Below are 685194 nucleotides of genomic sequence, written 5' to 3'. Positions count from 1 at the left end.
TTTTAGCCAACGTCACGACCTTCCCGGTGAAGCGGGAGATTTTGGACATAGAGCATCCGCGGTTTCCCGCTTCACCTTCCTAGATTTAACGGTCGAAGTCCGTGCTGTCTGGCGATTCACCAGAGCCGTATTAATGAAAACGATGAAGGAGAATCCCCATTTTCCGTATTTATAGCAAAAGACCCATCAGACGGTGAGTCCCTCTGTCCCTGGGAAGTATAATTATGGATCTAGTACCCTGGCTAAGCAGGAAGAGCAGTTGCTCAAGATATACCATGTTTGATGAGTCCAACAAGTTATCCGGCTGGTTAGCGCGAATGCTTCGATCAGTTCAATTGACCTTGAATCTGATCTACGAGAAACCAGTTCTCGTATGGTATCAACATTAGTGTCCTACTTCGTGATCGCTGAGACCCTCGAGAAGGGCATTTCGATCGGTTCGAAGCGTTGTCGCCGATATCTCGGCTACATCAGCAATCGCTCGTTGAGTGAGTCGATGATCGAGTTCTTGTGCTGCCTTGTAGAGACACGCTGCAGCGAATCCGTGAGGGTGTCGGCCAACCGTAATTCCGCTCGCTTCTGCCAAATCGGCTAACTCGATCGCTCGGTAGCGTACGTCGCTTGGAACCTGCAGCGTCGTTGCAAGTCGCGGAAGAACGTTCTGCGGACGTGGGACGGGTATCGGTAACTCGAGTTCGGTATTCATTGCGGTATATGCACACTCCAGTTCTGTCCGGGAACATCGGGCGTCGCTACTGATCTCACCGCGTGTTCGTCCGAGTCCATTGCATCGACACACCGTGTACACGCTCGCAGCTGCGATACTGTCGAGTGATCTCCCTGAACAGAGATCCCGAGTCTGGGTGCGTCGAAACAGGGTACATGCCTGTTCGCGAATCGATTCTGGCAACTCGAGAACGCTCACGAGTCGGCGGACTTCGCCAAGGCCGTACGCCAGATTCTGCTCGCGTTTCGAGCGCCATTGACTACGTCGGTGTTGACGGCGGATTCGATTGAGTTGGCGACGCTTTCGTTTCGGGATCGTGTTTCCTTGTCCGTCGGTCCACCACCCGATCTCAGTCGAAAGACCGCGATCGTGGCGACCTGCAGTGAGGGGTGCACCAGTTCGGCGTTGGTTTGATCCCTCAGGACCGGTGAACCACTCAGGACCGTAATCAAGCAACTCTTCACGAACGATCAGGCCGCACTCGCGACAGTGCGTTTCGTGATTGAGCGTAATGAGGGGACCACTGCATTCCAGACACGATGTCCTCAGTTCTGTGTTTCTCTCTCGATCGAAGCGATCGCTATCCGCATCTCTTGTAGTCATACTAACTCGACGAGGCCTGTATTTACTCACCCCGTCACCCCTCTTGGGGACATAAACTGTCTCGGAAACGCTATCGAAGTCAAACGCTAGGAATGGTGTGGCCGAATAATTGTGATAACTCGGCTACTGTTGACGCATCGATAACTCTGTTGAAACCCCAATCGACAGATACTGGTACAATGTGCGATCAGTTGCGTCGAGAGAACAGTTAGGGACACTATATGACTGAGGCGACTCTTTCAGCGATTGGGACGATATAATTCGCTCAGACACTAAATTATTAGTTCAGCGGCGACCAAGAGTAGCCAATGAGCGACCGGTCATCAGTGTGGTCCGACGAGATGGATGCTGCAGATCGCGTAAGGCACGTGGCAGTAACCCGAACTACACCACGGAACGCAGGCTGGATTGCTGAGGAAGCAGCTGTTTCAAGGGACACCGCTGTCAAATATCTTGAGCGGATGGCCGACCAAGGCGATCTCGAGGTCGTAGAAACAGCCGACGGAACGTGTTACAAACCAGATAACGTTACACAGTTTCTTCGTGAAGTCCGGACGCTTGCCGAAGAAGAGTCGGTAGACGATCTTACTGCGGAACTGCAAGCGATCGGTAACGAAATCGATTCGTGGAAATCGACCTATAATGTTGAATCGCTCGAAGAACTTCGACAGAGCATTGGAAGCAACGATCTCTCACCCGACGATCGAAGTGAACGCCTCGATATAATCGAGGAGTGGGAGTACAATGTTCAGATTCGCGAAGCGCTTCAGCTCGCAATCAGTCTCCAAAGTTCGCTCACGAGGCTCGATACAGATACACAGATCGAACATCTCAACTCGGAAACGCTCCCGCAAGAAGGCTGAGACGAACACATGGTGATATTTCTTGCAGGCGGCCGGGGTTTCACCCGGCGCGAAGGACTTCGTCGTCTCAAAGAACGACTCGAAAAGTTCTCAAAAAGCATTGTCAGGCCCAGCGACTCGCACTTCGGATGGAGTGACGAGGACACGAAATAGTCCAACTGTAAATCTAACCTTGAGGTCGTCGCTCGCCGAGTCGACGAGTTGCTCAAGCGCTTCGATATCGATCACTCGGTGCAGTTGATACTCGTCACGATCGAGTCCCTGCGCTTCGAGCGCGTCGACGATTTCGAGGAGGAGAGTCCGATCACTCATCCTCATTCACCTCATCAACAACGTCGATAATACTCTCCGCCGTCGAACTGATCCGATCGAGACGTTCGAAGATGGCCTCCGGCTCGTCGCCTTGCCACGCAGCAAGGTAGAACGCCGACCCGCTCGTATCCAACCCGAAGTATCGCCCGACGATGTAGCCGACCGCTTCAGCCTCGAGTTCCCGTTCCGAGCGATATGTCTCATCCCCAGTATCACCGTGCAACAGTGCGTGTGCGTACTCGTGTATGAGCGTCACAGCGAGATCAGCGCTGTTCTCCCGGTCACGAACCTCTATCAGGGGTCGTTCCACAGGAGCGCGATACTGACAGACGCCCTTGGCGTTACCGTGAGCCCATTCCACGGGAGGAACGACCTCGACGTCCACCTCGAGCAACAGCGCTCCCTCGAGGAGGTGTGACGCCACCTCGTCACCTTCTCCGATTGCCTCGGTCTCGAGTTCGGGGAGTGACTTTCCTTTTGTCTGCGAGATATCGAAGACTGGTGCTGGCCGAAAGCCGACGAGTCCTTTCTGCCATTCACCGGGATCGGTCTCGTCGTACTCACACTCGCTTCGGTCGTGATACGATAACGAGTTTCCACATTCGGGGCATTTTCCTCGCGATGATCGGTGCCCAGATCCAGATTGCTTTCTCGCCTTCTGTCACGTGCCGATCGAACTCGTTTTCCCACGTTCGATAGCCGGCGATATGCGTCGCGTGCGGACACTGAAGTTTGATCAACAGCGTGTTCCGAGGGGAGTAGTCGTGGAACACACTCTGGACATCGAGCCATTGTTTGAACTGCTCGCTCGAAATGGCGTCGTCAACCTCCTCAACGAGTTCCTCGAGCCATGTTTCGATCGTGCTGTGCATCTCGTCGTTCCGGGTGCTCGAATCGTCGAACGTCTCCCGGGTGCAACTGCTCGTACTCATGATTGAAACGGCACTTCTCGACTCATACTCGAGAAGACCGCTGCCCGTCAGCGGGTCTCAAAAAATCGGCGTATAGTTAGGACGGATTTGACGATGGGGAGAGATACCTAATCGTACGGCTCTGTTTAAATCCAGCTCTCAGATATGTTTTATGTGAAATACACGTTTACTACACGTATGCACTGAGCACTATTCGGCGAGAGACGTAAGTAGAAAGCAGTGAACCAGTAAACATGATGCTAGTGGATCAGTGCCTCGGTTCGGTTCCGAATACCGATGGTCTCTCAGACAGTCCCTCTCACGTTGAGAGAGGTGTCACATGACTATCCGCTCGTTTCCGTCTCTCATTCGCAGTCGCTCAATTCTCACCCGTACTCGACTCCGGACCGTGTTTGCGATCCTTATTCTCATCTCGGCTGCTATCGTCGCTGTTGCGGCATCGAATGGGATCTCGACGGCGTCGAGAGACGATGTTCCAGACGCCCCTCCGACAGAGAACCATACGGTCGTCACCGAATCGGGACGGGTGGGAACGATTACTGCATATGCGCCGAGCGGAGAGGTCATTTACTACAACAATTCACGGACGAAGTACTTCGATGTCGATCCCGTTGAAGACGATCCACTAACCATCGAGTACGTGGCGACGGACACGATCCATACGGAGGGCCCGACATGCAGTAGCCCGCCGTGTGCCTTGAACGTCATCGAACGGGTCGACCTCGAGACCGGTGAGGTCGAGGTCGTTTATGAGCGGTATGATCACAAAGAACGCGCAGCCGAGTGGCACGACTCGGCGCGAATCAACGGAACGCACGTTGTCGTCGCTGACATGGTTTCCGATCAGGTATTCATCGTCAATACGGACACAGAGATCGTCGAGTGGCTCTGGGACGCTCAGAGCGACTTTTCCGTGGAGAGCGGGCATGCGTATCCTCGTGACTGGACGCATCTCAATGACGTCGAGTACATCGAAGACGGCGAGCACGAAGGTCGAATCATGGTCAGCCTTCGGAATCACGATCAAGTCGTTTTCCTCGATCCGGCGGAGGGAGTGGTCGCAGACTGGACGCTCGGAAGCGAGAACGACTACGATATCCAGTACGAGCAGCACAATCCCGACTATATCCCAGAATCACGTGGGGGTCCGGCCATCGTGGTCGCCGACTCAGAGAACGGGCGCGTCCAGGAATTCCAGCGTGAAGACGGTGAGTGGACCCAGACTTGGCAGTGGACGGATGACCGCATGCAGTGGCCTCGAGATGCTGATCGACTTCCTAACGGAAACACGCTGATCACCGACACCCACGGCAATCGCGTCATGGAAGTCAACGAGTCCGGCGATATCGTTTGGCAGGTCGAATCGATGCTTCCCTACGATGCTGAACGTCTCGAAACGGGCGCTGAAAGCGCGAGCGGTCAGAGCGCACGAGAACTCGATCTCGAATCCCGAACAGGGACTGAAGACGACGGAAATGGCGGCTTCGAATTCAGTCCGTTCGAATTTCTCGGTGGGCTTCTCGAATCGATCCTCCCCCACCGGATCTACAACGCCATGATTTTCGTCGCACCGGTCTGGGTCGGCAAGACCGAAGCCGCCTCCATTGCTATCGGGCTCGTATCGGGGCTAACTTGGGCCGGTCTCGAAATCAAGTGGTGGCTTCGCAATGCAGACATCGCGTTCCGCCTTCCCATCACTCGCGAGCAAGAGTGATCTGACCGAGGCCGCTACTGATCCGGAGTATTTCGGTCACGGTTGGATCGGGGAGAGCGACCAGCCAATCAAACGTCTTGCCGTTCAACGTTCACCGACTGAGGACGGTTCGAGAAGGACATCCACCGCCATACGACGCGCGCGCTAATCGCACTGAGTGACGTAATAATCAGAAATGAACAAAAATACCATGGCTTTGACTGAACTACTGTGAGTCCCCTCGTGGAAGCAGGTATGATACCGACCGCGAGCAAATAGAACGTAGTGAGGAGACCGAGAGACGACCGGCGGTACCCGTGCCAGTAGAGGATACCGATGAGAATACCCGAGAGCAGTCCGAGTTGGCCCGAATGAAGTTCGGGGATCGTACTGAAAATCGATGAAAGGACGGTCTCAACGGTAGCCATATGTATATCTCGATTACCGGCACCTGTACTATGAATTGTCCTGCAATTCGACATCCAATATAATGCGTCGGATCATGTCAATACCAGTACTACCTTCTTTCAAATGCGATCAATGAAGTACCTGTACTTACCGTTCGTCGGGTAGTCACAGAGTTGTATGTGAACCGTTCTCTGTGGGCCCTACTAATAACCATAGCGAAAGCCCGGCAGCGAGCGGCTCTCAGCCGTGAGCAGCCCGGAACGTGGAGGTGGGTGGGGCGGCGGGTAGTGGGTAATCGGGTTCCAGCAAAAAAGAGACCGTAACAGCTACTCCCACCACTGACCGCACTCTGGGAACACGATTTCTGACCATCGAGTCAGCGCGAGCGAGCATCGTCCATTGTACCAGTTCTTCGCAGCCGCCCTGAACCGCACCCGCTCACCCTCACAGACCATCGTCTGTCTACTCTTCGACCAGATCGTGAACTTCGTTCGCCCCGTCTCGTCTTCGATCAACCCCACCTGTTGGATCGCCGTACTCGAGGGTTCCCACAGCTCGATCACACGGCCTTCTACACTGACCTCACCTCGCCTGATCGCCTCGAGTTGCCCGATCGGCACGATCGTTCCTGCCTCGTGTTGCATCTCCTCTTTCGTCGCCATTACTGCCTCGAACAACTCCGTACCCTCGAGGACCCGACTCCCGATCCGTTTCGCGATAACTGCTCGCGTGTAGCCACCGCGAACGTCCTTAGCCAACCGCTGTGCCTGCCGATTGATTTCTCCTACTGTCGCTCGCTCGAGTTTCTCACGGGGATCATCTCGTTCGTTCCTCCGCTGGTCATGACGCGCCTGTTCAACCACCGCTCTCGTTCGTTCCGCTCGTCCCTCCTGTCGACCGAACGCCGCCTGTTCACTGATTCGCTCGAGTTCTTCCTCTCTGGCCCGAATTCGTTCTTCCTGGACGAGAGTCGCACCGTAGATCCGCTCATCGCTCGCGTCGACGATTTCCTCTGGGTGGTTTGCATCTACTTTCGCCTGAATCTCCATCTCGACCGTGGGCCGAAACTCCGGGATCTCATCGACGATATCCGGGTGCTCCGTTCGAACCGCTTCCTGTTCATACGCCTGTTCATCGACCGAAACGATCTTGCTAACCGACTTCCTACTAGACATTGGGTTAAACTCCAAAGGCGCTCACTCGGCGTCTTTTCCGACACCACGACTCTCCAGCCCTGGCTCTCGTCGTACTCCATCAGTTCCATCACACGCGTCTCGCTCGCGCCTTCGCAAGCGCCCGTCAGGGCGCGAGCGAGACGCGCCAATGTCCGAGCCAACCAGCAACCGCGCGTCGCTTCCACCGGCGCGAGCGTCCAGTTTTAAGCCGTTTTCGCGTCTGAGCGCGAGCGAAGACCGAAAGCGCGCTTAATACTGGTGTCCGAAGAGCGTGAGTGAGCGGAGGGCAGAAGCGACGAGTGGTGCGAGCAGTTCACGCCGAGGATAACATACAGGCTATGACCGCTGAACACCCACCATAGGTGGGGTCCAACGGGCGAGTGCAGTCGACGAACCCCGACGACGAAAGCACCGCAGCGAAGCGAGGAGCGCAGCGAGTCGCGGGAGTCGACTGTGCGAGGGGGTTGGAACGGTCACTCGTCCCTGCGATATTGCTCGTGTATCTGTCCAAGTCTTTCTTGGAGACAACTGCTTCAAATAGGTCTGAACCAAGCCGCTCGCCTAATTTCAGATGATCTCATTGAGATCGTCGAGGTCGAACAGTGACCAATTATCGTCGAGGTCGTCACCGAGACCGTCGACGAATCCACTTTTCGAGAAGAGGGCGAACTGCTCGGAGCGATCGGTTGGCCCCCATCGGACGCTGTCCGCCTTTGCTCGAAGGTCTGCAACGAGTCCATGGCCGACCGGGTCACTGGTCCATTTGCATTCGGCAAGGAGGAGACGGGTATCAGCGGGGGCGAGACCGACGATGTCGATCTCTTCTTCACCGTACCACCAGCGTCCGACATCGGAGTACGACGCAAGGTCGCCGTGTCTGACCAGCTCCCAGATGGCCTCTTTACAGATATCTTCGAACGTCGCTGCGACGTGCATCGGTAGATCTGGCTCGATGGTACCGTCGAAAACGACTGACGTACTTTTCATCTCTCTCGAGCCGTCGTATTGTACCACGCGAAGCAAATCTCAGGACGTTCGAGGATGGCTTTTGGCTTGTCGCCTTCACACGCAGCGAGATAGTAACACAGAGCAGTTCGTATCGAGCCCGAAGTACTGCCCGACGATGTAGCCGACCGCTTCGACCTCGAGTTCTCGTTTCGAGCGGTCGATCTCGTCATCAGTATCACTGCACAACAGTGCGTGGGCGTACTCGTAGATGAGCGTCACAGCGAGGTCAGCACTATACTCCTGGCCACGAACCTCCACCGGTGGTCATCCAAGGTATCTATCGTTCGTCCCAGGTGGGGCTCTCAACGGTCGGAAATTCTCTTTTCGCTATTTGCGGCGGATTATAGTATCGTGACTTGATATCGTAGTATCCGAACTCCGGCGGGACACGAGTGCAAGCCTCTGCCAGATTCGCGTCGGCCGTGTGAGTGATGACACGAATCCGGGTGTTCTGCTCGAACAGTCGAACCGCTAATGCGACTAATGCCGCGTCGGTCCAGTTGTTCGTCTCTGGGTACTTGCTCTGGTGGTTAAGAAACTCGTCCGCGACGAACCGTGCTTTCTCGACCGGACCAGCGCTGGGATCGAAGCCGTCAGATCGGTTTCCAGGGAGTGGTGTCGCCACTCGAAGCCATCCGTCCTCGATAGCCGCATCAAGATACGGGTTCGCTGGCGAATCGGTGGTTCCAGTATCTGCCAGTTCGTGATAGACCGCTGCTGGTACCCAGATCTCCGTCCCAGCTTCCTCAATGGTACGCTTAAGCGACTGTAAGTGCGGATTGGGATGTTTCCCCAGGTTCCGAAACATTACCGTGTCCGCGATATTTGCAGTATATACCCTCGTCATCACGGCTACTCGTCAAAGAGTTCGTCGAGTAGATTACTCTCTTCGTCGTTGAAATCGTCCGGTGTGTATGTCGTCGGGGCCGAATTGTCGCCACCGAGGTCAAGAATCGAATAGAACGCTTCGACGAGATCGTACGTGGTTCCAGTAGAGAGGTCTATAAGCTCGGCTATCTGTCGGATCGTGACGTCTCCCTCGCTGTGTGCATTCACGAGATCGTGTGCGAGTGCGAACGTGACGAGGCCGTGGTCGTCAAGAACGCGCTCGATAGCTGGATACTCGTCTTCATGCGCGATGATTTCGACGAGTTCGGGTGTAATCAAGACCTCCGTGTTGCGAACTGTCAGCGTCAGCTCAAACTCCTCGGCGGCGTATACAGCAGTACCGGCGTCGTCTCCAACCTTGCTAATCAAGCCAGCTTGCTCCAGCTTGTGGAGATAGTCGTAGACAGTCTTTTTCGAGACCGTTGTCGTTTCGATGAGTTCCGGGCCGGTCGTCGTTTCTGCACGTCTGATCGACGTATAGAGGGAAGCAAGATCTGTGTTGTCGAGTAACTCCGTGAACGTCGGAATGCCAGTGATCGGACTCGGGGTTTCCCCAGCGTTTCGCACGTGTTCCGTGTCGTAGCTCATGTTGTATTGAGTTACGAAACTAGAAACCATAAGCGTTTGCCACGGGAACGAATACAATGGCTATCACATTCACTAGGCTCACTTTCATCTTCCGGCTTTGGGAGATAAGCATGCCCTACTGAGTGAACCGCCTCGGGGTCAAGCCCCGAGGCACTCGCCTTGCTTATTTGTAGATGATTCAGTTCACCCAGAGACAAGACTGTCTCTGCGAGTGACCGTGAGTTGCCTCGTAAAATCGAATCTGGACCCAGAGTTGTTTCTTCCTTTCGAACAGACAGAATATCAACGGATTCCCGATACCTATTTAGTATCTTTATTCCTATGGTAGGTATATTGAAAGTCATGGTCTCAGAGGTGTTCACGTATACGACAACATGAGCGCTATCTGTGCTAGACGTGAGTGACCAATGCCAACAGAGAAAGATACGACGCCGATTACGGAGGAGACAACTACATCTCTCGAGAACTCGAGTCCAGCCACTACTCAAGACGAGACGACCAGTGACTCGAGCACACAGGGGCGCGATGGAGGAGTCGCGGATTCGCCAGTCCTCGAGTCACGGACGTATATCGAGATTCGTCCGTCGACGAAGCACCTCACTGCCACAGCGGTCTCACAGGCAACGACGCTACTGTACGAGAGCCTGCGCGAACTCTCGCGCTCGAGCGTCTGGTCGTCTGTTCGAAACGGAACCCAGCAACCGGTCGTCGAATGGCTGCTCGTTGCTGACGGGCGATCGGATACGAGCGTTCGGTATCTCGTCGGCACGACACACGAGGCATTTCTCGACGACCTCGAGGCGATCCTTCGGACGTGGTTTCCGAACACGTACGAATTGACCCGAGTTGAGTGGCATCCGCGAGATATTGAAGCGTCTCTGTCAACCCCGCGAGAAAACGATCGGTTGACGCGGAAAGATGCGGATAACGATCCCCTTGATACTCAAAAGCCGTATGCAGCCGGTGTCGAGTATCGCGGGACTGCTGAAGTTCGTCAGGATTGGCAAACCTCGCTCACATCGTTCGATGCGATCCCTGACCGTTCCACACAGACGCGATCGGATACTCATGGATCGAAATCCCGTCGCATCCCACTGGCGACGCTCGTCGAAACGCTCTGTAATTCGGCTGTCCCCGTCGCGTATCAAGTACTCTGTCGGCCGATCGGCGATCAGCGCGCAGACGCAGAACAGTACCGCTACGATCTCGAGCGTAGCCTTGTCACGCCCGCAGACCGTCTCCTTGGGTTCGTCTTTCCACGATCAGACGAAAAACTCGAGACTACGTATCTCTCTCCTTCATATCGGGATCGGCTCGCCGATCTCGAGACGCGTGATCTCAGACGAACGTTCTGTCTCGCGGCGCGGGCGGTGGCGTTCGCAGACGAGCACGATCGAGAGCAAGCCGAGGCGGTCGTTCGCAGACTCGCGAGCGTATTCGGTCACCTCAGTGGTCCGTTCCACACGATTCACGGACACGTTATCACGGATGACGACCTCCATGCAGGGCCGGTTCCGCCTGCGAGCCAACTCTTCGACGCGATCCGCGAACGCTCCTGTCCCGACCCGACGTACGACTCGCTCGGAAGCCGCCTTCCGTGGAAGCCACATGAGAGCGCTGGAATCATCGTCTCGCCCGACGAACTCCCCGGATTCTGCCTGATCGATGGTTCCGGGCTGACTCCGACTGGCCAACGAGCACTCGGTGCTCGACGATCCGAACGAACCGGTCTTTCCTTGCCGTCACCGGATCGCCTCGCTCGCTACACGGGACCCGGCCAGGCGTTCTGTCTGCCGTTGACTGATGACCGCCACCCCTACGAGAGTCCGTTCGTCCTTCCGCCATCACTGCAGGATAGACATCTCTTCGTCGTCGGCGAGACGGGTTCAGGAAAATCCGTCCTCACGACTGGTGCGATGCTTTCAAACGTGGAGGCGACAGACGGCCCGGAGATCCTCTTCGATTACAAGGGTGGGGGAACGGCCGAAGAGTATCTCCAAGCCCACTACGCGTCACACGGCGACCTCGAGGGCGTCCGCTACTTCGACCTCACCACGATACTGCCCGCACTGTCCATCTTCGATATTAGACCGCTACTCGACGCCGGTCTCTCACGCGAGGAAGCACGCTCGAGAATCGCAGGCCACTACGAAGAAATCCTTGCGGGGCTGATGGGCGAAGAACAGTACTACGGAGCGACTGAATCGACGAAGGCGATTCGAAATCACCTTCGAGCACTGTACGATCCGATTCACGGCTCCGATGCCGTTTCGCACAAAGACCTCTACCGAGCGCTTCAACGCACGCTGGGCGATCGAACGCCACCACCGACTTCGGACGATCGTCTCACCGAGTACTTTGCCGGGTTACTCGAGCGCGATCGAGACGTCTTCAACATGGTCCTCGGCGGTGCCGTGGCTCGAGTCGAGATTATCGCGACCGACGACCGACTCGCACCACTGTTTGATCACGTCCACCATCCTCACCCAGACGAAGATGATTCCGACGGTGACCGAGTCGACCCCCACTTCGATTTCATCGATATTATCGACGATGACCGCGTCATCGTCTTCGATTTCGGTGGCATGGAAGAGCGGATCAAACGCGCCCTCACGCTCGTCTTGCTCTCGAATCTGTGGACGGCACTGAAAGCTCGAGCAGAAGCTCCGGAGACGCCTGAAACACCACCCCTGGTCAACGTCTATCTCGAGGAGGCCAAAGACGTCGTCGCGACGCAACTGGTTGATACCCTCCTCTCGCAGGGACGATCGTTCGATCTCTCACTCATGCTCGGCGTCCAATTTCCGAGCCAACTCGACTCACCAGATCCGTCGAACCAGACGTACGAGGAAGCGCTCAACGAGATCGGAACCTTCGTCGTCGGCAACGTCAGTATTGAAGACGATCTCGCGAAGGCGCTTGCGACCGACGACGTTCCACCGGAGAACGTCGCCAGGCGGCTTGCAGCGATTCGCCACGGCGAGTGGCTCGTTCGCCCTGCGGCCGAGTTCGGATCACCCGTCCCACAGCCGTTTCTCGGTCGATCACTCCCTGCCCCCGACGGTCATCCGGTAAGCGACGCGCCGCTCGCCGACGAGCGTGCTGAGGCATTCAGCACAGTGTTCGAACTGACCGCTCTGGAAACGTGGAACGAAGCGGGACTCAGTTACGAGACCGCTCCGTCACAGAGGAATCGACCGGGCGACGAGAACAGTTCGAGAGAAGACGAACCCGAAGCGGAGTCACTCCGCGTCGATTCGTTACTCCCTCATACGAAGCGACTCCCCGATTGCGTGAGCTACGACGAATCGATACACGCCATCTGTTGTGATGCGTGTGAGAACCGCTACGACCCGGCCATTGACGGCATGAAACGGGCGATTGAGTGTTGTCACACGCTCTCGGATGTCAACTCTGACGATATCCCCGTTTGCGATGTCACTCTCAAACTCACACCCGAAGAACGTGCCTCCGTCGAATGGAGCGACCGTCAACTGCTCTTCTTACAGGCGGTGTACAACGCCCAGCAACTCCGCTACGATCCCCTCGAGTACGATCTCCTTCACGACTCCATGCTCAGACTACAGGAGTACGTCGGGATCGAATCCGACGAAATCTCCCCGCTACTCGAGGCCGACCTCCTGAGACACGATACGGATCACCCACACCGTCTCTACAGCGTTTCTTCGGAGGGCCGGTCTACGATCGGCGAAAGCTATCGCAAGGGCGTCGATTACGGCCACGGGATCGGTGATCTCGACGAATCCAGTCAACATATCTTCGGGATCGAGGTCACCCACCAGTATCTCGAGGAAGCGTACGCAGAGAATCCCCAATCGAACGTCACCGACGTGATCCCGTATTACGAACTCGATGATCAGCACCGGCTCGATCTCGCAGGTGTGAACGCCGATGGGGAAATCATCGTCACGGCTGAAGTCGAACGGATCAACCACGATAGACGACGCGCAGTGCCCGAAGACTTCGACAAGATGGCCGCCTGCAAACCCGAGGCTGCGATCTGGGTCGTTATGAAACAAGCCGACGGTCACAAAATACTCTCCGCGCTCAACGACCCCCTCGAGGGCACACCTCGAGTCGAGAAAACGTATGCAAAGACCACGCCACCCCAACAGTTCCGAATCGACACGCCCGGAATGACGGCAGTCTACCCCGCAGAGTGGCTTCGAGACCACTCCCCGGAACCGGATCTATAGCCTCCCGTGTAGAGTCGTCCGTAGCGTCTCGATAGCTGAATCGAGTCCGAGTCCGGATTCGAGTGCCGTTCTGGATCCATACGGTGTTTCGTAGCCATTCTCACCTCGAGAGGCCATGTACACCTCAGAGACGCGATGGTCTATTGTTCATAATCGGCTTATTCATCCGCAATGGTACTGTGAGATCCCTTTTGAGGACGAACTAGGCGGGGGGCAGCTCGAGCGACGTGTCACCTCTTAGATCGCCAAATCGATCTCCGTCGCTCGAGCCCCTGGTTGTAAATTAACCATCGCGGTTCTATTCTCGACAACCTTCTAATCGCATGACTGTGGTGGGGACGACGACTTCTACAGAATCTATTGTTCGACCCTCTATGGACCCTGCCAGATGATGATCCTGGAATCGAGTGCCCAATCGAACGCAGACTCATCCGCCTCTCGAGCGTCTTCGGAATCAACCCCGCTCACAATCGCCAGACGAGAGCCGATTATGACTCAATAACCCTCTCGTTTCAGCTACCTTCAATGGCCTGTCCACCGCTCCATTTGCATCTCCTCCTCTCCTCGAGACTCGTTTCAAGCTAGCTACTCGAGGTTGACAACACCTGCTCGAGTCAGACCAGATTTTTGACCGTCTCTTGCTCCGTTCCTAGAATTCTGTTCTATTGCCGCACAGCAGTAACTTGCGGGGAATAACGGTGATTATGAACGTCACTATTGCAGCACGGATCAACGATGGCAGTCTGTAATTAGGTATCCACTGAGTGATCTTCAGTATGGGATACTGTATCTGAGGTAACACAAGTCCACGTACGATGCTTGGGGTTCATCGGACAGTTGTGCCCGATTAGATGACGATCGAGACGACGCCACCGCCGACGATCGCGAGCCCGCCGAGACCGAAACAGACGAGCCAGAACGGCACGCGATCGACGACCCGCATGAGTACGTCGATGGTGAGATAGCCGACAACTGCACTCAGTCCGACCGCGACCACCGCTGGGACGGGATCGATGCCGGGTAGTCCGCCAGCACCGGCGACGGTGAGGGCGGCCGCGCCGAGACTCGCGGGAATCGACAGCAGAAACGAGAGGCGGAACGCCGCCGGCGGGTCGTAGCTGCGGAACAATAACGCACTGGTCGTCACACCCGACCGCGAGATGCCGGGGAGAATCGCGACGCCTTGGACGGCCCCGACCAGGATCGAGTCCGGCAGCGTCGGCGCGTCGCGGACCCCCATCGACACCGACTCCGAGGCGAGTTGGAGGACTCCCGTCAGCACGAGCAAGACGCCGATAGCCGCGATGAAGACGCCGCCGGTGAGCTGGCTAGCGAGGTCGACCGCGTAGACGTACAGCGGAATGCCGACGAGTCCGGTCATCAACGTGGCGACGACGACGTACGACGGGATGGCGTTCTCGCCACGGTACGCATCGCCAGGCCGCCAACCAGGCACCGCACGGATGGCCGTCGCGATGTCGTCCCGGTAGTAGGTCGCCGCCGAGAGCGTCGTCCCGACCTGCAGGAACAGCGCCAACTGCACCGCGACCGCGGGATCTGTCCCGGCGAGTGTCAAAAACAGCGAGAGGTTGCCCTGACTCGAGACGGGGAGCCACTCGACGATTCCCTGGACGATCCCGGCGAGGATCGCGACGATCAGATCGACACGACTCACTGGTATTCCTGCGCCATCGCTATCACTTAAATGACCGCGATTCGACTCGGCGGCCGAATAGAGCGCCCCTCTCCAGCGTGATCATTCGACCGTCACGCTCTTCGCGAGATTCCGCGGCTTGTCGATCGAGCGACCGAGCAGGTTCGCGACCCAGTAGGCCACCAACTGCAACTGGACGTTTGCGAGCACCGACGCACTGAGGTCGTCGACGGCGGGAATCTCGAGGACGTGATCGGCGTACCGGGTCACGTCAGACTCGCCGTCAGTGATCGCCACGACGGGCGCGTCGCGAGCTTCGACTTCTTTGACGTTCCCGATCGTCTTTCGGGCGGTCTCGCCGTCGCCGGTGACGATCGCGAAGAGCGGCGTGTTCTCGGTCACGAGCGCGAGCGGGCCGTGTTTGAGTTCGCCGGCGGCGAATCCCTCCGCGTGCCGGTAGGTGATCTCTTTCATCTTCAGCGCGCCCTCGAGTGCCACCGGATAGTGATACCCCCGTCCGACGGAGAAGTACGCGTCCGCGTCGACGTACGCCTCGGCGACCGCCTTGGCATCCGTCGTCTCGAGGATTGTCTGGACCTGACCTGGAATGTCTCGGAGTGCCTCGAGTTCGGCACGCGTCGGGTCGTCGCCAAGTTCGAACGCCAGCAGCGCGAGCGCGAGTTGCTGGCTCGCGAACGTCTTCGTCGCGGCGACGCCGATCTCCGGGCCGGCCCTGATGTAGAGGACGTGATCGCACTCCCGTGCGGCCGAACTCGCGACCGTGTTCGTCACCGCGAGCGTCGTCGCCCCGGCGCGAGCGGCCTCGCGCAGGGCGCGCAACGTATCGGCGGTTTCCCCGCTTTGGGTCACCCCGACGACGAGCGTGTCCTCATCGACGGGAACGCGATCGCTCGCGTACTCGCTGGCGAGAAACGCCTGCGCGCTCACGCCGCTGGCCCGAAGCCGCTCCGCGCCGAACATCGCCGCGTGATAGGAGGTGCCACAGGCGACGAACTGGACCGGCCCGTCATGGTCGATTTCGTCCAGTTCCTCGAGATCGACGGTCCCCTCGAGTTCGTCGATCCGGCCGCGGAGACACTGGCGGAGAGACGTCGGCTGCTCGTGGATCTCCTTGAGCATGTAGTGGTCGTAGCCGCTTTTCTCCGCGTCTTCGGGATCCCACGCGACCGTTTCGATCGGTCGGTTGACGGTCTCTCCTGTCTCGTCGGTGACGACCGCACCGTCGGCGGTCAGCCGGACGAAGTCGCCGTCCTCGAGGTAGCAGACGCGATCGGTGTGCTCGACGAACGCGGGGACATCGCTCGCGAGGTACGTGCCGGTCTCGCCGAGGCCGACGACGAGCGGCGAGTCCTGCCGGGCCGCGTACACCGTCTCCGACCCGTCGAAAACCGCGGCGATCGCGTAACTGCCCTCGAGTTGGTCGATCGCCGACCGGAACGCCGTTTCGGCGTCCGCACCGCGGTCGAGGTAGCGCCCGATCAGGTGGGGAACGACTTCGGTGTCGGTCTCACTCTGGAACGTGACGCCCGCATCGACGAGGTCGTCACGTAGTCGCTGGTAGTTCTCGATGATTCCGTTGTGGACGACGGCGACGCGCCCCGCCTCGTCGCTGTGTGGATGCGCATTGGCATCCGTCGGCGCGCCGTGGGTGCTCCAGCGCGTGTGGCCGATCCCGACTGATTCGCCCGCGAGGTCGTCTCGGGGAACTGCCTCCTCGAGGGCCGAGAGTTCGCCGGCAGCCTTGTGGACCGCCATCGACGGAGTCGGCACGGCAAGTCCGGCAGAGTCGTAGCCGCGGTACTCGAGCGTCGAGAGGCCGTCGAGGACTACGTCGACGGCGTCGTCACCGCCGGCGGACCCGACGTATCCGACGATTCCGCACATCGTTACTGCACCTCGGTTCCCTCTTCGACCGTCCCGCGAACGGTCGTTCCGGCGTTGACGACGGCGTCGGAGCCGACGATCGTTCCCGGCGCGTAGGTCACACCACCCTCGTCGCGAACGCGATCCGCGAGCAGCGCGCCCAGTCGCTCGTCCTCGTGGACGCGGTCGCCGACGCGGACGTCTCCGGGCCCGCCGACGACGGTCGACCCGGTGCCGACCCGGACGTTGCGGCCGGTGACGCAGTCGACGAGCGTCGCTCCCGAGCCGACGCGCGTGTCGGCGTCGACGACGCTGTGCTCGACGACGGCGTTCGCCCCGACCGTCACGTTCTCGCCGAGCGCGACGTTGGGTCCGACGACGGCACCGGGGCCGACGACGCAGTCCGCCGAAATCACGGCTGGCTCGACGATCGTCGCGGACTCGTGGACCCGCGCGGTCGACGACACCGTGCTCTCGATCCCGTCCGCGCTCTCGAAGAGAGTCTCCGTGACCTCGAGCAGGTCCCACGGGTACGTCGCGTCGATCCAGATCCCGTCGGAGGTGACCCCGCGGACGGTCTCCTCGGCGTCGACCGCGTTCGCGATGCCGTCGATGAGCGAGTACTCGTTGAGGTGCGGCTCCGGCCCGTGGAGATAGTCGAAGAGCTCCGGTTCGAACGCGTAGACGCCCGCGTTGAGCTGATACGATCGGTCGTCACGGGGTCGCTCGACAATGGTCTCGACGGTGCCGTCGTCCTCGCAGATCACGCCGCCGTACTCGCCGACGTCCGCATGTCGAATGAGCCCGAGCGTCGCGAGCGCGTCGTCGTCATCTTCGTGGGCGTTGCGGACGTCTTCGACGATCCGTCCGGCGACGAGCTGGTCGCCGTTGAGGACGAGCCGCGGCTCCGAAACCGCGGACTCGGCCGCCAGCAGCGCGTGGCCGCTGCCGAGTTGCTTGTCCTGGACGACGTACTCGAGAGCGGCATCGCGGTACGTCGAGCCGAAGTGAGACTGAACGTGGGTGTGGCCGTAGCCGACGACGACGGTGATGTCCGTGATGCCGGCGTCGACCAGCGCATCGAAAACGTGCTCGAGAATGGGTTTGGTCGCCGCGGGAAGCATCGGCTTCGGTCGATGCTTCGTCAGCGGCCGCAAGCGGGCCCCCTCGCCCGCCGCGAGAACTACTGCAGAACGGATACTCATGTCGACAGTGACAGTAAGGCACTACTATCAGTGTTGTGGCTCGGGTTTCGTCTCTCACTGACTTTCGAGTCAACCGCCGTTCGGAAGACGTGCTGGTCCGTTGTGAGAAAACGGCTCTTCCCTGACTCGAGTTCTCGGCCGTGTTGCGCTCTGCGGGGCTTACCTCAGCACGTTCGAAATAGCGGCCCGCGTTTCCGAGACGAGGTTCTCGAGCAGCGCTCTCGACGGCCGAACGGTATCGGTCAGTCCGACACTCTGGTCGGTAAACAACCCGCTCGTCGATCCGATGTCGGTGATCACTGCCCGCAACGATTTGCGTAGGGGTACCTATATATCAGTTGTGAGCAAGAACATCGTGATGTTATTCGGGATCACCTCGAGCAGCAGCGGAAACTGACCGATGTCTCGGGAGCCGGTGTCCTCGACCGTGAGGCGCACGACAACGTGAAAGACGATATCGAACAGTTGAGTGAAGGGGGGCTCTCGAGATTTGATGATGGAAATCTGTGACATGTCATGACGGACCGCCCAACCCCGAAATAGCCGTCCGTGTCTCAGAGACAAGGTCCTCGAGCAGCGCACCGGCCGGTTGCACCTCGTCGGTAAGCCCGACGCTCTGGCCGGCGAACAGCGCCATCTCCTCGATCTCGCCGTCGACGGCCGGCGTCGCGAGCGCTTCGTCGTACCGTTCGATCGGCTCGCCGCTGCCGTCACCGTCGTCGGTCCGGGCGATGACATCGTTCTCGCCCGGCCGTTCCCCCGCTGGCGGCTGTCCTTCACGATCCCAGCGCTCGAGCGTCTCATTGCACAATACGCGGTGTGGGGTTCCGGGCCAGCCCTTGTCGAAGAGGGTCGTGTGCTCGGTTGCGGTCTCGTCGCTCTCGCGGAGTCGCCGCTGATACTCGTCGTGGACAGCCGCCTCCTCGGTCGCGACGAACCGGGTGCCGAGCCACGCACCGTCCGCACCGAGGGCCAATACGGCCGCGATTCCCCGACCGTCTGCGATCCCGCCGGCCGCGACGATCGGGACCTCGTCGCCCACTGCGTCCGCGACGCGAGGGACGAGCGCCGTCGTCGCCACCTCGCTCTGGACGTGACCGCCCGCCTCGAGGCCCTGCGTGACGATCACGTCGACGCCGGCATCGACGGCATCGCGGGCCTGCTCCGCACTGCCGACGGTCTGGGCAACAATTGCGCCCGCGTCGTGAATTCGATCGACGTAGGGAGCGGCCTCACCGAACGAGAGCGTGACGATATCGACGCCTTCCTCGAGAACCGTCTCGAGGTGCTCGTCGGTGTCGACGATCGTCGTCGCGTCGTCGAGGACGAGGTTGACCGCGAACGGCTCGTCGGTCCGCTCGCGCGTGTCGTGGATCACCCGGCGGGTCTCCTCGAGATCGCGCCACGTGACCGCGAGATGGCCGAGTCCGCCGGCGTTCGAGACGGCGGCCGCGAGTGCCGGCGTCGTCGCGCTCCCGATCGGTGCCTGCACGATGGGGTACTCGATCCCGAGGGTCTCACAGAGTCGAGTCCGGAGCGCCGTCTCACCGCTCATGCCTGCCGTTTCTCCTTGTCGAGTACGCGAACGTTCTCGATTCCCGTTTCGGGATACTGGCCGTCGTCGTCTTTCTCGACCGCCTTGACCATGTCCCAGACGACGTTCAGGCCGGTCGTCACGCCCTCGAGGGCCTCCATCTCGCAGCCCGTCTTGCCAGTGGTCTCGACGCCGACCCGGACCTCGATCCGGTCCTCGGCGAGCGAGAACTCGGTGTCGACGTTCGTGATCGGGATCTGGTGGCACATCGGGATCGTCTCCCACGTGTGCTTGACAGCCTGAATCGCGCCGATGCGAGCGGTCGCGAGCACGTCACCTTTCCCGACCTCATCCTCGCGGATCGCCTCGACGGTGGCGGGCCGGAGGCGGATCTCTCCGGCCGCGACCGCGCGACGATCGCTGTCGGGTTTGTCGCCGACATCGACCATCTGAACGTCGCCCTCGTCGGTAGTGTGTGTGAGGTCGTCGGCGGCGCGTTCGCCGTCGCTCGCGTCGAGCGCATTGGCAACCGACTCGTCGCTTGCGTCGTCGTTTTCACTCATTCGAATCACCCCACAGAGCCGCCGGAATCTCGTCCAGCATATCCGACGCGAGGAGCCCGTTTTCCTCGGTCTCGGCGAGTCGCTCGCCGGCGAGTCCGTTGACGTACGCACCCGCCGTCGCCGCCTCGAGCGGGTCGGCGTGCTCGAGCAGCGCCGCGACGATGCCGGCGAGCGTGTCGCCTGTGCCGCCGACTTTCATGCCGGGGGCGCCGGCTCGGCTGATCCGGGTGCGTTCGCCGTCGGTCGCGACGTCGTCGACGCCCTTCGCGAGCACGACGTGGCCCAGTTCGGCCGCGAACGCCTCGATTTCGTCGACTACATCCCGAAGCGAGTCGGCGTCTGGACCGCCCATGCGGGCGAGTTCGCGGCGATTGGGCGTACAGACCAGCGTCGCCTCCGTCTCGAGGTCGGGGACGACTTCGAGCGCGTCGGCATCGATGACCGCCGGCCCGGTATAGGACTCGAGGAACGCGCGGGCGGCCTCGAGAGTTTCGTCGGCGGTGCCGAGGCCCGGGCCGAGGACGACGATATCGTCGTGGCGCTCGGCCGTGTCGACGAGGTCGTCGACCTGCTCCGGGGTGAGCCGGTCGCGCTCGTAGGGCTGGACGATGAGGTCCTCGGCGTAGCCCTGGATCTCGCCGGCGACGGAGTCGGGCGCGGCGACGAAGGAGAGTTCTGCGCCGGCTCGAAGCGCCGCCTGCGCGGCGAGTGCCGGTGCGCCGGTGTAGGGGCCGCCCCCGATGACGAACGCGCGGCCGTCACGGCTATCCGGGCGAGCGAGGTCGACGTCGCCGGGGCCGGCGAACCGCTCCGCCGCGGCCGGAATCCCGATATCTGCGACCGTCACGTCGGCCGCGAGGGCCTCGAGTCCCGGCTTCGCGTCGTGGAAGGTGACGACGCGGTCCGCTTCGACGCCGTTCGCCGCGTGGTCGCCCGCGTCGGCGTCGAAGCCCGAGGGCACGTCGACCGCGACGACGGTGGCGTCGGCATCGTTGATCGCGTCGGCCGCGGTCGCTGCGGGCTCTCGAAGATCGCCGCTGATCCCCGTCCCGAGCATCGCGTCGACGACGACATCCGCATCGGGAAGGGCGAACTGGCTCGAGTCCGTGATCTCTCGCGTGTCGTACTCTGCCCGCTCGAGGGCGTCCCAGTTCTCGCGGGCGATGTCTGTGCCGATATTTGACGCGCGACCGAGCAGGAGCGTCGTCACGTCGTATTCGTCTAGAAAGCGGGCGGCAACGAACGCGTCCCCGCCGTTGTTCCCGCGACCGGCGACGATGGCGACTCGAGCGCCGGGATTGGCCGCCTCGCGGACCGCGCGGGCGACGGCGTTTCCGCTCGATTCCATCAACTGCTTTCGCGGCACGCCCAGCGCCGCGGCGTTCGCGTCGACGGCGGCCATTCGCTCGCCTGTGATCATGGGTGAGGGTTCGACGGGACGTCCGTTCAACGTTGCGGACCCCGTCGGAAACCGGGAACGCAGTGAGGCGGCAGAGCCAATTCGATCGAGTCCCTATCGCCGCTGTGAACGTCTTCTGGCTCGACGAGGACCCGCGGCTCGCAGCCCGCTATCACTGTGACCAACACGTCAACAAGCTGCTGCTCGAGGCCGCACAGGTGTTGTGTACCGCGGCTCGCGAGAACGGCTACGAGGCGGACTTTCTCTACAAGCCGACCCACGTCGATCACCCCGTTACGAAGTGGGCGACAGCGTCGCGGGCGAACTGGCGCCGACTGCGGACCCACGCCGAGGCGCTCAACGCGGAGTTCGTCGAGCGCTACGACAAAGACAGCGACCACGCGAGTTGGGAGGTTATCGACCGTATCGATCCCGCTGCGATCGCGTTCCCGGCCGAGGAACCGACGCCGCGCCCGCAGGCCATGCCCGACGAGTACAAACGACCCGACGACCCGGTCGCCGCCTACCGCGCCTACTACGCCGGCGAAAAGGCCGACTGGGCGGAGTGGCAGTACACCGAGGAACCGCCGTGGCTCGAGGCATACCTAACTCAGCCCGAGTAATTCTCTCAGTCGGAGCGTGACGGTCTCAACCCCCACGGACCCGGGGTCACTGCTGTCGGTCGGCGACCGTCGTCCCGTGAGCCCACGCCCCGTGCGAGAGTTACTCAATAACGATTGTTAGTTTGTTATACCAAAACTATATTTCTGAATTCATAAATAGCCGCAGTTCATAGGCGATTCATGGACACAGTCGAATCCGACGACACCCTCGAATCCGCCCCTGCCGACTACCCCGGCGTCCCGCTCGAGCAGTCCGAGCCGGAGCTCTACCTGCCGGGGACGCCGACGGCTTCGTTCCTCGAGTACGTCGACATCGCCGTTCGAACGCTGTTTCGCTGAGAGAATCTGCGGGCGCAGGTCAGTACCGAATCTCGAACCCGTCCTCTCCTTGCGGCTCCTCGTACTCGGTCTCGACGCTCTCGACGTCGGCTGCCGGACTCCCTGTGTGACACCACTCGATCAGTTCTTCGACGGCATCCTCGGGCCCCTCGAAGACTGCCTCGACGCGGCCGTCGTTCAAGTTCTTCACCCAGCCGTCGACGCTGGCCTCGCGGGCCGTGTCGCGAGTGTTCGCACGGTAGTAGACGCCCTGTACCGTTCCCGAGACGAAGACGTGTGCGCGAGTTCGGTCCGCCATGTGCGAAGCCTCGGCCGCGACCGCCAAAAATCCGGCTCCGAGAGACGGGGCGAAGCGACAACAGGAGGTTTCTCGAGCCCGTAGCATTCCCAGTGACGGGACGGCATCGAGACGGCGGGTACCTCGAGTGCGAGGGCGGGGAGCCGCGGGTCGTCGCCGACCCTCTCGCGACCGAATACGGCTCTCGGGCACAGCCGCTGCAGCGAGATCAGACGACGCCGGGTGAGTTCTGCTGATGGGGATCATCGATCGCTTCGAGGACGAGTACGTCGACATCTCGAGCGGCCGTGCGTCGATTCGAGAGCTGCTCGAGTTGCTCGTCGGCGCGGTACTGTTCGTCGTCGGCGCGAGCGCGTTGACGTACTACTTGCTCGGCCAGCGGACCGCGCTCTGGGTCGCGGGGATCCTCGTCGTCATCTTCATGGTCACGCTCGTCTCGCAGGCCTACTGGGCCGTGGCCGGCCGCGAGGATTACGAGTAAGGCCAGATCGGCGGTCACGTCGGTTCCTCGTAGCGGCGAGCACCGACGATCATTCGGGCGGTGAGCCCGAAGACGCCGACGACGAACGCGAGCCAGACACCCTCGGTAGCCTCGAACGGCTCCGCGTATTCGACCGCGGCAACCAGCAGGACGAGCGCCGCGACGTACAGCGTGTTGGTGCCGACGAAATCCGCCAGCCCCTCCTCGTCGGTGACCCGGTCCGGATCGTAGCCCGCGATCAGTCGGACCATCCCGAACCATTTGATCAGGATTCCAAGTGCGCCGATGAGCCCCGCGGTCGCGAGGAGCGGGAGGACCGATTCGGTGGTCATACGAGAATATTGACAATCCATTCACAAAATCGTTCCGCGGAGATCCGTCTCGGACTGACGGGCGTCATTCCCCGGTTCGAAGGTGATGGAAAACGTATGTTTGGGCGTAGCCGGCGTACTCGCCGCCCAGTCGGTCCCGGAGCGCGCGAGACGTTTCGGCGTAGGACCCGCGGTCGCAGTCGGGAAAGTAGTCCTCGATCGCCGACTTGATCCACGTATCGAGCGGTACGGCCTCGTCGAACTCGAGCGAGAAGAGGAGCACGCAGTCGGCCACTTTGTCGCCGACGCCGACGAATTTGGTGAGGTACTCCCGCGCGGCTTCGTACTCGAGGTCGCGCGCGTCTTCGGGATGGGCTTCGCCGCTGGCAACCATCTCGACGGTTCGGACGACGTACGGGGCGCGGTAGCCGAGCCCGAGTTCGCGGAGTTCTGCTTCGGTCGCGGTCGCGAGTTGGTCCGGCGTCGGGAACGCGTGATAGGTTTTCCCGTCGACGGTGATTTCGTCGCCGTACTCGCCGGCAAGCGTCTTCACCATCGTGTGAATGCGCCCGACCCGCATCTGTGCCGAGCAGATAAACGAGATCAGACAGCCGAAAGAGGGATCCTGCACGAGGCGCATCCCGCGGTGGGCCTCGTAGGCCTCGCGGAGCAGTTGGTCGTCCGGCCCGGCCGCGACGATCGCCTCGAGGTCGTCGTCGAGGCGCAACAGGCGGCGCACGATCGGTTCGGCGTCGACCGTCGACTCCCACTCGAGGCGGCCGTCGCGGGTCCTGACGCGGATCACGTCCCCCTCGACGACGGTCGAGTACCACGCGTCGGGTGCGGGCGTCCCGCCATACATCTCGCCGTCGTCGCGCCGCCAGAGGTAGCTCTGGCCGCTCTCGAGCGTGCGATACAGGTCGAGTCCGCCGGCGAGGTCGTCGAGTGGGATCGTCCCCGTCTCCATTCGTTCGAGCCTTCGGGGGCGCGGGCTTTTGCCTTTCGAACTGCCCGGCGTCGCGCCGTCGGGTCGATTTCGCCGGTCGACGCGGTGCAGTCGCCCGTCGTCGGGCGAACCTTCTTACTGTAGGGCATACAACGTCTGTGTATGGATTGCAGGGTCGTCGTCGAAGCTGCCGTGCCGATATTCGACGTTGAAACGGAAGACGAAGCGATCCGTATCGCCATCTCGAAGACGGGCGAGATGTTGAACCCTGACCTCAATTACGTCGAGATTAACATGGGCGAGCGAACCTCTCCATCGGGCGAGGAGCTCCCGCCCGCGTTCATCGCGGCCGACGAAGCACTCGTTGCACTCGAGTTGGAGATGACCGTCTTCAACGTCGAGCGCGAGGAACACGCCTCGCGCATCGCGCGCAAAGAGATCGGACAACTCCTTGAGAACATCCCGCTCGAGGTCATGCAGATTGACGTCATCGAAGACGAGGACGGCGAAGAAGGCGACGAGAAGTCGGACGAAACCGACGAGTCAACGGACGCCGAGCAGGCGGACGACCGGGCCGAGACGGGGAGTGACTCGGACGGCGACGCCGACGATGAGGACGAAGAGATCCTCCCCGAGTTCGAGGACCTCGTCGAGTAATCCGCGACTATCTACTCACGAACGGTTCCTACTTTCCGTCTTCCTCTCTCGAGAATCTGGCCCGCGATGAGTAACTGCTATCATCGTCGATACGTCTCCATCCAGAAACGAGTCTCGCCAGTAGGGACTGTGATCGATCGGAGGATGCGACGAGTTGCTCAGTCTGCAGTGGCGGCGACTGCTTCCTGCTCTTCTTCCCGCATGTTCGTCGTAATTCCCTCGGCGATTGCAAAAACAGCGGCTTTGTGGTCAGTCTTCGATTTGTGAATCGATGTCGGCCGGATGCCTTTCGACTCGTATTTCTCGAGGTCAATCTGACAGTCGTTCCACTCTGCGCACTGATTCGATACCTCCGCCAGAAGGCCGTGAAGGTGAATGAGCTCCTGCTTCTTCATAACCATCCACTCCTACCCACTGCAGGGTTATATTATTATCTTGAGTCGCGTTAACATGCGGCCCGTGTTGACTGGGTAGTCTGTCGTCGAACGAGACGATTCGAATGCGGTCCCTACGCGAGAAAAACCGCGAGACAACACGGAGTTACCAGTTGATTTACTCGCGTAATCAGCATTTTCCATCCAGTTTCCGAGGGGGTTACTTCCGAGAGTTAAACCGTGACTACCGCTGGTATGACGGTTGTACAGCCGACGGGTCGCAAAAATGGAAACGGACCGTGTCCGACCGCGGTACTATCCGAGCTGTTTTAACGTCTGCAGATCGCGATCCGTCCGCATAAACTCGGCCGTCCGACGGGACGCATGACAGTTCGGACAGTGAAACATCTCGGCGGGCGCGGGTAATTCGTCCGGGGAAACCTGCCAGTCTTTCGCGCATTCTGGACACAACAGTTGGACGGTCGTTCTATCCATGTCACACACTTTCACATGAGCAGTGAAAAACGTTGCCGCAGTTCCGCTCGACCGAAAAGACCACCCGCGTCAGCGGGACGACAGATGACAGCCGTCGATGCCCGACCGTTTAGGCGGGTGCAGCAGTGTCCGAAGCCTCGAGCAGTTCCTTGTACCGGTTACGGATGGTTACTTCGGAGATGCTCGCGACTTCGCTGACCTCGTTTTGGGTGACCTTCTCGTTGGTCAAGAGTGCGGCGGCGTAGACCGCGGCGGCCGCGAGGCCGACCGGCGACTTGCCGCTGTGAACGCCCTCCTGACGGGCCGATTCGAGCAGTTCGCGGGCCATGCGCTCGGTCTCGTCGGAGAGATCGAGGTCGCTGACGAAGCGGGGCACGTAGTGTTCGGGATCGGCCGGCTTGACCTCGAGGCCGAGTTCCCGGATGATGTAGCGGTACGTGCGGGTCAGTTCCATCTTTTCGACGCGGGAGACGGCCGAGATCTCGTCGAGGCTACGCGGCGTGCCGGCCTGTCGGGCGGCGGCGTACAGCGACGCGGTCGCGACGCCCTCGATGGAGCGGCCCGGCAGCAGGTCTTCCTCGAGCGCGCGGCGGTAGATGACCGACGCCGTCTCGCGGACGTTCTCCGGAAGACCGAGCGCGCTCGCCATGCGGTCGATCTCGCCGAGTGCCTGTTTCAGGTTGCGCTCCTTGGAGTCGCGGGTGCGGAAGCGCTCGTTCCACGTGCGCAGGCGCTGCATCTTCTGGCGCTGACGGCTCGAGAGCGAGCGGCCGTAGGCGTCCTTGTCTTGCCAGCCGATGTTCGTCGAGAGCCCCTGGTCGTGCATCATGTTGGTCGTCGGCGCGCCGACGCGGGACTTCTCGTCTTTCTCGGCGGCGTCGAACGCTCGCCACTCGGGGCCGCGGTCGATCTCGTCTTCCTCGACGACGAGTCCGCAGTCGGAACAGACCGTTTCGGCGTGTTCGTCGTCGGAGATGAGTCGGCCACCGCATTCGGGGCAGTGCTCTTGCTCGTCGGATACCGCGCTGGTCTCCTCTTCGGTTTCGGTCTCTCGTTCGTTCGTGTAGGTTCGGATGCTGGTGTCTGTCATGGTGTATCGGGTGGGTTACTCGGGGCTCCCGGGTGGGGTAACCAGAAGAAACCCGGTCGCCGCAGCTAACATAGAGTAAGGTCGTAAGGCATATAAATGCTTTGCCTACTTTATAAACTAATCGCCAAAGTTGGTATATATGTTCCGGTTACATAGTGATTAATCGTTTGGGATAGCAGGAGCCACGTTCACGTTCCCGACCCCCTTCACTCGACGGTAAAGAGGTGGCCCTCCGTTGGGACATCGAACAGGCCGACGCGGGCCCCGGCGTCGAGCCACGCGTGCCCGTACGAAAACGAGGCCAATGCGTTGACGAGGTCATCTTGTTCTCGGAAGTGGGTTCCATCCTCCAGATAGGATGCCGCCATCTCGTAGCAGTCGTCGGCCGCCTCGGCCATCGGCGTCCCCTCGGGCGGCGCGACCGACGCCTCCTCCAGCGCCGCCGCGAGCAACTCGCCGTACCGATTCGTCTTCTCCTCGAGATCGGCTGCCATGATCGTTCCTCGTTGCTCGCGTCCGTAAGTGCGTCGTCTCCGTGGACGGTCACCGACGGCGCAGACTCGCACCCGAATCGCACGGTGGAGCTCAGTCCGCGCGCCGAGCGATCGCGGCGGCAGCGAGCAGAGCGACGAGCGCCGCGGCGATTCCGAAGCCGGGGACGCTGTCGTCGCCCGTCTCGCCGTCCATCTCGGTGTCGTTCGAGTCGCTCATCGAGTCGGTGTCGTCCATGGAGTCGTCGTCCATGCCATCACCGCTCGAGTCGTCGCTATCGACTGTCACGCTGGCCGAGGACATAATCGGTCCGCCTGCGGCTGCGTAGGGACCGTCGGCCGCGCCCTCGCTCGCGAGGAAGTCGTACGTCTCGTCGGCGTCGGTGTCCCGATGGGCCATGGCGAACACGGTGTCGTCAGCCGTCAGCGGATCGTCGAGCGTGATCTCGACGTTCTCGTGAGTCCCCGGTCCGAGGTAGGCACTCGTCCCGCGAACGCTATCGAAGACTGCGCCGTCGGCGAGCGTGCTATCGTGAACCGTCACGAAGCCGCCGTCGTGGAGCGTAACGGAATCAACGGTGATCGTCTCGCCGTTGTGCTGCTGGTCGGTCGCATTGACGCTCGCCGGCACGGTCAGTTTCGCCGTGTCGACGACTGCGTCGCCGTCTGCGGTGTACGGTCCGTCGTCCTCACCGTCGCTCGCGGGGAAGTCGTAGGCCTCGTTGCCGTTCGTGTCCTGATGTGCCATCGGAACGACCGTCTGGCTGGCCGTCAGGCGTTCGTCGAGCGTGATTTCGACGTTTTCGTGCGTGCCGGCCTCGAGGTAGTCGCTCGTACCGACGACGCTGTCGAAGACCGCTCCCTCGAAGAGGCTGGCGTCGTGAACCGTTACGAAACCGCCCTCAGCAAGGTCGACTCGATCGATCGTCACGGTCGTCCCGTCCGAGTGCTGCGCCGAGGCGGAGACGGCGGCCGACACCGTCACGTTACCGTCGTCCATCACGATGTCGCCGTCGGTGGTGTACGGGCCGTCTTCCTCGCCCTCAGTCGCCGGGAAGTCGTATTTGCTGTTGTCGTTCGTGTCTTGGTGAGCCATTCCGAACAGCGCGTCATCGTCCGCGAGTTCGTCGTCGAGGTGGACGACGACATCGCGGTGAAGTCCCGGCTCGAGGGAGTCGCTCGTGCCCCGGATGCTTTCGAAGACTGCGCCGTCCGCGATGGTGCTGTCGTGCATCGTCACGAAGCCGCCCTCGGGGACGAAGACTTCGTCCACGACGACGGCGTTACCGCCGGAGGATTGATTCTCGAACGAGACGGTCGCGTCGTCGCTCACCGTCACGTCAGTAGGGGCCATCACCGGATCACCGGCTGCGTTCGCGTACGGGCCGTCGTCGGCTCCCTCGCTCTCGGGGAAGTCGTAGGTCTCGTTGTCGTTCGTATCCCGGTGTGCCATCGGGTACACCGTCTCGTCGTCCGCGAGCGGGTCGTCGAGCGTAACACGGACGTTCTCGTGAACGCCAGCCTCGAGGTAGTCGCTCGTGCCGCGGATACTGTCGAAGACCGCGCCGTCGGCGATGGTGCTATCGTGGACCGTCACGAAGCCGCCTTCCGAGAGTTCGACGCGATCGACGACGACGCTGTCGCCGGTCGTCGGCTGCTCGCTCATCTCGAGGTCGGCCGAGACGGTGACTTCGGCGCTCTCCATCACGATGTCTCCATTGGCGGTGTATGGCCCGTCAGCTTCGGCGTTACTCGAGACGAACGAGTACACGCGATCATCGTCGCTGTCCATGTGTGGCATGGCAAACAGCGTGTCGTCCTCCGAGAGCGGCTTCTCGAGGGAGACGGTGACGTTCTCGTGCGTGCCGGCCTCGAGATACGCGCTCGAGCCGACGACGCTGCCGAGGGTCTCGCCCTCGCCGAGCGAGCTATCGTGGATCGTGACGAAGCCGCCCTCGGGGAGCGTTACTTCGTCGACGACGACGGTCGATCCGCCGGACGTCTGCGCGTCGAACGAAACCGCCGCGTGATCGTGGTCCTGTTCCTGTACGGTCGCGGCCGACGCGTTCGCCGCGCCGGCTGCACCCGCCGTCCCGGCCAGCATCGCGCTGACCAAGACGATGGTTCCCATCAGTACTGCGCTGTATTGGCGCATGGCCCACACTGCCCGGGATACTTAAAAAAGGATTTTCCGAACTCGGACCGCACTCCCGTGGGACTGCGACCACACTCAGACCCAAATTGCTCCCCAAAGCCCTTGATCGGGAAGCCGCTATCACTCTCAGGAACCGCTCTACCGACGTTGCTGTCACACGCGATTACTCTCCCAGTCACGGCTCTCCGAACGCGAGACAGCAGGAGACGACAGAGATCGGGATAGCACTACTTCTGGTCGAAGGAGTCGGAAAATGATCGACGGAATAGACGAGCAACACTTAGTCGAGAGTGATCCACAACAAAAATCCGAGCCCAGCCGTTTGTGCGACGTTGATCACCATCTGGGTCTGCCAGACGATCATCGGCACCAGCGACTCGTCGTGCCACCACGCCGAGAGCGTCGGATCGATCAGGTAGTAGTAGAGTACGAGTCCGTTCTCGAGGAGCAGGAAGACCGAAAAGACGAGCAGACCGAGGGTGTGTTTCGATCTGAACGTGAGGTAGTTTCGGCCCCAGATGTAGCCGAGTCCGAGCAGCAACACGACGTTGAGGACGGTCGCGGCCTTCGCGATGATAATCCAGCTACTCATCTATGCCTCCGTTCAAACTGACGTGCGATATACTCTTTCCCAAATTCGTCCATAATCACTCCACCTTCTCGATGATCCGTTCGACGGTCTCCCAGTGGCGACGCGTGCGATCCGTCGGCAGGTAAACCGCCCCGTAATCGTCCCCGCTTTTCGTCACGATATCGTTCTCGAGGAGAACGTCGAGATGATGGCGAATCGTCTTGTAATCCAGGTCGAGTGCCTCTGCGAGCTGGTTCGCGTTTCGCGGCTGGTCATCGAGTGCGTTGAGGATGCGTACGCGGTTCGTGCCGCCGCGAGTTCCGGTCAGCACGTACCACAGAGCCGCCTCCATTAGCGGGACCGATTCACTCGACTCTCTTAAACTATCATGTATGGGGAAGCATGGCCGCAACTCGAGTGGACGAAACTCGATTCCGCCGGTGAGTACAGACGACACCGCCCCAGCATGACCATCCGACTTTTCTCCAATAGCCTAAACACTTCAGGCACTGCCGTCCAGAACGAACAACGGCTTCGATCGTAACAACAGAGTGATATCTGTCTCTCCCTTGTCGACCGACTCGAGACGGCCCTCGAGGATCGAACCGAGCGAGAACTGACGGTCTCTCTCGAGTTCGTCGACGGCACAACGTCGGCAAAGGAGGACCCGCGGCCGTCGTCACAAGAGGGGGCGATTGCTGAGAGCGCAAGGGGTTTAGGCGCTCTATCCATACCCTGATACATGAGCGACCAGCCACGCGTCGAGATATATACGAAGACGGACTGCCCGTACTGCGAGAAGGCCAAGGACCTCTTCGACAGCAAGGGAATCGAGTACGAGACGTACAACGTCACCGACGACGATGACCTCTTCGAGGAGATGGTCGAACGGGCGGACGGCCGCAAAACTGCCCCCGAAGTATTCATCGACGACGAACTGATCGGCGGCTGGGACGATACCAGCGCGCTCAACGAGACCGGCGAACTCGACGAGAAACTCGGAATCGCAAGCGAAGACGACGGCGAGGTCGTCGAACACCGCAAACTCATCATCGCCGGCACCGGCATCGCCGGGCTGACCGCCGCGATCTACGCCGGCCGCTCGAACAACGAGCCGCTCGTCATCGAGGGCGACGAACCCGGCGGCCAGCTCACCCTGACCACCGATGTCGCCAACTACCCCGGCTTCCCCGACGGCATCGGCGGCCCGGAACTGGTCAACAACATGAAAGAGCAGGCCAAACAGTTCGGAGCCGACCTGAAAAACGGCATCATCGAGTCCGTCGACGACTCGAGTCGTCCCTTCCGCGTCGAGATGAAAGACGGCGACGTCTACACCGCCGACGCCGTCATCGCCGCCTCCGGTGCTAGCGCCCGCACGCTCGGAATCCCCGGCGAGGACGAACTCATGGGCTACGGTCTCTCGACGTGTGCGACCTGTGACGGCGCGTTCTTCCGCGGCGAAGACATGCTCGTCGTCGGCGGCGGCGACGCCGCCATGGAGGAGGCCACCTTCCTCACCAAGTTCGCCGACACCGTCTACATCGCACACCGCCGCGAGGAGTTCCGCGCAGAGGACTACTGGATCGACCGCGTCGAGGAGAAGGTCGAAGACGGCGAGATCGAGATCATGAAAAACACCGAACTGATCGAGATCCACGGCTCCCAGGCAGAGGGTGTCGACCACGTCACCCTCGTCGAAAACGACAAGGGCCACCCCACCGATCGCCTCGACGATCCCGAAACCGAGGAGTTCGACTTCGACGTGGGTGCTGTCTTCTTCGCTATCGGCCACACGCCCAACACCGACTACCTCGAGGGGACCGGCGTCGAGACCGACGCCGACGGCTACCTGAAGACCGTGGGCGGCGACGGCGGCAACCAGACCGAAACCGACGTTTCCGGGATCTTCGGTGCCGGCGATGTCGTCGACTACCACTACCAGCAGGCCGTCACCGCCGCCGGCATGGGTTCGAAAGCCGCACTGGACGCCGACGAGTACCTCGAGGACCTCGAGCGAGCCGACTCGAGTGCGGAAGAGGTCGAACCGGCCGCGGCGGACGACTGATCGGTTTCGACCGGCTGAGACGCACGGTAGCTCGCTGACTGAACGTCTGTTTCGGTCTTTGTTGCGACATATTATTTTGTCGTCTCGAACTGGAGCGGTACACGACTCTCGCACGGTGACACCGATTCTGTGTCGACTCGTTGTCTCGAAGCGAGTGTGGATAGTACGGATGGCGTCAGTCTCGAGCGCATCGAGACAGACTATCCCATCAGCGGTATCGGCTTAGTCTTGATCTCCTCGAGAAATCTCGAACCCGATCACCCGAACCTGTTCGAGCGCTTGGTCTGTGAGCGACCAGCGTCGTTTCGGGCTTGTGTTGTTCAATAAGGGAAGCGCGTTTCTTCAAACGAGCGAGATATCTGTCAGCGTCTCGACTGCAACGCAGGTGTCCACGGTGATCCCATTTCTCGTATACGAGGAGATACGGTCGTAGCTATCCCTGTGTCGTTGCATCGACTCGAGACGATTCGAACCTATCGCTGGTGGGTGTAGCGTCCAATAAAAGAAAACTGCGAAAGTTAGGGCCGGCGTGAGCCGGTAGTTCTACAGTTTAGTTCTGGCGGCGGAGTGCCAGCATGGCAGCACCGAGCAGCGCGACGAGGGCGACGCCGACACCGAAGCCGGGCGTTCCATCGTCACTGTCGGAGCCGTCGGAGCCGTCGGAGCCGTCGGAGCCGTCACTACCGTCGGAACCGTCGGAGCCGTCACTGCCGTCGGAGCCGTCGGAACCGTCGGAGCCGTCACTACCGTCGGAACCGTCGGAGCCGTCAGAGCCGGAGTCTTCGACAACGCTGAGGGTGCCGCTTTCGGTGGTGTCACCGTAGGCGACCTCCCAGTCGATGTCAGCCGTTTCGTTGGTATCGAAGTCGTAGCTCTCCTCGAAGGAGTCGCCACCAGCGACTTCGAGTTCCTGCTCGTCGACGACTTCACCGTCGATCGTGACGGTGTAGTCTTCGACGGCCGAGGCGTTACCGTCGTTGGAGATGGTCACACCGAGTGCGGCCTTCTCCTCGACGGTGACTTCCTCAGGTGCGCTGGCGTCAACGTTGACGACTGCGCTGCCAGCGTCGACGAGTTCAGCCTCGAGCGTGTCGGAGGCACTGCCACCGTTTTCAGTGGCTTCGAGGTCGACCTCGAGGCCAGGCTCGTAGTCGCTGAAGTCGTAGCTGACGTTGAAGGTACGGTCTGTGGTGACTTCCGTGTCAGGATCCTCAACGAAGTTACCCGAAGAGGATGCACGGACAGTCATTTCCGTACCGGGTGCGACGGTCGTCGTGCCGGTAACTGCCGAGGAAGCCGAGTTCGGCAGTTGTTCGTGTCGATCGTTGATGGTGACTTCACGTTCGTCGAACGTGAGTTCGCCTTCCGTCGCGTTGTCCTCATCGTCATCGAGGTACGCGTTCACTTCACCCGAGTACGAGAGTGTCCAGTCGTAGCTCTCGTCTTGGGCCAGCTTTTGAGCATCACTGAACTCGCCATCTTCGTCGCCGAGCTGAGCGTAGTCTACGCTGAGGATCAGCTGATCGCCATCGTAGTCGTCAGCGTTGACGAACGTAAGGGGCAGCGGGTTCGCTTCGGGGTCCTCGAAGCCTGGGCTATCCTCTGCATCGTAATAGGCTTGACTGGTGTTCCAGACCTTGTCGTCCGAGTGGGACGGGACGCCCTGCTGTTCGAGTTCCAGGGAGATACCGTTCTCGGCGAGGACGTCTTCGACAGCCACGTCGTCGTTATTCGCGGCCTCGTCGAGTGCACCGGTCATGCCGAAGTCCTCGACGGTCACCAGCATGTGGTCACCGTTGGCGACTGCGTCGGTCTGCGTGACCGTCGCGTCCTCGAAGTCCTCGAGGTCGCCCATGTCATCGTCGCTAGGTGCGGTGTGGCTTGCGACGTCACCAGCAAGCGATCGTTCAGTCAGCGTGAGATACGCACTGTCGTCGCTGTTGTCGATCGAGGCAATGGTGTCGTCCTCGTTGTAGGAGAACGCGTCACCAGTGTTCAGTTCGAAGTCAGTTGCACCGAGCGGGGAACTGACCGTCGGGTCGATGTCCTGGAAGTCCGTTCCCGTGTCGGTGTTGTAGGTCAGTCCACTGCTAGTGTTGACGTATTCGACTGTAACGCTAGCGCTTCCGTTCTGAGCTTCAAAGACATCAGACGGACTGTACTGACCTTCGTCAAGCGAGCCACCACCAGCGAGGTGGGTGTTCATCGTGACGTTGATCTCGTCGAGTTCTTCGTCACTGTCGCTGTTGTCGTTGACGGTGAGGCCGACTTCGTAGTCGTCGTCGTCGTAGTTACCGACCTGAAGGACACCGGTGTCGGTGTCTTCCAGGTTGACAGTGATGTTTGCCAGTTCGCCACGCTCGGTGACGACACTGCTGACCTCGCGAGTGACATCCTCGTCACGAATCTCGAGGGACGCGTTGTCCGCTGCGTGAGAGTCCGTGTTGTTGAACTCGAATTCGTAGCTATCAGGGTCAAGTTCGGTCGTGTCAAAGCTGATGGTAGAATCGGAATCGCTGGCACCATCGACTTTGAGGGTCAGAACATCGCTGTCACCGTGGTCAATAACGTCGTTTCCGACACTAGTGACACCTTCATCAGCGGTAAACAGACCCGACATATCCTCCGCATCGAGATTACCGTTAGTCTCAGTCACGTTAACGAACTGATCGGAACGGTCAGACTCGAAGTTGAGGGTTGCGCTGCTGCCCTCAGTAATTGAGTCGTCCTCGAACGACGTGCTCAGACTCTCGGATTCAACCCAGAAGTCGACCGATGCAGTACTGCTGTCACCTGTAGAGTAGGTCAGGTGATACGCACCAGTGTCGAGGTCGAGGTCATCCGTATCGATGACAGCTTCGCCGCTGTCATCAACCTTGACAGTTGTTACGTAGTTGTCAGAACTGTGATCTCCACTTGGTGAAAGACCCGTGTGGATCTCAGCACCAGATGGCGAGCCATCGAAGTTAGTTAGCGTAACTTCCTGACCCTGCCAGATGTCAGTTCCACTGAAGTCTTCACCGGTTACGTCGTAGGTCGGTCCAACGTCGTAGTCTTCGTCATCAGCACCGTAATTGGCTGCCGCCGCACCGCCCGCGAACGCTGCGGACATTGCGACAACAGAGAGGACCATAAGCGCGGCCAGGACTACTGCGCGTCCCTTTTCGCGATAGGTCGTTTCGCTTGTCATGTGTTATGTATTATTATCGTGTTTCGATTAGTTAGCGCGCGATTCAATCGGAGTGCGAGCCAGCCACCAACGAACTCTCGTCCGTCGGCGAACGGACTGACACCGGGTAGGGGTATTCGGTTCTATTAAGGATCACGTAATAAGCTTTCTGGAAAGACATCATGTCTATTTGGAAGGTAATATCGTATAACTGCCGTTCGAAGGCTGGTAGCGGAAGGATTACGCGAACAGCACACTCAGGTGGAACTCTTGATCTTTGTTACATTGCTCGTAGCTACTGTAGTGGCTGAGAGCATTCCGATGGTAGTAGCGTATTACTCAACGCCAGTATCCGGCGATAGGCGAATAAAATCTAATTACGAGGATTGAGACTGTTCGGTAACAGAGAGAAGGTGTCTGGGAGATCAATCTGGCACGCGAGAATAAAATATCTGCTTACAGTCCGTGGGCCTTGTTTAGACGCGGTGCAGATCGTCCTCTACGGCTGTTATCCAAACAACAAACCGAGTCGAGAGACGCTCACGGACTGGTTCTGTTTACCCGTCGTAACTACTAACCGGTGCCTTCGGGAGCGTCTAAACAAGGCTCAGTCCGTGTGTACGAAACACAGCAGAAGGCTGCAGAAACGATAGTGCTGATAGAAACCGCGCCTTTCATCACTTCACGGAAAATCACTCTCAGTTCGTTCGGTAAACCTGCGTCTCGAGATACGTATCGAGTTCACTGCGAACATCCTTGAGCCAGCTCTCGTCGTGGTTCGTCGATTGACGGACCAGAATCCCGTTGATCATCGTCACGATTGTCGTCGCGACGGCCTGTGCGCCGCACTCTCGAAACACCCCAGACTCAATTCCGTTCGCTATGACATCCGCAAGATATCGTTCGAAGATTTCGTCGCTTCGAGTGAAGTGCTTCCGGTAGGCCTCGTCGTGGATCGCTCGTGCCCGGAGTTCGAACAGCGTCGTTGATAACTGGGACTGATCCTCGTTGCGTTCCCCGACAAACTGCTCGATTACCGCCTCAAGATGGCTTCGGGGATCCTCTATGCGCTCTTCGATCACCTGGTCGCTATGTCGATCTAGAACGAATTCGAGCGTCTCGAGGACGAGATCGTCCTTTCCATCGTAATGATGGTAGATCAGCGATTGACTTTTTTCGAATTCGTCGCCAATCTTCTCAATTGTGAGATCCGCGTACCCGTGCTCGCGTAAGGACTGCAACGTCGCGCACATAATTTCCTCGCGCGTGCCCGATACGTCATCGAAGAGATCGTCTGTCACGGCTGCCACCCGCTACTCACGTCGTCATCGACTCCTCTCGAGTACAGCGGCTGACCAGTTTCGTCGCCTGCACTATCCCCTCGCGTATTCATATCACGCCGAACGAAGCGCACTCTCAAAAACGTCTTGATTGAACGTTCAATCAGAAGGTATATGAGTTGTTGCTCTAGTCATAGGCCAATGAGTGATCGTCTTCCATTCGAACATATTCTTCGTGAGATTCGGGGAGTATCGGCGAATTGGCCCTCCAGACAAACCAATACTCGGTGGTCGGCATGACGAACCGACGAGCACTGGCCGTCATGGCGGTCGTCCTGGTTGCCGGTATCAGTGGGGCCGTTCCGGGCGCATTCGCACAGGAAAGCGGTGGGTACACAGCGCCGGATCGGGGGAATCCCGATCTCGGCGTTTTGCTCCCTGATGACGAGGTGGCGCCCGGAACGACCGCCGATCTCGAACTCCAGATCCGAAACAACGGACAAGTCCTTGCTGGCTCCGGCGAGCCCGTTACCAACGCGCGAGCCACGACCGTCGAAATTACTGATGGCGGTCCGTTCGAGGTCGACTCCGGAAAGACCGCAATCGGGACCGTTCCCGATGGACAGACGGTCTCAGCGACCCAGCGAATTAGCGTTCCCGAGGACATCGATCCCGGCAAGTACGAGATAACCGTCGAGACGAAATACAGCTACAACAGCTACGTGAGCACGACGGGCAGCGCTGATCGAGAAACCACTACCGAAACCCACGACGTGACAATCGTCGTTCCGGAGGATCCTCGATTCGAAGTCACCGAGGTTACGACCGATGTCGAGCCCGGGACAAATGGTGAAGCAACACTTGAGATTGAGAATGTTGGCACGGAACCCGCCAACCAAACCCGAACGAGTATCGCTGGCGGCAACGGCGTTGTCGTCGACGGCGGTTCGGTCCAGAATCCCGCCGAACAGATACTCGGCGACCTGGAGCCCAACGAATCGACAACGATGACTGTCGACGTGGCGATCGACGGGGCGGTCAGCAGCGGTGAGCGTCCCCTTGAGGTAAACTTCTCCTATCGCGACGCATCGGGTATCGAACGGCAGGCAAACGACGTGACTGCGTCGCTGGCTCCCGCAGCCGAGCAATCGTTCTCGATCCGCAACCTCGAGGACACCCTCTCGGTCGGCTACGAGGGGAACGTAACCGGCGAAGTCGTCAACGACGGGCCACGACCCGTCGACGACGCGGTGTTGATCGTCGAGCCGATGAGCGACTCGCTGTTCGTCGAGGACACGCGCTATGCACTCCCCGAACTGAAACAGGGAGAAGCCGCGACATTCGCCTATCCGACGGATGTTAGCGGGCAGGCCGATTCGGGAGCACGGCAACTCCGCTTTACCGTCGAATACACCGGAAGCGGAGACACGACCTTGCAGGACGGCCCGATCTCCGAGCGGGTCGTCGTCGACGACCGAACCGACGAGTTCTCGATCAGCGACGACGGCGTATCGGTCCGGCAGGGCGACTCGAGCGATCTCGTCCTCGAGATCACGAACGAGCGCCCGGAGACGCTGTCGAATATCGACGCCAGACTCTACACCGACAGCCCGCTCGACGCGCCTGACGACGAGGCGTTCGTCGACGAACTCGAGCCGGGAGAGTCGGCCGAAATCCCCTTCGAGGTCTCGGCGGCCGAAGATGCGAGCGTCGAAACCCACCCCGTAGAGCTCGACTTCGAGTACGATACCGCACGCGGCGAGACGGTCCTCTCGGACGTCTACCAACATCCGATCGAGGTCGAAGCCGGCGGCGATGACGGTGGCGGGTTCCCGTCGATGATCGTCGGGATACTCGCTGCCCTCGCTGTGAGCGGTATCGGAGTCGGCCTCTGGTGGCGACAGCACTGATCGATGCCGGACATCGACGCGATCCGTGACCGGGACGACGCCACGGAGAGCGACCGCTCTCTTCTGGATCGACTCAATACGGCGATCACTGACCACCCGTGGCGGGTCGTCCTCGCCTTCGCCGTCGTTACCGTCCTGTTCGTCGGTGGAATCGGCGGCGGAGGCGAACAACAGGCCGGAACTGACCAGTTCACCGAGGGGATAGAAGAACAGCAGGCCCTCGAGGACATGCAAGACGACTTCGACCGAGAGGGCCGCGACGGCGGCGGCTCGACCGCGAGCTTGTTCATCGAGGAGCGCAACACCCTCTCGAAGCAGAGCCTCCTCCGGATGCTCGAGTTTCAGGAGCGTGCGGAAAACGATGCGGGGCTGCGAGTCGAGTCGTCGACGAGTCCGGCCTCACTCGTCGCCCAGCAGCTCGATCCGGAGGCAGACACGCCCGAAACGCAGCGACGTGCCATCGAACGCGCCTCCCAGCGGCAGTTAGAGGGAGCGATCGCGGACGCCGACGAGGCCGCAGGGCTCCCGGTGAGTACGGACTTCACCCGTGAATCGGCACAGGCAGACGTCGCCCAGATCGCGGTCACCTACGATACGCCACCGAACGCTGACACGGACGATACGGCCGAACTACAGTCGGAAACGGCCGCGTTAGCCGACAAGATCGACGGCTACCAAACGGGCGAGAACGTCGAGGTGTTCGGCAGCGCGATCATCGAAGAGGAGATGGTGCAACTGCTCGGCGACACCGCGATCGTTGTCTTCCCGGCGGCGCTCGTGTTGATCCTGTTCTTCCTGATCGTCGCCTATCGCGATCCGGTCGATCTCGCCCTCGGGCTGGTCGCGCTGATGATGACGATGCTCTGGACGTTCGGGTTCATGGGCTATGCCGGCATTCCGTTCTCGGATATGATGATCACGGTCTTCCCGCTCCTGCTGGCCGTCGGGATCGACTTCGGGATCCACATCATCAACCGGTATCGTGAGGAACGAGCGACCGGTGCGGCGATCGGCGATGCCATGGGTATCACGACGCGCCAGCTCACGGGTGCGTTCTTGATCGTCACGATGACGACCGTAATCGGCTTCGCCTCGAATCTAACGAGTTCGATCGGTCAGCTCCGCGATTTCGGTATCGTCGCCGGGGTTGGTATCCTGTTTACCTTCCTCATCTTCGGGGTCTTCCTTCCGGCCGGGAAGGTCGGGCTGGATCGACTCCGTGACGGGACTCGATTCCCGAAGTTCGGCACGAGCCCGATGGGCAACGAAGATTCCATCCTCGGTCGGATCCTTCCGGTCGGGGTAACCCTCGCGCGGATCGCGCCCGCGATCATCCTCGTGAGCGCGCTCGTCTTCGGCGCGGCAGCGGCCGGCTACGGCACGGGCGTCGATTCGGAGTTCTCGCAAGAGGCGTTCTTCCCGGACGAGGACCGGATCGCCCAGTACGAACGGCTTCCCGGGCCGCTCGCACCCAGTCAGTACACGTTCATGACTGTACTCGATTACCTCGAGGAAGACTTCGATCAGGGGCTCGTGGGGTCGGTAACCGTCTACGTCGACGACCCGGACGTGAGATCGGCCGCCGGGCTCCGCGATGTCGACCGGGCGCTTACCGATCCGCCCGAGACGTTCAAGGAAACCGACCGGCGCGCGGAGGCGGACAGCGTCGTCGGCACGATCGAGCAACGCAAGTCGACCGATCCCGAGTTCGCGGCGACGGTCAAGCAAACCGACTCGGACCACGATGGGCTTCCAAATCGGGATATCGACCGGGTCTACGACGAACTGCTCGAAGAAGAGTCCGCCCAGCAGTACGTCACGAGCGATCGTAGTTCGACCCGCATCGTGTATCAGGTCGACTCCGACGCCGACCAGACGGACGCGACCCAGGCCGCCCAGGCGGTCGCAGACGAGATGGAGATGGACGCGACGGCGACGGGCGAGTTGGTAGTCAATCAGGCCGTCATCGACCGCATCGGCGACTCGGCGATCAAGAGTCTGGTCGTCGCGTTCTTCCTCACCGCGGTCTTCCTGATGCTGTCGTACTGGTGGCTCGAGGGACGGATGGTCTACGGCGTCATCAACCTCGTTCCGGTCCTCGTAACCGTCGCGATGCTGGCGGGTTCGATGCGGCTGTTCGACATCGCGCTGTCGCCGATCAACACTCCGATCCTGTCGATCTCGATCGGGCTCGGCGTCGACTACACGGTCCACTTCATGCACCGGTTCGTCGACGAATACGAGGCGGGTGCCGATGTCCACGAGGCCCTGCAGGTGACCGTCCGCGGCACCGGCGGTGCTCTGACCGGTAGTATGCTCACCACCGTCTGCGGACTCGGCGTATTGTACCTCGCGTTGATCCCCATGATCATGGAGTTCGGACTCCTGCTCGCGCTGGGGATCTTCTACGCCTATCTCACGTCGATCTTCCTGCTCCCCTCGACGATCGTCGTCTGGGACCGCCTCGAGCGGCGGTTCGGACGGATTCAGGGCGTTCCGTGGGCATAAGCGTATTCCACGCTCGTCAAACGGACGACCGAACTCGACCTCGTCCGGCCTGACTCGAGCGCCGGACCCGTATCACGACGTTCGGTCTCGGTCTACATGTGACACTGAGACTGAAGCGTTGGAAGCGAGCCGCGGTCGAAACTAGCTCGTACGTGTTACTATTTGGGATGAACAGCGAGGCGACGGCGACTGGGTCTCCCGTTGCTCGACCTTATTCAGGGAGATGAAATCCACCAGAGAGACAGGTGAAACGATTCGACCTTAGAATAGACCACTGATAAATCCGACACCCATGATGATGAGGACGGTTGCGGAGAACGCCGGGAGATACGGCATATACTGCTCGACTTTCTCTTCGGAGTGCTGATAGCCTGCGATCAACAGCATCGTCAGACCGACGATACCCACGATAACGGTGATGGCGTATGCACTCATCAGTTCGAGACAGTAGTTCGACCCGGCACAGAGCGCGATGATCTCGAACTCCTCTTCGTGGGCGAACCCGAGAACGAATGCGAACCACGCAATACCGAGAAGGCTCCGGTCGGCGGCCTCGTCGTGGTCATGCGAGTGTCCGTGGTCGGAGTTGTGGTGATCGGAGTCGTGGTCACCATCGTGGTTGCCGTGAGAATGTCCGTGAACGTACTCACGGATGCCGAGCGCGATGAGTAAGACACCGGCCACGAGACTAACTGGTCCACCGATTTGAATGCTACCGAGAATCGTAATCGGCTCATTGACTCGTGTGAGATTGAAGTACGCTTTCGCGTAGAAGAATGCTCCGACCATCGCAATACTACTGATGAGGTGGCCGACGCCGAGGATGAAACTCGCCGCGAACCCGTACACCCACTTGTTCGTTTGGTCGAGCGCATAGGATGCGGCAACGGGCCAGCCGTGGCCCGGTTCGATGCCGTGAACGGCACCGAGTGCCACCGCTCCGAGAAAGAGCCCGAGCGCGTCACCGTGTAACATCTACGGAAAAGTCTGTTGAGGACGCGAATAACGGTTGTTAATACCGCATCGGGGGAATCGTCATACTGCGGACCCTCTTGTAGGAGAAGGACGTATCAGTAGCCGTGCGAACGAGTTTCAACATCCCAGACGAGGTAGTCGAGGAGTTCGACCGGGTGTGGACGGAACAGGGGATCGAAAACCGGTCGCGGGCCGTCCGAGAGGCGATGCTGGAGTATATCGAATCACATACTCGCCTTGAGGAGACAACTGAGGAGGTCGTTGCCCTCGTCGCGTTCGATTATCGCCACCACGAAGTGATACAGGAACTCCACGCCGTCCAGCACGGATATCAGGACGTGATTCTCAATACGAGTCATACTCACCAGGGCGAGTGGTGTCTCGAATCACTATTCTGCCGAGGCTCCGCCGAGCGGGTCCGTGAACTGACGTACCGTCTCCGTGATTTCGATGGTGTGCGCCGCGTGAAGCTGATGGTCATCCGTGATAGTGGGTTGTAAATCCACGACCCAGCTACACAGCAATCGGAAGGATTTCAACCGATATCGTCCGGTAAAAGCGGTAGTAAACCCGGTTAGTGCTATCTCTTGTCCCTTTGCTCGATCTTTTCAAATGGATGAAATAAACCAGACATACTACTGAACTGTTTTGATGGAAACCATCAGCCACTCACTAGTGGTAAGATTCTTTGTCTGTGGTAACATAGCCCCATCTATGTCAGCAGAGACGGACGGGCAGGGACGGCTGTACATCCCAAAAGAGGTACGCGAGAAGTATGGCCAGAAGTATCACATCGTTATGTATGAGGACAGAATCGAGTTGATTCCGGTCGCGGACGACCCACTTGCTGCTGTCCGCGAGGCGGCAGGCGAACTTCACGATGCATCAGTCAAGGAAATTCGAGAGGATATCGAGGCGGAGGCGAAAGACGAGGCTGAGGAAGCCGGCGGCGACAGATGACGGTGTACGTCGAGACGGATTTCCTGCTCGCACTCGCTAAAGACACTGATTGGTTGCAGGGTTCCGCTGAGGACGCTCTCGGCGAGTACGACGTCGAAACGTCACCGTTCTCGTATCTCGAACTCCTCCTCGCCAGAGAACGCTACGAGTTCGACTACGTTCCGCTGGTGGCGAACTTGCTCGAACTCGTCCCTGTGCGGAACGAGGAAGAGAAACAGGTAGTTCTGAAAGCTGTTAACTACTACGACGATGGAATGACATCGTTCGACGCCTTCCACGCGGCGACTGCGGAAACGCGAGGGATGGACGTACTCTCCTCTGAGAAGGACTACGAAGATATCGAAGTAGAACGAGTCTCACTCGAACCGACCAACGAGGAATGACTCCGGACGGTGGATACAGTCACAGCTGAACGAAGCGTGATACTCGTATTGGTTGTCGTGGCCGCGTATGCAACAGACTCGCGTCGAATCTTCCGGCTGCTCATCAAGTCTGAAACTTCGTATGGTGGCGTCGAGAATCGTCCCCGCCTCACTAATACGCAGCCAGAAGCTCTGCAACAGCCGTTCGTATCCCTACCGACTCTCTCGCTGCTCAACCTTGTTCAGTTCGATCAACAGCCGGAAGATCGCCTTGACCAGATTCGCGTCGACGTCGAACTGTTCAGCGTTGTCGCCCGCTCGCTCCATGACCTGTTGTTCCTGTTTCTCGTCGGTTGTCGGCAGGCCCTGTTCGTCTTTGACCGCCGCGATCGTATCCGCGACGTACGTTCGCTGGGCGATCAGTTCGACGATTTCCTGATCGATCGTCCGAATCTCCTCGCGCAGTTCGTCGAGGTCCATCTCTTCCGGCGTGCGTTCCTCCTCGTCGATTCCACCGTCGGTCGCCGCGTCCGTTGGCTCTCGAGTCATTGTATTTGTGTCCCGTCCGTTCGCGTCCGCAGTAATCGTGTCGTTCCGTCGCGCTCGTCCCAGCGCTGTTCGACCGCCTCGAGTGTCTCTTGCTCGCCGACGGCGACGTAGCTCGGTCCGGTTCCGGACAGCGAAACGCCGGCGACGTCGGGCATGGCGTCGACCATCGGCCCGGTCGGGAACTCGAGTGCGGCCGCGAAGGCGAAGCCGTTGACGGTCATCGCCTCGGCGTAGCGGCCGTCGAGTGCGAGTTCCTCGACGAGTCGGGCCATCGGGGCGATCCGCTCGCAAGCCGAGACGTCTGCATCGGCGCTGTAAGACTGTTCTGGCGGGGTGTAGACCAACGCCGTCCAGTCGATCTCTTCGCGAGCGAGCAACGTGTCGGTCGTGTTGTCGGTCACTGTCACGCCGCCGAGCATGCTCGCGCTGGCGTCGTCGAACGCGCCGGTGGCGGTTACGCCGGCGTCGCGGGCGGCCCGGACGCCGAGTCGGCAGGCCTCGATCCGCTCGACCGAATCGGCGACCTCGAGGGCGGAAAGCGTCGCGAGCACCGTCGCGTTGGCCGCGGCACTGGAACTCTTCAGGCCGGCGGCCATCGGGATCTCGCTTTCGGTGCGGACGCGAGCGCCCACGTCCGTCTCGTCCAATCCGGCCGCGTCGGCGTACTTCGAGACCGTCAGTTCGACACAGCGCTCAATGAGCGTCGCGTCGGCGTCGGGTCGGCCGGCGATGTCGCCGACGATCTCGCCGTCACTCGTGAGTTCGACGGTCGCCGTCGTCTCGAGGTCGATCGCAAAGGCCGACCCCGTACCGGTCGCGAGTGCGTTGAGTACCGTCCCGGCTGCGGGGGCGACAGCACGGCCATCCATACCACAAGCGACTCAGACCGCGTATTTACGGCTGACGGTCTCGGCGAACTGGAGCGACGGCGGGCGTTTCGGTCTGCAGGTGTTTCGGTCTGCAGGTGGGGCATCCGATCCGATCGGACGACAGACGACCCGGCAACTGGAACACACCGCTTTTCCCCGATCCGACCGAACGAACGCACATGAGCGCGCGCAACAACGTCGCCCCCAGCACGATCGGCGTCGATTTCGTCGACGGTGGCGTGGTCGTCGAGTACCACGACGGCCGGGAAGTGTTCTACCACGGCCCGCCCGAACCCGTCGAGGGCCCCCTCTCGACCCCGCCGGGCAAGGAGGTCCACGTTCTCGTCACCGACCCCGACGGCGTCGAGGGCGTCATGACCTACGTCAACGACCGGAACACCCACGACGACATCCTCGAGACGACCGGCGTCGGCCGCGTGATGCTCGATCGCGACGACGAGGAGGAGCTGTTCCCAGGTGTGACCGTCGCGACGGAGGCCTATTCGATCCGCGTCGACGCCGACCTCTCGCTCGTCGACGGTCGCGTTTTCGTCTTCGCGGAGGACGAGATGAGCGAACACGCCTACGAACTCGTCGAGGACGCCGACTGATGCCGCTGCAGAAACCCTGGCGCGACCTCGAGCGGGAGACGGTCGCCGCCGCGCCGGACCGGCCCGGCGTCTACGAACTCGGCGACGGATCGGGGACGGTGCTCGCGGTCGACCACGGCGTCCTCCGGGACGAACTCAAGACGGCGCTGGCCTACGGCGACGGCGACCGCGTTCGCTGGACGGAGACCCACACGCTCGAGGGGGCGCGCGATCTCGCCGACGAGCACCGCGACCGACTCGAGTGATCCGATCGCGGAGGAAGGTTGGTTCGGGTCGGTCGTACGATTGGTTCACTGAATGTAGGTTGGATCGGAGCCGTCACACCGCTGCTCGTGTTCCGACGCGTCCGACTGCTCGTCGAAGAGTAGCCCGCAGGTCTCACACTCGTACCAGGTGGCGTCGTCGCGCTCTGTCTGGACTACCATGGTAGACGGTGGAACACGGACGATAAAAGGCGTTTCTCCGGTCCCTGCAGCCGAACCCGATGAATGCCCCCGAACCGGTCCTCAGGCGTCGAGTTCGGTGAGTTCGTCGACGTCCGGAATCGCCTCGCTCGCGCTGGTGATCTGTTGCATGCGCTGTTCGTGTTTCGTGTACGCGTAGTCGGCCAGATCGGACGGGCTCGGCCCGGGCCCCGCCTCGGTGCTGGCCCCGTCGTCGCCGGTCAGGCTCTCCTGGACGAGCGGCACCAGTTCGTCGATCGTCTCGCGGAGCAGGTCGGGCTCGACCTCGCCCTCGCTGACGAGGGACTTGAGTTTCGCCATCCCGAAGCCGACGTGGCGTCCCTCGTCGCCGCGGACCAGTTTGAGCCCCTCGACCAGTCCGGGCAGGTCGGGCAGGTCGGGTTCGTTCTCACCGTAGGCGAGGGTGAGTCCGTAGTAGCCGGTCTGGGCCAGGATCCCCTCGATGGTCAGGTGGTAGTGACAGTAGGCTCTCGCGCGGTTGTCCGGCGTGTCTTCCTCAAGGAGTCGTGCCATCGCCTGCTCGTTGCGCTCGAACAGTTCGTCGTAGGGCTCGTTGAACCACATCTCGTCGGTCGGCGAGGTGAGGTCCTGCCCGCGGCGTTGCTCTTCCGGACGGACCACTTCGCGCCAGTAACGGTCGAAGAAGTTGGTGTGTTTTGACTCCTCGTAGAGCTGTGTCGTGATGAACATCTGATCGCCGATATCCTCGAGGACGACCGCAAGCGGCGCGAGGTCCTCGGTCACGGACTCCTCGCCCGCGCCGAACAGCGCGAGCGATTGCTTGAGCCCCCGAAAAGCCGGGTCGGGGAGGTCGGCAACCCCCTCGCGGTCCGCCTCGAGGTCGACCTCGTGTGGGTCCCAGTGTTTCTCGACCGCGTTGCGGTAGTAGTTGTACGATCGAACCGTCGTCTCGAGTTGCAGTGGCGGCTGGTCGTCGGATCCCATTCGTACCCGAACATATGCGTCGATCCCCGATCAACCTGTATCTAACTCATAAGGGTATTTAAGTGCAGTCGGACGAAAGCAAACGCATGGGCCTCATCGCGGAGTTCCAGCTCAACTCCCCGGATCTGCCGTTGACGGACGCGATGTCGGTCGTCCCGGACGTGACGCTCTACATCGAACGGATCCTCGTCGTCGACCCCGACCGCCCGGTCGTTCTCTGTCGGACCGCGGGGACTGCCGACGGCTTCGCGGCGGCGCTCGCAGACGATCCGACGGTCGAGACCTCACGACGGATCGACGAGCGAGCGGAGGGAACGATGTATCGGATCAGGCTCCGGGACCCGCCGCTTCCGATCTATCGGAAGTACATCGAACTCGGAACGACGCCGCTGGGCGGGATCGTGACCGTCGACGGCTGGTGGGCACGGGCGCGGTTTCCGGACAGGGAGGCGCTCGCGGAGTACCGGGCGTTCTGTACGGATCGAGGCGGGACCTTCAAACTCGAGCGGCTCACCCGGGAGTCGTCGTCGGACGACCCGCCGTTCGGACTCACCCGCGAGCAGTACGAGGCGCTGGTCGCGGCCCGCGAGGCGGGCTACTTCGAGGTTCCGCGGGCGGCGTCGACCGAGGACATCGGCGATCGACTGGGAATTTCGGCTCCCTCTGCCTCCGAACGGCTGCGACGCGGCATCGATCGGCTCCTCGAAAACGCGCTCTGAGCGGACTCGAGTCCGGTCTCGGTAGTCGCCCGAGTCGCCCGACGGGGACGGGACAATTCTCAAGGCGACCGACGCGAAAGGAATGGCTATGAGTTCGTCGGAATCGGACGGCGTGACGCTGTCGGTTCGGGCTGCGGAGAAGGGAGACGCCGGCCGGGGCGTCGCGCGGATCCCCGAACCGGCACGGCGACAGCTCGGTATTCTCAGCGGCGACACCGTCGTCATCGAGGGCGACGAGACGACCGTCGCCAAGATGTGGCCCGCAGACCAGTCGGTCCCCGAGAACGCGGTCCAGATCGACGGCGATACGCGGGCCAACGCCGGCGTCCACGTCGGCGATACGGTCACCGTCCGGGCGAAAGACAAGTCGGCCATCACCGACGCAGATCGGGTCACGCTGGTCGCACCCCCTGGTCTTCCCGACCGCCAGCGGCGAGCCGCCGAGAGCGAAGCGACGGAGAAACTGCGCAACCGGCCGGTTCGTGCCGGCGAACAGGTCCGGATCGAGGGGATCGACCAACAGCCGTTCAGAGTGACCGACACGGACCCGGACGGCGACGTTCGCATCACGGACGCGACGACGATCCGGATCGTCGACGCCGACATCGGAGCGGGCGATACAGCGGCCTCGAGCGGCTCCCGAACTGGTGGCCGCAGCCGCGACCGGCAATCGGGAAAATCGACCGCGACCGACTCCGGCTCCGGCTCTGAGGTCGCGGCCAACGAGCCCGAACCCAGTCCGAGTTCCGGGGTCACCTACGAGGATATCGGCGGGTTAGACGAGGAACTCGAGCAGGTCCGCGAGATGATCGAACTCCCGCTGTCGGAGCCGGAGCTGTTCCGACGACTCGGCGTCGAGCCGCCGTCGGGCGTCCTGCTGTACGGCCCACCCGGCACGGGAAAGACGCTGATCGCCCGCGCGGTCGCCAACGAGGTCGACGCCCGTTTCGAGACGATTTCCGGGCCGGAGATCATGTCGAAGTACAAAGGGGAGAGCGAAGAGCGGCTCCGCGACGTGTTCGAAACGGCGGAAGCTAATGCGCCGACGATCATCTTCTTCGACGAGATCGACTCGATCGCCGGCACCCGCGACGACGAGGGCGACGCCGAAAACCGGATCGTCGGCCAACTGCTGACCCTGATGGATGGCCTTGACGCCCGCGGCGAGGTGATCGTCATCGGCGCGACCAACCGCGTCGACGCGATCGATCCCGCGCTCCGCCGGGGTGGCCGCTTCGACCGCGAGATCCAGATCGGCGTCCCCGACGAGGCGGGTCGCCGGGAGATCCTCGAGGTCCACACCCGCGGCATGCCACTGGCCGACGATGTCGATATTGCGGCCATCGCGCGACGAACACACGGTTTTGTCGGAGCGGATCTAGACGCTGTTGCGAGCGAGGCCGCGATGGCTGCGATCCGCGATCGGCCGACCGATAGCGACGAACAACAGGCGTGGAACCGGAATCCGACGGTTCGAAAGACCCACTTCGACGCCGCGCTCGCGTCCGTCGAACCCTCGGCCATGCGCGAGTACGTTGCCGAGTCGCCGACTACCGATTTCTCCGACGTCGGCGGATTAGAGGCGGCCAAACAGACGCTCCGCGAATCAGTCGAGTGGCCGCTGACTTACGACCGGCTCTTCGAGGAGACGAACACCGACCCGCCGTCGGGCGTCCTCCTGTACGGTCCGCCTGGGACCGGAAAGACACTGCTCGCACGCGCGCTCGCGGGCGAAACCGACGTTAATTTCGTCCGCGTCGACGGCCCCGAGATCGTCGACCGCTACGTCGGCGAGAGCGAGAAGGCGATCCGCGAGGTGTTCGAGCGCGCCCGCCAGTCGGCCCCGTCGATCGTCTTCTTCGACGAGATCGACGCCATCGCGGCCGCCCGGGGCGAGGGCCACGAGGTCACCGAACGCGTCGTCTCACAGCTCTTGACCGAACTCGACGGCATGCGCGAAAATCCCAACCTTGTCGTCCTGGCCGCGACCAACCGCAAGGACCAGATCGACCCCGCACTGCTCCGTCCCGGCCGACTTGACACCCACGTCTTCGTCGGCGAGCCGGACCTCGAGGCCCGCGAGAAGATTCTCGAAGTCCACGCACAGGGGAAACCACTCAGTGACGATATCGACATCTCCGAACTCGCGGCCGAACTCGAGGGCTACACCGGGGCCGACCTCGAGGCCCTGATCAGGAACGCCTCGATGCGAGCGATCCGCGAGGTCGCGAGCGAGTACGATCCCGAGACGGCAAACGAGAAGGCGTCGACGGTCCGCATCGAACGCCACCATATCGAGGCCGCTCGAGACGAGACCGACGGCGTGATGTGAGCCTGACACCGCCGATTCGACACTCATTCTGACCTATTGTGCCGCTGAATCCGGCTCGTTGGCCGACAGCAACTCCAGTTCGGCGGGAGTCCTCATCTGTAATCAGCGAGGGAATCCCAGCCTTTAGACTGGGTGGGGGAATCGCGTCACTTGACTACGCTGTCCACCGATCATTCCCCCTTTTAGAACCCAACTGCTCTTGCGCGTATAGCATTATTCCTTTCCAAGTCAGTCCGTGATGCTTCTTTGTCTCTTTCAACTGTTCGTACTGATCGTTGTCTACCCCGAAGTTGATGTTTGGCACAAACTATTCTCAACTGAAGCGGTAGCGCGGAGCCTCCCTCCTCAAGGAACGAACGACACGAGTGAGTGGAGAGGTGCGCGTTCGTTCCGCCTCAAAGCGCATACTTATAAGCATAGAGGTGACTACATTAAAATAGTGGGAGACGACTACGTGCGTCGGACGGCAATCACTCGTCTTGAGGTAACTGACGAGCAACGCGCCCTTCTCGAAGAGACGATTTCCGAGTGGAAGCGTGGTTGCCAAATCGCCACTAATATGGCGTGGGGCACGTGCAACGCCAAGAGCGACATACAGCCTCTCGCCTACGACGATGTACGCGACCAAACCGACCTCGGGAGTCAGCACGCGATTCTCGCCACCCATCAAGCCGCACAAGCCATCACCGGCTGTATCGAACGCCGGTCCAACGGAAAAGAAGTGAGTAAGCCAACGTTCGCCGCACCCACGGTGAAGTACGACACCCGGACCATGACGCTATTCAATGACGATACCGTCTCGCTCTCGACCACGGAGAGTCGTGTCCGGTGTCAGCTTGCCCTTCCCAACGCCGACGATGGATACCAGCGCCAGTACCTCGACTCAGACGAATGGAGCGTCACGGAAAGTACACTCACCGCTCGTGACAGAGACTACTTCTTGCATATCGGGTTCCGCCGACACAAGAACGATACTGAGCGGAACACCGCCGAGGACGGGACGGTTCTCGGGGTTGACCTCGGTATCGAAAACCTTGCCGTCACAAGTACCGCCTCCTTTTTCAGTGGGCGGGAGTTAACCCATGAGCTCCGTGAATTTGAGAAGGTACGCGCCGGGTTACAACAGACTGGGACACGAAGCGCCCACCGAACGCTCGAACAGTCGAGTAGGCGGGAACTCCGATACATCCGAGACGTACTCCACCGTGTGTCGAACGCCATCATTGCGGAAGCACTCCGATACGAATGTAACGTGGTTGCGTTCGAGAACTTGACCCACATCCGCGACCGCACGGGAGCGTCGTGGGGTCACAAGTGGGCGTTCCGAACGCTAGTCGAGCAAGTAGAGTACAAGGCCGAAACGGTCGGTATCTTGGTGAAGCACGTTGGGTCGGCGTACACCTCGAAACGGTGCGCCGAGTGTGGCTTCACGTCGGATGAGAATCGCCCAGCTCGAAGTGACTTCTGGTGTCAGAGTTGCGGGTCGGAAGCGAACGCGGATTACAACGCGGCGAAGAACATCGGTATGCGGTATGTCCGTCGAAGCCAACAGTCGTCTCGGCGGACGGGCGACAGTCAACTCGCCCTACAGTCTGGAACGGTGACGCCGAGCGGCGGATTCACCGCCCACCCGGAAAGGTTTGAGGCCGAGTTCATGGACAAGCCCCACCCTCCACGAGCGAACCCGTCAGGGTGAGCGAAGTAGGGTGGGGTAGTTGACATACGAAGCCGCGGGAATCGGTCCGTAAGTTTCGTACTCGGACGCGACGCCGCCCTCGCCGACGGACCGGTCTGTCGTCTCGGTTCCTACCGCGCGCTCGACGGGAGCGACGGCGCAACCGTCCACCTCGATCTGGACGCTCCCCACGCGGTGTTGCTCGTCGGCAAGCGCGGCTACGGAAAATCCTACACGATGGGTGTCATCGCGGAAGGGCTCGCGCGGTCGCGGGGCGTCGCCCCCGTGATCGTCGATCCAATGGGCGCGTTCGACACGCTATCACGGCCTGCTACCGGCGACGCCGTCCCTGCACGCGTGATCGACGACCCGGCCGTCGCGCCCGGCGTCAGTCTCGTCGCCGCGACACAGCGGCCCAGCGCCGTCCCCGAGGTCGGCATCTCCCAGTCGGACATCCTCGTCTCGCACCGACTGACCGCTCGGGAGGATTTAGCTGCGCTCGAGAGTGCCCAGCCAACGTATATGAACGGTTCACTGGCCGATGCGGAGCGCTTGCCCGACTCTCCGGGCGAGGTCGTCGTGATCGACGACGCGACGGAGACGGTTCACGCGGCGCGGGTTCGGTCCCGCGACACGCCACACGGAGGCGACAGTCCGAACGCGAGTGACAGCGTGCCCGGTGGCGGCTGACGCGGGGATCCAAACGAGACGAGTAGCGGTTTCTCCAGGACACGAGTTCGAATTCCGCATCGTCACTTGAGCGATAGTTGGCACTGAAAATTGGAACGCTGAAAACGGAAAATCGAACCGGCGATAGACGGTCGCGGCTGTACCGACGATTACTGGAAGCCGATACGACTGCCGCGGCGACCCGACGGGTCCGGCCCGCCGCTCGTGCCGCCCTGGAACTCCTCTTCGATCTGCTCGTAGTAGTCGAGGATATCGTCGGTGATGGTCGGCCGGACGTTCTCCATGGCCTGCCGGAAGTGACGCATCTCGACGATGTCTGCTTCCTCGTCCTCGCGCAGCGCCTCGATGGCTGCTTCGCGGGCGATCGACTCGAGGTCGCTACCCACGTAACCGTCCGTGATCTCGGCAATCTCCCGCAGCGTAACGTCTGCGGCCAGTGGCGTATCCTGCGTGTGGATATCGAGGATGCGCTCGCGGCCGTCGACGTCGGGTTCGCCGATCATGACCAGCCGGTCGAATCGACCCGAGCGCAGCAGTGCGGGATCGATCATGTCCGGTCGGTTGGTCGCGCCGATGACCATTACGTTGCCCATCTCCTCGAGGCCGTCGAGTTCGGTCAGGAGTTGGTTGACGACGCGCTCGGAGACGTTCGAGCCGGTCTCACCGCCCCGGCCCGGGGCGAGTGCATCGAGCTCGTCGAAGAAGATGACCGTCGGCGAGACCTGCCGAGCCTTGCGGAAGGTCTGGCGGATGGCCTTCTCTGACTCGCCGACCCACTTGCTGAGTAGTTGCGGGCCGCGAACCGAGATGAAGTTCGCGTTCGTCTCGTTGGCGACGGCCTTCGCCATCAGCGTCTTCCCGGTCCCCGGCGGGCCATAGAGCAACACGCCGGCCGGCGGATCGATCCCCAGCCGCTCGAACCGCTCGGGGGTCGAGAGCGGCCATTCGACGGACTCTTGGACCTGTTCTTTGGCCTCGTGGAGGCCGCCGACGTCGTCCCATGAGATCTTCGGGAGTTCGACGAGTACCTCCCGCATCGCCGAGGGCTCGACTTCGTTCAACGCGCCGCTGAAGTCCTCGCGCTTGACGATCATCCGATCGATCAGGCTCGGCGGGATGTCCTCCTCGTCGAGATCGATCTCCGGGAGGTAGCGTCGCAGCGCTTTCATCGCGGCTTCCTTGGTCAGGCTCTCGATGTCGGCACCGACGAAGCCGTGGGTCTCGTCGGCGAGGTGACCGAGGCTAACGTCGTCGGAAAGCGGCATGCCGCGGGTGTGGATCTGCAGGATCTCCTCGCGGCCCGTTTCGTCCGGCACGCCGATCTCGATCTCGCGGTCGAAGCGGCCGGGACGGCGCAGTGCGGGGTCGACCGAATCGACGCGGTTGGTCGCGGCGATGACGATGACCTGGCCTCGAGACTCGAGGCCGTCCATCATCGTCAGCAGTTGGGCGACGACGCGGCGTTCGACCTCGCCGGTGACGTCTTCGCGTTTGGGCGCGATGGAGTCGAGTTCGTCGATGAAGATGATCGACGGCGACTCCTCAGTGGCATCTTCGAAGATCTCACGGAGTTGCTGTTCGGACTCGCCGTAGTACTTCGAGATGATCTCCGGCCCGGCGATAGAGAAGAAACTGGCGGAGGTCTCGTTGGCGACGGCCTTGGCGAGCAGGGTTTTCCCGGTGCCCGGCGGGCCGTGCAAGAGCACGCCCTGTGGCGGCTCGATGCCGAGTTTCTTGAAGATCTGTGGATGCTTCATCGGGAGCTCGACCATCTCCCGGACTCGCTGGATCTCGTTTTGCAGGCCGCCGATATCCTCGTATGTGATCCCGCCTCCGGTCTTCTCGAAGCCCGAGATGGGTTCCTCGCGGAGTTCGACGTCGGTGTCTTCCGTGATGAGGACGACACCTTCGGGTTCGGTTTCGACGGCGATCAGCGGGATCGCTTGGCCCGGCGACCGCATGAACGGGTGGTTCGTCGAGGACATCACGGGAACGATGTCACGGCCGACGACCGGGCGCTTGAGGATCTGCCGTTTCACCATACCGGCGGCGTCGGAGCCGAACTGAACCGACGCCTCTTCCGGCGGTGCAAGCGTGAGCTTGTCGGCTTTCGTCGCTTCGGCCTTCCGGATCGTGACCCGCTCGCCGATACCGACGTCCGCGTTCTGGCGGGTGAAGCCGTCGATACGGACCGTGTCGGTGTTCCAGTCCTGCCGGTCTGCACGCCAGACTTTCGCGGCAGTCGTATCTGCACCCTCGATCTCGATGATGTCGCCCGGACTCAACTTCAAATGCAACAGCGTGTCCGGGTCGAGTCGGGCGATACCACGACCCGAGTCGTTCGGGTATGCCTTCGCAACCTCCAGTTGAACTTCGTTCATGATTTAGGGATGGACCGCGATGTCAATGACTCCGATACGTGCGCGGATAGGTTTTTTGCTAGGGTGAGTCATTTCCTGTGCTAGTATCTATCACACACGGGTAGGACCGGACACTACAAAGATGTACCGGCATCGGTTGGTTTTGGCCCTATCGACACCCCTTCTGTGGGAACGAGGACAGTGGCTTTTTGCGTCTTCCGCCCCCCAGCGGAGGTATGCGAGTCCTCGCCTTCGACGGCCGCATGGGTGCCAGCGGCGACATGATCCTCGCCGCCCTCCTCGACGCCGGTGCCGACCCCGACTCCCTCGAGCCCGTCACCGACGCCCTCGAGGTGGCGTATCGAATCGACGAGGTAGACAAGAGCGGAATCGCCGCGACGACGGTCGACGTGGTTCTGACGGACGAAGACGCTGACGCCGATGGCAAGCACGATCACGGGGAATCCGAGAGCGGCCACGACCACGGCCACGAGCACGATCATGACCACGGCCACAGCCACGATACGCACGGTCACGGAGACGAGGTCCCCGCCGAAGGTCACGGTCCCCACCGCAGCTACCTCGAGGTCCGCGACATCGTCACGGGGATGGGCCTCGAGCCGGCGATCGAACGCGATGCGCTCGCCGTCTTCGAACTGCTCGGCGAGGCCGAAGCCAGCGTCCACGGCGAGAACCTCGAGGACATCCACTTCCACGAGGTGGGGGCCGATGACGCGATCGCGGACGTGGTCGGTGCCGTCGCCTTGCTCCACGACCTCGAGCCCGACCGGGTCGTCACCACGCCGTTGTCGACCGGCGGCGGAACGGTGACGATGAGCCACGGCGAGTACCCCGTACCGACGCCGGCGGTCGTCGAGATCGCACAACGAGCCGACTGGTCGCTGCGCGGCGGCCCGGTCGATGCGGAACTCCTGACGCCGACCGGTGCCGCGATTCTCGGTCACGTCGCCGACGGCGTCGACTCGTTGCCCGCCCTGGACCTCGAGGCCGCGGGCAACGGCGCGGGCGGCTACGATCTCGATCCGCACCCGAACGTGCTTCGGGTCTTGGTCGGGGCCGGCGAGAGCGGCGGCGAACTCGTCGAGGACGACATCGCGGTCCTCGAGACGAATCTCGACGACGCGACCCCGGAAGTGCTGGGTGGACTACAGGAAACTCTCGCGGGCGTGGGCGCGCGAGACGTTACGATTCTTCCCGCGACGATGAAAAAGTCCCGTCCGGGCCATCTCGTGAAGGTCATCTGCAAGCCCGCGGATCGGGAACGCGTCGCTCGAGCGCTGGCCGAAGAAACCGGGACGTTGGGCGTTCGCGATGCCGGCGTGACCCATCGTTGGATCGCGAACCGAGCGTTCGAGACCGTGACGCTCGAGGTAGACGGCGAGGAGTACGAGGTTCCCGTGAAAATCGCGAGCGATGCCGATGGCGAGGTCTACGACGTGAGCGCGGAGTACGACGAGGCGGCGAAGGTGGCTCGAGAGACCGATCTATCGACTCGAGATGTCCTTCGATGGGCGGAAGCCAGAGTTGAATCACGGACCGAAAACGACTGAATATGTTAAAAATGGAGGGCGTTTAGACGGAACTGTCCGATCGCATCTTGCGAAAAAACAATGGGATGGTCGCGACGGCGCTAATCAGCTTTAGAGGCTGTCGCCGAGGAAGGTCGCGAAGAGATCGTCGAAGTCGATCTCAGTTTCGAACTCGTCGTCGTCGCTGGCTTCGGAGTCCGCGTCGGCACTCGTATCGGAGGCGACTCCAACGTTGCTAGAGATCGTGGTCGTGTTCTCGACGTTCGCGTCGTTGCTCTGGTCGACGTCTTGGCCCTGGACCGCGGTCGTCTCAGCGTTGCTCGTGTCCGAGCTACTGTATGACGATGCGACCTGCGTCTGCTCGTTACTGTTGCTCTGATCGACATCGACGGTCGTCTCCGCGGATGATTCCTGCTCGATGTCGTCGACATCGATATCAGAGTCAGCATCGGCGTCTGCATCAGAGTCCGCCTGTGCCGCCGCTGTTCCTGCAGCCCCCATAAATGCGAGGCCGCCGATTAGTGCTACCGTCAGTGCGAGCGTGAGTGCGCGTTTCATATTGGTTCGGTCACCGTGTTGCAGTCGGGCACCACGCGTGTCAACCACAACGAGCGGACCCCTCGAGGAGGGAACCTCCTCGTTCGACAGCGCTGTCGCTTGGCGCGAAACTGGCTGTCTCCTCCCGGTCTCCCGCTGTGGCGCGTTGCCCAGTCGCTACTCATACCAGTATCCCATTTGAACCCGGCAAACGGTTTCGAGGCGAATCGCGGCATTAGCGGGGCTGATCGGGTCGCTTATTACCTCAAGTGGCTCGTTCACCCGCTGTCGGCAGAAACTGTCGTCGTTTCGCCGACCCTATTGAGGGACCGGCCTGCGGTTTCAGGCGCGACCGTCCCCCGCGCCGCCCCGGAAATGGTTACTGTGTAACGGTTGCTGATCGGCTATACGCTGCTAATTTCCGACTTCGATTACCGAAACGGTCATCGGCTCGAGACCGTTCGGTGCATTTTGGTAATTTGCCGGCATGAGAGACCCGAATCAAATATATGATGGTTTCGGTCGCGGCTTGTACTTCCGCGACGCCCATCGAAGCCTCCGATTTCTCTCGATAAGCAGCTGCCTTCGGTTCCATAGGCCAGTTCATACGCGCTCCAATCTGTCGATAACAAAGGTACTCTTGGGGATAGGATGGTTTGCGTCGCAGAGACTCAGAAACGAAAGACCATCACGACACAGATCAAACGCTCAATGAATTCCAATACAACGAGACGCTCACGAACTACGACACTCCTTATGGCCTGTATGGTTGTCCTGTCGATGATCGCAGTCGGCGTGCCGGCAGCCACCGCGGGCGGGGAAGGGGAACTGGACGCTGGAACCATACACGCACTCGAGGACGGAGAAGAACTGTATCTCGTCTTCGGTGCCGACCTCGACGGGCAGTCGCTCGAAGAGTACGTCGACGAACACGCCGACGATTCGAACGGCACCTCCGCCGAGATCATCCAGCACCAGGACGTCGATCAGGTCAACATCAACGAGCAGGGAACTGCAGTGTCGGTCGCGATCGACGGCGGCGACGCGACCGCCATTCAGGAATCGAACCAGGAGAACGACAACGTCCAGAGCGGCGAGGTCACCGCCGAGAGCCGCGACGTGCGAAGCGCGGAGACCCAATTCGAGAACGTCGGCGACGTCAACATCATCGTCGGCGATGGCGGCGACCAGCAGTTCGACGGCTGGGCCGTCAAAGACAAGAAAGGCGACAAAACGGTCACGCAGGAAGCCGTTGCCGGTGTGAGCCAGTCCCAATCGGTCGGACAGGTCAACTACAACAACCAGAGCACCGCGTTCGCGCTCGCGGTCAACGACAGCGACGCGACCGCGCTCCAACAGTCCTACCAGCGAAACGAGAACCTCCAGGAGGGCATGGCGAACGCATCCAACGTCTACCTCGGTGACGGCGAATTCGGTCACAAGAAGGACAAGAAAGGCGATCACAGCGCCGGCTCGAGTACGGGCCAGAGCGCCGACGCGCTGCTCGAGCAGTCACAGGACGTCGAGCAGGCGAACGTCAACGAACAGGACGGTGCGGTCGCCATCGCGATTGGCGAGGGCAGTACCGCCACGGCGATCCAGTTCACTGACCAGAGCAACCTCAACGAGCAGATCGGTAGCGCCTCCGCCTCGAACCTGATGGCGTCGGCCGCCGGGATGGACGTCGCGACCGCGGGTAACGTCAGCGGCGATGTCCTCTCCTCGGAAACCACAACCCATGGCCCCGACAAGAAGGACAAGAAAGACGACGTCGACGGCGAACAGACCGCGACCGCCGGCGTTGCACAGGGCCAAGAGGTCGAACAGCGGAACATCAACCTGCAGAACACCGCCCTGGCCATCGCACAGAACGACAGCGAGTCCACCGCGATCCAGCTGGCCTACCAGCAGAACTACAACGCCCAAGTCGCGTACGCCGACGCGATCAACGTCTACGCGAGTCCGGGCTACGTCTCCGACGACGTGACGCGGACCTCGAGTACCACCGTCACGGTCGACGGGAACGCGGGTACGGCGACCCCCGGCACGTCGTACGACTACGCCGGCAACGCCACGCAGACGAACGACGCGGAACAGACCGCCAGTGCGGCGATCGAGCAGACCCAGATCGTCACCCAGGAGAACCTGAACGAACAGCACACCTCCGTCGCAGTCGCCGAGGACGGCGGCAGCGCCGGCAGCTCCCAGATCAGTCTGCAGGAGAACGAGAACGTCCAGCTCACGTCCGTCTCCGCGACGAATACGTGGGCTGAAGCGTAATATCGCGATCCGCCACACGGTCGACTTTCGACCGGTGTGACTGACTGTTTTCGTTTCTTCTTTGTCCGAATCACTACCGATCGAGCGTAACTTCTCTTCGAGCACGCGGTCGCTACCGAACTCGCTTCTCGATCGACCCGGTGTCGACGAAATCGAGAGCGCCTCGAGAATGAATCTGTCCGGACCGAGAAGACGAACTCCGATCGAAGAATCCTGATGACGATTCGACGGCTACAGTGATACTAATACGTGAGTTTCGCGTACGCCTTCTTCGCGAGCGACATCGTCGGACTCGCGGATTCGACGATGTAGTAGGGCACGAGGTCGCCACCGTACTTGCTCTTGTATTTCGTGATTCGCTCGTTGTTCGCGCTGTACATATCGTACTCCGTGATGTCCTCGAGTTCGGGATCGGTGAGGATATCTTCGATGACCCGCCAGTGGAGCAGGCTGTTTACGCTTACGTTTTCGTAACTCGCAGTCGTTCCGCCCTTCCAGAAGTAACAGGTGTCGTTCGAGTACAACGCGATGATTCCGCTCAGGAACTCACCGTCGGGCGTTTCCGCGACGTACACGCGGGCACGATCGTCGAGACTACCGATGAGATCGCGCATAAACTCCCAGGACATGGGGAAGCCGATTCCCTGCTCCTCGTATCGCTCTCGCGTCGCGTCGTAGACCTTCCGGAGCCCGTCGACCCCTTGGGTCGTGATGGAATGATCGAGGTCCTCGCCGTCCTGGATCTCTCGACGGAGGCTCTTACTGAAGGATTTCAGGACGGGATCTGGCGTCGTCGACTCGAGATCGAGGCGGTAGGTAAAGCGGAAGTCGACGTCGAACCCCGCCCAGCGAAACGGCCGGGGATCGGCGTAGGTCGTATCGCAGGACAGCCGAAACAGGAGGAGAGAGCGATCGATGTCCAGTACCGAGAGGATTCCGTCGATGAACGTCCGATTGATTTTCTCCTGTTTGCGCCGCTTCGGACTCGTCGGCATCAGAATCGGACCCATTCTGTGGATGCCGAAGCCGGGGGGCGGTGAGAGGGCACCCGTCACGAACGGTTGGTCTCTGAGAAAAACCGGCATTAGCCCGACCGGTTGCTCGCCTCGGTAGCCGCCGAACAGGTAGAGGTCGCCTGCGGTATGCTCGTCGATGACTCGCAGCGATTCAGACGTGTGAAACGGGCCGAACCCGGTCTCCGGAAGGGTATCGTCCCACTCGGAGAACGTGAGATCTTTGAGGTGCATTTCTCTGACCGATACGGAGTGGTTTTCATTGTAATAGTGTTCTTACACCCGCCATCGGCCGCTGGATCGATCGGTATCTCTATGAGGGAGACCACGCGCTCGCGAGAGCAGGCGGTCGAACCGTTACATGCCGTCGGAACCGACCGGTCTTCCGGTGAGCACCCGACGAGCGAGTCACTGGCCAATCCGCGAGTGTATAAATGAGGCGATCTGCTGACGGAGACGAGATCCAGAGACGATTTCGACCGAGCGTGTCCCTTCGAACTATCGACTCGCTTCTTCGCTTTCCCACCCTCTATCGAAGACGAATTTTCGGGCGTCGGGACTCGAGAGGATGTTAGCCGCCTGAACAACGGTCCCGACAGCCGGCAGCGGGTCTCGGCGCGATAGCGTCCCGTAACACGTGTTCCCGATATCGAACTCGAGGAAGTCCGCGAGCCCCTCGATTTTGTTCGGTGTCTGCAGCAACCAAAGCATCTCGTTCGGCAGAACGGACCGGTATGTCACGCCGACCTCGTACTCCGTTACCGGTTCGACGTCGGCCCCCACGGCCAACCGGTAGAGCAGGGACGGAAAGTCCACGCCCGATCGGATCGCTAACCCAACTGGCGTCCAGAAGCGCGGATTCACCTCGAGTAACAGTGGCTCGCCGGCTTCGTCGAGAATGAACTCGACTTCGGCCGGCCCCTTCCAATCGACCGCTTTCAAGACCTCTGCACCGTAGCGTTTCGCGATCCGATCGTCGTGGCTTACCCCGACGACGGTGGGCCCACCGCTCAGGGGATACTCCTTCTGCCGTTCGTAGGAGAAGGACGCGACGGGGTCTCCCTCGCCGTCGAATAGCAGACAGGCGGTCGTGTAGCCCGTCTTCTCGACGTACTCTTGGACGATTGGGGTTCCGTACTGCTGGGAAACCCGTTCGAAGGCGCGGTCGAAGTCCGACGGTGATTCGACGCGTACAATCCCCCTCGAGCCCGAACTCACGCGCGGTCTGATCAGGAGCGGATAGTCGGCAGTCCGTTTGATCTCCGCTTGGTCCCGTCGTTCCGGAAAATAGGTTTTCGGCGTCGGAACGCCGGCCTGTTGTGCGATCTTTATCGTTTCTCCCTTGTCGTTCAGCCGTTCGATCTTCCGCCGATCGGCGATGAACAGGTTAACGTGTGTCGATATCTCGTCTTTGTGTTTCGACACCTGAAGCGTCGTCTCGTCGCGCACCGGAACGAGAAACTCGTAGTCGCCCTCGCGGAGGTGCCCGAGCAGAACGTCGAGGAATTCCTCGGGTTTTTCGTCGGGGATGGGATACTGGACGGTGTCGCTCACGTGTCTCGAAAAGCGCGTCAGGTTGTACGAAAAGTACTCACCGACGTGAACGTCGAATCCCTTTCGCCCCAATGATCGACTAATAGCCAGTGCTGATAGGGTCTGTCCGTCGGTGACCAAGACGTTGTTCCTCATTTCGGTATTCCTCGGCCGAAGTCCGGATTCCGTCCGCTCAGCTCGACTGCTTCGGCGTGAACGGGGTGGGATACCGACGAATATCAATACCGTCCTTGCAAAGTACCGGTTCCACCGAAACTCCGAGCGAACCCCGCTATATCGAAGCGTTGACCGGCTCCCGGCCGCTTCTCAATCAGCAACTGCCATCGCGACGATCGCGGTACACCGTCCATAACAATAACCGATAGTGCGAAGAAGGTGATGTGCAACGGTCATCGTTCCGTGGCGAGGAGACGCTCGCAGGCGTAGGCAGCGTTTACTCGGCCGGGAGAGACGCAGCGAATCGGCCGGGAAAAGCGTCGGCCGCGGCAGAGACGGATCCGTTTGAGCCGCGGTCAGTGCGATCGGCGATTCGATCGGCAGAGCGAGCGACGGCCGACGACCGCCGTTCGCCCTCCAGGACGGACCGTCGGCGGAAAGAGGGAAACGGCCTATCGACACACGGCTGGCCACACGCCGCCCGCTCTGGTCGTTGCTCGACTCCGCGCGGCGGGGCCGCCTCGCCATCGACAGCAGCGGTTCCCTCGGTACGGACGGCGGCATACCGAACGGACGAATCGATCCCGAGAGACACGGACTGCCACACGACGAACAGCTATGAGGACAGTAAACGAGAACGATAGCGACGGCTCCGGGTGGCCGATCGAGAAGACGGTCGTCCTGTCGCTGGATCTCGAGTGTGACTACGGAACGGCGATTCGGGAGAACACGTACGCGGCGGCATCGAAGACGCCGGCGTTTTGTTCGCTCCTCGAGGAGTACGACGTGCCGCTCACGTGTTTCCTCCAGACGGAACTGCTCGAGGCGGCTCCGGAAGCGGTCGAGGCGCTCGAGCGAGCAGCGGTCCCGGTCGATTTCCACGCGCACTCACACACCCACCCGCATCCGAAGCGTGCGGACTTCGCATACGAAATCGAAACGAGTCTCGACCGCGTCGCGGATCGCTTCTCGAGCGACGTCGTCGGCTATCGGTTTCCGGACGGGGCGATTCCGGCCGACGGCTATCAGCTGCTCGCAGGCCACGACATCGATTTCAGTTCGAGCCTCTTCCCGACGTGGCGACCCGGCCGGTTCGATAACTCGGGGCAGCCGATCACACCGCACGAACCGGTTCCCGGTCTGCTCGAGCTCCCGATCACGCCCTTTTCGTCGACGATTCGGATTCCCGTGTCGATTTCGTATCTGAAGTTTCTCGGCCGGCCGTACCGCGAACTCGTGAACCGCTGTCCGCCGAACGTAATCATCCTGGATATACACATGCATGATCTCGTCACGACGCCGGCGATCGAGTCGCTGCCGCTTCCATACCGGTTGGTGTACAACCGAAATCGGCAACAGGGGGTTCCGATTCTCCGCCAGTTGATCGAGGAGCTCCAGCGACGCGGCTATCGGTTTACGACGATGAGCGACCTGTACGCGACGTTCAGAGAGACAGCCACGGACACGATCTCGAGTTCGGCGAGGGAGTAGGCACAAACGGCCGCCCGAATCGAACGCCGGCTACCACGTGAGTCGTTTGAGATTGCCGAGGATCCGTCGCGGATGCGGCCCGTACAGCCACAGGAACAGCATGGAGTCTCTGGATTTGACGAGCGCGATCGTTTTCCCGTCGATTACGTCCCGCTGTGTGAGAAGGTCATGGCGCTGCTGCCAGAGACTCGTCAGGACCCGTTTCATCGGCGAGATCCGAAACCCGGTCCGAACGAACGCGTACGCGGCCCAGACGATCGCAGAGACCACCACGTAGCGCCACGGGAGGTTTCGAACGGCGAGTCTGATCCGATTGCCGACCAGCAACTCGAGTACCACGTGATCTGGTCTGCGAGCTGCCGGCGACTTCTTGTGCCGAACGACGACAGACGGAACGTAGAGGATGTCGTATCCCGCATCGAGCGCCTGAATCGAGAGATCCATCTCCTCGAACCCGTACTCGAAGGCCTCGGGGAAGGCATCAGTACGCTCGAGCGTCGATCGGCGGATCGCGGTTCCGACGCCGATGAAACTCGTCGTTCGATACTCCTCGGTCGGCGGCGTCTCGAAGTCGGGCGGATCGGGAATCTCTTTTCGCAGGATCTCTCCGGAGTAGTAGTCCCGGCTCTGAAACGCGAGCACGCCGACGTCCTCGTGTTCGCGAAACCGTGAGACGATAATATCCGTCGCGTTCGGATCCGCATACACCGCATCGTCGTCGGTCGTGACCAGGATCTCGCCCGACGCCCGTTCGTAGCCGATGTTCCGCGCCTCGGGCGGGCTCAATCGTCGAGGGAAGTCATAGAAGCTGACCTCGTCTCGGTCGAACCGCCCCCCGTCTTCGAACATCGCCGCCGTCTCGTCCGTCGACCCGCTGACGACGATCACCTCGATCGGCTCGTAGGTCTGCTCGAGGACGGACGCGACGGCGTCGGCGAGGTCGTCGGGGCGATTGTACGTCGGAATGACATAGGAGACGAGCGGATTCTCTTCGTCGACGTCGGTGGCCGCAGGTACCATCTAGAGAAACGGGCCGCTGACAAGAGGGATAAAGGTTGAGGAGCGAACAGGCTGTTAATCGCTGATAGCGGCCGGAAACATACGGTTTCGGAGTCGAACAGTTCCACGAATTACGACTCGTCGGCAGTCGCGTTAGCCGCCCCTTCACCGACCGGTTCGACGATGGTGACGTCGTCGTTTTCGTAGACGACTGTCCTGTTCTCGGTGATCTCGTTTACGTGGTCTGCGCTCAGCGACGACAGCGGCGTGTCATCCGGAGCGGAGTCATCGACCGCGTTGTGCCGGATGAAAACGTACCCGCCCCTCGTGTCCGCGGGTTCGAACGTCGGGTCCCACTTGTTTTTCACCATGATCACGTCGACGTTGTAGTGACTCATCGGAAGGATGGAACGGAACAGTTGCGAGGAGATTCGGTCGGTATAGATCGTCACCTCCGCCTCGTCCTCGGCTCCGCCGTCGGCGGCAGTCCGCTCGATCTCGGGTTGCTCCGCCAGCCACTGGGCCGCCTCGCGTTCCTCGTCGCTAAAGGCGTAATCGTGTGCCTCGTCGTTGAACGTGTAGTCCGCCGAGACGCCGGCGGCCGCACCCGCAAACCCCGAGTTGATGACGAACAGCGCTGCCAACACGACTGCGAGGGGGGTCCAATTCAGACCCGAGATTCCGGGGAGCCGTTCGGCAGTCGTTCCGAGACGGAGGTAGCCAACGGCTGCAAAGACCGCCAGGACCGGCAACACCATCTGGTAGACTCTGTCGGCCCAGAGATCCAGAATGAGGAAGTAAGACGTCCCGAGGAACGCACACAGCGGGAGGGCAAGCGCAGTGAACTCGACGTGCCGGGTATCGATGCCGTGCCGGAGCCGGTTGAGGATGATGACCGTCTGCCAGACGAGCCCGAGGCAGATCAGCAGCGACAACAGAAGATACAGGCCGAGACTCAACTGCTGAAAGATCGTCTGCTGGGTCTGAACGTAGCTCGAGCCCGAGCCCGCGGCCGTCCCCCCGGGAAGGGACGCGAGCTGGTCGACGATTGCGATCGGAATCGACGCAATCGACGCCGTCAGTTCGCTCGAGGCGTAGGCATACCACGACGTTGCACCGACGAGGAACGCGATCGGGTAGAGCGGCGAGAGGCCGTGTCGGAACTCGCCGACGAGTCGCTCGGTGAGGACGAGGCCGATCGAGGCGGCGAGAAACGAGAGACCGAACACGTAGGTCGAGCCGTAGTGAGCGTGAACGAGGCCGGTCGCCAACAGAACCGTGCCAACCGCCCACCCGCGGTCCCGGCTCTCGTGGCGGAAATACAACAATAGTACGCCGACGATGAATAGCTCCGAGAGCCGCTGTTTGCCGGGCGTCAGATAGAACGTCCCGTGATAGAAGACGAAAAAGAGACTTCCGTAGAGCCCGACGGTGCCGTCGAACACGTCGGCTGCCAGATAGTAGATTCCCAGCGGAACGACTGCGAAGATGATCGGATAGACGACGGTGAAGATCGTCACGAGCTCGAGTCCCGTTATCATCGAGTACGCGACGGGGACCGCAGTGACGATCGGCACCGACGACATCGAGCCACCGAGCCCGGGAGCCCACTGGTGATTGCTCGCGAACAGTTCGGAGACGTAGTAGGTGAACTGGATGTCGGCCCCGACGACGTGTGCCGACGCGAGGCTGCGGTGCAAGAGCGTCGACAGAGCGACGGAAAACACCACCACGGGATACTGAGAGGGCTGGATCAGCCGCGTCGCCGAGAGGAGGGTGACGACTGCTACGCTGAGGACGAACAGTCCCAGCCCGACGTTGTTCCCGTACCAGTTCATGAGGAGCGCGCCGAGAACGGCGAATACCGGGAGGAACCCGAGAACGGCGTAGATCGGGAGCGAATTCGAGAACGGAACCCGAACGTGAAACGAGTTTCCGTCCGTGACCAGTATGAAAAGCGTCAATACCGTGATTAGGCCCGTCACGATGACCGCCAGCGGGAGAAACGAGAGCGGGTCGAGGACGCCGAAAACGGGAAGCAACACGCTCGCGAGGATGGTCGTCACCGAGAGCACGACGAGACTCAACCCGAGAGCGATCGTGACGAACTCACCGACGCTGGTCGTTCGGAGCCCGAGCAGTTGCACGAGCAACCCGCCCGGAACGACCGTTAACAACACGACGCCGAAGACCGCTTGGGCGGCCGGGAGTTCCACGCCGATCGACTCGAGCCCGACGCTCGACCAGAATCCGATCAATAGGGCGAACACGACCGTCGTAACTGTCGTCGGTCCCCAGTCAAAGGAGACCCCCGACGTCTGAGAGGCATACGTCATGAGGAATACGAACGTGGAAGTGGGAAATCGAAGTGGCTCTCACGAGACCATCACTCGAATTAAAACGGTAGTTGTGTTCACGACCGTTCGCCCGATAATAGCCGATTTATTCGCTCTCCGTGACCCGATCAATGGCGGACGAGAGCGGCTCCGATCGCTGTGCCCGTTCAACAGGGTCGATGGAGATCCGACCTCGAGCGACGCAAGCGGGTTGGCAGGGCCGAGTGCAGACCAGAATCACTGACCGTCTAAGACAGTCTTACGGCCGACGGAGTCGCTACCTTGTCCGCCGTCGTCCCTCAGACGAGCACTCGTATCGCCGGGACGATCACCTCGTTCCGAACCCGGGGGATCGACACGGCCAGGACGCCGTAGATCGCAGCGCCACCGCCGATCACGGCGAGCAGGGAGCCGACGCTCGTGATGGGGACAACCGACCTGATACCGACGAGGATCGCACCCATGACGAGCGACGAGAGGGCGTACCAACCGACGATTCGATAGGGGAACTCGATCGTCATGAGCCGACTGAGGTAGTGTGTGTGAAGCGCGACGCTGATGAGTCCGACCACCGCCGTCGCGATCGCTGCTCCCACGAAGCCGACCGTGACGACCAGCAACGGATTGAGCACGAGATTGATTCCCGCCGTAATGACCGTCGTAATCGCGGCGAGATCCGGCCGATCGAGTCCTCGAAGCGCGCTCTCGATGATATCGTCGAACGACTGGAACACCTTCTCGACGAGGAGGATCACGAGCACTGCAGCGCCGAAGACGTACTCCGGGCCGAAGAGAAACCCCAAAATCTCGGACGCGAACAGCGTCCCCCCGATCAGGGCCGGAAGCGAGAAGAAGAGGGCGAACGCGATCGCTTTCGAGACCGCCCATTCGATCTTGTCGAGTTCGCCGTCGGCGTCCCACTGGCTGACCTGCGGAAAGATCGACCAGCCGATGGACTTGCTGACGAGCAAGACGAGCAGGGTGACCTGCCAAGACACCTCGTACGTGCTCACGTATTCTTGGGACAGGAAGAACCCGATGATCGCGATATCCATCCACTGGTATATCCGTCCGCCCGTCGACGAGACGGCGTGAAACTTCGCGTATTCGAGCAGCGATCGCGCGTGCTCGAGAGAGGGACGACCGATCGCCGTGTCACAGCGTGCGTAGCCCCAGACGGCCGTGATCCCGCCGGCGAGCGCGAATCCGGCGGCGATTTCGGTCACGCCGTAGCCGAAGGTGACGAGGACGACGCCGAGGCCGACCCAGATGAATCGAATGGCAAACTGAATAACGGCCGTTTCGCCGACGCGAAGTTCCCCGCGTAACGCCTGGACGAAAAACGACGAGAGCTCGAACGTGATGAGCGCAACCACCAGTATGAACGCCAGCTCGAAGCCGATGTATCGGTTCACGTACGACCGCGCGAGCACGATCGAGACCGCGACGACACCGAGCAAGACGAGTTTGAGCGCCAGCGCGGAGCCGAGCATCCCGTCGCGATGGTCGCCCTCGCTCAGCCGCTTCTCGAGTGCACCGCGAATCCCTAGATCCGCGGGAATCGTCAGCAGTCCCAGCAGCGCCTGAAAGAGGAACAGCGACCCGAGTTCGCTCGCGCCGAGCTGTCGAGCGAAGTAGATGACGGCGAGAAACAGGAGAATCGATCTCCCGGCTTGCATGAGGAAGAGTTTCACACTCGAGCGTCCGAGGTCCATGGATACCCTAGGGCAAACGATTGCGAGGCGGATCGCAGTTAAACCCTCACTTCAACAGCGCGGGAAACGTGGCCTTTCGCAGCAAGCGCGACCGCGGAGACGACTGAAACGATCCACTGTTCCCCGAACGGACGGATTGGGTTAGTGTCGGTGGAACGTACTGGTCAGCTACTGGCAAACTCATTTCATAACCCCTCGTACTGAGCGTGGGAACGATGAATGCTCGCGCAGACGACGCCGCAGTTCTCGTTCCGGCAAACGCGTCAGTTATCCCGCTCGCGTGTGTCCGCTCGCTCGGGAAACATGGCGTCCCGACGGTCGTCGCGACCGACGATCGAAACGTTCCGGCCTGTTCGTCCCGATACTGTACCGAATCGAGGCTCGTTCCGTCACCGCACGACGATCTCACGGCCTACAAAGCGTCGTTGCTCTCGCTTGCCGAGCGCCCCGACATTCGAACGATACTCCCCGTTCGAGAGGAAGACGTCTACGTCCTCTCGAAGTTTCGATCCGAGTTCGAAAAACACGTCTCCGTCATTGTGCCGTCGTACGGCGCGTTGCGATCGGTTCACGATCGGTATCGGCTGGTCGAGATCGCCGACGATCTCGGCGTCTCGATTCCCGAAACACGATTGCTCGATGAAGTCGACGAGTGGGACGACCAACTCATCGTCAAGCCGCGGTTTTCCATTCTCACCGGCGACTACGTCGACTCACATCTCACATCGCAGGTCGATAACATGCGGGGACGGACCACCTTCGTCGCGCCCAGCCAAGAACCGGATCTAGACGCGATCGACCGCGATATGGTGGGCCACTCCCCGATCGTACAGGAGGCCGTTCCGATCGAACACGAGTACATGTACAGCGGTCTCTATGACCACGGTGAGGAAGTGGCCTCGTGGCAACAGCGCTACCTTCGACGGAAGACCTACGGCGAGGGGGGCAGCGTCTACCGCGAAGCGGTCTCCGAGCCAGAACTCGCCGACGCCGGGCGGAAGATTCTCGATCACCTCGACTGGCACGGGACGGCATGTATCGAATTCATGAAGGACGCGAACACGGGCGAATTCAAACTGACCGAGATCAATCCCCGCCTCTGGCTCTCCGTTCCGTGTGCGATACGCGCGGGTGCGGACTTTCCGTATTATCACTGGCTCCTCGCGATGGGAGCGCGCGAGCGTATCGACCCGGGCTACGATCTCGGCGTCGCGACGCACTCGCTCTACGGCGAACTATCGTATCTCAAGAGCGTGCTCTCCGCGGAGTATCCGTCCATGGATCGCCCGTCAGTTCTCGCTGCCTGCGGGAGCATCCTCACGTCCTGTATCGACCGGCCGCAGTTCGATTACGTCGATCGGACGGACTTGAAGCCGTTCGTCAAAGGCCTCTACAACGCCTTGCTGTACTCCGAAACGCTCGGCATCGCTCCCGATCGATTCGTCGAGGAACCGATTTCCGCACCGAATTAACGATGGACGAACACTCACAACTCGAAAGCCAGCTCACGGTGACGCAGTGTCGCGATTCGGCCGACTGGGACGCCTACCTCGAGCGAGCCGACGGGCCGGTCTACGGGTTATCGGCGTGGGGCGACGCGACCGCCGGATATGGTCACGATCGCTACCACCTCGTCGTCCGCACGGCAGACGGCATCCTCGGCGCGCTCCCGCTTACGCACATCCAAAGCCGGCTGTTCGGATCCAAACTGGTCTCGCCGCCGTACGCCGCTCGCGGGTCGATCGTCACGGACGACGGCCGAGCCGCGACCGTCAGGTCGCTGTTGCTCAAGCGAACCAGAACGCTCGCGGACGACCTCGACGTCGATTTCGTCAGTCTCCGCGGCAGGGACCTCGGAGCGGCCGACGGGTTCGAAAAACGGGATCGGTTCGTTACATTCGATATCGATCTGAGCGGCGGGCCCGACGCGACGTGGGAGAACGTCAAAGAGAGCCGCCGCCGCCAGATCAGACAGGCGGCCGACGAAGCGGGGGTCGAATACGAGATGGGAACGACGGTCGACGACCTCCGCGAGTACTACGATCTCTACCTGGAATCGATGCGCGGGCACGGGTCGCCGCCGCACTCGTTTCGGTTCTTCCGAACCCTCTGGGACCGACTGACTGGTCCCGGTGCCGGCGACCTCCACCTCGGACTGATTCGAAAAGACGGCACACTGATCAACGGGATCATGGATCTCTCCCTCGGGTCGACCGTCTACCAGTGGGGCGTCGTCACCGACTACGAGTACCGAGATTTAAACGGCGGGAGCCTCGTGCTGTGGAAGTCACTCGAGCGGGCGGCCGCGGCGGGGTACGACTCCTACGAGATGGGCAGGACCCGCGAGGGATCGGGCGTCTACATGTTCAAAAAGAGCTTCGGCGGGACGAAAACGTGGTACGATGACTACCATTACTTCCCGTCCGGCGCGGGGAGTCTCCCACATCCCGAAGACGAAAAATACGAGCCGATAAAGCGCGCATGGCGGAAACTACCGATCCCGCTCACGCGTCTAATTGGCCCTTTCGTTCGAAAGGATATCAGCCTTTGATGGCACTACACAGTACCCATTCGGACGGTGACGCATCGTTGGAGTACGAGCTGACGCGACAGCAGTCGGTAGCCATCGAAGACATCCGATCATGAATTACGTCTACGATCATCTATTAGATCACGTCAAAACTACACTTTCGAACCGCGAGGCGTCAAGCCAATCGACGAGACACCGCTCACTAGAGGACCTCGAAACGCTCCCGGTCTCGGTCTGTCTCACGACGAAGAACAACGCCGACACCATTCGTGACTGTCTCGAGAGCGTCTACCGATGGACCGACGAGATCGTCGTCGTCGACAGCGACAGTCAAGACGGGACCGTCGAGATCTGCGAGGAGTACGGGGCGAACGTCTATCAACACGAGTTCGAGAGTTTCGCCCAGATCAAGACCCAGGCGATGTCACACGCGGACAACGACTGGGTGTTCGTACTCGACGCCGACGAGGAGGTCCCACCGGAGCTGCGTGACGAGATCATCGACGCGTTCGGGACACCGGGCGTCGTCGCCTTCTACATGGAAAAGCAGGAATACATGATGGGAGCCCGCACTAACCAGTACCACTACAAACGCCCGTATCTCGCACGGAAGGACGTCCTCTACTTCGAGCACGAATACATCTGGGAGCGGCTCTCGGTTCAGCAGCCCTACCGTGATCGGACGAAAAACCTCTCGAACCGCATCGATCACTACCGGTTCGAACGCGCGTCCGAGATCGAGTCGAAGATCATGCAGTATAGCGCGCTCGAGGCCGTTCAGGCCGTCGAGAGCGGGAACCGAAACGGATTCCTTTCGTTTCTGCTCCGCGGCATCGCCGTGGGTCTGGATCGGCTCATCATCAGTGGCGCGGCGCTCGACGGCTACCGGGGCTTTTTCGTCGCGTTTCTGGAGTTCTACCAGATGATTGCGGCCTACGTGAAGGTACAGGACATTCGCCGCCTCCAGGAGGAACACCCCGAGCAGTGGAAAGACATCTGGATCGAAGAGGAGTGTCGCCGGTAGTCGGTCCCGGACACACGGAAACTGCGGAGCGAGAAGCGAACACACCAGAATCAGATAATGCCGAACGAACCCAACAGGGCCGACAGACGAACGATCCTCCGAACTAGTGCCGGCGCTCTCGCCGCGCTCGGAGCCGGCTGTTTCAGCGTCGAACCGCCGGGAACGAGACAAAACGAGTCGGAGAACGAAACCGCGGCCAACGAAACCGTCCCCGACGTCTCGCCCGAAGAGGACGACGAACTGGAGCTCGTCTTCGAAGACTGGTTCGAAGAGAACACCGTGGACTCGGGCGTCTGGGAAACCGAGTTTCCCTGGGGCGAGCGAATACACAACTTCAACGCCTACGCGCCCCCCGACAACGCCTACGTCTACGACGATAAGCTCGTCCTCAAGGCCATAGAACAGAACTGGGAGGTCCCGGACGGAGAGGGTGGAGACGCGGAAAACGAGACGGATTCGAACGAAACCGACGGCGAAATCCCGCAGGCCGAGGGTAACGAAACGGCGGACAACGAGACCGAAGGTAACGAAACGGAGCCGAACGAAACGGCGTCCGGCGAAGCGGGAGAAACGGGAGTCCGAGAGCCGACGGACGAGGGACCGGAGGATCCGGAAGGCGAAGAACGGGATGTCGTTCCGTACACGACGGGCGTGGCGACGCCCTATCGCTCGTTCGGTCCCGGATACATCGAGGGGCGGATCCGGATTCCGTCGACGGTCGCGGGGTTCTGGCCCGCGTTCTGGCTGACGCCGGACGATCAGTGGCCGCCGGAGATAGATATCTTCGAGTTTTTCGGGACGGATCCCTGCCCCCACATGACCTACTACTACCGAGATTCGGACGGAGACATTCAGACCGAGGAGGAGACGTACTGCGGCCCGGAGTTCAGCGCCGGCTTTCACAACTACGCGGTGGACTGGCGCGAGGACCGAATCGTCTGGTACATCGACGGCGACGAGCGGTTCCGCTTCGAGGACGAGGCACAGATCTCGACGGACGAGATGCGACTGATCCTCAACTTCGGTATCGATGCGCCGTTTCTCGAGACGCCGAACTCGGCCGACCTCCCCGCGTACATGGAAATCGACCGGGTACGGGTCTGGGAGCGGTAGGGCAATCAGCGGGTGTGACAGTGGTACCGGCTCCGACCAGTACACCATCGTGACGGCCGCGTTCGACGGTGTTGGTCACCCGCGGTCGGCTCTGTTACGCCCGCTGTCGTCAGCGGCCGCTTCAGAGCTGGGTTTCGATTTTCTCGGCGTCGACCATGACACCGTTGATCAGGAGGATTGCGTTCCCCTCGAGCGAGAGGTCGCGAAGTCGGCCGTCGAATCGGTAGCTATCGATGTCGCCGTACCACGATAGGGTACCGGTCGCCGTCGAGCCACTGATCTCGTCGCCCTCGAGCGTGCCGCGGTCGGGGTTCTCCGTGACGCGACCGCTAGCGGTGAACGTGTACTCGCCGTGAGTGCCCGTCCCGATGAACGTGATTCGATTCGGCGGGGTGGAACTCGGTTGGTCGTCCTCGGTTTCGTCGGTGGTGTCGTCCGAGCTGCTGTCGGATGTGTCGTCCGTACTGTCACCGGGTTCGGTGTCGGACGTCCCGTCCGTACTGTCGCCGGGTTCGGTGTCGGACGTCCCGTCCGTACTGTCACCGGACTCGTCGTCGGCTGTCCCGTCGGTGCTGTCGCCAGATTCGCTGTCGGACGGCTCGTCCGTCGAAGAATCGGTCTCTCCATCCGTCTCCGAACCGTCCTCAGTGTCGCTGCTTCCGTCGTTCCACGGCGTATCGGCCGGGTCGACGGGGCCGAACGAGTCCGGGTCGACTTCCGAACCGTCGATTCGGACCGTCACCGGTGCATCTCGTCCGAACCCGGTGATCTTGCCGTCGAAGGTGAAGCCGTCGACCCGCGACGTGGACGTCGACGTCGTCCCCCAACCGTAGATCCCGTCGTCGGAGACCCACTCCTGGCCCGAGCCAGTCGACGAGTCGATTTCGATGCCGCCGTCCGACGCGGTGAATTCGTACCGAACGCCGTCTCCGTTCGCAGAACTGATCTCGATGTAGCGGCCGGCAGCCGAGTCGTCGGACGTCTCCTCTTCGGGCTGTTCCTCGGTTTCATCGTCGCTCGAGGTGTCATCAGTGTCATCGCCATCGGACGGCGTCCCGCTGCCGGGTGCGTGCTCCCAGACGCGACACCAGTCGACTGCCATCTCTTCTTCCCAGGCCTGTGAGAGATCGGCGTAGCCGATACGGTTGACGTGGGTGGTGAACATCATGTAGAAGGGCGCGCCCGCCTCAACGGCGTCCATCATCGACGATCCGTCGCGGGAGCCGATGTAGTTGCCGTTGAAGTAGAAGTCGATACTGTTCTCGTGCCACGCGCAGCCGTAGACGTTGTACGACTCGGTGAGATCGACGCCCGTATCGTGAGTCATCGGGTCGTGCGTGTGCGTCGACCCGTCTCCGGCTTGGCCGGAGGTCGACCAGTGAACGTTAAAGTGTGCGTGGTTGCGGTCTCGATAGACGTTGTTACCTTCCTGGAACAGCTCGATGAAGTCGATCTCGGGCGGCCACGCCTCCGAGTTCGGTTTCGACCAGAAGCCGGGCAGGAGACCCGTTCGGCCGGGCATTTTGATCTTTGCCTCGAAGTAGTGACCGGGGCCGAAATACTGCCGATTCTTGGAGTTGATCGCTCCCTGATAGACATCGTTCGAGCCACCGCCGCCGTGGGTAGTCTGCAACCGAAGGGTCCCGTTGTCGACGACCACGTTATCGGACGTGACGGTCGCGGCGTCGTTGTTCGCCGTGTTTCCCCAGCCGAAGCCGACCCCCCAGTTGTTCGAATTCAGGGAGGTGCCCTCGAACTGATCTTCGAAGGCGAGCTGCCAGTTTTCGGGATCCACGGGTCCGCCTTCGTCGGCCGCCGTAACGGAACTGGTGCCGACCGCTACCCCGCCGATTGTTGCAATCGCTCCCGCGCTGGCCGTTTTTAGCCACTCTCGTCGGCCGATCCGAGTCGATTCCTCGTCTGTACACTCCGTCCGACCGGAACTTCGTTCGCGTGCCATTGTTCCGATCGGCTGAAAGCAACGGTCCCATATAGGTCTTTTTTGTAAGACAATAGTTTCTACTGATATTTAATCAACTCCGATAAAGCCTTGCGAAAAAATAGTTAATTAATCGCCTCGAGATAGTATCGAAACTATGAATGTCTGGTTGCGATGGATTCGGCTGCCCGGAAGCGATGATCGAACTCGAAAGACCCGAACGGAACCGAGTACGGCGATCACAGAAGCTAAAAAAGAATGATACATCAGGTAGATAGAAACAGCAACACCGTCTCAGAGAACAGGAGTCGTGTCGACCGAGAGCCGCTGTTACCGGAGTAATATCTACTTACTTCCGCTCGCGGAAGTCACACATTCAGCAACTCCGATAGCTTTCGTTTCGCCCCGATCGCTACTTGTCTCGATTCGTCGCCATACTAACGGCTTCGACGACGACCGCCCAGACGCAGATCACTAGCCCAGTGAGAAACGCGACCACGGAGAGGAACACTATCAGCGGAGACGAAAGGACGGCGGGAGCATACTCCATGAACAGAAAGGAGACCGTGAGGAGACCGAACAGTGAAACGAGGAACCCGGGTGCCCCGAGGACGGGCAGCGGTCGCTCGAAGCCCGCCGTTGTAACCGCATTTCTGGCGAGTACGAGTCCGTGACTGATCGGGTCGTGACTGCTTGCGTTCTCGACATCGTAGTCGATCGTCGTCCCGATTTCGTCGATCCGATAGTCGTTGCGATAGGCATGATAGATCACGTCGATGCTGGCGTCCATCCGATCGCCGATACGGTCCTCGTTCGCCAGTGATCGGATCGCTCGAGCATCGTACGCTCTGAACCCGCTCTGGGTATCACTGATCGTCGAGCCGGACCGGCGGGCGTTCAGTCCGATATTCACCATAGCATTGACGACCCACAACCCGAACCGACGATACGCTGGCAAATCCGTCTCCGAATTCGGATCGAACCGACTCCCGATGACGATTTCGGCGCCGGTTTCGCGCTGCTCCGCGAGCAGGTTCGGGATATCGTCCGGGTCGTGTTGGCCGTCCCCGTCCAGAACGATGAGGTGGTCGGCACCGCGGCGGTCCGCCTGCCGAAACGCCGTCCGGAGCGCGCCGCCGTAGCCGCGATTCGTCCTGTGTTCGAAGACCGTCGCGCCCGCGTCGCGAGCCCGTTCGGCCGTCTCGTCTGCGCTTCCGTCGTCGATGACGAGGACGGTATCGACGTGCGATCGCGCCTGTGTGACGACATCGCCGATCGAGTCGGCTTCGTTGTATGCGGGAATCGCGACGAGAACGTCGTCGAGTCCCCCCGTTCGCTCCGTCTGTGCTCTCACAGCGTAGGCGTCCGCTCGAGTATGCTCGAGCACGCTCCTGTCGTAATCGATGTACTCCTCGAGGTCGGTGTGGACGATCAGTCCGGGAAAGCCGAGTTGCTGTGACGCGTTCGTGAGCGTTTGAACGAGCGACTCGTCGTTTCGATCGGTACCCGGGGTGACGATTTGGGCCCCTAACTGGCTGGCAAACGAAACCGCCTCTCCACCTTCGTTCGTCCGATGGGTCACGAGCACCGAATGCCCGTTTCGTCTCGCCCGAAGGACGGTCCGGGCCGTTTCGTCCGCACGGTCATCGCTCGTGATGACGCCGATCGCGGGTTTGTCGGTCCGGTTGACTCGACTGTCGAGATCCGCTGCTTGGAACAGTTTCCGCTCAGACATCCGACTCGACCCACCCCCGCAATACGGCCATCGGTACCCGTTTCACTCGGTGCGTTCCGCCCGGCCAGTCCGTCGGATCTCGGTCGCTGATACAGTTGTAGCTAATGGCCATATCTATTGGTTGTATGGAAATATGTCGAAGCATCATCATACATTCGAACTTCGCTAGGACCCATTCACAGTCATCTGAGGACCTGATACGAAAAAAGCGGAGTTAATCGTTACAAGATGTTTCGAGATATTGTCTATTGTCATTGAACGAACCAGTGTTCGCTACGGCCACGGGATTTTTCGAAAACGGCCATTAGCGCCAGGCGTTACGCGGGCTCGAACGGTTCCGACAAAAGGCCGACTGACCCATCCTGGGTCCGGTTACCGCATTCCGTTCGAAAGCAAAGTATCCGTTAAACCGGTAACAGCGGGGAACGGTCTTGCTTGACATCCTCCCCGCGCTAACGCACGGGGCTTTCTCCTCGCATTTCCGTAACCGATCAGTGTGTCCCGACTGCGATCGTGAGGCGGTTGTCACTCAAACGGAATCGGTCGCTATCAGCCGAGTGGGGCGTGTCGTTTCACCGAGCGCCACGCAACTTTCAGTCCCGGGAGTCCGTCACGATACCAGACGATAATCGCCGCGGCGAACAGTGCGAACTGGACGCTGCTGTAAGCGCTGATCGAATAGCCGGAAAACGCGACGAGAATACCGCTGGGTTCGTCGTACGCCGGGGGGCCGAGGAACGGCCAGAACAGATACGTCGTCCCGGAGAAGTCACCCGCGATAGTCATTCGCGGGAGATCGGTGACGAGATGCGTTACGTGACCGATGACGAACGCCGTTGCACTCTCGCGGTGGCCAGTGGGTCCCGCGATCGCGTAGACGACCGGTATCAACAGCAGTGTGAAGGTAATCGAGTGGGCGAGCGAGCGACCGCTCGCGAGGAGTCCCAGTTCCCAGGCGAGCGGTTTATCGATCAGGTCAGGGAGCTGTGAACCCATCGCGACCGCGATCGCCGGCATCGCACGCGGTGGTCGTCCGAACCGGACCCGCGTAAACAGCGAATAGAGGAGGTAGGCGACGGCGACGTGTCCCCAGGGCCACATGGCCGCTACGTCTACAAGCCAACGGATAGGCGTGTCGACGATTCCACGCTCCGTCGAAGCGATCGGGGCGACCCGCTCGAGGCTTCGTCACTCTCCGTGTCCGATTCCGCCGACTGCGACCGGCTCCCGCGTCAGTTCGAGACCCCGGACTGAGCGGCTGCAGCGGGGCCGAGTCGGTTTTCCGCGTCAGTCTTCGGCGGCAACCAATTCGCGGATCCCTTCCTCAAGCGAGATCGTGGGTTCGTAGCCGAGGTGCTCGCTGATTTTCGAGATATCTGCACAGCTATGACGGATGTCTCCGTCGCGAGGGTCGTCGTGGACGACCGCGGCGTCCGAATCGCTGTGGCGCACGATCATGTCGGCGAGTTCGTTGATCGTCACCCGCCGACCGGTTCCGACGTTGTACGCCTCGCCCGCAACGTCTCCCGTCGCCGCAAGGACGTTCGCCCTGACGATATCGTCGACGTGAACGAAATCCCGCGTTTGCTCACCGTCGCCGAAAACCGTGAGTTGATCGTCGTTCCGTGCGCGTTCGAGGAAGATATTGATCACACCGCTGTAGTCGTTTACCGGTTGTCCGGGGCCGTAGACGTTGAAGTAGCGAAGGGAGACGGTCTCGAGCCCGTATAGCTCGTGGTACAAACGAGCGTATTCGTCGAGCGCGAGCTTGTCGAGACCGTACGGCGACGTCGGGTCCGCCGGATGCGTTTCAGGTATCGGGACCGAGTCGGGATGGCCGTACATCGCCGCACTCGATGCGAGGACGACACGGGCGTCACACCGTCGAGCGGCTTCCAGTACCTCGAGTGTCCCGCGAACGTTTCGGCCGTGACTCGCGGGAGGATCCTCGACGGACTGCGAGATACTCACGAGGGCGGCCTCGTGGAACACGACGTCGGCCGAGTCCATCGCGTCGATGACGGCATCCGCATCACGAACGTCGCCGCGGACCAATGTCGCGTCGTCCGGGACGGCTCGAGCGGTCCCACTCGAGCAATCGTCCAAGACTGTCACGTCGTTGTCGTCGACCAGTTGTTGTGCAAGCCGGGAACCGATGAACCCCGCACCGCCCGTGATGAGAACGTCCGTCTCGACTAGTTCCGAATCAGCCATCGCGTACGACGTCCGTAGCCGATCGTAAATGCCCCATTCCGCCCGTCGCAGACTGTCTTCGGCAATGAAACGATCCAGCGGATCACGTCCGGCATCATCATTCTAGACGATTACTCGCCGATCCGATTCCGATGGAGTGAAACGGTCGAAACTGAGAGTAATCCGCTCGACTGACCTAGATCCATCGGCTCGAAGGTGGATCACGTTCGGGACCACGACGGCGAATGGCTACGATTCCGGACCGTCGATTCGGGCGACGGAACGTGATCGCTTGACTGTCACTATTGCTGATAGCTGACACAAATCAGTAGCACTAATCTCTTCTGGTCGGTCGAAATCACGGTGATGGGACCGAGCGACTGGAGTCTCGAATTTATCGCCGGGTAAGTGGCTATTTCGAAACGCAACTTCATCCCCGACAGCGCATATCCGAATATATCCGTTATTTTCCGACGATACCGTCGCAGGCTCAAAAGGCACCACCGTTTGATGCGGCTAGTATATGGACACCTACGCTGCGATCGTTCTCGCCGCCGGTGAAGGAAACCGACTCCGCCCGCTGACCAGATATCGTCCCAAACCGATGCTCCCTGCGGGAACGAAACCCATTCTCGAGCACGTTTTCGATGCGCTCATCGACGCCGGCATCGACGAACTCGTCGCGGTCGTCGGCTACCGGTCTACTCGCGTCCAGTCTCACTTCGGCCCGACCTACCGAAACGTCCCGATCACGTACGTGTCCCAGGAAAACCAGCTCGGGACCGGCCACGCGCTACTCGCAGCCGAATCCGCAGTCGATGGGACCTGTCTCGTGATCAACGGCGATCAGATCGTCGATACACGGATTATCCGGGAGACGATTTCCGGACACGCGGCCGACGCGACTGCAACGCTCGCGCTGTTACAGCGCCCGTCCGTCGAAGCCTACGGCGGCGTCATCCTCGAGGACGGGCGTGTAACGAACATCGTCGAAAACCCCCACGACGATCGGGATTACGTCCTCAACGCTGGCGTCTACGTCGTCGAACCGGCGGTGTTCGATGCCGTCCGCGCGTCGGAACCGACCGCAGGCGAGCACCATCTCGTCGACGGCCTGTCCGCGCTCGTCGACACCGGCGAGACGGTCAATGGGGTCGTATCCGAGGGGATCTGGGCCGACGCGACCTATCCGTGGGACCTGCTCGACGTCTCCTTCGAGTTATTCGATGCGGGAATTGTCGGCGGGGAGCGGCCGTCGGAGGATCACCGCGGCTCGAACGTGCATCCGTCGGCGGTGATCCGGGAACCCGTCGTCATCGACCGCGACTGCGTGATTGGGCCCGGTGCCGTCGTCGGCCCCTACGTCTGTCTCGGCGAGAACGCGACCGTCGGCTCGAGCGCGGTCGTCGAGGAGAGCGTCATCGACGCCGATACGCGTCTCGGTGCCAACGCGACGGCGATCGAGTGTGTCACCGGTATCGGCGTGACGATCGGCGCGGGCTCGACCGTCTCCGGCGGCCCCGGCGACGTTCGTGTTCGGGACCGCATCTTCGAGGGCGAATCCCTCGGCGCGCTCTTGGCTGATCGCGCCCGCGACGGCGGCGGCGTCACGTACGTCCCCGGGTCGATCGTCGGCCCCGACGTAGAGGTCGAACCGGGGACGACCGTTCGCGGAACGATCCCCGAGGGAACGGAGGTGTGGTCCTGATGTGTGGCATCATCGGCTACACGCCAGCGCAGACCGATCCGAACGTCCTCGACGTGTTGCTGGACGGCCTCTCAGGACTAGAGTATCGGGGGTACGATTCCGCGGGCGTCGCGATCGCGGATTCGTCGCTCTCCGTGTATAAGCGAAACGGCGAACTATCCGAACTCGAGGCCGCGGTGCCGGACGGCTCCGTCGACGGTCGCGCCGGGATCGGCCACACCCGGTGGAGCACGCACGGGCCGCCGACGGACGCGAACGCCCATCCCCACACCGACTGCGACGGCTCCGTCGCCGTCGTTCACAACGGGATCATCGAGAACTACCGCGAACTCCGCGCGGAACTCGAGGCCGCGGGCCACGAGTTCGAAAGCGAAACCGACACCGAGGTCGTCCCGCACCTGATCGAGACGTCGCTCGAGCAGGGTGCAGACGTCGAGACGGCGTTTCGGCGCGCGGTGGATCGACTGGAGGGGAGTTTCGCCGTCGCGGCGGTCTGTTCCGGCATCGAGGGCGTCCTCGCCGCACGCCACCGGTCACCGCTCGTCCTCGGCATCGGCGACGACGGCTACCACCTCGCGAGCGACGTGCCGGCGTTTCTCGAGTATACGGATCAGGTGGTCTACCTGCGAGACGGGCAGTTCGCGAAGATCAGCCCATCGGGCGTCGAGATCACCGACGAGTCCGGGGCGGTCGTGGACATGCCGGTCAAGACCGTCGAGTGGGACCCGGAGGAGGCCGGCAAGAGCGGCTACGACCACTACATGCGAAAGGAGATCAACGAACAGCCGCGGGCGATTCGCAACTGTCTCCGCGAGCGACTCAGCGAGATTGCCGGCTCCGTCTCGATCGACGAGATCGACGGCCTCGAGCGGCCGGCGCGGATCCAACTCGTCGCCTGTGGGACATCGTATCACGCGTCGCTCTACGCCGCGCGGCTCTTTCGCGACCGCGGAATCCCGGCGTCGGCGTTCCACGCGAGCGAGTACGACGCCGACGCGATTCCTATCGACGACGAGACGCTGGTGATCGCGGCCACCCAGAGCGGCGAAACTGCCGACACGCTCGGGGCGCTCCGGGACGCGAATCGCTGGGGGGCCGAGACGCTGGCGGTGACGAACGTCGTCGGGAGTTCGGTATCGCGCGAGGCCGACCACGCGATGTACATCCGCGCCGGCCCTGAGATCAGCGTCGCCGCGACGAAGACGTTCGCCTCCCAGCAGGCCGCGCTGGCGATGCTCTCGAGTGCGCTCACCGGCGAGTGTTCTCGCGGGTTCGTCGAGGACCTCCGGGCGTTGCCGGACCAGATCCAGTCGATCTTGGACCGATCGCGCGCCAAGGAAGTCGCTCGCGACTACGTCGATTCGGACGCGTACTTCTTCATCGGCCGGGGGTACGGCGCGCCGGTGGCACTCGAGGGGGCACTGAAGATGAAAGAGATCACGTACAAACACGCCGAGGGGTTCCCCGCCGGCGAGTTGAAACACGGGCCGCTAGCGCTGGTATCGGAGCGAACGCCGGTTTTTGCCATCATCAGCGGCGCGTCCAAACGGCAGAAGATGCTCGGGAACGTCGAGGAAGTCGCGTCCCGCAACGCGCCGGTGATCGCGGTGACGGATTCGCCAGCGGCGGTCGAACATCACGTCGACGACCTCCTACGGATTCCCGAGACCCGACCGCAGTTGCTGCCGATACTGGCGAACGTCCAGCTCCAACTGGTGTCGTACTGGGTCGCGAATCAACTCGGCCGGTCGATCGATAAGCCAAGAAATCTCGCGAAGAGCGTGACGGTCGAGTGACCGCCGGAATCGGATTTACTCGTCTCCGCCGCTGTCGCTGTCGTCGTTGTTGTCTTCAGAGTCGTCGCCGCTTCCATTTTCGTCGCTGCCGTCGTCTCTGCCAGAGTCGCTCCGGTGTTCCGAGAGCGCTTCGTCGATGGTCAACTCCCCGGACGCGACGCGGCGGGCGAGGACCTCGTCGATCGCCCGGTTGTGCTCGCTCCGTTCGCGCGAGCGATCCTTGATCACCTGCAACTCGCCCTCCGTCGGCTCGATCTCGCGGGCGTCGACGACCTCCCCCTCGAGCCGGGCGATATTGACCGCGGCGAGCACGTCGCCCATCCCTCTGGATCCCGTGCCGAGGTAGGGCGTCGTCCCCGTCTCATCGACGAGTTCGACGTGGACGGTGTCGAGTTCGTTGACGAGCTTCGCGCTCTCGAGGCGGGAGCCGTCGCCGATCCGAACGACCGGAGAGGGTGCTTCGTCAGCCTCTTGTCGGATCACGTCGACGGCGTCGCCGAGGGGCACCTGAAAGGTGGCGACGATGGTCTCGCCGGTGAGGACGGCGATGCCCGGTTTCTTCCCCGGATCGACGCCGATGACCGTTCGGCCGCCGTTGCCGCGAACCGCGGCCAGCGCCTGATCGACCGCCCGCCGAGGGTGGTCGGGCTCGGCGACGATCGTCGGCACGTCCGGGAAGTCGTCGGCGTGTTCTGCACCCGTGACGACGACGGTTGCCTGCTCCGGCAGTTCCTCGTCGGCCTCGATAGTCGTAAACACCGTCCCGCGGTCGCGAAGCTCGTTGACGACGCCGTGGTATACCTCGAAGTCTGCCGTAGCGACGACGATCACAGACTGGCTTCGCTCCCGCAACGAATAAACGTACGCGAACACCGTTCCGCGAGAAGCGCTGTGACAGCGGAGTCACTGGCACATCGACGCATGTGTGATTGCCGATCTGAGTACTACGGACGACCAGCCGTCGAATGATCGCGACTCGTTGACACGGATCCGGTGACAGTCGGCGAGCGAGCCGTCTGTAGTGACGGACAGGTGATAATATCCGGGGCTACCGCCGTAGATTCCCTCGGCTGAAAACTATAGTAACCTTTAGATCTTTCTATTCAGAGATTATTTCTGGGAGTAGTGGACCATCTCGACGAAATCTCTGTCGAGGAATTGCAAGATGCTCTCGACAACGTAGAAAGAAAGAAGCCGATATAACGGCTTTTAGGGCAATAGCGTACAAAAACGGCGTTGCACAGACTGAACTAGCCGAGTGGTACGGCGTTCAGTGACGTACGATCTATAGCTGGCTCACGCGACTCGCACTGACAAGTCGCTTGAGCAGGCTGTCTCTAATGCTCACTGATCTGGAGGAAAAAGAAAGGTCTCAGAAAAAGAGTAAGAAGAATCTGAAGAAGCTGTTCACGATCCACCCGAAGAAGTTGGGGTTGACGCGCCGGCGTGGACACCGGCGCTCGTCCAGTAGTATCTCGACGAGACCTACGATGTTGAGAACTCAATCCCGAGTTGCCGGCGGTTGCTCAAAGTGGCGGGATTGAGCTATCAAAAACCACGCCGCACAGCCGCTGAAGCTGAGACTGACGAACAAGAGACGTTCCACGAAGAACTTAAAAAAAGCGGCGGGAAATGGACGCCACAGTAGTCTGTATCGATCAAACCAAGAAATCCGTCCAAGCTGAGCCGCGTGCCGCGTGGTTTCCGCGCGGCACGCGACCGTCTGTTAAGTTGTCCGGACAACGCGACTGGACGTGTCTGTTAGGCGCGATCACCGAGGACGATGATCGCTTTTTCTCTCGATTTGAAGAGTACGTGACCGCCGATCACGCAAAACATTTCATTCTCGCGTTATGCAAAGAGTTCGAAAATAACTAGATTATTGTGTTGGATGGTGCGCCGTATTTTCGGGCGTGGGTCGTCACGTTACCAGCGTATTCACCGGAACTCAATCCAGTCGAAGAGTGCTGGAGACAGCTGCAATCAGCTCTTAGCAACCGGTTCTTTGACTCACTTTCTGTGCTCACAACAGCGATCGATACCGCTCTTGATCAACTCTCCATTCCCAAAGTGAGCAATTATTTCTAACTCCTACTATAGTTCAGAACGGACCGCCAACTTCGAGTGGAATCGGCGCGGACAGCTTCGCCGGAACCCGAAGCGAGTACGAGCACAGATTCGTTGAGTCGATCTCCCGAAGCGAGTTACGAAAGCAAGGATTGGACGATGTCGCGCCCTACCTCCGGCGTCTGCTTGTAGCCGAACTCGGCGAGTTGCCACGCCTGTGACCGCCAACGCGCGTCGAGTATCAATCGTGGCTCGGGACCGAATTTGGCTTTATAATCGGCCAGGCTGGGCACCATCGCCGTCGTCAGATCTACCCGATCTAGCCCTTTCGATGCGGCTTGTTCAATAACGTGCCAATAGAGGAGTTCGTTGACCGGAAGATCGACATCGGTTACGGCTCCGCCCTGCCAAACGTGCATCGTGTCTCCGAACTCGAGGGAGATCAAGCCGCTAACTAACTCACCGTCGGTATAGAGGCAGTAGGGGTGGACCTGCTGATCTGGGAGCGCCGTATGGAACTCCGCCATGAACTCCGGCGTAAGACCGTACGTCTTCTCCTGTTCTTCGTAGCGGTCGCGGACCTGTCGAGCGATCGTTCGCGTGTCTTCGACACTTCCCTCGGCAATCTCGTAGGCGTCGGTATCGGTGTTTCGTATGATCCGGCGGGCCTCACTCGTAAGATTGTCGAACAGTGTTTCAACGTCTTGAGAGAGATCGACGATGTATATGTACGCGGGGACTGCCTCGAAGTCGTTCCAGATATAGGGCCGGATATCAGTATACCGGTCGCCGCATCGAATGGAAACCATATCGGGCTCGATTTCCGACCGAATCCACTCCCAGCACGCGTCGATGAATCGTCTGTGATCGGATTCAGCCTTGCGGTTTTTCATCTGCTCGAAATTCAACCGCAGTGGCCCGAGGTGCATCAACTCCGTCTCTAACGGCGGCGATTGGAGCCTGGTAAATGGACCCCAATCGGTTTCGAAGAGCGGAACAAGCCCGACTGGCTCCTGTCCTTTGCGACCGACCAGAAGGTGGAGGTCAGCACTGAAGTAGTCGGCGAATAAGTTGAGAGCGGTGTACTGGTGAAACGGCGTGGCATGTGGCGCTTGTTCGACATATGAATCCCAGTCGTCCTTGTTTCGTCGAGATAGCTCTCTGACTTCGATCGTCATGCAAAATCACGCACGTTTCGAGCTGTCTTATTACCGGTGTACGCATAGACAACAATTAAATACAATATTATCAGTTTCGATTTATTTTATGCGGGGAACCCACTGAGAAGCCCATTGATAGCTGCGGTCTCCAGAGAACAATTGGTTGTCTCGCCTAACAAGGAACATAAGACTATAATGATATTTATCGCGTGTAGTCTGCACATTCAGCTTCGTGGGGTAACTGAAGAGATGCTCTCGATCGGATCGATTGAATCACGATTCGTTCCGGGGCCTTTTTGCGCGTACCCTGCCAACTCGAACCGTGACCGACGAGGCGATTCCAACCGGCTGTGGCCCGGTCGACGAGTTGCTCGGTGGGGGGTTCGAACGCGGCACCGTCACGCAGTTGTACGGGCCGCCGGCCGCCGGAAAGACGAATCTGGCGCTGTCGGCGGCCGTCCAGACGGCCGTCGACGGCGGCACCGCCGTCTACATCGACACCGAAGGGGTCTCGGTCGACCGCTTCCAGCAACTGCTCGAGGCCACCGTCGAGCCGCAGTCGCCGCGGTCCGACGACACTCGAGACGGGGACGCGACCGAGGACATCGAAGCCGTCGCCTCACGGATCGTCATCGAGGATGCACTGGACTTCGAGGAGCAATCCGAGGCCGTCCGCGACGCCGAGGAGTTCGCCGAGCGCGCCGAACTGATCGTCTTGGACAGCGCAACCGGCTTCTACCGGCTCGAGCGCACCGCCGACGGCGACGAGGGCGAGGCGCTGCGCAGCGTCACCCGGCAGGTGACTCACCTACTCTCGCTGGCCCGGAAACACGATCTGGCGGTCGTCCTGACGAATCAGGTCTTTTCGGACCCCGACTCGGATCGCACCAAGGGACTCGGCGGTAACACGTTAGAGCACTGGACCGGAACCGTACTCCGCCTCGAGCGCTTCCGCGGCGGGAAACGCCGCGCGACGCTGGAAAAACACCGCTCAAAGCCCGCCGGCCAGTCGGCGCAGTTCCGGATCACTGACGCCGGACTCGAGGGTGAAGACGAGACGGTTCGATCCTAATCCGCAGTTTCCATTCGCTCGGTGTGCGTATTGTATTTCTGACGAGTAACTCGATGTGCAGTCCGTTCGACGGCCGAAAATAATCGAGACGCGGTGACGCCGGTGACGCCGGCGACGGCCGTCCGCGGCAGTCCCCGTTACAGTTGGTTCAGCTTTCGGAGGAGCTGGCCGCGGTACTCCTCGTCGCTGGTGACGCCCTTGAGTTCCAAGACGTTGCGCTCGAGCTTGTCGAGTGCGACGCGGAAGGCGTTCTCGGAGCCGTAGCCCTCGCCAGTGCCGGCGACCTGGTCCTTGTTCGTTCGCAGGCGGATCTGACACTGCACGAGCGGGGTGCCGCGGAGTCGCTCCTGATGTTCCTTGAATCGGACGTGTGCGTGCATCACCTGCATGTCCTGGTACTTGTCGACGACCTCCTCGATGTTCTCGACGATGCCCTCTCGAGTGATGGTGTCGAGCATCGAGATGTTGGTGATCTGGACATCCATGTGCTCTTCTTCGGTAAACGTCAGCGCGCGCAACACGTCCGTCTTGGTGATGACGCCGATGACGAGGCGGTCGTCGTCTTTCGGCGTGACCATCAGTCCGGCGTAATCGTCCGCGAGCATCGCTTCGACTGCCTCCTCGGCGGAGGTGTCGAGCGTCGTCGTCTCGACGGGACTCGTCATGATGTCGTAGACGGGCACGTCGAGCAGCCGTTGGCTGTCGCCGGATCGATCGCCCGTCGTCGTCGTGTGGTTCTCCCGAATGACGAAGTCGGCGATGTCGTGAGTCGTCACGACCCCCGAGAGGTAGCCGTTCTCGTTGAGGATCGGCAGCCGGGAGATGCCGTGCTCGCGCAGGAGGTTGATCGCCTTGCCGATCCCGTCGTCCTCCGTCAGCGTGACCGGATCGTCGGTGTAGACGTCCTCGACGGTCAGCGCGTCCAAGTTCTCGAGGACGGCCTCGAGGATGGCGTCATCGGTGATGACGCCCCAGAGCTCGCCGTTTTCGAAGACCGGTGCGACCTTGGCGTTGCTCTCGACGAGCACGCGTGCGGTCTCCCGGACGTCTTCGTGGCGGTCGACCTTGGGCGACGGCGTATTCCGACTGGGTTTGGTGAGCGCCGCTACCTTGGCGTCGTCCTCGACGTGGGACTGGAGGACCTCCCGCTCGCTGATGACGCCCTCGTATTCCCCGTCGTTCGTGACGATGATTCCCTTGGGGTTGCCGTCCTCGAACATGGACCGGACTTTCCCCATTCGCGTCCCGACGTCGACTTCGATGAACTCCGTGGTGGCGATATCAGCGATATTCATCTTCCTACGTGAACGTAGAGCCGCCGGGGTATTTAAGATACTGCCCGTTTTGTCCAGGTGGCTCCAGCCCAGATGTTTTTATATTGGCCGTTGAAAGACGGTCGATGCTCGATATCAGCGTCTTCGGTCGCTACACCTACCTCGTGACGGAGGTAGTCTGGGGAACCGTCGCCGCCCTGTTGCTGTTCCGCGCGAACGCCCTTCGGAAAGCAGCAGTAACCATCCTCGCGTTGTACCCCGTCGCTTACGTCTGGGACCGGTATACCCTCGCTGTCGGCATCTTCGATATCAAACTCCGAACCGGGATCGACATCGCCGGCATCCCGCTCGAGGAACACCTCTTCATGGCGGTCGTTCCCGGCCTCGTCATCGGGTTCCACGAGACGATTTTCGGCGACCGCGACGAGCCACGGCGTCTCACTGACTGTAACTGACCGCGACAGTCTTGTGTCTCGGTCCGGTGAATCAACTCGATGGACGGCCGGCGATCCGAGACGACATCGGCTGGCGCGGACGGGAGCAGTGACCGCGCGTTGCTTCGGGGGCTGCTCAACGTCTTCGTCTCACTTCTCCTCATCTGCTCGCTCGCGCTCGGCACCGCGCTGTTTGCCCCCCAGCTCATCGACGGGATCGATCTCGGCCTCGAGGAGCGACCCTCGCCCAGTTCCGACCCGCCGCCGGCCGGCGAACGCGATTCCAACGTAACCGATCCGGACGACCCCGGGAACTCGAGCGACGAGACCGACGTTGAGACGGTCCGGTCGCCCACCGTCGAGGCATTCGTCCACGCCGAGATCAACGAGCGGCGGGCCGACCACGATCTCGAGCCCCTCGCGTGGGACGGCACGATCGCGTCCGTGTCCCGCGCACATAGCTACGATATGGCTCAGCGCGACTACTTCGCGCACACGAATCCCGACGGAGAGGGGCCGTACGACCGGTTCAGCGCCGTCGACAGCTACTGTCAGGGGTACGGCGAGAACATCGCCATGACGTGGGTCGATCGGCGCGTCGAACGCTCTGGGGAGGCCGGCCCCGTTCGCTATCAGACTGCCGAGGGACTCGCGACCGGGCTGGTCAATCAGTGGATGAACTCGACGGACCACCGAGAGGCGATCCTCGAGGAAGGCGAGACGCCCCGCTGGGACCGCGCGGGCGTCGGCGTCTACATCGACGATGATGGCTCGGTCTATGCCGGCCAGAACTTCTGTCGCCAGTGGTAGCCGTCGTTCCGCGCCGGTCTCCATCGCCATCGCGATCCGCGACCGCTCGGCGCCCGGTCCGTCTCGAGCGGTGACAGGCGCGGCGGGAATCGCCGGCCTGGGCCGGCCGCAGGAACTGCGAACGACTTACACGTTATTGGTCCCGATCGTCGTACACGTCGTATGGAACTCCCGGAGACACTCACTGCGATCTATCGGACGGCCAGCGACCGCGATCTGACCTTTCTTGCGGCCGGCTTCGCCTACTACGCGTTCGTCTCGCTGATTCCGCTGGTCTTGCTTGCGCTCGTCGTCGGCTCGCTGCTCGGCGGCGAGCAGGCCGCCCAGCGGCTCATCACCGCCGCCGGCGACTTCCTCCCGGCGTCGGGCGAAGACCTCGTCACCGATGCCCTGACGACAGAATCCGGTCGCGCGGAGGCGACCGTCGTCGCCCTCGCCGTCGCCACGTGGGGCGCGCTCAAGGTCTTTCGCGGGCTGAGCCTCGCGTTCGACAAGGTCTACGACGAGGTCGCCGAGGACTCACTCGTCGATCAGATCAGGGACGGACTCACGGTGATCGTCGCGGGGGCAGGTGCGCTCGCGCTGATGCTCGGGATCGGTGCCGCGCTCAGAACCGTCGCCGACACCGTCCCGTTCGCGGGCGTGCTCGGCTGGCTCGTCCTGCTGGCCGGGCTCGTCCTCGTCTTCCTCCCGATCTATTACGTCCTCCCGCCGATTCCAGTCGACCTCGGCGAGATCCTCCCCGGAGCGGTCTTCGCCGCCGTCGGCTGGACGGTCCTCCAGCTTGGCTTCCAGCTCTACGCGGCCAACGCCGCCCAGTACGAGGCCTACGGGGCCGTCGGTGCCGTCCTCCTGTTCGTCACGTGGCTCTACTTCGCCGGCATCATCATCCTCGTTGGGGCCGTACTCAACGTCGTCCGAGCACGACCCTCGATCGCAGGATAGTCCCGTTTCGACCGCCGTCTTCCTCGTTTCCTGAACGTCACACAGGGGAAAGATTATGTCCCCGGGAGCGACAGCCTCCACCATGAGCGACGAGCAATCGACTCCCGCCGGGGCCGACGAAAACGGTGCGGCGGACGAGACAGACGAGGCCGATTCGGGTGACGCCCTCGAGCCCAACGGCGGCCCCCAGCGCGTCGTCTCCGAGGAGAGCGTCGACGACATCCTCGACTCGCTGGACGCGACGAAATCCGCGTCGGCGAACGCGGCGTCGGCCGACTCGAGCACGTCTGAGACGGTGGCCACGACCTCCTCCGAGGCCGACTCCGGGCTCGAAACCGATGCCGACGACTCCCCCGACCCGGCCTCGAGTGACACCGAATCGGCGGGCGGAGCCGACACCGGGCTCGACGGGTCGGACTCGAGTGCCGAGAACGCTGAAAGCGACCCTGAGCTGTCTACAGTTGACTCGGCTGCGGCTTCTCTCTCGGACAATATTGGCGGTGACTCGCCCGAGGACCTCGCCGCCCGCGTCGAACGGGGCGACATCACCGGCGCTGACGTTCGTGCGGCCGAAGCCGGCGAGGACCGCGAGTCGACCCCCGAAATCGACGATGTCGACCTCTCGATGGACGACCTCGAGACGACACAAGCCGGCGGAACCACCGGTGGCACAAACGTGCCCGACGACGCCGGTCCGCTCGCCGGTTCAGTCGACCCTGACGACGGACCCGCGACGGGCGATGACGAGGATACACCCAGACTACTCGGCCGGCTCAAGAGCTTCTTCTCGCGATAACGCGGCCTCGAGGGGTCGCGATTCGGACGGCGCTATATCCCTCTTCGATTATCTGCTCGCTCAAGAGGACTCGAGCGGTCTCGCGGGCCAGTTAGCCGACCAGCGAGATCAAGACGAACATCGTCGCGATCGAGGCGAGCGTCGTGACGAAGACGTTCAAGGATGCAAATTTGCTGTCGCCGCCGAGTTCGCTCGCGAAGACGAACGTCGAAACGGCCGTCGGGGTGCCGAGCATCACCACGGTGGCGGTAAACGTCGCCGAATCGACGGCGAGCATCGAGAAGACGGCCCACGCGAGGACGGGCATCAGGCCGATCTTGAGCGCGACGACGGCGGCGGTCGCACCGACGTCGATCGACGGGATGTCGACCTCCAGCGAGGCACCGACACAGAGCAGCGCGACCGGCAAGGCGAGCGACCCGACCGTGTCGAGGCCGGTCGCGGCGAGCGACGGGATCGAAGCGCCGACCGAGCCGATCGTTAGCCCGGCGAGCAGCGCCAGCAACACGGGGTTTCGCGCGAGCCCGCGGAGTTCCTGCCCGATCGAGGCGTCGGTCCCGTTGAGCATCGAGAGCACGACGACCGTCAGCGGCACCTGCGCCAACGACACGACGCCCAGCACGACGCTTGCGATCGCCGTCACCGAGTCGTTGAACGTCGCGGCGACCAGCGGCAATCCGAGATAGCCCAAATTCGAGTGATAGGACTGAACGATCGCGACGCTCTGGCGCGCACTCGAGTCGCGGTGGCGGTGGGCGAGCCACGCGAACCCCGCGGTCGCGAACAGCACGAACAGGAGCCCGCCGAGCAGCGCGGGCGAAAGGAGGGCACTGATCGATCGGTCGTAGGTCGAGACGAAGACCAGCGCCGGGAGCGCGACGTAGTAGGCGGTATCGTTCAACAGCGCGGTCCGGCGCGCGTCGAGCACGCCGACCGTCCGCAATCCCGCCCCGACCAGCAACACGACGAGCAGCGCCAACAGTCGACCGACGACTTCCATACTCCGGCCGAATCGACTCACGGGTTTGAACTCCCCGGTCCGGGCAAGCCACCGGGCGTCGTAACGTATCGGAAAACTAACAATAGGTGGCCCAAGAGGACATCCAATGTCATCCGAGGACGCTCGAGACTGGGCGGCCAGCCGAGAAACGACGAACCTGCTTCTCGGAACGAATATCGTCGTGCTCGCCGCGGGCTTCGTTCGCCTCGGGTCCGTCGGTCCGCGGCCGATACAGTGGCTTTCGGAACTGCTACTCACGCTCGTGTTGGCCGTCGCCGTCGCGCTCGTCGTCGGGCGACTCTTCAACTACGGCTAACGAGCGAGTTGCAGCATCGATAGGTGTCTCTCGCTGGAACTGCTCGAGGGCTCGCAAACCTACTCACGGACACTAGATCTCTCAATTGGTAGAAACGTGATGGAGCAGATTTGAACCACGCCGAGACGTGCTCACTCCGTTGCACGCGCCTCGTCTGGTTCAAGCTGCTGTATCAATTTTCGAGCGACGCGCTCGTCGCGTCGCTCCTCGCGTAGTGTCGCTCGAAAAGTGGGTTGGAGCAGATTTGAACCACGGTCACAGCATAGCTGCTCCCTGATTCAAATCTGCCCAACGTGACGATTCCGTCGCTCGCGGAGTAGCTCGCGACAGAAGTAGTGGGTTGGAGCAGATTTGAACTGCCGGCCTCCTCCATGTCAAGGAGGTGTCGTAACCAGACTAGACCACCAACCCTGGTTTGGCTTTCGTCCGTGGCCTGCGTCGCCACGTTGTCTGCACTCAGTCGTTGCCCGCCACACCAATTGAAGGTTTCGAATCGACTGCCGTACGCGAATCTCCACCACGCACCCGTCCGACACGCTTAAGTCGATGTACGGATTTGGGCATTACAAGACAACTACGTACATTGGTGTCCACTATGCAGGAGTATGTCGAACGAGTCACGGACGGGGAGGATCTCACGCAATCGGACGCTCGAGCGGCTTCGACGGCCGTTTTCGAGGACGCAACGGAGGCACAGATCGGCGCGCTGCTGGCGGCGCTGCGCTCGAAGGGAGAGACCGAAGCCGAGATCGCCGGCTTCGCCGAGGGGATGCGAAACGCGGCCAGAACGATCTCGCCGGATCGGGAGCCGCTGGTCGACACCTGCGGCACCGGCGGCGACGATTACAACACGATCAACGTCTCCACGACGAGCGCGATCGTGGCCGCCGGGGCCGGCGTTCCAATCGCCAAACACGGCAACTACTCGGTTTCGTCCTCGTCGGGCAGCGCGGACGTGCTCGAGGAAGTCGGCGTCGACGTCGAGGCCGAACCGCCGGCCGTCGAGGACGCGATCGAAGCCGACGGCATCGGCTTCATGCTCGCGCCGGTGTTCCACCCTGCGATGAAGGCCGTCATCGGCCCGCGCAAGGAACTCGGCATGCGGACGATCTTCAACGTGCTCGGACCGCTGACCAATCCCGCCGGCGCGGACGCACAGGTCGTCGGCGTCTACGACCCCGATCTCGTTCCCGTACTCGCAGAGGCGCTCTCGCGGATGGACATCGACCGCGCGCTGGTCGTCCACGGCGCGGGCACCGACGAGATCGCCATCCACGGCGAAACCCACGTTGCAGAGGTCAACGGCGAAGCTGTCGAAGAGTACGCGCTCGAGCCGGCGGATCTCGGGCTCGCGGAGCACGACATCGGCGACATCGCGGGCGGCTCGCCCGAGGAAAACGCGGCCGATATGCGCGGGATCGTCGAGGGCGACGTGACCGGCGCGAAACGGGACGTGATCCTCGCAAACGCCGGTGCAGCGATCTACGTCGCCGGCGAGGCCGACTCGCTCGAGGCGGGCGCTGCGGTGGCCCGCGAGGCGATCGAGGACGGCGAGGCGGCGCGGAAACTCGAGCAACTCTGTGGCGCGACGGCGCGGGCGGAGGGCCAATGACCCGCGTCAAGGTCTGCGGACTGACCACCGAAGCCGATCTCGAGGCCGCGATCGACGCGGGCGCGGACGCGGTCGGAATCATCTGCGACGTGTCGGTCGACACGCCCCGAGAGGTCTCGATCGAGCGAGCCGCGGCGCTCGCGGCGGCGACCCCGCCGTTCGTGACGAGCGTGCTCGTGACGATGCCGGACGGTCCCGAGGAGGCAATCGAGCTGAGCGAGGCCATCGAACCCGACGCGCTCCAGATCCACAGCGACATGCGAGTCGGCGACCTCGCCTACCTGCGCGCGAAACTCGAGACGGACCTCCTGCTCGCGGTCGACGCCGACGACGCGACGACAGCCGAGACCTACGACGATATCGTCGACGCGCTCATCGTCGACACGGCCGGCGACGACGGGGGCGGCGGCACCGGCCGCACTCACGACTGGGACCAGACGCGGATGGCCGCCGCGGACCTCGAGTCGCCGCTGGTCCTCGCGGGCGGACTCACGCCGGACAACGTCGGCGACGCGGTCCGGACCGTCGACCCCTTCGCGGTCGACGTGGCAAGCGGGGTCGAGAAACGCGGCGGTGTCAAGGACATCGACGCCGTGCGGTCGTTCGTCGACCGAGCCAAGAACGCACGCAAACCCGCGGAGCCGTAACCGTGACCATGCACGACTCCGATTCGACGCCGACTGACCGGCCGGTCTTCGACATCGACCGCGAGACGTTTTGCGATCACGCGGGCACGAGCGAGCAGCGGGCGGACCGACCCGCCGTCGTCCACACCGTCGCGACCCTCGAGTGCGAGACGACGCCGCTTGCGGCCTACGCGGCGCTGACCGGCCGCTCGGACGCGGTCGATCGCGAGCGCTCGCCGTACGCTTTCCTGCTCGAGAGTGCGGAGAAAACGGCCTCGAGCGACCCGGACGGCGCGTTCCGGCCGAGCGCCGCGGACGCCGAGCGCCACGCGCGTTACTCCTACGTGGGGTATGACCCCGAGGCCGTCGTGACCGTCGAGTCCGGCGAGGCGACCGTCGAGGCGCTGACCGCGGACGCGCCGCTCGACGCGATCGAGACCGACGCCGAGGGCGACACCGTCGACGCGCTGCGGGCCGCGATGCCCGACGTTCGCCTCGAGAACATGCCCGATCACGACCGCCAACATCTGGAGGGCGGACTGGTCGGCTTTCTCGCCTACGACGCCGTCTACGACCTCTGGCTCGAGGAGGTCGGCTGTGAGCGGCCGGACTCACGGTTCCCCGACGCGCAGTTCCTCCTGACGACGAAGACGCTGGCCTTCGACGAGCGCGATGGGACGGTCTCGCTGGTCTGTACGCCCGTCCTTGAGGCCGACGACGACCCCGGTGCGGTGTACGACGCGCTCCGAGCGGAGGCCGACGACGTCGCGGCGACGCTGCGGGCGGCCACACAGCCCGAAACGGGCGGCTTCGTCCGCGAAGACGAGGTTGCTGGTCCCAAAGACGAGTACGAGGAAAGCGTCCGACGGGCCAAAAAGCACGTCCTCGACGGCGACATCTATCAGGGCGTCATCTCCCGAACGCGAGAGCTCTACGGCGATGTCGATACCCTCGGCTTCTACGAGGCCATGCGCGACGTGAACCCGTCGCCGTACATGTACCTGCTCGATCACGACGACCTGACCGTCGTCGGGGCGAGCCCGGAGACCCTGATTTCCGTACGCGGCCGTGAGGTCATGTCCAACCCCATCGCCGGCACCTGCGACCGGGGCTCGAGTCCCGTCGAGGACCGGCGGCTTGCAGGCGAGATGTTGGCCGACGGAAAAGAGCGCGCCGAGCACACGATGCTGGTCGATTTGGCGCGCAACGACGTACGGCGGGTCTCTGAGCCAGGCTCGGTCCGGGTTGACGAGTTCATGAACGTCCTCAAGTACAGCCACGTCCAGCACATCGAGTCGACCGTGACCGGCACGCTGGCCGAGGACTCGGACGGGTTCGACGCGACTCGAGCCTCGTTCCCCGCCGGCACCCTCTCTGGAGCCCCGAAGATCCGGGCGATGGAGATCATCGACGACCTCGAGTCTACCCCTCGCGGCCTCTACGGTGGCGGCGTCGGCTACTACTCGTGGACCGGCGATACGGATTTCGCGATCGTGATTCGAACGGCGACAGTTGAGGAAGGCGCGGCGCCACGCGCCGCGGATACGCGAGCGGAGCAGGATGCTCCGCGAGCCGAAACGGATCGCGATCGGATTACGGTTCAGGCCGGAGCGGGACTGGTCGCCGACAGCGATCCGACCGCCGAGTACGAGGAGACCGAGAAGAAGATGGGCGGCGTCCTCGCCGCACTCGAGGCGATCGAACTACCGGGAGACGGGTCGACGCCCGACGACGAACCCGAGGCGACGGCAGAGGTGAGCCGATGAGCGCGCCTGCAACGCAAGGCGACCACAACGACGCGGACGCGGAGCCGCTCACGGTCCTGTTCGTCGACAACTACGACTCCTTTACCTACAACCTCGTCGAGTACGTCAGCCAGCAGGCTGGCACCGAAACCGAGGTGCTGAAAAACACCGCGTCACTCGCGGACGTGCGCGCCGTCGATCCCGACGCGATCATCGTCAGTCCGGGGCCGGGGCATCCGAAAAACGACCGCGACGTTGGCGTCACGATGGACGTGCTCCGGGAGGTCTCCTCCGAGGTTCCGATCCTCGGCGTCTGCCTCGGTCTCGAGGCCGCGGTCTACGAGTACGGCGGCACCGTCGGCCGCGCGCCCGACCCGATCCACGGCAAGGCCTCCGCGGTCGACCATGACGGAGAGGGCGTCTTCGAGGGTCTCGAGCAGGGCTTTCGCGCGGGGCGGTATCACTCGCTCGTCGCGACCGAGGTGCCGGACTGTCTCGCGGTCTCGGCGACCGCAGAACACGGGGACGAGACGCTCGTCATGGGCGTCCGCCACGAGGAGTACCCCCTCGAGTGCGTGCAGTTTCACCCAGAGAGCGTGCTGACGGCGGCGGGCCACGACGTGATCGAGAACTTCCTCGCGAGCGTCTGAGTGACAGTGTACGCTTCTCGCCGCGATTGCCGGGTCACGTAGACGGAGAAAGGACGACTTCTCAGCACGCAGTTTGGGGTCAGAGGGGCGATTCTACAGTTTGGCTATCGGCCTGCTCCTTATACGCCGGGGAGCAACTCGAGTTGCCCGACCGCGTAGAGGGCGGCGAGGACGACCGCGGCGACGATACCGACGCGGACGGCCAGTTTGATGGCGATTCGGAGGGCGATAACCGCGACTGCGAAGGCTGCGAGGGCGGCCAGCACCAGCAGGATCGGTGGTGCCGACAGCAGTGCATCGATCATACGGACCACCCAGTACCGCAGGGACGTAATCTTTCTGGATATCGTGACTGACTCCCGAGAGTGAGTGACTCGAGTACGGATATCGGTCAGTCAGGCCGGATCACCGGGAAACGGGAAATTCGCCCGATTGCGACGGCCTCGTGTCGGAAACAGTCACGGTCAATTCGGTCTGAAAATCGTTAAGGCAGTCGACCACGTAAGGTCTATTGACCGCACAGGCGGCCGTCTCGACGGTCGCCAGCAGAACAGAAACGAAAGGTTACAGAGATATCTCTACAACCGCAATTGTATTACTACAAGAAAAGTAGGACAACAACACCACGTTTTATGAGGTATCAATGAATATCGAACCTTCGTTACGAATGATGCGAGCTACGACCCGGTCCGACGCCAGAATCGACGTGTGGCAGCGGTGTACCGACGAGGTGACTCACGCGTGAGCGATGCCGAACTCTCCGCGGCAGATCTCACTCTCCCGATCAAGCGCTCCGATGGGGACACCTTAGAAGAGCGATTGACCGACAACGCCTATCAGAACATTCTCCCGGCCCGTTATCTCCGGAAAGACTCGAACGGCGAACTGATCGAGACCCAAGAGGATCTCTTCGACCGCGTCGGCAAAAACGTCGCGCTGGCCGAAGCCGTCTACGAGGCCGAAAAGCGAGACCTCGAGATCACGGTCACGCCCGACCAGCTAAAGCCCGACCACCCGCGCCGAGACGAACTCGCCGCGGAGGTCTTCGGCGAGGGTGTTACGGCCGACGACGACGACGCGGAAACCGTGCTGACCGAGCACAACGTCAACAAGTTCGCCTACGAGACGGTCGTCCCCGAGCTTCCCGACGAGGTACGAAACCACGTCGAGGACGTCGCCGGGACGTTTACCGACGGAATGGAGTCGCTTTCCTTCATGCCGAACTCGCCGACGCTGATGAACGCCGGTGACGAACTCCAGCAGCTCTCGGCCTGTTTCGTCATGAGTCCCGACGACGACCTCTCGGACATCCACGAGACCGCAAAGAAGGCCGCGGAGGTCTTCCAGTCCGGCGGCGGCGTCGGCTACGGCTTCTGGCAACTGCGCCCCTACGGCGACTCGGTCGGCTCGACGGGCGGTATCGCCTCCGGCCCGATCACCTTCATGCGGACCTACGACCAGCTCTGTGAGACCATCGCGCAGGGCGGGACCCGACGCGGGGCCCAGATGGGCATCATGCGCGTCTCCCACCCGGACGTCATCGAGTTCATCCACGCCAAGAACAAGGATGTCTCGCTGGCCCATACGCTGCGACTGAACGACCCCGACGACTACACCTACACCACCTTCTCGGAAGCGCTCGAGGAGGCCCGCGAACTGATCGACGAGGACGGGCGGGTCCCCAAGCACCTGCGCAACGCCGTCGAGGGCCACCTCTCGAACTTTAACATCTCCGTCGGCGTCACGGACGACTTCATGGAAGCCGTCCAGAACGGCGAGGAGTACACCTTCACCAATCCGCGCACCGAAGAGCCCCACATCGCGAGCGAGGAGACCAAGGAGATGTACAGCCGCTACGACCTCGGCGAGCACGTCGAGGTCGGCGAACCGCTCTCGATCCCCGCGGAACTCGTCTGGGAGCGCATCGTCCAAGGCGCACACGAGAACGGCGAACCGGGCGTCATCTACCTCGAGCGAGTGAACAACCAGCACTCCTTCGATGTCGAGAAACAGGAGGACCACCAGATCCTCGCGACCAACCCCTGTGGCGAACAGCCCCTGGAGGAACACGAGGCCTGTAACCTCGGCCACATCAACCTCTCGACGCTCGCGGATCTCGACGCCCCCGACTGGCGCGTCTGGTCCGACGAGCACGGCGACGAGTACGACTCCCAAGCGGCGGCCATCGACGCCTTCCTCGAGGAGGCCATCGACTTCGAGGAGTTCGACGAGCGCATCGAGTACGGCACACGCTTCCTCGAGAACGTCGTCACCATGTCCGACTTCCCGGTCGAGGAGATCGAGGAGAAGGTCCGAGACATGCGAAAGATCGGACTCGGCATCATGGGACTGGCCCAACTGTACGTCCAGCTCGGCATCAAGTACGGCAGCGACGAAGGGAACGAAGTCGCCCGCCAGCTGATGACCCACATCAACCACGGCGCGAAAGCCAAGAGCCACGAACTCGCCACCGAGCGCGGCTCCTTTAACGACTGGGGCGACTCGAAGTACGCCAACCCGACCGAGTACCGCGAGTGGTTCGAGCACCAGACCGGCGAGGACGCCGACGACTGGGAAGAGGGCTTCCCCATCCGCAATCACAACGTCACGACCATCGCCCCGACCGGGACGACCTCCATGGTCGGCAACACCACCGGCGGCTGTGAGCCCATCTACAACGTCGCTTACTACAAGAACGTCACCGACGACGTCCAGGGCGACGAGATGCTCGTCGAGTTCGACGACTACTTCCTGCGCACCCTCGAGGCCAACGACATCGACGTCGACGCCGTCAAGGAGGAGGCCCAGGAGCAGATGGCAACAAACCAGTTCGACGGTGTCGAGGGCCTCTCGACCGTGCCCGACGCCATCGGCGAACTGTTCGTCATCACCAGCGACCTCTCCGCGAAACAGCACGCAGCAGTGCAGTGTGCCTGTCAGAAGGGCGTCGACTCCTCGATCTCGAAGACGGTCAACGCACCGAATGACTCCTCGCTCGAGGACGCCAAGGAGGTCTTCGAGTGGGTCTACGAGAACGGCGGCAAGGGCGTCACCTACTACCGCGACGGCACCCGCTCGAAGCAGGTGCTGACGACGCGTGCGGACAACGCCGACTTCGCCGACGAGACCGAAGCCGCACAGGCCCTGGTCGAACAGATCGACGAGATCTTCGGCGGCCTCGAAGGCTTCCTCGAGAGCGAGGAAGTCGCGGACGTCCTCGAGGAGGACGTCGACGCGCTGCTCGGCGAGGACGGCCAGCCGATCGAGGTCGACTTCACCGAGAAGCGCGAGCGCCCCGACGCCCTGCAGGGCGTCAGCCAGCGCATCGACACCGGCTACGGGAAGATCTACGTGACGATCAACGAGGACCCCGAGACCGGACAGCCGTTCGAACTGTTCGCGAACATCGGCCACTCCGGTGGCTTCACCAACTCCTTTACCGAGGCGCTGGCGAAGGTCATCTCGACTTCGCTGCGTTCGGGCGTCGACCCCGAGGAAATCGTCGACGAACTCTGTGGCACGCGCTCGCCGAAGGTCGCGTGGGACAAGGGCGAACAGATCCAGTCCATCCCGGACGCCATCGGCACCGCGATGCGACGCTACCTCGAGAACGAGATCGACAAGCCGTACCCGAAACAGCAGACCCTCGAGGAGTCCGCCGACGCGGAGATCGCCGACTACGACGGCCCCAAGACCGACGGCGGCGCGGCCGCCGCCGATAGCGGATCGGGCGCGGACGCTGACGACGACACGACTCAGGACCTCATCGACGCCGGCGAATCGCCGGAGTGTCCTGACTGCGGCTCGATGTCGCTGTACTTCTCCGAAGGCTGCAAAACTTGCGAGAGCTGTGGCTGGAGCGAGTGCTGAGCGCTGACTGAGGCCGTTTCGGATCTCTTTCGTCTCAATCTTCTCCCGATTTCGCGTCGCCGTGTGCCCGGAAGCGCCACACTTAGCACCGGTCGGCGAGTACCCAGTCGTATGACTGCCGACGGTGTGGACGGTGCCGCAGGCGGTGCCGATGGTGACGGGTCAACCGGCAGTGCCGCTACGGCGACGGACGACTCGAGCGACCGAGCCGCCGGCGCACCGCGCTGTCCGCACTGCGAGGCTCCGATGTACAAACGTCACTGCAAGTACGTCTGTCCCCAGCACGGGGTCATCCTCGACTGCAGCGACCCCTTCCGCTGAACGCCGCCTTTCTCGCCGAACGACCGGTTCAGTGCCCGACTCGAGCACTGAGTTGCCCGGAACCCCTACAAGACGACGGTCTGTGGTCTCGGACACTGAGCTCTATGTCTGCGCAACCGACGATTCTCGTCGTCGACGACGAACGGGAACTCGCCGACCTCTACGCGATGTGGGTCGGCGAGGATTACGAGGTCGTGACCGCCTACGACGGCCGGACCGCACTCGAGCAGTTGAGCGAGTCGATCGACGTCGTTCTACTCGACCGGCACATGCCCGATATCACCGGGGATCGCGTGCTCGAAGAGATCCGCGCGGCGGGCTATGACTGCTGGGTGATCATGGTGACTGCCGTCGATCCCGGACTGGATATCGTCGAACTGGACCTCGACGATTACGTCACGAAGCCGGTCACGCGAGCCCAATTGACCCGGATCATCGAGAACCTGCGGGTCCAGTCGCGCTACGGCGACGGCGACCGGCGCGAACTCGAGTCCCTCTCGAACAAGATGGAGACCTTAGAGGACGAACACTCCGTCGAGGAGTTGACCGAGACCGAGGGCTACCAGCGACTCGAGTCGGAACTGAAGGACCTGAGCGATTCGCTGATCGAAGACATGAACGAGTGATCGGACACCGATATCGCACAGTTGCAGTCTGATTTTCCCGGTCCACGTCTCCGATCGTCCGGCAATCGGCTTCCTGCCGCTCGAGCCCCTAGCTATCCGTCGATCGCCCTGTACTCCCGGTTCGAGTTTGCTCCGTCCGGAGCGCACGGTAGACAGGACCAGCGAGGAGGACGACGGCGGCAAGCGCACAGGCGACCGAAACCGCCGCGCCGAGTTCGCCGAATCCGCTCGAGGTGATCGTCGCCGCCGAGGCACCGACGACGACCGCGGCGATCGTCCACGGGAGTTCGCCGATCGCGGTCCCGACCACCAGTTGGCGGGGCGTAACGCCGCTGACGGCGGCGGCACACGTCGCGACGTCCGACGGGATCGGTGCCAGCCGCGAGGCGGTGACGCCGCGGAGCGGCCCCGCCGTCTCGTAATAGCGCGCGACGGCGTCGCCGGCCCGCTCGAGGACTCGAGAGCCCCCGCCCTCACTCTCAGCGCGGGCTTTGCGGGCTGTATCTGTCTCGCCGGCGAGCCAGCGAGCGACGAGAAAGACTGGGAGCACGGTCGTGACGACGCCGACGAGCGCGATCGGGACGCCGGCCGCGACGCCGAAGCCGTAGCCGACGACGACGGCGAGCGGCGTCGTAGGCCACGCAAGCAGCGGCCGGACGAGATAGAGGCCGGCGACGACGAGGCCGAACAGGAACGGGTCCGCGACGAGGGCATCGACGGCTCCTATCACCCGCGAGGGCGAGACGAGCAGGCCCGTGGCGACCATGCCGCTGGCCACGATTGCACCGGCGAGCGCACGCGTTCGGACCGACGACACCGACATTCGACCTGAAATCCCGCTCGAGCGTTGAAACCTTTGTGTCTCTCCCGACTCGAGGCGGATTCGAACTAAGTAGCTCTCGGACGGGTCGACGCTGCTCGCGCTCTGCCGGCGATGGTTGCGTGGGCCGGTCACGTGTCACGTGAGACCGTCGTTTCCGTGTGACCCCGCCGCAGTCGCCGACCCAAAGGAAAGGGCTTTTATAATCACACTGGATACGAATGAGTGCAGACAGAGACCGCGAGCGTGGGTAGCCAAGCCAGGCCAACGGCGCAGCGTTGAGGGCGCTGTCCCGTAGGGGTCCGCCGGTTCGAATCCGGTCCCACGCATCGCACAGGTGGCTGAGCTCCACCAAAGATCGATGCAGGTGATTTCCCTTCGTGGACATCACCCACGCATAATCCTTTCCGACACTATTCCCGATGAGCGATGGCTGTGAGCATCGCGTCGACACCGAAGACGAAAACGAGTGGTGACGGCTCTCCACCGGAGACGATAACCACTTTCACCCTCCGCTCGAACGACCACACATGGAATACGTCCCTCGAGAGCGCGTGCGCCTGCTCACCGGCGTCTTGAGTGTGGTGTCGTTGGCAGTCGTCTTCGCGGCCGCCGGCGGACGCATCCCGTCCTCGAGCGTGCCGGCGGCCCCGGAGTGGGTCATCGACACGATCCCGCTGGTCAACGCCGTGCTCAGCGCGATCGCGATCGGGACAATTACGGTGGGCTGGCGGGCGATTCGCCGCGGCGATATCGAGCGCCACCGCGTCGCGATGCTCGCCTCCTTCGGGCTGTTCGCGGGTTTTCTCGTGCTCTATCTCTACCGGCTGACCGTCACCGGCGGCCCGCAGCCGTTTCCCGGCCCCGACGCGGTCTACCAGTTCGTCTATCTGCCGTTGCTCGCGATCCACATCCTCCTCGCGATCGTCTGCATCCCGCTGCTGTACTACGTCCTGCTGCTGGCCGGGTCTCGTCCGGTCGCGGAGATTCCGAAAACGAGTCACGCCCGGATCGGCCGCGTCGCGGCGACGCTGTGGCTGATCTCCTTTTCGCTCGGCATCGTCGTGTTCGTACTCCTCCACGGCGTGTATTAACCGGAGCGGCCACTGGAGACGGAAAAAGACAGTTTTGGAAAACGCCGCGAGGAACCCCTTCAGTCCAGAATGTCGCCGATGCGGCGGGGCTCGCCCTGCAGATTCGGCTGTTCGGCGACGATCTGTAACACCTCGTGGTCGGTCACGTCGTAGTAGGATTTCTGGGTCGCTTCCTCGATGAGTTCCTGCTCGAGGCGGAACTCGGTGCCTTCGTAGACGACGTCGACGCCCTTGTCGTCGAACGCGAGCGTGGTCATAGCTGCTCGTATGCAGCGGGGGTGTAAAAGCGAGGCGACTGGACTCGACGGCTGATACGGATTGCTGTGCCGATGTACTGATCCAATCCCAGAGCGACGGGGTCGATCGGCAATGACTACAGCAGATCATATGACGCGACTCGAGGGCGACGGGACAGACGGGCGTCAGACGGACGACTGACGACGCGCGAGCTTTATTAGGCGGTACTCCCTTTGGATGCGAGTGTGGCCTTCAGCAGGGATCCGCTCGACGAACTCGTCGTCCCCGACGGAACGGAAGCCCAAGAGCGCGACCTCGTAACCGACGGGGATGTCCTCGTGGGCGGCCGATCCACCATCGGGTTCGGCGTCCGCGGCCGAAACGTGCTGGCCGGCGAGTCGGCCGAGTTCGGCGGCGCGATCGAAGCCGACGGCGACTGTCGGCTCGACATGTGGTGTGACGTCGCCGAGAACGTCCTGGTCGGGCAGGACGCCTACATCGGCGAGCGCGTCCACATCGGCGGCCGACTGAAAGTCGCCGGCGACCTCGACATCGGCGACGACGTCGAGATCGAGGAGGGATTCGAAGCCAACGGCTGGATCGTCATCCGGAACCCGATGCCGACGATCGTCTTTCTGTTCGTCTACCTCAAACACCTCCTCCTGATCGGCGAGGACGACGCCGCACAGCGGCTGATTTCCGAAATCGTCGACGAAGATGAAGACGAGGACGAACCCGACGCCGAACCGCTCGTCATCCCCCGCAACGCGACCGTCGGCGACGACGCGTGGCGCGTCTCGACGCCCGCGACGATCGGCGACGACTGCCGACTCCACGGCAACGTCCGCGCCGAGACGATCGACGTCGGTGCCGACTGCAACATCTTCGGCAGCCTCCGGGCACGCGGCGACGTCACCGTCGGCGAGGGGACGCGTATCCACGGCGACGTGACCACCCGCGACGGCGACGTGGTCGTCGAGCGCGACGCCCGCGTCCTCGGCGATGTCTCCTGTGCGGACTTCGAACTCGGCCCGGACGCCGAAGTCGACGGGACGATCCGAGCCGACGGCGAGATCACGATGCGGACGACCGAACGCGAACGCGAATAACGAGGCAGCTACCCGGACGATTTCTCGATCGCGGTAAAACGTCACCCGTGATGGTCCCGAACGACGAGTTCGGGCTGCGGACCGCGTTGCATACCACGGTCCGCCGTGGCGGCCACGGCAGCGGATGAACATAGCCGGATTAGCGGTCCACAGGGTCCCGTAGACTGCGGCCGAACTCGACGTGCTCGAGGACGCGGTGAATCGCTGTCTCGAGACCCAAACCAGCATTGATATGACACGGATGTTGACACGCATGCCAGAGCGTTAATCGGGGGCGGGCTCGCGGTCGGTACGGTGAGCGCGATCGAGAACCGAAATCGGCGTCAACGTGTCCCAAACCGACCCGTACTTGACTCCCACGCAGTAGACGGGTATTCGACTATTCCCGTTGGGCACAAAGTCAGCCTGATGGCACGAGACGATCGGTTATCCCGACGGCGGATGCTTCAGTTGACAGGTGTTGCGGGTTCGACGGCGTTCATCGCCGGCTGTGGTGGCGGCGGTGGCAACGGAAACGGTAATGGCGGTAACGGTGGCAACGGTAACGGTGGTGGCGGTGACGGCTACGAGATCGAACCCGGCACCGAAATCGATTTCAGCGGGCAGACCTCCGAGTGGGAGGGGCTCGCACCCTCTCAGATCGAGGGCGAGTCGAACCCGACGCTGATCCTACAGGAGGGCGAAGACTACACGATCGGTTGGTCGGAAGGCGACGGGTCCGGCCACAATATCGAGATTCGAGACGACAGCGACGAAGTGGTCGACGACCTCTCGACCGAAGTGGTCTCGGAGCCCGACGAGGAACAGATGCTGGATATCACGGCGAGCAGCGAGATGGCCCAGTACGTCTGTCAACCCCACGAAACCCAGATGGTCGGCGATCTCCAGATCGAAAGTGGCAGCGGCGGTGGTGGCAACGAATCGTCGACCGGCAACGAGTCCGAAGGCGGCAACGAAACCGAGGGCGGTAACGAAACTGCGGGTGGCAACGAATCGTCGACCGGCAACGAGTCCGAAGGCGGCAACGAAACCGGCAACGAGTCCGAATAAGACGTCGGCAACCGTTCGACGGCGTCTCGATTCGCCCCCGACCGAACCGGCCGTTAGTAAATGAGTTCGTCGTCGTTTTCGACCATGTACAGCGTCCGCGCAGCGATGTTGACCGTGTGATCGCCGACGCGCTCGAGGTCCCGAATCGTCAGCAGGAGCCGCGAAACGTCCTGAAGGATGCGCTCGACCTCGTCGGCCGAATCGAGTTCGCGTTCGATCAGATCGCGGACGACCATTTCGCTTGCCCGTTCCGCGAACTCGTCGAGTTCGTCGTCGCGGGACGCCAGTTTCCGACACGTGTCGGTGTCCTCGTCGTCGTAGGCGACCATCGCGTCCTCGAGCATGTCGAGCGTGAGGTTGCCCATCTCTTGGACGTCGACGTCGGGGAACAGGTCCTGTTCGGCGTCCATCGTGTACTCGCCGAGGTTGGTCGCGAGGTCGGCGATCCGCTCGAGGTCAGTGATGATCTTGAACGAGGCGGCGATAAACCGTAGGTCGCTTGCGACCGGCTGCTGGAGCGCGAGTAGGTCGATGCAGTCCTGCTCGAGATCGAGGTACATCCGGTTGATCTCGCCGTCGCCTTCGATTACTTCCTGAGCGAGCGAGACATCTTTCTGCTCGAGAGCGTCTAGTCCCATGCGAAGCCGCTCCATGACGACTTCGCTCATGTAGAGGACGTCTTCACGGAGTTCCGTGAGTTTGTCTTGGTAGGATTGTCTGGCCATGATGCAGCCACCTTTCCGGGCAGGGTTATAGTTTATGCTCAGCGAGGCGAGCGGACGGCGGTCGTCTCGTGTCATGACGGGTTCGCCGACCCCGAACGGGCTGTCTCGAGAGCGAACTAACAGTAGTTTGGCCATCTGTCTCGGCGCGATAGTAACCACTGACAGTCAGTGCACACCTAATCGCATGACTGCGTCGCGATCAGTGTGTACATCGTTTCAGTGGCTACTATATTTCGACGGAATACCTCGTCTCGAAACATTGCACGAGTGGAAAATACTATACGATCGTTTGGACAAAGTTCACTACAGACGACAATCAATGTCCAATTCCATAATTATTCCGACGGACGGGAGCGAGTATGCCGAAAAAGCGTCCGAAATCGGATTTGAATTCGCCGAGAAGATCGACGCGACCGTCCACGCCCTCGCCGTCGGCGACGTGAATCAAACGGAACGGTCGGCCGTCGGCGGCGGCCCGCCCCGGACCGTCGACGACGTAACCGAACTCGCGGAGTCGTGGGCCGCCGACCTCGCCGCGGCCGCCGAGGAACGCGGACTCGAGGTGACGACGGTCGTCCGGAGCGGCCGTCCTGCAGAGGAGATCACCGACTACGCGGCGGCACTCGACGCCGACATGATCGTCATCGGGACCGCCGGGCGGAGCGGCCTCGAGCGCCGAGTCCTCGGGAGTGTCACCGACAAGGTTGTCCGAACCGCACCGGTCCCGGTCGTCACGGTTCGGCCCGACGGAAGCATCGACGCCGCCTGAGAGGGGGAGGGCGCTCACTGCCTGCCGGTTCGGATTACGACGTGGTATCCCATTGTGAACCCGCGTCGGGCTACCGGAACCGCTCGAGTGTGCGTTTCGGAGTGGGCGCATCGATCGGGCGCTCGAGATCGTATTTCATGCCGAGTAACCCACCGAGGATGAGAGTGACTGCGACGACGGACGCGAGCATATTCAGGAGCAGCCAGTCGACGGACGTTCCGTACAGTGTCGGATCGACGGGGGAAAACAGTCGAACGCCTCCGGTCAGCATATCGAAGACGACGTGCGAGCCGAATCCGACTGCGGCGGCTCGCCACGGGCCGACATACGAGAGGAGGACGATCACGATGATCCCGCCGAGCAGCGAATGCGTCAGTCCTCGATGGCTCCATAGCGGCCCCGTAACGTATCCGAGTTGCACCAGCGGCCGGAAGACGAAGGTATCGATATCGGGGACGGCGGCCGCGAGCGCCGCGACGAGAGACGGCTCCGCCCGTTCGGAGCGACAGACGAGCACGGCCAGTGCGAGCCCGATTAGAATGTGGACTCCAGTGGCAACCATGTCTTCCAAGTCATGTGATATCGGCGCATAAGCAACGTGGTTAGCAATCGACACTTACTCGCGATGCAGACGGTCTCTCGAGGGAGTCGACTCACCGAATATAGTAGCCACTGACAGTCAGTGCACACCTGATCGCACGACTGCGTCGCGGTCAGTATGTACATCGTTTCAGTGGCTCTATATGAACACGCCGACTCGATGCGACAACTCGATGTCGCCACTCGAACGACAATGTGGCCGACAGAACGCGAGAAACGGATCGAACGAGTGCCTGCGGATTAGCCGAACTTACCGGTGATGTAGTCTTCGACGCGGTCGTGCTCGGGGTTCTCGAAGATCTTGTCGGTGTCGTCGAACTCGACGAGTTCACCGCCGGTCAGGAAGACCGCCGTTTTATCCGAGATACGGGCCGCCTGCTGCATGTTGTGCGTGACGATGACGACCGTATACTCCTCGGCTAAGTCCTCGATCAGATCCTCGATCTTCGAGGTTGCAACGGGGTCCAGCGCCGATGCCGGCTCGTCCATCAGGATGACCTCCGGGTCCGGTGCGATCGCTCGCGCGATACAGAGCCGTTGTTGCTGGCCGCCCGAGAGGTCAAGTCCGCTCGAGTCGAGTTGATCTTTCACTTCATCCCAAAGTGCAGCCCGGCGAAGGGCGTCCTCGACAATCTCGTCGTAATCGCCATCGACGCCCTGTACGTCTAGCCCGTAGGTGACGTTGTCGTAGATGCTCTTTGGGAATGGGTTCGGAGCCTGGAACACCATTCCGATCTTACGTCGGAGGACAACCGGATCGACATCGTCGTCGTAGACGTTCTTCCCCTCGAAGAGTAACTCGCCGTCGACACGTGCGGCGTCGACAAGGTCATTCATCCGGTTGATACACCGGAGGAAGGTCGACTTCCCGCAGCCTGAGGGACCGATGATCGCCGTGACCTGCTCAGACGGGATTTCGATGTCAATCGACTGCAGTGCCTGAACATCGTCGTAGAAGACATCGAGATCTTGGGATTCGATCACGGTCCGGCCCTCGCTTTTGGACGGACCCGTACTCCCGTCGACATCGATCGACGAATCGACGAGGGGCTCGGTCGTCGGATCGGAGCCCTCGAGGTCGTTGTTCGCGAGGCTCTCTCGCCCCCCGTCGGTCGCTTGGTTATCGGTACGGCTGTCCGGATCAGTCATTTGATCTCGTGTCATGGGTCAATCTCGGCGTTGATACTTGTTACGGATGATGATGGCAGCACCGTTCATCAGCAGCAGGACGACCAGCAGCGTCATCACGCCGGCCGCGAGGACGCCGTGTTGGAACGCCGCGTCGATCTCGCTCGACCAGGTGTAGATCTGACGCGGCATCGCGCTGAACTTATTGGTAAAGGAACTCGGCGCGATTCGCACGACTGCCGGTGCGCCGATGATCAGCAGCGGTGCGGTCTCACCGATCGCTCGTCCCATGGCGAGGATGTTTCCGGTCATGATACCGGGTAACGCTTCCGGGAGGACGACGTTACGGACGGTCTGCCATCTGGTCGCCCCCATCCCGTAGGAAGCCTGTCGCATCGAGTCCGGGACGGCGCTGATCGCCTCCTGCGAGGAAATGATGACGATCGGCAGGATCAGCAGTCCGACGGTGAATCCCCCGACGATGGCGGTTCCTGATCCGAGCCCGCCCCATCGGATGAACAGCGCGAGTCCGAGAACTCCGTAGACGACTGACGGTACGCCAGCGAGGTTCCCGATGTTGACCTCGATCAAGTCCACGATGCGGCCTAACAGACCCCGCTCGGGGGCGTACTCCTCGAGAAAAATCGCAGCGCCGACGCCGACCGGGAACGCGGAGACGATGATAACGAGCAGCATCATCACCGATCCCACCAGCGGCGGATAGAAGCCGGCGTCTTCGGGAGTCCGCGAGGGGGAACTCGTGAGGAATCCCCAGTCGAGCCACGCGTCCGGTCCGACGAACCCGAGCGCGTCCGTGACGACGACACCCGCCGCGATACCGCCGATCACGAGCAGCGGGAAGGCCAGTCCGGTCGTGCCGGCACTGCGGCGGACGACGCTCTCGACGTAGAGACCGACGGGAACGGCGCTGATGGTGACGAGCAACATCCAGACGAACGGACTGATGCCGACGAGGGGAGCGATCGCGAATCCTGCGGCCGCCCCAACGAGCGTCAGTCCAGCAGCGATCGCGCCGTCACGGTCGTTCTCGCGTTGCCTGCGAACGAACCAACCGACGGCGAGCGAGACCGGGACGACGAACGCACCCAATAGTGCGAGCGCCTGGGTCGGCAGCATCGGCAGCGAGAGGATGAGATCGGGAATCAACTCGAGCGCGGCGACCGGAACTGCGACGAGAACGATGAGACGCTCGAGGTCGGCTTCCGTCCGAACGCGCCTGTGGGCGTACACGATCGTGCCGGCGACGGCGAGCGCGACGAGGATCGAGAGCCACTGATAGACGCTGACGATGTGTTCGAAGATGATGAACACGCCCCCAGTGAGCAGGAGGGAAACGACCGGTAGTCCGAGCGCGATGGCCGCGGTCTCACCGGCCCTCGGATCGCGGATATAGTAGTATCCCATCGCCCCAAATACGGGGAGCAATACCGTCGCACCGAATGTCAGCAGCCAGCCGAAATCGGCAGAAAACGGCCTGAACGCGTCGTTGGCAACGTACAACAGGAGAACGAAAACGGACACTAACGCGAGCAGGGTGGCACCGAGACAGAGCGTCTTGAATGCCTGGCCACGGATCCGGCTGACCGCTTCGTCCGTTCCGTACCAGTCCCCAGTGGATTGATTGGTCGCCATTATCGGGTCACCTCCGTCGGATCGTACGTAGTAGTCATTGGTACTCCTCCTGGTAGCGCGCCGCGACGTAGTCGCTCGCGAGATTCATCGCAAACGTGATGACGAAGAGGGTCAGTCCGAGCGCAAACATGCTGAGATACGTCGCCGAGCCCCCGGTCGCGTCGCTCGTTACGGCGTTGACCATCCCTGCAGTCATCGGCTGGCCCGAACTGAGAAGATTGTCGAGCGGGTTCGAAAAGTTGAACATCCGCGGCCGCAGGCCGGCCGCCATGACGACGATCATGGTTTCCCCAATCGCCCGCGAGAGTGCGAGAATGAACGACGAGAAGATGCCGGAGATGGCCGCCGGGATGACGACTCCGGTCGACACCTCGTACTTTGTCGCGCCCATTCCGTAGCCGGCCTGTCGGAGCGAGTCGGGGACGGAACTCATCGCATCTTCCGACAGCGACGACACCATCGGGATGATCATGATCCCGACCATGATCGATGCACTCAACAGGTTGAATGTGCTGACAGGAATCCCGACCGCCTGAAGTGCGGGCGTCAGATAGACGAGCGCGAGGTAGCCGTAGACGACCGTTGGAATCCCGGCCAGCACCTCGAGTGCCGGTTTCAAGATCGATCGCATACGCTCGCTGGCGTACTCGCTGAGGTAAACGGCGGCCGCGACGCCGGTCGGAACAGAGACGATCGCCGACACGACCGTGATGATCAGCGTCGCGGTCACGAGCGGCCAGACGCCGTAGGTCCCCCCGTCTCCGCGGACGAACCACTCCGTTCCGGTGAAAAACTCCACCCACGATACCATGCCGAAGAATTTGTACGCGTCTATCGCGAGCGTGAAAATAATGCTCGCGGTAACGAATACGGTCAACGCGGCACAAGCGAACAACAGCCACTTGTAGATGCGTTCTTTGACGACCTGACTCGACGACGATCGCGTCAGGTCGATGTCCACGGAGCGCTCACTCATTATTGGGGCGTAGTCGGATGACCATGGTGAATCGTTCGGTTCTGTCCGGTCAGTTCACCGCGTTCTCGAGTTTCTCGAGATTCGACTGGGCGGTCTCCTCGCTCACCGGGACGTAGCCGACATCGCTGATGGTGTCGGTCGAGGACCGCTCAAGGTAGAACTCGACGAAGTTGTAGACCGGGTCTCGTTGGAGTGACTCCGCGCTGACGTAGATGTAGAGGGGACGCGCCATTGGATATTCGCCCGACTGTGCCGCGTCGATGCTCGGCGGGGTACACTCGCCGTCCTCGTTCTGCTTGATCTCGAGGGCTTTGAGCTGGTCCTCGTTCTCCCGGTAGTATGCGTAGCCGAAGTAGCCGATCGCGTTCTCCGTCGACGAGATTCCCTGCACGAGTTCGTTGTCGTTTTCGGTCTTTTCGTACTGGGTGACGTGGCTCCCGGCGTCGCCGATGACGTTGTTCCGGAACCAGTCGAAGGTTCCCGACGTCGACGGCGGACCGAAGCGTTCGATTTCCGTGTCCGGCCAGTCTGAGTTAACGTCGGACCACGTCTCCGCACCGCCTTCGCTCCAAATCTGGGCGAGTTCGTCGTAGGTGACGCAGTCGATCGGCGAGTCGTTGTGGACAGCCATGGTGACCGCGTCTTTCCCGACCTGGAATTCGATCGGCTCAACACCGTTCTGATTACAGGTATCTACCTCTGCGTCCTGAATCGGCCGCGAGGCGCCGTTGATGTCGGAATCGCCCGGACAGAAGTTGTTGCTGAATCCGCCACCGGTCCCGGTCGAGTCGGTGGTGACGTTTACGCCGTCGTTCTCTTCCATGAACCGCTCGGCGAGCGTATCAGAGACCGGGAACACCGTACTGCTTCCCGTGACGACGACTCGCTCGTTGCCACCGTCGTCGGTGTTTTCCGTACAGCCGGCGACCGCAAGGGCCCCTGCCGAACTCGTCGCGGCGAGGAACGTTCGTCGAGAAAGCGATCGACCTGAACGGTCCATCTCGGTATCAGTCATCACGTGAAAGTCCGACCGTATATAGAAATATGATGCTATGTTATCTATATAGTAGTACATACTCGAGCATAATCGCGACCCGACCCACCAACTAAACCAGAAACGACCCAATCAGGCCCTTTGTCGCCTAATTATCCCTGCTGGAAAGTCCGAGGACGATCATATATTAATACATAATCGACTATAGTCAACGGTGACTATAGATATCGTAAAACTATAGGGACCGGACCGGCCGAGCGCCAGTCCCCGTCCCTCGAGATTTCAAAGCGGAAACAACGGTCTCACGAAACGGTGACCCGGACGAAGCGAAAACCTGTCGATAGCCCTCTAGAGTTGCCAACTGGGCAGCTGATCGAGCCGCCCGAGTCGATCCCGAGAGTTGCCACTGCGCGGCAGCAGACCTGATCGCATGACTGCGTTGCGATCGAGGTATATTCGTTTCGGTGGCTACTGTCCGACGATCTCGCCGAGCCGCTGCAGGTTCGTCTCGGACTGTTCGTCGCTCGCGGGGACGTAGCCGATATCGTCGGCGATCCAATCGGCCGTCGAGTTCTCGAGGTAAAAGCGGACGAATTCGGCGACCGGTTCGCGGGCCAGCGCCTCCTCGGAGGGGTAGATAAACAGCGGTCGAGCCATCGGATACGTCCCGTCACTGGCTGCCTGGAGGCTCGGTCCCGTGCAGGCGTCGTCGGCTTCGGCTTTGACCTCGAGCGCGTCGATCCGGTCAGTGTTCTGCGCGTAGTAGGAGTAGCCGAAGTAGCCGATCGCGTATGGGCTCTCCTCGAGGCCCTGCACGATCGTCTCGTCGTCTTCGGTACTGACGTAGTCGGAGCGATGGGGACCGGCCCTGTTGACGACGGTCCCGGTGAACCAGTCGTAGGTCCCCGACGTCGTGTCCGGGCCGTAGCGTTCGAACGGTTCGTCGGGCCACTCCGGATCGATGTCCGCCCACGTCTCAGCTCCGTCCTCGCTCCAGATCCGGGCCAGATCATCGAACGACAGGCAGTCGGCCCACGAATTCTCCGTGCTGACGGCCATCGTGAGCGCGTCGCCCGCGACTCGCAGCTCGACCGGCGTCACGCCGTTTTCGCCGCAGTGGCCGCTCTCGCTGGTCGTGATCGGCCGCGAAGCGCCGTTGATGTCCGAATCGCCCGGGCAGAAGTACCCCTCGAACCCGCCCCCGCTGCCGGTCGACTCGACTCTGACGGTGACGTTGGGATGCTTTGTCATAAACCGATCGGCCATCTCATTCGAGATCGGGTACACCGTACTTGAGCCGGTGATCGAGACCTCGCCGGAGAGGGTTCCGTTGTCGATATCGGCCTCCTCGTCCGAGGCGTCCGCGTTCGTCTCGTCGGTATCGCCTCCGAGACAGCCGGCGAGACCGGTCAGGCCGGCACCACCGGTCGCCGTGATGAACGTCCGCCGTGATACCCCTTCGCGAAACCGTTCGAACTGCGTAGATCGCATCACCTGAACCAGCCCAGAGTGGACAAAAATAGGATGCTATGTGACGTGTATATCGATCAATAGACGTATAGATCAAGCGTCAGGCGAGCAGCGAGGTGTCGTTCTCGAGGGCGTACAATGTTCGAGCGGCAACGTTGACCGCGTGGTCGCCGACGCGTTCGATGTCGCGGACGACCACGAGGGTTTGCAAAACATCCGCGAGCAGGGGTCCAACGGAGCGATGCTCGGCCCCGGTTCCAATCGATCGGCCCTCGACATTCCCGTCGGCGTCGAGATGCAACTCGATGAGCGTCCGGACGACGCGTTCGGCAACCGCCTCACAGCGGCGATCGAGTTCCCCGTCGCGGTCGACGACCCGCCGACAGGCTGCCGGATCCTCGTCGAGGAACGCCTCGACCGCGGCCTCGAATTGCTCGAGCGCCAGCGCGGCGATCCGCTCGAAGTCCACGTCCGGGAGCGCCGGATCCGAACCGATTGCGTCGAGCGTGTACTCGGCCAGATTGGTCGCCAGATCGCCCACCCGCTCAAGGTCGGTGACGATCTTGAACGCGGCGACGACGGCCCGGAGGTCGCCGGCGACGGGCTGGTACAGCGCCAGCAGGTCGAGACACTCCCGTTCGATCTTGAGATAACAGTCGTTGACAGTTCGATCTCGCGCGATGACATCGCTTGCGAGGTCCCGATCACCGGTGAACAGCGCTGAACAGCCGTCCGCGAGTTGTTCGCGGGTGAGATCACCCATCGCTACGACCGTTCCCCGGAGCCGCTCGAGCCGATCTCGGTAATCCTCTCGAGTCATCACCCGAACTTGCCGGTGACGTAGTCCTCGACGCGTTGACTTTCCGGGTTCTCGAAGATCTTGTCCGTGTCGTCGAACTCGACGAGTTCGCCGCCGGTCAGGAAGACCGCCGTCTGGTCTGAGATTCGCGCGGCCTGCTGCATGTTGTGGGTGACGACGATGACCGTGTATTCCTGGGCCAGATCCTCGATCAGGTCCTCGATCTTCGCGGTCGCGATGGGATCGAGTGCGGAGGCCGGCTCATCCATCAGAATTACCTCCGGGTCGACAGCCAGACAGCGCGCGATACAGAGTCGCTGCTGTTGCCCGCCGGAGAGTCCCAGGGCGTTGTCGTCGAGACGATCGCTCACTTCCTCCCAGAGGGCCGACTGTTTGAGGCAGCGTTCGACGAGTTCCCGCTCGCGGTTCTGGGAGTCGTCTCCGAGCAGCCGAGCGACCAACCCCGTTTCGATATCGCCGTGTTTCCGCGGGCCGTAAGAGATGTTTTCCCGGATCGATTTCGGGAACGGGTTCGGGGACTGGAACACCATCCCGACGCGTTTCCGGAGTTCCACGAGGTTAGTGCCCTCCTGATAGATTTCCTCGCCATCGAGTTCGACGGAGCCGTCGACGCTGGCGCTCTTGATCCGGTCGTTCATCCGGTTGAGACACCGTAGGAAGGTCGACTTCCCGCAGCCGGACGGACCGATCAGCGCGGTCACGCTGTTCTCGGGGACATCCATCGTGATCCCCTGGAGTGCCTGCTCGTCGCCGTAGTAGACGTCGAGGTCGTCGACTGAGAACTTCGGCTTGCCGTCGAACTCGTACTCGGTCCACTCGGTTCGCGTTTCCTCCTGTGATTCGCCGACCGTCGTCTGGGTGACGCTCTCGGTCAACTGTCGATCCGAATCCGTCGTTCGCTGTGGGTCTTCCATGGTATTGCTCATGACTGTAGTTTCTTTCTGAAGTACATTCGCGCGGTAATCCCGACTGCGTAGAACGTGAGGACGACCAGCAGGAGCACGAACGCGGTCGCCCACCCGTATCCCGGATCGTCACCGACGACGCCCGTCGTAATCGCGCCGTACAACTGGTAGGGAAGCGCGCTCGAGCCGCTGAGCAGCGCGTCGTTCACGATGAACGGCGGCTGCGCCGTAAACCGGAACGAAGAGAGCACGGCCGGTGCCAGACTTCGCTGGGGGCTGTCGGCGGTGACGATCAGGATGGGTGCCGTCTCGCCGGCGATGCGGCCGATACCGATGATGATTCCGGTGACGATACCCGGCATCGCCGAGGGAATCGTGACGGCCTTGATCGTCTCCCACTTGGAGACGCCGAGCGCCGCGCTGGCGTCTCGATACTCGTCGGGAACGCTCTTGATCGCTTCTCGGCTCGTGATGACCACGAGCGGAAGGAGCATGAAGCCGAGGACGATCATCCCGGCGAGCAGGCTCGTGCTGTTCCCGAGACGAGGAACGAGGAACGCATAGCCGAACAGGCCGAAGACGACGCTTGGGGTACTCCAGAGGCCGTTCGTCGCCACTTCGACGGCGGTCGTAAACCGGCCCTGTTCCGCGTACTCGGTCAGGAACACCGCGGCACCGACGCCGATCGGCACCGCCATGAGGACGGCACCGACGACGAGCCAGAATGTACCGACGATCGCCGGGAAGATCCCCTTCTGATCGAGGAACACGTCGTACCCCTCCATCACGAACGGCCAGTGGAAGTGCAGGCCCGGTCCGATCTCGATGCCGTCGATGGCGTACAAGAACCCGTTTTTGACGATGAAGGCGATCAGCAAAAGCAACACCAGCATGATGAGCGCGGCGTTCGTTCCGATCAGGAAGAACGCCCCGGCTTGGCGGCCGACCGCACCGAATCCTTGGAACGCGTTGGTCGCCGCCCACGCGCCGAGGAATGTCACGACGATCGTCAGCAACGGGATGAAGACGGTACCGAAGAACGTCACGCCGAACCCCGCCGGACTGAAACTCCAGGCAGGAGTGATCACATCGAACAGGAACAACCCGCCGACGAGCAGCGAGAACAGCCCCGACGGAACCGCGACGCCGAGATCCTCGCGTGTGGCCAGGATCGCTCCGGCGACGAGCGCGCCGGTCACGAGTGCCGGGAGTGCCCAGAGGACACCGCCGAGTCCGAACGTCTGCGACGCCGTCAGTCCGACAGCGCTGAACACGACGAAGCCGAAGCTAGCGGCGACGCCGACGCCGGCTGATCGATCCGGCGTCGTCTCGACGATCTCGAGTCGAGAGGCGATGCCCACGGCCAGGATGCAGGCCCCGGAGACGACCAGCAGCGCCGCGAAGACCGTCTCAAGAGCGAGACCGAAGAGCCCTGACTCGTAGCCGACTGTACCTGCTAACGTCAGACTACCGACGACGAACGCGACCAGAAACAGCACGACCGGAACGGCGGAGAGACCGGCCAGAGTCGGCGAGTGATCAACGGTCAACGAGTTCCGCGATCGCTGTCGCAGGGTACGTTCGCTCACAGTTCACCTCCGAGGTTCTGTTTTACGCGCGCTTCGATGATCTGTGCGGTGATGCTCAGTGCCATGACGGTGACGAACAGAACTACGCCGGCGGCGAACAGCGCCTGCATGTGAAGCCCGTGTGCGTTCCCGTATTGACTGGCGATGAGACTCGTCAGCGTCACCGTGTTCCCGAAGACGTTGTAGAGCGGCTCCGGGAGCTGCATCACGTTCCCGAGGATGACGGTCGCAGCCATCGTCTCGCCGACGGCCCGGCCGACGCCGAGCAACACGGCTGCCGAAATCCCCGAGAACGACGCGGGGATCGTGACGCTCTTGATCGTCTGCCACTCGGTCGCCCCGACCGCGACGGCACCGTCTTTCATGTGGTCGGGGACGCTCGCGATCGCGTCTTCGGCGATGGACGCGACCGTCGGCAGCGCCATCAGTCCGACAACACCCCCGACGACGACGATACTTCCGATCGTGTTGAGCCCGAAGTTATCCATCATGTAGCCGTTGATGATCGTAAAGCCGATGAAGCCATAGACGATCGACGGGATACCGGCGAGCGTCTCTACGGCTGGCTTCACGATCTCGTGGGCCCACGACGGCGCGATTTCACTGATGAAGATCGCCGACGCGACGCCGAGCGGGGCGGCGACGAGCGTCGCCAGAACGGTCGTGAGAAACGTCCCCCAGATTGCGGGATACAGCGAATACTGTTCGTCCCCGGTGCTCCAGTAGTCTCCGCTGGTATAGATGAGGTCGAACCCCATGTGCCGGAACGCGGGAACCGAGCGGATAACCAGGTATGCGGTGATAAGAAAGAGGACGAGCGCCGTCGATATCGTCGCGAGAAACATGAGTCCCTTCGCGGTCTGTGCTTGCTGTTCGTACCAGCCGTACGCAACGATACCGACGAACGCGAGGACGAAGAATACGGTCGCCCACGGCACGAGGAGGAACGACAGTAAGGCACCCGCAAGAGCGATGCCGCCGACGGACAGGATAATCGACCCCCGCCGCTCGTCCTCGGTGCGCTCGTCGCTAGGTGACGAGTTACTGGTACGTAATGAGTTCAACATGGATGAATAAATCGTGATAACTATCGAATCGATACCCCGTTCCCACGAGTTAGTTATCCGGCGAGGGAAGCTTATCGAGCTGGTTCTGCCGGCGCTCGTCGGTCAGCGGGAGGTAGTCCGCCGGCTCGACGAATGTCTCCTGTCCGTAGGGGTGCAGGATCATCCGGATGAAGGCAGCCTCCTTCTTCGAGGTATCCTCCCAGGTGTAGCAGTGGAGGTCACGCGCGAGCGGGTAGCTCGTGTCCGCCATCCGCTCTCGCGTGTACTTCGTGCCGTCGATTACGAGCGGGACCATCGGGGCCGCATCCGAGACGAACGCGAGGCCGGCGTACGCGATGGCGTTGTCGGAGTTCTCGAGCGTGGTCTGGACCTGCTGGTTCTCGCCCCTGCGGGCGTCAACTGACATGTCGGCGTCCGGGTCGCCGAGGACATTGGCTCGGAACGAGGTGTCGGTCCCCGACCCCTCGGCGCGACCGATGACCTGAATTTCCTTCGACGAGCCGCCGTACGCTTCGACGTCGGACCAGTTAGTGATTTCGCCCTGATAGATCCCTCGGACTTCCTCGATCGTGATCTGATCGAGACCGTCGTCTTTGACCGCCTTGCTCACCATGATCGGCTGAGCGTCGACCGCGACGACGTGGTCGACGAACGGCTCGAGATCCTCCTCGGACCGGTCGGGGAACTCCGCCGACACGGGAGCGCTCGCGTCGCCGATGTCGACCTGCCCGTTCTCGAGTTTCTCGAGGCCGACGCCGGTGTGGTTCAGACCGATCGATGTCTCGAACGGCGGACTGCCGTCGTCATTCGCTTCGAAGCCGTAGCGGCCGGCCCAGTAATCGGCCAGGTTCTCGTCGGTGTCGATGTCGTACTGACCTGGACCCCAGTACTCCTCGTCGTCGGCAGGCGGGTTCGAGTTCCACAGCGAACCCGCTTTGCTCGTAATCGGATAGACGGTCGAGGAACCATCGGCCGATAGCGATTCCGTACCACTCCCTTCGCTGCCACTCCCGGTGCATCCGGCGACCGCCATCGTCCCGGCGACGCCGGCTCCAGCGATAAACTTCCGTCGCGATACTGCGTCGCGTCCGAACTGGTTGTCTGCCATCACGTGGTAGATTCGAGACGGTATAAAAAAGAGATGCTATGAACCATATATACTTCTCAGTGAACACATATTCCTATATAGGACTATTTCGCCGGTAGAGACGGTATCGGAACGCGATATCGTCGGGCGATGATGCGCGATTGGTTCGGATGAGCCAACATCGAACGCTAGGCGATTCCGCTTATTTCGGGGCTCGTGGTATTGGCCTCGGTAGTTACAGCGAATACTTGTCGTAGAGCAGTCGGCACCTGTCACCGCTGGCTTGGTGTCACGAGACGATTTCGCGGCCAGTATACACATTCGTCTACTGTCGTGGTAGCGTCCTTCATTCGAAAATACTCAAACGCCACTGTATCTATATATCACTATTGTGCACTCTCAAAACAACAGTATTAGAACATACTACTACATTCTGTAATCAGTCCAGAAAGCACCCATGGGCGCTGATATACCGATCTTCGAATACCTCTCTATAGATCCACGTAGATTTATGACCGCGCGGTCGAAACCCCCGCAATATGGAGACGCGCAAGGTCCAGGTGACTGGCGGATCGACGTACACCGTCTCGCTGCCGAAGACGTGGGCGACCGAAAACGACGTCAGCGCCGGGACGACCGTCGAGTTCTACCCTGAAGACGACGCGCTCTTGTTGACTCCCCAGAGCGATACCGAACGTCAGGAGGGGAGCCTCGATATCTCGAGTCTCGAGGGCGAGCGCCTGACCCGGGCCGTGATGACGATGTACGTCAGCGGCTTCGACATCATCAGGCTCGAGGCGGGCCGGATCACGACGGACCAGCGCCGCGCGATCCGCGACGCGACCCAAGGGTTGGTCGGCGTCGAAGTACTGGAGGAGACGACCGACAGCGTGGTCATTCAGGACCTGCTCGATTCCTCCGAACTCTCGATCGTCAACGCCGTCACGCGCATGCGCCTGATCGCCCAATCGATGCTCGAGGACGCCGTGCGGGCGCTGATCGAGGACGACGACGACATCGCTCACGACGTGATCGAACGCGACGACGACGTCGACCGGCTCTGGCTAGTCGTCTCGCGGATCTTCCGTGCGACGCTTCGCTCGCCCCGCGCCGCCGAGGAACTCGGCGTGCCCCGCGAGGACTGCTTCGACTTTCACTCGAGCGCCCGGCAACTCGAGCGCGTGGCCGACCACGCGGCCAAGATCAGCAACATCGCGCTCAAGCTCGGAGAGATTCCCGAGCCCGTCGCCGAGGGGCTCGAGGAACTGCAGGCCGACGCCTCGACGGTTCTCGAGAAGTCGATGGACGCACTGTTTGCCGACGACACCGACGAGGCGAATCAGCTCGGGCACGACGCCCGGGAGAACGTCCTCGAGATCGACGAGCACACGCGCCAGATCGACGACCTGCTTCGGGACCTCGAGCCGGTCCAAGCCCAGTCGCTGGGACTGATCGTCGACTCGCTGTCCAGAAGCGCCGACTACGGCGGGAACATCGCCGAGACGGCCCTGCAGAAGGCGGCACCGCGACCCTGAATTCGATTCACTCTCGCTTGCAGTAGCGACAGTGACGAGGCCAGTCGATTATCGATCCGCGTACCGGAGGGGTTTTATGCCGATAGCGGCGAGTAGGAAGTAGACGGCACGGTCAGACAGTTACCTTTCAGCACACGTGGTTTCCACGAGTGTTCACCTGACTGACCTACCCCGTCTTTCCAACAACCCTGAGCGGTTGCTATGGCAGTCTTCTGTGTCCCAGTATCGTCCGGTAGCGGCGCAAACGAAGTCCTCGAGGTCGGTGTTTTCCGCTCGAGGGCGCTGTTGCAACCTCATTGGGTCTACATTATGAATGCTGAATTTTAATCGAGAACTCACATATCGAAGAACATATTGTCAGACAAAAATACAAACTGCACATGCAGATTCATTCTAATCGTGAACCGCTCCAGACGCCGGAGCGACTGGACGGATGGTTCAGTCTCGTGGCCGGGCTCTACGTCGCCGCGTTGCTCTCACCGGCACTCTTATTCATCGTGGTACAGCGACTGGAGGTGGCAAGTTGGCCAGTCGCGCTCGGTTCACTCGCGGCAGTGGGGACAGCCCTCACCATTGCTGTCACATGGGTCGTTTCCCGGCAGGGCGAACTCGTCGCGTGGTTTGACTCCGCGTGGGTCGCGGTCCTCGTCCCCGCTGTTGGCGTCCTCCCAATAGGGCTCTATGCCTTTCGCTACTTCCTGTTCATCGCATTCGCTGTTTCGGGCCTCCAAGCGGACAGCGCGGCTAATCTCGTTGGATTCGTCGGCTTTTGCCTCGGGATTGTAGCCACGTTACTGGGAAGCCACCTCGTCCTCATGGCTCGCACCCGACTGGCGAACGCGGCGGTAGATGACGCCGACATCGCCGTCAAGTGGAGGGCAGGGTGGCCGAACTGCGCTCGGCAGAAGCTCATGCTCGTCACGCTCGCAGTCGTCGGCCTTCTTGCTGGACTGGGTGTCTGGCAAATAGGTTGGAGGGCAATGACTTTCGTCCTGCCAGCCGGACTGGTGCCCATATCCATGCTCCGTTCAATGGGTACCGAGCGCACGTATCGCGCGACAGCGGCGGGGCTAGAACAGCGCAGAGAGGAGCGATGGTTCGTCTCCCGTCGCCTCATTCCATGGTCACGGTTCGATGGCTTCAGCGTGACCACCGATGCAGTCGTCCTCCATCGGACGGCACCCTCCGTCGACATCCGGTGCCAGCGCTATCTTATCGACGACGAAGCAGTCGTCGCGGCACTCGAAGCCCATCTTGACCGCCGGGACCCGTAGCGTATCTGTGTTCTTCGGAACGAGTTGGAGACCCCATCGTTCTCTGAGAGTTTCGGGAGGATGAACGGCTCGAGTAAGCCCCCGATCGATTCACTTCTGCCCTCCTCCGGGAACGCTTTTTATGCCCCCAACTCGAAAGGCAAGTGATGGAACTCGACGATCATGCCGAGGATCTCGCCTCCGACCTCGGTGTTGCCAAAGAGGAGGTCAAAGACGACCTGCAGAACTTGGTGGAGTACAGCGTCCCGGTCGACGAGGCAAAACAGAGCCTCCGACGGAAGTATGGCGACGATTCCGGCGGCGGTGGCAGCACACCGTCGGCGAAGGACATCGCCGAAATCACGCCCGACGACGGTTCGGTCACCGTCACGGGCGTCGTCCTGACGGCCGGCGAGCGATCGATCCGCTATCAGGGCTCCGATCACGTCATCGTGGAAGGTCGACTGGCCGACGAGACCGGCGTCATCGACTACACGGCGTGGGAGGACTTCGGCCTCGAGCCCGGCGACACGATCACCGCGGGCAACGCGGGCGTCCGGGAGTGGGACGGCGAACCCGAACTCAACCTCGGCGAGAGCACGTCGCTGTCGTTCGCAGACGACTCGCTCGAGGTGCCCTACGAGATCGGCGGCGACGCCCGACTGGCCGACCTACAAACCGGCGACCGCGCGGTCACCATCGAGGTCTCGGTCCTCGAGTGCGAGCGCAAGACGATCGACGGCCGCGACGGCGAAACCGACATCCTGAGCGGCGTCTTCGGCGACGAGAGCGGTCGGCTGCCCTTCACGAACTGGGACCCCGCCCCGGCGATCGAAGACGGCGGCTCGGTCCGCATCGAGAACGCCTACGTCCAGGAGTTCCGCGGCGTCCCCGAGGTCAACGTCTCCGAGTTCTCGACGGTCACCGCACTCGACCGGGAGATCGACGTCGGCAGTAACACCTCGACGATGGACGTCGGCGACGCCGTCGGCACCGGCGGCATCTACGACGTGGAAGTCGTCGGCAACCTCTTAGCGGTCCGGGACGGCTCCGGACTCATCCAGCGCTGTCCGGAGTGTTACCGCGTCATCCAGAAGGGCCAGTGTCGGACCCATGGCGATGTCGACGGAATCGACGACATGCGCGTCAAGGGCATCCTCGACGACGGCACCGGCACTGTCACCGTGGTCCTCGACGACGAACTCACCGAGCGCGTCTACGGCGGCTCCCTCGAGGACGCCTTAGAGCAGGCCCGTGAGGCGATGGACCAGGAGGTCGTCGCGGACCGGATTCGCGAGCGAATCGTCGGCCGCGAGTACCGCGTTCGCGGTCACCTCTCGGTCGACGAGTACGGCGCGAACTTAGACGCCGAGATATTCGAGGAGAGCGACGACGATCCGGCCGCCCGTGCGACGGCATTCTTAGAGGAGGTGGACGCATGAGCGCGAACGGAAACGGCGATGCCGACGACGAGGTGCCGGGGCGAGAGCTCGCCTACCGGCTCTTCGCGGCGGAGTACGACGACGCCTCGCTCTCCTACGCCGAGAGCGACGAGGAGCGGGCCCCGAACTACGTGATCACGCCGACCGGCGCGCGACTCAACCGCGTCTTCGCCGTCGGGACGCTGACCGAAGTCACGTCGGTCAACGACGAGATGGTCCGGGCCCGCGTCGTCGACCCGACCGGCGCGTTCGTCGTCTACGCCGGCCAGTACCAGCCCGACGAGCTGGCATTTCTCGAACAGGCCGAACCGCCCGCCTTCGTCGCGGTGACGGGCAAGGCCCGAACCTTCCAGCCCGACGATTCGGAGCAGGTCTACACTTCGATCCGTCCGGAAAGTATCGCGACGGTCGACGCCGACACTCGGGACCGCTGGGTCGTCAGCGCGGCCGAACAGACCCTCGCGCGAATCGGTACCTTCGCGGGAGCCGCCGAACTTGACGCCGCCGGCGACGCGCTGACTGACGCCCTGCTCGAGGCCGGCATCGAATCCGGTCTGGCAGCGGGGATTCCGCTCGCACAGGACCACTACGGAACGACGCCGTCGTATCTCGCGGCGCTGCGCGAGTGCGCACTCGAGGCGGTCGAAGTCGTCGCCGGCGAGCGCGATCAGGTGAGCGGACTCACAATCGCGCCGGACGCGACGAGCCCCGACTACGACACGACCTTCGCGTCGCTCGCGGATCTCGAGGGCGTCGATACCGAGGCGCTCGAGGCCGAGACGGAGTCGGAGTCCGAACCCGAAGCGGAACCCGAGCCGGTCGCAGCGGCGGCCGGCGGCAGTGGGGCGGCAACCGATCCGGAGGACGCACACTCGGGCTCGGCGGCCGGAACGGCGACGAGCGACGGCATAGACGCTGCCGAGAGCACGGAGATCGACGCCGACCTCGAGAGCGAACCAGCGACGACAGAGTTCGAGAGCGACACGGCCGAGGCCGATCGCGGCACGGACTCGAGTGGCGTTACGGACTCTGAGGCCGAACCGGACGAAGCCGAGACGACGACCGATGGCGCAGCGAGTGCCGACGAACCGGACGCCGTCGATCTCGACTCCGATACCGGGACCGAAACGACGGACGACGCTGTCGAGGAAACCGCTGTTGTCGAGGAGTCATCCGACGACGACGCTGATGACGCCGACGACGATCTCGACGACTTCGACGCCGGCGACGTCGACGACAGCATGTACGAGATGGACGAGGAGGAACGCGAACAACTCGAGGAAGAGTTCGGCGCTGAGTTTACGACCGGCAGCGAGGTCGACGAACCCGGCGAAGCCGACATCGACGTTCCCGAGCCGGAAGACGCCGAGGCGGGCGACCGCGAGACCGAATCGGCTTCGACCGGGACCGAGCCGACAGCGGACGACACCGCGACCGGAACCGAGCCAGTCGACGCCGACGACGACCTCGGTGCGCCGCCGGAATCCGGACTCGAGGCCGAAGAGCCCGACGAGATCGAGGAAACCGACGAATGGGTGGCCACCAATCCCGAGCCTACAGAACCCGTCGACGACGAGGTGCCCGACGACGCTGACGGTGACGACGAACCGGCTGCGGATGTCGACCTCGAGGACTACGTCGTCGAGACCATGCAGGAACTCGACGACGGCGACGGTGCCGATCGGACGGCGCTGATCGAGACGGTCGCCGACGACACCGGCGCATCCGCCGACGAAGTCGAGGACGCGATTCAGGATGCCCTGATGGGCGGCCAGTGTTACGAGCCCGACGACGAGACGCTGAAAGCGATCTGATCGGGCGGCGATGCGAGACGACCTCCGTTCCCGTCCCACTGCGGCCGAAACCGGCTCACCGACGCCTCGAGTCGAACCCGTTCCCGGCGAACCGGCCGCGACAGCCGCAGTCGGCAGCGAGCGCGCGTTGCTCATCGCCGACTACCACGCCGGCTACGAGGCGGGGCTGCGATACGAGCGCGGTGTCGACGTTCCCAGTCGGGCACCCGACCGCCGGGAGCGACTGCTCTCCCTGCTCGAGCGCACCGACCCCGATCGGCTGGTCGTTCTCGGCGATCTGATGCATTCGATCGGCGATCCGGGCGGGGCCGAACGCGGCGAACTCGAGGTGCTGTTCGAATCCTTCGGAGCGGATCTGGCGGTCACTGTCGTCAAGGGCAATCACGACGGCCGCATCGAGACGTGGTTGGCGGACGGCGACGACATCGAGGCGACGGTCGACGTCGTCCCCGGCGAGGGCATCGCACTCGGCGATATCGGCGTCTGCCACGGCCACACGTGGCCCTCGCGGGCCGCCCTCGAGAGCGACGTGCTCTGTCTGGGCCACGAACACCCCTGCGTGCGACTCGAGGACGAGGTCGGCGGCAGTCGCGTCGAGCGCGCGTGGCTGCGCGGCCGCCTCGAGCCCGAACCGTTTCGCGACCGCCCCGACTACGAGGGCGTCTCGTGGCTCGAGGATGCGGACGAATCGCCCCCGGGTATGGTCGTGATGCCGGCGTTCAACGACCTCGTGGGCGGGACGTGGATCAACGTGACCGGGCAGTCGTTTCTCTCGCCGTTTCTCCCGGCGGGGCTGACTGAGGGCGAGGCGTATCTGGTAGACGGAACGCGACTCGGGCCGTATAGATCGGTATAGCGGGATCGGTTCCGTCGCGGTTGGCTACCGCCGCTCGGTCGTCGACCTGATTTCGTCGCCCTCGCGCCACTGATAATAGTAGTATTCGGTCCCAGCAATGTCCGTCACCGAGACGGTCGCTCGCTCCGGGACGCCGTCGGGATACGTCTCCGGATCGGCTGCCGCCGTCGCATCCGCCCCGTCACGGCGTGACTTCCACGACGCCAACTCCTCGAGATAGGTACTCACTGTACGGAGCGTCGCCGGCTCTCGCGCCGCGAGTTCTCGTAGCGCCTCGCGACCCGTGCGATCGAGTTCCGTCGGCACAGTCGGCCGCTCGTCTGCGCTCATGTCTCCCGGTGGTAGGCTGAGAACCGTAAACTATCGCCTTTTGATTCGGGACTCGTCGATCGCCTCGAGATCGATTCGCTGGCTCGACTTGAGGCCTGTTGACGCGCTTCGTATTGAGTCCTAGTATTCATTAGTACCCCAACCACGTGTAGATTTATATACCGGAACGAGGTCGACACTGATGACAATGGCCTCACAAACCCACCGCCACGACACTCGGCTCGAGCCCGTTCCCCGCGACATCGAATCAGCCAGCGCGAAACTCGTCTATCTCTATCTCGAGGCGACCGACGGCGCGACGGTCGACGAACTAGGGGACCGACTGGCGATGCAGAAACTCGACGTGCTGAGCGTGCTGAGTTCCCTCTCGAGTGCCGGCCACGTCGAGCAGGCGGACTCGGCATACGTCGCGAACTGATCGCAGCGACGGTCGAGCGAAGCGGGTCGCAGTTCTCGCGTCGGTCTCGACGAAGCAGTGACAACGGAAGCGATTGCAGTAAGCCGCAGCGGTCGCAGGAATCGTCGCCACCGGAGTGGTGGTCTGACGGCCGCTCAGAACGTCTCGAGGTAGCGGTCGAGTTCCCAGTCGGAGACGTCGACGAGGTAGTCCTCGAACTCTTGGCTCTTGGCTTCGACGAACTTCGGCCCGACGTGCTCGCCGAGTGCGTTGTAGATGACCTCGTCTTCCTCTAGGGCCTCGACGGCCTCGCCGAGGTTCGTCGGCAGCGTGTCGATACCGTACTCTTCGCGTTTTTCCTCGTCGAACTCGTAGATGTTCTCCCGGACCGGATCCGGACAGTCGAGGTCGCGTTCGACCCCGTCGAGACCGGCGTGGATGAGCGCCGCGAGCGCGAGGTAGGGGTTACAGGACGGATCGGGGAAGCGGGCCTCGACACGCGAGGCAGCCGGGACGCGGGCCGCCGGTTTGCGGATCAGCGCCGAGCGGTTTCGGTCGGACCAGGCGACGTAGACGGGTGCCTCGTAGCCGGGCACCAGTCGCTTGTAGCTGTTGACGGTGGGGTTCGAGATCGCCGTGATCGCCGGCGCGTGCTCGAGGATCCCGGCGATAAAGGAGTGAGCCGTTTCCGAGAGGTCGAACTCGTCGTCTCCGTCGTGGAAGGCGTTCTCGCCGTCCTCGAACAGCGAGAGGTGGGTGTGCATCCCCGAGCCGTTGATACGCGGGATCGGCTTGGGCATGAAGGTCGCGTGCTGGTCGTGTTGGGCGGCGATCGCACGGACGACGGTCCGGAACGTGGCGACGTTGTCCGCCGTTGTCAGGGCGTCGTCATACTCGAAGTTGATCTCGTGTTGCCCCTTCGCGACCTCGTGGTGGCTCGCCTCGATCTCGAAGCCCATGTCCTCGAGCCCGTAGATGATGTCGCGGCGAACGTCACTGGCGAGGTCTTTCGGTGCGAGGTCGAAGTACCCGCCGTGGTCGCCCGTCTCCGTCGTCGCGCGGCCGTCCTCGTCCTCCTCGAAGAGGAAGAACTCCGGCTCGGGCGCGGCGTTGACCGTATAGCCCAGGTCGTCGGCGCGCTCGAGGGCGTTCTTGAGCACGCGGCGCGGGTCACCCTCGAAGGGTTCGCCCGTGGAGGTATCGATGACGTCACAGATCATGCGGGCCGACGCGCCGTCCTCGCGGTCGTGCCACGGGAGGACAGCGAACGTCTCGGGGTCGGGCTTGAGCCGCATGTCCGATTCCTGAATGCGAACGAAGCCTTCGATCGAGGAACCGTCGAAATAGATCCCCTCGGTGAACGCCTTCTCGGCCTGTCGGGCCGGCACGGAGACGTTCTTGACCGTCCCGAGAATATCGGTAAACTGCAGTCGCAGGAAATCGATGTTCTCCTCGTCGATCTCGTCCAGTACGTCTTCTTCCGCAGCGGTTAAGTTTCCGTTCGTCATCTTCTGCTCGCGTAAGCCAACGGATTCTACTATTAAAACTCTACTGTTGTTGGCGAATATCCGCAAATAGAGATAGAAGTGATCGAACGTAAGTTATAATATGGGATATTCGGAGTGAGGATGACATTAGCTGAAAAATACGAGCGGAATTGAATAGTCGTGGAGAGCCCCCTTGAGAGCCCGGGTCGTCCGCCGGGACGAATCGCGCGTTACCGCCGTCGTCACCCCTCCGCGGGCCGGTTACCCTGTCTCGAAGGTGCGGCCGCTGACGGCGCCGACCGCGGCCGTTGCGGTCAGACTCGAGACGGCGACATCGATGCTCGCTCGCCAGACCGCAATCGATGTCCGAAGCGCGCGCCGCCACGCCGCCAGCGGGGCCGGTGCTCGAGCGGGCGACGGGTCGGTGTGTCGCGGCCGCTTCGCGAGCGTGGTCTCACAGGACGGGCAGACGTACGCGACGTGGCGTTCCCGCGACTGTGTCTGCCAGTCGCCGTCGATCGGACTCGCGTGGTCACACTCCCAGCAAAACAGCGTGTCTTTCCGCCGTTCCGGCACGCCGTCGCCGCGGGTGAATGCGGGCTGGGTCATCGAGCGCGGCTACGCCGGCCACGTATAAAGTCGCACTCCGAAACCCGGTCACACAATACTGTTCGCCGATGAATCTTCGCCCGGACACTGTCACTTATTCCGAAGGGTGGCGGACCGACGTATCGCCGTCACCGGCGACCGCTGCCGACGACAGAACACCGTCCGTCACAGGTTTCCGCGGCGAGACCATCCATTCACTCATGGCCGCGACCAGCAAACCGAGCCGATTCGAGACCGGCGACGACCTCGAGACCTTCGTGGAACGCCACGACGTGGCGCTCGTCGAATTCTACACGAGCGGCTGTGCGCTGTGTCAGGCGATGGAGCCGGTACTGGGGAACGTCGCCCGCGCGACCGACGTCGCGATCGGGATGGTTAACCCCGGCGACGATATCGAACTCGTCGACCGGTTCGACATCCGGTCGGTCCCGACGCTGATCCTGTTCGAAAACGGCGACGAGACCGCGCGACTGGCGGAGGGGTTTCAGGGCGGCGACGCCGTTACCGAGTTCCTCGAGACTCACGTTCCGAACGCTGTCGACGCTAACTGAGCGGGGCTCCCGGACCGCGCGTCAACGAACCCTTATGCCCGCCCGCTGCTATGCCCCGCCTATGTCCACCGAGGGTGTCGATCTGTTGGCGTTGCGCTGTGACGCCGTCGCCGAACTCGGCGAGCCGGCGCTGCGCGACGTGGTCGACTACTTCGAGCCGGCCCTCGTCTACGTCGTTCGTGAGTCCTCGGACGTCCGCATCGTGAGCCGTCTCCGGCGTCTGTTCGACGGCCCGGTCGTCTCCGCCGCCGGTCCCGCGGAAGTCCAAACGGAGGCCGTCAGGGACGTTTCGTTTCTCTTCGCGGACTCGACCGCGCTGCTCGCAGACGCGGCCGAAACCCACCCGAACGCCGACTACGTTGTCTGTGACGACCTCGAGCCGACGACCGACGCCGTCTCGCTGGCGGCGACCCTTGCCGGTCTCGAGGCTGCCGCCCGCTACCGGTCTCGAGGGGGCGGGGAGCCGACGTTTCTCACCGGCGCGCTTGCAGCGAGTTACGACCACGTCTGGGAGACGACCCTCGACGGCGAGTCCGTTCGGTTGCCGGTTCGGGGGGTCGCCCCGCTCCGTCGGTCCGGCGAGGCGGAACTCGCGGGTCTCACCTGCGATCGAACGGGATCGGTCGCGGTCTCGTCGGTTCCGGCCGACCGGTTCGGGCTGCGGGCGCTCGCCGGCGTCGGCCCGACGACGGCGGAACGCCTTCGAGCGAACGGATACGACACGCGCACGGCCGTCGCCGAGGCGACGGAAACGGCGCTGTGTTCGATCGACGGTATCGGCGCGTCGACGGCTCGAGAAATCGCCGACAGCGCACGGGCGCTTGCCGAGTCCCGCGTGGTTCGACGAACAACCGACCCGGTCCCGCCGGCGAGCGACGCAGCGACGCCGCTGTTCGTCGACATCGAAACCGACGGGCTTCAGCCGACGATCATCTGGGTAATCGGCGTCTACGATCCCGAACGCGACGCCTACGTCGACTTCGTCGACACCGAGCCGACCCGCGACGACCCGGGTGCGGCGACCCGCGAGTTCGTCTCGTGGCTGGCCGCCGAGTACGAGACCCCGTCGCTGCTCGCGTGGAACGGCCACTCGTTCGACTACGAACACCTCGAGCGGTTCATCGCCCGCAACGCGCCCGAGTATCACGAGTATTGGCGCAAGAACGTGTACACTTACGATCCTTACGACTGGGCGGTACGACAGGATAACGCCGTGTTGCCGGGTCGGACTAATCGACTCGAGGACGTGGCCAGCGCGCTCGGCTGCGACCGCTCGGGTGCCGCGGCGTCCCTCGACGGGAAGACCCTCGCCGAGCGGATTCGGCGGTTGCTCGAGGGCTCGAGCGGTCCCGATTCCGGTGCGACCGGCGGCTCAGACGCCCCAGTCGACTTCGGGATCGACTGGGACGCGGCGCGTCGGTACTGCGAGGCCGACGTTCGCGAACTGGCCGCGGTCTACGACGCGATCGCCGCGGCCCCGCCCGCGACCGAGGAGCCGACTGAGCACGGCGCGAACGGTGATCGAGCAACGGACGATTCGACGACCCAGACCGGACTCGCCGACTTCTGAATATGCCACCTGACGACACCGAGAATCCCACGACAGGCGGAGATCACACCCCGGCGGACGGCCTCGCGCTGACCGCCGCGGAACTGGTCGAGACCTACCCCTCGAGTCGCTACAGCGGACAGGACCGCGAGCGGTTTACGCTGTCCGCCGAATCGGCCGATCACGTGCCGGCCCGCGAGGTGTTGCCGCCCGATCTCGCGGCAAAGCTCGCGGTCGACCCGTGGAGCCATCAAGCTGCGGCGCTCGAGGCGCTATCCGCGGGCGAGAACGTCTGCGTCGCGACCTCGACCTCCTCGGGGAAGACCTACGTCTACGGACTCGATATCGCGCGGCGGTTCCGGGAAAACCCCGACGTGCGGGCGCTGCTCGTCTACCCGACGAAGGCGCTCAGCCGTGATCAGGAGCGAGAACTGAACGACCTCTTCGACGCGCTCGGACTCGAGGTCACCGTCGGCGTCTACGACGGCGACACGAAACGACAGGAGAAGGCCCGCATCCGCGAGGAGGCAAACGTCGTCATCACGAACTTCGCGGGGGTGAATCAGTACCTCGAGAGTCACCACCGCTGGGCCGACTTCCACGCGAACTGCGACCTGCTGGTGATCGACGAGGCCCACGCGTGGACGGGGATCAGCGGGATGCACGCGGCGTGGATCCTCCGGCGGACCCGCCGACTGATCGACTGGTACGGCGGCGACCCCCAGTACGTGCTGACGACCGCGACGATCGGCAACCCGGCCGAACACGCGCGGGCGCTGACCGGCGAGCCGGCGACCGTGATCGACGAGGACGGCTCGCCGAGCGGCCGCCGTCACCTCGTGTTCTGGGACCCGCCAGCGGACGGCGACGGAAGCGGTTCCGGAGGCGGTATCGGTGAGGGAGACAGCGACGGCGATGGCGACGGTGACAGCGCGTGGACGCCGAGCAAACGCCCCGCGACCGTCGAGGCCCCCGAGGTCTGGGCGCACTGCTGCGATCGCGGCGTCCCCTCGCTGCTGTTCTGTGACTCTCGCAAACAGACCGAACTGGCCGTCGGGCGCGCACGGGAGTACCTCGAGACCTCGAGTTTCCCCTCCCGCGGCGGAACCGAACTCGCCGCGTACAACGCTGGCCACGGCAAGAAATCGCGCAGAGGGACCGAGAACCGGCTCAAGAGCGGCGACCTCGACGGCGTCGCGACGACCAGCGCACTCGAGGTCGGCATCGACGTCGGCGGGATCGACGGCACCGTCCTGTTGGGCTATCCCGGCTCGCGCCAGTCGTTCTGGCAGCGGATCGGCCGGTCCGGCCGCGACGAGCGCGAGGCGCTCTCGGTGTTCGTCCCCAGTCACGCGACCCTCGACCAGTACATCCTCCGCCATCCCGAGTACCTCCTCGAAGAGGAGCCGGAAAGCGCGGTCGTCGATCTCGAGAACAATCCGGTCTACCTGCAGCACCTTCGGTGTGCCGCCCAAGAGCTACCGCTTCGGGCTGCGGACGCAGACCGATTCGGCGGGAGAGACCGCCTCGAGCGCGCCGTCGAGTACGGGCGACGGACCGGCGACTTCGAGGGCTCGCTCGCGGGCGGGGTCACCTACGCTCACCGCGATCGGCCACAGGACGAGATCAGCCTCTATGCCTCCGGCGGGGACGACTTCGAGGTCCGGCTGGCCGGAGAGGAGTCGTTCGACCACCAGCCGATCGGTCGCGCCCGCGCGTATCGGGACTACCACGAGGGCGCGACGGTGCTGTACCGGGGCGACCAGTACGAAGTGGTCGACCTTCGGGAAGATCGCCCGCAACCCTACGTCGAACTCGAGCCCGTCGACGTCGACTACTACACGCAGTCTCAGCGCCAGTCGACGATCTACGACACCGAGGTCCGCGAGTCCCGCGACGTCGGCTCGTTCCGGCTCAACTGGGGTTACGGCACGGTCACGGTCCACCACGGCACCTTCATGAAACGGGAGATCGGTTCGGGCGACGTCCGCGCCGTCGGACTCGAGACGGGCGTCCCGCCCCTGGAGATGCGCACGCAACTGTGCTGGGCCGAGGTGCCCGACGATGTCGAGCGCGCGGTGACGGCCGCCCACAGCGACTACCACAACGACGAGTGCGAGGACCTTCCGCCGCGGCTCCACGGCTATCTCGGCGGGATCCACGCCGTCGAGCACGCCATGATCGCCGTCGCCCCGCTCGAGTTAACCGTGGACGCGGCCGATCTCGGCGGGCTCGCGACCAACCGGCTGCCCGACACCCCCGGGACGAGCGGCTGGTTCATTTACGACGGCATCGAGGGTGGGTTGGGCTTTTCCCGGCGCATCTACGAGGAGTACGAGGCGGTCGCCCGACGGGCTCGCGATCTGATGGTCGACTGTGCGTGCGGGCGCGACGAGGGGTGTCCCGCCTGTCTGATGGACGACCGCTGTGGCAACGACAACCGCCCGCTGTACGCGCCCGCTGCGACGGACGTGATCGACGCGCTGCTGGGCGAGTTCGATATCGACGGAAGCACCGCACTCGAGACGAACGACGAAACAGAGGGCGAACGCCGCCCGCCCGCGTCGATTTCCTAACGCGCTCAGCTCTCTGGCTCGAGTTCGCTCGGATCGAGCTCGCCCGCGAGGTAGCGGTCGCCCGCCTCAGTGACCTCGTACAGGCCGGGCATGTGGCGCTTCAGCAGGCCGTACTTGGTCAGTTCGCGACACCGGTAGGACGCGTACTTCGCCGGGCAAATCCCTTCCTCGTCCATCTGGGTCGGCTCGAAGGCGTCTTCTTCTTGCATGAATTCGAGGATGCGGCGGTCGGCACTCTCCATCCATCTGGCGTCGATTTCCGACCCGGCGTCGGCGTAGATCGGGACACCGGCTTTCGTCTCGACGGTGATGCCGCCCTCGAGATGGCTGTCGGCGTCGACCCGTATCTCGGGGTGTGCCTCGACACCGGTGTCGCTCTCCGCGTCGGCGTCGGGAGTGTCGTCGTCCATACGGGACCGTTCGGACCCCGTCCGGGAGTATGTTTATACTGCTGCCCGCCGGTCTCGATCGAGGAACTGTACTGTGACGCGAGGCCAGCCGGTTACGACTGCGCGCCGTCGGGCGCGTCGTAATCGACGTGGACGTTCGGGGTAGTCGCCGGTTCCTGTCCCGTGATCCCGCGGTCGACGAACGTGACGTCGGTCAGGTCGCCGGTAAACCGGAACGTCACCGTTCCGGACTCGACCGTCCCCTCGACCGTCGTTCCCGACACGACTGTCGCGTCGGCATCTCGCGGGTCGTCGGCCAGATCGATCTCGCCGTCGACGGTGATCTCGAAACTCGAGGGGGTTCCCTGCCCGATGATCGTCAGCGTGTTCGGCAGCGCGTCCTCGGCATCGCCGGCGTCCGTGGTGGTCGTCCGCGTCGCCGCGACCGTCGCCGTCGCGGTGGTCGGTTCGACGGTGATCGGCGACGCCGTCTGGTCGTCCGCATCGGCTGTGGGTCCGCTACTGTCGTGGTCGACTGTCGCGTTCTTCCGCGTCATCTACTGGATAGAGTCGAGTATGCCAGCATAAGCCTTCTCACTGAACTAACGGTACGATGAAGTGAAATATAATCGCTCGAGCCGGATATCGGCGGAATTTTCGGATCGGTCGGGATCGCGCTCGTCGGCAGGCAACGATTGCAAGGTCAATACTTGTGCCGACGATCGCCGTAGTCGGTCGGTATGGATTCGAAGCGACCGGACGTTCGACTCGACGACGCGCCCGACGAAGACGGGATCGTCACCAAACGGGAGTGTACCGACCAGTCCTCCCGCTCGCTTATCGGGAAACCTCGCGACTACCTCGGCCGATGACCAGCCGGTAAGCGGCCGATCAGAGAGTGCTAACAGTCAGATGCTCCGTCACTCGCCATCCTCGAGCAGCCCGAGGTCGGTCGCGGCGAGGTCCGCGATTCGGTCGGCGATGTCGGGATCGACTTCGGCGATGTCGTCGCCGTCGTGGAGTTGGTCGTTGTGTCGTTCGATGGCGTCCGCGAGGTCGGCAAGCGGAACGCGGGAGGTCGTCTCACAGGCCGGGCAAACGACGGGGACGCGGGGCACGTCGTCGTCGGACTCGTTCGTGGTCGTCATTTGTCGGGCATCTCGCGCCAACCGTCAAAACCTAATTGGTTCGAACGGCGCGCCGAGTCGACCGACTGCATGCGTACAGAACTGCGCCGATAGAGCAACACTGACTGTCCAGATTGCGATATACATTATCAACCACAGTCCACGATTCGATGAATCTTCTGGTCGTTTCATCGCGTTTTGAACCGATTGGCCAGCAGTATTATTGTGATCCAATCGAATTGTCGGGTAGACGGGGGTACGACAGTCTGTCGGTGGGTACTCCACCCGATCTTTGCCCCGTCATGACGTGCGAGGAGCTCCATGGTTCCCGGCTACAACTCGTAGCCGTTCCCTGTCTTTCGTCTCGGTTCCCGATACGGTACCTCGAGCGGTCGCTATTACTCGAGCGGCTGTGACTCGCGGACCGAATTAGCCGCGGCGTCGAGCGAGGACGGCGACCGAGAGCGCGACGAGGGCCGCGAGGACGCCGAATCCGGGCATTTCGTCGTTATCGCCGGACTCGCTTTCCTCGAGTTGCTGGTCGCCTTCGTTCGACGAATCACTCGTCTCGTTCGTACCTGAATCCGATCCGCTCGAGTCGTCGGGATCGGACCGGTCGTCGGTCGCCCCGTCGAGTTGCAAGACGACGACGACCTGGCCGTGCGAGGCTTCGGTCTCGTAGGTCCAGCCGCCGCCGGCTTCCTCGTAGGATTCCGCGGCGGTTAGCGGGTCGATGTCGGTATCCCAGCCGTCGCCCTCGGGGATCTGTTGGATGTAGCCGGCGACCTCGATTCGGTCGGCGTTCTCGCCGCTGATTTGTGCTTCGCCATATTCGATCGTCGCGTCCTCGGGATTACCGTGCAGCTCGATACAGTGGGAATCCATGTAGCCGTCGCCCTGTGCGATGTCCGGGCTCGTGCCGAACTGGTCGGCATCCAGCGGCCGATCGTAGTGATCGGTCATGGGGAACTGCACGGTCATCGGATCGGCCTTGGAGTGCCAGCTCGTGACGTCGTTCGTGGGAATCGTCACGGACGTGTTGGGGACGGACTCGCCGACGACGGTGTCCCCGTCTTCGTTGACCAGCGTGACGCAGACCTTCCCGGAGCCGTCGCCGAGATACGGGTTTCGGTACTCGTCGCGCGGGTTCTCGTAGCTGATCCAACTACCGTCGCTGGCCGCCGCCTCGAAATAGGGATCGCCCGGTTCCGGGGCCGGCTCGACGTACGCCTCCTCCGAAACGGACTCGTTCGAATCGGGATCGACGGCGCCCGCAGACGCACCCGCGGCACCCGTTGCAACGAGGCTCGCGATCACGGCCAGTCCGAACCCGACCGCGAGGAGGCGCTGCCGGTCGCCGGGGACCAGTTTTCGGAGCGTCTCTACTCCGACCATGGTTACGCTCCCCACCCTGCCGTGGCTGCCGAAGGATCGTTCGTGTGACTGTTCCGCGACGACGACTGTCGTTCGACAGTACTAGTCATCGAGCTGAGGTACCCGATTCCCTGCCCTATATATGAGCAGCGTACTCGAGGAGTAGACGGCTGCTACGCCGAGTAGACGGGCATTTCTGTGATTATCGGATTCCGAAATAGGGTCATACCAATTACGCTCCGAAAGACCTCACCGGGACGGCCTCGAGCTCGCCGACGGTTTCCCCTTCGCGTGCCGTGGTTTTGGTCGATCAGTAATTCCGATTATTGGACAATGTTCGGACAAAGATAGCTAACAAGAACACGGTCCTAATGAATAGCATTTAGTTAAACTTAACACTCGGTATTCGACAGAGAGTGGTATGGCAGAAGATAGCAATAACTTCGAGCGGATACTGACGAAGAAAGACCTCTTCGTGCTCGCGTTCGGCGCGATGATCGGCTGGGGATGGATCATCCAGACGGGATTCTGGATCGACGAAGCGGGAGTCGCCGGCTCGGTCCTCGGCTTCGTCGTGGGCGCGATCATGGTCTGTATCGTTGGCCTGATATACGGCGAACTCGCCTCTGCGATGCCGTTCGTCGGCGGCGAACACGTGTACAGCTTCCGGGCGCTCGGGCCGCTCTGGTCGTTCGTCTGTACGTGGTCGCTCGTCCTCGGCTACGTCGGCGTCGTCGTCTTCGAGGTTGTCGCGCTCCCCTCGGCGATGGCGTACATCGTCCCGGGATTCAACGTGTTCGAGCTCTGGACGGTGGCCGGTGAGCCGGTCTACGCCTCGTGGATCCTCGTCGGCGGACTCGGCGCGGTCGTGATGACGGCGCTCAACTACCGCGGCGTGAAACCCGCGGCACAGTTCCAGACGTTCCTGACCCTCGTCATTGGTCTCGCGGGCGTCATGCTCGTTATCGGTGCCCTGTTCAACGGACAGACGCAGGCGAACCCGCCGCTGTCGGACGTCGGGACGGCGGGCGTTGCCACGGTCGCGATCATGACACCGTTCATGTTCGTCGGTTTCGACGTCATCCCCCAATCCGCGGAGGAAGCAGATGTCGCACCCCGGCTCATCGGGCTGCTCATCCCGGCGTCGGTCACGCTCGCCGCGGTGTTCTATATCGCGGTCATCTGGGCGTCCGGACAGGCGATGCCCGGTTCCGCACTCGTCGACAGTCCGCTGCCGGCCGCCGCGGCCATGGAAGCGATCTTCAGCAGCCAGCTGATCGGTCGTATCATGGCACTTGCCGGTCTCGCGGGCATCCTCACGAGTTGGAACTCGTTCCTGCTTGGAGCCAGTCGCGCCGTCTTCGCGCTCGCCGACTCCGGGATGATCCCGCGGCGGATCAACACGCTTCACCCCGAGTACAACACGCCCTCGACGGCGGTCGTCCTCATCGGCGGACTCTCGATTTTCGCCCCACTGTTTGGCGAACAGATGCTGGTCTGGATCGTCAACGCAAGCGGCCTCGGACTCGTCGTCGCGTGGTTCCTCGTGGTCGTCTCCTTCTTCGTGCTCCGCCGTCGCGAGCCCGACCTGAACCGCCCGCTGAAGCTCCCGTTCGGGTCCGCGTTCGGAGCGGCCGGGCTGGTCCTGACGCTCGGGTTCATCGGCCTCTACCTGCCCGGCGGCCCGTCGGCGCTCGTCTGGCCCTACGAGTGGGCGATCGTCCTGCTCTGGGCGCTACTCGGTGTGGTCCTATACAGCGTCTCCTCGACCGACTCCGACCTCGAGCTGGCGGATCTCGAACTCGAGGAACTCAAGTAATCCTTGAGTGACGGCCTCGGGCAGCCGTGGGTCGTCACCCTCGACCGGACCGTTCTCGCGGAGAAACGTGCGCTGGGTGCTTACTCGTCGTCGGCGACGGTCTCGACTAACGTCTCGAGTTCGAAGTCGTTCAGCGGATAGGACTCGTTTTTGACCGTTTCGACGACGAACTGCGAACTCGTTCGGACGACCTCGTCGATCGCCTCGTAGTCGCTGATGAGCCGATGGACCATCTCACGGCCCGAGAGGTGGGCGATGACGACGAAATCGGTGTCGCCCATCGTGAAGTACACCTGATTGACCCCCTCGATGGCGGCGAGTTTTTCGCCGACCTCCTCGTGGTACTGCTCTTCGTACTCCGCGATGACCTCCGTGATCACCGTGATCTCGAGGCCGAATTCCTTGAGGTCGACGTCGAACAGATCGTCGGTGACGACGCCGCTTTCCCTGAGTTTCGTGAGCCGATAGTGAACCGTCGATTTCGGGATGTCGGTGTACTCCGAGATCTCGTCCGGGCTCCCCGTTCCGAGTTCCGCGATAGCTTGCAGAATGCGAACGTTTCGCTCGTCCATACGCGGGAAACGGAGTACACGGATAAACAACATTCGAACGTGAGTCGCGTCGTTGGGAAAACGTTGGATGCAGTTCGGGACCATCGCGGCTCGAGGGACTGTGCCGCTCGAGCGATCGGCGAGTCGGGCCCCGGTGGTTTAGGGATGGGACAGAATTCCTGAAGACATATTTTATTAGGATGTAGTTCGACTCATTGGGTAATGGCTGAACAACAAACCGATCCATCCGTCGGACGGGAGTCGAACGCGGCCGTCCTGTCGGCGTACGACGACCACATGATGCCCATCTGGAAATCGCTCGACGTGCCGGTCAAACGGGCCTCGGGCTGTACGCTCGAGGACTTCGAGGGCAACGAGTACCTCGACGTGTTCTCCGGGATTTCGGTGGTGAACGTCGGTCACGGAAACGACGCCGTCGTCGACGCCGCGAAAGACCAACTCGACGAGTTCGTCCACGGCTGTTCGTACGTCCACCCCAACGAACCGGTCGCCGACCTCGCCGAACGGATCGCCGAGGTGACGCCGGGGGATCTGCAGAAGAGCTTCTTCTGTAACTCCGGGACCGAGGCCGTGGAGGGCGCGGTCAAGCTCGCGCGGAAGTACACCGGCTCGAAGGAAGTCATCGCCCTCGAGATGGGCTTTCACGGCCGCACCCTCGGCAGTCTGGCGCTGACGGGGAATAAGGCCTACAAGAAGGGCATGGCCCCGACGCTCAACGACGTTGCCCACACCGCGCCGCCGTATAGCTACCGCTGTCCGCGCTGTGACGGCGGCTGCGATTCCGGCTGTGCCGAGGAACTCGAGCGGATCATCGGCTCGCATACGAGCGGGGACCTCGCGGCGGTCGTCGTCGAACCCGTCATGGGCGAGGCCGGGATCATCGTGCCGCCAGAGGGCTGGCTCGAGCGGGTCCAGGAGATCGCCCACGACCACGGCGCGTTGCTCATCGCCGACGAGGTCCAGACCGGCTACGGCCGCACCGGCGAGTTGTTCGCGAGCAACCACTTCGACGTCGTACCCGACATCCTGACGCAGGCGAAAGGCATCGCAAACGGGCTGCCGCTGGGTGCCTTCACCGCCTCCGCGGAGGTCGCGGACGCCTTCGAGTCCGGCGACCACCTCTCGACGTTCGGCGGCAACCCCGTCGCCTGTGCCGCCGCGCTGGCGACGATCGACGAACTGCAGGACGGCATCGTCGACAACGCAAGCGAGCAGGGCGCGTGGCTCGAGTCAGAACTCCAGACCCTCGAGGACGAGTACGACGTCGTCGGGCAGACGCGCGGCCTCGGACTCATGCGCGGCGTCGAACTCGTCGACCCGAGCGAGACGGGGCCACAGAACGTCGCGCCGAAACCGGACAAAGACCTCGCGTCCGCGGTGAGCGAGTACCTCCGCGAGGAGTCGAACGTCGTGATGGGCGTCGGCGGCTACTACAAGAACGTTATGCGGTTCCAGCCGCCGCTGACCATCTCGCGCGACCAACTCCAGTACGCCGTCGATGAACTCGAGGCGGCCCTCGAGACGGTCGCCTGAGATCGCGAGAACGGAGCTGGCTCGAGTGTGGATCGACCGCGGTTTCTCCCACACTCAATACGGGCCGATCGCGGTTCCACACCAGTGTGAATCGAACTGCAGATCCTCGGTCTCAGAATAACAGAACGACAGTCGAGACGATCAGAGTTTGTCGAACGCTGTTCAACATACGAAAGTAAGTTAGCTTTATTTGGAGACAGGGACCATATCACTACACTGTGTTCGAAAAAGTCTTGATCGCGAACCGAGAGGAGATCGCCGTCCGAATCATTCAGGCGTGCAAGGACCTGGATATCGACGCGATAGCCGTCTACAGCGACGCCGACGAGGACGCCAAACACGTCCGCATGGCCGACGAGGCCTACCACATCGGCGGTTCGAAGGCCAAAGACAGCTATCTCGATCAGGACGCACTGCTCGAGGCAGCGCGAGCCGCCGACGCCGACGCGATTCATCCGGGATACGGGTTCCTCGCCGAGAACGAGTCGTTCGCGGCGAACGTCGAAGACAGCGAGTTCGCGTGGATCGGCCCGCCCAGCGACGTGATGGCCGATTTCGGCGAGAAGACGAAAGCCCGCAAGATCATGGAGTCGGCGGACGTCCCCATCGTGCCCGGAACGACCGACCCGGTCACGTCCGCCGACGAAGTCGAGGCGTTCGCCGAGGAGCACGGCTATCCCGTCGCGATCAAAGCCGACGGCGGCGGCGGCGGCCGCGGGCTCAAGATCGTCCACGAACCGTCCCAGATCGAATCGAAGCTTCAGGAGGCGATTCGAGAGGGGGACGCCTACTTCGACAACCCGACCGTCTACCTCGAGAAGTTCCTCGAGAGCCCGCGCCACATCGAGGTCCAGATCATCGGCGACGAACACGGAAACGTCCGCCATCTCGGCGAGCGCGATTGTAGCATTCAGCGCCGCCAGCAGAAGCTCCTCGAGGAGTCGCCCTCGCCGGTACTGGACGACGATACGCGCGCTGCCCTCTGCGAGGCCGCTTGCCGCGGGGCGGCCACGGCGGACTACGTCAACGCCGGCACCGTCGAGTTCCTCTACGAGGGCGGCGAGTTCTACTTCATCGAAGTCAACGCGCGGATTCAGGTCGAACACGCGGTGACCGAGGAACTCACCGGGATCGATCTGGTCAAGTGGCAGCTCCGGGTCGCCGCCGGCGAGGAACTATCCTTCTCCCAAGACGAGGTCGACTCGCGCGGGGCCGCCATGGAGTTCCGCATCAACGCGGAGGATCCCGACAACGATTTCACGCCGTTGCCGGGGACGCTGTCGACCTACGAACCGCCGCGGGGCATCGGCGTCCGCGTCGACGACGGCGTCGACGAGGGCGACGCGATCGCCCCGTTCTACGACTCGATGTTCGCGAAACTGATCGTCACCGGCCAGGACAGAGACGAGGTGATCGCCCGGAGCAAACGGGCACTTGACGAAACGACGATCGAGGGCGTCCCGACGACGATCCCGTTCCACCAGCAGCTTCTCGAGGACGACGGATTCGTCTCGAACGAGCACACCACGAAGTACGTCGAGCGGGAACTCCTCGACGGGTAAGGTTCGATCGACAGAACGGGGAGAATGGTTTCGATCCTGCGTTCGGCCCCTCTCAGACGATCTGGGACAGCGATGTGAGCTCGATATCGTGTTCGTCGACTCGATCGTGGATCGCCTCGAGGATCGCGACGGCGTTGGGGTTGTCGCCGTGGATACAGATGCTCTCGGCGGGGATCGAAATTTCCTCGCCGTTTGCGGCCTCCACGACGCCGTCGGTGGCGATCGAGACGAACCGATCGGCGACGAGTTCGGGGTCGCGGTCGGCGAGTTCCTGCTCGACGATCAGCGAGCGGTCGGCCCGGTAATCCAGATCGACGTAGCCCTCGAACACGGCCCGGAGACCGTCGATATCCTGTGCGACCTCGTAGATATTCATGTCGGTTGCGAGGTAGATAAGATCGTCGTCGACCTCGAGCATGCCGTTCATGACTGCGCGAGCGTGGTCGGGGCTCTCCGAGAGCATCGAGTACATCGCCCCGTGGGGCTTGACGTGCTGGACGGTGGCCCCGTGGCGGCGCGCGAACGCCGTGAGCGCGCCGAGTTGGTAGACGACGTAGTCGCGTACCTCCTCCGGGGTGGCATCGATCTTGCGGCGGCCGAAGCCCATTTTGTCCGGGAGACCGGGATGAACACCGATGCCGACGTCGTGTTCGGCCGCCAACTCGACCGTCTCTCGCATGACGTGCGGGTCGCCGGCGTGATAGCCGCCGGCGATGTTCGCGGACGTGATGTAGGGCATGACCGCCTCGTCGTTGCCCATCGTCCAGTTGCCGAAGCTCTCGCCCATATCGCAGTTGATATCGATCGCCGTCATGGGTGAGATTCTAGCACAATCCAGTATATAGCTTCCGTCGGTTCGTCCAATGGTATCCAAAGTTATCACATACCATTTCAGTCAAGCTTCAGAGACTAGTTCCTGTCCGGCAGGATCCCAGAAAATCCGTCTCGAGTGGAGTCGATTCGCCGGCCGCCAACGGCGGCCGGGACTCGTTGTGCCAGCGAGTCGGTTCGACGCCGCTATTCGATCTCGACGATCGCTTGATCGGCTTCGACTTCGGCTTCGTTCTCGACGAGGAACTCGCTGACCGTCCCCGAACTGTCGGCCTCGATATCGTGGAAGTTCTTCATCACTTCGACGAGGCCGATGGTGTCGCCCGCTTCGACGGTGTCTCCCGGTTCGGCAAACGGCGGGTCGTCGGGGTCGGGTTGTCGGTAGAAGATGCCTGGCATCGGCGATTTGACCGTGGTTTTCTCTGTCATTGGTTGTGGTTGTGTTGGATTCAGTCCCGAATCTATTCTTTGTTTTGGTTACCGTTCTGTCTGTTCGCGTCTCGTTGACTCTACTCCTCACCCTCGATGTCCGCTCGGATCGCCTCGAGGCGAGCGTTCTGGTCTTTGCGCGCGTCGATCGCCTCGTCGACATCGACCGACTCGAAGGTGACTGTCTTGTGGGTTTGGCGCTGTGCGAGCAGCCCGCGGTCGGCGCTGATGACGGTCCCGACGGTCGCGTAGCCGCCGCCCGTGACCGCGTCCTGCATGAGGACGATCGGCTTCTGTGGCACCTGAATCGATCCGATGGGATACCCGAGGTCGACGACGTTCGACGGATCGGTTCCCGCGCCGAAGGGTTGCTCGCGCTCCTCGAACTCGAGGTCGGGCCCCTCGAGGCGGTAGCCAACGCGGTCAGCCTCCGCCGAGACGGTCCACTCGGACTCACAGAGCGTCTCTCTGGCCTCGTCGGTGAGCCGGTGGCTCATCAGTCCGAGGACGATCCGGACGGTGTCCTCGTCCGCGTAGGACGGGATGTCATCGTCGTCGACTCGCGTTCCGACGAAGTCGCGCCGGTCGTCCGGTGCGTCTCCGATCGAGAGCTGGTCGCCCTCCTCGAGCCCGCGACCCTCGTGGCCGCCGATCCCGACGAGCGTGTACGTCGAACGACTGTCCATCACCTCGGGGACGTCGATGCCGCCGGCCACGGCGAGGTAGGCTCGCGCCCCTTCGGTCGCGAACGCCAACTCGAGTTCGTCGCCGGCGTCGACGGCGACGGTCTCCCACGTGTCGATCGGGTCGCCGTTGAGGCTGGGCGACATGTCGGCACCGGTGATCGCGATCACGGCGTCCTCTTTGAACGTCGCGGTGATGCCCTGATAGGTCATCTCGATGGTCGCCGCGTCGTCGTCGTTCCCGACGAGGTAGTTCGCGACCGTGTGGGCATAGCGGTCCATCGCGCCCGACGGCGGCATGCCGATGTGGTAGTGCCCGGTTCGCCCGAGGTCCTGTACCGTACTCGCGATGCCACCCGCTTCGATTTCGATCATTCTACCACCTCCATGAGCCGCTCGTTGTACTCGGCCGGTGCTTCGAAGAACTCCTCCGGTGAGAACCGGACTTCTCCGTACGTGTACTCGTAGGTGCCGGCTTCGACCTCCTCGCGGATCGCGTCGTACTCCTCGCGATCGATCCGTCTGTAGTTCAGGATGTCACCGGGGTTCGGGAACACCATCGAATCGCGGAAGTCCGGGAGGGTTTGCTCGGTGTCGAGCACTTCGATCGGGGTCCGGCCGTACAGCTGGTAGCCGCCGGCCCCCTGGACCGGATAGATGACCGAGAACGCGCCGCCGAAACCGACCGCGCGACTCGGCGTGTCCGTCCGGGGCTCGACGTACTTGGGGACTTCCAACTGCTGGTTCCGGGGGACCATCTGGAAACACCACGGCAGCCCCGGGACGAACCCGACCATCGTGACCAGATGGGGCGCGCCGACGAACGCGTCGAGAAAGGATTCGACATCGTCGAAGCCGTTGAGCTCCGCCGAGTACTCGAGGTCGGTCGCATCGGGGTCTTGGTGGCGATCCCGAAACTCCATGAGCGTCTCGTGGGTCCACGGGTCCTCGAAGAGCACTGGAACGTCGATGATACGCGTCTCCCAGTCGTAGTTCTCGAGGTCGATTTCGGACTCGATCTCTTTGAGCTCCGCGATCAGGTCGTCCGGGTGGATGATCTCCGGATCGATCCGGAGCATGTAGGACGCGTTCGCCGGACAGTTTTCGACGACGCCGTCGATATCTCGCTCGGCGACCTGCTGGGTGATCGCCATCGCCTTGAAATTGGCGGTAAAACTCATCTCCTCCGCGAGTTCGACGAATACGTGATCGTCCGCCCCGTACTCGTAGCGCGGTTCGGGAAGGTCGACGGGTGTGATCCGTTCGTTGTCCATGCTGTACGATGACAATTCAGACTTCAACTATGAATAGATATTGGTGCCTGATCAATATTACCATAGTTTCCTGAACCAAATCCGACTGGAATACGAGAGAGGGAACGAAATGCGATATGTTGGAAATCGATAACCGCCGCTAGAGTGCCTATCAGCGATAGGAACGTTACAACGGCTCCGTGAGGAGGGTTAGTCCCCCGAACCGTCCTCGAGAGAGAACCCTGAAAGCGAGTCGCCGACGGCGGAAAAGGCCGTACTGCCACAGCGACAGCCGTCTCGGCGGCCGATCGGGCGAAGTTTATCGTCTGCCAACTCGAGTGCTGCATAGAGCGCCCCGCACTGCTTGCAGGCGGCGATCGTTCGTCGATTGCCATCGGATTCGTCCATCGTCGCAGTGTCCCGTCAGTAAAGCGGGCATAAATAGCCGCTGTGAGGACGCGAGCGACCCCAAGACAGTTGCTACGATCGTAACAACACCGACGCTCGCCCGATGGCGGAGCCGCGGCCGGGCGAAAGAGGGCCTAAACCGACCCACGTCCACGCGAGCGCCGGCCGGCCGCTTTTCCGACGGCTGGTGATAGCGCCGGGTATGAGCGACGAACCGAGCCGCGACCGCGTCCAGGACCGGGCAGAACAACGCAAGGCAGAACGGGCCGACCATACTGAATCCATCCTCGAGGACGTCGAACGCCACCTCGGCGAGCTGGAGTATCCGACCACCAGCGAGGAGATCGCCGCGGAGTACGGCAACGAGCGGATCGACATGCCCAACGAGACGGAGTCGCTGGGGAGCGTCTTCGACCGGCTGGCGGGCGAGCAGTACGATTCGCCGGAGGAGGTCCGTGAGGCCGTCTACGGCGAGATTACCGGCAAAGCGGGCAACCCCAACGAGGCCAACGCCGAACGCGACCTCGACGAACTGGACGACGAGGCGCAGGGGTCGCTCGGCGAGAGCGGCGGCGGCACGTACTGAGTCGACGGATCTGCCCGTCGACGTCGCTCGCCCGTCGGTCGGCGCGCCGTCGGGCGGATCGTGATAGCAGAACGGATTTACGTTCGCATCGCCTGTTCTCGCGTATGGATTACGAATCGAGTCTCGACCGAGCGATGGAGGACGTTCCCGATATCGGGGGCGACGAACAGCGGCTACAGATTCCCGACCCGGAGCCACAGAAAGACGGCGCGTTCACGCGAGTGACGAACCTCGACGAGATCGCCGACGTGCTCTCCCGGGACACGGAGCACCTCCACCGGTTCATCCAGCGCGAACTGGGGACCAGCGGCAAACTCGAGAATGGTCGCGGCCGGTACAACGGTACTTTCTCCCAGACGGACCTCGACGCGGCGATCGATGCTTACGTCGACGAGTACGTCCTTTGTTCGGAGTGTGGCCTGCCCGACACTCGCCTCGTCCGCGAGGACCGCACCCCGATGTTGCGCTGTGACGCCTGCGGTGCGTTCCGCCCCGTCACCAAGCGCTCGACCAGCAGCCAGCAGCAACAACAGCAAGACGCCGTCGAAGAGGGCCAGACCTACACGGTCGAAATCACCGGCACCGGTCGCAAGGGCGACGGCGTCGCGGAGAAGGGCAGTTACACGATCTTCGTCCCCGGAGCGGACGAGGGCGACGTCGTCGACATCTACATCAAGAACATCTCGGGCAACCTCGCGTTCGCCCGTCTCGACTGAGACGGATTGCTGTACCGATTTCCCGGCGCAACCCGACCGCTGTGGGGTTGCGCCGGAGATCACGTACAGTAAACCGTCTGTGATCCGCGGTTCGATTCGTTCGATTTTCGCCGCCGACTCGAGCGTACACGACGAGCCACGGCTCAGCGCGCCGCGTCGGGAACGGCAGCTGGAAGACAGACGACTTTCTCGCGGCCGACCCGGTAGCGTTCGATGGCGTCGCGCTCCTCGAGGTCCGAGAGGAGGCGACTGAGCGTCGCACGCGACCAGCCGTAGCGGTCGATAAAGCGCTGCTGTTTGAGCCGGCCGCCGTGTTCGACGAGCACCGCACGGACGTACTCCTCGGGCGTGAGCCCGTACTCGAGGATTTCGGCCCTGCTCGTCGGTCCGTCGTCCGGATCGACGGCCCCGTTGGCGATCGACGATTCGCCGTCCGATTCGTCGTCCGTCGGTCCACCGTCAGCCGATTCCGCGTCCGAATACTCGCCGAGCGTCTCGCCGTTTTGGGTTCGGCTTGTGACCTCGAGTCGTCCCGTTCGTTCTTCGCGTCGCTGCTTGGATCGGTTCGTCGCACTCTCGTCGCGTCGACCCGCACCCACGGAGCCGACCGCGTCGGCGCAGGTCCGAATCGTCCGTCCGACGGCGGTTACGTGTCGGGAACCGATCGGCGCGTGTCGTCGAATCATCGTACCCGTTGCTGGCGACTCGGTCCGAAAAGGGGTATGCACAAAACCGTCCAAACAACCCCGCGCCGTGAGACCGCGAAATTAAAGTCGAGTTGTGCTAGTCACACTGTTGTGGGAGTATCGTTCGATCTCTTCGGGACGCTGGTGACCGCCGACCGTCCGGACGACCCGGCCGCAGCCGTCGCGGCCGAACTCGCGAAGCGAGACGTCACGGTACCGGACGACTGGGACGTGGCCTACGCGGAGCCCCACGTCGACGCGCCCGACGGCGCAGAAGTACCGCTCCCGGCCCACGTCTCTCGCGCCCTCGCGAGCCGCGGCGTCGACTACGATCACAACGCGGCTAGACGGGCCGTTGTCGCGGCGTTCGATCCGGTCGTCGAAACCAGAGACGGCGCCCTCGAGGCGGTCTCGGCTGCCCGTGATCGGGGACCGGTCGCGATCTGTTCGAACTGCAGCGTTCCGGAGTTGGTCGGTCGTACCCTCGTCAGGTCGGCCTTCGAGCGCGACGATTTCGACGCGATCGTCACGAGCGTCGGCTGTGGCTGGCGCAAGCCCGCGCCGGAAATCTTCGAACTGACCGCCGACGAACTCGGCGTTTCCCCCGCCGATCTCGTCCACGTCGGCGACGATCCGAATACCGACGGCGGGATCGAGGATCTCGGCGGGACGGCGCTGCTACTCGAGGACGTGTCCCTCGCGGACGTGCCGGCGCGGTTGGGAACCGGCGAACAACAGCAGTCATGACGGCGCGGCTCCATTCCGAGGACAACATGGGGGCGACGAGTGCGTGCTGACGACGCTTGCGGTCATCGGCCTCGCGTTCAGTCTCGATCTGCTGTTCGGCGAGCCGCCGACCGCCGCCCATCCGGTCGCGTGGTTCGGCCGCCTCGTCGGGACGACGGATCGGGCGTGGAGCGACGACGAGGGCCGCCAGCGACTGGTCGGCGGTGCGATCGCCGCCGTCGTCCCGCTCGTTCCGGCCGCCGTCGCCGGCGGGGTCGTCCTCGCGGCGGGGCTCGTCCACCCGATGGCTAGCGGTATCGCCGCCGCGGTCGTGCTCTTTCTGACGACCAGCCTGCGCTCGCTGCTCGAGCTCACCGAGGACGTCGTCGAAGCGACCGCGGACGAAGCCGATCTCGAGTACGCCCGCGAGCGAGTTCGCGGATTGGTCGGCCGAGACACGGCGACGCTCTCGGGCGGTGAACTTCGGAGTGCAGCCCTCGAGAGCGCGGCGGAGAACCTCGCGGACGGGCTGGTCGCGACCCTGCTGCCGTTCGCGATCCTCGCACCGATCTCGCTGCCGGCCGCCGCGGCGGTCGCCGCGTGGGTCAAGGGCGTCAACACGCTCGACTCGATGCTCGGCTACCCCTCGAAACCGATCGGCACCGCGAGCGCGCGGCTGGACGACCTCGTGATGTTCCTGCCCGCCAGAGTCGCGGCCGTCTCGATCGCGGTCGCCGCAGCCGACCCGCTCGCACTCTCCTGCGCCCGACAGTGGGCGCAGGTGCCGCCGTCGCCCAACTCCGGCTGGCCGATGGCGACGCTCGCCTGCGCGCTCTCGGTTCGCCTCGAGAAGGCGAGCGTCTACGTCCTCAACCCCGACGCCAACCTCCCGACGATGGCGGAGGGTGAGCGGGCTGTTACTGCGGTCGGCCGGGCCGCCGTCGTCTCGCTCGTCGTCGCGATCGGACTGGCGATCGCCGTCGCCGGGGTGGTGACACCGTGACTGCGATCGGGCGCTGGATCGGCGCGGTCCGAGGCGGGCTCGGGTTCCTGACGCGCCTGCCGGTCGGGTTCCACGATGGTGACTGGGAGTCCTTCCGGACGACCCCCGCGGCGTTTCCGATCGTCGGCCTCGTCGCGGGCGCACTGGCGGCAGTACCGCTGCTCGCAGCCGAGGCGCTCCCAGCGCCGACCGTCGCGCTCGGCTATCTGCTGTCGGTGTACGCCGTCACCGGAATCCACCACCTCGACGGGGTCGCGGATCTCGGCGACGCGCTGGTCGTCCACGGCGACGCAGCGCGCCGTCGCGAGGTGCTCAAGGACACGACGACCGGCGTCGGCGCGCTGCTGGCGGTCTCGATCACCGTCGCCGGACTGGCGCTCGGGGGGCTCGGACTGGCCGGGTTCCCGGCTCAAGCGGCGATCGGCATCGCAGTCGGAGCCGAAATCGGGACGAAATTCGGGATGGGGCTGATGGCCAGCTACGGACGGGCAGCTTACGACGGCATGGGGAAGCAGTTTACCGACGGCGCGAGCAGCGGCTCGGTTTTCGCCCCCATGGTCGTCGTGCTCGCCGCGGCGACGCTCGTCTGGCCCCATCCCGGCGCGGTCGCCCTCTGCGGAGCCGTTGCCGGCATCGGCCTCCCGTGGTACTGGGCGAACCGCTCTCTCGGGGGTCTCAACGGAGACATCTTCGGCGCGGCGAACGAAATCGGCCGCGTCGCCGGCATCCATCTGGGGGTGATCGCGTGGACGCTGTTGTGATGTGCGGCGGGAAAGGGACCCGCCTCGAGAGTGCCCACGAGAAGCCGCTGCACCCGATCGCCGGGACGGCCATGGTCGATCGCGTGCTGGCGGCCCTGCGGGAGAGCGCGATCGAGACGAGTTACGCCGCCGTCTCGCCGAACGCGCCGGAGACGCGAGCGCATCTCGAGGAAACCGACGGGATCGAACCCATCGAAACGGCCGGCGAGGGGTACGTGGCCGACCTGATGAGCGTCCTCGAGGACCCTCGAATCTCGCCGCCGGTGCTGACCGTCGCCGCGGACCTGCCGCTGCTCGAGGGCCCCGTCGTCGACCGGATACTCGCGGCCCACGGCGAGGGCAACGCCTCGCGGACCGTCTGTGTCCCAGTAGCGCTCAAACGGCGGCTGGGGGTCAGTACGGACACGCGACTCGAGGCCGCCGACCACCTCGCGCCGACCGGGGTCAACGTTGTCGGCACGACCGACGATTCAACGACTATGACCGACGTGTACTACGACTCGCGACTGGCGACGAACGTGAACCGACTGGAAGACGCCCGTCTCGCGGCCGGACTGCTGTGTGGCCGCGACCGGAACGGGGAGGGCCGCTGAAATGCGGCTGCTCCTCCCCGCCGGAACGACAGAAACGGCCCTGATCGACGGCATCAGCGCCGCTGGAGCCGCCCCCGAACTGATGGAACACACGCCCTCCGCGGACGTCGAGATCCTCGAGTACGGGGAGCCGGTCATGTCGCCGGTGACGCCGGTGAGTCCGAACGGCTGTCCGACGCCCGCGGCCGTGACCCGCGCGGTGCGAGAGGTCGTCGACTTCGACGTGTCCGTGATCGATGCGGGACTCACCCGGTCGACGGCCGCGCCGACGGTCGACCTCGGCGGGAGCCCCGGCACCGATATCCGCGACGAAGCGGCCGTACCGGACGCACACGCTGCCTTCGACCGTGCCTACGACTACGGCGCGAGCCTGCCGGACGACCGGCTCATGATCGGCGAGACGGTCCCCGGCGGGACGACGACCGCGCTCGGCGTCCTCACCGCGCTCGGTGAATCCGCTGGCGTCTCCTCGTCGCTGCCGAAGAACCCGATCGAGCGCAAACGGCGGGTCGTCGACGAGGCCCTGGCCGCAAGCGATCTCGAGCCGGGCGACTGTGCGGGCGAACCGCTCGCGGCGATCGAGGCCGTCGGCGATCCCGTCCAGCCGACGGTGGCCGGGATCGCGGCCGGCGCGCTCGAGTCCGGGACCGACGTAACACTTGCAGGCGGGACCCAGATGGTCGCCGTCGCCGCCGCTCTGCGCCACGCCGGGATCGACGCGCCGCTGTCGATCGCGACCACCTCGTTCGTGGCCGACGAGCAGGGCGAGCGGCTCCCCGAGGCCTGCAAGCAGTTCGACTGCGACCTCACCGTCACCGATCCCGGCTTCGACGAGCGCGACCACGTCGCCATGACCCGCTACTGTGCCGGCGAGGCAAAGGAGGGCGTCGGCATGGGCGGCGCGCTCTCGCTCGTCCCCGACGGCGAGATGGACGCGGTCAGGGACCGGCTCGAGGCGGTCTGTGCCCGCCTCGGCATCGACGGCGACGCGGCCGATGCCGACAGCGAACCGAACGGCGAGGGCAGTGTCGGCGACGACCGCAACGACACAGCGGAGGACGACCGTGGACCCTGACTCGATCCGAACCGGATCGCGGGTCTCCCATGGCGGCGAGACAGACCGCGACCTGCTGGACTTCTCCGCCAATACCAACCCCCGAACGCCCGACGGCGTCGGGGATGCCTACGCCGCCGCACTCGAGGAATCCCGGCGCTACCCGGACGACGACTACCCCGACTACCGGGCCGCCGCGGCCGAGTTCGTCGGCTGCGACCCGGCGCGGGTGATCCCCACGCCCGGCGGACTGGCCGCGATCCGCCTCGCGATGGAGGCCGTGCTCAAGCCGGGCGACGAGGCGCTCGTTCCGTATCCGAGCTTCGGCGAGTACGCCCGTGAAATCGAGCTACAGGGAGCCATACCGCGGTTCGTCCGCTATGACGATTTGTTCGAGATGGGTCCGACAGTGCTCGAAGCGTGTGCCCTCGCCGTCGTCTGCACGCCGAACAATCCGACCGGCGACGCGGTGGATCCGGACGCGCTCGAGGCGTTCGCGGCCCGGTGTGCCGACGCCGACACGACGCTGCTCGTCGACGAGGCGTTCCTCGGCTTTACCGATCAGCCCTCCGTGGCCGGACTCGAGCGCGAGAACGTCGTCGTCGCGCGTTCGCTCACCAAACTGTTCGGCCTACCGGGGCTCCGCGCCGGCTTCGCCGTCGCGTCGGGCGAGCGACGAGACGCGCTCGAAACGGCGCGGCGCGCGTGGTCGCTCGGGACGCCCGCGGCGCGGGTCGGTGCTCACTGTCTGCGACAGGCGGAGTTCGTTCGCGACACGCGCGCTCGCGTCGAACTCGAGCGCGAGCGGATGCGCGACGCGCTCGGAGAGCGATTCGACGTACACGAATCAGACGCGCCATACCTCCTCTGTGATGTCGGTAACTGCGATGTGGCGACGGTGATCAATGACGCGCGGGCGGCCGGCGTCGCGATCCGCGACGCGAGGACCTTCCGCGCGCTCGACTCCCACGTCCGGGTCGCGGTCAAGGACCGCGAGGCGAACGACCGACTGCTCGCGGCGCTTGGCGTTCGCAACCGCGAGGACGCCGACGGCGGGCCGGAATGATGACCGACGCGGATACGGACTCGGACCCAGCCTTCGACGCGGTTCGACGGGACGGCGTGCTCCGAATCCGTCGGCCGAACACGGAATGGCTCTCGACGGGCTGGAACGGCGGTTGCTGCGTCGCAGATCACGCGTACAACATTTCGGTTCCTGAGGGGTGGGACCGCATGGATCTCGAGGCGTACGTCGACGACCGCCTCGAGCGAGCAGGGTTCGAGACGCCCGCTGAGGACTCGTCCGAGCCGGCGTTGCTGACCGGCGTCGATATCGCCGACGCGCGCGGCGCTCGCCGTGGGCCCGTGACGGTCTACGCGACCGCCGGGATTTCGAACCCCGCCGCGTTACCCATGGAACCGGATTCCGCGGATTCGGACGGTGATGGGCCCGATATCGGCGATTCCGAACTCGAGCAGGGACGTGGAACCGTCAACGTCATCGTTGGAACGACGCGGGCGCTCGCGTCGGGCGCGCTGGCGAACCTGATCGCGGTCGCCGCGGAAGCGAAGGCGGCGACGCTCCTCGCCGAAACCGGCTTTCCGGGGACGACCACCGATGCGGTCGTCGTCGGCCACGACCCGGACGGACCGAAAACGGAATTTTCGGGGAGCGGCACCGAAGTCGGTGCGACGACGCGGGCCTGCGTTCGAGACGCCGTTCGAGCGTCGCTCCACGCCCACTACGCGGGCGTCGACGCCGAACTGCCGGAATCGATCGCCGACGCGACCTACGGGGTTTCGACGACCGAGCGTGCCGAGGTTTTTCAGCCGCCGCTCGAGGACGGCTCCGCGGAACCCGACAGTTAACCCGTCCCGACGCCAACCGTCGCCCGATGGCCGAGGACGATTCGCCAGCCGAAACCGACGATCCGTCAGCGATTCGATCGATCGCGCTGTCGCCGGACGACGCCGTCGACGCATTCGTCTACGGACGGGAGAACCCCGGCGATGCCGTCCTTCGAGTGACCCCGCCGTTTCACGGCCGAATGCGCGCTCGGATCCACGTCTACCGCGTCGACGACACCGAACTGACCGGCGCAATCCACCTCTCGCCAGCCGAGCTCATCGCAGACGAGGTCGTCGCGGACTATCCTGACCTCGAGTCGGCGCTCGCGGATGTCGATGCGGACGACCCGGACACGACCGATCGCGCCCGCGAGCGCCACGTCGAGGCCGTCGAGGAGTGGCAAACGCGGGCCCGCAAAGCAATCGTGGACTCGGTCGCGCTCGAGACCGACGACGGGCCACAGCGCGTCGAACTCAAACCGCTCGGGTAACGCGGGCGACGACTCCAACGACTCGCGATCGCCCGCGTTGGGCCGATCGGCGTCGTTTTTCGGGGAGCCCGCCCCGTCCCGTACTTTCACTTTCACTCCGGACGGGTCGGTTTGACGTACTATCGGTCCAACTGAGAGCTATGCAACTGGCCGTCGAGGGAACCGACGAACGACGCGACCGCGATGAGGGGAGCAACCGACACGCATCTCGGTCGACCGGCAACCGCACGGGACACCGACAGGGAGAACGCCGACGGATCGATGTCTCCGATCTGCATGCGGCGGGGATCGACGAGTTTGTGCGCTCGAACGTCGAGACCGACGCCGTCTCGCTCGAGCACCGCGGAGGCCGAACGTACCTGCTGCTCGAGGACTGAGCCCACTGTATCCGCCGTTGTGCGGCCACTCGAGGCGACCGTCACACGAGCGGAGGACGGCGTCGGCATCGCTCTCGAGCAGGCCCGAACTCGCCCGTTCGATGGCGGTTCCGGGTGGCAGTACTCTCCGTCGGTTCGAAAAGAGGCGCTCTCGTGTGGCTTCGCCAGCTCCGCGGCTTAGAGGCGCTGGAGGTGGACTTCGTCGTCGGTAATCGACTCGACGTGCTCGTCGTCGAGCGGATAGGTGTCCTCGTCGCTGTCGCCCCAGCCGAGTTTCGATTTGATCGTGTCTGTCATTCCGGGGTTGGGATCGACGTGAGCGGTCCCGGCGCTGACAGACTGGACGATGCCGATCTCGTCGCCGTTGGCGTTGACAACTCGTTTCCCCTCGTCGTCGTCGGTGAAGTGTGCGGACATGCAGTTCCCGATCCGCCCGACAGGCGGGTATAGACTGTCCCTGCACCTGCCCGGGGTCGCGATCCGAACATGACGGGCGTGCTAATGGGCCGCTCGAGCGGAATCGGTACCACTAATCCGCCGGAACCGAGACCGCCGACAATGAAACTCGCGCGGATCGCGACGGAGGACGGACCGGTCGCCGGACGGTACGAGGGCGGCGTCGTGCACACCGACGACGGCGTCTACGAGGTCGAATCGGACGCGGACTTGTTGCCGCCCTGCGAGCCCTCGGCGCTGTACTGCGTCGGGCGTAACTTCGCAGAGACCCTCGATCAGATGGAGTACGAACGACCCGACGAACCCGACTTCTTCATCAAGCCGCCCGCGTCGCTCGTCGGCCACGAGGACCCGGTTCCCTACCCCGGATTCAGCGACGAAGTGACCTACGCCGGCGAACTCGCGGCCGTCATCGACGAACCCTGTCGAAACGTCTCGGAAACCGAGGTGTCCGACGTCGTCCGGGGCTACACGATCCTGAACGATATGGACGCGCTCGACCAGGGCGGCCGCACGGCCCGCAAGGCGTTCGACGCCTCCGGCCCGCTCGGGCCGTGGATCGAAACCGCCGTCGATCCAACCGATATCGACATGTACACCGACGTAGCCGGCGAGCGCCGCCAAGAGGCGACCACCGAACTGATGCTGTTCGAGCCCGCCGAGATCGTTTCCTTCCTCTCGCGCCGATTCACCTTCCGGCCCGGCGACGTGATCTCCTTCGGCAGCCCCGCCAACCCCGGCCTCGTCGACCCCGGCGACACCGTCGAAATCACCTACGAGGGCGTCGGCACGCTCCGCAACACCGTCGTCGACTCGAGCGAGCGAGAGAAGTCGCCGCTCGAGGACGACACGGTTCGCACGTAGACCAGCACGGATACGGACGTGTAACGGCATCCTGGCGATCCACCGCCGGGTGGGACTGAAAGGGGCTGACGCTCTCGTGGAGGGTTCGCGAGCGACACGCGAGAGCGTCAGGGGCTTTCGAAATGGTTGTCGAGACCATCTCCTGAACAGCGCCAGTACTCGAGGACACGGGTAGAAAGGCACTTCACGGTGACCACCCACCGACGACACGTGAGCGCTGACGCCACGCGACGCGTCGAAGTCTATCCCGACCGGGAGGTCGTCGTCGAGTTCGATCCCGACCTCACGTTCGAGTGCGTCGACGACTGTACGTGGTGTTGTCACCACGGCGTGCTCCTCTACGACCGGGACCTGCTCGAGTTAGCCCAGCGGGCGAACCTCGCCGACACGACGACGGAGTTCCGCGGCGAGAAGTTCGTCACCCGCGAGGGGAAAGACCGCGACGACCACGTTGCCGACGATGGCTCGGCCTGTGCGTTCCTCCGGGAGGACGGCCTCTGTTCGCTGCATCTCGAGGAGGACTGGAAACCGACCCGGTGTTCGGTCTTCCCGCTGGGGGTCTGGCTCGAGGACGGCGACCTCCACGTCGATATTCGAGAGTCGGCCCACGAGCACTGCGAAGGGTTGAACGTCAGCGAGCGAAGCGTTATCGACAATCTCGAGGCCTTTTTGCCGGAATTACTTTGGGAACTCGAGAATCCGGATTCGGATCGGGAACTCTAATCCCATCTGGCTGCGGTCGATACGTGACCGGCGACCGTTCAGTCGAGATCGATGACTGATATATAGACAGACAACACTGTGGGGAGAGATACCATGTCTCTCCAAGCGTTTAAAGGGCTGCCGTACGTAGTAAACTTGTGTCAGAAGATTCCGGGCGACGGAACCTCCGTATGCCCAACAGCGATGAAGTATTCGCCGTCGTAACCGAACACCTCGGTGGCAACCACGTCCAACTGCGGTGTGAAGACGGCAAGGAACGGCTCGGCCGCATCCCCGGTCGCATGAAATACCGGACCTGGATCGAGCAAGACGACATCGTCGTCGCCGAGCCGTGGGACTGGCAAGACGAGAAGGCCACGATCGAGTGGCGCTACACCGGCCAGGACGCAGATCAACTGCGTCGTGAAGGCCACATCGATTGATCCCCGGTAGCGGGTTCGATTTCGACTAGATTTCTCTCGAGACTGTTCGCGAGTGGATACACTTGTCGCCGGCTCTCACACCAGAGCGAATCAGATCCAACATTGACGGCCCAGTCTGGTTTCCGTTCCAACTGTATTTCTGCGGGACAAAATATCACTTCCGTGGAAAATCCATTAGTATGGGAAGCCACGACCGTCGGGATTTTCTTCTGGGAGGCTGTGTCACGACAATCTCTTGTCTAGCTGGCTGTTCGTTCGCGGTTCGTCCGATGGCCGATTTCTCGTTGGTTAACGACGATACTGAACGCAGCTATACTGTCCATGTCATGATTACGTCGACTGACGATGACGATGAACTTTACAACGACACGTATCAGTTAGAGTCCGGCTGGTCACAGCTCATCGAAGAAGACGTATTTGAGTCCACAGCAATGCCGGTTCGAGATTACTGTCGACGGCTCGCTCACAGATAGTCTCACCTTCAACCCGAGTTGTCGGAGTTCCGACTCGGAGAACGACAATCTCGATATCGTTATCGATCCCCCGGAGACCGAGTACTTTCAAAAGACATGCGGCGGCGGAGTATAGTGAACAGAAGAGAGGATACGAAATGCAGTCGTTCCGCTCTGCCGACATGCGAGTTATCGAAAGAGTCAACGGACTGCCGGCTAAGTGAGCCGGTCGTCCCGAAGCAACCGCTCAGTAGTGAAAGCCGTGACGACCGCTAGCGGCTGGTTCGCGCCTCAACGCGCATTTCGACGTATCGATCCGCCCACGTTCGGACGTATCGCTCGAGGGACTCGTGGACGGGAGAGATGAGTCCGTCCGTCGGGGCGTGATCGACGCGGTCGGCTTCGTCTTCGAGTGCGGACTGCTCGCCCGGTTTCCGTGGCCCTTCTGGAAAACTCATCGTGCTAGCATATACCGTAGCAAACGTAATAAAAATTGAGGTTGATAAATCGATACGCGATAGCAGCGTTAGAGGAGCCGCTGTGGAGCCACACCGGTGTTGAGCGGTCACCGTCCCTCGCCAACCATGCGGAGGAATCACACGGGCGTAGCAGAGGACAATACTCTTATTCGAATCCTCCAAAAGAGGGGCTCACGACTCAATGACACGTTCGTCGTCCGCGAGCATCCAGAAGACGTTCCTCGAGTATCAGCACATCCTCGTATTCATCGCCCCACTGGCGTTCGTCCTCGGGGTGTACTTTCTGGCACCGACGCCGGACGGGGCCGGGGCTGGCTACTGGCTGGAGTACGCGTGGCTCTTCGTCCCGTTTCTCATCGGTGCGACCATCGTCAACACCGTCGGGATCAGCGGCTCCGCGATCTTCGTCCCCTTCCTCATCTTCATTTTCCCGCTCTTCGCGTATCCTTTAGAGCCCGAGACGCTGGTCAAAATCGGCCTGCTCAGCGAATCGTTCGGCCTCTCGAGTTCGTCGCTGGCGTTCATCCAGCACGGACTGGTCGACCGGCGGCTGGCGCTGAGCCTCGTCCTCGGCGGGATTCCGTTCGTCGTTACCGGAGCTTTCCTCTCGTTCGTCATCCCGGAACCCGTTTTCCACGCGCTGCTGGCAATCGCGCTGCTCTCGGCGGCATACCTGCTGTTCAAGGCCGATCTCAGCCACGAAGCACCGGACGCGGCGGACGACTCGTCGGTCGCGACCGACGGCGGGCTACCGGACGACGCCGCGAAACCCGGCGTCGCCGGCGTTCGAACCGCCGAGAACGGCACCGTGACCCGCGCCGACCGCGACGGAAACGGCTACGAGTACTCACGGGGCGGCTACCTCGAGCGGTTCGCCAATTATAGCGTCGGCGGTGTCTTTCAGGGGCTGGCTGGCTTCGGGATCGGCGAATTAGGCATCATCTCGATGCTCCGAACGAACGTTCCGGTTCGGATCGCTATCGGGACGAACCACATCGTCGTCGCCTTGACGGCCATTCTCGCCTCCGTCGTCCACGTCTTCGGCGGCGGACTGGTCCCTGGCGGCCACACGATGAACCTGGCGTCGACGCCGTGGAACATGGTCATCTGGACCTGCCCGGCGGCCGCGACGGGCGGCCAGATCGCCCCCTACGTCTCGGCCGCGCTCGACACCACGACGATCAAGAAAGGCGTCGGCGCGCTGTTCGCGATTATCGCCGTCGCACTGTTCCTGATGGCCTTCGGCGGGTTCTGACGGCGGGCCGGTCGGCAGCAACTCGAACCGTCGACGATTCCGGACCCCTTCTCCCGATTCAACGAGTCAGCGCGTCGCCCCCTTCCACTCGCGCAGGCCGACGGTCTCCCCGTCGATAGCCTCCCGCTCGGCCTCCGTCGCCGCCCAGACGAACATCGGCGCGACCGACGCTGGATCGCGGCCGACCTCACCCGAGAGCCCCGTTGCGACGGTACCGGGGTCCAGACACCCCACAACGAACTCGGTGTCGGCGGCGAACCCGCGAGCCACCGCCTCCGCTGTCGCCTTCGAAATCGCGTAGGAGCCATAGCCCGCGTGCCCGTCTCGAGCGACCGAGCCCGTTGGCACGAGCACTCGCGCGTCGTCGTTCAGGTGCGGTAGGGATTCCCTGAGCGTCGCGTACACGCCGCGACCGTTGGTCCGCCAGTGGTCGTCGAACGCCGAATACGATTCGCCGTCGGTCGGGGTCTGCCCCGGCTCGCCGTGGTAGACCCCCGCGGCGGGGACGACCACGTCGATACCGGACTCGGGTCCCGCCCGCGAGGCGGTCTCGGTCAGCCGTTCCACGTCGTACTCGTCTCTGACATCGGTTCGGTGACCGCCCGCTGTGCCGCCCGCGCGCTCGAGGGCATCGACGGTCGCCGCGACTTCGTCGGCGTCTCGAGCGCCGACGACGACGGTGGCACCTTCGGTTGCGAACGCCTCGGCGACGGCACGGCCGATGCCGCGCGTGCCGCCGGTTACGACGGCTGTCGTTCCGTCCATACGTCCGCTACGGGATCTAGCTACAGGAACCCCCCGGACCACACGGTAGCCGCGGACGGAACGTCGCCCGTCGCTTCCCCTCCCCGATAACGGGTCGGGTTCCCTACCTATGTGTGAACCACGTTTAACACAGGTCAGATACTCATGTCGACCATGCAATCGCTGGACGGTGAGTCGGTCGTCGTGATCGGGGGCGGCATCGGTGGGCTCTCGACGGCCTGTTATCTCGCGGACGCGGGTGCGGACGTACGCGTTATCGAAAAGAACGAACAGGTCGGCGGCCGAGCGAGCCGCCTCGAGAAGGACGGCTTCCGGTTCGATATGGGTCCCTCGTGGTATCTGATGCCCGACGTCTTCGAGCGGTTTTTCGCCGATTTCGGCCGGATACCCAGCGACTACTACGACCTCGAGCACCTCGATCCGCACTATCGGATTTTCTTCAAGGACGGGGATCAGGTCGACGTAACGCCGGACCTCGAGCGAACGAAAGCGCTCTTCGAGGAGTACGAGGACGGCGCGGGCGAGGCCTTAGAGCGCTATCTCGCGAAGTCGAAGGAGAACTACGAGGTGGGGATGGAACACTTCGTCTACGAGGACCGCGAGCGCCTGCGGGACTATATCGACCTCGACGTGGCCCGACAGGCACGGGGCCTCTCGCTCCTGGGATCGATGCAGGGCCACGTCGAGGGCTACTTCGACCATCCGAAACTCCAGCAGATCATGCAGTACACGCTGGTGTTTCTGGGCGGCTCGCCTACGAACACGCCGGCGCTGTACAACCTGATGAGCCACGTCGATTTCAACCTCGGCGTCTGGTATCCCGACGGCGGTATCGGTGCGGTTATCGACGGCATCGCGGAGTTGGGGACCGAACTCGGTGTCGAGTACGATACCGAGCGCCCGGCGACGGAGATCAAGGGCCACACGGGCGGGTTCGAAGTCGAGACCGCAAAGGGGCCCGTGCAGGCCGATCTGGTCGTGAGCAACGCCGACTACGCTCACACCGAGCAGGAACTGCTGACCCCCGAACGACGCGGCTACGACGCCGACTACTGGGACGAGCGGACCTACGCCCCCTCCGCGTTCTTGCTCTATCTGGGCGTCGAGGGCGACGTCGACGAACTCGCCCACCACACGCTCGTCTTGCCGACCGACTGGACCGACCACTTCGATCAGATCTTCGAGGACCCGCAGTGGCCCGACGATCCCGCCTACTACTGCTGTGTGCCCTCCGAAACCGACGACGATGTCGCGCCCGACGGCCACAGCGCCCTGTTCGTCCTCGTCCCGATCGCGCCCGGTCTCGAGGACACGCCCGAAATCCGCGACGAGTACCGCGATCGAGTGCTCGCCGACATCGCCACAAACACCGGCACCGACCTGCGGGACCGGATCGTCCTCGAAGAGCGGTTCTCCGTCGCGGACTTCGCAGACCGGTACAACAGCTACGGCGGCACGGCGCTGGGACTGGCCCACACCCTCCGACAGACCTCCCTCTTCCGGCCGCCGCACCGATCGAAAGAAGTCGACGGGCTCTACTTCGCGGGCGGCGACACCACGCCCGGAATCGGCGTCCCGATGTGTCTCATCAGCGGCGAACTGACCGCCGAGAAAGTGCTCGCGGACCACGGAGACGGGAGCCGACCGTGACGAACCCGCGACGGGACGGCCGGGACGAACGGACCGATCGACCGGCCCATCGAACCGACCACACAGCGCGCTCGAGACCCTATCGATGACCCCGACCCCGACGGCCGAGAGCGAGACGAGCGTCGGCGACCAGCTGTCGTACCTGCTGACCCTCTCGCGGCCGCGGTTCTGGCTGTACCTCGCGGGTCCCGTTCTGGTGGGGGCAGCCTACGCCGCGACGACCGTCGGCGACCTGTTTGCACCCGCCGCGATCGCGCTGTTCGCCTACTTCCTCCTGCCGGCGAACGTCTTCCTCTACGGGATCAACGACATCTACGACCGGGAGATCGACGCAGCGAATCCGAAGAAGGAGGACCGCGAGACGCGGTATCGGGGCCAGCGATACGTTCCCGCAGCCGTCGGGATCTGTGCGACCCTTCCGTTGCTCTTTGCCCCGCTCGTCGGAACGGCGGCGATCCCGTGGCTCGTCGCCTTCCTCGTCCTCGGGGCGGCCTACAGCGCCCCGCCGGTCCGATTCAAAACGACGCCGCTGCTCGATTCGATCTCGAACGGGCTCTACATCACACCGGGCGCGGCCGCCTACGCCGCCGTCGCCGGCACACAGCCGCCGGCTCTGGCCGTTGCGGGCGGTTGGCTGTGGGCCATGGGGATGCACACCTTCTCGGCGATCCCCGATATTGAACCCGACCGCGAGACCGGGATCCGAACGACCGCGACGGTTCTCGGCGAGGGTCGAACCTACGCCTACTGCGGCGCGTGCTGGCTCGCGAGCGCGGTCGCCTTCGGCGCGCTCGATGTCCGGCTGGGCGCGCTCATGCTCGTCTATCCCGCGCTCGTGGCCGCCATCGCCACTGCGAGCGTCGCCGCCGACCGCGCCTACTGGTGGTTCCCCGCGATCAACACTGCCGTCGGAGCGCTCCTGACGATGGGCGGCCTCTGGAGGCTGTTCTATGGCTAGAGAGCCGGATCGCTCGCCCTCGAGTGCGAATCCGAATCCGGGGCCCGAGGGCGACGCTCTCGACGCAGACGGCACCCGAGCCGCGGTGCAACGTCGACTCGAGGCGCTCGTCCACGAGAACCGATTTACGATCGCGGTAGTCTTCCCGATCATCGGCGCGGTGACGCTGGTCGGGAGCGCCGAGGGATGGCTCCCCGACCCGCTGGCGTACAACCCACTGTTGATCCTGTTCGGGACGCTGGTGATGCGTTCGCCGCTCGTCGTCGCCCTGCTGCCGCGGATCGACCGCCGGGCGGTCGCCGTTCTCGCCGTCTTAATCGGCTACACCTACGCCATCGAACTCGTGGGCGTACAGACCGGCTGGCCCTACGGTACGTTCGAGTACGGGATCCGGCTCGGGCCGATGGTCGGCGGCGACGTGCCGCTCGCGCTGCCGCTGTTTTTCGTCCCGCTGGTGGTGAACGCCTACCTGCTCACGCTGCTGGTCCTCCGCGAGCGGGCCGGACGGCTCGTCCCTCGATTGCTCGCAGCCATCGCCACTGTCCTCGCAGTCGACCTGGTGCTCGATCCCGGGGCCGTCGCGATCGGGTTCTGGACGTACGTCCCGCCGGGGGGCTACTACGGCGTTCCCGCCTCGAACTACTGGGGCTGGCTCCTCTCTGGAACCGTCGCCGTCGTCCTCGTCGATCTGGCGTTCGATCGCACGGCGTTGCTCGAGCGCGTTCGGACCTGTGAGTTCGCGCTGGACGATCTGGTAAGTTTCGTCCTGCTCTGGGGCACGATCAACGTCCTCTACGGCAACTGGATTCCCGCTGGCGTCGCCGGCCTGTTCTGTCTCGGACTTCTCCGGACCGAGCGGTACGATCTCGAGACGATTCGGACGGCGCTGCCGACGGGATGGTTCCGGCGATGACGGGAGGAACATGCCGGGGATCCGTTTTTCCACTCGAGGCGTGTTACCTCTCTATGGCTACCAGAGAGCCGATCGAGTGTCCGGTCTGCCGGGAACCGCCGGCGGCCGATCAGCAACTCGAGGAGCACCTGTTCGCCGCCCACTCCAAGCGCAAACTGGCGAAGTTCATCGTCGCCGAGACGACTGCGCTGACCACCGAAAACATCTCAGAGTAGCACGTGGCGGCAACCCGCGCGGGCTGGACCGTGGGACGGGAATCGACCGGTTGATCAGACGAACAGACTCGAGATCACGTCACCGAAGCGGAGCATTGACATCCTCCTCCGCGTTCACGCGGAGGAGGATGTCAAAACTCGACGGTCGGTCGCGGGGACAACGAACGAATAGCCACTATCTCGTGGGGATTGATCTGTCGCCGATCGCTACCGAGTCGGAACGCCGTCGCCGTGTTCCGGACCCAGCCGATCGCGCTCGCCGGCCGGCACCGCCGAGACCCGCTGAAACACCGCCTCGGGGTCGCGGTTCCAGTGCCAGTGCCAGCGCGTCTTCGCGAGACACCATAGCTTCCGGGCCGTCGATAACGACGGCTCCTGGGAGAGCACGTCGTACTCCTGTGCGCGGATGACCGCGTGGTGTTCCGCGTAGAGGACCGCTGCCAGCAAGACCGGGAGCTGGCAGTCCTCGGGCAGATACCGGATGCCGGCCACGCCCTCGCGGTAGAGGTCTTCCGTCCGCTGGAGTTCGGCGGCCATCGCCGCCGCGAACGACTCGGAGTGCTCGAGCCGTTCGATCTGGGCGGGGTCGACCCCGTGGTCTCGAAGCGTCTCCTGTGGTACGTAGATCCGATCGCGTTCGAGGATATCCTCGCGAACGTCGCGGAGGAAGTTCGTCATCTGGAACGCTTCGCCGAGTTTGACCGCGTGGGGCAGCGCGGTCTCCGCCTCCTCCGGCTCCATGATCGCGGTCATCATCACGCCGACCGACGCGGCGGAACCCCGCATGTACGACTCGAGTTTGCCGTAGGTGTCATACCGGCTCGTCTCGATGTCCGTTGCCATCGCGTCGATGAACGTCTCGATCTCCGCGTCGGCGATCCCGTATCGGTCTCGGAGTTCCTGGAACGCCTCGAGCACCGGGTCGTCGGGCTCGCGCTCGCCGAGCGCTTGGGCTCGGAGCTCCTCGAGTTGGGCCCGCTGTGTCTCCGGCGAGACGTCGGCGGCGTCGTCGACGACCTCGTCCGCGATTCGGAAGAACGCATAGAGGACGTGCGTCGCGTGTCGCACTCGCTCGGGGAGAAACCGCGTCGCGAGATAGAACGTCTTTCCGGTTCGTTTCTGTATCGCCTTACCCGCATCGATGTGTTCCTGTTGCATTCTCTCCTCGTTGACCCTGCCGATGGCGACCGGATGTCTATTATACGACAGACGCATATAAAATAACACCCCCTCACTATGTTCAGTCGGCGGCCATCGGCGGTGACGACCGCCGTGAGAATCGCCGAAGCGACCGTGCGCGCCGATCGCGAACATGTTGATTTCAATAAATATAACGCCCATGAACATTTATGTAGACGTTTGTGGAGAATCCGCATGGAGATCAGGCGTGCCGGGATACTGAGCCGCTCCGGCGACGGTCCGAGCGCCGGTTCCGGCGGTAACGAGACCGATCCGGCCGGCGGCGGGCGCTCCGAGACGGCGGTACGACGAGGAGATCTCCAATCGAAACCGGATCGCACAGTCCACGTCCCTGTCACCCGTGGTTGTGTTCGCGACCGGTCGTCTCGCGGCGACCGATCGCGTAACCCGTTGGAATCGGCGACGATCGTCCGTAGCCGAACAAATACCTATGTGTGATTATGACATAGTTCGAGCCATGGTGAGCGATCAGATCACACACGGACGGTCGCGGTGTCGGAACTGCGGGTTCGAAGCGCCGGGCGGGGACGACGAGTGGCGGCGGATCGAGGTCCCGAAACTGGGCCGGATGACCCAGTGTCCGAACTGCAAGAGCACAGACATCATTACCAGCCGGTGAGAGCGAAGACGGCAGCGACAGCGACGGCACGATACAGCCGGAGCCACGGGGGTCCGTGCAGACAGACTCTTGAGTGTCTCGACCCTATTGAAGCCCATGAGCAACGAGTCAGATCACGCCCCGACGAGCGACGACGAGTGGCGCGAGCGACTGAGCGACGAGGAGTACCGCATCCTCCGCGAGGCGGGCACCGAAGCGCCGTTCAGCGGCGAGTACGTCGACCACAAGGAAGACGGCTCCTACGCGTGTGCCGGCTGCGGAACCGAACTGTTCGAGTCCGGAACGAAGTTCGAATCCGGCTGTGGCTGGCCGAGTTTCTACGATGTCGACGACGACCGGGTCGAAACCCGGACCGACACCAGCCACGGCATGCGCCGGACCGAAGTGCTCTGTGCGAACTGCGGCGGTCACCTCGGCCACGTCTTCGAGGACGGCCCCGAACCGACCGGCAAACGCTACTGCATCAACTCCGTCGCCCTCGAGTTCGACGACGAATAACGGCGACGACCGCGACCGCGCTCACGCGACGGGAAGCGTAAACGAGAACGTCGCGCCCTCGCCGGGCTCGGAGTCGACCCAGATGTCGCCGCCGTGGCGCTCGACGATGCGCTGACAGAGCGCGAGGCCGATCCCCGTTCCCTCGTACTCCTCGCGACCGTGGAGTCGGTCGAAGACGGTAAACACCCGCTCGTGATCCTCGGGATCGATGCCGATCCCCTCGTCCCGAACCGAGATTACCCACTCCCGGCTCCGCCGTTTGGCGCTCACCCGAACCTGCGGCGGCTCCTCGCCCGAGTATGTGATCGCGTTACACAGCAAGTTCTGGAACACCTGCCGCAACTGGCTGGCGTCGCCCTCGACCTGCGGAAGTGGTTCGGTCTCGATTTCCGCGTCGCTTTCCTCGATATGGAACTGCAGATCCGCACGGACGTCCTCGAGGACGGCCGCTAAATCGACTGATTCGAACGGGTCACCCTGCGTCGACACCCGGGAGTACTCGAGGAGGCCGTCGATCATCTCGCGCATGCGCTCGGCTCCGTCGACGGCGAAGTCGAGGAACTCCTCGCCGTCCTCGTCGAAGGCGTCGCCGTACCGGGCCTCGAGCAGTTGGAGGTAGCTCGTGACCATCCGCAGGGGCTCTTGGAGGTCGTGGGAGGCCGCGTAGGCAAACTGCTCTAAGCGCTCGTTCGACTCCTCGAGGGCGCGTTCGCGCTGTTTTCGCTCGAGTTCGTACTGGACCCACTGGGACATCAGATGGTGGAACGTCCGCTCGGCGTCGGTAAACGCTCGGTCGTGGGTATCCGAGGCGACGAAAAAGAACGTCCGATCGGGTTCGTTCTCGAGTTCGATCCGCGAGCCGAGGTAGGTTTCGACGCCAAACTCGTCGTAGGCGAGCGTGTCGCCGAAGCCGGCGCGGACGGGATCGGTGACGCCGGCGGTCGGCCCGTCGTCGACAGTCAACCGGCAGTAGGTCTCCGAGAGCGGTGCCTGCGTGCCGGGGGTGAGATAGCCGTGGTCGTCGCTTACGGCCTCGACTTCGAACGAGTCGGTCGCCGGATCGATGCGAGCCAGTCCGCCGAGATCGAGGTCGAACCGTTCGCAGCCGAGTTCGAACATGGCCTGTAGTTTCCCCTCGAACGAGCGGTCGGGATCGGCCGTGATTTCGTACAGCGTCCGCTCGTGGAACTCCCGCTGTTCCTGCTCGAGTTGGTACTTGACCCACTGGCCCAGCAGGCGGTGGAAGGTCCGCTCGTCGTCGGTAAACGGCTCCGCTCGCGACTCCGGAGAGACGAAGAAGAACGTCCGGTCGTCCCCGCCCTCGACGGGGACGTAGGTGCCGAGGTACGCTTGCAGCCCGAACTCGTCGTAGACGGTGCTGTCGCCGTAGCCGTCCGCACACGGCTCCGTCACGCTCTCGGCGCGCTCGATTTCGGTGACGGTGGCACAGTAGGTCTCCGAGAGCGGAAGCTCGATCCCGGGTCGGAACTGCCCGTACTCGTCGCTGACGGACTCGAGTTCGAACCGGTCCTCGTCGGCGTCGACGCGGGCCATCGCTCCGATCTCGAGGTCGAACCGATCACAACCGAGATCGAAGAGGGCCTGAAGTTTCTCCTCGAACGAGCGGTCGGGATCGGCCGTGATCTCGTTTTGCCGCTCGAGGTGGTGTTGGTTGTGCTGTAACTCCGCGCGGGCTTCAGTGCGATCGAGTAGTGTGCCCATCATCCGGTCGATTTCGCGCGCCGGCTGATCGGGCCCGAAGAACTCCTCCGGGGGCGTGTAATAGAAGTTCTGACAGACCGTCTGGTCGTAGATCAGGTGCGGGTGGGTCTTGATCACGTCGCGGATGGTTTCCGCGGGAAACTGCTCGCGGTTGTACTGGCAGAGCGCGATCCCGTTTTCCTCCGGAAGGACTCGGTTGAGTTTGCCCTCGTACTCGATGAGCGCCTCGAGCGGCGGGTCGTCGCCGAACACCCACGTCATCTCGCCGGCGATCCGGAGTCCCGCGTACTCGCGTTCGGCCTCCTCGATCGCGTCGGCGAGAAACGCGATCATGTCGTCGGGATCGAATTTGCCGTGTCGAAGGTAGGAATCCTGTGCGGTGTGCATCGTGAGCGCGCCCGACTCGAGCGCGGCGTCGACGTCGACGCCGGCGTCGCGAAGCGCTGTGAGAACCGCACTGGTCTCGTTTTCGTCGGCGATGTAGAGACAGCGCTCGCCGCGCTCGAGACCTTGTTTGACGTACGGAATCATCGTCGCGAACTGCTCGGCTTGGGTCTCGTAGAGCAAGGCGAGGTGATCGTACGAGTCGTGTTCGTCGACCGGTTCGACGGGGCCGCGAAACTCCGGACTCGCTTGCAGCGCCTCGAGGCCGGTCTCGAGTCCAAGAACGTCGTCCTCGGTGGGTTGTATCTGTTTGCTCATGTGGTGTAGTCGGGTCGCGGTCGTTCGGCACGGCTTCTGCCCGGTTCGTTCGAGCGGCGAGCCAATGTCGGTCAGGCGGCGGGGAACGTGCGAGCGCCCGTCGCTCGAGTCGTTCGGTTGCTACCAACAGAGACTGCACACAGTCGGATAAGCCGTCCGGTGACGGACGATTCGGCCGTCCGGACAATGGGGATACGGCGACCGGTTCGGCGGCTGAGAACTACACGCAAGGACGGTCGCGACCTCGAGAGAGTCCCCGAGCCGAACGGTCGAATGCAGGCACTACGCTTTTTGAGATACCCGGCCCACCGCCACCCATGTCGAACGAACGACCGAGCGCCGAGGAACTCCGACAGGGTATCACCGTCGAGATCGTCCAGGACGACGCGGACCCCGAATCCGAGGACACGGAGCCGATCATCGGCGAGATTGGAACGATCCACGGCGACGATCCCGAGGGCCCGCACGTCAAACTCAAGAGCGGTGCCGTCGGGCACGTCCGATCGGTCGTTGCCGACGAGTAACGCGCTCCTTCGGCGCGCTCGAGGCCGTCCTCAACGCCGCCCTCGCCGATTACGTCGAGTCAGCAAGGGGTAACTCCCGCTCCGAAACGTGTGGTCGAAGGACGCCCGACGACCCGACGATTCGGACGGACAATCCGCTCCCGCTGCACCCCCGTCGAACTTTGCTCCGATTCAGTTCGATATATGCAGAAGGATGGGGTGGTTTCTTCGGGTATTCAACTATCTATTCGGCATACATCGATACATTCATGGTTGCGGGAGCGTTATTTCCGACTATGATGCCCGAAGCAGAGTCGATCGGGAGCCGATCGAACGAGGCAGGAGATGTCGTCGCAGCCGTCGACGAGATCGACGGGAACCCGCATCTCGTCGTCGCGAACATCGCTCGAGACGACACCTGGATCGCCATGAGCGAGGCCGACGCCGTCTCGCTCGAGGACTGCCGGTAGCCGCTTCGGGATAACCGACGCCCGACCACCGTTTCGTCTGGGGCCCGTCGGCAGGGAACGCGGTGTGGATCGTCGCCGACCGCGCCGGCCCTATCGTAGTCACTGAAAGTCATTGCACACCTGATCGAACGACTGCATCGCGATCAGTGTGTAATCGTTTCAGTGGCTACGATAGTCCGTTGACGCCGGTGAGCTCGTCGACCGCTGCCTCGAGCAGCGCGTCGAGCGGTGAACGGGCGTCGGTCCCAGCGAGCGCGACCGGAGCGATGCTTTCTATCCGGTGGAGGCCCTACCGGAGACGAATGGATTCGCCAGCAACGTTTGACAGCGCACACCTTCTCGTCGTCGAGCCGTCCGACGGGACCCTCTCGAGTGCGCTTGCGGGCGACGCGCGCGACGTGACCGCGGTGTCGACAGTAGCCGCCGCACTCGATCGGCTCGAGAGCCGGTCCGTCGACTGTCTGCTGACGGTGCAGTCACTGCCGGCGGCCGAGGCGACCGGACTCGCGCTGCTCGAGGCGGTTCGCGAGCGCGACCCGGATCTCCCGGTGGTGTTCGCGCCGGCCGACGGCGACGAGACACTGGCCAGCGACGCGGTCGCCGCGGACGTGACGGCCTACGTTCCGCGCGCCGACGCCGATGCCCCGGTTGCGGACTGCCGGGCAGCGATCGACCGGGCGCTCTCGACGGGCCGCCAGCGCCGAGGCCGGCGGGAGCGCGCTCGCCAGTTCGACGCGATTTTCGAGGACCCCGAGACGTACTCGTGGGTGCTCGAGCCGGACGGAATCGTTCGACGGACCAGCGACCCCGCGCTCGAGGCGATCGGCGCGACCGAGGGAGACGTTCGCGGCCGGCCGTTACAGGACCTTCCGTGGTGGCGGTATACCGCCGACGGAAAGACGGCGATCCGGGAGGCGATCGACCGGGCGGCGAGCGGCGATACGGCTCACCGGGAGCTAACGCAACTCCGCGCCGACGGGGGCGGCGCGAGCGCGGGAGACGGACGCGAGCCCGCAAGCGACGTAGCGGACGCGGCCGAGGCCCATTTCGAAGTGACCGTTCGACCGGTCCGCGACGAGTCCGGCGAGGTCGTCTCGCTGCTCGCGCGGGCAACCGACATCACCGAACGCGCCCGACTCGAGCGCGAACTCCGCGAGTCCGAGGAACTCCACCGGGTGACGCTCAACAACATGACCGACACCGTCCTCATCACCGACGACGACGGCGAGTTCACCTACGTCTGTCCGAACGTCCACTTCATCTTCGGCTACTCGGACGACGAGATTCGGGAGCTGGGGACGATCGACGAACTGCTCGAGCCGGAGCTCTTCGACCGCGCCGACCTCGAGTCGGCCGGCGTCCTGACCAACCTCGAGTGTACAGTGACCGATCGGGCGGGTCGCGAGCACACGCTACTGGTCAACGTCCGCGAGGTCTCGATTCAGGGCGGAACGACCCTCTATAGCTGCCGGGATATCACGACCCGAAAACGCCGCGAGGAGGCGCTGACGGCACTCCACCGCACGGCCCGCGAACTCTTATACGCCGAAACGGACCGCGAGATCGCCGACATCATCGTCGACGATGCGACGGACGTCCTCGACTGCGAGGCGAGCGCGGCGTACCTGTTCGACACGGACGACAACGTGTTACGGCCCGCCGCGTCCTCGCCGGAGATGGAGCGGGTACACGGGCCGGTTCGTGACCACCGGGCGACGGACGACAGCGTTCCGGGGGACGTATTCGTCGACGGCGAGAGCCAATTTTTCGCGGACGTACACGACTCACCGTCGCTCTCGAACCCCGGGACGGACCTCCGAAGCGCGGCCTACGTGCCGCTCGGCGACCACGGCGTTTTCGTCGCGGGCTCACCGAAACCGAGCGCGTTCGACGACGTGGCCCGAGAGCTGACGGACCTGCTCGCGGCGACCGCGGAAGCGGCCCTCGACCGCGTCGAACGAGAGCACGCGCTGCGCGAACGGGATCGGGAACTCGAGGGGCGGAATCGACAGCTCACCCGCCTCAACCGGGTCAACGAGATCATCAGGGAACTCGATCAGGCGCTGGTTCGAGCCGAAACCCGCGAGGAGATCGAACGCGCCGTCTGCGACCGGCTCACGGCCGCCGACCGGTTTTCGTTCGCGTGGATCGGCACCAGCGACGCCGGCGGCGACCGACTCGAGTCCCGCGCCCACGGCGGCGGATCGAACGGCCGGGCATATCTCGACAGCGTGTCGCTCTCGCTCGCGGACGGGAGCGAGCCCGCGGTCAGGGCGGCGACCGACCGGGAGGAAACCGTCGTGTCGAACGTCGCCGAGGGCCTCCGCGACGAGCCGTGGCGGTCGGCGGCGCTCGCTCGCGAGTACCAGTCTACGGTGAGCGTTCCGCTGTCCTACGACGAGTTCACGTACGGCGTTCTGACCGTCTACGCCGATCGGCCCGGCGCGTTCGACGACATGATTCGGGCCGTCCTCGCGGAACTCGGCGAGACGATCGCCTCCGCGATCGCCGCGGTCGAACGCAAGCGGGCGCTGGTCGCAGACACGAGCACGCGACTCGAGTTCGAGGTCGACGACGACGCGTTCGTTTTCGCGCGGCTCGCACGACGGGCCGACTGTGCGCTCTCCGTCGACGGAAGCGTCCGCCAGCACGAGGACGGCGCGTCGGTCTTCGCCGCGGTCGACGGTGCGTCGCCGGACGCCGTCGCCGCCGCGACCGCGGACCTCGTCACCGTCGAGCGCGCACAGGTCATCGGCGAGGGCGGCGGTGGTGAGGGCGATGGGAGCACCGACGGCGACGGCGGGATCGTCCGCTTGCAACTCGCCCGCCCGGCGCTCGCCCTTCGCCTCGCGGACCACGGCGCGGTGTTACGGGGGATCGAGGCGTCTCCCTCGAGCACCCGAATCGTCATCGACGTTCCCGGATCCGTCGACGCGCGGGAGAGCGCCGACATCGTCTCGACGGCGTTCTCGGACGTCGACCTGCGCTCGAAACGGACCGTCGACCGAACGTCGCCGCGCGATTTCCGATCGACGCTGCGGGATCGGCTCACGGACCGCCAACTCGAGGTCGTCCAGATCGCGTACTACGGCGGCTACTTCGAATCGCCGCGGGAGAACTCGGGCGAGGACGTCGCCGATACGCTCGGCATCTCGCCGGCTGCGTTCTACCGACACATTCGGGCCGTCCAGCGGAAACTCTTCGAAGTGGTGTTCGACGAGATCGGCCTCCCGGCAACCCGTTCGCCGGGGGTTGAATAGTGACCCCCAACTGACTGGCGACGCTAGTTATCTGACGGATATACTCATCCTAATATCCCTTGTATTCCTAAATGCGACGAGCATCGCGACACCGTTCGTCATCGTTCCCATGCAACACAAAGACGCCGACTTCGATCCCGAGGCGGAATCGACCTACGAATGCTTCGACTGTGGAACCGTCGTCCGCGCGGCTGCGCCGGACGCCTGCCCCGAGTGCGGTGCGGAGATGCGAAATCGGCGCACACCGATCGAGTAACGATGTCTTCTCAAAAGCGTTCGTCGCCGACACGGGAAGCGACGGCCGAACCGACCGACCCCGAAACCGCACTCGAGACTGCGCGACGACAACTCGACCGCGTCGCCGCCCAACTGGATATCGACGACGCCGCCCTCGAGCGCCTCGCACACCCCGCGGCGGTCCACGAGGTGACGGTCCCCCTCGAGCGCGACGACGGGTCGGTCGAGGTCTTTACCGGCTACAGGGCCCAGCACGACAGCGTCCGCGGGCCCTACAAGGGCGGACTGCGGTACCACCCCGACGTGAGCCGCGACGAGTGCGTCGGTCTGTCGATGTGGATGACGTGGAAATGTGCCGTGATGAACCTCCCCTTCGGCGGCGCGAAAGGCGGCATCGTCGTCGATCCGAAGTCCCTCAGCGACGGCGAAAAGGAGCGGCTGACGCGGCGGTTCACCCAAGAGATTCGCGACGTGATCGGGCCGAACACTGACATTCCGGCACCGGACATGGGAACCGACCCGCAGACGATGGCGTGGCTGATGGACGCCTACTCGATGCAGGAAGGCGAGACGATCCCCGGCGTCGTCACCGGCAAACCGCCGGTCATCGGCGGCTCCTACGGCCGCGAGGAAGCGCCGGGCCGGAGCGTCGCCATCGTCACCCGGGAGACCTGCGAGTACTACGACTACCCGCTCTCCGAGACGACCGTCGCCGTCCAAGGCTTCGGCAGCGTCGGCGCGAACGCCGCCCGCCTGCTCGAGGAGTGGGGTGCGACCATCGTCGCCGTCAGCGACGTCAACGGCGCGATCTACGATCCCGACGGAATCGACGTCGACGAGATTCCCTCTCACGACGAGGAGCCGGAAGCGGTCACCCGCTTTGCGACCGAGATCGCCGACGCGGACAGCGTCCGACGGCTCTCGAACGAGGATCTCCTCGAGCTAGACGTCGACGTTCTCATTCCGGCCGCGGTCGGCAACGTCATCACGGCGGACAACGCCGACGCGATCGCGGCCGACATCGTCGTCGAAGGCGCGAACGGCCCGACTACCTTCGCCGCCGACACCATCCTCGCGGAACGGGGTGTCCAGGTGATTCCGGACATCCTCGCGAACGCCGGCGGCGTGACGGTCTCGTATTTCGAGTGGTTGCAGGACATCAACCGCCGCGCGTGGTCACTCGAGCGCGTCCACGAGGAACTCGAGGCCGAGATGCTCACGGCGTGGACCGCCCTGAAAACCGAGGTCGAGCGGCGGGACGTAACCTGGCGCGACGCCGCCTACGCCGTCGCGCTCGATCGGATCGCCGAGGCACACGAGACGCGCGGCCTCTGGCCGTGAGCGCTCAGGAACCTCGATCAAGATATTCGAGCGCCTCTTCGTCGGTCACCTGCCCGAAGTTCCGGTAGTACTGGCCCACGGCGCGGAAGTCGGCGGGCGTCTCCAGCGCGATCACGTCGTCGGCCTCCCGCTCGAGGGCATCCATCGACCGCGGGGAGCCGACGGGGACGGCCAGCCCGACCCAGTCGGCCCCGCTCTCCCGGACCTGTCGGAGACAGGCCGTCGCGGTCGCGCCGGTCGCGACGCCGTCGTCGACGAGCAGGACTCGCTTTCCATCCAGATCGGGCAGGCCGTCCGTCTCGCGGTACCGATCCGCTTTCTCGCGTGCGTTTTCGGCCTCCCGGTCCCGAATCTCCGCGAGGTACTCCTCGGAGGGGGTCACCCGCTCGAGCAGGTCGTCGTTGTACCAGACGCTGCCGTCGCTGGCGACCGCGCCCAGCGCCACCTCCGGGTTGTGGGGCGCGCCCAACTTGCGCGCCACGACGACATCGAGGTCGGCCGCAAGCGCGTCGGCGACCGGCCGCGCGACGGGCAAGGCACCGCGGGGAATCCCGAGGACGACATCGGCCTCGAGCCCGCGGGCCTCGAGGGCCGCTGCGAGGCGTTTTCCGGCGTCGGTTCTGTCGTCGAACATAGTCAGTCGGGAGCTACGGCACCGATCCACTATGCGTTTGCGTCGCACACGCCGGGTGGGGACACCGCGGGACCGGAACTCGCCTGCCGAACGCCTACACGGCGTCGTTCGGGACGGTGCATATGGCACGGCTCCAGCAAACGCTCTCGAACGTCTCGGAGGAGTCCGGACACGACAACGGCCGAGTCGGGATCGTCGCCGGGAGCGTCGCGTACCCGAATCAGCCGGCACTCGTCGGGCGGGCGGCGCTCCGAACGGGCTCGGATCACGTCCGGGCGTTCGTCGCCGAACCGATTTACGAGATCGTCGCGGGTCACTCGCCGAACTTACTCGTCGACCACTACGGCCACGAGGCATTCTCCGACGGTGCCGTCGAACGGACCGTCGCGGTCAGCGAGTGGGCCGACGCCGTCGTGATCGGCCCCGGTCTCGTCGACACCGAGCCCGAGGCGGTGCGCGATGCGGTCGATCGCATCGACGTCCCGATGATCGTCGACGCGCTGGCGATCGAACCCGCCCTCGAGGCCGACCTCTCGAACGCGATTTTGACGCCCAGCGGCTCCGAGGACGACCCGATCTACGAGGCCTACGGCTCACTCGAGGCATTCTCCGAGGAAACGGGGGCAGTCATTACGCTCACGGGAGACGTCGACGAGATCGTCGCCGAGGGCGAACGGATCGAAAACGAGACCGGAACGTCGGCTATGACCGTCGCCGGGACCGGGGATACCTTGGCCGGAATCACGGCGTCGCTGCTCGGTCAGGGAATGGACCGCCGCGAGGCCGCCGAACTCGGCGCGTGGATCCTCGGCAAGACCGGCGAACTCGCGACGGCCGAGTACGGCCCGGGCGTGGTCGCGACGGACGTCATCGAGCGGATTCCGGACACGATCCGATAACGGGGCGGCCCGCCCTATTCTTCGACTGCCGCTGTGGCCGACATCGGACAACCCTCGGGAACGATGTCTTGCGGGTCGGTCCCGGTCTCACCACCGAAGTATACCGTTCCGCCGTGGTGATCGGTCCAGCCGCCGTGGAACGCATCGTCCCAGTGGGTCTCGTCGGCGACGATATCGCTTCCCTCGTCGTTCGCACCGGGGACGAACGAGTAGTGGTGCCCGTTCATGGCGAACTGACACCCTTGGACCACGACCGGCCCGGACGGCCACGCCCAAACGCCCCGTCCCGTGCGGTACTGTCGCTCGTCGGTAACGGCGGCGACGCAGTTCTCGAGGATTCCCGACGCGAGCCGGTAATTGGCGATCCACGAGTTTGCGGCATAACAGTTCCGCAGGGCGACGGTTCCGCCAGACCCCGCACCCGGCGGCGAGCAGTAGAACCCGTTGTCACACATCCGCTGGACGTTCACCCGGTCGATCTCGAGGTGGCCGTCATGATCCGGACTGACCCAGATCCCGGTCCCACCTTTCTTCTCGTAGACCGCGCCGTCGCCGAGCCACACGTTTTCGATGCGAGAGGTCCCGCCGCCGGTATCGGCCGCGCCGATCACCGCTTCGTCACCCATGTCGACCTGCCCACGAACCGCGACGTTCCGGATGGTCCAGTCCGAGCCGTACGCGACGATCGTCACCGCGGCCCCGCTTGCCGTCACGTCGAACAGGACGTTCTCGAACGTCTCGCCGTCCTCTACCCGGACGATTTCGCGCTCGCCCGGAGGAACGGTGACCGTCTCGTACCCGCCGTCCGACGCCGCGCCGACCGTTCCCGCTCCGCCGATCGCCCCCGCAACTGCCGTGGCGGTTACTGTGAGACACGATCGACGGTTCAGGTGCGTCCTTCGGTGTTGTTCGGGAGACATAACCGATACGCCAACGACCACCGGCGAACGTATAAGGAATAGTTATAGTCATCAGTTTGTGAAAATCAGTTCGGCGTTCCTGTTCTCGACGAGCACCGACACCAGTCTCGTCGGCAGCATTGACCGACCGATAACAGTCTCGAGCGTTTTCTCCGGGCAAGCGAGCGATCCGAACACGGAACTAACGCGTCGTGACTGGCGGCCGCGATCGGGCCACAAGAGCATTCGATCGGATTCGGCAGTGCTGTGGCCGATCGACGGTTCCGGTTACTGGTCGTGGACGACGACCACCGTCATCGGCGCGCGGCGGACGACCGCTTCGGACACGCTGCCGAGCAGGACGCGATCGACGCCGTGGCGGCCGTGACTCCCCACGACGATTTGGTCGAAGTCGCCGTCGACGGCGTAGTCGATAATCTCCCGTGTCGGCGTCCCTGTCTCGATGACCGTCTCGATCTCGCGGCCCTCCGCAGCGGCCGTTTCGGCCGCCGTTTCCAGCAGCTCCCGGCCGTGGCTCTGCGCCCGGTCGTATCCAGGTAACTCCGCAGGCGAGCCGGCGAACGACGCCCAGTATCCCTCCGGCAGGCGAACGACGTGCATCGCCGTGATCGAGGAATCGGGAAACTCCTCGAGGGCGTACGCGAGCGCCGCCTCGGCCTGCGAGGAATCGTCGATCGGCACGAGCGTCTTCTCGATCATGTGTACTGATACCACGTCAAACGGCTTAACGGCTCGCTCACGATTCCGTGGCAGTCCGGCCGGACAGAGCCGCTACGGGATCGAGAACTCCTCGTCTCGCCGTCGAAGCCGCCCGCGGACGACCGGCGTCACCGGGAAGATTCCGACGCCGGTCCGCTCGATCTCGAGCACGCCGAACGCGTCGTGACCGACGAAGCGCGCGACCGTCTCGCGGTTCAACTGACAGCCGCCGGCGGCGCGTTCCCACAGCGGCGTCAGCCGGTCTTGGGCTCGCGCGCGCCAGCCGCTGTTTCGGACGTGCTCGAGGAAGCGCAGTTCCCCGCCCGGCCGCAGGACGCGGGCGACTTCCTCGAGGGCGGCGTCGGGGTCGCCGATGGTACAGAAGACCAGCCCGGAGAGCACGACGTCGAAACTGTCGTCGGCGTGGGGCAGCGACTCGCCGCGGGCGTCGCGGAGGGCGACTGACAAGTCAGTGCGCTTTACCTTGCGTGCGGCCCGGCGTCGCATGTTCGGGTCCGGTTCGACCGCGTGATACGCGAGGTCGTCGCCCCCGGCATCGGCGGCGTAGGGGAACATCGGGCCGCTGCCCGCGCCCAGATCGAGGACGCGCCCGGAGAGGTCGGCCGCGAGGTATTCGCGGTGCGTACCGATCAGGAATCGATCCGGCACGAATCGGTCGGACAGTGCGGCGAAGGCGGGATGGGAGATCCGCTGCTCGCTCGCAGCGCACCGTGGGTCAGGGTCGGCCATGGCGGACTCGTCGTACCCGACGACGACCGGGTTGATACCCGTTTTCCCGGGCCCGCACGAGCGGGAACGGCCGTCGTCTCGAGTGGTTTTATGGCCGGACGCGCCGCTATCCCGCGTATGAGCGACGATCGACTGCGTATGACCCCCGGGCCGACCGAGGTACCCGCGGCGGTCCGTGAACGGATGAGCGAGCCGACACCGAACCCCGACGTCGAACCCGAATTCTTCGAGTTCTACCGCGACCTGACGGCCAAACTCGAGGCGATCTACGGCGACGACGACATCGTGATCCTCGGCGGCGAGGGCATCCTCGGCCTCGAGGCCGCGATCGCGTCGCTGGTCGAACCGGGCGATCGGGTGCTGTGTATCGCAAACGGGCTCTACGGCGAGGGGTTCGCGGATTTCGTCGACATGGCCGGCGGCGAGGCCGTGGTTTGTGACACCTCGTGGCGGAACCCGCTCGACCGTGAGCGAGTCGAGTCCCTGCTCGCCGACGAATCCTTCGACGTGGCGACGCTGGTCCACTGCGAGACGCCGACGGGTGTGCTGAACGACATCGAACCGATCCTCGAGACCCTCGAAGAACACGGCGTCATCAGCGTCGTCGACGCCGTCTCCTCGCTCGGCGGGACGCCGGTGCCGACCGACCGGATCGACGTCTGTCTCGGCGCGTCCCAGAAGTGTTTCAGCGCGCCGCCGGGACTGACGGTCTGTTCGATCAGCGACCGCGCGTGGAACAAGATCGAGTCCTTCGAAACCGACAGTTTGTACACCGACCTCGAGCCGTGGCGCGACGCCGCCGCCGACGAGTGGTTCCCCTACACGCACCTCGCGTCGAACCTCTACGGGCTCGACACGGCGACCGACCTACTGCTCGAGGAGGGCCTCGAGTCGGTCTTCGAGCGCCACGAGGACGCCGCCGCGCGCTGTCGCGAGCGGGCCGCCGATCTCGGGCTGTCGCTGTACCCCGACGGAGCGACGCCGTCGCCAACCGTGACCGCACTCGCTGTCGACGGGAGCGCGACGGCCATACAGCAGACGCTCGCCGACGAGCACGACATCGTCCTCGCGACCGGACTCGGCGACCTCGAGGACGATATCCTCCGGGTCGGGCATATGGGACACAACGCGCGTCTCGATCGCGTCGAGCGAACGATGGACGCGTTGGTTGCCGTCCTCGACTAGGCTCGATTCTTCAACGCCGCCGCCAGCGCTCCGCGCTGACGGCCGCAGAATCGCACAGCGATTCTGCGACGGCGACGATGAACGACGTACCCGAGAGTTCGGGACGACGGGGTGTCGAACGATCGAACGGTTCGAACAACGGTGTGGCAGGCATACTCGTAGCACCCCGGAATCGGAACAAAACCCGTTTAGTCTGGCCGCTCGAGGGACGGATAATGAGTACGAGTTACCGGATCGGACTCGTCGGCAAACCCTCGGTCGGCAAGTCCTCCTTCTTCAATGCGGCAACGATGAACGACGTGCCCGAAGGGGCCTATCCGTTCACAACCATCGACCCCAGCGTGGGCGAGGCCTACGTCCGCGTCGACTGTGCGGCACCCGAATTCGACGAGGAGTGTACCCCCAACGTGGGCTACTGCGACCACGGAACCCGCTTCGTCCCGACGAAACTCGTCGACGTGGCCGGGCTGATCCCCGGGGCACACGAGGGCAACGGGCTGGGCAACCAGTTCCTCTCCGACCTGAACGAGACCGACGTGCTCGTCCACGTCGTCGACTTCTCCGGGGAGACGGACGCCGAGGGCGAACCCACCGAGGGCCACGACCCGCGGGACGACATCGCGTTCTTGGAAGAGGAACTCGACCAGTGGTATCTCGGCGTCCTCGAGAAGGGGATCAATCGATACGAGACGGGTTACACTACCGAGGACGACGCCATCGAGGAGGAACTCGCCGAGCAGATGAGCGCGTTCAAAACCAACGAGGACGAGATCAAGCGGCTCATCCGGCGCGTCGACGTCGGCTTCGATCCCGACGAGTGGGACGAGGACGACCAACTCGAGTTGGCCCGCGAAATCCGCAAGGAGACCAAGCCGATGGTCATCGCGGCGAACAAGATGGACACCCCCGAAGCGCAGGCAAACTACGAGGAGATCGCGAACGATCCCGACTACGACCACCTGACGATCGTTCCCTGCAGCGCCCACGCGGAGAAGGCGCTCAAGTCCGCCGACGGTGCCGGCGTCGTCGACTACCGACCCGGCGACGACGACTTCGAAATTACGGGCGATATCTCCGGCGATCAAGAACAGGGCTTAGAGCAGATCCGGGATTTCCTCACGGAATTCGGCGCGACCGGCGTGCAGGCGGCACTGGAAACCGCGCTCTTCGACGTCCTCGGGGTCACTCCCGTCTTCCCCGGCGGCGCGAACGGACTGGGGAACGAACGCGGCGAGGTGCTGCCGGACTGCTACCTGATCCCGCCGAACTCGACCGCGGAGGACTTCGCCTACAGTCTGCACTCCGACATCGGCGACGGCTTCCTGCACGCGATCGACTGTCGGACGAACCGCCAACTGGGCAAGGACTACGAAGTCGAGTCTCGAGACGTGATCGAAGTCATCACGACCAACTGAGGTGGCGCACTGCTCGCGAGAATTTGCGACGCGTCGGAGCGTTCGACCCCACGGCTCCGAAGTACGCTACTGTCCCCAGACGAACCGCTCAGCGGCGTCGTCGAGCCGTCCCGCGAGCCCGGAGAGCCACGCGCCGGGCGAGACGGTCCGCAGTTCGTCCTCGTCGACCTCGATTCGGGCCTCGCCGTAGGGGTCGCGGTCGCTCCGTGCCTCCTCGTCGGTGTCGGCGTTCGCGACGTCGACGGCGACCGACATCGAACAACGCCCGCAGGCTTCGCGGTCTTTTCCCATGTGAATCTAGGGCATGGTATGCCCCAGTCGCACTTAAATCTGCTCGCAACGGGCCGGCCCCGTGCCGACGGACTTTTGCCCGAGACGTGGCATCTACCCACATGGAAACGGTCACTACTGCGACTCGCTGTCCCCGACGGGCGGCCCCGCGAACGGCACCCGCTCGAGCCGATGGAGGACTCACCACCCATGTCTGACCGGGAGCCGGCATCCGAGGACTCCCTTGAGGCAGACTCGAGTACGGGAATCGAAACGGCGGCCGTGCCCGACTGGGACGACGAGTACGTCGACCGGGTAAGCGACCGTCTGATGCACAACTACGACCTCGAGAAGGATCGCTCGGTCGACGGCGAGCGGTTCACGCTGTACGGGCGGATGGACCTCGCGAGCCAGAAACACTTCCTCCATCCCTCCATCTCGATCGCCGAGCACGAGTCGACCGAACACCTGTTCGTCGATCAGGTCGACCGCGTCGACGACGCAGTGCTCGACCGCTACGTCGACCTCGGCCATCGACTCGGCGACGACTGGATCGATCCCGACGAGGAACACTACAGCACCGAGTTCACGTTCGTCGCGGTCACGCCGTCGATTCCCGACGAGGTTCGCAGTCGCGTTGCGGGCTTTTCCGACCGGACGCTGTTGAAGTACGGCTATCACGGCCACTACGAGATCAATCTGGCCGTCGTCGCGCCCGAACCGGAGGACCTCGTCGCCAGCGAGAACGCCGATATCGCGACGGCCTTCCGGCTCTGGGAGGAGATTGAACGGAAAGAAGTCGGTCTGCTCGGGCTAATCGCCCGACGGCTACAGCTTTAGTCGTCTTCTGCCGGCTTCCCGCCGTCCGCGGCGACCGCGTCGCCGCCGAGGCCGCGACTGGACTTGATGTTTCCGTAGCCCATTCGCAGCAGCGACAGCGCCAATCCGATCAACGTTAGATTGATCAGGATTTGGCCGCCGCCGGCGATCCACGTCCAGATGGTTGGATCACCCATGAGGAGCCGACTGTACAGGACCTGATAGAAGGCGACCCACAGCAACCCGATGATCGTCACGACAGACATCAGTGCCAGCGGGACACCCGTACTGATCAGTTGCTTGCTCCGGTCCCAGTTAGCGAGCCAGACCGTGCCCGTCAGCAGCGCCAGTCCGGCGAGCAACTGGTTCGCTCCGCCGAACAGCAGCCAGAGGTCCTCCCAGCTGCCCGTTCCGAGGAGCAGGAAGGCGGCGATGACGACGAGACTCGTGTTGACGTACCGGTTCGCGCCGTATTCCTCGACGGTAGTCTGGGGCGTCCCGACGAGTTCTTCGACCATGTACCGACTGAGACGGACCGCGGTGTCCATGCTCGTCAGGAGGAAACTGGCGAGTACCAGCGCCATGAACGGCGCACCGTAGCTTTCCGGAAGACCGAATGCGGTGAGGATCACGCCGCCACCGGTCGCGAAGTTCGGCAGCGCCGTCCCGATGCCGCCGGCACCGGCGATCCCCGCGACGCCGATCGTACAGAGCGCGACGGTGGCGAGCAGTCCTTCACCGAGCATCCCGCCGTAACCGATCAGTCGCGCGTCGGTCTCCTTGTCGAGTTGTTTCGCCGTGGTGCCCGAGGAAACCAGCGAGTGGAACCCGCTGATCGTCCCGCAGGCGATCGTGATGAACAGCAACGGGAACAGCGGCATCAGATCGTACGCCGCGTTGTCGCTGCCGAGTACGCCGTACCACGCGTCGATCTGGAAGGTCAGCGGTTCGCTGGTGGACGTGATGAACGTCCCCACGATGACGGCGAGCAACGCCCCGCCGACGCCGGTGTATAGCAGGAACGACGAGAGGTAATCACGGGGTTGCAACAGCATCCAGACCGGCAGGACGCTGGCGAGACCCCCGTAGACGAGCATCACGAGGACCCACGCACCCACGTTCGCGTTGAATCCCAGTTCGGGCACGAACCCGGGCGCGGTCTCACCGAACAGAACGATCGTATCCGGTGCATTCGGGAACTCCGAGCCGAAGAGTGCGATCGGGTACTGGATTCCGACCCAGACTGTCGCGAAGATGCCGGCAACGAAGATGACCGTCCCGACCGAAAACGGGAGGTTCAGTTGGTATAGCCAGAATCCGAAGACGAATGCGAGCCCGACGTACAGCAGGCTCGCGGTGGCGGCCTGCGGGTAGCCGTTGAAGACGATCCCGATGACCAGCGCGAAGACGGCCACGACGAGGATCGTCAGCAGGAACGCGAACCACAGCAGCATGTTCTTGCCCCGTTCCCCGACGTACTCCCCGATGATGTAGCCGATGGACTTCCCCTCGTGTCGCAGGCTGCTCGACAGCGAGACGAAGTCGTGGACCGCACCCAACAGCGGGTTGCCGATGGCGACCCACAGCACGGCCGGGACCCAACCCCAAACCAGTGCGGCCGTAATCGGGCCGACGATCGGCGCGCCCCCCGCGATACTCGAGTAGTGATGCCCCAGTAGCACCGGCTTTTTCGCCGGCACGTATTCCTGACCGTCTTGATACTTGTGTGCTGGCGTCTCCCGGCTGTCGTCGAGATTGACGAACTGTTGGAGGTACCGCCCGTACCCCACGTACGCGACCGAGAACAACACGAGCACCAGTGCGACGATCCAAATTACACCTGCCATGTTACTAACTCCCTAGCAGGTGGTTGCACGGGAGGAATATAAATATAATTCATTGTATTTCGGACTAGCGCCAACCGATTTTTTGGGTTACCCCTTCTTTATTTGAGAATATAAGAAGCATATCACGAGCCCCGAAACCCACCGTGGATTCCCGGCGACACCGGGTTACGGCGAGACGCCACGTTTCTCCGTACCGACCGCGACGACTGGCCCCGTTACGTCGTCGGTGCCCGATCGCCGTCTCCGACCTCGATCTCGAGGTCCGCGGCGACGTCCTCGAGAATGCTGCCGCGGACTTCCTCGACGCGGGTCTCGATCGTCGCGGCGATCGGCACGTCGAACTCGCGTTCGATCCGCTCGAGGCGGTTGCGTTCGGTCGCGACCCGCTGGCGAAGATAGCGCGCTCCCCGGCCGTTTTCGTCGGGATCGGGCTCGGGCGAGAGGCGGTTGACCACGAGTCCCCGGACCGGCAGGTCGGCCTCGGCGAGCGTCTCGACCGAGCGGCGCGTCTCGCGGATCGAGAGTTCGTCGGGATTCAAGACGAGGTAGAATCCGGCGTCCTCGCGCAGCACCTCGCCGGCGAACTCGAATCGCTCCTTGCGCTCTTGCAAGCGTGCGAGGATCGGATCGCCCTCCATCACGCGGCGCGGTTCGTTGTTGCCGATCGCGGCCTTCTCGAAGAGATCGATGCTGCGCTCGCGTTTGTCCATCAGCCGGTCGATCCAGCGCTCGAGCAGTTCGGGGAGCGCGAGCAATCGCAGCGTCGAACCGGTCGGCGACGTGTCGAACACCACCCGATCGTACGGCTCGGCGTTGCGCATCACCTCGACGAACCGGTCGAACAGAGCGGCCTCGTAGGCACCCGGCGTCTGGTGGGCCATCTCGAGTTGGATGTCGACCTCGTTGACCATCGTCGCCGAGAGCTGCGAGCCGAGCTGTTGTTTGAGCTCCGAGAGGTGATCCTGCACCTCCCGGTCGGGGTCGATCTCCATCGCCGAGAGCCCGTCATAGCCCTCGACCGGCCGCGGCTCGTCGCCGAACTCCTGATCGAACACGTCGGCGGTGCTGTGGGCCGGGTCCGTCGAAACGACCAACGTCTCGAGGCCGGCGTCGATACACTCGAGGGCATAGGCACTCGAGACAGTCGTCTTGCCGACGCCGCCCTTGCCGCCGAAGAAGGTAAACTCCGTCATCAGAAGTGATACTGGTGGCCTTTGCGTTCGATGATCGACTGCCGGTCCCACATCCGCCGCTCCCACGCCTGATACTCGTCTTCGAGGAAGGGGAGGAGTTCGGCCGTGTAGTACGAAACCGGCGACGGGATGCCGAAGGCGTCGGGGAAACACGCCAGCATGAACGCGTCCTCGAGGTCCTCCGCTTCGGCCTCGATCTTCTCGTAGGCGGGGTGGGCGATCATCCCGTGATAGAGCCCGCGGAGCCACTCCTCGAGCGTGGCCCGGAACGTCGCGATCCGATCGGCCAATGTCATCGTCAATCATGCTCAGGGCCGGAGACAAAAATATGTCGCGTCCCGGCGGTGGCCGAGTCGGCGTCGCTCGGTGTCTCGAAAAACGGAAGCGAAAACGCACCTGCGAACGCAGTTTCGACTCGGTTACCGCGGCGGATGCGCGTAGCCGACGGAATACTCGCCGTCGTATCGGAGCATAATGCTGCGGGCTTCCGCAGCGTCGACGGTGAACGAATCGCCTTTCTCGAAGTCGCCGTCGACCTCGTCGGCGATATCGATCTTGGTACGACCGTCGTTCGTCCAGACTCGTGCCTCGAGTTTCGACGCGGGAAGGGCGTCGCCGCCCTTGTGTGTGACCGTCCCGTCGTCGAACGCCAGATCGATCGACGGCTGTGCTCGGGTGCCGCCGATGCGGATGTCCTCGTCGCCCCAGACGGCGGTGGCGTCGGTGCCGACTGCCACGTCTTCGAGTTCGATCGTCGTCCCCGAACTGACGGTGTCGTACTCGTCGGCCCACTGCGTGGCCGCCGGCTCTTCGTCGATCAGCAGTTCGTACTCCGCGGCCGACCGCTCGGTCTCGTCTTCGAACTCGACGGTCGCCGAGAGCGTTTCGTTCTCGTAGTCGTAATCGAAACGCACGTGGCCCGGCGGTCGAATACGGTCGCGAGCGATGCTGTCCTGTCGGCCCGTTCCTTCCCAACAGACGAGGACGGTATCGCCGGGCTGGACGTCCTCGAGCGTTGCCGTATCGCCCGCACTCATCGTGTCGCTCCACGGCTGTACCGTCGCTTTCGGCTCGATGGTGTCCTCCGATTCGCGGGGTCGGTACCGCGGCCGTTCGTCGTAGGCGACGAGTGAAACTTTCTCGCCGTCGAGCGGGAACTCGTCAGTGTATTTGACGGAGAGACTCTCGGTATCGATATCGTAGTCGAACTCGAACTCGAATCGGTCGAGAATCGTCGTGCTGCTCGAGCTCTCGCCGAGTTGGTGCTCGTGCGTGAGCGTGACTGAGAGGGTCGGCTCGACGTCGTCCATATCGATGACGATCGTATCACCCTCTTCGAGGGTACCGTGGCCGTCGGCCCAGATATCGCGGTCGTACTCTTCGCCACCGACCTCGAGCGTGAGGTCCTCGATCGGGGTTGGATCACCACGCCCGACTTCGATCTCGAGGTACTCGTCCTCGAGATCGAAATCGCGTTCGGCGTGGAGGAATCCGGGACTGTCGTGTTCCCTGACCGCCCGTTCGGCCGCGAGGTCGCGCTTGGCGGAGATGGTGACGAGAGCACCGTCAGTTTCGACCGTCGGCTCGCCTTTCGTGGCAGTGTAGGCCAGTTCGCCTTTGAGCGTCTCGATCAGTTCGTCGGTGACGTTGGACGCATCCTCGAGTGCGACTCCGACGTTCATCTCGAGGGTGTCCGGACCGAGCACGGTCATCGCTCTGGCGATGTATTCGACCGTAACGTCCCCCATGGAATCGGGGAGTTGCGAGTTGTCGGCCGTCTGGACGGTGTAGCCGGCGCGACCGTCGAAGAGTTCGAACCCGTCCTGGAGGACCGGCTCGGCGGCCAGCAGGCGCTCGGTCTCGCCCGCCTTCGCCGCGAACGCGTCATCGACCGTGTCGTCGGCTTCGGCGATGACGGCGAGGGTCTCGGTTGCGGCGGCGACCGTCTCCTTGTTCTCCTGGTAGTCGTACTCGACGCCGCCGTCAGTCTCGCGAGACTCGCCCTCGCCCTCGAGGTCGAACTCACCGGCGAGGACGGTGATCGGCATCGAAAACCCGTCGTCCCCAGTGTCGTAGACGAGGGCCTGTTTCGAGACGGATTCGGGATCGATCTGGAACCGGCCGGTGTTCGGGGTGGGCTCGTAGGGTTCGTTGGCTTCCCGGCGGCGCTCGTAGTCCGTCGTCATCATCATCATCGAGTCCGTCGCGACCGATGCCGGAAGGTAGTCAAGGAGATCGTCGACTGCCGGCGAACCGGCGTCGCTACCCGACTGTGTAGTCGTCGCGCCGACGGCGCTACCTGCCATCGCGGCGGTGATCGTCGTGCCGATGCCACCGAGGAGGGTACGGCGGGGACACTGCTTCATACGGGCCGATTTTATTCCCACCATCACAAGTAGGTTTTCATTACTTTCTCACCCAGTAACTGCTTTGCCGGGGAACGGCGGTGAGAACCCCGTTCGGTTCGCGGGCCGACAGCCCCGCCTCGAGGCGACGCTTCTTGCCCCTCGAGTCACAACCCATCCCTATGCAAACGACGATTCCGGTGACCGTCCTCTCGGGCAGTCTCGGGGCGGGAAAGACGACGCTACTCAATCATCTCCTGCGGACAGCCGACCGCGACCTCGCGGTACTGGTAAACGACATGGGGTCGGTCAACGTCGACGCCGAACTCGTCGCCGAGGGCTCCGATCTCGATGTCGAGGGCGGGGTCACCGAACTCTCGAACGGCTGTATCTGCTGTGAACTGCAAGACGACCTCGAGACGGCGGTCGTCCGGTTAGCCCGCGAGCGAGAGTTCGATCACTTGCTCGTCGAGTCCTCCGGTATCTCGGAGCCCGCACCGGTCGCCCGGCTGTTTACCACGTCCTCGCGCGTGGCCGCCAGCTACGACCTTGACGCGCTGGTGACCGTCCTCGACACGCGGCTGTTTCTGGACGCCTTCGACGGCGACGAGGTCCCCGAGCGCCGCGGGGAGGACGGGGAGGCCGATCGCCCGCTCTCGGATTTGGTGATCGAGCAACTCGAGGTGGCAAATCTGGTCTTGCTCAACAAGACGGACCGCTGTACCGAGCCGGAACTCGAGCGGGCCGAAGACCTCGTTCAGGCGCTTCAGCCGATGGCCGAGACGATCCGCACGACGTTCAGCGAGGTCGACCCGGACCGCATACTGGGTGTGGGCCTGTTCGATCCCGGGTGGATGGGCGAGTTAGCGGGCTGGCAGCGGGCGCTGGCCGATGACGGCGACACCGAACAGGGGGACAAACCGCACGACCACGACGATCACGATGGCCACGACCATCGCCATCCGGACGAGGTCTACGGCGTCGACTCCTTCGTCGTCCGGGAGCGCCGCCCGTTCCATCCCGAGCGCTTCGCGTCGTTCCTCCGGGACCTCCCCGACGATATCGTCCGATCGAAGGGGACGGCGTGGATCGCCGGCCACGACGTGAAAATCGACATCGCTCAGGCCGGCCCCTCGGTCCGCGCGACCGTCCGCGGGCCGTGGATCGCCGCCCTCCCCGAGGTCCAGCGGGAGCTGTACCGCTCCAATCGGCCCGACCTCGAGTGGCACGACGACCACGGCGACCGGCAGACGGAACTGGTCTTCATCGGCACCGATCTCGAGGCCCACGAATCGTCGCTTCGTTCGCAACTCGCGGACTGTCTGGTCACCGACGACGAGTGGGAACGAGCCGACGAACTGGCGAACCCGTTTCCGAGCGAGGACGACGAAGATGTCGTGCTTCGCGAGCCCTGATCACCGCCGCTACCCACGCTCACCGCACCCTACTCCTACACTTCTCTGACCGTCGCCCGCTCCACCACACCCTCAGCCGAGTTCGGTCTCGATCGTCTCGAGCGCCCCCTCGAGTTCGCCGTTTCGCTTCCACGCGGCGATCCGATCGCCGAAGGGCAGCGGCGCGGCGAGTTCGACCGCCGACCGGATCGTCACCCGAGTCCGCTTGTCGTCGACGGGTTCGTACTCGAGCCACGTCTCCATGTGGGAGAAGGGACCGTGTTCGCCCTCTTGCGTGTAGTAAATCTCGTCGTCGCGGTCCTCGAACCGCAGCGGGAGTCGGATTCCGGGGCCGCTGGCGACAACGATCGTGGCGTTGGCTTCTTCCTCGACGCGTTCGACCGTAAAGCTCCCCTCAGCGTCGACGATCGCCGCCGGCTCGAGCCACGTCGATAGATCGGCCGCGGTCACGTCGAGCACTCGCGACGCCGTCACTTCGCGCATAGTGACTCCGTGCCGCCGAATCACTATAAAAACCGCCGGGACGGCGGTATCTCGTCGCCGAGACGTGATCCGTGCCACCGATCGCCGGTGGCACGCACGGAAACCACTAAGTGACCAACGTTCCCCTCTCTTCGCATGGCCGGATCCGACGGCGAACCGGACGACGGACTGCAGGAGGGCCTCGAGTCCTCGCAGGGCGATCCGCGCGTCTTGCTCCTGCTGAACGCCGTCCTCTCGACGCTGTTCGCGCTGCTGTTCGTCTGGGGAGCGAGCCGCATCGACGTCCTCGTCTTTACGCCCACGAGCGTCGCGACGGTCGCGCTCGTCGTCTTTTTACTCACGCACGTCGTTTCGCGCCCCTGATACCGATTGCGGGGCGGTTCGGAGTACCGGCGACTGTCGGGGTGAGGCGACAGGTTCTCGTCGCGGGCCCGCTACTGTCCGATAATGAGCATGCGGCAGCTGTCCGCCTACCGGCCGACCAAACCCGACGTCGCAGTGTTCGTCTCCGGCGTTACCAGCATGGGGCTGGAGATTCTCGCGGGCCGGATCATCGCCCCCCAATTCGGCAGTAGCATCTACACCTGGGGAAGTATCATCACCGTCTTCCTCGCCGCGCTGAGTCTGGGCTACTGGCAGGGCGGTAAGCGAGCCGAAACGGCGTCGAACCGACGCATGAGTTGGATCCTGCTGGGAACGGCGGGCTACGTCGCGATCGTGGTCTACGCAAGCGATCAACTCCTGCTCTCGGCCTCGGCGATGCCGCTACCGGCCCGGTACGCGTCGCTGCCGGCCGTCCTCATCCTCTTCGGGCCGCCAACCTACCTGCTCGGGTTCATCAGCCCCTACTCGGCAGAACTTTCGATGGTGGAGGGAACCGGCGAGGCGTCGGGTCACGTCTATGCCCTCGGGACGATCGGGAGCATCGTGGGCGCGGGCGCGACGACCTACCTCCTCATCCCGACGCTCGGCATCGACATGATCGGTCTCCTGTTCGGGTTCATCCTCGTCGGGACCGCGGTCGCGCTGACGCTCCCTACTCTCGCGCCGAAACCGGCAGCCGTCAGCGTGGCCGTCGCCGTGTTGCTCGTCGTCGCGGCCGGCCTCGGCCCGGTCGCCTTTGACCACCGCGGCGACGTCGTCTACCAGACCCAAACGGCCTATCAGGAACTTGAGGTCATCGACGACGGCGATACCCGAACGCTGTATTTAGACGGGGCCCGCCACAGCGCGATGGACCTCGAGGAGCCCGACCGACACGTCTTCGAGTACACGCGATTCTTCCACCTGCCGATGCTGATGGTCGACGATCCCAACGAGGTCGAGGACGTGTTGTTCATCGGTGGGGGCGGGTACACCGGCCCGAAGGACTTCGAGCGCAAATACGATGTCAACGTCGACGTCGCCGAACTCGATCCCGAAGTCTCGCAGGCGGCCAAGGACTACTTCGATCTCGAGGAAAGCGAGAACATGACCGTCCACACGGAAGACGGGCGGCAGTACCTCCGAGACACCGACGAGAAATACGACGTGATCGTGCTCGACGCCTACCAGAAGGATCAGGTTCCGATTCACCTGACCCAGCTCGGGTTCATGGAACTCGCAGAGGACCGGCTGACCGAAGATGGCGTCTTCCTCGCGAACGTCATCGCCGCACCCAGCGGTGCCGGCTCGGAGTTCTACCGCGCCCAGTACAAGACGATCGACGAGGCCTTTGCGTCGACGTACAGCTACCGAACGTCGAATTGGGACTCGGTCCAGAACATCGAGGTCGTCGCGACGAAAGCCGAGACCGACTTCACCGAGGCCGAGCTCGCCCAGCGAAACGAGAATCGCGACCTCGGGATCGATTTGAGCGGCGAGGTCAACGCCTCCCTCTCCGAGCCCGAAACCGACGACGTGCCGGTGCTGACCGAAGATCACGCGCCGGTCGACAGCCTGCAGGCGTCGACCGTCGGACAGGAGTACGTCATCGAGCAGACCGACGAGGAGGAGACGAGCCCGGAACCCGCGTCGATCGCGGCCGGCTCCTCACCCGCACTCGCGCGACCCGTTCCGGAGCCGGGCGGGCCGGGAACGGGACTCGAGTCGATAGCGACCGATTCGGCGACCGTCGGCCCGGCGGCAACGGAACCGGCGTCGCCGTAGCCGGTCCCCGCGGCGACGGATCCATGACGACACAGAACGGGCGCGCCGGTCGATTCTCAGTCGGATATAGCAGCCACTGAAAGTCATCGCACACCTGATCGCACGACAGCGTCGCGATCAGTGTGTACATCGTTTCAGTGGCGACTATAGCGTCTCGGGCTCGAGCGGCGTCGCCGTCCGCCAGTAGTGGTCCAGCGAGTCCTCGGCCCACGAGCGCACGGCGTCGTCGTCCGTGTCGACCGAGGCGCGCAAAATGCCGTTCTCGTCGCGCAGGAGCAGGTAGACGACCTCGTCGACGATCATGATCGCGATCGGCACGCCCTCCTCGCGGACCCGGATTTCGGCGTCTTCGGCCTCGAGTAGGGCCTCGAGTTGGCCCCGGAGCGCCGAGTCGTCGGCGAGGGCGTCGATCGCGCTGCGGCCGAACACGCCCCGAAAGCGTTGCTCGCCGGCGGTCACGCGCTCTCGAACGACGCGCAGCGTCTGTTCGTTGAACGTGTGCGAAAACGTCCGGACCTCGACACCCTCCCGAAGGAACTCGAGCAACCGCCCCAGCGGCGCGTTCGGCCGCGTCCCGCTGGGAACGGTGATCGTCGCGTCCGAGAGCCGCCGGAGGTCGAAGTCCATCGCGTGTGTGGGCAGGTAGTCCACGATATCCCGGAGTCTGCCCTCGGTCTCGAGGATCTCCTGTAAATCCGTAAATCCCTCCGCGACGAGCCGTCCGGTCGCGGTCGCGACGTACTCGCCGCTGTCGCGTCTGATCCACGAACGGTCCTCGAAATCGCCGAGAATCCGACCCAGGGTCGCCTGTGAGGCACCGGTCTCGTTCGCGAGGTCGGTCCGCGTCCGTCGCCCCTCGGCGAGCAACCTGAGCACCTCGACCCGGTTCGACGAGAGTGCAAGGAACTCGATCTCCTCGAGCGCCGATTCCATACGGACAGTCGTCGCCCCTGTAGTAAATCGTTTTCGCAGTGTGAAATCATTTCACGGTCTGCAGCGATGTTGCGGCTCCCAGAGATTTCCCGGCCCGTCAGGGTTTCTTGCTATGAAATTATTTCTGAACGAAACTATAAACCCGTAGCTCGTACGGTGTAGTACGATGATTTTCGCTATCCACGCGTCGGCCGGTTTCGGTCCGGCGCACACGGTTCGAACGGAGGTGACGGCGTAGATGGTATCCCGCCGCATCGCCGTCTTCTTCGCCCTCTCGAGTCTGTTCTTCGGCGGTACCTTCGTCGCAGCGAAGGCCGGGCTGGCGTACTTTCCGCCGCTGCTGTTCGTCGCCTTCCGGTTCGACGTCGCCGCGGTCGTCATGCTCGCCTACGTCGGGCTGACGTCGTCGCGGTCGGAACTGGTCCCGCGGACTCGCGGCGATATCGGCGCGATCCTCGCGACCGGCGTCCTCGCGATCGGGCTGACCAACGCCCTGCTGTTCGTCGGCCAGCAGTACGTCACGAGCGCCGTCGCCTCGATCATGTACAGTCTCAATCCGATCATGACGCCGGTGTTCGCCGCGTTCTTGCTCTCCGACGAGCGTCTCTCCGCCCGCGGTGCAGCTGGCATGGGACTGGGCCTGCTCGGCGTCGCCCTCGTCGTTAGCCCCGACCCCGCGAACCTGCTCGGCGGTGCCGTCGGCAAAGGTATCCTCTTCGCCGGAGCGATCGCCGCCGCGCTCGGGGCCGTCCTCATCCGTCGGGCCGACAGCGATCTCTCGAGTACGGTTCGTGTCGCGTGGGGCCTGCCTTTCGCTGCCGCGCTGTGTCACCTGCTGGCCTGGTCCGGCGGCGAGTCGATGGCTGCGATCACGTGGAACACCGAAGCGATGCTGGCGCTCGGCTACGTCAGCATCTTCGCCGGCGTCCTCGCCTACATCGCCTACTTCGGCCTCATCGACACGGCCGGGGCGATCCGCGCGAACCTGATCTTCTACGTCGTGCCCGTCGTCTCGACGCTCGGCGGCTGGGCGCTGCTCGACGAGACCATCGACGCGATGGCCGTCGTCGGCTTCCTGACGATCTTCGCCGGCTTCGCGGTGCTTGGCAGCAAGTCGATCGACGTTCGCTCGCTGCTCCCGAGCGTTCCCACCGAGCCGCCGCTGGCGGACGACGAGTCGGCAGTCAGGGAGGAACCGCGGGGCTACCGCTCGGACTGACGAATTAGAACAGCGACAGTTCGCCGGTCACGCTATCGACCCGGTCGTCCGCCGCCGGGCCGACCGCCAGCGCGGTGACGGTTCCGGGCTCGAGTTGCGTGTGGCCGGCGTCCCGGATAATGGCGCTGGGAATCCCCTCTCGCTTGGCGATCTCGGAGAGTTCGTGGAGCTGCCGTTCGCTCTGCCCTTTCAGGACGACCTTCTTCTGCCCGCCCTGTTTCCACTGGTCCTGTAGCTGCCTGTCCGCCTTCTCGTAGGCCGACAGCGACGCGTGAGCGACCTGTGCGGCGAGCTTTCCCTGTCCCATCCCGATATCCGTCCGGGCGACGATGGCCTGTTTCATGGCCGACTCGAGGACGGGGATGCCTTTAGCCGTGACTATCTCCTCGGCACACGCGGCGACGAGTCGGTGAGCACCCGCGTGTAGTGACGGTTCGGCTCTCGGGCAGCCGTTCTCCCTGTGTGACGAGCGCTTTCGCTGCATTCGCGCGTAAACGAGCAGCGACTCAGTGGACGACCGCGCAGTCCCGAAGGAGTTCCCGTTCCGTCCGCCTCGCCTCCGGACCCGCCTCGACGAGGGTCGGCTCGTCGATCGATTCCGAAAACCGATCGGGGTCGGGCTCGACGCGCTCGAGCAGCGCCGAGAAGACCGACCCGCGGCGGCCGACTGCCGAGACGACGCCGCCGTACTTGCGCTCTGCAAAAGGGGTCTCGTCGGGATCGGGGAACTCCTCGCGAATGATCTCGGCGGTCTCGCTGAGGTAGTCGGCGGCCTGCTTCTGGGAATACAGGCTTTCCTCGTAGTAGGTTTCAGTGTATTCGTCGAGGTCCTCCGAACAGTGGGCTGGCGATTCGTAGCGGATCGATTTCGCCGTCGTGTGCCCGCTGGCGAACCGCATGTTGAGGGTGAAACTGTCCGGATAGCGAAGTATTAGCGGGGAGTACAGCATGTCCGTGATCGTCACCTGCTGTTGGGCTCGCCACGCCCCCTCGAAGTAGTACGCGGCCAGCGCGCCGATCCGGTCGTCGCGTTCGCCGCGGTGATACGCCATCGCGACCTCCTCGTAGTTCTCCCCGGCGATCCGCCGAAGTCGCCGCTCGAAGCACTCGTCGATGCGATCGCGTTCCGCTTCGTAGGCGTCTAACACCGATACGTCCGAGTCGGCGAACAGCGCCGCTTTCTGCTCTCGAGCGGCTGCCACGTTCATCATGTTCTCGTGAAATACGCGCTCGGCCTCCCGATCCGGAAGCGGTATTCTGACAGCCCGCTGATGCAGAACCTTTGTGTCGCCGTTGAATCGGTCCTGCTTTCCATCCATGCGGGGACATTCATGATACAGCGTTATAATCGGTTAGGCCGTCCGAGCGAGAATTTCAGTCCGGTAACACGAGACGACCGCTCGTGCGATCGGTTGACTTCGTTGACGGCCGTCGCGTCGGACCGAGGAATTTAGGGCCCCGTGCTCGCTCCTACTCCGTATGATCCTCTCCGACGCGGACATCCTCGAGCGCCTCGAGGCCGGCGACCTCGTCGTCGACCCGTTAGACGATCCGGAACTGCAGATCCAGCCCGCGAGCGTCGATCTGCGGCTGGGCCGGGAGTTCCTCGAGTTCCAGCGGACGAACATCCCCTGTATCCACCCCAACTCCGAAGGGGAGGTCGACGAGTACGTCACCGAGACGATCGTCGACGAGGACGACGATTTCATCCTCCATCCCGGCGATTTCGTGCTCGGAACGACCCACGAGCGCGTCGAGATCCCGGCGGATCTGATCGCCCACGTCGAGGGCCGGTCCTCGCTTGGCCGGCTGGCAGTCGTCGTCCACGCTACTGCGGGCCTCTGCGATCCCGGTTATCGCGGCCAGATCACGCTCGAGCTGTCGAACCTCGGCTCCGCACCGGTCGCGCTCACGCCGGGCATGCGCATCTCGCAGCTCACCTTTACCGAACTCAAGACGGAAGCGGAGCGACCCTACGGCAGCGAGCGCGGCTCCAAGTACCAGGACCAGGACGGTCCACAGGCCTCCCGCATCCAGAGCGACGACGAGTTCGGCGGCGATCAACTCGAGCGCGACCGGTGAACACGCCGGCAGGCCGTTCACTCCCGGGTCGCTCCTAACCGCGGGTAGCTGCTCTGTAACGCCGGCGGCGTCGGCGACGAGATCGCAGTTCCGTCGACGAGAGGGCGACTCGACGCCACTCCGATGATCGGCGGCGAACGGGTCGTTGCCAATGACTCGCGGCGACACGGGAACCAGTCCCCGCGCTTCGCCGTGGCTCGCCGGGCGGCCTACTAAGGAACTCCTCGTGATACCCACACCAGCTATGAACTGGAGAGCGGAGAGCGGCGGCGTCGAGGGCGTCGACGTCGCCGGTCCGTCGAACGCACAGTCGATCGTGTTCGTCCACGGCGCGATGTTCACGCGGAAAATGTGGCTCCCCCAACAGCGGGAACTTTCCGAGGAATACCACGTCGTCGCGCCGGACCTGCCGGGCCACGGAACCCGCGCCGGCAAGCCGTTCCGAATGGCCCCGGCGATCGACGTCCTCGAGGACGTATTCGAGGCCCACGTCGACGGCTCGGCGGTACTCGTCGGGCTCTCGCTTGGCGGGTACGCGGCGACCGAGTACGCCTACCGCAACCCCGGCGATGTCGATGCACTGGTGCTGTCGGGAAGCAGCGTGAACCCGGTGGACACGATGGCGCTCGGCACGCGACTGACCGGCGGGTTAGCGCGGCTCCTGACCAAACCGGATCTCGGAAAACGCGCCGGCGAGAAACTCGCGGCGCGCTGGGTCCGAAACCGGGATCTCCCACCAGACATCGAGCGCGAGATCATCGGCGCGGGCTTCTACCCGAAGCAGTTCGGCGACGCGGGCCCAGACATCGCGGGCGTCGATTTCCGGGCGAAACTCTCGAGCTATCCCGGCTCGACGCTGATTCTCAACGGGGAAAACGACAAGCTCATGCGCCGCGGCGAGCAGGCCCACGCCGGCGCGGCGCGGGATGGCCGCGTCGAAGTCCTCGCCGGTGCCGGCCACATCTGTAATCTCCACCGTCCGGCGACCTACACGGATCGGGTGCGACGGTTCGTCCGGCGGGCCGTCCCCACGCAGCAGTGATCGGCGACGGCAACGCTACTGGGCGACGCTACACAGCGAGCGACTCGATGACGGCCCCGCTCGAGCGGCGAAGCTGTCGGTTCGAGTCGTTACGAAGCAGTGATCAACTCGCTATGGGGCGGTCGAACTGTGAGGACTCGAGGACGAAATCGAAGACCCGCGCGTGAGACGGGAGCCGGCAGGATGCGGTGCTACGTGCGCGATCAGGAGCGGCGGTCGCCGATCATATTCCGAACGCGGCCGGGGATCCCGAGCAGGGAGATGCCGAAGCCGAACAGCACCATCAGGACGTAGACGCCGAGCGTCGAGGTCCAGACGACGATCATCGCGAGGATCGCGTAGATCCCCTCGAGGAAGTAGAACGCGGCGATCGACATCGCTGTCCCGTACAGCAAGACGAGGTAGGGTCCCCAGTCGTGGGCGTGGCCGCGTCGCACCCGTCGTCGAACGTAGCGCTTGAGTTCGCCCTCGAGGGACTCTTTTCGGACGGTTCTGTCCTCGACATCGTCCTCAAACTCGTCGACGCGGTCGCGCAGCCGCTCGATCTCCTCGCGGAGCACCTCCGAATCGTCCGAACGATCGCGCGTTCGGGCGCTGGCGCTCCTCGCGGTCGCACGGTCGCTCGCGCGGTCCTCCGCGGCTCCCTCGTCGGCACCCGTAGCGTCGTCGGTCATCGCTTCTGTCGAAATCTGTCGGTGTCCGGGACTTTGTAGCTGCCGATCCACTTCACGGTCGGCGAGGACTGCGTTGAGGACCGCGCCGAAGACGAGGATGATCGCACCGACGTACAGCCAGACGAGGACGAGGAACACGGCACCGAGCGCACCGTAGACCGCGTACTCCGACAGCAGACCGGCGTACAGCGAGAACGTCCGGCTTAGGACGAACCAGCCGACCGCGGCGATAACCGTCCCCGGCGCGGCCTCACGGATCCTGACGTTTGCATCCGGGAAGATCACGTACAACGGGAGAAAGGTGACGAACAGCCCCAAGACGACGAACAGCTGTCCCACGACCGCGACCGCGATCGTCACCTCGAGCCCCGGCAGGAATCGAACGACAAGCTCGAGCGCTCCCAGTAGCGCGAGACCGACCGCGATGACGATCGAGACGATCGTCGCGTCCCAGATCGTATCCAGCAGCGACTTCTCGCCGACCGTTCCGTAGACCTGCGAGAAGGCCCGATCGAGCCCCCGGAGGACGCGGCTCGAGCCCCACAGCAGGCCAAGGATACCGACGACGGTCGCCCCGCGCCGCCCGGTCTCGTCGGTGACGGCGTCGGCCAGCAGCGTCTGGGCCTGAACGGTGAGGATGTCGGTCGCGGCCGCGGAGAGGCGGTCCGCGAGGGCCTCGCCGCCGATCGACGCCGCGAGGCCGAGCGCCAGCAACATGAGCGGCACCAGAGAGAGGAAGCCGTAGAAGGCGACCCCAGCCGCCAGCAGCGTCAACTGCTGGTCCTTCGCGAGTCGAAGGACTCGTCTCGTCAGGTCCACCCCTCGTCCCCGATCGATCACGACCCGCCGTTCGAGGTACCGCCAAATATGTAATCACAGAGCACAGGTCTCTAACGGGACGTTACGTCGGAACGGACCGTCGGGTACTCTCGGCCCGGTGTGACCCGGTGACCTGTAGCGGTCGGTTTCGAGCGGTTCGGATCGATAGCGTTACGCTCTCGGCCGTCTCCCGCGATCGCGTGACGATCACGCAAACAACGAGTTTCTTTATGTTGAATGTCTAACATCATCGCATGGAGCAACGACGCTGTCCCGACTGCGGCGTGACGATGGAGGAAACGAAGGTCCGCGACACCGAGTCGAGTCGACTGTTCATTACCACCGGGAAACGCGACGGGCTGCTGGGAACGATCGGCCTACAGAACAGGGCGGAGCTACAGGGCGTCTGCTGTCCCGAGTGTGGCCTCGTTCGCCTCTACGCTGACCTCGAGTAGCGAACTCGAGGAGGCATCCGAGACCCGGATCCGGCCGTTCAGTCGAGACTGTCTGCGGTCGCCGCGTGGATCTCGTCGACGCTGGCGTCCGTCTTGAACGTCGTCCCGCCGTAGTGGGCTCGAGAGGCCGCATAGCCCGCCTCGCGCAGGTCGGCCAAGAAGTCGTCCATCGCGTTCGCGGGCAGTCCCCAGTTCCGACAGAGCTTGTGTTGGTCGTAATGGGTCGGCTCGTCGAGTTCCGCCGCGAGCGTGTCACAGAGTTCCCGCGCCTTCGGTGCGGTATCGAATGTGTACGGTATCTCGTTGCGAACCGCGGCGATGAACGCGGAATCCTGGACGGCCCCGAGCCAGACCGGACCCGCGGTGAGCATCCGATTGCCGCCGCAGTGGGGACACGTCTCGAGCGGCTCGGCGATCAGCCCGGGGTCGGCCTCGCGGTAGAGGCAGTCTTCGCAGTGATAGAGGTGGCCTAACTCGTCGATCGCGGCGTCAGCCGCGGTGGGCTTGTGGGTCAGCTCGAGGTAGGTCCGGACGTAGTGGCTGGTCGCGTGGGTCAGGATCGGCTCGACGCCGACGTCGAAGCGCGCGCCGCTGCGTGCGAGCGCCGAGATGAGGATTCGAACGCCCATTTCGGCGTGATAGTCCGTGTTTTGTGGCACGGCGGAGTACGAGCGAACGCCGCTGTCGAAGTGTGCGCCACACAGCGGCGCGGTGTCGGTCGCGGTCACGCAGAGTAGATCGCGGCAGTTCGCGAACGCGGCGTCGGCGAAAGGCATCGGCGTCCCGAAGGGATCGAGGTCGATCACGTCGAACGTCGAGTCGTGCATGAGGGCGTTGACGTTGCGGTGTTCGACGGTCGCCCGCTCTCCACAGTCGTTTCGCTCGACGTTTTCGCGCGCGAGGTCGACGGCGTCCTCGTCGACATCACAGCAGGTCACGTCCCAGCCGTCCGCGGCGGCTCGCACCCCACGGATCCCGCTCGCGGTCATCGCGTCCAAATAGGAGGTGGCGCGGTCCTCGCGCTCGCGGTAGGCCCGCAGCGTCGCGATCGTCAGATCCCGGTTCAATTCCTGTCGCGGGTTGTAGAAGACCGCCTCCTCGATGCCCTCCGTCTGCTCGCCGGGGACCTCGAGTTCGACCCCGCCCTCGGTGACGCGCATACCACGTCTCGTCGGTACCGGGCGAAAAACGGTGTGGTCTCGGACGGCAGTCGGCGGACTGCGATGGGAGACTACACAGGGCCCACTCGAGGCGGTCGTCGGCCGCCGGCAAGGTAACCGAGACCGTCGAGCCGGTATCCGGGTCGGACTCACGTCAGCGTTCCCCGCCGTGGCGCTCGACGATTCGGTTACGCGACGGGCCAACTCGTTCGACCTTCGGCGTTCCCGTCATGTCGCCGTCTCGAGCGGGAGCCAGTCGGTCGACCGATCCGAGCGCGGCTCCCGGGTCGGCGGCTGAATTGCACGCAGGGCGCGTCGATGTCTCGCCGCCGCGGCGACACAACCAAACCGATTTTACAGTTCGGTGCACAGTCACGGACGTGCCGAAGGCCAACCCCGTCGAGCGATGGCAGGCTGCCCTCGAGGAAGCCGGCGAACTCACGCCGGAGATCGTCGGCGAGATCTCGGAGATCCACGGCGACCGCGGGGTTCGCGCCATCGAAGCCGTCGGTGAAAATCGAGTGAAAGCCTACCGTGATTTCACGATCGTCGTCGGCTACGACGACGAGTACATCGTCGAGGACGGCGGCTGTACCTGCAAGGACAGCGAGTACAATCTCGACGCCGACGACCCGACCGAGCGCTGCTGGCACTCCTTAGCGGTCGCGATCGCGCGCCGGGTCGGCCACGTCGACTACCACGACATGTGGTACTCGGAAGTTCGCGACCTGCTGTAATTGCGTCGTCCGCAAACTCCCGTGGTTCCGGTTCCTGATCGGTCCCGATCGATCGCAGTGGGACGATAACCGGACTCGAGGACACTACCGGACGGTGGCACTACTCGGACTCGTTACAGGCTGCGATGATGACGTCGGGATCGTCGATCAGTCGGTTCTCCATGTAGTTGCCCTTCCCCTTGCCGGCCCACTTGCGTTCCTGATCGATGATCGAGAGGAACTCGAGTTCCGAGAGGATGTCCCGAACTCGGCGCAGTTTCAGGTGCTCCGAGCCGTCCCGATCGCAGAGTCGCTTGTAGAGGTCGTAGGCCTCGTTGGTCGTCACCGGCGCGTTGTCCTCCGCTTTCTGCTGGGTCAACAGCGCCATCGCCTCGAGGACTAGTTTCGCGTGACTGGGGCTCTTGGAGATCAGTTCGGCCAGTCGACTGGTCTCCTCGCGTTCGTGGGCCTGATCGACACAGGCCTCCGTGACCCGCTCTCGATCGGTTTCCTCGGCGATTTCGCCTGCGAAGCGGAGGATATCGATCGCCTTCCGTGCGTCACCGTGTTCGCGGGCGGCCAGCGCCGCGACGCGGGGGATGACGCCGTCCGCGAGGACGCCCTCGTGGAAGGCATCGGCCCGGGTGCGAAGGATTTCTCGAATCTGCGTCGCATCGTACGGCGAGAAGACGTACTCGCGCTCACAGAGGCTCGATTTGATTCGCTCGTCCAGCGAGTCCTTGTATCGGATCTTGTTCGAGATACCGATGACGCCGATGGTGCTCTCGGTGAGTTTGCCGGATTCGACGGCCCGCGAGAGCTGCATCAGGATGTCGTCGTCTTCGATCTTGTCGACCTCGTCCAAGATGATCAGCGCGACGTCGTAGCGGCTGTCGACGATGTGCCACAGGCGGCGGTAGTACTCGGCCGTGCTCAGCCCCGAATGGGGAATCGAGACGGCCGTCTCGGACTGGTCGTTAAGCTGGTGGCCGGCGGATTGGACGGCTTGGGTCTCGGTCGACTCCTGCAGGCAGTCGACGTACGCGACGCCGATCGAGACGTCGTTGCCCTCGGCGCGGTCGATCGCCTGATTCGTAATAAACTTCGAACAGAGGGACTTCCCGGTTCCCGTCTTCCCATAGACGAGCACGTTGTTCGGCGTGTTCCCCCGCGTCGCGGGTTTGATCGCGTTCGCGAGATTCGTTAGCTCGTCCTCGCGGCCGATTATCCGATCCCCGTCGGGGAGATGCGAGACCTGCAGCAGCTCCTTGTTCCGGAAGATCTCGTTCTCGCTGCCGAAGTAGTCCATCGAATCCGGCATTCAGATATCGGGTACTTTCGGGGTCGGGTACTTAATCGTTCGGAACCGGAGTGCCGCTGTATACTCGATATTCTCTGGTATACGTGCCTGAGATGAGAGAAACACGCCCCAAGATGCCGCTGTATAGGGCGCTTCATACCCCTCGATTCCGCTGTATGAGCGGCCAGGTCGCGCTGTACCAGTGTGGGGATTGCGCCTGTGCTGAGACCGTCGCGCGCATCGGGAACCCCGGAGTGCCGCTGTATGGGCGGGACCACACCCCTCGGTGCCGCTGTATAGCCGCCGCAGTTCACTGCATCACACGTTGGCGGATCCCAACGTGTCGCTGTATGGCGGGGTGCCCACGCGACGACAGAAGCTACCCGACCAGCGGAGAGCCACCAGCGGTATAGGCAGGGTCAGACGGCCGTCACCGACAGTGGTCGGTCCAGTTCGGTAGACCGAAACGGGGCACCGAAGTTCCGCTGTATCAGCGGAAAAGCGTTTCCATCGGGCGTGAATCAGCCGATTCCCACCCCGTGGTGCCGCTGTATACGGAGACACACACCCCGCGGTGCCGCTGTAACGATGCGGCGGTGTTCGTCGACTCGAAGCGGGGGTCAGATGGCGCCTCGCGAATCGATCGATAACACGCGATGGAGTTGATAAAGTAGCCACTGAAACGATTTACACGCTGATCGCGACGCAGTCGTGCGATCAGGCGTATAATGACGTTCAGTGGCTACTATAGCCGATGATACTGGACAGGATCGGAGCAGCGTCGGTAACGGGCTCACCGCGGAACAACGGTAGAACAGCGACTGTCCAATGAGTACCGTCTCGACGGACTCAATGAGTCCAGTCCCAGCCCCGAGTCGAGGAGGAGCATACGACTCGAGCGATCGAGTCCAATATCAATTGGACACTTTCTCGTCCAATTCAGCCAATGAGCTTTGACACAGGAATAGTATTTAGCATTGGTGGTTACCGTCAACACTCAAATCGGTCGGCGATCGTTATCGAACAGTCGCTAAGAACGGAATCCAGCGATTCCTCGAGATAACAGCCATCTCGAAGACCCATACAGCGGCACCGAGGGGTGTGTCTCTGCGTCCGGCAACTGACCCACTGTCGTTCGAGCGACTGGGAAGCGACCACCAATACTGGGAAACGAACAGTGGCATCGGGAAGCGAACAGCAACCGGAGATCCCGCGGTCTCGCGCGACTACTCGTCGGCGCAGATCTCGACGAAATTCCGCAGGATCTGCAGTCCCGTCTCGCCGCTCTTCTCGGGGTGGAACTGCGTGCCGAAGACGGTGCCTTCCTCGTTGGCGACGATCGAGGGGAACTCGAGTTCATAGTCCGTCGTCGCGACCGTCGCGTTCTGATCGTCGGGAACCGCGTAGTAGGAGTGGACGAAGTAGGCGTAGTTCCCGTCGATTCCCTCGACGAGGGGGTGCTCGCGCTGGACGTGCAGTTCGTTCCAGCCCATGTGGGGGACCTTCTGGCCCTCCGCGAACCGGACGTTGGTTCCGGGGATCAAGTCGAGCCCCTGCACGGCCGACTCGCCGTCAGTGTCGCCCTCCTCGCTCGTCGTAAGTAGCATCTGCATCCCGAGACAGATGCCAAAGAGTGGGGTGCCGTTTTCGGCCACCTCGAGGAGGTCCTCGCGGAGCGGGTCGGCGTTTTCGACGCCCTCGCGGAACGCGCCGACGCCGGGCAGGACGACGCCGTCGGCCGCGGCGAACGCCGCGGGATCGTCCGTGATTTCGACGTTGGCACCCGCACGCTCTAAGCCGCGCGTGACGCTGCGGAGGTTCCCCAGTCCGTAGTCGACGATGACGACGGACGCGAGGGATTCCTCCTGCGGAGACGGAACAGTGCTCATACGCGTACTCGGAGGGGCGTAGTAAAGTGAATTACCCTTCGCGCAACCCGTTGAGATTCACGCGGCGTCCGCCCGTCGACTCGATTGGGGTGTCGCTCTCGTCGCCACCGCTCCCGTCGCCGTCGCGGCCGATCAGTTACCGTCGCCGGGAGAGGTAGTAGTCGATACCAGGAACCGAGAGCAGGTACGGAATCGCCAGTTCGGCCCCGGCAAGATGGACGAGACCGAGCCCACCCGGATCCACGGGTTCGGATTCCACGACGGGTGGTCCCGGAGCGAGCGCGTCCATGAGCACCGATCCCCCGGCGACCGCAGCGAAGATGACCGACGATCAGCCGACGAAGACGATCACGACGAACGAGGCTAGCCCGACGCCGAGTGACTTCGCGTCGACGGACAGCGTGAAGAGCCAGAGCGCAACGTACGAGCCGAGCATCGCGAGCGGCCCGATCGGAAACAAGTGGACGCCGAATCGCCACGCTGGATCGACAGCAGTGCCGGATTCGGCAGTGGAGGGCTGGGACATACACACCAGTATATGACAACATAGTATAATTTGTTCGGTGGATAGGAATGGCTCAACCGAATCGTCACAAAATCGCTCCGACGAGGACTGGGACCAAACGCGTCGGCTCCGGCAGTTCAAAAGCCGTCGAGGCGGGACTGTCCGCCCTCACTGTCCGCAACGCCCGCGAGATCGGCCGCCCGCTGCAGGGCGTTCTGGAACGTCTCCTCCTGACTGCGGTCGTACAGCGTCGCCGCCGGATGGACACAGATCAGCAGCCGCCGCGGTGCGCCGTCGATCCGAACCTCCGCGAGATCGCCCGCCTCCTTCGTCACAGCGACCGACCGCTCGAGCAGGTGTTCGCTCGGCACCTTTCCGAGCGTGACGATCACCTCGGGGTCGAGCGAGGCGATTTCCTGCTCGAGGTAGCCCCGACAGTTCGCGAGTTCGTCCTTCGTCGGATCGCGGTTCTCTGGCGGTCGACAGCGCACGCAGTTGGTGATACGAATATCGCCGCGCTCGAGGCCGACGTTGCGGAGCCCGTCGTCTAGGACGGTGCCGCTGCGGCCGACGAACGGCTCGCCCTGCTCGTCTTCGTTGGCTCCGGGGCCCTCGCCGACGAAGAGGAGGTCGGCGTCCTCGGGACCGGCACCGTTGACGATCCGGCTCCGCGAGTCGACGAGCGCCGGACAGCGCGTACACTCCATGACACAGAGGTCCTCCATGTCTCCCATACGTTGGAGTCAGCGGGTCGCCTCCTACGTCTTTCGGGACGCGGTGCCGGTAGGTCCGAAACGGACCGCGACCGGTATCGCTGGCTCGATAAACCAGCTCCAGCCTCGCCCCGGTCACCCCGCGTCACTCGACCGACCGCGCGTACGAATCCGCCGCTCGAGCCGCCTGTCCGGCGACTCGGATCGGCTCCGGACGACCGCCCTCGGGCGTGAACGCCCGGACAATTTCTGTTGCTTCAGCGGGCTCGAGGCCGACTGCTCTCACGTAGACGGTCTCGTCGTTGACCGACAACTCGTGTCGCTCCGGCAGCGCTCGATAGGTCGCGAGGCGGGCCTCGAGGTCGGATCCGGAAAACGCGTCTCGGAGCCCGGTCTCGAGGCCGTCGCTGGCCTCGAAGGTGACGGCGATCACTGGCCGGTCGACCGCCCCACGAATTCGCGAGAGGTCGAGAAGGTTGTACCACGCAGGGGCGATGGCGCCGAGGAGGACGTATCGAATATCCGGCCGATCGAGGTCCTCGAGCAGCCGGATAACGGCATCGGTTCCGTCGGTGCCGCCGACGCGACAGGCGGCGTACGCGAGGCCATCACAGACGCGGTCGGCTCGGACGACGGCACCGGCGAGCGTGCTCTCTGTCCGTCCCCGATCGCGATCGCCGCGGTACGATTCGGCGACACCCAGCGCCCGCACCCCGGGTTTCATCCGTCAGTCGCTCTCGTCTTTGATTTCCTTGAGTCGATCGAGCAATTCGTCGCTCGATGCGCCGTTTTCGAACTCGATGGTTCCCTCGTGACTGTTCTCTCCCGACTTGACCGCATCGTCGTCATCAAAATCGGCGTCGACTTCCTGTTGCTCGGATTCGTCGTAGCTCCCGAATCCCATACGGTGTGGTCTACGGGATACCGATTGAAAAATTCCGTGGTCACCGAGCTATGAGGGGTTCCCAAGTTACCAACACGTTGGGGAGCGCTGCTCTACGGCCCATCCGGCAATCCTGTATAAAATATCCGCCAGATGTCAGACGGTGACAGCAGGGTCCTGATCGGTGTCGAGTTCCGCGACAGCACCGTTTTTGCCGCCGGCCGTCGACTGTCATGGTATGGAAGTCTCCCACATCACCGAGGACGCGGAAACGTTCACGTGTAACGCATTCCTCGCCGTCGGCGAGGACGGCACGGCGACGCTGGTCGACGCCGGGGCATGGGACGGCGTCGTCGATGAGATCCGTGACCACGTCGACGAACTCGAGGCCGTCGTCATGACCCACCAACACGGCGATCACGTCGCCCAACTCGAGGCCGTCTGCGACGCCTTCGATCCCGAAGTGTACGCCTACGCCGAGCATCCGACTCGAACGCAAGCGATCGACGACGGCGACACGGTCCGGATCGGCGACGAAGACTTCGACATCGTCTACACGCCGGGCCACGCCGACGACCACGTCTCCTTCGTCTCCGAGTCGTCGCTGTTCTCCGGCGACGTGGTCGTCCACGACGACGGGGCCTTCGACTACGGCAGTTTCGGCCGCACCGACATGGCCGGCCAGTCCCGCGAGCGACTCATCGAGAGCATTCAGGACCTGCTTGAGCGCATGCCCGATGGCGTCGAGCACATGTACGCGGGCCACGGCAGCGTCTTCCACGGTGACGTGCTCGATGTCGTGGAAACGGCACTCGAGCGAGCCGAGAAGCGAGAGCCGAAGTATCCCGACGAGTAGCGGGCGCTATTACCGGGTCTAGCCGCAATACGAGCGTGGCGCTGTACGGGAGAACGACGACATCGTCACTACGGCTGCAGAAACGACAGAAACCGGATCGGATCGAGCGATCCGTCGTGGTCGATTATGCGGCGCGGGCTTCCTTCGCCTTGGGGCGAAGCTTCTTGTAACCGCACTTGCGACAGCGGGTGGCTCGCTTGGAGTTGCGAGCGTTACAGCGCATGCAGATCATCTTCTCGAGCATCCGTTTCTCAGCGGCGTCGAAACTGGCCATACCCGGCTTTCGCTCGTGGGGCATTTAATCGCTGTGATCCGACGGGCACGAAGAACGCACCCGAACCAGCTGGAAGCGGGCGTCAGTAAATCGCCGTCACCGCCGGCTCACGGCTATTCCTCGTCGGCCAAGTAGTCCTCCTGAACTGCAACGATCTCGCTCGAGTCCGTACACTCGCTGTACCGCCGGAGCGGTTCCTCGTTGAGCGTCAGGAAGGTCTCGCCCCAGCGGAACGGCTCGAGGAGGTCCTCGGCGAGTTCCCGATCGTCGAAAATGCGGGCCGCGGCAGCGAGCGCCTCGACGGTGGTCAGCCGGAACGGACGGCCGTAGTTGATCGGGTTCGCGGCGACGAGAAACGGGAGCGCGCGGTGGACCCCGCGCATCTGAAACGACGCTTCCTCGGCGGACTCCCAGGAGCAATCGAGGGCGACCAGCGTTCCCAGCCCCTCCTCGAGATCGGCCGGCGAGAGCGCCTGCTCGGCGTGGGGGTTCAACACGACCCCGTAGGGCACCTGCCCCATCGACCGATGGAGGATCGCTTTGTCGAACTTCTCGAGGCGACGCGCGGTGCACTTCTCGGGGTCGTCGTCGCCCTCGTAGTAGACGTGACACTCCACGCGAGGCGGTACGATCGGCCGAGAGAAAAGGACCCCGGAACGCGAGTCAGTATCGCCTCGAGGCGAGCGGTCGACAGTCGGTCAGTAGAGTCGCACACTTTTGTCGATCGTACCGAAATGTCAGGTATGGATTCAGCGACTCTCGTCCGGCGGTACTACGACGCGCTCGACGAGCACGATTACGAGACGCTCGAGCGGTCGGTCCTCTCACCGGCGTTCGTCCAGCACCGGCCGGATCAGACGTTCGAGAACCGCGACGAGTTCATCGAGTTCATGCGCGAAAAGCGCCCGAATCCGGACACCAGTCACGAACTCGAGTCGGTGATCGCCGAGGATGGCCGAGTCGCGGTTCGCGGCCGCGTGATCGACGACGGAGCGGTGCTCTTCGAGTTCGCTGACTTCTTCGAACTGTCGGCGGGAGAGATCCGCTGCCTCGAGACGTACTCGCGGTGATCGGTTTCGGGAGGGTCGACTCGAATGTGAAACGTGGGCAACAAATTTCAGGCAGGCACCACATTCGATCGCTATGGTCCACTGCCCCGACTGCGGAGCGACCCTCGCTGAAGAGTCCGACATCGACTTCGTGGAAACCGATGCGGAGATGGGGTTCATCGCGGCGTCTAAACGATTCTATACGGCGTCCTGTGCCGCCTGCGGTGCGACGATCGGGAGCGGCGTCGCCGGCGCGAAAGCCGGCGGTGGCGGGGGCGGAGCCGTGTGAAGGTAAAACATATAGCACTGCTATCATAACTGCGCGTATGGTCCACTGCCCCGAATGCGATGCGACCCTCTCGGAGAAGACCGACGTCGAGTTCGTCGAAATGGACGCCACGACCGGTTTCTTCGCGGCGTCGAAGCGGTTCTACCTCGTCGCGTGCAACGAGTGTGGCGCGGCGATCGGCAGCGGCGTCGCCGGCGCGAAGCGGTAAGCGCTCTGCCGATGATCGGTCCCGAACGCCCGGTCCACCGGACCGTGACTCACGCCGAGCAGTTGTTCGGCCCGAGCTCGAGTTCAACGCGTTCCTCGGGCGGCAGTTCGCGGACGCCGCGGTTGTACTCGATGATCGCCTCGTAGTTCGAGGGCTTCTCGCCGGCGTCGGCCATGCGGTCGACGAACTCGTCTTCCGCGAGCCCGAGCAGATCGATCCCGGTCCGCGCGTCGCGGATCGTCGTCCGGATCGGCTCGCCGGGTGCGCCGTGTTCGAACTCGCCGTCGGCGGTGACTGTGACGTGACCGGGCAGCACCACGACGCCCTCGGGCTCGGCGAGAATCGTTCGATGGAGCGTCTCGTAGAGTAGTCTGGCCCCTTCCTCGCCCTCATCGTGGCTAAACTCGAGTTCCGTTCGCCCGGTCGAATCGACGTGCAGCGTGTCGGCGGTCAGTACCGCCCGATCGTCCACCAGGAGGTTGAGCATCTCGCTCGTGTGACCCGGCGCGAACAGCGCTTTGAGTTCGCGCTCGCCGACCGCGAGCACCTCGTTGCCCTCGAGGGGCGTGTACTCGTACTCGACATCGCGCTCGCTCGCGCGTTCGCCCAGGTAGTACGGCACCTCGAGGTCGTCGGCCAACTGGCGACCGCCGGAGACGTGGTCGGCGTGGACGTGCGTGTCGACGACGCCCGTGACGGTGAGGCCAACCTCTTCGGCCGCGACCGCGTACTCGTCGGTGTCCGCGGTCGGATCGACGATAACGGCCTCCCCCGTGGTTTCACAGCCGACGACGTAGCCCAGACAGCCCTTCGCGCGGCGCTGGATCTGGACGATCGTCAGCCCGTCCCCGACATCGATCTCGACGCGATCGTAGACGCCGCTCCACCCCTTCATCCCGCCGTCGACGGTCCCGACATCGTACTCGTCGGTCGCCGACTCGAGGCGCGTCGCGAGGTTGCCCGACGAGAGACCCTTCGCACAGACGGTGATCACGCGGTCAGCGTCGCCGATGGCGTCTCGAAGGTCCGCGAGGCGGCCGTCGAGTTCCTCCTCGGGACCGAAGGGGAAGTGGACCGCCCCGGAGATATGCCACGACTCGTAGCTGTCCGCGGGACGGGTGTCGACGAGGACGAAGTCCGCGTCGTCGTCTTGCAGTTCCGCGAGTCGGTCAGCGTCGATCGTGGTGACCATACGCGGACCTACGCCGCCGATCGACGTAAGTCTCGAGGCGTCGATCGGACGCGGACCGCCGGATGCTCCCGGCCGATGTTATGCGCGGGAAGAGCCTTCATTTAACTTACAGGCGATCCAACGGTCGCTATGGCTCTCTCCGATTTCGTCGCCGCCGTTGTCGCCGTGCTTCGCCGCCGCCCCGGCGACCTCCTGCCCATGTACGCCCTCGGCGTCGCGATCACCGCGATCGTTCGCGTCGTTCCGTTCGCCGGGATCGCCGTCGCCTACCTCTTTCTGGCGGCAACCGGCCGTCTGGACACGATCCGGACGACGCTAGCCGACCTCGAGTCACCCCCGACCGATCCGAACGCCGATACCGAAGCGGTCGAATCGTGGGCCAACGGCCTCGATCCCGTCTTCGACCAGCTCGTGACGCTCCCGCTCGGTCTCCTCGCTGCGGCCACGATCGGCGCGAGCGTGGTGCTGTTCGCGTTGCTTTCGGCCGCCGTCGCCGCGGGACAGCTCTCGGCCTGTTACAGCCGGCTGCGCGACAACCGCGGCCTCCTCGCCGCGTTCGACGGGGCGCGACGCTACTGGCTGCGGTTTCTCGGTCTCTTCGTCCTCGAGTTGCTGTGTTGGATCGTCGTCTTCGTCACCGTCGGCATCGGGACGGCGCTGCTCGCCGGCGCGGTCTCGCTGGGAACCGGCTCGGCGCTCCTCTCCGTTCCGGTCGTCCTGTTGGCTGGGGTTCTCACCGTCGTCCTCCTCGTCCTCATCCGAGCGCTGTTCGCGTTCGCACCGGTCGCGGTCGTCGTCGACGACGCGGGCGTCTTCGGCTCCCTGCGGAGCGCCGCCGGCTTCGTCCGCGCACAGCCGGTCGAGGCCGTCTTTTACTACGCCATGGCGATCCTCGCGATGGTCGGACTGTCGACGATCACCGGCCTGCTCTCGCTCGCCGACGTCGTCACGCTCGGCTCGCTGCTCTCCGCCCTACTCGTCTTCCCCGCGCTGGATCTGCTGAAGACCGCCGTCTACTGTGGCTACCGGGACCGATTAGCACCGCCGGAGCCGCCGACCCGCACCCTCCGCGCTCAGTTCCGGGCTGGACTCCGGCGCGGCTGGAATGAACTGATCTCGTTCGTCCGGGCGACTCCGGCAACCCACGCGCTCGTCCTCGTTCTCGGGCTCCTCGGCTTCTGGATGGGCTGGGCGGCCGCTGACCCCTTCGTCGGCACGTTCAGCGCGTCGATCGCAACGCGACTCGAGGGAATATTCCCCCCGGCGCTGGCACTCGAGTTGTTCGGCAACAACTGGCTGGTCGCGATCACGACGGCCTACGGCGGCGTCGCCTTCGTGCTCCCGGCGATCGTCTCCGTGCTGTTCAACGGGCTCGCGCTGGGAATCACCGCCCGCCTCGAGGTCGATCCGGCCGAACTCGCGGCCTTCGTCGTCCCCCACGGCATCATCGAGATTCCGGCGATCCTCATCGCCAGCGCGCTCGGGGTTTCCGTCGGCGTCACCGCGTGGCGGACGTGGCGTGGTCGTGCGGGACGAACGGAGCTTGCCGACGCGCTCGAGCGGGCGTTCTGGGTGCTCGTCGGTATCGGGATTCTGCTGGCGATCGCGGCACTGATCGAGGGGTTCGTGAGTCCGTACTACTACCGGCTGTTTCTCCCGTAATCGCGCCGAACCGGGTCGATTCGGCGGCTACTTGTACGCCTCGAACTCCTCGCCGAACAGCAGGAAGTAGGCCGTGCCGAGTAGTCCGATCGCGGTCGCGAGACTGAACGCGACGATCGGATCCCCAGCAACGATCTCGGTCCCGGTCAGGGGGTTCGACACGCCATCCCAGAGGAGGCCGCCGAGGGCGGCACTCGGGATGACGATCAGGTTCCGCAGGAGGTAGTACGCGCCCGTCACCCGACCGCCGGCACCTCGCTCGGCCGGGCCGACGATCAGCGCCTTGTGGGCGGGCAACCCCGCGAACCGGAGCCCGGAGAACGCAAAGAGGGCCGCGAGGACGGCCGCATTGTCCGGCGCGTTGATCAGGAGGATCGGAAAGATCGCGTAGACCGCGAAGCCGAGCGCGACGACCGGCTTGAGGCCGATCCGCTCGGCGGCCTTGGCGACCGGGATCATCGTCAGTAGGGCGACGAGCATCTCGATCCCCAGCAACACGCCGAAATACGACTGCGGCGAGAGATCGACGGTCCCGATTGCCGGCACGGACAGCGTGAGTCCCACCTCGAGAAACCGAGTGACGACGATGACGAAGAAGACGTAGACCATCCCGTTGGCGAAGCGGACGAGGGTATCGCCAACGAGCAGCGGGCGGAGTTCGTCGGGCATCGCTCGGAGGTCGGCGACCAACTGCGAGACGCCCTCGAACTCCTTGCCGACGCCGTCCTCGTCCGGTCTGTAGAGGAAGTGCTGGACGAGCGTTCCGAGAACGCCGAAGACGACCGCGACGAGCAGGATTAGTTGAAAGGCGGTGAGAATAGCCCCGTCGCTCGAGCCGAACGGATAGAAGAGTGCGGCGGCGAACAGCGGGCCGACGAGAAAGGCGGTCCGACGAAACGTCTCGGTGCTCGCGAAGCCGGCCGCCAGCTGCGAGGGCGGCACCGCCTGCTTGACGATCGCGAAGGTCGCGCCGAGACCGAAGGATTTCCACGCCTGCGCGAGGAGCAAGCCGAGAAAGAGCAGAACGATCGCGAGCGAGGTCGACCCGATCGAGACGTCCGCGAACGCGGGGGCGGCCAGCCAGATGCCGAAGCCGACCGTCGAGCAGAGGCCGAAGGCGGTCAGCGCGTATCGCGACCCGATCCGGTCCGAGATCGCCCCGCCGGGATAGGGGTAGACCGCGCTGATGATGTTCCCAAAGGAACCGAACAGGCCGATGACGACCGCCGACGCGCCCAATGCCGACATGTACTCGGCCATGTACCGATTGGTCATCTGAAAGCCGAGACTGAACGCGAACATCGCCGCCGAGAGGACGAGCACGTCGCGCTCGAGCGCGAAGAATTGTCGGAACGGGTCCAGTGGATCGGCCTCCTCCGCGCCCTCCTGCTCGAGGCTCATATGGCTCCCTGCTCACCGAGCCGACTTGAAATTTCGTCCGCTGGGCCGCCCCATTTGGACCCGCCGCGCCTCGAGTCCGCGGGCGACCTCCGGACCCGGATACGACAAAGGGAAGCGCTCATTAGCCAGTAGTGTGAGATTCAGGACATGGCTTCGTGGAAGCGGGATTTCGCGAGTGGGCTCATCGTTCTGGTCCCGATCCTCATCACGCTCTACGCGATCTACTGGCTCTACGGCCTCGTCGCCGGTCTCACGCCGGGTCTCATTCTCAAACCGGAAGCGCTGACGCCGTTTATCGGCGGCCAGAGCGAGCAGGCCGTCCAGACGCGCGAGCAAGTCGCCCAGTTCCTGCGGGTGATCGTCGCGCTGACCGTCTTCATCATTCTCACGTTCTCGGTCGGCTACCTCATGCGGACGACCGTCGGCGGGCTCGTCGAACGCCTCGTCGACAACGTCGCGAACCGTGTGCCCGTCATCCGCGTCGTCTACAACGCCTCGAAGATGGCTGCCGAGACCGCCTTCGGCGAACAGGAATCGCTCCAGAAACCCGTCAAACTCGAGACGTGGCAGGGGTTGCGGATGACGGCGTTCAAGACGGGCAAAGTGACCAGCGACGGCCGCGAGGTGCTGTTCTTGCCCACGTCGCCGAACATCACCACCGGCTACGTCATCGAGGTCGAATCCGACCGGATCACGGAACTCGACGAGGATGTCGAAGACGCGCTCACTCGAGTCCTCAGTGCCGGCTTCGGCGACGCCAACCGCCGCGGCATGGACGCCGGTGTCTCGATCGACGTGATCGACGAGGCGAAGACGACTGGGTCTGACGACGACTAAGGGACGAACTTTTGCGCTGCGGGCGCGGCGAAGCCGCGCCCTCGGCAAAATCTTCAAAAGAGCGCGTAGCGCTCTTTTGGACCTCGCGGGAGCTTTGCTCCCGCTCAGTTTCGATCAAAAGCACCGGAAGACGCTTCGCGTCTTCCGAGCTCTCGTTCACTCCGTTCACGAGAACACTCCTTTCCCGCCAGCCGCGCAGAGCGCGGCTTCCGGGTCAGTCGTCGGCCCGCTCGCTCACTGCGTTCGCTCGCGGAACGGCAACCGTGGGCAACCGCCTGCCCTCCCCCGAGTCGCGTGCCTCTCGTGGTACTCGAGGCACGCTCCCGGCCAAACGATTTGTTTTAAGCGGAAAAGTACCGCAATGTGGCCTGCGTAGCCGTTCAGAGAGCGAATCCGGAATCGAGTCGCTGCGGTCGCTGTCGGGAACGGGAGTTAGATATCGACGTACTCGAACCAGTCGTCGTATTCGTCGGGGGCCTCCTCGACGATCTCGAAGAATTTCTGCTGGATCTCTTCCGTGATGGGGCCTCGAGAGCCATCCCCGATGACGACGTTGTCGACTTTGCGGATGGGCGTGACTTCGGCCGCGGAGCCGGTAAAGAACAGTTCGTCGGCCGTGTTGAGTTCGCCCCGCGAGATGGAGACGTTGTCGTGGACGGTGTAGCCGAGATCCTCCGCGATCTGGATCACGGAGTCGCGGGTGATGCCGTCGAGAATCGACTCCGAGAGGCCGGGCGTGAAGAGTTCGCCGTCGCGCACGAGGAAGATGTTCTCGCCGGGGCCTTCGGCGACGTTGCCCTCCTTGTTGAGGACGATCGCTTCCGCGTAGCCGTTCCGGCGAGCTTCCTCGCCTGCGAGCATGCTGTTGACGTAGAGCCCCGAGGTCTTGGCGTTCGTGGGGATCTGGCTCGAGGCGTGTTTTCGCCACGAGGAGATCATCACGTCGATGCCGTTTTCCAGTGCGTCCTCGCCGAGGTAGGCTCCCCACGGCCAGACGGCGATGGCGGTGCGGGTGGGACAGTCCTTGGGACTGACACCCAGCGAGTTGTAGCCATAGTAGGCGATCGGGCGGATGTAACAGGAGGGCAGCTCTTGGCGCTGAATGAGCTCTTTTGTCGCCGCAGTGAGCTCTTCAGTCGTGAAGTCGATGTCCATCTCGTAGGGCTTGGCGGACTGGAAGAGCCGCTCGACGTGTTCTTCCCAGCGGAACAGCGCCGGCCCGTTGTCGGTGTCATAACAGCGTGCACCCTCGAAGACGCCCGATCCGTAGTGGAGTCCGTGGGTCAACACGTGGATCTCCGCGTCGTCCCAGTCGACGAACTCGCCGTCCATCCAGATCGTGTCGACGTCCATCTCGTCGAATCCCATGATCAGGACTGTTGCAAGCCACTCTACTAAGTGTTCGCGGTTTCGGGTTCGGCCGTCGCCGAGCGCGCCGGCACCGCGCCGTCGAATCCGACGCGTCCCGACCGGCCTCGCACGCGGTCGTCAGCGTCCCCGCGACCGAACCGCTTCGATACCGACGGCCGCGATGCCGACGACACCGATCGCGACAGCGGCGATCCGAAGACCGGCGGTCAAGGACAAATCGGCTCCGGCGCCGCTTGCACCCCGGTCGTGCGCGCGTAACTCCCCGTGTCCCCGCTCGGTAGCGTCCGCCATCGCATGCACGTCGATCCACTCGTCGACGTACCGATCATCCGGTTCGCCGGTGATTCGCAGCCGCCAGTCGCCGCTCGCCGGCAGCGCCCGAACGGTCGCGTAGGTCCCGTCGTCGGTCGCTTCGAGGTCGACTGCGAACCGGTTGCCATCGGGACCGTCGGCGAGCAAGCGAACGGGGCGCTCCGATTCCAGCGGCTCGTCGCCGTCGCGGAACGCGGCTTCGAAGACGACCGGCTCACCCGCCTGTACGAGGAGTCGATTATCGGCACCGGCCTCGCCATCGTCGCCGTCGCCGCCGTGCTCGGCGGGGACCGCCGTTAGCTCGAGATCGATATCGCCCTCGCGTTCGATCGTGGCTCGCTCGAGTCCGTCGTCCGCGCCGTCGACGGCTGCCGTCGGGATAGAGGTAATCATCCCCGAGAGCAACACGACGAGGACGAGCACGGCGACCTCGAAGCGGACGGCGCGGGTGAACGCGACGATCGTCCCGCTCCCGTCCGCCCGGCCGCCGTTCGCGGCGGGCTCGAGCCGCCGGAGGAGGACGAATCGGGTGAATCCGCCCAGTCCGAGCGCCAACAGGACTAGGAGTGTTTTAGCGGAGAGCGCGACCCCGTAGCGACTCGCGCCGATCGACTCGAGGGTCGGCACGTGCCACGCCGCGAGGAGGAGGCCGGTCGCCGCAGCCAGCGTCACGCCGCCGAGCGCGAGCAGAGAGTAGCGGCGGATCGTTCCGGCGGCGAGCGCCGCCCGATTGTCGGGGGCCGTCTCGCGGAGCGCCGGCGGGACGACGACGGCGAGGACGACGAGGCCGCCCACCCACAGTCCCGCGCCGCCGACGTGGGCGAAGTCGACGGCAGTTCCCTGCAGCCGATCGATCGCCGTCGCGGAGTGGCTCGTCCAGCTGACGGTTGCGCCGACGGAAACCGCGCCGGCGGCTGCTCCGGGGAGCCAGACGCGGCGGGATAACGATCCGGCCGCGGCGAGTGCGAGGACGACGGCGAGGATCGTTGCGAACGCGAGTTGGACCACCCATGCAGTCCCGAGCGGCAGTCCGGCGAATTCGACGATCGTCTCGAGCGACGGCGGACCGACCGACGCGGCCCGGCTGAGTCCGAGGACGAGGACGGAGACGAACAACAGTCCGCCCGCGGCCGCGAACAGCCGAGCGAGGCGGCGATCGACGGCCCGGTCCGACGAACCGAACCGGTCGACGACCGGGTAAACCGCGACCGCGGCCGTCACTGGGCCGCCGACGAGCGCGACGAGCGCAACCAGTAGCAGCCCCTTCGCGGCGGTTTCGACGGGTGGGATGGACTCCTCGCTCTTCTCGCCGTCGCCCTCGGCGGCCGCGAGAACGGCGTCTCGATCGAGCGGGGCGTCGCCGACGCTGAAGACGAACGAGCCGTCGGTCTCGTGGCCGTCGTCGGCGAGGATCGTCCACCGGACGGTGTACAGTCCATCGGCCGCGTCGGCCGCGTCCGTAATCGGGACCCGAACGGTCCGCGAGTCGTCTGCGTCGACCGCGGCGTCGCCGCTGATGTCTTCGCCGTTGGGACCTGTCACCGTCACGTCGGCGGTCTGGACACCGTCGCCGCCGAACGTCAGCGTCACCTCGTCGGGAACGGACTCGACCCGGTCGCCGTTCGACGGATCGGCGTCACTCAGGTACGCGTGAGCCGCGACCGGCGTGGCAAGACTGAGGGCGAGCGCGACGACGACGAAACTGACGAGAAGCCGTACGCGGCGACTATGGGCGCGGCGCGAGCCTGGCTGCTCGAGCGAGTCACCGATCCCCATGCTCACTCGGGAACGTAGGCGACGGTGCCGACGCCGTCCCCGACCTCGACCTGCGAAACCAGTTCCCGGTTAGCCATGTCGATCACCGCGACGGTACCCGCGGCGTCGGCGGGCGTAAAGAAGTGCCCGTCGCCGGAGACGGCCGATCGGTGGAGGTGCTGGGCTCCTTCCGGGCGCTCGATATCACCGACCTCGATCCGGTCGACTGCTTCGAGGGCGTCCATATCGACGACGACTGAGTCGGCGTCCATCGTGTTGGCCGTAAAGCCGTAGAGGGTATCGTCGGCTCGGTAGTACTCGAGGTCGTCGGGACCGCCCTCGATCACGACGGAGCCGATGGCCGTCGTTTCGTCGCCGGTAACGTCGAACGCGTGGATCGCGCCGTGATCGACGATTGCCATCCGTTCCTCGTCGGGCGTGAGGTACATGCCGCCGGCGACGTCGAGTTCGTCGACGACCTCGTCGGTCGCGGTGTCGACAACAGCGGTAACGTCGCCGTACTCGACGTACGCGAATCCGTTGGCCGGGCTGTACGCCTTGTAGTGGGTCCCGCCGTTCTCGCCGAGTTCAATCGTGTCGGTTCGTTCGTACGCCTCGAGGTCGACGACGTGGAGGGCAGGGTCGTTGACGTTGGTTGCGTACCCCGTCTGGCCGAGTGCTGAGTGAGAGAGGAGTTTTCCGTGGCCCTCCCCGTCGAGGCCGGTTTCGACCGTCTCGATGACCTCGTGGGAGTCGGTGTCGATGACGTAGAATGTCCCCTCCGTGTCCGAGTGAGCCCACATCTCGTCGTCCGTCGGGTGATACATGTGGGTGCCGCCGGGTCCCATCCCGATCTCGGCGGCGATCTCGCGCGCCTCGAGATCGATAGCGAGGACCTGACTGAGCGTCTCTTCGATGACGAACAGTTGGCTCTCGTCTGCGGTTACGACAGCGTCGCCGTACTCGTAACCGTCGATACCGTCCTCGATCTCGTCGACGACCGTTCCCGCGGCGGGATCAATAAGCGAGATCGTGTCCGGACCGAACGCATAGGCGAGGCCGGCGCTTCCCTCGCCGTCCTCGGCGTCGTCGGTCTCCTCGTTCGGTTCCTCGTCTGACTCCTCGTCATCGTCGCCGCCGAGACAGCCCGCGACCCCGACCGCGAGACCGCCGGTAATTCCCTGTACGAGCCGTCGTCGATCGATGGAGTACACCATGTGCGGTAGCCATCCACCCCACCGTATTTTCTATTCTGGTCCAACAGTCGAAATTATGGTTCGATCGTCGAAAATAGCCGTACAGAAACGGGTTCCGGGCGAGGAACCGTCGCTGGGCGCGATACGACGGTCGAAGAACGCGGAGCAACGGAATACCTCGTTCTCGAGCCGTCGATGTTCGTTCGCCCTCTCTCAGCCGAGGCGCTCGAGGACCTCGCTGCCCTCGAGGTAGGCGAAGTCGTGCCGTTCGGCGTAGGCGCGGGCGTCGGCGGGCGAGAGCGCCGCCCCGGTCGCGTCGTCGAGCATTTCGCAGACGACGACGGCGGGGGCGAGGTCGGCGGCGTCGGCCAACGCGAGGCCGAGTTCGGTGTGGCCCTCGCGCTGGGCGAGCAGGTCGGGCGCGCCCTTGAGGAGGTGGACGTGACCGGGGACCCGAAACGCCGACGCGAACTCGGTCGCCTCGGGTGCGGCGGCGGCCTCGCCGAGCGCCCGGATGGTCGTCGATCGATCGTCGTCGGTGATGCCGGTGTAGGTATCCCGGTGGTTGACCGTCAGCGAAAACGACGAGCGGTCGTCGTAGCCGAGTTCGTGGTCGGCTGTCGCAGGGTGGTCGACGGCCTCCGAGTAGAACGGCAACTCGAACGCCTCCGCGATGTCGTGGCCGAGCGCGACACAGACCAGTCCGCCGGCGTCGTTGCGAAGCCGGGCGACGGCCTCAGGCGTGACGGCGTCGGCATGGTAGATCAGGTCCGTCTCCCCCTCGCGGTCGGCCGCGTCGTGGACGAGGATCGGTTCGCCCGCTCGAAGCGACTCGAGGGCGTGTTCGAACGACCCCGCAACGTTCGTCGATCCCGCGGCGCGTCCCTCGGCGTTCGACTGGGGACCCGCGTGGTGGCCAGTCATTCCCGATCACCGACCGAGACGGTGATGTGATCGCCGTCCTCGAGGCTGAGTTCCTCGCGGAGCTTGTCGGGGGCGATGACCTCGAGCTGGTCGTCGTCGTGGTGGGTTCGTTCGGGGGCGATGGTGTAGGCGTCGTCGTAGGTGTCGCCGTCGGCCGTCTCGATCGTCGCCGGGTAGCAGACGGCGGGGCCGTAGGTCCGGTCGTCGGACTCCCAGCCGTCGATGGGGACGGGCTCGAGCGAGGCCATGGCGCTGCGCCGGCGGACGCTGTCCTCGCGCAGGTCGACGTTGAGCGTGCCGGGGAACGGCTCGTAGCCCAGCCGCTCCTCGAACTGGCGCTGATACCCCGGCAGGGAGATGTAGTGGCGACCCTCGCCCATGCCGCTGGTGACGGTCCCCTCGAGGGAGAGCCGGGAGTCCGTCTCGAAGATGCGGCGGTAATCCTCGTACTCGGCGTGGAGCGTCTGCTCGCCGGTCTCGGTGATCGCGACCCACTGGCCGTCGCTGACCGTATCCCGCTCGAGTAGGTCGGCGCTCTCGAGCCGTTGCAGTCGCCGCGAGGCGGTCTGATTCGACGCGTCGAGGCGGTCTGCGAGGCGAGAACAGGAAATCTTCACGTCGCCCTCGAGTCCGCCCTCGAGTGCGAGGAGTTTGAGCACGGCGAGTTCGTCGTGCCCGACGGCGGACTCGGCTAGTACTGACATACCCGAATCTATACCGTAGCCCCGTAAAAGCATATCGGATGTGGGATGCGTCACGGAACTGTGACGCAGTTCACAAGCGTTTACCGCGTACTCGACGGTTGGCGAGCGGGTGGAAAAAGCCACCGGTCCGGTGGGATCGTGCGCTCTCCCCGCCGTCGATCGACAGCAGTCCGACCGAATCGATCCGCGAGGCGATCACGGACCCCTCAAAGTCGACGACAGTAACGGCCGTCGTCCCTTGCACAATGCAAGGAGACTGGCTTTCAGCCGGTCCGTTGAGCGTTTAGCCGTACCTGCATGAAGCGTTTCCTCGAGGCTCTGTTCGGGTTAGTTGCACTGACCGGCCTCCCCTATCTGATCTACCTCGGCGTGTACTACCTCCGACGGCCGTCGGGGACGCCCGCCGACACGTGGTCCCAAGAGCCATCAGTGAGCATCGTCCTCCCCACGTACAACGAGGCGGCGATCGTCGAATCGAAACTCGAGGAACTCGTCGAACTCGACTACCCGATGGAGCGGGTCGAAATCGTCGTCGTCGACTCGAGCGACGACGGGACGGCGGAGTTGGTCGAGACGTTCTTCGCCGGGCGTTCGGAGCCGGAGCTGACGCTCATCCGCGAAGACGAGCGCCAGGGGCTCGCGGTCGCGCTGAACGAGGCCTACGCCGCCGCCGACAACGAGGTCGTCGTCAAGACCGACTGCGACTCGCGGCTCGCACCCGACGCGGTCCGGAAGGCGGCCGCGAACCTCGCTGATCCCGTCGTCGCGGCGGTGACCGGTCGCAACGCGGACGTCCTCGGCGGCAGCGGCGTCGAGCGGGGCTACCGGGACATCCAGACGATGATCCAGATCCTCGAGTCCCACATCGACTCGACGCTGATCTTCCACGGGCCGTTCTCGGCGTTCGAACGCGACGCGATCGTGCCGATCGACGAGGACTCGATCGCCGACGACACCGAACTCGCGCTGAAGATCCGGCGCAACGGCGGCCGCGTCGTCTTCGATCCGGCCATCCACTACAAGGAGGCCGCCCACTCGGCCTTTGGCAAGCGCCGCGAGCAGAAAGACCGGCGCGCGATGGGGCTGCTCCGACTCCTGTGGCGACAGCGCGACGCGCTCGGCAGCCACGGGGCCTACGGCCGTGTCGTCCTCCCCTTTAACTGGTGGTTCATGGTGGTCTCGCCGTGGCTCGTTGCGGCGGGGATCGCGGTAGCCACGCTCGGCTCGCTGGCGATCCTCGGACCCGCCGGACTGCTCACGCCGGCCGGCGTCTTCGCGTTCACGGCGCTCGGCTCCCGCGACGCGCTCGGCCCGCTCCAGCCGTTCTACTCGCTGTTCGACACCCAGATCTCGCTGCTCCGGGCGAGCGTCTCGCTGCTCCGCGCTCGAGCCGACGGGGACAGCGAGACCCACGACGGCACGTGGTCGACCGACGACGAGCTCCGAGAGGTGTTACAGTGACCGACGTCGCCCTCCTCCACGACCGCTTTCCCGGCATCGGCGGCGGCGAGGAGTTCGCGCTCGAGGCCGCGCGGGTGCTCGACGCGCCGATCTACACTGCCTACGTCGCCGACGGGACCGAGATCCCCGACGATATCGAAGTTATCCCGTTCCAGCAGACCAAATACACCTCGCTGCCGTGGCGGCCGTTCCTCGAGTGGAAAAACGAGGGGATGAACCCGCTCGAGACGCTGAACGTGGCGCTGGATATGACCGACGCCCACCCCGACCTCGTCGACTACGACGTGGTCCTCGAGAGCGCGCCGCTGTCGAAGTACTACGTCCCCGCGGTCGGCCAGCGGATCGTCCACTACCCGCACAGCCCGCCGCGGTGGCTGTACGACCTCTACCGCGACCGGCTCTCGTCGTTCGACCTGCCGTTCGTCGAGACCGGGCTCAAGGCGTACGCAAAGGGGTGGCGGGCGCTGGACAAGGAGGCCAACGACTACGTCGATCAGTTCGTCGCGAACAGCGAGTTAGTGCGCGATCGCATTCGGCGGTTCTACGACCGCGACGCGACGGTCGTCTACCCGCCGGTGACCGGCGACTGGCGTAACGACGGCGATGACGGCTACTTCGTGACGTGGTCCCGGCTGGCCCCCGAGAAGCGGATCGACTTGACCGCGAAGGCCTTCGCGGGACTGGACGAACGACTCGTCATCGCGGGCGACGGCAAGCAGCGCGGGCAACTCGAGGAATTCGCGGCGAACTACGACAACATCGAGGTCCGCGGCTACGTCGAGGATATCGAATCGCTCGTCGCGCGCGCTACCGCGGTCGTTTACGCGCCGAAACAGGAAGACTTCGGCCTCGTCGGGGCCGAGGCCATGATGGCCGGCAAACCCCTGCTCGGGGTGAACGAGGGATTCACGCGGTATCAAGTGCAGGACGGGCGGACGGGGCTGTGCTTCGAGCCGACCGTCGCCTCGATCCGAGAGGCGGTCCGCCGGTTCGATCCCGACGACTTCGACGCCGGCGAGATCCGCGAGGAGGCCCGGCGCTACGAGTACGATCGCTTCGCCGCGGGCCTGCGCGAGGTCGTCGAGCAGACGGCGGCCGGCGACGCCCCACCGGACCCGGAGCGAGAAGCGGGCCGTGCAGACGACAATCGAGAACCCGGCCGACCGCGTGCCGAGGGGGTGCTTGATCAGTGACCGCGCGGACGACCGCACGCGATCGAAACGAGGACTCGAGGAAGCAGACGGTGACCGAGCCGTCTCAGACACAGCGAGCGGCGACGAGCGATCGGTGTCTGCTCTATCAGAACAGCGACGCACACCCGGCTCACCGGGTGTTCGCCGACGCCGTCGGCGCCGACCGTCGCCACTTCGAGACCGGCGCGCGTCCGTCCGAATCGGACGGCAACACCGAGCGGACCGTCGACCGGCTCCGGACCGCCGGGACGCTGCCCGCGTACGACACCGTCATCGCGGAGGGGAGCGCACCGCTCCAGACCGGGCTCGCCTACAAGCTTCGTCATCCGGAAACGACCCTCGTCTACCTCGCCGCGGACGAGACCTTCTATACCCTGTCCGAGCGGCCGACGCGATTCTTCTGGCGCGGACTGAAGCCGCTCTCGAGCCGGCTACTCGACGGCGTGATCGCGGTCGGCAGGGACGCCTACCGCTGGGGGCAACCGTACCTCGGCGACGCCCCAGTCGCGTACGTCCGGCCGCCGATCGCCGACGAGAAGTACGAGCGCCTCGCGGCGCTCTCCCCGAACTCGCCCGCGGATCCGTTCACGATCCTCACGGCAGGCGAGGCAAAACCCGCGAACGGCTACGATCGACTGGCTCGAGCCGTCGAGCGATTCGCCCGGACCGTCGATGCCGACGTTCGGCTGGTCATCCTCGGCGAGGGCCACGAGGCCGAAGGGTACGCAGACAGATCCCACGTCCTCACGCCCGGATTCGTCGACCTCGATACCTTCGCCGACTGGTTCGACCGCTCGAGCGTCTACGTCCAGTCCTCGCGGGGCGACGCGTTTCCTGTCGCCGCACTCGAGGGAATCCTCTCGGGAACGCCGACGATCGTCACCGAGGCGACCGGCGTCCGTGAGCTCCTGCCCGCCCGACAGGTCGTTCCGCCGACCGAGGCGGGCCTGTTCGACGGACTGACGGCGTTCGCCGACCTGTCGCCCGCGGAGCGGCGGTCCGTCGCGAGCGACCAGCGGGACCTCGTCACCGACCTGACCGAATCGAACCAGCGAGACCGCTTCAGCGCCGCACTCGAGCGATTCATATGACCGGAGACGCCCGCCCGAACGTCGTCGTCCTCTGTCTGGACACCGTCAGGAAAGACGTCTACGACCAGTACGCCACTCGCCTCCGAGAGATGGCGACCGTCCGCTTCGAGGGGATGCGGGCGCTCGGCGGCTGGAGCGTCCCGAGCCACGCCGGGATGCTGACCGGGGCGGTCCCCTCGGAGACGGGCGTCCACGCCCACCAGCGTCGGTTCGACCCGATCGACGTTGCGGACACCTGGATCGCGCCACTCTCGCGGTCGGGCTACGAGTCGGTCTGCGTCTCGTCGAACATCTACGCCAGCCCCGTCTTCGGGTTCGACCGCTTTTTCGATCGCACGATCCCCATCTCGCCGAGCCGCAGGCTGCCGGCGGGCATGGACGTCCAGCGCCATATCTCCGATCGCTCGACCGACGGCGTGGAAGCCTACGCCGATTTCGTCCGGCAGGCCCTCGCACACGACCACCCGCTGCGGTCGCTGGCCAACGGCGTCCTCCTCAAATTGGACGACGTGAGCCGGAAACTCCCGATCGAGAAACCGACCGACTTCGGCGGCCGCGCGATCGCTCGCACCCTCGAGCGGGAGGTCACCGAACCCGACGGCCCGGTGCTCGCCTTCGCCAACTTCATGGACGCCCACGGTCCGCACACGCCGTTTCGCGGGTTAGACAACTCGATCCACGGCGTCTCAGCCGACTTCCACTCGAGTACGTTCCGCGATTCGGACGTGAACGCCACGGACGGCCTCGGCGAGTTCGGCGCGGACATCGAGCGCGTCCGCCGGCTGTACGCGGCGACGGTCGACTATCTCGACCGGATCGTCGCCGACCTCGTGACCGCATTGGCGACCGGCGACGACCGCGACTCGATCGTGATCGTAACGGCGGACCACGGCGAGAACCTCGGCTACGAGTCGGATGGCTCACTCATGAATCACATGAGCAGCCTCTCGGAGGCGCTGTTGCACGTCCCCTTCGACGTCATCGCGACCGGTGATCGGCCCCTCGATCTCGCGGTCGACGACACTCGAGCCGACGAACAGGGCGCAGCAATCGGCGACACTGCCCGTTCGGTCGATGTCGACGGGCTCAGTTCCCACGCAGACCTCGGTGACGTGGTCCGCTCGCTCGCAGGCGAGGATCCCTTCGATCCGTTCGCCTTCGAGCGCGAGCGCGCCCGTGCCGAAATCGTCGGCTCCGGCTCCGGCATCCCCGAGGGCGGCGACGAATCCTACTGGGACCGGGGACAGCGAGTCGTCTACCGGGGCGATCGGAAGTACTACCGCGACCAGCTCGGCACCGAGGCGGTGTACGACGTGTCCGGACCGCCGTCGAAGCAGGTCGAACGCCCGGACGAGACGGTCCCGGACGGTCTCTTCGCGTCCGCATTCGGCGACTGGGTCACTGACGGCGACCACGACGAGCAGGCGTTCGGCGAGGACGTAGACGCGGCGAGCCGCGCGCGACTGGAGGACCTGGGATACCTATGAACGACCACACGACGGACACGACCCTGTTAGTCACGGTCGACTCGCTCAGAACCGACCACGTCCAGTACATGCCCCGAACCCTGGAGTTCCTGGACGAGACCCACGACGCCGCCTTCGCCACGAGCACCGCAACGCCCGGCAGCTTCCCGGCGATCATCGGCGGGGAGTATCCGGCCGGGAACGGGCTCGAGTCGGCGGCCAGCGTCGCCCACGAGTTCGACGCCCCCAGCGTCGGGATCACGACGAACCACTTGCTGTCCCAGGAGTACGGCTACGCGGCCGGCTTCGACTCGTTTACGTCGCCGAAAGGCGGCGGCGAGTCGCTGAAAGACAAGGGCGCAATCTTGCTCGAGCGGGGCTCGCTTCCCTACAAGGTCGCCAGCTGGGGCTACAACCGATACCAGCAGCTCCGGAGCTACGTCGAGGAGACCGAGAAGTCGTTCCGCCCCGCGGACGAGGTGGTCGACCAGTTCCTGACCGAGACCGACGACCGCGAGGAGTGGTTCGGCTGGCTGCACTTTATGGAACCCCACCATCCCTACGACCCCGACGGCGCGCCCATCGATCGAGCGACGGCCCAGCGGGTCACCCGCCGCGTCCTCTCGGAACGCGGCTCCGAGGACGACGAGGCCCTCGTCCGAGAGCTCTACCGACGGGAGATCGGCGAACTCGATTCGGTACTCGAGACTCTCTGGAACGCGATTCCGGACGGTACGCGAGTCGTCTTCTGTGGCGACCATGGCGAACTGCTCGGCGAGGACGGCTTATGGGGCCACCCCGGCGAGATGCGCCCGGAACTCCTGAACGTCCCGTTCGGCACGCGGAACGCTCCCGATCTCGGCGACGTGGTCTCGCTGGTCGATGTCCCGACGGTCCTGACGGGGACCGAACACGGCGTCGGCACGCTCGAGCGCGACACCGCCTTCGCCGCCTACGGGGACCAGAAAGCCGCCATGAACGCCGCCCACATCGCGACCGGCGACGGCACGTATCGACTCGACGACGGCGAACCGGTCGACGACCCCGCTCTCGAGCGGGAACGCGACCGGTTCGATCCCGCCTACGTCGTCAAGGAAGAAGCGCTACAGGAAGATCTGGAGGATCTCGGATACGCATGACCGTCGTCGTCCTCGCGCTCGACGCGCTCGATGCCGGGTTGGTCGACCACTTCGACCTCGACGCCGTCCGCCTCGAGTCCGGCGGCGAGATCGAGACGTTTGCGAACACCCAGGACGTTCCGTACACGCCCGAGGTCTGGGCGACCGTCGCGACCGGGCTCGAGCCGGCCGAACACGGGATCACCGGCGGCGGCACGAGCGAGTGGGGAAATCCGGCGCTCGATCTCGCATCGGCGGTCACCGGCCACCTCGACGAGTCGACGCGGGGGACGCTCGGCAAACTGGTTCGCTCCCGCACCGGCAACCGCGAGCGAATCGGCGAGACGGACCGCGACTCGATGTTCGACGCCGACGGCGCGGTCGTCCACAATTGGCCGGGCGTCCACGACGGGCAACCCCTCCAGCGGGCGTGGGATCTGATGAACGCCGTCGCGGAGGGGATGCCCCGCAGCGAGTTCGAGCGCGAACTGTTCGGGCTCTGCGCCCAGCAGTTCGGCTGGGCCCGCGAGATGATCGCACACCCGGTCTCGATCGCCGGCGTCCACGTCCACACGCTGGACGCGGCGGGCCACGCCTACGCCGACGACGAGGCCGCACTGGGCCGCGCCTACGAACGCGTCGGCGAGTTCGTCCAAGAAATCGTCGCCGCCCTCGGCGAGGACGACGACCTCCTCGTCGTCAGCGACCACGGCATGCGAACCGAGTTCTACCCGCCCGACGCCGGCGAGAAACCGGCGAGTCACTCCTGGCGGGCGTACGCGAGTTCGACGGCGGACACCCACCCGAAATCGGTATTCGACGTGCGGCGATGGGTCGAGGAACGCGCGGCGGAATCCGGGGCTGGCGCGTCCGACGGCGACGAGGGGATCGACATGCCGACCGAGCGCCTGCGCGAACTCGGCTATCTCGACTGATCGGTACTGATGACGTGCTGTGGCGCGCGCTGATTGGTCCTCGAGTCTTCGGATTCTGAACGAGAGACTCTGTTGAGGTCTCACAATGCAGACAGCATGCAGTAAGAAACACCTGATCGCTGAAACCTCCGTATTACTCACTCTTTTTCGTCTCTCTGCTCCGCTTTCACCGCTTCAGAAAACACGCCTGTTAGGACGTTTGATAACCGCTCAGCGCCGATCTCATTGATTGCTTCTGCCGCCCGTTTCGCTTCATCCACACCATCTTTGTTGTCGCTCATACTACCAGACAGCCACTTGTGGTGAATATAGATTGTGCTGCTTCTTGACATCCTCCTCCGCGTGAACGCGGAGGAATCCCACGGCACCGCACCGCTGGATTGGGATATTAAGGTTTGCAGTCTACCACTTGAGCCTGCGGTTGGAATCCGCTGGACAAGTCATGAAGGTAGACTCCGGGCTGTGCCAACCAGCCGCTACTCCTATCCTCGTCCAAACTGGGCGAAGACTCGGAGTTACTTTGATTGATGTCGAGACGGATGTTCTCCGCCCCATTCACGTCAGCGTTGAACGCCGCATCACACGTCTTGCACACGTACAAGCCACGCTCAACACGCTGATTATCGTCTTCTCTACCGCAGACACAACACGTCTTGCTCGTGTCGCGCTCTGAAACCTCTACGACTTCGATACCCTCGGCCTTTGCCTTGTATTCGAGGATGTTGGTGAAACGGTCGAACGCCCACCCATGCAGGTCGAGGTTGCCGTGACGACCCCAGTTCTTTGACTCGCCGTTCTCGACCTCACGAACACCAGCGAGTTTCCCGATGTTGATTCGACCCACTTCTTGCTCGACACATCGTTCAACGATGTGTTTGGCTAAGGAGTGGAAGAAGTGGGTTCGACGCTCTGACCACTTCGCGTGCAATCGAGTTGCTTCTTGGCCGCCTGCATCGTCACACTTGGCGATTTCTTTCGGGAAGTAGTACCCGTCCTGTTTCAGGCGGTTGCCGGGGTACAGGTCGGCGTCCTCGGTACTGTACGCGACGGCGGCGAAGTTGCAGATACCGAGGTCAACACCTGCCGTCTCATCACCGGGGGCGTCGGGTGTCTCCACTTCGTGCTTACACACTAAGTGCAGTTCCCAGCGCCCTTTCGCCTTGTCGTAGACAGCCCTGACTTGTTGCAGGTTCTCGACGGTAACTCCGGGGTGCGTTTCGTATTCGACAAGGATGTATTCCCATGCTCGGGGGTGTTCCTTGTGATTCGCTCCTTTAGAGAGGCGCACTCGCCCGTTGTTGGTGTCGTGACGAATGCCTTTCTGCTTCCACGTCACCGTGCTGCGCGGGTGTTCTTCGTGGACACGGCGGCCTTCTGAGTCGTAGTAATTTTTCTTGCGGTAGCCGGGCGGATTCGCACGAGAATCGTTCTTGCGCTTTTGCTTCCACGAGTTGAAGGCTTCAGCGAGTTCCTCCAGAACGCGCTGACTGGACTGTGAGTGCAATCCTTTGTACTTGTTGTGAGTCTTCAACTCGCCCTTCAAGTCCGAATCGTCTGGAATCTCGCCCGTCTCATCCCACACTTGGCGAGAATGATAGTTTGCAACGTTCCAGAGCTTTGACGCACTCCACCCGTGCCGGTCGAGCGAGTCCTCTACCTGACTGTGGTTGAGGATTTTCGCTCGGTAGGTGCGGTGGATATGCATCGTGGAACACTTCCATAACAGGTTATGTGGCGTTCTGTTGTAAAAGTTCGGATTCGGGCGTGGAATATCCAGTCGGGCTATCGACGGTGGATTGTGGAGGAGTTGTCGGTATTCTCCGTGCCCTTTATAACCTGTACTGACAGTAGCTGACAGAAATATATGATTTGATGGAGACATAATAAGACAAACGGTATCAAGAGTTACTGCTCACCTCGAGACATCGCGGGAGGTAGATTTGAACCACGCCGACTTCGGTCGCTTCGCTCCCTCGTCGTCTACTTCAAATCTACTCGTCGTATTTTCGACGCTCACGCCACTCGTCACTCCGTTCCTCGTTATTGTTCGCGTCGAAAAGTAGCGGGAGGTAGATTTGAACCACGCCGTCACCCTCACTCCGTTCGGGTGCCGTCTGGTTCAAACGACCACCGTGCTATGGATGGCGCTCACGAGTTTGTTCGCGCCAAAACATAGCGGGAGGTAGATTTGAACTACCGATCTGCGGGTTATGAGCCCGCCGGAATCTCCTGGCTATCCCATCCCGCTATCTGTCCCTCTCTGCTGGCCGCGATTAAGGGTTGGTATTTAGTCCCGTCACAGAACGACCGGGGCTCGCTCGTCGTGTGGATTGGGACGGAACTGTCAGTAGCGGATTACTGTGCGAAGATCACCCACGAGTTGGTCCGTTCAACGGCCCGCTCGAGGCAGTTCGGCTCGAAATTGTCATCCACGACGGGCCGTTCCAGCACCGACACAGGGCGTTGGCGGCCTGTAGCCCCCGCATAATTATGGCCCGTTCCGGTGGAGTCGGGTGCAATGCGAATCCTGCTTTTGCGGACGTGGACGACGAACATCGGGAACGGCTTCATCGACTACGGGGCGAAGGCGATGCTCGAGCGGGCGTTTCCCGACGCGGAGATCGTCGAGACCGGTGGCTATCCGAACCACGCGTCGGATACCGCGGCGCTGTGGCGAGGCACTCGCAAGTTCGAACGGATGGCGGGCCGCGGAGCGGACTACGAGTCGCCGACCCACTCGATTCGGCGAAATACGGTGAACGTTAGCGAGCTGATCGACGCCGATCTGGCCGTCCTCCCGGGCTGTGTGCTCTCCCGGGCGACGTTCCGGAAGTACTACGACACGCTCCGGCAGCTCAGGGAGCGAGGGACTCCGATCGTCGTCATCGGCGGCGGTGGCGAAAAGTACGACGCCGACGAGCGGAAATACGTCGAGGCTGTCTTCGACGCGCTCGATATCGAGGTCCTGCTCACGCGGGACCGAACCGCCTACGAGGAGTACGGCGACCTCGTAGAGTACCTATACGACGGCATCGACTGTTCGCTGTTCCTCGGCGACGCTCACCAGCCGCCCGAGGCCAACCGGGAGTTCAACGTCCATACGTTCGATAAGGGTGAAGAGCCCGATGTCGACGGCGTGTCGGCGTCGACGATCATTCGACCCGATCACGCGCCCTTCGACGAACCGTACCACTTCCCGGTCGGCGAGCGAGCCCGGGAACTGCTCGGTCTCGAGCGGCCGCTGTTCGAAGAGGAGAACGTCTTCGTCTCCGATCTCGTGACCGACTACCTCTTCCTCTACGCCAACGTGGACGTGGTGCGCTCGGATCGAATCCACGCCTGCCTGCCCGCCCTGACCTACGGCAATCGGGCGCAGTTCTACTTCGACACGCCGCGAGCGAACCTCTTCGATCGGGTGCCGATCGACGGCGACGTCACGAGCGAGCCGGTCCGATTCGACATGGACGAACTCGAGCGCGAGAAGGACGCCCAGATCGAGGCGCTCGAGGAAGGGGTCACGACGGTCCTGTGAGCGTGACTGTGACCGTGTCCGCTTCTACTGCCGGGGGCAGCTTCTTTATCAGAAGGGTGGTAGGGTGAGTGAAATCGCGACCATGGGAGACGAGCCATCCATCGCCCTCGTGGTGCTCGATACCCTGCGGGCGGATTCCTTCGACGAGCACTTCGACTGGCTGCCGGGCGTGCAGTTTCCGAACGCGTGGAGCACGAGCCACTGGACGGCCCCGGCCCACGCCTCGCTGTTCACCGGCCGGTACGCGAGTGAAGCCGGCGTGACGATCAAGTCCCAGGACTTCGACCGGGAGATGACTCGCCTCCCCGAACTGCTTCAGGACCGCGGCTACCGGACGCGGGCGTTCAGCTGCAACGTCAATATTTCGGAACAGTTGGGCTGGCACCACGGGTTCGACGACTTCGATGGCAGCTGGCGACTCAGCGGTCTCGACGAGGACGTTTTCGACTGGGACGAGTTCATCGCCGAACACCAGTCTGACGGTCCCGAACGGTACCTCCATGCGCTCTGGCGGTGTATCGACGACGACTGCGATACGACCCAGTCGCTAAAGCAAGGGGCCCTGATGAAGCTCCGGGACATGGGCGTTGAGAGACGCCACCCCGACGACGGCGCGGCGGAGTTTCTCGAGTACGTTCGAGACCGGTCATGGACCAACAACAGCGAGTTCCTCTTCGCGAATCTGATGGAGGCACACCTGCCGTACGACCCGCCCGACGAGTATCGGACCTATCCGGACGAGGAGTCGCCGCACTTCGACAGCGTGAAAGCCACGCTCGGGGAGCCCTCGGCCGATCCAGAGCGCATCAGGACCGCCTACGACGACGCCGTGCGGTATCTGTCGGACATCTATCGCAACATCTACGAAGAACTCGCCGCCTCGTTCGACTACGTCGTAACCCTCGCCGACCACGGTGAGGCGCTCGGGGAGTACGGCGCGTGGCAACACGGCGGCGGCCTCCATCCGCCGGTGACCCGCGTGCCGCTCGTCGTCTCCGCGCCCGGCTCGAACGCCGACGACCGCACCCTCAACGCGGACGGCGCGGAGCGACAGACGCGGGACGCTCTCGTGAACCTGCTGGACGTCTATGCGACGGTACTCGACCTCGCCGGCATCGAGTCGGGCCACCGCCGCGGCGAGTCGGTTCGTCCGCTGTGCTCGAGCGACCGTACCGACACTGAGCCCCGCTCGAGCGCGCTGCTCGAATTCCACGGCATCTCGAAGCGGCGCGCGCTCGCACTCGAGGAGGACGGCTACGATATCGGTCCCGTCGACCGCGACCGCCACGGCGTCGCGACGGCCGACTGTTACTACTTCGAGGGGCTGTCCGGAACCGAGCTGATCGGCGACTGCGACCCGGCCGCTCTCGAGTCGGAACTCGATCGACTGATCGCCGACCTCGAGCGCCGTGACGGGCTCTCCGAGGCGGATATGGCCGGACTGGAATCCCAGCTCGAGGAGCTGGGGTATCTGTGACGGCGGTCTCGAGACGAACGCATGAGTGACGCAACGTCCGTCAGCCTCGGCGGTGAGACGGTCAAGGCGACGGCCGCGAAGTTCACGATGGCCGCGATCGGTTTTCTCGGCACAATCGTCTTCGCGCGGGTGCTCGGCCCGACCGGGTTCGGCGGTTACTACCTCCTCTTTTCGCTGGTGAAGATCGCCGACCGGGCGGTCAACGGGTGGGGAACGGCGGTGAAAAAGCGGTATTCGGAGGCCGACGCGCCCTCGGGGGAGTTGATCGGCAGTCAGGGGCTGTTCACGGTCGTCTGGATGGCGCTGGCCGTTGCAGTCACCGCCGTCATCTCGAGTTGGCTCGTTTCCTATACGGGACTTCCCGAGGCACCGATCTTGTTCGTCCTCTTGCTGTTTGCGGTCACGCTCTTCGAGCCGCTGGACCTGATCGTTCAGGCGCGCGGCCGCGTCGGGGCCTCGATGTGGACCGATACGCTCCGCTCGCTGCTCACCTTCCCGCTCCAGTTGGGCCTGATCCTGCTCGGGCTCGGCGCTGCGGGCATGGCGTACGGACTCGCCGCCGCGACGTTCCTGACGGTCCCGGTCCTCTGGTATTTCGTCCGGACGCGACCGGTCGCACCGACCCGGGAAACCGTCGCGAACCTCTGGTCGTACGCGCGCTACAGCATTCCGAACTCGTTTCTCGGACAGGCATACGATCGGTTCGACATCATCCTGCTCGGCTATCTGCTCGCGCCCGCGGCCGCGGGCTACTACGAGGTCGCGCTCAAGCTCACGGTGCCCGCGACGTTCGTGACGATGGCCGCCTCGAGCGGGCTGATGGCCCGAGTGAGCCACCGACACAGCGAGGGCGAATCGCTCGGGACCGACATTTCGAACACCCTTTCGTTTACGAGCATCATCGCGATCCCGATGTTTTTCGGTGCCGTCGCGATGCCGGAGCGACTCGTCGTGACGCTGTTCGGGGCCGAGTACGCCGCGGCCGCGGCGCTTCTCGTCGGGCTCGCGGTCTATCAGGTCGCGAAGACCCAAGCCGGCGTCCTCACGAGCGTGCTCTACGGGATCGATCGGCCGGACGTCAACACCCGAATCTCGGCCGTGACGCTCGCGCTCAACGTCGTCCTCGGCGTCGCGCTGACACTCGTCTACGGTGCGATCGGCGTCGTCGTCGCGACCGCCATCGCGGAAACGCTGCGCTACGCCCTCTCGGCGATCGTTATCAAACGCGAGCTCTCGTCGGTCGTCCTGTTCCCGCGGACGCTCGGGGAACAGGTCGCGGCCGGGCTCGTGATGTTCGCCGTGATCGTCCCCGTCGAGCGCGCCGCCGCCGTCGATCACTGGTACCAGCTCCTCGCGGTCGTCGCACTGGGCGCGGCGATCTACGGCCTCACGCTGGCGGCCATCAGCAGAAAGCTCCGCGTCACGATCAAGGGCGTCCTCAGCAGTTCGCGACTCGAGTTCTAGAATTCCCGCCCGATGTACGCACCGATCTCAGCGACGCGGTCGGGATCGTACGTCCAGAAGCCGTCCCAGAGTCCCGGTTCGATCTCGAGACAGACCAGCGCGATGGAGTCGGGCGCGCGGTCGGTCTCGAGCGCCGCGGTCTCGTCGGGTTCGTAGACGACGAACCAGCCGTCCCGGTACTCGGCCCCCGTTCCGGTGTGTCTCGTCACGTCGAGGTCAACCGCCGTCGCCGCGTCGGTCTCGAGTCCGTAGACGTGGACGTCGACATCGGTCGTCGCGAGTTCGGCGTACACGTCTCGCGTGCCGATTTCGTCGTCGATGCGCTCGAGGTGCTGGAACCCGGAGCGGAGCGTTCCGCTGCCGGCCGCCCAGGCGCGCTGTTCGATGTATCGGGAGATGAGGATCAAGAGCAGCTTCTCTTTGTGCGAGCGCGGATATCCGTGGAGCCGCAACCGCGTCTCGTCGAGGGCCGCGAGCACGGCCGGCAGGTCGATCTCGCCGACGCCGCGTGCGCCGGTGACGAACAGATCGGAGTTGATCGCGAGAAGGGAATCGTACAGTTCGCTCATCGGAGAGGCCGCGACCGGGATCCCTTCCTCGAGCAGGACCGCCGTATCGCCGTCTCGCTCGAGCGCGCCGGCGATCTCGGGATCGATCTCGGAATCGACCGGGACCGCCGCACTCGATTCGACATCGATCGGCTGGTTCCCGAACGTGTCGGCGAGCAGGGCCTCGAGGGGGCTCGTCGCCTCGTCGCCAACGACGGCGATTGTCCGGGCGACCGAACCGACCTCGTCGATGAACGATCGAAGCGTCACTGGCGGACGTTCTTCGGTCCGGCATGTAAGTGTTCTCGCCGTCCGAGGATCGATCGCCCCCTCGAGCCGAGGAGCCCCGCGCCGTGGCGGCCGGGTCCGCGCGGTCAGTCGCCGGTAACGGGATCCCGTTCCCAGAACTCGCTGCCCTTCTGGAGTTTCGGGACCCACGTGTCTTTGGTCTTCGAGAGGAGTGCGACGCGAGAGGCCGGCACCCCTTTGACCTCGTCGAACCCGGGCATATACTCCCCGACGTCCTCGGCGAACGCGACGACTTCCTCGTGGTCTGGCATCGCAGACCTGTCGAGACGACCCTGTGAGTGGCCGACGTGCATGTACGCCTTCAGTTCGATATAGTCGGGATCGGCCTGCTGGTAGAAGCCGGCGTACCAGTCGGGATCCCGCATGTTCTCGCCTTTGACGAGCGTCGTCCGGAGCACGGTTCGGGTCTCTTCCTTTTCGGCGAGGACGTCCATCGTCTCGAGGAGCTTCTCCCAGGCGTTGTCTTCCATCGCACCGACGACCTGATCGAAGGTGTGGCGTTCGGGGGCGTCGACGCTGACGTAGAGCTGGGTCGGGTCACAGTCCCGGAGCATCTCCGGCCGGGTGCCGTTCGAGACGAGGAAGGTGGTGATGTCCCGATCGTGGAAGGCCTCGATGAGTTCGGGCAGATAGGGATACAGCGTCGGCTCGCCGTCCAGCGAGATGGCGACGTGGCGGGGCTCCATCGCCTGCTCGAAGACCTCGCGGGGGACCTCCTCGTTGCCGCCGAAGCCCGAGAGCAGCTTCTTCTGCAGTTTGATCGAGGCGTCGACCACCGCTTCGGGATCGTCCCACTGGACATCGTCCATCTCGTAGGAGTGGCCCTGATGGTCGCGCCAGCAGAAGACACAGCGCTCGTTACACCGGACGACCGGCGTCATCTGGATGCAGCGGTGGGACTCGATGCCGTAGAAGATGTTCTTGTAGCACTTCCCCTCGCCGCGCATGGCGTTTGCCGTCCAGCCGCAGGTCTGGGCGGCCGTGTGGTTCTCGCTGTGATAATCCGGGCTCGAGACCTGTGCCGACCCGACACTGTCGCCGTTGGCGTCGTCTGCGTCGGCCCCGGGATTTGCGGAATCGCTCATTTGCCCGTCGTTGGACCGGCCCGGTCAAAAGGTGTGTGGTGTGGGGACCGGCCGGCGCATTTCCGCCTCGCCGGCCATCTCTTCACCGGTCGACTACTCGTCGTCGCGTCGCTCGCTCGAGGAATCGCCGGCAGACTGGTCGGGCAGCACGCGCGGATCGGCGGGTTCGTCGCCGTGTTTCGCGTCATCGCGCTCGAACAGGTACAGCGCCGGACCCGCGATAACGATCACGAGCAGGCCGGGAATCGGAACGTCCGGTGGTCCGAGATACATCACAAGCCCGGTCCCGCAGGTGGCGAATACGAACCCCGCCCACAGCCCCGGCCGCGAGAACTCGAGGCGAGTCGCGTCGCGGTAGACGGCGACGGCGGAGCCGAGGACGATCGCGAACCCGATGACGGCAACGGCGACCGCCTGCAGCGAAACCATACCACATCTTACCACAACGAGGGGAAAAGCGTTCTGAGACCCGTCGTGGCAGGGCCGGTATCAACTCGGCAAAAGCGCGGGCGAAATCGGCTTTCGAGGCCGTTCGCCGTCGTTTCGCTCACCACGGCTCGGTCCCGCTTCCGTACGAAAGCCTCGCCCTCTTGCCCGTTCCGGCCCAAGTCTCGGGCATGATTGGCACGTACACGATCGGCAAGAAAGCGGTCATGTTCGGCTACAAACGCTACGGGATTCCGGGTGCCGTCGCCTCCGGCGGTGCTGCGCTGGCGGGATACCTGATTATTCGCCGAGCCCTGCAGTCGTCGACGAACGACGGGAACGTCGACTCGGCCATCGACGCGGGCGAAATCCAGTCTGCGGTCGAAGAGAAGGGGCTCAGTGCAGTGACGAGCACGGAGACCCTCGACCGAGCGATCAACGAGGACGAAGTCAGTTCGCCCCTCGACATGGACGATGTCCAGTCGTCGGCCGAGAAGGAAACCGACGAGTTCGCCGACGGTACGGGCGAGGACGGCTCGAGCGCCGAGCGTTGAGCCACGCGACGCGATGCTGACTACTACGAGTATGAGCCACCGAGATACCACCACCGAGACCGACGACAGTTCCGCGGCTGAGCGACGCGTTCCGAAAATCGACGACGGACCCCTCTCCGAGGCGCTGGAGGCCGTTCGGCGGGGTGTCGACTCTGGTGTTCCGGCAGGCATCGCGGGATTTGCGACCCTCCTCGGCGGCGTCCGCGCGCTGGGACGCGGCGACCGCAATCAGGGGTACTTAGGGCTGGGTGCGGGCGGACTCCTCGTCGCGATCGCGCTCGACCAGCGGCGGGCCGCCGGCGACCGAGCCGACGTCGACGCGACCGACGTGGTTGACACGACGCCAGACATCGGAGACATCGAGGCAGAAGACGCTGGCGTCGAGCACTACGGCGGCAACGCGGCCAGCGAGGTCGTCGACACCGGCACGGCGATCGACATCGACGATGTGGGCTCGAGTCCCGACGGTGACGGCGGTGTCGACGCGGCGGCTGTCGACCAGACCGACGTCGTGGACTCCGGAATCGGTGAGGAGCGACTCGCCGACGCCTCGAGCGAGTCGTCCGCCGCGGACGAACCCGACGCGGCCGAGCGCGCGGCCCGCGAGTCCTACGAGCAACTCGGCGCGGCGGCGTTCGACGAACACAGCAGCGAGGTTCCGATCCCGCAGGCGGCGTTCGATCGAACCATCCTGTCGCTGCGATCCGAGGTCTTCTGGGGGATCCGCGAGGCCGACGACGCCGTCATCGTCTCGGGGCAGTTCGATCCGATTCAGGACGGCGACGGGATCAGATACGTCGCCAGCTCCGAGGTCGACGGCGACCGACTGCTGACGATTCCCGATCCCGTCTTGAACCACTGGGACACGATCGCCGGCGGCGAGCTGGCCGTCGCCTCCGGAACCGACCTCGCCGTCCTCACGTCCGACGCCCTGCAGGCGAACGACCAACTTCGAATCGTCCCGGAGCAGTGGCTCGAGGGCGTCCTCGAAAACGGCGAATAACGACCGCGGTCGGTTTTCGCGGCCGAGTGTCCGTACTCCTTCCGACCGCTTCGATTATGTGCCGCGAACCCGCTCGAGTACGGCGAGCGTGCCGTCCGCGTGGACCTCCTCGAGCACCTCGTCGGCGGCCGCCGTCGCCCGCTCGTCGGCGTTCGCGACGGCGAAACTCCGTCCAACGGCCTCGAACGTCGAGACGTCGTTGATCGAGTCGCCGACGGCGACGCAGTCCGCGAGGTCGATCCCGACGTGGTCGGCGATCGTTTCGATTCCGTCGCCCTTGGTCGGGTCGGTGTCCTTGACGTGGTAGGCGTAGCCGGTGTCGATCACCTCGAGGCCGTACTCGGCAGCGATCTCGCGCAGCGGCTCGAGGGGTTGCTCCAAGTTGACCGCGATTTCGGTTTCTCGCCAGCGGTTGACGGTGTCCTCCCGCCCCCAGCCGAGGTCGTAGCCGGCGGCCTTGTACGCCTCGACGACGGCGCGGGCGGCCTCGCGGTCGGCGGTGAAGAAGACATCGTCACCGGTGTAGACGACGCCGCCGTTTTCGGCGACGACGAGTTCGGGGATGCCGACGAAGTGACAGAGGGCGACGGGGTAGGGGAAGGCCTTCCCGGTCGCGATCACGACGGGCGCGTCCCAGTCGCGCAGCGGGTCGAAGACGCGGGGGTCGATGCCCCAGCCGTCGGGACGGGTCAGCGTGCCGTCGATATCGAGGACGAGCGGCGGATCGGCGGTCATAGCCGTCACTCGAGGGCTTGACGACCTAAAAGAGTCGGTTCGGAGAGTCTAGAGCCCGAGGTAGCCCGCGTTGGGCAAGAGCCCAGCCAGATACAGGACCCCGATGACGAGCATGAACGCCGCGATGGCCATTGCGGGCGGGTCGACGTGGGTCCCGGAGTGCGAGTAGAACACCCGCTGGGACAGTTCGCCGATAAGGGCGCTGATCGCCCCGAACGCGCCGGCGACGAGCAATACGACCGGATCGCTCCCGACGGCCGACGCCGCGATCACCGCGCCGGTCGATCCGAGCAGGGTGATGTGGTGGGTGACCGGAATCTTCTCGACGCCGAGGTTGAGAAAGAGGAGGCTCATCGCCGAGATCGCATAGCCGAGGAAGATGCTGCCCGTCTCGAGCCAGATGAAGCCGCCGAGGATGCCCCCGACGATGCCGATGGCGGTCACGCCGCTCCACTCGTACTGGTGTGGCAGCCACGGCTCGGTCGCCAGCCGATCGGTTTCGGTGCCGCCGTCGGCGGCCACACGCTTTTCCTCGCGCTCGAACGGCGACATGTCGAGGATGCTCGAGCCGCCAACCTTGCCGACGAGCGGGTAGCCGAAGACGAGTCGAGCGAGGAAGGCCGTCGCCACGACCGAAAGCGCGATGTTGTCCGTCGGGAAGCCGAGCCCGCCCATCACCTGAGTGATGAGCATCCCGAGCGCGCCGAAGATCGCGCCGACCGCGAGGATATCGGGTTTGGTGCCGAACGCGTACAGGATGTCCTTTCCGAAGTGGTAGTCCCAATCGGCTGGTTCCATCTCGGGGTACTTCCGCCCGGCGTAGGCGGTCGCGGCGACGCCACCGGCGAAGGCGATGTGCGGGCCGGTCACCGCGCCGAAGCCGATGGTCCCGGTGATCCCGGTCGCGATATTCCCGGAACCGATGGCCTCGACGCCGCCGAGTTCACCCTCGAGGACGGCGATCCCTTCACCGAGGAAGACGACGAACCCCGTAAAGACGAACGCGGGCAAGGCCCCGAGAGCCGCGCCGAACGCGCCGCCGGCGAGGGCGGCGATCAGCAGGACGGCGAATGCTTCGAACTCCATCCCGATGACGGGAACCTGCAGAAGCGTTCCGAACATGGCTCACTCCTCACCGTCCCGCGCCCAGTCGCGCGATCGATCGACGGCCTCGCTCCAGCGGTCGTATCGCTTGTCCGCCGTGTCGGGATCCATCTTCGGCTCGAACTCCGCGTCGACCTGCCAGTTGCTCCGCAACTCGTCGGGGTCACTCCAGTACCCGACGGCGAGGCCGGCCGCGTAGGCCGAGCCAAGCGCCGTCGTCTCGTCGACGACCGGGCGGACGATCTCCGAGCCGATGATGTCCGACTGGAGTTGACAGAGGAAGTTGTTCTTGACCGCACCGCCGTCGACTTTCAGCGAGCGCATCTCGATGCCGGAATCGGCCTCCATCGCCTCCGCCACGTCCCGAGTCTGGTAGGCGATCGACTCCAGGGTCGCGCGGACGACGTGTTCTTTCCGCGTGCCGCGGGTCATCCCGACGATGGTGCCGCGGGCGCGCTGATCCCAGTGGGGCGCACCGAGCCCAGTAAAGGCCGGGACGACGTAGACGCCGTCCGTCGAATCGACGCTGCGGGCCAGTTCCGCCGTCTGGGCGGGGTTATCGATCAGCGACATGTCCTCGAGCCACTCGATCGCCGCGCCGGTGATAAAGATCGACCCCTCGAGGGCGTACTGGACCTCCTCGCCCGAGCGCTGGAAGCCGATGGTCGTCAACAGTCCGTGGTCGGACGTGACGGCCTCGCTACCGGTGTTCATCAGGAAGAAGGAGCCGGTCCCGTAGGTGTTCTTCGCGTCGCCCGCGTCGAAGCAGGTCTGGCCGAACAGGGCGGCTTGCTGGTCGCCCAGTGCACCCGCGACGGGCACCTCGGCCTCGAGGAACCCGTCCGGATCGGTCGTCCCGTAGGTCTCGTCGTCGCTCGAGGGACGGACCTCGGGGAGCATCGCTTCGGGGATGTCGAACTCCGAGAGGAGGTCGTCGTCCCACTCGAGGTCGTGGATGTTGTAGAGCATCGTCCGCGAGGCGTTCGTGACCTCGGTGATGTGCTCGCCCGTGAGGTTGTAGATCAGCCACGAGTCGATGGTGCCGAACAGCACCTCGCCTTTCGCCGCGCGGTCGTGGATGTCCTCGGGCCGAGAGCGCTCGAGTTTGATCGGATCGGCGTTGTCGAGCAGCCACTCGGCTTTCGTCGCCGAGAAGTAGGCGTCGGCCTCGAGCCCGGTCTTGTCACGAATCGTCTCGACGAGGTCGTCCTCCTCGAGTTGTTCGACGCGGTCGGTGGTCCGCCGGTCCTGCCAGACGATGGCGTTGTGAACGGGCCGGCCGGAGTCGGCATCCCACAGGAGCGTCGTCTCGCGCTGGTTGGTCACGCCGATGGCCTCGAGTTGGTCGGGGCTGACTCCCGCCTGTCCGAGCGCCTGTTGGATGACGGCTTTGGTGTTCTCCCAGATTTCCATCGGATCGTGCTCGACCCAACCGGGTTCCGGGTAGATCTGTTCGTGTTTCTCGTAGGCGTTTGCGACGACCTGCCCCTCGTGATCGAACACGATGAAGCGGGTGCCGGTCGTTCCCTGGTCTACCGCACCGACGTAGGTATTGGCTGTCATTGGTGGTCACCCAGACGTCCACGTGCCATCTTTACCGATGACGCCGTGATACTGGTAAACAACTTTGACGATCATTATAAATGTTATCGATTTCATAAGCTACGTTTCATAAGCTCGAGAGAAATATCGGGCGTCTCGAGCGCTTTACTCGTGGATATCTGGAGAAACAGGAACAGTGACCAGTCATCTCGAGTTGCGGTGCCCGAGCAAACTCTCCGAATTTGACCGATTGTTATGGGCGCTTTGTTTCCGTCGATAAAATAAAGATGCGGGTGGCCGTAGGGGTCAGTGACAGAATGGCACGCGATACTGCGGTCCTCGTCCTCGGCGGTGGCTCGACCGGGTGTGGCATCGCCCGCGATCTGGCGATGCGCGGCCTCGACGTCACGCTCGTCGAGCGGGGCAATCTCACCGACGGGACGACCGGACGGATGCACGGCCTGCTCCACAGCGGGGGGCGCTATGCCGTCTCCGACCAGGCCAGTGCGACGGAGTGTATCGAGGAAAACGAGATCCTCCGGGAGATCGCCGGCCACTGCGTCGAGGAGACCGGCGGGTTGTTCGTCCAGCGCCCCGAGGACTCGGACGACTACTTCCGCGAGAAACTCGAGGGCTGTCGCGAGTGCGGGATTCCCGCCCGCGTGCTCTCGGGGGCGGAAGCCCGCGAGGTCGAACCCTACCTCGCGGACGATGTCAAACGAGCGATCGAGGTCCCCGACGGGGCAGTCGATCCGTTCCGGCTCTGCGTGGCGAACGCGATCGACGCCGAGAACCACGGCGCGCGCGTCGAGACCCACGCCGAGGTGATCGACCTGCTGCGCGACGGCGACGACATCTACGGGGTCGAGGTGCGCCACGACTCCGGGCCGGGCAAGCGCACGCACGCCGCACCCGGCACGACCGAGGAGATCACCGCCGACTACGTCGTCAACGCGACCGGTGCGTGGGCCGGCCAGATCGGTGCGATGGCCGACCTCGAGATCGAAGTCCGGCCCTCGAAGGGCGTGATGACGATCATGAACGTCCGGCAGGTCGACACCGTGATCAACCGCTGCCGGCCGAAAGGCGACGCCGACATCATCGTCCCCCACGAGACGACGGCCATCCTCGGGACGACCGACGAGGAGGTCTCGGACCCGGACGACTACCCCGAAGCGGGATGGGAGGTCGACCAGATGATCGACACACTCTCCGACCTGGTGCCGATCCTCTCGGAAGCGCGAACCATCCGTTCGTTCTGGGGCGTTCGTCCGCTGTACGAACCGCCGGGAACCGGCACGCAGGATCCGACCGATATCACGCGTGACTTCTTCCTGCTCGATCACGCCGACCGCGACGGCGTCTCGGGGATGTCGAGTATCGTCGGCGGCAAATTCACCACCTACCGAGCGATGGCCGAGGAAATCTCGGACCACGTCTGCGAGAAACTGGGCGTAAACGCGACCTGTGCCACCGCCGACGAACCGCTCCCCGGCAGCGAGAACATCGACCGGATCGAGGCCGGGATGGACGACTTCGGGCTTCGCTCGCCGGTGGCCCGCCGGAGCAAGCAGCGACTCGGCAGTCGGGCGAGCGACGTGCTCGAGACCGACGAACCGAACCCGGTGATCTGCCAGTGCGAGGGGGTGACTCGGGCGGAGATCCGGGACGCCGTCTCGCAGTCCGGCTCGGACCTGAACGCGGTCCGCATCCGCACGCGGGCCTCGATGGGGAACTGTCAGGGCGGCTTCTGCTGTGGGAACATGGCGAGCGAACTCCACCCGACACACGACGAAGAAACTGCCCGTGAGGCGCTGGACGAACTCTTTCAGGAGCGCTGGAAGGGCGAGCGCCACGCCCTGTGGGGCGAACAGCTCTCTCAGGCGATGCTCAACTACGCGCTGCACGCGGCGACGATGAACCGGGATCGCGACCCTGCGAGTGCGAGCGAGGACGTCGACTTCGCGGCCTTCGACGGCGGCCGAATCGAGGGAGAGCGGGCCGACGGCTCCCGGGGGGCTCGCTGAATGGCCATCGAAGACGACGTCCTCGTCATCGGCGGCGGGCTCGCCGGCGCGACCGCCGCGCTCGCCGCCGCGGATCGGGGCGCGCAGGTGCGGCTCGTCTCGGCCAAACAGAGCACGCTCCGCCACGCCAGCGGACTGATCGACATACTGGGGTACGCGCCGGGGGGCGACGGCCCGCTCGCGGACCCGTTCGCGGCGCTCGAGGACCTGCCGGCCGGCCACCCCTACGAGCGGGTGGGGAGCGAGGCGGTCCGCGAAGCTCTCTCGTTTTTCGACGAAGTCGCCGGCAACGCCTACGAGGGGGGCCACACCGACGCGAACGCGCTCGTGCCGACCCACGGCGGCACGGTCAAGCCGACCGCGAGATATCCGGTCTCGACCGCCGACGGCCTCGCGAGCGACGACCGCGACGCGCTGCTCGTCGGCTTCGAGACGCTGCCGGACTTCGACGCGCCGCTTTCGGCCGCCCACCTCGAGGCCGCCGGCGCGCCCTTCGAGGCCCGCGGCGTCACGGTGCGGTTCCCCGGCATCGTCCGGGACGACGCGAAGATCACGCGGTACGCCCACCTGCTCGACCAGCCCGAAACGGTCCGAACCGACCGCGGCGAGATTACCGTTCGAGAAGCCCTCACCGCCGTCGTGGAACCGCACCTCGAGGGTGAACCCCGCGTCGGTTTCCCCGCCGTCCTCGGCGACGACCGCGCCGACGCGGTCAGGGCCGAACTCGGGGAGCGACTCGGCGTCGACGTCTTCGAGGTCCCGATGGGGCCGCCGAGCCTGCCCGGGATGCGACTCGAGGACTTGCTCTACGACGCGCTCGAGGAGCGGGGCGTCCGCGTGACTACCGGCGTTCCGGTGGTCGACTACGAGACTGCCGCGGACGGGGCGAACGCAAACGGTCCCCCGCGGATCGAGCACGTCATCGTCGACCGCAACGGGACCGAGATTCCCCACCGGGCCGACCAGTACGTGCTCGCGACCGGCGGACTGGTCGGCAAAGGGGTCGAGTCGGAGCGCGAACGGGTGTTCGAACCGATCTTCGACTGCCACGTTCCCCACGCCGCCGACCGCTACGACTGGTTCGTCGACGACGTCTTCGGCGACCAGCCCTACGCGCGCTTTGGCCTGCCGGTCGACCGCGACCTCCGGCCCCTCGACGCCGACGACGACCTCGAGTTCCCGAACCTGCGCGGGGCGGGCGCGGTACTCGGCGGCTACGACTTCGCGGCCGAGAAATCCGGTGCCGGCGTCTCGCTCTCGACGGGCTACGTCGCAGGCCGGCGCGCCGCGGAGGAGCGACGATGACCAGCACAGAGAGCGTGCGCGACTCGAGTCGCGGACTCGAGCGACGACAGGCGAGCGAACGGACTCGAGCGGGCGATACGACCGACGGCGGACACGGCGGACAACCGATTCAGGTGATTCGATGAGTGATGCAGAACAGCCGACTGACGAGGGTGTACCGGAAGACGACGACTTCGAGCCGATTCAGGTCTTTCCGGAGGCCGAGGAGATGGACCTGCGGCCGGGCGCGGACGACTGTTACAAGTGCTCGACGTGTGACACCAACTGTCCGGTCGCCGAGGTCGACGACGAGTTTCCCGGGCCGAAGTTCCAGGGGCCCGAGCAGTGGCGGCTCAAGCGACAGGACGATCAGGACATCGACGACTCGGTGATGAAGTGCTCGAACTGCATGCGCTGTGACAGCGCCTGCCCCTCCGACGTGCCCCTCTCGCAGATGCACAACACTGCTCGCGGCGAGTACGTCGAGGAACAGATGAACAAGTTCTCGCGGGAGTACGTCCGCAACCGAATCCTCGCGAACTACCGGCGACTCGCCCCGCTGGGGTCGATGTTCCCGCGGACGACGAACTTCGTGATGGGGCTCTCGGCGACCCAGTGGCTCGGCGAGAAGGTCCTCGGGATCACGAGCGAGCGGGACCTCCCCGAGTTCGCGACGGAGACGTTCCGCGAGTGGTGGACCGCACGCGGTGGCGCGCAGGTCCAGAACGAGGACAAGCGCATCGCCTACTTCCACGGCTGTTATTCGAACTACAACACGCCCGAAGTCGCGAAGGCGCTCGTGCGGGTCTACGAGCACCTCGGCTACGAGATCATGGTCCCCGACCAGCACTGCTCGGGGACCCCAATGTTCGCCAACGGGATGCTCGAGGACGCGCGCCGCTCGGCCGAGACGAACGTGCGCGAACTCGCCGCCGCGCTCGAGGACGGGGCGGACATCGTCGCCTCCTGTAGCTCCTGTTCGATGTCGCTCCGGCAGGAGTACCCCGAACTGTTCGACTTCGAGGGGACCGAAGACGTCGCCGAAAATACGTGGGACGCCGTCGAGTACCTCCGGGTTCACGAGGATCTCGACGCCGAACTCGAGAGAACCTCTGTCGGCGACGAGTTCGACGATTTCGCCTACCACGCGCCGTGTCACGCTCGGAATCAGGGGCTCGACGGCCAGACGCTGGAGGTCTTAGAACCCATTGACGGCGTCGAGGCCCACGACGTCGGCGACTCCTGTTCGGGGATTTCCGGCACATACGGCTGGAAAGCGGAGAACTACGAAACCTCCATGAAAATCGGGGACGAAATGGTCGACCACATGGAAGACGCGGACGCCGAAAGGGGGCTCACGGAGTGTCCGACCTGCTCGATGCAGATGGAACACGGTACCGGCTACGAGATCACGCACACCCTCGAGGTGCTCGAGGCGGCGCTGGTCGGGACGGCGGAGTCGACCGCGACGGGGGCGAACGCGCAGTAATGGACTTACAGGAGCGCATTGCTCGCCGTCGATCGGCACGACAGGGCCGGCGCGTCGTCGTCGACCGCGACCAGCTCAGCCCGGCCGTCCACCGACCGGAACCGGTCGGTCGCGGCCCCGTGTTAGAGCAGTTACTCGACGCCCTCGAGCCGGTTTTCGAGGGCGAGTTGCCGCCGCCAGTCGCGGTGGTCGGTCCGTCGGGGTCGGGTACGTCGGCCGTCGTCACCGCGCTGTTTGACGCCTTGAACGACCAGTTCGGCGGGTCGAGCCGGGCGATCGCCACGACGACGCGGGGTGGCAGTACCGACCCGGCCACGTGGTTCATCACCGTCGACGGGCGGCAGGTCGAGAGCGCGTTCGCGTTCTACCGAGCCGTGCTCTCGGGGGTCTCGAGCGAACGGGTTCCCGAGAGCGGCGTCGGCACCGACGACCTGCGCGAGCGCATCCGCGACCGGCTCGCCCGACCTGACCGGCGCGCGATCGTCGCGATCGACCACCACGACGAACCCGAGACGCTCGGCGTCGAGCGGGTCCGGCAACTGCTCGCGCCGGTCGCGGACAGCACCGCCACCGTCGCGGTCGGCCACCGGGAGCCCGATGACCATCAGGGACCGGCGATTACCGTCCCGCCCTACCGCGATCACGAACTCGTCGACGTGGTGACCGACCGCGCCTCGACGGGCCTCGCGGCGGGCGCGCTCGATCACGACGCCATCCGCAACCTCGCGGTCTGGGCTGCCGGGAACGCCCACGATGCGCTCGCGGCCCTGTTCGGCGCCGCCGTGCTTGCAAGCGAGGACGACGCCGAGCGGATCGAGCCCCGTCACCTCGAGACGGCTCGAGCGGACGTGCCGGACGACGGCGTCCACGTCGCTCGCCCGCTCGCTCTCTCGGAGACCCGCCAACAGGTGATACTGGGGCTCATCGAGATCGAATCGGCGGACCAGCCAATCCGAGAGATCGCGACCGCGATCGCCGATCGGTCGTCGTTGACCGACGGCACGGTCAAGCGATTTCTCTACGAGCTCGCGGACCGCGGCGTCATCGACCGCGTGCCGCTGCCGACCGCCGAGAACGGCAGCGGTCGGCGGCCGAGCACGGTCAAACCGCGGTTTCCGACGATTGCGTTCCGATCGCTAACTCCGACCGGGCCGCAGTCGCTATGAGCGGGCGGGCGGCCCACGGATGGACAATCTATTTTGTCGGCCCCCACCAACGGGTGTGTAACCGGGCATGACGATCGAGTTCATTGAGACGGCAGACGGGACGGGCCTCGAGGTATACGACTCGATCGAACAACGCCGCCTCCACATCGGGACACCGTCGCCGGTTTCGCCGGCCGTTCTCGAACCCGATCGCTTCTGCTTTCCGATCGATACGAAGTGTGCGATCGAGACGGACGCGCTCGTCTTCGACCAGTTGTACTCCGTCACTGTCCACGACAGCGACGGGCAAACGGAAGCCAGCCTCGATGCCGGGGAAACGGTCCGGCTCGAGGAGCGGCCCCAGTTCGTCGGGCTGAGCGGACCGATCAGACTGTACTGTCGGATCGACGCCGCCGGCACTATCGATATCGGACTCACGTCGATCCGGATCGCATTCGAGGAGGCGACCGACATCGAACTCGGCGCTCGGTCGCCCCACGACCGACCCGCGGCCACCATCACGACGCCCTCCGACGTCGAATCGATGATGGAGGCCGTGTCGGCGCTTCCGTCGGCGCTGAAGACAACCTCGCCCGAGCGGACGTGGCCGACGCTGCGCGGCCATCCGCCGCTGATCGAACTCGGCGACCGGCTTCGGATTCCCGACGCCGTCGACCGATCGGACGACGATGACGACGTCGTCCTCACCGTCCCGCCGGACCGCAGTGCCCTCTACCAGGCCGCACCGCTCGGATTCTTCCTCGGCGCGACGATTCGACCGGGCCCGGAACCAACCCTCGAGACGCCGCGGTTCGAACACGCCCTGACCGCCGAGCGCTCGCTCGAAGACGAAGTCGCCAGGCTGCTCAAGCGGTTTTTCTTCCTCGACTGTCTGACGCGGACGGAGGGCATCTACCGCTACGAACTCCACGAACGGCGGCTGCTCGAGGACGAACTACCCTACGATCTCGCGGAGATATACGCGGCCGACCTTCCGGAACGGCTCGATCGGTATCTCGATGTTCCCTACGAACAACTCGCATCACACATGCCTCGGTGGCCGCTGACGGCACACGTGCCAGCGGACCCCGACACCGTCGAGTTGTTGCCGTTTATCGTCAACGAACTCGGCGTCGTCCGCGACGTACGCGGCAAGTCGCCCGAAACGGTCCCCGACTCCGGCGGCGCAGCGGGGCTGGTTCGCTCCGCGAGTCAGACCCGCGACTCGTCGCCGACGCCGCGGCCCGACCGATCGTTCGTCGTCCCCGACATCACGGACGAATCCGTCGAGCACGCTTGGTTCGGTGACGACATCCCCCAGCAGGCCTCGAAAGCGACCCTCGAGGCGTACCGAAACCAACTCGAGCGCGATACCAGAAACGAGTCGATCGAGATCCTGCTCGTCTGTAACGACGCGCGGATGATAAGCGAACACGACGCGCTCGATAACGTCTACGGCAACCGAGAGGTCCTGCCGTTCGAAATCCACTCGGAGTTCGGTATTACTACGGACCGCCTCGCCGACCTGCTGACCGAGGGCAGCTACGACTTCTTTCACTACATCGGTCACGCGACCGAGGACGGCATCCGCTGTCCCGACGGCGACCTCGACGTGCGCTCGCTCTCGTCGGTCGATCTGGGCGTCTTTTTCCTGAACGCCTGTCGCTCGTACGAACAGGGGGTGGCGCTCACCCGACGCGGCGCGTTCGGCGGCGTCAGCACGTACACCGACATCGTCAACGACCGAGCGGTCGAGGCCGGCGAGACCATGGCGCGATTGCTCAACTGGGGATTCCCGCTCCGTGCCGCACTCGAGATCGCTCGGACGAACTCGTCGCTCGGCGAACAGTATCTCATTGTCGGGGACGGCTCGGCGGATATCGCCCAGTCCGACGGAGGCGCGCCGTCGGTCGTGGAACTCGAACGGTGTGCGGACGGACAGTTCGATTTCGCGATCCAGTCGTACTCCACCAAAGAGTTCAAACTGGGTACGGCGACGGAATCGACGCTCCCATCTGTCGCAGACCGCCATCTCAGCCCCGGTCACACGTCCTTCTCGCGAGTCGATACGGCCGCAGTCCAGGAGTTCCTGACGTGGAACGAGGCGGCGATTCGTCTCGATGGGCGGTTACAGTGGAACGACGGGATCGGCACACCGACGTTAGAATGATCGATATCGCCGGCTAATACCGGTATCGGGCGACGTCAGCGACTGTTTTCCGAAACGCTACAACGGTTATTTCTCAACAGTTTCAGCGTTACGGTCCAATTTGGGACGAACTCACTGCGACGGCCGAGCCAGCCTGACTGAGCAGGACGAACATGGTGAACAGGCCGCCGATTATTCGTGGGTGCTGTGCGAGGTAGTCTGCGATGTTGTCTTTCGACATTACATACCAATGGTGGTGGCCGATGGAAATAAATTTATCTTATACTTACATATAGTAAATGTTATGAACCAACGGTCGGTCAACCGACCGGGAAGCCGCCCGAAACGCCGTCTTCGAGCTTTCAATCGGAACCAGCGTATTCGAGATCTGTCGTGTATCGATCGACGACCACAACGGCGGTGGCACCGAGAACGCCCGTGACGACCGCAGTTGCGGGGCGTTCGGCCGGCAGCGCGCCGAGGTTCGCCGTCACTTCGACGATCGGCAGCCGAAGCGCGCCGACCATCAAACTCACGAGAAACGCAAGCGTCGTCGCCCGATAGCGCTCGAGGGCACGTCGCACGGCGTGTGCCATCGTAAACAGTCCGACAACCGCCCCGAGCGCGAAGAGCGCGATCACCGTTCCGGTCTCGAGGACCGGAGCGATCCCGTCGCCCTCGAGCAGGCTGACCACCGCGTCGACGAACGCGCTTACCGTCCCCGTAATGTACTCGTACTGGCCGAGTATCAGCAAGAAGAGCGAGCCGGAGACGCCGGGGAGGATCATCGCACAGACGGCCACGGCACCCGCCAGCACGATCATCGCCGGTCCGTGTGATACGCCAGTTTGTGTCAGACCTGTCACCGCAGCGGCGAGGGCGATCCCGACAGCGGAGACAGCGATACGGCGGCCGGTCCACCGTTCGATCTCACCGTAGAGAACGAGCGCTGATGCGGCGATCAGCCCGAAAAAGAAACCGTAGGTCGGGACCGGATACTCGGTCACCGCGGTGTAGAGTACCTCCGACAGAACGACGATCGCCGTCCCGATTCCCAATCCGAGTGCCAGCAGAAACGTCGCATCGATGCGCTCGAGTTCCGCGCGGAACGCCGCCCGTTCGGCCGGTTGAGTGACCCGTAGCGCCGACCGGAACGCCCGCGGGTCGATCGCCGTGATCGCTCGGATCAACCGATCGTAGATGCCGAGGATCAGCGCGATCGTCGCTCCCGAGACGCCGGGGACCACGTCTGCCGACCCCATCGAGAACCCCTTGAGATACACGACGAGAAACTCCCGCATTCCTCGAGACGTATTCCGGATCCGGTCAAAAGAGTTCCCACTTCGTCCGTCTGCAAACCGATCGCGTGACTCGAGTGGCGACGAGTCAGTTCGACAGGCTTAGTGAGCCGGCTCGGCTGCGACCGGCGTAAGCGACGCGGACGTGTCGTTGTTCGCCGTTCCGTCGTCGGTCGATCCGGAGTCGCCGGATTGCGTTTCACTTTCGTTGCCGGTCGACTCGTTGCCGGCGGTCTCGTTGTCCGCCGGTTCTTCGGACTCGACTTCCTCGAGGGAGACATCGTCGACCGTCTCGCCGTTCACGACCGCCGTTTCGGGAACGTCCGTCTGTCCCCTGTACTGGACGGCCGGGAAGCCCTGTTCGCCGGGTGCGATGACGCTGACGGTGTAGTCGCCGGTTGCCTCGACGCTGCTGTTCGTGTAGCCGTCGTCGACGCTGAGTTCGTCGTTCGTCGCGTACGGCACCGTCAGCTCGTAGCTACCGTCGGCCGCCACGTCGGTTCGCTGGGTGTAGTTGAACGTTCGATCGGTACTGGTCTCGAGTTCGACTGACGCCGCGACCGTCGCATTGTCGATATCGTTCACGCTTCCCTCATCGATCGAGCCCGTGATCGTCGCCCCGTCGACGCGCTCGTAGGTCTTGACCCCGGCGGCCTGCTTCTGGTCGAAGATTTCGACGTCGTACTCCGAGTACTGCTGGATCTGTTGGAGTTGGGCCTGTGTCTGCTGATTCCAGGCTCGATTGATCCCCACTTGGGGCTGTCCGTTCTCGTCGAGCAGGACCTGATCGGTCTGGGGATCGACGATCGCGTAACTGACGTACGCCGACGCTCGGATGTCGTTCTCGTGGACGAGGCGATAGTGCTCCATCCCCGTGGCGTCGTCGAAGTACAGCGACGACAGCATCGTGTCGTCGTACGGGACGTCGCTGAACGTGCTGGCGAGTTCGTCGCGCGAGATCTGTTGGCCCGCCTCGTAATCTTCGGGGGTGACGTAATGGTTATAGCTCGGACCCGTCCACCGCGTGATCGCGCCGAACTTCCCGCCGGCCATCTGGTCGTCGATCATCACGTACCGCATCTCCTCACCGGTCTCGTTGCCGTCGACGGCCGTCCGGAGCTCATCGTTGGATTGTTCCGAGACGGATTCGCCCGCAGCGATCGCATCGAGGATCAGCTCTCCCCGTTGCTCGGACTCGGCAGTCAGGAACGCCGAGGACGATCGCGCGTTCTGCTGGAACGGGTTAGAGTGGGGTATCCGCTCGCCTTGTGTCGTTATCAGGTGGCCGTAGTCCCACCACGACATGACGCCGTACGCGCCATCAGGATACTCGTAGTTGCCGTCCCCGGGAGTATACGTCCCGTAATAATCGAGTTCGCTGGCGTTATTCGCACCGCCGTAGTTCCCCGGTGCGGGCGTGTTGTCCTGTAGCCATTCGTTCGACCCCTCCCAGAGGATCGCGTTGCCGCTCGGTTGTGCGCCTTCCGTACTCTCCCACGCGGTCGCCGACGCCAGCGGCGGCAGTAACGGTGCGAACAGGAGCAAGACGACCAGCACGACGACGATGACCTGATAGGTCTCGATCGATCGGAGCGACTCGAGGCTCCCCGTGAGATCGAGGTCGAAAAGCTGGACGAGTTCCGCGACGAACGCGGCGTTGACGACCGCGACCGCGAGCATGAGATAGTACGAGAAGCGGACCTGCGTCGCCGACATACTGATCAGGAACAGCGACCAGACGATGACGAGCGTGTGCTCGGCGCGGAGCTTCCGGCCGAGCAGCGGCCGGATCGCGAGGAAGGCGAGTCCGGCGAGCATCGTGTAGAACGCGCTCCCGAACTCTCGGAAGACGCTATCGAAGTAATTCTCCGGTGGCTGAGCCTCCTGAATGGTGAGATCTGTTGTTGCCCCGCCGAAGGGTAACATGCGTCGCGTCGCGTTACCGATGATCGTATCGAACAGACTGGGGAGGGCGAGCCACATTACCACCAGCGCCGCGCCGATGAGGCCGCCGATCGCAAGGGGGTAATACCGCCGCTCGAGGCCGCGGTTGTTCCACTGGCGGGCGAGCCACGCCATGAAGACACAGCCGACGGCCACGAGGAGAGCGGTAAGCGGCTGGAGGAGTCCGAAGCTCGTCGAACTCGTGCTCCCAGGTTGCTCTATTAGGAGCACCGTCAGAATCGTAGTTACACCGAGACTGACCGCGCCCACGAAGGCGACGTGGTCCGGCGAGACGCCGCGCAGGTAGTCGAGACAGAGTTGAACGGTGAAGAAGACGCCGAGGATACCGATCAGCAGGACGGCCGACGGCCAGACCCAGATGTAAAGCGTGAGTGCAAGCCCGGCGAGTCCGCTGTAGAGCGCCGGCGTTCGGAGCGTCTCCCAGTCTCTGTCGACGACCAGTTCGTAGATCGGCTTGTCGCGTTCGGCCACGGTGAGCGCGACCATCATCGAGAGGACCGCGATCGCCATGAACAGGACCTCGCCGACGTGGTGGTCGAGTTGGCCGACCGTCGACCGCGAGAGGAACTGCCCCTTCGCGAGCGCGAGGACGAGCACGGAGACGATCCCGCCGAGCGTGCCGCCGAGTCGTCGACCGGCGTAGAAGACCGGAATCGCCACGAGCGCGGCCATGACCGGAATCGCGAGCAGCGAAACCGCGTACAGCGTCTCGGTCGACGGATCGCCGAGCCCGACGATCATCGCCGCGGTGACGATGAGCTGGTCGAACAGCGTGCCGAACTGGCCGACGTAGTTTCCGGTCGGGAACCCGGTCCAGACCTCGTAGGGCATCGTCTGGGGGTAGTTCTCGGCAGTCCAGCTGATTGTCCGCCAGTGATACCACGAGTCGACACCCGCCAGCGCGGGCGTTCCGTCCTCGGTCACGAACTGGTCGTACGCCTGGGTCCGCAACCAGACCATAAACAGCATCACGAGCCCGAGAACGGGGAGGTGATACCAGTCTCGGACCGACTCGAGGAGGGAGGTCTCGGTCCCATCCTCGATGTGTTCTGTGTCGGTACTCATTAGCTTGCACCAGACCCAAGCCAAGAATAAGTCTTGTTATATACTCGTCAGTGTTTGATATCCCGTCGTCGAACGGGGCCGATCCGCAGACATTCAGCGACCTGTTCCCTCGCGCCAACGGCTCGTGTGAACGAAAAAGCTTATTCAGGCCTCACCGAAATCCGTCTCCGATGAAGGTCTCCGTCGTCATCTGTACGTACGCGATGGATCGCTACGACGTCTTTTCGGAGTGCGTCGATAGCGTCCTCGCACAGACGTACGACCAGCTTGAGGTCGTGATCGTCGTCGACGGCAACGAACCGGTCTTCGAACGCGTCCAAGAGGACTACGGTGGCCTCGACGATGTCGTTCTCCACTGCAACGACGAGAATCACGGCATCTCGTACAGTCGAACGCGCGGTGCTGAAATCGCGACCGGAGACGTGGTCGCGTTTATCGATGACGACGCCGTCGCCGAGGACGATTGGGTGGCCGAACTGGCTCGAGTCTACGACGAAACGGATGCGATTGCGGTTGGTGGCGACGTCGTACCTGAGTGGGTAACGGAGAAACCTGACTTCTTTCCGGAGGAGTTCTACTGGCTCGTCGGCTGTGTAGAGCCCGGGTTCGCCGAAGATAGAGAAGAAGTCCGAAACACGTACGGATCGAACATATCATACCGCCGGCCAGTATTCTTGGCGGTCGGCGGCTACGATCCCAATACGGGTAGGAAAGGAGACCAACACCTCCAAGCCCACGAAGCACCGGTCGGTATCCGGTTACTAGAGCATTACGGCAAAGGGATGGTTTTCACCGAGGACGCGGTCGTTCATCACAAGTTATTCGACTACCGCGGGGACTTTCAGTGGCTCGTATTCCGCTCGTTCTGGCAAGGGTACTCGAAGCGAATAATGGATCTCCTCTATCCGAACGCTCCCGATGACAAGGGAGACTATCTGAAGCAGTTACTAACACACTTCATTCCGAGACGAATTCGTGGTTTGGTTCGATCACCGTCGACGTTCGGAGCGAAACAGTTGATATCGATCGTTCTCTTCACGGGAGCCGTTGGACTCGGTTACCTATATGCGATGCTAACGCCGAATCTTGTCGAAAAGGCAAACGCGTAGCCATTTATTCTGCACCGAACAGAAATTCGTAGTAGTAGCCGAATCCACGACACGCTAGCATCGCTATTGAAAGTATCGTGAACGCTACGCGCGTTGAGACGGTGTCCGGTTCGTCATCATCGTCGTTACTCCCTGAACCGGTCGGCGTCGGTGGAATCCCTGGCCGGCCATATCGATCCGGGTAGTATCGCTGTTTCTGACAGAACCCGCGACCGACTCGGAAGTTTTTCTTCGCAATCGATTCGAGCGATGTCCGTGCAGGATGACTGACAGTGGCATCTCCTGTATATCCTTGCTCGTAACCCGTGGCTGCGACTCGGTGTCCGAACTCGATGTCTCCACCCGAAATCAGACGGCTATCGAACGTGCCAACATCCTCGAATACTTCGTACCGGACGAGGAGCGCACACGTCGGCGCGTAATTCTCTTCCCGTAGATACGCTTGCACCGGGAATCCGGTTCGAGAATTGTACCGGCCAACGATCGTATCGGCCTCGAGAGTTAGCCTAACGGCACAGCCGAGGTACGACACGTCTTGTTCTTCCTTTGCTTTAAGCGCCGTCTCCAGCCAGTTCTCGTCGACGGTTTCGTCCGCGTCTAAAAACGCGATGATGTCTCCGGCCGCGTGCTCGAGACCAGTGTTTCTTGCAGCGTACGAACTCTGGACATCCGTTTCGGTGTATCCGGATACCACGTCGGGATATTCTGATTCGAAGGCGTCAATAACTGCTGGTGTTTCGTCCGTCGAGTCGTTATCGACGACGAGAATTTCGAATTCCGGGGCACCTTGCTGATTCGTTAGTGATTCCAGCGTGTCATAGAGGCCATCCGGATCGTTGTAAACTGGGATAATAACCGTAGCGAGAGGAGACGACGGCATACAAGACGGCTATATCCCGGTGCTGTTAAAAGCGTTCCTGATAGTACTCTCAATGAAGATGGAGCTCAGTAACGTCCCGGGTCGTGCGGTCCGCAAGGTTCGGAAGGACGGAGCAGCGGAATTCATCTCCGAGGGGCGTGATCTTCTGGTCAATGATATTCTCCTCTATAAAACCGTATACAAGAAAATTCTCGAAAACCGGGTAGATATACTATACCGCGATGACGTACGCAATCGTTCGGAATGTTACGAATACGAAGGGTACAACGGACCGATGCGACTCAAAGGACCAACCGGGTTCCGGGGACTCGATACCCCCGAGCAGTACGAACCAGGAGACAGATTCGTCTGCGAGTTCCCGGATGCGACGCTACTCGGTCCCGTCGGTCCCGGTCTCACTGCGGATGGAACAATTATCGCTGACACCGTCGGAACGCCGCCGCTCACACAGCGGCGAACCGGTGTTACTATCGCACGGTCGATATCGGAAAACGGAGCCCGTCGAACGCTTGATGCACTCCGCGGTGAAGCAGACCCGGATCAGCGATTCGATACGGCCGCGTTTGCCGTCCCACCATGGAGCAACTACTACCATTGGACCGCAGAATGTCTCATGCGCGTTCGCCTCCTCGAGCGGTATGGCTCCGAAACCGGGATGTATCCAACGCTGCTCGTGCCAGATGACTGCTCGAGTTGGATGAAAGAATCTCTCGATATCATCGATTATACCGGGGACATCGCCAGTTTTGGCGGTGGGATCGCAAAGGTAAATTCGTTAGTCGTCCCAACATTTCCTGACCCAACTCCCGAAGAATGTTTCTGGATGCGTAATCGGATGCGAGACGGTACCGTACACGACCAGAGTCCTGGCGAGGAATGGAGTAAGCGAATTTATATCGCGCGCGGCGATGCGACGGTTCGCCGCGTCTCGAACAGAGACACGATTCAACGTGTATTAGACGACTACAACGTCGATACGTATCTCCTCGGAGAGTTGAGCGTCCGGGAGCAGATCGACCTGTTCCATCATGCTGAAGTTGTCGTTGGACCCCACGGTGCAGGACTGACAAACATTCTGTACAGTGATGATCTTACAGTGATCGAACTGTTTGGAGACAAGACGATGGCTACCTTTGACCGGCTGGCGGCGAACATGGATCACGAATACCAGTACGTTCAGTGTGAGCAGGTCGGCGTTGACATTCGTGTTGATACCGACACGCTCGAGGAAAGGCTCCAGACTGCGATTAGAACGTAGACGGTACCGGTAACGCTACAGATACCCCAGATCTTCTAATCGCTCTTCGGCGGTCGCCGTCTCGGTAGTCGACTGTGGTGCTGGGGCGCGAGGTTCATACTCGCCGGTATCCTCAGCGGTCGTCTCGGCCCACGGGACGGTTCGCATACAGGGTAGCGGACAACCGATAACGTGTCGGTAGAAGCTATACTCACCGAACGCCTCCCCGTGGTCTGCCGTGATGACGACATCGTCGGCATCTACGTTGTTAAGTAAGACTTCAACTTCATCGAGCACGAGGCGAAGATTCTCTATATACTCCTCCCACGTCTCATCGTGATCGACGTGTCCCGCCCTGAGTGCATCAAACGGTTCCTGCAGGTCGGGTTCGTCAGCCAGCGGATAGGGGTCATGTGGATACATGTAGTGGACGATTAGCCGACCAGGACTGCGACTCCGGTCTGCTGCAATTGCGCGGTCGGTCGTATAGCGTGGATGAACTCGAGTTCCATCTCCACTCCCGACCATCCACTCAGTAGAGTCGTCAAATTCCGCTCGCCAGAGTTCCTCCAGATAACCCACGTCTCCAGGACTGACGACATCGTACTCGGATGGACCGAACGGCATCGCCGCATGTCCCGTATCACCGCCATTACCGAGTACCCGATCCGTATATCCGTTCCCGGTCACGTAGGCGATATTCTGAATGTCGTCCCGATATTCGTCGTCAAAGGTATGGTTCATCCATTCGAAAGACGTACTCCCGACGGAGGTTATCGAGTCATCGACAGTCAGAAACTCGTACTCGTCGGCGACTTCTCGTAACGCATCAACACGACAGGCGTCGAGAATGATGAGTGCGTCCCACTCACGTTCAAAAATGTTGGTTCCGTATGGGTACCACTTCGTGATGCTCAGAAGGAACGCAACGTAGATATAATAGATCGGTCGTACAACGCGTGACAACAGCGGTTTATCGGTATCCCGGAAATTCGATATGCTCTGGGAGAGCCATTTTGTGAAGCTAACTGTCATTAGTGAAGCAGTGATTTGTACCTCTTTATCACTAACGAAGTATTCTCGATGTGTACTACGTCTGTATCTCTGTGTCTAATTCGCTGATGTGTATATTCCACTTACCGAAGTATACAAATATGCCCGTCCGAACCCATACGTATGGATCAGCCGAACGTTCTTCTCGTTATTCTCGATAGTGTTCGTGCCCAGAACGTGGGCCATCTTGGCTATCCACAGGACACGACACCAGGTCTGGACGAGTTTGCAAACCGGTCGACAACCTATACAACTGCGAAATCACCTGGCATTCACAGCATATCGAGTCACGTCAGTATTTTTACCGGATATCACGTGGCCGAGCATCGGGCTACGTCGCATAGCACGAATTTAGCGTCCGGACACACGGTTTGGGAAGAACTAGCTGCCAACGGGTACCGGACTGGACTGTTCACACCAAACGCGATTGTCTCTGAATCCTCGAACCTTTCGACGTTCTTCACCCACGTTTCGGGACCGAAACGTGATGAATTAATATTTCCGGATGCACTCGGCCCGGAACACGTTTCGGGAACTCCGAGTTACATCGAGTACATCCGTGCGTGTCTCGAGAGCGAGTCACCAGTTAAAGCCATCGTAAACGGGCTCTCGAGGGAGTTCGGTAATTCGAGCGCGGCACACGATCCGGAGAGAGAACACGGCGGGGAATACGTCAGGGAGTTCCTCGAGTGGCAAGAGTCGGACGGCGGCCCGTGGGCTGCATGTATCAATCTCATGGACGCCCACTATCCGTACTTACCACAGGAGGAGTACGACCGATGGGGCGGAGACGTTCTCCAGGACCTCCACCGAGAGGCAATGGGCGGGCCGCTGACGACCCAATATCTCGGCGACCGACCGTTCTGGGAACTCGAGGCGTGTACGAGTCTATACGACGACTGCATTAGGCAAGCCGACGCGTACCTCGCCGAGCTACTCGATCGACTCGAGGCGACGAACGAGCTCGAGGACACGTTGGTAGTCGTGACGAGCGATCACGGGGAAGGGTTCGGAGAGTACAGCGTCGTAAACGACGCAGTACGCCTGATCGACCACAGTTGGGGGATCGGTGACGAACTCGCTCACGTTCCCTTGGTAGTCAACTACCCCGGACAGACGGCAGGTGAAACTGTAACTGAGCCCGCATCGTTGACTCGGTTCCCCTCGGTCGTGAAAAGCGTTATCGACGGTGAGAGAGGTAGTTTCGTTCCGGACGAGGGCTATGCGATCACGAGTTCGTATCGACTCGAGGAACCGGCAGCGGAGTTCCCGTTGCCGGAAAGCGAGCGGGAACCGTACTTCGGGCCGTGGCATGCAGTCTGCCACGAAAAAGGTGACAGAACGGTAGTTGACGCCATCCGTCGTGAGGATCACGTTCGATTCGAATCGACGATGCGCGATCAACGAGCGGCGAGGGCACTCGCAGACCGGGAATTCGTCGAATCATCCGTCAAAGCCCTAGAGCAAGTTGACGTAACGGAAGCTGACGGAAATATCGATGCCGAAGTGGAGCAGCGATTACACGAACTCGGCTACAAGGCATAGTGAGGGGCTAAAACCGAGTACGACACGAGAAGCGTGTCTCGAGTCTATCGCTGTTAGTATCGAAAAAAAGCCCTTATTGCCTTCCCGCTCACCGGTAGGTGTATGCGACTGGGCCAGACATCGATCGTTCACTTTACTTCCCGATTTTTGGCGTCCGCGCTGGGGTTCGTCGCGACGATATTTATCGCTCGGTTTCTCGGTTCCGAGACGCTCGGTATCTACTACCTCGTTCTCTCAACGGTCGCTTGGCTCGGGATCGCAGTGAAGATGGGGGTTCCGAGCGCGATCAATAAACGCGTCAGCGAAGGCGACGACGAGGCGGCCTACACAATCGCCGGCGGGACGATCGTCCTCGGCCTCTTCCTGATCGTCGCCGTTCTCACCCTGCTCTTCCACGAACGGATAAACGACTACATCGGCTATCCTGCTGCAGCAATCGTAGTACTATTCCTACTCGTTACTGTTGTCCAGTCGACTGTGAACTCGATACTGACCGGCCAACATCTCGTCCACATCTCCGGTATCTTCAACCCGATTCGGACCGGAACACGGAGTCTCGTCCAGATTGGAGCCATTCTCGCTGGTTTTCAGATCACTGGTCTCTTTATTGGATATACCGCTGGGTATGCATTCGTCTCCGTACTCGGTCTTTGGATAGCGATTCGGCACTTCGACTCGATCGAACTCCCGACGGCAGAGCACTACCATCGGATCGTCTCCTTTGCGGAGTATTCGTGGCTCGGCGAAATCCGGTCGCGTGCGTTCAACTGGGTTGATGTCGCTGTCCTCGGGTTCTTCGTGTCGTCGTCGCTCGTCGGGATCTACACGGCGGCCTGGAACATTGCGGTTTTTCTGATACTGTTCGGTGGGTCACTGAGTGAAACGCTGTTCCCCGAAATGAGTTCGCTCTCGGCAGATAACGACGCAGAATCGGTCGCAGAACTATTCGAGGTTGCGCTTACGTACGGTGGATTGATCCTCATTCCGGGTCTCGTCGGGGGAACGCTGCTCAGCGAACGATTACTCCGAATATACGGTGAGGAGTTCACGCAAGGAGCGATCGTACTCTCAGTTCTCATCGTCGCGACGTTGATTCAAGGATACCAGCGACAGTTCACGATGACGCTGGATGCAATTGACAGGCCCGACGTCTCCTTCAAAGTCAACGCCGTGTTCATCGGCGCGAACGTCCTTCTAAACGTCAGTCTAATCCCTATTTTCGGCGTCGTGGGTGCGGCAGCGGCGACTGCTTCGTCGGTCGCCATCAGTCTCGTGATTGCCTACATCGCGCTTTCGTCACTGGTCGAATTCTCCGTTCCTGTCGGAGAGATCGGACGACAGTGGGCCGCTGCAGGGATCATGGGCCTCTTTGTCTACACCGGTCTCTGGCTCGAGGCAGAATACGTAACTGTCAGCAGTAACATCGCTGTCGTGCTAACACTCGTTGGCTTCGGCTCGGCCGTCTACTTCACGGCCCTCGTTGCCATCTCTTCGCACTTTCGGCTGACCGTTGAGCAGAACCTTCCCATGGATCTTCCGCTCAATTGGACCTGACGAGTACGATAGCGTGTCTGAATCTGAACTCGCGATACCGTTCCCTGTTACCGAGAAGGTTTTATCAGGTTGCCGATGAGCATAGTATGTGACATCGCCTAACGTTCTCCTCGTCGTTCTCGATAGCGTTCGAGCGGCGAATACGAGCCTTCACGGCTATTATAACGAGACGACACCAAATCTGGAGGAGTTTGCGTCGGAGGCGACGGTGTATACGCAGGCGCGCTCACCGGGAATTCATAGTATCGCAAGCCATGCAAGCCTCTTCACGGGATACGAGGTTGCTGAGCACCATGCTGTAGACCACACGGCAGAACTCAAACGGGGGACAACCATCTGGGAAGAACTTTCCGAGGAAGGGTATCGAACCGGTCTCTTTACCTCAAACACTGTCGTCGCCGAAGCGTCCTCGCTTGCACGGCCGTTCGACGATGTCGATGGGCCGTCATCTTCGATGTACCCGTTTCCTGATGCGTTGTCGCCCGATGAACTGAGCGGCGCGACCGGAAAGACGGAGTATCTTACCGCTGCACTCGGCAGTGATCGCCCCCTCAAATCGTTATACAACGGTGTTAGCGATCAGATAGAACGTATGCGCGGACCCACGGTTGATTACGACGAGAGTCGCCGGCATATCGAATCGTTTCTCGAGTGGACCGACGACCGGAATGATCCGTGGGCAGCGTGTATAAACCTCATGGATGCCCACTATCCATACCTTCCGGCCACGAGGTACGATCAATGGGGTAGTTCGGAACTCCGGGGACTCCACGAGGAGATCAGTGAGCCGTTGTTACGCGAGTTTCTGAGCGACCGCCCATGGTGGCAACTCGGTGCATTCGAATCACTGTACGATGGGTGCATACGGCAAGCCGATGCAATTGTCGGCGAGCTGATTGAGTCGCTGAAGGCCCGAAACGAACTTTCCGAAACCCTTCTCGTTATTACGTCCGATCACGGCGAGGGATTCGGAGAACCGTGCGAGCTCGGGACTCCGATACGGCTTATCGACCATAATTTCGGGATCAACGAGCAGCTAACACACGTTCCACTTCTCGTTAGTACACCCGACGACGATAGCGGATTAACTATTAATGACCCTGTTTCGCTAGCCCGATTCCCCGATGTCGTGCGTGCCCACGTCAGGGGCCGTCCTCGAACGTTCGAGAGCGATGACCCGGTCGTCACTTCGACATATCGGATACAGGAACCGGGTGACGAACTTCCGCTTGAACCGGACGACAGAGAGCCGTACTTCGGCCCGTGGCACGCGGTGTACAGCACTCGAGATGACGGCGTTCGTAAGGATGTGTACAATGGCGAACGGGATGCGTGCATCCAGATCCGGAACGCTCGAGAGCGATCCGTCGTCGGTCACGCTGACCGAACTCTGGTAGAAGAAACTATTGGCGCTCTCCAACCCGCCGATGTCGTTTCCGGTACACAACAAGCATCCGACTCGATCAAACAGCGACTGAACGATCTCGGGTACATTCAGTAATCCTCGAGATCCGGACTTTTCGTTGGCTATTCATACCTCCCGAAAACAACGTTTCACCGCCTTTCGATCTGATTTCTGTTCCCCATTCACGCTTGGTCCAAGGATCCGCTACAGACTGTGCATACGGCCCAGAGCGATTGACCGGGCCGATTGATCCCGAGAAGCAGTCCCGAAGACATATAATACTCAAGTATAATCGGTGAGCACATGCAAGCAGTCGTGCTGGCCGCCGGCAAGGGTACTCGCCTCCGGCCGCTCACCGAAGACAAGCCGAAGGTCCTCGTCGAGGTCGACGGAAAACCGCTCATCGAGGACGTCATGGACAACCTCATCGAGGTCGGTGCGACCGAGTTCGTCCTCGTCGTCGGCTACATGAAAGAGAAGATCATCGAGCGCTACGGCGACGAGTACGAGGGCGTTCCGATCACCTACGCCCACCAGCGCGAGCAGCTCGGACTCGCCCACGCGATTTTGCAGGCGGAACCGCACATCGACGACGACTTCATGCTCATGCTCGGGGATAACGTCTTCCGGGCGAACCTCGGCGACGTGATCAACCGCCAGCAGGAGGAACGGGCCGACGCCGCGTTCCTCGTCGAAGAAGTCCCATACGAGGAAGCCTCGAGGTACGGCGTCCTCGACACCAATGAGTACGGTGAGATCGTCGAAGTGATGGAGAAACCCGACGATCCGCCGTCCAATCTCGTCATGACCGGGTTCTACACGTTCACGCCGGAGATCTTCCACGCGTGCCACCTCGTCCAACCCTCGGCGCGCGGCGAGTACGAACTGCCGGACGCGATCGATCTCCTCATCCAGTCCGGGCGGACCATCGACGCGATCCGGATGGACGGTTGGCGCATCGACGTGGGCTACCCGGACGATAAGGACCGCGCCGAAGAGCGACTGGGAGACGCTGAAGTCGCAGCTCCGACAGAGTAACGACGGCACCTTCTCGCTCTATCGCCGCTCGAGCACGCTTCGTACTCTTCTTCGGGCGATTACGTACCCTCACTCGAGCGTCGCCGAACTCCCCTCCGGTCGCGAATCGAGCCGTCGCTCGAGCCCCCAGACGAGGAGGGCACAGAACCCGGCGACGAGCGCCGGCCAGTAGTCGGTGCTCATGTAGAGTCCGCCGGCGGGCGGCCGGTACTCGGTCAGCGGCCAGAACGCGGCGTAGGAGTAGCCGGTCGGCGTCATGAGTCCCAGATCGAGGGCGTGGTGTGACGCCGCACCGAGTGCGACCAAGAGGACCGCGTCACGGCGGTACTCGGGGGCGAACAGAAGCGACCCGAAAAGAGTGACGACGACCGTCCCGCCGAGGGTGTGCAACGGGCCCCACGCGAACGGAACGCCAAACAGGTAACTGACGAGCTCATCCGGGATCACGAGGTCGATTTTCACGAAGTCGGGCGAGAGCGCGCCGACCATTGCGAGCGTGACGTGTCCTCGCCGCAGCCGCTGGTAGCGAATCGACAGGAGTGTCCCGATGACGTAGCCGACGAGGACGTGCGTGAAGACATCAGGCACCGCGATCACCGCCGTTTCCGATACCTCGAGATCCCGAAATCACGTCACGGAGCGAGAGCGGATGGTCCCGTCGGACGAACGCGAGCCGATTGCGGTCGAACCGCCAGTCGCGGGCGAAGCGGCCGGCGACCCAGAGGCCGGCGACGAACGAGACGAGGAGCATGTACGCCGTCCCGGCCGTATCGCCGACCGTTGTGCGCTCGACGGCGAGGCTCGATTCGTCCTCGAGCGTGCCGAATGCGGTCACGCTATCGCCCCGCTCGAGCGGGCCGTCCCCGTTCTGGAGCGCCTCGTTCGCGTTCAGGAGGGTGAACCTGCCGGAGCCGCTGGCGCGGGTGGCGATAATGACGGGGTCCGTCTCGACGACCTGTCCACCGAGGGCGACGCGCTCGCCGACGTAGGCCTCGCGGTTCTGTGTCACGTCGACCTCGGTCGGATGGTCGCTGTCAGTGAGGTCGCCGGGTATCGTGCCAGACCAGCACACGAGTCCGATCAGCACGGCGAGGAGGGCGACGCCCACAACGAGGCGACCGCGTTGACCGAAGGGTTCCTGCATGCCTCTCTAGAGGCGTCCGAACGGAAAGAATAGCTTTCGTGTTCGCGACGGTTCCCGATCGCAGTCGATCCCCCCGCTCGAGAGCGAGTCGAAGTCTCTTTCCGGTGCGGTCGGTCGAAGAGCACGGGCCTACGAGCCGACGACGAACCCAAAAAGGACTAACGAAACGGGCGCATCTCGTCCCCTATGAACGTCTCCATCGTCGGCAGCGGCTACGTCGGAACCACCGTCGCCGCCTGCCTCGCGGACCTCGGCCACGACGTGATCAACATCGAGATCGACGAGGACATCGTCGAGGCGATAAACGCCGGCGAGGCCCCGATCCACGAGTCAGGTCTCGCCGAGCGAATCGCCGAACACGCCGGTACGACCCTTCGCGCGACGACCGAGTACGACAAGGCCCGCGACACGGACGTGACCTTCCTCTGTCTGCCCACGCCCCAGTCCGACGACGGGAGCCTCGACCTCGCGATCATGCAGGCCGGCACGGAGTCGCTCGGTCGCGCGCTCGCGGACACGGACGACGACCACCTCGTGGTCGTCAAGAGCACGGTCCTGCCGGGCACCACCGAAGACGTCGTCGGCCCGATCCTCAAGTCCGAATCCGGGATCTCGCTCGGCGATGGCCTCGAGATTGCGATGAATCCCGAGTTCCTGCGGATGGGAACCGCGGTCGAGGACTTCCTCGAGCCGGATAAGGTGGTCTTCGGAACGGCGAGCGAAGGAGCCGCCGCGACGCTGCGGGAACTGTACGCGCCGATCCTCGAACGAGAGGAGACGGACCTCGTCGAGACGGACATCCGCGAGGCCGAACTCATCAAGTACGCGAACAACGCCTTCCTCGCGTCGAAGGTTTCGCTGGTCAACGAACTGGGCAACATCGCCAGGGAGTACGACGCGGACGCCTACGAGGTGCTCGAGGCGGTCGGCCTCGACGACCGGATCTCGGAACGGTTCATGCGCTCGGGGCTCGGCTGGGGTGGCTCCTGTTTCCCCAAAGACGTCAACGCCCTGCGGGCCGGCGCTCGCGAGCAGGGGTACGACCCCGACCTGCTCGACGCCACGGTCGCGGTCAACGACGAGCAGCCGCGGCGGCTCGTCGGCCTACTCGCGGACCACGTCGACCTCGAGGGGGCCCGGATCGCGGTCCTCGGACTGTCGTTCAAACCCGGCACCGACGACATTCGGAAGTCCCGCGCGCTGGACGTGATCGAGTACCTCGCGGACCGCGGCGCGGATATCGTCGCGTACGATCCGGTCGCCATCGAGAACGTCCGGCCCGACTATCCGGAGATCGAGTACGCCGATTCGGCCGAGAGCGCACTCGAGGGGGCCGACGGTGCCGTCGTCGCGACTGACTGGCCGGAGTTCGACGACCTCTCCTTCGAGGGCATGGCCCAATCGGTCGTGGTCGACGGTCGGCGGATCGAGGTCGACGAAGACGCCCTCGACGTGTACGAGGGACTGACTTGGTGACGCAGCGAGTGGTGAGGGCACACTGAGCGCCCGTCTCTGATCGTCCTCGGAGCCGAATAAGTCGACGACACGCCGACCTAAAAGCCCGACACTGGTCAATCAGTAACCTTTTGCAGTTCGGTGGGGGAGTAGTGCCCGATGGAAGATGACGCGGTTCGTGCGGGCTCGAGTATCCTCTCGGACGGCGCGGGGACGGTCGCCGTAGGCGAGGATACCCGCGAAATCTCGTCCGACGACGTGTGCATACTCATCCCGACGCTCGACGAGGCGGCGACGATCGCCGACGTGATCGAGGGCTTCTACGAGCAGGGGTACACGAACGTCGTCATCGTCGACGGCGACTCGAGCGACAATACGCGCGAGATCGCCCGCGAGCACGGTGCCGAGGTGCTGGTCCAGTCCGGCGACGGCAAGGGCCAAGCCGTCCGTGAAGCCCTCGAGTACATCACTGTGCCGTACGTGTTGATGCTCGACGGCGACGGAACCTACGATCCGGCCGACGCCGACAAGATGCTCGAGCCCCTCTCCCGGGGGTACGAGCACGTGATCGGCAACCGCTTTGCCGACATGGACGACGACGCGATGCGCGCCCTGAACGGCTTCGGCAACCGGATGATAAACCGCGCGTTCGGGTTCGTCCACGGGGCCAACTACGAGGACATTCTCTCGGGCTACCGGGCGTTTACCGTCGACTCGTTCGAGCGGCTTTCCCTCGACTCGGACGGCTTTACGATCGAGACCGAACTCGCCGTCGAGTGTGTCAAACACGGCGTCGAGACGACGGTCGTCCCGGTCAGTTACAGCGCCCGGCCCGACGAGTCGGAAACCAACCTTCACCCGGTCAAAGACGGCGGCACGATCCTGTTGGCGCTGTACTCGCTGGCCAAGACCAACAACCCGCTCTTTTACTTCGGGAGCCTCGGCGTGAGCGGTATCCTCTCGGGCGGCGTCATCGCGACCTACGTCCTCTGGGAGTGGATCCAGTACCAGCAGGGCCACGAGATCATGGCACTCGTCTCCGCCGCCGCCGTTCTCCTCGGCGTCCAACTGCTCATGTTCGGCGTCCTCTCGGACATGCTCGTGACCCTCCACCGCGAGCAGCGACGCCGCCTCGAGCGGATCGCTCGAGACTCGCGCGACGAGTAACGATCACCGAAAAATCTCTCGGCTCCTCCCCTAACAGCGACGAGCGGTGGGCGACGACCCCGGTTTCAGAACGGTAACAGCGAGCGAAACTGTGCGACGACGCCGTTCGAATTGTTCCGGCGGTACGCCTCGAACGGTTTGTGGAGCGCGTTCAACAGTTCCTGTCGGGAATCGAACTTTTCTTCCGGGACTTCGGCGAGCATCTCGCCGAGCGGCACGTCGTTCCCGTGGACGTCGTAGGGAATGTGCTCGTGGCCGATCTCGGCCCTGATATCGTCTTTCGTCGCCGGGAACGACAGCTCCGAATCTCTGAGGTGAGCGTCGACGGCGGCGATACCGAACTCGATACTGTCGGGTTCCTCGTCGTCTCCGCTCGATGGTGGCCGGACTCCCATATCTATCTCCCGCTACGGAGCCAGATATAAAAATGGCTGTGGAGACGGGCGGCGGCCGCAGCACCCGGTCGGCCGAACCCGCGGCTCGTCGCCCGTCGACACTCCTTTGGGCCCCGCGACGGAGTATGGGATATGACCGAGTACACCACGGTGTCGATCCCGAAGGATCTCGCAGACCGGGTCGAGGACACCATCGAAGGAACGAGCTTCCAGAGCACGAGCGACCTCGTTCGATTCCTGCTTCGCAGCATCGTCATCCAACACCAGAAGGAAGGCGAACTCACCGAAGCCGAGTTCGAAGAGATCACCGAACAGCTCCGCGGCCTCGGCTACCTCGAGTAGCTGGATCCGTCCCTTCGCCGCTATCACCGTTCGCCTGTCTCGAGTGCGACTCAGTCCGTCAGCGATTGCCCCGGCGGCGAGGCGTCGACGATCTCGAGGGGCTGGCGGCTCCCACTGCGGTCGAACGCGCCGAACGACCGCTCGTCGTCACCCCACGGCGGGACCGCGACGAAGATCACCTGCGCCAGATCGTCCCGCCGCGTCACCTCGAGTTCGCCGACGGGGTGGGAGACGAATCGGCCCTGCGTCTGGCGGGCGGGCGTCGAGAGATCGACGCCGAAAACGGCGTTGACGGGGTTGCCGGGATCGGGGAGAAAGAAGTCGGTGAAAACCGGCGTCTCGGGCGGGAGTCCGTCCGCGCCCTCGAGGTCGCTCGCCGGGGTGACCGAGACGCCGGTCGTCACGTCGTCGGGATCGGCATCGCTGGCGAGATCCAGCAAGACGTCGACGAGCCCGCGGGTTACGTAGACCACAGGGCTGCTTTGAGTGCGGGGTAGTTAGATGTATGCCCCGCGGGGATTCCGTTGGTCCCCATCGTCGTTCGTTACACGGGAAGCATGTCCCACGCCGTCGACGCGTACAGCCGCGGGGCTCGCTTTCGGGACCCGGCGAGAGCCGTCTCGAGGACGCGTGCGGCACCGTCCATCACGCCGGGTCCGTGCCCGACGAGGACGCGTTCGGGCGCGACGCCGCGAAGCGCCGCCCGCGGCGGTTTCAGCCGCAGCGCCGGGTGGACGCCGAGTTCCTCGTCGCCGGCCAGGAAGTAGTCGACGGTCCCGACCGATTCGGGGACGACGAGCGTCCCGTCGGCCGGGTTGTAGAGGGCGACTTCCTGCCAGAAGCGGCTATCGACGAGCGTGATGGCGCGGATGCCGGTATCCGAAAGTTCGTCGTCGAAGCGGGCGACCGCGGCGTCGATCTCCTCGGTGACGCCCTCGAAGAACTCGGGGAGGTAGACGGGGACGTCGTGTCGGTCCGCGACGGCGGCGGCGTCGCGTTTGTGCCGATCGAGGGTGACGACGACGCCGGCCACGTCGCCGAACTCGGCGACCAGGTCGTCGATCCCCTCGGCGTCGACGGGGTCGATCACCCAAACTTCGCCGTCTACCGCGAGGGCGTGGCTTGCGCGTTGCATCTGCTCGTCGGGATGGGCGATCCAGCCGACGCCGCCATCGAAGCGATCGATCTCGCGGAAGTCGGTCGCGCGCTCGTCGACGCGAAAGTTCATACGACTGTGATACGGCCTCACACCTCATAAACGTAGGTAAACGGTTCGGTACGCGGGTTCCGTTGGTGTATCGAACAACGATGGGGCCTCGAGCGCTCGCTCGTGGTCCCTTCGGCGGTGAGTACCGGCGACGCTTCTATGCACCCGCCCCGCGTACGGTCGGGCATGCTCACCGGGCTGGCTTGGCTCGCTCTCGAGGCGAAGTACCTCGAGCCGGCGAGGGAGTTCTACGAAGAGCGGTTGGGACTGACCGTCCGCAAACGCGGAACGACCGAACTGGTTTTCGCGGCCGGCGAGACCGATCTCGTCTGCCGCCGCCCGGACGACTTCCCGCGGGGCGGCCTGCACACGCACTTCGCGTTCTCGATTCCCGAGGCCGAGTACGACGACTGGTGGGACCGACTGGACGACGACTACGACCTCGAAGAAGCCCGATTCGGCCCCGCGCGGTCGCTGTACCTGTACGACCCCGACGGGAACTGCGTCGAACTCGGGCAGCAGGACGTGGCCGGCCCCGGAATCGACGGGATCTTCGAGGTCGTCCTCGAGGTCGAAAACCTTGAGCGCGCACGGGCGTTCTACGAGGAGCTGGGATTCGAGACCGTCGATACGGGCGAGGACCGCAAGCGCGTGCGACTGCACGGACCGATGGCGCTCGAGCTCTGGGAACCCCACCTCGGTATCGCCGACGCCCGCGGCGGCGTCCACGTCGATCTCGGCTTCGAGACGGACGATCCGAGCGCGGCGCTTGCGGCGGTCCGAGATCGGATCGGCTCGCTCGAGCGGGAGACCGAGGAGGAAATCGTCGTCCGTGATCCAAACGGCCACTTCCTGACGTTCACCCTGCCGTGACTCCCCGGCTTCGACGCCAGTAGCAATGAATCAGTTCGATTCCTCGCCGGTGCTACCGACGCTCAGAGCCGCTCGGTACTCACGTCCACGCCCGGCGGCGTCACGAGCAGAAAGCCCCGGAAGTGGACGAGGTTCCCGCCCGCCTCTTTGATGTCTCGCGCGAATCCGGCGGCCAGATCGTTGACATCGCCGTCGACGTTCAGAACCAGTACGTTCCCCTTCGAGATCGCCTCGAGCCACTCGTCGGGCGACGTCTCCCCGTCGAGAACGCCGAGGACGATGCTGCCCTCGATCTCGAGTTCGTCGTCGATGTGCTCCTCGACGGTTCGAAGGTCGAGGTCGAAATCGCTCATACCGGGTGGGTCGAACCGGGATGAGAAAAACGTTCGGCTCCAACCTTTTGCGCCGTGGTCTATTGCGAGCGAGGCATTTTCGCCTCGCTCGCAATGGCCCTCGGCAAAAGGTTGATCAAAAGCCTCCTCCCTCCGTTTCGACTCGCTACGCGAGCCTTCACATCGGTTGTCGGCCCGCTCACGGCTCCGCCGTTCGCGGAACTAGACGTAAACGCCCTCCACGCAACGACTAGTCCATCGGGAACTCCTTCTGGAACCCGCGGAACTCCGTGCGGTGGGCCTCCTCGTCCGCGAGGATCGTCACTGCCACGTCCTCCGTAACGGGATCGTTCGCTTCCGTCGCGGCCTCGATCAGCGACCGGTAGGTCTCGATAGCGTCTTCCTCGGCATCGAGAACTCCCTCGATGACCGATTGAACGTCGGTCGTGTCTTCGGGGGGCTGGAGACTGTGCTGGCTGGCCTCGAACGACTCCGATCCCGGCGGGGACTCGTCGAGTTGTTTCAGCCGCTCGCCGAGCATCCGGGCGTGGTCGAGTTCCTCCTGAATGTCCTCCTCTAGGCTCGTCTTGACTTCCTCGGCGTGGATGCCATCGAGGACGATCGCGTTGGTCTGGTAGTTCATCACGGTCTCGAGTTCGTCGATATATGCCCCGGTCAGTAGATCGGTGATCTCGTCGGTCGTCATGCCGCTGGTTCCTACCACGAGAAGACATAAAATGCTCATACGCGCGATTGCGTCGTCGTTCATGTCACAGACAGAGCTCGGCCGATGGGTCCCGGTTCGCCTCCATTCGAACTCAGTCGCAGTATTGGTACTGCGACTTCGAGCGCGACCCTCGAGTCGCGACGGCGATAACTGGCCGCTCGTTTCTGGATCGTCTCGCAATTGGACGATTTTTATTTCGGGGCGGTGTTTGGCAAGAGAGATCGACCGAACGTCCATGACAGGTCGCGCGCCAGCATTCAAGCGAGCAGATCGGCGGCGAACGAGGCATAATTCGCGATCACTACGCGGAATTCGCGTGCTCAGCCGAATTCGACTAAACAGTACTAGGATGTACGAGTCTATAATAGGTCCTCGCCCTCTTGCGGTTTCCCTACCTACACGATCGATTATGAATGTCACAGGATACCGTACATCGTCGTCGACAGCGGTAGCTTTATATATATCGTCGCACCTCGGATTCAGATACAATGTCTTCACAAGACAGCCCATCCTCTGATACCAATCAGGGGGGTCGAGTTCTTCCAGGGCACGTTAGATTCCACTGACGAAATAGAGTCAGCACGTGTCTTCGATACGACCCTCCGGGACGGCGAGCAGTCACCCGGCACATCGTTTTCCTACGACGACAAACGGCAGATCGCGTCCATTCTGGACGAGATGGGAACCCACGTCATCGAGGCCGGGTTCCCCGTCAACTCCGACGCGGAGTTCGAGGCCGTTCGTGATATCGCTTCGGCGACCAGTTCGACGACCTGCGGGTTAGCCCGCGTCGTCGACGGTGACATCGAAGCAGCGCTCGATTCCGGCGTCGAAATGGTGCATACGTTCGTGTCCACCAGCGACGTCCAGATCGAGGATTCGATGCACGCCACCCGGGAGGAAGTCGTACAGCGCGCAGTCGAGTCGGTCGAACGCATCAAAGAGGCAGGTGCGACCTGCATGTTCTCGCCGATGGATGCGACTCGAACCGACGAGGAGTACCTGATCGAGGTCATCGAAGCGGTCTCCGATGCGGGTACCGACTGGATCAACATTCCCGACACCTGCGGCGTCGCCACGCCGACCCGGTTCCGGGCCATGATCGAGAAGATCTGTGCCCACACCGACGCGCGGATCGACGTCCACACCCACGACGACTTCGGGCTGGCCACCGCCAACGCCTTGGCCGGCATCGAAGCGGGTGCGGCACAGGCGCAGGTTTCGGTCAACTCGATCGGCGAACGGGCCGGCAACGCCGCCTTCGAGGAGTACGTGATGGCCGTCGAGTCGCTCTACCAGTGCGACACCGGGATCGACACGACGCGCATCACCGAACTCTCGAACATCGTCGAGGAGAAAAGCGGGATGGACACGCCGGGCAACAAGCCCATCGTGGGCTCGAATGCCTTCTCCCACGAGAGCGGCATTCACGCCGCCGGCGTCATCGAGAACTCCGATACCTTCGAACCCGGCGTCATGACCCCCGAAATGGTCGGTGCCGAACGCCGACTGGTCATGGGCAAACACACCGGGACCCACTCGGTCCGCGAACGGCTCGTCGAACGCGGCTTCGAGCCCACCGACGAGCAGGTCCGTGCGGTCACCCGCCGAGTCAAAGACTACGGGGCTGAAAAGCGCCGCGTCACGGTCGACGACCTCGAGCGCTTCGCCGAAGAGGCCGACATCGAGCGTCGACACGAGGAGGAGGAGGTGCGCGCCTGAGCGATGTCCTCCCCGTTTGCCACCGTCCGCGAGCCTCGGCTATCGCGTTCGAGGAATCGGACTCGAGTGACCCGTAACGATTATGTCCCTCGAGAGAGCTACGTAGACAGTAATGACGGTCCGCGCTCCACTGTCGGCTCGCGTTCGCACGGTCGGCACCAGCGCGCTCGCTCCGATTCGTATTGTAGGGGCGTTCTAGCCCCATTTTCAGTATCTCGTAGCTTGAGACCCGAATTCGCGGTATCGTTCTCCGAGCGATCACGACCCCAGCAGATGACACACTACCGTACACCACCCGATCGCCTGCAAACGGCGGGAGACAACTCATGAGCGAACGCGCAGCAAAGGTCACCCCAGCCGAGGACGAACAGGACGACGACCAAATCACCGACAGCGCCGCGCCCGACGCGGCCGCTGACGCGGCGACCGACTCCGAGACCACGACCGACCCCGTCACGACGGGTGCCGAATCCGTCGTTCGAGCGCTCGAGAACGCGGGCGTCGAGTACGCCTTCGGCGTGCAAGGCGGGGCGATCATGCCCGTCTACGACGCGCTCTATGACTCGGACATCTACCACGTGACGATGGCCCACGAGCAGGGCGCGGCCCACGCGGCCGACGCCTACGGTATCGTCTCGGGCGAACCGGGCGTCTGTCTGGCCACGTCGGGGCCGGGCGCGACCAATCTGGTCACCGGCATCGCCGACGCCGACATGGACTCGGATCCGCTGCTTGCCCTGACCGGGCAGGTCCCGACGGAGTTCGTCGGCAACGACGCGTTCCAGGAGACCGACACCACCGGCGTCACGACTCCGGTCACGAAGGAAAACACCTTCTCGAGCGACCCGGATCGCGTCGGGAGCGACGTCAGCGAGGCATTCGCGCTCGCCCGCGAAGGTCGACCCGGTCCGACGCTGGTTGACCTGCCCAAAGACATCACGAACGGCGAGACCGACCGTGAGCCGGACGCGCCGAACGTGCCCGACACCTACGAGGTCCAAGAGCGGGCCGACGAGGAGATCGTCGCGGCCGCGGCCGAGCGGATCGAGAACTCCGAACGGCCCGTCTTGCTGCTCGGCGGCGGCGTCATCAAAGGCGAGGCCAGCAAGGCCTGCCGGGCGTTCGCCATCGAACACGAGATTCCGGTCATCACCACGATGCCCGGCATCGGTGCGTTCCCCGAAGATCACGAGCTGTCCCTCGAGATGGCGGGGATGCACGGCACCGGCTACGCCAACATGGCGATCACCCACTGCGATACGCTGATCGGGATCGGCACCCGGTTCGACGACCGCCTGACCGGCGGCATCGAGACCTTCGCGCCCGAGGCCGAGCTCGTCCACATCGACATCGACCCCGCGGAGATCTCGAAGAATATCTACGCGGACTACCCGCTGGTCGGCGACGCCGAAACGGTCGTCGAGCAGCTATCTGAGGCCGTCGACGAATCGCCGGAAGCCAAGAAGTGGCGCGCGCAGTGCCAGCAGTGGAAATCCGACTATTCGATGGCCTACGACGCCCCCGAGGACGAGCCAGTCCAGCCGGAGTTCGTTATCGAGGCCCTAGACGAGGCCACGAGCGACCGCGCGATCGTCACCACCGGCGTCGGCCAACACCAGATGTGGGCCTGCCAGTACTGGACCTACACCGAGCCCCGCACCTGGGTCTCGAGTCACGGGCTCGGCGCGATGGGGTATGGCCTGCCCTCGGCGATCGGCGCGCGGATCGCGGCCGACGACGATCAGGAGGTCGTCTGCGTCGACGGCGACGGCTCGTTCCTGATGACCCTTCAGGGGCTGTCAGTCGCCGTCCGCGAGGAACTCGACATCACCGTCGCCGTGCTCAACAACGAGTACATCGGCATGGTCCGCCAGTGGCAGGACGCCTTCTTCGACGGCCGTCACTCCGCGTCGGACTACGGCTGGATGCCCGAGTTCGACAAGCTCGCCGAAGCCTTCGGCGCGCGCGGCTTCCGGATCGACGACTACGACGATGTCGCCGAGACGATCGACGAGGCAATCGCCTACGACGGCCCGTCGGTGATCGACGTCCACATCGATCCCGACGCCAACGTCTATCCGATGGTGCCAAGCGGCGGCGACAACGGCCAGTTCGCACTTACGGAGGACCAGCTATGACTGTCGGACAAACCGCGTCCGACTGCAACCGAAACACCGAGACGGCTTCGCCGTCTCGAGCGTTGCTTCACTCCGTTCAGCAACACACGAGGTGTTTCGCATGAAACGCGGACTCGAGGGTCCCGAACCCGAAGAGCGACCGTCCCCCGCGGGACGGCGCAACAAGCAAGGCATTCGCATCGACCCCGAGGTCGAGGCGACCCACGAGCCCCGCCGGACAGTCATCTCGGCGCTGGTCGCACACGAACCCGGCGTGCTCTCGGATGTCTCGGGATTGTTCTCGAGGCGGCAGTTCAACATCGAGAGCCTGACCGTCGGCCCGACCGAAGACGAGGATCGCGCGCGGATCACGATCGTCGTCGAGGAGCCCGACCCCGGAATCGACCAGATCGAGAAACAGCTGCGCAAGCTCGTGCCGGTCATCTCGGTCCGGGAACTCGAGCCCGACGCGATGCGCCGGGAACTGGCGCTGGTCAAGGTCGACGCCGAGCGCCCCGATCAGGTCGCCGCCGTCGCGGACATGTACGACGGAAAGACCGTCGATTCGAGTCCGGAGACGGCGACGATCGAAGTGACCGGCGCGCGTCGAAAGATCGAGGCCGCGATCGATACCTTCAGCCAGTTCGGGATTCGAGAGATCTCCCGGACAGGGACGACGGCGCTGGCCCGCGGCACGGACCGAACGGCCGCGCCCGCATCAACAGCACAGTCCGCCGACGAGGCGAACCACGACGACCAATACACACCAGCAGACGATGACTGACGACTTCACCACCGACATCTACTACGACGACGACGCAGACGTATCGACGCTCGACAACGAGACCGTGGCCGTGCTGGGCTACGGGAGCCAGGGTCACGCCCACGCGCTGAACCTCCACGAGAGCGGGGTCGACGTGGTCGTCGGCCTACGCGAGAGTTCGTCCTCGCGGTCGGCCGCCGAAGCCGACGGGCTGACCGTCGAGACGCCCGCCGACGCGGTCGCACAGGCCTCCTACGTCTCCGTGCTCGTACCCGACACCGTGCAGGCGGCGGTTTACGAGAACGACATCGAGCCGAACCTCGAGGCCGGCGACACGCTGCAGTTCGCCCACGGGCTGAACATCCACTACAACCAGATCGAGCCCCCGGAGGGCGTCGACGTGACGATGGTCGCGCCGAAGAGTCCGGGCCACCTCGTCCGCCGCAACTACGAGAACGACGAGGGGACCCCCGGTCTGCTGGCGGTCTATCAGGACACGACCGGCGATGCCGAAGAGCGCGCCCTCGCGTACGCGAAGGGCATCGGCTGTACCCGCGCCGGCGTCATCGAGACGACGTTCCAGGAGGAGGTCGAGTCCGACCTCTTCGGCGAGCAGGCGGTCCTGTGTGGCGGCGTCACCTCGCTGGTCAAACACGGCTACGAGACGCTTGTCGACGCGGGCTACTCGCCGGAAATCGCCTACTTCGAGTGTCTCAACGAACTCAAACTGATCGTCGACCTGATGTACGAAGGCGGGAACATGGAGATGTGGAACTCCGTCTCCGACACCGCCGAGTACGGCGGTCTCACCCGCGGCGACCGGATCGTCGACGACTCGGTTCGAGAGAACATGGAAGAGGTCCTCGAGGAGGTCCAGAACGGCGAGTTCACGCGCGAGTGGATCGTCGAGAACCAGGCCGGCCGGCCGAGCTACAGTCAGCTTCGGAACGCAGAGCAGAACCACGACATCGAGGAGGTCGGCAGCCGACTGCGCGACCTCTTCGCGTGGGCCGAGGAAGAGAGTGAAGACGAAGACGAGTCCGTCCAGGTGCAGGCGGACGACTAACGAGCACACATGAGCGACACCGACGACACAACGGACACGATGGCCGACGTCAGCCACACCAACCCCTACACCGAGGACACAGCCGGTCGGCTGTTCAGCCGCGGGCCGACCGTCGTCGCCGACGGCGGGGAGTCGGCTGAGACCGAAGCCAGCGAAAACGGGCGCACAGAGACGGATCGAACGATGCGTAACGTCGACCACACGCCGCCGAAGCAGGCCGACGACGCCAACCCCGTCTTCGAACGCGGCACCGAACACGGTCGCCGCGCCGAGCGCGACACCGTAGGAGACGAGCAATGAGTCAGGGCACGCTATACGACAAGGTGTGGGATCGACACAAAGTAACCCAGCTGCCGACCGGACAGGATCAGCTGTTCGTCGGACTCCACCTCATCCACGAGGTCACGAGTCCGCAGGCCTTCGGGATGCTCCGCGAACGTGACCTCGAGGTCGCCTACCCCGAACTGACCCACGCGACGGTCGACCACATCGTCCCGACGGCCGACCAGTCCCGGCCCTACAAGGAGGACGCGGCCGAGGAGATGATGGCCGAACTCGAGGCAAACGTCCGCGACGCGGGCATCGAGTTTTCGGACCCGACGACCGGCGATCAGGGGATCGTCCACGTCATCGGTCCGGAGCAGGGCATCACCCAGCCCGGCAAGACGATCGTCTGTGGCGATTCCCATACGTCGACTCACGGTGCCTTCGGCGCGCTCGCCTTTGGCATCGGGACCTCCCAGATCCGGGACGTGCTCGCGACGGGCACCATCGCCATGGAGAAACAGAAGGTCCGCAAGATCCAAGTCGACGGCGAACTCGGCGACGGCGTCGAGGCCAAGGACATCATCCTCGAGATCATCCGCCGACTCGGTACCGAGGGCGGCGTCGGCTACGTCTACGAGTACGCCGGCGAGGCCATCGAGAGCCTCGGGATGGAAGGTCGGATGTCGATCTGTAACATGTCCATCGAGGGCGGCGCTCGCGCGGGCTATGTCAACCCCGACGAGACCACCTACGAGTGGCTCGAGCAGACCGACTACTTCCAGGACAACCCCGAGAAGTTCGACGAACTCAAGCCGTACTGGGAGTCCATCCGGAGCGACGCGGACGCCGAGTACGACGACGTCGTCCACATCGACGCGAACGAACTCGAGCCAGTCGTCACGTGGGGGACCACGCCCGGACAGGGGATCGGCATCTCCGATCCGATTCCGGAGCCGGAGTCACTCGCCGACGAAAAACAGGACACGGCCCGGCGCGCACAGGAACACATGCGCGTCGAGCCCGGCGACACGATGGAAGGGTACAACATCGACGTGGCCTTCCTCGGCTCCTGTACGAACGCTCGCCTGCCGGACCTGCGACGCGCTGCTCGGATCGTCGAAGGCCGCGAGGTCGCCGACGACGTCCGCGCGATGGTCGTCCCCGGCAGCCAACGTGTGCAGAAAGCCGCCGAGGAGGAAGGGCTCAAAGACACCTTCGAGGAAGCCGGCTTCGAGTGGCGCAACGCCGGCTGTTCGATGTGTCTCGGCATGAATGAGGACCAACTCGAGGGCGACGAGGCCTGTGCCTCCTCCTCGAACCGGAACTTCGTCGGCCGCCAGGGCTCGAAGGACGGCCGCACGGTGCTGATGAACCCGCGGATGGTCGCCGCTGCGGCGATCACCGGGGAAGTCTCTGACGTGCGCGATCTGAAGGAGGTGAACCTCGCATGAGCGGTAGTGATGAGGTAGAGATTCCGGAAGTCAACTACGTGTCCGGCTCTGGCGTCCCCATCCGGGGCAACGACATCGACACCGACCAGATCATCCCCGCGCGGTTCATGAAGGTCGTCACCTTCGACGGCCTCGGCGAGTTCGCGTTCTTCGACCTGCGGTTCGATGACGACGACAACCAGAAAGAACATCCGTTCAACGAGGACCGCTATCAGGACTCCTCGGTGATGGTCGTCAACAGCAACTTCGGCTGTGGCTCCTCGCGCGAGCACGCGCCCCAGGCCCTGATGCGATGGGGGATCGACGCGATCATCGGCGAGAGCTTCGCCGAGATTTTCGCGGGCAACTGTCTGGCGCTCGGTATTCCGACCGTGACCGCCGACAGCGAGACGATCGAGGACCTCCAGGACTGGGTCGACGAAAACCCCGACAACGAAATCGACATCGACGTCGAGGCCGAGGAGGTTACCTACGGCGGGAACACCATCGACGTCACCGTCGACGACGCCCAGCGGAAGGCGCTCGTCGACGGCGTCTGGGACACGACGGCACTGATGAAGTCCAACGCCGGCGCTGTCCGCGACAAGGCTCGAGAGCTGCCGTACGTCGACGAGGCGGCGATTCCGGAAGCCGAGTAAGCAACCGACGCCGGCTCCACTCGGCTTGCTCGAGACAGTCGAGAGAATCTCGTTTCGAGACTCGAGCGAACTGCGGTGACGGATTTCTACAGCCTTAAACGGAGAGCACCGGGTGACTACCGATATCGCGAGATATTTCGGCACCTGTCCGCTACCATTTCCTATGTCTCGGTCCCTCGATGCGTCGCTTTTCGTGTTGCTCGCCGTTCTCTGGGGACTTTCCTTTCCGGCGATTTCGATCGGACTGGAGACACTCCCGCCGCTGCTCTTCGCTGCCGCTCGGTACGACATCGCGGCGCTACTGTTGCTCGCCGCCGCGGCCGTTCGCGTCGAGGAGTGGCGGCCGACCGCGCGCAACGATCTCGCAGCAGTCGCCGGCGGGGGCGTCTTCCTCATTGCCGGCAACGGCCTGCTCTTTCTCGGCCAGCAGACAGTGCCCAGCGGCGTCGCCGCGATCCTGCAGGGGTTGGTTCCCATCGTCACGGCGCTGTGGGCGATCCCATTGCTCGGCGAGCGACTCTCGGCGCTCGGTGCCGTCGGCGCGGCCATCGGCTTTCTGGGCGTCGGCCTCGTCGTCCAGCCCGATCCCAGCAACCTGCTCGCGGGCGACACGGCCGCGCGGCTGCTCATCGTCGGGCAGGTCTGTAGCGTCGCGCTCGGCGGCGTCCTGATCCAGCGTGCCGGCCCGACGTTGGAGCAGTTACCGCTGGTCGGGTGGTCGATGCTCGTCGGCGGCCTCGTCTTGCACACCGTCAGCCTCGGTACGGGCGAGGTTCCGCGCCTCGAGGTCATCAGCCCCGTTTCCGCGGGCGCGTTGCTCTACCTCGGTGTCTTCGCGACCGCGGTCGCGTTCATGATTTACTTCTCCATCCTCGAGAAATACGGCGCGTTCGAGGCGGCGCTGATCGGCTACGCCGTCCCGATCGTGGCGACCGCTGCGAGCGTCGCCCTCCTCGGCGAGGAGATCGGTATCCTCACGTTCGCCGGCTTCGGCCTAGTGGCGATCGGCTTCGTCCTCCTCAAGCGGCGTGCCCTCGCCGACGCGATCGGATTTTCGACTGGCGTCGGCAGTCCCTGATAGGGAATATCGTCGTCACCCGGATGTGTCGTGGTTCTCGACTCAGTCGCGTGTCGTGGTCCTGTCTTCCGAATCGATGAACTCCGACGATACTCCCCATGAAACGCGGTCGTTCGGGGTGGTCGCGACGCCATCCGGCGGCCGAGTTCGATAACTACGTTTAACCCCGCCGGACCGCTTGGTTCTCGTAATGTCAATCGGGGCAAGGGATCGATCCCGATTCCGGGTGGGGATCGTGCTGCTAGCACTCGCGCTCGTCGTCGCCGTCGCAATCGTCTCGAGCGTCTCCGTGGGGGCTGCCGGCGGCGACGATTCCCGATCGTCGACGCTGACGCCGACCCGCGACGAATCCGCGGGAAACGAGACGGCGATCGTGGGGACGGTAACGGACGCGGAGACCGGCAAACCGATTCAGAACGCCTCGGTTACGGTCATCGGTGACGGCGGAACGGGCGAGACGACGACGGGTTCAGCGGGAGCGTTCGAACTCACCGGTCTCCCGGGCGATCGGGAGTACGCCGTGACCGTCGAGAAACGCGGGTACGAATCGACCACCGAAACGAGGTCCGTTCCCGCCGGCGAGACGACAGCAGTCGACGCCTCGCTCGCCGGGTCCGGAACGATCGCGGTCGCGGTGGCGGACGCCCACTTCGACGAGCCGATCGAATCGGCGACGGTCGATGCGATCGGGGCCCGCGGAACCTACTCTGGCGTCCGCAGCAACGACGGAACGTATCGAGTCGAAAACGTACCCTCCCACGACGACTACGAACTCCGCGTGCGCGCCACGGGCTACGTCGACGACCGGCGAACCGTCTCTCCGTCGACGGGAGCGGGACGCGTCGAATCGGTCGCGCTACGGGGGAACGCCGTTCTCGAGGTCGTCGTCGAAACGGCGGACGGAGAGCTGATCGAGGACGCAACCGTTTCGGTCACACGTGACGAGGCCGCGTTCGAGGCCGCATCGACGACCGACGACGCGGGGACGCTCTCGGTGACCGTTCCCGGCACCGGCGAATCGTACTCGGTCGCGGCGGCCGCTTCGGCGTTCGAGCCGTCGAGTGTCGCGACCGGTGCGGTCGAAAGCGAGGAGACGGCGGCCGTGACGGTGGCGCTTTCGGCACCGCTCCCGATATCGATATCGAAATTCGCGACGGCAACGATCGTGGCCGTGGTGGCGGTCACCATGCTAGCCGGAACGCTCCTCGCGCGAAGCTATCGTTCCGGGCCATAACGTTCGTATTCCGTCGAATCCGTCGGTTAGGGCCCTCGAGGCGTGGCCGACCCTCGCAGGACGATCTTCCGTCCCGACTTCGATCCGGCGTCGTCGCTCTCCGAGATGAGCCCCGAACCGAACCGTCCCGAGACATCGGTACCCTCTTTTCGACGTGCGGTAGAAGATAGGGCATGACTCACGAAATCGCCGTCATTCCGGGCGACGGGATCGGACAGGAAGTGACACCCGCCGCGGTCGAGGTCCTCAAGGCCCTCGAGATCGACTTCGAGTTCGTCGACGCCGACGCGGGCGACGCCGTGAAAGCAGAGACCGGTGAGGCGCTTCCCCAGGAGACCTACGACCTCGCGGCGTCGGCCGACGCGACGCTATTCGGCGCGGCCGGCGATACGGCAGCTGACGTCATCCTGCCGCTCCGAACGGCCGTCGACTCGTTCGTCAACGTCCGCCCCGCGAAGGCGTATCCGGGGATCGACGCCGTGCGACCCGAGACCGATCTGGTCTTTTTGCGGGAGAACACTGAGGGCGTCTACGCGGGCCACGAGGATCGACTGACCCAGGACGTGTCGACGCTCACCCGCGTCGTCACGGAGTCGGCCTCCGAACGGCTTGCCGACTTCGCCTGCGAGTACGTCTCGGGCGACGACCACGACGGCTTTACCATCGCCCACAAGGCGAACGTCATGCGCGAGACGGACGGGCTCTTCCGCGATACGGTCCGGGACGTGGCCGACGCGAACGGCGTCGAAACCGACGAGGTGCTGATGGACGCCTTCGCGACGCGGGTCTGTCTCGACCCCGAGCAGTTCGACGTGGTCGTCTGTCCGAACCTCGCGGGCGACGTGCTTTCGGATCTGGCGGCCGGACTCGTGGGCGGTCTCGGTCTCCTTCCCTCGGCCAACATCGGCCCGGACCGCGCGCTGTTCGAACCCGTCCACGGCACCGCGCCCGACATCGCCGGTGAAGGGATCGCAAACCCCGCCGCGACGATCATCTCCGCTGCCATGCTCCTCGAGTACCTCGGCTACGACGAGGAGAGCGACGCAGTACACGAAGCCGTCGAGGCGACGCTCGAGGACGGGCCGCGCACGCCGGATCTGGGCGGCGACGCCTCGACCGAGGACGTGACCGACGCGATCATCGACCGGTTGTAGCTTTCCCGCACGAGTTCTGCTCGGTTTCGGTGCCGGCTCTCGATCGCGTTCCGAGATCGGCTTTCGATTCCGGCACCGGTCCGGGTTCGCGTTTCGTTTTCACCGCTATCGTTTTGCCCTACCTGCAGCCGACGAGCGAACGCGATCCACCCCGTAACCGTTCTATGCAAACAGAAACGCTCGCATAGATCGGTATAAACAAATAAAACCGTGCAGACCTGAGACAGTACCGAAGACGTTCCCCATGTTACCCGAACAGCGGAAGCGAAAGATCGTCGAACTCGTCTCGGATCGGGACGGCTGCTCGGTCGACGCACTGGCCGACGAGCTCGGCGTGTCGAAGGCGACGATCCGGCGTGATCTCGATGAGCTAGAGGACGAGCGACTGATCGAGCGGTCCCACGGCGGGGCGGTACCGATGACTGCAGTCGGCCGCGAGCAGACCTACGGGCAAAAGGAGGTCCAGAACCTGGAAGCGAAGGCCGGGATCGGTTCGCGGGCGGTGACGGAGATCCACGACGGTCAGGTCGTGTTCTTCGACTCGGGGACGACCACGATGCAGGTCGCGATGCAGGTGCCGACGGATATCTCCTTCATTCCGGTGACCAACTCCCCGCTGCTCGCGCTCGAACTCGGGAAAGAGGCAACCGACGTAAAGCTCACCGGCGGAACGCTCCGCCATCGGACGCGGGCGCTCGTCGGCCCGAGCGCGGAGGCGTTCATGGAGCGAACGAACTTCGATCTCCTCTTTCTCGGAACGAACGCCCTCTCCGACGACGGGAGCCTGACGACTCCCAACGAGGACGAAGCCCGCATGAAACAGCTCATGGTCGAGAGCGCCGAGCGCGTCGTGCTCGTCGCCGACGAGACCAAGTTCGGAGAGCGAAGTTTCGCCCAGTTCGCCACCCTCGAGGACATCGACGTGCTGGTGACCGACGCCGAACCGACCGGCGAACTCGCCGAGACGTGTACGGCGGCCGACGTGATCGTCGGGGTGGAGGCCGGATGATCGCGAGCGTCACGCTCAACCCGGCAGTCGACTACACCGTCGAGTTGCCGGACGCACTCGCTGACGGCGCGATCGCGCGAGCCGACGAGTACCGCTACGACGCGGGCGGGAAGGGGATCAACGTCTCGAAGTACCTGGCAGCACTCGGCGTCGACACCGTCGCGACCGGTCTGGCCGGCGGCCGGCTCGGGCGATTCCTCCGGGACGAACTGTCGACGGGCGGGATCGCGACCGATTTCGTCGAGATCGAGGGCGAGACCCGACTGAACACGACCGTCCTCACGGCCGATGGCGAGTACAAGATCAACCAGAACGGTCCGCAGGTCTCGGGGGTCGCGATCGAGACGATCGGCGAGCGGCTGCGCGAGTACGACCCCGAGACGGTGGTCATCGCCGGCAGTCGCCCGAAGGGCGTCGGCCCCGACGCGATCGATCGACTCGCCGACGCTGGGCCCTGGGAAACGGTCGTCGACGTCGACGGCGCGACGCTCTCGGCGCTCGAGGGGGAGTACGCGCTCTGCAAACCGAACCTCGAGGAACTCGCGGCAGCGACGGATACCCGGATCGACGGCGTGCGGGACGCGCTCGCGGCCGCCGACGCGCTTCGGGCGGATGGCTTCGAGCGCGTCGTCGCCTCCCTCGGTGACGAGGGAGCCGTGATGGCGACCCCGGACCGACACCTCCACGCGCCCGCGAGGGACGTCGACGTGGTCGATACCGTCGGTGCCGGCGACTCCCTGTTGGCCGGCGTCCTCGCTGCGCACACGCGCGGCGAGCCGGCGGCTCAGGCGCTCCGATCCGGCGTCGCTGTCTCGTCGCACGTCGTCTCCGTCTCGGGGACCCAGGTCCCGCCGCTGACCGACGTCAACAGTGAGCGGGACGGGATCGCGGTGTCGACGTACTGATCGCGCGCGGTCGTCCGGTCGACCCGATCGATGCGGGAGGTGACACGGTCTATCGTCCCTCACCACTACTGACCTTCTCACTGCACCCTGTCCGTCTCCGCCCAGGACTTACTAAGACAATATTCAGTAGGAAACAAACATACTCGAAACTATTTTGGAACAGAGATACGAACGTTTCGCTATAGCGTGTTAGATAATTATGAACGATAGGGTAGCAAACAGAGTTCGCACGCACCTCACGTCGGTGAAAGAGGACCTGATGACGGGCGTATCGTTTATGATTCCGTTCGTGACGATCGGCGGGATCTGCCTCGCGCTCGCGTTCATGGTCGCGGAGCTGCCGGAGACGATTCTCGGAATCACGATGCCCGGTGCCGGGGCGACCACCGAGACCGTCTTCGAGGACACGGGGACCCTCCCGTGGTACCTGGCCCAGATCGGCGATCTCGGACTAACGATGATGATCCCCGTACTGGGCGGGTACATCGCGTACGCGATCGCGGACAAGCCCGGACTCGCGCCCGGATTCATCCTCTCGTGGGCGATTCAACAGGCGGCGATCATCGAAGCCGCCGGGCTGGTCATCGGGTTCGAATCCGAGGGGGCGACCGCCGGCTTCCTCGGCGCGATCGTCGCCGGCCTGCTCGCGGGCTACGTCGCCCGCTGGATGAAAGGCTGGTCGGTCCCGTCGGTCGTCTCGCAGATGATGCCGATCCTCGTGATTCCCGTCTTCACGACGCTGCTGCTCGCGCCGATCGTGATCCTCGGACTCGGCGTCCCGATCGCCATAATCGACGAGGCCCTGACGTCCGCACTCGAGGGCATGCAGGGGTCGAACGCCCTCCTGCTCGGGGCGATCCTCGGCGGGATGATGGCGGTCGACATGGGCGGCCCGATCAACAAGGTCGCGTACGTGTTCGGTACCGTCCTCGTCAGCGAGCAGATCTTCGCGCCGATGGCCGCCGTGATGATCGGCGGGATGGTCCCGCCGCTCGGCCTCGCGCTCTCGAACTTCATCGCGCCCCAGAAGTACGCCGCGGAGATGTACGAGAACGCGAAGGCAGCCGTACCGCTCGGCTTTGCCTTCATCACGGAGGGAGCGATTCCCTACGCCGCCGCCGATCCGCTCCGGGTCATCCCGTCGGCGGTCGTCGGCAGCGCGACGGCCGGCGCGGCCGCGCTCTGGCTCGGCGTGACGATGCCGGCACCCCACGGCGGCATCTTCGTCATGTTTCTCTCGAACAGCATCTGGCTGTTCCTCGGCTGCATCGCACTCGGGACGGCGGTCACGGCCACTGTCGCCACGCTGATCAAGCCAGACTACCACGAGCGAGTCGCCGGCGCCAAACCCGCAAAGTCCGTAACCGACTCCGGACAGACGAACGCAGGACAGACGAACGACTGACTACCTGACGCGATCCCCCACCGTTCAACACCATAGCGATCATACCATGACTGTGTCCGAACCCGCAATCGACGCCGTACTGACCCGCGAACTGATCACGCTCGAGGAACCGCCCGAAGAGAAGGCGTCCGCGATCGAATTCCTGCTCGACCGCGCGGTCGACGCCGGCCGCGTCACCGACCGCGAGGCGGCCCTCGAGGCGCTGCTCGCCCGCGAGGAGGAGACGACGACCGGCGTCGGCATGGGGATCGGCATCCCGCACGCGAAGACCGACGCGGTCGCCGAGCCGACCATCGTCTTCGCGCGCTCCTCGGCCGGCATCGACTTCGATGCGATGGACGACGAGCCGGCGACGCTGCTGTTTATGCTGCTCGTCCCCGCTGAGGGCGGGGACGAGCACCTCGAGCTCCTGAGTTCGCTCTCGCGAGCCCTGATGCACGACGACGTTCGCGAGCGACTCCACAAGGCCGACTCGACGGCGGCGATCGAGGAGACGATCACGGAGGCGATCGCGTGATGGAGCGCACTGTCACCGTAGTCCCCGAGGACGGACTCCACGCGCGGCCGGCCGCGACGTTCGTCGAGACGGCGACCGAATTCGACGCCGACGTGCGGGTCGCGCCGGCCGACGGGGACGAACCGGTCGACGCGGCGAGCATGCTCGCGGTGACCAGCCTCGGCGTCGCCAGCGGCGAGGACGTCCGGCTGATCGCCGAGGGCGACGACGCCGAAGCGGCGCTCGACGACCTCGAGGAACTGCTCACGACGCCCGAGACCGAGTCCGCGGCCGAATCGAGTTCGGGGACCTGAATCCATGACTCCGGAGTCCGCGCCACGAGCGCACGAGGGAACCGGCGTCACGCCGCTGTCCGACGTCGGCAGCGCCGTCTGGTACGATCCGAACGCCGACCTCGAACTCGACGAGCCGCCGGCGGCCGAGACGGTCGATCCGGAGGCCGAACGCGAGCGGTTCGAGGACGCTCGGGAGCGCGCTCGAGCGGAACTCGAGCGCGAGCGCGAACGAACCGCCGAGCGCGTCGGCGAGGACGAGGCCGCGGTGTTCGACGCCCACAAGCAGTTCGTCGACGATCCGCAGATCATCGACGACGTCGAAGCGGGTGTCGACGACGGCCTGCCAGCCGAGCACGCGGTCGAGGTCGCCTTCGAGGACCCCATCGCGCAGTTCGAGGGGATGGACGGCCGGATGGCCGAGCGCGCCGACGACCTCCGCGACGTGCGGGACCGACTGCTGCGACAGCTCACCGACGCGGATCGCGTCGACCTCGCCTCGCTGTCGACGGGGTCGGTTCTCCTCGCCGAACGCTTGACGCCGAGCGACACCGCACAGCTCGACCCCGACGGCGTCGCTGGCTTCGCGACGATCGAGGGCGGTCGAACCTCCCACGCCGCGATCTTCGCTCGCTCGCTCGGGATTCCGGCCGTCGTCGGCATTGGCGACGACCTCGAGTCGATCGACGACGGGGCCGACGTGCTGGTCGACGGCGAAGGGGGAGCAGTGATCGCCGACCCGACGCCCGACCAGCGCGAGCGCGCGGCCGGCGGCCGCGACGTCGAGATTCGCGAGGAACCGGTCGTGACGGCAGACGGGCGCTCCGTCGAGGTCGCGGCCAACGTCGGGACCCTCGGGGAACTCGAGGGTGCCGTCGCGCAGGGCGCGGACGGGATCGGCCTGTTCCGGACCGAGTTCCTCTTTCTCGACCGCGAGGCCCCGCCCGACGAGGACGAACAAGTTGAGGTCTACCGCGAGGCGCTCGCGGCGTTTCCCGACGGACGGGTCGTCGTGCGGACGCTCGATGTCGGCGGCGATAAGCCGATTCCGTATCTCGACATGCCGGACCCGGAGAACCCGTTCCTCGGCGAACGGGGGATCCGGCGGTCGCTCGGCCCCGACGCCGACCTCTTCGAAACGCAGTTGCGCGCGCTGCTCCGGGCGAACGCGGCCGAACCGGGAACCCTCTCGGTGATGTTCCCGATGGTCGCGACCGTCTCCGAACTCGAGACGGCTCTGGAGACGGTGGCGTCGGTCGCCGACGACCTCGCGTCCGAAGGGGTCGCCGACGAAATCCCGGAGCTTGGCGTGATGATCGAAACGCCGAGCGCGGCGCTGACGGCCGAGGCGCTCGCAGAACGCGTCGACTTCCTCAGTATCGGGACGAACGACCTCACGCAGTACGTGATGGCCGCAGCCCGAGAGAACGACCGCGTCGCCGAACTGCACGATCCCTGCGAGCCGGCCGTGCTCCGGGCGATCGAGCGCACCGTCGCGGCCGGTCACGCGGGCGATGCGTGGGTCGGCATGTGCGGCGAGATGGCCGGCGATCCCGACCTGACCGAACTGCTCGTTGGGCTCGGGCTCGACGAACTCAGTATGAGCGCCGTGACGATCCCCGACGTAAAGGCAAATATCACGGCGGTCGATACCACGGACGCCGAGACGCTCGCCGAGAGCGCGACGGGCGCGGCCGCGAGCGCCGCCGTCCGGGACCGCGTAGCGAACCGCGACCACGACCACAATCGAGATTCAGATTCCGACTCCAAAACACCATGAAATTCGTCGCAGTCACGTCCTGTCCGACCGGTATCGCACACAGCCAGATGGCGGCAGAGAACTTAGAACAGACGGCGCGATCGAACGGTCACGAGATTGATGTCGAGGTTCAGGGGGCCATGGGCCAGGAGAACGAACTCTCGAGCGAGGCCATCGAGGCGGCCGAGGCGGTCATCATCGCCGCGGATACCTCGGTGAACCAGGACCGCTTCGCGGACACGCCGGTCGTCGACGCGCCGGTAAAAGAGGCCGTCAACGACGCCGACGGACTCCTCGAACGCGCGGTCGAGGCGGCCGACGGTGCGACCGCGACGGCCACGACCCGAAGCGAACCGGAAGTGGAGACCGATGTCGCCGCCGGCACCGACGACGGTGAGGGTTCGGCCGACTCCGTGAAACGCGGCGGCGATCCCTCGAAAGGGCTGTTCGCTCGGCTTAAGCGGCTTCTTTCCTAACGCCGATCGGTTCGGTACGTTCGTTCTGTTCTCCGCTCGCACCGTTCGCTCGATCTCGCCGGACGCGAGTACGTCGGCCCGGTATCGACACTCGGTTCAGCGACCGACGCCGCACTCGTTACTCGCTCTCGAGGACGGATTCTATCCGACCGATCGGCTCGGGAGAGCCGACGAAGACCGGCACGCGTTCGTGCAGCCCGTTCGGGTCTCGCTGTCGGAGCCGGTTCGGTGTCGTCTCCGTGTCGGCGTCATCCTCGGCCGTGGAACCGGCGATCGCCCGGCCACCGGCGGTCTCGACGACGTGTGCGATCGGGTTCGCCTCGTACTGCAGGCGCAAGACGCCGTCCGGTCGGCGATCGGTGCCCGGATAGCAGAGCACCCCGCCGTGTTCGAGGAGCGTCACCACGTCGGCGACCGCCGCGCCGCAGTATCGCAGCCGTCGCGTGGCGCGGAACGAGTCGAAGAGGTCCAGCAGAGTCGGCGAGAGGTCGTCACGGCGGCCGGAGTATCCACAGACGCCGTCGAGCTTACCAGCACCGTCCGCGGCACGCTCGCTCGCGAGAGAGATCCGATGGGGATCGATCCGCTCACCGTCCTCATCGACCCGATACCGAACTACGTCGCCGTCGGCCGCGACGGTCATCGCGACGGTCGGCCCGAAGATCACGATCGCGCTCGCGACGAGGTCGGTACCGCGGGCCGGCAACGGCGCGTCGTAGATCCCCAAGACCGTCCCGATCGGAGCGTTCGCGGCGAGGTTGTCCGAACCGTCGAGCGGGTCAATGGCGACGCCGTATCCGTCGCCGCAGTCGAGCGCGTCGGCGCGCTCCTCGCTCGCGTACGCACCGACCACCTCGAGCGACGCGATCGCCTCGCGAAAGCGGTCGTCGAGCCACCGATCGGCCGCCGACTGATCGTCGCCAGTCGGGTTGCGGTCGTCGGTCGCCCGATCATCGTCACCGCCAGTGGCAGCGGCCGTAGCGGCGTCCCGGTGACCACGCAGACGCGGCAGTTCAGCGGGCACGTCGGCGGCGACCGCCGCGACCGCGTCCAGGATCGGGTCGTAGTCGGCGTCCGAATCGGCCACGGTCATAGCGCGTCGTCGGCCGATGTGCCCTCGAATATCACTCGCTCGAGGGCGTCGAGGATCCGTTCGGGGTTCTCTCGCTGCCAGACGTTGCGACCGACGGCGAGCCCGCCCGCACCGGCGTCCATGGCGGCTTCGACCGTCGAGAGGAACTCGTAATCGCTCGTCTTCGACCCGCCGCTCAGGACGACCCGGACATCGTCGGCCGCATCGACCGCGTGTGAAAGCGCCGCCGGACTGCGCGGGTACTTTACCTTCGCGATGTCGGCACCCAACTCGAGTCCGATCCGGGCCGCGTAGGCGATGACCTCGGGGCTGCGGTGTTCCTTGATCGCTTGACCCCGCGGATACGACCACATGGCAACGGGGAGATCGTGCTCGCGCGCTCGCTCCTGGACCGCGCGGAACTCCTCGACCATCTCCGGCTCGCGGTTCGTCCCCGGGTAGACGGTGTAGCCGATCGCGTCGGCACCGGTCTCGACGGCACTTTCGACCGACCAAGTTTGGGGCGAGTAGGGTTCGCCCTCCCAGAGACTCGAGGTTCCGTTGCACTTCGCGAGCAGCGCCACGTCGTCCTCATAGGAGGGATAGTACGTCTCGGCGAGCCCCTTCTGGACGGCCAACGCAGTGACCGCGTCGTGGGTCGCCATCTCGAACACCGTCTCCGGATCGAGCCGATCCTCGACCCCCTCGAACGCCGCCGGCCCGTGCTCGAGGCCGTGGTCGTGAGCGAGGATGAGCGATTTCCCGTTTCGACTGATCGGTGTCTCGTCGAACGCTTTCATGCACCCAATCATTCGAATACAGTGATGAATTATTTTCGGATACGATCGTTTCTGTATATAACATTCTGAATTAATATCGGCAGTGTTCACTGAGTGATATCGGTCGCACCCGATCGATCCGACAGGCCGCCGATCTCGAATCCGGGAAACGTACGGTCCCATCACGCTCGACCCGACTCCGGTTGTGAAGGCAATCCCGACGCCTATCACACTCGCCGTGATTGGGGTCGGTATGCCTCGAGACGATCAGCAAAAACGACTCGGACTGGCCCGGCGAGGATAGCTTCCCGCCCCAGCCGATGGTCGGTCAGACCTGCGCCGTCATCGAGATCGACGCCGACCGCGGCGGCGAGTTCGAGGAGGTCGTCTTCGGGAACACGGGTCACACGTCACACATCGAAGTTCCCGGTGACTTTCTCGATCGACTCGAGTCAGTCGTGGACGGCTGAGATGGGACGATGTGATCGCCGCGATTTGCAGGGCGGTCCGATCTACGACCTCGTGTTTCGCGCCGGGGCCGCATCCGCCGCTTGCTCTTCGTCGGCCCGCTCCTCCTGTGCTTCGTCATTGGCTCCTTCGCTGCGCATCGATCGCAGCGTCGACAGTCCGCGCTTCCGGGTCACCCCTTTCGAGATCCTGACGCCGTCGAACGTGCCCTCCCACCGGTCGTCGCTCGCGCCGAGGTGATCCATGTAGTACGCGAAAGCGCCGAGCCACAGCAGAACTGCCGTAAGCGCGATGAACGCGACCGCCGAGACGAGAGTCGACGGACCGAGCGCGCCGGCCGCGATGCCGGCGACGACGTAGACGAACGAGGCGATCACCATGAGGACCGTGACCGTCGCGAACATGTCGTTGACCGCCGTCACTCGAGCGTTGTACTCGATCCACCGCCCGTAGCTCCGGAGCAACCGCACCTCGAATCTGTCTGCGTGGGCTTCGGGACCGACTCGAGCCGTCGCGAGCGCGGCGTCGACCGCGTCGCCGTCGATACCACCCCGGAGGTTCGAGGCCGTGTACGTCACACCGGCGAGTCCAGTCGAGACCAACAGGAGGAGCGCGCTCGCGATCGTGTACGAGTTGACGAACGGAGCGATATCGAGGTCAGTTTGGACGACGATCGACCCACCGGTAACGACCAGCCCGATCAACAGGAGATTCGCCTTCAGGATCTCGATAGCCTTCTCGTCGATTTCCCGAACGCGCTCGACCTGGTAGTCGAACGTCGTCCGAAGCTCCTCGCGGGCCAATTCGAACGTCTCCCGATCGAAGTCTCCCCGCTGGTCGGCTGTGTCCGCCCCGTCCAAGCGAGTCGCGTCGTCCGTGCCCTCCGGACCGCTCATAGGCCACCCTTTCTCGCTCCCGCCGTAAATCTGCCGGCGTTCGGGTTCGAACGGAATACCGTCTCGAGGCGGAGAGTTTCGATCATCGGCTCGACGGTCTCAGGCAATTCGAAGACTCTTGCGATCCGCACCGGCCAGTTCGACCAGCGCATCGGCCTCGAGCAGGTGACACTCGCCCGGGACGACGAGCAAGTGCAGCGGATCGCCGAACTCCCGGTCCGCAAGTTCGGCCATGGTCCCGGCCTCGACGAGTGGGTCGGGGCTGCCCGCGCGGGCGACGACGACGCCCGCGAGGTCGGGATACTCCTCGGCGATCAGTTCCGCACCGACGTCGGCGGTCATGTACTCCTCGCGCTCCGCTTTAATATCGAGGTAGACGACGGTGTGGAGCCCGTCGTCCCGATTGTCCTCGATCGTTTCGGTCACGCTCGCGGGGAGTCCGTCGGCACCGTGGGCGTAGGGAAACGGCAGCGTCGTCGCCTTGCCGAACCGGTAGTTCTGCAACCCCGTCAGCGAGCTAGTCGCGGTCTGAGCGGTGACGCCGTGGATCACGCGCGTTTCGATGCCGCGGTCGTGGGCCCGCAGCCGCAGGTCGACGTGAGTCGTCGAGATCATCGTATCTCCGGCCGTCAGGAAGGCGATATCTTCGGTTTCGGCCGCCGCGAGCATGTCGTCGGGTTCCTGTTCGACGCCCGCGCGGTCCCGAACCTCGATCTCGATGTCGTGGGCGGCCTCGAGGTCGTCGACCGTCGTGCCGATCAGTTTGCTGGTGTAGAACTCGGCGTAGACGCGGTCGGCCGCCTGCAGGGCGTCCCGACCCTCGACGGTGATCGAGCGCTCGTCGTAGAGACCGAGGCCGATGAACGTGAGCATAGCCGTCCGTAGTCGTAGCGCTCGGAATACGTTTTCGAGACGACTCGAATTCCGTGCCGACCCGTTCGCCGCCGCGGTCAGAATCCGATGTGCGATGTCGACGAGGGACCGTCGTCCTCGTCGTTCTCGTCGTCGATCCCACCCTCGTGAGCGAACGTAACGTGGTTGTCGGTTAGATAGACGACGCCGTCGTCGACCGTGACCTCGATCGACGGCAGCGTCGTGTCGGCAGCGTCGCCGTTATCGCAGTAGCCCGAACAGGAGTCAAACATCGAGCCGTGTTTCGGACAGATGATCTGCCCGTCGCGCATCGCCGCGCCCCGGCCAGTATCGAAACGCTGGGCCTCGTGAGTGCACCGGTTGATCCACGCCTCGATGCCGTCGTCGTCCGCAGACTGACTGCTTGTCGAGCTCTGCCTAATATCGTCCTCACAGGGAACGAGGATTACCTCGTCCGGTTCGCCGTACTGATCCCGAATCGTGAACAGCCACGATCGATTCTCGTGGACCGTCTCGACGGTTGTGAGTCGCGTTCGTCCGCTCATTTCGAGACGGGTAGGCACGCCGAACGGAAAACGTGTCCGATGGTACCGATCTAATGGACGGCACACGACGTGGCTCGGTCCTTCCGAACAATGCGGTCTCTCTGCTCGAACGAGACAAAAGAATTAACCGTCGAGTTGTCACTCGTTCTACGTATGTCTCCACTCCAGAACGTCCGACACGACGTACGCGACGAGCAGTTCCGGACCGCGGTTTTCCTCGGGGCCGCGTCGATCCCGTTTACCATCGGAGTCAACTGGCTATTGCGTCCCGAGACGCTCTCGGGAACAACCCTCTTCCTTGCGTGCGTGATTTCGGGCTATCTCGCCAAATCACAGGCGGTCAGTCCGACCCGTTCGGGCACGGTAACCGGTGCAATTGGCGGGATTCCACTCGTGCTCTGGCAGACCGGGACGACGGTACTCGAGTGGTGGAGCCATCCGGCCCTCGTCGATGCCGCCGGAAATTCGTGGCTACTAGCTGTGATCGCGGCGGGCGCAGGAGCCAGTACCGCCGTTATTCTGGCCGTTATTCTGCTGGTAGTCGGTCGGATCGCCGGATTCGTCGGCGGGTGGCTAAACAACCGGATCGATATACCATCGAAATTCGGCTTGACGGCCTAGTTGCGATAGTTCTTCGCTGGCACAGTTTCACGTCGGAGTGTCGACTGTGTCGTTTGCCGAACGGTCCACATTTCGTATAGCGATAACTAGTATACGCTCCTGGTCGGGCTCGAGTCGCCCGCGAAAACGCCAGCGTTACGGCGGGCCGCGGGTCAGTTCGACTATGGAAGTCCCGTGTGTCCGCGTCGCGCTCGAACACGGCGAAGCGACGCGTGCGGCGCTGGCCGACGCGGACCTGATCGACGACGGATACGAAATCGCCGTCGAGGACGGCCGGATCTACATTCCGATCGCCGACCCCGATGGGGTACGAGACGCACTCGAGGACCCCGAAATCGTTCCACGGACGGTTGCCGAACGCGAGAGCCAGACCACGCCCGCCGACCTCCTCTCGTTCGACCCGACCTACGAGCGACTCGGGCGAGCCGCGCTCATCGACGAGGACGATCCCGAGCGCGCGCGGGCGATCGCCGACGCCATCCTCGAGTCCGATCTCCCCGTCGAAACGGTGTTGAACAAGGCCTCGAAGGTCAAAGGCGAGACGCGGGTCCGGGATTGGGAGCTGCTCGCGGGCGAGAACACCGAAGTCGTCCACCGCGAGTACGGCTGTGAGTTCCTGCTGGATCTCGCCGACGTATACTTCTCGCCGCGGCTCGCGACCGAACGCCACCGCGTGGCACAACAGGTGACGGCGGGCGAGCGGGCCGTCGACATGTTCGCGGGCGTCGGTCCCTTCGTCGTCCCCTTCGCCAAACGCGGGGCGGAGTGTGTCGGCGTCGATATCAACCCCGAAGCCATCGAGTACCTCCGCGAGAACGCGCGCCGAAACGGCGTCGACGAGCGCGTGACCGCGATCAATGACGATGTCCGCAAGGTCGCCGTCGACTACGAAAACTGGGCGGACCGAATCGTGATGAACCTGCCCCACAGCGCCGACGAGTTCCTCGAGTCGGCCGTTATCCTCGCTGGCGACGACTGTACGATCCACTATTACGATATCCAACACGAGGACGACCCTTTCGGCCCGGGCGAACGCGCGATCCGCGCGGCCGCCGAACCCGACTACGATGTCACGGTCGAAACCCGCCACACGGTCCGGTCGTACGCCCCACACGAACTGAACGTCTGTCTGGACGTCCGACTCGAGCGATAAGGGCCTTCAGGGTTGGTTCTCGAGGCGCGTAACACCCTCACACGACCGGATCGATTCGCAACCCTTATGGCCGATATCGGCCCTACGAATAAACGCACTCGAAGCGACGTGCCGGTGTAGCTCAGACTGGCAGAGCGAATCCTTCGTAAGGATTAGGTCGAGGGTTCAAATCCCTCCACCGGCTTTCCTTTTGTGACGAACATCCGTGAGGAGCAAAGCAAGCTGTGGAGGATTTGAACCAGGGAGAAGCTTCGCTCCGACCGTGGTTCACGATCCTCCCTACCGGCTTAAATCCTCAGATTCAAAGCTTCTACCTGCAGGTATCGGACGTGATCGGGAGGAGAGTCATCGCTTAAGTCTTGGCTCAGCGACTCGCGTGAGACGGTAATCGAATGCCGACTGCAATCGCAATTGCATAGTAGCGACTGCAAGTCATTGTACACCAGATCGCACGACTGCGTTGCGATCAGTGTGTAAATCGTTTCAGTCGCCACGATAGTCTAGAGCGGAAGTACGGAGAGTACAGCCCTGTTTTGCCGTCTCGGATGGGGTAGGGGAGGGCTACCTGCAACACTGATAAATCAAATATGACGATATCAAATAGCGCTAAACGGAAATTCTACTGTAGTATGGCTATTTGGAACGGAACGACCTCAAGTCCGCCGGACAGCGGAGACATCGCTCGAGTCGCACGGCGGTTCAATCCACCGGTTCGCGGGCGTCAGTAGGCAATCAAAGCCGAGCGCCCAGTCAATAGAACGCGGACAGTGCGAGGACGACGGCGAAAACGAGGACGGGGTAGTCGGCCCGCGAAAAGGAAAGCACCGGCAGCGTCGGGTTCCACGCGAAACAGCGAGCCTGTAGTGCAAGCGAAAGGCGATCGGCCCGATCGAACGCTCGCGTCAGCCCGAGGATGGCGACCGTGCTGGCGCGGTCGACCACACCGCGTTCGGTTCCCAGCCGAGCGGCCATCGCCTCGCGGATCGTCCGGAGGTCACTCTGGAGGACGGGCAGGAATCGAAAGACGAGCGCGACGCCGATACCGAGTAGCTGGCCCGGTTTCCCGGGAACCGTTCGCTGAATCGCCGCTCGAGAGTCCCGAACTGGCGTCGAACGCACGTAGGCGGCGCTGACGAGCAAGATGAGCAGGACCCGATAGCTCGCCAGTCCCGACGCGATGGCAGCGGATCGGTCGACCCAGGGCGGGCCGAACGCGACCCCCGAAATGAGGGGTGCGAGCGCGAGGATGAACAGGGCAAAGCGGTAAGCGACGAGGGTGCGGCGAAGCGAGACGTTCGCCGCGACCAACGCGATCGCGGTCAGCGCGGAGAGCACGAGCAGCGCGCGCGGCGTCGGATGTGCCAGCGCGGTGGCGGCGAACCCGATCTGGACCGCCAGTTTGGTGCGAGGGTCCAGTCGGTGGGCGACCGTCTCGTCGGGTTCGAAGGTCAGCATCGTTCCCCTCCCACGGACTGCGTCGCTCGCTGCGATTCGTCCCGTCCGGTCATCGGTCTGGAACGCGAACCGCGAGGTCTTCGAGGTCCCCCAGTACGTCCTCGAGCGGTCCGTCGACGGCGACGCGCCCGTCTCGCATGGCGATGACGCGATCCGCGAGCGCGGACACGTCTCGGAGGTCGTGGGTCGTGAGCAAGATTCCGGTGCCGTTGGCCGACAGCGACTCGAGTCGCTCGAGCACCGATCGGCGCGCGGGTTCGTCGAGCCCGGTGAAGGGTTCGTCGAGGACGAGGTGAGTGGGATCCATCGCGAGCGCGCCGGCGATCGCGACGCGGGACTGCTCGCCGCCGGAGAGCGTCTCGATTCGGTCGTCGTCCCGGCCGGCCATGTTGACCGCCTCGAGCGCGGCCGCGACGCGGCGGTCGATCTCCTCGCGTTCCAGACCGAGGTTCTCCGGCCCGAAGGCGACGTCCGCGCCGACGGTGGCGGCGACGAACTGGTCGCGAGGGTGTTGGAACACCATCCCGACGCTCGAGCGGGCGGCGATCAGGTCGTCCGCGACGGGCGTCTCATCGACGAGGACCGCGCCGGAGTCGGGGGTTAGCAGGCCGTTGCAGTGGCGCAACAGCGTCGTCTTCCCGCTGCCGTTTGCCCCTGCGAGCAGGATGAACTCGCCGTCGTCGATCGTCAGCGACACGTCCTCGAGAACGGGGACGCCCTCGAACGCGTGGGAGACCGATTGAAACTCGATCATCAGTGCGGTTACGAATTGACAGGCGTGAGCCGGCCGGCCTTGACGATGGCGATCGCCGTAGCCATCTTGAGGATCTCGCCGGGGATATACGGGAGAGCGCCGAGGGTGACGGCTTCCCATGCACCCAGGTCGAGGAGCCAGGCCATGTACGCCGTCCCCATTCCGTAGATGACGATCGTCGCTATCACGAGCGCGACGACGAGTACCGGGACTGAAATGTCACGGAGATCCCGCAGCGACGTTCCGCGGTGAACGACCGCTCCGATCAGCGCCGCGGCGACCGGATACGACCACAGGTACCCGCCCGTGTTTCCGACAAGAACCCCGAATCCACCGTTCATACCGGCGAACACCGGCAGTCCGATCCCACCTGCGACGAGATAGATGAGAACGGAGATGCTCCCCCAGACCGGGCCTAAGACGAGTCCAGCGAGGAAGACGAACAGGACTTGGAGCGTGATCGGCGGTGCCCCGGGAAGCGGGACGGGGATCGTTATCAGTACCGATGCGGCCATGAGCGCCGCAAGCATTGCTGCCCGAGCGAACTGCCGGACGACGGCGTCATCGACGGGATCGACCGCATTCCGTTCCGTTGCCATACACCCGCTCTCTCGTAAACCAGAATCAATACTTCGGTTTCCGAGGTTGTCGGATCGACTGTTGACACGTTTGCTCGAACCGCAGCTCGAATCGGATCGACGCGACCGGCCGAAACAATGCGCTTCCTCACAGACGCACGGAGAGTTCGGCTATCGCGGGTCGCGCGGTAAACAGCCTCTTTCGCGTCGGTTCCCGTTGTTTCCGTTCGCTGTTCGAAACAAAACCGCGAGTAATAGCCAATTGTCTCGGCTCGCTAACTGAAACGACCGGCGTCCTTATGCACGAATTCCACCCCGTGGTGGGAAAATGCGATCCGGTAGGACGAAGTCCGACAATTCGGGGTATCAGACAGTAGATCTGGAGTTCCAACGCGGAGCGTATGGAACTGAAACTGCAATCGAACGGTGGGGGTCTGACGGGCGTGTAGTCCGCAGCGGAGAGGCTCGCGGCCCGGGGGGCGAGCGATGAATCGACGCCGAACGACAGTCGCCGTCGTTCTGATTGCGGCCGCGATGGTCGGAAGTGTCGTCGCGCTGCCGCTACTCGGCGGCGGCCTCGGACCGATCGGCGCGGACGACGAGAATATCGACGCGGCCGCTGCAGCGTCGCCCGAAGACGGCTCGCAGGCCGCGTTGCAGGCAAACGGTAGTCAGGAGGGAGCACAATCGGCGACCGACTCTGCCTTCGAACTGGTGACCCTAGAGCCGCCCGCGATAGCTGGTGAGTCCACTGGCGCGGACGAGACGAACGAACAGGTCGCGGCCCAAGGGGACCACGAGGACGCCGTCGAAACGGGCGTCGACGAGGGGATCGCGCTCGTGCAGTCCCAAGGCGTCGAGGTGACCCAGGAACAGCGAGCGGCAGCGCTCGAGGGCGCACGGGAATCTGCCGCCCAATACCAGACCGTCGAGGCCGAGCAGGTCCAAGCGGCGACGAAGGGTGCCGTCCACGGCGCGCTGATTCAGGAGCAGTCGGCGAACGTAACCCAAATCCAGTACGCGGTCGGCGGCGCGACCGGCGGCGGGCTCTCCCAATCGCAGTCGGTAAACGCGACCCAACTACAGAGCGCGACCTGGGGCGCGGCACACGGTGCGGTCGCCCAGAGCCAGCGCGTGAGCGTCGAGCAGATGCAGGTCGCGACCAACGGCGCGGCCGCGGGTGCCGCGAGCGAGGCCGGCGCGAAAGATATCGGAACGGTATCGAAGATTCAGGAAGCTGCACAGGGATCGGCCTACGGCGTCCTAACGCAGTACCAGTCGATATCGGTCGAGCAGCGCCAACGGGTGACACTCGAGCACGTCCAGCATGCGGCAGCGGGCGCGGCCGCCGGCTCGCTCGAGGGGAGTGCGAACGCCGTACTCGAGCAAGAACAGCGCGTCGAGGCCGAGCAGCGCCAGCGCGTGACGATCAAGCAGGTTCAGAAGGCCGCGGCCGGGGCGGCGAAGGGCGCGCTCGTCCAGGAACAAGAGGTTTCGGTCGAGCAGACCCAAGCGACGGCCCGCGGCGCGAGCCGGGGATCGCTGACACAGATCCAGTCGATCAGCATCGAGCAAGTCCAGCGGATTTCGATCACTCAGGTCCAAGAGGCCTCCTTCGGGGCGGCGAAGGGAGCGATCTCTCAGAGTCAGGAAGCGACCGTCGAACAGATCCAGGCGGCCGCTGACGGCGGGGCGGGCGGCGCGCTCGTCCAGCGACAGACGGTGTCAGTCACGCAGGTCCAGGCCGCCGCGACCGGGGCCGCACAGGGCGCGGTTACCAGCGCGATCCAGCGACAGGAGGTCACCGTCGAGCAGGTCCAGGCCGCCGCGTTCGGGGCGAGTGAGGGCGCGGTGTCCCAGACACAGATCGCCGACGTGACACAGGTCCAGCGCCTCGCGAGCGGCGGTGCGAGCGGTGCGCTCGTCCAGTCACAGGAAGCGTCGATCACGCAGATCCAGACGGCGGCCCGAAGCGCCTGCGAAGAGACGGCTCGAGCGGTCCAGTCACAGCAGATCAGCATCACGCAACTCCAGTCCGTAACGGCGGAGACCGCGGCCGACGCGACCGCCTACGCGATTCAGGAGAATACCGACGACGTGACCGTGATCTCCCAGTACGTCGAGGTCGAAGTCGTCCAGCGAATCGAAACGATCGACCGGCTCGAGGGCGAGGCCGCGATCGATTTCTCCGATCAAACGAGCAACGGCGAACAGGTGACGGTCGAGGACGTGTCGCTCTCGGAGGGCGGTTTCGTGGCCGTCTACAGCGGAGTCGCGGTCGACGCCGATCCCGACGATGTCGTCGGCGTCTCGAGCTTTCTCGAGGCCGGCGAGCACGAGAACGTGACGATCGACCTCGACGAGCCGCTGAACGAGAGCGGGCCGCTCGTGGCGGTCGCCCACCACGATACGAACGACGACGAGGCGTTCGACTACGTCGAGTCCGACGGTGAGGACGACGTGCCGTACGTCACCGGCAGCGGAGCGCCGGTGCTCGACGCCGCGTTCGTGACGGTGACCGACGAGTCGGACGAACCCGACGCGGAACCCAACGCGACGCTGTCGGTGGCCGATCAGGAAGGCGACGGACAAACGCTGACCGTCGACGAGGCGAACGCGTCGGTCCCCTACACCGTGACCGCGACGTACGACGGGGAGACGGTCGAGAGCGATGCGTTCGCGGCCGGCGAGGCGGTGACGGATCTCGGCCTCGACCTCGAGCCGCCACTCGAGACGAATGCATCCGTCGATGTCTCGGTTGTCGGCGACGACGGGACAGTCCTCGAGAACGAGACGATCGAGTACACCGTCGCGAACGGGACGAACGACACCGACACCGTCGACTCCGCGCCGGAGGCCGAAGGGATGCTCACCGTCGTCGATTACAACATCGACGTCGCGGCGGAGAATTCGACGGAGGAGTACGTCGTCCTCGAGAACACGGGGAACCGCACGCTCGATCTCTCGGGGTGGACGCTGCAGGACCGCGTTGACGAGGGCGTCGTCGAGGGTGCGGGGTACGACCCGCTGTCGTTCCCCGAGGGCTTCACCCTCGGACCCGGCGAGAGCGTCACGGTCATCACGGGTCCCGGTGAGAACACGACGGACACCCTCCACTGGGACATCGAAACCCCGGTGTGGAACGCCTCCGGAGACGACGTCGTCGTTCTCGACGGCGAGGGCACTGTCGTCCTCGAGCAGTCGATCGGCGCGGAGCAACCCGACGAGCCGGAGGCAACCCTGTCGGTCGACGATCAGGAGGGTGACGGCGAGATCCTCGAGATCGACGCGGCGAGTGCGACCGTCCCGTACGTCGTGACGGCCGAGTACGACGGCGAACGCGTCGACAGCGAACAGTTCGAGGCCAACGAGACGATCGTAGAGGAGCGCCTCAATCTCGAGCCGCCCCTCGAGGAGAACGCGACGGTCAACGTCTCCGTTCGCGCCGCGGCGGACGACGCGGCGCTGGCGACCGAATCGATCGAGTACGCGGTCGTCGAGCCGGATCCCGGGGCACCGACGGCGAACCTCTCGGTCGCCGATCAGGTAGGCGACGGCGAGACGCTCACCGTCACCTCGGCCAACGCGTCCGTCGAGTACGCGCTGACCATCACCGACGAGAACGGGACCCAACTCGCCGAAAGCGAGTCGTTCGCGGCCAACGAGACGATCGGCCCGACGGAGTTCGACCTCGAGCCGCCCCTCGAGGCGAATTCGACGCTCAACGTCTCAGTCGTCGCGACTGAGGACGGAACGGCCCTCGAGACTGACGCCGTCGAGTACACGGTCGACGGCGACCTCGCGGACTTCGATGTCGAGTTCGCGAGCTGTTCGCGTGCGGTCATCGACGCCTCGCTCGAGGACGGCGATCAGGTCGCCGCGAGCACTGGCTTCTACGATCAGGCCGGCTTCGGGAACACCATCATCGAGGATTCCGTCGCGGTCGGCGAGGACGTCGAGGCCCCGTTTAACGGGACGATCGTCTTCGAGATCGGCGACGAGCGCAACGTGACGACCGACGGCGACGAGGTGACCGTCGCAGTGCCCGATTACGGCACCTTCGGGACGTACATCTCCGGGATCAGTTCGCCGGAGGCGGTCCCCTTCGCGTCGATCGACTACGCGAACCCCGACGCGCGGACGTGCGCCGAAGAGGCCCGGCCGGACCTGCCGTCGCTGTCGGTCGAGGAGACGACGCCCGTCGACGGCGGTGATGCCATCAACGTGACCTTCGGCTACGAGAACCCGAACGACGCGACGATGAGCGGAAACAGCGAGTTCGTCGAGGGGACCACGAGCGACGAGCCGCCGACCGAGTTAGCGCCCGGCGAGAATGCGTTCACCGTCGAGTGGACGCCCGAGAGCGACGACGAACGGCTCGTCTGGCAGGTCGACTTCGCGAACTACGGCTACGACGAGCCCGTGACCGCTGCAACGCCGACCGCCGGCGAGATCCAGCCGGACGACCCCGTGGCGTTCGACGTCTCGAGCCCTGAGACGAACAGTCCGGTCGAACAGGGTGAGCAACTCGCGGTCGAAGCCGACGTACAGAACACCGGCGGCGACGCGGGCACGCAAACCATCTCGCTCGCGGTCGGCGAGACCGTGGTCGACTCCGAATCCGTCTCGCTCGAGGCCGGTGAGAACCAGACCGTCTCGTTCACCGCCGGAACCGACGACCTCGAGCCCGGCGAGTACCCGCTCGAGGTCTCGAGCGAGAACGAGACGGCCGAGACGACGGTGACCGTCGAGGAAAGCGGCGAGCCGGCGACGTTCGCCGTGACCGATATCGCAGCGCCCGAGACCGGCGATCCCGGCGAGGAGGCGACCGTGACGGCGACGATCGAGAATCAGGGCGATCTCGAGGGGACCCAGACGGTGACCTACAGCGTCGACGGCCAGCCGGTCGCCGAGGAGACCGTGACGCTCGCGGGCGGGGAGTCGGACGAAATTCAGTTTTCGTCGCCGCTGCCCGAGGGGACCTCGACGCACGCGATCGCAACCGATGACGAGCAGGCGTCGGTGACGATCGAAGCGACCGCAACGGGGACCGCAGAGTCGGACGGCGGCGCGGAACCGGGCGACGGAGCGGAGACGGGTGAGGCGGACGAGCCAACCGAGCCGACGCCACCGTCGGAGCAGCCCGACGAATCGGGACCGGTCGAAGAGCCGCCAGCGGAGCAGCCCGACCAACCGGAATCGCCGGAAGAGCCGCCGACGGAGTCGGCACAACCGGACGATCCCGGCACGGACGACGAAGCCGATACCGCGCCCGTGGAGTCAGAGCAGACCGAGACGCCCGACGGCGGGGATGAGGGTACGGCCGAACCACCCACAGAAGACGCGCCGAACGAACAGCCGGAGGGAACGGCGGCCCCTTCAGAGACGGACGGCCCGAGCACTGGAGCGGATAGTGACTCCGCCGAAGCCGCCGACGGGACGGCGGATACCGGAAACGAAACCGCCGGTGCCGGATAGCAACCGACGCCTCGGTTCCGGCGCGGTGCTGACGGACAGCGCTACCACTCGGCGAGAATGAGACGTGAAGAAGTCGGTGCAGAGAGTCGCCGCGTCGCGGCTCAGTGCTGGTGGCCGGTCGCTTCGCCGAACGTGACGCCGAAGCGCTCCTCGAAGAGATCCATCACGCGCTCTTCCTGGGCCTCGAGTTCCTCGTCGGCGTCCTCGCCGTGGTGGACGATGTGGTGGGCGCGGCTGGCAAAGGAGAGCAACATAACGTCGCCGACGGTTTCGGCATCGGTCTGGTCGCCCTCGGCGACGAGGTCGAGGAGACCGGACGGGATCGTGATTTCGTCGGTTGCGCCGTCGTCGGAACTGATCGAGAAGGTCGTCGTCTGGACTTCGTCGGTCATACTCGTACGGTCGGGAACCGTCCCTAAAGGTGCTGTGGCTTGCCCCGGCCTCTGCCCGCGGTGAAACGTGTCGCGGATAGCAACCCCCGTGGTGTTTTTGCCTCGCGACGACGAACGATCTCGTATGCCATCCGTCGAACTCGACGAAGAGACGATCGAGCGGCTGGATGCACTGCGCGTCGAAGACGAGACCGACGACGAACTCATCAACGAACTCATCAACATCTACGAAACCAGCGAGTACACGCTCTTTCACGCCGGCGACTGAGCGGTCGGCGAGCGGAGCAATACTCAGCGCTCGCGTCCACCGAGTCCGCCGACGACGGTCGTCTCGGCCTCAGCCGTCGGCGGCCGTTCGCCGCACCGTCTCCCACTTCCCCTTGGACTCGAGGTGAGACTGGAGTTGGGTCGCGTACTCCTGCGTGAGCCGTTCGGCCGCCTCGCGTTGTGCCTTCTCGGAGGAGCCGCCGCCCCCGCCCATGCCGAGTGCGCCCATGATCGAGTCGAAGATGCCACCGCCGCTCGAGGAACTCGAGTCGCCGCCTCCACCGCCGCCGGCCATCGCGCCCATACTGGTCTGGATATTCTCGAGTTCGGGGATGATCCCGTCGAGGTTGTCCGTGTTGGCGACGATCTGGGCCTGCTCGGGATCGTCGGCGTGTTCGATCTCGAACTCCGTGGCCGTCATGATCAGGCTCCACTGCTGGTTGGAAAACTGCGACCCCTCGATCTGTGAGGCAAACTCCTGATCGACGGTCATCCGCTCGCCGACGATCCGGTCGGTCCACGACGTATCGCTCATGGCCCCCGGTTGGACCGGCGGCTGTATCAGCGTTTCCCCTCTCGGACCCGCGATTCGGGTTTCATCGCCGATTCGGGCTCGCCGTCGGAATCGCCGAACGGGCGGAACTCGTCACCCGGGCTGACCGTCTCTCGTGTCAGGAAAACGTTAATACGAGTGCTTGTTGAATGGTATCATGACCCACGATGTACGACCGAATCCTCGTTCCGACCGATGGCTCGCGCGAAGTCGAGCACGCACTCGAGTACGCGTTCGATCTCGCAGACGCACACGACGCGACGATCCGCGCGCTCTACGTCGTCAACGTGGCCGGTTATCGTGGACTCCCTATGGAAGCCGCTCTCGAGGGTGTCAGTGACGCGCTCCGGGAAGAGGGGCAAGCGGCGGTCGGTCGCGTCGAGGACCTCGCGCCGGCGGCTATCACGGTCGAGACGGTGGTCCGCGAAGGCACACCGAGTGAGATCATCATCAACGAGGCCGACCCGGCCGAGTGCGAGCTAATCGTGATGGGGACCCACGGCCGCGGCGGGATCGACCGACTGCTGCTCGGCAGCGTCACGGAACGGGTCGTCCGGCGCGCCCCGGTACCGGTGTTGACCGTCCGGGTCGATCCCGACGAGATCGACGACCGCGCCGAAGCGCCTCCGCTCGCGGTGGAGTAACGGCCCTCGAGTCCGCGGTCGGAACGCGGAGTGCGAACGGTTCGAAAAATACGACCAGCGACGGCACCGGCCCGAACTCCCCCTTACTCGGCGTCCGGGAGTCCTTCGGGGAGAAACGGCGCGACGTCGTCGTGGACGAACTCGACGTAGTCGTCGTTCAGCCGTCGACAGAACAGCCGCAACTCGCCGGCCGATCGAACGGTCTCGAGCGCCGACTGCCCGGATCCGGTATCGTAGTAGGCCGGAACGAGGACGGCCGTCTCGTCGGTCGGGTCCTGTTCGACGATCAGCAGGTAGATCATGCCGCCGTGTTCCGCGCGGAACACGTCCACGTCCGCGAACGTTGCGCTCTCGGTCAGCGACTCGAGGTCCTCGTACTCGGGTCCCGGTAGGACGACGTCGAGGCCCGTGCGTCGCTCGGAGTCCACGAGCACGGAGTCCCCGGGATGGAGCTCGAGGGCCGTCCAGCCGCGGTCGCGGTAGTCGTCGGCGATCGCCGCCATGTCCTCGATAACCGCCTGCCAGCCGGACTGGTCTCGTGCGTTGCTCGGGGGGGCATCCGCTGAATTCTCGCTCATGACCCCACCGCGTGCACCGCCGGAAATAAATGTTGTCTAAATCCCACAAGGTATTTCTTCGCTCCCTCGAGAACTGTCGCCAGTGACTGACCTTCTATCCCTCTCAGGACTTCGCACGCAGTTCGACACCAAACGCGGTGCAGTCAAAGCCGTCGACGGGATCGACCTCACCATCGAGGAGGGCGAGACCGTCGGCCTGGTTGGCGAGTCCGGTTCCGGGAAGAGCGTGACCGCCCTCTCAGCGATGGACCTCGTCGACGACCCCGGCGACGTCGTCGGTGGCCGCGTAACCCTGCGACGCGCGGCACTCGCCGCGGACCTCGCCGACGAGTTCGACGGTGCCGTGGTCCCGTACCCCTTCGAACTCATCGACGCAGTCCGGGAACTCGTCGCGGATCTCCGCGTCGGCGACGGAATCGACTCGGCCAGTTCGGAACTGCGCGGTATGGCCACCGACCTCACCGACCGCGACGATCCCGCGGGGCTCGCACCGACGCTGAGAGAGTCCGCCGACCGACTCGAGGACGGGACGGCCGAGTCGGTGGTTGCGGATACTGTAGAGACGGCCCTCGACGACGCCGACGACGGGTTCGTCTATCTAGACGAGACAGCACGCGAGCGATTCGAAAGCGGCGCGGCTGCCGGCGAAATCACAGTCGAGGACGGCGTCGTCGACCTGATCGACGCCCCCGAGGAAGCGATGCGGAAAGTCCGCGGCAGCGAGATGGGGATGATCTTCCAAGATCCGATGACGTCCCTGAACCCCGCGGTGACCGTCGGCGAGCAAGTCGCGGAGTCCCTGCGACTCCACCAGTACGGCGAACGGAAACAGGATACGTGGCTCAACGCCGTCCGGGAGATCCTGCCGTCCATCGGCGGGCAAGAACACGACGAGGAGGTCATGGAAGACGTCGTAGACATCCTCACGGAGGTCGGCATTCCGGAGGCCACGACGCGCCTCGAGGAGTATCCCCACGAGTTCTCCGGCGGGATGCGCCAACGGGTCCTCATCGCCATCGCGCTCGCGTGTCAGCCGAGTCTGCTCATCGCCGACGAGCCGACGACCGCCCTCGACGTGACCATTCAGGCCCAGATTCTCGACCTCATCGACGACCTCCAAGACGAGTTCGGGATGTCGGTGCTGATGATCACTCACGACCTCGGCGTGGTCGCGGAGACCTGCGACCGGGTCGCGGTGATGTACGCCGGCGAAATCGTCGAAGTGGGCCCCGTCGAGGAGATCTTCGCCGATCCGAGCCATCCGTATACGTACACGCTCTTGGAGTCCATCCCGACGGAAGAGAAAGACCGCCTGACGCCAATCGAGGGGAACGTTCCCGACCTCATCGACATGCCCGAGGGCTGTCACTTCGCCGACCGATGTCCGTGGGCCAAACCCGAGTGTCGCGACGGCGAAATCCAGTTCCGCCAGCACGGGCCGGACGACGTCGACCACCGCTCGAAGTGTCTCCTCGAGGACTTCGACGAGGACGAGTACGGCAACGACGACGCGTCCGCGGTCGAACACGACATCGGCGAGCCGATCGTCGAAATCCGCGAGATGCGGAAGTACTACCAGCAAGAAGACGGCTATCTCGACCGATTCATGGGTGAGAAGCCGAGCGTGAAAGCCGTTGACGGGGTTAGCTTCGACGTTCGCGAGGGCGAGACGCTCGGGCTGGTCGGCGAGTCCGGCTGTGGCAAGTCGACCGCAGGACGGGCGATCCTCCATCTCAACCCGCCGACCGACGGGAAAGTCGTGTTCGCCGGCGAGGACCTCGGCGACCACTCCAAGTCGGAGCTCCGGGAGAAGCGCAAGGACATGCAGATGGTGTTCCAGGACCCGATGTCGAGTCTCGATCCGCGGATGTCCGTCGGACAGACGATCATGGAGCCGCTGAAGATTCACGGGCTCGCGGAGGGGAAACGCCGACAGCGCGTCTTCGAGCTCCTCGAGGAGGTCGGACTCGACGAGAGCCAGTACGGCCGCTACCCCCACGAACTCTCGGGCGGCCAGCGCCAGCGCGTCGGCATCGCTCGCGCCCTCGCGGTGGACCCCGATTTCATCGTCGCCGACGAACCGGTGTCGGCCCTGGACGTCTCCGTGCAGGCACAGATCATCAACCTCTTGGAGGACCTCCAGGAGGAGTTCGGGCTGACGTACCTGTTCATCGCCCACGACCTCTCGGTCGTTCGGCACATCTCGGACCGCGTCGCGGTGATGTATCTCGGCGAGATCGTCGAGATCGCCGAGACTGACGACCTGTTTGCTGACCCACAACACCCGTATACGAACGCGTTGCTGTCGGCGATTCCCGAACCGGACCCGCTGGCCGACACCGACGACCGCACCATCCTGAAAGGCGACGTGCCGTCCCCGATCGATCCGCCGTCGGGCTGTCACTTCCGGACGCGGTGTCCGTCGATCATCCCACCGGACGACCTCAACATCGAACAGGAACGCTACCGCGAGGTCATGTTCTACCGACAGCGCGTGGAATCGCGCGACATCGACCTTGAGGCGGCCCGCAACGAAGTCGTCGCCGAATCGCCGCCGCCTCGCGCGGTCGCGGACGGCGGCAATGACCTGACCGCCGCACTCAACGCGCAGTTCTTCGACGAACCGCTCTCCGGTCGCGCTCGCGAGGCGGTCGAAAAGTCCTATCAGCACCTCGACGATGGCGACTGGGAGGCCGCCGAGGCCGTCCTGGCGGATACGTTCGAGAGCGTCTGCGAGCGGAAAGACCCCACACTCGGCAACAGCGACCACCCCGCCGCCTGTCACATCTACACCGAATCCGAGTAAACGCAAATGCGGTGCCAGTCTATCGCTCGGATTTTCTTGGCGCGTTGACGGCGTTTTTGAACCCCAGTCTATCGAATTGCGACTAGTTTCTCCAATCGGCCAGCACGGCTAGTAAACGCTTCTCAACCAGTATAGCGTTGACAATATTGTCCGGTAGCATTATATAGTTCCAATTACGGACTACTGTTATGTCAGGTAATGACGACCAGCCTTCCAGGCGAAGTTTCCTGAAGTCTGCCGGTAGCGCAACGGTTGTGGCAACTGCAGCGAGTTCCATGGCCGGCTGTCTCGGCGGTAGCAGTGACAGCGGCGGCACGCTCCGATACGGTCGCAGTTCTCACTCGGACACGCTCGACCCGCAACGAACGACCAGCGGGGAGGTGTCGAAGGTCACCAACCAGATTTACGATGGGCTCATCAACTTCGAACCCGGCGAGGCGGCTATCACGGAGAGCCTCGCGACTGACTGGTCGATGGACGGCGTAGACGTCACGATCGAACTGCGCGACGACGCCCAGTTCGACGACGGAACCGATTTCACCGCCGACGACTTCGTCGCGACCTACCGCCGGTTCGTCGACGAGGACTACGACTACTACTTCGAGGACGCCTCCGCGTACGGGCCGTTCACGCTCGGCAACTGGATCGAATCCGTCGAAGCCGACGGCGATTACTCGCTGAACATCACGCTCAACGATCCGTACGCGCCGTTCCTGCGTAACCTCGCGATGTTCGCCGCCGTCGTCCTCTCCAAAGAGGACATCGAGAACGACTTCGACTTCAACGCGGACGCCAACGGGACCGGCCCGTTCCAACTCGAGGAACTCGACAACTCGAACGGCCGCATCCTGCTCACTCCCAACGACAACTACTGGGGTGACGGGCCGAACGTCGAGCAACTCCTGTTCCTCGAGCGCGGGCAGAACTCCACGCGCACGCAGGCCCTCGTCGAAGGCGAACTCGAGATTATCGACAACCTCGCGCCCGAAAACATCGGGTCGGTCGAGGACTCCGACGCCGCCGAAATCCAGTCAGGAGAGGGAATCAACATCGGCTACATGTCGTTCAATCAGTCCCGCGTCGAGGAGTTCCGCGACGCGCGGGTCCGACAGGCGATCAGTTACGCCATCGATACCGAATCCATCGTCAACGAGGTCTATTCCGGCATCGCCGAACAGGCCGACCAGCCGTGTCCGCCGGCGCTATTTGGACACAACGACGACCTCAGTCCGTACGCCTACGATCCCGATCAGGCGGAGTCGCTGTTGGAAGAGGCCGGATACGGTGACGGCTTTTCCTTCGAGCTGACGACGTTCCAGAACGCCCGCGGCTACAACCCGGCTCCGTCGTCGACGGCGGAGACCATCCGAACGAACCTCGGCGATATCGGTATCGACGTCACTATCGACGAGCGACCGTTCTCGGACTACCTCACCTACACCGCCGACGGGAAACACGACGCGTCCCTTGCCGGCTGGTACACGGACAACGCCGACCCGGACAACTTCTACTACGTCCTGCTCCACCCGCAGGTGGAGTCTCCCGACGGGCAGGACTGGGTCGACTGGAGTACGGAGGGGTACAACACGTCAAACCGCGCTGCGTGGGCGAACCAGGACTTCATGGACCTCGTCGAAGAGGCCCAGCAGACGGCGGACCAGGACGCACGTGCCGATCTCTACCACGAGGCGGCTCAGATCGCACACGAAGAGGCACCGTGGGTCTACATCGACTACGCCGACGAGATCCGCGGCGTCCGCAACAACGTCAGCAACTACGACGTCTCGGCCATCGGTGGCCCGCACCTCCACTTAGTGGAGCTCGAGTAACGCGCCCGACTGACGAGAAGTTTTTAACCCCTCAAAATTAGCTCAAAATAATGGTATCAAAGCGGTTTGTCGCCAAACGCCTGCTGTTGCTTGGTCCGGTGCTGTTCGGAGTGGCAACAGTGGTCTTTGCGATCCTCCACCTCTCGCCGGGTGACCCCGCGGTCGTCATCGCGGGCGAACGCGCGAGTCAAGACTTTGTCGAGCAGATCCGATCCGACCTCGGACTCAACGACCCGCTGTGGCAGCAGTACCTCCGGTTCCTTCACGACACTGTGACGCTCGACTTCGGGCAGTCCTATCAGGTCCGACAAGGGAGCGATGTCAGCGAAATTCTCGCCGACCGGCTCCCGATCACCATCGAGCTCGCGATTCTCGGACAGATCGCAGGCCTGCTGTTCGGACTCCCGCTCGGGATCATCAGCGCCGTCAAGAAGGACACGCTGACCGACCACTTCTCCCGGATCGGCGCACTGACCGGAATCAGCGTGCCGATCTACTGGAGCGGACCGCTCCTCATACTGCTGTTTGCACAGATCCTCGGCGTCCTGCCGACGAGCGGGCGCATCGGATCGACGTACTTCATCGACTCGAAGACCGGATTCATCCTCGTCGACACGCTACTGGCCGGGGACATGGCCGCGTTTCAGTCCGCGGCTCGCCACCTGTTCATGCCCGTCCTCGTGCTCGGCATCTACTCGATGGCGTTCATCTCTCGGATGATGCGATCGTCGATGCTCGAGGTCGTCAGACAGGACTACATGCGGACGGCCCGCGCGAAGGGCCAAGGCGCGAAGACGACGATCATGAAACACGGGCTGCGGAACGCGTTCATCCCCGTGATCACGATCATCGGTATCCAGTTCGGTTCGATGCTCGGCGGCTCCGTGCTGACCGAGACCGTCTTCGAGATCAACGGTATCGGGACGCTGCTCGTCTCCGCGATCCACGGTAGCGACTACCCCGTGGTACAGGCGACCGTCCTCGTCTTCGCGTTCATGTACACCATCGTGAATCTATTCGTCGACATCACGTATTCCATCCTCGACCCACGAATTGACCAATGAGCACGGAAACCCAATCATCGACCGTCGAGCGCAGCCCCATCGATCGACTCCGCGCCAGCCCGTTCCTCACGGAACTGCTATCGAACCGCATCGCCGTCATCGGTCTCAGTCTGATCGTCGGGATGTTCCTCGTCGCTGTCTACGCCCGGCTCACGTACGGACTCGACGCCATCGTCGACACGCAGTTCGCAGCGAACCCGACGAAGGCGGGACCGAGCAGCGCGTTCTGGTTCGGAACGGACGGCCAGGCCCGCGATATCTTCCCGCGAGTGCTGTACGGCGCGTGGTACGCGCTGAAGTTTGGGACCGCGACCGTCATCGCGTCCACTGTCCTCGGCATCACCGCCGGGGTCGTCGCCGCGTACTACGGCGATCTCACGGATAACATTATCATGCGGACGATGGACGTGCTCCTGTCGTTTCCGTCGCTGCTGCTGGCGCTTGCACTCGTCACGATCTTTCCCGACTCGCTGGGGTTGTGGCGGGCGGTCATCGCGCTCACGCTCGTGTACACGCCGCGGTTCGCTCGCGTCGTTCGCGGGGCGGCACTGAAAGTCCTCGAGGACGAGTACATCGAGGCGACGCGGGCCCTCGGCGCGACCGATCCGCGGCTGCTGGTTCGTCACGTCCTGCCGAACTGTCTGGCACCGATCACCGTCCAGTCCACGCTGAACTACGGGCTCGCCATCATCGACATCGCGGCGCTGTCGTTCCTCGGATTCGGTGCGGACCCCGGCGATCCCTCGTGGGGGATGATGCTCGCCGAGGGCGTCGAGAAGGGACTGTTCTCCGGCGCGTGGTGGTGGTCCTTTTTCCCCGGCCTGTTCCTCGCGCTTACGGTGCTCGGCTTCAACCTCCTCGGCGACGGGATGCGGGACGCCTTAGATCCGCGCATGCGAGATGCCGTCGACTGATTCCAGCGTTCCCGTCTCGAGGGACCCGGTCGAGCGGGGCCGCCGGCTCGCGGTTGCCGCCGTTCGCTGGGTGGCCATCGGAGCCGCGCTCGGAGCGGTCGTTTCGCTGGCGCTGCTGACGGTCTGGACGCCGCGAGCCGCGACCGACACGGCGTTTGCACTCGGCGCGCTCGTTCTCGGGTTCGGCGTCACCGCGTGGTCGTCGGCGGTCGGCCTCGGACGGACCATCGAAGGGATGCAGGATCGCCTCGACGTGAGTTCCGACTGGACGGAAGCCAGCGCTCGCGAGGCGTTTTTCGTGGTGTCGTGGACGGGCGCGGGCTGGGTCGTCGCCGCGACCGCCGGTTCGATCCTGCTCGGCGTCTGAGATCGCGAGACTCGGTTAGACCGGACGCAGGTGCTCGCAGTCACCCGCCGTAACGGTCACCTGTCCGTCCTCAGTTTCGACCACGAGAGCCCCGGACTCCGTCACGTCGATCGCCTCGCCGACGATCTCGCCCGCGGCGCGGTCGACGCGCACGCGCTGGCCGATCGTCAGCGCCAGGTCGCGCCAGGCGGGGACGACCGCCTCGAGGTCGGTTCGATACCGATCGAACTCTTCCAAGAGCCGCTGGACGAACCGTCGCCGATCGACGTCGCCCGCTTCCTCGCGGATGCTGGTCGCACCCTCGGGCAGCGCGTCGGCGTCGATATTCGCGTTGATGCCGGGGCCGGCGATGACCCACTCGACGCGATCGGTCTCGCCTTCCATCTCCGTGAGAATCCCCGAGAGCTTGCGGTAGTCGCCGTCGTCACCGACCGGGACGACCACGTCGTTGGGCCACTTGATCCGTGCGTCGACGCCCGCCTCGCGGGCCGCTCGCGCCGTCGCCACCGAGATCGCGAGCGTGTACAGCGGGGCCTGCGCAGGCGCAATGTCGGGTCGGGAGACGACGCTCAGCCAGACGCCGCCCGACGGTGCCGTCCACTCGCGCTCGAGGCGGCCGCGGCCGCCGACCTGTTCGTCCGCAAGGACGACCACGTCCGTCGCCCCCTCGGCCGCCAACTCGCGCGCCCGGTCGTTGGTGCTCCCCACGGAGTCGTGGTACTCGATCGAAAACGGGGCCTCGAGTTCGAACTCGACGGCCGGGGCGTTGTACGCCGCGACGGCGGTCAGTTCGTAGCCGGTCGGCCCGCTCTCGATCTCGAAGTCTGCCTCGCGCAGGCCGTCGATGTGTTTCCAGACGGCCGCCCGCGAAATATCGAGCGAGTCGGCCAGTTCGGGCCCCGACACCGGCCCCTCCGCGATCGCCTCGAGGATCGCCTGTCGCGTCTCGTTCATGGACTCGTAAGGGAGTCGCGCACACTTCAATCGGCTGATCGGCGGCCGCCGCCGACCGCCGCGATCAGCGATGTCCGTTGCGCCCAGTCGAGGTCCCGCGTGTTCATTCGATCGATCCGTGTCTGCGGGGCTATGTTGATGTCGGCCGCCATCACTACGCGGAGACGATTAGCCGCGGATCTCGCGCAGCTTCTCGCGGCCGGGTGCGATCAGTTCGTCGAGGTAGGTCGCGAGGGTCCCCTTCGCGTCGGCGGGGTGGAGTTCGCCCGACTCGAGGTCGTCGGCGAGGGCCTCGTACGCCTCGTAGGTCAGATCGCCGCCGTACTTCTCGGGACGCTCGACGACGATCTCGTCGAACCGCGGGAAGACGTGGTACTCGAAGAGTTCGAGGACGGGATTCTCGCGTTCGTTGCCCTCGTCGTCCTCTTCCGGATCGCGGGTCGGCGGACAGTACGCCGAGTTGACCTTCTCCTCGAGTTCGTCGGTCGAGTCCTCCATCGAGATGGTGACGCCCTCGCTCGAGGACATCTTCCCCTCGCCGCTGGTGAGGTCGGCGACGATAGGCGTATGGAGGGCGGGGCGGACCTCGTAGTCGACTGCCGGCAGTTTCTCGCGGGCGAGCATGTGAACCTTGCGCTGGTCCAAGCCACCGACGGCCAGATCCAGATCGAGGTACTCGATGTCCAAGGTCTGCATCAGCGGGTAGACGAGATGGCTCACCTTGGCCGTCTCGTCGCCCTGTATCTCGGCCATCGCGCGCTGGGCGCGGTTCATCGTCGTATCGACCTCGAGAGTATGCAGGTCGAGGACGTACTCCTCGTCGAGTTGGAACTCCGAGCCGTAGACGAACTCGGTCTGGGCCTCGTCGAGGCCGTAGGCGAGGAACTGCGCTTTCATCTGCTCGGCGGTCTCCTGGATCTCGTCGAAGGACCCCTTGTCGTTGAGGTAGGCGTGGACGTCCGCCAGCAGGATGACGACGTCCATGCCCGCTTCCTGCAGGTCGATGAGCTTGTTCGCGGTCAGGAGATGCCCCAGATGGAGGACGCCGGAGGGTTCGTAGCCGACGTAGGCCCGCTTGCCCTCGGGATCCTCCGCGAGGTCGCGGATCTCCTCGTCGGTGACGACCTCCTCGGCGTTTCGCGTGAGTAACTCGTAGGCGTCCATGTGGAAGGGAAACCGGAGGAGGAATTTATACCTCCTGAAAGGCGGTCGGACTGCACTGCGCTGCCGGCACGAGGCGATCGCCGCAGGCTCCGCCCGAACACTCATACGGGCGGTCGGCGTAGGCTCGGCGATCGATGATCGACAGTGAGGACGCCGTCAACGCGGTCCGGCGCAGTACCCTGCCACAGCTCCACTTCCTTCTGCGGGGGACCTTCGGCGGCTACGCGATCAGTCACACGACCGCCGACGAGTACGTGCTTACGGCCCGCTGCTCGGAGGCGACCCTCGAGGACATCCTCGAGCGGGCGGGCTTCTCGCGGAACCCGATCGCCGCGCTCAAGGTCCGCATGGACGGCAACACCGCCGAGGGCTCGTGGGTGTGGCGGCCGTCGCTGCTGGCCGACGAGCAGTTACACATCGTCCTCCACGACCTCGAGAACGAGTCGGGCGTCGACGTCTATGCTCACTGGGAGTGCTCGTGGATCCGCCACCCCTACAGACACTACCTCGCCCGCGGCTACGACGCCGAGACGGGTGTCGCGCTGGCCCGCCGCTGGCTCGTCGATGGCGACGAACTCGAGTACGGATCGGGGATCGACTACGAGATCGACCACTCGCTTGCGCGGCGGCTAAGCGAGCGGCTCTGGCTGTCGTACTACCGGCTCGAAGAGCCAGTCGCCGCGATCAAATCGAAGCTGCCGTTCGTCGATGGCGGCGAGCAGTCGCCGGTCATCGAGCGCGACGACGCGCGCGATTCGGTCTCGCCGACGATCACGGAGAAGTTCTGAGTCGGCCGAGCGAGAGCGCGACCGATCAGAGGTCGCCCGATCGAATCCGTTCCTCCGCTTCCTCGAGCGCTCGGTCCCGGTCGAAGGCCTCGACGATCTCTCGAAGGTCGGCTTCGTCGGCGTCGGCCAACTCGCGGGCGTGGTCGGTGATGTTCGGCACCGCGCGAATGATGTTGTCCACGATCGGCACGTCGGCGACCTGCGGCGAGCGTGACAGCGGGTTGAGGTCGATCACGATCTCGGTCTTACCCATCTCGTCTAACGCCTCGGCGCGGTCGCCGTCCTCCAGTGGCACGAGTACGACATCGGCCGCGTAGATGCCGTCGGCGTCGACCTTCGCCCGCTTGTGATCGAGGTTCGGAATCCGAGCGTCGGCCTCGAGGCCCTTGACCGACTCGGCCCCGTGTTTGCGCAGGTGGTCGGCGATGGCCTCGATCCGCTCTGGGGTGCGGTTGAAGAGGTTGACCTCGAGAGCGGCACCCGTGGCGTCGGCGAGTTCGGCCATCTCGCCGGGGACCAACGCGGCGACGTTGCCGTTGATCGAGAGCACCGGCCGCTCGGCGAGCAGGAGGTGGGCCGCGGCGGCTCGTTCGGCGTCGTCGGCGCTCGGGATCGTCTCCTCGCCCAGCAGGTAGTCGAACGCGCTGCCCCGGCCCTCGGCGTGCATCCCCTGCAGGTGCGTGATCCCCTTCTCGACGCCCGCCTCGATCCGGTGGCGGGTGAGCAGGTCCTGATATCGCGGATGGTCCTCCGGGATCTCCTCCTCGTGCTCGACGTCGGCGGAGACGCTGTCGTAGTCGCTCACGAGCGTGATTCGGGTCGGTCGATAAAAAAGCCGATTGATAGCCGTCGATACTGGCCGGAGACGGTTACTCCGTGAACGTGATCCAGCCCTCGGGGGCCTGTGCCTTCACGTCGTTCATCGCCTCGCGGGCATCGGTCCGGCTCTCGTAGGTCTGGGTACTCTCGGCCATCGTCGTCCCGTACTCGTCGATCAGCTGCCAGACCCAGCCGTCCTCGGCGGTGTGGAGTTCGAACGAGACGCTGTCGATCTCGAGGATGCTCGCCGACTCGATCAGGCCGCGAACGTCCTCGAGGGCCGCGCGTGCGTCGTCGGCCGTCTCGTGGGTCTCGGAGCCGGTCGCGACGGTCCGGCCGTCCTCGTCGATGAGCCGCCACTGCCAGCGGTCGTCTTCGTCGGCGACGAGTTCGAAGGAGGCGACATCGAAGTCGACCCGGCCGGCCATCGGCGCAAGCTGGCGGACCTCCTCGATCGTGTCGAGCAGGTCGGCCTTGCTCGCGGCGGTGCCGACCCCGTTGGCGATCACTTCGCGATCGCGGTCGACGAGTTCCCACGACCAGTCGTCCGAGCCGTCGAGTCGGATCGCGGCCTCGTCGATCGCGAAGATCGGCGCGTCGGTCGCGTTTGCCTGCAGTTCGTCGACGGCGGCCATCGCGGCCCCGCGGTCGGCATAGGAGACGCTCGAGTCGGCGATCTCCTCGCGGTCGCGATCGAGCAGTCGGAAACGCCACTCGTCGGTGCCGTAGAGCTGGACGGACACGTCACCGATCGTGTAGCGGCCGGCCGATGCGGCGGCGTTGCGAACGTCGTCGAGGCTGTCGACCAGTTCGTCGCGAGTCGGGTACGCCTCGCCGTCGACAGCCACGGTCACGCCGGACGGCATGACGAAGCGCCAGTGCCAGTCCTCGGTGGCGTAGGTCTGGAAGATCGCCCGGTCCATCGTCCGAACGTCGGAGTCGAGGTACTCGAGCAGGCGGTTCATCGCCTGTCGTGCGGCACCGCGAGTCGGGTGGGTCGCCGGGTCCTCGGCGACGAGTTTCCCGGCCTCGTCGATGAGCCGCCAGCCCCACTCGTCGTCCTCGTTGACGAACAGCTCGAACGCCGCGGTCTCGATTTCGAGCAGTTCGGCGTTGGGAGCCTGCTCTTTGAGCGTCATCATCGCTTCGGCGGCCTCGCCGCGGGAGGTGTGTTCTTCGCCGCTGTCGGCCAGTACGTTGCCGTCCTCGTCGATGAGCCGCCAGCGCCATTCGCCGGAATCGGCCTCGTAGACCTGGAAGGCGGCGTTCTCGAACTCGATGAGTTCGGCCTCGCTGGCCTGCTCGCGGACGCGTTCGATCGCCGTCGTCGCCGCCTCGGCGTCGGCGTGTGGCTCGGTACTCGCGGCGACGACCTCGCGGTCGTCGGTGACGAGCCGCCAGTGCCACGGACTGGTGTCGTCGGCCGGCGGTGCGTCGTCCGCAACCGTTCCGCCGTCAGCGGCCGGTTCGGGCTCCTCGAACGGCGTCGGAAGATCGTCGTCCTCGCCGCCCGGCGCGTTCTCAGGGGCCGTGTCGACCTCGGCGTCGGCCGGGTAGACCTCGTACTCCGCGTCCTCGATCTCGACGACATCCGACTCGAGCGCATGGTCGCCGAACTGCTCGGTCCAGCGCTCGGATGCGTCGCGCTCGGCGGTCCCCTCGGGACCGCGCGCGACGACGTGCTCGTTCGCATCGATGAGTCGGTAGCGCCACTCCTCGCCGGACTCGTAGAGTTCGTACGTCGGCTCGCCGGCAACGGTGACCGACGCCGACTCGAGGGCCGGGAGCAACGCTTCGGCCGCTTTCTCGGCGTCGCGCCGGGAGTCGAAGTCGGCGGCACTGCTCGCGACGACCTCGTCGTCGGTGTCGACAAACCGCCACGTCCAGCCGTCGGCCCGCTCGCAGAGTTCCACGCCGACGTGTTCGATGTCGAGCACTCGCGCGCGGTCGAACCGTTCGGCGAACGAGCGGGCGGCTTCCTCGGCTCGCTCCTGTGTGGAATGGCCGTCCTCGCTCGAGGCGAGCGGCGTTCGGTCGTCGTCGACGAGCTGCCAGTGCCACTGGTCGCGCTTCTCGGCGTAGGTGAACGCGGCTCCCTCGATTTCGATCACGTCGGCGTCCGGACCGCGGTCTTTCAGGAAGCTCACCGACTCCTCGGCACCGTCGCGCCGATCGAACTCGCCGGCACAGGAGCCGACGATGCTGCCGTCGTCGCGCGCGAGCGTCCACTGCCACGTCCCGTCGCGGTCCTCGTAGAGCCGGAACGCCGAGGTCGTCAGTTCCATCAGCCCCGCGGAGCTGATCTGGGACTGGACGCGTTCGATGCCCTCCGTCGCGTCCGGCCGCGTCACGGCGCTTTCCGTGCTCTGGGCCAGCGCCTCGAGGTGGAGCACGTGCCACTTCCAGTCGCCGTTGTCGTCGCGGAAGACGGCGAACTGGGCCCCTTCCATCGCGTCGCCGGTGAGAATGGGCGGATCGTCCGTCGTTCCCTCTTCCTCAACGAACATCCCTTTCTGTCCCGTGAGCACGGGAACGAGAGCGGTCACGCCAGCGATGATCCCGACGCCAAGGGTGTAGACGGAGATTACCTGAACGCTGTAGTCGACTCCCAGTTCCCGCCAGTTCCACGGATACGCCCAGCCGAAAAAGCCGACGCCACCCAGCGCGATGAGCAGTCCGACGACGCTCGCCTGAATCCCTCGCCGCCGCACCGGCAGCATAAGCACGATACCGAACAGACAGAACGCGAGTCCCGTTGCGGCCGTCACCCCCGAGATTCGGATCAGCGCATAATTATTCCCCTCGCCCGCGTAGCCGATCACGAACGACGCCACGCCGGCGGCCCCGATAACGTACCCGACGATAAACAGCCAATAGCCGTAGACGTCCTTGCTCGAGTCGGGTTCGCCGACGTAGTGTTCGTACAGTTGAAACAGGTTTTGGTGAATGTCAGTCAGTGATGCCATTGCCAAACTTGACCGGATAACTTGAACGAATCATAATAAAGTTCTGGCTACCCATACGAAATCAGTCATATAGGTTCGGAACGAGCTATTCGGTATCGATCCGGTTCTCGCAGTACGTCGATACGATCGAAAATAGCGCTCTATAGGCGTATAGAGCCCTCATATTCACTATTTTCGTTTGTCTCGGTGGCGAATCAATACGTTGACGACGGACCGGATCGGCTTCAGTCCGCGACGACGATCGCTGAATCAAGTCCGACCGGCGGCTGTCCGGCGATTTGTCGACAGATATCTACACCGGCTGATAGATACTAGGGGTACTTAACTACCGCAACACCGCACCGGCCGGATGCGTCGCACAGACCGACGGCTCGTAGCCGGCATCCGAGAGCCCCGTTCCGAGCGCGAAGACGGTTTCGCCGAGCATGGCCATCGATGCCTGCCCGTCGACGGCAGACACCTCGGTGATCGTCTCCGCGACCCGCTCTGTGAGTAGGCCGGCATCGCGTGCGAACAGCCGTGAAGCGTACATCAAGGAGAGCAGCGTCGGTTCCTCGACGACTCGGGAGAGCGCTTCCTTGCCGGCGGCCGTGAGCTGCTCGGTGTCGCCCGAGAGCACGTCGGCCGTCGAGAGTTCGCCGAACGAGATGTATTCGACACGCGCCCGCGCCGGGACCGCGTCGAGCTTGTTGTCCTGTGGTCCGCCTGGCTCGAGGCGGATCGGAACGCCGCCGTGTGCCTGTGCGACCACGTCGCCGAGTCCCGTCCCGGCTTGTACCTCGGCACCGTGAGCGATCGTCACGAGTTCGTTCTCCGAGAGCTTGCGCTCGAACACGCGGTTCGTCGCGAGCGCCGTGCCCAATGCCATCGCTCCCGAAACACCGAAGCCAGCGCCAAGTGGCAGTTCAGACGTCGCTTCGACGCGGGCGGTCGCCTCGAGCGTCTCGAGGACGGTCGTCACCGGCTCGACCTCAATCTCGGTTCCGTCGAGGACGATCGCCGATTCCTCCGCCGGTTCGACCGTTACTTCGACACCGTCTGTGAGCGTCAGTCCCGCCCCTCGTGAGCCGGCTTTCGTCGGATCGTCGTCCGGGTGTGCGCTGAAAAATCCCGTGACGTGTCCGGGGACGAACGCCGTCGCCTCCTCGCGCATTACGCCCCCGCTTTCGGCCCGAACAATATAACGTTGTAGATTTCCTCACTCGGCGATGAGGGTACGGAACGACGGGCGAGAACCCGGAGTGAAGCGGATCGGGGACGACGGTTGGCGACATTACGACGAGTCGTGCAACCGGTTCGCGACGGTCGCCGAGACGAGCGTGGATTCGGTCCGGCGGAGGACCTGTCCGACAGAACTCGCCGAACAGTCCAACTCAGCTGCGATCTCTTCGTAGGTCGCACCGCGCGGATCGTCGTAGTAGCCGTGCTCGTAGGCCGTCACCAACACCTCTTGCTGGCGCTCGGTAAGACCGTCGTACCGCTGCTCGACCGACGGCAACGAACTCGAGACGGCCTCGACGGTGAGGTCCGCGAGTTCCCGGTAGCTCTTGATGAGTCCCTGAACGTCGTCGTCGGGGCCGGTTATCGTCATTCGAAGCGACGAGCGGTCCGGATCGACGTACACGATCGGGTACTGGACGATCGCGCCGGACGTACGGAACGGCTCGATGAACCGGCGATTGAGGTCGGTCAGCTCGTACCGAAGCTGTACCATCGATCGTCCGTCGTCGGCACTGAGTTCGAGGTCGACGAGTCGCGAGAGGTCGTCGGGAACGTTCGACCGGACCTGTGACGGCGTTCCGGCCACCTCGAGAAGGGCCTTGACGGTCCCATCCTCGAGGAGACCGAGCTGGTGGATCGCCTCGAATCGGAGGCCGTTCTCGCGACACCACTTCTCGGTTGGATCGAAGTACCCAGTATGTGGAGTGACAACGTAGGTCACCCGTTTCATGGTAATCACCTACACAATTATCAATAAAAAACGTTCCGCAGCCGCCAGTTCTGCATCGTCGATCGGAGAGGGAATCACACAGACAGCACGACGGACCCAAAACGGCAGACAGAGAGATCGAAGACACTCCGTCCGTGTCGCAGGCAAACTGATCGAAGCGGTCGGTACGAGTTCGACCGCCGCAACTCTCGTTGTGGTTGTACTATTTACATATAATGGACCCCGACATAACTATATTCAGAACTGAAGAAGAACGAATTAGCGTATTACCATCCATTATTTCGATGCGTTATGGCAGACAACGACAATGAGAACGGTACACAACGGCGGTTCGGAGAATCGACTGGATCAACCAGACGGTCTGTGCTGAAAGCGACCGGCGTGACGGCAATCGCCGGGACGGGACTCGCGGCCGCCTCCGGTTCGGCGTCCGCACAGTGGTTCAGTGACATCGAGACGATCGAGATCGACGACAGCGGACTCTTCGGCGGCTGGGAAGCCGACGGGAGCCTGCCGGTCGACGACGAGGTCTTCGTCTTCATCCACGGTTGGTTCGGCGATACGACCGTCGTGGATCAGGCCGAGGATGTCCTCGGCTCGCTCGAGGACGCCGACTACGAAGCCGATCAGGCCGTCGCCCTCGAGTGGCCGGCGACGACGGCCAACTACTTCGGCGCCGAAAGCGACACGGAGGACGTCGGCGGGGTCGCGGCCGATCTGATCGAGGAGTTTGACGACGACGGCGGCGGCAGTCTCCGACTCGTCGGCCACTCGCTGGGCGGGCGCTGTGTCCTCTGGGCGGCGACGCAGATCAGCTCCGGCTACGAGGTCGACACTGTCGCCGCCCTCGGTGCCGCCGCCGACGGTTCGGCGGTTTGTGGCGGCATCTGGGCGGATGCCACTGACGGGGCCGTCGAAATCCGTAACTACCACTCGGAAAACGACAGCACCGTCGGCTCGGCGTACGGCGGTCTCGGCGACACCGCCCTCGGGAACGAAGGAGCACCCTGCGATCCCGACGGCTACACCGACATCGACGTCTCCGACAGCGTTAGCTCGCATCTCGGATTCCTCGGCGATTCGGCGGTCGGAGCGGACCTCGCCGCCGCCATCGCGGACGACGGCGGCTATAGTAGCTCTTGAAATGATTTACACACCGATCGCAACGCTGTCCTGCGATCGAGTGTGCATTGACTTTCAAGAGCTACTATAGCGGTCGTGGTAGCGCACCGGTGCCTGGGTCCAACCGCGATCGGTCGGTCGGCTGATGGCTCCCGTCCGCCACGGCGGATTCGGTTTCGAGACGGGACGTTCGAAAAGAGACGCCCTCTTCCTACGGACCCATACGGTTTACTGTAAGTCATTTCCGGCACAACCGCCGCCCGGGTCGCGGTTGCGCCGGTAAATCGGTACAGCAATCCGTATCAGCCGCTGCCGGTCTTGCGAGACTTCACTTCGCTCGTCTCACCGGCTCCCAGAGTTGTCGCTTACGGCGACAAACGCTGACGATCACGCGAAACGAGTGAAACGAGTTTCGCTTGCTCCAAACGTCTTCGTCCTACGGACTCAGACGTTGGCGATCTCGCGGGAACACCGTTGGACTCGCGCTGCTCGTCCAACGAGCTCCCGGTCGACGAACAGCGACCTCGCCTACGGCGAGAGTCGCTGCCGGTCCTGCGAGACTTCGCTTCGCTCGTCTCGCTGGCTCCCAGCGTCTTCGCCTATGGGCTCAGACGCTGGCGATCTCTCGGGAAGAGCACAGCCTCTCGAATGTTGTCCAGCCCGAGGATGGTCATGAGCAGGCGCTCGCCGCCGAGGCCGAAGCCGGCGTGGGGCGGCATGCCGTACTTGAACATCTTGGTGTAGTACTCGAACTGGTCGGGATCGAGGCCCTGCTGCTCGAAGCCCTCGATGAGCTTCTCGTGGCGGTGCTCGCGCTGGCCGCCCGAAACCAGTTCCATGCGCGGGTGCATCAGGTCGAAGCCGGTCGAGAGTTCGGCGTCGTCGTCGTGATCCTTGATGTAGAACGGCTTGATCTCGCTGGGCCAGTCCGTGATGAAGTAGTGACCGCCGACGTCCTGTCCGAGGGCCTCCTCGGCCGGGGTCGAGAGGTCGTCGCCCCAGACGAGCTGCTCGTCGAGTTCGCCCGTCGCGTTGATGCGCTCGAGCGCTTCCTCGTAGCTGATGCGCGGGAAGTCGCCCTCGGGGACTGCGAAGTCATCGGCGATGTCGAGGTCCTCGAGTTGGTCGCCGAAGTTCTCCTGGACCGCCTCGTAGGCGGACTTGACGATGCCCTCGGCGACGTCCATGGCGTCTTCGTGGTCGCAGAACGCGCCCTCGAAGTCGATCGAGGTGGCCTCGTTGAGGTGCCGGGGCGTGTTGTGCTCCTCGGCGCGGAAGATCGGGCCGATCTCGAAGACGCGCTCGACGTTCGAGCCCGCGATCAGCTGCTTGAACAGCTGCGGCGACTGGTTCATGAAGGCCTCCTCGCCGAAGTAGGTGATCGGGAACAGTTCGGTGCCGCCCTCGGTCCCCGTCGCGACGATCTTCGGCGTGTTGATCTCTGTACAGCGGAACTCGCGGAACTGGTCGCGGACCGCACGCAACACGTCAGAACGGATCTCGAAGATCGTCTGAACGTCTTCCTTGCGCAGGTCGAGCGTACGGTTATCGAGTCGCGTCGAGAGGTCGGCATCGACCTTCTCGGAGGGGTCGAGCGGCAGTTCCGGGTCCGCGGGCGCGATGACCTCGAGGGACTCGGGCGTGACCTCGACGCCCGTCGGCGCGCGCGGTTCCTCCTCGACCGCACCGGAGACCCTGACGACGCTCTCGCGGGAGACGCCGAGACCGGTCTCGACTAGCTCCTCGTCCATCTCGTCTTTCTCGAACTTGATCTGGATCTTCCCGCTCGTGTCCCGGAGAATCAGGAAGGCGATGCCACCGAGATCGCGGATCTCGTGGACCCAGCCGGCGACCGTCGCGTCGTCGCCCGGCTCGGCGTCGGCAGTGTAGGTTCTGTCCTGCATACCACCCGATTCACGCAGGCGGAACTTAAGCGCAGTCGTTCGGAGTCGCCATCGACGGGGCTATCGCGTGCTCGCGGTCCCCACGCCTCGCTCGAGCACACCCCCAACACCCGTCGACCGATTGACAGAGCGACCAACCGCGCGTCGCCGTCCGCGGCTTTTTGGGTCCCGCGGCGGTCTCGGTCGGTATGGACGACCTCGAGCGACTCGCAGACGAGGTACGGGACGCGGAGACGGTCGTCGCCTTCACCGGCGCGGGCATCTCCGCGCCCTCGGGCGTGCCGACGTTCCGCGGCGACGACGGCGTCTGGGAGCGATTCGACGAGGGACAGTTCGCCTACGGCCGCTTGCAGCGCGATCCGGCGGGGTTCTGGGCGGATCGCGTCGATCTCCAGCGGGAGCTGTTCGACGGCGAGTTCGAACCCAACGCGGCCCACGAGGCCCTGGCCGAGATGGGCCGGGACGGCGACCTCGCGGCGATTCTTACCCAGAACACCGATGGGTTACACGGCGAGGCGGCCGCGTCGGTCCGCGATGGGGAGACCAACGGTGAGAACGCCGGTGAGGCGACGGTTCTCGAACTCCACGGCAATTCCCAGCGAGTCCGCTGTACCGACTGCGGGAAGCGCCGGGACGGCGAGCGGATCTTCGAGCGCGCGGCCGAGGGAGAACTGCCGCCGACCTGTGACTGCGGCGGCGTCTTCAAGCCCGATGTCGTCCTCTTCGGTGAGCAGCTTCCGGGTGCCGTTCTCCAGCGCTCCCGGTCGCTCGCGCGCGAAAGCGATGTCTTCCTCGCGATCGGCTCCTCGCTCGTCGTCGAACCGGCCGCCTCGCTGCCGCGACTCGCCGCGTCGACCGGTGCGACGGTGGGGATCGTCAACCTCGAGTCGACGCCGTGTGACGACATCGCCGACATCGTCTCTCGGGAGGACGTGACGGACGCGCTGCCGCGGCTGCGAGCGCTCGTCGCCGAGTAGCGGTCGTTGCCGCGTTGCTCTCGTCTCCACGCCGCTCGAGTGTGCATGCTGTCGGAATGCGGCCGAATCGAAGTGGTAGAAAAGCGGAACAGTACGTTCGACCGCGTCAGGCGTCGTTGGCCGCCGCGACGGTCTCGCGGACCGCCTCGATTCCCTCGTCGTGTGCGAGGTCGCCGACGACGATGACGTCTGCGTACTGGGCCATCGAGTACGCGGAGTCGTAATCGTGGATGCCGCCACCGTAGAACAGCGTCGACTCGTCGGTGGCTTCGGCAGCGGCCTCGACGACCGCCTCGTCGCCGAGGGTGCCGGAGTACTCGACGTAGACGATTTCCTGGCCGAACATGTGCTCGGCGACGGTTGCGTACGCGCCGACGTCGTCTGCGCCGAGGTCGCAGTTCGCCTCGGTCAGTTCCGCCACGTCGGCTTCGGGGTTCATGACGATGTAGGCCTCCGTCGTCGTCCGATCCCAGTCGAGTTCGCCCTCGAGTCGGACCCACTCCTTGTGGGCCTCGGTGATCCAGAACGGCGAGCCAGCGTTGAAAACCGTCGGGATGAGGTACCCGTCGAGCGCGTCGTCCTCGAGGACGACCTCGGGGTTCGACGGTTCTTGATAGAGCGCCACATCGTGTTCGGCACACGCCTCGATGACAGCGCTCATGTTCTCCTCGGTGATGCCCATGGTGCCGCCGACTTCGATCGCGTCGGTGCCGGTCGCACAGAGATCGCCGTAGGTCACGCCCTCGGGTAACTCCTTGTCCGGATCGATCTTGAGAATATGATTCCACTCGTCCCAGGGGGTAGTCATACCGCCCCGTTTCCCGACAACCAGCAAAAACGCTACGGAACGGCCCCGTCTCGAGGTTTGCTCGCCCGAAATGCCGTCCGGTTCGGACTTGAGCGCCAGCGCGGCGGTCTGACCGCTGCCGAATTCGGCCGCGGCCGGCCGGTTCGGGCGGTCGGTCGACGCGCGACCGGAACGCCCGCAGCGATCCGCGTGCCGTTACAGTTGTTCGGCGCTGACGGCCCGGAGCGCGGTGTCGTTCTCGACTTCCCAGATCCGCAGTACGAGGTGGGCCTTACAGTAGTATTCGGCGGTCTCGAGGCCAGTCCGCCCGTTCTCGAGGACGAGCTGGCAGGTGTCCCCGTTCGAACACTCTGGTGAATGTTCACACATTGGTACTCGTCGGATCTACTCGGCTCGCAGTCAAGACGTTGTCGGTGAAAGCGTTCGGTCTCGCTGGGCGGCATGGACCCCTGCTATCGGTTCGGACGGCTGTCTTCGGGTGTACTACCCGGTGTTTTCCCCTCAGACGCCCTGACTCATCAGGTGGCTGCGCAACACGTCGGCCTCCTTGTTGCCGGAGCCGGTGTTGACGATGACGACCGTCTCGTCGCCGTCGAACGTGCCGCGCTCGGCGAGTTCCCACGCCCCGCTGGCCGCCGCCGCCGCGCTCGGGATGAGTTCAAGCCCCGTCGACTTCGCGACCTGCACGGCGGACTCGAGGATGTCCGGATCGTCGGTCGCGACCGCGCCGCCGCCGGTTTCGCGGATCGCGTCGAGAACCTGCGGGCTCGCAGCGGGGTCCGGGATCTCGAGTTCGCCACAGATCGTGTCGGGGTGGTCGACGGGGTCGTGTTCCTCGCGGTCGTCCTCGAACGCCTCGACGATGGGCGCACAGCCTGACGCCTGCGCGGCGTAGAGGGCCGGTAGTTCGTCGATCAGATCGAGTTCCCGCAGCTCCCGTGCCCCCTTGGCGAGCCCCACGAGCCCGGTCCCCGCCCCCGTCGGATAGGCGATCACGTCGGGACCGTCCCACTCGAGTTGCTCGGCGATTTCGTAGGCTATCGTCTTCGCGCCCTCGTGGCGGTAGGGCGTGTCGACGGCCCGGAGCGAGTACCAGTCGTCGTGTTCGTCGAGCCCTTCCTCGAACGCGCCGGCGGCGTCGCCGTAGCGGCCCCCGACGACGTTCATGTCCCCGCCGTGGACGTTGACCATGGCCTTGTTCGTAAAGCCGGATCGGGAGGGAAGATACGCGTGGGAGTCGAGTCCCGCGCGAGCCGCGTAGGCCGCAACGGCCTGCCCGCTGTTGCCCGGCGAGGGGAGGGCGACGTCGGTCGCACCGTCCCGGGCGGCCGCGGTGACGGCCACCGATGCGCCGCGGTCCGTACTCGAGCCCGTCGGGTTCCGGCCCTCGTCTTTGATGAAGACGCGCTCGACGCCGAGTTCGTCGGCCAGCTCCGGGCAGTCGACCAGCGGAGTCGCGCCCTCGTTCGTCGTCACCGCCGACTCGCGATCGAAGGGGAGCAGTTCGGCGTAGCGCCACTGCGAGTCGAACGGCCGAGCGGCCAGCGTCTCGCGATCGAGATCGATCGCGTCGTAGTCGTAGGTCGGATCGAGCGACCCGCCACAGTCCGGACACCGCTGGGACGCGGCGGCGTCGACGATCGCCCCGCAGTCGACACACTCGAGGCCGGCGAAGGCGTCTGTCGTTTCCATACGCGACCCTTCGCGGCGTCGAACTAAGGGCTGTCCATCGGCGGCTCGCGCCCAGCAGTCCGGGCCGCTGTGAGCAGTGATCGAGGCTGGCCGATGGACAGTCCGGGAGTCGAAAAGTAGGTACTACGCGAAAACTCGAGAAACCGGCAGAATCGAACAGAAGACCGAAGCGTTCAGTTGTCGCCGGTTTTCGACTGCCACTCGTAGCCGCGGCGTTTGGCGGACTTGCCGAAGCCACACGACGAGCACTCTTTCTTTTTCGTGTGATAGGATTTCTCTCCGCAGCGACGACACTTCGTGTGCGTCGTCTTATTCTTCTTTCCTTGGCTCGGGGTTCCTGCACCAGTCATGGAGTGATCGAAACGACGTTATCGCCGCGTATAATGGTTGTGTCTTCGACCGGCGTCTCCGCTTCGACGCCGCCCTCGACGGGAATCGTCACGTCCTCGAGCACCAGATTCATGTGTTGATCGTAGCCGGCGAGGTCGCCGACGTACTCGTCGCCACTCTTGAGTCGCACCGAAACGCGTTCGCCGAGCGACGCCTCGAGGACGTCCAGCGGTCGTCCACTCATACGCAACACCGCAGGTGATGGACACTTAATCGTACCGGTCCGAGGCCGTTTCAATCGGACGTGTGACGGTAGCTCGGCCCGTGACCGATTCTGACACGGAACGACATCGCCCTCCCGCGATTTCGGAGCCCGTAACGGCGAACGCTCGAGACGGCCGCCGCCGTAACGTGTCGCTACACACGTCAATACCGTAGACCTAACCAAACGGCTAAGTGTGCACTCGTTGAGCGTCCGCCCATGGGAGACAAGAAATTCACCCTCGTAGAGTTACACATCGACGGCGAGACGCAGTTCGGGCTCGGATCGATCGGCAAGGCGCTGCCGATCGAGAGCACGGAGTCGGATGCAGACCGCGAGACCGAGAGCCAGACGGAACCCGACGCGGGCGCGGCCGCAGACGACGAGTCCGGCGGCACGGGTAAAAGCGCCGTCGGCGCGCTGGTCGCGCTGGTCGTCCTCGTCGGCATCGCGGCCGCCGCCAAGCGGTTCCGCGGCGACGACGAGGAAGCCGAACTCGAGCCCGAGGACGAACCGGACGTCATCGTCAACTGACCCGGCTGTCGCACCGAACTGGACCGAGCCGAACGCTTTTGCGCGTCCTTCCCGTACCGATAGCCGTGAATCTCTATCGCAGCGCCCGGGCGGTTGCCGGGGCGTCCGGTGACGACGCGATCGACTGGCGGTCGGCCGCCGACGCCGCCAAGGCGGCGACCGACCCCGGCTCGCTCGATCTCGAGCCCGGGGAGCGCGAGGCCTACGCCAGCGACGTTCGGGACGCGAGGGCCGCGGTACGGGCCGTTTCGGGAGCCGAGTTCGACGTCCCAGAGACCGTCGAGATCCAGAACCGCCACCACTGGATCGACGCCAACGTCGCCACCTTCGAGCGGGTCATGGGCACGCTCGAGACCCACACCGGCACGTTCCCCGGCGTCGCCCGGACGATCAACACGGGGACGATGACCGTCCTGCTCTCATTCCTCGGGCGGAACGTCCTCGGACAGTACGACCCGCTCTTGCTCGCCGACACGCCCGCGAACGACCACGCACTGTACTTCGTCCGCCCGAACATCCTCAACGCCGCGGCGAAACTCGACGTCGACGCTGACCGATTCCGTCGCTGGATCGCCTTCCACGAGGTGACTCACGCCGCCGAGTTCGGGGCCGCGCCGTGGCTCTCGGACCACCTCGAGTCCCGCATGGAAGACGGGATCGCGACGCTCTCGGAGGGGTCGTTCGACCGCGAGGCGTTCCGCGATCTCGACGCCGCGATGACCGTCGTCGAGGGTTACGCCGAACTCCTGATGGACCACGCCTTCGACGAGGAGTACGAGGATCTGCGCCGCAAACTCGACGAGCGCCGGCAGGGTCGCGGACCGCTCCAAAAGCTCTTCCGCCGGCTGCTCGGCCTCGGGCTCAAAGAGCGCCAGTACGAGCGCGGGAAGAACTTCTTCGAACACGTCGTCGCCGTCCGCGACCTCGAGACGGCGAGTCTCGTCTGGGAGCAACCCGAGAACCTTCCCAGCCACGACGAACTCGACGCGCCGGGGACGTGGATCCAGCGCGTCGACCGCTAAATCGGTCTGTTCTCGAGAATTTATCGCTCGTGCGGGTCATTTTCCGACTCGAAGGTTCGATCGAGGGAGACTGGCACGGGAGGAGACGAGCGTCCTGCGATCGCGGTAACAGGGAATCGCCACGTCCTCCCCAGCCGATTCGTTCGTTCCTTTCAGTCACTCACTCATCCCTCGCGCAGGTTTAGACCACGACTCGCTAGCCGCTCGTCGCGGTCCAGCGCGCGCCACTGCTGTGGACTGGAGCAGTTTTCTCAGTCGGTGGTAATCCAAATCAGGTACCAGAGCAACGCGCCACCGGCGACGCTCCCGCCAACGATCGCCGCACCGATCACCGCCAGTGAGGCGTCGTTCTGGAACGCGATCAGGCCGCCCGACAGTCCGACCAGTAGCACGAAAACGGCTTTGAGCTGCCCGGAACCAGCAGGTGCCTCGCTCGAGCGCGAGGAGCCCCGACCCGGGCCGCGACCGCGGCTCATAGCTCGTGTGGAGCGCTGACGTGCATCGTCGCGAACCGCCAGTCGCTCGCGCTCGAATCGTCGTCCGATCGCGGGACCAGCGTGGCGCTCCAGCGGCTGTCGAATCGATGCCGCTCACCGCTCTCGGTGTCCGTCCACGCCATCCCGACCTCGTCGGCAACCGTCGCGAACGTCGCTCGTTCCTCGACGACGAGATTGCGGCTCTCGATCGTCCAGTCGTCGGTCGTTTCCGTCTGTTCCTCGAGGGCTGTGGCGACCTCGCTACCCCCGAACAGGGACTCGCTGATACCGAACTTGACTGTCGACTCGTCCGCGAGGAAGAAGGGGACGAGCGGGTCGCCGGCTCGGAGTGCGTTATAGTAGTCGCGGACGACGGCTTCGGCGTGGTCGCTCATATGGAGTCTGTCGGGGTCCGGTTGCAAAGACCCACCGGACAGTCGCAGGCGCACTCGAGTTACTCGATCGAGAAGGTCCGTCCCCTCGTCGAGCGTCGGAACGCCACGCAAGTATTCGCGAACGGAGTGAGCGATTTGCTACGAGAGAGCGCTGCTCTCTCGGCATCAAGCGAAGTCGAAGACTTCGCGGACCTCGCGAATCTCAGATTCGCTCAGTCACGAAAGAGCGCTGAGCGCTCTTTCGAACGACACCGCCGGAGCGGGGCAACGCCCCGCGGAGGCGGCCTTTTCCATCGAAGTCCACGAGAGCTCCGCTCTCGCGGGCCCATCAGAAATCTTCGATTTCTGAGGACGGTTTTTGCGCCCACCGAGGGACGCTTTGCGTCCCTCGAGCCGTGCGAGCGGGCCTTCGGCCCGCGAGCAGAGAAGGGGCGCCTGTGGCGAACCCGAGGCGTAAAAACTTCGGTTCACATGAAACCGCGGTCGACCTCGTCGGTCTCGATCAGGTCCTCGAGTTCCGCGTTCAGCAACTCGTCGGCCTCGTCGAAGCGCTCGGCGAGGTCCTCGAGTTCGTCGGGGCGGTCGTACTGGTCGTACTCCATCGGCCCGAAGGCGGGGCTCTCCATGGCCTCCATTACGTCGTCAAACAGGTCCTGGGGCCGGGTCGGCGCGTCGGCGTGGGTCTCGAGGACGGTCTCGAGGCGCTTGCCGACCGTCTCGGCCTGGTCTTCGTCTTCGGGCGGGGACTGAACCGCGAAGCGTCCGCCCGAGTCCCGTTCGGGCATGAACGAGCCGATCTCGTCGTCGAGGCTGCGGGCGACTCGCGTGCCGACGCCGCGAACCTCGAAGGGGTTCTTCGCGTACGTTTTCAGGAAGAAGACGCCGGCCCGGGGATGTGCGAGGTACATGTCTTCGCCGACGCCGCCGGCACGGTCACCGGCGACCGCGCGCCAGTCCTCCGGATCGACGTTCCGCTCCGTGACATCTTCGAGTACGTCCTGCCACTCGCGAATCCGCATGGGTGGCGGTTAGACCGCGGGCAGAATGAACGTATCGATTGGATCGAAAGCCGCTGTAAGTGGACTTTCACGGCTCGAAACACCGGATTAGAACCAAAAGGAATACCATGGCTCCCCCGTCAGGGAACGTAACCAGCGCTTTCCCATGTCCGTCCGCCAACCACTCTCGCTCGTCGAACTGTTTCGCGCGACGCCGGCCAAAAGCTCGCTGTTGACGCTCGCACCGCTTGCGCTGGCGCTCGGCCAGGTATGCAATAGTTACGTCAACGGCGTCTCGCCGGCCGTCTCGATCGCCTTCGCCTGCATCATGGTCGGGTTCGCCGTCGTCGCGATGGGTCACCACGCTGCCGAACACCGCGTCCGCCGACTCGAGACCGAGTACGGGCCCGAGCGGTCCTAAGCGTCCGGGCCGGGTTCGGTCGCAACGGTCCGCGCGTCGCGGGCCTCGTAGGCGTTGTACCCCGCGAGTCCGGCGATCAAGAGCCCGGTCGCGAGGGTACTCCAGAAGAGACCGCCGGTCATCTCGAGTAGCGCGGCCGAGACGATCAGCCAGATTCCGAGGACGGCGATCAGCGACGCGATGCCGGTACTGAGCGGGACGTCGTTTGCCACCCGGTAGTAGTTGTAGCCGGCGGCGGCGAGGACGACGAGCCCGACCAGCACGTTGTTCCACAGCGGTGCTGCGGCGGTCTCGAAGATCACCACCGAGAGTGCGACCCACGCGCCGAGGACGGCGACGAGCAGGCTGACGACGGAAGTCTTGCGCCGTCGCTCCTCGCTTGCGACCTGCGTCGACTCGTCGCGCGGATCGCGCCCGCCGGCGCGTTCCCCGTCCCCGACGCCGGTTCCCGAGTCGATGTCGGCGGACGCCTCCTCCGGCCGATTGACCGGGCCGTCGTCTCCGCTGCCGGCGTCGGTTCGGTTCCCCGGCTCGTCTCTCGTCCGGCGATCGTCGCCGTTCGGGTCACTCATAGCACCGAGCGTAGGATTCGGGATCCCAAAAGCGGCGCGCCCGTTCCAGTCACGGCGGCGACGCGAGGGACACTGAGAGCGGTCGTAATCGCGTTTTACCGGGCTCGGGCATCGAGACGGACTGACTCGAAACGAGCGATCGGACGAACACGGATAGCCTGCGAGGCGCTGCAGTACTGCGACCGATAGCGTTTTTGATCGCTCGCTCGTGACGGTAGCTGTGCACGTACGCGGAACCGTCGCGGACGAGGTCGAGGTGCGGTCGGTGTCGACGAGCTACGGCGAGAGCGACCTCGCGGAGGTCCCGATCCGGCTCGCGACCGACGGCGACGAGCCCGCCGACGCCGCGCCAACACGCAGCGACGGCGGGACAGCGGCCGTCGCGGACGGCCGCGAGATGATGACGGTGACGCTCTGGAACAAGTGGACCGAGTCGGCCGAGTTGCTCGAGCCCGGGATGGAATTGCTCGTGACGAACGCAAAAGAAGAGGAGTATCAGGGCGAGTTGCAGTACGCGACGACCGGCGAGTCCTACGTCGTCGTCGAGCCATCCTTCCTCGTCAGCGTCACCTCGATCCGCAACTGGGTGGAGTGTCCCCGGCTCTACTACCTGAACAAGCTCTCCGGGGTCCCGCTGAACTACCCCGTCGTGAAAGGGACCCTCGTCCACGAGGTGTTCGGCGACCTGCTCCGGGGGCGCGATCTCGAGGAATCCATCGACGCCCGCGTCGATGAGCGAGGCCTCCAGTTGGGGCTGCTAGGCGAGACCCCCGAGGCCGTCAAAGAGGAGATCCGGGAGAACGCTAAAGCGATCGAGGGCTGGCTCGAGCAAGGGAGGCTGACGGAGGAAGATAGCTGGCGTTCCGAGCAGTTGCTCATCAGCGAGACGTTCGGGATTCGTGGCCGGGCCGACGCCGTTCGGCGGGGTGCGCCGGTCGAGCTCAAGACCGGCAAGAACCTCAAGAAGGAGCCGCGGTTCAAGGACAAGGTTCAGGCCGCCTGCTACGCGCTCTTGCTCGAGGAACACGGCGGCGACGTCGACATCGGGACGCTGCTCTACACGAAGAACTCGGCGCTGGACCGCAACGAGGAGACCGGAGATCTGACCCCTGCAAAGGAGTTCTCGATGGGCGACGGACTCCTGAAGTACGTCGTCCGTCTCCGGAACGAGATCGCGGCAAAGGAGATGAGTGGCGAGATTCCGACGGGGTACGAAGCCGACGCGAAGTGCGAGTACTGCTTCGAGCAGGACACCTGCATGGTCGTCTCCGGACGACTCGATCAGGAGTCCAAGGCCGGTCAGATCGGCCAATCCCTCCCCGACGAGGAACTCGAGTACTTCGATCGCTTCTATCGGGCGATCGAGGAGGAGCGCCGCGAGGTCCACCGCGAGTACGCCAAACTCTGGGAACAGACCGCCGAGGAGCGGGCCGACGACGACCGCGCGCTGATCGACCTCGAGTTCGTCGAAAAGCGGCCCCTCGAGGGCGGCCGGTGGGAGCTCAGCGCACACAATACGGGCGGTGCGAACTCGAAGCTCCGGGAGGGTGATCTGGTGCTGGCCAGCGACGGCGACCCCGTCCGCGGGAACTCCGAACTCGCTCGAATCGAGCGATTGGATGACGAGATCGTGATCACGGCCGACGAGCCGGTCGAGGTCACCCGGCTTGACGTCTACCCCTCCGAACTGACGACCGACCGCCTGCTCGTCGCGATGCACGACGCGCTCCTGAAAGGCGACGAGCGGCGCAAGGACGTCCTGTTCGGGCGTGCAGAGCCCGAGTTCAGCGAGATCGATGAGACGTTCATCGGTAACAACGACCGCCAGAACGAGGCCGTGACGAAGGCCGTCGGTGCCGAAGACTGCGCGCTGATCCACGGCCCGCCGGGCACCGGCAAGACCTACACCATCGCTCGCGCCATCCGCGCGATGGTCGAACGCGGCGAGCGCGTTCTACTGTCGGCCTTTACGAATCGCGCCGTGGACAACGCCTTAGAGGCCTTACTCGAGCAACTCGAGGGCGTGATCGATGAGGATCGCGTGGTTCGGGTCGGCTCCGAGAGCGGGATCCGCGACGACATGGAGCCCTACCGCCTCGAGCGGGCCGGCGACCCCGAGGACCGCGTCGCGAAGTTACAGAACGCGCAGGTGGTCGCGGCGACGACGTCGACCTGCGGCTCGCGGATCATGAAAGAACAGCAGTTCGACGCGGCGCTGGTCGACGAGGCCGCCCAGCTCACGGAGCCGGGGACCTGCGCGGCGATCAATTTGGCCGAGCGGTTCGTCCTCGTGGGCGACCACGAGCAGCTCCCGCCGGTCGTCCGGGCCGAGAACGACCTCACCGAGTCGCTGTTCGAGCGGCTCGTCGATCTCCACCCCGAGGCCGGCGTGATGCTCGATCGGCAGTACCGAATGAACCAGCGCATTCAGGTCTTCGCCTCGACCGAGTTCTACGACGGCCAGCTTCGGCCGGCGACGCCCGAGGTCGCGAGCCGGAATCTGGACGACCTCGAGGGCGTCTCCCGCGACGGGCTTCCCGAGACACTGCAAGATCCCGTCTCCTTCGTCGATGTCGAGGGCGACCGGAGCCAGTACACCGACAGCGAGGAGGCCACACGGATCGCCGAACTGATCGAAACGTACGAGGCCGCCGGGCTCGAGCGGTCCGAAATCGGCGTCATCGCCCCCTTCCGAGCGCAGGTCTCGGAGATCTCGACCCACGTCCCCGACGACGTGGCCGTCGACACCGTCGACCGCTTTCAGGGCTCGAGCCAGGAGGTCATCATCGTCTCCTTTACCGCGACCGGCTCGCTCGAGGGGCCGATCTTCGAGGACTACCGGCGGATCAACGTCGCCCTGACGCGGCCAAAGCGCGCGCTGGTGCTCGTTGGCGACTCGTCGGCGTTGGCGTCCGATCCCGTCTACAAGCGGATGCTCGAGTGGGCGCGGCAGTAGCGGGCTAGTCGGGCGATCGCCCCCACCGGCGCTCGCGGTAGATGAGTGACAGCGACACCGTGAGATTTAGGTATCGAACCTATTCCGACAGACTGCGTAATCACAAAGGACTGTCCAGTGATCTCATATGACACGGAAAAACACCTCCTCGAGAGCGAACGCGAGGGGTACGGCTTCCCCAGCGGGCACGCGTTCGCGGCGGTCGTCGTCTACGGCGGCCTCGTCTCGGCGTTCGATCGGACACGGGAGCCGCGGGCGCTGCTCGCGGCCGGCGTGTTGGTCACGCTCGTCGTCCTCGGTGGATCGTTCGTGGCCGCCGTTCAAACGCTCGAATCGGCCGTCGCGCCGATCGAACCGCTTCTCGCGGTGCTGTATGCGATCCTCGTCGCGGGTATCTTCGCCGTCCCAGCCGCAGTGGGTCGGCTCGAGATCGGCGCGCTCGAGTCCCGACGGTCGTGATCTGGTAGCTGCTCGAGCCGAAAACACCGACAGCATTTGGAGTCACCGACAGGAAGGCGACCCCCACATGTGTCTCCAGAACTGTGTAAATATCAACAGGTGTCGTTGCAAAAGCAGGGGCTATCTTTAGTGCGTTATTTCGTGTGGCATAGTCCCGAGGATTCGACAATGGACGGCACTCTCGCGGCTAAATCAGTCGAATCGACGCGAACCGAGAACGACGGGAGGGACCAATGAGAGCGCTCACTTGGCACGGCGAACAGGACGTTCGCATCGACGACGTTCCCGAGCCCGAGATCGTCAATCCGACCGACGCAATCATCGAGGTTACGGCGACCGCCATCTGCGGCTCCGACCTTCACCTTTACAACGGCTACATGCCCGGCATGCGGGAGGGCGACGTGCTCGGCCACGAGCCGATGGGCGAGGTGATCGAGGTCGGCAGCGAGGTCGAGACCCTCGAGGTTGGCGACCGCGTCGTCGTCCCCTTTACGATCAGCTGTGGCTCGTGTTGGTTCTGCGAGAACGAGCTGTACTCGCTCTGTGATAACTCGAACCCGAACGCCGAGATGGCGAGTAAAATGATGGGGCACTCGCCGGCCGGCCTACTCGGTTTCTCCCATATGCTGGGCGGCTACGCCGGCGGGCAGGCGGAGTACCTGCGGGTACCCTACGCCGACGTCGGGCCGATCACAATCGAGTCCGACCTGCCGGACGAGCAGGTGCTGTTCCTCTCGGACATCTTCCCGACGGGGTATATGGCCGCCGAGAACGCGGACATCGAGGAAAACGACACGGTCGCGGTCTGGGGCTGTGGACCCGTCGGGCAGTTCGCCATCCAGAGCGCGTGGATGCTCGGCGCGGACCGGGTGATTGCCATCGACCGCGTCCCGGAGCGACTCGAGATGGCGATGGACCACGGAAACGCGGAGATAATCGATTTCGAGAACGACGATGTCTACGACCGCCTGATGGACATGACCGGCGGACGCGGACCGGATCGCTGTATCGATGCGGTCGGAACGGAGGCACACGGGACCGGCGTCACCGGCATCGCCGACCAAGCGAAACAGGAGGCGCGACTCGAGGACGACCGGCCCCACGTGCTCCGGCAGGCGATCAAGTGCTGCCGGAAGGGCGGCACACTCTCGGTCCCCGGCGTCTACCTCGGCCGCTCGGATAACCTCCCGTTCGGATCGGTGATGAACAAGGCCCTGACGATCAAGACCGGCCAGACCCACGTCCAGCGCTATCTGAACCCGCTCCTGGACAAAATCGAGGGTGGCGAGATCGACCCCTCCTTTGTCATCACCCATCAGGTAGGACTCGAGGACGGCCCGGCGATGTACGAGACGTTCAACAACAAAGAGGACGACTGCATCAAGGTGGTCATGACGCCCTGAACTCGAGGGACCGTTCCGCCGCTCGCACGTTTCGTCGCCGCACTCGGCCAGCCGACCGCCGAACCGACACCGCCGGCTACGCCGACGTGTAATCCACCCGCCCTTCCTCCTCGCTCATCCGAATCCAGTACAGGCGGGTGTACGGCAGGTGGATGAAGCTCCCGTCCTCGAGTCTGAGGCGAACGCCCTGTACCTTCCCCGAGTCGGTGATGTTTTCTGCTGCCACCTCCTCGGACGCCGTTCCGTCCGGGCCTTCGTACGCGATTTTCGCCATGATCCTCGGTGAACCCCGCTGTCAATAAGTCCCGAGCGTGCGAATTCGTGCAGCCAGACGGCGGGTTTCGACCGGGGGTTTACCGCCGTCGACGGCGTGGAATCACTATGTTCGAGTGGTTTCACGCTCGCCGACCGGCCGGCCGGCTCGCGATTTGGGCCGTCGCCGTCGTCGCGCTCGCCTCGATCGCGACCGGGATCGGCGCGATCCTCACGCAACCGGGCCTCGAGGCCGACGGGGCCCTCGGCGTGGTCCAGTCCGTCGCGGCGTTCAGCGGTTCGATCGTCGGCTTCGCCCTGCTCGTTACCGCGTGGGGGATGCGCCGGGGCTACCGGCTGGCGTTCGTCGCTGCCGTCGTCCTCGTCGTCATGGCCGGTGTCCACGGAATCGCCCAGTTCCGAGCGCTGTCCGCCCCGCTCGTCGTCCTCTCGATCGGCGGTCTCGTCGTTCTCGTCGCGACGAGCCCCCGGTTCACGCGCTCGAGTTCCCTCGACGCGACACAGGTCGGCGCGCTGCTGTCGATCGTCGGCGTCTTCTGTTACGGAACCGCCGGCGCGTACGCGCTCAGGGCCCAGTTCGACGGTGTCGAGACCATCGTCGACGCGATCTATTTCACCGTCGTGACCGCGAGCACGGTCGGCTACGGCGACGTGCACGCGGCCACCGAGACGGGGCGTCTGTTCGCGATTTCGCTCGTCGTTCTCGGGCCGGCGACGCTGGCCGCCACGGTCGGCAGCCTGTTCGGCCCCGCGGTCGAGGCACATCTAAAGCGAACTGGTCGCCGCGCAACGGCCCATCTCGATTCCGACGGAGCCGTGGTCGAAGACGGACTCGAGACGAACGCCCGAATCGTCGTGTTCGGGTTCGACGAGACGATCGCGCCGGTCGCCGAGGAACTCGCGTCCCGCGGCTCAGTCGCCGTCGTCACGAACCGGGAAATCGGGCGGCTACCGTCCGGCGTCGACGCAATCAGCGGCGATCCGACGACTGACGACGCGCTCGAGCGGGCCGGCCTCGAGACGTGTAACGCGGTCCTCGTCGGAGCCGGGACGGACACCGCGATCGACGCGGACGCGGTGATCGCCGCGGTGCGATCGCGTACCGACACCAGAATCGTGGCCGTCGCGGCTGGCGGACGATCCGAGTTCCGCGAGCGTGTCGGGGCGGACGCGGTCGTCGATCCGGAACGGGTTCTCGTCGAGGCGACCATCGGCGCGTTGCTCGAGGCGGACGGAGTCGCGGCTCACTCCGCCGCGTCGGCCGCCTCCCAGAGTGGGTAGAGGTCGTCCTCGATCGGGCCGGTGATCGACTCGCCGTCGAGGCTGAATTCGGGGCCGCCGCCGAGATCCCGCACGGTGCCGATTTCGGCGGCCTCGAGGCCGGCGTCGTCGAGTGCCGCGAGACAGTCGTCGATCGCGTCGCCGGGGACGGTCGCGAGCAGCGCCCCGGAGCCGAAGATCCGCAGCGGGTCGACGCCCGCGGCCTCGCACAGCGCTGCAGTCTCCTCGCGGATCGGGACAGCGTCGCGATCCACCTCGAGCCGAACCTTCGATGCGCGGGCGACTTCGAGCAGGCCGGCCGCGACGCCGCCCTCGGTGGGGTCGTGCATCGCCGTCGAGTACTCCCGGACGATCCGAGCCTCCGGGACGACGCTGATCTCCTCGAGGAAGCCTTCGGCGCGCTCGCAGATTTCGGGATCGACCGCGAGATCGTCGCCGAAGTCGGCCGCGAGAATGGCCGATCCCTCGATGCCTGCGGCCTTGGTGAGGATCACGGCGTCGCCGGGCTCCGCGCCGCCGGTCGGGACGAAGCGCTCGGTCTGTCCCATCGCCGTCAGCGAGAGGATCGGGCGCTCGAGTTGGTCGACGTACTCCGAGTGGCCGCCGACGATCGACGCGCCGATCTCCCGGGCGGCGGCGTCGAGGTCCTGAGAGATTTCCTCGAGGAGCGAGCTACCGTCGTCGCCGTCTCCGTTGGCCTCACCCGCCTCTCCGGGGAGTAAGACAACGGCCGTCAGCCAGCGCGGGTCGGCCCCCGAGACGGCGACGTCGTTCGACGCGACGGCGACGCCGAGGGTACCGACCTGCGAGGCGGCGAGCGAGATCGGATCGGAACTGACCACGAGCGTGCCGTCGCCGTCGGGCCAGTCGATCGCAGCGGCGTCCTCGCCGTCCGCGGGCCCCTGTCGTATCGTCTCGTCCGCTTCGGCCGCACCCGTCCGCTCGAAGACGTGTGCGAGCAGTTCGTCCGGACTCACCTTGCCGGGCATACTACGAACTGGGAGGATGGGCGGTTTGTAGCTGTCGGAGAACCGTCGCTCGGAGCGGACGAGAACCGGTAGAGGGCAGTTCTCTACGGGTCCCGACGCCCTGTGGCTCTACCCCGAACGATCTCGAGGGGCGTTCAGGCGTCGGGTGCGACCGCATCCATCGTCTGGCGGACCTGCTCTTCGCTCGCGCCACGCGGGAAGCTGACTGCGATGGCGTCGAGGCCGTCGACTGCCTCGTAGGCCTCGAGTTGCTCGCGGGCGGTCTCACGATCGCCGACCGCACAGAGGTCGTCGAGGATGACCTCATCGACCAGTTCGAGAGCGTGCTCGCGGTCGCCATCCTGCCAGGAATCGTAGATCTCCGTGGCCTCGTCGTAGCCCTGGCGCTCGAGGGCGTCGCGGTAGAACGTCCCCATCCCGCCGACGTAGAAGCCGATGTGCTGGCGGGCGAGTGCGCGGGCCTCGGCCGGATCGTCCAGCACACAGCAGGTAACGCCGGCGGTGACCTGGACATCGTCGGGGTCGCGGTTGCCGAGGTCGGCACCGCGCTCGATGTCTCCGATGCGTTCGGCCATCCCCTCGGGGGTGAGCATGATGCCGTGCCAGCCGTCGGCAAAGCGGCCCGCGAGTTCGACGGCTTTGGGTCCCATGCCGGTGACCTCGATCGGCGGCGGGGTCTCGGGCGGATCACAGCGCAGGCGGAACCCGGACAGGTCGAAATCCTCACCGTCGTAGTCGACGGTTTCGCCCGACAGCACCTGCCGGACGATATCGACTGTCTCGCGGGTTCGCCGGAGCGGATTGCCGTACTCGACGCCGTGCCAGTTCTCGATCACGACGGGCCCACTCGGGCCGAGCCCGAGCCGGAATCGTCCGTCCGAGAGCTCCTGAAGCGTCGCCGCCGTCTGGCCCAGCACGGCCGGCGTCCGCGAGTAGGTGTTCAGGATGCTCGAGCCGATATCGATCGACTCCGTGCGTTCGGCCATCGCTGAGAGGACGGTGACACCGTCCCGGCCCCACGTTTCGGGGAGCCACGCGCAGTCGTAGCCGCCCGCTTCGGCCGTCTGAGCGTAGTCGACGATCGACTCGATCGTCGGCTGTGCGGCGACTGGCAAGTGGACATCTCTGTCAGTCATCGTCGGACACAGACGGAACGCGGCCTTTTGGATGTATGGGAACCGGTGGCGTGATGACGGGCGTTTACATGGACTCTCGGCGGGTGGCGAGCCGCTTCCGTCGAGACGAATCGGCCGAGAGACGAACGAGCGGAGCGAGATCGGCTCCGTCCAGAAGTTATCGTGAAAGTTGTAAAATATACCCATTCTGCTATCAAATGACTGTGTGATAGTTTCACTTCGGTGCGGATCGTGAAACCCTACGGATCTCCGATCGGTGGCCGACTGCCGGGTCCGGTCCGGATATCGAACGAGGGATCCATAGGAGGGTCAGCAATGGTAACAACTGAAACGCGAGCGGAGATCGAGGAGTATCTCGGACGGGTTCCGAGCTGGATCGACGCGCTTCCGGAGCAAGCCGCGGACAACAGCTGGAAGACCGTCCGCGATCTCCAGTTAGGGGAGACGGAACTCGAGGGGCGAGAGAAGGCTCTCGTCGGCCTCGGAGCGGCGGCAGCGATCCAGTGTCCGTACTGTGTCCACTTCCATAGGGAGGAGGCGAAACTCGAGGAGGCGACGGACGAGCAGCTATCCGAGGCGGTCGCGATCGCGAGCGACGTCCGATACTTCTCGACGGTACTCCACGGGGCGGAAGTCGAGTACGATGACTTCGTTTCCGAGACCGCGGAGATCGTCACGCACGTCAAAGACCAGCAGACTGCGGCACCGAGCGACGACTGAACGATCGGACAGTTGATCGCGATATTTTTCCAGTGGCCGTTCGAGTGACACCGTTTGTACTCTCGGTTCGTCCGTTTACGACTGCACCGCCGGCGTCTGTGCTCGGTGAACGGGTGACGTGGCGCAACCGTGGTTGCCGACCGGCCGCGGTCTCAGATCTCGCGGTCTTCGCTGATCTGGGGGACCCCCTGGGCCGTGACCGTCTCGCCGACGATGTACGACGACGCGGGGCTGGCGAGGAACTGCGTGAGATCGGCGATTTCCTCGACGGTGCCGATTCGGCGCGCGACTTCCTCGCGATCGATGTTGTCCGCGGAGACGCCCATCTGGCTCTCGACGCCCGGCGTCGCGACGAAGCCCGGTGCGATGCAGTTGACGCGGACGTCGTCGTCGGCCCACTCGTAAGAGAGCGTCGTCGTCAGGTTGATCACCGCCGCCTTGGCCGCGCCGTAGGGGCTCATCAGGGGCGAGCCGCGCTGGCCGGCCACGCTGGCGAGGTTGATCACCGCGCCGCCGCCGTCCTTGAGGTACTCCGCGGCGGCGTGGGTGCAGTGATAGGTGCCGTTGATGTTGATATCGATGATCGTCTCCCAGCCGTTCGGCGAGATGTCGTCGAAGTCGGCCATGAAGGAGGCCCCGGCGTTGTTGACCAGCACGTCCAGCCCGCCGAACTCCTCGACGGTGGCCTCGACGAGCGCCTCGACGGCGTCGCGGTCGGTCACGTCGCACTCGACGGCCAGCGCGCGGCCCGGCCTGTCGCTCTCGTTGATGCCCTCGGCGACCGGATCGACGTTGTCCTGCTCGCGCGAGCAGACGACGACGTCGACGCCGTCGTCTGCGAACCGCTCCGCGATCGACTTCCCGATCCCGCTCGAGGAGCCGGTGACGATGGCGACGTCGCCATCGACGCTGAACTGGTCGGTACTCATGAGCGATCACCTGCAACCGCGATCGGCGTTCGAACTCTTACCATTGTTAGTCCCACTACCCTATTCGTAGCAACTGTTAATAAAGATGGGCATAGATACCGTACCGGTAAGTGAATGGCAAGCGATGACACAGATACTCACGCGACGGCGTCGGCCGAACGCTCGCCGCCGCGGGGAGTCAGAGATCTCATGACCGGACACACGCTCGAATGCGACTCGAAGCGGGGACTCGAGAGCGACGGTGGTGGGATAGACGTGGCCGATCGATCGACGGTTCGAGGGGACGACCGATGAGCGCGACCGAGCCGGAAACCGGCGGTCCCGACGAGTGGGAGGCGGTCTTCTGGGACATCGGCGGCGTGATCCTCGCACTCGAGTCGGTACAGGGCGCACACGCCGAGTTCGTCGCGGACCTGTGTGAGCGCCACGCGGTCGACGCGACGGTCGAAGAGGCCGTCGACACGTGGCGGACGGCGGTCGGAGAGTACTTCCGCGAGCGCGACGGGACCGAGTTCCGCTCCGCGCGGGACGGCTATCACCGCGGCGTCGAGGCGATCGTCGGCGAGGAAGTCCCGCGCGAGGAGTGGCAGCCCCGATTCGACGAGGTCGTTCGCTCGTCGATCGAGCCGGTTCCGGGTGCCGTCGAGACGATCGAACGTCTCGCCGACCGGGACCTCCACCTCGGCGTCATCAGCGACGTCGACGACGCGGAAGGCAGGACGATGCTCGAGCGGTTCGGCGTCCGCGACCGTTTCGATTCGATCACCACGTCGGAGGCGGTCGGCCGGACTAAACCCGATCCGGCGATGTTCGAGACGGCGCTCGAGACGGCCGGCGTCGATCCCGAGCGGTCGTTGATGTTCGGCGATCGCTACGAACACGACATCAAGGGGGCCGCCGAGGCGGGAATGCACGGGGTCGCGTTCGGAGCCGACGACGGCCCGGCGGTCGCCTACCGGATCGAATCGCCGGACGAGGTACTCGAGATCGTCGACGGCGATGGACAGCGCTCGCCGGACGGCGAAACGTAGTCCAGCGACGGCAGAGGCGACCGTGACGAGACCGGTTGCGAGCGGTTCCGTGGATCAGGACCGGTTCGGGACCTGTAGACACTTAGATGAACATTGTAAAATATGGACGACAGCGTAACTATTTTCGTTAGGCAGCCAGTTATGCTACCGTATACCATGTCGATCGAGAGCCGAAATCTAACGGCAGCCACCACACCGGTATGGAGAGTCCCATGAGCGAGAACTACTACGAACGCCTCGTCGACGAGGACGCACTGGTCGCATATCTCGAAGCGAACCTCGGTGAGGCCGATGACTACGATATCGCCCGTCATCAGGAGGGCCACTCGAACGAGACCCTGTTCGTCACGTGGGGGGATCGCGAACTCGTGATCCGGCGACCGCCGCCGGGCGAAACCGCCGACACGGCCCACGACGTGCTCCGCGAGTACCGGGTGACCAACGCCGTCGCCGACACGGACGTGCCGGTTCCGGAGCCGTTGCTCGCCTGCGAGGACCACGACGTCATCGGCAGCGACTTCTACGTGATGGAACGGCTCGAGGGCGACGTGCTCCGGGAGGGCGAACCCGAGCGGTTCGCCGCACCCGAGCACCGCCGTCGGATCGGCGAGGAACTCGTCGATACGCTGGCGAAAATCCACGACCTCGAGTACGAGGAGATCGGTCTCGGCGAGTTCGGCCGCCCCGAGGGGTACACCCAACGACAGGTCGACCGCTGGGGGAAACAGCTCTCGTGGGCCTTCGAAGTCACCGAGGACGAACGCGAGGTGCCCGACCTCCACGAGGTCGGCGACTGGCTCCGCGACAACGTGCCCGAAGAGCACCCCCACACGCTCGTCCACGGCGACTACAAGCTCGACAACGTGATGTTCGCCCCCGGAACGCCGCCGGAACTGGTCGGCGTCTTCGACTGGGAGATGGCCACGCTCGGCGACCCGCGGGCGGATCTGGGCTGGATGCTCTCCTATTGGCGCGACGCGAAAGACCCCGAGCCGTCGATTCCCGAACTGACGACCCGCTTTATGGAACGAGAGGGGTACTCGAGTCGGGTCGAACTGGTCGAGCGGTGGGAGGACCGAACCGGCTACGCGTTCGAACACGAACGGTTCTACCGAACGCTCGCCGTCTACAAGCTGGCGGGCCTCGGCGAGATGTTCTTCCGGCGCTATCTCGAGGGCAACAGCGACGATCCGATGTATCCGAAGATGGAAGATCGCGTGCCGGCGCTTGCCGCTCGAGCGAAGCGGATCATCGAGGGCGACGAGCCGCTCTAAGAGCCCCATTCGGTTTGTGGAGCTCTGAGCGCCGCGGTCGAGTCTGAACTGACGCGGTATCGTTGCCGGCGGTCAGCGACAGTCGGCTGCGAGAACCGTAGCGCTGCCGAATAAACGGCTACAAACATTACAACAGTTTCAGCAGCCGGCCGTCGGTATACGGATTGTGAGCGGCTCGAAGCAACTCTTAACAATGGTAAAGCGGTGTCGGTGGAATTAAGACATTTCCTCCCGATGGGACGACCATGTCACTGGACAGCATCGACCGCGTTGCGGTTCTGGGCGCGGGGAATATGGGACATGGGATCACCGAAGTAACCGCCATGGGCGGCTACGATGTCACGATGCGGGACATCAAATCGGAGTTCGTCGAGGACGGCTACGACTCCATCGAGTGGAGCCTGCAGAAACTCGAGGAAAAGGACCTGATCGACGAGTCCGCCGACGAAGTGCTCTCGCGGATCGACACGACGACGGATCTCGAGGAGGCCGTCGCCGACGCCGACCTCGTCATCGAGGCCGCACCCGAAGACCTCGACCTGAAACACGACATCTTCACCGATCTCGAGGAGTACACGAGCGAGGACACGCTGCTCGCGACGAACACCTCGAGCCTGCCGATTTCGGACATCGCGGAGGCCGTCGACACGCCCGAGCGCGTGCTCGGTCTGCACTTTTTCAACCCGCCGGTGAAAATGGATCTCGTCGAGGTCATCTACGGGGAAGACACCAGCGACGAGGCCGCCGAGGCCGGCTACGAGTGGGTCAAATCGGTCGGTAAGACGCCGATCTACGTCCGCAAGGACGTCCGCGGATTCGTCGTCAACACGATCGTCGGTCCCTTCGGCGGCGAACCCGCGTTCATGGTCTCGAACGGCGAGGCGACGATCCGCGAGGCCGACGCGACGATGGCCCACGAGCGGGGCTACCCGATGGGACCGTTCGAACTCGCCGACCTCACCGGGATCGACGTCGGGTACCACGTCCGCAAGGAGGGCGACAGCCCAATCCCGCCGATCACGGCGGAGAAAGTCGAGGCCGAAGAGCTCGGCCAGAAGACCGGCAAGGGCTTCTACGACTACGAGGACGGCGACGGCGCGGACTACGAGCCCGAGGACGCGGACGACTTCGACTGGCTCCGCGTCGAGGCCCGCATGATCAACCGCGCGGCCTTCCTCGTCGGTGAGGACGTCGCGACCCCCGAGGAGGTCGACACCGGGGTCCAGCTCGGGCTGGGCTTCCCCGAGGGAATCTGCCGCCGCGCCGACAAGATCGGCCTCGACACGGTCCTCGAGAAACTCGAGGAGCTGTACGAGGAGACCGGTGCCGACCGGTTCGAACCCCACTCGTACCTCGAGGAACTCGTCGCGGAGGGCAAGACCGGCGAGGACGCCGGTGCCGGCTTCTACGACTACGGCGACGCCGAACTCGGTCCCTACCACGACCTGAACTACGAGCTCGAGGACGGCCTCCTCGAAATCGAACTCGACCGGCCGTCCCGGATGAACGCGCTCTCGAACGACCTGCTCGCCGAGATCGACGACCTGCTCACGTCGGTCGACACCGACGAGGTCCGGTGTGTCACCATCGAGGGCGCGGGCGACCGCGCGTTCAGCGCCGGCGCGGACATCTCCGGTTTCGGCGACACGGACCCGACCGACATGATGGACGTCACGCCGGCCTTCGAGACGGTCAACGACTTCCCGCGGCCCGTCCTCGCGAAGATCGATGGCTTCTGTCTCGGCGGCGGCCTCGAGCTCGCACTGGCCTGTGACCTGCGGATCGCCACCGAGCGTTCTACCTTCGGCGCGCCGGAGATCGGCCTCGGCCTGATCCCCGGCGGCGGCGGGACCCAGCGGCTCACCCGCATCCTCGGGGAGACCCGCGCGAAGGAACTGGTCTTCCGGGGCAACCACATCGACGCCGACCGCGCCGAAGATTGGGGCCTGATCAACCGCTCCGTCGAGCGCGACGCGTTCGACGACACCGTCGAGGAGTTCGTCGACGACCTGCACAGTGGCCCGCCGATCGGCCTGAAAGTCGCCAAGAAGGTCATGAACGAGGGCCAGGATGCCAGCCTCGACGCCGCACTCGCCATGGAGAGCCAGGGCTTCGGGCTCCTGATCAGCACCGACGACGTACTGGAAGGCACCGCGGCGTTCGCCGAGGACCGCGAGCCCGAGTTCGAGGGCGAGTGAGATGACCGACGGGCCGTCAGACACGCCGGGTTGGCCGGAGTGGGCGTCGTTCGTCGACCGCCACGGCTACCTGTCGTGGCTCGACCTCGAGGTCGACTCCCTCGAGGAGGGACGGGCGGTCCTCGTCGTCGAACGGAACGAGGACTTCGAGAACCCGATCGGCAGCGACGGCTACGATCCGGTCCACGGCGGGATCGTCGCGACGCTGGTCGACACCGCGAGCGCGTTCGCGCTGCGGAGCACGTTCGAGAACCCCAGCGAGGCCCACCTGACGACCACGGATCTCAACGTCTCGTACCTCCGCCCCGCGACCGGCGACCTGCGCGCCGAAGCCGAGGTGCTCCGCGCCGGCGGCTCGACCGGCGTCACGGACGTCACCGTCGAGGGAGCCGACGGCGAAGCCGCCGTCGGTCGCACGACCTACCGGCTGTTCCGCGACGGCATCGGCGATAGCTGACTGCGGGAAAATTGGAGCGGCGACGGGTTACCGCTCGTTGCGTTCCTTTCGTAAGTCCTCGTAGATCCGGGGATCGGTCTGGAACTTGAGGACGTTGTGGACTGCCGAGTTCCGGATGTTCGCGATGACGTTGCCGTACTCCGTGTAACACTCGTGGATCCACTGGGAGACTTCCTGCCGGTCGCGGAACATCATCACCGTCTTCCACTGGTACTCCCCGTCAGAGAGGAAGAAAAACAGGGTGTGTTTGTCCGCCTTGATGTGCTCCATCGCCTCGCGCCAGTTGTCGGCGAAGTTCTCCGCGTTGAACTTGAACTCGAACAGTGCGAAAATGTAGTACTCCTCGTTTGGGATGATCGCCTCGCGGAAGACACCCTCGTCGCGCATCCGCCTGATCGACTCGCTGACGGTGACATGGGAGACGTCGATGTCGTACTCCGCCTCGAGTACCTGTGTGAGTTCCCGCGAGGAGAGTTGCGGATCGTTCGAGAGTTCACAGAGAATCGCGATATCGCGGTCCTTGAAATCCCAGTTCGGTGGTTCGTCGCTCATGGTATCGTGACTGTCGTGGCTGACATATTGTTACACTTGCGCTCCTGTCAGGAATTCACGGAGCCGGTGGGCGTAGGCGTCCGCCTGGTCCTCGGGAACCCAGTGGTAGGCGTCCGACAGCGGTGCGAGTTCGGCGTCGGCGAGGTCCTTGGCGAGTCGCTCGGCGTACGCGTAGGGCTGCATGACGTCGTCTTCGCCCCACAGCAACAGCGTCTCGGCGGTGATCGCGCCGTAGTCGAGTTCGGTCGTGTGGTTCGTGTTCGTCGCGACGGCGTCCCGAACCAGCGACAGGTGGCCCTCGTCGGTCTGCCACGGCGCTTTCATCCCCGCGACGAACTCGGGGTCTGCCTCGCCGTAGGCCCCCTCGACGAACGCCGAGTCGAGTCGCGACTCGAGGTCTGCCCGCTCGAGGTCGGCGGTCGACGGAAGCCCCAACTCCGAAACGAACTCGACGGGCCACGAGTCATAACAGACGGCGTTCGAGAGGACGAGTTGCTCGACCCGTTCGGGGTTGTGGGCGGCAAAGCGTAGTGCGACGCCGCCGCCGATATCGTGGGCGACCAGCGCGATCTCCTCGATACCGAGGTCGTCGAGCAGGGCCTCGAGCATTTCTTCCTGTGCGCGAATCGAGCGGTCAAAGCCGTCGCCCATCGCGGAGTTGCCGTAGCCGACCAGATCGGGGGCGATGGTCCGCCGATCCTCGGCGACCGCCGGGACGATGTCGCGCCAGAGGAACGACCACGTCGGAATGCCGTGGAGGAAGACGACCGGCGGGGCCGCGCTCTCGTCGGGGCCGTCCTCGTGATAGGCGACCTCGAGGTCGTGGCCGTCGACCGAGACCGTCGTCGACGACTGCCGGTCGCTCCACGCGTCGTGGTCGACCATTCAGCTTCCCCCGTTCGCGGCGTCCTCCGAGCGGCGGAGAACGGCAGTGAGTCGACGATACCGTTGAACTCGGTCAGTCCGTGTGGGCTTCTCTCGCACAGTCATCGGTAACACACCACTGGTTCACCTTCCAAGATAAAGTCAGTTTGGGAGAGGGCTACCGATGTTAACCGCTACTGGCACCCGGAGCTACTCGTCTTCGGAACCCGCCGTCAGTCCCGCCAGCGACTCCTCGCCGATCTCCTCGAGGACGTGCTCGTGGAACGACTGCAAGGCAGCGCTCTCGTCCTCAGCGAGGACGACATCGCTTGCCGACAGCGTCGCGAGCCCGAACGCCCGCGGCGTCGGCGAATCGAGGAGTCGCCGGGAGACGGCGAGCTCGCCCGCGTCGATCGCGTCGACGATGTCTTCGATCTCGCTTACGTTCAGTTTGTCCTCGAGGATCTCGCGGTAGGTCTCCTCGATCACTGCAAAGTCCTCGAGATCCTCGGCGAAACCGAGCAGCATCTCGCTGGAAACCTGTTGTTCGGCCGCGGACTTCTCGTAGCCCTTGTAACGCTTGAGGATCATCAGGGCGCGCGTCGCGTTGATCCGGAAGTAGCGCTGGAGCAGGTCGGTTCCCGAGAGGGAGGCCCGGAGATCGCCGCGAACGTCCTCGGCCGCGAGGTCCGCGATGATCCCCTCGATGTCGACTTTCCGGTTCAGCGGCATCGAGAGGACGAAGCCGTTGTCCGCGACCGCAACGCGGACGTTGGCGGTCGCCTCCTGCGCACAGCGGTAGGCGAGCAGCCGCGAGAGCCCGTCGTTGACCTTGCGGCCGTACGTCGAGTGAACGTAGTAGTGGCGCCCGTACTCCTCGCGGTCCCGGACGACTTCGACCGCAAGCCGGTCGCTCGTGCTCACGCTTTCCGCGCCCGCGTACTGACACTGGTAGTCGAACAGTCGGGCGATCGCTCGCACGCTGTCGTCGTCAAGCGGGAACTCCCGGAGCCACGCGCGGACCCGCGGCGGCCCGCCGGCCGCGTAGCGCTCGAGGAGTTCGCCCTGAAATTCGAGGATCTCACAGCCCAGATCGTAGGACAGCGGGAGCCGTTCGGAGTACCACGAGGGGACCGTCGGTCGGGCGCTCGTGCGGTCGACGTAGACCTTCGACCCGCGCCGGTAGCGATACTCGAAGTGGTCGCCACCGAGGACGAAGACGTCGCCTTTCTCTAAGGTGTCGAGGTAAGACTCGTCGAGTTGGCCGACCCACTCGTCGCTTGCACGCGTCTTGACGTCGCAGGCGAACGAATCCGGAATCGTGCCGATGTTGGTCATGTAGATGACCCGCGCGAGGCGGCCGCGTTTCCCGATCAGCGGCTCGCCGACGGGGAACTCCTCGTGATGGTGTTGGCCGTCGGGCGGGTCGTTTTCGTCGCGCCAGACCTTTGCGTAGACGTTTTTCTCCTCCAAGCCGGCGTACTCGGCGGTGAGGTATCGCATGAGCGACTCGTACTCCGTTTCGGTGTAGTTCCGGTAGGGGTAGGCCCGACGGAGGATCCGCTTCAGTTCGGCTTCGGGTCTGATCTCCGCGATCGCCATCCCGTAGACGTGCTGGGCGGCCACGTCCTGTGCGTTCTCGGGGATCGACACCGAGTCGACGAACCCGTCTTCGGCCTTTTTGAGCATGACCGCACACTCGAGGAGTTCGTCCCGATCGAGCGCGATGACCCGGCCGGTCACCGTCTGGCCGACGCGATGGCCCGCGCGGCCGATCCGCTGGAGCAACGAAGCGACGGACTTCGGCGAGCCGACCTGCACGACGAGGTCGACGTGGGGCATGTCGATCCCCAACTCGAGGCTCGTCGAGGAGGTGACCACGTCGAGATCGCCGTCTTTCAGTCGCCCCTCGATGTCCTGTCTCACCTCCTTCGAGAGGCTGCCGTGGTGACAACCCGAGTTGTCCTCGTCGTAGGCGTCGAACTCTTCACGGAGGTTGTGGAGGACGCGTTCGGCCCCGGAGCGCGTGTTGGTAAAGACCAGCGTGTTCGTGTGCGCCTGAATGTGCTCGTGAAGCATCCGGTAGAACCGCTCTTGGACGACCTCGCGTGGCGTGTTGATCAGGTCGTCCGTGGGACACTCGAGTCGCATATCGAACTCGCGGGCGAAGCGCGCGTCGACGATCTCGTAGTCGCGGGGCTCGCCGGTTTCCTCGCACCCGACGAGGAACTCCGCGACTCGAGAGAGGGGCTCGATCGTCGCCGAACAGCCGATCCGTGTAATGTCCCCCTCGGCCATCGCCTCGAGTCGCTCGAGACTGACCGAGAGGTGGGTCCCCCGTTTGCCCGCCGCCAGCGAGTGGATCTCGTCGACGATGACGTACTCGACGGTGCGGAGTTTCTCGCGGAACTTCGGCGAATTGAGCAAGATCGCGAGGGTTTCGGGGGTCGTGTTGAGGATGTGGGGCGTCTCCTCGAGCATCTTCTGGCGGTCGCTCGAGGAGGTGTCGCCGTGACGGATCGCGTGGCGAATCTCGCCCATCGACTCCTCGCCGTCGCGTTCGGCGACGATCTCTTCGATCCCCTCGAGGGGGACCTCGAGATTGCGGTGAATGTCGTTCGCGAGGGATTTCAGCGGCGAAACGTAGAGACAGTACACCGAGTTCTCGAGGCCGTCTTCGGTGTCGCGATCACGCTTGTAGAGCTCGTTAATGATCGATGTGAAGGATGCGAGTGTATTATGAAGATACAATCCACCGCGCCCACCGACGAAGTTGTGCGTGTCCGGAACACTGAGATCGACGATCGTACCGTTGTAGGGGGACGTCTCGTTCGATTCTACGGTTACCCAAGCGATGTTTCGGCTGCGAATACTGTCGATCTTCGCTGTGAGTTCTCGTGTCGTTTCGTCAGACGGCAGCGACTGCAGTTTCGTAGACAGCGTGTCCAGTGCTTGTTCCGTAAGATATCCGCTTCGTCTGGCCACTTCGTAGATGTTGCCGAGCTCGGCATTGAATTCCCGATCGTTCTCGAAGTACTTCGATAGCGAACGAATGTCCCGATAGTCGAAGGCGTGCCGTCCGATGTGGTTTCCGGAACGCTGTCCGGTGGTGTGTGCTTCCAACTGGTCGACGTTCGGATGGACGATCGAACACGCTGACAGGAGCGTCGACAGGTTCTCGATTCCGCGAATTGTGAGCGAATGATACGTTCGCTCCGTTTGTTCGTCCGTATTCGTCGCGTACTTCTCCCGGCGACCGCGGGCCGGGAGAATTCCGAACGAGAGCAAGAGGTATGTCAACTGCTCTATTTTCAACTCGTTGGCCTGTACGAGACGAACCTCGTTGGATTGGACCTCCGCCTCTAACGACAGAAACGTCGAAAGGAACGACTGTTTGATCGGTTTGGACGCGTTCAACACCCAGTTCGGAAGCGACACGTCACGGCCCGGTCCGGGTTCAATATCCAGCAGTTCTGCAAAGAACACGGAAAACGCCGCGTCGGAAATAACGTAGTCGATTTCCGACTTTTGTTCGAATGCGATACCGAACTGATCCCACATCGTCTCCATTGCGCGTTCGAGAATCTCGGTCCGATTTTTCTGCGTAATCATCACAAACCGGTTCCGTTCGTACTCTCCGATGAGTCCCTCTCCGAGAACAAACGCAGCTAGTTCTGCGAGATCAGAGTCGAGCGTGGTTGGATAGCGAAATCGGGAAACGCGACCGTTGTCCGTTTTGACGAGTACCTCGCCGGGAGGAAGCCGCGTATACGCTTCTCGAAGTAACTCAAGAAATTCCTCGGAGCAGTACTCGCTCGTACCGTTTACGAGCTTTGAGACGGACGCGAGGCCGATGGACAGCCGATCCGCTACGTCTGCGTAGGTGAGGTCCGCGAGTGCGAGTGCGAGTCGCCGTTCGTACTCGTCGAACGCCGAAATGGGGACTTCTTCCTCGAGACGAGCGACGACCCGGTCTGACTCCGCCTCGGTCGCAACCAGCGGGAATTCCGATCGAAGCCGATCGAGCGCTGCACCCACGTTGAGCTCGATGTCACGCTCGGGAAGATCGATGTGCGTTGGAATTCCGATCCGGTCACCGTCTTCGATCTCACGTGCCGGTCGCCACTCGGGACCGGATGCCGTCTCGACGAGAAGCGGATGATCCGGTGTAACCTCGACCTCTCTTCCGTACGAAGTTTGAATCCGATGGATCGGTCCGTCGTAGGATTCCGAGTACACCATCGACTCACGGAGCGAGAGTTCGTCTTCGTCGAGCGAGTACGCTTCGATCGAACTCGTGTACAGTTCGCCGTCCTCGTCAACATCCGTAACTTTTCTGTGTCGGCGTTCGAGAAGGCCTTCCGCCCGAACAACTGTTGCATCTCCATCGTCTTGGACGACCATCGGCGTATCCGGCTTCACGCACTTTCCGCTCCCGGTCGGCGCACAGACCAAGGTGTTCGTCCCATCGTGGATCTTCGGGATAGCCCCCTGCTGTGGCGGCGTAAAGAAGCCGTCGTTCTCGGGAACGAACTCGCCGAATTCCTCGAGCCACCACTCCTGTACCGCGGGCTCGAGCAACTCGAACACGTCGCCGTCCTCGATCGCGGCGTCGGCCGGGTCGAACGGAAGAGTATCGTCGGAAACCGGCAACTCGAGGCGCTCGTTCCCGTCCATTACCGTCGTCTCGGGGACCGGCGTGTAAGAGGGTTTGGACAGCGTGGTGAAAGTGAAACTGGCGGGAAGGGATCGAAGTCGATGCGGGCACCGGGATAGGATTGGTCCGCTCCGTCACGAAGCCACAATACAGATAGTTCCTCGTTTCTGACATTCAGGAAATGGTATCGTTGCGGTCCAGTGCAGGTCTCGCTCTCGTCCTCGTCGTCGGACTCGGTACCGTCGGATTCGTCGGGGGGACGACGGTCGTCGATCCCGATGCCGACGGGGTCGCGCCGGTGACCGAGATCCGCGAGGGGACCGCGGTCTTCGACGCCGACACCGACGGTGATGGCCTCGAGGACGGGGCGGAACGGCGATACGGGACCGACCCCACCGTCGCCGATACCGATGGCGACGAACTCGACGACGGCACGGAGGTGTACGAGATCGGGACGGACCCCCTCGAGGCAGATAGCGACGGCGATGGCCTCGCAGACGGCGCGGAGGTCCGCGAGTACGGCACCGATCCGACCGAAGCGGATACTGATGGCGACGGACTCGCGGACGGCGACGAAGTGCGCGAGTACGACACCGATCCGCTCGCGGCGGATTCGGACGGCGACGACCTGTCCGATTTCAACGAACTCGAGGAGTACGGAACTCAGCCCACGAACGCCGATACGGACGGGGACAGCCTCGAGGACGGCCCGGAAGTGCTCGAGTACGAGACCGACCCTACCGTCACCGACACGGACGACGACGGGCTGGCCGATAGCGCGGAGGTCCGCGAGTACGGCACCGACCCGACCGAGGCGGATACGGACGGCGACGGGCTAACCGACGGTGCAGAGGTTAATAAACCGGACATCTTCCCCGACGCCGACCCGCTCAGAACGGACATCTACGTCGAGGTCGACACCATGGAGCGGACCGACCTCGAGCGCCGCGAGGCCGAACGGATCGCCAGCGAGTTCGAGGACGCCCCGCTCGAGAACCCCGACGGCTCGACCGGTGCGGACCTTCACGTGACACTCGACGAAACGATTCCGTGGGAGTCGGAGACCGACGTCGGCGACCTCAACCAGATCCGGGCACAGCATTTCGACCAAGAGGGGCTGGGCTATCACTATCTGGTTATCGTCGACGATGTCGCCGGCGATACGAGCGAGGGGAACGTCATCGGCAAAGCCGGCCTCGGGACGATGATGGTCGAATCACAGTCGGGTCGCGACCAAACGGGATCGACCGCGATGCACGAACTGGGTCACTCGCTCGGCCTCTCGAACACCGATTTCGAGGGGATTGACACCGACGAGTACCGCTTCAGCAGCTACTCGAGCGTGATGAACTACAACGCGCCGCGTGACTATTACGGCTTCTCCGCGAGCGACGGCAACAACGACTTCGACGACTGGGGATACCTCGACGACCACATGTTTACACCAGCAACGTCGTTCGTCGGGTCGGACGGCTATAGTAGCCACTGAAACGATTTACACACTGATCGCGACGCAGTCGTGCGATTAGGTGTGCACTGACTGTCAGTGACTACTATAACTCGAGGCTCGTGACTGAATACCGCCATCGAGAAACTCGTCACCCCGTTTCGGTGGGCCACCGAAACGCGAGTCGACTGCAACGGAGTGGCGCTGCGATCGCTCGAGCGTCGTTCCGATCTGAGACGATCGGCGCTGTCCGCTCCGGTCGGCCGGGACTGTCATCATTCGGCGACCGTCGAACTCCCGCCGTCTCTGGACGCGTCCGTCACCTCGACCTGTCCCGAATCGTCGACAGACACGCGCTTCCCGCGGTATGTAAACTCGATCGAGACACTCGAGTCGGCGGCCGACCGAAACAACGAATCGAGCGCATCCGTATCGATCACCTCGTGTAACGGCGGCTCTAATTCGACCGGATCGATATTCTCGTATGCCGCGACCCCCTCTACAACCCTGATACTGGTCGGCACTTCTCTCATGATATCTCTTCCGGCAATGAGGATGCAATTGACATCCTCCTCCGCGTGAACGCGGAGGAATCCCACGGCACCGCACCGCTGGATTGGGATATTAAGGTTTGCAGTCTACCACTTGAGCCTGCGGTTGGAATCCGCTGGACAAGTCATGAAGGTAGACTCCGGGCTGTGCCAACCAGCCGCTACTCCTATCCTCGTCCAAACTGGGCGAAGACTCGGAGTTACTTTGATTGATGTCGAGACGGATGTTCTCCGCCCCATTCACGTCAGCGTTGAACGCCGCATCACACGTCTTGCACACGTACAAGCCACGCTCAACACGCTGATTATCGTCTTCTCTACCGCAGACACAACACGTCTTGCTCGTGTCGCGCTCTGAAACCTCTACGACTTCGATACCCTCGGCCTTTGCCTTGTATTCGAGGATGTTGGTGAAACGGTCGAACGCCCACCCATGCAGGTCGAGGTTGCCATGACGACCCCAGTTCTTTGACTCGCCGTTCTCGTCCTCACGAACACCAGCGAGTTTCCCGATGTTGATTCGACCCACTTCTTGCTCGACACATCGTTCAACGATGTGTTTGGCTAAGGAGTGGAAGAAGTGGGTTCGACGCTCTGACCACTTCGCGTGCAATCGAGTTGCTTCTTGGCCGCCTGCATCGTCACACTTGGCGATTTCTTTCGGGAAGTAGTACCCGTCCTGTTTCAGGCGGTTGCCGGGGTACAGGTCGGCGTCCTCGGTACTGTACGCGACGGCGGCGAAGTTGCAGATACCGAGGTCAACACCTGCCGTCTCATCACCGGGGGCGTCGGGTGTCTCCACTTCGTGCTTACACACTAAGTGCAGTTCCCAGCGCCCTTTCGCCTTGTCGTAGACAGCCCTGACTTGTTGCAGGTTCTCGACGGTAACTCCGGGGCGCGTTTCGTATTCGACAAGGATGTATTCCCATGCTCGGGGGTGTTCCTTGTGATTCGCTCCTTTAGAGAGGCGCACTCGCCCGTTGTTGGTGTCGTGACGAATGCCTTTCTGCTTCCACGTCACCGTGCTGCGCGGGTGTTCTTCGTGGACACGGCGGCCTTCTGAGTCGTAGTAATTTTTCTTGCGGTAGCCGGGCGGATTCGCACGAGAATCGTTCTTGCGCTTTTGCTTCCACGAGTTGAAGGCTTCAGCGAGTTCCTCCAGAACGCGCTGACTGGACTGTGAGTGCAATCCTTTGTACTTGTTGTGAGTCTTCAACTCGCCCTTCAAGTCCGAATCGTCTGGAATCTCGCCCGTCTCATCCCACACTTGGCGGGAATGATAGTTTGCAACGTTCCAGAGCTTTGACGCACTCCACCCGTGCCGGTCGAGCGAGTCCTCTACCTGACTGTGGTTGAGGATTTTCGCTCGGTAGGTGCGGTGGATATGCATCGTGGAACACTTCCATAACAGGTTATGTGGCGTTCTGTTGTAAAAGTTCGGATTCGGGCGTGGAATATCCAGTCGGGCTATCGACGGTGGATTGTGGAGGAGTTGTCGGATTCATCCCGCGCCTAAAGGCGCGGGTATTCTCCGTGCCGTTTATAATTCCCTCGATACAGTATCGCCACGGTAGTCGTTTGGCAGGCAATTACAGCCACTGAGAGTTCATCGGTTAATCACATCGTTCGTTCCAGCGTGATCGTCTCCGCTCCGGACCCGATCCGATGAGACGGCTCATTGTGAACCGCCGTTCGTTCGATCAACGCCCGTACTGGATGAACGGTCAGCTATTTCAAGGCCCATTTTATTTGCACCGGATCGAGAAGAGGACGACTGCAGGTTATGCGACGGTGGTGTAGCGTAACACGCGCCCGTTCCACGGGTGTGCCGAAGGTGCAACTCCTTCCCGTCGCATTTCGTTCGAAGAGATGCTCTTTGCTCAGTACCCGTCAGTAGTGAGTAACAAGCGAGATTGCCAGCCAGAGACTTTTGCTTCTCAGACCACTGCGGGCGGTATGAGCACTCAACCCCCAGTTGAATGCCCCCTTTGTCACGAAGACCTTCCCGATGACCAGAATGTCGACGAACATCTGGTCGAAGATCATTCAAAGGAAGAACTGGCTGAATTCGTCGTCTCGGAACCAAATGCCTCGAGTGGAGACATCTCTTAAGCCTGATTAGGGACTGGACAGTCCCGGTGGTTGGGTAGCCAGTACCGTGTGAGGACATCCGGGGACGCTCGAATCTCCCGATCAACGGTCGCTCTGCTCTCACGCTTGCTGTGTCGAAAAAGTGGGACCGCCGAGGTGCCCAATAAATCCTTTAGGAGGCCTGTAACGCCTGATATCGGCATTCATTCGGAATTACCTTGGTCCAAGAACTCGCGACGAGGCTGCATCCGTCGAATCGGATCTGGATGGTCGTAATGCTCTCTGATCACCTCAGGCGTAGCGTTCACTCGCTCCGCGACGACGCGCTTGTCGCTCTCGCGGAGCCAATCGACGAACGCACTCGTCGGCGAGCCCAGCTTCTTGAGGTTCGCACCGAGACCCGCATCGCGCATCACGCCGTGGAGAACCTCGGCTTTCGACGAGCCGGAGATGCAGTTGTGATAGCCCCACCGAAAATCGAGCGTCTCTCGCTCGAGTTGGCGAACGACGAACCTCGCGAGAGTCGTCTTTCCCGTCCCGCTCGGACCGAAGACGAGCACGTTCTCACCGGTGTCCCCATCCGCGATGGGCCGGAGGGCATCGGCCAACTGCTCGATTTTCGCATCCCAGTGATGGAGGTCGCTCGGGATATGTGACGATCTAAGGGCTCGAGCATCTGTAATCATGAGATATAGTTATTGGATCATCTATTAATTACTGATGGGTGGTACCGATCATAAATTGGGACTAAAACCGCATACAGTGGACTATCATAGAGCGATTGTCTCTTGAGATTGGTAGTCAAAAAACATTAGTCACTGTGATTGAAAGAGGAGATAATGCGGTTACGTCGCTCTCAATCATCTGAACGGGCAGTTTCACCTGTTATTGGAACCGTGTTGCTTATCGGAATGTTTGTGGCTGTGATGACAGTTCTTGCAGCAGCAATTCTTAGTGTTGGTTTTCTCCAGCAGTCGCCAAGCGCAGAGATGGTCTTTCAAGAAGATGAATCAGTAGCCATCGTGCTGACCGATGTTCGGGGACTGTCCGCTGATAGCACTGAGATCCAGCTCAGAGGCGAAGGGGACTGTGGTCAATGGGATGGCAGTGGTCCCCTCAAGAAGGGTGACGTGACGATCGTCGAAAGGAGTGATTGTCCTGACCCACTTGAGGAAGGAGATGTGTTGCAGGTAGTGAGTCCGAAGGTATTGCTCGACACGTATGAGGTCCGTGGAAACAGGTATGACCGGTGCGACGCCCTCATCAACGGCAATGATCTCACCGTCACTGAAGATGATTCGCCTCTTAAATGCGATATTGTTGGTGAGGACGGTGGACGGGCCGATATTAAGGTGACTATTGAGAAGGATGCTAAACTCATCGGTACTGTCAAACTCAGTGACTCGTCAGAATCTGCTTTTGATATCGAACAAGAGGGGCAGTTCACTGGGAACCTCAATAGTGGTTCCATGCCAACAGTCAAAGATGAAGCGACGATTAACGGTGATATTGCACTTCCCGAAGAGCCGAACGGAGATACACTGACATTAAAACAAGATACAGAAATGGATGGCTCAATCAAAACAATTGATGAAGAAGTCCAGTTAGACAAAAACGTGATTGTAAGAGGAGATATTACAGTTGAAGGCAGCGGTATGGACCCCGGCGTTGATCTTGGGGAGAACGTCCTCGTTGATGGAGATATCGATGCGAACGGGCACTCAGTAGATGCACCAGAGTCCGCGAATGTTACGGGAACGATTACGCAGAACGAGTAAAAAAAGTTGGTGAGATCGTATCGCTATACTTATTATTCCGACTTCGAGATAGGATGTCAGTATGGTCGGACGCTGGCTTGTATCGCTTATTGTTATCAGTTTTATCACCATAACAGTGTTTGCTTCAGGTCCACTCGTGCCGGTGGACTTCACGACTGATGATAGTCTTTGTGGAGATGGTGCACTTTCCAGTGAGGGGAACGCAGCGATCCAGTCGGCATCGGTTCCTAAGTCGGCAACTCTCACGCAATCTGAGTTCGGGGCGGAAGTCTGGAAACTCGACGTTCCTGACGCGACAGTGGGGGTAACCGATGTCCAAGAGTGTGTGAGGGTTACCTATGAGATCAGTATCAGTGAACTTGGTATCACCTCGCTTTCTACGGTGACGGTAAGCGAGGAATCGCCCGAAAAGTTCGACGTTTCTATGTCGGAAACTACCCTCAGTCCGGACCGAGTCAGCGAGGAACAGTACGATGCAGAAGTACGCCTGACCTACCGCGGTATGGAGAACGAAACCACCGCCGAACGGACGCTAGCTAGCCGAAATATCACGGTGGAGGTGGCAGCGTGAGCTATCGATCACGGTATTATGCTGTTCTCGATAAGCACACGGAACGAGCGACTGCCATCGCACACCGCCTCGGACGACTGGTGTTCGGGGACTACGGTGGCGTCTTTATCTTTCTCCTCACGTGTAGCGCGGCGATGGTCCTCTGGCGAACGACATTCTCGATCAACGACAACCTGACCGTCGCCAACGGACTAGTCGCGCTGAGCGATGGACACCTCCACGTCACCACGCCGGCGTATGGGGAGACGCTCAGGAGTCCGGGAATGGCCGATTACAATGGCAAAGCGTTTCCGCGGAACTTCGCACACATCGTCTTCGCGCTTCCGATTCTCTGGGTACTGGACGGGATCGCTGCGGTCGCCGACGTTCGCGTCGCTCTTGCCGCACTCTGGAGCCTCTCGGTGTTTGCCACCATCAGCGTCGGCGGACGGCTAGTGAATCGTCACAGAGCAGCCCACCTCGTCGGGGGCGGTATCGCGCTTAGTAGTTTCGTCATCAATGTAGCCGGTGCGACGTCGTTTCCACTCACTCACCTCGCGTATCCCGCGCTCCAACTCGCGACGATACTCGCTGCCGCCGGATGTGCACTCGTCGTCTATCGGCTTCTCTCACGCATCCACTTGTCCGATATCGGGCTTGCGGCTGGCATCGCTGTCGGGGTTGCATCACCGGCACTGCTCTGGGCAACGATCCCGAAACGGCACGTTCCCACTGCCCTGTTCGCGCTGCTAACGCTCTTCTTCCTCTACCGAAGCCGGGAGACCGCCCGAATCTCGACGTACCGGCGATACAGGGCCGTCGCCTATGTTCCGGTGGGCCTCACCGCGTGGTTACACGCATCCGAAGGACTCGTTCTGCTCGGGGCGATGGTCGTCGCCGATTTTGCTACTGCTCGAGAGAATAGCGTCCGTACACTTGCGACGGTTGCGATAGGATTGTTTGTCTCGCTGCTCCCGTTTTTCCTGACGAACTACCTGATATCCGGTGATCCGTTCACGCCGCCGCGGATGCTCGATCGCTACGGTGGCGACGCAGTTGGCAATCGCGTGACTGGAGACACATCTACTTCGAGTGGCAGTTCAGGAACTAGTACTGATAACGCTAGTGCCACGGATGACGGCAGTATCGTCGGTGGAATTATAGCGCCACTGCTCGGTACGCTCGACAGAGCGCTTCTCTTCACGGAATTTCTCGTTGACGGTCTTACTGCAGTCCGTCAGGAGCCGGCCCGACTGTACCGCACATTCGTTCGGAGCGGCTACTTCGGATTTTCGTCATCCGGTGCGACCGGCCTCGCTATCAACGTCGCCTTCTTGGAAGCGCTTCCGATCGCAGGCGCATTGATCGCCGCACCCGTTGTCGCATTCCGGACGGCGTTCAACAGTTTGGGTAACCGTTCGTCTCCGAACCTTCGATCCCGACCGGTCTTTGCCGCGGACATTTTCGTCCTGACCTATGCGATCCTGACCACGCTGTTGTACATCTATCGGCTTCCACTCCATGCGATGCTCACCGTTCGATACGTGTTCCCCTTGTTCCCGCTCGCTGTCTACGGTACCGCCCGCCTTCCGTGGGTGCGTGCGACCGTAACCGACCGGCCACTGTGGCTCGGATTTTCCTACACGGGAAGCATCTTCATTGGCGGTCAACTCGTCCTCGCTGCCGTCGTGATGAAAGGCTACACTGCCGACGAAACGATACAGGGGCTCGCTCTTCTCGGTCTCGCTATCATGGCTGGAACTGGAATCTGGAGCCTCAGTGCGGCGTTCAATTACACAAATACGCGCATCGGCGCTATTTTGTTAGGTCTCGGTAGCGGACTCGTCACCATTCTCATGGGCGTATTCACGTTTTCGTTTTTCGGCCCGACTGCCAAGTTCGTACTCCCGATGCTTCCGCTGTAGTTCGGGTGCTACTCAAGGCATTCACGATCCCACTCGAGACGCATCCGAAACGTTGACGATCTCGCCGATCCCGCGTCGGGGTTGTCGGAGTGGTCGGTTATCGTGCGACGGTACTGTTGACCGCGTCCCACACGTCGTCGTAATCCCCTCCGTCGTAGGTGCGCGCGAGTTCCCGTTCGTTCACGAGCACGTCGGAGTCGGACATGGTGTGTCGATCGGTTCGAGCCGTCAATTCCCTACTGTTTTGCAGACCAATTCGGAAATCGCAGGACAGCGGCCTTTCAAGGCACCGCTGTACGGTGGATAGCACCCACTGATTATCAGATCTGAAAGTCTTTCTTGAACGTTGAATTGTCACGATCCCATATTATTATATGGTATCAACGGACTCGGTGCTATTAGCATCGGTGACGACGGTGGCCGCGAGAAAGCGGGAACGGTGGGGTTGGTCCTTTCCCCCTGCACCTTCCGGTCCCACACGGGGTCGGATAAGCGTTCCTACCGTTCATGGACGATGCTGTGGTAAACATGGATTTGAAACAATACAGATCGAAGCTGATTGGAAACGAAGACGAACGGGCAGTGTCGCCGGTTATCGGCGTGATTCTCATGGTTGCAATTACTGTCATCCTCGCAGCCGTGATTGCGGCATTCGTCCTTGACATGGGCGGGAGTCAGCAGGCACCAGCAACAGCGGGAGTAAGTACTGAAGAAACTGGTAGCGGTGTGGATGTGACTATTCAATCAATCGGCGACAACACTGAAAAGGTAATCTGTAGTGATGGGTCCACAGAGACTGACGTTGGGTCCACTGTTGGTTCGTCGGTGGAATGTAGTTCTGGTGATAATGTTATCGCAGTCGGCGAGAGCGGTAACAGAAATATCATTCAGGAAGATATCTAACTCAGATACCGATCCTGAGCGATTTTATTTCTTGTACAGATCTTGAGTAGCACTTTCTAGATTTCGTACGGTTAATTCTATACCTATATTTTCGGTAAATTCCAGACAGAGCTCTATTAGTCATAATTTCAACAAAATTATGAATGAGAGTCGATACGTGTTGTTCACGGATGAGTAACTGGTTGGTTCTTTATTAATGGGATCGAGAATTCGTCGTGATCACAGTGGGTTCAGTCGCATCTGTCCGGATTCTATGCATCTCGCGAGCCTCTCGCCTACGGTAGGGCTATATCGACATCGTGGTTTGTGTATAGCGACGGACTCTACGTGGTGAGGTTCGAAGATTCGGTTCAGTGGCTTCGATCACGTGTCGATCCCTTCAACAAGTTCGAGCGACCACTCGCCGTCGTCGAGGTGACGGATATGCATGTGATAGTCGCCGTCGATCTCACCGTTTTCGTCAAGAAGGCCCTCGATACGCATATCGTCTTTCGGAAGCGTGATCCCAACCGAGTCGCGGTCTAACTTGCGAAGTTTGTTCAGCGCCATATCCGGCGGGCAACCCGCCCTTTCATAAAACTTGGTGACTCTCGGGAATCCCAAGGGATCACCGCCGGAACGTGCCGGTGTTCCGAGGTTTTTCGAAGAGAGGGGTTGCGGACCGAGCGTATGGCACTCAGCCTACCGCAGAAGTACGTTCCCGACACCGTGCGTCGGGAAGACGGTATCAACCTTACGGACAGTATCCTTGCCCCAATCTTCGTGCTCGCGTCGTTCGCGATCGGATCGGTCGGCACCCTGCAGTTTGGCGAGCCGCTGAATTTCGCACTGACCGACGCGCTGCACAGCGCCCACGGGACCGAGATCACCTACGCGTTCATCATTTCGATGGGGGTGCTGGTGATCGGGTGGCTCACGAACGAATCCACGCCAGAGGACTACACGGTCGGCGGCTTTCGCGAGTACCAGGACGGCAACCACGAGCGCGATCCCGACGAGGTGCTTCTGCACTTGGGGTTCGTTCGCGACGACCAGATCGATCGCCAGCTGTCGGTCCGGGCGATCCACCACGATCCCGACCGCTGGGACTCGAAGCCGGCAGCGGACTACCTCTCGGTGCAGAAGAATCGGGACATCCTCAAAGCCGAGGGCGGGCACACCGCCCGCCAAGCACTCGAGAACGGGGACACGGTGACGCTGAAACACTACATCGGCGACCCGAGCCCACAGGCCGACCTCGCCGGTATCAAGGCCGTCACGCGCCTACAGGAGATCGTGGGTATCACGAGAAACTCCGGCGGCACGACGGCTGGTACTGTTTCGTCGTCTACCGCCCACACGGGCGCTCGGGCTGTACGATGCTCCGCGATAAGATGGTTCGCTCGAGCGATCTCCCGCTGCTCCGCTGGCACGGTGGCGGCGATCACCGCGGGACTGAGCAGGCGAAAATCTCGATCGATTCCATTTTTTAGCAGAACGATGGAGGGATCCAGTGGCAGTGTACTATTGGTCAGCTGGTTCAGCGAGTTCTAAAACGAGATTCACGGTGACACTCTGTTCACCTGGATCGGTCACTTGGCTGGTGTAATCAAGTGAAAAGAGGTACTCGCCTTTGTCAAGCGTACGTGTGAGACTTGTCTTAGTAACTCCTGTTCGACTATATTCGGAAACGATGGAAACATCGCGGGCACCGGCCGCGTAGGCGTCATAGGCCTCCCGCTCAAAGACGAGACAATCAACCTCCGTGTCACCTTCGACTTCGATGTCGTAATGCAGTACCTCACCGCTCGCCTGTGGTGAGTTCGTGAGCGCGGTGGCTGAGAATTCACCGGGGCGAAGCGTGTAGGTGCCTTCCCTGGTAAAATCCCGGAACGCCCTACGAGAATCGTTTGGATACTGGTCGGCGTGATCAGATATCCCGTCGCCGTCTGTGTCTGACTCTGTTGTCGTTGACGAGGACTGGGGAGCACCTACACACCCACTCCCGATTCCCGCCAGTAAAACCACGAATGCCCGTCGAGACTGCGGCATATCTATGTGCAGGTAGACTCACGGTAAAAAGGTCTTCTTCTCTTGGATGTCAAATAGGAACGGCGACCTGAGTAGACGATCTATTGATACTACATCTCTTCTACGAAGAGTCAATCGGTGGTGACCCCAATTTCGGATTCAACCTCGAACGTCACTGCTCGCGTCGACAGTGTCTCGGCGATCTCCCGGCGCTGCTCGAGCGTGAGGTCATCGCGCTCGAGGACTTGGCGAGACGCCTGAACGAACTTCGGAACGTCGTCGCAGGCGCTCACCACTGCTTTGGTCTTGTTACAGTCGTAGAAGTCAGCTGCACGTTCGATCGCGTCTCGTCGGTATACGTAGTCGCCATCGGTCCTGATTCGCATACTCGTACACACGGCCCCCGAAATCCTATAGTAGCCACTGAAACGATTTACATACTGATCGCGACGGGGTCGTGCGATCAGGTGTGCAATGACTTTCAGTGGCTACTATAGTTTTTTCGGCTCACTGGACGGTCCATTTCGGTCCGAAAACGGCGGAATGTGTCGGCTATCCAGAGAAGAACAGCGGCGCAAGCGATGGATCAACTCACGATATGCACACGACGAGTCGCGACTCGTGTGCATATTCGGGAAACGGATTCTGTCGACGTGCAACCCCAGGGAGTCAGGAAGAAGGACCGCAATCTGATCTGCGTGCTAACTACCTTATATGCACTCTTCTACCCTGTGACTCAATCTCCATACACAAGATTATTATTTGAATGGAAATGTAAATAACGGTGAAAGAACCAGAGAAGAATAAAATACTCAGTATCAAATCATCACTAGGGAAGAGAAGATAAATGTAATAAAGAGACGCTAATAGGGTTGAGGTCACTGTCTAGTTCTGCACCTCCTCGATCGGCGTCTTTCCGTCGAGAGCTTGATGCGGTCTCTGGCGATTGTAGTAGTGCATGAATTGTTCAAACTATTCGCGTGCGTTCGACCGACTGCCCACCCACGAGTTGTGGAAGCGGTCGATCCGCATTTTGAGGGTGTGAAACCACTTTTCGATGAGGTTTCGCTCGGTGTAGTTGACCCGATCACTCAATCCTAACCGAGCAAGGGCAGTCCGATACCCGAACTGATCGACCGCTCCATGTGAGCGTTCAACGCCTAATTCAGCTAAAATCGTTGTTGTCTCTCGAAGAAACAACCTGTTTCGTGGAGGCGGACGGCGAACGCCCTGACGGGCGTCGTCGTCCGCTCGTTCTCCCAAGATTCTTCTAAATCCGCCGCATAGCTCTCGTTGAGCAGGTCTGCGAGCATCTTTGGACAAGAAACTCAACGACCTGCTCACTTCTCAAACTGACTCAACTAGTGTTGTTTCAGCCGTGAATAGATGCATCAAAACCAGCGGACGAGAGCAGTCCTGTACTTATCGATTGGATCTGGAAGCAACACTAGTGTTGCTTCAAGCGTCAGTTGAGACGGGATAGAGTCTGCGCAGTTTTACGCGAGCGTCATCGGTTGTGAACTGCCAGTCGATGGATGAGTCCGCCTCGTTCCGACTCTGTTCCCACGCAACGACCTCCGAACGGAGTGTCGCTGCGTCGGGGATTCGGCAGTCGAGACACTGAGACGCGAGTGCGCTGAGTTCGATTTCTGCCATATTGAGCCAACTTCCGTGCGGTGGAGTGAAGTGAAACTCTAGCTTCTCCAGCAATCGACGAGCCTCTGTCGGCGGGAGAAACTCATAGAACGCGTACTCGGTGTGGGTACTGAAGTTGTCGAGTACTATCCGGATGCGCTCTGCATCCGGGTAGTGCTCGTCGACAAGTTGGCGCATTTGCTCGACAAACTCGACTTTGGTTCGTTTCTTGGTCACATCGATGTGGCGCCAGCCGACCAGCGGTTCGCTGATCACGAAGATATTGCGCGTTCCGGCTCGTCTGTACGTGTAATCGGTCCGAGCGACCGCTCCCGGGCGGTCCGGGAGCGGGTCACGGACGTGGGTGAGGAGTTGTTTGTTGGTTTCGTCGAAGCAGACGACTGGCCGATCCTCATCGTATGGTTCGTGATAGAGGGCGAGAACATCTTCCATACGGCAGACGAACTTGGCGTTTTGCTCAGGAGGGATCACCCACTGAGTGGATCGGTGAGGCTGCAGTTCGTTTTTTTGAGAATCTGTCGAACAGTCTCGTGTGAGATCGACGTCGAGTCGATCTCATCGAGGGTGACAAGCGTGTCTGCGAGGAGGTGAAGTGTCCAGCGAGCACGTCCTTCGGGCGGTTCGCTGCACGCCAACGCAATCAAATGAGCCTCGGCGTTGCCGTCGAGTTTGCGTGAGTAGAGACGGTCAGGGTTCTTCCGTTCGATGGCGCCGAGTCGCTGTCGGCTGAATCGCTCACGCGTGCGCTGGACGGTGGCGCGGCCACAGTCCAGCGCGTCAGCGATTTTCGGATCACTCCATCCCTCATCGGACTTCAACAGGATACGTGCTCGGGTGAGTTTTTGCGCACTGTGGTTGCCAGCTGAAACCAGCGCTTCAAGCTCTGCACGCTCTGTCTCAGTCAATTCGACGAAATACAGCTTCCTACTTCATGAGGGGGTTCTAGAGGTCGTGCAGCGGCTTAACGCTATCAGATCACGCTTGAAGCAACACTAGACAGTGCCCCGAAACCGATAATTGGATTTTCGGCCGGCTCAGGGGTACGAGACGCTAAGAGTTGAACACTTAGAAATTTTTCGAGTGGGACCGCCGAGAATTGAACTCGGGTCCTACGGACCCCATCCGCAGAGGATACCACTACCCCACGGTCCCACACGAGAACCGATGGTCGTCTTCCGCTTAAGGGTGTCGTTTCGTGACCAGTGCGTCACCGGGTTTCACGGCCTCGAGTACCAACGCGATACCTCAGACCAGCACCCGCTCGAGGTCGACCACGACCCCGCTCTCGGCGTCGACGTTACCGGCGAGTTCGCCGAGACAGACCGCCGCGCCATTGGGCGTGTAACAGGCCACCAGCGCCCCGTGGTCGATCCCGTCGTCGGCCTCGAGTACACCCGGCGCGTAGACGGGTGCTCCGTGGGCCACCTCGCGGGCCGCGCTCTCCGCGATGACGACGCTCGGAATCCCTTCGAGAATTCGCTCGGCCGGCTCGACGACATCGTACAGCGGTTCGGGATCGCCGTCCTCGAGCCAGAACCCGAGTGCGTCGAGGAAGTCCTGAGCGCTGTGTAAGGTACTGTCGTCGAACGGGTCCGTCGCAGTCCGGCGCAGGTGTCCCATATGCCCGCCGGTTCCCAGTGCCAACCCGAGGTCGTGACACAGTTTACGGACATACGTCCCGCTCTCACAGCGGATACGCAGGAGAAGGCGGCGCTCCTCGGTCTCGAGTACCTCGAGGTCATACAGTTCGCGCACGCGCAGGCGACGGGACACTGCGCTCTTCCGGGGCGGTTTCTGGTAGATCGGTCCCTCGAACTCCGCGACCACCGATTCGGCGTCGGCGGGAACCGGCGCGTGACACTCGAGGACGGCGACGTACTCCTTGCCGCCCTCGAGGAAGACCTGTGCGAGCCGGGTCGCATCGCCGAACATGACCGGGAGGCAGCCGGTTACTTTCGGATCGAGGGTGCCAGCGTGGGCGGCGCGATCGATCGTCGATTCGACGCCGCGCTCGGCCAGCGTGTCGACGACGGCGTCCCGAAGCCACCCGCTGACCTGATGCGAGGAGGGGCCGGGCGGCTTATCGAGGTTGACAACGCCGAAGGTCAGCAACTCGGCGGGCGACCGGTCCGCTGGTGGGCCACGCAGGCTCATTAGAAGTCGTACTCGACGCCGGTTACGAGTGCCTTCCCTTCGTCCCCGTCGGCGTCGTAGCGCTCGACGGCAGTGACGAGCATATCGAGGACGGCGTCGGGCTCCCAGCGGGCCGTGTTGACCGAGAGGTCGTAAATCGTGAGGTCCCGAATGTCGATTCCGTAGTACTCCTCGTAGCGCTGGGCCTCGCTGGCCTCGCGGGCCTGCGTTTCCTCGGTCGCACGTGCGGGATCTTTGTCCTCGCGATCGGCGATCCGTTCGCCGCGAACCCGTGCCGGCGCGTCCAGCCAGAAACGGAAATCCGCCTGCTCGCCGGCCAGCCAGCCGGCGAGTCTCGACTCGATAACCAGATCGTCTTCCTCGAGGGCGATCTCGCGCAGTCGCCGGTCGAGGTCGCGATCGATCTCGTCGTTCTCTTCGGCCAGTTTGTTGAACTCGAGGGGCGTATAGCCGCGCTCGTCGGCCAGTTCGCGAAAGATGTCACCGCCGCTGACGTGGTCGAGATCGAAAGCCTCGGCGAGCAACTCGGCGGTCGTGCTCTTCCCGCTTCCTGGCGGGCCGGAGACGGTGAGTAACATACTCACTCTGCGAGGGGCCGGGTAAAATGGGTTTTGAATCAGCGAGCGGACAGCGACCGCGTCTACGTACGCGGAAAATACAACGAGAGAAGAGACGTCGAATCGGAATCCGCTGTGAGTCGGATCAGCTACTCGACGGCGACATATCGATGTTCAGCGACTTGCGGAGGAGTTGGGAGAACCCCATCGAGCACAGGAAGTACCAGACGATCCAGGCCGGCATCGGGCCGAACAGCCCCGCCTGCCAGCTAGTCTCGCCGACGAGCGGCATGACGACGGTCGCCTCCGCGCCGTCGATCCCGACCGACTGGATCTTCCAGTACATCCAGAGGAACAGCGGGATCGTCAACAGCATGATCCAGACCATCGGCCGGAACTGCTCTTTGAACATCCCGAGATTGTCCGCCATGGCCTCCATCTGTTCCTCGCGGGCGCGTTCGATCTCGTTTTCGATACGCTCGATTTCGGCCTCGCTCGCCCCGCTCTCTTCAGCATCCTTCTTCTGCTGGCGGAGGTCTTTTTGCTCCTCTTGGACGGCCTGCATCCGCTCTTGGTACTTGCCCATGACCTCCGTGTTCATCAGGTTGGCCTGCAGCAGCGACGAGTAGAGACCGGTGATCAACGCGACCGAGAGAATCACGCCGTAGAACGGTAACGCCGCGTCGAGCGGCCCGAGAACGGCGTTGATCGTACTCCCGACGACGTTTCGGATCGAATCGAACCAGTAGCCGGGCATCAACAACAGCGCGCCGACGCCGGCAAGCTTGTCCCACTGCGACCAGCTCGACTCCTCCTCGTCGATATCGACGTCGGCCGCGCCGCTGCTGTCGCCATCACCGTCGAGGGCCTGGTCGTAGGCCTCGCGATCGGCGATCTCGAACCCCTCGTCGCCGTCGACTAACACTCCTTTCTCGATCAATCGCCCCCACTGTCCGCTCGTCAGGTCGTCGCTGACGTCGGCCCACTGGACCTCGCCACCGTTCCTGTCGGCTTCCTCGCGGATCGCCTCGAGGGCGCTCGCCATCGAGGAATCCTCACGGACGAGGGCGTCGATCTTCTCGGCTGTACGCGTCATCTGCTTTGTGCTAGGCGTCGTCCGGTATACAAGTGTTTTTCTTCGGTCGGCAGTCGCAAAGGGAGGGATCGTTACCGCAGATATCAGTGAACGTATTATAAATATAATAATATTAATGGAGGTGACCCATACTCCTCACTCCCATTCCGGTTCTGTTTATTACTGTTTTCTGATGTGAAACGATAGTCGTGTGCCGTTTTGAGAGTTTATTATGGTTCACAAAAGAAGAAAGATACCGGGCGCAGATTTTTATAAGATGAATAGTAATAGATCAGCCAACGAATGTATCGACGAGGGAGGGGGCCATCAGGGGCCGAGTCAACGGAACGTGGAGCGAGCCAGCAGGTCGGAATTATACTGCTGTTTGGATTGGTTATTATCGGTGCCGCGCTCGTTATTGGTGTCGGAATGTTCGCACTGAACGCGATCGAGACACAGGCGTCTGCGGAACGCGGCGAGCAAGCGATGCTCCAGTTCGACAACGATCTCCAGACGGCGATGCTTGACAACACGAGCGGTTCCGTCTATCTCGAGGAAGAAGGGGAATACAACCTCTCCGACGGTGGAGACATACAAATCACCGCCGTAAACGAGTACGCCGAACGGAACGAGACGATTTCGATGGGGACGATTAGATACGAAGACGAAGCGGGGAACGTATTTGCCCACCAAGCCGGCGGCGTCTGGCGAGGCGAAGGCGACAATGCAAGAGTCGTCTCGAAGCCTGATATTCGATACTACGAAGAGCCAAACGGAACCGATGATACCAACGGACGGCTCGATGTCTCCGTTGCAAATCTCAGCGGTAACGTCGAGCCAGGCGAGAATAGGGTAACATCCCGATCAGCCCCGGATAGCGGAATGGACTTAACCCGGGATCTCGGTTTCGTCAACTATGTCAACATAACTGTATCTGATTCTCCGTACCACAGTGCGTGGGCGGACTTCTTGCGGGACGAGTTCAACGCCTCGAGCGGCAATTGTAATCCTACCGGAACGCCCACTGAAACCACGGTCTGTCATAATGAGGGTAGCCAAGAAGTCACTGTGATCGCACCGATCGAGGGGGATAATCCGTTCGCGAGTCACGTCGGAATCGATCCGGTCATATATGGAGGGCTGTACACCGAGGGAGGCGAGCTGACGGTCAACGATTCGATCACCGTCGACAGATACAACAGTAGTGCTGAGCGGATCGACGACGCTAATGTCACGGAAGACCTCCTCGTGGCCAACGACGGACTCAAGATGAGTAAGGGGGCAAACGTGACCGGTGTACCCGTGGTGAACGGCAAGTTCGAGAGTCACGATGACGCGAACCTCTCCAATATCGCCTTTGCCACTGATCCGGGCGGTAAACAGATGGACGTGATCAACGGAACGGAGGTCTACAACGTAACCGAATCGGATCCGCCGAAGATTTTCGGTGCCAAGATGTCGCGGTCGTTCGACGAAATCGACGCGATTAATCTGGAGACGGATCGAGCGATCGGTCTGATCAAAGAGTACGAAAACACGTCGTCGGGTGCTTCAGGAACCCTCGAGAGCAACTCAGGTGAAGACGGCTTTTACTACGCCACAGGATCGGTCGATGAAGATGACATAGACGATATCGATACCAGCCAGGGAGACATTCACGTTGCTGTTGACGGGGATCTTGCTCTCGATGATGTCGAGATAACTGGCGGTGGCCAAGCATACTTCTACGTCTCCGGAGATATCGAGACAGATGATGTCGAAGAAGGAGAGAAGAGGCCCCGAAATCTGTGGATTTACGGAACGAGCAGTTCAGAGATCTCTGTCGAAGAGAAATTCCACGGCGTGATCTACGCGCCAGGAAGTGATCTCACGTTCACCGATGCCGAAATATATGGCTCGATCGTCGGTGGAGAGGTCAACGATATTGAGGGCGATCTGAATATTCACTTCGACAAGATGCTCCGAACTGACATTCCGGTCCCTGAAGAAAACAGGGACGTTACGGTCGAAATCAACGAGCGCCGACCGCCGCTGGACGTCACGTTCGTGCTCGACCGGTCCGGTTCAATGGGGCCTAGCGGGAGGGTGTCTTGGAACGAAATTGAGGGAACGGATTGGTCGTCGCCTCCGTTCACGGGTGCATTCAAAGTGTACCAGGACGCATCATACTCGGTACAAATACAGGGAGAGAATGAAACGCGGACGATCGATCCGGGTGAGAGAGGTGCAATAAACGCTAGTGAAGAGTTCCGTGTTGAGGAAGGTGCTCCTGCCGAATCAACGGTGTATGTTGGCGACTTCCATAATCCCGGAAACGACCCCTTGCGACAGCGTGCCGATGCAACTAAGAAATTCATCGGAATGATGAAAGGAGAGGATAGCAGATTGGTAGAAGGGAGTCACAGCGATCAGGCAGGCGTCTACGAATTCAGCGACCGTGGCTACGAAAGACACTACTTGAGTGATGACCTCCCATCGGTCAATGAAAGTGTCACGGTTGCAGAACAAGGAAGTACAGACATGTCCGTGGGAATGGAACCCGCTTTAAACGAGTACGAACTCAACGGTAACGGAAGTGAGTCTGCTGAACGACACATGATTTTGTTGAGTGATGGTGAGAACACAGTAGAATATTGGGAGTGTACGGACCGAAACGGTCGCAGAGGATCTTGTAATAATTGGGAATATTATGATTCCAATGAGGAAACGAGGAAACAAGCCGACCGAGCAGCGGATCTGAACGTCACGATTCACGCGATCGGTCTCGGGAGCGGCGTAGATAACAGCATGTTGGAAACAATTGCGACGAAAACTGAAGGCGACGTCTACACCGTCGAAAACGACGATGACCTCGAGAAAATCTTCGAGGGTATCGCGTCGAACGTGACGGCAACATCACCGACGACGTTCGAGGTGGCACCCATGGATGAGCCGACTACCTCTCCAAATGATTATTCTGTCGAGGTGACGGAGCAGTCAGTTACGATCGGGAAGGACTGACAGTCACGACAGCGGTCAAAGGTGCGTCGATTTTTACAATCTCTCGTGACTAGTGGTCTGAGGATGGGTATCGCAATGACAATCATTTCGTAGTAGAGTGATTTCCCTAGGTGGTGCGTGAAACAACCACCCATTGAATATCGCCTTGAAAGCTGTGGATGCCGCTATATTCGATCTCTTGTCGAATATCAATCGTGGCCGATTTTAAACATCGATAACTGAAGGGGAGACTACCGAGAATGTGGGCTGTTCTCAGTGATTGAAACAGACTGTTCAGTACCGTTCAAAATTACAAAAGTCGTTATATCGGTCGTTGGAAACTAATATTCTACCGTAGGTAGTGTAGTGAATATCAGCACTAAACAGAGATAAACGATTCTGGAAGATATGATCGGACGGGCGTATTATCACCTCGAGAGAAGCTGTTCTGTGCATGAATTTACGGTGCGGTGGGTGCGTGATGGGGGCTCGAGGGCAAGCCTCCGTATTGGCGGTGATCCTGCTGATCGGGATGGTTGCCATCGGCAGCATCGGTGTGTTGCTCGTTGGGACTGAAGCGATGGCGAGTGCGGAACAACAGTCGGAGCAAGAACGAATCGAACAGGCCTTCGTCGAGTTGAGTACGAGTATTTCATCGTCGACTGTCTCCGGAGACACCTCACAGTCGATGGAACTTCACGCCGGCGAACGGGGGGCAATCGCACACCACGATTCGGCGACGTACGAGATCTGGACTGAGAGTTACAGCGGCAAGAACGAATCACTCGTTGCCAACGGCTCGATCGGAACCGTCGAGTACGAAGGCGATGGCGGGACGACGGTTGCCTACGAAGGCGGCGGCGTCTTCCGCGAAACGGGGTCGCAAACGCGGGTTCTCTCAGCGCCACCGATCAATTACGATCACGAGACGAGCACGCTATCGTTTCCGGTATTCGGCCTTACTGAGAACAAATCGATCGAGTCCGGCGATATCCGTGTCAAGCAAGCGGGTGTGAACCGTAGCTCGAAGAATTACATCCAAGACGACCACGTATTCATCGAGATTGAGAGCGAATACTGTCGGGGATGGGAGCAGTATTTCGTCGATCAGGCAGGAGACACGACCCTTCAACAGGCGTGTTACGGAGCCAAAAACGCTGACGGGAAAGTAAAGGTTCGACTCGGATACAACGATATCGAAAACGCGTTCTCATCGGGAGTCGCGCTACCGAGTGAGGATAACATCGGTTCGGGTACTGGAGGCGGGAATAAGCAACCGATCGACGACGTGGACGAAACCGAATACGTTCCACTCGATGGGACGATCCAGCAGTTGAGAGACGATTTCAAGGAGAACGCGTCCGGGACACTGAGTGAGACGAATTCCAATTCCGGAGGCGAATACTACGTCGAGAACCTCGAGGGATCGTACGATTTCGAATTGACCGGAAACGATGCGATCGTCGTCGTCAACGATAGCGTAACGACCGACGGGAGCGGGATAACGGTTTCCGAGTGCGGGAACGGAGACCATAGTCTAAAAATATACGCGGCGGGGGACTTTTCGCTTCACGATGATGTGAAGCCGACGGGTGACTGCGGGGACGAGAACGTGGACACGATTCAACTCTACGGGACGTCGACGTCTTCCGTCGACTTTCACGATTCGAGCAGCACGTTCCGGGGACTACTCTACGTTGCAAGTGACGAGTTCGACCCGAATAACGGGGACTATCAGATCGACGTTAGTGGCGGTGGCGGATTCACCTTCGAAGGAGCGGTCATCGCGAACTCGATTTACTTCGACTCGGCGGCAAACAAAGTCGACCTAAACGGTCTCGAAGACAGCTCCGTCGACGTAATTCCAGACGGGTACGAACCCGCACCCCAACTAACGTATCTCAACCTCGTCGAGCACGAAATCGAAATCCAAAACAACTGAGCTTACGCCGCGTCGTCGATCGTTTCCTTCACGTCCTCCCAGACCGCATCGGGTGCCTGCTCGCCGTCGACTCGCTCGAGGACACCCTCGTCCTCGTAGTGCTGAACAACCGGTTCGGTGTTCTCCCGAAACACCGACAGTCGCTCTTTGACCGTCTCTTCGGTGTCGTCGTCCCGTTGGACCAGGCGCTCCTCGACTTCGGGGTCCTCCGGCGGGTTGTACTCGACGTGGTAGATGTCGCCCGTCTCGGGATCCATTCGTCGGCCCGTCAACCGGTGGACGAGTTCTTCTTCGCTGACATCGAGATAGAGCACGACGTCGAGGTCGGTCATGGCCTCGAGCTCTTCGGCCTGCTCTACGTTCCGTGGATAACCGTCGAGGACGAAGCCGTCGGCCTGACTGAGTGCCTCATCGACGATGGCGTTGACGACCTCGTCGGGGACGAGTTCGCCCTGATCCATGTACTCACCCGGCGTATCGTACTCGGTGTCCATATCGGAGATGTCCATCTCCTTGTTGTTTCGAAGGGCATCGCCGGTCGTGATGTGATCGACGTCGAACTCCTCGATGATCTTTGCACTCTGGGTCCCCTTACCAGCCCCGGGCGCGCCCAGGATCAGGATTCGTGGCTGAGCCATACGCCCTCGTTCAGTGCCGGCACATAAAGGCTTAAAGAATCGGGCACGTTCGTCCGATTATGACTCGCTTCGATGCCGCCGAGCCCGCCGCGCGACGGAAACTGTACGTCGATGCAATCACCGCTCATCGCGAGCGCGGAAGTGGATTTCTCACGCTCGAGGCCGACGAGAACGCCCTTCGCACCGATGCAGACACCGAGCCCGCCGTCGAACTCGACCCCGGGGAAGAAACGAACGGTGACCTACCCGAATTGGGCGTTCCATGGGTTCAGTTCGGTGATGGGATGATCAACGTCGACTGCACTGACGAGGAGCTAGACATGCTGAAGACCGTCCTCGGCGAGTTCCCGGCGTTCAAAATCGACGAACTGAATCGGCCCGAAGAGGTAGACGGAGTGAACGTCCGGATCAGCGCGAAAGCGGACCCAAACCGGATTGCCCAGTTCATTGATGATATCTTCCGTGAGGTCTACGACCTTCCGTCGGCGTTTCGCGCCTGGGTCGTCGAGGTGTGAGTCGCCGGCGAACGATCGACCCGTGACTGACGACGGACAGCGCGATCGCGTGACGATCCCAGATTAGTGACCGGACTCATCACAGCTAACGCACAGCGGGCCATATGGTACAAATATGTCAATGATCGAGATGTATTTTCACTCGAGCCGAACTGGTTCGGGGAAACACGCAGTTATCGAACGGAGATGTCGTCGGGGAGCGACGATTGAAGCGTGACAGCGACAGAAAAAAGAGCATCGGGACCAACAGCACAGTGATGGACAGCACAGACGGATCCCATCCCGAAGGCGAAACAGTGGTCCACCGGACGGTCGCCGACAGACGGTATCAGTCGGGCGGTTTCCAAATAGATAAGTGGCCCCAGCGATCATCTTCCGACATATAACTGGAGTTCAAAAGAGGTGAATACAATCATCAACCTACTGACGACCCCGATGCAGACACGTGTTGACGTGTTCGAGCAGATCTTCCTGGTCTTCCTCGGACTGGGTGCGCTCGTCGGTATCGTCGTGATCACGTATACCTTGTACAACGCGTACAAGTACCGTGATACCGGCGATGCCGGCGATGACGAAGATCTGCCATCCGTCGGGGAGTTACCGACAGGTGGAAAGGGCGGTAAGAAATTGTTTCTCTCGTTCGGTATCAGTGCCATCATCGTCATCTCGCTGGTGATCTGGACCTACGGGATGCTCCTGTACGTCGAAGACCCCGCCGACGAGGGCGAGACCGCACAGGAAGAGGCGCTCAACGTTGAAGTCATCGGTGACGGCTTCGCGTGGAGCTACGAGTACGAAAACGGCGTCGAGCCGACTAACCTCCGCGTTCCCGCCGGCGAGCGAGTGTGGATACAGGTGACATCGGGCGACGTCTGGCACGCGTTCGGCATACCCGAGCAACGGGTGAAAGCCGACGCTATTCCGGGCGAATACGACGAAACGTGGTTCCAAGCGGACGAGACCGGTGACTACGAGATTCAGTGCTACGAACTTTGTGGCGAGTACCATACCTCGATGGTCAGCACGCTCACCGTCATGGAACCTGACGAGTTCGACCAGTGGATGGACGACCAGTTGACGATGTCGTTCACCATGGAGGACCAAAACGAGTCCCGCGTCACCGACGGCTACGAACTCACGCTCGAGCACCAAGAGACTGACTTCGAGGAAACCTATACGGCCGACGAGTTCGAGAACGGATCGATCACGATCGACGAACTCGACCACGCCGGGCCGTACAACGTGACGGTGACGCCGACCGACGGCCAGTTCGAGCCGATCGAGGAAACCGACGTGAAGAGTCCGACCGACGACACCTTCACGCTCGAGATGAACGCGACGGAAAGTAATGCCAACGAAAGCGACGCCACCAACGGAGGCGAGAACTGATGAGTGACCTTCCGCCGATGCGATCGGTCAAGCGCTGGTTGGTCACGACTAACCACAAGGACGTCGGTATTCTCTATATCGCGACGTCGATCTTCTTCCTCCTGTTCGGTGGCCTCCTCGCCTTGCTGTTCCGGACCCACCTCTGGGAGGCCGGCGGCACGGGACTGCTCACGAACGATCAGTTCTACCAGGCCGTCTCCGCACACGGACTCATCATGGTCTTCTGGTTCCTCTCACCGATCGCGAGCGGCTTCGCGAACTACTTCGTCCCGCTCCAGATCGGTGCAAAGGATCTCGCATTCCCCCGTCTAAACGCCCTGAGTTACTGGTTCTACCTGTTCTCGGGGATCCTGATGGGGATCTCGTTCTTCCAAGGCGGTTCGTTCTCCGGCGGCTGGACGATGTACGCCCCGCTGAACGTACCGACCTACACGGGGGCGATGCAGGCGATGACGGGCGGGAACGCGACAATTCTCGCGTTGACCCTGTTCGTCATCTCGATCACGATCGGATCGGTGAACTTCCTCGTGACGATGCACCGGTCCCGAGCGGAAGGACTCGGCCTGTGGAACATGCCGATGTTCTCCTGGTCGTGGCTGTTGACCGTCTGGATGATGCTCTTTGCCTTCGCAGCCCTGCTGGCAGCGCTCCTGTTGCTGTCGGTTGATCGGCTGTTCCTCACGCAGTACTTCGCGACCGATCAGGGCTCGAGCTTGCTGTGGGCCCATATCTTCTGGTTCTTCGGTCACCCGGAGGTGTACATCGTCTTCTTCCCCGCGCTGGGGATCATGTTCGAGACGTTCCAGACCTTTACCGGACGACGACTGGTCGGCCGGAAGTGGGTCATCATCGCGATGGTTCTCGTGGCGGTCCAGTCGTTCCTCGTCTGGATGCACCACATGTTCCTGTCGACGATCAACCTCCCCATCAAGACGCTGTTCATGGCGACGACGATCGGGATCTCACTGCCCTTCGACCTGATGGTCTTCGCGCTGATCTACACGATGGTCAAGGGTCGGGTTCGGTTTACCACGCCGTTCCTGTTCTCGCTGGGTGCACTGGTCTTGTTCATCCTCGGTGGGATCACCGGCGTCTTCCTCGGTGCTGTCGTACTCGACTACGAGTTCCGTGGCACCTACTGGGTCGTCGCCCACTTCCACTACGTGATGGTCTCGGGTGTCACCGCACTGGTCGGCGGCATCTACTACTGGTGGCCAAAGATCACCGGGAAGATGTACTCCGAGCGGCTCGGCAAACTCAACTTCGCGGTCTACTTCATCGGGTTCAATCTGCTGTACTTCCCGATGTTCATGGCCTGGGAGACGCCGCGACGGGTCTTCCACTACGCCGAGAGCGCACAGCTCTACCACCAGCTGGCGACCGTCGGGGCCTTCGTATTCGGTGCCTCGTTCCTGATCATGTTCGTCACGCTCGGCAAGAGTCTCGTCTCGGGCCCCGACGCACCCGACAACCCGTGGACGTACTCACGAACCGCTGAATGGGCAATTCCCTCGCCACCGCCACTCGAGAACTGGCCGGACCGGCCAAGCTACGCGAGCGGCAAACTCGAGTTCGTCGACGACGCCCCGGCCGCGACCGACGGCGGCGTCGCACACGGACAGGACGCAGCCAGTGCATCCGCCACGAGCCACGAGGAAGAACACGCCGACCACGCCAGCATCTGGCCGCTCGGCATCGGTGCCGCGACGTTTACCTTCTTCCTCGGGCTCAGCGGCATCACGCCCTACGTCTTCTCGTTCGTGGAGTCACATATCCACAGCGAGGTCGGCGACTTCGTGACTCTGACGTCGGCACCCGAACAGAACATCATCTACCCCGCGCTCGTGGTGCTCGGACTCGGAATGCTTGCCGTCACGCTGTTCCAGTTCGGCCGCGAGCAGTTCGAGGCACCCGAGATGGCCGTCGCCGAGCGTTGGCCGTTCGGCGGCGTCAACAACGAGAAGATGGGCGTCTGGGTCTTCCTGGCATCGGACGTCGTCGTCTTCGGTGCCGCGATCGGTGCGTACATCTTCATGCGCATTCACATGGGCTGGAGTAACTGGCACCTCGACGCCATCACGAACGCCGGGCTGTTCAACACCTACGTCCTGCTGACCTCGAGTTTCACGGTCATCCTCGCACACGTGATGGCCGAGCGCGAGAACAAGAAGGGACTGCTCGGCGCGCTGAGCGCGACGGTCCTGCTTGGCCTCGTGTTCATGTGCGTCAAGGCCTTCGAATACAACGCGAAGTTCGCAGACGGTCACTACTGGTTCAGCGAGATCGAGTACTCGCTGTACTTTGTGACGACCGGGCTGCACGCGCTACACGTTATCCTCGGGCTCTTGGTCGCGCTGTTCATGATCTACCGCGTCGTCTCGATCGACGCCTACCTCGAGGACCACATGCCGGTGGAGTACTTCGGGCTCTACTGGCACTTCGTCGACATCGTGTGGGTCTTCCTGTTCCCACTGTTCTACCTGATGTAGCGCGCGTCGCTGCATCGGATTCTGCGGTACCGTTTTGTTGTTTTCCGCGTTTCGACTGGTCTTAGAGATCCATCAGTCGTCGACATCGATGTGGAGGGGAGCCGGCGTGATCGACAGCGAACGCACGGATTGTGCTGAACTGACTCGACCGAGATCGATATTCGATAGTAGCCACTGAAAGTCAGTGCACACCTGATCGCATGACTACGTCGAGATCAGTGTGTACATCGTTTCAGTGGCTACGATAGACGATTACCTACGGTTAGGACAGTCAGAAGCGGATCGATAATCGGAAACACGCTTTGAGAGCGACGCCGACCGGGCAGCTGCTAACACAGGAACTGTCGCTCGAATCGGAACACGGCTTTTCGAAGCCCGACGGAGAACGCAGTTTAGTTAGCGACCGCCGTGTCGGCCTCGACTCGCAGCGAGAAGAGCCCCGCCGAGGCCGATGGCAACGAGGACGACGCTCCCGACGAGTACGGGACTCGAGTGGGGCTTGGGGTCGGGACTCGAAGATGGATCGTCGGTCGGCTCGTCCGCCGTCACGGGTTCGATACTGGTGCGGGCAGCGACAAGGGCGTCGGCGGCAGCGCTCGCGTCGACGATGCCGTACCCGTAGCGGGTATCTACCGGTTCACGGTCGACCCCGGTCGCCTCACCGTCGGTAATGTAGCCCTCCGGCACCCGGGCCGTCTCCGCGAGTACCGCCTCGATCTCCTCGGGTGTCGCGTCGGGTTCGATCGACAACAAGAGTGCGGCCGTTCCAGAGACGTGCGGCGTCGCCATCGACGTGCCCGGCATGGATTCGTAGCCGCCGCCCGGGACGGCGCTCGTAATCGCGACGCCGGGCGCGACGACGTCGGGAACGACATACGACGGCGGTGCCGCCCAGTCGTCCGGTGCTTGCGCCCATTCGGTCCGGTTGATCCGCTGTCCGCCGGAGAACGGGGGCACGGCACCGTTCCGGTCGACTGCGCCCACGCTGACTGACTCGTAGACGTTCCCGGGGGAGCCGGACGTTTCCGCCCCTTCGTTCCCGATTGCCGCGACGACAATCGCACCGCTCTCTCGAGCGTTTCGGACCGGATCGATGAACTGCGAGTGTTTGCCTGTCGCGCCGAGGCTCAGGTTGATCACGTCGGCGTCTTCCCGGACGGCCCACTCCATGCCAGCGACGATTTGGGCGAACGAGCCGCTCGTGTCGCTCAGAACGAGCCCGTGAAGCAACTCCACATCGGGGGCGACGCCGATCGCAGTGCCGGTCGTCGCCCCGCCGGCGACGGTCCCACTGACGTGTGTGCCGTGCGTGCCTGTATCGTGTGGCGTCGACCCCGCGACGCGCTGGCCGGTCGCGTTGAACTCCGCCCAGCCGCCGGGATACGTCGGATCGGATGGATCGTCGGTCGTGAGCTCGAGGTCGGGATGATCGATATCGATCCCGGTATCGAGGACTGCGACGCGGACGCCCTCTCCTTGCGTGTCGTAAGCGTCCCAGACGGGGGACGCGTTCAGTTGTGCGAGTCCGTTGGTCGTTCGTCGTTCGGCCGTCGATGGAGATGACGCCGCCGTCGTGTTTGCGCGGTTTGGTGGCTCGGGAATGGTCACTGCGAAGTTCTCGTGGACGGCCTCAACCGCGTCGAATCGCTCGAACGTCTCGTACTCGACCTCGCTCGTGTCGACGGTGATCAACACGGCGTTCGTCAGCCAGAACGTTTCTTCGATAGAGACCCCGTCCGTCTTCCGAACGTAGTCGAGGAGCGGATCCTGTGTCGTCTCAGCGTGGGTCTCGAGCCGTCGTTCCGCCGCGGCATCGGTGGCCCTCTCGGGAACGGTTGCCTCCTCGAGTCGAACGACGACATCGACGATTGTCCCATTTTCGGGAAGGTCCTCGTCGATGACGATCGAATCGTCGCCAGCGGTCGACTGTGACTCGGCGTCGACCGCTGTCTCCGCGCCGAGCCCGATAGGTGCGAGAACGGACGCGAACAAGAGGGTAGCGACGACTGCGAGGACGAAGAGGGATACCGGACCGAAGCGACCAGACGCCATGATACGGTTACTGAGTAGTCACCGAATAAAGATATTCTGGAGGCCCAACTACTCGAGGCCCTCGCTATTACTTGCCGCTCGAGCGACGCTAGCCCGCCCAAACCAGCGCGTAAATGAACGTAAACAGGAAGTAGACGAGGAAGACCGAGATGGCCGCCTTGAAGTGGAACGTAAACAGGTCGTACTCCTCGTCGTCGCGTTTCTCGTCAAAGGCTTCCCGTTCGGCCTCGGAACTCTCCTCGGGGTGGTCGACGCCGATGTGAAAGGTCGCGTATCGCTCGGCTCGGAACGGCCGTCCGCAGTACGGACAGGTCGCCCCGGGCGTTTCGTCCGCGGGAACCTCGTACTCTCGCTTGAGGGGGCGCTCGATCGGCATTCGGTCGACCGTTGTGGCGGCGCGAGGAAGTGTTTGCCGGTTAGCGCTCGAGCCTCGACGGGCTGGAACAGGTTAGCTCGGGACGTACGGCGGATCCATCGTCCCCTGCGAGACGAGATACAGGCTCACCATCGTAAAGAAGACCATGACGACGATGAGCGGGAACTGGCTCCTGATCGCCTGGAGTTTCCCGGGAAACAGGTCGAACGAGACGGTGTGTGCGACCCACACTGCGAGGACGTGTCCGAGCAGGATGCCGGCGATCTCGACGTAGCCGAACCAGCCCGGAAGCGCGTACCGAGTCGGGTTCGGCGGCGGGTCCAACGGCATCGCGATGGCGTCGAACAGCGCCGGCGACAGCGAGAGTCCGAAGCCGACGTAGTGTGCGAGGTGATAGCCGGCCGCGATGGCGAGCAGCGGCGCGGCCAGCCTCAATCCGAGGTACTCGCGGGAGAGGTACGTCTCGGCTCGCTCGCGGGTCCGATCGATAGCGAGCCAGTATACCTTCCAGAACAGGGCGAAGCCACCGACGAGCAAGAGCAGGTAGACGAGTACGGGTGGCAGTCCGATCCCGACGAGCGCCTCGATGGTCCGGACGCCGATCGGCGTGACGATAAAGCCGCTGTAGGTCAGCTCCCAGACCAACGCGAGTACGAAGGCGACGAGCGAGTTGTCGGTAACGAGATCTGCCTCGCCCAGCCGCGATCCCGGATACCGGAGCTCGAACCCGTCGTCGGTCCGCTGAATCGGCGCGACGGCCCCGTAGAGCCGGAACCACAGCGAGAGGGGATCGCCGCGTCGGAACCACGTCTCCGGCGAAAACACGACCGCACTCGAGAGCGTAAATAGCGAGTACATGAGGAGGATGGCAAGCAACGCCCGCGGCGACGACGTCAGTGGGGCGACGACCTCGAGCCAGACGAACGTCAACAGCGCCACCACGGCGGGCCAGGATTTGTAGGCCGAGGGGTACTCCTCGTAGCCGTTGGGAAGCGCCGATGCGATCCGCCGCCACGGGTTGAGCGCCGGCCACGGGTTTCCCACGGTGTAGGTGGCGATCGTCAGCAGCGCGCGCCCGCCGACGAACGTCACGAGGACAGTCGCACTGACCAGTCCGATGTTCGGCCCGGCGATGCCGGCGGCGAAGATGAGCGCGAGTCCGAGGAGCCCAATCGCGCCAAGCAGGAGCGAGCCGGCGGCCAGCAGCCGGTCGACGGAGGCCTCGTGCGCGCGGTCGTGGTAGGTGCCGATGATCCCGCGATCGGTGACGAGCATCGTCAATAGCGCCGAGGCACCGACGGCACCGCCGCCGGTTGCGAGATAGAGCCATGTCGGAACGCTCACGTCGCTGCTGCCGCCGGCGAGGCCGGACGCGACGTTGCTCGCGGCGGCGAGGCCGGCACCGGCGGCGAGGGCGACGAACGCGAGCGCGAGAACGATACCGGTTCGGCGGGCGAGAGCCGACCGTTCACTCATTGTCGGCGCTTCGTTCCGGCGATCCATCTACGTGTCGCTTCGCCGCCGATCGACCGACGGAAGTCGTATGAGGAAGGTATAAGTATCCGTCACCCACATTCCCCACTAATGGCGAGTATCCGGACGTACACCCTCATTTACGTGGCATTGATACTATTAGCGACAGGGAAGTTCGTCTTCTTCCACTTCCCCGAAATCTTCAGCTATCAGGTGGCAGTCGGCGGCACGATGGTCCTCGCGGCCATCAAGGTCTCGCTGATCGCCGGCTACTTCCAGCACCTGAAAGACGAGCCCCGGTCGATCACCTACCTGATGCTCACTGCGGTGTTCATGGTGTTCCTGCTGACCCTCGCGGCAGGGTACTCGATCCAGTAGCTCTCTCGTCACTTCCGGCCGCGTCGGGTCGAATCGCCTCCGTTCTCTCGCCGTCTCTTTCGAGTTCTTCTTTCTGTCTCACGAGTACGTTTGATCCACGATATCGTCCTCGATACGTATCTCCGCCTACCACGCCTCGATCTCGTCGACATGCGGATCGCGGCTTTCCGGCGGGCATATCTCGACGAGAGTGGTCACGTAGCAGCCCCGCCGATCGGCCCGCCCTGTGTGACTTCCTGTTCGCCGAGTGCCTCGCCGACGAGCATCACGTCCGCCGACAGCGGCCCGACGCCGGGGACGAACCGCTCGGGATCGAACTGGTCGTCCGGAACCGCCTCGAGTACGTCCGCGAACACCGCCTCGAACTTTCAGTCGGCCGCTGGCTGGTTGGTCATCGAGCGGGGCTACAACGGTCGCGAAAACCATCTTTTTGCCGCTCGCTCTGTGAGACAGTCAATCTAATCGACGTATTGAGAGCTGACGCCGAACCTGTCGCGATGCACTGTCTGGCGTATCGATGACCGGTCTCACTAAACCGGTCTCGAGGCGAACCACGCACATGCATCCGGTAATGGTTTCCCTCGGGCGGGCAGAGAGAGCGGATATGCCATTCAAGCTGCCGGTCGAGTGTCCGATCTGCCGGGAGACGCTCGCCCTCGACCGAACGCTCGAAGATCACCTCGTTGGCTCTCACACGCAGCGTGAAGTCGCTCGTCGGCTCGCTGCCGTTCGCGAGCGCGCCGGAGCGCGACCGGTCTCGAAGTAAACAGCAGCTCGCGGCGACTTTGTCGGCGACCCCCGTCGAAGAAGGGAGTATGCAAGACCTGAACGTTGCGCTCGTCGCGATCGGCGGACTGACGGTCATCTTGAGTCTCGTCGCCGGACTGATGCGAAATCGGGTGTACGTCCTTTCCGAACCGATGGTTGCGGTACTCCTCGGAATCGTCATCGGCCCGCTCGGACTCGGCCTGCTCCGTCTCTCCGACTGGGGCGATCCGGTCACGATCATCGAGCAGTTCGCACGGATCACGGTTGGACTCGCCGTCATGGCCGCCGCGCTTCGGCTTCCACAGCGGTACTTTCGGGAGCATCTCCGATCGATGAGCGCACTCCTCGTTCCCGGGATGGTCGCGATGTGGCTCGTCAGCGGCGCGCTCGCTACCGTGTTGTTGGCCGTGCCGCTCTGGCTCGGGCTACTTATCGGCGCGATCGTGACGCCGACTGATCCCGTCCTCGCCGGCACGATCGTCACGGGGACCGCCGCCGAACAAAACATCCCGGCACCGATACGGAACGTCCTCTCGGCCGAAGCGGGGGCCAATGACGGGCTCGCGTACCCGCTCGTCTTCCTCCCGATCCTGCTCCTCGAGCACCCGCCCGAGCGAGCGCTCGTCGACTGGCTGCTTGAGACGCTGCTCTGGGAGGTCGGCGCAGCCGTCGTGATCGGCGCGGCCGTCGGTGCGGCCGCTGGCTGGGTCGAACGCGAATCCCGCGAACACGACTTTCTCGAGGAGACGTCGCTGCTCAGCGTGACCGTCGCGCTTACGCTTGCGATACTGGGTGGCGTCAAACTACTGGGAAGCGACGGCATCCTCGCAGCGTTCGTCGCCGGACTGCTGTTCAATCAGTTCGCCGATGCAGCAGACGAGACGGAAGAGCAGAAGATCCAAGAGACGGTGCTTCGCCTGTTTACCTTCCCGATCTTCGTTCTGTTCGGCCTGACGCTGCCGGTCGCCCAGTGGGTTGCGCTCGGGTGGGCAGGCATCGCGCTCGCGGCGGGCGTACTCCTCCTGCGACGCGTGCCGATGCTAATCGTGTTCCACCGGTCCGTCCGCTCGATCGGGGGGACTCGAGACGCGCTCTTCGCGGGGTGGTTCGGTCCCATCGGTATCGCCGCGCTGTTTTATGCGACGGTCGCTCACCGCATACTGGGCACCGAGCTCATCTGGGGTGCCGTCACTCTTGTCATCGCGAGTTCGGTGGTCGTCCACGGCGTCACGGCGACGCCGCTGACGAAACTGTACGGTCGGGAGACGGAGTGAACGGTGTCGATCGACCGAAACCGATGTGTCGTGCAGCCTCAGCGGTCGCCATAGAGAGCGCAGTCGCTCACGAAACGACAAACGAGGGAGAACCGAGAGTGATGGGTGCCGTTATTCGCCGCCGAACATCTGGCGCATCATCGGATGCATTTCCATCATCTGCTCTTCGGCGATCTCCTCGTAGAGCTTGTACGTGATGGAGACAGCCAGTAGCAGACCGGTTCCGCTCACACCGCCGATGGTACCGAGCATGTTCGCCCAGACGGCGAGCAGGCCGACCAGTGCGCCGCCGATGACGGTCACTTGCGGGATGTACCGTTCCATGACCTTCTCGATGACGCCGACGTTCTGTCGGAAGCCGGGGATCTGCATCCCGGAGTTCTGGATCTGCTTTGCCGTCGATTCGGGGCCCATATCGGTGGTCTCGACCCAGAAGATGGCGAAGATTGCGCCACCGACGACCATGAAGGTGACGTCGATGCCGATCCGGATCATCACTTGCCACCACTCTTGGGCGACGTTCGCACTGAACCACATCCAGTCCTCGGGCGAGTAGATCGGGGCCACGTAGTAGAAGAACCCGCCGGTCGGTTGGCCCTGCGACGAGTAGGTCCCAAGCCAACTGGGCATGCCGGCCCACTGGCTGTTCATGATCTGGCCCATGAACTGGACGTTTGCTTGCACAGCGCGAACGAGGATCATCGGCAGGACGCTCGCGTAGATGAGCTTCACGGGGAAGCGACCGCGAGCACCCTTGACCCGCGCGTGGCTCAGCGGGATCTCGACGCGGACCGACTCCGCGTAGACGACGATCCCGAAGATCAGCACGGTCGTCAGCAGGGCGATGATGTGGCCCTCGTTGATCAGCAGCGTTTGCAGACCGCTCGTCGAGATGAGCGAGCCGACTTCGACTTGCCCCGTCAGAATGCGGTACCAGTCGAAGAAGAACCCTCCCTGCGAGGGCTGGACGAGTCCGGTGACCAGTCGCTGGCTCACGCCGGCGATAATGAACAGGCCAATCCCGCTGCCGACGCCCCACTTGCTGACGACCTCATCCATATAGAGGATGAGGATCCCGCCAATGAGGATCTGGGCGAACATCAGCATCTGGACGCCTGTCTGATCGAGCGCGAACCCGCCGAGTTGCAACGACTGCTGGGCTGGCAGGAAGCCGCCGGCGAACACCATCGGGAGCCCGGTCAGAATTACCATCATGACGACCAGCAGCTTCTGGAGGCCCTGATAGAGAACCTGATCCCGCGGGTCGTCAGTGTCGAGCCCGAGCAGGTTCGCCCCGCCGAGCAGCTGTAGGACGATGCTCGCGGTGACGATCGGACCGATACCGACCTGCAGCACCGACCCCTGAGAGCCGGCGAGGATCGCACGGAACTCGCCGAAGAGGTCGGTCGCCTGGCCGGACTGCAGACCGAACAGCGTGATGTTCGTCAGGAAGAAGTACAACATGAGGATGCCCGCCGTCCACATCAGCTTCCGCTTAAAGGGGACGTGCCCCTCCGGACGGCGCACTGCTGGCATCCGCGTTAGGACCGGTTCAGCGGCTTCCTTCCATCCCATATGTTATTCCTCGTCCTGGTCGTCGTCGGCGTCGTCGTCCTCCTGGCCTCGCTCCGAGACGACTGCCTCGCCGCCGGCAGCCTCGAGTTTCTCGCGAGCGGCGTCGGAGAACGCGTCCGCCGTTATCTCGAGCGTGTTCCGGACCTGTCCGGAGCCGAGGACCTTGACCTTATCGACCTCGTGACCGTCCTCGACGATATCGCGTGCGTCGAGTCGATAGCCGCCGTCGGTCTCCTCGGCGAGGTCCTCAGCGACATAGAGGATCGCGTCCTCGTCTAGCTTCTGGACGTCGATCTCCGCGACATCCTCACGGATGTCGTGGGGTCGCTTGAAGCCGTGTTTGCCCTTCGGTTCGTAGTTGTGGAACTCGTGTTTGCTACGCCCGGCACGGCCGCGGCCACCACGGTGGCCCGCACCGCGTCGGTTCTTGTGGGAACCGCCGCTGTGGGTTCGCGATCCGCGCTGGCGTCGTTTTTTGCTCGTCATTGTTATCGCATCGATTCTAGGAGGTCGTTAATCTCCCCTGTTGTATGCTTTCCGAGTTGGCCGCCCTCAACGGTCGGCTTCTTGATACCCTCGTGACCTCCCCGCGGTGGGTGAAGTCGAAGCGTCGGTGACAGTCCCTCGTCACGAAGTGTCGTCTCCTCGGCGAGGAGGGCCTCGGCGAGATCGCCGAAGCCGTCGTACGCCGTGTTATCGGCGAGCCACTCCTCGTCGACATCCGACTGCTTGCCCTCGAGGGGCTCGGCTCGCTTTGCGAGCAGGGTCTCGAGTACCTCGGCGTCGGGCTCGCCGACGGCGACGTAGTCGTTGACCTTCGCGATCATCCCCTCGTAGGCGTCGGTCTCGGGAACGAGCGTACAGTGGTTGACGTTGTGGATGTTGAGCATCGACAGGGTGTCTTGGACGTCTTCCTGTCGATTCACTTCGCCGCGAATCTGAACGATTGCCTTCATCACTCGCTCACCTCAGCTCGCTCTCGGTCGGGTCGCCGCCGCGGATGGCGCGACTGCGAGGCGTTCTCGAGAGCGTTGTAGGTTGCTTTCGCCAGGTTCACCGTCGTTCGGGTGTTGCCGTGGCTCTTGGTCCAGGCGTTTTCGATTCCGGCCAGTTCGAGGACGTGACGGACGGTGTCACTCGCAGCCAGTCCCAGCCCTTCGGGGGCGGGGATGAGCTCGACCTCGACGGAGCCGGCTTTGCCGGTCGTCCGTCGGGTCAGCGAGTGTGGCCGGTCCGAGCGGTCCTCCCAGGATCCCGAACCGCGGGGGACCTGGATCATGTTCAGCTTCGCGATACCGATCGCCTTCTGGATGGCGGACCCGACCTGATCGTCGCGGCCTTCGGCGTAGCCGATGAATCCGTTTCGGTCACCGACGGCGACGACGCATCGGAACTTCACGCGTCGTCCAGAGTCGGTCATCCGCTGGACCATGTTGATGTCCAGCACTTCGTCTTCCAGTCCGGGAAGGAGCTGGTCGACGAGTTCGGGTTCCTTCAGCGGAAGTCCCGAGTTGAGGGCGGTCTCCATGTCCTCGATTTCGCCCTCTTGGACCTTCCGACCGAGACGGGTGACGGGTTCCCATCCGCTGTCGTTGTAGTTGTTTCCACTCATTCGAGAATCGCCTCTCGTACCTCGTCGAAGTGTTCGGGGAGGTCTGTCGCGTCGAAGTCACCGCTGTACAGCGGCTCGTCGAGCTGTTCTGCGTACTCGGCGATGTGCTCGCCGCGGGTGCGCGACCAGTCTGCGAGCACGCTGTCGTTGTGCGGGATCTCGAGGCCGGCGTCGATTGCGCCTTCCTGTACCGCGAACACCTTGTTGCCGGGCGTGGCCGTGTTGAGACCGATGTCGAGGACCGCTTCCTCGAGACCTGCCTCGACGGCACGTGTGCCGGCCAGCAGGCCGGTCAGATACGCCGCGGAAATGTTGCTCGTGGGTGCGTCCCAGCCGTACTCCGCCAGATCGCTCGAATGTGCGCTTGCGAGCGTCTCGTCTCCCTGAGGTCCGGGAGTGATCAGCTGCGCCGTAGTGTGCTTGTTGCTCTTGCGAGCAACCAGGCGGGGCTTCCCCGATTTCAGCAGGCGCAACCTCTGGTGGTAGTCCGTCCGGACCTCACGGCGACGCCGCATCGGCACTTTGTATCGTGGTCCTGTCGCCATTATTGGTCACCGTAGTTTTCGTCGATGTAGTTCAACAGGTACCGGACGCTACGGAACTCCCCGCCGCCAGCCTTCTTGTAGAGCTCGCGGTACTGCGTGGGCGAGAGTTCGCCCTTGTCGCGGAGTTCGCGCAGCTTCCGTCGCTGTGCTCGAATCTTGTTCTGCCATTCGTCTTTCTCGTCTTGGCGTGCGCCCTTCTTGCCGCGGCGCTTGCCCTGGCCGTTCTGGTGGCCGTAGGCGCGCTTGGCGTTCCGTTCGCGGGCGCGGCCCCGAGAGTTGCCCTTCGCGTCTTCGGCCTGAATGCGACCCTCGTCGACGAGTTCACGGATCTCGTCGCGGGTGATCGCTTCGGCGATGTCGCCTTGGGCGTCGGGATCGAGCCAGACGCGGTTCTGACCGACGTCTAAGACATCGGCTGCCAGTCGCTTCTGTGCGGTCAGATCAGTCATTGGATTCCACCTCGACTTCCTCGTAGGTTGGGTTCAGGACGCGAACGTCCTGCTCTTCGGCGAGCTCCTCGATTCGTTCGCGCTTGCGCGCGCCGACCGAAGAGGAGATTCGGACCGCCTCTCGAGAGCCGTCGACGCCCTCGAGATCGTCCGTGTTCTCGACGTAGACCTCTTCGAAGCCGCTGGGGTGTTTGCCACGGACGGCTTTCGGCGTTCGGAAGCCGGCCTGGACTTTCGGCCCCTTACCCTTGACGCCGCGGCGCTGCTTGGACAACTGGCCGCGGGGTCGTCGCCAGGATTCGGGCGTCCGCTTTTTCTTGTGGTAGTCCTGTCGGTTGAACTGCGGTTTCCCCTCGCTCTTCCGACGGGAAAGGAGTCGCTCCTCTTCCTCGGAGAGGTCGGGCGTCTTTTCGGTCAGCCCGCGGGGCTGCAGTTCGGTTTCGACATCTTCGTCGGGTTCCGCTTCTTCGTCGACGCCTTCGTCTTCGATCTCGGCCTCGGTCTCCTCGGTGACCTCGAGGTCACCGACGTCGGCCTTGATACGAGCGGCGAGTGCGTTCCCGACGCCTTCGGCTTCGGCCAGGTCGTCCTGGTCCGCTTCCTTGACGTCCTGAATGGTCTCGAAGCCAGCATCGCGCAGCGCGTCTGCCTTGCTCGCGCCGACGCCGCTGATGTCTTCGAGTTCCTGTGGGTCGTCCGATTGGTCGTCTGCCATCTATCAGGCACCTCCTTTCGCGGGCTTGGTGGTGATGTAGACCCCGTCCTGGAAGACGCGGGTGTCCTTGCCGCTGACCTTCGTCAGCTGCTCGATGTCGGCCGCCGTCTGGCCGACATCGTCCTTGCTGGGGCCGGAGAGGACGATCTGCTCCTCGTCGACGGTAACCTCAGTCTCACCGTGGATAGTCGTTCGTCGCGGTGCCTTTTCGCCGAGGAAGTTCTCGATGACGACATCGTCGCCGTCCACGCGGACCTGCATCGGGAAGTGAGAGTAGAAGACTTCCATCTCGTACTCCCAGCCCTCGGTCACGCCGTGGAAGGCGTTGGTGATGTGGCTCTCGAAAGTGCCGACGGTCGAATTCGTCTTCGCGTCCTCGGCACCGCTCTCGATTACCACCTGATCGTCGTCGGTTTCGACGGTCACGTCGGGGTACCAGAGACGGCGCGTAACGGCGCCTTCCGGGCCCTCGACGGTCACATCGAAACGGTCGACCTCGACGGATACGTTCTCGGGGATTTCCAGTTCGACTCGCATGATTAGTAGACGTATGCGATCACCTGGCCCCCAATACCCTGGTCGCGCGCTTCGTAGTGGCTCATGATGCCACTGCTCGTCGTGACGACGAGGGCTCCGAAGTCTCGAGCGGGGAGATAGCGCTTCTCCCACTTCTCGAAGTCTTCGGCGCCAGCAGCGTAGCGGGGCTTGATGGGGCCGCACTCGTTGATCGCTCCTTTCAGTTCGACCTCGAACTGACCGGCTTTGCCGTCGTCGACGTACTCGAAGCCGTCGATGTACCCGCGGTCGTAGAAGACCTCGAGTACGCTGCCGATCTCGTTCGAAGCGGGCGTTACCTCGTGGGTAAGATGACCCACACTCTCGGCGTTATCGAGTCCCGAGAGCGCGTTGCTGAGTGGATCGTTCCCGGTCATATTATCGGTACTTCCTGAATCCCATGTCGCGGGCGATCTCGCGGAAGCACTGCCGGCAGAGATTGATGTCGTACTTCCCGACAAGTCCCTGCTCGCGGCCACAGCGCTGGCAGGACTCGGCCTGCCCCGTTCGCTTTGCTGCGTGCTCGCCCGTGCGGTCGTTTTCTTCTGTCTCGCTTTCACTCATCGTCCGTGCCCTCCACGGTCACGTCGAAGTTGGCCTCGAGGAAGCCGATGGCGTCCTCGGGGGTCAGTCGGTGCTTCGAGGGGATCGAACGGGTGGCCTTATCGCGCTTGGCGATGCGGTAGCCCGGACGAACCAGGTTAACGGTGACGTCCAGCCCGTAGATCCCGACGTTCGGGTCGTACTCCTGGCTGGGGAACTCGGTGTGTTCCTCGACACCGAAGCTGAAGTTCCCCGTGTCGTCGAACTGCGCCGACGAGATGTTCGTCAGCGGCAGCGACTTCTCGAGGAACTCGTAGGCGTCCTCGTCGCGAAGGGTGACCTTCGCGCCGATCGGGTCGCCCTGACGAATACCGAAGTCCGGTTCGGTTCGCTTCGCCTGGGTCCGGACGCTTTCCTGACCCGTGACTGCCTCGATGATGTCCTCGGCTTTGCCGAGTTCGCGGCCACCTTGACCGACGCCCATGTGGACGACGACTTTCTCGACGCGCGGTTCGCGCATTTCGTGGAAGTCGGCGCTAGCGTCGCTTTCGCTGCTCATTCGTCGTCACCTCCGGTGAAGTTCTCGTCGATGACGACGACGTACTCTTCGACGGTTTCGAAGCCGCCGTCGTCGGTCGAGACGCCGACGCTGTTCGAGCCGCTGCCCGGGGTAACGTCGATCGCGTCGATCTCGCCGACCTTGCCGCCGTGGTTTCCACGGACGGCCGTCACGAGTGCGCCTTCCTCGTAGGGGAAGTGTGCGACGACGGACTTGTCGTCGTTGTCGATGACGATCGAGTCTTTCGGACTGTAGTCGTCGTCGACGATGACGTTCGTCCCGTCGTGGAGCGTCAGCTGGGTGTCGCCGCCCGACACTTGCTGTTTGCCCGTGATCTTGCCGAGGCGGCTCTGGGCCGCATCCTCGTCAATTTCGGTCAGCGCGAGCCGACCGCCCTCGTCGGGGAAGACGCGGTAGTACTCCCCTCGCTCGGGGAACGCGACGATGTCGAACATGCCGATCGGGCGCTGTTCGTCGTTGATCGCGTCGCCGTTGATGAGGATCGAGTCCTCCGAGAGGGCGTACCGTGCTTCCTTCCGAGAGTCCACGTAACCGAGCACGTCCCGCAGGAGGACGACGAGCGGCACGCCGTCTTCGCCGTGGGGACCGGCGTCGGCCTTGACCGTGAAGGTCTCGGTCTTTCGCTCGACCGGCCAGGACTTCGGTACCGATAGTCGTTTCTGGTGTTTCGTCATTCGCTATCACCTTCGAGACGCGCCTCGCGACGCTCGTCCTCGAGGTCGAGGTCCGTGATGCGGACGTTCGACGGGTCGAGTGGCCGGGGCACTTCCTCGCCGTCGGCCGTCTCGACGGTCACGTCCTCGACGTGGATGGTTCCATCCTCGAGAATCGCGCGGATGACCTCGGCTTCTTCGCCGGCGTGGTCGCCACGCATGACCTCGACCGTGTCGCCCGCGTTGACGCGGGTTCGACGGGTGTCGTACTCCTCACGGAGCTCGTCGGACAGCGTCGCGTGCAGCTGCTTCTGTCGCTGGTGCAGCGGCGCGCGTTCCGTCTGGATTCGCTGTTTGTGTGGTTGTTCAGTCATATCTATACGATCATCGTCGCCGTGCTGGCGATTGCTCCGAAGCGTTCTGCGACTTCGCGGGCGATCGGCCCCTTGATCTCCGTGCCGCGGGGCTCTTCGTTCTCGTCGATGATGACCGCCGCGTTGTCCTCGAACTTCAGTCGGGTGCCGTCGGGCCGGCGGATCGACTTCCGCTGGCGGACGACGACGGCCTCGAGGACCTGTCGGCGCATCTCCGGGGTACCCTTAGTGACCGAGACGGTCACCTTGTCACCGATCCCCGCCTTCGGCTGGCGGTTCTTGGTGCCGTGGTAGCCCGCAACGCTGATGACCTTGAGCTCGCGTGCGCCGGTGTTGTCGGCACACGTGACCAGGGAGCCTTTCTTCAGGCCCTGGGTGACGTCGGCTTTCATTGCCTCCATCACTGATCACCCTCGTCTTCGGCCGCGGCGAAGTCCTCGTCGGAAAGCTCCGGCTCAGGCTCGGCCTGATTCGTGAGCTCGGCGAGGTCCTCCGCGGTCGCTTCTTCGGTTACTTCGACGACCACGTGCGATTTCGTCTTCGACAGTGGTCGGGTCTCTGCGATCTTGACCGTGTCACCGACCGAGAGCGGCTCGAGCACGCCCGGTACGTGTGCCGGGATGCGCGAGCGTCGTTTCATGTGTCGGTCGTACTTCGGGACCGCCACATCGTACTCTCGCTCGACGACTACGGTCTTGTCCATGTCCGTCGAGACGACCGTCCCCTCGAGGATCTGCCCTCGAACGGAGAGTTCGCCGTAGAACGGACACTTCTCGTAGTCGTATTCCTCCGGGTTTGCTGGTTCCGGAGGGGTTTCAACGTCTAGTCCTATTGCCATGGTGAGTCACCACTCGTTTCCGTGCGTCGGGCGGGTCGTGAGAGCAGCCGCGATCCATCGACCGTAACGTAGGCTACGTCTTCGCCAGCGGCGCGACGGCGGTCTCGCGTAGGGCCGTCGTCGCGACAGCCGGCGGCATCACCGCCGGCTCGGTCCGCCGTGGGTGAGGATCGATCCTCGGATCCCCTAGCGGGTTCAGTGTTGGCCAGTTTGGACGCAGTCCCCGAGGACTTCTCGTCCTCGGCGGCGTCATCTGTGATCGCGAACTCGAATACCGAGCCCGACTTCGGCACCATCACGACCCGAGACTCGCCGTCCGTCCGAACCTCTATCGACAGGGTCTTCGTCGTCTCGATGACGACGCGACCCTCTAGACCCACCCGCGAGGAGTCGTCGCTCTCGACGACTCGGACGGGGAGTCCGTTGAGTTCGTGTCGCGGCAGGGTCTCGGGTGTCAGTGCCATTGTGTGTGGGTACGTTATTCCGCTTGCGCTGCGACTTCGTCGTCCAGGTCGCCTTCCTCTCGCTGGATCGTCTTGATCCGCGCGATGGTGCGGCCCAGTTCACCGATGCGGCCCGGATTCTCCGGAGCACCACCGGCGGCGAGGACGGATTTGGCGTTCAGCAGTTCCGTTTCGAGTTCCTCGAGTTCTTCTTCCCGTTCGGCGGGAGTCATGTCGCGGATCTCTTCGACGTGGAGAATCGCCATCAGGCGTCACCTCCCTCGTCTGCGTCTGCTTCGTCCGTCTCCTCGTCTTCCATCTCCTCGACGAGTTCCTCGGCTTCCGCTTCGACGTCTTCCTCGAGTTCCTCGAGTTCTTCTTCGACGTCTTCGTCGCCGCCGGGGACCTCGACCTCGTCGAACTCCTCGTCGGCGTCAGCCTCGACCTCTTCTTCGATGACCTCCTCGACGACGTCCTCGTCGAGGTCGGCATCCTCTTCGGTCTCGACGGTTTCGTCTGCCGCGGCCTCGGCACCGCTATCAGCGGCCTCGGCGTCCTCGGGTTCGCCCTCGAGGAGTTCCTCGACGCCGCCTTCCTCGTTGACCTCGACGGCGTCGGGGACGATCTCTTCGGGGTCCATGTCTTCGCTGACCTCGAAGTCGTCGGGCAGTTCCGCGCCCGGCGGGATGATCTTGACGTCGACACCGATGGTGCCGAGTTTCATGACCGCGACGCCCTGGCCGTGGTCGACAACCGTTTCAGCGGGCTCGCCGTTGTGCTTGATGTAGCCGCGGTTGAACTTCTCGACGCGCGATCGCGCACCGGTGACCTTCCCGGAGAGGACGATCTCCGCGCCGAGCGCGCCAGCTTCCATGATTCGGTCGATCGTCGTGTGACCGGCCTTTCGGAAGTACCAGCCGCGCTCGAGTGCGTTTGCCAGTCGGTCCGCGACGATCCGTGCGTTGAGGTCGGGTTCTTCGACCTCCTGGACGTCGATCTGAGGGTCCTCGAGGTTGAATCGCTCCTCGAGGGCCGTCGTGACCTTCCGGATGTTCTCGCCGCCTTTGCCGATAACCATCCCGGGCTTTTCGGCCTTGAGGACGATCTGGGTTCCCATCGGCGTCTTGGCGACGTCCATACCACCGTAGCCTGCGCGGCCGAGCTCTTCTTGGAAGAACTCGTCGATCTGGGACCGCTGCAGGCCGTTCTCGATGAATTGGTGTTCGTCAGCCATTAGCTATCACCTGCTTCGTCCTCGTCGACTTCTTCGACGACGATCTCGACGTCGACCTGCGGCGTGTTCCACGAGGAGGCTCGCCCCATCGCGCGGGGCTTGCGGCCCACGGACTCGCCGACCTTGTGGGCGGCGACGTGGACGATCTCCATCGACTCGCCGTCGAAGCCCTGATGATCCGCGTTGGCTTCGACGTTCTCGAGCAGATCGAGGAACTCGCCGGAGACCTTCTCCGGGTACTTGCCGGCGTCCCAGCCGTCGACGTCGGAGCGGTGACCCGCGCCGGCGTTGTGGGACTTGAACGGAACCGACTGTACCTCGTCGATCACGTCCTGAAGGTAGGCCTTCGCGTCGCCGACGGTTCGGCCCTTGATCTCGCGTGCGACCTCCTTGCTGTGCTTGTTGCTCATATGACGCTCCCGAAGCATGGCTTTCGCCGTGGCGTCGGGGTCGGCGTCGACTGAGTAGTTGATTCCCATACGATGATCACTTCAGTGGGACGAACTTCGACGATCGGGTCGCGCCGATACCGGCCTGACCGTGCTCGACGGAGGTCCGGGTGAGCCGGAACTCGCCGAGGTAGTGGCCGATCATTTCGGGTTCGACGCGAACGCGCTCGAACGCCTGTCCGTTGTAGACCTCGAAGGTCATGCCAACGAATTCCGGCAGGATCGGCATATCCCGCAGGTGCGTTCGAATCGGGTCGTTCGCCGTCTCTTCTTCGCCCTTGTTGCGGGCCTCCTCGAGAAGCTTCTCCTTCTCGGTGGAGAGACCGCGCTGGATACTTCGCCGCTGTCGTGCGGGTAGCAGTTCCACAACCTCGTCGAGCTCCAGATCCTGCAGCTCCTCGAGCGTGTGGCCGCGGTAGGTGAACTCACCTTCACGGCCGGTTCGGTACTCCTGACTCATTTGTTTCCACCTCGGCCGGTGCTTCGGGACGCGATGTCACCGACCTTCCGTCCCGGCGGGGCGTCCCGCGAGACGGACTTTGGCTTGCCGGGGTGCTGTCGGCCGCCGCCACCGAACGGGTGGTCGACGGCGTTCATCGCGACACCGCGGACGCGAGGCCACTTGGTGCCCCGAGCCTTCATCTTGTGATACTTGTTGCCGGCCTTGACCATCGGCTTCTCCGTTCGGCCGCCGCCGGCGACGACGCCGATGGTGGCGCGACACTGCGGATCGAGGCGCTTGACCTCGCCGCTGGGAAGCTGGATGACCGCCGCGTTGCGGTCGTGCGTGATCAGGTCAGCGTTAGTCCCCGAGGCGCGAGCGAATCGGCCGCCGTCGCCCTGGTTGGCCTCGACGTTACAGACCGGCACTCCTTCGGGAATCTCCGCGAGCGGGAGCGTGTTGCCGGGCTTGATCTCAGCGCTGACACCGACCTGTAGCTCCTCGCCGACGGTGATGCCTTCCGGCGCGAGGATCAGTCGCTGATCCCCGTCTTCGAACTCGACGGCGGCGATCGGCGCGGATCGGGCCGGGTCGTGTTCGATGTCGACGACCGTACCGCGGATAACGTCGTCTTCTTCCTCGTTCTTGTGTTCGAGTTCCGCCTTGTAGCGGTGGGACGGGGCACGGAACGTGGAGGTCCCGCGACCGCGTCGTTGTCCTTGAATGCGTCGTCCCATTCTCAGAACACCCCGATTCGCGAAGCGACTTCCTGTGCGTCGTCGTCCGCAGAGAGGCGGACGATCGCTTTCTTTTTGCCGTTCATCGTTACCTGTGTGTTGATGTTCTCAACCGAGATTTCGAACCGCTCCTCGACCTCGTCCCGAATCTCGGGCTTGGAGGCATCCGGGTTGACGACGAACTGGAGCTTGTTCTCGAAGTCCATGTCGTTCATCGCCTTCTCCGTGACGAGCGGGTGTTCGATGGCCGAGCTCATCGGTCGGCCACCTCCTCGAGTGCGCTCTCGGTCCAGACGGTCAGTCGTCCCGGCTGTGCGCCGGGCGCGAGATCCTCCGCGTTGACCTCTGCGGCGGTCGTCACGTCGGCACCGGCGAGGTTCCGAGCCGCTCGCGACGGGCCGGTCTCGCTCGAGGTGACGAAGAGGATCGACGTCGGCGTCTTGTACTTCCGGCCGCGGGCTTTCCCTTGACCGGAGCGGACGCTGCGACCCTCGTCGGCGCGTTCGATGTCGTCCGCGAGGCCGGCTGCCTCGAGGAACTCGACGACTTCCTGTGTCTTGTGGAGGTCCTCGAACTCGTCGTCGACGACGACGGGGATCTCGGCGTCTTCGTCGAACTCGTGGCCGCGCTCGGCGACGAGTTCGGCGTCGGTCGTCGCAGCGATCGCGCTGCGGACGGCCAGTTTCTTTGCTTTCGTGTTGATCGATTCGGACTGGTCCTTCTCGGCTTTCGGCGGGTGTGCCTTTCGTCCCTTAACGGCCTGGGGGACGCGGCGTGCGCGACCCTCCTGTCGTGGGACGTGGGCCATACCGCGGCCGCTGCCGAACGATTCGGCCGGCGTTCGGAGGCCGGCGAACTCGTCGGAGCCGTAGTCCTGTTTTCGGTTTGCCTGCGCGGCGCGCACGGCGCGGCCGATCAAGTCCGGGCGGTAGTTGGTCTCGAAGACCGCCGGGAGCTCGACCGTGCCCGCGTCCGAGCCGTCCAGGTTTCGTACTGTTGCGTCCATGTGTTATCCCTGGTTGGATGCGGTGGAGACATAGCGCACCTCGGGGTCGAGGCGCGGCTGGTCTCCGGGTCGGATCGCCGGACGGAAGCGCACGAGGCGCTGTTGTGGTCCGGGGAGCGAGCCCTTGATCAGCGCGTGCGGCCCGTCGACTTCGCCGTAGTTGACGAAGCCGCCGTCGACCGTCGCGTCTGCGCCGTCGCCGATGTCGACGAGGCGCTTGTTCAGTTCCGTCCGCTGATGGTAGCCCATCTGGCCCTGCTGGGGAACCGTCGACCGAACGCGGGACGGGTTCCATGGGCCGAGGTTACCGATGCGGCGACGCCAGCCCTGCCGGGCGTGCTTGCCCTTGCGTTTCTGGACGCCCCATCGCTTGACGGGACCCTGGGTCCCTTTCCCTTTCGTGACGCCGCTTGCGTCGACGTACTCGCCAGCTCGGAACACGTCGTTCATGACGTGTTCGCCACCGTCTGCGACGGTCTCGAGGGCGAATTCGACGCGGTCGTCGACGGAGCCGCCGCCGACGCGCGTTTCCATCACGTCCGGTTTCTTCTTGGGCACCGAGGGAACGTCCCCCGGAACCGTGTGGGTGATGACGCGGACATCGTCGACGCGACCCTCCTCGAGGAGGCCCCGAAGTTCGTCTTCGGAGGCGTCGGTGTCGTAGTCGTCACCGGGAAGGTCGAGAACGCGATCGAGTTCGGGAACGAACTCGTCGGTCCAGACCTCGGTTATCGGCTTCATACCGTACGGCGTGTCTTCGTATGCTCGCAGTGCGACGGCGCGCATCGGCGGCGTCTCCACGATCGTCACGGGGACGGTCTCTTCCATCCCTTCGGTCGGCGAGTTCGCTTTATCGTCGACCATGACGACGTGGGTCATGCCGGCCTTGTAGCCCGCGAAGCCCTGGAGCGTCGGCTGTCCGTCAGTGTCCGGCCACGAGTTAAAGCGTGGGACCTCGCTGGTCGCACGCTTTCGTGGGCCGAACCCGAGTGAGCCTTTGCGTGGTGTATTTGCTTGTGGCATTCTATCACTCTCTCAGTGAGAGGGGCGCGAGGGTCGCGAACAGAGCCTCCTCCGTTCGGACGACCTCGCTTCCCTGATCCGGAACCGTGTTTAGCCAGAGGTCGAACCCCGGATCGGCAGTGGGTTCGACTCGGTTATCGGCCGCGTCGCCTTGTCCCGACGACGCTTCGATGGCCGATTCCTCGATTCCGAGGATAGCTGGCAGCCCTCTCTCGGGCGCGCCGAAGGCGACGGTCATCCCGTCGCGCTTGGTGCGTCCGGCCAGCGTCTCGAGCCGCCCGACGGTGAGATGCTCACCGAATCGGGAGGCTGCGATACGAACGCCGGCGTCCTCACGGCCGAGTGCTGCCCGCAGGTCCGTCTGCTCGATCGAAAGCCCCGGAAGGGGTTCATCGACGAGCTTCGCCCGGACCGGTCGTCGCGAAGAGATCCTGACGGTCACGCGCTCCCCCTCCTCGACCGCCATTTTCGGCGGTACGTTGAGGGAGATCGGGTGTTGCAGTCCGCAATTGACCCGGACGCGCCCTTCAGGTCCGACCTCGGTCACGATTCCTTGTCTTGACGACCCCGAACCGGTAGATTCGGAGCCGGTCTGTGACATGGCGCGGAGCGGCGGCAAGACGCCCGCGTACTCCAGTTCGTCCCGCATCCCCCACGCCTCGTTGCGGAGGTAGGGGGGCGTTGCGGCGTATCGCAGTACGGTGCTTACGAACCCGCCGTCAAACTGCCCGGTCTCCCCATCCCGATCGGGATAGACGACCAGGCGATCAGCACGGAAGATCGTCGCCGCGCGGGCGACGTATCCGAGTTTGCGAGTTGCCTCGCGTTTGTCCTCGGCTTCTCGGCTGAGCGACGACGGCACGAGTACGCTGACAGTCATGCCGAAACGCTTCGGCGCCGCGTCACTAGACTGTAGCGATGTATTGCGGAGAGGGTCTTAAAAGAATAGCGGATTCGATTCCGGCTGTCAACGGCTCACACCCTCGAATTCGTGCCGAACGGACACACACTCAGTCACGATAACTAGTCACAGTCAGTCGCGATTTATCCGGATGAAATTGCTGCAAGAGACTCGATCGACAGATCGTCGGGTCGAAAATCGCCATGCGTAGGCATGCCGAAGCTCCGCGGATTCGCAACCCTTATACATCTATCCGGCAGTAGGTATGAGTGCAACAGGGCGCTGGTAGTGTAGTGGTATCACGTGACCTTGCCATGGTCACAACCTGGGTTCAAATCCCAGCCAGCGCACTTTTACGGTGAACAACTTCGGCGAGCACTGCGTATCGTGTGCTCGCCATCCGTGAGCCGTAACGTCGTACTGGGTTTGAACGAGAGAGGACGCAGCCCGCACAGCGAACGGAGTGAGCGAGCAGGACCGTCTTCGCGTTGTTCAAATCCCAGCCAGCGCATTTCTCTCAACACCACATCACGAGCGTTGCGTAGCAACGCGAGTAATCGTGTTGAGAGAAATCATACCGGGTTTGAATCAGGCCAGTCGAGCGCAGCGAACGAGTACGTCTGGCCGTGGTTCAAATCACAGCCAGCGCACTTCTCTAATTTCAACTCCACAAACGGTCGCAGTAGCGTAGTGCGACCTCCTAGCGAATTCAGGAAGCTGTTCTGGATCTGAACGAGAGAAGTCCGGACTGCTTTCGACCAGCAAACTTCTCGAAGCCGGTATTCTCGAGTCCACACCAGCGACGGTATGAGACGCCGGAGCTGATGGAACGAGAGGGTATCCGCTAGAAGACTGAACAGTGTCGTCTCTTTGACTTCTAGTCATCGGTTCGTTATGTATAAATAGATGAGGGGCAACCGTCTATTTGCACTCGCGAATGAGTGGCGGTCGAACGCGCTGGTAGTGTAGTGGTATCACGTGACCTTGCCATGGTCACAACCTGGGTTCAAATCCCAGCCAGCGCACTTTTACGGCGAACAACTTCGGCGAGCACCGCGTATCGTGTGCTCGCCATCCGTGAGCGACGGGAATCGTCCAGGGATTTGAATCAGGGACCATTGCGCCGACCGTGGTCCAAATCCCGGCCAGTGCGACTCGAGTGAGGCCTACGCCGAGGTCTCCCAGACGCGACACCAGTCAACGACGGTCTCCTCCTCCCAGGGCTGTGAGAGATCGGCGGAGCCGATCCGGTTCACGTGGTTGCTGAACATGAGGTAAAACGGTGCCCCATTGTTCGCCGTCGCCAGCGCGTCCGCCACGTCGACTGTGCCGACGTGTTCGCCGTTGAAATAAAAGGAGATCCCGTCCTCGAGCCAGGCACAGCCGAAGACGTTGAACGACTCGGTGAGCGGCTGTTCCGCGTTGTGTACGATCGGTGACTGACTGTGGCTGGCCCCGTCGCCGACCTGATTGGCGTAGTGGACGTTGTAGTGTGCCTGCGTGAGGTCCGCATCGCCGTCTTGGAAGAGTTCGATGAAGTCGAGTTCGGGCGGCCACAGATCCGAGTTCGGTTTCGCCCAGAAAGCCGGCAAGACCCCCTGTCGTGCCGGCAGTTTCATGCGGGCTTCGAAGTAGTGGCCCGGCCCGAACGTCCGGCGATCCTTCGTATTAATCGCTCCTTGGAAGACATCGGAAGCGCCGCCACCGCCGTGGGTAATCTTGAGTCGCAGGGCATCGTCGACGACAACGTTGTTCTCGCTGACGGTGGCATCGTCGTTGTCACAGTCGGTTCCCCATCCGAAGCCGATTTCCCAGCGATCCTCGTCGAGAGAGGTGCCATCGAACGGTTCGTCGAGCGCCAGAGACCAGTCGCGGGACTCCAACGGCGAGGTTCCCGTCTCCGCCTTCGCAGATCGACTGCCGAGAGACAGTCCCCCGAGTACGGTTGCTGCACCGACAGCCGTCGATTGGAGCAACTGTCGTCGTCCGACTCGCGATGTATCGGTATCCGTTGCAGCATCGGAAACATCCTGTTTCTCCGCTCGGTAAGTCGCCATTAGACGATTGGACCGAGGCAATGATCTATTATGAACCTTTTTGTATGCTATATCGGAGAGAAATTTATATGAATAACGGCTGGTTCGCTCATGGAAAAGAAGATGACTGAAACGAGTCGTGACCGAAAAACGTGCTCCGACCCGAGACACCGAGTCAACGGTCGGGTTCGATCCGCAGTAACTAGTTCAGCGAGAGAGACCCTTCTGAGGAACTCGATTCGACCGCCCACCGAGAATACCAGTTCGCGGTCCGAATGGAGTGTTCGGTCGATACCCCGACGCTGAAGCTCGTACCGTATTACTCGATCGTGACAGTCTTCGGTTCGGCGTCTGCCTGTCCGTCAGCTTCGGCGAGGTCCTCAAGAGCGAGCCGTAGATTCCATTTGTTCGACTTCCAGAAGGCGTCGAAGACCACGCCGAGAACGGGGACCGAACCGCCCAGCGTGTCGACGCCGATATTCGCGAGCATGCGGAGCAACGTCGACTGGGAGACCCCCATGCGGGCGGCTTCGGCGACGATGTACAGCGAGACGACCGCCGTGACGGTGTCCCCAGCCCCGGGGAGAATGCCGACAATCGGATCGATCCCGAACTTGAAATCGGTCCCCGGGAGTCGGACCCCCTCGTCGAGGGTGCGAGCGACCGTTTGCATGCGCTCGATCGCCCCCTCGTCGACAGTCGCGGGAAGGTCGTCCTCGAATTTTTCGAGTTCCGAACTGATGTCGTCGGGCGAGTCAGCTGCCATAGTCTCTTCAGAGCGCGTGCGTAGATAAGACACCGGGCGGCCGTAGCAAGCGACAGGAGAGTGAAATCGCCTGCTGTAACCAGTCTTTGTTGACTCGAGTCACTCGAGAGCGAGAGCCACGACCGCGAGCGGTGGTCGTATACGACAGGCACGAACATATTATGGCGTCGGGGCCAGGGACGGCAATCACGGATTGACACACACAAAGTCCATATTGTCGTGAATGGATGCGGCCGACAATGGAACCGAGCTCGGTGAAGTCCGCCACAAGTAGTATTTCACATTCGATACTCATACGAGAGACTATTTCACGTATGACTACTGTTGGCGGTGACGAGTGGCTTTTATACCACGAGTAACTACAGACCAATACACGATTGAGCGATCAGATTTAGCAATGCAGACCGAACTCCCACCCGCAGACGGCACGGCCGACCTCGAGTACGACCAGCCAAACGACCGCTACGTCTTCCACCACGACCCCGACGGCACCGCGACGATCACGACGACGATCGTCCACGCCATCGCGTCGATCGCGGATACAGACGTTTCACAGGGGGAATTCTCCCTCTACGATAGCGTCGACCCGGACGCGCTCGACCGCATCTTCAGCAAAAAGGCCGACGGCACCGAGCGAACGGGCGGCCACATCGCCTTTACGGCTCTCGAACACGAGGTGTACGTCTACGCCAACGGAGACGTCATCATCTACCCGCCCGCGCAGACGCCCCGAACGCCCACCACGAACTGACCCGTGACCGCACGCGGTCGCAGTCTTGCAGTCAGCACTGATCGTTTTTCGCGCGAACACATCCCCGCGAGCGGTGCGGCCAGCCGTCGCTCGCGGAGTCGCCGGATGGCACGGCTTTAGGTCCCCGTCTCCCGTGAGTGAGCGGTATGACGGTAGTCGCGCTACTGAGCGTCGCACCGGTGATCGAGGACAGTATGGCCGGCGAGGTCGCGAAAGCAGTCGACGCACTCGAGGAGTACGACGTCACCTACGAGACGAACCCGATGGGCACAGTGATCGAAGCCGAGACGACGGACGAACTCTTTTCGGCCGCGCAGGCGGCCCACGACGCCGTCGATGCCGACCGCGTGAGTACAGTGTTGAAAATCGACGACAAGCGGACTCGAGACCTCGAGGCATCGGCGAAAGTGACGGCAGTCGAGGAGGAACTCGGACGCTCGGCGACGAACCGCGAGGAGTGACTGCACGACGCCTGTGGCTGTATTCCCGTCGAGGGTCGCGGACATCGTTGGCGAGAACGATCGAGGACGTGGGCTGTACTGCCGACGCGGAAGTCTGCCCTCGTCAGACACCGGTCAGACACGAACTGCCAAACGGTTTTACCACGGAGGGTGAATCCGGTCGCATGGAAAGTCTCAATCGAATGGCGATCGAGCTGGTCGACGAGGCCCTCGATTACGCTGAGGAGTTGAACATCGGGGGCTACGACCTCGAGAACGAATCGACGGTCCTCGACTTCGGGCTCGAGTTCGACGGCGGGATCGAGGCCGGGCTCTTGCTGACGGAGATCCAGACGGCGGGGATGGCGACGCCGAGCTACGAGTTGGGTGAAATCGGCGATGCGTCGGTTCCGTACGTCGAACTGTCGACGGATCAGCCGGCCCTCTCGCTGCTGTGCTCCCAGAAGGCGGGCTGGGAAGTGATGACAGAAGACTTCGAAGGGCTCGGGAGCGGGCCCGCGCGTGCGCTGGTGGCCGAAGAGGACGAGTTCCGCCGCATCGGCTACACCGACGCCTTCGATCTGACGGCGCTGGCCGTCGAGACCGAGATGGACCCGACCGAAGCCGTGGCCGAACACGTCGCCGACCGCGCCGAGGTCGAGACGAGCAGCGTCTTCCTGCTGGCCTATCCGACGGCGAGCATCGCCGGAAGCATCACGAACGCCGCTCGCGCGGCCGAACTCGCGACGTTCCGGCTCGCGGAACTGGGTTACGATCCCCTCGACATCGTCTCGGCGACGGGCCGCGCACCGGTCGCGCCCGTCGCGGGCGACGAGCGGACGGCGATCGCCCGCACCAACGACGCGATCGCCTACGGCGGGCGCGCACACCTCACCGTTCGGGAGGACGCCGATATCTTCGATTCGGTGCCGTCGACGGCCGCCGAGGACCACGGCCGACCGTTCGGCGAGGTCTTCGACGACCTCGACTGGGACTTCGCGGAGGTGCCGTCGGACCTCTTTGCACCCGCAGCAGTAACGATCGACGTGATCGGCGGCCCGACCTACGTCCACGGCGAAACGGACGAGGAACTGCTCGTCGACTCCTTCGAACTGTAATCGTGCAGTTCAAGCCGGTACCTGAACCGCCCACCGACATCGCGCTTCTCGAGGCGGTCCGGCGAGCCCTCCCCGCTGACGCCGGCGAGATCGACGACTGCTGTCAGCACCTCATCGACGAAACGCCCCTCGAGACCCGCGACGAGGCGGCGACGTGGCTCACCTTTTTGCGCGCACTCGAACTCGCGGCCGAAGAGCCCGCCGGCTTTCGCCGCCGTGGCCCGGCCTCGAGTGACAACGCTGAGTCGCCGGCTCTCGACCGGGATCGACTCGCACGGGCGTTTCGAGACCGCGTGTACGGGGCCGACGCGGCGCTGGCCGTCCTCGATCGCGCGGACGACCCGCTGACCGCCGAGGCGGTCGCCGACGCACTAGCCGACGAACGGCCGAATAGCGAGCGCCGCTCCCGCCGGAATCGAGTTTCGGAGGATCGGGTCGAACAGCTCCTCGAGTGGGCCGTATTGTTCGGGGTGGCCGACCGAGTCGAAAACGAGTATCGGCTCGCGCCCGTGCGTGAGAAGAAATAGATCGGAAACCGCTACTCGTCGGACAGCCGGCCGGGGTTCCACTCGCCGTCGAACTCTCGGTGGGTGAACGGCGCTGCGTCCTCGCCGGCGTAGGTGGCGACGAGGTGGCCGTCGCCCTCGAGGTGGTACTTGTAGGTCGTCAGTCCCTCGAGACCGACGGGGCCGCGGGCGTGGATCTTGCCCGTGCTGATGCCGACCTCGGCACCGAGACCGAACCGGTAGCCGTCGGCAAAGCGGGTCGAGGCGTTGTGGAAGACGCTCGCGGAGTCGAGGCTGCGCATGAACGCGCTCGCGCGGTCTTCGTCCTCGGTCACGATCGACTCGGTGTGTTTCGAGCCGTGGGCGGTGACGTGATCGATCGCCGCCTCGAGCGAGTCGACCACCGTGATCGAGACGATCAGGTCGCCGTACTCGGTGTCCCAGTCGGCCTCCGTCGCGGCCTCGACGTCGACGATATCGCGCGTGGCCTCGTCACCCCGAATTTCGACGTCGGCGCTCTCGTAGCGGTCCGCGATCGCCGGCAGGAACGTCTCGGCGATGTCCTCGTGGACTAGCAGCGTCTCGACCGCGTTGCACACTGCGGGGTACTGGACTTTGGCGTCGAACGCGATGTCCTCGGCCATCGAGAGATCCGCCTCGTCGTCGACGTAGACGTGACAGATTCCTTCAGTGTGGCCCAGGACGGGAATGCTCGTGTTGTCCTGAATGTAGCTCACGAACGCGGAGCTTCCACGGGGCATGAGGAGGTCGATCGCATCGTCCATCTCGAGGAGTGCGTCGACGTCCTCGCGGGCTTCGATGTGCTGGGCCCAGCCGTCAGGGATGCCGGCGTCGGCCGCGGCCTCTTCGATGATCTCGAAGAGGATGCGATTCGAGTGCAGCGCCTCGCTGCCACCTTTCAGGATAACCGCGTTCCCGGATTTCAGGCCGAGCGCGGCGATCTGGACGAGCGCGTCGGGGCGGGATTCGAAGACCGTTCCGACGACGCCGATCGGGACGGCGACCTTGTAGAGTTCGAGGCCCTCGTCGAGCTCTCTGGCCGAGAGCGTCTTCCCGAGGGGGTCGTCCTGTTCGGCAACGCTGCGGACCATCTCGGCGATGTCCTCGATCTTCGATTCGGAGAGTTTGAGCCGGTCGACCAGCGCCTGCGTGTACTCGCCGTCCTCGAGCAGTCGCTCGCCTTCCTCGACGTCCGTCTCGTTTTCCGTGAGGATCTCGTCCGTGCGGGCTTCGATCGCGTCGGCGATCTCGTGGAGCGCTGCGCTCCGCTCCTCGTCTCCCAGTTTGGCGAGCTCGAGGGCCGCGGTCTGTGCCTCGTCAACGTCTCGTTCGATATCGGTCTCAGTCATCGCTCCCACCGTTGATGGGGAGGAATATGGTTCCCACGGGCTTGGCAGTAGCGATCTTCTCGAGCACCTCGGGCTCCGTCGACTTCGCGATGTAGGCCGGAATACCGTGCTCGCTAACGTCGCGTGCACCCTCGACTTTCGTCTGGATGCCGCCGAACCCCTCGGACGTGCTCTCGGAGATGATCTCCTGGACCGTGTCGTAGTTCGTCCCAACCGCCTCGATGCGCTCGGCGTCGTCGTCTTCCTTCGGATTGCCGGTGTAGACGCCGCCGACGTCGGTCAGCGTCACTAACAGATCGGCGTCGACGCCCATCGTCGTCGCCGCCGAGAGCATGTCGTTGTCGCCGATCCGAATCTCCTCGGTCGCGACGGCGTCGTTCTCGTTGATGATCGGGACGACGCCCCAATCCAGCAGCGTCTCAATCGTGTTCCGGAGGTTCGTGAATCGCTCCGGGTTCTCGAGGTCGTGCTGGGTCAAGAGGAGTTGAGCGACCTTCCGGTCGTAGCGGTCGAAGCTCTCGGTGTAGCGGTGCATGAGGAGGCTCTGGCCGACGGTCGACAGGGCCTGGGACTCCTCGACGGTCCCGCTCGACTGTTCGATCCGGCCCGTGCCGGCCCCGATCGAGCCCGAGGAGACGAGGATGACCTCTTTGTCGCGGGAGAGCAGGTCCTCGATGTCGTCGACCAGTTTGTCGAGTTTCCCGTCGTCGAGGTTGGAGTCCTCGTCGGTCAGAGAGTTCGTCCCGGCCTTGACGATCACGCGGTCTGCGTCGGCGGCCAGCTGCCGCGTCTCCGCGACGGCGGCGTCTGTCAGTCCCTTACTCATCGTCCTCACTGCCGAATTCGGCCGCGAGTTCTTCCGAGCGCTCTTCGGCCGCCGCAACCGCCGCGGCGACCTCCGCATCGGCGTCGCTGTCCCAGAGGACCTCCATCCCTTCGATGGTCGTCCCGTTAGGCGAGCAGACGGCGTCGATCAGTTCGTCGACGCTCTGCTCCGAACGAAGAACTGTCTCGGCGGCCCCCTTGAACGTCTGTGCGGCCAGCGTCTCGGCATCCTCGGCCTCGAGGCCACCCTCGACGCCCGCGTCGGCCATCGCTTGAATGAGATAGAAGACGAAGGCCGGGCCGCTCCCGTTGACCGCGGTCGCGATGTCCATCTTCGCCTCGTCGATTTCGGCGAACTCGCCGACGTCGTCGAGCAGTTCGCGTACCTCGTCGGTGACGCCGTCGGCGGTCACGGCCGCGGCCATATCGCCCGTCTCGGCGGCGAGGTTCGGCATGATCCGGACGACGTTCGCGTCGGTCCGCGCGTCGACGTAGTCCGTGGAGACGCCGGCGGCGATAGAGAGAAGCGTCTGATCCGGCGAGAGTTCGAGATCCGAAAGCACCGCACCGACGATATCCGGTTTCACCGCGACGATCACGACGTCGGCATCGGACGCTTCGGAGACGTCCGATGTCGTGTGGTCGACGTAATCTGCGACCGACTCGAGTGCGTCGGGATCGAGGTCACACGCGGTCACCGTGTGCTTCCCCGATCGATGGAGGCCCTTGATCAGGGCGCTCCCCATGTTGCCACAACCGATAACGCTCGTCTGTACCATCTTATCTAGTCTGTGGTACCGAGGCGGACATACCAACTTTGGTTTCGATCGGATCGACGGACTCGAGCGAAACCGGGTTTCGGACTGCCGAACGGTGACTCCTAACGTATTCCTGTGGTGTCCCCACAGGACCATATCGATATATAGGACTCCTAGTAACAGACAGGGTCGGTCCCGTCAGTTCTGGGGACGAGCGATGTCGGAACACGCCGAGGTCGGGTTGCCCGCGGAGTACGATCGTCTCGCCGTCGGAGTCGTGCTGTACGATCCGTCGACGGGCAAAGTACGGGACGCAAACGCCGAGTCAGAATCGCTGTTCGGATACGCGACCGACGAGCTACGGACGATGTCCGCCGACGAGTACAGCGCGAACACGTACTCGTTTTCGGGGGCGGAACTCGTCGACCGAATACGCGCGGCCGCCGAGGGGACACCACAGCAGTTCAAGTGGCGCGTCAAGCGCACGGACGGGGAACTTATCTGGGTCCGGTTTCATCTCTCCCAGCGGAAGTCGGGCGAACAAACGTCCGTTCTCGCCGAGGTCCACGACATTACCGATTACTACACCGCGAGCCGCCGGCTAGGGTTGTTCTCGCGGATCCTTCGACACAACCTGCGAAACGAGGGGAACGTGATCGCCGGCCACGCCCGACAGATCGAGACCGCCGCAGAGACCGAATCGGTACGTGAGACCGCACGAACGATCCGAGCGGCAGCGACCGATCTCGGCGCGATCACCGAGTCGGTCAGAGAAATCGAGCGAGCGACGACGGCCGACGACGAACGCCCCTCCTATCGAAATGCCGCCAACGTGGTGCGACCCGTCGCCGACGAGTTCCGAGCCGAGTATCCGAGCGCGGAGATCACGGTCGACGAACGTAGTTCGATGGGGATCCGCGCCGACAGCGGATTCACCGACGCGCTCGCCCACGCCGTCGAAAACGCGATCGTCCACAACGACGACCCGGCCCCGCGCGTCGGGATAACCATCGACTCGTCGCCCAACACCGGTCGCGTCGAAATCCGAATCGCCGATTCCGCCCGCCCGATCCCGGCCGTCGAAACCGACGCGCTCGACGAGTTCACCGAGGTGACCAGTACGTCCCACGGCTCCGGCGTGGGACTCTTCGTGATGAAGTGGTGTATCGAGTCACTCGGCGGGGAACTTGCGTTCGAGACGGGCGCCGACGGCAACGTGGTCTATTTCTATCTCCCGCCGAAGGAGCCGCCGGATTCCGGTGGGTAGCGGTCTCGTTACCGCCCTCATCGCCCGCAGCTACTCGGTCAGGTGTCGGCCGCCAACAGCCGACGGCGAGAATCAGTCCGCGGGGTGGACGTCGGTCACCGTCCCAACGCCCTTGCTGCGGCCCTCGCGGAAGACGAACTTCTGGCCCTCCTCGACGAGGTACGGACGGAACTTGAACCGGACGGAGGTCTTGCCGCGATCGCCCGGCAGGAGACGACCGTTTTCGGGGTAGAAGGCCGCGGCCTCGCCGATCGTCTCGAGGTGGACGACGGGTTCGTAGCCCTCGCCGATCCGGGTGGGGTGGTTGAGTACCATGACTTCGGCCTCGAACTCCCGAACGGGGTCGGGGTCGGCGTCGCGGGGCAGCAAGACCATCCCGCGCTCGATGGCGCTCTCCTTGATTCCCTTGAGCGCGATGCCGACGATTCGGCCCGCTTGGGCCTTGTCGACCCGGTGGTAGTGCATCTCGATCGAGCGGACCTCGACCTCCTGAAAGCGGCCGTTGGACATCGGCCCGAGCAGGAGTTCGTCGCCGGCCTCGACCTCGCCGGACATGACCGTTCCCGAGGCGACCGCGCCGACGCCGGTGACCGAGTAGCTGCGGTCGACGTACATCCGGAAGTCGCCGGTGTCCTGGGACGTCTTCGGAAGCCGGTCGAACAACTCGTCTAACGTCTCGAGGCCGTCCATCGTGATCGCGCTCGTTTCGACGATGGGGACGACCCGCTCGCTGACCTCCTCGACGGCGGCGTCGATGCCGTGGCGGCTGACCCGCAGGGGCGACTTCTCGACCTCGCGGAGGAGTCCCTCGACCTCGCGTTCGACCTCCTCGATGCGCTCTTCGTCGACGGTATCGGTCTTCGTGATCGCGACGACCGTCGGGAGATCGGTGGCGAGCAAGACGCCGAGGTGTTCGCGTGTGGTCCGGGTCGGACCGTCGTCGGCGGCGACGACGAGTAGGCCGTAGTCGAGTTTCTGTCCGACGAGGCCCCGAATGGTGGTTCGGAGCCACGGCTCGTGGCCGACGGTGTCGACGAAGGAGACGAGCCGGTCGGCCGCCTGGACGACCTCGGCGCGGTCTGCCTTGCGGTTCGGATTGCGAACGCGGACCGGGCCCTCGTCGTCGAAGCCGTAGACGGCGTAGGACAGATCGGCGGAGAGGCCCCGCTCGACCTCGTGGGGCTGGACATCGAGGAACGCCCGCGTCGCGCCGTCGCCGTCGTCGGGCTTGCCGGTGACGAGCGACCCCACTAACGTACTCTTTCCGTGGTCGACGTGGCCGGCGGTCCCGACGACGACGTGTTCGTCGTCCGTCTCGAGGACGCCGCCTTCTCGGACCTGTGCGACCCCAACTAGCCCCTCGTTTATGCCCCACGTCTGGACGTCTTCGATGTGGGCGTCGGCCTCTTCGGCCAGCAGGGAGAGGACGTCCATCGTCTCGGAGAAGGTGTCGGAATCGACGCCGGCGAGACCGCCGTCGTCGGTGACGCCGACGACGTACGTCGCCTCGCCGTCGCCCGAAAGGAGTCGGTGTCGGAGTTGCGCGGCCAGGCTCTCTCGTCGCCCACCCTCGAGGTGGACGTCTCGTGACAACCGTTCCTTGAACTCGACGTTGCCACCGTCCTGTTCGCCACGGTCCAGGGCTCGCTCGAGGAGAGCCCGGTCACGGCTCATATCCCCTGTTAGTCGACCACACGGCAAAAGCCTTCCCGTGTATTGACAATGTATGACATAGTATAACTGCCGAGTCGGAGAAAACTACGACGACGACGTCTCTCTCGGCGATGTGGCTCCGGATCGTCATCGAAACGTACCCTGTGACCGCCGCTTCTTCGCGTCGACAAATCGGGCCGAACGTGCCGGGCTCGCTTTCAAGCCCTTCGAGCACGTTCCTCGAGACATGAGTGTCAGCGGCCTCTGTCAAATCTGTGAGTCCCGGCCCGCACAGGAACGGTGTTCCAACTGCGGGACGCTCGCCTGTGAGGTCCACTTCGAGGACAGCATGGAGCTGTGTGCCGACTGCGCCTCGCAGGCCCAACCGGGGCCCGGAAACGACGACGTCGAAATCAATCGGTTCTGAGTCGACCGCACCGCCCTGACCGCACCGATACCGTGACTTCCATCCGCGACCTCTTCGGCGAGACACTCGGCGTCGGCAAGACGTATCGGCTTCGGCTCGAGGAGCGCGACGGAACCCTCGTCGCCGACCACCCAAACGACGCCAGCCCGATGGACATCGCCGTCGTCGAGGGGCTGCATCGGCTCGAGAAGCGGCCGCCGGCGGAGCCGGTCGCAGTCGAAATCGTCGGGCGCGTGGTCGACGGCCGGATCGCCGGGCACGTGGTTGACGCCGACGGTGTCGACACTGATCCGACCACTGTGGCGGGGTCCGACGAGAACGCGTCGAACCGCTAGTTCTCCCGATACTGATTGAGCCGGTTTTTGAGCCGCTTCGTGGCCTGCCCGCTCGCTCTCGCGAACTCCTCGCCGTCGTCGTCTCGCGGCTCCGCCGCTCGACTGTTCGAGGCGCTTTGCGCCTCGCTATTTTCACCCGCAAAAATGATCCCGCGAGAGGAGTTGACTAACCCGACGCCGTCGGCCAGTCCGTACTCGACGGCCGCCTCGGCGTCGCCGCCCTGCGCGCCGATGCCGGGGACGAGGAAGGGCAGGTCGGGCACCTGCTCGCGGAGGTCCTCGAGTTCCTCGGGCTGGGTCGCGCCGACGACGAGTCCGACGTTGTCGTTCTCGTTCCAGAGGTCCGCAAGCGCCGCGACCCGCTCGTAGACGGGTTCGCCCGTCTCGAGTTCGAGATCCTGTATATCGGCCCCGCCCGGGTTCGAGGTCCGACAGAGGACGAAGACGCCCGCCTCTTCGTTCGACAGGAACGGCTGCAGCGAGTCCCGCCCCATGTAGGGATTGACGGTGATCGCGTCGGCTCGCTCGAGCAACTGCGCGTACTGTCGGGTCGTGTTCCCGATGTCGGCTCGCTTGGCGTCGAGCAGGATGGGGACGTCCTTCCCGTGGGCGTAGGCGATGGTCTCCTCCAGGGCGGCCCAGCCGTCGGGATCCTCGTAGAAGGCGGCGTTGGGTTTGTAGACGGCGGCGTGTTCGTGTGTCGCGTCGATGATCCGTCGGTTGAACGCCCAGCGCGGTAGATCGTACTCGCGGAGGTGCTCGGGGATGCGCGACGGGTCGGGATCGAGGCCGACGGAGACGACGCTGTCGACCGTTCGAATGCGGTCGTGCAAGCGGTCGAAGAAGTTCATGCCGGACGTGGTCCCGCGACGGTCGAAAAGGTTGCTATACCGTCGGCCGATCCGCCTCGCGAACGCAGAGTAGTGTGGATACGGACACAATACCCATCGTTGGCAGCGGTTCGATCGGAGCGGCGGATAATCGACGCTGCCGACCCGACGTATGCCACGTGACACCGACCCGTTCCAAATGCTTTAGACATCAGGTTCTTCATTCGTATACTGGTCGGTCACTGTATGGGAATCAAAACGAACGTCACGTCGTTCTCACATCGGCTCCGCGAACAGGTGCAGTCGACGCTGCGGGACGACTCGGAGACGGCGGACAACGAGTCCCCAGGCGGCGAGAAAGCGGAGCCCGTCTCGAACTCGTCTGGCAACCTCTTTCACTGCTCACACTGCGGCGACGTCTATATCGCCACCGAGAAGCGCGTTTGTTCGAACTGCGACACGGAAGTCGAACAGGTCCGGTCGACGCTTGCGTGCAACGGCCGCTAACGCCTCGGAGAACGGTTTCGTTTGGCTCTATCCCCACCGACGATCGTTACGTCTCGAGGACTTCGATCAAGTTGCCTTCGGGATCGCGGAGGAACAGAATCGTCGTCCCGGTCTCGCTCGTCCGCGGCTCGCTAATCGTCGGCACGTCCGCCGGAAGATTCTCGTAGAAGGTCTCGAGGTCGTCAACCGAGAGGCCGACGTGTGAGGCACCCGGTTGGTTGAGCCCCGCGTCCGGGGACCCCCGCGCTTCGGGGTCGTACTCGACGAGTTCGATACGGACCCCGTCGGCCTCGAGATGTGCGAAATCGGCGCTTGCCTCCTCGATACCGACGGCGTCGGCGAAGGCCTCGCCGCCGACGCTGAACCGGTCGGCGACCGAGAGGCCGAGGACGTCCCGGTAGAACGCGAGCGTCTCCTCGAGATCGCTGACGGTGAGCCCGACGTGGTGGGCGCTGAGCGCTGTCTCTGTCATCGTATACGCCCTGCGAGCGCGGACGAAAAACGCTTCCGTCTGCTGCTTGCCGATCCGTTCGGTCGGACCGCCACAGTCGTCGTTCGGACCGGATCAGTCGACCGACAGATTCGGGAGTCCACCTTCGATTTCGTCGCGCCGGCTCTCGAGCCACTCGGGGAGTACGAGCCGTTCGCCGAGGGACTCGAGGTCCTCGTCGACCGTGTAGCCCGGCTCCTTCGTGGCGAACTCGAAGAGAACCCCGCCGTGTTCGCGGACGTAGACGGACTCGAACCACTTGCGGTCGATGATCTCGGTCGGGCGCAGTCCCTGTCCTTGGAGGACGGTGCGCCATTCGGATTGGTCGGCGGCGGTCGTCTGAAACGCCACGTGATGGACGGTTCCGGCACCGGGCTGTCCCCGCTGGCCCTGTGGCTCCTCGCAAACGTCGACGACGTACCCCAGCACACCCTCGCTCTCGTATCGGGTGCGGGTCCCGTCTGTCTCGGTCTCGGCGTAGCCCATCGTTTCCAGGACCTCCGCGGTCGGGCCGGCCGTCGACAGCGACAGCGTCACGCCGAAAAAGCCGCGGATCGCGTGCTCGTTCGGAACCGGTCCCTCGGGTGGATCGCCGGCGGGCGCGTCCGACCGGGCGACGAGTTCGAGCGGGAGGCCGTCGGGATCGCGGAACGGAATCACGGTGTCGCCGAACCGGTCGCGAGGCGCGTCCGCGTCGACACCGGCGTCGGCCAGCCGATCGGTCCAGAACTCGACCGCGCCCGCCGGAATCAGGAACGCGACCGCACTCGCCTGTCCGGTCCCGACCTGCCCCTGCCGAGCGTCCGGGTACGGGAAGAACGTCATGCTCGTCCCGGGACTCCCGCTCCGATCGCCGTAGAACAGGTGATAGACCGAGACATCGTCCTGATTGACGCTTCGTTTCACCAGCCGGAGCCCGAGCGTGTCGGTGTAGAACTCGAGGTTGCGTCTGGGATCGCTACCGATGGCGGTCACGTGGTGGATGCCGGGAATGTCCGCGGGCATACCGCCACGTACGCGTTTCTGTGGTATAAAACCGAGAACGAACGAGGTGAGCACAGCGAGCCGACCGCGAACCGGCCGCGAGTCGGAGACGCCCTCGCTTGCCGAGCCGAAACCGAGCCCGAACGGGGAACGTGGTCTCGAGTCGAAAGACGGTCAGCGGGGGTCCGGATCCGCGAACCGATCGCCGTTGATCGAATAGACGTGCTGTCTCGCGTCCGCAAAAGAGATCTGTGAACTGACGAGGTCGTGTTCCTCGAGCTGCTTCAGTGCGTAGCGAACCGTCCGTGCGGGGAGCATCGTCTCCTCGACGAGTTCTGACTGCGTGAGAGAACCCTCGTGTGCGAGGACGGTGAGGACGAGCTTCGCGCTCGGCGGAACGTTATCGACGGCGTCCGGGGCGGTTGTCGACGTGAGAACGACCTGATCGGTCATGTACCCGTTCTCTGCCGCGGACCCTCTTCAATGATTCTCTGCAACGTGTCGGTTACGCATAACGAACGGGTAACGGAACCGGGCTGAGAGACGTATCGAGCGGGTTTGGGTCCCGGCGGACGTCGAGCGTTCAGGGAGTCCCCGTCACTCGACGACGGCCCGCACTTGGAGGTACTCGACGCGGATCGCGTTGTCTCCGAACCACTCCTCGAGGGCGGCGACGGCGTCGCGTCGGAGCGCGGCCCGCGCGTCGTCGTCGTCCATGCGCCGGAGGACCGGCGAGAGCGGACCGGACTCCTCGGCGAACTCGCGCCAGAAGTGATGGGGCGTGGCGTATCTGAACTCGAGGAGTCGGCGCTGGAACGAGCAGTCTGCGACAGCGGCGAACTGCTTGCGGACGAACTCGGGGTCGCCCCACTGCAGGTGCGACCACGGATCGCTCGGCGGGTCGGCGACGTGGTCGGCTAGGACGCGAGTGAGGTCCCCGACGACGCCGTTGGGCGACCACGCCGTGAAACAGACCCGGCCGCCGGGTTTGGTCACCCGCCGGAGTTCCGCGCCGGCGCGGGTCGAATCCGGCGCGAACACGTGGCCGAAGTTCGAGAGGACGACATCGAACGCGTCGTCCGGCACGGGGAGGGTCTCGGCGTCGCCGGTGAGCCAGCCGATGTCGTCGTAGCCGGCCAGCGCCGCGTTGTCGCGGGCGAGTTCGAGCATGTCGTGTGCGAGGTCGAGTCCGAGGACGTCGGCCCCCGCTCGGCGGGCCGTCAGCGCGGCGTTGCCGGTCCCGCAGCCGACGTCGAGGACGCGGTTACCCGGGTCGACGCCGGCGACGTTGACCAGCCGCGCGATGGCGGGCAGCATGTTCGGAGCCATCGCGGGGTAGCGGCCGGCCGACCAGACGTGTCTCGCCGATCGGTCGCCGGGTTCGGTCGGGTCGTCCATACCCAGTGGTCGGTCGCCACGCACAAAAATCGATAGTCGTCGCTGCCGTCGCTGCGAGCTGTCGCGTCGGACCGATCGCCCGCTCGCGGGACAGGCGACCGACTGCAGACGAGCGTTTATTTCCCGCGAGGGTGAGAGAACGGTATGACGCGCGTCGCGCTGATCGCCCACGACGAGAAGAAACCGGATATTATCGAGTTCGCACGGACTCACGAGGAGCAACTACAACAGTACGAACTGATCGCGACCGGGACTACGGGGGCGCGGCTCATGGAAGAGACCGACCTCGAGATCGAACGCAAGAAATCGGGGCCGCTCGGCGGGGACCTGATGATCGGTGCCGAAGTGGCGGAAGACCGGCTCGACGGGATCGTCTTCCTCCGCGATCCGCTGCGAGCACAGGCCCACGAGCCCGATATCTCGGCACTGCTGCGCATCTGTGACGTCCACGACACGGCGCTCGCGACGAATCTCTCGTCCGCGACGTTTCTCATCGAAGGGCTCGCGGAGTGAGCCGCGGACGGTGGGAGCGAGAGACCGGAACCCGAATCCGACGACCGGGTCACGCCATTTATTAGCATTCGCTGCACGCTTTCTCATATGACTGTTTACGAGAGCGACCTCCCCGGCGTCGGGAAGAAATTCGAGATCGACCTCGACGGCGGCGAACGGCTCGTTATCGTGACCCACAACACGGGGAAACGGGAGGTCTACCTGAAACCGGATGCGGACGCCGACAGCGACAAGCTGTTCGAGGTCTCCGATCGACTCGCCCGAAAGATCGGCACGATTCTCGAGGGGGCGTACTTCCAGCCGGTCCAGGCCGAACAGGTCGAGACGATGCTCGCCGGCGACACCTATCTCGAGTGGTACGGCGTCGCCGAAGGTGCCGAAGTCGCCGATCAGACACTCGCCGAGGCGAATATCCGCGACCGGACCGGCGTCTCCATCGTCGCTATTCAGCGCGGCGAGAAGTTGATCTCGCCGCCGACGCCGGAAACGGTCCTCGAGGTTGGCGACACGTTAGTCGTCATTGGCGACCGCGAGGACTGTGCCCAGTTCGAGGATCTACTCGGAGCCGGTCTCGAAGAGTGATCGAAACAGCGTACTTGCCCGGGGTGAGTAGTAGTGGCAACTGAAACGGCGCTCGTCGACGTCGGGATCCTCTTCATCGCGGTGGCGTTGGCCGGCGTCTGCTCGAGTCGGGTCCAGCAGTCGGTGATCCCGTTCTACATCGTCACCGGGATGTTGCTGGGGTCGAACGTCCTAGGTAAACTCACCACGGTCGCCGGCAGCGAGGTCGGCGTCGCCGGCGTCACCGTCACCGTTCCCGACGTGACGATCAGCGGCATCGACGTGCTGGCGGCGGTCGGTAGCCTCTCCCTCACCGAGACCGACTTTATTGTCGTCGGCGCGGAGATCGGAATCGTCCTCCTGTTGTTCTTCCTCGGCCTCGAGTTCAACTTAGACCGGCTGCTCGCGAGCAAGGATCGGATCGGCAAGGCGGGGACCGTCGATCTGGCGGTCAACTTCGGTATCGGGCTGGTCTTCGGCTATCTGGTCTTCGGGGGCCTCCTTGCGGCCTTTCTCACGGCCGGCATCGTCTACATCTCCTCGAGTGCGATCATCACGAAGTCGCTGCTCGATTTGGGCTGGATCGCCAACGACGAGTCCGAACCGATGCTGGGCACGCTCGTCTACGAGGACCTCTTCATCGCCGTTTATCTGGCAATCGCGTCCGCGCTGGTTCTTGGCGGTGGTAATGTCGGAGCGGCCGCCAGTCAGATCGCCGTCGCGATCGCCGTCATCCTCGCCCTGCTCGCGCTCGTCACCTACGGAACCGACTTCTTTCAGGAGTTTCTCGACGTCGAGACCAACGAGTTTCTGATCGTCCGCGCGCTCGGCGTCACGATTCTGGTCGCCGGAGCCGCACTCGCGCTGGGAGTCAGCGAGGCCGTCGCCGCTTTCTTCGTCGGCATGGCGTTCGCGTCGACCGACCACGTCCACGACTTGGAGCGATTGCTCGAGCCGCTCCGGGACGCCTTCGCGGCCGTTTTCTTCTTTTGGATCGGGCTCGTCACCGATCCGGGGCTATTCACGCTCTCGGTGCTCGGAATGATCGCCGCCGGTGTGATCGTGACGACGCCGACGAAGATCCTCAGCGGCTACCTCGGCGGACGGATCTACGACCTCGACGACCGTCGATCGCTCCGGGTCGGCTTCGGGATGGCGACCCGCGGCGAGTTCTCGCTGATCATCGCCAGCCTCGCACTTTCGGGTGCCGGTACCGGCATCGCCGCGGACACGGCACAGACGCTGTACGCCTTTACTGTCGGCTACGTCCTCGTCATGAGCATCCTCGGCACGTCGCTCATGCAGCACTCGAGCCGACTCGAGCCCGTCGGCGTGTCGCTGCTCGAGCGCAGGCGCACGGGGTCGGTCCAGCCAAGCGAGGACTGACCCGCATCGCTCGTCGAAGGGATAGCTTCAACCCGCTCGAGGCCCCTCACATACCTATGCCACAGGCGGTCGTCTTCGACCTCGATTACACGCTCGCCGTTCCCCGCCGGACTCGGGCGACTATCCTCGAGGAAGCCACGGCCGCAACGGGTGCGCCGTCGCTCACTCGCGACGCCTACCTCGAGGCCCACCGACGGAATCTCACCAGCGAGACGCGCGAACCCATTTTCGCCGACCTGCTCGAGGAATCGGAAAGCGACGCCGACCCGGCCGCCGTCGCGACGGCCTACCGGGAGACGATTTCGGACTCCCTCGAGCCCCTACCGGGCGTCGAAGCCATGCTCGCCGACCTGCGGGGCGAGTACCGGGTCGGTCTACTCACGAACGGCCCTGTCAAGGCCCAACGAGACAAACTCGAGACGCTGGGCTGGGAGGACACCTTCGACGTCGCGCTCGTGACCGGCGAACTCGAGGCGGGGAAACCAGACCCCCGCGCGTTCGAGGCAATCACCGACGCGCTGGGCGTCGATCCCGCCGACGCGGTCTACGTCGGCGACGAAGTCGAGGCCGACGTTCGCGGCGCAACCGGGGCCGGGATGGCCGCGATTCAGGTGTTGCTCGCCGACGGTCCCGGACCAGATTCGCGTGCGATCGCACACGTCGAGCAAGAGGAAATTGCGGCGACGCTGCCGGACATCGTCGCGGATCTCGAGTGAACCGGCCGATTCGTGAGAGCCGTTTCGGCCGGCGGAGCGTTTTCTCCGGACGAGCCGTTGTGCGCTCCACAAAGTCGTTCAGTACGGGGAGCGATGTCTCACTCGAGAGTAATCAACCGGTGTACACCACCGCTCGTGGACCATCTGACTCGCGATATTCGTCTTACCAGTAGTTGGTAATGCGGTTATTTTATTCAGCCGCACTACGGAAACCACCTCCGTCAAATCGGTATCGGTGTCTGCGTAATGAGTATTGAGAGAGATCAGCGATTCCGCAGTCAGATGTCGCCGTTGATGATGTCCGCGACCTCTTGACGGTTGAATAACTGCTCCCCTTCAGGAATCTCTGGCAGCACGCGCTGATCCTCGAACCCAGGCCACTCGCCGAACTGGTCGGGATATACCTGTTTGGCCGTCATTTCGAGCTGGAACAGGTTCAATGCGATTCCATTATCGTACGTCCCCCCTCGGTAGAACCGGTCGTTCTGGATCGCTGTCAGCTCTTGACCGATCGGATCGTCCTGGAGCTCTTCTTTCGTCTCCTCGTACTGGTCGAACCAGTATCCGATGCCGGAGAAAAAGAACAGTACGTCCGGATCATAGTCTAGTAGCGCTTCCAGGTCGATCGTCCCGCCACCTCGCTCGTAGACGTTGTCCAGATCGGCGAACGCGTCATCGGAACCCACCGGTCGCAGGTGGGCTTTCCCGAATCCGGGACCGTTGAACAAGTACGGGTAGATCTCGCCGTCGAAGAACAGGACTCTCCCGACCGACGGCCGTTCGTCCTCCGGAGGCAGGTTCGACTGAATCTCCGTGACCAGTTCGTCTCTGACATCGATGAGCGCTTGAGCCTTCTCTTCGGCTTGGTAGACCTGCGCGAATTTCCGGGTGAGTTCGTCGACCGTATAAAACTCGTAGTCGCGGTTCTCTACGTAGTCACCGGTTCCGATACGGCTCCCTTCGTTCGCGAAAAACGGTGCGACGTTGTCGGTTACTTCGTCGACATCACTCTGGTCCCAGTCGTCCCACAGCAACCGGAATGTCGGATCGACGTGGAACACGTCCGGATCGTGTTGGTAATACTGTTCTTTGTTCGCGGGGTCGAAATCCGAGACCCCCTCGAAGTTGACCTCGACACCGGGCAACTGGTCGTAGTGAGATATCACGCGGCTGTCCGGGTCACGTAAGCTGATCAATCGATCTCCATGCCCCAGCGACGCGATGGTGTCGGCCCAGATTCCGAGGTCCGATACCGCCGATTCGGGGATCCCATCGAACTCGACCTCGCCAACCGGGGAGAGATCGACCGTGTAGGATCCCGTTCCTGTCTCCGCCGTTGATCCCGAGTCGTTCTGGCCTGCTAAGTCCGAACACCCTGCCAACAGCCCTCCGCCAACGGCCGTACTGGTGTACTTGAGGTACGTTCGCCGCGTCGGTGCTTCGTGACTGTCGCCCTCTCGTGGCATATTTTTAGGCTGGCCTAATGCAATATAGTCGCTGTGGTTTTAGGCCAGCCAAAACAAACCGTTCAGTCTGCTTGGCTCCCGATCGATAAAGCACCGGAATGTACCGGCCGTTTCATACGGATTGCTGTACCGATTTACCGGCGCAACCGCGACCCGGGCGGCGGCTGCGCCGGAAATGACGTACAGTAAACCGTATCAGACGTGCCTCTGAACAACCAAACCGTACCCCGAACGACAGTTACGCGTCGGATTCCTCGAGACGACGACTCACCGCCTGTAACACGTCCGTGGCCCGCTTGACCTCGGCACCGCTCTCGACGAACACGAGCGTTTTCGGTGGCTTCGTCGCCTTCGGACGGACTCGGAGATCGGCGGCCGAAGCAGCCTCGGCCGCCGTGTCTTGGCCGGCCTCGAGCTCGAGGTGTGCCCGGTCGTCGTGGACGAACGCGCGGGCGATCCGCTCGCCGTCGCGGGTCACGTCGTAGGCGCGAGCGCCGTCGGCCGTCGGTTCGACATCCCGATCGGCGTTCGTCACGGCGAAGGCTGCGAGTTCGCCGTCCTCGCGGCCGTCAAGTTCGCTCGCGAGCAGTTGGGCGATCCGGCGGCCGTCGGTGATCCGATCCTCGACCATACTCGGTGGTGCGGGCGGCGGGATTAACCCTCTTCGGTGTCGACGACGGCCTCCCGAGCGACCGGGACGAGGTCGTCGGTATCGATCCCCTCGCGGCGGGCGTAGACCACCGCGGCGGCCTCGATCGTCAACCCGAGATCCCGCTGGAGGGTGTTGATCGCGCCGACGGCCTCGTGTTTCGCCATGCCCTCCGCAACGAGCGAGTCGAGGACGCGTTCGAACGCCGAACGTTCCCGCAGGAGGTCCTCGTCGGGGACGAACTCCTCGGGTACCGTCACCTCGGCGGGGTCGAACGTGACCTCGAGGCCGTCGTCACCCCGCTCGAGCAGTCCCTCGCCGGTAGCGATGTCGATCAATCGCTTGGCCTGATCGGGGGAGAACCAGTCCCGGTCGAGCGAGAGGGCGACGACGAACTCGTTTTCCTTCAGTCGACGGGTCCCGTTCTGGATGAACGGGGCGGCGACCGCGACGCGGAGGCTCATCGGAGACGACTTGCTCGAGCGGTGAGAAAACGATGGCGGTTCCGGCCGACTCGGGAGCCGGAACGCGAGCGAAACTGCCGGCCTGTCAGGCGATCAGTCGGAGGCGCGACCGCCGCCACCGCCGTTCCGATCGGCTCGAGACGGCGGCGGGAACTCGCCGGCCGTCGGCTCCGGCGTTTCAGGGAGAACACAGCGATCGAGTTCGCGGTTGACGTGGCGGTACTGGTCCGGTGCGTTCGCGAGGGGGTGGGCGGGGTTCTGATCGCTGTCGATCCGGGCGGCCCGTACCTCGTCGAACCCGCTGAGTCGGGCCTGAATCCCGCGCCAGTGATACCGCGTCGCGGCTGGGACCGAGACGGGACGGGGTGCTTTTCCGTCTGGGTGCCGCGTCGCGAGGATGGCACTGTTGACGTTGCTGGCGAGTGCGTCGTGGTCGATGAGAACGCCGACGGCGGCGTCGCGCGGCGCTCGCGCTGCGAGGACATCGAGTCCGAGGTGGAGCGCCCGATACTCCGCGACGTTGTTGTCCGGCGGCGTATCCGCAGTCGAGACGCGTGCGACGCGGGTGCCGTCGCGCGTTTCGATGACGGCACCCAGCCCACCACCCGAACCACGGAAAGACCCGTCGGTGGCGACGTAGAAGTCACGATGATGGGTCCGCGGCGGATGGGCAATGTGGGGTGTGGGCGACTCGTCGAACAGGTCCCGTAGTGCGGGCCGGCCGTGAGCGGCCATGCTCCAGTCTACGGCACTCGCTGTCTTAACTATTCTGTCCCTGATAACATATGACAGACATAGTCATAGGAACCGATCGGATCATCCTGACCCACAGCGACGACGGAAAGACAGTTCACCCAAACAGTCTCGAGAAGGCTCATAAACACCAAATTCGACGAAATCGGTCGATTTCGGGCTCGTACCCAGCACCCTCGAGCGCGGGCTCGTCAGGGCGGGGATTTGGACCCTATCTGTGTTGGCGGTAGGTGTAATACCACCGGGTGCTTGGTCGAGGTATGAACCAGACGAACGCCAGCCGGATGGAAGCGGCCTGTTCCCTGCTCGCCGAGTCCGAGCGGCGCTATCTGCTCTACCAGTTGGCCGACGACGCCACTGCGAACCTCGAAGATCTCGTCACGCAGGTCGCGGCATGGGAACTCGACGCTCGCACCGACACGGTAAGCAAGGAGACCAGACAGCGCGTTTACGTCTCGTTAGTTCACAACCACCTGCCGCGACTCGAGGACTACGACATCATCGAGTACGACCTGCGCAGCGGCGATATCGTGTTGGCCGACGGGTTCGACGATATCAAGCCCCTGCTCGAGCAGTTCAGACAGACCGAGGAGAAACCCGAAATCCGCGAACGGCCTCCGCTCTGAGCCGGACGGTCGATCCTCGGTTTTCCGTTCCGATTGCCGCTCCCCGATTTCTGATCACCGGCCGTCGATCGCCGAGCGACAAGTCGTCGATTTTGATCCGAGCCCGCTCACCGACGCCCTCGTGATCAGTTCGACGAGCTGGTCGGCGGTTCGCTGGTCGTCGCGCCAGTCTCGAATCGAAAGACAAAGGCCATCCCTGCCGGGAGAGCCACTGTGAGCCGCTATCGAAATCTCGTCCTCTTCCTGACGCTCGCAACGTTGTGGGGATCCGCGTTCGTCGCGATCAGCGCCGGCCTCTCGTATATTCCGCCGGTGCTGTTCGCGGCGCTGCGATACGATATCGCCGGCCTACTGATGCTCGGCTACGCCGCCGTCGCCGTCGACCACTGGCGGCCCCGCGGCGGGCTCGAGTGGACACAGGTCGGCGTCGGTGCCGGACTATTAATCGCGGCCTACCACGCGTTCCTGTTCGTCGGGCAGCTGAACACGACGGCCGCGGCGGCCGCGATTTTGGTCAGTCTCTCGCCGGTTCTGAGTACCGGATTCGCCCGGCTGCTCGTCCCCTCCGACGCGCTCTCGTCGGTCGGGATCGTCGGCGTCCTCGTCGGCCTCGTCGGCGTCGCGGTGATCGTCCGGCCCGATCCGTCGAACCTGCTCGCCACCGACGCGGTGGCAAAGGGACTGGTCTTCTGTGCCGCGGCGGCGTTCGCCCTCGGCAGCGTCCTCACCCGGCGGATCGATGCCTCGCTCCCCATCGAGACGATGGAGGCCTGGTCGATGCTCGGCGGCGCGCTCTTGTTGCACCTCGCGAGTCTCGCAATCGGCGAACCCGTCGAGCCCGCCGCGTGGACCAATCCGGAGGCGATCGGCGCGATTGCGTACCTCTCGGTGGGTGCAAGCGCCGTCGGCTTCCTCATCTATTTCGACCTGCTCGAGCGACTGGGTGCCGTCGAGATCAACATGGTGTCGTACGTCGCACCGATCGTCACTGCGGTCGTCGGGTGGCTCTATCTCGGTGAGCTCGTCGACGCCGCGACGCTGCTCGGATTCGCGCTCATCGCGGTCGGGTTCGTCCTCGTCAAGCGACGGGCGATCCAGCGGGAGTTCGGCCACGTTCGATCGCGGGGCTCGAGCGACTGATACGGATTGCTGTAACGGTTTACCGGCGCAACCGCCTCCGGGTCGCGGTTGCGCCGGAAATGACGTACAGTAAACCGTATGAGATCCGGACCGTCTCACTGGCGGTGTGCGTGGCCGACGTACAACGCCAGCAGGTTCCCGACGACCAGTGCGAGGAACGCGCCCCCCTCGAGCGACGACGATAGGCCCCCGGCGAGCAGGGGGAGGTACAGAATCGGCATGGCGATCGCCATCCAGAACCCCGCTGCACGGATCGGTGTCGCGATTGCCGGCGCTGCGCGCTCGAGCGCACCGTGTTCGTCGTCGCGGCGGTCGCTCGACGGGTTCGAGTCGGCGGATCGCTGATCGGGGAGGGAAGGGGGACTCGCCATTGGAATCACCGAGAGTGTATCCCTCGGTCTCGGCGACGCAAATACCGGCCCGACCGTTTCGGTCTATTCGGACCAATTCAGTGGAATTGGTCGGACTGAACGATCGATTTACCGACGAAGGCTGTCGTTTGATACGCGAACAGCGACGGTATCGTTCGACAACCGGTTCGGCGAGGAACGTAGTCTCACGTTTAAGTACGAAGCTGGGGCAACGCCCGCCATGAGCGACATCGAGCGGATCGAGCGGCGACTCTCCGCCGTCGAGCGTGCGGTCGTCGACGGCGACATCGAACTGGACGAACTCGCCGACATCGCGTCCGTGGCCGGCACCCTCGAGGAACTGGCCGCACAGGTCGAGGAGCACGAACGCCGTCTCGCCGCCCTCGAGGGCCGGACCGACGCACTCGACGGAGCCATCGGCAGCGTCGACTCGGTCAACGAAGCCGTCGAACGCCGTGCCGAGGCTGCCGTCGCTGCCGTCGATCGGCTCGAGTACCGCCTCGACGAACTCGAGGGTGCCGTCGACGGGACGACTGACCTCGACGTGGACGGACCGCGATCCGCCGCTGATCGCATCACGTCGGAAAATATGGCAGAAGACACCGGGACAGACGGGCCAGTCCCGGCTCGAGCCGACCGCGATCCGAGCGGGGTATCGAGCGAGCCGACCGATGCGAGCGAGTCGGCCAGTGACCCGCCCGCCGTCGAACGAACCGTCTCGGAGATCGTCTCACCGGCGACCGAGAGGGACGGCGAATCGAGCCGCGAACGCGCCGACTCGAGTATCGGTGCCAACGACTCGAGCCACGAAGACGATGAATCGGACGAGAACGCGCCGGATGGACACGCCGGTGGTCTCTCGAATCGAGACGACTCGACGGCTCGAGTGCCACGAACCACCGATGGCGCGACACAGGCCGCTCTCGACGATCGACTTTCCGATTCGGCCGATACGAACGGGACGACCGGCAGCGATAGTGTCGACGGATCCTCTCGAGCGGACGACGCACACGACGTTGCGTCCGATGGCGACGAGAAGTCCGCCGGGGGCGTGTTGCAGTCGCTTCGCGCCAGATTGCCGTGATTCGGTACGTCGTCGCGATCGTGCTCACGGTCGCGCTCGTCGTGCTCGCAGTTCCAGCGATCGAACGCGGAGCATCGATGAACACCCAGCGGCAGGTCGACACGAGCGTCGCGGCGATCGACGACGCGGCGACCTCGCTCGCCGACTCCGGCGAACTCTCGCCCGACGGCCACCCCGATCCCCGGCGAGTCGTCGACGTGACGCTGCCACGAGGATCGCTTACGACCGCAGCCGTCGATCACTTCGAGATCACGCCACGAGAAAACGGGAGCTACAGCGCCGTCCGGTACGTCCTCGAGGACGGGACGACGCGGGAAGCGGTCATCGGCGAACCGATCGTCTGGAACGATTCCGCGGCCAACGAATCGGTCGAACTCGGCGGGACCGGCGAGATTCGGCTCGCGCTGACGCTGCAGGCCGACGAGAACGGGGACCCGGTCGTCGTCGCGGCCCGTGTGTGAGTTTAAATCGGAAGCCGCTGCCAGCACCGGTATGTCTCAAGACGGGACCGGACACCTCCGGTCGGTCATCGACGGCCTCGGCGTTCGCACCTTCCTCGGTCGGGACACCCCCGGAGTAGGGAGTCTCTTCGGCCGAAACGAGGACGCACTATCACCGTGTGCCTGTCGGGTATCCGTCGAGGACGAGACGCTGGTCCTCGATGCGACCGACTGCAACGGCGACCTCGAGAGCGCAAGCGCCTGCCGGCGGACGGCAGTCGACGCGCTTGCCGACCGCGACGCCGACCGGATCGTCGTCCGATCGAACGGGCTCGAGTACCGCTACGACGGTCGCGGCGTCGACCTCCTCGGCGCGGCCGGTCGGTTCGTCGCGCTGCTCGGCGATCGCGACGACCGGTTAGCGACGGCGGCCACACGCGAGCCGGTCGCGGTCGCCGAGGACGTCCGACGGAGAGCCGGCCCGATCGCGGACATCGGCGTCGAATCGGGACTGGTAGCGGCTGCGGGCGGGCTCGAGAGCGCCGAGTCGGCACTGACGGCGACCGTCGGGCTCACCGTCGGCCAGTACTTCGTCGATCGGACGATCGCCGACGGCGCACACCTCAGGGACGTCCGGTCGCTCGAGACGGGCAGTGACGCGCGGATCTACGGGCGGTCGGACGGCGTCGCTCGCTACGCCCTCGAGGTGATCGACACGACCCTGTCCGGCGAGGAACGGCAGCTCCTCATCGAGGGATACGAAGCGATCGCGGAAGGAGACGTGGAGGGCGACCGTGCGGCCTCGCGGGCGATCGAGGCCGTCGGCGACGAACCGGCCGATCCGCGCCTGACCGCGATCTTGCGCAAACACACGATCGGCTACGGCATCCTCGAGGATCTATTCGCCGACCCCCGCGTCACCGACGTGTACGTCACCTCGCCGGTCTCGGCGAACCCCATCCGCGTCGTCGTCGATGGGGAGTCGATGACTACGAACGTCCACCTTACGCCCAGTGGCGCTCGGGCGCTCGCCTCGCGGGTTCGGCGCACGAGCGGCCGGGCGTTTTCCCGGGCGAGTCCGACGGTCGACGCGACGGCCGCCCTCGAGAGCGGTACCCGGATCCGAGTCGCCGGCGTCACCGATCCGGTCGCGGACGGCATCGCCTTCGCGTTTCGGGAACAGCCCGACGACGAGTTCACCCTGCCGGCGCTCGTCGCGAACGGGACCATGTCGGCGGCGGTCGCGGCGTTTCTCTCGGTCGCCGTCGAGCGCAACGCCGCCGCGTTGATCGCCGGGACCCGCGGGTCCGGGAAGACGACCCTGCTGGGAACGTTGCTGTACGAACTCGCGGCGGAGACCCGAACGGTCCTGATCGAGGACACGCCCGAACTCCCGGTCAGGCCGTTGCAGTCGGTGGGGCGAGACGTACAAGCGCTGCGAACGGGGTCCGGCGACGGCCCCGAAATAACGGCCGAAACGGCGTTGCGGACGGCGCTTCGACTCGGCGACGGCGCGCTCGTCGTCGGCGAGATCCGCGGCGAGGAGGCACAAGTTCTCTACGAGGCGATGCGGGTCGGTGCCAACGCGAACGCGGTGCTCGGGACGATTCACGGCGACGGTGCCGACGAGGTCTACGAGCGCGTGGTCTCCGACCTCGCCGTCGAACCCTCGTCGTTCGGTGCGACGGATCTCGTCGTCACCGTCCAGGCCCATCGAACGCCCGATGGACGAACGCGACGTCTCGCCAGCATCGAGGAGGTCGTCGGCAGCGGCGACGATATCTGGTTCGAGCCGCTGTACGAGTTAGACGGCGAGCGGGCGGTCGCGACCGGACGCATCGATCGCGGCGAGAGCCGAGTCGTCGAGCGCCTCGCCGGACCAACCGAGAGCTACGCCGACGTTCGGGAGGCGATTGCGGCGAGAGCGGACCTCCTGTCGACGCTCGCTCGCGACGGACAAACGGACCCGCAATCGGTCGCCGCAGTGTACGCCGATCGGGGAAACGGGGACGAGTGATCGCGGAATGGATCACTTCTCGACGCTCGTCCGCGCACTCGCCGCGCTGTATCCGGCCGCCGTCGACGGGAGTGACGACCTCGAGGAGTCGCTTTCCTTTACCGACTCGCCACACGACGCCGAGACGATCGTCCGCGCGGGATACGGGGCCGGGATCGTCGCGGCGTTTCTCCCGCTGGCGTTACTGATCACGTCTGCGCCGATCCCCTTCGTCCTGTTTTTCGTGCTGGTCGCACCGCTTGCGGCGATCCATACCGTGCATTCGATGCCACACTTGCAGGCGGCGTTTCGCCGGACAGAAGCGCTCGGCGACACGCCGAATCTCATCGGCCGAGCGGTGCTGCGAATGCAGGTCCAGCCGGCGCTCGAGCCTGGCACGAACATCGATTCGGTCGTACAACCGAGTCCGCGGGTCTCGAACGTCGGGTTGCTCTCGGCACCTGAGCCGTCGACGCAGGTCGATTTCGAGTCGGCGTTCGAGTTGCTCGAGGCCGCCACCATCCGAACGTTCGTGGACTGCCCGTCGGGTGCGGGGCCCGATGTCGTCGAACCGCTCTCGGCGGCCGACGGCGTGATCGTCGTGACGACCGACAGCGAGCGCAGCTGCAGCGCCGCGGAGACGACGATCGAGATGGCGCGCCGACTCGAGGTACCGGTACTCGGCGCGGTCCTGAACCGATGCGATAGCGTTCCGGAGGCGGTCGAATCGTGGACCGACGTTCCGGTCTTGGGATGCGTTCCCGACGAATCATCGCCCCTGACGGCCGAGGAGACTTGCGCGGCCTACGACGACCTTGCACAGACCCTAGAGAGGAGGGCACTACCGGACCGAACGCCGATGGAGTACGACGACGACCTGTTACCGACGGGAATCGACGAACTCGATCGGCACTTGGGTGGGGGACTGGCCCCGGGTTCGCTGGTCGCGGTGGTCGCGAACCCGGCCAGCCAGTCGGAGCAACTCCTCTACGAGGCGACCGCCGTCCGCGGGACGCTCTATCTGTCGACCGAACGGTCGGTCGCGAACATCGAGCGAGCGCTCGAGGCCGCGGCAACGACGACCGGGAATCCGACGGTTCGTCGACTCAACGGTGACAACCGTCGTTCCGCGGTGACGGACCTGATCGAGAAACTCCCCGCGGCGTCGACGCTCGTCATCGACCCGGTAAACGTACTGGAACGCGGCGACCGGGATACCTACGTCACCTTTCTCGACGACCTCAAAGCGCAGTTGGTCGCCACCGAAAGTATCGGCCTGTTACACTGTCTCGACGAGCCGGCAGACCCCGAGCATCGGACTGCGACGATGCACGCGGTGGATGCGATCCTCGAGATGGAGACGATCGCATCCGAGGCCGACTCGAGCCTCGAACACCGCCTCTCGATTCCAAAATTCAGGGCCAGTGGGCGGTCGATAGAGCCGATCGAACTGGCGTTCGGCGAGCCCTCAACCCCGTCGAATCAGCCGGGGACGAATGCTGAGTAGCCAGAGCGGCTCGGCCGACTGAACATGACCGGCTAGACAACACCGATTCGATCCGACAGCCGCTTTTCACAGCGTTCGATCCGTCTGGCGACCGTTCGGATCGCGTCGACTGTGGCACAGTTGGGATAAACATCGCGGACCGCCCGCCACCGGCGCTGTGCGTCGGCGACCGCTGTACGCTCTTCGATCCCGATTGCCGGCGCGCCGAACGTCTGCTCGATGCGGTCGGTGAGCCGGTCGATAGCAGCGGGGTCGGCCCTGTTGAGTACGACCGCCGCGACGGGCGTCTCGAGGTCGAGCGTGAGCCGTTGCGTGCGGAGCGCATCGACCAGTGCGGACTCCGTTGGTGTCGACACGAGGACCGTCAGGTGGGCGCTTTCCAGTTGGTGGCCCACGTCGCGTGCCAGCCCGGCCGGGCAGTCGATGACCACGCGACCACACTCGCGTTCGATCCGCTCGAGGACTCGTGGAAGCGCCGTCACGTCCGCCGCGCGGGCACCGGCGAGCGTTCGTCCCACCGGGAGAACGCGGACGGCTTGGTGTCGGTCGATCGCCTCGAGCGGGTCGGCCCGACCGGCTAGCACGTCGTGGAGGTCCGGCCCGTGACCACGCGGGAGGTCCGCGGTCGTCAGGTCGCCATCGACGACGACCGCGTCGAGTTCGCGGCCGAGGTTGAGCGAGATCGGCGATTTGCCGACGCCACCTTTCCCGCCACTGACGGCGACGATCATCGCACCCGGTCGAGGCTGTCGAGGGGTGGTCGCCAGTCGGCCATCGACGCGAGCACGTCGGTCGGTTCCGGTACCGGATCGCTCGCGCGGCGAGTGTCGGCCACCGCGAGCGGCGGGTCGGCCATCGCTGCCGGGTCCCTCGGGCTCGCGAAGCCGAGTCCGCGGCGGCGGTTCGGTTCGACCACCCCCTCCCAACAGCCGTCGCACCACTCGGGTGCCGCTCGCCGATCGCCGTTCGGGGTCCAGAGCGGTCCGTCGACGCGAGTTTCGATACGGACGAGCTGGGGCGTCGTCAGCGCGTTCGTGACGATCGCCGAGACAAGCGTCACTCCCTCGATATGGTCCGCCTCCCAGTCGAGTTCGATCACGGCCGGCTTGGCCGCCCGATCCGATAAAAAGGTGACCGCCGATGGGGCGACTGTGGCGGTGACACAGTGGAAGAGTCGCTACTCGGTTCGGTCGTCGCCGGCCCCCGCGTCGGCACCGAGGTCGAACTCGCCAGTGAACGAGCCGCCGGCGGACTCGAGGACGACGGTCTCTCCGGCGATCATCGACTCGCCCATCTCGACGGCGATGTCCTCGAGCTCGACTGCGGGCGGAAAGAGCAAGTCGACGCGGCTCCCGAAGGCGATGTGGCCGATGCGGTCGCCGCGTTCGAGGTCGTCGCCGCGCTCGGCGTAGGGGTGAATGCGGCGGGCGAACGCGCCGGCGATCAGCGTGACTTCGGCGTCGTGGTTTGGTTCGTCGGGGTGGGACGTCGGGTGATCGTCTTCGGCCGACTCCTCGCTGTCGGCGACCGGTTCCCCGCCGTCGTCCGCGAGCGTCGTCGTTTCGTCGCTGTCGGCCGGCAGGTTCGGAGCGTCGGTCTCGAGGCGGACGTGGACGCGTTCGTTCCGGTCGGACTCCTTCGAGAAGGCGGGACGGTTCGCGCCGGAGACGTGTTCGACATCGGTGACGTGGCCCGCGAAGGGAGCGCGGACGACGTGGACGTGCCAGACGTTCATGAAGATCCCCAGTCGGACTCGATCGCCCTCCTCGCGGAGGACGGAGACGTTCCCGTCGGCCGGCGAGACGACGCCCGATGGCGGCGGGGTGCGTTCGGGATCGCGGAAGAACGCGAGGGTGCCGGCACCGGCCGCGAACGCGACGAGCCCCGCCGTGACACTGATGAAAAGGGCGAACGGGGCAGCGAGCAACGGAAGGATTGCGTACTTCCAGGCCCCCGGCGCGAAGTTCATAGGAGCGGTAACGTGATCGAATCGTATGGCCGTTACGGATGGAGTGGCCGGGGACAGCGTGTGCGCTTCGGCGATCACGTAGGGGCTGTAGGGCCGTGGGGCTGAGAACTGAGACCGAGTGGGATAGGCGACGCTTACACCGAAGTACGGAACAGCTTCGACTGACTGTGGATGTCTTACAGCCGCACAGAAGGCCTCACCATCGCAGTCGAACTATCGTCGCGACTGCAATTCGGTTCTCATCGGTACTCACCGGAACGAGTCGGTTTTTCTCCGGATACAGACCTAAGATACCGTTAGGAACGGAGAATAACAATGTGTCTCTTCGTATCGCAAGCGGTCACCAGCGATGAAACGACGAACGTATCTCGGCGCGGCCGCGGCGGTCGCTCTCGCGGGTTGTTCGAGTACTGACGAGTCCGACGACGATCCCGAAGCGAACGACGGCCGCGAGGCCGATTCCGCTGACCAAACGGACGAGGGGCGACCGGAGCCGTTCGACGATTTCGCGACCCTCGAGAACTGGGAGGCGACGATCGGCTCGCTCTCGGCGGACACGGATCGGTCGTATACCGGCAGCCAATCCGCGCGACTCGAGGCGGGCGATGGCGACGACCAGATCAGGATCGTTCGGGAGTTATCGGAGCCACGCGACTGGTCGGGAATGCGACCGGGAGTCGCGGTGGCGACGGAGGAGGAAGCGGATCTCGTCGTCCAACTGATCGACGAGAGCGGCGATCGGATCGACTTTCGCCAGCGGATCCACAGCGGAACGCCGCTCGTCCACAGCAATTTCGGGATCGCCGATCTCGAGGGCGACCCCGACCTCAGCGCCGTGAGCGAGATCCAACTCATCCGGTGGACCGGCGATGACGACAAAGGATCGGTCTGGGTCGACGACCTTCGGTTCGTCGACGCCCCGGAGCCCGGAGCGGTCATGCTCCAGTTCGACGGCGGGTACGAAACGGATTACACGCGGGCGCTGCCGATTCTCGCGGAGTACGACTATCCCGCCGCGTCGTTCGTCGCGACGGAGCTGATCCGCGACGACGAGGGCGACGACGGCGACCGTCTCGTCCGGGACCAACTGGACGAACTCGCTGACGCCGGGTGGACGATCGGGAGCCACTCGGCACACGGCACGAATCTGGTCGACCTGCCGGACGATCGGGACCCCGAAGCGGAAATCGCCGACGCCGCGGCGTGGCTCGAGGACAACGGGTTCGAGGAGGGCGCGCGGTACTTCTCCTATCCGGTCGGCCGATACGACGGGGAGACGCTCGACCTCGTCGCGGCCCACCACGACCGCGCGTTCGCGGGCCGGTACCCGTCACAGGGTGCTATGACGAATCCGCACCTCTGCTCGCGGGTTGCCGGTCTCGACGCCGCCGAGGCGCGTTCGATGCTCGATCTTACCGCGGAGATGGGCGGGATCACGTCGCTGGCCTTCGGCGAACTCGACGACGACGCCCAGTCAGTTCTCGAGGCGACGGTCGAGCACCTTAACGAACTCGAGTCCGCCGGCGAACTCGAGGTGATCCTCCCGGGAGCTGTCGACGACGCGTTCGATCGGTGAGCGACGGCGTCGGCTCCCAGTCGAAGAACCTTGTTCCGATAACCGGAGATCGGCGAGCAACTACTGTACGGCTTCGACCGGGATCGTGAAGGTGAACGTCGACCCCTCGCCGGGGTCGGACTCGACCCAGATGCGGCCGCCGTGGCGCTCGACGATGCGGCGACAGAGCGCGAGCCCGATGCCGGTGCCGTCGTACTCCTCGCGGCTGTGCAGGCGCTGGAAGACCCGGAAGACCCGGTCCTGATCGTCGGGGTCGATGCCGATTCCCTCGTCCGCGACCGAGAGTGTCCAGTTCCTGCCGGTCCGCTCGGCGGCGACGTGTACCCGCGGCGGCTCGTCGCCGCTGTACTCGATCGCGTTCGAGAGCAGGTTCTGGAAGAGTTGGCGGAGCTGTCGCGAATCGCCCTGTATCTGGGGGAGCGACTCGGCCGTTATCTCGGCGTCCTGCCGGTCGATCATCACCTGCAGATCCGTCTGCACGTCCTCGAGCACGGCGTCGAGGTCGACGGGTTCGAACGGGTCGCCCTGCGAGTCGATCCGAGAGTACTCGAGGAGGCCGTCGATCATGTCGCGCATGCGGTCCGCGCCGTCGACGGCGTACTCGATGAACTCCCGGCCGTCCGCGTCGAGTTCGTCGGCGTACCGGCCCTCGATGAGTTGGAGGTAACTCGAGACCATCCGCAGGGGCTCTTGGAGGTCGTGGGAGGCCGCGTACGCGAACTGCTCTAAGCGCTTGTTCGAGGCCTCGAGGTCCGATACGGTCTCGTTGAGCCGGCGCTCGTACCGCTGGCGCTCGATCGCGGTCGCGAGGATCGTCGCAACGCTCTCGAGGAAGTCGACATCGTGGTCGGCGAACTCCCGCGCGGTGGTGTCGTAGACGTCGAGGACGCCCCACGGGTCGGCCGCCGGGCCGACGGTGACGGTGATCCCGCTCCGGATGTCGGGGTCGTCCACTACGGACGGGCCGTCGAACCGGTCATCGGTCCCGAAGTCTTCGATCACGACGGGACTGTCGTCGGCCATCGCGGCCGCGGCGATCGAATCGGTGGCGGACGCGGTCGCCCCGTCGGCGGCGTCGAAGCCGGTGCCGGCTCGGAGCCGAAGCGCCTCGCCGGCGGGGCCGGCCACCTCGTGTTCGAAGATGGCCGCATACTCCGCGTCGAGCGCCGCCACGACCAATTCGGTCGCCTTTTCGAGCAACTCGTCAGTATCGGCGCTCTCGAGGGCGTTGCGGCCGAGATAGGAGACCGACTCGAGCTGGACGACTTTCTCCGTCAGCGTTCGTTCGGCCTCCTTGCGCGGGGAGATGTCCCGGAAGAGGCCGACGAAGTAGCGGTCGCCCTCGTAGGTAAAGTCGTTGAGCGAGACGCCCAGCGGGACCTCGTGGCCGTCGGTGTGCTGGCCCGGCAACTCGACGTAGGTCCAGTTGATGTGTCGCTCGCCGGTGTCGAGATACCGCTGGAGCGCCGAGAGGTGGGTCTGGCGCAGCCGCTCCGGGATGATCTTGACCTTGCTCGAGCCGACGAGTTCGTCGGGGTCGTAGCCGAGGATGCGTTCGACGGCGGGATTGGCGTACTGAATGTCGCTGTTCGTGTCGAGGACGATGATGCCGTCGGGGAGCGCGTCGGCCAGTGCCTCGAAGGTACGGCCGTACGTGAGATCGGACTGGGACTTCACCGCCGAATCGGCCGTCGACTCGCGGCGACGGACGATCCCCGTGATCGACGGCTGCCGGTCAGCGTCTCCCTTCCCGCCTTCCGATCGCGGCTGGCGCTCGAGGTGGACGGTGCAAGGAACGACATCCGTCTTCGTCCGAATCGGAACCGGCGTCGATACCGGCGTCGAGTCCCCCTGATCGAGGTCGGACACGAGCGACTCGAGGGTCGTCTCGTCGTCGAAAAGCGTCTCCACGGATCGCTCGCGGAGTTCGGGTCGCGTGTAGCCAGTCAATCGCGTGAACGCGTCGTTGACGCCGGCGATCGTTCCCGTCGGCGTCGCTCGGAAGCAGGCGACATCCGCCGCCTCGAGCAGCCCTGCCATCCGGTCGGCTACCGGACCGGTGGCGGCGGTCCCGTCCTCGGATACGGGCGGGTCATTTGACGGGCCAGATTCCATTGACAGGCCTTCGGCCGTACCGTAGATAAGGGCTGTGGAACGCGTTATTTATAGCACAGACGACATTTTTCGAGCGGTTCTGACGACGAGAGATTCCGCGGGTCGCCATCTCAAATTGTCGTCTTGATCGGACCGCAAGACAGCACTGGAACGCCGTACGCCCGTCAGTCCCAGAACGCCTGCGTTCGAGCGTACTCGCGCTCCTTCGAGAGGATATCCCGGTAGAACTCGGACTCGTCTTCGCGGAGTTTGTTGATGATCTGGGCGGCGTTGTGCGGGCCGACCCCGCGGGCGGCCATCGCGATTACGGCCCGCTTGCCGTGACTCTGGACGAGGCTCGCGGCCCGGAACGCGCGTTCGGTCATCTCCCGTTGGTCGTCGTCTTTCTCCTGGGAGCGGACCGCCTGCACGACCTCATCGGCCCACGGGTTCAGCGATGCGACGCGAGTCGAGCCACACTCGGGACACTCGGGTTGGTCGGGCACGCGCTTGACTTTCGTCGTTACCTTCCACTCCTTGCAGTGGGTACACAGCAGAATGACGCGGTCGTTCTGAATCCGCTCACGGACCGTCTTGATGACGCTCGCGTCGGCGTTTTCCGGCGCGAGCAGTTCCTTCCCGCCCGAGGAGCGCCCGCCCTGCCCGATCGGGGTGCGTCCGCGGTGGGTCACCAACTCGAGGTCACCCGACTGAATTCCCTCGAGAACTGCACTCGCGCGCTCGATATCGAGGTCCTCGTGGAACACCTCCCGGATCGCCTCCTCGTACATTGGCGTGTCCTCGAGCGCCGAGAGCAGGCGGTCGTTCGAGAGCCGGCCCGATCCGCTGCCCTGCCAGCGCTTGAGCGCGCCGAACTTCGCCGAGATCTGCGCGAGCCGAAAGGCCAGCGCGTCCGAGTTCTTCAGGCCGAGTTCGACGATGGCTTCGACGTGGTCGGGATCGGTCGTCTCGAGTACCTCGAGCACCTCGCTGGTCGCGATCGAGTTCGGCACCTCGAGTTCGATCCGGTAGGGATCGGTCTCGAGGCCGACCGAGGAGCCGGCCCGCTGGCCCAACAGTGCCGAGCAGATCCGGCCGAGCGTTTCGTTCGCCGTGTGGCCGAACGGGGCGTTGAGCACGATCGTCCGCCCCCGTCGCTCGAGGACCAGTCGATCCGCCGTCGGCATCGGCGACTCGCTATCGACCTGGGCCTCGAGTTGGGTACAGGCCTCGGTCAGCGTGTACTCGTCGGCGGGATACCGACCCGCGAGTTCGTGACCCACTGCGGCCGCGTCGGCCCCCGCTTCGAGCTGGGGCTCCGCGACGGCGCGGATCTCGCCGACCTCGCCCGCCACCGCGGCGGGGACCGGAATCTCTTGGCCGATCCACGAGGGCACCTCGCCGGCGGGGTCCTCGATCGGGCTGACCTTGACCCGCGCTTCCTCGTCGTCGATCTCGGCGATCCGCCACATCTCGCCCCGTTGGATGAACACCTCGCCCGGCTGGGCGAAATTGACGACGAACCGCTCGTCTAAGGTCCCGATCTGGCCCCCCGAGGCGATGTCGTGGACCTCGTAGGTCTCCTCGTCGGGGATCATCGAGAGGTTCGCGTAGACGTACTGCCATGTGCCGCCGGTGGTCTCGATGCAGTCCTCGCCCTCGTCGAACCACAGAATGCGGTTGCGGTCCAGTTCCGAGATCACCTCCCGGATCGTCGCCTCGGGCACGTTCCGGAACGGATAGGAGCGCGTGATCGTCTCGACGGCCTCATCGACGTACGTGTCGCCGCGGCTCTGGACGACCGCGGGCAACTGGTTCGCGACTACGTCCAGACTCCCCTCGTGGATCGCCGCCGGCTCGACCTCGCCGTCGCGTGCCCGGCGAGCGATCGACAGCGCCTCGAAGGTATCGTCGGGCCGCGTCGTGACGACCGTCCCGCTCGAGACCTCGTCCTGCCGGTGGCCCGCGCGGCCGATCCGCTGGAGCAGGCGGGTGACCTGCCGGGGGCTCTTGTACTGGATCACGTGGTCGACCTGCCCCACGTCGATCCCGAGTTCCATCGACGAGGTACACAGCAACCCGTCGAGGTCGCCGGCCTTGAACCGGTCTTCGACGTCGATCCGGGCCTCCTTCGAGAGCGAGCCGTGGTGGACGCCGATCGGCAGGCCGAGTTCTTTGAACCGCGATCCCAGCGCCTCGGCCGTCTGACGCGTATTCACGAAGATCAGCGTCGACTCATTTTCCGCGACCAGATCCCGAATAACGCGGACGTAGCTGGCCGTGTCGGCTTCGGTCATGAGTTCGCCGGCCAACCGCTCGTCCTCGTCGGTAATCTCGGGCTCGCGAACCGTCACGTCGACGTTGCTCCCCACGTCGATCTCCCGGATCTCGCAGGGCCGGCCGCCGGTGAGGAACTGGCCGACCTCCCCCGGATCGCCGACGGTCGCCGAAAGCCCGATCCGCTGGAACCGCCCCGCGAGGTCATGGAGTCGCTCGAGGCCGATCGCCAACTGCGCGCCCCGCTTGGAGGCGGCGAGTTCGTGGACCTCGTCGATCACGACGTGGGAGACGTCTTCGAGCGCCTCGCGCAGCCGCTCGCCGGTGAGCATCGCCTGTACCGTCTCCGGCGTCGTGATCAGCACGTCCGGCGGGTCCTCGGCCTGCTTGCTCCGCTGGTAGTCGGTGGTGTCGCCGTGACGGACGTCGACCTCGAGGTCCAGATACTCGCCCCACCACTCGAGGCGCTCGCGCATGTCGCGGTTGAGCGCCCGTAGCGGGGTGATGTAGAGCGCGCCGAACCCCTCGGGCGGACCGCCGTCGGAGGTGTCCGCCGACGAGGGTCGCCTCCCCGCACTCGGTTCACCACCGCCCGCGACGAGGTGGTCGAAGACGGGCAACATCGCCGTCTCGGTCTTGCCGCTCCCGGTGGGCGCGATCACGAGCGTGTTCTCGCCGGCCGACAGCGGCGGGATCGCCAGTCGCTGCGGTGCCGTCGGCTGCGAGAAGCCGCGTTCGGAGAGCGCCCCCCGAACCGTCGGTCCGAGGCGCGTAAAGGCCGCGACGTCCCCGTCAGTCATCGAAACGCGCTAGGGACGAACGCCGGATAAGGGCCACGTTTCCGGTGAACGAGGGTCGGATCACCTCTCGGCACGAGCCAGTTCCGACGCCCGCCGGAAGAACGGCGGCAGCTCCCGGGCCTGTCTCGAGCCCCGCTCACTCTTCGGATTCGTCGCTCTCGTCGTCGGACGCTGCGTCGAGATCAGTGTCGACGAGTTCCGCCGCGACGTCTTCGTCGACCGCTATCTCGCCGGGTTCGGCCGGTTCGTCCTGTACATCGGGTTCGGCGCGTTCGGTGATTTCCTCGTCGGCGCGTTCGCCGGCGTAGTCGGCGTTCCTCTCCGTCTCCGCGAGGGCGTCGTCACCGCTTTCGCCCACCCCCGTCACGTTGGCGTCCTCGCTCGCACCGGCGGACGGTTCGATATCCGGGTCGGTCTCGGACGCTTCGCTTCTGGGACCCGCGATAGAGATTTCGGTGATGTCGTCGGGGACGGTGGCGCTGGTCCGGTTCCGGATCGTGTCGAGTCGATCCCCGGGAACCGCGTCCGCGGCACGGCGCTGGAGTTCGTCGGGAACGGCGTCCTCCACGTCGGACTGAACCTCGTCGACGGACTGGACCGGGATGTCATCGCGCGGGCCCAACACTCGCAACACGAGGTAGGTGAATCCGAGGAGTCCGGCCGCGGTAAGCAGGTGTTTAGCGAACCGTCTCGAGCGTGGGGCGGCCCGAGAGTCGGCTGCCGCTGCGGTGGATCGATCGCCGTCGGGTGTGCGAAGTCGCATCACGGGTCGTTCGAACTCGGCCGGCAAGTGGGTTCGGCGCGCGCAAGCCGGCAGCGGTCTCGGATCGGCGGCGACGACTGTCCGCGATCACAGCTCGAGGTGTTCGATGCGGGCGTAGCGGCCGGCCCGCCAGCCGGCGACGATCGCGACGATGGTGCCGACGACGAGCGCGAGCGCGAAGCCGCCGAGATAGACCGCGGGCGGGGTCCGGAGGAGTCCCTCGAAGCCGAGTACCGACGCCGCGAATCGGTTCACGCCGAGCACGGCAAGCGGCGTCGTCGAGAGGCCGACGAGCCCGCCGAGCAGGCCGATGACGAGCCCCTGCGTGCCGATCGTCCCGGCGAGCACCCGCCGGGAGAGCCCGACGGCTCGGAGCGCCGCGAGTTGCTCGCGCTGTTGGTGGGCCACGAGCGCGAACAGGTTCGCCGTCAGGACGACGCCGCCGACGACGGCGAGGCCGACCAGCGTCGCGCCGCTCGCCAGGACGATCGTGCGTTCTTCGACCATCGACTGAACCTGTTCGTCGCTGGTCCGAACGTCGTACTCGGGATACGCCTCGTCGAGGTCGTTCGCGACGGTCGCGCGATCGGCGTCGTCAGTCACGTCGGCGGTGATGAACGTCGCCCGGTCGGTTCCCGAGGTGCCGGCGACCGCCTGCAGATCGCCGAGCGGGACCGTCACTGCCGGCGAGCCCAGATACTGCGAGTAGTAGCCGGAGATACCGACGACGGTGAACTCGGCCGCCTCCGCGGTCTCTCTGCTGGTCCCGACGTACATCGTCTCGCCGACCGAGACGTTCAGCGAGTCGGCGACGCGCGGATCGATCACGATCTTGCCAACTTCCGGGTCCTCGGGCGGCGGGCTGGCGGCCGTCTCCTCGTCGACCTCGAACCCGCGCCCCTCCCGGAAGTCGAACCCGTCGTGGGTCTCCTGGACGCCGACTGCGGGCCTGCGTTCTAACTCCGACGCGTTCGTTCCGAGATAGACGTCGTACATCGCGATCGGCGAGGCGCTTTGTACGTCGTCCCGCGCGGTGATCTCGGCCGACTTGGCGTGTGCCCCCACGATCGGGTTTTCGGTGCCGCTGGCCGACGGATCGACCGGGTCGCTCGAGATCCAGATATCCCGGTCGGCGTTGTCCAGCCCCTGTTCGCCCTTGTCGACGACACCGACGCCGAGGCTCGCGAGCACCGTCACCGAGAGCACGGCCAGCGTGACCGCGAGCACGGTGAGTGCAGTCCGGCCGGGCGACCGCCGGAGCTGTGCGACCCCGAGTCCGATGACGGCCCGCAGGCGAACCACCGCCCCGCTCAGCGTCATCGGCCCACCTCCTCGAGGACGGACGTTCGCGCGGCCACGGCGAGCGGGTACGGAACGGCGACCAGTCCCGACAGGAGGGCGACGCCGATCGCGTACGGTACCAACAGCGGGTGGAAGTGGGCGACCGCGCCCGGCGCGACGGTCGCGTTGGCGACGGCGTTGACGCCGACGATCCCGACCGTGCCGAGCCCGATCCCCGCGACCGAGCCGACGAGCGTCGTGATCCCCGTCGACACCGCGACGACGGCGAGTTGGCTGTGGGTCGGGAACCCGACCGACTCGAGGACGGCGAGGGTACGACGGTCCTCGTTGACCGTCATCCCCATCGTCGTCGCGACGAACGACGCACAGATCGTCATGCCGACCAGCAGCGCGATGACGCTCGTCGCGAACGCCAGCCCGTCGTCGAACAGCGCCGACGGATCGGTGCCGCCAGCCACCTCGACCGCGGCGGCGGGATACGCGTCGGACGCGGCCGACTGCGCCGCCTCGGTCTCGCCCCAGATCAGCAGTCGATCCGCGAGTTGGCCGTCGTCGCCGCCGGAATACGACTGGAGTTCGCTCAGGTGAACGAGCGCGACGGGCGCGTCGCCGGTCCCGCTCCCCTCGTCCGCGACGGCGGCCACCGTCACCGTAACCGAGGGCGCGGCGGTATCGACTCGATCCGTTCCGCCCGCGTCACCGATCGAAACGGGAACGTCGTCGCCCGCGGTGGCACCGAGTCGTTCTGCGGCCGTCGGCGAGAGGACGATCTCGCCCTCCCGCGGGCCGTCGTACGAGCCGTTCGCGTAGTGGGGATCGCCCGCCTCGAGTTCGCCGGTCGGCAGGCCCGCGACGGCTCGCGGCTCCTCGTCCGGGACGACCCCGACGAGGCGAATCGTTCGGGACTCGCCGTCGGACGCCTCGAGCTGCGCCGTTTCGACGAGGACCGGGGAGGCGTGGTCGACACCGTCGTGGGATCGGATCGTCGCGGCCCGATCGTTGGTCTCACCGAGGCGCGGGCCCTCGACCCCGTTGACGGACGACAGCGTCCCACTCTCTTCGGGGATCACACGGACATCGGCGTCGTCACCGGTGGTCACACCGCCGTCGGCGAGCGCCAACGCGACGCCGGTTATGACCACCAACAGCGCGATGGTCAGCGCGACGGCAGCGATCGTCGACACGATTCGGCCCGTCGTCGTTCGCGTCGCCCGTCGCCACCACCTGCCGACGGTCAGGCCGACGATGCCGGACCAGCGGGTCCGCCGCCGCGAGTCGACGGCCTCGGGCAGCTCGCCGTCGTCACCGGACATCGTCCACCCGTCCGTCACACAGCGTGACGACCCGATCGGCGACGTCGAGGGTGGCCTCGTCGTGGGAGGCGACCAACACCGCCCGATCGCGGCCGACATCTGTCAGCAGTTCGAGGACGTCCGCCCCGGTCGCCGTGTCGAGTTCGCCCGTCGGTTCGTCGGCGACGATCACGTCCGGGTCCGTCGACAGCGCCCGCGCGATCGCGACGCGCTGGCGCTCCCCGCCACTAAGTTCGCCCGGCAGGTGCGCGGTGCGATCGCCCAGTCCGACCTCCTCGAGCAGCGCCGTCGCACGCGCTCGCCGGTCGGCTCGTGGAACCCCGGACTGGACGAGCGGGAGAGCGACGTTCGCGCGGGCGGACAGCGACGGCAGGAGGTGGAATCGCTGGAACACGATCCCGATGTGGTGTCGCCGAACGCGGGTCCGCTCGGCATCGGACAGCGCCGCGAGATCGGTATCGACCAATTCGACGCTGCCGCTCGTCGGCACCAACAGCCCCGCAACCGCGTGTAACACCGTCGACTTCCCGCTCCCGCTCGGCCCCTCGAGCCCGACGATCATCCCTTCCGGCACGTCGAAGGAGACGTCGCGGAGCGCGGTCACCGTCCGCTCGTCGCCCGACCGGAACCGCCCGCCGGTCGACCCGTACTCGTGGGTGACGCCCTCGAGGCGAACGGCCGCCGTCGATTCGCGTTCGTCCGCCCGATCCCTCGCCGACGATCGCGAACCGTGTGCTGATTGCTTTGACATTCCCAACGGTCTCACTCGCAGTGACCGCCCACCGACTCATTGTTTCGACCCCGCTACCCCTGTCAAACGACCGCTACACGGTGTTTCGCGAACACAACGGTCTCGAGGCCGAGGCCAATACTGTGGTCAACGGGACTTTCTCGCTCGTTCGGTGGTATCCGGGCGCTCGAGGCGAGTGGGACGGTGTAGGGGGCGCATTGTGCGCTTCCCCGTCTGTGAAACGGGTACGTACAGGTTAGCAACCAATTAGGTTCACGTCGGGCGATTTTCTGTTTTATCTGACTTTCTCTGTCCAGAATGCGAACGTAATCTGCTGCGTGATAGTGTTGGCAGTCTCGAGCAACTGTTCCACTTCGTCCTGGCTGAGTCAGATCGTCATGTCGTCGCGATTCCCGTGCTGGCTCAGATTCATGTCCGTGTTGATCGAAAGCGATAGGATTTGACCGGCCGCTACGTCCGTCAAGGGACCCAAATGGGAGGCTCGATTCGATTCCTCCAGTCGCAAAATATATTATTGGTAGCCAATCTCTTCTAGAAAATGTCGCCCTCCAGACCGTTCTTTGATCCTGCGACCGGCGAACTCGATACTGTTCAGCTCATCAAAGAGGTGATTCCCCTCACGAAGCTCATTGGAGCCGTTGTCTTGGTCGCTCTCGTTCCGATCCTGTTCCGAGTCACCCTCGGGGGCCTCTTAGGGTTAACCTCCGGGCTCGGTTTTCTGTACGTGCTCGCGAGCCAGTTCGTCATCGCCGTCGGGACCGGGATCGTCCTGCTATACGTCATCGTACGGGCGAACCAGATGATCGACGAGTGAGGTTCTGCAAATCGGAGATCGGACGCTAAACAAGAGTCCTCGAAAATCGGCGGGAGCTGCTACGCGGTCGCCGTTTTACCGTCTTCAGCTAGATCGAACCACAGATCAATCGGTCGGTCTCGCAAACGCGACGAGGGAGACCATCGGGCGGGGTCTCCGTTGTCATACGCCCACCGCAGTGGGGACAGTGCCAACTCACGCGTCCCACCTCTCAGCTATGGGATTCGCCAGAAGGCGCGGACCCCCAACAAGATCCTTGTTCCACTCAGAATTTGCGGCCGTCTCGAGTGGGGTAAAATCGCAAGACGGCGAGCTGTTCGGTGTCTGCTGTACTTCGACGGGAAAGAGAGTCCGCCCCTCCCCGATTTTGAACAGATGCCAGACGGTCGCGCTCACTCCATTCGCGCGCTGCGACTGACGTGTTCAAATCGGCTCAGAATAGATTTCTCACTGCTCACGTTGTTCGCAGGAGAAATCCGCCCTCCCCGATTTGAACGGGGGGCAAGTCGATCTACAGTCGACTGCTCTACCAGTCTGAGCTAAGGGCGGGCGCACTCAAACGTAGCCGCCGTAGTGCACATAAGGGTTATTATTCGGAGCGGGCGCGGGCGTGTCAGGAGCCACGAACGGCAGCATGATTGATATGGGTGGCGTGATAACAGGGGAGCAACTCGCCTATGAGCAAGATCACGTTCCGCGCCGACGACGACCTCGTCGAGCAACTCGAGGGACTCGAGGCCTCCAAGAGCGAAGCGATGCGCGAGGCGCTGCGCTCGTATCTCGAGGGCGACGGGTCGGCACGGAGCGGTGACGGGCGCTCGGAGACGGGACGTGACGGGGAGGGTGCTATCGACGAACTGGTTCGCGAACGGGTCGACGAGCGACTCGCGACGCGGTTGCGCGAACTCGGCCTCGAGAGCGCCAACACACGTGCGCGTGATTCAAACCAGTCCGATCCACAGGAGATTTCCATCTCGATTGCACTCGAGGGAGCGACGACCGCGTCCGACGAGGCAGTGCAGATCGAACGCGACCGCACACGTGAGACGACCGACGGGACGCACCAACCGAGTCGGACGCAGGCACAGTCGGACACGCACTCCGACGGGGCAGACGTGACCTGCAATCAGTGTGGCGACCATCTCGACGGCGATCACGTCTACTGTCCGAACTGCGGCGAAAAGGCTTCGCAGCGGTTGTTCTGTGAGTGTGGCGACGAGGTTCGATCGGACTGGTCGTTCTGTCCGGGCTGTGGCCGTCGGACGCCCGCGGCGGATGTCCTCGAGTCGGATACTCACCAGTACTGACTAGTGTAAGACGCGGAAAGTCACCCTCGCCGAAAGTTTTATTATTCAAGCCGGACATCCAATTATTCGCGTAAGACGGATTGTCTTACACCCGTCGACAAGACGGGAAATCGCCCGATGTCGGGCGGTTACCACGTAAGACACGCCGCGTCTGACAGGGGCGCGCCACCGTCTTACCCAACGGGGAATACAACCATGGAGCGTGTGACACTGCGAATCCCGAAACAGCAGATCGAAGAGGTAGAGCAATTGGTCGATTCGGGCGAGTTCCCGAACCGGAGCGAGGCGATCCGGTCGGCCGTCCGCGAGATGATCAACGAACAAGGTGACGGACCCAGCGAACAGTCCGGCAAACGCAACTGGGCCAAGGTGTAACGATGCAGGATATCGTTCAAGACGCCTTAGAGAACGCGGAGGAAGAGGCCCGGGAGATGGACGCCTCGATGGACGACGACGAGTTCGGGGAGCCTCGAATCGTCATCGTCGGCTGTGGCGGTGCCGGAAACAACACCATCAACCGGCTGTACAATATCGGCGTCGACGGTGCCGACACCGTCGCGATTAACACCGACAAGCAACACCTCAAGATGATCGAGGCCGACACGAAGATCTTGGTCGGCAAGTCGCTCACGAACGGGCTCGGCGCTGGCGGCGACCCGTCGATGGGCGAGCGCGCGACCGAGATGGCCCAAGGCACGATCAAGGAGGTTCTCGGCGACGCGGACCTCGTCTTCGTGACCGCAGGGATGGGCGGTGGTACCGGCACGGGTGCCGCCCCCGTCGTCTCGAAGATCGCCAAAGAGCAGGGTGCGATCGTCGTCGGGATGGTCTCGACGCCGTTTAACGTCGAGCGCGCCCGCACAGTGAAAGCCGAGGAAGGCCTCGAGAAACTGCGCGAGCAGGCCGACTCCATCATCGTGTTGGACAACAACCGACTGCTCGATTACGTCCCGAACCTGCCGATCGGGAAGGCGTTCTCGGTGATGGATCAGATCATCGCCGAGACCGTCAAGGGAATCTCGGAGACGATCACCCAACCGTCCCTGATCAATCTGGACTACGCGGACATGTCCACGATCATGAACCAAGGCGGCGTCGCGGTGATGCTCGTCGGCGAGACCCAAGACAAGAACAAGACCGACGAGGTCGTCAAGGACGCGATGAACCACCCGCTGCTGGACGTCGACTACCGCGGCGCGAGCGGCGGACTCGTCCACATCACCGGCGGCCCCGACCTCACGCTCAAAGAGGCCGAGGGCATCGCCGACAACATCACCGAGCGCCTCGAGGCCTCGGCGAACGTCATCTGGGGCGCGCGGATCCAGGAGAACTACAAGGGCAAGGTGCGGGTCATGGCGATCATGACCGGCGTCCAGAGCGCGCAGGTGCTCGGCCCGACGACCCAGAAGCAGGCCGATAAGTCCCGCCAGAGCATCGAGGGCGTGAGCGAGGCCGACTTCGACGCGAGCAAGAACGTCGAGAAGGCGGGCTCCGGCTTCGGCGCACAGAGCGACGGCGGCCGCGAGGAAGTCGAACAACAGAACGGCGTCGACGTCATCCGATAATCGGCGATCGGACCGACCGCGGCACGGACACCACTGACACACCACCTTTCGTGCCCGCTCGGTTTCGTCGGTCGCGTTGTCTCACAGTCCAGTTCTCTCGAGACCTCTCGTTCGCCATAGCGTGCTGTCCGTCTCGAGCGACTGCCAGTCTACCGGTCTGACTGGGCGGCGGCGCTACGTCTGAGACGGTCGTTTACAGCCGTATACAATCGTACGACCAGATTTGTGTCGGACACACCGAACCCGTTCGAGGAAAAGAGTTTCATCGAACTATCCATTGAGGTGACAGTATGTCGCTCGAAATCGCCGTGAAGGCCGTCGCGCTTCTCGTCGGCGTGTGTCTGCTGTTGCTGGGGTTCATCGCGATGGGACCGATCGGCTGGCTGGTGTTCGGAACGTTGCTCGCGGTCGGCGTCATACAGGTCCATCGAAAGCAAGTGAGGGAGACCAGCCAAACGCACACCGAGACCGGGTACTGTCCCGACTGCGGCGCGACGATCGAACTCGAGAGAGACACTGAAAACGCTGCCGACTCGAGAGATACTCGTCAGACGACCGGGACGACGAACTGTGCCGCCTGCGGTGCGCCGAACGATCCGGATCGAGCGGCGTGCAAACACTGCGACGCGGCGCTATCGTGACGCCGCTCAGGCCAGCGACTCGAGCAGCGAGCACTTCCGACAGACCTCTCGCGTGGTCGTCGACCCACACTCGACGCACTCCTGGAGGTCGGCACCGTCGTCGCCGGCGTACTTCTCGGCCGCGATGTCGGCCAGTTCCTCGTAGCCCGAGAGGATCGAGTGGCGAGTACCGGGGTGGTTCTCCTCGAGGTCGTAGAGGAGTTGCTGGATCTCGCCGCGGTAGGCCTCGCTCGCGTGGGGACACTCGGTGATATGTGCCGGGAGGTCGTTGATGTGGGCGTACAGCGCGATCTCTTTTTCTGGGACGTCTCGCAGCGGCTTCGCGCGCGGAACGAATTCGTCTTGCTCTTCGCGGTCCGACAGCGAGCCGAGGCTGGCGTCGAAGTGTTTGGCCATCTGTTCGACGTCGCCCTCGAGGATGTTCATCAGCGCGGTCTGGGCCTCGTCGTCTAAGTTGTGGCCCGTAAGCAAGAGATCGGCCTCGAGTTCGTCGGCGTACTCCGAGAGGAGGTCTCGGCGAAAGACGCCACAGTAGGCACAGGGAGCCATGTTTTCGGGATCGTCTTCGACCACGTCGTCCATCCGGACGCCGAACTCGTCTTCGTAACTGACGAGTTCGTGACGAATGTCGAGGTCTTCGCTGAGCTCGACGCAGGCCTCGACGGATTTGTCGCGGTAGCCCTCGATCCCTTCGTGGATGGTCAGCCCGACGAGTTCGATGCGGGGGTCGTCGGCGAACGTGTCGTGGAGGACCTGCGTGAGGACGACGCTGTCTTTCCCGCCGGAGAGTCCGATCACCCACGTCTGGGGGTTCTCGGGGGTCGCGTCGTGGGGGACGAGGTCGTCCCGTCGGACCCGGCGGCGCACCCGCTTCTCGACCGACTCGCGGAAATGGTCCTCACAAAGGTGTGCCCCGGAGTAGGCGGCGTGCATGACCGCCTCCTGGTCGCAGCGGTTACAGTCCATTAGCGGTCCGTTGTCGGTCGCCGCCAATCACGGTTTCGTCTGGCGGAGACGACAACGGATCGGGGCTGACTCAGGCCGGTACCGCCGAGCGCTCTTCGACGGTGTCGGCTCCCTCCTCGAGCGCAGCGAGCAGGAGGTCGACGTACCGCTCGCGACCGCGGGAGGAGAACAGTTCGTGGCCGCCGTTGTAGAGCACGACGTGTTCGGCGGGGACCCGCTCGCCGATCGGGCGGAGACTCACGACGGGATCGCGAAGTGAACAGAAGACGACGGCGTCGTGGTCGATCGTCAGCAGTTCCTCTTGTGCGCGGCGGGTTTCCCGGACGAAAGCCGGCGAGACCCACGAGGGAGTCGTCTCGATCTGGTGATCGGTCGCTCTCTCGCCCAGGGCCTCCCGATCGATGTCGATCGGCAGACACGGGAACGTCGTTGGGAGCTTCGATACCGCTTCTAACACCGACTCCGGGAATCCCTCGCCGTACCCCCACCACGGACTCAGGTAGACGTGGTTGTCCGCGCCGTCGAGAGCCTGTGCGACGAGTGCGCCCGCGCTGTGGCCAAGCAACTGGTAGCCCTCGAGGTCGCGGACGTACTCGGCGACCGGCTCGAGCCAGTCGGCTTTGAAATCGTCGATGTTCGTGGGGAGCTCGAAGGCGTGGACCCGGTAGCCGGCCTCGGTCAACTGCCCGATGAGCCAGCTGACGTTCTCGTGGGTCCAGCGGTTACCCCAGCCCATGACGAAGACGAGTTCCGCGTCGCCGTCCTCGTTGAAGATCCGATGTCGCATAGGCTTGCGTTCACCGGGAACGGGTAAAAAACCTGATCTCTCGACAACCCGCTCGAGACTCTGCTTTCGGGCCGGCACTGAGAAACGGCTTTGCGCGTCGACGCCCAAGAGCGACCCATGACCGGATTTGACCGCAGTGACGCGGTCGATCGTCTCGAGCGATTCGTCGACACCGTCGCGGACGACAGGATGCCGGTGCCCGTCCGCGAAGTCTGGGCTCTCGGCGATATCGCGCTCGGCCTCGACCCCGTCGAGCGACTGGACATCTACGTGACCAAGGACGTACTGATGCGCGACGACAGCGACCCGGCGGCCGCGAGCGCCGACGGAACCGAGTCAGACACACGGGACCCGAACGCCCGGTTCCGCGAGTCCCACGGCATCGAGGGCGTCGGGAAATCCGTGCGGGCCGACTGGGCCCGGGAACACCCGGACTATCTGCGCGCCAACGCGAACGGCCACGCCGCGCCCGAGCAGTGTCTCGCCGCACACCTCCTCGGAGACGACGAACCGATCCATCTCGAGGTCTGTAACGCCTCCTTCGAGGACAACGTCACACAGCGACTGCGCGGCGCGCAACTCCGCGAGGACTACACCCAGTTGCTCGATCCGCGCGGGGTCTGTCTGTGGGCCGACGGCACCAGAAGCGACGACGCGTTCCGAAAGCTCCGGGAGAGCGAACTGGCGCTGCCGACGCTGTCGGCCGCCCTCGAGATGCTCGGCATGGACGACGACGAAGCCGACGCGGCGGCCCGAGAACTCCACTCGTGGCGCGAGCGCCAGGACGGCGTGACGGTTCGTGGCGACGTCGTCTGAACGGGCGACCGGCTCACCGGTTCATCCGCAGTCCTGTAGATCGGCGACCGTCGCACGAACGCGCTCGAGGCGCTCCGCGGTCGTCTCGCGGTCGATGTGGACGACGCCGCTCTGTCGGTCGTAGTCGACCATCCCGGCGTCGTCCAGTTTCGGCAGGTGGACGTGGCGCAGTTCCGTCTCGACGCGTTCCCGATCGGGCCCGGTCGAATCCGTCTCCGGCGCTCGTGTGACGACGTGGTCGACGAGTTCCTCGTGTGCGACGCGGTCGCCGTCCGTCCGCATCGCGTATCGACAGAGCGAGCGCCGACGCGGGTCGCTCAACGCGGCAAACCACAGGTCGATTGACTGTCGCTCTTCGCCCCCGCCCCTATCCGCGTGCCGGTCGGCCATTACTATTCAATGCACGGATCGGTCGGAAAGGTCCGGGGCGGAAGTATTCACGGCCTTTATCCGTCACTGGCCCGCTGTGTCCGTCGGAGCCGAAACCGAGAAACCACGCCGAAGCCTACCGACGGTATTCGCCACTATGCTACTCGCTACGTTGCTGATTGAGTATCCTATTCTCCGCGAAACGCTGTCTCGCGCGCCGAATGTGACGGTCACGTGGGAGCAGTCCGATCTGACCGAAGACGGCGACCACCAAATGCTCGTCTGGGTCGACGGCGACGAGTTCGCGGCGTTCGACGCCGGCCTCGAGGCCGATCCGACCGTCACCGATCCCGTCCGCGTGGTCGAGTTCGGCGATCGCCGTCTCTACCAACTCGAGTTGACGACGGAGGGGCACCGAGCGAGCGTCTACCCGCTCGTGGTCGAAGAAGGCGGCGTCTTACAGGACGTGACCGCGACAATCGAGGGGTGGCGCTTTCGCGTCGCCTTTCCGGACGACGAGGCGCTCGAGCGGTTTTACGCCTTCTTCAGGGACCACGATCTGGAGGTCGAACTGCGGAAGCTGTACGAGAAAGGACGGAGCGACGACGAGCCGGGGACGCGCTCGGAGTTCGGCGTGACGGAGTACCAACGCGAAGCGCTCGTCGCCGCCGTCGACGCCGGCTACCTCGACATTCCGCGGTCGTGCTCGCTCGCGGAACTCGGCGACCGGCTCGAGATCTCGCCGAACGCAACTTCCGAACGGTTTCGCCGCGGCGTGAAAACGCTCATCGAGAGCACGGTCTATCCCGCCGACCAGTCGTAGCACACGGTCACTCGTTCTCGGCGATACCGGGGGCCGAGATCGGCTGCGGAGCGTGCGGGACCAGCCACGCGGGGACGACTCGCGTGAGGACGACCATTCCGGTCAGTTCGACGAGCGTCTGCGTGACGACGACTGCCGGTGCCAGCTCGTAGCCCGCCGGGAGCGCCAGCGCCAGCGGGAGCACGACCAGCGAGTTCCGCGTCACTGACGTAAAGACGAGCGCGCGGCTCTCACCGGTATTCAATCGGAGAAGGCCGGCCACGACGCGACCCACTAAAGGCATGACGACCAGAAACGCGACGTAGACCGGGACGACAGCCGCGATCTGTCCGATCGAGTCCTGCACGCGAGGCAGTTGCGAGGCGATCACGACCAGCAGGGTCGCGCCCATCATCGGGACGGGGAGCCACCCCATCGTCGCCTGCCACCGGCGTCCGGTCGCCGACCGCGTCGCCCCCAGTTCGGTGAGCCACGCGAGCGTCAGCGGCAGCGCGATGAGCAGCAGGAATGCCTCGAGGAACGGTTCCGGATCGACGGAGGCGGCGATCCGACTCCCCATGAACAGCCAGAGGTAGCCCGGCAGCAGGAGCAACTGGAGGACGAAGAGCGCTGGCGTCGCGGCGGTGAGCTGTTCGGCGTCCCCGTCGGCGAGGTCGGTAAACGGGATGACGTAGTCGATACAGGGCGTCAGCAATACCATGAACGCGCCGACGAGGAGAACCGGCTCCTGCGGGAGGAACCGGGTGAGCCCGTAGACGACGGTCGGGACGACGAGGAAGTTCACCCCGAGCGCACCGGCAATGAACCGGCCGTTCGTAAACGCCGCACGGAACCGACCGAACGGAATCTCGAGGAAGGTCACGTACAGGAGCACCGCCAGAACGGGGGTGATGAGCCGCTCGAAGACCGGCGCGGCCGCCGGCCGCGCCAGACCGACGCCGACGGCGAGCAGGACCGAGACCGCGTAAACGGCGATCTGGTGGCGCTGGACCCACTCTTTGGAACGCATTACCGGACGTTGGTGCGAAGCGCGTAAATCAGGCGCGGTCTCTCAGTACCTACCGGAGATTGGCTGAGAATCGGGACGGCGATCAGGGAATGTCGCTCCGGCGGAACCAGAGTTGGGCCGCGATCAGGAGGACGACGGTCATCGCGACGAGGATCCCCGCGCCGACGAGGTCGTAGCTCCCCTCGAGCAGGATTTCGTTCGGATCGTAGTACCGCATCGGCGCGATCGCGCCGACGGGTTCGGCGTCGGTACCGGTCAGGAGCGACTCGGAGAGAAAGAGCGCGAACGTGACGCCGAGCGCGACCCGCTGGGCGATCGCCGCGCGGTCGAAGACGACCGACGCGAGCAGGCCGATCCCCGCACAGGCAAAGAGGTAGGGGATCGAGAGGAGATGGACCGCGAGTACGTCCGTCGCGGCGAGGGGGTGGTCGATCAGTCGCGCGCCGACGTAGACGACGACCAGCGGCAGGACGTTCGCGCCGACGATCGGGACCGCCATCGCGGCGAATCGCTCGCCGACCAGCCGCCTTCGGGAGATCGGCATCGCCAGCAGCACGTCCATCCGTCCGCGGTCGACGTCGTCGGCGATCGTCCCCGCCGTGGCGTAGGCCAGATACAGCCCCAATAAGATGACCCACCCGAACGTGTAGAGTTCGAACGAGAGGAACCCGCCAAGACTGGCCATCGTCTGGACGCCCATCACCTGCAAAATCGGCTCGGGATAGGCGGCCAGCAGTTGCTCCAGATCGACCTCGGCCTCGAACGAGGGATAGACCCAGATGACCATCGCGGCCAGCAGTGAGAGTCCAATCGAGAGATAGAGGCTGCCCCGAACCCGATGCCGGCCGTCGTACCGCGTCAGTTCAAACATCGTCGTCACCCCCGTCGTCCGTCGCGGTGACACCGGCGGCCACGCGGTCGCTTCCGCTCGGCCTATCCGCACCGTCACCGCCGTAGAACCGCATGAAAACGTCCTCGAGCGGCGCTTCCTCGATCGAGAGATCGAGCAGCCGGTAGGACCGAAGCGCCTCGAGCAGTGCGTTGACGTCGCCGGTGTACGTGAACACGTACTCGGTCCCGCCGCTCGAGACGCTCTCGGTGTCGGTCTCGAGGTCGTGGACGCCGTCGATCTCGAGGGACTGCACCGGGATCGACTCCGCGGCGTGTAACCGGACGAGTTTGCCGCTCCTGTCCAGCAGCGATTCGACCGGTTCGACCGTGACCAGCCGGCCGTTTCGGATGATGCCGACCCGATCGCACAGCTTTCGGACCTCGCTCAGGATGTGCGAGGAGAAAAACACCGTCAGTCCGCGCTCCCGTTCGGCCCGGAGAAACTCCGTAAACCGCTGCTGGAGTAACGGGTCCAGTCCGCTGGTGGGCTCGTCGAGGATCACCAGCTCGGGATCGTGCATGAACGTCGTCACGAGCCCCAATTTCTGGACGTTCCCCCGCGAGTAGGCCCGTATTTCGCGGTCCAGTGGTGGGGCGAACAGCTCGAGCAGTGCGGCGCTTCGCTCGTCGCCCTTGATCGAGCCGTGCAGGTCGAGGATTTCCTGCCCGGTCGCCGTCTCGTCGAACGCCGGGCTGTCCGGAAGGTAGCCGATTTGACGCTTGGCCTCGAGCAGTTGTTCCTCGTCGGTCACGTCGCGGCCCAGCAACCGCGCCGAGCCGGCGGTCGGCGAGATGAACCCGAGCAACGTTCTGATCGTCGTCGTCTTGCCCGCGCCGTTCGGGCCGAGGTAGCCGAATATCTCGCCGCGCTCGACGTCGAACGTGACGCCGTCGTTAGCGAGTACCTCCCCGTAGTCTTTGGTGAGCCCCTCGAGTTCGATCGCAGCCATACGTGCTATTGGCGGCGTGACACCATTGCTGTGGCGGTCCGACGGGTAGAGAGGCCTCCTGACAGCCCGCATGACCAAACTCATTTAGTATCGGACGTGGCCCGGGGACGTATGAGCGAGATACTGGCACGAACTCTCGGCGGAAAGCCCGTCGTCGGAATCGACGGCACTGACTTCGGCACGCTCTCTACCATCACGATGGATCTCGAATCCGGCGCACTCTGTGATCTCGTCGTCGACGCTCGCGGGCAGACTTCGGCGGCTGACCCCGCTCGAGCCGACGACGATGGCCGGCTCGAGATTCCCGTCAGCCGCGTCGAAACCGTAAACGATCAGATCGTCGTTCAATCTGCCGAGTGAGCGCGGTCCGCGGGTGATCGTACCCGTTGCCGTCACACCCGCCCGACGGTTACGAAGAACGGAACCGCTTCCTCGCGGCGGTACTCCCCCGCTTCCATCTGATCGATGACGGTCCGCCCCATCTCTCGCCACGACCCGCGGAGGTCGTCGTACTCCGTCTCGGTCAACGCCCCCGAGAGCATCGTCTCGCGGTCGTCGGCCAACCCCGCCCCGGTCGCCTTCCGGCGGGCCGCGACCAGCGCCGGCTCGCCATAGGGCGGCTCGACCGTCCGAGCGTGGTCGTACCGGCGCGTATCGCACACCTCGAGTCCCGCCGTCTCGAACGCCTCGCGGGCGTCGGCTCCGAGCGACACGTCCGTCCCCACGCCGTCGAGGTAGGCTCGCCGTGCCCGGCGTTCGAGGTCGCTTTCAGCGTCGACGCTCGAGTCGACCTCGACGGCGGCGTTGTCGGGTTCGACGGCGGCGACGAGGTCACGCGAGACGCGGGCGAACTCGGCCAGCGCCGCTGCGGGTTCGGGCAAATTGATCAGCAAAGCCTGACAGACAACGAGATCGAACGCGTCGTCCGGAAACGGCAGCCGAACGGCGTCGCCGGCGACGACCGGCACGTGCTCGCTCGCGGTCGCGAGCAGGTCGGTGTCGGCGTCACAACCGATCACCTCGCCCGGCGATTCCGCCTCGAGGACGCGGCTCAGTTCGCCGGTGCCACAGCCCACGTCGAGAATCCGGTCGCGAGAATCGAGACCGAGCGGTTCGAGGGCCGCCCGGGAATCGGCCCACATCCCCTCGCGGGTCCGGCTGAGATAGGATTCGGAGAACTCGCGCACGGGCCGTCCTACGGCGATGTCGAGTAAAAACGGGTCGGTTTCGCGAGCGCTCGAGACGGGTTACTCGTCCCGCAGTTCTCGGACCGTCTCGATGTTCCACGCGAAGCCGCGGCCGTCCTCGGTCGGCGTCTCGAGGGCGAAGGGCAGGTCCCGCAAATCGGGGTGGTTCACGATCGCCTTCATGCCGTCCTCGCCGATGTAACCCTCGCCGATGTGGGCGTGTTCGTCCTTGTGGGTTCCCACGTCGTGTTTCGAGTCGTTGAGGTGGATGTACTCGAGGTACTCCAGTCCGACCTCGTCGTCGAAGCGGCCGACGGTCTCGTCGACGGCCTCGGGCGTCGTGAGGTCGTTGCCCGCGACGAGCGTGTGCGCGGTGTCGATACAGATGCCGATGTCTGTCTCGGTGCGGTCGATGATCCCCGCGAGGTGTGCGAATTCGCCCCCGAGTTTCGTCCCGCTGCCCGCGTCGGACTCGATAAGGATCGTCACGTCCTCGGGCACCTCGAGGTCGTCGATGACGCTCGCGGCGTTGTCGAGGCCGCCTTCGACGCCCGCGCCGGTGTGGGCCCCGAGGTGGACGTTGACGTACGGAATCCCGAGGCGGTCGGCGGCGTCGAGTTCCGCCTGCATGCTCTCCATGGACTTCCGGCGGAGGTCGTCTTTCGGCGTACAGAGATTGACGAGATACGACGAATGGATGACCCACGGCCCCTCGAGTTCCTCGTCGGACTCCGCCCGGAAGCCCGCGGCGGCCTCGTCGCCGATTTCGGGCTGTTGCCAGACCTGCGGCGAGGTCGTAAAGATCTGGCCGCAGTTGCCGCCGAAGGCGAGCTGGCGGTGGACCGCGTTGCGCAGGTCGTCGTACGGCGGAGTTTTCTCGTCGGACGAGACGCGCGAACCGGAGATCGAAACGTGTGCACCGACCTTCATGGCCACTCGTCAGTACCGGTTCGTGATAGGTACTTCGGAGCGAGCCGACGCGCCCCGAGTCGCCGGAATTGACGCCGCCGAGAGCCTCGAGCGCGCACCGGAGAACGGCCCGCCGATCGCGGCGGTCACCCTTCCCCGACCTCGAGTTCCTCCCGGTCCCGAACCCACCCGTCGGATCCGAACTTCCGGGCGGCGAGGTCCCGCGCGGCCTCGAGTTCACTGTCCTGCCACGTGGATTCCTCGGCGTCACACCAGTCCCGCAACGAATTCCCGATCGTCTCGACCGCATCGTCGCGGTCGATCCCCGCCTCGTCACGGATGCTCGTCACCCGGTCAGTGAAGGTCGACTCCGCGAGTTCAGTATCGAAAACCCCGACGTGTGCCCGGGGCTCGAGAGCGTAACTGATCGATCCGTGCTGGATGACCACGTCGCGCTGGCGGTACTGGGCGTTGCCGCTGATCTTCTTCGCGTCCGCTCCCGTCTCCGCCGGCGCGACGATGTCGTGAGCTGGATTGATGTCCCGTAGATAGCACGAGGGCTGGTAGATGGCGTCCTGTTCGGCCGACGCGAAAGCGGCGTCGACGCCCATTCGGTCGAAGGCCTCGAGGATCGGCTCGCAGAACAGTTCGTAACAGTCCATCAGGTTCCCCGGGACCTCGTCGGCGGGAGCCACGATCGTATAGGAGACGTCGGCGACCCGGTCATGGTAGATCCCGCCGCCGCCGGTCTGTCGTCGGGTAACGTCGATCCCCTCCCGCTCGCAAAAGTCCCAGTCGACTGTCTCGGCATCCTGTCGGTACCCCAGCGAGAGCGTGCTCGGCTCCCACGAGTAAGTACGAACCGTTCGAATCCCGTTCTCGAGGGCCGTCCGCGCCGCGATCTCCTCGAGCGCCATCTGCGTCGCTCCGTTGCGGGGTTCATCCCGGATTAGCCGCCAGTCTCGATCGGCCAGTGCCGTCATACGAGACGCCACGCGGACGAGGTGGAAAGTGATTCCGACAGCACGGACGTTTCGTATAGCACTAATTAATTTATGACTGGCCAAACGGCGCGTGGAACGCGACTCGAGCCGAGATCGATACCGATGAGACGGTCTCAAATCCGGACTTCGGTCGTCCGAACGGCACCGACACCACCAGTGCCGGCGCTCGTCACGCCGTTTTTACGTACACGCCGGCTACCCCCTCCTATGGTGCGAAACGTCGCCGGGTTGCTCCCGGAACTCGAGGACGAGGACTTCTATCTCCTCTCGGGGGTCGAACAGGGGATGCGCTTCTCCGAGTGGGTCCAGCGGGAGAAGCTCCCGAAGTTCGCCAATCTGACCGAGGAGGAAGTCGACTATCGGCTCGAGCGCTGTCTCAAGCGCGGGTTAGTCGAGAAGAAGACGATCCAGTACGAGGGCTATACGCTGCAGTTCGAGGGCTATGACGTCCTCGCGTTGCGAGCGCTCGTCGAACAGGATACGATCTCTGAGTTCGGCTCGCCGCTTGGCGTCGGCAAAGAAAGCGACGTCTACGAGGTCAAGTCGTACAAACCGCTCGCGCTGAAGTACCACCGCGAGGGGTATACGAACTTCCGGAAAGTCCACAAGGAGCGAGATTACACCTCGGACAACGACCACGTTTCGTGGATGTACACCGCCCGAAAGGCCGCCGAGCGCGAACACGAGATCTTGGAGGAACTTTACCCGGATGTGGCGGTCCCCCAACCGATCGGCCAGAACCGCCACGCCATCGTCATGGAGAAGATGGACGGCGTCGAACTCTCCCAAACCCGGCTCGAGGACGAGCAGGTACTCGGCGTCCTCGAGTTGCTACTGAGCGAAATGGCGCGCGCGTACGCGAACGGGTACGTCCACGCCGACATGAGCGAGTACAACGTTTTCGTCAACGAGGACGGCGTCAAAGTCTTCGACTGGCCCCAGGCCGTGCCGACGGACCACGAGAACGCAGCGGAGTTCCTGCGGCGCGATCTGACGAACATCGTCGGCTACTTCCGCCGAAAGTATCCCCAGCACGTCCCCGACGACCTCGCGAGCGACGATATTGCCGACACCATCGAGGACGAGTCTTTCGAGTCGATCGAGGCCCACCTGTAGCAACTCGGAATCGAATTCGGTAGCTCTCGCTCGAGGGGCTTCGGCTCGCTCTGTTTCTCGGTTTCTCGGCTCGAGTACCGCTTGCGATCGATCGAGAGCGACGCGCTTGCGACTCGGTTGCTGATTCGGTCAACGCGCGGTTTGGGTCGGTATAAATCAAATAACGCGATATCAAATGAGTGGATGAGCTGTATGCTCGAGAACTGACCCACCACGACACAGGAAAGGCTCCGTCTCTCGTCAGCGCTTCCAGCGCTTGCTCCGTCCGGCGACGACGTCCACGCCCGGGCTGTAGTAGCGGATTGGATCCGCGTCGGGCAGTCGAAATCCGTTTGCGGTAAACAGCGTGTTCGTTTCGACGTCGGCGGTCGCCGGGTAGAGCGTCCACGGCTCGTGGTCGACCTCGGTGTATCGCAGCGAGCCGTCGGGTGCCTCGGTGTAGAATCGGTACCGCTCGAGGAGGAACCGAGCCAGCGGGTCGTCCGTCGCCGTGAACGGTTCCCCCGCAGGGCCGTACGTGGCGTCGTAGGCCGCAGGTCGCGCGCCGGGGTGGCGTCGCCGACTCGAGAAGTCCACGCGGCCGTCGTCGGTGCGGGCGAGCGAAATCCGCGCGTAGTAGTACGGAAGATGCTGGAAGCACCGGGCACCGATCACGCTCGCCACCCCCGCCGCATCGAGGCTGAAGAAGTAGACCCCCGGCTCGCCGTCGCAGGTGACGTACGTCCGGAGATTGAGTTCGGGCAACGGTATGCCCAGCCGCGCGGGAACCCCTCGCGGGCGAACGGCGACGTTGGTAAAGGGAACGACCGAGAGCCACCCGGAGCCGTCGTGTTCGTCGACGGCGAGCCGGTCGGGAAGGTGTGCCTCGAGCAGGTCCGCATCGACCGGCCAGTTTTCGAACAGGAGGTTCCGCCACCCCATTTCCAGCGGGAGTACCATACGGTCTTATTGTTCACTTGACTGATACCGGTTTCCGTTCCGCGGTATCGGTCGCTCGAGTGATCTCACAGCGGCCGATCGTCGGCTGACGGACTCGGATGACAAAGATGCCCCTGCCCCTATCGGCCCCTGTCAAGGAACGTCATCGAGAAGCGCTAGCACGTCGTCTCAGCGAGTTCGAAGCCCTTATACTCGAGAGTTGGGAAGGATGAGTAGACTCGCTGGTTCGCGCGGGCATCAGCGGGCACCTGTACGGCACCGCCGCCACAGGTCGGGATGTGATCCGCGGGGCACGCGCCCCGGTCGGGATTGAACCACGCAACGCCCGCGGGTGAATACAATGGCAGAAAGCTTCTATTCCCACATCAAGGACGCATGGAAGGACCCCGACGACGGCAAGCTCGGGGAACTGCAGTGGCAGCGCAAACAGGAGTGGCGCGATCAGGGTGCGATCGAGCGAATCGATCGCCCGACGCGTCTCGACAAGGCACGCGAACTCGGCTACAAGGCCAAACAGGGCATCATCGTGACCCGGGTCTCGGTCCGGAAAGGGACCGCCCGGAAGCAGCGACACAAAGCCGGTCGACGCTCGAAGCGCCAGGGTGTCAACCGCATCGGGCGGCGCAAGAACATCCAGCGCATCGGTGAGGAGCGCGTCTCCCGAAAGTACCCCAACATGCGGGTGCTCAACAGTTACTGGGTCGGTGAAGACGGCTCGCAGAAGTGGTTCGAAGCGATCCTCGTCGACCCGAACCACCCCGCGATCGAGAACGACGACGATCTCAGCTGGATCTGCGACGACGACCACACGAACCGCGCGTTCCGCGGTCTCACCAACGCCGGCAAGGCAAACCGCGGTCTGAACAACCGCGGCAAGGGCGCGGAGAAGGTCCGACCGTCCAACAACGGCGGCCAAGGCCGCGCGAAGTAACGCAGGCACACCGCGACCGGTTTTCACGCCGATTTTTCTGCGGGCCGACTCGAGTCAGAGCGACTGCACCGCGAGTTACTGAAGCGCCGCGGCCGATGTCGACCCGAGCCCGACGCGCCATAGCCGAGGCGGGCACTAAGTGTGCGAGCGTCGTACCGTCCGTATGCCACGCTCCGAGGTCGCCACGTTCTCGGTCGACCGCGTCGAGATACTCGAGGAAGACGGCCGCGTCGACGAGTCGCTCGAGCCCGATATCGACGACGAGCGGCTGCTCGAGTGGTATCGGACGATGAAGCGGTCGCGGCGACTCGATCGGCGGATAATCGCCCTCCAGCGGCGGGGGGAGCTGGGAACGTTCGCGCCAGCAACCGGACAGGAGGCCGCACAGGTCGGTAGCACCGCGGCCCTTTCCGAGACCGACTGGACGGTGCCCGCGTTCCGCGAGCATCCATCGGCGCTGGCTCGCGGCGGCTCCGCGCAGGCGATCATCGAGTACGCGATGGGCCTCGAGGAGGGCGGCGAGCCGCCCGCGAACGTGCCGATCATGCCGCCGTCGATCGCCGTCGGAACCCAGCCGCTCCACGCCGCGGGGATCGGCTGGGCGGAGGCGATGAACGACACCGATTCGGTCGCGCTCACCTACTTCGGCGACGGGGCGACCAGCGAGGGGGAGGTTTACGAGGCGATGAATCTGGCGGGGGTCTACGAGGCCCAGACGGTCTTTTTCTGCCAGAACAACCAGTACGCGATCTCGACGCCGCTCGAGAAACAGACCCGGGCGGCGACGCTCGCCCAGAAGGCCGTCGCCGCGGGCATCGAGCCGATTCAGGTCGACGGCAACGATATTCTCGGCGTCTACGCGGTGACGAAGGAGGCCAGAGAGCGCGCTCGCCGCGGTGTCCCGACGCTGATCGAGGCGACCACGTACCGACGGGAGATGCACACTACCGCGGACGATCCCTCCGTCTATCGGACCACCGAGGAAGAGGAGGAGTGGGAGCCGCTTGACCCGATCTTGCGGTTCGAGCGCTACCTCCGCGAGCGCGGCGTGGTCGACGACGAAACGGTCGACACGATCGAGTCCGAGATCGAAACCGACCTCGAGGCGGCCCTCGAGCGGGCCCGGGAGACGGAAACGAACGCCGACCCGGTCGATATGTTCGATACTACGTACGCGGAGCGGCCGCCCTATCTCGAGCGCCAGCGCGAGGCGTTCCTTGCGGACGAGGGGTATACGGTCGCACCCGCGACGGAGAGCCAGCGCAGCGATGGCGGGTCCTCGACGGCGGACGTGGGTGCTGGCGACGCGAACGGCTCCAGCAGCGCCGACGACGACATCGACGCGGACCTCGAGAACGCCGAGCGACTGAACATGGTCGAGGCGATCCGGGAGACCCTACACGCCGAACTCGAGCGGGACGACGACGTGCTCGTCTACGGGCAGGACGTCGGCGTCGACGGCGGCGTCTTCCGTGCGACACAGGGGCTCATCGACGCCTTCCCGGGACGGGTCCACGACGCGCCGGTCGCGGAAGCGGGCATCGTCGGCCTCGGCGTCGGCCTCTCGGCGGCGGGCTACCGGCCGGTCGCCGAGATCCAGTTCGCCGGGTTCACCTTTCAGGCGTTCGACCAGATCCATCAGCACCTCTCGCGGATGCGTGCTCGCTCGCGCGGCGAAATCACCTGCCCGATGGTGATCCGCGCGCCCTACGGCCTCGGCGTCTCGGCCCTCGAGCACCACTCTGAGAGCTACGAGGCGGGCTACGCCCACATCCCCGGCCTGAAGGTCGCGATTCCCTCGACGGCTCAGGACGCGGCCGGGCTGCTCCGATCGGCCGTGCGGAGCCCCGATCCGGTCCTCTTCCTCGAACCGATGGTGCTCTATCGGGCGGCCCGGCGGCCGGTTCCTGAGGAGACGGTCGTCCCGCTGGGCGAGGCGCGCGTGGTCGACTCGGGGACCGACGCCACCGTCGTCGCGTGGGGTGCGATGGTTCCCGAAGTCGAGGACGCGGTCGACGACCTCGCCGCCGATATCGAGGTGGTCGACCTGCGGACGATCAGCCCGATGGACACCGAGACCGTCCTCGAGTCGGTCCGGAAGACCGGCCGCTGTGTCGTCGTTCACGAGGCTCCACGCACTGGCGGGTTCGGTGGCGAGATCGCGGCTCGAATCTCGGACGAGGCGGTCTGGTATCTCGAGGCTCCGATCGAGCGGGTGACCGGGTACGACGTGCCCGTTCCCCTCCCGGCCCGCGAGGATGCCTATCGGCCCGACCGGAACCGGATCCGGGCGGCGATCGAGCGAGTGCTCGCCGCGTAGCTCCCGCCACCTCGGAGTCGGAGGTGGACTTATTTCGTCGGCCGGTGAAATGGTGTGTATGGCACGACACGTTCTCGTCGCGGTCGACGACTCGAAACAGTCGACCGAGGCGCTCGAGTTCGCATGTACGGAGTATCCGGAGGCGACGATCACCGCGATCTACGCCCTCGATCCGGGCGAGTTCTACGCGGTCAGCGGCGTCGAGGGAACCGCGATGGCCAACTACGACGAGATACAGAGCCGCCACGAGGAGCGGGCCGAGGAGATCCTCGAGACGGCGCGCGAACAGGCGGCCGAACACGGCGTCGAGATCGAGACGGAGCACGTCGTCGGCGGCGTCTCGCGGTCGATCGTCGATTACGCCGCCGAGAACGGCGTCGACCACATCGTCGTCGGCAGCCACGGGCGGACGGGCGCGAGCCGGATCCTGCTGGGCAGCGTCGCGGAGACGATCGCCCGCCGGTCGCCGGTGCCGGTAACGATCGTTCGGTAGGTAACCGGTCGCTGACGGCGACACAGTCGACGTGGCCCATCTCGATCACACGTTTTCGTTTTTCGAAAGGCAAAAGCCAAAACAGCAGTCGCTAGGCGGTCGCGTTACGCGTTACGGAAAAACGGAGCCGAAATCGTCAGACCGAGACGGTCCGGCCTTCCCGTTCGCTCTCGGGCGGGCGAACGTCGAGATCGGCCTTCAGGGCCTCGATCGCTTCCTCGGGATCTGTCTCGGAGTCGAAGACCCGATCGAATCCCATCTCCCGGAAATGCGTGCGCGTTTCGTCGAAATCGTCCTGTCCGACGGCGAGGTTGCCACCGATGTAGGTCGTGACCTCGAGGTCGGAGTCGGCGATTCGCTGGTGAAAGCCCTCGCAGTCCTGCTTGGCGTGTCCGTAGAGCGATGAGACGAGTACAGCCTCGGCGTCGTTGGCGGATGCGGCTTCGACGAACTCTGCCTGGGAGCTCTGGACCCCCAGGTTGACGACGTCGAAGCCAGCTGCCTCCAGCGCCTGTTCGAGGATGGTAATCCCGACGACGTGTGCGTCGGACCCGATCACGCCGAGGATGACTGTCTCAGTCATGTGCGTACCACTACGAACCGCGGGGAGCACCATAAACCTAATGATTAATAATTTGGTAATGGTTCACACGGTCGCCATCCTGCGAATACGTGACGAATTTTCGCGTCTCCGGCGGTCGATAAACACCTGTTTACTCTCGGGAAAAATCGTCACTCGAACGTTTCGTCGGAGAAGATGACTCGAGTCGAACGGGCAGCCGATCAGACGCTCGTGAGTGCGCCGACCGGCGCGTCGGTGTGGTCACGGGCGCGTCGGATGCCGTCCTCACCGGCCGCGATGAGGGCGAAGACGCCGGCGACATCCGCCTCGGCGGTGTGAGCGATGTCGAGCAAGAGCTCTTGGGTCTCGCCCGAGCGGATGAGGTCGTCGACCACGAGGACGGATTCGCCGGGATCGATCGCCGAAGCCGGCAGGTAGTAGGTGAGTTCGATCCCCGACTGCAGGCGCTGGCGGGCCTCGATGAACTCCTCGACGGCGGTCTCCTTGCTCTTCTTCGCGTAGGCACAGCGGACGCCGTAGTAGCTCGCGAGCGCGGCCGCGAGCGTGATCCCGTCCGTCGCGGCGGTGAGGACGACATCCGGCCGGTCGAAGTCGAACCCGTTCGCGATCACCGGCGCGGCCAGATCGAGGAAGGGCTGATCGAAGACCGTGGCGCTGTTGTCGACATAGCCCTCGTCATCGACGCGGATCCGCGCCTCGAGTTCCTCGCTCAACGCCTCTCGGCCGAGGTCGTCGACGACCTCGCGGGCGCGTTCGGCTCCGGGAAGAACGTGCCCGTTGACGTATCGGTTGAGATCGCCCGCCGGGAGCCCCGTCGTCTCGGCGAGTTCGTCGTAGGTCCGCGTCTCTTTGAGCATCCGCAACACGTCGACGGCCCGTAGCTGGAGGGCCGCCTTCTCGGCTCGGTTCATACTCGTATGCACGATTCCGCAACTATGGGTATTACGATCGGATTCAAATTCGGAATCAGCACGAACGTGGCTCACTCGAGCGAGGCGACGGCACTCGCCTCGTCACCCTGTGGGTGCGTCGCGCTCGCGGCTCGTCGTCCCCCGCCCGTAGCGCCGGACTAATCGCCGCATGATCCGTCCTTGTGCCTTCTGAAGGAGCGTCGCAGCCGTACTCGAGGCACACCCCAGTCGGTCGGCGACGGCCTCGACGCCCGCCTCCCGGGGGACCTCGTAGTAGCCGGCGGCGACGGCGGCTTCGACCGCCTCGAGTTGGCGGTCGGTGAGATCGCCAGTCAGGGGCGCGTGCTTGCGGTCGTACTCCCCGATCGCGCGAACGGTAACGTCGATCTCGTCGGGGAGTCCCTCGAGCATCGCCCGTAGGTCGTCGCCGTCGCCGACGATCGTCATGTAGAACGCGGCCTCGGAATCGTAGATCACAGGCGGCACGATGACGAGGTCGAGCGCGGCGAACGATTCGCGCCAGCGGACGTCCGCCTCGCGGGTCTCCTGACAGATGTAGACGTAAAAGGAGTCGTCGTCGATCGGCGTCAGGTCGTACCAGCGGACCGAATCGACGGCCTCGATGGCCTCGACGTACGCCTCGCGGTCGGCCTCGGCGTAGAACAGTTCGTACTCGCGGTCACCCTCGGGGCCGAGGATATTCCACGCGCGGAGTTCCTCGTAGCGGACCGCGTCTCCGTCGCGGATGAACCGCTGCATGGGATGGAGCATCCAGTCGGGCTGGCGGAGCCGGACATCGAGATACTTCATCGTCGGTGACTCGATGACCGACCCGGCTACATATAAATTCCCTAGTGTGTCCGTGAGAAGCGCCAGATCGATCGCCGGCCGACGGTGACGTATGACGACGCTCGATTCATTCCGTCCGCCGAAAGTCGCGCTATATCCACGATCACTCGAGTCGCTGCTTGCGGTGAGACACCGATGACCGATGCGCTGACGAGCGCCGCGTTCGCCGCGGGTATTGGCCTCGCACTCGCGAACCTCACGGGAATCGTCGCCAGTGCGCTGGGCCTGCTCGAGTACTGGCCACCGGGCGAACGAGATTGGACCTACTACGCCCACTGGGGCATCTCGCACTCGCTCAACGTTGTCATGCTCGCGCTCACGTATCTCACTTGGAACAGCCTCGGTCTGCCACGGGACCCGTCGCTGCTCGCGGGTGCCGTGCTGTTCATCGCCGGCTATGCCGTCGCCATCGCGTCCGGGCTGGACCTCGGGGTCGAGGAAACGAAAGGGCTCGCGGGCGACCTGCGAACCGGTGGCTGGTATCGCTACTCGAGGAATCCCCAGTACGTCGGCTATATCGTCGCGACGGTCGGGTTCGCGCTGCTGGCGAACTCCGCGCCCGTGACCGTTGTCTGCGCAATCTACCTCGGCTGGTGGTTCTCGCTGCCGTTCGCCGAGGAGCCGTGGCTACGTGAGCGATACGGTGAGGAGTACGAGCGCTACGCCGAACGTGTGCCGCGGTTCGTCGGGGTGCGGACGGTTCGCGTAATCGTCGACGCGGGCGAAAAACCGGTCACTGGCGACTAACGGTCAGTCCTGCAAGAAGTCCGGTTCCGTCCGCTGCTCGTCGATTTCGCTGTCGAGGTGCTGTTTGAACTCCTCGATTTCGACATCGTACTCCTGGTCCTCGAAGCGATCGCGCACCGAGATGTTGCCGTCTTCCTCCTCGTTGTCGCCGACGATGATCTGGTAGGGGACCCGGTCGTCGTGGGCCGCGCGGATCTTTCGCTCGAGGGTGGAGTCGCGGCCGTCGACCTCGACGCGGAAGTCGTCGAACTCGTTTGCCACGCGGTGGGCGTAGCCGAGGTTATCGTCGGAGATCGGCAGCACGCGGACCTGTTCGGGCGCGAGCCAGAGCGGGAACCGACCCTCGTAGTGCTCGATGAGCATCATGAAGAACCGCTCGTAGCTGCCGTAGAGCGCGCGGTGGATCATGACTGGTCGGTGTTCCTCGTTGTCCTCGCCGACGTAGTTCAGGTCGAACCGCTCGGGCATGTTGAAGTCGAGTTGGACCGTCGGGCCGTCCCACGAGCGACCGATGGCGTCCTCGAACGCGAAGTCGATCTTCGGCCCGTAGAACGCGCCGTCGCCCTCTTCGACCTCGTAGTCGTGGGCGCGGTTCTCGAGGACGTTCTCGAGTTGCTTCTCCGCACGAGACCAGATCTCGTCGGAGCCGACCGACTTCTCGGGGCGGGTGGCCAGTGCCATCTCGTACTCTAAGTCGAACGTCTCGAGGACGTCGGTGATCATGTCCATGATCTCCTCGACCTCCTGTCGAATCTGGTCGGGTCGGATGAACAAGTGGCCGTCGTCGATCGTGAACGCCCAGACTCGGGAGAGCCCGGAGAGTTCGCCGCGTTGCTCCTTGCGGTAGACCTTGCCGTTCTCGGCATAGCGGATCGGCAGGTCCCGATAACTCCAGGAGTGGTCCTGGAAGATGGCGGCGTGGCCGGGACAGTTCATCGGCTTCAGGCCGAACTCGTCGTCGCCGACGTCGAAGATGAACATGTCGTCCTGGTAGTTCTCGTAGTGGCCAGACCGGTGCCACAGATCCGTCTTGAAGACGTGGGGCGTCTCGACGTAGTCATAGCCCGCGTCCTCGTTGAGGTCTTTGACGAATGCCTCGAGTTCCGAGAGGACGGTCTTCCCGGCGGGGTGATAGAGCGGCAATCCGGGCCCGGTCACGTCCTGAATCGAGAACAGATCCATCTCGTTGCCGATCCGGCGGTGATCGCGCTTCTCGGCCTCCTGCTTGCGCTCGAGGAAGTCTTCGAGGTCGCTCTCGTCTTCGAAGGCCGTCCCGTAGATCCGGGTCTGCATCGTGTTCTCCTCGTCGCCGCGCCAGTAGGCACCCGCGATCTCGAGCAGTTCGATCGCGCCGATCTCGCCCGTCGAGTCGACGTGCGGGCCGGCACAGAGGTCCTCCCACTCGCCCTGCGTGTAGAACGTGACCGTGTCGTTTTCCTCGGCGAACTCCGCGAGCAGTTCGAGTTTGTACGGCTCGTCGGCCAGTCGCTCCTCGGCCTCATCGATCGAGACGACCTCGCGCTCGATGTCGTAGTCCGCCTCGATGATCGCTTCCATCTCGTCTTCGAGGTCGACGAGGTCTTCCTCGTCGATATCGAGCTCGTCGAAGTCGTAATAGAAGCCCTCGTCCGTCGGCGGGCCGATCGCGAGTTTGACCGTGTCTTCGTCGTACAGGCGTTCGACCGCTTGCGCGAGACAGTGCGCTGCCGAGTGGCGCATGACTTCGAGGTACTCCTCGCTGCCGTCGGTGATGATCTCGAGTTCGGCACCGTCGTAGACCGGCTGCTCTTTGGCGACGAGGTCGCCGTCGAGTTTGCCGGCGACCGTGTCGCTGCCGAGGCCCGGCCCGATCTCGTAGGCGCAGTCTTCGACCGTCGCATCGGCGTCGACTTCGAGTTCGGATCCGTCTGGCAGTACGACCGTTAGCTGCTCCTGTGAGTCTGATTCTGACATGGCTGTGGATATGGTGAAAATCCGGTGGCGTGTCCGCGCCGTTCCGTACACTGGTCGATCGCCGTCGACACAATACACGGTAGGTGGGAATTAGAAACGGGCAAACGCCCCTGTAAAGCGGACACCTACCATCGTGGCTACGGGTACTCTCGAGCGGAATAAAAGCATTGTGATGGGGATCGGACGGCGGGACCGTCGATCCCTCGAGCAGGGTGTCTCCGGATCGGCGGCTACTGGCTCTCGAGCAGGTCGCTTGCGGTCACCAGCGACTCCATCTCGACGCCGGCGTCCTCGACGTTCTCACGGCCACCCTCTTCGCGGTCGACGACGACCAGCGCGCGCTCGACGGTCGCGCCCGCCTCTCGGAGCGCCTCGACAGCCTCGACCAGACTCGTCCCCGTCGTCACGATGTCCTCGACGACGACGACCTCCTCGCCGTCCTCGAGTCGGCCCTCGATCAGGTTGCCGGTGCCGTACTCCTTGCGCTGTTTGCGCGCGATGACGTAGGGGACGCCGGCCGCGACGCTCGTCGCGGCGGCCAGTGGCACCCCACCCAGCGCGACGCCGCCGAGTTTGTCGTCGGCCGCGAGGCGATCGGCGAAGGCCGTCGAGATGGCTTCGAGACAGTCCGGATCGGTCTCGAAGAGGTACTTGTCCACGTAGTACTCGCTGGTGCCGCCGTGGGAGAGTTCGAACTCGCCGAACTGGACGGCGTCGGCCTCACGGAGGGCGTCGATGAGTGCCTGATTCGTCATTGCTCGAGAGAGCGGACCGCACCGAAATAAGCGGTGTGGAACGGGACCGTCGAAAACGGCGCGCTCAAATCATATTAGCGGGATCGATCCGCCCATATCCGACAGGGAATCGGCGCGAATCGCCCGAGTGCGGCGTGCCGGACGTTGGTGTGATATCTTTTTTGTCCGTCCGGACAACTGTGTGCCACGATGTCACCCAAGCGCGCAGCGGAACCACACCCCGACGTACAGGCGTTTCTCGAGCTCTACGAGTCCCTCGATGCGCCGGCGTTCAGCGAACTCACGCCAGCGGAAGCGCGGCGAAACTTCGAGGAGATGCGCGCGACCGACGAGCCCGAAATCGAACTCGCGAGCGTTGAGGACCACACCATCGACGGGCCACACGGCGACCTCACGGTCCGGCACTACGACCCCGGCACCGAGGGCGCGAACCGGCCCGTGATCCTGTACGTCCACGGCGGCGGCTGGGTCGTCGGGAGCGTCGACACCCACGACGGCGTCTGCCGAAAGCTGGCCGCCGACTCGGGCTATCCCGTCGTCAGCGTCGACTACGGGCTCGCGCCGGACCACCCGTTTCCGGACGGACTCGAGGACTGTTATGCCGCCCTCGAGTGGGTAGCCGAGGCGGCCGACGGCCTCGAAGCGGATCCGGACGAGATCGTCGTGGCCGGCGACAGTGCGGGCGGTAGTCTCGCGGCGGGGCTGTCGTTGCTCGTCCGGGACCGGGGCGGCCCGGACATCGCCTATCAGTTGCTAGTCTACCCCAGTGTCGGCGACGCGACCGTGACCGAGGCCTACGAGCGGAACAAGGAGGGCTACTTCCTCACGGAGGACGACATGGCGTGGTTCCGAAGCCACTACTTCGAGAGCGAGATCGACATGGGCAACGTCTACGCGTTCCCCCTCCTCGCGGACGATCTCTCGGGGCTGCCGCCCGCGACGATCATCACCGCCGGCTTCGACCCGCTACGCGACGTCGGCGCGGCGTACGCCGGCCGACTCGCGGACGCTGGCGTCCCCGTCGAGTACCACAACTACGACGACATGATCCACGGCTTCTTCAGCATGATTTCCGACCCCGTGAATCTGGATCGTGCTCACGAAGCCCACGACGCCGCCGTTTCGGATCTACACGCAGCGCTCGAGTAGCGACGAGACGAGATCACTACGCGCCGGTTTCCACAAAAATTCAGAACGGGAAGGGTCGGCTCGAGCGGCGGGCTACCACGGCTCGTTCTTCAGTCCGAGCTTGTACGCGATCATGTTCGTCGCCACGTGGAGGATCGGCGTGAGGACCACGACGACGAGGACGACCTCGAGCGTGAACCACTCGCGGAACCACTCGAAGTCGAGCAGGGCGACCAGCGGGAGCGAGACGACGACGAAGTCCAGTTGGTCGAGACCGGGGAACATTGCGCCGCGCTGGCGGCCGGTCCGGCGCTTGAGGAAGGACGCGAGGATATCGCCGAGCATCGCACCGCCGGCGAGGCCGAGCGCGGCGAGCGGGGTAAACGCCGGGACGGCGAACCCGAGCGCGCCGCCGACGCCGTCGGCGAGGACCGTCAACACGGCCGCGAGCGCAAGACCCGCCGTGATACCCATCGCCGTGCCGCGCCACGTCTTGCCGTCGCCGAGGACGCGCTTTTCGCCCCACGTCCGCCCGCCGTCGATCGGCCGTCCACCGCCGGCCAGCACCGCGGCGTTGTTTGGGACGTAGGCGGGCAACATCGCCCAGAACGCGATCACGATAGTCTCGAGTACTGCCATATTCGCCGGGACGAACCCGCGTGTCTTAACCGGCGGTGGTTCGGTCGAGCAGTTTTGCGGTGCTCGAGTCGGATCACTACGACCCGGCAGAGGGACTGCCGACCGTTCTCGAGACGAACGACGAGGTCGTATACAGTATCTGTATTCAATATACACGAAAAGTTTTTAGCACTCCTAATCGATGCACGTCGTAGACGCCCTGTTACCATGCCACGAGAGCATATCTTCGACGAAGCCGAGTACGATCGGCGGGTCGCTCGGACGAAAGAGCGGTTGCGCGAGCAGGATCTCGACGCGATCGTCGTCGCCGACCCGGCGAACATGAACTACCTCACCGGCTACGACGGCTGGTCGTTCTACGTCCATCAGGCCGTGGTAGTCACGCCCGACCGGGACGAACCCGTCTGGATCGGCCGCGACATGGACGGCGGCGGCGCGCGGGCGACGACCCACCTCGGCGACGACAGTATCCGCGCCTACAGCGACGACCACGTCCACTCGCCCCACGACCTCCACCCGATGGACTACGTCGCGGGCGTCTTAGAGGAACTCGAGGTCGCGGACGGCCGGATCGGCCTCGAGATGGACGCCGCCTACTTCACCGCGAAATCCTACACCCGATTGCAGCAGAACCTCCCCGAGGCCGAGTTCGAGGACGCGACGCTGTTGGTCGGCTGGGTCCGGATCAAGAAATCGGAGCAGGAACTCGAGTACATGCGCGAGGCCGCCCGCATTTCGGAGAACGCGATGCAGGCCGGACTCGACGCCATCGAGGAGGGTGTGCCGGAGTACGAGGCCGCGGCCGCGATCTACGAGCAACTGATCACCGGGACCGAGGAGTACGGCGGGGACTACCCCTCGATCGTCCCGCTGATGCCCTCGGGCGACCACACCGGCACGCCGCATCTCACGTGGACCGACCGGGAGTTCGAGGACGGCGACCCGGTCATCATCGAACTGTCGGGCTGCCGGCACCGGTATCACTCCCCGCTCGCTCGCACTACCTTCGTCGGCGACCCGCCCGCGGAACTCGAGGAGACCGCCGAGATCGTCGTCGAGGGACTCGAGGCGGCACTCGACGCCGCCGAACCCGGCGTGACCTGCGAGTCGGTCGAAAAGGCGTGGCGCGAGACCATCGCCCAGTACGGCCTCGAGAAGGAAGACCGGATCGGCTACTCGATGGGACTGGGCTACCCGCCGGACTGGGGCGAACACACCGCGAGCATTCGGCCCGGCGACGAGACCGTCCTCGAGGAGGACATGACCTTCCACATGATTCCGGGCATTTGGACGGACGAGATCGGCATGGAGATCAGCGAGACGTTCCACGTGACCAGCGACGGTGCCGAGACGCTCGCGGATTTCCCGAGAGAGCTTTTCACAACGTAACGCGGCTCATACCGTCCATGGAACGCCAACCATACTACAGCCTTCGACACGACTAGCATACTGATGACTCCCTCATCACCCGCAACGGAGAACGAATCAGCGGACGAACTCGATTCGGCGCTCGTCACCGCCCGCCGGCAGTTAGAGCGGGCCGCGACCCACGTCGATGTCGATCCCGGGGTCGTCGAACGACTGAAACACCCGACGCGGGTCCAGCAGGTATCGGTGCCTTTAGAGCGCGAGGACGGCTCCGTCGAGGTCTTTACGGGGTATCGAGCCCAGCACGACGACGTTCGCGGCCCGTATAAGGGCGGGCTGCGCTACCATCCCGACGTGTCCGCCGAGGAGTGTACCGGGCTCTCGATGTGGATGACCTGGAAGTGCGCCGTGATGGATCTGCCCTTCGGCGGCGGGAAAGGCGGCATCGCTGTCGATCCCAAGGAACTGAACGAAGACGAGACCGAACGGCTCACCCGTCGCTTCGCGGAGGAACTGCGCGATGCGGTCGGCCCGACGAAAGACGTTGCCGCGCCGGACATGGGGACCGACGCCCAGACGATGGCGTGGTTCATGGACGCCTACTCGATGCAACAGGGCGAGACGATCCCCGGCGTCGTCACCGGGAAACCGCCCGTCATCGGCGGCTCCTACGGCCGCGAGGAGGCCCCCGGCCGGTCGACCGCCATCGTCACGCGGGAGGCCGTCCAGTACTACGGCCAAGAGCTCTCCGAGACAACCGTCGCCGTCCAGGGCTTCGGCAGCGTCGGCGCGAACGCCGCCCGCCTGCTCGAGGACTGGGGCGCGACCGTCGTCGCCGTCAGCGATGTCAACGGCGCGATTTACGACCCCGAGGGGATCGATGTCGATGATATTCCCTCCCACGACGAGGAGCCCGAAGCGGTCACCCGCTTTGCGACCGAGATCGCCGACGCGGACAGCGTCGAACGGCTCTCGAACGAAGCGCTCCTCGAGCTAGATGTCGACGTTCTCATTCCGGCCGCGGTCGGTAATGTCATCACGGGGGACAACGCCGACGCCATCGCGGCTGATATCGTCGTCGAGGGCGCGAACGGGCCGACTACCTTCGCCGCCGACACTATCCTCGAGGAGCGAGACGTGCAGGTGATTCCGGACATCCTCGCGAACGCCGGCGGCGTGACGGTCTCGTATTTCGAGTGGCTGCAGGACATCAACCGCCGCCAGTGGTCCCTCGAACGGGTCAACGAGGAACTCGAGGAGCACATGCTCGAGGCGTGGGACGCCGTCCAAGCGCAGGTCGACGCCGAGGGGCTGACGTGGCGCGATGCCGCCTACGTGGTGGCGCTGTCCCGGATCGCGGAAGCCAAGGAGACTCGCGGGCTCTGGCCCTAATCGATTCCGGCCGCCGGCGATTCGAACTGCGTCGACACCGCTGACCGTTGCCGGCGGGTTGACTCGAGTCGACGCGACTGCTCGCCGTCGATCGCGACCGGGAGAAGGGAAGGGCTCATGTCCCACCGGTCGCATGCTTCGAGTATGGCGTCGTGGAAGCGGGTGTTCGCGAGCGGGCTCATCCTCATCGGGCCGATACTCGTCACGCTGTACGTCGTCTACCGGGCCTACGCGATCGTGACCGGGGTCACGCCGACGCTCGTGCTCGACGAAACGGTTCTGAGCGGTCTGATCGCCCACGAACCGACCCGCATACGCGTCGTCAGCGTCCTCCGGCTGCTCACCTCTCTGAGCTTCTTTTTCGTCCTGACCGTCGTGATCGGCGTCTTGACCCGAACGACGATCGGCGACCTCTTCGCGCGGAGCGTCGACGGGTTCGCGAACCGCGTCCCGGGGCTGCGCGTCGTCTACAACGCGTCGAAGGTCGCCGCCGAAACCACGCTCGGCGAGGAGCAGGCGCTGCAGGAACCCGTCAGAGTCGAGAGCTGGGACGGCGTCGAGATGACGGCGTTCAAGACCGGCCAGACGACCACCGACGGCCGGGTCGTGCTCTTCATTCCGACGGCACCGAACGTCACCTCCGGCTTCGTCGTCGAGGCCGAGGCGAGCCGCGTCACCGAAACCGACGATTCCGTCGAGGAAGCGCTCGCACGGATGCTAAGCGGCGGGTTCGGCGATACCAAACGCCCGGACGGCTCGAGCCCGACCGTCCCCTTCGATACGTCTGACGACCGATCGGAAGAGACTGATTGACATCCTCCCCGCTCTGAAGGGCAAGGATTCCCACGTTGGGATATTGTGGTTTACGACGCGACCTGTTCTTGAGGTGCGAACGCACCAGTTTCCTTGTCAAACAGGTACGTCGATGGCTGTGCCAACCAGCCGTTACTCCTATCACCGTCCTCAGAACGCGAAGCGTTCTGATGTGCGGACGAGACGCAAAGCGTCTCGTCAACGCCATCCGTGGCGGGACTCGGAGATACTTTCTGTCGAATGTTCTCAGCACCATTCACATCTGCGTTCGCCACCGTATCACACTCATCGCAGACGTACAGTCCGCGTTCAACACGGTTCGCATCACGCTTGCGTCCACAGCAGGAACACGACTTCGACGTATCGCGCTCCGATACTTGCGTGACTGTAATGCCTTTCATCTCGGCTTTGTATTCGAGAAGGTCGGTGAATCGGTCGAACGCCCACGAGTGCAAGTCGAGGTTGCCGTGCGTGCCCCAGTTCTTCGACTCATTGTTCTCCTCGTCCTCACGGATGCCGGAGAGGTCGCCCACTACGATGGTTCCAACACCGTCCTCAACACACCGCTGAACGATGTGTTTTGAGAGTGTGTGGAAGTAGTGGGTGCGGCGAGCCGATCTCTTCTGATTCAACCGATTTGCTTGCTCGGAGTCAGAGTCCTCACACTGGGCGATACGCTTGCTGAAGTAGTAGTCGTCCTGCTTCAGACAATTGAGTGGGTACAGTTCGCTGTGGCCGTCTTCGTAGGCGAGTGCGGCGAAGTTGGTGATACCGAGATCAACACCCACCGTCTTCTCACCGGGGGATTCTGCCACTTTGATTTTGACGTTACAGACGAAATGGAGTTCCCACTCCTCACCAGTCCAGACTGCCCGAACTTGTTGGACGCTCTCTACGGAGGAGAGGTCGATATCAGGGCGAGTTTCGTACTTACAGAGGATGAAATCCGACCAGTAGTCCTTGAGGTTCGAGCCTTTGCTGAATCGGACTCTGTTGTACTGGGTGTCGAGTTTGAAACCGGCGGCTTTGAACGTGACTGTACTTCGCGGGTGTTCGTCGCCGTGTTTGCGGTAGCCGGGCGGGTTCGCCCGCTGGTCTCCGTTTTGTCGTTTGCCGTACCAGCCGGAGAACGCCTCAGCGAGTTCTTGAAGGACTCGCTGGCTTGACTGAGAATGGAAGTCATCGTAGCGTTCGTGGCTCTTGAGGTACGCGGTGAGTTCGTCGTGTTCAGGAATGTAGTCGATTTCATCCCAGACGCGACTGATTGTCCACCGTCCAACGTTCCAGAGCTTCGAGGCGGCGAACCCGAGGGCGTCAAGGTCGTCTTGCACCTGTGTCTGGTTCCTAATAGAAGCAGTGTAGGTGCGGGTAACAACCTGTTTCGCCATACGTAACCTATGTAGGTAAATCTACTTGTAGGTGTGGATGACGCAGCGTGGAATATCCCGCCGTGCCATCGAACCGTGGATTGTGTAGAGGTTGTCGGATTCATCCCCGCCCTAAAGGGCGGGGCTTTCTCCTCGATTCTCCGTAACAGTCTCGTCATAGAAGGAACACAGAACGGCGCGAGAGCGCCGCGTGGGGCTCGTCACAGCCCATCCAGCCGTCACTCTCGAGTCAATCGGGCCGATAGACGGTGTTCTCGAGGTCGCCGCCGGTCTCGAGGGCGTCGACGTTGTGCGCGACGATATCGGCCAATCGGTCCCAGTGTTTCGGCGTGTGACCACCGGTGTGGGGCGTTATCAGACAGTTCTCGAGGTCCCAGAGCGGGTGGTCGGCGGGGAGCGGTTCGGGGTCGGTAACGTCGAGGGCGGCCCCGCGGATGCCCTCGAACTGCAGCGCCGAGACGAGCGCGTCGGTGTCGATAATCCCGCCGCGGGCCGCGTTGACGACGACCGCGTTCGGCGGGAGCGTCGCCAGTTCGTCCTCGCCGACCAGCCCGCGGGTCAAATCGTTGAGCGGGCACGCGAGCACGACGTAGTCGCTCCGGGAGAAGGCCTCGTGGACGTCGTCCTCGTCGAAGCCGAGCACCTCGTCGGTCGGGCCCCCCTTCTCGGGAGTATAGCGAATCCCGATCGTCTCGACCTCGAAGCCCTCGAGTCGCTTGACGACCGCCTGCCCGATCGAGCCGAGGCCGACGACCGTGACGGTGCTGTCGGTGAACTCGAACGACTGGAAGTGCCGCCACTCGCTGTTTTCCTTGCGCCGCCAGCCCTCGTGGAGCCGGCGCGCGAAGACGAGCATGTTGGCGATGGATTGCTCGGCGATGCCGGGCGCGTGGATGCCGCCCGCGTTCGTGACCGCTACGCCGTGGTCGGCCAGCGCGTCCATCGGCACGTGGTCGGTGCCGGCAAAGGTACACGCAAATAGCTCGAGCCGGTCGGCCCGCTCGAGGAGGGCCTCGTCGATCGTGATGCCGGTTACGACACGGGCTTGGGGAACGAGTTCGCGTTCCTCCTTCGGCGTCCGCGCGAGCGCGACGGTGTGATCGGGCAGCCGCTCGCGGAGCCGCTCGGCGTACGACTCCATCGATAACCCCTCCGTCCCCTCTCTCAGAACGACGACGTCTGGATTCGTGCTCATGTCGATGGTGCGTTACCGAACGATTGGTATCCGCTAACTTATCCTTTTTGTGTATCCGACGTACACACTGATTGTGTATAATTAAGGTGCTGGGGCGCGTCAGCAACTCGCATGACCGAACCGATTCAGGACCGACTCGTAACGGTTCGTCGCAGCTTTCACCGCCACCCCGAGCCGGCGTGGCGCGAATTCTTCACGACGGCCCAACTCGTCGAGGAGATCCGGGCCATCGGCGTCGACGAACTCGCCGTCGGTCCGGACGCCTACGACCCCACCGATCGGATGGCCGTCACCGACGACGACCTCGAGCCGTGGCTCGAGCGCGCCCGCGAGCGCGGCGCGGACAAGGAGTTGCTCGAGCGGATGACGGGCGGGAACACCGGCGCAGTGGCAGTCCTCGAGCGTGGCAAGGGACCGTCGATCGGGCTGCGGGTCGACATCGACGGGCTGTTCATCGAGGAATCGACCAGTCCGGACCACGATCCCGCCGACGAGGGCTTTCGCTCGGAAATCGACGGGACGATGCATGCCTGCGGCCATGACGCTCACATGACGTGGGGGCTCGCCGTCCTCGAGGCGATCAAAGAGAGCGACTTTTCGGGGCGGCTGGTTGTCTTCTTCCAGCCCGCCGAGGAGACCGGCGGCGGGGGGTGTCCGATGGCGAAAAGCGAGTTCGCGGACGGATTGGACTACCTGCTCGCGATCCACGTCGGTCTCGATCACCCGACTGGCGAGGTCGTGGCCGGGATCGAGAAACCGCTTGCCATGTGCCACGTCGATGTGACCATCGAGGGGACCTCCGCGCACGCGGGCAAGGCCCCGAACGAGGGGGCAAACGCCATGCACGCGATGGGTGCGGGTATCGTCAACGCCTACGGCATTCCCCGGCACAGCGACGGCATGACCCGCGTCAACGTCGGGAAATCCGAGGCCGGCACCGCGAGCAACGTCATCGCCGAGCGCGCCCACATGGAGTGTGAGGCCCGCGGCGAGACGACCGAGTTGATGGAGTACATGAAACGTCGCCTCGAGCGCACGATGCAGTCGGCGGCGAAGATGCACGGCTGCCGGGCCGACGTCGAGGTCGTCAGCGAGTCGCCGCGGGCGGACAGCGACCCCGAACTGCAGGCGCTGGTCAGCGAGGTTGCGGACGAGGTCGACGGGATCGATCGCGTGCTGCCGGCCGCCGATTTCGGCGCGAGCGAGGACGCGACGTTCCTAATGGAGCGAGTGCAGCAAGACGGCGGGCTGGCGACCTACCTGATCGTCGGCACCGATCACCCGACGAGCCACCACACGCCGACGTTCGACGTAGACGAGCGCAGTTTGGAACACGGCGTCGATGTCCTGGTCACAACGATCCGGGAACTCGAGGCGCGGCATCCGGTCCCCCACGTCGCGGAGCCCGGAGCGGCGGACGGAACGGGGCTTGTGGAGGGCGGCGAATGAGCGAGGCCCGCGTCACGCTCGCAGATATCGAGGCGGCGCGGGAGCGGATCGCCGACATCGTCCACCGCACGCCGCTCGACACCTCGCGGACGTTCGCCGAACTGAGCGGCGCGGCCTCGGTCGGACTCAAACTCGAGAACGTCCAGCGGACGGGCTCGTTCAAGATCCGCGGTGCGTACAACAAGATGGCACAGCTTTCCGAGGCGGAGCGGGAGGCCGGCGTCATCTCCTCGAGTGCGGGCAATCACGCTCAAGGCGTGGCGCTGGCCGGCGACCTGCTCGACATCGAGACGGCGATCGTGGTGCCGGCGGTAACCCCGGCCGCGAAGATCGAGGCCACCCGCGGCTACGGGGCCGAGGTGGTCGTCGAGGGCGACATCTACGAGCGCTCCTACGAGTACGCCCTCGAGCGGGCCGCCGAAACCGGCGAGACGTTCGTCCACCCCTTCGACGACGAGGCGATCGTCGCCGGACAGGGAACGATCGGGCTCGAACTGCTCGAGCAGTACCCCGAGATCGAGACCGTTCTCGTGGCGATCGGCGGCGGCGGGCTGATCTCGGGGATCGGGACGGTGCTCAAAGCCGCCGAGCGCGACGTGCGCGTGATCGGCGTCCAGCCCGAGGGTGCCGCACACGCGAAACCGTCGCTCGAGGCCGGCGAGATCCGGGAACTGTCCGACATCGACACTGTCGCGGAGGGGATCGCGGACACCCGGATGCTCGAGACGACCTTCGAAATCGCCCGCGAGGTCGTCGATGATGTCGTGAGTGTGAGCGACCGCGAGATCGCCGCCGCGGTGACACTGCTCGCAGAGCGTGCGAAGACGGTCGCCGAGGGTGCCGGGGCCGCGCCGCTGGCCGCCGCGCTCTCCGAGGAACTGACCGTCGAGGGCGAACACGTCGGCGTCGTGATCTCCGGCGGCAACGTAAACCTCACCGAACACGCCGAACTGACTCGGACCGGGCTCTACGAACTCGAGCGCTACGCCGACGCCCGACTCGCCGTCGAGGGCTGGCCGACGGCGGTCGGCGACGTGGTCGAAACCGTCGAGGCCGAGGGGGCCGAACTCGACGTGCTCGAGCGCGCTCGTCGGACCTCGGTCGATCACCCGAACCGAACGCCCGTGACGATCGGGCTCGAGGGCAGCGGCAGGGCGCATCTCGCAAGTGTGCTCGAGGCACTGGACGGGCTCCAGGGAGTGTCGGTCGTGGAGCGATCGCTCAAGTAGCCGTCGACCGTATTCTGATTGTCCGAGAAAAAGTACCGACCGGCAATCGAACGAATGCCAACGAAGCGTTTTTTGTACTGAGTAGACAAATTCAGATGTGAATCGGGCGCTCTTCTATTACGTCTCGCAGATGATCGTCGGCGGCGGCCTCGCCCTGATCGGGGGTTCGAACATCATCTCCGGCGAGTCCAACGGATTCGCGCTCTCGCTGAGTTCGACGTTGATGATCGTGGGCGGCATCGGAATTCTTCTCGGAAACGGTTATCACATTCTGAACGGGAACGCCGACCGCATCGATATCGGGCGCGTGAGCTTCTGGCTCTCGATTGTCGCCGCGGTACTCATCCTGCTTGTGGGAGTGCTATCACTCGCGATCTGAGGCAGATCGCCCGTCACGTTTCCGCTGGCGTCGGGACCGCTGTCAGTCCCGCGAGGAGCGCCGAAATCCGATCGTTCGAAGTCGGTCGTCAAGCCACCGTCGCGCTCGGGCCGACGGCCTCGATCGCCTCGCAGAAGATTCCGATCCCGAGTTCGATCTCGCGTTCGGTCGAGTCGAGCGGCGGGAGCAGCCGGATGGTCTTTTTCCCGCAGCCGAGGGTGAGCAGACCGCGCTCGAGGGCCGCCTCGACGACGGCGCTCCGGCGTTCCGCCGTGTCGAACTCGACGGCGAGCATCAGGCCCTTCCCGCGAATATCCTCGACGTGGTCGGGCGCGTCGTCGCGCAGGAGTTCTTTTGCCTGCTCGCCGCGGCGGGTCGCGTTGTCGAGCAAGTCGTGTTCCTGAATCGCCTCGAGCGTGAATGCGCCCATCATCGAGCCGAGCAGGTCGCCGCCGCCGAAGGTCGACCCCAGTCGGTTCTTCTGGCTCGGGAAGACCTCCGAGCGCGAAATCGTCGCGCCGACGCGCAGGGCCTTCGCGCTAGCGATGACGTCGGGTTCGATCGGGTAGTGATCGGACGCCCAGATCTCGCCGGTGCGGCCGACGCCCGACTGGATCTCGTCGACGACCAGCGGGATGTCGTACTCGTCGGTGACGTCCGCGACTTCCTGCATGAACGTCTCACTGGGGAACCGGTAGCCGCCGACGCCCTGAATCGGCTCGAGCGTGAGGAAGGCGATCTCGTCGGGGTCGACGTGGCCGCCCTCGGGCGCGAGCATATTGCGGAGTTGCGAGCCGCCGCCGGCGAAGAAACCGCAGTCGCAGCTACCGGCGTCACAGCCCCGATCGGCACAGAACGGCACCGTCTCGATTCCGCTAATCTCGGGGTAGTGGCGCGTGTAGACGTCCTTGGACTTCGTAAGCGAGAGCGTGCCGAGGGTGCGCCCGTGGAAACTGCCGCCGAATGCGACGCCGTACTTGGCCGGCGCGCGGTAGTCGTTGGTGATCTTCATCGCGTTTTCCATGGCCTCCGCGCCGGAGTTCGAGAGGAAAACGGTGTCCATCCCGTACTGACTCGAGACCTCGGTCAGTTTTGCCATGAGGTGACTCGAGCCGGGCACGTCGGACTCCTCGGGGGTGGGGCCGGCACCGAAGTACATGTCTTGGCCCGCGATCTTCATCGGTTCGACGAGGTCGAACTCGCGGACCTTCTCGAGGACTTTCGCGTTGTTGTAGCCGAGCGGTGCCGCGCCGATGTGACAGGTGAAATCGAGGAGGACGTTCCCGTCGACATCGGTGACGAAAGGCCCGTCGGCCTCGCGGGTCACGTCCCAGACGAACTCGTGGGAGTACTCGCTGGGCGCGGAGTACTCTTGATGGAAGTCGACCCACTGCTGGGCGTTCGGCCCGGGAAGCGCGTCCGCGTCGGGTTCCGCCGTGTCCCTATCCATACACAGATTATGTGTACCTCGTACATTAAAACTTGTTATAGATTAGCGAGGGAAGACGATCGGTCGCCTGCAGAAAACGGACAGCATGACGGCCGACACGGATCGTCGACCGGGGAGGTGGCCTGGGCGGCTTAGTCGTCGTCCGATTCGACGGGGCCGCCGGGACCGGGCGATTCCGGTTCAGTTTCGGCTTTTCGACTCGAGCCGACGAGGACGGTTTCGTCCTGTAAGAGGACTCGACCGTAGCTCGAACTGAAGTCCGCGATCAGCGAGCACATCGCGGCGAAACAGACGAAGGCAAACGGCGCGCCGGTGATGATGACCGCGTTCTGGAGCGCGCTCGTTCCGCCCTCGCCGCCGATGATCATGAGGATCGCCGCGGTCATGCCGAGGACGACGCCCCAGAAGACCCGGTTGATCGTCGACGGACTCGCCTTGCCGCCGGTCGTCATCATCGAGACGGCGAGCGTCGAGGAGTCCGCCGACGTGATGAAGAACGTCGTCACGAGGATCATGAAGGCGACCATGAAGACCGTTCCGAGGGGGAAGGCTTCGAAGAGGATGAAGCCCGAGACCTCCGGCGTGCCGTTGGCGATCACCGTGCTGAAGTCGGCCGTTCCGGTGTGATGGTATTGCAGCGCGGTGCCACCGACGAAGGTAAACCACGGGATGGTCGCTGCCGAAGTCGCGCCGATCCCGGTAAAGGCAACTTCGCGGACGGTTCGGCCCTTCGAAATGCGGGCGATGAACAGGCCCGCGAAGGGCGACCACGAGAGCGCCCACGCCCAGTAGAAGACGGTCCACGAGTTCATCCAACTCGTCCCGCCGTCGGTTCCCGTTCCGGTGTAGAGGCTCATGGACGTGAAGTCGGCGATCATGCCGCCCATCGCCTGGGAGCCAAGCAGGAGTAAGAACAGCGTCGGCCCCAGAATGAACGTCGCGAGCATGAGCACGACGAACAGGATCATGTTGAAGTTCGAGAGCCGGCGAATCCCCCTGTCGACTCCCAGCACCATCGAGATGGTAAACAGGAGCGTCATCGTGGTCACGACGATGAGGATGCCGGCGTTCCCCAGCGCGATATCCCACTGGTAGTTGAGACCGGCGATGAACTGGCTTCCGATGAAGCCGAGCGACGTGGCCACGCCGCCGATCGTCGCGAAGACGGCGAGGATGTCCACGACCTTTGCAGCCGGTCCGTCGAGGTTCTCCTTGCCGAGGATCGGCGTCAGCGCCGAGGAGACCCGCAGCGGGACATCATCGTAATTGTACGCGAAGTAGCTGATCGCGAGCCCCATGATCGTGAACACGGCGAGCTGGGGCAGCGCCCAGTGGAACAGGGTTTGCTGAATCGCGATCGGGATCGCCTCGGCCGTTCCGCCTTCGACGCCGAACAGCGGCGACGGGGAGTCGTAGTAGAACAACGCCTCGGTCGGCCCCCAGAAGACGACACCTGCCGCGAAGCCGGCCGAGTACAACATCGCGAAGTACGAGAGGAAACTGTACTCCGGATCCGAGTCCCCCATCTTGATCTTCCCCCACGGCCCGACGATCAGGAACAACAGGAAGAGGACGATCAGGAACACGATCACCAACAGCGCCCAGTTCAGGTACTCGACCACCCAGCCGTAGACGGTGTTGATCGTCTCCGTGACGAGCGCCTCGTCGATGAAAAACGCCGCGATCACGCCGACGGTCAGCAACGCGCCGAACGCGAAGACGACCAGATCGAGCTCCTCGAGGAACTCGTCGACCATTCCCCTCTCGGCGTCGCTCATCCCGTCTCACCTCCGGAAAGCGCACGACAGCGGGCTGATTGTGCGTGGCTCCACCTACCGTTCGCCATGCTGCGTGATGGCATACCGCTACCATTGACAGCGTATACAATAAGTGTTTCTCACTTCGCGAAAATATCCACAGTTTCCGTTTATCAGACGTATATGCAGAAGACAGCCGTATTTCCAGCCGCTGTGTACGTTTGTCTCGGAGAAGGGGTGAGTTAGCGGACAAACTGTCAGTAGGCGTGTTCGGATAACGGTTTCAGTAACCACGAAGGGACACAGTAACTGAAAATCGCCTGCTCGAGCGGTACGGACAACGGACGATGAGAGCCGCGCTCGTCAGCCGGAATCAGCGGACCGAAAACGAAATTCGATAGCCGGTGTGGCCGGGCTATCGATTCGTCAGTTCTTGGAACGTCGCCTCGCGGGTCTCGGCGCTCTCGGTCACCCGTTCGGCGAACTCGTCGACGCGGTCTTTGATCTCCTCGCCGGTGTCTTCCGGCGAGAAGTCATCGGACATGGTCAGTAATCGGACGAACGCGCGGAGTTCCTCGTCGGTGAGCTTGGCGAACTCCTCGTTTTCCAGTTTTTCGACGACCTCGTCGACGTCGATCTGACCGACCGGGTCGACGTTGAACTCGACGTTGACCATGCGGTAGTTCGAGCCGGCGAGTCGCTGTTCGGCCTTGCCGACGCCCTCCGAGAGCATCTCCTTGAACGGCGTGTGATACCCCATCGTACCGAGATGGAGAAAGGCGAGCATGTCGGTGATCCCCTGTGTGTAGGCGTCGCGGTCCTCGTCGTCGGGATCGAAGACCGTCTCCCGGTCGCGTTCCTCCATGTACTCGAAGAGAATGCTGAAATCGAGAATCGCGTTCCGGACCCGGCGTCGGATCCGGTTTCGCTTCTGTTTTTTCGAGTGGTCGGTGTAGTCCGTCTTCCGGCCGAGCAGGAAGTCACGGTCGGAGGGCGTAAGAATGCCGCGCGGGCGATCCGAGTCCGCCGCCGGTCGCAGTGACTCCGGCACGTCGTCCTGACTCATATCGAATACACGAACAGCCCGCGAATTAACGTTTCCCATCCGTCGAACGTGACCACAGACGAACAGTTCGAGGATCGGACCGTTCCGCTACGGTCGACGGCGGGAGAGTTCGACGGCCGTCTCGGTCAACAGCCCCACGCCGATCTCGAGGCTCGACTCGTCGATATCGAACGTCGGCGTGTGGTGGCTGGTCGGGTGATCGGTGCCGACGAGGACGTACGACGCGAGGCCGCCGTTCTCCTGGACTCGCTCCATCAGGTAGGTCACGTCCTCGCTCACGCCGAAGTCCTCGGTGGGCACGACGCGGTCGACCCCCTCAACCTCCCACGCGACGTTCCCCACGAGGTCTCGCAGGGCGGGATGGCTGTCGACGCGGGGCGACTCGCTGATCACCCGCGGTGTGACGTCACAGTCGTGCATCTCTGCGGCGGCGTAGAGCACTCGCTCGAGTTCCGTGCGCGTGTACTCCATCAGCGAGGTGGTCTCGCCGCGGACCTCGGCCTCGATGGTGACTTCCTCGGCGATGACGTTGCTCGCGGTGCCGCCCTCGATGCGGCCGACGTTGACCCGGGTCATGCCGTCGCTGTGCCGGGGGATGCCGTAGGCGTTCTGGATCGCGGTCGCCGCCGCCTGCATGGCGTTTGCCCCCTCGTTAGGAGCTTTGCCCGCGTGGGCGCTCGCGCCCTCGAACGTCGCGGTCAGGTGAGCCATCGCCAGCGGTTTCTCGATGCCGGCGACGATCTCGCCCGTCGGATGGTCCAGCCCGATATGAAGCGCGAGGAGGTAGTCGACGTCGTCGAGGTAGCCGCTCTCGGCCATCGCCTTCCCGCCGCCGGAGATCTCCTCGGCGGGCTGAAAGAAGACCTTCACCGTCCCTTCGAAGTCGCTTTCCTTGATCGTCTCGAGCGTGCCGAGAGCCATCGCAACGTGGGCGTCGTGGCCGCAGGCGTGCATGTAGCCGTCGTGTTCGGAGCGAAAGCCCTCCGCGGCCGGCCGGTGGTCGCGCTCGTCTGACTCGCGCATCGAGATCGCATCGAGGTCGACGCGCACCCCGAGACAGGGTCCCGACCCCTGCTCGAGCACCGCGATAACCCCAGTGTGGCCGTCGGCGGTGCGCTCGAGGATATCCGAGCGGACCCCGGCCTCGCGGGCGCGCTCGAGCCACGGCTCGAGTTCCGACTCTGGCGGGACGGCCATGCGCTCGTCGGTCGCCAAGGCCTCGCGGCCGACGGCGATCTCGTCGACGCCGATCCGCTCGAGTTCCTCGACCACCCGGGCCGTCGTCCGGAACTCGCGCCAGCCGGGTTCGGGGTGGCGGTGGAACGCGCGCCGGAGATCGCTCAATCGATTGTACACGTCATAGGACATTCTTGCCGCTTCTACGCCCGGGAGATACTTAATCGTAGTCAATAATCGTACACCAATTACGCAGTATCGATGGAGATAGTCACGGGACGAATCCGATTCGCCCCGGTTCCCATAACCCGGACCGCAGTCGTCGGACCCGGTCGGTGAGCGTCGGTGGTCAGCCCAGATACGCGGTCGCGTCCAGTTCCACGCGGACGTCTTCGGGGAGCCGCGAGACCTCGACGCAGACGCGAGCCGGCGGATCCTCGCCGAACCGCGCGCCGTAGGCCGCGTTGACGCGCTCGTAGTCCTCGAGATCGGTCAGGTAGACGGTGACTTTGACCACGTCGGCGAGGCCGTCACCGCCGGCCTCGTCGACGACGGCGGCGATGTTGTCGAGTACCCGGTCAGTCTGGGCCTCGATGTCGCCCTCGACGACCGCGCCCGTTTCGGGATCGACGGGGCCGTAGCCGGAGACGTACAGCGTGTCGCCGGCGCGGACGCCCTGCGAGTAGGGGTTGTCGGTGCTCGGTGCGTCGTCGGTTGCAATCGAGTCGATATCGGACATGAATTCTCGGCTCGAGTCAAGCCGCTCGTTTCGCTTCGGCGGTCACGGCTTCGATCGCTTCGACGACGACATCGAGCGCCGTCTCAGCTAGGTCGTGGGTCAACACCAGCGGCGGCAGGAACCGGAGCACGTTGCCGTGGCGGCCGGCCGTCCAGACGAGGACGCCGCGTTCGAAGCAGTACTGCTGGATGGCGTCGACGAGGTCGCCGTCGGGCTTGCCGTCGGCGTCGACGAACTCGGCACCGATAAATAGCCCTTTGCCGCGAACGTCAGCGAGGCGGGCGTTCCCGTCACCGGCTTCGCGGAGCCGTCCCCGAATGTACTCGCCGAGGTCGCGAGCGTGCGCGAGGAGGTCGTGATCCTGGATGTACTCGATGGCACGGGTGCCGGCGCGCATGCCGACGACGTGGCCGCGATAGGTGCCGGCGTGGTCGCCCGACCCCCACGTGTCGAGATCCTCGTGGTACATCGTGGCCGAGAGCGGGAAGCCGACGCCGCCCAGCGCCTTCGCGCTCGTCATTGCATCGGGGGCGACCCCGTCCCAGTCGCTGGCCCACCACTGGCCGGTGCGGCCGAGGCCGCTCTGAATCTCGTCGAAGACGAGCGTCACGTCGTTGTCGTCGGCGATGTCGCGCAGCCCCTGCAAGAACCCTTTCGGCGGCGTGACGATGCCGCCCTCGCCCTGAATCGGCTCGACGATGATACCGGCCGGGTTCGCCAGTCCGCCATAGGGATCTTCGACGATCGCCTGGACCTCCTCGAGTGCGTGATCGACCGCTTCCTCGGGAGTCTTGTCCTGTCGGAATGGGTGTGGATACGGTGCGTGGACGACATCGGAGAGCAACGGCGTGTACTCCCCCTTGAACTTCTTGTTCGACGTGACGCTCATCGCGCCGGTCGTCGCGCCGTGGTAGCCGCCGCGGAACGCGATCAGGCCGTCGCCGCCCGTGTTGTACTTCGAGAGTTTGATCGACGCCTCGATGGCGTCGCTGCCGGTCGGGCCGCCGAAGACGACCTTATTCTGGCCCTGCAAGCCGTCGGGGGCGATCTCGTCGAGTTTCTCGATCAACTCGAGTCGCGCTTCGGTCGGGAAGTCGACCGTGTGGACGAACTTGTCGGCCTGCTCGTGGACCGCCTCGAGTACGTAGGGGTTCGAGTGGCCGACGTTGAGCACGCCGATACCGGCAAAGAGGTCGATGTAGGTGTTGCCGTCGGCGTCCCGAACCGTCGCGCCCTTGCCCTCCTCGAAGGCGATCGGGATGTCGTCGGGGTAGGCGACCGCGCTGCTGTCGATCTCGCGTTGTTTCTCGAGCAAGGCCCGCGTGTTCGGGCCGGGCACGTCGTCGACAGTCGGTGCGTCCGCGAAGTGGAGTTCGTCTATCGGCGGTCCTGCCGTCATACGTATGCGAAGGTGGAACAATTATAAATAACTTGTCCACAGTATTCATGCAGACCGTGTACAGTTATTGAATACGAATTGGGCTCGAACGGCGGGCCGAACGAGGACTCGCCGACGAGTTCGTACCCGTCGCCCGCAGTCCGGTCCTGATTCCGAATCCGAACGAGACAGGGCGGGATTCTCAGTGATCGTCAATCGTATTCCATGTCAATACGGATCCAGCAGTCTAATCAGGGAGTTTATCACCGTCACCGACACAAGTCCGATTCAATGAACGCCCGAAATCACGCGTGCGGTCCGCCGCGACAGTCGGTATCGAACGCGATACGCCGACGGGAGCCGGAAGCCAGACGGCGCGACGCGGGCGGGGACGAGTGGGGTGGGCCCACATGAGTGCCGACGAAGAACTCGCAAAGGACCTCGGACTGCTCTCGGCGATCGCGATCGGTATCGGGACCATGATCGGGGCCGGCATCTTCGTGCTGCCGGGCACCGCGGTCGCTCAAGCGGGGCCGCTCGCGGCGCTTACGTTCGTCATCGGCGGCGTCACCGCCCTGTTCACGGCGCTGTCGGCCTCCGAACTGGGGACAGCGATGCCAAAATCCGGTGGGGCATACTTCTACATCAACCGCGCGCTCGGCCCGCTGTTCGGATCGATCAGCGGCTGGGCCAACTGGCTCGGACTTGCCTTCGCCTCCGCGTTCTACATGTACGGGTTCGGCGAATACGTCAACCAACTCGTGGGCGCGCCGGCGCTCGCGCTCGGCCCGGTAACGATCTCGGCAGCCCAGACGATCGGTCTCGTCGGCGCGGCGCTGTTCATCGCGATCAACTACATGGGTGCCAAAGAGACCGGCGGCCTCCAGATCGGGATCGTGCTCACGCTGCTCGCGATCCTCGGCGTGTTCACCATCGTCGGGCTCTTGAACGCCGAACTCGAGTCGCTGCGGCCACTCGCACCCGAGGGGACGACCGGCGAGGTGCTGCCGGTCACTGCCATCGTCTTCGTCTCGTATCTCGGCTTCGTCCAGATCACCTCCGTCGCCGAGGAGATCAAGAACCCGGGCCGGAACCTCCCGCTGGCGGTCATCGGCTCGGTCGTCATCGTCACGGTCGTCTACGCGCTGTTCCTCCTCGTGTTGCTGTCGGCGGTGCCCAACGAACTCGTGGCGAACAACGAGACGGCCGTCGTCGAGGCCGCCGAACTCCTGTTCGGTCAGTACAGCATCTTCGGGTTCAGTCTCGGCGCGCTCGGGTGGGGACTGCTACTGCTCGGTGGCCTTCTGGCGACGGCCTCGAGCGCGAACGCGTCGATCCTCTCGTCGTCGCGGATCAACTTCGCGATGGGCCGAGAGAAGATCATCTCACCGTCGGTCAACGAGATCCACCCGCGCTTTGGCACACCGTACAAGTCGATTCTGATCACCGGCGGGCTCATCATCGCCTTTCTCCTCTTCGGTAACCTCGAGATCCTCTCGACGGCCGGCTCCGTGTTGCACCTGATCGTCTACGGGCTGTTGAATATCGCGCTGATCGTCATGCGGGAGGCCGAGCCCGCCGACTACGATCCCGACTTCGAGGTGCCGCTGTACCCGTTCGTCCCGATCATCGGGACGATCTCGTCGTTCGCGCTGATCGCGTACATCGAACCGCTCGTCATCGCGCTCTCGGCGGGGCTGGTCGTCTTCGCGGCGGCGTGGTACCTGCTGTACGCCCGCCAGCGTGTCGAGAGTGCCGGCGTGTTCGTCGGCTGGATCCTCGACCGCTCCGAGGAGATGCCCGACGCCGCGGTGGCCGCGGCCGATTCGGTCCGTCCCGACGCCGCCAGAGAACCCGCTGTGAGCGCAAACGGCGGCGACTTCCGCGTGATGGTCCCCCTCTCGAACCCGCGTACCGAGAAAGACCTCATCACGCTCGCCGGAGCCATCGCGAAACAACGCGGCGGCACGGTCCACGCCGTCCACATCGTGCAGGTGCCCGACCAGACGCCGCTGGCACGCGCCGAGGAGAACGACCGCCTCGACGCGGAGTCCCAGAAGCTGCTCGAGCAGGCCCGGTCCGACGCCGAGACGTTCGGCGCGCCCGTCGAGACCCACACCGTCCTTTCGCATCGCTCGTTCGAGGAGGTCTTCGACGCCGCCCGCACCTTCGAGGCCGACCAGGTCGTCATGGGCTGGGGGCCGACCGCACACGGCCGCGCCGAGTCCCGAATCGACGAACTGACCCACGATCTGCCCTGTGACTTCCTCGTGTTGAACGAGCGAGGGTTCGAACCCGACCGCATCCTCGTCCCGACCGCGGGCGGCCCCGACTCGGAACTCAGCGCCGAGGTCGCCGGACTGCTCCGCGACGAGTTCGACTCACAGGTGACGCTGTTGCACGTCCTCACCGACGGCGAGTCCGTCGAGGAAGGCGAGCAGTTCCTCGAGGAGTGGGCCGCCGAGAACGACCTCGCCGACGCCGAACTCCGACTCGAGGACGGTGACGTGGAGACGGCAATCGCCGAGGCCGCGACAGAGGCGACGCTGGTCGTCATCGGCGCAACCGGCGAAGGGCTACTCTCGCGAGTCGTCCGCGGCTCGCTGGTCTTAGACGTACTCGAGGACATCGAGTGTTCGGTGTTGCTTGCCGAACGAGCCCGCGAACGATCCATGCGCGAACGGCTGCTCGGAACCGAAGAAGAGTAGCCCCCACTGCGTTTTCGGTTGCGAGCCGGACTACTCGAGAAACGGAGGAACAGCCTTACGCGTGGCGGTTATGCTTCCTGATATGATCCCGCCCATCGCGAACCGGTTCGTCGCGGGGGACTCTCCTGCCACAGCGCTCGAGCACGTCCGCGGGTTGAACGAGCACGACGTGAAGGCCATCGTCAACCTGCTCGGAGAGCACTACGACGACCGCGAGCCTGTCGAATCTGACGCCGCCGAATATCGGCGGCTCGTGGCCGACATCGCCGGCTCTGGGCTCGAGGCCTGTATTTCTGTCAAACCCTCGCAACTGGGGCTGGACCTCGGCGAGGGCGTGTTTCGGAGCGAACTGGCCGACATCGTCGCCGCCGCGGCCGACCATGGCGTCTTCGTCTGGATCGATATGGAAGCCCACACAACGACCGATGCGACCCTCGACGCGTTCGAGGAGATGGCCCGCGAGTACGACGGCGGCGTCGGTATCTGCTTGCAGGCCAATCTCAGGCGGACTCGAGGGGACGCGAAACGGCTCGCCGACGTTCCCGGCAAGGTCCGCTTCGTCAAGGGAGCCTACGATCCGCCGGCCGACGTGGCCTACACCGATAGGGCGCGGATCGACCAGGAGTATCGGGACCTGCTCGAGTACGCCTTCGACTACTACGACGGCGGCATCGCGGTCGGGAGCCACGATCCGGCGATGATCGAGCGCGCAAAGGCGCTCCACGAACGGTACGGCACCGACTTCGAGATCCAGATGCTCATGGGCGTCCGCGAGGCTGCCCAATACGAATTGGCCGAAGAGTACGAGGTCTGGCAGTACGTCCCCTACGGCGACCGCTGGAAGTCCTACTTCTACCGGCGAGTCATGGAACGACGGGAGAACCTCCGGTTCGCGCTTCGGGCCGTATTGAGCAGTTGAGAATGCGGCTTCGAGCGCGTCGCAAGGTAGCCGAAATCCGCGGCGACGAAAGCGAGTCGGATCGCCCCTCGGGCTCGGACCTAGTGCCCGCCGAGAGAGATCAAAGGATAGTATAAAGGCAGACGGCTCCATCGTGGTGGACATATGACGACGACGCTCGGAACGGCGAGCGCGTCTCCCGGCGAGATCGAGACGGGGCGTCTCGAGGTCGGCGAGACGCGAGATGGAAGCCCGTTCGGACTGCCCGTCGCCGTGGTGAACGGTGCAGAGTCCGGAAAAACGCTTTACATGCAGGCGGCCAGTGACGGCGACGAACTCAACGGCGTCGGCGTCATCCAACGCGTCGTCCCGCAACTCGATCCCGCGGAGATCTCGGGGACGATCCTCATCGTGGGAATCGTCAACTATCACGCGTTTCAGGTCGCCGAACACCGCAACCCGATCGACGACACGAAGATGAACCGCGCCTACCCGGGCAACGAGGGCGGCACCTCGACGGAGCGGATCGCGGCCGCCACGTTCGACGCCGCGACCCGGGCGGACCTGATCCTCGATCTCCATCAGGGATCGACCAGCCGGATGCTCGACGAGGTCCGGGTTCGCTGTGGCAAACGCCACCGGCTCCACGACCAGTGTCTCGAGTTGGCGAAGGCCTTCGGCTGCGGTTACGTGCTCGATCAAAAGGGCCCCGACGGCCAACTGGCCCGCGCGGCCCCCGACGACGGCATTCCGACCGTCGACCCCGAACTCGGCGGGGCCGTCGGTTGGGACGAAGAGAGCATCCGCAAAGGTGTCGAGGGCGTGTTCAACGTGCTCCGGTACTACAACTTCCTCGAGGGTGCCCAGCCGCTCGAGACTCAGACCCGCGCCAAAGGGTTCGAGCAGTACGGCGCTCCCGCCGGCGGACTCGTCACGCTCCGGAAGGAACTCGGCGACCGCGTTCGACCCGGCGAGACGCTGTTCGAGGTGACGACTCCCTTCGGCGAGCCGAAAGCCGAGGTAACCGCCGACAACGACGGGATCCTCTGGCGAGCGCGGCGGCTCCCGCAGGTCGCGACCGGCGAGTACATCTGTTCGGTCGGGACCGACATCGGAGAGTACTGAGATGGCCGCCGACCTCACCTGTCCCGACTGCGGAGCCGTCTACGAGGCCGGCCCGGACGAACCGTGGCGCTGTACCTGCGGGCACGCCTTAGAGTTTACCGAACGGCCCCATCCGCAGGGCGATCCGCTCCCGCTGCACAGCCTCGACACCAGCGAGGGGCTCTGGACGTTCTTCGAGTTCCTCCCGATCGAACAGCACGTCACCTTCCACGAGGGCTTTACGCCGATGGTCGAGGCCCCCGACTGGGACGCCGAGTTCAAACTCGAGTACGTGTTCCCGACGGGGTCGTTCAAGGACCGCGGTGCGACGACGACCCTCTCGCGGGCCGTCGAACTCGGCGTCGAGAAAGTCGTCGAGGACTCCTCGGGCAACGCGGGCGCGTCGATCGCGACCTACGCGGCTCGGGCGGGGCTGGACGCGGACATCTACGTCCCGGCGGACGTCAAACAGTCGAAGCTGATGGCGATTCAGCGGGCCGACGCCCGGCCGGTCCGCATCGAGGGAACGCGAGCGGACGTGACCGCGGCCTGTCTCGAGGCCGTCGAAGGCGATTCGAGCGGTGACGGGACGGCGGTCGACGGCGAGGCACCGTCGCAGGCGGGCGAGGGCTGGTACGCCAGCCACGCGTGGAACCCCGCGTTCTACGCCGGGACGATGACGTTCGCCTTCGAGGTGGCCGCCCAGCAGGGGTGGACCGTGCCCGACACCGTCGTCCTCCCGATCGGCCACGGAACGCTCTTCCTGGGGGCCTACCGCGGTTTCTCGCTGCTGAACGAGGCCGGTATCGTCGACGGAATGCCCCGCCTACTCGGCGCACAGGCGGCCGGCTACGCCCCCATCGTCGCCGCGCTCGGCGGCGACACCACCGACGCGGACGGCGAGCGCACCGATATCGCCGACGGCATCCAGATCACCGAACCGGCCCGCGGCACCGAGATCCTCGAGGCGATCGAGGAAACCGACGGCGACGCGATCGCGCTCGGCTCGGACCCGATCGAGACCGCGCTGGACCGACTCCACCGCGGCGGGTTCTACGTCGAGCCCACCTGTGCGGTCGCGCCGGCGGCCCTCGATCAGTACCGCGAGGACGGCGTCATTGCGGATGACGACGACGTCGTCGTCCCGCTGACCGGCAGCGGACTGAAAACCCTCTGACCATGGTCAGCCGACCGCCGACGTTCTGTCCCGACTGCGGTACCCGCCTCGAGTCGACACCGATCGACGCCCGCGAGCGGATGCGCTGTCCGAACTGCGAGGCGGTCGTCTGGCACAACCCGGTCCCCTGTGCCGGCGTCGCGGTGGTCGACGCCAGCGGCCCCGAGCCCGCCGTGCTCTGTGTCGAGCGCGGCGTCCCGCCGGGCGTCGGCGAATGGACGATCCCCGGCGGCCACATCGAGACCGGCGAGGAGCCGGCGACGGCGGCCGCCCGCGAACTCCGAGAGGAGACCGGGGTCGTCGTCGATCCCGCCGACCTCGAGATCCTGAGCGCGTCGGCGATGCCGCCTCGAGAGGGCAAACACGTCGTGACGGTCCACTACGTGGCCGCCCGCGCCGACGCCGAAGGTGACCCGGTCGCGGGGAGCGACGCGACGGACGCCCGTTTCTGGACGCCGGCCGAGTTCGACGCCTCCGAGGAGACGTTCCGCCCGGTTCACGAGGCGCGGTTTCACGAGGCCGCTGCGCTGTTCGAGTAGGTACGGTCACCGACGGCTCCCGGACAGCGAGACACGACGGAATCAGGCAATTCATTAGCGGCCCGGTCCAGGTCCGGACAATGAGTATACCGTCGTTCGCTATCGGGATCGCCGGCGGCACGGGGGCCGGGAAGACGACGGTCGCACGCACGGTCGCGGAGACCGTCGGCGAGGCCGTCACGCGGATCCCGCTCGACAACTACTACGAGGACCTCTCGCATCTGGCCTTCGAGGAGCGCGAGCAGATCAACTACGACCACCCCGACGCCTTCGAGTGGGAACTGCTCCGGGAGCAACTCGACGCGCTGTTGACCGGCCAATCGATCGAGATGCCCCAGTACGACTTCGAACTGCACAACCGCACCGACGACCGCGTCACCGTCGAGCCCTCGGAGATCATCGTCCTCGAGGGGATCCTCTCGCTCTACGACGAGGAGATCCGCGAGATGCTCGACCTGCGGGTGTACGTGATGACCGACGCGGACGTCCGCATCCTGCGCCGGATCGAACGCGACGTCATCGAGCGCGGCCGCGACCTCGAGGGCGTCATGGACCAGTACCTCGGGACGGTCAAACCGATGCACGAGCAGTTCGTCGCCCCCACGAAGAAACAGGCCGACGTGATCATTCCTGAGGGGGCAAATCAAATGGCGCTCGATCTCCTGATCGAGAAGGTACAGGCCGAACTGCCCGAGGACTCGGCGCGATCCGACGACTCGGACAACGAACTGTCGTTCGACGAACAGGCAATCAACTGACCGCCGCTACCGAAACCCGACATTCCTTTACTCGAGCCCTGAATACGGGCGGGTATGTTCCTCTCCCTGCGCGCGGAGGTCGAGGACGCCCTCGAGAGGGCGCTCTCGGCGCGTGACTTCCCGACCGACGATCTCGGCATCGAAGAACCACCGGAGGGCGTCGAGAGCGTCCTCGCCTCGAGCGTGGCCTTCCGACTCGCCAGTGAAGCCGGCGCACCGCCGCCGCAAGTCGCCGGACGACTCGCCGACGAGATCGACGCCGACGAACTGACCTACGTATCCGAGATTCGGACGCAGGGCCCCTATCTGAACTTCCTGCCGAGCGATGCGTACTTCGCGGAGACGCTGGGCGACGCGACCGACGAGGGCTACGGCCACTTGTCCGACCGCGACACCAGCGTCGTCGTCGAGCACACGAGTGCCAACCCGACGGGGCCGGTCCACGTCGGCCGCGCCCGGAACCCGATCATCGGCGACGCCGTCGCCACCCTGCTCGATTTCGCCGGCTACGACGTCGACCGCCACTACTACGTCAACGACGCCGGCCGACAGATGGCAGTCTTCACGTGGGCCTACGAGACCTTCGACGAAGCGGATCTCGAGAGCGAGCCCGAACGCGACCGCAAAGAGTACGACCTCGTGCGCTACTACCGCAAGGGCAACGCCTACCTCGAGAACGCCGCCGAGGACGACGTCGAGGCCGCCGAAGCCGAGATCGAGTCGATCATGCAGGGACTCGAAGCGGGCGACGACGAGGCCTACGAGCGGGTCAGCGAGGTCGTCGATCAGGTGCTCGGCGGCATGACGGAGTGTCTCGAGCGCCTGCCCGCCGAGTTCGACGAGTTCGTCAAGGAGACGCGGTTCATGCGTAACGGCGACACCGACGACCTCGTCGACCGGCTGCAGAACCTCGACGAGGCGGTCTACGAGGAAGACGCGTGGCAGCTCGAACTCGAGGACCACGGGATCGACAAGAACCTCGTCTTCCTGCGCTCGGACGGCACCTCCCTCTATGCGACCCGGGACCTGGCCCACCACGAGTGGAAGTTCGACAACTACGACCGCGCGGTGACGGTGCTGGGTGAGGACCACAAACTGCAGGCCAAACAGGTCCGGACGACCCTCGAGTTGCTGGGCAACGACACCGACGGGCTCCGACAGGTGCTGTACTCCTACGTGAACCTCCCCGAGGGGAAGATGAGCACGCGCCGCGGGACCGGCGTGGATCTGGACGACCTGTTGGACGAGGCGATCGACCGCGCCCGCGACGAGGTCGAGGACCGGCTGGACGACCGCATCCGCGACGACGATCTGGACGAGGAGGACATCGAGCGCATCGCCCATCAGGTCGGGATCGGCGCGGTCCGCTACGACATCGTTTCCAAGCAGCCGACGAAAGCGATCACCTTCGAGTGGGATCGCGCGCTCGACTTCGAGGCCCAGTCCGCCCCCTACGTCCAGTACGTCCACGCGCGCTGCTGTGGCATCTTAGAAGAGGCGGGAATCGACCCCGAGACCGGCATGGACGACGTCGAGACCGCCGTCGACGCCGACCTCCTCGCAACCGACGCCGAACGGGACCTCCTCGAGACGATCGCGCGGTTCCCGGCGGTCGTCGACGAGGCGGCCGACGACCTCGAGCCCCACCAGATCGCGACCTACACCCGCGAGTTCGCCGATCGGTTCAATGGCTTCTACCGGGAGTGTCCGGTACTGGCAGACGACGTCGATCCCGAGGTCCGCGAGGCGCGGCTGGCGCTGGTCGCGGCCTCGAAACACGCGGTCGCGAACGCCCTCTCGATTCTGGGCGTGGCCGCGCCGCGGTCGATGTGAGCGGCCGCTGATCGTCCCTGCCGTCCCTGTCCCTTGACCCTACTGCCCTGCTGAGACACCGTCTGCCGACACCCGATACCCGATATGTTCGACGGACCTGCAGCTCCCGTCTCGAGCGAAAGAACAACACCGGTCAGCGCGACCGAACCGCGACGGACTACGTGTCGTCGGACGTCTCGAGGACGGTCTCGACGAACTCGTCTTCGCTCATCTCGTCGTTGATGTACGCGAGCGCCCACTGGACGTCCACGTAGAACGACATCACCTTCGCGCCGTCGGACTCGAGGACCCACGTGACGCTGTTGATCTCGGCCGCGAACTTCTCGGAGTCGGTGATCGCCGCGGCGATCGTCTCCCCGAGCGACTGGAGCTCCGTCCGCAGTGTCTCGGGGTCAGTCGTGGTCGTCGTCGCGACGACGTCGACCGTGTCGTCGTCCTTGTTGATGTCTTTGATCGACAGCTTGTCGCTGTCGACGTTCAGTTTGTCGCGGTCGAGCCCGGGAATCTCGTTTTTGTCGTCGCTCTCGTCGCTCTCGTCGTTCCCGTCGTTGAGGGATTCGTCGTCGTCATCGTTCGACTCGGAGCCGTCGCCGGTCTCGTCACTGGAACAACCCGCGAGCACGGTTGCGAGCGCTGCGCCACTGCCGAGGAGGATCTTTCGTCGCTCCATGGACGACCCATCGAGAACCGCCATGATTAGTAATCAGTTCGTTACCGTTTCTGTCCTCGAGACCGACTCGTTCGGCCGGCCGGGCGCGTCGACACCTGATCGGAAACGACCGACAAACGGTCGAAAACGAGCGGGATCCGACATCGGTCGCAGCATGCCCGATCCGACGTTCGTGCGCCGTTGACAGTCACGAGCGGGTGGTAATCACTGCATTCGAACGAAACGAGCGGGGCCGGGCGACGACCCGGCGGCGGAAGGCGGTCCATACCGACCGGTTTCGGGACCAGTCGATGCGCGAAGCGAGCCGAGATTACGGGTCCGACTCGGCTTCCGTAATCGCACTCGAGACGTCGTCGTGTGCTGCTTCCCGACCGTCGGCGTCGTCGGCCGAGCCGGCCGCACTCGAGTCGGCGGTCGCGGTCGCCCGTTCCGGTGCGGAGCCGTCGGCCGCGTTGCTGTCCTCGCTCTCGTCACTTCCCGACGGAATCGGGACGTCGACGCCGGTCAGGTCCGCTGCGAGTTGCCGGTAGGCAGCCGAGGCGGGGCCGTCGGGTTCGAAGACGACCAGCGGCGTCCCGGCGTAGACGCTGTCGCGGGCCGCTGGGTCCTCGGGGATCGTGCCGAGTAACGGCACCTCGAGGCGATCGGCGATCTCCTCGTGAGAGATATCGCCGTCCGGGCGGGTCCGGGTCAGGACGAGCCCGGCGACCGAGCCGCCGGACCGGTCGGTCAACTCGAGGGTCTTCGTCGAGTCGTGGACGGCGGCGGGTTCGGGCGTCGAGACGAGGATGACGGCATCGGCGAGACCCAGCGGGAGGACGGTCTCGTGGCTGATCCCCGCGCCGACGTCGAGAAAGACGTAGTCGAACTGGGACCGCAGTTCGTCGACGACCTCGCGCAGCCCCTCGGGAGACGTTTCGGCGTACTCGTCGAGGCTGGTGCCGCTGGGGACGGCGACGATATTATCCGCCAGTCGGTAGGTGGCGTCGTCGATCGATGCATCTCCGGCTAAGACGTCGTATAGGGTGGTCGAGTCGGGACTGAGGCTGACGAACCCGGCGAGATTCGCCATGCCGAGGTCGGCGTCGACGATCGCGACGCGCTCCCCGGCCTCTGCGAGGGCTGTGCCGAGGTTGACCGTCGTCGTCGTCTTCCCGACGCCGCCTTTCCCGCTCGCGATAGCGTAGACCGTCTCGTGAGACATACTCGAGTACTATCCGGACCCTAGAACGGGAACACCTTAAATCGTCACCTCACCTCACGAGTCGTGGCGAGCAGCCGACAGATCCGCGAGACGGCCAGCGTGTAACCGACGACTCGCCGGTGACAGGAACGGACACGTCGCGGATCGGCGATCGGCTCCGTGCCGACAGGGGACTCGTCCCACGTCGACAGGTGTGTCAAAGGATTCTTACCCACAGCCCCGTTTTATACGGGTAATGAGCCAGGAGGGCGAGCAGGAGCAATCCGACCGGAAAAAGTACGAGTTCCGGAAGGTCATCGAGGATCTCAAGGACTACGACGGCTCCGGAACGCAGCTCGTGACGATCTACATTCCAGACGATAGACAGATCAGTGACGTTGTCCAACACGTCACGCAGGAACACAGCGAAGCGGCCAACATCAAGTCGAAACAGACGCGAACAGCCGTCCAGGACGCGCTGACGAGTATCAAAGACCGGCTGCGATACTACGACACCTACCCGCCGGACAACGGGATCGTCCTGTTTTCCGGTGCCGTCGACTCCGGCGGCGGCCGGACCGACATGGTCACGAAAGTCCTCGAGAGCCCACCCCAGCCCATCGAGTCCTTTCGCTATCACTGCGACTCCGATTTCCTGACCGAGCCCTTAGAGGAGATGCTCGCCGACAAGGGCCTTTACGGCCTGATCGTCCTCGACCGCCGCGAGGCCAATGTCGGCTGGCTGAAAGGCAAGCGCATCGAACCGGTCAAGTCCGCCTCCTCGCTGGTCCCCGGCAAGCAGCGAAAAGGTGGCCAGTCCGCCCAGCGATTCGCCCGCCTGCGCCTCGAGGCGATCGATAACTTCTATCAGGAGGTCGCGGGGATGGCAAACGACCTGTTCGTTCCCCGCCGCCACGAACTCGACGGCATCCTCGTCGGCGGTCCCTCGCCGACCAAAGACGAGTTCCTCGATGGCGACTACCTCCACCACGAACTGCAGGACACCGTCCTGGGCAAGTTCGACGTCGCCTACACCGACGAGTCCGGCCTGAAAGACCTCGTCGACAACGCCGAAGACGCGCTGGCCGACGCCGAGGTGATGAAAGACAAGAAGGTGATGGAGGAGTTCTTCGAGGAACTCAACGCCGGCGATCTGGCGACCTACGGCTTCGAGCAGACCCGTCGGAACCTCATGATGGGGTCGGTCGACCGACTGCTCATCAGCGAGGACCTTCGGAAAGACGTCATCACCTACGACTGTCCCGACTGTGGCACCACCGAGCGCGAGGTCGTCGACCGCCGAAAGTCGACGCCGACACACTCCTGTACCGAGTGTGGGACCGAGGTCGAAGCCGACGACGAGGACCGCGAGGACGCCATCGACCACCTGATCGACATCGCCGAACAGCGCGGCACCGAGACCAAGTTCATCTCGACTGACTTCGAGAAGGGCGAACAGCTCCTCAATGCCTTCGGCGGATTCGCCGGTCTCCTGCGGTACTCGACTGGCGTCTAAGGGCTCGATCCTAATTCGAACGCGCCCTCCTGTTCGTGACGGCCCTCTACCGCGATCGAACCACAACTCCTTACCGCGCCGTCGCTGAATCACCGCCAATGTCACTTTCGGACCGGAGCGTCCTCGTCACGGGCGGTGCCGGGTTCATCGGCTCGCATCTCACCGAGCGCCTGCTCGCGGACGGCGCGGCCGTAACGGTCGTCGATAACCTGTCGAACAGCGATGTCGATCGAGTTCCGGACGACGCGGCGTTCCTCGAAGCCGACCTCACTGCTCCCGACGCGCTCGAGGGCCACCTCGACGATATCGACCTCGTCGTCCACCTCGCGGCGTCGAAACACGTCGACACCGACCGCCCGCACGGCCAGTTCGACGACAACACGCGGATGACGCGGAACATCCTCGAGGCGATGGCTGACGCCGGCGTCACGGACATCGCTTACACCTCCTCGTCGACGGTCTACGGCGAGGCTCCGCGCCCGACACCGGAGGACTACGCCCCACTCGAGCCGATCAGCGCCTACGGCGCGAGCAAGTTGGCCGACGAAGGGTTGCTCTCGGCGCGGGCCCACAGCCACGATCTCACCGTCTGGAACTTCCGCTTTGCGAACGTGGTCGGCCCGCGACTTCGCGGCGCGGTGATTCCGGATTTCATCGAGAAGTTACAGGCAGATCCCGAGTCGCTGACCATTCTCGGCGACGGGCGACAGGAAAAATCCTACCTCCACGTCGAGGACTGTCTCGATGCCATGTTGCACGTCATCGAGCACGCCGACGACGCGATGAACACCTACAACCTCGGCACTCGCACGACGACCTCGGTCGACCGGATCGCGACCATCGTCGCCGAGGAGTTGGGCGTCGATCCCGAGCGGGAGTACACCGGCGGCGAACGCGGCTGGACCGGGGACGTCCCGAAGATGCGTCTCTCGATCGAGAAGCTGTCCGCGCTGGGATGGAACCCCCGACTCTCGAGCGACGAGGCGGTCCGCCAGTCGACGCGAGAGATCATCGACGAACTGCGCTGAGCGGAGAGACCGAACACCGATAGTAGCCACGTCGATGCATATCCGACCGCTGGACTACGTTACGATCAGTGTGTGAATCATTTCAGTGGCTACTATATCTCAGCGGAAATATCCGCGAGAGCGATCGTCGAGGCCGTCCAGTCGCGTTTTAGGTGGGCTTAAATATCTGGGCTCGGAAGGAATCGGACATGAACGACAGGGGCGGGGAACCGGGGTCGGACGCGGACGACGGGTCCGGACACAGCAGGTTCGCCGGGGCGCTGACCCGCCGTCGACTGACGGTCGCGGGGACGATACTCGTCCTCGGCGGCCTGTTCGTCGCCCTCCAGGAGGTCGATCTCCGGACCATCGCGGCCGATATCTCGAGTGCCGATCCGCGATTGCTCGGGCTCGCAGTCGCCGTGTACGCCGTCTCGTGGCCCGTCCGAGGCCGTCGGTACGGTGACGTGCTGGCCGCGATCGGTCACCGCAGCGGGACGGCGTTTCTCACGTCGGCGGTCTTCGTTAGCCAGACGGCGAACCTCGTCGTTCCGGCGCGGGCCGGCGACGCGGTCCGCGCGTACGCGATAAACACTCATCGCAGTGTTCCCTACACCGCGGGTTTCGCGTCGCTGGCCGTCGAGCGGCTGTTCGATCTGGCGACGATTGCCGCACTTGCGGGACTCGCGACGGCGTGGATCGCGCTGGGCGGCGGGACCGGCCCGCTCGGAATCATCGCGGAAACCGGCGGTGCGCGGACCGCCCTCGTCGCCGCGGCGGCGGTGAGTACGGCGACCGTCGGCGTCGGCCTCGTCGTGGTGACGTCCGCGCGAGCGAATCACGGACTCGGCGCATGGCTTCGGGGGCTGATCGCCGGTCAGCCGCGACTCGAGGGACTGCTCGAGGCCACGCTCCGGTTTGCGGACGACGTACAGGTCGTCGCTCGACAGCCGCGAGCGCTGGCGACCATCGGTGCGGGCAGTCTGGCCGTGTGGGCACTCGACGTGCTCACGGCGGTCCTCGTCCTCGCGGCGCTTGGGAGCGGGCTCGAGGTCGGCCCGCTCGTGGCCGTCGGCACGCTCGCGGTGAGCGTGGGGAACCTCGCGAAGGTGCTTCCGTTATCCCAGGGCGGCGTCGGGCTCTACGAGGCCGCGTTCACCGCGCTCGTGGTCGGACTCACACCCGTCGGCGCGAGTACGGCACTGGCCGCGGCGATCGTCGACCACGCGTTGAAAAACGGCGTGACGCTGGTCGGCGGTGCCGGTGCGGTCGCTGCGTTGGGAATCTCGTTTTCGGACGCGGTGGAATCGAAGCCGGCGACCGCGACGGGAGAGTCCGATAACTTTTTAGGCGAGCCTAAAAAATAGCGGTGCAATGAGTCAGGATATCTGTGTCGTCGTGCCGACGATCCGGGAATACGAGTGTCTGCGCTCGTACTTCGAGAACGCTCGCGACCACGGCTTCGACCTCTCGCGGCTGCACGTCGTCCTCGTCACCGAGGATTTCTGTGAGACCGACGAGATGGAAGCGATGCTCGCCGAGGAGGGCGTCTCGGGAGAGGTCTTCGACGGTAGCCGCCGCGAGGAGTGGTACGCCGACCACGACGTCGCCGAGTACGGCCACGTCGTCCCGGCGGCGAGCCACGCCGAGACGAGCTTCGGTCTCCTCTACATGTGGGCCCACGACGAGTTCGACTACGGCTTTTTCATCGACGACGATACGCTCCCTCACGACGATCAGGACTTCTTCGGAACGCACATGGAGAATATCGCCTACGAGGGCGAGATCGAGACCGTCTCCTCGGACGAACAGTGGGTCAACGTCCTCTACCAGAACGCCGAGGAACACGGCCTCTATCCGCGTGGCTACCCCTACTCGGCGATGGGCGAGACGGTCGAGACCGGGACGACCGAGATCACCGGCGGCGAGGTCGTGGCCTCACAGGGACTGTGGACCAACGTCCCCGACCTCGATGCCGTCCGCATTCTGATGGACGGCGACCTCGAGGGCCAGGCCCAGACCCGGACCTCGAGCGACGACTTCGACGACGATTTCGTCGCCGCGCGGGGCAACTACCTCACCGTCTGCTCGATGAACCTCGCGTTCCGCCGGGAGGTCATCCCCGCGTTTTACCAACTCCCGATGGACGACAACGAGTGGGCGGTCGGCCGGTTCGACGACATCTGGTCGGGCGTCTTTCTCAAACGGGCCTGCGACGTGCTGGGCAAGCGGATCTACAACGGCGCCCCCCTCTGCGAGCACAACAAGGCCCCGCGAAGCACCTTCGACGACCTGAACAACGAGGTTCCGGGGCTGGAGCTCAACGAACACCTCTGGCGCGTGATTGACGAAACCGGCAGCGACGCCGACTCCTACGCCGCGGTCTTCGAGGCGATGGCCGACGAACTCGCCGACGGTGACTGGGAGGAGTACAACAACGGTGCGTTCTTCAACTACGTCGGCGAGCACATGCGTGACTGGCTCGACTGTCTGTCGGCCCTCGAGCGGACGGCGCCCGTCGCGGGGAACCGACGCCTATAAGTATATTTAGGTAGGCCTAAAACACATGACGGAGCAACGCGATTTCACGGACCGACGGACGTTTATCACCGGGTCGGCCGGGCTCGGTATGGCCGGCCTCGCCGGGTGTGCAGGGCTGATAGGAGGCGAAGAGGAAGAGGAGGAGAACGTCTTCAACCAGATCGGGTCGGGACGTTCAGGCCGCGGCCAGCCCGGCGGGACGCCGATGGCGGACCTCCCGGACCTCGAGGGCGAACTGCATATCTACTCCGGGCGAAACGAGTTCCTCGTCGGCACGCTCATTAGCAGTCTCGAGGACGAGTACGACGACTTCGAGGTCGTCGGCCCTCGATACAACAACTCGTCGGATCTCGCGAACCAGATCGCCGAGGAGGGATCGGGGACAGACGCCGATATCTTCTTTACGGTCGACTCCGCCGCGCTCGGCGAAGTCGCAAACGAGGGACTGGCACGGACCCTCTCGGACGACGTCCTCGAGATGGTCCCCCAGGAGTTCCGGACCGACCAATGGGTCGGGACCTCCGGCCGCGTTCGAACGATCCCGTACAACAGCGAGGCGTTCTCCGAGAGCGAAATGCCCACGAGCATCGCCGACTACACCGACTTCGATGGGGACCTCGGCTGGGCACCTACCTACGGTTCTTGCCAGTCGTTCGTCACCGCGATGCGTCTGCTCGAGGGCGAGGAGACGACTCGCGAGTGGCTTCAAGCCGTCGTCGACAACGGCATTACCGCGTACAGTGACGAGCTGGCGGTCTGTCAGGCCGTCGCGGACGGCGAGATCGACGCGGGCTTTACAAACCACTACTACATCCAGCGCGTCCTCGACGGATCACCGGACGCGCCGATCGAGACGGTGTTCACCGACGGCGACGCCGGTGCGACGTTCGACGTCGCGGGAGCGACCGTTATCGAGAACACGGACGTTCCCGATCTGGCGGAGACCTTCGTCCGCCATCTGCTCTCGGCCGAAGTCCAGGAGTACTTCGCGGTGGAGACGTTCGAATATCCGCTGATCGCGGAGGGCGAACCCGTCGGCGAACTGCCGCCGACCAACGAACTGAACGTCCCCGATCTCGACCCGTCGGAGCTGTCCGACCTCCAGCCGACGCTGGATCTCATGCGCAGTATCGACGGCATCAACGTCTAAGCGGTCACCGCCTTTCCCGTGCTCAGCGATCCACGCTCCCGATTTCCGACCGGCCCCGACCGGGTCCGCCGTGTCCATCTGGCCGCATTCGTCGTCGTCTGTCTCGCCGCCGTGGCAGTCTGGACGCTCGCGACGGAGCTCTTTCCCTACCACTCGAGCAACGACGACGAGGGAGTGTACCTCCTGCAGGCGGCGCTGTTACTCGAGGGACAGCTCACGCTGCGGGCCGGCGAACTCGCCGATGCGTTCCGACCGTGGTTTTTCGTACAGGACGGCGGCCGACTCTACTCGAAGTACTCGCCGGTCATCCCCGCGATGTACGCCGTCTCGATGGCGCTGTTCGGCGAGCCGCGAGTGACGCTCGTCGCCGTCGCGGTGGGCAACACCGCGCTGGTCTATGCCCTCGGGTCGATGATCTTCGACCGATGGGTCGGCGTCGTCGCCGCGGCCGTTTTCGCCGCTGCCCCCATGACGTTACTGACGTCGTCGGTGTTCCTTCCGTACGCGCCGACGACGCTATTGAACCTCCTCTTTGCGGTGTGGTATCTCCGCGGCGTCCGCGGGGGACGACTTCGCAACGCGGTCCTGGCCGGTGGGGCGATCGGACTTGCCTTTTTCGCGCGGCCGTACACGGCCGTCCTGTTCGCCGCGCCGTTTATCTGTCACGCGGGCTGGTCGGTGATACGCTCGGTTCGGGACCGATGGTGGAAACGAGGATTCAGGCCGCTTCCGGACCCCGTTCGACGGAACACCGCTACCGCCGGGGTCGGACTGGCACTCGTCGGGCTGACGCTGGCGTATAACGCTCGCGTCACGGGCTCTCCGCTCACGTTTCCCTACGCCGCGTTCTCCCCGCTCGACGGCCCCGGCTTTGGCCACCGCGAACTCCTCGATCACTCGCTCGAGTACACGCCGACCGTCGCGCTCGAGGCGAACGCCGCCGCTCTCTGGTATTTCGTTACCCGCTGGTTCACCGCTGGGCTGCTCGGAACGGCCGCCGCGCTGGGTGGACTGGCCCTCGCGCTGTGGCGATGGCTCCCCGTCCCCGTCTCCGCCGAGCGGGGCGACTGGGAGAGCGACCGAACCGCGGGCCTGCTGCTGGCCGGGCTCTTCGTCTCCGTCACGCTCGGGAACTTTGCGTTCTGGGGCAACTACAACGTCCACGCCGGACTGGCCGACCCGACCACCGGACTCCTCTCGAAGTTCGGGCCGTTCTATCACTTCGACCTGCTCGTCCCGCTCTCGATCTTCGCCGGGTTCGGCGTCGTCGTCGGCGCTCGGCGCTGTCGCGACGCCACGGTCCGAAGCCGGATCGCGACCGTCGCCTCGCCGCGGACGGCTCGAGCCATCGTCCTCGCCGCTCTGCTCGCGAGCGCCCTCGTCGGCGGCGCGGCGAACGCCGCTCTCCTCTCAGCCCCGGTCGAGCGCAACGCCGTCCACACCGAGCGCTTCGAGTCAGCCTACGAGCCAGTCGAAGAGCGCGATCTCGAGAACGCGCTGGTCTTCCTGCCGGCACCCTACGGTCAGTGGCAGAACCATCCCTTCCAGGCGCTCCGAAACGACGGCGGCTTAGACGGGGAGGTGGTCTACGCGCTCGAGGGGGCCCCGGACCGCGATTTCGCCGTCCTCGACGCCTACCCGAATCGGAGCCACTACCGGTACAGCTATCAGGGCGAGTGGACGGCCACACCCGACGACGAGATCATCGCCCAGATCGAGCCGCTTTCGATCCGCTCCGGCGACCGGCTCGAGGGAACCACCACCGTCGGAATCGCCGATCGAGTGGACCGGGTTCGAGTCCGTCTCGAGAACGACGGCGAGGTCGCCGACTACACCGTCGCCGATCCCGACAGCGAACTCGCCGTCGGGTGGTCCCTCGAGCGCGACGGCGCAAACGGAAGCGACGCGGACGTAAACGCGACCGACCGCCGCGGGACCGTTCGGCTGACCGAATCGCCGACCGAGAGCGTGTCCTTCGACGGGACCGACGAAATCGTACTGACGATCACGCAGGTCCAACCGGAGGGGGCGACGTACACCTATCGGCAGGAGACGACCGTCCGGGTGACCGAGGGCGGCGTCGAGGCGATCTGGCCGCCGGAGCGACGCGGCTGTCGGCTCGCCACCGACTGCGGTACCGAGGGGACCTACCTCCCCGACCGGCCGGAGACCCACAGCCGGTGGGAGCAGTTCGACACGCGACTCGAGCCCGCAGCGGCGTCTCGAGAGTGACCGTCCGACGGCGATCGGCGGAATCGATAGAGAAGTGAAACGGGTCGCCGGCTCTCCATTTTCAGACGAACTGCTGTAAGCCAGTTCCGGAGTAACCGCGAACTGTCCCGCGGTTTCCGGCAAATCGATACGACAGGCCCTGTTAGTCGTCTCGTGACTCCGACGGCCGGTGTGGCAGCTCTCGGAGGCGCTCCTCGAGCGAGACTTTGACGATCGAGCGCGCGATCTCGAGACCGCCTTGCAGCGGATCGAGTTTCGTCTGGCCGGCGCGCTCGCGGTATTCGATGGGATGCTCGCGCACGTCGTAGCCGCGCATCAGCGGGCGGATCAGGAGCTCGGCCGAGAGGCCGGTGTTTTCCGTCCACTCGATCGACTCGACGACATCGCGGCGGTAGGCTCGCATGCCGGTGGTCGTGTCGTGGACACGAGTGCCCATCAGGACACTCGCCACCGCCGCGAAGACCTGATTGCCGAAGCGATTGAACCCCGGCATCGCGTCGGCACCGTGGTAGAGCCGATCGCCGCTGACGACGTCGTGGCCTCGATTGATCAGGGCGAGAAACTCCGGCAGTTGCTCCATCGGGTAGGTGTCGTCGCAGTCGGTCGTGACGACGATCGGGCGGTCGGGCTCGAGGATCGCGGCGCGGACGGCGACGCCGTACCCCTGGGGTTGCTGTTCGATGACCGTCGCGCCGTGCTCGCGGGCGATCTCGGGGGTGCGATCCGAGGAGCCGTCGACGCAGACGACCTCCGCTTTCCCGTCGGTGACGTCCTCGATGTCCGAGAGCACTTTTCCGATCGCTTCTTCTTCGTTGTAGGTTCCCATAACGACACTGCAGTCGTCGAAGGTGTACTGCACGTCTGGATCGGCGGGCGCTGCAGGCTGCTCCTCACTACTCATTGACGGTACTCTCTGCGCACCGTATTTATGCTTTTAGGTTTGCCTAAAACGCGACGACACACCTACCATTGACGTCCCCGTCTCGAGGACGATGGACTCAGATCCAGTTCTGGCGACGGAAATAGACGAGCATCAACATCGAGACGAGCGCCATCCCGAGCATCGTCGCCGGATAGCCGTGCGTCCAGTAGAGTTCGGGCATGGCGAACGGCGCCTCCGCGAAGTTCATCCCGTAGACGCCGGCGACGAAGGTCAGGGGAATGAAGATGGTCGCGACGACCGTCAGCGTCTTCATCACGTCGTTGGTGGACTGTGAAACGGCGTTGAGATAGATATCGCGCGAGCCGCTGGTGAGGTCGCGGTACGTCTCGATGAGGTCGACGACCTGGACGAGGTGGTCAGAGACGTTTCGGAAGTACTTCTCGTTTTCTTCGGCGACCCCCGGGACATCGCCCCGAGAGAGCGACAAGATCGCCTCTCTGGCCGGCCAGGCGACCTTCCGGAAGGCGAGAAGGTCGCGTCGAACGTCGTTCAACTCTTCGAGTATCCCCGAATCCGGTTCGTCGAGAACGCGCTCTTCGACCGCTTCGATGTCGGTTTCGATCTCGTCGAGGACATCGAAATAGTCGTCGACGATGGTATCGACCAGTCGGTACGCGAGGAAATCCGTCCCCCGATCCACGAACCGACGGTCGTTTCTCGCCCATTGCGGGGCCGACTGGTCGACGACGTCGATATCGGCCGTGGACATCGTCACGAGCCACTCGTCGCCGATGAAAAACCCGACGGAGTCCGTCTGTATCTCTTTGTGCAGCGCTACCTCGTCGCGCTGGCTGAGGCGCACGGTCTTCAGGAGAACGAACGTGTGCGTCTCGTACTCGGAGGTCTTGGGCCGCGTCTGCTCGGACTGGATGTCTTCGACCGCCAACTGGTGAATACCGAACCGATCGTCGAGCACCTCCATCTCGTCCGGTTCGACTTCGGCGGCGTGGACCCACGTTTCCCCCGGCGCAGCGATCGCGGCTCCCAGATCGTCGTATCGCTCTACGCCATCATCCGAGTACACCATCGCGCGGAGGGTCATGCCTCTCCCTCCGCGTCCGGCCTTCGCGAGATCACGACGAGTGTGATCCCAACCATGATCGCCGTCAGGGAAAATGCTCGACCGGAATACGCGACGTAAACTCCGACGGCGTACCCGACGAGTCCGAGGATGAACAACCCGGCCCCCGCAAGTGTCGTCCGATTCATAGCTGTCCAATCTGATTCAGCTTAAAAGAAGGTTGGTGCCAAACCGCATCCGGATCCCGGGTTGGAGTCTATTTCCGCCCGTTACACAGCCTCAATCACATGATCCGCGGCTTTCAATGCCAGTGCCGCGATCGTCAGCGTCGGGTTCATCGCCCCGCCGGTCGGAAAGACGCTGCTCGAGGCGATCCAGCAGTTCTCGAGGTCGTGCGTTCGCAGGTCGGGGCCGACGACGCTCTCGGCAGGGTCGTTCCCCATACGAGTCGTTCCCATGTGATGATTGGTCGGAACGGTGTTTTCGGGACCGTCCTGCCACCTGATCTCGGCACCCAGCTCCTCGAAAATGTCCCGCTGGATCTCGTTCGCTCGCTCCATCGTCCGTCGTGCTCGGTCGCCGACGGTCCAGTGAACGTCGGGGACGGGATTACCGCGGTCGTCGGTCCGATCGGGGTCGAGGCCGACGTAGCTGTCCTCGCGCGGGAGCTGTTCGATCAGTGCCCCCATCGCGATGTGGGTCCCGTAGTCGCCTCGAATCCGATCGAGTAAGTCGTCGCCCCAGTCGTCGCCGGTCAGCGCCATGCCGACCGGCGAGGGGCCGGCGAAGTTGAAGAACTCGAGTTTGAACGGAGCGTACTCCGCGTCGGCGTCGTCGTAGAACTGGTGAGACTCGCTGGTCAGGAACCCGACGTGGTTCTGCCGAGTCGGTTCGTCGAGGACGCCGAAGGTCCCGGCGAAGCTGTGTTCCATGAAGAACTGCCCGACGCGGCCGCTCGAGTTCGCCAGTCCGTCGGGGTACTGACTCGACTCCGAGAGGAGCAGCAAGCGGGGCGTCTCGACGCCGCCGCAGGCGACGACGAACGCGTCGGCCGCTTGCCGGTGGCGCTCGTCGTCGGGCGTCGCGTAGACGGCCGCCGAAATCGACTCCGCGTCGTGCTCGAGGCGCTGGACCGGCGCGCGATCGATCACGGTCGCACCCTTGCCCTCGGCGCGCTCGACGTGGACGGTCGCGTCGTACTTCGCGCCGGAGGGACAGACCGGCCGGCAGGTCCCGTAGCCGACGCAGGCGCTGCGACCGTCGTAGCCCTCGGAGTTACGCGCGTTGGGTACGGAGTGCATCGCGATCTCGAGTTCGTCGCAGGCCTCGGCAAACAGACCGTCGCTGTAGGAGGGCGGAAACGCCGGCATCGGATGGGGGTCCTCGCGGGGTGGCGCAAACGGGTTGTCGGCGGCACCGGCGACCCCCAATTCTCGCTCCGCCTCGGCGTAGTACGGGCGGAGGTCCGCATAGTCGATCGGCCAGTCCACACCGACCCCGCGGACGCTCCGGGAGTTGAAATCGGCCTCGTGGAGGCGCATCACCATCCCCTGCCAGTGCAGCGTCGAGCCGCCGACGCCCTTGACGCGGGCGCGGTTCAACGGATAGTGCCGGTCGCCCGACGCCGAGTAGGCGTCGCGTTCCGGATCGCCGTCCCAGACGTCGGGGCGGTCGTACGACGGTCTGAGGGCCCGTTCCTGTCTGGCGAGCCTGTCACCCGGATCGAACCGCGGCCCGGCCTCGAGAACCACGACCTCGTGGCCGGCCTCGGCGAGCCGATCCGCGACGATTCCGCCTGCTGGCCCCGCACCGATCACGCAGACATCGGCGTCGTCGACCGGCGTGCGGTCGGCGTCCCCGTCGGTGACTGGCCGCGCCGATTCGGCGGGCGGGCGACTCCCGCTCACGCGCTCGGACCCCGTTGATAGCTCTCGAGCCCGCCCGGATGACCGATCGGGTTTTCGATGCCGACCAATTCACCGCCCGTCGGCGAGGTGTACAGCGCCAACAGGAGTTCGTTGACGACGTAGTACCGCGTCCGCTCCGCCGTCGTCCCGCCGGGGTCCGCCGCGGCGGTGTCCGCTCCGATCTCGCGCAGACACTGATCCCGGTCGTCCGGGGACAGCGCCGGGAAGCCCTCGCCGTACCAGCCTCGAGCGACCTCATTCAGTTCCGCGACCACGGCGTCCAGCTTCGCCGCGTGCGATCGGGTTTCGAGGCGGCCGTCGAGAAAGGTCTCGACGAACGGTTCGACCCCGGTAACCGCGCTGGGATAGACGGTCTCGGCAGCCGCGACCAGCGTCTGGCGAATCCGCTCCGCGTCGATATCGGCCGCCGGATCGTCGTCGGACCCGTCGGGCCCCGATCCGGTCGGGGCCGCACAGCCCGCCAGCGTCCCGCCGCCGAGCGCAGCCAGTGCGGCGACCGCGTCTCGCCTTGTCAGCTCCATACCGAGGGATTAGGCAAACCTAAACCTTATACCCATTGGAACGAGAAATCGGGTAATAGCCGAAGTAGCCGCGGCGGAGACCCTGCCGATCAACGATGAGCACGGCCGGTCGTCGTCTCCGAGCGCGTCAGGACAGTTGGGTAGAATCGCCAATTATTCCGTAATGCTCGCTCCACTATCGCAAGACAGCAGTCACGCCGACCACCCAGTGGCACACTCGAGGACATACCGATGAAATCGCTCCGCTCAGGACGACGGGAAACGACCGACGGCCCACCGCTCGGACTAGTGCTCCTGTCCGGCGCGATCGCCGCGAGTATGCTGCTCCCGCTTACGTATCTCCTGTTCGAGGCGACGACCGTCGACACGGCTCGTCTCTGGGCGATGCTCATCCGACCGCAGACGGCAACCATCGTGACGAACAGCCTCCTGCTCATGGCCGGCGTCACGGTGCTATCGGCGCTGATCGGCGTTCCGCTCGCGTGGCTCACCGTCCAGACGGACCTGCCCTTCCGCCGGTTCTGGTCCGTCGTCGTCGCCTTGCCGCTGGTCATCCCGAGCTACATCGGCGCGTTCGCCTTCGTCTCCGCCTTCGGTCCGCAAGGCGAGTTCCAGTCCATCCTCGAGCCGCTGGGCATCCAGCAGTTGCCCGAGATTTACGGGTTACCGGGCGCGACGCTCGTCATCACGCTCTACACCTATCCGTACGTCTACCTAACGGTACGGGCCGCTCTGCTCTCCTTCGATACGACGCTCCTCGACGCCGCCCGAACCCTAAACCACGATACGTGGACCGCCTTTCGCCGCGTGACGCTCCCGCAGGTCCGACCCGCCGTCGTCGCCGGGGGCCTGCTCGCAGCGCTGTACGCCGTCTCCGACTTCGGAACACCGGCGATCATGCAACTGCCCGTCTTCACCCAGCAGATATTCCTCGAATACCGCTCGTTCGGCCGCGACTACGCGGCCTTCCTCTCCTTGCAGTTGCTTGCGGTCGTCCTCGTCGTCCTCGTCCTCGAGTGGTGGGCCCGTCCCGAGCGGACGGTTTCGGGCGACGGCTCCGAGGGCTCGAGCGGCCCCGTCGTCGAACTCGGTCGGTGGCGCTGGCCGGCGACGCTGTTGCCCGCGGGCATAACGGGAATCGCACTGCTCGTCCCGCTGTGGATCCTCGGGCTCTGGCTCGTGACCGCCGATCCGGACGCACGGCCGTCGCTGGCGTTCGAACTCGAGTACGCCGTCAACTCCGTCATGGTCGCCGGCGCGGCCGCGCTCGTGGCCGTGATCGTCGCCCTGCCGGTCGCGTACGTCGCGGCCAGACACGACTCGCGGGTATCGACGGTCTTCGAGCGGGCGACCTACGTCGGCTTTGCCGTGCCGGGCATCGTCCTCGGACTGGCGCTCGTCTCCGTTGCGACGAGCTACGAGACCATCCGTCAGACGTACAATCTGACCGCCTTCCCGGCGCTCTACCAGACGATTCCGTTGCTCGTGTTCGCCTACGTCGTCCGATTCATGCCACAGGCGGTCGGCTCGATCCGGACCACGACGCTGCAGGTCGATACGAAACTGGTCGAGGCCGCTCACACCCTGGGCGAGACGCCGCTTCGCACGTTCCGGAAGGTGACACTGCCACTCATCGCCCCGGGCGTGACCGCCGGCGCCGCGCTGGTCTTCCTGACGACGATGAAGGAGCTTCCGGCGACCTTGCTCCTTCGGCCGACCGGGTTCGAGACCCTCGTCACGATCATCTGGAAGGCACAGGGCGAAGCGTTCTTCCAGTACGCCGTCATCCCCGCCCTGCTGTTGCTCGTCGTCTCCGGACTGTCACTGCTCGTGCTCCTCACGCAAGGCGGGCGCGAAGGGCTCTGAATCGTCTCGAGCGGTCACGACGGGCGACCACTCACTCGTTCGCGATCGCACTCAGAGCGGCTCGACCAGCGACGGCTCGTCCGTCGACGGGTCGTTGGCCGCCGTCGAGACCGGATACGCCGCCATGCCGTCTGCCGGCCGCGGCTCGAGTACCTCGCGGCCGGCGTCGCCCGAGAGCCAGCGCTCCTCGGCGTCGGGCTCGAGAATCACCGCCATCCGGTGGTGCAGTTCCGAGACGAGGTCGTTCGGCTCGGTCGTCACGATAGTGAAGGTCTCGAGCGGCCCGCCCCCGGTCTCGTCGTCGACACCGCCCCCGAAAGCGTCGAGGCCCGTCTGGGTCGTCTCGGGCTCCCAGCGCTCCCAGAGGCCGGCCATGGCGAACACTCGGTCGTCCTCGAATCCGACTCGATAGGGCTGTTTTCCACCGTCGGATCGGTGATCCGACGAGGATCGCGAATCTCCGATTCCCTCACCGCCGTCGGTTTCGACCCACTCGTAGAAGCCGTCAGCCGGAACGAGACACCGCCTGCGCTCGTAGGCCTCCCGAAAGCTCGGCTTCTCGTCGACGGACTCCGCCCGCGCGTTGATCAACCCGCCGCTGTCGTCGTCGGCCCACGACGGCACTAACCCCCACTCGAGTCGCCGGAACGAGTCGGGGTCCTCGTTCGTGATCACCGGCAGCTCCTGTCCGGGTGCCATGTTGTAGCGAGGGGAGAATTCGCCTTCCTGGAACCGGGCATCGAACCGCGACTCGAGGTCCTCTTGCTCGACGACGAGCGTGTAGCGGCCGCACATACCTGTTCCTCGGGCCGCCGGGCTAAAGGTGTATTCCGTTTCGGACACCGCTCGAGCACCCGACCAAACGAACCGATCCGACCGTCAGTATGCGGCGCTTACGCCGACTCGAGCGACCGGTACGGACCCTGTTACGATACCCGATCCCGGTAGAGTCGAGAGCGGGGTCATCATGAACGACCGATACGAAATGGTGGTGTGTCAGAGCGGTCGGCTGGAACTCAGAGATCCGGATGACCCCGACTGCTGGATCGCGACCGACTCCCCTGTCGAACTCGAGCAGTAACGCGCTCCATCCGTACCCCTACCCTTTCGTCGGCGCACTCTCGCTCGAAAGACGCATCGATAACAGCCGCTAACGGGTTTCAAAATCGTGAAAACGCCAGGACAGGGATTTGAACCACGGTCGGACGTGCTCGCTTCGTTCCACTCGCTGTGCGCGACCTCCCTGATTCAAATCCGTCGTTGGGTATCTGTCGCTCACGATGTTGTTCGCGACAGAATATTCTGTCACTGTAACGGTTACAGGAATTCGCCGTGACGGCGCGGCGAATTCGTTCACTGACTTACAGTGACAGAATACGCCAGGACAGGGATTTGAACCCTGAATCCCAAAGGGAACACGCTTTCCAGGCGTGCGCCTTACCGTTCGGCCATCCTGGCTCACGTCATCCTAACCGGGTCCGTCGTTTAACCCTTACGAGATACGTTTACTCCGTCCGGCGATCGGCCGCCCACGCGGCGAGTCGCGGCTCGAGCACGTACGCGCCGCTCCCCGCGACGATCCCGACGACCAGACCGAGTCCCAGCGCGCCCGTGATCGGCAGGAGCGGGGCCGCTAGCAGGGCGTAGCTCTGGACGAGCACCAGAACGGACAGGAAGCCGACCAGCCCCCACAGAGCTGCGGATTTCGCCCGCGGATCGATCCCCATCCGCCCGGCCGGATAGCCGCTCACGGCGGTCTATGCCTCGTCCTCGAGGGACGCGATCGCTTCGATCTCGACGCCGACGCCCTTGGGCAGCGCGGACACCTCGACGGCGCTACGGGCCGGCGGCTGGTCGTCGAAGTAGTCGGCGTAGGCCTCGTTCATCGCGTCGAAATCGTCGATATCGTCGAGGAAGACGGTCACCTTGAGGATGTCTTCGGAGCTCGCGCCGGCCTCGTCGAGGACGGCGTCGAGGTTGTACAGCGCCTGCTCGGTCTGGTTCGCGATTGGCTCGTCGTCGAGCAGGTCGCCCTCGGCGGTCATCGGGATCTGTCCGGCGGTAAACAGCAGCGAGTCGTTTCCGGCGGCCTGACTGTACGCGCCGACCGCAGCGGGCGCGTCGTCGGTTTCGATGATTCGTTTCATACCTCGAGGAGGTATCCGGGCGCGCTTAAAGCCTCGAGATCCGGATCGATTTGTGGCGGCCGGACGATCAATAGCCACTTCGGACTCACAGCGGTGGCGGGGCCACAGGCCACTCGAACGACAGCCGACTCGAGCCGCGAATCGATCGATGGTAGCACCGAACCCGGCGAATCGGACCTCAGGCGAGCACGTCGACTTCGTACCCCGCGTCGCGGAGCGCCGAGAGGAAGGCGTCGACGTGGTCGGGGCCGCGCATCTCGAGTTCGATCTCGACCTCCGTGTCGCTCATCTCCACGTCGCGGGAGGTCCGATCGTGGTGGATCGCGTAGATGTTCGCCCGGTGTTCGGTGAAGATGTCCAGCAGGTCCTCGAGCGCACCGGGGCGGTCCTTCAGCACGGTCCGGATCTTCAGGTAGCGGCCAGTTTCGACGAGCCCGCGGACGATGACGTTGGTGAGCGTGTTCAGATCGATGTTCCCGCCACAGAGCGCGGGGACGATAATCTCGTCCTCGTCGTAGTCGAATTTCTCGAAGAGAACCGCGGCAAGGGGAACCGCGCCCGCGCCCTCGACGAGGGTCTTCGAGCGCTCGAGCAGGTAGACCAGGGCGACGGCGATTTCGGGGTCGGAGACGGTGACGACCTCGTCGACGTACTCCTGAATGTAGGGGAACGTCCGCTCGCCGACGCTGCGGGTGGCGATGCCGTCCGCGATGGTGTCGACGCCGTCGAGCGAAATTCGCTCGCCTTTCTCGAGGGATTTCGCGGCGCTCGAGGCCCCGTCGGCCTGAACCCCGATCACTCGCGTGTCGGGCTTTTGCTCCTTGATCGCGGTCGCGATGCCGCTGATGAGTCCGCCGCCGCCGATCGGGACGACGACCGTGTCGACCTCGGGACAGTCCTCCAAAATCTCGAGGCCGATCGTGCCCTGGCCGGCCATGACGTACTCGTCGTCGAAGGCGTGGACGTAGGTGCGACCCTCCTCGCGTTCGATCTCGTGGGCGCGTTCTGCGGCCTCGTTGTAGTCCCGCCCGGAGAGGACGACCTCCGCGCCGTAGCTCTTGGTCGCTTTGACCTTCGAGATCGGCGCGTGCTCGGGCATGACGATCTTCGAGTCGACGCCCGATCGCGTGGCCGCAAGTGCGACGCCCTGCGCGTGGTTGCCCGCGCTCGCGGTGACGACGCCGGCGTCTTTCTGGGCCTCGGAGAGGGTCGCGATCCGGTTCGTCGCCCCGCGGATCTTGAACGCGCCCGTCCGCTGGAACGTCTCCAGTTTCAGGCGGACGTCGGCTCCGGTCATCGCCGAATAGGTATGCGAGTGCTCGAGCGGCGTGTGCCGAGACGTCTCTCGGACTCGCTCGCGCGCCTCGAGAATATCGTCGAGTTCCAGCATACGACCGTCTACTCGGCGTGCGGTGTAAGGATTACTGTCGGAGGCCGGGAGAGCCTATCGTCGGGCCCGCACGGTCTCCGACAGCGATGTGCTGTCAAACCTGGACAGCACGACAGGGAATACAGGGAATGCACGGCGTGTGACGTGCAACTTGAGAAGGGGACCCTGACCATATAAATCTCATGCACCCGCGGCGGAAGTGAAATCGCAAGACAGCACAGAGGTTATCGCGGCGTCAGACGGAAGACAGACGGGCGTCATTCGCGGTTCCGAACCACGAGATCGGTACGCGAAACGACCGATCGGACCCGCTCGCGGAACGGACCGTCGCCGGGCCACGTCGCGTCGACGCCGAGCCGGGCAGGGTCGCCGACGTACACCCAGCATCGGTCGCCGTTCCGGTCCCGTGTCGCGGCTTCCTGCCGGTCATCATTCCGCCCCACCACTGGCACTGCGACTCGAACGTAGAGCCCGTCGGCGACCCCTTCGTACCGATCGAGGCGCTCGAGTCCCGCGTCGTCGACCGCGAGCAGCCGCCCGTCGACGCTGCCCCCGGGTACGAGCGTCGGATAGCGGCCGTCGACGCGGTGGCATCCCTCGAGGGTCGCGCGGCCGACGAACGCGTCCGCCACGCTCGAGGCGTCCGTCTCGAGGACGCTTCGAACGCGCTCGGGGTCGGTCAGTGTTCCGTAGACGAAGACAGCCACGAGTGTGCGTTCGGACTCGAGGGGCTTGCACGTACCGCCGCCGCCGACGCCAGAGCGGATCGCCGGAAGTCGCTGGTACGCCGTTGCGATGCCCTTTCGGCGGCCCGTCCCGAGAACGGGGGCGGAGCGTCTCGGATCGAGCGTTCATTCACCGCGAATTACACAAAGCACTTATACGACTGCTCGGACCGGTGGAGTATGAACCGCGAGTCCCTCCTCGCCGTCGCGGCGCTCGCGGTCGTTCTCGGAGCGCTGACGATCCTCGCTGTCGCCGGTGCGGTCTCCGATCCCGGCGAATCCGAGACGGCCGCCGAAATCGAGCGCGCAGGCCACGTCTCCCTGACGGAACTGACGATCAGCGCCGACGAGATCACCGGCGGCACGGCGACTCTCGCCCTCGATACACACCTCGAGCACCGCGGCGGTCCCGTCGCGAACGTCACGATCGTCCACCGGGCGACCGACACCGAGACCGGCCTCGTCGAAGCGACGACCGAACGCGAGGTCGGCCGGCTCGAAGACGAGTCCGAGCGCGGCGTCTCGAGTACGGTCGCCGTCCCCCGCGAGAGCAGCTACGAGATCGAGACGCTGGTCTACCGGGACGGCAACCGAACCGAGTCGACGAGCCACACCGTCGAGGGCGTGGGTTCGTTGACTCCCGGCTACGCCGATACGGACGTCGAGTTCCACCGGTTCGGCGGCGACGGCGGCGGTCCCGCGGACGCGCCGTCGATCAGCTACTCGATCGAATCGACGACCGACTCGACGGCGACGCTCGCAGTCGAGAGCTACCTCACGAACACCGGTGACGCCCCGGAATCCGACCTCGAACTGGAACTCGTCGCTCGCCAGTCGGGCTCGAACGTCGTCGCCGACGCCGCGACCGTCGACCTGTCGACGATCGATCCCGGCAAGACCGCGTCTCCGACGGCCGAACTCACGGTGCCGGACGAGTACGACTACTACCTCGATGCGAGGCTCTGGCGGAACGGTACGATCGTCGGCACCGATCGATCGGTCGCCAACCTCGGTCCGGGCGCGCTGTCGGTCAACGAGACGACGGCAGACAGCGGGCTCGAGGTAAGCGACTTCGCCGGCGGCACCGCAGGGAGCGACAGCGGGTACGATGGGGCCGACGGCACTGGCAGCGCCGGGGATGGGAACGAGGACACAAGCGAGGACGGAACGCCCGGCTTCGGGCTCGCTGTTACCGCGGCCGCCGTCCTCGCGACCATCGCACTCGCACGGAGGTTCCAATGACCGATACATCGACGAAGACCGACGCGCAACTCGAGGCACCGGCGGACGACCAGCACCGCGACACCGACGACGTGTCTACTGTATCCGAATCGGACGGCGGGCTCGACCCACGTTCCGACACGATCCGGCGGTATCTCGTCTGGGGCGGGCTCGCCGTCTGTTCGGTGGTGGCGGTCGTCGCGCTGATCCGCTTTTACGGCAGCGTGACCGACGCTATCGATCTCTGGATCGACCCGAAATACCAGCCGCTGACACACGCCGCGTTCAACCTCACTGTCTTGCTGACCTCGTTGATCGGCGTCTCGCTGCTGGTCAAAGAACTGAGCGGTCGAGAGTAAAGAAAAGACAACGCCGGTACGGGGTCGATCGAACGGGCCGAGAGACTCGCGGTCCCTATCGCTCTTCGAGCGGGACGAACTCTTGATCCTGCGGCCCGGTGTAGCGGGCGCGCGGGCGGATGAGGCGGTTGTCGTCCTGGTACTCGAGGACGTGGGCGATCCAGCCGCCGGCGCGGCTCATGGCGAAGATGGGCGTGTACATGTCGATCGGGATGCCGAGCTGGTAGTAGACCGAACCGGAGTAGAAGTCGACGTTCGGCGCGATTCCCTTCTCGACGAGGCCTTTCTCCTCGGTGAGGAACTGCTCGATGGTGGTGGTGTAGTTGTACCACTTGTCCTCGCCGTTCTCGGCGAGTTCCTTGCTACGCTCTTGGAGGATCTTCGCGCGGGGGTCCTTGACGTTGTAGACGCGGTGGCCGAAGCCGGGGATGCGCCGACCCTCGGCAGAGGCTTGTTCGACCCACTCGCGGTGGTCGAGGTCGCTCTCGTCGATCTCGATTAAGACCTCCATGACGTCCTGATTCGCGCCGCCGTGGAGCGGCCCCGAGAGGGCGCTGATGCCGCCGGTGACGGCGCTGTAGATGTCGGCCATCGTCGAGCCGATGACCATCGAGGTGAACGTCGAGGCGTTCAGGCCGTGATCCGCGTGCAGAATGAGCGCCTGATCGAACGTCTCGGCGGCGATGTCGTCGGGCTCCTCGCCGGTCAGCATGTAGAGGAAGTTCGCCGCGAGACCCAGATCGGGATGGGGATCGATGGGCTCCTCGCCGAGGCGGTAGCGCTCGAAGGCCGCGAGCGCGGTCGGGATCTTGGCCGTGATCCGGCGACCCTTCCGCAGCGTCGCGTCGAGGTCCTCGGGATCGGCGTCGGCTTCGGGTTCGTAGGCGGAGAACATCGAGACCGCAGTCCGGAGCGCGGCCATGGGTCGTTCGTCGGCCGCGGCGAGTTTCTCCATCGTCTCGAGGACGTCGTCGTCGACCTCGCGTTCCTCCATCAGGGCCTCGGCAAACGGCTCGAGTTCGTCCTCGGTCGGGAGGTGACCGTTCCAGAGCAGGTAGAGCACTTCCTCGTAGCTCGCACCGCGAGCGAGGTCCTCGATCGTGTAACCGCGATAGATCAGTCGACCGGCATCACCGTCGATCGAACTGAGCTCCGATTCGGCAACCAACACACCCTCGAGCCCTTTCTTGAGGTCGTCAGACATGGTCAAGGATTTCGGACGCCAATGGAAAAGTATTATCGTTTGCCCGGTGCCGTCGATCGGCACCCCGGATGTTCGCATTTTGCCGGTTTTACGACTACAGACGAACGCTAGTTTCGTGATCAAACGAACAGATAGTCAGTCGATGGTCGGGAGGATTACTATAATTGTCTTTCGTGAAGAGTTGGGCGAGCGACCGTCGCGAGTTTCGCCAGCGAAAATCCGACGACAAATGCGGGACGGCAACGTGGGACAGGAGTGCTGAAACTCGAGTGAGGCCTCACAGCGTCACTCTTTTTGAACCCCTTTGCAAAGGACCACCGAGTGATGGATCGGTCGTACTGGAAGACGGTGTCTCTCGTCACGATCTGGCAGGTTTCCGCGAGCATCTGTTATTACGCGATCTTCGCCGCGACGCCCTTTTTCCGGGACGCGTTCGGGCTCTCGCGGTTCTCGGTCGGGCTCGTGGTCACGACGCTTACGCTCGGCTACGCCGTCTTCCTGTTGCCCCTCGGGGCGCTGACCGACCGCTTCGGCGAGCGACTGACGCTGACGCTCGGGCTCGTCGGGCTCGCGACGGGAACGCTCCTCGTCGCGGGCGCGCCGACGTACGCACTGTTGCTCGCGGCAGTGTTCGTGTTGGGATCGGCGTACGGGACCGCGATCCCCGGGACGAACAAAGCCGTCTTCGACAACATCGAACCAGGTCGCCAGAACCTCGCGATGGGTATCAAACAGGTCGGCGTCACCGGCGGGAGCGGCATCAGCGCGCTCTTGATTACCGGCCTCGCGGGAGCGTTCGTCTGGCAAACCGGCTTTTTCGTCGCCGCAAGCGTCGGCGTGATCGTCGCCATCGCCTTCTATCTGAGCTACTCGAGCGACAACGACGGCGGCGTCGCTGACTATCCCGACTTTCGCGCGCTGCTCTCGAACCGGCCGTACGTCGTGTTGACGACCGCCGGGCTCTTCCTCGGCGCGGCCCTGTTTACGACGACCGGCTACACCGTCCTCTACGTCGAGGAGTCGATCGGCGCATCCGTCGGCTTCGGCGGCATCGTCCTCGCGCTCGTCCAACTGTTCGGCAGCGTCGGGCGCGTGTTGACCGGCTGGCTGAGCGACGTTCTCCCCGGCGAGCCTCGCGTCAGGATCGGGCTGTTGCTCGTCGTCCAGTCGCTTGGCAGCGCCGTCATGTTCGTCGTCGTCGCGTCGACGCACACCGAACTCGGTGCCGCGGTCGCGTTCGCCGTGCTCGGCTTCTTCGTGCTCGGTTACACGGGCGTCTACTACTCCGTCATGGCGACGCTCGTCAGCGCCGACGAGATGGGGGGCGCGACCGCCGGCGGCCAACTCGCGCTCACCAGCGGCGCGCTCGTCGCGCCGCCCGCGTTCGGCTATCTCGCCGACACGGTCGGCTACCGCACCTCGTGGCTCTTTCTGGCCGCCGTCGTGACGGTCGCGGCCGGCCTCCTCGTCCGGGTCGTCCGGACGCCGCCGGCCGTCGAGAACCCCGCCGCGACCGACGCCGCCGAAAAGTAATCGCTCGAGTCCCAACGACGCCGCATTGGCCAGCTTACTCGAGTTCTTCGACGAGTTCGACGACATAGCCGTTCGGGTCCTCGACGAACGCGACGCGAACGTCGATATCGTCCATCGTCGTCGGCGCCGTCTCGACCGGCGGGTCCTCGCGCTCGACCAGTCGCTCGAAGGTCTCGTCGGTGCTGTCGACGCCGACCGCGACGTGAGCCATCGATCCCGAGTCGACCTCGGTCTCGCCGTCGGGGTCGTACTTGAACTGGAACTCGCCGTGTTCGCCGCCGATGTAGACGTTTTCGACGCCGTCGCCGCCGGTAAACGACCAGTTTTCGGTGAGGCCGAGCCCGTCGATGTAGAACTCGCGTGTCCGTTCGATGTCCGATACCCACAGCGCGGTGTGAATGACGTCCATGGTATCGTTGATGACGCCCCCTGTCAAAGGGTTACTGACATTCGTCGGCGGTGGCCCTCACGCGGTGGGAACTGACAGTGGGACTTTGATACCGCGGCACCGAGGACGAGACATGTATCACGTCCTCATTCCGGTCGACACCGACGAAGAGCGCGTGAGCGCACAGATCGAGACGCTACGCTCGCTGCCGGCCGATCCCGACGACCTGTCGGTGACGGTCCTACACGTCCTCGAGGAGATCGACACCATGCCCGACGAGGGCGGGGCGACGTTCATCGACGATCTCAACGAGTCGCTGTCCGAGATCCGGGACGTGCCCGACACTGTGTCGCTGGTCGAAGACCGACTCGAGGACGACAGCATCGCGGTCGACCGCGCGGAGTTGGTCGGCGACGCCGCCGACGGAATCGGGCAAGTTGCATCGGATATCGACGCCGACGCGATTCTACTGGGCGGCCGGAAGCGGTCCCCGGTCGGGAAAGCGCTCTTCGGCAGCGTCAGTCAGCAGGTCATCATCGACGCCGACCGACCGGTCATCATCGCCGACTGACACCGCGACAGAGAAGACGGCTCGAGAACGGTCGCAACGACGTGGCTGCGTTTTCTACGTTTCTTCCTCGAGGATCGCGTCCATCAGCTTCGTCTGGGCCGCCGCCAAGTGTTCGGTAAACGTCGATCGTGCAACGTCGAGTTCCTCCGCGACATCCGTCGCGTTCGCGCCCTTCGGGTAGTCGAAGTAGCCCATCTCGTGGGCCGTCTCGAGGATTTCTTGCTGTCTGGTGGTAAGCACGTCCCGATCGACGACGACCGGATCGGCCGAGACATCCTCGTGGTCCTGGGTGAGTTCCTCGACGATGACGCCGTCGAAGTACGCCCGCAGTTCGTCGACGATCTCGGCGATCTCGGCCAACTCGAGCGTGCGAAAGGAGAGGAGCAACGAGCCGTTCTGGGCGCGGACCGACGAGATCGGCGTGCCCGTCCCCTCGATGATCTCGCAGGCGCAGTCGGCGCTACTGTCGCGCTCGAACCGATAGATCGCCTCGCGGTCGTTCGACTGGACCGGCGTCAGTTCGACATCGTGGTCACCCTCGACCGCGGCGTCGGCGGCGACGCCGAACTCCTCGACGACCGTCCCCTCGGCCGTCGGCTGGGACGACCGAGAGACCGAATCGACCGGTTCGCCGGCGGACGCGGAGACATCGGCCACGGGACAGTCAGCCGGTTCGTGGACGACGACCGTTGCACGAAAGCCCGTCATATCGATCCGTACGCGTCCATCCGGAATAACCGACCCCGGGAATTCCCACCGGGTGAAAATTCCTCGCACGGACCGAACGTCCCCGTTAACACCACTCTTCGTACTGGTGGACGCGGGCCGGGTTCAGCGGCTCGAGCTCGCGATCGGTCCCGTCGTAGGCCTCCCGGTGGTGCTCGGAGGAGATCCCGATGCTCCCCTCGGGGGCGAACGCCCGCGGGAGAATCGATTCCGCGCGCCGCCGACGAAGTCCGCACGCTCGTCACAGCCCCGCAGTCCCGCCGCGTCGAACGCGTCGACCTCTTCCTCGAGAGGTCCCCTCGACCGTGGTCGTCACGAACGGCGGCGACAATCGACGGTTGATAGTTTCACCGCGGACGGGTCGACGGTCGTGGTACCGCGACCCTCGGAAGTCTTATCCCCCAATCGACCCTACAAATGTTTGTAATGGCGAAAGGAAGCGTTGATTTCTTCAACGACACAGGCGGCTACGGTTTCATTGAGACGGACGACGCGGACGACGACGTTTTCTTCCACATGGAAGATGTTGGCGGTCCGGATCTCGAAGAAGGCACAGACATCGAATTCGATATCGAACAGGCCCCCAAGGGCCCGCGCGCGACGAACGTCACGCGAACGTAATCTCGAATTCAACGCGTCGCTTTCGACGGCGCGAGACGACTGCGTTATTTTATTGCGATCGAACGGACAGCGGTAGCATCGTCACCAGTTCGGGTCGCCACAGACGAGTCAGGAACAGTGATTGCTGAACGAGAACGGCGATCCGGCATCTGCCCGCCTGATAACTCCCGCTATATCTTTTGGCCCAACTTTTCGCGGCTGATGTGGATACCAGTCGGCGTGATGATCATCTGATCCTCGCCTTTCCGGACGATGTCGCCGTTGACTTCCTGGGCGACCTGCCGCAGTTCGTCGACGATGTGTTCGACGGTGCTGTCTTCGGTCCGCAGGCGCGTGATATCCGCGATGACGATGTCGCCGTCGTAGACGGCGTCTTTGATGTCGATCGCGTCGGCCTGTCCGCTGACTTCCGCGATATGTACCTGCATCGTCGCCTCTGCGGACCCGTCGGAGACGTCCTCGAGGTTCAGTTCGGCGTAGTCCTCGACCGTTCTGGACTGATTGCCGCCGAGAATTTTGCTCATGAGTCCCATTGGCGGTATCCACCGCCGCCGCCAGTATAGTTCTTACGTCAGACACAGTCCCGTCTGTGAGACCGTTCGGCCGACCGACGGCTGGAGTACTACGGAATCCGCGGTCGAGCGCCGGTTTGGTCTCGAGAGTCGCCGGTCCGTGGGCCACGCCGATCGCAGACGGACGGGAGACCGACGACCTCGCCGATCACGGTTACAGGGATCTGCGCGCCCAGTACGAAGGCGCGTTCGAATCCGATTCGCTGGACCGCGGGGTGACCCCGTGACTCAGTCGCCCGCAGTGAGTTCCTGCCCTTCGGTCGCCTCCAGACGCAACGGCTCGTCGCGCCACTCGATCTCGAGGCGGTGACGCGGTAGGTACGGGGCCAACGTGTGGGCCGAAAGCAGGCCGCGGTAGACGCCGTCGTCGACGACGGGGAGGTGTTTGACCCCGTCGGTTCGCATCGTTCCGGCGGCGTCGGCGATCGTCGCGGTCGGCGACACCGTCGTTACCGGTGCGGACATGATCGCTCGAGTCGCCGGGCGGTCGTCCGTTTCCGCGACCAGTGCGACGAGATCCGACTCGGTGACGATGCCGACGACCGACTCGTCCTCGAGGACGGGAAGCGCGGGCACCGTCGGTCGGCGGAGGGACTGGGCCGCCTCGCTCGCGGGCGTTTCGGGGGCGATCGTCGGCGGCGATCGGAGGTCGATGGCTTCGACTGTCGTCTCGATCATAACTGTCCTGTGGTACCACGGACCGATACATAACGCTAGTGGACAATCGTCTATTAGGTACTAGTATTGCTAGCATGTGCAGCAGTTGTCGATGTCATATACCGATGTTCGAAACCAGAGTGCGGATTTAACCAATAGTTGTTAAAATATGAGAGTGCTGCCGCGGCCAGCCTACCCCGTAAATTCGTAGAGGTCGTCGCCGACGTGGTGCAGCGAGTCGACGACTTTCCCCTCGTTGCCCGCCATCTCCGCGCCGTCGACGCGGGCGCGGCCGACCGCGAGGACCTTGCCGTGGGATTCCTCCGCGATGACGACCAGATCGTCCGGCGAGATGTCCTCGGTCGCATCGGTGATCCCCGGGCGCATCACGTCGGCACCATCGCTGACGAACGAGACCGCACCCGCGTCGACGGTGACCAGCCGTTTTTCGGGCTCGTAGGCGTTCGCTCCGCGGACGGTCAGAAAGAGATCGTCGCCGAACGCCGCGACCTGCGGTTCGCCGTCGATGAGGACCACTTCCCAGTCGGTGTCCTCGAATTCGACGCGCTCGTAGGCGTCTCCCTCGGGCGAGACGCCCAGTTGCTCCGCGAGCGTCTCCTCGAGATCCGACACCGCGTCGCTGCGGAGGTGATGTCGAGACTTGACCTGCATGATCGGGCAAACGAGCGGTCCGGAGATAAAAGGCCCGTTCCGGAGAGCTTCGGGTAACCCGGCTTGCCTGACCGTCAGCATGCGAGCAACGTGTGCCAATCGCTAAGTAGGACCGCGCCGTCGGACCGCCTATGTGGCCCTCTCGGAACCGGACGGAGACGGTCACCTGTCTCGCCTGTGGCACGGAGCGAGCCCGCGACGAGGCCCGCGAGTACGACAAGTACGGCGACCGCTGGGATCGCGCGGACAAGACCTTCGAACACCTCTGTAAGGCCTGTCACAGCGACCTCTGTCACCACCCCCGCGGCGAACTCGAGGACCTGCTGGTCGACCTCGAGGCCGGTCGGTGGGACCAAGAGACGTTTCTCGCGAGCTATCTTTCGGCGGTCGAGGAGCGATACGGCACGCTCGAGGAGGAATCGTAAGCGCCGTCCCATCGGCGACGGCGCTACCCCGTGTCGACGGCGTTCGTCACGAGCGTCGCTTCCGCTTTCCGCAGTAGTTCGCCGGCCGTACTGCCGGCACAGTCCAGTTCGGCGGCAACGTCGGCGACCGAGCCCGACCGCGGAACGTCGTAGTAGCCGACGGCGACGGCGGCCTCGAGCGCGGCCCGCTGGCGGTCGGTCAGCGCGGTCGCCGACGCCCGCCGGTCGAACTCGCGGACGCGTTCGATCGTTCCATCGCCCAGTTCAGTCAGTTCATCGTAGAAGCCAGTCAGCGCATCGGATCGACCGACGGCCTCGAAGGTCACCGCGCCGGTGTCGTGAAACGTGACCGGCGGCAAGAACACGATCTGTGCATCCTCGACGAGAGTGAGAATCGCCACCTCGAACTCGTAGGCCGTCTGGTGGACGAACACGTACGTCCCGTCCTCACGCTCGACGAACTCGGTCGCAGTAACGCTCTCGACAGCGGCCAACAGGTCGGCGATCTCGTCGGACCCTCCGTCACACCACAGCAGTGTCGTCACGGTCCCCATCGGCCCCCACATCAGGAGCTCCGCCCGCGAGACGCCCTCCGTCGCCACGAGTCGTCGATGGAGGGGGTGTGCGGCTCCGTCCGGAAACGTCACGCTGAACGAAACCTGTTTCATCGTCGGCCGATCTCGCCGAGAGGTATTAAAAGACCGCATGGATCCGGGAGAATTCACTCCGGAATCGGCCGATAATACTCGGTCGATGACACTGTCGCGATCGGATGCACCGGCCGAGGACGACGACCGCGAGGCGGATCCACCGACGATCGTTACAGGGGCTGATGGGAGGCAGGTCGCGTACGCCGACTACGGCGACCCCGACGGGACGCCGGTCGTTGTCCTCCACGGGACGCCCGGCTCGCGGCGCTTCGGTGCCCTGTTCGACGACCCGGCGAGGGAAGCGGGCGTTCGCCTGCTTGCTCCGGACCGGCCGGGGTACGGACGCTCGTCACCAGTTCCCAACCGTGATATCACCGACACCAGTGTGACCGTTGCCGCGGTCCTCGAGGCCGAGGGCATTTCTCGGGCCGGGATCGTCGCGTTTTCCGGCGGCGGCCCCCACGCGCTCGCGGTCGCGGCGACGCGGGGCGACCTCGTCGACGAAATCGACATCGTCTCCGGCGCGCCGCCGCCGTCGCTCGCGGCCGATCTCCCCGCCGTCCAGCGCCTGCTCGGCTCGCTCGCGCGGCGGACCCCCCGTCTGCTGTGTGGGTTGCTCGGCGTCCAGGCGCGACTCGTCGCGCGAACGCCGCCCGCGGTCGTCCTCTCGCAGTACACGACGAGGGCCGAGCGGCGCGAGATCCCGCCGATGATGGCGGAGCGCGTTCGGCGCGACTTCCTCGAGGGGGTCGGGACACAGCGGGACGGGTTCGTCATCGAGACGCGGCTGGTAACGACGGAGTGGGGGTTCTCGCCGTCGGATATCGATCACACGGTTCGGTTCTGGCACGGCGACACCGACGCGAACGCGCCCCTTCGAGGGGCTCGTCGCCTTCGAGAGCGGGTCTCCGACGGCGAATTGACCGTTCTCGAGGACGCCGGCCATCTGACCGCGCTGTCTCGGAGTCGGTCGCGGATCGTTCGGTGCCAGCGGTAAGCGGAGAGACTGGACCGAGACCGGGGCAGACGCGTTCCGCCGACGGCGGCTTCGGGCCGGGGCCGTCCCGACACGACTTTCACTCTTACGTGCGTAGCCCTCGCCATGAGTGACGACGCACAGGCCGAGGCCGGAACGGTGGAAGGCCAGGGCCCAGTCGAAGTCTCGGAGGATCTCGCGCGCCATCTCGAGAACAAGCGCGAGGAGCTATTCGAGAAGTTCGAACTCCGGGACGAGTTCCCGCCGGAGGTCTTGGAGGAGGCCGAAGCCCGAACGGAGGGCGTGACGGCCGAAATCGAAGACGAGATCGACGAGCGACAGGATCTGCGGGACCTGACGACGTGGACGACGGACCCGATCGACGCCCAGGACTTCGACGACGCGCTCTCGATCGAAGAGCGCGACGACGAGTACGTCCTCTGGGTCCACATCGCCGACGTGACCCACTACGTCAACCCGGAGACGGCGATGTGGGACGAGGCCGTCGAGCGCGGGAACACGGTCTATCTCCCCGGCTACACAGTCCACATGCTGCCGCCCGTACTGGCCGAGACGGTTTGCTCGCTGGTCCCCAACGAGGACCGGCTGGCCCACACCGTCGAGATGCACCTCGACAAGGAGAACCTGACCTACGAGAACATCGAGATCTACAAATCGGTCATCGAGTCCGACGAACGGCTCACCTACGCCGAGGCCGAAAGCCGGCTCGAGGAGCCCGACGCTCCCCTCCACGAGGAGAACGTGCTGGTCTACGATCTCGCCGAACAGATGCACGAACAGCGCAAGGAAGACGGCTCGCTCGTCTTGAACCCGGCTCGTGACCGCGCCCACACCATCATCGAGGAGTGCATGCTGAAGGCCAACAAGGCCGTCACGCACGAACTCATGTGGAATCGCGGCGTCTCGGCCATGTACCGGGTCCACCCCCAGCCCAGCCCCGACGAGTGGTCCGAAGCGCTCCGCGAGATTCAGGACTTAGACGGCGTCTCGATCCCCGGCAGCACGTGGGACGACCCCCGGAAGGCCGTCAACGCGACCCTCGAGGACGCGCCCGAGCGCCAACTGGACAAGATCCAGTGGGCCGTGATGAAGGTCATGCCTCGAGCGCGGTACATGAACGATCCCTTCGGCGGCCACCACGCGCTGAACTTCGAGATCTACGGCCACTTCACGAGCCCCATCCGGCGGCTCTCGGACCTGATCAATCACTGGATCGTCTATCAGAACGACGTGCCGGAGAACCTCGTCGAACTCTGCGATCGCGCCAGCGACAAGCAAAAAGACGCCGAGCAGTGCGAGCGCGAGTACAAGACCTTCCTCCAGGAGGTCGGCCTCGATCCGATGGCGGTCAACAACCGCGGGATCGAAGTCGTAGACGAGGAAGAGGCCGACAAGACGCTGTGAGCGAGGCCGAGTGAGCGACGCGGGCCTCGGAAGAGCGGTAAAGCCTCGAACAAGCGAAACGGTGAACGGAGTGAACCGTGATCAGAGCGAGGCTACTAAGACGTAGCGAGCAGACTCGTTTCTGAATTACTACAAAACTCTTTGAGTTAGTGTTCCCGGTGAATGAATATCGAATACTTGACTGTCATCGTCTTCCCCATCATCGGGATAATAGTGAACATGATCTTGATCAGTCAGTCTCCCTTCGTCATCGTACACGCTGTAACTGATAACGAGTGGTTCAGCCTCGGCAACGTCTTTCTGCTGTGTTTCCCCTTCTGGCTCTACATCGATCCGACTAGAAAATACATTCGCTTCGCTACGGGTTGAGGCGTCCCGGAATATGTTCATTTCGACTGTGTAGGGGATATCGGTATGGTTGAAAAATATCAAGTCGAGCATCGGTGAGCCGGAGGACGGTGTTGAACAACCGGCTACGCCCGATAATAGGAAGGTTGTTCCAAGGAGGAGGTGACGACGTTTCATAAGCTAACATTTGATCTTTTTTCAAATAAATTTTTATACAAGAGGGCGGGCTCCGTTGTGCAACAATCGGTTTTCCCTCCATGCTACATTCGTACCTCGTAATCAGTACAATTTTATTAATATTACGTCATATAGTGAGAGTACAGCAATAGCAGTGTCAGTTAAATTCGTTTGAGAAGTGAGCCAGTTCGGGGAAGAATTTGGCTCTATTGCTGGTAGACATACTTAGCAAATGTCACCCAGCAAAATTTGACAATTCTTGAAAAGCGTAATCGGACGGCAACACCCATCAGAGTGTTCGCTACCTGTCCCCCCGCGATCGATTATTCGATTCGAGAGACAAGAAATTATTGGTATGCTTGGTGTTGAGCACTCTCATCAATCAATCTGGGACTGGGTTCATCGGCTATCTGATAGTATTCCAGACTCGCCGATGCCCACGAGAGCTTTGCTCTCCAATGGTCGGCGAATCGTTGATTCGCCTCAACATCAGAACATGATGCGTTCTGAGGACGGCGTCTCCGTCGCGGATCGGCTATCCAAAAGACTTCGCTTAAGAGCAACGACGAATAACCTTGGATAAATGTTGTATACTCTGGCATGAACAGAAGGCAGTGTCTGTCGTCGTCATTCCACTCATTATTAACTCGCAATGATACGTCCGCGACTTGATGCTCACCGTTGCTGGTGACGTGCGGTAAGTCGTCGTAGCCACCACCAACATCAACATCGAAAATGTATCTCTCACCATTGCCCTCCTGATCGACATTGGTGGAGCTTCCCCCTCTTGTCGCCATTATGTAGTCTACCACGACACTTGCAGCACTCACGTAGATGTTTCCAGTGGAGCCGAGGAGGTCAAGGAGAAGTCCTAACTCGTTGTTCTCGCTCTCTCCCTCGCCGTCATCGGGGTCAGGATGGGAGAGGTAAGTGTTGTCGTTACTGGCGTCTGCAACATCAACCGCGTACCTGAAGTTCCAAGGCTCCGGTTTATACCGGTCAAAATCACTGGTGTTGCAAGCGTCCGGGATCAGGTTCCCAGGGCGGTCCTCAAAATGAAAGAAAAAACGCCAGACGTTTGAACCGTTGTATGCAATTTGATCCCACTCTTCCTGGGTATTTCCCTCAGCGCCGATACCATAGGCGCCCTCCCATTCCATGGAGTTGCCGCCTGAACAGTCGTAGCTAATCGAGTCACTCCATGAGTTTTCGTCAAGCAATCCGTGATCTTCACTCATCGGTCGTCACCTTCGAAGTCGTCGTGAACGGATGATTTGGTAATTTCTAACAATCGGTCGAGGCTACTGTCAGTCGGTAGCCCTGTCTTCGGAACCTCAAAGGAATGTGGGCTCTCGACCCACTTGCCGTGGGGCTTGAGGCCGGCGAGCGACTTGTCGGGATTGACTTTCGCCTCGTCGCGTACAAAAAAAAACCCGAGGAGACCGTACTCGGTAGATGGTCGGCTGATAACCCCGGATAAGTGATCATCTTCTTGTCGGACACTGACCTTTAATGGAACGTCACCAGCCCGGAACTTGGAGTCCGAAAGGATAGCCGAGTACCGTGCTCTCGCGTTAGACGCAGTGTCCTCTATATGTTCAAGCCTGTTGAACGGAATAGAGAACCCGGCGATATTGAGCTGACCCTGGGGCTGGTTATCGTCGATGTTTATAGTCCCCGAGACGGGACCTCCTACCTTGCCTGTTAGCGTATCGTAGCTAGCTCCGACCATCTGACCACTTGAAGTAGTCGCCCCTACCGTCTGGATTCTGGTGACGGTCCCAAGCGTGCCCGCTCCGATACCTTTCAGCACTGTTCGTCTCCTCTTTTTCTTACCGCCCGTGATGCTAATCTTTGCCATCACCTGAAAGTCATCACCAATACTAATAAAGTTATTTGTCAGAGTGAAAGTCTAAAATTCATATGTCTATGGACATCTGTTAAGTGACTTGTGGTGAAGATAGGTCAACAAAGTGATTTTGTAATAGACACGTATGAGGTAGATCGCAGGAGTGCCACGACCAGTTCGAACATAGTGTGAGCGTGCTTTCCACGCTAAATGCATCTAAAAAGCAGTATTTCAACGGAGCCACAATCGCAAAGCCGTCGTGCGATCGAGCGTGCAATAACGGTCAGCGGCCCCACTCTCCGTCCGAATCCGATAATCGTCGTTCGTACACGTGTTCCTCGAGGCCCGCGCCTAAATCGGACGGCCGCGTCACGATGCGGTCGAATCCACGCGATTCGTAGAACGAGATTCCGACCTCGTTGGCGGCGAGGACGGCCAGCCGGAGTCGGTCGAACCCCGCCGAGAGTTCGGTCTCGAGGCCCTCGAGCAGCGCGGTTCCGGTCCCCTCGTTCCACCGGTCCGGTCGCACGTAGAGGCGAGCGAGAAAGGCGACCGAGGAATCCTCCGGCCAGGGGACGGCGTGGGCGAAGCCACAGGGGTCGCGGCCGGCCCCCACACCGGCCGTCGGCGAGTTCTCGGCGACGAGGAACGCGGCGTCGTCGCGGCCGCTCGTGTCGATGATCGACGACTCGAGGTCGCCGATCGCATACCACTCGTCGACGACCTCGTCGACCGTTTCGGGGCCGAGTACGTCGTCGTAGGCGGCGTGCCAACTTTGGCGGGCGACCTCGTGGACGGCCCAGACATCGTCGACCGTCGCCCGGCGAACGTCTCGAGTCACACGGAACGTAGCACAGCACCCGTCAAAAAGCAGCGGGCGACCGCCATCGATCCGGGACGGTCGCGTCGTGATGGATGCGGCGCTCGCTGAACGATGGAGTGGTGGGCGGACCGACCGTTCTCGAGGGAGCGACATCACCACTGTCCCGCCCGCCGTTCCCGCTTTTCTGTCGATCACCGACGCAACGGCTGCGGCCCGTCGCCGCCGCTACAGCGACATGTCCGGCGAATCGATATCGCCGATACAGTCCTGTCGGTCCTCGAGTTCGGAACAGGCGTCTCTGAACAGTCCATCGAGAATTTCGGGTGTCGTCGGGTGGTAGGCCCGCTTTGGCACTTCCCGGACGTCGAGGCCCATTTCGACGACGACCTGCATCGTCTTCGCCATCACGTCGGCGTGGCGGTGCAGCCCTTGATAGCCGAGGACGCTCCCGTCTTCCGCGCTGACGATTAGCGTCGCACGGCCCTCGGGGTGGCCCTTGGTCTTGAAAACGCCGTCGGCAGACGCTTCGCGGGTGACGACGATTTCGTCCATCTCCGTCTCGGCGACGGTCGCCGGCGTGTGACCGATGCGGGCGAAGGGGTAGACTCCCAGTCCCGAGAAGATCACGTGGTGGGGAACGCTCGTGTAGGGCTCGCACTCCGCTCTCTGGTAATGGTTGACGATGTTCTCCCCCGCCGCGAACCCCTGTTCTTTGGCGACGTGGAGGATCGGCTCACGGCCGTTGGCGTCGCCGACGACGAACACGCGGTCGTCGTCGCGGGCCTGCATCGTCGACGTGACCCAGCCGTCGCCGGGCTCGAGCGCGGTGGTCTCGAGTCCCAGTCCGTCGAGGTTCGGCCGGCGGCCGGTGAACAGGTAGAGCTCGTCGGCCTCGACGACTCGCTCCGACCCGTCGTCGCGCTCGGCGAACAGCCGGACACCGCCGTCGTCGGTCGGCTCGAGGCGCTTTTCATCGGTGTTTTGCAACACGTCGATCCCGAAGTGGTCGCGGTAGATGTCCACCAGCGCGTCGCCGTACTCGGGTTCCATGTCATCGAGCGGTCGCTGGTCGTGTTCGATCACGGTGAGGTCGACGTCCCCGACCTCGCTGAGGTAGGGGCCGAGTTCGAGGCTGATGTAGCCGTGGCCCATCACGATCCCCGAGTCCGGGAACGCGGTCGCGTCGAGGACGTCCGTACTGGTCTGGAACGAGACCTCGTCGATCCCCGGCAGTTCGGGAATGTTCGGCACCGAGCCGGTCGCGATGGCGACGTAATCGGGCTCGAGTCGGCGGTCGCTGACCGCGAGCACGCGATCGTCGACGAAGCGGGCGGTGTCGCGGACGAGTTCGACGCCCGCTCGCTCGGCAAGGTCGTGGACGTGCTCTCGGCGGTGTTCGGCGAAGTTCGAGACGTGCTCGTCCTTTCGGGCGACGATCCGCTCGGGATCGGGATCGGGCGTCCCCTCGAGTCGATCGTCGTGGCGTGCCAGATAGCGGTGCTCGCCGGCCGAGAGGACCTCTTTCGAGGGCATACAGCCGCGGAGAATGCAGAGCCCGCCGCCGGGGTCGCCGTCGTCGATCAGCGTCAATTCGAGGTCGTCGTCGAACTCGCCGCGTCGCTCTTCGAGTTCGTCGGCGACGGCGACGCCAGCGCTGCCGTAGGCACCGACGATCGCAACGTGTACCATAGCGGTGCTTCGGCGGCGATGCAAAAAGGCGTTCCCTCGATGTGTCCGTACTGCAGCGATCGGAACGGCAAACCCCGCAGTTCGTTACCGTCGAACTCGAGCGCCGACGCCGGTCAGCAAGGCGAGTGCCGCAGCGCCGGCACCGAAGCCGGGCACGCTGTCGTCGCCGCTGCCGTCGGTCGTCTCGGTTTCGGCGGATCCGTCGGCGCTTTCCTCCTCGGTACTCGCCCCGTCGTCATCGGAGTCGGTCTCGGACTCGTCGCTCTCGTCCGTGCTCTCGTTCTGTGCGGACGCGCCGTCGATCGTCGCCGTTCGCTCGGAGAAGTGATTGACCGCGACGTAGACGGTCGCCTGTCCCTCGGCCTGTGTATCCTGTGCAACCATGTACCGGGACTCGTCGCTCCCGATCGCGCCCTCGAGGTCGCTCTTCGAGGACGCCTCGACCGCGGCCTCGCCGTCGACGGTCACCGAGAGGGTCTCGAGGCTGCCGACGGCCTCCTCGGAGACGGTGGTCAGCACGACGGTCCCCTCGTGGGTCGTCCGATTGATCGTCATCTCGACGGTCCCGTTGGCGGTCGTTGCTGCCTCGGCGGAGGTCTCCTGTCCGTAGGTGACGACGTCGGACACCGTCTCGCCGTCGCGGTGGTCGGCCGTGACCTCGACGGCGGCGTTGCCCTCGGCGATCAGCGACTCCTCGTCGGTCGCGCTCTCGTCGCGTTCGCCATCCGCGTAGGAGCGGAACGCGAGCGTCGCGTTCTCGCTGAGGTCGGCCGTCACGTTCCCGTCAGAAACCGTCACCTCGCCGTCGCCGACGACGAGGAACGCGCCCTCGCGGTCGCCCGCTTCGACCACGACGCGGTCGCCGTCCTCTCGGGCCTCGGCGCTCGCCCCGAGTTCGGCCTCGACGTACTGGGCCTCGTCGCCGCTCTCGACGACGAGCGTCCCGTGTTGGTTGTCGTGAGCGGACAGCGTCGCGCCGCTATCGGCCTGTATCTCGGCGCTGGCCTGCGTCTGCGTTGCAAGCGACAGCCCCGCGCCGTTTAGATCCGTCGCGGCATCGAGGCCGGTGCTCGCGTCGAGTCCGGCATCGGCGTCGGCCTCGCTCTGGGACTGGACGGCGACCGACGAAAAGGCGTGTTCGCCGTCGATGCTGTAGTTGGCGATCGCATCGCCCTGGACATCGAACGCCACGTGGGCACCCGCGTAGGCGTCGCTCTGGGTGGTCGTACTCGATTCTGTCGCAGTCGTCGTTGTCGTTGCACCGGCGGCCGCAGCCATCGTCACGGCGCTCGTGGCCACGAGCAGTGCAACCACCAGTGTGGCTCCGCGATTCATTACGAGCCGTGGCTTTCGACGCCCGTATAAAACGACTTCTGGCAGAACCGTCCAATCGTCCGCAGATATCGTCGGTGGCTCGAGCCGAGATGACGAGACGCGGCCCTCGTAATCCGATTCAGCGATTTCCACAACCACACAAAACGAGTGGTCTGCAGCCGCTCGCCCGTGTTCGGCAAGCTATCGCGAGATGTCTTCGCCCTGTTCCTTGACGATCGTCTCGACTTCGTCCGCGGTGACGAGCGCGGCGTCGCCGGGGATCGTCCGCTTGAGCGCCGCCGTCGCCGCGGCGTACTCGAGGGCGGTGGGCACGTCGTCGCCGTCGAGCCGGCGGGCGATGAACGCGCCGGTGAAGGCGTCGCCGGTCCCGATCGGGTCGACAGTGTCGGTTTCGTAGGCGTCGTGATCGTGGACGACGTTGTCGTGCCAGCCGACCGCGCCCTCCGCGCCGCGGGTGACGACGACGGTCGTGAAATCGTACTGCGAGCCGAGTTTGTGCGCGAGTTGGCGCGGGTCGCCCTCGAATCCGAGGACGGTTCGGGCGTCGCGGGCGGCGATCACGAGGATGTCGATGCCCGGAAACAGCTTCGTCAGCGTCTCTTTAGCCTCGTCGGGCGACCAGAGCTTGCGTCGGTAGTTGAAGTCAAAGGCGGTCGACGTCCCGCCTTTTCGGGCCGCTTTGAGCAGGTTGAGCGTCGTGTCACGGAGGGTCGAAGAGAGCGCGGGCGTGATGCCGGTCGTAAAGAAGACCTTCGCGTTCTGAATCCGGTCGATGTCGAATTCGCGGGCCTCCGCCGTCGAGATGGCGGTGTTGTCGCGGTCGTAGATCACGTTCGTCCCGCGGGGTTTGCCCGCGTGCTCGAGGTAGTAGGTCCCCTGTCGGCCACGGTGGCTCCAGACGGGATCGGCTTCGATGCCGTGTCTGCGGACTTCGCCGACGACGCGCCGTCCCAGCGCCGTCTCGGGGACCTTCGAGGTCCACGTCGCGGACGCGCCCAGCCGGTTCGCCGCGATGGCGACGTTGCTCTCGGCTCCGGCGGCCCGGACCTCGAACGTGTCCGCGTCCTCGATGCGCTCGTTCCCCGGCGGCGACAGCCGGAGCATCGTCTCGCCGAACGTGACGATATCGGTCTCGCTCACGGCTCTTCCCCCCAGATCGATCGGCAGTGAACGGCAGTGTCTCCGTCGGCCATACTCGAGGCGACGGTCGGCGATGCTATAAGTTGTGGCGGTTATCGATGACGGTCTCCTCGAGTGGGCGCGTCTCACTGCCGCGCCCTCCCGGGACTCGCGCGGACGGATGCCGAACCGACCGAAAGCCTATATGATAGATGTGGCAACATTTTCGCAGATGGTGTCGGCAGACGGACTCAAGACGTGGTTCGACTACCAACTCCTCTTCGCGGGGCTCGCTATGGCGGTCATCTGTATTACTGCCGCAAGCAGCCGACTCATCGCGTATCTGGGGACGCTTCCGCTCGCGGACGTAGACGTCGAGCCCACAGCCCCGACGTTCGCGCTCGCGGTCACGGGAGGCGGTTTCCTCGTGATTGTCCTGCTGGTTGTACTGGCAGGACTGCTGAACCGAGACCGACAGTAACCCCAGAAGCGACGAACTACTGACCCGCGTCCAACGGCGACGCGACCGACACCGCCGCCGTCTCATCCTCACGCTCGAGCCCCACGTCGACTCCGAACTCCTCGAGCAGCGCACACCGCGTCTCGACGTGGTCGGTCACGGCGGGAATCCGCACCCGTCCGCCGGCGAGGGCGAGAAAGGCGAGCAACTGGTCTGCCATGTGCCGATCGACCGGGGCCGCCCCCTCGAGAAAGCGGTTCGCCGCGTCGGCGGCGTCTTCGCCGACTCGCTCGGCGGGCTTGCCGCGCTCCCCGAGGGCCGAAAAGCCGGCGACACCGGTCCCGTGATCGATGCGGAGCACCAGCGCAGAGCCGGGCGAGGGGCTCGCCGCCGTCGTCTCGCACCGTTCAGTCAGTTCGAGATCGGGCTCGGGGTTCAGCCGCTCGAGCGCGCCTTCGGCCTGTCGATATGCGACATCGCGGTCGGCCAGCGATTCCGACTCGGTTGTGTAGAGCCGGAACCCCTCGAGCGGCCCCCGTTCGGTGAGGTCGTTCGGCTCGAGGCTCGAGGGGGCGAGCCGAAGCGTCGCGGTCCCGCCGCCGTCGGGATAGAATCCGCGGCGGTCGACCTCGCAGGCGGCGTCGACGCCGAACCGGCGGAGCAGCGGGAGTTCGACATAGCGGAGGTAGTCGAGCGGCGGCGACCACGCCACGTCCGTCCCGCCGGTGACCGTCACCGAGAGCGGGGACTCGAGGATCGTCGCCAGCGGCAGGAGGGCGTTGAACAACAGCGTCGCGCTGCCTGCAGTCCCGATATCGACGGCGTAGCTGCCGCCCTCGAGTCGGCCGCCAGCAGCATCGGGCTCGAGCCTCGGATCGAACTCGATCGTCTCCGAGCCGAGTTCGTCGCCCGAGACGTCGGCGTCGCAGAGTTCGGCCATCGTCTCGAGGACCGCCAGATGCTGGTGGCGGAGCCCGGGCGTCGACCGGTCGCCGCGGACGTGTTCGAATCGAACCGGTTCGTTCTCGAGGACCGACAGGGCGAGCGCGGTCCGGACGAACTGGCCGCCGGCGCTCGAGCCGTCGAGTTCGCGCGGGGTCGTCATGTATGGGGGTTCTGCCTCGAGTCACCTACCACTGCCGGCGTCGGTTCGTCTCGATGACTCGCGGAGGGTCCTCGGCCTCGAGGACTCGGCAAAAGGATATCGACGGGCTGTAGGGTCCGCTCACCGAGATCGATCCCCCTGTCCGTTTCCGGATGGCGAACCTTTTCGATGCTCCGGGAGGCCAATTCGAGCGACATGCGACTCTGGCGCGATCCGTTCCGGCGGCGGTGGCTCCTCTGGGCGACGATGGGGCTGCTCTTCTTGCTCATGAACACCAGCCGCCTCTCGACGGCGGTCCTCTCCGAGGACCTCATGACGGCGTTCGGGACGACCGGCGCACAGCTCGGGACGCTCCACGCCGTCTTCTTTTGGGTGTACGCCGTGATGCAGATCCCGTCGGGGATCCTCGCCGATCGGATCGGCCCTCGACTGACCGCCACGGCCGGTGCAGTGGCGATGAACGTCGGCGTCATCTGGTTCTCGCTGGCGGAGAGCTACTCCGCGGCGATTCTCGCGCGCGGGCTTATCGGCTTCGGTGGGAGCGTGATCTTCGTCTGCATTCTCCGGTTCTGTGCGAACTGGTACCGCGCCGACGAGTTCGCGACGATGAGCGGCATTAGCTTCGCCGTCTCCGGCTTCGGCGGCGTCTTCGCGGCGACGCCGCTCGCGCTCGCAGTCACGGCGTTCGGCTGGCGATCGACGGTCGGCGCGCTCGGGGTCCTCGGCTTCGCAATGGGGGCCCTCGTGTTCGCGCTCGTCCGCGACTCACCCGTTGACGCCGGGTTCGAACGAATCGAGGGTGTTCCCGGACAGCAGCCGCTTACGACTGCGCAGCTCGAGGCCCACCTCTCGGCCGTGCTTCGAGACCGGTGGGTCTGGGTTAGCAGTATCATGGCGTTCTGTTCGACCGGCGTGAACATCACGCTCTTCGGGCTCTGGGGAGTGCCCTACGTCGTCCAGACCTACGACGTCTCGGTGACGTACGCGTCCACGCTCACCCTGCTCGGCGGCGTCGGCCTGATGGTCGGCCCGCCCGCGATCGGCTGGCTGTCCGATCGACTCGGCAGCAGGATCGGACTGATGGTCGCCGGTGGCGCGTGTTACGTCTGCTGTCTCGCCCTGATCGCGGTCGTCGGGAATCCGCCGCTGCCGGTCGTCGGTGCCGTATTTCTGCTGACTGGGATCATGTTGGGGGCGTTCGTCCTCAGCTACTCGGTCGTCAAAGAACGGCATCCAAGCAGCGCGAGCGGTATTTCGACGGGGACGGTCAACGCGGCGGCCTTCTTCGGAGCGGCGGTCCTGCCGACGGTGATGGGGTGGGCCCTCGACGCCTACTGGACCGGCGACCTCGTCGGCGGCGTCCGAGTCTATACGGAGACGGGTTACCGAATCGCGTTCGCCATCGCGACCGTCGCCGGGATGATCGCCTTCTGCTGTACGCTCTGGCTCTATCGGGCCGCTCCCGCAGGGGATCCGGAGTCAGAGAGCGCGGGCATTCGCACTACGAGCGGCGAATAACGGACTACAGCGCGCCCTCGGAGACGATCGCTGCAGCACGATCTTGAACCGCAATGAGCCTCGAGCCGACTACCCGCCGTGCCCGGGATAGTCCCGCTCGAACCGATCTTCGATCTCGCGCTCGTCGAACCGGACGATCACCGGCCGGCCGTGCGGACAGGAATAGGGGTTCTCGCAGTCGTCTAACGCCGACAGCAGGTCGATCACCGACCCCTCCGTCAGCGACGTGTTCCCCGTGATCGACGGATAGCAGGCCAGATCGCCGAGGAACTCGTCGGCCAGCGCGTCGACCGTCTCCGCGCCCGCCTCGCGGTCGCCCTCGACGAACGAGGTGAGAACATCTCGCAGGCGCTCGGGCTCGAGGGTCTCGGCGAACACCGCGGGCACGGTCGTCACGGCGACCGTTCGGTCGTCGACCCGGTCGGCGTAGAAGCCCAGCCGGGAGAGCGCCTCGCTGTAGTGTTCGAAGGCTTCCGCCTCGACCGCGGTCAACTCGAGGTCGACGGGTTCGGCGAGGGCCTGTGCGGTCGGGTCGTCCGCGACGGCGGCCTGCAGGCGCTCGTAGTTGACCCGCTCGTCGGCGGCGTGCTGATCGATCAGGACGAGCCCGTCGGGCGTCTCACAGACCAGATAGGTATCGCGAAGCTGTCCGAGGACCCGCAGCGAGGGCAGCGAGTCGAACTCGGTCTCCCCGCCCGTCGCGACCTCGCCCGTCAGCGTCCGCTGTTCGGTGGCGGCGGCGAACTTGTGCTCGGGGTCGCGGTCGCGATCTACCGCCGAGCCGGCTTCGGGATTCGAATCGCACCGACTCGAGTCCGTTCCCATCTCGGTCGACTCGGGTGTCGCGCTCCCGGCCGCGTCAGCGTTCGTCTCCGTCGCGGCCGTCGAGTCCCGATCCGCGCCGCTCGAGTGCGATTGCGGACTCGAGGACCAGCCGTTGGCAGCGGTCTCCGAGCCGCTCCCGGCGGCATCAGTATCCGAGGCAGCCGGCCTACCGGCGGCGTCCGTGCCGCTCGAGTCCGTCGCCGCACCCGTCCCCGCGTTCGCGGACTCGATCATCGATCGCCCCTCGTCCGCTTCGGCGGCGTATTCCTCGGTCTCCGAGGTGGTCTCGACACTGGACTCGAGCGTCGCGGTCTCGCCCGACGAATCAGTCCCGCTCTCGGCTCCGCGCCGATCGCCGGGGTCGACTCGCGCCTCGCCGGGTGCCGAACGGCCCCGCGGTGCCCGAGACCGGAGCAGTCCGTGCTCGAGCAGCGCGCTCTCGACCGCGGCATCTACCTGCCGGCGGACCGCGTCGTCGTCGTCGAAGCGGACCTCTCGCTTTCTGGGGTGGACGTTCACGTCGACTGCGTCGCCGGGCACCGCGAGAAAGAGCGTGACGAAGGGGTAGCGGTCACCGCCCAGTTGAGTGCCGTAAGCGCCCATGATCCCCTCGCGGACGGCGTCGGCCGTGACGGCGCGACCGTTCACGTAGGTCGCGAGATAATCTCGACTCGAGCGGTTCGTTTCGGGGTGGGAGACGAGCCCCGAGACGGACTCGAGCGGCCCCGGTGGAAGTTCGTCGCCGCTGGCCTCGACGGGGATCATCGCCGAGGCGACATCGCGGCCGTAGACCGACAGCACGGCGGCCTGCAGGTCGCCCTGTCCCGTCGTCGAGAACACCTCGCGGCCGTCGTGGGTCAGCGTGACGGCCACGTCAGGATTTGCGAGCGCGTAGCGGGTGACGACGCGGTTGACGTGGGCGAATTCCGTCGCCGTCGTCTTGAGGAACTTCCGGCGAGCGGGGGTGTTGTAGAACAGGTCCTCGATCTCGACGGTGGTCCCGGCCGGGCAGCCGGTCGGCTCGACGCCGGTCACCTTACCGCCTTCGTAGACGAGTTCGGTGCCCGCGCCCTCGGCCTCGCGGGGTCGCGAGCGGATCGTCATTCGCGAGACCGAGCCGATGGTGTGTAAGGCCTCGCCCCGGAATCCGAGTGTCGCGACGCCGGACTCGAGGTCCTCGAGGCCGTCGATCTTGCTCGTCGTGTGCTCGCGAACGGCCGCCCGGAGGTCGGCCTCGCTCATCCCGCGGCCGTCGTCGGCGACGCGGATCAGTTCGGTTCCGCCGTCCTCGACGGTAACGTCGACGCTGTCCGCGTCGGCGTCGAGACTGTTCTCGACGAGTTCCTTGACCGCGCTGGCGGGTCGCTCGACGACCTCGCCGGCGGCGATGCGGGCGACGGTGTCCTCGTCCAGCCGGCGGATGCCGGTATCGTCCTGTGGTTGTGTGCTCTCGTCGCTCATGATGGTTCGCTGATTCAGCGTCGGGACTCATTCGACGCCAGATGTGCTGAATAGCCGTACAGAAGGCGACTGGTTAGGTCTTACGTCCCGGTGGACTCGTCACGTCCGGGGGCGGACTCGTCCGAGCCCGTCGTCAGTCCTCGAGGCCCAAATCCTGCGACATCGAGTTGCCGGCCCGCGGGACGCCCTTTGCCGTCACCGTCTCGCCGTTCATGAAGGAGGCAGCGGGGCTCGAGAGGAACTGCACTACGTCGGCGATCTCTTCTGCGTGGCCGATGCGGCGGTCGGTCTCCTCGCGGGACGGCATGTCCTCGCTGTCGATACCGAGCGTCTCGGCGACGCCGGGGGTCTGGATCAGGCCGGGCGCGACGCAGTTGACGCGGATGCCGTCTTCGGCCCACTCGACGGCCAGCGTCTCGGTCAGGCGGATAATCGCCGCCTTCGACGCGCCGTAGTGGCTCTCGCCCGGAGCCGCGTGCTGGCCGTTCACGCTCGAGAGGTTGATGATGACGCCGCCCGACCCCTCGCGCATGACCTCGCCGGCGAGTTGCGTACAGTGGACCGTGCTGTTCAGGTTGAGGTCGACGATCGTCTTCCAGCCGTTCGCGGAGATGTCCTCGAACGGCGCGACGAACTCCCCGCCGGCGTTATTGACGAGGATATCGATGTCGCCGAACTCGTCGACCGTCTCGTCGACCAGATTCTGGACCTGCTCGCGTTCGCGGACGTTGCACTCGACGGCGATCGCGTCGCCCGCATCCGGGTCATCGGCGATCCCCTCGGCGACCGGTCCGACGCGATCCATCGAGCGCGAACAGATCGCTACGTCCGCACCGCTGGCCGCGAGCGTCTCCGCGGTCGCCTGCCCGATTCCCTGGCTCGCACCGGTGACGACCGCGGTCTTCCCCGCGACGTCGAAGTCTGCTTCGTGCATCGTGCTAACGGGCAACCCAGCGTTTCAAAACGCTTCCGATGGCTCTCGGATAGCGTCGCTGTCGCCGTCGATCAGCGCCGATTGAGCCGTCGTCTTCGGTGTCGCGGTCGCCACCGTGGGAACGACCCTCACGACGGCGACGCTGGCGACGATCGATCATCCCGCCATCGTGGCGCTGACCCCGATCGCCTTGTTCTGCGGGCTCATCGTCGCGTATTTCCCGTTTACTACGTCTTCCCCGATGTGGACGTAGCAGTGCGCGAGGTTCTCCCGGGGATCGTCATCGCCGCCGCGGGCTGGGTCGTCCTCGAGGCGCTGTTCGGGAGTTATACGGACCTGGTCAACACTGTCGGGACCGACGACACGTTCGGTGCGGTCATCCTGCCCGTCGGCTGGCTCTACGGCACCGCGTTCGGCCTGCTGGTCGGTGCGGCGGTCAACGTGGTGGTCGGAGACAAGAGACCCGAACGCAGTGCCGGCGAGAGCGACGGATGTGAATCGGCGGGTTCGGTCCGCGTGTCGGATCGCTCACCCCGCCGTCGACCGGCGATTATTCACCGGAAAGACGGTGTATCAACGCGTCACTCAGATGAGGGAGTGTCCTCGAGTCGCTCCTGTAGCTGCTGTACCTTCGAGACGAGTTCGATCGGCGGTGTCGTGTTCACGTCGAGCGACTCGAGGTCCGCGAGGACGGCTTCAGTCTGGGGGTCGATCGCCGCGTCTGCGGCGTCGGCCTCCGCTGGACCACCGTCGGTCGTCGCCGTTTGCGTTCGCGCCTGTGATTCAGCCTCACTCTGTGTCTGCATCGTCCCGCTCCCCAGATCGAAGACCGCCTGGACCGGCTCGCTCGCGGTCCCGCCCTTGGCCTCGATGGCCTTCTCCTCGCGCAGGCGCTCCAAAACGTCTCTCGAGCGGTCGACGACCGGATCCGGAACGCCCGCGAGGTCGGCGACGTGGATCCCGTAAGACCGGTCGGTCGGGCCGTCCCGGACCGTCCGGAGGAAGGTTACCTCGCCGTCGCGTTCGTCCGCCGCGACGTGGACGTTTGCGACCCGGGGGAGGTTCTCCGCGAGCCCGGTCAGTTCGTGGTAGTGTGTGGCAAAGAGAGTCTTCGCCTGCACCTCGTTGTGCAGGTACTCCGTCGCCGCCCACGCGATCGAGATCCCGTCGTAGGTCGCGGTCCCGCGGCCGACCTCGTCTAAGATGACCAGCGACTCCTCGGTCGCGGTGTGGAGGATGTTCGAGAGTTCGCTCATCTCGACCATGAACGTCGACCGACCCTGCGCGAGTTCGTCTAACGCGCCGACGCGGGTGAAGATGCCGTCGACGAGGCCGATTTCGGCCTCCTTCGCCGGGACGAAACTTCCGACCTGTGCGAGCAAGACGATACAGGCGACCTGTCGCATGTACGTCGATTTGCCGGACATGTTGGGCCCGGTGACGACGAGGAAGCCGCGATCTTCATCCATCCGCACGTCGTTCGGGACGAATTCGGTCGTCTGCTCGACGACCGGGTGCCGGCCCTGCTCGAGCGTGAGTCGATCGCCGCGGTGCAGGTCCGGTTTGACCCACCGGTTCTCGGCCGCGTGAGTGGCCAGACTCGCGAGCGCGTCGACGGTCGCCAGCGCCCGGCCGACGTCCTGTAGCAGTTCGGCCCGCGCGGCGACCTCGTCGCGGAGTTCCTCGAAGAGTTCGTACTCGAGTTCCCCGCGCCGTTCCTCGAACCGCAGGATTTCGCGTTCTTTCTCCTCGAGTTCGTCGGTGGTGAACCGCTTTGAGTTTTTGAGCGTCTTGATCTCCTCGTAGTGGTCCGGAACGCCGTCGGCGGCGGACTTGCCAACCTGGATGTAGTAGCCGTCGGTCTTGTTCCGGTCGACGGTGACGTGCGAGAGGCCGTACTGGCCCTTCTCGCGCTCGGCGAGGGTATCGAGCCACTCCTTGATCGCCTCGTGGCGCTCGATCACCTCGTCGAGGTCGTCGTCGTACCCCCGCTGGAGGAGTTCTCCCTGTGTCACCGTCGAGGGCGGTTCCTCGGCGATGGCCGCCGAGAGGGTCTCCCGAAGCTCTCGCGCGGCGTCCCGATCCGGCCGATCGACGATTTCCGAAAGCGGCGAGTCGGCGAGATCCGGGTTCGACGCGATGCTATCGGCCAGTTCGGGCAGGACCGCCAGCGTATCCTGGACCGCGAGCAGGTCCCGCGCGTCCGCGCTACCGTGAGTCGCCTTCGAGGCCAGCCGCGCCAGATCGTAGGCCTCGCCGAGGGCGTCCTGTAGCTCGTCGCGGGCGAGCGCCGCCGTCGAGAGCGCGGCGACGGACTCCTGGCGTTGTTCGAGCGTCTCGAGCGAGCGCCGCGGGCGCTGGAGCCACTCTTTGAGCAGGCGGCCGCCGGCGCTGGTCTCGGTGTGATCGATCGTCGCGAACAGCGAGCCGTCGCGCTCGCCCTGCATGGTCTCGGTGAGCTCTAAGTTGCGCTGGGTGGTCGCGTCCAGCGTGACGTGGTCGTCGCCGTGGTGGGCCTGAATGCGGGTCATCGAGGCGAGGACGCCCGCACCGGTCTCCTCGACGTAGGAGAGGATCGCGCCGGCCGCGGCGATCGTCGGCTCCCCGACCGACAGTCGGTCGACGGTCTCCGCGCCGAACTGCTCGCGAACCCCGTGTTTCGCCCGCTTGGGCGCGAAGGCTTCGGTCTCGTGGAGCGTGAGCGTCGCGCCGATACGATCGCGGACCTGATTCAGTAGCTCGTCGTCCGCCCGAACGTCGGGCCCTGGCAGCACTTCGACCGGGTCGAACCGGTACAACTCCGTCAGCGCATCGTCGGCGTCGTCGGCCGCCGCCACGAGGAATCGGCCGGTCGTCACGTCCGCGAACGCGAGCCCGTAGGCGTCGTCACCGCCGTCGACGACCGCCGCGAGGTACTGCGCGTCGGCGTCGCTGGTCTCGAGCAGGGTTCCGGGGGTCACGACGCGGACGATCTCGCGGGCGTGGCCGGAGTCGGTCTCGTACTGGTCGGCGACGGCGACGCGGTAGCCGCGCTCGACTAAGGCCTTGAGGTAGGGCGTCAGGTCGTCGACCGGCACGCCGGCCATGGGATACGACGAGCCGTGAGAGGACTTCTGGGAGACTTTGAGATCGAGTTCCTCGCTGACGGTCTCGGCGTCCTCGCCGAAGAATTCGTAGAAGTCGCCACACTGCATCGCCAGTAGCTCGGCGTCGGTTCCCTCCTTCAGCGAGAAGAACTCTCCGACGATACCCGTCGCCTCGGTCATATCCGGTGACTGTCCTTCCATCGCAAAAACCCTGCGGGATCCGCGGTGGAAGTGGTCGCTCGGCAATGAGAGCCGTCGCTCAGCGGGAGCAGTCGGTCGGAAAACGTCGGCCGGAAGCCGACGTCGAATGGGTTCGGCGCTGTGGTATAGTAGCCACTGAAAGTCAGTGCACACCTAATCGCACGACTGCGTCGCGATCAGTGTGTGAATCGTTTCAGTGGCTACTATAGGTGGTGGAGGATCGGAATCGAGAGGGGAGGGGTCAACGGGTGAACGATATCCGATCCGTGGCGAGCGGGGCGATGATGTCTCGGATGATCAGACGGGTCGGATTGGCAACGACCGGATCTGCCCCGCCTCGCCACGTCTGTTCCGTGGCTCCCCGTGACTATACTTATTATCTCGTTAAACCGGTTTCAGCGGCGGAATCAGGTCGATTGGGTCAGCCAGCAGGCGGGGCCGGCGGGGCGGACGAGCGAGGCAGTCGAACGACCCCTCGAGCCCGGATCAGTACAACGGTCCGCCCAGCGGCACGTCCTCGTCGGGCGAGACCAACACGGGATACCCCTCCTCGCCGGGGACGCCGACGGTCAGCGCCTCGGATTTGAAGCCGGCGATCCGCACCGAGCCGAGATTCGTCGCACACAGCACCTGTCGGCCCTCGAGGTCGGCGGCGTCGTAGTGGTAGTCGAGTTGTGCGGCCGACTGGATCTCCTCGTCGCCGAGGTCGATCCAGAGCTTTGTCATCTCCGGCTTCTCCGCTTCGGGGAACGGTTCGGCGTCGATCACTTCGCCGACTTCGATACTCGCGTCGAACGGACTCTCGACCATGCGCCGGGATAGCACCCCCACCGAAAATTAGGTATCGGTTCTCGCGTGTCAGCCGCCGCGTGTCCGGTACCAGACCCGGGCACCGATCGGCGACTCGTCGGCTGCGAGGTCGAGCCTGCGGAGGACGAGATCGCGGATTGCGATCGTCACGACGAGTTCGATCGACTCGTCGTCCTCGGTCGTCACCTCGAAGACGGCGTGGCCGTCCCGCCGGTCGACGACCTTGATCGTCCCGACGGACCACCGCTCGAGGTCGTGGGTCGGCTTGCGCGCGTGAATCCTGTCGTGGGCCATACCGGCCCGAACGGGTGCCGAGGGGGTGAATCTGGCGGCGCGACGGGTCCGGACGAAGCCGGTCGGGTACGAGGCGGAAGCAGGTCAATAATCCCCGAGGACGCCGAGCCGTCTCGCCCGGCGGGTCGCGTACTGGAAGACCGCGTAGCCGGCCGCAAAGTAGCCCACGGCGACCGCGAGCAGGATGCCGAGTTCCGCCGGCGGGAACTCCCAGATCCGGACGCCGTCGATCATCGTCCGCTGGAGGAGCGCGCTGCCCTGCGCGAGCGGGAGCCACCGCAGCCAGCCGAGGTCGAAGGCGGGCGCGGAGATCAACACGATGAAGCCGAACTGAAGCAGGTTGAGCCAGTTGCCGATCTGCTTATAGAGGACAGTCACTCCGCCCGCGGCCAACCCGAGGCCAAGCACCGAGACGATGCTGAGCGTCGCGACGACGACGGTCGTCACGAGGTTCAACTCGAGGCCCGTTCCGGTGATAACGAGCATCACCGCCAGCAACACCGCTGAGGTGAGAAACGATCGGACGATCTTGGCGAGCCCCTTCAGCAGGACGACGGGGGTAAAGCCAAAGGGCGACATGACGTGGCGCTCGAGGGTCCCCCACTGCACTTCGCTCCCGATATCGTTCGAGATCGAGGAGTACGCGCCGACCGAGAGCGACCACAGGAAGTAACCGACGATGATCCCCTCGATGGAGTCGGTCAGGGCCTGCCCGGCGACCGCCCGGCCGCCGTAGAACAGGAGGCCGAAAAAGAACACCGAGATGACGAGCCCGCCGACGGCGTTTGCGGGGTAACGGACGAAGAGCAGGTACTCGCGGTAGAGGACGGCCCGCGCGAGGTGATAGTAGCCGGCCGGCCGCGGCGTCCCGACCGCGTCGGATCGACCGGCGCTCATCGCTCACCCCGGTCGCCGGCCGTCAGATCGACGAAGACGTCCTCCAGGTCGGGTTCGATCGTCCGGACGCGCTCGAGGGTCACGTCGGCGTCGCGGAGCGTCGCCAGCAGGTCGTAGAGGCCGTCGCTGTCGGTCACGACCTCGATCCGATGGCCGCGGTCGCGCGGTTCTGCCTCGACTGCGTCGAACCGCCGGCGGAGTCGGGAGACGAGCGCTGCGTCGATGTCCCTGCTCGTGATCCGAACGCAGTGGCGGTCCGTGTCGGAAAGCAGCGCCTCGACGGTGTCGTCCGCGACGATCGCCCCGTTGGACATGATCAGGACGCGGTCACAGACCGTCTCGACGACGTCCATATCGTGGCTGCTGAGGACGACCGTGAGACCCTCCTCCGCGGCGAGCCGGCGCAGTTCCCGCTGGAGCGTCCGGGAGCTCTCGACGTCCAGCCCCAGCGTGGGCTCGTCGAGGAAGACGACGTCCGCGCCGCCGGCGAGGACGCTCGCCAGCGACACCTTCTGTTTCATCCCGCGGGAGAGACCCCGGACCGGGACGTCCGCTTTCGCCTCGAGGTCGAGTTGAGCCAGCAGCCGGTCGTGGCGGTCGCGGACCGAGTTCGGATCGACGCCGCCGATCGTGGCGAAATAGCGGAGGTTCTCGCGGACGGTCAGCCGCCAGTAGTCGTTTCGCGCGCCCTCGAGCATCGCGTCGACGGCCCCGTAGGCCTCCCGCGGTCGCTCCTCGAGGTCGATGTTGCGGATTCGAACGGTGCCTGCGTCCGGCACCACCATGCCGAGGATCGACTTGATGAGCGTCGTCTTGCCGGCCCCGTTCGGTCCCAGCAGACCCACGATCGAGCCGGTCTCGATGTCGAAACTCACGTTGTCGACGGCGGTGACCGCCGTGTCGCCCTCACCGAATCGCTTGGATAGTCCGGTGACGGAGACGGCGATGTCGCGCTCGTCGGCCGCCGAGGGTTCGCTGGTTGCCGGTCGAGTGGCGGTGGCTGTTCGTCTCGCCGCGGAATCCCGATCGGTATCCGCCGCATCGTCGCCGAGGACTGCGTCAGCCTCCTCGCTGAACGCAGCCACGGCGTCCGTCACGCTCGCCGCCCCGGCGTTTTCTCGCGAATCCATAGTGCTATTTTAAGTAGTCTGGCTACAAAAATGCGCGGTCGTTCCAGCAGCGAATCAGCCTCGAGGTCAGTCGATGAGCGCGTCGGCCAGCAATGCCAAACTCTCGCCGCCGTCGTCGGCCGCGTCCGGAACCGCGAGCATGACCTCCTCGATGCCAACGTCGGCGTAGTCGGCGAGCCGATCGCGGACTTCGGCCGGCGTTCCGGTGGGGGCCGTCTCGAGATAGCCCGTGAGGAAGAACTCGCGGGGCTCGCTCGGGCCGTCCGCGGGCAGGAACTCGTCGCGGAAGGCCTCGCGTTTGGCCTCGGCAGCCGCGGTCGTCTCGCCGACGAAGGCGAACAGTTCGGCGGATTTACGGATCTCGTCGAACCGAGCCTCGCTCTCGCAGTGCGCTCGCAGCACGTCGAGTTTGTCGGCAAAGCCCTCGGGCTCGAGCGTGCCGTAGTTCCAGCCGTCTGCCAGTTCCGCGGTGTAGCGCAGCGTGAACTCCTCGCCCCCGCCACCGATCCAGATCGGCGGGTGGGGTTCCTGGATCGGCTGCGGTTCGCAGAAGGCGTTTTCGAGGTCGATCTCGAGGTGGTCGCCCGCGTGACTGTAGGTCTCTTCGGTCCAGAGTCCCCGCAGGATCTCGACGGTCTCGGCGAGTCGGCGGAGCCGTTCGGCCGGCGGTTCCCGAAACTCGTAGCCAAAGCGGTCGTACTCCTCGGCGTACCAGCCCCCGCCCAGCCCCAGCTCGAGCCGGCCGTCGCTCACCCGATCGACCGTCGCGGCCATCTTCGCGAGCAGCGCCGGATGACGATAGGACTGGCTCGTGACGAGCGTGCCGAGCCGCACCCGATCGGTCGCCGAGGCGACCGCGCTCAGGGTCGTCCAGCACTCGTGGGTGGCTCGCCGCGGGTCGCCGATCCACGACTGAAAGTGGTCCTCGAGCCAGACCGCGTCGTAGCCGAGCGACTCGGCCGCGAGGGCGGTGTCCCGCACCGTGCCGATCTCGGTGCCGTACTGGGGGAGGATCACGCCGACCTCGAGGTCGCCCGCGTCGCGTTCTGCGGCGCTCATTCGGTTACCTCCGCCTCGAGCGCCAGCGTCCGCTCCGCAAGCGTTTCCGGGTCCTCGGCGACGAGTTTGACGAGCGCTTCTTTCCCGACTTCGCCGCGGTCGACGACGGCCGCGGGCGGCTCGTCGCGGTCCGCGAAGGCCTGTCGGGCACCCCAACCCATCGTGCTGCCCTCGGTCTCCGCGACGGCATCGGGTTGTTCTCCGCGGTCGTACTCCGCGACCGACCACTCGAGGGCCTCGAGCGCCGCTTCCACAGCCGCGTCGAACCGGCAGTTGACCGCGAATCGGAGGGCAGGGACGAACTCCCGCGCCGAGAGGAGAAAGCGGGCCATGTGGCTCGAGGCCCCGAATCGGACTCCGCGGTTCGGCTGCAGTCCGGAGAGCGTCCGCGTGATCCGGCCCTCGACGGCGGCCGTCTCGGCGACGGATTCGGCGTAGGGCGTCGCGCCGACGACGTTCATGCCGACCTCGGGAACCAGCGCCGAGGCGTCGGCATCGACGAACCGGTCGACGACGGCCTGCACTTCCTCGGCGGTCAGCTCTCGAGCGGCCTCGTTTCGCAGCGACGCCATGTGGTTGACCGCGCCGTGGCCCTCGCCCACGTCGTAGGCGTACCGCACCGCGCGAGCGAGGAAATCGGTCGCGCCCTCGACGGCCGTTTCGAGCGGTTCGCCCTTCGCAAGACGGGCCGCGATCGCGGCGGCGAGGGCACAGCCGGAGCCGTGGGTCGCGTCGGTGTCGACGCGGGGGTGCTCAAACGTCCGAGCGGTGGCGTCGGTGACGAGGACGTCCTGAACCTGCTCACCGGGGACGTGACCCCCCTTGATGAGAACCGCATCGACGCCGGTCTCGAGGATCGCCTCGCCGGCCTCGCGGGCGCGTTCCTCGTCTGTCACCGCGATATCGGTTAACACCTCGGCCTCGTCGGCGTTCGGCGTCACCAGCGTCGCCGCGCCGAGTAAGTCCTCGTAGGCGCGCTCGGCCTCGGGCTCGAGCAGGCGGTCGCCGGAGGTCGCGACCATCACGGGGTCGACCACCAGCGGGAAGTCGAACTCGTGGGCGTGATTCGCGACGGTTTCGATGACTTCGGTCGTCGCGAGCATCCCGGTTTTGGCCGCGCCGACCGCGAAGTCGTCGGTAACGGCTGCGAGCTGGGCCTCGATCTCCTCGATCGGGAGAACGAACGAGGACTCGACGCCGCGGGTGTGCTGGGCGGTGACAGCGGTGATCGCCGATGTGCCGAAGACGCCGTGGGCGGCCATCGTCGCGAGGTCGGCCTGAATCCCCGCGCCGCCGCCGGAGTCGCTGCCGGCGATCGTCAGCGCGACCGGCCGGCTCTCGGGTGCTGGTGTTCTCATGGTGGCCCGTATTCCCCGGTTATACTAAGCCATGATGGTCAGCGAGGCTGAGAGTTGTCCGCAGTGCGATCGACGGTGGCTCGAGACGGACCCGTCGGCGGAAGAGGGACCAGCCGGTCTCGTCGAGGTCGGTTTCGAACGACGATATGCAGTCCGGACGGCAGCGTTATGAGTATGGATATGATATGAATATGTATGGCCGAACCCGAAACACGGAAAGTCGGCGATCGCGGGCAGGTAACGCTGCCAAAGCGGCTTCGAAAGGCGTTCGATATCCGCGGCGGTGACGAAGTGACGATCCGCGAAGCGGGTGACAAGATCGTCATCGAGAAACCGACATCGCGGGCGGACCTCGCGGAGGGGTATCGACGCCGCGCCGAACACCACCGCGAACTCGAAGCGGAGATGGCGGGGTCCTCGCGGGAAGCGAACGCCTCCCTCGGCGACGCGCCCGATTGGGAGGAGTAACGATGTACGTCCGCCGCGGCGACATCGTCATCGTCGAACTCGAACCCACGCGCGGCTCCGAACAGCGCGGGACTAGACCCTGTCTCGTCGTCCAGAACGACGTCGGCAACGAGAACGCCCCGACGACTATCGTCGTCCCCTTCACCACGTCCTACAGGGACGAACGCTATCCGTTCGAAGTGCTGATCCCCGCCGACGAGTGCGCCCTCCGCGAGGACTCGGTCGCGCTCTGTAGTCAGGTTCGAACCGTCTCGATCGACGACCGGATCACGGACGTCGTCGGATCGGTGCCGATCGACCGGATGGACGAGGTCGACACCGCGCTCGAGTACAGCCTCGGCTTGCGCGAGGTCTGAACGGTCGGACCGAACAGCGAGAGAACGGCCGTGATTACGAGCCGTCGCTCGCCGCGGCGGCCAACGCGGCGTAGGCGTCCCACGAGGGATCGACGGACGGGTGCTCGAGTCGCTTCCCGTCGACGAGTACTTCGCTTCCGCCGTCTTCGGCAGCCTCGACGCGGCCGATTTCGGCGACCGGCGTGTCTCGGTCCTCGAGCGCTGTGCGCACATCGTCGACGCCGTCGGGGTCGACGGCGAGCAGCAGCGAGCCGCAACTGGTCGCCGCCCACGGGTCGATGTCGAGGTGGGCACAGACCTCGCGGACGCCGGGGCGCATCGGGACGGCCGCGCGGTCGACCGCAAAGCGAGCGCCCGCGCCGTCGGCCATCTCGTTCAACGCGCCGGCGAGGCCGCCTTCGGTCACGTCGTGCATCGCCGTCACCGGACCCGCCGCGGCCGCCGTGAGGGCGTCGCGGACGGAAAACACCTCCTCGAGGCGGTCCCGGCCGGCCGCGATCACGTCGTCTGGAAGGTCGAGTTGGTCGCCGAAGAGGGTGGTCAGGAGGCCGACCGATTCGACGGCCGGGCCGTTGGTCAAGAGAAGGCGGTCGCCGGGACGGGCACCGTCGGGGCGGACGATGTCGTCGTGGTCGCCGACGCCCATCGCGGTCGCAGCGCCGACCCACGGGTGTGAAATATCGGAGTAGCGGGCTGTATGCCCCGTCACGACGGCGACACCGAGGTCGGCACACTCGGCGTGGATCGTCTCCCAGACCGTCGCGAACTCCTCGTCGGTCAGCCCCTCGGGGAGGGTAAAACAGATCGAGAGATGCGACGGGGCGACGCCGCTGACGGCCACGTCCGCGAGCACGAGGTCGAGGGCGAACCGCGCCGCTCGCTCGAGGCCGATCGCGGGGAGGATCGAGAGCGGATCGGTGGCGGTGACCAGCGCCTGCCCACCGATATCGAGGACGCCGAAATCGACGCCGTGGGTCGGGCCGACGGCGACGTCGTCGCGGTCGGCACCGAGGTTCGGTGCGACGTGACGGTCGAAGAACGCGCGATCGATTTTTCCGAGGTCGCTCACGGGTGAACGATTCCGGCCGGCCGTCTTATCGGTAGTGATTCGTCGCCGTAATCGCTACCGGGCGCAGGTGGTGAGCGCGGAATTCGGAATCGCCGATTTGGGATATCAGACGGGCGAACACGTGCGGTAACAAAATGTTACCTAATAATGAAGCAAAAGTGATTATCACGATCCCGTACTGGTCTAGAGTACTTATGAAAACGGACACCAGCGAGAGCGCAGAGAACGGCCGTCGGGGGACGGGCGAGCGGGGGATGGCATGCACGGAATAATTCTGAAGACACTGCAGGCGTTCGTCGTCGACACCTACGGCGAGGACGCGTGGCTTGCGGTCCAAGACGAGGCCGACATCGAGGAGAAGGTCTACGTCCCCGTCACCGTCTATCCGGACGGCGACGTCTACGAGATCGCCCGCACCGCCGGCGAACTCACCGACCAGAGCCCGCGGACGATTTTGACCCAGTACGGCAAGTGGGTCGTCCCGGCGCTGCTCGAGACCTACGATCTCCACATCGACGACGAGTGGCAGGGCTTAGAGCTCATTGCGAACATCCAGCAGTTCCATACGTCGCTACGGACGCGAGACATGACGACGCTGACGACGCCACGGATCCGCTCCGAGCGACTCGACGAGAACCGAGTGCGGATCACCTACGATTCGGACCGGAAGCTGTGTGACATCGCACGCGGGGCGATTCAGGGCGTCGCCGAGCGCTTCGACGAGGAACTGGTCGCCGAGGAACAGACCTGTATGCACGAGGGCGACGACGCCTGCCGGTTCGAGATTCGACGACGGACGGCTCCCCGATCGGGAGCCGCGGCGGACTCGACGTCGACGGCCGGAGCCGACGCCGAGCAGAAATCCGGATTCGAATTCGAGACCGACGCTGAATCAGACTCACCGGCCGACGCGCCTCGCGGGGGAACCGATGACTGACGCCGACGGGGCCGCCGATGCGGACGGCACGTCGCCGCTGCCGTCGGCGATCCAGTCCGGGACGCCGATCGGGTTTGGCGTCGCGATCGGACTCGTCGGACTGGTCGCCGTCGCCGTCGCCGCAGTCGCCCTCGGCGGCCTGACGACGCCCCTCATCGGCGTCGGCGTCGCTGGCGTCGTCGCCACGGGCGGGACCGCGGCCGCGATCGCCGCGGCGTCGGATGCGCGTGTCGCACCGCGCCAGCGCGACAACTTGCGCGAGGAGGTTGCTGACGTGACCGAGCGAGCGATCAGCCTCGAGGAGGGCACATACGACACTGCCTTCGAGACCGACCGGGACGACGAATTCGCGCGACTCGAAGGGGCACTCGCCGAGATCCGGGATCAATTGGCGGCTGGCGAACACACGGATCGCTCGCTGGACGAACTCGAGAGCACGGTCGCGGCCCACGCCGAGACGACGCGGACGGTCGCGGCGGGCGATCTCACGCGGCGGTTCGACCAGCCCGGCACCCACGACGCGATCGACGAACTGGCGGACAACTCCAACGCCATGCTCGCGGAGTTCGAGGACACCTTCGGGACGCTGAAGTCGTTCTCCGGCGAGGTCGTCACCTACAGCCGCGAACTCAAGACCAGCATGGAAACGGTCCAACGGGAAGGCGAGCGCACGAGCGAGGCGCTCACCGAAGTCGTCAGCGACAACGAGACCCAAAACGACCAACTGCGGACCGTCGCGGCCGAGATGCAGTCGTTCTCGACGACGATCGAAGAGATCGCCGCAACGGCCTCCGAGGTCGCCGACACCGCCGACAGGACCGCACGCGCTGGACAGGAGGGGAGCCGGGCGGCCGACGACGCGATCGACGGGATGGAGGTGATTGATACCGAAACCGAACGGACCCTCGAGGAGATCGAGGCACTCGAGGCCGAGGCCGAACGGATCGACGAACTCGTCGAGTCGATCAGCGACATCGCCGAACAGACGAACATGCTGGCACTCAACGCCAACATCGAGGCGACGCGGACCGGCGACGGTGGCGGCGAAGGCTTCGGTGCGGTCGCCGACGAGATTCAGAACCTCTCCGAAGAGGTCTACGACTCCGTCCAGGCCGTCGAGGAGCGCCTCGAGGGACTGAAAGAGCGCGCGATATCGGCGGCCGACGAGGTCCGGACCAGCCGCGGTCGCATCGAGGACAGCGTCGCCGATGTCGAGGCGGCGGCAACCTCTCTCGAGGAGATCGCCGAACTCGCCGAGCGGACGAACGACGGGGTCCAAGAGATCTCGGCGGCGACCGAAGAGCAGGCCTCGGCGACCGAGGAGGTCGTCGTCCTCGTCGAGTCCGCCGCCAAAACGAGCGAGAAGACGGCAGACACCTCCGCGAGGGCGGCTCGGCGGGCATCGGCCCAAGCGGAGGCCCTCTCTCACGTCGCTCGCAGCGCGACCGTCCTCACCGAGCAGGCCGGGGAGTTGAACGCCCAACTCGAGCGCTACGTCACCGAGAGCGGCTACGATCTCCCCGAGGCCCGAACCGCCGACGATGTCGATCCGGAAGCGGTATCGACCGGCAGTTCAGGGACGGAGACGATCGGCGACGGCGGCTCCGTGACGCGATAACTGTCGCTGCGGGCTGGGTTCATCCTCACTCCGGGCCCGTCACGCGATCCAGCGTCCGACAGCCCGAAACCGATTTGACTAGCTTCTACCCGGGATCGAAACTCCAATCGATTACAGACAAGAGTGAAGACCATCGCCGAATTACCGGGGATAGATGGCGTACTCGTTCCGGTCACCGACGGATGCCGACCTCGAGTTCTCCGCGAGCGAACTCACGGGTGCGCTAGGTGATTCGGTTACTGTATTGCCGCTGCTCGTAGCGTTGGCTGCAACGACGAGCGTCTCGTTGCCCCACGTACTGGTCGGCTTCGGCGTCTTCCAGATCGTCTGGGGGCTGTACTACGGGATGCCGCTCTCCGTCGAGCCGATGAAGGCGCTCGTCGGGCTGGCGATCGTCGGCACGCTCTCCTACGCCGAACTCGCCGCCGCGGGGCTGCTCGCCGGCGGCGTCTTGCTCGTCGTCGGTCGCCTCGGACTCGTCGGCCGACTCGAACAGGTCGTCGGCGAACCAGTCATCCGCGGGGTACAACTCGCAGTGGCCTTGCTCTTGCTCGAGGCAGCGGTCGACCTCTCGCTCGGAAACCTCCCGATGGCGGCGGGCGGGCTGGCCGTCGTCGGCCTGCTGGCACTCGTCGGCTACCGGCAGGCGAGCGTGCTCGTCGTGCTCGGACTCGGCGGGGTCGCGGCCGTCGCGACGGCCGGCGTTCCGACGCCGACGATCCCGGCCCCTGCCGTCTTTCCCGCCGGCTCGCCGTCGCTCAGCGCCGCCGCGCTCGAGGGAACCGTCGCCCAGTTGGGGATGACGGTCGGGAACGCGGCGATCGCGACTGCTCTGCTCTGTGGCGACCTCTACGATCGGGACGTGTCGCCGGACGACCTCTCACAGAGTATGGGCGTCACCTGCCTCGCGGCGATCCCACTGGGCGGCGTGCCGATGTGTCACGGCAGCGGCGGGCTCGCGGGGAAGTACGCCTTCGGCGCGCGAACCGGCGGCGCGAACGTCTTGCTGGGGATCGGCTACCTCGCGCTCGCGCTGGTCGCCGCTGGCGCCGTGCTCGCGGCTTTCCCGACGGCGATTCTGGGCGTGTTGCTCGTCGTCGTGGCGCTCGAGCTCGGCCGCGCCGCGTTCGCGCCCGTCGACGACCGCCGCTCGCTCGCGGTCGTCGCGGCGGTCGGAGTCGTCGGCCTCGCGGGCAACGTCGGCGTCGCCTTCGTCCTCGGAACCGTCGCGTTCTGGCTGCTGTCGCGGTCCTCCCAAGGAGTCTAATTAGGTCCCCGTCGCCCGCGTGAGCCGGATGGCCTTTTAGCCCGGCGTTCCAACGACCGCCAATGAGTGCGAGTTGGGCCGATCTCTTCGACCGCGGGGCGGCGTACGACGGCGACCTCGAGCGAATCCGAACCGAACTCGAGTCGATCCGGGAGGACGGGGATGTCTGAACGCGACGAACCGAACCCCGCCCGCGTGGTCGCGGACGCCGACGTGCTCGCGGCGGACCTCCTCGTCGACGGGGACGCACGAGCGGCGTTAGACCACGTTCGCAGCCACTCGTGGGTCGAACTGATCGCGAGCGACCCGCTGCTCGAGGAAACGGAGCGACTTGTAACAAGCCTCGCCGACGCCGATCTCGCCGCCGACCACCGGGAACGACTCGAGACCGAGCGCGTCGCGGTCGACCAGCCCGAGGACGACCACCCCGCGTTGGCCTCAGCCTATCGGGGCGAGGCAGCGCACCTGCTTTCCTACGACGAGCGCCTCCAATCGGCGAAAGCCGGGCTGACCCTGCAACCGCACGTGTCGGTCAGCGTCCGCCCGCCGGACGCGTTCGCGACCCTGTTCGATCCCGAGAGCCTGTACGCGGTCGTCGAAGGTGGCGAGTACCCGGGTCCGGACCGGGACCCGCGAGCGTAGCGGCCGGGACCGCCTGTCCGCGGGCAAACGGCTGACACCGCTCATCCGCGAGCGCGCCGGGGCAAACCGGTTGCAGAGCCGATCTACAGACCCCGCCGACTGTCGATACCCTTATGCGACACGATCCCCGAGTGGTGAGGGGTTATGAACGATCTTCGCACGGGATTGAGCTACGGTGACGTGCTCCTCGTCCCGAACCGCTCGCCCGTCGACAGCCGCAGCGACGTTGACCTCTCGACGCCATTTACGCCGAGCCTCGAGTTGGACACACCGGTCGTCTCCGCCGCGATGGACACCGTCACGGAGGCCGAACTGGCGATCGAACTCTCTCGGGCCGGCGGCCTCGGCGTCTTGCACCGATTCCTCACGGCCGACGAGCAGTCGGCACAGGTCGCGGAAGTCAAAGCCGCCGACGAGCGGGTCGCCGCCGCGGTAGGCATCAATGAGGACTACGTCGACCGCAGCGTCGCGCTCGTCGAGGCCGGCGTCGACGCGCTCGTGGTCGACGTGGCCCACGGCCACCTCGAGCGCACGCTCGAGGCCGTCGAACGGCTCCGGAAGGAGTTTCCGTCGACGGACCTCGTCGCCGGCAACGTCGCGACGCCGGCGGGGGTCAGGGATCTGGCGGCCGCCGGCGCGGATTGCGTGAAAGTCGGTATCGGCCCCGGTTCCCACTGTACCACGCGGAAGGTCGCCGGTGCCGGCGTCCCGCAGTTGACTGCCGTCGACGACTGCGCAACGGCGGCTGAGGAGCTGGATGTGACGATCTGTGCCGACGGCGGGATCCGCACGTCCGGCGACGCGGCGAAGGCGCTGATGGCCGGGGCGGACACCGTGATGCTCGGCAGTCTCCTCGCCGGCACCGAGAAAGCCCCCGGCGCGGTCGTCGACGTCGACGGCGACCGGTACAAGCGCTCCCGTGGCATGGCGACCACGACCGCCGCCGAGAACCGCGACGACAAAGACGCCGACGTCCGTGCCGACGAGGGTGTCGAGGCACTGACGCCGTACAAGGGGCCGGTCGCCGACGTCGTCGGCGAGTTCTGTGCCGGCATCCAGTCCGGCCTCTCCTATTGTGGCGGCCACACCATTGCCGACGCGCGCCGGAAAGCCGAGTTCATCCGCGTCGCTCCGAGCGCGAAAGAGCGCGAAGGGTATCACACGGATCAGGACTGGGAGGGCGTCAGCGTCGATAGCGAGGCGAAAACCGATACCGAATCGCAGCGAGCGGACGACGAGACCACGACGACCGCCGCCGAGAGCGACGACTGAGTTCGCTCGGGTCGCGCTCGCGGGACGGCCGGCCTATTCGTTGCGGCCGGCGTACCACTCCGCAAACTCGGCCAGCGCGCGCCCGCGGTGGGAAATCGCGTTCTTCTCCTCGGTACTCATCTCGGCCATCGTCTGGCCGTTGTACTCGAAAATCGGGTCGTAGCCGAACCCGCCCTCACCGCGCGGTGCGACGAGCGTGCCGGCGACCGACCCCGCGAACGTTTCCGTCCCGGTTTCGTCCGCGTAGGCGAGGACGGTCCGGAACCGCGCCCGGCGGTTTTCCTCCTCGCTCGCGAGCCGCCACAGTCGCTCGACGCCGACGGTGTCCTCCACGTAGGCCGAGTACGGGCCCGGAAAGCCGCCCAGCGCGTCGACGAACAGGCCCGCGTCGTCGACCAAGACCGGTTCATCGCTCCCCAGTTCCGCGTAGGCCTCGCGGGCACCGTGTGCGGCGATCTCCGCGAGCGAGTCGCTTTGAATCTCGGTGTAGTCGTACTCGACTTGCTCGATGGGTTCGATACCCTCGAAGTAGTCCCGCGCCTCGCGGACCTTCCCCTCGTTGCCGGTGACGAATCGCATAGTCATACTCGAGCCGGGGTCCGCGGACGGAAAATAGGCGTCGGTTGCCGCGCACGACCGTCCGCCCCGATTCGACGGCCTCGAGCGAACTGCGACGTGGCGAGATAGCGCCCGGTCCGTGAGCATCGGGAGCCTCGACTGCATCATGGGCGAAGTCGATCGCAGAAGGCGGCGCGGCGGCTCGTCGCTCACAGCGGCCGCGAAAAGGCGATTCGCACGGGTCATACGGTCCGCTGTACGTCATTTCCGGTGCGACCGCAGGCCATGTCGCGGTCGCACCGGTAAATCGGTACAGCAAACCGTCTCAGTCGTCGCCGTCGTCGACGATGACCTCGACCGGTTCGTCGACTGCTTCCTCGTCGCCGCCGGACGCGCCCTGTTCTTGCTGCCAGAGCAGGGCGCCGGCGACGGCGACGACGATCCACGAGCGCCAGTTGGCGAGATTCAGGGTGTAACCGACCCCGAAGGGTTTCTCGACGAGCATCCCTTCGCCGGGCTGCCAGTACGACGAGAGCATGCGACTGATGCTCGGTCGTTCGAAGTTGTACGGTACCCCGAGAATCTCACCGGACGTCGACTTGTCTGCCATGCGCGGTGATACGTCGTCCCCCGATAAAGGGATTGTGTGCCGGCGCTGTCACCGAGACCGACCGACGGCGTCGCACTCGCCGATCCGCCGCTACGAATCCGACTGATATCGGCCCCGGCCCTCGACGTCCCGAAGCCGCTCGAGCACCCGTTCCTCGCCGACCTCGCGGTACCCCTCGCGGACCGCCTCGCGCAGCGGGGCGGGGTTGTCGGCGGTGCCGACGAGGCTCTGATCGAAGACGTGCAGATCCATCGCGTAGTCCTCGACGTGGTCGGTGTGATAGCCGAGGCCGAAGTCGATGAGATAGGTTCGGTCGGCGTCTTGCTCACGGCCGTCGTCCAGTCGCTTGGTCGGCGGCGCGACGCGCTGCTCGCGGTCGCCGACCGCTCGCTCGGACTGGGACGCGTCGCGTCCCACACGTTCGACCCGAACGTTCCGCGTCGTCGGATCGCCGTGGACGAACCCGGCCCGGTGGAGCCGCGCGAGGTGTCGCCCGACGTCGCGGACGCCTGCGGGCGTCAGCCCGTTCCGGAGGTCCTGCTCGCCGACGTACTCGAGTTCGAGTCGCGACTCGTGGGGATCGACATCCGAGAGCACGGGCGTCGGTACTCCCTCGCGGCGGGCCAAACTGGTCAGTCGCGCCTCGAGGGTCGTCCGCTCCCTGCGGAGCCGATCGTCGAGTTCGGGGTGGCGGTAGGTCTTTGCCTCGCGGCGCTTGGTCACGCGGCCGCGTTCGGGCTCGAGAGAGACGAGCGCTTCGGCACCGCGGACCTCACGGTCGCCCGCGTCGGCCCCGCGCCCGGCAGCGAGTTCGGGGTCACCGGCTCTCCATGTGACCGGCACTTGGTCAGGTCGGAAATCGGGGTCGACCCGCGAGTCCTCGAGCGCGAGGGTATCGCCCGCCTCGTACATCTTTGCACCCAGTACGGCGATCATGCCGGCGTTGTCCCGCAGGAATCGGGGTTCGGGCGCGTGGAACTCGGCCCCGCGCTGGGCGCACATTTCGGCGAGCATCTCGCGCAGGCGGTCGTTCTGTCCGACGCCACCGCCGAGGACGAGTTCGTCGCTGCCGGTCAGCGAGAGGGCACGCTCCGAGACCTCAGTCAGCATGCCGAAGATATTCTCCTGGAGGGAGTAGCAGATGTCCTCGACGGGCACGCCACCGTCGGACTCGCGACGCTCGTCCGACGAGCCCCCGCTCGCACTGCTCGCGGAGACGCCGTCGTACGCTTGCTTCGCGGCGCTCATGATGCCCGAAAACGAGAAGTCCATCCCCTTGACGACGTAAGGGAGATCGACGTACTCGCCGTCCGCGGCGGCTGCCTCGACTTTCGGCCCGCCGGGATGTGACCAGCCGACGTGGCGGGTGAACTTGTCGATCGCGTTGCCGACGCCGGTGTCCATCGTCTCCCCGAGCACGCGGTACCGGCCGTTACGGTAGGCCAGCAAGTGCGCGTTCGCGCCGCTGGCGTTGAGACAGACCGGCGAGTCAAAGCCCGAGGAGTGGCGGCCGATTTCGAGGTGGGCCACCATGTGGTTGACGCCGATCAGCGGCACCGAAAGCGCCTGACTCAGCGCTCGAGCGGCCGTGCCGACGGTTCGGAGGCAGGGGCCGAGCCCGGGGCCGCGCGAGAAAGCGACGGCGTCGACCGGCGGCTCGTCCGCAGGCCCATCGTAGGTCTCACGGGCGTGCTCGAGCGCGCACTCGACGACGCGGGGAATCGCGTCGTGCATGTGTTCGGCCGCCTCGCGGGGGTGGATGCCGCCGCTTTCGGGCTGGTAGGCGTCGCTCTCGATGAAGACGTCGTCGGTCTCGGCGTCGAAGACGGCTGCGCTGGCGGCCCACGCGGTGCCTTCGATCCCGAGGATACGTACAGTGTTACTCACGGGTAGAACGAATCTGCGGTGTTCGATACATCGCGTTAGGCCGGATGTATCGCCCGGTCCCGGGTCGGTTCAGGACCCGGTCGCGGTTCGGTGCGACTCGCCGGTCGGCACATCGCGCCTACTCCCACTCGGTGTAGCTGCACTTCCCGCAGTGCTTGCGGTCGCCGTGGTCGGCGAGGAAAGCGTCGCCACAACGGGGGCACAGTTCGCCCTCGGTGCTGCCGTCGTCGCCGTAGAGTTCGTAGCGCGCCATTTAGGCTTCCTCCGGTTCCGCTTCGGCTTCGTCTTCAGCGCCGATCTTGTTTCGCTCGAGCATGTGGTCTTGCTCGACGTCGCGGGCGTAGTCGGCGGTGTCGTAGACCTTGGCCTGGCCGACGGTCTTGCGCATCCCGAACTTGGTGTCGAGCGTGCGGATGACGACCTCGTCGGCGTCCTTGTTCAGCTTCGCCGCGAGGCTGTCACGAACCTGCAGACGGGAGGGCGTGGCGTCCTCGTGGACGAGTTCGAAGGTCACGTCCGTTCGATGCAACATGGGGTTCTCCGTTTCGGAGATGATGTCGACGTCCATGATATCACTCAGTTACCTTACTATCCCCGTGTAGCGCCTAAAAGGATTTCGAAGCGACCGATGGCCACACCTCGGCGAAACGCGACCTGGGTCTCGGGTCCGAACGGCGGTCTCGTCTTCGGTCTGCCGCTCTCGACGGCCATTTACGAGTCGCTGGATGCACCGGCGTTCGTTTTCCGCCCTATTGATCGGTGGAAAAACATATGAGTCGACTGGCGAAACCGGACGATGGTAATGCCCTCCAGAAGACGCCTCCTCGTCGCCCTCAGTGGGACGGCCGTCGGCCTGACTGGGACTCACGCAACGCTCGGCGCGACGAACGCCGACCGCCTCGAGTGGCCGATGGTGCGATACGATCCGGCGGGAACCGGCTCCAACCCCGACGCGACGGGACCGAAAGACGGTGTCGAGGTTGTGTGGCAGCGAGATACGGACTCGAGCATGTACGGACAGACGGCACCGATCCTCGTCGGCGAGACGCTGTACGCCGTCGGTCAACAATCACTGGTCGCGTTCGATCGCGAGACCGGTGAGATCCGATTCACCCGAGATGGACAGTACTGGTCGTCGCCGGCTCGAGCCGTGGCGAAAGCCTACCGGCGCGACACGCTCGCCGTCAACGGCCGGAAAGGAATCTACGGATTGAGCGCCGGCGGCGGTTACGAGGCGTTCGGCCGGTCGATTGGCACCGAGCGGTGGCACAGCCACGGCCGGGAGAGTCAGCGGTGGTCCAGTTCGTCACCGCGGGAGCCGTCGCCCGTCGCGGCCAACGGGTCGGTGTACGCGGTCGTCCCCGACAGCGACCACGTCGTCGCAGTGGACGCGAGCAGCGGCCGTATCCGGTGGGAGCGGACGATCGGTGAACCCCGGTCGATCGGATCGAATCGACCGGCGGTCCGCGACGGAACCGTCTACGTCTCGAGTCGGCCCGGAGACGTCGTCGCGTTCGACGCCGAGACGGGTGACCGTCGATGGAGTGTCAAGCCGGAACCCCACGCGGACAGCTCCTTGAACTACCGCAATTTCAGTCCGCCGACGGTGACGGACGCGGGGCTCGTCGTTCCCGATCGGGAGGGCGTCGTCCTGCTCGATCGGACCGACGGCAGCGTCCGCTGGGAGTACGTTCACGACGGGAACGCTCCCGATGGCAGCGCTGCCGTCGCCGACGGCACGGTGTTCGTCACCGACGGCGAGGAGTCGCTGCACGCGATCGACCTCGAGAGCGGCACGCGGGAGTGGACCGCCGGCTACAGTCCCGATACGGACCCGGTCGTCGCCGACGGCGTCGTCTACCTCGGGTACCAGATCTCGGAACTCGTCGCGATCGACGCCGAGACGGGCGACCGGCGGTGGACCTACGAGGGGGCGACCTACTTCACACAGCCGATCGTCGGCGATGGCGTGATGTACGTCCTCGCCGACGAGGGACTGCTCGCCCTCGAGGAGGCGAACTGACCGTGGCGCGGGACCGAAGCGACGCGTACGACCGTCGAGCGTGGTCAGTCGTCCCCGTCCTCTCGGCGGCAATCGGCCGACTCCGTCGCAATCCCGACCTGCTCGCCCCCTTCGCCGTCGCGGGGCTCGTCCTCGCCGCTATCGACGCGCTCCGATTGCGCGATCCGATTCCCGCCCTCGAGTACGCCGGAATCGACAAAGCGACGCTCTCCCTCGAGTACGCCGGCTACCCGACCGGGGTGAGCCGGACGGTGTTGCCACTTGAGTCGCTCGTCGGACTCGAGGTACCGTATCTCGCCTGGGCGCTCGGACTACACGTCCTCTCGTTGCTCGCGGTCGCGCTCGCGGGCGTCCTCACACTGACTCGGCTGCTGGACGGCGAGGCGCACTTCGAACCGTTCCCGTCGTACCTCGGGTTCGTGGTCGCGATCGATCTCGTCACCCGGTTTCTCGACTGGATCGCGCCCCACGACATGGGACTGTTCGGGCTCGGTCCGCTGGCAGTGCTGCTCGCCGCGATGGTGTGGCTCTTTCCCGTACCCGGACTTATCGCCGCCGGTGCGTCGCCCTGGACAGCGATCCGAGACGGCAGTGCTTGGATTCGCGGCGACGGTTGGTCGGGGTTCGGACTCGTCGTCGCCCTCGGGACCAGTGCGTAGCTCCTCGCCAGCGTTCCGGTCGCAGGCGCGCTCCTGACCGGCGCGCTCGTCGCGCCGGTTCACGCCGTCGCGATCGTCTCGTTGTTCGAACACCGGTATCGCAACGGCCCGTTCGAGTTGCCGACCGACCGTTAGGTGTCGAGGACGGCCAATCCTCGAGGTGCCTGCGTCTCGACGCTCTCGCCCCAGTCGATATCGAGTCGTTCCCAGCGGCTCCCGAAATCCTCGGAGACGAACAGTCCCCGATTGGTCACCGCGTAGACGACACCGGGCTCGCCCGTCCTCGCGAACACCGCTCTGACGACGCCCTCGCCGGTCGGAAGCCCCCGCCCCTCGAGTCGCTCCCACGCCCCGTTGCCCTCGCGCCGGTAGACGTACGACTCCGCGTGATTCGCCGTATGGGCCGTCGACGCGCCGCTCGCGCTCGAGACGAGCACGCGCTCTGGATCGCCGGGATCGGGGACGACGCTCCAGCAGTAGGTGTGATCGAGGCCCTCCTGTGGCCGCCGCCACGACTGGCCGCCGTCATCGCTCTCGGCGTACCCGTCGCCGGCCGCGGCGTAGAGTCGCCCCTCCCGATCCGGGTGGGTCGCCAGACTGTGGTTGTCTCGGCGCGATCCCGGTGGCCGTTCGTGCCAGGTCTCGCCGCCGTCGGACGTGTAGACGAACGCGCCCGCTTCGATCCCGACGGCCAGTCGCTCGGGATCGAACGGGTCCACCGCGAGCCAGCGGACGTGGTGAGTGTGCGGACGCGGCGGGAAGTACCACTCGTCCGCGGAGGGCAGGTCCGTGAGTCCCTCGAGGTGGGTCCAGGAATCGCCGCCGTCCCGCGACCGGTAGATCCGGCTGGGTTCGGTTCCGGCGTAGACGACCCGCGGATCGTGCGGGCTGATCGTCGCCGCCATCACGGCACCGCTCTCGAGGGCGTCGAACTCGGTCTCGATGGGGGCGAACGTCTCGCCGCCGTCGGTGCTACGGAACAGGCCGGTATCGAACGTGCCGACGAAATATCGCTCGGGCGCGTCGGGAGCCGCCGCAACGCACTCGAGGGTATATCCCTCGAGTCGCGGCGTCGTCGTCCAGCCGTCGGCTGCATGCCCGTCGCCCGTACAGACGAGCAATCGGTCTCGGAGCGCGACGAGTACCGTTACCATACGTGAGAGAGGGGAGCCGAGCGGATATATCGTCCGGCGGCCGTCGACTACTGACGGATCGGCCGGAAAGCCGGATCATCCGTCGACCCGACCGCTCGGTGTTCTGACAGCCCACGAGGACCGAGTCGGTCGGCCGATCATGTCAGGGTGTATGCCAATTCATTAATGAGACCCGTGAATAGATCCCTTACTAGCTCGATGGGGGCCCTCACTCGCCGCACGGTCGGCCGCGTTCGAGTGCGTGCAGTGTCACTGGTCGGCCTCGGCTTGCTCGCTATCGTTGCGGCCTACACACTGACCTTCGGCGGCCCCGCACTATTGCTCGGACTCGAGATGGTGGTCCCGACGGCAGTCGGCGTCGGCCTCGTCTGGTACGGCCTGCGAACCGACGCCGCGGCCGGAGCCGAGCAGGCGGTGATCGTCACCATCAGTTCGTCTGCCTGCGGCGCGATGGTCGCGCTCTTTTGTCTCTGTAGCATGCTTCTCCTCTCGGTCCGGATGGGGATTTCAAGCGGGTTCGCCCAGCCGGTGATCAACGCCTCGAGTACTGGGCTTGCTTTCGGGGCTGCCATCGGACACGTCTACGCCGAATTTTCACAGCAGTATCGAGAGAACGAGCGCCTCTCGCGGGCCGTCGACGCCTCGATGGACGGCATCGCCGTCGTGGTCGACGACCGCCACGTCTACGCCAACGAGGCCTACGGCGCACTCTACGGGCTATCGGACAGCGCTGCTCTCGACGGCCGACGGTGGCGAACACTGTACACGAACGAGTCACGACGTCGAATCGATCGGGAAGTCATCCCGGCGCTTGCCGATCGAAACTACTGGCGCGGCACGCTGACCGCCACGCGGACGGACGGGACGACGTTCCCACAGGACGTGACGGTGAGCACACTCGAGGACGGCTACGTCGTCGTCGCCCGCGACATCAGCGACCAGCGGGACCGCGAACAGCGCATTCAGGTCCTCAACCGGGTGCTCCGGCACAACCTCCGGAACGCCTTTACCGTCATCCGAGGCCACGCCAACATGATCGGCGAACGGAATCCCGGACTCGAGGCCCGACACGTAGAGCCGATCCGTGCGGAGATCGACGACCTGCTCGCGACGGCCGACAAGGCCCGCGGCGTCGAGCGGACGCTCGACCGACACAGCAGCGCCGAGCGGATCACCGCGGCCGAGGCGGTCCGGCGGGTCACGGACCGGGCACGGTCGATCTATCCGGACGCCGACATCGTCTCACGAGTGGAAGACGACGGATCGGAACCGTCGACGCCGACCGTCGACGACACGGTGATCGACGCCTTGAACGAACTCGTCGATAACGCGATCGAACACAACACCACGACTCACACGGGCGAGGCCGTGGCTACCGACGGTGACGGGCGAACCGACGCATCCGCTCGGTCCGGCGAGCGTCCGAGCATCGAAATCGGCGCAACCACCGTCGAATCCGACTTTCGCACCCGACTCGAGTTTACGATCACCGACAACGGGCCGGGGATTCCGGCGACCGAACGCCGAGCGGTGCTGGCGGGCCACGAGACGGCGCTGAACCACGGCTCCGGGCTCGGGCTATGGTTCGTCAACTGGATCGTCCAAACGACCGGCGGCGAACTCTCCTTTATCGACCGCCACGAGGGCGGAACGACCGTGCGGCTGTCGTTTCCGGACACGTCCGACGTAGCGGGGCACGATACCAATGCGGTGGGCGGACACTAACGGCAATCGGCCGGCGGAGTACGCGCTGTGGCTCGTTGCGAGTCGACAGGTTGCTGCGGCTGCGATGGCCCGACAGGGCTGGTCACGTGTAATACGGCCAGTACAGGTCGCGGCCGGCTTTCACCAGCGGCCAGAGCGGGCTACACCCCCGTTCCCAGACGAGGATCGGGACGGCGCGCCCGCCGAATCCTTCCTTGAACCGGAAGACGCCGTCCTCGAAGTCCGTGTTCGTACTGCCGAAGTCGTAGGTCTCGTACCCGTGGTCGATCCCCCACTGAAAGACGTGATCGTAGAGGAGTTCCGACGCGTGATCGTCGAAATACTCCCGAGGGACGGCAGCGAAAAAGCCGTGGATCGAATCGCGTTCGTCGTCGAGCAACTCGAGCATCCCCCCGGCGTACTCGCCGTCGATCCGAATCGTCAACAAGAGGAGGCGATCGTCCATCGCCTGCAGTTGCTCGAAAAAGGAGAACGGATACACCTCCCCGTCGACGCGGTCCATGACGCGTTCGTAGCGCCGGTAGAATCGCCGCAGCGTCTCTCGGGTGATCTCCTCCTCGACGATTTCGTAGTCGCCGTCCCGTCCGTGTTCGATCCCCCGCCGCCGGGTCCGGCTCATGTCCGCGAGGATCTCGTCGTGGCTCTTGGTGAGATCGAGCAGGAACCGACATTCCCGTCGGTAGGGCTGATAGCCCTGTGACTGCAACGCGTCGTTGTACCGCAGGTAACTCATATCGAGCCCGCGGATCTGGTGGACGATCGTCTTTCCCCGACAGAGTCGCGGAACGGCCTCGAGGGCCTGCTCGAGTGACACTTTCGTATCCGTCGGCAGCAGGGGCCCGCCAAAGCCCGGATAGAGCGACGAGAGCCGGTTGAACGGCGTCTTCTCGATCTCTACAACGAAGTTCGGCATCCCGCCGATCGTGTTCCCGTCCTTGGTGATTTCGAGGTGTTTTGGCGTGTATCCCAACCCCTGCTCGATCGCGTCGAGCCACTCGTAGCGGTGAAAGACGCTGCCGCGACTCGAGCGCTCGACGATGTCGTTCCACTGGGCTTTCCCCACGTCCCGAATGGAATCGACGACGGTCACCTCGAGATTCGACTCCTCAGTGGCGGATCGCCCGTACCGGTTCGAGAACAGCGACCCGAGTCGATGGAACCTCGAGCGAGCGTTGCCGCCGGTCTTTTGTGCCATTGTCCGATGTCAAGAGGGGTTCCCTATTTGGTAGTCCGTCCATTCCGTCTCGGCACCGTGACGGTAACGACCGCCAACCGTTTCGAAGCGCCCCGCCGTTTCCGGGGTAGGTGGCGGCTACTCCCTCGAGTCGCGGCCTCGGTTGTTCGGCTGGTCACTGGGACTCGAGTACCCCGGAACGAGCCGGGACACTCCGACGGGACCGCGTCGGCGATACGGCGATCGTTTCGGGTCCACTTAGTGTGGATCGTTCGGGGTTGCTTATTCCACAGGACTCGAATCGAAAGCTTGCTCATTTCACACTATAGAGTGCGATATTTGTAGAAAAATCTAGCCACAGTACGAAAAGGACAAGGCAGGCGCAGACATCTGCGAAACTACGCAAATGAATCTCGATAACACGAACAAGGCCGTCCTCTATCTGCTCCAACGCGACGCGCGGCGACTCACGACCAAGGAGATGGCCGAGGAGATCGATGTCTCCCCGAGTACGGTTCGGAATCGAATCGAACAACTCGAGGAGAAGGGCATTATTCGGGGCTATCATCCGATCGTCGACTACGACAAAGCGGGCCTCCAGTTGCACGTTCTCTTCATCTGTACCGCGCCGAACCCGGAGCGCGAGCAGTTGGCGAAATCGGCCCGCGAGGTGAGCGGCGTCGTCACGATTCAAGAGGTCCTCAACGGCCAGCAGAACATCCAGATCGAGGCCGTCGGCACCGAAACCGACGATATCGCCCGAATCAGCGACGAGCTCTCCGACCTCGGGCTCGAGGTCGTCAATTCGAAGATCCTCAAGAGTTTCCACAAACAGCCGTTCGACCACTTCGGCCAACAGCTCGTCGGCGATGAAACGGATGACTGACGGCAGCCCGATCGAATACGACATCGAGACGAACACCTATCGAACAGCATACGATTTCGCGTCGATCGACCCCAGCGTCGCAGTCGTCGACGCGCTCGAGACGATCACCGACCGCGAATCGACGGCGCTTCCCCCACTCTACGAGGCCATCGATCCCGAGGGCCTCGAGGCGGTCCTCGAGAGCGCACGGCGGACGCCCCACCCCGAACAGTCGTCGGTCTCCTTTCGCTATCAGGGGTTCGCGATCACCGTCTTCGGGGATGGCGCGCTCGAAGTGGCGGTTGTTGGAGACGAGGGCTCGAGCGAGAAGTAACGTCCCGGCAAGTTTGCGATATTCGACGAGTCTACCACTGACCGGCGAAGCGTCGTCAAAAGTGGACTCGCTGGGATTTGAACCCAGGGCCTCTTCCTTGCGAAGGAAGCGATCTACCACTGATCTACGAGCCCTCGCCCGTTCCTAACCCGGGTTTCTATTTGTAGCTTGTGTTTCGAGGACAGGTCGTGACCAACCACCACGGGAACGAACCACTCGAGCGTGCCTCCTCGAGCGAAGACCCGAAACAACCCTCAGAGCCTCGCAGGGTCGGAGTGAGTGCTCGAGTCGGCCTGCAACACGCGAGCGCGGCCGGCGGCCGCGCCGACGAGAAAGCCGGTAAAGTGGGCGATCAGGGCGACGCCGGGCGAGGCGGTGGCGAACGTGACCGCGATCGCGAGCCCGACGAAGACGAGGATCGACAGCCACTGCGGGACCGCGACGAACGAGGCCAGCCCCGTCGCGAGCCGGTTCGAGGCGACGAGATAGCCCAAGAGGGCGAAGACGGCACCGCTGGCACCGAGCACGCCCGGCGTGGGTGCGACGGGGACGAAGGGCAGCGCCGCGAGCACGCCCGTGATGACGATCTGGGAGACGCCCGCGATCGCACCCGTGATCGCGAAGAAGGTATGAAAGCGCAGGCGCGTCGTGGCTCGCGCGACTGGCCAGCCGAAGACGACCAGCGCGATGGTGTTCGAGACGAGGTGGCCGAGCCCGCTGTGAGCGTAGACGCTCGTCACGATGGTCCACGGATTCGTCGTCAGCGGCGGTGCGAGGATGAAGAACGTTCCCATCAGGCCCGCGACCGTCGTGATTCCCTGCGCGACGAAGACGACGGCGAAGACGACGAGCACCTCGAGAAGCGGGCTGCTTGAGCCCGAGGCCGACCCGTCGCTCCCGTCGGAGTCGGACCGCAGGTAGGTGGTCGACTGTGACCGTGACCGCGAGCGACTCGCCATAGGGGTAGCTGGCACGGCAAGCGACAAAAGTCCCGTCGCTTACGGGTGGGTCGAGGCGGAAAGCGCGGACTCGAGCGGCTGCTGATAGAGAACGGCCCGAGCACCGTCAGGTCCCTTCCGGATCATCGACCCGTCCCAGCCTGCAGCACGGCTGCTGTGCGGTGTCTCACGACAGTCGAAGGACACAGCGACGGCTACTGGACGAGCGCTCGAGACGGCACAAAAACGGTAAATAACGCCACTTCGAGTCGCGATCGGACCGTCAGTCTTCGAGGACGATCTCGATCGAGACGTCGTTCGGCACCTGAATGCGCATGAGCTGTCGGAGTGCGCGTTCGTCGGCGTCCAGATCGATCAGGCGCTTGTGGACGCGCATCTCCCAGTGCTCCCACGTCGCAGTGCCCTCGCCGTCGGGCGACTTTCGGGTCGGCACTTCGAGGGTTTTCGTCGGCAGCGGGATCGGCCCGCTCAGGTTGACGCCGGTGTTGTTCGCGATCTCGCGGACGTCGTCACAGATATCGTCGAGGTCGTCTGGACTCGTGCCCGCGAGTCGAACGCGTGCCTGCTGCATTTATTTCTCGTGGACTTCGAGGACTTTGCCGGCTGCGATGGTCTGACCCATGTCGCGGATGGCGAAGCTCCCGAGTTCTGGGATCTCGCTGGACGGCTCGATGCTGAGGGGCTTTTGCGGTCGGATGGTGACCACAGCAGCGTCACCCGACTGGATGAAGTCGGGGTTCTCCTCGGCGACCTCGCCGCTCGAGGGGTCCATCTTCTTGTCGATGGACTCGATCGTACAGGCAACCTGTGCGGTGTGGGCGTGGAAGACCGGCGTGTAACCGGCCGTGATCACGCTGGGGTGCTGCATGACGACGATCTGGGCCTGGAACGTCTCGGCGACGCTTGGCGGGTCGTCGGCTGGGCCACAGACGTCACCGCGTCGGATGTCGTCCTTGCCGATGCCGCGGACGTTGAATCCGACGTTGTCACCGGGCTCTGCTTTGGGCACCTCTTCGTGGTGCATCTCGATCGTCTTCACTTCGCCGCCCACGTCGCTGGGCTGGAAGGAGACGTTGTCGCCGGTGTTCAGGAGACCGGTCTCGATACGTCCGACGGGGACGGTACCGATACCGGAGATGGTGTACACGTCCTGAATCGGGAGTCGAAGCGGCGCGTCCGTCGGCGGCTCCGGCTCCGGCAGGTTGTTCAGGGCCTCAAGCAGGATTTCGCCGTCGTACCACGGCGTGTTGTCGGACTTCTCGGCGATGTTGTCGCCCTCGAAGGCCGAAATCGGGATGAACGAGGCGTCCTCGGTGTTGAACTGAACCTGCTTGAGCAGCTGGTTCACTTCCTCGACGACCTCGTCGTACGTCGACTCTTCGTAGTCGACGATGTCCATCTTGTTGATACCGATGATGAGCTCGTCGATACCGAGGGTTCGAGCCAGGAAGACGTGCTCCTGGGTCTGGGGCGCGACACCGTCGTCAGCGGCGACGACGAGGACGGCGTTGTCCGCCTGGGATGCGCCCGTGATCATGTTCTTCACGAAGTCGCGGTGACCAGGACAGTCGACGATGGTGAAGTCGTACTCGTCGGTGGAGAACTCCTGGTGGGCGATGTCGATGGTGACACCACGCTCTCGCTCCTCGGCGAGATTGTCCATGACGTAGGCGAACTCGAAGCCGCCCTTGCCCTTCTCTTCGGCTTCTTCGCGGTGCTGTTCGATGACGTGCTCGGGTACGCTCCCCGTCTCGTAGAGGAGTCGTCCCACGAGCGTACTCTTCCCGTGGTCAACGTGACCGATGATGGCCAGGTTCTGGTGTTGGTCGCTCATTGTTGTAGCTCACGCGCAGAGGCGCTTATATCGGTCTCTTTGGCTCGTTGCGGTTAAAACCATTTCGAAAGCGTATTCGGCCTACCCCGACGCCTTCTTGCGGTTTGGCTAGCATTCACATGCTTCGAACGGTCCCAACAGCCGACTCGAGTCGGAATCGGTCGGCGAGAAAAACGCGGTCGCGGATTACAGCGGCGGGAGTCGGCCGACGTCGGAAAGCACGGCCGTGGCCGTCTCCGGGCCGCCGGCACCGCGGCCACTCGAGTGCAAGGAGCCGGCGTTGCGCGTTTCGATCTGGACGATGTTGCGCGTGCCCGTAACTGCGAGGGCCCCGTTCTCGGGGACGAGCCGCGGGCCGACGCGGATGCCCTCGCGGGTCGCCTCGCCGATGAGCCGGATCGTCCGGCCGTCCTCAGCGGCGAGCTCGAGCGCGCTGCCGGGAATCGACTGAATGCCCTCGACGGTGGCGTCCTCAAGCGAGAACCCGCCGTCTCCCAGCACGTTCGCGAGAATGACGAACTTGAGCGCGGCGTCGGTCCCGTCGACGTCGAAGGTGGGGTCGGCCTCGGCGACGCCCAGATCCTGGGCCTCCGCGAGGACGTGTTCGTAGTCCAGTCCCTCGGCAGCCATCCGGGTGAGGATGAAGTTCGCCGTGCCGTTGAGCACGCCTCGGACCGCGGTGACGGCCTGTGGTGTGCAGTCTTCAATCGTCGAGAGGACCGGAATCGCGCCGCCGACGGTCGCCTCGAACCGGATCGAGCCCGCACTCTCGGCCTCGAGCGCGCGGAGTTCCTCGTAGCGTTCGGCGACCGGGCCCTTGTTCGCGAGGACGACGTGGCGGTCGGCCTCGAGCGCGCGTTTCACGTGCGAGAAGCCGGGTTCGGCGTCGCCCAGTGTCGTCGGCGTCGCCTCAACCAGCACGTCGTACTCCGTCTCGAAGACAGCTGCGGGCTCACTCGAGCCGAGTGCCTCGCCGCCGACCTTGCGCTCGAGGGCGTCGGCGACGGCGATCCCGCTCGGATCGACTGTGGCGCTGGTTGAGTCCGCAAGCGCGACGACATCGTGATCGTATTCGCCGGCGAGATCGGCCACCGAGCGGCCGACGTCACCGGCACCGAGGATTGCGAGTTTCATCAGGCGTCACCTCCGAGCAGTGGTTCGACGACGGTCAGGTCCTTGTCCGTCCCGATCGAGCGGATCGCCGCGATCGCCTCCGAAGATCGGCCGGAGTCGATGGCGAGTCGGGCACGCGCACTCGAAATACCGTCGGTCCCTTCGGGCGCGGCGAGGGAGAGATCGAGCACGACGGCGTCGGCCTCGTCCTCGATTCGCGAGAGCGTATTCGAGAGGTCGGTTTCGACGAGATGGCCGACCAGCACGACGTTTACCTCCTCGCCGTAGTGTTCCGCGCCGGCCTGAATGACGTTGACGCCGGCCCCGCGGAGTCCCTCGACGACATCGTCGAACCGGTCGGGGGGACACTCCAGATCGACCTCGACAGGGATGTGGCCACGCGGCGTGATGTTGCCGCGTTCGTGGTGGATACTCAACAGATTGCCGCCGTTGTCGGCGATCGGGGCGAGCGCGCGGAGCAACTCGCCGGGTTCGTCGACGAGCTCGAGCCGAACAGTATAGGCTCGAAGGCCACCGTCGGTTTCGGCGTCGGGGTCGTCCTCGTCGCCGCCCTCGGGCGGGTTACCCATCATCGACACCTCCGTGCTGCGGGCGTCTACTCGTCATCATGATATCTGATGTCCGTAACGGGCGCGTAAAAGGATATAGGACTTGCCAAAACTCTCCGACCCTGTCAACGAGGGCCACGCGGCGTGCAGCCGCGAGCGGCGGATTCCCGGCGGACCCTCAGAGGTGGTCCTTTCCGGGGTTCGACGAGCCCCAGTCGCCGCGGCCGCCCTCGGTCCGATCGACGCCCATGATGGACTCGGGCTGGTCGGGACCGCCGAGGCTGTCGCGCGCGTCGGGCACGCGGACGGTGACCTCGTCGATTTCGGGCCACGTGATGAGCTCGGCTTCGATATTGCCAGTGGTCACGTCGCTGACCGAACAGCCCTTACAGCCACCGCCGAGTTCGATGATGACCTCGCCGGTCTCGGGGTCGGCTGCCCGTACCGCACTGGTCCCGCCGTGCATCTGGATGATCGGCATCTCCCGAGCCATCCACTGCTCGACGCGTTCTTTCAGCGACGCCTCGTCCTCGGAGTCAGTCATGTCCCGTGCTAGGCACTCGAACGGTGTATAAGTTCGGTCACGCCGCCGAAATTCCACGAATTAATCCTGAACGTTTCCGCGCCGGCGCAGCCACTCGAGGCCCACCCCACAAGCGGCGAGGCCGCTGAGGCCAGTAAAGCCGGGAATCGAGTCGTCCTCGTCGGCTTCGGTTTCGTTGGCAGCCCCGTTCGTCTCGTTCGTTCCGTTGCTGTCGGCCCCCCAGCCGTCGGGCTCTCGCAGCGACGGCGGATCGGCCTGCTCGCCCGCTTCGATCGGGAAGGTATAGAGCGCTCCCTCGAGGGACGTGTTCGGAATCGCTTCGGTGCTCGTCGCGACGAACGTTTCGCCGGGTTCGAGGACGCGGGCCGTCCAGAAGCCGGTTTCGGCTGGGTTGCGCCACCACGCGAGTTGCTCGGGGTCGGCGGGGTCGGAAACGTCGTGGATCTTCACGCCAGCGCGATACCACGACGAGTAGAGTCGGCCGTCGCGCAGTTCGAAGTTGTGCGACGTCGTCCACGTGCCCCCGCCGTGTGACTCGTCGGCCGTCCGCGGAGGGTCGATCGACCCGCGGTGGACCGGCTCCGCGGGATCGCTCACGTCGTAGAGGTCGATCCCGCCCGGTCGATCCGGTTCTTCCCCACCGGTAGCCCACGCCTCTCGCCCGACCGCCATGAGGTCGCCGATCTCGTCGACCGCGGCGTAGTGATCGTTGCCCGGCAGCCCGTAGACGGCCTCCTCCCGGTCGTCGATCTCGCGTTGCTCCGCGAGAGTGGTGTCCGCAACGTGGGACACGTACTCTGGCTCGCTCGGATCGCTCACGTCGACCAGATAGGTCCCCGCGTTCCAGTGGGCGAGATAGGCGATCCCGTCTTGAACGTAGACATCGTGGAGGTAGCGGGCGAACCAGTCGACTTCGCGCCAGCCGGGTTCGTGATCCAGCAGCGACCACGTGCCGACGTGGGCGATCTCGTCGCCGCCCACATCGTAGATAGTGAGCGGGTTCTCCTGTTGGGTGTTCGCGACGACGAACAGCAGCTCGTCCTCGAGATAGCAGTTGTGGATGTGGTAGCCGGTCTCGTACGCGCCGATCGAGACGGGGTCGGCGGGATCGCTGATATCGTAGCACCGGAATCCCATGACCCCGAGGCCCGGGTTGGCCGGCCCCGCGACGACCAGCCGGTCGCCGTCGACGGTCACGTCGAGGATCTCGGACAACGTCTCTCCCTGGAGCTCGATGTCGCGTTCCTCGGCGAGGATCGTCGGCTCGGCTGGATCGCTCACGTCGACGGTCGCAAACCCGGTGGCGACGGCGACGGCGACCGTTTCGCCGTCATCGGCGACGACGCCTTCCGCGGCACCGGAGACGGGGATTCGACCGAGCGGTTCGTATCCGCTTTCCTGTCGAACGGCGGGACTCGATCGAGACGATGCACCCGCGCTCGCGCTCGAGAGAGACAGGGCGAATCCGGCGGCACCACTCCTCGCGAGAAACGCTCTCCGCTCCATACCCACAGCAGGGGGCCGCAGGTACATAGAAGGTGGCTGCTCGCGGGCGTCCGTCGCGAGAGTCGTGGCCGATCCGTGACTGCGATTCGGAACGGACGACTCGCGAGCGGTTCAGCTCCGCAGCCGTCGTCGATCGCCGGTTCCTTGGGTCAGCGCGCTCGCCAGCGCGCCCTCGACGACGACGTCGTCGCCGAGATCGGTGACCCGGATCTCGGGGACGTTCGTCATGACCATCTCGGAGACGCGCTCGCGGATGGGATCGACGACCAACTCCTCGTTGTGCAAGGCGACCGCGCCGCCGAAGGAGACGACGATCGGCGCGAACGCGTGGACGACGTTGGTCACGCCGATCGCGTTCCAGTGGGCGAGCTGTTCGATAACGTAGTCGGCCAATTCGTCTTCGCCCGCCAGCTCGAAGACATCCTTCGCCGTGAACTCTGCCCCCTCGAGCGGGAGGGACGTGGAGATCGTCGGGTCGTCCTCGGCGAGCAACCGGGCGTAGTCGGGGATAGCGTTGCCCGAGCAGTAGGCCTCCCAGTGGCCATCGCGGCCACAGCCACAGGTCAGGCGGCCGCGGGGGTCGACGACGTAGTGGCCGACCTCGCCGACGTTGCCGTCCCAGCCGCTCATCACGGACCCGTCACAGCAGACGCCGGCACCGATCCCCGAGGAGATAGTGATGTAGGCCATGTCGTCCGGGTTGCTGGCGGCGTGAAAGCGCTCGCCGATGACGCCCGCGGCGGTGTCGTTGTGGAGGTAGACCTCGTCGCTGTCGATCAGCTTCGAGATCGGGCCCGTCAGCGGAATCCGGTCGATCGAGTCGGGGAGGTTCGCGGGGTCGATCACCGCGCCCTCCGCGAGATCGAACGGCCCGATCGAGCCCATCCCGGCGGCGGCGATCCGCGCGGGATCGACCCCGGCGTCGCCACACGCCTCGCGAAGCGTTCGAAGCACGCCTTCGGTCACGTCGATACCCGTCGGTCCGCGTGGTGTCGATCGGCGACTCACGCCGATCGTCGTCCCGTCGGCCTCGGCGACGATGGCCCGGACGTTGGTCGCGCCGAGATCGACGCCCGCATAGTAGACCATGTTGTCCTAACGACGACCGTCACCGTACTTAACTACCCAGATTATACTCGGCGACGAGTAGCAATCTCGATACGTTACGGAGCCGATAGCGAGGCGGTGGCGAGCAGGATCGACGACGGCTCGCGAGAGCGGCGCTATTCCATTACGTCGAGGTCTCGGAAGTAGGTGACCGGACAAGGGGCCTGCAGAATGATTTCCTGTGAGACGGAGCCGAGAACGGCCTTTTCGGCGGGCGAGCGCCGCCGGCCGCCGACGACCATTCGGTCCGCGCCGACGTCGATCGCCATGTCGACGACCTTCGTACTGACCTCCCCGAGCGCGCCCTTGATCTCGTAGTCGACGCCGGCCTCCTCGAACCGCTCGGCGAGTTCCGGCACCGGCGCGCGCTGAGCGGCGACCGCGTCGGGGTCGACATCGTCGACGCGGGCGTCGAAGCCGAGGTCGTCGTGGACGTCTTCGTATTCGTCTTCCGTGAACGCGTGCCCGATCACGACGGTCGCATCGAGGGGGTCCGCGATCTCGAGGACCGTTTCGGCGAGTTCCGGCGCGCGCACTGTGTCCATGGGACCGACCGCGAGAAGCACCGTATCGATTGCCATACGCTCACAATGGTCTGGCCACCCGCTTAAGTATTCTCTTCGGGGCGGTATTACAGTATGTTCGTCATGTCGGCTGCGTGGCCACTACCCGAAACGGCGGCCCACTATCGGACCGTCTTCACTGCGTTTCGACGACCGGCCGGGCTACTCGTCGTGGCGAACGAACGTAACCGGGCAGGGAGCCGACAGCATAACTTCCTGTGCCGTCGAGCCGAAAACGGCCTTGCCGGTCGGCGAGCGCCGGCGGCCGCCGACGATGATTCGGTCGGCCGCGGTACTGTCCGCCAGTTCGACGATCGTCGGCCCGTGTTCCCCGACGGCCCCCCGGACCTCGTAGTCGACGCCGTGTTCCTCGAGGATCGACTCCATGTCGTGGATCGTCGAGTGCCGGGTCGCGACCGCGTCGGGATCGACCGTGTCGAGGTCGGTATCGAAGTCGAGGCGGTCGAGTACCTCGTCATACTCGTTGCTCGTGAACACGTGTGCGAGGACGACGGTTGCGCCGGCGGGCTTCGCTACTTCGAGGACCGCTTCGGCCAGCTGGTCGCTGCGGTCGGCGTCGCCGGGGCCCACTGCAAGCAATACTGTATCTAGCATAGCAGACGGGTTAGCCGCGCACCGCCGTAAATCCGGGGGGTGTGATCCGAACTCCCCGAACGGGACACCTGGGCGTAGGTTCCGGGCGATTTTTCCACGCCGTCACCGAGGACCGAAATATGGATGGACCGGATATGGACGGGCAGACAGTACTCGTCACGGGCGCAGCGGCCGGCGTCGGTCGCGAACTCCTGCTTTCGACGGCCGACTGTGGCGCGCAAACGGCGGTTCACTACCACACGAGCGCCGACGCCGCCCGCGAGGTGGCCGCGGAGGCTCGCGACCGCGGCGCGGCCGACGCGATGACGATCCAGGGGGACGTGACCGATCCCGAGAGCGTCGACGGACTCTTCGCCGCCGTCGAGGCCGAACTCGGGAGCGTCGACGTGCTGGTGAACAACGTCGGCGACTTCGCGCCCGCCCATTGGGCCGACCTCGAGTTCGCGGCATGGAACCGCGTCCTCGAGACGAACCTCAACGGGACCTACCTCTGTTCGAAGCGGGCGCTGCCGGCTATGCGCGAGCACGGGTACGGCCGAATCGTCAACGTCGGCTACGCCTCGAGCGAGCAGGGCCTCGTCAGCCCGAAGAACTTCCCCTATTTCGTCGCGAAGAAGGGCATCTTGATGTTCACGCGGATGCTCGCGGCCGACACGCAAGACGATGGGATCACGGTCAACGCCATCTCGCCGTACGTCGTCGAGAACTCCGACGAGTTTCCCGACGACCTCCCGCGGGACCGAGCCGCGAGTTTCGACGACCTGATCGCACCGCTGTACTTCTTCCTCGATCCGGATAGTGAGTACGTCAGCGGCGAAAACATCGAGGTCGACGGCGGCTGGTTGCCAGAGTCGGTGTAATCCGATCACCGCGGCGCGACGCGCCGCGGGTGATTTTTGGTCCAGATTCTTGCAAGGAGTGGGCCTCGAACGGAGTGAGAGGCCCCGACGCAGTAAAAGGGTGGGTGTAGAACATCGAGGTCGACGGTGGCTGGTTGCCCGAGACGGTATGATGTCAGGGATTATGTCCAAGCGAGCCCATATACTCGTATGAGTGGTCGAATCCGGGCGATCCACGTCGCACCGGCACAGGGTGAACCGATGGAGCGAGTCGAGCACGTCGAGGCGGTCGCCGAACGGGGTCTCGAGGGGGATCGCTACTTCGCCAGCGAGGGGACGTTCGCCGACCGCGAGGGGTGCGATCTGACCTTGATCGAATCGGAAGCACTCGAGGCGGTCGAGCGCGACGACGACATCTCGCTCGAGCCGGGGGTTCACCGGCGAAATCTCACGACCGAAGGCGTCGCGCTGAACCAACTGGTCGGCGAGCGGTTTCGAATCGGAGCAGTCGTCTGCGAGGGCACGGAACTCTGCGAGCCGTGTTCGTACCTCGAGTCCCACCTCGAGAGGCAGGGCGTCCGCGAGGCGCTGGTTCATCGCGGCGGGCTTCGAGCGCGGATTCTCGAGGGTGGCACGGTGACGGAGGGAACGCGCGTCGAACGGCTCTGAGGAGGCTCGATTCCGGCGCGGAGGACCGGTCCGTCTGGGTCGGCAGACTGTTTCGGCGGACGGTTCACTGTCGGCCGATTCGCACCACAGTTATGGGGCCTCTCGTGCTCGGTTCGCCCATGCGAGTCGCAGTCGCCGGCACGTTCGGGCCGCTCCACGACGGCCATCGGACCCTCTTCGAGCACGCGCTCCGCTTTGGCGACGACGGCGTCGTCGTCGCGGTCACGGGCGACGGACTGGCGATCGAGACCCGTCACGAACCCCGTCCCATCCCGTCGCTCGACGAGCGGACCCGAGCCGTGACCGCAGAACTCGCCGCCCTCGACGAGTGGGACCGGGAGATCGAACTCCGCACGCTCGAGTCCGAGTACGGGATCGCGACCGACGAGCCGTCGATCGACGCGCTGGTAGTTTCCCCCGAGACGGCCCCCGAACTCGAGGCGATCAACGACCGCCGACGCGAGCGCGGGTTCGGGCCGCTGTCGGGGATCGTCGCACCGTACGTTTACGCCGCCGACGGCGAGCGGATCTCCTCGACGCGGATCGTCGAGGGTGAGATCGACGAGCACGGGCGGGTGCTCGAGTGAAACGCAGTCTCGAGTTTGCGTGCGAGAATGTTACACGAACGCGAGCGGCACCATCACGAGCACCCCGACGGCGATGCCGCCCGCAAGTTCGGGTTTCCCGCCTCGGGGCAACCGCTCGCCGATCTCGAGGGCTTCGGGGAGAAACTCCGTGAGCACGAGATAGATCATCGCGCCGGCGGCAAAGCCGAACCCGTAGGGGAGGAACTCGCGGGCGTAGCGGACGAAGCCGTACGCGAGGACGGCCCCGACGGGCTGGGGGAGACTCGAGAAGACGGCCCACCAGACCAGCTTCCAGTTGGCGACGTCCATCGAGCGCAGCGGGATCGAGATCGCGGTCCCCTCTGGAATATTGTGGACCGAAATCGCGACCGTCATGAAGATCGCGAGGACGGGGACGGTAACGCCGAGGAGTTCGGTGCCGCCCTCGAGGCCGAGATCGGCAAAGGAGACGCCGATCGCGACGCCCTCGGGAAAGCTGTGGACGGTCAGGATCCCGAGGATGAGGACGAGCTTCTTGAAATCGGCCTCCTCGTACTGCTGGGGGTGGATGTCGGTGTCCATCAGTACGTCGTGTGCGAGGACGACGAGCGCGACCCCGGCCGCCATCCCGATCGCGATCTCGAGGGGGGTCCCCTCGGCCAACCCCTCATCGATCAGTCCGAACAACGACGCCGAAACCATGATCCCCGAGGAGAGCCCCCAGAGGATGACGTTTCGCCGGTCGCTGAGCCCCTCGAAGAAGAAAAACGGAAGCGCGCCGAGACCGGTCGCAAGCGCCGTGACCAGACCGGCGACGAACACCAACAGGAGGTTCTCGAGGAACGCCATCTGTCGAGAGATAGGACTGGAGGCATAAACCGGCGGCGGAGGCAGTCTCTCTGGCCGTTTCGGCGGGGAGAACCCCGCGTATGAGGGGCCGTTGTCGGGGATTCCCGTCGACCGCATCGACCGGTACCGTCAACAGCCGTCCGTCGAATGGAACGTGTATGGCTCTGTGGAGGTCCCGCCGCGCCGGCTACTACCTCGCGCTCGTGGCCGCGACGACCGTCGTCTCCACGCTGCTGTACAACTACGGGATGGCGACGTGGGAGAACGACCCCCAGCCGCTCTACCGGTCGCTCGAGGTCGTCTTCCAGACGTACACGACGACCGGTTACGGCGAGGACGCGGGGTGGGCGACGCCCCAGATGAACCTGCTGATGATCGCTCTGCAGCTCACCGGGATCGGGCTGATCCTCACCGGCGTCGACATCTTCGCCGTCCCGTGGCTGCGAGACGCGCTCTCGACGACGCCGCCGGCGGCCGCCCCCGATCTCGAGGACCACGTCGTCATCTGCGAGTACACGTCCCGCGTCGAGGCGTTCATCGACGAACTCGAGTCCCGCGGGCAGGAGTTCGTCGTCGTCGAGTCCGACGAGGGAACGGCGACCGAACTGCACGAAACGGACCGGCGGGTCGTCCACGGCGACCCGGAGTCGACCGACGTCCTCGAGAACGCCGGCATCGAGCGCGCGATGGCGGTTGTGGCCGACTCGGCCGACGACACGAACGCGAGCATTGTCCTCTCGGCTCGCGAGGCGAACCCCGACGTGCGGATCGTAACGCTGGTCGAGGACCAGCGACTGGGGGAGTACCACCGGATCGCGGGCGCGGATGAGGTGCTCTCGCCGCGCCAGTTGCTCGGCGAGAGCTTCGCCCACCGGGTGCCGACGGCCGTGACGACCGCGGTCGACGAGGGCGTCGAGATCGGAAACGGGCTGGAACTGGTCGAACTCTCGATCGCGGAAGGAAGCGACCTCTGTCGGCGGACCGCCGGGGAGATCCGGCTCCTCGAGCGGTTCGGCGTCGACGGCATCGGCGCGTGGATCGACGGCGAGTTCGAGAGCCCGATTCCGCCGGACCGCGAACTCGATACGGGCACACGACTCCTCGTCGCGGGCGAAGCGGACCGAATCGACGCCCTGCGATCCGAGGCGGCGACGATCCGCCCCTTCTCGGCCCAGCACGTCGTGATCGCCGGCTACGGCGAAGCGGGGGCGGCGGCGGGGGAGGCACTCGCCGAGACGAACTCCCGCGTGACCGTACTCGACAGCGCCGACAAGGCGGGCGTCGACGTGATTGGCGACGCCCGCGATCCAGCGGCGATCCGCGAGGCCGGTATCGACGACGCGTCGGCAGTGATCGTCACCCTCGACGACGACACGACGGCGATCTTCGCGACGCTCGTCGCGCGGGATCTGAACCCCTCGGTCGACATCGTCGTCCGAGCGAACGACGCGGAAAGCGACCAGAAGCTGTACCGAGCCGGCGCGGACTACGTGCAGTCGCTGGCGACCGTCAGCGGGCGGATGCTCGCCTCGACCGTCTTCGAGGACGAGGACGTGCTCGCCGTCGACAGGCAGATCGATGTCGTGAAACTCCCCGCAGGCCGGCTGGCGGGACAGACCGTCACCGACGCCGAGGTCCGCTCGCGGACGGGCTGTACCGTCCTCGCCGTCGTCCGGGACGGCGAGACGATCGTCGAGTTCGATTCCTCGTCGTTCGTCCTCGAGGACGACGACGCGGTCGTTCTCGCGGGCACGGACGAGAGCGTGCAAGCCTTCGAGTCACAGTTTCTCGCCTAACCCGCCGCTGGCGGCTCGCCGACGCTATCGCTACGTGGCTCACAAACGTCTCGACGAGAAACGGACGGAAACCGAGGCAACTGCGACGGCTTACAGCAGGGAGGAGAGGTCCAGTCGCTGTTTCGCGAGATCGACGAGCAGCGGCGCATCCTCGAGTTCGAGCAGGCGTGCGATGGCGAGGGGGTCGCCATTGTTCGCCTTGGCCAGCGTGTCGTCGCCGAGCCGTTGGAGGTCCCGCATGAGCTGATCGTAGCGCTCGTTCGGGGCGAGATAGAGGAGTTGGGTCATCAGCAGTCGACTCTTCGCGTTGGGCGCGACATCGCGATGCCAGAGGGTGTCGTAGACCTCGAGGTTCTCGGCGGTCGGCTCGACACCGTCGTGTTTGAGACAGCTGTCGGCGGTGGCGGCGGCCGCGCGACCCGACTGCATGCACTTGTTGATCCCCTCGCCCCAGAGCGGGTCGAGGCTCGGAACGGTGTCGCCGATCGCCATGAACCGATCGGTGTGGAGTTGCGTCGGCTCCTGAATGTGGGCCGAGCCGCGGTGTTGTTTGCCCTCGATCCGTTCTGCGTTCTGGAACCGCGGATCGGTGTCGAGCCAGTGAGACATGTAGTCGTCGATGGTGAAATCGTCCCGGCTGTACTGGTCGTGGCTGTCGTTTTGGATGTAACAGAGGCCGACCTTGGCGGTGTCTTCGCCCGTGTGGAAGATCCACGAGTAGCCGCCGGGCGCGATCTCGTGGTCCAGTCGCAACATCATGGCGTCGCGCAGGCCGGCGAAGCCAGGCCGATCGATATCGATTCCCTCGAACTCGTACTCGATACCGATCGCGTGGTTTTCCCGTTTGAGATCGACAACGCCGAGTTTCTTCGCTAGCGGCGCGCTCGGGCCCGTTGCGTCGATGACGATGTCGCCGTAGACCTCCTCGTCGCCGTTGTAGGTGACGCCGGCGATCTCGCCGTTTTCCATGATCGGCGCGGTAACGCGGGCGTCGAAGCGGTACTCAGCACCCTTCTCGCGGCTGTCGCGGACGAGATAGCGTTTGAAGTCGGCGAACTCCAGGACTGCACCGGTCTGATCGCGAACGTAGTGTTCGGTCGGCGACTCGAGGACGACGCTGTCGGTGTACTGCATCACGACGTCGTCCGGGATGCCGAAGGCGGCCATCATGGAGTGGAACGTCCCCGCAGTGGACTTGTTGCTCTGGCGCGGGAACCCATCCTCGGCCTCGGTCTCGAGGACGACGACGTCGTACCCTCTAGCGGCGAGATCGCGGGCACACTGTGCGCCGGCGGGACCGGCACCGGCGATGACTACGTCGTAGCGGTCGTTCATGTAATCGAGACTGTGGTGGGCCTTAATTAGTCTGTCCTGTTGTGATCGTTTCGACGATGCTGATCCGCTGGAGTCCTACCCGGTACTGCCTGTGACAGCGTGAGTCGGGCGATTCCGGACCGCTCGAGGCGGATACGCGGGAGCCAAACGACTTCGCCTGTGCGCGAACAGCAGTCGAAACTGCTATCGGACGATCGTCACCGGAACGGGTGCCTGCCGGGTGATTTGCTCGGCGACGCTGCCGAGCAACACCCGCGAGAACCCGGTCCGGCCGTGGCTCCCGACGACGATCCGGTCGATGGCGTTGGCCGCGGCGTAGTCGACGACCGCGTCGGCCGGTTGGCCGATCACCAACTCCGTCTCGATCGAACAGCCGTCGTCGGCCGCGCGATCCTCGGCCGCCGCGAGCAGTTCCTGGCCGGCCTCCTGCTGGCGCTCCATCAGGACATCTGGCCCGAGGTGTGCGACTTCGCCGTAGCCGCTGCCGGTCGGGTCGACGGCGTGGACCACCGTGATCTCGTCGTCGGCGTGTTCGTCACACGCGAACTCGAGGGCCGCCCACCCCGGCTCCGAGTCGTCGAGCGCGACCAGCAGGTGCATACGCTACCCTACGGGGACGACCTACTTGAGTGTCATCATCTCTCACACCTGTCCGGTTGGCATCGATCATCCCGTCAGCGGTCTCGAAAGAACGAAGGGAAGACTGCGAGTCCCATCGGCTACTCGGAGTAGCCTTCCTGTAGGAACGTCCCTTCGGTCTCGTACATCGACACCAGTTCCTCGATGAGTGCCTCGGGCGTCTCGCCCTCCTCGCAGTGGCTGTCGAGTCGATCCATCAGGTCGTCGCTGATCTCGAGTGTCTGTGTCATGGTGTGGGAACGGTCACGGCGAATGGGGGTCCGCGCGGTCGGACGCCACCGCTAGCCTCGAGTGCCATCGGCAAATAGCCACTGGGCGCAGACAGCAAGTGCGTCTCCCGTCGGCCAGCACGGCCGCTCGAGGATGCCGTAGACCGGCACGGGACGGCCGTTCGTTTACCCCGCTGGTCGTCGTAGCGATCGGCTATGACAGCTCCATTGACCGACGACGCGGTCGGGAAGACCGTCGTCGATATCGACGGGAAGGAACTCGGAATCGTCGCGAAAGTCGAAGGGCAGCGAGCCTACGTCGACCCCGATCCGAGCGTCGCGGAACAGGTCCTCGCCACCGTCGGCTGGGAGGGCGAAGACGACGAGGACTACGTCGTCACCGAGGACATGCTCCAGCGGGTCGACAACGAAGTCGTCCTGCGCGGCGAACTCTGAGCCCGGCTCGCTCCGGTCGACCGCTCACTCGAACGACTGATCGTCGAACGATTGCTCGCGCCACGTCGTCCAGTCGTAGAGCCGCTCGAGTTCGCCGCCCTGCTGGCGGATCGCCACGGCGGTGTCGAACAGGAACGCGGCGACGAGCGTCGTCCCGACGAGCCACGCGGCGTCGGCGAGCGCGGCGTAGCCGTTCAGGTGGTTCGTGAGCAGGTCGACGAAGACGACCGCGGTAACGCAGACGATCGCCGGCAGCAGGTGACGGGTCAGCGCGGCGAACGTCGTCCCCTCGTGGACGCGAACGGCGCGGACGGCATAGAGCACCGCCCAGGCCGACGTGACGACCCAGCCGACCGCGACGACCAGCCGACTCGCAGAGGTCTGAACCAAGAACGTGCCCCACCACGCGGCGATGAATCCGGCGACAACGACGTAGTCCGCCCACGCAGGCAGTAACCGAGACCGATCGTCCGCACCCGGCTGGTCGTGGTACATCGCGCGGATCGCCAGGGCGAGAAAGAGGATGAAAAAGAGGATCGCACCGTCGACGAACCGGCCGATCCACTCGGGCTCGAACAGCAGCGAGCCGACGCCGGCGACGGCGTAGACGATCGCCGCGCCGATGCCGAGCAGGAGGAACCACTGCTCGGTACCGGCGTCGACGGCGAGGACCTCTCGGACGTAGATCGTCGCGTAGTAGAGCAACACCGTCGCTGCGACACCCATCGCGAAATACGCGAACAGCCGTCCGATCGCAACCGTCGCGGCCGGATCGCCGGCATCGAACGTAATCGCCGAAATCGGGGCGAACACCATCGGGTGACAATCGCGGTCGAACTGTTATAAGTATACAGCCCTGTTTTCGTCGATCGGGAAGCCGGTCGTTCGCCATCGGCTCCCCAACGTGGGGCCTGCGGAGACACGATCAGCTCGCCGAACGAACCGAGCGGGACGGACTGATCTCTCTCACTCGCTCGCTCGAAGCGGGACCAAGACGGACCGAAAAGGAGCCGGGAGCCGGTGTGAGCGGGCGGTGCCCGCTCACGGATTTTCGTCGTAGACGTCGCGGGTGGGTTCGCCGTCGACGCTGACGACGCCGAGTGCGCCGCGGCGGGCGGCGCGGGTCAGCGCGTGGTCGACGATTTTGACCGGGCCGGGCACGGGGAACTCCATTTCGGCGGCAGTGGTGGTTCCCGGTGCGACGGGTGCGGTCTCGACGTTTTTGTCGGGGTCGGTCAGCAGGTCGCCGTCGCGGTAGTAGCGGCTCCAGACGTTCCCGATGGGGTGGAACGAACTCAGGAGGTTCGGGCCGCCGTTGGCGAAGTAGACGCGGGCGGTTTCGCCGGTCTCGGCCTGCATGGGCTGGCCATCGTCGGGGGCGAAGCCGTAGGCCTGGCCGTTGAAGACGACGTAGGTCGGTTCTTCGGCCAGCATCGCGTCGAAGTCGAACTCGTGGTGGCCCTCCTCGCCGACCTCGCCGGTGGTGTAGATCTCGTGTTGGCCGAGGTAGTACTCGGTGTCGACCTCGGGGAGGCCGTCCTCGGGCTCGACGAGGATCGAGCCGAACATGCCCGCGCTGATGTGCTGGTCCATGTTCGGGATCGCACAGTGGTAGATGAATACGCCCGCGTAGTCGGCCGTGAAGCTGATCTGGGTCGGGTCGTCCCCGGGTGCGATCGTGGTCGCGTCCGCGCCGCCGCCGGGGCCGTAGACCGCGTGGAAGTCCATGTTGTGGGCCGCCACGTTGAGGTCCTCGGGCACGTCGAAGGTCAGGTTCACCCGGTCGCCCCGGCGGACCCGGACCATCGGCCCCGGTACCTGCCCCTCGAAGGTCATGTACTCGAAGGTAACCCCCGGCTCGATCTCGGCGGTCACCCGCTCGGTCTGAATCGTGATGTCGTGTTCCCGGGGCTCGTTCCAGTCGACCGGCTCCGGAATGTCCGTCGGATCCCGCGCGATTCGGTCGACGTCGACCTCCTTGGCCGCCGGCAGCCCCTCCTCGCTCGCCGACTGATCGCTTTCCGCACCGTTCTCCTCGGTCTCACCGCCGAGACAACCGGCCACCGCAGCGACGCCGGTCGCCCCGAGCGCTTGCACCATCTGCCGTCGGTTGAGTCGAGTATGGGTCATCGGTCTTCCTCCTCACGTGGTCGTAGGGGGGACATACGTTCAGGCGTATCGACGATTCTCGAGAGATGGTAAGCGAGTTGACTGTTCCCACTATATCGAGGGTGTTTAAATGCTACTTTGAGTTGCGGCGCAATTCGCTCGCGATAGCGGTCAGTGCGGGCTTCGCCGGAGAGGCAAGCGGCTCGGATACTGTCGACCTCTCTGGTTCTCGAGATGAATATAACCGACCGACAGCGAAGTAACCGTCAGAACGAACATCGGTCGACGCAAACCACCCTCCGATGGATCCGATCGAGCTACGCGAGGCGATGCCGGCCCTCGAGTCGACCGTCTACTGCAACTGGGGTGCCGGCGGGCCGAGCCCGCGCCGCGTGGTCGACGCGTCCGAATCGGCCCTCGAGTACCACGAGTACGAGGCACCTGCCGCCGAGGGGATGTACCCCGCGGCATTCGACGCCTACGACGACGCGCGAGCGGCCGTCGCCGACCTGTTCGGAGCGGACCCGAGCGAGGTCGCACTCACCCAGAGCACGACCGACGGGATCAACCGGATCGCGAGTGCGTTCGACTGGGGCGAAGACGACGTTGTCGTCCGCACCGACCTCGAGCACTCCGCGGGCATCCTGCCGTGGCAGCGCCTCGAACGCGAGTACGGCGTCGAGGTGCAAGTACTCGACACTGAGGGTGGACGGCTCGAGCTCGCGGACGTGAAAGCGGCGGCCGACGACGCGACGCTGTTCTGCGTGAGTTCGCTTACCTGGACCCACGGGACGCGACTGCCGGTTTCCGAGATCGTCGACATCGCCCACGACGCCGGGGCACTGGTGCTGGTCGACGCCGTCCAGTCGCCCGGGCAGGTACCCGTCGACGTACAGGAGTGGGGTGCCGACTTCGTCGTCGGGGCGGGCCACAAGTGGCTGCTCGGTCCCTTCGGTGCTGGCTTCCTCTACGTCCGCGACGGCGTCGAACGGGACCTCGTCCCCGCCGCAATCGGCTACCGGAGCGTCGCGGACGAAAACGCCACAGACTACCGCTATGCAGCGGGCGCGCGACGACTCGAGATCGGCACCGCGAGCCCCGCGCCCTACGCCGGGCTGACGGAAGCGATCGAGGTGCTCGAGGAGGTCGGCATCGAGACGATCCAGCAGCGAATCGAGACGCTGACCGACCGTCTCAAAGCGGGCGTTCCGGACGAGCGGCTGTTGAGTCCCCGCGAGTACGAATCCGGACTGGTGACGATCGATGTCGACGAACCGGAGACGACAGTCGAGCGTCTCGCCGATCGGGGGATCGTCGTCCGGCCGCTGCCGACACCGGACGCGGTTCGGGCGTCGATCCACGCGTTCAATACCAAAGAGGACGTAGACGCGGTGCTCGAGGCCCTCGAGGACGAGTACTACCCGCGAGACTGATTACTCGGACTGAGATTCCGATTCGGGTTCCGGTTCCGACTCGGCATCCGCGGACGCGGCTGCAGCCTCGACTATCGTCTCCCGCTCGTCGAAGTACGCCGGTGCGTCGGCGTCGGCTTCGAACTCGACGATGCGGGTCAGTGCCTCCTGTTCGTCATCGACGGCCGACGACAGCTCCTCGGCGAGTTCGGTATACCCGGCGGCGAGATCCTGAAACGCCTGCATGCGGGCCTGTTTCGCCTCCACGAGCAGCTGTTTCTCCTCGAGTTCCTGCTGTAACTCCTCGATCGCCGCGACGTCGACCTCGCTTGCGTCCGGCACGTCCGCGGTCGACGGGGATTCGGTCGCCTCTACCTCGTCGGGCAGCGCCTCGAGGCGCGACCGGATCTCGGCCATCTCCTGATCGATCTCGTCGAGTAGCTCGTCGGCTTCCTCGCCCATCGTCGTGACGCTGCCCGAGAGGAGCCCGGCCTGCGTGCGGCAGTACTCGACGAATTCGTCGACCGCGAAGTCGTCCGCGGCGTCGTCGCTCATACGCGTCCTTTGGGCTGCCGGCCGAAGTTACTTTGGTCCGGCCGCCGACCCGCAGTGGGCAGACCGAGATCGAGCGTGAAACTCCAGTCGCGTGCGAGTGAGACGGCTGCCGAACTGCACTCTTACCTCGAGTGGTATTTGTTGACGAGCACCACGACAGTGGCCTTTCAGACTCGTTAAGTCCTTGCAGCCACTGACACAGATACAATGAATCTGGAACTGCGTCGACAGAAGAGACTGTCTCTCCGCGCGACCGAACGATGAGCAAGGACTTCATCGAAGTGCGCGGTGCGGAAGAGCACAACCTCAAGGACATCGACGTGACGATCCCCCGTGAGGCGTTTACCGTCGTCACCGGCCTCTCGGGGTCGGGCAAGTCCTCGCTCGCGTTCGAGACGGTCTACGCGGAGGGCCAGCGCCGGTACATCGAGAGCCTCTCGGCGTACGCTCGGAACTTCCTCGGCCAGATGGACAAACCGCAGGTCGAGACCGTCGAGGGTCTCTCGCCGGCTATCTCGATCGATCAGAAGAACGCCGCGAACAACCCGCGATCGACCGTCGGGACGGTCACCGAACTCCACGACTACCTGCGCCTGCTGTACGCCCGCGTCGGCACGCCCCACTGCCCGGAGTGCGGTCGCGAAGTCGGCGAGCAGTCGGCCCAGAACATGGTCGAGCGCATCCTCGAGCTCCCCGAGGGAACCAAGGCCAAACTCGCGGCACCCGTCGTCCGCGACCAGAAGGGTGCCTTCGAGGACCTCTTCGAGGAACTCGTCTCGGAAGGCTACGCCCGCGTCGAGATCGACGGCGAGGAGTACGACCTCACGATGGACGACCCCGACTTAGACGAGAACTTCGATCACACCGTCGACGTGATCGTCGACCGCGTGAAGGTCTCGACCGAAGCCCGTCCGCGGATCATCGACAGCGTCGAGACGGCGCTCGACGAGGCCGACGGCGTCATGAAGGTCATCCTCCCGGACGCCTCCGAAGAAGTCGCCGCGGACCTCGGCGACGAGGCCCGCAGCACGGGCGCGCTCGGCGACGAGACCGAGGAGGACGACCGGTTCGTCGTCGAGTTCTCGAAGGACCTCGCGTGTACCCACTGCGGCATCGACGTGCCCGAGATCGAAACTCGTTCGTTCTCCTTTAATTCGCCCCACGGTGCCTGTCCCGAGTGCGAGGGGCTCGGCGAAACCAAGGAGGTCGACGAGGACCTCGTCCTGCAGGACGAATCCAAGCCGCTCAAACACGTCTTCGAGCCGTGGAGCTACAACCGATCGTACTACCAGACGCGGCTCGACGCCGTCGCGGAACACTTCGATGTGCCGCTTTCAACGCCGTTCGAGGAGCTGGACGGGGACATCCAGCAGGCGTTCCTCTACGGCACGGACGGCGAAGTGGTGTTCAAGCGAAGCACGAAAAACGGCACCCGTCGGAAGAAAAAGCACTTCGAGGGCGTCATTCCGAACTTGGAACGGCGCTACCTCGAGACCGACTCCGATTCGACCCGAGAACACATCGAGGACTACATGTCGGTCACGGAGTGTCCGGCCTGTGACGGCACCCGGCTCAAGCCCGCGAGCCGCGCCGTGCTGGTCGACGACAGTTCGATCACCGAGATCAACGCGATGAGCATCGGCGACGCCCGCGAGCACTTCGAGTCGATGGAAGCCGACCTCACCGAACGCGAGAGGGTCATCGCCGAGGAGATCTTAAAAGAGATCCGGGCGCGACTCGGCTTCATGTGCGAGGTCGGCCTCGACTACATCACGCTCGACCGGGAGGCCTCGACGCTCTCGGGCGGCGAGAGCCAGCGCATCCGGCTCGCCACGCAGATCGGCTCCGGCCTCGTCGGCGTCCTCTACGTCCTCGACGAGCCCTCGATCGGGCTCCACCAGCGGGACAACGACCGGCTGCTCGACACCTTAGAAGAGTTGCGCGATCTGGGCAACACGCTTCTGGTGGTCGAACACGACGAGGAGACCATGCGCCGGGCGGACAACGTCATCGACATGGGGCCCGGCCCCGGCAAGCGCGGCGGCGAGATCGTCGCCAACGGCTCCGTCGATGAGGTCATGGAGACCGAGGGATCCGTCACCGGCGACTACCTCTCGGGCCAGCGTCAGATTCCGGTGCCCGATGAACGCCGCGATCCGGAGGGCGCGCTGACGATCCGCGGGGCGCGCCAGCACAACCTCAAGGACCTCGACGTCGATATCCCGCTCGGCTGTTTCACCGCGATCACCGGCGTCTCCGGCTCCGGGAAGTCCACGCTGATGCACGAGGTGTTCTACAAGGGCCTCGCTCGCGAGATGAACGACAACACGAGCGTCATCCCCGGCGATCACGACGCCATCGAGGGACTGGACCAGATCGAGACGGTCCGCCTGATCGATCAGTCGCCGATCGGCCGCACCCCGCGGTCGAACCCCGCGACCTACACCAGCGTCTTCGACTACATCCGGGAGCTGTTCGCCTCGACGAAGCTCGCGAAACAGCGCGGCTACGAGAAGGGGCGGTTCTCCTTTAACGTCAAAGACGGCCGCTGCGAGGAGTGTGGCGGCCAGGGCACGGTGAAAATCGAGATGAACTTCCTCTCGGATGTCTACGTCCCCTGTGAGGAGTGTGGCGGCGATCGCTACAACGACGCCACGCTCGATGTCACCTACAAGGACAAGACCATCGCCGACGTCCTCGAGATGTCCGTCGAGGAAGCCTACGACTTCTTCGAGTCCTCGAGCCAGATCCGCCGGCGGCTCAAGCTGCTCAAAGATGTCGGTCTCGATTACATGAAACTCGGCCAGCCCTCGACCACGCTGTCGGGCGGTGAGGCCCAGCGAATCAAGCTCGCCGAGGAACTCGGCAAGAAGGACTCGGGCGAGACGCTGTACCTGCTCGACGAGCCCACCACGGGACTCCACAGCGAGGACGAGCGCAAACTCATCGACGTGCTCCACCGGCTGACCGACAACGGCAACACCATCGCCGTCATCGAGCACGAGCTCGACCTCGTCAAGAACGCCGACCACGTCATCGACCTCGGCCCCGAGGGCGGCGAGAACGGCGGCGAAATCGTCGCGACCGGCACACCGGAAGACGTCGCGCGACTCGAGGACTCACACACCGGCCGCTACCTGCGGGACCTGCTCCCCAAGATCGATCTCGAGGGCCCCCGGGGCGAGCGCGTCGAGCCGGTGAGCGCGCCGATGGACGACGACTGACCGCGCAGTCGAGGGGAGTGAGAACGCCTAACTGTACTCCCGGCGAACCGGCCGAGCGATGAGCGGACTGAAGACCGTCGTTCGCCGCGGGTTCGCCGGCGGCGGGTTCGCGACGCTGCTACTGGCGGGACTGTTCCTCGTCAGCGGTGACCTCGCGGCCACGTCGACACTGTTTTTGGCCGGCTGGCTCGCCGCCGTCGGCGTCGTATTGGTGCTCGCCGGGACCCGCGAGCGACTGTCCGTTGGCAGCCGGACCGTCGGCTGGCCCCGCGTGGCCGCGGTCGGGATCGCACTTCTCGCGGTCGGCTGCGGCGCGTTCGGGCTTTCACAACTCCGCCGGCTCGAGGTCGCGAGCCCGGCGTGGCTGCTCACTGCCGCGATGGTGGTCTTCGCGCTCGGCTACTTCGCGTGGTTCGCGGGCGAGTGCTGGACCGGCGGCCGCCGACTGGACGAGGAGATGTTTGCCGTCGAGTGACCCGTCGACGGGCGACATGGGGCGGCCGCGGATCGGGCTCTTTTCAGCGAGTCCAGTGGTGCGCCCGGTCTTTTCAGCGCCGACGTTGACCGGGCCGGCATGAGCGCACGCGACCGGGCACTCTCGACGACCGCGGACGGCGAGGAGAGCCAGTTGACCTACGAGACGGTGACCGAGTCGCCGCTCAAGCGGTGGGCGCTCCTCGACGGCCACCGGCTGGCGATCGCCGGACTGCTGACGATCGGTCTGTACGCGGCCGTCGTCGTGCTCTATCTCGCCGGACTGTTCCCAGTGACCGACACCGGAACCGTCGTCACGCTCTATGGGTCGCTCGTCGGCGGCACGCTCCCGTTCATCACGATCGTGCTGGCGATCAACCAACTGGTGCTCTCACAGGAGTTGGGGTGGACGCCCGCGCTTCGAGACCGGTTCGACGGCATGACCGACTTCCAACGGGACGTCGAGGAACTGACCGACGCGGGCGTCAGTCCGGCATCACCGGCCGCCTTCCTGAACGTCATCGTCACCGCGACGGTCGACCGCGCCCGAGACCTTCCCGCCGCGCTCGCGGACGACGCCGGCGACGAGAAACGGCGGGAACTCGAGCGGTTCATCGCCGCCCTCGAGTCGGACGGGCAGACGGTCTCGACCGCGCTCGAGGACGCGGAGTTCGGCACGTTCGAGGCGCTGTCGGCCGTGTTGGGCCACCATCAGGGCAACTACTATCACGCGGCGCGGACGTTCCGGGACGAGTGGAGCGACGCCTTCGACGAGAGGGAGCCCCTCGAGGAACTGATCGAACTGCTCGGCTTCCTCGCGATCGCCCGACAGACGTTCAAGACGCTGTACGTCCAGCACGAACTCGCCGTTCTCTCGCGGATGCTGCTGTACGTCGGGTTTCCGACGCTGGTCGGCGGCGGGCTGCTCATGCTTTCGTACTCGCAGTTGGTCGGGGCGATCTCGAGCACGTGGCTGCTCCTGTCGATCGCCGCCGGTGGCGTCGTCCTCGTCTTCCTCCCGTTTATGGTCCTGCTGAGCTACGCGCTCCGGATCGCAACGATCGCCGCGCGGACCGCCGATTTCGGTCCCTTCGTCCCACGGGCCTCGAGCTGATCGCACGACGCGGCCGTTCCACGCGGGTCCGGCCCCGGCGACGGCCTCGAGGGCCCGTTTCCGAGCGCACGGCGCGATTACTCGGGGCTCGGGGACTGGACGCGAGAGAGGTAGCCCGCCAGATCCGACGTAGTGACCATCCCGATGACGCCCTCGTCCTCGTCGATGACGGGGATGTGGTGGAAGCCCCGTTCGACCATCGTGTCCGCGGCGTCGCGGATGCTGTCTTGTGCCGTGACCGTCACGACGTCGGCGCTCATATACTTCGAGACCGGCGTCTGGTCTTTGGGCTTCTGTTCGGCGACGATCTTGACGAAGTCCGTCGTCGTCAGGATCCCCTCGAGCCGGTTGTCGTCGTCGACGACGATGACCGACCCGATCTCGTTTGCGAGCATTTCCTGTGCGGCGTCCTCGACGAGCGTGTCCGGCGTCACCGTGTGCAGCGACGAGGACATGACTCGAGCGACGAAAATATCCTCCATACTGTACCGTATTCAGTATACAATATAAGGATTGTCGGACTGGAGTCGCTCGAGACCGGCCCCGACCAGACTGCGCGGACGGCGACCGCCGGCCGATCGGGCATCTGGATGACAAACGGCGAGCAGGTCGTGCCCACATTTAAGTAGGGATTCCGCCATACACGGTGACGTACAACCGATGGCGTCTCCGCCGCCCGCACTCGACGGAACTTGCAAGCTCCTCTCCAGCCCCGCGCCCGGCAGCGACGTGTTCGCGACCGTCGCCGCCGAGTACGCCGCCCTCGCGGCGGAACACGGCCCGCGAAACGTCTTGGTTCTGAAACGGCATCCGACGGGCCTCGAGTCCCTGACCGACGCGCTGGCCGAAACCGACCGCGAGCGGGCCGCCAGGGGACCGCGCTCGCCCCGAATCGAATCGCTGCCGGAACACGCTTCGAAGACCATCGAGGAGTACGATCCGACGCTCTCTCGCCTCGAGTACGAGGAGCGTATCGAACTCATCTCGCTGGTGATCGACGGTGCGAGCCGCGCGGTGCCGGACTACCTCGAGCGCGCGGCCGCCCACGAGAGTTTCTCGCGCGACGTGGGGCAACTGCTGCTCGCGGCGACCCGTCAACGGATCCGGCTCGACGACCTCGAGATCGACGATCCCCACGACTGTCTGGCCTTCCTGTACGCGATGAACGACCGGTTCCACGCGGAACTCGACGATCGGGACTACGTCGAGCGGGCCGACGTGATCCCGCAGGCGGTCGACCTGCTCGAGGCGGACGCCGACGGGCTGCGCACTCGCGTCACCGACTCGTTCGACGCCGTCCTCGCCGTCGAATTCGAGGAGTACCGCCGGCTCGACCGCCGGTATCTCGCGGCGCTCACCCGCGACGCCGACCTCGTCTGTCTCGGCGAGCGCCACGCCAGCGTCGAGCGCACGCGGGTCGAACCGGGCCGCATTGCGTCCATCGCAACTGAGGCCGGCCTCAAGGTCGAGCCGGTAGAGCCCGTGGCCGCCGCCGAAGGCGGTGCCGACGGCTCGCCCGCTCCCTCTCCCCCACATCGCGCTATCACGCGATTCCTCGCGACCGGCGAGCCGCCGGATCGAAGCCCGCCCGACGCGTCGGCCGGAGCCGAATCCAGAAACGCCGACCCGGCGGGCGTCGCGCGACGCGTTCGGACCGAGACGGCCCGCGAACAGGTGCGGGCGGTCGCGACCGAAATCGAATCGCTGCGCGACCGCCACGGCTGGTCCCACGACGAGTTCGCCGTCGCGGTCCCGCGGATCGAGCGGGTGCCGGAGACGAGACGGCGGCTCCGGGACGCCGGCGTGCCGACGGCGACGATCGGCACCCCCTCGCTGGCGGACGACCCCGCGGTGAACGAACTCTACGCGGTCGTCACGCTCCAGTGCGAACGCGAGCGAGACGGGAACGCCGACGAACTCGCTCGAGCCGAGTCACCCGACCGTCGGCGGGACTCGAGTGATCCGCGGGACGTCTCGCTGGATCGGCTCCGCGCCCGCGTCCCCGAGTTCTCGCCGGAGTTGCTGGCGGCGACCGCCGGGGCGAGCGTCCGCCGCTCGCTCGAGCGCTGGATTCGAGAGACGGACCTGAAGGGGCGGATCGCCCGCGAGGAGGACTGGGTCGACGCCCGCGAGCAGTACGAGGGCGTCCGGCGGGTCCTCGAGATCGCCCGGTTCGTCGAGGAGACGGACCTGGTGGGGCCGGACTGGCAGGGGCTGCGCCGGATGCTCCGTCGAACGATCCAGTACGACGCGCCGTACGTCCACGCGGTCGAGACGCGGCCGCCGACCGGCGGCGTCACCGTCTGTGCCGTCGACGACCTCAAGTACGACTCGCGGAAGGCGGTCTTCCTGCTGGACCTGATCGACGAGACCTACCCGGGCGAACAGTTTCTCACCCAGCTGTTCCCGACGGCGTGGCTCCGGAACATGCCGGCCTACCCCGCGGTCACGGCCCCCTCGGACGCGGACATCGCGGAGACCTTTGAGACGGTCGACGCAGACGGTTTCGGGGACCCCTTCGAGACGTACCACGCCCAGCGGTCCCGCAGGCGGCTCGCGCTCGGGGCTCGCGCCGCCGAACGCGCTCTTTACTGCTGTTCCTACGAGCGGGGTTCGGGAAGCCTGCAGCGGACCTACGACGAGTCGCGCTACCTGAAACTGATCGAGTCGACGCCCGGCCTCGCCTTCGAGGAGATCGACGCCACCGCGGACGCGGCGATCCACGGCGAGACGAACGCGCTCGAGGCGTTGCTGGCCCAGCCGCGGGGCGAACTCGAGCGAGTGCTCCGGGAGGCGAGCACCGGCGGGGAGGCGGACCTCGGCGAGACCGAAGCCCTGTTCGAGGAGATCGCGGTCGTGCTCGAGGAGGGAGACGTCGACGACGAACTCGCCGAAGCGGTCCGCTCGCAGTTCGAGTTCGCCGCGGGCGAGGTGGTCCGCGATGACTGACGCCGACTCGAGCGCCGCCTCGCTTTCGGTCGACGGGCTCCGCACCGCTCTTCACTGCCCCCGCCGGTACGAGTTCGCCCACGTCCACGGACTCGACGGGAGCGACGACGACGACGCCGTTGACGACCGCGTCGCCCTCCTGCGGACCGCCATCTGCGACGCGCTCCGGAGCGGCGAGACCGACCGGGACGAACTCGAGGCGGTCGCCCACGACCGGCTCTCAGCGCTGTGGACCGACCACGACGAGCCGTTCCACTCCGTCGCCCAGCGCCGCCACGAACGGCGGGTGCTCGAGGCGACGCTTTCGGCGTACCTCGAGCGCGTCGGGGTCGACCACGCCGCGGGGATCGCGCGACTCGACGCCGACGCGGCCCGCGGCGAACTGATCGGGCCGGAACTCCCGCTCTCGAGTACGGTCGCGCTCCCCGACGCGGCGGGCGGATCGGAGTCGCCCGCGGCCGACGCGGTGACGATCGACGCGACGGTCGATTACGTCTACGGCGACGGCTCGTCGATCGTCGGCGTCCGGTTCGTCCCGACGCTCGCGCCGCTTGGCCGCCTGCGCTACCGGTCGGACTGGGAGGGCGACGTGGCCGACCTCTTTACCGACCACTTCGACGACGAGCAGGACGCGTTCGACCCGGACCCGGTCGGTTCGCTCTTCGAGACCGCCGTCGTCATCGACGGGCTCCGCGCCCTCCGCGACCGGCTCGAGCTGGGCGAGCGGACCTGTCGGTACGTCCAGATTCCGCTGGCCGACCGGTCGGGAACGGCGGTGAACTGGGTTCGGGACACCGTCGAGACGAGCCTCGAGGTCGTCGATCTCACCGACGTCTATATCGATCACCACACTTACGGCATGACTCACGATCACCGAAACGAGACCGTCGACAGCCGACTCGCGACCGTCGCATCACGCCTCGTGTCTGGGCCGTTCGACCCGTCAGACCGCTGGGCCCAGATCGAGGACCACGCCTGTCCCGACTGCGAGTACACCGTCTGCTGTCAGGAGTACATCGCACAGGAGGTGCGCTTCGATGGGTGAGACGCCACAGCGGGATCGAGCAGACGATCGGAGCCTCGAGCCGGGAGCCGACCGAGCGGTCGACGGAGCCGACGCGTCCGAGAGGGCCAGCGCGCTCGATATCGCGGCCGAGGACATCGAGCCGAAGGGCAATCAGGAGGCGGTCATCGACAGCCGCGCGGCCTGTACCTCCGTCGATGCGGGCGCGGGCACCGGGAAGACGACGACGATGCTCGTCCGGATCGAGCGCGCCGTCGAGCGGGGCGACGTCGATCCCGACGACGTGCTCGTGTTGACCTTCGCCAACGAGGCGGCCGCGAGCATCCGCACGGCGGTCGCCGAGCGGCTCGATCCCGACGCCGCGGCGGCGATCGACGTCTACACCTACCACTCGTTCTGTTACCGGCTCGTCCGCGAGTACGCCTACTATCTGGGCTACTCGCCCGAGTTCGACGTCGTCACCGAGCGCATGCGACGGCGGCTCATCGGCCGCCTGCTCGCGACCAACGACTACGATTTCGCGGCCGCGTCGACCCGAAACGACGGCTCGCCGGCCGACCTCGTCGACTCGGTCGATCGGTTCATCCAGTCGATGAGCCAAGAAGACATTACGCCCGCGGACTTACAGTCGGGTTTGCCGCCGGTTCGCACCCTCGAGTTGTGCAACGAGTTCGTCCTCTGGCTCGAGCGAACCGCCGGCGACGACCTCTCCTTTGATAACGAGGCGTTCCGGTTCTTCAATCGAGAGGAGCACCTCGAGGCGGCCCATGAGTCGCTGGTCGATTACGGCAAACTCGTCTCCTACTGCCGAGAGAAGATCGCGGAAGCGCCGGACACGTTCCGCGAGGACGACGTGGTCAGGGACATCGACCGCTATCTTCGGACCCTCCAGACGTGCGTGACGAATACGATCGAGACCCTGTCGCTCGACGACCGGACGACGAAACACCTGCCGCGGGCGCTGTTCGGCAACCGAATCTGGGGGCAGGCGACGAGCCGGATCGAGCAGACGCCCTTCGGCCGCCTGAAACACTACGTCGAGTTCCTCCGGCTGGCCCGGCACTACGCCGACGTCTACGCGGATTACCACGAGGCGCTCGCGGCCGAGCGGACGATGGATTTCGACGAGTTGGTGCGGACGGCGACGGGGCTGCTGGAGGATGCGGCGATCGCAGACGAGATCACCGGCCAGTGGACGCAAGTCTACTGCGACGAGTTCCAGGACACCGACGAGACCCAGTTCTCGCTGGTCACCGAACTCACGGACGGCCCCGACCGGCCGGACCTGCTCGCGATCGGCGACAAAGATCAAGCGATCTACGGCTGGCGCGGCACCGACCGCGAGGGCCTCGACCGACTGGCCGACGCCTACGACGACCACGAGGGGATCGAACTCGAGCTCAACTTCCGCTCGAGACAGGAGATCCTGGACCTGACCAACGGCTGTGACTACGGCCCGCAGTCCTCGAAGACGCTGCGGGAGGACGGCCGGGCACGCGGGACTTACGACGAGCCGGAGCCACCGGATCGGGTCGTCAAGGTCGAGAGCGACGCGGTGCCCCAGTCGACGCCCGAACAGGTCGCGACGACGGTCTCGCGGCTTCTCAACGGCGAGGCCGCGAACGTTCCCCAGCGGTCGCTGGGCGATCTCGCGGTCATCGTCCGGACGAACCACCACGCACAAACCATCGCGGACGCACTGCGGGACCTGCAGATCCCCTACGAAATCTCCGGCTCGCCCCGCGGCGAGATCTCGCCCGGGATACAGACGGTGCTCTCGTACCTGCGCGTCCTCGTCGAGCCGGATGCGGACGCCCACCTCCGGCGCGTGCTGCTCTACCGATACCGGCTCCCCGAGAGCGATCTCGCGGCGCTGCAACGGCGGGACGGCTCGCTGTACGACGCGGTGACAGAAACCGATCCGGCGGCGCTCGACCTCGAGCACCCCGACGGGCTCGCGACGGCGCGGGACCACCTCACGGAGCTCGAGCGGGTCCGGGACGTCTACCCGCTCTCGAGGTTCGTCCGACGGTTCCGGGAACTGACGCGGATCGAGTGGTTCTGTGCGAGCGAGGAGCGGGGCCAGTTCGACCGCCTCGAGCGGTTCGTCGAGGCCTACGACGCCGACGGCGTCGTCCAGTCGCTCTCGGCCGAGTTCGTGGACGCGCTCGCCCAGACCCTGCGAAGCGGCGGGAGCGACCGGACCCGCGGGACTCGATCCGACGACTGCGTCGACGTGATGACAGTCCATCAGGCGAAGGGCCTCGAGTTCGATACCGTCCTCGTGCCCTACCTCTCGGACGAGGAGTGGTGTGTCGACGGGGATTACGTCGAGCGAGCGCGATACCGGCTGCTGGCCGCGACGCTCGACGACGACGTCGACTCCCCGCTACACGCCGACCTCGCCGCGGAACGGGTCGGCGAGGAATGGCGGGTGCTCCATGTCGCACTCACTCGAGCCGAGAACCACCTGTTCGTGTTCGGCTCCGACTACGAGTACGACGGCGACGAGGAGGAACTCGCGGCGTCGACGGCAGAGTCGTGTCTGGCGAGCGACATCGAGTGGTCCGTGACCGGCCAGCGGATGGACCTCTGGTCGTCGCTGACCGCGAGCTTCGAGCGGGTGCGCGAGGTCTACCCCGAAACGGTGGTCGACCGCACGGACGAGATCGCCGCCTCGGCCGGCGAGAGCCCGGGCACCATCACCTACTACGCCGACTACGGGGACCGCGACCTCGAGCCCCTCGAGACCCGCGAGGCGATCGAGACCGTCCACCGGTTGGGCCGGCAGCTTCGCGACGGGACCCTGCTGTCGGCCGCCGACGCCGCGAGTTACGGCCCGCTCGAGGCGACATCTTCCGACGGTTCGGAGCCGGCAGCTCGCGTCCCAAGCGGTCGCCGGCTCTCCGCGCTGACGACCGACACCGTCCGCTTCCCGGTGGAGACGCTGGCGACGGCGACCGACCTCCCGGTCGCGATGCGTCACAGCTACTCCGCGATGGACACCCACGAGACTTGCGCGCGGAAGCATTACCTCGACCACGTCGTCCGAGCGATCGACGACCCCGATCCGCTCGAGGGGGCGAAACGAGCCGGGACCGAGACCGCGGCGGCCGCCGACCCGTCGGCGCGGATCGTCGGCACCGTCTTCCACGACATCGCGGAGGAGGCGTTCCACCGCGAGTACCGAACCCGCAAAGCGTGGCGCGAGGCGGCCGTCCGACAGCTCACCGCGCGCGACCTGCTCGCACACCGCGAGGCCGTCCTCGCCTGTATCGACCGCTACTTCGAGGCGACCGCGCCCGCCTTCGACCGACCCGTCGCCGACTGGGAGCAGCTGGCCGCGGAGCTACCGTTCTCGCTCGAGGACATCGCTGGCGTGACCGGCGACGTGGTCGGCTACGTGGACTCGGTTCGCCGGCTGCCCGACGGCGGGCTCGCCGTCCTCGACTACAAGGCCACCGCCGAGCGGCTCTCTCCCAACGAGGCCGTCCAGTTGGCGCTCTACCTGCGGGCCTGCGAGGACCGGTTCGACGAACCGATTTCGGCCGTCGGCTACGTCTACGTCGGCGACGTCGACGACCCGCACGTCGACTGCTTCGAGCCTGACACACTGCCGTCGTGGGACTCGGTTCTCAAGACGCTCGAGGCGGTCGACGAGCCCTCGTTCCGAAAGACGACGCCGGGTGAGCACTGCCGGCACTGCCCGCACCGGTCGCTTGGCTGTGGGCCGGACGAGTATTCCCTCGAGACCGACGCGGCGAGCAACGACTGAGCGGCGTTCGAAACTTCCCGTCTTCTCGGCAGCCTCAATCCGACCGGACTACTGTCCGGTCGGTTCGCTCTACTCGCTCGCAAAGAAGTAGGTGAGGACGGGACACGACGCACTTACGAGTCCGAGTTCGAACCCGAATCCGAACTCGAAGACCAGTCGAACCGCGCCGGATCGCGCGCCGCCAGCGCCGTCCGGACCGCGGCGACGTTCTCGGGAACGTCGTGGACGCGGATCAGGTCGGCCCCGCGGTCGGCCGCCAGCGCGCTCGCCGCGACGGTCGCCTCGAGTCGCTCGCCGGACTCGCGGCCAACCTGTGCAAACATGGATTTGTGGGAGTGGCCGAACAGCACCGGACAGCCCAGCGCGTGGAACTCGTCGATCCGGTCCAAGAGTTCGAAGTTCTCGGCCGCGGACTTGCCGAAGCCGATGCCGGGGTCGACGATGATCTGGCTCCGGTCGAGTCCGGCCTTCTCGGCCAGCAGGATGCGTTCGGAGAGCTGGTCGATCACGTCCGCGACGACGTCGTCGTACTCGATGTCGCGGTCCGGAACGACCGGCGCGTCGATGCTGTGCATCACGACCAGCCCCGCGTCGTGGTCTGCTGCGACGAAGCGCATCTCGGGGTCCTCGAGCCCCGACACGTCGTTGATGATGTCCGCGCCGGCCTCGAGTGCGGCGTCGGCGACGGCGGCCCGGCGGGTGTCGACCGAGATCAGGGCATCGAAGTCGGCGATCCGTTCGATCACGGGAACGACTCGCTCGAGTTCCTCTTCGACCGAGACGGGAGCCGCGCCCGGCCGGGTGGACTCGCCGCCGATATCGATCACGTCGACATCGGCCTCGACCATCGACTCCGCGCGGGCCACGGCGTCCTCGAGCGCGTCGTACTCGCCGCCGTCGTGAAAGCTGTCAGGCGTGACGTTTAGGATGCCCATTACGGCGGTTCGGTCCGCCCACGGGTAGTCCGGGGTGCTCGAGTCGGCGGTCGTCCAGCCGGGAGCGCGGACTCGACCCGTCCGACGCTCTGCCTCCGATACGCTGCTCTCGGCGGCTGTGGCGTCGCTTCCCTCGTCGACGATACTCGCATCCGTTTCGCCGTCGACCCCGACGCCAGCACTGGCACCGGCGTCGATCTCGAGGGTTTCCCGCAACTCGCGGGCGACATCGGCAAGCCCGTGCGGTCGGGATCGGGTCTCGAGCGCCGCGACGAGCGCTTCGAACTGGGCGAGTGTCCCCATCAGAACGGCGTCGACGACCTCGTCGTCGCGCTCGAGGCCCGAGAGGGCGCACTCGCCGCCGACCCGCAGCAGTTCTTCCTTGAGGATGGTCGCTTGTCGGTCCCGCAGCGCCGTCCTGACGACCCGGTGGACGGCGTCGCCGTCCAGCCGCTCGACGTCGCCCCCGGCGACGTTCGCGGCTTCGAGCGCGTCGCGGGCGTCCGAGCGGTCTCGAACCCGTTTGGAAACGTCGGTTCTGGTCCACCTCGAGCGGGCCTCGGCGACCGCGAACAGCGAGCCGGTGACGAGCACGCAGTCGCCGCTCTCGGCGGCTGCGAGCGCGCTTGCGAGCGCGTCCGACACCGCCGTCTCGGTGCGGACGGTACCGGCACCGGCCTCCGCGAAGACATCAGTGAGGACCGCCGAGTCCTCGGCGCGGTCGAGGGAGGGTTCGGCCACGGTGACGGTATCCGGCGTCGGCAGGAGCGCGGCCATCTCGCGGTGGTCCTTGTCGTGCATCGCGCCGAAGACGAGGTGGAGGTCGTCGTAGTCGTAGGTTCCGAGCGTCTCGGCGAGCCCCTCGCAGGCACCCGGATTGTGCGCGCCGTCGAGGACGGTCAGCGGCCCGGTGTCCAGTACCTCGAATCGGCCCGGCCAGTGGGCGCTCCGCAGACCGCGTGCCAGGTCCGTCGCCGAGACATCGCCGACCTGCCGGGCGAGGGTCGCGGCGATACCCGCGTTCTCGGCCTGATGTGCGCCCAACAGCGGAATCCGCGTCTCGAGATCCCAGTCGTCGGCATCGATCGAGACGGCGGCTTCGGTGTGGTTGGTCCGCCCGCCGTAGGCGACGCGGACATCGGGTCGCGAGCGCTCGCCATCGCCATCGTTCTCGTCGGATTTCGGTCCGACCGTCACCACGTCGCCGGCGATTTCGCGGATCGCCTCGAGCGGGCTTCCGGTGACACCCGTCACGAGCGGCGCGTTTGCCGGCGCAACGTGGGCCTTGTCGCGGGCGATCTCCTCGACGGTGTCGCCGAGGATGCCCGTATGCTCTAAGGTCACGCTCGTCACCGCGCTCGCGACCGGGTCGACGACGCTCGTGGCGTCGTACTTGCCGCCGATACCGACCTCGAGGACGGCGATATCGACGTCCTCGCGGCCGAACTGCCACAGCGCCATCGCGGTCATCGTCTCGAAAAAGGTCGGCGAGTCGCCGTCGGCACCGCGCGCCGTAATGTAGTCGTGGGTGGCGTCGACGTACTCACAGACCGCGGCGCGGGGGATCTTTCGGCCGTCGACGCGGACGCGCTCGCGGAGGTCGTCGAGGTGGGGCGAGGTGTAGAGGCCGACGGAATAGCCGGCATCTCGCAGAGTCCGCTCGAGCATTCGGGCCGTGCTCCCTTTCCCGTTGGAGCCGGCGATCTGGACGAAGTCGACGTCGTCGTGTGGGTCCTCGAGGTGGGCGAGTAGCCGGGCCGTCGACTCCGTGCCCGGCTTCGGGCGGAACCGCCGCAGATCGAAGAGGAAATCCGCCGCCTCGTGATACTCCATGTGGATACCAGAGAGCCCGGTCGTTTTAGAGTATTCCGTTCGCGGACCGCTCGCGTCGTCTCGAGGCGGCCGTTCCCGGCTGCCCGTGCGCTCCTCAGGACGGGCCAATATGTTCGGGGGAAGACCGACCCCACCGGCCCGCCTCTCCCCCGATGCGGAATTAGGCGGACCTAGATCCGCCGGAGATTCAGCCATGCCAGCAACGAATTTCGACGCCGAACGGGCGTACGACGAGGACCAGTTCAGCGCACAGCCGGTGTTCAAAAACGACCGGGTCAAGGTCGTCTGCGGCTACTTCGAGCCTGGACAGTTCATCCCGGTCCACGCACCGGACAGCGACGTGACGATCTGTGTCCGGTCGGGCACGGGCGTCGTCCGCGAGGGCGAGACCGAACACGCGGTCGAACCCGACGACATCGTCGTCGTGGAAGCCGATGTCGACCGGGGGATCCGGGCGAGCGAGGACGAGCGACTCGAGGCCCTGCTCGTGACGAGTCCGCCGCCGACGGACGCCGAGCACGAGCCCGTCCGCGAGGGCCTCGAGCGCGGGGTCTTCGATCCCTAACTCGGGCGACCGAATCGACGCTCGTCGATGAATAGAGACGACAACGGTGCCGACGTGCGGAGTTTACACGTCTCGAGGCCGCGACGGCGGACGGACGAACAGCCCATCGAGCAGTGCGATGGCGGCGACGGCGACGCCCCAGAGAAGGGTCGTTTCGACGGGGAGATCCAGGAGGCGGCCGGCGAGGATAGCGGCCGCGAAGCCCGCCGGAATCAGGCCGAGCAGGAGATCGTATCGGTCGATCGTCGCGACGTAGTCGGCGAGTCGGGACTCGAGATCGATGCCGGTAATGTCTCTCTGCACCATGCCTTCTCACCACCGGACGGGAGTACGGGAGCCGAATACTAAAATCATATGGGCATCTAACGCCACAGCGGGTAGCTACGGCTCGCTTCGGAATTCTCTGCCCGTCTCGTGAATGGCTATCCGCCGGCCGATCCCGACTCGAGGCGTCGTCGCTCGACTTGCGCTCGGCTCACTCGAACGCCGGCTCTGCCGCGACACCCTCCTGTCCGTGCTCGCGGGTAATTTCGAGGAAGGCGTCCTCCAAGCTGCGGGCGTCGCCGGTCTCGGCGCGGGACTTGAGCGTCTCGGGGTCGCCCTCCGCGACGAGTTCACCGTCGTGGAGGACCCCGATTTCGTCGGCCAGTTCGTCGACGACCGGGAGGATGTGCGTCGAGAGGAAGATCGTCATCTCCCGGTCGGCTAGATCGGCGATGGTCTCCCGCATCGTCCGCGCGGCGCGGGGATCGAGCCCGCTCGTCGGCTCGTCGAGGAAGGCGACGGCGGGTTCGTGCAGCACCGCCTGAATGACGCCGACCTTCTGGCGCATCCCCTTCGAGTAGTCCTCGATGCGCTTGTTCGCGTCTTCGAGCAGGTCAAAGCGCTCGAGCAGCGACTCGATGCGCTCGTCGGCGTCGGCCTCGGGGATGTCCCGCAGGCCGGCGGCGTACTCGAGTTGCTCGCGGCCGGAGAGTTCGTCGTAGACCGGTGGCTCCTCGGGCAGGTAGCCGATGTGGGGGGTGACCGACTCGCGCTCGGCGATCGAGTGGCCGGCGACGCGGGCGGTCCCGGCGGTCGGTTTCGTCAGCGTCGTCAGCATCCGCATCGTGGTCGTCTTCCCCGCGCCGTTGGGACCGAGAAAGCCGTAGACGGTTCCGCGATCGACGTCCATCGTCAGCTCCGAGACGGCGGTCGTCTCGCCGTAGCGCTTGGTCAGTCCGTCGGTTTCGATAGCGAGGGCGTCGACAGGGCTCATATGATTCCTTTCACAGCGGTATAATTAAATGTGTGTCATAGCTTGCAGCGATGCGAGAGTCACTCCGTCGATCAGCGCTCGAGAGCGAGACCGCCACCGACGGAATGACAAACATCCAAACAGTTTACTGAGCGCGCAACGGAGCATCGGTTATGGTTCACGCACGCCCGTATCCCGTCTACTCGACTCGAGGTGAGAGCTAATGGTTCACACCCCGATTTCGATGACCGTTGCCGAAACGGAAGTTCGGCGCACGGTACGAGCGATGACCGGCAACCGAACGAAACTCCTCATGATGGCGGCGGTCGCGCTGTTCATCCTCGGGCCGATAACGGCGGTCGGCCTCTTGCTCCTCCCGGAACTCGGAGAGCAGGCTGTCGCCGGAACGCTGTCGACGGAGGTTGCGACGACAGTCACCGAGATCGTGACTGGCGGCGTCGCGGTCGTATGGCTGTTCTTGCTCCTCATGGCCGTTATGCGGACGGTCACCGCGGTCGCCGCTATCGATAAGCCGGCGTTCCTCCTGTTGTCGACGCCGGTTCGCAACACAGTCGTCGGCGTCGTGGCTGCGGAGATCGCACTCTTTGCAGTATGGTTGTTGCCGCCCGCAGTGATTTTCGCGGCCGCGTTCGCCTCCGGCGCGGGAACGATACTCCCGGTGATCGTCGTGCCGCTGCTGGTTGCGCTCGTCGTACTCACCGTCGTTCCCGTCGGATTCGTCGTCGGCGTCTGGGTCCGGCATCTAATCACCGTCTACGAGCCGGTCGCCAAGTACCGAACGCTGCTGTTCGCCGCGTTCTGGATCGTCTACTTCGGCGCGATCGCGACCGGCGGCCTCAACGCCGTCATGGGAACCCTGTTCACGCGATTGCAGGCAAGCCCGCTGGGCTGGCCCGGACACGTCCTCCTGGCCGGCATCCCGGGCGTCGATCCCTCGATGGCGCTGATCGGCGGCGCGGTCCTCGGCTCGGTGCTGGTCGCCGGGCTCGCGGTCGCGATCGGCATCCCCTCCGCGCGGCGACACTGGTTCGCGGACCCGGCCCGCACCGAGGACGAGGAAGTCGCCGAGGAACCGTCGTCCGACCGACTCGGCGGTCTCCTCTCGGGAGCGCTCTCGCGACCGGTCCGAACGGTGACGGTGACGGCGATCCGGCGAACGAAGCGCTCCCCGATTCGGCTGGCGTATGTCGGCTACCCGCTGCTCGGGACGCTCGGATTTATCCAGCAGATCATCGAGACCGGGACGGTGCCGTCGTTCATGGCCGTCCTGTTCTCCCTCTACATCGTCTGGGCCGCCGGTGCGCTGTTCACGCTCAACCCGCTCGGCGACCTCGGGTCGGGCCTCCCCGCCGTCATCACCTCGACGCTCACCGGTCGGCAGGCGATCCGGGGCCGGATCGTCGCTGGCGCGCTCATCAGCGTCCCGTTCGCATTGTTGCTCCCCGCCGTCATGGGGACCGTCAGTCCGCTCTCGCTCGAGCGAACCGCGGCTTTGGTCGCCGGGACCGCCGTCGGGGCGGTCGTCACGCCGGCGCTGGCGTCGGGAATTGGGTCGGCGTTCCCCCGCTTTGGCAGCGTCAACGTGACCAACAACCGCGAGGCCGTGATGCCGAGCAAGACGGCCTTCGTCGTCTATACGCTCGCGATCGTCCTCCCCACGGTCGCCGCGCTCGTGATCTATCTCGAGGCCCCCGAGGCGATCGCCGGACTGATCGCGTCGGTCGCCGCGTGGACGCCGGCTCCGGACCTCTCGATCTCCGCACGCGGAATCACCATCGGGGCGTGGATCGTGCTGATCGGCGGCCTGATCGCGCCGGCCGTCTCCTACCGGTACGCCGTCGAGTGCTTCGACTGGTACGCACTCGAGTAGGTGCCGTAGCGTTCTCGGAAGACGCTCGTCTCGCGCTCGAGGCGCAGAAAAGGCAGGATTCGACCCACTGCGTTTGCCCACGGTCTGAGACTGCTCCCATCGTTTTTGCCAGGAGCCGACTACAGTGGTAGGTATGGAAACCGACGAGCAGACGGTAGTCATTACGGGCGGCGGCTCGGGGATCGGACGGGCGACCGCACTCGAGTTCGCGGATCGAGGGGCGAACGTCGTCGTCGCCGATCTCGACGTCGACGGCGGCGAAGAGACCGTCGACGAGATTGAGGACGCCGGCGGCGACGCAGTATTCGTCGAGACGGACGTGTCCGATCCGGACGCCGCAGGTGCGATGGTCGACGCTGCGCTCGAGGCGTACGGACGCCTCGACTGTGCGTTCAACAACGCCGGAATCGGCGGCGAGCAGGCTCCAGTCGAGGAGTATCCCGCCGAGAGCTGGCAGCGTGTCATCGACGTGAACTTGGTCGGCGTGTTCAACTGCATGAACGCGGAACTCGAGGCGATGCAAGAACAGGAGTCGGGCGGCGTCATCGTAAACAACGCCTCGGTGCTCGGCAAGGTCGGCTTCGCGACCTCCTCGGCGTATTCAGCGGCCAAACACGGGGTCCTCGGACTCACGAAAAGCGCCGCCCTCGAGAACGGCGAAACTGGCGTCCGCATCAACAGCGTCTGTCCCGGCTTCATCGAAACGCCGCTCCTCGAGGGCTCGATGGACGACGAGACGCGTACACAGATCGAGAACATGCACGCGATGAACCGCCTCGGAACGCCCGACGAGGTCGCCGGCGCGGTCGTCTGGCTGTGCAGCGACGAGGCGTCGTTCGTCACCGGCGAGGCGCTCGGCGTCGAAGGCGGCTATCTCAGCCAGTAGGCGACTAGGAACGCAGTTGCGCCGCTCGAGACGAGCTACCGTTTCGGAGCGGCGACCCGCGTTTCCGACCCGGAAACTTATTCGATCAGCGGCGAAACCACCCGCTCGATGCCACAGCTCTGGCGGCTGACCCGGAACCGGTACGGTCGGGCGATCTACGACGCGCTCGCCCGGATCGGCGTCACGGCGACGGTGATGTACGAGTACGTCGCGGCGCTCGAGGACGCCGCCGTCGAGGTGGCCGACAGGCCGTACGAGGTCGCCGTCTGCGAACCGGAGCGGGTGACGGGGCTCGACGCACCGATAGGAGAGCTTCAGTCCGACGAAATGGTCGTCGCGGCCCTCGAGGACGGATCACCGCGGGGCTACCTCTTTTGCTCCGTCGACGCGGCCCACGAGATCCACCCCTTAGAGCAAACGCTCGCGTTCGAAGGGGCCTACATCAGGCGCGTTTTCGTCGACCCCGAACATCGAAATCGCGGCATCGCGACCACGATGCTCGCCGAGGCGTGCCGGCAGGCCCGCGAGCGGGGTGCCCGGCGGGCCACCGCGCTCGTCGCCCTCGATAACGCGCCCTCGCGTGCCCTGTTCGAGCGCCACGGCTTCGTCCCGCGCCGGACCCGACGCTACGTCCGGGTCGGCCCGTTCACCCACCGAACGACGCGAGCGGCGTGACCTTCCCACCGGTCTCGAGCGGAACATAGAACTACAAATCTATATAGATAGTTCCTGAGTAAATAGTTGCCAGAGCAGATTTATACCGATTGCAGTCGTGTCTCCACCCGAGCGGATGCCAAACGAACTGCGCGAGGCGATACGAGGGGTCTGGAACCGATTCGATCTCGCCGATCGGCGGGTCGGAAACACGACGGACAGAACGAACGTCTTCGAACGGCTTACGGGTGCCGACTACATCAGCCTCGGCGCGCTCTTCGTCGGGTGGGCCAGCGCGCTCCTGTTCGCACGCGGGGAGCCCAATTGGGCGCTACTGGCCATGTTCGGGGCTTTCCTGCTCGACAAGGCTGACGGCTGGTACGCTCGGCGAACGGGCACTTCATCGCCCTTCGGCCGACAAGTGGATTCGTTCATCGATATCTTCGCGTATCTGGTCCCGGCGGTGCTCCTCTATCACTTCGTCCTTGCGCCGAACGTATTTGCGAGTCTCGTGGTAGGCTTTCTCGTCCTCGCCTTTGGCGGTCTGCGGTTGGTTCGACACAACAGCGAGGGGTTCGGATCCGACGACGGTGCGAGTTTCTATCACGGGACCACCGTCGTCCACACAAACCTCGTCGTCGTCGCGAACTACTTCCTCGCCGTACTCGTCGGGAGTTGGAACGGCTGGCTCGCGGGACTCGCCATCGGCGTCGTCTGTCCGCTGATGGTTTCGGACTACAAGGCCTACAAGACCGACACGACCCACGTACTGGCCGGGATCGCCGCGGTGGCGGCGATCGGACTGGCGATCGGCCTCGAGTTCGGCTATCTATGACCGGGCGCGCGGTGAGCGGCGACGAGCGGCGGCCGCGGACGGTTCGCATCGACCCCCACGTCCACACCGAGGCCTCCTACGACGGCAGGACAACACCGGCGGAATTGGTCCGAGCGGCTCGAGCCGTCGGCCTCGACGGGATCGTCGTCACCGACCACGACACGATCGACGGTGCGACGCGGGCCGCGGCGCTGGCACCGGACGACCTCGCCGTCATCGTCGGCTGCGAAGTCTCGACCGCCGACGGACACTTGCTCGCGATCGGCATCGAGGCCGCGCCGGAACCCGACCGCCCACTCGTCGAGACGGCGCGATCGATCCGCGATGCGGGCGGTATCGCGGTCGTCCCACACCCCTTTCAGTGGTCTCGACACGGGGCCCGTAGGGGGGCGATCGACGGCGTCGACGGCATCGAAATCTACAACGCCCACGCGGTCACGAACGTCCGAAACCGCCAGTCCAAACGCTTTGCGAGGCACAACGGCTATCCGCAGTTCGGCGGGAGCGACGCCCACCGAGCCGGCCACGTCGGCCGCGCCGTCACCGAGGTCCGACTGTCCGCAGCGACATCGCCGACCCCGGCGACGATCCTCGAGGCGATGCGAGCCGGCCGAACCGCCGCGATCGGCGAGCGCACGACGGCGTGGCAGTACCTGACCAAGGAACTCCGAAACGCGAGACGAAAGACACCGTCGCTGCGTTGAGACCGCGGCCGTCGTTCTCGAGGACCGGACATTTGGACTCGAGTGGCGACACTCGCAAACGCCTCCCCGGGGTGAGCGCTTCGATCGCCGCTCGATCGCGGCGACACCTGTGGTCGAAGCCTCGTTGTTTATCGGCAGTGAGCACTATGTAGCGAACAGTATCGCTATGATGGCGCTCACGCACGGATTTATGGCCCTTGCCGCCGCCGTCGTCGTCCTGCCGGTTCTGGGCGACCACGTCGGGGTGCCCCTCCTGCTCGCGGCCGCGTTCGTCGGCGGGCTCGCGCCCGACGCCGACCTGCTGGCGAGCCACCGAAAGACGCTACACTATCCGGTCGGTTTTTCGGTCCTCGCCGCCGTTTTGCTCGGCGCGTTTCTCCTGACGGCATCGCCCGGGCTGTTGGTCCTGACGGTCGCAGTCGGTGCCGCCGCCCTGCACTCCGTCTCCGACGTGCTTGGCGGCAGCGCGGAACGAGAGCCGTGGAACCCGGTAACAGAGAACGGCGTCTACAACCACGCCCTCGGACGGTGGCACCGTCCGCGCCGATACGTCCGGTACTCGGGTGCGCCGGAGGATTTCCTCGTCTGCGTCGCGTTCGCGGCCGTCACGATACCCGCGGGAGCCACGTCGGCAACGGTCGACGCGGCGCTTCTCGGACTCGTCGCGTTCGCGGGTCTGTACTCGCTGTGTCGGAAGCGACTCGCCGCGATCGGGGCGACGCTCGGCCGACTCGTTCCGAGGCGGCTCCGCGCGGTCGTCCCCGCGGTGCGAGTCACGGAAACCGAAACCGACGGTACGACGGTCGATATTCGCTTCGGCCGCTGATCCGTCGATCGGCCGTGATCTCGAGTTCGAAGACGAGAGACGGAGGGTGCCACGTTTCCGACTCTCGGCAGAGTTAGCACCGGTAGCCGACGCTCATCGACGAATAACGTACGGAAACCGCGGGTTCGTTAGAAGCTACTCGAGCGAGACGTCGCCGAGACCGTTACTCCGACTTGCCCCAGCCGGACACCTGCTTCGGGCGGCTGGACACCGACGAGACGTCCAGTTCGCCGTCGAAGCTGTCGAGGGCTTCGACGTAAGCCTCGGCGCTGGCGACCGTCGACAGGTACGGGATCTCCTCCTCGACGGCCATCTCAAGCGAGTCGCGGTCGCGGCTGACGACGAAGTCGACGGTGCCCTCGCGGATGGCCGCGGGCACGTCGTCGAACTCGGCCACATCGAAGTGGTTCTCGAAGCCGTCGACGTCGAGATCGACGACCGCAGTCCCCTCGCTGACGGCGTTGTCGGCTGCCTGCTGGGCCTTCCAGTAGGCGGTGCCGAAGTCGCTTGCGGTGCCCATAACCTCGCCGGTGGACTTCATCTCCGGCCCGAGACGCGGGTCCGAGCCCGGCAGGCGGTCGAAGGGCAGGACGACCTCCTTGATCGAGGTCTGGTCGGGGATCTGCTCGTCGGCATCGAGGCTTTCGAGGGTCTCGCCGGCCATGACCTGCGCGGCGAGTTTGGCGATCGGGACGCCGGTCGCCTTCGAGACGAAGGGGACGGTACGCGAGGAACGCGGGTTCGCCTCGAGCACGTACACTTCGCCGTCGCGGACCGCGAGTTGGACGTTCAGCAGGCCCTTGGTCTTCAGGGCCGCGGCGATGTCCTCGGTGACCTCGCGGACGCGTTCGAGCGTCTCCTCGTCGAGCGAGCGCGGCGGGATCATACACGCGGAGTCGCCGGAGTGGACGCCCGCGCTCTCGACGTGTTCCATGATGCCGCCGATGAGCACGTTGCGGCCGTCCGAGACCGCGTCCACGTCGAGTTCGACCGCGTCCTCGAGGAAGTCGTCCACGAGGATCGGTTTGTCCGGCGCGACGCGGACTGCCTCCTCGATGTAGGTCTCGAGTTCGTCGTCGTTGTAGACGACGTCCATCGCGCGGCCGCCGAGCACGTAGGAGGGACGCACGAGGACGGGGTAGCCGATATCGTGGGCCAGTTCCAGCGCCTCCTCCTCGGAGAAGGCGGTGCCGCCCTCCGGCTGGGCGATGCCCAGTTCGTCCATGAGGGCATTAAAGCGGTCGCGGTCCTCCGCGAGGTCCATCGCTTCGACGGACGTACCCATGACCTCGCAGTCGAGCCCACGGCGCGCGAGTTCGTCCTCGAGGGGTTCGCCGATGTTGACGGAGGTCTGGCCGCCGAACTGGACCATCACGCCGTCGGCCCCCGTCGCCTCGGCCACGTCGGCGACCTCCTCGGCCGTAATCGGCTCGAAGAAGAGGCCGTCGGAGGTGTCGTAGTCCGTCGAGACCGTCTCGGGGTTGTTGTTCACGACGTAGGCGTCGATCCCGAGTTCGCGCAGGGCACGAACCGCGTGGACCGAACAGTAGTCGAACTCGACGCCCTGTCCGATACGGATCGGGCCGCCGCCGACGACGATCACGCTCTCGAGGTCGCGGTCGACCTCGAGTTCGCCGGCCGCGGCGTCGCCGAGCAGCGGGCCGGACTCGAACTCGGACTTACGCGCGGAGTAGTAGTACGGCGTCTCGGCCTCGAACTCGCCCGCACAGGTGTCGACTTGCTTGTAGGTGCGGCCGGGGACTTCCGTCTCGACGGCGTCGACGTCCGCGCCCGCGGTCGCGGCGATGCTGGCGTTGGTGTGGCCGGCGATCGCGGCCTCGGTGAAGTCGCCCGCTTGGGCGGCAAGCGTGGAGTCGGCGATGCGCTTGAAGCGCTCGGTGTACCACTCGAAGATGCCGGTCAGCTCCTGGACTTCCTCGACAGTGTACCCGCGTTCGAACGCCTCGAACATCGCGTAGGGACGGTCCGGCGACGGACGTTCGAGGTACTGCTCCTCGAGTTCCGCGTCCGAGAGTTCCGTCCAGTCGACATCGGGCTCGTATTCGCTCGAGCGAAGCGCCTTCAGGAGGCTCTCCTCGAAGCTGCGGCCGATGGCCATCGCCTCACCAGTCGACTTCATGGCCGTCGTCAGCTCGAAGTCGACATCGTCGAACTTGTCTTTGGGCCAACGGGGAACCTTGGTAACCACGTAGTCGATCGCGGGCTCGAAGGCGGCCGTGGTCTCGCCCGTGATCTCGTTTTCGATCTCGTGGAGGCGCTTGCCGAGCGCGACCTTCGCGGTCACGCGGGCGATCGGGTAGCCGGTCGCCTTCGATGCCAGCGCGGAGGAACGGGAGACGCGGGGGTTGACCTCGACAACGCGGTACTCACCGCCGGGGGTGCCGTCGTCGCGCCACGCGAACTGGATGTTACAGCCGCCCTGAATGCCGAGTTCGCGGATGACATCGAGCGCAGCGGTGCGCATTTCCTGGTGACCCTCGTCGGGGACGATCTGGGAGGGCGTGACGACCGTCGACTCGCCCGTGTGGATCCCCATCGGGTCGATGTTCTCCATGTTGCAGATGATGATACACGAGTCGTCGGCGTCGCGCATCACCTCGTATTCGTACTCGACCCAGCCGGCGATGGACTCGGTGATGAGGACCTCGCTGTTACGCGAGAGGCGCAGGCCCTTGCGGACGCGGGCCAGCAGTTCGTCCATCTCGTGGACGACGCCGGAGCCGGAGCCGCCAAGCGTGTAGGTCGTACGAGCGATGACCGGCAGCCCGCCGACCTCGTCGACGGCGGCCTGAACGCGCTCTTTCAAGCTCTCCTCGGTCATCTCCGAGACCTCCTCGCCCTCGTCGAGCGAGATGGTCGTCGAGGCGGGGACCGGCTGGCCAATCTTCTCCATGCGCTGGCGGAACAGATCGCGGTCTTCCGTCGCGTAGATCGTGTCCAGGGGCGTTCCCATGATCTCGACATCGTACTCCTCGAGAACGCCTTCCTCGGCCAGTTCGGCGGTGACGTTCAGCCCGGTCTGGCCGCCCAGTCCGGCGATGACGCCGTCGGGTCGCTCCTTGCGGATGATCTCGGCGATGGCGTCGGTCGTGATCGGCTCGATGTAGACCTCGTCGGCCATCTCCGGGTCCGTCATGATCGTCGCCGGGTTCGAGTTCACGAGGACGACGCGAGCGCCCTCCTCCTGCAGCGCTCGGCAGGCCTGTGCGCCCGAATAGTCGAATTCGGCGGCCTGTCCGATCTGGATCGGGCCGCTGCCGATCAGTAAGATCGTGCGACCGTCATCCGTTTCGCCGTCTGTGGCGGTGTCCGTACTCATTTGTCTTGTCGAATCGGAGTTCGCACATCGTAATAAGCCCCACGATACAATACGATTCTCGAAACGCTTTTTCGAATTTCGAACTCGAGGCGGGGCGGTGGGCCGAATCGGCCCGGTTACCACGATAGTACCCACTCTTTGACGGCTGGGTGTGAAACCCACACAGTACAGTCGGCCGAACGCACGCACTCGACTCGAGCGATCGGTTATCACCGGATTCGGGCCGTACACCTTATCACGGCTCGTTCCGTCCATCTGAACAAACTAGATGGCCGCGTCCGGTCCACCCCGTTTCCAGCGACCCGTCACCGTCGTCTACGCCGATCCGAATTCCGACGGTCGTCGTCGGGTCGCTGACGGACTCGAGTCGATCGCCGACGGGCTCACAGTGGTACCAGTTGCGACGCTGGCCGAACTCCGCGACGCAGTTGCGGACGCGAACGGGCGCACGTGTGTCGTAGCCGAATACCAGTTCGCGGAGACCGACGCACTGTCGCTGTACGACCGCATCCGAGCCGACGGCATCGTAGACGTGCCGATCGTACTCTACACAGCAGACGGCGACGAACGGCTCGCCAGCGACGCCGTGACGGCTGGGTTCTCGGGGTACGTCCCGAAGGGACTCGAAGACTCGCTCGAGCGGTTGGTCACACAGCTTCAGACGATCGTCGACGAGCCGGTGCGGGCGAACGGCGGGAAAACGGAGGGAGGCCGTCCCCGACAGGATGCAAAGCGGGCGTCGCTCCGGGCCGAGCGCGACCAGTTCGCCGCGCTGTTCGAGCACAGTCCGGACCCGGTCATCGTGACCCGCCGGGACGACCCGAATCGAATCGTCGATGTCAACCCCGCCTTCGAGGCTATCTTCGGCCACGACCGCGAGGACATCGCCGGCGGTGCACTCGACGATATCCTCGTCCCGGATGACGCCGAACCGGTCTCCATGGCCGATACGGTCGGACTCGGAACGGTGGTCAACGAACCCGTCGAGCGGCTGACGGTCGACGGGCGCAAGGACTTCTTCCTGCGCGGGTTCGCGGCCGAGGTCGCCGGCGAGGTCTACGAGTACGCGATCTACACCGATATCAGCGACCAGAAACGCCGAGAGCGCGAACTCGAGCGATACCGCACGCTCGTCGATGCGGTCGGCGATTCGATGTACGTCCTCGACAAGGCGGGCCGGATCGAGATGGTCAACGATGCGATGGCAGACGCGTTAGGGACGACGCGTGCTGAACTCGTCGGACAGCACCCATCGAGCTACATGCCGGCCGAAGACGTCGAGCGGGCCAAAGAGTTACTGATCGACATCCTCGCGGACGACGACCGAACGTGGGGGACCTTCGAGATGGAGTTCCAGCCCGTCGACGGCGAGCCGTTTCTGGTCGAGAACAACGTCGCCCCGCTGGTCGCCGAGGACGGCTCGCTCGCCGGCAGCGTCGGTGCGATCCGGGACATCAGCGATCGAATCGAACGCGAGCGCCAGATCCGCAAACTCCACGAGGGAACCCGCCGGCTGATGGCCGCGGAACGCACCCCAGAGGTAGCCACCGTCGCGAGCGAGATCGCCCGCGACGCGCTGTCACTCGAGATCAACTCGGTCCACCTCCACGAGGACCGCTCGGAGTACCGAGCCGTAAGCGACGACGACCCGCACGTCACGGCTGACTCGAGTGTCGATTCGCCGCGAGAGCAAGGGGCCCTCGTCCCCGCGGCAGCGACCGATCGTGTCGAAGCGCTGTTCGGCTCCGTGCCGTCTATCGGCCCGGGCGACGGGATCGCGTGGGACGCGTTCGAGGCCGGCGAGACCATCGTCCACGGCGACGTTCGCCGCGCCGAGAACGTGCGAAATCCCGAGACGCCGATCCGGAGCGAAGCTCACATCCCGCTCGGAACGATGGGGATTTTCATCGTCAGTTCGACGACGCCGAACGACTTCGACCCCGAGACGATTACACTCGCGCGCATCCTCGCGGCCAACGTCGAGGCCGCCCTCGAGCGGGCCTATCGGGAGGCCGAACTCGCCGAACGCACGGCCGAACTCGAGCGACAGAACGACCGACTGGAGGCCTTCGCCAGCACCGTCTCCCACGATCTGCGAAACCCGCTGACCCTCGCCGCGGGCCATCTCGAGAACCTCGAGAGCCACGTCGACGACGAGGGCGAGCGCTACCGCGAGGAGATCGACTGGGCGCTCGAACGGATGGACGACCTCATCGAGAACGTCCTCACGCTCGCCCGGAGCGGCCAGCGGCTAACGGCGACGGAACCGGTCGACCTCGACGAGATCGTCGATAAGGCTCGCAGAACCGTCGATTCGGACCTCGATCTCGTTCGAGCGGAGCCGCTGCCGGCGGTCGAAGCCGACGCGGACCGCCTGCTCGTCTGCTTCGAGAACGTGTTCCGGAACGCCCGCGATCACGTCGGCGACGACGTGACGATCACGCTCGAGCCAACCGACGACGGGTTCGCCATCGCCGACGACGGCCCCGGCGTTCCGCCCGGTGAACGCGGCGATATCCTCGAGTCGGGGTACAGCACGTCACCCGATGGCACCGGCTTCGGGTTGGCCATCGTCTCCGAAGTCGTCGAAGCCCACGGCTGGTCTGTCACCGTCGATGAGAGCGACGATGGCGGGCTTCGGCTGGCGATCTCGCTCGAGGAGTAAGATCGCAGAACCGACTATTGCACACTGGTTTTGGAAAACAGCGGACGACTCTTCGACGCTGAAAGCCGAGCTACAGCGGTTGGTCGTGTTCTGTCTCGAACTCGCGCTGTCGGCGGTACTGCTCGACGAACTCCGCGACGTCGAACTCGAGCATCTGGGACTCGAACTCGCTGACGGCGGCGTCGTTTTCGGCGTGGCTGATCGCGTGTTCCATGAGTTCGACGACGAGTTCGACGACGACCTCGTGGAGCCGTCGGGCGTCGAAATCGGTCATCCACAACAGCGTGTAGCCGACCGCGCCGTCGTCGCTCGCGTCGTGGATGGCGACCGCGTCGGGAAACTCCTCCAAGACGACGCCCATCAGGTGGGGTGTGCCGAACTCCTCGAACTCGTCGTCGGTGTCGATCGTCTCCTGGAGAACGGCCACGAGCGATTCCGGGAAGAACCGTGACGGCGGATGCACGTCGGTCACGACCGCGTGGGTCTCGCCGCAGGGACAGTTGTACTCGCGCATCCCCAGATCGATCTCGTGGGGATCGACGGACTCCCCGCAGGGAAGCTCGAGGCGATCGCCGTCGTCGGAACCCGGAACGCTGGGTCCTGCCATTGCCAGACCTAGGGACGGACCGGGCATAAGGGCGACGACTCGGGGAGATCGACGACGGCAGCGGTCGCCAACGGAGGAATGGACGATCGCTGTAGTCATCGGTGGACGTCGACGGCTCACTTTGGCCGGCGAAATGCGATGCTGTACATCTCGCCGGCCGACTCCGAGCCGATCGCGTCGACGAGGGTATCGGCCCGCTCGAGCAACGCACACCCCAGTTCCGAGTCCGCGGGGAGCGCGTTGACTTTCGAGCGGACCACCTCGGCGTGGGCCTCGAGATGACTCTCGGTCCACGGCACCGGGTCCAACAGCGTTCGGTGCCGATCGACCGTCCACCCGTCGCCGGTGAACAGTCGAGAGAGGGGCTCTGACGGGTAGAATGTCAACATCGGCTTTCCACCGGAAAGCTGTGCGGCCGCGTTCTCGAGGGCAAAGAGGTCGCGAACGGCGGCGTCGGCGGGCAACGGTGCGTAGTCGTCGACGACGAGGTGACAGCCCGGCGCGGCGACGCGGGTCAGTTCGCCGACTACTGCGTCGAGATCGGCGGGCGGAACCACGTTGAACAGCCCGTGTGCGGTGATGACCTCGACGGTATCGTCGGGAAGGGGGATCCTCCGAAGGTCGGCCTCGAGGACGGCGAGTCGCCGTTCGATCTGGTCTCCATCTCGATTTCGATCAGCGATGGTTCGATCCGCACGGACTCGCTCGAGCGTGGTCTCCGCGTGCGTTCGATCGTCGGTTACGGCGTAGACCGTGGCCGCGCCGTTTGCAAGCAGTCCCGCCGTCGTATTGCCGACACCGGCCCCGGCCTCCAGACAGATCGTACCGTCGACGGGGCGGTCCTCGAGGGCGGTCGTCACGGTACGTGGGACATCCATGGGGTTCGAGCGTCGGCTCACCGTCGCGGGCGATTTAGTGGTGGAGCTGTTCGGGGACCGGACTGTCGTCGTGGCGCGCTGCCTCGATGAGCGAGCGCTGTTCGCTCTCGCTCATGCCGTCGTACCGAGTGGCCGCATCGAGGACCATCGCGACGAGTTTCGGGTCGCCGGGCGAGACGACGGTCGAGAGTCCCTGCGAGGCGGCGAAGTCGAACCGTTCGCGGATCGTCTCGGGCGTATCCACCGGCTCGTACCAGTTGGCGTACGGCCGGTCGGCTTCCGGCAACTCCTCGGTCGGGGGCCACGACCCCTTCGCGAAGGCCTTGATGCCGAGCGTGCCGATCCCTGCCTTCTCGGCGCGTTCGAGGACCGACTCGTAATCGTGGTCGTCGTCACCCTTCGCGGCGACGACCGGATTCAGGGGAAACATCAGCGTCGCGAGGTCGTCGATCCGATCCATTGCATCGAGAATGAGTTGCGGGTTGCCGTGGCTCGTCAGCCCGATATCGCCGATCAGTCCCTCTGCCTTGGCGTCGCGAAACGCCGCGAGCGCGCCGTCGTTGGCCGTGATCTCATCGAGTTCGTCCTCGTACTCGAGGCCGTGGACCTGATAGAGGTCGATGTGATCGACGCCGAGCCGATCGAGCGAGCGCTCGAGTTTCCGGCGCGCGCCGTCGTAGTCCCGCTCTTGGGTCTTGCAGCCGAGGTAGATCTCCTCGCGGTGCTGGCGGAGTTTGGGACCGAGTTTGAGTTCGGCGTCGCCGTAGGTCGGCGCGACGTCGAAGTGGTTGACCCCGTTATCGAGGACGAGTTCGACCATCTGGTTTGCGCCCTCCTGCTCGAGCCAGTTGAGCGCGATCGCACCAAAGGTCGCGACGGTGCTTTCGTGGCCGGTCGAGCCCAAGTCACGTGTTTCCATACCGGCCCATCGGCGAGGCCCCACATAAGTCACGGGCCACCGGCAGCCCGAGCGGTCGTCGCTTCGGATGGCGAGACGGGCAGCTCAGGGCCAGTCGTCGCGGACCTGCTCCGCGTCGTCGTCCTCGTCCTCGGCCGAGGTCGCCAGAATCCAGTCGGCCGCCTCGGCGGCGTCCTCGACGGCGAGGTACTCCCAGCCGACATCCTCAGCCAGTTGCTCGTCTTCCTCGCTGGCACCGATGTAGACGTAGCGTTCGGTCTCAAACTGGTCTTTGACGCCCTCGAGGCTCTCGGCTTTCCCGCGGGGACCGGAGAAGAAGTCCTGTCGGATGCGGTTCTTCCGCGTGAAGTTCGTCACGACGTAGGTCGGTTTCTCGGAGACGACGCCGATGTACTCGGTCCAGCCTCTGGCGTCTTCGAACACGCGCTCGGGCGAGGCTACCTCTTTGAGTGCCTCGAGTTCGAACGCCAGGGTCATGTCGCTTTCGCCGTTCATGGCTCACCGAAGGCGCGCACGCGGGAAAACGACTTCGATACCACACACTCACGGCGGGTATCGACAGGCCGGACCGGCGGACCGACTCAGACGCGTTTGACGCGGTAGTAGTCCGTAAAGACGATCACCTCGCCCGGCTCGAGGTCGGTTTCGACGGTCGTGACGGGTCGGCCGCCCGAAACGGCGCGATAGACGGCCCCCAGTGTCTCCGAATCGAGCTGATCGATGTGGCGAACGGTCGCGTCCGTCGCGACCGAGTCGACGCGCTCGAGGCGTAGCGACCGACGGCGGAGTGTACTGGCAGCCATGTTCATTGATACCAAATGACGTGGTGTGACTTAACAGTTGTGCCGGGTGAGCGACCGATCGATCCGGCAAAGTGGCTCTCGAAATCGGACCCGGCGCTACGGGACAGAAACGAGTTCAGGTACCGAAAACGGACAGCAAGCGACCGCGAACGACCGCGACTACTGCTCCTGTGGCGGCGCGAGTTCGTCCAGGTCGACGGACTGCTCGAGCAATACGTCGGCTTGGTCCGCGACGACGCGCTGTTCGCGCATCAGCTGTTTGAACTTGCTCTGGGGCGAGAGATCGCCGATGAGGACGCCGCCGACGATCTTGCCGTCCTTGAAGGCGATGCGTCGCCACTCGGTGTCGCTGTAGCGGCGCTCGGCGTGTTCGTCGCCCAGCGTCGGGTGGCCAAAGGAGAGGAACGGGAAGTCGAAGTGGGTGATGGAGTACGAAGAGACCCACTGGAACCCTTCGGCTTCCTCGTCTGCCGCCATGTTGACCGCGGCGACGCGGCCCTGTTCCTTGGCCGAGCCCCACGACCCGTTCTGGCCCCGCTCGCCGAGCAGGACGTCGTAGAACTGGGTGAGGTCGCCCGCAGCGTAGATGTCGTCGACGTTGGTCTGCATGTACTCGTCGACGACGATGCCGTTGTCCTGTTCGATACCGGCACCGCGGAGGAACTCGGTGTTGAACGTGAGCCCGATGGCGGCCCCGACGAAGTCACACTCGTAGCGGTCGCCGTTGGGATCGACCGCGGCGGTGACGTGCCCGTCGTCGTCGGTCTCGAAGTGATCGACGCCGCTGTCGAAGACCGGTTCGACGCCGACCTCACGCATGCCCTCGTGCATGATTTCCGCGCCGTCGGCGGAGAGGGCGTAGCGCCACCAGCGGTCGCCGCGCATCAGGTAGTCGGCTTCGATGCCCTGTGCGCCACAGACAGCCGCGAAGTCGATGCCGAGCAGGCCGGCACCGACGATGACGCCCTTATCGGCGTTTTCGGCGTGCTCGCGGATGCCGCGGGCGTCTTCGAACGTCCAGAAGTGGTGGATTCCGTCGGCATCGCTGTTCTCGACGGGGAGCTGCGTCGGCGTCCCGCCGGTGGCAACGAGCAGTTTGTCGTACGGAATTTCGCCGCTCTCGTGAGTGTTGACCACCTTCGCGTCGGTGTCGACGCTCGTCACGTAGGTGTTCAACGAGAGCTCGATATCTCGTTCCGCGTACCAGTCCTCGTCGTGGATTGAAATGGGGGCTTCGGGGAGCTTTCCCTTCGCGTGTTCCTTGATGAGAATCCGGTTATACAGTGGCTCCCCCTCATCGGTGATGACGGTAATCTTCGCGTCCGGGTCTTCCTCCCGGAGGGTCTCGGCGGCCGAACTACCCGAGATCCCGTCACCGATGATGACGTACTGAGTCATATCCGGAACGTTCGTAATGAGGGTTAAAGTGGGTTGCTATCTCGTCTATTTTACCGGACCGGCCCGGCTGACACAACGATCGTAAACTGAACGCCGAATATGTTCACCCGAGTGGTATCGTGTCCGCCGGTTCGAGCCATCCCTCGAGTGAGCAAGGCTTGCTGCCATCTCTGACAAGCGGCCTTGAACCGGCGACTGCCGCCCCGCGAGCACGGACCGGCAGGTGGGCCGCTCGATCCATCAGAATCTAACATTGTTGTCCGAACCGTTCTTGAGGACGTGCGCCCAAAGCAGGACCATGAAACTCCGACAGAACGCGAAACACTTCGCCTATCGGAAGGCCCTCGAGACCCCCGGCGTCCGTTCGGTCGCCAACTCGGGGCTCGTCCGTCTCCACACGAAGATCTTCACCGGGAAGGCCGATCCCGCCCACGCCGAGGAACGGAAAGACCACCTCGACGGGCTCTTCGACGCGACGATGGACGCCTACCTGCGGGCGCTCCAGGAGGGCTACTCCGAGGCCGAGGCCCGCGAAATCACCCACATCCAGTCCAACTTCGACTTTTACAACCACGGCTGGACCGAGATGATGGAGTTCCCCGCCGACGAACTCGAGGCCCACTACGACCGCTACCGGGAGTTCTTCGAACGCTGGGACGTAACGATTGACGAACCGCTCGGCCAGTTCGCGCCGACGGAGGGAATCCCCGAGGCTCCCTCGACGCCCGAGCGACTCGAGGACCCCGAACACCCCCACGTCGAGGGCGGCTTCGCGGACGACGTCTACGTCGAAACTGATGACGGCGAACTCGTGATCGGCGGGCAAGAAGAACCCGACGACATCGATATCTCGGAGGCGGTCAGCGCCGAAGACGGCGACGACTAATTGGCGCGATCGAACCTTGGCTCAGCGCTCCGGTTCGGTATAGTACCCGATTACGTCCGAATCGGTGACGGTAACGAGATCGTAACAATAGCCGCGAGTGATGTGTCGTCAGTGAATGCAACGACGGCACTACCTCGCACTGACATCGTCGCTCTGTCTGGCCGGCTGTCTCACCGCGAGCGACGACTCGACGCCGGCGGAGCCGGATTCGAACACGACCGCGGATCCGGACCCGTCACCGAAGCCCGACTCCGACGATCGATCGCCGGAAGGCCACCCGATGGCCGGTACGATCGACGATTTCGAATCTCTCGATTCGTGGGAAGCCTTCGGCGGTACGCTGTCGGCCGACTCGAGCCGATCGCTCGTCGGCACGCAAAGCGCCCGCTTCGAGATCCCGGCGGGCGAACGGACCGGCGGAATCGTGACCGCGTTCTCGGAGCCGCGGGATCTCACCGACGTCGTGCCCGGCCTCGCCGTCGCGTCGGACGGCCTCGTCGTCCCGTGGCTCCGGTTGGTCGACGACGCCGGAACCGAGATCGATTACCGCCGCGGGATCAAGGGAGACCTTCCCCTCGTGCGGTACAACTTCGGCGTCGAGGCGATCGCGGACGGCTTCGACCCCACCGCCGTTCGGGAGGTATACGTCCTCGTCAGAACGGGCGACGGCGAGTCGCGAACGGTCTGGCTCGACGACCTTCACCTCGTCCCGCGGCCCGAGACCGGGGCGGTAATGATCCAGTTCGACGATGCCCACGTCACCGACTACACGCGCGCGCTGCCGATCCTCGAGGAGTACGGTTATCCCGCGGTCGCCTTCGTCAACCCCGGCCGGATCGAAGCCGAAACTCGCGGTGCCGACGACCCCGGCGGCTTCCCCAGACTCACCGTCGATCAGGTCCACGAACTCCACGAGGCCGGCTGGGTCATCGCCAACCACTGTTACTCCCACCCGCACCTGTCGGAACTCGAGCGCGAGGTCCAACGCACCGAGATCGAGCGGGGGAAGGCGTGGCTCGAGAAGGAAGGCTTTGAGGAGGGAGCGCAGTACTTCGCGTATCCCCACGGGGATTACGACGAGCAGACGCTCGAGCTCGTCGAGCAGTTCCACGACATCGGCTTTGCGGGCGGCCGCCCCGTCCAGGGCTACGCCGTGAACTCGCGACAGACCTCCCGGATCGGCGAGCCCAGCGCCGAGCAAGCCCGTACCGCTATCGAGCGCACGGCGTCGATGCGGGGAATTACCTCGCTGTTCTTCCACCGACTCGAGGGCGATCTGCTCGCCGACTTCGAGGCGACGATAGAAGCGATTCACGAGTACGAATCGGCCGGCGAACTAGAGGTAATCCTCCCGGCCGACCTCGAGTCCGAGTACTGGTACGACTATTAACGTCCGGAGACAGGCGACACCGGTTTCCAAGCCGCTAAGTAGCGGGCGTGCGGATTGAGACAACGACTCCCATATGGCCCTGAACGCGAACGATCGGTCGATCGCGGGTTTTACGATGGCCGGGCACGCGCTCGTTCACTGGTTCGAGACCTCGATTCCGATCTTTCTGGTCGTCTGGTTGGCCGAGTTCGACGTGGGCACGACGCTGCTGGGTCTCATCGTCGCGCTCGGCTACGCCCCGTTCGGGCTGGGCGCGCTCCCCGGCGGGATCCTCGCGGACCGGTACGGCACCAAGCGCCTCATCCTGTGTTGTCTCGCCGGGATGAGCCTCTCCTTTCTCGTCCTCTCGCTTGCGACCTCGATCTCTGCCATCGCCGTCGGGTTGATTCTCTGGGGAATCGCCGCCAGCGTCTACCATCCTGCCGGACTCGCACTCATCAGCACCGGCGTCGAGGACCGCGGCACGGTCTTCGCCTGGCACGGGATCGCGGGCAACGCCGGTATCGCGCTGGGGCCCTTCGTCGCCGCGACCCTCCTGATCTCCCTCGACTGGTCGCTGGTCGCTGCACTGCTCGCGGTTCCCGGCGTCCTCGCCGTCCTCTACGGGCTCAGCGTCGGGTTCGAGCCGACCGCGGCCGTCGCGGACGAAGCCGACGCCGGCCCCGACGAGGCGCTGTCGGCGTCGGAACTCCTCGGCAACACGCGGACGCTGTTCGCGAGCGCCTTCGCCGTCGTCTTCGTCCTCGTCACCTTCGAAGGGCTCTACTACCGGGGCACCCTGACCTACCTCCCCGAAATCCTCCACGGGCTCCCGGCGATGAACGGCCTCGGGCTACCGGCCGGCCTCGAGGGGATCGAGCCCGCCGACTACATCTACGTCGGCCTGCTGGTCGTCGGGATCGGGGGCCAGTACGCTGGAGGGAAGCTGACGGATCGCGTGACGCCGGCCCGCGGCCTGACGGGCATCTTCGCCGTTCTCACGGTCCTCGCACTTCTATTTATCCCGGCGACGGCGGCGAGCATCGGGCTCGTCCCGGTGATCGTCCTCTGTGGCGTCCTCGGGTTCTTCCTCTTTGCCATCCAGCCGTTCTACCAGAACGCCGTCGCGATCTACACGCCACCGGACGCCCGCGGACTCTCCTACGGCTTTACCTACCTCGCGGAGTTCGGCTTCGGAGCCGCGAGCATTGCTCTCGGCGGCTTCGTGCTCGACGAGTTCTCTCGGACCGCGTTTTTCGCGCTGATCGCCGGGTTCGCGGCCGTCGGCGGACTCTTCGCGGGCGTATTGCTGGTCGGCAGCGGTCGATTCACGGAGACACAGTCCGTCGCGGAGACGAACGCAGACGATTAATCCGAGCAGAAGCTGCGAACGCGAGAAGTCCGCTCGCAAAAACGGGTCCTGATTGTCGTCGTTCGAGTCGCCTACAGCCAGTCGGGGGTCTCGTATTCAGCGCCGTCGCCCGCGTGCTGTTCCGGCCAGATGACCGTCTGCTCGCCCTCGCCGGCGTCGTTTTCCTGCCACTGGAAGTAGACCGGATGGACGTTGCCCTCGCCGTAGATGACGTCGTGGGGATGGTCGTCGTTCTGCCCGTGGAACTCGATGTTGCCGGTCGTTCCTTCGAAGGAAGTTTCCTCGAGCGGAGTGACTAACTGCTCGGACTCGAGGGTCTCGCCGCGCTCGACCGCATCGGCGAACACCTTGATCGCGTCGAAGGCGATGTAGCCGGTGTAAACTGGGCTCGTTCCACCGTTTTCGTTCTGGTACTCGTCGACGAATTCGCCCGTCTTCGACGTGATTTGGGCGGACGCCGTCGCGCTGGCGTAGCCGGCGGCGTACTCGCAGGCCCCGTCGGTCGCCTCGTAGTACGAGGGCAGTTGCATCGGGACGTGAATGCCGCCGAACTCGAACTCCCGTTCTTCCGGCCGCCAGTCTTGCAGCGCTGCGGTGCCGGTGTGGGCCGTCGAAATGAACGCCGCGTCCGCGCCCGACTGCTCGATCTCGGTGTAGATATCGGAGAAGTCGTCGGTCGCCGGCGGGTATCGTTCCCACATCTCGACGTCGATGTCGGTCTCGGGGAACTGACTCTGGTAGAACGACCACAACCCGTCGGTCCACGCGTAGTCCTCGGCGAGAACGGCGATGGAATCCCACCCCAGGTCATCGCTCTTGTCCGTGAGAAAGTCGATCTGGGCCTGCGCGAGATTGGTTCCGTTGACCGGGCCGACGCGGAAGTGATACTTGTACTTGTCATAGTCGTCGGCGACCCGCTGGCTCGCCGTCGTCGTCGCCGAGCCCGCCGTGAGATGGATCGTCTCCTGTTCGGCGATGTCGTCCATCAGCGGGACGAGCGCCTCGGTCGTGGAAATGCCGACGGTGACGTCGGCTCCATCCTCGAGGACGAGTTGCTGGTACTGTCGGCGCGCCTCGAGCGGACTCGCGTTCGTGTCGCCGACGACCATCTCGACGTCGCGGCCGAGGATGCCGCCGTTCTTGTTGAGTTGGTTGACGGCGAGTTCTGCGCCCTGAACGATCGAGCGGCCGGTCGAATCGCTCCCCGGGTCGGGTGCGAGTACGCCGATCGTGACCGGTTCGACCTCCTCACTGCTGACCATCGAGCCGGCGGTTTCGAGACAACCCGCTACCGAGAGTCCGGCCGCGCTCCCCGCCGTCGTTTTGAGCATCTGACGGCGATCGAGACCGCGCCGCCGATCGTCACTGGCGGGAGAGCCCACGTTCCCGCGTCCGTGATCATCGTCCATATTGGACAGTCGTTTCGACCTATGTTTCTTAACGTTTGCGAATAATATCAGCCATAGGTCATGACGCGATAACGAGCGTCTTCGGCCCCAATAATCGCCCAATATTGATCGAAAATGGCCCAGAAGTTTTGTTTTTCCAGTATAGTTCTATATAGTTTTTCTGTGTCAAACAAATACCATCGTGAGGACGACGGACGGAATCGCGATCCGATTATCACCTCCGATAACCGTGGCTGACAATTTATGTAGTGACGAAATCACGCGTTGCCTATCCATGGATTTCGCTCGACGGTTGGTGCCGAAAGCTATCCGACGCAGGTACGCGGTCAAGTTCGGGATCGCGTTGCTCATACTCGGGCTGTCGGTCGGCCTGATCGGATACGGTGCAACGGGAGCAATCACGATGCAGATGGAGGATCGGGTTCAGGACGATCACGCATCCGCGGCCGGGCAAGAAGCGCAGAGCCTGCAGATGTGGAACGAACAGAACGAACACACAGTCGGGACGATCGCCCGGTCGGATGTCGTCGCCAGCGACGATCCGGCAGCGATCCAACATCGGTTCCTCGACTGGGAGGAACACTTAGACGCTGATACGTTCGATATTACCTACGTCGATATCAGCAACGAGACGGTGACCGCGAGTACCAACGAGGATCTTCGCGGCGCGTCGATCGATGATGTCAGTAACGTCCCCCGAGGCGCATACGACGACGCATCCGAGACCGTTCCGTGGGTCTCCGACGCCTATCTCGCCGACGGCGAGTTCGGACAGAACACGACCGTGATCACCTACGTCCAGCTCTCGCCCGAAAACAACGATCGAGCGGTCGTCTACACCGCCGATCTCGAGGCCTACGCGAATCAGCTACAGGACGAGGAGGGAGTCACGACGGTGGTCCTCAGCGGCGAGAACAGGATCATGCTCGACAACGCCGGCTACGGCGAGAACCACGAGACGCTCGGCTACACCTACAGCGACGACACCGGCCTCGCCCAAGACGCCCGAACCGAGGGCGCGACCACCCAACAGGTCGCCGGCTCGGACCTCTCGTTCGATAACTACGCCTACGGGCTCGGGGATGACAACGAAAACGACTACGTCGCCAGTTCCGCCCGCGTGTTCGGGACCGACTGGGTCGTCCTGACCGTCGAACCCACCGATCAGGCGCTCGGATTCGTCACTACGATCAACGAGTGGGGTATCTACGCGACGCTGCTCGGCGTGCTCATGATCGGCGTCGTCGGGGCCGTCCTCGGCCGGAACACGGCCGTCTCGATCGACCGGCTCACTGATAAGGCAAACCAGATGGAGGAAGGCAATCTCGATGTCGATCTCGAGACCCAGCGGATCGACAACATCGGCCGGCTCTACGACGGGTTCGACTCGATGCGGATTGCCTTGCGCGAGCAGATCGAGGAAGCCGAGGCTGCCCGCGAGGACGCCGAACGCGAACGCAAGCGCGTCCAGGAGATCAACGACGAGCTAGAGCAGACGGCCGCCGATTACAGCGACGTGATGGAAGCGGCCGCCGACGGCAATCTGACCGCCCGAATGGAGGCCGATGGCGACAACGAGGCGATGGCCGAGATCGCCGAGGACTTCAACGAGATGCTCGACGAGATCGAGCAGACCATCGCCGAACTCAACCGGTTCGCAACCGACGTCGCGACCGCCTCCGAGCAGGTGACGGCCTCGAGCGAGGAGGTTCGCTCGGCCTCCCAGCAGGTCACCGAGTCGATTCAGGAGATTTCCGACGGCGCGGAGCGACAGAACGAGTCGCTGCAGTCGGTCAACCAAGAGATGAGCGGCCTCTCGACGACGACCGAGGAGATCGCCGCCTCCTCGAACGAGGTGGCCGACATCGCCGAACGAACCGTCGACACCGGGAAGGAAGGGCAGGAAGCCGCGCAGGCGGCAATCACTGCCATGGACGAAATCGAGGACGAAGCCGGCAGCGCCGTCAGCGAGATCCGCCGGCTCGAGGAAGAGGTCCAGCAGATCGACGAACTGATCAACACGATTTCCGAGATCGCCCGCCAGACCAACATGCTGGCGCTGAACGCCAACATCGAGGCCTCCCGTTCCGCGGGCGGCAGCAGCGACGACGAAGGCTTCTCCGTCGTCGCAAAGGAGGTCAAGGCCCTCTCCGAGGACGTCGCCGAGGCGGCCGACGAGGCCGAAGACCGACTCGAGGCGATCCGCGAGCGGACCGAGGAGTCCGCCGCCGAGGTCGAGGGGACGAGCGCCGACATCGAAGACGCCAGCGAACAGGTCGAGGAAGCGGTCAACGCACTCGAGGAGATCGCTACCCTCGCACAGGAGACGAACGTGGGCGTCCAGGAGATTTCCGCGGCGACCGAAGAGCAGGCGGCTTCCACACAGGAGGTCGTCGCGATGGTCGACGACGCGGCGACGATTTCCGACGAGACGACCGCCGAAGCCGAGAACGTCGCCGCCGCGGCCGAAGAGCAGACCACTGCACTGACCGAAGTCACGAAGTCGGCCTCGAGTCTCTCCGAACAGGCCTCGCAGCTGTCCGAAGCGCTCGACCGGTTCGACACCGACATCGATCGCGACGAGGTCGACCTCGAGTCGACGTTCGACGTAGACGCGGACCTCGACGCGGCCGAGCCGAACTTCGACGTGGACGATGCCGGCGAGACGAACGATACGGAACAGGGGATCACGTTCGATGCGAACGCCGGCGACGAACAGGCTGAACCGGACGACACGCTGACGTTCGACGAAGGTGCGGACGATACGGACGACGCGATCGAGTTCGAGGCCGGAGCCGGCGCGGACGCCACAGACCAGTCCGAAAGCGACGTCGAACTCGAGGGCGAGCCGGCCGCCGAAGCGTTCGGGACCGACCAGTCGGCCGACGGCGAGGCGGTTCCCGATGCCGGCGACACGGCGACGACTGAGGAGTCCGCCGAGACGACCGAGATGGGCGCAGAGGAGATTCTCGGAATCGAGGAGAACGACGGCGACGGGTTCGACCCGGCGACCGCAACGGAGTCGCCCGACCCGCTCGCCGATGAGACGGGCGAGTCGTCTGTGGACGACCCAGCCGATCCGCTCGCGGACCCCGATTCCGGGACGGCGATCGAAGCCGAGGAAGCCGAAGACGCCGATCTGGACGCGGTCGAGGACGTGGCAGAGGCGTTCGACCCGGGAAGCGAGCCCGACGACGAAACCGATGCGACGGCCGGCCAGCCACTCGAGCCGGTCGACGACGGATTCGACGATGCGGCTGGCGACACCGAATCGGCTGCCATGGACGACGAAAGCGTCGACGGTGACGACCCGACGGCCGGAGACACCCCCGCAAGCGACGACGGGAGCGAGGACGATGGTACCGAAGCCGCTGACGACGAAAGCGACGACGTGTTCACCTTCGGTACCGCAGAAGACGACGAGTAACGCCGCGATCGGTCTCGAGTAGACCGGCCCCGCGGCGTCGATCTGATTCGGGTCCCTGACACTCGTTTTTGCGATATCGTTGGCGTCGTTCGCTACCTTTTTGACTACCGTCTCGGAAGGAATCGGCATGCTCACCGTGCGGGCACCCGCGACGAGTGCGAACCTCGGGAGTGGCTTCGACGTCTTCGGTGTCGCTCTCGGAACGCCCGCCGACGTGATCCGGGTCGAACGCGCCCCGGAAACGACGATTTCGATCACCGGTGCCGGCAGCGAGTACATCCCGGAAGACCCCGCCAAGAACACCGTCGGCGCGGTCGCCGACGCGCTCGACGCCCCCGCCCGTATCCGGATCGACAAGGGCGTCAGACCGTCCTCGGGACTTGGGTCGTCGGCCGCAAGCGCGGCCGCCGCCGCCGTCGCGTTGAACGCGCTCTACGACCGCGGCCGGTCACGAAAAGAACTCGTTCCGATCGCGGCCGAGGGCGAGGCGCTCGTCTCCGGCGAGGCCCACGCGGACAACGTCGCGCCCTCACTGCTCGGCGGCTTTACCGTCGTCACCGACGACGGCGTCACGCAGGTCGACGCGTCGCTCCCCGTCGTCGCCTGCCTGCCCGATATTTCCGTGTCGACGCGCGACGCGCGCGGCGTCGTTCCCGACTCGGCCCCGATGGACGACGTCGTCACCACCGTCGGCAACGCCGCCACGCTGACCGTCGGCATGACTCGAGACGATCCGGCCCTCGTCGGCAGCGGCATGAACGACGATATCGTCACGCCCGAACGCACCCGGCTCATCACCGGCTACGACCGGGTCCGCGAGGCCGCCCTCGAGGCGGGCGCGACCGGCGTCACGGTAAGTGGGGCCGGGCCGGGGATCCTCGCGGTCTGTCACCGGCGGGATCAGCGGGCGATTGCATCGGCGATGGTCGACGCCTTCGACGCAGTCGGCGTCGAGAGCCGGGCCTACCAGACCGCGATCGGACAGGGCGCGACGCTGTACCCGGACGACTCGTAGCTCAGATGGGGACGCGAACGGACGGCGTCCTCGCACTGATCGCGCTCGCCGCGTTCTTCGGTCTCGTCTCCGTTACTGACGTATCGCTCTCGGTTTCCTTCCTGCTCGTCGGCGGAGCGGCGACGATTACCTTCGAATTGCTCGCCGCTCGAAACCCGGCGCTCGTTCGGGATTACTGGGAGCGGCGGCCGGTTCAACTCGCGTCGCTCGCGGTGGCGATCGGCGGGGCCGCCGTCGGGGCTCGAGTCGCGCCGGTGCCGGTGCTGTCACTGTGCTGCGGTGCGACGATAACGTATCTGGTCTTTCTCGCGCTCCTCCGAACGGGAGTCATTCCGCCGCTCGAGACGTGGTGGGAGTCGGACGCGTGACGGAGTGGTTCACTTCGGGCGCGCGGCCGTCTTCCAGCGCCGGCCGTAGATCCGCGGGAGCGGGTCGACCGGCGCGTGTCGAACGGCGGACGGAACGGTCGACACTCTCGTGGAAACGCTGTTCGGGAGCGGACCGTAGGGGACCGACGAGACGGCGGTCGGGTTCTTCGAGAGCGGTTTTCGACCGGCGTAGCCGGAGCCGCGCCCCGTCGACTCGTACAGCTCCTCGAATTTCGAATGGCCGTCGATGACACCCTTTCGGGCCCCCCGCGCGGCCGTTTTGGCTTCTTGTTGTAGCGCCGCGTTCGTCGCCGCCGGTTTTACCTCGTCGACGAACGCGCGGACCTCGGCCGCCGCCTCGGAGTCGCCCGAAGAGCCGACGGCGTCAGATCCGATCACGTCTTCGAGTTCGGAGGTGAGCTGTCGCAGTTCCCGCTGGAAATCGACGAGATCGACGGCGTTCCACAGCTCTGGGACGGTAATGACGTCCCGGAGCGTGCTGAGATCCAGCGCCGAATCCGGATTCCTGTCACGGATCGCCTCGAAGAGCCCATCTAGCTCGACGAGAGACGGTACCGCCGCGGTGTCGACGGCGTTCGGGAGCCGCTCGAAGTCGATCGTCTCGAGGAGATCGGCGATCGCTACGACGACGTCTAGCAGTTCCGCGACCGCCGCTTGCGTCTCGTTCGACCCGTGGGCCGCGATTTGCCGGAGCGACCGGTCGGTTCCCTCTACCATTCGGTCGGCGAGTTGCTCGGCGCTGGTCGGCGCTGACGACTGACTCATACACGCTAGACGCTGGATAGCTACAAAACGGGGATGCTTGCCGATCAGTCGGCGTTTTGGAGCGTCAGCAAACCGCTCGATTCGGTTAGTCGCCGATCAGACGCCCCGACCCTGCATCTTCTCTTCTTCGGGGAGGTCGACGTTCGCGTCGCCTTTCATGCTCTTGCCGAGGTTCTTCGAGATCTCGGCGAGGGTTTCGGGTTCGTCCCAGTTGTTGGTCGCCTCGACGATCGCCTCGGCCATCTCCGGCGGGTTCTCCGCGCCGAAGATGCCGCTGCCGACGAAGATGCCGTCGCACTCGTGGTGCATCATGAGCGCGGCGTCGGCGGGCGTCGCGATCCCGCCGGCGGCGAAGTTGACGACCGGCAGCCGGCCCATCTCGGCGGTCTCGTGGACCAGTTCCGCGGGAGCCTCGATCTCTCGAGCGTACGCCTCCCGTTCCTCGTGTTTCATGCCCTCGAGTTCGCGGATCGCGCCCTTGATCGTCCGCTGGTGGTGGACGGCTTGGTTCACGTCGCCGGTGCCGGCCTCGCCTTTGGTGCGGATCATCGCCGCGCCCTCGTCGATCCGGCGCAGCGCCTCGCCGAGGTTGCGCGCGCCGCAGACGAACGGGGCGGTGAAGTCGCGTTTGTCGATGTGGTAGGCGTCGTCTGCCGGGGTAAGGACCTCGGACTCGTCGATCATGTCGACGCCGACGGACTCTAAGATCTGGGCTTCCTTCGTGTGACCGATTCGGGATTTGCCCATGACGGGAATCGAGACCGATTCGACGATTTCCTCGACATCTGCGGGGTCGGCCATCCGAGCGACGCCGCCGCGTTTGCGAATGTCCGCGGGGACGGCTTCCAGCGCCATCACCGCGACCGCGCCGGCTTCCTCGGCGATGCGGGCCTGCTCGGGGTCGACGACATCCATGATGACGCCACCTTTCTGCATCCGTGCGAAGCCGCGCTTGACGAGATCGGTCCCGCGTCTGAGTTCCTCGAGATCGGTGTTCTCGGCCATACGCCGCGCTTAGGAGCCCCGGCACTTACGCGTGTTCTTTGGGGACGATTCGGCCGGGGGAATCGAAATCGGCTGCAAGAGCGCTCGGTCCGGTCGGACAGAATCGTGATCCCGGCCGCGCCAGAGCAGTCATCGGGTCGCAGTTCCCCGTCGTTACTCGTCTACCCGTTCGCCCTCAAACAGGCGCGCTCGCACCGTCGAGCCGTACAGTCGGGTGAGCGGCCGCTGCCACAGTCCGAGTTCCGCAGCCAGTTCCGGTGCGACCGCCAGTCGCGTGCCGACCGACGGGCCGGGGCCGATCGCGACCTGGCCCCGAATCCGAGCCGCCGTCCGCAAGAGCGCGCCGTCTTTCGTCATGTAGCTGGCCATGGACCAATCGCGCGCTCGAGCGCCGGTCCGGGGGTGAGCGACCTCGAGTCGGACGGTCTCGCCACCGCCGTAGCGGTCTCCGTCAGCGTCGACGACGGTTCGAATATCGTTCGGCCCGTCGCTTACCGTGATAGCGGCCCGTTCCTTGGGATAGCCCCAGAGCTCGCGGCCGAGCGCGACCGACGGGTCGGTCGTCACCGGCAGCCAGTGGACGTAGCCACCGATCTCGCCATCGACGAGCTGTGCGCCGGGGAGGCTCGTCCGGCTCCCGCGGACCGCCGGGATGATCACGGCGAACTCGTCGTAGGGCTCGAGTCCGGTCGCGTCCCGATCGCCGCCGACGCGATGGTACTGGATCCCGACCAGCGCGACGCAGCCGATACCGGGTGCGATCGCAAGCGACGAGAGCCCGTCGGGCAGGACCGTCTCGAGCCGGCCGCGACGGGCCGGAACGGTAACGCCGCCCATCGCGAACGAGAGCTCGAGCGGGAGCGCGACCTCGTGGCCGGTCGAGAGTCGTTTTCGCGTTCGTTCGTCGACCGCGGTCATGGTCGGGGCTACGGCAGGGCTGATCGTAGTAGTATGGGACCGGGCGCAGCCACAACCGCTACTGTTTTGCGGGTTCCGTCCGTCGCGCCGGACAATGACCGCGTCGACGCTGACGGCGAACCGCGAGCGGCCCGACGACGAGTCGCTGCCGGCGTATCTCGCGCCGGTCCCGACGACGCTCGAGGACCTCGGCCTGCGATTCGCGTGGCTGGTCGTGGCGATCAACCTCGCGGGGACGGCCTTTGGCTTCTGGTACTACTCGGGGCAGTTCACCCAGACCACGGCCGCGCTGTGGCCGTGGGTGCCCGACAGCCCGCTCGCGACGCTGTTCGTCGCGCTGGCGATCGGCGCGTGGAAACTGGGCCGCGAGCAGCCGTGGCTCACCGCGCTGGCGTTTTTCGGCAACCTCGTACTCGGACTGTGGACGCCGATGACGCTGCTCGCCTTCGCCGACTCCTACGCGTATCTCTCGCCGGTGATGTTTCACTTCCTCTTCTGGAGTCACCTCGCGATGGTCGTCCAGGCGCTTGTCCTCCACCGAATCTCCGACTTTCCGGTATGGGCCGTCGGCGTCGCCGCCGTCTGGTACTGGAGCAACCTGATCGTCGACTACTTCGTTCCGATCGTCGGCGAGCCACACCACACAATCATCCCCGTGGCGCGGGACACGGCCATGTTCCTCGAGGCCGACGCGATCGGCGTGATCGCTGCGGGCGAAGTCTCCTTCGTACTCCTCGCGGTGTTTCTCGCGCTCGCGATCCGGGTCAAAAAGTGCGAAGCCGTCAGCCGTCGGGCGTAACCGACAGCGAACGGATCCGATTCCTACAGGTCGTCGACGAACGCGAGTTCGAGGTACGGATCGAGCGCGCCGGCGGCGGCCCGACGCTCGACTGTCCCCGCATCCGCGTCGTACCGCAGGACGTCCGCGTCGATCAGCTTCCGCAGGTGGTTGTGGTGGAACTCGGCGGTGATCTGGTCGATTCGCTCGCGGGTTGGCTGTCCTTCCCGGTCGGCGATCCGATCGACGAGATCCGCGAGGCTGACCGCCCCTACGGTCCCAGCGAGGTAGTACAGCGCGTACCGACGCTGTTCCTCGAGCAAGAGCTCGAAAACCGTATTCGAGGGGATCGAGGGTGCGGTTTCGGCGGTGGTGGCGTCTGAGATGTCTGTCTTCATGCGGTGCTCTGTACTCGGCTTACGCGGCGGCCGGCGACGCATCGGCTCTCATCGACTTCAGCAGAGCACGGGGGAATATTGGGCGAATTCAGCATAACCTTTCTGCTACTGTACGTAATTCCGAACGTTCGGGTATCTTCCGACTCGATTGTCAACAATAACGGAATGTTACGAAACCGGACTGATTGCGAACGCCGATATCGGATCTACTCGAGGATGACGACGGCCGACCCGGTCTCGACCATCTCGCCGTCGCCCGAGTAGGTGCGCTCGAGTTCGACCTCGAATAACTCCTCGTCGAGTTCCTCGCCGGCGACTCGCAGCACCCCGGCGTCGTCGTCGAGTTCGTACTCGCCGCTCTCGATGCCGGCGTCGATATCGCCGACCTTCGAGCCGAACTTCGGCCCGAGCGTGGAGTAGTCGAGGTCGATCTCGGCGACCTCGGTCGTGATCTCCGGCGGCTCCGCGAGCACGGTAAGGTCCTTGACGTGCATCACGTGCTGGATCGCGTCTTCGAAGCCCTCGATCGGGCCGTAGACGGCCACCGACTCGAGGTCGGCGTTCAGCGGTAGCTGGTGCTCGCTCTTGTAGCGGCGCAGCGCCGAGATGACTTCCATGGCTGTCTCGCCGGCCTCGAGGTCCGCGTCGTAGCCCTGCGGGGCGGGCCAGTCGCGGGTGTGGATGCTCTCGAGGGCCCCGTCTTGATCCGCGTAAACAGCTTGCCAGATCTCCTCGGTCGCGTGGGGCAGGAACGGCGCCCACAGCTCGAGGAAGGTCCGATGGGCGGTCCGCAGCGCGTACTGCGTCGAGGGGTTGTCCTCGCGGGTCTTGGCGATCTCGAGGTAGTCGTCACAGAACGTGTTCCAGAAGAACGTCCGCAGGCGGTCGCGGGCCTTCGCGAACTCGTAGTCCTCGAGGTGAGCGGTGAGATCCGCGACGGCGTCATCGAGTTCCGCAAGCAGCCAGCGGTCGATCGCCTCGAGTGCCGCGGGCTCGTCGGGATGGGCAGGCGCGAGCGTGTCGGTGAGCTTCGAGGCGTTCCAGAGTTTGCGCAGGAGTTTCTCGCCGGCACGGAGGTCCTTCTCCTGGTACGGGAAGTCGTCGCCGACCGCAGCGCTTGCGGCCCAGAACCGGACGGCGTCGACGGGGTAGTCCGCGAGCACTTCGTCGGGTTCGACGACGTTACCCCGCGATTTGGACATCTTCTCGCGGTTTTCGTCTAAGACGTGGCCGTTGATCATCGTCGCGTCGAAGGGCACCTCGCCGGTGTGCTCGTAGCACTTGACGATGGTGTGGAACAGCCAAAACGAGATGATGTCGTGGCCCTGCGGGCGCAGATCGAACGGATAGAGTTCGGGATTGTCCATCGTGAACGCCTCGCTGTCGGCGTCCCAGTCCCAGCCGGCGTTGATCAGCGGCGTCAGCGAGGAGGTCGCCCACGTGTCGAAGACGTCCTCTTCGGCCTCGAACTCGTCGTGGCCACACTCCGGGCAGGCTGAGACGGGGGGCTCGTCCGAGAGCGGATCGACCGGCAAGTCCTCCCGGTCGGCCATGATCGGGTGATCGCAGTCCGCACAGTACCAGACCGGGAACGGAATGCCCGAGTCGCGCTGGCGGGAAATGAGCCAGTCCCACTCGAGGCCCTCGATCCAGTGCTCGTAGCGGGCGAACATCTTCTCGGGGTACCAGTCCATCTCCCGGCCGGCCTCGAGGTACTCCTCTTTGTGATCGAGGATTTCGACGTACCACTGCTTGGAGACGCGGTACTCGACGGCGGTGTCACAGCGCTCGTGGACCTGCACGGCGTGGGAGATTTCCCAGCGGTCGCGCAGGGAGCCCTCCTCCTCTAAGTCCTCGACGATAGCCTCGCGGGCCTCCTCGGTGGACATGCCCTCGTAGTCGCCGGCGAGGTCGGTCATCGTCGCGGACTCGTCGATCGCGACGCGAAGCGGGAGGTCGTGGGCCTGGTACCACTCGATGTCGTTCTGGTCGCCGAAGGTACAGCACATCACGACGCCGCTGCCTTTCTCCATGTCGACGCGCTCGTCTTCGATGATCGGCACTTCGTGGCCGAAGATCGGGATGCGAGCGGTCTCGCCGACGAGGTCCTGATTCTCCTCGTCCTCGGGATGGACGAAGACGGAGACGCAGGCCGGGATGAGTTCGGGTCGCGTCGTGGAAATAATGAACTCGTCGCGGGCCGTCCCATCACTTGCGAGTTCGAACGCGATGTCGTTGAAGTGCGAGCCGCGCTCGTCGTCTTCCATCTCGACCTGCGAGATGGCCGTCTCGCAGTCGGGACACCAGATCGCGGGTGCTTTCTTCCGATACTCGCGGCCCTTCTCGTGGAGGTCGAGGAAGGAGAGCTGAGAGACCCGCTGGACGCGGGGTTCGATCGTCTTGTAGGTGTTATTCCAGTCGATCGAGGTCCCGAGGTTCTGCATCTTCTCCGTGAACTCGGCCTCGTACTTCGCACAGACCTCGCGACAGAGTTCCTGGAACTCCCGGCGCTCGTAGTCCTGATGCCGAATGTCCAGTTCCGACTCGGTCAGGCGCTCGCTGGCGATCCCGTTGTCGTCGTAGCCGAACGGAAAGAGGACGTCGCCGTCGTGCATCCGCTGGAATCGTGCGGCGAAGTCCTGCAGGGTCGAGCCGTAGAGATGGCCCATGTGCAGGCTGCCCGAGACCGTCGGCGGTGGCGTGTCGATCGAGTAGACGGTGTTCGGATCCTCCTTTTGATCGCCCTCGTAGGCGTAGACGTCCTCGTCGATCCAGCGCTGCTGCCAGCGGGATTCGACGGCGTCGGGATCGTATCCGCCCTCGAGGCTGGGCTCGTCGTCGGCGTGTTCGGGCGTGTCCGTGCTCATGCTCTCACCGCCCGTCGCGGGCGTCGTCGGTACGTCGATCGCCGAAAGTGCGGTTGACTGTCGTCCATAGAGCGGTCGTTGCTCGGTAAATGCCGGTCGCCGACAATACATCCGTCGAAACGGGGTGGGGAATGCGGGGCTATCGAGCCCCTACGAAAACGCCATCGCGCGGGCCGCGGGCCGAATCGAAGGTGGCCGTACCGGGTGTGGCCATACGTCCGGTATCGGACAGCGACGTGTTAGGTGTTTCGCGTCTCAGCAACCGTGATCGGGACAGACAAGCCTCACACGCGAAACGAGTGATCGACTGGACCGTGGAGTTCGCCACGCGGCCGAGGATTCCGGTCCTCCTCCGCGATAGCGACGAGCTCTGTTGCGAACCTATTTACCGGAATATGGTGACTAGGTCATGTGGGTTTGTACCATGGTCATCGTGGGCAGTCCACTGGCTCGAGTGACGCGACCAATTGGAGGGAAATGAATGGCAGAACACGATATATCAGTAACAGTTAACGGAGAACAGCACGACCTGACCGTCCAACCGCGGACGTTGCTCGTCACGGCGCTTCGAGAGGAACTCGGGTATACGGGGGCAAACATCGGCTGTGAGACGGGGCGGTGTGGTGCCTGTACCGTCAGGGAGAACGGCCAAACGATTAAGTCCTGTACTCGGTTGGCCGTCCAAGCCGACGGTGCGGAGATCGAAACCGTCGAAGGACTCGCCGAGGACGGCGATCTCTCGACGTTGCAGAAGCAGTTTCAGGAACAGCATGGGCTCCAGTGTGGCTACTGTACGCCGGGGATGCTCATGACCGCCGATACGTTCCTGCGGGAGGCCGAGGACCCGTCCCGGGAAGAGATTCGAGAGGCGATCGAGGGCAATCTCTGTCGGTGTACCGGCTACCAGAACATCGTCGACGCGATCGAGGCCACGGCCGATCAGTTGGGTGAGCAGCGATGAGCGACGCTGATTCGAACGACGGGGGCGATGCTGACGGCAGTAGCGCCTTTGGCTCCGCCATCGAACGCAGCGAAGACGTTCCACTGCTGACCGGGTCCGGGGAGTATACCGACGACATCTCCCTGCGCGGAACGACGCATCTGGCGATTCGCCGGTCCGATCACGCCCACGCGAGAATCGAGCACATAGACACCAGCGACGCGGCGGCGATGGACGGCGTCGTCGCAGTGTACACGGGGGAGGACGTCGTCGAAAGCGGCGTTCCGAACACGATCCCGACCGCGTGGGACCTTCCCGGCCTCGTACAGCCCCAGTATCGCATGCTCGCCACGGACAAGGTCCGTCACGAGGGAACCGCCGTCGCCGCCGTCGTCGCAGAGACGCCCCACGTCGCCCACGACGCGCTCGAGCGGATTACAGTCGAGTACGAACCCCTCGAGCACGTGACCGATCCGGTCGAGGCAGTCGAACGCGACGTGCCGCCGGTGCACGACGAGGCCGCGGACAACGTGGCTTTCGACTTCGAACTGGGCGAAGAGGAGGCCACCGACGAGGCGTTCGCCGACGCCGATCGGGTCGCGACCGTCGATCTCCGACAGCCGCGCATTATTCCGAACGCGATGGAGCCGCGGGCGGCCCTCGCTGACTGGGAGGACGCGACGGGGAAGCTGCGCCTCTGGATGACGAGTCAGAACCCGCACCTCCATCGAATGCTGCTCTCGGCGGGGACGCTCGGCCTCCCGGAGAACAAGATTCAGGTGATCGCACCCGAGGTCGGCGGCGGCTTCGGCAGCAAGATCTACCACTATCCGGACGAGGCCGTAACGGCCTGGTGTTCGATGCAACTCGGCCGGCCGGTGAAGTGGCAGGCGACGCGTTCGGAGAGCTATCTGACCGATTGTCACGGACGAGACCACGTGACGACCGGCGAGATCGCGCTCGACGACGACGGGACGATCCGCGGCGTTCGAGTCGAAACGCACGCCGGACTCGGCGCGCAGCTCTCGCAGTTCGGGACCGCGACGCCGTCCTATCTCTACGCGACCGTCCTCTCGGGACAGTACGCGATTCCGGCGATTCACTGCCGGGTCATCGGTGCGTTCACGAACACGACGCCCGTCGACGCCTATCGCGGTGCGGGTCGGGCCGAGGGGATCTACGTGATCGAGCGGCTCGTCGACGCCGCGGCCCGGGAACTCGAGATGGACCCGACCGAACTGCGCCGGCGGAACCTCGTCCAGCCCGACGAGTTCCCCTACGAGTCCGCGGCGGCGCTGGTCTACGACAGCGGCGAGTACGAACGCGCGATGGATCTGGCGCTCGAGCACGTCGACTACGACGAGTTGCGCGAGCGCCAACGCGAACTACGAGACGAGGACCGATACATCGGCATCGGGATCGGCAACTTCGTCGAATCCGCAGGGCTCTCGCCGTCCGGGCTCGCCGGCGATCTCGGCGCGCAGGCCGGCGGCTGGGAGAGTTCGATCGTCCGGTTCGACTCGACGGGATCCGTGACGGTTCTCGCGGGAACGGCGGACCAAGGGCAGGGGCATCGAACGACCTACGCCCAGATCGCCGCCGAGGAACTCGGCGTCTCCGTCGACGATGTCGACGTCGTCGAGGGCGACACTGATCGAATCCCGCAGGGAATGGGGACGTACGGCAGCCGGAGCGCGTCGGTCGGCGGCGGCTCCATCGCTCGGGGCGCTCGCGAGGTCCGCGAGAAGGCCCGTCGGATCGCCGCCCACCAACTCGAGGCGAGTCCCGACGACATCGAGTTCGACGACGGAGAGTTCCACGTCGCTGGTGCACCGGATCGCTCGCTCCACATCCAGACGATCGCTCACGAGGCGTATCTCGGACACGACTTGCCAGAGGGAATGGATCCCGGCCTCGAGGAGACCAACTTCTACGATCCGGAGAACTTTACCTACCCCTTCGGGACCCACGTCGCCGTCGTCGAGGTCGATCCCGAAACGGGCGAGATCGAGATCCAGCGCTACGTCGCGGTCGACGACTGCGGGGAGATCATCAACCCGATGATCGTCGAGGGACAGGTCCACGGCGGGATCGCACAGGGGATCGGTGCCGCGCTCTACGAGGGTGCAGCGTACGACGAGGACGGGCAGCTTCAAACCCGTCGGATGGACGAGTACGCCGTCCCCCACTCGACGCAGTTGCCAGACTTCGAAACGGACAGCACGGTGACCCCGAGTCCGCACAACCCCCTCGGCGTCAAAGGCGTCGGCGAGTCGGCGACGATCGCGGCGACGCCGACCATCGTGTCGGCGGTTGCGGACGCGCTCGAGCCGTTCGGCGTCGACCACCTCGACATGCCGATCACGCCGGAATCGGTCTGGCGAGCCACGGAGGGTGATCGCTAATGTACATGAACGACTTCGACTACTACCGAGCCGACAGCGTCGACAATGCCCTGGAACTACTCGGCGACCACGACGGAGCCGAACTGGTCGCCGGCGCACACGGGCTGTTACCGCGAATGAAAACGGGGGACGAATCGCCGCCGGCACTCGTCGATATCGGCGGACTGACCGGGCTCGATACGATCGAAGCGGCAGATGACGGAACCGCCCTCTCGGTCGGTGCACTCGCCACACACGCCGAGATCGCCGAGTCCGACCCCGTCCGCCAGCAGGCGGCAGCACTCGCAGACGCAGCGGCCGAATTGGGCGATCCGCAGGTCCGAAACGGCGGTACGATCGGCGGCAACCTTGCCCACGGCGACGCGCGCTCGGATCCGCCGGCCGCCCTGCTCGCGCTCGACGGCTCGCTCGCGGTTCGCGGCCCGGACGGCGAACGGACGATCGACGCGACCGACCTCTTCGAGGGACCGTTCGAGACGGCGGTCGCCGACGACGAGATCGTTACTGCGGTTCGGATTCCGACCGACGAGGACGCCGTGAGCGTCTACCGCAAACGCCGCGATCCGCTCTCGGGCTACGCGATGGTCGGCGTCGGCGTCTGGCTCCGCACCGACGGCGAGACGATCGAAGAGGCTCGAGTCGCCGTCACGGGCGCGACGACGACGCCGACGAGACTGCCGGCCGTCGAGGACGAACTCGAGGGGGAAGCGATTTCCGAGGAGACGATTACCGCGGCGTCGGCCGAAGCCGGGACGACGGTCGACGACGAAGCGTTCGTTTCGGACGTGCAGGCGTCCGCCGAGTACCGCGCCCACCTCCTGACCATCGATACCGAACGTGCGCTGGCCGACCTGCTGGATATCTCCTGATCACACCACTTCCAGTATTCTTCCGGCCGTTCGACGGGGATCGTTCGACCGCGAGAGCCCGCCGTTTGTCGTCTATCGACTCGAGAGAGAAAGCGAGCGGGGCTGGCGGGAGACTGCGAGGACCGACAGCCGAGTCGAGTTATGGACGACCCGCGGTCACGTCTAGTGTGTGGACTCCGAATCGTCGTTGGAGTGGGCTCGCACCCACAGCTCGCCGATCCGGGAGAGCCGCGTTCGGTAGGACTTGCCGTGTTCCTCACGCTCGATGTAGCCCTTGCCGCCCGGACCCAGCCGATCGACGTTGTAGATGACCTTCGACCGGAAACTGTCGGTGTACTCCTCGTTCAGTTCGCGGGCCAACGATTCGGCCAGTTCGGAAACGGAGTCGAACTCCCCGTCCTCGCCGAGCTTGTACAGGATGAGTTCCTCGAAGGGCTTGACGTTCGAGAAGGAGGCGACCGGCAACTCGACGATATGCTTGCCGTCGATTTCCTTCGCGCCGATGGTCGTCCCGCGCTCGTCGAACTCCGCGAGGAGGTCGCGGGCGCTCTCGAGGCGGGTCCCGACTCGATCGTTTTCGATCTCCTCCTCCGTCGCCCGGAGATCCTCGAGCAGTTCGATCTGTGCTCTGAGTTCCTCGGCGAGTTCGGTCTCGAGGTACTTCTCGGGGGCAGTGTAGTAGGTGTGGATCCCCTCGCGGTCCTCTTGGCGTTCGACCATCAGGGAGTGGGCGGCATTGGCGAAGGCGAAACTCACGGTTCGGGGCATCGCAGCGACGTTGACCCAGACCTCGTTACCGGAGTCGAGTTCCGCGGTGATGAGTTCGTAGGCCTGCTCGAAGGCGTCGTCGTAATCGTAGACGTCTTCGAGGACGAACCGCTCGGTCTCGGCCCCGAGAAGGTTCTCGAAGTCCGTCTCGAGTTTCTTCGAGAGATGGCGAGAGTACTCGACGTTTGCCTCGCTGCCGACCGCCCCCTCGAGCAAGATGACGCTGTCGACGTCGATCTGATCGCGCACGAGCGGCGCGATCAGCCGGTCGTAGTCGAAGCCGACCGGAACGATGTGGGTTTGCATATCCGATACGTGGAGACGGTGCTTAAATAAATCACCAGTTCTCGTACTTCTCAGTTCGGGTCCCTTGCCTCTTGGTGCCCTTTGACCCGTGTTGGCTTCTTTGTTGCCTAACGCAAAAATCCCAGTCGCGCTGTGGTTCCGGCCTAAGGACCTGCGAATGACGGAGGCAAAACAACATATTGGATGGCAGGTAGTTCAAACCAACAATAGTTCAATTATTTTATACTGATTAACACTCAAAGAGGTGACTGTCACCATTCCCCAGAAAACCCAATATCAAGACCACATCTATCAGCTACACCTCGAATATGGCGCTTTTTGGTCTTCTTATCCATATGAGTATCAAGATAGTAGCCCTGCACCAATTCTTGAAAATGTCTCATAGCTTGCTCATCGTGAGGAGAGGCAGGTTCATCGTTGATTATGGCCTTCTCTCTGCCGGGAATATACGGTAGTGGACTGATTTTAGAAATCAAATCGTGATTCTGAATTAGACGGTTCACTACCTCTGCCATTACTTCGCTTTGATTGTTACCGGCAAAAAGAGCGTGTCTGTTACTTCCATTCTTGAGTTCAACAATGTATTTCCCGTCAACATCGGAATCATCAGTAGCACTACCTTGCTCGCTAATCGAATTGTCTGTGTCCGGTCTCGATTGAGTCCCGTCAGCGTCAATTTCCGCTTCAAGATCCGCGACAAGCCGATCGATCATCTCCTTTGCCTGTGTTTCTGCGAGCGACGAAATAGAATCAGAAACCTCGTTGGCCAGCATATTCGAGAGTTCAACCGCCAAGTCGTCTTTGTCGGTTTCGAGAGTTCGGCGGGCTTCCCGTAACTCATTAATTCGACCAAGGATTTTATCGGACTCGCCCGACTCGATAGCGTCTTTTTCGTAGGCTTTCAGAACAGCGAGACGATTGGGTAGGTCTTCGAGTGCCATGTCTCCGACCTGCTGAACAGCCACGTTCGAAGCGTCCACACGGCGCTGAAAGAAGCGGTACTGCTTCCCATTCGTGAGGATACCGTAGGTAACGTTCTTGTTCGTCATGTAAGACGACAACTGTTCCTCGTGCTTGGCCGTCAGAGCCGTATCTGCCCCTTTTGCTTCGAGAAATGCAACTGGTGTCCCTTCGAGAATGAGCGCGTAATCGACTTTGTAGGTCTTCCCGAACGCCTCGACGGAGTATTCGAGTTGCGTGTTCCCCGGAATTTGCCAGTCGAGAAGGCCCAAAAAGTCACGGAGAATAGCCGCTTTCGTGTTCGCTTCGTCCATCTGCGGAGAAGAGTCAAGAACAGATTCGGACTGGTCCACGTAGTCCCGAACAGCGTTCCTATTCATCTATGCTGTCACGACTTACTGACACCATATCAAACCCTATGAACGAAGGTTCGGTTATCCGACTGTCAAAGGGTTAGGAGATTCCTTTCGTTAGCTTACACCCCTTCGAGCCATCCACGACGCTTTCGACCTTCACTTCCACATCGCGACGGTCATAGTGAGCTCCAAGTACCTCACGTGAGACGTTCAGTAATCGAAGCCGACCGGAACGATGTGGGTTTGCATGGTCGACAGTGAGGCAGGGGCGGTTACAAAACTACCGAGTCGTCGGCCGGCTACTCGGTCAGCGGCATGATGATGCCGAAGACGAACGGCGAGGCAAAGCCGATGGCAAAGCCGATCATCGTCATCGCGTAAAACAGCGTGTTCTCCCACTGGGGGAGCGATCCGAAGACGGCGTGTCCGACCAGTTCGCTGCCCGCACCAATGACGAAAAGGGTGAGTCCGAGGAAGAACCCCCGCTTCGCGAGCCGCGAGTAGTCCGGGCCACTGTAGTATCCCATACGTGGTGGTAGACGCCCGCTCCATTAATTATTTCGACATTCCAACGCCGGTTGAAAGGCGATCCCGTTACTCCTCGGTTGCGCCGTCGTCCGCAGCACTGAGGTCGAGCCCTCTGAACAGGTCGACGATCGCCTCTCTGTCGCGGGCCGGATCGATGTCGAGGGCGGCCCCGAGCAGGTCCGCGCCGTCGGGTGCCTCGAGCGGGAGCACGCCGCCGGCCATCACGTACGCGTCGGCGGCGGGCCAGACGGCGACGTGCGCTTCGGCGTCGATCGTCGGACCGTCGTGTGCGCTTTCGTCACCGTCGCCACCGCTTGCAGCCGCGTTTTCGGAATCGATCGGATACGCGGCCTCGAGCACGGTGAGGTGTCCGATTGCCCCGTCCGGGCGATCGATGTACTCGCTTGCGCGTTCCCCGGCGACGGCGATGGCGTCGTCCTCGAGGGTTTCGACGAACTGGTCCCGGACCGTCGGCGCGGCCGTCTCGAGCGCGTCGGCGGCATCGAGTCCGATGGTCGACAGCGACGGCGACACGCTGAGGTCGACGGTAAACAGCGACCGCGCCGGGATGTCGCCCCCGCTCCGGAGCGACTCGAGCGCGTCGGCGGTCGAGCGATGTTCGAAGATCGTCGTCTCGGCGGTCACCGTCGCAAGCGAGATGCTGGTCTGATCGGTTCGGGCTCCGAGACGGTCCCACGCGTCGGCGACCGCGGGCGGCAGATCGATGGCCATCGTCGGTGCGTATGCGGCCGGGGCCTTTCGGCGTGGCGGTTGTGACAGTCAGTCCGCGCCCAATCGATCGAAGTAGATCGCACGCCGTTCGGCGGCCGCCGGCGAGGTCAGCAGCGAAACGACGACGGTGACGACGAGGCCGAGTCCCATCCCGACGAGGCCGGCCGACCAGCCGGCGTAGGAGCCGGGAACGAACGCGAAGAAGAGACTCGAGACGTAGAAGCACTGACTGGCCACCACGCCGGCGGTGATGCCGGCTCGCGTGATGCGTCGCCAGTAGAGCGCGAGTAGGACGGGAAACGCGAGTTGGGCGAAGCCGCTAAAGGCCGCGTTGCCGATCTCGAACAGTGTCGCGGGCTGGAACAGGCTGACGACGAACGCAGCCGTGGCGAAGATCACAACACCAGTGCGAGCAATCAGGTCCTCACCTCGCTCGGAGATGGTCCAGCCGAGGAACGCGGCGATCGGCCGGAAGAGGTCCCGCGTGAAGTACGACGAGCCCGAGAGCAACATCGAGTCCGAGGAGGACATCATCGCGGCCATCGCGCCGGCAATAACCAGCGCGGCGAACCAGGTCGGCGTGTACGCCGCGAGGACCAGCGGCAGGACGTTCGCTCCCTCGGGGACCGCGACCTCGAGGCCGGCAGCCCACGCGCCGAGCATGAACGAGGGGACAAAGAGGAGGACACACAGGATCGGCCAGAGGGCAAAGGAGCGCTTGAGCACGGTTTTCGAGCCCGCGGCGAAGAACCGCTGGTTGACCTGCGGGAACATCGCGACGCCGAAGCCGATCGTGATCGCCGTCGAGAGCATCCACGGGACCGTGTAGTAGTCGCCGCCGAGGGAGAGGAAGCCGGCGGTGTCGGGGTTCGATGCAAGGGCCTCCGTCGCAGCCCCGGGACCGCCGACGGCCGCGAGCACCCACAGCACGGCGACCCACGTCGTGACGAGCATGAACGCCCCCTGCAGCGTATCGGTCCACGCGATCCCGCGCATCCCCGCGACGACGACGTAGAGGATCATGAACGCGGTGATCAGTCCCGCGCCGGCAGCATAGGGGACCGCGCCCTCGGTGAGGGCCTCGAGTGCGGTGCCGGCCCCGACCTGCTGGAGCATGACGTAGGGGAAGAGCCACAGCAGGCTGACGCCGGCGACGAGGCCGCGGAGCCACGGCGAACCGAAGCGGTCGCCCAGCATCTCGCCGAGCGTGACGTAGCCGAACTGTCGGCCGAGCAGCCACTGCTTGTAGCCGATGACATACCAGAGGATCGCGAAGATAATGCCGTCCATCAGACCCATGACGAGCACCCACTCGGGACCCTGCGCGTAGGCGATGTTCGGCCCGGCGAAGAAGGTAAACGCCGATAACAGCGTCGCGAAGGTGGTAAACAGCAGGACGACCGTGCCGAGCGTTCGACTCGCGAGGTAGAAGTCCTCGGCGGTGCGGTCGGTCAGCCGGTAGGCGACCAGCCCGACAGCGAGGGCGATCAGCAGATAGCCCACGATGATCGAAAGCTGGAGGGTGACCGCGTTCACGGCGAATCACCGCCGGGTCGTCGATCTCGAGCGCGCTCTGTTCGGGTTCCGTTCCCGCCGATCGAGTCGTCACCAGGTCCACTAGTTTCGATGCCGATCCCCCACGCGCGCTGGGTGAATAGCCAGAAGACGAGCGATGCGAGACCCATCCAGCCGATGTGCCACCAGAGCCAGATCGGGAGTCCGACGACGACGGCCGCCGACCCCCACAGGAACCACGGAATTGCGAGCGCAGCGAGGAGGATTCCGACGGCGATCCAGCCCCCCAGTTCAGTCCGACGCATGTGCGATGGTACGTCCCGACGTGGGTAATTCTTACTATTCGAATGCCGTTATCGAAGAGATATATTCATCGAACTACCGTCCCGGCTCCGTAGCGCGGTTTTCGGTAGCTGAAATCGTTCTTTCACCGAGGAAAAAGAGTATATGTGTTTGTCATCGAATAGGAATCGAACCTCGTATGGCCCGTCTCTTCCCCTTTCGCTCCGATACGGCCGCCGAAGAGGGCCAACCGCGCGTCGTCGACCTCGAGGGCGAGGACGCCGACGCGGTGTTCGGCGCGCTCTCCTCGACGACGGCCCGGCGGATCTACTCACGGCTCGACGACGAACCCGGCACCCCAAGCGACATCGCCGACGCGGTCGACTCCTCGATTCAGAACGTCCGCTACCACCTCGAGAACCTCGAGGACGCGGGGCTCGTCGAGGTCGTCGACACGTGGTACTCCTCGCGTGGCAACGAGATGAGCGTCTACTCGACGACCGACGGGCCGCTGATCGTGACCAGCGACGAGTCGCGAGCGTCGCAGCTAAAGGAGGCGCTGTCCCGGTTTATCGGCGGCGTCGGCGCGCTGGCGGGCGGCAGTCTGCTGGTTCAGTACGCCATGACCCGGTGGCTCGCGCCGTCCGGAACGGGGTCGACGGTGGACGGGGGGACACAGCCGGCTGGAACGACCGACGACTCGAGCGGCGAGAGGACGGCCGACGAGACGGCGAACGACGCCGGTAGCGGGACGACCGACGAGGCAGCGGACGACGCCGGTAGCGGGACGACCGACGGAGGCGGCGATATGGGTGCCGCGGACGTCGGGACATCCGATCAGAACGGCTCCGAAAGCGCCAGCAACGGCGACGCTGGGAGCGGGGGCGGGGGCACAGATTCAGGTTTCGACGCCGACAACGAGACACTCCAGAACGCGACCGACGGCGGCGCGGAGGCGATCGAGACGGTATTCGGCTCCGTGCCGCCGGGGCTGCTCTTCTTCCTCGGCGGGCTGGTCGTCCTGCTCGCAATCACGGCGTACTGGTACTGGTACCGACCGTCGTACTGACCTCGAGTGGCGGTCCAATTTGCAGTGGCCGAACGAATCGGCCGGGTGCGTGTGGCGCTTTTCTGTTGTCGCGATATTCCGCTGTCACGAGAGCGGGACACGTGCCCGTCCGGCACCCCGGCTCTCTCGAGGGTTGCCGACAGCGAAACCGCGCCCGACCGACACCTGCGGAGGTCAACAGCTATTTGCACCCCACGGCCGAAATCGTATATAAATCGGTCTCTGTACGCTATCTGCGTCACCGCCCCTCCCGGGGACAGATCTCCAATGGAAGACACGTCGAAATACCTCATTCACGCCTCCGTCACGGCTGACGGGATCGTCGAGCGGAGCGATGTCGTCGGTGCGATCTTCGGCCAAACCGAAGGCCTGCTCGGCGACGACCTCGATCTCCGCGACCTCCGCCAGTCCGGTAAAGTCGGCCGTATAGACGTCGAAATCGCAAGCACCGGTGGCCAGTCCCACGGCCACGTCACGATCGCGACCAGCCTCGATAAAGTCGAAACGGCGACCCTCGCCGCCTCCCTCGAGACGATCTCTCGAGTCGGTCCCTGCCGAGCCGACCTCGAGGTCGACGAGATCGAGGACGTCCGAGCGGCCAAACGCAAGGAAGTCGTCGACCGCGCGAAGGAACTCCTCCGGACGGGGTTCGACGACACGATCATGTCCTCTGACGAAATCCTCGCGGAGGTTCGCCAACAGGTCCGCGTCGAGGATATCACCGAATACGAGGGCCTGCCCGCGGGTCCCCGCGTCACCGACAGCGACGCCATCATCGTCGTCGAGGGCCGGGCCGACGTGCTCACGCTGCTGAAATACGGCATCAAAAACGCCATCGCCGTCGAGGGGACGAACGTCCCCGACGCGGTAGCCGAACTCACCCGCCACCGCACCGTCACGGCCTTCCTCGACGGCGACCGCGGCGGCGATCTGATCCTCGAGGAACTCTCCCAGGTCGGCGACATCGATTACGTCGCCTTCGCCCCCGCAGATAGCTCTGTGGAGGACTTAGATCACCACGAACTGTTCGCCGCGCTCCGCAACAAGGTCCCCTACGAGACCGTCTCCGAACTGAACGAACCGCGAGAGGCGGTCGCCGCCACGGACGGCAGTACGACACCGGCACCGCGGCCGTCGGAGCGCGACTCCACCTCGCCGACGGCGATCGGCGACGAGGCAGACGGCGACCGCGACGATCGATCGGCGTCCGCGACCACCTCGAGCGAGACGAGTCCCGCGGCGACCGACTCGAGCGAAGCCGAGACTGCATCCGACGCCCCCGATGGAAGACCCGCGAAGGCGAAGACCGAACGAACGGGGTCGAAATCGGAGGGGAGCTCGCAGCCGACGGCACACTCCGATGCCGGACCCAAAACCGCCGAAACGGGAGCGGTCGAGAGTGACGACGCCGGGACACAGGGACGGGCCGAATCCGCGTCTGCGGCCGACGAAGCGACCGAACCCGAAACCGTCTACGGTCACGCGGCCGCGATCATCCGATCGGGGACCGATCGCGTCCGGTTTCTCGACGCCGACGACGAGACGATCGCCGAGGCCGACGCGGCCGACGCCGGCGACGATCTCGAGGGGCTCGAGGCGGTGCCAACGACGATCGTGCTCGATACGGTTCTCGACCAGCGACTGCTGGATCTGGCCGCCGACCGCGGCGTCGAACGGATCGTCGCGCGCTCGCTCGGGCAGTTCACCAAGCGCCCGACCGGGGTTCAGATCCACGCCATCGACGACATCGCAAAACGGCCGCCGAACGGAAACTGATCACAACCGCGTCCCAGTCGCTGGGACCTGGCCGAGGAGTTGATATACCGGCGGTCCCGAGCGACTCTACGATGTCACCACCGCCGATGGCTGCGCTTGCGCTCCTCGGTGTCTGGGCGCTCATGACGCTTTGGGTGACCGGCACCGCCGCGGCCGGCCAGTCACGACCCGATGAGCAGTTCGATCCGCCCGGTCCCGACACGCGACGCGGGCGACCGGATGGAACGCCGGACGACCGCTCCGCGGAGCCGTCGTTTCCCGCCGCTGACGACTGAGTCGTATTCGACCGTTCGAACTCGAGTGGGCGTCGTCCGAGATCCCGCTCGCCCGGCCGTACTCAGCCGAGCATCGCAAACGAGAGCACCAGCAGTGCACAGGCGAGTGCCCCGGATAGCGTCGCGAGGAAGTTCACGCTCTGGTTGCCGAGCAGCGACCCCTCGAGGGTCGCGCCGAGCAGGCTATCGACGGTCATGCCGACGATACCGGCGGCGACGATGACCGCTGCGCCGAGCGGGCCGATCTCGGGGAAGAGCCCGTAGGTGATACCGGCGACGACGGCCGCGCCGACGATCCCGGCGAGTTCGCCCTGCCACGTGACGCCGCCGTCGGTTCCGGGGTCGACCGGCTCGAGGGTGGTGATCAGCCGCGGCGTTTCGAAGACGCTGCCGATCTCGCTCGAGAGGGTATCGCTCATCGCGGTCGCGATGGAGCCGGCGAAGGCAAAGAGGAACAGTTCGGGCTCGCGGGGCAGGAAGCCGGCGTCGCTGGCGGCGTAGCCGAGGACCGCGGCGAGTGCGACGGCGGCGTTGCCGAGGACGTTGCCGCTGCCCCGGGCCCCGTTGTTGTCCTCGGCGACGCCGAGGGCTTCCTTGCGGTCGTAGCGGAACTTCGTCGAGAGGCCGCCGATGGCGAAAAAGGAGATGAGGACGGCGAACCAGCCGTAGCCGCCGAGGACGACCGTCAGCAGCCCCAACAATACGCCGGTGAGCATCCCCGCGATCGAGGCCGTCTCGAGGGCGTAGGAAGCGTATCCGAACGCGACCGTGACCGTGAGCGCGACGGCGATTTCGCCGGTGCCGATGGCCGGCTCGAGTTCCGCGAGCAGCCAGAGCAAGAGGCCGACCGAGAGGACGACGATGGGATCGTCGGAGCGCAACAGGACGTCGCGGAGGAGGGCGGCGAGCAGGGCACCGCTGGCGGCCAGAAAGACGATCACCGGCAGCGCCGATGCGGCGGCGTTCGCGGTGACCGAGTGGGTGATAGTCTGGCCGACGACGGCGGCCCCGGTCGCCGCGAGACAGAAGGTGGCAACGCGGACGACCGCGTCGTCGGTCCGGAGGCGGACGAGTTGCTCACCGAGGTTGCCGTAGCCGACGAGCAGGATCGTCCCGATGAAAACGGCGATAGGCATCGACGCTGCGGTCGCCATGAGGCCGAGCGCGACCCCCGCGAGGACGAACGTGATGAGGCCGTAGAGACGCGAGTCGTTGTAATCGCCCGGATACGCGAGGAGGTCGAACAGCGGTCCGTCGGTGATCACGTAGGCACCCAGCAAGACGACGCCGGCGACCGCGGCCCCGGGGCGAGGGCCGAAAAGCGGAACGGCGAGCGAGAGCGTACAGAGGGCCGCGAACACGCCGGCTCGCCGAACGGGTGCTGTCACGATATCGGTCCCTTTCTGTGGCGTTCACTTGAAGCTTCGTGAACCCGGCTCGAGTCGGGTAGCACCCGCTCAGATGCGCGAAACGGGAGAAACTTCCCGTGCCGGTATCGGCGGCGACGACCCGTAACCCGTATGGCACCGGCCGGGAAAGTCACTGGCGTGGGACTGTACGAACGGTATCTGGCCCTTCGGATTCGCCGTCACGAGGCCGACCCGCCCGACCACGTCGCGCTCGTGATCACCGAACGCGACCTGTTAGAGCGGGGTGCCTACGAGACGCTCACCGACTTCTTCGAGTGGGCGATCGAGTACGCCTCGCAGATCACCGTCTACGTGAGCGTCCTCGACGCGGCGGCGGTGCCGGCCTTACAGCGCGAACTCGAGACGATCGACGCGCCGCGGCCGGTCGCCGTTCGCGGACCGGAGGACAAGGCACGGGCCGACGCGCCGATCCGGATCGGGATCGGCCTCGGCGGCAAACACGAGTTCACCAGCGCGGTCCGGACCCTCGCCGAGCGCGTCGACGAAGGCGACCTCGAGCCCGACGAGATCGACGACGATGCCGTCGAGGACCACCTCGTCTTCCCGTCGGAGCCGGATCTGGTGATCAAGACCGGCGCGGAGCGACTCTCGGATTTCATGATTTGGCAGTCGGTCTACTCGGAGCTGTACTTCACGGATGTCAACTGGCGTGACTTCCGCAAGCGGGACTTCCTGCGGGCGGTCCGGGAGTACTGCAACCGATCGCGGCGCTTCGGTCGCTAATCGGCCGAATCGCGCGGCGGGTCGTTCGAACTCGGATCGGGAATGCCGGCGAGATCCGCGACCGGATCGGCGGCGGCGACGACCGGTTCGTCGAGTCGGACGGTGTTCGCCTCGCAGTCGTACTCGAGGACGTCGTGAGACTCGAGTTTCGGGAGGACGACGTGGCTGAGCGAAACGCGAACGGCGTGTTCGTCGGCGTCGTCTCGGCAGGCCACAGTGTCGGTGAGTCCGCCGAGCGAAAGCGGTGGTTCACACGCCGAGAGGACGTGGAGCGTGAGGCGGGTTCGGGGGTTCGCGAGAAGCGCGTACGCCTCGTCGAGCGGGACATCTGTGAGCTGAACGAACCGCTCGACGTCGATGGCTGGGGCGCTGGTCGGTGCCGACATCGTACGTATCGTTGCTCGAATGACAAATAAAGGTCTTTGGGTGGGGTGAGAAAGAGTGACGGCGACGATAGCGACGATGGTGCGGCCCGCTCAGTCCGCGATCCGACTGTTCGAGTCGTTGGCCTCGAGGTCCCCGGCGTCGGGCCGTTCGGACGAGGGCAGCGAGTCGCGAAACCGGTCGACGACCGAGCGGGCCTCGGCGAGTTCAGGTTCGCTGACGGCCCCGAGCAGGGCCAGCGCGCGCCGAGCCCGGGTCCGTCGCCACGATTCCTGTCGGTGTTCGTAGGTCCGGATACCCCGCAGGAAGTCGGCTTTCGAGAACTCCGGCCAGTAGGGCGTACAGAAGAAGACGGCGGCCTCGTTGCCGTTTGCGTGCCACGGCAGGAAATTCGAGGTCCGCTCTTCGCCGGCGGGCCGGATGATCAGGTCGACGTCTCGGAGCGGCTGGTCGTACAGTCGGCGCTCGATGTCCTCGACATCGATTTCGTCGGGCTCGAGGGTGCCGTTTTCGACGTCCGCGGCGACCCCGCGGGTGGCCTCGAGCAATCGCGAGCGACCGCCGTAGGCGAGGGCGATGTTGAGCACGAACCGATCGTAGTCCCGCGTGCGACGTTCGGCGTATTCGACGGCGTCTTGGACCCGATCTGGGAGCATGTCCGTCTCGCCGATCGCGCGAATACAGACCTCGTTGTCGTGGACGCGGTCGGCGTCCGCGAAGTCGTGGAGCTTCTCACAGAGCAGGTCGAACAGTGCCTCGTTTTGCTCGTCCGGGCGGTCGAAATTCTCCGTCGAGAACGTGTACAGCGTGAGTTCCTCGACGCCGATGTCCTGGCACCACTCGAGGACGCGTTCGGTCGTTTCGGCACCTGCACGGTGGCCCTCGTGGGCGTCGTCGCCCTGACTGCGGGCGTACCGTCGGTTTCCGTCCTGAATCACCGCGACGTGGGTCGGCGCACCGGAGATTTCTCGAGAGAGCAACCGCTCGTAGGCCGAGTCGACGCGCTGACGGAACCACCGCTTCATTGCTCATCAAAAGGTCATTGATCACTATGTGTCTTGCGTGTGACCCGTCCGCAGTGAGAACCGGCCCGTCTTATGTCGGGGCCGACGGACGGGGGAATCGTGACGGCTATCCGTTCGGACTGCGAACGGCCGCCCAATGCCAGACGCGATCGACGACGACCTCTACCGGCGGACCAAGGCACTGCTCGAGCCCGGGGACATCGCCCTCAACGGAGCGGTCGTCCGAACGGAGTACGACGGGCAGGAAGACGTCAAGATGATGCAGGCGACGATCGACGTCGGCGACATCATCGCCGAACACTCGGGATACGACCCGAAAGACTGCTTCGTCCACTCGGGCAACGACGATCCCGACTTCTCCTCGAACCAGCATCAGGGCCTGACTCTCGAGGACGAGGCGTTCGTCTGGGAGTGCCAGCAACTGCTTCGGGAGGGCAGTTTCGATATCGTCATCTACTACGAGGCGAGCGCCGACCACGAGGCGATCCTCGAAGACGTTCGCGATCTCGGCTTCGACGTGATCGGCGTGGAAGGCGAGTGAGCGACCGTCGCTCTCGAAAGTCACCATACACCCGATCGAAAGATAGCGTTGCGATCGGTGTGTAAATCGTTTCAAAAGCGACGATAACGGGTCGAACGGGCAGGTGTTTTCTGGGGAGTGTGCGACCGAGTAGACAGCGCGGATGGCCCCGTCGAGGACGGTTCCACTTCCCTTATACTCCGTCAGTCCCGAGGATTTCGTATGACTACGGACGTCGACCTCACCGAACGCGAACGGGCGGTCGTCAACGCCTTTCAGGGCGGGTTTCCCGTCGTGGAACGGCCCTTCGAGGACGCCGCGGCCGCTATGCGTAACCACGGGGTCGACATCGATGCGACGGAACTACTCGAGACGATTCGGGACCTCGACGAGCGCGGCGTGCTCTCGCGGTTCGGAGCCCTCGTCAACGCTCAAGAGATCGGCGGGGCGGCGACGCTGGTCGCCATGCACGCCCCCGAAGAGCGGTTCGACGAGATCGTCGAGACCGTCAACGACCGCCGCGAGGTGGCCCACAACTACGAGCGCGAGCATCCGCATCTGAACGTCTGGTTCGTCGTCTCGGTGGCCGAGGAAGACCGCGTCGCAGAGGTCCTGGCTGAAATCGAGGACGAGACCGGCCAGGAGACGTACAACCTGCCAAAACGACAGGAGTTTCGCGTCGAAGCCAAGTTCTACGTCGACGGCCCGCTCGACGGCGAGGGCGATATCGAGGCCGCCGGCGTCGACTGTTCGGCGCTCGGCCCCGATGTCGAGCCGACAGACGCCAGGACGCTGTCCCCGGCCGAACGGGACCTCGTCCTCGAGATTCAGGACGGCTTCCCCCCGACCGAAACGTCGTATGCGGACATCGCAGACGCGATCGGACGGGAGGTCCAGTGGGTGCTCGAGACGGTCAAACGGTTCGAGCGCGAGGGGAAGATCCGCCGGATCGGCGTCGTGCCGAACCACTACGCCTTGGGGTACACGGAAAACGGGATGACGGTCTGGAACGTGCCGGACGAGGTCGTCCCCGAGGTTGGACCCGAAATCGCCGCGTTGCCGTTCGTGACCCACTGCTACCAGCGGCCGCGCCACGAGGGGGTCTGGCCGTACAACTTCTTCGCGATGACTCACGGCCGCAGCGAGGAAGAGAGCCGCCAGCGAGTCGAACAAGTTCGGGAACGGATGGAGGAATACTGGAACGTAACTCCCGATGACTGGGACACCTTGCACTCGACACAAATATTGAAGAAAACTGGGATACGGATGGCAGCGCGAGCGGACGCGAACACCAGAGAGCAGTAGCGCCGCCGTACGTACCACACTCTCCAATGATACCACTTCTGCACGATTTCACGAACGAGACGGTGCTGATCTTCGGCGGCGGGCCCGTCGGGGCGCGGAAAGCCCGACGCTTCGCCCGCGAGGCGCGGGTGGTCGTCGTCAGTCCCGACTTCGCCGATCGGGACTTCGGCGACGCCGAACTGGTCCGGACCGCGCCCGCCGCCGAAGACGTTCCGGCGTGGCTTGAGCGGACTTCACCTGCCCTGGTCGTCGCCGCGACGGATGACACGACGATCAACGAGGCCGTTGCGGACGCGGCCCGCGATCGAGGGGCACTCGTCAACCGAGCGGACCGATCGGGGGAACGCGAGGTCGATAGCGTCGTCGTTCCCGCGACCGTACGCGAGGACCCCGTTACCGTCGCGGTCGCAACCGGCGGCACGGCACCCGCCCTAAGCAAATATCTGCGACAGGAACTCGAGGAGACGGTAGACGGGGCCGGCGAGATGGCCCGCGCCTGCGCGGGACTGCGCGAGGAACTCAAATCCAGGGACGTGGCGGCGACCCGGCGACGAGAGATCGTTACAGATGTCGTCAATTCTCCGGATGTTTGGACAGCTTTACGTACGGGTACTTCTAACTACCGTCAAGTGATTGAGGACGTGCTCGGCGAGGAACTATCGACTGGGGGTGATGGGGTGTGATGTCGACCGGAGTCGTCACTGCCGCGCGAGTGACCCACGAGAGCGGCAGTGTCGACCAACTGGCCGACGCCAGCCCGGAGAGTCAGGACGCCGCCGTGGAGGAACTCCTGACCGTCCCCGCTATCGAGGAGGCGTACGTCCTCTCGACGTGTAATCGCGTCGAGGCGTACGTCGTCGCCGCCGACCACGCCGTCGGTCGGGCCGCCCTCGAGGAGTTTTTCGCCGGGATCGACGACGATGCCGTCGTCACGACAGACCACGACGCGAGCTTACAGCACCTGCTGCGGGTGGCCGCCGGCCTCGAGTCGGTGATCCTCGGCGAGGACCAAGTCATCGGGCAGGTCCGAACCGCCTACGAGGACGCCCGCGACGCCGGCGGCATCGGCTCGATGCTCGAGGCCGCCGTCACGAAGGCGATCCACGTCGGCGAGCGCGCCCGCACCGAAACGGCGATCAACGAGGGCGTCGTCTCGCTGGGCTCGGCCGCGACGCGGCGGGCCGCCGCCGAAATCGGCCTTGAAGGGGCGACCGCACTGGTCGTCGGTGCCGGCGAGATGGGACGGGTCGCCGCCCGCAGCCTCGCCTCGGCCGGCATCGACGAACTCGTCGTCGCCAACCGGACCGTCTCCCACGCCGAACATCTCGTCAGCGACATCGAAGACGAGACGGACGCGACGGAGACGACGGCCACGCCGCTCGAGGCGCTCGATACCGTCGCGACCCGTGCGGATGTCGTCGTGACGGCGACCGGCAGCGAGGATCCGATCCTCGGCCCCCGGCAACTCGAGGACGACGCCGACGGGGCGGATGCCGAGCCCGAGCGGGTGGTCGTCGACCTCGGCCAGCCGCGGGACGTATCCCCGGCGGCCGACGCACTGCCGTCGGTTCGGGTCTTCGATCTGGACGACCTCGAGTCGATTACTGCGGAGACCCGCGAGCAGCGGGCAGACGCGGCCCGCGAGGTCGAGGCGATGATCGACACGGAGTTCGACCTATTGACGGAGCAGTACAAACGGGCCCGCGCCGACGAGGCGATCGCGGCGATGTACGAGTCCGCCGAGCGGATCAAGAAACGAGAGGTCGAGACCGCGCTCTCGAACCTCGGGGAGGACGTTTCCGACGAGCAACGCGAGGTCGTCGAAGCCATGGCCGACGCGCTGGTCAACCAGTTGCTCGCCCCGCCGACCAAGAGCCTCCGCGAGGCGGCGGCCGAAGACGACTGGAGCACCATCCACACCGCCCTCCAACTGTTCAATCCGGAGTTCGACACCGACGACGGCCCGCTCGCGCCGCCCTCGGCCATCACCGCAAACCCCGATTCGGGGATCGGCGCGACCGACGACGACTGAGACCGGCGGACGACAAACGAGCGAATTTTCGAATCAGTATAGCTTGAGGCGTCAGTCTCTCCCAGCGGTCGCACTGCCGGCGCTCTCCCGTGTGCAATCGAGCGTACTCGAGCCACAGAAAGCCCTACCCGGAGTCGACTGGTCCGAAGAACTACCGATTCGGCGCGCCGTACTCGACGTGAACCGTTGGGACGCTCGCGGAGTCGGGCGCTTCGTTGCCGTTCCAGTCGACGAGTCGGACGTTCGCCATCTGACCCGAAAAGCGGAAGCGCTGGACGCCGACGTCGATTGCACCCTCGGCGACGCTGCCGGCGATGACGGTGCCCTCGGCGACGGGATCGTCGGTGAGCATCTCGAGGTCGCCGTCGACGGCGATCTCGTAGTTCGAAGGGACGCCTCGTCCGACGATCGTCACGAGATTTGGAAGTGTACTGTCAGTTGCAGCCGTGGCGGTCCGGTTCTGTACCGGTTGATCGCGTGCCATGCTCCGATAACCCGAGTATCCCGGCATAAGCTTTCCTGTCGATAGAATGGTAAGAATGGGTGAATACCGCGAATCGGTTACCAATCGCGATCGACGGATGATGCGCGGCCAACGGTTATACGACGCGGCGTAGTCGAGATCCCCGATGCTCGAACTCTATCAGGCCGAGGGCTGTCCGCACAGCAGTACGGTCCGCGAGAAACTGACGGATCTGGGCGTCTCGTACGTCATTCACAACCCCCGGCGGCCCGGCCACGAGGGCGGCGACGTGCTCAACGAGTGGGCCCAGCGGGCGATGACGGACCTCGGCGGCGAAGACGCGATCCCGTTCCTCGTCGATACCGATCGCAGGGAACAACTCTACGAAAGCGAGGACATCGTCGACTACCTCGAGGAGCACTACGAGTAGTGCGGTCGCTGTCGGGGACTGTCGCTCCGAGAAGCGCGATCGGACGCTCAGTCGCTCGAGGGGACCAGATCGCGAACGAGGACCGCACTGGGGACGTCGGGCGTGGCCGGGCGGACAATCGATTCGCTCGAGTCGATCGTGTGTCCGGTCTCGACGTGGTGGTCGATGGCCGCCTGCGAGCGGTCGCGCTGGGACGGTTCGTCGGCCGCGTTCAGACTCCAGTCGCAGTCGAGGCAGTACTTCATCGTGACTCTGTCTCCGACCGAACTCCCGAATCCCTTTCGGTCTCGGATTCGAACTCGATCCGACCGTCGCTCTCGACGCGAACGTCGTGTCCGCGGTAGGTGAACGAAACGAACCCGGCGTCGCGCTTCCCGGACCGGGTCGGCTCGAAGAGGGCGTCCAGCGCGGTCGAATCGATCGCATCGTGAAGCGGCGGCGAGACCTCGATCGGATCGATTCCTTCTCGTTCCGCGACCGCTTCGACGACGCGAATCGACACCGGCGTCCGTGCATCGTTGCCGACTCGATTGGAGGGCTGTGAGTCCATTATCCGAGTAAGGCCAGTAGAATATATAAGTACAGTGGTAGTTCTCATTGCGGGTGGCCAGCAGGAAAGATCTGTTCTGGCTGCAGCCCACAAAAGGAACGCTTGGTCCATTCCGAGCCATCTCCGCACGTGTTAATTGGCCGTTCTCACTCCGATTCCGGTTCGTCGACGACGTCGGCCCCGAAGTGATCGAAGGGGCGGCTGTACTCCGATCGGAGAATCTCCGACCTGTCGATCTCGAGTCCGATGGCATCCAGTTTTTCCGCGACGGTCTCGATGTCGCCGGACTGCATTCCGACGACTTCGACGTGGAGGTTCTGTGACCCGGTCAGCAGCTCGCGGGTGTGGACCACGTTCGACACCTCGATCGCCCGATCACAGAGGTCCCTGCGCTCGGCGATCGGGGCCGTACAGACGAACAGGATGTGGTGGGGTGCACCCGCCTTCTCGTAGTCGATCACCGGATCGAACTTCTCGAGGACCCCCTCGTCTTCCAGCCGTTGGATGCGGTTGCTGACGGTGCTCGAGGAGACGTCGATCCGCTCGGCGATCTCTTCGTGGGTGAAGTCCGCGCGACTCTCCGCCTGCAGGAGGTAGAGGATCGCGTGGTCCGTCCCGTCGAGTTCCATACGGATACTCCGCCGTCGATCGAAAAGGGAATTGTCCTTGAAATATCGTCGGGACGGACCCGGGCCGGTTCCGCTGCCGGCGCTCTCGAGCGGCGATGGCTCAGCACAGTTCCGCGAACGACTGGACGCGGTAGTCGCCGAGCACGCACCGTCCCCGTCGCTCGTGGCCGACCCGTTCGACGTGGATCGCGTCGAGGCCGGCGTTCCAGGCCGCGCCGACGTCGCAGGCACCGTCGCCCGCGAGCACGCCCCGGTGGCCGTTGTGGCCGACGCCCAGGTCGGCCATGACCGACTGGACTGGCCCCGGATCGGGCTTCCAGCCCGTCTCCTCGGTACAGCACAGGCGCGCGTCGAACCAGTCGCCGATCCCGAGGTGGTCCAGGACGGGTTCGGCGAGGAACTCCTGACAGTGGGTAACCAGCCCGACTGGCACCTCGAGGTCGGCGACGAACGCCGCGTCCTCGTGGAGGTAGGTCTGTTCGGCTCGGACCATGGGGTCTTCCTCGTCGTGGAAGGCCGCCCAGAACTCGACGGGGTCGACGCCCCACGTCTCGAGTTGCCGGTCGCGAGAGCCGGTCAGGCCGTTCCAGAGGATGTCGGCCTCCCGGTCAGTGAACTCGCGGCCGACCCGGTCGCCGACCCGGTCGAATACGTCGCGAGTGTAGGACCACTCGACGTCGACGAGCGTCCCGTCGAGATCGAGCAGCCAGAAGTCGTAGTCGCGCTCGAACACCATTCGGACGCAAGGATAGGTGATTCTCGAGTAAATGTCTATCGCCCGAATCGAGAGTCCGCGAAGCCGACCCGACCGACGAAACCGATCCGCGACCGGCGGTTAGGTCAGTCCGCCGTCGGCCGAACGCGATCGGCGTACTCCGCGACGAGCGGCTCGTCGGCGGGCCGGAACTCGTCGGTCCAGACCGCGTCCGGATCGATCTCGCCCTCGAGCAGCGCGGTCTCCGACAGCGTCTCGCCCAAGCGCTGCCAGCGCCCCCCGTCCTGTGCGCCCCAGCCGTGGGTCCCGACATACGGCGTGAACTGGAGCTGGTGGGCGGCGGTCTCGAACTTCAGTCGTTCGATCTCCCTGTTGCGCTCGAGGGTTGCGTTGCGGTCGACCAGCACGTCGATTGCCCGCTCCGGATCGCGGGTCGCGGCGGCCCAGCCGCGGGCGGTCGCCCGGAGGAACGCTCGGATCGTGTCGGGCCGCTCGGCGGCGAACTCGGGGCCGGTGACGAGGGTCATCCCGTAGATATCGAGGTAGTCACCGATCGGGAGTTCGTCGGGCGTCCGATCGTGTTCCCGCCCGATTTCGACTCCGTTGGTGACGACGCCGACCGCCGCGTCGACGGTTCCGTCGATCACCTTGTGCTGGACACGGTGGTGGGTGTGCGGATCGACATCGAGGAGGTGGACCTCGTCGCGGATACCCGCGTCCTCGAGCAACTGGGCCGTGAGGATCCGCGTCTTCGTCGCGGAGGGCGCGACGGTTCGGCCGGCGAGCTGTTCGGGATCGGTAAGCGCCTCGCCGAAGACATCCCGAAGCGTGTAGACGGCCGCCGGCGTCTTCTGGGTCACCGCCGCGACTGCGAGCGGCTCGAGCCCCTCACTCTGTTTGGCCAAGACGGCGCTCGCGCCGGCGAGTGCGATATCCGCGTCGCCGCGAGCCCCACGTTCGGCCGCGTACGGCGAACCGTGTCCCTCGACGAACTCGATCTCGAGGCCTTCGGCCTCGTAAAAGCCCGCCTCGCGGGCGAGGAAGTACGGCGACTGGAAGCCGTTTGGCTCCCAGTTAAGCTGAAACGAGAGGGCGGCGTCGGTCATGCCTCCACCTCGAGTTCGGGGCGGAACAGCCCCTCGGGGAGTTCCTCGACGCCGAGTGCGTCCGCACCGGCGACTGATCTGAGGTGCTCGAACAGCCGTTCCATCCCCTCGACGGTCGTCTCGTCCCAGTCGGCGACGACCATCTCGCGCCACCGGTCGCGGACGGCCCGGACGACCACGGGGTCATCCTCGTACATGAGCTGCTCTCCGATCTCGTCCCAGAGGGCGTCGTCGCGCTGTAATCGCTCCACTGCGTCCCGAAACGCACCCGTGAACCCGCTGACGGCATCGGGGTGGTCGGCCAGATACGCCTCGCTCGTCAGGAACGTCGAGATGGGGATCGGACGATCGGCGTCGGATTCGGTGCCGGCAAGGCGATCGACCAGCGTCGACATCGGCAGCACCTCGTGGTACGGTCCGGTTTCGACGATCTCCGGAACGATCTGCCAGAACTGCAGGACGGCGTCGACCTCGTCGTCCTCGAGCAGCCGCGTGAGCTCGACCTTCGAGCCGGCTTCGACCGGCGTGGCCGTCTCGTCGGGGTCGAAGCCGTGGGCCGCCCGGCAGGCCGCCCGGACGAGGATCCAGTTCTTGTCGAGCCGTCTGACGACGCCGATCCGGTGGCCGGAGAGGTCCGCGAGGCCCTCGATCGGCGAGTCGGTCGACGCGACCAGCCCGCCGACGGTCTGGCCGTAGGGGTGGAAAGCGACGATCGGCGCGCCGTCGGCGCGCTCGCGGGCCGTCGAGATGTAGTCGATGTCGATCAGATCGGCGTCGCCCTCTTGCAGTTTCGCCTCGACCGTCTCCCGGCCCTCGTCTAACTCGTCGGAGACGAGTTGCAAGTCGAGGTGGAAGTCGTGGTCGTGATCGTAGCCGAACCGCTTGATCGTATAGAGCATGTATCGCGGGCTGCCGTTGTGCTCGAACCGCGCCCGGAGGACGGGGCGGTCGCCGGGGTTGCCCTGATAGTCGTCGATCGCGGCCTGTTGTGAACTGATGTCGATTTGAGTCATGAGTGGGGTCGGTGAGTGGACGGGTCCTGAGTGGGGTTGGTTAGTATCGCCGGAACCGCTTACAGCGGCGCGACGATGTCGTCGATCACCGCGCCTTCGTCGATCAGTCCGCGGTCCCGCATCCACTCGAGGTGGTCGTCGAGTTCCTCGCGGTCGGCCGGGTCAGGGACCTCGTACCGCGGGACGGTGATCTCCTCGCGGACGGCTTCGATGTCGACATCGTCGAATAGGTCGGGCGCGACCGCGGCGTCGGCCTCGAGCATCTCGAGGTATGTGCCGCGAAAGGCAGCTGGGTTCGCGTTGATGTCTGCGACCGCGCGGCCGTAGGCGCGCAGGAACGCTTCGAGCAGGTCCCGGTCGACGTCGTCGCTCCCGACGATGCCCATGTGGTTGTCGTACTCGAGGAGTCGCCGGAACCCGAGGTGGTCCGCGAGGGTGCTGTGGGGGTCGATAAGCGTCACGGCGTCGACGCGGCCCTCGTGAAGCGCCCGCAGGCGGTCGGTCGGCATTCCGCAGCCGACGAGGGCGATCTCGTCTGGGGGGACGTGTTCCTCGAGTGCTTTGCGGGCGGTGTACTCCTGGCCGGTCCGCAGATTGACCCCGACCGGCACGTTCGCGAGGTCGGCCGGCGACTCGATCGCGGAATCGGGGCGGGTAAAGACCGTGTACGGGAGGTTCGCGAAGGTTCCGTTCGCGACTACTCGTCCGTCGTCCATGTCCCATGTCCGGCGGATGCTCTCCCACTTGCAGATGGGGTAGAGATCAACGTCGTAGTCGCCCGTCAGCGTCTCCTCCGCGGGGATATACTTCACCGAGACGTCGCGTCTGTCTCGCTCGACGAGATCGACCGCGAGCCCCTCCTCGCGGTAGTAGCCCCGTTCGGCCGCCACCGTCTGTGGCAGCATAAACGAGAACGGGAGGTGGAACAGCCGGACCGATCGGTCTGCTAACATGGACCAACCCACACCGAAGAGCGGCTTAAAACGTTTTCATGGTACGTTTATCAGTGCAGGCGTGGTGAGTGAGCCCCGTTCCCATGAAACGGATATCGACGGCGCGCCCGGAGTTCGAGGCGGTCGCCGACGGGGTTGCCCTCGCGGACCTTCCCGCTGGGGAGCGAGCCGGCATGGTCTACTGGAAAATCGAGTCAGGGGCCACGCTGCCCGCTCACACGCACGCGAACGAACAGATCGGCTTCGTGCTCGAGGGGGAACTCACCGCGATCGTCGAGGGCGAGGAGTACGCGCTGACGGCCGGCGACGCGTACATGTTCTCGAGCAACGAGCGCCACGGGGCCGAGAATCGGACCGACGAGGACGCGATCGGCATCGGCGTCCTCGCACCGCCGCGAGAGGAGCCAGACTGGCGGCGAACGCCGTCGGCGGTCGACCAGGACTGAGGATCACGGCAAGCCATTTCGGCCGCGGAGAACCCGGCTCGAGCGGGGACGCGCCGGCCCGGGGCCGGCCGGCAGCCGCTGCCACGGATAGTATATTGGGGCCGCCCGTGGTATCTGCTCGCATGGACGCCGTCGATCACATCAACGTCGATGTCGACGCCCTCGAGCCCTGCTACGAGTTCTACCGCGACACCCTCGACCTCGAACTGGTCAGGCCGCCCGCGGATTTTCAGGGCGCACACGCGATGTTCCGGGCCGGCGAAACCGTCGTCACGCTCGCCGAAACCGGCCGTGCCGACAACTGGGGCGAGCGCGGGCTCGAGCACCCGCTCGATAAGGCCCACCTCGCGTTCGAGACCGACCGTGGAAGCTATGACACGCTGGTAGACGATCTCGCCGAGCAGTTCCCGAAACAGGGACCCTACGACTGGGGGGAGTTCGAGGGGTTCTACTTCCTCGATCCGGACGGCAACCTCCTCGAGGTCATCACGTACGAGGAGCCCGCCGGCGAGCGAACGCGGCGGCTACTGACCCACGACGACGTGGAGTGACGCGAAAGCCCAACCCGGGACGGTTCCCCGTCTTCACGACGAATCGGTCACGCGGATGCTCGAGCCCAGATACTTCGAGAGCACCTCGGAGACGCTCTCGGCGTTGAACAGTTCGAGGTCCGCTGCGATTGCCGACTCGAGGGCCTCGAGGGAGGCCTCGTCGGTCTGCAGTTCGCGGAAGTCGACGGACTCAATGGTCCGCTCGGGGACGCCGAGCCACTCCGCGGCGAGCTGTCGGGCGTACTTCTCGTCGGAAACCTCGCCGCGCCAGAGCGTGTTGCGGAAGAAGAGCCAGCCCTCGGTGCCCGGTTCCGGCGCGTCGCGAAAGAGCGTGACCGTCGTCTCGGCGCTGCTCGGCTCGAGGGAGACGAACGGCGCTGCGGGTTCGATGCGGAACCGAACGCGGAAGGTGTAGTGTGCGTCCATCGTGGAGTCATCGGCCCGTTGCGGATCGATCTCGGTGATGGTCTCTCTCGAGTCCGGCTCAGGCGTTGCGCTCGGACTCGATCAGTTCCGCCATCTCGATGTCGTTTTCGGTGATCCCGCCCTCCTCGTGGGAAGTCAGCCGGATTTCGATACCGGAGTAGCGGATGATGATTTCGGGGTGGTGAAACTGCGCTTCGGCGATTTCGCCGACCATCTGGGCGAAGTTGACGCCGCGAAGGTAGTCGTCAAATTTGTAGACTCGAACGATCTCGTCGTCCTCGCGGTCCCAGTCGGCGGGGAGTTGCGCCTCGATCTCCTCGTCGGAAAGCAGGTCAGCCATGTGGTGCCGAACGCAATCCACCCAAATAACGATTGGGTCGTCTTCCGTCTCCTCGCGGCCGATCGTCGGTCCCAACGGCCGTCACTCGAACCGGGGACCCTCTCCCGCGGGTTGGAGTTCGGCGTCGACCAGCGTCTCGTAGGCCCGGCGGAACCGCTCGGAGAGCGCCTGATGGGAGATCCCCAGCTCTTCGGCCAGCTCCTCCATCGAGATACTCCGCGGGATTTCGAAGTAGCCGTACTCGAGGGCCGCCTCGAGGGCTTCCTGCTGTTCCGGAGTCAGGCGCGTCTCGCGGTCGTCGGCGTCGGTCACGTCGGTCACCCGCCGGAGGTCGGCGTTGACGCCGCGGTCGACCAGCCGATCGTAGGCGTCACAGAGCGTGTCGCGGTCGCGGTAGCGGACCGTCACCTGCCACCAGCCGTCGCTCGCCCGTGCCTCGAGCAGCGAGCCGCCGTCGGCGAGCAGGTCGTCCCAGAGCCGGTTCGTCCCCGTTCCCTCGGCGAAGGTCACATCGTACAGCAGTCGCGATTCCGTTTCGACAAGCAGTTCGGCGGCCGCGACCGAGGGGTCGGCCGCGAAGGCAGCGTCGGCCGTCTCGCGATCGACGCCGGACACCCACAGCGACGGGCGCGTCTTCGAGACCGACGACTCGAGTTCGAACGTGGCCGTCGGCGCGCGCTCGAAGGTAGTCGCCAGCGCGCTCTCCGCCGCCGGAAGCCGGAGGTCGGCTATCGTCGACATCGGGCTTTGTACACTACCGGTGCGTAAAAACCGCTGTTGCGGTGAGACTGACTGTCGGGAGCGGTGATATCGGAGACGGGAACGCCGGAACTGGCCGGCCACAAGCTAAAGCCTGCCGACCCCAGAACACGACCATGCCCCCGCGTCTCGACGCCGAAACCGACTTCGAGGAACTGGCCGCCCGCATCCGCACGCAGTCACAGCAAGCGCCGGGATCGGACACCGAACGGGTGACGATCCGCTCGCTCGAGAGAGTCTCTTCGGACAGCCTCGAGAACTTGCTCGAGGCCGCCGAGAGCGAGCACCTCGAGCCGGGCGCACTCGTCTTCGTCCTCTCGCGGGCCAACGCCGAACTGCTCTGCGAGCGGGAGTTCGACATCGACGACGTCGACGAACTCGAGGACGTACTCGGCCGGCGGGTCCGCGTCGAAGACGAGATGCCCGACGATACGATCCTCCTGTTGCATCCCGACGCCGTAGAAGGGGAGACGCTGGTCGAACCCGAGGCGATCGCCTGCGGGATCGTCGGGACCGACGACTCCTAACAGCGAATCTCGTCACCGTCGCCCGCGACTACCGCCGCGAACTACCACCCGTCCACTGCCGACCCGAGTACTAACCGCGCCTCGATTGTGGCCCCAGTATGCGCTATCTGGAGATTACGGTGCCAGAGGGAAAGCGCCTCACTGTTCTCGACATCCTCGAGGAGGAGGGCATCGACTACGTCGTCAGCGACGAGACCAGCGGCAGAGGGGACGCCGCGGTCGTCCGGTTTCCGATCCCGACGCGGGCCGTCGAACCGCTGCTCGATCGACTGCAACGGGCCGGCATCGGTGACGAGGCGAGCGTCGTCGTGATCAACGCCGAGACGGTCGTCTCCGAGGAGTTCTCGACCCTTCGGGACCGGTACAGCCGCGGCGGACAAGTGGGGTCTCGCACCTCGAGACAGGTGTTGCGAACGAAAGCCGACGAACTCACGCCGCCGCTTTCGATCTACGCGGTCATGTTGCTTATCAGCGCCGTCGTCGCTACCGCCGGGCTGCTGGCCGATTCGCCGGCGGTCGTGATCGGCGCGATGGTCATCGCGCCGCTGCTCGGACCCGCACTCGCCGCCAACGTCGGGATCGTCACCGGCGACGACCGGCTCAAATGGACCGGCTTTACCTACCAAGTCATCGGCGTGACGACGGTCGTCGTCGCCTCGATCGGGCTGGCCACGCTCGCGCGACTGGCCGGCCTCGAGCCCGCGGGGGTCGATATCGTCGTCGCCACGGAACTCGAAGAGCGGGTCGCACCCAACCTCTTCTCGCTGGCGGTCGCGCTGGGTGCGGGGATCGCCGGGATACTGAGTCTCACGCGGGGCTTTTCCGAGGCCATCGTCGGCGTCATGATCGCCGCGGCGCTGATTCCGCCGTCGGCCGCGGTCGGGATCACGGTCGCGTGGGGGATGTCCGGCGCGGCGATCGGCGCAGCGGCACTCGTGATCGTGAACCTCCTGTCGATCAACCTCGCCGCGCTGGCGACGCTGTGGGTCGCCGGCTACCGGCCGCAGGGACTGTTCGAGGTGTCGCCGACCCGGACGCCGACCTACACCTACGCGGCAATCTTCGGCATCGGCCTGCTTGCCCTCGCCGCGCCGCTAGCCGGCGTCACGCTGCTCGACTTCCAGACGACCGAACTCGAGTCTTCGGCCGAGGACGAGGTCGACGCGGTGCTCGCAGAGCCCCAGTACGACGGCCTCGAGAGCGAGGAGGTCGCGGTCGAACTCGACGGGGACTATCCGATCCAGTCGGTCGAACGGGTCGTCGTCACCGTCGCCGGCCGAGAGCCGGGTCCGGAGCCGGGGCTCGCAGACCGGCTCTACGAGGAGATCAGGCCCCACAGCGATGAGCCGCTGATCGTGGCGGTCGAGTACGTCGTCGCCGAGGAGCGGGGGAGCAACGCTGACGCTGAGACTAATGTCGAACGCGTCGCGCCCCAATCCGATCGAACGGGCGACTCGAGCGGATAGCCGTCGATTGGGCGAGCAGACAACCGAATGCAACGACGGCGGCGTGCTCGATCGGACGAACGTCTAGTATCCTATACTTATTTGTCCTCCTCGTGAGAGGGGCGAAATATGTCCCTCCGAGCCCCGCGTCTCCGTTCTGCTGCCCTCACAGCGCTCCTGTTTCTCGCGGCCGGTCCGGCACCGGCGATCGCCCAGCGCACCCCAAACGGCGTCAGGACCAGCGCCGAGACAGCGGCCCGGTTTCCGTGGTACGTGGATGCGATCGTCCCCGCCGCGGTCACGCTGGTGATCGGCGGACTCCTGATCGTCATCTCGCCAGCTGGAACGCGACGCCGAACCGACCGCGCGCTCGAATCGCCCGGTACGGCGTTCGTCTACGGACTCGTGAGCCTGATCGTCGTTATCGGTGCATCGGTCCTGCTGTCGATCACGGTTATCGGGATCGTCCTCGCGATCCCGCTGCTCCTGGGGTACGTCCTCGTAGCGCTGATCGCCGGGGAATACGGCTACCTTGCGGTCGGTCGACTCGCAGCGGACGCGTGGCCGCCAGCGCTGGGGACCGCGATCGTCGTCGCCGCGCTGGTCGGAGTCGTTCCCGTCCTGGGGTCGCTCGTCGGGTTCGTAATCGGGATGATCGGAATGGGGACGATCGTGATAGAACTCGCGGAATGACAGCGCTTAGGTCCGCGAGAGCAACGCCTTGAGGTGCTCGAGCGAGACGAGCGACGACGGCCGGTCCATGTGGACGCCGATCTCGCCCGACAGCGCACCCAATCCGATCCGCTGGACGGGCTCGGGCAGCGAGTAGGCCCGCCGGATCCAGCGGCCCAGTGCCTGTTCGCGCTCTAAATCCTCGCGCCACGCGCGCTCGTAGGCCGCGAGCGTGGTCGGCCGAGCGGGGTCGATTTCGCGGGCTGCGTGGTCGGCGCTGGTCATGCCATAGAGGATTCCCCCGCCGGTAAACGGCTTGGTCTGGGCGGCCGCGTCGCCGATGAGAAAGGCCCGGCGGGTCGTCACGCGGTCCGGCGGCCCGATCGGAATGACCCCAGAGCAGCGATGGGAAACGTCGATCTCGTAGCCGTCGATCAGTTCCTCGAAGTGTTTGTTCACCTGCACGCCCGGCGGTGCCGCGAGCCCGTACTCGACGCCGGCCTCGCCGCGGGGGATGCGCCACGCGAAAAAGGTCGGCGGCGTGAGGTGGACGTCGACGAAATCCTCGTGGTCGTCCTCCTCGGAGAAGGCGAGCACCCCGTGGAGTAACTCCTCGGGTTGTGGCAGTTCGAGTTCGTCGCGGACTCTCGAGCGCGGGCCGTCGCAGCCGGCGAGCATCTTCGCCTCGAACTCGACGGTGCCGTCGGGGCCGCTGGCGACGACCTCGACGCGGTCCCGGTGTTCGGTGACGCCGGTAACGGTGTGTTCCTCCCGGACGTCCGCACCCGCCTCGCGTGCGAGGTCGGCGAGGTGGCGATCCAGACCCACGCGGTCGATGACGTTCGAGGCCACCTCTCGCTTGTAGAACGGGTAGGCGTCGCTGTCGGGACCGCCCACGTGGAACCGCGCGCCGTAGACTTCGTTCTGGAACAGTTCCTCGCGAGCGCCCTCGCCCGTGAACTCCCAGACGTCCATACTCACGTGACCCGAACAGGCAAGCGGCTCGCCGACCGTCCCCTTCTCGAGGGCGAGCACGTCGTAGCCTTCCTCGGCGACCCGGCGGGCGAATCGCGCGCCCGGCGGGCCGACACCGACGACGACGAAATCGTACATACCCGGCACGTTCACGGCGGCCGGTAAATAGTTTCTCGAGACGGGTTCGGGGGCGGCGATTCACGGTCGCGAGGGGGTCGGCGCGCTCGCACGCACCGTCGTCGAGTGAGCGCTCGCCAAGAGTGGCGAGTCGCTACCGCCGAGGGGCCGCCTGCTCGAGCCTGTATGCAGCGCTCGCGGTGACGAGAAAGCCGACCGCACCGATATAGCCGACGAAGGCGACGACACTGAGGCCGTAGATGCCGACACCGAACACGCTCCCGCCGAAGAGACCGACCGCGTACCCGATCGAGTCCTCCGTGTCCTCGAACGAGAGCCCCTCGAGCGAGAGCAGGGCCGGATCCCGGGCGACGAAATACGACCAGCCGGTATACAGCGCGCTCACACTGACGACGACGACCCACGCTGATTGTCCCAGGGCCGCGACTGCTGTGCCGATACTCACGCCGACGGTGACCGCGATCGGGAGGGCACGGTTCATGACAATGCAACCGACAGAGCGAGTGATAAAATCCGTGACTCGATTCCGGTATCCGGGACTCGGATCCGCGTGAAACCCTCGAGGACCGATCTCAAAGTCCACCCGGGGACGAACAGAACGGCTTACTCCTCGTCGCTCGAGCCCTCGAGCAACTCCCAGAACCGCTCGGTGTCGCCCTCGAAGCGCTCGAGGAGGTCACGCATCTCGGTCCGGTGGTCGTCGGCGACTTTGACGTGGACCATCCCCTCGTCGGGTTGGCCGTAGACCACGCTCGCGCCCTCGGGCGCGGCGACGATGGCCGGGAGCGCGACCAGATCCTCCTCGCCGTCGACCAGAATCGTCGTGGGTTCGTCGGCCGCGAGGGCACGTCGAAGCGCCCGAACGACCGGTGCCGAAAGCTCTGCTGGAGGGTTTCGAACTTCGATGCTCGCACCGGCGGTCACCGCCTCGCGGATCTCCTCGTCGACCGCGCTGCGTTTCGTGCGGCCGTCGACCAAGGCGACATCGGGTTGGTGGCCCGCCTCGAGCAGGTGGTAGGTGACGACATCGCCGACGGCGATGAGGGGGCCGTCGACGGCCTCGAGAAGCCGGTCGGCATCGGTTTCGATGGGACCCATCGGCTCTTTGAGTTCGTGGCGGAGGTCGTCGGGTAAAACCAGTAGCTGGTCGTCGGCGGCGGACGCCGCGTCGCGGTCGTCGTCGCGAGTCACGGAGTCAACGGACCTTCAGGGCGTACGCGCCCGGTTCGGTGATCTGCATCTCCGTCGCGATCTGACTCTCTTCGGGGTGGGCGATGATGACGTAGCCCGCCCAGTCCTCGGTCAGCGACGAGGAGTTGCAGGCGTCACAGGTCTCGTTGTCGGGTTCGTTGACCCGGTGACACTCGCGACAGACGAGACGGTCGGATGCCATAGTTATTCACCTGCGGTCGCTTCGCGTTTCTCGCGCTCTTCCTCGAGCCAGCCGTGTTTGCCGAGGCCGGGCTGTTTCGCGGTGAGCCCGATCTTCGAGTCGCGCGGGTTGCGCTCGTCGATGCTCTTGGTGACGATACGAGTTCGGACGGCGTCGTCGACGCCGAGCGAGCGGGCGGACTCGTTCGAGGCGAGGCGCTGGTTCTCGCCGTCGAAGGCGAGGTACTCGTCGCTGATCTGGGAGACGTGCAACAGGCCGTCGACGGGGCCGATTCCGACGAAAGCGCCGAATTCGACGACTTCGACGACGGTTCCGTCGACGACTTCCTGCATCTCTGGATCGAACGTCACTGCGTCGAACTCGGCCTCGTAGTAGACACCTGGCCGGTTCGGCAACACCGTCCCCTCGCCGATATCGTGGACTTCGGTCACGGAGACGACGCTGCCGACCTCCTCGTCCATTCGCCCCTCGAGTTTGTCTTGGAGCAGTCGCTTGACTCGATCCGGCGAGACATCGCCGAGCTCTTCCGGTGGCACTTCTACCGTATCCTTCAATCTGACCCGTTTGTACATCTATGGTTGAGTGATCGCTAACTTGTTTCTCCCGCGTAATGCAATTACCGGTCTGCTCGCTTCGAGCACCCGGTCGCCCAACGGACGGTCGTTGGTTACGACGTAGTCGACCGCACCCTCGCGGGCGAGTTCGACTAAGGCGTCGTCCGCGTACGATGCCTCCGTGTCGACGACGAGACAGCGTTCGGTCGCCAAATCGTGGCCGACGGTCGCGGCCGTCCCCTCCGTGCCGCCTTTCTCCGATAACCGCCGGAGTTCCTCGAGGACGGCCTGTGGGATCGTCGGCTCGAACGATCCCGTTCGCGGCTGATCGCCGCTCGCAGATCCCGGTGCGCGTGGCGCACCGCCGAGCAGCCGGTCGAGTTCCTCGAACAGCCGCACGTCGAGTTCGACCGGCATCATGAGCGCGCTCGTATCGAGGGCGACCCGCGTCCGCGTGCTCATCGCCTCAATCCGTAAGCGTTCCCAGGCCGATCAGCCGCCAGCGAGCGCCGATGCGGCGATTGATCGCGATTTTCGTTCCCGGATCGGCAGCGACGGGCCGCTTGAGTGCGACCTCGCACTCGCCGCTTCGAGCGCTGGTGACCGAGCCAACGGTCGTCGCCGTGCCGACGGTCATCATCAGCGGTTCGCCCGTGCTGATCTCGTCAACCGTCTCGCCCTGTTCCGCGCCGACGACCCGCTCGAGCAGGTCGACCTCCATCGTGAACTCGTTCCAGGTCGGCGGGAGCGTTCCCGGCGGGCCGGCCATTCGGCCGGCCAGCGCGTCGCCTTTGGTGAGCGAGGGATCGAGTCCGGTTCCGACGCCGAGCAGTCCGCCCGGCGTGACGGTGTCGACGGTCTCGCCGCCGGCCTGCAGCGAGCGGATGTTCGTCTCGATCGGGACGTACTCGGTCTTCCCGCCTTCCTCGACCTCGCGGCCGGGGCGGATCTCGATATCGTCGCCGACCTCGAGTTCGCCCTGAACGAGGCTGCCGCCGAGGACGCCGCCGGCGAGGTCTTTGGCGGTCGTCCCGGGCTTGTTGATGTCGAAACTGCGGGCGACGTGCATCCGGGGATCCGCGTCGGGATCTCGGTCCGGCGTCGGAATCTCCTCCTCGATGGCCTGAATGAGCAGGTCGAGGTTGACCTCCTGACCCGCGGAGACGGGGACGATGGGGGCGTCTTCCGCGACCGTGCCCTCGACGAACTCCTTGATCTGCTCGTGGTTGTCGCGGGCGGTCTCGGGATCGACGAGGTCGACCTTGTTCTGGGCGATGACGATGTTGTCGATGCCGATGATATCCAGCGCCATCAGGTGCTCTTCGGTCTGGGGCTGTGGAACGGGCTCGTTGGCGCTGACCACCAACACGGCCCCGTCCATCAGCGACGCGCCCGAGAGCATCGTCGCCATCAGGGTCTCGTGCCCCGGGGCGTCGACGAACGACACGGTCCGGAGCGGCTCGCTCGGCGAGCCGTCCGCACACTCCTCCTCGACGGTGTAACACTCGGGTTCGTCCAGTCCCTCGCAGTGGCGGAACGTCGCGTCCGCGTAGCCGAGTCGAATGGAGATCCCGCGTTTCATCTCCTCGCTGTGCTGGTCCGTCCACGAGCCGCTGAGCGCTTGCACCAGCGTCGTCTTGCCGTGGTCTACGTGACCGACGAGCCCGATGTTCACCTCCGGTTGTCGATTTCCTACCATAAGACGATGAGTAATCTTGGGTAGTGATTCCGCTGTGCGACTGATAAAGGTTGCGAGCTATCCCTTCGCCCGCCGACGAAGTGACAGAGAGGTTCCCACACATGCGAAGCCACGAGCCCCCGAACCCGGCGACTTATCTCGAGTCCGTCCCTGACTGCAACCGTGTCGGAGTTCGCGTTCGAACTCGAGTTGTGCGCCCGCCTCGAGGAGCGACGCGACGGGATCGTCGCCCGTCAACTCGGCGGCGGCGTCGCCGATCCGGGTGGGCGGATCCTCGACACGGTCTGTATCGAACCCGGGCCCGAGTTCGACGACCGCGTCGCGATCACGAGTGAGACGATCCCCGACGCCGCGATCGAGTCGGCCGTCGGCACCGGGCAGGCCCGCTACTGGAAGGACGCCTTCGACTGTCACCCCGAGCGCGCCCGCAACGCCATGGAGCGAGCCCTCGAGATCGGCTTTTTCGAGCGAGACCACAGCGCCGGCGCGACCGACAGCCGCGAGTACGTCCGGCAGGTCGCCCGCTACCCCGACTGGTACGACCGCATCGTCGGGATCGAGAACAAACCCGACCTCGGGCGGCCGGGCGATCTCGAGGCCCAGTTGCGAACCGACGCGAGTCTCGCGCTGGTCGACGAGATCGTGCTCGCGACCGAGAGTTACGTCACGCGCGCACATCTGAATCGAATCCCCGACGAAGTCGGCGTCTGGCGAGTGCACCGCGATGGCGACGGCTCGACGGCCGAGACGGCACCGACGGGGACGCTCGAGATCGAGGTGGTTCGAGAACCGACGCCGCTATCGGTCGACGAGCGCGGTATCGAACCGCTCGAGTCCCATCCCGGTCGCACCGAGATCGCGACCGTCTCCGCCGACGCGAAGGCGCGAGCGCGCCGACGGCTGGCCGAGCGAGCTTACGGCAAGGGCTGGCGAACGTATGCGTTTCCGGATTGTGGGGCCTGCCGTCCCGAAGACGCGAGCGGCGCGACGCTGCCCTACTGCGAGTGGAAAGAGCGGGTCGTCGACGCCGGCTCGGAGTGTGGTCCCTCGTGTCCGGGACACGAGGCCGATTCGGAGGTCGAGCCCGCGGTCGATCTCGAGGCCGAACGCGGTCGCCGGACCGCGTGGGAGGCCGACCCCGACGGCAAGCGCCGGCAGCAGTCGGGACTCGACCAGTTCGGCTGATCGGGGCTCGATCGTAATTGATCGATGAGTTGCAGCTAGCGCGGGCACCAGATCGCGGCTCGTGCAGTTACGATTCGGTAGCCGCGTCCGCGCCGACCGCGGGCAGCGTGAACGTAAACGTCGTCCCCTCGCCGGGATCGGACTCGACCCGGATCTCGCCGCCGTGGCGCTCGACGATCCGCTGGCAGAGCGCGAGCCCGATCCCGGTGCCGTCGTACTCCTCGCGGCTGTGCAGGCGCTGGAACACGGCGAAGATCCGTTCTTGATCGTCCGGGTCGATCCCGATCCCGTCGTCCGTGACCGACACGGCCCACATCGGCCCCTGTCGCTCAGCGGTGACGCGGACCCGCGGCCGACACTCGCCGCTGTACTTGATCGCGTTCGAGAGCAGGTTCTGGACACACTGGCGCAGCTGATCGGCGTCGCCCTCGACGACGGGGAGGTCGCCGACGTCGATCCGCGCCTCGTGGTCCTCGATCGTCATCCGCAAGTCCGCGAGCACGTCCTCGAGGACCGCGTTCAGATCCGTTGGCTCGAGCGGATCGCCCCGCGTATCGATCCGGGAGTAATCGAGGAGCCCCTCGATCATGTCGCGCATTCGGTCGGCACCGTCGACGGCGAAGTCGATGAACTCCGCGCCCTCGTCGTCGATCTCCTCGCCGTAGCGGTCCTCGATGAGCCGGAGGTAACTCGAGACCATCCGCAGGGGCTCTTGGAGGTCGTGGGAGACGGCGTAGGCGAACTGCTCTAGTCGGTCGTTTGACTCCTCGAGTCGCGAGACGTAGTGGCGGAGTTCCTTCGATTGGTTCCGCCGGACGAGCAGCGTGTTCACCCGCCGAAAGAGGAGGGTGCGATCGATCGGCGCGTCGATGATGTCGTCGACGAGCATGGGGACGTCGCTCTCGTCGATAGCGGGAAGCGAGAGCCGGTGGGTGTTCTCGCTGCGGCGGATGAGAACCACGGGACAGAACACGGGGTCGCTCGCTGCGACCCGCTCGCGCAGGTCGGCGCGATGGACGTGAAACGTCTCGTCGTCGACGAGATAGCAATCGGCGTCGCGCACCGACTGGTGGGTGTCAACCGTGTAGCGATCGGCGAGCAATTCGCGGACCGCGGCTCGGTTTCCCTCCTGTCCGACGAGCAACTGGACGGTACTGGATTGGTCGCGTGTAGACATACGAGATGGATACTATCGCGTTGATCGGCGAATCGACACGGTCTATCGAATGGGGTCGAGCTGATCGTCCGCTCGCGGGGCCCCCTGAAGGATTCCGTGTAGGCCAGTCAGCGACTCGCCGACGGCGATGCCGTCGGGCGTGATTTCGAACTCCCGGAGGTTGTGTTCGAACCGGCCGGAGCGCTTTTTCAGCACCCCGACGACTTTGCGAAGACTGCCGTCGATTTCGACGTAACTCAGGAACATGATGTTGTCAGCGACGTAACTGAGGTCGCTACCGGTCGCCGAGGTGATGCCCGTGATCTCGGGAATTTCGTTCGTGACCAAGACCGTGACGCCGCGAGCTTTCAGGTATCGGGTGAGCGCGTGGAGTTTGCGGCCTAACTCCGTTTCCTCCCCCTGAATCGACATCGTGTAGCCGGTGATCCCGTCGATCAGTACGATGTCTGCGCCCTGTCCATCGCCTCCCTCTCCGTCGGCCCCCTGCCCGTCCACTCGATCGGCGACCGTGTGGGCAAACTCCTCGCTCGAGAGCGTGCGCGGTTCGATTTCGATCAGCGAGAGCATGCCATCCTCGCGCAGGTCCGTGACGGGGATGCCGATCGATTCCGACCGATAGGTGTAGGTCTCGGCGCTCTCCTCGAAGAGATACACCGCCGACCGGAGCCCCTGCTCGGCCGCTCGAGCGAGTTGTTGGGTCGCGGTCGAGGTCTTGCCGACCCCCGTGGGGCCGGTGATGAACGTCACCGTCTGTCGATCGAAGCCGCCGCCGGTGAGGGCGTCGAGTTCGTCGATCCCAAAGCGCAGCGGCTCCCGCTCGAACTGCCGCTTGCGGGACGGCGTCGTCAGCCGCGGATACACTTCGATCCCGCTGTCGCGGATTTCCATGCCGTGGCTCCCCGACTGTTGGCCGAACGCGCGGTGTTTCACGACCGAGATCCGCCGGCCGTCCTCGTCTCGAGTCAGTTCGATGATCCCGTCGCTCAGCGACCGGATCTCCGTGTTGTACATCCGGTGGTCCGACGGCGTGGCGGTCGTGAGGACGGTCGTCTCGCGTTCCTTGAGAAACCGCATGAACGAGAGGAGCCGTTTGCGAAACTGGTATTCGTTCGCCTCGACGTACCGGAGTTGCGTGATCGGATCGACGACGATCCGATCCGGGTCGATTGTCCGGATCGCGTCGTGGATCGCCTGCGTGTAGCGGTCCTGTTCGAGCTCGCTCGGCTCGACGAGATCGTAGGAGTAGTCCTCGGTAAAGAAGTCTGAATCCGGCCCGAGATCGAGATACTCGACGTCGGCAATGTCGATGCCGACTGCGGCCCCGTTCGTGAGAATTTCCGCTCGGGACTCCTCGCCGTGGATGAACAGCCCCGTTTCGTTTCGATCGAGCCCCTTCTCGAGGAAGTGCATGCCGAGCAACGTCTTTCCGGTCCCCGGCTGGCCGTGGACGAGATACATCCGCCCGGGAACGAGGCCCCCGTGTAACAGCTCGTCCAACCCGTCGACCCCGCTGCTCGTCGGGGTAATGCCGTCTCGCATATCGAAATCGGAGGGAACAGATCGATATGAGTGACCTGCTTGCAGCGGTGTGATTCAGCTGTCAAAATTTGCGACGACGGGCTGTAAGTCCGGGCACAGTCGCTGTCCCGCGGTCAGAGATCGTAGACTTCGCCGTCGACCGCGAGCGGTTCCGCGAAGGCCTCCTCGACGGGATAGAAGTGAGCGAGGTGGACCAGCCGCATTCGATCGGCGTTCAACTCCTCGGCCAGCGCGAGCGCGCCCTCGCGGGTCATGTGTTTCGTGCCGAACGTCCGGGCGACGCCGTCGGCGTCCTCGTGGCGGCCACCCAGCGGGTGGTAGTCGGCGAGGCTCGCCGGAACGATCCCGTCGGCCAACAGAAGGTCGGCGTCGGCAAGGACCGTGCGGGATTCCTTGGGAACGTCGTAGCTCGTGTCGCCCGTGATCGACAGCTTCGCACCCGTCACCGGGTCCTCGATGGCGAGGCCATAGCAGACCAGCGGCGGGTGATCGACCGGGACCAGCGTCACGTCGAGCCCGCAGATGCGGACCGTCTCGAGGGGCGTCGTCGGCACCACGGTCAGGGGATCGAGGTAGTGGTAGTCGTCCCGGACCGTCTTGGCGACGCTCTTTCCGGTCTTGGGGTCGGTCTCGTCGGCCGCGTAGACCTCGAGGGAGTCGAGCACGCGGAAGACGTTGCCCAGCCCGTCGAGGTGGTCGAAATGGATGTGGGTGATGACGGCGGCGTCGGGCAGCGGCACCTCGTCGCGGAGGAACTGGTAGCGAAAGTCGGGGCTGAAATCGATCAGCAGCGACTCGTCGGTTCGCTCGTTTTCGATGTGGACCGAGAACCGCGTGCGCTCGACGTCGCGCTCGCGGGCGGCCTCGCAGGTGTCACAGTCACAGCCGACGGTCGGCGTCCCGGTCGTGTCGCCCGTTCCCAGCAGAGTCACCCGCATCGGACGACGACACCTCCGATTGGCACGGGCAGTGTTGACATCCGAGCGGCCGTCGCGTCGCCGCTATCGGCGTCGTCGGCCCGCCGTCGCCTACACATACGAGTCCCCCTCTTCGAGGGCTGTCCGGATGAACGGGTGGTCCATCTGCGATTCGAACCGGTCGACCGGCAAAACGTGGACCGAGAAGACGACGCCGTGCTCGAGTCCGACGGTCTCGCCGAGCGCCTCGAGTTCGCGTTCGACGTCTGCGGTCGCGTCCTCGAGGACCAGCAGTACCTCCACCGACGTGTGGACGCCGCGGTCGTCGCCCCGGACGGCGTCCCCGAAGACGACGAGCCGGCGGATCGAGTCGCCGTGGGCCGCCTGCGCCCGGTCGGCGAACGCGTCCGCGGCGGACCCCTCTGGCGCGGTATCGCTCATAGCGGGTCGTTGGCAGCCGTCACATAAAGGGTATTCCCCGCGGGACGACCGGACCCCGCGCCGTCGTGGCATATCGTCCCTCGCGTCGTGGGCGTCTTCGGATGCAGGTCGCAGCCGTCCGAACGGTCACCGACCGCGGATCGCCCGATACCCCACGTACAGGGCGGTCGCCGCGAGGCCGGCGACGACCGCGGGCGAGACCCGGCGCTGGCGGAGCCGCGTGTAGAGACTCGACTCGGCGACGTGGCCCTCGTAGCCGCCGCGTTCCTCGAGGTCGCCGGTCGGGTCCTCGAGCCCGTCCGAGTCGGTCGGCGGCTCCGCCTTCCGCTGTTGGTCGACGAACACCGTCTCCATGAGCGTGTCCATCGTACTCGAGAGGGTCCGCCCCATCGCGACCATGTTCTTCCCGCCGCCGCCGACGGTCACCTCCCGCTGGGGGTCCGCCGCGGCGTCGAGGATCGTCCGCGCGACCGTCTCTGGCGCGTAAACGGGAGCCGGCAGCGACGCCTCCGTCTCCATGTAGTTTTTCGCGTGCTCGGCGAACGGCGTGTCGATCGCGCTCGGTTTGACGAGCGTCACGGAGACTGGCGCGTCGTCTCGCTCGAGTTCCATGCGCAGCGAGTCGGTAAAGCCCTTGACCGCCTGTTTGGACGCCGAATAGCTGCCCTGCAGGATGATCGCGCGATCGGAGACGATGCTCCCGATGTTGACGATCGCGCCGCCGCCGTCTTTTTCTCTGAGGTGCGCTGCGGCCTCGAGCGAGCCGTACACCACTCCCCAGACGTTGGTCTCGAACTGCTCGCGCATGTCCTCGACCGGCACGTCCGTCAGTTTGCCATAGATGGAGATCCCCGCGCCGTTGACCCACGTATCGAAACCGCCGTAGGTCTCTGCGGCCGTCTCGGCGATCTCGCGGACGTCGTCCCGGTCGTCCACGTCGGCGACGACGTACTCGGCCTCGCCGCCGTCGGCCTCGATGTCGTCGACGGCCTCCCGCAACGCGTCCTCGCTGCGGGCCGCGAGGACCACTCGCGCCCCGCGGTCGGCGGCCATCCGCGCCGTCGTCAGGCCGATCCCCGACGACGCGCCGGTGATCACGACCGTCTGTTCCTCGAGCGGTTTCAGCTCCGGAGTCGAACTCATGGCGGTCGGGCTACCGCCTCGAGCCGGTGTTACCTGCTGCCTGTATTGGCATGGCAACGGCCGGTCGATCACTCGCGACTCGTTCGAAAGAGACCGACAGCATCGCCCGGA

668 protein-coding genes, 10 tRNA genes and 14 pseudogenes are annotated in these 685194 nt (G+C 64.2%); 317 read left to right on the top strand and 375 right to left on the bottom strand.

Annotated elements, in window-relative coordinates:
• Window positions 1-385 precede the first annotated feature (385 nt).
• Window positions 386-1330 (bottom strand): transcription initiation factor IIB, encoded by a 945-nt coding sequence (locus ACJYUO_RS10840; RefSeq protein WP_494345375.1) that lies wholly within the window; start codon window positions 1328-1330, stop codon window positions 386-388.
• 308 nt (window positions 1331-1638) lie between these two features.
• Between ACJYUO_RS10840 and ACJYUO_RS10835 the strand changes: the two genes are divergently transcribed.
• Entirely contained in the window at window positions 1639-2193 is a 555-nt protein-coding gene (locus ACJYUO_RS10835) for a DUF7342 family protein (RefSeq protein ID WP_494345374.1), read from the top strand.
• Between the two features lie 90 nt (window positions 2194-2283).
• Here the strand turns inward: ACJYUO_RS10835 and ACJYUO_RS10830 are convergent, their stop codons facing one another.
• Both ACJYUO_RS10830 and ACJYUO_RS10825 read right to left on the bottom strand, forming a co-directional pair.
• Window positions 2284-2505, bottom strand: coding sequence for a HalOD1 output domain-containing protein (locus ACJYUO_RS10830; protein ID WP_494345373.1), 222 nt, complete (start codon window positions 2503-2505; stop codon window positions 2284-2286).
• Window positions 2498-3437 (bottom strand): annotated as a pseudogene (locus tag ACJYUO_RS10825) (DUF955 domain-containing protein). The gene ACJYUO_RS10830 and the pseudogene ACJYUO_RS10825 overlap by 8 nt, the downstream one beginning before the upstream one ends.
• Window positions 3438-3756: 319 nt before the next feature.
• Here ACJYUO_RS10825 and ACJYUO_RS10820 point away from each other — a divergent pair.
• Entirely contained in the window at window positions 3757-5151 is a 1395-nt protein-coding gene (locus ACJYUO_RS10820; protein ID WP_494345372.1) for an arylsulfotransferase family protein, read from the top strand.
• 68 nt (window positions 5152-5219) lie between these two features.
• Here ACJYUO_RS10820 and ACJYUO_RS10815 read toward each other — a convergent pair whose 3' ends face one another.
• From ACJYUO_RS10815 to ACJYUO_RS10790, 6 genes and pseudogenes are all read right to left on the bottom strand, one after another.
• Window positions 5220-5558 (bottom strand): hypothetical protein, encoded by a 339-nt coding sequence (locus tag ACJYUO_RS10815; RefSeq protein ID WP_494345371.1) that lies wholly within the window; start codon window positions 5556-5558, stop codon window positions 5220-5222.
• A gap of 306 nt (window positions 5559-5864) precedes the next feature.
• Window positions 5865-6713 (bottom strand): DNA-binding protein, encoded by an 849-nt coding sequence (locus ACJYUO_RS10810; RefSeq protein WP_494345370.1) that lies wholly within the window; start codon window positions 6711-6713, stop codon window positions 5865-5867.
• A 567-nt stretch (window positions 6714-7280) separates the two neighbouring features.
• Window positions 7281-7730 (bottom strand): annotated as a pseudogene (locus tag ACJYUO_RS10805) (DUF234 domain-containing protein); the annotation flags it as partial.
• Window positions 7697-7985 (bottom strand): annotated as a pseudogene (locus tag ACJYUO_RS10800) (hypothetical protein); the annotation flags it as partial. The pseudogenes ACJYUO_RS10800 and ACJYUO_RS10805, both read right to left, overlap by 34 nt.
• 13 nt (window positions 7986-7998) lie before the next feature.
• Complete coding sequence (locus ACJYUO_RS10795) at window positions 7999-8568, bottom strand: PIN domain-containing protein (RefSeq protein WP_494345369.1); 570 nt, start codon at window positions 8566-8568, stop codon at window positions 7999-8001.
• A gap of 5 nt (window positions 8569-8573) precedes the next feature.
• Entirely contained in the window at window positions 8574-9197 is a 624-nt protein-coding gene (locus tag ACJYUO_RS10790) for a transcriptional regulator (protein WP_494345368.1), read from the bottom strand.
• Window positions 9198-9604: 407 nt separating this feature from the next.
• On the opposite strand from ACJYUO_RS10790, the gene ACJYUO_RS10785 reads away from it, so the two are divergent.
• Complete coding sequence (locus tag ACJYUO_RS10785; RefSeq protein WP_494345367.1) at window positions 9605-13414, top strand: ATP-binding protein; 3810 nt, start codon at window positions 9605-9607, stop codon at window positions 13412-13414.
• Between the two features lie 847 nt (window positions 13415-14261).
• Here the strand turns inward: ACJYUO_RS10785 and ACJYUO_RS10780 are convergent.
• The 7 genes from ACJYUO_RS10780 to ACJYUO_RS10750 all read right to left on the bottom strand — a co-directional run bounded on the left by ACJYUO_RS10780 (window position 14262) and on the right by ACJYUO_RS10750 (window position 21674).
• Window positions 14262-15089, bottom strand: coding sequence for an undecaprenyl-diphosphate phosphatase (locus tag ACJYUO_RS10780; protein ID WP_494345366.1), 828 nt, complete (start codon window positions 15087-15089; stop codon window positions 14262-14264).
• Window positions 15090-15170: 81 nt separating this feature from the next.
• Complete coding sequence (gene glmS, locus ACJYUO_RS10775) at window positions 15171-16973, bottom strand: glutamine--fructose-6-phosphate transaminase (isomerizing) (protein ID WP_494345365.1); 1803 nt, start codon at window positions 16971-16973, stop codon at window positions 15171-15173.
• A 2-nt stretch (window positions 16974-16975) separates the two neighbouring features.
• Window positions 16976-18157, bottom strand: a complete 1182-nt coding sequence (locus ACJYUO_RS10770; protein ID WP_494345364.1) for a sugar phosphate nucleotidyltransferase — start codon at window positions 18155-18157, stop codon at window positions 16976-16978.
• 327 nt (window positions 18158-18484) lie between these two features.
• Entirely contained in the window at window positions 18485-18670 is a 186-nt protein-coding gene (locus ACJYUO_RS10765; protein WP_494345363.1) for a hypothetical protein, read from the bottom strand.
• Window position 18671: 1 nt separating this feature from the next.
• Window positions 18672-19712, bottom strand: a complete 1041-nt coding sequence (locus ACJYUO_RS10760; protein ID WP_494345362.1) for an NAD(P)H-dependent flavin oxidoreductase — start codon at window positions 19710-19712, stop codon at window positions 18672-18674.
• Complete coding sequence (gene moaC, locus ACJYUO_RS10755; protein WP_494345361.1) at window positions 19709-20254, bottom strand: cyclic pyranopterin monophosphate synthase MoaC; 546 nt, start codon at window positions 20252-20254, stop codon at window positions 19709-19711. The genes ACJYUO_RS10760 and moaC overlap by 4 nt, the downstream gene beginning before the upstream one ends.
• The gene (locus tag ACJYUO_RS10750; protein WP_494345360.1) at window positions 20247-21674 is read right to left on the bottom strand and encodes an NAD(P)H-hydrate dehydratase; all 1428 of its coding nucleotides are present in this window, start codon (window positions 21672-21674) and stop codon (window positions 20247-20249) included. Before ACJYUO_RS10750 ends, moaC begins: the two co-directional genes overlap by 8 nt.
• 104 nt (window positions 21675-21778) lie before the next feature.
• On the opposite strand from ACJYUO_RS10750, the gene ACJYUO_RS10745 reads away from it, so the two are divergent.
• A complete protein-coding gene (locus tag ACJYUO_RS10745; protein WP_494345359.1) occupies window positions 21779-22276 on the top strand; it encodes a hypothetical protein in 498 nt (165 codons plus the stop codon).
• 180 nt (window positions 22277-22456) lie between these two features.
• Window positions 22457-22615 (top strand): hypothetical protein, encoded by a 159-nt coding sequence (locus ACJYUO_RS10740; protein WP_494345358.1) that lies wholly within the window; start codon window positions 22457-22459, stop codon window positions 22613-22615.
• Between the two features lie 19 nt (window positions 22616-22634).
• On the opposite strand, the gene ACJYUO_RS10735 is transcribed toward ACJYUO_RS10740, so the two are convergent.
• A complete protein-coding gene (locus tag ACJYUO_RS10735) occupies window positions 22635-22913 on the bottom strand; it encodes an acylphosphatase (protein WP_494345357.1) in 279 nt (92 codons plus the stop codon).
• A 235-nt stretch (window positions 22914-23148) separates the two neighbouring features.
• On the opposite strand from ACJYUO_RS10735, the gene ACJYUO_RS10730 reads away from it, so the two are divergent.
• On the top strand, window positions 23149-23394 hold the full coding sequence (locus tag ACJYUO_RS10730; RefSeq protein ID WP_494345356.1) for a hypothetical protein: 246 nt from the start codon (window positions 23149-23151) through the stop codon (window positions 23392-23394).
• 14 nt (window positions 23395-23408) lie between these two features.
• Here ACJYUO_RS10730 and ACJYUO_RS10725 read toward each other — a convergent pair whose 3' ends face one another.
• Both ACJYUO_RS10725 and ACJYUO_RS10720 read right to left on the bottom strand, forming a co-directional pair.
• Entirely contained in the window at window positions 23409-23726 is a 318-nt protein-coding gene (locus ACJYUO_RS10725) for a DUF3784 domain-containing protein (RefSeq protein ID WP_494345355.1), read from the bottom strand.
• Between the two features lie 64 nt (window positions 23727-23790).
• Complete coding sequence (locus ACJYUO_RS10720; protein ID WP_494345354.1) at window positions 23791-24672, bottom strand: DNA-3-methyladenine glycosylase family protein; 882 nt, start codon at window positions 24670-24672, stop codon at window positions 23791-23793.
• Between the two features lie 141 nt (window positions 24673-24813).
• Here ACJYUO_RS10720 and ACJYUO_RS10715 point away from each other — a divergent pair, with 141 nt between their 5' ends.
• The gene (locus tag ACJYUO_RS10715; protein WP_494345353.1) at window positions 24814-25308 is read left to right on the top strand and encodes a DUF555 domain-containing protein; all 495 of its coding nucleotides are present in this window, start codon (window positions 24814-24816) and stop codon (window positions 25306-25308) included.
• A gap of 158 nt (window positions 25309-25466) precedes the next feature.
• On the opposite strand, the gene ACJYUO_RS10710 is transcribed toward ACJYUO_RS10715, so the two are convergent.
• The 7 genes from ACJYUO_RS10710 to ACJYUO_RS10680 all read right to left on the bottom strand — a co-directional run bounded on the left by ACJYUO_RS10710 (window position 25467) and on the right by ACJYUO_RS10680 (window position 30836).
• Complete coding sequence (locus ACJYUO_RS10710) at window positions 25467-25703, bottom strand: UPF0058 family protein (protein ID WP_006431330.1); 237 nt, start codon at window positions 25701-25703, stop codon at window positions 25467-25469.
• Window positions 25704-25997: 294 nt separating this feature from the next.
• A complete protein-coding gene (locus ACJYUO_RS10705; protein WP_049890789.1) occupies window positions 25998-26177 on the bottom strand; it encodes a DUF7836 family putative zinc-binding protein in 180 nt (59 codons plus the stop codon).
• A 109-nt stretch (window positions 26178-26286) separates the two neighbouring features.
• Window positions 26287-27267, bottom strand: coding sequence for a transcription initiation factor IIB (locus tag ACJYUO_RS10700; protein WP_494345352.1), 981 nt, complete (start codon window positions 27265-27267; stop codon window positions 26287-26289).
• Between the two features lie 206 nt (window positions 27268-27473).
• Window positions 27474-27761, bottom strand: a complete 288-nt coding sequence (locus ACJYUO_RS10695; protein WP_006431327.1) for a DUF357 domain-containing protein — start codon at window positions 27759-27761, stop codon at window positions 27474-27476.
• Window positions 27762-27852: 91 nt separating this feature from the next.
• Window positions 27853-29862 (bottom strand): DUF7282 domain-containing protein, encoded by a 2010-nt coding sequence (locus ACJYUO_RS10690; RefSeq protein WP_494345393.1) that lies wholly within the window; start codon window positions 29860-29862, stop codon window positions 27853-27855.
• Window positions 29863-30193: 331 nt separating this feature from the next.
• A complete protein-coding gene (locus ACJYUO_RS10685; RefSeq protein WP_494345351.1) occupies window positions 30194-30505 on the bottom strand; it encodes a DUF8036 family membrane protein in 312 nt (103 codons plus the stop codon).
• A 55-nt stretch (window positions 30506-30560) separates the two neighbouring features.
• A complete protein-coding gene (locus ACJYUO_RS10680) occupies window positions 30561-30836 on the bottom strand; it encodes a winged helix-turn-helix domain-containing protein (RefSeq protein ID WP_494345350.1) in 276 nt (91 codons plus the stop codon).
• 390 nt (window positions 30837-31226) lie between these two features.
• On the opposite strand from ACJYUO_RS10680, the gene ACJYUO_RS10675 reads away from it, so the two are divergent.
• On the top strand, window positions 31227-32552 hold the full coding sequence (locus tag ACJYUO_RS10675) for an FAD-dependent oxidoreductase (RefSeq protein WP_494345349.1): 1326 nt from the start codon (window positions 31227-31229) through the stop codon (window positions 32550-32552).
• A 550-nt stretch (window positions 32553-33102) separates the two neighbouring features.
• Here ACJYUO_RS10675 and ACJYUO_RS10670 read toward each other — a convergent pair.
• A complete protein-coding gene (locus ACJYUO_RS10670) occupies window positions 33103-35742 on the bottom strand; it encodes a BGTF surface domain-containing protein (protein WP_494345348.1) in 2640 nt (879 codons plus the stop codon).
• A gap of 677 nt (window positions 35743-36419) precedes the next feature.
• Complete coding sequence (locus ACJYUO_RS10665; RefSeq protein WP_494345347.1) at window positions 36420-37031, bottom strand: TetR/AcrR family transcriptional regulator; 612 nt, start codon at window positions 37029-37031, stop codon at window positions 36420-36422.
• Between the two features lie 266 nt (window positions 37032-37297).
• Between ACJYUO_RS10665 and ACJYUO_RS10660 the strand changes: the two genes are divergently transcribed.
• A complete protein-coding gene (locus ACJYUO_RS10660; protein ID WP_494345346.1) occupies window positions 37298-38911 on the top strand; it encodes a COG1361 S-layer family protein in 1614 nt (537 codons plus the stop codon).
• 3 nt (window positions 38912-38914) lie between these two features.
• On the top strand, window positions 38915-41419 hold the full coding sequence (locus ACJYUO_RS10655) for an efflux RND transporter permease subunit (RefSeq protein ID WP_494345345.1): 2505 nt from the start codon (window positions 38915-38917) through the stop codon (window positions 41417-41419).
• Between the two features lie 261 nt (window positions 41420-41680).
• Here the strand turns inward: ACJYUO_RS10655 and ACJYUO_RS10650 are convergent, their stop codons facing one another.
• Entirely contained in the window at window positions 41681-42394 is a 714-nt protein-coding gene (locus ACJYUO_RS10650; RefSeq protein ID WP_494345344.1) for a hypothetical protein, read from the bottom strand.
• A gap of 104 nt (window positions 42395-42498) precedes the next feature.
• Here ACJYUO_RS10650 and ACJYUO_RS10645 point away from each other — a divergent pair, with 104 nt between their 5' ends.
• From ACJYUO_RS10645 to ACJYUO_RS10635, 3 genes are all read left to right on the top strand, one after another.
• The gene (locus tag ACJYUO_RS10645; protein WP_494345343.1) at window positions 42499-42894 is read left to right on the top strand and encodes a CopG family ribbon-helix-helix protein; all 396 of its coding nucleotides are present in this window, start codon (window positions 42499-42501) and stop codon (window positions 42892-42894) included.
• A gap of 214 nt (window positions 42895-43108) precedes the next feature.
• Window positions 43109-43354, top strand: coding sequence for an AbrB/MazE/SpoVT family DNA-binding domain-containing protein (locus ACJYUO_RS10640; protein WP_494345342.1), 246 nt, complete (start codon window positions 43109-43111; stop codon window positions 43352-43354).
• The gene (locus tag ACJYUO_RS10635) at window positions 43351-43737 is read left to right on the top strand and encodes a PIN domain-containing protein (RefSeq protein ID WP_494345341.1); all 387 of its coding nucleotides are present in this window, start codon (window positions 43351-43353) and stop codon (window positions 43735-43737) included. The genes ACJYUO_RS10640 and ACJYUO_RS10635 overlap by 4 nt, the downstream gene beginning before the upstream one ends.
• A gap of 192 nt (window positions 43738-43929) precedes the next feature.
• Here ACJYUO_RS10635 and ACJYUO_RS10630 read toward each other — a convergent pair whose 3' ends face one another.
• A complete protein-coding gene (locus ACJYUO_RS10630) occupies window positions 43930-44265 on the bottom strand; it encodes a chorismate mutase (RefSeq protein ID WP_494345340.1) in 336 nt (111 codons plus the stop codon).
• Window positions 44262-45134 (bottom strand): shikimate kinase, encoded by an 873-nt coding sequence (locus ACJYUO_RS10625; protein ID WP_494345339.1) that lies wholly within the window; start codon window positions 45132-45134, stop codon window positions 44262-44264. The genes ACJYUO_RS10630 and ACJYUO_RS10625 overlap by 4 nt, the downstream gene beginning before the upstream one ends.
• 179 nt (window positions 45135-45313) lie before the next feature.
• Between ACJYUO_RS10625 and ACJYUO_RS10620 the strand changes: the two genes are divergently transcribed.
• Complete coding sequence (locus ACJYUO_RS10620; protein WP_494345338.1) at window positions 45314-45745, top strand: DUF5796 family protein; 432 nt, start codon at window positions 45314-45316, stop codon at window positions 45743-45745.
• Entirely contained in the window at window positions 45745-45990 is a 246-nt protein-coding gene (locus ACJYUO_RS10615; protein ID WP_494345337.1) for a DUF7508 domain-containing protein, read from the top strand. The genes ACJYUO_RS10620 and ACJYUO_RS10615 overlap by 1 nt, the downstream gene beginning before the upstream one ends.
• A 45-nt stretch (window positions 45991-46035) precedes the next feature.
• On the opposite strand, the gene ACJYUO_RS10610 is transcribed toward ACJYUO_RS10615, so the two are convergent.
• On the bottom strand, window positions 46036-46170 hold the full coding sequence (locus ACJYUO_RS10610) for a DUF7128 family protein (RefSeq protein ID WP_494345336.1): 135 nt from the start codon (window positions 46168-46170) through the stop codon (window positions 46036-46038).
• 81 nt (window positions 46171-46251) lie between these two features.
• Entirely contained in the window at window positions 46252-47154 is a 903-nt protein-coding gene (locus ACJYUO_RS10605; RefSeq protein WP_494345335.1) for a ribonucleotide-diphosphate reductase subunit beta, read from the bottom strand.
• A gap of 86 nt (window positions 47155-47240) precedes the next feature.
• Between ACJYUO_RS10605 and ACJYUO_RS10600 the strand changes: the two genes are divergently transcribed.
• From ACJYUO_RS10600 to ACJYUO_RS10585, 4 genes are all read left to right on the top strand, one after another.
• Window positions 47241-47873 carry a helix-turn-helix domain-containing protein gene (locus ACJYUO_RS10600; RefSeq protein WP_494345334.1) on the top strand — a complete coding sequence of 211 codons (633 nt, stop codon included), beginning with the start codon at window positions 47241-47243 and terminating at the stop codon, window positions 47871-47873.
• A gap of 88 nt (window positions 47874-47961) precedes the next feature.
• Window positions 47962-50205 (top strand): AAA family ATPase, encoded by a 2244-nt coding sequence (locus ACJYUO_RS10595; RefSeq protein ID WP_494345333.1) that lies wholly within the window; start codon window positions 47962-47964, stop codon window positions 50203-50205.
• Between the two features lie 439 nt (window positions 50206-50644).
• A complete protein-coding gene (locus ACJYUO_RS10590; protein ID WP_494345332.1) occupies window positions 50645-51901 on the top strand; it encodes an RNA-guided endonuclease InsQ/TnpB family protein in 1257 nt (418 codons plus the stop codon).
• A gap of 24 nt (window positions 51902-51925) precedes the next feature.
• The gene (locus tag ACJYUO_RS10585; protein ID WP_494345392.1) at window positions 51926-52570 is read left to right on the top strand and encodes a helicase HerA domain-containing protein; all 645 of its coding nucleotides are present in this window, start codon (window positions 51926-51928) and stop codon (window positions 52568-52570) included.
• Window positions 52571-52719: 149 nt separating this feature from the next.
• On the opposite strand, the gene ACJYUO_RS10580 is transcribed toward ACJYUO_RS10585, so the two are convergent.
• On the bottom strand, window positions 52720-54951 hold the full coding sequence (locus ACJYUO_RS10580; RefSeq protein WP_494345331.1) for a CDC48 family AAA ATPase: 2232 nt from the start codon (window positions 54949-54951) through the stop codon (window positions 52720-52722).
• A gap of 215 nt (window positions 54952-55166) precedes the next feature.
• Here ACJYUO_RS10580 and larC point away from each other — a divergent pair, with 215 nt between their 5' ends.
• A complete protein-coding gene (larC, locus tag ACJYUO_RS10575) occupies window positions 55167-56501 on the top strand; it encodes a nickel pincer cofactor biosynthesis protein LarC (protein ID WP_494345330.1) in 1335 nt (444 codons plus the stop codon).
• A gap of 90 nt (window positions 56502-56591) precedes the next feature.
• Here the strand turns inward: larC and ACJYUO_RS10570 are convergent, their stop codons facing one another.
• The gene (locus tag ACJYUO_RS10570; protein ID WP_494345329.1) at window positions 56592-57038 is read right to left on the bottom strand and encodes a hypothetical protein; all 447 of its coding nucleotides are present in this window, start codon (window positions 57036-57038) and stop codon (window positions 56592-56594) included.
• Between the two features lie 744 nt (window positions 57039-57782).
• Here ACJYUO_RS10570 and ACJYUO_RS10565 point away from each other — a divergent pair.
• A complete protein-coding gene (locus ACJYUO_RS10565) occupies window positions 57783-59297 on the top strand; it encodes a hypothetical protein (protein ID WP_494345328.1) in 1515 nt (504 codons plus the stop codon).
• A gap of 242 nt (window positions 59298-59539) precedes the next feature.
• On the opposite strand, the gene ACJYUO_RS10560 is transcribed toward ACJYUO_RS10565, so the two are convergent.
• Complete coding sequence (locus ACJYUO_RS10560) at window positions 59540-60544, bottom strand: lipid II:glycine glycyltransferase FemX (RefSeq protein ID WP_494345327.1); 1005 nt, start codon at window positions 60542-60544, stop codon at window positions 59540-59542.
• Window positions 60545-60808: 264 nt separating this feature from the next.
• The gene (locus ACJYUO_RS10555) at window positions 60809-61864 is read right to left on the bottom strand and encodes a carboxylate--amine ligase (RefSeq protein ID WP_494345326.1); all 1056 of its coding nucleotides are present in this window, start codon (window positions 61862-61864) and stop codon (window positions 60809-60811) included.
• A 774-nt stretch (window positions 61865-62638) separates the two neighbouring features.
• Between ACJYUO_RS10555 and ACJYUO_RS10550 the strand changes: the two genes are divergently transcribed.
• On the top strand, window positions 62639-63511 hold the full coding sequence (locus ACJYUO_RS10550) for a polysaccharide deacetylase family protein (RefSeq protein WP_494345325.1): 873 nt from the start codon (window positions 62639-62641) through the stop codon (window positions 63509-63511).
• A gap of 30 nt (window positions 63512-63541) precedes the next feature.
• Here the strand turns inward: ACJYUO_RS10550 and ACJYUO_RS10545 are convergent, their stop codons facing one another.
• The 3 genes from ACJYUO_RS10545 to ACJYUO_RS10535 form a co-directional block, all read right to left on the bottom strand.
• Window positions 63542-64531, bottom strand: coding sequence for a glycosyltransferase family 2 protein (locus tag ACJYUO_RS10545; RefSeq protein ID WP_494345324.1), 990 nt, complete (start codon window positions 64529-64531; stop codon window positions 63542-63544).
• Between the two features lie 110 nt (window positions 64532-64641).
• On the bottom strand, window positions 64642-66846 hold the full coding sequence (locus tag ACJYUO_RS10540) for a DUF2206 domain-containing protein (protein ID WP_494345323.1): 2205 nt from the start codon (window positions 66844-66846) through the stop codon (window positions 64642-64644).
• Window positions 66847-67145: 299 nt separating this feature from the next.
• Window positions 67146-68561 (bottom strand): flippase, encoded by a 1416-nt coding sequence (locus ACJYUO_RS10535; protein WP_494345322.1) that lies wholly within the window; start codon window positions 68559-68561, stop codon window positions 67146-67148.
• A 215-nt stretch (window positions 68562-68776) separates the two neighbouring features.
• Between ACJYUO_RS10535 and ACJYUO_RS10530 the strand changes: the two genes are divergently transcribed.
• The 4 genes from ACJYUO_RS10530 (at window position 68777) to ACJYUO_RS10515 (ending at window position 73228) form a co-directional block, all read left to right on the top strand.
• On the top strand, window positions 68777-70033 hold the full coding sequence (locus tag ACJYUO_RS10530; RefSeq protein WP_494345321.1) for a carboxylate--amine ligase: 1257 nt from the start codon (window positions 68777-68779) through the stop codon (window positions 70031-70033).
• A gap of 2 nt (window positions 70034-70035) precedes the next feature.
• Window positions 70036-71112: a GNAT family N-acetyltransferase gene (locus tag ACJYUO_RS10525; RefSeq protein WP_494345320.1), complete on the top strand. Its 1077-nt coding sequence runs from the start codon at window positions 70036-70038 to the stop codon at window positions 71110-71112.
• Between the two features lie 91 nt (window positions 71113-71203).
• Complete coding sequence (locus ACJYUO_RS10520) at window positions 71204-72115, top strand: glycosyltransferase family 2 protein (protein ID WP_494345319.1); 912 nt, start codon at window positions 71204-71206, stop codon at window positions 72113-72115.
• Between the two features lie 57 nt (window positions 72116-72172).
• The gene (locus tag ACJYUO_RS10515) at window positions 72173-73228 is read left to right on the top strand and encodes a glycoside hydrolase family 16 protein (protein ID WP_494345318.1); all 1056 of its coding nucleotides are present in this window, start codon (window positions 72173-72175) and stop codon (window positions 73226-73228) included.
• 121 nt (window positions 73229-73349) lie between these two features.
• Here ACJYUO_RS10515 and ACJYUO_RS10510 read toward each other — a convergent pair whose 3' ends face one another.
• From ACJYUO_RS10510 to ACJYUO_RS10495, 4 genes are all read right to left on the bottom strand, one after another.
• Complete coding sequence (locus ACJYUO_RS10510; RefSeq protein ID WP_494345317.1) at window positions 73350-75188, bottom strand: glycoside hydrolase family 16 protein; 1839 nt, start codon at window positions 75186-75188, stop codon at window positions 73350-73352.
• 391 nt (window positions 75189-75579) lie between these two features.
• Window positions 75580-76902 carry a glycosyltransferase family 2 protein gene (locus ACJYUO_RS10505; protein WP_494345316.1) on the bottom strand — a complete coding sequence of 441 codons (1323 nt, stop codon included), beginning with the start codon at window positions 76900-76902 and terminating at the stop codon, window positions 75580-75582.
• Between the two features lie 549 nt (window positions 76903-77451).
• Window positions 77452-78003 carry a metal-dependent hydrolase gene (locus ACJYUO_RS10500; protein WP_494345315.1) on the bottom strand — a complete coding sequence of 184 codons (552 nt, stop codon included), beginning with the start codon at window positions 78001-78003 and terminating at the stop codon, window positions 77452-77454.
• Between the two features lie 186 nt (window positions 78004-78189).
• Window positions 78190-79116, bottom strand: coding sequence for an NAD-dependent epimerase/dehydratase family protein (locus ACJYUO_RS10495; protein WP_494345314.1), 927 nt, complete (start codon window positions 79114-79116; stop codon window positions 78190-78192).
• Window positions 79117-79618: 502 nt separating this feature from the next.
• On the opposite strand from ACJYUO_RS10495, the gene ACJYUO_RS10490 reads away from it, so the two are divergent.
• Both ACJYUO_RS10490 and glmS (ACJYUO_RS10485) read left to right on the top strand, forming a co-directional pair.
• A complete protein-coding gene (locus ACJYUO_RS10490) occupies window positions 79619-80803 on the top strand; it encodes a sugar phosphate nucleotidyltransferase (protein ID WP_494345313.1) in 1185 nt (394 codons plus the stop codon).
• Complete coding sequence (gene glmS / locus ACJYUO_RS10485) at window positions 80803-82599, top strand: glutamine--fructose-6-phosphate transaminase (isomerizing) (protein WP_494345312.1); 1797 nt, start codon at window positions 80803-80805, stop codon at window positions 82597-82599. The genes ACJYUO_RS10490 and glmS (ACJYUO_RS10485) overlap by 1 nt, the downstream gene beginning before the upstream one ends.
• 15 nt (window positions 82600-82614) lie before the next feature.
• Here the strand turns inward: glmS (ACJYUO_RS10485) and ACJYUO_RS10480 are convergent, their stop codons facing one another.
• Window positions 82615-83430: a hypothetical protein gene (locus tag ACJYUO_RS10480; protein WP_494345311.1), complete on the bottom strand. Its 816-nt coding sequence runs from the start codon at window positions 83428-83430 to the stop codon at window positions 82615-82617.
• Between the two features lie 294 nt (window positions 83431-83724).
• Between ACJYUO_RS10480 and ACJYUO_RS10475 the strand changes: the two are divergent.
• A pseudogene (locus tag ACJYUO_RS10475) lies at window positions 83725-84687 on the top strand (IS630 family transposase).
• A gap of 116 nt (window positions 84688-84803) precedes the next feature.
• Here ACJYUO_RS10475 and ACJYUO_RS10470 read toward each other — a convergent pair.
• Window positions 84804-85475 (bottom strand): GNAT family N-acetyltransferase, encoded by a 672-nt coding sequence (locus ACJYUO_RS10470; protein ID WP_494345310.1) that lies wholly within the window; start codon window positions 85473-85475, stop codon window positions 84804-84806.
• Window positions 85476-86133: 658 nt separating this feature from the next.
• Here ACJYUO_RS10470 and radB point away from each other — a divergent pair.
• A complete protein-coding gene (radB, locus tag ACJYUO_RS10465) occupies window positions 86134-86898 on the top strand; it encodes a DNA repair and recombination protein RadB (RefSeq protein WP_494345391.1) in 765 nt (254 codons plus the stop codon).
• A 137-nt stretch (window positions 86899-87035) separates the two neighbouring features.
• Here radB and ACJYUO_RS10460 read toward each other — a convergent pair whose 3' ends face one another.
• A complete protein-coding gene (locus tag ACJYUO_RS10460) occupies window positions 87036-88193 on the bottom strand; it encodes a CBS domain-containing protein (RefSeq protein ID WP_494345309.1) in 1158 nt (385 codons plus the stop codon).
• 104 nt (window positions 88194-88297) lie between these two features.
• On the opposite strand from ACJYUO_RS10460, the gene ACJYUO_RS10455 reads away from it, so the two are divergent.
• From ACJYUO_RS10455 to ACJYUO_RS10440, 4 genes are all read left to right on the top strand, one after another.
• Window positions 88298-88627: a lycopene cyclase domain-containing protein gene (locus ACJYUO_RS10455; protein WP_494345308.1), complete on the top strand. Its 330-nt coding sequence runs from the start codon at window positions 88298-88300 to the stop codon at window positions 88625-88627.
• Window positions 88628-88666: 39 nt separating this feature from the next.
• The gene (locus tag ACJYUO_RS10450) at window positions 88667-89416 is read left to right on the top strand and encodes a CAP domain-containing protein (protein ID WP_494345307.1); all 750 of its coding nucleotides are present in this window, start codon (window positions 88667-88669) and stop codon (window positions 89414-89416) included.
• A gap of 162 nt (window positions 89417-89578) precedes the next feature.
• Window positions 89579-90361, top strand: a complete 783-nt coding sequence (locus ACJYUO_RS10445; RefSeq protein ID WP_494345306.1) for a YihY/virulence factor BrkB family protein — start codon at window positions 89579-89581, stop codon at window positions 90359-90361.
• Between the two features lie 82 nt (window positions 90362-90443).
• Window positions 90444-91157 carry a hypothetical protein gene (locus ACJYUO_RS10440; protein WP_494345305.1) on the top strand — a complete coding sequence of 238 codons (714 nt, stop codon included), beginning with the start codon at window positions 90444-90446 and terminating at the stop codon, window positions 91155-91157.
• 91 nt (window positions 91158-91248) lie between these two features.
• Here ACJYUO_RS10440 and ACJYUO_RS10435 read toward each other — a convergent pair whose 3' ends face one another.
• On the bottom strand, window positions 91249-92157 hold the full coding sequence (locus ACJYUO_RS10435; RefSeq protein ID WP_494345304.1) for an AEC family transporter: 909 nt from the start codon (window positions 92155-92157) through the stop codon (window positions 91249-91251).
• 106 nt (window positions 92158-92263) lie between these two features.
• Between ACJYUO_RS10435 and ACJYUO_RS10430 the strand changes: the two genes are divergently transcribed.
• The gene (locus ACJYUO_RS10430) at window positions 92264-92473 is read left to right on the top strand and encodes a hypothetical protein (RefSeq protein ID WP_494345303.1); all 210 of its coding nucleotides are present in this window, start codon (window positions 92264-92266) and stop codon (window positions 92471-92473) included.
• Between the two features lie 336 nt (window positions 92474-92809).
• Here ACJYUO_RS10430 and ACJYUO_RS10425 read toward each other — a convergent pair.
• Window positions 92810-92884: transfer RNA gene (locus ACJYUO_RS10425), tRNA-Val, on the bottom strand.
• A 184-nt stretch (window positions 92885-93068) separates the two neighbouring features.
• Between ACJYUO_RS10425 and trpD the strand changes: the two genes are divergently transcribed.
• From trpD to trpG, 4 genes are read left to right on the top strand one after another with little or no spacing between them, the layout of a single operon-like run.
• The gene (gene trpD / locus ACJYUO_RS10420) at window positions 93069-94085 is read left to right on the top strand and encodes an anthranilate phosphoribosyltransferase (protein WP_494345302.1); all 1017 of its coding nucleotides are present in this window, start codon (window positions 93069-93071) and stop codon (window positions 94083-94085) included.
• Complete coding sequence (locus ACJYUO_RS10415; protein ID WP_494345301.1) at window positions 94082-94732, top strand: phosphoribosylanthranilate isomerase; 651 nt, start codon at window positions 94082-94084, stop codon at window positions 94730-94732. Before trpD ends, ACJYUO_RS10415 begins: the two co-directional genes overlap by 4 nt.
• 8 nt (window positions 94733-94740) lie before the next feature.
• Entirely contained in the window at window positions 94741-96477 is a 1737-nt protein-coding gene (gene trpE / locus ACJYUO_RS10410; protein ID WP_494345300.1) for an anthranilate synthase component I, read from the top strand.
• A complete protein-coding gene (gene trpG / locus ACJYUO_RS10405) occupies window positions 96474-97106 on the top strand; it encodes an anthranilate synthase component II (protein ID WP_494345299.1) in 633 nt (210 codons plus the stop codon). Before trpE ends, trpG begins: the two co-directional genes overlap by 4 nt.
• 119 nt (window positions 97107-97225) lie before the next feature.
• Here the strand turns inward: trpG and ACJYUO_RS10400 are convergent, their stop codons facing one another.
• Window positions 97226-97411, bottom strand: coding sequence for a DUF8029 family protein (locus ACJYUO_RS10400; protein ID WP_006431256.1), 186 nt, complete (start codon window positions 97409-97411; stop codon window positions 97226-97228).
• A gap of 436 nt (window positions 97412-97847) precedes the next feature.
• On the opposite strand from ACJYUO_RS10400, the gene ACJYUO_RS10395 reads away from it, so the two are divergent.
• From ACJYUO_RS10395 to ACJYUO_RS10385, 3 genes are all read left to right on the top strand, one after another.
• A complete protein-coding gene (locus ACJYUO_RS10395; RefSeq protein WP_494345298.1) occupies window positions 97848-100976 on the top strand; it encodes an adenosylcobalamin-dependent ribonucleoside-diphosphate reductase in 3129 nt (1042 codons plus the stop codon).
• Window positions 100977-101087: 111 nt separating this feature from the next.
• Window positions 101088-101297 carry an HVO_2523 family zinc finger protein gene (locus ACJYUO_RS10390; RefSeq protein ID WP_494345297.1) on the top strand — a complete coding sequence of 70 codons (210 nt, stop codon included), beginning with the start codon at window positions 101088-101090 and terminating at the stop codon, window positions 101295-101297.
• Window positions 101298-101401: 104 nt separating this feature from the next.
• Window positions 101402-101923, top strand: a complete 522-nt coding sequence (locus ACJYUO_RS10385; RefSeq protein WP_494345296.1) for a response regulator — start codon at window positions 101402-101404, stop codon at window positions 101921-101923.
• A gap of 88 nt (window positions 101924-102011) precedes the next feature.
• On the opposite strand, the gene ACJYUO_RS10380 is transcribed toward ACJYUO_RS10385, so the two are convergent.
• Window positions 102012-102746, bottom strand: a complete 735-nt coding sequence (locus ACJYUO_RS10380) for a TVP38/TMEM64 family protein (protein WP_494345295.1) — start codon at window positions 102744-102746, stop codon at window positions 102012-102014.
• 241 nt (window positions 102747-102987) lie between these two features.
• On the opposite strand from ACJYUO_RS10380, the gene ACJYUO_RS10375 reads away from it, so the two are divergent.
• Together ACJYUO_RS10375 and ACJYUO_RS10370 are read left to right on the top strand one after the other, a co-directional pair.
• Window positions 102988-103072: transfer RNA gene (locus ACJYUO_RS10375), tRNA-Leu, on the top strand.
• 201 nt (window positions 103073-103273) lie between these two features.
• Window positions 103274-103837 (top strand): DUF420 domain-containing protein, encoded by a 564-nt coding sequence (locus ACJYUO_RS10370; RefSeq protein ID WP_494345294.1) that lies wholly within the window; start codon window positions 103274-103276, stop codon window positions 103835-103837.
• A 59-nt stretch (window positions 103838-103896) separates the two neighbouring features.
• Here ACJYUO_RS10370 and ACJYUO_RS10365 read toward each other — a convergent pair whose 3' ends face one another.
• Window positions 103897-104094 (bottom strand): DUF5800 family protein, encoded by a 198-nt coding sequence (locus ACJYUO_RS10365; RefSeq protein WP_494345293.1) that lies wholly within the window; start codon window positions 104092-104094, stop codon window positions 103897-103899.
• Between the two features lie 225 nt (window positions 104095-104319).
• On the opposite strand from ACJYUO_RS10365, the gene ACJYUO_RS10360 reads away from it, so the two are divergent.
• Together ACJYUO_RS10360 and ACJYUO_RS10355 are read left to right on the top strand one after the other, a co-directional pair.
• On the top strand, window positions 104320-105183 hold the full coding sequence (locus tag ACJYUO_RS10360; RefSeq protein WP_494345292.1) for a polymer-forming cytoskeletal protein: 864 nt from the start codon (window positions 104320-104322) through the stop codon (window positions 105181-105183).
• A 441-nt stretch (window positions 105184-105624) separates the two neighbouring features.
• Window positions 105625-106233, top strand: coding sequence for a plastocyanin/azurin family copper-binding protein (locus ACJYUO_RS10355; RefSeq protein WP_494345390.1), 609 nt, complete (start codon window positions 105625-105627; stop codon window positions 106231-106233).
• A gap of 53 nt (window positions 106234-106286) precedes the next feature.
• Here ACJYUO_RS10355 and phoU read toward each other — a convergent pair whose 3' ends face one another.
• Complete coding sequence (gene phoU, locus ACJYUO_RS10350) at window positions 106287-106958, bottom strand: phosphate signaling complex protein PhoU (RefSeq protein WP_494345291.1); 672 nt, start codon at window positions 106956-106958, stop codon at window positions 106287-106289.
• A 319-nt stretch (window positions 106959-107277) separates the two neighbouring features.
• Here phoU and ACJYUO_RS10345 point away from each other — a divergent pair, with 319 nt between their 5' ends.
• A complete protein-coding gene (locus ACJYUO_RS10345) occupies window positions 107278-107727 on the top strand; it encodes a universal stress protein (protein ID WP_494345290.1) in 450 nt (149 codons plus the stop codon).
• A gap of 70 nt (window positions 107728-107797) precedes the next feature.
• On the opposite strand, the gene ACJYUO_RS10340 is transcribed toward ACJYUO_RS10345, so the two are convergent.
• The 11 genes from ACJYUO_RS10340 to ACJYUO_RS10290 all read right to left on the bottom strand — a co-directional run bounded on the left by ACJYUO_RS10340 (window position 107798) and on the right by ACJYUO_RS10290 (window position 120037).
• On the bottom strand, window positions 107798-108289 hold the full coding sequence (locus ACJYUO_RS10340; protein ID WP_494345289.1) for a metal-dependent hydrolase: 492 nt from the start codon (window positions 108287-108289) through the stop codon (window positions 107798-107800).
• Window positions 108290-108567: 278 nt separating this feature from the next.
• Window positions 108568-109491, bottom strand: a complete 924-nt coding sequence (gene pstB, locus ACJYUO_RS10335) for a phosphate ABC transporter ATP-binding protein PstB (RefSeq protein ID WP_494345288.1) — start codon at window positions 109489-109491, stop codon at window positions 108568-108570.
• Window positions 109492-109494: 3 nt separating this feature from the next.
• Window positions 109495-111108, bottom strand: coding sequence for a phosphate ABC transporter permease PstA (gene pstA, locus ACJYUO_RS10330; RefSeq protein WP_494345287.1), 1614 nt, complete (start codon window positions 111106-111108; stop codon window positions 109495-109497).
• 34 nt (window positions 111109-111142) lie between these two features.
• Window positions 111143-112084, bottom strand: coding sequence for a phosphate ABC transporter permease subunit PstC (gene pstC, locus ACJYUO_RS10325; protein WP_494345286.1), 942 nt, complete (start codon window positions 112082-112084; stop codon window positions 111143-111145).
• Between the two features lie 49 nt (window positions 112085-112133).
• Window positions 112134-113099: a PstS family phosphate ABC transporter substrate-binding protein gene (locus tag ACJYUO_RS10320; RefSeq protein ID WP_494345285.1), complete on the bottom strand. Its 966-nt coding sequence runs from the start codon at window positions 113097-113099 to the stop codon at window positions 112134-112136.
• A gap of 447 nt (window positions 113100-113546) precedes the next feature.
• Complete coding sequence (locus tag ACJYUO_RS10315) at window positions 113547-114569, bottom strand: PstS family phosphate ABC transporter substrate-binding protein (protein WP_494345284.1); 1023 nt, start codon at window positions 114567-114569, stop codon at window positions 113547-113549.
• A gap of 79 nt (window positions 114570-114648) precedes the next feature.
• Window positions 114649-115368, bottom strand: coding sequence for a phosphate signaling complex PhoU family protein (locus ACJYUO_RS10310; RefSeq protein WP_494345283.1), 720 nt, complete (start codon window positions 115366-115368; stop codon window positions 114649-114651).
• Entirely contained in the window at window positions 115368-116282 is a 915-nt protein-coding gene (gene pstB / locus ACJYUO_RS10305) for a phosphate ABC transporter ATP-binding protein PstB (protein ID WP_494345282.1), read from the bottom strand. The genes ACJYUO_RS10310 and pstB (ACJYUO_RS10305) overlap by 1 nt, the downstream gene beginning before the upstream one ends.
• An 8-nt stretch (window positions 116283-116290) precedes the next feature.
• On the bottom strand, window positions 116291-117862 hold the full coding sequence (gene pstA / locus ACJYUO_RS10300; RefSeq protein ID WP_494345281.1) for a phosphate ABC transporter permease PstA: 1572 nt from the start codon (window positions 117860-117862) through the stop codon (window positions 116291-116293).
• The gene (pstC, locus tag ACJYUO_RS10295) at window positions 117859-118929 is read right to left on the bottom strand and encodes a phosphate ABC transporter permease subunit PstC (protein WP_494345280.1); all 1071 of its coding nucleotides are present in this window, start codon (window positions 118927-118929) and stop codon (window positions 117859-117861) included. Before pstC (ACJYUO_RS10295) ends, pstA (ACJYUO_RS10300) begins: the two co-directional genes overlap by 4 nt.
• A gap of 49 nt (window positions 118930-118978) precedes the next feature.
• Window positions 118979-120037, bottom strand: a complete 1059-nt coding sequence (locus ACJYUO_RS10290; RefSeq protein ID WP_494345279.1) for a PstS family phosphate ABC transporter substrate-binding protein — start codon at window positions 120035-120037, stop codon at window positions 118979-118981.
• A gap of 518 nt (window positions 120038-120555) precedes the next feature.
• Between ACJYUO_RS10290 and ACJYUO_RS10285 the strand changes: the two genes are divergently transcribed.
• From ACJYUO_RS10285 to ACJYUO_RS10265, 5 genes are all read left to right on the top strand, one after another.
• Window positions 120556-121551, top strand: a complete 996-nt coding sequence (locus tag ACJYUO_RS10285) for a PhoU domain-containing protein (RefSeq protein ID WP_494345278.1) — start codon at window positions 120556-120558, stop codon at window positions 121549-121551.
• A 446-nt stretch (window positions 121552-121997) separates the two neighbouring features.
• Entirely contained in the window at window positions 121998-122825 is an 828-nt protein-coding gene (locus ACJYUO_RS10280; protein WP_494345277.1) for a hypothetical protein, read from the top strand.
• A gap of 146 nt (window positions 122826-122971) precedes the next feature.
• Window positions 122972-124246, top strand: a complete 1275-nt coding sequence (locus ACJYUO_RS10275) for a Single-stranded DNA binding protein (protein ID WP_494345276.1) — start codon at window positions 122972-122974, stop codon at window positions 124244-124246.
• Window positions 124243-126060: an RPA family protein gene (locus ACJYUO_RS10270; protein WP_494345275.1), complete on the top strand. Its 1818-nt coding sequence runs from the start codon at window positions 124243-124245 to the stop codon at window positions 126058-126060. Before ACJYUO_RS10275 ends, ACJYUO_RS10270 begins: the two co-directional genes overlap by 4 nt.
• Window positions 126061-126070: 10 nt before the next feature.
• The gene (locus ACJYUO_RS10265) at window positions 126071-126916 is read left to right on the top strand and encodes a metallophosphoesterase (protein WP_494345274.1); all 846 of its coding nucleotides are present in this window, start codon (window positions 126071-126073) and stop codon (window positions 126914-126916) included.
• A gap of 24 nt (window positions 126917-126940) precedes the next feature.
• Here ACJYUO_RS10265 and ACJYUO_RS10260 read toward each other — a convergent pair whose 3' ends face one another.
• Window positions 126941-127246: a hypothetical protein gene (locus ACJYUO_RS10260; protein ID WP_494345273.1), complete on the bottom strand. Its 306-nt coding sequence runs from the start codon at window positions 127244-127246 to the stop codon at window positions 126941-126943.
• Between the two features lie 187 nt (window positions 127247-127433).
• Here ACJYUO_RS10260 and ACJYUO_RS10255 point away from each other — a divergent pair, with 187 nt between their 5' ends.
• Window positions 127434-127664 (top strand): MarR family transcriptional regulator, encoded by a 231-nt coding sequence (locus ACJYUO_RS10255; RefSeq protein ID WP_494345389.1) that lies wholly within the window; start codon window positions 127434-127436, stop codon window positions 127662-127664.
• A gap of 134 nt (window positions 127665-127798) precedes the next feature.
• On the opposite strand, the gene glnA is transcribed toward ACJYUO_RS10255, so the two are convergent.
• Both glnA and ACJYUO_RS10245 read right to left on the bottom strand, forming a co-directional pair.
• Entirely contained in the window at window positions 127799-129151 is a 1353-nt protein-coding gene (gene glnA / locus ACJYUO_RS10250) for a type I glutamate--ammonia ligase (protein ID WP_494345272.1), read from the bottom strand.
• Window positions 129152-129391: 240 nt separating this feature from the next.
• Window positions 129392-129739 carry a DUF8106 domain-containing protein gene (locus ACJYUO_RS10245; protein ID WP_494345271.1) on the bottom strand — a complete coding sequence of 116 codons (348 nt, stop codon included), beginning with the start codon at window positions 129737-129739 and terminating at the stop codon, window positions 129392-129394.
• Between the two features lie 200 nt (window positions 129740-129939).
• Here ACJYUO_RS10245 and ACJYUO_RS10240 point away from each other — a divergent pair, with 200 nt between their 5' ends.
• From ACJYUO_RS10240 to ACJYUO_RS10230, 3 genes are all read left to right on the top strand, one after another.
• Window positions 129940-130290 (top strand): thioredoxin family protein, encoded by a 351-nt coding sequence (locus ACJYUO_RS10240; RefSeq protein ID WP_494345270.1) that lies wholly within the window; start codon window positions 129940-129942, stop codon window positions 130288-130290.
• Window positions 130291-130351: 61 nt separating this feature from the next.
• Complete coding sequence (locus ACJYUO_RS10235) at window positions 130352-131860, top strand: ribonuclease H-like domain-containing protein (protein WP_494345269.1); 1509 nt, start codon at window positions 130352-130354, stop codon at window positions 131858-131860.
• Between the two features lie 2 nt (window positions 131861-131862).
• Window positions 131863-134415: a DEAD/DEAH box helicase gene (locus ACJYUO_RS10230; RefSeq protein WP_494345268.1), complete on the top strand. Its 2553-nt coding sequence runs from the start codon at window positions 131863-131865 to the stop codon at window positions 134413-134415.
• A gap of 5 nt (window positions 134416-134420) precedes the next feature.
• Here the strand turns inward: ACJYUO_RS10230 and ACJYUO_RS10225 are convergent, their stop codons facing one another.
• Window positions 134421-134825 (bottom strand): winged helix-turn-helix domain-containing protein, encoded by a 405-nt coding sequence (locus ACJYUO_RS10225; protein ID WP_494345267.1) that lies wholly within the window; start codon window positions 134823-134825, stop codon window positions 134421-134423.
• Between the two features lie 92 nt (window positions 134826-134917).
• Window positions 134918-135361, bottom strand: a complete 444-nt coding sequence (locus tag ACJYUO_RS10220; protein WP_494345266.1) for a hypothetical protein — start codon at window positions 135359-135361, stop codon at window positions 134918-134920.
• Window positions 135362-135544: 183 nt separating this feature from the next.
• Between ACJYUO_RS10220 and ACJYUO_RS10215 the strand changes: the two genes are divergently transcribed.
• Window positions 135545-135676, top strand: a complete 132-nt coding sequence (locus tag ACJYUO_RS10215; RefSeq protein ID WP_494345265.1) for a hypothetical protein — start codon at window positions 135545-135547, stop codon at window positions 135674-135676.
• 48 nt (window positions 135677-135724) lie between these two features.
• On the opposite strand, the gene ACJYUO_RS10210 is transcribed toward ACJYUO_RS10215, so the two are convergent.
• Both ACJYUO_RS10210 and ACJYUO_RS10205 read right to left on the bottom strand, forming a co-directional pair.
• On the bottom strand, window positions 135725-135952 hold the full coding sequence (locus tag ACJYUO_RS10210) for a DUF8149 family protein (protein WP_494345264.1): 228 nt from the start codon (window positions 135950-135952) through the stop codon (window positions 135725-135727).
• A 408-nt stretch (window positions 135953-136360) separates the two neighbouring features.
• Window positions 136361-137326: a PGF-CTERM sorting domain-containing protein gene (locus tag ACJYUO_RS10205; RefSeq protein ID WP_494345263.1), complete on the bottom strand. Its 966-nt coding sequence runs from the start codon at window positions 137324-137326 to the stop codon at window positions 136361-136363.
• A gap of 400 nt (window positions 137327-137726) precedes the next feature.
• On the opposite strand from ACJYUO_RS10205, the gene ACJYUO_RS10200 reads away from it, so the two are divergent.
• Window positions 137727-139124, top strand: a complete 1398-nt coding sequence (locus tag ACJYUO_RS10200) for an APC family permease (protein ID WP_494345262.1) — start codon at window positions 137727-137729, stop codon at window positions 139122-139124.
• A gap of 80 nt (window positions 139125-139204) precedes the next feature.
• Here ACJYUO_RS10200 and ACJYUO_RS10195 read toward each other — a convergent pair whose 3' ends face one another.
• Window positions 139205-139696, bottom strand: coding sequence for an Lrp/AsnC family transcriptional regulator (locus tag ACJYUO_RS10195; protein ID WP_494345261.1), 492 nt, complete (start codon window positions 139694-139696; stop codon window positions 139205-139207).
• Window positions 139697-139897: 201 nt separating this feature from the next.
• On the opposite strand from ACJYUO_RS10195, the gene ACJYUO_RS10190 reads away from it, so the two are divergent.
• Together ACJYUO_RS10190 and ACJYUO_RS10185 are read left to right on the top strand one after the other, a co-directional pair.
• A complete protein-coding gene (locus tag ACJYUO_RS10190; protein ID WP_494345260.1) occupies window positions 139898-141229 on the top strand; it encodes an aspartate aminotransferase family protein in 1332 nt (443 codons plus the stop codon).
• A gap of 218 nt (window positions 141230-141447) precedes the next feature.
• Window positions 141448-142791 carry an acetyl-CoA carboxylase biotin carboxylase subunit gene (locus ACJYUO_RS10185; protein ID WP_494345259.1) on the top strand — a complete coding sequence of 448 codons (1344 nt, stop codon included), beginning with the start codon at window positions 141448-141450 and terminating at the stop codon, window positions 142789-142791.
• Between the two features lie 52 nt (window positions 142792-142843).
• On the opposite strand, the gene ACJYUO_RS10180 is transcribed toward ACJYUO_RS10185, so the two are convergent.
• The 5 genes from ACJYUO_RS10180 to ACJYUO_RS10160 all read right to left on the bottom strand — a co-directional run bounded on the left by ACJYUO_RS10180 (window position 142844) and on the right by ACJYUO_RS10160 (window position 146395).
• Window positions 142844-143605, bottom strand: coding sequence for a LamB/YcsF family protein (locus ACJYUO_RS10180; RefSeq protein WP_494345258.1), 762 nt, complete (start codon window positions 143603-143605; stop codon window positions 142844-142846).
• 203 nt (window positions 143606-143808) lie between these two features.
• Window positions 143809-144051 carry an acetyl-CoA carboxylase gene (locus ACJYUO_RS10175; protein ID WP_494345257.1) on the bottom strand — a complete coding sequence of 81 codons (243 nt, stop codon included), beginning with the start codon at window positions 144049-144051 and terminating at the stop codon, window positions 143809-143811.
• Between the two features lie 80 nt (window positions 144052-144131).
• Window positions 144132-145109, bottom strand: a complete 978-nt coding sequence (locus tag ACJYUO_RS10170) for a 5-oxoprolinase subunit C family protein (protein ID WP_494345256.1) — start codon at window positions 145107-145109, stop codon at window positions 144132-144134.
• Window positions 145106-146008 carry a 5-oxoprolinase subunit B family protein gene (locus tag ACJYUO_RS10165; protein WP_494345255.1) on the bottom strand — a complete coding sequence of 301 codons (903 nt, stop codon included), beginning with the start codon at window positions 146006-146008 and terminating at the stop codon, window positions 145106-145108. The genes ACJYUO_RS10170 and ACJYUO_RS10165 overlap by 4 nt, the downstream gene beginning before the upstream one ends.
• Window positions 146009-146197: 189 nt before the next feature.
• Complete coding sequence (locus tag ACJYUO_RS10160) at window positions 146198-146395, bottom strand: hypothetical protein (RefSeq protein ID WP_494345254.1); 198 nt, start codon at window positions 146393-146395, stop codon at window positions 146198-146200.
• Window positions 146396-146597: 202 nt separating this feature from the next.
• On the opposite strand from ACJYUO_RS10160, the gene ACJYUO_RS10155 reads away from it, so the two are divergent.
• Both ACJYUO_RS10155 and ACJYUO_RS10150 read left to right on the top strand, forming a co-directional pair.
• The gene (locus ACJYUO_RS10155) at window positions 146598-146981 is read left to right on the top strand and encodes a DUF5789 family protein (protein ID WP_494345253.1); all 384 of its coding nucleotides are present in this window, start codon (window positions 146598-146600) and stop codon (window positions 146979-146981) included.
• 104 nt (window positions 146982-147085) lie between these two features.
• Window positions 147086-147697, top strand: coding sequence for a translation initiation factor IF-2 subunit beta (locus tag ACJYUO_RS10150; RefSeq protein ID WP_006431209.1), 612 nt, complete (start codon window positions 147086-147088; stop codon window positions 147695-147697).
• A 143-nt stretch (window positions 147698-147840) separates the two neighbouring features.
• On the opposite strand, the gene ACJYUO_RS10145 is transcribed toward ACJYUO_RS10150, so the two are convergent.
• Window positions 147841-148383, bottom strand: a complete 543-nt coding sequence (locus ACJYUO_RS10145) for a helix-turn-helix transcriptional regulator (protein WP_494345252.1) — start codon at window positions 148381-148383, stop codon at window positions 147841-147843.
• 111 nt (window positions 148384-148494) lie between these two features.
• Between ACJYUO_RS10145 and ACJYUO_RS10140 the strand changes: the two genes are divergently transcribed.
• The 9 genes from ACJYUO_RS10140 (at window position 148495) to ACJYUO_RS10100 (ending at window position 155236) form a co-directional block, all read left to right on the top strand.
• Window positions 148495-149130 (top strand): HAD family hydrolase, encoded by a 636-nt coding sequence (locus ACJYUO_RS10140; RefSeq protein WP_494345251.1) that lies wholly within the window; start codon window positions 148495-148497, stop codon window positions 149128-149130.
• Window positions 149131-149173: 43 nt separating this feature from the next.
• Window positions 149174-150112 carry an adenosylcobinamide-phosphate synthase CbiB gene (gene cbiB / locus ACJYUO_RS10135; RefSeq protein ID WP_494345250.1) on the top strand — a complete coding sequence of 313 codons (939 nt, stop codon included), beginning with the start codon at window positions 149174-149176 and terminating at the stop codon, window positions 150110-150112.
• A complete protein-coding gene (gene cobS / locus ACJYUO_RS10130) occupies window positions 150109-150873 on the top strand; it encodes an adenosylcobinamide-GDP ribazoletransferase (protein ID WP_494345249.1) in 765 nt (254 codons plus the stop codon). The genes cbiB and cobS overlap by 4 nt, the downstream gene beginning before the upstream one ends.
• Window positions 150873-151466, top strand: a complete 594-nt coding sequence (locus tag ACJYUO_RS10125) for an NTP transferase domain-containing protein (RefSeq protein WP_494345388.1) — start codon at window positions 150873-150875, stop codon at window positions 151464-151466. The genes cobS and ACJYUO_RS10125 overlap by 1 nt, the downstream gene beginning before the upstream one ends.
• A 1-nt stretch (window position 151467) precedes the next feature.
• A complete protein-coding gene (gene cobT / locus ACJYUO_RS10120; protein ID WP_494345248.1) occupies window positions 151468-152541 on the top strand; it encodes a nicotinate mononucleotide-dependent phosphoribosyltransferase CobT in 1074 nt (357 codons plus the stop codon).
• Window positions 152531-153586: a pyridoxal phosphate-dependent aminotransferase gene (locus tag ACJYUO_RS10115; RefSeq protein ID WP_494345247.1), complete on the top strand. Its 1056-nt coding sequence runs from the start codon at window positions 152531-152533 to the stop codon at window positions 153584-153586. Before cobT ends, ACJYUO_RS10115 begins: the two co-directional genes overlap by 11 nt.
• Window positions 153586-154389 carry an adenosylcobinamide amidohydrolase gene (locus ACJYUO_RS10110; protein WP_494345387.1) on the top strand — a complete coding sequence of 268 codons (804 nt, stop codon included), beginning with the start codon at window positions 153586-153588 and terminating at the stop codon, window positions 154387-154389. The genes ACJYUO_RS10115 and ACJYUO_RS10110 overlap by 1 nt, the downstream gene beginning before the upstream one ends.
• 26 nt (window positions 154390-154415) lie before the next feature.
• Window positions 154416-154859 carry a DUF8009 family protein gene (locus ACJYUO_RS10105; RefSeq protein ID WP_494345246.1) on the top strand — a complete coding sequence of 148 codons (444 nt, stop codon included), beginning with the start codon at window positions 154416-154418 and terminating at the stop codon, window positions 154857-154859.
• A gap of 140 nt (window positions 154860-154999) precedes the next feature.
• Window positions 155000-155236, top strand: a complete 237-nt coding sequence (locus ACJYUO_RS10100; protein ID WP_494345245.1) for a hypothetical protein — start codon at window positions 155000-155002, stop codon at window positions 155234-155236.
• Window positions 155237-155413: 177 nt separating this feature from the next.
• Here the strand turns inward: ACJYUO_RS10100 and ACJYUO_RS10095 are convergent, their stop codons facing one another.
• Entirely contained in the window at window positions 155414-155653 is a 240-nt protein-coding gene (locus ACJYUO_RS10095; RefSeq protein WP_494345244.1) for a DUF8593 domain-containing protein, read from the bottom strand.
• A gap of 141 nt (window positions 155654-155794) precedes the next feature.
• Between ACJYUO_RS10095 and ACJYUO_RS10090 the strand changes: the two genes are divergently transcribed.
• The 3 genes from ACJYUO_RS10090 (at window position 155795) to ACJYUO_RS10080 (ending at window position 157701) form a co-directional block, all read left to right on the top strand.
• The gene (locus ACJYUO_RS10090; protein ID WP_494345243.1) at window positions 155795-156556 is read left to right on the top strand and encodes a fumarylacetoacetate hydrolase family protein; all 762 of its coding nucleotides are present in this window, start codon (window positions 155795-155797) and stop codon (window positions 156554-156556) included.
• Between the two features lie 210 nt (window positions 156557-156766).
• Window positions 156767-157279: a YkgJ family cysteine cluster protein gene (locus ACJYUO_RS10085; protein WP_494345242.1), complete on the top strand. Its 513-nt coding sequence runs from the start codon at window positions 156767-156769 to the stop codon at window positions 157277-157279.
• A 137-nt stretch (window positions 157280-157416) separates the two neighbouring features.
• Window positions 157417-157701: a translation initiation factor eIF-1A gene (locus tag ACJYUO_RS10080; RefSeq protein ID WP_494345241.1), complete on the top strand. Its 285-nt coding sequence runs from the start codon at window positions 157417-157419 to the stop codon at window positions 157699-157701.
• Between the two features lie 724 nt (window positions 157702-158425).
• On the opposite strand, the gene ACJYUO_RS10075 is transcribed toward ACJYUO_RS10080, so the two are convergent.
• A complete protein-coding gene (locus tag ACJYUO_RS10075; RefSeq protein ID WP_494345240.1) occupies window positions 158426-158611 on the bottom strand; it encodes a hypothetical protein in 186 nt (61 codons plus the stop codon).
• Window positions 158612-158813: 202 nt separating this feature from the next.
• On the opposite strand from ACJYUO_RS10075, the gene ACJYUO_RS10070 reads away from it, so the two are divergent.
• Window positions 158814-159887, top strand: a complete 1074-nt coding sequence (locus tag ACJYUO_RS10070; protein WP_494345239.1) for a TSUP family transporter — start codon at window positions 158814-158816, stop codon at window positions 159885-159887.
• Window positions 159888-159953: 66 nt separating this feature from the next.
• Here ACJYUO_RS10070 and ACJYUO_RS10065 read toward each other — a convergent pair whose 3' ends face one another.
• Window positions 159954-160652 carry an SDR family NAD(P)-dependent oxidoreductase gene (locus tag ACJYUO_RS10065; RefSeq protein WP_494345238.1) on the bottom strand — a complete coding sequence of 233 codons (699 nt, stop codon included), beginning with the start codon at window positions 160650-160652 and terminating at the stop codon, window positions 159954-159956.
• A gap of 153 nt (window positions 160653-160805) precedes the next feature.
• On the opposite strand from ACJYUO_RS10065, the gene crtID reads away from it, so the two are divergent.
• From crtID to ACJYUO_RS10045, 4 genes are all read left to right on the top strand, one after another.
• The gene (gene crtID, locus ACJYUO_RS10060; protein WP_494345237.1) at window positions 160806-162302 is read left to right on the top strand and encodes a bifunctional phytoene desaturase/3,4-desaturase; all 1497 of its coding nucleotides are present in this window, start codon (window positions 160806-160808) and stop codon (window positions 162300-162302) included.
• Window positions 162303-162387: 85 nt separating this feature from the next.
• Window positions 162388-163260, top strand: coding sequence for a prenyltransferase (locus ACJYUO_RS10055; protein WP_494345236.1), 873 nt, complete (start codon window positions 162388-162390; stop codon window positions 163258-163260).
• A complete protein-coding gene (cruF, locus tag ACJYUO_RS10050) occupies window positions 163253-164173 on the top strand; it encodes a bisanhydrobacterioruberin hydratase (protein WP_494345235.1) in 921 nt (306 codons plus the stop codon). Before ACJYUO_RS10055 ends, cruF begins: the two co-directional genes overlap by 8 nt.
• Before the next feature lie 53 nt (window positions 164174-164226).
• Complete coding sequence (locus ACJYUO_RS10045) at window positions 164227-164388, top strand: hypothetical protein (protein ID WP_494345234.1); 162 nt, start codon at window positions 164227-164229, stop codon at window positions 164386-164388.
• 207 nt (window positions 164389-164595) lie between these two features.
• On the opposite strand, the gene ACJYUO_RS10040 is transcribed toward ACJYUO_RS10045, so the two are convergent.
• Window positions 164596-165546: a phytoene/squalene synthase family protein gene (locus tag ACJYUO_RS10040; protein ID WP_494345233.1), complete on the bottom strand. Its 951-nt coding sequence runs from the start codon at window positions 165544-165546 to the stop codon at window positions 164596-164598.
• 499 nt (window positions 165547-166045) lie between these two features.
• Here ACJYUO_RS10040 and ACJYUO_RS10035 point away from each other — a divergent pair, with 499 nt between their 5' ends.
• Both ACJYUO_RS10035 and msrB read left to right on the top strand, forming a co-directional pair.
• Window positions 166046-166207 carry a hypothetical protein gene (locus ACJYUO_RS10035; RefSeq protein ID WP_494345232.1) on the top strand — a complete coding sequence of 54 codons (162 nt, stop codon included), beginning with the start codon at window positions 166046-166048 and terminating at the stop codon, window positions 166205-166207.
• 96 nt (window positions 166208-166303) lie between these two features.
• Complete coding sequence (msrB, locus tag ACJYUO_RS10030; protein ID WP_494345231.1) at window positions 166304-166705, top strand: peptide-methionine (R)-S-oxide reductase MsrB; 402 nt, start codon at window positions 166304-166306, stop codon at window positions 166703-166705.
• Between the two features lie 21 nt (window positions 166706-166726).
• On the opposite strand, the gene ACJYUO_RS10025 is transcribed toward msrB, so the two are convergent.
• Window positions 166727-169129: an MEDS domain-containing protein gene (locus ACJYUO_RS10025; protein WP_494345230.1), complete on the bottom strand. Its 2403-nt coding sequence runs from the start codon at window positions 169127-169129 to the stop codon at window positions 166727-166729.
• A gap of 317 nt (window positions 169130-169446) precedes the next feature.
• Here ACJYUO_RS10025 and ACJYUO_RS10020 point away from each other — a divergent pair, with 317 nt between their 5' ends.
• The 5 genes from ACJYUO_RS10020 to gdhB (ACJYUO_RS10000) all read left to right on the top strand — a co-directional run bounded on the left by ACJYUO_RS10020 (window position 169447) and on the right by gdhB (ACJYUO_RS10000) (window position 174940).
• On the top strand, window positions 169447-169653 hold the full coding sequence (locus ACJYUO_RS10020; RefSeq protein ID WP_494345229.1) for a DUF2196 domain-containing protein: 207 nt from the start codon (window positions 169447-169449) through the stop codon (window positions 169651-169653).
• Between the two features lie 275 nt (window positions 169654-169928).
• Window positions 169929-170102 carry a DUF7556 family protein gene (locus ACJYUO_RS10015; RefSeq protein ID WP_494345228.1) on the top strand — a complete coding sequence of 58 codons (174 nt, stop codon included), beginning with the start codon at window positions 169929-169931 and terminating at the stop codon, window positions 170100-170102.
• A 302-nt stretch (window positions 170103-170404) separates the two neighbouring features.
• Window positions 170405-173362, top strand: coding sequence for a bacterio-opsin activator domain-containing protein (locus ACJYUO_RS10010; RefSeq protein WP_494345227.1), 2958 nt, complete (start codon window positions 170405-170407; stop codon window positions 173360-173362).
• 109 nt (window positions 173363-173471) lie between these two features.
• Window positions 173472-173618: a rubrerythrin-like domain-containing protein gene (locus ACJYUO_RS10005; protein WP_138244352.1), complete on the top strand. Its 147-nt coding sequence runs from the start codon at window positions 173472-173474 to the stop codon at window positions 173616-173618.
• Window positions 173619-173620: 2 nt separating this feature from the next.
• Complete coding sequence (gdhB, locus tag ACJYUO_RS10000) at window positions 173621-174940, top strand: glutamate dehydrogenase GdhB (RefSeq protein WP_494345226.1); 1320 nt, start codon at window positions 173621-173623, stop codon at window positions 174938-174940.
• A gap of 4 nt (window positions 174941-174944) precedes the next feature.
• Here gdhB (ACJYUO_RS10000) and ACJYUO_RS09995 read toward each other — a convergent pair whose 3' ends face one another.
• A complete protein-coding gene (locus ACJYUO_RS09995) occupies window positions 174945-175574 on the bottom strand; it encodes a phosphoribosyltransferase (RefSeq protein ID WP_494345225.1) in 630 nt (209 codons plus the stop codon).
• Window positions 175575-175696: 122 nt separating this feature from the next.
• On the opposite strand from ACJYUO_RS09995, the gene ACJYUO_RS09990 reads away from it, so the two are divergent.
• Window positions 175697-176473: an NAD(P)H-hydrate dehydratase gene (locus ACJYUO_RS09990; protein WP_494345224.1), complete on the top strand. Its 777-nt coding sequence runs from the start codon at window positions 175697-175699 to the stop codon at window positions 176471-176473.
• A 14-nt stretch (window positions 176474-176487) separates the two neighbouring features.
• Here ACJYUO_RS09990 and ACJYUO_RS09985 read toward each other — a convergent pair whose 3' ends face one another.
• From ACJYUO_RS09985 to ACJYUO_RS09975, 3 genes are all read right to left on the bottom strand, one after another.
• Entirely contained in the window at window positions 176488-177393 is a 906-nt protein-coding gene (locus ACJYUO_RS09985; RefSeq protein WP_494345223.1) for a right-handed parallel beta-helix repeat-containing protein, read from the bottom strand.
• 267 nt (window positions 177394-177660) lie between these two features.
• Window positions 177661-178092, bottom strand: a complete 432-nt coding sequence (locus ACJYUO_RS09980; protein ID WP_494345222.1) for a universal stress protein — start codon at window positions 178090-178092, stop codon at window positions 177661-177663.
• A 72-nt stretch (window positions 178093-178164) separates the two neighbouring features.
• The gene (locus tag ACJYUO_RS09975; protein ID WP_494345221.1) at window positions 178165-178842 is read right to left on the bottom strand and encodes a class I SAM-dependent methyltransferase; all 678 of its coding nucleotides are present in this window, start codon (window positions 178840-178842) and stop codon (window positions 178165-178167) included.
• Between the two features lie 117 nt (window positions 178843-178959).
• Here ACJYUO_RS09975 and ACJYUO_RS09970 point away from each other — a divergent pair, with 117 nt between their 5' ends.
• Both ACJYUO_RS09970 and ACJYUO_RS09965 read left to right on the top strand, forming a co-directional pair.
• Complete coding sequence (locus tag ACJYUO_RS09970) at window positions 178960-180027, top strand: pyridoxal-phosphate-dependent aminotransferase family protein (RefSeq protein WP_494345220.1); 1068 nt, start codon at window positions 178960-178962, stop codon at window positions 180025-180027.
• A gap of 215 nt (window positions 180028-180242) precedes the next feature.
• Complete coding sequence (locus tag ACJYUO_RS09965; protein WP_494345219.1) at window positions 180243-181442, top strand: redox-regulated ATPase YchF; 1200 nt, start codon at window positions 180243-180245, stop codon at window positions 181440-181442.
• Between the two features lie 66 nt (window positions 181443-181508).
• Here ACJYUO_RS09965 and ACJYUO_RS09960 read toward each other — a convergent pair whose 3' ends face one another.
• The gene (locus ACJYUO_RS09960; RefSeq protein ID WP_494345218.1) at window positions 181509-181733 is read right to left on the bottom strand and encodes a DUF8007 family protein; all 225 of its coding nucleotides are present in this window, start codon (window positions 181731-181733) and stop codon (window positions 181509-181511) included.
• Window positions 181734-181922: 189 nt separating this feature from the next.
• Here ACJYUO_RS09960 and ACJYUO_RS09955 point away from each other — a divergent pair, with 189 nt between their 5' ends.
• Window positions 181923-182552 carry a DUF8052 family protein gene (locus tag ACJYUO_RS09955; protein ID WP_494345217.1) on the top strand — a complete coding sequence of 210 codons (630 nt, stop codon included), beginning with the start codon at window positions 181923-181925 and terminating at the stop codon, window positions 182550-182552.
• Here the strand turns inward: ACJYUO_RS09955 and ACJYUO_RS09950 are convergent.
• From ACJYUO_RS09950 to ACJYUO_RS09935, 4 genes are all read right to left on the bottom strand, one after another.
• Entirely contained in the window at window positions 182549-184378 is a 1830-nt protein-coding gene (locus ACJYUO_RS09950; protein WP_494345216.1) for a carbon starvation CstA family protein, read from the bottom strand. The genes ACJYUO_RS09955 and ACJYUO_RS09950 overlap by 4 nt on opposite strands.
• Window positions 184379-184593: 215 nt before the next feature.
• On the bottom strand, window positions 184594-185571 hold the full coding sequence (locus ACJYUO_RS09945) for an ArsA family ATPase (protein WP_494345215.1): 978 nt from the start codon (window positions 185569-185571) through the stop codon (window positions 184594-184596).
• Window positions 185571-185867: a DUF7990 family protein gene (locus ACJYUO_RS09940; RefSeq protein ID WP_006431173.1), complete on the bottom strand. Its 297-nt coding sequence runs from the start codon at window positions 185865-185867 to the stop codon at window positions 185571-185573. Before ACJYUO_RS09940 ends, ACJYUO_RS09945 begins: the two co-directional genes overlap by 1 nt.
• A 123-nt stretch (window positions 185868-185990) precedes the next feature.
• Complete coding sequence (locus ACJYUO_RS09935) at window positions 185991-187937, bottom strand: hypothetical protein (protein WP_494345214.1); 1947 nt, start codon at window positions 187935-187937, stop codon at window positions 185991-185993.
• A gap of 161 nt (window positions 187938-188098) precedes the next feature.
• Here ACJYUO_RS09935 and ACJYUO_RS09930 point away from each other — a divergent pair, with 161 nt between their 5' ends.
• Window positions 188099-189331 carry a CobW family GTP-binding protein gene (locus tag ACJYUO_RS09930; RefSeq protein ID WP_494345213.1) on the top strand — a complete coding sequence of 411 codons (1233 nt, stop codon included), beginning with the start codon at window positions 188099-188101 and terminating at the stop codon, window positions 189329-189331.
• A 72-nt stretch (window positions 189332-189403) separates the two neighbouring features.
• Here the strand turns inward: ACJYUO_RS09930 and ACJYUO_RS09925 are convergent, their stop codons facing one another.
• Window positions 189404-189814 carry an SRPBCC family protein gene (locus ACJYUO_RS09925; RefSeq protein ID WP_494345212.1) on the bottom strand — a complete coding sequence of 137 codons (411 nt, stop codon included), beginning with the start codon at window positions 189812-189814 and terminating at the stop codon, window positions 189404-189406.
• Window positions 189815-189949: 135 nt separating this feature from the next.
• On the opposite strand from ACJYUO_RS09925, the gene ACJYUO_RS09920 reads away from it, so the two are divergent.
• Window positions 189950-190177 carry a DUF8107 family protein gene (locus ACJYUO_RS09920; RefSeq protein WP_494345211.1) on the top strand — a complete coding sequence of 76 codons (228 nt, stop codon included), beginning with the start codon at window positions 189950-189952 and terminating at the stop codon, window positions 190175-190177.
• Between the two features lie 84 nt (window positions 190178-190261).
• Window positions 190262-191962 carry a spermidine synthase gene (locus tag ACJYUO_RS09915; protein ID WP_494345210.1) on the top strand — a complete coding sequence of 567 codons (1701 nt, stop codon included), beginning with the start codon at window positions 190262-190264 and terminating at the stop codon, window positions 191960-191962.
• A gap of 144 nt (window positions 191963-192106) precedes the next feature.
• On the opposite strand, the gene ACJYUO_RS09910 is transcribed toward ACJYUO_RS09915, so the two are convergent.
• Window positions 192107-192895 (bottom strand): helix-turn-helix transcriptional regulator, encoded by a 789-nt coding sequence (locus ACJYUO_RS09910; protein WP_494345209.1) that lies wholly within the window; start codon window positions 192893-192895, stop codon window positions 192107-192109.
• 238 nt (window positions 192896-193133) lie between these two features.
• Here ACJYUO_RS09910 and ACJYUO_RS09905 point away from each other — a divergent pair, with 238 nt between their 5' ends.
• The gene (locus tag ACJYUO_RS09905; protein WP_494345208.1) at window positions 193134-194114 is read left to right on the top strand and encodes a DMT family transporter; all 981 of its coding nucleotides are present in this window, start codon (window positions 193134-193136) and stop codon (window positions 194112-194114) included.
• Between the two features lie 4 nt (window positions 194115-194118).
• Here the strand turns inward: ACJYUO_RS09905 and pth2 are convergent, their stop codons facing one another.
• Both pth2 and ACJYUO_RS09895 read right to left on the bottom strand, forming a co-directional pair.
• Window positions 194119-194457, bottom strand: coding sequence for a peptidyl-tRNA hydrolase Pth2 (gene pth2 / locus ACJYUO_RS09900; protein ID WP_494345207.1), 339 nt, complete (start codon window positions 194455-194457; stop codon window positions 194119-194121).
• A 163-nt stretch (window positions 194458-194620) separates the two neighbouring features.
• Window positions 194621-195433 carry a hypothetical protein gene (locus tag ACJYUO_RS09895; RefSeq protein WP_494345206.1) on the bottom strand — a complete coding sequence of 271 codons (813 nt, stop codon included), beginning with the start codon at window positions 195431-195433 and terminating at the stop codon, window positions 194621-194623.
• A gap of 160 nt (window positions 195434-195593) precedes the next feature.
• Here ACJYUO_RS09895 and dcd point away from each other — a divergent pair, with 160 nt between their 5' ends.
• Together dcd and ACJYUO_RS09885 are read left to right on the top strand one after the other, a co-directional pair.
• Window positions 195594-196196: a dCTP deaminase gene (gene dcd, locus ACJYUO_RS09890; RefSeq protein ID WP_494345205.1), complete on the top strand. Its 603-nt coding sequence runs from the start codon at window positions 195594-195596 to the stop codon at window positions 196194-196196.
• Between the two features lie 244 nt (window positions 196197-196440).
• Window positions 196441-197238, top strand: a complete 798-nt coding sequence (locus ACJYUO_RS09885) for an alpha/beta fold hydrolase (RefSeq protein WP_494345204.1) — start codon at window positions 196441-196443, stop codon at window positions 197236-197238.
• Window positions 197239-197441: 203 nt separating this feature from the next.
• Here the strand turns inward: ACJYUO_RS09885 and ACJYUO_RS09880 are convergent, their stop codons facing one another.
• Window positions 197442-198731: a YihY/virulence factor BrkB family protein gene (locus tag ACJYUO_RS09880; RefSeq protein WP_494345203.1), complete on the bottom strand. Its 1290-nt coding sequence runs from the start codon at window positions 198729-198731 to the stop codon at window positions 197442-197444.
• Window positions 198732-198985: 254 nt separating this feature from the next.
• On the opposite strand from ACJYUO_RS09880, the gene ACJYUO_RS09875 reads away from it, so the two are divergent.
• Window positions 198986-199186, top strand: coding sequence for a hypothetical protein (locus tag ACJYUO_RS09875; RefSeq protein ID WP_494345202.1), 201 nt, complete (start codon window positions 198986-198988; stop codon window positions 199184-199186).
• Between the two features lie 38 nt (window positions 199187-199224).
• Here ACJYUO_RS09875 and ACJYUO_RS09870 read toward each other — a convergent pair whose 3' ends face one another.
• Window positions 199225-200346, bottom strand: a complete 1122-nt coding sequence (locus ACJYUO_RS09870; protein WP_494345201.1) for a tRNA (guanine(26)-N(2))-dimethyltransferase — start codon at window positions 200344-200346, stop codon at window positions 199225-199227.
• Between the two features lie 380 nt (window positions 200347-200726).
• Here ACJYUO_RS09870 and ACJYUO_RS09865 point away from each other — a divergent pair, with 380 nt between their 5' ends.
• On the top strand, window positions 200727-201083 hold the full coding sequence (locus ACJYUO_RS09865; protein WP_494345200.1) for a hypothetical protein: 357 nt from the start codon (window positions 200727-200729) through the stop codon (window positions 201081-201083).
• Window positions 201084-201183: 100 nt separating this feature from the next.
• Here ACJYUO_RS09865 and ACJYUO_RS09860 read toward each other — a convergent pair whose 3' ends face one another.
• The 7 genes from ACJYUO_RS09860 to ACJYUO_RS09830 form a co-directional block, all read right to left on the bottom strand.
• On the bottom strand, window positions 201184-202383 hold the full coding sequence (locus ACJYUO_RS09860) for a Cdc6/Cdc18 family protein (protein ID WP_494345199.1): 1200 nt from the start codon (window positions 202381-202383) through the stop codon (window positions 201184-201186).
• 1205 nt (window positions 202384-203588) lie between these two features.
• Entirely contained in the window at window positions 203589-204251 is a 663-nt protein-coding gene (hisH, locus tag ACJYUO_RS09855; protein ID WP_494345198.1) for an imidazole glycerol phosphate synthase subunit HisH, read from the bottom strand.
• Window positions 204252-204387: 136 nt separating this feature from the next.
• The gene (locus tag ACJYUO_RS09850) at window positions 204388-204540 is read right to left on the bottom strand and encodes a hypothetical protein (protein ID WP_494345197.1); all 153 of its coding nucleotides are present in this window, start codon (window positions 204538-204540) and stop codon (window positions 204388-204390) included.
• 42 nt (window positions 204541-204582) lie between these two features.
• The gene (locus tag ACJYUO_RS09845; protein ID WP_494345196.1) at window positions 204583-204777 is read right to left on the bottom strand and encodes a hypothetical protein; all 195 of its coding nucleotides are present in this window, start codon (window positions 204775-204777) and stop codon (window positions 204583-204585) included.
• A gap of 116 nt (window positions 204778-204893) precedes the next feature.
• Window positions 204894-205490: a uracil-DNA glycosylase gene (locus ACJYUO_RS09840; RefSeq protein ID WP_494345195.1), complete on the bottom strand. Its 597-nt coding sequence runs from the start codon at window positions 205488-205490 to the stop codon at window positions 204894-204896.
• A 124-nt stretch (window positions 205491-205614) separates the two neighbouring features.
• Window positions 205615-206193, bottom strand: a complete 579-nt coding sequence (locus ACJYUO_RS09835; RefSeq protein ID WP_494345194.1) for an endonuclease dU — start codon at window positions 206191-206193, stop codon at window positions 205615-205617.
• A 3-nt stretch (window positions 206194-206196) separates the two neighbouring features.
• Window positions 206197-206373 (bottom strand): DUF5786 family protein, encoded by a 177-nt coding sequence (locus tag ACJYUO_RS09830; protein WP_006431152.1) that lies wholly within the window; start codon window positions 206371-206373, stop codon window positions 206197-206199.
• Between the two features lie 217 nt (window positions 206374-206590).
• On the opposite strand from ACJYUO_RS09830, the gene ACJYUO_RS09825 reads away from it, so the two are divergent.
• A complete protein-coding gene (locus tag ACJYUO_RS09825) occupies window positions 206591-207208 on the top strand; it encodes an MBL fold metallo-hydrolase (RefSeq protein WP_494345193.1) in 618 nt (205 codons plus the stop codon).
• Window positions 207209-207332: 124 nt separating this feature from the next.
• Here ACJYUO_RS09825 and ACJYUO_RS09820 read toward each other — a convergent pair whose 3' ends face one another.
• Window positions 207333-207482 carry a 50S ribosomal protein L40e gene (locus ACJYUO_RS09820; RefSeq protein WP_006185565.1) on the bottom strand — a complete coding sequence of 50 codons (150 nt, stop codon included), beginning with the start codon at window positions 207480-207482 and terminating at the stop codon, window positions 207333-207335.
• Window positions 207483-207595: 113 nt separating this feature from the next.
• Window positions 207596-208099: a DUF367 family protein gene (locus ACJYUO_RS09815; RefSeq protein WP_494345192.1), complete on the bottom strand. Its 504-nt coding sequence runs from the start codon at window positions 208097-208099 to the stop codon at window positions 207596-207598.
• A gap of 126 nt (window positions 208100-208225) precedes the next feature.
• Here ACJYUO_RS09815 and ACJYUO_RS09810 point away from each other — a divergent pair, with 126 nt between their 5' ends.
• From ACJYUO_RS09810 to ACJYUO_RS09800, 3 genes are all read left to right on the top strand, one after another.
• Entirely contained in the window at window positions 208226-208552 is a 327-nt protein-coding gene (locus ACJYUO_RS09810; RefSeq protein WP_494345191.1) for a nuclear transport factor 2 family protein, read from the top strand.
• A 73-nt stretch (window positions 208553-208625) separates the two neighbouring features.
• The gene (locus ACJYUO_RS09805; protein WP_494345190.1) at window positions 208626-208820 is read left to right on the top strand and encodes a hypothetical protein; all 195 of its coding nucleotides are present in this window, start codon (window positions 208626-208628) and stop codon (window positions 208818-208820) included.
• Window positions 208821-208857: 37 nt separating this feature from the next.
• Window positions 208858-209028: a hypothetical protein gene (locus ACJYUO_RS09800; RefSeq protein ID WP_494345189.1), complete on the top strand. Its 171-nt coding sequence runs from the start codon at window positions 208858-208860 to the stop codon at window positions 209026-209028.
• Between the two features lie 49 nt (window positions 209029-209077).
• Here the strand turns inward: ACJYUO_RS09800 and ACJYUO_RS09795 are convergent, their stop codons facing one another.
• Window positions 209078-210220: an MBL fold metallo-hydrolase gene (locus ACJYUO_RS09795; protein WP_494345188.1), complete on the bottom strand. Its 1143-nt coding sequence runs from the start codon at window positions 210218-210220 to the stop codon at window positions 209078-209080.
• 129 nt (window positions 210221-210349) lie between these two features.
• Between ACJYUO_RS09795 and ACJYUO_RS09790 the strand changes: the two genes are divergently transcribed.
• A complete protein-coding gene (locus tag ACJYUO_RS09790; RefSeq protein WP_494345187.1) occupies window positions 210350-211882 on the top strand; it encodes a stage II sporulation protein M in 1533 nt (510 codons plus the stop codon).
• Between the two features lie 27 nt (window positions 211883-211909).
• Here the strand turns inward: ACJYUO_RS09790 and ACJYUO_RS09785 are convergent, their stop codons facing one another.
• On the bottom strand, window positions 211910-213283 hold the full coding sequence (locus ACJYUO_RS09785) for an MFS transporter (protein ID WP_494345186.1): 1374 nt from the start codon (window positions 213281-213283) through the stop codon (window positions 211910-211912).
• Between the two features lie 147 nt (window positions 213284-213430).
• Here ACJYUO_RS09785 and ACJYUO_RS09780 point away from each other — a divergent pair, with 147 nt between their 5' ends.
• Window positions 213431-214120, top strand: coding sequence for a DUF502 domain-containing protein (locus ACJYUO_RS09780; RefSeq protein WP_494345185.1), 690 nt, complete (start codon window positions 213431-213433; stop codon window positions 214118-214120).
• A 432-nt stretch (window positions 214121-214552) separates the two neighbouring features.
• Here the strand turns inward: ACJYUO_RS09780 and ACJYUO_RS09775 are convergent, their stop codons facing one another.
• From ACJYUO_RS09775 to ACJYUO_RS09755, 5 genes are all read right to left on the bottom strand, one after another.
• Window positions 214553-215488: a branched-chain amino acid transaminase gene (locus ACJYUO_RS09775; protein WP_494345184.1), complete on the bottom strand. Its 936-nt coding sequence runs from the start codon at window positions 215486-215488 to the stop codon at window positions 214553-214555.
• Between the two features lie 120 nt (window positions 215489-215608).
• Complete coding sequence (locus ACJYUO_RS09770; protein WP_494345183.1) at window positions 215609-217579, bottom strand: copper resistance CopC/CopD family protein; 1971 nt, start codon at window positions 217577-217579, stop codon at window positions 215609-215611.
• Window positions 217580-217581: 2 nt separating this feature from the next.
• Entirely contained in the window at window positions 217582-218775 is a 1194-nt protein-coding gene (locus ACJYUO_RS09765) for a YncE family protein (protein WP_494345182.1), read from the bottom strand.
• A 192-nt stretch (window positions 218776-218967) separates the two neighbouring features.
• Window positions 218968-219678: a 3,4-dihydroxy-2-butanone-4-phosphate synthase gene (ribB, locus tag ACJYUO_RS09760; protein ID WP_494345181.1), complete on the bottom strand. Its 711-nt coding sequence runs from the start codon at window positions 219676-219678 to the stop codon at window positions 218968-218970.
• Window positions 219675-220382, bottom strand: a complete 708-nt coding sequence (locus tag ACJYUO_RS09755) for a DUF120 domain-containing protein (protein ID WP_494345180.1) — start codon at window positions 220380-220382, stop codon at window positions 219675-219677. Before ACJYUO_RS09755 ends, ribB begins: the two co-directional genes overlap by 4 nt.
• Window positions 220383-220679: 297 nt before the next feature.
• On the opposite strand from ACJYUO_RS09755, the gene ACJYUO_RS09750 reads away from it, so the two are divergent.
• From ACJYUO_RS09750 to ACJYUO_RS09725, 6 genes are read left to right on the top strand one after another with little or no spacing between them, the layout of a single operon-like run.
• The gene (locus tag ACJYUO_RS09750) at window positions 220680-221843 is read left to right on the top strand and encodes a glycosyltransferase (RefSeq protein ID WP_494345179.1); all 1164 of its coding nucleotides are present in this window, start codon (window positions 220680-220682) and stop codon (window positions 221841-221843) included.
• Window positions 221840-223036, top strand: coding sequence for a glycosyltransferase (locus ACJYUO_RS09745; RefSeq protein ID WP_494345178.1), 1197 nt, complete (start codon window positions 221840-221842; stop codon window positions 223034-223036). Before ACJYUO_RS09750 ends, ACJYUO_RS09745 begins: the two co-directional genes overlap by 4 nt.
• Window positions 223033-224127: a glycosyltransferase family 4 protein gene (locus ACJYUO_RS09740; protein ID WP_494345177.1), complete on the top strand. Its 1095-nt coding sequence runs from the start codon at window positions 223033-223035 to the stop codon at window positions 224125-224127. Before ACJYUO_RS09745 ends, ACJYUO_RS09740 begins: the two co-directional genes overlap by 4 nt.
• The gene (locus ACJYUO_RS09735) at window positions 224124-225614 is read left to right on the top strand and encodes a sulfatase-like hydrolase/transferase (RefSeq protein ID WP_494345176.1); all 1491 of its coding nucleotides are present in this window, start codon (window positions 224124-224126) and stop codon (window positions 225612-225614) included. The genes ACJYUO_RS09740 and ACJYUO_RS09735 overlap by 4 nt, the downstream gene beginning before the upstream one ends.
• Entirely contained in the window at window positions 225611-226732 is a 1122-nt protein-coding gene (locus tag ACJYUO_RS09730) for a sulfatase-like hydrolase/transferase (RefSeq protein WP_494345175.1), read from the top strand. The genes ACJYUO_RS09735 and ACJYUO_RS09730 overlap by 4 nt, the downstream gene beginning before the upstream one ends.
• On the top strand, window positions 226729-227646 hold the full coding sequence (locus tag ACJYUO_RS09725) for an alkaline phosphatase family protein (RefSeq protein WP_494345174.1): 918 nt from the start codon (window positions 226729-226731) through the stop codon (window positions 227644-227646). Before ACJYUO_RS09730 ends, ACJYUO_RS09725 begins: the two co-directional genes overlap by 4 nt.
• Window positions 227647-227783: 137 nt before the next feature.
• Here the strand turns inward: ACJYUO_RS09725 and ACJYUO_RS09720 are convergent, their stop codons facing one another.
• From ACJYUO_RS09720 to ACJYUO_RS09710, 3 genes are all read right to left on the bottom strand, one after another.
• Window positions 227784-227927 (bottom strand): hypothetical protein, encoded by a 144-nt coding sequence (locus tag ACJYUO_RS09720; protein WP_494345173.1) that lies wholly within the window; start codon window positions 227925-227927, stop codon window positions 227784-227786.
• A gap of 107 nt (window positions 227928-228034) precedes the next feature.
• Complete coding sequence (locus ACJYUO_RS09715; RefSeq protein WP_494345172.1) at window positions 228035-229351, bottom strand: RNA-guided endonuclease InsQ/TnpB family protein; 1317 nt, start codon at window positions 229349-229351, stop codon at window positions 228035-228037.
• 468 nt (window positions 229352-229819) lie between these two features.
• Window positions 229820-229894, bottom strand: a tRNA-Met gene (locus ACJYUO_RS09710).
• 270 nt (window positions 229895-230164) lie between these two features.
• Here ACJYUO_RS09710 and ACJYUO_RS09705 point away from each other — a divergent pair.
• From ACJYUO_RS09705 to ACJYUO_RS09695, 3 genes are all read left to right on the top strand, one after another.
• Window positions 230165-231178, top strand: a complete 1014-nt coding sequence (locus ACJYUO_RS09705; RefSeq protein ID WP_494345171.1) for a glycosyltransferase family protein — start codon at window positions 230165-230167, stop codon at window positions 231176-231178.
• Window positions 231179-231242: 64 nt separating this feature from the next.
• Window positions 231243-232655, top strand: a complete 1413-nt coding sequence (locus ACJYUO_RS09700) for a sulfatase-like hydrolase/transferase (RefSeq protein ID WP_494345170.1) — start codon at window positions 231243-231245, stop codon at window positions 232653-232655.
• Between the two features lie 21 nt (window positions 232656-232676).
• Window positions 232677-234119 (top strand): oligosaccharide flippase family protein, encoded by a 1443-nt coding sequence (locus ACJYUO_RS09695; RefSeq protein WP_494345169.1) that lies wholly within the window; start codon window positions 232677-232679, stop codon window positions 234117-234119.
• Here the strand turns inward: ACJYUO_RS09695 and ACJYUO_RS09690 are convergent.
• The 3 genes from ACJYUO_RS09690 to ACJYUO_RS09680 all read right to left on the bottom strand — a co-directional run bounded on the left by ACJYUO_RS09690 (window position 234116) and on the right by ACJYUO_RS09680 (window position 236490).
• Window positions 234116-234937, bottom strand: coding sequence for a histidine kinase (locus tag ACJYUO_RS09690; protein WP_494345168.1), 822 nt, complete (start codon window positions 234935-234937; stop codon window positions 234116-234118). The two genes, ACJYUO_RS09695 and ACJYUO_RS09690, sit on opposite strands and share 4 nt — an antisense overlap.
• A gap of 104 nt (window positions 234938-235041) precedes the next feature.
• Window positions 235042-236061 carry a 4-demethylwyosine synthase TYW1 gene (twy1, locus tag ACJYUO_RS09685; protein ID WP_494345167.1) on the bottom strand — a complete coding sequence of 340 codons (1020 nt, stop codon included), beginning with the start codon at window positions 236059-236061 and terminating at the stop codon, window positions 235042-235044.
• Window positions 236062-236154: 93 nt separating this feature from the next.
• The gene (locus ACJYUO_RS09680; RefSeq protein ID WP_494345166.1) at window positions 236155-236490 is read right to left on the bottom strand and encodes a hypothetical protein; all 336 of its coding nucleotides are present in this window, start codon (window positions 236488-236490) and stop codon (window positions 236155-236157) included.
• Window positions 236491-236678: 188 nt separating this feature from the next.
• Here ACJYUO_RS09680 and ACJYUO_RS09675 point away from each other — a divergent pair, with 188 nt between their 5' ends.
• Both ACJYUO_RS09675 and ACJYUO_RS09670 read left to right on the top strand, forming a co-directional pair.
• On the top strand, window positions 236679-237041 hold the full coding sequence (locus tag ACJYUO_RS09675) for a hypothetical protein (RefSeq protein ID WP_494345165.1): 363 nt from the start codon (window positions 236679-236681) through the stop codon (window positions 237039-237041).
• A 31-nt stretch (window positions 237042-237072) separates the two neighbouring features.
• On the top strand, window positions 237073-238044 hold the full coding sequence (locus ACJYUO_RS09670) for a hypothetical protein (protein ID WP_494345164.1): 972 nt from the start codon (window positions 237073-237075) through the stop codon (window positions 238042-238044).
• Between the two features lie 54 nt (window positions 238045-238098).
• Here ACJYUO_RS09670 and ACJYUO_RS09665 read toward each other — a convergent pair whose 3' ends face one another.
• The 3 genes from ACJYUO_RS09665 to glpK are packed head-to-tail and all read right to left on the bottom strand — an operon-like array spanning window position 238099 to window position 241446.
• The gene (locus ACJYUO_RS09665) at window positions 238099-238779 is read right to left on the bottom strand and encodes an HAD-IIB family hydrolase (protein WP_494345163.1); all 681 of its coding nucleotides are present in this window, start codon (window positions 238777-238779) and stop codon (window positions 238099-238101) included.
• 48 nt (window positions 238780-238827) lie between these two features.
• Entirely contained in the window at window positions 238828-239901 is a 1074-nt protein-coding gene (locus ACJYUO_RS09660) for a DUF7973 family transport facilitator (RefSeq protein WP_494345162.1), read from the bottom strand.
• Window positions 239902-239904: 3 nt separating this feature from the next.
• Window positions 239905-241446 (bottom strand): glycerol kinase GlpK, encoded by a 1542-nt coding sequence (glpK, locus tag ACJYUO_RS09655; RefSeq protein ID WP_494345161.1) that lies wholly within the window; start codon window positions 241444-241446, stop codon window positions 239905-239907.
• A 296-nt stretch (window positions 241447-241742) separates the two neighbouring features.
• On the opposite strand from glpK, the gene glpA reads away from it, so the two are divergent.
• From glpA to ACJYUO_RS09625, 6 genes are all read left to right on the top strand, one after another.
• Window positions 241743-243452: an anaerobic glycerol-3-phosphate dehydrogenase subunit GlpA gene (gene glpA / locus ACJYUO_RS09650; RefSeq protein ID WP_494345160.1), complete on the top strand. Its 1710-nt coding sequence runs from the start codon at window positions 241743-241745 to the stop codon at window positions 243450-243452.
• A complete protein-coding gene (glpB, locus tag ACJYUO_RS09645; protein ID WP_494345159.1) occupies window positions 243453-244757 on the top strand; it encodes a glycerol-3-phosphate dehydrogenase subunit GlpB in 1305 nt (434 codons plus the stop codon).
• Window positions 244754-244882 (top strand): hypothetical protein, encoded by a 129-nt coding sequence (locus ACJYUO_RS09640; protein ID WP_494345158.1) that lies wholly within the window; start codon window positions 244754-244756, stop codon window positions 244880-244882. Before glpB ends, ACJYUO_RS09640 begins: the two co-directional genes overlap by 4 nt.
• Window positions 244879-246225 (top strand): anaerobic glycerol-3-phosphate dehydrogenase subunit C, encoded by a 1347-nt coding sequence (locus ACJYUO_RS09635; protein ID WP_494345157.1) that lies wholly within the window; start codon window positions 244879-244881, stop codon window positions 246223-246225. The genes ACJYUO_RS09640 and ACJYUO_RS09635 overlap by 4 nt, the downstream gene beginning before the upstream one ends.
• A complete protein-coding gene (locus tag ACJYUO_RS09630) occupies window positions 246225-247391 on the top strand; it encodes a Cdc6/Cdc18 family protein (RefSeq protein ID WP_494345156.1) in 1167 nt (388 codons plus the stop codon). The genes ACJYUO_RS09635 and ACJYUO_RS09630 overlap by 1 nt, the downstream gene beginning before the upstream one ends.
• 67 nt (window positions 247392-247458) lie before the next feature.
• Complete coding sequence (locus tag ACJYUO_RS09625; RefSeq protein WP_494345155.1) at window positions 247459-249540, top strand: hypothetical protein; 2082 nt, start codon at window positions 247459-247461, stop codon at window positions 249538-249540.
• A gap of 88 nt (window positions 249541-249628) precedes the next feature.
• Here ACJYUO_RS09625 and ACJYUO_RS09620 read toward each other — a convergent pair whose 3' ends face one another.
• The 3 genes from ACJYUO_RS09620 to ACJYUO_RS09610 all read right to left on the bottom strand — a co-directional run bounded on the left by ACJYUO_RS09620 (window position 249629) and on the right by ACJYUO_RS09610 (window position 253847).
• Window positions 249629-249760: a DUF7503 family protein gene (locus ACJYUO_RS09620; protein WP_494345154.1), complete on the bottom strand. Its 132-nt coding sequence runs from the start codon at window positions 249758-249760 to the stop codon at window positions 249629-249631.
• 121 nt (window positions 249761-249881) lie between these two features.
• On the bottom strand, window positions 249882-250820 hold the full coding sequence (locus ACJYUO_RS09615) for a DUF368 domain-containing protein (RefSeq protein WP_494345153.1): 939 nt from the start codon (window positions 250818-250820) through the stop codon (window positions 249882-249884).
• Between the two features lie 99 nt (window positions 250821-250919).
• Window positions 250920-253847 carry an oligosaccharyl transferase, archaeosortase A system-associated gene (locus tag ACJYUO_RS09610; protein ID WP_494345152.1) on the bottom strand — a complete coding sequence of 976 codons (2928 nt, stop codon included), beginning with the start codon at window positions 253845-253847 and terminating at the stop codon, window positions 250920-250922.
• Between the two features lie 170 nt (window positions 253848-254017).
• On the opposite strand from ACJYUO_RS09610, the gene aglG reads away from it, so the two are divergent.
• On the top strand, window positions 254018-254956 hold the full coding sequence (gene aglG, locus ACJYUO_RS09605) for a glucosyl-dolichyl phosphate glucuronosyltransferase (RefSeq protein ID WP_494345151.1): 939 nt from the start codon (window positions 254018-254020) through the stop codon (window positions 254954-254956).
• Window positions 254957-254960: 4 nt separating this feature from the next.
• Here aglG and ACJYUO_RS09600 read toward each other — a convergent pair whose 3' ends face one another.
• On the bottom strand, window positions 254961-255836 hold the full coding sequence (locus ACJYUO_RS09600; RefSeq protein ID WP_494345150.1) for a glycosyltransferase family 2 protein: 876 nt from the start codon (window positions 255834-255836) through the stop codon (window positions 254961-254963).
• A 52-nt stretch (window positions 255837-255888) separates the two neighbouring features.
• On the opposite strand from ACJYUO_RS09600, the gene ACJYUO_RS09595 reads away from it, so the two are divergent.
• Entirely contained in the window at window positions 255889-257094 is a 1206-nt protein-coding gene (locus tag ACJYUO_RS09595; RefSeq protein ID WP_494345149.1) for a glycosyltransferase family 61 protein, read from the top strand.
• Between the two features lie 15 nt (window positions 257095-257109).
• Here ACJYUO_RS09595 and ACJYUO_RS09590 read toward each other — a convergent pair whose 3' ends face one another.
• The gene (locus tag ACJYUO_RS09590; protein ID WP_494345148.1) at window positions 257110-258108 is read right to left on the bottom strand and encodes a hypothetical protein; all 999 of its coding nucleotides are present in this window, start codon (window positions 258106-258108) and stop codon (window positions 257110-257112) included.
• Window positions 258109-258249: 141 nt separating this feature from the next.
• Here ACJYUO_RS09590 and ACJYUO_RS09585 point away from each other — a divergent pair, with 141 nt between their 5' ends.
• From ACJYUO_RS09585 to aglF, 4 genes are all read left to right on the top strand, one after another.
• Window positions 258250-259671, top strand: a complete 1422-nt coding sequence (locus ACJYUO_RS09585; RefSeq protein WP_494345147.1) for a sulfatase-like hydrolase/transferase — start codon at window positions 258250-258252, stop codon at window positions 259669-259671.
• A gap of 102 nt (window positions 259672-259773) precedes the next feature.
• The gene (locus ACJYUO_RS09580; protein ID WP_494345146.1) at window positions 259774-261225 is read left to right on the top strand and encodes an oligosaccharide flippase family protein; all 1452 of its coding nucleotides are present in this window, start codon (window positions 259774-259776) and stop codon (window positions 261223-261225) included.
• Between the two features lie 88 nt (window positions 261226-261313).
• Window positions 261314-262726: a sulfatase gene (locus ACJYUO_RS09575; RefSeq protein ID WP_494345145.1), complete on the top strand. Its 1413-nt coding sequence runs from the start codon at window positions 261314-261316 to the stop codon at window positions 262724-262726.
• 207 nt (window positions 262727-262933) lie between these two features.
• Window positions 262934-263668 carry a UTP--glucose-1-phosphate uridylyltransferase AglF gene (gene aglF / locus ACJYUO_RS09570; protein WP_494345144.1) on the top strand — a complete coding sequence of 245 codons (735 nt, stop codon included), beginning with the start codon at window positions 262934-262936 and terminating at the stop codon, window positions 263666-263668.
• 69 nt (window positions 263669-263737) lie between these two features.
• Here the strand turns inward: aglF and ACJYUO_RS09565 are convergent, their stop codons facing one another.
• Window positions 263738-264265, bottom strand: a complete 528-nt coding sequence (locus ACJYUO_RS09565; protein WP_494345143.1) for a metal-dependent hydrolase — start codon at window positions 264263-264265, stop codon at window positions 263738-263740.
• The gene (locus tag ACJYUO_RS09560; protein ID WP_494345142.1) at window positions 264249-264812 is read right to left on the bottom strand and encodes an OB-like fold-containing membrane protein; all 564 of its coding nucleotides are present in this window, start codon (window positions 264810-264812) and stop codon (window positions 264249-264251) included. The genes ACJYUO_RS09565 and ACJYUO_RS09560 overlap by 17 nt, the downstream gene beginning before the upstream one ends.
• A 186-nt stretch (window positions 264813-264998) precedes the next feature.
• Here ACJYUO_RS09560 and aglM point away from each other — a divergent pair, with 186 nt between their 5' ends.
• Window positions 264999-266288 carry a UDP-glucose 6-dehydrogenase AglM gene (gene aglM, locus ACJYUO_RS09555; protein ID WP_494345141.1) on the top strand — a complete coding sequence of 430 codons (1290 nt, stop codon included), beginning with the start codon at window positions 264999-265001 and terminating at the stop codon, window positions 266286-266288.
• Between the two features lie 138 nt (window positions 266289-266426).
• Complete coding sequence (gene aglJ, locus ACJYUO_RS09550) at window positions 266427-267434, top strand: S-layer glycoprotein N-glycosyltransferase AglJ (protein ID WP_494345140.1); 1008 nt, start codon at window positions 266427-266429, stop codon at window positions 267432-267434.
• 65 nt (window positions 267435-267499) lie between these two features.
• Here aglJ and ACJYUO_RS09545 read toward each other — a convergent pair whose 3' ends face one another.
• Window positions 267500-267829, bottom strand: coding sequence for a DUF5789 family protein (locus tag ACJYUO_RS09545; RefSeq protein WP_494345139.1), 330 nt, complete (start codon window positions 267827-267829; stop codon window positions 267500-267502).
• 132 nt (window positions 267830-267961) lie between these two features.
• Between ACJYUO_RS09545 and ACJYUO_RS09540 the strand changes: the two genes are divergently transcribed.
• Entirely contained in the window at window positions 267962-268171 is a 210-nt protein-coding gene (locus ACJYUO_RS09540) for a ribbon-helix-helix domain-containing protein (protein ID WP_006179895.1), read from the top strand.
• A 50-nt stretch (window positions 268172-268221) separates the two neighbouring features.
• On the opposite strand, the gene ACJYUO_RS09535 is transcribed toward ACJYUO_RS09540, so the two are convergent.
• Entirely contained in the window at window positions 268222-268644 is a 423-nt protein-coding gene (locus tag ACJYUO_RS09535) for a JAB/MPN domain protein-containing protein (RefSeq protein ID WP_494345138.1), read from the bottom strand.
• Between the two features lie 71 nt (window positions 268645-268715).
• Complete coding sequence (locus ACJYUO_RS09530) at window positions 268716-269399, bottom strand: hypothetical protein (RefSeq protein WP_494345137.1); 684 nt, start codon at window positions 269397-269399, stop codon at window positions 268716-268718.
• 165 nt (window positions 269400-269564) lie between these two features.
• Between ACJYUO_RS09530 and ACJYUO_RS09525 the strand changes: the two genes are divergently transcribed.
• Entirely contained in the window at window positions 269565-270251 is a 687-nt protein-coding gene (locus tag ACJYUO_RS09525; protein ID WP_494345136.1) for a VOC family protein, read from the top strand.
• Window positions 270252-270313: 62 nt separating this feature from the next.
• Here ACJYUO_RS09525 and ACJYUO_RS09520 read toward each other — a convergent pair whose 3' ends face one another.
• Together ACJYUO_RS09520 and ACJYUO_RS09515 are read right to left on the bottom strand one after the other, a co-directional pair.
• Window positions 270314-270604 carry a DUF5779 family protein gene (locus ACJYUO_RS09520; RefSeq protein WP_494345135.1) on the bottom strand — a complete coding sequence of 97 codons (291 nt, stop codon included), beginning with the start codon at window positions 270602-270604 and terminating at the stop codon, window positions 270314-270316.
• Between the two features lie 229 nt (window positions 270605-270833).
• Entirely contained in the window at window positions 270834-271289 is a 456-nt protein-coding gene (locus tag ACJYUO_RS09515) for a ferritin-like domain-containing protein (protein WP_494345134.1), read from the bottom strand.
• A gap of 498 nt (window positions 271290-271787) precedes the next feature.
• Between ACJYUO_RS09515 and ACJYUO_RS09510 the strand changes: the two genes are divergently transcribed.
• The 17 genes from ACJYUO_RS09510 (at window position 271788) to ACJYUO_RS09430 (ending at window position 289143) form a co-directional block, all read left to right on the top strand.
• Complete coding sequence (locus tag ACJYUO_RS09510; RefSeq protein WP_494345386.1) at window positions 271788-273032, top strand: LeuA family protein; 1245 nt, start codon at window positions 271788-271790, stop codon at window positions 273030-273032.
• A gap of 326 nt (window positions 273033-273358) precedes the next feature.
• The gene (ilvB, locus tag ACJYUO_RS09505) at window positions 273359-275170 is read left to right on the top strand and encodes a biosynthetic-type acetolactate synthase large subunit (RefSeq protein ID WP_494345133.1); all 1812 of its coding nucleotides are present in this window, start codon (window positions 273359-273361) and stop codon (window positions 275168-275170) included.
• A gap of 100 nt (window positions 275171-275270) precedes the next feature.
• The gene (gene ilvN, locus ACJYUO_RS09500; protein WP_494345132.1) at window positions 275271-275933 is read left to right on the top strand and encodes an acetolactate synthase small subunit; all 663 of its coding nucleotides are present in this window, start codon (window positions 275271-275273) and stop codon (window positions 275931-275933) included.
• Complete coding sequence (gene ilvC / locus ACJYUO_RS09495; protein WP_494345131.1) at window positions 275926-276978, top strand: ketol-acid reductoisomerase; 1053 nt, start codon at window positions 275926-275928, stop codon at window positions 276976-276978. The genes ilvN and ilvC overlap by 8 nt, the downstream gene beginning before the upstream one ends.
• Window positions 276979-276987: 9 nt before the next feature.
• Entirely contained in the window at window positions 276988-277278 is a 291-nt protein-coding gene (locus tag ACJYUO_RS09490) for a DUF7989 family protein (RefSeq protein ID WP_494345130.1), read from the top strand.
• Complete coding sequence (gene leuC / locus ACJYUO_RS09485) at window positions 277275-278696, top strand: 3-isopropylmalate dehydratase large subunit (RefSeq protein WP_494345129.1); 1422 nt, start codon at window positions 277275-277277, stop codon at window positions 278694-278696. The genes ACJYUO_RS09490 and leuC overlap by 4 nt, the downstream gene beginning before the upstream one ends.
• Complete coding sequence (gene leuD, locus ACJYUO_RS09480; RefSeq protein ID WP_494345128.1) at window positions 278693-279334, top strand: 3-isopropylmalate dehydratase small subunit; 642 nt, start codon at window positions 278693-278695, stop codon at window positions 279332-279334. Before leuC ends, leuD begins: the two co-directional genes overlap by 4 nt.
• Window positions 279335-279497: 163 nt before the next feature.
• Entirely contained in the window at window positions 279498-280412 is a 915-nt protein-coding gene (locus ACJYUO_RS09475; protein WP_494345127.1) for a DMT family transporter, read from the top strand.
• A 190-nt stretch (window positions 280413-280602) separates the two neighbouring features.
• Complete coding sequence (locus ACJYUO_RS09470; RefSeq protein ID WP_494345126.1) at window positions 280603-281646, top strand: carboxypeptidase regulatory-like domain-containing protein; 1044 nt, start codon at window positions 280603-280605, stop codon at window positions 281644-281646.
• 173 nt (window positions 281647-281819) lie between these two features.
• The gene (leuB, locus tag ACJYUO_RS09465) at window positions 281820-282800 is read left to right on the top strand and encodes a 3-isopropylmalate dehydrogenase (protein ID WP_494345125.1); all 981 of its coding nucleotides are present in this window, start codon (window positions 281820-281822) and stop codon (window positions 282798-282800) included.
• Between the two features lie 244 nt (window positions 282801-283044).
• Complete coding sequence (glpR, locus tag ACJYUO_RS09460; protein WP_494345124.1) at window positions 283045-283809, top strand: HTH-type transcriptional regulator GlpR; 765 nt, start codon at window positions 283045-283047, stop codon at window positions 283807-283809.
• On the top strand, window positions 283806-284714 hold the full coding sequence (gene pfkB / locus ACJYUO_RS09455) for a 1-phosphofructokinase (RefSeq protein WP_494345123.1): 909 nt from the start codon (window positions 283806-283808) through the stop codon (window positions 284712-284714). Before glpR ends, pfkB begins: the two co-directional genes overlap by 4 nt.
• Window positions 284715-284913: 199 nt before the next feature.
• A complete protein-coding gene (locus ACJYUO_RS09450) occupies window positions 284914-286119 on the top strand; it encodes a PTS fructose transporter subunit IIC (protein ID WP_494345122.1) in 1206 nt (401 codons plus the stop codon).
• A 46-nt stretch (window positions 286120-286165) separates the two neighbouring features.
• On the top strand, window positions 286166-286636 hold the full coding sequence (locus ACJYUO_RS09445) for a PTS sugar transporter subunit IIA (protein ID WP_494345121.1): 471 nt from the start codon (window positions 286166-286168) through the stop codon (window positions 286634-286636).
• Window positions 286636-286929 (top strand): phosphocarrier protein HPr, encoded by a 294-nt coding sequence (ptsH1, locus tag ACJYUO_RS09440; protein ID WP_006431078.1) that lies wholly within the window; start codon window positions 286636-286638, stop codon window positions 286927-286929. The genes ACJYUO_RS09445 and ptsH1 overlap by 1 nt, the downstream gene beginning before the upstream one ends.
• Window positions 286930-286933: 4 nt before the next feature.
• On the top strand, window positions 286934-288688 hold the full coding sequence (gene ptsP / locus ACJYUO_RS09435; protein WP_494345120.1) for a phosphoenolpyruvate--protein phosphotransferase: 1755 nt from the start codon (window positions 286934-286936) through the stop codon (window positions 288686-288688).
• Window positions 288685-289143 carry a PTS fructose transporter subunit IIB gene (locus ACJYUO_RS09430; RefSeq protein ID WP_494345119.1) on the top strand — a complete coding sequence of 153 codons (459 nt, stop codon included), beginning with the start codon at window positions 288685-288687 and terminating at the stop codon, window positions 289141-289143. The genes ptsP and ACJYUO_RS09430 overlap by 4 nt, the downstream gene beginning before the upstream one ends.
• A gap of 118 nt (window positions 289144-289261) precedes the next feature.
• On the opposite strand, the gene ACJYUO_RS09425 is transcribed toward ACJYUO_RS09430, so the two are convergent.
• Both ACJYUO_RS09425 and ACJYUO_RS09420 read right to left on the bottom strand, forming a co-directional pair.
• Window positions 289262-290236 carry a class 1 fructose-bisphosphatase gene (locus tag ACJYUO_RS09425; protein ID WP_494345118.1) on the bottom strand — a complete coding sequence of 325 codons (975 nt, stop codon included), beginning with the start codon at window positions 290234-290236 and terminating at the stop codon, window positions 289262-289264.
• On the bottom strand, window positions 290233-291015 hold the full coding sequence (locus tag ACJYUO_RS09420; RefSeq protein WP_494345117.1) for a class I fructose-bisphosphate aldolase: 783 nt from the start codon (window positions 291013-291015) through the stop codon (window positions 290233-290235). The genes ACJYUO_RS09425 and ACJYUO_RS09420 overlap by 4 nt, the downstream gene beginning before the upstream one ends.
• Before the next feature lie 263 nt (window positions 291016-291278).
• On the opposite strand from ACJYUO_RS09420, the pseudogene ACJYUO_RS09415 reads away from it, so the two are divergent.
• Window positions 291279-291464: pseudogene (locus ACJYUO_RS09415) on the top strand (alpha/beta hydrolase); the annotation flags it as partial.
• Between the two features lie 42 nt (window positions 291465-291506).
• Here ACJYUO_RS09415 and ACJYUO_RS09410 read toward each other — a convergent pair.
• The 3 genes from ACJYUO_RS09410 to ACJYUO_RS09400 all read right to left on the bottom strand — a co-directional run bounded on the left by ACJYUO_RS09410 (window position 291507) and on the right by ACJYUO_RS09400 (window position 293776).
• A complete protein-coding gene (locus tag ACJYUO_RS09410) occupies window positions 291507-292358 on the bottom strand; it encodes a hypothetical protein (RefSeq protein ID WP_494345116.1) in 852 nt (283 codons plus the stop codon).
• A gap of 99 nt (window positions 292359-292457) precedes the next feature.
• Window positions 292458-293231, bottom strand: a complete 774-nt coding sequence (dph5, locus tag ACJYUO_RS09405; protein ID WP_494345115.1) for a diphthine synthase — start codon at window positions 293229-293231, stop codon at window positions 292458-292460.
• Window positions 293232-293308: 77 nt separating this feature from the next.
• Window positions 293309-293776, bottom strand: a complete 468-nt coding sequence (locus ACJYUO_RS09400; RefSeq protein WP_494345114.1) for a Rieske (2Fe-2S) protein — start codon at window positions 293774-293776, stop codon at window positions 293309-293311.
• 153 nt (window positions 293777-293929) lie between these two features.
• On the opposite strand from ACJYUO_RS09400, the gene ACJYUO_RS09395 reads away from it, so the two are divergent.
• From ACJYUO_RS09395 to ACJYUO_RS09385, 3 genes are all read left to right on the top strand, one after another.
• Window positions 293930-294397 carry a DUF5518 domain-containing protein gene (locus tag ACJYUO_RS09395; protein WP_494345113.1) on the top strand — a complete coding sequence of 156 codons (468 nt, stop codon included), beginning with the start codon at window positions 293930-293932 and terminating at the stop codon, window positions 294395-294397.
• Window positions 294398-294560: 163 nt separating this feature from the next.
• Complete coding sequence (locus tag ACJYUO_RS09390) at window positions 294561-295550, top strand: class I SAM-dependent methyltransferase (RefSeq protein WP_494345112.1); 990 nt, start codon at window positions 294561-294563, stop codon at window positions 295548-295550.
• 110 nt (window positions 295551-295660) lie between these two features.
• Window positions 295661-295734 (top strand) — tRNA-Thr (locus tag ACJYUO_RS09385).
• 566 nt (window positions 295735-296300) lie between these two features.
• Here ACJYUO_RS09385 and ACJYUO_RS09380 read toward each other — a convergent pair.
• From ACJYUO_RS09380 to ACJYUO_RS09370, 3 genes are read right to left on the bottom strand one after another with little or no spacing between them, the layout of a single operon-like run.
• Complete coding sequence (locus ACJYUO_RS09380) at window positions 296301-297005, bottom strand: energy-coupling factor transporter transmembrane component T family protein (protein ID WP_494345111.1); 705 nt, start codon at window positions 297003-297005, stop codon at window positions 296301-296303.
• 49 nt (window positions 297006-297054) lie between these two features.
• Window positions 297055-297759, bottom strand: a complete 705-nt coding sequence (locus tag ACJYUO_RS09375) for an energy-coupling factor ABC transporter ATP-binding protein (protein WP_494345110.1) — start codon at window positions 297757-297759, stop codon at window positions 297055-297057.
• Between the two features lie 8 nt (window positions 297760-297767).
• Window positions 297768-298358, bottom strand: a complete 591-nt coding sequence (locus tag ACJYUO_RS09370) for a biotin transporter BioY (protein ID WP_494345109.1) — start codon at window positions 298356-298358, stop codon at window positions 297768-297770.
• A gap of 465 nt (window positions 298359-298823) precedes the next feature.
• Between ACJYUO_RS09370 and ACJYUO_RS09365 the strand changes: the two genes are divergently transcribed.
• Window positions 298824-303815 (top strand): DUF7282 domain-containing protein, encoded by a 4992-nt coding sequence (locus tag ACJYUO_RS09365; RefSeq protein ID WP_494345108.1) that lies wholly within the window; start codon window positions 298824-298826, stop codon window positions 303813-303815.
• 101 nt (window positions 303816-303916) lie between these two features.
• Here the strand turns inward: ACJYUO_RS09365 and ACJYUO_RS09360 are convergent, their stop codons facing one another.
• Window positions 303917-304207 (bottom strand): DUF7545 family protein, encoded by a 291-nt coding sequence (locus ACJYUO_RS09360; RefSeq protein WP_494345107.1) that lies wholly within the window; start codon window positions 304205-304207, stop codon window positions 303917-303919.
• Between the two features lie 124 nt (window positions 304208-304331).
• Between ACJYUO_RS09360 and ACJYUO_RS09355 the strand changes: the two genes are divergently transcribed.
• Window positions 304332-304475: a DUF7557 family protein gene (locus ACJYUO_RS09355; RefSeq protein WP_494345106.1), complete on the top strand. Its 144-nt coding sequence runs from the start codon at window positions 304332-304334 to the stop codon at window positions 304473-304475.
• Between the two features lie 69 nt (window positions 304476-304544).
• On the opposite strand, the gene ACJYUO_RS09350 is transcribed toward ACJYUO_RS09355, so the two are convergent.
• Entirely contained in the window at window positions 304545-305009 is a 465-nt protein-coding gene (locus tag ACJYUO_RS09350) for a DUF5799 family protein (RefSeq protein WP_494345105.1), read from the bottom strand.
• Between the two features lie 185 nt (window positions 305010-305194).
• On the opposite strand from ACJYUO_RS09350, the gene ACJYUO_RS09345 reads away from it, so the two are divergent.
• A complete protein-coding gene (locus tag ACJYUO_RS09345) occupies window positions 305195-305671 on the top strand; it encodes a universal stress protein (protein ID WP_494345104.1) in 477 nt (158 codons plus the stop codon).
• An 83-nt stretch (window positions 305672-305754) separates the two neighbouring features.
• On the opposite strand, the gene ACJYUO_RS09340 is transcribed toward ACJYUO_RS09345, so the two are convergent.
• Window positions 305755-306249, bottom strand: a complete 495-nt coding sequence (locus tag ACJYUO_RS09340; RefSeq protein WP_494345103.1) for a DUF7529 family protein — start codon at window positions 306247-306249, stop codon at window positions 305755-305757.
• An 82-nt stretch (window positions 306250-306331) separates the two neighbouring features.
• On the opposite strand from ACJYUO_RS09340, the gene ACJYUO_RS09335 reads away from it, so the two are divergent.
• The 5 genes from ACJYUO_RS09335 (at window position 306332) to ACJYUO_RS09315 (ending at window position 313229) form a co-directional block, all read left to right on the top strand.
• Window positions 306332-309055 carry an ABC transporter ATP-binding protein gene (locus tag ACJYUO_RS09335; RefSeq protein ID WP_494345102.1) on the top strand — a complete coding sequence of 908 codons (2724 nt, stop codon included), beginning with the start codon at window positions 306332-306334 and terminating at the stop codon, window positions 309053-309055.
• A gap of 188 nt (window positions 309056-309243) precedes the next feature.
• Window positions 309244-310884 (top strand): ABC transporter substrate-binding protein, encoded by a 1641-nt coding sequence (locus ACJYUO_RS09330; protein WP_494345101.1) that lies wholly within the window; start codon window positions 309244-309246, stop codon window positions 310882-310884.
• A gap of 50 nt (window positions 310885-310934) precedes the next feature.
• Complete coding sequence (locus tag ACJYUO_RS09325; RefSeq protein WP_494345100.1) at window positions 310935-311948, top strand: ABC transporter permease; 1014 nt, start codon at window positions 310935-310937, stop codon at window positions 311946-311948.
• Window positions 311945-312862: an ABC transporter permease gene (locus ACJYUO_RS09320; protein WP_494345099.1), complete on the top strand. Its 918-nt coding sequence runs from the start codon at window positions 311945-311947 to the stop codon at window positions 312860-312862. Before ACJYUO_RS09325 ends, ACJYUO_RS09320 begins: the two co-directional genes overlap by 4 nt.
• A complete protein-coding gene (locus ACJYUO_RS09315) occupies window positions 312849-313229 on the top strand; it encodes a DUF7268 family protein (protein WP_494345098.1) in 381 nt (126 codons plus the stop codon). The genes ACJYUO_RS09320 and ACJYUO_RS09315 overlap by 14 nt, the downstream gene beginning before the upstream one ends.
• A 15-nt stretch (window positions 313230-313244) precedes the next feature.
• Here the strand turns inward: ACJYUO_RS09315 and ACJYUO_RS09310 are convergent, their stop codons facing one another.
• Both ACJYUO_RS09310 and ACJYUO_RS09305 read right to left on the bottom strand, forming a co-directional pair.
• Complete coding sequence (locus tag ACJYUO_RS09310; protein WP_494345097.1) at window positions 313245-314183, bottom strand: biotin--[acetyl-CoA-carboxylase] ligase; 939 nt, start codon at window positions 314181-314183, stop codon at window positions 313245-313247.
• Between the two features lie 168 nt (window positions 314184-314351).
• The gene (locus ACJYUO_RS09305) at window positions 314352-315347 is read right to left on the bottom strand and encodes a tyrosine--tRNA ligase (protein WP_494345096.1); all 996 of its coding nucleotides are present in this window, start codon (window positions 315345-315347) and stop codon (window positions 314352-314354) included.
• A 134-nt stretch (window positions 315348-315481) separates the two neighbouring features.
• On the opposite strand from ACJYUO_RS09305, the gene ACJYUO_RS09300 reads away from it, so the two are divergent.
• A complete protein-coding gene (locus ACJYUO_RS09300; RefSeq protein ID WP_494345095.1) occupies window positions 315482-316135 on the top strand; it encodes a hypothetical protein in 654 nt (217 codons plus the stop codon).
• A gap of 25 nt (window positions 316136-316160) precedes the next feature.
• Here the strand turns inward: ACJYUO_RS09300 and ACJYUO_RS09295 are convergent, their stop codons facing one another.
• The 4 genes from ACJYUO_RS09295 to ACJYUO_RS09280 all read right to left on the bottom strand — a co-directional run bounded on the left by ACJYUO_RS09295 (window position 316161) and on the right by ACJYUO_RS09280 (window position 321871).
• Entirely contained in the window at window positions 316161-316940 is a 780-nt protein-coding gene (locus ACJYUO_RS09295) for a 4-phosphopantoate--beta-alanine ligase (RefSeq protein WP_494345094.1), read from the bottom strand.
• 64 nt (window positions 316941-317004) lie between these two features.
• A complete protein-coding gene (locus ACJYUO_RS09290; RefSeq protein WP_494345093.1) occupies window positions 317005-319920 on the bottom strand; it encodes a DUF1508 domain-containing protein in 2916 nt (971 codons plus the stop codon).
• 325 nt (window positions 319921-320245) lie between these two features.
• On the bottom strand, window positions 320246-321073 hold the full coding sequence (locus tag ACJYUO_RS09285) for a pantoate kinase (protein WP_494345092.1): 828 nt from the start codon (window positions 321071-321073) through the stop codon (window positions 320246-320248).
• Window positions 321074-321193: 120 nt separating this feature from the next.
• Window positions 321194-321871, bottom strand: coding sequence for a helix-turn-helix domain-containing protein (locus ACJYUO_RS09280; RefSeq protein WP_494345091.1), 678 nt, complete (start codon window positions 321869-321871; stop codon window positions 321194-321196).
• Window positions 321872-322162: 291 nt separating this feature from the next.
• Here ACJYUO_RS09280 and ACJYUO_RS09275 point away from each other — a divergent pair, with 291 nt between their 5' ends.
• Window positions 322163-323014 (top strand): alpha/beta hydrolase family protein, encoded by an 852-nt coding sequence (locus tag ACJYUO_RS09275; RefSeq protein WP_494345090.1) that lies wholly within the window; start codon window positions 322163-322165, stop codon window positions 323012-323014.
• A gap of 578 nt (window positions 323015-323592) precedes the next feature.
• Here the strand turns inward: ACJYUO_RS09275 and aspS are convergent.
• Window positions 323593-324897, bottom strand: a complete 1305-nt coding sequence (aspS, locus tag ACJYUO_RS09270) for an aspartate--tRNA(Asn) ligase (RefSeq protein WP_494345089.1) — start codon at window positions 324895-324897, stop codon at window positions 323593-323595.
• 188 nt (window positions 324898-325085) lie between these two features.
• Here aspS and ACJYUO_RS09265 point away from each other — a divergent pair, with 188 nt between their 5' ends.
• Window positions 325086-325874: an SIR2 family NAD-dependent protein deacylase gene (locus ACJYUO_RS09265; RefSeq protein ID WP_494345088.1), complete on the top strand. Its 789-nt coding sequence runs from the start codon at window positions 325086-325088 to the stop codon at window positions 325872-325874.
• Window positions 325875-325980: 106 nt separating this feature from the next.
• Here the strand turns inward: ACJYUO_RS09265 and ACJYUO_RS09260 are convergent, their stop codons facing one another.
• From ACJYUO_RS09260 to ACJYUO_RS09240, 5 genes are all read right to left on the bottom strand, one after another.
• A complete protein-coding gene (locus ACJYUO_RS09260; RefSeq protein ID WP_494345087.1) occupies window positions 325981-326682 on the bottom strand; it encodes a phosphoglycerol geranylgeranyltransferase in 702 nt (233 codons plus the stop codon).
• Window positions 326683-326877: 195 nt separating this feature from the next.
• Complete coding sequence (locus ACJYUO_RS09255; RefSeq protein ID WP_494345086.1) at window positions 326878-327051, bottom strand: hypothetical protein; 174 nt, start codon at window positions 327049-327051, stop codon at window positions 326878-326880.
• A 132-nt stretch (window positions 327052-327183) separates the two neighbouring features.
• Complete coding sequence (locus ACJYUO_RS09250) at window positions 327184-328374, bottom strand: threonine synthase (RefSeq protein ID WP_494345085.1); 1191 nt, start codon at window positions 328372-328374, stop codon at window positions 327184-327186.
• Window positions 328375-328547: 173 nt separating this feature from the next.
• Window positions 328548-328724, bottom strand: coding sequence for a 50S ribosomal protein L37e (locus ACJYUO_RS09245; protein WP_006186041.1), 177 nt, complete (start codon window positions 328722-328724; stop codon window positions 328548-328550).
• Window positions 328721-328948, bottom strand: a complete 228-nt coding sequence (locus ACJYUO_RS09240) for an LSM domain-containing protein (RefSeq protein ID WP_494345084.1) — start codon at window positions 328946-328948, stop codon at window positions 328721-328723. The genes ACJYUO_RS09245 and ACJYUO_RS09240 overlap by 4 nt, the downstream gene beginning before the upstream one ends.
• Before the next feature lie 237 nt (window positions 328949-329185).
• On the opposite strand from ACJYUO_RS09240, the gene ACJYUO_RS09235 reads away from it, so the two are divergent.
• Both ACJYUO_RS09235 and ACJYUO_RS09230 read left to right on the top strand, forming a co-directional pair.
• On the top strand, window positions 329186-329500 hold the full coding sequence (locus tag ACJYUO_RS09235) for a hypothetical protein (RefSeq protein WP_494345083.1): 315 nt from the start codon (window positions 329186-329188) through the stop codon (window positions 329498-329500).
• Window positions 329501-329565: 65 nt separating this feature from the next.
• Window positions 329566-330522 carry a zinc-dependent metalloprotease gene (locus ACJYUO_RS09230; RefSeq protein WP_494345082.1) on the top strand — a complete coding sequence of 319 codons (957 nt, stop codon included), beginning with the start codon at window positions 329566-329568 and terminating at the stop codon, window positions 330520-330522.
• A 251-nt stretch (window positions 330523-330773) separates the two neighbouring features.
• On the opposite strand, the gene ACJYUO_RS09225 is transcribed toward ACJYUO_RS09230, so the two are convergent.
• The 3 genes from ACJYUO_RS09225 to ACJYUO_RS09215 form a co-directional block, all read right to left on the bottom strand.
• Window positions 330774-330998 (bottom strand): DUF8527 family protein, encoded by a 225-nt coding sequence (locus ACJYUO_RS09225; protein WP_494345081.1) that lies wholly within the window; start codon window positions 330996-330998, stop codon window positions 330774-330776.
• Window positions 330995-331393 (bottom strand): nuclear transport factor 2 family protein, encoded by a 399-nt coding sequence (locus ACJYUO_RS09220; RefSeq protein ID WP_494345080.1) that lies wholly within the window; start codon window positions 331391-331393, stop codon window positions 330995-330997. The genes ACJYUO_RS09225 and ACJYUO_RS09220 overlap by 4 nt, the downstream gene beginning before the upstream one ends.
• A gap of 467 nt (window positions 331394-331860) precedes the next feature.
• Window positions 331861-332412, bottom strand: coding sequence for a hypothetical protein (locus tag ACJYUO_RS09215; RefSeq protein ID WP_494345079.1), 552 nt, complete (start codon window positions 332410-332412; stop codon window positions 331861-331863).
• A gap of 145 nt (window positions 332413-332557) precedes the next feature.
• On the opposite strand from ACJYUO_RS09215, the gene ACJYUO_RS09210 reads away from it, so the two are divergent.
• Window positions 332558-332812 (top strand): hypothetical protein, encoded by a 255-nt coding sequence (locus ACJYUO_RS09210; RefSeq protein WP_494345078.1) that lies wholly within the window; start codon window positions 332558-332560, stop codon window positions 332810-332812.
• Here ACJYUO_RS09210 and ACJYUO_RS09205 read toward each other — a convergent pair.
• Complete coding sequence (locus ACJYUO_RS09205) at window positions 332809-333384, bottom strand: SPW repeat protein (RefSeq protein WP_494345077.1); 576 nt, start codon at window positions 333382-333384, stop codon at window positions 332809-332811. The two genes, ACJYUO_RS09210 and ACJYUO_RS09205, sit on opposite strands and share 4 nt — an antisense overlap.
• A 220-nt stretch (window positions 333385-333604) precedes the next feature.
• Here ACJYUO_RS09205 and ACJYUO_RS09200 point away from each other — a divergent pair, with 220 nt between their 5' ends.
• The 3 genes and pseudogenes from ACJYUO_RS09200 (at window position 333605) to ACJYUO_RS09190 (ending at window position 338202) form a co-directional block, all read left to right on the top strand.
• Window positions 333605-336340 carry an AAA domain-containing protein gene (locus tag ACJYUO_RS09200; RefSeq protein WP_494345076.1) on the top strand — a complete coding sequence of 912 codons (2736 nt, stop codon included), beginning with the start codon at window positions 333605-333607 and terminating at the stop codon, window positions 336338-336340.
• A 135-nt stretch (window positions 336341-336475) separates the two neighbouring features.
• A pseudogene (locus ACJYUO_RS09195) lies at window positions 336476-336799 on the top strand (hypothetical protein); the annotation flags it as partial.
• A gap of 233 nt (window positions 336800-337032) precedes the next feature.
• Window positions 337033-338202, top strand: coding sequence for a zinc-dependent alcohol dehydrogenase (locus tag ACJYUO_RS09190; protein ID WP_494345075.1), 1170 nt, complete (start codon window positions 337033-337035; stop codon window positions 338200-338202).
• Between the two features lie 76 nt (window positions 338203-338278).
• On the opposite strand, the gene ACJYUO_RS09185 is transcribed toward ACJYUO_RS09190, so the two are convergent.
• Window positions 338279-338476 (bottom strand): hypothetical protein, encoded by a 198-nt coding sequence (locus ACJYUO_RS09185; RefSeq protein ID WP_494345074.1) that lies wholly within the window; start codon window positions 338474-338476, stop codon window positions 338279-338281.
• A gap of 107 nt (window positions 338477-338583) precedes the next feature.
• Here ACJYUO_RS09185 and ACJYUO_RS09180 point away from each other — a divergent pair, with 107 nt between their 5' ends.
• The gene (locus tag ACJYUO_RS09180) at window positions 338584-339756 is read left to right on the top strand and encodes an ion channel (RefSeq protein WP_494345073.1); all 1173 of its coding nucleotides are present in this window, start codon (window positions 338584-338586) and stop codon (window positions 339754-339756) included.
• Here the strand turns inward: ACJYUO_RS09180 and ACJYUO_RS09175 are convergent.
• Both ACJYUO_RS09175 and ACJYUO_RS09170 read right to left on the bottom strand, forming a co-directional pair.
• The gene (locus tag ACJYUO_RS09175; protein WP_494345072.1) at window positions 339720-340745 is read right to left on the bottom strand and encodes an AIR synthase family protein; all 1026 of its coding nucleotides are present in this window, start codon (window positions 340743-340745) and stop codon (window positions 339720-339722) included. The two genes, ACJYUO_RS09180 and ACJYUO_RS09175, sit on opposite strands and share 37 nt — an antisense overlap.
• A 134-nt stretch (window positions 340746-340879) precedes the next feature.
• Window positions 340880-341881 carry a TIGR04024 family LLM class F420-dependent oxidoreductase gene (locus ACJYUO_RS09170; RefSeq protein ID WP_494345071.1) on the bottom strand — a complete coding sequence of 334 codons (1002 nt, stop codon included), beginning with the start codon at window positions 341879-341881 and terminating at the stop codon, window positions 340880-340882.
• 315 nt (window positions 341882-342196) lie between these two features.
• On the opposite strand from ACJYUO_RS09170, the gene ACJYUO_RS09165 reads away from it, so the two are divergent.
• Window positions 342197-342601: a carboxymuconolactone decarboxylase family protein gene (locus tag ACJYUO_RS09165; protein WP_494345070.1), complete on the top strand. Its 405-nt coding sequence runs from the start codon at window positions 342197-342199 to the stop codon at window positions 342599-342601.
• Window positions 342602-342753: 152 nt separating this feature from the next.
• Here ACJYUO_RS09165 and ACJYUO_RS09160 read toward each other — a convergent pair whose 3' ends face one another.
• On the bottom strand, window positions 342754-343530 hold the full coding sequence (locus ACJYUO_RS09160) for an SDR family NAD(P)-dependent oxidoreductase (RefSeq protein ID WP_494345069.1): 777 nt from the start codon (window positions 343528-343530) through the stop codon (window positions 342754-342756).
• A gap of 290 nt (window positions 343531-343820) precedes the next feature.
• On the opposite strand from ACJYUO_RS09160, the gene ACJYUO_RS09155 reads away from it, so the two are divergent.
• The 4 genes from ACJYUO_RS09155 to ACJYUO_RS09140 all read left to right on the top strand — a co-directional run bounded on the left by ACJYUO_RS09155 (window position 343821) and on the right by ACJYUO_RS09140 (window position 348490).
• A complete protein-coding gene (locus ACJYUO_RS09155) occupies window positions 343821-344561 on the top strand; it encodes an HAD family hydrolase (RefSeq protein ID WP_494345068.1) in 741 nt (246 codons plus the stop codon).
• Window positions 344562-344773: 212 nt separating this feature from the next.
• Complete coding sequence (locus ACJYUO_RS09150; RefSeq protein WP_494345067.1) at window positions 344774-345835, top strand: phosphotransferase family protein; 1062 nt, start codon at window positions 344774-344776, stop codon at window positions 345833-345835.
• A gap of 245 nt (window positions 345836-346080) precedes the next feature.
• Window positions 346081-348033 carry a 3-hydroxyacyl-CoA dehydrogenase/enoyl-CoA hydratase family protein gene (locus tag ACJYUO_RS09145; protein ID WP_494345066.1) on the top strand — a complete coding sequence of 651 codons (1953 nt, stop codon included), beginning with the start codon at window positions 346081-346083 and terminating at the stop codon, window positions 348031-348033.
• A 1-nt stretch (window position 348034) separates the two neighbouring features.
• A complete protein-coding gene (locus ACJYUO_RS09140) occupies window positions 348035-348490 on the top strand; it encodes a PaaI family thioesterase (protein WP_494345065.1) in 456 nt (151 codons plus the stop codon).
• Window positions 348491-348517: 27 nt separating this feature from the next.
• On the opposite strand, the gene ACJYUO_RS09135 is transcribed toward ACJYUO_RS09140, so the two are convergent.
• From ACJYUO_RS09135 to ACJYUO_RS09125, 3 genes are all read right to left on the bottom strand, one after another.
• Window positions 348518-349042, bottom strand: coding sequence for an Lrp/AsnC family transcriptional regulator (locus tag ACJYUO_RS09135; RefSeq protein ID WP_494345064.1), 525 nt, complete (start codon window positions 349040-349042; stop codon window positions 348518-348520).
• 30 nt (window positions 349043-349072) lie between these two features.
• Entirely contained in the window at window positions 349073-349927 is an 855-nt protein-coding gene (locus ACJYUO_RS09130; RefSeq protein WP_494345063.1) for an alpha/beta fold hydrolase, read from the bottom strand.
• 189 nt (window positions 349928-350116) lie between these two features.
• A complete protein-coding gene (locus tag ACJYUO_RS09125; RefSeq protein WP_494345062.1) occupies window positions 350117-354583 on the bottom strand; it encodes an ATP-dependent helicase in 4467 nt (1488 codons plus the stop codon).
• A 161-nt stretch (window positions 354584-354744) separates the two neighbouring features.
• On the opposite strand from ACJYUO_RS09125, the gene ACJYUO_RS09120 reads away from it, so the two are divergent.
• Window positions 354745-356052: a zinc metalloprotease gene (locus ACJYUO_RS09120; protein ID WP_494345061.1), complete on the top strand. Its 1308-nt coding sequence runs from the start codon at window positions 354745-354747 to the stop codon at window positions 356050-356052.
• A gap of 233 nt (window positions 356053-356285) precedes the next feature.
• On the opposite strand, the gene ACJYUO_RS09115 is transcribed toward ACJYUO_RS09120, so the two are convergent.
• Both ACJYUO_RS09115 and ACJYUO_RS09110 read right to left on the bottom strand, forming a co-directional pair.
• Window positions 356286-356543: a HalOD1 output domain-containing protein gene (locus ACJYUO_RS09115; RefSeq protein ID WP_494345060.1), complete on the bottom strand. Its 258-nt coding sequence runs from the start codon at window positions 356541-356543 to the stop codon at window positions 356286-356288.
• A 91-nt stretch (window positions 356544-356634) separates the two neighbouring features.
• A complete protein-coding gene (locus ACJYUO_RS09110) occupies window positions 356635-357951 on the bottom strand; it encodes an RNA-guided endonuclease InsQ/TnpB family protein (RefSeq protein WP_494345059.1) in 1317 nt (438 codons plus the stop codon).
• Window positions 357952-358517: 566 nt separating this feature from the next.
• Between ACJYUO_RS09110 and ACJYUO_RS09105 the strand changes: the two genes are divergently transcribed.
• The gene (locus ACJYUO_RS09105; RefSeq protein WP_494345058.1) at window positions 358518-358673 is read left to right on the top strand and encodes a hypothetical protein; all 156 of its coding nucleotides are present in this window, start codon (window positions 358518-358520) and stop codon (window positions 358671-358673) included.
• Between the two features lie 182 nt (window positions 358674-358855).
• On the opposite strand, the pseudogene ACJYUO_RS09100 reads toward ACJYUO_RS09105, so the two are convergent.
• A pseudogene (locus ACJYUO_RS09100) lies at window positions 358856-358975 on the bottom strand (tyrosine-type recombinase/integrase); the annotation flags it as partial.
• 21 nt (window positions 358976-358996) lie between these two features.
• Window positions 358997-359338 (bottom strand): annotated as a pseudogene (locus ACJYUO_RS09095) (AAA family ATPase); the annotation flags it as partial.
• A 153-nt stretch (window positions 359339-359491) separates the two neighbouring features.
• On the opposite strand from ACJYUO_RS09095, the gene ACJYUO_RS09090 reads away from it, so the two are divergent.
• The 4 genes from ACJYUO_RS09090 (at window position 359492) to ACJYUO_RS09075 (ending at window position 363808) form a co-directional block, all read left to right on the top strand.
• Window positions 359492-360430 (top strand): archaellin/type IV pilin N-terminal domain-containing protein, encoded by a 939-nt coding sequence (locus ACJYUO_RS09090; RefSeq protein ID WP_494345057.1) that lies wholly within the window; start codon window positions 359492-359494, stop codon window positions 360428-360430.
• A 61-nt stretch (window positions 360431-360491) separates the two neighbouring features.
• Window positions 360492-361001 (top strand): hypothetical protein, encoded by a 510-nt coding sequence (locus ACJYUO_RS09085; protein WP_494345056.1) that lies wholly within the window; start codon window positions 360492-360494, stop codon window positions 360999-361001.
• Window positions 360998-362905, top strand: coding sequence for a hypothetical protein (locus tag ACJYUO_RS09080; protein ID WP_494345055.1), 1908 nt, complete (start codon window positions 360998-361000; stop codon window positions 362903-362905). Before ACJYUO_RS09085 ends, ACJYUO_RS09080 begins: the two co-directional genes overlap by 4 nt.
• A 507-nt stretch (window positions 362906-363412) precedes the next feature.
• Window positions 363413-363808, top strand: coding sequence for a type IV pilin domain-containing protein (locus ACJYUO_RS09075; RefSeq protein ID WP_494345054.1), 396 nt, complete (start codon window positions 363413-363415; stop codon window positions 363806-363808).
• A gap of 363 nt (window positions 363809-364171) precedes the next feature.
• Here ACJYUO_RS09075 and ACJYUO_RS09070 read toward each other — a convergent pair whose 3' ends face one another.
• Window positions 364172-364357 carry a DUF8053 family protein gene (locus tag ACJYUO_RS09070; RefSeq protein ID WP_494345053.1) on the bottom strand — a complete coding sequence of 62 codons (186 nt, stop codon included), beginning with the start codon at window positions 364355-364357 and terminating at the stop codon, window positions 364172-364174.
• 120 nt (window positions 364358-364477) lie between these two features.
• Here ACJYUO_RS09070 and ACJYUO_RS09065 point away from each other — a divergent pair.
• From ACJYUO_RS09065 to ACJYUO_RS09055, 3 pseudogenes are all read left to right on the top strand, one after another.
• Window positions 364478-364753, top strand: a pseudogene (locus ACJYUO_RS09065) (DUF8023 family protein); the annotation flags it as partial.
• A pseudogene (locus tag ACJYUO_RS09060) lies at window positions 364742-365086 on the top strand (hypothetical protein); the annotation flags it as partial. The pseudogenes ACJYUO_RS09065 and ACJYUO_RS09060, both read left to right, overlap by 12 nt.
• Window positions 365083-365280: pseudogene (locus ACJYUO_RS09055) on the top strand (PD-(D/E)XK family putative nuclease); the annotation flags it as partial. The pseudogenes ACJYUO_RS09060 and ACJYUO_RS09055, both read left to right, overlap by 4 nt.
• 31 nt (window positions 365281-365311) lie before the next feature.
• On the opposite strand, the gene ACJYUO_RS09050 reads toward ACJYUO_RS09055, so the two are convergent.
• The 8 genes and pseudogenes from ACJYUO_RS09050 to ACJYUO_RS09015 all read right to left on the bottom strand — a co-directional run bounded on the left by ACJYUO_RS09050 (window position 365312) and on the right by ACJYUO_RS09015 (window position 371281).
• Window positions 365312-365839, bottom strand: a complete 528-nt coding sequence (locus ACJYUO_RS09050) for a hypothetical protein (RefSeq protein ID WP_494345052.1) — start codon at window positions 365837-365839, stop codon at window positions 365312-365314.
• Between the two features lie 110 nt (window positions 365840-365949).
• On the bottom strand, window positions 365950-366204 hold the full coding sequence (locus ACJYUO_RS09045) for a DUF7692 domain-containing protein (protein ID WP_494345051.1): 255 nt from the start codon (window positions 366202-366204) through the stop codon (window positions 365950-365952).
• 499 nt (window positions 366205-366703) lie between these two features.
• Window positions 366704-367131, bottom strand: a pseudogene (locus ACJYUO_RS09040) (integrase core domain-containing protein).
• A 145-nt stretch (window positions 367132-367276) separates the two neighbouring features.
• A protein-coding gene (locus tag ACJYUO_RS09035) for an IS630 family transposase (RefSeq protein ID WP_494345385.1) occupies window positions 367277-368394 on the bottom strand; the annotation gives its coding sequence in 2 pieces (ribosomal slippage) (window positions 367277-367974 and window positions 367974-368394; 1119 coding nt in all).
• A gap of 161 nt (window positions 368395-368555) precedes the next feature.
• Window positions 368556-368626: transfer RNA gene (locus tag ACJYUO_RS09030), tRNA-Pro, on the bottom strand.
• Window positions 368627-368719: 93 nt separating this feature from the next.
• A complete protein-coding gene (locus tag ACJYUO_RS09025; RefSeq protein ID WP_494345050.1) occupies window positions 368720-369628 on the bottom strand; it encodes an RNA-guided pseudouridylation complex pseudouridine synthase subunit Cbf5 in 909 nt (302 codons plus the stop codon).
• Window positions 369628-370206, bottom strand: coding sequence for a (d)CMP kinase (gene cmk, locus ACJYUO_RS09020; RefSeq protein WP_494345049.1), 579 nt, complete (start codon window positions 370204-370206; stop codon window positions 369628-369630). Before cmk ends, ACJYUO_RS09025 begins: the two co-directional genes overlap by 1 nt.
• 124 nt (window positions 370207-370330) lie before the next feature.
• Entirely contained in the window at window positions 370331-371281 is a 951-nt protein-coding gene (locus ACJYUO_RS09015; protein ID WP_494345048.1) for a DUF106 domain-containing protein, read from the bottom strand.
• Between the two features lie 282 nt (window positions 371282-371563).
• On the opposite strand from ACJYUO_RS09015, the gene ACJYUO_RS09010 reads away from it, so the two are divergent.
• Together ACJYUO_RS09010 and ACJYUO_RS09005 are read left to right on the top strand one after the other, a co-directional pair.
• Window positions 371564-374260: a vWA domain-containing protein gene (locus ACJYUO_RS09010; protein ID WP_494345047.1), complete on the top strand. Its 2697-nt coding sequence runs from the start codon at window positions 371564-371566 to the stop codon at window positions 374258-374260.
• 460 nt (window positions 374261-374720) lie between these two features.
• A complete protein-coding gene (locus ACJYUO_RS09005; protein ID WP_494345046.1) occupies window positions 374721-376181 on the top strand; it encodes a DUF7289 family protein in 1461 nt (486 codons plus the stop codon).
• Window positions 376182-376183: 2 nt separating this feature from the next.
• On the opposite strand, the gene ACJYUO_RS09000 is transcribed toward ACJYUO_RS09005, so the two are convergent.
• Window positions 376184-376819, bottom strand: coding sequence for an adenylate kinase (locus tag ACJYUO_RS09000; protein WP_494345045.1), 636 nt, complete (start codon window positions 376817-376819; stop codon window positions 376184-376186).
• A 59-nt stretch (window positions 376820-376878) separates the two neighbouring features.
• Between ACJYUO_RS09000 and ACJYUO_RS08995 the strand changes: the two genes are divergently transcribed.
• From ACJYUO_RS08995 to ACJYUO_RS08985, 3 genes are all read left to right on the top strand, one after another.
• Window positions 376879-377334, top strand: a complete 456-nt coding sequence (locus ACJYUO_RS08995) for a DUF7975 family protein (protein WP_494345044.1) — start codon at window positions 376879-376881, stop codon at window positions 377332-377334.
• A 402-nt stretch (window positions 377335-377736) separates the two neighbouring features.
• Window positions 377737-378723 carry a cytochrome c oxidase subunit II gene (gene coxB / locus ACJYUO_RS08990; RefSeq protein WP_494345043.1) on the top strand — a complete coding sequence of 329 codons (987 nt, stop codon included), beginning with the start codon at window positions 377737-377739 and terminating at the stop codon, window positions 378721-378723.
• Window positions 378723-381212, top strand: a complete 2490-nt coding sequence (locus tag ACJYUO_RS08985) for a cbb3-type cytochrome c oxidase subunit I (RefSeq protein WP_494345042.1) — start codon at window positions 378723-378725, stop codon at window positions 381210-381212. The genes coxB and ACJYUO_RS08985 overlap by 1 nt, the downstream gene beginning before the upstream one ends.
• Before the next feature lie 396 nt (window positions 381213-381608).
• Here ACJYUO_RS08985 and ACJYUO_RS08980 read toward each other — a convergent pair whose 3' ends face one another.
• From ACJYUO_RS08980 to ACJYUO_RS08970, 3 genes are all read right to left on the bottom strand, one after another.
• The gene (locus ACJYUO_RS08980) at window positions 381609-383264 is read right to left on the bottom strand and encodes a S8 family serine peptidase (protein ID WP_494345041.1); all 1656 of its coding nucleotides are present in this window, start codon (window positions 383262-383264) and stop codon (window positions 381609-381611) included.
• A gap of 88 nt (window positions 383265-383352) precedes the next feature.
• On the bottom strand, window positions 383353-383640 hold the full coding sequence (locus tag ACJYUO_RS08975) for a DUF7410 domain-containing protein (RefSeq protein ID WP_494345040.1): 288 nt from the start codon (window positions 383638-383640) through the stop codon (window positions 383353-383355).
• Window positions 383641-383712: 72 nt separating this feature from the next.
• Complete coding sequence (locus ACJYUO_RS08970; RefSeq protein WP_494345039.1) at window positions 383713-385116, bottom strand: hypothetical protein; 1404 nt, start codon at window positions 385114-385116, stop codon at window positions 383713-383715.
• A gap of 108 nt (window positions 385117-385224) precedes the next feature.
• Between ACJYUO_RS08970 and ACJYUO_RS08965 the strand changes: the two genes are divergently transcribed.
• Window positions 385225-385491: a cytochrome C oxidase subunit IV family protein gene (locus ACJYUO_RS08965; RefSeq protein WP_494345038.1), complete on the top strand. Its 267-nt coding sequence runs from the start codon at window positions 385225-385227 to the stop codon at window positions 385489-385491.
• A gap of 129 nt (window positions 385492-385620) precedes the next feature.
• Here the strand turns inward: ACJYUO_RS08965 and ACJYUO_RS08960 are convergent.
• Window positions 385621-385847: pseudogene (locus ACJYUO_RS08960) on the bottom strand (uracil-DNA glycosylase family protein); the annotation flags it as partial.
• 248 nt (window positions 385848-386095) lie between these two features.
• Between ACJYUO_RS08960 and ACJYUO_RS08955 the strand changes: the two are divergent.
• Both ACJYUO_RS08955 and ACJYUO_RS08950 read left to right on the top strand, forming a co-directional pair.
• A complete protein-coding gene (locus tag ACJYUO_RS08955) occupies window positions 386096-386257 on the top strand; it encodes a hypothetical protein (protein ID WP_494345037.1) in 162 nt (53 codons plus the stop codon).
• A gap of 49 nt (window positions 386258-386306) precedes the next feature.
• Window positions 386307-387533: a cation:proton antiporter domain-containing protein gene (locus ACJYUO_RS08950; protein WP_494345036.1), complete on the top strand. Its 1227-nt coding sequence runs from the start codon at window positions 386307-386309 to the stop codon at window positions 387531-387533.
• Window positions 387534-387644: 111 nt separating this feature from the next.
• Here the strand turns inward: ACJYUO_RS08950 and secY are convergent, their stop codons facing one another.
• From secY to ACJYUO_RS08825, 25 genes are read right to left on the bottom strand one after another with little or no spacing between them, the layout of a single operon-like run.
• Entirely contained in the window at window positions 387645-389108 is a 1464-nt protein-coding gene (gene secY / locus ACJYUO_RS08945) for a preprotein translocase subunit SecY (RefSeq protein WP_494345035.1), read from the bottom strand.
• A gap of 3 nt (window positions 389109-389111) precedes the next feature.
• Window positions 389112-389594: an uL15m family ribosomal protein gene (locus tag ACJYUO_RS08940; protein WP_494345034.1), complete on the bottom strand. Its 483-nt coding sequence runs from the start codon at window positions 389592-389594 to the stop codon at window positions 389112-389114.
• Between the two features lie 2 nt (window positions 389595-389596).
• Window positions 389597-390064, bottom strand: coding sequence for a 50S ribosomal protein L30 (locus tag ACJYUO_RS08935; RefSeq protein WP_138244168.1), 468 nt, complete (start codon window positions 390062-390064; stop codon window positions 389597-389599).
• A complete protein-coding gene (locus ACJYUO_RS08930) occupies window positions 390064-390720 on the bottom strand; it encodes a 30S ribosomal protein S5 (protein WP_444719321.1) in 657 nt (218 codons plus the stop codon). The genes ACJYUO_RS08935 and ACJYUO_RS08930 overlap by 1 nt, the downstream gene beginning before the upstream one ends.
• Complete coding sequence (locus ACJYUO_RS08925) at window positions 390717-391265, bottom strand: 50S ribosomal protein L18 (protein ID WP_097378336.1); 549 nt, start codon at window positions 391263-391265, stop codon at window positions 390717-390719. The genes ACJYUO_RS08930 and ACJYUO_RS08925 overlap by 4 nt, the downstream gene beginning before the upstream one ends.
• Window positions 391265-391714 (bottom strand): 50S ribosomal protein L19e, encoded by a 450-nt coding sequence (locus tag ACJYUO_RS08920; RefSeq protein ID WP_494345033.1) that lies wholly within the window; start codon window positions 391712-391714, stop codon window positions 391265-391267. The genes ACJYUO_RS08925 and ACJYUO_RS08920 overlap by 1 nt, the downstream gene beginning before the upstream one ends.
• Window positions 391707-392429 (bottom strand): 50S ribosomal protein L32e, encoded by a 723-nt coding sequence (locus ACJYUO_RS08915; RefSeq protein ID WP_494345032.1) that lies wholly within the window; start codon window positions 392427-392429, stop codon window positions 391707-391709. Before ACJYUO_RS08915 ends, ACJYUO_RS08920 begins: the two co-directional genes overlap by 8 nt.
• A 3-nt stretch (window positions 392430-392432) precedes the next feature.
• Window positions 392433-392966, bottom strand: coding sequence for a 50S ribosomal protein L6 (locus ACJYUO_RS08910; RefSeq protein ID WP_006430985.1), 534 nt, complete (start codon window positions 392964-392966; stop codon window positions 392433-392435).
• A gap of 2 nt (window positions 392967-392968) precedes the next feature.
• Window positions 392969-393361, bottom strand: a complete 393-nt coding sequence (locus ACJYUO_RS08905; RefSeq protein WP_006430984.1) for a 30S ribosomal protein S8 — start codon at window positions 393359-393361, stop codon at window positions 392969-392971.
• A gap of 1 nt (window position 393362) precedes the next feature.
• Complete coding sequence (locus tag ACJYUO_RS08900; RefSeq protein WP_006430983.1) at window positions 393363-393548, bottom strand: 30S ribosomal protein S14; 186 nt, start codon at window positions 393546-393548, stop codon at window positions 393363-393365.
• Complete coding sequence (locus ACJYUO_RS08895) at window positions 393541-394086, bottom strand: 50S ribosomal protein L5 (protein ID WP_494345031.1); 546 nt, start codon at window positions 394084-394086, stop codon at window positions 393541-393543. Before ACJYUO_RS08895 ends, ACJYUO_RS08900 begins: the two co-directional genes overlap by 8 nt.
• A complete protein-coding gene (locus ACJYUO_RS08890; RefSeq protein WP_494345030.1) occupies window positions 394083-394781 on the bottom strand; it encodes a 30S ribosomal protein S4e in 699 nt (232 codons plus the stop codon). The genes ACJYUO_RS08895 and ACJYUO_RS08890 overlap by 4 nt, the downstream gene beginning before the upstream one ends.
• Window positions 394778-395134: a 50S ribosomal protein L24 gene (gene rplX, locus ACJYUO_RS08885; RefSeq protein WP_006430979.1), complete on the bottom strand. Its 357-nt coding sequence runs from the start codon at window positions 395132-395134 to the stop codon at window positions 394778-394780. Before rplX ends, ACJYUO_RS08890 begins: the two co-directional genes overlap by 4 nt.
• 2 nt (window positions 395135-395136) lie before the next feature.
• Window positions 395137-395535, bottom strand: a complete 399-nt coding sequence (locus ACJYUO_RS08880) for a 50S ribosomal protein L14 (RefSeq protein WP_006180012.1) — start codon at window positions 395533-395535, stop codon at window positions 395137-395139.
• Window positions 395535-395972 carry a 30S ribosomal protein S17 gene (locus ACJYUO_RS08875; RefSeq protein WP_494345029.1) on the bottom strand — a complete coding sequence of 146 codons (438 nt, stop codon included), beginning with the start codon at window positions 395970-395972 and terminating at the stop codon, window positions 395535-395537. The genes ACJYUO_RS08880 and ACJYUO_RS08875 overlap by 1 nt, the downstream gene beginning before the upstream one ends.
• On the bottom strand, window positions 395963-396436 hold the full coding sequence (locus tag ACJYUO_RS08870) for a ribonuclease P protein component 1 (RefSeq protein WP_494345028.1): 474 nt from the start codon (window positions 396434-396436) through the stop codon (window positions 395963-395965). Before ACJYUO_RS08870 ends, ACJYUO_RS08875 begins: the two co-directional genes overlap by 10 nt.
• A 14-nt stretch (window positions 396437-396450) precedes the next feature.
• Complete coding sequence (rpmC, locus tag ACJYUO_RS08865) at window positions 396451-396681, bottom strand: 50S ribosomal protein L29 (RefSeq protein ID WP_494345027.1); 231 nt, start codon at window positions 396679-396681, stop codon at window positions 396451-396453.
• Complete coding sequence (locus ACJYUO_RS08860; RefSeq protein WP_494345026.1) at window positions 396681-397649, bottom strand: 30S ribosomal protein S3; 969 nt, start codon at window positions 397647-397649, stop codon at window positions 396681-396683. The genes rpmC and ACJYUO_RS08860 overlap by 1 nt, the downstream gene beginning before the upstream one ends.
• Window positions 397649-398128 carry a 50S ribosomal protein L22 gene (locus ACJYUO_RS08855; protein WP_006430973.1) on the bottom strand — a complete coding sequence of 160 codons (480 nt, stop codon included), beginning with the start codon at window positions 398126-398128 and terminating at the stop codon, window positions 397649-397651. Before ACJYUO_RS08855 ends, ACJYUO_RS08860 begins: the two co-directional genes overlap by 1 nt.
• A 7-nt stretch (window positions 398129-398135) precedes the next feature.
• Window positions 398136-398558 carry a 30S ribosomal protein S19 gene (locus ACJYUO_RS08850; protein ID WP_494345025.1) on the bottom strand — a complete coding sequence of 141 codons (423 nt, stop codon included), beginning with the start codon at window positions 398556-398558 and terminating at the stop codon, window positions 398136-398138.
• Entirely contained in the window at window positions 398555-399277 is a 723-nt protein-coding gene (locus ACJYUO_RS08845) for a 50S ribosomal protein L2 (protein WP_494345024.1), read from the bottom strand. Before ACJYUO_RS08845 ends, ACJYUO_RS08850 begins: the two co-directional genes overlap by 4 nt.
• Before the next feature lie 2 nt (window positions 399278-399279).
• Complete coding sequence (locus tag ACJYUO_RS08840; protein ID WP_494345023.1) at window positions 399280-399534, bottom strand: 50S ribosomal protein L23; 255 nt, start codon at window positions 399532-399534, stop codon at window positions 399280-399282.
• Entirely contained in the window at window positions 399531-400283 is a 753-nt protein-coding gene (gene rpl4p / locus ACJYUO_RS08835) for a 50S ribosomal protein L4 (RefSeq protein ID WP_494345022.1), read from the bottom strand. The genes ACJYUO_RS08840 and rpl4p overlap by 4 nt, the downstream gene beginning before the upstream one ends.
• A 3-nt stretch (window positions 400284-400286) precedes the next feature.
• Window positions 400287-401306 (bottom strand): 50S ribosomal protein L3, encoded by a 1020-nt coding sequence (locus tag ACJYUO_RS08830; protein ID WP_138244152.1) that lies wholly within the window; start codon window positions 401304-401306, stop codon window positions 400287-400289.
• A 4-nt stretch (window positions 401307-401310) separates the two neighbouring features.
• Window positions 401311-402186, bottom strand: a complete 876-nt coding sequence (locus tag ACJYUO_RS08825; RefSeq protein ID WP_494345021.1) for a putative RNA uridine N3 methyltransferase — start codon at window positions 402184-402186, stop codon at window positions 401311-401313.
• 300 nt (window positions 402187-402486) lie between these two features.
• On the opposite strand from ACJYUO_RS08825, the gene ACJYUO_RS08820 reads away from it, so the two are divergent.
• Window positions 402487-402557 (top strand) — tRNA-Gly (locus tag ACJYUO_RS08820).
• A gap of 604 nt (window positions 402558-403161) precedes the next feature.
• Window positions 403162-403232 (top strand) — tRNA-Gly (locus ACJYUO_RS08815).
• A gap of 141 nt (window positions 403233-403373) precedes the next feature.
• On the opposite strand, the gene ACJYUO_RS08810 is transcribed toward ACJYUO_RS08815, so the two are convergent.
• Window positions 403374-404264 carry a glycoside hydrolase family 16 protein gene (locus ACJYUO_RS08810; protein ID WP_494345020.1) on the bottom strand — a complete coding sequence of 297 codons (891 nt, stop codon included), beginning with the start codon at window positions 404262-404264 and terminating at the stop codon, window positions 403374-403376.
• Window positions 404265-404562: 298 nt separating this feature from the next.
• Window positions 404563-405009 (bottom strand): DUF4112 domain-containing protein, encoded by a 447-nt coding sequence (locus ACJYUO_RS08805; protein WP_494345019.1) that lies wholly within the window; start codon window positions 405007-405009, stop codon window positions 404563-404565.
• Between the two features lie 397 nt (window positions 405010-405406).
• On the opposite strand from ACJYUO_RS08805, the gene ACJYUO_RS08800 reads away from it, so the two are divergent.
• From ACJYUO_RS08800 to ACJYUO_RS08785, 4 genes are all read left to right on the top strand, one after another.
• Window positions 405407-405760, top strand: a complete 354-nt coding sequence (locus ACJYUO_RS08800) for a HalOD1 output domain-containing protein (RefSeq protein WP_494345018.1) — start codon at window positions 405407-405409, stop codon at window positions 405758-405760.
• A 146-nt stretch (window positions 405761-405906) separates the two neighbouring features.
• Window positions 405907-406221 (top strand): MTH1187 family thiamine-binding protein, encoded by a 315-nt coding sequence (locus tag ACJYUO_RS08795; protein ID WP_494345017.1) that lies wholly within the window; start codon window positions 405907-405909, stop codon window positions 406219-406221.
• A 164-nt stretch (window positions 406222-406385) separates the two neighbouring features.
• Entirely contained in the window at window positions 406386-407318 is a 933-nt protein-coding gene (gene mch, locus ACJYUO_RS08790) for a methenyltetrahydromethanopterin cyclohydrolase (protein WP_494345016.1), read from the top strand.
• A 2-nt stretch (window positions 407319-407320) separates the two neighbouring features.
• Window positions 407321-407845: a double winged helix-containing putative transcriptional regulator gene (locus ACJYUO_RS08785; protein ID WP_494345015.1), complete on the top strand. Its 525-nt coding sequence runs from the start codon at window positions 407321-407323 to the stop codon at window positions 407843-407845.
• A gap of 11 nt (window positions 407846-407856) precedes the next feature.
• On the opposite strand, the gene ACJYUO_RS08780 is transcribed toward ACJYUO_RS08785, so the two are convergent.
• From ACJYUO_RS08780 to proC, 3 genes are read right to left on the bottom strand one after another with little or no spacing between them, the layout of a single operon-like run.
• Window positions 407857-409194, bottom strand: a complete 1338-nt coding sequence (locus tag ACJYUO_RS08780; protein WP_494345014.1) for a glutamate-5-semialdehyde dehydrogenase — start codon at window positions 409192-409194, stop codon at window positions 407857-407859.
• Window positions 409187-410020, bottom strand: coding sequence for a glutamate 5-kinase (proB, locus tag ACJYUO_RS08775; RefSeq protein WP_494345013.1), 834 nt, complete (start codon window positions 410018-410020; stop codon window positions 409187-409189). Before proB ends, ACJYUO_RS08780 begins: the two co-directional genes overlap by 8 nt.
• Entirely contained in the window at window positions 410013-410798 is a 786-nt protein-coding gene (proC, locus tag ACJYUO_RS08770; RefSeq protein ID WP_494345012.1) for a pyrroline-5-carboxylate reductase, read from the bottom strand. Before proC ends, proB begins: the two co-directional genes overlap by 8 nt.
• 196 nt (window positions 410799-410994) lie before the next feature.
• Between proC and ACJYUO_RS08765 the strand changes: the two genes are divergently transcribed.
• Entirely contained in the window at window positions 410995-412044 is a 1050-nt protein-coding gene (locus tag ACJYUO_RS08765; protein ID WP_494345011.1) for a PAS domain-containing sensor histidine kinase, read from the top strand.
• A 72-nt stretch (window positions 412045-412116) separates the two neighbouring features.
• Here the strand turns inward: ACJYUO_RS08765 and ACJYUO_RS08760 are convergent, their stop codons facing one another.
• Together ACJYUO_RS08760 and ACJYUO_RS08755 are read right to left on the bottom strand one after the other, a co-directional pair.
• A complete protein-coding gene (locus tag ACJYUO_RS08760; RefSeq protein ID WP_494345010.1) occupies window positions 412117-413718 on the bottom strand; it encodes a GTPBP1 family GTP-binding protein in 1602 nt (533 codons plus the stop codon).
• Window positions 413708-413932 carry a hypothetical protein gene (locus ACJYUO_RS08755; RefSeq protein ID WP_494345009.1) on the bottom strand — a complete coding sequence of 75 codons (225 nt, stop codon included), beginning with the start codon at window positions 413930-413932 and terminating at the stop codon, window positions 413708-413710. The genes ACJYUO_RS08760 and ACJYUO_RS08755 overlap by 11 nt, the downstream gene beginning before the upstream one ends.
• A 12-nt stretch (window positions 413933-413944) precedes the next feature.
• Between ACJYUO_RS08755 and ACJYUO_RS08750 the strand changes: the two genes are divergently transcribed.
• Both ACJYUO_RS08750 and ACJYUO_RS08745 read left to right on the top strand, forming a co-directional pair.
• Window positions 413945-414124 (top strand): hypothetical protein, encoded by a 180-nt coding sequence (locus ACJYUO_RS08750; protein WP_226480263.1) that lies wholly within the window; start codon window positions 413945-413947, stop codon window positions 414122-414124.
• Between the two features lie 32 nt (window positions 414125-414156).
• Window positions 414157-414459, top strand: a complete 303-nt coding sequence (locus ACJYUO_RS08745) for a hypothetical protein (RefSeq protein ID WP_494345008.1) — start codon at window positions 414157-414159, stop codon at window positions 414457-414459.
• On the opposite strand, the gene pyrF is transcribed toward ACJYUO_RS08745, so the two are convergent.
• The gene (gene pyrF, locus ACJYUO_RS08740) at window positions 414456-415310 is read right to left on the bottom strand and encodes an orotidine-5'-phosphate decarboxylase (protein WP_494345007.1); all 855 of its coding nucleotides are present in this window, start codon (window positions 415308-415310) and stop codon (window positions 414456-414458) included. The two genes, ACJYUO_RS08745 and pyrF, sit on opposite strands and share 4 nt — an antisense overlap.
• A 225-nt stretch (window positions 415311-415535) precedes the next feature.
• Here pyrF and ACJYUO_RS08735 point away from each other — a divergent pair, with 225 nt between their 5' ends.
• Complete coding sequence (locus ACJYUO_RS08735) at window positions 415536-415796, top strand: hypothetical protein (protein ID WP_494345006.1); 261 nt, start codon at window positions 415536-415538, stop codon at window positions 415794-415796.
• A gap of 46 nt (window positions 415797-415842) precedes the next feature.
• Here the strand turns inward: ACJYUO_RS08735 and ACJYUO_RS08730 are convergent, their stop codons facing one another.
• The 4 genes from ACJYUO_RS08730 to ACJYUO_RS08715 all read right to left on the bottom strand — a co-directional run bounded on the left by ACJYUO_RS08730 (window position 415843) and on the right by ACJYUO_RS08715 (window position 418668).
• Entirely contained in the window at window positions 415843-416268 is a 426-nt protein-coding gene (locus ACJYUO_RS08730; protein ID WP_494345005.1) for a VOC family protein, read from the bottom strand.
• A 93-nt stretch (window positions 416269-416361) separates the two neighbouring features.
• Window positions 416362-417291: a VOC family protein gene (locus ACJYUO_RS08725; protein ID WP_494345004.1), complete on the bottom strand. Its 930-nt coding sequence runs from the start codon at window positions 417289-417291 to the stop codon at window positions 416362-416364.
• A 153-nt stretch (window positions 417292-417444) separates the two neighbouring features.
• Window positions 417445-417723 carry a MarR family transcriptional regulator gene (locus ACJYUO_RS08720; protein WP_494345003.1) on the bottom strand — a complete coding sequence of 93 codons (279 nt, stop codon included), beginning with the start codon at window positions 417721-417723 and terminating at the stop codon, window positions 417445-417447.
• Between the two features lie 144 nt (window positions 417724-417867).
• The gene (locus ACJYUO_RS08715) at window positions 417868-418668 is read right to left on the bottom strand and encodes a class I SAM-dependent methyltransferase (RefSeq protein ID WP_494345002.1); all 801 of its coding nucleotides are present in this window, start codon (window positions 418666-418668) and stop codon (window positions 417868-417870) included.
• A gap of 144 nt (window positions 418669-418812) precedes the next feature.
• Here ACJYUO_RS08715 and ACJYUO_RS08710 point away from each other — a divergent pair, with 144 nt between their 5' ends.
• From ACJYUO_RS08710 to ACJYUO_RS08695, 4 genes are all read left to right on the top strand, one after another.
• On the top strand, window positions 418813-419181 hold the full coding sequence (locus ACJYUO_RS08710; protein ID WP_494345001.1) for a methylglyoxal synthase: 369 nt from the start codon (window positions 418813-418815) through the stop codon (window positions 419179-419181).
• A gap of 87 nt (window positions 419182-419268) precedes the next feature.
• Window positions 419269-419763 carry a cation:proton antiporter regulatory subunit gene (locus ACJYUO_RS08705; RefSeq protein ID WP_494345000.1) on the top strand — a complete coding sequence of 165 codons (495 nt, stop codon included), beginning with the start codon at window positions 419269-419271 and terminating at the stop codon, window positions 419761-419763.
• A gap of 33 nt (window positions 419764-419796) precedes the next feature.
• Window positions 419797-421128, top strand: a complete 1332-nt coding sequence (locus ACJYUO_RS08700; RefSeq protein ID WP_494344999.1) for a cation:proton antiporter — start codon at window positions 419797-419799, stop codon at window positions 421126-421128.
• Between the two features lie 56 nt (window positions 421129-421184).
• The gene (locus ACJYUO_RS08695) at window positions 421185-421844 is read left to right on the top strand and encodes an HAD family hydrolase (RefSeq protein WP_494344998.1); all 660 of its coding nucleotides are present in this window, start codon (window positions 421185-421187) and stop codon (window positions 421842-421844) included.
• A gap of 278 nt (window positions 421845-422122) precedes the next feature.
• Here ACJYUO_RS08695 and ACJYUO_RS08690 read toward each other — a convergent pair whose 3' ends face one another.
• From ACJYUO_RS08690 to ACJYUO_RS08675, 4 genes are all read right to left on the bottom strand, one after another.
• Window positions 422123-423310, bottom strand: coding sequence for an ABC transporter substrate-binding protein (locus ACJYUO_RS08690; protein WP_494344997.1), 1188 nt, complete (start codon window positions 423308-423310; stop codon window positions 422123-422125).
• Window positions 423311-423548: 238 nt separating this feature from the next.
• Complete coding sequence (locus tag ACJYUO_RS08685) at window positions 423549-423941, bottom strand: DUF7993 family protein (protein ID WP_494344996.1); 393 nt, start codon at window positions 423939-423941, stop codon at window positions 423549-423551.
• Between the two features lie 23 nt (window positions 423942-423964).
• Window positions 423965-424423 carry a DUF2240 family protein gene (locus ACJYUO_RS08680; protein ID WP_494344995.1) on the bottom strand — a complete coding sequence of 153 codons (459 nt, stop codon included), beginning with the start codon at window positions 424421-424423 and terminating at the stop codon, window positions 423965-423967.
• A gap of 93 nt (window positions 424424-424516) precedes the next feature.
• Window positions 424517-425158, bottom strand: a complete 642-nt coding sequence (locus tag ACJYUO_RS08675) for a ribonuclease H family protein (protein WP_494344994.1) — start codon at window positions 425156-425158, stop codon at window positions 424517-424519.
• Window positions 425159-425436: 278 nt separating this feature from the next.
• Here ACJYUO_RS08675 and ACJYUO_RS08670 point away from each other — a divergent pair, with 278 nt between their 5' ends.
• Both ACJYUO_RS08670 and ACJYUO_RS08665 read left to right on the top strand, forming a co-directional pair.
• On the top strand, window positions 425437-425802 hold the full coding sequence (locus ACJYUO_RS08670; RefSeq protein WP_494344993.1) for a DUF7344 domain-containing protein: 366 nt from the start codon (window positions 425437-425439) through the stop codon (window positions 425800-425802).
• 213 nt (window positions 425803-426015) lie between these two features.
• Window positions 426016-426942 carry a DMT family transporter gene (locus ACJYUO_RS08665; RefSeq protein WP_494344992.1) on the top strand — a complete coding sequence of 309 codons (927 nt, stop codon included), beginning with the start codon at window positions 426016-426018 and terminating at the stop codon, window positions 426940-426942.
• A 95-nt stretch (window positions 426943-427037) separates the two neighbouring features.
• Here ACJYUO_RS08665 and ACJYUO_RS08660 read toward each other — a convergent pair whose 3' ends face one another.
• Window positions 427038-427313: a DUF8028 family protein gene (locus ACJYUO_RS08660; RefSeq protein ID WP_494344991.1), complete on the bottom strand. Its 276-nt coding sequence runs from the start codon at window positions 427311-427313 to the stop codon at window positions 427038-427040.
• Window positions 427314-427533: 220 nt separating this feature from the next.
• Between ACJYUO_RS08660 and ACJYUO_RS08655 the strand changes: the two genes are divergently transcribed.
• Genes ACJYUO_RS08655 through ACJYUO_RS08640 form a run of 4 tightly spaced genes read left to right on the top strand, consistent with a single transcriptional unit; the run spans window position 427534 to window position 432340 of the window.
• Window positions 427534-428397: a DUF7310 family coiled-coil domain-containing protein gene (locus ACJYUO_RS08655; protein WP_494344990.1), complete on the top strand. Its 864-nt coding sequence runs from the start codon at window positions 427534-427536 to the stop codon at window positions 428395-428397.
• Window positions 428394-428858: a DUF7311 family protein gene (locus ACJYUO_RS08650; RefSeq protein ID WP_494344989.1), complete on the top strand. Its 465-nt coding sequence runs from the start codon at window positions 428394-428396 to the stop codon at window positions 428856-428858. The genes ACJYUO_RS08655 and ACJYUO_RS08650 overlap by 4 nt, the downstream gene beginning before the upstream one ends.
• Before the next feature lie 31 nt (window positions 428859-428889).
• On the top strand, window positions 428890-430854 hold the full coding sequence (locus tag ACJYUO_RS08645) for an ATPase, T2SS/T4P/T4SS family (protein WP_494344988.1): 1965 nt from the start codon (window positions 428890-428892) through the stop codon (window positions 430852-430854).
• A gap of 7 nt (window positions 430855-430861) precedes the next feature.
• Entirely contained in the window at window positions 430862-432340 is a 1479-nt protein-coding gene (locus tag ACJYUO_RS08640; RefSeq protein ID WP_494344987.1) for a DUF7125 family protein, read from the top strand.
• A 32-nt stretch (window positions 432341-432372) separates the two neighbouring features.
• On the opposite strand, the gene ACJYUO_RS08635 is transcribed toward ACJYUO_RS08640, so the two are convergent.
• The 3 genes from ACJYUO_RS08635 to ACJYUO_RS08625 all read right to left on the bottom strand — a co-directional run bounded on the left by ACJYUO_RS08635 (window position 432373) and on the right by ACJYUO_RS08625 (window position 434309).
• A complete protein-coding gene (locus ACJYUO_RS08635; protein WP_494344986.1) occupies window positions 432373-433071 on the bottom strand; it encodes a MinD/ParA family ATP-binding protein in 699 nt (232 codons plus the stop codon).
• On the bottom strand, window positions 433068-433439 hold the full coding sequence (locus ACJYUO_RS08630) for a DUF7857 domain-containing protein (protein WP_494344985.1): 372 nt from the start codon (window positions 433437-433439) through the stop codon (window positions 433068-433070). The genes ACJYUO_RS08635 and ACJYUO_RS08630 overlap by 4 nt, the downstream gene beginning before the upstream one ends.
• A 78-nt stretch (window positions 433440-433517) precedes the next feature.
• Entirely contained in the window at window positions 433518-434309 is a 792-nt protein-coding gene (locus tag ACJYUO_RS08625; RefSeq protein WP_494344984.1) for a protein sorting system archaetidylserine decarboxylase, read from the bottom strand.
• Between the two features lie 349 nt (window positions 434310-434658).
• Between ACJYUO_RS08625 and ACJYUO_RS08620 the strand changes: the two genes are divergently transcribed.
• Entirely contained in the window at window positions 434659-435885 is a 1227-nt protein-coding gene (locus ACJYUO_RS08620) for a polysaccharide deacetylase family protein (RefSeq protein ID WP_494344983.1), read from the top strand.
• A 60-nt stretch (window positions 435886-435945) separates the two neighbouring features.
• Here ACJYUO_RS08620 and ACJYUO_RS08615 read toward each other — a convergent pair whose 3' ends face one another.
• From ACJYUO_RS08615 to ACJYUO_RS08590, 6 genes are all read right to left on the bottom strand, one after another.
• Window positions 435946-438000 (bottom strand): PAS domain-containing sensor histidine kinase, encoded by a 2055-nt coding sequence (locus ACJYUO_RS08615; RefSeq protein WP_494344982.1) that lies wholly within the window; start codon window positions 437998-438000, stop codon window positions 435946-435948.
• Window positions 438001-438164: 164 nt separating this feature from the next.
• Complete coding sequence (locus tag ACJYUO_RS08610; protein ID WP_494344981.1) at window positions 438165-441056, bottom strand: DEAD/DEAH box helicase; 2892 nt, start codon at window positions 441054-441056, stop codon at window positions 438165-438167.
• Between the two features lie 136 nt (window positions 441057-441192).
• Window positions 441193-441819: a hypothetical protein gene (locus ACJYUO_RS08605; protein WP_494344980.1), complete on the bottom strand. Its 627-nt coding sequence runs from the start codon at window positions 441817-441819 to the stop codon at window positions 441193-441195.
• 87 nt (window positions 441820-441906) lie between these two features.
• Window positions 441907-443139, bottom strand: coding sequence for an ABC transporter permease (locus ACJYUO_RS08600; RefSeq protein WP_494344979.1), 1233 nt, complete (start codon window positions 443137-443139; stop codon window positions 441907-441909).
• A complete protein-coding gene (locus ACJYUO_RS08595) occupies window positions 443136-444434 on the bottom strand; it encodes an ABC transporter permease (RefSeq protein WP_494344978.1) in 1299 nt (432 codons plus the stop codon). The genes ACJYUO_RS08600 and ACJYUO_RS08595 overlap by 4 nt, the downstream gene beginning before the upstream one ends.
• Window positions 444424-445185, bottom strand: a complete 762-nt coding sequence (locus ACJYUO_RS08590; RefSeq protein ID WP_494344977.1) for an ABC transporter ATP-binding protein — start codon at window positions 445183-445185, stop codon at window positions 444424-444426. The genes ACJYUO_RS08595 and ACJYUO_RS08590 overlap by 11 nt, the downstream gene beginning before the upstream one ends.
• Window positions 445186-445723: 538 nt before the next feature.
• Here ACJYUO_RS08590 and ACJYUO_RS08585 point away from each other — a divergent pair.
• Window positions 445724-445999 (top strand): hypothetical protein, encoded by a 276-nt coding sequence (locus tag ACJYUO_RS08585; protein ID WP_494344976.1) that lies wholly within the window; start codon window positions 445724-445726, stop codon window positions 445997-445999.
• A 475-nt stretch (window positions 446000-446474) separates the two neighbouring features.
• On the opposite strand, the gene ACJYUO_RS08580 is transcribed toward ACJYUO_RS08585, so the two are convergent.
• Window positions 446475-446548 (bottom strand) — tRNA-Tyr (locus ACJYUO_RS08580).
• A gap of 128 nt (window positions 446549-446676) precedes the next feature.
• Between ACJYUO_RS08580 and ACJYUO_RS08575 the strand changes: the two genes are divergently transcribed.
• The 4 genes from ACJYUO_RS08575 to ACJYUO_RS08560 all read left to right on the top strand — a co-directional run bounded on the left by ACJYUO_RS08575 (window position 446677) and on the right by ACJYUO_RS08560 (window position 449512).
• A complete protein-coding gene (locus ACJYUO_RS08575; protein ID WP_494344975.1) occupies window positions 446677-447306 on the top strand; it encodes a double zinc ribbon domain-containing protein in 630 nt (209 codons plus the stop codon).
• A 195-nt stretch (window positions 447307-447501) separates the two neighbouring features.
• Entirely contained in the window at window positions 447502-447681 is a 180-nt protein-coding gene (gene cdrS, locus ACJYUO_RS08570; RefSeq protein ID WP_006430872.1) for a transcriptional regulator CdrS, read from the top strand.
• A 2-nt stretch (window positions 447682-447683) separates the two neighbouring features.
• Entirely contained in the window at window positions 447684-448871 is a 1188-nt protein-coding gene (gene ftsZ, locus ACJYUO_RS08565; RefSeq protein ID WP_494344974.1) for a cell division protein FtsZ, read from the top strand.
• A gap of 290 nt (window positions 448872-449161) precedes the next feature.
• Window positions 449162-449512: a hypothetical protein gene (locus ACJYUO_RS08560; RefSeq protein ID WP_494344973.1), complete on the top strand. Its 351-nt coding sequence runs from the start codon at window positions 449162-449164 to the stop codon at window positions 449510-449512.
• 6 nt (window positions 449513-449518) lie between these two features.
• Here the strand turns inward: ACJYUO_RS08560 and ncsA are convergent, their stop codons facing one another.
• Window positions 449519-450478, bottom strand: a complete 960-nt coding sequence (gene ncsA, locus ACJYUO_RS08555) for a tRNA 2-thiolation protein NcsA (protein WP_494344972.1) — start codon at window positions 450476-450478, stop codon at window positions 449519-449521.
• A gap of 70 nt (window positions 450479-450548) precedes the next feature.
• Entirely contained in the window at window positions 450549-451265 is a 717-nt protein-coding gene (locus tag ACJYUO_RS08550) for an alpha/beta fold hydrolase (protein WP_494344971.1), read from the bottom strand.
• A 117-nt stretch (window positions 451266-451382) separates the two neighbouring features.
• Between ACJYUO_RS08550 and ACJYUO_RS08545 the strand changes: the two genes are divergently transcribed.
• Window positions 451383-452081, top strand: coding sequence for a DUF7095 family protein (locus ACJYUO_RS08545; protein WP_494344970.1), 699 nt, complete (start codon window positions 451383-451385; stop codon window positions 452079-452081).
• A 21-nt stretch (window positions 452082-452102) separates the two neighbouring features.
• Here the strand turns inward: ACJYUO_RS08545 and ACJYUO_RS08540 are convergent, their stop codons facing one another.
• Window positions 452103-452471, bottom strand: a complete 369-nt coding sequence (locus tag ACJYUO_RS08540; protein ID WP_494344969.1) for a DUF7344 domain-containing protein — start codon at window positions 452469-452471, stop codon at window positions 452103-452105.
• Window positions 452472-452607: 136 nt separating this feature from the next.
• Between ACJYUO_RS08540 and ACJYUO_RS08535 the strand changes: the two genes are divergently transcribed.
• Window positions 452608-453273, top strand: coding sequence for a helix-turn-helix domain-containing protein (locus ACJYUO_RS08535; RefSeq protein ID WP_494344968.1), 666 nt, complete (start codon window positions 452608-452610; stop codon window positions 453271-453273).
• A gap of 7 nt (window positions 453274-453280) precedes the next feature.
• Here the strand turns inward: ACJYUO_RS08535 and ACJYUO_RS08530 are convergent, their stop codons facing one another.
• The 3 genes from ACJYUO_RS08530 to ACJYUO_RS08520 form a co-directional block, all read right to left on the bottom strand.
• Window positions 453281-454282 (bottom strand): arsenic resistance protein, encoded by a 1002-nt coding sequence (locus ACJYUO_RS08530; protein ID WP_494344967.1) that lies wholly within the window; start codon window positions 454280-454282, stop codon window positions 453281-453283.
• Between the two features lie 82 nt (window positions 454283-454364).
• Window positions 454365-455153 (bottom strand): ABC transporter permease, encoded by a 789-nt coding sequence (locus ACJYUO_RS08525; RefSeq protein WP_494344966.1) that lies wholly within the window; start codon window positions 455151-455153, stop codon window positions 454365-454367.
• Entirely contained in the window at window positions 455146-456123 is a 978-nt protein-coding gene (locus ACJYUO_RS08520; RefSeq protein WP_494344965.1) for an ABC transporter ATP-binding protein, read from the bottom strand. The genes ACJYUO_RS08525 and ACJYUO_RS08520 overlap by 8 nt, the downstream gene beginning before the upstream one ends.
• Window positions 456124-456234: 111 nt before the next feature.
• Between ACJYUO_RS08520 and ACJYUO_RS08515 the strand changes: the two genes are divergently transcribed.
• The gene (locus tag ACJYUO_RS08515; RefSeq protein WP_494344964.1) at window positions 456235-456483 is read left to right on the top strand and encodes a PRC-barrel domain-containing protein; all 249 of its coding nucleotides are present in this window, start codon (window positions 456235-456237) and stop codon (window positions 456481-456483) included.
• A 32-nt stretch (window positions 456484-456515) separates the two neighbouring features.
• On the opposite strand, the gene ACJYUO_RS08510 is transcribed toward ACJYUO_RS08515, so the two are convergent.
• The 3 genes from ACJYUO_RS08510 to ACJYUO_RS08500 form a co-directional block, all read right to left on the bottom strand.
• The gene (locus ACJYUO_RS08510) at window positions 456516-457310 is read right to left on the bottom strand and encodes a class I SAM-dependent methyltransferase (RefSeq protein WP_494344963.1); all 795 of its coding nucleotides are present in this window, start codon (window positions 457308-457310) and stop codon (window positions 456516-456518) included.
• Window positions 457311-457370: 60 nt separating this feature from the next.
• Window positions 457371-458240 (bottom strand): deoxyribonuclease IV, encoded by an 870-nt coding sequence (locus ACJYUO_RS08505; protein WP_494344962.1) that lies wholly within the window; start codon window positions 458238-458240, stop codon window positions 457371-457373.
• Window positions 458241-458365: 125 nt separating this feature from the next.
• Window positions 458366-459202: a lipoate--protein ligase family protein gene (locus ACJYUO_RS08500; RefSeq protein WP_494344961.1), complete on the bottom strand. Its 837-nt coding sequence runs from the start codon at window positions 459200-459202 to the stop codon at window positions 458366-458368.
• Window positions 459203-459430: 228 nt separating this feature from the next.
• Between ACJYUO_RS08500 and ACJYUO_RS08495 the strand changes: the two genes are divergently transcribed.
• Window positions 459431-460339, top strand: coding sequence for a serine/threonine-protein kinase RIO2 (locus ACJYUO_RS08495; protein WP_494344960.1), 909 nt, complete (start codon window positions 459431-459433; stop codon window positions 460337-460339).
• Between the two features lie 240 nt (window positions 460340-460579).
• Here ACJYUO_RS08495 and ACJYUO_RS08490 read toward each other — a convergent pair whose 3' ends face one another.
• A complete protein-coding gene (locus tag ACJYUO_RS08490; protein ID WP_494344959.1) occupies window positions 460580-461278 on the bottom strand; it encodes a YqjF family protein in 699 nt (232 codons plus the stop codon).
• A gap of 340 nt (window positions 461279-461618) precedes the next feature.
• On the opposite strand from ACJYUO_RS08490, the gene ACJYUO_RS08485 reads away from it, so the two are divergent.
• The 3 genes from ACJYUO_RS08485 (at window position 461619) to ACJYUO_RS08475 (ending at window position 465022) form a co-directional block, all read left to right on the top strand.
• A complete protein-coding gene (locus tag ACJYUO_RS08485; protein WP_494344958.1) occupies window positions 461619-462209 on the top strand; it encodes a 50S ribosomal protein L15e in 591 nt (196 codons plus the stop codon).
• A gap of 163 nt (window positions 462210-462372) precedes the next feature.
• Window positions 462373-464529 (top strand): pyruvate dehydrogenase (acetyl-transferring) E1 component subunit alpha, encoded by a 2157-nt coding sequence (pdhA, locus tag ACJYUO_RS08480; protein ID WP_494344957.1) that lies wholly within the window; start codon window positions 462373-462375, stop codon window positions 464527-464529.
• A gap of 58 nt (window positions 464530-464587) precedes the next feature.
• Window positions 464588-465022: a universal stress protein gene (locus ACJYUO_RS08475; RefSeq protein ID WP_494344956.1), complete on the top strand. Its 435-nt coding sequence runs from the start codon at window positions 464588-464590 to the stop codon at window positions 465020-465022.
• A gap of 136 nt (window positions 465023-465158) precedes the next feature.
• Here the strand turns inward: ACJYUO_RS08475 and glmS (ACJYUO_RS08470) are convergent, their stop codons facing one another.
• The 3 genes from glmS (ACJYUO_RS08470) to ACJYUO_RS08460 form a co-directional block, all read right to left on the bottom strand.
• Window positions 465159-465605: a methylaspartate mutase subunit S gene (glmS, locus tag ACJYUO_RS08470; protein WP_494344955.1), complete on the bottom strand. Its 447-nt coding sequence runs from the start codon at window positions 465603-465605 to the stop codon at window positions 465159-465161.
• A gap of 200 nt (window positions 465606-465805) precedes the next feature.
• The gene (locus tag ACJYUO_RS08465; protein WP_494344954.1) at window positions 465806-466516 is read right to left on the bottom strand and encodes a phosphoribosyltransferase family protein; all 711 of its coding nucleotides are present in this window, start codon (window positions 466514-466516) and stop codon (window positions 465806-465808) included.
• Window positions 466517-466618: 102 nt separating this feature from the next.
• Window positions 466619-467326, bottom strand: coding sequence for a helix-turn-helix domain-containing protein (locus tag ACJYUO_RS08460; RefSeq protein WP_494344953.1), 708 nt, complete (start codon window positions 467324-467326; stop codon window positions 466619-466621).
• Between the two features lie 174 nt (window positions 467327-467500).
• Between ACJYUO_RS08460 and ACJYUO_RS08455 the strand changes: the two genes are divergently transcribed.
• Complete coding sequence (locus tag ACJYUO_RS08455) at window positions 467501-468112, top strand: methyltransferase family protein (RefSeq protein WP_494344952.1); 612 nt, start codon at window positions 467501-467503, stop codon at window positions 468110-468112.
• 3 nt (window positions 468113-468115) lie between these two features.
• Here the strand turns inward: ACJYUO_RS08455 and thrS are convergent, their stop codons facing one another.
• Both thrS and pyrE read right to left on the bottom strand, forming a co-directional pair.
• Window positions 468116-470065, bottom strand: coding sequence for a threonine--tRNA ligase (thrS, locus tag ACJYUO_RS08450; RefSeq protein WP_494344951.1), 1950 nt, complete (start codon window positions 470063-470065; stop codon window positions 468116-468118).
• Between the two features lie 230 nt (window positions 470066-470295).
• Window positions 470296-470820, bottom strand: a complete 525-nt coding sequence (gene pyrE / locus ACJYUO_RS08445; RefSeq protein WP_494344950.1) for an orotate phosphoribosyltransferase — start codon at window positions 470818-470820, stop codon at window positions 470296-470298.
• 189 nt (window positions 470821-471009) lie between these two features.
• On the opposite strand from pyrE, the gene lipP1 reads away from it, so the two are divergent.
• Window positions 471010-471969, top strand: a complete 960-nt coding sequence (lipP1, locus tag ACJYUO_RS08440; protein WP_494344949.1) for a LipP1 family hormone-sensitive lipase — start codon at window positions 471010-471012, stop codon at window positions 471967-471969.
• 72 nt (window positions 471970-472041) lie between these two features.
• Here lipP1 and ACJYUO_RS08435 read toward each other — a convergent pair whose 3' ends face one another.
• The gene (locus ACJYUO_RS08435; RefSeq protein ID WP_494344948.1) at window positions 472042-472587 is read right to left on the bottom strand and encodes a CDP-2,3-bis-(O-geranylgeranyl)-sn-glycerol synthase; all 546 of its coding nucleotides are present in this window, start codon (window positions 472585-472587) and stop codon (window positions 472042-472044) included.
• Between the two features lie 207 nt (window positions 472588-472794).
• On the opposite strand from ACJYUO_RS08435, the gene ACJYUO_RS08430 reads away from it, so the two are divergent.
• The 3 genes from ACJYUO_RS08430 (at window position 472795) to ACJYUO_RS08420 (ending at window position 476160) form a co-directional block, all read left to right on the top strand.
• Entirely contained in the window at window positions 472795-473976 is a 1182-nt protein-coding gene (locus tag ACJYUO_RS08430) for a M24 family metallopeptidase (RefSeq protein ID WP_494344947.1), read from the top strand.
• A gap of 63 nt (window positions 473977-474039) precedes the next feature.
• Window positions 474040-475347 (top strand): glutamate dehydrogenase GdhB, encoded by a 1308-nt coding sequence (gene gdhB, locus ACJYUO_RS08425; protein WP_494344946.1) that lies wholly within the window; start codon window positions 474040-474042, stop codon window positions 475345-475347.
• 144 nt (window positions 475348-475491) lie between these two features.
• Window positions 475492-476160: a DUF502 domain-containing protein gene (locus ACJYUO_RS08420; RefSeq protein WP_494344945.1), complete on the top strand. Its 669-nt coding sequence runs from the start codon at window positions 475492-475494 to the stop codon at window positions 476158-476160.
• A gap of 50 nt (window positions 476161-476210) precedes the next feature.
• Here ACJYUO_RS08420 and ACJYUO_RS08415 read toward each other — a convergent pair whose 3' ends face one another.
• Both ACJYUO_RS08415 and ACJYUO_RS08410 read right to left on the bottom strand, forming a co-directional pair.
• Window positions 476211-477548, bottom strand: coding sequence for an RNA-guided endonuclease InsQ/TnpB family protein (locus ACJYUO_RS08415; RefSeq protein WP_494344944.1), 1338 nt, complete (start codon window positions 477546-477548; stop codon window positions 476211-476213).
• 229 nt (window positions 477549-477777) lie between these two features.
• Window positions 477778-478743 carry an NAD(P)-dependent oxidoreductase gene (locus tag ACJYUO_RS08410; RefSeq protein WP_494344943.1) on the bottom strand — a complete coding sequence of 322 codons (966 nt, stop codon included), beginning with the start codon at window positions 478741-478743 and terminating at the stop codon, window positions 477778-477780.
• A 111-nt stretch (window positions 478744-478854) separates the two neighbouring features.
• Here ACJYUO_RS08410 and ACJYUO_RS08405 point away from each other — a divergent pair, with 111 nt between their 5' ends.
• From ACJYUO_RS08405 to ACJYUO_RS08395, 3 genes are all read left to right on the top strand, one after another.
• A complete protein-coding gene (locus ACJYUO_RS08405) occupies window positions 478855-480192 on the top strand; it encodes an amidohydrolase (protein WP_494344942.1) in 1338 nt (445 codons plus the stop codon).
• On the top strand, window positions 480189-481421 hold the full coding sequence (gene ilvA / locus ACJYUO_RS08400; protein WP_494344941.1) for a threonine ammonia-lyase: 1233 nt from the start codon (window positions 480189-480191) through the stop codon (window positions 481419-481421). Before ACJYUO_RS08405 ends, ilvA (ACJYUO_RS08400) begins: the two co-directional genes overlap by 4 nt.
• Window positions 481422-481518: 97 nt before the next feature.
• Window positions 481519-481800: a hypothetical protein gene (locus tag ACJYUO_RS08395; RefSeq protein ID WP_494344940.1), complete on the top strand. Its 282-nt coding sequence runs from the start codon at window positions 481519-481521 to the stop codon at window positions 481798-481800.
• Between the two features lie 88 nt (window positions 481801-481888).
• Here the strand turns inward: ACJYUO_RS08395 and ACJYUO_RS08390 are convergent, their stop codons facing one another.
• The 6 genes from ACJYUO_RS08390 to ACJYUO_RS08365 form a co-directional block, all read right to left on the bottom strand.
• Window positions 481889-483250 (bottom strand): aminotransferase class III-fold pyridoxal phosphate-dependent enzyme, encoded by a 1362-nt coding sequence (locus ACJYUO_RS08390; protein WP_494344939.1) that lies wholly within the window; start codon window positions 483248-483250, stop codon window positions 481889-481891.
• A gap of 131 nt (window positions 483251-483381) precedes the next feature.
• Complete coding sequence (locus tag ACJYUO_RS08385) at window positions 483382-485028, bottom strand: BCCT family transporter (RefSeq protein ID WP_494344938.1); 1647 nt, start codon at window positions 485026-485028, stop codon at window positions 483382-483384.
• 394 nt (window positions 485029-485422) lie between these two features.
• Window positions 485423-486073 (bottom strand): DUF8102 family protein, encoded by a 651-nt coding sequence (locus ACJYUO_RS08380; protein ID WP_494344937.1) that lies wholly within the window; start codon window positions 486071-486073, stop codon window positions 485423-485425.
• An 87-nt stretch (window positions 486074-486160) separates the two neighbouring features.
• Window positions 486161-487441 (bottom strand): amidohydrolase, encoded by a 1281-nt coding sequence (locus ACJYUO_RS08375; RefSeq protein ID WP_494344936.1) that lies wholly within the window; start codon window positions 487439-487441, stop codon window positions 486161-486163.
• 157 nt (window positions 487442-487598) lie between these two features.
• A complete protein-coding gene (locus tag ACJYUO_RS08370) occupies window positions 487599-487988 on the bottom strand; it encodes a Rid family detoxifying hydrolase (RefSeq protein ID WP_494344935.1) in 390 nt (129 codons plus the stop codon).
• Between the two features lie 16 nt (window positions 487989-488004).
• Entirely contained in the window at window positions 488005-489387 is a 1383-nt protein-coding gene (locus ACJYUO_RS08365; protein WP_494344934.1) for an aspartate aminotransferase family protein, read from the bottom strand.
• A gap of 389 nt (window positions 489388-489776) precedes the next feature.
• Here ACJYUO_RS08365 and ACJYUO_RS08360 point away from each other — a divergent pair, with 389 nt between their 5' ends.
• The 7 genes from ACJYUO_RS08360 to argS all read left to right on the top strand — a co-directional run bounded on the left by ACJYUO_RS08360 (window position 489777) and on the right by argS (window position 498383).
• Window positions 489777-492074, top strand: coding sequence for an amino acid permease (locus tag ACJYUO_RS08360; protein ID WP_494344933.1), 2298 nt, complete (start codon window positions 489777-489779; stop codon window positions 492072-492074).
• Between the two features lie 82 nt (window positions 492075-492156).
• Complete coding sequence (locus ACJYUO_RS08355; protein ID WP_494344932.1) at window positions 492157-492993, top strand: proline dehydrogenase family protein; 837 nt, start codon at window positions 492157-492159, stop codon at window positions 492991-492993.
• Between the two features lie 144 nt (window positions 492994-493137).
• Complete coding sequence (locus ACJYUO_RS08350) at window positions 493138-494097, top strand: succinylglutamate desuccinylase/aspartoacylase family protein (RefSeq protein ID WP_494344931.1); 960 nt, start codon at window positions 493138-493140, stop codon at window positions 494095-494097.
• Between the two features lies 1 nt (window position 494098).
• Entirely contained in the window at window positions 494099-495253 is a 1155-nt protein-coding gene (locus ACJYUO_RS08345; RefSeq protein ID WP_494344930.1) for a threonine synthase, read from the top strand.
• Between the two features lie 2 nt (window positions 495254-495255).
• Entirely contained in the window at window positions 495256-495792 is a 537-nt protein-coding gene (locus ACJYUO_RS08340) for an NUDIX domain-containing protein (RefSeq protein WP_494344929.1), read from the top strand.
• Window positions 495793-495872: 80 nt separating this feature from the next.
• A complete protein-coding gene (gene udk / locus ACJYUO_RS08335; RefSeq protein WP_494344928.1) occupies window positions 495873-496550 on the top strand; it encodes a uridine kinase in 678 nt (225 codons plus the stop codon).
• A gap of 54 nt (window positions 496551-496604) precedes the next feature.
• Window positions 496605-498383 (top strand): arginine--tRNA ligase, encoded by a 1779-nt coding sequence (argS, locus tag ACJYUO_RS08330; RefSeq protein WP_494344927.1) that lies wholly within the window; start codon window positions 496605-496607, stop codon window positions 498381-498383.
• A 157-nt stretch (window positions 498384-498540) separates the two neighbouring features.
• Here argS and ACJYUO_RS08325 read toward each other — a convergent pair whose 3' ends face one another.
• Window positions 498541-499053 carry a DUF8159 domain-containing protein gene (locus ACJYUO_RS08325; protein ID WP_494344926.1) on the bottom strand — a complete coding sequence of 171 codons (513 nt, stop codon included), beginning with the start codon at window positions 499051-499053 and terminating at the stop codon, window positions 498541-498543.
• A gap of 310 nt (window positions 499054-499363) precedes the next feature.
• A complete protein-coding gene (minD, locus tag ACJYUO_RS08320; RefSeq protein WP_494344925.1) occupies window positions 499364-500257 on the bottom strand; it encodes a cell division ATPase MinD in 894 nt (297 codons plus the stop codon).
• 235 nt (window positions 500258-500492) lie between these two features.
• Between minD and prf1 the strand changes: the two genes are divergently transcribed.
• From prf1 to ACJYUO_RS08290, 6 genes are all read left to right on the top strand, one after another.
• Complete coding sequence (prf1, locus tag ACJYUO_RS08315; RefSeq protein ID WP_494344924.1) at window positions 500493-501752, top strand: peptide chain release factor aRF-1; 1260 nt, start codon at window positions 500493-500495, stop codon at window positions 501750-501752.
• A 98-nt stretch (window positions 501753-501850) separates the two neighbouring features.
• Entirely contained in the window at window positions 501851-502780 is a 930-nt protein-coding gene (locus ACJYUO_RS08310) for an NAD-dependent epimerase/dehydratase family protein (protein WP_494344923.1), read from the top strand.
• A 188-nt stretch (window positions 502781-502968) separates the two neighbouring features.
• Window positions 502969-504126 carry a lysylphosphatidylglycerol synthase transmembrane domain-containing protein gene (locus ACJYUO_RS08305; protein WP_494344922.1) on the top strand — a complete coding sequence of 386 codons (1158 nt, stop codon included), beginning with the start codon at window positions 502969-502971 and terminating at the stop codon, window positions 504124-504126.
• A 7-nt stretch (window positions 504127-504133) separates the two neighbouring features.
• Window positions 504134-505300 (top strand): alpha-1 4-glucan-protein synthase, encoded by a 1167-nt coding sequence (locus ACJYUO_RS08300; RefSeq protein WP_494344921.1) that lies wholly within the window; start codon window positions 504134-504136, stop codon window positions 505298-505300.
• Window positions 505301-505325: 25 nt separating this feature from the next.
• Entirely contained in the window at window positions 505326-506450 is a 1125-nt protein-coding gene (locus ACJYUO_RS08295; protein WP_494344920.1) for an extracellular solute-binding protein, read from the top strand.
• Window positions 506451-506468: 18 nt separating this feature from the next.
• Window positions 506469-508682 (top strand): ArnT family glycosyltransferase, encoded by a 2214-nt coding sequence (locus ACJYUO_RS08290; protein WP_494344919.1) that lies wholly within the window; start codon window positions 506469-506471, stop codon window positions 508680-508682.
• 142 nt (window positions 508683-508824) lie between these two features.
• Here the strand turns inward: ACJYUO_RS08290 and ACJYUO_RS08285 are convergent, their stop codons facing one another.
• From ACJYUO_RS08285 to ACJYUO_RS08265, 5 genes are all read right to left on the bottom strand, one after another.
• Window positions 508825-509583: a dolichyl-phosphate hexose transferase gene (locus ACJYUO_RS08285; protein WP_494344918.1), complete on the bottom strand. Its 759-nt coding sequence runs from the start codon at window positions 509581-509583 to the stop codon at window positions 508825-508827.
• Between the two features lie 97 nt (window positions 509584-509680).
• On the bottom strand, window positions 509681-510667 hold the full coding sequence (corA, locus tag ACJYUO_RS08280) for a magnesium/cobalt transporter CorA (RefSeq protein WP_494344917.1): 987 nt from the start codon (window positions 510665-510667) through the stop codon (window positions 509681-509683).
• Entirely contained in the window at window positions 510664-510834 is a 171-nt protein-coding gene (locus ACJYUO_RS08275; RefSeq protein WP_494344916.1) for a hypothetical protein, read from the bottom strand. Before ACJYUO_RS08275 ends, corA begins: the two co-directional genes overlap by 4 nt.
• Window positions 510835-510915: 81 nt before the next feature.
• Window positions 510916-512553 carry a GMC family oxidoreductase gene (locus tag ACJYUO_RS08270; protein ID WP_494344915.1) on the bottom strand — a complete coding sequence of 546 codons (1638 nt, stop codon included), beginning with the start codon at window positions 512551-512553 and terminating at the stop codon, window positions 510916-510918.
• On the bottom strand, window positions 512550-513095 hold the full coding sequence (locus ACJYUO_RS08265) for a gluconate 2-dehydrogenase subunit 3 family protein (RefSeq protein ID WP_494344914.1): 546 nt from the start codon (window positions 513093-513095) through the stop codon (window positions 512550-512552). Before ACJYUO_RS08265 ends, ACJYUO_RS08270 begins: the two co-directional genes overlap by 4 nt.
• 231 nt (window positions 513096-513326) lie before the next feature.
• Here ACJYUO_RS08265 and ACJYUO_RS08260 point away from each other — a divergent pair, with 231 nt between their 5' ends.
• Complete coding sequence (locus tag ACJYUO_RS08260; protein ID WP_494344913.1) at window positions 513327-514961, top strand: ABC transporter permease; 1635 nt, start codon at window positions 513327-513329, stop codon at window positions 514959-514961.
• Between the two features lie 51 nt (window positions 514962-515012).
• Here ACJYUO_RS08260 and ACJYUO_RS08255 read toward each other — a convergent pair whose 3' ends face one another.
• From ACJYUO_RS08255 to ACJYUO_RS08230, 6 genes are all read right to left on the bottom strand, one after another.
• Window positions 515013-515756 (bottom strand): SOS response-associated peptidase, encoded by a 744-nt coding sequence (locus tag ACJYUO_RS08255; protein ID WP_494344912.1) that lies wholly within the window; start codon window positions 515754-515756, stop codon window positions 515013-515015.
• A 582-nt stretch (window positions 515757-516338) separates the two neighbouring features.
• Window positions 516339-516419: transfer RNA gene (locus tag ACJYUO_RS08250), tRNA-Ser, on the bottom strand.
• A gap of 47 nt (window positions 516420-516466) precedes the next feature.
• Window positions 516467-516712 (bottom strand): DUF7981 family protein, encoded by a 246-nt coding sequence (locus ACJYUO_RS08245; RefSeq protein ID WP_494344911.1) that lies wholly within the window; start codon window positions 516710-516712, stop codon window positions 516467-516469.
• Window positions 516713-516718: 6 nt separating this feature from the next.
• A complete protein-coding gene (locus tag ACJYUO_RS08240) occupies window positions 516719-517108 on the bottom strand; it encodes a Rid family detoxifying hydrolase (protein ID WP_494344910.1) in 390 nt (129 codons plus the stop codon).
• A gap of 178 nt (window positions 517109-517286) precedes the next feature.
• Window positions 517287-518498: a threonine ammonia-lyase gene (gene ilvA / locus ACJYUO_RS08235; protein WP_494344909.1), complete on the bottom strand. Its 1212-nt coding sequence runs from the start codon at window positions 518496-518498 to the stop codon at window positions 517287-517289.
• A gap of 257 nt (window positions 518499-518755) precedes the next feature.
• Window positions 518756-519205, bottom strand: coding sequence for a gamma-glutamylcyclotransferase family protein (locus ACJYUO_RS08230; protein ID WP_494344908.1), 450 nt, complete (start codon window positions 519203-519205; stop codon window positions 518756-518758).
• A gap of 198 nt (window positions 519206-519403) precedes the next feature.
• Between ACJYUO_RS08230 and ACJYUO_RS08225 the strand changes: the two genes are divergently transcribed.
• Both ACJYUO_RS08225 and ACJYUO_RS08220 read left to right on the top strand, forming a co-directional pair.
• On the top strand, window positions 519404-520465 hold the full coding sequence (locus ACJYUO_RS08225) for a DUF7490 domain-containing protein (protein WP_494344907.1): 1062 nt from the start codon (window positions 519404-519406) through the stop codon (window positions 520463-520465).
• Complete coding sequence (locus tag ACJYUO_RS08220) at window positions 520462-520803, top strand: DUF8060 family membrane protein (protein ID WP_494344906.1); 342 nt, start codon at window positions 520462-520464, stop codon at window positions 520801-520803. The genes ACJYUO_RS08225 and ACJYUO_RS08220 overlap by 4 nt, the downstream gene beginning before the upstream one ends.
• Before the next feature lie 55 nt (window positions 520804-520858).
• Here the strand turns inward: ACJYUO_RS08220 and citZ are convergent, their stop codons facing one another.
• Window positions 520859-522007 (bottom strand): citrate synthase, encoded by a 1149-nt coding sequence (gene citZ, locus ACJYUO_RS08215; RefSeq protein ID WP_494344905.1) that lies wholly within the window; start codon window positions 522005-522007, stop codon window positions 520859-520861.
• A 324-nt stretch (window positions 522008-522331) separates the two neighbouring features.
• On the opposite strand from citZ, the gene ACJYUO_RS08210 reads away from it, so the two are divergent.
• Window positions 522332-523540, top strand: coding sequence for an MFS transporter (locus tag ACJYUO_RS08210; protein ID WP_494344904.1), 1209 nt, complete (start codon window positions 522332-522334; stop codon window positions 523538-523540).
• A 34-nt stretch (window positions 523541-523574) separates the two neighbouring features.
• Here the strand turns inward: ACJYUO_RS08210 and ACJYUO_RS08205 are convergent, their stop codons facing one another.
• On the bottom strand, window positions 523575-523949 hold the full coding sequence (locus tag ACJYUO_RS08205; protein ID WP_494344903.1) for a VOC family protein: 375 nt from the start codon (window positions 523947-523949) through the stop codon (window positions 523575-523577).
• Between the two features lie 112 nt (window positions 523950-524061).
• On the opposite strand from ACJYUO_RS08205, the gene ACJYUO_RS08200 reads away from it, so the two are divergent.
• On the top strand, window positions 524062-524499 hold the full coding sequence (locus tag ACJYUO_RS08200; protein WP_494344902.1) for a universal stress protein: 438 nt from the start codon (window positions 524062-524064) through the stop codon (window positions 524497-524499).
• 54 nt (window positions 524500-524553) lie between these two features.
• Here the strand turns inward: ACJYUO_RS08200 and ACJYUO_RS08195 are convergent, their stop codons facing one another.
• Window positions 524554-525207 (bottom strand): helix-turn-helix domain-containing protein, encoded by a 654-nt coding sequence (locus ACJYUO_RS08195; protein ID WP_494344901.1) that lies wholly within the window; start codon window positions 525205-525207, stop codon window positions 524554-524556.
• A 444-nt stretch (window positions 525208-525651) separates the two neighbouring features.
• Between ACJYUO_RS08195 and ACJYUO_RS08190 the strand changes: the two genes are divergently transcribed.
• A complete protein-coding gene (locus ACJYUO_RS08190; protein WP_006185778.1) occupies window positions 525652-525846 on the top strand; it encodes a cold-shock protein in 195 nt (64 codons plus the stop codon).
• A gap of 170 nt (window positions 525847-526016) precedes the next feature.
• Here the strand turns inward: ACJYUO_RS08190 and ACJYUO_RS08185 are convergent, their stop codons facing one another.
• A complete protein-coding gene (locus ACJYUO_RS08185) occupies window positions 526017-526379 on the bottom strand; it encodes a cell division protein SepF (protein WP_494344900.1) in 363 nt (120 codons plus the stop codon).
• 116 nt (window positions 526380-526495) lie between these two features.
• On the opposite strand from ACJYUO_RS08185, the gene ACJYUO_RS08180 reads away from it, so the two are divergent.
• Complete coding sequence (locus ACJYUO_RS08180; RefSeq protein ID WP_494344899.1) at window positions 526496-526645, top strand: hypothetical protein; 150 nt, start codon at window positions 526496-526498, stop codon at window positions 526643-526645.
• Between the two features lies 1 nt (window position 526646).
• Here the strand turns inward: ACJYUO_RS08180 and ACJYUO_RS08175 are convergent, their stop codons facing one another.
• Together ACJYUO_RS08175 and ACJYUO_RS08170 are read right to left on the bottom strand one after the other, a co-directional pair.
• Window positions 526647-527096, bottom strand: coding sequence for a CBS domain-containing protein (locus ACJYUO_RS08175; RefSeq protein ID WP_494344898.1), 450 nt, complete (start codon window positions 527094-527096; stop codon window positions 526647-526649).
• A 171-nt stretch (window positions 527097-527267) separates the two neighbouring features.
• A complete protein-coding gene (locus ACJYUO_RS08170) occupies window positions 527268-527747 on the bottom strand; it encodes an RNA-binding protein (RefSeq protein ID WP_494344897.1) in 480 nt (159 codons plus the stop codon).
• Window positions 527748-527878: 131 nt separating this feature from the next.
• Between ACJYUO_RS08170 and ACJYUO_RS08165 the strand changes: the two genes are divergently transcribed.
• Window positions 527879-528172, top strand: coding sequence for a DUF7562 family protein (locus tag ACJYUO_RS08165; RefSeq protein ID WP_494344896.1), 294 nt, complete (start codon window positions 527879-527881; stop codon window positions 528170-528172).
• Between the two features lie 23 nt (window positions 528173-528195).
• Here ACJYUO_RS08165 and ACJYUO_RS08160 read toward each other — a convergent pair whose 3' ends face one another.
• The gene (locus ACJYUO_RS08160; RefSeq protein WP_494344895.1) at window positions 528196-528840 is read right to left on the bottom strand and encodes a helix-turn-helix domain-containing protein; all 645 of its coding nucleotides are present in this window, start codon (window positions 528838-528840) and stop codon (window positions 528196-528198) included.
• Window positions 528841-528925: 85 nt separating this feature from the next.
• Between ACJYUO_RS08160 and ACJYUO_RS08155 the strand changes: the two genes are divergently transcribed.
• Together ACJYUO_RS08155 and ACJYUO_RS08150 are read left to right on the top strand one after the other, a co-directional pair.
• The gene (locus ACJYUO_RS08155; protein ID WP_494344894.1) at window positions 528926-529819 is read left to right on the top strand and encodes an alpha/beta fold hydrolase; all 894 of its coding nucleotides are present in this window, start codon (window positions 528926-528928) and stop codon (window positions 529817-529819) included.
• A gap of 105 nt (window positions 529820-529924) precedes the next feature.
• Complete coding sequence (locus tag ACJYUO_RS08150) at window positions 529925-531223, top strand: RNB domain-containing ribonuclease (RefSeq protein WP_494344893.1); 1299 nt, start codon at window positions 529925-529927, stop codon at window positions 531221-531223.
• 129 nt (window positions 531224-531352) lie between these two features.
• Here the strand turns inward: ACJYUO_RS08150 and ACJYUO_RS08145 are convergent, their stop codons facing one another.
• The 7 genes from ACJYUO_RS08145 to kdgK1 form a co-directional block, all read right to left on the bottom strand.
• Window positions 531353-531748 carry a hypothetical protein gene (locus ACJYUO_RS08145; RefSeq protein ID WP_494344892.1) on the bottom strand — a complete coding sequence of 132 codons (396 nt, stop codon included), beginning with the start codon at window positions 531746-531748 and terminating at the stop codon, window positions 531353-531355.
• Between the two features lie 347 nt (window positions 531749-532095).
• Window positions 532096-532986, bottom strand: a complete 891-nt coding sequence (locus tag ACJYUO_RS08140) for a hypothetical protein (protein WP_494344891.1) — start codon at window positions 532984-532986, stop codon at window positions 532096-532098.
• Window positions 532983-533609 carry a hypothetical protein gene (locus ACJYUO_RS08135; RefSeq protein WP_494344890.1) on the bottom strand — a complete coding sequence of 209 codons (627 nt, stop codon included), beginning with the start codon at window positions 533607-533609 and terminating at the stop codon, window positions 532983-532985. Before ACJYUO_RS08135 ends, ACJYUO_RS08140 begins: the two co-directional genes overlap by 4 nt.
• A gap of 271 nt (window positions 533610-533880) precedes the next feature.
• Window positions 533881-534438 carry a GNAT family N-acetyltransferase gene (locus ACJYUO_RS08130; protein WP_494344889.1) on the bottom strand — a complete coding sequence of 186 codons (558 nt, stop codon included), beginning with the start codon at window positions 534436-534438 and terminating at the stop codon, window positions 533881-533883.
• A 207-nt stretch (window positions 534439-534645) separates the two neighbouring features.
• Window positions 534646-536109, bottom strand: coding sequence for a dihydrolipoyl dehydrogenase family protein (locus ACJYUO_RS08125; protein ID WP_494344888.1), 1464 nt, complete (start codon window positions 536107-536109; stop codon window positions 534646-534648).
• Between the two features lie 84 nt (window positions 536110-536193).
• On the bottom strand, window positions 536194-537444 hold the full coding sequence (locus tag ACJYUO_RS08120) for a hypothetical protein (protein WP_494344887.1): 1251 nt from the start codon (window positions 537442-537444) through the stop codon (window positions 536194-536196).
• A gap of 180 nt (window positions 537445-537624) precedes the next feature.
• On the bottom strand, window positions 537625-538584 hold the full coding sequence (gene kdgK1 / locus ACJYUO_RS08115) for a bifunctional 2-dehydro-3-deoxygluconokinase/2-dehydro-3-deoxygalactonokinase (RefSeq protein ID WP_494344886.1): 960 nt from the start codon (window positions 538582-538584) through the stop codon (window positions 537625-537627).
• A 211-nt stretch (window positions 538585-538795) separates the two neighbouring features.
• Between kdgK1 and ACJYUO_RS08110 the strand changes: the two genes are divergently transcribed.
• On the top strand, window positions 538796-539044 hold the full coding sequence (locus tag ACJYUO_RS08110; RefSeq protein WP_494344885.1) for a hypothetical protein: 249 nt from the start codon (window positions 538796-538798) through the stop codon (window positions 539042-539044).
• Window positions 539045-539060: 16 nt separating this feature from the next.
• On the opposite strand, the gene rtcA is transcribed toward ACJYUO_RS08110, so the two are convergent.
• Complete coding sequence (gene rtcA / locus ACJYUO_RS08105) at window positions 539061-540128, bottom strand: RNA 3'-terminal phosphate cyclase (protein ID WP_494344884.1); 1068 nt, start codon at window positions 540126-540128, stop codon at window positions 539061-539063.
• Between the two features lie 195 nt (window positions 540129-540323).
• Between rtcA and ACJYUO_RS08100 the strand changes: the two genes are divergently transcribed.
• Window positions 540324-541646, top strand: a complete 1323-nt coding sequence (locus tag ACJYUO_RS08100) for an MFS transporter (RefSeq protein WP_494344883.1) — start codon at window positions 540324-540326, stop codon at window positions 541644-541646.
• A 69-nt stretch (window positions 541647-541715) separates the two neighbouring features.
• Here the strand turns inward: ACJYUO_RS08100 and mutL are convergent, their stop codons facing one another.
• Together mutL and ACJYUO_RS08090 are read right to left on the bottom strand one after the other, a co-directional pair.
• Entirely contained in the window at window positions 541716-543932 is a 2217-nt protein-coding gene (gene mutL, locus ACJYUO_RS08095; protein WP_494344882.1) for a DNA mismatch repair endonuclease MutL, read from the bottom strand.
• A gap of 133 nt (window positions 543933-544065) precedes the next feature.
• Entirely contained in the window at window positions 544066-544866 is an 801-nt protein-coding gene (locus tag ACJYUO_RS08090; protein ID WP_494344881.1) for an SDR family NAD(P)-dependent oxidoreductase, read from the bottom strand.
• A gap of 115 nt (window positions 544867-544981) precedes the next feature.
• Between ACJYUO_RS08090 and ACJYUO_RS08085 the strand changes: the two genes are divergently transcribed.
• Together ACJYUO_RS08085 and ACJYUO_RS08080 are read left to right on the top strand one after the other, a co-directional pair.
• The gene (locus ACJYUO_RS08085) at window positions 544982-545119 is read left to right on the top strand and encodes a hypothetical protein (protein WP_494344880.1); all 138 of its coding nucleotides are present in this window, start codon (window positions 544982-544984) and stop codon (window positions 545117-545119) included.
• A pseudogene (locus tag ACJYUO_RS08080) lies at window positions 545110-545283 on the top strand (YihY/virulence factor BrkB family protein); the annotation flags it as partial. The gene ACJYUO_RS08085 and the pseudogene ACJYUO_RS08080, both read left to right, overlap by 10 nt.
• Window positions 545284-545447: 164 nt before the next feature.
• Here ACJYUO_RS08080 and mutS read toward each other — a convergent pair.
• The 7 genes from mutS to thiD form a co-directional block, all read right to left on the bottom strand.
• Complete coding sequence (mutS, locus tag ACJYUO_RS08075) at window positions 545448-548132, bottom strand: DNA mismatch repair protein MutS (RefSeq protein ID WP_494344879.1); 2685 nt, start codon at window positions 548130-548132, stop codon at window positions 545448-545450.
• 507 nt (window positions 548133-548639) lie between these two features.
• The gene (locus tag ACJYUO_RS08070) at window positions 548640-548963 is read right to left on the bottom strand and encodes a tRNA-binding protein (protein ID WP_494344878.1); all 324 of its coding nucleotides are present in this window, start codon (window positions 548961-548963) and stop codon (window positions 548640-548642) included.
• 48 nt (window positions 548964-549011) lie between these two features.
• Window positions 549012-549257 carry a DUF7861 family protein gene (locus ACJYUO_RS08065; protein ID WP_494344877.1) on the bottom strand — a complete coding sequence of 82 codons (246 nt, stop codon included), beginning with the start codon at window positions 549255-549257 and terminating at the stop codon, window positions 549012-549014.
• Between the two features lie 84 nt (window positions 549258-549341).
• Window positions 549342-550154, bottom strand: a complete 813-nt coding sequence (locus ACJYUO_RS08060) for an ABC transporter permease (RefSeq protein ID WP_494344876.1) — start codon at window positions 550152-550154, stop codon at window positions 549342-549344.
• Window positions 550151-551284, bottom strand: coding sequence for an ABC transporter ATP-binding protein (locus ACJYUO_RS08055; RefSeq protein ID WP_494344875.1), 1134 nt, complete (start codon window positions 551282-551284; stop codon window positions 550151-550153). The genes ACJYUO_RS08060 and ACJYUO_RS08055 overlap by 4 nt, the downstream gene beginning before the upstream one ends.
• A 66-nt stretch (window positions 551285-551350) precedes the next feature.
• Window positions 551351-552343, bottom strand: a complete 993-nt coding sequence (locus tag ACJYUO_RS08050; protein ID WP_494344874.1) for a TIGR03560 family F420-dependent LLM class oxidoreductase — start codon at window positions 552341-552343, stop codon at window positions 551351-551353.
• Window positions 552340-553701 (bottom strand): bifunctional hydroxymethylpyrimidine kinase/phosphomethylpyrimidine kinase, encoded by a 1362-nt coding sequence (thiD, locus tag ACJYUO_RS08045; protein WP_494344873.1) that lies wholly within the window; start codon window positions 553699-553701, stop codon window positions 552340-552342. The genes ACJYUO_RS08050 and thiD overlap by 4 nt, the downstream gene beginning before the upstream one ends.
• A gap of 195 nt (window positions 553702-553896) precedes the next feature.
• Here thiD and ACJYUO_RS08040 point away from each other — a divergent pair, with 195 nt between their 5' ends.
• Window positions 553897-554169, top strand: a complete 273-nt coding sequence (locus ACJYUO_RS08040; protein WP_494344872.1) for an AbrB/MazE/SpoVT family DNA-binding domain-containing protein — start codon at window positions 553897-553899, stop codon at window positions 554167-554169.
• A gap of 2 nt (window positions 554170-554171) precedes the next feature.
• Window positions 554172-554525 (top strand): type II toxin-antitoxin system PemK/MazF family toxin, encoded by a 354-nt coding sequence (locus tag ACJYUO_RS08035; RefSeq protein WP_494344871.1) that lies wholly within the window; start codon window positions 554172-554174, stop codon window positions 554523-554525.
• Between the two features lie 34 nt (window positions 554526-554559).
• Here the strand turns inward: ACJYUO_RS08035 and ACJYUO_RS08030 are convergent, their stop codons facing one another.
• Window positions 554560-555594, bottom strand: coding sequence for an AIR synthase family protein (locus ACJYUO_RS08030; RefSeq protein ID WP_494344870.1), 1035 nt, complete (start codon window positions 555592-555594; stop codon window positions 554560-554562).
• 259 nt (window positions 555595-555853) lie between these two features.
• On the opposite strand from ACJYUO_RS08030, the gene ACJYUO_RS08025 reads away from it, so the two are divergent.
• From ACJYUO_RS08025 to ACJYUO_RS08005, 5 genes are all read left to right on the top strand, one after another.
• Window positions 555854-556531 carry a heme NO-binding domain-containing protein gene (locus ACJYUO_RS08025; protein WP_494344869.1) on the top strand — a complete coding sequence of 226 codons (678 nt, stop codon included), beginning with the start codon at window positions 555854-555856 and terminating at the stop codon, window positions 556529-556531.
• Complete coding sequence (locus ACJYUO_RS08020; protein ID WP_494344868.1) at window positions 556524-558149, top strand: methyl-accepting chemotaxis protein; 1626 nt, start codon at window positions 556524-556526, stop codon at window positions 558147-558149. Before ACJYUO_RS08025 ends, ACJYUO_RS08020 begins: the two co-directional genes overlap by 8 nt.
• A gap of 154 nt (window positions 558150-558303) precedes the next feature.
• Window positions 558304-559416: a putative sulfate/molybdate transporter gene (locus tag ACJYUO_RS08015; protein ID WP_494344867.1), complete on the top strand. Its 1113-nt coding sequence runs from the start codon at window positions 558304-558306 to the stop codon at window positions 559414-559416.
• Window positions 559417-559578: 162 nt separating this feature from the next.
• On the top strand, window positions 559579-560058 hold the full coding sequence (locus ACJYUO_RS08010; RefSeq protein WP_494344866.1) for a DUF7384 family protein: 480 nt from the start codon (window positions 559579-559581) through the stop codon (window positions 560056-560058).
• Between the two features lie 144 nt (window positions 560059-560202).
• A complete protein-coding gene (locus tag ACJYUO_RS08005; protein ID WP_494344865.1) occupies window positions 560203-561330 on the top strand; it encodes a guanosine monophosphate reductase in 1128 nt (375 codons plus the stop codon).
• A gap of 33 nt (window positions 561331-561363) precedes the next feature.
• Here the strand turns inward: ACJYUO_RS08005 and ACJYUO_RS08000 are convergent, their stop codons facing one another.
• The 5 genes from ACJYUO_RS08000 to ACJYUO_RS07980 form a co-directional block, all read right to left on the bottom strand.
• Complete coding sequence (locus ACJYUO_RS08000) at window positions 561364-561915, bottom strand: XTP/dITP diphosphatase (protein ID WP_494344864.1); 552 nt, start codon at window positions 561913-561915, stop codon at window positions 561364-561366.
• Window positions 561916-562213: 298 nt separating this feature from the next.
• Window positions 562214-562498, bottom strand: a complete 285-nt coding sequence (locus ACJYUO_RS07995) for a DUF5808 domain-containing protein (protein ID WP_494344863.1) — start codon at window positions 562496-562498, stop codon at window positions 562214-562216.
• Between the two features lie 90 nt (window positions 562499-562588).
• Window positions 562589-564385 (bottom strand): bifunctional N(6)-L-threonylcarbamoyladenine synthase/serine/threonine protein kinase, encoded by a 1797-nt coding sequence (locus tag ACJYUO_RS07990; RefSeq protein WP_494344862.1) that lies wholly within the window; start codon window positions 564383-564385, stop codon window positions 562589-562591.
• 118 nt (window positions 564386-564503) lie between these two features.
• A complete protein-coding gene (locus tag ACJYUO_RS07985; protein ID WP_138244004.1) occupies window positions 564504-564638 on the bottom strand; it encodes a 30S ribosomal protein S27ae in 135 nt (44 codons plus the stop codon).
• The gene (locus ACJYUO_RS07980; protein ID WP_494344861.1) at window positions 564639-564953 is read right to left on the bottom strand and encodes a 30S ribosomal protein S24e; all 315 of its coding nucleotides are present in this window, start codon (window positions 564951-564953) and stop codon (window positions 564639-564641) included. It abuts the gene before it with no gap.
• Window positions 564954-565187: 234 nt separating this feature from the next.
• Between ACJYUO_RS07980 and ACJYUO_RS07975 the strand changes: the two genes are divergently transcribed.
• Both ACJYUO_RS07975 and ACJYUO_RS07970 read left to right on the top strand, forming a co-directional pair.
• The gene (locus tag ACJYUO_RS07975; protein WP_494344860.1) at window positions 565188-566408 is read left to right on the top strand and encodes a PQQ-binding-like beta-propeller repeat protein; all 1221 of its coding nucleotides are present in this window, start codon (window positions 565188-565190) and stop codon (window positions 566406-566408) included.
• A gap of 2 nt (window positions 566409-566410) precedes the next feature.
• Complete coding sequence (locus ACJYUO_RS07970; RefSeq protein WP_494344859.1) at window positions 566411-567067, top strand: hypothetical protein; 657 nt, start codon at window positions 566411-566413, stop codon at window positions 567065-567067.
• A 131-nt stretch (window positions 567068-567198) separates the two neighbouring features.
• On the opposite strand, the gene ACJYUO_RS07965 is transcribed toward ACJYUO_RS07970, so the two are convergent.
• The gene (locus tag ACJYUO_RS07965; RefSeq protein ID WP_494344858.1) at window positions 567199-568221 is read right to left on the bottom strand and encodes a WD40/YVTN/BNR-like repeat-containing protein; all 1023 of its coding nucleotides are present in this window, start codon (window positions 568219-568221) and stop codon (window positions 567199-567201) included.
• A gap of 198 nt (window positions 568222-568419) precedes the next feature.
• Here ACJYUO_RS07965 and ACJYUO_RS07960 point away from each other — a divergent pair, with 198 nt between their 5' ends.
• Window positions 568420-569946: an ATP-binding protein gene (locus tag ACJYUO_RS07960; RefSeq protein WP_494344857.1), complete on the top strand. Its 1527-nt coding sequence runs from the start codon at window positions 568420-568422 to the stop codon at window positions 569944-569946.
• Window positions 569947-570028: 82 nt separating this feature from the next.
• Here ACJYUO_RS07960 and ACJYUO_RS07955 read toward each other — a convergent pair whose 3' ends face one another.
• A complete protein-coding gene (locus tag ACJYUO_RS07955; RefSeq protein WP_494344856.1) occupies window positions 570029-571141 on the bottom strand; it encodes a lipid II:glycine glycyltransferase FemX in 1113 nt (370 codons plus the stop codon).
• Between the two features lie 385 nt (window positions 571142-571526).
• On the opposite strand from ACJYUO_RS07955, the gene ACJYUO_RS07950 reads away from it, so the two are divergent.
• Complete coding sequence (locus tag ACJYUO_RS07950) at window positions 571527-572006, top strand: Lrp/AsnC family transcriptional regulator (RefSeq protein ID WP_494344855.1); 480 nt, start codon at window positions 571527-571529, stop codon at window positions 572004-572006.
• The gene (locus tag ACJYUO_RS07945) at window positions 571999-572319 is read left to right on the top strand and encodes a HalOD1 output domain-containing protein (RefSeq protein WP_494344854.1); all 321 of its coding nucleotides are present in this window, start codon (window positions 571999-572001) and stop codon (window positions 572317-572319) included. The genes ACJYUO_RS07950 and ACJYUO_RS07945 overlap by 8 nt, the downstream gene beginning before the upstream one ends.
• Window positions 572320-572381: 62 nt before the next feature.
• Here ACJYUO_RS07945 and ACJYUO_RS07940 read toward each other — a convergent pair.
• The 11 genes from ACJYUO_RS07940 to ACJYUO_RS07890 all read right to left on the bottom strand — a co-directional run bounded on the left by ACJYUO_RS07940 (window position 572382) and on the right by ACJYUO_RS07890 (window position 581129).
• Window positions 572382-572453, bottom strand: a tRNA-Ala gene (locus ACJYUO_RS07940).
• 120 nt (window positions 572454-572573) lie between these two features.
• Window positions 572574-573278: a rhomboid family intramembrane serine protease gene (locus tag ACJYUO_RS07935; protein WP_494344853.1), complete on the bottom strand. Its 705-nt coding sequence runs from the start codon at window positions 573276-573278 to the stop codon at window positions 572574-572576.
• 262 nt (window positions 573279-573540) lie between these two features.
• The gene (gene rpsJ, locus ACJYUO_RS07930; protein ID WP_004215311.1) at window positions 573541-573849 is read right to left on the bottom strand and encodes a 30S ribosomal protein S10; all 309 of its coding nucleotides are present in this window, start codon (window positions 573847-573849) and stop codon (window positions 573541-573543) included.
• Window positions 573850-575112: a translation elongation factor EF-1 subunit alpha gene (tuf, locus tag ACJYUO_RS07925; RefSeq protein ID WP_494344852.1), complete on the bottom strand. Its 1263-nt coding sequence runs from the start codon at window positions 575110-575112 to the stop codon at window positions 573850-573852.
• 186 nt (window positions 575113-575298) lie between these two features.
• Entirely contained in the window at window positions 575299-576246 is a 948-nt protein-coding gene (locus ACJYUO_RS07920) for a homoserine dehydrogenase (RefSeq protein WP_494344851.1), read from the bottom strand.
• Entirely contained in the window at window positions 576246-576815 is a 570-nt protein-coding gene (locus ACJYUO_RS07915; RefSeq protein ID WP_494344850.1) for an amino acid-binding protein, read from the bottom strand. Before ACJYUO_RS07915 ends, ACJYUO_RS07920 begins: the two co-directional genes overlap by 1 nt.
• A 157-nt stretch (window positions 576816-576972) precedes the next feature.
• A complete protein-coding gene (locus ACJYUO_RS07910) occupies window positions 576973-577338 on the bottom strand; it encodes a NifU family protein (RefSeq protein ID WP_494344849.1) in 366 nt (121 codons plus the stop codon).
• A 60-nt stretch (window positions 577339-577398) separates the two neighbouring features.
• Complete coding sequence (locus ACJYUO_RS07905) at window positions 577399-578844, bottom strand: LVIVD repeat-containing protein (RefSeq protein WP_494344848.1); 1446 nt, start codon at window positions 578842-578844, stop codon at window positions 577399-577401.
• 111 nt (window positions 578845-578955) lie between these two features.
• Window positions 578956-579933, bottom strand: coding sequence for an ROK family protein (locus ACJYUO_RS07900; RefSeq protein WP_494344847.1), 978 nt, complete (start codon window positions 579931-579933; stop codon window positions 578956-578958).
• A gap of 134 nt (window positions 579934-580067) precedes the next feature.
• A complete protein-coding gene (locus ACJYUO_RS07895; protein ID WP_494344846.1) occupies window positions 580068-580532 on the bottom strand; it encodes a universal stress protein in 465 nt (154 codons plus the stop codon).
• Between the two features lie 144 nt (window positions 580533-580676).
• Window positions 580677-581129, bottom strand: coding sequence for a universal stress protein (locus ACJYUO_RS07890; protein ID WP_494344845.1), 453 nt, complete (start codon window positions 581127-581129; stop codon window positions 580677-580679).
• Window positions 581130-581248: 119 nt separating this feature from the next.
• Between ACJYUO_RS07890 and ACJYUO_RS07885 the strand changes: the two genes are divergently transcribed.
• The 3 genes from ACJYUO_RS07885 (at window position 581249) to ACJYUO_RS07875 (ending at window position 583224) form a co-directional block, all read left to right on the top strand.
• Window positions 581249-581989 (top strand): SDR family NAD(P)-dependent oxidoreductase, encoded by a 741-nt coding sequence (locus ACJYUO_RS07885; RefSeq protein ID WP_494344844.1) that lies wholly within the window; start codon window positions 581249-581251, stop codon window positions 581987-581989.
• A gap of 189 nt (window positions 581990-582178) precedes the next feature.
• Complete coding sequence (locus ACJYUO_RS07880; RefSeq protein ID WP_494344843.1) at window positions 582179-582637, top strand: MOSC domain-containing protein; 459 nt, start codon at window positions 582179-582181, stop codon at window positions 582635-582637.
• Window positions 582638-582756: 119 nt separating this feature from the next.
• On the top strand, window positions 582757-583224 hold the full coding sequence (locus ACJYUO_RS07875) for a phosphopantetheine adenylyltransferase (RefSeq protein ID WP_494344842.1): 468 nt from the start codon (window positions 582757-582759) through the stop codon (window positions 583222-583224).
• Window positions 583225-583254: 30 nt separating this feature from the next.
• On the opposite strand, the gene ACJYUO_RS07870 is transcribed toward ACJYUO_RS07875, so the two are convergent.
• Entirely contained in the window at window positions 583255-584052 is a 798-nt protein-coding gene (locus tag ACJYUO_RS07870; RefSeq protein WP_494344841.1) for a ZIP family metal transporter, read from the bottom strand.
• Between the two features lie 158 nt (window positions 584053-584210).
• Here ACJYUO_RS07870 and ACJYUO_RS07865 point away from each other — a divergent pair, with 158 nt between their 5' ends.
• Window positions 584211-585848, top strand: coding sequence for a potassium channel family protein (locus tag ACJYUO_RS07865; RefSeq protein WP_494344840.1), 1638 nt, complete (start codon window positions 584211-584213; stop codon window positions 585846-585848).
• A 90-nt stretch (window positions 585849-585938) separates the two neighbouring features.
• On the opposite strand, the gene ACJYUO_RS07860 is transcribed toward ACJYUO_RS07865, so the two are convergent.
• From ACJYUO_RS07860 to ACJYUO_RS07850, 3 genes are all read right to left on the bottom strand, one after another.
• Window positions 585939-587183, bottom strand: coding sequence for a digeranylgeranylglycerophospholipid reductase (locus ACJYUO_RS07860; RefSeq protein ID WP_494344839.1), 1245 nt, complete (start codon window positions 587181-587183; stop codon window positions 585939-585941).
• Between the two features lie 183 nt (window positions 587184-587366).
• A complete protein-coding gene (locus ACJYUO_RS07855) occupies window positions 587367-587783 on the bottom strand; it encodes a universal stress protein (RefSeq protein WP_494344838.1) in 417 nt (138 codons plus the stop codon).
• A gap of 119 nt (window positions 587784-587902) precedes the next feature.
• The gene (locus ACJYUO_RS07850) at window positions 587903-588052 is read right to left on the bottom strand and encodes a DUF7557 family protein (protein ID WP_494344837.1); all 150 of its coding nucleotides are present in this window, start codon (window positions 588050-588052) and stop codon (window positions 587903-587905) included.
• Between the two features lie 195 nt (window positions 588053-588247).
• On the opposite strand from ACJYUO_RS07850, the gene ACJYUO_RS07845 reads away from it, so the two are divergent.
• Window positions 588248-588487 carry a DUF8593 domain-containing protein gene (locus ACJYUO_RS07845; RefSeq protein ID WP_494344836.1) on the top strand — a complete coding sequence of 80 codons (240 nt, stop codon included), beginning with the start codon at window positions 588248-588250 and terminating at the stop codon, window positions 588485-588487.
• Window positions 588488-588511: 24 nt separating this feature from the next.
• Here the strand turns inward: ACJYUO_RS07845 and ACJYUO_RS07840 are convergent, their stop codons facing one another.
• Window positions 588512-589303, bottom strand: coding sequence for a hypothetical protein (locus tag ACJYUO_RS07840; protein ID WP_494344835.1), 792 nt, complete (start codon window positions 589301-589303; stop codon window positions 588512-588514).
• A gap of 225 nt (window positions 589304-589528) precedes the next feature.
• The gene (gene nirK / locus ACJYUO_RS07835; RefSeq protein WP_494345384.1) at window positions 589529-590584 is read right to left on the bottom strand and encodes a copper-containing nitrite reductase; all 1056 of its coding nucleotides are present in this window, start codon (window positions 590582-590584) and stop codon (window positions 589529-589531) included.
• Window positions 590585-590898: 314 nt separating this feature from the next.
• On the opposite strand from nirK, the gene ACJYUO_RS07830 reads away from it, so the two are divergent.
• On the top strand, window positions 590899-592029 hold the full coding sequence (locus ACJYUO_RS07830) for an aminotransferase class V-fold PLP-dependent enzyme (protein ID WP_494344834.1): 1131 nt from the start codon (window positions 590899-590901) through the stop codon (window positions 592027-592029).
• Here ACJYUO_RS07830 and ACJYUO_RS07825 read toward each other — a convergent pair whose 3' ends face one another.
• Window positions 592030-592563: a hypothetical protein gene (locus tag ACJYUO_RS07825; protein WP_494344833.1), complete on the bottom strand. Its 534-nt coding sequence runs from the start codon at window positions 592561-592563 to the stop codon at window positions 592030-592032.
• A gap of 260 nt (window positions 592564-592823) precedes the next feature.
• On the opposite strand from ACJYUO_RS07825, the gene uvrA reads away from it, so the two are divergent.
• The 3 genes from uvrA to ACJYUO_RS07810 all read left to right on the top strand — a co-directional run bounded on the left by uvrA (window position 592824) and on the right by ACJYUO_RS07810 (window position 597375).
• Window positions 592824-595787 carry an excinuclease ABC subunit UvrA gene (gene uvrA / locus ACJYUO_RS07820; protein WP_494344832.1) on the top strand — a complete coding sequence of 988 codons (2964 nt, stop codon included), beginning with the start codon at window positions 592824-592826 and terminating at the stop codon, window positions 595785-595787.
• Window positions 595788-595845: 58 nt separating this feature from the next.
• On the top strand, window positions 595846-596262 hold the full coding sequence (locus ACJYUO_RS07815; RefSeq protein WP_494344831.1) for a DUF7994 family protein: 417 nt from the start codon (window positions 595846-595848) through the stop codon (window positions 596260-596262).
• Between the two features lie 99 nt (window positions 596263-596361).
• Window positions 596362-597375, top strand: a complete 1014-nt coding sequence (locus tag ACJYUO_RS07810) for a DUF7972 family membrane protein (RefSeq protein ID WP_494344830.1) — start codon at window positions 596362-596364, stop codon at window positions 597373-597375.
• 77 nt (window positions 597376-597452) lie between these two features.
• Here the strand turns inward: ACJYUO_RS07810 and ACJYUO_RS07805 are convergent, their stop codons facing one another.
• Window positions 597453-597857 carry a CBS domain-containing protein gene (locus ACJYUO_RS07805; RefSeq protein ID WP_494344829.1) on the bottom strand — a complete coding sequence of 135 codons (405 nt, stop codon included), beginning with the start codon at window positions 597855-597857 and terminating at the stop codon, window positions 597453-597455.
• A 178-nt stretch (window positions 597858-598035) separates the two neighbouring features.
• On the opposite strand from ACJYUO_RS07805, the gene ACJYUO_RS07800 reads away from it, so the two are divergent.
• From ACJYUO_RS07800 to ACJYUO_RS07790, 3 genes are read left to right on the top strand one after another with little or no spacing between them, the layout of a single operon-like run.
• On the top strand, window positions 598036-600324 hold the full coding sequence (locus ACJYUO_RS07800) for a hypothetical protein (protein ID WP_494344828.1): 2289 nt from the start codon (window positions 598036-598038) through the stop codon (window positions 600322-600324).
• Window positions 600317-601369, top strand: coding sequence for a PD-(D/E)XK nuclease family protein (locus ACJYUO_RS07795; RefSeq protein WP_494344827.1), 1053 nt, complete (start codon window positions 600317-600319; stop codon window positions 601367-601369). Before ACJYUO_RS07800 ends, ACJYUO_RS07795 begins: the two co-directional genes overlap by 8 nt.
• On the top strand, window positions 601362-605123 hold the full coding sequence (locus tag ACJYUO_RS07790; RefSeq protein WP_494344826.1) for a UvrD-helicase domain-containing protein: 3762 nt from the start codon (window positions 601362-601364) through the stop codon (window positions 605121-605123). The genes ACJYUO_RS07795 and ACJYUO_RS07790 overlap by 8 nt, the downstream gene beginning before the upstream one ends.
• Window positions 605124-605236: 113 nt before the next feature.
• On the opposite strand, the gene folP is transcribed toward ACJYUO_RS07790, so the two are convergent.
• A complete protein-coding gene (gene folP / locus ACJYUO_RS07785) occupies window positions 605237-607891 on the bottom strand; it encodes a dihydropteroate synthase (protein ID WP_494344825.1) in 2655 nt (884 codons plus the stop codon).
• 193 nt (window positions 607892-608084) lie between these two features.
• Between folP and ACJYUO_RS07780 the strand changes: the two genes are divergently transcribed.
• A complete protein-coding gene (locus ACJYUO_RS07780; RefSeq protein WP_494344824.1) occupies window positions 608085-608456 on the top strand; it encodes a cupin domain-containing protein in 372 nt (123 codons plus the stop codon).
• Window positions 608457-608519: 63 nt separating this feature from the next.
• On the opposite strand, the gene ACJYUO_RS07775 is transcribed toward ACJYUO_RS07780, so the two are convergent.
• Window positions 608520-608762, bottom strand: coding sequence for a DUF8015 family protein (locus ACJYUO_RS07775; protein ID WP_494344823.1), 243 nt, complete (start codon window positions 608760-608762; stop codon window positions 608520-608522).
• A 169-nt stretch (window positions 608763-608931) separates the two neighbouring features.
• On the bottom strand, window positions 608932-609714 hold the full coding sequence (locus tag ACJYUO_RS07770) for an ABC transporter ATP-binding protein (RefSeq protein ID WP_494344822.1): 783 nt from the start codon (window positions 609712-609714) through the stop codon (window positions 608932-608934).
• A gap of 202 nt (window positions 609715-609916) precedes the next feature.
• Between ACJYUO_RS07770 and ACJYUO_RS07765 the strand changes: the two genes are divergently transcribed.
• The 6 genes from ACJYUO_RS07765 to ACJYUO_RS07740 all read left to right on the top strand — a co-directional run bounded on the left by ACJYUO_RS07765 (window position 609917) and on the right by ACJYUO_RS07740 (window position 615489).
• The gene (locus ACJYUO_RS07765; protein ID WP_494344821.1) at window positions 609917-611584 is read left to right on the top strand and encodes a hypothetical protein; all 1668 of its coding nucleotides are present in this window, start codon (window positions 609917-609919) and stop codon (window positions 611582-611584) included.
• Window positions 611585-611717: 133 nt separating this feature from the next.
• Window positions 611718-612470 carry an SDR family NAD(P)-dependent oxidoreductase gene (locus ACJYUO_RS07760; protein ID WP_494344820.1) on the top strand — a complete coding sequence of 251 codons (753 nt, stop codon included), beginning with the start codon at window positions 611718-611720 and terminating at the stop codon, window positions 612468-612470.
• Window positions 612471-612578: 108 nt separating this feature from the next.
• On the top strand, window positions 612579-613145 hold the full coding sequence (locus tag ACJYUO_RS07755) for a GNAT family N-acetyltransferase (RefSeq protein WP_494344819.1): 567 nt from the start codon (window positions 612579-612581) through the stop codon (window positions 613143-613145).
• 115 nt (window positions 613146-613260) lie between these two features.
• Window positions 613261-613959 (top strand): CDP-alcohol phosphatidyltransferase family protein, encoded by a 699-nt coding sequence (locus tag ACJYUO_RS07750; RefSeq protein WP_494344818.1) that lies wholly within the window; start codon window positions 613261-613263, stop codon window positions 613957-613959.
• A complete protein-coding gene (locus ACJYUO_RS07745; RefSeq protein ID WP_494344817.1) occupies window positions 613956-614663 on the top strand; it encodes a CehA/McbA family metallohydrolase in 708 nt (235 codons plus the stop codon). The genes ACJYUO_RS07750 and ACJYUO_RS07745 overlap by 4 nt, the downstream gene beginning before the upstream one ends.
• A 190-nt stretch (window positions 614664-614853) precedes the next feature.
• On the top strand, window positions 614854-615489 hold the full coding sequence (locus ACJYUO_RS07740) for a metal-dependent hydrolase (protein ID WP_494344816.1): 636 nt from the start codon (window positions 614854-614856) through the stop codon (window positions 615487-615489).
• Window positions 615490-615652: 163 nt separating this feature from the next.
• Here the strand turns inward: ACJYUO_RS07740 and carB are convergent, their stop codons facing one another.
• Entirely contained in the window at window positions 615653-618829 is a 3177-nt protein-coding gene (gene carB, locus ACJYUO_RS07735) for a carbamoyl-phosphate synthase large subunit (protein WP_494344815.1), read from the bottom strand.
• A gap of 268 nt (window positions 618830-619097) precedes the next feature.
• Here carB and ACJYUO_RS07730 point away from each other — a divergent pair, with 268 nt between their 5' ends.
• Window positions 619098-621494 carry a PAS domain-containing sensor histidine kinase gene (locus tag ACJYUO_RS07730; RefSeq protein ID WP_494344814.1) on the top strand — a complete coding sequence of 799 codons (2397 nt, stop codon included), beginning with the start codon at window positions 619098-619100 and terminating at the stop codon, window positions 621492-621494.
• A 70-nt stretch (window positions 621495-621564) separates the two neighbouring features.
• Here the strand turns inward: ACJYUO_RS07730 and ACJYUO_RS07725 are convergent, their stop codons facing one another.
• The 6 genes from ACJYUO_RS07725 to ACJYUO_RS07700 form a co-directional block, all read right to left on the bottom strand.
• Window positions 621565-622101: a DUF5815 family protein gene (locus tag ACJYUO_RS07725; RefSeq protein ID WP_494344813.1), complete on the bottom strand. Its 537-nt coding sequence runs from the start codon at window positions 622099-622101 to the stop codon at window positions 621565-621567.
• A gap of 116 nt (window positions 622102-622217) precedes the next feature.
• Window positions 622218-622979 (bottom strand): class I SAM-dependent methyltransferase, encoded by a 762-nt coding sequence (locus ACJYUO_RS07720; RefSeq protein ID WP_494344812.1) that lies wholly within the window; start codon window positions 622977-622979, stop codon window positions 622218-622220.
• 34 nt (window positions 622980-623013) lie between these two features.
• Window positions 623014-623898 carry an aldo/keto reductase gene (locus ACJYUO_RS07715; protein ID WP_494344811.1) on the bottom strand — a complete coding sequence of 295 codons (885 nt, stop codon included), beginning with the start codon at window positions 623896-623898 and terminating at the stop codon, window positions 623014-623016.
• A gap of 84 nt (window positions 623899-623982) precedes the next feature.
• Window positions 623983-624393 (bottom strand): DUF7124 domain-containing protein, encoded by a 411-nt coding sequence (locus ACJYUO_RS07710; protein ID WP_494344810.1) that lies wholly within the window; start codon window positions 624391-624393, stop codon window positions 623983-623985.
• 86 nt (window positions 624394-624479) lie between these two features.
• On the bottom strand, window positions 624480-624707 hold the full coding sequence (locus ACJYUO_RS07705) for a DUF7979 domain-containing protein (protein WP_494344809.1): 228 nt from the start codon (window positions 624705-624707) through the stop codon (window positions 624480-624482).
• Between the two features lie 153 nt (window positions 624708-624860).
• The gene (locus ACJYUO_RS07700; RefSeq protein WP_494344808.1) at window positions 624861-626099 is read right to left on the bottom strand and encodes an NAD(P)/FAD-dependent oxidoreductase; all 1239 of its coding nucleotides are present in this window, start codon (window positions 626097-626099) and stop codon (window positions 624861-624863) included.
• A gap of 298 nt (window positions 626100-626397) precedes the next feature.
• On the opposite strand from ACJYUO_RS07700, the gene ACJYUO_RS07695 reads away from it, so the two are divergent.
• The 3 genes from ACJYUO_RS07695 (at window position 626398) to ACJYUO_RS07685 (ending at window position 629726) form a co-directional block, all read left to right on the top strand.
• Complete coding sequence (locus ACJYUO_RS07695; protein WP_494344807.1) at window positions 626398-626985, top strand: DUF6149 family protein; 588 nt, start codon at window positions 626398-626400, stop codon at window positions 626983-626985.
• A gap of 115 nt (window positions 626986-627100) precedes the next feature.
• Window positions 627101-628375 (top strand): polysaccharide deacetylase family protein, encoded by a 1275-nt coding sequence (locus ACJYUO_RS07690; protein WP_494344806.1) that lies wholly within the window; start codon window positions 627101-627103, stop codon window positions 628373-628375.
• Window positions 628376-628448: 73 nt separating this feature from the next.
• Window positions 628449-629726, top strand: coding sequence for an MFS transporter (locus tag ACJYUO_RS07685; protein ID WP_494344805.1), 1278 nt, complete (start codon window positions 628449-628451; stop codon window positions 629724-629726).
• A 71-nt stretch (window positions 629727-629797) separates the two neighbouring features.
• On the opposite strand, the gene ACJYUO_RS07680 is transcribed toward ACJYUO_RS07685, so the two are convergent.
• Window positions 629798-631135, bottom strand: coding sequence for an ABC transporter substrate-binding protein (locus tag ACJYUO_RS07680; RefSeq protein ID WP_494344804.1), 1338 nt, complete (start codon window positions 631133-631135; stop codon window positions 629798-629800).
• 274 nt (window positions 631136-631409) lie between these two features.
• Here ACJYUO_RS07680 and ACJYUO_RS07675 point away from each other — a divergent pair, with 274 nt between their 5' ends.
• The 3 genes from ACJYUO_RS07675 to ACJYUO_RS07665 all read left to right on the top strand — a co-directional run bounded on the left by ACJYUO_RS07675 (window position 631410) and on the right by ACJYUO_RS07665 (window position 635945).
• Window positions 631410-634562, top strand: a complete 3153-nt coding sequence (locus tag ACJYUO_RS07675; RefSeq protein WP_494344803.1) for a methyl-accepting chemotaxis protein — start codon at window positions 631410-631412, stop codon at window positions 634560-634562.
• A gap of 127 nt (window positions 634563-634689) precedes the next feature.
• Window positions 634690-635577, top strand: coding sequence for a homoserine kinase (locus ACJYUO_RS07670; RefSeq protein ID WP_494344802.1), 888 nt, complete (start codon window positions 634690-634692; stop codon window positions 635575-635577).
• A gap of 5 nt (window positions 635578-635582) precedes the next feature.
• Entirely contained in the window at window positions 635583-635945 is a 363-nt protein-coding gene (locus ACJYUO_RS07665; RefSeq protein WP_494344801.1) for a hypothetical protein, read from the top strand.
• 9 nt (window positions 635946-635954) lie between these two features.
• Here the strand turns inward: ACJYUO_RS07665 and ACJYUO_RS07660 are convergent, their stop codons facing one another.
• From ACJYUO_RS07660 to ACJYUO_RS07650, 3 genes are all read right to left on the bottom strand, one after another.
• A complete protein-coding gene (locus ACJYUO_RS07660) occupies window positions 635955-636731 on the bottom strand; it encodes a hypothetical protein (RefSeq protein WP_494344800.1) in 777 nt (258 codons plus the stop codon).
• 96 nt (window positions 636732-636827) lie between these two features.
• Window positions 636828-637736, bottom strand: a complete 909-nt coding sequence (gene pdxS, locus ACJYUO_RS07655) for a pyridoxal 5'-phosphate synthase lyase subunit PdxS (RefSeq protein ID WP_494344799.1) — start codon at window positions 637734-637736, stop codon at window positions 636828-636830.
• A gap of 153 nt (window positions 637737-637889) precedes the next feature.
• The gene (locus tag ACJYUO_RS07650) at window positions 637890-638654 is read right to left on the bottom strand and encodes an acetoacetate decarboxylase family protein (protein WP_494344798.1); all 765 of its coding nucleotides are present in this window, start codon (window positions 638652-638654) and stop codon (window positions 637890-637892) included.
• A 94-nt stretch (window positions 638655-638748) separates the two neighbouring features.
• Between ACJYUO_RS07650 and ACJYUO_RS07645 the strand changes: the two genes are divergently transcribed.
• Window positions 638749-639453 (top strand): DUF1405 domain-containing protein, encoded by a 705-nt coding sequence (locus ACJYUO_RS07645; protein WP_494344797.1) that lies wholly within the window; start codon window positions 638749-638751, stop codon window positions 639451-639453.
• Between the two features lie 23 nt (window positions 639454-639476).
• Here ACJYUO_RS07645 and ACJYUO_RS07640 read toward each other — a convergent pair whose 3' ends face one another.
• Both ACJYUO_RS07640 and ACJYUO_RS07635 read right to left on the bottom strand, forming a co-directional pair.
• Complete coding sequence (locus ACJYUO_RS07640) at window positions 639477-639830, bottom strand: DUF7344 domain-containing protein (protein ID WP_494344796.1); 354 nt, start codon at window positions 639828-639830, stop codon at window positions 639477-639479.
• Window positions 639831-640036: 206 nt separating this feature from the next.
• On the bottom strand, window positions 640037-642697 hold the full coding sequence (locus ACJYUO_RS07635) for a valine--tRNA ligase (RefSeq protein WP_494344795.1): 2661 nt from the start codon (window positions 642695-642697) through the stop codon (window positions 640037-640039).
• A gap of 481 nt (window positions 642698-643178) precedes the next feature.
• Between ACJYUO_RS07635 and ACJYUO_RS07630 the strand changes: the two genes are divergently transcribed.
• The 3 genes from ACJYUO_RS07630 to ACJYUO_RS07620 are packed head-to-tail and all read left to right on the top strand — an operon-like array spanning window position 643179 to window position 646911.
• Window positions 643179-643658 (top strand): (2Fe-2S)-binding protein, encoded by a 480-nt coding sequence (locus ACJYUO_RS07630; protein WP_494344794.1) that lies wholly within the window; start codon window positions 643179-643181, stop codon window positions 643656-643658.
• On the top strand, window positions 643655-646042 hold the full coding sequence (locus tag ACJYUO_RS07625) for a xanthine dehydrogenase family protein molybdopterin-binding subunit (protein ID WP_494344793.1): 2388 nt from the start codon (window positions 643655-643657) through the stop codon (window positions 646040-646042). Before ACJYUO_RS07630 ends, ACJYUO_RS07625 begins: the two co-directional genes overlap by 4 nt.
• Window positions 646042-646911: an FAD binding domain-containing protein gene (locus ACJYUO_RS07620; RefSeq protein ID WP_494344792.1), complete on the top strand. Its 870-nt coding sequence runs from the start codon at window positions 646042-646044 to the stop codon at window positions 646909-646911. Before ACJYUO_RS07625 ends, ACJYUO_RS07620 begins: the two co-directional genes overlap by 1 nt.
• 162 nt (window positions 646912-647073) lie before the next feature.
• Here the strand turns inward: ACJYUO_RS07620 and ACJYUO_RS07615 are convergent, their stop codons facing one another.
• The 6 genes from ACJYUO_RS07615 to ACJYUO_RS07590 all read right to left on the bottom strand — a co-directional run bounded on the left by ACJYUO_RS07615 (window position 647074) and on the right by ACJYUO_RS07590 (window position 652381).
• Window positions 647074-647985, bottom strand: coding sequence for an HFX_2341 family transcriptional regulator (locus ACJYUO_RS07615; protein WP_494344791.1), 912 nt, complete (start codon window positions 647983-647985; stop codon window positions 647074-647076).
• A gap of 251 nt (window positions 647986-648236) precedes the next feature.
• Entirely contained in the window at window positions 648237-649298 is a 1062-nt protein-coding gene (locus tag ACJYUO_RS07610) for a type I restriction enzyme HsdR N-terminal domain-containing protein (protein WP_494344790.1), read from the bottom strand.
• 302 nt (window positions 649299-649600) lie between these two features.
• Window positions 649601-649828, bottom strand: a complete 228-nt coding sequence (locus ACJYUO_RS07605) for a DUF7860 family protein (RefSeq protein WP_494344789.1) — start codon at window positions 649826-649828, stop codon at window positions 649601-649603.
• Window positions 649829-649895: 67 nt separating this feature from the next.
• On the bottom strand, window positions 649896-650561 hold the full coding sequence (locus tag ACJYUO_RS07600; RefSeq protein WP_494344788.1) for a DUF6517 family protein: 666 nt from the start codon (window positions 650559-650561) through the stop codon (window positions 649896-649898).
• 48 nt (window positions 650562-650609) lie between these two features.
• Window positions 650610-652097, bottom strand: coding sequence for a sodium:solute symporter family protein (locus tag ACJYUO_RS07595; protein ID WP_494344787.1), 1488 nt, complete (start codon window positions 652095-652097; stop codon window positions 650610-650612).
• Window positions 652094-652381: a DUF3311 domain-containing protein gene (locus ACJYUO_RS07590; RefSeq protein ID WP_494344786.1), complete on the bottom strand. Its 288-nt coding sequence runs from the start codon at window positions 652379-652381 to the stop codon at window positions 652094-652096. Before ACJYUO_RS07590 ends, ACJYUO_RS07595 begins: the two co-directional genes overlap by 4 nt.
• A gap of 176 nt (window positions 652382-652557) precedes the next feature.
• On the opposite strand from ACJYUO_RS07590, the gene ACJYUO_RS07585 reads away from it, so the two are divergent.
• The 3 genes from ACJYUO_RS07585 (at window position 652558) to ACJYUO_RS07575 (ending at window position 655478) form a co-directional block, all read left to right on the top strand.
• Window positions 652558-653427, top strand: coding sequence for an ArsR/SmtB family transcription factor (locus ACJYUO_RS07585; RefSeq protein ID WP_494344785.1), 870 nt, complete (start codon window positions 652558-652560; stop codon window positions 653425-653427).
• 267 nt (window positions 653428-653694) lie between these two features.
• Complete coding sequence (dnaG, locus tag ACJYUO_RS07580) at window positions 653695-655203, top strand: DNA primase DnaG (protein WP_494344784.1); 1509 nt, start codon at window positions 653695-653697, stop codon at window positions 655201-655203.
• A 71-nt stretch (window positions 655204-655274) separates the two neighbouring features.
• Window positions 655275-655478: a hypothetical protein gene (locus ACJYUO_RS07575; RefSeq protein ID WP_494344783.1), complete on the top strand. Its 204-nt coding sequence runs from the start codon at window positions 655275-655277 to the stop codon at window positions 655476-655478.
• Between the two features lie 62 nt (window positions 655479-655540).
• Here ACJYUO_RS07575 and ACJYUO_RS07570 read toward each other — a convergent pair whose 3' ends face one another.
• Complete coding sequence (locus tag ACJYUO_RS07570) at window positions 655541-656866, bottom strand: DUF92 domain-containing protein (protein WP_494344782.1); 1326 nt, start codon at window positions 656864-656866, stop codon at window positions 655541-655543.
• A 159-nt stretch (window positions 656867-657025) separates the two neighbouring features.
• Here ACJYUO_RS07570 and ACJYUO_RS07565 point away from each other — a divergent pair, with 159 nt between their 5' ends.
• On the top strand, window positions 657026-657631 hold the full coding sequence (locus tag ACJYUO_RS07565) for an undecaprenyl diphosphate synthase family protein (protein ID WP_494344781.1): 606 nt from the start codon (window positions 657026-657028) through the stop codon (window positions 657629-657631).
• Here ACJYUO_RS07565 and ACJYUO_RS07560 read toward each other — a convergent pair.
• Together ACJYUO_RS07560 and uppS are read right to left on the bottom strand one after the other, a co-directional pair.
• Window positions 657628-658017 carry a DUF7344 domain-containing protein gene (locus ACJYUO_RS07560; protein WP_494344780.1) on the bottom strand — a complete coding sequence of 130 codons (390 nt, stop codon included), beginning with the start codon at window positions 658015-658017 and terminating at the stop codon, window positions 657628-657630. The genes ACJYUO_RS07565 and ACJYUO_RS07560 overlap by 4 nt on opposite strands.
• A gap of 90 nt (window positions 658018-658107) precedes the next feature.
• On the bottom strand, window positions 658108-659040 hold the full coding sequence (gene uppS / locus ACJYUO_RS07555; protein ID WP_494344779.1) for a polyprenyl diphosphate synthase: 933 nt from the start codon (window positions 659038-659040) through the stop codon (window positions 658108-658110).
• Window positions 659041-659176: 136 nt separating this feature from the next.
• Here uppS and ACJYUO_RS07550 point away from each other — a divergent pair, with 136 nt between their 5' ends.
• The 4 genes from ACJYUO_RS07550 to hemA all read left to right on the top strand — a co-directional run bounded on the left by ACJYUO_RS07550 (window position 659177) and on the right by hemA (window position 662897).
• Window positions 659177-659581, top strand: coding sequence for a DUF5778 family protein (locus ACJYUO_RS07550; RefSeq protein WP_494344778.1), 405 nt, complete (start codon window positions 659177-659179; stop codon window positions 659579-659581).
• A 201-nt stretch (window positions 659582-659782) separates the two neighbouring features.
• Window positions 659783-660865 (top strand): siroheme decarboxylase subunit beta, encoded by a 1083-nt coding sequence (gene ahbB / locus ACJYUO_RS07545; protein ID WP_494344777.1) that lies wholly within the window; start codon window positions 659783-659785, stop codon window positions 660863-660865.
• A 26-nt stretch (window positions 660866-660891) separates the two neighbouring features.
• Window positions 660892-661548, top strand: coding sequence for a precorrin-2 dehydrogenase/sirohydrochlorin ferrochelatase family protein (locus tag ACJYUO_RS07540; protein WP_494344776.1), 657 nt, complete (start codon window positions 660892-660894; stop codon window positions 661546-661548).
• Window positions 661548-662897 carry a glutamyl-tRNA reductase gene (hemA, locus tag ACJYUO_RS07535; RefSeq protein ID WP_494344775.1) on the top strand — a complete coding sequence of 450 codons (1350 nt, stop codon included), beginning with the start codon at window positions 661548-661550 and terminating at the stop codon, window positions 662895-662897. The genes ACJYUO_RS07540 and hemA overlap by 1 nt, the downstream gene beginning before the upstream one ends.
• Window positions 662898-663048: 151 nt before the next feature.
• On the opposite strand, the gene ACJYUO_RS07530 is transcribed toward hemA, so the two are convergent.
• The gene (locus tag ACJYUO_RS07530) at window positions 663049-663381 is read right to left on the bottom strand and encodes a hypothetical protein (protein WP_494344774.1); all 333 of its coding nucleotides are present in this window, start codon (window positions 663379-663381) and stop codon (window positions 663049-663051) included.
• Window positions 663382-663526: 145 nt separating this feature from the next.
• On the opposite strand from ACJYUO_RS07530, the gene ACJYUO_RS07525 reads away from it, so the two are divergent.
• Complete coding sequence (locus ACJYUO_RS07525) at window positions 663527-663790, top strand: glutathione S-transferase N-terminal domain-containing protein (RefSeq protein WP_494344773.1); 264 nt, start codon at window positions 663527-663529, stop codon at window positions 663788-663790.
• A 47-nt stretch (window positions 663791-663837) separates the two neighbouring features.
• On the opposite strand, the gene ACJYUO_RS07520 is transcribed toward ACJYUO_RS07525, so the two are convergent.
• The 7 genes from ACJYUO_RS07520 to ACJYUO_RS07490 all read right to left on the bottom strand — a co-directional run bounded on the left by ACJYUO_RS07520 (window position 663838) and on the right by ACJYUO_RS07490 (window position 668756).
• Window positions 663838-664035, bottom strand: a complete 198-nt coding sequence (locus tag ACJYUO_RS07520; protein ID WP_494344772.1) for a hypothetical protein — start codon at window positions 664033-664035, stop codon at window positions 663838-663840.
• The gene (gene ddfA / locus ACJYUO_RS07515) at window positions 664032-664340 is read right to left on the bottom strand and encodes a DdfA family disk-determining factor (RefSeq protein ID WP_494344771.1); all 309 of its coding nucleotides are present in this window, start codon (window positions 664338-664340) and stop codon (window positions 664032-664034) included. The genes ACJYUO_RS07520 and ddfA overlap by 4 nt, the downstream gene beginning before the upstream one ends.
• 146 nt (window positions 664341-664486) lie before the next feature.
• Complete coding sequence (locus tag ACJYUO_RS07510) at window positions 664487-664969, bottom strand: Lrp/AsnC family transcriptional regulator (RefSeq protein ID WP_494344770.1); 483 nt, start codon at window positions 664967-664969, stop codon at window positions 664487-664489.
• Between the two features lie 100 nt (window positions 664970-665069).
• Window positions 665070-665705 (bottom strand): HAD family hydrolase, encoded by a 636-nt coding sequence (locus ACJYUO_RS07505; RefSeq protein ID WP_494344769.1) that lies wholly within the window; start codon window positions 665703-665705, stop codon window positions 665070-665072.
• Window positions 665706-665809: 104 nt separating this feature from the next.
• Window positions 665810-666790, bottom strand: coding sequence for an ABC transporter substrate-binding protein (locus ACJYUO_RS07500; RefSeq protein ID WP_494344768.1), 981 nt, complete (start codon window positions 666788-666790; stop codon window positions 665810-665812).
• Window positions 666787-667803, bottom strand: coding sequence for an ABC transporter substrate-binding protein (locus tag ACJYUO_RS07495; protein WP_494344767.1), 1017 nt, complete (start codon window positions 667801-667803; stop codon window positions 666787-666789). Before ACJYUO_RS07495 ends, ACJYUO_RS07500 begins: the two co-directional genes overlap by 4 nt.
• Before the next feature lie 59 nt (window positions 667804-667862).
• Window positions 667863-668756 carry an ABC transporter substrate-binding protein gene (locus ACJYUO_RS07490; protein WP_494344766.1) on the bottom strand — a complete coding sequence of 298 codons (894 nt, stop codon included), beginning with the start codon at window positions 668754-668756 and terminating at the stop codon, window positions 667863-667865.
• An 83-nt stretch (window positions 668757-668839) separates the two neighbouring features.
• On the opposite strand from ACJYUO_RS07490, the gene ACJYUO_RS07485 reads away from it, so the two are divergent.
• Both ACJYUO_RS07485 and ACJYUO_RS07480 read left to right on the top strand, forming a co-directional pair.
• Window positions 668840-669202 carry a cupin domain-containing protein gene (locus ACJYUO_RS07485; protein WP_494344765.1) on the top strand — a complete coding sequence of 121 codons (363 nt, stop codon included), beginning with the start codon at window positions 668840-668842 and terminating at the stop codon, window positions 669200-669202.
• 122 nt (window positions 669203-669324) lie between these two features.
• Window positions 669325-669753, top strand: a complete 429-nt coding sequence (locus ACJYUO_RS07480; RefSeq protein WP_494344764.1) for a VOC family protein — start codon at window positions 669325-669327, stop codon at window positions 669751-669753.
• 33 nt (window positions 669754-669786) lie between these two features.
• Here the strand turns inward: ACJYUO_RS07480 and lwrS are convergent, their stop codons facing one another.
• The 3 genes from lwrS to ACJYUO_RS07465 all read right to left on the bottom strand — a co-directional run bounded on the left by lwrS (window position 669787) and on the right by ACJYUO_RS07465 (window position 671260).
• The gene (lwrS, locus tag ACJYUO_RS07475) at window positions 669787-670179 is read right to left on the bottom strand and encodes an LWR-salt protein (RefSeq protein WP_494344763.1); all 393 of its coding nucleotides are present in this window, start codon (window positions 670177-670179) and stop codon (window positions 669787-669789) included.
• A gap of 58 nt (window positions 670180-670237) precedes the next feature.
• The gene (locus ACJYUO_RS07470; protein ID WP_494344762.1) at window positions 670238-670519 is read right to left on the bottom strand and encodes a 4a-hydroxytetrahydrobiopterin dehydratase; all 282 of its coding nucleotides are present in this window, start codon (window positions 670517-670519) and stop codon (window positions 670238-670240) included.
• 81 nt (window positions 670520-670600) lie between these two features.
• The gene (locus ACJYUO_RS07465) at window positions 670601-671260 is read right to left on the bottom strand and encodes a helix-turn-helix domain-containing protein (RefSeq protein ID WP_494344761.1); all 660 of its coding nucleotides are present in this window, start codon (window positions 671258-671260) and stop codon (window positions 670601-670603) included.
• A 134-nt stretch (window positions 671261-671394) separates the two neighbouring features.
• On the opposite strand from ACJYUO_RS07465, the gene ACJYUO_RS07460 reads away from it, so the two are divergent.
• From ACJYUO_RS07460 to ACJYUO_RS07450, 3 genes are all read left to right on the top strand, one after another.
• Complete coding sequence (locus tag ACJYUO_RS07460; protein ID WP_494344760.1) at window positions 671395-671805, top strand: hypothetical protein; 411 nt, start codon at window positions 671395-671397, stop codon at window positions 671803-671805.
• A gap of 98 nt (window positions 671806-671903) precedes the next feature.
• Window positions 671904-673271, top strand: coding sequence for a TIGR00341 family protein (locus tag ACJYUO_RS07455; RefSeq protein WP_494344759.1), 1368 nt, complete (start codon window positions 671904-671906; stop codon window positions 673269-673271).
• 108 nt (window positions 673272-673379) lie between these two features.
• Entirely contained in the window at window positions 673380-673943 is a 564-nt protein-coding gene (locus ACJYUO_RS07450) for a DUF8173 domain-containing protein (RefSeq protein ID WP_494344758.1), read from the top strand.
• A gap of 6 nt (window positions 673944-673949) precedes the next feature.
• On the opposite strand, the gene ACJYUO_RS07445 is transcribed toward ACJYUO_RS07450, so the two are convergent.
• From ACJYUO_RS07445 to ACJYUO_RS07415, 7 genes are all read right to left on the bottom strand, one after another.
• Window positions 673950-675035, bottom strand: a complete 1086-nt coding sequence (locus ACJYUO_RS07445; protein WP_494344757.1) for a geranylgeranyl reductase family protein — start codon at window positions 675033-675035, stop codon at window positions 673950-673952.
• A 133-nt stretch (window positions 675036-675168) separates the two neighbouring features.
• A complete protein-coding gene (locus ACJYUO_RS07440; RefSeq protein ID WP_494344756.1) occupies window positions 675169-675516 on the bottom strand; it encodes a hypothetical protein in 348 nt (115 codons plus the stop codon).
• A 122-nt stretch (window positions 675517-675638) separates the two neighbouring features.
• On the bottom strand, window positions 675639-676226 hold the full coding sequence (locus ACJYUO_RS07435; RefSeq protein WP_494344755.1) for a GTP-dependent dephospho-CoA kinase family protein: 588 nt from the start codon (window positions 676224-676226) through the stop codon (window positions 675639-675641).
• 4 nt (window positions 676227-676230) lie between these two features.
• Entirely contained in the window at window positions 676231-676428 is a 198-nt protein-coding gene (gene spt4, locus ACJYUO_RS07430; protein ID WP_006185929.1) for a transcription elongation factor subunit Spt4, read from the bottom strand.
• A 2-nt stretch (window positions 676429-676430) separates the two neighbouring features.
• Window positions 676431-677000, bottom strand: a complete 570-nt coding sequence (locus ACJYUO_RS07425) for a DNA-directed RNA polymerase (protein ID WP_494344754.1) — start codon at window positions 676998-677000, stop codon at window positions 676431-676433.
• Window positions 677001-677444, bottom strand: coding sequence for a type II toxin-antitoxin system VapC family toxin (locus tag ACJYUO_RS07420; protein WP_494344753.1), 444 nt, complete (start codon window positions 677442-677444; stop codon window positions 677001-677003).
• A gap of 4 nt (window positions 677445-677448) precedes the next feature.
• Complete coding sequence (locus tag ACJYUO_RS07415) at window positions 677449-678681, bottom strand: translation initiation factor IF-2 subunit gamma (RefSeq protein WP_494344752.1); 1233 nt, start codon at window positions 678679-678681, stop codon at window positions 677449-677451.
• Window positions 678682-678843: 162 nt separating this feature from the next.
• On the opposite strand from ACJYUO_RS07415, the gene ACJYUO_RS07410 reads away from it, so the two are divergent.
• A complete protein-coding gene (locus tag ACJYUO_RS07410; protein ID WP_494344751.1) occupies window positions 678844-679866 on the top strand; it encodes a DUF5787 family protein in 1023 nt (340 codons plus the stop codon).
• Between the two features lie 67 nt (window positions 679867-679933).
• Here ACJYUO_RS07410 and ACJYUO_RS07405 read toward each other — a convergent pair whose 3' ends face one another.
• From ACJYUO_RS07405 to ACJYUO_RS07385, 5 genes are all read right to left on the bottom strand, one after another.
• Complete coding sequence (locus tag ACJYUO_RS07405) at window positions 679934-681043, bottom strand: sensor histidine kinase (protein ID WP_494344750.1); 1110 nt, start codon at window positions 681041-681043, stop codon at window positions 679934-679936.
• Window positions 681044-681085: 42 nt separating this feature from the next.
• Window positions 681086-682582 carry an ATPase domain-containing protein gene (locus ACJYUO_RS07400; RefSeq protein WP_494344749.1) on the bottom strand — a complete coding sequence of 499 codons (1497 nt, stop codon included), beginning with the start codon at window positions 682580-682582 and terminating at the stop codon, window positions 681086-681088.
• A 113-nt stretch (window positions 682583-682695) separates the two neighbouring features.
• Complete coding sequence (locus ACJYUO_RS07395; protein WP_494344748.1) at window positions 682696-683520, bottom strand: MBL fold metallo-hydrolase; 825 nt, start codon at window positions 683518-683520, stop codon at window positions 682696-682698.
• A 90-nt stretch (window positions 683521-683610) separates the two neighbouring features.
• A complete protein-coding gene (locus tag ACJYUO_RS07390) occupies window positions 683611-683940 on the bottom strand; it encodes a hypothetical protein (protein WP_494344747.1) in 330 nt (109 codons plus the stop codon).
• A 126-nt stretch (window positions 683941-684066) separates the two neighbouring features.
• Window positions 684067-685083, bottom strand: coding sequence for an SDR family oxidoreductase (locus ACJYUO_RS07385; RefSeq protein WP_494344746.1), 1017 nt, complete (start codon window positions 685081-685083; stop codon window positions 684067-684069).
• Window positions 685084-685194 lie beyond the last annotated feature (111 nt).

The organism is Natrinema sp. CRL1 (assembly GCF_059162405.1).
This window is presented reverse-complemented; position numbering and strand designations above follow the sequence as displayed.

Coding starts and splice junctions, on each gene's coding strand:
- ACJYUO_RS10840 (WP_494345375.1), bottom strand. CDS start 1,330: ATGACTACAAGAGATGCGGATAGCGATCGCTTCGATCGAGAGAGAAAC.
- ACJYUO_RS10835 (WP_494345374.1), top strand. CDS start 1,639: ATGAGCGACCGGTCATCAGTGTGGTCCGACGAGATGGATGCTGCAGAT.
- ACJYUO_RS10830 (WP_494345373.1), bottom strand. CDS start 2,505: ATGAGTGATCGGACTCTCCTCCTCGAAATCGTCGACGCGCTCGAAGCG.
- ACJYUO_RS10820 (WP_494345372.1), top strand. CDS start 3,757: ATGACTATCCGCTCGTTTCCGTCTCTCATTCGCAGTCGCTCAATTCTC.
- ACJYUO_RS10815 (WP_494345371.1), bottom strand. CDS start 5,558: ATGGCTACCGTTGAGACCGTCCTTTCATCGATTTTCAGTACGATCCCC.
- ACJYUO_RS10810 (WP_494345370.1), bottom strand. CDS start 6,713: ATGTCTAGTAGGAAGTCGGTTAGCAAGATCGTTTCGGTCGATGAACAG.
- ACJYUO_RS10795 (WP_494345369.1), bottom strand. CDS start 8,568: ATGACGAGGGTATATACTGCAAATATCGCGGACACGGTAATGTTTCGG.
- ACJYUO_RS10790 (WP_494345368.1), bottom strand. CDS start 9,197: ATGAGCTACGACACGGAACACGTGCGAAACGCTGGGGAAACCCCGAGT.
- ACJYUO_RS10785 (WP_494345367.1), top strand. CDS start 9,605: ATGCCAACAGAGAAAGATACGACGCCGATTACGGAGGAGACAACTACA.
- glmS (WP_494345365.1), bottom strand. CDS start 16,973: ATGTGCGGAATCGTCGGATACGTCGGGTCCGCCGGCGGTGACGACGCC.
- ACJYUO_RS10770 (WP_494345364.1), bottom strand. CDS start 18,157: ATGAGTATCCGTTCTGCAGTAGTTCTCGCGGCGGGCGAGGGGGCCCGC.
- ACJYUO_RS10765 (WP_494345363.1), bottom strand. CDS start 18,670: ATGTCACAGATTTCCATCATCAAATCTCGAGAGCCCCCCTTCACTCAA.
- ACJYUO_RS10760 (WP_494345362.1), bottom strand. CDS start 19,712: ATGAGCGGTGAGACGGCGCTCCGGACTCGACTCTGTGAGACCCTCGGG.
- moaC (WP_494345361.1), bottom strand. CDS start 20,254: ATGAGTGAAAACGACGACGCAAGCGACGAGTCGGTTGCCAATGCGCTC.
- ACJYUO_RS10750 (WP_494345360.1), bottom strand. CDS start 21,674: ATGATCACAGGCGAGCGAATGGCCGCCGTCGACGCGAACGCCGCGGCG.
- ACJYUO_RS10740 (WP_494345358.1), top strand. CDS start 22,457: ATGGACACAGTCGAATCCGACGACACCCTCGAATCCGCCCCTGCCGAC.
- ACJYUO_RS10735 (WP_494345357.1), bottom strand. CDS start 22,913: ATGGCGGACCGAACTCGCGCACACGTCTTCGTCTCGGGAACGGTACAG.
- ACJYUO_RS10730 (WP_494345356.1), top strand. CDS start 23,149: ATGGGGATCATCGATCGCTTCGAGGACGAGTACGTCGACATCTCGAGC.
- ACJYUO_RS10725 (WP_494345355.1), bottom strand. CDS start 23,726: ATGACCACCGAATCGGTCCTCCCGCTCCTCGCGACCGCGGGGCTCATC.
- ACJYUO_RS10720 (WP_494345354.1), bottom strand. CDS start 24,672: ATGGAGACGGGGACGATCCCACTCGACGACCTCGCCGGCGGACTCGAC.
- ACJYUO_RS10715 (WP_494345353.1), top strand. CDS start 24,814: ATGGATTGCAGGGTCGTCGTCGAAGCTGCCGTGCCGATATTCGACGTT.
- ACJYUO_RS10710 (WP_006431330.1), bottom strand. CDS start 25,703: ATGAAGAAGCAGGAGCTCATTCACCTTCACGGCCTTCTGGCGGAGGTA.
- ACJYUO_RS10705 (WP_049890789.1), bottom strand. CDS start 26,177: ATGGATAGAACGACCGTCCAACTGTTGTGTCCAGAATGCGCGAAAGAC.
- ACJYUO_RS10700 (WP_494345352.1), bottom strand. CDS start 27,267: ATGACAGACACCAGCATCCGAACCTACACGAACGAACGAGAGACCGAA.
- ACJYUO_RS10695 (WP_006431327.1), bottom strand. CDS start 27,761: ATGGCAGCCGATCTCGAGGAGAAGACGAATCGGTACGGCGAGTTGCTC.
- ACJYUO_RS10690 (WP_494345393.1), bottom strand. CDS start 29,862: ATGCTGGCCGGGACGGCGGGTGCAGCCGGCGCGGCGAACGCGTCGGCC.
- ACJYUO_RS10685 (WP_494345351.1), bottom strand. CDS start 30,505: ATGAGTAGCTGGATTATCATCGCGAAGGCCGCGACCGTCCTCAACGTC.
- ACJYUO_RS10680 (WP_494345350.1), bottom strand. CDS start 30,836: ATGGAGGCGGCTCTGTGGTACGTGCTGACCGGAACTCGCGGCGGCACG.
- ACJYUO_RS10675 (WP_494345349.1), top strand. CDS start 31,227: ATGAGCGACCAGCCACGCGTCGAGATATATACGAAGACGGACTGCCCG.
- ACJYUO_RS10670 (WP_494345348.1), bottom strand. CDS start 35,742: ATGACAAGCGAAACGACCTATCGCGAAAAGGGACGCGCAGTAGTCCTG.
- ACJYUO_RS10660 (WP_494345346.1), top strand. CDS start 37,298: ATGACGAACCGACGAGCACTGGCCGTCATGGCGGTCGTCCTGGTTGCC.
- ACJYUO_RS10655 (WP_494345345.1), top strand. CDS start 38,915: ATGCCGGACATCGACGCGATCCGTGACCGGGACGACGCCACGGAGAGC.
- ACJYUO_RS10650 (WP_494345344.1), bottom strand. CDS start 42,394: ATGTTACACGGTGACGCGCTCGGGCTCTTTCTCGGAGCGGTGGCACTC.
- ACJYUO_RS10640 (WP_494345342.1), top strand. CDS start 43,109: ATGTCAGCAGAGACGGACGGGCAGGGACGGCTGTACATCCCAAAAGAG.
- ACJYUO_RS10635 (WP_494345341.1), top strand. CDS start 43,351: ATGACGGTGTACGTCGAGACGGATTTCCTGCTCGCACTCGCTAAAGAC.
- ACJYUO_RS10630 (WP_494345340.1), bottom strand. CDS start 44,265: ATGACTCGAGAGCCAACGGACGCGGCGACCGACGGTGGAATCGACGAG.
- ACJYUO_RS10625 (WP_494345339.1), bottom strand. CDS start 45,134: ATGGATGGCCGTGCTGTCGCCCCCGCAGCCGGGACGGTACTCAACGCA.
- ACJYUO_RS10620 (WP_494345338.1), top strand. CDS start 45,314: ATGAGCGCGCGCAACAACGTCGCCCCCAGCACGATCGGCGTCGATTTC.
- ACJYUO_RS10615 (WP_494345337.1), top strand. CDS start 45,745: ATGCCGCTGCAGAAACCCTGGCGCGACCTCGAGCGGGAGACGGTCGCC.
- ACJYUO_RS10610 (WP_494345336.1), bottom strand. CDS start 46,170: ATGGTAGTCCAGACAGAGCGCGACGACGCCACCTGGTACGAGTGTGAG.
- ACJYUO_RS10605 (WP_494345335.1), bottom strand. CDS start 47,154: ATGGGATCCGACGACCAGCCGCCACTGCAACTCGAGACGACGGTTCGA.
- ACJYUO_RS10600 (WP_494345334.1), top strand. CDS start 47,241: ATGGGCCTCATCGCGGAGTTCCAGCTCAACTCCCCGGATCTGCCGTTG.
- ACJYUO_RS10595 (WP_494345333.1), top strand. CDS start 47,962: ATGAGTTCGTCGGAATCGGACGGCGTGACGCTGTCGGTTCGGGCTGCG.
- ACJYUO_RS10580 (WP_494345331.1), bottom strand. CDS start 54,951: ATGAACGAAGTTCAACTGGAGGTTGCGAAGGCATACCCGAACGACTCG.
- larC (WP_494345330.1), top strand. CDS start 55,167: ATGCGAGTCCTCGCCTTCGACGGCCGCATGGGTGCCAGCGGCGACATG.
- ACJYUO_RS10570 (WP_494345329.1), bottom strand. CDS start 57,038: ATGAAACGCGCACTCACGCTCGCACTGACGGTAGCACTAATCGGCGGC.
- ACJYUO_RS10565 (WP_494345328.1), top strand. CDS start 57,783: ATGGTTGTCCTGTCGATGATCGCAGTCGGCGTGCCGGCAGCCACCGCG.
- ACJYUO_RS10560 (WP_494345327.1), bottom strand. CDS start 60,544: ATGCACCTCAAAGATCTCACGTTCTCCGAGTGGGACGATACCCTTCCG.
- ACJYUO_RS10550 (WP_494345325.1), top strand. CDS start 62,639: ATGAGGACAGTAAACGAGAACGATAGCGACGGCTCCGGGTGGCCGATC.
- ACJYUO_RS10545 (WP_494345324.1), bottom strand. CDS start 64,531: ATGGTACCTGCGGCCACCGACGTCGACGAAGAGAATCCGCTCGTCTCC.
- ACJYUO_RS10540 (WP_494345323.1), bottom strand. CDS start 66,846: ATGACGTATGCCTCTCAGACGTCGGGGGTCTCCTTTGACTGGGGACCG.
- ACJYUO_RS10535 (WP_494345322.1), bottom strand. CDS start 68,561: ATGGACCTCGGACGCTCGAGTGTGAAACTCTTCCTCATGCAAGCCGGG.
- ACJYUO_RS10530 (WP_494345321.1), top strand. CDS start 68,777: ATGAATGCTCGCGCAGACGACGCCGCAGTTCTCGTTCCGGCAAACGCG.
- ACJYUO_RS10525 (WP_494345320.1), top strand. CDS start 70,036: ATGGACGAACACTCACAACTCGAAAGCCAGCTCACGGTGACGCAGTGT.
- ACJYUO_RS10520 (WP_494345319.1), top strand. CDS start 71,204: ATGAATTACGTCTACGATCATCTATTAGATCACGTCAAAACTACACTT.
- ACJYUO_RS10515 (WP_494345318.1), top strand. CDS start 72,173: ATGCCGAACGAACCCAACAGGGCCGACAGACGAACGATCCTCCGAACT.
- ACJYUO_RS10510 (WP_494345317.1), bottom strand. CDS start 75,188: ATGGCACGCGAACGAAGTTCCGGTCGGACGGAGTGTACAGACGAGGAA.
- ACJYUO_RS10505 (WP_494345316.1), bottom strand. CDS start 76,902: ATGTCTGAGCGGAAACTGTTCCAAGCAGCGGATCTCGACAGTCGAGTC.
- ACJYUO_RS10500 (WP_494345315.1), bottom strand. CDS start 78,003: ATGTGGCCCTGGGGACACGTCGCCGTCGCCTACCTCCTCTATTCGCTG.
- ACJYUO_RS10495 (WP_494345314.1), bottom strand. CDS start 79,116: ATGGCTGATTCGGAACTAGTCGAGACGGACGTTCTCATCACGGGCGGT.
- ACJYUO_RS10490 (WP_494345313.1), top strand. CDS start 79,619: ATGGACACCTACGCTGCGATCGTTCTCGCCGCCGGTGAAGGAAACCGA.
- glmS (WP_494345312.1), top strand. CDS start 80,803: ATGTGTGGCATCATCGGCTACACGCCAGCGCAGACCGATCCGAACGTC.
- ACJYUO_RS10470 (WP_494345310.1), bottom strand. CDS start 85,475: ATGGTTTCCATTCGATGCGGCGACCGGTATACTGATATCCGGCCCTAT.
- ACJYUO_RS10460 (WP_494345309.1), bottom strand. CDS start 88,193: ATGAATATCGCTGATATCGCCACCACGGAGTTCATCGAAGTCGACGTC.
- ACJYUO_RS10455 (WP_494345308.1), top strand. CDS start 88,298: ATGCTCGATATCAGCGTCTTCGGTCGCTACACCTACCTCGTGACGGAG.
- ACJYUO_RS10450 (WP_494345307.1), top strand. CDS start 88,667: ATGGACGGCCGGCGATCCGAGACGACATCGGCTGGCGCGGACGGGAGC.
- ACJYUO_RS10445 (WP_494345306.1), top strand. CDS start 89,579: ATGGAACTCCCGGAGACACTCACTGCGATCTATCGGACGGCCAGCGAC.
- ACJYUO_RS10440 (WP_494345305.1), top strand. CDS start 90,444: ATGAGCGACGAGCAATCGACTCCCGCCGGGGCCGACGAAAACGGTGCG.
- ACJYUO_RS10435 (WP_494345304.1), bottom strand. CDS start 92,157: ATGGAAGTCGTCGGTCGACTGTTGGCGCTGCTCGTCGTGTTGCTGGTC.
- ACJYUO_RS10430 (WP_494345303.1), top strand. CDS start 92,264: ATGTCATCCGAGGACGCTCGAGACTGGGCGGCCAGCCGAGAAACGACG.
- trpD (WP_494345302.1), top strand. CDS start 93,069: ATGCAGGAGTATGTCGAACGAGTCACGGACGGGGAGGATCTCACGCAA.
- ACJYUO_RS10415 (WP_494345301.1), top strand. CDS start 94,082: ATGACCCGCGTCAAGGTCTGCGGACTGACCACCGAAGCCGATCTCGAG.
- trpE (WP_494345300.1), top strand. CDS start 94,741: ATGCACGACTCCGATTCGACGCCGACTGACCGGCCGGTCTTCGACATC.
- trpG (WP_494345299.1), top strand. CDS start 96,474: ATGAGCGCGCCTGCAACGCAAGGCGACCACAACGACGCGGACGCGGAG.
- ACJYUO_RS10400 (WP_006431256.1), bottom strand. CDS start 97,411: ATGATCGATGCACTGCTGTCGGCACCACCGATCCTGCTGGTGCTGGCC.
- ACJYUO_RS10390 (WP_494345297.1), top strand. CDS start 101,088: ATGACTGCCGACGGTGTGGACGGTGCCGCAGGCGGTGCCGATGGTGAC.
- ACJYUO_RS10385 (WP_494345296.1), top strand. CDS start 101,402: ATGTCTGCGCAACCGACGATTCTCGTCGTCGACGACGAACGGGAACTC.
- ACJYUO_RS10380 (WP_494345295.1), bottom strand. CDS start 102,746: ATGTCGGTGTCGTCGGTCCGAACGCGTGCGCTCGCCGGTGCAATCGTG.
- ACJYUO_RS10370 (WP_494345294.1), top strand. CDS start 103,274: ATGGAATACGTCCCTCGAGAGCGCGTGCGCCTGCTCACCGGCGTCTTG.
- ACJYUO_RS10365 (WP_494345293.1), bottom strand. CDS start 104,094: ATGACCACGCTCGCGTTCGACGACAAGGGCGTCGACGTCGTCTACGAA.
- ACJYUO_RS10355 (WP_494345390.1), top strand. CDS start 105,625: ATGCTTCAGTTGACAGGTGTTGCGGGTTCGACGGCGTTCATCGCCGGC.
- phoU (WP_494345291.1), bottom strand. CDS start 106,958: ATGGCCAGACAATCCTACCAAGACAAACTCACGGAACTCCGTGAAGAC.
- ACJYUO_RS10345 (WP_494345290.1), top strand. CDS start 107,278: ATGTCCAATTCCATAATTATTCCGACGGACGGGAGCGAGTATGCCGAA.
- ACJYUO_RS10340 (WP_494345289.1), bottom strand. CDS start 108,289: ATGGTTGCCACTGGAGTCCACATTCTAATCGGGCTCGCACTGGCCGTG.
- pstB (WP_494345288.1), bottom strand. CDS start 109,491: ATGACACGAGATCAAATGACTGATCCGGACAGCCGTACCGATAACCAA.
- pstA (WP_494345287.1), bottom strand. CDS start 111,108: ATGGCGACCAATCAATCCACTGGGGACTGGTACGGAACGGACGAAGCG.
- pstC (WP_494345286.1), bottom strand. CDS start 112,084: ATGAGTGAGCGCTCCGTGGACATCGACCTGACGCGATCGTCGTCGAGT.
- ACJYUO_RS10320 (WP_494345285.1), bottom strand. CDS start 113,099: ATGACTGATACCGAGATGGACCGTTCAGGTCGATCGCTTTCTCGACGA.
- ACJYUO_RS10315 (WP_494345284.1), bottom strand. CDS start 114,569: ATGCGATCTACGCAGTTCGAACGGTTTCGCGAAGGGGTATCACGGCGG.
- ACJYUO_RS10310 (WP_494345283.1), bottom strand. CDS start 115,368: ATGACTCGAGAGGATTACCGAGATCGGCTCGAGCGGCTCCGGGGAACG.
- pstB (WP_494345282.1), bottom strand. CDS start 116,282: ATGGAAGACCCACAGCGAACGACGGATTCGGATCGACAGTTGACCGAG.
- pstC (WP_494345280.1), bottom strand. CDS start 118,929: ATGTTGAACTCATTACGTACCAGTAACTCGTCACCTAGCGACGAGCGC.
- ACJYUO_RS10290 (WP_494345279.1), bottom strand. CDS start 120,037: ATGGCAGACAACCAGTTCGGACGCGACGCAGTATCGCGACGGAAGTTT.
- ACJYUO_RS10285 (WP_494345278.1), top strand. CDS start 120,556: ATGGAGACGCGCAAGGTCCAGGTGACTGGCGGATCGACGTACACCGTC.
- ACJYUO_RS10275 (WP_494345276.1), top strand. CDS start 122,972: ATGGAACTCGACGATCATGCCGAGGATCTCGCCTCCGACCTCGGTGTT.
- ACJYUO_RS10270 (WP_494345275.1), top strand. CDS start 124,243: ATGAGCGCGAACGGAAACGGCGATGCCGACGACGAGGTGCCGGGGCGA.
- ACJYUO_RS10265 (WP_494345274.1), top strand. CDS start 126,071: ATGCGAGACGACCTCCGTTCCCGTCCCACTGCGGCCGAAACCGGCTCA.
- ACJYUO_RS10260 (WP_494345273.1), bottom strand. CDS start 127,246: ATGAGCGCAGACGAGCGGCCGACTGTGCCGACGGAACTCGATCGCACG.
- ACJYUO_RS10255 (WP_494345389.1), top strand. CDS start 127,434: ATGGCCTCACAAACCCACCGCCACGACACTCGGCTCGAGCCCGTTCCC.
- glnA (WP_494345272.1), bottom strand. CDS start 129,151: ATGACGAACGGAAACTTAACCGCTGCGGAAGAAGACGTACTGGACGAG.
- ACJYUO_RS10245 (WP_494345271.1), bottom strand. CDS start 129,739: ATGACCCAGCCCGCATTCACCCGCGGCGACGGCGTGCCGGAACGGCGG.
- ACJYUO_RS10240 (WP_494345270.1), top strand. CDS start 129,940: ATGGCCGCGACCAGCAAACCGAGCCGATTCGAGACCGGCGACGACCTC.
- ACJYUO_RS10235 (WP_494345269.1), top strand. CDS start 130,352: ATGTCCACCGAGGGTGTCGATCTGTTGGCGTTGCGCTGTGACGCCGTC.
- ACJYUO_RS10230 (WP_494345268.1), top strand. CDS start 131,863: ATGCCACCTGACGACACCGAGAATCCCACGACAGGCGGAGATCACACC.
- ACJYUO_RS10225 (WP_494345267.1), bottom strand. CDS start 134,825: ATGGACGACGACACTCCCGACGCCGACGCGGAGAGCGACACCGGTGTC.
- ACJYUO_RS10220 (WP_494345266.1), bottom strand. CDS start 135,361: ATGACGCGGAAGAACGCGACAGTCGACCACGACAGTAGCGGACCCACA.
- ACJYUO_RS10215 (WP_494345265.1), top strand. CDS start 135,545: ATGGATTCGAAGCGACCGGACGTTCGACTCGACGACGCGCCCGACGAA.
- ACJYUO_RS10210 (WP_494345264.1), bottom strand. CDS start 135,952: ATGACGACCACGAACGAGTCCGACGACGACGTGCCCCGCGTCCCCGTC.
- ACJYUO_RS10205 (WP_494345263.1), bottom strand. CDS start 137,326: ATGGTCGGAGTAGAGACGCTCCGAAAACTGGTCCCCGGCGACCGGCAG.
- ACJYUO_RS10200 (WP_494345262.1), top strand. CDS start 137,727: ATGGCAGAAGATAGCAATAACTTCGAGCGGATACTGACGAAGAAAGAC.
- ACJYUO_RS10195 (WP_494345261.1), bottom strand. CDS start 139,696: ATGGACGAGCGAAACGTTCGCATTCTGCAAGCTATCGCGGAACTCGGA.
- ACJYUO_RS10190 (WP_494345260.1), top strand. CDS start 139,898: ATGGCTGAACAACAAACCGATCCATCCGTCGGACGGGAGTCGAACGCG.
- ACJYUO_RS10180 (WP_494345258.1), bottom strand. CDS start 143,605: ATGACGGCGATCGATATCAACTGCGATATGGGCGAGAGCTTCGGCAAC.
- ACJYUO_RS10175 (WP_494345257.1), bottom strand. CDS start 144,051: ATGACAGAGAAAACCACGGTCAAATCGCCGATGCCAGGCATCTTCTAC.
- ACJYUO_RS10170 (WP_494345256.1), bottom strand. CDS start 145,109: ATGATCGAAATCGAAGCGGGTGGCATCGCGAGTACGGTACAGGACCTC.
- ACJYUO_RS10165 (WP_494345255.1), bottom strand. CDS start 146,008: ATGGACAACGAACGGATCACACCCGTCGACCTTCCCGAACCGCGCTAC.
- ACJYUO_RS10160 (WP_494345254.1), bottom strand. CDS start 146,395: ATGGACGAATCCGATGGCAATCGACGAACGATCGCCGCCTGCAAGCAG.
- ACJYUO_RS10155 (WP_494345253.1), top strand. CDS start 146,598: ATGAGCGACGAACCGAGCCGCGACCGCGTCCAGGACCGGGCAGAACAA.
- ACJYUO_RS10150 (WP_006431209.1), top strand. CDS start 147,086: ATGGATTACGAATCGAGTCTCGACCGAGCGATGGAGGACGTTCCCGAT.
- ACJYUO_RS10145 (WP_494345252.1), bottom strand. CDS start 148,383: ATGATTCGACGACACGCGCCGATCGGTTCCCGACACGTAACCGCCGTC.
- ACJYUO_RS10125 (WP_494345388.1), top strand. CDS start 150,873: ATGTGCGGCGGGAAAGGGACCCGCCTCGAGAGTGCCCACGAGAAGCCG.
- cobT (WP_494345248.1), top strand. CDS start 151,468: ATGCGGCTGCTCCTCCCCGCCGGAACGACAGAAACGGCCCTGATCGAC.
- ACJYUO_RS10110 (WP_494345387.1), top strand. CDS start 153,586: ATGACCGACGCGGATACGGACTCGGACCCAGCCTTCGACGCGGTTCGA.
- ACJYUO_RS10105 (WP_494345246.1), top strand. CDS start 154,416: ATGGCCGAGGACGATTCGCCAGCCGAAACCGACGATCCGTCAGCGATT.
- ACJYUO_RS10100 (WP_494345245.1), top strand. CDS start 155,000: ATGCAACTGGCCGTCGAGGGAACCGACGAACGACGCGACCGCGATGAG.
- ACJYUO_RS10095 (WP_494345244.1), bottom strand. CDS start 155,653: ATGTCCGCACACTTCACCGACGACGACGAGGGGAAACGAGTTGTCAAC.
- ACJYUO_RS10090 (WP_494345243.1), top strand. CDS start 155,795: ATGAAACTCGCGCGGATCGCGACGGAGGACGGACCGGTCGCCGGACGG.
- ACJYUO_RS10075 (WP_494345240.1), bottom strand. CDS start 158,611: ATGAGTTTTCCAGAAGGGCCACGGAAACCGGGCGAGCAGTCCGCACTC.
- ACJYUO_RS10070 (WP_494345239.1), top strand. CDS start 158,814: ATGACACGTTCGTCGTCCGCGAGCATCCAGAAGACGTTCCTCGAGTAT.
- ACJYUO_RS10065 (WP_494345238.1), bottom strand. CDS start 160,652: ATGGACGGAACGACAGCCGTCGTAACCGGCGGCACGCGCGGCATCGGC.
- crtID (WP_494345237.1), top strand. CDS start 160,806: ATGCAATCGCTGGACGGTGAGTCGGTCGTCGTGATCGGGGGCGGCATC.
- ACJYUO_RS10055 (WP_494345236.1), top strand. CDS start 162,388: ATGACCCCGACCCCGACGGCCGAGAGCGAGACGAGCGTCGGCGACCAG.
- cruF (WP_494345235.1), top strand. CDS start 163,253: ATGGCTAGAGAGCCGGATCGCTCGCCCTCGAGTGCGAATCCGAATCCG.
- ACJYUO_RS10045 (WP_494345234.1), top strand. CDS start 164,227: ATGGCTACCAGAGAGCCGATCGAGTGTCCGGTCTGCCGGGAACCGCCG.
- ACJYUO_RS10040 (WP_494345233.1), bottom strand. CDS start 165,546: ATGCAACAGGAACACATCGATGCGGGTAAGGCGATACAGAAACGAACC.
- ACJYUO_RS10035 (WP_494345232.1), top strand. CDS start 166,046: ATGGTGAGCGATCAGATCACACACGGACGGTCGCGGTGTCGGAACTGC.
- msrB (WP_494345231.1), top strand. CDS start 166,304: ATGAGCAACGAGTCAGATCACGCCCCGACGAGCGACGACGAGTGGCGC.
- ACJYUO_RS10025 (WP_494345230.1), bottom strand. CDS start 169,129: ATGAGCAAACAGATACAACCCACCGAGGACGACGTTCTTGGACTCGAG.
- ACJYUO_RS10020 (WP_494345229.1), top strand. CDS start 169,447: ATGTCGAACGAACGACCGAGCGCCGAGGAACTCCGACAGGGTATCACC.
- ACJYUO_RS10015 (WP_494345228.1), top strand. CDS start 169,929: ATGATGCCCGAAGCAGAGTCGATCGGGAGCCGATCGAACGAGGCAGGA.
- ACJYUO_RS10010 (WP_494345227.1), top strand. CDS start 170,405: ATGGATTCGCCAGCAACGTTTGACAGCGCACACCTTCTCGTCGTCGAG.
- ACJYUO_RS10005 (WP_138244352.1), top strand. CDS start 173,472: ATGCAACACAAAGACGCCGACTTCGATCCCGAGGCGGAATCGACCTAC.
- gdhB (WP_494345226.1), top strand. CDS start 173,621: ATGTCTTCTCAAAAGCGTTCGTCGCCGACACGGGAAGCGACGGCCGAA.
- ACJYUO_RS09995 (WP_494345225.1), bottom strand. CDS start 175,574: ATGTTCGACGACAGAACCGACGCCGGAAAACGCCTCGCAGCGGCCCTC.
- ACJYUO_RS09990 (WP_494345224.1), top strand. CDS start 175,697: ATGGCACGGCTCCAGCAAACGCTCTCGAACGTCTCGGAGGAGTCCGGA.
- ACJYUO_RS09985 (WP_494345223.1), bottom strand. CDS start 177,393: ATGTCTCCCGAACAACACCGAAGGACGCACCTGAACCGTCGATCGTGT.
- ACJYUO_RS09980 (WP_494345222.1), bottom strand. CDS start 178,092: ATGATCGAGAAGACGCTCGTGCCGATCGACGATTCCTCGCAGGCCGAG.
- ACJYUO_RS09975 (WP_494345221.1), bottom strand. CDS start 178,842: ATGGCCGACCCTGACCCACGGTGCGCTGCGAGCGAGCAGCGGATCTCC.
- ACJYUO_RS09970 (WP_494345220.1), top strand. CDS start 178,960: ATGAGCGACGATCGACTGCGTATGACCCCCGGGCCGACCGAGGTACCC.
- ACJYUO_RS09965 (WP_494345219.1), top strand. CDS start 180,243: ATGAGTACGAGTTACCGGATCGGACTCGTCGGCAAACCCTCGGTCGGC.
- ACJYUO_RS09960 (WP_494345218.1), bottom strand. CDS start 181,733: ATGGGAAAAGACCGCGAAGCCTGCGGGCGTTGTTCGATGTCGGTCGCC.
- ACJYUO_RS09955 (WP_494345217.1), top strand. CDS start 181,923: ATGTCTGACCGGGAGCCGGCATCCGAGGACTCCCTTGAGGCAGACTCG.
- ACJYUO_RS09950 (WP_494345216.1), bottom strand. CDS start 184,378: ATGGCAGGTGTAATTTGGATCGTCGCACTGGTGCTCGTGTTGTTCTCG.
- ACJYUO_RS09945 (WP_494345215.1), bottom strand. CDS start 185,571: ATGACGGAGTTTACCTTCTTCGGCGGCAAGGGCGGCGTCGGCAAGACG.
- ACJYUO_RS09940 (WP_006431173.1), bottom strand. CDS start 185,867: ATGACATTGGCCGATCGGATCGCGACGTTCCGGGCCACGCTCGAGGAG.
- ACJYUO_RS09935 (WP_494345214.1), bottom strand. CDS start 187,937: ATGAAGCAGTGTCCCCGCCGTACCCTCCTCGGTGGCATCGGCACGACG.
- ACJYUO_RS09930 (WP_494345213.1), top strand. CDS start 188,099: ATGCAAACGACGATTCCGGTGACCGTCCTCTCGGGCAGTCTCGGGGCG.
- ACJYUO_RS09925 (WP_494345212.1), bottom strand. CDS start 189,814: ATGCGCGAAGTGACGGCGTCGCGAGTGCTCGACGTGACCGCGGCCGAT.
- ACJYUO_RS09920 (WP_494345211.1), top strand. CDS start 189,950: ATGGCCGGATCCGACGGCGAACCGGACGACGGACTGCAGGAGGGCCTC.
- ACJYUO_RS09915 (WP_494345210.1), top strand. CDS start 190,262: ATGAGCATGCGGCAGCTGTCCGCCTACCGGCCGACCAAACCCGACGTC.
- ACJYUO_RS09910 (WP_494345209.1), bottom strand. CDS start 192,895: ATGGAATCGGCGCTCGAGGAGATCGAGTTCCTTGCACTCTCGTCGAAC.
- ACJYUO_RS09905 (WP_494345208.1), top strand. CDS start 193,134: ATGGTATCCCGCCGCATCGCCGTCTTCTTCGCCCTCTCGAGTCTGTTC.
- pth2 (WP_494345207.1), bottom strand. CDS start 194,457: ATGAAACAGGCCATCGTCGCCCGGACGGATATCGGGATGGGACAGGGA.
- ACJYUO_RS09895 (WP_494345206.1), bottom strand. CDS start 195,433: ATGGATGGAAAGCAGGACCGATTCAACGGCGACACAAAGGTTCTGCAT.
- dcd (WP_494345205.1), top strand. CDS start 195,594: ATGATCCTCTCCGACGCGGACATCCTCGAGCGCCTCGAGGCCGGCGAC.
- ACJYUO_RS09885 (WP_494345204.1), top strand. CDS start 196,441: ATGAACTGGAGAGCGGAGAGCGGCGGCGTCGAGGGCGTCGACGTCGCC.
- ACJYUO_RS09875 (WP_494345202.1), top strand. CDS start 198,986: ATGGAGCAACGACGCTGTCCCGACTGCGGCGTGACGATGGAGGAAACG.
- ACJYUO_RS09870 (WP_494345201.1), bottom strand. CDS start 200,346: ATGCGCGTCACCGAGGGCGGGGTCGAACTCGAGGTCCCCGGCGAGCAG.
- ACJYUO_RS09860 (WP_494345199.1), bottom strand. CDS start 202,383: ATGCCGGATTCGATGGACTACTTCGGCAGCGAGAACGAGATCTTCCGG.
- hisH (WP_494345198.1), bottom strand. CDS start 204,251: ATGAGCACTGTTCCGTCTCCGCAGGAGGAATCCCTCGCGTCCGTCGTC.
- ACJYUO_RS09850 (WP_494345197.1), bottom strand. CDS start 204,540: ATGGACGCGCTCGCTCCGGGACCACCCGTCGTGGAATCCGAACCCGTG.
- ACJYUO_RS09845 (WP_494345196.1), bottom strand. CDS start 204,777: ATGTCCCAGCCCTCCACTGCCGAATCCGGCACTGCTGTCGATCCAGCG.
- ACJYUO_RS09840 (WP_494345195.1), bottom strand. CDS start 205,490: ATGGGAGACATGGAGGACCTCTGTGTCATGGAGTGTACGCGCTGTCCG.
- ACJYUO_RS09835 (WP_494345194.1), bottom strand. CDS start 206,193: ATGAAACCCGGGGTGCGGGCGCTGGGTGTCGCCGAATCGTACCGCGGC.
- ACJYUO_RS09830 (WP_006431152.1), bottom strand. CDS start 206,373: ATGGGATTCGGGAGCTACGACGAATCCGAGCAACAGGAAGTCGACGCC.
- ACJYUO_RS09825 (WP_494345193.1), top strand. CDS start 206,591: ATGGAAGTCTCCCACATCACCGAGGACGCGGAAACGTTCACGTGTAAC.
- ACJYUO_RS09820 (WP_006185565.1), bottom strand. CDS start 207,482: ATGGCCAGTTTCGACGCCGCTGAGAAACGGATGCTCGAGAAGATGATC.
- ACJYUO_RS09810 (WP_494345191.1), top strand. CDS start 208,226: ATGGATTCAGCGACTCTCGTCCGGCGGTACTACGACGCGCTCGACGAG.
- ACJYUO_RS09805 (WP_494345190.1), top strand. CDS start 208,626: ATGGTCCACTGCCCCGACTGCGGAGCGACCCTCGCTGAAGAGTCCGAC.
- ACJYUO_RS09800 (WP_494345189.1), top strand. CDS start 208,858: ATGGTCCACTGCCCCGAATGCGATGCGACCCTCTCGGAGAAGACCGAC.
- ACJYUO_RS09795 (WP_494345188.1), bottom strand. CDS start 210,220: ATGGTCACCACGATCGACGCTGACCGACTCGCGGAACTGCAAGACGAC.
- ACJYUO_RS09790 (WP_494345187.1), top strand. CDS start 210,350: ATGGCTCTCTCCGATTTCGTCGCCGCCGTTGTCGCCGTGCTTCGCCGC.
- ACJYUO_RS09785 (WP_494345186.1), bottom strand. CDS start 213,283: ATGAGCCTCGAGCAGGAGGGCGCGGAGGAGGCCGATCCACTGGACCCG.
- ACJYUO_RS09780 (WP_494345185.1), top strand. CDS start 213,431: ATGGCTTCGTGGAAGCGGGATTTCGCGAGTGGGCTCATCGTTCTGGTC.
- ACJYUO_RS09775 (WP_494345184.1), bottom strand. CDS start 215,488: ATGGGATTCGACGAGATGGACGTCGACACGATCTGGATGGACGGCGAG.
- ACJYUO_RS09770 (WP_494345183.1), bottom strand. CDS start 217,579: ATGGGGATCGGTGACTCGCTCGAGCAGCCAGGCTCGCGCCGCGCCCAT.
- ACJYUO_RS09765 (WP_494345182.1), bottom strand. CDS start 218,775: ATGGTGTACTCCATCGATCGACGACGGCTCGTACAGGGAATTACCGGC.
- ribB (WP_494345181.1), bottom strand. CDS start 219,678: ATGACTGGCCACCACGCGGGTCCCCAGTCGAACGCCGAGGGACGCGCC.
- ACJYUO_RS09755 (WP_494345180.1), bottom strand. CDS start 220,382: ATGTCAGTACTAGCCGAGTCCGCCGTCGGGCACGACGAACTCGCCGTG.
- ACJYUO_RS09750 (WP_494345179.1), top strand. CDS start 220,680: ATGAAGCGTTTCCTCGAGGCTCTGTTCGGGTTAGTTGCACTGACCGGC.
- ACJYUO_RS09735 (WP_494345176.1), top strand. CDS start 224,124: ATGACCGGAGACGCCCGCCCGAACGTCGTCGTCCTCTGTCTGGACACC.
- ACJYUO_RS09730 (WP_494345175.1), top strand. CDS start 225,611: ATGAACGACCACACGACGGACACGACCCTGTTAGTCACGGTCGACTCG.
- ACJYUO_RS09725 (WP_494345174.1), top strand. CDS start 226,729: ATGACCGTCGTCGTCCTCGCGCTCGACGCGCTCGATGCCGGGTTGGTC.
- ACJYUO_RS09720 (WP_494345173.1), bottom strand. CDS start 227,927: ATGAGCGACAACAAAGATGGTGTGGATGAAGCGAAACGGGCGGCAGAA.
- ACJYUO_RS09715 (WP_494345172.1), bottom strand. CDS start 229,351: ATGCATATCCACCGCACCTACCGAGCGAAAATCCTCAACCACAGTCAG.
- ACJYUO_RS09705 (WP_494345171.1), top strand. CDS start 230,165: ATGCGAATCCTGCTTTTGCGGACGTGGACGACGAACATCGGGAACGGC.
- ACJYUO_RS09695 (WP_494345169.1), top strand. CDS start 232,677: ATGAGTGACGCAACGTCCGTCAGCCTCGGCGGTGAGACGGTCAAGGCG.
- twy1 (WP_494345167.1), bottom strand. CDS start 236,061: ATGAGCGATTCCGCAAATCCCGGGGCCGACGCAGACGACGCCAACGGC.
- ACJYUO_RS09680 (WP_494345166.1), bottom strand. CDS start 236,490: ATGGTTTCGCTGCAGGCGGTCGCCGTTGCCGTCATCGGGTTCGCGATC.
- ACJYUO_RS09675 (WP_494345165.1), top strand. CDS start 236,679: ATGATTGGCACGTACACGATCGGCAAGAAAGCGGTCATGTTCGGCTAC.
- ACJYUO_RS09670 (WP_494345164.1), top strand. CDS start 237,073: ATGAGCCACCGAGATACCACCACCGAGACCGACGACAGTTCCGCGGCT.
- ACJYUO_RS09665 (WP_494345163.1), bottom strand. CDS start 238,779: ATGACCGCCGATCCGCCGCTCGTCCTCGATATCGACGGCACGCTGACC.
- ACJYUO_RS09660 (WP_494345162.1), bottom strand. CDS start 239,901: ATGTTCGGAACGCTTCTGCAGGTTCCCGTCATCGGGATGGAGTTCGAA.
- glpK (WP_494345161.1), bottom strand. CDS start 241,446: ATGACAGCCAATACCTACGTCGGTGCGGTAGACCAGGGAACGACCGGC.
- glpA (WP_494345160.1), top strand. CDS start 241,743: ATGGCACGCGATACTGCGGTCCTCGTCCTCGGCGGTGGCTCGACCGGG.
- glpB (WP_494345159.1), top strand. CDS start 243,453: ATGGCCATCGAAGACGACGTCCTCGTCATCGGCGGCGGGCTCGCCGGC.
- ACJYUO_RS09640 (WP_494345158.1), top strand. CDS start 244,754: ATGACCAGCACAGAGAGCGTGCGCGACTCGAGTCGCGGACTCGAGCGA.
- ACJYUO_RS09635 (WP_494345157.1), top strand. CDS start 244,879: ATGAGTGATGCAGAACAGCCGACTGACGAGGGTGTACCGGAAGACGAC.
- ACJYUO_RS09630 (WP_494345156.1), top strand. CDS start 246,225: ATGGACTTACAGGAGCGCATTGCTCGCCGTCGATCGGCACGACAGGGC.
- ACJYUO_RS09625 (WP_494345155.1), top strand. CDS start 247,459: ATGACGATCGAGTTCATTGAGACGGCAGACGGGACGGGCCTCGAGGTA.
- ACJYUO_RS09620 (WP_494345154.1), bottom strand. CDS start 249,760: ATGTCGAAAGACAACATCGCAGACTACCTCGCACAGCACCCACGAATA.
- ACJYUO_RS09615 (WP_494345153.1), bottom strand. CDS start 250,820: ATGCGGGAGTTTCTCGTCGTGTATCTCAAGGGGTTCTCGATGGGGTCG.
- ACJYUO_RS09610 (WP_494345152.1), bottom strand. CDS start 253,847: ATGAGTACCGACACAGAACACATCGAGGATGGGACCGAGACCTCCCTC.
- aglG (WP_494345151.1), top strand. CDS start 254,018: ATGAAGGTCTCCGTCGTCATCTGTACGTACGCGATGGATCGCTACGAC.
- ACJYUO_RS09600 (WP_494345150.1), bottom strand. CDS start 255,836: ATGCCGTCGTCTCCTCTCGCTACGGTTATTATCCCAGTTTACAACGAT.
- ACJYUO_RS09595 (WP_494345149.1), top strand. CDS start 255,889: ATGAAGATGGAGCTCAGTAACGTCCCGGGTCGTGCGGTCCGCAAGGTT.
- ACJYUO_RS09590 (WP_494345148.1), bottom strand. CDS start 258,108: ATGACAGTTAGCTTCACAAAATGGCTCTCCCAGAGCATATCGAATTTC.
- ACJYUO_RS09585 (WP_494345147.1), top strand. CDS start 258,250: ATGGATCAGCCGAACGTTCTTCTCGTTATTCTCGATAGTGTTCGTGCC.
- ACJYUO_RS09580 (WP_494345146.1), top strand. CDS start 259,774: ATGCGACTGGGCCAGACATCGATCGTTCACTTTACTTCCCGATTTTTG.
- aglF (WP_494345144.1), top strand. CDS start 262,934: ATGCAAGCAGTCGTGCTGGCCGCCGGCAAGGGTACTCGCCTCCGGCCG.
- ACJYUO_RS09560 (WP_494345142.1), bottom strand. CDS start 264,812: ATGCAGGAACCCTTCGGTCAACGCGGTCGCCTCGTTGTGGGCGTCGCC.
- aglM (WP_494345141.1), top strand. CDS start 264,999: ATGAACGTCTCCATCGTCGGCAGCGGCTACGTCGGAACCACCGTCGCC.
- aglJ (WP_494345140.1), top strand. CDS start 266,427: ATGGAAGATGACGCGGTTCGTGCGGGCTCGAGTATCCTCTCGGACGGC.
- ACJYUO_RS09545 (WP_494345139.1), bottom strand. CDS start 267,829: ATGGGAGTCCGGCCACCATCGAGCGGAGACGACGAGGAACCCGACAGT.
- ACJYUO_RS09540 (WP_006179895.1), top strand. CDS start 267,962: ATGACCGAGTACACCACGGTGTCGATCCCGAAGGATCTCGCAGACCGG.
- ACJYUO_RS09530 (WP_494345137.1), bottom strand. CDS start 269,399: ATGAACTTTCGCGTCGACGAGCGCGCGACCGACTTCCGCGAGATCGAT.
- ACJYUO_RS09525 (WP_494345136.1), top strand. CDS start 269,565: ATGCTCACCGGGCTGGCTTGGCTCGCTCTCGAGGCGAAGTACCTCGAG.
- ACJYUO_RS09520 (WP_494345135.1), bottom strand. CDS start 270,604: ATGAGCGATTTCGACCTCGACCTTCGAACCGTCGAGGAGCACATCGAC.
- ACJYUO_RS09515 (WP_494345134.1), bottom strand. CDS start 271,289: ATGACGACCGACGAGATCACCGATCTACTGACCGGGGCATATATCGAC.
- ilvB (WP_494345133.1), top strand. CDS start 273,359: ATGAGCGAACGCGCAGCAAAGGTCACCCCAGCCGAGGACGAACAGGAC.
- ilvN (WP_494345132.1), top strand. CDS start 275,271: ATGAAACGCGGACTCGAGGGTCCCGAACCCGAAGAGCGACCGTCCCCC.
- ilvC (WP_494345131.1), top strand. CDS start 275,926: ATGACTGACGACTTCACCACCGACATCTACTACGACGACGACGCAGAC.
- ACJYUO_RS09490 (WP_494345130.1), top strand. CDS start 276,988: ATGAGCGACACCGACGACACAACGGACACGATGGCCGACGTCAGCCAC.
- leuC (WP_494345129.1), top strand. CDS start 277,275: ATGAGTCAGGGCACGCTATACGACAAGGTGTGGGATCGACACAAAGTA.
- leuD (WP_494345128.1), top strand. CDS start 278,693: ATGAGCGGTAGTGATGAGGTAGAGATTCCGGAAGTCAACTACGTGTCC.
- ACJYUO_RS09475 (WP_494345127.1), top strand. CDS start 279,498: ATGTCTCGGTCCCTCGATGCGTCGCTTTTCGTGTTGCTCGCCGTTCTC.
- ACJYUO_RS09470 (WP_494345126.1), top strand. CDS start 280,603: ATGTCAATCGGGGCAAGGGATCGATCCCGATTCCGGGTGGGGATCGTG.
- leuB (WP_494345125.1), top strand. CDS start 281,820: ATGACTCACGAAATCGCCGTCATTCCGGGCGACGGGATCGGACAGGAA.
- glpR (WP_494345124.1), top strand. CDS start 283,045: ATGTTACCCGAACAGCGGAAGCGAAAGATCGTCGAACTCGTCTCGGAT.
- pfkB (WP_494345123.1), top strand. CDS start 283,806: ATGATCGCGAGCGTCACGCTCAACCCGGCAGTCGACTACACCGTCGAG.
- ACJYUO_RS09450 (WP_494345122.1), top strand. CDS start 284,914: ATGAACGATAGGGTAGCAAACAGAGTTCGCACGCACCTCACGTCGGTG.
- ACJYUO_RS09445 (WP_494345121.1), top strand. CDS start 286,166: ATGACTGTGTCCGAACCCGCAATCGACGCCGTACTGACCCGCGAACTG.
- ptsH1 (WP_006431078.1), top strand. CDS start 286,636: ATGGAGCGCACTGTCACCGTAGTCCCCGAGGACGGACTCCACGCGCGG.
- ptsP (WP_494345120.1), top strand. CDS start 286,934: ATGACTCCGGAGTCCGCGCCACGAGCGCACGAGGGAACCGGCGTCACG.
- ACJYUO_RS09430 (WP_494345119.1), top strand. CDS start 288,685: ATGAAATTCGTCGCAGTCACGTCCTGTCCGACCGGTATCGCACACAGC.
- ACJYUO_RS09425 (WP_494345118.1), bottom strand. CDS start 290,236: ATGACCGTGGCCGATTCGGACGCCGACTACGACCCGATCCTGGACGCG.
- ACJYUO_RS09420 (WP_494345117.1), bottom strand. CDS start 291,015: ATGAAAGCGTTCGACGAGACACCGATCAGTCGAAACGGGAAATCGCTC.
- ACJYUO_RS09410 (WP_494345116.1), bottom strand. CDS start 292,358: ATGAGCGGTCCGGAGGGCACGGACGACGCGACTCGCTTGGACGGGGCG.
- dph5 (WP_494345115.1), bottom strand. CDS start 293,231: ATGCTCACGTTCATCGGCCTCGGTCTCTACGACGAGCGCTCGATCACC.
- ACJYUO_RS09400 (WP_494345114.1), bottom strand. CDS start 293,776: ATGAGCGGACGAACGCGACTCACAACCGTCGAGACGGTCCACGAGAAT.
- ACJYUO_RS09395 (WP_494345113.1), top strand. CDS start 293,930: ATGTCTCCACTCCAGAACGTCCGACACGACGTACGCGACGAGCAGTTC.
- ACJYUO_RS09390 (WP_494345112.1), top strand. CDS start 294,561: ATGGAAGTCCCGTGTGTCCGCGTCGCGCTCGAACACGGCGAAGCGACG.
- ACJYUO_RS09380 (WP_494345111.1), bottom strand. CDS start 297,005: ATGCTGACCTTCGAACCCGACGAGACGGTCGCCCACCGACTGGACCCT.
- ACJYUO_RS09375 (WP_494345110.1), bottom strand. CDS start 297,759: ATGATCGAGTTTCAATCGGTCTCCCACGCGTTCGAGGGCGTCCCCGTT.
- ACJYUO_RS09370 (WP_494345109.1), bottom strand. CDS start 298,358: ATGGCAACGGAACGGAATGCGGTCGATCCCGTCGATGACGCCGTCGTC.
- ACJYUO_RS09365 (WP_494345108.1), top strand. CDS start 298,824: ATGAATCGACGCCGAACGACAGTCGCCGTCGTTCTGATTGCGGCCGCG.
- ACJYUO_RS09360 (WP_494345107.1), bottom strand. CDS start 304,207: ATGACCGACGAAGTCCAGACGACGACCTTCTCGATCAGTTCCGACGAC.
- ACJYUO_RS09355 (WP_494345106.1), top strand. CDS start 304,332: ATGCCATCCGTCGAACTCGACGAAGAGACGATCGAGCGGCTGGATGCA.
- ACJYUO_RS09350 (WP_494345105.1), bottom strand. CDS start 305,009: ATGAGCGATACGTCGTGGACCGACCGGATCGTCGGCGAGCGGATGACC.
- ACJYUO_RS09345 (WP_494345104.1), top strand. CDS start 305,195: ATGTACGACCGAATCCTCGTTCCGACCGATGGCTCGCGCGAAGTCGAG.
- ACJYUO_RS09340 (WP_494345103.1), bottom strand. CDS start 306,249: ATGAGCGAGAATTCAGCGGATGCCCCCCCGAGCAACGCACGAGACCAG.
- ACJYUO_RS09330 (WP_494345101.1), top strand. CDS start 309,244: ATGTCAGGTAATGACGACCAGCCTTCCAGGCGAAGTTTCCTGAAGTCT.
- ACJYUO_RS09325 (WP_494345100.1), top strand. CDS start 310,935: ATGGTATCAAAGCGGTTTGTCGCCAAACGCCTGCTGTTGCTTGGTCCG.
- ACJYUO_RS09320 (WP_494345099.1), top strand. CDS start 311,945: ATGAGCACGGAAACCCAATCATCGACCGTCGAGCGCAGCCCCATCGAT.
- ACJYUO_RS09315 (WP_494345098.1), top strand. CDS start 312,849: ATGCCGTCGACTGATTCCAGCGTTCCCGTCTCGAGGGACCCGGTCGAG.
- ACJYUO_RS09310 (WP_494345097.1), bottom strand. CDS start 314,183: ATGAACGAGACGCGACAGGCGATCCTCGAGGCGATCGCGGAGGGGCCG.
- ACJYUO_RS09305 (WP_494345096.1), bottom strand. CDS start 315,347: ATGGACGCCTACGAGTTACTCACGCGAAACGCCGAGGAGGTCGTCACC.
- ACJYUO_RS09300 (WP_494345095.1), top strand. CDS start 315,482: ATGATCGACAGTGAGGACGCCGTCAACGCGGTCCGGCGCAGTACCCTG.
- ACJYUO_RS09290 (WP_494345093.1), bottom strand. CDS start 319,920: ATGGCATCACTGACTGACATTCACCAAAACCTGTTTCAACTGTACGAA.
- ACJYUO_RS09285 (WP_494345092.1), bottom strand. CDS start 321,073: ATGCGCGAGGAGGCGACGGCGTTCGTCCCCGGACACGTCACGGGATTT.
- ACJYUO_RS09280 (WP_494345091.1), bottom strand. CDS start 321,871: ATGAAACGGGTGACCTACGTTGTCACTCCACATACTGGGTACTTCGAT.
- ACJYUO_RS09275 (WP_494345090.1), top strand. CDS start 322,163: ATGGCAGACAACGACAATGAGAACGGTACACAACGGCGGTTCGGAGAA.
- aspS (WP_494345089.1), bottom strand. CDS start 324,897: ATGCAGGACAGAACCTACACTGCCGACGCCGAGCCGGGCGACGACGCG.
- ACJYUO_RS09265 (WP_494345088.1), top strand. CDS start 325,086: ATGGACGACCTCGAGCGACTCGCAGACGAGGTACGGGACGCGGAGACG.
- ACJYUO_RS09260 (WP_494345087.1), bottom strand. CDS start 326,682: ATGACTACCCCCTGGGACGAGTGGAATCATATTCTCAAGATCGATCCG.
- ACJYUO_RS09255 (WP_494345086.1), bottom strand. CDS start 327,051: ATGTGTGAACATTCACCAGAGTGTTCGAACGGGGACACCTGCCAGCTC.
- ACJYUO_RS09250 (WP_494345085.1), bottom strand. CDS start 328,374: ATGGAAACGACAGACGCCTTCGCCGGCCTCGAGTGTGTCGACTGCGGG.
- ACJYUO_RS09245 (WP_006186041.1), bottom strand. CDS start 328,724: ATGACTGGTGCAGGAACCCCGAGCCAAGGAAAGAAGAATAAGACGACG.
- ACJYUO_RS09240 (WP_494345084.1), bottom strand. CDS start 328,948: ATGAGTGGACGACCGCTGGACGTCCTCGAGGCGTCGCTCGGCGAACGC.
- ACJYUO_RS09235 (WP_494345083.1), top strand. CDS start 329,186: ATGGGAGACAAGAAATTCACCCTCGTAGAGTTACACATCGACGGCGAG.
- ACJYUO_RS09225 (WP_494345081.1), bottom strand. CDS start 330,998: ATGAGCCGCGGTCGCGGCCCGGGTCGGGGCTCCTCGCGCTCGAGCGAG.
- ACJYUO_RS09220 (WP_494345080.1), bottom strand. CDS start 331,393: ATGAGCGACCACGCCGAAGCCGTCGTCCGCGACTACTATAACGCACTC.
- ACJYUO_RS09215 (WP_494345079.1), bottom strand. CDS start 332,412: ATGCGGATTCGCGAGTGGCAGGACGTACTCGAAGATGTCACGGAGCGG.
- ACJYUO_RS09210 (WP_494345078.1), top strand. CDS start 332,558: ATGTCCGTCCGCCAACCACTCTCGCTCGTCGAACTGTTTCGCGCGACG.
- ACJYUO_RS09205 (WP_494345077.1), bottom strand. CDS start 333,384: ATGAGTGACCCGAACGGCGACGATCGCCGGACGAGAGACGAGCCGGGG.
- ACJYUO_RS09190 (WP_494345075.1), top strand. CDS start 337,033: ATGAGAGCGCTCACTTGGCACGGCGAACAGGACGTTCGCATCGACGAC.
- ACJYUO_RS09185 (WP_494345074.1), bottom strand. CDS start 338,476: ATGGCGAAAATCGCGTACGAAGGCCCGGACGGAACGGCGTCCGAGGAG.
- ACJYUO_RS09180 (WP_494345073.1), top strand. CDS start 338,584: ATGTTCGAGTGGTTTCACGCTCGCCGACCGGCCGGCCGGCTCGCGATT.
- ACJYUO_RS09175 (WP_494345072.1), bottom strand. CDS start 340,745: ATGCCCGGCAAGGTGAGTCCGGACGAACTGCTCGCACACGTCTTCGAG.
- ACJYUO_RS09170 (WP_494345071.1), bottom strand. CDS start 341,881: ATGACTGACAGAGATGTCCACTTGCCAGTCGCCGCACAGCCGACGATC.
- ACJYUO_RS09165 (WP_494345070.1), top strand. CDS start 342,197: ATGGTAACAACTGAAACGCGAGCGGAGATCGAGGAGTATCTCGGACGG.
- ACJYUO_RS09160 (WP_494345069.1), bottom strand. CDS start 343,530: ATGAGTACCGACCAGTTCAGCGTCGATGGCGACGTCGCCATCGTCACC.
- ACJYUO_RS09155 (WP_494345068.1), top strand. CDS start 343,821: ATGAGCGCGACCGAGCCGGAAACCGGCGGTCCCGACGAGTGGGAGGCG.
- ACJYUO_RS09150 (WP_494345067.1), top strand. CDS start 344,774: ATGAGCGAGAACTACTACGAACGCCTCGTCGACGAGGACGCACTGGTC.
- ACJYUO_RS09145 (WP_494345066.1), top strand. CDS start 346,081: ATGTCACTGGACAGCATCGACCGCGTTGCGGTTCTGGGCGCGGGGAAT.
- ACJYUO_RS09140 (WP_494345065.1), top strand. CDS start 348,035: ATGACCGACGGGCCGTCAGACACGCCGGGTTGGCCGGAGTGGGCGTCG.
- ACJYUO_RS09135 (WP_494345064.1), bottom strand. CDS start 349,042: ATGAGCGACGAACCACCGAACTGGGATTTCAAGGACCGCGATATCGCG.
- ACJYUO_RS09130 (WP_494345063.1), bottom strand. CDS start 349,927: ATGGTCGACCACGACGCGTGGAGCGACCGGCAGTCGTCGACGACGGTC.
- ACJYUO_RS09125 (WP_494345062.1), bottom strand. CDS start 354,583: ATGGACGGGAACGAGCGCCTCGAGTTGCCGGTTTCCGACGATACTCTT.
- ACJYUO_RS09120 (WP_494345061.1), top strand. CDS start 354,745: ATGGTATCGTTGCGGTCCAGTGCAGGTCTCGCTCTCGTCCTCGTCGTC.
- ACJYUO_RS09115 (WP_494345060.1), bottom strand. CDS start 356,543: ATGAGAGAAGTGCCGACCAGTATCAGGGTTGTAGAGGGGGTCGCGGCA.
- ACJYUO_RS09110 (WP_494345059.1), bottom strand. CDS start 357,951: ATGCATATCCACCGCACCTACCGAGCGAAAATCCTCAACCACAGTCAG.
- ACJYUO_RS09105 (WP_494345058.1), top strand. CDS start 358,518: ATGAGCACTCAACCCCCAGTTGAATGCCCCCTTTGTCACGAAGACCTT.
- ACJYUO_RS09090 (WP_494345057.1), top strand. CDS start 359,492: ATGCGGTTACGTCGCTCTCAATCATCTGAACGGGCAGTTTCACCTGTT.
- ACJYUO_RS09085 (WP_494345056.1), top strand. CDS start 360,492: ATGGTCGGACGCTGGCTTGTATCGCTTATTGTTATCAGTTTTATCACC.
- ACJYUO_RS09075 (WP_494345054.1), top strand. CDS start 363,413: ATGGACGATGCTGTGGTAAACATGGATTTGAAACAATACAGATCGAAG.
- ACJYUO_RS09070 (WP_494345053.1), bottom strand. CDS start 364,357: ATGGCGCTGAACAAACTTCGCAAGTTAGACCGCGACTCGGTTGGGATC.
- ACJYUO_RS09050 (WP_494345052.1), bottom strand. CDS start 365,839: ATGCCGCAGTCTCGACGGGCATTCGTGGTTTTACTGGCGGGAATCGGG.
- ACJYUO_RS09045 (WP_494345051.1), bottom strand. CDS start 366,204: ATGCGAATCAGGACCGATGGCGACTACGTATACCGACGAGACGCGATC.
- ACJYUO_RS09025 (WP_494345050.1), bottom strand. CDS start 369,628: ATGAGCCTGCGTGGCCCACCAGCGGACCGGTCGCCCGCCGAGTTGCTG.
- cmk (WP_494345049.1), bottom strand. CDS start 370,206: ATGTTACTCACCGTCTCCGGCCCGCCAGGAAGCGGGAAGAGCACGACC.
- ACJYUO_RS09015 (WP_494345048.1), bottom strand. CDS start 371,281: ATGACGCGTACAGCCGAGAAGATCGACGCCCTCGTCCGTGAGGATTCC.
- ACJYUO_RS09010 (WP_494345047.1), top strand. CDS start 371,564: ATGTATCGACGAGGGAGGGGGCCATCAGGGGCCGAGTCAACGGAACGT.
- ACJYUO_RS09005 (WP_494345046.1), top strand. CDS start 374,721: ATGGGGGCTCGAGGGCAAGCCTCCGTATTGGCGGTGATCCTGCTGATC.
- ACJYUO_RS09000 (WP_494345045.1), bottom strand. CDS start 376,819: ATGGCTCAGCCACGAATCCTGATCCTGGGCGCGCCCGGGGCTGGTAAG.
- ACJYUO_RS08995 (WP_494345044.1), top strand. CDS start 376,879: ATGACTCGCTTCGATGCCGCCGAGCCCGCCGCGCGACGGAAACTGTAC.
- ACJYUO_RS08985 (WP_494345042.1), top strand. CDS start 378,723: ATGAGTGACCTTCCGCCGATGCGATCGGTCAAGCGCTGGTTGGTCACG.
- ACJYUO_RS08980 (WP_494345041.1), bottom strand. CDS start 383,264: ATGGCGTCTGGTCGCTTCGGTCCGGTATCCCTCTTCGTCCTCGCAGTC.
- ACJYUO_RS08975 (WP_494345040.1), bottom strand. CDS start 383,640: ATGCCGATCGAGCGCCCCCTCAAGCGAGAGTACGAGGTTCCCGCGGAC.
- ACJYUO_RS08970 (WP_494345039.1), bottom strand. CDS start 385,116: ATGAGTGAACGGTCGGCTCTCGCCCGCCGAACCGGTATCGTTCTCGCG.
- ACJYUO_RS08965 (WP_494345038.1), top strand. CDS start 385,225: ATGGCGAGTATCCGGACGTACACCCTCATTTACGTGGCATTGATACTA.
- ACJYUO_RS08955 (WP_494345037.1), top strand. CDS start 386,096: ATGCCATTCAAGCTGCCGGTCGAGTGTCCGATCTGCCGGGAGACGCTC.
- ACJYUO_RS08950 (WP_494345036.1), top strand. CDS start 386,307: ATGCAAGACCTGAACGTTGCGCTCGTCGCGATCGGCGGACTGACGGTC.
- secY (WP_494345035.1), bottom strand. CDS start 389,108: ATGGGATGGAAGGAAGCCGCTGAACCGGTCCTAACGCGGATGCCAGCA.
- ACJYUO_RS08940 (WP_494345034.1), bottom strand. CDS start 389,594: ATGACGAGCAAAAAACGACGCCAGCGCGGATCGCGAACCCACAGCGGC.
- ACJYUO_RS08935 (WP_138244168.1), bottom strand. CDS start 390,064: ATGAAGGCAATCGTTCAGATTCGCGGCGAAGTGAATCGACAGGAAGAC.
- ACJYUO_RS08930 (WP_444719321.1), bottom strand. CDS start 390,720: ATGAGTGGAAACAACTACAACGACAGCGGATGGGAACCCGTCACCCGT.
- ACJYUO_RS08925 (WP_097378336.1), bottom strand. CDS start 391,265: ATGGCGACAGGACCACGATACAAAGTGCCGATGCGGCGTCGCCGTGAG.
- ACJYUO_RS08920 (WP_494345033.1), bottom strand. CDS start 391,714: ATGACTGATCTGACCGCACAGAAGCGACTGGCAGCCGATGTCTTAGAC.
- ACJYUO_RS08915 (WP_494345032.1), bottom strand. CDS start 392,429: ATGGCAGACGACCAATCGGACGACCCACAGGAACTCGAAGACATCAGC.
- ACJYUO_RS08910 (WP_006430985.1), bottom strand. CDS start 392,966: ATGCGAGTCGAACTGGAAATCCCCGAGAACGTATCCGTCGAGGTCGAC.
- ACJYUO_RS08905 (WP_006430984.1), bottom strand. CDS start 393,361: ATGACCGGGAACGATCCACTCAGCAACGCGCTCTCGGGACTCGATAAC.
- ACJYUO_RS08900 (WP_006430983.1), bottom strand. CDS start 393,548: ATGAGTGAAAGCGAGACAGAAGAAAACGACCGCACGGGCGAGCACGCA.
- ACJYUO_RS08895 (WP_494345031.1), bottom strand. CDS start 394,086: ATGAGCAGCGAAAGCGACGCTAGCGCCGACTTCCACGAAATGCGCGAA.
- ACJYUO_RS08890 (WP_494345030.1), bottom strand. CDS start 394,781: ATGACGAAACACCAGAAACGACTATCGGTACCGAAGTCCTGGCCGGTC.
- rplX (WP_006430979.1), bottom strand. CDS start 395,134: ATGACTGAACAACCACACAAACAGCGAATCCAGACGGAACGCGCGCCG.
- ACJYUO_RS08880 (WP_006180012.1), bottom strand. CDS start 395,535: ATGGAGGCAATGAAAGCCGACGTCACCCAGGGCCTGAAGAAAGGCTCC.
- ACJYUO_RS08875 (WP_494345029.1), bottom strand. CDS start 395,972: ATGGCAATAGGACTAGACGTTGAAACCCCTCCGGAACCAGCAAACCCG.
- ACJYUO_RS08870 (WP_494345028.1), bottom strand. CDS start 396,436: ATGGCACTGACACCCGAGACCCTGCCGCGACACGAACTCAACGGACTC.
- rpmC (WP_494345027.1), bottom strand. CDS start 396,681: ATGGCGATTCTCCACGTCGAAGAGATCCGCGACATGACTCCCGCCGAA.
- ACJYUO_RS08860 (WP_494345026.1), bottom strand. CDS start 397,649: ATGGCTGACGAACACCAATTCATCGAGAACGGCCTGCAGCGGTCCCAG.
- ACJYUO_RS08855 (WP_006430973.1), bottom strand. CDS start 398,128: ATGGGAATCAACTACTCAGTCGACGCCGACCCCGACGCCACGGCGAAA.
- ACJYUO_RS08850 (WP_494345025.1), bottom strand. CDS start 398,558: ATGAGTCAGGAGTACCGAACCGGCCGTGAAGGTGAGTTCACCTACCGC.
- ACJYUO_RS08845 (WP_494345024.1), bottom strand. CDS start 399,277: ATGGGACGACGCATTCAAGGACAACGACGCGGTCGCGGGACCTCCACG.
- ACJYUO_RS08840 (WP_494345023.1), bottom strand. CDS start 399,534: ATGAGCTCGGCCATCGAACACCCGCTCGTCACGGAGAAGGCGATGAAC.
- rpl4p (WP_494345022.1), bottom strand. CDS start 400,283: ATGGACGCAACAGTACGAAACCTGGACGGCTCGGACGCGGGCACGGTC.
- ACJYUO_RS08830 (WP_138244152.1), bottom strand. CDS start 401,306: ATGCCACAAGCAAATACACCACGCAAAGGCTCACTCGGGTTCGGCCCA.
- ACJYUO_RS08825 (WP_494345021.1), bottom strand. CDS start 402,186: ATGACTGTCAGCGTACTCGTGCCGTCGTCGCTCAGCCGAGAAGCCGAG.
- ACJYUO_RS08810 (WP_494345020.1), bottom strand. CDS start 404,264: ATGGCGACTTACCGAGCGGAGAAACAGGATGTTTCCGATGCTGCAACG.
- ACJYUO_RS08805 (WP_494345019.1), bottom strand. CDS start 405,009: ATGGCAGCTGACTCGCCCGACGACATCAGTTCGGAACTCGAAAAATTC.
- ACJYUO_RS08800 (WP_494345018.1), top strand. CDS start 405,407: ATGCAGACCGAACTCCCACCCGCAGACGGCACGGCCGACCTCGAGTAC.
- ACJYUO_RS08795 (WP_494345017.1), top strand. CDS start 405,907: ATGACGGTAGTCGCGCTACTGAGCGTCGCACCGGTGATCGAGGACAGT.
- mch (WP_494345016.1), top strand. CDS start 406,386: ATGGAAAGTCTCAATCGAATGGCGATCGAGCTGGTCGACGAGGCCCTC.
- ACJYUO_RS08780 (WP_494345014.1), bottom strand. CDS start 409,194: ATGACTGAGACCGATATCGAACGAGACGTTGACGAGGCACAGACCGCG.
- proB (WP_494345013.1), bottom strand. CDS start 410,020: ATGAGTAAGGGACTGACAGACGCCGCCGTCGCGGAGACGCGGCAGCTG.
- proC (WP_494345012.1), bottom strand. CDS start 410,798: ATGGTACAGACGAGCGTTATCGGTTGTGGCAACATGGGGAGCGCCCTG.
- ACJYUO_RS08765 (WP_494345011.1), top strand. CDS start 410,995: ATGTCGGAACACGCCGAGGTCGGGTTGCCCGCGGAGTACGATCGTCTC.
- ACJYUO_RS08760 (WP_494345010.1), bottom strand. CDS start 413,718: ATGAGCCGTGACCGGGCTCTCCTCGAGCGAGCCCTGGACCGTGGCGAA.
- ACJYUO_RS08750 (WP_226480263.1), top strand. CDS start 413,945: ATGAGTGTCAGCGGCCTCTGTCAAATCTGTGAGTCCCGGCCCGCACAG.
- pyrF (WP_494345007.1), bottom strand. CDS start 415,310: ATGAACTTCTTCGACCGCTTGCACGACCGCATTCGAACGGTCGACAGC.
- ACJYUO_RS08735 (WP_494345006.1), top strand. CDS start 415,536: ATGGGAATCAAAACGAACGTCACGTCGTTCTCACATCGGCTCCGCGAA.
- ACJYUO_RS08730 (WP_494345005.1), bottom strand. CDS start 416,268: ATGACAGAGACAGCGCTCAGCGCCCACCACGTCGGGCTCACCGTCAGC.
- ACJYUO_RS08725 (WP_494345004.1), bottom strand. CDS start 417,291: ATGCCCGCGGACATTCCCGGCATCCACCACGTGACCGCCATCGGTAGC.
- ACJYUO_RS08720 (WP_494345003.1), bottom strand. CDS start 417,723: ATGACCGATCAGGTCGTTCTCACGTCGACAACCGCCCCGGACGCCGTC.
- ACJYUO_RS08715 (WP_494345002.1), bottom strand. CDS start 418,668: ATGGACGACCCGACCGAACCCGGCGACCGATCGGCGAGACACGTCTGG.
- ACJYUO_RS08710 (WP_494345001.1), top strand. CDS start 418,813: ATGACGCGCGTCGCGCTGATCGCCCACGACGAGAAGAAACCGGATATT.
- ACJYUO_RS08705 (WP_494345000.1), top strand. CDS start 419,269: ATGACTGTTTACGAGAGCGACCTCCCCGGCGTCGGGAAGAAATTCGAG.
- ACJYUO_RS08695 (WP_494344998.1), top strand. CDS start 421,185: ATGCCACAGGCGGTCGTCTTCGACCTCGATTACACGCTCGCCGTTCCC.
- ACJYUO_RS08690 (WP_494344997.1), bottom strand. CDS start 423,310: ATGCCACGAGAGGGCGACAGTCACGAAGCACCGACGCGGCGAACGTAC.
- ACJYUO_RS08685 (WP_494344996.1), bottom strand. CDS start 423,941: ATGGTCGAGGATCGGATCACCGACGGCCGCCGGATCGCCCAACTGCTC.
- ACJYUO_RS08680 (WP_494344995.1), bottom strand. CDS start 424,423: ATGAGCCTCCGCGTCGCGGTCGCCGCCCCGTTCATCCAGAACGGGACC.
- ACJYUO_RS08675 (WP_494344994.1), bottom strand. CDS start 425,158: ATGGCCGCTCACGGCCGGCCCGCACTACGGGACCTGTTCGACGAGTCG.
- ACJYUO_RS08670 (WP_494344993.1), top strand. CDS start 425,437: ATGAACCAGACGAACGCCAGCCGGATGGAAGCGGCCTGTTCCCTGCTC.
- ACJYUO_RS08660 (WP_494344991.1), bottom strand. CDS start 427,313: ATGGCGAGTCCCCCTTCCCTCCCCGATCAGCGATCCGCCGACTCGAAC.
- ACJYUO_RS08655 (WP_494344990.1), top strand. CDS start 427,534: ATGAGCGACATCGAGCGGATCGAGCGGCGACTCTCCGCCGTCGAGCGT.
- ACJYUO_RS08645 (WP_494344988.1), top strand. CDS start 428,890: ATGTCTCAAGACGGGACCGGACACCTCCGGTCGGTCATCGACGGCCTC.
- ACJYUO_RS08640 (WP_494344987.1), top strand. CDS start 430,862: ATGGATCACTTCTCGACGCTCGTCCGCGCACTCGCCGCGCTGTATCCG.
- ACJYUO_RS08635 (WP_494344986.1), bottom strand. CDS start 433,071: ATGATCGTCGCCGTCAGTGGCGGGAAAGGTGGCGTCGGCAAATCGCCG.
- ACJYUO_RS08625 (WP_494344984.1), bottom strand. CDS start 434,309: ATGAACTTCGCGCCGGGGGCCTGGAAGTACGCAATCCTTCCGTTGCTC.
- ACJYUO_RS08620 (WP_494344983.1), top strand. CDS start 434,659: ATGAAACGACGAACGTATCTCGGCGCGGCCGCGGCGGTCGCTCTCGCG.
- ACJYUO_RS08615 (WP_494344982.1), bottom strand. CDS start 438,000: ATGGAATCTGGCCCGTCAAATGACCCGCCCGTATCCGAGGACGGGACC.
- ACJYUO_RS08610 (WP_494344981.1), bottom strand. CDS start 441,056: ATGACTGACGGGGACGTCGCGGCCTTTACGCGCCTCGGACCGACGGTT.
- ACJYUO_RS08605 (WP_494344980.1), bottom strand. CDS start 441,819: ATGCGACTTCGCACACCCGACGGCGATCGATCCACCGCAGCGGCAGCC.
- ACJYUO_RS08600 (WP_494344979.1), bottom strand. CDS start 443,139: ATGACGCTGAGCGGGGCGGTGGTTCGCCTGCGGGCCGTCATCGGACTC.
- ACJYUO_RS08595 (WP_494344978.1), bottom strand. CDS start 444,434: ATGTCCGGTGACGACGGCGAGCTGCCCGAGGCCGTCGACTCGCGGCGG.
- ACJYUO_RS08590 (WP_494344977.1), bottom strand. CDS start 445,185: ATGTCAAAGCAATCAGCACACGGTTCGCGATCGTCGGCGAGGGATCGG.
- ACJYUO_RS08585 (WP_494344976.1), top strand. CDS start 445,724: ATGTCGCCCTCCAGACCGTTCTTTGATCCTGCGACCGGCGAACTCGAT.
- ACJYUO_RS08575 (WP_494344975.1), top strand. CDS start 446,677: ATGAGCAAGATCACGTTCCGCGCCGACGACGACCTCGTCGAGCAACTC.
- cdrS (WP_006430872.1), top strand. CDS start 447,502: ATGGAGCGTGTGACACTGCGAATCCCGAAACAGCAGATCGAAGAGGTA.
- ftsZ (WP_494344974.1), top strand. CDS start 447,684: ATGCAGGATATCGTTCAAGACGCCTTAGAGAACGCGGAGGAAGAGGCC.
- ACJYUO_RS08560 (WP_494344973.1), top strand. CDS start 449,162: ATGTCGCTCGAAATCGCCGTGAAGGCCGTCGCGCTTCTCGTCGGCGTG.
- ncsA (WP_494344972.1), bottom strand. CDS start 450,478: ATGGACTGTAACCGCTGCGACCAGGAGGCGGTCATGCACGCCGCCTAC.
- ACJYUO_RS08550 (WP_494344971.1), bottom strand. CDS start 451,265: ATGCGACATCGGATCTTCAACGAGGACGGCGACGCGGAACTCGTCTTC.
- ACJYUO_RS08545 (WP_494344970.1), top strand. CDS start 451,383: ATGACCGGATTTGACCGCAGTGACGCGGTCGATCGTCTCGAGCGATTC.
- ACJYUO_RS08540 (WP_494344969.1), bottom strand. CDS start 452,471: ATGGCCGACCGGCACGCGGATAGGGGCGGGGGCGAAGAGCGACAGTCA.
- ACJYUO_RS08535 (WP_494344968.1), top strand. CDS start 452,608: ATGCTACTCGCTACGTTGCTGATTGAGTATCCTATTCTCCGCGAAACG.
- ACJYUO_RS08530 (WP_494344967.1), bottom strand. CDS start 454,282: ATGCGTTCCAAAGAGTGGGTCCAGCGCCACCAGATCGCCGTTTACGCG.
- ACJYUO_RS08525 (WP_494344966.1), bottom strand. CDS start 455,153: ATGTTTGAACTGACGCGGTACGACGGCCGGCATCGGGTTCGGGGCAGC.
- ACJYUO_RS08520 (WP_494344965.1), bottom strand. CDS start 456,123: ATGGCTGCGATCGAACTCGAGGGGCTCACCAAAGACTACGGGGAGGTA.
- ACJYUO_RS08515 (WP_494344964.1), top strand. CDS start 456,235: ATGAGCGAGATACTGGCACGAACTCTCGGCGGAAAGCCCGTCGTCGGA.
- ACJYUO_RS08505 (WP_494344962.1), bottom strand. CDS start 458,240: ATGAAGGTCGGTGCACACGTTTCGATCTCCGGTTCGCGCGTCTCGTCC.
- ACJYUO_RS08500 (WP_494344961.1), bottom strand. CDS start 459,202: ATGACGGCACTGGCCGATCGAGACTGGCGGCTAATCCGGGATGAACCC.
- ACJYUO_RS08495 (WP_494344960.1), top strand. CDS start 459,431: ATGGTGCGAAACGTCGCCGGGTTGCTCCCGGAACTCGAGGACGAGGAC.
- ACJYUO_RS08490 (WP_494344959.1), bottom strand. CDS start 461,278: ATGGTACTCCCGCTGGAAATGGGGTGGCGGAACCTCCTGTTCGAAAAC.
- ACJYUO_RS08485 (WP_494344958.1), top strand. CDS start 461,619: ATGGCAGAAAGCTTCTATTCCCACATCAAGGACGCATGGAAGGACCCC.
- pdhA (WP_494344957.1), top strand. CDS start 462,373: ATGCCACGCTCCGAGGTCGCCACGTTCTCGGTCGACCGCGTCGAGATA.
- ACJYUO_RS08475 (WP_494344956.1), top strand. CDS start 464,588: ATGGCACGACACGTTCTCGTCGCGGTCGACGACTCGAAACAGTCGACC.
- glmS (WP_494344955.1), bottom strand. CDS start 465,605: ATGACTGAGACAGTCATCCTCGGCGTGATCGGGTCCGACGCACACGTC.
- ACJYUO_RS08465 (WP_494344954.1), bottom strand. CDS start 466,516: ATGAACCGAGCCGAGAAGGCGGCCCTCCAGCTACGGGCCGTCGACGTG.
- ACJYUO_RS08460 (WP_494344953.1), bottom strand. CDS start 467,326: ATGAAGTATCTCGATGTCCGGCTCCGCCAGCCCGACTGGATGCTCCAT.
- ACJYUO_RS08455 (WP_494344952.1), top strand. CDS start 467,501: ATGACCGATGCGCTGACGAGCGCCGCGTTCGCCGCGGGTATTGGCCTC.
- thrS (WP_494344951.1), bottom strand. CDS start 470,065: ATGTCAGAATCAGACTCACAGGAGCAGCTAACGGTCGTACTGCCAGAC.
- pyrE (WP_494344950.1), bottom strand. CDS start 470,820: ATGACGAATCAGGCACTCATCGACGCCCTCCGTGAGGCCGACGCCGTC.
- lipP1 (WP_494344949.1), top strand. CDS start 471,010: ATGTCACCCAAGCGCGCAGCGGAACCACACCCCGACGTACAGGCGTTT.
- ACJYUO_RS08435 (WP_494344948.1), bottom strand. CDS start 472,587: ATGGCAGTACTCGAGACTATCGTGATCGCGTTCTGGGCGATGTTGCCC.
- ACJYUO_RS08430 (WP_494344947.1), top strand. CDS start 472,795: ATGCCACGAGAGCATATCTTCGACGAAGCCGAGTACGATCGGCGGGTC.
- gdhB (WP_494344946.1), top strand. CDS start 474,040: ATGACTCCCTCATCACCCGCAACGGAGAACGAATCAGCGGACGAACTC.
- ACJYUO_RS08420 (WP_494344945.1), top strand. CDS start 475,492: ATGGCGTCGTGGAAGCGGGTGTTCGCGAGCGGGCTCATCCTCATCGGG.
- ACJYUO_RS08415 (WP_494344944.1), bottom strand. CDS start 477,548: ATGGCGAAACAGGTTGTTACCCGCACCTACACTGCTTCTATTAGGAAC.
- ACJYUO_RS08410 (WP_494344943.1), bottom strand. CDS start 478,743: ATGAGCACGAATCCAGACGTCGTCGTTCTGAGAGAGGGGACGGAGGGG.
- ACJYUO_RS08405 (WP_494344942.1), top strand. CDS start 478,855: ATGACCGAACCGATTCAGGACCGACTCGTAACGGTTCGTCGCAGCTTT.
- ilvA (WP_494344941.1), top strand. CDS start 480,189: ATGAGCGAGGCCCGCGTCACGCTCGCAGATATCGAGGCGGCGCGGGAG.
- ACJYUO_RS08390 (WP_494344939.1), bottom strand. CDS start 483,250: ATGGATAGGGACACGGCGGAACCCGACGCGGACGCGCTTCCCGGGCCG.
- ACJYUO_RS08385 (WP_494344938.1), bottom strand. CDS start 485,028: ATGAGCGACGCCGAGAGGGGAATGGTCGACGAGTTCCTCGAGGAGCTC.
- ACJYUO_RS08380 (WP_494344937.1), bottom strand. CDS start 486,073: ATGAGTCAGGACGACGTGCCGGAGTCACTGCGACCGGCGGCGGACTCG.
- ACJYUO_RS08375 (WP_494344936.1), bottom strand. CDS start 487,441: ATGTCCTATGACGTGTACAATCGATTGAGCGATCTCCGGCGCGCGTTC.
- ACJYUO_RS08370 (WP_494344935.1), bottom strand. CDS start 487,988: ATGTCCGATATCGACTCGATTGCAACCGACGACGCACCGAGCACCGAC.
- ACJYUO_RS08365 (WP_494344934.1), bottom strand. CDS start 489,387: ATGACGGCAGGACCGCCGATAGACGAACTCCACTTCGCGGACGCACCG.
- ACJYUO_RS08360 (WP_494344933.1), top strand. CDS start 489,777: ATGAGTGCCGACGAAGAACTCGCAAAGGACCTCGGACTGCTCTCGGCG.
- ACJYUO_RS08355 (WP_494344932.1), top strand. CDS start 492,157: ATGATCCCGCCCATCGCGAACCGGTTCGTCGCGGGGGACTCTCCTGCC.
- ACJYUO_RS08350 (WP_494344931.1), top strand. CDS start 493,138: ATGACGACGACGCTCGGAACGGCGAGCGCGTCTCCCGGCGAGATCGAG.
- ACJYUO_RS08345 (WP_494344930.1), top strand. CDS start 494,099: ATGGCCGCCGACCTCACCTGTCCCGACTGCGGAGCCGTCTACGAGGCC.
- ACJYUO_RS08340 (WP_494344929.1), top strand. CDS start 495,256: ATGGTCAGCCGACCGCCGACGTTCTGTCCCGACTGCGGTACCCGCCTC.
- udk (WP_494344928.1), top strand. CDS start 495,873: ATGAGTATACCGTCGTTCGCTATCGGGATCGCCGGCGGCACGGGGGCC.
- argS (WP_494344927.1), top strand. CDS start 496,605: ATGTTCCTCTCCCTGCGCGCGGAGGTCGAGGACGCCCTCGAGAGGGCG.
- ACJYUO_RS08325 (WP_494344926.1), bottom strand. CDS start 499,053: ATGGAGCGACGAAAGATCCTCCTCGGCAGTGGCGCAGCGCTCGCAACC.
- minD (WP_494344925.1), bottom strand. CDS start 500,257: ATGTCTCACGAGACGGTCTACGCTATCGCGAGCGGGAAAGGCGGCGTC.
- prf1 (WP_494344924.1), top strand. CDS start 500,493: ATGAGCCAGGAGGGCGAGCAGGAGCAATCCGACCGGAAAAAGTACGAG.
- ACJYUO_RS08310 (WP_494344923.1), top strand. CDS start 501,851: ATGTCACTTTCGGACCGGAGCGTCCTCGTCACGGGCGGTGCCGGGTTC.
- ACJYUO_RS08305 (WP_494344922.1), top strand. CDS start 502,969: ATGAACGACAGGGGCGGGGAACCGGGGTCGGACGCGGACGACGGGTCC.
- ACJYUO_RS08300 (WP_494344921.1), top strand. CDS start 504,134: ATGAGTCAGGATATCTGTGTCGTCGTGCCGACGATCCGGGAATACGAG.
- ACJYUO_RS08295 (WP_494344920.1), top strand. CDS start 505,326: ATGACGGAGCAACGCGATTTCACGGACCGACGGACGTTTATCACCGGG.
- ACJYUO_RS08285 (WP_494344918.1), bottom strand. CDS start 509,583: ATGAGTAGTGAGGAGCAGCCTGCAGCGCCCGCCGATCCAGACGTGCAG.
- corA (WP_494344917.1), bottom strand. CDS start 510,667: ATGACCCTCCGCGCGATGGTGTACTCGGATGATGGCGTAGAGCGATAC.
- ACJYUO_RS08275 (WP_494344916.1), bottom strand. CDS start 510,834: ATGAATCGGACGACACTTGCGGGGGCCGGGTTGTTCATCCTCGGACTC.
- ACJYUO_RS08265 (WP_494344914.1), bottom strand. CDS start 513,095: ATGGAGCTGACAAGGCGAGACGCGGTCGCCGCACTGGCTGCGCTCGGC.
- ACJYUO_RS08260 (WP_494344913.1), top strand. CDS start 513,327: ATGAAATCGCTCCGCTCAGGACGACGGGAAACGACCGACGGCCCACCG.
- ACJYUO_RS08255 (WP_494344912.1), bottom strand. CDS start 515,756: ATGTGCGGCCGCTACACGCTCGTCGTCGAGCAAGAGGACCTCGAGTCG.
- ACJYUO_RS08240 (WP_494344910.1), bottom strand. CDS start 517,108: ATGAAACGAATCATCGAAACCGACGACGCGCCCGCTGCGGTCGGCGCG.
- ilvA (WP_494344909.1), bottom strand. CDS start 518,498: ATGCTGGAACTCGACGATATTCTCGAGGCGCGCGAGCGAGTCCGAGAG.
- ACJYUO_RS08225 (WP_494344907.1), top strand. CDS start 519,404: ATGAACCGCGAGTCCCTCCTCGCCGTCGCGGCGCTCGCGGTCGTTCTC.
- ACJYUO_RS08220 (WP_494344906.1), top strand. CDS start 520,462: ATGACCGATACATCGACGAAGACCGACGCGCAACTCGAGGCACCGGCG.
- citZ (WP_494344905.1), bottom strand. CDS start 522,007: ATGTCTGACGACCTCAAGAAAGGGCTCGAGGGTGTGTTGGTTGCCGAA.
- ACJYUO_RS08210 (WP_494344904.1), top strand. CDS start 522,332: ATGGATCGGTCGTACTGGAAGACGGTGTCTCTCGTCACGATCTGGCAG.
- ACJYUO_RS08205 (WP_494344903.1), bottom strand. CDS start 523,949: ATGGACGTCATTCACACCGCGCTGTGGGTATCGGACATCGAACGGACA.
- ACJYUO_RS08200 (WP_494344902.1), top strand. CDS start 524,062: ATGTATCACGTCCTCATTCCGGTCGACACCGACGAAGAGCGCGTGAGC.
- ACJYUO_RS08195 (WP_494344901.1), bottom strand. CDS start 525,207: ATGACGGGCTTTCGTGCAACGGTCGTCGTCCACGAACCGGCTGACTGT.
- ACJYUO_RS08190 (WP_006185778.1), top strand. CDS start 525,652: ATGGCGAAAGGAAGCGTTGATTTCTTCAACGACACAGGCGGCTACGGT.
- ACJYUO_RS08185 (WP_494344900.1), bottom strand. CDS start 526,379: ATGGGACTCATGAGCAAAATTCTCGGCGGCAATCAGTCCAGAACGGTC.
- ACJYUO_RS08175 (WP_494344898.1), bottom strand. CDS start 527,096: ATGATCGAGACGACAGTCGAAGCCATCGACCTCCGATCGCCGCCGACG.
- ACJYUO_RS08170 (WP_494344897.1), bottom strand. CDS start 527,747: ATGCAGGTCAAGTCTCGACATCACCTCCGCAGCGACGCGGTGTCGGAT.
- ACJYUO_RS08165 (WP_494344896.1), top strand. CDS start 527,879: ATGTGGCCCTCTCGGAACCGGACGGAGACGGTCACCTGTCTCGCCTGT.
- ACJYUO_RS08160 (WP_494344895.1), bottom strand. CDS start 528,840: ATGAAACAGGTTTCGTTCAGCGTGACGTTTCCGGACGGAGCCGCACAC.
- ACJYUO_RS08155 (WP_494344894.1), top strand. CDS start 528,926: ATGACACTGTCGCGATCGGATGCACCGGCCGAGGACGACGACCGCGAG.
- ACJYUO_RS08150 (WP_494344893.1), top strand. CDS start 529,925: ATGAGTGACGACGCACAGGCCGAGGCCGGAACGGTGGAAGGCCAGGGC.
- ACJYUO_RS08145 (WP_494344892.1), bottom strand. CDS start 531,748: ATGAAACGTCGTCACCTCCTCCTTGGAACAACCTTCCTATTATCGGGC.
- ACJYUO_RS08140 (WP_494344891.1), bottom strand. CDS start 532,986: ATGAGTGAAGATCACGGATTGCTTGACGAAAACTCATGGAGTGACTCG.
- ACJYUO_RS08135 (WP_494344890.1), bottom strand. CDS start 533,609: ATGGCAAAGATTAGCATCACGGGCGGTAAGAAAAAGAGGAGACGAACA.
- ACJYUO_RS08125 (WP_494344888.1), bottom strand. CDS start 536,109: ATGGTACACGTTGCGATCGTCGGTGCCTACGGCAGCGCTGGCGTCGCC.
- ACJYUO_RS08120 (WP_494344887.1), bottom strand. CDS start 537,444: ATGAATCGCGGAGCCACACTGGTGGTTGCACTGCTCGTGGCCACGAGC.
- ACJYUO_RS08110 (WP_494344885.1), top strand. CDS start 538,796: ATGGTGTCGGCAGACGGACTCAAGACGTGGTTCGACTACCAACTCCTC.
- rtcA (WP_494344884.1), bottom strand. CDS start 540,128: ATGACGACCCCGCGCGAACTCGACGGCTCGAGCGCCGGCGGCCAGTTC.
- ACJYUO_RS08100 (WP_494344883.1), top strand. CDS start 540,324: ATGCGACTCTGGCGCGATCCGTTCCGGCGGCGGTGGCTCCTCTGGGCG.
- mutL (WP_494344882.1), bottom strand. CDS start 543,932: ATGAGCGACGAGAGCACACAACCACAGGACGATACCGGCATCCGCCGG.
- ACJYUO_RS08090 (WP_494344881.1), bottom strand. CDS start 544,866: ATGCACGAAGCAGACTTCGACGTCGCGGGGAAGACCGCGGTCGTCACC.
- mutS (WP_494344879.1), bottom strand. CDS start 548,132: ATGACCGAGGCGACGGGTATCGTCGGAGAGTTCTTCTCGCTGAAGGAG.
- ACJYUO_RS08070 (WP_494344878.1), bottom strand. CDS start 548,963: ATGGTCGAGAGTCCGTTCGACGCGAGTATCGAAGTCGGCGAAGTGATC.
- ACJYUO_RS08065 (WP_494344877.1), bottom strand. CDS start 549,257: ATGGCCCACGACAGGATTCACGCGCGCAAGCCGACCCACGACCTCGAG.
- ACJYUO_RS08060 (WP_494344876.1), bottom strand. CDS start 550,154: ATGAGCGCCGGTCGATCCGACGCGGTCGGGACGCCGCGGCCGGCCGGC.
- ACJYUO_RS08055 (WP_494344875.1), bottom strand. CDS start 551,284: ATGGATTCGCGAGAAAACGCCGGGGCGGCGAGCGTGACGGACGCCGTG.
- ACJYUO_RS08050 (WP_494344874.1), bottom strand. CDS start 552,343: ATGAGCGCCGCAGAACGCGACGCGGGCGACCTCGAGGTCGGCGTGATC.
- thiD (WP_494344873.1), bottom strand. CDS start 553,701: ATGAGAACACCAGCACCCGAGAGCCGGCCGGTCGCGCTGACGATCGCC.
- ACJYUO_RS08040 (WP_494344872.1), top strand. CDS start 553,897: ATGGCCGAACCCGAAACACGGAAAGTCGGCGATCGCGGGCAGGTAACG.
- ACJYUO_RS08035 (WP_494344871.1), top strand. CDS start 554,172: ATGTACGTCCGCCGCGGCGACATCGTCATCGTCGAACTCGAACCCACG.
- ACJYUO_RS08025 (WP_494344869.1), top strand. CDS start 555,854: ATGCACGGAATAATTCTGAAGACACTGCAGGCGTTCGTCGTCGACACC.
- ACJYUO_RS08020 (WP_494344868.1), top strand. CDS start 556,524: ATGACTGACGCCGACGGGGCCGCCGATGCGGACGGCACGTCGCCGCTG.
- ACJYUO_RS08015 (WP_494344867.1), top strand. CDS start 558,304: ATGGCGTACTCGTTCCGGTCACCGACGGATGCCGACCTCGAGTTCTCC.
- ACJYUO_RS08010 (WP_494344866.1), top strand. CDS start 559,579: ATGTCTGAACGCGACGAACCGAACCCCGCCCGCGTGGTCGCGGACGCC.
- ACJYUO_RS08005 (WP_494344865.1), top strand. CDS start 560,203: ATGAACGATCTTCGCACGGGATTGAGCTACGGTGACGTGCTCCTCGTC.
- ACJYUO_RS08000 (WP_494344864.1), bottom strand. CDS start 561,915: ATGACTATGCGATTCGTCACCGGCAACGAGGGGAAGGTCCGCGAGGCG.
- ACJYUO_RS07995 (WP_494344863.1), bottom strand. CDS start 562,498: ATGGCAGACAAGTCGACGTCCGGTGAGATTCTCGGGGTACCGTACAAC.
- ACJYUO_RS07985 (WP_138244004.1), bottom strand. CDS start 564,638: ATGGCGCGCTACGAACTCTACGGCGACGACGGCAGCACCGAGGGCGAA.
- ACJYUO_RS07980 (WP_494344861.1), bottom strand. CDS start 564,953: ATGGACGTCGACATCATCTCCGAAACGGAGAACCCCATGTTGCATCGA.
- ACJYUO_RS07975 (WP_494344860.1), top strand. CDS start 565,188: ATGCCCTCCAGAAGACGCCTCCTCGTCGCCCTCAGTGGGACGGCCGTC.
- ACJYUO_RS07965 (WP_494344858.1), bottom strand. CDS start 568,221: ATGGTAACGGTACTCGTCGCGCTCCGAGACCGATTGCTCGTCTGTACG.
- ACJYUO_RS07960 (WP_494344857.1), top strand. CDS start 568,420: ATGGGGGCCCTCACTCGCCGCACGGTCGGCCGCGTTCGAGTGCGTGCA.
- ACJYUO_RS07955 (WP_494344856.1), bottom strand. CDS start 571,141: ATGGCACAAAAGACCGGCGGCAACGCTCGCTCGAGGTTCCATCGACTC.
- ACJYUO_RS07950 (WP_494344855.1), top strand. CDS start 571,527: ATGAATCTCGATAACACGAACAAGGCCGTCCTCTATCTGCTCCAACGC.
- ACJYUO_RS07945 (WP_494344854.1), top strand. CDS start 571,999: ATGACTGACGGCAGCCCGATCGAATACGACATCGAGACGAACACCTAT.
- ACJYUO_RS07935 (WP_494344853.1), bottom strand. CDS start 573,278: ATGGCGAGTCGCTCGCGGTCACGGTCACAGTCGACCACCTACCTGCGG.
- rpsJ (WP_004215311.1), bottom strand. CDS start 573,849: ATGCAGCAGGCACGCGTTCGACTCGCGGGCACGAGTCCAGACGACCTC.
- tuf (WP_494344852.1), bottom strand. CDS start 575,112: ATGAGCGACCAACACCAGAACCTGGCCATCATCGGTCACGTTGACCAC.
- ACJYUO_RS07920 (WP_494344851.1), bottom strand. CDS start 576,246: ATGAAACTCGCAATCCTCGGTGCCGGTGACGTCGGCCGCTCGGTGGCC.
- ACJYUO_RS07915 (WP_494344850.1), bottom strand. CDS start 576,815: ATGGGTAACCCGCCCGAGGGCGGCGACGAGGACGACCCCGACGCCGAA.
- ACJYUO_RS07910 (WP_494344849.1), bottom strand. CDS start 577,338: ATGACTGACTCCGAGGACGAGGCGTCGCTGAAAGAACGCGTCGAGCAG.
- ACJYUO_RS07905 (WP_494344848.1), bottom strand. CDS start 578,844: ATGGAGCGGAGAGCGTTTCTCGCGAGGAGTGGTGCCGCCGGATTCGCC.
- ACJYUO_RS07900 (WP_494344847.1), bottom strand. CDS start 579,933: ATGGTCTACTATGCGGGCGTCGATCTCGGCGCGACCAACGTCCGGGCC.
- ACJYUO_RS07895 (WP_494344846.1), bottom strand. CDS start 580,532: ATGGCAATCGATACGGTGCTTCTCGCGGTCGGTCCCATGGACACAGTG.
- ACJYUO_RS07890 (WP_494344845.1), bottom strand. CDS start 581,129: ATGCTAGATACAGTATTGCTTGCAGTGGGCCCCGGCGACGCCGACCGC.
- ACJYUO_RS07885 (WP_494344844.1), top strand. CDS start 581,249: ATGGATGGACCGGATATGGACGGGCAGACAGTACTCGTCACGGGCGCA.
- ACJYUO_RS07880 (WP_494344843.1), top strand. CDS start 582,179: ATGAGTGGTCGAATCCGGGCGATCCACGTCGCACCGGCACAGGGTGAA.
- ACJYUO_RS07875 (WP_494344842.1), top strand. CDS start 582,757: ATGCGAGTCGCAGTCGCCGGCACGTTCGGGCCGCTCCACGACGGCCAT.
- ACJYUO_RS07870 (WP_494344841.1), bottom strand. CDS start 584,052: ATGGCGTTCCTCGAGAACCTCCTGTTGGTGTTCGTCGCCGGTCTGGTC.
- ACJYUO_RS07865 (WP_494344840.1), top strand. CDS start 584,211: ATGGCTCTGTGGAGGTCCCGCCGCGCCGGCTACTACCTCGCGCTCGTG.
- ACJYUO_RS07860 (WP_494344839.1), bottom strand. CDS start 587,183: ATGAACGACCGCTACGACGTAGTCATCGCCGGTGCCGGTCCCGCCGGC.
- ACJYUO_RS07855 (WP_494344838.1), bottom strand. CDS start 587,783: ATGCACCTGCTGGTCGCGCTCGACGACTCGGAGCCGGGGTGGGCGGCC.
- ACJYUO_RS07850 (WP_494344837.1), bottom strand. CDS start 588,052: ATGACACAGACACTCGAGATCAGCGACGACCTGATGGATCGACTCGAC.
- ACJYUO_RS07845 (WP_494344836.1), top strand. CDS start 588,248: ATGACAGCTCCATTGACCGACGACGCGGTCGGGAAGACCGTCGTCGAT.
- ACJYUO_RS07840 (WP_494344835.1), bottom strand. CDS start 589,303: ATGGTGTTCGCCCCGATTTCGGCGATTACGTTCGATGCCGGCGATCCG.
- ACJYUO_RS07830 (WP_494344834.1), top strand. CDS start 590,899: ATGGATCCGATCGAGCTACGCGAGGCGATGCCGGCCCTCGAGTCGACC.
- ACJYUO_RS07825 (WP_494344833.1), bottom strand. CDS start 592,563: ATGAGCGACGACGCCGCGGACGACTTCGCGGTCGACGAATTCGTCGAG.
- uvrA (WP_494344832.1), top strand. CDS start 592,824: ATGAGCAAGGACTTCATCGAAGTGCGCGGTGCGGAAGAGCACAACCTC.
- ACJYUO_RS07815 (WP_494344831.1), top strand. CDS start 595,846: ATGAGCGGACTGAAGACCGTCGTTCGCCGCGGGTTCGCCGGCGGCGGG.
- ACJYUO_RS07810 (WP_494344830.1), top strand. CDS start 596,362: ATGAGCGCACGCGACCGGGCACTCTCGACGACCGCGGACGGCGAGGAG.
- ACJYUO_RS07805 (WP_494344829.1), bottom strand. CDS start 597,857: ATGGAGGATATTTTCGTCGCTCGAGTCATGTCCTCGTCGCTGCACACG.
- ACJYUO_RS07800 (WP_494344828.1), top strand. CDS start 598,036: ATGGCGTCTCCGCCGCCCGCACTCGACGGAACTTGCAAGCTCCTCTCC.
- ACJYUO_RS07795 (WP_494344827.1), top strand. CDS start 600,317: ATGACTGACGCCGACTCGAGCGCCGCCTCGCTTTCGGTCGACGGGCTC.
- ACJYUO_RS07790 (WP_494344826.1), top strand. CDS start 601,362: ATGGGTGAGACGCCACAGCGGGATCGAGCAGACGATCGGAGCCTCGAG.
- folP (WP_494344825.1), bottom strand. CDS start 607,891: ATGGAGTATCACGAGGCGGCGGATTTCCTCTTCGATCTGCGGCGGTTC.
- ACJYUO_RS07780 (WP_494344824.1), top strand. CDS start 608,085: ATGCCAGCAACGAATTTCGACGCCGAACGGGCGTACGACGAGGACCAG.
- ACJYUO_RS07775 (WP_494344823.1), bottom strand. CDS start 608,762: ATGGTGCAGAGAGACATTACCGGCATCGATCTCGAGTCCCGACTCGCC.
- ACJYUO_RS07770 (WP_494344822.1), bottom strand. CDS start 609,714: ATGAGCCCTGTCGACGCCCTCGCTATCGAAACCGACGGACTGACCAAG.
- ACJYUO_RS07765 (WP_494344821.1), top strand. CDS start 609,917: ATGGTTCACACCCCGATTTCGATGACCGTTGCCGAAACGGAAGTTCGG.
- ACJYUO_RS07760 (WP_494344820.1), top strand. CDS start 611,718: ATGGAAACCGACGAGCAGACGGTAGTCATTACGGGCGGCGGCTCGGGG.
- ACJYUO_RS07755 (WP_494344819.1), top strand. CDS start 612,579: ATGCCACAGCTCTGGCGGCTGACCCGGAACCGGTACGGTCGGGCGATC.
- ACJYUO_RS07750 (WP_494344818.1), top strand. CDS start 613,261: ATGCCAAACGAACTGCGCGAGGCGATACGAGGGGTCTGGAACCGATTC.
- ACJYUO_RS07745 (WP_494344817.1), top strand. CDS start 613,956: ATGACCGGGCGCGCGGTGAGCGGCGACGAGCGGCGGCCGCGGACGGTT.
- ACJYUO_RS07740 (WP_494344816.1), top strand. CDS start 614,854: ATGGCCCTTGCCGCCGCCGTCGTCGTCCTGCCGGTTCTGGGCGACCAC.
- carB (WP_494344815.1), bottom strand. CDS start 618,829: ATGAGTACGGACACCGCCACAGACGGCGAAACGGATGACGGTCGCACG.
- ACJYUO_RS07730 (WP_494344814.1), top strand. CDS start 619,098: ATGGCCGCGTCCGGTCCACCCCGTTTCCAGCGACCCGTCACCGTCGTC.
- ACJYUO_RS07725 (WP_494344813.1), bottom strand. CDS start 622,101: ATGGCAGGACCCAGCGTTCCGGGTTCCGACGACGGCGATCGCCTCGAG.
- ACJYUO_RS07720 (WP_494344812.1), bottom strand. CDS start 622,979: ATGGATGTCCCACGTACCGTGACGACCGCCCTCGAGGACCGCCCCGTC.
- ACJYUO_RS07715 (WP_494344811.1), bottom strand. CDS start 623,898: ATGGAAACACGTGACTTGGGCTCGACCGGCCACGAAAGCACCGTCGCG.
- ACJYUO_RS07710 (WP_494344810.1), bottom strand. CDS start 624,393: ATGAACGGCGAAAGCGACATGACCCTGGCGTTCGAACTCGAGGCACTC.
- ACJYUO_RS07705 (WP_494344809.1), bottom strand. CDS start 624,707: ATGAACATGGCTGCCAGTACACTCCGCCGTCGGTCGCTACGCCTCGAG.
- ACJYUO_RS07700 (WP_494344808.1), bottom strand. CDS start 626,099: ATGACTCAGTACGTCATCATCGGTGACGGGATCTCGGGTAGTTCGGCC.
- ACJYUO_RS07695 (WP_494344807.1), top strand. CDS start 626,398: ATGAAACTCCGACAGAACGCGAAACACTTCGCCTATCGGAAGGCCCTC.
- ACJYUO_RS07690 (WP_494344806.1), top strand. CDS start 627,101: ATGCAACGACGGCACTACCTCGCACTGACATCGTCGCTCTGTCTGGCC.
- ACJYUO_RS07685 (WP_494344805.1), top strand. CDS start 628,449: ATGGCCCTGAACGCGAACGATCGGTCGATCGCGGGTTTTACGATGGCC.
- ACJYUO_RS07680 (WP_494344804.1), bottom strand. CDS start 631,135: ATGGACGATGATCACGGACGCGGGAACGTGGGCTCTCCCGCCAGTGAC.
- ACJYUO_RS07675 (WP_494344803.1), top strand. CDS start 631,410: ATGGATTTCGCTCGACGGTTGGTGCCGAAAGCTATCCGACGCAGGTAC.
- ACJYUO_RS07670 (WP_494344802.1), top strand. CDS start 634,690: ATGCTCACCGTGCGGGCACCCGCGACGAGTGCGAACCTCGGGAGTGGC.
- ACJYUO_RS07665 (WP_494344801.1), top strand. CDS start 635,583: ATGGGGACGCGAACGGACGGCGTCCTCGCACTGATCGCGCTCGCCGCG.
- ACJYUO_RS07660 (WP_494344800.1), bottom strand. CDS start 636,731: ATGAGTCAGTCGTCAGCGCCGACCAGCGCCGAGCAACTCGCCGACCGA.
- pdxS (WP_494344799.1), bottom strand. CDS start 637,736: ATGGCCGAGAACACCGATCTCGAGGAACTCAGACGCGGGACCGATCTC.
- ACJYUO_RS07650 (WP_494344798.1), bottom strand. CDS start 638,654: ATGACCGCGGTCGACGAACGAACGCGAAAACGACTCTCGACCGGCCAC.
- ACJYUO_RS07645 (WP_494344797.1), top strand. CDS start 638,749: ATGACCGCGTCGACGCTGACGGCGAACCGCGAGCGGCCCGACGACGAG.
- ACJYUO_RS07640 (WP_494344796.1), bottom strand. CDS start 639,830: ATGAAGACAGACATCTCAGACGCCACCACCGCCGAAACCGCACCCTCG.
- ACJYUO_RS07635 (WP_494344795.1), bottom strand. CDS start 642,697: ATGAGCACGGACACGCCCGAACACGCCGACGACGAGCCCAGCCTCGAG.
- ACJYUO_RS07630 (WP_494344794.1), top strand. CDS start 643,179: ATGGCAGAACACGATATATCAGTAACAGTTAACGGAGAACAGCACGAC.
- ACJYUO_RS07625 (WP_494344793.1), top strand. CDS start 643,655: ATGAGCGACGCTGATTCGAACGACGGGGGCGATGCTGACGGCAGTAGC.
- ACJYUO_RS07620 (WP_494344792.1), top strand. CDS start 646,042: ATGTACATGAACGACTTCGACTACTACCGAGCCGACAGCGTCGACAAT.
- ACJYUO_RS07615 (WP_494344791.1), bottom strand. CDS start 647,985: ATGCAAACCCACATCGTTCCGGTCGGCTTCGACTACGACCGGCTGATC.
- ACJYUO_RS07605 (WP_494344789.1), bottom strand. CDS start 649,828: ATGGGATACTACAGTGGCCCGGACTACTCGCGGCTCGCGAAGCGGGGG.
- ACJYUO_RS07600 (WP_494344788.1), bottom strand. CDS start 650,561: ATGGCCATCGATCTGCCGCCCGCGGTCGCCGACGCGTGGGACCGTCTC.
- ACJYUO_RS07590 (WP_494344786.1), bottom strand. CDS start 652,381: ATGCGTCGGACTGAACTGGGGGGCTGGATCGCCGTCGGAATCCTCCTC.
- ACJYUO_RS07585 (WP_494344785.1), top strand. CDS start 652,558: ATGGCCCGTCTCTTCCCCTTTCGCTCCGATACGGCCGCCGAAGAGGGC.
- dnaG (WP_494344784.1), top strand. CDS start 653,695: ATGGAAGACACGTCGAAATACCTCATTCACGCCTCCGTCACGGCTGAC.
- ACJYUO_RS07575 (WP_494344783.1), top strand. CDS start 655,275: ATGTCACCACCGCCGATGGCTGCGCTTGCGCTCCTCGGTGTCTGGGCG.
- ACJYUO_RS07560 (WP_494344780.1), bottom strand. CDS start 658,017: ATGTCGGCACCGACCAGCGCCCCAGCCATCGACGTCGAGCGGTTCGTT.
- uppS (WP_494344779.1), bottom strand. CDS start 659,040: ATGAAGCGGTGGTTCCGTCAGCGCGTCGACTCGGCCTACGAGCGGTTG.
- ACJYUO_RS07550 (WP_494344778.1), top strand. CDS start 659,177: ATGCCAGACGCGATCGACGACGACCTCTACCGGCGGACCAAGGCACTG.
- ahbB (WP_494344777.1), top strand. CDS start 659,783: ATGACTACGGACGTCGACCTCACCGAACGCGAACGGGCGGTCGTCAAC.
- ACJYUO_RS07540 (WP_494344776.1), top strand. CDS start 660,892: ATGATACCACTTCTGCACGATTTCACGAACGAGACGGTGCTGATCTTC.
- hemA (WP_494344775.1), top strand. CDS start 661,548: ATGTCGACCGGAGTCGTCACTGCCGCGCGAGTGACCCACGAGAGCGGC.
- ACJYUO_RS07530 (WP_494344774.1), bottom strand. CDS start 663,381: ATGGCACGCGATCAACCGGTACAGAACCGGACCGCCACGGCTGCAACT.
- ACJYUO_RS07525 (WP_494344773.1), top strand. CDS start 663,527: ATGCTCGAACTCTATCAGGCCGAGGGCTGTCCGCACAGCAGTACGGTC.
- ACJYUO_RS07520 (WP_494344772.1), bottom strand. CDS start 664,035: ATGAAGTACTGCCTCGACTGCGACTGGAGTCTGAACGCGGCCGACGAA.
- ddfA (WP_494344771.1), bottom strand. CDS start 664,340: ATGGACTCACAGCCCTCCAATCGAGTCGGCAACGATGCACGGACGCCG.
- ACJYUO_RS07510 (WP_494344770.1), bottom strand. CDS start 664,969: ATGGAACTCGACGGGACGGACCACGCGATCCTCTACCTCCTGCAGGCG.
- ACJYUO_RS07505 (WP_494344769.1), bottom strand. CDS start 665,705: ATGGTGTTCGAGCGCGACTACGACTTCTGGCTGCTCGATCTCGACGGG.
- ACJYUO_RS07500 (WP_494344768.1), bottom strand. CDS start 666,790: ATGACCGACGCCGCCCTCTCGTTTCAGCTTAACTGGGAGCCAAACGGC.
- ACJYUO_RS07495 (WP_494344767.1), bottom strand. CDS start 667,803: ATGACTCAAATCGACATCAGTTCACAACAGGCCGCGATCGACGACTAT.
- ACJYUO_RS07490 (WP_494344766.1), bottom strand. CDS start 668,756: ATGTTAGCAGACCGATCGGTCCGGCTGTTCCACCTCCCGTTCTCGTTT.
- ACJYUO_RS07485 (WP_494344765.1), top strand. CDS start 668,840: ATGAAACGGATATCGACGGCGCGCCCGGAGTTCGAGGCGGTCGCCGAC.
- ACJYUO_RS07480 (WP_494344764.1), top strand. CDS start 669,325: ATGGACGCCGTCGATCACATCAACGTCGATGTCGACGCCCTCGAGCCC.
- lwrS (WP_494344763.1), bottom strand. CDS start 670,179: ATGGACGCACACTACACCTTCCGCGTTCGGTTCCGCATCGAACCCGCA.
- ACJYUO_RS07470 (WP_494344762.1), bottom strand. CDS start 670,519: ATGGCTGACCTGCTTTCCGACGAGGAGATCGAGGCGCAACTCCCCGCC.
- ACJYUO_RS07465 (WP_494344761.1), bottom strand. CDS start 671,260: ATGTCGACGATAGCCGACCTCCGGCTTCCGGCGGCGGAGAGCGCGCTG.
- ACJYUO_RS07460 (WP_494344760.1), top strand. CDS start 671,395: ATGCCCCCGCGTCTCGACGCCGAAACCGACTTCGAGGAACTGGCCGCC.
- ACJYUO_RS07455 (WP_494344759.1), top strand. CDS start 671,904: ATGCGCTATCTGGAGATTACGGTGCCAGAGGGAAAGCGCCTCACTGTT.
- ACJYUO_RS07450 (WP_494344758.1), top strand. CDS start 673,380: ATGTCCCTCCGAGCCCCGCGTCTCCGTTCTGCTGCCCTCACAGCGCTC.
- ACJYUO_RS07445 (WP_494344757.1), bottom strand. CDS start 675,035: ATGTACGATTTCGTCGTCGTCGGTGTCGGCCCGCCGGGCGCGCGATTC.
- ACJYUO_RS07440 (WP_494344756.1), bottom strand. CDS start 675,516: ATGAACCGTGCCCTCCCGATCGCGGTCACCGTCGGCGTGAGTATCGGC.
- spt4 (WP_006185929.1), bottom strand. CDS start 676,428: ATGGCATCCGACCGTCTCGTCTGTCGCGAGTGTCACCGGGTCAACGAA.
- ACJYUO_RS07425 (WP_494344754.1), bottom strand. CDS start 677,000: ATGTACAAACGGGTCAGATTGAAGGATACGGTAGAAGTGCCACCGGAA.
- ACJYUO_RS07420 (WP_494344753.1), bottom strand. CDS start 677,444: ATGAGCACGCGGACGCGGGTCGCCCTCGATACGAGCGCGCTCATGATG.
- ACJYUO_RS07415 (WP_494344752.1), bottom strand. CDS start 678,681: ATGGTAGGAAATCGACAACCGGAGGTGAACATCGGGCTCGTCGGTCAC.
- ACJYUO_RS07405 (WP_494344750.1), bottom strand. CDS start 681,043: ATGTCTACACGCGACCAATCCAGTACCGTCCAGTTGCTCGTCGGACAG.
- ACJYUO_RS07400 (WP_494344749.1), bottom strand. CDS start 682,582: ATGCGAGACGGCATTACCCCGACGAGCAGCGGGGTCGACGGGTTGGAC.
- ACJYUO_RS07395 (WP_494344748.1), bottom strand. CDS start 683,520: ATGCGGGTGACTCTGCTGGGAACGGGCGACACGACCGGGACGCCGACC.
- ACJYUO_RS07390 (WP_494344747.1), bottom strand. CDS start 683,940: ATGAGCGATACCGCGCCAGAGGGGTCCGCCGCGGACGCGTTCGCCGAC.
- ACJYUO_RS07385 (WP_494344746.1), bottom strand. CDS start 685,083: ATGAGTTCGACTCCGGAGCTGAAACCGCTCGAGGAACAGACGGTCGTG.